Consider the following 922,746-nt stretch of genomic DNA (forward strand, 5'->3'; position numbering starts at 1 on the left):
AAGTTTCCTTAGACATCTTAACTTCTACATTACAGGGCAGTGGAAATACTGTAAATTACCGAGTAAGAAATTTTTCGATTGATAATACATACTTTTATCTTACCATTTAGTAAGAATAGATATAAGGATTAAAGTTGATGCACACTAAAAGATGAAAGGAGCAATTTTAAAATTAGATAGCCTCTTATTTAAAATGATAATAATTTCGATCTATCGATTTATTAAATATTATCATCCCATATTTGATTTTTCTCCAGGTAGTGACCGGAATTAGGAAAATTGGATATCCTTTCCCACTTTCTTTCTCTACTAAAAAATATATAGATAAGTTTTTGTTTTATTTCAAACTTCTCCTTTTACAATTTTGTACTCGGAATCAACTTCAATATTCCTTGATTGGGGTAGCGTCCGAGGATATGTGCCGTTACCGTATTAGATGGCTCCTAATAGGATATAAGAACTATATTTTTCTTTTTATTAGGAGGATGCAGCGTGTCAAAATTTAGAGAATATCAACATCAAAAGCCTCCTTATGGCGACTGTAATTGTTGCAATCAAGACAATACAAAATACGGGAATAACCGAAGTCACAGAAGCTATTGGAGCGAGAAGCATAATAGAGCCAGAGGCTGTAACTGTAACCATGACTGCTGTGATTATTGTGAATGTCATCATCCATGTCATGGCGACCCATGTGTCATGTGCCCGCCAGGAGCCACCGGGGCGACCGGAGCAACGGGGGCAACGGGGGAATCGGGAGCCACTGGAGCGACCGGAATAACCGGGGCGACTGGAGCAACCGGAGCAACGGGGGAAGCAGGAGCGACTGGAGCGACCGGAGCGACCGGAATAACCGGGGCGACTGGAGCAACCGGAGCAACGGGGGAAGCAGGAGCGACTGGAGCGACCGGAGCGACCGGAATAACCGGGGCGACTGGAGCAACCGGAGCAACGGGAGTAACGGGAGAAGCAGGAGCGACTGGAGTAACAGGCCCAACAGGTCCAACTGGAGCGACCGGAGCCACCGGTGCAACTGGGGAAGTTGATTTGGCTTACGGGTCGCTAAGAGGAAGCAGTGTCGAAACACCAGGGGAAGACTATGAAATGGTACCATTTGGCATAGTAGGACCATTATCAGGTGTTACCGTAAGTCCATCGGGCAATGAATTGGTGGTAGATGAAAGCGGCGTTTATCAAATAACAGTATCCATTAATGCTGAAGCTACAACTGATCCAGATCCATCACAACCATTTTTAGAGTCTTTTATTACTGTTAATGGTGCCCCCATTTTTGGTGATACGACGTCATTTTTTAAAATAGCCAATCGAAGCAGTACAACATATGTGGTCCAAGCGCCTTTATCAGCAGGGGACGAAGTAGGTGTAAACATTCGAACGGATTTTCCGGATGAGTTAGGTTATTTAAACCGCTCGTTAACGGTTGTTCGTTTAAGTAGTTAAGGTTTTCAAGCTCTGAAGTTATGCGTGAAGGGAGACAGAACTAGGGCTATTACTTGGAATTAGGAAGTCTCCTCTAACTGAAAGAAGCGTTTTGCTAAATAACAATATTTCTCTCCATGGTTGCAGATAGTAGGACCTTGTGATTTCATGTAGAAATCATTCACATTCTAAAACGGCTAATAATTCACAGATGAATTATTGACCGTTTTTCATATAGAAAATTGTTAAATAGTTCAAATTTATATAGGAAAGAATAACAACTTCCACTTATTTCTTGAATTATAAGGATAGTAGATTCTCCGTTAAACTCGCATCTTGAAGTTGGAATTTTCCGGACGGTTAGGTCGGTGAAAAAGGAACACATTTATATTTTCATAGTTCACCAGACTTAATGTTCTTATACAACTTCAGCGTATCCGCTATTTGCTCGTTATTTGGATGACTAATGTCATCTAAGGGAGCTCCCATCACAATACTTATATATTCGCGATTATTTACCAAGCCAAGTGTTGCCCAGTTTTCTCCAGCTTGTTCGGTTGTACCTGACTTTCCACCAATAATTTCAAAATCATTTTGTTCTCCTTTATCAAGAGCTGAGAGAACGGTGGATGCTAACATGATTCCATCAGGATGGGCTGTCGTCGATGTTGTCTGATATGTCTCTTTTGTAAAAACTGTTCTAAAATCTTCATTATCTAATGCATAATCCAAAAGTTTGGCCATGTCAGCCGCTGTCGTATATTGCTCTTTATGATCGAGCCCCTCTGGATTCGTAAAATGTGTGTTATCCAGCTCTAATTCATCCGCTTTGGCATTCATCATTTCCACAAAATTTTCCACACTTCCTGCCACATGAATAGCTAAAGAGTTAGCGGCTTCAGCACCTGAAGGTAAGATCGTTCCATATAACAGATCGCGATAGGTGACAGATTCCCCGGCAGCAAAACCAGCCATCGACGTATTGTTGGCAAACATGTCACGCTGTGTTTTCGTGTCTATAGGGGCAGGTGCAGATAAGTCGTCAATATGCTCCAATGTTAGAATCGTTGTCATGATTTTTGTAAGCGATGCAGGATATGCTTTCGATTGCGCATTCTTTTCATGGATCACTTCTTCTGTTTCTCGATCAACCACATAAATGTACTGGCTGGCGTAATCTTCGATGTGAAAGAAGGGGAAATCTTTTTGGAATTCTATGTTCACTTTCGATCCCATATAAAAAAACAAGACTATGATAACTGTCATGATCAGCAACCATTTTACAATCCTTAAAAACCTTTGCATGCTGCTTCTTCCTTTCATTAATTGATTCACGTAATTATACTGCAGGGTAAAAGTTGTAGGACTCGATGCCGTATGAGATCCAACAAGTAAGGACCCTCGTATATGAACTCGCATTTGGAAGGCGAAAATAAGATAAAATCAATGTTTCTACATGCATCATACTAAAATCAAGCGTTTGGTTTATTTGTTTTTCCTATGGAAAATCCTAAGATTTTATAAATAAAATCTTACGAAATTCTTACGAAGCATTTGGCAATGCAATGCCCATTGATGGCCTCATTCGCTATATACGCAGGTTTTGGATTATAGGAAAACGGGGTAATTGTTTCCCTTTTGAAAGAGCATAAAATGAGCACACCTATTGAAAAGATATTTTTTTACTATTAATGTTAAGACGTAGTGGGGTGAGATAAGGTTTGATGTCAATCTTGAAAAAGAAGCCATTGAACCATGAAAGGGGTGAGAGCATGACAACAAACGTGTTGGTTGTAGAAGATGAAACGGAAATTGCAGATTTAATTGAATTATACCTGACGAATGAAGGGTTAAGCGTTCATCGATGTTCGAACGGAAAAGATGCATTACAATGTATCCAAACGACTGCTTTTGATTTAGTGTTACTGGATATTATGCTGCCGGAGATGGATGGTTTTACGCTCTGTCAACGTATCCGAGAAACCTATCATTATCCTGTTATCATGCTTACTGCAAAAGTCGAGGAGATCGACAAAATTACCGGATTAACGCTGGGTGCGGATGATTACATGACGAAGCCCTTTAACCCATTGGAGATGGTTGCCCGTGTAAAAGCCCAATTAAGAAGGTTCAAGCAATATAACCATACCAAAGAAAACGAAAAAACAGCCCTGGCTAATCCCCAAATGTACGAGTTTGCCGGATTGTACATCAATAAACGTAATCATAAATGCTTCCTGTATGGGAAAGAACTGTCTCTCACACCGCTCGAATTTTCCATCCTATGGTACATGTGTGAAAATAAAGGAAAGGTTGTATCATCCGAGGAGCTATTCGAAGCCGTTTGGGGGGAAAATTACCTGGATAACAATAATACGGTGATGGCTCATATTGGCCGTTTACGAGAAAAAATGAACGAGAAAGCCAGAAATCCGAAATTTATTAAAACAGTGTGGGGAGTTGGCTATACCATTGAGTAATCCAAGAGCAAGCTATGCAGGAAATGACTTAAAACGAGCCATTATTTATAAATTTTTCGTAAAGGTGCTTTCATTTACAGTTGGCTTGGTATTCCTTTTTTTATGTGCGAAATTCGTTCTATCCATGTTCACGTGGCCAACGGATAATGTTATATACCGTATTCTACTTTATCCGAATGATAATCCTATTATGTTTCTTTCATTTTGTTGGATGATCGGACTTATTATCATTGTTTTCATCCATTGGAAAAAGACGATTTATTATGTTGATACCATTATAGAAGCGAGTAATAACCTCGCTTCCTCGAATGAGGATTTCATTCAATTACCGGGGGGACTGAAACAGGTGGAAGATCAAATGAACCAAATGAAACAAAGCGCCATGGAGAATGACCGATTGGTAAAAGAAGCGGAACAACGAAAAAATGACCTGATTGTCTATCTTGCTCATGATCTAAAAACACCACTTACCTCCGTCATTGGTTATTTAACCTTGCTTCATGATGAACAGGAGATTTCAAGCGAGCTGCGCCAAAAATATACGTCTATTTCATTAGATAAAGCTATTCGTTTAGAAGATTTAATTAATGAATTTTTTGAAATTACGCGTTTTAACTTAAGCAACCTAAGCCTTGAGCTCAGTCACGTGAATCTCACTCGAATGTTTGAACAAATAACCTTTGAATTCCAACCACTGCTTCATGAAAAAAAACTGGATTTTCAGCTCATCTCTCCGAATCAACTTGATATGAAGTGTGATGTGGGCAAAATGGAGCGCGTGTTTGATAATATTATCCGAAATGCCATTAGCCATAGTTTCTCTGATAGTACGATCACTATAGACATCAAGGAGGAAAGCGAGGGCATTGGCATTCGCTTCGAAAATGAAGGATATACTATCCCTGAAGAAAAAATAAATCGCATTTTTGAGCAATTTTACCGCCTGGATTCCTCACGGAGCACGAATACAGGCGGATCCGGCCTAGGACTTGCTATTGCAAAGGAAATGGTGGAACTTCATCAAGGAAGCCTTTCTGTTTCGAGCGCAGATGATAAAGTTGTATTTCACATCTATCTTCCAACCCTTTCGTAACCATCAAAGGGAAAAGATGAAAAAGTGGTAAAAAATAATTTTAACCGTTTTTCCCCTTGTTCAAAGAGAGGATGTATGAGTAAATAGAGATGTCGGACCGATAATATTTCGGAAAGGAGGCTGATTGAAATTGATCACAAAATATGAGGTGATTTCCGCTTAGCGGGAATCATAAAATAGGAGGCCGCATTTCAATTGCGGTCTTCTTTTCATTCTCAGTCTAATGTATGAGGAAAATGAAAAGGGTTACGTTAAATAAGATCAGAGGGAAAGGAGTTTTATTGATGAATGAGAAAATAATGCATGCTCGACCTATACATCTTCATAGAAAGGATGTTCTTGCTTGTCATACAAAAATGGAAAAGAGGTGCTTCCACCTCATTTGTTAAAGGAACTACAGAAATATATTCAGGGAGAGCTTGTTTATATTCCGAAGCAAACGAATCAGCGGGCCAGGTGGGGAGAAGCCAACGGATCACGCCTCGCCCTGGCCGAAAGAAATGAAGCGATTTACCGACTATACAGGGAAGGCCGTTCCTTCGAGGAATTGGAACACATCTATAATCTATCAGTGGATAGTATCCGTAAAATTGTCTATAAGTCCCGTGAGCGCTATTGTGAATTAAAACGATGATCGCGCATTTTTATTTGCGGGAAGTGGGTGAAAAATGGACCAAATGAAGTAATTTTTGGCCCCGGTAAAGTATGAGGATTGGGTACAACCAATTTGAAGTAAAAAATCACTCAACACTTTTTGTTGAGTGATTTTTATGTCTTGGAGATCATATATGATTGGTAATAGTGATAATGGTGGGCAAAGAATAGGTAAAACCAAAGCGTCTCCTCCCGCATTAATAAGAAACATCTTCTGCCACATGAAGAAATTCCTTTACAGCCGGTGAGGCCTCTGCAATAGATGGACAGGCAAGATTCACTTCACGGCTGTTTTGAATGGTTAATTTACGAGTCCTTATATTTTGCTGTGCCTTTAAAAACAGCTCCGGACCAATCGTGACGCCCAGTCCTACCTGCACCACGGTTTCTTTCGTGTGGAATCGATGTTCTGGATAGTATGCTACGAGCATATTGTCTTTGATAAGCGGAATAAAGTCAAAATTGGTATTCGTTTTTCCTTTGACGACAAATCCAATATCGATAATGCCAGAGCTCAACCATGCTGTAATTTCTTCGTAAGTAAAATGTAAATTCTATTTTGGGATGTTTTTTTCTGGAATTTGGTAAGCAGTTTGGGTAGTAAGCAAGAAGAAGCACTTGCAAATGTACCAATACGAATAATGCCGGTTTCTAAATTTGTTGTTAATGCGATTTCTTGCTGCATACTTTCCATTCGTTTCAATACTTCCCGTATACGCGGAAGAATAAATTCAATGTATAAATAAGGGAGAGGATTCAACATGAAAAAGCATAGCCATCGATGGACGATTAGTTTGTTGGCTTTAGGAGCATTTGTCACAGGGACAGAAGAGTTTGTTGTCTCCGGAATATTATTTAATCATTGCTTTTCTTTCTTATTGCTGGAATTACTTCATTTGTAAGTTTTTATACAATAAACTCGATTTTCTTAAGAGCTTATGATCTTTTTGAAAGGGTATGAAGATAACGCCCAATTTTTACTTCAAGGGAATAACATCCCGTGCTATATCTAAGAAGGCCTTGATAGCGGGGGAAATCCACTTATCTTTATGATATAGCATTTGCGTAGTAATTTGAAAGTTCGGCATTTCCCAGGGAAGAGAGACTAGTTCGCCTCGTTCCCGCTCGGCCTTTACGGCTATTTCCGGGAGTAAAGCAATCCCAATACCAGTAATTGCACACTGTTTAATTGCTTCTGCGCTCGTAAATTCCAAATTCGTAATACCTTCATCAATCCCTTGTTGCGCTAATGATCGATCAAAGAGTGTCCGATAAGTACATCCTTTCTCTGTAAGCAAAAACATCTCCTCTTGAAGGTCTTCTGGGCGAAGGTTTTTCTTGTTTGCGAGTGGATGGTCTGAAGCTACAAAAAGGTGGAAAGGTTCTTCCATTAAATATTCAACCGAAAGACTGGTTGATTTAACTGGCTCCTCCAACATAAAAACAATGTCCGCTCTTCCTGCATAAAGACTTTGTTTAAGTTGCTGACTGGGAAAAGGACGAAAAATTAGCCGTATGCCAGGATAAAGAGAACGAAAAGACTGAAAAACGGCAGGTAAGCGATAAGAACAAAGGACTTCATTGGCACTGATAGTGAGGGTACCTGTTAAATCTTCATTTTCTTTCATGGCTAAATAGGCTTCATCTAAACTGTTTAACACTTTTTCGACATGTAATAAAAATCGTTTTCCGGCGTCAGTGAGAACAATTTGTTTCCCTAGGCGGTCAATAAGTTGCGTATCCAGCTCTTCCTCTAAAGCTTGCATCTGCATGGTGACATTCGAAGGGACATAGTTCAGTGACTCAGCAGCCCGAGTAAAGTTTAGAGTGTGGGCAACTGTTCTAAAAGTAATAAGTTCGCGTATTTCCATAGTATTCCATCCTTTTTTCAATTTTATTGAATGCTGAATTCAAAAACATTCACTTTTATTAACAATAACATCCCTTTATACTAAAGACAAAGAAATGAACCAATGAAAGGAGTCAATGATGATGGATTATGAAATCTTTGAACTGGGGGATGTTACATTACAATCAGGTGTGACATTGCCTGACTTATTTCTTGCATTTAAGACTTATGGGACTTTAAATCAAGACAAAAACAATGTGGTTGTTTATCCTACTGCGTTTGGAGACACACATGAAAACAACGAGTGGTTAATTGGTAATGGAATGGCGCTGGACCCGCAGAAATATTTCATTATTGTTCCCAATCTGCTGGGTAATGGATTGTCTTCGTCTCCCAGTAACACTCTTCCTCCATTCGACCGGGCTAATTTTCCACAGGTAACCATTTACGATAATGTAAAACTACAGCATCGGCTGGTGACTGAAAAATTCGGTATTCAAAAGATTGCGCTTGTAGTTGGATGGTCCATGGGAGGCATTCAATCATTCCAATGGGGTGCAAGTTACCCTGATATGGTAGAACGAATTGCACCTTTTAATGGGGTTGCCAAGACTTGGCCTCAAACATTTGTAGTTTTGAATGGAATGAAAGCTGCGCTGATGGCTACAGTTGGCTTCGATTCTTATAAATTAAACCAGCTGACTTCTGAAAACATGCGTGCTGTCGGTCATGTCTATGCTGGCTGGGGCTTATCTCAGGCATTTTACAGAAACGAAATCTATCGGAAACTGGGATATAATTCAATAGAAGATTTTGTGGTTGGTATTTTGGAAAATAGCTTTATGAAGATGGATCCACACAATTTCCTGGCCATGTTATGGACCGGACAATTTGCTGATATTAGTGCAAACTCCGTTTATAACGGAGATTTTAATGAGGCGCTTAAGAACATTAAAGCACTTGCCTGCATCATGCCGGGTAGCACGGATCTTTTTTGCACGGCGGACGATAATGAATACGAAGCTAAGTGCATACCCAATGCGGTTTTTCGTCCTATCGAATCAAGCTGGGGCCATTTTGCCGGCCGTGGAATAAACAGTGCCGAAAATAAGTTTATTGATGATAACCTAAAGCGCTTGTTGACGATGAGTACTAATGGGTAGATTATCATAAGCATTATTAATGTAGTATATCTGTGTAAGGGGGACTTTAAGAAAGGTTCCTCCACTTTTTTATGTCTGAAATTTAGGCTCTTCACCAAAATCTATAGTTGACAAATTAAATGGTAAGGGTAACGACCGTTACGGAAGAACACTACGCTTTCCATGGGGACGGCTTCAGCTAACTTGAAAGGAAAACCACTTTTCAAGTGGATCTTCAGCTCGCCCTGTTCCCATAGGAGTCTCCGTGTTCTTCCTCCGCTATCTAGAAGGTAATACCATATTTAATCACTTATTTCAACCATTGATTTTGGTGTTGACCCGAAATTTAAAACAAATAATTCGCGTATTATGATAACATAGCAATATGTATTAATGTTCAGTACTTGAGCAGATGCGCTTGTTATTACCATCGGCGTACTTAGCTGGTACGGGTTACGACTGGAAAATATTGATCCCGTACATATTTATTATGGTGTGATTGGAGATGTTTTCCCGTTTTTCTTTGTAGTCGTGGTGGTCATTGTCCTATTGGCGCCCGTCATATCAAGCGCCGGTTCTTTCTTTATAGCGGGGTCCTCTTCGATTGTCAACGACATGATCAGGCCGAATGTGCACCATTTTGATGACCGTAAGCTGCTGGTTTACAGTAAAAACGGGCAAGGGTATTTGTGAAGTGAATGGAATAAGTAAAATCCTATCTCCCCTAACTGTTGATCAGTTGGGGTTTCTACCTAGATAAGGCTGCGTTCCTCCTGTTTTCCTATTGATTAGCTTATCTATTGCGGACATTTTTGAGGAATGTCTACTCTATTAATACAATATCAAGCAATCTCAAAGCTCAAAACCCGATTTGAAACCACTAAAAAGTTCGAGAGAGGTGGACAATGGACCTGTCCCCACTGTCCCACTTGATATTTATTTATATTCAATGTATAATACTCAATGTTAAGTAAAGGATGTGACGATGATGACCAGACTGCTTGTACTCTGTATGTTAGATGCAAAACCGATGTCCGGCTATGATATTCAGCAGGCGTTGCGGATGACGGATGCGGAAAGATGGGGTGGCGTTTTAATTGGTTCCATTTATCATGCGCTTAAAAAATTGGAAAAGGACGGGTATATTGCGATTGATAAGGTGGAACAAACCGGTCACCGGCAAAAGTTTACCTATCGAATTACCGAAGAAGGAAAAGAACATCTGAAAGAATTGATTCGCGAAGCTTTAACTGCTTCATCTGTTCAATACCCTTCTTCTTTATATGCAGGCATCTCTTTTTTTGAAAAGCTTCCAGCCGAAGAAGCGCGACAAGCTTTGGAACAACAGCAGATAGCTTTGGAAAATGAATATAAAAGTGTCGAAACAGGCTGGCAGGAAAAGAATGCAGCCCTAGAAGGCAACATTCCTCCCATGGTACAGCTGGTTTTTGATAATATGTTTGCCACTATCAGACTTCAACAGGATTTCGTCGAAAAGGCAATAGCGTATTTAGAAGACAATAAGTAATAATCTCCCTCTCTGTATAGGAGGGAGAAAAAAATACATCTATAGTCAACATTGACTAATCAATATTAAATAAATATAAGGTGTGTTTGATGCAAGATGGATAACGGCAGTAGTATCAGTGAAGTTGTGATTGTTGCGGTTGTCGGTGGAGGCGGAGCATAAATGAGGCGGAAAAAAACAATTATTCCTGTTCCTCTTCAGGTGTAAAAGAAGAAAGGAGCCAATGGATTATCTTAAAAGGGGAAGAAAGTTGTTTTTATACAACACAGAATCAAGGGAAAGAAGGGAAAAAATGAATCAAGAACAAAATGTAAAAAAAGCTCAAAAGAGCGCCTTGTTTGTCGTGACGCTAGCAATCTTCACCGATATGCTTCTGTATGGAATGATTGTTCCTATTTTGCCTGACTATGCAGAAACATTAAGGTTACCCCAAACTGCAATTGGCATTTTATTCGGCAGTTATGCAGCAGCTCTCTTGATCGCCACACCTATTTTTGGCGTTATTTCCGATAAAGTTGGCAGGAGTCGCCCAATGCTCTGGGGAATTATAGGGCTTGTAGCAGCAACCTTGTTATTTGCGTTTGCTACAAGTTTCTGGCTTTTGCTCATTTGCCGTATTTTACAAGGAATTGCAGCAGCGGCCACCTGGACAGCTGGACTTGCGCTTCTAGCTGATTTCTACCCATCGAAAGAACGGGGGAAAGTCATGGGAATCGCTTTGTCCGGTCAAGCAATGGGAATTCTGTTGGGTCCGACATTTGGAGGCTGGCTCTATCAGTTGGGCGGCTATATGCTCCCGTTTTTTGTGGCAGCTGGTATTGCCTTCATTGATGGCTTGTTGCGTGTGTTTTTATTGAAAGAAGAACCTCATCAACAGGAGGAAGAGTCTTCAGGGGCATTAGCTCTATTGAAAAATCGTACCTTACTCATGATTGTTGGAGCAGTGGTTATTGGAGCTGCCATTCCAAGCGTGCTGGAGCCTACATTTCCAACGCATCTGCAAAATGTGTTTGATGCATCTCCAGGGATTATCGGCTTATTATTTGGTGTGCCCTCACTTGCTTACGCGTTTGCTGCACCGATTGTCGGAAGTGTCTCAACAAAGATAGGGCATCCTAAAACAATTACAATTGGGTTAGGAATTACTGCTATATCATTAGTACTTGTTGTTATGCCGACAACGATGTGGCTGCAGGTTGCGGCATTAGCTTTGATTGGTATCAGTATGGGAACGGTGCTTGCACCGACACTTCCTGAACTTGCTGATATCGCGCAGGAAAACCAAACTCAAGCGTACGGGGTTACCTTTGCTATTTACAATACGGCTTATTCTATAGGAATGATGTTAGGACCGATAAGCAGCGGAACATTCGCCGATATTTTCGGATTACAAGCAAGCTATTTTGCAATTGGGATTATTGTGTTGGTGTATATGTTGTTTTTTGCAGTGATGACACGTTTGAAAAAGAAACCGACGTAAGAATGAATGTAATACTGTAATGTAAGTATGAATTGTTTATATTAATATTTGCAATCAGCTTACTTATTTGTCTTACCCAACCACGAGCAATTCGGTTGGGTTTTTTCTTGAACTTTGTAAAATATGTTTGCCTTCAATATGTTGCCATTCTTTGTACTTGTCCATTGTATTAGGTAATCTGTCCATTATTTTGCCGGTATAATAGATAATAAGATTTTCTCGGAGAAGTCTTTTCATTCTACAATAACGTAATTTTTTAAATTATTGGCATATAGGAGGTAAACTATGATAATATTTTAAGTATATAGAGGGAGGTGATACTTAAAATGAAAAAAACTGTAGGTCTTTTATTGGGAGCATTTTTAATTGCTTTAGTCTCTTTTACAGGTCTTACTGACACATCAAATAGTTCTAAAAGTGCAGCTGTTTCCGCCCCTATTGCCGGTGGAGGAGACGCATGGGACAACCTGAAGAATGATTTTGTCAATGGAACTGGTGTTGGTAGCGATTATTGGAATTAAAAAAGTTAAATAACTACATATTAACACCGTCCGCATTTTTAGGCGGTGTTTATGTTATACTTCGAAATTAAACAAATTTATTGTGATTACACATTTCTACACCTCCCTAATATCCTTTTAATAAAAAGAGAGTTAATAATTAAAACTCGCTCGGGGTTACTACAAGGGTCTACTACCAATTTTGTAAGATAGCTCCGTACGCTATCTAACAATATGGTGTATCTCGCTTCCCTCTAGAATGCTTGAGACTAGTAAATAACAGAAAACGTACGGAGTTCTCTGTTATTTACTAGATTCCCGATCATTTCTTAACGAGTGAACGACAACAAAATTCAAAAAAATAAAAGGTCAAATCGATAAAATAGGCTCACGCCTGTTTTTTTAGTGTCATTATTTTTCGGATAGCAGACAAAACATAATAAATTCAAGGGAGGAAAAGAAAAATGAGTAAAGAAATTTATTAAAAGAGATATGGTGCGTCTCCATGAGGGATTTTGTAAAACCTAATAGCTTCTAAAAGTTGTTTTTAAAGCCTAACTGTTTAATTCGCAGTTGGGTTTTCTGTTTTCTTACAAACAATGAACCAAACCCATTGACAAGGAAAATGATCCCGTATAAAATATAATCAGTAAAAATGATTATTTCCAGAGGTGATTATTATATATGAAGTGAATCAATCTTGGGGGTATCTGTTAAGTAAAATCGCTCAAGATATGGCAGAAAGTTTTACAAAAGAATTGGCACACTATGAGATTTCATCAAGAGATTACGGGATTCTGTCTGCTATTTATAATAATGAGAACTTAACGCAAAAAGGTATCGGATTCGAATTACAAATTGATCGGACAACGATGGTGCAATTAATTGATAATTTGGAATCGAAAAACTTGCTAAAACGGGTTAGTAATCCGGCTGACAGAAGGGCAAATCTTATTCGTATCACAGAGAAAGGGCGTGCAATTTTAGAGGAAAGATGGGAAGCGCTTGAAAGATGTGAAAAAGATGTGATCCATCAGATGACGGTACATCAAAAGAAAGCAATTAAAGACATATACCACTATTTACAAAAGGAGGAACTAGAAAATGACTAAAATAGAGTATCTGGAGAATCATTTAGATTTAACATTCAGTCCAATGGATTATATGAATTATGTAAAGGAACAGGACGGGGCATGTGTATTGGTAGATGTACGAAATGCTCCACCGCATTTAAAGAAAGAGAAAATTCAAGGCGCCATTGAAATTCCCTTACATGAATTAAGGGACAGAATAGATGAGCTGCCAAAGGATAAAGTGATTGTTGTCTATTGTTGGGATACGTGGTGCAACATGGGCAAAAAAGCGAGCCTGCTGCTATTACAAGAAGGGTATGATGTGAAAGAGCTGCTTGGTGGTATAGCTGCGTGGAATATCATGAAACTCCCGGTAGAAGCATTGTAAATCCTAATTGATTTGGAAAGCAGTGAGTCATGCGATTCACTGCTTTCATTTGAAACATAAGCGTTAAGCAAAAACACTCAATAAAACGATATATCCTCATAATTAATTTCATACATAAGATCTCCAACAGCTCGAATGTGCGTGTCATCCAACTGCTGCATGAACGCAATATAATGCACTTCCCACTCGGTTTCTGTTTCAGCTCCGACAGCAACAATATCTGAGAAATCACGCTTATCTTCCCGTAGTTCCTCATAAAATACGATTTTCGCTAAGATGGCTAGTTCGACGTCTCCGAAAGTAGCAAAAAGGGCCTCATATTCACCATTAAACAGACATTCTGCATTTAGTAAGTCCAGATAATCATGCAGGGAAACCACATGCCTGCGAATGAGTTGCACTTTTTCTTCGGTACTGTCACTTTCTAAGATACGATCTACGAAGTTACGCATTTGCAAATCACTCATTCGATCATTCTCATTTACCTTGAACACCATTGATTTTTCGCGTTCGTTGACTTCTCGGATGATAAGTTTTTCGAAACTGCCGACTTCTGCAGCGTTGCTAACCCTCTGAACCAATTCATCCCGGTATAAGTTGATGTAATCGGTAAGTGCCTGATCTGTTTGTAAGTCTTCCTGCAATTGATCAACCGCTTCATGAATCAATTTCGTCCTTTGATTAGCAGGGGAGGCTGTTAGCATTTGGTTTATCTGTTCAAATTGAATTTCCGAAATTCGAACATCCGTAGCTTCTCCTCCAGATAACAGTGAAAACACAGCATTATTTATCATTAACTCAAAGATGTTAAATAGCTCAATTTGATAATTAATGCGGTTGATATTTCCAAAATTTGTTAACATATACATGACATCTTGTTGATGAAAAAAGCGACAGAACCTTGTCTCCAACTGTAATCGTTCTAAATATTGTTTGATATAAAAAACGCCCCGAAGTCGCATATCATCAATAGCTAACGGATAGTCAATACTTGCCATCGTATTTTGTGCTTCAAAAATAATATCATAGTGTTTCATAAATACAGGCAACGATTCATCAATGGTCATTTGATAGGCATCGACCGGTACGTCTAATTTCATCTTTTTGACATCTCGATACAGTTGCTTCGCTTCCTCAAAGTAGTGACGAAGTAATTCAACCCCTTTCGAATAGATATCTTTCATATTTTCATCCTGTAAATGAGCGATAGCTTCTTCAGGAGTTTCAAAAAGGAGGGTGTAGGTATCGATAGCATACATCAGGGAGGTCATAAGTCCTTGCGCTGTTTCTGATGAGACCGATGTACTTTCTCCTTGGGTATGTTGCTGAATTAATTGTTGTAGAATCTGCATCATCTCTAGCTGAATCTGGTAAGCTCTTTGGCTGGTTATAAGCCCTAATCGTTGTCCTTCTTGTAGAAGAGATAGCAGATATTGATTTCGCTTTAACCTAGATTGCTCGATCGTAATAGGAGAGATCGGATTAGAATAATTTGGCTTTTTATCGAATTTCATATATCATTCATATCCTTCGAATAAAGAATGATGAAGCGTTATATCTCCTCTGAATTTCTCTGCAAGTTCTTCCATTTTACTTCTTAACAGTTCTATAGATCCTCCGCAAGGTCCATTGTAATAATCATTCATCTGTTGAATAAGCTTTGCGTCTCCAATCTTATCTTCCGTTTCATTTCTAAGGTAATAAAAAATTTCCTGTAGATCATTTAGCGTATCCACATAATGATCTCGATTCATATAGGGAGAAGCAGAAAATACCTCAATTAACTCCTTTAACACGCCAATACTCAGTTCAACTCTCGCATGATCACGCAATATTTTATTTCTGGACAGCATCAGTGTTTTTGCATCATCCGGCGTTAGAACCAAGTCTCGCTCTTTCGTTTTTTCGTTTAAATGAACTAGTTCCATCACTGTATTGGAAGGCTGTGATAATTGGTGGGAATTCAACATATCGAATAAATTCATTGGCAGCTGTCTCCTTTCTTATGCAACAAAAAATAGGGCTCCCTGGCTGAGGGAACCCTATTATATAACTAAAAATAATAAAAGTAAATTGTAGCATAAATAATTTTTTTGTCAAGTTTTTAATCTAGGATTTAGATTCCTAAGAATTGTGTTACTACATGGATAATGGGCGTTTGCTACCGTTCTTGACACACATTTTATAAGAAGGTATTATAATAACTAATAAATGTTAGTTATCACTAACAAACATTTAAAGAATGGACGTGTGGATATGACAGGTAGAAAGTTGACAACTTCTGATCGGATTCTTCAATCGGCGCTTCAATTGATGAAGGATAAAGGTTTTCATTTAGTAACGATTAAAGAGATTGCAGATGCAGCTCAGGTAAGTGAAATGACCGTTTTTCGCCATTTTGAAACAAAAAAAGGGGTACTGGAAGCAGCAGTTGAAAGAAATAAAGTGGTGCCGAGCTTTCAACAAACCTTTGAAGAAAGGATTGTTTGGGATTTAGAAAAAGATTTGCTACAGATCGCTCATTTATATCTGCAATTAATGGAAGGAAATGAATCTATTTGCCTGATTGCTGCTCAAGAAAGAACTACAATGCCGGAATTAGTTGATTTGGTTTCTGACAATACAGATAAACTAAAACATTTTATTTCTCATTATTTTCAACAAATGCAGGAACAAGGGAAGATGACAAAGACTGATTCATATGCGCAAGCTTCTCTATTTGTAGCTACATTATTTAGTTATTTTATATCTACTGCTTTATGGAAAGATAAGTTCATGAATCTTACCAAGGAGGCATTTATTACAAATAGTGTACACACATTTTGTTATGGATTGATGAAGTAAAGGAGGTGATTACACTTGACGCAGTTCAATAACCGAATTCACTATTCGAGACAAGGGTTTCTTGTTTTAGCATGGGTATTTGTTATTTGTATTGTTGCCCAGACATTCATTGCAGGCATGGCCATTTTCAATAATTATGCGTATTGGGGATATCACACAACGTTTGTCATCGGTTTTCAATTTATCCCAGTTCTTATGCTGATTCTTGCTTTTACGGGGCGGATTTCCAAAAGGATCCGCTGGCAGGTTGTTGCATTATTCCTGCTGATTGTGCCGCTTCAATATGTAAGTGTGCATGTTCCTGTCATAGGCGCGATACATCCGGTTGTTCCGTTCGTTTTATTTTTGCTGACGCTTCGTATTATAAAACAAGTAAAGAGAGCTGGAGAATGATATAACCTGGAGAAGCGATGGTAATGAGAATAAGATATACTTGGTTGGCAGCCACATTTATAATTCTATAATTATAGAATTAAAATTTTAAGATGAATGTTAGTTATAACTAACTAACAAATGGAGGTGTAACTTGTGAAAGTTGTTGTGTTTGGCGCTACTGGAAATACAGGAATTGAGTTAGTGAAACAATTATTGTTAGCAGGACATGAAGTAACAGCAATTGTACGTAAACCAGAGAAATTAGCATTGTTCGGGACACAATTGATCATTGTAAAGGGGGATGTGCTAAAACCGTCCACATTGGATGGGAAAATGATGGGAAAAGACGCCGTCCTTTCGGTGCTTGGCGGAAGTCATCGTGAACCGACAACCGTCTATTCAGAAGGTATGGAAAATATAATGAACGAGATGCGAAAATCTGGGGTGAGGCGACTGGTTTGTCTGTCAGCGGAAACATTGAAATCGAAACAAGCGGCTTCGATGAAAGAACGAATTCTATTAAAAGTGTTATGGAAGATATTTTATAATATATATAGTGACATGCAACGTATGGAAGAGAAGATTTATCGCAGTAATCTTGATTGGACCATTATTCGTCCGCCTAGACTGACAAATGGAGATAAAACCGGTGATTTTCAAATCGCTATCAATCAACCAATTTCTAAAGGAAAAGGAAGTATATCAACTGTTGACCTTTCAACATGTATGGCGCTTCAACTAACAAACCCAGCTTCTATTCATCATGTTGTATATGTTTCCAGAACGTAAGATAAACAAATTAATTGGATTCGGATAATTTTGAATGTATCTTGTTGCTGATGGTGGTTATGAAATCTATTTGTTATAGAAGGCATTTAAGAGAGGGCGTGTTCCTTCTCTTTTTAATGTGACATTTTAGAGGAGGCAACTATTCATTTGATTTTACGGAGATAGCTCCAGCTATCCTACATTTTTCATTGTTCCCACATATATTTGATACGTTTCCATACACAAACTAACCATGCATAAAGCTAGAGTTATCTAATTCTTTACTTTCCAAATTATTATAGATTATAATTACATGTGGATACGAATATTGTTTATCATTGACATCTCTCTACATTGGTTCTCTTCTTCAGTTAGTAGCTTTAATCAATCAACATTAACGATTACGAAGGGAGAAGAGAATTATGAACAAGCGACAAATACAGTTAACGCTATGTCTGATAAAAAAAGATGATTGGATTACAGGGGAGCAGTTAGCTTCGTATCTAGGCGTTAGTTCGCGTACTATTCGCAATGATATTCAATTTCTAAAGTCAACGGGTCTAATAATAAAATCCTCTAAACAGGATGGATACCGATTGGAAAATGTCGAAGATGGTATCCGACTATTGGAGCAGAATAATGAATTTCCCGAAAGTGCACACGAACGTATGATGGTTGTGCTAAAAACTTTACTTAAATCCTCAGAGCCAAAAAATATATACGATTTAGCTGATGACTTATTTGTTAGCGAATCTACGATAGAAAAGGATTTGTACCATCTGAAAGCAGTTATTTCCAACACTGAAGATAAGGTACAGTTAAAAAGGACAGCCAACACGTTTGTCATTGAAGGAAGTACCCGAGCAAAAAGAACCTTGTGGTCGAAATTGTTATTACATGAAGTAAAAGAAAGTGCTTTTGATATTAATGTATTTGAAAATCAATTTGATGACATTAATCTTAAAAAAATTAAGGAAGTTCTGGAAGATGCGCTACGAAAATATGAGCTGCATTTTACGGATTTGTCTATCCTAAGTATGGTTATTCATATAGCAATTGTGATTGACACTATACAACGTAATGAGGAAACTATTTCCTCTACAGAAATTGACTTTATCAGCTCTAAAGAAGAGTTGTCTGCCGCTCATGGTATTTGTGATAAGCTTGAAAATATGTATCATGTTACAATTCCTCCACCGGAACGAGATTATTTAGCTATTTTACTTGGTGGGAAAAAAAGCTCTTCTTATAAAGGAGATAGAAAGGCAACAGTTACGAATGGCTTTTTTTCAAAATTAGTAAATGATTTGCTTATGTCCATTGATGACACTTTCTTGGTTGACCTAAGCAACGATGAGGAGCTATTCACTGGGCTAGTCATGCATTTCAAATCACTTTACAATCGAAACAGACGCAGTGTTGAAATTCATAATCCCATTTTAACGGATACTAAAAAAAGATTTCCATTTATATACGATATGGGCATATTTATGGGAATGCAATATGAAAAAGAAACAGGGCAAAAGTTAAATGAAGATGAAATCGGTTTATTGACATTGCATCTTTGCATAGCTTTTGAGCGTATTGCAAAGCAAGAACAAGCAAAGAAACGTATTGCGATTCTTTGTCCGACAGGTTTCACTACCAGCCGTTTGTTGAAGGTGAAATTGGAAAACGTGTATGGTGAACAAATTGATGAGTTAGAATTGTTTTCGATATCGGATCGAAATTCCATTACGAAATTTAATCCGGATTTAATTCTTACAACCTCAAAGGTATCTGAAGATTTCCCTTTTGATACAATAGAGGTTTCACCGTTCTTGTCTGAACAGGATGAGAAAAAATTAAACGCGTATTTTCAATCCATAGATCAAGTATGGGGGAGCGAGGATATTAATTCCTATTTTTATAGATCCTTGTTTTTTAAGGATTTAAACTTTCAAACGCCGAATGAGGTCATTGCTTTCCTTTCGAGTAAATTGGAAGATCAAGCAATAGTGCCTCCAGGATACAATGACCTAATTTTGTCCCGGGAGGCCATATCTTCAACTGCTTTTGGAAATTTGATTGCCTTACCACATCCAATTGAAAAGGTAGCTAAAAAAACGGTAATATCCGTTGGTATATTAAATAAGCCAATCCAGTGGGGGATAAAAAAGTACAACTTGTTTTGCTGTTTGCTCTTGCAAATGACAAAAGGGAGTTAATGGATGGGTTGTTTCAGAAAATAATAGCGTTGTTGGATGATAAAGAAAAGGTAAAAGAGATAACACAAATTAATAGTTATGAATCGTTTATTCAATTAATCAGCTAATATAAAGCTATGCGTGATGGTGGAACCCTCGCGCATAGCTTTTTTATATGAACATCACACTTTTCCTAATGCAAGCGGAAAATACGTATTTTAGTTTTGATGACTACTGAATTATGATGAATGTGTAGAGAACAGATAGAGAGGTGTCAATGGAATGAGTTCAAACGAGGGGACTGAAGCTGTTTCGTTTGGTTTGATTTTTCACAGTGGTAATGCTCGTAGCTATGGCATGGAGGCTATTACTAATGCGAAGAATGGGGATATGGACAAGGCGAAACAAAGTATTGAAATGGGTAAACAAGAATTACTTAATGCCCAAAAAGTGCACGCCAATATGATCCAAAAGGAGGCTGATGGAGATGCTACAGAACTATCACTGTTACTGATGCACAGTGAAGACCATTTTATGATGGGACAGCTAACACTAGATATGGCAAGTGAATTAGTAGATGTTTATCAAAAATTGGAAGGGGAGGTAAAAGATAAATGATAAATGAGAACTTTCTTTGGGGCACGGCAACAGCATCCTATCAATGTGAGGGAGGATGGAATGAAGGTGGAAGAGTTCCCTCATTATGGGACGTTTATTTACATGAAAATAACTTGGAAAATGGTGATGATGCCTCTGATCATTATCATAAGTACAAAGAGGATATTCGGTTGATGAAAGAAGGTGGGCATAAAGCCTATCGTTTTTCCATCGCTTGGCCAAGAATTATAAAAAATAAGGAAGGCGAGGTTAATCCAGAGGGTATACAATTTTATCACAATGTGATTGATGAATGTCTAAAAAACGGTATCGAACCATTTGTGACTCTTTTTCATTGGGATCTCCCCCAATATTTAGAGGATAGAGGTGGATGGATAGAGCGCGACATTTGTTCTGCTTTCGTAGAATATGCGCGTGTTTGCTTTGAAGCGTACAAGGATAAAGTTACATTTTGGTCAACATTCAATGAACCTCGCTATTATGTTTTTAGTGGTTACAAAATAGGAAATTACCCTCCAGGTTTAGATGATACACAAAAAACAATTCAAGGTTCTTTCTATATGATGCTTGCAAATGCATTAACTGTAAAATTATTTAGAGAGATGAAGGTGCCCGGTCAAATTGGAATTGTCCACAGCTATGCGCCGGTTTCTGGCGTCGACAACAGCTTGGAAACAAAAATCGCCATGCGAAAGGCCGATAACTTCTTTAATAATTGGATCCTGGACACGGCAATAAAAGGTGAAATACCAATCGATATGCTATCCATTCTTAACGAAAAATATGATTTGAGCTTTATGAAAGAAGAAGATTTTGAAGAAATTAAGCAGAACACTGTAGACTTCGTTGGTTTGAACTATTATGCACGTGCTCTTATAAAACCATACACCAGTGGCGAAACCATTTTACGTATCAATAACAAAGGAAAAGAAGCAAAAGGCACGAGTAAGGTAGTCGTAAAAGATTGGTTTGAGCAAGTGTTTGATAACCCGGATTCTACTTACACCGAATGGGATACGGAGATCTATCCGCAAGGTCTATATCAGGGCATTATGCAAGCGTATCGAAAATACGGGATACCAATCTATATCACGGAAAATGGCATTGCTTTCTATGAAGATGTCCCGAATGAGGAATCCGTTGACGATCAGGGAAGAATCCATTTCCTAAATGAGCATATCGATGCAATCCTGCGAGCAGCTGAGGATGGGGCAGATGTGCGAGGATACTTTGTATGGTCGACCATGGATATCTACTCTTGGAAAAACGGACATGAAAAACGCTATGGACTAATTGGAGTAGACTTTGATAACAACTTTGAAAGAAAACCGAAATCGTCGTATTACTGGTATAAAAGAGTCTGTGAATCAAACGGTGCTACGATAGAGAGGAGTAAAAGGTGATGTTGAATATCCTAATTGTATGTAATGCCGGAATGTCGTCGGGAATATTAGCACGAAAAATGCAAGATTCGTCAAACGGAAAGGCAACGGTAAAGGCAGTCGGAGTTAGTGAGTACCAAGAACATTTAGAAAATGTTGATATGATACTAGTAGGGCCGCAAATTCGCTTCCAATTAAAAGACATACAAGAAAATGCTGGAGTTCCAGCTACAACTATTGATATGCCAAAATATGGAATAATGGATGCCGAGGGGATATTAAAAGATGCTTTACAATTTCATGAGGGAGACGAATAGATATGGGCATCTTTGATTCGTTTAGTTCACTTATGGAAGATAAAATTATGCCAGTTGCAAATAAAGTAGGACAGCAGCGACATCTTGCATCAATTCGCGATGCTTTTATCAGCCTGTTGCCGATCATGTTAGTAGGGGGAATTGCAGCAATTATCAATTCTCCCCTCACTACAGATGAAACAACTAATCAACTTTTGCTTGCATGGGAAAGCTTTGCGGATAATAATGGAGCCATTCTTAATTGGATATTTGATTTCACATTAGGTGCACTTTCCTTATATGTGTGTATTGGGATCACTCATTTTTTGAGTCGTTTTTATAAGATCAATTCATTTATCCCGATTTTATTTTCAGTAATGGGCTTTTTCTTACTTGTTACCCAACCAGTGAGTGGAGAAGGCGCAGTGCTAGACTATAGCTTTATTGATGGTACAGGATTACTTCCGACAATCATAATTGCCATTGGGACGACAGAGTTATACAGAATTATGAAGCAGAGGAATTTTGGGAAGATCAGCATGCCATCTAATGTCCCGGCTAGCTTAAGTGATGTCTTTGCATCACTCATTCCTGGAATGATTATTGTAGCGGTTTTTGTTGCTGTTCATTCCGCTTTTGACGCTTTCGATCACACTCTTGCAACTGCTATATTTGATTTGTTATCACCAACATTAAATGCTGCGGATAGTCTGGGTTTTGTTGTGACCATCACCTTTGTAACACACTTATTTTGGTTTTTTGGAATTCATGATGCTACACTTGCAGGCGTCATGGGGCCAATTCGTGACGGCAATTTATCCATTAACGCTTCTGCCCAGATCGCCGGAGAACAATTGCCTCATATTTTCACAACATCATTTTGGACATATTTCACCGTTATCGGTGGTTCGGGTTCCGTCATTGGCTTAGCTATTTTGCTAGTGTTCATGACTAAGTCAAAACAGCTAAAGACTGTTGGGAAGGTCGGAATAGTGCCAGCGCTTTTCGGTATTTCGGAACCGTTAATTTTCGGTGTTCCATTGATGTTAAATCCGATATTCTTGCTTCCTTTCTTACTGACATCGACAATGAATGCGATTATTAGTTATATTCTTATGGCGAGTGGGGTGATCGGGAGCACCTTTGCCAATCTATCGTGGCAAATGCCACCATTTATAGGAGCGTTTTTTTCAACACTGGATTGGAAAGCGCCAATTCTTGTTATTCTTTTAATTATATTAAACGCATTGATGTACTATCCCTTTGTTAAAATTTACGATCGACAGCTTAGCGAAAGAGAAAATAAAGACACGGAAAAGTCAAAGGAAGAGGGGGAGTCTGAGGGTTCTTGAGGCTTAAACCTATGTTTGCTTCATAATAAACTGAAGGAAGCAGATGTATGGATCAATGTGTATTTGAGGTAATGAAATGAAGAAAGTATTAGAGGATGTTCAATAAGGACGTACGCCCTTTACTAGGTGGGCCATCCATTCCCAGCGTAAAAGTCGATATGTCTTTTGCCGGACATGTTGAACATCCTTCCTTCAACGAGCAAATTCTTAGCAATGTTTATTTAGCCGGCAACATCCTCTTCCACTTGTATCATGATTCTGATGACATAATTTGCCCCCGTATTGAAGTTTGGCCCACCCATCAGATATAGATATTCTTCAAAGCTGTCACCGCAAATGCGGTATCCTTCCTTATCCAAATAATCTTTTATTTTGTCATATGTTTGATACGTTTCCATGTAACTACCTTGATGATAACCGATGACATATTTCCCGGCTTTTTTCGTAAATGTTTTTGTTAAATTAAGCTGATTCTTATGCAAATAGAAATGCGAATAATTCAAGTAATCGCCTTCCTCGATTTGCCTTTGTCCAATCAAAGCTCCCCAATTGTCGATATTGATTTCACCTTGTTTTATATATTCCATAAACGATATTATCATGCTCGCGATATCTCTATAGGAGGAGTTTAAAATGTTCTCACTTAAACCAAGATATGCGGTTTCCATGTCCTCGATGGTAAATTGATCAAGATCCAACTGGAGCCCTTGTTTGATTTGTTTCACCTGATTTTGAACGAATTGTTGTATGCGATTCATTTTCTGGATTTTTATTTCCACCAGTTTTTCTTGTTCTGTTAATAAATCCATGGTTTTCTTCGCATTATTGGACTGTAAAAAGCTTTTAATTTCTCCTAAAGATAGACCGATTTCTTTTAGCATGGCAATCACGGTAAAAGCCTCTGTTTGTTGGATGGAATAATAGCGATATCCTTTTTCGTCTTTCCATTCAGGTTCTAACAATCCAATCTCGTCATAGTGGAAAAGTGTTTGCTTTTTCACGCCACATAAGTCTGCAAATTCGCCTGTTGTCATCAGTTTAGTTGCAGAGTCCATTTTTTTCACCTCTTTTTCTTGAGTATACGGTAACCATATACTTTATATTATACTATAGAAAATGAAAGGTAAGCGCAAGAGGTGATATCGTTATGTTAAATTACTTGTTATTAGCAGTCACTGCATGGTTTATGGGATTCTTTCCAATGTTTGAAATCTATATTGCGATTCCCGTTTCAATGGCAATGGGATTGGATACCATATCTTCCATTGTCTGGGCAGGATTGGGGAATTTTTTACCGGTTCCTCTGATTGCCTTTTTTTATCGGCTTCTTGCAAAATCGGAACGGATAAAGAACTGGCTAGAAAAATTAACTAACAGCAAATATAAAAATCGTATTGAAAAACAAGGGCCGTTGGTGGTTCTATTGCTTACGCCTATTATTGGCTCTTGGGCGGTTGCGGTCATTGCCAATGGTATCGGGATGAATAAGACGAAACTATTCATATCTGCAGGCGGAAGTATTTTACTGTATGGAATTATACTTGCGGTTTTAACGCATTTGGGTATTGATGTTGTAAGTTGAATATGTTCTTGCGCCCGTATTTTCAAATTAATATTCATTCATGTAGAATAGTTTTCAAGAAACGGTGTCCATCGATTTGCAAGTCTTCAATGTGATCATATGTGATGAATTTATTTATCGTGGGAGGTGAACGGTCATGGCCCAAAGAATAGAGAATGCAGTTTGATAGAGCTTCAAGTATATTCGGGTTATGTTCGTCAAAATAATTGAAGGGGATAGCAAAGGGTGACTTCGATGAAATTTAGAACATGCCAGGCATTTGATGTAGATCCATTACAAGAGATTAGTAAAGTAACCTATAAGCAAGCTTTTAATGAAATGTTTGGTGAATCCAATGTTCATGAATATGTAAATACCACATACAGCAAAGATAATTTGATAAGAGAATTAGACCAGTCTAACTATCATTTTCTTTTCATTCAAAATAATAATGAAGTTATGGGATACGGAATGTATACGATCCAACCCAGCTTTTTGAAAATGGAGCGAGTGTATATTTTAGACCAGTATAAAGGTTTGGGCGCTGGTTCAGCATTTATGCAGTATGTTGAGAACGTTGCTAAAGAAATGAAAAAAGATTTTTTGTGTTTAGAAGTCTTATCTGATAATCAAAAAGCGATACGTATGTATGAGAAAAAAGGGTTTCGTTCATCTTCGGAGCAAATTATCATGATTGGGCAAAAAGAGTGTTCGTTATTATTGATGGAAAAAAGACTAAATGCTGATTAAACGTCAGATTTATTATAATTTCACCTCATCCAACTGGACATTATTTTCAGTTGGATTTATTCTAGTCTAAAAACCCCTCGGCTATGCCCGAGTTCCGGAAAACTTCTAGCGAGGGGGAAGAAACTTATTTTGCAGTAAGATAAAGTTGGTTTCCCGGCCATTAGAAGGGATTGGTAACATGAAATTATTTATCGTGGAAGATGATACGATCATTGCTCAAAAAATAAAGCAGCATATGAAAAAGTGGGGCTATGAAGGAGCTATTGTCCAGGATTTTCAGAACGTTCTTTCCGAGGCCATTGCCTTTGATCCGCAATTAATACTGATGGATATATCGCTGCCATTTTTCAATGGCTATTATTGGTGCGGGGAAATACGAAAAGTCTCTAAAACACCGATTATTTTCATTTCCTCTGCTACTGATAATATGAATATTGTCCGTGCTATTGAAATGGGCGCTGATGATTATATAACCAAACCTTTTGATTTTGAAGTGTTAGTGGCAAAAATTCATGCCATTCTTCGCAGGACGTATGATTTTAACGCTGCCAGCAATGTCATCGAGCATCGAGGCTTAATTTTCAATATTAATAATTTCACGATTTCATTCAAAGACCAAACAGAGGAATTGACCAAGAATGAGGCGAAAATTTTTCAAACATTAATGGAAAACAAAGGAAAAATTATAAAACGGGATAAATTAATGATGACATTGTGGGAATCGGATAGTTTTGTTGACGATAGTGCGCTATATACCAATATCAATCGTTTGCGGAAAAAGCTGGATCACATGGGATTGGAGCATTTTATTACGACCAAAAAAGGTGAAGGATATATGATTGAGGGATCCATATGAACATCTTTTTCTCGTATTTGCATGATTATAAAATACCTGCTGGATTGTGGATGTTGTTTGGCTTGATTCATATCTTTCTCGGGTTTTTGTATCAATTGCCTGTAGAGCGTTCATTGCTTTGGTTGGCACTATGCAGCTTTATTGGAATGATTGCTGTGAGTTTCCATTTTTATAACTATTACACGAAACATAAAGCACTTAGGCTTTTGCAGGAACAAGCCCCGGTGGAAATAGCGCACTTACCTGTACCTAGCGATATGGTGGAGGCAGATTACCAGGAGATCCTGCAGCAGTTGAATGCAGCTTTTTCGCAGCTGGAAAGTACAAAAAAACAAAATGAACAAGCCATATTGGATTATTTTACCATGTGGATGCATCAAATCAAGATACCGATTTCTGCTTTGCATTTCATTCTGCAAGAGGGAGACCGGGAAACGTCAGAGGAAAGTGAGCAATTATTTCGGATTGAGCAATATGTAGAATTGATATTGCAATACGTGCGATTAGGCAGCACGTCGACGGATTACCATTTTCAAGAGGTGGATTTGGATGCCGTGATTCGCGATGTTATTAAAAAACATGCGCCCTTTTTTATACGAAAAGGCCTGCCTGTTCATTATGAGGAAGTGGATGATCACATCGTTACGGATGCGAAATGGCTGAGTTTTGTATTGGAGCAAATCTTATCCAATGCGTTGAAATACACCAACGAAGGGTCCATTTCCATTTATGTGAACGAAAAATCCGTTGTGATTGAGGATACAGGTATCGGTATTCGTGCTGAAGATATACCCCGTGTCGGTGAGAAGAATTTCACCGGATTTACAGGCCGCCAGCACAAGAGTGCTACTGGTCTTGGGCTTCATCTTTCCAAGCAAATACTGGCAAAATTAGGTCACCGGATGGACATTGAGTCTGAACCTGGAAAAGGGACAAAGGTTTCGATTGTATTAAATCAGCAAGAAATAACAGCAGAATAGCGAATATAACGAAATTGTTAGAGATCAAAGAGAAATGCCAGATCGAACTATAGAGCGGCATTTCTCTTTTTTGCTATCGTATATGTATCAACCGAAACGTTGGTAAAAGAAAGGAGTAAAGGATTTATGATGCCACTTTTACAAGTTCAACATCTCATGAAAGTCTATACAACCAGATTTGGAGGAAATCAAGTCGAAGCACTAGCGGATATCTCTTTCAGTGTGGACGGAGGAGATTATCTAGCGATTATGGGAGAATCGGGTTCCGGTAAAACCACGTTACTTAATATTCTCGCTGCACTGGATAAACCAACACGCGGAAATATATTATTGAATCAAAAAAATATTGTTCAAATACCGGAAAAAGAAATTTCTGCATTCCGGCGCAATAACCTGGGATTTGTATTTCAGGATTTTAACCTATTGGATACCTTTTCCATTAAAGATAATATAGTTGTTCCCTTAGTTTTATCCGGGAAGAAACCGAAAGAGATGGAACAAAAACTCAAGCCGATAGCGGAGAAACTTGGTATCACGTCTATCTTGACTCAATTTCCCTATGAAGTATCGGGCGGTCAAAAGCAACGAGCAGCGGTAGCCAGGGCACTCATTGCGGATCCGGAATTGGTACTTGCTGATGAGCCGACTGGGGCACTGGATTCCAAATCAACCGAGGATCTGCTGCATCACTTTGATCAGATTAACGCGGAAGGCCAAACCATTCTGATGGTGACGCATAGTATCAAAGCTGCCAGTCATGCTGAGCGAGTATTGTTTATTAAAGATGGAAATGTATTTCATGAGCTGCATAAGGGAGAAAATTCTAATGAAGAGATGTTTCAAAGGATATCTCATACACTTGCTATATTAGCGTCAGGAGAGGATGAACATGCGTAATGGCTTCTACCTCAAAATGGCGGCGGACAGCATTCGGAAAAACTTGAAAATGTATTTCCCATTTGTCATTTCCTGTATTAGTACGATTATGATGACGTATATCATTCAAGCCTTATCCACCAACCCGGGTCTTTCGGAAATTCCGGGTGGCGAAAATTTAAAATCTATTCTTTCTATGGGATATTTTGTATTGATCATCTTCTCTACTATTTTTCTATTTTATATGAACAGTTTTTTAATGAAAAATCGAAAAAGAGAATTTGGTGTATATAACATTCTGGGTATGGATAAAAAGCATATCACGAAAATGCTTGCTTACGAATCGCTTTATATTGGTACGTTCAGTATGATTGTAGGATTAGTTGCAGGCACCATTCTCAATAAAGTATGTGTGTTATTGATCCGCCAAATGATGGGCGCCAATGTAACGCTGGGTTTTGAGTTTTCGTTTGAAGCAGTCATATGGACACTGAGTTTCTTTATCATCATTTTTCTATTGATTTTACTCGGAAACATCTACCAAATTCGTATAGCAAACCCGATCAATCTTTTAAAAAGCGGAAATGTCGGGGAAAAAGAGCCAAAAACAAAGGTTTTCCTTTCGATACTCGGCGTTCTATTAACCGGATGGGGATATTACATTGTGTTAACCTTACAATCTCCCATTCTAGGCATGCCGTATGTCTTGCTTGCAGCAGTAGTGATTATTGCAGGTACGTACCTTTTATTTACAACCGGAAGTATTGCCGTGCTTAAAGTTCTAAAAAGCAATAAAAACTATTACTATCAGACCAACCATTTTATCCCTGTCTCTGGTTTGCTTTATCGGATGAAAAAGAATGCGGTAGGCCTTGGGAATATTACTGTTTTATCTGTTGGGGTTGTTTTGTTACTTTCAATTGCTGCTTCTTTATATATTATATCCGGGAATGATGGTGATTCTCAATACGCAGGGAACGTGATTTCAGAGGTACGTTTACCCGGGGATGCAGATAGCGTCGAAGAGGAAGTAAAAGCAAACCTGAACGCGCTTATTGATCAAACAGCTTCGGATACAAACCATGCCGTTACTGATTCATCCTCTCACTCCTATCTTACGTTTCAGACGATTGCGGCAGGCGATGGTTTTGAAGTTACCAAAGATGCTTATTCCATGCTGGGAAATCAACGTCGGGTTAGTTTACATTTGACCGATCAGGACAATTACAATCAGTTAACTGGAGACAACATATCGCTTGGTGACAATGAAGTATATGTACATGGAACAAATGACGCGTATACAGAGGATACCCTTTCGCTGATGGATTACCGTTTCTCCGCCAATGAAATGGAAGGTATGGAAGAATTCGCTATGGGCAGTGAAACGACAAATTTAATGGGGGATACCTATTATATTATCGTTGAAGATATAGATACCCTTCGACAGATAGAACAGCAGCAAAAAGAGATATTGGAGGAATATGCTGCAGGTACAAACGTGTCGACGCAAATTAGCTTGGAACAGGGGATAAATGAACAGCAAGAAATAGCCTTTGGGAACCAGCTGCGATCAAACATGGAAAATGCAGGCATGGACATTGTTGTCGTCGATACCCGAACAGAAGCAGCAAGTGACTTGCAAGCCCTCAGGAGCGGTGTGTTGTTCATTGTCTTGAATTTAGCTATCCTGTTGTTGTTAATGACTGTGCTGATTATTTACTATAAACAGACTTCCGAGGCGTATGATGATCAAGAACGTTTTTCCATCTTGCAAAAAATTGGTCTGAATCAATCGGAAATTAAGCAAGCAATTAAATCTCAGATTTTAACTGTGTTTTTCTTGCCTGTGATCATGACAGGAATCCATATTTTAGCACTTTACCTGCTCATGCGGAAATTGATGATTCTGGTAATGATTAATCAGGTGAATTTATTCCCGATTGGCTTACTTCTCGCTTTTCTGGTCTTCCTGCTTGCTTATGTGATTGTTTATCGCATAACGGCACGCGTGTATTACAAGATTGTTCAATAAATTATTGAAAGAGGTTATTGCATATGCATTTAGGAATGGTTGAGCTACTCCTTATTTTTGTTGGCGGTGTCTTGATTTTAGGCATTCAGTTTTATTTATCAATGAGAAAGAATCGATTCATGGGCCTGCTGTTTCCATTAGCATCGTTGGGATACTTCGTATATATGTTTTTACAATCAGATTTTGTTTCTGACATGTCATTAAGCATGAAAGCTTATATGTTCATTGCTCAAAATATCCCAACGAAGTCAAGTCCATATTTATGTGTAAATTCAATATTCCTTTATGATGGTTTTTAACCAGATTATATATTTGAATTTTATTTGTTTGGAAAGGGTACCCTTTCCAAACAAATAAAATTGTTGCGCTCGTTTTCCGGATGGGGCCCCTATTTATAAAGCGCCTTCTTCTTTTGCCCGGATTCATCAGAGTCCATCAAAATGGAACCAATTAGTCTAACCGCAGATTGGTTATTGGGAAAAATACGGATGACTCGTTCTCTTCTGCGGATTTCTCCATTTAAGCGCTCTAGAGAGTTTGTGGACCGTATAAATTTTTGGCGTATTGGAGGCTCGACTAAGTACTGAATTGTATCTTCAAAGCCTTCCTCCAGGGTTTTAATAGCCTTTTCTATTTTCGGGTTGTCCTCATACTTTTCTATGAACTCATTCTTGTGCTTACGTGCTTCTTCCTGACTGGTGGCATCATAAATTCGTTTGAAATCATTTTTCACTTCCTGCATACCCTTTTTAGGTAATTTATCGATCACATTTCGTTTAAAATGAACCGTACAACGTTGCCAAGATGTGCCGACAAAGACCCTTTGAATAGCCTTTCTTAGACCTTCATGAGCATCTGAAATAACCATTTTTGGAGCTTTCAAACCACGTTTCGTTAACAAGGTAAGAAAGTCTTTCCAAGCTTCATAGTTTTCTTCATGATCCACGGTAAAGCCAAGCACATGCCTTTTCGCGTCTTCCCCTATGCCTGTTGCGATATAAACAGCTTTGGAGACGATTCTATTATGTTCTCTAACTTTGATATACATAGCGTCTACAAAAACATATGGGTAATATATCTCGCTTAGGGAGCGATTACTCCATTCTTCAACGACTGGATCTAGCTTTTCCGTTAATGAGGAGACGAAAGATTTTGAAACCTTTTCTCCACATAATTGTTCGACCACGTTTGTAACTTTCCTTGTAGATACACCATTCACAACCATTTCAACCAAAGCCAATAAAAAGCTTTGGTCGCTACGTTCGTATTTTTCAAAGGCTGTTGTATGAAACTCTCCACTCCGCGTGCGTGGAACTTGTAAGGGAACCTTGCCTATACTCATAAGCAACTCTCTTTCGTAATATCCATTTCTGTAGTCCCGACGCCCTGCAGAACGTTCATAAGATGGAACGTTTAAGTAGTCTGTCTGTTCTTGTTTCATATACTCATGGAGTACCAAAACCATCGTTGATTTCAGAATATCATCCAGATTAGATTCTAATAACTTTTCTTTTAATTCATTGAAATTTACGGTAAAATTAATTTGAGTCATTATTAATTCCTCCTTCGATTGTTTTTGTGGTTAAAAACATTGTATCAAAGGAATTAATATGGCTCACTTTTTATTTACTGAGCTTTACCAATTTACACAATTATAAGGGCTTAATCGATTGGGGCCCATCTATTTGATGTGCCGACGGACACGAAGACTCACTTCTCTTATGAGTGACTATTCTGGACTTGGAAGTGCTGCTTTCGGTCACTCATCGCCCTTATGAGTGACCGTCCTGGCTTCAAAGTGCTTCTTTCGGTCGCTCATCGCCCTTATGAGTGACCGTCCTGGCTTTAAAGTGCTTCTTTTGATCACTCATCGCTCTTATGAGTGACCGTCCTGGCTTCAAGGTGCTGCTTTCGGTCATTCATCGCCCTTATGAGTGACGGTTCTGGCTTCAAAGTGCTTCTTTTGGTCACTCATCGCTCTTATGAGTGACGGTTCTGGCTTCAAGGTGTTTCTTTCGGTCGCTCATCGCCTTTATGAGTGACCGTCCTGGTATGTGCTAGTAAATGCGGTAGAACTTAATCCGACCGGCATTACAAGGAGCAGCCCTATTTACATCACAGCTTACTCTGTTGTATACTATTGTTTAGATTAGTTTTCAACGCTATTTAAATAAATAAGGGGTGCATTTTGTGAGTAATGTAGTAGGTTCTAAATAGGATAAATGAATGCGAAATAAATAGGTTAACAAGTAGGGCGATGAGACCCTTATTTTGTTATGTATTTATTTCTCCCTATGAAGATACCTGCTGAACATATAAGCACCTACCCATAATAGGGTCTGTCATGACAGCTATTTGCTGTTCTGACAGATGCCTGATTATGGTCAAAAAGCTGCGGTATCCCTGCAGCTTTTTTAATGAATAAAAAGATAAGCGTTGAAATCTAATGGGCAGGTTCTTCATTCACATACTTCGAAGACGAATATCGTAAAGGAGAACAAAAAATGAATGAGCTAACCTTTGATAAATTACAGTATAACGAATTAAAACAAATCATCAGATCTTATTGTATCAGTGGGCTGGGAAAGCAGTTAATGGATAAATTACAACCCAGTTCTCATATCAATATTGTTAAAAATCGATTGAATGAAACAACAGAGGCGGTGGCCGTACTGAATACAAATAGCCGTGTACCGTTCCTAGGGGTTTCAAACATTGAACATATCATGCAAAATCTAGAAAAAGGAATGACTTTACAGCCTAATGATTTGATAAATGTATCGGACTTTCTTCGGGGATGTCGGAAAATCAAGAAGTATATGTTTGATAAAGCATTTATAGCACCTGTTTTAGCTTCCTACGCCAATTCGATGACAGTCTTTCACCATATCGAAGAGGAGATCGCCTTTTCGATAAAAGGGAATCGAGTTGATGCAGCAGCCAGTAAAGAATTAAGGCGTATTCGGAATAACATGCAAAACGTTGAGTCAAAGATGGAAGAGCGTCTACACCGATTCATCAATAGCAGTGCAAATAAAAAATATATTCAAGAAGCCTTTATCAGCAAGAAAGATGGGCGTTACACGATTCCCATAAAATCTTCCTATAAACACCATGTGGAAGGAATCGTTGTTGATACTTCATCCAAGGGATCGACTGTTTTTATTGAACCAGCAGCAGTCAGTAAATTAAATAATGAGCTAGCTGCATTAAAAGCAGAGGAACAGATGGAAGAATATCAGATTTTAGCTACCTTATCCGGAATGATTTTAGAAAATATTCGTGACTTGAACGTGAATATGGAATTGATTGGTCAATATGATATGGTGTTTGCTAAAGCAAAATTTAGTAAACAGACGGATGGCGTAGAGCCGAAATTAAATGATTATGGATTTATGAAGCTGGTTGATGGTAAGCATCCGCTGTTATCAGGTGAAACAGTACCTTTGAATTTTGAGATAGGAGAAGATTTCAGGAGCTTGATTATCACTGGACCAAATGCTGGAGGGAAAACAGTTGTGTTAAAAACAATTGGACTCCTAACTTTAGCGGTGATGTCCGGATTTCATATAACAGCCGATAAAGAAACAGAAATCAGCGTATTTCAACATATTTTTGTGGATATTGGTGATGATCAAAGTATCGAAAATGCGCTAAGCACGTTTTCGTCGCATATGCAAAATATTGCAGGTATTATGCAGCAGGCGAGCAATCATGCGTTGGTGCTCTTGGATGAGATTGGAAGTGGAACAGAACCCAATGAGGGGGCGGCTCTTGCTATTTCTATTTTAGAAGAATTTTATCATATGGGCTGTATTACCGTAGCTACAACTCATTACGGGGAGATCAAACGTTTTTCTGAAATGCATCCAGATTTTATGAATGCTGCGATGCAATTTAATAATGAAACGCTGGAGCCGCTGTATCAATTGATTTTAGGAGAATCAGGAGAAAGTAATGCACTTTGGATTTCCAGGAAAATGAAGATGAGAGAACAGGTTCTTCAAAAAGCAAAGCATTATATGAATAACCAAACATATGATTTAACGCGGATTGATAAAAATAAAATACGCAAGCCTCAGGTTGTTAAACCAAAATCAGAAGTATTCACTGAGTATGGAAAGGGAGACCGTGTAAAGCTATTAGAACATGATGATTTTGGGATCATCTATAAAGGGCCGGATTCCTATCGTAATGTCGTTGTTTTTTATCAAAATGAACTGATTACGGTGAATGTAAAGCGCGTTTCCCTGGAGATAAAGGCAAAGGATTTATACCCGGCAGGTTACGATCTGGATACGTTATTTGAGGATTATCATTCTCGGAAAATGCAGCATGACCTGGAGCGGGGTTCTAAACAAGCGCTGCGGAAAATAGAGAAAGAAATTAAAAAGAATAAAAAATAAGTTATGTAATCGTTGCTGGTTTTGATTAAAGAAAAGGTTAGTCATATCCTTATTCAGGGAGATGACTAACCTTTTTAGTTTTCACATGGCGGTTTTTTGCACTCTCCAGTGAATGCGACACGCAAATTTTTCTTTCCACCTTTATTCGAAAACGGTTTACCTGTCAATAAGGTTGCCTTTTGTTGTTTGGAAAGAACAAAGGTATACTGTACTATTCCCGTTATACCTCTATTTATGCCATTATAGTTAATTTTGTGTGGTATTTCTGTTGCTTATATAGAGAAGGGTTATTACATAAAATATCCCGACAGTTAGGTTTTCTACGCTAACTGTCGGGGAGGTACTATGTTATAATCTAGCCCATCGACCAGCTATAATTTGATTTTCCTCTATAATCTACGTAACGATAAGCTTCCGTTACGCCTTCACCGTTTTCAAAAGCCATTCACCTTGTTTCAATTGGTCGGTCCCATCATTCGCACGTACATCCTGATAATCGGAGCTATTTGTTACGATGACAGGGGTAACTGTTGGATACCCGGCCTGTTTAATCTTTTCGATATCACATGCAATAAGCAGGTCTCCTTGTTTGATTTCTTGTCCCTGTTCAACTTGTGCTTCGAAATATTTTCCTTCCAGATTTACAGTATCTAAACCAACATGAATTAATAACTCCAGCCCTTCTTCTGAACGTAGACCAATCGCATGCTTTGTTTCAAATAGTGAAACAACCGATCCATCAAAAGGAGCAATAACCTTTCCATTCGCTGGTTCAATTGCTACTCCTTGTCCTAAGAGGCCTTCTGCAAAGGTTGGATCGCTTACCTCTTGAAGTGGGATCATTTTTCCCTCTACCGGACTTTTCACTATTGTCTCGTTGACAGTAGATTGCTGTTCATCCTTATCGGAAGGCACCACGTCTGGTTCCGTTTTTTGCTTTTTCTTTTCTATATCTTTAAAACCTAGTACAAAGGTGAGTATCATTGTAACTGCTATGGTGATTACCAATCCGATAATGAGATAGATAAATCTTGGACCACTAAAGACAGGCAGACTGGTTAACCCTGGTAACACGAACGCAGATGCAGTTACGCCGAATCCCGTTATAAATGCTCCCCCAATTCCAGAACCAATTAATGCTGCAATAAATGGTTTTTTCAACCGTAAGTTCACACCATACATAGCCGGTTCCGTAATTCCAAGGAAGGCGGAAATAGTAGAAGATGCAGCTATTGTTTTCAAATCTCTATTTTGCGTCTTTATAAATACGGCAAGAGCTGCTGCAGCTTGTCCCATATTCGCCATAAGAAATACGGGAACCAAATAATCAAATCCAAGAACTGTAACATTTTGTATAGCGATGGGCATTAATCCATAATGCATACCGACAATAACTAATAGCGGGCGTGTAGCTCCAAGCAGTCCTCCTGCAAGAACGCCAACATGTTCAAAGAGCCACGTAATTCCATCCGCCAATCCTACACCAAGATATGACCCCAACGGGCCAATTGCTACCAGTTGGAAAGGAATCATAATGAGTAAAACAATAGTAGGTGTAAAAATAATTCGAACTGCACTTGGCATGATTGCATCTACCCATCTATTTACGTAACTTAATAGCCATACGGCAATAATGATGGGAATAACGGTGGAGCTATAATCGATAAACGGTACGGGCAACCCAAATAACGATAGCCCTTCTGCTCCACCCTCCGCAATAGCTTGTGCTCCTTCAATCAATGTTGGATACATGAACCCACCGGCGAGTGCCAGGGCAATAAATTCGTTCGTTTTGAATTTCTTTGCAGCTGATACAGCAAGAAAGAAAGGCAAAAAGTAGAATACGGCGTCTGCCACAATATTTAAAACAGATACAATATCACTATCTTCAGGAGCCCATTCCAATGTAGTCACTAAGCCCAAGATTCCCTTTACTAATCCGGCACCAGCAATCGCTGGAATAATTGGTGTAAAAATGGAGGCGATCATTTCAAAGAAACGTCCGATAATATTTCCCGCTTTTTCTTCTTCTTGTGCAGCGTTGTCACTTTCCTCGCTACTAAAATTTCCTTGTTTCTCTATTTCCTTGTACACCTTTCCAACTTCATTACCGATCACTACTTGGAATTGTCCACTTTGAATTTGAACTTGTATGACGCCATCAAGTGATTCAATCGTTTCTTTTTCTGCTAAATCATTATTTTTTAAATTGAAACGTAATCTTGTGTAGCAATGGGTAACACTTCCCACGTTTTCTTTGCCCCCAACGAGGGAAAGAATGTCCTTAGCTAACTGTTTTTGATTCATACAAAACGCTCCTTTGGTCGTTGAAACGAGAAATAACTAACATGGATTCGTAGCATGATATGTTTTTAAACAACTATGCATATCACGTGTTTATAAATCTTCTCCATTAGAAGCAATAAGTTTTTGATACCAATGAAAGCTTTCTTTTTTTATTCTACGCATGTCTTTCAGGTCGAAATCCTCTCGATTCACGTAAACAAATCCGTAACGCTTTTCCATACCATTTCGACCACTGACAATGTCTATAAATGACCATGCGCAATAACCTAATACGGTTACACCATCATTGATTGCCGCCTTTACTTGTTTCATATGTTCCTTTAAATAAGAAATTCGATAATCGTCTTGGATGATGTCCTCTTCTTCCAATTTATCGTAAGCGCCAATGCCGTTTTCCGTAATGAAGATAGGTAGATTATAGCGATCATGAAGCTCGTTTAATGTTAATCGCAGTCCAACAGGATCAATTTCCCATCCCCAGTCTGTAGCGGCAAGATTCTCATTTTTAACGACTTCAAATACACCAGCTTCCGCTTCAGGAAGAAGTGCTTTCTTTTGGTAACCAATTGGAAATTCCTCCGTAGCGGGGAAAGCACGTACTGCCTCAGAAAAGTAGTAATTTACTCCCAGCATGGTAGGCGGATATTGTTTCATTAACGCTAAATCTCCATCTTCTATTGTTGGGGTGAAATTCCGATCCTCTAGATAACGTTGGAAGCGGGGGCTATATTCCCCATAACAGTGTAAATCCATTAAATAATTATTTTTAATGAGCATAGCATCTTTACTTGCAAGAATATCGTCCGGATGAGAGCTTGCCGGATGAATGATGGAATAGGAAATCGCAGGGCCAATCTTTCCTTCCATGCCTAAATCATGGAATGTTTTAATCGCAAGTGCGGTTGCGACACACATATGGTGATTAGCTTGATAGCCGAGTCTTAGCTGTTCATAATGATTATCTCCCGTTAATCCCAAGCGTGATGGAATTCGTACGACATGATCTTGTTCATTAATCGTCAACCAGTATTTGACGCGGTCTCCATACGTTTTAAATAAGAATTCTGCATAAGCCCGGTAATCCTCGATACTTTTCCTTGATACCCATCCCCCATATTGCTCGACGAGACTTTGTGGGTAATCAAAGTGATATATGGTTACTAATGGTTCAATATTATGTTTTATCAATTCATCAATTAATCGATTGTAAAATGCTACTCCCTTTTCATTAACCTCGCCATTCCCATTTGGGAAAATGCGTGTCCATGCAATGGAGAAACGGTAGACCTTCAAACCCAATTCTGCCATGAGTGCAACGTCCTCTTCTACACGATGATAATGATCGGAGGCGATGGAGAAGTCTGTAATAGTAGGATTTTTTTTAATCATATCGATGACAGAAAGTCCCTTTCCATCTTCTTTCGCTGCTCCCTCAACCTGGAAGGACGCAGTACCCGCTCCCCATAGGAAATTTGGATCAAATGACGTATAGGATTTATATTCCATTATAAAGTTCCTCCCAATTATGAATAAGTATTGCGATGAAGAAGCGTTAAGGAAATAAATAGTCCATTACAACTTGCTATTTTTAACATGCCCTATTGCATCAATAACATCGATTATCTATCCGCTTCCAAAGCATGAAAGGATATATTATTAGCTTAACGCTTGCTTTTCATTCAGTTTATAAGTCTAAGATACTAGGGAGGGCATAAAAAAACCATTTAGTTTTTTTAACTAGTGAGCGAGAAAAAAACTAAATGGCTTCTATGGATCAAAATATTTTTTTGAAATCAGGGTAGTTTTTGGCTTTTCCTAAAAGGCTACGTTGAGCTGGATCCATTAAAAATCGAATACAGTGGTAATAGGAACGAGCAAAAGCATCATCATTTTTATAGAAGAGCGAGATAATGATCATATGGATCGATTTATTTCGATACGTCATACGCTTTGGCAATTTACCAATAATGATTTTTGACTTCCCTGGATGATTCATCATAAAAGAAACATGCGCTATTTTCGTATCATTCGGTATAAAATGATTATCCATCACATCGTCATCCAATGCTTCTTGAGAACCAACCTGTTCGAGAAGATAACGGACGCAATCATCGAGTTCTATCAACTTTTCAGGAATCTGAATGAAGTGATCTTGGCCAATCGCGATGTTTTCCATCTCTCTTAATTTCCTTCGTTTAGCCTGTGTTAAGTAATCATGTAGAAGTGATTGTAAGAAATCTTGCTCTGCCTTGCCAAACAAAGACTGAATGAAAATAACATCTTGGTTATGGTTTATATTAATTTGTTCTGTCGTTAAAACTACATCAATAGCTTTTAAAAATAATGCATTATTTTCTTCAAATACGTATCTCGGGATCGTGTTTACGATTTGTACAGATGTCCCCATCAAGCGGTCGATCTCAGATACAATCCATTTTACGAGTGCAGTGTGTTCATCTGAAATTAATAATAATTGTAAAGCTGGCTCTTCTGTTTCCACAAAATCGCCTAGAAAGAGTGTAATATAAGCAAGTTCTGCGTCCGAATAAGAGATTCCCATATTCCTTAAATAAGGTTGGCAAAAGGCGACAATACTAGATGTCATTGGAAACATTCGATTAATTTGGCGTTTATAAAAGTTCGTATAATCATGTCCATTCTTCATCCGTTGGTTTAATTGATTTATATAAAACGTAAAATCGGTCTCAAAATTTGGATACTTCATTAAATCAATCTGGAAAAAATCCTTTATAACATATGTGAATAACGATACAATTTGCCGATCTACTAAATTCCATTCTTCATTTGTATAGGGGGATAGGTGGTTTTGCTCCATGATGAATTGTTGAATATAGATCATATCAGCTTTCGTAAAAGCTATATCGACTTCTGCTTTTAACCGCTTCTCTAATTCTTTCATGATTGGTAATAGTGATTCACCTGGTCGGTGGCGTGTTATACCATATCCTAACTGATTTCGAACCGCAGTAATAAACAAGGTGGCGCTTACTAATCCAAACGCTTTCCCGGAAATGATAAATTGATGTTTCACCATAATTTCCTTTAAAATGTTATTCATGTTGGAATAGGTTTCGGATATGCCGAAGTGTTCTTCAGGAAATAAATAGCGTAACGTCATTTCTACATTTAACCCTTGGACAATCATCTTAGCTAAGAAGTAACGAAAGTCCTCTTCACTTCCTTCAAATTTCAAGCCTTTTGTACTAGAAACGATAAAACGGATACCAGCTATTCTGCTAATAATCTTTTTAATTTCTGTGATATCTAAATTAATCGTTGATTTGGAAACATAAAGTTTTTCAGCAAGTTCCTCCATACTCACATAATCCGATTCAAAGGAAAGCAAGCCCATAATCATATAAATCCGATCCCAAATAACATGATTTTCATTATTATTTTTATCCACAAATATTGGGTTTACGAATAGCTTTTTTATCGTTTCCTTTTTTTCCTCTTTTATAGAACATTGTCCTTTTTTGGATATTTGTACTTGAGCATTCCTTTTAGAAAGGATACTATTTATATTTTCTAACTCTGCTCGAACGGTACGAATAGAAACTTGCATCATATCAGCAAGTAAGTCAAGTTTAATCGGCATGTTGGTATAAAGAATATACGATAAGATAATTTTTTGACGTTTACTGAACATCTTTGAACACTACTTTCTCCACTTTTTAAAATCATACAAAAACGTTATTCTTTTTCAAAGGTTCATATCAGGCTTTTATTGTACTCCTGTTTATATTGTGTATCAACAACACAAATCAACCCGAATGTTTATCGTTGGCTGTTGTTAAAAACACGTTTAAAATTACCCTGTAGGGGTATAATACAAACAGATATATGATGCATTACAATAAGTTAGGAGTGCGTGATAGCAATGGTAAAACATGAAGATGAAAAACACGAGCACAGTGAACACCATTTCCACAACCAGGACCATTCCCATGAACATGCAATCAGTCATGATCAACATGATGAGAAACATAGCCATGATAGTCATGGAGGACATGATCATGGTGGTCATGGTCATCATCATGATCACGGGGATATGGTCGGAGACTTTAAGAAACGATTCTTTCTATCTCTCCTTATTACCATTCCGATTCTCGCTCTATCACCTATGATTCAAGGTTTCATGGGGGTCGATTGGCGTTTTGCCGGTGATATGTATATTTTATTTGCGTTATCAACCGTTGTATTTTTCTATGGCGGCTGGCCATTTTTAACAGGGGCAATCGGTGAATTGAAAGAGAAGAATCCTGGAATGATGACACTCATTGGGCTAGCTATCGCTATAGCTTATGGATACAGCACGATGGTTGTATTTGGCTGGCAAGGTGATCAGTTATTCTGGGAATTGGCCACATTGGTTGATATTATGTTGCTCGGTCATTGGATTGAAATGCGATCGGTGATGGGTGCTTCTAATGCGCTCGAACAATTGGTGAAACTCATGCCAAATGAAGCACATCGATTAGATGAAAATGATCAAATACAGGATGTGCTTTTATCTAAGTTGAAACACAATGACCGGGTACTTGTAAAACCGGGTGAGAAGATCCCTGTAGATGGGGCAATCACGGATGGGAGTTCAGCTGTTGATGAGTCTATGCTGACTGGAGAATCGGTGCCGGTTGAAAAAGCGAATGGTGATGAAGTCATCGGTGGATCCATTAATAAAGAAGGATCACTTACCATACAGGTTGAGAAAACAGGAGAAGATTCCTATTTATCACAGGTTATTACAATGGTAAAGGAAGCACAGGAATCTAAATCTAAAACCCAGGATTTGACGAATAGGGCAGCAAAATGGCTATTTTACTTAGCACTAGCTGCTGGTTTGGTAACCTTATTTATTTGGATGCTGCTGGGATATACGTTTGATGTTGCAATCGAGCGAATGGTTACTGTAATGGTTATTACTTGTCCGCATGCGCTCGGGTTAGCAGCACCTCTTGTTGTAGCAGTTTCCACATCTATTTCTGCCCAAAAAGGATTGCTAATCCGGAACCGTGCTAATTTTGAAGGGGCACGGAATTTGAATGCTGTTGTGTTTGATAAAACAGGTACACTGACAAAAGGTGAATTTGGTGTAACAGATATCGTGTCGAGTGAGGGGTATAGCGAAGGTGACGTTTTAACCTATGCAGCTACGATCGAGCAAAATTCGGAACATCCGATAGCAACTGGAATTGAGAAGGAAGCGAAGGAACAAGATATTGCGTTAGGGAATTTAGCTGACTTCGAGTCGATAACAGGAAAGGGAATTCAAGGGAATGTGGACGGAAGAAAAGTAAATGTCGTCAGCCCGGGTTATGTAACTACGAATAATTTTAGCTACGATCAGCAGTTGTTTAATGGGATGTCGGAAGAAGGGAAAACCGTTGTATTTGTTCTGCTTGAAGACGAATTGATCGGGATGATTGCATTAGCAGACATCGTTCGTGAAACAGCAAAAGAAGCAATCGCATCATTGAAGGAAAATGGAATACATTCCATCATGCTAACAGGAGACAATAAAAAGGTGGCAAACTGGGTAGCAAAACAACTGGATATCGATGAGGTTTATGCAGAAGTTTTACCAGATGACAAAGCAAATCAGGTCAAGAAGATCAAAGAAAAAGGTTGGAGCGTTGCGATGACGGGTGATGGTGTAAACGATGCACCGGCCTTGGCGACAGCTGACTTAGGTATTGCCATCGGTGCAGGCACAGACGTAGCAATGGAAACAGCAGATGTCGTGCTTGTGAAAAGCAACCCGAATGATGTTGTGGCATTGATGGATTTATCGAAAAAAACGTACCGGAAAATGGTACAGAATCTATGGTGGGCGACAGGCTACAACATTTTTGCCATACCACTAGCAGCAGGCGTGTTAGCTCCGATTGGCATTATATTGAGCCCGGCAGTAGGGGCCGTATTGATGAGTTTGAGCACCATAATTGTTGCGATAAATGCGAAGTTATTAAAAGCATAAGTTCATATGTTTAAGCATGGAGAAAGTTGGTACATTGGTAGTTCTAACATACTAGAGTAGAGGATGGACGTTATGAAAAAGAAGATAGTACTAGGGTTAATTGTTTTAATTCCAGCAATGGTTTTAGCAGCTTGCAGCGGAAATGAAGAAGGAACGGAATCAAATGGAAATAAGAATGAAGAAGCGTCTGATTCTATGGAAGGGATGGATCATGCCGGCATGGATCATTCAAGTTCAGGTGAGGTGCCGGAAGATTTGGAGCGGGCTGAAAATCCTTCCTATCCCGTGGATAGTGAAGCAACAATAAACGCAAACCATATGGGGGGTATGGATGGTGCTGTAGCAACGATTACAGGTGCATATGAAACCACAGTTTATACAGTTTCATATACCCCAACAACAGGAGGCGCGTCAGTGGAAGATCACAAATGGGTTATTCATGAAGAAATTAAAAATGCCGGAGAAAAGCCCTTTGAAGCTGGAGATGAAGTTGTATTAAATGCGGACCATATGGAAGGAATGGATGGGGCAACAGCTACTATTAATTCAGCTGAGCAAACAATAGTATATATGGTGAGTTACACAGATACAGAAACTGGTAATGAAGTTACTAATCACAAATGGGTAACAGAAAGCGAACTTTCCCCAGTGGAATAAACATCCTGATTAACTATTTATGTAATAGAACATACTGGTAAGCTGTATGCCTTCATAGAGCACATGCGGTTTGATAAGGAGGGAAGCCTGAAACAAGGTTTTCCCTCCTTCATTAGTTGGTTTATGATGTGACATTCGAGTCTAATTAAAATAGTCTTCCAATCCAGTGACAATGCCCTTGGCGGCTTTTTCTTGATAGTTATCCGTTTGAACCAGCTCCCGTTCTTCGGGGTTGCTAATGAAACCAAGTTCAATTAATAAAGCCGGTTGGGTGTTAGCTGTTAATACTTCATAATCCGCTTGCCTCGCCCCACGATCATGGAGGCCTGTGTAATGGATCAGTGATTGCTGAATGGTATCAGCAAGCCTCTGGCTCATACCCCCAACGTCATAAAAGGTATGAATTCCACGTATCGATTGGTCTTCGAATGTATTATAATGCAGACTGATAAACGCATCAGCATTGGTAGAATTACTCATTTGCACCCGCTCTCCCAACGAAATAAACGTATCATCGGTACGTGTCAATGTAACGGAGGCTCCTTTATCATGTAACTGTTCTTCGACCCTTATCCCCGTAGATAGTGCTAATGTCTTTTCCTGTACCTCTGATCGAATAGCACCGGAATCTTTTCCGCCGTGCCCTGGGTCAATCACAAAATGATAATCAGACAGTGTATTGTCACTATGCTGCTTTTCTTGACTAGCTTGATTTTCTTCTCTCTCCTTCGTTTCGGCAGCTGATTCTTCCTGTTCGGATGCTGCATCATTATCGTTTTGATCGGGTTCTGTTTCAGACGCTTCTTTTTCTGTGTTTAATTGCACCTCCGATGTTTCATTTGGATCTGATATTGTACCGTTTGTAGAGTTATTTCCTTCATCAAGTAAGTGTAAAGCGACCCATCCTTCTTCACCATTATAAAATGTCTTTCCCCACCCATGTGATTCTTGAAAAATAGTAACGTTTGCACCGTTTTTCAGTTCAGCCAGGATGATTGCATCTGGGTCTGGTGCATTCCTTAAGTTTAGTGTTTTTGAATCGACGTTGTATAATTGTCCACTTTCGGCTTGAGCCGTTGGTAGAAAACTACATAGAAAAACGAGAAAACTAATACCTATAATAATGGTTTTTTTCATAGAGCGTGCCTCCAATTCGTAGTTTGCTATATTGATAGGTTTGCCAATAAATGCTATCTGTATACACCTGATGAACAGTCGATAAGTTTGAGAGTTTCAGAGAGAAGAACGAATACTAATGAAATAACGTTTAAACATGGCTATTTGTATCATCACTCAAAATATATCTTAATCAGTAATTATTACAATTGACGTTCATAGAATAAGAATAGAAGAAACGTTCATAAATAATAAACATTGAAAGGAGATAAACGTGAATCGGAGGTCTTCATTTAATTTGTCTGCTGTAATTATAACGATTGTAATTGCAGAATTGGTGTTGTCACTATTATTTATCAAAACGGATCCGTCATTTTTAATGAAAGGGTTAAACAATGTGGCAACACAAGATTACATGCCAAAGGAAACATCACCGGAGATAGAGGACAACATACAAGAAGGAAAACAGGACAACGAAACGGCGGAGGAATTACAACCACCTTCTGAAAAGGAACAAAAGACGTCTCAAGCTGCACTCTGGGATCCAGAAATAGCAGAAGGATCCTCTTATTATTACGTTGAGGATGATATGTTGTGGCATAACGTCACCGACGATGAAGGAGGTTCATTTATTTATGGACCGGTGCCTGATTTCATGTCAGAAGGTGAAAAATATTACAGTCCAAATGGCAGTACGTTTTTTAGTTCGGAGGGAGAAGAAGAAGGAACAGCATATCAATACTTTGAAATTTTACCGCTAAATACAGAAACATCGTATACGGCAGAACAGTTGAATCAGTATATTGAAAATCATATCCCGGAAGCGTATCGAAATGAAATGGATGGCTCTGGCCCTCTTGCTACACTTGGAGATGAATTTATCGCAGCACAAAATCAATATGGTGTTAATGCACTTTATTTGTTGGCACATGCTATTCATGAGAGTGCATGGGGGAGCAGTAGCATCGCACAAACGAAATATAATTTGTTCGGCTTTGGTGCGTTTGATAGTGACCCTTATAATGGTGCAAAGAAATTCGATTCCTACCAGGATGGCATTAACCATGTTGCCCAATATGTGGCTCATCAGTATCAAGACCCGCAAGGAACTCATTATCATGGAGCCATGCTCGGAAATAAAACAGCAGGTATGAACGCGAAATATGCTACCGATCCCTTGTGGGGCCAACAGATTGCCGGATACATGTACCGAATTGATAAGGCACTTGGTGAAAAAGATTTTGGCAAGTATCATTCCGACGCGTATAAACTTGCGGTATCAACGGTAAATGCGCCATTGAACGTGAGGGCTCAACCCTCCGCTTCCGATAGTAACGACATCTCCTATAATCTTCCTAGTAGTGGAGCCGCTATGATCGTTTCAGGTCAGGTAAGCAACGATGATGGTACATGGTATGAAATCTTTTCGGACCAGTCTAATTTTCTTAATAGAGAAACAGCCTATATCTACCACGATGGGCCCCAAGGCATGCTTTCCGAAATTGTAAGTGTTGCCGGAGAATAAGGCGTTATTCCTTGTTTGAAATGAAAAGAAGCTAGCAAGCATACATTCAGGATGCTTGCTAGCTTCTTTCTATGAGCCTCCAATTAATATATTTTATGATTTATGAAAAAAACAGTTGACATTTATTTCCCTATGGCATATATTATAACCAAACGCCTAAAGTTTGCCCAAGGTAAATTTTTTTAAAAATGGGAAGTTCTTGTTGACAAAGGAAAATCGGATTTATATTTTTTGAAAATTAAGTAAAATTTGGTTTTCTGATCCGACTATTTAGCCCTGTAGTGGGAACGCTCAACCTCCTTAAGATGAGTTGTCTTTAGGCTTAGGATCTTTATTTTTTTTAGGTATTTTTTTGCCCTAACCCAATTTTTGTTGTGAAGGGAAAGAGAGGAGGAGATATAGGAGAAATGTAATGAATTCTCATTCGCTTTCGCATTCATTATATATATGAATTGTATGTCATGTTTGAAATGACTTCTTAAAAGAACGTTTTCGCATCAAAATTACTGAAGTGGAGGAAAAGAGATGTTAAAGAAAAAATTGTGGATATTGGGAGTATTATTTGTTTTGATTCTAACGTTGGCAATTGGTTGCAGCCAGGAACAAAGCGGTGAGGAAGCAGAAGCGCAGGATGATGCTGAAGCAGAAGAGCAGAGTGAAGGAGATGGGAATGGTGAAAAAATTAACGTTGTAACAACTATTGCGCAGATCGGGGAGCCTCTATCGGTTATTGGTGGAGATCGTGTGGAGGTTGAAAGTTTAATGGGACCTGGCGTAGATCCACACGTATATAACGCAACGCAGGGGGATATTTCAACGATGGATGGAGCGGATGTTGTTTTTTATAGCGGGTTAAATTTGGAAGCGAACATGGTTGATATGTTTGAAGAAATATCGCAGTCAAAACCAGTTCTTGGCATAGCGGAAACGCTCCCGGAAGACGCATTATTTGAAGACGAGGAAGGGGAAGTCGACCCACATGTTTGGTTTGACCTGGCCCTTTGGCAAGATGCTCTGGACGCTGCGGTTGAAGAACTAAAGGAATATTCTCCTGAAGATGCAGATTACTTTGAGGAAAATAAGCAAGAGTACTTTGCTGAAATAGATGAAGTCAAAGAAGATGCCCAAAAGTTACAGGATATTCCAGAAGATCAAAGAGTATTAGTAACAGCACATGATGCTTTCGGGTATTTCGCGGATATGCATGATATGGAAGTAGTAGGACTTCAAGGGATAAGCACGGAAGATGAGATTGGTGTTTCCGATATTAATAATACCATTGAGACATTAATTGAATATGAGGTTCCTGCCATTTTTGTAGAATCGAGTGTGAACCAAGATTCGATTAATGCTGTCATTGAAGGAGCTGAAAGCGAAGGCGTGGACGTAGAATTAGGCGGTGAACTTTTTTCTGATGCGATGGGCGAACCGGGATCTGAAGAAGGTACATATACAGGAATGTACCGTCATAATGTAAATACGATTTATGAAGCATTGAACGGAGGAACGGAGTAACATGGCGCAAACAGTAATTAATGTAGAGAACCTGGCTGCCTCTTACCAGAAAAATACGGTACTGCACGATGTGAATTTTGAAGTAGGGGGCGGAACGTTAACAGGGATTGTTGGTCCGAATGGTGCGGGTAAGTCGACCTTATTAAAGACAATGCTGGATCTTCATCCCTCCTTAACGGGTTCTGTGACATTTTTCAATTTACCATTAAAGAAAGCGAAAAAGAGAATTGGTTATGTGCCACAGCGGGGTTCTGTTGATTGGGATTTTCCAACAGATGCATTAGATGTTGTAACAATGGGGATTTACGGGCAAATAGGATGGCTTAAGTGGCCATCCCGTTTGCATAAAGAAAAGGCATATGAAGCGTTATCTAAAATGGGCATGGCAGACTATGCCCACAGGCAAATCAGCCAGCTTTCCGGTGGGCAACAGCAGCGTGTATTTTTGGCACGTGCTTTGGTGCAACAAGCAGATTTATACTTCATGGATGAACCATTGGCAGGTGTGGATGCAGCAACAGAACGCGCCATCATGACCATTCTTCAAGAATTAAAATCGATGGGCAAAACAGTAATGGTCGTTCATCATGACTTGCAAACGGTAGATGAATATTTTGATTATGTTCTATTGTTAAATCGAACGGTAATCAACCATGGAAAAACAGAACACGCCTTTACAAAAGAGAATATTTCAAATGCCTATGGAGGAAATATGCGCTGGATGGGAGAGGGTAGTTAACATGTGGTCCATTCTCATGAACAGTAACACACAATGGGTATTAGCCAGCTCAGGTGTTCTCGGTATTGCTGCGGGGATCATAGGCTGTATGGCGTATTGGAGGAAGCAAAGTCTGTTAAGTGATGCTCTAGGACACGCAGCGTTACCTGGTATTGTTATTGCCTTTCTTCTACTTGGGGAGAAAAATCCGCTTGTGTTGACCATAGGAGCGGCAATTAGTGCTTTAATCGGTGCATTTATCATACAAGGAGTTATTGCTACTACTCGAATAACCGACGATACAGCAATGGGGATGATTCTATCTGTTTTTTATGGTTTGGGTATTATGCTTCTCACGATTGCTAACCGTATTGGCGGTGGAGGTCAAAGTGGATTGGACAGTTATATCATCGGGCAGGCAGCGGCTATGGTAAAATCGGATATCATTACCATGCTAAGCTTGGCATTACTAGTCATTTTAATCGTAGGGATCGGTTTTAAAGAATGGAAAATTTATCTCTTTGACCCTTCATTTGCAAAAGGGCAAGGGTTATCACTCTTCTGGATGAATGTATTGTATACAGCCGTACTTGTCGTAACGATTGTGATCGGGGTCCAGGCTGTTGGAGTTATATTAATTTCGGCTTTACTCATTATTCCCTCCGTTAGTGCCCGCTATTGGACCCAGTCTTTTAAAATGATGCTTTTATTATCCGGTCTATTTGGTGGTGTGGCAGGTGCTGCTGGAACGATTATAAGTACATTAGGTAGCGGACTTCCTACCGGTCCATTTATTGTTATTGTGGCTGCCGCCATGTTTGCAATATCCCTTGTTTTTGGGAAGGAAAAAGGTCTACTGATCAACTATTTGCAATTTAAAATACATCAGAAACAGGTAAATATTCATCAGGTTGGAACGAAGGAGGTGGAGTAAGTGACGTATGCAGGATGGATTATATTGACTGCTTCGTTAGTAGGGGTGTCCTGTGGTTTAATTGGTGTATTTTTAATACTGAGAAGAATGGCGATGATGGCTGACTCGATAAGTCACACGGTTCTTTTAGGTATCGTCATTGCTTTTCTTATTACACGTGAATTAAGTGGACCACATATGCTTATCGGCGCCATATTGGCAGGGTTACTCACAGCCTTTCTAGTACAGTGGCTTCATTCATTGGATATTCAGCAACATGCATCCATGGGTATTGTGTTTACGACTTTGTTTGCCATCGGTGTTATTCTAATAGCGACTTCTGTGGGAAATGCTCATCTTGATGTACAGCATGCGTTAATGGGTGAGATTACCTTTATACCATGGAATACGATTTACTTCCCTCTTATTGGTGATATTCCGCAAGCTACTATGTTATTAGCTATTGCTTTCGTTGTCGTTCTGTTTTTTATTATCGCTTTTTATAAAGAATGGAAAATTACATCGTTTGATCCAGCGCTCGCGGCAAGTTTGGGAATTCCTGTGTTATTGATGCACTATTTATATATGGGACTTGTTTCGATTACGACGGTTGCCGCTTTTGATAGTGTTGGTGCCATTATGGTTGTTGCCATGTTAATTACACCTGCTGCTTCTGCTTATCTCTGGACAGATAAACTTTCCATCATGCTCGTCTTAAGCAGTGCATTTGGGGTAGTATCTGCTATTAGCGGATATTATATAGCTACATGGATTGATACATCTATTTCAGGGTCAATGGCATTTGCGACGGGAGTGGTATTTTTTGTTAGTTTTATCTTTTCTCCGAAACATGGATTTATTTCAAAATATGTTCGGCCGGTGAAAGAAGCTTAATTTGACTATATTTTGGGGAGAAATTGACAAAATTTAAATCGTTGAAGTGGTGCTTGCACCTATCTAGGTTATGGAAGAGGGTGATTGTTCGTTCCCCTCCTCCAATCACCCAACTATAAAATGCAGATCTTCTATTCATTTGAAACGAAGAGGAGGAACCCAACATGCTCACCCCCAAGCGGGCGTATTACTTAGAAAATATATATATATTAATGGAGGAAAAAGGATACGCAAGAGCAGCGGATATTGCAATAATACTTGATGTTACCCAATCTTCCGTAACAAGAATGCTACAGAAACTTGATGAGGAAGGGTTAGGAATTTATGAGAAACATCGGGGTTTTGCCCTTACTCCCAATGGTAAAAAGTTAGGCAAAGCCTTAGTTGAAAAACATGAAATGGTAGAAGGATTTTTACGTACGATCGGAGTCCAAGAAAAACATGTCGGTGCAGAAGTGGAAGGAATAAAGCACAATATCAGCAAACATACAACAGATTGCATATCCGATTTCCTGGACTTTTTTGTTGAAAATCCCCATATTAAGGAATCGTATATGAAATACAAGACGGAAACTAAAGTTGGTAATAAAGATAGTGCAGGTTAAGTAAGGACATGTTTCCTTTTCACTTTCCAAGCACAAGATTCACTTTACTACTGGCGATAAGTCACGTTTATCAAGCCTCAGTTACGCCGCTCCTGCGTTTTTGTTCAAATCATCAAGTTTCTCGTTTTATGAATCGGCCATTCTTCCGAGTGGTCCATTTTCATCTATGATTTGCTGCAGTTTATAAACAGAGATTGGAAACATTGGCAGACCAACATAACCCGGGGTGATTTCATAGGCCTGAAAATACAGGACAAGCACTTTATCTGAGATGTAAAAGTCCTGATCAGGAGAAATACCGGGGAACTCACTCAGTAGCTGAATGTCTCTTGCATGGATTTGCTTCTGTACTAGTTGGGAGAGAGTGTCGATGTAATTGCTACCAGGTCTGAACAATTCTTGAAGTGTGTAATTTTTCCCTGATTGTGTGTCAAAGGTCAATGACTTCATAAGTGTAAGCCCATGTGCATATTGGTATGCAATTGCGTAATTGCTTAGTGTCAGGCTAAGGATATTCCGCTCATTTGTTTTAATCTCAAATGTACCGATCATTTCTGTGAATGCACTGGCTCTTTGCTGTTCGTATTGCTGATGGACCAGAAATTGCATAAGTTGAATAATCGTTTGATTAATATTTTGCTGTACATGCTGATCTTGCAAGCCGACAACAGCCGGGTAGTAAATCGTTGTACCTTGCTGTTTGATAACCATCGTTTGTATTGCGACAGGTAATGCAGGTGTGACCATTTCATCCATCCTTTACATAAGTGTATATTATAACCTATGCAAGAATTGGAATTATGACCTGTGTGCATTGGATTGCGTGTAATTAACAAATTAGAGATGAAATAGATTGAAGTTGATGGCCGGTAAGGATAAATCATTCATGTTGACATACCCTATATGGGTATATTATGCTAGGTTTACCTGCTGAAAAGTAATCTTTAACTCATTTCAGAGTTTCAAAGGGTCTTCTCGAATCAAAAATAAAAATTTCCCCTTTAAAATACACATCGGGGGTATAATAATATGAAAGAAGAATTAAAAATAGGAGGGCAATGTAAATGACAAATAAAATATGTAACCTACATGACATAACATGTAGGCATTTGCGTGAACTATATTATAGAAGTAAAAGCATAGGTAACTATTATTATTAGGAGTGAAATCATGGCTGATGTAAAAACAAATGTAAAGACTGTTTGGAATGGAGACACAAAAGGTAACGGAAGTATGAAAGCTAATTATCTAAATACGAAGATAGCGATACCTGAATCCTCAGGCGGTACCGGAGAAGGTACAGATCCGAAAGAATTACTTGTAACTTCTGCGGCAGCCTGTTATACAATGACGCTTGTCGCTATGCTCGAAGCAAGAAAACTGCCTGTCGATCAATTCACGATGAACTCGGAAGGGACCAATTCGAGGGAAGAAGGATTTCAAATTATACATTATCCTTATATTATTTTGTCAGCTAATGCAACAGAAAAGGATATTCAGTCAGTGAATAGAGCATTTACATCCGCAGATAAGGGGTGTGCAGTCGGAAATATGTTAAAGAAAGCAGATGTTCAAATTGATATTGTAGGAAATGTATCTGTAGAATTTGGGGAAGAAGGTTAGTTAAAAGAGCGGTTTAAAATAAAAGATTAATTCGTATCGAACAATGGAATGTGCATTTGTAAACGAAAGGAGATGAGGTTAAAATGAAGAACTATCATCTAGAGATCTATACCAGGCCCACTTGCTCTGATTGCCAAGATTTGAAGAAATTTCTGCAGGCTCAACGTATTCCTCATAAAGAATATGATTTAACAAAACAACCATCAAAAGAAAAAGATCTTATCAAGATAACAGGAAGTAGAATCGTTCCGGGCCTTGTATTTTCTCAAGACTCCCTCTTGGGCTTAGTGAGAAAACCGAAAAGTATGATAGGGTTTGAGAGGAATAAGGATGAAATTAAGAAATTATTACATGTAAAGTAGCTGACATCATTTAGGAATAGTTTTTTTAAACTAAAAAATACCCTACCTATGTACGGTAATTTAATTGACAACCAGAAAAATCGTTAAAACGCAATATTGGAGGAATATCATTATGTCTACAAATTCTCAAACATTATCACAACCTGATCCAAAGCGCTGGAAAGCACTATTTTTGCTTTGTTTTGCGAATTTCCTTGTGATGATGGATGCTGCGATTATTCAAATTGCCCTGCCATCTATCAAGGAAGCGCTCGGTTATAGTCAAGAAAATCTGCAATGGGTAATGAGTTCCTTTCTTATTTTCTTCGGAGGTTTTCTACTACTGGGTGGAAGGTTAGCGGATTTATTTGGAAATCGACGCATCTTTAATTTGGGTGTTATCGTTTTAATTGTGTCATCCTTGTTTGCAGGCTTAGCCTGGAGCGAAATGAGTTTAAATACTTTCAGGGCAGTTCAAGGACTGAGCTCTGCATTAATTGCCCCGGCTGCATTGGCCATGATTATGATCCTATTTTCTTCCAATGGTAAAGAAATGGGTAAAGCACTTGCCTTTTGGGGACTATCCGGAGCCGCTGGTGGAGCTTTAGGTATCGTGTTAGGCGGCGTTATTACAGAAGTTCTAGGTTGGCGCTGGACGCTATTGATCTATGTTCCACTTGGGATGATCGTGCTAATCTTGTCTCCAAGGCTTCTGCGAAAATCAGCACGCAAAGCAACCGGTCGTGTCGATTATATTGGCGCCGTTTTAGTGACTGTTTCTTCCATGTTACTTGTTTATGGAATTGTAACAGCAGAGCATAGTGGTTGGCAGTCATCCAATACCATTGTTTCATTAGTTGTTGGAACTGTCTTGTTTCTTATTTTTCTTTTGGTACAGTCTAAGAAAAAAGAACCCCTTTTACCGCTCGATATATTCAAGACGCCTAATTTAGCTATAGGAAACATTTCGGTTTTCTTAATAGCTGCAGCATGGTTTCCACTTGTTTATATACTTGTTTTATATGTGCAGCAGGTCTTAGGGCTTTCTCCATTTGTTGGAGCAATGGCTATGCTACCGATGCCTGCTTTTATGGCGATTTTCATGATATTTATAGCGGAAAAAGTGATGGACAAATTCGGCATTAAAAAGACGATGATTACTGGATTTATCTTACTTGGTGTGGGGTCTGTTTTATTCTCACAAACGGCTACAGTGGAAGGGAATTATTGGACCAATGTGTTGTTGGCTTCATTAATCGTATCTCTAGGTAATGCCCTTGCCTATTTACCTGCTACGACGGCATCTGTGTCAGAAGTCAAATCAGAAAGGTCCGGTATTGCATCCGGTTTATACAATACCTTTTACCAAATTGGATCAGCAGTCGGTCTGGCTATACTGGTAGCCATTGCTGGAGCAGCAACTGCTTCTAGTACTGCTACATCGTCGGTAGTTGCTTTAAATGAAGGTTTCCAACAAGGCTTCTTTTGGGGTGGCATCATCGCGTTTGTGGGTGCTGTATTAGCACTTTTGTTTACTCGCTCACCAAAACAGAGAAAATCGAATAGATAAAAAATGAAGGCTTGGGTTGACTAGCTTGAAATTTGATCAAAAATAAATTTGACAAATTTATTTCGTATTTTCAACATTTTTATTAAACATTTCCGTAGTATTTAACGAAAAAAGGAGTTTTCTGTTGACAAATATACCTTATGGGGGTATAGTATAAGTATAAACGAAAAGGAAGTGATTCATTTGGATAAATTCTTACGTGATCACCCGAGTACTCCAAGAACAGAAGCTGAGAAGGAAAAAACCATTACCCGCCTGAAACGCATAGAAGGTCAGGTTCGCGGGATACAGAAAATGGTAGAAGAGGATCGCTATTGTGTAGATATATTAGTACAAATTAGCGCTATTCAGTCCGCGTTAAAAAATGTCGGTTTCGCTGTCACGGAACGACATATCAACCATTGTGTTAGTGATGCGATTAAACAAGGTGAAGGTGAAGAAACCATTCAAGAATTAATGAGCGTGTTAAAACAATTCTCGAAATAAGGGGGGATTATGATGAGTGAAACAAACCATGCAACACTTGGTGTTACAGGTATGACCTGCGCTGCATGTTCCAATCGGATTGAAAAAGTGTTAAATAAAATGGATGGCGTAGAAGCTAAAGTAAATTTAACCACAGAAAAAGCAACGGTAGACTATGACTCATCGAAAACGTCTATCGATGCTATTTCGAATAAAATTGAAAAAGTCGGCTATGGTGTTTTAATGGAACAAGCAGAATTAGATGTCTTTGGCATGACCTGTGCTGCATGTTCAACCCGTATTGAAAAGGTATTGAATAAGCAAGAAGGGGTTCAATCTGCAAGTGTCAATTTAACAACAGAAACGGCATCGGTCGAATATAACCCAGGTCTCACAGATACGCAAGCAATTATTGATAAAATCAAACATGTAGGCTATGACGCAAAACCAAAAGCTGAAGCAGAAGAAAAACAATCGCATAAAGAAAAAGAAATAAAAACGATGAAGACGAAATTAATTGTTTCGGCTGTGTTAACGGCACCACTCGTTGTAACTATGTTGGTTCATTTATTTAATATGAATATACCGGATATATTTATGAATCCGTGGTTCCAATTTGCACTCGCAACACCGGTACAATTTATAATCGGCTGGCAATTTTACGTTGGTGCCTATAAAAACCTTCGTAATGGCGGGGCAAATATGGATGTGCTTGTTGCATTAGGTACGAGTGCGGCTTATTTCTATAGTTTATTCGAGGCATTTCGGACCATTGGCAATGCAGCGTACGAACCGCATTTGTATTTTGAAACAAGTGCTGTTGTTATTACGTTGATTTTATTTGGTAAATATTTAGAAACAAGAGCAAAGAGCCAGACAACGAATGCTCTATCCTCATTATTGAATTTACAGGCAAAAGAAGCTCGTGTTATACGAAATGGTGAGGAAATCATGACGCCAGTGGAGGAAGTTGTCGTTGGTGATCGGTTAGTTGTTAAACCAGGGGAGAAAATACCCGTTGACGGTATCATTGTAAAGGGGAGAACCTCTATCGATGAATCCATGATTACCGGGGAATCTATCCCGATTGAAAAGGACGTAGATGCTAATGTCATTGGTTCAACGATAAATAAAAACGGCGCTATTGAAATGGATGCAACGAAGGTTGGCAAAGACACAGCACTTGCCTCGATTGTGAAAGTGGTCGAGGAAGCACAAGGGTCGAAAGCACCAATCCAGCGATTAGCCGATATCATTTCCGGTTATTTTGTACCGATCGTTGTAGGCATTGCTATTCTAACATTTATCGTATGGATCGCGCTGGTCCAACCAGGTCAATTTGAATCTGCATTAGTTGCAGCGATTGCTGTTCTTGTTATTGCTTGTCCTTGTGCTTTGGGGCTAGCAACACCAACCTCCATTATGGTTGGTACAGGAAAGGGCGCAGAGAATGGTATTCTTTTTAAAGGTGGGGAGCACCTCGAGCGCACCCATGCGTTGAATGCAATCGTGTTGGATAAAACGGGAACTATTACAAAGGGAAAACCTGAAGTAACAAACTTTACAGGCGATGAGGAAACCTTACAGTTACTCGCGAGTGCGGAAAAGGGTTCGGAACACCCACTTGCAGAAGCTATTGTTGCCTATGCAACAGAGAAAGATATGGATTTCGATGAGGTCGATGAATTTCAATCTATACCCGGTCATGGTATTGAAGTAACGATTTCAGATCACCACATTCTTGTTGGAAATCGAAAACTAATGGAAGACCATCACGTTGATATTGGTAGTGCGGAACAAGCATTAATCGATTTCGAAGGGCAAGGCAAAACCGCCATGCTGATTGCTATTGATGGAACGTATCGTGGAATTGTTGCTGTGGCAGATACGATTAAAGAAACAGCTCCTCAAGCCATAAGCGAGTTGCAAGATCAGGGCTTAGAAGTGATCATGTTAACAGGCGATAACGAGCGCACGGCACGCGCTATTGCGGAGCAAGTTGGCATCGATCAAGTAATAGCACAAGTGTTACCGGAGGAAAAAGCGGATAAAGTAAAAGAAATTCAAGGAAAGGATAAGAAGGTTGCCATGGTTGGAGATGGGGTCAATGATGCCCCAGCACTTGCTATTGCTGATATCGGAATTGCCATTGGAACTGGTACAGAAGTGGCTATCGAAGCTGCTGACATTACGATTCTTGGTGGCGAGCTATTGCTTATACCGAAAGCTATTAAAATCAGCCATGCAACAATTCGAAATATCCGCCAAAACCTCTTCTGGGCATTTGGTTATAATACAGCAGGGATTCCAGTTGCTGCGATTGGATTACTTGCGCCATGGGTTGCCGGTGCAGCAATGGCACTAAGTTCGGTGAGTGTTGTTTCTAACTCCCTCCGCTTGAAGCGGGTTAAGATATAATTTTTATAAACCTTTAAAGGAGGTGAAAAAGCATGGAACAAAAAACTCTAGATGTTCAAGGCATGTCATGTGGCCATTGCAAAATGTCCGTTGAAGGCGCATTAAATGAATTAGATGGTGTATCAACAGCTGAAGTTAATTTAGAAAAAGGCATTGTCGATGTTACGTTTGACGCATCAAAAGTAACCCTTGAGACAATGAAAGAGGCTGTTGAAGATCAAGGCTATGATGTTAGTGCCTAACTATAGGAAAAAAGCTGGTTTTCTGCTTGGAAAATCAGCTTTTTTATGTATAAAAAAGGTAGGGAAAGGTTTTGAATAGGTGAGGACATTAATGAGGATTCGGCATTAGTAAAAGTCGATCGTGGTATTATAATAGGAAGCCAACACGGGTGTATGAACACACCTGATGAATATGCTTCATTTACACTAAAGTTATTTCAAAACTACCTACGTTCGATTATAATAAAGTTAAATACCCACGGTTTTTTCAAGTGTTTTTATTCCGACAATTTTTCTGGAGAGAAGGAAATGTTAATGGATGAGCTTGTTCAGCTTGAAGATATTAGTAAAGGATACACGAATAAAAATGTGCTACATCATATTTCTTTAGAGATCAATAAAAACCAAATTGTTGCAATTCTAGGAGGAAATGGTGTTGGGAAAAGTACTCTATTAAGAATAATAGCAGGTATTCAACGACCTAGTTCAGGTAAGGTTAACTACTATAACAAAGCAATTAATATTGGATATGTTCCTGAACGATTCCCCAATCTTATTCGCTTCACACCAGGGGAATATTTAAACTACATAGGAAAAATAAGCGGAATTCCTGAATCTTTACGTAATAGAACTATTTCCGATTTTCTACATCGCTTTCAACTAGAGGAATTAAATAATCAATGGGTTATGAACTTGTCAAAAGGAAGTATTCAAAAAGTTGGAATTATCCAAGCTATAATGCAAAAACCAGGACTATTAATTTTGGATGAACCCATTTCCGGCCTTGATTCCCATGCACAGCAAGAATTGATCGGTATTATGAAAGAGCTGAAAGAGGAAGGAACTACAGTCTTACTAACATATCATGAATCTAATATCCTTGAGAACGTTGTAGATACTGCTTATAATTTAAATAATGGTCATCTTTCAAAGACAAATGCTGCTTTACAGAAAGAATCGATTAAATTATTGAGCGTAGAAAATATAGCAGATTCCTATGTTATTCAATGGAACGAAGTACTTTATATGGAGAAAAGAGGAAATAGTCTATTATTATTTGTTCATTTAAGAAACAGTGACAAAATACTATACAGGATTCTTCAATTACAAGGTAGTATTCGTAGTGTAGAAACAATAGACACGCTTAAGGGAAAGTTTCAAGAATGAGGTTGAATAGAATCTATTAAATGTATCCCGGATCATTTCTATTATCTTAAGGAGCGATTTTTTGAAACATCTTATTAAATATAGTTTGCATGACTACATCCGTTCTCATAAATATTTCCCACCTATTGCGGTTTTTTTTATTTTAATTTTTGTATTTTATACCTATACGCCCAATCCAATCATTGATAGTTATGCAGCAACTGCATTCATTTTATATATGATATCTGCCTGGCTATGTATCAGTATTTTATCCCTTGATCCGCCAGTTCAAGGACAAATTATGATGCTTCATATTGGAAGTTGGAGTCGTTACTATATATCAAAATTAATTTCAGTGGGGATCATTTCTATCGTACTTACGATTTATGCTTTCGTATATCCAATTATTTTTAATATGTTTACTGAAACGGTGACGCTTACGATTGGTTTGGTCTCACTCGTAAACCATATTTTTTTAGCTATATTAGGGATAAGTGTTGCAAGCTTATTTAGTAAAATCATAATGAAAAGTGTTGTTAATTCTTTTGGAGGATTAGCCCTTACTATTGTTGTTTCCATAGCAGCTCTAGGAATCTATGATGTCTTACCTTCATTTATTAAAAATATCGTTTGGATTATCCCACCTGCAGCAATCACACAAGTCCCATTAACGAATTGGAATGGTGAAAGTATCTTGAATCTTTCAATGTTCCCATTTATTTGGGTCATCTTTTACGCACTAGTCATTTTATATTTGTTCTTAAAGTTAGCAAAACGATGTTAAAACGTTAATACATTATTTTGGTCTTAATTCCTGATGGGTCAAAAGAGATGATATACTAAATACTCCCTTCATAGCAGGAGAGAATTTTTATTATTTCTTAGTCTGCTATAAAGGGAGCATATCAAACGACGGAAAGCCATCTTTTTTAAATTAGGAAACGTTTCGTTTTTGACTCTATCACCATCGTTATAACAATGGTATGTAAGCAAGGTTAAGCGGATAATCCTCCATCTACTGGCATCAAAACACCATTTACATAAGAAGCTTCATCTGAAAATAAAAATGTGACGACAGATGCAATTTCCTCTGCTGTTGCCATTCGCTGCATCGGTGCAGCCCCTTCCTCATCTGAAGATGCCATGTCTTTTATCATATCCGTCTTCACTCCACCTGGACAGACAGCATTTACACGTATCCCCTTTGCACCATATTCATGTGCAGCTGTTAATGTCATACCGACAAGCGCATGTTTGGTTGCGCCATAGGTTCCAAGATAAGGCTCAGCCCTTATTCCTGCATGGGAGGATCCGTTGACAATGATACCGGATTGTTGCGCTTCCATTACGTGAAGGACGTATTTTAATCCAAGGAAAGCCCCTCTTAAATTAATGGCCACAACGCGGTCAAATTCTGTTTCCCCAGTTTCATGCAATAACGAAGGCTGCTGCAGGACACCGGCATTATTATGAAAAAAGTCGATACGCCCCATCTTTTGTTGTGCTTCGTTTACATATGCTTTGACATCATCTACATCAGCGACATTCGCAACAATTCCATGTGCTTTTCCGCCAGCTTGCTGAATACGTTCAACGGCTTCGTCAAGCATCTTTTCATTATAATCAACCAATAAAACCTTGACACCAAGACTTCCTAATTTTTCTGCGGTTGCACGACCAATTCCGCTTCCTGCTCCTGTTATAATGGCTGTTTTCCCTGCAAAGCTCATATTGCTTCTCTCCTTGTTTTCTGAATTTATGAAGCTGAGATAATTCATGTAAGTTGGTTAGGGTTGGATGCAAATGCTTGTTTTAATCCATTTGACGCTTGTTCAATGGCTTCCTGACTTTTTGTTAATGCACCAGGCATAGAGAAAAAGCCATGAATCATACCCGTATAGCGAGTGGCTTCAACTGGAGTACCTTCTGTTTTAAGTCGCTCAGCATAGGCTTCCCCCTCATCACGTAACGGATCATGTTCGGCTGTAATAATCAAAGCTGGGGGTAAATGCTTGAGATCATTCGCTCTTAATGGAGATGCATATGGATGTTTGCCATCTTCTTCATGATGCAAATAGTGATTCCAGAACCAGATCATATTGTCTTTGGTTAAAAAATACCCTTCTGCATTGTCTTGATACGAAGTGGTATCAAATCTGTGATCGGTAATTGGATAAATTAATAGTTGGTGGCAAAGGGTGAATGTTTTTTTATCTCGAACCATCAATGTGACTGCAGCTGCAAGATTTCCACCTGCACTATCACCACCGACAGCAACCTTTTCTGGATTCACATGAAGCTCAGAGGCATTTTCAACGACCCACTTTATCGCAGCATATGCATCTTCAAGTGCTGATGGAAATTTATGTTCCGGTGCTAAACGATAATCTACGGATATAACGACACAATTCACTCGATTTGCTAGCATACGGCAAGGAATATCTGCATATTCAAGATCACCTATGACCCAGCCGCCACCATGATAATAGACCAAGGCTGGAAGAGGATTGTCGCCAACTGGAGTGTAAATACGGACTGGTATTTTTCCACTAGGTCCTGGAATAAGATGATCTTCTACCCTTTCTACAGGTTCAGGCTCACCAGTTAAAAAACGCATATCGTTCGTCTGTCTAGCTTCTTCAAGAGTGAGAGTGTGCATTGGTGGAATTTCTGCGCCATCCATTTGTTCCAATAGAAATTTTAATTGAGGGTCAAGTGTCATATTTTCTACCTCCTAAATGTTTGATAATGTTTTCATTTTAATAAACAACTTTTTGTGAGGAAGTCATGTTAAACCCTTCATAATTCGAAGCGGCCACTTTATTGCATATCTGTCCATAGGTTCCAAAACCACCAAGGTAAATGAGGAATCCCCTTGGTTTTCCGGCAATATTTGCACCAGTATACCAAGAATCGGTTTTTGGAAAAAGTGTTGCGTCCGCCACATCTTTACAATGTTTACTCCATGATTCTTCAGCTTCAACATTGGCTTCTATCGTATCCAAGTTGTGTTTTTGCAGATAGCAAATGCAATCTGTAATCCAATCAACATGTTGCTCAATAGCTGTCGGCATATTCACTAATACCGACGGGCTTTCGGGTCCAGTAATCATAAAGAAATTAGGGAATCCAGCGGTAGCAATGCCAAGGTATGTTCTAACTTTGGCACCGTTCTCCCATTTACGCCTAAGTGATAACCCTTCTTTACCTCGGATATCAATTTTAAATAATGGGCCAGTCATTCCATCGTATCCGGTGGCGAAAACGAGACTATCTAATTGATAATCAGCATTTCTTGTTCGAAGTCCTTGCGGTGTGATTTCTTCAATAGGTGTTTCCTTTACATCAACCAAGGTTACATTCTCACGATTGTATGTCTCATAATAGTTTGTATCAAATATTGGACGTTTTGTGCCATAGTAATATGTTGGTTGAAGTTTTTCAGCTGTATTTGGATCGTTGACGGTGTCTTTGATTTTAGAACGAATAAAATTAGCTGCAGTTTCATTAGCCGCTTCATTTATGGTTATATCTTTATAGGATAAAGGGAAGGAAAAACCACCTTTTTCCCAAGCCTCTTCATAAATCTTTTCACGTTCTTCAGGCGTATCTTCCAGCGCGGAACGATCCCGTAACTTTTCAGGTATGCCACTAACGGATTCAAATAATTGTTTCCTAATCTCACTATAATGATCTTTCGCTTTCCTTATAAAGGATGAATCGTAAGCATGATTCCTAGCTGGAACGGTATACTGTGGTGTTCGCTGAAACACGATAAGATGATCTGCCTCTCCAGCTATAGCGGGAATAGACTGGATTCCACTTGATCCCGTTCCAATGACACCGACTTGTTTACCTTTGAAATCTACTTTCTCATGTGGCCAATTCCCTGTATGATACCATTCTCCTTTAAAGTCATCCAACCCCTTAAATGCTGGGACATTTGCAGTTGATAAACAACCAGCTCCCGAAATGAAATAAGTTGCCAAAACGCTTGTACCATCATCTTTGTAAATCTTCCACTTATTCATGTTTTCATCGTAATGAGCAGCGGAAATTCGCGTATTAAATTGGATGTCACGGCGCAAATCAAATTTATCCGCTACAAAATTTAGATAACGAAGTATTTCCTGCTGCTCAGGGAACCTAGAAGTCCATGTCCACTCTTCATACAATTCTTTAGAAAATGTATAATTATAATAGATACTCTCTGAATCGCAGCGTGCTCCTGGGTACCGATTCCAATACCAAACACCACCTACACCTTCACCTGCCTCGTAGACTTGTGTGGTTAAACCAGCATTACGCAGACGATACAGCATATATAATCCGGAAAAACCTGCACCAATCACCACTGCATCATAATCAGTAGGCTGATTGTGCTTATCACTTTGTTGAGATATCATTTATGTTCCTCCTCTCGTTAAATGTAGGAAATAACTTTTAAGCTCAACTTTAGCATATACTAATTATATATTTTTGAATATTACCTATTTTGGGGGTATAATGTCCCTAAAAAGGAGATAATAATATGAATTCCCTTTATATCCTGCAAGATCAAGTACGAAAATTGGAAACAATTGTTGCGCATGAAGAGAAGTTTTACGGAGTGCTTGAAGTATATTTAAATTATTTTCCGGTATGCAATGCATTTTTATCCAGATTTTCTCCGTTAGGATATGTAGGGGAAGGGATAATTTCACTTTCCTCTTCAGGTTTAGAAAATATAAGTGATATACGTGACGACGTTCGTTCTCTCCCTGTATTTTACTCATCCATCCAGGAACGACAAGCGAAGTATTGTACGGGGGTTGAATATTTTAAACAACTAAATAGCAAATATAATTCCCATTTTAATTCGGTAGTGGTCGTGCCAATTTGTTTGGGATCAGTTGCTATTGGATTCATCTGCTCTACAGTTTTCAAGGAAGGGGCTAATGTAGATAAAGATATGCTTTCCGCCTTTACCCATTATGGAAAACTAATAGGGGATTTATTTGAAAAGTCGGATAGCTTGTCAACCTCTAAGCTGTTAAGTAAGAGAGAGTTGGAGGTAATGAGAAATATCTCTTGGGGAGAAAGTACAAAGGAAATGGCTGCCCAAATGAATATTAGTGAATATACAGTTAAACAATATGTTAAATCTGCCAAGAAGAAACTTGGAGCTGAAAACCGTTCGCATGCTGTTGGTGTATTAATTAGACAGGGAGTTATTACATAATTTATATATTCATAACGGGCAACCAGTTTCTTGATTATAGTTAACTATTAAACAAACGTTTGATTAATGTCTAGCTGGGCTTAAACAGTTTATGATAAATTTTTTCGGCATAGGTGGAGAATTTCTTGTTCTTATGCAGTTTCTTTTCTCTGACAAAATCTTCAAATTCCAGCTTGTTTTGTACGTCATTTTTCTCCTTCTCTCCTGTTGCAGAAATCAATAAATCATCCATGGTGAGATCACTTTTTTTGTCTGTCTCTTCCGTAAGATATCCGGCATTTTTTAATATTTTATATCCCATTCTTAATTCTGGAGGGACTCCTTGCAAATCATCATGCAGATTTAGTGGTTTTCCTTTTCCTGGGAGATCTTCAAATTCGCCGTTATCAATGGATTTTTTGATTTGTTCTTCCACAAAAATATACATAATTGCGCTCCTTTCATGGAATCTAACACGCATTATTATCGATTATTAATCCCCCGTTGTAAATAAATCATTTCATGGGCAAGTTTTTGAATTCGATCAGAAGCATCACGATCGATAATGGCTTCACTTTCCTCGTCAAAGCAGTCATTATGAACAAAGACATTATTCGTTGGCGTCAATCCTTTGAAATAAGTAAGGATTGGCTTTAATTGGTATTCTGGTACCAGAAAATGTTTGTTGGATAATCCAGTTGATACAATGCCTGTTACTTTATATTTGAAGGCATTATCCGGAAAGAAGTCTAGAAGATTTTTTAACGCCCCGGAAATAGATGCTTGATAAATGGGCGTACCGAAAACCAGAAAATCAGCAGAAGCTATTTTATGAACAACATTCCATGTATCATCGTTATAATCGGATAACGGAGCACCAACAGAAAATTCAATTTCATACTCCCTTATATCAATTAATTCTGTTTGTATCGATGCATCAAGATGTTGTGCTGCAACTAGAACGTCATGTACAGCTAGAGACGTCTTTTCACCAGCCGGCGCTCCTGATACCCCAACAAGTTTCATCGTTATAACCCCTCTTTTCAAACTATCATTCGTATTCTACGGAACTATAGTGGAGGTTAATCTAATTTAATACGTAATGCAATTCATATGCTTGGAGATGGTGTTTCTATACAAAGGGGGTCGCTTTATATATAGTTTATTAACCCCGGTTTTGTGGTATATCAATAACGGCTGATAAATTAACCTTTTCCGAAAAAATAAATGGACGTTAGCAGGAACAATTAAAATGTTTAAGGAGGAAATGACAAATGACGGAATATCAATTGGATGTACTTGTTTCCACGGAATGGGTAGATCAACACAAACAGGACCCTGATGTGCAACTTGTCGAAGTGGATGAAGAGAATAGAGCCTATGAAACAGGGCATATCCAAACGGCGATTGCCTGGAATTGGTCAACTCAATTGAATGATCAGACACGGAGAGATATTCTTACACCGGAACAACTAGCAGATCTCCTTGGTCAATCGGGGATCACGCCAGAAACCACCATTATTCTATATGGCGATAACAATAACTGGTTTGCAGCCTTCGCGTACTGGCAACTAAGTATGTTTGGTCACACCAATCTGAAATTGATGGATGGTGGGCGCGTGAAATGGGAACAGGAAAATCACGCCTATACGACGGATATTCCATCTATAGAACCAGTGAACTATCCGGTGAAAGCGACAGATAGATCCAATCGCGCCTTACAGTCAGATGTTGCTGCAGCGATTCGTACCGAAAAAACTGCACTAGTCGACGTGCGCAGCCCTGAGGAATATTCCGGTGAAATCATCGCACCAGAAGGAATGAATGAAACAGCTCAACGCGGCGGACATATCCCGGGTGCCGCCAATATCCCATGGAAATTGGCGACGAACGATGACGGAACCTTCAAATCAGCAGATGAACTCAAGAAATTATACAAAGAGCAAGGTGTTACTCCTGACAAGGACGTGATTACGTACTGCCGAATCGGAGAACGTGCAGCACACACATGGTTTGCACTGCATGAATTACTTGGGTATGAGAATGTACGAAATTATGATGGCTCTTGGACGGAGTGGGGCAGCATGATTGGAGTTCCCGTTGAAAGATCGGTTTAAAGTATCAGCTTCCGATTACTATTGTGTGTTTCATCTATTTCCGATCCTCGTACAATTTTGATAGGGGAGTGAGCCAATGAGCATGGAGAGTGCCTATTGGCTCATTTTTAAATTGTCTAGGAAATTATAAAATGATTTGCTTGGGCATAACGTATTATTGATTAATGGCTACGTCCAGCTACAAGCGCCAAAAACGAGGAGATAACACGAGAGCTCCAATCTCTACGTTTTTAACCAGATGCTTTTCGCTTTTGTTTTGATTGATAAACTGCTGTGATTTCATACTATCTTATATTGTCCTTTCTGATCACGCAGTACACAACCGTTTTGTTTGAAAATTTGCATCATATGTACATTACTAATATCCGTACAGCCGACATAATAGGTGGCTTCTTGTTGGTGTAGCAGTCTTAATGCTATCTTGTGAAGCTCCGTTCCAAAACCTTTCTTACGCCATTCAGGAACAACACCAAAGTAAAATAGTCTACCCTCACTTTTTGTTCCCATTTCTATATGAGGAATACAAATACCTATGAAAGTCTCGTTTTTGGTGAAATAAAAGCAATGGTTGCGCCAGTTTGTCCCCAGTTCATCCTCCAGTGAGAGCAAGAACTGGTCCTTTGCTTGTACGTTTTTATTGGCTGATCCTGAACTGCAGCGCTCATATAAATCCCCATATTCTGCGTCTACTATCCACCCTTCGGAAAGGGAATGCCACTGGATTGCGTTTTTAATTTCGGGCAATGCACGTAGGTTTCTTGTGTATTCCATGGTGGTTGAAATGTGACGAAGCCCTTTGGAAAGGAGCCAATGGTGAAAGGATTCATCCATAAGCAGTGACAAAAAATCCACGTTTTCCTGTTTCCATTCAGCTAGTACCTGTTCCAATTGATGTTTATAATCTGCTTCAACTACGCCGCTATGCTTCACCTGATCGACTAACCAATACTTCTGTTCATTTTTGATGATGTTAAATAAGTGCAATAGATTGTACCTCCTATCTTCACGATTTCGTTATTTCAGCGTGAGTTATTCCTCAACAATCGCGGGTGTTTGCAGTACAACTTTATATGCTTGCTATTACGTATTACGTTGCTTTTTCCGCTCATTGGAGCATGCTTCAGTTCTGTACAATACCATTACTATGATAATATAATCCAAAGGATCGCTCCTTCTCTTCGCTCAAAAAACTTACCATAGCAGAAATTCTACGGATAACGAAAAGAATAATATATCTCACCTAAACTATCTAATTGTTTTCACCTCTAATATAAAGACATGCTTTCACTTCCCATAACTTTGAGTTATATCACTGTTCTTAATGGGTATTTCTCAAACGGACTTTTAGAACTTATACTGTTACTCAAACACTCTTTTCAATGAATCATGTAATTTCTCGCTTAGAGCATATAAGTAAAACGTTCTTTTTAATGGAGTATCTTGTATAGGAAGAAACTTTACCCCTTTATAATTTATCTTCTGGACGACAATGTCTGGAAGGTAGGAAATGCCGACTCCTTGAGCTACAAATCCCATGAGAGCATGATATGGCATTTCGATTATTTCAGGTGACTCACCTTCTCGAACATGCTTGTTGATCAAATTTTTCATTCGTTTATATAGAGGGGTAACAGAAGGCGTTAAGAGTTGCGTATATTGCAAACAATCGGTGATAGATATGCTTTTCCCATTCAGACAGTCAAATTTTTCTGGAACACACGCATAAAACACATCATCAAACAACCAAGAAGAAAACAATCCTTTATGGTGTGGATGATCTTGAATAATTGCACCATCTATCTCGCCAGATTGCATCAACGCAATTAACTCCATCGCATCATCAGTAACTTTTGCTAATTGAATATCCATTTCTCCCTTATAACCAAGGTGGTCTGGATAGTAATACGTTGCCAAGAAAGGGTCACTACCCATTTTAATGGTTTGGTTCGCCATATGTTTTGCCATATCAAACCTCAACTTGTTTATAGTAGGTTCTATGTCCTTATAAAAATGTTCCCCTTTATTGGTGAGTGTAACACCATGTGAATAGCGTTCGAAAACGGAAAACCCTAAAAATTCTTCAAGTCTTTTAATTTGCTTGGTCAAAGCTGGCTGAGAAACAAATAGTTTTTCCGAGGCTTTCGTAATGCTTTTCTCTTTGACAACTGCGATAAAGTATTCAAGTGTTTGTAAATTCATCATAGACACTTCCTAGAAAGAAGGTTTATTCATGTATTATTTCATTCTTATCTTATCGATCATTTTCGAAGTAAACGCCGCAACTTTTATGAGCATATCAGAAGGTTTTACTGCCTTGATACCTTCCATTATCGTTACTGTTTCTTATTTTTTAGCTATAACTTTATACATTTGGTTAACAAAAGTCAAAGAATTAAGCACTATAAATGCTCTTTGGTCAGGTGGAGGGACACTTCTCATTAATATAAGTGGCATTTTTTTCTTAAACGAATCCGTTTCAGTTATTAAGGCAATTGGAATTTTGTGTATCGTGCTAGGAATTGTAGGATTGCGTTTTTCAAATAAGATAGCGAAAGTTGCAAAGTAATTCATATTGATAAGTAGGTGTTCAAATTGGGTTCCCTGTTACTCACAGTAAGCGTTATTTTTTCCATCATTGCAAACATCTTTGCTAAGCTTTCACGAGGCTTTAAAAATAAAGGATTGAGTATTCTATCCTTTTTATTTTTTGGTTTATGTATTTATTTCTTAACGTTAAGTGTTCAGTACATTGAAGTTGGCATTGTTTATGCTGTTTGGTCCGGGGCAGCGATAGCCGCCACTGCCATTATGGGCATTGTCTTTTTTAAGGAGACTGCTAATAAGGTTAAGTTACTTTCTATACTCGTAATACTAATTGGCGTTATTATTCTTCAATTATCAAGTTAAGTTGAACCTCCTTTAAACAATGTTAGAGTTTGGCGGGGTTTTTTATTTAAACACGTTTGTTTTTCGTCCCTCACCGCTCGATTGTTTTCGCGCATGAGGGACCGGACACATACCTCGTTATCCTTCATTCTCGTCCGTTTTTACCAATGTAAAGAAAGCAATAAACCCAATGAGAGAAGTCGTAAAAAGAATCGCTCCCATTGGAATAGCAGATGCTTCGTTAATACCAGCAAGCGGAGAAAAACCGGCCCCGAGTAGCATTGGAAGCATGCCTAGGATAGCGCTCGCACTCCCTGCACGGTGCCCTTGTTTGGCCATTCCTAGGGTGAAGGTACTGGTGATGATCATTCCCATGGTTGTCATGTATATGAAAATTAATAGGACAAGCATTGCTAATGGCCCTTTAATAATGGTCATTATAAACAGGAGGGAAGTCGCAGTTAGTGCAATAATAACGGCGGCCTGAAGCATTTTTACTTCTGAGATAATACCACTAAGGCGCCCGATGATAAAACTCCCCATAATAATGGCTATTCCATTAATCCCAAATAGAACACTAAACACTTGTGGAGACACCCCGTAGATATCCTGATAGACAAAAGGAGTACCTGAGACATAGGCGAAACTACCACCGTGTACAAATCCGACAACTAAGGCATAGCCGATAAACGAACGATCCTTCAACAAACTGCCCATTGTCATCACGGAAGAGCCAATGGAACTGGGGATCCGTTTTTCTGGCGGCAGTGTTTCCTTTAATGTTGTGGCAACAATGATAACAATCAAGATTCCAATGATAGCTAGAAAATAGAAAATCGTTTGCCAACCTGCAGATGGAAAAGCTAAAATTGCTCCACCAAGCATAGGCGCAATCATAGGTGCAACAGCATTGATCACCATTAAAAGCGAGAAGAATTTGGTAAGCGCTTTGCCGCTGAATACGTCACGGACAACAGCGCGAGAAAGGACAACTCCTGCAGAAGCAGTGAACCCTTGTAAGAATCTGGAAGCAATCAATGTTGTTATATTAGGTGCGAATGCACAGAAAATGGAGGCCAATGCGAACAAGGAAGTAGCAACTAACAATGGCTTCCTCCTTCCTTGTGCATCACTGATCGGTCCAACAACTAACTGACCGATCGCAAGTCCGATTAAACATGCCGTGAGACTTAACTGTACCAGCGTAGCATTTGCAGCAAAATCCGCAGCAATACTAGGGAAACTTGGCAAATACATATCAATATTAAGCGGTCCTAAAAAGGCAAGCATGCCGAGAAGTAAAGCTAATCCCACACGTGTTTTTCCTGTTGGGTTGTGAAGCATGAATAACCAATCACCTTTCTATCTCATTATTTATAGCAAACATGACTATTATACGTTAGGGGCAAAAGGTAGTCTAGTAATTTTTCTCGGGTCTGTCCTTTGACAAAAGGTCTGATATAGTGGATATTAATGATTTACCTACCAAATTAAAAAGCCTCCCCCTGGAAAATGGGAAAGGCTCTTGGGCAGAGCAAGATAATACGAGCTATTCATTCGTCTGCTCATACATATTGGATTCAAACAGATCAATCAATTCTATTTTAGGGTGGTTATCTTTGAACCAATTTAATGCGAACTCATTTCTGAATAAAACCACATAATTATCCTCTCGATCTCGAACAAGCTGATTTCGTTCGTCAAAGAGGGACTCATCTACCTGTTCTTCTTTTAACCAACGTGGGATTCGCTCACCAACGGATTCCAGCGTTACTTCAACATTATACTCATTTTTCATTCTATATTTGAATACATCGTATTGCAGCTCGCCTACGGCTCCTAGAATATTGGATTCACTACGATGTCTTTTAAATAATTGAATGGCCCCTTCTTGTACAAGTTGTTCAATTCCTTTATTAAACTGTTTGGATTTCATTACATTACTTGCTGTCACCTTTTTAAAGAGTTCCGGCGGGAATTGTGGTAACTCGTCATATTCGAAAGATGCTTTACCTTCAATTAATGTATCTCCAATTCGGTAGGCGTTCGGATCATAGACACCTATAATATCTCCTGCATACGCTTCTTCTACCGTGTCTCTGGATGATGCAACAAATTGCTGTGTTTGGGCTAGCTTGACTGGCTTATCAGTCCTTGCTAGTTTCACGTTCATTCCGCGTTCAAATTTGCCGGAGCAGACCCGCAAAAATGCCACCCTGTCACGGTGAGCAGGATTCATATTGGCCTGAATCTTAAAAATAAATCCGGAGAAGTCCGGGTTATCGGGCTGAATGACTCCTTCCGTCGATTTTCTTGGCGTCGGTGGTGGAGCCATGGATACAAACGTATCAAAGAAATGTTGTACACCAAAAGGCGCTAATGCACTACCAAAGAAAACAGGAGTCTGCTCTCCAGACATAACCGCATTTATGGAAAATGTATCCCCGGCTTCTTCTACTAAAGAAAGTTCCTCTTCAGTTTCTTGATACGCTGCCTGAGAGACTAGTTCCTCATGTGCCGGTTTATCCAAATCTGCATAAGGAATATACGTTTCTTCTTCATTTCCATTATATTGAATAAATTGCTTTCCATCACGATCGAAAATACCGAGGAATCGTTTGCCCATACCTACCGGCCAACTCATTGGATAAGTCTTAATATCTAACACCGCTTCGATTTCCTCCAGTAATTCAAGGGGCTCTCTTCCTTCGCGATCTAATTTATTGATAAACGTAAAAATGGGGATGCCACGCATGCGGCATACCTTGAATAATTTTTTCGTTTGCGCTTCGATTCCCTTAGTAGCATCAATGATCATGACCACGCTATCCACTGCAGTTAGCGTCCGGTACGTATCTTCACTGAAATCATCATGGCCAGGCGTATCCAGGATATTTACTTCATAATCATGATATGGAAAGTTCATCACACTTGAAGTAACCGAGATACCGCGTTGTTTCTCAATTTCCATCCAGTCGGACGTAGCGAATTTTCCGGATTTCTTTCCTTTTACGGTTCCAGCTGAACGAATTTGATTTCCGAATAAAAGCAGCTTCTCTGTTAGTGTTGTTTTCCCCGCATCCGGGTGCGATATAATGGCAAATGTTCTTCGTTTTGCAACTTCATCATGTAAACTCATAAAAAATCCCTTTCATTCAAAATTTAGTTTATGGGTATGTGTTTGATTTGTAATCGGGGATTTTTTACATCGGAATAATGCTCCTTATACCGGTTATGTTAGTCGAATAAAAACATACCACGAGTACAGGTTGGAAGTCAATGAACAGAATTCCAAACCAAATGTTTGATCAGCTTTTCGTATAGAGTAACTTACGGAAATAATGGATAGGAATAGAAAATAAACATACACACGTCACCTTAGGACGTGTGTATGTTTATTTTCTATTTATTACAGCTTTTAAACCTAAATTAGCACCAAGCCGCTCCAACGATAATGAGAAGGATAAATAATACGACGATTAACGCAAAGCCACCGCCAGCGCCACAGCCGCCACCATATCCTGCTCCAGCAACTTCATAGCCGTGTCCGCCACAGCCGCATCCCATTCCGTATCCCATAAAAAGGTCCTCCTTTTAATATTATAATTTTTATTCTTAGTATCCATAGCCGCCGTAGGATGCTCCTACAATAATCAGTAGGATGAACAATACTACGACAAAGGCGAATCCGCCACCGTATCCAGCTCCAGTTGATTCACTCATTACTAAAACACCTCCTGACTCTTTACAATTAATCTATGTTATCACCCTAAGAGTGGAAGGGACATTAACCCATATTACAGGTATTTTGGGCACTTATTTTGTGAAAGCATGGAGAAAGGCTCTTGCTGTGTTTCCCTATATCCGCATGTACCCTAATGCATGTGTCCTTTACGATAATTTATGTCGCTACATAGGATGTTATATGGCTCATTGATATGGAGGTGGGGAAATGTCAGTTGAACATTTTTATGGTTTATGCCAGAAACACAAAGGAAAAGCTGTTGAAATTAAAACCCATGATGGAGAAACGCACAGGGGTGTGATTAATCATGTTGATAATAGATGTGTATATCTGCAACCCCTTGGCCGCACAAGGAATTTAGGTGGATTTGGCTATGGGTTTTATGGTCCTGGTTATTATAGACCCGGTTTTGGTTATGGGCTTGCATTAGGAGCCATTGGTACCTTGGCTTTACTACCATTTTTCTTTTGGTAAACGTTAATTATTGCAGGGATAAGGAATTGCAAAACAGACGAGAACGCTTTCGTCTGTTTTGTTTTTTGAGGGGGATAGTTAGGATTTCATAAATGTATCCGTTGGCATATGCAAGACATCTTTCGTCGTTTTTTTATTTGCCTCCATGTATGCTTTTACGATGTGATATCCAACGCAGTAGCCTGCCATTTTGGGATAAAGCCCCAGTCCGTATAATATCCGCTGATGTCTAGGATTTGTTTGTTGGATGGATTTATTGGGAATCACCAGCTTGTTTTGCATCTTTTCCAATTGTTGATTCGAGTAGTAGGAGGTCCATGAAGCTGTTAATTTTTCTCCAAACCCTTCTCTTACTGCATTTTCGGCTAGTCCTTCTAAAATGATGGTATCGAGTAATACAAAGTCCTTTATGTTTACCGGATACTTGGATAAACGACAGACATGATGATATTCATGGGTAAACAGTGCTCTTATTTCTTCTTCATCATTCTCTTCTGAAATAAATAGGAACAATTTATCGCTGAATGCTAAACCGGATTTTCCGTTGGAATCCTGAATTAAACGTTGATTGTTTGTATCGGAAGGAAAAATAAAGATTGGTACATCTGGACCATCCCATTCTTCCTGAAGATACTGCTTTTCCTTATGTACGGTTTTCCATACATTATTATTCTTTAATTTTTTTAATAAATCTTCTATATTTTTAGAAGGTGTACGATACATGCCATGCATCGTTAAATATTCATGGATTTCGGAAGCTAACACACGTTCAAAGTAAGCTACTAATTTTTCACATAATTCACTTGGCTCATCATACAAATCCAATAACCACTTATCTGTCCGAATAACGCCCATCTTAACACTCCTAACTAACACCTTTTCTAACTATACTATGCGCAGGGGATGAATATTGCGCAACTTTTTTTCGTAAATAGGACAGATACCTTCGCAAAAATTCTCCACTAGAATAAAATATAATACGTTTAATTAGGAGGTGTTATCTAAATGCCAATGCCGTTGTTTCCGAATAGACCGCCGAATCAGCCTCCGAGGCCATCACAAAGACCTCAAGGGGGATTCAGACCTCCTGGCGTTCAAGGAGGATCAGGGGGTTCCACGAAGTCAAACTTAATGTCCATGTTTCAAACAGATGAAGGCAACTTAGATTTTGATAAGATAACAAGTACTGGTAAACAGGTTATGGATTTATACGGTCAGGTAAGTCCATTGATTACAAAATTCATTAAAAGATAGGAAGAATAGGCGTCGTAAAGGGGAGATGATACGAATTTCATAGAATGAACGAACCAATCTCCCCTTCCAACATAAGGTATATACCAGGAAGAGGGCTGGATGTGAACACATATCTTGATCAGGGGATGTTGGAATGGCAACAATAGTTAGAAAAGCTACGTTTAGGGAAACACAGGAAATACGGAAATATGCTTTAAAAGTATTAAAGGAATCAACCATGGGGTATGTGGAACCAAGTCAGGAGAAGGCTGTGCAAATGCTGTCTCCTTTTTTGTCGGATGGTGGATACTACGTTGTTTCTATTGAAAATAATAACCTGCAAGGATGGATCGGATTGGGAAGCATAATGGATAATCATACCGAAGAGATGGTCGGGTTTATTCCGGAAGTCTATGTCTTACCGGCCTACCGTAAACAAGGGGTAGCGGAACAATTATGTAAGGAAGCATTCCAACAACTGAAATTACAAGGGTATAAGAAAGTGCAGCTACAAGTATTCTCCGGAAATCAGGTGAGAAATCTTTATGAGAAGCTTGGGTTTCAGGAAATCTCTTCGCTTATGGCTAAGGAGCTATAACATAAAAACCGGTTTTCCAGTTTATGTGGATTACCGGTTTTTTTGATAGCTATCATTTCTCAATATCAATGAATTTTCTGCTTTCATTATTTATGGGGGTAGTGATTTTCAATATGCCATCTTGATATGAAGCTTTTGTTTCTTTTTCGGAAATGGTAAACGGTAATGTGACGAAGCGCTCCATTCTTTGTAGGGATTGCTCTTTGTGATAATGTTTTGTTCCATCATTCGTTTCTTCAAAGCTTGCAGTGTTTTGAACAGCTATTCGAATCTGATTCCCGACAATTTCCAGTTCAATCTGATCACGTTTGATACCCGGTAATTTTGCCTGAAGAACAACATCGGATTTCGTTTCATATATATCTACATCAAATGACCTTCGACTAAATAGGGAATTGAAATTTTTAAAGGAATCTTGGAGAAAGGAATCCATTCCCTTCATCAGACCATCAAACGAGGAATGACTATTGTATTTATTTGAACTCATTTTTTCACCTCTTTTTCTTGATTACATTAATAAAGTATGCAAGGGGTTGCGCAACAAACACTAGGAAAATGGAATTTTTCGGCGCCCATTTTTAAAGTGATTGCCGGGAAGCCCATTCTGTTAAAAGTGATTGGATGACCCACGCAGGTTACGCTGTACTGCATATTCTATTAGAGTTAGGAGGTGTTCAAATGAGTGTAGGTGGATATGGCGCTGGTGGAGGCTTTGCATTGATTGTAGTCCTCTTCATCCTGCTGATTATTGTTGGTGCCGGCGGATTTGGTGGATACGGCTGCTAGTTTGATTAGGATAAAAGATATCAATTTCCCTCCCGTAAACGTTTGTACGTTACCGTTAACGAATAATAAATACCTCCTTTTCTTTATTATATGAGAACGGTAGTCGATATTACTGATTCCTCCTCTTAAAAGGGCTGATGAGATCATCTTGTCAGCCTTTTTTTAATGATAAATTTTTAGTACAAAAAATAAAAAGTTGTGACGTTTGTCACAGCTTATATTCCCCTATGTTGTTTACAATGAATAGTAATACACAAAGGGATTTTACATCTCCCGGAAAGAAGAGGAGTGAGTATTACATGTCAGGTCCAGGTTTGAAACATGTAGATAGTCATGCTGCCATTCATGAAGCAGCGCTAAATGAGGCAGAAGAATTAAATGAAATTCTCGAATCTCTTTTAAGGAACGGTCAGGAAGAGAAAGCGTTGGAAACCGCCTATGTTGCCGTTGAACATTGGGAATCACGTACACTCCAGCACGCCGACTCGGAAGAAGAAGGATTATATAAGGAATTGGTTGAAGAGTCACCGGAATTAAATGATTCTATTATTGAGCTGACTCGGGATCATGATCTTTTGCGAATGCTTGTAAAGGAAATTAAGGAGATGCTGGATGCAGATGGTTTTAGTGATGCGGTTCTACAGCGATTCCAGGCTCTAGTCCTTGTTGATTTACTGCATAACCAAGAGGAAGAAAGAATTTTACCCAATCATTAAGATAAAGTCATTCACTGGGGGGATAGTCCATGAGTGAAGATAAACAGCAGCAGAAAAGAAAATTTTTAAGGGTGCTATCACCGGATCTATATCGGTATATTACCGATAAATTTGAAGAGCTCCATAATATTCACGCGTATGATATCCAAGCAGATGCAATCAAAGAAGAAACTGGACTTCATCTTCGGTTGCAATTTGGCGATCAATTCGCACATCAAGAAGAGCGTTTTTTTACATTTGACGCCATTGAGGAGAGAAGTACGGAACTAGAAGAATTTGTAAAATCAACTGCAGATAAGTGCCAAGAGGTTATGATAGCTGATTATTTTAAAATGATGAAACCCTAGAGCCGTTGAGATGAACGAAAAATACAAAGGAGGCATTCCATTGTTTGGATTTGAAGAGGATGCAGGTTTTGTTCAGGACCGGGAAGATTTAATTTCCGTATTACGAATGCGTTTTGGTGATGTATCTCCGGGGATTATTGAATCGATTTATGAAATGAATGATCTGGATACATTAGAGCGGTTGATATTGGTTGCGGCAAATGCACCTACATTAAAGGTTTTCCTGGAAGAATTGGAAGAAGGATCCGGAGCCTTTCGTATTCATGGGGAACGCTTTAATCCAATAGATTCAATGCTCGGAGGGAGCGAATAACGAATGAAACGAACAAATAAATTGTTGGATCAATTAAAGCATCTGAAAAAGGGAAATCGGATTAATGAGGGTTGGACGGAGGAAAGCCCTCGTCCAAGGGATTCAGAAGAGATATACCGCCGGAGATGGCAACATGACAAAGTAGTACGTTCGACACATGGTGTTAATTGTACCGGTTCATGTAGTTGGAAAATTTACGTCAAGGACGGCATTATTACATCGGAAACACAGCAAACCGATTATCCAACAACCGGAGAAGATTTTCCCGAATATGAACCACGTGGCTGTCCAAGAGGAGCGAGCTTCTCCTGGTATACATACAGCCCAATTCGAGTGAAATACCCGTATATTCGCGGCGATTTATACGCGCTTTGGAAGGCGGAGCGTGATGAAGGGTATGATCCTGTAGCTGCATGGGATAATATTGTCAGTGATCCGGCGAAACGGGATAAATATGTGAAGTCTCGTGGTAAAGGCGGATTTGTTCGTGCAGACTGGAAAGAAGTTTGCCAGATCATTGCCAGTGCATCCATTTACACCATTAAGGCGTATGGACCTGATCGTATTGTAGGGTTCAGCCCGATACCGGCAATGTCCATGGTGAGCTATGCGGCGGGGTCACGATTCCTTTCCTTGGTTGGAGGAACCATTTTGAGTTTCTATGATTGGTATGCGGATCTGCCTCCAGCTTCACCGCAGGTATGGGGAGAGCAAACGGACGTTCCGGAAAGCGCTGACTGGTATAATGCCAAATATTTTATTATTTGGGGAACGAATTTACCTCAAACCAGGACACCGGATGCGCATTTTATGGTAGAAGCAAGGTACAACGGAACCAAAGTCGTTGGTGTTAGCCCGGACTACGCGGAATATGAGAAATTTGCTGATATCTGGTTGCCGGCAAGAGCCGGAACTGATGGTGCGTTAGCAATGGCTATGACGCATGTTATCTTGAACGAATTTTATGTAAAGCAAGATACACCTTATTTTAAAGATTATGTTAAACGATTTACGGACTTGCCTTTTCTTGTAACATTAAATGAGAATGAGACAGATTGTCGCTCCGATCGCTTTTTACGAGCCGAAGATATGGATGATACACAAGAACTCGGGGAATGGAAACCTCTCGTATGGGACGCAAGTACGGATCAATGGATTGCGCCAAATGGAACAGAAGGCTTTCGCTGGGATGGAGGCAGCAAGTGGAATTTGGATCTGGAAAAAGAGGATGGGACAGAGATTGATCCGGAATTAAGTTTCATTCATCAATGTGATGAAACGACGATGGTAACCTTCCCGAACTTTGCAAATAAAAACGGCGATACCGTTCAACGTGGTGTGCCGGTAAAGTATATAAAAGATAAGCAAGGCAATACGCTCAAAGTTACGACGGTTTATGATTTGATGATGGCCCATACAGGGGTGAACAGAGACTTAGCCGGAGATTATCCATCAGATTATGATGATCCTAAACCATTCACACCTGCGTGGCAGGAAGGAATTACCGGCGTTAATAAAAATCATGTTATCAAGATTGCGAAGGAATTTGCAGATAATGCGGCTCGGACAAATGGGAAATCGATGATAGCAATGGGTGGTGGAACCAACCATTGGTACCATAGTGATCAAATTTATCGGGCTATTCTTAATTTAGTTTTGCTGACAGGGTCTCAAGGTGTCAATGGCGGCGGCTGGGCGCATTACGTTGGACAGGAAAAAGTACGCCCGCTGGAAGGCTGGCAACAAGTTGCTTTTGCCGGTGACTGGATCAAGCCACCACGTCATCAAAACGGAACATCCTTTTTCTATTTTGCTACCGATCAATTCCGTTATGAAGTAGAAATCAATGAAGACCAATCAAGTTGGGGTGGTAAGTATAACACCATGCATCCTGCTGATATTAATGCTCTTTCCGCGAGACTGGGATGGTTACCTTCCTTCCCACAGTTTACGCAAAACTCCATAGATATGGTCCAAGATAGTAGGAAGCGCGGGGCGCAAAGTGATCAGGAAATCATTGATGATGTTGTTGAGCAAATTAAAGATGGGCACGTGGATTGGGCGATAGAAAATCCGGACGATCCAAGAAATTTCCCAAGGGTATTCTTTAACTGGCGCTCCAATTTACTCGGCGATAGTGGGAAAGGTCATGAATATTTCGCGAAACACTTAATTGGTGGCGAAGATCAAATTTTAACAGATACGGAAAATTCATGGCAGCCTGAAAATGTTAATGCACAAGGGGAAGCACCTACGGGTAAAGTCGACCTTTTTGTCAGCGTGGACTTTCGGATGACAAGTTCAGGACTGTTTTCAGATATTGTATTGCCTGCTGCAACATGGTACGAGAAATTCGATATAAGTAGTACCGATATGCATCCATTCGTCCATCCGTTTAATGCGGCTATATCACCACCATGGCAATCAAAGAGTGACTGGAATACATTCCGGGAGATTGCGAAGAACTTCTCGGAGCTTGCAGAAGAACATCTGCCGGCTACAGAAGAGCTCATGATGACGCCTTTGGGCCATGATTCTCCAGGACAAATTGCGCAACCGCTTGGAAAGATTAAAGATTGGCGTAATGGAGACGTTGAAGCAATTCCAGGGAAAACAATGCCGAATTTCCAAATTGTTAGACGCGACTATCCGAATGTGTATCAACAAATGACGACGATTGGCCCTGAAATTAAGAAGGGCTACGGGGCCAAAGGTGTAAAAATAAATGGAGAGGATGTCTACAGGGAATTAGAAAGTAGGCTTGGTATATCAAAAAGAGATGGAATTGGCAAAGGACATCCTGATCTTTATACTGACAAACAGGCCATCGAGTCTATTCTATTAATGTCAGGAGCGACAAACGGGAAGCGGGCTGTTGAAGGTTGGAAATCCTTAGAGGAAAAAACAGGTCAGAACTTGGTTGATATTGCTCAAGGCAGGGAAGAGGAAGCATTTACCCTGGATGATTTAACTGCTCGTCCTCAGCATGCGATTTCAACTCCGGTTTGGAGCGGATTGGAGAAGGATAATCGACGTTATTCGCCTTTTACTGTCAACAAAGAATATAAACTCCCATGGCATACGCTGACAGGAAGGCAAAGTTTTTACCTGGATCATGAAATGATGCTTGATTTTGGTGAAGGATTACCTTTATATTTACCGCCATTATCGCATGGCCCGTTTTTAGAGAATGAAAAAGGGGTCGAGAGTAACGGTGCTTCCATTACGGTAAGGTATTTAACTCCGCACCAGAAGTGGGGCATCCACACCATGTTCACGGATACGACTGCAATGGCTCAATTGTTTAGAGGTTGGCAGACGGTTTGGATGAATGAAAAAGATGGGGCATCGATTGGAATTAAAGACAATGACTGGATTGAGGTTTATAACAGAAATGGTGTCATTTCGGCGAGGGTCGTGCTAACGTATCGAATTCCAAAAGGGATGGCTTACATGTATCATGCCCAGGATCGGACGTTAGGGGTACCAGGAACTGCAATCAATAAAAAACGTGGCGGTACACATAACAGTGTTACACGGATTTCCCTGAAACCGACGCATATGGTCGGGGGCTATTCACAACTAAGCTACGGATTTAATTACTACGGCCCAACTGGTCATCAGCGGGATACCATCGCCGTTATACGAAAATTGAAGGAGGTAGATTGGCTTGAGAATTAAGGCACAGGTTGCAATGGTCATGCACCTGGACAAATGTATCGGCTGTCATACTTGTTCGGTAACATGTAAAAACACGTGGACAAATCGCCCGGGAACAGAATATATGTGGTTTAATAACGTAGAAACACGTCCGGGTCCAGGTTATCCGAAACAATGGGAAGATACGAATCGCTTTAAAGGTGGTTGGGAATTAAAGAATGGTAAGTTGAAACTGAAGGCAGGAGGTCCGATCACCAAATTGGCCAATATCTTTTATAACCCGGATATGGCCAGTATGGATGATTATTATGAGCCATGGACCTATGAGTATGATAATCTGATTCATAGTCCGAAATCAGAGAATATACCTGTCGCTAGACCACAGTCAATGATTACCGGTAAATACATGGATAAACCAGAATGGGGGTCTAACTGGGATGATGACTTAGCAGGTGGAAGTGAAATCGTTCCACTTGATCCGAATGTGCAAGAATTACAGGAACATATCTCCATGGAGTATGAAAAAACGTTCATGATGTATCTGCCTAGAATCTGCGAACATTGCCTAAATCCATCCTGTGTTGCCTCATGTCCATCAGGTGCCCTGTATAAACGGGATGAAGATGGTATCGTTCTGGTCGATCAGGATGCGTGTCGCGGCTGGCGCTTTTGCATGAGTGGCTGTCCGTATCACAAAGTATATTATAATTGGAATACACATAAAGCGGAAAAATGTAACTTCTGTTATCCGCGTACAGAAGCAGGGCTGCCAACAATCTGCTCTGAGACCTGTGTTGGTCGTATTCGTTATATCGGTGTTGTTCTATATGATGCAGATAAAGTGAAAGATGCTGCTTCTGTAGAGGATCCGCAAGATCTTTATGAAGCACAGCTTGACTGTTTCCTAGATCCTTTTGATCCGGAAATTCAAGAAAAAGCACGTGAAGCCGGGATTAACGATGCTTGGATTGAATCTGCACAGGAATCACCGGTTTATAAAATGGCGATCAAATGGAAAATTGCTCTTCCATTACATCCGGAATATCGTACGATGCCGATGGTTTGGTATGTACCTCCACTTAGTCCGATCATGAATCATATTACCAATGAAGAGGAGTTAAGCACGGATGGCTATATCCCGGCAGTTGATCAAATGCGTATCCCGATGGAATATCTAGCATCATTGCTCTCAGCCGGTGATACAGAAGTAATTCGCAAGGTGCTGCTTAAATTGACAGCAATGCGTGTCTTCATGCGAGGAAAAACAGTTGGAGGCGTAGATGAATTCAAACAAAGTGAACTGGTAAGAGAAGCAAATACAAGTCCAGAGGAAATTGAAGATATGGCACGACTACTCGGTGTGGCAAAATACGATGAGCGTTTCGTCATTCCTACCGGCCGCAGGGAAATGGATGATGATTTAGATTATCAACAAGGTGCCTGCAGTCTGGAAAATATAGCACCCCGTGAAGGAGTTGCAGCCACATTCGCTTACGAAAGAGGGATGAAATGATGCAGGAAGAACGTGCTGTACTCGTCATTGCTTCTCGTCTATTGGGATATCCTGCAGAGAACTTAAGCCAAGAGAGGCTGGATATTCAAGAATGCGTTGAGGAAAATGTGGAAACAAGAGAATTGAAACAGGATCTTATTGCTGCTTATGATTCATTATTTCGCTTACCTTCCCAGGAAATAAGAGAATTATATGTATCCACATTTGATCTAAAGTCCAAGTTAGGTCTTTATTTATCAGCACATGAGTTTGGAGATAGCGCCAAGCGTGGAGCTGCACTAATTAAATTGCAGAAGATAGTAAATCAGGCTGGTTTTGAACGGGAAGGGGATGAATTAGCTGATTATATGCCGATGCTTTTTGAATTTTTAGCTGTGGCACCAGAATCTAAAGAGCATGAGCGGCTCTACAGGCGCCTTGGAACAGCAATCGGACGCATGTTAAATAATATCGATGCAGAGAATCCCTATAAGGGTATACTTCAGGTTTTAATGCGGCATGTATTTCCGGAGCCTACCAAGGAAGAGGTTGAGAAACTGGAGTTCGACAGAGAAGAAGCTGATTTAGAAGAATTGCCTTATCCTATCATGTATCAATGATAGGGGAAGGCTATCCATAAACTAACCAAGGGGTGGTATCGATGACCGACATTTTTTGGTGGGTCATATTCCCGTATTTAACAGGAATAATCATGATTGTAGGACTCCTGTATCGCTATGCTTTCAGGCAATTAAGTTGGGCCGCACCGTCAACAGAGTTCTTTGAAAAGAAGTGGTTACGTATTGGTTCGCCCTTGTTTCACTGGGGAATTGTATTTGCATTTGTCGGACATGTGATGGGGATGGTTATACCGAAAGGGTTTTATGATTTTTTAGGTGTAAGTGATCATTTGTATCATGTTGGGGCGATTGTCGGCGGAGGAATTGCTGGTTTAATGGTCGTCGTTGGTCTCGTGATTTTATTGATTCGAAAGATGGTCTTTGATCCTGTTCGTGTTCATGCTACTTTCGCGGATTTTTTCTCTATTGTAGCCCTGCTTATTGTAGCGGGAAGCGGAACATTTATGTCTATTATTTATAATACAACTGTGACCGCATATGAATACCGGGAGACGATCGGGCCATGGTTCAGGAGTTTATTCATCCTGCAGCCGCAATATCAATTAATGGCGAGTGTCCCTTTGATTTTTAAATTGCACGTTATTTCAGCGTTTGGTTTAATTGCTTCGATTCCATTTACACGTCTCGTCCATTTTTACAGTTTACCGGTGACCTATCCCACTCGGGCACCCCAGCAGTATCGCTCACGGTCCGGGTATAGGAGGAAAGGATAATATATAAGGTTAAAAAGCGAACAGTACTCGTCACTGTTCGCTATTTTCATTTATAGCCCAGGATAACCCCCATGTAATGCCTGCTCGCTTACTTCCTCTAATGGTATGTTCATAAAATTTGTCGCTTTCCTTTGATATAAGCGTAGATAATCTGTTGACAGAATGGTTTGCGCTCCAACATATAAGGGAACCTAACAAAGCAAAGAATGCTTTTTAAGCGTGCCTTTAATCCAAGATCAAGTTTGCTAGGAATACTTTCCCGAAAAAACGTTCATACTTCTGAAAAGCACTTCCGAAAGGAGTAATCAGAATGGCTGTAGCAGGTCGGGTAGCAGTGGCGAAGAATACAGGACATTTTTCAATTGAAAGTCTTCGTAAATTAAGAGAAATGATGGTTGTGGAGGAATTTGACAAAGGTTCATCCATCTACTGGGAAGCAGAAACAAATGAAAAATTATATTTTCTACTGAAGGGAAAAGTAAAACTTACCAAAATAAATGAAGAAGGTAAGGAATTGACGATGTATTGCTTTTTCTCCGGTGATATGTTTGGAGAATATCCTTCAGAAAACAGTTATCTTAATTCATACACAGCACAAACCATGGAGAAGTCTGAAATTGGTGTGTTGCGACGTTGTGATATAGATAAACTTCTTAAAGAATCCGGAGAACTGGCACTTGAATTTTCTTATTGGCTGAGTCAAACGCATCGACACACCCAGTTAAAATTAAGAGACTTATTATTATATGGGAAAAGTGGGGCGTTAGCTTCCACGCTGATTCGAATTTCGAATACATATGGGATTTATGAGGAAAATAAAGTAAAAATCACCAAAAAATTTACCAATCTGGAACTTGCCGAATTGATTGGAGCAACCCGGGAAACGGTTAACCGCTTACTCGCATCATTTAAGCAGGATGGTTTAATACAATATAAGAAGGGAAGGATCGAGATTTTAGATCTGGCCGGATTAAAAGAAGTGAATCAATGTGAAGAATGTCCGGTGGAGATTTGCAGGCTTTAGGCATAACAGATAAAGCGGGAACGACATAAGAAGTCGTTCCCGCTGTAACCACTATGACAATCTCTTAAACAACACATTATTTTCTAAGTGGATATGTTGGAATGTGTTCTCTTCCAGCTCTGCTAATCGAGCGTAGGTGATTTGATAGGAACCGCATGCATAGGCATGTGGTTGAAATCCATCTGTGATTACTCGCATTCTTTTCAATATGTCGCCACATGTATCATGTTCTTCCTCTAACGCTTCATTTGCCACGTGAATCTGCTCTAAAAGTGTTTCACTGGGGTTTTTTTCGTATTCTTTTATTAAAGGAAAAACGTCACGCTCTTCTTTTAAGGTATGCTCTTCCATTTCGACTTTAAAATCATTGTACAGGCGATGTAATTCTTGTAAATGTGGCTGATCTCCTCCATGTTTACGGAATACTTTTGTAACGAATTCTCCGAGTGCAGGGAGTTCTTCCGCCAGATAGGCATGGTGATGATAGACAATGTGATCAACAAGTTCAGGGAGTGGCATTGTATCCCAGTCTATCACATGGTGATCTTCCCTTTGCCAGCGTTCATAAGCTGTATTTAATGCTGATAAAACGGCAGTTTCATCAAGATTCTTCTCAGCAAAGGTATCTTTAAGTGCCCGGTCTCCACCACAGCAAAAGTCAATCTGGCGTTCCTTAAATAAATCACTAGCCTTCGGGAACACTTTTACAATAGCCGCTGGTGTATGCGCAGCAGTAAATGTATTCATTTTATAACCTCCTAAGATTGGCCTAGTTATAATGATAAGCTATTCTAGGAAGCTATTCTGTGATAGAACGCACTGATCTACAACTATTATTTATCTAAATTTGGTAGGTCCGAGAATATACCGACATAATATTTTATATCATCAACATTATTTTTAATCGTGTTGATAGTAAGGATTTCCTTGTTTGATTCATCGTTATTTCCCGTATACCAGATTTCTCCTTTCCAATATCCATGATCATGAATGGTATTTCGCATGTCATGATAGAAAGAAGGTTCATGCATTGATGAATGCAGAAGATTGGTTGCTTTGCTACCTACTGCCTCCTCTTCGGTATATCCACTCATTTGTGTGAAGGCAGGATTAACATATTGAATGGTCCCATTTTTGTTCATTACTATAATACCTTCTGTAGCCCCCTCTACAATTTTTCGTTCAATCGTTATTTGATCTTTGTAATACATGAAAATAACAATAACGAAACTGACTAAGGCAAATTGAGAAAGTGCCATGAAGCCAATGGAGTAATCACCGGTCATATTATTAACGGTTGTTAAGATGATTGGAGGGAAGAATCCGCCTAATCCTCCCATCGCAGAGACAATTCCATTAACAACTCCAGCTTGTTTGGAAAAGTGAAATGGAACAAGTTTGAATACGGCTCCATTACCAATACCGACAGAAACCCCAACAGCCAAAGATCCTACGGTGTACCATGCGATAGATGGTGAAAATGATAATAGTATTCCCGAAAGTGTAACACCAACAAATACAAACATTAGAATAATATAGGCGTTGAACTTATCGGCTAACCAACCACCAACCGGACGTACGAATGTCGCTAGTACAATGAAGCCAGCCGTCCTTATCCCTGCATCAACAGCTGTTAACCCGAAATCAGTTACTAAGAAGTTGGGCAAAAATACGGTGAATGCCACAAAGGCACCGAATGTTACAAAATAAAATAGGCTCAAAAACCATAACGTTGAGTTGCGGTATACGCCTTTTATTTGCCCAATCATCGATTGTTTTACTTTAGTTTCATCTTTGTCACCTAAAAAGAAATACAAAGCAGCAAATAAGATAATCAAAATGATATAGAATCGAACTGTACTTTGCCATCCTATGGCTCCTGCGATAACTGGAGCAGCAAATGTTGTTATTGCGGTACCGACATTACCAACCCCGTAAATACCATTGATGAATCCATGTTTTTCTTTGGGATAGTACTTTGGCAAGGATGTAACTCCGATAGAGAATGTCGCTCCTCCAACTCCCAGAATAAATCCTCCGATAACCAGATCCATGAACGAATCAGCTACACTGATATAGAAAACCGGAAATAGGAGGATGATTAACGCAACAAGGTTAACGGTTCTAGCCCCAAATCGATTGGTATAAAAACCAATCGGAATTCGTAATAATGACCCTAAAATAACAGGTATCGCTGTTACGAAAGAAACCTGCCCGGAAGTTAACGCAATGTCCTCTTGAATACTGGGCATGAGCGAGGATATTAAAACCCACATCATAAATCCCGCAATAAGGCTGGATGTTTGAAGGGATAATTGAATAGTTGGATTTTTCATCATGAAATTTCTCTCCTTTCAGCATACGTATTTATATCCGTTCCCCCTAGGTTAAATGATGAATAAGTATAAAACAGTGAAAAATATCACACTATGGAAATAAAATGAAGGATTAATTCGGTGAAAGTGTGATATTTATCATATCCGCATTGTTCCCAGCATGTTTAAATGATATATAATTAGAATGGTGTAGGCTTGGCTGATAGGTATCATGTTAATCAATGTGGTTGTACTGGATGGATGAGACGGATCAAACCCGGAGACATTGATGGCGAGTAGGGAATATTGCCTTTTTTAATTGTGCTCCATATGATTTTTTAATAAAGGTTGTGAATCTGATGGAAAGTCAAGTAGAAGATCATCTTACTTTTTTGGGAGAAAAGATAAAGATGTATGTAAATAGACAAGAATATGAATTGGCCCGGGAACATGTGGCGGAATTGGAAGCGATTCTTGATTCTGGAGATAATATGGATACTCAAGTACAATTTCTTTCACTTTACAGGATTGCGGAGTTTTATCATTGTGTTCATAATTATGATAAGGCAGTGGACTATCATAAGCGGGCGTTAGCTTTCAATGAAATGGATAAGATACATAGCAAGCTGGTAATAGATACGTATTTGGATTACGCTGGACTGGAAAGAGAATATGGGCGATTTTCAAATGCCAGGAAATTGTTAACGGAATTAGTAGCGCTTCTGGAGACAATGGATCAACAAGACGCTTATGATTTTGGGCGGATATACAGTAGTCTAGGTAAGGTGGATATAGGTGAGGGAGACGATAAATCCGGTTTAAACCAGTTGGAAAAGGCGTTAGGTTACTTTCGCCAAGTAGTACCTGAAGCGAATCCTGTTATCGGACAGACCATTCATACGATCTCGGATATTCACCTTCGTATGGAAGCCTATGACCAAGCATTACATCTTCATCAATCGCTGTTGGAAACATACCAACAGATTGGCGATAAGGTCAATGAGGGAAAATCACTGCTTAAGATGGGGAAATCTACTTTTATATCGATGCGAAAAAGGCAAGAAAAACGATTACCCAAGCATTGAAGCTATTCGAGGAAGTGTACGAAGGCAAACAGATAGATATTGCAAAAGGAAACTTCCTGTTAGGCGAACTTGATGAAACGATGGGAGGTATCCCGAGGGCGCTTAAGTATTACAAACGTTCCCTCGGACAAATGGATGGTTTTTACAGCGAAAATCATTTTCTGACCGTATATGCTTATTTGAAAATAGGAACGCTGTCCATCACTGTAAATGAATGGGAACAAGCCGAAAAATATTTGAAAAAAGGGTTGCCTCTCTCGGATGCTTTTCCGAAGATGAGACTCCAATTCTTGCATGCATTGGGCAAAGTTTATTCCGAAAAAAGAGCCTATGATCAAGCATTTTCTTATTTTCAGGAATTCTTGCAAGGACTTAAACAAGATGGACGAAACGACTCAAAGGGATATGCGGATACCCTTCAGGAGATTGGATTCAATTTCAAGTATCAGGATCAATTAGAAGAGGCCCAACGATACTTTGAAGAAGCGTTGGCAATTTATGAACAGCTAAAGCCTGGACTTCTCGAAGAAGCGGGAATGATCTGTATGCGTCTGGCTTATTGTTGTGAATATAAGACGAACAAGGATTTAAAAAAAGCGGAATTTTATTATGAAAAGGGGTTTAAGCGGATAGAGAAAATACCTGATCAGGAAATGGTGCAAGAAGCATTAGCTGGCGTTATTGAATTTTTTACACGTATCGATAATCCGAAAAAGAAGCGGAAATACGAGGACAAATTTGTTAAGTTACAAACCGCAAACCGGCAATAAAGCTTGATTTACATAATGTTTTACTAATCTGACCTATCAACGTTAATGGTTGTAGAGGGTTGGATTATTTTGTTCTAGGAGAACATTTCAAGAGTCCTTTCCTTATAGAGTCCTCTTCGAAAATCGCCGAAGCATGTACTAGAGAGGAGCTCAAGTACATGGAATTGCTGAAATCGTCGAAGTATGTACCATAGAGAGGAGCTCAAGTACATGGAATCGCTGAAATCGCCGGAGCATGTACCAGAGAGGGGTACTCAAGTACACGGAACTGCTGAAATCGTCGAAGTATGTACCATAGAGAGGCACTCAAGTACATGGAATCGCTGAAATCGCCGAAGCATGTACTAGAGAGGCGCTCAAGTACACGGAAATGCTGAAATCGCCGAAGCATGTACCATAGAGGGGTACTCAAGTACACGGAATTGCTGAAATCGCCGAAGCATGTACCATAGAGAGGCACTCAAGTACATGGAATTGCTGAAATCGCCGAAGCATGTACCAGAGAGGGGTACTCAAGTACATGGAATCGCTGAAATCGCCGGAGCATGTACCATAGAGAGGTACTCAAGTACATGGAATCGCTGAAATCGCCGAAGCATGTACCATAGAGAGGCACTCAAGTACATGGAATTGCTGAAATCGCCGAAGCATGTACCATAGAGAGGCACTCAAGTACATGGAATTGCTGAAATCGTCGAAGTATGTACTAGAGAGGCGCTCAAGTACACGGAATTGCTGAAATCGCCGAAGCATGTACTATAGAGAGGCACTCAAGTACATGGAATTGCTGAAATCGTCGAAGCATGTACCATAGAGAGGTACTCAAGTACATGGAATCGCTGAAATCGCCGGAGCATGTACCATAGAGAGGAGCTCAAGTACATGGAAATGCTGGGACATACGTCTTAATTTGCTAGCAACGTTTTTTCGATAGTTGGATGCGTTGACCATTTCCCAGTGAAGCAGCACACTTTTTCACGTTTTGAGAAAGATAACTAGCCGTTCGACTGATTAGAAATTATCCCCATCTTAACAAAACCCTGGGGTGTAGCGATTTAAATTGGAGGAAATTTCTAGTAATTTGTACTAGGAGAATGGGCCTCTACCAAACAATAAATATTTTTTGTTAATTTTGATCTACATCAAGGAATCAAGTTAAAACCCGTCCTATACTAAAGATAGAAAAACAAAAGGAGGCATACAAAATGAAAACCATAAAATATCAATTAGAGCCATTAACTTGTCCATCATGTATTAAGAAAATCGAAGGGAAACTGGGGAAAATGAATGGGGTGGAAGAAGCGAAAGTGATGTTTAATTCCAGTAAAGTAAAAGCAACCTATGATCAGGAACAAGTCACATCCGATGAATTAAAAGCAACCATTGAGAAGCTTGGATTTCCAGTAGTTTCCTAAGATTAGTAGCTGCTCGAGGTAGGGTAGCTACAAAGGGGGGATGAAAATGCGTAAAGTAAAAAGAGTTCACGTCGTTATAACTTCAGGAAGCTTATTGATTCTTGCATTCTTATTTCATCTTATCGATATGTCCGTTTGGAAAGACATTACGCTCATTGCAGCAACCTTTATTGCTGGATATTTCATTGCTAAAAAAGCAATACAAACGACTATGATGAAAGCATTCAGTATTGAATTACTTGTTACAATCGCTGTAATAGGCGCTTTATCTATCGGAGAATACGTAGAATCTGCCGCAGTTACATTCCTGTTTTTATTTGGTGCCTATTTAGAAGCACGGACATTGGAAAAAACACGTTCTTCTTTACAAACACTAATGGGAATGGCACCAATGGAAGCAACGGTTTTGGAGAATGGAGAACGTATCGTCAAGCCGATTCGTGACATTGACACAGGAGATCATATTTTGATTCAAACTGGAGAAAAGGTCGCCATTGATGGGAAGATCATTTCTGGCCAAGCATTTATCAATGAATCAACAATAACTGGAGAATCAATACTCGCTAATAAAAACATAGAGGATCAGGTTTTCAGTGGAACCATGATTGACCATGGCTATGTTGAAGTAGAAGCAGAAAAAGTTGGTGATGATACCGCCTTTTCAAAAATCATTGAATTGGTGGAGGAAGCACAGGAGTCTAAAGCAAAAACACAAAAATTCCTTGACCGGTTTGCCAATGTCTATACGCCAGGAATTCTTGTATTATCCATTCTTGTTCTCATTGTTACACAGAATTTCGAATTGTCTATAACGTTCTTAGTTATTGCATGTCCTGGAGCACTTGTGATTTCAACACCCGTTTCTCTTGTTGCTGGAATCGGTAATGGTGCAAAGAATGGTACATTGATGAAGGGTGGGGAAATAATAGAAAACCTTGCAAAAATCGATGTACTGGTTTTTGATAAAACAGGTACGCTTACAAAAGGGGAACCGGAAATGACAGGGGTGAAAGCTTATGATAGGGGGGAATCGGAACTTTTAACCATGACGGCAGAAGCAGAAATTATTTCAGAGCATCATTTAGGAAGAGCGATTGTTAAAGAAGCCAAAAGACGCGGATTGCCCTTACTAAACGAACCGGAAGAATTTACTCTAGATAAAGGTCATGGTTTATGTGCAACCATTGATGGGCAGTCTGTCGTAATTGGAAATCGTAAACTACTTCGTAAAAATGAAATAGAACTGCCGCTAACCGTTGAAACATATGCGATTGATGAAGAAGAAAAAGGGAATACAGCCATTTTTGTTGGCATCAATGAAAAATTAGCTGGTGTTATTTCCATTGCTGACCAAATTCGTCAAGAGGCCACCAGCGCGATGCAACACTTGAAAGATGCAGGCATTAAACAAACGGTAATGCTTACAGGAGATAATAAGCACACAGCTGAAAAAGTAGCTACGCAGCTGGGAATTGACGATGTGTTCGCGGAAATGCTTCCGGAAGATAAGGTGAATCACGTTCAACACTTAAAAGTAGAAGGGTACAATGTTTCCATGGTAGGTGATGGGGTCAATGATGCACCAGCAATTGCAGCAGCAGATGTGGGTATGGCCATGGGTGCAGCCGGAACAGATGCAGCAATGGAGACCGCAGATGTCGTATTAATGACAGATAAATTGGACAAAATTCCATATGCTTACACCCTAGCGAAAGCAACGGTGCGAAATATGAAGCAAAACATTTTCATCGCGGTTGGAACGGTTGCCTTACTTCTAGCAGGAGTGTTGGTAGGTGAAATATTCCTGGCATCAGGCATGTTTATTCATGAACTGAGCGTGTTGATGGTTATCCTTAATGCGATCCGCTTAGTCGGTTATAAGCAACGAAGACGGGTGAAACAGAAACAAAGACGCACCAATACAGCGGTAATTTAAGCCTATTTATCCATCGTTTTCATCTGAATAAGTTATACGGATAAAAATACAGAGGGGGCGTTCGTGATCATGAATAGAAAAGTAAATCTTTCGCATTTATGCGTTTCTAAAGTCCCTTTTTTTAACCATCTGAATGATGATGAGATGCTTAAAATAGCGGGGAAAAGTAGACATAAGGATTTTAAAAAAGGGGAAACCATTTATCATGCAGGTGATCCACTCGAATATTTGTATATTGTTCATCAAGGGCGTGTGAAGATTTATCAGTTATTTGAATCTGGTAAGGAGCAGTTATTACGTATTTTAGAACCGGGTGAATTCATGGGTGAGTTGGCATTGTTTACAGAAAAAACACTGGACAGTTATGCGGAGGCGATGGAAGCTAGCAATATATGCACGATCCATCGTGATGATATGCAAGATCTGATGCAGGATTATCCAACGATTGCGGTGAAAATTTTGGAGCAGTTCAGCAATCGCCTTGATAACACGGAAAAGCTTGTGGGTCAATTAAGTGCAAAAGATGTCGAAGCACGTATGGCCAGTTATCTGCTTGATCTGATTGATAAGAGCAACACGGATGAAATTGTGCTGCCAATGCGTAAAAAGGATCTTGCCTCATACTTGGGTACGACACAGGAGACGATTAGTAGAAAATTATCAAACCTGCAAACGAATGGATTGATTGAACAGAAAGGACATCGCAATATTAAGATTTTGAATAAAGATGCGTTATCTAATATTGCTTATGAAAGCTAGCGCATCTGTTTTTTCCTATTATTGAACACGTTATATAAGGATGGAAAAGCTGGCAGGATGCAAGGTAATTATGACAGGTATATACCAAGAGTAGTTATTTTGATTTTTACCGCTATCGTTAATCGACACATCAACCTCTTCAAAAAACAAGTAGCGTATAGCTAGCTTGTTTTTTGTTCATTTAAAATTAGAAAATTTTAAATTTATATGTTTACAATAATTAGGTTGTGATATATACTTAATCTCGACTATTTCAAAAAATAGAAGAATCTGTAAACAAAGGGGTTGTTTATGATGAAAGCCAACCGTAACCGTTGGTTGATTGCTTTATCTGCAATTATGATTCATTTGTCGATTGGCTCTGTATACGCGTACAGTGTCTATCAAAATCCGTTAAATGAAAGTGTGGGATGGGAGATAAGTGCGGTCAGTCTTGCGTTTACGACAGCGATTTTCTTCCTGGGTATGTCCGCTGCCTTTTTGGGGAAATTCGTCGAGCGGAATGGTCCTAAGCGTTCAGCTATGATTTCTGCCACACTTTTTGGTATTGGTACATTAGGTGCAGGATTTGGAGTTCAGCTGGAAAGCTTACCGGTCTTTATCGCTTTTTATGGTGTAATTGGGGGAATCGGTTTGGGTATTGGATATATCTCGCCTGTTTCCACACTTGTTAAATGGTTTCCGGATCGTCGCGGGCTTGCTACTGGGATGGCCGTTATGGGGTTTGGAGCAGGTGCATTAATTACCAGCCCGGTTGCTGAATGGCTAATGGGTGTGATTAGCATTCCAACCACTTTTTATGTTCTGGGAATTAGTTACATCATTTTAATGGTATCTGGAGCCAGTTACCTTGCCCCACCGCCAGAAGGATGGAAGCCTGCAGGTATGCGTGATCGGGAAAATAAAAATAAACCAAAAGCCAAAGCTGAAGAAGGAAGGGATCTTGCTCAGCTATATGCGCGAGAATCTTTGAAAACGCTTCGATTTTATTTGCTTTGGATCATGATGTTTATCAATATTTCAGCGGGCATTATGCTGCTTTCGGTTGCCTCCAATATGACACAAACCATTACAGGTGCAGGTTCAGCCACTGCAGCTACAGTAGTCGGTGTAATGGGTTTTTTCAATGGATTCGGGCGAATAGGCTGGGCAAGTGCTTCTGACTATATTGGACGTACCAATACCTATATGATTTTCTTTATCTTACAGCTCGGTGCATTTATCCTGTTGCCGCTTACAACCAATGTCATTCTCTTTTCCATTCTTTTATATATTATTATGACTTGTTATGGTGGGGGATTTGCATGTTTGCCGGCATATATTGGCGATCTATTTGGCACCAAACAACTGGGAGCTATTCATGGATATATATTAACGGCTTGGGCAATGGCCGGGATTGCTGGGCCGATGCTTATCTCTGTTACGTTTGAACGCACAAACAATTTCACGGCAGCTTTTGTCCTATTTATTTTTCTATTAGCGTTAGCATTGGTGATTTCCATTGTAATGCGTTCTAATATTAAACGGATACAGAGACAGGAGAGATCATCACAAAATTTGGTAGCCAATCAAAAATAAAGCGTTAAAAAACACAGAATAAAGTGTTTTCATCTTTAACAATTGGGGTATTGAAGTTATAATAACAGTAAAGAATAAATAGAGTGATTACATTAAAAATTAAAAAATAGAAAGGGGTCATTTTTTTGCAGGCAACGAAGGAAATTACTTTGAATGGTAAGCCGGTAACTATTGAAGAAAATCAAACTGCATTAGATGTGATGACTGCCAATAATGTAGAGGTACCGAGTTTATGCTATCACCCAAGTCTTGGCGCGATTGAGACCTGTGATACATGTATTGTCAGTGTAAATGGTGAATTGGTTAGGTCATGTTCAACCAAGGTAGCTGATGGGGATGTTATTCGTACCGATGAGGAAGGAGCACACGAGGCGCAATTATACGCTCTGGACAAGGTATTGGGTAAGCATGAATTGTATTGTACCGTGTGTGATTATAATAATGGTAATTGCGAGATACATAACACCGTGAAGGAAATGAAGATCAACCATCAAGAGACCCCTTTTGAATCTAAGGATTACAAGGTGGATCGCAATTCCTTTTACCGGTATGATCCGGATCAGTGCATTTTGTGCGGCAGGTGTGTAGAGGCCTGTCAGGATGTGCAGGTGACCGAGACCTTAACGATTGATTGGGAGAGGGAGAAACCGCGCGTGATTTGGGATAATGACACGTCGATTGAGGATTCTTCTTGTGTCAACTGTGGTCATTGCTCAACGGTTTGTCCGTGTAATGCAATGATGGAAGTTGGGATGGAAGGTGAGGCTGGATTTTTGGCTGGAATGCTTCCGGAAACTTCCATGCGTCCACTTATTAATATCACAAAAGATGTGGAGACCGGATATGAGCAGCTGATGACAATTTCTGACGTGGAAGCCTCCATGCGTGATAATAGGATTGAGAAAACCAAAACGGTTTGCACGTATTGTGGAGTGGGCTGCTCCTTTGATGTATGGACGAAGGACAGGCAAATATTGAAAGTAGAACCACACCAAGATGCTCCGGCGAACGGTATTTCCACTTGTGTGAAGGGGAAATTTGGTTGGGATTTTGTTAACAGTGAAGAGCGTCTGACAAAACCGTTGATTCGAGAAGAAGACGGCTTCCGCGAAGCAGAGTGGGAAGAGGCATATGGCTTAATTGAGCGGAAATTCAAAGAGCAGATAAAGAAAAAAGGTCCAGATTCCTTGGCTTTTGTTTCTTCTTCGAAATGTACAAACGAAGAATCTTATCTCATGCAAAAATTGAGTCGTTCTGTCATTGGGACAAACAATATTGATAATTGTTCCCGTTATTGTCAGTCTCCGGCAACAATGGGGTTGTGGCGGACCGTTGGATATGGTGGAGATTCCGGATCCATCGAGGATATAGGAAATGCAGAACTCGTCATTATCACGGGATCCAACACGGCGGAATCCCATCCGGTACTTGCAACGAGGGTCAAGCGAGCGCAGAAGTTGCATGGTCAGAAAGTAATTGTTGCTGATCTTCGCAGGCACGAAATGGCGGATCGGGCAGATCAATTTGTTCAACCGGCAGCAGGCAGTGACCTTGTTTGGATTTCCGCGGTGACAAAATACATTGTGGATCAGGGTTGGGAAGACAGGGAATTTCTGAATACACATGTCAATGGTATAGACGATTATATCAAGAGCCTTGAGCCATATACGCTGGACTATGCAGAACAAGTAACGAATCTCACGAAAAAAGAAATGATAGAGATCGCTAATTCTATTCATGAAGCGGATACCACTTGTTTTCTGTGGGCGATGGGGATCACACAGCACGGTGGAGGAAGTGATGCTAGTACAGCAATTTCCAACTTGATGCTGATTACAGGTAATTACATGAAGCCCGGTGCAGGTACTTACCCACTACGTGGACACAACAACGTGCAAGGTGCAAGTGACTTTGGAAGTATGCCGGACCGATTCCCGGGCTATGAACTTGTATCAGATGATGACGTTCGTACCCGTTATGCGAAAGGGTGGAACGTTGAAATTCCAACCAACCCGGGGCTTAATAATCATCAAATGGTGGAGGCCATCCATGAAGGCAGCCTGAATGCAATGTATGTCAAAGGTGAGGAGATGGCTGTCGTTGATTCAGATGCCAATTATGTACAACAAGCATTTGAGAAGCTGGACTTTTTTGTGATCCAGGATGTGTTTTTCTCCAAAACAGCTGAATTTGCAGATGTTGTTCTGCCTGCCAGTCCAAGTCTTGAAAAGGAGGGGACCTTTGTCAATACCGAACGTCGTTTCCAGCGTTTATATCAGGTGCTTGAACCACTAGGCGAGTCTAAACCGGATTGGCAAATCATTCAGGACATTGCTAATCTTCTCGGAGCGGATTGGAATTACAGCCATCCAAGTGAAATTATGGATGAAGCCGCTTCCCTCAGTCCGATGTTTGCTGGTGTTAGCTACGGACGCTTAGAGGGATATAATAGCTTGCAATGGCCAGTGGCAGCGGATGGAACGGATACACCGCTATTGTTCAAAGAGGAGTTTCCATTTCCGGACGGGAAAGCAAAACTCTATCCGGTTGATTGGACTAGACCGATCGATTTCGGAGAAGAATACGATCTCCATGTCAATAATGGGCGTCTACTTGAGCATTTTCATGAAGGAAACTTGACCTATAGATCCGAAGCAATCTCGAAAAAAACGCCGCGTGTGTTCTTAGAAGTATCTCCTGAACTAGCGGAGGAACGTGGATTAGAAGATGGGACGGTTGTCCGGCTGATTTCTCCATATGGAAGGGTGAAAGTATCCGTCATTGTAACGGATCGGGTGAAAGGGCATGAGCTATATTTACCGATGAATTCCCAAGGAGAAGGGGCGATTAATTATCTGACGAGCTTTCATGCTGACAAGGATACCTCGACGCCTGCTTATAAGGAAGTTCAGGTAAAAATGGAAGTACTTGAGCCAAAAGGGGAAAGTCCATTACCGAAAATCAATCATCGCTATGGTAATCCGCAGCCACAAATCGGTGTAGAAGTTGAACGAAAATGGGCACGCAAAGATTATGTCTATCCCGGTGATGTCGTGCGAGCAAGGGGGTCAAGCAACAATGGCTAAAGCAACTAAAGTGATCCATCGTATTGAACCAACAGAAGAAGAAATACGAGAACGTGACCTGAGGCAATTAGAAGAAACATTGCTAGAAAATAAAGAAGCGGTTGCCGATGCACTGAAACTGATGAATTATTTTCGCGATAATGAAATATTCAATATGCTCCATGCGCTTTTTGCTGAAAGGGATCAGGTGCTTGAGCAGGTCGTAACAGCTATTGACGAATCGGATGCAACCAAGTCAATGAAAAATGCCCTTCTTCTGTTAGATGTGCTTGGGAAGTTTAATGTGGAAGAACTTGAGCCACTCTTATATAAAATGAATACCGCTGTTTCCAGGGTGGCTTCCTATGAGCATTATGGGAAAGAAAGAGGCGGATACCCCGCCCTTCTTCGTTCCCTCAAAGATCCGGAAATGATTGAAGGTTTGAACGTTCTCATGGCCCTTTTAAAAGGTCTTGGCGTCAATCAAGAGGACAGAGAAAAGGCAAAATCAGAGTCTCAGAGGCAACAACACGCATGGGAAAAACGAAACACAGAGAGTGACGAGCGGCAATCCGGCCTTAGTGGCAAATGGTATGCCATCGCAGCGGGAGTTTCATTGCTGGCGGCATTGCCTTTGATTTTCAAAAGGTAAACGCTGAGGATAAGGGTTCAACTTTAGATAGGAGTGGGGCCTTTTCACAGATTGAAATAGACTCTTCGTATTAAGCTGTTTACTAAAGGGTTGGAACTGTACCAAAGGTTCGCCCCGCCGAAACCATTTGTTGTTTTTGATATAAAAGATATAAACTGCGACGTAAGTGTGGAATTCTCTTTGCGAACGATGGTTGAGTGCTTGGATGCCGCTACGCTCAACCAATGCTTGTCAAAAGAAATTGTCACTACATCGCAGTTTCCATCAACTGGGAAGATTAAAAAGTGACAATACTTATGAAAAGAGCTTACCATGAAGGGTGTACAAAATGAATGATGTAGAGTTAAAAGGATGGGAAATTGTCCGATTCAAAGAGGGAACCGCCTTACGTATAGATGAAGAAGTGGCAGAGGAATTTCCATTTACTGTGATAGTAAATGGCGAGGAGCTTGCAACAATGGTTTGTTCCCCGTCACACCTTCACGATTTGGTCGTCGGATTTCTTGCATCGGAGGGTATTATCCGTTTTTATAATCAAATAAGCCAGTTGCAAATGGATGAAGATCGTGGATTTGCCCATATTGAACTTACAAAACCAATGGACGTAGATCAACACGACTATTCCAAGCGATTTATCGGATCCTGCTGTGGAAAAAGTCGCCAATTTTATTTTAAAAGTGATGTAAAAACGGCCAAAACAATAACCAGTAAGTTAATGATAACTGTTGATCAATGTATTTCATTAATGCAGACGTTGCAGCGTGAGTCTGAACAATTTATTCGAACAGGCGGTGTCCATAATGCCGCGCTTGCAAATCGAGATGAACTCCTAGAAGTTCGGACAGATATTGGCCGGCATAATGCACTGGATAAAATATACGGTCATATGTTAAAAGAGTACGTGCAGCCAGCTGATAAATTAATTGTGTTTAGTGGACGGATTTCTTCCGAGGTATTGTTAAAAATATCCAAAATAGGCGTTGGAATTCTTATTTCTAAATCGGCGCCAACGGATTTAGCACTTAAGTTGGCAATGGATTTAGGGATTACGGTGATTGGATTTGCCAGAGGAAGTAAGATGAATGTCTATACCCACCCACACCGTGTCGTAGAAGCTAATAGATAGTGATGAATAAGGGAAGGGCATGATGCAAAAGGCGCATGTCCTTATTTCTATATTAGAAATATGCGTATTTGGAAATTCCAAGGCACACGGTCCATTTGTGGACTAAGGCTAAGGCAAGAAAACGATCGCCTTCTTGCCTTATGCCTTTTCAATAGGTAACGGTCTAGCAATCTTTATGCATATCTATAACCATCCGGCCTTGAATTTTCCCTTCTTCCATCTCGTCAAAAATATCATTTATTTCATGTAAGCATCTCGTTTCAACAACAGGAGACACTTTTCCTTCTGCACCGAACTGAAACGTTTCTTCCAGATCTTTTCGAGTGCCAACAAGTGAACCAACAACTTCAATACCATCCAGCACTGTTTTTACAATTTCAAGATCCATGGTTTCAGGCGGCAAACCAACTGCTACTACTTTAGAAGCAGCACGAACAGAGTTCACTGCTTGGTTAAAAGCAATTTTTGAAACAGCTGTAACAACTGCGGCATGTGCGCCACCTATCTGTTCTTGAATCCATTCAGCTGCATCTGCGCATGAGGAATTGAAGGTTAAGTCTGCACCAGCTTCTTTCGCAAATTCTAATTTATCGTCATTAATATCAATCGCAATTACTTTTGCGTTAAAAACATGTTTGGCGTATTGAATGGCCAGATTTCCAAGACCACCACATCCATAGATTGCAATCCATTGCCCAGGTCTAATAGCAGCCACTTTAATGGCCTTATAACTGGTTACTCCTGCACAGGTAATACTACTGGCTCTTGCCGGATCAAGTCCGTCTGGAACTTTAACTGCATAATCTGCAGCAACAACACATTGTTCTGCCATGGCACCATCTACGGAAAACCCAGCGTTCTTAATACTCCTACAGAATGTTTCTCGCCCTGTTGTACAATATTCACATGTTCCGCATGCTTGGTAAAACCATGCAATGCTCACTCTATCTCCAATTTTTAAGTTTGTTACATCATCAGCTATTGCTTTTACAATTCCAATCCCTTCGTGCCCTGGTATTCTTCCTAAGACTTCACCAAAATCTCCCTTTGCAACATGCAAATCTGTATGACAAACACCACAATATTCGATATCGACTAATGCTTGTCCAGATGTTAACTTAGGGGCTCCTACATCTACAATATCTAATTTTCCAGGATTCTCTGCACTCACTATCGCTGCTTTCATAAGGATGTCTCCCATTAGCATATATTTGTGAAACATTTCACAAATTCTATTATATATCACTTATATGATATTTACAAGGTTTATTAGAACGTTTAACAAACTTGAGTTGCGATGACGGGCATAAAATAAGAGAAGGGGTATAAGCAATTATCCCTATATCAGTTCTTCATTTTTCTAATCCACGTTCTCAGATTTCCTTCCCTTTTTGTATACCCTAAATAGTCAAAGAGTTCTAGTAATGGCAGTAAATTTTTCCTGGATAATTGTAAGCTGTCTCTCGCGGTTTGGAGATTGAATGCTTCCTCGTTTGTATGTTGTTCTAATCTCTTTCGGGCTTGATCTGTCGCTTCTTTTCCGATAAGTCTCTCATTATCCAATGCATACGCCCGCTCTGATTCAATTAAAAAATGATAAAATTCCTTCTGGAGTTCTGAAGGGATCTGGTGTTTAGCCAGAAGTTCGCTCCACTTTTCTACTTCCATTCCTTGTTGTTTTAATGCTTCTTCTGCATTTTCAAGCTTTTCCTTCCATTGGGGCGGCAATGATGGGTGCACGTCATGCAACGCAACATATTGATCGATGACCTTAATATTGTTTTTTTCCGTTAATCGATTGATGACAAATTCGATAAGGGAGATAGGATATTGTTGTTTCAATTCAGATATAATTTCCGCCTTATTGATTCCAATTCGCATCGGTAAACGTTTATGAAAGGATTCAAGTAAATCAATTAATATATCTTTGGCATGTTCGAAAGTTGAAGGAAGGGTAACAAGCCCTTTTTCTATTTCAATTAAATTTGGTTGAGCCTCAACTAATTCCTGCTCTGTAATGGAGGCATATTTTAATATTTCAGCACGTGTTAAAACAAGTCTCTCTTTCATTAATGATTCTATCCGGTCTTTGGTTGATCCTTCTTTTTTAAGTAACAATTGATCGATTGTCTTCTTCCCAAACCGGTGTTTATTCGCCTCTGGTTCTATAACCCATCCTCCACCAATGGTTTCTACAGGAGTCGGTTTTCTTAAAATAAAACGGTCACTTCGAGAGACAACAACTTGTTCATTTAACTGTATTTGACACAGTATTTCCGATTGTTCATTCGCACTGATTTCGTTTCGGTCAAAAAAGATAATTTTTCCCATAACTTCTGAAGTACCAATAAAAAGTTTAATTGGTTGGCGCTGTTTTACGTCATAGGTTATGTCTTTTAATGAATAAAACACAACATCGAGTCGATCGGAAATAGCATAGAAATTCCCTGCCACCAAGACGTCGCCTCTAGAAATAGACTTGTGGGAAACCCCGCCAATATTAATAGCGGTACGTTGCCCTGCAGAAGCTTCCTTTTTTTGTTGATGGTGACTTTGGATTTGTCTTACACGAACATCTTTATTTAGTGGTAATATCTTTAGATGCTCCCCCTGCTTTACCTTCCCGTCGTATATCGTCCCACGAACAACAACGCCTTGTCCTTTTACTGTGAAAACTTGATCAATCGGCAACCGGAAAGCAGTATTCCTATCTTTTTTAGTGATATGTAACAGTTTTTCTTTCAAAGCACTTTTCAACGCAGGGATTCCCTCTTTTGATAAACTATCAACCAAATAAATGGGAGTATCTTCAAAAAAGGTTTGACTTACTGTTTCTTTCACATCCTCGATAACGATTTCTAGCAATTCTTCGTCTACTTGGTCAATTTTGGTTATAACAACGAAACCATTTTCAATTCCTAATAGTGATAAAATATCAAGATGTTCCTTCGTTTGCGGCATGACGCCTTCATCTGCAGCAATAACTAATACGACCATATCGATTCCCGCCACACCTGCTATCATTTGTCTGATAAACCTTTCATGCCCTGGGACATCGATAATAGACACGTTTAATTGTTCTTCATCGATAAACGGTGCAAATCCAGGTTCAATAGAAATATTTCTTTCCTTTTCTTCTTTTAGTCGATCCGTATCCACACCAGTTAGAGCTTTTGTTAAAACGGTTTTCCCATGATCAATATGCCCAGCCATACCAATTGTCAAATACTTACGCATCTAGTCCACCTGACTTTCTCCTCGAATATTTCCCTTGCTTTAAAAATTCAAATGAATGTATAATAGACTTGAACTTGTTTCAATAGATTTGCCATGGGGTCGGATGAGGTACTGGTGTTCTCCTTGGTCTTCAAAACCATTTGGAAGGCGCGTGACGTCTTCGGTGGGTTCGATTCCCACACGATCCCGCCATACGATACATAGCATTATGACGCCCCATGTTGAATGTGCAAAAATGCTTCCGTAACAATATCCAATTCTTCATCGCTAACTGTTCTAAAATCGAGAGTGACTGCTTCATTTTCCAATCGAACGATGATTGGTACGCTGAAACGCCGCAACTTTGCCGCAAGTTCTGTGCTCTTATAACGATTATGTTTCACGTTAACTATATAGGTGTCAATTTCTACATCAGGCATTGTTCCTCCTCCAATTATAGATTTACCAGCCTCAACATTGCAAATGAATCCTGTTTGACTTGACTTTATCTTTTCTATAAATTTATGAGCCTTTTCCAAAATCGCTTGACTTGATTCCAAAATGTCATGAATAGTTGGAATCTCGTATTGTTCTTGTCCTCTCAAATAAGCTTTTAATGTTGCTTCTAGTCCTGCTAGGGTAAATTTATCGACTCGTAAGACTCTGGCAAGCTGATGTTTCTTCAATTTATCAATGAAAACGTTGTTACCTACGATGATTCCCGCTTGAGGGCCGCCTAGTAATTTATCACCGCTAAAAGAAAGGATGTCTATCCCTGCCTTTATTTTCTCCTGGACAGTCGGCTCTGTTCCGATGTGATTCTTTTGAAAGTCAAAAAGTGTTCCACTGCCAAGATCCTCATAAATGGGGACATGATATTGTTTAGATACGTTGATGAGCTCATCTGTATGAACTTCTTCTGTAAATCCAATCACTTTAAAATTGCTCTTATGCACCTTCATAAGTAATCCTGTATTTTCTGTGATAGCTTTCACGTAATCATTTACATGTGTTTTATTGCTTGTTCCCACATCGATTAATTCAGCTTGGCTTTCTTCCATTATTTCAGAGATTCGAAAGGAACCGCCAATCTCCACAAGCTCGCCTCGAGAAACAATGACCTCCCTACCTGTAGCAATAGCCTTTAATACGAGGTATACGGCTGCTGCATTATTATTTACAACGATAGCAGCTTCAGCTCCAGTTAATTGTGTAATATATTCCTCGACAATATCATGTCTTGAGCCCCGTTTACCAGCCTCTAAATTATACTCAAGTGTGGAATAAGAGGAAGCTGTATGTGTCATTTGGTCTATCGCTTCTTTACTTAAGCGTGCCCTCCCCAAGTTTGTATGTAAGACAACTCCTGTGGCATTGATAACTCCTTGCAAATTGTTTTGATAAAATAAATGTATTTTTTCATCAAGTTGATCAAAAATGAGTTCACTTAATTTATCCCTTGTTAACGCTTCATGATTGAGTTCGTTGTTTATTATTTTATTTCTAATAACATCAATTTGGTCATTAAGCCATTCCGTTAATACGTGTTCCGAGATGTTCAACGTCGTTACCATTTCGGAAAAGCGCGTATGCTCTTTTAATTGATGAACAGCAGGTAAATGGGGAAGTATTTTCATCTTAACACCATCCATGAATATATATTTTTTGTTCGCTTTTTTAAAAAAAACGTTTTATACTCTTATTATCACACATCTAGTTCATTATAAAAAGGGGGCAGTAAGGATGAAAGATCAAATTAAGCTAACCTCGTTATCTACAAAAGCTGGTTGAGGATGTAAAATTGGTCCACAAGACCTAGCGCAAGTTTTGCGTTATTTACCAACGAAAAACGATGACCCGAACTTACTTGTCGGAGTCGAACACTCAGATGACGGTAGCGTGTATAAGCTAACAGATGACATCGCACTGATTCAGTCGCTTGATTTTTTCACTCCGATTGTGGATGACCCTTACAGGTTTGGTGAAATTGCTGCCGCAAATGCGTTAAGTGACATTTATGCCATGGGAGGCTCACCTAAAACGGCATTAAATATTGTTGCTTATCCGATCAATAACCTTGATCCACAAATTCTAGCAGAGATCTTACAAGGTTCTGGTGATAAGGTGAGGGAAGCGGGAGCAAATATGGTTGGTGGACACTCCATTGATGATCGTGAACCTAAATTCGGCCTATCTGTCACAGGAGTTGGCCATCCAGCTAACATTTTTAAAAATATCGGTGCACAACCCGGAGATGCTCTTGTATTGACGAAACCTATTGGAGTTGGAATTCAAACAACTGCAATTAAACGGGATCTTTTAACAAAAGAAAAAGTGGATCGGGTATCTCATGTTATGGCTACATTGAATAAGTATGCTGCGGAAAGCTTAAAAAACTATCATCCAAATGCTGTCACAGATATTACTGGATTCGGATTACTTGGGCACGCTTTCGAAATGGCAAATGGAAGTGATGTCAGCTTTGTTATTAGAAATGAAGATGTCCCACTTTTGCCTGGCACGAAGGAACTTGTTGAGGAAAATATAGTCCCGGGCGGATCAAAAGCAAACCACCAATGGTTAGAAGACGCTGTAAGCTATGGGGAGAATATCCGGAAATCCGAGCAACTTATTTTATGTGATGCCGTGACATCTGGCGGGTTATTAATTAGCTTGCCGAAGCAGGAAGTCGAATCATTTATGGATGATTTTAATAGGAATCATTCCATTCAGGCTGCCGTTATTGGCGAGGTAACAGAAAAGATGGATAAAGTAATTTATGTCAAATAATGGTGGTTGACATAAGACATCGATTATCTTTGAAAGAAGGGGGGCGTGAAATCATGCCTCCCTTAATATTGCCGCTCACGTTATGTCTCAAATGTATGTAAAAGTATGTATACTTTTCATTTTTATTGCTCAATTATTCACAATTTGTATACATACTTATCCCATATATTCCTCTACAATAGAGAAAAGTGGGTATTATATAAATATTATTGCTCAATTATTCACAAATAGTCACGATCTTTCTTAAGCATTTGTGTTTTTTCTATGAAAGGCAAAGGGAGTACATTTTTTTGCAATCTAAAGCATTGGAGGGATGATTCATGGATTCTCATGAAATAGATGGTGTACTGCATAAGAAAATAAAAAGACGTGCTTTCTTAAAAGCAACAGGAGGAGCTATTGGTGGCGCGACACTTGCGACTGGTGGAGGTTTAGCAATTAAATACAAAAGGAACACCTCTGCCAAAGTGGTCGCGGAAGGAGTTAAAGAATACAAGACATTCCGTTCTACTTGTTCAATGGAATGTCTACATTGTAACCTGACTGCTTTTGTGAAAGATGGTAAATTGCTTAAGGTTGAAGCAAGCGAAGATTTTAATGTAAAAGGATGTCTTCGAGGCATAAGTCGATCTCAATGGGTTAACCACAAGGAACGATTAAAAATGCCTATGTTACGAACGGGAGAAAAAGGTTCAGGAGAATTTAAAGAAATATCGTGGGATGAAGCTTTGGACTTAATTGAAGAAAATATTAATAAAACAATAAGGGAAATCGGTAATAAAGGTATATTATTAGAAAGTGCATCAGGAAATATGGACTCTATTGCAAATAGTATGGCAGAAGCTCTTTTTAGTCATTTAGGTGGGGCTACAACTCCTGAAGGATCACTTTGTTGTTCAGCAGTAACAGCTGCAATGAATCCAATAGTAGGTGATCGCTACATTGATACACGTGACACAATCCGTGAGAGTAAGTATATCATTTGTTGGGGGAACAATCCTGTTGTAACAATGCAAGCCTATTTTAAAGAGTATGAAGAAGCAATAAAAAATGGGGCAAGAATGATAGTAATTGATCCACGTTTTAGTGAAACAGCCGCCAAAGCGGATGAATGGGTACCAATCATGCCAAGTACAGATACATCACTTGCGTTAGGCATGTTAAATATTATTATTCAAGAAGATTTAATAGACCGGCAATTTTTATTGAATCATACTGGTGTACCTTATTTAGTTGATAAGAATGATAAGCTTGTCCGTGAAGACCCTGAAGACCCGGATTCGTACGTTGTCTTTGATATGAAACAAATGTCACTAGTTCGCCATGATGAAACGAATATTGAACCAGCGTTAAGTGCAAATGAAGCTGATATTCCAAATGAATATAGAACTGTATTTGATTTAATAAAAGACGAAGCAGAAATGTGGACAACAGAGAAAACATCAGAAGAAACGGAGGTTCCAGAGGAAACAATCATTCGTTTGGCACGAGAATATGCTATAAATAAGCCCGCAATGATTATTCAAAATATGTCTGGTGCTCAAAGAACAGAATACGGTACTTACGTAGCAGCAAGTCAATTTTATCTAGCATTAATTACAGGAAATATTGGTAAAGCTGGAGCTGGGGTATGCGACGCAGGAGGCGCTACTCAGTTTATATCAAGCAATCCACCTGTTGAACCTGCTGAAGTAAAAAATGAGGTTGAAAGCATTCCAATTGCCAAATTGGGGGAAGCAATAGTTAATAGTGATCCAACGGAAATCGGATTTTGGTATATTATGACTACTAGTCCAATGACACAATTGCCGAATACAAACATGGTTAAAAAGGCATTGGAAAAGGTTCCTTTTGTAGTTGTTGCAGATAGTCTAATGACTTCAACAGCAATATATGCGGATCTAATATTACCTGTAACAACTGTATTTGAATATACAAGTTTAATGGCAGGTACTAGAAGTCATTATGTTCAACTGAAGGAAAAAGCTGTAGATCCACCAGGACAAGCAAAACCGGATTATTGGATTTTAACCGAAATTGCAAAACGGTTTGGAGTCAGTAAATGGTTTGATAAACCAATAGAAGAACATATAAAGGCATGTTTAAAGGAAACAGAAATAACCATTGAACAATTAAAGGAAGGTCCGGTAAAACCAATTTCAAAACCTTCTATTCCTTTTGAAAACGGTCAATTTAAAACTTCAACTGGTAAGGCCCACCTTTTTGTTGAGGAATGGGCAGAAAAAGACTATAGTCCAATCGTCAAATATTATCGTGCAAATGAATGCTTAAAAGATGAAGATAATGAACTTCTAAAAAAATACCCATTAATGGCCATACAACGAAAAACACCTCGTTCCATTCACTCTTCGTTTGGTAGTCTTGAATGGCCACAGGAGGTACATGGTGATAAACCGGAAGTTCAAATCCATCCGAACGATGCTGAAGTAAGAACTATTAAGGATGGGGATCTTATCAAGGTCTTTAATGACCGTGGGTCTCATAAGGCAAATGCAGTTGTGACGAAGTTTATTAAAGAGGGAGCGATCACTCTTCAAAACGGATGGTGGGAACAACAAGGTGGTAGTACAAGTTATCTCACTAATGATGCTGTTGAGCCGTTAGGAAATGGAACAGCTATAAACAATACACTAGTGGAAATTACAAAGGAGGTGTAACGGATGGTAAAACAATTCGGCTTCGCAATTAATATGCAAGATTGTTATGGATGCAAGACATGTGCTGTTGCATGTAAATCAGAAAATGGCACTCCTAAGGGGGTGAATTGGAGAACAGTAAGGGAGTTTACAACAGAAGATAATCCTTCACAAAGCTTTCTCCCTATGTCATGTAATCATTGTGATGAACCTGCGTGTATGGAGGTGTGTCCTGTATCTGCTTATACAAAAAGAGATGATGGCATCGTTATTCAAGATCATGATAAATGTATCGGTTGTCGTTCCTGTGTTATGGCCTGTCCTTACGCTGCACCTCAATATGATCCAGTTGAGAAAAAGGTAAGCAAATGTGATATGTGTTACGAACGAGTCGATGAAGGTCTGATGCCTCGATGTGTAGAAGCTTGTCCGGCTGACGTTATAAAATTCGGTGAAATAAACGAGTTACGTGCTGCTTTTGGTGATGATATAGAGGTAGTGGAAAGAATGTACGACATGCCAAGTCATAAAATAACGCAGCCAAATATAGTTATTATTGCTCCAAATTAAAAGGGAGGTGTTTAATATGGCTGAGTATGAAATTCCTTTGGTAATCTTCACTGTGTTGAGTCAATGGGCAGTAGGGATTATTATTGCTATTGTTCTACTGGAATGGTTGAAACCTAAATATATGAATACAGTTGGAAAACAGGTATTGAAATCATCAGTTTATCTGGCGCTTAGCCTTTCTGTTGTGGCAGCCTTAGCTTCAATGCTACATTTAAATAATCCTTTGAAAGGTCCTACAAGTTTATTGGGACTTGGACATTCGTGGCTCAGTAGGGAAATAGTTGCTGTGATATTGTTCAATGCTTGTTTACTAGGACTAACATATTTATGGTGGAAGAAAACAGATCAAGACAAATTACGGAGAAACATTGGGACAATAACCGCTTTGCTTGGAGTTATTTTAGTCATTAGTTCGGCAATTGTCTACTTTTCAATTCAACTGCACCCGACATGGAACAACTGGACAACATTTGCTAGCTTTTTGTTAACAGGCTTACTCCTTGGTGCATTAACAGTTGCATTATTTGTGTTTAAAGGAAAACAGGAAGATCTGGATATAGGTGTTAAGAAGCTCTTAAGTGTTTATTTGTCTATCATTATAGTTGCCTTATTTATTACAGTTGGAAATTCTGCAATGATTTCAAATGGTGCTTCTGAAAGTCAAATAGCCACAACTATTTCATACACATCCATTCTTTTTTGGATTCGCATAATCGGGAGTATGCTCCTACCTGCAACCCTAGTTATTTACATGATAGTGAGTAAGAAGTCAGCGGCAACAAAATTTATATTGGCTGCTACAACATTTGCTTTAATTGGTGAGTTATCAGGCCGGGCCGTATTTTATTATTCAGTAATGAGTCAGTATCCTTGGTTTTAAAGTATTGAAGCACATGAAAAAAAGCATATTTTACAGTCGCTGAGTTACTTTATATAAGAATCCTATTTTGCTTTTCAAATAGTCACAAATTAGTAATTTTTATTAATCTGTATCATTAAAACCCATGTTATAATGAATACAGAACATAATTGTTCAATGTTTCACAATTGGTTCTTATCAATGATAAAAATTAGGAGGGGTAATAATGACTGTATTTGCTCAAAAGGTGGAGTTTAAAGGCGGGAAATGGGAATCAGAGATTGATGTGCCTGATTTTATTAGGAAAAACTACAGCCCGTATGATGGGGATGAAAGCTTTTTAGCGAACCCAACGGAGGCTACGCTTGATTTATGGGATCATGTGATGGATTTAACAAAAAAGGAAAGAGAAAATGGTGGTATCCTGGATATGGATACGAAAACAGTTTCGACTATCACTTCCCATGGAGCAGGATATTTAGACACATCAAAAGAAAGAATTGTTGGTGTTCAAACAGATGAACCATTTAAACGTTCTTTGCAACCATTTGGCGGTATTCGCATGGCGGTTGATTCCGCAAAGTCCTATGGGTATGAAATTGACAAAGAAATACAGCATATTTTCACCGAATATCGTAAAACACACAATCAAGGTGTTTTCGATGCCTATACACCTGAAATGAGAGCTGCAAGAAAGGCAGGCATTATTACTGGATTACCTGATGCTTATGGTCGTGGTCGTATTATCGGGGACTATCGACGTGTTGCTTTGTATGGGGTAGATAGACTGATTGAAGACAAAAAGGAACAATTGATATCCACTGGTGCGAACGGCATGATGTCGGAGGATGTCATTCGTGACCGCGAGGAAATTACAGAGCAAATTCGAGCTTTAGGTGAACTAAAACAATTAGGCGAAACATACGGATTTGACATTTCAGGTCCTGCCGAAAGCTCTCACCAAGCTTTTCAATGGCTGTATTTCGGTTATCTGGCTGCTATTAAAGAACAAAATGGTGCAGCAATGAGCTTAGGTAGAGTTTCCACATTTTTAGATATCTATATTGAGCGTGATATCCAAAATGGTGTATTAACCGAAGAGGAAGCGCAAGAATTAGTTGATCACTTTGTAATGAAATTGAGATTAGTTAAATTTTCAAGAACTCCGGATTACAATGAATTATTCAGTGGTGATCCAACGTGGGTTACAGAAGCTATTGGCGGGATTGCCAATGATGGGAAATCACTTGTTACGAAAAACTCATTTCGATTTTTGCACACGCTGGATAATTTAGGACCTGCACCAGAACCAAACTTAACCGTACTGTGGTCAGAAAAATTACCAAATAAATTTAAAAAGTACTGCGCTAACATGTCTATCAAAACAAGCTCCATTCAATATGAAAATGATGATATTATGCGTGACATTTACGGGGATGACTATGGAATTGCTTGCTGCGTATCTGCCATGGAAATCGGGAAACAAATGCAGTTCTTTGGTGCAAGAGCAAATCTCGCAAAAGCACTGCTATACGCTATCAATGGTGGCGTGGATGAAAAATCATTTGTTCAAGTTGCCTCACGTTACGCTCCTGTTACTTCGGATTATTTAAATTATGATGAGGTTATGGGAAAATTCGATACGATGATGGAATGGCTAGCAGGGTTATACGTGAACACATTAAATGTCATTCACTATATGCATGACAAATATAGTTACGAACGTATTGAAATGGCATTACATGATAAAGAAGTATTACGTACGATGGCTTGTGGTATTGCCGGCCTTTCTGTTGCAGCGGATTCTTTAAGCGCCATTAAATATGCAAACGTAAAAGCCATTCGAAACGAACAGGGATACGTAGTTGATTATGAAGTAGAAGGGGATTTCCCTAAGTATGGAAACAATGATGAGCGTGCCGATGATATTGCAGTGCATCTTGTAAAAACGTTCATGGATAAAATCAAACATTATAAAACGTACAGAGACGCTGTGCCAACACAATCTGTCCTAACAATCACTTCTAATGTTGTCTATGGAAAGAAAACGGGTAATACACCTGATGGTAGAAAGGCCGGTGAAGCATTTGCACCTGGAGCAAATCCGATGCATGGACGCGATAAAAAAGGAGCTCTGGCATCCTTAAGTTCTGTTGCTAAATTACCTTATGACTATTCACTGGATGGAATCAGCAACACCTTCTCCATCGTTCCAAAAGCATTAGGGAAAGATGAAGAAACAAGAAAATCGAATCTTGTGGCCATGCTTGACGGCTATACGTTAAAAGGTGGTCATCACTTAAATATCAACGTATTTGAACGGGAAACATTACTGGATGCTATGGATCATCCGGAAGAATATCCGCAATTAACCATTCGTGTATCCGGATATGCGGTTAACTTTGTTAAATTAACAAGAGAGCAACAAATTGAAGTGATTAACCGTACATTCCATGAGAATCAATAAATAGGAACCTATAACAGTAGTGAATAGCTGCACAGAGACCCATGAAGCTATTTTCTAAAATGCTTGCTAATCATTTAGGGGAGGTATTATCATGAAAGGACGAATTCATTCCGTAGAAACATGTGGGACAGTGGATGGTCCAGGGCTTCGCTATATTATTTTCACACAGGGCTGTCCAATGCGATGTCAATTTTGCCATAATCCCGATACATGGAAAATGGGTGATGGTAACATTATAACTGTAGATGAGTTAATGGAAGACATTATCACTTACCTCCCCTTTTTCCAAGCATCCGGTGGAGGAGTTACTGTTAGTGGGGGAGAGCCATTATTGCAAACGAAATTTGTCACTGCTTTATTTAAAGAACTAAAAAAACATGATATCCATACAGCTATTGATACATCCGGTAGCACGTTCACGAAGTCAGCCGCCTATTTAGAAACATTGGATGAATTGTTGGATCTTACGGATCTTATCTTATTAGACCTGAAACAAATAAATCCAGAAAAACATCAAGCATTAACGGGCTTATCCAATGAGCGTATTCTGGCATTTGCCACCTATTTAAAAGAGAGAAATACACCCGTATGGATTCGTCATGTATTAGTACCGGAGCGAAATGATTTTGACAAGGACTTGCATGATCTAGCCGATTTTATTGATACGTTAACAAATGTTGAAAAGATAGAAGTGCTTCCATACCATAAACTCGGCGTTTACAAGTGGGAAACATTGGGCCTTGATTATCAACTGGAAGGAATAGAGCCACCGACTACAGCGCGTGTGAGAAATGCAGAGCGCATATTAAATAAAGGAATGAAAGCAACGCTTCAACATGTTTGACAATATACGTAAAGGCTACTGATTCGGCAGTAGCCTTTTTTGGTATGTAGAAAGATTTATATAATGGCAATTATCATCATAATAAAGAATAATGCTGCATTCACAACTTCGATAATACCGCTTTTTTTCATTTTCAAAGGCTTACCGTAATAATAAAGTGCTCTTATCAAGGCCGGTAGAAAGGCAAGCGAAATAACCCAATAACCAAGGGCTGCCCATAAAACGGGAACCAGTATATGATAGGTCCAGGAAATACGTTTATACATAATGTTTTTTCGCTCTCTGATGATTGTTTTCACATGAAAGGTAGTTCCTATGAAAAATAAGACAGAGGCAATGAAAATAATGAGTGTTGCACTATTTATTTCTCCAGTTGCTAAATAACCACTTGCCAATCCTACAATACTAAATGAGAAAATGGCACTTATATCATTAAGTAATGCACGATCGTTCTTTTTACTTGAATAATAAGCGTTCATAACAAACAGAGGAATCATAGCCAGTCCAAAATAAATAATGGAAGGCCTTATCCATAAAGGAATAAGTAGTAATATAAGAGCTGGTATAAAGTAAATGAGTGCCCATTTTGTATAATAGGGAATTTTTTTCTTTTTAAAAAGAAGTAATGTTGGATATGTTGCTAAATACAATAACATCCAACCGAAAAAGAAAGGGATATGCTGCCATAAAAAGCCGGACGCCACTACCCCAAGCCAAAATGGAATGATTAACATTGCCCATGCTCCATGTTGTTTTGGCAAGAATAATTTCATACCTATACACTCCTTCATATTTGTTCTAACCTAATTATAAAATAATAACATGTGAAAAACATAACAAATTATACTGAAATATGATGACAAATGTGTGAAGGCGAAATAGCAATATGTAAATAGCACCTAATTACTCCCGATTTTTGCTTGAGTTAGGGCTTTTTACTTACATTAATTTTAAGAGATAAATAGAGGCTATGAAGATTTTGTTTCTATACCGTTCATTCTATATGTAAAATGGAATAAATCTACGAACGAAAAATAAAGTGGTTTGACGGCAGTGATTTCCGCTCAAACCACTAGTTTTACTACTACTTATAAGATTGTTTATTGTTGCTTATTGTTGTATTTATGTGGAGAATGGATGGTCTTATTTATGGTGCTACATAATTGTGGCTGTCCACAAATTCCTGCAGTAGTTCTGTATCCCAAAGAAGCGTACCCCAAATAAGTTCAATTATCCCTGCATAGAACCCTATATTTCCATGTTTATTCGCATCGCTACAAAGCTCAGGAATCCATGACAGCATATGTTTATTAATAAAAGAAATTTGCTCTTCGCTGACTGAATTTTGTTTTTCTGGCTCTAGTGTGTGTAATTGTTCACTCCTTTTAGCAAGGAACAATAACTCGAGGCCTAGGTGATCTTCCGGCTGCTTGTCTTTTCTTTTACTTTCCAAACCATATTTGTTTAATAGTTGTTTCATTTCCAATGTTTTTTATCAAACAATGCCATTTTATTTGAATAATAGAATGATTCATTGGGTGGTGCTTTTGGTTTCCCAGCTCCAATAAATAATTCTGTATATTCGAATGCAATCTTTTGCAATGCATCCTTTGTACCTCGTTTTTCCAATTTGGAAGCACAGGCAATTAACTTTTCCAAACCTTCTTCTTGCTGTGGATTAGCAGGTTCAATTGGGAAGTTATGCCAAAAGTTTTGCGTTAGCACTTCTTTATTCTCCTCATGGATCAATTCCAATAAACAGCTCGCTAGAAAGTGGTACATTTCCGTCCGAAAGAACCATACTTCAGTCCATGTTTTTGTCATTCGCAATACTCCTTCCACGGGCACTTAACCCGTCGACTATAATATTTTTACAGTAGGGGACTTTCCTAATTAGATGCTATTGCGGGTGTTCCTGCATTGGTTTGCAGTTATCCAATTTACTTTGATCCGATTTTCCAATTATTATCCGGGATAATGCAATAAACATTAGAATACCAAAGGCAACCATGCCGACTACAATCGTTAATTCTATTAAACTAGGTGTATATTGCCCAACTGTTGTCCAACTACTATTGAAAACAGCCGGATCGTCGCTTGGTATATATTGTCCGGTAGTCACCCCCGGTGAACCTGAAACATTCGGAAATATGAATGAAGATATTACTAGCCAGATCCTTTTACACAAAACACCAATGACAATTAATGCAGATGAAAACACTACTAAACTGATCTTCTGGCGATTTTTCTTCAATAATAAAATAGAAAGAGGAATGATGATCCCTAATATTACTTCACCCCAAAAAAACGGTGCCATCGATCCCATCATCATTTCATTTAGTATTAGCATTGTAGATTCCTCTTGTGGATAAAACATCGTCAGTATTTCTGAAAAGACGAAGTAAGCATCTACAGCAACAAAAATGAAGAGTAGACCAGCCAATGTTGTAATTAATGAGTTTTCCACATGAAATACTTTAAATTTCTTTAAAAGAATAAGCACAATAAGTAGTAAAGCAAGTCCAGAATCTAAAGCCGAGGCTACAAATAATGGAGCCATAATAGCACTGTGCCAGCCTGCTCGAGCAATTTGCAAACCGAAAATCCATGCCGTGACAGAGTGAACAAGAATTGCTATCGGGAGTGCTATATAGGACGTTGTTTTCAACCATTTTTTATTCGTATTCTTTCTCGTCATGAAATATAAATAAGCAATATTTATTGCTAAATAAAGTGAGATTACAACGACATCCCACATCAATGGTGATTGAAATTGTCCGTGTAGAATAAGGTTAAACATCCGGAATGGTCCACCTAAATCTACCATGATAAAGATAGTTGCCAGAATAACACAAACAGTCGAAAGTATTGTAGCAGGTTTAGCTACTACTTTAAAAGATGGGATATTAAATACTGTAGCGGAGGAGGATACGATCAATCCTCCAGCTGATAAGCCAATAAAAAACATAAACATGATAATGTATAATCCCCAGGAAACGACATTATTCATTCCTGTTACGCCAAGTCCATTAGTGAGTTGATAGATCAGGGCTCCAAATCCTAGGAGTGTTAAGGTACCCAAGACGCCCATGGAAAGGTTAAATTTAGCCTTGTTCGTCATTGTTTATTTCCCTCCATTTAAGCCTATATAATAGACTTGAGGTTTGGTGCCTTTTTCTTTTAGCAACGATTCACCATTATTTTCATGAATATAACGGGAAACTTCACTATCCGGATCATCTAAATCGCCAAATATTCTCGCTTCAGCCGGGCAGCATTGAACACATCTTGGATCCTGTCCTTCATCTGTTAACTCTTTACACATGGAGCATTTTTCTACTACTCCAACATTACGAGCTGGAACTCGACTGTCCCCATAGTTAAAGTTTGGGTATTGGACTGCTTCTTCCCATTTAAATACGCGAACGTTATAAGGGCAGGCAGCCATGCAATAACGGCAACCGATGCAGCGATCATAATCAATCAATACTCTTCCGTTATCATCTTTGTATGTTGCACCAACAGGACAAACTTTTACACATGGTGCATTTTCACAATGCTGGCAGGAGACTGGAACGTATTCCTTAGATACGTTTGGATAAATCCCTTCCACACCGTCTACTCCCTCTTCACTTTCTGTTAGAACTCTGTTCCAGAGCATCCCCATAGGAACATTGTTTTGCATTTTACATGCAAGCGCACAAGTTTGGCACCCTATACATCGATTTAAGTCGATAGCCATTCCCATTCTAGTCATATTACTGCCTCCTAAACCTTATTTACTTCTACTAATGTGTCATTATATGGAATAACAGGGCCGTTCTTTAGTCCATATTGACGTTCCATAAACACATCGTTTGTTAAGTTTTGCAGATTACCATCAATCATATGTTTTGACCACCAACCCTCATGCATTCTCACTACCCCTGGTCGCATTGCTTCCGTTAACTTACATTCTGCCTTCATAGAGCCACGGTCATTAAATACTTCAACTGTATCTCCTTTTTTCAAACCTCTAGTTTTAGCATCTGTAGGATTGATTTCAATCGTCGGCCCTTCATCAAGTTGTTGGACCCAATTGACATTCGTAAATTGTGAATGGACATGATAACGTGAGCGTGATTGGATAAATTGCAATGGATACTTTTCCATTAGCGGATTATCATCATAAATTTCATTTGGGTTTTCGTATGTTGGAAGAGCTTGTTCGAAATCTAAGAAATTTTCACTATAAAGTTCAATTTTACCAGTTGGGGTATCATATATTTGATCCATATATCCTCGGTAAGGTTCTGTAGGTACATTTAAACGCATAATAAAATTATTGTCTTTCAGCGTTTGAACATTGATTCCATCTAAATGCGGGTCATCGGAATCTAACTGAGTTTCTATCCATTCCTCAGGTGTTTCTGGGTGATGCTTATCCAACCCAAATTTTGCGAGTAGTTCTTTTTCAATCTGAAAATCGGATTTGCTTTCATACAAAGGTTCAATCACTTTTTCTGCTAATAACACATGAGAGCGGTTTATTTGCATGTTTACAATATCATACTCACTTTCAAACGCTGTACTGGCTGGAAGAACAATGTCGGCATAATTAGCGCTTGAATTGTGGAAAGGATCGATGGTTACAAGGAAATCCAATGAGTCAATCCATTCCTCTGTTTTATTCATATTAGCAAAATGTTGTTGTAACGTATTTCCAACGTTAATAACAGCTTTTACAGAACCTTTACCCTCTCTGAAATCAGATGTTGGTACTTCTAATGGTGTTTCCTGGAATTCTGCCGGGATCGGCCAAGCGTTAAGTTCTGCACCCCACGCTGAGGCATGGTGCGTAACGGCTCCAACTCCTCCACCAACACGGCCGAAGTTTCCGGTTAATGAACCAAGAATACCCCCAGCGTGACCTGCAATATCAGCATTTGTTAGCTTATCTAATCCTCCGAATCCCCAACCAAGCACAGCGGGACCACGAGTTGCATAATCTTTAGTAAGTTCATAAATGACGTCTTCATCAATATTTGTCATCTTAGCCGCCCAGCTCAGGGTATATGGTTTCTGGTTTTCTTTTAACGCCGTGAAAACCGTCTTTACTTCTACATCATCAACAGTGAAAGCCCCTTCTAAAGCTGGTTTTATTCCTTCTTCATTAAAAGGTTTTGCTGATTCACTTTTTTCATCCCAAACTAATTGTGGGTTTTTCTCTACATCCTCTTCCTCACTTTCATTTAAACGAAGTAATTGGCCGTTATCTTCTCTTATTAAAAATGATGCTGATGTATTTGCTACTAAGTAGTCTGCTTGATACCATTCGTTTTCAATAATAAGACTAATCATTGCTAATAATAAAGATACATCTGAACCAGGTTTAATTGAAATCCATTGGTCTGACTTTGAAGCAGTTGTTGTGTAAACTGGATCAATGGTAATTATTTTTGCTCCTGCGTCTTTCGCTTCAAAGAAGAATTTTGAATCTGTTATTGTCGTTTCAAGAATGTTGGAGCCGAGTATTAAAATCGTAGATGAGTTTACCCAATCCGTGATTTCATTTTGCATGTAGGTATAAACATCATCACCCCCAAGACATTTAAATAATCCATTGGAAAGTCCTACATCGATACCTTGTTCTATTACCCATTGTGTACCTAATAAGGTGCTTAAAAATTTGTAATTGTGTTCCACGCCGGAAGACATACTTACTAAGATTGATTTTCCACCATGTTGATTTATAAGTGGTTGAAGGTTATCTGCAATTGTAGTAAGAGCTTCGTCCCACGAAATGGGAACAAATTTGCCTTCTCCTCTTTTACCGATACGCTTCAGTGGAGTTTGAATCCGATCTGGACTGTAAACACGCTCTATTTCACTTATACCTCTTAAACAAATAGTTGAGAATCTATTATCTGCCCAAGTATTCGGTTCAATTAGGGATAACTTTCCATCCCGAACAGTACATATAAAGGCACAACGACCACCACAGTTTGGTGTATGATAAGTAAATTTCTCTACTTCATTAGGTACATTGTTATCAGAAGCAGCTTGAAGCCATTTATGTGAAACCATGGAACCAGATAAGCCCAGTGCTGTTGATCCAACTACCCCTGCTTTGATAAAGTCTCTTCTTGAGATATTCATTTGGACCCCTCCATTCATATTAAATAAATTTGAACTGATACCTTTTTACTTACATGTATAATAGCATGATTACGAAAATGAGCGATTTCAATAATTAACGATTCATAAATATGTCATAAAATTTTGACAAAAAAGTTGACCATGGTAAATACGGTAAATATAGTGTATATCTCTTTCGGCAATAGGTGCGCAAACTATCATTCCATTGCATAGATAAGTTGGCTTTCTGTTCATGGAAGGTGATCGTACTGGTATGCTAAAAATTACGATTTTTTAGGAACGGTGCGAAACACGTTAATGGCAATAGGGTAAGCAGAAAAGTGTAACTTATTCTCATGGCCAGAATCTTGCTGAATATGTGCAAGCCAAATACAAAATTTAGATGTAATGGCTGGAAATATAAGAATTATATTGTTCAAAATATCACATTAATAACATGTATATGATAATAACTATATACGATTAAATATTGTATTGACAGTATTTATGAGCGAATGATATGCTTTAATTAGAAATTAAATTGATCACTATTTCACTAAAATAACATTCTAAATCGAGATGTAACTTCTATTACGTAAATGGTCTATAGGAAGTATGGAGAATAGGGTGGATGGCTAACATAGACCAAAGGATGATGAGGTACAGTAAGGGGGAAGAAATATTAAGAACAGTAAAGTATACGATTGCATGTGAAAAAGATCACAACTATACCCCTATAACTAAAGGAAAAACGGATTTCACTTAATTGTCATCCGATCAGAATTTAAGTTTATTTAAGAAAGTAAAAGAAAGGAGTTAACCGCTATGGAGAAGGTGATAGATCAATCATATTATTCAACAATAGAAGAAAGGGAGACGATGTATACTTTCTTAAAAGTTGTGTTTGAAGCACCTTTAACGATAGACACTTTAACACAGTGGAAAGAAAATTTCACCCCCGCATTTATTGATATTTTAACGATAGAAAATGAAGCGTTATATCAGTCCTTTGAAAAATTGAGAAACAGTGACTTGGAATCTTTTGAGGCAGAGGAGAAAGCTGCATATTTGGCAACCTTTAATGTCTTTAACGAAAGCGGACATATTCCTGCGCCACCTTGGGAATCCGTTTATGTTACGAAAGATCGGACGATGTTTGCTGAACCTGTTTTTCAAATGAGAAAACAGTGGGAAAGCTTTGGAATGGAGATTGTAAATAAACATAGAGTTCCGGAAGATCATATTTCCATAGAACTGGAATTCATGTGCTATCTTATTGATTTTACAAGGGAAGCTTTGCGATTAAGCAATAAAGAAAATTTTGTGAGGGGAATTTATACACAATTTTGGTTGCTTAAAGATCATCTAAATCATTGGGTTAAACCATTTACCAGGGATATTCTGTCTTCGGATACAAGTGATTTTTATAAGGGGGTAGCCAAGCTGCTGCAATTATTTGTAGAAGAAGACGTTGAATATATGAAATCAATTAAGGAGGTTTTGGATCATGAGTGAAAACATTATAGAGAAGATACAGCGTAAAAAGATGAAAAGACGATCATTTTTAAAATGGTCGGGAGCCGTTGCAGCACCAGCAATTATCGGTAGTAGTACTGCTGTTTCGAATAAATTAAAGATAACTGCTGAAACGACTGATGAAGCTACCGAAGAGAAAGTTATAACCACTTGCGGTACGTTAAATTGTGGGGGCCGCTGCTTAATTAAAGCACATCTTAAAGATGGAGTTATTACGCACTTAAGCACCGATACGAAGGAAGATACGTTTGATTTACCTCAACTTAGAGCTTGTGTTAGGGGGCGAGGATACAGGCAGTTCTTTTACAATCCTGATCGCTTAAAGCGTCCTATGAAGCGAGTTGGAAAACGAGGCGAAGGTAAATTTGAAGAGATTTCCTGGGAAGAGGCCATTGACTATATTGCGGAAGAATTAACTAGAATTACGGAAGAACATGGGCCATCCTGTCGTTATAGCAATTATGCTAGTGGACATTCCGGAAGTATTATAGGAGCCGGAAACATGGCTCAAAAATTGTTTGGCTTAACAGGGGGTTATTTGGGTTACCACAACTCCTATAGTTCGGCTCAGACTTCAACTGCAACACCTTATACGTATGGAACAACAGAGACAGGAAGCACATTAAACACCTTATCTGATTCCAAATTAATTATCTTATGGGGACATAACCCGGTTGAAACACGATTTGGTCTTACTGACTTTTATGTCAAGAAGGCAAAAGAGAATGGTGTCAAGATTGTAGTTATTGATCCCCGTAAATCGGACACAGCCGTAGCGCTCGCTGATGAATGGATCCCGATAGCTCCTACTACGGATACCGCGATGATGGATGCAATGATGTACGTTATTATTTCCGAGAATCTGTACGATAAAAAATTTGTAGATAAACATTGTATAGGTTTTGATGAGGAGCATATGCCCGAGGATGTACCTGAGGGAGAATCACTTAAAAGTTATATTTTAGGAGAGAAAGATGGGGTTCCTAAAACACCTGAATGGGCGGAAGAAATTTGTAAAGTTCCTGCAGGTACCATTCAAAATTTAGCTAGGGAATACGCTACGAATAAACCATCTGCTTTAATGCAAGGATATGGACCTCAAAGACAGGCATTCGGGGAACAGTTTACCAGAGGCGGAACCATATTAGCAGCAATTACCGGAAATGTCGGTGTTAGAGGCGGATGGGCTTCCGGACAGGGCAGTATTAATCTCGTAACTACAACTCCAGTCCCGAAAGGAGAAAACCCATTGGGAGAGTTGACCATTCCATGTTTCTTATGGACGGACGCCGTTGTGCGCGGAACCGAAATGGGAGAAGAAGATGGGGTGAAAGGGCTACCTGATGGTCAAGATACACTTCCATCAAATATGAAAGTTATGTTTAACCTGGCTGGAAATACATTAATTAACCAGCATGCTGACTGTAATAAAACTGCGGAAATTTTGCAAGATGAGAGTTTACTTGAATTGATTGTCGTAAGTGAGGTCTTTATGACACCAAGCGCTAAGTTTGCTGATATTCTACTTCCTTCTAACACCTTTATGGAAAGATGGGATATTGGCTCAACATGGGCACCATCCCAACATGCTATTTTATCGGAAAAATGTATTGAAAGTATGTATGATTCGAAATCCGATTATGAGTGGTTAACGATGTTAGCGAAAAAATTGGGTGTTGAAGAGGAATTTACCGAGGGAAGATCCCAATTGGATTGGGTAAAATGGTCCATTGAAGAATCACGGAAAGAAGATCCAAATTTTCCTACGTTCGAAGAGTTTAGAGAGAATGGCGTATACCAACCATCTGTAGAAGAAAATACGGTTATTGCTTTTGAGAAAGAAATTAAAGATCCGGATAATAATAAATTTGAGACGCCATCTGGAAAAATAGAAATTTTTTCAAAGGATCTTTGGGATATGGATAATCATGAGGAAATTCCTGCGATTCCAAAACATGTACATTCATGGGAAGGCCCTGAAGACCCTCTAATAGAAGAGTATCCATTACAGTTAATTGGATGGCATTACAAGAGACGTTGTCATTCTTCATTTGATAATAATAAGTGGCTAGAGGAAATAGGTCCACAGGTCCTTTGGATGAATGAGAGTGATGCCAGTGATAGAAACATAAACGATGGAGATATGGTGAAAATTTTCAATGAGCGAGGCGAAATCCAGATGCCAGTAGAGGTCACAAATAGAATGATGCCGGGAGTAGCTGCTATTCCACAGGGTGCATGGTGGGATCCAGATGAGAACGGGGTTGATCAACGCGGAAATATTAATACATTAACTGGCTACCGTCCATCACCATTAGCAAAAGGTAACCCGCAGCATACAAATCTATGTGAAATTGAGAAACTATAATTAGTAGAAAGGAGGAAATAAAAATGGTTCAAATGGGCTTTTATATAAATAGTCAATTATGTACTGGATGTAACGCCTGTGTAGTAGCATGTAAGGATAAAAATGACTTAGATGTTGGTATTAATTTCCGGCGCGTGTATGAACACACAGAAGGTGGTTATGGAAAGAGTAATCAAGGAATCACGCAAAACGTACAAACATTTTTTACTTCTATATCATGTAACCATTGTGATGAGCCAAAATGTATGGAGAATTGTCCAACAACTGCGATGTATAAACGAGAAGAAGATGGCGTTGTTGTCATCGACCATGATAAGTGTGTTGGATGTAGATATTGTGAATGGAACTGTCCGTATGGAGCACCACAATATAATGAGGAATTAGGGAAGATGACAAAATGTGACACATGTCTAGATCTCCGTGAAGCAGGGGAAGAGCCAGCCTGTGTTGCTGCCTGTCCAATGCGCGCGATTGAATTTGGTCCTATTGAAGAGTTACGTGAAAAATATGGAGATACAGCAGATGTAAGAGGACTTCCAAGTTCATCTATTACGAAACCAAATCTTGTGATTAATGCACATAAAGATGCAAGTAAATAAGGAGGGATACCCATGCACGAATGGCCATTATTAATTTTCACCATAACGATGCAAGCAGCTATTGGCGGTATCTTTATGCTATGGTTTTTCCAGCTGAGAAATAGGAATAAGGAAACGCTGAATATGTTTCATCTGTTTAAAATTCCGTTAATCGTCATTGCTTTATTATCTTTAGTAGGATTGGGTGCTTCTTTTGCTCACCTCGGATCTCCAATGAATGCGATGAATACGCTGAGAAACATAGGTTCTTCATGGATGAGCCGGGAAATTTTAGTAACGGGATTATTTATTGGTTTAGCTTGTGTCAATGCCGCTTGGGCACTTTATCGTAAAAAGATTTCATCCTGGCTGTTACTTGTTGCGACATTGGTAGGATTTGTTGATGTTTATTGCATGGCAGCAATTTATTCCAATTCTTTAATCGGACCTTGGAACTCTATTCATACGTTTCTGTCATTTTACGGAACGACTTTCATATTAGGAGCTGTACTTGCTGTAGCTCTACTGATACCAACGCTATATAAACAAAAAATGGAATTGGAAGCAAAGCAATTTTTAAAGATAGCGTTAATTACCGTGTTAGTAGGGATTGGATTTCATGCGATTGGCATTGCCTTATTCCCGGCAACAATGGTAGAGACAAGTATTATCGAAAGCACTGCAACAGCAGGGGTCCTGTCGAGTTATCAAGGTATGATTGCTTCCCGATGGGTAATATCCGTTTTGGGTATAGCCTTGCTGGGATATTTGGTGCTATCATCCAATAAAAAGTATTTGGTTAACCTTTCTTTTATTGCATTACTAATATTTGTCATGTCTGAAGGTATGAGTCGTTATGTGTTTTATGTATTAGGGGCATAGCATTATTTTAAAAACATTATAACAATCAAAACGAAGTTCCGGTTTGCTCGTTGAACCGGAACTTTTTTATGTTGGTAGATAAAAATGCCTTATCTATACTTATAAAATCCGCTCTGTTTCTTCATTTTTAGCATTTCATTTATATTGTACGCCATCGATTTTCCCGTTTATTCAGGTTTACACTATGTCGGTAGTGTAAATGTCTAAAAATTTAAAAAATGTTCACATTTATACCGTCTGAAAGTCCTAAAAATGTTATAATGTAATTAGCTAAGGGATACACATTCAAAATATATTAACTGGGAATGTACTTCATCTATTTACACAAATGTAGAAAGTATGTTTCCGAGACAAGGTAAATGAAAATGCATCTCTTAGGGCATTATAATTCAGATGATTCAAGTTTAGGGAAAATTTTGGAAAGAATGGAGGCGGTGTCATGCCAAAATTAACACGGCGAAGTTTCATGAAGTTCACAGCAGCTTCTGTTGCAGCTGCGGCGCTGGCTGATAAGACAACCGTACAAGCGAATACACTTGATGGAAAGCAGGCTTTTCCATTAATGACAGCAGGTGCAGCATCAGCTTATGGCCTTTGTCACTTTTGCTCTGTAGGTTGTGGTCTTGACATTAAGGTGAAGGATGGCAAAGTAATTTCGACAGAGGGATTTAAAGATCACCCGATTAATGAGGGGGCATTATGTCCAAAAGGACGTTCTATGAAAGAAATACCTAACTCAGATTCAAGATTAACGCATCCACTGGTTAGGAAGCCCGGAAGTGATGAATGGGAGCCCATCTCATGGGATGATGCTTTTGATAAAATTGTAGATAAGGTAGTAGAAGTACGTGATGAAACATTCACAAAAACCGATAATATTGATGGAGAAGATGTCACAGTCAATCGGTTAGACGGTATATTTAGTCTTGGGAGTGCTGAAATAGATAACGAAGAAGCATATCTTTATACGAAGTTTAACCGTACGTTAGGAGTTCATAATTATTCTCACCAGGCTGAGATATGACACGCGCCAACGGTGGCTAGTTTAGCCCCTTCATTTGGCAGTGGTGCCATGACAAATAATTTTCCGGATATGAAAAATGCGGAAGTTATTCTAATAGCAGGTAATAATACAGCGGAATGCCATCCGCTGGCGATGCGTTGGGTACTTGAAGCGCAGAAACGCGGCGCAACATTGATTGTAGTTGATCCCCGGTTCAACCGTACAGCAAAAGTCGCTGATATTTATGCACCTATCCGTCCGGGTACAGACATTGGATATTTAAGTGCGATTATCAAATATATTGTGGATAACGATTTATATGATGAAACATATCTGCGTGAACATACGAACGCGTTGTATAAAGTAAATCCGGATTTTCATTTCCATGATGGAATATTTTCAGGTTACAACGAAAACGGCTCCTATGATAAAGACAGCTGGACGTATCAATTGGATTCAGATGGGTTGCCATTAGTTGCAGATTCTTTAACGGATCCGGATTGTGTCCTCATGAAATTGAAAGAGCATTTTCAAGATTATACGTTTGAAAAAGGTAGCGAAATTACTGGAATACCAGCTGAAAAACTGCAACTTATTGCTGAGACATTTGTTGATAAGCGTCCGGGAACTATTTTATACGCACTTGGTATGACCCAAAAATCAATGGGTACACAAGGAATAAGGATGTATGCCATGATCCAACTGTTACTCGGTAACATGGGAATGCCCGGAGGCGGAATTAATGCAAACCGAGGTGAGCCAAATGTTCAAGGAACAACAGATCTGGCTTGCATGGCTCATATTTTACCTGGTTATATCCCAATACCGACGGATGCAAATCCAACATTGAATGATTATATCCAATCTGTTGGAACAACCTTAGGTAAGCAAATGATATCTTTATTAAAAGCTTGGTTTGGTGATAATGCAACACCAGAAAATGAATTTGGTTATCATTACTTGCCAAAACGCGACTCAACATTATCATCTGCTACCTATGTACCTATTTTTGAAAAGTTGAATCAAGATGCGTTCAAGATGGGTTTTATCTTCGGACAAAATCCGGTAGTCAGTACGCCTACCTTAGAAATGGCCTTGGAAGGATTAAGTAAGTTAGATCTACTGGTAGTTTCTGAGATTTTTGAAACAGAGACGAGCTCATTCTGGCAGCATCCCGATTTTAATTCCAAGGATATCAAAACGGAAGTACTTCTATTACCAGCAGCGAGTACCTTTGAAAAAGACGGAACCATGACAAACTCCAGCCGTTGGATTCAAGGAAAAGAGGCGGTTATCCCTACGGTGGGTGAATCAATGCCGGATGCTGATATTCTTTATGAGATTATGATGAGACTTAAAAAGCGTTTGGCAAACAGCAACGATTCAAAAGATGAGGGTGTTCTTTCCTCAACTTGGGATTATCCAATGATGAGTCATGGGATTGATATGGAAGCTGTTCTTAAAGAAATGAACGGCTATGATCTCAAAACTAGTAAACTGCTGGACTCCAGTTCGCAAATTCAGAGCCGGGAACCTGGAACAGTATCTTCCGGCGTCGGTGGTCTGTACACAGGAGTTATTACCGAGGAAGGGAATCATTCTTTACGCCGTGATAATGCAGATCCAAGTGGTCTTGGTGTTCACCCGAATTGGACATTTGCATGGCCGGGGAATTCCCGTGTTCTTTGGAACCGAGGTTCTGTTGATAAAGACGGAAAACCTCGTGATAAAGATCGAGGCATTGTTTCTTGGAATGGAAGTAGTTGGGAGGGGCCTGATGTCTTGCACATAGCTGATAAAGACAAAGCTCCAGATACGCCAGAAGGAAGTAAAGTATTTTCAACTGGTGAAGGAAAAGGAGCGCTATTTCGTGGAGTATTTACAATGCCCCAACAAGACGCACCTGAATTAAAACTTGAATCCGGATATGATCCGAATGTATTTAAGGTAGCACCTATCAGTAATGAAGGTGGAATTGGGGATGGGCCGTTGCCTGCTCACTATGAGCCGTTAGAATCTCCTGTTAAGAATCCAATGTTCAGCCAACAATCTAATCCGACAGCAGCTCCGGTGGAGTTACCTGAGTTTCAAAAGTATGGGGAAGGCAAAGATTACCCACATGTATTGACGACCTATATGGTAACAGAGCAATTCCTATCCGGTGGGGTAACACGAAACACACCGCAATTAAATGAATTGATGCCATCTAATTTTGCGGAAATAAGTAAAAGCCTTGCGAAAGAAATTGGTGTAGAATCTGGGGATTCGGTTGTGATTTCAACTGCTCGAGGTGAGATTACTATTGAGGCTATGGTTACAGATCGTATGCAAACCTTGAAGATAGATGGTAGAGATGTTGAAGTTATCGGCGTACCATGGGGTTGGGGTTTCAAAGGGTTAGTAACAGGTGAGTCGATTAATAGTGTGACGAATTCAGGTTATGACCCAAATACAGGTACACCGGAATATAAGGCATGTGCATGTAATGTGACAAAGGGAGGTATGTAATTCATGGCTAAGACAAATGATAAAGCTATTTTGGTTGATATATCTCTTTGTATCGGATGTAAAGCTTGTCAGATAGCCTGTAAGGAATGGCATGACCTTCCTGCTACGGAATTTGAAAAGGTATCAGGAACGTATCAAAACCCAGCTGACCGTTCTGAAAACACGCCAATGTTGATGAGGTTTTTAGAGAAATATGACGAAACGACAGATACCATGGACTGGTTAATTTGGAAAGATCAATGTATGCACTGTACCGATGCGCCGTGTGTAGAAGTTTGTCCTTCAGGGGCGCTATTTACACATGAAGATGGATTTGTTGGACTTGAAAACGATAAATGCATTGGATGTACTTATTGCTCCAAAGTTTGTCCATTTGATAGTCCACGATTTGAAACAGATGCACTTACAGGAAACAAGCGCATGAATAAATGTGATTTTTGCCAGGATAGAGTAACAAACGGCGAACTTCCTGCTTGTGTCCAGACTTGCCCGACAAATGCATTGGAATTTGATACGTGGGATGGTGCGGTGGAAAAAGCGCATGAACGTGTAGAACAAATTAAAGACAGATACCCAGAAGCGAATGTGTATGGAGATAAAGAGATGGGTGGTACACACTACATCTATGTCTTAACAGAAAAACCTGAAACATTTGGATTACCTGCACAACCCGAGACAAATGATTTAGTTGGTTTTCGTCAAGATGTTCTGAAACCAGCAACGCAATTATTTATGGGAGCAACGGCAGTTGGATTGTTGACTAACTTTATTATTTCCTCATCAGCATTCGGCAACGAAGAGACACAAGAAGATCAGCCGAAAGATGGCGGTGAAAAAGATGAGTAAAAAGCGAAAAAGTTTAGTAAAAAGATATAATCGTGTCGATATGATTATGCACTGGACAGTAGCAGTAGGATTTATATTAGCTATGCTTACAGGATATGCTGTCTTTTTTGAAGGGACATCAAGTCTATTAGTTAATGAAGTTGGGTTTGTGATCAGACTTGTTCATCGAATTGGTGGAGTCATCTTTGTTCTAGCTCCAATTCTTTACTTTATCTTTTCTAAAAAAAGGTTTGGTTTTCTAAGAGCATTTAAATGGGATAAAAGTGACTTTGGCTGGTTGAAAGCAGCACCAAAACATTATTTCGTTGGAGGGGGTGACATGCCTCCTCAACAAAAATACAATACAGGTCAAAAATTATTTTACTTATTTGCTGTTGTATTTGGTGTTTTGTTAGTGGTTTCTGGTTTCTTTCTATGGTTCAGCTGGTTCTCGCCAACAGTTGGGTTGATTATGCTGTTTATTCATGATGTTTCAGCTGTTTTATTAACACTGTTCTTCTTTGTTCACGTTTATTTGGTTGCATTTCATCCAGATGAGCGTACTTCCTTCAATGCAATGACAACAGGCTATATGGATAGAGGGTTTGCCAAACATCATCACGAACTATGGTATAACGAAGTCAAAGATGAAGAAGAAAAGAAAAAACAAGAAAATAAGGAAGTTATCTGAACACAAGCTATTGGGAAAACATGAAGCGAATATAGCGATTCATATGTGAATCACCCTGCCTAAGGGTCACAAACTTATGGCAGGGTGATTGAAACATATACCTGCCAACTTTATAAAGAAAACATGAGAAGATCTGAAATGGAAATGAGCTAACAAAGAATGAAGGTGAAAGAGAATGAATAAAACAATTCACAAGGAATGGGAAATTGTCCGGTTTGATGGGAATACACCGTTTCTAGAAGATGAAGTCATCGCTACTGAATCCCCTCTTACAGTAATGCTGAATGGTCAAGAGTTTGCGACGATTGTTTGCTCAACAACAGATTTAGAAGACCTACTCGTTGGCTTTCTTGCATCAGAAGGAGTTATTCGCTTTTACAATGATATTACATCCCTTTCCATCGATGAAGCACTGGGCTTTGCACATGTCGAGTTAAAAAAGCCGCTTACCATTGTTCAGAACGACAGTTCCAAACGGTTTATCGGTTCCTGCTGTGGGAAAAGCCGGCAATTTTACTTTCAAAGTGATGTGAAGACTGCTAAAACAGTCCGAAGCAGGCTCGAGATTACAGTCGATCAATGTTATTCACTTATGGATCAACTTCAAGAAAAATCGATACAATTTAAGGAAACTGGTGGGGTGCATAATGCAGCTCTCGGCAGCGTTGATGAAATAGTGACGATGCGTACCGATATCGGGAGGCATAATGCGCTTGATAAAATTTATGGAGATATTTTAAAAAATCAAAGGCCTCTAAAAGATAAAGTCATCATCTTTAGTGGAAGAATCTCTTCTGAGGTGCTCTTAAAAGTATCTAAAATTGGCATTGGAATCCTTCTGTCTAAGTCAGCGCCAACCGATCTCGGACTTAAATTAGCAGATGATTTAGGAATTACGACAGTAGGATTTGTGCGTAATAACAAAATGAATGTCTATACGCATCAGGAAAGAATTATAGAAGCGAATCCTTATCATAACATCAGCACAGTTGGAGATTAAACCAGGCATATAGTGAAATGGCCATTCAGGACATACTAGTGTTGATGTAGGTAGAAGGCTATTCGGTGATACGAGTAATCGCAGCTCCGGAATTTCTTTTTTAAGAATTTTTGTTATTCATCCAAATCAGTTATAATAAAGATAGTAGGGAGATGCTGTTAAAGCTTTTTAAAGCTTTGTGGTCAAACTCCCTATTTTATCCATTTGAACGGTGAGGAAAATACCATCCACCTTGCGCTTCCATTGAGCCAAAGAACATCTCGTATATAGGTGTAGGCTAAAGACGCATGAATGACCATCGCACTTGAAAAAGTGTGACCTTTTTAACAGTTTTTCATCATGAGTTTTGCTAGAATGAAAGTATGACATATTAATAGGAGAGATTATTCCGTGTCTATGTTAACTGACAAATTAGGTCGTCCACTGCAAGATCTGCGGATTTCAGTGACAGACCGTTGTAATTTTAGATGTACGTATTGTATGCCAAGGGAAATATTCGGCAAGGATTATCCATTTATGCCGAAAGATCATCTGTTAAATTTTGAGGAGATTGAACGGCTTGGGAAAATCTTTGTCCAACTGGGGGTCAAAAAAATCCGCTTAACCGGCGGGGAACCCTTAATGCGAAAGGATTTGCCGGTTTTGATTGAAAAATTAGCTTCCATTGATGGGCTGGAGGATATTGGACTGACCACAAATGCGTCGCTCCTGGCGAGTCAGGCACAGAAATTAAAAGATGCCGGGTTGAAGCGGGTGAATGTCAGCTTGGATGCGTTAGATAACACCTTGTTCCAGTCGATTAATGACAGTAGTGTAAAAACAGAACGCGTTTTAAAAGGAATGAAGAAGGCTCGTGATGTTGGACTGGAAGTAAAAGTGAATATGGTCGTAAAAAAAGGGATGAATGATCAGGAAGTTATTCCGATGGCTAAATACTTTAAAAAGCAGGGAATGACATTACGATATATCGAATTTATGGATGTTGGCCAGACGAATGGCTGGGATTTTACTAAGGTTATTACAAAAAAGGAATTGTTTCAAGAGCTTTCTAAGCATTTCCAATTAGAACCAGTAGATCCTGCCTATGTAGGGGAAGTGGCAAAACGTTATCGTTACAAGGGTACGAATACGGAAGTAGGTTTTATTACATCGGTATCGGAGTCATTTTGTTCCACATGTACACGTGCGAGAATTGCCGCAGATGGGAAGCTTTATACCTGTTTGTTTGCCGCGGATGGATTTGATTTGAAGGATATTCTCAGATCCGGTGCCAGCGACGAGGATATTAAGGCTACTATTGTGCCAACATGGAAAAAGCGAAGCGATCGTTACTCCGATGAACGAACGGAAGAAACAGCGAAAAACAGGAAAAAGATAGAGATGTCCTATATTGGAGGCTAGTTGTTACTATTTTTTTCGGAGAGGATAAGAGGTAATGAAAGATCGATATTCTCGTCAAACGCTTTTTAAACCAATCGGTGAAGCAGGTCAAAATAAAATTGGCCAGAAACATGTTCTCATTATCGGCTGTGGTGCTTTAGGGTCTCCGAATGCTGAAACCTTAGTGCGTGCCGGTATTGGGAAACTTACGATCATTGATCGTGATTATGTAGAATTTAGCAATCTGCAGAGACAGCAGTTATTTACAGAAAAAGATGCAATCGATCAAATGCCAAAAGTAATTGCCGCAAAAAAACGATTAACAGCTATTAATTCAAGCGTAGAGATTGAAACGCATATCATGGACGCGACAAGCCAGTCATTAGAACCGCTTTTAAAAGATGTTGATCTGGTGATTGACGCGACCGACAATTTTGATATTCGTTTCTTGATGAATGACCTGCTGCAAAAGTTGGCCATACCCTGGATATTCGGTTCCTGTGTTAGTAGTATGGGGATGAGTTACACGATTTTGCCTAAAGAAACGCCTTGTCTTCAGTGCCTGCTGGATACGATACCAGTGTCTGGCGCTACTTGCGATTCTGTTGGGATTATTTCTCCAGCAGTGCAAATGGTTGTGGCACATCAATCGACAGAAGCATTAAAATTGTTGGTGGAAGATGAGCATGCGCTAAGAACCAAGCTTGTCACGTTTGATCTTTGGAACAATCACTATCAAACAATTAATGTGGAACGAGCAAAGAAGGAAGCATGTCCGACTTGCGGTGCTGAGCCAAGCTACAAGTATTTAACCTACGGAGCGCAAACAAAGATGGAAGTCCTTTGTGGTAGAAATACCGTGCAAATTCGGCCAAACCGGGAAATTCATTTGGATGATTTGGCAAATCGCCTGCAAAAAATTGCTCCAATAAAGACAAATGATTTTTTACTATCGATGGAATATCGTTCCTGTCGAATTGTATTTTTCCAAGATGGCAGAGCATTGATTCATGGGACGAATTCGGTCGAAAAAGCCAAAAGTGTCTATTATCAATTGGTAGGATAGGAGAGAACAATTATGGTTGAACGGCGAAAACCAATTAAAGTAGATGAAGCAATCTCACGTGTGATGGAATATCGAGAAGAAGGCAGTGTTTGGCATGTGCCTATTGAGGAAAGCTATGGGAATTTTCTTGCTGAGGATTTAGTTGCGGATCATCATGTGCCTCCTTTTGACCGGTCGCCCTATGATGGATTTGCGATTCGCGCAAAAGATACAGAAGTAGCTGCCAGCAACAATCCTATTTTCGTAGAAGTGGTTGGTGAAATTGGAGCTGGAAGTGTTTTTGACGGGTCCGTTGGCGAGATGCAGGCCGTACGAATTATGACAGGTGCCCAGATGCCTGAGGAATGCGATGCTGTTGTGATGTTCGAATCCGTTAAGGAAATGGATAGAGACGGAAAAAAGATGATTCAAATCAAACGCAGATTTCAAGCAGGCGATAATGTTTCATTTACAGGTGAAGATACCAAGCAGGGAGAGGTTCTTGCATATAAAGGCACATACATTACTCCAGGGGTTGTTGCATTACTGGCAACATTTGGTTATAGGAACGTTCCTGTCGGTAAAAAACCGAAAGTCGGTATTATTGCGACAGGCAGTGAATTATTAGAAGTTGATGAAGCAATACAACCAGGAAAAATTAGAAATAGTAATGCATACATGGTCTATGCGCAAGTTGAACGCGCTGGTGGAGAACCCATTTATGTGGGACAATTCAGTGATGATTTTGACACCTGTTTTAAACAGGTAACCGATGCGCTTAAAGAAGTGGATTGTTTAATTACGACGGGCGGAGTTTCCGTTGGTGATTACGATTACCTTCCGGCTATTTATGAACAACTGCATGCGCATGTGTTGTTTAATAAAGTAGGTATGCGTCCAGGTAGTGTCACAACCGTTGCCGAGAAAGAAGGTAAACTATTATTTGGTCTATCCGGAAATCCTTCCGCATGCTATGTTGGATTTGAACTTTTTACAAGGCCGATTATTCGTTCATACTTGCATTCATTTAATCCGGCATCGAAAAAGGAAACTGCAATACTGGGTGCTGATTTTCCAAAGCCGAATCCGTTTGATCGCTTTGTGCGGGGACATTTAACGTACAACGAAGGAAAGCTGATTGCTACACCGGTTGGATTGGATAAATCAAATGTTGTGTCCTCGTTAGGGAAAACAAATATCCTCATTGTCTTACCTGGTGGAACAAGGGGATTTGAGACAGGCGATGAAGTTAACGTTATTTTGCTGGAAGATCAGGAGGGAACAACGTTAGATGCTTTCTTCAATGATGGAGATAAGAAAAGGAGCCTGAACTATGGCTGATGTACGTTTTGAAATCACAGAAGATCCGATTCAAGTAGAAAATCTGATAAAAAAGGTAGAGCGACGAGAAGCTGGTGCTATAACAACGTTTATGGGGACTGTGAGAGAGTGGACAAAAGGGAAAAGAACGATCTATTTAGCATATGAGGCGTATGTTCCTATGGCAGTTAAAATGTTGGCAAAAATCGGGGAAGAAGTTCAAACAAATTGGCCGGATACAGAAATTGCGATTACACACCGTATAGGTCAGTTAAACATTTCCGATGTCGCGGTTGCTATTGCCGTTTCTTCTCCGCATCGAAAAGCGTCTTATGAAGCGAATGAATACGCCATTGAACGGATTAAACAGATCGTACCGATTTGGAAAAAGGAGCATTGGGAAGACGGGGAAAAGTGGATTGGAGATCAATTGGAAAATGTACCTTACCCAGAAGGAAAACCAACTATGGAGGGTGTTAAAAAATGATAACCATTTTATTATTTGCCCAGTTACAAGAAGTTATTGGTCAGAATCGACTTGAGCTCGAACTGGAACAGGCCACTGTTACTGAGCTAAAAGAGCGTTTAATGGAAAAGTATAATCTAACGCAGTTGAATTCTGTGATGACTGCAATCAATGAAGAGTACGCCCTGAATAATGACATGATAAAGGCCGGTGATACGGTCGCATTTATTCCCCCTGTAAGTGGTGGATAAATAGATGGAAATTATCCAAATTGTCGGGTATAAAAATAGTGGTAAAACGACGCTTGCAAACACCTTTATTGAAACACTTGCAAATCAAGGAGTTAGAGTAGCATCTTTGAAACACCATGGGCACGGCGGTGTTCCCTTAGGTATAGAGGAAACAGATAGCGAAAAGCATAAACGATCCGGGGCTGTTTTATCAGGTGTGGAAGGGGACGGTTTATTTCAAATTTCCAGGCAACAGCCCTGGGACATCGACCAAATGCTGGCTATCTATACGTTGATGGATATCGAAGTAGTAATCATGGAAGGCTTTAAGCGTCAACGTTATCCAAAGGTCGTTTTAATACGAACGGAAGAAGATCTTCATTTATTAGACAAGGTGACAAATATAAAGGCAGTGCTAACCTCATTGGAATTAAAACAGGAAAGCTATTCCTACCCCATCTTTACAATCTCAGAGATGGACGCATTGGTGGAGCAAGTAATAAATATATGTAAACTTCAGTGGGAGGAAAGGCATCCGTGAGCCCTTGTAGCGCGTAAGCAATCTTTTTTGCAAGGTTTGATTCGCCGTGAAATCACTTGCAGCATAACGAGCATAAAGGCAACCACCAGCCTTCCTCAAGTGTGTGGAGTATATTTCCAAAGCGGCGGCAATATAGTCGGTATTTTATTTGTTAAAAACACTTTCGTCAGCTTCTCTATCAACCTATTCAATATTGCAGATCTCAATCGGGCATTGTTCACAACCAATTTCATCTCGCAAAAATTGCATATCCTTGATCAAAATTTTCCCGGATTTTTTCATGGTAATAACATCTTGTTTTCTAAGGTTAACCAGCATCCGGTTAGCACTTTCACGAGTGGCGGCACAAAATGCTGCCAGCTCCTGGTTGGTTAAGGGCAAATCGATAAGAACGCCATTATCTTGTTTGATACCGTAACTGTTTGATAGACGAATGAGCGTTGAATAGAGAGCGCCTTTTTTGCCGTTTAGGAGCAAATCTCTAATTTTGTATTGGAATTTTCTCATTTGGTTGCTTACCCATTTCATAAATTCAAAGGCAAGCGCACTGTTTTGCATCAGTTCTTTTTCTAATTTTTCTTTATCGATGGCCAGCACTTCACCCGATTCTAATACTTTTGCGTTTTGTAAGTAGGTTGCATTATCCCTGAATAGAGTCAGTTCGCCTACAATGTCATTGTTATTGCAAATTCGTAAGGTTAACATCTTTCCATCTTCACCAAGCTTGCCAATTTGTATCAATCCAGATTTTATCAAATAAATTTCGTGAGCATCCATTTCCTGCTGAAAAAGATAGCTATCTTTGTACATTTTTTTCGTTGTACCGATAGAGTCTAATAAGGCATGCAGTTCATTGGATAGTAATTCTTCATGACGGTTTTTTGCTACTAGACTTGCTTGCATGGAAATAACCCCTTTCATTTTAGGAGAATCGTTATCGAACGAATAAGAATCTGTTCAACTACTTTCTATATGTTAATTATATCACTTGAGGCACTTTAATGGTAAACTTGAAAATAACGAAATTGTGACTTTTGAGATAAAATAATGGAAAAGGGGCTTAGAAATGACACGAAAAATACAGGGCGTCATTCTAGCTGGTGGAATGTCAAGGCGATTTGGTTCACCAAAGGCATTCGCTGAAAAAGATGGCGTTCCGTTCTATTACTATTCAATGGCGGTATTGAAGCCGTTTGTAAATTCGATGCTTATTGTAACAAACCCTAAACTGCATCATTTGTTTGATAAAGAAGATGAAAACATTCCAGTTGTCAATGACCTTGAAAATTACCGAGGGCAGGGCCCGCTTGCTGGTATTTACACCGCAATGGAAACTTGTAATGCCAACTGGTATATGGTCCTACCAGTTGACGTGCCTTTTATGGAAAGCCAGGTGATAGAAAAGCTTGTTCATTCCATTGACACAGAAGACGTGGATGCCGTTATTCCCGTTGTCGCCGGAAAATTGCAGCCACTTGTTTCCGTTTTTCATCATTCGTTAAAGGACGTCATCAAAAGTCAATTGGATAATGGAAAACGAGCTGTTGAGCCGTTACTGAAAAAGTGTAAGGTAAGCTACATACGACTGAATAGTGAAAAAGCTTTTATTAATATAAATCACCAATCAGACTATCAAACATTTTTATAGGAGGGAATCATATGGCCCATGATCATCAGAAGCATTCTCCCGTAAGTTGTGCAGTGATAACTGTCAGTGATACGCGAAATAAGGAAACGGATAAAAGCGGGAAGATTATTATGGAGCTACTTTCTGCCGTGGATCATAAGGTTAACATGTACGAGGTTATCTCTGATGAGAGAGCGAGTATTAGAGACACCATCGAAAAGGCGATAACGGATCCAACAATTGAAGCAGTAATTGTAAATGGAGGAACGGGAATTTCTTACCGGGATGTGACGATCGAATCCATCCAGCCGTTATTGGATAAAGAATTGCCGGGTTTTGGTGAATTGTTTCGTTACCTGAGCTATCAATTCGATATTGGAACAGCTAGCATGCTCTCGCGTGCCATTTGTGGCGTGGCCAATAATCGCATTATTTTCTCCACTCCTGGTTCATCAGGAGCGGTTAAGCTGGCCATGGAGAGACTTATTCTTCCCGAACTTGGGCATACGGTTGCAGAGGTAAATAAAGATTTACCTATTAGGGATGAAGAGAATAGAAATTCATAAAATACGTTAGGTCAATCAAAAGTAATTTACGGCACACTAACGGGGAATATTCCAGTTTATCTTTGCCAAAGACAAAACCCCTCTTAAGCACAGAGAGGTTTTTTTCATCTAAGTCTACGAATCTACGAATTGTTCCTAGTGCAAGTTTCCGGTCTTTTAGTGCTGCTTTAAACGACGAGTAAAGGTCTCGCTTTGATCATTTAATTTTAGTTTTCCAAGGAGTTCTCGGAGTGGGTCCAGTGCTACCAGATAGACAGCAATTGATATAAAAATGGAGGCCATCCCGAATAAGAATCCTCCAATGACATCTGTTGGGAAATGAACACCTAGATAAACCCTGCTGACTAAGATAAAGATGATCCATGCCAGTGTAATAAAGCTAACAATACATTTTTTCCAAAGTGCGGACGTAGCAAGGACGATTACCAATCCGATGAGCCCGTAGAAAATAGTTGTAGCAGTGGCATGCCCACTGGGAAAGCTTTCATTTGTTTTGCTAATCAACTGCAGGATATCCGGTCGGTCCCTGTCAAATGTCACTTTTAGAATTTTTGTTGCTATCGCTGCACAAAAGAGTATCGTACCACCTAACCAAAGTCCTTCTGCATATTTACGTTTGAAAAACAGGACGATCACGAGAAGAATGGTTAATACGATGATGAGCCTAACATTACCTAATTCTGTTATTCTCATGATCAAGGATGTTCTTCCTTCTGATATGAAAGACTGAATACGTTCAATCCATGTTAAATCAAAGGCAACAATCCAGCCAATTTCAACATGCATCCCCCAGGCAATGATGCCAAATAATACGAGAGCTAGTATCCCTATTATAAACAAGGGGAATGGAGATAGTTTTTTTGGTTTCAATTTATCTTTACCTCTTTCTGTCATGGAAGATGAATGTTACTTTCAGAAACGCTAGCTAAGAACTATTTTATAATAACATGTTAATAAGGTTAAACATAGGGGGAATTTACAGTTGGAGATAATAGTTCCTATTTTCGTGTTATCAAATAAGCACACTTTCATCGCCCATGAATAATATAAATTTGATCTTTATTTATTTTGGGAGGTGCACGTGATGGCGATAAAGCCCTCTATTCTTCAGCCTGGAGATACGGTAGGCATTGTAACCTTGGGCAGTCCACTTTCTGCTGATGTCATCAATAATCGAATCCAGACACTAAAGGAATTGGGGTTTGAGGTTGTGCTTGGTGAACACGTCTATGCAGCGGATGGCTTTCTTGCCGGGACAGATCAGGAACGCGCCTCTGATTTGATGACTATGTTTTCCGATGATCGTGTGAAGCTAATTTTACCAACTAGAGGTGGTGTCGGCGTCGCTGGCATTCTTCCCTATCTTGATTATTCTTTTATTCAAGAGCATCCTAAACTGATAAGTGGATATAGTGACATAACTGTCTTGTTAAATGTTTTGGCTCAATATGCAGACCTTATCACATTTCAAAGCCTGATGCTGATTGATTTTTCCCTAAGTACACCAAGTTATAATTATGATCAATTTTTTGAAGCAACTTCTGTATTGACATCCCAAAGACAAATTGAAAATCCCCCTTGGATACCGCAAGTCAGTAGAGTTAGCGGAAATGTAACCGGACCTATTGTTGGCGGGAATATCACATCATTCGTAGATATACTTGGGACACCTTATGAAATTGATACCAGTGGGAAAATACTATTACTGGAGGAGACCCATGAACCAATCAATACAGTCTATCGGTATTTGAATGCTCTCAAATTAGCTGGTAAATTTCAGGATTGTATTGGCATTGTGATGGGAGAATGTACAGAATGCCCAGCTTCATATGGGGTGACGTACGAAGATTTAATCAATGATTTTCTTGTTCCACTAGGTAAGCCACTGATGACAAATGTTGCTACAGCGCATGGAACTTATAAGGCGGCAATCCCAATCGGTGCGACCGTTAATCTTGATACAATGAATAATACCTTGACTGTAATGGAATCTACGGTGCGCTCCCCCTGAATAAAATAGAGGATTATCCGCCTTTCGCTCCTCCGAACATAAAAGCGAACCTTATTAAGATTTATGCTCCTTGCTATGCATTTAGGAGATACACTGCTGCGCGCGTTTATCATCGAACGTAAAAATAGTTTCCAGCTCTCTTCTTGATTGCCTAGGAAATTATTTGCTTGTGGCTAACTTGATTTCCAAAAGTGGCCACATCCGGCTCCAGCGCCCAGCAGTCCCAAGTCTTTTGGTGGGACGAGCATCCGCGCAGTCCCAAACTTCACACTTCTCCATTACGATAAAGAAGACTTGCCGATTGGCTCTGCCAGAGGCTTAGTCGCACTTATACCCTTGGGGTGAAAGTCACCATCGGCTCATAACTCGCCGTGTTTTAGGTTAGTTGCGTTCATTTGCTTTAAATGTCGTTATTAAGTCTACAAAAGCATCTACGACAGACTGGAGAAATTGAACAGTGTCGTTATTATTGATTTTTCCATTATCATCCAATAGTGTAGCAACATTCGCTAAATAAGCTTCTGGCTGCTGAACGATAGGCATATTAAAAAACACAAGTGACTGTCGTAAATGATGATTGGCACCAAAGCCACTCAAATTTCTGGGTGAATTACTGATAATTGCTGCTGGTTTATCATTCCAAACACTATCCACTTTAGGGCGGGAACCAATATCAATGGCGTTTTTCAACACACCGGGAACAGAACGGTTATACTCCGGCGTTACAAATAAAACAGCATCAAATTCTTTTATTTTTTCTCGGAAGGTTGTCCATTGATGAGGCGGATTACCATCATCATCAAAGTCTTGATTGTATAACGGCAAATCACCAATCGGAATAATTTCTGTCTCAAATGGATCCGGAAATAATTCCATTACATTTTCCGCGATTTTCCTGGAGAAAGATTCTTTTCGTAATGATCCTACTAACACTGCGATTTTTGTCATTTTTTAACACACTCCCACTTGTTATTAAAAATAAGAATATCTTGGCTGTATATGATTGTCTGCCTTATTTCTTCTACATATTAACAATCTTACTAATAAATGATCCAATTTACTTGAAAACAGCATTGATTTTTTCGATGTCCACCTCAGTTAATGTTAATTCCAATGTTTTAAGGTTAGAATCAAGCTGTTCAGGACGCTTGGCACCTGGAATAATGGAACTAATAACAGGGTTATTTAAATAGAAGGCAAGAACAACATTTGCTATATCCACATCATGTTTTTCAGCGATAGGTCGTAATTCATCAACTTTAGCTAAATTTTCTTTAAAGTTTTCTCCTTGAAAATCTTTCAAATTAGCTCTTAAGTCATTAAACGTATCCTGTTCGCTGTATTTTCCTGCCAACAAACCACTTGCCAGTGGGAAGTAAGGGATGAAAGTGATGTCATTTTCTTCTAAATAGGGGAAAAGCGCTTCTTCTGCTTCACGATGTAGAAGGTTGTACTGTCCTTGAAACACATCTACACCACCATTCTTATTTGCTTCTTTTAACTGTTCAAGAGAAAAATTGGAAACACCAATGGCTTTTATTTTACCTTCTTTTTTAAGTTCCTTTAGTGCAGCAATTGCTTCATCTTTCGGCGTATCTTCATCTGGATAATGCAGATAGAACAAGTCGACGTAAGTTGTTTGCAGCCTTTCTAAAGCATCATCAACTGCTTTTCTTAAGAATGCTGGACTATTATCCAAAACATATTCGCCATCAACTTCCCTATGTGCAGCTTTCGTTGCAATAATCAAATGTTCTCGATTATCAAGCTCCTTCACTACTTGACCGATTAACTCTTCAGATCGACCGAATCCATAATAAAAGGCAGTGTCTATAAAGTTTATTCCTTTGTCTATGGCATTTTTCAATAATTGCTTATTCGCTTCTTCATCAAGATTTGGATAAATATTGTGACCGCCAATAGCATTTGTGCCTATTCCAATCGGATTAATTTCTAGACCTGATTTGCCAAGTTCTACTGTATAAGTCATGAAAATACTCCTTATCAATTAAAATTTGTATATCAATTCTAAACATATGCGTGTGCATACACATTAAACGCAAAAGCTAATAAAGTCAAGTCATACATCGGATAGATGTGGTGAAATGAAATCACTGAGTCTGTTTATTTACGTAAATGAGATTGTACATATAGTTGAATATGATAAATCAGTATCAGTCGCCTTATTCAACCAGCCTTTTGATATTTTGTATATCTTTCTTACTCATTTGTTTCTGCAAACTTGCACTAATCAACGATTGCATTTCTTGAATAATTTGTTCTCCTTTGTTTATAAGAATGATATCAACAGATCGTTTATCATTTGTATCTTTTTGGCGTTCAACTAACGACTCGCCGCGATATTGTTCTAATCTTGTGACTAAGCGTGATAAAGCACTATGACTAAGTCCTACTTTGGGAACTAACTCTGATAAACGCATCTTTTTTTGTTCTGATTGTGCCAAGTGGTACATAAGATAAAATTCCTTAATTCCTAGTTGAAATTGAGATTGAAGTGTATAATCCATTGCCTTCAGTAAACGGTCATGATATTTTGTGAGACTAATCCAAGCGTTAAACAACTCATTGTCATTCATCATCATAATCCTTTCCAACGTTATTATTGACATCATTATATCATACGTTTATATTATATGCATGTGCACACAAATGTTTTTTGTTTGGAGGAATGAACATAAGGTGAATGCAACATATTCAACTCTATTGAGCCATTAAGCGTTGTGGAAAGAAGGATATTTTACAAATTTTCCTTATTGCTCATGCAGGCCGAAAAGCAGAAGATGCAAAACACCCCGTAGGAGCCTCCGATATCCCTGTAGGTGTGTTACCGGAGGAAATCATGAATGGGGAACTTAAACCTCCAAGAGCAGTTAACAAATCAAGAAGTGAAAGAAACCGTACAGCAATTTAAATACGCTGCTGAGCGAGCGATCAAGGCAGGCTTTGGATACCATTGAATTACACGGTGCTCACGGTTATCTCTTGCATCAGTTTATGTCACCAAGTATCAACAACCGAATCGATGAGTATGGCCAAGACCTCGCACTTTTAGGAGAAGAAGTTATAAAAGCGGTTAAGTGTGTAATGCCCACAGATATGCCACTAATCATGCGAATGTCTGCTATTGAGTATATCGATGGGGGCTATGACGTATCGCACTCTATTGATATGGCAAAACGTTTTAAAAAAGCTGGTGTAGATGTATTTCACGTTTCGAGTGGCGGAGAAGGGCCTCCAGGAGAACGTAAACCACAAAATACACCGGGTTACCAGGTGCCTTTTGCAAAAGCGTTTAAAAAACAATTAGAACTTCCAGTTATCGCTGTTGGTAAATTAAGCAGCCCGGAATTAGCAGAAGCAACCATTGAAATGGAGATGCAGATCTTGTAGCCATTGCAAGAGGTATGCTTCATGACCCTTATTGGAGTTTGCATGCAGAGAAGGGTTTAACTCATCAAGTACATCCACCTTTTCAATATGCAAGAGGAATAAAATAAGAAGGTTTCTTATTCGGAGCCTTCTTAACTCAATATTATCTTAGTTTGTACCGAGATATGGCTTTTTTCTGACATTATTTCAACAGATGTGTGAATTCTTTTAATGGTGTGATGAAAGTTACTTTCTTCCTGACTTTTCTTGTTTATACTAAAAATAAGAACAGGAAAGAGTGGAAGGCCCTGTTAAAATAAGGGAGGGGTGGTGATATTTTAACGCGTTGGAAGGAAACTTGATGATGAATCCCCTCCACTCACTTGGAGGAAGCTTTTCGTAAATCAAGTTTAAAAAGAGAGGTGCACGTAAAATGTGGAACTCAGGGAAAACGTTATATGATGAATTCTGCCGAATGGGTAGTATACGAGGTTTAGTGCCATGATACCGATGAAACTATTTAGTAATTGGCTGGAAAGTCTAGATTACAAATACGCCATTTTGCCACATTGTTCCCGATATCAAAGCCCCCGTTCTACTTGCAGGGAGTGTATGGATAGTTGCCCTACCGAAGCAATATCATTGGTAGATGGGAAACCAGTTATCCATGAAGACAGCTGTATAGAGTGTGGGTACTGTGTAGCAAGCTGCCCCGTTCAAGCGGTAGAAGGTTTCCTGCCGAAACGGACAATTAAAAATAAAACATTCATCATGGATGAAGGCAGCATTCCTACTGTGAAAGAATTGCTTATTTATTATAAAGAGGGGATCACGACCATCGTTTGTGAAAAATTACACATGAATCCAACGTGGGAAGAAACGATAAATAAGGCCAATCAAGTGTTGGAGAAACTTGGAGAACCTCCTTTTCAAGTGAACTTTGAGCAAGTTGGTCCTTCCAATGAAGCCAAACTATCACGAAGGGAATTGTTTTTCAAGTGGGAAAAAGATCTAGAAAAAATAGGGAAAAATATGGCTCCAGCCAAATGGCGTTTCAATCATGAACGGTTAGATCTATCGAAATATTACCCGGATCATCAGTTTGTCAACATTTCCTTGGATACAGATAAATGCACCTTATGTAAGGCCTGTCAGATATTATGTAAAAAAAATAGTTTAGAGATCTCTGAAAGTCATTTTTCTATTTCTGCCGGACAGTGCTCAAATTGTTCCTTATGCCAGGATATTTGTCCAGAGGGGGCTATTTCTATTAAACAGATGATTTCACCAGCTTCAACTGTGGATCACCAGATTTACACCAATGTATGCTCTTCTTGTGGAGAAACGTTTGGAACACTTCGTGAAGAACAACGTCAATGTTTTTTCTGTATGAAAAAAGATGAATATGCATTGGTATAGCTTGCAAGCAACACTGGACAATACCAAGATGATGGAATAGCAAAGAAAATTGCGATATGTTTTTAAAGGATTTTACTCATGTACATGAAGAATTTCGCACTGATTTACTATAAAATTTGGAGGGTGGGCTTTTTATGTTATCCAATATTGGCGTCCCGGGGTTGATTTTAATTTTGGTATTGGCACTGATCATTTTTGGACCGGCTAAGCTTCCGGAAATTGGTAAAGCCGCAGGGTCAACATTGAAAGAATTCAAGAATGCGACGAATGATTTGATGTCGGATGGTAAGAAAAAAGATGAAGACGAAACAGAAAAATAAGACCACGTATACAGTATGGTTGATAAACGGTACGAGCAGGGAAATAAACGCTGTTCGTACCGCTTTGTTTTTGTGGTGAAAATGAATTAGGCAATAATAGATATTATATGGAAGTACTTGCATACACTATTTTTTACTGGGACAAGGAACCTGTCCCCCCGTCCCGCTTAAAATCTCCACTTTTTCCGCCGCTTTTTTCTTGGAGGTAGGTTTGTCCAATGATCATTGCTTTATCGATGGCTTTACACATATCATAAACTGTTAATGCAGCAGCGGATGCAGCGGTTAATGCTTCCATTTCCACTCCGGTATTTCCGATTGTTTTTACTTCGGCGGTAATGCCTAGTTCATACATGTCTGTTTCCAACGGTTGCCATTCAAACGAAAGGTCGACACCGCTAATGGGTATAGGATGGCACATTGGTATGATGGATGATGTTTGTTTTGCTCCCATGATGCCGGCGACCTGAGCTACTGCTAATACATCTCCCTTTTTATTCTTTTGCTCTACAATATTGTCATATACATTTTGATCCATTTGTACACTGGAATGGGCAATGGCCTTTCGAGAACTTTCCTTTTTATCTGTAATATCAACCATTTTTGCTCTAGCTTGCTCGTTAAAATGTGTGAAATCTGTCAACCTGTTCACCTGCTTTCAAGCGTGATGTCAAAAACTCTATTACTAGTTTAATGCAGGGAAGATGGGAATTCAATACGCATGTTAATATAAGGGTAGTAATTAAAATATTTTGCTTTTTTCTTCTTATATCGTATAGTAATTACAAAAATGGAGGTAACATTTATGGCAACCATGGAAGATTTTTCAACGTTGGACATTCGAATAGGTACTGTTGTTAGTGCAGAGGCCTTCCCGGAAGCACGAAAGCCGGCTATAAAATTGGAGATTGATTTTGGTGAGATAGGGGTGAAGCAGTCTTCTGCTCAAATCACCAAAAGATATGAGCCGGGTGACCTTATTGGCCGTCAAGTCGTTGGAGTCGTAAACTTTCCGGCAAGGCGCATCGCGGGCTTTAAATCAGAAGTATTAGTCATTGGAGGAATCCCCGGAGAAGATGATGTGGTGTTATTAAGGCCGGATGAGCCGGTTGAAAACGGGACACCGATTTCATAACGGGTAAAAGGTCGAAAATACAATGATGTAGTATTTTCGACCACTTCTAATTTTACATATCCTCGATTTGATGAGCATGAAAAAAAGCCGAAAATATGCTACCATCGTTTTCCGTTAAATTTGAAAAGGTTCCCTATCATAAAGAAAAAGCGTGGTGAAAAACGTTGTTTAAAATCATGTTAATTGAAGATGACGCCAATCTTTTTCAAGAAACGAAGGAAAGATTGTCCCAATGGTCCTATGATGTCTTAGGAGTTACGAATTTTGATGCGGTTATCCAGGAGTTCACAGCCATTCAACCGGATTTGGTCATTATTGATATTGAACTTCCTAAATTTGATGGATTTCATTGGTGTCGGATGATTCGTTCCCATTCCAACGTTCCGATTATATTCTTATCGGCACGAGACCACCCTACGGATATGGTGATGTCCATGCAATTTGGGGCAGATGACTATATTCAGAAACCATTCCATTTTGATGTATTGATTGCAAAGATCCAGGCTACCCTACGCCGTGTATATAACTACAATACGGAAAGTCAGCTCAATTTACAAACATGGTGTGGTGCCACCGCGGATTATATGAAAAATACAGTCTCCAATGAAGTAGGTTCCATTGAACTTACCAAAAATGAAATGTATATATTAAAAATCCTAATTGAAAATAAAAACCAAATTGTCTCCCGTGAAAAATTAATTGAGAGCTTGTGGGAGGATGAACGTTTTATCAGCGATAATACCTTGACCGTTAATGTAAATCGTCTGCGAAAAAGACTATCTGAGTTAGGTTTGAGTCAATTTATTGAAACGAAGGTTGGACAAGGATACATTGCGTTGGAAGAGGAACAAGTATGATAAAAGCTTATATCAACGAAAGAAAGAGCTGGATCTTTCTTTTTCTATTTACCCAACTTGTTGTTATCCTTGTTTCCTATATAGACGCTTCTATTCCGCTAACATCCGGTTTCTATATCGTTTTTTTAAATAGCCTTCTATTTATTATTTTTTTCGTCGTTCGTTACAACAAAGAGACGGAGTTCTATAAAAGCATAGACGAATGGGATAAAACCTCAGACTTAACAAGTATCATGGAAGCAGAGAGCCCTTTTGAAAAAATCGTCGAGAATAGTATCACAACACAAACAGAGCAGTATAATAAAGAAGTAGCTACACATATGCAAAATATTGAAGAGGAACGGGATGATCTGACGTCCTGGATTCATGAAGTAAAAACACCGATCACAACAATAAAATTGATGATAGAGAGGATTGATGATCGCCATTTAAAATCACAATTAATGAATGAGTGGCTTCGCGTCCATCTCTTGCTTGATCAGCAACTTCACCAAAAGCGCATCCCTTTTATAAAAAATGATCTCTACATGGAAAAAACAAAGTTGGAAGAGCTGATCTATACAGAAATTAAGGCGCTCCGTTCATGGTGTATGCAAAAAGGCATCGGGTTTGATGTTTCCCTTGAGGTTACAGAAGTACAGACAGACGCCAAATGGCTTTCATTTATGATTCGGCAGCTACTTACTAATGCGGTGAAATACAGCGAGGAATCAGATATCATGATTAAAAGCTATATCGCAAACGACCAGATAAAACTTCAAATCACCGATTCTGGACGAGGGATTGATCCAAAGGACATCTCACGTATCTTTGAGAAGGGGTTTACGTCTACAACGAAACATCAGGACAGTTCAGCAACCGGGATGGGACTTTATTTAACTAGAAAAGTAGCACGCTCCTTACTGATGGCTATTGAGGTAGACTCGAAATTAGGGGAAGGTACGACGTTCACCATTACCTTCCCAAAAAAGAATGATTTCGTGCAACTTACCAGCATGTGACAAAAACGTCACATGCTGGTCTTCATTTGTTCGATGAATCGAAGGAAATCAGGCGTTGCATCGTATAGGATAGAACTATCAGGAAAAAGGAGTGGATCATTAACATGATACTTGAAGCGAATAAAATTCATAAAAGTTATGGGAATAAATTTAATAAACAGGAAGTATTAAAAGGTATCGACGTTAACGTAAAAAAAGGAGAATTTTTAAGCATCATGGGGGCATCCGGGTCCGGAAAGACCACCTTACTTAACGTCCTCTCCTCGATTGATAAAGTCAGTCAAGGAACCATAAAAATCAAAGGCAATGAATTCACAGGAATGAAAGAAAAAAAGTTAGCGGAGTTCCGAAAGCATCATTTAGGCTTTCTTTTTCAGGAATATAATCTTCTGGATACATTGACGGTCAAAGAAAATATTCTACTTCCATTATCTGTTCAGAAAGTATCCAAAAAGGATGCGGAACAAACATTTCATTCTATTGCCACAGAGCTTGGTATCGATGAGATAAAGGATAAGTACCCCAATGAAATCTCCGGTGGGCAGAAGCAGCGCACGTCCGCAGCACGGGCGTTTATTCATGATCCGAGTATTATTTTTGCCGATGAGCCAACGGGGGCATTGGATTCGAAATCCGCTTCTGATTTATTAAACAAGCTCCGTGACTTAAATCAGAAACTGCAGGCAACCATTATTATGGTTACACACGATCCAGCTGCAGCAAGCTATTGTTCAAGGGTTCTATTTATCAAAGACGGGGAAATATATACAGAATTGAACAAGGGAGAGGAAACGAGTCAATCCTTTTTTAAGGATATCATGAAAACACAAGGTGTACTGGGTGGGGTGCAACATGAGTATTAATCACCTCATTTACCGAAGCTTGAAGAAGAATATACGGAACTATTATCTGTATGTGTTTGCCCTGATCTTTAGTGTCGCTCTTTATTTTGCCTTTGTTACACTGCAATATGATCCATCCATGGATGAAGCGAAGGGTTCTATCAAAGGGGCGGCAGCGATTCGGACAGGATCTGTGTTACTTATCGCCATTGTTGCTGTATTTCTTTTCTATGCGAACAACATCTTTATTAAACGTCGCAGTAAAGAAATTGGCTTATTTCAATTAATTGGGATGGAGAAAGGAAAGATATTCCAAATTATTGCGACGGAAAATGCTATTTTGTATTTCGGTTCTCTTGTCATCGGAATTATTCTCGGATTTTCAATGTCAAGATTGACCATTATGGTGTTGTTTAGAATCACGGGTGTGGAAGCAATAGCCTCTTTACGTTTTTCACCCGAAGCGTTGCTTCAGACCTTGATTGTTTTTGCCGTCATTTATCTTTTCATTATGATCATGAATGTTATCTTTATCAAGAAACAAAGTATATTATCATTATTTAAAGCTGTTTCTACAACAGAAATAAAAGTGAAAAGAATGTCTGCGTTTGAGATGATTATTGGCATTTTAGGCATTGGGTTCATTGCTTTCGGCTATTTTGTTTCTACCAAATTATTCAGTGGTGACATTACCGGAACCATGGGGTTATTCGTTGCGATGATTAGTATTTTAGGATCTGTCATCATCGGGACTTATTTATTTTATAAAGGATCGGTCAGCTTCATCTTTCATGTCATCCGTAAAAAGAAAGATGGCTATTTGAATCTGAACAATGTGCTGTCCCTCTCATCCCTCATGTTTCGAATGAAGTCCAATGCGATATTACTAACGATCATTACAACGGTATCGGCACTTGCCATTGGATTGTTATCGTTAAGCTATATCACCTATTACTCGGCAGAAAAAACAGCGGAGCAATCTGTACCCAACCACTTTTCCATGATTAGTACAGAAGATGCTGATGCATTTACAAATGCGTTATCGGATCAACACATCCCGTATAGCGAAAGCCATATGGATGTGATCACGATGGAGGCAGACCTATCACAAATAGTGGAAGAAACAAAAAACACCCAGTTTGATGCAACGAACATGGAAATGACGGTTGTCAGTGATGCTGATGTGAGAGATGTGGACGTAGCGGCAGAAGACATCCTTTTCACAGGTTATAGTCAAACGCTGGAGCAGATGCTGTCACTCAAAGAAGAAGGGCAAATGACGTTAAACGGAAACAAGGAACGTACCCAGAAAAATTACGTGGGACTAGAGGATGCTTCCATACTCCCTAGCTATTTCACATTTGGTCTTCCGGTAGCTGTGGTAGACGATACCACCTACCAAGAGTTAAAACAGGATATAGATCCATCTATCCAGAGTGAATCAACGGAGTACATCGGGATTGATATGGATAAACAAAAAGACATGGAAGAAGCGGATGAGATTTTTCAGGAATTTGATTTTGAAAATGGTAATTCTTCTCAGCTTGCCACAAGCAATTCCCAAAAAATGAATATGGGTCTGGTCATGTTTGTCGTTGGATTCTTAGGCCTTGCCTTCCTCATTACATCCGGTTGTATCCTTTACTTTAAACAAATGGATGAAAGTGAGGATGAACGGTCCAGTTATACGATTTTACGAAAGCTCGGCTTCACGCGCGGTGACCTGTTACGTGGTATTCAGTTCAAGCAGTTGTTCAACTTTGGCATTCCTTTAATTATTGGATTATCCCATAGTTACTTTGCTGTGAAGTCCGGTTGGTTTTTGTTCGGCACGGAATTATGGACACCAATGATTCTGGTTATGTTGGTGTATACAGGCTTATACTCTATCTTTGCAGTGCTTTCCGTCCTTTATTATAAGAAAGTGATTAAAGAAGCACTTTAGTAGATAAGGCTAGCCCAAGGTAACAAGTTAATTGACGAAGCAATCTGTTCTATAAGATAATGTAAGACGGTTTTAGTCAGTATGTGGCTAAGCCGTCTTTTTTCTGTTTTTGATTGTCATTTGCTAAACTAAGGATACGAATGAATCAAGGGTACACGTATGACATAAGCGCATCGTAGCCCCAGTAAAGAATAGGAGGATCGACCATGACTTCCGAACAAAATCAACCAAATATGTTAGATACAGCGCCTGTGGGCAAGGTTTTTTTCAAATACTTGATACCTTCCTTAACTGGCATGATGTTGATGGCAGTGAATATTGTTGCAGATGGTGTTATGGTCGGAAATCGATTAGGCCCGGTTGCACTTGCTGGAGTGGGAATTGCCTCACCCGTATTCACTATTTTTGTAGCAATGTCGCTTTGGATCGGTATCGGTGGAGCTACGTTGTTTTCGCAAGAGATGGGTGCGAAGAAACCGAAACATGCGCAATTTATTTTCACTCATTCGATGGCGTTGATTGCTATATTTACCATTATCATTGGATTAACATCCTTTATTTTCCAGGAGCAACTAGCTTATATGCTGGGTGCTAATGAGGATACGTTCCCCTACACCATTGGTTATTTACATGTTATGTTGCTATTTGGCTTTGTGTTTACCATAGAGAATGCCTTGAGCACCTTTGTGCGAAATGACCAAAATCCAAATTTGGCAATGATTGCCTTAATTATTACTTCCTTATCTAATATTGGGATCAATTATGTCTTTTTATATGTATTGGATTTAGGGGTAGCCGCGGTAGCTGCGGGGACTATCATGGCATCGTTTTTGGGTGTTCTTGTGTTAGCAATGCACTTTTTTAGAAAGAGAAATAATTTGCGCTTTGTTTCTATTAAGTTTCATCGGTCTTTGTTTCGAAATACAATGACCGTTGGTTTTCCCAGTTTTTTATCGGAAGTCGGAATTTCTGTTTTCACCGTTGCCTTTAACGTCACATTGGCTCGAATTGCTGGAACCTCTGGTGTTGCTGCGTTCTCTGTCCTGAATTATGTGCATGGGGTCATGCTGATGATGTTTCTTGGAATGGCTTCGGCTGTTCAACCGCTGGTCAGTTATTACCATGGAGCTAAAATGATGGAAAGAACGAGGCAGACCATGAAGATAGCACTGGGTGTGGCTGTAATGGTAGGAATTCTTGCATTTGCGATTGGCCAGCTGGCGACGAGAGAAATCGTGTTGATCTTCGGTCAGTTTCCAGATGAAGTCATGGAAATTGCTATGACTGGAATTCGCTTATTTTTTATTGCCTATCTGTTTATGGGAATCAATTTTGTCATGATGACTTACTTTCAATCTGTTGCACAAATACGCATGGCAACTTGGATCACGGCATCGAGAGAAATTATTTTTATGATGATCTTTATACTAGTGCTGCCTCTGTTTATGGGGATAAATGGTGTATGGCTTTCGGTCCCATTGGCAGAATTGGTGGTTTTGGCTACAATCGTTGTTTATGTGAAGCGGCACAGGGAATTTAGGAGGGCACTTTCAGGTTGAGCAGGGGCAGTCATGAGGGTTTCATGGCTGCTTCTTCAACTCAAATGCTTTTGCTAGCAACGCAATCCCCCTCTCATTCGGTGTGCATTGCCGATACGTTCGGTATGATAGTGACCTCGTCCGCTTGATAAAGCGCTAGCTACTCGCTAGTTGAGATACCTCCTGCTTATAACAACAACGATGTAACGCGTATGATAAAAGGACAAATGGTTTAAAATATAAATCATTGGCTCGTTTCAATCCGCAGATTTGAATGTCATGTAATTGTCATTTCTAATGTATTTATATCATGTCAAAATGGCTTTATACTAGTCGTATAGTAAAATTAGATAGCCATTGTCTTTGCTTGAACGAATAACGATGCGCAGTCATTTCGCATTTAAGCATAACTACACTTGTTCAATACTGAACACCATATTAATGTTTTACAAGGAGGTTTTACCACGATGGAATTGGATACAGTCTTGATGAGTAGACTGCTTACGACGATAACGCTTGGCTTTCATATCATATTTGCAACAATTGGTGTTGGAGTTCCCTTGATGATTTCCATAGCTGAGCTTATTGGTATTAAAAGTAAAGATTCGCATTATACCATGTTAGCAAGACGCTGGTCACGCGGATTTGTTATTACCGTTGCTGTTGGGGTCGTAACCGGTACTGCCATTGGCCTGCAATTATCTTTAGTATGGCCTAACTTTATGCAGGTTGCGGGTAATGTTATTGCGCTTCCTCTATTCATGGAAGTCTTTGCGTTTTTCTTTGAAGCGATTTTCATAGGTATTTATTTATACACATGGGATCGTTTTAAAAAGCCAATCACACATTGGCTGCTATCTATCCCGATTTTCATTGGTGGGGGAATGTCAGCAGTATTTATCACAACGGTTAATTCTTTTATGAATACGCCCGAAGGCTTCGAAATGGAGAATGGGGTTTTCGCAGCTGTTAATCCAATTGAAGCGATGCTCAATCCCGCTTCTCCATCCAAGATATTTCATGTGCTAAGTTCGGCATATGTAACATGTGCAGTGCTTCTTGCTGCTATTGCCGCTTTTATGTTGTTGAGAAAAAGGCTTTCTGCAAGGGCATCCGCTTATCATAAAAAAGCATTAAAATTCACATTAATAACCGCGTTTGTATTTGCGGCTATTAACTTTTTGGCGGGGGATGTTTCGGCGAAGTTTCTGGCTGATGAGCAACCGGAAAAACTTGCTGCAGCAGAATGGCATTTTGAGACAGAAGAAGGTGCGGATCTAATATTATTTGGCTGGCTGAATGAAGATAATGAACCAACAGGTGTGATTCGCATCCCTAATTTATTGAGCTTTTTGGCGCATGGTGACTTTAATAGTGAAGTAGCTGGATTAGAAGAGACACCTGGAGACGAGCAACCACCGCTTTGGATTCATTATATGTTTGACCTCATGGTAGTAATCGGAGGGTATCTCCTGGGTATATCCTTGCTTTATCTTATTGTAAGTAAGGTGAAAAAGTGGAATGAACATCATAAATGGATGCTACGTGCCATCGTTTTAAGCGGGCCTTTAGCATTTTTGGCGATTGAGTTTGGCTGGATTTATGCAGAAGAAGGTCGGCAGCCATGGATTCTACGTGGTTATATGACGGTGAGTGAGGCAGCAACCACGTCCTCTCATATTGGTCTGATGTTTTTATTGTTCTTAGGCCTCTACATCGTATTAGGGACGTTGTGTGTGATAGTATTACGTAAGCTGTTTCGTCATAACCCTGTCGAGGAAGAATTGGAAAAACACTACCCAACCATAGAAAAGGGTGATGAGTCATGAGTTATGAAATCATTGGTCTAACCGTGTTATGGATCTTTCTATACGGTTATCTGATCGTAGCGTCCGTTGACTTTGGCGCAGGATTCTTTGCTTATTATGCAAAAATCACAAAGAAAGATCACATCATTAATCAGTTGATATCCAGATATTTATCGCCTGTGTGGGAAGTGACCAACGTGTTTTTCGTGTTCTTCTTTGTTGGAGTTGTAGGCTTTTTCCCGGATACAGCTTATTATTATGGTAGTGCATTGTTGGTTCCTGCTAGTATTGCCATTATATTGCTGGCGATACGGGGATCGTTCTATGCGTTTGAAAATTACGGATCTAAACAAAGTAATATCTACATGTTCTTATATGGAGCAACCGGGTTATTCATTCCTGCATCTTTATCCGTCGCTTTAGCCATATCCGAAGGTGGGTTTATTGTTGAGGATGGTGGTGCGGTTTCTCTACAGTATTTGGAATTATTTACGAGTCCACTGGCATGGAGTATCGTCGGTTTAGCAATTGTATCTGTACTATTTATCAGTAGTACATTTCTGACATTCTATGCTTCCTATGCCAATGACAAGCCCGCATTGAAGCTTGTTCGAAATTATGCACTGTTCTGGAGTACACCAACGATTATTGCTGGTTTGACAACTTTTATTTTCTTAAGTCAGCATAATGAAAGGCATTTTCAAAACATGATGGATCTTTGGTGGATGTTAGGCTTATCTGTAGGATTTTTCATGATAGCCATGTGGTTGCTTTATCAAGGGAAACGGTATGGATTGGCCTTTATTAGTGTGATGTTGCAATTCTTCTTTGCTTTTTTTGCCTATGGAATAGGTCATTATCCGTATATACTGGATCCGTTTATCACTGTTAGCGATGGTGCAACACATCCATCCATGGGAATAGCCTTAATTGTAGCCTTTATTGGCGGGTTGCTTTTATTAATACCTGCTTTGATATTATTGATGCGATTATTTTTATTTGATGCGGATTATGTGAAAGGGAAAAAATAGGAACATATAAGTTAGACAAATCTTGACTTGGGGGATTTGCATATCATGTACAATTTAAAAGAAATAGCATTTACGCAGAAAAAAAGCATGTTATTTCTGTTTATGTCAACAGTGGTTACAGGTGCAGCGGTCATCGCTCAAGCTTATCTCATCGTTAGGATTGTTGATCGTGTCTTTTTGCAAGGAGCATCTTTTCAAGAAATCCTCCCATCCTTGGGGGGATTATTGCTCGTTCTTTTAGCGAGAACAGCTTTTAGTTATATGAATGGTCGTAAGGGGATCCAGATGGCAGCGAAAGTGAAGGCTGATTTCCGCAGACGCATCTTAGCTAAACATTCCAGAAATCCGATGCAAGCTTCATTACGTGGGCAGTCAGGTCAGAAGGTAAGTATCATGATGGATGCTGTCGACGAAATGGATAGTTATTTCAGTCAGTATATTCCTCAAATGATTCAAACATCCTTCATCCCACTATTGGTTCTCGTTGTTGTGTTCACGCAACATGTGAATACAGGACTGATTATGATTGTCACTGCACCATTCATTCCTATTTTCATGGTCATCATTGGCATGAAAACCAAACAGAAATCGGAAGAACAACTGGAAGAGCTTGGGGCCTTTTCTGGACGTTTTCTTGAAACATTGCAGGGACTTACTACGCTTAAATTATTCGGACGCGCGAAACAACAGAGGGAAGCGATCGAAAAGAGTAGTCTAGGATTTAGAGATGCAACAATGGAGATATTAAAAGTTGCTTTTACTTCCTCCTTTATGCTTGAACTGATTTCAATGCTTAGTATTGGGCTTGTGGCACTGGAACTTTCGATTCAACTTATCGTTTATGAAAGCATTTCCTTCTTCACTGCTTTCTTTGTGCTCATACTGGTGCCTGAATTTTATACGTCATTGAAAGAACTTGGCAGCACTTTCCATAATGGAAGAAGTAGTATGGGGGCAGCTGAAAAGATAGCAGATGAATTAGAGGAAGCAGAGCAAGCAGTAGGTTGGGGGAGCGAAAACGTAAATAAAGAAGCAACGCCGCCGAGCATTGATTTACGTGAAGCAGGCTATAGTTATGGAGAGGATCAGTTTTCTTTGCAACCTATACACGCGCGGATTCAGCCCTATGAGGCCATTGCCATTGTAGGAAGAACCGGGTCCGGGAAGACAACTTTGCTGCATATGATTGCAGGCCTAATTGGCCCCTCAACAGGCGATATCGTCATTAACGGTAGATCGCGATCGGAATATAAAGAAGAAGACTGGTTTGATCAATTGAGCTATATCTCGCAGCATCCGTATATTTTCTCCGGAACCATTGCGGAAAATATCGCAATCGGAGGACATGCAGACGTGTCAAAAAGCGATATCGAGCAAGCTGCGGAGCAGGCAGGAATTGCAGATATGATTCATTCCTTGGAAGATGGTTATGATACCCCAGTCGGTGAGGGCGGGAGAGGTCTTTCAGGTGGAGAGCAGCAACGACTTGCCATTGCAAGAGCGTTCTTGAAACATCCATCATTGATTCTTTTTGATGAGCCGACTACGGGACTCGATCTGCAAACAGAGCGTATCCTGCAAACATCGATCAATCAATTGTCTAAGAATGCTACGGTAATTACTGTGGCGCACCGCCTTCATACGATTAAAAACGCGGATCAAATTCTATTCCTGGAAAATGGCGAGCTGATTGCAGTAGGAACACATGAGGCGCTTATGGATTCGGTAGCTGAATATCGGGCTATGGTAACTGTCCAACAGGGAGGGAAGGCAGAATGAGAGATTTAGTGATAGTTATCAAGTTAATGATGGTAGAGAAGAAGGACATTCTTAATTCGATTATCTTTGGTTTTATTGCCGGTATTGCTGCTGTTGGACTATTTTCGGCAAGTGGCTACTTAATTTCAAAAGCTGCCTTTGCCCCGCCTTTATATACGCTAATCATTCTAACATCATCTGTAAAGTTGCTTGGGTTACTAAAAGCAATAGCAAGATATGCAGAAAGGTATTTTTCCCATCGAGCGACATTTACCATTTTAAGTAATCTGCGTGTTTCCTTCTTCGAAAAGGTAGAACCATTAGCCCCTGGCATTTTTCAAAAATATCGAAGTGGGGATCTGCTTTCCAGAATTGTTGGGGATGTAGAAAGTTTGCAGAACTTCTTTTTGCGTGTGTTTTATCCACCAATTGTTCTAGTTATGGTGTTCTTGAGTACCATTTTATTCACGGCTTTCTTTTCGCTTTCTATAGCAGTTGTATTGTTCATTGGTCTCATACTTACAGCTTTTGTCGTTCCGGCATTGTTCGCTATGAGACAAGCAAAAATAGACAGTGATGTCCGTGAAGGAAGGGGCGCGCTTTCTACAGAAGTTACCGAATTTCTTCATGGATTCCGTGATTTAAAAATATACCAGAAGCTTGATGGAAAGGAGCAACAACTACTGGAATCATCTAATGCCTATATTAAGGAGCAGGAAAAAGAAAGCATCAATACGTTGTATAACCAGTCCGTGAATTCTTTTGTAACGCTTTTTGTATCCTGGTTTGTATTGGCGCTTGGTGTCTATTTGATCGTAGATGGCCAATTGGAAGGAATCTTTCTGGCGATGTTTTTAATGATTTCTCTAACGGTTTTTGAAGATGCTGCTCCGATGGCGGTTTTCCCTATCCATATGCAGGACAGTAGTCGAGCGGCCACACGTCTTTTCTCTGTAGTTCGGGCAGAGAGTGAAGAGGAAGGTGATTTGGGGAAGCTTCCATCTAATGTTGTGCCAGCTGTCGAGATGAAAAATGTTACGTTCACTTTTCCAAATGAATGGCGAACAGCGGTGGAAAATGTTGATTTGAAGCTTCCTGCCGGCTCGAAAACGGCAATTGTCGGGCCAAGTGGATCGGGGAAGTCAACGTTATTGCAACTCTTATTGAAAATTAGTCACGTCGATCAAGGTGACATCTGTTTCAATGGGCTCTCACTCGATAACTTAAACGCGGAGAGCATTTGGAAAGAAGCAAATGTCGTTCTGCAGGAAAATCACTTTTTCTATGGAACAGTAAGGAGTAATTTGCTTCTGTCTGGTGATGGGCTGACCGATGAGAAGCTGGAAACAGCATTAGCTAACGTGCAGCTGGAGCATTTTGATCTAGCAGACCCCATCTTTGAAAGAGGGGAGAATCTATCCGGTGGGGAAAAGCAACGACTTGCAATTGCCCGGGCAATGCTTAAAGGAGGACATCTCTGGTTATTGGATGAGCCAACATCTTCTGTAGATGCACTAACCGAGCACGCTATTTATGGACATCTTTTGGAACAGGCGACAGATGACACGCTCGTGTTAGTCAGTCACCGTTTAACCGGGTTGGAAACAATGGATCAGATTATTGTGATGGATCAAGGTGCCATTATGGAAACTGGTACGTTTGCAGAATTGATGCAGGCGAAAGGTTATTTTTATGAAATGAAGGAGATTGAGCGTAGTTTATTGTAGTACGAGGATAATTTTTTAAGGTTGTGGATCACTTGAAAATGTCATGGAATAGCTTTTTAGCTATTCCTGATTTTATTTGGTATTTTAATTGTTACAGATATTGAAACTTGACCTCATTTTCTCTATGATTAATAGAGACTATATGAAGATGGGGGAAGGGGAATGTTTAAGAGGGGATTATGTATTTGTTTCGTCATGGTGGCATTATTTTTGGTTGGTTGTAATGATGAACAAGACGTTTCGTCCAGTGATGAGCCAAACAAGGATGATGAACAGGAAGAATCAGTTTCGGAAGTTGAAGCGGAAGAATCCACTTTAGAAAGATTTGAGGACATAGGGGAAATTGAATCCAGAGAAGATATGAAAGCACAGGAAGAGGGAACATTAGTAGCGGATATGACACTGGAGGAAGAGCTGGAAGATGATTCATCGGATAAAGAGCTGGATCCGTCCATTGTTCAAGCATTAGAAGAAGAATTGGAACATATCACATCCCAGACGCAAGACCCGGAGGAAATTAATAAAGCGCTCGTTCATTTGCTTGGCACCCCGCATTACAATGAAGTGATTGAAAAAGCGGAGGAATTTGAGCCTGATTTTGAAGAGCCTTTTCTACCTGACCCGGGCAAATCTGAAAAAGAACTTGAAAATGAACCGGCTAAAGGGAAAGCAATTATTTTGCTTGATGCAAGTTCGAGTATGTTGTTACGTGTTGACAACGAAGTGAAAATGGATATAGCGAAGGATGCTGTAGAGCGCTTTGGGGAAACGATTGGACAGGATAATGATGTTTCGTTAGTTGTATATGGACATAAGGGTTCTGAATCAGAAGCGGATAAGGAATTATCGTGTAATGGAATTGAAGAGATTTATCCGATGGACGCTTACGATGAATCCGAATTTACAGATGCATTATCCAGTTTTGAGAGTAAAGGGTACACTCCGTTGGCAGGAGCCATCCAAAAGGCGGCAGATATGAGTAGTGATTACGAAGAGCCAACTACTGTATATATTGTTAGCGACGGCGTGGAAACGTGTGACGGGGATCCTGTTGAAGAAGCGGCTAACTTTGTAAAGGATAGTGAAGATACGTCTGTCAATATCATCGGTTTTAATGTGGATGAGGATGCTCAAGAACAGCTTAAGGAAGTTTCAGACGCCGGTGCAGGTGAATATTTTTCAGCAGATAATGCAGATGAATTGAAAACAACGATTGAACAAAAGTGGCTCCCTTCCAGAATTGATCTAGCATGGGCTTTCACAAAGGCCCCTGATGGATGGGAAACCCTTGCTGAAAAGGAACGTTTTGATGAGGGTCTAAACCCAATAAAGGACGTTATTGACAGTGAGGCATCCAGATATTCACAAGCCCTTCAGATTCTAAACGATGAGCAGTTGGTCGATTCTGAAGTAAGCGAAGAAGTTCGAGAACTTAGGGAAGAAAGACATCGTAAAATGTATGATGTCATAAGTGCGTTCAGCTCTGAAAAGAAAGATGAAATCGATGCACGTGCAGATGACATACATCAAGAAGTAGATGAATGGACCGAAGAGATGAGGAAGCAAAAGGAAGAAAACGACGATTTGTTTTAAGGGAAAAATGTATGTGAGTTGTGCTTCCTACCATCTATGGGACGAGGATCCTGTCCCCTCGTCCCATAGATTTTTTTCAAGAAAATATACCGAGCGCCTCTATCCGTCTTATCGCCTCTCTTAAACGTTCTTCTTCAACTAACAGCCCAACGCGTATATAGCCTTCGCCATGTTTTCCGAAGCCTTTACCTGCTGCCACGGCTATATTTGCCTTCTCAAATAGTAGGTCAGCAAATCCTTCACTGCTGTAGCCTTTAGGAACTGGCAGCCATGCGAAAAACGACCCGGTTGGAGCTTTGATATTCCAACCAATGCGCTCGCATTCGGTAATGAGTGTGTTTCGGCGAGACTCGTAACGCGCAACTTGTTCATCTACACAGTCCTGGCTACTTGTCAGCGCGGTGACTGCAGCTTCTTGCACCGCAGGGAATAAACTGACAAATAAGTGATCCTGCAAGAGATTGATCGCTTCAATCATTTTTGCATTTCCGACGGCAAATCCAACGCGCCAGCCTGCCATATTGTATGTTTTCGACAATGTATACAACTCGATACCAACTTCTTTAGCCCCGTCCGCTTGCAGAAAGCTTACTGGTTTTCTATCATCAAAACCAATTGCCCCATAGGCAAAGTCATGAATTACTCCAATGTCTGACGCATTGGCAAGCTTCACTGTATCGTTGAAAAACTCAATGGAAGCAGTTGCTCCCGTCGGGTTATTGGGATAATTTAAATACATCAATTTTGCTTGGTCTTTTTGTTCATTAGTGAGTAAGCGATAATCAGGTAAAAATAGATTTTCTTCCAATAAAGACATGGTTTCATAGGTCACATCAGCAAGACTCACACCGGATAAATAATCCGGATATCCAGGATCCGGAAGCAACATGACTTCTCCTTCATTCATTAATGCAAGGGGAAGCTCAACCAACCCTATTTTTGCTCCAGATAAAATGGCTATTTCTGTGTGCGGATCAATGTCGACGTCGTATTCCCGCTTATAAAAATCAGCCGCGGCCTGTTTTAATTCAGGAGTTCCTCTGAAAGGAGAGTATTTATGTGTCCTTGGATCCTCGACAGCTTGTTGTAATGCTTTTACAATATGGGGCGGTGTAGGCTGATCCGGATTTCCCTGTCCTAAATTGATAATATCTCGCCCTTGCCGAATGGCATCTGCCACTTTCTGGGTAAGTGCAGCAAAGAACTGGTCGGGTAAATTTTTTAAACGATTTGAAAAATCCATGGTAGCAACCCCTTTTCTATATACTTTTATGCTTTTAATGAAGTATAAAGTTTTCGTCGGAGAACTGCAATGGTATTTCGTGAAAAACATTATTAGTTAAAATCATCAAACAATTTACGCGTAATTTATTGCATTTCGTGAACGATAATAGTATGATAGTTTTTATCGATATATTGCATATAGTTCTAAAGTATTACTTTTTTGACATATTACGCATCGTAGGGGGAGCATCTATGAAAGACAAAATCTCATTTTCGTCTACTGCAGCAATTGGAGTCATGCTGTTTGCACTATTTTTTGGAGCTGGAAATCTGATTTTTCCGGCAGAACTTGGTCAAAATGCCGGGATGAATCTTTGGCCGGCTGTTATTGGATTTTTGATTACTGGCGTTGGATTGCCTTTAGTAGGGGTTTTAGCGATCAGTTATTCCGGGAGTAATGATTTGCAGGAACTTTCAAGCAGGGTTCACCCTATTTATGGTATACTGTTCACTTCACTTCTTTATCTGACGATTGGTCCCTTTTTTGCAGCGCCACGTACAGGTACGGTTGCGTATGAAGTTGGTATTATGCCGTTTATAAGTGAAGAAAATTCGCAGATGGTATTGTTTATTTTTACATTCCTGTTTTTCGCTGCCACACTTTTATTTTCCCTAAAGCCCGCAAAGATCGTGGATAATGTAGGAAAAATATTAGCACCCGGGATTGTAGTTCTTCTTGGTATCTTATTAATTATGGTGGTTACTCAGCCAATGGGAGCTATTGAATCGCCGCAGGAAGGTTATCGTAGTGGGGCATTTATCCAAGGATTCTTAGAGGGTTATAATACAATGGATGCAATAGCTTCACTCGTATTCGGCATTATCGTTATTCATGCGATTCGTGCCATGGGTGTGACTTCGAAAAATGGAATACTCAGGATAACTGCTAAAGCGGGTGGTATTGCAACTGTATTACTTGCAGTCATCTATATAGGTATTGCGTATTTGGGAGCAACGAGTACGTCAACTTTTGGAATATTTGAAACTGGTGGACCGGTTCTAAGCAGTGCTGCATCCTATTATTTTGGAGCATTGGGATCGATATTGTTAGCCATTGTTATTATCCTGGCTTGTTTAACAACGAGTATTGGGTTGGTAACAGCCAATGCTGAATTCTTTCATAAACTGATTCCGAAAATCAGCTACAAGGCATTTGTTATATTTTTTGCAACGATAACATTTATTATTGCGAATTTCGGGCTGGAGAATATCATTACTTATTCGCTTCCAGTTTTAATGTTTGTGTATCCACTAGCCATTGTATTAATGCTTTTGGCATTCCTATCACGACTGTTTAATCATGCGCGGATGGTGTATGTTTCAGCAATTACGGTGACATTTTTGATTAGTATCTTTGATGGGTTGAAAGCTTTATGCGAGTCACTGGGAATCGATTATTTCACGTGGATGCAACCGGTTATCTCCTTCTATGAACAGATACTTCCTTTATACAATGAGGGACTTGGGTGGGTGTTACCTGCCGTTATCGTTATTGTAATAACGGGTGTCATTGCTCGTGTGCAACATTTATCCACAGCTCGCGCATAAAACAAAGCCGGTTTCCTTTTTTGAAAAGGAGCCGGTTTTTTATAATGGATGTTTCGTTCATGTTGGTATACGCGATATTGCGTGAAATATTTGCTTCATTTGGAAAACAACGTACAATAATAAGAGACGGGAACTGACGCTGAGTGCGTCGTAATTATTTAATAAGGGAGTATTGGTACACGTGGACATTCCTATTCTATATGAAGATAACCATTTGCTTGTTGTGGAAAAGCCGGTAAATATTCCTGTACAAGCAGATAACACAAGGGATAAGGATTTACTTACCTATTTGAAGCAAGACATCAAAATTCGCTACCAGAAACCGGGAAATGTTTTCCTTGGACTCCTGCATAGGTTGGATCGTCCTGTCGGAGGTGTGATTGTCTTTGCAAAGACTTCTAAGGCTGCATCTCGCTTATCTGATGTGATTCGCAGACAAGCGATGGAAAGAAGTTATTTAGCGGTTGTACGTGGTGTTCCTGTTCAAAAACAAGGCAATCTAGAACATTACCTGAGCAAAAATCACCAGGAAAACAAGGTGTATGTTGTTTCGGCGCATCATAAAAAAGCAAAAAAAGCTCTGCTTGGATACAAGCTAATCGCGCAAACGGAACAATTAAGTTTATTATCCGTTCGACTTCAAACAGGACGACCTCATCAAATACGGGTTCAATTAGCGGAAATGGGAACGCCAATCTATGGGGATCAGAAATATGGAAGCAATATAAACAAGCCCGGACAGCAAATTGCCTTATGGGCTCATTCTTTATCTGTTGAACATCCAACGAAGAAGGAAATAGTAACAGTAGATTCGCTTCCACCAGCGGAATATCCATGGAATCTTTTTTATTAAAGACAGGGCTGGGACAAAAGTGTTTAATTAAAAAACGAACATTCCGATGTTAAAGCGCAAACGGGCACTGCCTAAAACAATCATGCTCAAGTATTAGTTTAAATTAAAGTACAGGGACAGGCCAATTCACCCGTCCTTCTGTTCCGTGGAATCTCCTTTAATGAAGCGCCATAGTCCGTTAAATACGTTGGCGTCATATAAGGTAATAAAGAGAACAAGTATAATTGGACCTATTACAAGGCCAATGACACCAAAAAGTTGTAAACCGGCAAATAGAGAAACTAGAATGGCCAGTGGGTTTAGCTTCATGCTGGATGATAATACTTTCGGTTCGGCAATCTGGCGAACAGTCACTGTGGAAGCATAAAGAATAAGCAGTCCAAACCCCAAAAAGATATCCTCTGTGAAGAAACTATAGATACTCCAGGGGATCAAAATGAGCCCTGGGCCAAAATAGGGGATTAAATCAATAATCCCTAGAATAACAGCAATGGTGAATACTTGGTCTACACGCAATATAAATAACCCAATTAAGCTGACGATGGCAGTAAGTACCATCAGAATGATTTGTGATTTCAGGAAACCAAATACTTTAATTTTCAAGTCAAGATATACATACATGATTGTTTCTCTGAAGCGCCATGGAAGTTTATTTTTGTACATGGCTGCATAGGTTTTTGAGTCCTTACTAATAAAATAAACAGCCAAAAGTACAAAGATAATAACGGTAAACGTAATGGGAAGCGCACCGACAAAAGTGGATATCCCATTGGCGATTCCTTCACCCAAATTTGCAAGTGAACCAGCTATGTTGCTTCCAATAAGTTGGATCCCTTCCTGTAATGCTTGTCGTTGGGATGGCTCAATATTATCGAGTAGGCCGATACCTTGATCCCACAACGGTAATACATATAGATTGAAATAATTTTGTATATTCGTAGATATTTGTTCAATTTGTGAAGGAATATAATCTGATAAATACAGAATTCCATCAATTGTCTTTTTAACTAAGATTGTCACTAATCCACCAACAATTCCGATGAGGAGAAGAATGCTTGTTAATACAGCAATCGGCCGTGGGAAGCGTGCATGCTTTTCCAACAAGCGAATCATTGGGTGAATAAGAAATGCAAACATAGCTGCAATGAGGAAAGGATAGGTAAGCCTTAAAAAATGATAAAACAGAAACAATCCAATGACAGTAAGCAATAGTATAAGCAATAGACGAAAGATCATTTGGATAATTGGATGTTTCACGTTAAGGCACTCCTTTCATGTAATGGGTGGAAGATAAGAAAAATGAACAGTCTGAAATCTAACCAAAGCGTATTAGGTTTCTTAATTTATTTTATCATGTGGAGGTGTAAATATACACTTCGAACGCTCTTGGTTGATTTTTTAGTTGATTTTAGTACCAGGTCATAATACTTTGTGGTAAAATAAATGTGCGAATCAACGTATTACGTTACATAAAGGAGATGAATCAAATGTATACTTTTGCCGCTAATCTATTAAAGATTATATTAGGATTATTCGGTAGACTAAATGTCTATCAAAAGGAAAATATCCCACAATCAGGTGGATTTGTGATCGCGTGTACCCATACAGGTTGGGTGGATATATTATGGCTTGGGGTTTCAGTCCTGCCTATCAAAATACATTACATGGCCAAAAAAGAACTATTTCAGACACGTTTTCTCAAATGGCTGATGCAAACGTTACATGCATTTCCTGTCGATCGTGAGAATCCGGGTCCAAGTACGATTAAAACGCCGCGACGACTATTGGCGGAAAATAAAGTAGTAGGTATTTTCCCAAGTGGTACCAGGACTAGTGAAGAGACGCCATTAAAGCGTGGGGCTGTTACCATTGCCGGGCATTCCAATGTTCCCATCGTTCCTGTGGCTTATGACGGGCCAAACAATTTTAAAGATTTACTCAAGCGAATGAAGCCGCAAATAATCTATGGTGCTCCCATTTATTTACCGAGCCATTTATCAAGAAAAGAAGGAATAGAAATAATGATGGAAGAGCTTAATAGCGAACTGAAAAATCTACAGGAAGAATTACATAATAAATAGTTACACGTAGTAAAAGGAGCTTGTTCTTCACTGCATTCAATCGGCAGGGTGAGGAACAGGCTCCCTTTTTTGACCACTTCGGTCTAAAATGGTACACTTGAATCGACCGATCTGGTCTATTGTGATCACACTATGCATATAAACTTATAAAGAGGAGTGAGTGGCTATTACAAAAACATTTAATAACCTCGACGAAACGAAAAAGCAGCGTATTTTAAATGCAGCACTTAAGGAATTTGCCGAAAATGGTTACGAACAGGCTTCAACGAATCGTATTGTAAAAATTGCCGGAATAGGAAAGGGGATGCTTTTTTACTATTTTAAAAATAAAAAAGAGCTTTTTCTTTATCTCATTGATTACGCTATTAACATCATGATTAATGACTATTTCAGTCTTATTGATACAAAGGAATCTGACTTTGTTGAGCGTATGAAACAAATTGCTCAAGTTAAATCAAACTATTACTATCATCATCCGGACGTCAGTAATTTTATAGGGAATATTTACTTGGATGACCAAGCGGATCTACCAGAAGATCTGCAAAAGAGATTACATGACTTACAAATTAGAGGGTATTCCCTTTTATATGACAATGTGGATACGAGTTTATTCCGGGATGATGTTGATGTAGAAAAGATATATAAGGTTATCCGTTGGTCGGTAGAGGGATATCAGAATGAGTTAATGGACTTCTTTAAAGGTCAGAATATATCATTTATCAACCTAGAACCATATTGGCAAGAATTCGATGAATATCTGGAAATGTTAAAAACCACGTTCTATAAAAAGGAGAATTCCAAATGAGTGTCCTGGAAATAAATGATCTAACGAAGAAATTCGGGAAATTCACAGCGTTGGATGGTGTGAATTTGCAAATGAACGAAGGGGAGATATATGGCTTCATTGGTCCGAATGGTGCTGGTAAATCCACGACTATCCGTATTCTTCTCGGCATTTTAAAAGCAACAAAAGGAGAAGCAAAGATTTTTGGCAAAGATGTATGGGCAGATGCGGTTGAGATTCATAAAAACATTGCTTATGTTCCAGGTGATGTAAATTTATGGCCCAATTTAACTGGTGGGGAAGTTATTGATTTATTTGTGAAACTACGTGGTGGTGAGAATAATAAAAACCGACGAGAGGAATTAATTGAGAAATTCAAATTAGACCCAACCAAAAAGTGTAGGACTTATTCCAAAGGAAACCGACAAAAGGTTGCTCTCATTGCGGCTTTTTCATCAGATGCTGGCCTTTATATTTTGGATGAACCAACTTCAGGCTTAGATCCACTGATGGAACAGGTCTTTCAGGACTGTGTGATGGAGGCGAAAAGAGCAGGGAGAAGTGTGCTGCTTTCCAGCCATATTTTATCGGAAGTAGAAAAACTATGTGATCGAGTTGCTATTATACGAGAGGGGAGCATTATTGAAACTGGCTCTTTAAACGAGTTACGTCACTTAACACGTACAAATCTGCTAGTGGAAACAAAGCAAGCTATGACGGATTTACATGATTTACAAGGTGTTCATGCGATTGAAGAACAGGAACAAGGACTGTCATTCCAGGTAGATACGGAGGAAATGGATGCGGTTATGAAGCATATCAGTCAATTTGGTATTGTGAAATTGGAAAGTGCACCACCGACATTGGAAGATCTCTTTATGCGTCATTATGAAGGCGGAAGTCGAGCAGAAACTAGAACAGGGGGCGCATCCTGATGGTTGATAATATGAAAAAAACCGGTGCCCTCTCCCAATTTATACGAAAACGAGATCGCATTCGTATCCCACTATGGTTAATTGGAATTTCTTTTTTTACATTGATGATTCCTATTGCTTTTGCAGATTTATATCCTTCTCAACAAGATAGAGAAGGTATGGCTGAAACCATGGAAAACCCGGCGATGACAGCAATGATTGGGAAAGGCGATCTAAGCAATTACACCATTGGTGCGATGACGGCACATCAAATGCTGCTTCTTACAGCGGTTGTGGTTGGGTTGATGAGTATTTTGCTTGTGACTCGACACACACGAGCAGATGAAGAAGACGGGCGCATTGAAATGGTTCGTTCTCTGCCAGTTGGACGCCTTTCTAATTTAAATGCAACCTTATTTGTTTTCGTGATAACCCATGTAATCTTAGCGTTCATCATTGGTTTTGGGTTATATACTTTAGGGATCGAAAGTATGGATCTGGAAGGATCTCTGCTATATGGTGCGACTTTAGGTGCCACCGGTATCTTCTTTGTCGGGGTAACTGCGCTATTAGCACAGCTTTCGGAGAGTTCCCGCGGTACGATTGGTTTATCTATAGCGATGCTTCTTGTTGCCTACCTTGTTCGTGCAATTGGGGACGTAGGTAATGAAACCCTGTCATGGATTTCCCCGTTAGGTTGGGTAACGCAGACAGAGGTCTACGGGACGAATAATTGGTGGCCGATTATATGGATGCTCGGCGTTTCTATTATTCTATTTATCCTTGCTAATTATTTGAATGCTATTCGTGATTTGGAAGCAGGATTTTTCCCGGCTAAACCAGGTAGAAAATATGCCACCTCATTTTTACAAACGCCAATAGGGTTAGCGCTAAAGCTTCAACGAACGGGCGTCATTGCTTGGGCGGTTGGTATGTTGGTGATGGGCATTGCTTATGGATCTGTGATGGGTGATTTGGAATCTTTCTTTGAAGGTAATGAGGTCATGGAACAAATGCTCATGGAAGAGGAAGGTTATACATTAACAGAGCAATTTATCCCCACGTTAATGATTGTCATGGCACTGCTTGCAACAGTTCCTCCCGTTATGGCAATGAATAAACTGCATGGGGAAGAGAAAAAGGATCGGATTGGCCATTTGCTTGGAAGAGCTGTTTCACGCACAAGGCTGATGGGAAGTTATATAGTCATTTCCGTTGTGAGTGGATTTGTGATGCTATCTCTTACTGTTATTGGTCTATGGGCTGCTGGATCTACTGTTATGGAGGATGGATTTGATTTTGGAACGATCTATGGAGCAGCTCTGGTGTATTATCCAGCCATGCTTGTGACGATTGGCTTAGCTGTATTGCTTATTGGTTTTCTTCCCAAGCTGACTAGTGTCATTTGGCTCTATGTATTTTACTCCTTCATCGTTCTTTATTTAGGGGGATTATTCCAATTCCCGGATTGGGTAGGGCAACTATCGCCATTTGGCTATATCCCACAACTCCCCGTTGATGATATGGAGTGGGCGCCAGTCGGGATTTTAACGGTGATTGCTGTTGTATTGATGGTTATTGGGTTAGTTGGATATAGGAAACGGGATGTGGAAGGGTGACTTCAGAAAATCAAATCATGTTATTCATGTGGATATGAACACATGCTCATTTGTTAGAAAGTTCGTAAAGGCACCTGTACGTGTAGGTGTCTTTTTTTTAAAAGTAAATGGTTAAAGTTGAGCTATCTTCATTTGATTATGCACGCCATCTATTTGAAAATTTATTTTAAAAAACAATTCCATCTTGTAAGTGTTTACAAATGTCGAAAAGTATCGTATACTAACTTTAATGCCAACGATGGCAAAAATAATGAAGGAGTAGCTAATAGTGCAAAAAGTTACAATAAAAGATGTTGCTGAGAAGAGTCAGACTTCCGTTCGTACCGTTTCACGAGTTATTAATGATCATCCCAATGTGAAAACTTCCACTCGTATACGGGTGCAAAAAGTTATTGAAGAACTCGATTTCAAAGTCAATTTTGTTGCTAGAAGTTTAAAGGAGCAAAAAACGAATCAAATTGTTATTTTCATTGATTGGCGTAATGGAGAATATTGGGGGGCTTTTCATAATGAAATTTTTCATGAAATTCATCGATTAGCCAAATATTATAACTACCGAATAGTCATTTCTGCTTCATCTCCGGATATCTTTGAAGAAGATGAAAATGATGGGTTTCACTTAGTTAAGCATAAACTGTGTGACGGTGCTATTATATTTGATCCAATCAATAATGATCAACGGGTTCAATATTTAAAAGAAAGTAATACGCCATTCGTTTTAATAGGAGATAGCCATCATGATGTTGATGTATCGTATGTAGGCGTTGATAATTTTTATTTAGGATACCTGGGAGCAAAATCAATATATGATCATGGTTATAGATCTACACAGCTTTTTTTAGGAAAGAAAGCGTCTATTATTAATCAGAAGCGCGCGCAAGGATATAGAAGTTTTTGTCAAGAGAAGGGTCTAATAGATAACGTTTATTTTGGGTTATCCAATTTAAAAGCGGTATACCAAAAAACGTTAGAAAGCATAGATTCTCAACAAACAGATTCATTTTTTGTCTCAGGTGATGAACGAGCAATAGCTGTATACAGGGCTATACAGGAAAGGGATATTAAAATAGGAAAAGAAGTGGGGGTTCTTGGTATTGACAATTTAGGTATGAGTGAGTACCTTTATCCAGACTTGACAACGCTTGCACAGCCAAAACAAGATATAGCAAAGTCAACAATAGACTTGTTGGTTGAACAAATAAACAAACATCAACATAAGACAAGCCAACGAATACTTTATCCTACGCTTGTTGAAAGACAATCCCTTTAACATGGAGTGGGTACGAATGTGTAAATGATGGGATGAGATATATTTCTACTTTTTATGTTCTGACACAGCACACAACTTAGGTAAATGCTTTTTGAAACTATATTTCTAGTTTATTAATCTGCTCCTTAAAAGTATCTTTACAACTTGAAAATAATTGGAGGAATGAAAATGAGTTATTTAAAAATAAGTAAAGAAGTTCAAAAGGCTTTTGATGAAGGAAAACCAGTTGTAGCTCTTGAGTCTACGATAATTTCACATGGTTTCCCTTATCCGCAGAATGTAGAATTAGCCACCGAAACCGAAAAAACAATACGTGAAGAAGGGGCTGTCCCTGCAACCATTGCGATACTGGACGGTTATATCCACATTGGACTGACAGAGGATGAAATAGAATTGCTTGGCAAATCCCCGAATGCATTTAAGACAAGTATTCATGATATTCCGAGCGTACTATCCAGTAATCAAATTGGGGCTACCACCGTAGCAGCAACAATGTATGCATCTGAGTTAGCTGGCATACGCTTTTTTGCTACTGGTGGTCTGGGCGGTGTTCATTATGGGGTGAATGAATCATACGATATTTCTGCTGATTTGCCAACGTTAGCAAAAACAAAAGTATATTATTATCTTTTACAAGAACTGCACCAAACGGCTGTCCGCCATCTTTTACATTTTCTACAGCTAGATTTACTGCTCGTTCCATGAATTTATCCATTTTTCAGCCTCCATTTTAGAAAAATTGGTTGTCTCCAATCCTTTAGACGACAACCTTCGTTGCAATATGCAATAAGGATAATTTTTAGACTTTCTTAGCTGCTCTTCCAAGCGCTTTCTCCAAGTTAGATACATGCTGCACAGTTTTCCTTTTAGCCATAAATGACCCCTCCCATAATGGAATTTGACGATCATATTATTATACAATTTTACTATAGAGTGAGCTATATGGGCAAACGAATGTGTTACGAAAGGGATCGTTACTAATACTATTACTGAAGGGGTCAATGAGCTACATGAAACATATGATGTTAGTGGACATGCAGAAATGCTGGCTATTCGACGCGCACAGAAAGAATTACAAACGAATGACTTATCGGCATATACTATGTACGCAAGCGGGGAGCCTTGCCCCATGTGTTTAGCAGCAATGTATCTCGCCGGAATTGAAAATGTTTTTTACTGTGCCTCCATGGAGGAAGCGGTTGAGGCTGGATTAGGGAAAGCAAAAACAATATACGAGGACATGCAAAAGCCAAAATCAGAACGAACTCTTTCCATGATACATATGCCACTGGATGACGGGGCAGAAAATCCAATGACGTTATGGAGAGAACGGAAGTAATGTCAGGGGTCTGTCTCTGAATACATTAACGTATTAGTATATGGGGGATAAACACCAAACAAGAAAATGTTAGGAGCCATACTATGAAAGAACAACAAAATGATCAAGGTCTAAAATCCTTTATTTCCCTCTTATTATCAACAAATATCCCAAAGTTGGCTCTGACATTAGGCTTAATTGGTAGTGTAATCACAACACTGGTAGGATTAACCATTCCATTGCTGACAAGAGAAATAGTAGATGGCTTTTCCCTGGAATCTATAAGCGCTACGATTATCATTGCTATCGGAGCGGCTTTTATTTTGCAGGCAGTGATTGATGGTTTTTCTACCTATCTATTAGCTTCGGTTGGGCAAAAAATTGTTGCACGACTAAGGGAAATGATGTGGCTAAAACTCATTCGTTTGCCCGTCAGTTACTTTGATAAACAGACAAGTGGTGAATCGGTGAGTCGTGTTGTTAATGATACGGGGATTGTGAAAGATCTGATTTCCACCCATTTTCCACAGTTTATTACAGGAGTCATTTCCATCATAGGGGCAGTGACGATTCTATTCCTGATGGATTGGAAAATGACATTAATAATGTTGATTGCTGTACCATTTACGATTGCGTTGATGATCCCGCTAGGAAGAAGGATGGCGAAAATCTCGCGAGGTATGCAGGATGAGACAGCAACGTTTACAGGAAATATTCAACAAACACTTGCTGAAATTCGTCTCATGAAGTCTTCAACTGCTGAGCCTGTTGAAGAGAAAAAAGGGACGGGGGACATAGGAAAACTGCTTACATTTGGATTAAAGGAAGCACGTATTCTAGCTCTAATTGGCCCCCTTATGTATCTGATTATTATGGTTGTTGTCGTGGTAATCATTGGATATGGAGGCATACGTGTTGCTGAGGGGTCGATGTCGACAGGCTCTCTTGTTGCATTTTTACTTTACCTTTTCCAGATCATTATGCCGATTACGACATTTGCGATGTTTTTTACCCAATTGCAAAAGGCTAAAGGTGCGACAGAGCGGATTATCAACATTATCGACTTGCCTAAGGAGGTAGGCCAATCCGGTGTAGAGAAGGATATTTCAAATGAAGCAATTTATGTATCACATGTTTCTTTTGCCTATAATGCGAATGAACCTGTACTAGAAAATGTGTCTTTCGAAGCACAACCTGGAGAAAAGGTTGCTTTTGCCGGACCAAGTGGTGGAGGTAAATCCACATTATTCAGTTTGATCGAGCGGTTTTATGAACCAACTGCAGGAGATATACGAATCGGGGATACGTCGATAACGGATTTATCGATGAAATCATGGCGTGATCAAATTGGGTATGTTTCTCAGGAAAGTGCGATGATGGCGGGAACCATCCGTGAAAACTTAATTTATGGATTAAGCGAGCCTGAACGTATACTAGATTCGCGACTATGGGAAGTTGCTGAAATGGCTTATGCGGATCAATTTATTAAGACATTCTCAGAAGGGTTGGATACGAAAGTGGGGGAGCGTGGTGTGAAGCTCTCCGGCGGACAGAGACAACGGATAAACATTGCACGTGCATTCCTGCGAGATCCTAAAATCCTCATGATGGATGAGGCAACCGCAAGCTTGGATAGTCAATCGGAAAAGGTTGTTCAGCAGGCATTGACGAGGTTGATGGAGGGGCGTACAACCTTTGTTATCGCACATCGATTATCAACCATTACAGATGCCGATCAGATCATCTTTATTGAAAAAGGGAGGGTAACAGGGAGAGGAACGCATCAGGAATTGACACAAACCCACGCCCTGTATCGTGAATTTGCCCAGCAGCAATTAACATGAGAAAAAAGGGTGGACTTGCGTACGCACGCAAGCCCCCCGCAGCGCTGAGCATGGTTTGTACGTTATAAACGTGTGCCCTAAACCTTTGTTTTGTTAGGTAAAAAAGTGGTCTAACTTCACTACATTCAGAGCATCATACTCCGGGAATCGTCACTCATTCGCGTGATGAGTACCCGTTCAGAGCATCAAGCTTCGATAATCGTTACTCATTCGCGTGATGAGTACCCGTTTAGAGCATCAAGCTTTGATAATCGTCACTCATTTGCGTGATGAGGCATTACTCAATAAGATTTGGAAAATCTGCACTGTGCTTTATAAAGGCATTATAATTTAACAAGTGTGCGTCCACGAACCTCCCCTTCTAAAATTTCCTTTAGCACGTTGGGGACGCTCTCCAAGGACACTTCATTGACAACGTCTCCTGAAAGAAATGTAGGTTTTAAATCATCTGCCAAACGTTTCCAAATTTTCGTGCGTAACTCCATCGGGCATTGAACGGAATCAATACCAAGCCAGTTCACGCCTCTGGAGATAAACGGTAGTACCGTCGTAGAAACTTTGGTTCCACCCACTAAACCACTCGTAGCAACGGATCCACCGTATTTCAAGCTGCTTAGTATATATTGAAGGGTTTGCCCGCCAACGGGGTCAATAGCAGCTGCCCATTTTTTCTTTCTTGTTGGTGTTCCGTCTGTATCGGTTACTTCCTCCCGATTTATAATTTCTTTCGCACCTAATTTTTTCAGATATTCTGCTTCACTGGATTTGCCCGTGCTCGCTGTAATGTCGTAGCCTTTTTTCGCTAGCATGTCTACAGCGAGACTGCCGACACCGCCTGTTGCTCCTGCGACAAGTACGGAGCCATTATTCGGAGTTAACCCATTGTCTTCGAGTCTTTGGATGGATAAACCAGCCGTTAATCCAGCTGTGCCAAGAATCATTGCTTCTTTGAGAGATAGGCCATCTGGCAGTGGTACAACCCATTCCTTGGGAACTCTGGCAACCTCGCTAAATCCGCCAGAATGTCCAGTACCAAGAGCGTAGCTTGTCACAATAACTTCATCGCCTTTTTTAAAACTTCCATCTGTAGCTTCGATAACGGTTCCGGCTAAATCAATGCCTGGAATGTGAGGGAGAGATTCAATCATCTGATTGTTAATCCCGACCATTGCATCTTTATAATTAATGCTGGAATAGGCAACCTGTATGATTACATCTCCTTCCGATACATCATCCAACGTTATATGTTTAACGTTTAAATGCGTTTGATCCTTTTCTTTATCTAATACAAGTGCTTGAAACGTATCCATGTATTGATCCCGTCCTTTCCTATTGGAATAGCTACATCTTATTATATTTCCTTTTTATATCAGAGTAAAACATAGTGGCATTCTATTTTAGCTTATGCCACAATATGAAGCAGATATTCCTGTCATAAACAGGAACATCACATTATACAATAAAAAGCAAAACGGCATCTCTTTCCATAGAATAACGTGTATGAAAAAGAGGATGATTTTAAATGAAAGAATATGAAATGAAAGTTTACAAGGATATAAAAGTGTGGAGGCAGAAAGTGCTGAAACGATCCAGTATTTTCAACCAAGTATCAAAGAAAGCACAAACAAAAATGAACGGGCTGATTCCTGATAAAGCGCACAACATCATAACAGAGAGCATAAAAAATATGGTAAAGGCAACCCTGATCGGATCGAATATCATATCGGCAAAACCGCAACCAGCTGGCGTGAGTTTGTACGAGAGGGATGAACTTATGAAGGAAAAGCTGACATCTTACCGGAAAACAGCGGTTATGGAAGGTGCCGGAACCGGCGCAGGGGGGATTTTCCTCGGGTTCGCTGATTTCCCATTGCTTTTATCAATCAAGATGAAGTTTTTATTTGATGCTGCTTCTGTGTATGGCTATGATCCAAATGAGTATGAGGAGCGTTTGTTCATTCTTCATGTATTCCAGCTTGCCTTTTCGAGTGATGACAAGCGAAGGGAAACTTTTCATATAATAGCAAACTGGGAATCTGAAAAGGAAAAGCTCATGGATATGGATTGGCATGTGTTTCAACAGGAGTACCGGGATTATATAGATCTGATTAAAATGCTGCAACTGGTACCGGGATTTGGCGCCATTGTAGGTGCATATGCTAATCATAACTTGCTTGATACACTAGGGGAGACAGCAATGAATGCATATCGATTGCGGTTCTTACAATTGTAGAGCTTTTAACTCACGCTACGATAACGTATTTAAGCGCATCACTTATTCTAAAAAAGTGATGCGCTTCCTATGTTAAAATTCTTCATAAATAGCAGGATCCAAGTTGTTATTTCTACCATCCGGGCGAGTCAATGATGCAAGTGTACCCATGTCCTCGTCATCAAGTGAAAAATCAAAAATGGATATATTTTCTAATTGTCGCTCGTAAGATGCAGATTTAGGGATGGCGATTGCCCCTAATTGATAATGCCAGCGTAAAATAACTTGGGAAGTCGTCTTGTTATGACGGTCGGCAATTTTTTGAATCGCTTCATTTTGTAAAACGTCATTTGCACGTGCTAATGGACTCCAAGACTCTGTCTGAACGTTATTTTCCTCATGCCATTTTCTTTGGTCTTCTTGGTTGAAAAATGGATGTAATTCGATTTGATTAATGCTTGGTTTCACTCCTGTTTCCTTGTGTAAGCGCTCGAGATGTTCAGGCAGGAAATTACACACACCAATAGAACGAACTAATCCCCACTTTTTAGCGTCAATTAACGCTTGCCAAGCTTCTACGTACATATCTTGGTTCGGGTTGGGCCAATGGATAAGATATAAATCATAATAATCCAGATTCGCGCGATATAACGATTCTTGAATGGTCGTAACGGCTTTATCGTATGTGTGATAACGACCTGGTAATTTGGATGTAATTCTCAAATCACTTCTTGGAATAGAACTACGCTTCAGGGACTTACCAACAGTACCCTCATTTTCATAATTATAAGCCGTATCAATGAGTCGATAGCCTATATCCATTGCACTGGTTATCGCATTGACACCGTCATTTCCATTAAGGTTATACGTGCCAAAACCGATAGCCGGAACAGTCATGCCATCATTAAGTGTGATCTCTGGAATGGAATGGTGCATAGCTAATCCTCCTTTTTCGTGATATGTAAAGGTTACCACTTATGTACATCGATGTTCAAATATATAAACTAAAAAAGAAGGAAAACATAAGATGGTTGACACCTATTTCCCTTTTTGGAACGACGACGTGCTTCATTTTGTTATCGTAAATATGGATACGATTAATAGTCTGGTTATAAACTAATCACAGAAAAGACATATGACAGGAGGAATCGACATTAAATGGCTACCTTAATCGTAACCGATGAAATTATTATTCATGCACCGCTTTCTAGGGTTTGGGAGGTACTTACACTTTCGAAATATGTTAGGAAATGGGACGATTTGCCGGTAGATTTCCAGGAAGAAGCGCTTTGTATGGGGAGTGAGATGATGTGGTTTTTTCCCGATGGTGGTTATGCCAAAAATACTGTCATCAAGGTGAAGCATCAAAAAGAAATGCAAATAGCGCTATATGTATCGAATTGGAATGTAAACCCAAATCCTGGGGAGATCATGTATAGTTATGAAATATTGACACATGGAAATGGTACAAGGCTGCGATTAAGACATGGGGATTTTTCGTTGCTTACGAATGGAAAGGATTTTCAAAAGGCATCTGCTGAATTTTCACATGTAGCAAAAAGGAAGATCAAGCAATTGGCCGAAGCCTAGTCTGATAATCAACTGGGGGATAAGAGTGGTCCGCAAATCTGAAGGAATCAACCGAAGAGATAAAGGTATCAACCGACAAGACAGAGAAATCCACCGCAACTTCGGGCACCTCCCAGAGCGTACGAAAAATCAACTTCCCGAAGCAGGAATATTCAACGTATGCTGTTCAACTGCCATTGTAAATGGAGTGAAGTACCAGCTTATGGGCACTTCACTCCGCATCGTCCGTAAATTGTTTTTTCTAATAAGGCTCAGCATCATGTCCTTTTTCTGTCGCTTGTTTCGGCGCTTTTTCAGCATCTTTATTTCCGAGGGGATTTTGACTGGAACTATCCTTGTCTTTCATCTTCTTTGCTTCATCCAGTCCATCGCGCAGGCGTCGTCCGTATTCATCATCCGCGCTTTGGGCAAGTGCAATCATTTTATCTTGAATTTCTTGGCTACATTCGGAAATATCAGCTACAAGGTTAGAAATCAAATCATCTTTTTCCCAGTCTTCAAACCAGCGGAAGGTTTCACCGGCTTGTTTCGTATTGTCGTTTCGTTCGATGGATTCGCGTACGAGTTTTCCTTCGACTTTTGGCGTATGTTCTTTTCCAACTTGTTCTGCTTCCTTTAAGCCACCCAAGCTAGATGGTTCATAGTTAACATGCGGGTTTTGCTCGGGTGCTTTGTCGTTGGATTGCCGCATTGGCCCACCTTCATGATTGGTTGCTACGCGCTTCTCGGCAGCATTAATCGGTACTTGCAAATAATTAGCACCAACACGATAGCGCTGTGTATCAGAATACGAAAAGGTCCTGCCTTGCAGCATTTTATCATCGGAAAAATCTAGTCCATCCACAAGAACCCCGGTGCCGAACGCAGCTTGTTCTACTTCAGTAAAATAATTTTCCGGATTTTTGTTGAGAACCATTTTTCCGACTGGAAGCCATGGGAACTGATCTTGTGGCCATATTTTGGTGTCATCAAGTGGATCGAAATCCAGTTCAGGGTGCGCATCATCACTCATTATCTGTACGAAAAGTTCCCATTCTGGATATTCACCACGCTCAATTGCGTCATATAAATCCTGTGTAGCATGGTTGAAGTTTGTAGCTTGGATATCATTTGCCTCTTGTTGGGTTAAATTTTTAATACCTTGCTTTGGTTCCCAGTGGTATTTCACAAGTACTGCTTCACCATCCTTGTTCACCCATCGATACGTATTAACCCCAGAACCTTGCATCATCCGATAGTTTGCCGGAATTCCCCAAGGCGAATAAATAAATGTAACCATATGAAAGGATTCTGGGGAATTCGCGCAAAAATCAAAGAAACGCTCACTATCTTGAATATTTGTAATGGGATCGGGTCTGAATGCATGAATCATGTCAGGGAATTTCATAGCATCCCGAATAAAGAAGATTTTTATGTTGTTTCCAACTAAATCCCAGTTGCCATCTTCTGTGTAAAATTTAACTGCAAACCCGCGTGGGTCACGAAGCGTTTCTGGAGAGTGTTTGCCATGAACCACCGTTGAAAAACGAATGAAAAGTGGTGTCTGTTTCCCTTTTTCCTGAAAAAGTTTAGCCCGTGTATAGGTTGAAATAGGTTCATCGCCAACCGTTCCATATGCTTCAAAATATCCATGCGCACCTGCACCGCGAGCATGAACAATGCGCTCCGGTATCTTTTCTCTGTCAAAATGGCTGATCTTCTCGATGTAATCATAGTTTTCGAGTGTCGCCGGGCCGCGGCTCCCTACAGTTCTTATGTTTTGGTTGTTTGTAACAGGATGTCCTTGTCTTGTTGTTAATGTGTCGTCATTTTCCATATGCGTTTGATGGTTGGTTTCATTTGATGGATCTTTGCTCATATTTTTACCTCCAATGTCGTATCGATTTGCATGCTTATTTCTAAGCAAACCTCAGGCAAAAAATGAGGCTTATACTTAGGGTTTATGCATCTATCTATAACGTTGCCAAAAGTGGTTAGGATTATCCACGTTTTTTGATGTATTTACCGATGAAGTTACCCGTTTGATAAGCAATTGTTGGCTTCCAAAAGCTATCTCAATTCCATTTAACAGGACATGTGTCACATGAATACCCTACTAAATAGAGACTGTAAATGAAGGAGGAAAAAGATGCAGATACATGTGGTGCAGCGTGGTGAATCTTTATGGAGGATAGCACAGCACTATGGTTCAGATATGAATCAAATTGCTTACGTCAACGAATTGGATAATCCGGATGTGCTTGTCGTGGGGGAGGCGCTCGTTATTCCGGATCCGAACCGGGAATATGTTGTGCAAGCAGGAGATAACCTTTGGTCTATTGCACAGATGTATGGTGTGACTGTGCAGGAGCTTGCGGAAGTTAATAATATTACAAATCCCTCGCTTATTTACATTGGACAAATGCTCATTATTCCTTATTTCGCTCATGTCGTGCAGCCTGGGGAGTCGCTTTGGACTATCGCTCAAGTGTATGGGGTCACTGTTAACCAATTGGTGCAAGCAAATAATATTGCAAACCCCGGCCTAATCCAGATAGGGCAGACATTGGGAATCCCTGCTGCAGATAGGCCAGTAACGGAAATAAATGCTTTTACCACGCAATTGAATGAACAGGGCAGCCAGGAAGTATTGGCATTAGGAAGAAATTTCACCTATCTCTCCCCATTTTCTTATCATATGAATGCGGATGGTACGATTACAAATTTACAGGATGAGCTAGTCCTGGAAGCGGCAAATGCTACAAATAGTGCCCCGCTGTTAGTGCTAACCAATTTTTCGAACGGGACTTTTGATTCAGATATGGCAGCTACGATACTACGTGATCCGGATCTTCAAGAAACATTGATATCCAACCTGATCCATGAGATGAATACGAAGGGGTATATTGGTATAAATTTTGATTTAGAATATGTTTATCCAGCGGATCGTGAAAATTATAATGATTTTTTAAGGCGTACCGTTGCACGTATGCATCCACAAGGGCTTATTGTTTCCACAGCAGTTGCGCCTAAAATTTCAGCTGATCAACAAGGGTTGCTTTATGAGGCACATGATTACCGGGCCCACGGGGAAATCGTCGACTTTGTCTTTATCATGACATATGAATGGGGCTGGGCTGGAGGCAGGCCTGGGGCGATTGCTCCTATTTCTAATGTGCAGCAAGTGCTGGATTATGCCGTAACCGAAATCCCCCGTAGTAAAATTGCCATGGGCATACCGTTATATGGACGTGATTGGGAAATTCCATGGGTGGAAGGGACAACGGCACGAACGATTAGTCCGAAAGCGGCTGTACAGCTGGCTGCCGGGTATGGCGCCGTTATCGCGTATGATGAAACGGCTCAATCTCCTTTTTTCCGTTATGTGGACGAAAATGGGCAAGCGCATGAAGTATGGTTTGAAGATGCCCGGAGTATGCAAGCAAAATATGATACGCTCAAGAATTATGGGCTACGGGGAGCAGGTTACTGGGTACTGGGAAATCCATTTCCCCAAAACTGGGCTGTCCTTCAAAACAATTTTGGAGTTAGAAAATTTTAGTCAGAAAAACGCTGAACGAGTGTAATTCGTATCAGCGTTTATCTGTTTCATCTTCAACTAGAAGCAGGTCAATCTTTTGCAAAGGAGCTGCTTCATAACTAGGAATGAATCCTTTCGTTGAAATATCCTCTTTTGTAACTATTTTCTGCTTTAACGTAATTGGTAGTGGATTTTCTAAAGGGAATTCATGGATAGCAATAGTACGCTGATCTTTCCACGTAAGTTCCATTTTGGTGTCATGAAATTCTTCTAGTGCAGAAGGAATCGGGACGCCATCTCGGAAAAAAGGGTGTCCATCTTTCATCAGGACTCCGGGTTCATTTAAGCACAAATATAAAGATAGGCTATCACAAAGTTGGAGCAGGGCATAATGAGAATCAAATACAGCTTTATCAATATCGGATAAAGATGCAGCGATTTGCTGCTGTCGCTCTGTTTCTTGGTCGACAAAGGCTCTTGCTTCCCTTGAGGTCTCTTGTAAAAGGAAATTCATATAGTGCCTGCTGCATAGTAATCCTGCATACGAATCATGTTTCATTACTTCATCAATCCCATGTTTGTAAAACACGGTCTTTAAAGGGGTGGGAAAGTCGATAAAGGAATAAGGTTTCTGTTTTTGGTCATTCCAGAACGGTTGCTCATCAACAGGCTTCCACCCGAGATCATGATTGTAAATCGCATATTCAACGGATTTGCAGCGACATGTTGCATCTTTCCATAAATCATTTCGCCAGTTTTTAACAATTTCGCCGGATATTTGAGCGTGATCGTGTTGTTTGATCAAAACAAATTCATTTTCCCGTTCTCTGACAATCATTAGAAATCCCCCTTTTTTACAAGATAAGAATGTATAAAATTTGGGCGGTACTAATCTTACTAATAGAGTAAGCCACGTCCGGCTCCGGCGCCCAGCAACTAGCAAACTTGCGCATTCCTCCACTACGATAAGTCAACATCGGCTCGTACCTCACCGTGTTTCCTTTATCTCATTGCGGGGTGCTCCAGTTTGTACGTTGCTACCCGGGCGCTTGCGCCTTTGCTCCTTTTTGCCTTATATACACCCCATCTTTTTTACGATTCGTTTATTTCCTTTTTTCCTGCTCTTTTCAACAGATCAATAAGTGTTTCCTTTTCTTCTGTTGTTAGGTCGGAAAAGATTTCTTCGATTGCGTTTTGGTGTTTGGGAAAAATGTCATCCATGACTTCTTTTCCCTTCTCGGTGATTTGAATATGAACAACGCGGCGGTCTTCTTTACTGTTACTTCGTTCAAGTAAATGGTTAGATTCTAATTTGTCGATGACATAGGTAATCGACCCTGTATTAATGAGGACAGCGTCAGAAATCTGCTTGACTGTTTGCCGGCCTTTGTGATATAAAGCCTCCAGAACAGTAAAATCCGATGTTTTCATTCCATGTTTATGGATATCTTTTTTAATTTGTTCTTGGATGGATTTAGCGGACTTCATCAAAACAACAAATGATTTTAATGATAAATTCTCGCTCATGCCATCACCTCCGCTGTTTAATCTGAATTGATTTATTCTTAATTAAACATAGTTTAGCTAATGGATGCGTGAATGTCAATGAATCGTATGGTAGTACATATGGAAAAAGGAGCAACGTAATAACGTTTACGTTGCCCTACTCCACCATTACTCAGGAGTTCTGATAACCAAGACATCACATGTTGCAGAACGTACGATTGATTCAGAAACAGAACCAATTAGGAAACGCTCAACCGTATTGAGACCTGTAGCCCCACAGATAATGACATCAGCTTCTACGGATGCAACGATATCATTTGTGATAATGCTCCTTGGGGAGCCATGTTCAATTATTATATTTACCTTTTCAACACCTGCGGCTTCAGCTTGTGACTTGTATTTGTTTAAAAGTTCCTCTGAATGGCGCTGTGCTTGATCAATAATGGAATGATTATAACCTACAAACGAACGAGAATCAATTATGTTTACAATGTTTAAGATGGAATTTTCATGCCGTTTTGCAACATCAATGGATTTGCGAAATGCATAGTCCGCTGCTTGTGATCCATCCACTGCTACTAGAATACTTTGATATTGATTTGCCATTTTCCAACACTCCTTTTCATGTAAACCATCCTCATTACTATTTTAACGTAAATTATCTTTAAAAGCCTGCGATAAGGTTTATAGGATTCACGTAGACTTTCACCATTCATTGGCGACAAGTCACGTTCATCTAATCTTAGTTGCAACGCGGGGATCTCTACGTTTTTTAACCAGTCGCTTTTCGCTTTTGTTCCCCTGCAATCAGTACTTTATAAGATTTATCTTGGCGGAGGAGGCCAGCATAGTAAGAAGCCCTGCTCATTCGTTGCCTAAGCAGGGTCCTTCCTTATTTTATGAAAATAGATCATCAATGTGTTGGGTTTCTTTTTCTGTTAGTTGTACATCTAGTGCTTTTAAATTGTTTAATACTTGGTCTGCATTCTTAGCACCTGGAATAACCGTATCGATGGAATCACGCGTTAGATACCAGGCTAAAACAACATGAGCCACTTCCGCCTGTTTGGCGTTGGCAATTTCACGTAGTTGTTCCACCTTTTCCAGGTTTTGCTTAAATGCTTCGCCTTGGAGATGTGGCATTTTAGATCGGAAGTCGTTAAATGTTGTGTCTTTTGTATATTTCCCGGCAAGCAATCCTGATGCAAATGGGAAAAATGGAACGTAGGAAATTTTATTTTCTACTGTATAAGGAAGATGGGTCTCTTCTGCTTGACGGTTTAGTAGATTGTAATGCCCCTGATAAACATCGACATAGCCATCTCGATTTGCCTCTTTTAATTGATCCAGCGAAAAATTGGATACCCCGATGGCTCTAATTTTGCCTTCGTCTTTCAATTCTTTTAATGCACCGACAGCTTCGTCTTTTGGCGTATGTTCATCCGGCTTATGAATATAAAATAAATCAATATAGTCCGTTTGCAGCCGTTTTAAACTTTCTTCCACCGTTTGTTTTAGGAATGAAGGGGTGTTGTCAATGGTTTGCTCATCACCAATGACCTTCTGTGCCCCTTTTGTGGCAAGTACAATATCATTGCGCTTTCCAGTTTGCTTTACAGCTTCTCCAACTAGTTCCTCCGAACGGCCTTTGCCATAGCTGAATGCCGTATCGATAAAATTCAGACCGGCATCTACTGCAGTACGGACGACGTTTTTGTTGTTTTCTTCATCTAAATTTGGATAAAGATTATGCCCACCAATTGCATTGGCACCAAGTCCAATTGGATTTACATATAAATCTGTTTTGCCGATTTGTACGTTTTTGGTCATCTGTAAACACTCCTTTTTTACTGATGTTGTTTCTATTCTTCTTTTTATTGTATTAAACGTGGATAATGAAAACAACTCTTTGACTTATGACTACGTTACGTTTACCTCATGTTACAGAGGGAATAGAATGAACAGATTGATCGAATGGAGGAGTTACCAATGAAAATCGGAATTATTGGAGCATCTGGTAAAGCAGGAAATTTCATCAAAAGGGAAGCTTTAGATAGAGGAAATGTTGTAACATCTATTGTAAGGGATGAAGGAAAATTAACCGGGAAAAGCGATTTTATCATCGAAAAGGATATATTTGATTTACAAACAGAGGATATAAAGGACCTCGATGTGTTGGTGAACGCGTTCGGCGTGCGTGAGCCAGGAAAGGAACATCAACACGCGGAAGCAGGCAGGGTCTTAATGGATATCGTAAAAGGAGCCCCTGAAACACGATTAGTTGTCGTGGGCGGCGCAGGTAGTCTATTTGTAGATAAGGAAAAAACGACAACATTAATGGAGACAGCTGATTTTCCAAAAGAAGCTTATCCAACCTCCGTCAATCAAGGGAAAAATCTGAAGGAATTGAAACAATCCAGTGGAATCAATTGGGTTTTCATCAGTCCTGGTGCCGTCTTTGATCCGGAAGGCCAAAGAACCGGTTCGTATCAAAAAGGGAAAGATATGCTTATCACAAATAAAAAAGGAGAAAGTTATATAAGCTACGCTGATTATGCCATTGCTGTTCTGGATGAAATAGAAACCCCCGTACACGATAATGAAAGATTCGCAGTTGTAGCAGAAGCGGAATAATGAAAAACTGGCTGGCATCTTATGTGGTTCACACAAGATACCAGCTTTTTTGTATGAGTGTGGATAGAGGTTAAGGAGCGTTGACTACCATCTTAATTCATTACGAAAAGGCAGATTCCTTAATAAAAGCAGAATTCTCAGGAGGTATAACTATATTCTCTGTTGATTAAATATACATTTTAATGTATATTTATGACAATAAGAGGGTGGAATGCAATGTGAAGATAAAAACTGCTGAGGTATCAGATGCATGGGTAATACACGATTTAATGATAAAGGCATTTATGGAATATAAAGATGACATACCACATTCAAGCGCGTTGGAAGAAACGGAACAGTCTATTTTAGTTGCTTTACAAGATGGTGAGCAGAGTTTCATTAGTTACGTTAATAATCAGCCAGTTGGGGTGGTTCGTTTTCAATTAAAAGAGGAGAGTTTATATTTTTATAGGCTAGCAGTAATTCCTGAAAAACAAGGTCTTGGTATTGCAAAAAAATTATTACAGTCTTTAGAAGATTTCGCAGTAAAAAAAGGAGTGACTACAATATGTTGTAAAGTCCGGATGACTGTACCAAAAAATATACAGTTATACCATTCAATTGGGTATAGGATCTTTGATAAAGAAGTTATACAGAAGCCGAATGGTTTACATATAAATGTTGTTTCTATGATGAAGCGATTAGATGGGGAAGTTGGTAGATCTTAAAAGTGTATACATACCGCTGCCAGAAGGTTTACCATTGTTCTATATAGGGTTGCTTTGTTCCATATTAGGGTATGCGCTTTATTCATAAATAAGGTCCATTTGTGGAAGCATACGTTCAGAGTATGTATTTCTGATAAACAATGTTCAAGAAGGAGTGTGTTCGTTATGACTGGCGTAGAAATTGATATGATTGTTGCAGATAGTAGGAAAGCATTGGAATTATATGAAAAAATATTTGATGTTGAGCGTGTGGAAGTTACAGATTTCTCTAAAGGTGAAAATGAGGTCATTTTTAGCCTGTATGGTACTCGTTTCCACATGCTGGATGAAAATCCGGAATTTGGGTTGATTGCACCAAAGCCGGATAATCCTCAAACCATTTGGTTTAACATTATGGTTCCTGATATCAACGAAATTTACTCAAAAGCAATGAACGCTGGCTGTAAGGAACTTCAACCGGTAACGGAAATTCCTGATTTCGGTGTATCCAATGCTATATTCAATGATCCGTTTGGCTACCAATGGATGCTGCATCAAGTACACAAAGAAGTAAGCTTTGAAGAACGTATGCGCATTTTTGAAGAGAAAAGAGAAGAGGAATCATAGGTGTATGTATAAGCCTTTTATGTTTAACGTTTTTTAAAAATAATCTTTGTCATTTGGATTAGCTATTATAGAGAAAATGTAGCGGATCCCTTTCATGGAGATAAACAATCAATAGATGCGTTAAAGAACGGCAGGTTAATCGCTGCCGTTCTTTAACGCTTTCTTTCTACGCAATAGTTCTTGAAATTCCTGCTCCAATGCTTCAGATGGTTCGATACTGAGCTTGCTGAGCGTTTCGGATATTTTTGTTTCCAGGAGGAGTAATTCCTCTTCTACCGGATCAGCTTCTACTTGCGGAACATGGTTTTTATATGCTTCATAGGTTCCATCAAATACATGGATCTCCTGATTTTCGATTGTTAAAACACGGTTCGCTATATGTTGGATAAAGCGTCGGTCATGGGTGACAAGCAGAACAGTACCTTCATAGTCGAGCAGGAGCTCTTCCAACGCTTCAACCGCTTCAATATCCAGAAAATTAGTCGGCTCATCTAGCAGTAAAGTGTTTATATCACTGACGAATAGTTTTGCAAAAGCTACTTTCACCCGTTCTCCACCACTTAAAACCTGCACGTTCTTATATACATCTTCCCTGAAAAAGTGAAGCCGGGCTAGTACCGTACGAATGAAGGTTTCGTCTTGATTGGACGTTGAACGCACATTTTCTAAAATGGATGTATTCAGATCCAACACATCTAAATTTTGACTGAAATAGCCAATTTCCATCGCAGGGGAGATCGTTACCCCTTCCGCCTCATGCATGATTTTTTTCAATAATGTTGTTTTCCCACTGCCGTTTTTTCCAAGGATGGCTATTTTGTCTCCACCTTTGATATGAAAATTCGTTTCTTGCCATAGCATTCGATTCGCTATCATGCCTGTAACATTATCCCATCGTAAAACAATTCGGTTGTGAAATGTTTCTTTGTTAGGCAGATCCATCTTAATCGGTGGGGATTCCTTTATTTTTTCTACTTCTTCTAATTGGTCCAATCGGGTTTCGATTGCTTTTACTGATTTTCGGAGTTTCTTTTGTTTGTTTGCATAATAAGGCTTTGCCCCTTTACTACCCGCTTCGGAAGGGCTAACCTTCTTTGGAACTTTCGTTGCTCGTTTTGCTTTTTGCTCTTTCAACTCCAATGCTTGTTCCAGTTGCTGTTTCTTTTTGACATAGTTTTCGTAGGCATTTTCCTGTTGCCTACGTTCTATCTCTTTTTGAGCGGTATAATCCGTATAGTTTCCTTTGTATTTGTTGAGTTTCCCATCATTGATTTCCCATATAGTTGTACATAGAGCGTCTAAAAAGGCGCGATCATGGGAAACGATGACGAAAGCCCCTTGCCATCTCAAAAGTTTACTCTCCAGTTTTTCCATATGCGCGGTATCCAGATTTGTTGTCGGCTCGTCGGCCAGTAAGATGTCCGCTTTGTTCGCTAATGCTTGATTAATATACGCTTGCGTTACTTCCCCGCCGCTCTGTGTTGTATTTGTTTGTTTCAACTGTGGAAGCAACTCGCTTGTGGCTTCCGATATAACAGTACCTTCACTGGGATATCTCTCTCCGGCAAGGACTTCTAGTAATGTGGTTTTCCCACTCCCGTTGGTTCCGACTAGGCCAATACGGTCATTGTGCTCGATATCTAGGTTTCCTGCATCCATTAATAGCCTGTCTTTTACATACATTTTTATACCTTTGGCTTCTAATAAAATCATAAAAACGCCTCCCTATTTCGTGCGTTGCGTGGAGACAAAAAATGCCCCCTATCCATTTTCAGAATAGGAGGCATGCGTGCAAGGAAAAAGAGACTTCTCCCTTTTAATCACTACCCAAACCAATCCTATTCTGAAAAATCAAGTGGACGGCATGCAGAAATCAAGCAGAGCAATCTGCTAAAAAAAGAATGCCTTCCCTTGTATGTTTTCAGGAAAATAGGATTAGTACTTCATGTAATTGGGTCACCCTTTACGTTTTTGTTACTGTTATTATAAATGAAATGGCGTTTGCTGTCTACGGTTACGTTACGACAATTATAAAAGAAAAGGTGTTGTGTGGTAATGTTAACTAGAAATTTGCCACGAGCAGTGTATCATTAATTGCTTATCTTTGAACGCAGCAGTAATTTCGCCATTCATTTTTAGCATTAGACTTTGTACAATGGAAAATCCTAATCCGGTACCTTTGCCGGACCGGGTTTGACCCAGATAAAGTATGGCTTCTGTGCAGGAATAGGCAGGTCGCGGGAGATAATTGCTTTTTTTAATAATCCGGCAAAGTAGCTGATTAATATCATTATCATCTTCAACGACTAAAATATTTATTTGCTGCTTCATTTGTATTTCAACCCCCTCTTTATATGGTCATTGTCTCTATATCAACGGGAAGTGTATCGTCCGAAGTCATATTTATCTCTGCCTTAAAATTACATAGTTCTCCTTGATAAACGAATTCAAAACCGGCTATATTCTCTAAGTCTTGAGGCGTAACAAGAGATAAGTCTTTTTCGAAATCAATAATACCAGATTCCTTTAGAACCGTTGCAACAAACTGAGAACAGAAAAAGGCGTTCTCCCGCTTTGACTGTTTTTTGAATGCAATGGCGAATAAACCTAAAAGGTTATATCGATAGTTATGCTTTTGTTTCTCGATCTTCTGTAAGTAATCATTTGCTTTTTGAATTTGTGTTTCAGAAACAGTGCAACCATAAATAACGCATCTTGCCTGCTCTAGTAAACCTGCCTGAGTATCTTCTTTCACAAAACCCCCGATAAATGGGTTTTTAGGATTTTTCCTCCCAAAACTGTAGACTTCTGAGAAGTTGGGGTCAATAGCAATAGACGCATGATTATATGGTTTCCTCGTATATAGTTTTATCATTTTTGTAAATAACGTTCCTGTATCTGTCAATAGTATATACACCTTTTTCTCTTTCATCAAAATCTCTCCTAAAATGAACATCATGCTACTACCATATAAACGAAAACCTAAGAAATACTTAATGAAATTATTAAGAAAACCTTAAGATTTGATTATTATTCTTTATAATAAAGGATCTACCTTGATTTAGATAAGCATCCTAGGAAATATTTCGTAATAGGTCTGGGGACTTAATAGCAAACTATCTTCTAAGGACAAGGAGGAAAAACAATTACATAGGTTAACGATTTCAAGGGAAAATCGAAAAAAGCGCTCTGCTATTAGATACATGATAGAAAGCGTATAATAGAAATGTAGAACAAAAATGAAAGGGGTCATAAGCATGAAGGATCAGTTAATGAAAATGCTGGAAGATCGAAAAGATGAGATGATAGCCATTCGCCGTTATTTGCATGCCCATCCGGAGCTTTCCTTTGAAGAAGAGAAAACGGCCCAGTATATTATTGATTTTTATAAGGAGAAAGATGTGGAAATACAAACAAATGTAGGAAATGGATATGGCATTATTGTCACGATTAAGGGGAAGAAGCCGGGCAAGACAATTGGGTTAAGAGCAGATTTTGATGCACTGCCGATTGCAGAGGAGACGGATGTTCCTTTTAAGTCAACCAATGAAGGGGTTATGCATGCATGTGGTCATGATGGTCATACCGCCTATTTGCTCATTCTTGCTGACTGTCTGATTCAATTGAAATCCTCGCTTTCGGGTACGATTAAAATTATCCATCAACATGCGGAGGAAACACCACCAGGAGGTGCCAAAAGTATCATTGAGTCAGGGGCACTTGATGATGTGGAGAACATGTTTGGCGTTCATTTGTTTCCAACAGACGCTGCAGGGACAGTCGGATATCGAAGTGGGTATACCATGGCTGGGAGATCCTATTTTAAACTGGCGATTCAAGGGAAGGGCGGACATGGATCTTCCCCGCATATGGCAAATGATGCGATCGTTGCCGGCTCTCATTTTGTTACGGCCGCCCAAACGATCGTTAGTCGTCGCTTAGATCCTTTTGATATGGGCGTTGTTACGATTGGTTCGTTTGACGGAAAAGGGACCTTTAACGTTATTAAAGATCGTATTGAGCTTGAGGGCGATGTCCGTTATATGAATAGTAAAACGCAAGAACGGATTGATAAGGAGCTTCATCGTATCGTTGATGGACTGGAAGCAGAATTTGGTGTAGAATGCGCGTTCACCTACAAAGATGATTATCCCGTCTTATACAATGATCCAGCGGCTACAGAAGTTGTTCAATCCAGTTTGGAAAACATGGATGACTCGAATATCAAGGAAGTAATCGAATATCCGCCATTCTCCGGTTCTGAGGACTTTGCATACTACGCAGAGAAAATCCCAAGTACATTCTTCTTTATCGGCTGTAAACCAAAAGGAGTAGAAGAGGCTTACTTTAATCATCATCCTAGGTTTGATATTGATGAAGATGCCCTTCTTGTGGCTGCAAAGGCAGTAGGGCAGGTTGTGTGCGATTATTATGGCTTGGATTAATCAAATAAACGTCCAGATTTCACCAAATGTAAGGTTAAATTTTAACGGATAAAGAAGATAAGCGCCCATCTGTTTTACGGAAGGGCGCTTTAGCATTTTACAAATCCGCACGTGATTTATCTTTTTCAAACAAAACGAGCAATCCAGGTAATAGTACGCCTCGAATCAAGAAGGTGTCTATCAAAATACCGACAGCTACAATAAATCCGAATACAAATAATAGCTGAATAGGCTGTGTCATCAATACAGCAAATGTTGCGGCAAGAATAACACCAGCTGAGGATATAACTCCCCCGGTATTTGCCACTGCAATTTCCACCGCCTTTTTAACAGGATATTTTTCCCTTTCCTCCATAAATCTTGAAACAAGCATGATATTATAATCAATCCCAAGCGCTATGAGGAAAATAAAGGCATAGACTGGAACTCTGTTGCTTATTGTATCGATATCAAAAAAAAGATTTGTTAGACTCATACCTAAACCCAATGCAGCAGCGAAAGATATTAAAATCGTGCCCATCATATACAATGGCATTTTAAACGATTTGGTTAGGAAAATCAGCATCACAAAGATTAATATGGTTTCCAGTACAATGATGAGGATCAAATCGCGGTTATTGAGCGACCGATCATCTATAGAAGTAGCTGTTTCACCAGCAAAGAATAGATCACCATTCAAATTACTAGCTTTCACAATGGCATCTGAATCATTTTGAATGGTTTCTAAAGCGTCCATTGTCTGCGCTTCATATGGATTTTCCTCGAATGTCATGCTGTATGAAATGACTGTCTCATCGTCTGTCACTTGGTCGAGTCGGACACTGCTGACGAGTGGCTGTTCAGATAGATTATCCATTAATACTTCTTGTTCATCCTCGCTGGCAGCATCTTTTCCTTCAAATAATACAGTTGTGGGCGCTAGACTGCCTGCCTCGAAATTCTCCTCCACTATTTCGTACCCTTCTCTGGAGGGCATATCCTCAGGGAAAGATTTTAAAATATTAAATTCATAATCTAGATTTAAAATGTTACTAGCCGATACAAGGATAAAGAGACCAATGATCGAAACAGACATGATCGGTTTTTTTGTGACAAATCGACCTGTCTTACTCCAAAAGGAACTCATTTTTACTGAGCTCTGCCCAACACGTGGAATCAATGGCCAAAATGATTTTCTCCCAAACAACATAAATAGGGCGGGGACAAGTGTCACGGATGCCAGTATAATGATAACAAGTGTTGTGCCAAAAATGGGTGCAAAATTTCGATAATCGCCCAGTGATGCAACAATTAAAATAAGCATTGCTGCTAATACTGTTGCACTTGAAAAAAAGACTGGCAACCCGATTCCACGCATCGCTATTTTCATTGCATCATATTTATTCTCATGGATTTTTAACTCTTCTCGAAAGCGGGAGAATATGAACAAAGAATAATCTACAACAGCCGCAAACAACAAGATTGTCATAATGGATATGGTCTGAGTACTCATCAATAGACCCGCTTTTCCTAATAACCCCAATACCTGCGATGCGATTAGATATACCAAACCTGCTGCTACCAAAGGTATGAAGGCTAGGAGTGGCGAACGGTATATAACAACTAATAAAGCAAGTATGATCCCGACTGTTGACTTAATAAGAACAAAATCTGCTCTGGAAAAAAGGTCATTGGTATCTGTAGCAATTCCTGCGGGTCCTGTCACATATAAATTCAAATTTTTCGTATGTTGATCTGTTAAATGTTGAATGTGATGGAGGATTTCTTTTATTTCCGGTGTGTCTAGTGTACTGCTTAGGTAGATGGGTATTAGTGCAGTGGAGCCATTTTCTGAGAAAAAACCTTCTGTGGCTTGAGGAGGCAATTCTCCTAGTGGAACAACTTCTTCAATTCCAGTCATATTTTCTGCATCCATAGCATTCAATAGTTCTGTTAGCTCAGGTAGCTCTATTTCATGTTTCATGGATTCAAAAACGAGTAAAGCAGGAAGCTTATTAGCGTCTTCAACGTATGTATCCACTTTTTCGCTTGCCTCAATTGATGGCGCATCTTCAGGTAGGGCTTCAATGCTGGAGACCTGATAATGATGCGCACCAGGAGAAAAGGCTGCCAATAGGATCGTAATAAGTGCCCAAATGCCTAGCGTAATCCACATGCCTCTTTTCGTGCAAATACAATCCGTGATTGATTGTAAGGCATTTTTCATATCCATATCCCCATCCTTGGCATAATATTTCAAAATGACTGTCATCTTATTATTATCGAAAAAGATAGTAGTGTCAAATACTAGTTTGAAAATTGTAAGGGAGTATACATCGTTTGATGGTAGAGATATACATGATTAATTTGTTTTGTTCCATCGTGCAATTGTGTTTCTAAAAAGCTCGCTGAATTTATCCCGATCCTCCTGCGTAAATGCTTTGGGCCCTTTTGTTCGTTTACCGCTTTTTCTAGCCATGGCATTCATGTAGCGTGTTTGTAAGAGGTGGTCAATATTTTCATTTGTATACATGAAGCCTTTGTGATGTAGTACCGTGCATCCTTTTGCCAATCCCAGCGATGCTAGGCCGTAGTCCTGTGTAATAATAATATCGCCCTTCTTGGCAAGTTTCATAATTTTATAATCCGCAGCTTCTGCTCCGGTGTCAACATAAACCGTTTCTACTCCGTCTCCCTCCTCATTATTAGAAAAATGGGCAAAGCTTTTGACAAGCACGACAGGAATCTGTGCGTCTTGAGCGATGGAAACGACGATATCTTTTACTGGACTAGCATCTGCATCAACGTAGATTTTCATTGGATTCACCTATTTTTCGTATGTCAGTAATCGTATAGCTTCATTTTATCAAAGTTATTTAGGTAAGGCGATAAGATGGATGAAAGGAAAATAATAAAAGGCATTTTTCAAATGATATGTTTCATTATAATTAGATAATCGTAATTTTGAAAGGCAGAATGAGAGGTGATTGGCTGGGAGAAGCGGAGTAGTGTTGTTGGGCGTGGATTAGTGGTGGATGAAGCAATGAATAGAAATACAATGGGCAGGTGTAAACGTAATTGTTAAACCTGTTTTTGGTTTGGGTTAATTAATGGATTTCGTTATTTTAAGTTGGGTTGATTTTTGGTTTGATAGGTAATATACTACATTACATGACTAATGTACTGATTTAGTTGAAGGGGGGTACAAGCTTGCACATTCATACAGATGGATCGAAACGAATCTACATACAAATTGCGGAATGGATTGAAACGGAGATATTGAATGGCAATTTTAAACAAGACGACAAAGTGTATTCGCAATACAAGCTTGCAGAGATTTTTACGATTAACCCCGCAACTGCAGCGAAGGGATTAAATATATTGTCTGAAGAAAATATACTTTATAGTAAGCGTGGTTTAGGTAAGTTTGTTTCCAAACATGCTAGAGAAATTATTCTGGATAAACGGAAGAACCAGACGTTGAAAGGATTGCTGAGAGAAGTGATTTTAGAAGCTGAGCATTTGAATGTAGGGGAAGATGAATTAATAGAAATGCTTCGTACGATTAAGGAAGAGGAGGATATGAATTGAATGTTATCGAATGTGAAAGCGTCATTAAACAACAGGGGCGAGTAAAGGCTTTAGATAAATTATCATGTACCTTGAAGCAAAATACCATTACGGGTCTTATCGGCCGAAATGGGGCAGGCAAAACAACCTTTTTAAAAATTCTTGCTGGATTTTGGAAAGAGACTTCTGGGGAGGTGCAGGTCTTTGCTAAGCACCCATTTAATAACATTTTCGTATCGGCGAATACAATCTATGTGGATGATCAGATGCATTTTCCCGCAACCCTTACGTTAATCGAAATTTTAAAAGAAGCGGAACGGTTTTACGAGAAGTGGGATAGGCAACTGGCTAAACGTCTATTTGATTACTTTTCTTTTCATCCCAATCACATCCATCGTGATTTATCAAAAGGGAAAAAGAGTACGTTTAATATGATTGTAGGGCTTGCTTCGCGTTGTGCATTAACGATGTTCGATGAACCAACAAGCGGGATGGATACGGCGGTGAGGAAAGATTTTTACCGAGCATTACTGAAGGACTATCTGGATCATCCGCGGACCATCATTATTTCCAGCCATCATTTAGAAGAAATGGAAGATTTATTGGAAGATGTACTGCTTATGGATAGAGGAAAAAAACTATTGCACCTGCCGATGGATGAGTTGAAAGAATATGCAGTTGGACTCGCGGGAAGAACAGAAATTGTAAGGCAGTGGGCAAGGGGTAAAGAGGTATTATTTGCGAAAGAGATAGGGGTCAATACTTCCTATGTTGTGGTGAAGCAGGAATCATTTCTAATGGAGAAAGCCACACGTTTAGGGATAGATGTAACACCTGTTTCTTCCAGTGATTTGCTTGTGTATCTGACGAATAAAACAATGGGAGGGATAGATGATGTCTTTAAGTAAGATTTCATTTGGGAATCTTGTGATGAAACAGTTCCGATATAAGCTAAAATCCTATATCGGAAGTATAAATTCATTGGTTGTATTACAATTAATAGCCATTCTCTTTTCGTTGAATGGCGCGGCTTCCTCCGGTGGAGGGGCCACGAGGGTGAATGTGCAAACAACATATTATACAGCAGATATTGTAATTATTTTCACCATGATTTGGGCATTCATGAGTGCGGTACTTATTACCACCAAGGCGTACAGAGAAGAGAACTTTTTATTTGTAGCATCACGATTGAGCAGTCATCTATCCAATAGTTTATTTCTGCTGGCAACCAGTTTTTTAGCTGGGATCATGGCATTGTTATCCGGGTTTTTATTAAAGGTCATCATTTATTTTACAATTGAAAGCGAAATTCTTCACATGAGCATGTCTCAGAGTTTTATTGAAGTAGGAATGGGTATCATTGCGACGATCCTTTATATTTTTCTAGCAAGTTGCTTTGGTTATCTTTTGGGAACGATTATACAATTGCATAAGACGTTGGTGATTTTATTGCCAGGCGTCTTGTTGGGTATCATTTTTTTGACGAGCGTTAACGGTTTGCATTTATTGCCATTGGTTGGCAAATTTTACTTTTTTGAGTCCTCTTTCTTGCTGGTTCTTTGTAAAGTTCTCGTTAGTTCCGGTGTATTCTTGCTAGGTGCTGGGGTCATTTCAAATAGATTGGAGGTTAGGCAATGAGTAGTTCTTTTTCCTTCTTGATACTTGTGTTGTTTGTCATCGTAGCAGTTGGTATTTCAATAATGATAAAAAGGCGGGCGAACAGTTATGGGAAAGGTGTTTTCTGGGGATTGTGTATATATGTCATTACCTTACTCATGGCCATGCTGGTATTTTTCTTTCTGCCAATTGAAAATGATACAGCGGAGGATGAAAGTGGGGAAGCAGTTGATTCGCCTATTTTGTATCAAGCCGTTCAGAATGGGAATATGGATGAGATTGACGAGGATTATGTTAGGGGAGCTTGGAATTACACATTTGAAGAGGATACTCTTGATATAGAAGCTCCTGGTAATGATGTGAATCCAATTAACATATTTGTTGAACAAATAGATGATTTAACGCATGAGGTGGAAGTTGTTTCTTACCAAACGCCCACATTTATGAATGGAGTAAATGTAACAAACGATATACCGACACCGGAGGCAGCGCTAGTAGCGGATGTCTTAACAGTTCGTAAGCCGGAGCCGCAAGATGTTCATTTCTCTGTCTTTAAAAGTGAATTCCCTATCCGGCAATTTTCCGGGGACAGCCTGTTTGGCCAACGAACAAATCATATAAGCAACGAGCTGATATATATCCGCGTTCCGGAGCGCGTTGATGTGACGATAGACCGGAATATGGGGATTGAAATGGTGGGAGAGTAAATGGGATATGAAAACATAGAAAGAATTGCTTGAATATTTATGACAGTATAAAATAGTAGAAAGAAGTTTGAAAGAGGGCGATAAAATGAATCAATTATTCAAGGAGATTGACCATCTTCAACAGAAATATAACGAAAAAAGACCATTACCTCATGAAACCTTAAATAGTATGAGAGAAGATTTAATCATGAAATGGACATACCATTCTAACTCCATTGAGGGGAGTACTTTAACATTATCTGAAACGAAAGTAGTTTTAGAAGATGGCATAACAATTGGCGGAAAGTCGATGAAAGAACATCTGGAAGCCATCAACCATAAAGAAGCAATTTTGTACCTTGAAGATGTTGTTCAAAGGAAGGAAATGCTTACTGCACGAACAATGAAAGATTTCCATAGTATTATTCTCCGTGGGATTGATCAGGAGTATGCTGGTGTTTATAGAAACAAGAACGTATTAATTGCGGGAGCAGAACATATACCACCTGATGCACTTAAAGTACAAGAGAAAATGGATGAACTATTCGTTTGGTATAGGAATGAAGCTCAACACTTTCATCCTGTAAAGCGAGCCACGCTTCTTCATAGTTATTTTGTTAAAATTTATCCTTTCATAGATGGAAATGGTCGTACTGCAAGATTGTTATTAAATCTTGAATTAATGATGTCAGGTTATGTACCTATTGTTATTAAGAACGACCAGCGTGCTGATTATTATCAGATATTAGATAAAGCGCATACCACGGGTGATAATTCAGACTTCATTATGTTTGTTGGTAACATTCTCCAAGACACATTGGAATTTTATTTATCATTTTTGGGGGAATAGTTTTGGGTTATAAGCGTATGAATATTTCTTTTCTTTACTTTGGAATGGACACTATATCGTTCTTTTCAGCTCATTATTCGTATTAACGCCTTAGTTGGTTCACAGTTATATCTTAGCCCGATCTTAGCATCATTTAAGTTTGCGTGTGATTATCAATATATTTTTATAAACCAAACTCCAGAAGAAAATCATCAATTTCTTCTGCAATGAGTTCGGACTCCCAAACATGGATATAATGACCTGCATCTATGTAGGAATAGCCTCCATTCTCAAGTTGCTTGGTATAGTTGGAAAGCATCTCCCGCCAATTTTCTATTCCTACATCTGTTCCATCAGATATGAAAAAATACATCGGAGTTTCTGCAGGGAGGTCTTCATCGCCAACGTTGGATGCGTTCGTCTGTATCTGGTTTACCTCCTCTTGCATATTTGAAGTCAGCGTTCTTCTGTAAAAAATACTGCGATATGTAGCTTCATCTTTGGATGACAGTTGTCCTGATTGTATGACTGCTGATTCATTAGCAACCCCTGGGAATATCCGCAATAATCCGATGCGGGCAGCAAATCCTGCCATAGATTGCGTAAAGGAAAAGGGAAGATCCATGGTTTGATAGCTTTCGGGAATAGCCGGATCAAGTCCAATGATAGCTTCGACTTCTTCGGGGTATTTTTGAGCCCAATGAATAGCCTCGATACCTGACATCGAATGGGCTGCCAATACATAGGGAGGATTTTCACCCGCAAGTTCTAATGCGGAACGTGTCTCCTCTAGGATAGTATCGATATCTCTTGGAACGTCAGCGATTTCGCTCCATCCATATCCTGCTTTCTCAACAACTGTAATTTGGTATTTCGGTAGAAGTTTAGACCAAAGGGGTTTGAAATCCAGTGTCGGTGAACTTGTTCCACCTCCTGCCATGAAAACTATGTTCGTATCGCTTTTTCCTTTTGTATAGACATGCATGTCGTGGTCGTTTACGGTTACCATCTGTCCTGGAGGCGGCGTTTCTTTTACTTCTTTGGCAGTAGCTATTTTGTTATAAATCCATGAGCCAGTGATAAGGAGAACGAGAAGTATAATGATGGATAAACCAATAATGATGGATATTTTTTTCATCGAAGTTGCCCCACCTTTGTGTGTTCCATATCTATTTATCATGATATATTATTATGAAAATTAATACAATAATAAAGAAGATTCCCAAACAGTTTTATTCATATATCCACTATGCTTTTCCGATAACCAAAAATAGTGTATGATGGCTGAAATCACAACATAGAATGAGAACGAGACGATAGAAGGAGATGAACCGATGACCCAAAACGTCATTATGAATGATGTAACAATAAATGCAAGACATTACCATGAAGAAACGATAACAAAGGAGGGGAGAGAACTGCTTAAAATTGGATTTGATTTTAAAGTAACAAGTGATGATTATCATGAAATAACCACACTTCTGTATAACAATGATTTTAGGGTGCAAGTACCAGAAAAAAATATCGATTTCGCTGCGACAATTCACAACTATTCCACATCCATTACGAATTTGTATGAGGAAGGCGCTGTAGGAGATTTCAAGTTGGAGTTAGTGGAGAAAGGATAGCTCATCAAAAGCAGGAGATATAGCTAACGTACACCAAATAAAAGCATAATGGAAAACGGGATTGGAGTGAGACTTCCGCACTTATAAGTGCATCAATCAAGGGTACTTATGTTATACTTAAATGAAAATAATACGCTATGAAGAAAGGATGTACACACATGGTATTGACAATCATCGTGATCGCGATAATTGCTATTATCGCCATTTTTCTTATTACAATGTACAACGGTTTGGTCAAATTACGAAACTGGGTACAGGAAGCTTGGAGTCAAATTGATGTTCAATTAAAACGACGCCACGATTTGATCCCTAATCTGGTGAATACGGTTAAAGGTTACGCGGAACATGAACGCGAAACCTTAGAAAGTGTTGTGGAAGCACGCAGCCAATTGGTCAATGGCACGCCACAGGAACGAATTGATGCAGATAACCAAATCGAAGGGGCATTAAAATCTGTTTTTGCCTTGTCGGAATCGTATCCGGATCTAAAAGCAAATCAGAACTTTTTAAATTTGCAAGAAGAATTGACGACAACGGAAAATAAAGTTGCCTATTCGCGGCAACTATACAATAAAACGGTAGCTGACTATAATATAAAGCTGCAATCATTCCCTACCAATATATTGGCGGGTATGTTCAATTTCAAGCAAGAGGATCTTCTGTCAGTACCGGAGGAAGATAGGGAAGTACCAGATGTAAGTTTTTAACGGGGGAATATTATGCTGTATCAACAAATTCAAAATAATAAACGGAAGACAGTTTTACTTGTCGTCTTGTTCAGTGTGCTCGTACTAGTAGTTGGTTGGGCAATTGGTTATTTATTTAATAATGATTGGGTATCAGGGATTGTCATTACCCTCATTGTGCTCGCAATCTATATTCCGATCACATTGAAAACAGCCGGTTCCCAAGTCCTGAATATGTCCGGGTCCAAAGAAATTCAAAGGGAAGATCATCCACAGCTCTTCGGTGTCGTGGAAGAGCTTTCTTTAGCTGCGCGTATCCCAATGCCCAAGGTCTATATCGTGAATGACCCTGCCCCCAACGCGTTTGCTACGGGAATAAAACCGGAAAAGGGAGCAGTTGCGTTCACGACAGGTTTATTGGATAGACTGAATCGGGAAGAGCTGTCAGGTGTAGCCGCTCACGAGATCTCCCATATTCGTAATTACGACATTCGTTTAATGACGATTAGTGTGGCCCTGGTAGGTGTCATTGTTCTTATCGCGAATATCGGTTCACGTATGATGCTTTTTGGTGGTGGAAGAAGAGGTGGCAATAATAAGAACAATAACCCGATTGTTATGATTTTAGCCATTGTTTTAGTGATTCTTGCACCACTTGCAGCTCAATTTGCAAAACTAGCCGTCTCGAGAAATCGTGAATATTTAGCAGACGCCTCCGCGGTTGAATTAACTCGTAATCCCAAGGGGCTAATTAATGCATTAACGAAAATCAGCCAAGATCCAAATGAGGTAAAAGATGCAAAAGAAGCTACGGCTTCCATGTATATTTCCTACCCATTTAAAAAGAAACGGAAGAAAAATAGTGCCTTGTGGTCAACGCACCCTCCGATGGAGAGCCGTATCGAACAATTGCAAAATATGTAGCCAAAGGATGAAAACATGCGCGCCGTAATTGAATTAAAAGTGAAACCGAAATATAGAGCTAATTATAAAAATAATTATCCCTTGATTAACAAAGATGCGATCCTAAATCCCGAAGTGCTTGAACGTGAAGGAGATATTTTGCACTTAGTCGGTGAGAACAACCAATTCTTTGCAAAAGGCTACTATGGAGAACAGAATAAAGGCATTGGCTGGGTGTTAACGCATAAAAAGGAAGAACAAATTGATTTCACCTTCTTTAAAACGAAAATGGTGGAAGCCATCAATAAGCGACAAGTCTTCTATGAGGATAAAAACACGAATGCGTTCCGTGTCTTTAATGGAGAAGGGGACGGCATTGGCGGTTTGACGATCGATTATTTTGCTGGCTTTTATTTGATAAATTGGTACAGCGCCGGGGTCTATACATTCAAAGATCAGGTTATCCGTGTATTGGATGATCATGTCCAATATCAGGCCATTTACGAGAAAAAACGATTTGATACAAAAGGAACATATATGGACGATGATGATTTTGTCAAAGGGACACGTGGTGAATTTCCTGTTATTGTAAAAGAAAATGGCGTGAATTATGCGGTTTATTTAAATGATGGTGCGATGGTAGGAATATTCCTTGATCAGCGTGATGTGAGAGAAGCCATTCGTGTGAAGTATGCTAAAGGAAAAAAGGTTCTTAATACGTTTTCGTATACGGGCGCTTTTTCTGTAGCTGCTGCGCTGGGTGGCGCGAAAAAAACCACAAGCGTTGATTTAGCAAAACGCAGTAAACGTAAGACGGCCGAACAATTTAGCATTAATGGAATCGCTGATAACAAGCAGGATACCATCGTCATGGATGTCTTTGACTATTTTAAATATGCACGTCGGCATAATATGAAATTTGATATGGTAATCCTTGACCCACCAAGCTTTGCACGATCGAAAAAACGTACATTCCGTGTCGCTAAAGACTATCCGGCACTGATCAAAGATACTATCTCGATAACAGAGAAGAACGGAATCATCATTGCATCTACCAATAATGCATCCCTTGACATGAAGAAATTTAGGGGTTTTGTGGCAAATGCGTTTCGGGAGATGGGGGAAAAATATAATATATTGGAAGAGTTCTCATTGCCGAAGGATTTTCACGTCGATCGGAATTTTCCGCATGGTAATTATTTGAAGGTGTTGGTGGTGAAGAAAGTAGATTAATGGATTATTGAATACAAAGGGGGAGGTATTGATATGGTTATTTTAACGAATGACTGGGCACCCAAGATGGATAAGGAATTTCAAAAGGATTATTATTTGCAGTTACGTTCCTTTTTGAAAAAAGAATACCAAACGCGAACAATCTATCCGCATATGAATGATATTTTCAATGCGCTTCATTATACATCTTATGAAAATACAAAAGTAGTTATCCTTGGACAAGATCCGTATCATGGACCAAACCAGGCACATGGATTAAGTTTTTCTGTTAAACCAGGGGTAACAACGCCGCCTTCTTTAAAAAATATCTATCAAGAGCTTCAAGCGGATGTAGGTGCACCAATTCCAAATCACGGTTGTCTGGTAAGCTGGGCAAAACAAGGTGTACTTTTATTAAATACCGCATTGACGGTTCGAGCGGGACAAGCCAATTCGCATCGAGGCAAAGGTTGGGAGTACTTCACTAACGAGGTGATTCGGCAAGTTAATGCAAAAGAAGAGCCGGTCGTGTTTTTCCTTTGGGGTAGAAACGCGCAGGCAAAAGAGGAATTCATTAATGCTTCTCGTCATCATATTATTAAATCCCCTCACCCTAGTCCATTTTCAGCACATAAGGGATTTTTTGGAAGCCGGCCGTTCTCACGTGCAAATCAATTTTTAAGAGAAGCAGGACGCTCGGAAATTGATTGGTCCATACCTAACAAGTAAAATGCGAGTCATTCTATTCAACGATTGGGGCACAGAACTGGGTGAGGTGGCAATATATTCTACGAATCATTGATTTAATCAGGACTATAAAAACCAAATTCCTCCTAATTTGCTTAGCAGGAAATGGGCTCTTTTTGTGCCTCATCATCTACCACTATATGAAATACAAACTTTTGATGTTTGATGAAGGAAAAAACAATTACCTAGCAAAATAGCCAGCATTTACTCTAGCATCAATTTGTCATCAGCTAATTCTTGGCCGCTGAGTTGCTTAAATTCTTCCAGCAACTGTTCAACCGTTAAAACACGTTTTCGTTCCCCTTCAATATCGAGAATAATTCGTCCGTTGTTCATCATAATCAAGCGGTTACCAAGGCGAATGGCTTGCTCCATATTATGAGTGACCATGAGTGTCGTCAGCTTTAAATCTCCAATAATCTCTTCTGTCAGCTGCGTAATCAATTCTGCTCGTGTAGGATCCAGAGCAGCCGTGTGCTCGTCCAGTAGCAAGATTTTAGGGTTAGTAAACGTCGCCATGAGCAAACTGAGTGCCTGTCGCTCTCCGCCAGATAGAAGTCCCACCTTCGTCTTCAGTCGATTCTCTAAACCTATTCCAAAACCTTCTAACTGTTCTCGAAACATAACTCGTTTCTCTTTTGTCACGCCGAACTTCAGACTTCGGCGTTTTCCCCGAGCATAAGCCATGGCTAAATTTTCCTCGATGGTCATATGCGGCGCAGTGCCAGCCATTGGATCTTGAAAAATACGTCCAATCCAGCGGCTGCGACGGAACTCCGGAAGCTCTTGTATTTCATTATGATCGACGCGAACGACACCTGCATCAGGTTGTAAAACCCCGGAAATAATGTTCATCAACGATGATTTCCCAGCTCCGTTGCTACCGATGACCGTCACGAAATCACCGGGGTTTAATGTTAGATTGATGTGTAGCAAAGCAACCTTCTCATCCCGAGTGTCAGGATTAAATAATTTAGTTACATTGTCAATTTCAAGCATTAGCCTTCACCATCCATATCTGTTATTTGGAGGAGATTAAAAGTTCTTGAGAACGTTTCTGTGCCGTCTTTTTTTGTTTCCTTTTCCGTTGCAGGGTAGGAAGAACAAGGGCAACAATGACAATCAAGGCGGTAATCAATCTCAAATCAGAAGCATCAAACCATTCTACTCTCAGAGCAGTGGCTACCACTATTCGGTAAATAATCGAGCCTAGAATGACCGCCAACGTTGCACGGAATACCGTTTTGGCTCCAAAAATAGCTTCCCCGATAATGACCGATGCCAACCCAATCACAATCATACCTATTCCCATTGAAATATCGGCAAAACCTGATTGTTGTGCAATCAATGCTCCGGACAAAGCGACTAGCCCATTAGATAAACTGACCCCAAGTATTTTGGTGTGATCTGTATTGACACCCAAGCTTTTGATCATCAATGGATTATCACCAGTTGCTCTCAGTGCAAGTCCAAAATCGGAATGCAGAAATAGATCAAGTAAAACCTTGACCATTAGCACGAAAATCGGCATAAGAAGCAGTGGAGAAACATCGGCAAAAAGCGCTTCAGACCCTCTCAAAGTAGTGTTGGGTTGCCCCATAATACGTAAATTAATGGAGTATAATGCAATCATCATTAAAATACCTGATAAGAGGCCATTAATTTTCCCCTTTGTATGTAAAAGACCTGTACAAGCCCCGGCTGCGAAGCCACCCATAAAAGCTGTCATGGTGCTTATCCACGGTGCAAATCCGTTGGTAATCATCACTGCTGCAATGGCTGCTCCAGTAGTAAAACTTCCATCCACGGTTAAATCAGGGAAATTTAGAATTCGAAATGTAATATAAACACCTAAGGCCATCAGTGCATATATGAGCCCTAGCTCTATTGCTCCGGGTAACATGTTTAACATAAACAACTCTCCTTAAGTACGTGTTCAAAAAGCCTCTGAATCACAATGTACAGGACGTATTACTATCACCGTTGCCCCTGGATGGGGCGTTTTTATCCGATGTTCTTTTAAAGACGTGGATTGAAAAAACGGCGATATGTAAGTTTTATAGACTTTTTAACTAACCGCTTTAACCAGAGGGGCTGGATCAAAGAAGAAGCCCCCTCCTGGTTAACTAACCATTACTCAATAATATTTTCCTCTGAATCATTAACCATATCTTGCATGGCATCGGTTACTTCGATTCCCTGGGCTTCTGCTGCCTCCAGGTTTAGAATATAATCAAGTTGATCAGGAAAGGTTACCGGCATCTCCCCGGGATCTGTACCATTTTTCAAAATGTCTTCAGCCATTTGTCCTACTTGATAGCCGTGATCATAATAATCAAATCCTACCGTGGCAAAGGAGCCTGCTTCCACGGTATCCCTATCGCTGGAGAAGAATGGAATGTCATTTTCTTCAGCTACATCAATAATGGAGTCAACAGCGCTAACCACCATATTATCAAGCGTAATATAGATGGCGTCTGCTCTTCCTACCAACGACTCAGCTGCCTGTTGTACTTCGGACGTAGTGGGAACAGAGGCGCGAATTAGTTCAATTTCATGTTCAGCCAATGCTTCCTCAGCTTGTTCGGCCATAACTGCCGCATTAGGTTCCCCTTCATTAATGACAACACCGACTGAATCTACATCTGGAAAATGTTCGGCAATAAAATCCATCAACATGGTGATCGCTTCCGGGTTGGTGTCCGCTCCGCCGGTGACGTTTCCACCTGGTTGTTCCAGATCATCTACAAGCTGTGCATCTAAAGGATTGGTAACTGCAGAAAACAGGACTGGTACATTTTCAACCTGCTCTATGACCGCTTGGGCGGCCGGAGTCGCTATGGGTAAAACTAATTCATAGTCCTTCGTTGCGATATCTTGGGCAATGGACAAGTTATTGGTTGAATCAGCCTGAGCATTGTTATATTCCACAGTTAAATTACTACCTTCTTTAAATCCTGCATCTTCTAAAGCAGCCAGCATACCTTCCCGTGTTGCATCAAGGGATGGATGCTCTACATATTGGGCGATGGCAATGGAGTAATCTTCCTCGCTACAACCGGCAACAACAATCAGCGGTGACACCCCCAATGCGAAAAGTAGAAACACTAAAATTCTCTTTTTCAAAAAAACATCTCCTTTCACTTTTATAGAAAATGCTAGCCGTTAAGCAATGGCTTTTTGCCAATCCATCTTGCCCGGCGTGTGACGCACCAAATGTATGTACCACTACTTAAAAGTCACCATTTTCTAATAATTATGTTTATATAAATGGATTTATTGCCAATATTCCAATAGATATTAATAAAAAATGTTCCAGATACCCTTAACTTCACTCTTTCAAGGATTCGTTAACGTATCTACAGCCATCTACTTATGTATATTTCAATTTTATCCTAACATAACAAAAATGAAATTACAGATGGTTAACAATAATGCACAGATTAATTCAGTACTATTTAAAAATTTTATAAATTATACCATTTTATTTATTTTTATACAACTCATCGTTCAATTGGCAGGAATAGAGGTGAAATTAAAAAGACAACTGCTTATCATTCTGCAGCTGTCTTTTCACTATTTATTATCTGAAGGCCGCTTGGGTCTATTTCTAGTGCCGTAACTTGATAATCCATAAGCACAGATTGCATCTGTCCAGCAATTGCTTTACCCTTACCCTTTGGGGTAAAAGAAATCATTGTAGGACCCGCTCCACTGATGACCGTTCCGTATGCACCACACATTTTCGCTTCTTCTTTCATTTCCTGATAGCGGGGGATGAGTTTTGCCCGATATGGTTCGTGAAATAAATCTGCTTCCATCATTTTACCAGCCCGCTCATAATTACCTGATAGTAGGAAAGCGATGAGAAGGTTGCTTATACTGCTTGCTGTAATGGCGTGTTCCCTTGAAAAGTGATCTGGGAGAACATTTCTTGCTGCTTCTGTTTTAAGTTCAAAATGAGGGACATATCCAACGACATCAACATCAAGATCAGGTGCTTTTATCCAATCAACTTCCGTCTCAGATAATTTTGTTGTAATCGTAAATCCGCCCAATAATGCCGGTGCTATATTGTCCGGATGCCCCTCCACTTCTGTTCCATATTGGAGCTTTTCCTCCTGAGAAAGAGAGAGATCGCATACTTGATTGGCCAATTCAATGCCGGCAATGACCGCTGAAGCACTGCTGCCAAACCCTCGTGCTAAAGGAATGTCACTTGTGAGGGTAACTTTGCAAGCAGGAAGTGCTTTATTATGGCGCTTGGCTATTTGTGCTGCAACCCGATAAATCAAATGATCTTCAACGTATGTAGTTGTGGGAAGAAAAGGGGAGTGATTCTCTAACTCCCATTGCTGCGACTCCACAACATCTAATGTCAAATAAAGATTTAGTGCAATGCCCGCTGAGTCAAATGCTGGTCCTAAATTTGCAGTACTTGCTGGTACGGTGATGGTGAAATTTTTCATGCGTCTTTCACCTTGTTTTCTAAATAATCCATCACAGCTGTTTCATCATTTGGTAGTGTGACGGGATCTATCTCCAGTTGATCGATGGCTGTCTGTGGATCCTTTAATCCATTTCCTGTAAGTACTGTTACAACCTTACTTCCATGTGGAATGTTTCCCTTTTCGTGCTGCTGGATGAGACCTGCGATCGAAGCAGCGGAACCTGGCTCTGCAAACACGCCTTCTTTACGTGCGAGCAGTTTAAAGGCATGTGCTATTTCCTCATCCGAAACGGCGTTAATCCGTCCGTTGGATTCATCTCTGGCTCCGACGGCGAGTTCCCAGCTGGCCGGATTTCCGATACGAATAGCTGTAGCGATTGTTTCCGGATTAGGGAATGCCTTGTTATTTGCAATCGCTGCAGCACCCTCCGCTTCAAAACCGAACATTTTTGGAAGACCGGTTTGGTTTTCTTGGTGATATTCCTTGAATCCTTTCCAATAAGCACTGATATTTCCAGCGTTACCAACTGGAATAGAGAGAATATCAGGAGCAGATCCAAGCTGATCACAAACTTCAAAAGCTGCTGTTTTCTGTCCTTCCAAGCGGTATGGATTCACGGAATTAACCAGTGTGATTGATGACGTTTCACTTAATTTCCGCACAATCGTTAAGGCCTCATCAAAGTTCCCCTCAATTTCAACAATTTCAGCACCATACATCACAGCTTGGGCTAGTTTACCAAGGGCGATTTTTCCCTTTGGGATAACAATAATGGCCTTGAGTCCTGCTCTTGCAGCATACGCCGCCGCTGAGGCAGAGGTATTGCCGGTTGATGCGCAAATAACAGATTTGCTGCCTTCTTCCATGGCTTTTGCAACGGCTACGACCATTCCTCTGTCTTTAAATGACCCGGTTGGATTAACACCCTCCACTTTCCCGTAGAGCTCTATCCCTAGGTCTGCTGATAAAGCTGGAAAGGGGATTAGCGGTGTGTTCCCCTCTTGTAGTGACAATGCAGGTGTTTCTTCAGTTATAGGAAGATTCAATTTATAATGTTTCAGTAGTCCCGGCCACATGCGCAACATCTCCTTCGACTTTATAATAGCTTTTGACTTCCAGTACGTCTTGTAAATGATGAAGCTGGTTTAAGGCATGGTTGAAATTTCCTAACGATGTTTGATGTGTCACCAAAACAATTTCGGCTATTTCATGCTTTTTAATTGGATTTTGCAAAATCCGTTTGAAACTAATGTCGAGTTCGTGGAATAAGGAAGAGATCCTAGAAAATACCCCTGCTTCATCCTTCACATGCAACCTTAGATAATATTGACCAAAGCGATGGTCCGGTGTTTTTAATCCCTTTTTAAATTGAGGCTTTGTTACGGTTGTTCCGTTGACGCCTAACTGGACATTTCGAATGACGTCAACCACATCAGACATGATAGCAGTAGCCGTTGGTAGACTTCCTGCGCCCGGGCCGTAAAACATGGTTTCGCCAACGGCTTCACCATATACGTATACGGCATTGTATTCATTTTTAACATCGGCTAAAGGGTGCGCTTTTGATAAAAGTGTTGGTTCTACACTCACTTCTACTTCTTTGTCGTGACATTTAGCAAACCCAATTAATTTCATCGTATAGCCGAGCTGATCTCCATACTGAAGATCTGCTAGATCAAGGTTTTTTATCCCGGTGACTTCTACTTCTTCCAGTTCTATATCTGTGGAAAAGGCAAGCCTTCCTAAGATGGCCATTTTTCTGGCGGCATCGAGCCCTTCTACGTCTGAGGTAGGGTCTGCCTCTGCGAATCCTAATTCTTGAGCTTCTTGAAGGGCGTCCGCATAAGACATACCTTCGTTGTCCATTTTTGTTAAAATATAATTCGTCGTTCCATTCACAATTCCCATCACTTGCTGAATCCGATCAGCTGAAAGTCCACCGGTTATTCCTCTTAAAATTGGAATTCCTCCGGCAACACTTGCTTCATAAAAAAAGTCACATTTCTGTTGACTTGCCGCTTTCTGAAGCTCCGGGCCATGTAAGGCTATTAAATCTTTATTGGCGGTTACAACATGTTTTTTTGCTGAAAAAGCTTTCAAAATATGCTCCCTTGCTTCATCAATTCCGCCCATTACTTCAATAATCACATCGATTTGGGGATCATTTAAAATCGCATCCGGATTTGTGGTGATATGTGTATGATCTACATTCACATCCCGTGTTTTTTCGGGATCGCGTACTAAAATACTTTTTACATGAACTTCTGTCCCAAGCTGATGCATGAGTTCTGCTTGATTGTTTTCAATCATTTGCATAACTCCTGAGCCAACAACTCCAAATCCTAATAGACCGACAGATATTTTATTTCCCAAACATACCACCTCAACATTTCTTTTTAGATAAAAGCCAAGTTTTCTAATTATAAATTTAGTTTTTTATTTAATAGTCATTTAAACACGAAAAAAGAAGGATGGCAATAGTTAAATCCAGTAACACCGCTTACATCATGTTTTTTTAAGGAAAAGCGAGCTTAAGCAGGGAAGGTGAGCGTTGAGTCAGGGTGGGGGTAGTATTGTTTCTTCGTTGTTGATTCTTGCGATGGTACATAAAAAATACGTGAATTTTATTGGAAGAAGGCTTATTCGAATTTTCCATGAATACACTTACTATAAAGATGAAAATAGTGGGGTGTGAAAGATGAATTATAATAGTGCTGGTATTGCTTTTGTTGGATGTATTCTCCTGGGCTCAGGGATTGGTATGTTATTCGGTAATGTAGCTGCATGGGCAGCAATTGGTGTAGGGGGAGGGCTTATATCCCTGGCGGTTCTGAGTAGAAGGACGTAGGAAGAAAAAGATAATGTCACCATAAATTTAAACTCATGATATTGAGACGAAGGGTAAGAAGGCTTGTTTTCATCAACAAAGAAAAGCAAGCCTTTTCCATTTAAGAAAACCTCCATCATGTTAATCAAACATACGCTTTCCCTCGAATTTTCGCCATGGAAATGGACACGGAGATAAGCGCAATAATAACGAACAGTCCACCGACACGTGGCGTTACTTCAACGGAAGCTTGTTCAACGATTATGCCGCCAACAAAAGAGCCAAATGCGATTCCAAAGTGCAATGCAGAGTTGTTTAGACTTTGCTGAATATCGGATGTTTCAGGAGATGTTTCGATCAGGTAGCTTTGCATCGCTGGCGTTATTGCCCAGTTTCCCATTCCCCACATGACTAATGACACTAAAAATATCGGCAAAGCAAACGTGGTGTAGCTAATAGAAAAAATCGCGAATCCAAATAGAATCATAGCTGCAAAAATCATACGCTTTGATCCAATTTGATCGGATAAAGCGCCACCGACCGCGCCTCCACTTACAGCAGCAATCCCGAAGAGTAGATAGATAATACTCACCCATGTTCCATCAAGATCCATCGTCGTTTTGGCAAATGGGGTTAGGTATGCATATAGCGTTGAGTGGCCTGCTAAAAACAGAAACGTTGTCAGGTGTGCAAAGAATATTTTTCGATTTTTAAGTGTTGCTAACTGCTGGCGAAGCGGAATCGATGGTTTTGGAGCAACCTTTTCCATCAGCGCATACACGCCGACCATGGATAATAGGGTTAGCATGGCAATGAATACAAACGGAGCTCGCCAGCCAAAGAAATTGCCCAGCATCAAACCAATTGGTACACCAAGTACAAGAGACCCGCTGACACCCATCGTAACAATTCCAATGGCGCGCCCGCGATAGGCAGGTTTAACAATGTTAGCAGCCATGGTTAAACATAGAATAATAAGTAGGGATCCACTTAAGGCGGAAATAACACGCCCAAGGAATAGGATGCTATATGAAGGACTGGCAGCTGAGACAATATTTCCGAGCAAAAACACAGCCAAAGAAATCAGAGTCAGTCGTTTCCGTTCTATTTTAGCTGTTGTGATTAATAAGATTGGAGCTGCAATGGCAAAAATCAATGAAAAAATAGTGATCAGCAGTCCAGCCTGTCCAAGGCCTACATCTAAATCAGTGGCCACTAAATCCAATATCCCGCCAATAATTAATTCAACCATCCCGACAACAAACGAGACGATAGTCAGTAAATATACACGTTTATCCATAAAAGATGACTTCCTTCTTCTAAATAAAACTATCTATCCAATCGTAATCCTATTTGAAGTGAAAGACAAGAAGAATTTCTCGTGTATTCGACAAAATGTGGGGTGTGCCAGGTACTGTTTTTTTTGATATAATAGCTTTACCTACATGAAGAAAGGGGACTGCCTCGTTGAATAATGACGCGAAATTATATAAAGATGCCATGCGCGTCTTGAAACTTACAAGTAGAACGTTTTATATTCCAATTAAATTATTGAAGCCAACACTGAAAGAGACAGTGGCTTCGTCTTATCTATGCATGCGTGCTGTTGATGAAATCGAGGACCATGAGCAATTGGACGCGAAGACAAAGCAATACCTACTAAGGTCCACGAGTGAGCTATTACGGACAGAATTTGATAAAGAGGCATATCGTCAATTCGTTCAGCCCTACGAGTCTCTCCTTCCTGAAGTTACAGTAAGACTGGGGGATTGGATCGATTTTTGTCCTACAGGATTTGTGGAAAAAATGAAAGAGTCAACAAGTGTCATGGCTGATGGTATGGCGGATTGGGTAGAGAAGGATTGGCGCATTAGAACGAAAGCGGATCTGGATGATTATACGTATTATGTCGCAGGTTTAGTTGGTGTTATGTTGTCCGATGCTTGGGAATGGTATGATCAGACAGAAACAGATAGAGAATTTGCTATCGGATATGGTAGAGGCTTACAAGCGGTTAACATTCTACGTAATCAAGGGGAAGATGAAGAACGCGGGGTACGGTTCGTTCCGGATAATTGGACTAGAGACGACCTATTTGCCTACGCATCAAACAATTTAAAGCAAGGTGATAGATACATAGAAAGTATCGAGAATAAAAATATTATTTTATTTTCTAAAATTCCATTAGAACTAGCGAAAAAAACGCTAAAGGCTATGAAAAATGGCAATGAAAAAATGACACGTCAAGAAGTGGAATCAACAGTGGATGAGATTATAAATAAATAAAAAAACGGTTAGGCCCGTCCTAATCGTTTTTTTAGATTGCCACATTGTTGAGCATGCCTGAACCACCCGCAGCGCTGAGCGAAGTTTGTACGTTGCTAACCGGGCGCCCTGTGCCTTTGTTCTATGAAGGTCGAGGCTTTCCAAATTTAATACTATTTTTTTTACATCCAGCATATAGTAAATTTTAAAGTGGTAATGGAGGTGACCATTCATTATATTATAAAAGTTTGACTAGCTATTGGATTATTCCTATAATAATAAAATATGTTACTTAATTGAGCAAGCCGGTGGTACTTGTCAATGGGTATTATAACGTGAGACATAATAGTCATTTGCCATCCAACGGTCTTTAATGGCAAAGGAACACAAAATTATAGACACTTGCTCCTAAAACAAATTAGGAGGAAAAGCGTGAAATCAAAAAAGAAGAAGGAATTAGATTGGCCGGTATTTATCGTAAGTGGCGGATTTTTAATTGCATTTATTATTATATCATTCGTAAACAGCGAAATGGTTGGAAATGCTGTTGACACGTTATTTACGTATGCTTCCGATCTATTTGGAGCGTACTGGCAATTATTATTACTCGCAAACTTTTTCATTGGCCTGGGATTGGCTGTTTCAAGATATGGAAAGGTAAAATTAGGGCGGCAGGATAAACCGAAATATAGTTATTTTGGTTGGGTTTCTATGATTTTAGTAACATTGCTCGCAAGTGGTGGTGTGTTCTGGGCTGCCGCTGAACCGATGTACCATTATATGGATACTCCCCCATTATTTGGCGGCGGTCAGTTCGATAATATGAATGCAGCATTTGCACATGCATTTATGCACTGGGGGTTTACTGCTTGGGCAATTCTTGGAACACTTGCTGTCGTTGTTATGATGTATGTTCATTACAGTAAAGGGTATCCGCTGAAGCCAAGAGGACTATTATATCCAATCTTTGGTGAAAAAATATATGGAAAAAGTTTGCTTGGATCATCAGCTGATATTTTTTCTATTATTGCAACAGTTGCCGGTACACTCGGACCTTTAGGCTTCTTGGGTTTACAGATATCCTATGGATTAAATCATTTGTTTGATGTGCCAAATACATTGACAGTTAGTATCATTGTCGTATTAGTACTTGTTGGGGTTGCCGCTATTTCTGCTGCTACAGGGGTGGATCGAGGGATTTACCATCTCAGTAATTATAATGTGAAGTTTACAATTTTATTGGCCATTATTGTTCTCATTATTGGACCTACGATGTTTATTATCGATGCATTTGTGGGAGGAACAGGTTTCCATTTGCAAAACTTCTTCACGATGAGTATGTTTCGCGGAGACGAAGGCTGGCTTTCATCATGGACGATCTTCTTCTGGGGATGGTTTATTGGCTATGCTCCAATGTTAATTGTATTCATCAGTCGAATTTCTCGGGGGAGAACGATTCGAGAATTAGTTATCGCTGTTTCCATTGTTGCACCAATCGTTAATAACTTTTGGTTTTCTGTCGTAGGTGGGACAGGCGTATTTTTCGAAAGGGAAAATCCCGGTTCTATTTCAGATGCGTTAAATGCAGGAGGGATGCCAGCATCCGTAATGGCAATTACGGATCAACTGCCAATTGGTATGGTAATGGGATTAGGATTTTTACTCGTGTCTATTGTCTTTGTTGCAACTACTACAGATACCATGTCCTATACCGTGGCTGCTACAATAACAGGGAATGACCATCCCAAACGATGGTTGCGCGTATTTTGGGCAATTATTTTTGGTCTTACGACAGTGGTCATACTAACGATAGGAGAAGATAGCGTTACATCGATCCAGAATTCCATTATTATAACTGCAGTTCCCGTATCGCTGCTACTGTTGCCGCCACTCTGGAATGCTCCGAGAATAGCGAAAAAGATGGCGTTAGAACAAGGACTTATCTGGCAACGGGAAATGCGGAAAAAAGTAAATAAATTCGATAGTTAATAAAAGCATTAGTACGTAAGCAGGAAATTTTGCAGTGAAAACTAGAGTACAAGTTTTAGAAGAGGCCGTATCATATGACTACGGTCTCTTTTTTGAATGGTTATATCCGATTCAATAAAACGCAGCTCGTGCTGTTTCTATTGAAGAAACGTTTGTTTACATTGTTAAAAACATTGAAAAGATTGGATTCGGTTTAAATCAATGCCGAAATAAACCCACCTGAATCCTTGCCAACGAAAGCCTGCAATGGAATTAGCACCTAAAAATGTTGGAAAAAACCAGAAAGCATCATTTCTTAGCCATATATAGGTGAAACGAAACATGCAACCGCGAATCCCCCCGGGATCCACTGCATAGGCTTGGAATGAAGGTTGCTCCGGTGTAAAAGGTGGCGGTGGGGTAGCAGGAGCGCTAACTTGCCCGCCAGGAATCCCTCCCGGAGGCTGCTGTCCCGGAAATTGCTGCTGGCCTCCCGGTCCAAATAATTGCCCCCATATAAATCCAGGAAAATTAAACTGCCTCTGATCATCAAACGGTGGTTTGTTATCATTCATTTGCTATATCCTCCCTTATAAATACGTTCTCTTTACTATATGGGTTATTGCTCTAAATAGGGAATATTTTTTGAAGAATGGGCGGGTTGATAACATCGGATGAGAAGTTGGAGCACATAGATTTATTTACTTGTATTGTAAGTAGAACTTGACTCTAACGTTACGTCATGCTTTACCATGAATCATGAAAGGAGGCAGCTCGTTTTGAAAGTGAAAGAAGTTTCCGATTTAGTGGGAATTAGTGTGCGTACACTACATTATTATGATGAAATTGGATTATTAATCCCGGAAGATACTACGGAGTCTGGGTATCGACAATATTCACAAGGTGATCTTGAGACATTGCAACAGATTTTATTTTTCAGAGAACTGGGTTTCCCGTTGAAAAAAATTAAACAAATTATCAATGATCCTTTATTTGACCAATACGAAGCACTTGATTTGCATCGTAACATGCTGCTTGAAAAACGAAACAGGCTGGATCATATGATTCGGAATGTTGATAAAACAATCCAACACAAGAAAGGAGAAATACAAATGAGCGATAAAGAGAAATTTGAAGGCTTTGACTTCAGCCATAACCCATATGAGCAGGAAGCGCGCGAACGATGGGGAGACAAAGCTGTTGAGGAATCGAATACGACAATAAATACCATGTCCAAAAGTGAAAAAGAAGCATTTGAAACAGAGTTCAACGATATTTATCGTAAATTAGCTGCGATTCGCCATGAGTCTCCTGCATCAGATGTAGCTCAAGAAGGTATAAAAATGTGGTATGATTTCTTGAACCGAATAGGCAACTATTCATTAGATGCTTTTAAAGGACTTGGCCAGATGTATGTTGACGACGGGCGTTTCACTAAAAATATAGACCAATTTGGCGATGGATTAGCAGTGTTTATGCGTGATGCTATGGCGGTTTATGCAGATCAACATAAGAAATAACTCCTTGTGTCATTCTTGAATATAAAAATGTGAGGCTGGGACAAAACAAAAGTGTTTAATTAAAAAAACGAACATTGCCAAACTTAGCGTAGGAAATATGCGGAGACTCCAGCGGGAGAAAAGGCATAGGTGAGACACCGAAGTGTGAAAGCACAAGGGGGCTCACCAGCCGCCCTAAGGTGCGCGAAGTATATTTCCGAAGCGATGTATATTCGGAATATATTTGTTAAAAACACTTTTGTCCCAGCCCCTTTTAACACCATTCATATCTATAAGGCTCGAACTGCTTCCCTTATATTTTCAGCTTGGGTAATCGCCGAGATAACCGAAACCCCATTTGCACCTGCGTCGATCACAGAAGTAGCATTGTGTGTTGTGATACCGCCAATTCCTACAATAGGTAATGTCGGGAATCTTTTTCGTAATGCAGTAATCCACTCAACGCCAACGGCTTTCTTAGCGTCAATCTTTGAATTGGTTGCAAAAACTGGACCAGCACCAACGTAATCGATTAGAGACAGCGGGCTACTCGCAATCTCACGCGCATTCGATACAGAAAGCCCGATAATTTTATCAGGGAAAAGGTCACGGATTGCTTGAACGGATTGGTCGTCCTGACCAACGTGGATCCCGTCCGCATCTAAGGATTTACCTAGTTTAACATCATCATTTACAATGAAGGGGATGTTATATCTCTGGCAAATTTCACGCAATGAAATACCTAATTTTAGTTTCGCTTCTCCCGTTAGTGATCCTTTTCCTTTTTCCCGAAATTGAAAGGCTGTTATTCCAGCTAATGCAGCGGTTTCCAGTATTTCTGCAGGATCCCGATCACAATTTTGACTGCCCATGATAAAATATTTACGTAAGCTCGTGTTTATTTGTAATGCCATTGGCTATCTCCTCTCCAGTACACTGGGTTCCAGGGAAAGAGCATCGATGAACTGAGGTAAAAAGGTTCCAGGCCCTTTCGTACTTTCATGAGCAGCGGCATACGCAGCCGCTACCCCATAAAAATAAACGGCTGTTAAAACCTGTTCCTCGATTTGTGCCTTCGTTGTTAAGCAGGCAGTTAAAATGGATCCCAATAAGCACCCAGCTCCGGTGATTTTTTCCAAAAGTGGATCACCGGTTTCATTTTTGATCACATTTTTTCCTACGCAGATCATATCTGTTTCTCCGGTTATAACAGCGGCTGTTTCATAGGCTTCTGCAACTTTCATAGCGATTTCCTCCGTGTCTCCTTTCCCAACCGATTCCACGCCTCTTGTTTCCCAAGGAATTTGTACGAGTTGTGCCATTTCCCCTGCGTTTCCTTTGATTACGGTTGGTTTGACTTCCTCCAAGATTTTCCTCACAGCAGATGTACGAAAGGAGGTGGCTGCTATTCCTACCGGGTCGAGTACTACCGGAATTCCTTTTTCATTTGCAGCTTTTCCTGCTAGGAGCATTGCTGGAAGTTCAACGGATGTCAGTGTGCCAATATTAAGAAGAACGCCGTCACTAGCGGAAGCCATGGCCGCAGCCTCTTCCTCTGCTTTTGCCATAACTGGTGCCCCGCCAAAGGATAAAAGCCCGTTTGCTGTAAAATTCATGACAACCTGATTGGTTAGATGGTGAATCAATGGACTATTTCCCCGTACTTCCTGAATAATGTTTGGATTCATAGTATCACCTCTTCACGGTCTGCCCAATGATTCGTAGGACCATTTCCGGAACCAAGAGAAAAGGAATGCTTAATTGCTGCTGTTATAAAACGTTTTGCCTGTGAAATAGCATCCTGAAGCGCTATGCCTTGACCTAAAAAGGCTGTAATCGCAGCGGAATACGTACATCCAGTTCCATGCGTATTGTTGGTATTCATGCGATCAGCTGAGAAGGTTTTTATGTCCATCCCGTCGTATAAAAAATCCACTGCACTCCCCGACATATGTCCACCTTTAATAAGAGCTGCTCCAGCACCGAAATTCTTTACGATCGTTTCAGCAGCTTGTTTCATGTCATCGGTTGTCTCAATTGTATTGCCGGTAATAAATTCAGCCTCCGGAATATTTGGTGTTACTAGGGTTGTCAGTGGCAAAAGATTTTCACGTAAAAAAAGACGTGAATCCTGATCAATTAAGGAATCTCCACTTGTTGCAACCATAACTGGATCCATGACATAAGATGCATCCAATTCTGAAACATATCCTGCAATGACTTCCATCATGTCCCTATTTGCAATCATCCCTGTTTTACATGCGTGAACCGGAATATCGGAAATCACGGAATCCAGCTGCTGTTTGATCATGTCGATGGGTAGGTGGTGAACATTTTGAACGCCTGTGGTGTTTTGGGCAACGACAGATGTAATGACGGACATGCCATAGCTTTTTAATTCTTGAAACGTTTTTAAGTCTGCTTGAATGCCAGCTCCACCACTTGGGTCGGTTCCAGCAATGGTAAGAGCCGTTGAAACGTGTTTCATTTATAAAACCTCCTCTGATGGATTCGGAAGGACGAAAGAATAGTAGTTTTCCGGGTTATATATCATTATTTTTCATTGTGCAGTCATTGACCGCTATTAAATGAAAACAGCCATGGTTGTTAATAGATACGTTCGATTCATCCATGACTTCTTCCCAGAGAGAACTAAAAAAAGCCAAATCCCATGGGGGACCTGGCTTCGAATTTGAAAATAGATAAGACATTTCGTCAAACTACTTCCCTCCGCTGGTATGATCCAGATCAGGTCCGTAAGAGTCAGAAAGCCTCAATGCGCTTTCCTCTCAGCCCACGTATTATTGGGCACCCCTAGTAGTTACTTTTATTGATTATTTACCTTTAGTTTAACAAATAGGCTCGCACTTGTCATGGAAATTGAATAAGTGGAAAGTGTACCTATATTCAAATCCATATCATTCCCTTTTCCGGATAATAAAGCAGATGAAAAATACATACAGAATGCTAGGAAACTTTCCTGTTATCACTTTTTGGTCAAAAGAAAAGACCTAATTGGATAGCCTGTTTTCTGTCAAAAGTATGACATTTCTCGTTTTTATAGGAGTGAATATTACTTTTGACTTGTTGTTTGCGGTTAATTTTCATATGCTTATGGAAAGGAATTTTATATTGGAGTGAAAAAACAGATGCCTAATGACATTAACTATACTAGACAGCGCAATTATAATCCGCTGATTTGGATTTTATCTATATTGATTGTAGGCGTTATTTTGGGAACGTATTTCTTGCCAACAAACCCAGACGCAACAATAGCTGGCATGGAGTTAACCGTATTGCCCATGTTAAATGCTATTTTGAATAGCTTCACCTTTATCTTTTTGTTGATTGCTTTAATCATGATTAAAAAGAAAAACATCAAAGTGCACCGCAGATTTATTATTGCTGCATTCGTAACAACCTTTTTATTCTTCATCTTCTATTTGACGTATCATTCTATGGCTGAGTCTACAAGCTTCGGCGGAGACGGTCCTATGATGTACATTTATTATTTTATACTAATTACACACATTGTTCTGGCTGCATTGATTGTGCCGCTTGCGCTAATCACACTTGGAAGAGGTTTGAATATGAAAGTAGAAAAACACCGGAAAATTGCACGTTGGACAATGCCACTATGGCTGTATGTCAGCTTTACTGGCGTGTTGGTCTACTTCATGATTTCGCCATACTATTAAGCTTTTTGGTAATATCATTATATGCCAATGACATACTGGCACGTTTTAAAAGTTCTTCCGGCAATTATGGGTAGTGTCATGACTAAGAATCGTCTCGTGCTTTGCCTATGATTGATCAAACGATTGATTAAACCATTGATAATGGCGCTCGTTTGTATTCTATAATGGGTTTTAACGTGTATTTGAAGGATAAAAGGATAAAAGGGGGAGATAAAATGGGGGTCCCAAAATCTTTGCTGGATTGGGTTAAACAACAAGTACATATAAACGCGTCTGTACAATCCGTGGAACCATTAAAAGGTAGCACTTCCTCTATATTACATCGTATAACGCTTCATGTTGATGAAAATCCTGTGGAAGTAGTGGTGCGGCAATTTAATGATCAAGAATGGTTGGACAAAGAGCCTGATCTTGCTATGCATGAAGCGGCAAGTTTGCAAATGGCATCTAAAGTTGGTTTCCCTACGCCTGAGATCATCGCCTATGATGAGAAGGGGGAGATATGTGGGATCCCGGTAGTTGTAATGTCAAAGCTTGAGGGGAACGTTAATCTAAAGCCAAGGGATAGGGATGAATGGCTGGCTGGTCTGGCAGAGGCACTTGCCAATATTCATACTGCTGAAGCAAGTAATTTTCCATGGACTTACTTTCCTTATAATGCTATTTCGGAGACAGAAATTCCGGAATGGTCCAGCGTTCCAGATGTATGGGAAAAAGCAATAGCTATAGCAAAGGGGCCTCGCCCTAATATGAAAAATAACTTTATTCATCGAGATTTTCATCCTGCAAACGTTATGTGGCGTGATGAGAAAGTCAGTGGCATTGTGGATTGGGTAAACGCCTGCTTGGGTCCAGCAGGAATTGATGTCGGACACTGCAGAGTAAATCTGGCGATGTTATATGATGTAGAAACTGCTGCTGGATTCTTAGAAGCATATAAGCAATTTGCCGGAAAAACGTATAAACATGCCCTCCATTGGGATCTTATTTCCGCCATGGATATGCTTTCTGGAAAGCGCCCAAGCGTATACCTGGGATGGAAGGATTTTGGTATAACAGGGTTAACGGATCACATGATGGAGGAGCGGTTGGACAGGTATATCGTGCATCTGATGCAGGGGAGATAGTTTTATAGTTTTATTTAAGCGGCTCGTCCCTCTGATCCTAATGCTTAAGTGAGCGAGAGAATCTTTCGATGTATTTTTGTATAGATGATGGTATACTATTAGGAAAAGAAGGGAGGGATGAAGGTGGAGGAAAAGCTTAATATTATTTTAGAACATTTGGAAATAATCCAACAAGGACAAGCTCGGTTTGAAGATAACTTAAATGCTTTTGGGAAGCGACTGGATCGAGTGGAAGAGAAAGTGAATGCCTTTGGAGAAAGGCTGGACCGATTTGAGGAAAGCTTAAATGTCTTTGGAGAAAGGCAAGATCGGTTTGAGGAAAGTTTAAATGCGTTTGGAGAAAGGCAAGATCGATTTGAGGAAAGCTTAAATGCGTTTGGAGAAAGGCAAGATCGGTTTGAGGAAAGTTTAAATGCGTTTGGAGAAAGGCAAGATCGATTTGAAGAAAATTTAAATAGATTTGGAAAGAGACTTGGTCAAGTAGAAAAAAGCCAAGAGCACCTTGCTATTAATCAAGCTCGTATGGAAGAGAGGCAAATTCGTTTTGAAGAAAATCAAAATTCATTTGCATTAAGTCAGGCTCGTATAGAGGAGAAACTTGATCATTTTATAGTTGAAGCGAGAAGTCATTTTAAACATGTTCAATCGCAATTGGATAGGCATACGAATTTATTCAGAAAAGTGCAGCTCAAGCATTAAAGAAAAGTATGTTGTTAACTGTATATTTTAACCCCAAGTATTTCATCTTACGCAATAATCTTCAGAAAAACACTATATATCAATCTCCTAAGAAACCTTCCTGAAAAGTATTGTGGGGAAACAAAGGTTAGCTGGATTCAAGTATAATGTCCAGCTAACCTTTTCTTTAATCGCATAGGAAATTATAAAATTATTTGCTTGGGCATCATGGGTTATAGATAAACAGCTATGTTCAGCTGCAAGCGCAACAAACGGTGAGGTTCCATGTATTCTAAAAATGTGGGAATCAGTTGGAACGTCTGGGAATCGTTCGTCCGGTCTGAGAATCAACCGGAAGCGTGAAGAATCGACCGTATGTGTAAAATAATTCTTGGGCCTTTGGATGGGTAATATTTCTCGTAATGATATAAGTCAGGTATACACTCATGTTGCTTTTGCTATCAATAAGGCTGATTTGATAGCATATATAATAAATTAGTGAAATGGAGAGTGAACATCTTAACTGGTCGTCCTAGGGATGAAAGGGTAAGAAGTCTATTTATGATCCGAATGGTTATAAGTTCGAATTTCATATTGGTACTTTGCATGATAGGATAGATTATTATAAGCAGGAAAAGCCGTATATGGAGGTTTATGTTTAAAAAGCATGAATGATTTTCTTGAACAGATAACGCCCTAAAATTATATTTTCAGATGAAGAAGGTGCTGCGTTGAGTAATTTATTTGAGGGGATGCAAATGGGTAATAAAAAGCAACAAAAAGCGTATGCAGTTATCAGGGAACTGAATATTTGTGATGACTTAAGTTCATGCAATCCGGTTCTATGCGGAACTTTGCCCATCGGTATAGATATATTAGGATCAGACCTAGACATCGTAATGGAAGTACAGGATTTAGATTATTTTGAGGAACGGCTACAAATACTATATCATAGCAAAGGCAATTTTAAGTTAAAAAGGACAACTATAAGAGGTAATCCGGTCGTTAAAGCAAATTTTTTCTTCAGAAATTTTGAGTTTGAATTGTTTGGTCAATCTCAACCTGTACTTAAACAAAATGCATATTTACATATGTTAATTGAACATAAGTTATTAGAAAAGCGCCCCAACCTTAAAGAAAAAGTGATAAATCTTAAAAAGCAAGGATACAAGACTGAACCAGCATTTTGTACACTTTTAGGCATTCCTGGTGATCCTTACGAGGGTCTTATTCAATATGGGATTAAAGAAGGAATCATAACAGAAGTAGTATAAACACAGTATGCCGCAATCAGTCGTTACTCCGGTTATTAGTCTTTACCCCGTATTGCACGTAACGATTATCTTGTGCTTGTGGAGGATAGACAGGGATTATGTACACTGAACTATACCGCATTTGCGGTTCTTTTTAAGAAAAAATGTAAAGCAAACTTGACGTAAAGTTTGCTTTACTATAAGATTAAGGAAAGGAGGCGCAACGGTGGGTGAAAAATAAAGTTATGAATTATAGAAAACGAAATGGCTATTCACAAGATAAACTGGCTTTAATTCTCGGAGTATCAAGACAAACGATTATTTCGATTGAAAAAGGAAAATATAATCCCTCACTTCCATTAGCATTACAAATGGCAAGGGAATTTCATACTGCTGTTGAGGACATTTTTTTCTTGGAGGATAATGAATGAAAATAAGGGAGGGATAAATATGAACTACCGTCGTATTTACTTTATTCTTGGCTGCTTATTTCTTATATTTACTGGAATTGGGATAGCAATATCTTTTGGAGCAGGGGAGTTCCGAATAATGCAAATTTATCCACCTACAATGATTTCGGTAATTTGTATTTGTAATGGGTATCTTGCCCCGCAGATGGCAAAACAGGATGAGCGAACAACATTCATTCGGCAAAAAGGGATGTTTTATTCTTATTTTGCGATTATCTTTTATCTTATTCTCCTCATGTCGCTTATTTATTTTAACATCTTGGTTATCAGTGCCCTTCATGCGGTCATGTTGATAACATTTTTGGTTGTTAGTACGGTATTTATTTCAATGGTTGTCGTGTCTAAAATTTACTAGAAGGGGTGATTCCATGTCTACTGCTGCATATTTCATTTGGGGAATTGCATTGATAGTATCTGTTGGAAGTGCTGTAATTTTACACAAGAACCGAAAAGATAACGGGGACGTTTCCAAAAAAGGAATGAAACTGTTTTGGATGTTACTTACTGCATTATTCATCGTGATAATTGTTGTCATAACAAACGATAACTGAAATACATAAAGGGAACAAGAGAGAATTGACTTGGAAAGAAAAAGATTTAGAAGAGAAAAATGATTCGTTCAAATATAGTCGATATACGTTTGTCGCAAATGCTTGGATTGCCAAAAAAGTAAGGTTTTTAAGCATCTTGGACAGAAGATTGGCTGGGAAAGTTTTCCTTGGAGGATGGAATATTAAGTGTTTAAAATACAATTCCCAAAAGCGAGTAAATACGATAAACAGTTAAAATGGTAATTCAAAATATTTTTAACACAAACGAATCTTATCTATAGTATATCAGAATCATTTGTTACCCCAATTTAAGGGGAGGAGATAATTTTGGCTCTCTTAGCAGAAATTTTACAATATACAGCTTACTTATTATTTCTTTTTGTAACAGTTTTCTTTATAAGAAAGATTGATAAAGTTAAGAAGCAGAGGTAGCTTTCGACTTCTGAGAAAGTAATGTATACCATGGCAATGACAGGAATGTTATTTATCGCAATTAGTATGATAATTACAACGTTTGTTAGTTAATCAGACGAACCATTTATTTCTGTTATTGGACGCTGGTACATAAGGAAGGGTACGAAGAAAATATTTGATTAAAAATACGCTTACCCATTCTAAAAATTAGAAATAAGCAAGCGTGCTTTTTGTAGAATATGGAGCTGACGGGGCTCGAACCCGTGACCTTTTGTCTGCCAGACAAATATTCTCCCTACTGAACTACAGCCCCCGATGGATATTTTTTATCATATCATCCAGAATATAGTTTACATGCTTTTTACGCCTTTTTCAAGTATATTGATAGAAGAATTCGTGGTGAATTTTGAAAGAAATGGGGCTTATTGGCTTAGAGAAAATAAATACGGCGCACTTGCCTCGATGATTGCGGGAGTGGATTGTATGTGTTATCGATACATTTTCTCCCACAGCCACTGGGGTTGCTTTCGATCGTGCTGCTGTTACCCTTTTCGCTTATAGCTTATGTTGTGGTGGGGCGTAATGAAACGCAGATGAAAAATGGGTTCTCTGTCAAATGTTGGGGTGAGCGTATGCTCACTCCTTATTATTATGCCACCCGAATATCCAGCTTTTTATATTGATGATGCAGTAATACCTTCGCCCGAAAGCGATCAAATCGTTTAAAGCCAAATGCATTACGCTTAAGAACCTTGGTTTGGTTATTAATCCCCTCAATATAGCCGTTATGCAGTTCAAAACCAAACGTATTCATAATTTCCTTCTGCCAATTCTGCAGGGTCCCGATAGCCTGTTCAAATTCCGTAACACCCGATTCTCGAACTAGGTCATAGAATTCATAAAGATGCGCTTTCGTTGCACCCAAGTGTTTCGAGCCATTCTCTTTAGCTGTCTCAAACCATAATCGATAAGCCTCTTTAAGTTGGTAAGCCCGTTTCAAATAGGCAGATTTTTGTAAGTATCGTTCCAGATACCAGGCTTGTTTGTCTGTTAATGTCTCCGGCTGTTTATAAAATACATGTTTCATCCGTTTACATTTTTTGCGATCATAATCATCAAAAGCATTTTGTTCCTGTCTTCTGACCCTTTCTAAAGCCCAATAGATATACCGACAAAAATGGAAGCGATCCGCGATGATAATAGGATGCCCCAAAGCTTGATCAACAGCGGCCTTAAACGAATGGCTCATATCCATCACGACCATCTTTACGCGTTCACCATGTTTCCGTAAATAATTCTTTACCGTTTCTTTCCTACGGTCTGCCAGTATTTCCAACGGTTTTCTATTTACGGGATCGGCAATAATCGTCTGATATGTTTCTCCACCGGCATCCCCTTTGTATTCATCAATGGCAATCACATCCGGTAATGTTTGTGTTTCATCCAACAGCGGGGCCGTAATATAATCGAACCGTCGAATAACGGTGGTTGGGGATGTATCAAATCGATGAGCAACATCCCTGAAACTTTTTCCGTGAATAAGCTCCATCGCTACGGCCTGTTTCATCTCCATGGACTGTCGCTGATAACGCTCCACTAAGGGGTTATCCTCATAAAAACGCTTCCCGCAACCGGATCGGCAAACATAGCGTCGCTTACGATAGAAAACATAAACCTGTCTGCCAAATATACGGGTATGTTGAATCTTTTGTACCCGGTAATCATGGACATTTGATGTATAAGCACCACAAGCCGGACAACGATGGTTTTTTACTTCCCTATCAACATGAAGATAATAGATGCCGTCAACTTCTTCTGACTTTTGGATCGTAAAGGCTTCAAATCCTGGTAAATGAATGTTAGAATTCAATTGCACGCACTCCTTTTGTATCTGTTTTTTCGCTAACTTCAGTTTAACAAATAAGGAGCTCGCGTGCTTTATATTATTCAGAAAATGATTCACACCCCAACATATATTGTAGAACCGAAAATGTTGGATGTAAAATAGAAAGGGCGAGCTTGCATTAGCTCGCCCGTATTGTTCTTGCCTAGGAAATTATAAAATTATTTGCTTGGGCATAATTTGATTTCCAAAAGTAGCCACATCCGGCTCCAGCGCCCAGCAATAGCAAGTCTTTTGGTGGGACGAGCTTTAGCGCAGTCCCAAGTCTTTTGGTGGGACGAGCATCCGCGCAGTCCCAAACTTCACACTTCTCTATTACGATAAAGAAGACTTGCCGATTGGCTCTGCCAGAGGCTTAGTCGCACTTATACCCTTGGGGTGAAAGTCAACATCGGCTCACTTGACAAAGGAAGGCCGACTAGGAACGGCCTTGCCGGCCAACGCACGGCTCCCCTGATGCAGGGGCATGTTTCCTTTTCGCCTTCCAAGCATAAGATTCACTTTGACTTTCACCACTACTGGTGATAAGTCAAGTTCATCTAATCTCACTGCGAAGTGTTCCAGTTTGTGCGTTGCTAACCGGGCACCTTCGCCTTTGTTCTTCATTTATTTTATTTCCTGATTAAAATTCATAAAATAATTTAAAGACGCATCGTTCGCTAAGGAGCCTATATTAACGACCTGTTCAAGTGGCTTTCCCATTAATAGTTTTTTAACGGGAATTTCTAACTTTTTGCCGTTTAATGTTTTGGGTAAATCAGGCACTTCATAAATGCCAGTTGGAACATGACGTGGTGAACATTGTTCCTTGATTTGGTGTTTAATCTCTTGATAAATGTCATCTGTCAGCTTATAGCCGTCCGCCATTACAACAAACAGTGGTGTGAACGAATCACTATTATTCGTTGGAATATCCACGATCAAACTATCCGCGATTTCCTTTATCTGATCGACTGCCCGGTAGATTTCGCTTGTTCCGATTCGAACGCCACCACGGTTAATCGTCGCATCGGAGCGCCCGTAAATAACACATGTCCCACGGTCTGTGATTTTTAAGTAATCACCATGTCGCCAAATTCCCGGATACATATCGAAATAACTGTCATGCAGACGACTTCCGTCCGCATCATTCCAAAAGTAAATCGGCATCGATGGAAAAGGTTCGGTGAGTACTAATTCGCCTACTTCTTCTATTTCAGGCTCGCCATTATCGTTAAAACTTTCAATTTTAGCACCAAGCCCCCGGCACTGTAATTCTCCGGCATAAACCGGTAAAATCGGTGCACCTAAAATAAAAGCGGTGCATACGTCCGTCCCTCCACTCGAGGAAGCAATCCACAAATCCTCTTTTACATTTTCGTAGCACCACTGAAAGCCTTCTGGTGGTAATGGCGATCCTGTGGAACTAATATTTTTTAAATAACGAAGGTCAAATTCTTCGCCCGGTTTGAATGCATCATCTTTCATACAAGATGTGATATAGCTGGCGCTCGTTCCAAAGACGGTCATTTTTGTGTCTGCAGCAAACTTCCATAGCATCTTTTTATCCGGATAGGCGGGATTTCCATCATATAAAATAATCGTGCTACCTGTAAGAAGTCCTCCTACCAGGAAATTCCACATCATCCAACCGGTTGTTGTAAACCAGAAGAACCGATCATCTTCACCTAAGTCTACATGGAAGGTGAGCGCTTTTAGATGTTCGATTAAAATGCCGCCTTGGCTTTGAACGATGGGTTTCGGCCTTCCAGTTGTTCCCGATGAAAATAATACCCATAATGGGTCATTGAATGGAACGTGAACATATGTGAGCGTGTGTTGTTCATTTGTTTGTACAGCGTCTGACCAAGGTATAACATTTTTCCAGCCACGTAAATCCGGATTGCCGTTTAGATAAGGAACGACAATGGTTGCTTCCAAGCTTGGTAGCTCTGATTGAATGTTTGCTACAACGCTTGTACGGTCATAATTCTTTCCGTTATAGCTATAGCCGTCAACGGTAATCATCACTTTTGGCTCGATTTGTTTAAAACGGTCGATGACACTTTGTGTTCCGAAATCAGGGGAAGCACTTGACCAAATAGCACCCAAACTGGCTGTTGCTAAGAAGGCAACCACGGATTCATAGATATTAGCCACATAGGCGACAACACGATCCCCTTTTTGGACGCCTAAATGTTGCAGAGTATGCTGTAGTGCTGCGGTTTCTTGATAAAGTTGCTTCCAGGTAACTTCCGATTTCTCCCGTATTTCAGAAGCATGAATAATCGCTGCTTTATTCGCGTCTCGGTTTCTGAAAATATGCTCCGTATAATTAATGGTTGCATTCGGAAACCATTTGGCACCAGGCATTTGATGTGACGTCAATACCGCCTCATAAGATTGTTTGGATTGAATATCAAAGTATTCCCACTGTGACTGCCAGAAAGCTTCGACCTCATTTACGGACCATTTCCACAAGGAATGATAATCGTCAAAATAAATGTCTTTTTGTTCTCTTAACCACTTCATATAATCGTAAAGGAATGATTGCTGTTTCCAGTCCTCATTAGGTTCCCATAGTAATGTACCTTCCTCTATATGCCCCATCTAACCCCTCCTGAATATAATGATCATTAACTCCATTATATGAAATCGCTTACCTCTATGTAAAGCGAAGGATATTTGACAAAATACGGGGAGTGCCAAGCTCCTTCATTTCTTTTTCCGTACTTCTTCATTTAACGAGGCTTCTATTTTTTTAAAGTATATAAACCACCCAGTCCAAACGAGGATATAGATCAGGATCCATATGAGTGCGCTCGTAATAATGGCAAATGGTGTAAATGGCACCCATTCAGCAGAAAACGCAATGATAAAATAAACAGCGATTGATAGGCTAAAATGGATAGCGGTCGTTTTTAAATGACTCCAATTATCCACCTCAAAGATAAACGAAGATAATCCAAAATAAATGCCGATAATCAAACTTCCCAGCATACTTATCCAAATGTCGGATACCGTAGCTTCTATGTGATTAAATTTGAGAATGGAAAGAACAACAAAGGTCCAAACGCCACCAACAGCGATCCCGCTCGTAACCCGCTTTAACGCTTCAACGATCATCAGCTTGCCCACCCTTCGCCAGCTTTTCTTTTATAGCTGCTACATATTTCCTTGTAACGTATTCCTTGTTCCCTGTATGAAAGTAAACACAAAGGCCATTAAAGGATAATTCAAAGCGCTCAATACGATTGATATTGCCAATAACAGATTTGGAAAAGCGTGTAAAATCATGAGGAGCAAGCATTTCTTCTACTTCATAAAGCTTCATTTTTATTTCAATCGTACGATCGTTTAATACGGCAAATATCTTTCTTTTTTCCGCATAGACATAATCAATCTCACTAGGATCCAGCAGCACTGTCTGATCGGATTCAATGCCAAATAAACGCTGCTGTTTGCGCTTCTTTACGACCTTTACAATTTCCTCCAGCTCCTCTGTCCATTCCTTCGCTTGAATGGTTACCGAAGTTTCCTCATACGTATCGTCGATATCAATATTTACTTTCATCAGGTCATTCCCCCAGTATTTCTAACCTCTGGCCTGTTTTAAAAAGAAAGGATAACGCAGTAATGCGATGATAAATCCTACCAATCCAAATCCAAATAGGATGAGGGCAATTTGAAAGAGTTCCATAGCTGGCAATGTGCCTTTCATAGCTTCCTGGAACCCCTGATGTGCCCAGAATTGTGGCAGGAATTTACTGATCGTTTGCATGAATGCAGGCATCGTCTCGAGTGGCATCATCTGTCCGCCAAGAAACCCTCCACCAAGCGCGACTACCTGTGTGATCGCTATCCCCATGTTATTTGTTTTTACAAGTAACGCAAGCGCAAGTCCTATTCCAGTTACCGTAAATGTTAAGAATACAGCTAATAGCAGCAAGTAAAATGGCTGCTCCAAAGGGATATTATAGACGAGCTTGCCGAATAACAGCAAGATGACAATCTGTATAAAAACAATAATCATGTTCGGAATCCATTTCCCCAGTAAATATAAATAGGGGGAGAGCGGCGTGCTTGCGATCCTGGCTGTCATCCCGAGATTCCGATCCCTCAGCACCGCCTCAGCCATGTTAATCAGGATGAAAAACACAAACATAACCGTATAGCCCGGTACAATCGATAGAATAATTTGGTCGCGTACGGCTGCTTCCGTTCCAGAAGTAAGCCCAGCGATAAATAAAACCGTGAAAATAATTGGCAAAATCAACATCCAAAATAATAGACCTCTGTCTTGCAGGTACTTTTTCATGTCGATAAAAATCAATGCGCCCATGGTAAAACCTCCCTATTAGTGTAACATACTTAATCTCGCAGTTGACTGCCGGTTAAATCAAAGAAAACGTCTTCCAGTCGCGGCTGAACGAGTGCTAATTGTTCTAATGGCACGTTGTTGCTTTGACAATGTTGTAAAACGGCTTTCATTGCTTCCAGTGGGGTGCTGGTGGATAGTACATATCCGCCGTCCTTGTTTCCAACTGTCCCAAACTTCCGGATGTTGTCCGGCAAACTGTTTTCCCCTTTTATAAAAATAGAAGGGGATGCATGCATTTGTAGTAAATGTTCAATACTTCCCTTTTCAACGATTTCTCCCTGATCGATGAATGCCACTTCATCACATAGCTGTTCGACTTCTTCCATATAATGGCTGGCATACAAAACCGTACAACCTTTTTGGGTGAGCTGTTCGATCATTTGGAAAATATATCGGCGAGATTGTGGGTCAATTCCAACAGTTGGTTCATCCATAATAATGATTTTTGGTGCATGCATGAGACCGCATCCAATATTTAGGCGGCGTTTCATGCCACCTGAGAATGTCAGCACTTTATCATTCCCTCGTCCGGATAATCCGACATCTTTTAAAACTTTATTTGCGCTATTTTTTAAGTGTTTTCCTTTTATGCCATACAGCCTTCCGAAGAAGTATAAATTATCTAACGCGGTCAATGTTTGTTCCAGACAAATTTCTTGAGGAATATAGCCAATCTGTTCTTTCATTTCTTTGCCGATTATGGATTTACCGATAGAAAATTTCCCTTTATAGTCTTGAATGACGGAAGCAAGAATTTTCAATAGCGTTGATTTTCCAGCCCCGTTTGGCCCGACAAGACCGTAGGCAATCCCATCCGGAATAGTTAGAGAGATATCTTTCAATGCCTGCATATCACCGTACTGTTTTTGTACATGATTCACTGTCAACAATACGTTCACATCCTTCTCTTTTTTAACTATTATGGCATGCGAATTATTTTATTACTTGAAAAAGGGAATAACATACTGTGATTGATGTATGAAGAAACAAAAATCATGCATAAAAAAACATCACCTATTTATTAAGTGATGTTTCATGAAACGGTCGTTCAGTTTCCGCTATATTCCCCGTATTTGATAAATGTTTTCTCATCTTCTATCAAACCACAGGAGCCGCATTGAATTCTGTATTTTGGTCCATTATACGTTGTATGGAAAACTTCCACATTTTCATTGGTATAATCATTCATAACCTCACCAGTCTGTGCATCTAATTTGACGGGATTTGCCACTTGTTCAATAATGTTGAATCTGGAACGATTGGTTTTGCAATTTGGACATCGGTATGGTTGACTCACGGGTAAACACCTCCATCCATTAGTATCCCACATTGTCATTCTTTTATTTACGGCTTCTTAAGGCAAATAAAAATCGCCTACGTCCATCGAAACGTAGGCGATTTACTCAAACCAATACTTGATTTTAGAAATAAAGGATTTCTTTTCCGTTTCATTCGTTTCTTCTGATTCCTTTTCCGGTTCATTGTCAATAAAAATTTCCTCTTTATCGATAGCGTAATCATAGGTTAGTACTGCACCAATATCTGTCTCATTTTCCTTGTTTGTGATGGTAGTGTAAGGGATGTTATATTTATTCGCTAGCTCTCTTTCTCCTTTTAAAAATCGATAAGCAACCTGACCATTAATGAGTAGTTTGGCTTGCGTGTTCCGCTTCATTGCTTCTTCTAATTCCCCGAGTGCTTTATCTGACATTACCTGTCCTATGGTTAAAGCTATTACAATACGTTCTCGAAGCGTTCCAAGGAACCGTTCGCGTTCCTCCTCCTTTGGCCTTCGTTTTCCGTACATTCCCTCTGTGAGATAATCGTCTACATTCTTCTTTCCCATAGCTGTGCCTCACTTCCTTATCTTTCTACTTCAATTGTACAAAGTCGCCTGTAGAGAAGCAAATAAAAGGAGGTATCCCTATCGTTTGGATAAGAATACCTCAGGCTGTATTTATTCTTTCTTTTTCGCCCGCTTATCAGCCACGCGACTTCTTGCTTGTGCCTCTTTATCCGCATGATCAGCAAATTCTTCTGCAAATTCCACATCTTTGCCATCTGTCAATTGCCTTTTTGGTGTCTGTGCAAGGAAGCTATTTTTCGCTTTATTGTGTTCATCTCTGCCCAAAGGAATCACCTCATTTCATTATTTTCATGCTTAGTATGTGTAGAAGCTTTTTTTCACATACTAGGAGTATCCAAACAAATATAGGAGGGACTTCCATTGGACAGAGAGAAGACATGTAAGGCTTGCGAAGGAACAGGCCTACTTTCAGATGATGAGGGTTGGCAATACAGGTGTAGTGTTTGTGATGGGGACGGTGAATATTCCAAGAATGATGCTTCCAATCCTGCGAGAGTAATGTCCGTTGATGAGAATAACCGATTGTTGGATTAGATCAAATTTTATACTTTCTTAGCTTTAAGAAAAGACTACCTGTTTTGTAAGAAAACAGGTAGTCTTTTGGAAGCGAGGTGCGGATTCACCGTCTAAGCCAAATTCCTTGAGAAAGGGTACTCATTCGAGTAATGAAGTCTCGACCCGAGCTGAGTTCCTTAAGAAAGGGGACTCATTCGAGTAATGAAGTCCCGACCTAAGCCAAATTCCTTAAGAAAGGGCACTCATTTGAGTAATGAAGTCCCGACCCGATCCAAATTCCTTAAGAAAGGGCACTCATTTGAGTAATGAAGTCCCGACCCGATCCAAATTCATTAAGAAAGGGAACTCATTCGAGTAATGAAGTCCCGACCTAAGCCAAATTCCTTAAGAAAGGGCACTCATTCGAGTAATGAAGTCCCGACCTAAGCCAAATTCCTTAAGAAAGGGAACTCATTCGAGTAATGAGCATTTCCCTCATAAGGGCTGGGGCATCTGTACTGTGCTTTATTCGCAAATTGGCCTCTCTACCAGCTTCCCTTAATTGCTCTTCATTAATGCGGCATAGTTCCTGGCATTGGTGCAAAACCATTTATGATCGCCTGCATATCGGTTTGTTTTAGTTGTGGCACTTGATAATATTGATTCTTATTTTGGTATAAAAACACTTCATAAGCCATTTCCACCAAATTTGGAATACTATCTGCAAAAACCCTTCTTAAAACAGGGTTTGTAGTCTCGAATGCGGTTGTGGTAAAAACAGTCGCTCCTGTTTTAAGCACGTCAATCATATAACCGGAAACATGTTGATCATTAATTTCATTTACAGACTGAGCAGGTGTTTTTGGTTGCGATGGCTGCATGCCGTATATGACGTTATTACTTTGCCCCATATTGTAATTTTTTGTTTTTACAGTAGGTTCCTGCCCGGTTTGCATTGTTTCAACAATCGTGTTATACGTTTGTGTTAAAAATGTTTTTTGTTGTTGAAGGATCGCTTTTAATTCTGGATCTTGAATATGCTGCTCATATAATAAATATTGTTCCATACCTCCAGCTAAAGTGGATATAGCTTCATGGGCATCAAAAAGTTCGTGTCCACCATGGCTTTGCTGAGCAGGCATTTCTTGGGAGCCTTGAAAGTTTTGTTGCTGGTTTTGCATTTGTTCATTACCTCCTTAACGTAGTCTTCTTTATTTTGATCAGTCGGGGGAAAGTTATGCGCCTTTTTAACGTCCATTATTTATCAAAGTATGTTACGATTTTCACATAAATAATTTCATTTTTACTGACGACATTGTATAATATAATTCTGCATATAAGGTTTTTTAGGAGGCAATACATATGTCTAAAACAAAAAATGTAGAACAGGATAAAGGCAAAAATATTGAGGTATGGGAAGATTTGGTGAATATTAAAGAGCTGCTTTTAAGTATGGTGATATGCAGTGTTTTAGCACTTGGTGGTTACCTTATAGCACCCAATGAACCTCCTCGTCCGCTCATCTATGGGTTGGTTGGAGTTGTCGCAGGGTTTATCATCAGCAGTTTTATTATTAAACCGAAACGAACGCTTCGTTATGAGGATGAGGAGATCTAGTCTATGGAACTGACACTAATTTTTGAAATGATTACTGTGTCCGTTTTAGGGGCAGTATTATATACGATCATTGGCATTGCACCAGGAACAGATGAAACCGCAGTCTTGGCTCCAGTAACGCTAGTTCTGGTACTAACTGGTATGGAACCAATTGTTATCTTAGCCTTTTTCATATCTTCCATTGTCGCCAAAAAACTAACGGATTCTATTCCTGTAGCGATAGCTGGAATCCCGGGTGGCGTATTATCTGCACCCATGGTTGATCATGCAATGGTGTTGAAAAAATACGGGTTGCCTGACGTCAGTATTCGCAAAATGGCATCAGGATCGGTTATTGGAACAATCATTGCTGTCCCATTAAGTTTAATCCTGGCAAATTTAATCGCGCCACTAGGGGACGTCATTGCGGATTATTCCAGCCAGATTTTCTTTTTTGGTGCAGTGTTCCTGGCACTAATGACAAAAAATCGCTGGCTTGCACTCATTTCCATTGTTCCGTTTGCATTGCTTATCCAAGGATTAAGGCATCTCTACTGGGGAGTAGGTGCCGTGGAGGAGGATGTCACCGTATTTACTTCCTTCTTTCTGGGAATAACCATTGGGCCAATCATTTTACGCTTATTTGAATTGTTAAATAAAGAGATTCTAAGGACCTTACCACGCCGTCATACGAATGACATCGTTATAAAAAAGCAAAAGCCTGTAAAAGGATTCCCGAATCCGTTTACGATTTTAGATAAAAAGGAAATCGGCTCCTCTTCCTTGGGCTCCGTTTTAGGTGTCTTTACGTTTTTCATGAGCCCAGCAGGGATGACAATATTTTTAGGAGAGACATTATCAAGTCGGATAAAAGATCCCATTAAAAAGGCATCACGAGCCATTTCAAGTATGGATGGAGTAACCAATGCTGCATATATTGCAGGGACGTTAATCCCATTAATTGCAATCGGGGTTCCTGTTTCTCCGACAGCACTTGGGCCGGGTATTGCGTTGTTTAATGCGCCACCGGTTTTTACAGAGGATCATAATTTACATCATCTTCTGTCCACAGGTGACTTTATTGTGGCGACGGTAATCGGGGCTACCATTGCAATCAGTCTAACCTATTTTGTTGCCATCAAGTATACGCAACAAATTGTTTCTTTCGTTTTCAAATATATTCCCCATGAAGCATTACTGGGTGTGTTTTTTGGTCTTGTGTTAATGCTTAGCTATATGGATGCAGGTTTCATTAATATTGGTGGCGTTTTGCTAATAGGTCTTGTAGCCGGATTACTACATCGTTGGGGTGTTAATTATGGTGTGCAATTTATGGTATTATATGCAGCACCCTGGATTGTGAGTCAGTTGGTATTATAAGTGTAAAGAAGCTAGTAGGAGCTTTAGATAAAAGCTTCATAATCAAAGGAAATTCCGAACTTGACGTTATTTAAAACCCGCTCCGGAAATATACTTCGCCTTCCGTGGGCGGCTGGTGAGCCCCTTGTGCTGGTGCACTTCGGTGTCTCACCTTGCCTTTCCTCCGCTAGTGTATCATTCGTCTAAACTGTGTTCGTGCTTCCTTTTCTGAAACCTTTTTTCATGTTGCACGTAGGACTAATAGGAGAATGATACATGGGGATGATTAGGGTGAAAAAAGGAATTATTGTTATTTTATGCATGTTGATTTTTGGAGTAGGTTGTAGTGAGGATACGGAAGAGGAATCTGCTAATGGAGGTGATTCATCCATGGAGGTAACTGGGTATTGGACTGGTGCTATTGACATTCCAAATCAGCCGTTGCAAATAAATGTAGAATTTGAAAGTGAGGATGAGTTCACTGGTGTAATCAGTATCCCTGCACAAGGTGTTCAGGATTATCCTTTATCGTCACTTTCATTAGATGGAGAAAGTATCGCCTTCGTCATGGAAATGCCAGGAAAAAGCGCATCATTTGATGGAGAAGTGGGCGAAGAAACAATAACAGGGACATTTGCGCAGGGCGGGCAATCATTTCCGTTTGAATTAACGAAGGGAGAACCGCCTGCTGCAGCGGATGCAGAGGAAGAAGGCGAATTCCTTGAGATTGAAACAGATCTTGGAACACTCACTGGTGAACTTGAAACACCAGATGGAGATGGGCCATTTCCTGTTATGCTTCTTATCCCAGGGTCCGGCCCGGCGGATCGGAATGGAAACGCACAAGGCGTAAACGCTGACAGCTTAAAGCTTGTAGCTGAAAACCTTGCAGAAGCGGGAGTGGCAAGTGTGCGCTATGGGAAGCGAGGTGCTGGAAAAAATCAGCAAGCTATCATTTCAGAGGAAGAGATGAATTTTGACCAATTTGTTGAAGATGCTAAACTTTGGGTGGAATCGCTTGATGCGAATGACAACTATACAGATGTTGGCATCATCGGACATAGTCAGGGATCGTTGGTTGGAATGCTAGCAGCACACGAGAGCAATGTCGACGCTTTTGTTTCGATTGCAGGAGCCGGCAGTTCGATTGATAAAGTCATATATGATCAACTTAGTGAACAACTCCCGGAAAATTTGCTTAGCGAAAGTGAAGAAATTTTGCAACAGGTAAAAGAAGGGAATCAGGTTGAAGATGTTACTCAAGAACTAGAAAGCATATTTCGTCCATCGGTTCAGCCTTTCCTGACGTCCTGGATGCAGTATGACCCAGCGGTAGAAATTCAAAAGCTGGATATCCCGACATTGCTTGTGAATGGGGATCGAGACATTCAAGTCCCTGTCAGTGAAGCAGAAACGCTGTATGAGGCAAAAGATGATTCGGAATTAATCATTATTGAAGATTTGAATCATGTCTTAAAAGAAGCGCCGGAAGACCGGGAAGGGAATGTCGCAACGTATGCGGACCCGAATCTGCCATTGGCAGATGGGTTGATGGACGGGATAGTTGAATTTTTAAGGGAGAGTGCCACATTTGATTTTTAGGTGGTAATAGGTTATGTAAATTTGAATTTTCAGCTGAGGAATTTTCAATTATTGAGGTCTTTACCACAGCTATAATTAAATTTTACCCATTCGCCGTAAAAGTAGATCAATAGTATAATTTCAAGCATCTTGAAAAAATGAGGTGTTGAAATATGGGATTTGATGAGTATGATTTTGAATTGGAACGAGAGTTAAGGGAACAGCGAGAATGGGAACAGAAAATAGCCAGGGAGAAAAATCAATCGCGTTACAGGAAATCTATTTTCCGCTATTTCAAAAATGTGTGGATTATTATTTTGAGCAAAAAAAGGCTCACAACGTAAAAGAATGAAAATTTGTTCAATTATGCGTATAATAGAATTATCTGAAGTATGTTTGGAGGTTAAGCGATGGAGGAGAAGGAGCCAATCCGGTTGGATGATCGTATCCATATCATTGACGGGTTTGATTTAGGTGTACCAAAACGGACGGGGTCATATGTGATTGATGAGGAAGCATTAACTATTGTGGAAACAGGACCAAGTCCATCGATTAAGCATGTGAAAGAAGGATTGAAAAAACTGGGATTTTCTCTAGAACAGGTCAAATATATCATTGTTACACATATTCATCTTGACCATGCTGGAGGAGCAGGTTTATTGATACAAGAATGTCCGAATGCCACCATTGTTGTCCACCCACGAGGGGAGAAGCATTTGGTGAATCCGAAAAAATTAACAGCGAGCGCAAGAGCTGTATACGGGGAAAGTTTTTCGGATTTATTTGACCCAATTATTCCTGTAGCAGAAGATCGATTACTGGTGAAGGGGGAAGGGGATACCCTGAAAATCGGGCCTGCATGTACACTTGAGTTTCTAGATACACCAGGACATGCCAAGCATCATTTCAGCATTTACGACCCAGTGAGTAACGGAATGTTTACAGGCGATATAGTTGGTATTCGTTACGAGCAATTAATTAGTGAAGGCGTTGACCTATTTCTTCCGACAACTTCGCCCAATCAGTTTGACCCGAATGCGATGCAAATGGCGATTGATCGGATGATGGAGATGAATCTTGATCGTATTTATTATGGCCATTTTGGTATGACGACAAAAACGGATCAAGCACTAAAACAAGTTTCAGCGTGGTTGGATGTGTTCATGGAAGTCAGTGAACAAATGGTGGCAGAGCGTAAAGGATACGATGATCTTGCTCAAGCATTATTAAAAAGCGTAAGAGCGTATCTCCGAGAATTTGGTATTCCGGATGAGCATGAGTCATATATTGTGATCAACTTAGATATGCAAGTTAGCGCACTTGGCTTGATTGATTATTTTAAGAAACGGAAGCACTAAAAGAAGCACCCATACGTTTGCTGCGTACGGGTGCTTGTGCCAGGGTTATCCCATCCGTAATCAAGTCTATATCATAAGTGGAATAGTTATTCCGTGTGTATATTTCTACTGATAAACCACCAACAATTATTGGCTTTATATTATCTTTTTGGAAATATTCCGTTAACAAAGCGCATATTTCCATCATTCTTTCATGTTTTGGTAAGTTTCCAAGCTCCGCAAATTCCCTTTTTAGTTCATTCAGCTGGATCATAATACATCTTTCGCTTCCCAATCATTTTCATCTTACCTTCACGTTTTGCTCGTTCTACGCTAGCTCTGGTGATTTCTGTTAATGCAACTCGTTCATCTAATGACCGTGGCCTGTTTCTTTTGACACGTGGATTATCTTTTTGTTCGGATCGAATTTGGGTATTTACTTTTTTACGTTTCCTTTTAATGTTATGAATAATATAAAAAGGTCAATAAGCCAAACCATTAAAGCTAGCAAGAGGAGCGTCTGTCATTGATGAACGATCTGAATAACGAAAACACACTAAAGCAACGGTTATATATCATGACGATATTGCAGCCTGATGGTATCCTCCAAGAAATGAATTGATCTATGGGCAATGGCTCCGAGAAGAGTGTGCGAAAGGGAAAATCCAGGAACCAGCTTATGACTCTGATTTAGCCATTGTTTTAGCACAGGTAAGAGAAATTAGCGTTTCTCTTGTTGGTCCTTCAGCTTTAGATATACTCGTCCCTGTGCCGGGTCAGCTCATTCTTCTGTCTTCATAAATGTCAACATCAGGAAGAATATGAAGCTTAGTAGTAAAATACTTCCACCAATAATAAAGAAAACTGTTGTAAATGTATCAGCCAGATTGAACGGACGGACATAATAGAACCACATGCCAATCGTTAAGCCAATGGCGCCAATAATTGCTGAGTAAACATGTAGCGCAGATAAAAGCTTACTTGCTGGGGTGAATATTTTATAATAAACAGCAAAGGCAAATAAAGACAGCCAGCCGACAACGAGAATATGGGCATGGACCGTTTTAAATTCAAGTCCACCCGCACCAGCCATATGTGAACCTAGAAAGGCTCCCAGTAATGCAAAAATGGCAGAAAATCGAAGTAATGTTTTGCTGTACATATTCATGGATAACACTCCTTTTATTTCGTAAGTGAAGCATAATTCATTTATATGAATGCAATGTGAATAACCGATTACAATTTAGTCAGGTGCCTCCATTTCCAGCATTACTGGACAATGGTCACTTCCCATCACGTGCTGATGAACCTGGGAATCTATAAGTGCGTTTTTCCATCTTTCGGATACGATGAGATAATCAATTCTCCACCCAACATTTCTTTCGCGGATTGTTTTCATGTAAGACCACCACGAGTAAAGTCCCTCTGTTTCAGGATGAAAATATCGTAAACTATCAATAAATCCAGCATCCAGGAGACGTGTCATTTTGCCGCGTTCTTCTGTCGTGAATCCTGAATTGCCGTGATTCGTTTTATCATTCTTTAAATCAATTTCATGGTGTGCAACGTTTAGATCACCACAGTAAATAATCGGTTTGTGCTCGTCTAGTTTTCTTAAATAGCTATAGAGTTCGTCTTCCCATTCTAATCGGTAATCCAGCCGTGTTAGATCTCTTTTTGAATTCGGGGTATAGACATTAACCAAATAAAAATCTTCGAATTCGAGTGTGATAATCCTTCCTTCTTCCTGTATTTCCTCATCTTTCATCCCATATTTTACAGATAATGGCTTTTTCTTTGTGAAAACAGCTGTGCCGGAGTATCCCTTTCGCACAGCATAATTCCAATACTGATAATATCCTTTCAAATCCAGGTTAATTTGTCCTTCCTGTACCTTTGTTTCCTGAAGACAGAAGATATCTGCATCCACTTCATGAAAATAATCCAAAAATCCCTTCCGTACACAGGCTCGAATTCCATTTACATTCCAAGATACCAGTTTCATAGATGTATTGTGTCTCCCTTTGTTTAAATGTGTTATCCTTCTATTTTAGCATACTTAGTGATAGGCACGACTCGAATTTTGTCTGATTTTTAGTGGGAAATATTTATTTTGGTGTATTGACATCTTAGTGTATTATCCGTATAATACAGTTCGAAATTGTATTAACAGCTTAATACATTATTTTTTTGCAAGAAGTGTATTAAACACATAATACATAAAAAGCAAACATACCTAAGGAAATATATAGGAGACGGGGCTATGACAATGAATTTCAACAATCGGGATCCGGTGTATGTGCAGGTTGTACGTCATTTTAAAGAACAGATTGCAACAGGAAGCTTAGAACCGGGTGAAGAAATCCCGTCACGGAGAGAACTGGCGAATAGATTGAAAATTAATCCAAATACGGCACAACGAGCATATAAGGAAATGGAGGAACAGGGATTGATTTATACAGAACGGAATAACCCCAGTAAAATTACAAAAGATGAAAAAACGCTAGGATCCGTCCGGGAAGAACTCATCATCGAAGCGGTGGATTCCTTTGTTTCATCTATCCGTCCCATAAACGTTCCACTTGATGAAATCGTAGGATTGATCAAGGAAACGTACAACAAGGAGGGAGATAAGCATGATTGAGGTGAAAGAGATCACGAAAAAGTATGGCCGAAAAAAAGTATTGCATGACGTTTCGTTTACTGCAAATAAAGGGGAAATCACCTGTCTTATTGGAATAAACGGCGTGGGTAAGACAACGATTTTAAATGCGATTATGGCGCTAACACCAATTAATGGTGGTCAGATTCTAATGAATGGAGAAAAGATCAAAAAGGGTAGTTATGAAAAAGTCACTTTCATTCCGGATGCCATAACCATGCTTCCGGAAATGACAATTGCGGATGCGACACAATTTATGCGAGATTTTTATGATAATTGGAATCAAGAACGTGCGATGGAATTACTTACATTTTTTAAATTAGAGGGAAGGGAACGGATCTCGGATTTATCCAAAGGGAATACAGCTAAAGTAAATCTGCTGCTTGGGCTGGCATTGGATGTTGATTTCCTGTTAATGGATGAGCCCTTCTCGGGGATAGATATTTTCAGTAGGGAACAAATTGCCGAAGTATTTGCCAGTCACTTGGTGGAAGATCGTGGTGTGATTATTACTACCCATGAAATTAATGATATTGAGCATTTGATTGATAAAGTTGTACTGCTTGATAATGGAGCTGTTTTAAAGGAATTTAATAGCGAGGAAGTCCGCGAAAAGGAAGGAAAATCTGTTGTTGATGTAATGAGAGAGGTGTATCAGCCATGAACCGGTATGTAAAATTAGTTCATTTTGAATTAGGACGTTTTATGAAAATGTATCTTGTACTCATTGCAATCACCGTTGTTTCGCAAATTGCAGGGGTCATTGTAAGATCAAGAAGTTACGTAAGTGATGCAAATGAGACAATCTATGAAGATCTGGTACCGATAGATCAATTTTTGGAGCAAACGGGACCAATGAGTATGGTACAGATCAATCAAAGTATATGGTTTGTGGGACCGATTATGTTATGTATTGTCGCATTACTCTTCTATTCTTTCTTCATCTGGTATCGAGATTGGTTGGGGAAAAATACATTTATTTACCGGTTGTTGATGCTGCCAACTGCCCGTCTCAATATTTTCCTGGCAAAGGCCACGGCCATCTTTTTAATGGTCTTAGGCTTGGTTGCATTGCAACTCATTTTACTGCCGGTGGAGAGCACGGTGCTTTCATGGATGATACCACAGGACCTTCGAATGGATATGACCGTCTCTGAGATGATTAATACCTCCGTGAATGGTTGGAATAGTGTGTTACAATTATTAATTCCTCAAAGCTTTATTCAGTTTATGATCAATTACGGAATTGGTTTCATGGCGGTGTTTGTTCTATTTACAGCTATTTTGTTTGAAAGAAGTTTTCGTTGGAAGGGAGTTCTGTTAGGCGTTATTTATAGTGTGTGCGCGTTTACTATTTTCTTGTTCCCCATGATATTGGAGATGATTTTTCTCATTAATTATCTTTATCCGGTCGAGTTGCTGATAGTTGAAACGATATTAGGAATCCTTGTCATCAGTGTAACGATTTGGATGAGCAATTACTTATTAAATAAGAAAGTAACCGTATAGGGGGAATAAAAATGAAGCGTTATTGGAAGTTAATCTCCATAATAGTCGTTGTCATAGTTACAATCGGGACGTATTATGTTCAGTCAGCTGTGGCAGATAACGCATATCCTGCATTTGGATTTGAACATAAGAGTGGGGACAAGGAGGAAATAAATGACCTTACCCTAGATGCAAATTATAGAGAGGGCACACAGGGTGATAATCCCTTGCAAATAACAGCGGACGAAACGGTATATCATGACGAACAGTCCTATTTTGATCGTTTAAATGACTTTTATCCAACTAAGATCAAAGAACTTCAAGAAGAATATCGCGGATTTATGCGTGGTAAAGGGGCAACCCCTTCACAGTTTTATGAGAATGGGTCGATGCTCATTTACGCAAATGTAGATTCCACAAGTTCCGGTAATCATGCCTTTGAATTGGAGATAATGCAAAAGGAATCCAGTGAGACGACAGCTTTTAAACTGGATGTTCCGGCATCAGATAACATCCAATCTATAAGTATCGAAGCTATTCAAGTGATGAATCATGAAGTGAAAGTTATGACGCGTAACTTTTCCGGAATGGACCCAACCGGTTTTAATACCCAAGAGGACATGCATGTATACGATGTAGATGTCGCTAACCAGAAGATAACAAATGACGAGGTCATCTCACCCAATTTGGAACAAAATAATGCAGACAGCGCTAATGGTACGATCATCAACAACGCTACCGATGAGGATTCAAAGGCATTTATGCTCATTAACTTTGATTATATGGAGAATAGTCAACAAGAAGATGGGATTTCTTACTCCGAACAAACGGGGAAAGAAATCATTGCTTTTAATCTGGAAACAAACGAGACTGAGCAACTCGATTTACCAGCAGAATTAGAGAATTCGGCCCATACAGCTGTGTTGCATGATTCTACGATTTATTTCAGTGCGATAACGGATACGGATGTAGAGGTTTCCGCCTTTTCGATGGACAGCCAAGAGATCGAGCGAAACATACAGATGGATCAATTAGAAGCAGAGGCGGGTCAACCACATATGCAAATAAAGGATAACAAAATGTATCTAGTTAGTTCGCATAAAGACAATGACGTACAGGCAGCTATACTAGTTGTGGATTTGGACACTGGTGACACGTTGTATGAAGGGACTATTGAACAACAAGGCAATGAGCAAGTAGCATACGACATGGATATTTCTAATGTCTCTATAGAATGATAGGGCGCACAGTAAGCGTTTCAGACAAATAGATGTGTTAAAAGCGATGCGCAGGGCACTCTAATTCCATTGACCCTTTGACAGAAATGTTTAAACAAACCTCAAAAAGGATATAGATTTTTAAGTGGGAATTGAGGTGATATAGATGCGTGAGCATGATAAAAAATCGCCAAATAAAAAAGAGAATAAAGCAGAAAATGAAATAGAAGAGAGGACGGCATTAGATGAGTTTGAAGACCAGATGCATGTCGATGATGTTCCGCTGGAGGATTTGAAAATAGAACAAAAAGATGAAAAGAAAAAGTTTAAATCAAAGGATGCTTCACAAAGCGAAAGGAAGATGAAGAGTAAGCTGGATGACAAAAAGGAATGATCTACCTGAGTAATGGCCCTCGAAGCTAATAAATGTGTCGTTGTCTTAGTGGATAAGCCGAGTCAATCTAGTGTTATGAAACATAAAGTAATATAAATCGATACAAGTCTTGTTGAAGATTTAATCCATGAATTTCACCCTTGTAGAAAGCTAGCTGATCACTAGCTTTCTATTTTTTTAAAAGATAAGAAAGGATAAATTTAGATGGTTCTACTCTTACTAACAGATGATCTACGTCCGGCGCAAGTGCCCAGCAACTAGCAGGTTTTGAGTGAGGATAGCTTAAGCGCCCCAGGTCTTTTAGTGGTCTTTGTTAGGATGAATAGAAATGGAGGGATTATGTTGAGAGATATAACTGCTATTCTCGTACATTATACAAATCAAACCGTATTGCACAAGGCTTTAGCTTCTTTAGAAACAATCACTTCCAGACTAGAATCTATTATCGTCCTTCAGAAACGGGGACATCCTTTACATGGAAGTCATCAAACTCATTCGTTTCCCCCCATTTCATACATTACCATTGAAGGTGATGATACGGGGGAAACATTAAATCAAGCTGTTACTGGCATACACAGTTCCTATGTATTATTTCTCCATGAGACGGATTACCTTTCTCCTACGATCCATGTCGATTCACTTCAGATTTCCCAGCAGGCAACTGTTTTAGGAACCTGCAATCATAATCAAAATAGTACTTCCCATCATCCGTTGCTTGTTCGTACCTCATTTCTAAAGCAGCAGCCCTTTTTCTCAACTTTTCAGTTACCATTTAAGGAAGCATTTTTCCCTGCTTGGCTTTCTACTATAGAATATTCCATCATATGCTTTAAAGAGGATCTTGTGAGGCAAATGAGAAAAAATACTTCTACTACTACCTTAGAAAAACAAAAAATCATGCAGAAATATCAGCTGGAAAAAGCGAACACAAATCATCCAAGCCTTTCCGTTGTTATTTCAACGTATAATATGGAGAACTATGTGGAAACGGCCGTTGCTTCCTGCCTTCTACAAAATGAACAACCGGATCAGCTATTAATCATTGATGACGGTTCAACAGATAACTCTTACAGGCGTCTACAACGTTGGAATGATAGAGAAGGCGTAATGGTTCTTACGAAATATAATGGAGGAAAGGCAAGGGCGTTAAACGAGTTACTACCTCATGTTACATCTGAATTTATCTTGGAACTGGATGCGGATGATTGGCTAGACCCTGATGCTGTTTCTGTTATAAAAAAACACCTATCCAACCTCCCAGAGGATATTGCCGTTTTATATGGCAATCTTAAAAAGTGGAAGCAATCACGAGGGGAAATTTTCTATAAAGGAGTTGCAAAGGGGAGACTTGTTAAGGGAAGGGATGATCTACTAGCTTATCGTTTTCCGCTGGGACCTAGGATATATCGAACGTCATCATTGAAAATGGGAGGAGGATTTCCGGTAACTTCATTTGAAAATGGAAGAATGTACGAAGACGTAAGTGTATTAAATCGATTACTAAAGAACGCTCGATTTTGGTACCACGATTTTTCCATATACAATGTACGGGAACATCCAGAAAGCATTACGAAAAATAACGTTTCCAACTGGAACGATTTTATAAAAATATTAAAGTAATCGAATAGTGGCTGGGGACAAAACAAAATTGTTTAACTAAAAAGCGAACATTTCTAAACTTAGCGAAGCATATTTCCGAAGTGGTATACATTCGGAATCTTATTTGCTCAAAAAATTTTGCCCCAGCCTCTTTAAAAAAGGGTTAGTTGTTGTGATGAAATCTTGCTGTTGGTCTTGACGAGATGATGTCTCGCGTTAGGTTTGTTGATCTATGAACCAATTTACCGTACTTGTAAGACCATCATGGAACGAAACAGAAGGGTGATAACCAATTATCTCCTTCGCAAGTTGAATATCAGCCAACGAATGTTTGACATCACCCTGACGTTCGATTGTATATTTCGGTGAGATATTTTTTCCTAACATGGTATTGATACGTGTTACCAGGTTATTTAAACTGATGCGTGATCCACTCCCGATATTGATGACTTCTCCTTGCAATTTGGGAGCCTCCGCTGCTAATAAATTTGCTAAAACAACGTTATCAATATAGGTGAAGTCTCGAGATTGTGTCCCATCACCATAAATGAATGGATGTTGGTCATTTAACATGGACGTAATAAATGCTGGGATAACTGCTGCATACTCGGAATGAGGGTCTTGATGAGGCCCAAAGACGTTAAAGTAGCGAAGCGATATGGTTTCGAGACCATGTAAATCATGAAAAACCCTACAATAATGTTCTCCCACATACTTACTGACAGCATAAGGAGACATGGGCATTCCAGGCATATGCTCATGTTTAGGAAGCGTCTCATTATACCCATATGCTGATGAGGATGCTGCATAAATGAATCGTTTTACGTTCGCCTCCACGGCCGCATGTAAAAGTTTAAGTGTTCCATCTACATTCGCGTGATTTGTCTTAATGGGGTCTATGATCGATTTGGGGACAGAGGGAATCGCACCTTGATGAAAGATAATATCAACATCTTTAACAGCTTCTTTGAGCGTTTGATCATTGGTGAAATCACCTTCAACCACGTTAATATAATGCATCAAATCATGTATATTTTCCTTTTTCCCTGTATGAAAGTTATCAAGAACCTTCACTTTTTCTCCTTTTGCGATTAATTTACGAACAATATTTGAGCCTATGAAACCTCCACCACCAGTTACAAGATACGTTGCCACGGTAAAACCTCCTGATTTTAATTCTACTTATGTTTATTTTATGTTGATAGAATGGGAGTGTTTGGACAGAAACATAAAGATAAGAAAAATGGTGTTATGTGGCTGTCTAATGCTCGAATAGAATGATAAGTTATTATTCATCATTGGAAGAAGAGAAATCCATTAGCGAGATGGGCAATGTTTTGGTGGTATATCCAAAACATTGCCCATTTATATAGTAACAAAAGACGGATAATCATCCGTATAAACAACATCACTGCACATCTTAATTAGTTGGTTTTCGTTTATTTTCCACGTATGATTTTGATACCTGCTTCGAATGATAGCGTGGTTATATCTATCTGTTGCAAAAATATGATACCCGTTTCTTTTACAATCCTGTTGAAACCTTTTATCGGAACCAACTTTCTGTTTGGGAAAGCGCACATGGGAAAAGATATCCTTTTTGAATACCAATGTTGAATCAGCAACATTGTCTGTCCATGTGTGTTCCGTTAAAGATGGAAATAAGCAGAGGCGTTTGCTTTCTGGAAAATAGTAATAGACGCTGCTTTTTCCTACAATATCTGCTTCTTTATGCTTTGTGAAAATCGTCCAAGCGGATTGTAAATAGGAAGGGGCATAGTAATCATCATCATCGAATTTTGCGATATGGTCATACCTTGCTTTTTGAACCGCATCATTCTTACAGTCACTAACCAGCATTCTTTCAGGCATTTGGTAAACAGATACAGCGGGGTATTTCTTCGCTTCCATTCTCCAAATGTTAAGGTCCATATCATCCTTATTTAAGACGATGATCAGTTCCTTATTTCTCATCGTCTGTATGGAATAATTATGGAAGATATTTTCCATCATCGTATTTCTGTTTGTACAGGTGATTACAGAAATCATTGGAATAATCCTTTCCTATAGAATTAACTGTCTCCACCACCCAGAACAATAATCTGAGCGTTACCTTTCAGTCCCTTGGTAAGGTTTTTGGTATCATAAACGAGCTTGGAATGATTGATGATCTTTTCTACTTGCAGATCGGAATGGTCTGTTAAAATGACGACAATGTCCATTTCTTTTACGTTTTTAGATGAGAGAGAAAGACTATGAAACACATTTTGGTTGATTTCAATAACTGGCACATGGGGATCGTGATACATAACGTCGGCGCCAAGTTGTAAAAGATGTTGCATGATACGAACAGGTGGAGAACTTCTTACATCATTGGAATCCTTTTTGTAGGTGATGCCACATAATAATATCTTGGCATTTGTTATCGTTTGATTTTTTTCAACTAACGTTGTCACCTGTGCCGTGATATAGGAAGCAATATCATTGTTTGTTTTCTCGGCTAGAGATAGAAATTGGTTATGGAACCCATGTTTTTGCCCTACCCAATACAAATACAACGGGTCGATCGGAATACAGTGTCCGCCAATCCCCGGGCCGGGATAAAAGGGTTGAAATCCATAGGGCTTTGAGCTTGCAGCAGAAATAGCTTCCCATAAGTTAATATTTAATTTGTCACAAAGCATAGCCATCTCATTGATAAAAGAAATATTAATAAAACGGTAGCTGTTCTCCAAGAGCTTGGATAATTCTGCAACTTCCACAGAAGTAGAAGGTATGATTTTATTAAAAATACGCCTGTAGAAATCAGTTGCATAGGATAAGCATGCTGTTGTAAGGCCACTCACGATTTTAGGGATTTCTTCCACTTTTAGGCTTTGATTCCCTGGGTCGATACGTTCAGGAGAGTAGGCTAAGTGAACTTCCTTTCCGATTTGCAACTGGCTTTTTGCTAAAATGGGTTGAATAACATCACGGGTGGTTCCAGGATAGGTAGAACTCTCCAATATGACTAATTGCCCTTTTTGCAGTCTGGGATAAAGCGCTTTACTGACCTCTTTTATATAGCGCAATTCAGGGTTTTGGTTGATCGTTAAGGGAGTTGGTACACAAATAACGATAATGTTTAGAGATTCGATAGACGTATAGTTGGTTGCTAGTGTTAATTGACCCGAGGACAAAGCTGCCTTGATATCGGTATTTTTAATATCAGGAATATAACTAGCGAATTTTTGTAAATGGTCTATTTTATCTTTATTAATATCAATTCCTGTCACCTGGTATCCCTTTTGTACAAATAATAGGGCTAACGGGAGTCCTACATATCCTAAACCAATGACACCGATTTTTGTTTTTTTCGGTTCCGTATGATAATGATTCAATTTGCATCGCCTCTTTGTATAAAAATTCATTGTTACTTTGATGTTTCTTTATCATATTAGAGTTTGTATTAATAGAAACGGCACTTATCTTGCTTATTCAACGATTTATGGAGAAGTAATGAGATAGATTTGTATATTGTTGGTTCTGGCTTAGAAAGCATATGAACGTCTTTGTTCACATATAATTTCAAAGCGACATTGTAGGTGATTTCTGGTTGAATAGACAATAATGGAAATCTAGTCGGTTTGAGAACAAAAAAAGAGAATTGACGTAGGATAAAGGAAGGAGGAGACTCATGGCCGCTCACTTGCTGGTGTATGATTATAGCTGGTGGATTTTAGGGCAAAAAGCAAAAATTATTCAGCATTATCATCCGGATTTGCATATTATTTCCGTCCAAGGGTTGAAACAGATAATCCAACAAAGAGGCTTAGCTTATGTGAATGCTTCTTATGAAGTGATTTCAACGCTTGGTTTAGGTCTAGCCGATTGCCTCATGCGCTTAGGTGTCAGGGTGGATACGTCACAAGTAGGCTCGTACAATTACCTTGCGAAAAATCATCTTTCGTATCGGGAATGGGCCGATTTTGTGAAACCGAATCTTTCTTTTATAAAAAAAATAAAGAAACTCGACCACTATGGTGTAATCAGTCCAAAATTGAGAGAGGAAACGCAGAGGTTATTTCCAAGCAAGAAGGTAAACTTCATTCGCCCCTTTGTAGATAGTCAGCGGTTCTGTCCTCCTCCTTCGCGGCAAGCGAAAGAAAAGTTTGTGATTGGATGGGTAGGGAATGACAAGAGGAAAGTAAAGAACTACAATTCGTTGTATCGGCCAATTGTAAAAGCGTTTAGGAAGGATCCGAACATCCAATTTATAGAAGCTTCGCGTTCTTCTCCCAAAGCAGTCAAAGAAATGCCATATTTTTACCAAGCGCTGGACCTGCTTGTCATTACTTCTTCGAATGAAGGAGGACCGGCCCCAGCGCTGGAGGCGCTCTCGAGTGGTGTACCTGTACTTTCGACAAATGTCGGTTATGTGAAACACATTACCGGACAAGAAGGGAAATCCTTTGTGTTAAACAGTCTTCAACCAGCTCTTTTTGCTGAAAAGATCAATACGTTAAAAAAGGATAAGGACCTCCACACAACTTTGAAAAAAGAAGGAAGAGCGCGCGTCCTAACACATTTTACGGTAGATAAGGCGATGGGGGAATGGCTGGATGCTTTATTTCACATCAAAAACGGAAAGGGATAAGATTTTCCCTTTTGAGCGTAGGAAAAGTAAGCAGTCTATCATGAATTGAAAAACTACTATTTCATATAGAGGAGAAAGGATCGAAAAAAATGAATCGTATGCCATTATGTATTTCTGTCTTTGTCTTTGGAAGTTACAAAAATATATTCCTTATTATATTTACAGTATCTTGAAGAGTTACCCGAATTATTACGTCAAGGTATTTCTGAAAGATAGCCTTTCCCCGCCGGAAAAGAAGAGTTTGCAATTGATTAATAAGCGGTTATCCCAGAATTTTGAAGTTAAGGAAAATTATTATACCAATCTAAAGTTTAACGCTTTAGCTGGAAAAGTCATGAGGTTCTTACTCCCCTCTTATGAATTCAAGGATTTTGCAAATGTATATATTGGGGATGTTGACTTTTTGATTATCAATGAGCACCCTTCTCTTTTGGAATCACACCTCGATCATTGCCAACAAATCAGCCTTCCATATAGCAACCAAATTCGTCCCGGATCAAAGAGATTAACAGGGTTGCATTTTTATCAAGTTGATGAATACTATGAAAAAATGAATTCGGCAATTCAACACTATGTAGATGATCCGGAAAAAATTACACAAGCATTTCAAACGTTAAAAAGGGATGAAGAATTTTTATATCAAATGATTGAAAAGAATATCGGTTTCCGCGATATGAAGAAATATCACTACCGTCCTCATCACGGTTTCCATTTAGGAATTTTGCGAAAGGGATCCGCTAAATTTAGGGATTATGTTAGGGAAGGACCCAAAAACCCATTTCACCGTCTTCCAGAATACCCGGTTTTACGAAAACAACTTCTCCAATATTACAATGACCCATTATTTCAGGATATCGAAAATACACACCGAATCCAAGAAGTACAGCTCTTAAGAAAATTAATCGTATAAAAATTGAAGCTAAAAGGTGGAGATCATCATGATCAGTATAGGAATGGCTACTGTCCCTTCCCGGTTTAAATATTTAAGAGAGATTGTCCCTCCTCTTTTAAAGCAATGTGATAACATGTATATCCATGTTAATGGATCGCATCATTGCCCAGAGTTTTTGAAAAAGGAATCAAAAATCAACCTTTCCTTTTCCAATATCAATAAGGGAGGGCAAATGGCCTTCAAGGGAATACAGCAAACCAGTGGTTATTATTTTTGTGTTGATGATGACCTCATTTATCCTGATAACTACGTTGAAAAAATGATCGAGCTCATGAAAACGTATCAGGATCAAGTGATTGCTTGTGTCCATGGATCGAGTTTTGATCCGTACGTACCTGTCCATCAAGTATTCAAAAACAAAAAGAACGCCCATCTCTCTTATAAAGGTCTAGATAGACATCGTCGTGTAATGATTCCTGGTGTCGGCACGTCTTGCATGCATACAAACACCTTTACAGTGACACCAGACGAATTCACGCGAAAAAATATGAGAGATGCGGTTGTTTCATGTAAAGCAGCCAAGGCAGGTATCCCGATTATCGCAATCAAAAGAAAGGAAGACTGGATCCAAAAAATCCCTGTAAAAACAGAAATCAATAAAAATAAGGCTTATGACCATCATATTGATGAATTATTCTTGAGGCATATTCCGTATTTCCAAGCAGGAGCCGTTGCTTTAGATGAGGAAGAATCTTGATTTTCCCTTAAACGTGCCCGAAAGGAGAAGAACAACATGAAAATATTACTGGTTCCAGGAGGCCCCGGATGGGCTTTTGATCACCGGGCAAAGGATTTGTTATCCCTCCGCTTTTCAACTATACAGTTTGAATTGAAGTATGTGAACAAGGTAAAAACAGCTGATCAGTTTGCGTTCGACATCATCTATCCCATGTCTATAAACATTGCAAAAAAGTTACATGAAAGAACCGGAATTCCTTACAAGCGAATGGCTACAGGGATTACTTCCGTTCGGGTGATGGAGAAGTATATGCTGGAAGGCAGTAAAATCCCTCCCTTCATCCATGCGTTTCGAGGGATAAATACGGCATCAGATGAAATCATACAGCAATTTAAAAACGAATTGTCTATTTATAAAACAAGGGTTGGCATTAATGAAAAACAGTTCAAGCCGCGAGCAACGAAAAAGGGTACAGATGAATTTGTTGTTGGTTGGGTGGGGAGAACGGATCAACACGATTATCGAAAATTGAAAGGCTATGATATCGCATTAGCCGCATTAAAGGATTTACCTGTTACTTTCCAGACCAGAACTTTCAAACATAAGGTCCCAAGAGAAGAGATGGTGAATTTTTATCAAGGCCTTGACTGCTTCATTTGTTCCAGCTCTTCTGAACACATTCCCTTGCCTGTATTGGAGGCTGCCTCCTGTGGTGTTCCGGTCATTTCTACAAAGGTAGGGATTGTTCCTGAATTGATTACAAACAACAAAAACGGACTCATCGTTCCTAGAAAGTCAGCTGCATTTAGGGAGGCCGTAGAAAACTTGATCGACAACCCCAAAATGAGAAGGAATATATCAAAAAATAGTAGAAAAACGGTTTTATCTGCCTGGACATTGGAGAAGTGTAAAAGTGAATGGGAAAGCTTTTTCCTATCTTTAAGGTGATCCAAGCATAAATCACTGCAAAAGGTTACTTTTATAGCCGTAGATATTTTAAATAGAGATGTAAAAGGAATGATCATAGAGATTTTCTAATAGTAATTATAAAACACCCTGGTTCAGGAAGATGAACCAGGGTGTTTGTCCCGAAGAAGGTTAATGTTATGCTGCTACAGGGAAACGGATGAAATTAATCGCATTTACTGCTACATTCATTTTTACATTACCGCCATAACCACTATTAACCTCGATAACTAGGACCAGATCCGGGGTAACCGTTGAAAGTAGCCCCTCTATTAAATTATTATCGGTAGTTACCTCAACGGTTGAACCGATTCGTTTGGCTAATTCAGCGGCAAACGTTTCTTCAAACATTTAAATTCCTCCTTTACAATTCACTGACGAGTTCAATATTATCTATCCGAACCAGTACCTGTGCTCCAGATGCTTCAACAATAACTATATAATCGTCTTTCACAGTGAGTAAGGTTCCGGTTACTGTACCAAAAGGAACAAAAACTTCCACTTGTTCATTTGTTAAATTTAATAACACTTCCCGAATAGTGGTTGGCGTGCTTGGTGGTGTATCCGTTCCGTGGTTAAAACCAAAGTTTAAATTCATCCCTGCATCGGCACTAAAACCTGGTAAATCAATGGAAAAATTCTCGCTCATTCCACTATTATTCGTTTGAGATAGTTGATTTATTAATCTCAATAAATTATTTCTTTGGTTACTTGTTAGATTTGCCAATTATATCCTTCCTTTCATATAATAATGAAGTGGGAAAGGGAATGATGGTTCATCCGCTTTCCCCGACAGTATTTCCTCCCTTGGTTACAGGATGTCTAAGCTAACAACAATAGCAACAAGAACTTGGATCAATAATTGGATGTTTACTGCTATATCTGTATCTGTTGTGGTGATTTCAACGTTTTTTGATTTTTCAACAATTGTTTTTTGGCGATTGCTTTGCCTTGTTCTACTAATCTGATTGAGATCTTGCGTAATCCTGTCCGCCTGGTCCGCATCTGCAATGGAAATACTGATAACAGCTGCAATTGCCGCTTGAATTCCGAGTTGTAAGGAGACTGCTGCTTTTGTGTCTGTTGTTACAACATCGACACCCTCGGAATCTTTAATGATAATCCATTCATCAGATACTTGTTCAGTAGATACAGTTTGTTCGCCTTCCTGATCTGCAGGAGCATTATCTTCTACATCGTCACAGTGATCCAGCGCACGCCATTCCTTAAGTTTCGTCATACATGATTCACCTCTTCTCATTTCATTTATAAAATATCAACGATTACTACTAGTGCCAGTAGTAATTGCAGTAAAACCTGAATATTGATGACCAAATCTGTGTCTGTAGTGGTTACATTAATGTCTTTGGAATTACAGATGAATACCTTTTGTTTATTTATTTGTTCAGCATTAAAATTCTGCATGAGCTCGTTGCTCACAGCTTCTCCCCGATTACTATCTCCAAGGGTTATACTAAGAACCAAGGTAATCGCTAATTGCAGGCCTGCTTGAAGGGAGATCCCTGCTTGTGTGTCAGTTGAGTTAACCGTGATATTGCATGATTCTTTCACCCAGATTATCTCGGCGGATTCTTGATCCATGAAATCGTATTGATCCCCTTCTTGTAAGACGGTGGCATCGGAGTTACCGGTATTCCTTTCAAATCTCTCTGCGTGTTCATATTTGTCATCTTTTTTATACGAATACTTATTACATTTGTCGCATCCCTTACTACATTTATCACAACCAGTACTGCATTTATCACAACCAGTACTGCAATTGTCACATCCTGTATGACACTTATCATAGCCTGTATTGCACCTGCGACAACCTGTAGTGCACTTGCCATTACAATGATGCTGGTCTTTTTGATACATGTCTCTATAGTAATAGAATTTATTTTTCTTACCGTAGAGGTAGGCGGTATTTTCATGATGTTTTGACGTCATATTAACACTCCTTTCTTATAGTTATAGATTAATCTATGGATTTTTTTCATAGTCAGATTGTACACATTCACTAGAATCTTGTTTTTTTAGAAAAATAAAGAAAACACCTATTAATAGGTGTTTTCCTTAATAGACTATCATTCACTTGACTTATTCGTATTTTTCTCCCCTTTATTGAATTGTTCAACCTGTTTTTGCAAATCTTCAACCATCTTCCTTAGCGCCTGTTTCTGTTCATCTGGTATATTTCTTTTCACTTCTTCCGGTTGAACGCCATTCTTCCTTAATATATCTTGGATCATTAGTTGAATTACCTGATCGGGGACTGCTTGCTGTTTAGAAGAATCATCGGCCATATGCATTTCACCTGCCTCATTTTTCATATATTTGTAGATAAGGAAGCATAAAACCCTTTATATCTACATAAGTGTGGGCTTTGGTTATCACTGTAAGTAATAGCGATAAGCCAGGCTTTTTCACTGCCGAGGAAATTATAAAAATATTTGCTTGGGCATAACCTGGTTTCCAAAAGCAGCCACATCCGGCTACAGCGCCTTTGTTCTATTTTATGGCATTTCGCTTATTTTGCCTGTGTTGTTGTCTACGTCCGGTTAATCTGATGAGTAGAAAAACATATAGCAATAGGGAATTGTATTCCACCTTCTATTGAGCGATCATATTTCCGTTAACGTATACGAAAAAACTTTCATTAAAAAGAAATATGCTTAAAAATGTATTGAAATGGTAATTGTATGATATAGAGGTGATAAAAATGGCAACAGAATATGTTATCCGTATCATTTTGTCGATTATCATTCTAATCGTTATCATGATTATCCTTCACCGTTTCAGGGTGAATAAAGGCCAAACGCCTCCAAGTGATTCACTTGAAATAATGGAGAAACGATTGGAAAAAGGAGAAATAACACAAAAGGAATATGATAAAGCGAAAAGAAGGCGGGGGAAATAATGTTGTAAAGACAGGAACTATTTTCCGTCATTTCCCGGGAAATATTGATGGGATTCTACAATTATTTTATATAAAACGGGGGTGTAGGCACTGGTTTTCGTCAAACGCGCATGGAAATATTCATGTGTTTAGTGCTTTACACCTTTTCGTTGCCACAGTGAACAATTTCCACCTACTTTCATATTGATAATGTAGTTATTTTTAGAATAGAGAGTAGGGTTGATTTTGGACTATTCTTATCTTAACAGTCTGGCACAGTTTGGAGTTGGTGGTGCACATCCCGGTGGACTTAAGCTTACGAGATATATCTTGTCAAAGGAAACATTAGATGCAACGATGTCCGTGCTCGATGTTGGTTGTGGGACTGGTCAAACGGCTGCATATATTGCCAAGCAGTACCAATGTCATGTTATAGCTTTAGATTCCAGCGAAATTATGTTGGAAAAGGCCAAACAAAGGTTTTCATCCTTAAATATACCTGTTGAAGTGAAGCAGGGGGATGCAGAATATCTTCCTTTCGAGACATCGGTATTTGATATCATCCTTTGTGAATCGGTGGCATTATTTACGGATATTCCATTAACTATATCGGAATATAAAAGAGTATTAAAGCCAAATGGTGTATTGCTTGCAATCGAAATGGTACTTGAAAAGGAATGCTCTGAAGAAAAAATAAAACCAATACGTCAATTTTACGGAGTTGATCGGATACTAACGGAATCAGAGTGGTATACTCATTTTAAAAGTGTCGGTTTCAGCCATATAACGACAAGCAAATACAACGGATTGTTTGATGGCAATGATCTGCAGAATGCTCCTGATTTTTCCCTTTCTGAACATATAGATGACGCACATGTTGAAGTTCTTGAGAAACATGCGCAATTGGTGAAAGCGTATAGGGATATATTGGGGTTTCGTATATTTAGATGTAGGTAGGTTTTATGAAGAGGCGTCATTGGTCACTTGACAAATATTGTATCGCCAAGTGACTTGCATCTACAGATGTTTATCGCAGTTCTCTAGTTCAAGAATAGAAGGACTTCGAAGTGGAAGAACAAAACAGCCAGTAACGCTCCTAATGTTCAACGAGTATGTCGCGGGGGATACAAAGGCCCTAAGACATACTCGTTTCATTTTATAAACTATCATGGATTAGCTTTTTAACTTCATCCGTTTTCCCATCATGTAATAAACGAACAATTTGACTCCCGACAATAACACCATCACCATAAGAGCTTAATTTCTGAGCTTGTTCTGTGTTGGAAACGCCAAACCCGGCCAGCACTGGAACAGAACTAGTCCTTTTAAGCATCTGCAGATAATCTTTGACCGCTTTATCATGTGTCGCACGTGCTCCGGTGGTCCCAGTCACAGAAACAGCATATAGGAACCCTTCTGATCGGTTTGCCAGTTCGGTTAACCGTTCTTGCGGACTTGTCATTGCAGCAAGCCGGATAAAAGCGATTGCGTTATTCTGTAAGACTTCTGCTAAAAGTGCTTCCTCTTCCATTGGTAAATCCGGGATGATAACACCATCAACGCCGGATTCTTTACAGTCAGCAGCAAATTTTTCCCGCCCATATGTAAATATCGGATTTACATAGGTCATTAAAATAATAGGGACGGACCGCTTTTCTTTAAAGTCTTTTAACATTTTCAATATAGAAGGGAGCGTGGTGCCATTTTCCAATGCACGAATTCCTGCTTCTTGAATGGTCGGGCCGTCTGCAACCGGATCGGAAAATGGAATACCGAGTTCAATGGCTGCCGCCCCACATTCCTGCAAAAAGGTAATCCGTTCTTCTAGAATGTTCAGTCCACCATCTCCAGCCATGATGTAAGGGACAAATATATTTTCATTGCCTGCTTGTTTTTCCTGTAAAGATTGATCTATTTTTGATTTCCCCATCTTATTTTTCCTCCAGTCTATCTTTTACTTGTTCAACATCCTTATCACCACGGCCGGAGAGGCAAATGACTAATGTTTGATCCTTTTGCATTTCTGCAGCGAGCTTCATGGCATAGGATACAGCGTGCGCACTTTCCAGTGCAGGGATAATACCTTCTGTTTTCGATAAATATTGAAAAGCATCCAGTGCTTCTTCATCCGTGATGGAGACGTATTGAACGCGCTCTGTTTGATGCAAATGGCTATGTTCAGGACCAACACCCGGATAATCAAGGCCTGCTGAGATGGAGAAGGCTTCTTTAATTTGTCCATCCCCGTCCTGTAGTAGATTGCTTAATGCACCATGCAAAACACCGGCGTTTCCATTTGATAATGTCGCAGCATGATTACCGGTTTCAAGACCTTCACCGCCAGCTTCCACACCAAACAATTCTACATTCTGATCCTCAATAAAGGGATAAAACATCCCCATTGCATTACTGCCGCCACCGACACAAGCAATCACTGCATCAGGTAGCTTTTTCGTAGCCTCAAGCGCTTGCTTTTTCGTTTCCTCCCCGATCACAGATTGAAAGTCGCGAACGATTTTCGGAAAAGGGTGAGGGCCAACAACCGAGCCGATAATATAATGGGTGTCATTCACATGACTTACCCAGTAACGCAATGCTTCATTGACCGCATCTTTTAATGTTCCACTTCCCTGGGAGACACTTCGAACTTCCGCACCTAGTAGCTCCATTCGAAAGACATTCAGTTTTTGACGGTGAATATCTTCTTCGCCCATAAACACAACACATTCAAGCCCCAAAAGTGCGCATACGGTTGCGGTTGCAACACCATGCTGACCTGCGCCTGTTTCAGCGACGGCTTTTTTCTTTCCCATTCGCTTGGTTAAAAGAGCTTGCCCGATTGTATTGTTAATTTTATGTGCGCCCGTATGGTTCAGGTCTTCCCGTTTTAAATAGATTTGTGGACCGCCGAGTTTTTCGGATAGCTTTTTTGCATAATAAAGCGGAGTTTCTCTGCCTACATACTGTTTCAAGTAATAGTCAAGCTCACTTATAAAATTAGGATCATTTTTTGCTTCCTCATATGCTTTTTCCAGTTCAATTACTGCCGGCATTAAAAGCTCCGGAACAAATCGTCCACCAAAATCCCCATATTTTCCATGTGCATCAGGCATTGTGTATGTTGTCAATTGACTCATCCTTTCGCGTGTCTTTTGCATATTTAATAAATTGTTTTATTTTTTCCATGTCCTTTTCCCCATTCGTTTCAACGCCGCTTGATACATCAATACCGGCGGGATTAACGCATTGGATAGCTTGTTGAATATTGTCCGGTGTGAGCCCACCGGCTAAAATAATTTTATCCCGATGGAAGGGGAGATGGTGCATTATATTCCAGTCAAATATAGTACCGTTTCCACCACGATTTTTCCCGAAAGGACTATCGATGAGATAATAGTCACAAGGAAATGTGGAGATCTGAGTAAAATGGTCAGGTTCAGCCGGAAATGCTTTAATAACTTTACATGGAAGTTCCTTAGCAATTGCAGCTGATTCGTCCCCGTGAAGTTGAATAACGTCTAATCCTACTATTTTTGCTATTTTCTTCATGTTATCCACTGTTTCATTTACAAAGACGCCTACCTTCTGAATAGAAGGGGGAGCTTTTTAGCAATTGCAGCAGCATTTTCGGCAGTAATTTGCCGTTTACTTGGAGCAAAAACAAAACCAATAAAGTCCGCTCCCGCATCTGCTGCAGTGAGGGCTGCATCACTAGTTTTTATCCCACAAATTTTAATCAACATATCTATCTCACTCCTTCTTGAGTAGATATTTGTAATTCCTGAAAGGTTTCCGTTACATTACTGGAGAGCATTAATGTTTCTCCAACCAGAATGGCATTTGCACCAGCTTCCTTGACACGTATGACATCTTCTCTTTTTTTTATACCACTTTCACTGACAAGGATGGTATTCGGATTTGTCACCATAGATGCTAAATGATTCGTCGTCATTAAATCAACGTCGAATGTTTTTAAATCACGATTGTTTATGCCGATAATTTCTGGATCGAGCTTAAGTGCTCGTTCCATTTCTTCTTCATTATGCACTTCGCAAAGCACCTCTAAATCTAAATTGTCCGCATAGCGGTAAAGATTTTTCAAATCTTCATCTGATAAAGCAGCAACAATTAATAAAATGATGCCGGCACCAGCTGCCTTAGCCTGGTCAATTTGAATCGGGTCGATGATGAAGTCCTTACATAATATCGGTAAATCGACCGCTTCCCGAATCGCACGTAGGTCATCCATGGAGCCATGAAAAAAGGTTTTATCCGTCAATATAGAAATTGCTGCTGCACCGGAAGCTTCGTATTTTTTTGCTTGCTCGACCGGGTTGACCTCCATATCAATCTCCCCTTTAGAAGGGGAAGAACGTTTTATTTCCGAGATCACGTTCATCATGTCTGATGTTGTTACTTTTTCTTTGAACGTTGTTATCGCCTGCTTCGGTAATTGATCAAACGTTTGATCAGCAAGCATGGCTACTTCCTTTTCTTTTTCTACTAAAATTTTATCTAACATAGTCATTTACTACACCTCGCTCGGAATTTTCCTACTATATTCAATTAAATGTTGCAAGCTTTCCATTGCAGCACCTGAGTCGATGCTTTCTTTTGCCCGGGCAATTCCGGTTTTGATCGTCTCTGCACTGCCATTGGCATACAGTGCCAAACCTGCATTGAAAAGAACTGTGTCATAATAAGCTCCTTTTACTCCACGTAATACATTTCGTAAAATAGTTGCATTTTCTTTCGCATCGCCACCACGGATTTGATTATTTGGATACAGTGGTAAACCAACTTCTTCTGGGTTTAGTGTGAAGGTTGTAATCTCACCCTGATCAAGAAGGGCGAGTTTGTTTTCTCCTGCAAGGGAGGCCTCATCCATTGATCCTGCCCCATTCACAACAACGGCACGTCGTCGGCCTAATTTATGCAAACTTTTAGCTAGCATCTGCACCATATCCGGGTGATAAACACCAAGTAACTGAGAATCCAGGAACACGGGATTTGTTAATGGTCCGATCGCATTAAAAATGGTTGGCAGTCCGAGCTCCCTGCGAACCTTTGAAAAAGGCTTCAATGCTTCGTGAACATGTGGGGCAAATAAAAAAGTGATCTTATTTTCCTGCAGCATTTCTTCCACATGATTATTTGCAAAAGTTAGGGATACACCTAAATGTTCCAACACATCGGCGCTGCCGGTTTTGCTCGAGATACTGCGATTGCCATGTTTTGCTACTGGAATACCAGCGCCTGCGATGACAAATGCAGATGTTGTACTGATATTAAAACTATAGGATTTATCCCCGCCAGTGCCGCAATTATCCATCGCATTTGGTATATGAGCCGTGCTAAACGAAGACTTGGAGCGAATAACATCCACAATTCCAGCAACCTCATCCGCTGTTTCGCCTTTCATTTTTAGCGCGGTTAAAAAAGAAGCAATTTCCGAATCAGTGACGGTGTCGGTGAAACAATAATGGCTCACGTCCTTCATTTCCTCTATCGATAGGTCTTCTTGATTGATGAGTTTTTCAAGATAATGTTTCATTTTACTCCGCTCTCCTTTCTGATTGCATATAAAAAGTTTCGAATTAGCTGTTTCCCAGCGATCGTGCCAATGGATTCCGGATGAAATTGCACACCGTATACTGGGTATTTATAATGCTGAATTGCCATAATCTCATCGTCCTCAAGCGATGTTGCAGTAACTTCCAAATCCTCAGGAAGCGTTTTTCGATCAACGACAAAGGAATGGTAGCGCATGACCTCTAATGGTTGAGGGAGGTTATGGAAGAGTCCGGATGCCTTATGCGTAATTAGTGATGTTTTTCCATGTTTAATTTCTTTCGCTTTTGTTACACTTCCGCCTAAGCTTTGAGCAATAATTTGCTCCCCTAAACAAATTCCAAGAATCGGAATTTGTTTATAAAGTGCGTTGACCATAGTGAGACAAATTCCAGTCTGATTCGGTAACCCCGGTCCAGGGGAAATGACGATTGCTTCCGGCTGAAGCCCTTCGATTTCTGATAATGTGATTTGATCGTTTCGAACGACATGAACCTCTTTCTTTTCCTCTGAAAAATACTGGTAAATGTTATAGGTGAATGAATCGTAGTTATCCATTAATAAGATCAAGATGATTCACCTCCATGAGTGATTTTGCTTTTTGTAATGTCTCTGCTAATTCATTTTCAGGTATCGAGTCATGAACAATGCCGGCACCAGTCTGTAAATAGGCTATATGTTCTTTAATGACAAGGGAGCGAATAGCTAGGGATATATTGATATCATGATTAAAGTTGATATAACCAATCCCGCCAGCGTAAGCACCGCGTTTCTCCGCTTCTAGGTCGTTAATAATCTGCATCGCCCGTATTTTCGGTGCACCGGAAACGGTTCCTGCCGGTAAGCAAGCAATTAGGGCGTCCATACCAGTGAAATTAGCTTTTAATCTCCCGTGTACTTCTGAGACGATATGCATGACATGTTGATATTTTTCTACTTTCATATAGGTGGGAATCTCAATACTGCCAATTTCGCATACCCGACCCAGATCATTTCTGCTTAAGTCCACCAGCATTCGGTGCTCCGCAATTTCCTTCTCATCTGCAAGAAGTTCTTTCACTAGTGCCTCGTCTTTGGCAACCGTTTCGCCTCGGGCTCGGGTTCCGGCAATCGGATTGGCTATGACTTCATTCCCCGTCGTTTGAATAAGACTCTCCGGTGAAGCTCCCAATACGAGATAATCTTCAAAGTCAATATAAAACATATAGGGGGAGGGATTAGCTTTTCTTAGTTTTCGGTAAAACGAAAAGGGATTCCCGTCAAAAGAGGCCTTCATCCGATGTGATAAAACAATTTGAAAAATATCACCTGCATGAATGTGCTTTTTAGCTATCTCCACTTTTTCCTTAAATTGTTCTTCCGGAATCTCGGGTTGAAACTGTACATTGCTGAGATCATCTTCCGTTTCATCCGTATATGCAATCAACGTAGCTTGTAGGGTATGCAATCGATTATCGAGTTCAGTTACCGGTGCTTGATCAGGATTCATGGCAATCAAATAGACGACTTCCTTCGTGTGATCAAATACAATGACATTTTTATAAACCATTAAATGGATATCAGGCATATGCCGTTCATCTGGTAAGACCTCTCCGATATTCTCAAATTGTCTGATTGTGTCATAGCCAATATATCCAATTGCTCCGCCATAAAAAGGGAGGGGGAGGTCTATATCGATTTTCGGTAATTGTTCCTGGATATACGATAACGCATGTTGATGTATGGTCTCTGTTGTCCCTTTTTCATGTTTGATATCTGTTGTCATGTCTTCTTGACCGATGATTTCCCGGTAGGGGTCTGACCCAATAAAGGAAAACTTCCCCTTTTTCTCATGCTGAAAGGAACTCTCCAATAAAAACTTCTTCTTTCCGGATAACTGTTTGAAAATACTTATTGGGGTTAATGTATCGGCATTTTGCTTAATTAATTTATAGGGAACTGTTTTTGAATGAGTAACTTTCATCAATATCATCCTTTCTTTTGTAAAATAAATGGACGTTTTCTAAACGCTTTTTCCTTTTGACGTAAAAGCCTATAACTGCGACGTAATTATTGTGTTTGCAATGACCGCCGTGTATTCCTGTAGCGGTATACAAGCACACAACCAGCATTAGAACAAGAAACTTCACCTGATAAAGAATTTTCACTACGTCGCAGTTCCTATCAACTGTGAAGATTTCATCGTTGAAAAGAATAACAAAGGCGCTGGAGCCGGATGTGGCTACTTTTGGAAATCAAGTTATGCCCAAGCAAATAATTTTATAATTTCCTAGGAAGTAAAAAAGTCCTCTATAAACCCATTAGGTAATGGGTTTATAGAGGACGATTGTGACCGCGGTGCCACCTCTGTTGAAAAGACATGCTTTTCATCTTAATCGGATACGGGACTTGCCATTTTGACGGGTGCGTCTTGATAAAGTCCGATATCCTATCCGTATAACGGCGGAACTCCGTGTTTCCTTACGTCAAAAGTTCAGGAAACCTCTCATAAGTCCATTCGGCATCATTCGCGTACTGGAATCCCACCTGCACCAGCTCTCTGTAACACATAAATAGATGCTTACTACTCTTATTCAACGATTTACTTATATATTTTTTTAGAATACAAAAAAGCCCCCATCCCAAAAAGGACGAGGGACCGTGGTACCACCTTTATTAGCTGAAGAACAGCTCACTCTTACAATATGAAGCAAATTTGCTTCATATTTGTCTCGTATAACGATGAGACTGGATCGCCAAAGCCTACTACAATAACGGTTCGGTTTGGAAGCTCCAAAGCCCATTCATCTATCTAAATCACACTGATTTGCACCACCCACCAGCTCTCTATAGTGTTTACATAGACTACTATCTTCTTCAACGCCGTCGTTCGTTTAAGTTATTAACATACATGATAGGGGAGACCGGATAAAAAGTCAAGGGGATTTGCGAAAAAAAATGTACTATGTTTGTGAATTTTACTTCTACATACAGGCTGATTTATGCTATTTTAAATATATAGCGTTTTAGGAAGGATGTCAGTATGAAAAAGACAAAAGTTGGAATTATATTTGGCGGAAAATCAGCTGAACATGAAGTTTCGCTGCAGTCTGCTAAAAATATTGTAGAAGCAATTGACAGTGATAAATATGAAATTGTATTAATTGGAATTGATAAAGATGGAAAATGGCATTTGAACGATCAATCCTCTTATTTGTTGCATGCTGAAAATCCGAAGCTGATTCAGTTAAATAAGTCGAACGATACGATCGCACTTGTCCCGGGTGAATCAACGGATCAATTAATCCATGCCAGTGATGCACTGAGCTTGGATCAACTAGACGTCGTATTTCCAATCGTCCACGGAACATTAGGGGAAGATGGAAGTCTACAGGGAATGCTTCGTCTGGCTAATATTCCTTTTGTAGGATCAAATGTCTTAGGTTCATCCATCAGTATGGATAAAGACATCGCGAAACGATTGTTAAAAGAAGCGGGTATTCATGTAGCAAAAGGCTTTGCATATACGAGGTCGAAGCGAAATCTTATAAACTATGAGGAAGCGGTAGCGCAACTAGGAACACCAATGTTTATCAAACCCGCAAATCAAGGCTCATCTGTCGGTGTTAGCAAGGTATCCACAAGAGAGGAGTTTGAAGCAGGAATAGAGTCTGCTTTTCATTATGACCACAAAGTTATTGTTGAAGAGAGTCTTGTTGGACGTGAAATTGAATGCTCTGTTTTAGGAAATGCTGATCCAAAAGCTTCGTTATTAGGAGAAATACTTCCTCAAACAGAATTCTATTCATATGAGTCTAAATATATTGATGAAAAGGGTGCTGACTTAGCAATCCCAGCAGATGTATCAGATGAAGTAACAAAGCGGATGCAAAAAGTTGCTGTCCATGCATTTGAAACCCTTCAATGTGAAGGCATGGCCCGGGTTGATTTTTTCTTGACCGATGATGGTGAGATCTACGTAAATGAAGTAAATACACTACCTGGTTTTACGAAAATCAGCATGTATCCAAAATTATGGGAAATAAGCGGTATCCCATACTCGGATTTAATCAGTGAATTAATCGAACTTGCTATCGAACGTCAGCGAAATGATAGTAAGCTAAAGAGCACGGTTTGGGATGATTAAAAACAGTATCGAATGTGAGCGTGGGTCACATTCGATACTGTTTTTTTAATCTTTATAATGGGTGAATGTATCGCTGGATTTCATTTTCACGAATGCTGAATCAAGTGCTGCGAATGCCGAACCAAACGGCACGAAACCTGAACCAATAGCATCGAATGCCGAACTGAACGATTCTAATGCTGAATCAAGCGACACTACCCTTATAATTAACCGCGCATATCTTAAAATAAAATAAAGAAAATTTCATAAAATACTTGAAATGCGAAGAAATTAACGTAATAATAAATACGAAATCAGTTCGATAATAGCAAATATGTGAATTAATTCACAATATGGGGGAGAAAAGTATGCGAGATTTTTTACAAAGAAAAGGGGTTACACTTTCGATTAGAGAATATTTGATCACTGCCTTAAGCTATATGGCTTTGGGGCTATTTTCATCACTTATTATTGGACTTATTATTAAAACAATCGGTGAGCAGGTAACATTTTTAGCCTTTTTTGTTGAAATGGGAACGTTTGCCATGGATCCTAAAATTATGGGTGGAGCCATTGGGGTTGCGATAGCGTATGGACTAAAAGCACCGCCCTTGGTATTGTTTTCAGTGTTATTTGCAGGGGCATTTGGATCGGAATTAGGTGGGCCTGCCGGTAGCTATATCACTGCCTTATTTGCAACGGAAATAGGAAAGTTAGTGTATAAGGAAACACGTATAGACATTATCGTTACCCCTTTTGTAACGATATTCATAGGTTTTACAGTAGGGAAGTTTATTGGCCCGCCGATAGATTCGTTTATGGTTGGCTTTGGTGAGATCATTAACTGGTCGACCACGCAGCAGCCATTTATCATGGGAATTCTAGTAGCTGTCCTTATGGGCTGGGCGTTAACAGCACCAATATCCGCGTTGGCTATCTCTATGATGCTATCCTTAGATGGACTTGCCGCCGGTGCAGCTACGATTGGATGTGCTGCTCAAATGATAGGATTTGCTGTGTCGAGTTATCGGGATAATGGATTTGGGGGATTGTTAGCGCAAGGAATAGGAACATCGATGTTACAGGTTGCAAATATATTAAAAAAACCGATCATTATCCTACCTCCAACCATTGCTGGAGCGGCTTTGGCACCGATTGCTACGGTATGGTTTGGTTTAACAAATAATGCATCAGGAGCAGGAATGGGAACGAGTGGCCTGGTAGGTCAGATTATGACCTTTGAATCCATGGGTGTTTCCATGCATATTTTTTGGAGTGTTTTACTTTTGCATGTTATTGCTCCGGCTATTATTAGTTTGGCGATTTCTGAATGGTTTCGGATAAAAGGATGGATTAAAGCGGGAGACATGAAGATAAGGTATGAATAAAACATTGTTATAAGCATTTAGCGTTGATGCTCTTGCCTGAGAGGGATTCGACTATGTGATATAAATATATGTAATGCATGTCGTGTCACGAATTTGTTACAATTAAGTTAGGGAATGTGTGGTATATCACGTCCTCCGATATATATAGGTCTTAGGATTAAATGGGAAAGGTTTTAGGAGGATGATGTCCATGACATTTTACGAGCTACTTTTATTTGTTCATATTTTCTCCGCGATTTTAGGTATGGGGCCTGGGTTTGTCATGACTAATATTGCAACAAGAGCGACAAACATGACTGAATTAAAACATGCGTATAGCATTCGAAGTCGATTGCATACCTTTGTTATGGTTGGCGGCACGCTGTTACTTATCACTGGTTTATGGATGGGATTTATACATCCCTATTTATTTACGACAGGGTGGTTCGTGGTAAGTCTGATATTGTATTTAATTGCCCTAGCGTTCGGCCCGTTCGTTTTATCTCCCAGGTCTAAGCCCATTAAAGTATTGTTGAAAACACATAAGGGGGAAGATATTCCAGAAGAATATGATGCACTAGCAAAGAAATTATTCCTTTATGAGCGGATCGAGAACGGCCTGTTTGTAATTATCATTGCGTTGATGATATGGAAACCTTTTTAAAAAAATTAGCACATCCGCATGGGTTGGACGTGTTGTTGGTGTTTGAAAAAACGAGTAAAAGGAAAAAGCCTTGCAAAGGGATATAGAAAATGATATAGTCATTAAAATTAATTTTAGAAAGGAGCGGAAAATGCATGAGACATGTAACCTTGGAACAAATATTTACACATCCTATAACGCAGAAATATTTGGGGCGGTCTGGTGTGGCACACGCTATTGCAGTAGCTGAATATGCGTATATATTTGCCAAACGATTTGATATAAATACGGATGATGCCACAAAAGCTGCATTGCTACATGATGTCGGCCATTACACATGGTATCGTGATGGAGAGTGGGATTATGACCTGTATAAAGAGAATGATATTCATGCGATCAAGGGTGCAAGTCGAGCGCATAAGCTACTGATTCGGATTGGGGAAGATCGCCATAAGGCAAAGGAAATTGCGGTTGCGATTTTACTGCATACCGACTCGTATTTACCAGAAGGCGAGCTCAAATTAAAGCCACTGCAACAAATTGTCGCACTTGCTGATGAAGCGGATGAGGAAAATGGTGGAAATCATCATTATAAAGTAATCGACGACCAAGTGGCATTAGAACGCATTCGTGCGTTGGATATACAAATAGAACAGGAAGAGACCCCCTCAAATGGCAAACAATCGAGAAAAGTTGTATAAGCCATTTCCTTCTCGCTTAACCCTCTTTTCATTTTTCCTCGAAAATTGTTATTCCTTTAGATAGGTGAACATGATAGAAACATATGGGGTGGGTATACAGATGAAAACATGGTCGCATGATACAGAAATAAATGCTCCAATTGAACGAATCTGGACATTATTTACCGGATCGGTGGAAGATATGCAAAAGGTTTTGCCTGGTTTAATGGAAAACGAGCCCATTACCGAAATAAAAAAGGGCAAAGGCAGCGTCCACAGGCAAAAATACCAAGGGAATAAAGGTGTACAGGAATATGATGTGGAAACATTAGCATATGTGGACAACCCTGAATATAAACAGGTAAAAGAAACCTTTTCCCTAGCGAATACGTTTGAAATCACCACAGAATACGAGCTAAAACAAATCGATGACCATACAACCTATTTCTCCTATACGACCACCAATAAGCCCCTAAGCTGGATGTTGAAACTGTTGATGATATTTGTAAGCAATAAAGTCGTCGTTCAATTTGTTGACCGCGTCAAACGCGTTGCGGAATCCGAGGGGTAAATTTACATTGGTAAAGATTGTTTTCTAAAGGATTATTGCTTTTGTCACAGAAGATAAAAACTGCGACGTAAGTGGTTGTTGATTTCCGCTACGAAACGTTGCGCGCTTTAGGGCACGGATTCACCCTCTTCGCGGAAGACCATCGCTGCTCAGGACTGGACACGTTGTTCTGAGCAGGAGTCGACGGTTTTTCGCTCTAGATACCTGTTGCTTCTTTTAAAAACACATCATCAGTGAAGCCCCCGCGGGAGGAAAAGTCTAGGTAAGACTCCGTAGTGCGCTAGCAATCTTTTTGGCAAGGAAGGATGCTCTCTCGAAATTACTTGCAACACGATGAGCACAAGGGAGCTTACCAGCTGCCCTATAGGGTACGCGAAATATATTTCCGTAGCACAATTCCTGCTCCCAGCCAGTGTTTGCAAAACTGTCACTACGCCGCAGTTTCCATCAACGGGAAGATTTAAAAGTAACCATACATACGAAAGGCGTATTGTTTAGCCAGCTTAGGAGCAGGTTTTTATTACTCCTCATCCAAGTACGCTTCCAGCGTGATTTCTTGGGACATGATTTCCTGGGCTGGCTTTTCACCAACATATCGCAGGTGCCATGGCTCATATTGATACTCCGTAATCTCTTCTTGTCCTTCGAGGTATCGAATAATAAATCCATAGTCAGCTGCATGTTCCGCTACCCATTTTCCCTCATCGGTCTCACCGAATTCAGTAGTTAGCTCATTGTTTATACTAGGGGTTGTAACATCCATGGTTAAACCTGTCTGATGCTCACTTTGCCCAGGTTGAGCGCTAAATTGGTTTGCGGCTTCTTCTCCGTGCTCATTAGCATTTGATGCAAAAATAGCCTCTTGTCGCTCGTAGGAACGGTACCCGGATTGTGCAACTAAATCAAGTCCAGCTTCATCCGCTGCTTGGAATAAATCTTCCAAAGCATCGGAAGCTACTTCTCGCATTTGCTTTTTTGGTAAATCCTCCGTAAATGGAAACGGGATGTCCGGCACTACCAGATCATCTGGATCGTAATCGGATGGCAGGGTGTTCTGCTTGTTTACTAATGCTAATTGATCATATGGGTTAGCGACTACGTTTGCTTCTTCATCTGATGTGCTAGCTTCTACTTCTTGCGGGAGCCCTGCGCCTACATCGATTTCATCTCCTGCGGCAAGCACATCTTCCAACGCTTTTTTCGTTTCTTCATTATACGCACCAATTGCCTGTAAATTTTCCTGTTGTAATTGAAAATCGGTCACTGCCCAGGTCGTAGCCTCATCAAAATTCCCATTTAGCTTTAAGGAATAGCCAATCTCATTTAAACCTTCCTGCAATGTTTGCACCGCTTCTCCTTGATCCATTTTGTTTAGCTCTTCCTCAGGAAGTTCGTTGATTCCTTCTTCGGTTTCAGATTCAGAAGACTGCTGAGCTTCATTACTAGCGTCATTACCATTCGTGTTTTCGCTATTACAAGCTGTGATGAAAAATAATAGACTTAACATTACAATGGATAATACTGTGCGCTTTTTAAACATACTGATTCTCTCCCCGTGCATTTCTTTTCTAAACAGGTTTTATTTTCTCATAGAACAGATGCAATGAGCAATATAAATTTTTCGCAAAAAAGAAGGGACATTCATGAAGTTGACTCTGGTCTTTCTTTTTTACCTCGATTCAAATAGTTTACAGATCTCCACGATGACATTTGTTGCTTTTTCCATATTATCAACAGAAATATATTCATATTTGCCGTGGAAATTCTCTCCTCCTGTAAAGATATTTGGTGTAGGCAATCCCTTATACGAAAGTTGTGAACCATCAGTTCCGCCGCGGACAGGTTTTACTAGTGGTTGAACATCAAGGTTTTCCATTGCTTGATGGGCGATATTCACGATTTCCTTCACAGGTTCGATTTTCTCACGCATGTTGTAGTATTGATCAGTCATTTGCAACTCGACATTTGCTTCCCCGCACATCTCTTTCATTTCGTTGACGAATTTTTCAAATATAGCTTTTCGTGCGGCAAAGTTTTCTTTATCAAAATCACGAATAATATAAGTCACTTGTGTATTTTCCACATCACCATTTATAGAGATCAGGTGGTAAAATCCTTCGTATTTCTCTGTATGTTCGGGCGCCTCCTTCTCTGGAAACTTCCCGATAAATGCAGCGGCCATTTTCCCAGCGTTGATCATTTTATGTTTCGCTGTACCAGGGTGAACACTGTTTCCTTTGAAAGTCACCTTGGCAGCGGCTGCGTTGAAGCTTTCATATTGCAATTCTCCTAGTGGACCGCCGTCAATGGTATAGGCATAGGCTGCATCGAAGCGATTGACATCAAATTTATGCGGCCCGCGACCGATTTCTTCATCCGGGGTAAAAGCAACACGGATCCGGCCATGTTTGATTTGGGGATGTTGGATGAGATAATCCATTGCGGTCATGATTTCGGTGATGCCTGCTTTGTCGTCAGCTCCAAGAAGTGTTGTGCCATCGGTAGTGATCAGGGTATTTCCCTTATAGCTGGGAAGTTCCGGGAATTCCTTTGCTGACAAAACAACTTGTAAATCTTCATGAAGCGTAATATCCGTTCCATCAAAATTTTCAACGACTTGTGGATTAACATTTTTACCGGTGAAGTCTGTTGCCGTGTCTACATGTGCCATAAATCCGATCGTTGGTACTTCCTTTTGGGTGTTGGAAGGCAGTGTTGCCATCACATATCCGTTTTCATCAACGGACACGTCCTCCATACCGATTTCCTTTAATTCATCTACCAATTTATTTGCCAAATCAAACTGGCCAGGAGTCGAAGGGGTATCCTGATTAGTGTCATCTGATTGCGTGTCTATTTTTGCATATGTTGTAAAGCGCTTGATAATTTCTTCCTTCATTATCTGGTCATCTCCTTATGTTTATTTCTTTTATAGTACCATAATATGTATAGATCATAAGGGATAAATACTTTTTGTGGGTTATGTGCTTGGAGAATCCCTATTGGATGACACGGAAGAGGTAGCTTATGTCTGATAAAAGAATGGAAAGATGGGGCTGTTACAAATGCCTTTCATCAGTTAAAATTAAAAGTAATTACAAAAAACAGAGCAGGCATAAAATGAAACGAAAAAGCTGGTTTCAACATAAAAGGTGCAAAAGGGTTTTGTTGTACGTATTACAAGAATACTGGAGGGATACCATTGACTTATCTAATAAGTGTGAATCGACTGAAGAAGCGACTGGAAAATAATCAAAGGAACACAGTGATTGTGGATGTCCGTTTTCAACTGGATGATCCGGATGCCGGAAGGAAAATGTATTTAGAAAATCATCTCCCCGGTGCGGTCTATATGGATTTGAACAAAGATCTAGCTGACAGAGCCCAAAAGCACGGTGGAAAGCATCCATTGCCGGACATGGATATGTTTACAGCCAAAATAGGCAAGATCGGTATTGACCATCAAACTTCAGTGGTTATTTACGATCAAGAAAATGACATGTTTGCGGCAAGGTTGTGGTGGCTGCTACATTATTTAGGACATGAAAAAGCATATGTTTTAGATGGCGGTTATGCACGCTGGGTAGCGGAAGGGAATGACGTTACAGACGAAATTCCAATATTGGAAGAAAAAGATTTCCACCCAGCAGTTCGTGAAAATCAGATCGCAGACATAGAAGAAGTAAAAGAGAAATTGGAGGAAAACGCAGCTGTTTTAATCGATTCACGTGCAAAAGATAGATACCTAGGTAAAACCGAACCCTTATATGTGAAAGCCGGACACATCCCGGGAGCCAGAAATTTCTTTTGGAAGGATGTCTTAACAGAGAAAGGCTCTTGGAAAAAGAAGGAGGAACTGCAAACCCATTTTGAATCGTTACCAAAAGATAAAGAGATTATTGTTTCCTGTGGATCGGGTATTTCGGCATGCCCGAATGTACTTGCATTAAAAGCAGCAGGATACACCAATGTTAAACTTTATCCCGGTAGTTTCAGTGATTGGATTTCCTATGAAGAGAATGAAGTTGCAATGGGGGAAGCGTAGAATATGGATAAAAGACGCTGCAAATGGGTTACAGCAGATCAGCTTTATATCGATTATCATGATTACGAATGGGGAAGACCAACCCATGATGACCGGAAATTGTTTGAAATGTTGTGCTTGGAAGGTGCTCAAGCCGGTTTGAGTTGGATTACTATTCTGAAACGCCGTGAGAATTACCGCAAGGCATTTGATGGTTTTGATCCTAAGGTCATTAGCACATACGGGGAAGATAACATAGCAGAGCTTTTGCAAGATGAAGGTATTATTAGGAATAAGCTAAAAGTTCGCTCGGTTGTTACAAATGCGCAAGCCTTTTTAAGCGTGGTAGAAGAATTTGGAAGTTTTGATGCGTATATTTGGCAATTTGTAGAGGGAGAACCGATTATCAATGAGTGGCAGTCCCATGAAAAAGTGCCTGCTACAACGAAAGAATCGGAGCAAATGAGCAAGGATTTGAAAAAGCGTGGATTTAAATTTGTAGGACCTACCATTTGTTACGCATTCATGCAAGCAACCGGGATGGTGAATGATCATACAAAGGAATGTTTTCTATACGCTGGTAAATAGCAGCACTGGAGTTTAGAACAAAAGGAATCCAGAAAAAGAGGTTGGAACAAAACAAAAGTGTTTAACTAAAAAAACACATATTTCCAAAGCGGAATACATTCGGAATTTATTTGTTAAAAATACTTTTGTCCCAGCCTATTTTTCTCTTTCAAATAATTTTATAATGCTTGAACTCCTCAGGTATACCCTTTAAAATGGCAAATTGTGTGTGCTGTTGAAGGAGGGTTATTTTGAATCAACCAGAGGTCGTGGAAAAAGATGAAGTCAAACAAGAACAAGATAGCTTGGAATTTCAACTTTTCCGTATGCAGGAAAATATGAAGAAAATAGCAAAGAAGAATGAAATAATTAGTATTGACCAAACAAACAAAGGCCAATGGGTTATTATCTATTCGCATAAATGGAAGAATAAATTTCAAATAATGCTTCATGACTGCTCCAGTCCTTATCGGGGAAAATGGGACGGGGCTATTGAAGCGACATATAAGGATCAACATACACTCCATATTGCTGACATAAAAGGGGAAAAGAATAAAGGGTATGGGTCCGTTTTAATGAAATATATAAAAGAAATTGCAGAGGAAGCAAATGTACAATCGATTACTGGTGATATCGCCAAGCGGGATTTTGATCATATGGAACGATTAAAGCATTTTTATTGGAAGCATGATTTTGATATGAAAATTGATTATGAGGAGCAGTTTGGCGAGATTGTTTGGTGAAAGTTCTTCTATTGACACGATGCATTATTTTCCATAAACTAAAGGTAACTTAAATTGGAGGTGGGTTAGATGAATCATGCTGATAGTTGTATAACAACATTCATAGAATATCTGTGGATTCGTTATGCAATTTTTTCCGGAAATTTTGTCCAAGGGATACGTATGTCCCTTTTTAATACAAAATAGGAAAAAATTACCAGCAAGAGACATCTGCCTGCCAACGGTATCGTTTCAAACGTCAGGGGATCTCTCTGACGTTTTTTCGTGTGGCGAAAGTTGTCTCTTCTAAACGGAGGAAGAGAAAATGATTGTTTGCAGTATACAAAATGTGACACAAACGCTTGGGGCAAATACGATATTTAGTAATATGGCTTGTGAGATAAAGCAAGGTGAACGAATTGGATTAATTGGTCGAAATGGAGAAGGGAAAACAACATTATTACATGTAATTGCAAAGCAAGTAGCGCCTGTTTCAGGAAATATTACGTGGAAAAAGGGTTTGTCTGTTGGGCTCTTGCAACAAAATCCAGATATTGATCAGCGGAAAAACGTGCAGACATTGCTTTTTGATGTGTTTTCTAACTTAAATCGCTTGCGTGATGAGATGATTGATTTGGAACGAAAGATGTCTGAAGAAACAACTCCTGATCAATTGGATCGTCACATGGGAAAGTACGGAGAATTACAAGAAAAATTCCAGCAAGATGGCGGCTATGAAATAGATGCACAAGTAAGACGAATAATGAGTGGCCTACAGATAGAAGATTTAGCTGAAAAAGAATGGAAGCAGCTAAGTGGCGGGGAAAGGACAAAGGTTGGTTTAGCCATGCTACTGCTAAAGGCGCCGGACCTCTTATTACTTGATGAACCAACGAACCATTTGGACTTTCTGGCAATCGAATGGTTGACTGAATTTATCAAACACTATCATGGGACAATCCTGATGGTTTCCCATGACCGCTACTTTTTAGATGAAACAGTGACATCCATACTAGAGATGGACCAAGGTGAGTTAATTCGATATGATACAAATTACACTAATTATGTAAAAGAGCGGGAAGAACGTTTACTTCAGGAATTTCAGCAATATCAAGATCAGCAAAAGAAAATGAAAAAGATGAGGGAAACCATTAAACGGCTGAAGGAGTGGGCAAATCAGGCAAATCCGCCTAATGATGGTCTGCATCGTCGTGCGAAAAGTATGGAAAAGGCGCTTGCTCGAATGGATGTCATGAAAAGACCTATGCTTGAGCAGAAAAAGATCAATCTTGATTTTCAGATGAATAAACGGAGTGGAAAAGACGTCTTAACGATGGAAAATGTGAGCAAACAATATGGGCAAAAAATATTGTTTCATCATGTGCATATGCATGTGCGCTTTCAAGAGCGAATTGCTATTATTGGGGAGAATGGAACCGGGAAAACCACGTTATTAAACATGATATTGCAGGCAGAGATGCCGGATAAGGGTACGATTCAGCAGGGAAGTAATCTCTCGATTGGATTTTTGTCACAACATATGCTGGAGATGGAAAGTGAACGAACTGTTTTAGCTGAATTTCGTGAACATGTTCAGGTTGCAGAGGGTGAAGCCAGAGGAATTTTAGCAAAATTCCTCTTTTACGGCAACACTGTGTTCCAAAAGGTACAATGGTTAAGTGGAGGGGAGAAAATGCGCCTTCGGTTGGCTGAGCTTGTTCATCAAAATCATAATTTATTGATCTTGGATGAGCCGACAAATCATCTGGATATTGCGTCTAAAGAAGTTCTGGAGGAAGCATTAGAGCAATTTGACGGCACTATCATTGCTGTTTCCCATGATCGCTACTTCTTGGATCGGCTTTTTCCTGTGACGTATTTATTGTCAGAAGGAAAGCTGATGCGATATGAAGGAAACTACACGTATGCTCGAAAGAAATGGAAGCAAATGAATGCGTAAAGGTGGACCACTTCTCGTTAGAGGAGTGGTTATTTTTTGATAACGGGTATACATAAACGAAATGCAACCCCCAATTAAAAAAAGGGAGTTGCATGTATAACTCGTATTTAGCTCAATGCATTTAACGCTTCTTTAATCGATTTCGTTCCAGACACTACCTGAAACTCTTTTCCAATTGTTGTATCGTTTTCCAAGCTGGAGGCGATGACACTCGCGATATCCTCTCTAGGAACTTCACCTCTTTCAACATTGGATCCTAACTCGACTTGACCGGTACCCTCATCGTTTGTTAATAGACCGGGATGGATAATGGTATAATCCAGATTGGAGTTTCTCAACCATTCATCCGCATAGTGTTTAGCTGCAACATAAGGGGCGAAAGATGAAGAGGCCGTCTGTATAGCTTCACGTCTGGTGTCAAACGAACTAATCATAATAAACCGTTTTACATTCGCGTTTTTAGCTGCTTCTATGGTTTTAACTGCGCCATCCAAATCCACCATCATCGTTTTATCTTTTCCAGTGTGTCCGCCTGAACCGGCTGTGAATACGACCGCGTCAACGCCTTTTGCAGCATTGGTAATAGCATCGACGTCTTGTTCCAAATCTACGATACTAAGTTCCGCACCAAGATCTTTGAAAAAGGAAGCCTGCTCTTCATTACGGATCATCGCTTTCGCTTGCAGGTTATCATTTTTCTGAATCAGTTTAACCAGATGTTTTCCTATTTGACCATTGGCTCCTACAACAAGAATTTCCATTTTGAACATCCTTTCTGTTTTATCATCTATATTCCCATTTTCACGTATTTTCCATTGTACAACAACTATCTTGCTTATTATTCTGGTTTTTCTGTAACTGAACCATAAAAGACCCCCTTCATACAATGTACAAAAGGGGGATATTTTTATAAGTACTCGCTGCGCAATTCTTCCGCTGATTTTGGAGAGATGTATCCAGGAGCTACATCGTAAACGGTTTTCGCGCCTTTTTGCCCTTCTTGATTTAGCCGGTACGCTGCACGTGCATAGGCGGTGAGAACGCTTGAGGTGAATTCGGGATTACTATCCAATTTTAAATTATATTCGACGATTTGGTTACTTCCTTCACCGGTTTTACCACTGCGAATGACAAACCCACCGTGTGGCATGGAGGAATGATTCCGCGCTAGTTCATCTTCTGTGATAAAGTGAACGGTCGTTTCATAATCAGCAAAGTAATTGGGCATTGTTACAATTTCTTGTTCAATCTTGGCTGTATCTGCATCTTCTTCGGCTACAATATAGCAGGTGCGCACATGACGATCAACCTTGGATACAGCTGGATTTTCCCCATTTCTAACTTGGTCCATTACTTTATCAGACGGGATGGTGTACTGAACGCCCTTTTTAACACCTTCAACTCTGCGGACAGCATCAGAATGGCCTTGACTCAAGCCTTTCCCCCAAAATGTATACGTCTCTCCTTCAGGTAGAAGGGCCTCTGACATGACGCGATTCATGGAAAACATACCAGGATCCCAACCAACGGAGATAATGCTTGTTTTCCCACTATTTTGTGCTACTTTGTCAACAGATGCAAAGAATTCAGGGATTTTAGCATGTGTATCATAACTATCTACGGTATTAAACATTTCCGCAAAAGCGGGGACCTGTTCAGGCAGATCTGTTGCAGAACCACCACATAGGAGCATGACATCGATTTTATCGGTGTAGTTTTTCGCTTCATCGATGTGTAGCACATCTATATCCGAATGAAGATTATCTATACTATCCGGGTTTCTTCTTGTAAAAATAGCAACAAGTTCCATATCCGGTTGTTGCCCGATCGAAGCTTCTGTGCCTCTTCCTAAATTACCGTACCCCACAATACCAACTCTAATTTTATTCTCCATATATTCCCCTCCATTAGCTCATGTTAATTTACGTTTCTCTTATACTATCGTTTTTTATTTTTATGTGCAATGTGTAAGAGATGAGAATGGTAGAAAATTAGCATGCATGTTATTAAAAAGGAGCAGTAATGGGAATTACTTTTAATGTCTAAACGGGATATCCTATCGAACGCGCGTCAAAATCGAGCATCACATCAAATCGATTGAGAGTGCGTTAAAACCGATCAACAGGCTGCCTCAAAATACGAGGAGGAACCGGCCAAATCCGCTATCTACAGCCGCAGCATCAGCCTGCTCCAAAAACCCGCTCCACAGCCTCTTCAAATTCTCCAAAATAGTCCGGCGCATCATTAGGATCTAATCCAACATACATATTTGTAGCAATCGATTGATTATACCATTTCTGTTTTTCAAATCCTGCACTAAATTTATCCCATGCTGCATCACCTTGCAGTTTCAAGTCTCTTTCCATTTCAAGAAGGTTATCCAATTTGTCAGCAACGATCAGGTATTTTATTTCTTTTTGAGCATATGTAATGGTATCGATCGTATGTTGTTTGCGCTCCTGCCACGATTTGGATTTATCCTCAGTGTGGGCGGCAACAAGCTTTGCAACCCGCTCCCCAAACTCGCACTTGATATCTTTCATTTCATAAGGTGTATCTTCAACCACGTCATGTAAATATCCTGCGCAAACAACCTCGTCTGTAAACCCATTCTCCTCAAGCCTTTCAGCAACCCGAATGGGATGGCTAATGTAAGGGGCATCTGAACTTTTCCGTTTTTGACCAGCGTGCGCTTTTTCTGCAAAAGTCTTAGCATATTGTTTCAAAACACTCATCTCCCTACTGTCACGTCGTTTATCCCAGCTATATCATTTTTCTGAAAAATAAACAAGTATTTAAAAAAACAGATGGAGGCTTTCCCATTACATTTGCCAGAAATATTGGTATGATAAAAGATATAGGACTATAAATAAAAATGGGGGTCGCTTTTAAATGGAAGAGGGTATAAATAAACGAAAGACAGAGCATATTCGGCTTTGTTTGACAGAAAATGTAGAGGGCATCAACAAATCAACAGGGTTGGAAGGTATAAATTTTATACATAACGCCTTGCCTGAGATTAATTTTGAAGATATTCAAATAGATACCCATTTTTTAAAAAAGAGAATAAATGCACCGTTTCTTGTCAGTTCGATGACTGGTGGATCAGAGCTTGCAACTAAAATTAATCAAAATTTGGCAACAGCTGCTCAGGAAAAGGGCTGGGCGGTTGCACTTGGTTCAACAAGAGCTTTGCTTGAAAGTGATGCACATAAGGAGTCTTTCTTAATACGTAAACAAGCATCAACTGTACCCATAATTGCGAATTTAGGAGCGGTACAATTAAATTATGGTTATGGCGCCGAAGAGGCTATGCGTATTGTTGATATGACGGGAGCAGACTCAATTGTGCTCCATTTCAACCCGCTGCAGGAAGCAGTGCAGGATGGAGGAGACTTAAATTTTGAAAATCTGCTACCAAAAATTGAAAAAGTCACCAATGCATTGAACGTTCCGGTTGCAGCAAAAGAGGTTGGATTTGGAATTGATGGTACGGTGGCCAAAAGGTTATATGATGCTGGAATCTCCTATATTGATGTTGCTGGGGCGGGTGGAACGTCCTGGAGTCAGGTGGAAAAGCTCCGTTCTGAGAATCCATTGAAGAAAGCAGCTGCAGAAGCTTTTAATAATTGGGGAATTCCAACGAAAGATTGTATTGTTTCTGTTCGTAGCGAATTACCTGATGTTCCACTTGTAGCAAGTGGTGGAATGAAGTCTGGTGTTGATGCAGCAAAAGCGATAACTATTGGTGCGGACGTTATTGGTTTCGCCCGACAACTGCTACAAGCTGCAACGGAATCAGCAGAAACAGTCGCCCAGACCATGGAGCAAATCGAACTTGAATTGAAGATGACAATGTTTGGTATCGGCGCGCGAACATTGGATGAATTAAAGAATACGAAGCGCGTAGATATTATGGGGAGATCGCTGTTGAATGAAAATAGCTAAGGGAACTTTCCCTTAGCTATGGCTTGGATATTCGCTCTCCCGAATTGGCTATGCTGTCTCCCGATATGGATGCTTTCTCTCCCGAATTGAAGAAACTCTCCATGTTTGCCTCAAATATAAATGGGAATGTACATAGTAGAAAGCTTGGTGTTCCCCGTTTTTATGGTGGATGCCTTAGTTGCACTTATGCAGTAAGAAATATAGATATACTTACTTAACTGCCAAACAAAAATTTGAGGGAGGGCCCACAATGCCTTGGACATTAAATGATTATCCATCATCCATGAAAAATTTAGATGAAGCGACAAAAAAGAAAGCAATTGATATTGCGAATTCCATGATCGATGAAGGTTATGAAGAAGGAAGAGCCATTCCAATCGCTACGGAACAAGCAAAGGAATGGTATCAAAATGCAAGTGAGGATGAAATTGAAACATATAAAAAACGTGGCAAGCCAACGCAACGTGCTGAAGAAGGGAAGAGATATGAAAATAATCCGGAACGTTTAGAAGAGGCTGAAGAGGTTGTGGCCCATGAAAACGGTTGGGCTGTACAATCGAGCAATGCAGATCGGGCCAGCGATATTTTTGAAAACAAGGATGAAGCGATCAACCGCGGCAGGGAGATTGCAAAAAATAAAGGAACCTCCTTAATCATTTACAAACAGGATGGATCAATCCAGGAAAGATATTCCTATAAGGATAATTGATCTGTGAAATAGCTGGTTTTTATGCAAAATATCTCCATGGTATAGCGTATATATTCTGCTTCTGTTCAAATCCTAAGAAAAAAGGAGGATTGATTTTCATGGATAAAGAAATGCATGAAAGCAGTGATAATAAATTCATACCGATGTCATCTATAGAAAGTAGAACAGGACAAGCGGTAAGAGAAGATGTTTATTACTACACGGATCAGATCGCAAATATATGTTTTATCGGAGCCCCAACGGATGAGAAGTGGGTTTTAATAGATGCGGGTCTGCCGACTGCTGCATCTGAAATAAAAGCAGTAGTAAAAGAACGCTACGGGGAGCATCGTAAGCCAGCAGCAATTATTCTAACCCATGGGCATTTTGACCACGTGGGAGGTTTAGTTGACTTAGTGCAAGAATGGGATGTTCCCGTATACGCGCATGAACTTGAACTGCCGTTTCTAACCGGAAAAGAACGTTACCCTGAACCGGATTCTACGGTAGAAGGCGGTTTATTAGCTAAAATATCGCCGATGTATCCGAATGAACCGATTAATCTGGGAGATAATATTAAGCCATTACCGGCAGATAATAGTGTACCTGAACTTTCTAATTGGAAGTGGGTGCATACACCAGGTCATTCAGCAGGTCATGTGTCCTTTTTTCGGGAGAAAGATGCCTTGCTATTATCAGGAGATGCGTTTATCACCGTAAGACAGGATTCCGTTTACAATGTATTAATGCAAAATAAGGAAATCAATGGTCCTCCCAGATACTTAACTACGGATTGGCAGGCTGCCTGGGATTCCGTGAAAAAATTAGCTGATTTAAAACCGAATATAGTAGTTCCTGGTCATGGAAGATTCATGGAAGGACAAGAGCTAACAGAAGGATTAAACAAGCTTGTTACCGAATTTGACCGGCTTGCCATTCCGGACTATGGCAAGTATGTCGATGATGGAGTGGACGAAGGCAATAATAGAATAACGTAACAGCACGAAATCAGTGTCACTTCGGCTGATTTCTACCAATCCAATTTTCGCATCTCCACCCCGTTTTTCAGGCATATTATTTAATCAATTTTTGACGCTGTGCTACAATATCCTCAGAAATGAGGTGGATGATATGAAAATAGAAGTATGGTCAGATTTCGTATGCCCGTTTTGTTATATTGGTAAGCGAAGATTAGAAAAAGCCATAGAGGATTTCCCGCAAAAAGATGATGTAACGATAGAATATAAAAGCTATGAATTGGATCCGAACGCTGAAGTAAATCCTGGATTGAATATGCATGAATACCTTGCTACTAAAAAAGGAATGTCTGTGGAACAGGCAAAAAACATGAATGAAAGTCTCGGCGAGCAAGCAGCGGAAGTAGGATTGACCTATAACTTTGATACGATGCAACATACCAATACATTTGATGCACATCGTGTGGCACAATATGCAACTGGGCAAGGTAAGGGCAAAGAAATGACTGAACGACTTCTACATGCCTATTTCACAGAATCAAAACTCATTAGTGACCATGAGACACTTACAGCACTTGCGGAAGAAGTTGGGTTAAATGGAGATGAGGTAACAGCATTACTTGAGGTAAATAATTATGCAAATCATGTCCGAGGAGACGAGGAACAAGCTCGTGAAATAGGAGTTCAAGGCGTTCCGTTTTTTGTATTCAATGAAAAATACGCCGTCTCAGGGGCTCAACCTGCAGAAGTTTTCACAGAAGTGCTCGAACAGGTTTGGGAAGAAGAAAGAGAGAAACCTGTTTTGCAATCATTAACCCCTAAAAAGTCTAAAACAATGTATTGTACAGATGAAGGCTGTGAAATAAAAGAAAATTAAATCCGTTGTATCGTTAAGAATCACGAAGTAAGAGAGTCCCTTTCTTACTTCGTGATTTTTTACTGCATAAGTGCGGGCTTTGGCTATCAACCGAAGAACTTGATGACAACCACGTTTTCTAAGCAAAAATTCGTTTGGTTTCCCATTGACGAAGGGTTTTAATGTGTTATAATTATATCATAGGATCTAATTGATAATGAATATCATTCTTAATTAGATTGATTAAAAGGTAATAATTATTATTAATAACCACGTTATATATAGTCAAAAACAAATGGGGAGTAATAGAAAAACACGTTTTAAGGCCTTTTACAAACGTGGTTAAGAGGAAGTTTTTCTAGAGAAGGTCGGTCTATGAAATTAAGATACTTATTTATCGCACTTATTATTCTCTCAGTTACATCTGTGTTTCTTGGTGTTTCTGAAATGACACCACTAGATCTGTTCAGTTTAACAGAAGGTCAGGCACAAATATTATTGGTTAGCAGAATCCCCAGGTTATTAAGTATTTTAATTGCAGGGATGAGTATGAGTATTTGTGGCTTAATCATGCAGCAGTTAAGCAGAAATAAATTTGTTTCTCCAACAACTGCAGGAACATTGGATTCCGCAAGGCTTGGAATTCTTGTTTCCATGTTGATTTTTACATCAGCTAGCCAATTTCAGCAAATGCTTGTGGCTTTTGGGTTTGCACTTTTAGGTACCTTCATATTCATGAACATCTTAGAGAGAGTTAAATTTAAAGATGCGATATTCATCCCACTAATCGGATTAATGTTTGGTAATATAATTAGTTCTGTGTCAACCTTTATTGCCTATCAGAATGATCTTATACAAAACATGTCATCATGGATGCAAGGCGATTTCTCGATGATCATGAGTGGAAATTATGAATTGATGTTTGTCAGTATCCCCATTCTCATTTTAGCGTATTTTTATGCAAATAAATTTACAATCGCAGGAATGGGAGAGGATTTTTCCAAAAACTTAGGTCTCAATTATCGACAGGTTGTAAATCTTGGCTTGATTATCACGGCACTAGTAACGGCCTCCGTGGTACTATCGGTTGGGGTGATACCATTTCTTGGTTTAATCATTCCAAATATCGTTACGATTTACCAGGGTGATCACCTGAAGAAAAGCTTAATACATACTGCATTGCTAGGGGCCGTATTTGTTTTAATGTGTGATGTCATCGGTAGAATTATCATCTATCCATATGAGATTCCAATCAGCTTAACCGTAGGGGTTATAGGTAGCGGTATATTTCTCTACCTATTGTTAAGGAGAAAGAAATATGGATTATAAGAAAAAGTTAACTGCCCTTGTCGTCATTACAGTATTACTAGCATTGTTATTTATTTTTTATGACCTGAGTGGAAATATTGGCTACATTTTACCAAGAAGAGTTATTAAAGTAACGGCCATCGTTCTGACAGGTGGTGCAATCGCTTTTGCAACAACGATCTTTATGACAATAACGCATAATCGGATTTTAACCCCAAGTATACTGGGGCTTGACTCCCTGTATATGCTGCTGCAGACAATTATTATCTTCATATTTGGTGCAAATTCTATTGTCATGATGAGCAGCCATATTAATTACTTGATCTCGATTGGAATTATGGTGGTATTTTCATTATTGCTTTACCGTTTTCTCTTTAAAGGGGAGAAGAACAACATTTACTTCCTTTTATTAATTGGTATGATTTTAGGAACATTCTTTAGCAGCTTCACGGATTTCATGCAAGTATTGATCGATCCAAACGAATTTACAATGGCTCAGGATCGTATGTTTGCAAGTGTGAACAATGTGAATACAGATCTTATCTATCTCTCTATTGTACTTGTGTTGTTCGTCGGATTGTACTTTATGCGTTTTTATAAGTACTTGGATGTATTGGCATTAGGGAAGGATCAAGCGGTTAATCTTGGTGTTCCGTATAATTATGTCGTGAAGCGATTACTGATTATTGTGGCTGTATTAATTTCTATAGCAACAGCACTCATTGGTCCGATCATGTTCCTTGGACTACTGGTCGTAAATTTGGCATATGAATTTTTAAAAACGTTCCGTCACTTTTATATTATCATTGGCTCTATGTTAATCAGTATCATTGCACTACTTGGCGGACAATTTGTTGTAGAGAACATATTCACATTTCAAACGACAATTAGTGTTATTATCAATTTTGTCGGTGGCGTGTACTTCATATATCTTTTGTTAAAGGAGAATAAATCATGGTAGATATTAAAAACGTTGTCAAAACGTATAACCAGAAAAGGGTTGTAGAAGATGTTTCCGTTAAAATAGAAAAGGGGACTATTACTTCGTTTATCGGCCCTAATGGTGCAGGAAAGAGTACGTTAATCTCGATGATTAGTCGGCTTATTGCGAAAGATGATGGGGAAATTACGATTGATGGAGAAGACATTTTAGAATCCAAGAATAATGAGCTCGCAAAGAAAATTTCCATATTAAAACAGTCGAATGCCATCAATTTGAAACTGACGGTTCGCGAGCTTGTGTCCTTTGGACGTTTTCCTTATTCTCAGGGTAAATTGAAAAAAGAAGATTGGGAAAAGGTAGATCAGGCTATTGATTATATGGAGCTTGGCGATATGCAGGAAAAATTCCTTGATGAACTTAGTGGTGGGCAACAGCAACGTGCGCATATTGCTATGATTATCGCACAGGATACAGAATATATTTTGCTTGATGAGCCATTAAATAATTTGGATATGCGCCACTCTGTGTCGATAATGAAAACATTGCGCAAGCTTGTAGATGAACTCGGTAAAACGATTGTCATTGTCATTCATGATATCAATTTTGCTTCCTGTTATTCGGACAATATTGTTGCACTCAAAAACGGGAAAATAGTCAAGCATGGACCCACTTGTGATGTTATTGATAAATGTGTATTGAAGGATATCTATGATATGGATATTGATATAAAAGAAATCGATAATCGCCGCATTTGTGTATATTTTTAACCAATGGAAAAAATTGATCGAAACGTAAAGGAGGTGATAAGTTGTATCGGTACTGCTTAAAAGAGGGGGGATAATATAAATACATGCACCGTCTTTCCATAAAAAAATCCCTTATATGGAAGTGCTCCTAAGATCACTTCCGATATAAAGGAAACCTACATTTTTAATTTTACCTTACTTTTTTAAGGAGGTAAATCTATTTGCTTGAATAGACATAAAAAATTTAAATATAACGTTATTTCATTGTAGAGGAGCAGATAAGATGAAACGATTTTCCTTATTGTTGATCATGAGTCTTTTCCTAATGGTACTTGCCGCTTGTGGTTCATCTGAAGAAAGCAGTGAAGGGGAAGGAGAAAACGCCGAAGGGGAAGAAACCAGTGAAGAAACAAATGAAACTGTTACAGTAAACCATGAGCTTGGCGAAACGGAAGTACCTAAAAACCCGGAGAATGTTGTCGTTTTTGATTTTGGGATTTTAGATACATTGGATACATTAGGTGTTGACGTAGCTGGTGTTGCCCAAGGAAACATTCCTTCGTATTTAGAAAAATATGAAAGTGATACTTACGAAAATATAGGAAGCTTGAAGGAACCAGATTTTGATAAAGTTGCAGAAATCGACCCGGATGTGATTATTATTTCCGGACGACAGGCATCTGTAGCGGATCAATTGGAAGAAATCGCTCCGACCATCCATCTTGGCGTAGATACCACACGTTACATGGATTCATTTGAAGAAAACATGGAAACCGTTGGAGAGATATTTGGAAAAGAAGCGGAGATAGAAGAAGAATTAACTCGTATTGAAGATTCGATTGCTTCTGTAAATGATAAGGCAGCAGAAAATGAGGAAAACGGTCTGATTATTTTAGCAAATGATGATAAAATCAGTGCATATGGGCCAAGCTCTCGATTTGGATTAATTCATGATGTGCTTGGTGTTCCGGCAGTTGATGAGGGTATTGAAGCTTCAACACATGGCATGAATGTATCGCCTGAATATGTCATGGAAGAAGACCCAGATCTCCTATACGTTGTCGATAGAACCGCTGCTATTACTGACGATAATTCAGCAGCAGAACAAATCGTGGAAAATGACTTAATTAAAAACACGAAAGCGTATGAAAATGATAATATCTTTTATCTGGACCCGGATTACTGGTACCTATCCGGAGGTGGACTTGCTTCTGTATCTGAAATGATTAATGAAATTGATGCAAGTTTGGAGTAAACGAAGAAAAAAGACAATCCATCGTTATGGGTTGTCTTTTTTTTAGTGCTGTTTTCGAACATATTGTTACTTTTGAGACAAACGTAATGATTTTTTAGAAAAAGGCCTTCTCCTTTATGTTCCCCCTCATTGCCAATTGATTGTGGCAGAAATAAGGGTGTTATGTTAAATGTGTTATTCAAATGTAAACAACCCTTCGGAATCCTTTTTAGCCGCGCTTTTTAGTGAATTTATACCAATAACCCACCCTTGAAAGATGCAGAGGCTTTGTGTTTGAATAAAGGGACATTGACTTGAAATGAGGGAATAATAAATGAAAAACCTTGTCATATTAGTGTTGACGTTAAGTATAACGATCGTATTAGCTGCCTGTGGAGAAGATGATCCCTCCTCACAGGAAAGGGAAGGATCAAATGGTGAAAACACAGAAGAGCAAGCGCAGCCATCAGCACAAGAACCGATAGAATTTACGGATGAGGAAAAAGCAGAGGAAGATGAATCAGTAGCAGATGTAAATGGCACTGAAATAAAAGGAAATGAATATAACGCCCTATATCCACAAGTAAAAATGTCTCTGCAGCAGGATGAGCAAGCCTCCGATGAACAGGATCAGGTTAAAGAACTTACGGTTAATATGCTCGTAGAACAAGAATTAATCAAGCAAGCAGCTGAGGAACAAGGCATAGAAGTCACCAATGATGAAATTCAATCTGAATATGAAGCAATGGAAGAAGAGGCTGGGGAACAATTGACGTCAGTCTTGGATCAGTTTCACTTAACAGAAGAAGATCTTAAAGACCAATTAACCAAGGATATACGCACAACCAAATATATAGAATCTGAATTTGATATTGAAGTAACGGATGAAGAAATAAAGGAATACTATGATCAGCTAGCAGAACAAAGTGACGAAGTCGGGGAATTAGAAGAAGTAGAAGAACAGATTAGAGAGCAGCTGACAGTGACGAAATCACAGGAACAATTGCAAACGAAATTAGAAGAATTAAAAGAACAAGCAGAAGTTGAAACCCTGGTTTAAACGTCGTAGTGAGATTAAACAATACAATATAGTAGTAAAAACGCTCAGAGGTAGGTGACTACCCCGAAAGTTAGATTTTTCACTTCAACTTTCGGGGGGTGGTACCGTATTCTGAGCGTTTTTAGATGAGGATTTACCTGGAGTTGATTCTAGAAAAGTATGCGGAGGGAAAAAAAGGGAGAGATTCGCATTTTACATATTTCTCGCTGATTGCTCTAGTTTTTCAGTCTATTTATCAGATGATTTCTACTTAACAATTTTCGACATATTTCGCAGCTTTTATTGACAAAAAATATGATAGCGAATACAATATATGTACGTACAATATATGTATGTATTTTTAAAAAGGTGGTGATTATATTGGATGAGAAGCGTATTGCTATCTTGGGAAGTAGTGGTGGGAATCTTTATAATTTGGGTGGAAAGGATCCAGATTCTTTATTAGGGGAAATTGTTCAGCAAGCAAATAAAGCGGATATTCAAGTTGCCCGTATACAATTTATTGCTGCTTCCGCTTCCATGGACAAAGTTTCCAACAGTACAGATGCATCATTGTATGAATGGGATGAAACAGCAGGAGTTGCAATCAGAGAAAAAAGCGCCAGTTTAGAAGAAATCAATCAGTTTGCCGAAGAAAAAGATAAGAAAATCGCAGAAGATATAAAAAATGGGCTGATTGACGGGGTTGTGTTAGTGAGCGCGGACCCTGAAGGTTCGAACCAAAATTCGTTAGAAGCAGCAGCACAGCAAAATCTTCCAATTGTTGGTACAGGTGGTACTTCAATGGCAAATACAAATGCCATGGGGGGTAATGTAATTTCTTCATCTGGAACTACAGGAACAACAAATCGTACAAGAGCCATATCATTTATTAGTAATCTGGCAAAATATTGGGGGATCAAGTATAGTCCTTCCATAGGATCAACGGATAGTGGTGGATCTGACAGTCCATTTAAGCGGATACAGTTCCGTGGTATCATGATGGCTGCAATGCCTGCTTTTATATCATTAGCCATTATTTTGGCTATAAGTAAGATACCAGGTTTAGAGGGTTTGAGTGACGTATTTGACCTTTTAATTTCTGCCCTTCCGGTAGTACTATCCGCTATTGCTGCTAAACAAATTTCCGGACTTGATGAAGTCGGTATAGTAGCTGGAGTTGTCGCGGGTGTATTATCTGTAGAAGGCGGTATTATCGGTGGTTTAGTTGCTGGTATTTTAGCTGGAATTCTAGCACATTACATTTTTCAACGAGCAATTTCCTGGAATTTTCCAATGACCACAGTGAATATCGTGACAGGTGGATTTGCAGGTTTAATTTCCGGTTTATTTGTTTATGAATTGATTTCTCCAATTGCACTGTATTTAGGAGAACAAATTCGATTATTAATTGAAGCAACAATTGGAGTAAGCCCTATTCTCGCTGGTGCTGTAGCAGGTCTACTTATATGGCCGGCTATATTAGGCGGTGTCTACCACGCGGCGATATTGCCAATCATTTTGCTAGAAATGGAAAATGCCGGTATGAGCTTTTTAGGTGCTGTTGATATTGTTGGTTTGACCATGGTTGCAGCTGGAATAAACTTGGCAAATATTATTTTTCCGCGGAAAAAAGGTGAATCAGCTGTTGCTCTACCTGGGTTTTTAGTAAATATGGGATTTGGAACGTATGTAGAATCTGCATATCCTTTTATGTTTTCCAATAAGTTGATTTTTGGAGGCGCTATCCTATCTGGCGGTTTGGGAGGATTGTTTATCGGATTATTTAATGCGAGAGGAACGGCTTATGTGCCATCATTTGCTGCCCCATTCCTTTCCAATAACATTTTAGGTATGACTATTGCAATGTTGATCACAATAATATCAGCATTTACGATAACATTAATAGCAAATAAAATTGGTAAAAACAGCGATTTAAAAAATAACTAGAGGAGTTTTGGTATGTTTAAAGGAGATATGGAAAGAAAAAGAAAAGTTGCTATACAGAAAGTATGGAATGCCATTGAGGAACATGGCGGAAAAACGATTCTCAGCACTGGTATAACTGGGGACGATGCGAGAGTGGCAAAAGCAGTTATTGAATCCGGTGTAAAAATGCTTGAACCCAATCATCCGGCAGTAGCACTTGCCAAAGGGTATAAAGGTGTTGATAATATGCATGATGCGGAACATATCCGGCATGAAGTGGAATTATCGGAAATGGCCAAGGTTGTTAGTGGAGTCAGGGGTGTAATCGGTGAAGAGCCTTTTATTACAGTAGGGATTCCCGGAGGATTTACCGAAGAAAAGCCCGTTCCCATTTCACAAGAAGACTTTTATAATATGTCACTTGCCGGAACAGATGGCCTGCACACGCATAAGTGCGATATAGATGATTTAGAAGAAATTGTAAAGGCTGCTCATCATTACGGGTTGTTGGTTGATGCTTATATTGCCCATCCAGAAGATAAGCATCCATTTGGACTACCGGCATCAACTGCGGAAGAAGTTGCTGCTACAGCAAAAAAGATGGAAAACATTGGTGTAGATATGATTGGATTAATGACGGGAATGAGTTATGGAGGTGTAGCAGCTGGAGAAATACCTGAAGTAATTCGTGAAAGACTGGAAGCACTGGTTTCATCGGTATCCGTTCCAACGCTTGCAGAAGGTGGAATAAATACAGAAAACTATCAGGCCTTTCAGAATACAGGTGTTCATATTCTTGTAGTAGGAACCTCTATTGATCAAATGGTGCAGAAGTCAGCACAGGATGCAGTAAAACAATTTTTATCATAAAGTAATCAACAAAGGAGCTACCTTCAATAGCTCCTTTGTTGATTGAAATTATATATCATCTTCTTCTTGGCATGTTTACCGTGAATATGTAGCGGTCCTTGGGATATCTTGCAAACGTAATAAAAAGAGGACGTGAATTTCTCGTATAATTAATACTTTCCATATGTAAAATAGATTTATTAGAGGTTACCTCTAATAATGTGGCTTCCTTTTCGGTTATTTCATCTGGTTCAATAGAAATACTTCCATTAAGAACAGGATGATTATAATCATTTTCAATAATGTGGTACATGGACTTATTAGACAGGTCATATTTTTCTAAGCCCACACATAGCTTTTCATCGATATATACTGTTTCCAATGACATCGGAACATCATCGCCAAATCTTAGACGTACGATTTTTATAATTCTATCATTTGCTGTTAACCCTAGCTTTAACTGAAGATAAGAGTCAGGAACTAGATTTGTAGTAAATTCAAGTAATTTAGAAGAAGGACGCTTCCCTTTCGCCATCATTTGTTCCGTGAAGCTGGTTAAAACAGTTAATTCATACCGTGAGCGTTTACTATGAATAAATGTACCCTTTCCTTGTTGCTGGTAACATATACCTTCGTCAATCAATAGTTGAAGTGCTTGGCGCAACGTGGAACGACTGACTCCTAAGTCCCTGCTTAACGTGGGTTCGGGAGGGAGTTGCCTCCCCATTTCAAAGTGACCACTATCAATATTAGCTTTTATCCAATCGTATACTTGTTTATATAAAGGTGTACCTTTTTTTGCTTTGAACGGATTCATAAATAATTCTCCCAGAATACTGTATAGTAATTCTATTTTAGCATTATAGAATAGGTTACTCAAATTTCATCTGTCTAATTTACTACGAGTTCATTATTGTATCCAATTTACGAAAGAAAACTTCCATATCTTCATCCGTTCCAATTGTAATACGCAGATAGTTATCGATACCCGGTTTTTTAAAATGCCGTACAAGCACATCATTCTGTTTAAGCTTCGTATAGACCTCTTCGGCTGTTCGATGATAATGACTTGCAAAAATGAAGTTTGCTTGGGAGGGGAGAACATAAAATCCACGTTTTTTCATTTCTGTTACCACCCATTCCCTCGTATGGATTACTTTTTCGATGGTAGCTGTAAAATAGTCAGTATCTTTTACAGCAGCTTCTGCACCGGCAATAGCGAGTCGATCCAGCGTATAGGAATTGAATGAATCCTTTATCCGAGTTAATGCTTCGATAAGATCGGGATTTCCCATTGCAAATCCAATCCGGAGACCTGCGAGTGATCGTGATTTTGACATGGTTTGTACGATAAGTGCATTATCGTATTGATGAATGAGCGATGCTGCAGATTTTGATGCAAAATCAATATAGGCCTCATCAATAACCACTACCTGATTCGGGTTATTTTCTAAGATCTCCGTAACACCTTTCAAATCCAAATAGATACTCGTAGGCGCATTTGGATTTGGAAAAATGACGCCACCTTCCGATTGAAAAAAAGCTTCTACAGGTAATGTGAAATCCCTGTTTAAGGGGACTTCTTCATAGGAAATCTGGAATAGTTTGGCATAAACCGGATAAAAGCTATATGAAATAGCTGGAAAGCGAATGGCTTTTCCTGGTTCAAAAAAAGCCATAAAGGAAAATGCCAATACCTCATCAGATCCGTTTCCAACAAAAATGTTATCCTGTGATAGATTATAGTACGTAGCAATGTCCCGTTTTAGCTGATCGGCAGTGGGTGATGGGTATAGATTTAATTTCTGGTCAAGCTCATGTTTAATCGCATCAATCACGTTTGGTGATGGTGGATATGGATTTTCGTTTGTGTTCAACTTGATGATGTCTTGCTTGTCCATCTGTTCACCAGGTACGTAAGGTTCCGTTCGTTTTGCAAGTGTGCTCCAAAAGTTACTCATTTGCATGCCCTTCTTTTTGAATATGTCTGCTATGAAGTTCTTTTTTGAGATCCTCGATGCGCACATCTAGTAATTCCATTAACACAAGGTTGTGGTAAATGAGATCTGAAATCTCCCATGTCACTTCCTTTTTGCTTGTATTTTTGGCACCGATGATAACTTCACTTGCTTCTTCGCCTATTTTTTTCAGAACCTTATCGATACCTTCATGGAAAAGATAGGTAGTATAGGATCCCTCAACAGGTTGCTGGCGACGCGCTTTTATTTTGCGGGCGATGGTGTGTATGACGTCCGTCGTGACTGCTTCTTGTTCATGCAGTACCTGATGAAAGCATGTATCCGCTCCGGTATGGCACGCAGGCCCCAGTGGTTTTACTTGGATTAATAGTGCATCAGTGTCACAATCAAATGTTATTTTTTTAACCTGTTGTTTGTTTCCGGAAGTTTCACCTTTATTCCAAAGCTCCTGACGTTTTCTGCTGAAAAACCATGTTTCATTGGTTTGGATGGTTTTCAGGATAGAGGCTTCATTCATATAGGCCAGGGTTAGTACATTTCCGGTTTCTGCGTCCTGTACGATTGCTGGTATAAGCCCATGTTCATCAAATGTAAGTTGTTTCATATTTACTTCCATTACGTATCCCTCCTTACGATGATATCTTTTGCTTCCAGGTATTTTTTCAATGCTGGTAGTTGGATTTCGCTGTAGTGAAAAACAGATGCTGCTAGTGCAGCGTCTGCACCGCCTTCCTTTAATACATTGTAGAAATGTGCTTTTGTCCCCGCGCCGCCACTGGCTACAATAGGGATATTAACCGAATCTGCAATTGCTCTTGTTAAGGCCAGATGATAACCATTTTTTTCGCCGTCTACATCCATGGCGTTTACAACGATTTCACCTGCGCCAAGTTGCTCCCCTCGTTGTGCCCACTCGATCACATCCATACATGTATTATTACGGCCCCCTTTGGTATATACTTGCCAAGCATCCGCAGTTGCTTCTTTTGCGTCAATGGATAACACAATACATTGTGATCCGAATTTCAAGGCCGCTTCTCGAATAAGTGCTGGATTGCTAACAGCAGCACTATTGATGGACACTTTATCTGCGCCTGCGCGCAGGACGTTATGAATATCGTCCAACGTGCGAATGCCACCCCCTACTGTAAAAGGGATCGCAATTTCTGCTGCAACTTTTTCAACAACATCCAGGAAAATATCTCTATCCTCATTAGATGCAGTGATATCATAGAAAACCAGCTCGTCGGCGCCAGCTTGATTGTATTGTTTAGCCAAGTCGACAGGATCCGCAACATCCTGGATATTTTGAAATTTTTTTCCTTTGACAACCCGGCCATTGTCGACGTCCAGGCAGGGGATAATTCGTTTAGCGAGCATTTCGATCACCACCCATGATTGTTTCAAAATCTAATGTCCCATCATATAAAGCTTTTCCGATAATGGCTCCATGTAGATGTAAATGTTCTAACTGCTCGATGTCGCTCTGGGAAGTAATTCCGCCTGAGGCAATAACATTCATCGAGGATGCCTCATTCATCGTCTGTAATTCACTGAAATTCGGACCTTCCAACATCCCGTCTTTTGCAATATCGGTATAAATAATCGTCTGGACTCCAGTAGCTTCTAACTCTTTAACGAGATCAATAGCTTTTATGGTGCTTGTTTTTGTCCAACCATCTGTAGCAACATAGCCATGACGTGCATCAATGGATACGGCTATTTTATCCCCATATGTTTGTACAGCCTTTTTTAAAAATTCCTTGTCATGAATAGCTGCGGTTCCGATGATGACCCGATCGGCCCCAGCAGTGATATATTCTTCAATGATTTCTAAGGAACGAATGCCACCTCCGATTTGAACTGGGATGGAAGTTTGATCTGTGATCGCTTTGATTAACGCTTTATTGCTGGTTTCTCCCGTTTTTGCTGCGTCAAGGTCAACGATATGCAAATACGCAGCAAGTTGTGCCTCCCAGCTTGCTGCAATTTCTGCTGGATCTTCGCTATAGATTTTTTCTTTTTTGTAATCACCCTGAACTAGGCGGACGCATTTTCCATCTTTAATGTCAATTGCTGGAAAAAGAATCATGACATCATCTCCCCGAAGTTTTGTAAAAGCTGCATTCCTGTTGTTCCACTTTTTTCCGGATGGAATTGTATGCCGGTAATATTGTCCTTTTGTACGATGGCAGGAACTTTTCCACCGTAATCCGTGCTTGCCAGTAATGTTTCTTCTCGAAAGCTTGAGACGGCATAGGAATGGACGAAATACACATACGCGTTGTCAGTAATGGAAGTAAACCAAGGACTTTCTTTTTCCTGTGTTATATTGTTCCATCCCATATGTGGAACCTTGACGGAGCTGCTAATACGGCTAACTTCACCCTGAAGCAAGCCAAGCCCATCCCATGAGCCGTCTTCATAGCTAGTCTCGTAAAATAGCTGCATACCTAAACAAATCCCGAGCACCGGCTTGCCAGCAGCCACTTCCTGTTTTAACACTTCTATTAATCCTAACTTATGAAGTGTTTCCATGGCATCGTTAAATGCCCCGACTCCAGGAAGAATGATGGCCTTGCTGTTTTGGATCCTTTTAGGATCTGTGGTTAAACAAGAATCCATATTTTCCTTTGTTAAAGCAAATTGTAGACTCTTAACATTGCCTGCACCATAGTCTATAATTGCAATCATAAATTACACCCCTTACTGCTAATAGTTCCACAAGGGACAAGGGGACAGGCCCATTGTCCCTGCTACATCAGAAGGAAAGTGGGACAAAGGACCTGTCCCTGTGTCCCACTATAAAATCCCTTTTGTTGAGGGGATTCCTTTCATTCTTTCATTTTTCTGACTGGCATGATCTAGTGCTCGGCCGAAGCCTTTGAAAATTGATTCGATAATATGGTGTGCGTTTTTCCCGTATGCGAGATTAATATGAAGGGTTACGCCTGCATGACGCACAAACCCTAGGAAAAAATCTTCTACTAATTCGGTATCAAATACACCAACCTTATCCTTTAGTCCTTCAACATGATACACAAGATAGGGACGTCCGCTGATATCCAATGAAATCGTAGCTAAGGCCTCATCCATTGGCGAAGTGACTGTTGCATAACGTGTAATGCCTTCTTTATTTCCTAGTGCCTGATGAAAGGCTTGGCCCATGACAATTCCAATATCTTCTACAGAATGGTGCTGATCTACTTCCAAATCTCCAACACATGATACTTGAAGATCAAATAAACCATGTTTGGTCATTAATGTAAGCATATGGTCGAGGAAACCAACACCGGTATCGACCTGAGAATGTCCCGTACCATCAATCGTAAAATCCAAATCAATTGCTGTCTCGGTCGTTGTTCTATTCAGCGTATATTTACGCATCCAGATCATCCTTTCTGACTTCAATGGCACTTGCATGTGCGGTTAGTTCTTCTGTATTTGCTAATGTTTTAATTTGATCCGCGCTTTTAAGCAATGCCTCTTGTGAATAACTAATAACACTTGATTTTTTCACGAAATCATAGACACCAAGTGGAGATGCGAATCGAGCCGTACCATTTGTTGGTAAGGTGTGATTTGGCCCCGCCAAGTAATCACCTAAAGGCTCGGGAGTATAATTTCCTAGAAAAATGGCTCCGGCATGTTTAATGTATGGTAATTTTTCAGATGGATTTTCAACCATTAGTTCCAGATGTTCAGGCGCAATTTCATTAGCAACGGAGAGTGCATCGATTATATTTTCTGCAATAATTATTTTCCCATTTTGATCCAACGATTGCTGAATGGTTGCCTTTCGCTCAAGGGTGGCAGACTGTCTTTCTATTTCTGCGATTACGTTATCGGCTAACTCTGCACTTGTTGTGACACATATTGCACTTGCTGATTCATCATGCTCTGCTTGGGATAGTAGATCCGCAGCGATAAATGTAGGATTGGCTGTTTCGTCTGCTACTACGCAAATTTCGCTAGGTCCCGCAATCATATCGATAGCTACATCGCCGAACACCCATTTTTTCGCTCTAGCAACATAAGCATTCCCAGGGCCAACAATCTTTGCAACTTTTTCTATTGTTTCTGTGCCATAAGCAAGTGCAGCGATTGCCTGGGCACCCCCAACTTTATAAATTCTATCAACACCGGATTCTGCTGCGGCAACAAGCACATAGGGATTTACTTTCCCGTTTTTAAGTGGAGGAGTAACGATTTGAATGTTTTCCACACCGGCTAACTTTGCTGGTATCACGTTCATTAAAACCGAGGAAGGATAAGCGGCTTTCCCACCTGGTATATAGACACCCACGGTCTCTAATGGCGTCACTTTTTGTCCCAGCATGATCTCGGTGCCTTGATTTAGAAACCATGATTGTTCGGTTTGTGCTTGATGAAATATGGTGATATTTTCCTTAGCCTGTTGGATAGACGTTAGAAATTCGGAATCAACCCATTGTCTGGCTTCATCAAATTCTTGTTCGGATACGATAAGGTCATTTAATTTCACGCCATCCAACGTTTCAGTGTAGGCAGATAGCGCTTCATCTCCATTTTCCCTCACTTTTTGTATTATCTCTAATACAGTTTGATCCAGTTCCGTATCCTCCGTTTGTATGGAAGTACGCTCATCAACGGTTCTGAACGCTTCTGCCGTTATTATTTTCATGTATCATCACTCCAAGACAGATTTTAAATTGGTTATAAAATAATCGATAGATGCAGACTTCGTAGCAAAACTTGCTTTATTAACAATTAATCTTGTACTAATATCCTCTAACTCTTCGAAAATGGTCAATCCATTTTCATTAATGGTGTTTCCTGTTTCCACAATATCGACAATCAAATCAGCCAATCCGATAAGTGGGGCAAGTTCAACCGATCCATTTAATTTCACGGTTTCAATAGCTGTCCCTCTTTTCTGAAAATGTTTTTTGGCAACGGTTGGGTATTTGGATGCGATTGTAAGATTTTTATCCGGATATTGACCCGGTTTTCCGGCAACCACGAATTTACATTTTCCTAGTTTTAGATCAAGCATCTCGTATACATCCGTCTGAGCTTCGAGAATATTGTCTTTCCCCACGATCCCGATATCCGCTGCTCCTTTCTCCACGTATGTCGGGACATCGACGGCTTTAACAAATATTAATTTAATGCTTTCATCCGTATTATAAAAGACTAATTTTCTACTACTCTCGTTGATATCTGTAAAATATATACCTGCAGCTTCCAAAAGCGCCATTGTTTTTTCCGTTGTCCGTCCTTTGGCCATGGCGAGTGTTATTGCTTCCACTTCCAAATTCCCCCTATTCGTTTTGAAGCAGTGCAATGAGTTCATCTGCATTCGTGAAATCTTGCGTTCTGTTGTTCCGGCAAACCAACTGCTGGTTATTTATATAATGGACTGTATACAGGGCTTTAACTTCCTTGTTTGTGTCGTTTGGAAATGTTAGGACTTGATAGCCCTCTTCCCGTAATTGATAAGACATAGCTAAAGCTTCTCTTTGTTTATCAATCTCGTAATAAATCACCATATCTGCAGGAGAGTGTTGCTGCCTGGCTAAATTTTGCTGATGCAGTGCGTCTACGAGATAATCAACCTCAAAGGCAAAACCAATTGCTGGCGTTTGCTCGTCGTTCTGCACGATCAAATTATCATATCTTCCACCCATCAACACAGGTTTGCCAACGTTGTTTACAAACCCTTGGAAGATAATACCAGTATAATAATCCATATGATTAACTAAGCCAAGGTTGAACACGACATTATCTTCTGCCTGATAATCCTTCAGTACGTCGTAAACATGGATAAGGTTCCTTAGAATTGCTTGCATTTTCTCATTTTGAATAATTTCTTTTGCCTGTTTTATCACATTTAAGGGATCGCCGTACAACAGTGGTATCGCCTGTATAGCTGCTCGTATATCTGAGGCGATAGGTAGTTTCTCCAGGAAAGGCTTTATTTCTACGGTGTTTTTTGATTGAATGAGTTCCAGTAATACATTTAAATCTTCCTGCTCAATAGCTGCTTGTTCTACCAGTTCTTTAAAAAAACCTGCATGGCCTATTTCTATTTTAAAATTAGAAAAGCCTAAATCCTTCAATGTATGGACCGCCAGCATAAGTACTTCAGCATTGCTTTGAGGCGTGTTTGCATCAAAATATTCAATCCCAGCTTGAGTTCTCTCTTTTTGGTCATCCTCAGTGAAGGTTTGACGAAAAACATCCAGTACATAGAAAACGCGCGGATGGTTGGTGCTGTTTAATGCTGTCATTCGGCTTATCGGGATGGTCACGTCAGGTCTTAGTACCATCACTTTTCCGGAAGTATCAATAACTTTTATCATTTCGTCTTTATTTACCGTTCCAGGAAAATCTGCATACAAATCATATGATTCAAATGTAGAGGTCCGTATTTGTTTATAGCCATAAGTAGTAAAGCGAGTCCTGAGCGTTTCTATAAGCCTATCTCTTATCTGAAAATCTTCAACCCCCGTATGCTGACCGTTATCCATCATGTATGGTTGCATGGTAAATCTCCTTTCCCATTCGCTTTATCACTTTATTGCTTTATTTAAGTAAAGTTATATAGTATTCTAATAAGTATACAGAAAAAAGTCAATAAAAAATAAGGAGAATTTTCATGTTTGATTATCATATTCATAGTAATTTTTCCGCTGATTGTGAGACATCAATGGAAAATACAATAGAACAAGCGATAAAATTGGGTCTGAAGGAAGTCTGTTTTACCGAGCATATCGATTACGATTACCCGGATACCACCATTCATTTCGAATTTGATTTGGATCAATATGATCGAAAATTAAAAGAAATGCAAGCTGCTTATGCTGGAAGACTTCGAATAAAAAAGGGAATCGAAATTGGCGTGCAGCCTCATTTATTACATCGATATGAAACACTAATGCGAGAGAGGGCGTTTGATTTTGTCATTTGTTCCATGCATACAGCTGAAGGAAAGGACTTACATTCCGGATCTTTTTTAAAAAATTATACCGTAAATGAGGCACATCAAGCGTATTATGAGGAGCTTCTGGATTGTGTGAAAAACTATAAAAACTTTGATGTATTAGGACATGTTGATTTGATTAAACGATATACGAAAGAAAAAAGCAGTAATAATTTTCATGATATCCTCGCAGCTATTTTCAAAGAAATTATTCCAGAGGGCAAGGGGATTGAATTAAATACATCCGGAATTCGATATGGTCTGGAAGGTGGCATGCCGAGTGTGGATATTTTACATTTATATAAAGAATGCGGTGGCGAAATAGTAACATTAGGCTCCGACTCTCATATAGAAACAACAGTGGCCTATCAGTTTAAAGAATCGCTGGAAATGCTTGAAGCCATTGGATTTAAATATGTGGCTACTTTTGCGAACCGTAAGCCGACGTTTCATTCGATTGCAAATCTAATATCATCATTCACATAATCGCCTTCCTCATAACTGCTAATACATGGTATAATAAAGAGAGGAAAATTATTGTATAAGTGTGTGCTCAAAAAAGGGGATAAAAGGACCGAGGTTAAGTGCGCCACGTTCTGGGACTGCGCGTAAATGCTCGTCCCACCGAAAACATTTGGGACTGCGCTAAAAGCTCGTCCCACCGGAAACATTTGGGACTGCGTGTAAATGCTTGTCTCATCGAGGTGTTATTTTTACGGGCTTTTTTGACATCCACTATAAACATGGGTTCAGTAAGTGAGGGGAAAATGTTTGAATAAGAAAATCATTATAAGTTTAACATCATCTTTAATTATGATTGTAGGTGTTATTACTATTTTATATACACCAAGTAAAGCCAAATCGGAACATTACAGCGGGGATCCAACGGTGTTTGTTCATGGTTATAAAGGAACATCCAACTCATTTGGCTTTATGTTGGATCGGTTTGAAAACTCCTACCAATGGGGAAATAAAGCGTTGGTATATTATGTTTCCTCCCAAGGCAGGGTAGAGGAATACAATTTGAATAAAGGGAAACAGGAGCCAGCATTTGTACAAGTGGTTTTTGAAAATAACCGAGCTAGTATTGATGATACAACATATTGGTTATCTTCCGCTTTACATCATATGAAGGAGTCTTATTCTATTGATTCTATTAACCTTGTAGGCCACTCGATGGGCGGAATTACTGGTTTGCAGTATTTGCAGGATTATGCGGGAGGAGAATATCCGAATGTAACTAAACTGGTTACGATCGGCAGCCCTTTTAATGGGATTTACAGCCATGAATATTTTCAAATTCATCAGGATGCAGGAGCCATCGATTTAAAACCGGATTCCCTTGCGCTCCAGCTGCTGCATGATAAGACGATTCCGGAAAATACGAATGTGCTTAGTGTTGGCAGTACAGGAGATACAGTGGCCATGCCGGAGAGTGTACAAGCCATACAATCCATTGTACCGAGTCATCAATTGGAAGAGATTATGATTGAAAACAAGCGTCTTGGACATAGTGCTCTGCATGAAAGTAAGCAGGTTGATAAAATAATTCATTCTTTTCTGTGGCAAGATGATCGCAGATAACTTACAATAGTACAGATGAATATAATCAAATACAAACGGAAAAATTTCTAAAGGAATGATATAGGTGGTAAATTATCATCATATGTACGACAAATTAATAAAGCTAACACCAGAGACAAATGTGATGGTGAATGAACCTTTAAAAAATCATACGTACACTCATCTTGGCGGAGAGGCTGATTTTTTAGTAACACCAGAAACATATGAACAAGTGCAAGAAATTGTAAAGCTTGCAAATACAGAAACAATTCCATTTACTTTACTTGGAAACGGATCTAATTTGATTGTTAAAGATGGAGGGATTCGCGGAATTGTCATGAATCTGAAAAAGCTGACCTCCGTTCAAACAGATGGGGCGATCATTGTTGCACAAAGTGGCGCTAGAATTATCGATGTTTCCAGGGAAGCATTACGCGTGAAACTTTCTGGTTTGGAATTCGCTTGTGGCATTCCAGGTTCTGTAGGTGGCGCATTGTTTATGAATGCAGGTGCGTATGGTGGAGAAATTAAGGATGTTCTCATACGTACAAAGGTTGTTGATCGAGAAGGAACCCTCCTGGATCTATCTGCTGAGCAACTGGACCTCACATACCGCGCCAGTAACATACCGGAAAAGGGATATATCGTATTAGAAGCTACATTTTCATTAAAAGTAGGTGAATACGAGGAAATAAAAGCAATGATGGATGATCTAACCTATAAGCGTGAATCGAAGCAACCATTGGAATATCCGTCGTGTGGAAGCGTATTTAAACGTCCACCAGGCTATTTTGCTGGGAAATTAATTCAGGACAGCGCACTTCAGGGACAAGAAATCGGAGGAGCCCAAGTGTCATTGAAACATGCTGGTTTCATTGTAAATAAAAATGATGCAACAGCAAAAGAATACATTGCTTTAATTCACCATGTGCAGGATACGGTAAAAGGAAAATTCGGCGTTAACCTTGAACGCGAAGTGAAGATTATTGGGGAAGACTGATGAACATAATAGGAAAAGCTGCAGGTATGCTCAGTGAGGAGCCTGTAGCTTTTTTGTGAGGTTGAACAGGTAGACAAATCAGTCTATGCGACTGAACGGAGAGGGATAAACTTAGAGTCCATTCTCAGGTACATGATTCGGGTAAATTAAGTCCTAGCATGTACCTGATAGTCTATCTCAAGTACATGATTCGAGCCAATCGAGTGCAAGCATGTACCTGATAGCTCATCTCAAGTACATGATTCGAGCCAATCGAGTGCAAGCATGTACCTGATAGTCTATCTCAAGTATATGATTCGAGCCAATCGAGTGCAAGCATGTACCTGATAGCTGTTTTCTGGCACGTGCTTCGGTCCATTCGCTTCCTTTTCAACACCACATAAATGAAAAGCGTCCCTGCCACATATGACAGAGACACTATTCTATCTTCTAAAACGATGCAAAAAGCTTTGCAGGCGTTCATTTGTTGAATGCTCCAGCACCTGGCTTGGAGATCCTTGCTCAGCAATGACCCCATCATCCAGGAATAAGACTTTATCGGCAATATCAAGTGCAAATTCCATTTCATGGGTGACGAGTATCATTGCCATTTCACCTTCTTTTGCCAGATCTCGAATGACTTCAAGCACTTCCCCAACAAGTTCAGGATCAAGTGCTGAAGTTACTTCATCAAATAACATCACTTTTGGACGCATCACCAATGCCCGTGCCATTGCTACCCGCTGCTTCTGTCCACCGGAGAGTTGACTTGGGTACATATCCAGCTTATCACCAAGCCCAACCTTTTCCAGCATTTCAGCAGATTGCTTCCGTGCTTCTTCTTTATCGGATTTACGAACATGGATGAGTGCCGACATGCAGTTTTTTAAAATAGTCATATGCGGAAATAGATTAAAATGCTGGAACACCATCCCAATATTGTCACGTACTTCTCGTAGATGTTTTTCATTTGCTTGGACCATTTTACCGTTCTTTTCCATCTTCCAAAGATTGACGCCATCGACGATGATGTCACCTGATGTTGGTGTCTCCAATGTCATTAACATACGAATAATTGTCGTTTTACCAGAACCACTTGGTCCAATAACAGCCACTTTTTCAGCCGGTTTAATGTCCAGGTCAATTCCAGTTAATACTTTCACATCACCAAATGATTTGTGAACATCTTTAAATTGTACAATAGGTTCTAACATTAGGCTGCTCCCCTTTTTTCAATGGTACTTAGTGCTGACTTTTTATTGAAGTTTCCATTTACTCTATTCTCTAATTTTTTAATTAGAATGGCAGATGGATAACTCAATATCAGGAATAGAATTGCCACAATGGTTAATGGCTCTATATATGTCCAATGTTGCGCTCCGTAATCGTTCGCCATTTGCAAAATACCTACAACACCGATGGTTGATGCTAGTGGAACTTCCTTAAACATGATAATCAAGTAATTTCCAAGCATCGGAATGGTGGGTGGTATCGCTTGTGGTAATACAATCTTAGTCCATTTCTGCCTCGTTGAAAAATTTAATGCACGAGAAGCTTCCCATTGCCCCTTATCAACACCATCGATTCCTGAACGGTAGACCTCTCCAATATATGTACTAAAATGTATTCCAAGACCTAATACAGCACTTGTAAATGGACTTAAGGCTACCCCGACAACAGGGATCATCGGCCATGCATAATAAAGAAAGAATAATTGAACAAGTGGCGGAGTGGAACGAATGAATTCCATTATCCATGTAATCACCCAGTTGAAGGGTTTATTGGGTACTCTTCTTAAAAGTGTCCAAACAAGGCCAAATACTAATGCAAATAAGTAGCACGCAATGGTTAGCCCCAACGTTATGCCAATCCCCTGGATAACGATAGGGAAGGCATCAGCAAATGTCTCCCAGCTCCAGCTATTGTTATTCATTAGTTAGCCACTCCCTTCTTGGAAACTTGCTCCATTTTCCGGGTTAGCCATATTAGTGGGAGTGCCATAATAAAGTAGAATACGAGCACTAACAGGTACACCATTGGTGCTTGTGACAAATCGTTGCTTCTTAAAATATCACCGTAATATAATATGTCTGTCATACCAATTAACGATACGAGGGATGTAGCTTTTAACATCTGGATAAGGTAATTCCCGAACTCCGGTAACATCATACGTACAGCTTGCGGGAAAATAACAAGCCGCATTCGTTGCAAGCGAGACATATTAAGTGCTGTGGCAGCTTCCGTTTGCCCCTTCGCTATAGAAAGAATCGACCCGCGTACGACTTCAGACATGTATGCGCCGTAGTTTAAGGCAATAGCAATAACACCTGCCCACCAATTACTGCCAAGTTCAATTCCAAAAAGAATAGGGATGGCATAAAATAACCAGAATAATTGGACGATTAAAGAAGTACCACGAAATATTTCTACATAAAAACCGGTGAATTTACGAAGTACAATATTATTTGAAAGGCGGCATAATCCGGCAATAAATGCCATCAGATATCCAAAAAAGGCAGAAGCAAGAAGAACAGTAATTGTGATGGTAATTCCTTGCATTAACACCGGGAATATATCAATGATTGCATTAATGGTAATCACTCCTTTGTCGTATTGGATGTGAAAAAATATAGGTCCAGTTCTCCTCGGGCGAGGAGCCAGACCCTATGGAGCAACTATTTTCATACGTTTTTAATGTAAATTAATAATTTTCTCCGTTGCATACGGACTCTGCTGTAATTTCTCCAGCAGCCACGGAGTTACTGTCTGGATCAAATCCATTTGCTTCCAGGAGTTCCTCTACCGTCCCATCTTCTTTTAAATCTTGAAGTGCTTCATTGTAGGCGTCACGAAGATCGGTATTATCCGGATGGAATGCCGGTGCTCCCCAGCTTGGCACACCCTCAATATCCGGTTGCTCAAAGTTCTCTACGAATTCAAGCTGTGATTCATCAGACGTTTCCATGGCCAGTCTAAGCGTCATTTCTGTTGCCGTTGTAACGTCAGCTCTATCTGCTTGAATAGCAGAAAAGGTTGCTGGAATATCCGGAGCATTTGTTATTTGATCTTCACTTACCCCCATTGTTTCCAAATAGCCAATTTCTGTTGTACCAGACATGACTGAAACCCTAACATCAGGATTTTCAGCAATATCCTCATAGCTTTCTATACCTAATGGGTTTCCTGCTTGAACAACAAGCCCTTCACCATACACCATTTCCGGTTCAGCAAATATCGCATTCTCACAACGCTCTGGTGTGATTGCCATTCCCGAAGTAACAACATCATATTGTCCTGCGTTTAATCCAGGAATTAATTGGCTGTAATCCTGTAGTTGTGAATCCATATCATCTACCCCAAGCTCTGCAAATACGGCTTTCGCTATATCTACGGCTGCTCCTTTTAGCTCCCCGTCATCTCCTTGGTAACCATATGGCTCTTCATTGGCAAAACCAACTGTAACTGTACCAGACTCCTGTAATTCTGCTAGTTTATCATCTGGTTGGGAACTGCCTTCCCCGCCTCCATTATCTCCGCCTGCTTCTTCATCTGATCCCCCGCAAGCTGCTAGTACAACAATCGTTAGCAAAAATAAGAAAATAAGTAATGATTTTTTCATTTCTAAATGACCTCCCTTTAAATTTGAAAAAATAATTTCGCTAGTAGTGAAAAGACTGTTTAAAAAGCTAAGAAAGTATAAATGTCTGCGCTTTTGTTCCTAGGTATAAATCACCTATCAATTTCGAAAAAAAAACTGCAGGATAGAAGGGGGGATTCTTGACAATCCAAGCATTATTGGAGTGGCTTCAGAATGCCAAATTTTCTAACGAGCAATATAATCTTATGTTATAGGTAAATTTTCATTCGTACAAATCCAATATTTATAAATTATTTGTAAAATGGCCGCAAATTCTTTGGTTAAAAGAATGAGTGAAGCATATACCGAAAAATCCTCCGTTTAATTTTGATTTGCTTGTAAATAGATAAAATTTGCACAAATATGCATGTCATTTTTCCATTTACGAATAAGTTTATATGAATAGACAGAATGATAGAAAGCAAGATATGATAACAATAAGCAACGTCTACGTATTAGGTAAAGTGAGGGTTTAAAATGGGAGATTATTTACTTGTTGGGATTATTTCCATTATTGCTGTAGTAGGAGTCCTGTTGTTGTCACTATTGACGCTGTCCAAGGGATATGCGTATAAGCATTCGATTGATCCTCATCCGGATGAAGAGCAATCAGAAGAATCACAAGAGGAAAGGGGCAATTCAGGTTGAAATTTTCTACAATTGGAACAAGCTGGATAACAGAAACGTTCATTGCAGCTGCTCATCGAACAGGGAAAGCAACGCTTACATCTGTATATTCACGTTCAGCTGAAAAAGCTAGAGCATTTGCTGAGAAAAATGGGGCGAAAAGCTGGTATACGGACATGAATGCAATGCTAGAAGAAGAAACGGATTATATTTATATTGCTTCACCAAATAGCATACATGTGGCGCATGTATTAAATTGTCTGGCATATAAAAAGCATATTTTCTGTGAGAAGCCGATGGTATATACAAAGCAACAATTAGATGAAATAAAGACGCAAGCAAAAAAGCAAGGGGTATTTATTTTTGAAGGATATAGACACTTATTTTCTCCTAATTATAAAACGCTAAAAAATACATTACCAAAATTAGGACAGGTTCGTAGTGTATTGTTGCAGTACATACAGTATTCCTCGCGCTATGATGCTTACAAGGAGGGGAGCGTTCCAAATGTATTTTCTAAGGAGTTTGCGGGTGGGGCATTAATGGATCTGGGAGTCTATCCGTTAAGTATGGCAATCGATTTGTTCGGGAAACCAACGAACGTTGATTATTTCCCTGTGTTTCTATCAAATGGGATTGATGGAAGTGGGACATTAATGGTCACGTATGAGGATTTCAATGTAACCATTATGTGTTCGAAAATCGCTCAAGGTATGATCCCTTCCGAAATTCATGGAGAGAATGGGACACTGACCATGGATCATCTTGCTCCAATTCAATCGTTGAAGTTGTATGATCTAACATCGAAGGAAACCCGTGAGCTTGCACAGTCCCAATATGATTTGGACATGGTGTATGAGATTGAAGCGTTTGTGAAAATGGTGGAAACGAATGATAGTGTGTATCATGATTGGTTATTGGAAAGAAGCGGCCATGTCGCAGATGAACTGGAGAAGGCTAGAAAGAGCCAAGGGATTTTATTTCCAGGAGATTCGAACTTAGCTTAGTCGCTCGACTACTGTTTTCGTTTTATAGATGAATTTTTCAACTTAAATAAAAAGATGTTGGGATATTTAAGATGTTAAGTCTTGACATCGATTCCGTATAGAAACAGTAAAAGCCAATCTTCTGAACTTATATCTAAAGATTGGCTTTTATGTTCATCTATGCATTAAAACCGCTTTAATCACCCCTTTTATCTCTTATAGAAAATTATCCTGACGGAAATATAGGAGAACAAATACAGTAGGATTTTCTATTTGGATAAATGGCAGTGTTTACGTGTTATAAATGGGTTGCGGAATGGCTTATTTTTGAGTTCTCTATATTTTATTGACAGATATACGCAGTTTCAGAAGGAATTCCTGTTTGAATTACGAATGGTTATTTTCCTAAGGGGAGGTGTATTCCACCATGGCCAACTACTGGCCTGCCTCATTTTGGCTACCGTCAGGATCTGGTCGCATTCCTCTTTGCAGTTGGTCAATACGTAATCCGAAATCCATTTGCAGGTGGGGGTAATCTTTAAAGCTCTCCCAGTCTCCACCCCAGTCAAATCCTAATTCTTTTGCAAGGTCAGCGACTTCAAACCAGTCAGATTTTCCATTATCATTTCCATCATAGTGAATATCCCAGATCAGCTCCCCATTATCATCACGGAGTGCATAATCGATAGCTAGTCCATAATTATGATATGACTGGCCGCCCCTTGCATTTGTAACAATATTACCGCTTGTTGATCTTCCTTGCTCATAAAGCTCATTTTGTCTATCGATCGAGCGTATTTCCTCTGTAATAACAACATCAATATCTATTTCAGCTGCTTGCTCTAGCAATTCGTTTTTCTTTTCTTCTACAATTGGATGCAGTTCAGTTGGGAGGGATGCATCCTCATCCATGTCTATATCGTTATCTTCTATTCGGTTATATAATAGGAATAGAGTAGTTACAAATAGAATTATAATCATCCAAGGGAGGAGTATTTTTCGAATGCCTTTCATATGGGTTCGATCCTACTTTCTAGAAGTTTACTACGCTTTATTTTATCATTTCTTTGCAGGTGGCTTCGACTTTTTTCCCCTGAGGAAATCTCTGAGTACAATCGAAATGATAAAAGAGAGCCTGGCCTTTGGACATTTTTGACGTTGTAACCATGTTGATTTCCCAAATACTAGTATGAAACATGCACGTTTTCCCTTGAAAAATAAACCGTTTACATATATGATGATAATATATAGTTTGTTTGGTAAACAAAATAATGTTGTAATGGAATAATAAAAGCACGTTATTTGGAGAATGAAGCGAGGAACGACACACTATTTTCAACAAATGAAGAAAGGCTGATGAAGAATGAAAACATTTATTACCGACGATTTTTTATTGTATAATGAAACAGCAAAAGAACTCTATCATAATACAGCAAAGCATTTACCAATCATCGATTATCATAATCACTTAAACCATGAAGAAATTCTGCAAGATAAACATTACCATAATTTGTCCGAAATCTGGCTGGCTGGAGATCATTATAAATGGAGAGCGATGCGTGCAAACGGTACGGATGAAGCTTATATAACCGGGGATAAAAGTGATTATGAGAAATTTCTGGCATGGGCTAAAACAGTGCCAAATACATTTGGTAACCCACTGTATCACTGGACGCACCTGGAACTATTGCGTTATTTTGATATAGATGTTGTATTTAATGAAGATACTGCACCAGCCATTTGGGAGGAAGCAAACCGAAAGCTTCGTGCACCAGAACGTTCCGTAAGATCTATGCTTAAAAAAGATAATGTGGAGTTTGTCGGAACAACAGACGATCCAACAGATGACCTCGCAAACCACATCCAATTAGCAGCGGAAGGGTTTTCGCCTAAAGTATCACCATCTTTCCGTCCGGATAAAGGGTTGGGCATTGAAAAAGACGACTTCCTTCCATGGGTAGAAAAACTAGGAAAGGTTACCAATGCGGAGATTGAAACCTATGATGCTTTTCTTGGTGCATTAGCAAAACGAGTCGACTATTTTGATAAACATGGCTGCAGAAGTTCCGACCATGGCATTAATGTTTTATATTATGAAAAAGCATCAAAAGCTGAAGTAGCTTCCATTTTTGCGAAACGCTTAAAAGGAGAAGAGCTTCCTACTAAAGAAGTGGATCAATTTAAAACATATACATTGCTTACACTCGGGGAATTATACGCGGATAAAGGGTGGGCCATGCAACTTCATATTAGCCCGCTTCGAAATAATAATACGAAGATGTTTAAAAAACTTGGAGCTGACAGTGGTTTCGATTCCATTAATGACCCACAGATTGCTGAAAAATTAGCAGCATTACTGGATGCATTGGAAGAAAGAGATAAACTTCCAAAAACCATTTTGTATAGTCTAAACGCGAATGATTATGATGTGCTCGCTGCGATGGCAGGAAATTATCAAAACGCTGAAATCCCCGGAAAGGTTCAGTTTGGAACTGCATGGTGGTTTAATGATACAATAGATGGCATGGAGAACCAAATGAAGACATTAGCAAATATCGGGCTAATCCGTCATTTTATTGGAATGCTGACGGATTCGAGAAGTTTCCTGTCATTCTCACGTCATGAATATTTCAGAAGAATCTTATGTAATTTGCTGGGATCCTGGGTGGAAGAAGGAAAAGTACCAAAAGATATGGGACTACTTGAGAAGTACGTTCGCGGAATTTGTTACGAAAATGCAAAGCGGTATTTTTCTCTCTAAGCATTAAACTATAGGTAAGGAAGGTAAAGAATATGGCACAACAAATTGGCGTTATTGGTTTAGCGGTTATGGGGAAAAACCTGGCCCTCAATATTGAAAGCAGAGGATACTCCGTTTCTGTATTTAATCGTTCTTCAGAGAAAACAGAAGCTTTCTTGGAAGACGAAGCAAAAGGTAAGAATTTTGTAGGAGCTACCAGTGTTGAAGAATTTGTTCATTCATTGGAAAAGCCACGCAAAATTTTATTAATGGTTAAAGCAGGTCCTGCCACAGATGCAACTATTGAATCACTGCAACCCTATTTGGAAAAAGGCGATATTTTGATTGATGGTGGAAATACATTATTTGAAGATACCATTCGCCGTAATAAAGAACTTGAAAAAACAGGCATTCATTTCATTGGAACCGGAGTTTCCGGTGGGGAAGAAGGTGCACTAAATGGCCCTTCGATTATGCCTGGTGGGCAAAAGGAAGCTTATGACCTTGTTGCACCTATTTTCGAAGCTATTTCTGCAAAAGTAGATGGTGATCCTTGTACAACATATATAGGTCCTAATGGCGCCGGTCATTTCGTAAAAATGGTGCATAATGGGATTGAATATGGCGATATGCAATTAATCTCGGAAGCGTATTACATTTTAAAACATGTACTTGGTCTTGATACACAGGAACTTCATGAGGTGTTTTCGGAGTGGAATAAAGGTGAACTGGATAGTTACCTGATTGAAATCACGGCGGATATTTTCACTAAAAAAGATGAGGAAACAGGTAAGCCGCTTGTTGATGTGATTCTAGATACAGCAGGTCAGAAGGGTACCGGGAAATGGACGAGCAAGAACGCCTTGGATTTAGGTGTCCCACTTCCATTGATTACAGAATCTGTATTTGCTCGTTTTATTTCTGCCATGAAGGAAGAGCGTGTAAAGGCAAGTAAAGTATTAAGTGGCCCGGAAGTTTCCAAATTTGATGGGAATAAAGATGAATTAATAGAAGCTGTACGTAAAGCCCTGTACATGAGTAAAATTGTTTCCTATGCCCAAGGTTTTGCGCAAATGCGTGCACAATCCGAAGAGAACGACTGGAACTTACGCTATGGTGATATTGCCATGATTTGGCGTGGCGGCTGCATTATTCGTGCCAATTTCCTGCAAAAAATCAAAGATGCATATGATCGTGAGCCAGGTTTAACAAACCTATTGCTGGATCCTTATTTCAAGGAAATTGTGGAAGAGTATCAGTCTGCATTGCGTGAGGTTGTTTCCGTAGCGGTCAAACATGGTATTGCTGTACCATCATTCTCCAGTGCAATTGCATATTATGACAGCTATCGCTCACACGATTTGCCAGCTAATCTATTGCAAGCACAGCGCGATTATTTTGGTGCACATACGTATCAGCGTAAGGATAAAGAAGGCGTGTTTCATACAAACTGGCTCTAAGGTGAAAAGCACCTCAATCTCATATGAGATTGAGGTGCTTTTGATATGATTGGGGGTAGAAGAAGGCAAGCATCCAACCATTTCAGAAACTATTGCCCTGATCCCACATTCATTTCACTTGTACTACCTGATGGAATATGATCCTCTGTTATGGTTAAAAAGAGTTCGGGAACTTCCAAGAATCGCTGAATCGCTAACGCATTTGCCCCCATTCCACATGCTTTACTACCAAGTTCGGATAATGTAATTTCACGGTACTGACTCATGTTTGAAGTTAGCTTCGCTTCAATTTTATCTATAATATTTGGATACATTTGCAGGACTTCACAATTCAGGACAATGGTTTCCGGATTGTACAAATTGATCGTATTGTTCAGGCCAATGGACAGGTAATCAATATACGTATCCATTTGTTCCAAGGTGGTTGGATCTTGATTGGCGATTAATTTTCTCATATCTTGATGTGTGATTGTTGATCGATTAAGTTTTTCAGCTAGTTGTGCAAATAGACTGGGTTCAGAATTATACATCTCCCAGCAACCATGATTGCCACATCTACAAGCCTTACCACCAGGTGAAATAATCATATGTCCCATTTCTCCCGCATATCCATGGTACCCCTTGTGAAGTTCGCCATCTATTATTATTCCGGCACCAATACCTGATGATAGATTGATTGCAAGCAAGTTATCGCTTTGATGATGTTTATATACGCTTTCTGCATATGCCGAAAGATTAGCGCTGTTTTCAATTGAAATGTTTACATTTACTTCTTTTTGAAGATCGGCTTTTAGGTTTTTGTGATGCCACTGAAACTTAGGGACAAAATTAATATGTTCATCAATGTTCACTGTTCCATGGATTCCAATCATAACACCTACTAAGCCATAGCGGCTGTCTGTACTTTCCTTATCATATTTGTTGATTTGTCTTGCCAAGATGTGAACGATTTCCTGGTAATTATCTTTCTTTGGCGTAAAGATTTCACTGTGGACTGGATAGCCTAATAAATCGGATAATGTATACTGTATTTTGGTATAATCAAGATCGATTCCAAGCACATATCCCGCTTTCCGATTAATGGACAACATAATTGGTCTTCTGCCGATCGCATTATGTTCCTGCTGTGTTTCATAAATTAAATCTTCCTCTAATAAGTTAGCAACTTGAACCGAAATTGTTGCTTTATTTAGGCCGGTTTGTTTCGATAAATCAGCCCGCGAAATCATCCCTTGTTCAATGATTCGTTGTAAAATAACACTTCTATTGATTTTTTTAATATAAGCCCCATCGCCTGTAACCATATATATCTCCCTTCATTTCCTGATCCATTTGTGACTTTTTGAATTTATAAATAATGTCCGTTTATTTATGTATATGCCGCCGTAACATTCATTGACGGAAACGCACAACAGTGATATTCTTTCATTAATTATAACCTTGATTTGTTTGACGCACAAATTAATAATAGAAATTAGAAACTACCTACGAGTTGGTTGTTTTTAAAACGTGTTGAAAAGGGTTGCAAAACATAGGTTCAAAATAATTGCATTATTCATTGTCCATGGACATTATAACAGAAAAAGGAGATTTTGAAATGAGCGTTCTTTATTTTGATTGCTTTTCAGGAATAAGCGGCGATATGGTTATTGGAGCTCTGATTGATGCCGGAGCCGATATAACTGTTCTGGAGAGCGAATTGAAGAAGCTTCACATAGAAGACGAGTATGAACTAAAACAGAAAAAAATTGTAAAAAATGGGATCACTAGCACGAAATTTGATGTTGTATTGTTGAATGAGAAGCCTCATCATCATAATCACAGTCACGAACATGAGCATGAGCACCATCATCATAATCACAGTCACGAACATGAGCATGAGCACCATCACCATAATCACAGTCACGAGCATGAACACGGGCACCATCATGACCATCAGCATCGTTCCTATCGCGATATTGTGCAGCTTATTGAAGCAGCGGATTTTCCGGAACAGGTACAGGATATGGCGTTGAACATTTTCAAAAAGATCGGGGAAGCAGAAGGAAAGATTCACGGAATGCCTCTTGAGAATGTTCATTTTCATGAGGTTGGAGCAGTCGACTCGATTATTGATATTGTTGGAGCAGCCATTTTGATTCATGATCTTAAGATAGGTGTGTTCAAATCATCGCCGATTCCAGTAGGGTCCGGAAAAATTCATATTGATCATGGTGTATACCCAGTTCCAGCACCTGCAACGCTTGAAATATTGCAAGGCGTACCTTTAATGCACAGTGATGTAACAGCCGAGTTGACGACACCGACAGGAGCTGCTATTATAGCAGCGCTTGCCGAGGAATTTTCCAATACACCAACCATGAAAGTGAATAATATAGGCTATGGAGCTGGAACAAAAACATTTAAAGATCATCCAAATGTACTTCGCGTCATGATAGGTGAATGATTTTACAAGGGGAGAGAAATAGTGAAAATTGCATTGATCGCACATGATAAAAAGAAAGACGATATCGTTAAGTTTGCTCAAAGCTATAAATACAGCCTAGAAAAACATGAACTTTATGCTACCGGTACAACAGGTCTGAAGATAGCGGAAAACGCTGGATTATCTCTTCACCGTTTTCAATCAGGCCCACTTGGTGGGGATCAGCAAATTGGTTCCATGGTAGCAGATAATAACATGGATATAATTATATTCTTTCGTGATCCGTTGACCGCTCAACCGCATGAACCGGATATATCAGCGTTAATGCGCCTTTGTGATGTGTACAATATACCGTTGGCAACGAATATGGGTTCTGCGGAGGTATTTATCCATGCGTTAGAGCGTGGAGATTTAAAATGGCGGGATATCATTCATGAGCGGGACGAACAGTAAATTTGTTTTGAAGATGTAGGTTGTCTAACATTGGGTTTCCAGCCTAATTTTTAGGTGGTACGAAAAAGTGATGAAGTAGGAAAGGAGAGGGGTTAGAAACAAAAACTTGACTTTTCCCTAATGCAGCGTTTATATTTCTTTTTGCAGGATTGCGAAAGGGGATAACAGGAAATGAAAAAGAACCAACCATTAGCACTTATCATTGTATTAATAAATTTATTTTTGGCATTTTTAGGGGTTAGTCTTGTTATTCCCGTTGTACCGACCATTATGAATGACTTACATTTATCCGGATCGGTTGTGGGATATCTTGTTGCAGCATTTGCCTTTATGCAGCTGCTTGCTTCACCGGTTGCTGGAAGTTGGGTAGATCGATTCGGACGAAAAAGAATGATCGTGATTGGATTGTTCATTTTTGCTATTTCCCAATTTCTGTTCGGGATCGGCAAGGTCGTTAGTGTATTGTTCATTTCCCGTATGCTTGGTGGCATCGGTGCCGCTTTTATTATGGCTGCGGTGACGGCATATATTGCAGATATTACGACACTTGATTACCGCCCGAAAGCACTTGGATACATGTCGGCAGCCATTAACACTGGGTTTATTATCGGACCAGGAGTAGGCGGTTTTTTAGCAGGCGCTGGAACGAGGGTGCCATTTTTCTTCGCTGCTGGTTCTGGAGTGGTAGCGATTATATTATCCCTCATTTTGCTGCGTGAGCCTGAGCGACATCATGGAAGTGATGAGGTGCAAATGACAGGTGCAAAAACTGGCTGGGGCCGGGTGTTTGTACCTGTCTATCTCTTTTCCTTCTTAATTATCATTATTTTTTCGTTTGGTCTCTCGTCATTCGAATCATTGTTTTCCTTATTTGCGGATCGAAAATTTGGTTTTACACCGACAGATATTGCGATCATGATTAGTGGTGGGGCCATCCTGGGCGCGATTGTTCAGGTCTTCTTATTTGGTTATTTGGTTAAACGGTTTGGTGAAATTCGGTTGGTTCGCTATAGTTTAACTTTCTCTACTATTATGGTGTTTTTAATGACGATGGTACATGAATATTACACCATCCTGCTTGTTACGATCACCATTTTCATTGGATTTGACTTAATACGCCCGACGGTCACAAACTATTTGTCAACGATTGCGGGGAATGAGCAGGGTTTTGTTGCCGGGATGAACTCGATGTTTACCAGTCTTGGTAATGTGATTGGTCCCGTAGTAGGCGGATTTTTGTTTGATATCAACCTAGATTACCCATTTTATTTTGCAACTATTTTAATGGCATTTGGTATAGGTATCACTTTTCTTTGGGTTAACACGGAAAGGAAACGTGCGAAACAAGAAGCAACTTAAGGAAAAATAACCCAGGTGTGTGTAACTTGCGTTGGCAAGTAAAACCCTTCATAAATGTATTCGTTGACATAGTTCAAAAGTTGTGCTAAATTATAAATATAAGATAAAAGTTAACTTTTCTTAAGGAATGTAACCTTAATTGGGCATAACCTGAGTTGATTTAAAACGCTAGAGGTGCGTCTTTAAACAATTCGGGTTTTTTTATTCCCATCCGATATTTCATGCATGAGTATCGAATAGAAGGAAGAATGAAAGGGCTTCATAAGTCAGGCGTTAAGCGCATAGCGAATAGTTACTAGAATAGGGAATCTTTGATAAGATAAGTGTATTGGTTGATTGTTTTAGTAAAATGCGGATCAGGTGTGGATGGAAATGAAAATCAAAAAAATTTTAAATAACAATGTTGCTATATCCCATAATGAGTTGAATCAGGAAATCATTGTAATGGGGAGAGGCTTAGCTTTTCAAAAAAAGGAAGGGGCTTTCATTGACCCATCCAAAATCGAGAAAACATTTATTTTGGAAAGTAAAGGGATATCCAATAAAATCGCAGAGCTGCTACAAGATATTCCGGAAATCTATTTAGAACTAGCACATAAAATTATTGCATTAGCAAAGGAGAAACTTTCCTATAAGTTAGATGATTACTTGTATGTTGCACTGATTGATCACCTGAATTTTGCTGTTGAACGACACGAACGAGGGTTGGATTTGAAAAATGCCTTGTTATGGGAAGTTCGAAAGTACTATAAACAGGAATTTCAAATTTCATTAGAAGCGCTTGATATCATAAATAAAGAGCTGGATATAAATTTACCAGAAGATGAAGCGGCTTCCATTGCATTGCATTTCGTTAATAGTCAGATATCCGGGGAAAATATGGCTGAGGCCATTCAAGTGACCGAAATGGTGAATGATATATTAAACATTGTTAAATATTATTACCAAATGGACTTAGATGAAGATTCTATTAATTATGAGCGATTTTTGACACACTTACGCTTTTTCGCGATGCGTTTTGTTCGCAAAGAAAAAACGGCAAACAGTTATGATGAATTTCTATATGATCAAATTAAAAGTAAATACAACAAAGCCTTTCGTTGTGCCGAGCGTATTGCCGCGTATATCGAAAATGATTATGATTGGACCATCTCACACGATGAGCTATTATATTTAACATTGCATATTTATCGTTTAACAAGCCGAGATTAAGTCATTTGTAGAAAGAAGCGCAAGCAATGTTTAAAAAATAAAATATATAAACGGGAATGTAACCTTTTGGGCATAACCCGAATGATTTTGAAAAACACGTTCTTTTTGTGTTCTATCAAAGTCGTTCGGGTTTTTATTTTGAAAATATACAAAATGGGAGGGTGCAAGATGAAATATGAACAATTAGCCAAAGACATTATTGAAAATGTCGGCGGGAAAGATAATGTGAATAGTGTTGTTCATTGTGTTACTCGTCTTCGCTTTAAATTAAAGGATGAAAGCAAGGCAAATACGGAAGTACTAGAGAACATGGACGGTGTTGTAACTGTTAGGAAAAGTGGTGGCCAATATCAAGTTGTTATTGGAAACCATGTAGCTGATGTTTACAAAGCTGTTGTAGCTGAAGGTAATTTTGATGCTAAGAAGCCAGTGGATGCTGATGGTGCAGATGAGGAAGATAAAGGTAATTTATTTGATCGCTTTATTGATTTAATTTCCGGCATTTTTACTCCAATACTTGGAATATTAGCAGCCTCTGGTATGATTAAAGGTTTAAATGTTTTGTTTGTTTCACTTGGATGGCTTGAGGAGGCAAGTGGAACTTATCAAATTTTAAATGCGACAGGTGATGCGCTGTTTTATTTCCTACCGATTCTTTTAGGATATACAGCCATGAAAAAGTTCGGTGGAACACCATTTGTAGGTATGGTCATTGCAATGGCGCTTGTGTATCCTGCTCTTGAAGGAATACCGGATACGGCCGAACCATTGTATACATTGTTTGCAGGAACTGTGATTGAATCACCTGTCTATATTGAATTCTTTGGTATACCGGTTATATTAATGACCTACTCTATGTCTGTTATACCTATTATTATTGCAGCATTTTTTGCAGCAAAATTAGAAGGTTTCCTAACGAAAGTAATTCCATCTGTAGTAAGAATGTTTTTAGTTCCGATGTTCACATTGCTTATTATTATTCCGTTAACCTTTATTGTAATTGGTCCTATCGCTACGTGGGCAAGCCAGATACTGGGAGAAGGAACGCTTTGGATATATGATTTAAGTCCTGTTATTGCCGGGCTTTTCCTTGGTGGCCTTTGGTTAGTGCTTGTCATGTTTGGACTGCATTGGGGACTTGTTCCGATCGCAATTAATAATATCCAAGTTGCAGGTGCCGACATCATTTTACCGTTAACATTTGTGCATTCATTTGCATTGGTAGGAGCTGTTCTTGCTGTTTGGATAAAAACGAACAATCAAAAAACGAAAACACTTAGTGCACCAGCATCTATATCTGCTATATTTGGTGTAACCGAACCTGCTATGTATGGTATTGCATTGCCACTTAAGCGACCATTTATTTTCACGCTTATCTCGTCCGCGATTGGTGGGGCAATAATAGGGTTATTTGATACAAGGCAATATATATACGGAGGACTTGGCGTATTCAAATTCCCAAGTTTTATCAATCCTGAAGAAGGTTTAAACACAGCTTTCATGGGTTCTGTTATCGCAGCTGTGATTGGAACAATTTTAGCATTTCTATTAACTTATTTCTTTGGCGGCTTTAATAAAAAAGAAGAAAAAAGTACGTCAGAAGAAACGAGCCAACCAGCAGAAGAGAAGATTGAACAAAACGTAAAAAATGAAGTGATAGAAAGTCCTTTAAATGGAGAGGTTAAAAGCTTAGCTGAGATTTCCGATTCTGCTTTTTCATCAGGCGCTTTGGGTAAAGGAGTAGCTATACAGCCAACTGAAGGAAAATTGATTTCACCTGTTTCAGGTACGGTTTCTGCTTTATTCGGAACCCATCATGCGATTGGAATTGAAACAGAACGTGGCGCAGAACTATTGATTCATATTGGAATGGATACGGTTCAATTAGATGGCGAATTTTTCAAAGCCCATGTTTCTCAAGGAGATAAAGTAGAAAAAGGTCAATTGCTCATTGAGTTTGATATCGAAGCCATTGAAAAGGCTGGTTATGAGGTAATTACCCCTGTAGTAATAACAAATCATGATAAGTATAAAGTTATTGAGATTGAAGCACAAGGGAAAGTCCAGATTGATGACCCATTGATTATGCTGGAGAATGAAAAATAAAGGTTATCTAATCATTGATGAAAATAATATTGTATGTCATCCAGGCGACTGTTCACTGGATGGCAATACAATAACGAAAAAAGGAGAATTTTATAATGAAAAAACGAAACCATTCATTCCCAAAAGATTTCTTATGGGGCGGAGCAACCGCTGCTAATCAAATCGAAGGCGGGTTTGAAGAAACAGAAAAAGGTCTTTCCGTTTCAGATGTTTATATTTTTGATGAAAACACACCAAAAGAAAACTGGACGGATCAGTGGCATTTAATGACCCATAAGCAAGTAGAGGAAGCCCAAAACCCGTCAAGTACAAAATATTATCCGAAAAGACATGGAAATGATTTTTATCACCATTACAAAGAAGATATTGCATTATTTGCAGAAATGGGATTTAAAGCTTATCGAATGTCAATCGCTTGGACACGGATTTTCCCAAATGGGGACGAATTGGCCCCTAGTGAAGAAGGATTACAATTTTATGATAATGTATTTGATGAATTATTGAAATATGGGATCGAACCTGTTGTTTCTTTATCACATTATGAGATGCCACTTTACCTCGCTACAGAATATGGGGGGTGGGTCAATCGAAAAGTTATTGACTTTTATGTTCGCTTTGTCACCACAGTAGTTGATCGCTATCATGATAGGGTTAAATATTGGATGACCTTTAATGAAATTAATGCAGTTAAGCATCATCCTTTCGTAAGTTTAGGTGTTATTGAAGAAAATCATCCGCATATTGAGCAAGCAAAGTATCAAGGAGCACACCATCAATTTGTCGCAAGCGCCCTTGCTACAAAGGCGATTAAAGAAGCAAATCCAGAAGCAAAAGTTGGTTGTATGATAAGTTATCAATTTCTTGTACCTTATAGTTGTGACCCGGATGATGTTCAAGCGACTACTGAAAAGCAACGTGTGTCATTGTTTTTTAGTGATGTACAAGCAAGAGGGTATTATCCTGCTTATACTGCGAGGATGTTAGCAGAAAAGAACGTTACGCTGGAGATGGAGCCTGAGGATGAACAAATTATGAAAGACTATCCTGTTGACTTTGTTTCATTTAGTTACTATATGTCGAATGCTGTAAGTGCACATCCTGAAAAATTAGAAGATGCTGTTGGAAATTTAGTTACAGGTGGAATTCAAAATCCATATTTGCCAAGTAGTGACTGGGGCTGGCAAATTGATCCAAAAGGTTTACGCTCTGTATTAAATCAATTATATGATCGATACCAAAAACCGCTATTTGTTGCTGAAAATGGTTTAGGAGCAGTAGATGAAATTGGACAGGATGGGAAAATTCATGATGATTATCGCATTGATTATTTAAGAGAACATATCAAACAAATAAAAGAAGCTATTGCGGATGGTGTAGATGTATTTGGTTATACGTCTTGGGGATGTATTGATATGATTAGTGCTTCAAGCAATCAAATGTCTAAACGATATGGGTATATTTATGTCGATCAAGATGACATGGGTAGAGGAACGAAAAAACGCATGAAAAAGAAATCCTTTTATTGGTATCAAAAAGTCATTTCTACCAATGGTGAGGACTTAGAATAAATACCCGACTTGAAAAGCTGGGGGAACTCAACCTTTTTTGCAAAAAGTATGGAGGTGTGTAGCATGACTACAAATAATAAACCAGGATTTCCTGAAGGATTTTTATGGGGTGGAGCAATTGCTGCTAATCAAGCAGAGGGTGCATATTTGGAAGATGGCAAAGGTTTATCAACAGCTGATGTTATGCCAGATGGTGTTATGAGAGAAATAAAAGAGGAAAGTAATGAAATGAATCTTTATCATAAAGCAATAGATTTTTATCATCATTATGAAGAAGATATCGCCTTATTTGCTGAAATGGGTTTTAAAACATTTCGAACATCTATTGCATGGACAAGAATTTTCCCCTATGGTGATGAATTAGAACCAAATGAAAAAGGGCTGCAATTTTATGATGATTTATTCGATGAGTTAATCAAGCATGGAATCGAGCCTGTTGTCACGCTTTCTCATTATGAAACACCGCTGCATTTAGTTAAATCCTATGGTGGGTGGAAAAGCCGCAAACTGATTGACTTTTTTACTCGTTATGTAGAGGTTGTCTTTCATCGATATAAAGATAAAGTGAAATATTGGATGGGATTTAACGAAATAAATAATATACACAACATTCCAACGGCCGCAGGTGGGATTACTATCAAAGAAAATGAAGATCGATTACAAGCCATTTTTCAAGCAAGTCATCATCTGTTTGTGGCTAGTGCGGTGGCAACAAAACGATGTCATGAAATTATTCCGGATGCAAAAATGGGAGCGATGCTTTCTTTAAGTGGCATATACCCGAATACCTGCCATCCAGATGATGTATTTGAAGCATATGAACTAAGACGTCGCTCTTTATTCTTTAGTGATGTTTTATTACGAGGCTATTATCCAAATTATGTACAAAGGATTTGGAGAGAAAACAATATAAAATTAGATATAGAACAAAACGATTTAGCTCTTTTAGAAAAATATACGGCAGATTACTTAGGATTTAGTTATTACCGAACAACCACATATAAAGCTGGTACAACCACTTTCGGAAATACCGGGGGACTTGTGGGTACGGATAATCCTTATTTAGAAACTACTCCTTGGGGGTGGCAAATTGACTCTAAGGGCTTGCGTTATGTATTAAATGAACTATACGATCGTTATCAAAAACCGCTCTTTATTGTAGAAAATGGGCTTGGTACGAATGATAAGTTGGAAAATGGAGAAATAAATGATGATTATCGGATTAATTATGTCCGAGATCATATTAAAGAAATGAAAGAAGCTATTATTGATGGCGTTGACTTAATGGGCTACACCTATTGGGGTCCAATTGACATTGTTAGTGCAGGAACAGGTGAAATGAAAAAACGATATGGTTTTATCCATGTAGACCGGGATAATGATGGTAATGGTACACTTGAAAGGAAGAAAAAGAAAAGCTTTAACTGGTATAAAAAAGTGATTTCTTCCAATGGGAAAGATCTAGAATAAAAAATCGTTTCTTTGAATTTGGTTAGAATCTACATTTTATGAAGAAAATGGGGGTAATTTGCAATGAAAACAAATAGTGAACAAGTATTTCCAGAAGACTTTTTATGGGGTGGTGCCATCGCAGCTAATCAGGCTGAAGGGGCGTATGCAGAAGATGGAAAAGGTTTATCAGTTGTAGATGTTTCACCAGAAGGTATTATGAATGGAATAAAAGCGGACAGTGATGAGGTAAACCTATATCATGAGGGAATTGATTTCTATCACCGTTATAAAGAAGATATCGCTTTGTTTGCAGAAATGGGATTCAAAGCATTTCGAACATCTATTGCGTGGTCTAGGATTTTTCCAAAAGGTGACGAAACAGAACCAAATGAAAAAGGTCTAAAATTCTATGATGATTTGTTTGATGAATTATTAAAATATGGAATTGAACCCGTAATTACAATTTCTCACTTTGAATCACCTTTCCATTTAGTAAAAGAATATGGTGGGTGGAAAAATAGAAAAATGATTGAATTCTTCACTCGATATTGTGAAGTGATTTTTAATCGTTATAAAGATAAAGTGAAATATTGGATGGGATTTAATGAGATCAATCATGCTCATACAATGCCACATATAGCCGCTGCCACAAAAGTTGAAGAAAATGAAAACAGGTTACAAGTTATTTATCAAGCTAGTCATCATGAATTTGTAGCCAGTGCTATTGCTACAAAGCTCTGCCATGAGATTATTCCGGATGCAAAAATGGGAGCAATGTTATCGTTAAGCAGTGTTTACCCAAATACTTGCCATCCAGATGATGTTTTTGAAACCTATGAATTACGAAGAAGGACACTATTTTACAGTGACGTATTATTAAGAGGGAAGTATCCAAATTATATCTATAGAATTTGGAAAGAATATCATGTAAACGTAGAGATGGAAGAAAACGACTTGGAGCTGATTGAAAACTATACTGCTGACTATTTAGGATTTAGTTACTATCGGACCACTACGCATAAAACTGGAGATCCAATTTTGGAAAATACGGGTGGGGTGATAGGAACACCAAATCCTTATTTGGAAACTACCCCTTGGGGTTGGCAAATTGACCCTAAAGGTCTTCGTTTGGTTTTAAATGAAGTATATGACAGATATCAAAAACCGCTTTTGATCGTTGAAAATGGGCTTGGAATGACAGATGAAGTCGAAGATGGAGAAGTCAACGATGATTATCGTATTGAATATTTAAGATCTCATATAGAGGAAATGAAAGAAGCTATTAAAGACGGTGTAGACTTGATGGGGTATACGTATTGGGGACCAATTGATATTGTCAGTGCTGGAACAGGTGAAATGAAAAAGCGTTACGGATTTATTCATGTAGACAGAGATAATGATGGCAATGGAACAATGGAGCGCAAAAGGAAAAAATCATTTGATTGGTATAAAAAAGTTATTCAAAGTAATGGCGAAGATTTAGATTAAATTAAAGGATTGTTGATATATAAATACTAGGAGGTATACCATGACACAAACAACAAGATTTCCGGAAGGATTTTTATGGGGCGGAGCTACCGCTGCTAATCAATTAGAAGGCGGTTTTAATGAAGGGAATAAAGGGTTAAATATTCCCGATGTCATGCCCGGTGGTAAAATAAGGCATACGGTTAGGCAAGACCCTAGCTTAGACTTTACGATAGATCAAGAAAAATACCATTATCCAAAACATCAAGGGATTGATTTTTACCATCGTTACAAAGAAGATATTGCGCTTTTCGCAGAGATGGGGTTTAAAGCTTATCGCATGTCGATTGCCTGGAGCAGGATTTTCCCAAATGGTGATGAATTGGAACCGAATGAAGAAGGTTTAGCTTTTTATGATAATGTGTTTGATGAATTATTAAAATATGATATTGAACCGGTCGTTACGCTATCACACTATGAAATGCCGCTTCATTTAGTAAAAGAATACGGTGGCTGGAGAAACCGTGAAGTCGTCACTTTCTTTGAAAGATATGCAAGCGTTGTGTTTAACCGCTATAAAGATAAAGTGAAATATTGGTTAACATTTAATGAAATTAACAGCGGATTACGTATTCCATTATATGGACTTGGATTTGTACGTAGAAAAGAAGAAGATAAATATCAACCAACATTCCAAGCCTTTCATCATCAGTTTCTTGCTAGTGCCTTGGCTGTTCAGTTAGGTCATGAAATTATTCCGGATTCTCAAATTGGTTGCATGCTTCTATATACACCTGTTTATGCTTATGACTGTCATCCAGAAAATGTAATGTATGTACTAGAAGAAGCACGCATGTTTAATTATTTTTGCGGTGATGTTCAAGTACGTGGTAAATATCCGAGCTTTATGAATAAATATTTTAAAGAAAATAACATTGAATTAGATATACAAGACGGGGATTTGGAATTATTAGAAAAAGGCAAAGTAGACTTTATTTCACTAAGTTATTACATGTCTCGTACGGACAGAAAAGAAAATGAAGGTGCTGGAGAAGGAAATATGGTGGGGGGAATGAAAAACCCATACCTTAAAGCAAGTGATTGGGGTTGGGAAATTGACCCAACAGGTCTCCGCATTTCGTTAAATGAACTTTATGACCGTTATGAACTACCATTGTTCGTCGTAGAAAATGGATTAGGTGCTTATGATAAAGTAGAAGGAGACGGAACCATTCATGATGATTATCGTATAGAGTATTTAAGAGAACATATTGACGCAATGGGGCAGGCCATCGAAGACGGTGTTGAAATGATAGGTTATACGCCTTGGGGTTGCATTGATTTAGTTAGTGCAGGAACTGGAGAGATGGAAAAACGATATGGGTTTATTCATGTAGATTTAGACAATGAAGGGAACGGAACATTGGAACGAAAAAGGAAAAAGTCCTTTTATTGGTATAAAAATGTTATTAAAACGAATGGGGAAGAGCTATAAAAAAACAAAGGCGATAAGCCTTTGCTTTTTTATAGCATGATAATACATAATCTTTAGTGATCCATATGATATGTAAATAGACACTCGTGGATATGGCTCTATGAATAGGAAGTAAGCACAGTTGTTGCTCTAAAGTCAACTTTAGGTTGTAGACTAAGATTATTCAGATAAAGGAAAAATATTAATATTCCAATGGTGGGTTACTATGAAAAAAATACTTTATTTAATGCGTCATGGTGAAACGTTATTTAATGAAAAAAGGAAAATTCAAGGGGCTTGTGACTCTCCTTTAACAGAATTAGGAGCGAAGCAAGCTAAAATAGCAGGAGAATATCTTAAGAATATGCCATTAGACCATGCTTATTGCTCAACATCAGAAAGGAGTTGTGATACATTAGAAATTATATTAAATGATCGACTGCCATATACGCGGTTAAAAGGGTTAAAAGAAATGAATTATGGATTATTTGAAGGAGAGAGTCAAGATTTAAATCCTAAATCACTGGACGATTTTGAAACATTTTTTGTTCCTTATGGTGGAGAATCGAGAAGTGATGTGAAAGAGAGAATGGTGAAGACTTGCACCGAAATAATGGAAAAGGATAATCATGTGAATGTATTAGCTGTATCACATTCCGGTGCTTGTTTCAATTTCCTGGATGTGTGGCAGGACTCGAAGAATGAACTGGCAAAGGGATTTCCGAATTGCTGTATTTTCAAATATGAATATGAGGATCGAACGTTTACATTACTCGAAGTGATTCGACATGATTTTGAAAGTTATTTGAAATAAAAAATTAGAAAGGTGAGGAATTGGAATATGGATTATGTGAAACTAGGAAATACAGGCTTGGATGTTTCCAGGCTTTGCCTTGGCAGTATGAGTTTTGGTGAAGCAGAAAAGTGGATTCATCCATGGGTACTGAATGAAGAACAAAGTCGATCGATTATCAAAAAAGCACTTGAGCTAGGAATTAATTTTTTTGATACGGCAAATGTGTATTCCATGGGAACCAGTGAAGAATTTCTTGGACGAGCTTTAAAGGATTATGCCAATCGCGATGAAGTTGTTATTGCAACAAAAGTACATCAACGCATGCATGAAGGACCAAATGGTGCAGGCCTTTCCAGAAAAGCTATTATGAGCGAAATTGATAAAAGTCTAGAGCGTCTCGGAACCGATTATGTGGATCTGTATATCATCCATCGCTGGGATTATCATACCCCCATTGAAGAAACAATGGAAGCCTTACATGATGTGGTAAAAGCTGGGAAAGCACGATATATTGGTGCTTCTGCCATGTACGCCTGGCAGTTTCTAAAGGCAAACCACGTTGCGGAGAAAAATGGCTGGACGAAGTTTGTGTCGATGCAGAACCATTTAAACCTTTTGTATCGTGAAGAGGAACGTGAAATGTTACCTCTTTGCAGGGAGGAAAAAATTGCAGTAACACCATATAGTCCACTCGCATCAGGTAGATTGACCCGTGATTGGTCGGAAACAACGAAGCGTTCTGAAACCGATCAAGTCCAGAAATCCAAATATGGTTCAACCGCGGATACGGATCGATTAATTGTGGACCGGGTTGCCGAAATTGCAGCTAAGCGAGGCATACCGCGAATTCAAATCGCACTTGCATGGCTGCTTCAGAAAGAACCTGTGACGGCTCCAATTATCGGCGCTACAAAAATATCTCAATTAGAAGATCCTGTGGCTGCTTTATCTATTACATTATCACCAGAAGAAATCGCATTTCTGGAAGAGGCTTATGTACCACACCCAGTGGTCGGTCCGAATTAATGCCAAAAGCTTAAGTTTAAGTTCGATATAAATACGAATGTTGCCACTGGGCTGCAGCTTTTTTCTGTATCCTATGGCATGAAAATAAAATTATGTAATCATGGAAGGGTGAATAAAAATGGCGGAAAAACAAACTGCAGGAAGAAACATGCTGGGTGAATTTGCACCGAAGTTTGCCCAACTAAATGATGATGTCTTGTTCGGTGAAGTTTGGTCCAGGGAAGAAGAACTTCCTCCACGTGATCGTAGTATGATCACCGTTACTGCGTTAATTGCAGGAGGAAATGTTGAACAATTGACACCACATCTTCAAAAAGCGAAAGCAAACGGTATAACTAAAAATGAAATTGCGGAGATTATTACGCATATTTCGTTCTATGTTGGATGGCCAAAAGCTTGGTCTGCATTTAATATCGCAAAAGAAATTTATCAGGATTAAATGTTTTAGATGGAGGAATTAAAAGTGAAATATACTGTAATAACGGGAGCAAGTTCAGGAATCGGATATGCAACAGCTTTAGCATTTGCAGAACGTGGAAAAAATCTTATATTAGCTGCCCGCAGAGAAGATAAATTAGAAGAATTAAAAGGTGAAATAGCGGGGATAAATCAAAATCTCGATGTCATTGTTAAACCTGTTGATTTATCAGTAACAGAAAATGTTCATGCCTTTTATGAGTCATTAAATAAATATGAGTTGGAAACATGGATTAACAACGCTGGTTTTGGAAATTTTGACGCTGTTGAAGAGCAAAATCTAACTAAAATTGAATCAATGCTGCATTTGAATATCGAAGCATTAACCATTCTTTCCTCGTTATTTGTTAGAGATTATGCAAATGTGGAAGGCACACAGATTATAAATGTCTCTTCAGCAGCTGGCTATATTATGATTTCTAATTTAGTTACTTATTCCGCAACCAAATTTTACGTAAGTGCGTTCACAGAAGGCCTTGCGCAAGAATTAAAAAGTAAGGGCTCAAAAATGCAAGCGAAGGTTCTAGTCCCTGCTGTTACGGAAACAGAATTTGAGCAGCGATCTTTGGATTTAGAGGAATTCCAATATGAAGGACAAATCTCGAAATATCATACAGCAAAGGATATGGCTGGCTTTATGTTAGAACTTTATGATAGCAAGAATACTGTAGGATTTGTAAATGAAAATACGTATGAGTTTAACTTAAAAGATCCGATTTTCCCATTCAGGGAAGGATAAAATTATATATATCTTGAAGCTTTGTAGGACACGACGTGAAGTCTCCTACAACAAGGACCAGTAAGTGCAACCTTAAAGACTTCACCTCGGAATTAAATAAAGCAGATTACAAAACCACCTGATTGATGTTATTGATCAGGTGGTTGGCACTGAAATGATTATTCCATATCATCATCAAACCCAAAAGAAAAGATATCCTTAAAAGAGAAAGTAATATCAGGGAATAGTGTAGAAACGAAAGATGGATTCTCACTGGAATAAACTTCTTCCAAAATAAGTGTATCTTCATGAAGTACATATTTTTCAATGTATTGATTGTGAGGGTCGACAATCAGGTATTCTTTCACTCCGGCTTTTTCATAATAGTTTCGCTTAAGCAGGCGATCGTTACGACTTGTGCTGGGCGAAAGTACTTCCACAATCAAGTCTGGTGCACCGCAGCAGCGCTTGTTACGCAATTTGTTCATGTCACAGACAATGGAGATGTCTGGTAATACAACAACATCGTCTTTCCCTTTTGTGTTTTTAAATGGAAAAACAACCTGGAGATTGCTACCAAATACGTAACACGATTTACCTTCCAGTGCATTCCCGAATTCCTTACTTAAATTCGATATGACATTTTCATGTTGAAATGAAGCAGGTGCCATGAAAACAGGAGTACCTTCATATAATTCTGCGCGTTCTTCCTTGACATACAACAGGAACTCATCCAACGTGTAAGTTTCATTTTCATCCAACCGAGACATTTTGGGCCTCCTTTATTCCATTATTTATTTAAATATAGCAGGTATTCGTGGGTAAGGCAACGGTGTCCGGAACCGAAGCAATTATGGATTGTTCGGTTGCCTCACCATCGCCTTTTACTCAATGACATTTAGCCTCATTAAATAAATGGAGAAATGATGTTTCTTCCTTTTCAGATAGATAAAGAGCTTGCTAATATCCTCAAAAGAAGGAAGCATCATTCTTGACCTAGAGCCGACTCGAAGTACTATTATATAATTATAATAAAAAGAGGGAGATGAAATCTATGCAATCCAACTGGAGCCAAGAACAACTTGATGCTTTTTCCAAAGCGGATGATATGTATATATCACCTTTTTATAGTGATGGAAAAACGCCTGGTACACCAACGTGGATCTGGTCCGTTGTAACGGACAACAATCTCTATGTCAGAGCTTATAATGGTCAAAATTCACGGTGGTATAAATCCGCTGTAGAGCAAAAAGCAGGAAAGATAAAACTAGCTGGTGGGGAATACAATGTTATTTTTCAACCTATCGACAGTGGTCCTCCATTAACGGAAAAGATCGATGAAGCTTATGAAGCAAAATACGGTGGCAGCTCCTATCTTCCACCTATGTTAGGACAAGGACCGGTAAGTGCAACCGTAAAGATTTTGCCTCGAGATGAATAAAACAGTTCCGAAAGCCACCTAATCCATGTATTGATTTGGTGGATTCATTTAAAAAATGCATTGTCGAAAATACAAGGTGTTTTTAAAACAATAAACAAGGGAAACGTCACATAATGGAATTCGAAATCACACAAGGTGGTGAAACACTTGAAAAGCTTATACTTTTCTGCGGGAAGTTCTGTCTATGAAATCAAAAAAGTGGGGCAGGAATGGGTGATGAAAGAAAGATCGGCACCGGATGTATTGGTATCCCTCGCAGCAGATCCTGCACGTCTGGGAAGACTGTATGGTGGAACCTTTGATGATGGTCTTTGGATCAGTGATGACAGTGGCGAGACGTGGAAGCCTGCCGGATCAGGCATAGCCCATAACCGGATAATGAGTGTAGTCGTCAGTCCGACGGAGGAGGTGAATAGGTATCGAGTTGTATGGGCAGGTACGGAACCCAGTGGCTTGTTTCGTTCCGAAGATGGGGGCCAAACATGGACCGATTGCCCGGGATTACTGGATTTGCCGTCACGATCTACTTGGAGCTTTCCGCCACGGCCTCATACTCATCACGTGCGTTGGATTGAACCGGATCGTCATGATGAGAATCGTATTTTTGTCGGCATTGAGCTTGGTGGTGTCATGAAAAGTGAAGATAAAGGAACGCATTGGGAGGATCGAAAGCCGAATTCCCAATATGACTGCCATGCATTAACGATTCATCCCCAAGTTGCCGGACGCATATACGAAGCCGCGGGTGGCGGGTATGCCGAAAGCTTTGATGCTGGGGAAACTTGGCAGACATTCAATAAAGGACTGGAACCTTATAACTATTTGGTCAATATTGCCGTGGATTCGAGGAATGCAGATACGATGATAGCGTCGGCTGCAGAAGGGCCTCATGCAGCATATGACCCTTCACGAGCAAGCACGATTTTAGTGAGGCGCGAAAATGGAGGTCCATGGACTCGTGTATATGAAGGCCTTCCTGAATCGAAAGGATCCGCTGTTTTTGCGCTAGCCTCAGAACCTGCTGAGCCTGGTGTGTTCTACGCGATTAATAATCTCGGCTTGTATATGTCGCACGATGCAGGACGAACTTGGGGGAAAGTCCCAGTGGAATGGCCGGATCATTTGAAAGGGAAAAGAATACAAGGGCTGGCGGTGATTTAAAGGCAATAACTTGATCTCAGCTATTGAAAAACCGAAACCCCCCTAAGTTACTGCTTGTTGTTTAGGACGCTTCTTTATGTCGATGTACAAAAATTCCTTCCCAGTGAAAAGGGGCCCAACTTTTGGTAATGCAATAAGTGATTAAAACATACCAAGGGGGGCTCTTTTTATTTTGAAGAACGTTTAGGATGGTATTGACATATCGATAATTATCGAATAGTATTTACCCCATGGAAAACTTAGTAGAAATTTTTAAGGTTCTGGGTAATGAAAATAGGCTAGAGATGCTTCAATGGTTGAAAAATCCGTTAGATCATTTTGATAAACCAGTTGATGACCTTACGAAAAATTTCAGTGAGAAAGGTGGGGTTTGTGTAGGGGACATTCAAGAAAAAGCGGGAGTGTCACCATCCACTGTTTCGCATTATCTAAAGATGATGCAACAAGTCGGACTTTTAGAATCGGAACGACACGGTCAATGGACTTACTATCGTCGAAATGAAAAACGTATAGAAGAATTGTCTTCTATCATAAAAAAAGATCTGTAAGTTATTTTTTTTGGCAGTTAAGAAAGTATAAAATACTTTCTACTGCATAAGTGCAACTAAGTTGTCACCCAAAAGTTTGGTGACAACCAAGTTTTCTAATTTACCATTTCGTGATTTCTCGAATAATTGATAAAGTAATATGGCTGACTTAATCAGGTCAGGATACATGCACGTACATGTAAATTTTAGGAGGCATTATAGTAATGGATAAGAAGTTTGAACCTTTATTTGAAAAGGTAACGTTACCTAACAAAGTAGAATTAAGAAATAGAGTTGTTTTAGCACCACTTACACATGTATCTTCCAACGATGATGGTACCGTTTCTGATGTGGAAATTGAATATATCGAACAACGTTCTAAAGATGTTGGATTAGCTATTTCTGCAGCCAGTAATGTGACTGATTTGGGAAAAGCATTTCCTGGTCAGCCTTCCGTTGCACGTGATTCAGATCTTGATGGTTTAAAACGGTTAGCTGAAGCGATGAAGAAAAATGGGGCAACAGCGATTGTACAAATACATCATGGCGGGGCACAGTCAATGCCATATCTAACACCAAATGGAGATGTAGTTGCTCCAAGTCCTATAACGTTGCAAGGTGATGAGAAACATAGTCCATCCTATGAAAAAGAGGAACATCATGCCAGGGAAATGACGCAAGAAGAAATTGAATACACCATTAGAGCGTTTGGTGAGGCAACACGAAGAGTGATCGAAGCAGGATTTGATGGTGTAGAAATACACGGGGCAAACCATTATCTCATCCAACAATTTGTTTCACCATATTATAATCGTCGTGATGATGAGTGGGGAGAAAACAGATTCAAATTCCCAATGAAAGTCGTCGATGAGGTTGTTCATACGGTTAAAGCTCATGCAGATGAGAAATTCATTGTTGGATATAGATTTTCACCAGAAGAAGCAGAAACGCCAGGTATAACGATGGAAATCACAGAAGAATTGGTGAAAAATTTAATTGAAAAACCGTTAGATTTCTTACATGTTTCATTAAGCGACGTACACGCTAAAACGCGTGAAGGTAAGTATCAAGGCGAAGAAAGAATTAAATTACTTCACCAGTGGATTGATGGTCGGATGCCATTAGTTGGTATTGGGTCAATATTTACTGCTGAGGACGCATTAGAGGCTGTAGAATCAAGAAATGTTGACCTAATAGCATTAGGTAGAGAAATTCTATTAGATCACAATTTCGTTAATAAAATACAAAATGGTAAAGCGGACGAAATCATGTCGAAATTCGACCCTTATAGAGAAGATAAACATGATTTACCACCTCATTTATGGGAACAATTTAATTACGGTTTCTATTCATTACCAAGAACGGATGGTAAGTAATCCTTTAAAGTCAACGCGAGAAACGCCGTGAAGTAACATTGAAACTGTTTCGGCGTTTTTCTCATAGTCATGATTGTACCTGTTTTGTAAATCACTGTTTTTGCTGCTGGATTCTTTTTCTTATTTATATTGGACTGTTTCTTTGATCAAGTGATCCAGTAGAAGGGAATTAACAGCAATAACTTGTAAGTAGAACGATGATAGAACTTAAATATGAAAAAGATGAGTCGGCTCTTCTTTAATGTTTTAACTAAGTTATATCAATCAAAAACAGTAATTAATAGGACAGCTGGACACCTTCCCTCCATCCTTTGGCCATTTTCCAGGGAGCTGCAATTTTGGTGAATCAGCTGCAACGGCCTTTGCTTCGAGTCTCATAACTCACTAAAATCATGATTAATAATATCAACTAATTCGAACGCATGGTTCTCATATTCAAATTTCAAAATGCAACAATTACCGATCTTTTCTTGTTGTGTAATGACACTAGTATGTTCCCAATACCTCATGAAATTCTTGCAAGCTGCTCCATGAGACACAGCTAAAACAACTTTATTGTCTTGTTCCATTATGTCGCGACATGCCTCAGCAATTCTTTTCTGAAATTCTTCTTGTCCTTCACCGCCGAAAGTAACAAAGAAATCATGATAAGGAAGTGGTGGATTTAAGTCCTCACTTTCACCTTCAAAGACACCAAAGTTCCATTCCTTTAGCCCTTTTACACGTGTATAAGGCATATCCGTCACCATTTCTAACGTGTCACAGGCTCTTTCGGATGTAGAGCTATAAGCTGCGTCAAAAATGATGTTGTTTTCTTTAAAATATGCTGCAGCAACCGCTGCTTGTTTCATTCCTAATTCAGTAAGTGGTGCATCACACCAGCCTTGAATTTTTCGTCTCACATTAAATATCGTTTGTCCATGCCTCATTAAGTATAATATCTTTTTCATAGGTAAACCCCCCTCATTGTATTTAAAAAACTGGTTACATATCCACTTTACTCAAAAATAATTGTATCAAATAATGGCTAACCCCCTCACACATATTTGTCTAGGATATAAATTAACCGTATAATATAGAAAGGGGGGAGTCACAGTGGATCACTATTTAGCAATTGATATAGGTGGTACAGAAACAAAATATGGCATTTTAAATGAGCTAGGAGACATTGTAGAGTTTGGAAAATTCTCCTCACAAAATGCAGATGGATCCATTGTATTAGAAGGAATAAAGGAAATTGCACACGAAAAGTATAATGGTGTCAAAGGGCTCGCTATTAGTGCCCCCGGATTTATCGATGCAGCTTCTGGCTATATTGAAAATGGAGGAGCATTTCGGGATTTTGATAACTTTAATATGAAATCCTATCTGGAGAACGAGTTGTCCATGCCAGTTACGATTGAAAATGATGTGAATTGTGTTGCTTATGCAGAAAAATGGCTAGGTAATGCTCAAGAAAATACAGATTTTGTATGTATAACGATAGGGACTGGAGTAGGAGGAGCTCTATTCCTCAACAATCAGTTATATCGTGGTGCGTCAAACCGTGCAGGTGAATTTGGCCATATGGTTCATAGGAACAAAGCAGAAAATACACGGAAAAGTTCCTATAATTATACGTCAACCATGCGTGCTTTATGTATGCAATTTGCAACAGCTAAAAAGATACCATTACATGAAGTGAGCGGAGAGCTCTTGTTTCAATCCTTTGATGATGGAGATCAAGATGCAAAGGCTATCGTATCCGATTTCTATGAATCAATCGCAAAAATGATTTACAATATTTTCAACGCGATAAATCCTGGTAAACTATTAATAGGAGGTGGCATTTCGAGCCGTCCCTCCCTGGTGAGTGAATTGAAGAGCCAATTAAGAAAATATGGACTTCATAATGACTTATTGGAAGTAGATACATGTCATTTTAAAAACCAGGCAGGTATAGTCGGCGCTACTTATCATCATGTTCAGAATACAGATTTTTGATCCACCATGTATTTATTTTTAAATATATTGATCTATTATTTCCAATACACCACTCTCATTATTAGATGGGGCAATAGATGTTGCGCTACTTTTTACTTCATCGCTCCCGTTTTTCATTGCGAATCCATACTTCACATGCCGCAACATTTCAATATCATTGCCTCCATCTCCAAAAGCCATCGTTTCATCATTTTTGATATCCCACTGTTTCTGCAATAATTGGATTCCGTAAGCTTTATGGAAACCGGGAACGATCAAATCAATGCTCCCATGCCCACTTGAGACAGGCGTTACTATATTCCCGATTCGATGATGAAGCCAATCCTTTAGTTGAAGCGTTTCCTCTTCTGGGCATGCCAATGCAAATTTTAATATTTGATCATCAATCTGTTCAAAACTTGGTACTCTTTTTAATCGATGATAATATTTATTGATTTTTTGAAAAATGTTATCTGATATGCTATCCCGTACATAAGCACTTGCTTTTCCACATAATACGACCTGAATGCTATGATGAGTTTCCAGCTCTTCCAAAGTAAGTCTTACATCTTCTTTAGGAATTTCAACCGAGAACACCTCCTGCCCTTGGTCAACAATAAAAGCTCCATTTTCAGCAACATAACTGATTTTCTCTTGCATAGCCCCAAAGAATGATTTCAACTGGTAATATTGATTTCCACTTGCAACAACAAATCGAATGCCTTGCTCTTTCATTTGTGCATATTGCTTGGAAAATCGTTCGTAATCGTATTTCTTGTTATCATCAAGAAATGTTCCATCCATATCTACAGCAATGAGTTTTATTGTCATGTCCGTTCCTCCTTCGTAAAACCCCTTACGAAACATGTTACCTATTTACTTTTGGTTGCAGGGATAATAGACGCATGATTGTTTTCATGACAGCATCTTCTTCATTGGAGCGGGTGATGAAGTTCGCAGCATCTTTGGTTTCCTGAACGGCATTTCGCATAGCAAAGCTATACGTACTGCGAGTCATGAGTTCAATATCATTGTATCCATCTCCAAAAGCAAGTGTTTCTTCTGGTGTTACGTTTACAATTTGCTGTAATTGTTCCACGGTTGTACCTTTGTGAACATTGGCATCAGCGATGTCTATCCAAGCCGCTTCAGATGCGACAATATAAGCTGACTCGAAGAAGGGAGCTAATTTTTCTTTTGTTTCAAAACATTGCAAGGTTGGATCGTGAATGGTGATTTTAATAAAATCTTCCGTGATCGTATGAAAGTCAGATACTTGTTGTAGGTGAGCGTAGGATCCTCTGACAATGGCAGCTTCCTCCGGTGAAGTGGTATCTTTTATAATTGCCGCATTTTTTGTACACGCAATAATGGTATGGTCCGAGCTTATTTCCTCAAGTAAATGAATGATAGCTAGTCCTAATTTGTTAGGAAGAAGTGATTCATAGACAAATTCTCCATGATGCTTGATTCGGGTTGCACTATCACTTAAAATCCAAAAATCCTCTGCATCCGAACCAAATAATTCTTCTACACGTTCGCATTGTTTACCGGTAACTGGGGCAAAGGCAACACCTTTTTCCTCCATCATCCTTTTTACATCCTTGTATAGCTCCCTGTTAAAGTCACCACTATTATTCAAGAATGTCCCATCCATATCAGATAGAACTAATTTAATCATATGTGTTTCTCCTTTCAGATTGAATGGAATGAAATAGAGTGCTGGATGAACCCCAGCACTCTATTCATTTATATCATGCTAACTTTTTCTTGGTGAAATTGAGGAAGATGTTCTTTATGCGCTTCCATCATTTCATCGACAATTTGTTTCGCGGTCGCATCACTTGGTGTTAGGGGATTAATCGTTAAAGCAAGAACTGCTTTCGTATAATCTCCAGTTACGGCTGATTCTGCTGAAATTCGTTCGAATGACTTAATTTGCTGGACAAGCCCACGCGCAGCAACTGGTAGATCTCCCATCGCCAATGGTATAGGGCCATCTTTTGTAATAACACAACTGATTTCAACGGCTGATTCGTCCGGTATGCTAGCAATGGCACCACGGTTCATCGTGTTTACTGGTTGAATGTCACGTTTATCGTTGTAGATCGATGTGATCAAACGAACTGCTGCATCCGAATAATAGGCACCGCCTCGTTCTTCTAATTGGGGTGGTTTTATATCAAGGTCCGGATCCTTATAAAGCTCAAATAAATCATTTTCTAACTGCTGCACAACCTCAGCACGAGTACCTTCAGTCTTGGAACTTTCGATCGTCTTATCCAACATATCTTTCGACTTGTAGTAATACATATGGTATGGACAAGTCAGCGCATTTAAGGATTGAATAAATGCTGGTTCCCACCCCATACCTTTTATATTTTTAACGAAACTTGAGTTTTCCGGATCGGATATTTTTTGAATGACTTCATCTTTTACACTGATGCCATCAAGATATACATCCAGCCCGTATACCATATGATTTAGCCCTGCAAAATCAATGCGGATTCGGGAATGGTCTACATCTAATAATTTGGCAACGCCCATTTCCATACCAATGGGAACATTACATAACCCTACAACTCTATCAATATTGGAGTAGCGTAGTACAGCTTCTGTTACCATACCAGCAGGATTGGTGAAATTGATTAACCATGCGTTCGGACAAAGTTCTTCCATATCTTTCGTAATATCTAAAATGATAGGAATGGTACGTAATCCTTTAAATAACCCACCAGGTCCATTGGTTTCTTGTCCTAGTACGCCATATTTCACTGGAATGCGTTCGTCTTTTGCACGGGCATCTAAACCGCCTACACGGAATTGCGTTGTAACAAAATCAGCATCTTTTAAAGCTTCTTTCCGATCAAATGTTAAATGAACATCGATAGGAAGACCTGCTTTTTCAATCATCCGTTTCGCAAATTCTCCAACGATCTCCAGCTTTTCTCTTCCCGCTTCGATATCCACCAACCAAAGTTCACTCAATGGAAATTCATCGTATCGATTAATAAACCCTTCGATTAATTCTGGCGTATAACTTGATCCTCCACCGATTGTTGCAATCTTAATACCTTTTGTCATATCTATACACCTCCAAATCATGATAAGAACCTCTTATACATTAAAAGGACCTATACATCAATTGTATCCGCTTATAGGGTGAAGGTAAATAAATGAAGAGCTTTTCGTGGTTAATAACGTAAGAAGTAATTTGTTTCGTGAATGTAACAATGTGTATCTTTCCGGATAGTTATGTTAAAATGAAACTGTATGATTACGGACAGAAGGAGAGTTCTGCGTCATGTTTACCCATGAGATGATCGCTTCATTCAATGAGTTAGAGACATCTTTATACAATTATATCAGTCAACATAGTGAAAAAGTCGCTTATATGCGAATTCGCGAACTCGCAGAAGCAACCCATGTATCGACAGCTACCATTTTACGCTTTTGTAGAAAAATAAATTGTGAAGGTTTTTCTGAGTTTAAAGTAAAATTAAAAATGCATTTGGAAGAAAATAAGAAAACGGTTTTAAAGGAATCGCAACATTCCGTGATGGAATTCTTTGAGCGGACGTTAAAAGGAGATATCGAAGAAAAAATTAAACAGGCGGCAAGTCTCGTTAACGAATCAGATAGTGTCATTTTTATTGGCATAGGAAGCTCCGGCATCCTTGCTGAATACGGGGCAAGATATTTCTCAAGCCTGGGTAAATTTTCGATGTATATTAAAGATCCACTCTTTCCGATTCATTCCAAGTTACGTTATAACAGTGCAACCATTGCTTTATCCGTATCGGGAGAAACGGATTTTGCAGTTACGCACCTTAATCAAATCAAACAAGAAGGTAGTAAAATTATTAGTATTACCAACAACAAACATTCAACCGTTGCAAAAATCTCTGATATAAACATCCCATATTATGTAACGGAAGAGTGGTTTGAAAGCGCAAATATCACGACACAAGTACCTGTTCTTTATATTTTGGAATCATTGGCCCGTGAAATATATAAACTTGCGTGAAATAGAGGAGCAGCCGGAAACTAATCAAGATCGATCGGGCACGGCCTCAATAGAGGACAGCAAAAGTATAGCTGTAACAAAAAAGGAGCAAAAGTTTTTTACCAATTTTGTTTTCATTAGTAACAAGCAGAAGAAATCATTTCAGTTTGTTGTCTGTGTGATTACTTATATAACTACTTTACAATTGAAAATTTCTGTTCTAATATAGTAACTGTTCATTTATAATTTAATGGAAGAGATGAGAGGTTGTGGTATCGTTATATCCTATAATTGAATCATACCTCGAAAAAATGGCAATTGTTTATGTCCATTCATAATCTATTTATCTGATTATGATATGATGATATCATGCCAATTCTTCTAGTATATTTATTAATTGGACGGGATGTAGCTCAGCTTGGTAGAGCACTAGCATGGGGTGCTAGGGGTCGCAGGTTCAATTCCTGTCATCCCGATAGTTTACTGCGACATAGCTAATAGTATCGGAATCGGTCGAGTGCAGCTATAAACCGACCGAGCGCGCTCTCAAATCGATTGAGCACAGCAATAAATCGATCGAGAACAGCACCAAACCGATCGAGTGCGTCCCTAAATCGATCGAGTACAACATCAAATCGACATAACCGCAATAACAATCAATCACTCCTTTATCATTACATAATCATACGTCCCACTTTCATTCCTAATTTGCTGCAAGTAGTTACCAATTAAAAGAAATCACTATAAAAATTCTCGGTATAATAAGGCTGTGACTCGTCATTAAATGCCACTCCGACTCCTAAGTTCCTATAATTTTCCTGAAGGATATTTTCCCTGTGCCCTAAGGAATTCATGAGGCCCTCGTGAGCGTAGATGCTGCTGAATTGACCGTATGCAAGGTTTTCACCGGCTGTCGTAAAACGAATATCGTCTTCTTCCATGCGATCAAATGGGGATTGGCCTTCTACGTTTACATGGTCGAAATATTGATTTTCCGCCATGTCCGAGCTATGATCGTATGCCGTTTCTCTTACCTGATCATCCCATGTTAAAATAGGTAGATCGTGCTTTGCTCTTGTGGCATTTGTTAAATCAAATAATTGATATTCAAAGCCTTCTTGTAGCTTCTGATCGGGTTCGGTATAAAGTGCACTTTTGTTTTGCTCCAGACTTTCATCGATAATTTGCATAGCTGTAACCGTATCATTTTCATGGTTGTCGTAAAAAACCGTGACATAGTTGTTGTCAATTTGGAATACATCATATTCACCATTGTCATTAATTTGATAGTTGATTAACCCTTTTCTCAGCGTTGATTCTGGAGTGCCGAGGTGCTCAGCAACAGATTCCTTAGGGCTTCCTAATTCTATTCCTGTTGAAGAGGCAATTAGATCTTGATTGGTATAAAGCCCACGCGCAATATTATCTTCATCATAGGCAACCATGACAAAATTTTGGTAGTTTTCATGATAGGTTTCCCAATTCACACCATATTCATTTTCCGAAGTCCGCTGTGGCTCTCCGGTTTCTTGTTCTACTTCGGCTTTGGAGTCGCCTATTTCAATATTATGAATCGAAAATTGTTGATCGGTAGGATCCGTTAATTCCGGTGATTCCGTGTTCGTATCGTTTGATTCTGAAGGCAGATTATCAATCGTAGCAAATAGAGAATGCAATTGCTGATTTAACGTATCAAATGCAGCATTGATATCCGGATTGTCCTTTATCCAATCGACTGTAGAATGGACGGAATCCGCTACAGAAGGAATGATCTGTTGAACTGGTTCTTCCCATAGCGGTTTTGATATAAATCCGGCAAACACAATCATTAATAATAAAATAAACCGTTTCACTATGACACCTCCCATTTTATGTAAAGTACGGAACAACCAAGGGAAACAAGGCTCTTATTTAGGTCTGATGATATATTCTGATTGAGAGCATAAAGTATTTTCTTGTAAAAGTAAATAAAAAGCTTATAATCAATGATAATCAGTGTTCTTTTGAGATGAAATGAGAAGAAAAATGTTGAAGACAAAGCGACGGACTATCATGTTAGTCCGTCGAACTGTCGAATGAAGCGTTTTTATGATGAAAATGTCATAGTGAACAGCTTTCCATTAGTTCATGCGGTTTATGCTGGGTTGATTTAATAAATTTCAGCTTTACATTACTATTATATAGTATTTACATTGATTTTACGAATAATGAGATGGATGCCAATTGTTTCCTTGATTACCAAGGTTGTGTTGTTGGTCCAATTGTAAATTCATTTACATTGGTATCTTCTGGCTGGTCGATTGCAAATGCAACAACATTGGCAACACGGTCTGGACCGATTTCATATTGATTGTACATCGCATTCGCGTCTTTTGCGGTTTGTTCATCTGTGATTGTTTCAAGCAACTCGGTTCGGATGGCAGCTGGATAAATGGTTGCTGTCCGGATATTGGTTCCTTCTTGTGCAGATTCCATACGGAGAACCTCCATTAAATCGCGTACCGCCCATTTCGTTGCCCCATAAACGGCACCACCTGGATAAGCTTTGAGTCCTGCTACAGAAGAAGTTGTGATGACATGTCCAGATTTTTGTTTTTTAAATTCTGGAAGAATCGCTTCAATACCATTTAAAACACCTTTTACGTTTACATCCACCATTTGATTCCATTCATTGCTCTTTAATTCGGATAATGGTGAGTTAGGCATTAAGCCTGCATTTAAAAAGATGACATCTACGTTGCCAAATTCAGTTTTTGCTAGTTCAACTAATTTCTGATTATCTTCTATCTTGGTAACATCTGTTATTTGGTAAACTGCTTCTCCACCATCTTTGGTGATTGTTTCTGTCAATTGCTGTAATTTATCCTCTCGACGAGCACCTAATACTAATTTCGCACCTTGACTGGCCAATAATTTAGCTGTAGCTTCTCCAATTCCGGAAGAAGCACCGGTAATAAGAACGACTTTATTTTTTACTGTCATCAGTAATTCCTCCTTCGTTTGTTTATATATATAAATTGTTTTAATAAATATCTACTATAGAATAATAATCACCTATTCCATGGTGCCCACTATTCTATTTTATCCTCTACATATGCGATAAATCGTGCAGGATTTCCACCGACAATGGTGTTAGGTGCGACATCTTTGGTGACTACGGATCCAGCTGCAACAATTGAGTTTTCTCCAACTGTAACACCTGGAAGAATGGTTGAACTGGAACCGATCCACACGCTCTCTTTCAATACAATTGGTTTCAAGTACATAGTACCCCTATTTAATGGATTGTAATCATGATTTATGGTTGCAAGAACAACATTATGACCGATTAAACTTCCGTCTCCGATGATGATTTGCCCTTGATCTTGGAAACGACATCCAGAGTTAATAAACACATTTTTCCCTATTTTAATGTTTTTCCCAAAATCTGATGTAAAAGGGACAAACAAAGAAAAGCTGTCATCTAATTCTTGGCCGATGATTGTCGATACTTGTTCCCGAATCTGTTTATTTGTATAAACACCATTATTCAATTGGGCACATAAGCGTCTCGTTTCATCAGATATGGCACTCATTGCCTTATTAACTTCTGAACCACCATGAATTATCCCTTCCGTTGCCATTTTGGATAAAAGTTTTTCTAATTCCATTTTCATTGACCCCTTCTACCTATTTTATGAAAAGGAGTGGACGAAGCAATGTCACTTTCCTTTTATTCTTTATGCATGTAATTATTATTTCACTTAGCTTAACTTCAAACTCCCCTTTACCAGTATTATTATAAAAGGATATGCTTTAAATAACAAATACCTATATTGAATAAATCAATATACATAAAAGGCATAGGAAGGAGGGGAACAGGGTGGATCTTCTCCGATGTTTTTATTACTCTACCGACTTAATTTAATTTCATCCCGAAACAATTTATTGATTGAGTGATGGAAAAACATAAAGAGTATTTTATACGCATGATGAAAATAATTTGAGTGGGGAATTGGATGAATCCATTTTCCATGATCAAATTGAGGATTTTTATCGGATACTTGGAACTATATTAGATGAAAAAAGAAATCCGGAACTTGATCATTATTACGAAAAAAATGGAAACGATATCAACAATTATCAATTTAGCCACGCACATTTTTCTTTTCAACATAAAAATGGATTGCATATTCAGCTGGATTTCACCTATGCACTCTTATTTTATTGAAGGAAAGGTGTTGGTGGAGGAATTCTTTACGGAGCCAGTTCTGTTGAATGGGCTATTTCGAAATTCGGCGATAGCTAATAAATTAGCGGGATGTATGGTAAGTGGGATGTTGGTTAAAAAATCATAAGAAAGAACGATATGATTAACATAAACCTCCGTATGGACTCACAACTAGGAAGGGATGTGGTAGAATGGCACTAGATCAACTATATGATGAAAAGCGTGCTCGTGAGACGACAATTTTCAACGTGAAAGAGAAGCCTAGCGATTACAACAATAAGAATCAGAAAAGAAAAACAAAATCATTGAAACGAATTCCGCTAGATAAACTGATGGATTTAAAAGTGGATTATGCGTTTAAACAACTTTTTGGAAATGAAAAGAATAAAGACATCACAGTCGTGTTTTTAAATGCTATTTTGCAAAAAACAGGCAGAGATCGGGTCAGAGATATTTCTTTTACGAATACAGAATTAGCCCGTGAATATGCTGATGATAAGGAGTCAAGATTGGATTTAATGGTATTTACTGACTCTGATGAATGGATTAATGTTGAAATGCAATTTGGGAATAAATACTATATGATTAAGCGTTCTGTTTTCTACTGGTCCAAGGCTTATCAGGCCCCACTGGGAAAAGGTATGTCGTATAAAGAATTACGCCCTGTCATTGCGATTAACATTCTTAATTTTGATCTTTTCAAACAAACGGAGCGCTTCCATACCTCTTATCATCTGTACGAAGATGATAAGCAATTCAAAATGACAGACATAATGGAGTACCACTTCATTGAGATGGGTAAGTTAGTACAAGCCTGGAAAGAAGACAAGTTGGACCCGTGGAATAGTGTGTTAGCTAGATGGCTCCTGTTGCTTGGTATTGTGGATCATAGAAACAGTAGAATATATGCTGATATTTATGCGGAATTGGAGGGAATTGCAATGAACGATGAAACGTTGAATACAGCATTTCAAAATTGGGAGGAGTTAAGCATGACGCTGGAGCAAAAGTTAGCTTATGAGTCCCGGTTGAAGCGTATTCTGGATGAGGAATCTTTCCAACGTGACATGGACTTACTTGCTCAAAAGCTACAACGACAGCAAGAAGCAGTAGAACGAAGCAAGGAACAATTAGAAAAAGGCAATGATGAACTAGAAAAAGGCAAGGATGAATTAGAAAAGAACAAAGAAGAATTAGAAAAAAGTAAGGATGAACTAGAAAAGAGCAAGGACGAATTAGAAAAAAGCAAGGATGAACTAGAAAAGGACAAGGATGAACTAGAAAAGAACAAAGAAGAATTAGAAAAAGACAAGGAAGGGTTAGAACGAGATCAGAAGAAAGTAGAATTAGGTAAGGAAGAAGTAGAACTAGAGAAAGAAGAAATAAGGCAAAGGAAAGAAAGTATAGACCAAAATGAAAATTACTTGGAACAACAAATAACAGAAATGGTTCGCCGGCTTTTGGCAAGTGACTTAGATATCAATTTCATTAGTGAAATTACTGGCTTGACTAAAGAAAGAGTCATAGAGCTTAAGCGTGAGATGGGAGAATAAGGGCGTTTCGGGTAACAGTTTAAGGTAGGGCAAATAAATAGGTAGTTAATTCAGGATAAAAGATACAAATTGGAGAATTTGCTTTAAATAGAGTCAACAAAACATTTGATACCGATCTCCCAAAAGAAGAGGCTGCTCATATAGCGTTTCATATCATTAATGCTCACGGACAGGATCAGAATTCAAAAAATGGCATGAAGCATACAAAGATGATTGGTAGTATTTTAGCTGTGCATATTCATAGATTATGGTCATATGATCAATTAGGGGAGTAAACAAAAAGACCACCAAGGTCTTTTTGTTTTGTTGCCTAGGAAATTATAAAATGATTTGCTTGGGCATAACGTATTATTGATTAATGGCTACGTCCAGCTACAAGCGCCAAAAACGAGGAGATAACACGAGAGCTCCCTACGATAAAGAAGACTTGGCGACTGACAAGCCGACAGGCGCAGGCAGAGCCATAGTCGCACTTATGCCTGTGGCGAAAGTCATCATCGGTTCACTTGACAAAGGAAGGCCGACTAAGAACGGCCTTGCCGGCCAACTCACGGCTCCCCTGATGCAGGGGCATGATTCCTTTTCGTTTTCCAAGCATAAGATTCACGTAGACTTTCGCCATTCATTGGCGACAAGTCAAGTTCATCTAATCTCAGTTGCAACGCGGGGGTCTCTACGTTTTTAACCAGGCACTTTTCGCTTTTGTTCACGAATATAAAAAATCTATAACTATAAAGATTATAACTTTTAAAAAGTGGATAATCGTTTGACGAACAATTAAACAAGTGCTATTCTTAAATTAATAATTTGTATGGCAAACAAACTAAATTACTTTATTTCTATTTAATTTGATAGTATTTTTTGAAAAGGATTACATAAGACCAAGATGATTTTCCCGTTATCATGGTGCCAATAATAAATAAAATAGAAACAAAAAACAAGAACATAGATAAAAAAGGGAGTGTATAACTGATGGGTATTCTTCAAGAACTTTTGCAAGATATTCCTGTTCCTAAAATGGCTAAAGTGAGTCAGGAATTTGAAACGGACAAGATAGATGACCTTGGCAGTGCCCTGCAAGCCGAACTAGAAAAGGAATATATCAAAGAAGCCGTTAAGCCGGGAATGGAAATTGCGATAGCAGTTGGAAGCCGGGGCTTGGATCGTTTGCCTGAGATGACTGCAGTGACGGTCAAGTTCTTGCAGGATTTAGGAGCAAAGCCGTTTATCGTACCGTGTATGGGAAGTCATGGGGGGCTACAGGTGAGGGACAAAAGGCGGTACTTGAACATTTGGGTGTTACAGAGGAAAGTGTAAATGCAAAGATCCGCTCTTCGATGGACGTGATCAAAGTTGGTGAATTAGATAATGGGTTGCCTGTCTATGTGGATGAAATTGCTTCTAAAGCAGACGGAATTGTAGTTATCAATCGAGTGAAGCCTCATACCGCCTTTCGTGGCCCTGTTGAAAGCGGAATTATGAAGATGATCAGTATTGGGCTTGGCAAACAAAAAGGAGCAGAGGCATGCCATCAGCTTGGTTTTAAACATATGGCCGAGCACGTACCGGCAATGGCTAAAATGACGATGGAACAAATGCCAATCATCTTCGCGGTAGCATCTGTAGAGAATCCATTTGATAAAGTGGCAAAAATAGAAGTACTAACGCCAAAAGAAGTTGAGGAAAGAGAGACGGAATTACAGAAGTTATCCAAACAGTTATTACCTAAACTTCATTTTGACAACATTGATGTGCTTATCATTGATGAAATTGGCAAAAACATTAGCGGAGACGGTATGGATCCGAATATAACAGGACGCTACCCCACACCATACGCATACGGCGGCCCCGATGTAACGAAAATGGTCGTGCTTGATTTAACCCCAGAAACAGAAGGAAATGCCAATGGTGTCGGGACAGCAGACTTCACCACACAGCGTCTTGTGGATAAGATGGACCGGGAGGCAACGTATGCCAATGGGTTAACATCAACGGTTGTGACACCGACACATATAGCCACAACCCTGCCAAATGATCGACAAGCGATTCAAGCGGCCATTAAAACCAGTAATATTCTAGATTTTAAAGAGGTAAAAATGGTCCGCATTAAAAACACCTTGGAGTTAAGTGAAATTGAGGTATCCGCGGCATTGCTTAATCATGTGAAAGAACATGAAAGCACAGAACAAATGTCAAATCTATATGATCTAGAATTTGATAAAGAAAATAATCTCGTATAATCGTATTTTAGGGGGAAGTAAAAATGAATAAGTTATTTGATTTAACAGGAAAGACCGCTGTAGCAGTTGGCGGAAACAGTGTATTAGGCAGCTCCATCGCAAAGGGATTAGCAGCACATGGAGCCAAAGTAGCAATTATTGGCCGTAATATGGAGAAAGCGGAAGAAGTAACAAAGGAAATTGAAGCTGATGGTGGTGTCGCAAAATCCTTCCAAGCGGACGTAAGCGATCTTGAATCAGTGGAAAATGCCGCAAAAGATATCAATGCATGGTCCGGTGGCTGGGATATTGTACTAAACGCGCCTGGCAAAAATAGTTCTACGCCATTCATGGAATTGGATACAGATGAATGGGATGATATAATGGATGTAAACTTAAAAGGGCTTGTATTTACAACCCAAATTTTTGCAAAAAAAATGATAGAACAAGAACGAAAAGGGAGCATTATTAATATTTCCTCTGTATCATCGGGCCCCCCGTTATCAAAAGTATTTACGTATTCAGCTTCAAAAGCAGGCGTCAATAATGTCACGCAATTTCTGGCAAATGAATTTGCTCCATATGGAATTCGTGTAAATGCCATTATTCCAGGATTTTTCCCTGCAGAGCAGAACCGTAAAATTCTAAGTGAAGAAAGGATTGCATCCATTATGGAACATACACCACTTCATCGTTTTGGTGAACCGGAAGAACTACAAGGCGCAGCTGTATATCTTGCTTCTGAGAAAGCATCAGGCTTTGTAACCGGATCCCTTCTAAGTGTTGATGGTGGATTTGGAAGTATGACAATATAGGAAAAGTGAGGCCTTGGAGATCCCCAAGGCCTTTTTCTACAGAATTTAAGTGTAAAGGAAGAGATACTGGATGGGTAGGGAATTAGTTGCTGGACTTGACCTTGGGACAACAAGTGTGAAAGCAGTTTTGTTTGACCTTCGTGGAAGATTAATTGCCGAATCAGAAAAAATGAATACCACTTATTATCCGCATGCAGAGTGGGCGGAACAGGATCCATGGGAAATCGAACGATCCTCCGTACTGGCAATGAAGGAAGTGATTACAAAAGCAGGTGTACAAAAAGATGAACTACGAGCAGTTGGAATATCCGGTGCAATGCATTCCATTATTTGTGTGGATGATAACGCTGATCCTTTATCAAATATGCTCATTTGGTCTGATGGCAGAAGCAGCTGCCAGGCAGAGGAACTCATGCAGTCAACTGGCATGGATATCTACAAAAAAACTGGCACACCGATTCATCCAATGTCCCCATTGCTAAAATTGCGATGGATGAAGGAAAATGATTACGTCCCCTACCAAAAAGCAACGTACTTCATGTCGATGAAAGCATTTTTAATTCAAAAATGGTTCGGAGAGCGTGTCGTTGACTATTCCATAGCATCCGCTTCAGGGATGTTCCATGTGAAGACGTTGGATTGGGATGAGGATGCGTTGGCATATGCAGGTGTCAAAAGAAAACAGTTAGCGCAAATTGTTCCGCCTACGAAAGTATTGCCAGCTTTGAAACCGAATGTCGCTGAAGAAATAGGTATCGACGCACAAGTACCTTTTGTAATAGGTGCAGCGGATGGACAACTGGCAAACCTGGGAAGCGGGGCAATCTCTCCTGGAGAAGTAGCTGTTTCTGTTGGCACAAGTGGTGCCATCAGGCAATTTATGAAAGGGGCAAGTGTCAACGACAAGCATGAAACCTTTACATATGCTTTCACCGATGATACCTCTATCATAGGGGGTGCTACCAATAATGGTGGAATTGTCTTACAATGGTTAAAAGACTTGTTCGATTTTCAGGGGAGTCATGATGAGCTGACGGATATGGCAAAAAAAGTAGATCCTGGTGCAGCGGGGATTATTTTTCTTCCATATGTAAACGGGGAAAGAGCACCGTTATGGAACCAAAATGCCAAAGGGAACTTTTATGGATTGAGCATTGGTCATAAAAAGGAACATTTCATACGCGCAGTGCTTGAAGGAATAACGTTTAATATTTATCAAATCGGAAAATCATTGGAAGAAATAGCAGGAAAACCGGAGAAAATAAGTGTCAATGGCGGATTAGCCAAGTCTCCTGTTTGGGTACAAATTATGGCAGATATATTCGGCCAAAATATTCATCTTTCAGACACACACCATAACGCAGCATGGGGAGCGGCTTGGACAGCTTTGGTTGGGATCGGCGAGGTTGACTCGTTTGAAGCTATTAAAGAAAATATGCCAACGGAGCAAATTATTCAGCCGAATAGAGAAAATCATAACATATATACAGGCGTATATGAGAGGTATGAGAAGATTGTGGAGGATTTGTCCGGCAATTTTCGCAAATCGTGAAACATAAACGTTCCTATCATAAGTGTAACAAAGCATTTGTCAAAAGGATAAGGAGAACGTCAAGTCTTCTAGTATATGATATAATTTCATCAGTAGTTCAGTGCTGGTGGATTTTTTTCTATAAGATAAATGAGGTGAGCAAACGAAATGGAAGATATACTAAAACAAGTCCAGGATGGGACATTATCGGTGGAAAAGGCCAAGGAGAAATTAGCTGGATATGAAGATTTGGGCTTTGCGAAAGTGGACCATCAACGAAAAAAGCGCAAGGGTTTTCCGGAGGTTATTTATGGAGAAGGGAAATCACCGGAGCAAATCATCTCTATCATTGAAGCCATAAAGGCAAAAGAAGATGATGTGCTGGCAACAAGAATTTCTAGGGAGAAGGCAGAAGCAATTCTCAAGCTACATCCTGAACTTATTTATTATGATGTTGCAGAAATGCTAAGCTGGAAGCAAACGGCATTCGTTAACGAGTCTGATCATTACATCGCCGTTGTTTGCGCGGGCACTTCTGATTTGAAAATAGCAGAAGAAGCTGCTGTTACGGCAGAGCTATTGGGACGAAACGTTAAGCGGTTTTATGATGTCGGTGTTGCTGGTATTCATCGTCTGTTGGACCATGCCGAGGAAATCCAAAACGCGACGGTGTCTGTAGTGGTAGCAGGTATGGAAGGTGCTCTGCCAAGCGTTGTTGGAGGCCTGGTGGCACATCCCGTAATCGCCGTTCCAACGAGCGTTGGGTACGGCGCGAATTTCCAAGGGATGTCAGCCTTGCTCGCCATGTTAAATTCTTGTGCATCGGGGATTAGCGTTGTGAATATCGATAATGGTTTTGGCGGCGCTTATAATGCGGTATTAATTGATCAGCTAGCAAATAATGAGAGGAGTTTTTGACATGGTTTCCTATCCACCTCCTGATAATGAGCATGTTGATGAGCAAATGATAAAAATGGAAGTGAATCTTGATGACATTTCCGGCGAATGGCTTGGTTATGTAATGGAGGTCATGCTAGAAGCCGGGGCAAATGATGTATTTTATACACCCATCTATATGAAAAAAAATAGACCAGGAATCTTACTTCAATTGCTTTGTCCTCAAAAAGATATGGAGAAGATGAAAGAGATCTTGTTTAGGGAAACAACCACATTCGGCATTCGTTATTATCCATTGACCGTGCACCGTATGGAACGGAAATTTGTTACCGTACAAACGGAGTGGGGAGCCTCTGTTACGGTTAAACAAGGCATTTACCATGGAGAGGTTTTTCAGTGTTCTCCGGAGTTTGAGGATTGTAAGGCGATCGCGGAGGAGTTTGGCGTGCCGTTGAAGCAGGTTTATGAGGGAGTTTGGCGAGGGATGGAATGATATTAGGAATGGAAAAATTCTAGGATACTTACGAGATAACACACAAGGGCGAACTTTATCGACCTAATTTTACAACTAATCCCTCTGATATTACTTTAATCAAAAGTAATGGATGGAGAAAGAGCCTTGCAATGTCGGTACTATGAGAAGCCATCCCATTATGGAGCCATCAATGGTTTTCTAATAACTGAGGTAGAAGGAACTCCAAAAGAGTGTATCGTAAAATATGATAAATGTGCGACAAAATTACTTCGGCGGTGCTGTATTTCCTTTTGGTCACTTGACATTTTAAGCGGTTACAATTATCATAAATATAGAAAACATTAGTTTGATTGGTAAACAAAATAATTATGTAGGGACCTATTTGATTTTGAAAACTTCGGTTGACTGACGTTAGGAAATGAGAATATTGGTGTGTGTATAAAGCTGCTTTAAGGATAGAAATTGATAAAGTATCAACTTTTTGTGAAAGAAATAATGGTCACAAGAACAAAATCTGCAGCATATTTACTACTCCATAGCTATTACATAACTTTTAAAAAAGGAGTTAGGATTATGGAAATGTTGTCATCAATTATGGAACAATTACAAACTGGAAGAGTTGGAAAAGAAACATCAGCGGTAAAAGTGTACGAACAATCGTACACCAAACATGACAATGTCTATTTGTTAATGGTGAAGGTGGAATCAGATAAATTTATTTTAGCTTCCGGAAATGGTCCTTTATATGATGCATTAACGGGAGAGGATGTGGGTGAAAATGGGAAAGCCTGCCCGCTTACACACGAAAATAGACTTGTTTTAAATCGCTACTTTGATTATACAGTTCCACGTGCATTTGGAACAAAAGTGGCCACGATGGGTTTAGGAGATCGCTTAGGGTTGGCATCGCCAGGTCATATTGAAACAATAAGACATAGAGATGTTAAACCAGTTTTAGCTCAACAGAGCATTCGCGAATTAAACCTCACGAATAGGAGTATGAATGATGTTTTAGATGCCGCAGCTTTTGCTGTTTTTCAGGAAGGGTATAAAGGCGGATATGGTGCTGACGGTGATCATATAAAAAAAGAGTCGGATATAAAATATGCTCTATCACTCGGGGTTTCGATGATTACGTTAGATTGTTCAGACCAAATTGATAAATCTATTGAAGAAGCAACTGCTGAGACAGTTAAACAGGAATACCATAAATTACCGAAGGATGTGAAGGAATATTATTCGGAGAAGTATTTAGATAAAACATTTAAGATTAACGGTTTATCCCTAACATTTAATGAAATAGATTTGATGCGCAATGTCTTGCTTTATAATGAAGCCATTACGTATACGGCCCATGTGTATCATGAATACATTAGCAAAGAAGATCGGGCGATTGATTTTGAAATTTCCATTGATGAAACAGAAACGATCACGTCACCGGTTTCTCATTTCTTTGTAGCAAATGAATTGATTCAAAAACAAGTCGGTGTTGTCAGTCTTGCTCCAAGATTCTGTGGAGAATTTCAAAAGGGAATTGACTATATTGGAGACTTGGAACAATTTGAGCACGAATTAAGTGAGCATGCTTTAATTGCAGAGCATTTTGGATATAAATTAAGTATTCATTCAGGAAGTGATAAATTTAAAGTCTTTCCCACGATTGCCAAGTATACAAAAGGAATTCTCCATATAAAAACTGCTGGTACTAACTGGTTAGAAGCAATTCGTGTTATTGCAAAAGTAAATCCATCTCTTTACCGTACTATGCATCGATTTGCCTTAGAACACTTTGAGGAAACATTGAAATATTATCATGTAACACCTGATTTAAAGAGCATCAAGTCTCTTGATGATGTGCCGGATGAGGACCTTTCGGATTATATGAATGATGATGCAGCACGTCAGTTATTTCACGTTACATTTGGTTTAATTCTATCCAATAAGGATGATAATGGTCATTTCACGATGAAAGATGATATTTTTCAAACCCTTTCCGACTATGAAGAAACCTATACGGAATCGCTCATCACGCATATTGGCAAGCATTTGGATAAACTTGGACTATAAAAATAAAAACTACTTGCATATGGTTAAAACAGGTTTAATGAAATGATTAAAGGAGAGTGTCATGATGAAAACATTTATTACAGATGATTTCTTATTATACAATGATACAGCGAAAGAACTTTATCATAATACAGCAAAGGATTTACCCATCATTGATTATCATAACCATTTAATACCTAGTGAAATTTTACGTGATAAAAATTATGAAAATATTGCAGAAATATGGCTCGGGGGAGACCATTACAAATGGCGTGCTATGCGTGCGAATGGGGTAGATGAGGCGTATATTACAGGGAGTAAGCCAGATTACGAAAAATTTATGGAATGGGCTAAAACTGTTCCAAATATGTTTGGCAATCCATTATATCATTGGACTCATCTAGAGTTATTACGCTATTTTAATATTGATGAATTATTGGATGAAAAGTCAGCTCCGAGAATTTGGGAAGAAGCAAATAATAAGTTAGCAAAGCCAGAGCTATCGGTGCGTTCCTTGTTAAAAAATCAAAAGGTTGAATTTGTTGGTACCACCGATGACCCGATAGACGGGCTAGAGACACATATGGCATTAGCTGAGGAAGGTTTTTATAGTAATGTAACACCATCATTTAGGCCTGATAAAGGTTTATATATGGAGCGTGAGGATTTTCTGCCTTGGGTGGCTAAACTGGGAGAAGTAACAGGCGCGGAAATCGAAACGTATGATCAGTTTTTGACTTCCATTGGAGAACGAGTCGACTTTTTCAATGAACAAGGTTGCCGAAGTTCCGATCATGGAATTGATGTTATGTTTTACGAACCTGCTACTAGAACGGAAGTAGAGGAGATATTTAGAAAGCGCTTGGCAGGGGAAAATGTAACTGTTGAAGAAACGGATAAATATAAAACATACACGCTGATTGCATTAGGTGAAATGTATGCGGAAAAAGGCTGGATTATGCAATTACATTTGGGTGCGCTTCGTAATAACAATAAAAAAATGTTCAGAAAGCTTGGTCCGGATACAGGGTTTGATTCAATCGGTGACTTAATGATAGCAGATAAAGTCGCAGGCTTTTTGGACTCGCTAGAAGAGATGGATAAGCTTCCAAAAACGATTCTTTATAGTTTGAATGCAAAGGATTATGATGTGTTGGCGTCGATGGCTGGTAACTACCAAAATTCAGAGATCCCAGGAAAAGTCCAATTCGGTACCGCATGGTGGTTTAATGATAATATTGATGGTATGGAAAAACAGATGAAAACGCTGGCAAATATTGGGTTGATCAGCAATTTCGTTGGCATGTTAACTGACTCGAGAAGTTTTCTATCCTTTCCAAGGCACGAATATTTTCGAAGAATTCTATGTAACTTATTAGGGGCATGGGTAGAAGAACATAAAATTCCGAAAGATATGGCTTTACTTAAGAAGTACGTACGGAATATTTGTTATGAGAATGCAAAACGTTACTTTACTCTTTAAAGCATAATTTTAATGAATAAATGAAGGACTCCCTTTTACTGTTATAATCAGGGAGTTCTCTTTATATATATCTGATATTTGTAGCATGTACAGAGAAACATAGAGTTCGATGAATAGCTTAAAACAGATATTATAATTGGTAGGGGTGCAAACATGAATAAAATAAAAATTGGAATTATTGGCATTGGAAGTATGGGTAGTCAGTATGTCTCAATGTTTGAAAAGGAGGAAGTTATGAATGCTGTATTAACAGCTGTTTGCACAAAAAATGAAAATAGCGGAAGGTGGGTGAGGGAACAAATTGGAGACTCCATTCAAGTGTTTCATGATGAGGAAGATTTTTTTCATGACGCAGATATAGATGGTGTTATTATAACAAGACCACATTATGATCACCCTGGTTTAGCAAAGTATGCCCTTAACAAGGGGCTTCATGTTCTCACTGAAAAGCCAGCAGGGGTGTATACAAAAAATGTCTTAGAAATGAATAAAGCAGCAAAGGTAAGTGGTAGGGTCTTTGGAATTATGTATAATCAACGAACGAATCCCGTTTATCAAAAGGTTCGTGAATTAGTTCAATCCCATGAACTAGGGGATATTAAACGGATGAATTGGACGGTTACTCATTGGTATCGTTCTCAAAGTTACTATGATTCTAGTGTTTGGAGAGCAACATGGTCAGGAGAAGGTGGAGGCGTGTTGTTGAATCAATCACCACATCAACTGGACCTATGGCAATGGACAACGGGGCTTATGCCGAAACGGATACGAGCATTTAACGCTTACGGGAAATACCATGATATTGAAGTGGAAGATGAATCCACGATTTATGCGGAATATGAAAATGGTGCAACAGGCCTGTTTGTAACGTCAACTGGTGAAGCACCTGGAACCAACCGCTTTGAGATTGTGGGGAATAATGGAAAACTGGTGATAGAAAATGATGAGAAACTTACTTTTTACCGACTTAGGCGATCTGAACGTGAATTCAATGCAACTTACAAAGGCGGTATGGGGAAGCCGGAGTGTTGGAAAATTGACATTCCTGTTCATGGTGAAAGTACTGGTCACCTAGGTATCATTCAAAATTGGATTAATGGTATTAAAAAAGGAACACCCTTATTAGCACCGGGTGAAGAAGGTATAAAAGGATTAGAGATTTCCAACGCTGCTTATTTATCATCGTGGTTGAATCAAACGGTGGAATTGCCTGTTAACCCTGATGTCTTCTACGAACATTTATGTACAAAGATAAAAGAGTCGAAGCGTAAATGATTACTATTATATGAATGATTAAATATATGTCTGCTTTTATATTGTAAAGAAGCTGGCATCTGCTAATCGTTTAAGATGTCATATATAAGGGGGTAAACATGAAATACCGCTCACTTACTTCTTATCTGTATATTTTTTATGCCATTATATTCGCCATTTATATCGTGAACGTTTTTATGGAAAATGAGACAATCAACTATATTTTGGGAATACTGGCGATTTTTATGGTGATTTTTTCCTTTCCATTAGCATCTCGATTGTTCAAAGTACTCGGCAGTACGTTTATTTTAATTGGGGGATTCTTTTATCTACAAACCGATGAATCAATTATTGACTTACCAAAAATCTTAACATCGAATATGTCTCTTTTGGTATTACTTTCGATGCTTCCATGGATGAGCAGCGTCGTAAGGAGTGGTCGGTTCGATAAAAGTCTGAATGCATTAATGAAAGTGAACGTATCTGATTTAGGTAAGTTATATGCGCGCAGTACGACAACAACATTGACGTTAGCTGCTTTTTTAAATCTTTCTGCTGCAACTATTTCTCAAGATGTATTAAAGGATAATTTGTCGCATGTAAACAGGAAATTAAGAAACTCGTTTATTAGTATTTCCACGTTAAGAGGTTTTTCGTTGGCCCTTTTATGGAGCCCACTGGAAATATTATTAGCTGTCACTATATTTGAAACCGGAGTTTCCTATGTGACTCTGTTGCCTTGGCTCCTTATCATTGCAGTAACTACTTTTATGTTGGATGCTATTTGGGGAAGGTATCATTACAAGAGGTATTCTTATGTAAGTGATCAGGGGACAAGTTCAGTAAGTACTCACATTCATGGAACAGGAAAGAAAATTTTTTATCTTGCTGTTGCACTTACGCTATTTTTATCTCTTGTTATATTAATAGGAAATCTCTTTAATCTGGATTTCATTTTAGCAGTATCATTGCTCATATTCCCATTTTCCTTTGTTTGGTCGATGATCATGAGAAGGATTCATAGTTTTTGGGTCATTGGCTGGAACACATGGAAGAATAAGACAAATACCATGCAAAACTTTATTATTTTATTTATCTCTCTTTCTTTGTTTTCGAACAGCATTGGTAACACAACGTTTTTAGAGTATGTACAACAACCGGTAATTGCATTATCCGAATATCCACTACTGGTCTTTTTTTTAATGCAACTAATCTTTCTATTTATGAGTATGTTTGGTGTTCATCCCGTTGCAACGATTGGGATTTTAAGCAGTTTACTGAGCACGTTACTAACAATTTACAATCCGTTAAGTATTGCAATTGTAATGATTACAAGTGCTATTGCAACTTTAACTGTGGGCACATATGGATTGGTAGTTACGGTAACAGCTGTAAATCTTGAAATAAACCCCTATCGGATAACAGTAAGTAATTTACTTTATTCCCTTGTTTATGGCGGGATAGGTTCCATTGTTGCCTATTTATTGTTGTAGCTAATCGTTTATCTTCACCAAAATCTAAGGTTGAAAAATAGTAAAAATATGGTGCAGGAGTAAAATAAATGAAAAGCACGAGTTTCCCTTGTAATGATGATAGAGCGAACTAAAAATCATAATGGGGTGAAAAAGGTATACAATTATTGTATTAATCAATTGGTAGATATCCCAGAAGTTCGTATTAATAATGCCTATTTAGATGAAAAAAAGAACCTTATTCTTGTTGGAAAGCCGATATTACAAATGCAACCTTGCCCCGTTTATAGCTGTGAACGACTGAAACGAAATGAAACACCTTATTATCGTCATGTCCGTCATTTGTCTATAGTTATTTGTCACACGTATGTGCAGGTTCCAACGATCTTCCTGCAATGCAAAAGTTGTGGAGCCGATTTTGTATAGGAGTTATGATTTTGCTGCTCTGAAAAAAGCAGTACTCTGCGGCCTTTGGAAAACACTGCCTTCAAAAAGGGCACGGAACAACTGTAAAAGTTCTTGCGAAATTTGAAGAGGCTTTTGCGCAACTATTGAACGGTTTTATAAGCCTGGTCTTCAAAACGAAAGTGAAAACACACTGGAAGCATGCTTTCAAGACGCTATTGACCGGTCTGGCCTTGGGGATCGATGGTTTTGCGATACGCAAGGGATATACGTATAACACAGGCATTCATGATTTTAAAAGGCGGCAGTATGCTCGATATCATTCCAGGGCGAAAAAGGATGACTTAGATGCATATACTAAGCAGTGTCCTACTGTCAATCTCATGAATCCTGTGGCTGTCGTCATGGATTTGAGTTTAACATATCATCATTTGATAGGTTCCTGGTCCCCGTGAGCGATTCGGATCGTTGGTCGTTACCACGTGACCCGTTATGTAACAGATGTGCTTCAGGAGGTTCGTCGGGATCTGCAAAAACACTATCCCCACAAGCACGGAAAAAGCTAAAAAAGAACCATATCAACTGGCTGAACGAGGAGACGAATTGTCGGAAGGAACAAGCAATTGTTCAGGACCCATTGGTTATCATTCGAACCTTGCCCACGCCTGTGCATGGAAAGAAGCTTTTATCGGCTGGTATAATCTATACAGACTATTGCACTATAAAAGCATTGAGTATTTTGCATTATTTTCAAAATATATTTAAGAAAACATTGAAAAATATGTTTTTAGGTTATAAAATTTAACTATTAATTTGTCTTCCAAACAAATAAAAGGAGGCGCCTAAAATGTCAGAATAAATTTCATTATTCCAAATAGCTGGAAAGAGAGTGTCGGAATGGATAGGAGGCGTTTAGGATATCACTGAAACCCATTGGTTTATGCATATGGAAAGGAAAATATAGCTATTACAGGAACAGGCACACTTGATGGTAATGCTGAAGAGGATCACTGGTGGCTTAGTAAAGGAAAAAAGAAACTGGATGGAAAGAAGAACAACCTGAACAAAGCAATTATGCAGATCAATTAATGAAGATGGGTGAAGGCAATGTACCAGTAGAGGAAAGGGGATTTGGAAAAGGGAATTATTTACACCCGAACATGATTCAATTTTATGAAAGCGTAAACATTTTGGTTGACGGGGTAACCATAAACGATTCCCCGATGTGGGCATATTTACTTTTTTCTATCTATAAATGTAACGGCTTAAAATACAACTATTGAAGGACATGGAACCAATGGGGATGGTCCTAATCCAGAGTCAAGTAAAAATGCGCTCATTTTAAACAATGAGTTTAATGAACATTTATTTAACTGCTGCATTTCATTTTACAATGAACCCATGAACAATATTGCTATATAATCTGGAAAGGATGTTGACAAGAGAGATGTATTAATGTCCCAAGTAAAAATATCTTTATATTAAATAATCCTTATAAATATAAACATTCAAAAAGTTAACATTGTTATTATAGTCTTAATCAGAAACAATTGCAAAAGATAATTCACAAGGAGGAATGGATTATGAGAAAAATATTATTTGTAGTTTTTGCATCATTATTAATAGTATCTATAATGATCATAGTAACCTTTAATATTAATTCAACAAAAGGGACGGAAGAAGAGAAAGAAGAAGAGACAGAAGGATTATCTTGGGATATGGCAGAAGAGATATTAACTCACATCAGTGATCCAGAATTTCCGGAATATAAGGTAAATATTATGGATTTTGGAGCTAATGCTGACGGAAGCACACTTGATACGAAAGCATTTGAAAAAGCAATTCAACATGTAAATGAACAAGGAGGCGGAACTGTTGTTGTGCCGGAGGGGACATATTTAATAGGATCAATTGAACTCTTAAGCAATGTAAATCTTCATTTAAAAGATGAAAATACATTAATTAAATTTACTACGGATATAAATGAAAATAATTATCCCGTTGCTTACAGCCATTGGGAATCAACACCAGTTTATAATTACCGTGCATTAATTTATGCATATGATGCAGAAAATATTGCTGTGACAGGTAAAGGTACATTGGATGGGCAAGCCAGTGATTCTGTATGGTGGGACTGGAAACATCAAATTGAAGCAACTTGGTCTGAAAGTGACGAAAGTTTACAGGAAAAAGCAAGTAATCAGCTGAGAGATATGAATAATTCCGGTGTTCCAGTAGAAGAAAGAGTGTTTGGTGATGGAGGATATTTGCGGCCTAACTTTATTCAAATAATCGAATCTGAAAATGTTTTGCTTGAAGATGTAACTTTAAATAATTCACCGATGTGGCAGGTTAATCCTGTATTATCTACCAATATAACTGTTAGAGGAATGACACTGCAGTCTCATGGTCACAACAATGATGGTATTGATCCGGAAAGTAGCAACTATGTTCTGATTGAAGATAATTTCTTTGATACTGGTGATGATGGCATTGCAATTAAATCTGGCAGAGATTTAGATGGAAGGGAATTAGATATACCAAGTCAAAATATTATTATTCAAAATAATACTTTTGCTGATGGTCACGGTGGTATTGCATTAGGGAGTGAAATGAGCGGAGGGATTAAAAACGTATTTGCAAATAACAATCATTTTGATAGCCCGAATTTGACTTATCCATTACGCTTTAAAACTAATGCAAAAAGAGGAGGGGTAATCGAGAATATTTATTTAGGAAATTCCGAAATAGAAACAATTAATGAGGCTACTATTCATGGTACTATGTATTATGCAGATGGTAAAAACGGTGACTATCTTCCTGAGTTTAAGAATATTTTAATTGAGAATGTTAAAAGTAATGGTGGGGAATATGGTATTTTTATGGAGGCTTTTGAGGAGGTACCGATTAAAGGACTTGTGTTAAGAAATGTCGAAATTACAAATACCGCAAATGCTATAAGAGCAATGAATTGGGCGGATGATACTGTAATGGAAAATGTTACAATTAATGGAGAAACTTATCCCCGACCCACTGACACAAGAATTTTAGGTGTTCCTTCACCAGGTGCGCAGTTGAATGCAACATCACTTCTAATTGGAGGAAATACTGACACAATTTCTTATACTTGGTTAATATCAGATACAAAAGACGGCACGTACGAACAAATTGCAACTGGCGAACAGTGGACAGTTCCAGAGAATGTAGCAGGTAAGTTTATTAAAGTAACAGTCAAGGATAAAAATAATTCTGAACAAACGAGTATAGCTTATCAAGTATTAAAAAATAACCAGGTTACTAATTCAGATAGTTCAGTTGAATTTGCTGCAAATAGAATTGCTTCAAAAGGTATAATTAATCCAGATTCTACTATTAACCTAAATACAGAAATTACTCGTATTGAGGTCGCTAGAATGTTATCAAAAATGTGGGATTTAACAACTCCAGAACAAGATATAGATATTGATGATATTGATAAATCGGATCCAGATTACGACATGGTTGCAGCAGTGCTAGAAGAGGAAATGTTAGTTTTACAAGATGGAAACTTCAATCCAAATGATACCATTACAAGAGAAGAAATGGCATCTGTTGCTGTGATGAGCAGTGGATTATCTTTTAAAAATGCATCTACGATTTATGATTCTACATTTAATGATGGGGATGAAATAGAAGATGTTTATTTAACAAATGTAGAGCGAGCGAAACAATTTAATTTCTTAACCGAGAAAGAGTCAGATATATTCTCACCAAAGGATGAAGTAACTTATGCGGAAGCAATTGAAGTAATGGACAGAGTATCAGATTTTGCAGGGAAATAACCTATATGTTGAAAGGCAGTTTTCGAAAATAGAATTTAACATTTCCCTAAATTGCATTAGTAAATGCAACACCCTTTGTGAAACCACAGTGTAAGGTTTTTGTAATTTATTGGTGTTGGGGCTTAAGCCTTAACACCAATAAATTTTGCGAACGCTTCGGATGTGTTCTGATAGTCTAATATTTTCCTAAGAAGTGTATTCATCCAATTTGCGGCATCGTCAATTGTATCATCAGCGGATAGAAACTTCCTTATGAGCCCATTGTGGCGTTCATGAAGCATAGGGATAGGCAAAACGTGGTTTCACGATGGCTTTCTATTTATTTAACTGTTGCATTTCATTTTACAATGAACCTCATTATTTTCAAAATATATTAAAAAACATTGAAAAAGAAGCTGTTAACGTATACACTTTAATTATTCATTTGTTTTCCAAACAAATAAAAGGAGGGACTTTAAAATGTCAAAATAACTTAACCATATCTCAAATGACTAAGTAGGAGTGTTGGTATGGATTGAGTTCTTTAGAATATTTTGGAACCGCTTTAATAATAAAATAATTGGTATGGGTAGTATGTGGCGGTTGCTTTGTATATGGATAGGGCGTGATTGTAGGTAAGGGCGGAATCAATTATTCAAAGTAAATGGGATGTTTATAATGTTGTACTAGGTTTGTTTTTGATAGAAAAGAAGAACAGGCATAATGATACTATTGCCTAGAAAAGTCATAGAATTATTCAAATTGATAATAGGAGCTGGTGATAATGTATATCAATGTTAAGAAGGTAAGAAAATCTTTATATCTCTTAATTTTTACTATCTTGATGTTCGGACTAATGGCGTCCCCGGTTATGGCTGATGACCATCAAACACCTTCAGTCACAAAACCGACTATTCCGGATCGTGATTTTAATATTGAAGATTACGGTGCAGTAGGAGATGGAGAAACAAAAAATACAGAGGCATTTGAAAAGACCATAGAGGCGGCTAACGAAGCAGGGGGAGGCAGAGTTATTGTTCCAGAAGGGACGTACTTAACGGGTGCCATTCATTTGGAAAGCAACATCGATTTACATGTTCAAGAAAGTGCTACTATCAAATTCAGTCAAGATCCGGACGATTATCTCCCGGTTGTGAAAACACGTTTTGAAGGAACAGAGTTATATAATTATTCACCATTGGTTTATGCATATGGGAAGGAAAATATAGCCATTACGGGAGCAGGTACACTTGATGGAAATGCTGACGAAAATCATTGGTGGCCATGGAAGGGTAAAAAAGAAGCTGGATGGGAAGAAGGTCAACCTGAACAAAGTAATGATGCAGATCAATTAATGAAAATGGGTGAAGACAATGTACCAGTAAAGGAAAGGGAATTTGGGAAGGGCCATTATTTACGCCCGAATATGATTCAGTTTTATGAAAGCGAAAACATTTTGATTGACGGGGTGACCATAAACGATTCCCCGATGTGGCATATTCATCCTGTTCTATCTAAAAATATAACGGTACAAAATACAACTATTGAAGGACATGGGCCCAATGGAGATGGTGTTAATCCAGAGTCGAGTAAAAATGTACTCATCCAAAACAACGAGTTTAATAATGGGGATGACAATATTGCTATAAAATCTGGAAAAAATGCTGACGGAAGAAGAATTAATGTCCCAAGTGAAAATATTTTTATACTAAATAATCATATGAAAGATGGGCATGGGGCCGTCACAGTAGGAAGTGAGATGTCAGGTGGCGTTAAGAATGTTCACGCTCAAAATAATGTGATGGATAGCCCTAATCTGTGGAATGTCTTACGAATTAAGACCAACACGGATCGAGGTGGCTACGCTAAAAATATTAATTTTACCAATAATATTGTGGAGAACGTTCGTGATGAAGTTTTTAAGATCAATACCAATTATACCAATGACGGTGAAGAGACAACTTCAGAAGAACATGTTCCTGAAATAGCAGATATTAAAGTTAAAAACTTAGAAAGTGATGGTGGAGAGTACGCGTTAAAATTAGAAGGATTAGATCAAGCTCCGATTCAAGGTGTTAGAATTATTGATTCTAATTTTAATAATGTACAGAAAGATGCTGATATAAAAATGTTGAAGGATTGGAATTAGAAAATGTAACTATTAATGAAGCGCCTGTATATGAATTATTGCCGCCGGATGGTACTCAAGATATGAAGAAACTAGTTGAACGTATGGAAAAGGGCGGTGAGATTTCAAATTCAGATGTTACCCGTCTCTTAATCACTCATTTATCAATTGTGAACCATTTTGAGGAAAAAGAAGCCTCTGACAAAGTTGTGAAGCATTTAAGGAACCTAGTGATACTATTGGACGATCAGAAGGAAAATGATTTCATTTCTGAGAGAGCCTATAACATTCTTAAAGCTGACGTAGAGCATTTGCTTGAAGAATGGAGATAGTTAATATTAGCTAGTATCATCTAAAGCTAGATTTTAACTTTTTAAACTGTATATCATAGTAACACAACAGAACTACCTTTATAAACCTTCTTAAGGTTTGCCCTAAGGAGGTTTTCTGATTTTTGAAGTAATATCCTATCTATTTCCATATTTTCCATTAAAATTAATCTACGGTTTCCAATAACAAATTCTACTTGCCACTCACACACTCAAAATCTGACTTTGTTTCCTCTTAAATATCCCCTTCTATGTGAAAACAACTAAATCTATTTTCCAGTATGGAGCTAACAAGAAATAGCTTGACATAGTAAAACGCTTTCCTTATAATATGGTTAACTATTTATTTTGTTTGCCAAACAAAATAAATGAAATATTATTGAAGGACTACCCGATTTGTCATAACCTTCAAATTTTACAAGGGGGAAAATAGCTATGAAAAGGAAAGCGCTATCTTTAATTGTGATGTCGTTGTTTATTTTGTTCTTGGTGGCTTGCAGCAGTAATAGTTCAGGAGATGGAGATTCATCGGATGGAGGAACAACCACATTAACATTAGCTGAAGACCAACCGGAAGATTTCCCAACAACAATAGGCGATAAAGAGTTTGCTAGGTTGGTAGAAGAGAAAACAGATGGACGATATGAAATAGAAGTTTATCCAGATGGTCAACTCACGGATGAGAAGTCCTCCATTGAACAACTACAACTGGGTTCATTGGATTTTGCTCGGGTAAATGGTAGCCCTTTAACGGAATTTAATGATAATATTGGAGCCTTGTCTATGCCATTCTTATTTGAATCCGAAGAAGAAAAGTGGGATGTTTGGGAAGGTGAAGTTGGACAGGAAATATTAGACTCATTTACAGAAGATAATCTGATTGGCCTTGCCTATTATGATAATGGAGAACGCTTTTTTTATACAGCAGGTGAACCGGTTACAACGTTAGAAGATATAAAAGGCAAAAAAATTCGTGTGCAAGAATCAGATTTAGCAATTGATATTGCTGAATCACTTGGAGCATCTGCTACACCAATGTCATATGATGAAGTGTATTCGGCCATTCAAACAGGTGTGATTGATGGAGCTGAGAACAATTTCCCGAGTTATCAAGCTTCCGGGCATTATGAGGTAGCAGAATATGCATCTTTGCCTGGTTATCAAGACGTTCCAGAAGTTCTTCTTGGGTCGAAACAGGTTTGGGACGATTTGAGTGAAGAAGATCAACAATTATTTAAGGAAGCAGCTGAAGAATCGGTTGATGCCCAGCGAGAGGCATGGGACGAGCTAGTTGATAAATCACGAGATGAAATTGAGGAAAACGGAAATGAAATTGTAGAAATGGATGATATTGAAGAATGGAGAGAGGCTGTTCAACCTGTATATGATAAATATGAAGATCAGTATGGAGAGTGGTTGGATAGAATCCAGGATGAGCAATGATTATTTAAGATGGGGAATTGGTCTCTCATTTCCCCTTTCTTTTAAAATGAGGCTTATTGATCAAGTGGTAACACACACCATGTGAAAGGAGTTTCTTTGATGAGCGTTTTAAAAAACGTGAAAAAAGGATTGGATAAAATTCTTCTTTTTACAGCTTTAATCATGCTCGCAAGTATGACAATCGTTATAATCTATCAAGTTTTTTCCCGCCAATTTTTGAATCATACGCCTGCATGGTCCGAAGGGGCTTCTAGAGTTTTATTTGTTTGGGTAGCATTTTTAGGAATGGCTTATGGCTTTAAGGAAAAACTTCATATCGGAGTAAGCATTTTTGTTAATATGTTACCAGAAAAAATACAAACCATATGCGATATTTTTGCTAAGTTGCTAATTATTGGTTTCGGTGTTCTGATGATTTACTATGGGTGGAATTTCACTATTTTAATGAATAACTCAACTTTAGCGGGCTTAGGATTACCTTCGAGTGTGCTATATGCTTCTATTCCGATTACAGGTATATTTATCGTTTTAAATGGGATCGAGTTGTTGTTTGTGAAAGGTTTGCATCAAAATTATGAAGAAGGGGAGGGAGAATAAAAATGGAAACGTTTCTTTTACTGGGAACATTTGTTATTTTGCTTATACTAAGAGTACCAATTGCTTTAACACTTATAGTTGCATCATTGGCTACTGGACTTTATATGAATATTGACCTTGCTACGCTTATTCAGCAAATGGTTGAGGGTCTGAATTCATTTACACTGTTGGCAATCCCCTTCTTTATTCTTGCTGGTGAGATTATGAATGAGGGCGGTATCTCCCGAAGGTTAATCAACTTTGCAAATGTGATTATTGGTTGGCTAAGGGGTGGCTTAGCCATGGTGAATGTTCTAGCAAGCACTTTTTTTGGAGGTATATCCGGATCTGCACTTGCTGATACATCATCAGTAGGTTCTGTTATGATTCCAATGATGAAAAAACAAGGATATGATTCGGACTACGCTGTATCGGTAACGGTATCGAGTTCTGCACAAGGCGTCATGATTCCGCCGAGTCATAATATGATTATCTTTTCCACTGCGGCTGGTGGTGTATCCATTGGTTCTTTATTTATGGGCGGTTTATTACCAGGGTTATTGTTAGGAATTGCTTTATTGATCATTACATATATGTTGGCCAGAAAGAGAAATTATCCAAAAGGACAGCCGGTTGACAAAAAAGACATTCCAAGGATTCTTGGTGAGGGTATACTCGGGCTTTTAACAATTGTAATTATCATGGGTGGTATTCTAAGCGGGTACTTTACTGTTACAGAATCTGCAGCTATTGGCGCTTTATATGCGTTTATTATAACATTTTTTGTTTATCGAGATATTAAACTGACAAAGATGGGTATTATTTTAAAAAATACGTTTAAAACATTGTCCATGGTCTTGTTTCTAATTGGAACCTCCTCAGCATTTGGTTATTTGTTAACCTTGCTAAGGATACCAGCATTGGTTGCTGATACATTAATTAACATTTCTCCAAATTCAGCAATAACGATTTTAATGATTGTAGTAATATTATTACTACTAGGGATGATTATGGATATGGCGCCGCTTATTGTAATAGCTACACCGATTTTGCTTCCGGTAGCAATAGATGTGGGAATGGATCCTGTTCACTTTGGCGTATTATTAATCCTCTGTTTAGCTGTCGGATTGATAACACCTCCTGTTGGAACTGTACTCTTTGTTGGATCTGCCATTGGTAAATTACCCATTGAGAAAACATCTAAAGGTTTATTACCATTCTATGCGGTTATGATTGTTATGGTATTTTTAGTTGCATATATCCCTAGTTTATCTTTGTATTTTCCTAATGTTTTTGTGGAGTAATGTCACTAGTATTATGTGTGTATGCAACTAAGATGCACGTAATTCGAGATTGTAAAAACGCACAGTTTTCATTAAAAAGGGCCCTCTTGGTACTTGTTAGACACCTGTATATTACCAAAGATTGGCTCTTTTTCATATTTTAATAAAAGAAAATAACGGATTCAAAAATATATACGAAGTAATCATCCCAAAATAGCTATCCCATAAATTGAATTAACTGATATATTGATGGATTAGCAGATAACATATAAAATGAGAGAAGCAATAAGAGAAGAAATGAAAAAATCATCAAGAGAAATAGTCACGATACAAGAAGTGTTTTTTCTTATATCAAAAAGGAGCATTCATGAGTTCGAAAGTTGCTTTACATAAAATTAGTCATAAGAGGAAAATCTCCTATTTCACGGAGGAAGAGAGGAACAAGAAAAAGAAAAATCAACAATATGACAATCGCTTTAAGATGCTATTATTTGTTTTACCTGTTGTTCTTTTCTTTTCAATGATATTGGCAGTGGCGCTTGGACCGGTAGCGATTCACCCATTCACGGTATGGGAAATAGCGTTATCACATGTTCCATTTTTGGACAATCTCACGAACGAAGATTGGACAAATGCGCAGTATAATATTGTATGGCAAGTAAGGTTTCCGCGCGTTCTGCTCGGTTTAATGATTGGGGCCGGCCTGTCTCTAGCCGGTACAGGGATCCAGGCACTTGTTCGGAATTCTTTAGCAGATCCATATATTTTAGGTGTGTCTTCTGGAGCTTCTGTAGGTGCTACACTCGTAATTTTGTTAGGTGCCTTTGATCTCTTTGGCCAATATGCTCTTTCATTTGCTGCATTTCTTGGAGCACTTCTATCCGTTATTCTCGTTTTTTCTCTATCACAAATAGCAGGTCGTATTTCTACGACCCGGCTTTTACTTTCCGGAATAGCGTTATCTATGATTTTAAGTGCAATTACTAACTTTATTGTTATATCTGCTCCTGATGAGGATAAGATTCATAGCGCGCTATTTTGGATGATGGGCAGTTTAGTTGGTGCAGATTGGGATACTCTACCCATTGTAGGCATAGCTGTTGCTATTACGTTTATTTTTTTATTGTGTCAGGCACGCTCGTTGAATCTCCTGCTTATGGGAGAGGAAACAGCGGTGACGTTAGGATTGAGTATTAATATTTTTCGGAAAGTCTTAATATTAGTTGTATCACTGCTGACAGGGGTGATTGTTGCCGCTAGCGGAGCCATAGGATTTGTCGGGTTGATGATACCACATATGGTTCGTTTATTGATTGGTTCCGATCATAAAAAAGTACTCACGATCAGCCTGTTCTTCGGGGCTATTTTTATGATATGGGCTGATGTTGCAGCAAGGCTAATATTGGCACCGGAGGAAATACCGATTGGTGTTGTGACTGCATTAATTGGCGGACCATTTTTCATTTGGTTAATAAGAAGAAGTTCTTACTCATTTGGAGGTGGAAAATGATGCAGGTAGACGTTGACCATGTATCATTCAGCATTCAAGAGAAGCAAATTATTTCCGATATTCATTTTCAAGCGAAATCTGGCCAATTGGTAGGGATAATAGGTCCAAATGGGTGTGGTAAATCTACTTTGCTTAAAAATATATACCGTTTATATAAACCGGATTGCGGAAGGATCATGCTGGATCATAAGAATATGAATGAGATCCCCTCCAAAGAGGTGGCTCAAAAACTAGCGGTAGTTAGCCAAGAACCAGCAGGGATCTTTGATTTTTCTGTGCGAGAGATCGTGCTTATGGGACGAGCTCCGCATAAAAAGATGATGGAGTCGGATAGCTTAAAGGACCAAAATATTGCAGAAAAGGCACTTCACCAGGTAGGTTTGGACAGCTATGGTGATCGCAGTATCACGACTTTATCGGGTGGAGAAAAACAACGGGTCATGGTTGCCAGAGCATTAACGCAACAAGCAAGAGTGCTTGTTTTGGATGAACCGACCAATCACCTGGATATTGACCATCAGTTACAATTGATGGATTTGGTTAAAACATTAAATGTCACCGTGATTACGGCTTTACATGATTTAAATATGGCTTCTAGTTATTGTGATTGGATTTACGTAATGAATCATGGTGAAATCGTAAAATCCGGAACGCCTGAAACGGTGTTGACCGAAGCAATATTACAAGAAGTGTTTCGTGTCAATACGCATATTATCAAACACCCAATCACAGGCAAAACACATATTACTTTTCTATCTAGTGCTTCACAAAAGAATGTTTAATAAGATAAACGGTTTGATTGAAAAATATGGAGGAGAACAGCAATGAAACATTTCTATCGTATATCCATGATTTTGTTGTCTTTTATAATGGCCTTCGTTGCCGTTGGTTGTAGTTCATCGAATGGTAATGAAGAGGGAACGACGTCCAACGAAGAAAATGGAACAGAAAACAAAGCAGATACTGCATCGGATGAAGACTTTCCCACAACGGTTGAAAACGCAGGACGTGATTTAATTTTTGACGAGCCTCCTGAGCGGGTTGTAGCATTGTATCAACAAGAAGCCGAACTCATGGTAGCACTTGGATTAGAACATAAGCTGGTGGGTTATTCGATTGTTGCCGAAAATACACCGCCGGAATATGAAGAGAAATTAGAAGACGTCCCGGTTTTAGCAGAGAATAGTTACCCTTCCAAAGAAGTACTATTAGGAGTGGATCCTGATTTTGTGATAGGATCAGAAAGGACCTTTACTGATAATGGTGCAGGGACAGTTGAGGAATTTGATGATTTGAATATTGCTGCCTATGTTACTGAATCAGAAAAACCAGAGACGATAGAAAATATGGTTTATAAAGAAATTAAAGAAATAGCACAAATCTTTGGAGTTGAGGAACGCGGAGAAAAACTCATTCGATCGATGCAAGAAGAAATGGATGAGATCACGAGTCAAATTGGGGATGTAGATGAGCCCGTAAAAGTGCTTTTAATGAGTGGTGGTGATGCAGGATCGGCACAAGTATCAGGTGGTTATGCATTAGATAATTATCTTATTGAACTCGCAGGTGGTGAAAATATTTTTGCTGATGAAGATAAATACCTCTTTGAGGTCAATTGGGAAGAAATCATTGACCGTGATCCGGATGTGATTGTAACGTCGTATTGTTGTGGAACAGGTCCAGAGGATTTAGAAAAGATGATTGCAGGTAATGCTTCACTGGAGGATGTAACTGCGGTTGAAAATGACAACTATGTTGCCGCTCAAGTAGAAGATACAACAGGAAACGTTCGGGTGATTCAAGGACTAGAAACATTAGCAGAAGGGTTTTATCCTGAACTTTTTGATGAAGAATAATACAAAAAAGTAGGTGGAAAAATTCTCAATACAAGATGTGTTTTAAATGAAATAAATCATGATATGCGTTGTATGATATTTTTCCTAATAAGTCATTAATGCGCGAAAGGAATGAGTGGATAACATGCTGGATATTCTTATATGGATCGCGATAGTTGTATTATTTATGTTAAGTTTCGTTGGTATACTTTTTCCAATTATTCCTTCCGTCTTAGTCTTATGGATAGGTTTCCTGCTATATCATTTTATATTGAATGCAAATGAGCTCGGTCTTTCTTTCTGGATTATTATGGGTGTCTTTACAATTATCCTCTTCGTTGCAGACATCATTGCGAATAGTTATTTTGTGAAAAAATTCGGCGGAACGAAATGGGGAGAAAGAGCTGCGGCGGTAGCGGTTATCGTCGGGGCATTTATCACACCACCATTTGGGATTATATATGTGCCCTTCATCGTTGTTTTCTTAATTGAAATGACCCAAAAGCGGACTGCCAAAGAAGCATTCCGAGCATCAATTGGCTCACTGATCGGATTCTTAAGCGGAGCAATGGCAAAAGTCGTTGTGCAACTTATTATGATTATTTGGTTTTTTATCGTAGTATTATTTTAATAGGGGGACATGGGGACAGGTCCCTTGTCCCAGTACTAGTTGGGACAGTGAACCTGTCCCCCTGTCCCTAATTTCGGAAAAGAAAGGGTTTTAGGATATGAATTTTCCATCACGGGTGATCACGATTGCAGGATCAGCAGCTGGGGGGAGTGCAGGAATCCAAGCAGATTTAAAGACGTTTCAGGAACTTGATGTATATGGGATGAGCGTCGTAACAGCTATCGTGGGAAGACATCCTGAGACGGATAAAAATGTGCATCCGCAGACGCTGGAGGCGATTGAAGCGCAATTTGTGACAGCGATGAAACAGGTAGGTGCGGATGGGCTTAAGACAGGGATGTTATTTTCAAAAGAAGTAATAGAAACGGTAGCGGCATTAATCAGGGATGCGTCGATTAAAAATATTACAGTCGACCCTGTCATGATTGGAAAATTGGATTCGAAGCTTTTGAGAGATGATGCGATTGATGCATTAATAAATCAATTGATCCCGATGGCTACGATTATGACACCGAATGTACCGGAAGCCTCTTTATTACTGGGTGGAAGAGATTTGACTAGTGTTGATGATTTGAAGCAGGCAGCGATCGATCTGCATGACTCAGGTGCAGCCAATGTATTGGTAAAAGGAGGGAGACTGAAAGGACCTGCGATTGATGTGTTGTATGATGGGAGAACGATCTGGACGTTTGAAGCGCCACGTATCGATACTGTTCATACGAGCGGGGCAGGATGTACGTACTCAGCAGCAATCGCAGCATATTTAGCCATGGACAAACCTATTGCAGAAGCAGTTCGACTAGCAAAAAGCTTTGTTACAACCGCAATTGAGCATGGATTTTCGTATACAGATTTTGTAGGACCGACATACCATGCAGCCATGCGCAAGTTTAATGAAGCACATGAAATTAAAGTTAGTAAAGAGTAGGTAGGACAGATTCCTCGTTTGACCGTTTTGCACCGAGTATTACGAAGGTGCAAAACGCTCGAATGCCGAAGCGAAACGCTCGAATGCCGAAGCGAAACGCTCGAATGCCGAAGCGAAACGCTCGAATGCCGAAGCGAAACGCTCGAATGCCGAAGCGAAACGCTCGAATGCCGAAGCGAAACGCTCGAATGCCGAAGCGAAACGCTCGAATGCCGAAGCGAAACGCTCGAATGCCGAAGCGAAACGCTCGAATGCCGAAGCGAAACGCTCGAATGCCGAAGCAAAACGCTTGGTATCAGGGTTCCTGTTTCTAGCAACCGAATTGGACAAGGAGGATAAAATAGATGGGGAAGCGTGCATTATTGAATGTGGACTATACAAATGATTTTGTAGCGGATGAAGGGAAGCTGACGAGTGGGAAACCGGGGCAGGCAATTGAATCTAGCATAGTGGCTTTAACTCGAGAATTTATGGAAGCGGGCGATTATGTTGTTTTTGCGATTGACGCCCATGAAGATGGTGATGAACTTCATCCGGAATCCGCTCTATTTCCACCGCATAATATTATTGGGACATCGGGTCGCAGTTTGTATGGAAAACTAGCAGATGTATATGAGCAAAACAAAGATAGAGCAAATGTCTATTATTTTGATAAAACGCGTTATAGCGCATTTGCCGGCACTGATCTGGAAATCCGATTACGTGAGCGGTCGATTGAGGAGGTCCATATCATTGGTGTTTGTACCGATATATGTGTCCTACATACAGCCGTTGATGCATACAACAAAGGGTTTAACATTGTGATCCATAAGGATGCGGTGGCAAGCTTTAATCAGGCTGGCCATGATTGGGCTTTGGAACACTTTACGAATACGTTGGGCGCAAGCGTATTATAATTTGATATGAATGGGAGCCGGTAGGAAGGTTTCTGCTGGCTTTTTTGTAATTGATTAGGCAGTCCGGATGATAAAGCTGAATTCACAAAATTGAAATGGAATCGATACAGGAGGAACTATCAGGAATTTCTGTTTGTTATTAGTAAGTCTTGACTTTCTTCTCGTATCCCTATATATTAGGAAATATAAACGAAACGTTGATGAGGATTAGTATAAGTTGATCGTCTTTTAAAGAGAGGAAATGGCTGCTGGAAATTTCTAAAGACGTCATTTAGAACCTGCCTCCTGAGTTCGCATTGAACCAGCTTTTGTTGGAAAATGTGCGCGGTTATGGCCGTTATCCAGTGAAGTGTACAAGGAGGAGTCCTTGTAAATAAGGGTGGTACCACCAGACCTCGGTCCCTTTTCGGATGGAGGATTTTTTGCGTTCCCTATTAAATTGGAAAGATAGAGGTGTTTGAGCTTGGGTAAGAAAAATAAGCAGTTTGTTCAAAACATAACAGCGATGGAAGATGATTTTGCCAAATGGTATACAGATGTTGTCAAGCAGGCAGATTTAGTTGATTACGGGCCAGTAAGGGGAACAATGATCATTAAGCCGGATGGTTTTGCCATATGGGAGAATATCCGTAATGAACTTGACCGTCAAATCAAGGAAACCGGTCACTCAAATGTATCTTTTCCATTATTTGTTCCGGAAAGCTTGCTGCAAAAGGAAAAAGATCATGTGGAAGGATTCGCACCGGAAGTAGCCTGGGTGACACATGGTGGAGAGGAAAAATTAGCTGAAAGAATAGCTGTACGACCAACTTCAGAAGCGCTATTCAGTGATTATTATTCTAAAAATATTCATTCCTACCGTGATTTACCAATGCTTTATAACCAGTGGTCGAATGTTGTACGCTGGGAAAAAACAACACGTCCATTCTTGCGTTCATCTGAATTTCACTGGCAAGAAGGACATACTGCACATGCAACTGATGCGGATGCATCAACAGAAACAGATAAAATGCTTAGAATTTATGCTGATGTCGTAGAAAATTATTTAGCAATCCCTGTGTATAAAGGTCGCAAAACGGAAAAGGAAAAATTTGCCGGTGCCAATTATACGCTAACCATTGAAGCCTTAATGCATGATGGAAAGGCATTGCAATCAGCAACGTCACACAACTTTGGTTCCGGTTTTGCGGAAGTATTTGACATTACGTATTTGGATGAAAATGGAGAGAGTCAGTTTGTCCATCAAACGTCATGGGGGCTTTCTACACGGATTATGGGTGCTTTAATTATGGTTCACGGGGATAATAGAGGATTAGTTGTACCTCCACGCATTGCACCAACACAAGCGATGATCGTTCCGGTTGCTCAGCATAAAGAAGGTGTACTCGATAAAGTTTATGACCTGCGTGATCAATTGAAAGATCTTGTTCGTGTCGGTATCGATGCAAGTGATAAAATGCCCGGCTGGAAATTTAATGAGTACGAAATGAAGGGAATTCCGGTACGCATTGAAATGGGACCAAAAGATATTGAGAAAGACCAAGTCGTGCTTGTTCGCCGTGATACCGGAGAGAAAGAATTTGTAGCACTGACCGATGTGGAAACACGTTTACCCGCTTTATTAGAAGAAATCCAGACAAACTTATATGATAAAGCCTTGGCACATCGTGAAGAAAAAACAAGTGTTGCCAGGGATATGAATGAATTCAAACAAACGCTTGAACAAAAAACTGGATTTATTAAAGCAATGTGGTGTGGAGACGAGGCTTGTGAAGAGAAAATCAAAGAAGAAACATCAGCAACCTCACGCCTCATCCCATTTGAACAGGAAAACATAGCAGATACTTGTGTCTGCTGTGGTAAAGAAGCGAAGGAACTCGTATATTGGGCAAAGGCATATTAATAGGTTAGAAAACGAGCACCGAAGATGTGCTCGTTTTTGTATAGGTAGCCGGAGGGGCGTAGTTGCCAAATCGGGAAAGCAGGGGAATCGCAAATCGATCGAGCGCGATTCCAAACCGATCGAATAGCACCATAAATCGATCGAGCGCGACTCCAAATCGATCGAGCGCGATTCCAAACCAATAGAGTAGTACCATAAATCGATTAAGCAAGGTTCCAGGTCAATTAAGCGCATCGCCAATCGGAGCAAGTTCTTTAAAATCAACATCATAGAGACATGGAAGAGGCATCCCCGAATTGGAAGAGAGGGAGGGATTTTTTATTCCTCTACCGCCCTCTCGATATCTTTTACAAGATTTTCTGGTTTTGTCTGCGGTGCGAATCGGTCAATGACTTCACCGTTTTTATCAATCAAAAATTTAGTGAAATTCCATTTAATATCTTTGGTTAATATACCTTTTTCTTCTGTGGTTAAATACTTGAAAAGTGGGTGCGCATTTTCGCCTTTTACATCTACTTTACTGAACATCGGAAAGGAGACCCCATAATTGCGCTCACAGAATTGAGAGATTTCCTCATCACTTCCCGGATCTTGATTATTGAATTGATTACATGGAAATCCGAGTATTTCAAAATCCTGATCCTTATACTTGTCATATACATTTTGCAACCCCTCAAACTGGGGTGTGAATCCACATTGACTGGCTGTATTTACGATGAGGAGTGTCTTTCCTTTATAATCAGCCATAGATTTTTCATCACCCTGCATTGTTTTTACAGAAAAATCATAAATATTCATATGATTGCCTCCTTTAGTAGTAGGATAGCAATGCGAGGGGATTGATGTCAAAATAGTTATACAGGCTTCCCCACTATATATATTATTTAATACTAAAAAAGCAGCCTTTCAAAAGGCCACCTTTTCTCCCTATACTTCTTGCTTCAGACTTTCCCCAATCTGTTTCAGCCTGTGCTCTACTTCTTCTTCTGATAAGTCATGCTCTTTTACATACATATTGCGCGGGCTTACACGGCACTCATGGGTGCAGCCGCGTATATACTTATGCTCATTTTCCTCTGAACAAATAATTTGTTTATTGCAATCCGGATCAGCACAGTTTACGTAACGTTCGCATGGCTGACCGTCAAAATAGTCTGTACCGACAACGACATGTTCTTTTCGATTAATTGGGACAGAAATTCGCTCATCAAATACGTAACAGCGGCCATCCCATAATTCGCCTTGAACTTGTGGATCTTTCCCGTAGGTTACGATTCCGCCATGTAATTGGGCGACATCTTCAAAACCTTCTTTAACTAACCACCCAGAGAACTTCTCACAGCGAATACCGCCTGTACAATAGGTTAGGATACGTTTTCCTTCAATAAGGTGTTTGTTCTCCTGAACCCATTTCGGTAACTCCCGAAATGTTTCAATGTCAGGGCGAATCGCACCACGAAAATGGCCTAAGTCATATTCATAGTCATTTCGCGCGTCGAGAACAACGGTATCTTCATCTTGCATGGCTTCGTAAAATTCCGTTGGTGATAAATGATCTCCGGTTGTTTGCAGTGGATTTATATCCTCTTGCAAGCGAAGGCTTACTAGTTCTTTTCTTGGACGCACATGCATTTTCTTGAATGCATGCCCATCATGTGCATCGATTTTAAAAACCATATCGGCAAAGCGCGAATCATTGTGCATTGCTTCCATGTATTTTTCGGTTTGCTCAACGGTACCAGATACCGTCCCATTAATTCCTTCAGAGGCCACTAAAATGCGACCCTTCAATTCCAGGTCATTGCAAAATTGAAGATGCTCTGCGGCAAAGCTCTCCGGATCTTCCATAGGTACATACTTATAATACAATAAAACGTGATAGTTTGTATTGCTTTCCATTTTATTACCACCTATTCATTCATATTTGCAAGATATAAATGTACGGTAGTCGGTATTTTATTTTATAATCTTGCAAGAAAATATTTTATCATGTTTTTATGTTAATTGCCAATTTATATTCATTCGGTTTGATAAGGGAGAAGCCGTGTCAACGTTATTATTTTCCAGAAAAAGAAAACACATTGACTATGATTGCCATAAAAGTAATTGGAGCCCTTTGATATAGGCAGCATAGTGTTTTTCATCATGAAGCCGAATAACTAAGAATACTTATGTAAACCTACCAACGGTTCCTATGTAGACGTTAACGTTTCTTCACTTAGGATTTGAAGGTATGGAGGGAACTTGCAGATTGGATGATGGATGAAAAATGAATGTGATGTAGATGTAGAAGATGAAAGGCTGCGTCTAGCATTACTTTCTCCACTATTTTTCGAACGATGAAAACTTTGTTTGTCATTAAAGATAGAATCGTATTTGTTAGTTTGACACGGAGTTATCGCGGGTATGATGCACGAGTCGTATTGAATAGATATTGTCTTACGTCTACAGTGCAATCATATCCGTGCTCCGTATATAACTCTTATCGAAAATCAGTGTTTATATAGATCTTTCATGCTTTTATTGGCTTTTCAAGCTGTGAAATTGAAGATTCTACTATTCTTTCCTTCATTTTGTACTGCCATTAAACAAGCTGGCTGTTTTTGTCCGCTTGAACCAACTGACCTCCCTCATCAAGAAATTTAATAATTCCTTCTGCAGCACGATATGCTAATGCACCAAGCGTACCAGTTGGGTTATACCCACTATTATGTGCGAAGGCGGACGCACCGACAACAAATAAATTATCCATATCCCACATTTGTGAATAATTATTTACCGCAGAGGTCTCAGGATCCCCTCCCATGATAACACCACCAGTATTATGGGTAGTTTGGTATGGGACAATATCGTAATGTTCGCTGATTTCATTTTCTTCCACAATGTCTGCGCCCATTTCATGTAAGATATCCGCAGCTTTTTCTGAAAGATATTTATGCAAGTTTCGATCTTGTTCGGTAAAATCGTATGTTAATTTCAACAAAGGATTGCCATATGCATCTTTATAGTTTTCATCCAGGCTTAAGTAATTATTACGATGTGGCATAGATGCCCCTTCGGCACTGACGGAAAGGGAACGGTTAAAATAGTGTAATGATTGCTCTTTAAATTCTTTGCCCCATTTTGGTGTATCTTTTGGAATTGGATTGCTTTCAATAGGTCGGCGTCCCGTTTGCGTAATAGATAAGGAACCTCCGTGAATAAAGTCCAAATCCGTGTGATCAAAATTGTTTCCATTGAAGTCATCAACCGTCGCTCCAAGAGAGCCTGCACCCATAAAGGTATTAAACTTTTCATTTTCAAAATAGCCATCCGCGCCTGCGGTAATTTGATAGCAATAATTTTTCCCGATAACGCCTTCTCCTGTTTCCGGATCATATGGTTCCCCGATTTCTGATTGCAGCAGTAAACGGGTATTATTTAATACGTAACTGGTTAAGACAACAACATCTGCTGGTTGTTCGAATTCTTCTCCGGTTTTTACATCGACATAACGGACACCGGTTGCCTTTCCATTCTCATGGAGCACCTCGACAACGTTAGAATCTGTCCGCAATTCAAAGTTGCCTGTTTTCATCGCAGTTGGAATAACGGTTACATTCGGGCTTGACTTCGCACCATATTCACAACCAAATCGTTCACAGAAACCACAATACTGACATGCATTGATTGTTTCGCCATCCGGATTCTCATACTGCTCGGATAAGTTTGCAGAAGGCATTTGAAAAGGATGAAGTTCTAAATTTTTCGCAGCCTCTTTAAATCGATCCAGAATAGGAGAGCTTTTCATTGGGCCTGTTGGATAGTCGTTTTCCCGAGGAGCCCCCAATGGATTCTCTTCTCCGCTAATACCTGCTGTTTGCTCAAACTTATAAAAATACGGTTCTAATTCATCATAAGTAATGCCCCAGTCTTGTAATGTATAATCTTCGCTAAGTTTGTCCTCTCCATATTCTTTATCCGTTTCTGATTTGATCTGAAAGTCATAGGGGAGGAACCGCCATGTCTGTCCGTTCCAGTGATCGCCAGCTCCGCCGACACCTTCTCCAGGAAGAAATGATCCTAATTGTCTCATTGGAAGCGCACGTTCATCTGGTTTATTTCTAAATGTCAATGTTTCTTTCGAAGTATCTTGCATCAGGCCGTAACGAACGGCGTATCGATATTCATCATGAATCATCTGAAAATCCTCTGTATCCCTGTCACTTCCTCGTTCTAGGCCAACTACATTTAATCCCTCTTTTGCTAATTCTGCGGCAATAATGCCACCAGTCCAGCCAACTCCGACTGTAACAGCATCTACTTTATCTAATTTTTTCACCATGTTAAAAACCTCCTCATAAGTACTACAAATGCTCGTTTAATGCACTTGGTTCTATTTCTTTAAAGTCGTCATCTTCAATTTCATTGATATAACTCATTTGACTGCCTGGGTACTCCTTCATTTTCCAACCTTCCATATCATCATTTCCGCCATATAAAGGATCAGAATAAGCACCTGCAAGTGTGGCAGTACGTAACATTTCGAAGAATTCAGAGGACGTAACGCCCTTTAATTCCACTTCATCAGCTTCAAATGACTGCAAAATCTCATCTTGCTGTTCTTCTTCCAAGTTTGTGAATGAATCATTGAAATTCGCTTCGCTTTCACGATCTAGTGCGCGAATTCCCTGCATAAAAATTTCATGCCGTTTCAATGCTGATTGGTATCCCTGAAAAGGTGTTCCAGTATAAAAGGGACCTTGCATATATTCGTTATCATTATTTCCATATGCTCCTGCCAATTGATGATCAATAAAATATGGAACACCAAGTTCTAGCGCTCCAGGCCCATTGTCATCCGTTGGGAATATGCGCTCAGTTGCTGCGCCAAGTGTATTAAAATCAGCTTGTCGTGTAAAATACATTAACGCTTGATTGAATTTTGTCTCTTGTGCAGGTGCTGTAGATGTTTGTTCTGTACCACCAAAATTAACTCCCAATAAGGAGCCTATCAAACCACCACCAACAACACCTCCTGCCACATATCCGGAATTTTTGACAAATTTTCTACGGGAAATTTTAGTGCCCTTAGATTCGTCAGCCATTTTATCCCTACCTTTCAAACTATAAAAATTGTATACCGAATCTCTATTCCACGTATTAAAAATATTAAACATGAATATATTACATAATTTTTATTTTTGTTGCAAGGGGTTCTAAAACGTGATGTTTTTAAACAATTTTTCTCCTTTCAAATTGGTGGTGAATGTCCATATTAATAGAATAAGAAGATGATGTGTAACTGGGACAAGGGACCTGTCCCCATAGCAGTAATAACCCCATTCTCACTGTAAAAATTAAAATTAAAAAAACTTTTGCTAAACGCTTGCATTTTGCTTAATAAAAGGGTAAAGTTGATAATAGCAAAAGGAAATTGGAGTTTGAATAATACTTTACGATCTCTTTATCAAAGTGGTGTAAAAGTATTTATTGATTCAATTATACTTTGCACGATATTTGTATAAGGAGGTCATTTACATGATGAATGGCACAGTAAAATGGTTTAATGCAGAAAAAGGTTTCGGTTTCATCGAGCGCGAAGATGGAGACGATGTATTCGTACACTTCTCTGCAATCAATGCGGAAGGTTTCAAAACACTGGAAGAAGGTCAAAGTGTTGAATTTGAAATCGTAGAAGGTAACCGTGGACCACAAGCAGCAAACGTTACTCGTCTATAATAGATGATATATAAAAAGCGTCTATCTCATTAATGGGGTAGACCTTTTTTATGTAAATGGAATGTTAACCGGAAAAGAAGTGGTTGACCAATCGTGCGGACTTTTGAAATGAACGGAATGTGAATATGTGGGATAATGGAAATAGAATTTCTGCTGCGAAAAGGTAGTGATTAATATGGATAAAAAAGAAGTGGAAGAACAAGTCATCGAAAATTACAAAAACGATGAAAAAATGATGATACTTGTTTACGCTCAGTGGTGTATTAATAATGATATTGATCCGCAAGTATTATACGAACAAGCTTATCCTGCTCAATTGAAGAATAATACACTGGCCGATGCGATGGAATTAACGGTTTCAAAAAAAGAATCCGAAAATATAGATGATCAGACAGTTTTACATGTACTTCAGCTTTTCGGAAATGATGATTTGGCTTTTGCAGTGCAGAGAGAAATAGAGAAACGGGAGAAACAATCGTAATTCTCCGTTTCTCGCAGTGCAATTGACTGTAAGCTCCCACTTTGAGGATGAGGAAATTCGTGGGAGATCGAACAGCCAGTAACGTCCCCGATTCGTTCCACTAGTATTTAGTGGAGGATGCAAAAAAATTCCCACTGTATAAAGTATCACTTTATCAAATCATTTATGCAAATAATTTAATCAATGCTTGCGTCCCGCTGTCATTTTCCCCTTGTTCAGCGAGTTCTTTATAAAGATCCAGGGAAAGTGAGAGTCCTGGAGTTGATAATCCCATCTCTTGAGCAGATTCCAGTGCAATTGTCATGTCTTTGATAAAATGCTTCACATAAAACCCTGGCGCATAATCCCCCTCAAGCATACGAGGTGCAAGTTTCGATAAAGAAAAACTGCTAGCAGCACCTGTTGCGATGCTATCAAGTACACGTGATGGGTCAAGTCCTGATTTTCTGGCGTAGGAGATCGCCTCACAGACGCCGACCATATTGGAAGCAATGGTAATTTGATTGGCTAATTTTGTGTGTTGACCAGCGCCCGCTCCACCTTGTCGAATAATATTTTCTCCAATAATATCAAATAAAGGCAATACGGAATCAAACGTCTCCTGGTCTCCACCTGCCATAATTGCAAGTGTCCCATTTTTGGCTCCAACGTCCCCACCCGAGACAGGCGCATCCATGGCATGTATATTTTTTTTCTGTGCTTGCTTATATATTTCTATTGCTAAAGAAGGCTTCGAAGTTGTCATATCAACGATATATGTTCCTGCTTTTGCATTTTCAAGTATGCCACCTTCACCAAAATATACTTCCTCTACATCAGATGGGTAGCCAACCATGGTAATAATGACGTCCGTCGTTTGAGCTAATTCAGCAATAGAAGCTTTCCAAGACGCACCGTTATCGAGTAAGTCCTTTGCTTTTTCCTTTGTCCGTGTGTAGACAGATATGGGGTATCCAGCGTTTTGTAAATGAACTGCCATGCTTTTGCCCATTACACCAGTACCTATGAAACCAATCTTTGCATTAATTGAAAGCATACAATCATCTCTCCTTTAAAATAGCCTTCCTTCATAATTTATTTCGACACGAATAACGCTAATTCCTTTATAACATAAATAATTTCTTTGTTCGAAGAAGAAGGATGACATTCCCGTTATTGCCATGATTTGGGGACTTAAGCAGAGAATCATTATACTACTTTTACACATAGTATAGGTAGCACGGTTAAATAATGAATGGAGGCTGATCGTAATGATTACAAGCGAACAACTTGCTCAGTGCAAAGCTGCATTATTGGAGAGACAAACGGAATTAATTGACCATGTGCAGGACCACTTCGGAAAAAAGCTTGAAATGACACAAGAGTCGGTAGGTGAATTGTCCAATTATGATAACCATCCGGGTGATATGGGAACAGAGATGTTCGAAAGAGGAAAGGATCTCGCGCTCAATGAACATGCAGAAACAGAATTAGAGGAAATCAATAAGTCCCTGCACGCGATTGCAGAGGGAACATATGGTATTTGCAGTAAATGTGGAGAAGATATCCCATTTGAACGGTTGGAAGCTCTCCCAACTGCAGATCGATGTATCACTCATGCGAATGATGCGAGTTTTGAACATAGCCGACCAGTAGAAGAAGAAGTATATAGTCCTAATATAAATCCGGATGAAGTAACAGATGAAGATCAGGTAGGTTATGATGCTGAAGATGCTTGGCAAGAGGTGAGTCGTTACGGTACATCTGAAACACCATCTGACTTCTATGGGGATAAAGATAATTATGATGAAATGTATCCAAATAGCGACGAAAATGTAGGAATAACGGAGGGTATAGAAGGATACGCAGCAGCAGATATAGATGGCAATTACGAAGGTGTCATTTGGACGCATCATAATTATGAGGATGAAGATGAATAAAGAATATCGTTTTCATTTTGCCCGTGATTTCTGTTTTGGGTAATTTATCCAAAAAGTCACTCCCCATGAAGCCTGTTCAGCTACTTATCCCGTTTTCTTTCTGAACTTCGCCAGAAGGAAACCCATAAAATCATGATTCCCAACAATAATAACAAACTTGCCACAAACAACCCTTCTATATAAAATGGCACAGCGGTCATATGCAACCATTCGGTTAGACCCTGGCCAAACAATAGGAGCGCATTTAACAGGAAGCCGGTAAAGAAAATAATTCCACCATACACGGTCTGCTTATTCGTTGCTAAAAGATCCTTCATTAAGTATAGAGTAAGGATAAATAAGCTGATAAAGCCAAGTAATGTTAAATGTAAATAACCAATGATAATGTTTCTTGAATCATAAATAAGTGGGACTAGAGATGGGATCAATAATCCTAACTCCATGGTACCTTTTAGGAATAATAAGAAAAACGTAACGGTCAGTGTTCCCATTGTGAAACCGGAATATGTAGTTTCAAGATCCTTTTTCGACTTGAAATAAGCGCTAATGACGCAAATAACGCCGATCCATTGACCAATCCCGCCGACCCCGGCAATAACCTCTGCGCCCAATCCTAATTCTTCTGCCCATAAAATAGATAGAAAATATCCTGGAAATAGTGCAATGAAATAAACCCAAAAGCCAATTTTAAGTGTAGATTCGGGTAATATAATATTTTTAGTACGAACGACGATGATGAATAAACCAATTAAAAATAAAAACAACCAGCCGTTATATTGAAAATGGAGATAAAAATAAATCGCCATATCATATAAAGGGCTTCCTTTCATCCCGGATGCCGAAATATAGGCAATTCCATAAGGCCCAAAGGAGGAGATGATCAATGAAATTAATCCTCCTTTTATAAACAAACCAGCTACTCTGGGTATTCGCAGTTGGGACTTCACCTGACGATAAATGAAGGAGGCGGCCCAGTATTCCACAAAAATATGCATGGTGGATAAAACAATGGAAAAGCTAGCATAACCTTGATAGAGAAATGCGACAAACATGAGAATTGTAACGATAAACAAGGTGATGGCAATCGTGATCGCTTCTTTTTGATGTTTGAATGTTTCCCAGTAGTGAACTAGGAAGACCATGAAAACGCCTAAAAAAGCCCATCCCAGTATGGCTAAATGGGAATGCCCGTGGAGGATATTGGAATAGGGGATTGTAAAATCAGGATAAAAGGGGAATACTCTCATCCATACACCGGATAAAGCAGTTATGGTTAAAAATATAAAGGTAAAATGGACGATATATCTTGGCATGTAGCATCAACTCACTTCTATAATTGTGTATGTACTGTTTATTATAGAGGTTTTTGTATGCTAATTAGTGCGAAACATCACAAAATATAAGAAAGATATGACAAAAAGGAGACAATATTGCAGGACTTATTCGACATAATAAAAAACCTAACCCCAAGTAAGGGTTAGGTTCATGGTAATCTAAATTCTGAGGTAGTACCTTTCTCATTACAATTCTGGTTGTTCTTCATCACCTTGCAGTTCAAGTTCTACTGTATGCTGTTCTCCGTCCCTATAGTATTCTATCTCAATAGTATCGCCAATCGCATTGTCATCAGAATAGAGATGTTGTCTTAAGTCTAAAATAGATGCTATTTCTTCACCATTGATTTTCGTAATGACGTCATATTGCTGTAAGCCAGCCTGATCTGCGGATGAATTTGCTTGCACATCTGCAACGACCATTCCTTCTGCTATATCATCTGGTAAGTTGATTTCACTCCGGTATTCTGGTGGTACTTGCTGTAAACTGGCTATCGTGATTCCAATAACCGGTCTTTCTATTTCTCCATCTGTTTCAAGTTGCTCCATGATCGGCAAGGCTTCATCAATTGGGATAGCAAATCCGATGCCTTCTACAGCTTGCTGTGCAATTTTCATAGAGTTGATGCCGACTACTTCTCCCTCACTAGTAACCAACGCGCCACCACTATTGCCGGGGTTAATAGCTGCATCTGTTTGAATAACTTCTGTCACCCAATCCGGTTGACCATCCTGCGTGGTATCCACGCCAACAGATCGGTCCAGGCCGCTAACAATTCCTTGTGTAACGGTGTTGGCAAACTCCTCACCGAGCGGATTTCCAATCGCTGCGACGGTTCCACCAACTTCCAAGTCACTGGATGAACCTAAATTAGCAACAGTATCTACACTCTCACCATCAATTTCTAAAACGGCTAAATCTGTTAAAGGGTCTGTACCCAACACTTCTGCAGGAACTTGTTCATCATCATGTATCCGGATTTCAACTTCTTCGGCATCTTGTATCACATGGTGATTGGTTACAACATATGCATTGCCGTCCTCTTTCTTATAGATGATGCCTGAACCAGTTCCAGCTTCATTTTCACTTTCTTCCCAGATATTTTGCTGCTGAAGATTAGTAACCCCGACAACAGCTTTAGATGCTTCCTCCATATTTGAAGCTGTTGATGCGTCATCTGTAGATAATGAATCTACAACTTCGGTTGATTGACTTTCGGAGGAGCCTGCGGTTTCCGAAGAAGTTTCGGCTGAATCATTAAGGTCGATGACGCCACTGGTAAATAACACGATAATAGCAACAGCCGAAATAAGCCCCCCAACAACTCCTCCAAGCAGAACACTCATACCGGATGTTTTGGTTTTTCTTTCAGGTGCGGGCACGTTAGATTGATTTCCTTCTGGAGGCTCCTCTTTCGTAACGTTTGTTGCTTCCTCGTTTTCAGTATCAGTTGCTCTCGTTTTGGCATCTACTGATTCTTCGTCCATGTTCGTTTGTTCTTCCTTATCCTTATCATTAACTGATTTGTTTTCTTCGTTATTATCCATTATAATATCACCCCAACTTCATTAAGTTTATACTTAGAATACCATCCCATTTTGGCGCAGATTCGGGACAAATATGGAAGAAATGTGTAAAATACCAAGGCTTCAGGGATCTTGGCCAATGGTGTCCTTTTTATTCTTACTTTTTAACATATCCTAATAGTAATCCATTCTTACTATTTTTATACCCGCAAATAATGATTATTAAACGAAAGGTTTATGATAAAATAGATGTACAAACTCTTATAGATATACTATTTACAATGGAAAGGTGTTTGCCTAATGAGTGATCATATTGGCGTTGTAGAAGATGACATGAATATACAAAATATCGTTTCCGCTTATTTAAAAAAAGAAGGTTTTGCAGTTACTATTCTGGATTCTGCAGAAGCGGCTTGGGAAGAGTGGGAAAGGAATCCACCGGACATGTGGATATTAGATATTATGCTACCGGGAATGGACGGATATGAATTTTGCAAAAAAATACGAAATGAAAGTGATATACCTATCATCATCATCTCAGCCAAGGATGAAGAGATTGATAAAATCCTCGGGCTTGAGCTTGGTGGGGACGATTATTTAACGAAGCCTTTCAGCCCGCGGGAATTGATTGCGCGCGTTAAACGGTTGTTTAAACGAGTACGTACGATGACAAAAGAGGAAGAAGCCCAACCTGATAAAGTTAAGGTGGACTATCTATTCATTCATAAAAATGATCGGCGTGTGTTTTGGGATGGCGTGGAGCAGGAAGTGACGACAAAGGAATTTGATATGCTCCTGCTGTTTGCTGAAAATCCGAATCGGGCATTTTCCAGAGAGGAATTACTGGTAAAAGTATGGGGAGATGATTACTTTGGAAGTGATCGAGCTGTGGATGATTTAGTCAAACGAATCCGAAAAAAATTCACAACCCTGCAACTGGAGACGGTATGGGGTTATGGGTATCGCCTGCGAGAAGAGGGTTAATCCATGAAACTTCAACATCAGCTGAACATTGCTTTTACAACATTGCTCCTTGTTATTATGGGGGTAGCAGGGTATGTCATTTACTCCCTGATTTTAGACCTGTTGATCCAAGATGAGCAGCGGCAATTAAGGCAGTATGGCGAAATTCTGGTAAATGTTATGAACGAGGAAGATGGAACAAGTCAATACGCTGAATTATTACAGGATCAAGATCTGCAGCTGTTCCTATACGATCGTAATCAGGATGCTGTACTGTTTTCAACCATGTCCAATCAAATTGTAAAAGGTCTATGGGAAAACAATGATTTTGCGGATGATAGTGAAAGTCTTTGGGAATATGGGGATAGTAATTTTGTTACATCGCGCATTTTATTTTACCCTCAAGGTACAGGAATCGAATTAATTTTATTAACACCGATGAATGATATACAAGCTGTCCAGAGAAATTTTATTGCACGCTTGCTGCTTGTATTTTTGATTGGTGCGGCAGTAGCTGTTTTGATAAGTACATTCTTAACCAATAAATTAGTAACCCCGCTTTCCCAGTTAAAATGGCAATTAAAGAAGATTGAGAAACGGCAATTTGATGATATCGAACGCATCAGCGCAACAGGAGAGATTAAGGAAGTTGAACAAAGTGTGTATGAAATGGCTGAAGAATTGAAGCGGTATATGCACACGCAGCAGACCTTTTTTCAAAATGCGAGCCATGAATTGAAGACACCTTTAATGACAATTCAAGGTTATGCAGAAGGAATCCGGGATCAGATTTTTGATGAAAAAGATCAGGAAAAAGGATTGGAAGTAATGGTAACAGAAGTGAATCGGTTAAAAAAAATAATTAATGAAATGATCGTATTAGCGAAATTGGATAGTGAGCCGAGTGCTTATAAGAGAACCCAAGTTAAGCTGTCGTCAGTGATCAATCAAGTTGAGGAACGGGCGTTACCATTGGTAAATGAAAAGGAAATTGACCTTCGCCATCATGTAGAAGCTGATATTACATTAATGGCAGATGAGGAAAAGCTATTAAGAGCCCTGTTGAATTTAACAATCAATGGTATTCGCCATGCGAAATCACAGGTCATCATTAATGTTTATAATCGAAATCAAATGACCATCATTACTGTGGAAGATGACGGAGACGGCGTACCGGAAGACTTAATTCCACATATTTTTCACCGGTTTGTAAAAGGTAAGAACGGGGAAACCGGTTTAGGCCTAGCCATTGCACGTGCAATTATTGAGCAGTCCGGTGGCAAAATCGAAGTTACTGACTCAGAACTTGGTGGAGCAAAATTTGAAATGACCTTTCCAGAATAAATTTTGCAAACCTAACATTTTTATGATATAATTTGCAGGTTGATTATCCTTAATATAGAGGAGCGTACGTTTTATGCAATTAAGAGAAGATATTCGCAATATCGCCATTATTGCCCACGTTGACCACGGTAAAACAACACTCGTGGATCAAATGTTAAAGTATTCCGGAACGTTCCGTGAAAATGAGCAGGTCGATGAGCGTGCCATGGACACCGGTGACATTGAAAAAGAACGTGGTATTACGATTTTGGCGAAAAACACAGCGATTAATTATAAAGATACCACCATCAATATTTTAGACACGCCTGGGCATGCTGACTTTGGTGGTGAGGTTGAGCGAATTATGAAAATGGTAGACGGTGTAGCTTTAGTTGTTGATGCTTACGAAGGAACAATGCCACAAACCCGCTTTGTGTTAATGAAAGCATTGGAGCAAAAACTCACACCGATTGTCGTTTTAAATAAAATTGATCGGCCGAATGCAAGACCTACAGAGGTAGTGGATGAGGTGCTTGATTTATTCATCGAACTTGGAGCGGACGATGAACAATTGGAATTCCCTGTCGTTTATGCATCTGCAATTAATGGGACATCAAGTTTGGAAGCCGATAAACAAGAAGAAACCATGGATCCGGTTTTCACAACCATTCTGGATCATATCCCAGCACCACCGGATACAAAGGATGACCCCTTGCAATTTCAGGTGACATTACTTGATTATAATGATTATGTTGGACGTATTGGCGTAGGACGCGTCGTTCGTGGCTCGATAAGTGTTGGCCAGCAGGTAACAGTTATGAAAAAGGACGGTAGTGAAAAGTCATTCCGTATCAGTAAATTATTTGGTTTTATTGGGTTAAAACGAATTGAAATCGGGGAAGCAAAAGCTGGTGACATTGTTGCAATATCTGGGCTTGCCGATCTGAACGTAGGGGAGACCATTTGTGATCCGGATCAACCGGAAGCTTTACCGATGGTGCGGATTGATGAACCAACATTGCAAATGACGTTTCTAGTGAACAATAGCCCTTTTGCAGGAAAAGAAGGGAAGTATATAACGTCCAGACGGATTGAAGAAAGATTACTGAAACAGCTTGAAACGGACGTTAGTCTTCGCGTAGATCCAACAGACTCCCCGGATGCATGGACCGTTTCCGGACGTGGTGAGCTGCATCTATCGATTTTGATCGAAAACATGCGTCGAGAAGGGTTTGAATTGCAGCTTTCCAAACCACAAGTCATCGTTAAAGAAATTGATGGACAGAAATGCGAACCGATGGAACGTGTACAAATAGATGTCCCTGAGGAATATCAAGGTTCGGTTATGGAATCTCTTGGTTACCGGAAAGGCGAAATGCTCGACATGATTAATCATGGTAATGGGCAAGTTCGTCTCGAATTCAAAGTGCCTTCACGTGGCCTGCTTGGTTATACAACAGAGTTCATGACACAGACGCATGGGTACGGAATTATCAACCACACTTTCGATGCCTACGAGCCAATCTTAAAGGGACAAGTCGGTGGCAGAAGAGAAGGTGTCCTTGTCGGTATGGAACATGGCAAGGCAACGACATATGGCATCATGCAGCTTGAAGACCGAGGTACCATATTCGTTGAACCTGGGACGGAAATTTACGCTGGCATGATTGTTGGTGAACATAACCGTGAGAACGATATTACGGTTAACATCACCAAAGAAAAACATCTGACAAACGTCCGTTCCGCAACCAAGGATCAAACGGCCACAATTAGAAAAACGAAGGAAATGTCACTCGAAGAAGCAATCCAGTATTTAGACGACGATGAATACTGTGAAGTAACACCTGAATCCATTCGTCTACGCAAAAAGGTATTAAATAAAAATGAACGGGAAAAAGCAGCTAAGAAATCGAAATTGAGCTAAGCTCATATGATTGGTCTGTCCCTACCACGCTAAAGTGGTGGAGGACAGACCCTTTTATATCGGGAGAGCGAGCCGCTGAGTCGGGAGAAGTAGCGAATGAACCGGGAGAACGCAACTTCAAATCGGGAGAAGTAGCGAATGAACCGGGAGAGCGTAACTTCAATCGGGAGAAAGAATAAATTCCTAACGTGGAGCGGTCCCTGATTCCGCCTCTCCCCCTATGCAAAAAAGAAGCGACTGCATTTAAAGCAACGCTTCTTTTACTAATTCCTGATATTTCGGATACCATTTATTCCAACGGCCTCGTCTATTTCGAATAGTGGTGCCATCCAGCAATGCTTCAATCACGTCCAGGCAAATATGCCATCCGGTTAGATCCATAGGGGTATGGTCTGTAACTTCATTTAAATATTCGTGGAACACCAGGCGACACCCAAAGGTATTTGCCGTTAATTCAAAGCGCACCGAATTTTGATCCCATGTAAACGCAAATACACGCTCGCGATCTACCTCTAATATGTCCATTGTTTCATGGGTACCATCTTGAAGATCAAAATGTATTTCTCCGTCTGCTTGTAAATGTTTAATTTCCAGTTCCGGAAACCACAATTGGAGCTTCTGATTTTCCGTCAAATAAGACCATACTTCATCTACTGGATAATTAATCTGCCTGATCCAAACAGCAACCGGTACGTCTTCAGATTTATCAATGGTAGCTATCATCGTCAATCACCCCTTTTTTACGTACGATAGTAAGCATAAAATAATTTAGTGCTTATCGCAAGCACAGAATACCGCTTAAATTTTCTCGATCAGGGAATACCAATAATAAAAATGTACTATTAAATAGAAGAAAGAAAAAGGTGATCCTCCATGTATCGATTTTTTCATCGCGTTCGTTTTTTATTCCAATTTCATAAATCAATTCCGTTCATGAAAGATTTCTTCACGACAAATGAAGTAAAACTTATCACCAAGATTCTATTTGCGGTTCTTATTATAGGCTATATCGCGCTTCCTTTTGACTTGATTCCGGATTTTATCATGCTTTTTGGAATTATGGATGACGCCACAATCGCAATTTTATTGCTGCAGCTAATGGTCAAAATAGCACCACAGTCATTAAAAGAAAAGCATAACCTATACCAATAGCCATTCTCCAGCAGTGGCAGACAACACCCGAAATTTGCCGAGTTTCTTTATAAATAAAAAAGGAACAGAGGCCTGTTTAAAACGAGCAACCTCTGTTCTTTCTATTTATGCAGCAGGTAATAAGTAAACGATGTTTATTGTCCCGCCACATCTCTTTTCGTGAAAAACACCCAGGATAAGATCATAAATACAACATAATACACAATTAAAACGGTAATGGAAAAACCTAATGTCATATCCTCAATCCATGGTGTATTCCCACTTGCATATTGACTTAGGTCTGTATTGGCAAACAGAATATATTTCGCCCATTCATACTCCGCGAAAGCCTGAACAATGATGTTTCCGCCCATCATGAGGAAAACGCCTATTCCAATAGCCAGTGCGCTACTGCGGAAAATGGACGAAATCATAAAGGCGAATGTAGCCATCATGACTAAATTAACCAGACCATAGCCATATTCAGAGACGATCTCTCCAATGACAGATACATATGCAAACCCATCACTTTGCGACTGTACAGCATAAGGATTCATCCCTTCGATACCGAAGAACAAGGCACCGCTAACCCAGGAAAATACTAAAACAAAAAGAAGGGTAAACAATGCAAATAACAAGACGGAAACATATTTGGACGCTAAAATTTTCGTCCGTGATATGGGTCGAATCAGTAGTAATTTAATCGTCCCCCATTTAAATTCATTGGCTACAATTCCCGCTGCAACAATAATCGTCAATAAGCTGACAACGGAAAGCAGCCCCTCGTTTTCCTGAACATACTGCCATGCCCCGTACCCGGTAGGCTGGATATCATGTTCCAAATGGTAGTTATTTTTTTCTATTTCATTTGAATTGACTGCCGTATATATGTCGTCTTCTTCCATTTGCTGTTGCATCTCTTCATTTTCTTCCTGCAGAATCTCACGCCAATTGTCGTTTGCATAATCGCCATCTACATCACCAAATGCGCTGGTTATAGCTGCTCCGCCAATGATTAATCCCGCTAAAATAATATACATAACCCAAGTAGACTTCTGGATGAACATTTTTGTTATTTCGTTATAAACAAGCTTAAAAAAGTTACTCAATAGTATTCTCCCCAATCAGATCAAAGAATTTATCCTCTAATGTTGCCTTTGAGACACCTACTTGATACACGGATATTTTATGCTTTACAAGGGTTTGAATGATCATCGGGATTTTTGCTTTCTCCAATTGAAAGGAGAGTGAATGGTTGGTGCGCTCCGTATCGATTTCGTGTTCTGATTGTAAGACATCCATTGCCTTTTCAACAGGGGTTACCTCCAATGTCACTTGGCTTAAACGTTGATCGGAATCTGTTGCGTCATTTACATATTCGGTCGCAACGAGTTCCCCGTTTTGGATGATTCCAATCCGGTCACACATCAATTCAATTTCAGATAAGAGATGACTCGAGATAATAACGGCAACGTCTGCCTCTGATGCCAAGCGACGGATATATTGGCGAATTTCCTTAATCCCAGCAGGGTCAAGGCCGTTCGTCGGTTCGTCCAAAATTAGCACAGATGGGTTGTGCAGGAGAGCCTGAGCGATACCTAAGCGTTGCCGCATGCCTAAGGAATATCTTCCTGCTTTTTCTTTTATTGCTTTTTCCAGACCTACTAAGGCGACCACCTCATCTACCCGTTCCTTAGTTACTCCAGGGGTCATTCGGGCGTAATGGGCTAAGTTCTGTGCTCCGGTCATAAATGGATACATCTCCGGGTTCTCCACGATCGCTCCAACTTCTCGAATCGCCTTTTTAAAATCACTTTTTATACTGTTACCTAAAATCCGAACATCCCCACCGGATAACTTCATTAAACCGACCATCATTCGAATTGTCGTTGTTTTACCAGCCCCATTTGGCCCAATAAAGCCAAAGACCTCACCTTTGTTAATGGTAAAGGACAATCCTTTAATAATTTCTTTTTGGCCAATTGTCTTCTTGACATCAATCAATTCCATGGCTGTTTCTGACATATATGTAATACCTCCACTTTTTCAAATCCACTTTTACATATGCATGAAATTATAGAAATGTTTCATACATTTTCCATCGTACCATAACGATAAGCAAAAAAAATCCCCACATTTTAAATTTATGTGGGAACAAAATTGGTATACTATTATGCTTCAATAACCGTTTTGGGTTTTCGGGCAAGGCACATAATACCGGCGATTATGTAGAAAACACCGCTCATAATTCCAAATATAATTCCAAAGACAAAAAAGCCAATCACTGCGGATGCGAGGAAAATAATTCCTGCTACTTTTGGACGTTTATTTCCTTTTAAGAATATCATTGCAATGATGCCTAAAATAATAGCAATAATAGAAAAGACAAGCATCATGGTTCCGCCGCTTCCCATAACTTCTATGACCTCATTAAACTCCTCTGCTGAAATCTCGCCTCCTTGCTGCGGGGCTTCTTCCAGAGACTCTTGCAGTAACGCTTCATTATTTTGTAGCCAAATCATTGCACCGCCAATTATACCGAGAAAGCCATAAACAAGGGCTCCGATAATCCCTAATACAATTTCACCTGTACGTTTCAAAAGTAAATCCCTCCCTTTAACATAACAAAATTAACCAAACCAATCCTAAGTATAATATACATAGGTGCACTTTTCAAAACATTTTTTGGATTGAAGTGACAGGCACCACCCGAATTTTTTCGAATAAAAACACCTCGCCGTATGCGGGCAAGGTGTTAATATATCATGTTATTATTTGAGCAAATCGGGGTTTTCCCGTTTTGCTTCTCTAACTTTTGGCTTACGGTAGCCACCAGCCATGTCAGCTTGTTTAAATTCCTTCGCATAATGTACTTCCTGTGCGTCAGAAAGAACCCTATTATCTGTTGGTTGATATTGTGTTTTTGGCATTGTCATTATCCTTTCATCTAATAAGTTTCGTTCTATTATATCTGTTCCCGAATATGTTAAATTAAAACATGCTTGCATTTTTAATATAAAATACAGGCATATTTTGATATAATAAAATCTATGTTTATAATAATCGCTGATTACATAAGGGAGAATGGAGAGCTATGGAATGGAAAAATATTTATCGTGGTATCCTCATGGGGGCAAGTGATGTCATTCCGGGAGTAAGCGGAGGGACGATCGCTGTTTTACTCGGTATTTACGATCGGTTGATTGCTGCGATTAATGGCTTTTTAAGTAAAGATTGGAAAAAGCAATTAGGGTTTCTAATTCCTCTAGGCATTGGTATGGTAATTGCCATATTTTCATTGGCAAACGCCATTGAATGGTTGTTTGACCATTATCCGGGGCCAACGCAATTTTTCTTCCTTGGGTTGATTCTTGGTGTTTTGCCATATTTATTTCATAAAGCGGATGCCAAGCACTCGTTCAAATGGAAGCATGTTGTTTGTTTAATCATCGCTGTTGCCGCCATTGCATTCTTAGGTTTTTTCAACCCGAATGAGGGGGATGTTATTGAAAATGTTACCGGATCTACCTATGTTTTGCTATTCTTTTCAGGGTTTATCGCTAGCAGTGCGATGATTGTACCGGGAATTAGCGGATCATTTATGCTATTGCTGCTTGGTGTTTATTCTACAGTCATTTCTGCTTTAAGCAATTTACAGCTTGGTATTATTATCGTTACAGGTATTGGCATTGCTTGTGGCTTTGCAGTGATGAGTAAAATTATTCACTACTTCTTAACGCATCATTACACAGGTACATTTGCCATTATTATTGGACTGGTTATTGGATCCATTTTCGTCGTGTTTCCAGGCTGGCCAATGAGTACATCGTTATTATTGCTCAGTGTTGTAACATTTGCGGCAGGACTCTTGGTCGCATATATTCTGGGAAGAGTGGAGTATCAGGAGTAAGCAAACCGCAAGACATCCGTGAAAAAAATCAGTACAATAAGATATAGAAGCTTAAAAAGGGGGGATTAGTGAAATGGAATCTATAAATACAGTAGAGCAGTTCAATGATATTATTAGCAGCGAAGAACCAGTAATCGTTAAATTTTTTGCGGACTGGTGCCCGGATTGTAAGCGAATGGATATGTTTATCGGAGACGTTATGGAGGAGTTTACCAATTACAACTGGTATGAGGTCAATAGCGATGAAGTACAAGGTCTTGCTGAAAAATATGAAGTCATGGGGATTCCAAGCATTTTAATTTTTAAGAATGGGGAGAAGCTGGCACATCAGCATAGTGCCGATACGAAGACACCGGAATCTGTATCGGAATTTCTCCATCAGCAATTAGCCTGAAGTTCGTACAACGATCATTCCACCTGAGTGGATGATCGTTTTTTTAATACCATGGCCATCCGCGTCTTTTCCGCGTCTTTGTTATCTCAATTCAAAGTCCAGTTTTTCATTATTTTCTAAATGTAATATCCCGTTTATCAGCTTTACGTTTCCATCAACCGCATCGAGCTGATAGATATGCTTAACTAGTTCCCGGTCTTTTACTCCAAAGAAAATGGAACGTAAATGCTGCTTATTGAGGACACGCTCATCCTGTGGCATATTTTTTCCCTCGCTCCATTCGATTAAAAAAGGAATTCCGATGTCCGGTTCAGGAAATAACATTCGCCATTGTAACGTCGATCCATCAGGCTTATGCCTGCTGCCTGGGATCGGTCCGGTGTACGCTATTTGCTCCGCGTCAAAATGTTCGATGTAGTGGTCCATATTCTTCGTGCGTAATGCAAACTGGATGACACCTTCATGGTTATTACGCAATGCGGAGGCAACCTGCTGGATTAATGGATTCGCTGATTTTTCCGCAAGTACTTCATCAAAAATTCCAATCCACTCAATATAGCATTCGTTTTCAAAATAGGCCAGGTAATTGTATGTCCCCCAGTTGTCGTGTTTGCCTCCCTGGATGGTTGTTACTTGATAGTGTTGTCCAAAATCTTCAGCCGCTTGTGACGGATCTTTTGCTGCGATAACAACGTGGTCAATAGCTAGCATGAAATCCCTCCTCCTTAAATTAATTCTTCCATTATTCAACCAGCTTGTCCTCTACAATAGTATAAGCAACAATAATAAAGCCAATCACAAATAAGAACCATGATAATTTACGGATCATCGGCTTTTCCCCGTGACAATAAGGGAAAAGGCAGACGATATGATCATCTGCCTTATGGTTTTCCTGTTGCATACCGTTTTCTATTTATTTAGCTTGATGGCCTTTTTTCTTGCGTGTAAATAATCCAGCAGTACCAGCCATTAAAGCCATAAATCCTCCTAACAGCCAGTTAAACGTAGAGGTAGCCGTTTGGGGTAGCTCGCCGCCCTCACCATTATCATTATCATCGGACTCAACAGCTGTAGAAGAATTTTCATCTTCGTCTTCATCTTCATCTTCATCGTTACTGCCAGGTTCTTTGCCGTCATCGGAGTTATCGTCTCCGTTGTTACCTTCGCTGTCATCGGAGTTATCGTCTCCGTTGTTGCCTTCGCTGTCATCGGAGTTATCGCCTCCGTTGTTACCTTCGCCGTCATCGGAGTTATCGTCTCCGTTGTTACCTTCGCTGTCATCGGAGTTATCGTCTCCGTTGTTACCTTCGCTGTCATCGGAGTTATCGTCTCCGTTGTTACCTTCATCATCACCATCGCCAGGATCCACTTCACTATTTTCTGCTGTAAAGCTTATTGTATCTGCATTATCAACATTATTGAGATCCACATTATCTGAAGCCACTAATGCAGTTTGGAAGGTATATTCCCCATTTGGAATGGGATACTTCCCTTCTTGTTGGACTGGAACCGAAAAACTAATATTATGAACACTAACAAATCCATTATCCTGCAGGAAGTTATAAAGATCGAATTCAATACTATTTGTTGCTTGATTTACAGTAATATACTCCGCTTCAGGATGCTCAACTGTCTCACTAGTAATAGCAAAATCATTATTATCTTCATCGTACGCCGTGCCAGTCATCGAAAAATTGCTATTATTATATCCATTTTTAAGTCCTTCTAAAAGGAATGGGTCCTCTGCTATGTAGCTCATTTCATCCGGTAATTTAAAAACATAATTTAATGCATCATAGCTACCTATATCAATTTGGGAACCTACAGCATTATTATGAAAAGCATAATTGGTAAACCCTTGATCTTCAAAATATACTGATTGGCCAAAGGCTTGATCATCAGGTTCCAAGATATTATCTACTGCTGCATGCACGACGGTAGTCCCGAACGTATCTTGTATTGCTTCATTACTAAGTACATTTGGTGCAACCGGCACACTAAGCGCAATCGTTGCTGCCATGGTTAGTCCAGCTATATTCTTGACATAGCGTTTTCGATTTTGGCTCATCCTTGTTTCATAATAATTTGCTTTCATCAAATATCTACCACCTTTACAAAAATATAAAAACTAGTTAAATAGTCTCAATAACTAGATAAATAGTTTTAATAACGTGATTCTACTAACATAGGAAAATTTTGTCAACCAAAAAACGGGAAATAGTATGTTAGTTTGACAGTTTATTTATTACACTGGAGAGCGTTCACTCGAATAAATTCGTTCAGATTGATGTGGAGGACTAAGCGTGACATGTCATTATGCAAAAATAAAATAGATACTTCTCTAATTTTTAATCCCTTCATGATATAGTATGGTAAAGAAGAACTTATATAAAGCAGGTGGAGAACATGGAGCAGCCAGCTATATTAATCGTAGAAGACGAGCGAAAATTAAGCAGGGTTTTACAACTGGAGCTTGATTATGAAAATTATAAAACGGAAATTGCAGATAATGGAAATGACGCCCTTCGTTTGATGGAGGAGAGCCATTGGGATTTAGTATTGCTTGATATTATGCTCCCCGGCTTGAGCGGGTTGGAAGTTTTACGAAGGATAAGACGGACAGATGATAGCACACCCATTATTTTGTTAACAGCCCGTGATGCGGTCCATGATAAAGTGAGCGGCCTGGATTTAGGTGCCAATGATTATGTCACAAAGCCATTTCAAATTGAGGAACTCCTCGCTCGCATCAGAGTACATCTCAGGAAACCCATTACACAAAAAAATAACGGACATCATTTAACACACGGTGATTTACAAGTCGATTTAAATGCCCATGAAGTGCAGCGGGAAAATCGGGAAATTGAGCTTACCCCACGTGAGTTCGACCTGCTTGTATACTTGTTGAAAAATAAAAATATCGTTCTCACCAGGGATCAACTTATCGAAAACGTTTGGGGCTTTGATTATTTTGGTGACACGAATGTTGTGGACGTTTATATTCGTTATCTACGCCAGAAAATTGATAAGGGCTACGATCAAGCCTACATCCAAACCGTTCGCGGTGTCGGTTATACCATAAAGGATCTGGTCCAATGAAACTGCGGACGAAAATCCAACTGTTTTCAAGTTTGTTTATGTTGGTGCTCATTCTATTGGTCAATACATCCATTTATTACTTGTTTTACAACATAACTGCTGACAGTGAACTGGAGCAATTAGCTGCCCAAACCAACACGATTGCAGAAACACTTAGTTCCAATCCGGATATACCAACAAGCGACTTATTAGATGCTTACCTGCCGACAGATGGGATGATTCGTGTCATTGGAGAAGATGGGAACTTGGTGGTCCCGGAACTAAAGAAGCCAACGATACCCAGTGAAATTGCCTATGAATTTTCCGTAAATGAAGAGCAAACCATTGTGGCACAAGAACAGGAAGCAGATGTTGCTATCATTTCCAAACCGATCATTTGGCATAATGGGGATATCGTAACATTGCAGGTTTCCAATCACCTACTAGCACTTGATGAAACGATGACAACCCTATTTTACGTATTGGTTGTAGCATCCATCATTATGCTTATCCCGTTGATTATAGCTGGGATTGTCTTAAGCAGATTTTTACTTCGTCCGATTCAAGCACTCACGCAGACGATGAAAGACAATACCAGACATGCCAATTGGAAGAAGATTGATGTGGGGAATCGTTCCCGGGATGAGCTTTATGAGATGGAAAAGACATTCAATGAAATGATTGATTATTTAAAGGATAATTTTGAGAAGCAAGAAGTATTTGTCTCCGATGCCTCTCATGAACTCAAAACACCTATTTCGATTGTAAAAAGCTATGCACAATTGCTAGAGCGAAGAGGTGAAGCAAATCCGGAATTAATAAATGAATCTGTGGAGGCGATTGATGCTGAAGCGGATCGTATGCAGAAATTGGTGGAGCAGATGTTGTCCCTTGCCAAAAATAAAACAGAAGCAGCAATGCAACAGGTGGATTTGATCCTGTTGAGTGAGGAAACCATTGCAACTTTTAAAGGTGCGTACGCACGGGACATTCATTTGGAGAAGCAGCTTACGGAAGTAGTTGTAAATGGGAATCCGAATCAACTGCAGCAAGTGGTCTATATCTTAATTGATAACGCATTAAAATATAGTCAGGAGACTATTGAAGTCGCCATTTCAGCACGAAATAATGAGGCTATTTTGCAGGTAACGGATTATGGCCAGGGCATTTCAGAACAAGAACAAGCGCGTATCTTTGACCGCTTTTACCGTATTGATAAAGCAAGAAGCAGGGATACAGGTGGAACCGGGCTTGGTTTAGCTATTGCAAAATCCCTTGCTGAGGCTCATCACGGTAGGTTAATTGTAACAAGTGACGTTGGGGAAGGCTCTACGTTTACGCTAACCTTGCCACTTGTGCAGGGAAATGAACCGTATTCTCATTAAATTCTAATCTTACTCACATGATTCCTTCATTCTCCGGGGATATGATGGGAAGTAATAACAACCAAGGAGGAAAAAGAAATGAAGAAAAAATTAGGAATTGCCATGGGAGCAACAGCTGGTGCTGTCGTATTAGGATTGGGTATTTATCACTCAGACGCATCTCAGGCCAACCCCGAATTATCAACAGATGAGGTCCGTCAAATAGTCACAGATCAATATCCAGGTACCATTACGGAACTTGAATTAGAAAAGGATCGCAATCAGGCAGTATATGAAGTAGAAGTAGAGAATGATGGGAAGGAATATGATATCAAACTGGATGGCGGCAGTGGGGAAGTATTGAATCTGAAGGAAAAGGAAATCTCCGATAATGTAGAAAAAGCCGAAAAAAATGATGACGCAGATGACAACAAGGAGAAGGAAGATGATGGAGAAAGCAGTAATACGAATGAAAATAGGAATGATAGCCAAGACAACGGGAACAATGACGAGAATTCAGCCAACTCCAACAATGCCGTTATCGATGTAGCAAAGGCCGAGGAAATTGCACAAAATGAATTTGATGGCCAGCTTACCGAGCTTGAGCTTGACGAAGATGACGGGCGCTTGATGTACGAAATTGAAATTGAAAACGGCGACGATGAAGCAGAGATAGAAATCGATGCATATACAGGAGAAGTCCTTGTCATTGAAATCGATAGGGATAATGATTAACCTATACTAATTAATAGCTATCAGTTTTTGTGCTGGTAGCTATTTTTATGTATAACCAAGTTTCTCATCAGGCTGATAAGGTAATACATAGGAGTAGTAAAAGGATTGGAGACGATAGCATGCCTATCTACGATAAAGCACTTTTTTTATACAACGGCAACGCCGGAGCAAATGATATGGAGCAAAAATTGGCGCAGACCCTACCTGAATTGGCTAAAGCTATGAAGGAACTAACCATTATTCAAACAAAAACAGTGGAAGAAGCACAAAGGGCATGTGTCACTTTTGCTGATCATATTGATCTTCTAATTATACTTGGAGGAGATGGTACACTTCATGCATGTATGAATAGTATTGCAGCTTTGGAGAAAAGACCAGTTCTCGCCATCTTGCCTGGCGGAACGTCCAATGACTTCAGCAGAATGCTGCAAATGCCACAGAATTTAAAGCAAGCAGCAAAGACAATCACCCGCAAAGAAGTAATCGACATTGACGTTGGCAAATCCGCTGGGAAATACTTTCTCAACTTCTGGGGATAGGCTTGGTATCAGAGACATCGCAAAATATAGATATGGATCAAAAAAACAGCTTTGGTGTCCTAAGTTATTTTATGAGTACGATTCGTTCCGTCACTCAAGCTACGCCGTTTCACTATGAAATTATTGCCGACAATACCACGTATGATGGAGAAGCGATCCTGATTTTGGTTCTAAACGGTAAATTCATTGGAACAAGAGAGCTGCCCGTCCCTTCTATCTCCTCAAATGATGGAAAGCTCGATGTATTAATTGTGAAAAATTCAACGTTAGCATCATTTCGAGAACTACTATCCATGAACAATCCAAATATCGATGCAGCGCAACTCAATGAATTGGATTATTTTCAGGCAGCAGATTTGAAGGTAACAGCAGATCGCCATCAGGATATTGACATGGACGGTGAAATCCATGAGACAACACCAGCTGAAATAACAATCTTACCTGGACGCATTAGAATGGTTTGGGGAGGTTAAGTATTTGGTGAGCAATTATAAGCAGCATGAAAGGTTATCAACTCGGTACTAGTGAAAAATAGTCGCATTTTACTAGTTTGGCATAGTTCTTTTCTACCCTTTTTTCAAAAAGATAGTAATAGTTGTTGACAGCGGAAATCCCTATTATTAGACTAATGAAAGACATACTTTATCAAAGATAAGGTATTTCTTTTTGTTACATAAGTACCAATCTAACAATCTACCTTGATACTTACGAAAGAGATATATGGTGAATGGGGGTATCCATTTGAGTAATTGAGCGTCATATTAATGAAGAAAAAGTGAAAGAGATTCTCAATCGCGTTCCGATTCAGGATCAGCTACCTAAAACGCTGAAGTGCTTTATTATTACATAATGAAGAAGACAATCGATGAGTAGCCTATGTTGCTATGAATAGATATATTCTTTACAAGAATGGCAAGAGACAAACATGCACGTTTCAAAATTTGAAAAAATAGAATAACGCAGATGTTTAAAAATTTTCATCAGGGGAATATGCATTATAAATAACACAATTTTCTCTAAAGTGTGTCGATGGTCACTGGATTGACATATTTTATAGTTATGTGATTACTGTTACAGGTATAGAAGTTAAGAGGAAAAGAGGTTAGAAAGTGCTGGAGTCAAAGCGTAAAGCGATCATATTTTTATTAATAGCCATTACACTAGCAGTCATATCCGGTTTTCTTGTCTTACAAAAAGTACAAGCTTTAAATACGGATTTAGGAACAGAAGTAACCATCTATGTAGCAAACGGCGACATTAGTTCGAGGCAAATTATCACCCCGGATGATGTTACGACAGACGAGGTACCTACCAGTTACTTACGCGACGAACATATAACGGATGTCGATGATTTTGTCAATAAAGTTTCCGTAGTTCCGTTATCAGAGGGTGAAGTTATTACAAAAAATATGCTAAAAGAGGCTTCATCTGTTACGGAAGCTGATAACCGAATCATTTCACTTATACAATCAGAAAAAGTGTCTTTTGATGAAGCACTGACAGCTCTGGATCGGGTGGACATTTTGGTATCGCATAGTTTCGATGAAGAACCAGTTACCGAAGTTTTTATGGAAGATGTAAAAGTAGCAAGAGTTGCTCAAAATGAAGGAGAATTCTCCGGGGTGCAAGTTGAAGTCCCCAACGAAATGGTGCCGCAATTAATACATATGCAAAATTATGCGGATAGTTTTCGAATCGTCAAAGCAAATGTAGGACAATCGCAGCCAGAAGATGAAAATGACGTAGAAGCTTCTGAAAATCAGGAAGATAACAGCGCAGAAGATCAGCCGGATGAGGTTGAAGAAAACAATAACGATGATAATAAAGATGAAGAAGATGATGATGAATAACTATAGCAAGTGAGTCGGGTGGAGGAAATATATGAAAATGGCAAATGATATCTATGTAGTTGGCGATAATGAAGAACTTATAGCATCCATACAGGAACAAATGAAGGATACATTTCAACTGCATTCTGTGACGATAACGGAATTGAAAAAGCATCATGCACAGATAATTCTTATCGTCAATTCGGAAAGTAATTCAGCGGTAGAAAACGCCCAACTTGTATTAGCAGATTTTCCTACGGCCTCTATTATCTGTGTAAATGATGAAGAAAACTTTGAGGTATTACGTGGTCTAATTCGTCTGGGGATTTCAGATTATTATATTTTTCCGGGCGAAGAAATCCTTTTTATGGAGAAATTAAACACTCTCGCTAAGGAAGCAGCTAGTCTTTATGAACGAGAAATGGATTCAGGGTCCTTTAAAAAGGGTGGAGGCAAAGTCTTTGCATTTTACAGTGGAAGTGGAGGCGTTGGAAAGACGTTAATGAGTACAACATTTGCACAGACATTAAAACTGGAATCAACTGCAAATGTATTGTATATCGATCTTAATTTACAGTACGGCGGCTCCGAAACATATCTTGGGTTGGAAGGCAATCGCTCTATGGTTGATTTAATTCCCGTTATTGATGAACTGAGTGAACATCATATTCGAAATGTAGCGGAAACAGTTGAACATTCGAATTTACAAGCATTACTTAGTCCAAGTGATGCGGAGATGGCTGAGAAGATTAGTGACGAATTTATTTTAAGGCTTCTCCGTGCAAGTAAACGAAACTATGATTTTATCATCATTGATTTACCTTCATGGGTAGATGAGAGAGTGTATGCAGCGCTGGAGGAAGCAGATAAGATTTATTATGTGATGAATATCGACACGATAGCCATTCGTGTATTAAAAAATGTGGAAAGTCTATTCCATCGTTTGGGCATCGTTACAGAGGATAGGTTGGAACTTGTCATGAATTTTAAAGGAAGAGACAAGGAGTTAAACAAAAAAGATATGGAGCGATTTATTACATACACCATTGCAGCAGAGATTCGGAGGGACAAAGGGATCCAACAGTACATTAACCAGGGGGAGCCGTTGAGGAAAGAAGCAAAAGAGAAAAAAATGACTGCAGTGGCAAAGGATGTACATAAATGGGTTCATTCCATGTTGAAATAATCTAGATCGAAGGAGGTGGGAACATGGCTCTTTTTCAGCGAACGGCTAAAGAAAACGCCTCAGAGAATATAAGCAATAACTATGTAACAAGTACTGGTTATATAGATGAATTAGTGGAGCATTATAAAACCAGATTGTTAACAGAGGTCAACCTGGAGTTGATTACCAACTTAGAGGAATCCGATAAGCGATTAAGGATCGAGAAATATATTAATCAATTTATGGCTGAAGAAAAGGTAGTCATTCCCAGACTCGATAAAGAATCACTTCTCTCCAAATTAATCGATGAAAGTGTTGGATTTGGGCCGTTGGAGCCATTGTTAAAAGATGATTCTGTTACCGAAATTTTAGTGAATGGCCCAAAGGAAATTTATGTCGAAAGAAAAGGCCAATTGGAACGGGAGGATGTCTCCTTTAAAGATGAATCCCATGTCCGGCATATTGTAGATCGAGTGGTAGCCCCGCTTGGGCGAAGAATCGATGAAAGTTCCCCCATGGTTGATGCAAGATTACCTGATGGAAGCCGGGTGAATGCGGTTATATCACCGATAAGCTTAAGTGGAACAATCGTATCTATCCGTAAATTCAGAAAGACACCCTTTGTTATGGATGAATTGGAGGATAACGATACATTTACTCATTCGATGTCCATATTCATGCAAGCACTTGTAGAAACAAAATTAAATGTATTGATTTCAGGAGGGACAGGTAGTGGAAAAACAACACTACTAAACGCACTGGCTAAATCTATTCCACTTAAGGAACGTGTCATAACGATTGAGGATTCAGCTGAATTGAAACTGGAACGCGATAATGTAGTTGGCATGGAAGCTCGACCTCCAAACGTAGAAGGAACCGGGGAAATACCAATTAGACAACTGGTGAAAAACTCACTGCGCATGCGTCCTGATAGAATCATAGTCGGTGAGGTTCGCGGGGCAGAGGCGTTTGATATGCTTCAAGCGATGAACACGGGGCATGAAGGTTCATTAACCACGGTTCACGCCAATACACCGGTTGATGCAATTAATCGTGTAGAAGGTATGGTAGTCATGGCAGGAATGGATCTGCCAACACATATTATTCGTGATTATATTGTGGGGGCGCTGGATTATATTGTGCAGGTACAAAGGCTAACGGATGGTACACGCAGAATAACGAACATCTCTGAAGTAGAAAAAATCGAGGGGAATAAGATCCAGGTCCGTGATATTTTCCGATTTCAGCGTACCGGGGTTAATGCAGAAGGAACTATTTTAGGATACTTTACTCCAACAGGTGTTATTCCGAAATGTATCCCACATCTGCAAGTTTACGGAATAGATTTGGATATGGATTTCTTTAGTCCTAAGGAGGAGATGGACTATGAACATAGCAGCGTCTATACTTTATAGTTTAGCAGTATTAACGTTTTTGTTATGCGGCTATTATTACTTGGGGTATCGTTCCCAGAAAAAAGAATGGAATAAAAAGATAAAGGAATGGTTCCCTGAAGAGCAGCGAAAGAGTATGGTTAGTAAATTAGGCGATCGTTTTGACGAGCGGGAATCTTCTAAAGCATTGGCGGCTAAGCTTCAGAATGCAAATGTGAAGCTGTTGCCTTCTGAATATTTCGGAGCTTTGTTGGTAGGTGGTCTAACGCTATTTATCTTATTTTATGCCATATTCAATATGCCTATAGCGATTAGTATATTGCTTCCCATATTTCTGATGGTAGCGACACATTTTCTGTTATTTTACTTACGGAAAAATAATTATGAGAACCGTTTTAATGAACAGCTTGGAGAGGTATGCCGCTTAATGGGAAATGCTGCCCGCTCGGGTCTTACTATAAATCAAGGCATTGACATTGTCGCAAGAGAGTTATCCGTCCCGGCTGGAAATGAATTTAAACGAATTTCCAATGAATTGAAACTCGGAGTACCTTTAGAACCTGCATTAAGAGCAATACAGAAAAGAAATAAATCCCGAGAATTTAATTTGTTTATAGCAACATTGCTTATCCAGAAAAAAACGGGCGGAAACCTAGCACGTACACTGGACACGATGGCCGAAACGTTTGAAGATCGTAAAGTATTAAACCAAACGATCAAAACAATGACTTCTGAGGAAAAGTATATTTCTTTTATCGTTCCAGCAATGCCGGTGTTTTTATTACTTGTAATGAACAATGTGATGGAGGGCTTTATTGATCCGCTGTGGTCCGGTTTTGGTTTGATCATGTTAGCTTTATTTATTGGAGCAATTGTACTCTCTTTTCTATTAATACGAAAAATAACGAATATAAAGGTGTAGCGTATGGATGCATTAATTATTTTAGCGATTATCGCATTTTGGTTTTGTATTTTATTATGTTTGAAACATTTCTGGTCTTACCTTAATGAGAAACGAGATGTTATTACACATGTTTCGGACGTAACACATGTTGATCCATTTGAAAAAAAGAAAAAGAAGAAGGATAAAAGGGCAAATATATTTCAGAAGGTTACCACGTACGCAGATGATTTTGCCGATCTGGGTCAGCGAGTTAATTTTTTCAGTGAAAATCACATGGTAGATGATTGGCTTCGAAAGTCAGGAAATCCATTAAAGTTAACCGTACAACGATTTCAGGGATTGAAGATCTTTCTATTTCTTGTAGGTTTTTTCGTAGGAATCGTATCTATCATTATGGGTCTACCATTTTCACAATATATGATCATATGTTTACCTGTATTAGGTTATTTCATTCCAATCTTATTAATTAGAAGAGAGGTGAAAAAAAGGCAGAATCTCATTCGCCAGGATTTACCGGATTTTTTAGACACGGTAAGTACTAGCGTGCAAGCAGGAGTTAGTTTAGATCAAGCACTTAGGGAGGTGATTCGACATTTCGATGGTCCAATCCGTGAAGAATTTTCCAGGTTCAATCATGAAATTGATCTTGGTATTACAAGGGAAAGAGCTTATCGGGAATTGCTGCGTAGAAATGACAACCAAGAATTTCAGTCATTAATAAAAGCTCTCATACAAGGGATGGATCTTGGAATACCGATAGCTAAAACGTTAAAAATTCAGGCAGACGACTTAAGGCAAATAAGGCAGGAACAAGTTAAGGAATTAGCAGCAAAAGCATCACCAAAGGTAACACTTGTTACCACGTTTTTAATTGCACCTGTCTCCATATTGATGATTGCGGGTTTGATGATCATGAATATGTTAATGGGTGAAAATAGTATTTTAAATATGTTTTAAAAAATGGGAGGAAGAAAAATGAAATTAATGAATGGATTTTATGCAAAGATGATAAACAAAGTAGAGGAAATGAAGAAGGATGAAACCGGGTCGCAGACGTTGGAGTGGATTGGTATTGCAGCGGTTATTGTGATTCTGGTTGGGATTGTTTCTAGTGCACTCGATGACGATATAGGAACTAAAGTTACGGATAAATTTAAAGAGTTAATTGATAATATTGGATAAACCTTTGTTCAAATACGGGATAATCTTATAAGGTAAATAATTGCTAGGAGAATTCTTTATGAGGTATAAACTATTATTTAGTTCCATGTTGATGACATTTTTTCTGTTGTTTGGTTGCACTGCAGAAGAGGATGAAAATAACGATACTATTGACTCTGATGAAAATAAAAGTGAAGAAGTTGAAAAAGAAGCAAACAATGACGAAGACGATAATCCCGAACAAACCAAAGAGAATGATGAAGAAGATAATGATATGGAATTTTTAAAAAACGTACCTGATGTCCCAAATAATACATCTGGATTTATTCATCAAAAACAGGGAAAATATGCGTCAATGGATGTTATAGATGATAGTGTTTCTAACGATATACTAGAAGAAATCAGAAATTTGGAGCCCCTTCCGGAAGATGCCAGCGAAGAGCAATTGGATGAATACTTTAAATATCTTTACTCGATGGTAGCAGAAGATTTTCCTGATCCACAAGATACCATTAAAAAGTGGGAGTTTGGCTCATTTGGGGACCCTGATTTACCGGATGAGCGCTATCACTTCAAGGAGAATTATAATGTTGAAGTTATGTTGGATGCTAGCGGAAGCATGGGAGCATACATTGGAGATAAAACAATGATGCAGATCGCCAAAGAATCAATCAATGATTTTATGAAACAAGTTCCGGAAGAGGCGAATGTTTCCTTTCGAGTTTATGGGCATGAAGGTACCGGGTCTGAAAGCGATAAAGAACTATCATGTGAAGCCATTGAGCAAGTTTATGGTTTTGAATCGTATGATGAAGAAAAATTTCAGAACGAGTTGGATAAAATTGAACCGGCCGGCTGGACGCCACTAGCAGATGCGTTGGTACAATCTGAAGAAGCGTTGAAGGATTATGATACAGAGAATAATACGAACTTGATTTATGTTGTAAGTGATGGGATAGAAACGTGTGGTGGCGATCCAGTCAAAGTAGCTGAATCACTTTCTGATTCAAATGCGCAGCCTATCATTAATATAATTGGCTTCAATGTGGATTCCGATGCCCAGGAGCAGTTGAAGGAAATGGCCGACGTATCGGGTGGAGTTTTTGCAACGGCTAACAACCAGGAACAATTGGAAGAAGAGTTCGATCGTGCAGAGGAAGTGCTGGAAGCATGGGAGAAATGGAAGAAAGAGGCTTTAAATGATCTAGATGCGACAGGTGTTGAGAACAATTTCGATATAATAGAAGTTTCAAATGAATGGGGTGGGAAAAAGACCAAACAATTTGTCAATCTTTCGGATTTAACAAGATTATTTGAAAAAGAAGGTTTAATAAATAGTCAGCAAAGAAAAGAATTTTATACAAAACGTGATGATGTTAGAGACCTTATAGAGGATTCTCAAGAGGAAGTTAAAGAAGAGTTAAATGATATTAGTACTAATAAGATTGAAGAAATGAAAGAAAATATTAAGGAAAAGTATAACAATCAAAAATCAGAGTGAATTTACTAGTAGACTAGCATGAGTTTCCTAAACTGGCAAAAATGAATCAATCCCTTTCCATTTAAGGGAAAACAAAGATCAAAGATGTATAAATAACCCCTATAAGTATATTAAATGATTAAACTCTATATAAGAGATTCCCTGTCATCTCATCTTTGATATATAAAGCTTAGACAAATTTGAGTAGGAAACTCACGCTAGGGGTCTATGTAACTCTATAAAGAATTAACAGGTGAGTCATAATAATAAAAGTACGACGGGGTGATAAAGATTGGAAGATTGATTAAAAGTATATTTGTTTCTCTTGCCATTGTTTTCTTAACATTTTTCCCCGTAATTGAGCCTGTTTCTTATGCGGTAGAATCATGGACGGGTAACTCCTGGGAAGGTAATTCATGGGAGGGAAGCCCGTGGACTGGAAATTCATGGGATGGCTCAAGTCTTCAATGGGAAGGAACCCCTTGGGAAGGTAATTCATGGGAAGGACAGGAAACAAACGAAGGATCAACTTGGAATGGCAACGAATGGAGTGGCGTTCCCTGGTATTTAGAAGGATGGTCACAATCAGGTTTTCAGGGAAATCCGTGGACGCAACCAGGCTATGAAGGGAGTCCATATGCCGGAAATCCGTGGACGCAACCAGGCTATGAAGGGAGTCCATATGCCGGAAATCCGTGGACACAGCCAGGCTATGAGGGAAGCCCATATGCCGGAAATCCATGGACACAGCCAGGCTATGAAGGGAGCCCATATGTAGGAAATCCGTGGACACAGCCGGGCTATGAAGGGAGTCCATATGTAGGAAATCCGTGGACACAGCCGGGGTATGAAGGAAGTCCATATGCAGGGGACCCATATTCCGGAAGCCCATATGCAGCTAATCCTTGGCTACAAAATGGGGTTAATGGAAATGGGACACTTGGCAATGGAACAGATGGCCAAGGAGATAGTAATGGCGCCGATGGAAATGAAACTGACCCTAGCGCATTAGATGTAATGAATTATGTCACGTTTGACGTAATGGGTGGCACCGCTTCTTTTGTAGAGGCGGGTTTAAAACATCAACGTTTCCAAGATGTTGGAAGAACAGACTCTGGTTTGGGTTCTGCCGCAAGAGACGTGTATGGAAACATGTTTGTCAATGGCATGAAATTAGCTGGGGTGGACGAAAGAATTACAGATTCAGCTGACGCAGTTGTCAATGCTAAGGATGGTATCCAGGGATATAACCAAATTAAAGATGCGAAAGATTTTAGGCAAACTTCAACAGCTGGGGGCAGAGACTTATCCAATAGTTCACAGTCGAAAAACCCACCAAAGCCCTCTGCGCCTGGAGGGATGGAAAAAGCTTTGTCCAAGTTTAATGTAGCCACCGCAGCTGTAGGCACTGCCTATTCAGGATATGAAACTTATAATAACTGGCAAAATGCTTCTGAGGTGATGAATAGTAACGCCAGTGGAGCTGAAAAAACGGCCGCAGCAGCTGATGTGGGAGAAAGTGCAGGCAACACGTTAATGAGTGCTGGTACTGTTACTTCTGCAGTTCCAATACCAGGAGCAAGAGTGGCTGGAGGCGTCATGGTGGCTGGAGGCGCAGTACTCTGGGGAGCTTCGAAAGCTACCCAATATGTTGCCAAAAATTGGAATTCAATTAAAGATACAGGCAAAAAAGCATGGGAAGGTACAAAAAATATTGCTAAAAAAGGCTGGGACGCTGTAACCGGCATATTTAGTTAACAGAAATGGGCTATAGCCCATTTCTGTTAATCCATAATTTCTAAGAAAGAGGGAATTGTATATGAGGTATGATGATCCCCTTGTCGCAAAGGAAGCCAAAAAATATAAAAAGCTTTTTGAGACTTTTACTATTAACCCAGGCTCATTCCGGATTGATGGTCAAGATTATTTTTTTATCAATTTTTATAAATGGAAAAAAATCACTGATTGCGCTGTAGTTTGTCCAACCTCAGAAGCTGGAAAAGACAAGTATTTAGAAGCATTTGATGCATTATTGGAATATTCTCAGGCAGCGACATTGATTTTGACTCATGGTGGTGACAAGGCAAGCGCCAATATGGATGCTTTTACAACCATGCAAAAATTTTTGCTGAGTGTTTTAAATGAAGAAGGAAACCACTTAATGTTGGAAATCAGGGAAGTTTTTGATTATTGTCTTGAAAGAATCAATTTAATTTTGAGTATGCAAAAACGAGTCGTTGAAATTTATAATGATTTCCAACAAAAAAATCAGAAATACCATGATGGATATGACGAAAACGTCACGAGACGAAATATTGATGAGACAGTCAACTATCTTGGCGAACTAGACTTTCTTCAATACCAGCAAATTGTAGCGATCTATGAGTACATCCCCAAATTTAATTATATAAAAGAACTTAATAATCCGGAAATAAAAAAACATATAACTACAGCTGTTAAAACTTATCTTGCTGAATTTTCAAAAGGTGAAAAGGAGCAGCTTAAAAATATAGAAAGTGTTAAGTTTCAAACGAACATGGATGAATTGACTAAAGAAGAGCATATTGAAAGGGCAAAAGAGGATTTTTATAAAAACTTATCAGAAACAAACTCGGAAACCAGAAGATTATTAAGATATCCAAAATAGTCTATATGAGCTTCACATTAATTATGAAAAAGATGACGAGGAGAATACCATGGAAAAGCCTTTTAAATATACATGGGAAATTTACACAGGCAAATTTGAAAAAGTATTGATTCTAATGGTGACAACAACTTTACCATTATTGATGGTGCATTCATTTTTGACCAACTACATATATGCGATTACACCAAGTTATTCAGCAGTTTATTCTTTTGCAGACATTTACTATGGGCTTATAACACTCATATTATATCTTTACGCGCAAACTCCTTATATACGTTTTATATATAGCGAGTATAAAGGGATTGATAATAGTTTGCGGAACTCAATATATCATTTTTTAGTTAACGGCTTTACAGTATTTATATTTGCATGTATCGTTTCTGTGATCACCACCATAGGATTCATGTTTTTGGTGTTACCAGGTTTGATTTCCCTTGCTTTAGTTTTTCCGATCCCTTATATCAGTATTTTCGATGAAAAATCAGTTTGGAAGTCTTTTAAAGAAGGTTTTCGAATAGGCAAGAAAAAGTTCTTTAAGATTATGTTAATTGTTATGCTCGCGGGCTTAGTTGAGTTTTTATTCGGTATTTTTGTTACCTATCAATTATTTAATATAACTTCTTCTTTCGCTGCACAGATAATTACTCAGATGACGCTTAATATTATTATTTATCCTTTTATTATCATGCTTATGACATCATTTATTCTTAAGTGGCGTGAAGCATTAGAAATACTGGAAGTCAAAGTAGATGAAAAATTGAATTAAAACAGGCCAATGGAAATTAAAAATGTTTGTTTTTGCCTTAATACTGTTGCCTACAGTTTGTGTTTTTGCAGAGGCAGAAGGACTAGTGTGACTATCATAACAATTATGACGGTAATGTGGACAAGTAAATTAACTGAAATCCATACTCTCGAAACATGTACGAAGCTTTTTAAATGAAATTAGATGTACTGGAGAAAATGGTTGACCAATCCATTAGTGAAGAAGAAACGAACGAAACGATTATAGAGGCTGATGAAAAATGTGTAAGCAGGAGAACAACATAATAGACCGATAAGAAAATGGGAGATTTGACAGATGAACATAACCTTGAACTAGAAAAAGGATAACTAACATTTTGAAGGAAGTGGAGAATGTGTCTAATTCTGAAAAACGCTGGAGAAGATTTTATTTGATTTTAATGATTTTTATATACGTTGTTTTTGTGCCGGTAACTGTAATTGAGTGGCTGGCAGGGACGGGAGGATTCCCAATCACAGCCGTAGTTGTCGGGGTAGGACTTCCTTTAATGAGAAAGAATCATTTGAATTCAATCCGGGAGAAAGAAGGAAAAGACGCTGTTTGAAGGTAAGGGAGCTGTAATGAATAAAAGAGAAAGAGTACTATCCAGTACTGGTAAAACATAAAAATGGCTTGAAGTACGATTTCATTTTGAATTTCAAAATGATGAATGCATAGAATGAAGGGTTTGAACTTAGGTATGAGGCAATGGAGAAGGCTGCAGAAATGGCGGATGAAGAAGAAATAAACGAGCTTGTCCAACAATCGGATGAAAAATTTATGGAAACAGCAGAAAAAGCTCAAATAGCTGATGAACGATTAGTGAAAATGGCTGAAGAGCATAATGTGGAGTTGAATGGAGAATAAGCGTAGTATCCACTGGAATTTATAATCTCCTTTTCTTCTTAAATTCTATTATTCCTAATGGCGGGAGAGGAAGAAAGCGCGGGATTTACAAAAAGCGGGAGCGTGTAACGCAATGAAAAAATGGAAAAGCAAATTTAAAAATGAAGAAGGTTCGGCGACGATCGAATTCTTAGGCATAGTCCCCTTGGCACTCATACTATTGATGATTCTGATTCAATTTATTGTGGGCATAAATGGCGTGTTGGTCACACAATCTGCAGCAAATGAATATGCCAATGTATATTCGATTACGAAAAGTCCGGAAGAAGCACAGCAGGCTGCGAATAACATACTATCTTCTACAGGAGATTATCTGCAAATGAATGAAATTACTACACCCGCAGCAGGTGCGAAGGAATTTGAGACTACGGTTAGCGTAAATCTTAATATGGTATTTCTACCTGATTCTATCTCAGCGCCTTCTATTCCCTACTCCACAACAGCTTATGGCAGGGTGATTGAATGATTAAGAAACTAAAGGCGCGTTTTCATAATGAAGATGGAAATATCATTCTATTCGTACTCGGAATGCTTAGCATTATTATGATACTTTTTGTTTTTGTTCTAAACATGGGGATGGGATTAGCTGTAAAGGAGAAGTCCGGGACAACAGCCAATCAGGCAAGCATGGCAGCTAGTAGTGTCTTTTATGAAGAAGTCAGGAAGATTGTTTTTGATTATGAGGATGATACGCTAGAAGGAAAATTGCAAGCCTTTTTTGAAGATATTGAGGAAAAAGTGGATGACAAGGTTAGCGATTTATCCGGAAGCTTTACATACAGCGATTGGTCCACAAATGAAATCGAATTGGAAGCTTTCGATCTTGTCTTAAAAGAAGAAATTGATACGCCGGTTATAAGAGAAAAGCTGAATGAATTGCTCGAAGAAGCAGATATTGAATCACAAGTCATTAATAAAGCAAGAGAAGCCATTGTCCAAAATGGTGGTCAGTTAGATGGAGCCGAGTTGACGATAGAAAATAATAGAATTCATGTAAAAGCGGCTAATGAATTCGAATCTACTTCCTATGATGGCATGATGGCCGGAATAAGTGAAAATATTTATCAGGAATCAGCGGGTCCGGAAATTGATTTTCTGGAAGATGTATGGAATACGAGTAATACAGTTCAACTAAATTAAGTGGAGGGATTGTATGTTTAAGTCAGAGAAAAAATTAAGAAAATTATACGGAGCCCTTATGATTTTTATCTATGGTATTTTCACACCAATTACAGTCTATGAGTGGTTGTTCACGGATGGTGGCTTTCCGTTAACTGCTGTAGTAGTAGGGGTTGCTCTTCCAGTGATGAGAAAGAACCACTTGAATCAGGTCAGGGAAAAAGAAGGAAAGGAACCCATTTAGGCGTTTAAGTTGTTTGATAGCTAATAATTACCGCAATTGGACCATAGAATTATAAAATGAACATGTAAATATTTCCTACAGTGTTTCGTTTTCACGGTTATTTGTAGTATTATTGTATTAATTATGTAAATTGGAGGTTTAGGATGATGGCGAAGAAATTAACACTACTACTTGCTACATTATTTTTAACTGCAGTAGTGATTAGTGGTTGTGGTAGTGAAGATGCAGAAGAAGCGGAGGCAGATGCAGAACCGGCTGCTGAAGAAAATGAGGATGAAACGGAAGAAGATGAGGAATCAGAGGAGCCGGAAGAAACCGAAGAAGAAATGGAAGTAGGCGATGAAGAAGAGGAAGCTGAAGATTCGGAAGGTGACAGTGATTTTGAAGCGTTAATTACATATATGGAGGATGAAACAGAAGGTACTACCAAAGTTATGTATGAAAATGATGAATCACAAGAACATGATATGGAAGGTGTGAATGTATCTTTAGATGGTTACACACTAGTTGAATTAACAGATTTTCATACCAACTATGAAATTCCCTTTGATGATCAAACGGATGGCGGCGTTATTATTGCCAAGTATACGGTGAAAAATGATACAGATGACGATGTTTCGTATATGCCCACTTTCGATATGACGTACGATGGAGCAGAAAAAATGATAAATAATTACAGGGAGTTATTGCCAGAAGATGAACAACTTCCCGTCATGTTATCTCCAGACGATGACTATATGATTGATGCCGGGGATGAGGTAACTGGCTATTATACATACCCGTTTGGCCAAGATCGTTTAGATGATGTCATGGATAAAGGAACGGTCGATGTTGAAGTTCCACAACCGCAGCAAGATCCGGACGACTTTTCCAGTACATTTGGTGAGGATGGACGATTTGAATTTACCCTTGATCAGGATAGTTCCGATGAAAAAGAGGAAAAGGATGGTCAAAACTTCTACGAAGACAAAGTTACAGCAGACAATATGGGCGATAAAACAATGTTGAAAGAAAAAGATGGGATAGATGAAAGCGAAGAACTGGGCGATATTACCGTTACATTAGATGGTTACCAATTCACGGAGTTCGAACCAAATGAAGAAGAGGCGCCACGCTTCGAAGACTTTAGTGAAGGGGTTGTTCTGTTAACTGTAAAATTTGCTATTGATAATGAAAATGCATCCGAAGTAGGCCATAGTTCCATCATGTCTACGTTAACGGTGAATGATGGATCACAATATATGATAAATGAAGGCATGTTACTTAATTACCGTAATGACGATATGATTGATTCTGGGGAATCAGGTGAATTATTACAAGTATATGTGTTAGATCAAGAACAATATGAGAAAATCTGGAAAGATAAAGCGTTTGAAGTTGAGGTCGGCCCAATGAAAGATCAGGAAGCACAAGATATATCCAAAGGAAAAGAGGCAACGTTTACTTTGCCGGAATAATAGATAGTAAGATTTCCTCTAATTATGGAAAATGGCCGAGCAGTAATTTGCTCGGCTTTTTCCATATAAATACAAGTGATTGTCAAGAAATAGCTGTCTTTGTTTACTGGAATAATCTATATAGTAGACTATCAATGAGCAAATGGTAGCGAAAGAACACGTTCACTCTTTTAATAGGGAAAATATTGAGGAGATTTACTTCGAAGGTTATAAGGACGAACAAGAAGAATTATTTAGAGAAAAGCATAAAGGAAGAATGAAAGATATCATTATCCGAATTTTTTAACCGATGATTAAAACGCTATTAGCATAAAAATATCAACAATTCTGGTTAAAAAGGACTTTATTAGAGAGATAAATATTGGCAAAGGGTGAAAAAACATTCCTTTCCTATTCAAGATGGGCTTGATTGGGCTGGGGATGCTATTTCCGGTGGTCTAGATGCCATTAACCCATTTGCCTGATGATTTTAAGACAGTACAAAGGGGTGGCAGCATGAAAACTAAAATAAGAAGTTTAGTAAAAAATCCGCGATACCGGCTATTACATGTCGGTGACAGTCACTATATCATAGATATGGGGAGCTCGTTTTGGAGAATAATTACTCCATTTTTTTCATGGATTTTCTCACATCGTATTTATAAAGTGGATGATGAAGAAATCGTCAAACAGTTGCAGGCTCCACCTAAGGAAAAAGCAGGATTTTCAGCAAATGCAGCGTATGGAGCAATAGGGTATTTATTGGTTCCACTAATTGGACCTGTATTAGATTATCTCGAATTTTCCATGCCTCTTTGGTTGAGTGTGGCACTTTTAGTAATATCTCTGTTTTCAGTTGTGCTTTTATTTCACTCTCTTTATCAAAGGTATGAAAAAAAATTGCACAAAATTGTCCAGCTTGCGTCGTTACCGCGGTATAAAATACGACTTCATCCCAAATCATTCGGACATGTTGTTAAAGTGTTTTTTATATATATGATTATGTTAAGTTTTTCAATATTTACTTATATAGGTTATATTTCCATACAAAATATTTTTTTGTTGTTTGGAGGATCGCTTTTTCTCTTTCTTGTATTTGCATGTAGCCTGTTCCCCGTAGAAGAAGAAATGACAACTGTAAAATTTCTGGAAAAACAAAAAAATGATTAATCAGTATGAATCCAAACGTATATCTGATTTAAAGCTAATATCGTGTTAAGATGAATTATTTTATTTTGCCATTAAATGTTGGACTAAAGAAGGCATATGATGTTGCCGAACGGAGGAGGAAGAAATTGAAGGGGTATGGTATGACTATTCTAGTTGTTTTTATCCCCAAGGATTGAATCCTCAAGAAGTATTCTATTTTAACGAAGAAAACATAGATGAAGTGGTTTTTGAAGGGTTTAAGGATGAAGAAGAAGAGGAGCGTTTCCAAAAGCTTTTCAAAGACTGACAGCAGAAAGAAAAGCCAAACATAAAAAAAGGAACTGTTACAGGGCTAATGGCATAAGTCATTGTAAAATAATTATGAAAGAAGCATATTATCCGTATGCTTCTTTTGTTACAAATTTTCTGCTAAAGAAGGAAGCGTTCCGATCAGGTGTGGATGTTAGTGAAACGGCCGTCATTCGAAGCAATTATTTACAAGACGTCCAAGAAGACGTAAATGAACTTTATGAAGATTTGACTTCTTTCACTAGTAAAGGCGTTGAAACAGATATTGGAGCAACCATGGGCCAGATAGAGACAGCAATGAAAAATGCACAAATAAGTGAGGGACAGGCGCGGTTTGCGGATTGTGAAGGAGCACCTCCAAGCAATGAGTTAGTGAATTTGTAGGAATATAATCAAGCCAAGAAAGAGAAACAGATTGAAAAAGTCAAGGAAGTTAAGGATGATGCTATTAAAAATATGGATGAACCGTCACAAGAAATATTAAATCAACTATATACTGACTTGAAAAACGGTGAGATTGATGAAGCAGAATTCTACAGTCAGTTGGATAACCTAAAAGATATACAAAGCGAGGAAGCAGCATTTAAAGGTTTGCAACAAAAGGATAAAGAACAACTTGTGGAGGAAAATGGAGAACTTGTGAGTGCTTTACAAACTGTGTTTGGAAATGATTGGTATTCAAGATTTACGGATATGGCATCACTAGCTGCACTTACAACTAATTTTTTCAAGCGATTTGACGACCAGGATTAGTAGCTGAATCTATTGGAAATGGGGTACAGTCTGGTTTGGATTAATTACAAGACGGTATAATGTCTTTTGTAGGATGAATATCTGGAACAAAGCTTAATCTTTATGAATGACTAAAGCAATAAACATTATGCAAAAAAGAAAGGAAAGGTTACATGAGAAATATATTCTCAGGCTCTTTTTCCCAAGTGGAAGACGCAATTAGTGAAAGCTTTGCAAAAAATTCAATTGATACCATAGAGAGGTTTTCTTTTGGAAAATCGATTATATTTATCATATTTTTTATGGGAGGTTTCTCAGCTTTATATGGAGTGAGTATATGGATGGGAGGCAATTTGGATACCGGAACAATTGTGCTTGATACGAATAATGAGTTCGTCCCATTTTTATCAAACATTTGGTATCCAATCTTACAAAGTACACTAATGGTAATTACTTTATTTGGAGGCTTATATTATAGGAAGAAAAACAATGTAAAAGGGTTTATTATTTATAATACTTCTTTTACAGTTTTTGTACTCCTGATTATGTTCTTATATTTTAAGTTTACACAATTAATCGTTTATTCTTTTCCATTGCGTATGGTGTATACTGTTTTATTTATCTTCTGTCTCGTTTATGTTTTTGTTCGGAGTTACCAGAACGCGAAAGAATTGGTGTTTGGGGAGAAAAAGAAAAGAAGTACCATCGTAGAATGGTTCAGCAGAAATAAGAAAAGTGTATTAAGTGTGTTGGCAGCCGTTGGTAGTCTGTATTATCTTGGCAAGGTTATTTTTCCTGCAACGGGAGACTTGGAAACTCGTTTAATGGGAGGGCTGATCGATTTTGTTCCGCTATCTGCCTGTCTAGCTATCCTAGGATTTTTGTATCTTAATAGTGTCGTTATTAGAAGCTACTACCTTAATAAATACTCCGAAGACTTCAGAATAAAATTCGGAGTAGACAAGAGCGAATGGTACGGGAAAAAGCATAAAGATAAGGATCATACCCATTTAAAAAATCAAGAGATGTAGTTTTTATGAAAACAGGACTGAATGAGAGATACGAATAATAAATAAATACAGTTTACTGAGGAAAGGAAATGTTACATGAGAAATATATTCTTAGGCTCTTTCTCCCAAGTGGAAGACGCAGTTAGTGAAAGCTTTGCAAAAAATTCAATTGATACAATAGAGAAATTTTCTTTTGGAAAAGCTTTTTTAGCTCTATCGTTTGGTCTTGGCGTCTTCTATGCAATATATGGTTTTGGTATATTTATGGGAAACAATATGGATACTGGAACAATTGTGCTTGATATGAATAATGAATATATTCCCTTCTTATCAAACATTTGGTTTGCGATCATACCGGGTATTTTAATTTTAATTACTATATTTGGTGGAGGATATTATAGGAAGAAAAATAATGTGAAAGCGTTTTTTATTTATAACACATTTCTTACAATGTATTTACTTCCATTTTTATTATGGACTTTTAAGGTGGCACAGTTATTTGTTTATTTTTTTCCATTGCGCATGGTATATACTGTTTTATTTAGCTTGTGTATCACTTATGTTTTTATTCGAAGTTACAAAAACGCAAAAGAAATGGTGTTTGGGGAGAAAAAGAAAAGAAGTGCCATCGTAGAATGGTTCAGCAGAAACAGGAAAAGTGTTCTAAGCGTTTTGGCTGCTATCGGCGGTCTGTATTTCCTTGTCAAGACTATATTTCCTTCTGCAGGAGATATGGAAACCCGTTTGATGGGAGCGTTGATCGATTTCGCGCCATTATTTGTTTGTTTGATATTTTTATTATTTCTGTATCTTAATAATGTCGTTATCCGAAGTTATTATCTTAATAAATACACAGAAGAATTCAGACTTAAATTTGGAATAGATAAGAGCGAGTGGTATGGAAAAAAGTATTTCTAATTGTAAAGTGTTTTTAATTTGATAGAAAATAAAATAGAGTTTTATCATTCAAAAGGGAAGCTTTTTCTCGGATTCATTTTTTCATTATTACTGGTTGTTTTTGGCACCTTAATAATGTATATTGCCTATATAGAAAAAGCTATACTACTTATCGCTTTGGCATTGTTTATTATTGTTTTATTTAGTTTCTTTACCATTGCGAATATATTGAAAGTTATCCGGGTTATCCTTATATCGCGATAACGGATGAATATCTTCAATTAGATTCATCTACGAAAAGTGAAGTAGCCATTTATTATACGGATATTGAATACATAAAGGTATCTGAAGTTTCCTTCCAAAGGATCTTCGAGATTGTTTTATATGACGAAGGTGATTATTTTGCTCAATTGTCCTTTCATAATAAAGTGAGATTATGTATGAATCGAGTAACTGGTTTTTCGCTATTCACGATTAACCCAAAAGCTACACGAAAACAAGATCGCTCTCGATTACTAGAGACGTTAGATTTGATTATGCAACAATAATTTAACAACGAAGCTTCAATCTTTGAAACTGCACAAAAACAAAATGAAGAAGGGTTTATTATAGGTTTGGAAAAAGAGGAAACAGCAGATTATTATTATGTTTTTGCATTACAGGATTTATCGGAAATGGCTATTGTTCCATATGCAGAACTTGGAGATGCAATTGAGGAAGAAGAACTTATTCTTTATTACCCAATATTAAAGAAGATTAACGGTACGCTCAGCATGATAGACCGGAAAATCATTGACACAGTAAAGCATCAAGTCAGGGGAGTAGAAAAAGAACACCTTTTGAGTGAGGACAGTAATTATATTTATTTAGGCGGAGATGATTCCCCATTAGCAGAAGGAATACAACGAATTCAAAAAGTGGAAGATTATATTGAAGGAACTGAACAAACTTATGCGGAATTCCAATTGAATTATGATGAAATAGCAGATGAACTAGGTATAGATTCAGTTGGAATTGGACGTTCAAAGATTGTGTATTTTAATGAAGACTTTATTGTTTTGCACTTGAAATATAAAGGTGCAATTACAGGGTCAGCGGGTTCAACAAATGTGATTATTGATTTGCAAGAAGACAAAGACAATCCAACCTATTATTTGGTGGATTTAAAATTGCTGCAAACGTAGGAAGCGGGAGTGATGAAGATGTTGCGCCAAGTTACAAAATTAATCCTTGTTATCATATGTCTTCTCCTTCTTACTGCGTGTGGAAAAGAGGATAAAGTGAATTATCAACAAGGACTTCCATCTGAAAATAATCCGGCGCTAACTGAATTCTTACAAGATCATATTTTAGGTTATGGATCTATTTTTCTATTTGAAGAAGGAGACACTTTTACGTATGCTATTAGGAACATGAATGAAAATGAAAATACAATAAATTATTTTCAATATACGTCATCAGAATTCAATCAATATGCGAATCGGATATTTTCTACAGAAGATCATGCACATGTTCTTCACGAATTATTTAATGGGAAAGAGAACCTTCAGGAAACAATAAATCATCAAGAAGACGAACGGTTACCTGATGTGACTTTGGAAGAAGGAAATGTTTTATCAATAAAAACAAGCCAGAATGAAACGAGCTTCTCCATATCTGATAATTTGGAGAAAGATATAGACGAAGAATTGCTAATGAATATATATCGGACAAACGAAGAAGGATTTATTTTAGAGTTGGAAAATGAAACTACAGGTGAGCTTTATTACTTCTTTGCTCTACATGATTTATCGAAAATGGACGTTTTCCAAGATACAGCACTTGATAACGCTATTGAGCAAGAGGAGTTAGTGCCTTATTATTCGTTATTAGAAAAAGTAAATGAGTCCCTAAGCGTTATTGACTATCAGGTGGTTGATACAAAAACACATCAACCATTTAGAACAAAAGTAGACGATACTTTTAGCGAGGATTACAAATACGTTTATTTGAATGGAGAAGTGGAACCGCTAACTGAAGGTACGCAAAAAATTCAAAAAGTAGAAGATTATATTGAAGGAACTAAACAGAATTATGCTGAATTTGAATTGAACTATGACGAGATAGCTGATGAACTTGATTTCGATTCAGTTGGCATAGGGATAGCAAAAATAGCATATTTTGATGAAGACTTTATTATCTTAAGCCTTCAATTTGATAGTGCTTTTGTGGGAACAGCAGGTTCAACTAATGTGATTGTCGATTTGCAGGAAGACAAAGGTAACCCAGCTTATTATTTAGTAGATTTGAGGTTGCAGTAAAATAGAGGAGGCAGGAGTAATGGATATATTGCGCCAAGTTACAACATTAATACTTGTAGTTATATGTCTCCTCCTTCTTTTTGCATGTGGAAAAGAGGGTAATGTGACTTATCAACATGGGTTCCCAACTAGAAAATAGTTGGATAGGTTACGCTTAATCAGGATTCGAAAGGAAAATCAAAAACTCGCAATGGAGAATGTTTAAAGCAAGCCGCGCTGATCATGAGACGAAAGTAGATGTGATTCGAAATAACGCTACAAATACTTGGTATCAGCAATGTGCGACGTCCTGCAAATTCCACGAAGTACGTATTACTATGAAGCAAAAGACCGGGAAAATAACGATGATGAACTGACAGCATTGGTTGTGAATATCTTCAAAGAAAGTCGCAGCATTTACGGTCAAAGAAAAATAAAAAAAGAACTTGAAAAACTTGGTTGGACGATGTCCCGTAGACGGATTGGCTGAATCATGAGGGAACAGGGCCTTGTATCTTATGATAACGCCGTCGCCGAAGAATGTTTAAGACCATTAAGACAGAATTTGTGAACGGCATCAATTTTCTTTGCCAACAAGCACTTGACCTTGAACTTTTCGATTATGTGAATTGGTTTAATAATATTCGAATTCATGGATCACTTGATTATTTAATACCAGCTGAATACAAGTTGATGTACTCTTGAAAAATTGTCCAGTTTAGTGTTGACACTCCAATTATTAATGGCGTCAAAGAGTGGTATGAAAACAGTAGGAAATAAATTTAAATAAGGGATATATGAATATGTTATTCTAAAGAAACGCTGGAGGAAATATGAAAATAAACCCTAAAACAAGACATCAGGATTTAGCTCAACATGTGAAGGAACAGCTAGGATTTATCTCTGTAGAGGATGTTAAATCCTCTGTAGTAGTAATGGTCCTTATTATATACGACGTACCTTTACTGTTAGCATTATTAAGTATATATAAATTGGAATTTTTATGGATTGTCTCGCCTTTTATTCTTATCCTTCATTTATGGGCAATCCGGCTGCTCATAAAAGATCCGTACTCTACACAGTTTGAGATGGTTTTATTTATGGGGATGTGGGGATCATTCGGTGCCATTTCCCTGTTTATTTTAATCCAGGGGATGTCGTACTATACTCTTCAGATCACTTCGCTATTTTATTATATCATTATGAATGTGGCGTCAATTGTGTTGATGTATATCTATGTAAGATACCAAATCAATAAATATGCGGGTGACCCGACGAGGGAACGGAAACGTAGTAACCAGTCAAAATATATGGGGCTGTTAACTGCTTCCCCTGCAATAGGATATATATTGGGACAAAGTATGCAGGAAACCACTGTATTAAAACATGTTTTTGCTACAGTTGTTATATACTTTTTTGTCATTCTTTTTATGTATATAGCATCAAAGTTTTTACATCGGTACTTTTTTATAAGAGCGAATATGGACTACGTCAATTATCATCCATACTCCAACAAGGAAAAGAACAAACTTAAGAAACAAGGAATGGAGATAAAATAATAGTCTTACTAAAAGATGGAAATAAATGCTTATTATTTATGGAAGAAAACAATTGGTAACAAAACTTCAAAAAATTTTAAGAAAAGTTTAAAAGTGCTGGAGTGAGATGATGGAAGGTAGTGACAACTTATCAACGGAGAGGTACATGGTGCATATTATTTTTGTTTTTGTATTGTTTGCCAGTGTTACACCAGTAGGCAATACTAGTGTGACGTTTAAAGGGTAAAAGAGCAGTAAGCTAACGTCTATATGAACCACAATGGAAAGTATCAAAAGTCAGCAGAGGGCATATTCATGTAACCAATTGGCGAATGAGTGATTATGGATAGTTGTTGAACTAATCTCCAACACTTTACTATCTGACAATTAAAGGATTGAGGCTGAAAGCCCCTTTACCTTCTTTTAACATACAGAAAATTTTGCTTAGTTATGAACGAATATGGTATATTAAACGTGGTAGTTACATTAGATAACGATGTTTTGGAAATAATGAATTATTCTTGTAGCTATCACTCGATTAAGATATTATGGCATTTTGTGCGCACGGTTTGCGCAAGTGTCAGTTAGCCTTTAAGGCAGGCGATTTATCCTTGCTTTTCTCAGGTTTAAGGAGGAAAAAACAATGATTCGTAAACTATCGTTGCTCTTATTTGTGGTTGGTTTCATTATGGTTGCTTACAATGGTTGGAATTATTTTCAGTCCACACAGTCGGTTCAGCAAATACCAGAGAAATCTGAAAAGGCAGAAGCAGCAGCTGTTGATATAACTGAAAAGAATATTCCGGAAAAAAGTGAAATGACAGTTGACCCATCAACGCTCAATTATGATATAGAAACAGGTTCAGAGGTAGCAACCCTAGATATTCCGGCGATGGATAAACGTTTTACAACGTATTGGGGAGCAGATGAGGCTACTCTTGATCAAGGCGTGGGGATGTATGTAGGCGAATGGACGACGGTTCCCAATCGTGAAGGTGGCCATACGGTATTATCCGGTCATCGTGACACTGTCTTTACTGGTCTAGACGAACTAGGCGAAGGTGATACACTGGAAGTTCATTACGATGGAGAGACGTTCGAATATGAAATCAATAAAACATGGATTACCGATGCCGAGGATCGGACAGTTATTGTCGAAAAAGAGGAGCCAACATTGACGCTGACAACATGTTATCCCTTTGATTACATCGGCTATGCACCCGATCGTTATATTGTGGAAGCTACGCTTGTTGAGTAAATGGACGGGGTGGAATGCATTCTCTATAGCAAACCGCTCTAATGTACTGTGTGCTAGACGAATGACTAAGGGTGTCGACTATTGAAGAACATTCCATTTACAGCGAACCACAGCGTATGATTGTCCAGCCCCCAAAAAATTGGAAAAGATATACATACTGTTTGAAATCAGCGAAAACTGTAGGATTTATATAATGAAGGGGAGTTTCCGTGGGACTTCCCTTCATTATTATTTGCACATATTTATTCTTTTACATGATTATTCTAGGTGCCTATGGTTAAAACGATTACAGGGAATAACATTATAATCATTTCCGTGTCTATCAATCTCATAAGTAAAATAAGACGTTCAATATACGATCAAGTGGTAGGAGGTTGTAGTCTTATGGGGTATTCTATCATAGTGGCGGTTATTTATTGCCTCCCTTTTATCTGGGCTTTGTGGTCCGGGATTGATGTCAGAAACGGCAAGCGGGAACATACCAATTGGAAAGGCCCGTTATTGCTTTTTGTCGTCACTGCAGTGGTTAGTGTGGTGGTGAACAGCTATTTAACCTTTTCTTATAATCTGTCTTTTTTCCTAAATAGTTCTTCCGTTGTCACAGTGCTGATTACGGTTGGAATTCTTGGTGGTCTGATGGGGATTATTAATATTATTACTACCATGATAGCCCGTCGTAAAAACTGGCCGAAAACGATGCATAATCCAAAAGTAATATGGATTATTTTCGGTTCCATTGCAGGTAGTTTACTAATTTTTCTTTTGTGGTTCATGCCTATTGGGCAAAAAATTTCTTATGTTGTCACATTGAATAATGCTGTGAGCGCAATGGAAGCGTCCACGGAAAATGATGATATTTCGTTAGTGCAGGTTCTTTCGGAAGCTGATTGCGTAAGCAGGAGATGTGCTCCGAACTACAATAATGTTTTCTATGTACGTAATAATCTAGATCAGCCAAAAGAGGTCCAGGTCAAAATACGTGCACTTAATAACAATGAAGAAGAGGTAAAAGTTATAGATTCTGAGATAGTGGAACTAGATCCGGACGATATGAAGATGGTAACAACGGAAGAAACCATTAAAAGTGGGAATATCTGGGAGCAGTATTCTTTTAAGACCGAGGAGCGGGTGGCTTATTATCAATATAATTTTCGTCATAGAGATTTAGAATAGCAACTACTGAGGCGGTTTTGAAAAGAACCGTTTCGTATTCAATGATAATAGGGTTATGGCATTGGATGTCGTGGTAATACGTTCCAAGGCGATTAAATAACCCTAGGAAGAAGCCGAAATAAAATCATAAATCGAAAACAGCCACATAAAAATTGCAAGCCAAATTACTGTGAATTCAAAAAAATGTACGGTTGTGACCTTATCATTTGATACATGGATTTTACGGAACCCAAGGAAATTGTAATTATGACTAAGATAGATAAAAGATGAATAGAAAATAAAAAACACCTAAAATAACTATTTTAAAAAGGGGATAAAAATGAATAATAAAAATGCAAAAACAGCAAAAACACTAACAAAAATTGGAGGATTTATGTGTCTTATAGTTTCTGTTTTTATGTTAGTTCTAAGTATGTTCACGCCAATTGAAGTTACGATTAATGATACGTATACACGTGGAACCCTATGGGAACTTTCGGCATATCCGGCGGCATTATCTTTTTGGCTGGGTGTCATTATTGCGTTGATGATTTTTGGTATCATAGGTTTATTAATTAGCAAAAAAGTGCAACAAAAAGCAACAACAACTCAGGGATGGATTCTAATCATTATAGGTTTTCCTTCCTTCATGGCAATGGGTGCGGGTATTCTTTTCATTATTGCTGGTGTACAGACTTTTTTGGCAAAGAAAGTGCAGGAATTAACTGCTTAGTTGCTAGCATTCATAAATCAATACCAAATTCATAAAACTTTATGAATATAGTTGTAATACTCACAAAAATAAATTAAGATGAAATGAAACCTTATTTTATCATACATAAAGGTGAAATCAATCTTATAGAGAGGTGGAGACCAACGTGAAGAAATGGATGTTGATCGTTTTCGCTGGAGTGATGGCATTTATTATTGCTGCGTGTAATGATACGGCCGAGCCGACAGCGGACACAAATGAGGAAGAAGAGAGTGAACTAACAGCTAGTGAAGTATATCAGGAGGCACTGGAAGCATCGGAGGGAATGGAAAGTGCAGAAGTTGCGATGAATATGTCTCAGCAAATTTCATCGGAGGAGGATGAATCTTCGCTTAATACGGAAAGTAGCTTTGATATGCAAATGACCATGGATCCGCTCGCCATTTATCAAGAGGGAACGACCAAAGTGACGATGGACGGTGAAGAAGGTATGCCTGAAATGGGAATGGAAATGTACATGGTCGATGATGGGATGTATATGTACAGTGAGGAGATAGGCAACTGGATGAAGCTGGATAATGAAGCGATGGATGCACTGAACGCAATGGACAGTCAGCAACAGGATCCATCCGAACAGCTGAAGATGCTGGAAGATTATGCCGACGATCTTTCTTTCGAGCAGTCAGATGATGCGTTTATTTTGAAATTAAATGCAGATGGGGAAAAATTCAACGAACTAATCCAGCAAGTAATGGAGGAATCCCTGACACCTGAAATGGCGGAGGCAATGGGTGAAGAAGGTCAAGATGCTTTGGAAAATATGTCGATTAACAGCATGGATTATGAAATGTTCATCGACAAAGAATCCTTTGATATGAACGCATTTAATATGGATATGGACATGACAATGGAAGAAGATGGCGAATCCGTTAACCTTGTTCAAACCGTGGAATCCAATTACTCGAACATCAATAATGTCGATCCGATTGAAGTACCTGAAGAGGTAAAGGAAAATGCGATTGAACAGTAGTAAGTGATGACAGGTTTAACAGTTAAATGATCATTTTTATAAAGGAGGACTTCCGTTTTGGTTGGGGGGAGTTCTCTTTCTTTTGTCATCACGAACCGCAGAAACGAGTGGAAACTCGTTTCGATTATATCTATATTTATCTCAGCTTGTGAAGTGACGAAAGAACTGCTAGAAACACTGCTAACCCCCTAATTTCTATGACGAAAGAGTGATTCATGTGAGGTATGATGACCCACTTGTTACACAAGAGGCGAAAAAGCATAAAAAATTTCTTGAAACGTTTACGATTAACCCGGGTTCCTATCGCATTAACAATGATGATTATTTTTTTATAAATTATTACAGATGGAGGAAAATGACGGATTGTGCTGTGATCTCTCCAACTTCTCAGTCAGGAAAAGATGAGTATCTAGAAGCATTTGATGCATTAATGGAATATGCTCAATTAACAACCGCGATTTTAACTCATGGCGGAGAAAGATCTAGCGCTAACATGGATGCTTTTACTACAATGAGAAAATTTCTGACGGATGTGTTAAATGAAAGTGAAAGTCAATTAACACAAAAAAGCAGAAATACTTTTGATTTTTGCCTTGAAAGAATTAATGTCATTTTAAGCCTTCAAGAACGTATTATCGAAATATATAACGACTTTCAACAAAAAAACCAAAATTTTCATGATGGATATGAAGAAAATTTTACGAGACAAGATATGGAAGAAGCAGCTAACTATCTTGGAGAAATTGGTTATATCCAATATAGACAAATAGTAGCCAATTATGAAACTATACCTAAGTTTAAATATATTAAAGAATTAAATAGTCCGGAAGTAAAAAGATATATAACATCAAATGTTAAAGGATATCTTTCTATATTCTCAAAGGGAGAAAAAAAACAGCTGAAAAATATAGAACATGTTACGTACCAACCGAATATGGAGGAATTAACAAAGGAGGAACACATTGAAGTCGAAAAAGAGGTCTTTTATAACAATTTAGCTAAAACAAACGCATTGTCACGAAAAGAACTGAGACACCCTAAGTAAGTTAATTGTAAAAAGGGTTAATAAGTGAAGAGGAGAAAACAATGGAAAAGCCGCTTAAATACAAGTGGGAAATATATACAGGAAAATTCGAAAAAATATTGGTGCTTATGCTGGCAACAACTTTACCTCTATTGATTGTGCATTCATTCGGACAAACTACATATATGCCATTACACCAAGTGATTAGCTGTTTATACAGTAGCTGATATTTCCGAGTTCCTGATTTCTCATCACTTATTTAACATTTAACCATTCTAATACGCTTTTGTGCTATACTACATGTAAGTTTAGACAATCAAGAGAGAGACATTAGTAAATTGTTTTCCAATGATGGATTATGTTTAGAGGAGGAACCTTATGATTACAGTAACCACCAATGAAGTACCGAACAAAAATATAACGGACGTAAAGGGGATGGTTCAAGGAAGTACCGTACAATCCAAACATGTTGGACGTGATATTGGTGCGGGATTGAAGACGTTAGTAGGCGGTGAAATCGAAGGATATGCTGATCTGATGAAAAATGCTAGAGATATTGCGTTAGATCGCATGATCAAAGAGGCTGAATCCCTTCAGGCAAATGCGATTGTCGGGATGCGCTATCAAACTTCTCAGGTAATGAATTCCGCTGCAGAAGTTATTGCGTATGGGACGGCAGTTGTTGTGGAATAGCAAATTCATAAAACGATGTCGTAGAAACAGAATTCCCTTTTTATGATGGCGCACATCCTTTTCTACGTATTTATTATAGAAGCTATAAAAACCCCTTTGAATTATATAGACAAAGGGGTTTTTATGTGACTACTGTTCGTGTCATGCTGCTGTAATGTGCAGTGAAATATAGTTCAGAATAGATAAAGCAGTCGATTTAGAGCAACTTATCGATAAATCTATTGGCGTTAACATTCTTCGTCCTATTTTTTACGTTTAATCCTCGCCACCGTATCTCCCTCTATTAAGGAAAAAGATAGCAAATGGAAGGATATTTTTTTATGTAAATTACATTGACAGACATAGTAATATGGATTATGATGTAGTTAAGGAGGTGAGGATGTGGTGCAACCCAAATTATCCTCTGACCTGCTTCGCGGACATGCGGATACGATGATATTGAAGCTTCTTTTAAGTGGAGATAAATATGGATATGAAATCAGTAAATTAATTTATGCGCGTTCAGGTAATCAATACGAATTAAAGGAAGCAACCATGTATTCCAGTTTAAAGCGTCTGGAAAAGGAAGGCAGTATCGCATCATATTGGGGAGATGCGACCCAGGGTGGAAGACGGAGATATTACACTATTACAGAAATGGGTAAGGAAACGTATAAACAAAACAAAGAGAACTGGAAGCAAGCGAAACAAATTTTAGAAGACTTATTGTAATGGAAAGTCATGGTGGTTATTCGATTTACAAACCATGTCAGAGCAAACACCCTCGCTTAATGGTACAGAAAGTTGTTTTTCTTGCATGTATGGATCTGGGGGAGTGGTTGTTTTTAAAGCGTAGAATAAAGTGCAAGTACCATTAGGAAGGACTGCACTGAACAGGGAAAGGAAAATATATTATGATTGAAGAATTAAAAGCACATGTGCATCATATCTTTGCGCCTTATCAAAATGTAAAATCAGCACAGGAATTAGAGGAAGAACTATCGCAAAACCTGAAAGAAAAATACCATGATTATAAACAGGAAGGATATAGTGATGCGGAAGCATATAGATTGACTATCGATTCTATAGGAGAAGTATCTGAGTTGGTAGCGTCTATCAACCTGCAGCAAAAGGAATTGGAACAGGCGGTACAAATGAACTTTTCCAAGCAACGTCTTCAGTATTCTGACTTTCGCTCTGTTTCTGTTCGTAACGGGAAATTCAATGCAAGTGACTTAAAAGGGTCTGATTTTAGTTATTCTAATTTAACAAATAGCACATTTAAAAGTAGCAACTTACACCAATGTATTTTTGAAAATGTTAACTTAACAGGTACGTTATTCAAGAGTTCAACTTGTAAAGGCGTCACATTTAAACATTGTTCTTATGACCAGGCTCAATTCACAAGTTGTGATCTATCCGGGATTAGCTTTGATAATGAAACCTTTCAGCAAACTATTTTTGAAGGTTGCGCATTAAAGAAAGCATCATTTCGCAATGCAACATTCTATAATGTACAATTTCGCTTGTTGGATGCGAAAAAGGTTGATTTTACCGGAGCAAAAATGGATAAATTAACGTACAACTTTTTAAGTGGTGCTAAAGCGGATCTTAGCAATGTAACGCTAACAGAAGGAGGTATGTAACTTGAATATAGCAACTGCCATCGTCGTTTCGACAGCAATTGTTTGTGTAACGGTGTTTATCACTGCCGTCACATTGAAGGGAATGAGTATGGGGGATTGACCGGAAGCCCGCTCCTGCGCTTTTATCTGTTGTCAGGGTTCGTTTATGTACCGATACAATAAGGATTATGTTTAAGGTTGTGAAATCCTTTCATACCTAATACCTTAACAAAAAATTTTAAAATAAGGAGTTCAAAAATAGTGAAGATGAACGGTGATGCATATTAAACAAGGAACAGCCAGCGGCAGCTCCTTGTATATTTACCATCTATTCAGAGCGGCCGTTTGTTAGATGTGATTCTAAGAACCAGAGGCTCTTGTCCAATTTTCGAGATACTTCCGTAAATAAATCGGATGTGTCCGGATCCTCGTCAGCGGAAATTTCTACAGCGTCTCGAATATTGTTTGCTACAATTGCCCAGTGTTCTGTCAGTTTCTCCAATACGGAAATATCCTTCGTATCTTGAAGTTCCCAAGCAGGGAGCCTTGTTTCTGATGCGATAAACTGAACAGGTTTTCCGGCGCTGCCACCAAGACTTGCAGCTTGTTCTGCCACAGTGTCGATTAACTCCGGAATATCTTCTGCCAAGTCATCGAAAAATTCATGATAGGCAATGAAATGTGGCCCGCGAACGTTCCAATGTGCCAGCTTTGTCTGAATAAAAAGATCTGTTAAGTCTGTTACCTGCTGATTAAGAAGTTCTATCATATGTTCTCTGGTTTTTTCTGAGTGCGCTTTTCTGAATGTACTCATTTGATTTCCCTCCAAAAGTTTTTGAACCGAATGTTTAACGTTACTACCATTTCACTTTCATAAAAAAGGAAGAATAGTAAAGTTCCTAAATTATTAATACCCTTTTACATGGAAATGAAAACCTCATAACTATTAATGTTTTTTAGCTGCACGTGCAGCTGAAATGTTTCGGGTAATATATTTTTCGATTTCAATGATGATAAATGTTGCTATACCGATCATGAAAGGATATATCCAGTATTTTGCTTCGATAGGATATAAATCAAACACATTTCTCAAGAATGGAACATAGGTAACCATTAATTGAAGTAGGAGTAAAACGCCTGCAAGTAGAAATGCGATTTTGTTGGAGAAGAAGTCTGTATTAAATGCAAAATGACGTTCGTTTCTCACATTAAACATATGAAAGAGCTGCGCCATCACAATGGAATGTAAGGTAATGGTTGTTACCTGCTCCGGACTATAGTGTTCCGGGTCTCCCAGCAGGGTTATATTCATTGTCATAATGGCTCCACCAACAAACAATGACACTAAGATAATCCGGAAAATATAATAGGGACTTAGTAGTTTTGCGTTTGAACTACGTGGTGGTCGTTCCATTGCGCCCGGTTCCAGCTTTTCAAATGCTAGTGCGAACGAAACTGTTACTGCCGTCACCATGTTGACATAGAGCACTTGAATTGGTGAGAGCGGCATATCCATTCCCACGATTAAAGCAGAAACAATTAGAAATGCTTCGGCGCCGTTGGTCGGAAGGATAAACAGAATGGTTTTCTTTAAGTTGTCGTAGACACGTCGTCCTTCCTTGACAGCGTCGACAATGGTACGGAAGTTATCATCAACCAAAACCATTTCGGAAGCTTCTTTGGCTACCTCGGTTCCTTTTATTCCCATGGAAACACCGATATCTGCACGTTTTAAGGCAGGAGCATCATTGACGCCATCCCCTGTCATCGCGGCAATTTCATCGTTTTCCTGCATCACTGTTACCAGTTGCAGTTTGTTCTCGGGGCTGGTGCGGGCAAATACATCCACTTCCTGTACTGCTTCTTGCATTTCTTCTTTGGACATACGATCCAGCTCGCGTCCTTCGAGTACATTGTCCTGCTTGGTGATCCCCATTTGTTTAGCGATAGCAAGTGCTGTTGCTTTATGATCACCGGTAATCATTTTCACTTGAATACCTGCTTTCCTGCAAACTTTTACTGCTTCGATCGCTTCTTCTCTTGGCGGATCCAGGATGCCTGCCAGACCAATTATGTTTAAACCTTCACAAACATCTTCGTGATCAATTTGTATTTTGCTATCGTCCACGTATTTATATGCTGCTCCAATTACCCGTTCTCCATTATTGGAGCGTGCAAACATTTTAGCTTCCCAACGCCTGCGTTCCTCGGATCCATCTGTCAGACCGGCCATATCAAATAGTCGATCAGGGGCTCCTTTAACGTAAATAACTTTTCTTCCGTCTTTTTCCACGAGTCCTGCCATGTATTTATAGCTGGAGTCGAATGGGATTTTGGAGATGATGTCATGTCGATCTATTACGTGGTTTGCTTTTTCTGCCAATGTGACTAAGCAGCCTTCTGTTGGTTCACCGCTGATTGCCCATTCTCCGTCTTCCTCTTGTAGATAAGCATCATTTACTGTTAAGACATTGCTTAAAAACATATGGAGTTCTTTATCTGCTGCTGTATTTACTTCCTGGTTATGTTCCAGAATTTTTCCTTCCGGTGCATAGCCTGTGCCTGTTACTTCTAAATGCCTGTCGGCCAATTCAATGGACTGGACAGTCATTTCATTTTTCGTCAGTGTTCCTGTTTTATCCGAGCAAATTATCGTCACTGCTCCTAAGGTTTCCACGGATGGCAAGTTCCGCATAATGGCATTGTTTCTGGCCATTACTTGCATACCCAATGATAAGATAATGGAAAGAATCGCCGGCAGTCCTTCCGGGATCGCGGCAACGGTTACACTAATGACATATAGTAATAACTCTCCAATAGGGTAGTCGAAGAAAATGGTCGCATAAATAAATAATAGAACTGCAACGCTGACGATAGCAATGGAAACCATTTTACCGAATTGCGCAGTTTGCATTAATAAAGGTGTTTGTAATTCTTCTACTTCTGTAATCGATTGGTTGATTTTACCAATTTCTGTATCGGCCCCAGTGGCGACCACAATTCCTTGGCCGGAACCGGAAACTACTGCTGTACTGGAAAATGCCATATTTAATCTGTCTCCCAGAACCGTATCTTCCGGTAGGGTATCGATATTCTTTTCAACAGATGTAGATTCTCCGGTGAGGGGAGACTCTTCAATGGTTAGCCGATCACTAGTGGTCAAACGTAAATCTGCAGGGATTTTATCACCTGGAGACAATAATACGATATCGCCAGGTACTAGGTCGCTTGAAGAAACCACGGTACGCTTTCCATCACGAATGACTGTTGACTCAAGAGACAGCATTTTTTTAATGCCTTCCAATGCTTTCTCCGCTTTATTTTCTTGAAAATAGCCAATGGCAGCATTGATAAGAACAACCATTAAAATAACGATCGTATCTGCATAATGGCCTGTAATTATGGTAAGGATAGCTGCAGCTAGTAAAACATAAATTAACATATCGTTAAATTGCCGTAGAAACTTTAACCATTTCGGATCTTTCTTGGGTTCCGGTAGTTCATTTTTACCCCACTTCTGTTTACCTTGTTCCACTTGCTTTGAAGATAAACCCTCATTCACATCTGTATCAAATTCCGATTCGACTTTCCTTGCATCCATGTTAAACCATTTATCCTGTGCCATCACACATACTCCTTTCTTCTTAAGCCGTGAAACCGTCATTGACAATGATTTAAGGAGATTTGATTGCGAAGAAAAATAGCTGTCGAGGAGCCAAACTAATGAACATTACGTCATCATGAAACACACCTTTCTCCATATAAAATAAAGACTTCCTCACTTATTATGATGACTGATACAAAGGAATAGTGCAAGCAATTCAAGCCTGCAGTCACCCTAGTCGAGGGCATCATTTTCGGATGCAAACTTTCAGATGAGGGTGAAACAAGAAGCCAGTTTGCATGACCTATTTTCTTTAAAAAAATAGGTTTTACTATTTCTTATTTCGGCTAAATATAAGGGTGTGCTTTTTTATGTCGAGAAGACGACTGTTATGTGGAATAAATATGGAGCATTCGTAATAAAATCGTAATATTTTTGATATATTCGCGTTTATTTCATTATATATGTGGGTATAAGGGAATATATCAAGACATCTTCAGATTCACATATGTTTAGGGGGTTCAACTGATGAGTGAACATCAAGTCACGATCTACATTGGTGATGGGAATTCGCAATGTACTAAATTACTGCAACAGCTAGATGAATGGAACGTTTCTTACCTAACCAAGAATATATCTCATCATCCTAATTATCGGAAAGAACTACAGGATATGGGGATTTTTGGTATACCAGCGACTTTTGTTGATAATCAATCTGCTATTTTGGGTTTTCAAAAAAATAAAATTAAATATGCGCTAGGTCTTGGGAATAATTCGTATTACAGTCCTTTCTATGAAGGGTATGGAAATTAATGGAGTACATGTGATACACACCCTTTCCTTGCTATGCATAATTTATAATAGGTAATAAAATGTACAAAAGAGGTGTGTGCATCATGTATAACAGGCCGTATGCTCATACGGAGCACCAGAATTTTGCATATAATACTGCTCGTTTTCCGCATCATTCCTACCATCCCTATCATGCGTCTAGCGGACAAGTGCTTCACCAAACACCCTATGAACAATTTGCAAAACCGAAACAGCCACCCTTTTGGCCTAATTATATACCTACAAGTTTTGCTGCATACCAAGCCGACACGAGTATGAATACCGCCACTAATCCAATGGAGGAACCTCAACAAAAAGGGGAGCAGGTAGATTTTGATAAAATGCTTTCAACGGTGAGTCAACTAGCCAACACATATCATCAAGTTTCTCCGATTGTGAAAGAGTTCGGATCGATCATTAAAGCGTTTAGGTAAAAAGCTGGTGGCTGTTATCCAACATTTATATTACGCGCCAATTCTGTAAAAATACAGCAATATTGGTAAGAGAAATGTGATTCACATCGTGATAAGCTGTTCCCATTACGGGTATAAGAAACTATAGGGGTTTTGCAGAGGAGAATGAGTATGATTGGATGTTTAATTATCCATGGATTTACCGGAGGCCCTTATGAAGTAGACCCATTAGCACAATTTCTTCAAGAGAATACAGACTGGCATATTGAAGTTCCAACATTACCCGGACATGGGAGAAATCTTGACTTAAAAGATATATCTTACCGAAAATGGATTAATGCAGCCGAAGATGCACTCAAGCAGTTAAGCAGCGAATATGACAGCATTTACCTTATCGGATTTTCGATGGGTGGTATGATTGCGTCTTATTTAGCAGCTAAATATAGGATAGATAATCTTGTTTTATTAGCACCATCAGGGAAATTTCTATCCTTTAGGCAAATAACGCTTGATTTATCTTCCATTGCTGCTGACGGCATGCGGGGAAATTTGGGGGAAAATAAAGTATACCAGCATTATAAAAAGAAAATTGGTGTCATTCCATTTAAAGCCAATATTGAGTTCGTGAAATTGGTTAAATTCACCAAGCGTTATTTAAAGAAAGTGAAATCACCTGTATTAATTGCTCAAGGGCATCAAGATGGCATGGTGCCATATAAAACAGCTTATTATATGGAAAAGGAAATTAATTCCAAAAGGAAAGAAGTTGTTTTTTTTGATAATTCCAAGCATCTTATTTGTTTAGGTGATGACAAAGATACGCTGAATCAAATGGTCTACGATTTTTTGGCAAAGGGTAAAAGTTAAACAGAAGGAAAACCTACTCTTATGATGGAGCAGGTTTTCCTTATTTTTGCTACAGCATTCATCGAAAATGCTTTTCTATTTATCCCTAAAAAAAGAGATGACCATCGCTCCGTCTCCACCATAATTAGAGATCAACGGGCCCGTTTCGCTTAAGAATGCATCTTTAAACGGGTGTTTCTCTCTGATGTCAGAAATCACCTTTTTGGCTCGGCTTTCGGCATTGCAATGCGTCATGGTGATTACTTTATCTTCAACATTTTTGGTGTATTCCCCAATTTGATCGACAAAACGTCGTATTGACTTTTTGTCACCACGAATCTTTTCTGTCACTTCAATGGTTCCTTCTTCACTTCCCCGCATTAGCAATTTGATATGGAGGGTTTTCGCAAGTGTTCCCTTAATCTTGTCTAATCTTCCCCCAAGTATCAAATTTTCAAGTGTTTTTAGAATGAATAACGTCGTAGTTTGTTCAACGCGTTCTTGGATATGATTAACGAGTTCTGTAAAAGAATAATTCTCGTTTATTTTTACAATGGCTTCATGCATCAAAAGGGCGATTCCGCATGAAGCTGTTTTGGTATTGATTACCTCGATAGTGCGGTCAGGTTCCTCCTGAAGCAACATATTTTTTCCGGCAACTGCATTTTCATAGGTACTGCTCAATCCGTTGGATAGGCTTAACATCAGAATTGGAGTGCTGGGATCAACCTGTTTGAGCGCTTCGTAAAAGTCATTTGGGCTGGGTGCTGCAGAGCGAGGAAGCGTATTTGTTTCTTTTATTTTTCGATAATAGCGCTGTAAGTCCATTGTTACCCCGGTTTTAAATTGCGCGTCTTCAAAATTTAGGTAAAGTGGAACAATGCTTATGTGCATCTCCTCTTGCAAACGTTGTGGAATATCTGCACCACCATCTGTCATTAGCTGTATGGCCAAGGTATCACCTATTTTCTCATTTAATGTGAATCCATTATATCATGTCATTAATCTTTTCGCGCCTTTTGTGCTATGGTAACCCTTGTCTTACGCGATGTGCTTAAAATGAATAAAAATAGGCCAAATATAACAATCGTTCCACCGAGTAACTGTGACCATGTGACAACCTCACCTAAGATAATGTATGCCAGTATCGTGGCACCGACTGGTTCAAAGGTAACCGCCATGGAAATGGTGGAGGAGTTTAGCCATTTAAGTGCCCAATTAAATAGAGTATGACCAAAGAATGTCGGAAAAACTGCCAGGGCTAAGAATATCCACCAGTGATCAGAGGGATATCCAAAGAAAGGATTATTCTGTGCTAAATTATAAATAATGAGTGTCATGGAACTAATCCCATATACCACGAATGTGTATGTCATGAGTGATAAATTCTTCTGTACACGTTGTCCAAATAATAGGTATACCGTGATGGTGATAGCCCCTAATAATGCGAGGATATCGCCAAATAAAGCCATTCCGCTTAACTGGAAATCACCCCAACTGATAAGAAGGCTTCCGAATAACACAATAATCATACTGATAATCGCACCTGAGGAAAATCGTTCTTTAAAAAAGAAGTAGGTTCCTAAAAAAGTGAAAATTGGTTGCAGCGTAACAAGTACTACTGAGCTTGCGACAGATGTGTAATTCAATGATTCAAACCAAAGAATAAAGTGAAGAGCCAAAAAGACTCCGGCAAGAATGAAGAGAACCCAATTTTTGATACTAATCCATCGAAATTCATGTCGATATTTGTATAATACGACTGGTAACATGATAATCACAGCAAATAATAAACGGTAATTCGCTATGATTCCTGAAGGTGCGCTGTCTGCCATTTTAACGAATACGGCCGAAGCGGATACAGTTATAACTCCAATGATAACTGCTATATAAGGATTAAACGGAGGACGACGCATGTAAAGCCTCCTTTTGTAAATTTTACACAAAGTCGTATTATATATTTTATCATTGCTCCGAGAAAAAATCACTCATGTCGTTAGTATGCTGTCGGGATTTGTGTTATGATGTTAAATGCATTAGTTTTCGAGTGAGGCCTCTTACCAAAATTGGTGGTAGAACCTCTTAAAGGCTTGGCAAACAAATAAGCCAAGTTTTCTAATACTTTAACAATAAAAAAGAAGTAAAAATATGTTCAGTAACTTTTGAACAGGTAAGCATCCTGATCATTAGCTTTGTGCACATTGGGTGTTTGAAACTATTGAAATCGGGGATAATAGTTAATCCATCTAAAGTATGAGAAAATAACCAAGGCCTCTTCTACTAATAAATTTTTACTAAAAGAAGGAGTAGACGAATAGGTGACAACATTTAAAGAATTAGATATTTCAACCCCCATTTTGAAAGCATTGGAGAAAATGGGATTTGAAGAGTCAACACCGATCCAAGCAGAGACAATCCCATATGCGATGCAAGGGAATGACGTCATAGGACAAGCCCAGACTGGGACTGGGAAAACGGCAGCTTTTGGTATCCCAATGATTGAAAAAATTGATCCCAAGCAAAAGAAAATCCAAGGATTGATTGTAGCTCCAACACGTGAGCTTGCCATTCAAGTTGCCGAAGAGATTAATCGATTGGCAAAATTCAAAGGGCTTCGTGCATTATCCATTTATGGCGGTCAGCATATGGAAAGACAAATTCGTGCATTGAAAGATGGACCGCATATTGTTGTTGCGACTCCAGGTCGATTGCTTGACCACATGCGCAGAAAAACAATCCATATCAATATGGTACAAACTGCTGTATTGGATGAAGCTGACGAAATGCTGAATATGGGTTTCATTGATGATATTAAAAGTATTTTAAAAGGAATCCCGGAAGAAAGACAGACCTTATTATTCTCAGCAACAATGCCAAAGGAAATCCGCGATATCGCAACAAACCTAATGAAAAGTCCAAAAGAAGTTAGAGTGAAAGCAAAAGAAATGACGGTTGAAAATATTGATCAATATTTTATCGAGATACCAGAAAAGTTCAAGTTTGATACACTCAACAATCATTTAGATATTTATGCCCCAGAATTAGCGATCGTTTTTAGTCGAACAAAAAAACGTGTCGATGAAATTACAGAAGGCCTGCAGGCAAGAGGATTCCGTGCTGAAGGTACACACGGTGATCTAACACAAGGGAAGCGTACGTCTGTATTAAACAAGTTTAAAAACCGTCGAATAGACGTTTTAGTTGCTACTGATGTTGCAGCACGTGGTTTGGACATTTCTGGTGTGACACATGTGTATAACTTTGATATTCCACAGGATCCGGAAAGCTATGTACACCGAATTGGACGTACTGGCAGAGCCGGTAAAACAGGTGAAGCTATTTCCTTTATCACACCAAGAGAAATTGGGCATCTAAAGACCATTGAAAAAGTGACAAAAAGTAAAATGAAACGCCTGATGCCGCCAACAAATAAAGATGCACAAAGAGGACAACAACAAGTAACAGTGGATAAACTCAACAAAACCATTGAACAAAAAGACCTGCAAGCATATCATGAAACGGCCAATGAGCTATTACAGGAAAATGATTCCATAACGGTTATCGCAGCTGCATTGAAATTGCTTACGAAAGAGCGCAGAGATACGCCAGTAAGGATTTCTTCCGTAGCGCCAATTAGTGTAAAAGGCCCGCAACGAACCAAAGATAATAATCGTAAAAATAATAAGCGATATTATGGAGGCGGCCGCAATCAAGGTGGACGCAATCAAGGTGGACGCAACCAGGGTGGTCGTAATCAAGGCGGTCGAAACCAAGGTGGAAGAAACCGAAAAGGAAACTACCAAAATCGGAGAAATAGTAATTACTAAATACGAAACGTTTAAGTTATAAACGTGCAAAGTAGAGGTGCAATCCGCGGCAGGACGGGTACCTCTATTTTTAATGGGATTATTTTTGCTGGGAGAGGTTCTCATGTACATGGACGAGTGAAATTTGGATTAAGCATGTACCATAGGGGAGCTCTCCGGTACATGAATCACAAAAAGAGGTCAAAGCATGTATCAGAGTGGAGCTCTCCGGTACATGAATCACAGAAAGAGGTCAAAGCATGTACCATAGGGGAGCTCTCCGGTACATAAATCACAGAAAGAGGTCAAAGCATGTATCAGAGGGGAGCCCTCAGGTACATGAATCACAGAAAGAGGTCAAAGCATGTACCATAGGGGAGCTCTCAGGTACATAAATCACAGAAAGGGGTTAAAGCATGTACCATAGGGGAGCCCTCAGGTACATGAATCACAGAAAGGGGTTAAAGCATGTACCATAGGGGAGCCCTCAGGTACATGAATCACAGAAAAGGGTTAAAGCATGTATCAGAGTGATCTTTTGGTCTTCTTGGTGATCGAAAACATGCAAAATATCATAACAGTGGCCATGAAAGAATCGTCCATTAAAGTATTAAGGTGATTCTGAATAGAGAAGCTCACAACGCCATCCAAAAAAACTTTCTCCCGATAGCACAATTCTGTATAATCATGTATAGATTAAGAAGCAAAAGGAGGAATACAATGAGACAACCACCGGTAAATATGATCGCGCGTGATGCGATCAAGGCATGGAAAATAACCGCGGCCATATATGTGGCGGTGCTCTGGTTAGCAACCCTCGCCATAGCTATTATTTCTTATCATTATACGCTTTCCTATTGGTTTGTAAGTATTGCCATACTAATTAGTGGGTTAAGTACATATTTAGCTGTATTTTTATTTCCTGAAATTCGTTGGAGGAGATGGCGTTATGAAGTTTTTGATCAGGAAATATATATACAACATGGGATATTAATTGTTTCAAGGACGCTGGTCCCAATGATCCGGGTGCAACATGTTGATACGAAGCAGGGGCCTATTTTGAGGAATTTTCGTTTGGCTAGTGTGACAATTTCAACGGCAGCAACGACTCATGAGATTCCTGCTTTACTTGAGGAGGATGCCTCAGAACTGCGGGATCGGATTTCTGCATTGGCAAGGGTGGATGAAGATGATGTCTGAACCAAGACGCCTGCATCCGGCAGCAATTATATTTAATTTTATCAAGGGTATCAGGGAATTTCTTTTTGTTCTTATTTTTGGTTTTATTACATTCAGGGACGAGTCTTTGATCTATTTTATTTTAATCCTATTTGCTTTGGTACTGCTTCTCGTTACCTACAGTATTATTACATGGTATCGGTTCACGTATCGAGTGGAGGATAACGAGCTGCGCATTGAATATGGCATTTTTGTTCGGAAAAAACGATATATCTCTAAAAATCGAATTCAATCCATCGACTTAACGTCTGGTGTTATTCATCGAATATTTAAACTGGCAAAGGTCCAGATCGAAACAGCAAGTGGAGGAGACGGGGCGGAGGCTTCACTAAAAGCGGTCAAATTGACAGAAGCAGAAAAGTTAAGAGATGAATTGAAAAATGAAAATACACCGTTGAAAGGGGAACTGGAGGAAGAAGAGACGACAAATCCTTTTTATAAAATATCATTTCAACGCCTTTTTATCGCTGGATCCACGTCGGGAAGCCTTGGAGTCATTTTCGTTTTAGCTATAGGGGCAACAGAGTTTGAGCGATTTATACCGGATCAATTCTTTGACAATGCGATGAGTTGGGTGATTGGTTTAGGTATTGCGTTAATCGTCGGATTCGTATTTGTCGTATTGCTCCTCCTTTGGCTTTTAGGGATCGCTGGAACGATAATCAAATATGGAAATTTCACGATTACAAAATCTACGGATGAATTGTTTATCACACGTGGGCTACTCGAGAAAAAGCAAATAACGATACCGCTTAGCAGGATACAAGCGATTGGGATTCAGGAGAGTATAATACGACAACCATTAGGATTTGTTACTGTGTTTGCCGAAGTGGCAGGGGGATCTCTGGATCAAGGGCAGGATTTCTCCACGGTTTTATTCCCCATCATGAGAAGAGATGAAGTGGAGGAGTTTTTACAGGAAATTTTACCGGAGTATGCGGAGCACCCTAAAGAATTTAATCCGCTTCCGAAGCGTGCGCTCCCCTTTTATTTATTTCGCACAATGGTTCCGGTCATATTACTTGGGGTTGTGGTAATGTTTCTCCTACCACAATTTAGCTGGCTAGTCATCCTTTTATTGATCGCTGCTTTTGGTTTAGGATTTTTACGTTATCGTGCCAGCGGGTATGATGTAAAAGGGAATCGCTTAATGGTGCGGTATCGTACGTTTAGCAAAATGACAATGCTTATGTACCATAAACGAATTCAGGCATTTGAGAAGAAACAGCATAAAATTCAAAAGAGCCAAAGTTTAGCAACCTTGAAATTGTCCATTATTGGAAAGCTGGGGGTAGGTAAACATTACAGCCTAAAAGAACTGAATGCGGATGATTTGGATCTATTATCGGACTGGTATTCCTATCGTGAATAGTATACTCGGAAGGCTTCTCAGCTTTCCGAGTTTATAATATATTGAACCTCCCAAGTATCCCCAGTAATACAAGGATCCCTACAACAATCCAAATGATGTTTTTCTTAGAGACCCTTCTTTTCTTCCATCGTTTCGGGTCAAATTGGATGGAATCATCATCCCTGTAGCGCTGTTGGTTTCTCCAAGGTGAAAAAGGCCTAACATTTGTCAGGATGAGCGGGGCGATTGCAAATCCACCGATGAAGCCAAAAATATGGGCATGGATATTAATATTGGCGCGAACAAAGGTCATGATTAATCCAATAATAAATAGGACCATGACGACTTGCTTGCTCCCTGGATCGATAAGATGTTTGCGGAATGCAATCATGAACACATATATACCAAATAATCCGTAAATAGCTCCGGATGCGCCTAGATGTACATTCCAAATTTCAGATGCCCCGAAAGCATATGTGCCAATATTGCCTATTATCCCGGCTCCCAAATAAGCTACAAGAAATTTAACCTTTCCCAGCATTTGCTCCAAAGCCGGCCCAAACAATACAAGTGCAAACGAATTAAATAGCATATGCATAATATCGGAATGAAAAAATAGCGGAGTTACAAGACGCCAGTACTGCCCTTGATCAACCAAATAATTGCTGCCAATTCCCCATTCATAGAGAAATGATCCAAATTGGAGCTGCAAGAGATCGATAAGTAGCCATAAAGCGATATGGATCATAACCAAACTTGCAACAATAGGATAAAATTGGATAAATTCCTTTATACTTCGTTCCGTTCGAATAAACATACGCGGTCCCCCTGCGTGAAATAATTTAATCTCGGGTATTATTATTTTATAATGGTATTACTATTATAAGTGCATAAATACATGAAATACAGTGATTTGTCAAAGAAGGGTAAGGAAAAAGATGATAAAAGGAATTGGAATTGATTTAATCGAACTGGGTCGTATTCGAAATAGTATGGAGAAAAATAATCGATTTGTTGATCGAATTTTAACACAACATGAAAAAAAAGTATTTACCCAATTGCAGAGTGATCGAAGAAAAGTGGAATTTCTTGCAGGCAGGTATGCAGCGAAGGAAGCATTTGCAAAGGCGAACGGTACAGGAATTGGAGAATTGAGCTTTCAACATATCGAAGTAACTATTGATGAGAATGGAGCGCCATCGATGAAGGTGCGGGGATTTGAAGCGAAAAATATATTTATATCAATTACGCACAGCAGGGATTACGTGGCAGCCCAGGTTGTTATTGCAGATAATTAACAGTGCATATTTACCATGGTTGTCTCATATATTCTAGTGCGGGTAGGAGGGAACTAAGTGTATATTGTCACCGCAAAAGAAATGTACGATATCGATCATTATACCATGCAGGAAATTGGAATGGATGGGAAGCTTCTAATGGAGAACGCAGGAAGAGCCATCTGCGAGCGAATCGAAGCGAGCTTGAATAAGGGAAATCGAATAACTGTATTAGCAGGTTCGGGAAATAATGGTGGAGACGGATTTGTTATTGCAAGGACGTTGATGAACAGCAGGTACGAGGTTCACGTTGTACAAGTGGTTTCGGATGAGAAAATTACCGGCGACGCACTTTATCATAAGCATTTATTTTTAAAATGCGGGGGGTCATTACAAACCGTGACGCATGAGAAGGATGTAAATGACATGATAGTGCGTTCCGACATAGTCGTTGATGCTATGATAGGGATAGGCATCAAAGGAGAGTTGAGAGCGCCCTTAAATCGAATTGTATCTGTTTTAAATCATTCGAATGCCTATACTGTTTCGGTTGATATTCCATCAGGTCTCCCTGCAGATGAAGAGGGAGGAGTCCCTTCGGCGTTTACAGCTGTACAAGCTGATTATACGTTTGTTGTCGGAGCTCCGAAAATGAGTGCATTCTTGGAGTCAACGGCCCCTTTTTACGGGGAGTGGGAAAGGATTTCCATTGGTTTTCCTGAAGCGGCCTTTCAGAAATATACGAATAGGATTGTATGGGGGCAAGAGGAGACCAGTCAAACGATGCCGGATCGTAAATCCTATGATCATAAAGGGGATCACGGAAGAGGGCTCGTTATTGGTGGAAGTACGTTCATGCCCGGTGCACTGGCAATGACGGTAAAAGCAGCCTTAAGAGCTGGTTCAGGATTGATGACAGCTGCAACCTCCAAGCAGGTTATTCAAATGATTGCTTCTGAAAACATTGAATCTACTTACGTTGCACTTGCAGAGAGCAATGGTCATTTAACGAATGATACTCCTGTTGCCGTTGATGGATATGATGCGATTGCACTGGGGATAGGCATGGGACGAAACAAAGAAACAAGTTCACTCGTCCACCATACGCTTCATCAAGCAGAATGCCCTGTCGTTATTGATGCGGATGGCTTATATCATACCAAACTGGATCTATCCATATTAAGGGCGGGGTCGCATCCTGTAATCATAACACCACACCCTGGAGAAATGGCTATGTTGCTGGATATTTCTGTCCATGAGCTTCTATCAAAACCATTTCAATATGCATCGGATTTTGCTCGTGTTCATAATGTCTATGTCGTGCTAAAAGGGAAGCATACAATCATCAGTGCGCCCGACGGGAAGCAGTCTGTAAATACGTCCGGGAACCCTGGGCTTGCCAAAGGCGGAAGTGGAGATGTGCTTACAGGAATTATTCTGGCGCAGATTATGCAGAAGCAAGGTATCTTCCAGGCATTGTGTAACGCGTGCTTCATTCATGGTAAGTCTGCAGATTTATTAGTTGAAGATACACATTCTTATCATGATTTAATGGCATCCGATGTGATCGATGGTATTTCAAATGTATATCGTAGATTTTCTACATTGCGTGATTAATTGTTCCCTAATGTTGACGAGACAAGGGAGATATGTTCATGAAAAAAAAGTTAAGTATTTGGGTGGCGACTGCAATCGGTTTAATCTTCGTACTTTCTGCTTGTGGTGAAAAATCGCAGGAAGATGTGGCGGGGGAGCTAGAAGAAACGTTAGAAGACATGAGTGGATATAAGGCTGAGGCTGTAATGGAGATGAACACAGGGCAGGAAAATCAGCAATTTAATATAGACATTTGGCATCAAAGTGAAGAAGAGGACTTTTATAGAGTTGGATTGACAAATAATCAGGATGAGCAAGGAAGCCAAATCATTTTAAAAAATGAAGACGGTGTATATGTGCTTACCCCTGCATTGAATAAACATTTTGAATTTCAATCAGAATGGCCGGACAATAGTAGTCAGCCATATTTGTATCAATCACTCGTAACGGATGTATTAAATGATGAAGAGGCAGAATTTGAAGCAACGGAAGCCAATTATGTTTTCAAGACAAAAACAAATTATCAAAGCAATAACAATCTGCCATTTCAGGAAATTCACTTTGACAAAGATACCTTGACACCAGTGCTTGTAAATGTGCTTGATCAGGATCAAAATACATTGGTACAAGTGGAGTTTTCAAATTTCGATACAGATCCGAGCTTTGAAGAAGATGACTTTACCATAGATAAAAATATGGAAAGTACGGCGACAGTCGATGAACCAGTATCAGGTGATGGAAAAGAAGGGCAGTTGACAGTGCTTTATCCAACGTATATGGCTGGTGCTGATTTAACAGAAAAGAGAGATGTAGAGTTAGAGAATGGAAAGAGAGCTATATTGACATTTGAAGGAGAAAAGAATTTCACACTGGTTGAAGAGACAACAGAAGTTCAGCCAACTTTATCCTCTCCGCAGGAAGTAAAAGGAGATATTGTGAATCTAGGTGGTACGGTCGGATCCTTGTCAGACAAAACACTGGAGTGGAGCCATGATGGCGTAGATTTCACGTTGGCAAGTGAAGAATTGACAAGAGAAGAATTAATCGAAGTAGCCCAATCTGTTCAAAGTCAAGAAGTGAAATAAGTCAGATGGTGATTATGCAGACTCGCAAGCGGAGAGGGGGTCTGCTTTTTACTTTTCATTGACAGGTACACGTGAAAGCGGAATAATGATAGTAACATCGATGTGAAAAGGAGCCCTTTGTTGTGACGGATCATTTTTATAGGGATACGTGGGTAGAAGTAAATCTTGATGCAATTGCGTATAATATAGAGCAAATGAAGGAAAAACTACCTGAAAGTAGCAATATTATTGCGGTAGTAAAAGCAGACGGCTATGGTCATGGAAGTGTCCCTGTTGCTAAAAGGGCGTTGGAAGCTGGGGCCAACGCCTTAGCTGTTGCATTATTGGAAGAAGCACTCGTATTACGAAAAGCTGGCATAGAGGCATCTATTCTAGTGCTGGGGCGTACTCCTCCAGAAGCAGCACCAGTTGCAGCCGATCAAGACATTACGCTGACATTTTTTCAGGAAGAATGGCTACGAGAAGTGGAAACCTATAAATTGGATAAAAATTTAAAAGTGCATATGAAATGGGATACCGGCATGGGAAGGATTGGTATTCGCAATCAAAAGGAATTAAAACAAATGCTGGATGCATTAAATGAAAATCCAAGCATATATTTAACTGGAGTCTTTACACATTTCGCTACTGCAGATGAGGAAGATTTGACCTATTTTTACGAGCAAAAGGAGCGCTTTGATGCATTTTTAGCTTTCTTTAAGGAATATTGGCCATATGAGGTAGCCATTCATATTGGCAACAGTGCTGCTTCTATACGCCTGCCGGAAGACATGTATGATTTCATTCGTTTCGGCATTTCAATGTATGGATTGTATCCATCAGGAGCGGTGAAGGCAAAAGGTGAGATTGATTTAAAACAAGCCTTTTCCCTGCATAGTAGACTGATTTCTGTAAAAAGAATCGCTCCCGGCGAGTCTGTAAGCTACGGGGCTACGTATACCGCTAAACAGTGCGAATGGATTGGTACGATCCCCATTGGCTATGGGGATGGATGGATACGCAAACTCCAAGGTGCCTCTGTGTTAGTGGACGGCAAGCGTATGCCCATTGTCGGCAGAATTTGCATGGATCAAACGATGATTCAGTTAGATAGGGAATACCCAATTGGTACAAAGGTGACGTTAATCGGAGCGCAGGATGGTGATGTCATCGACATGGATGAAATTGCGAATTATGTTGATACGATTAATTACGAAATTCCATGTATAATTAATAACCGTGTTCCCCGGATTTATACCCCAAATCAATCGTAATAAACGACAAAAACATAGTTTTTTTGAAAGAAAATCCGAGAACCCTTTGCAAACGTTAGAATTCAATGGTATTATAAAAATGAATTTATATGAGTTCGTTCAACAGTTTGGCGGAGGTGTTTAGTTTTGTCAGAGAGCTTGCAAGAGGTCTTAGTGAAGTTACCAACAAACCTATTGAATGAGGTGGATGGATTAATGAAATACGAAAACAGTGATTTGAGTGATTTCATCAGTCAGGCGACGAAAAACTACCTGGATCAAAAGAGAGATGAGCATATACAACAATTTCGCGAAACGATGAAAAAGGGTTATGAGGAAATGGGACGGATTAATTTAACAATCGCTTCAGAAGCCTTTCAGGCCGAAGAGGAGGCTGAAAACACCCTAGAGCGCTCTGTGATAGGGGTGTAGCGATTTGATCGTTCAAAGAGGCGAAGTATATTTCGCCGACCTTTCCCCTGTAGTTGGATCAGAGCAGGGGGGCGTACGCCCGGTGTTGATCCTGCAAAATGATATAGGAAATCGCTTTAGCCCTACGGTTATTGTTGCTGCAATCACAGCACAGATCCAGAAGGCAAAACTGCCAACACACGTAGAAATAAATGCAAAGCGTTATGGCTTTGATCGTAATTCTGTCATCTTGCTGGAACAGATTCGAACCCTGGATAAACAGCGTTTGACTGACAAAATTACAAAATTGGATAATGAAATGATGAAAAAAATAGACCAGGCATTGGAAATAAGTCTTGGACTTAGAGATATGTATGGTCATTAGGAAGGCCTCTTGTCAACGACGGGGGTTTTTTTAATGTGCGTAGAAGTAAAAACCGGAATAATCTGAGAATAGATTAAGGCTACGAGCATAATTATAGAATATTATATGTTACAATAGAATCTACAAAATACATGAATCTTGGTATATGATGGTATTTTGTGCGAAAATTGCCGAAGTATGGAGATGTATATTATTTTTATAGTCGATATTTAAATGGGGGCTAAGCGAATGGATGAGAAATTCAAGGAAATTGTAATAGATAACAGTCATACCATTGTTCAAATGTGGCTGGATGAAGTTAATGCACTTAAACAGGACAACAATATGGCAACAATTCCTGAAGAGTTGTTTGAAAGCACCAATAGAGAATTTGTAAATGTTATATTCACCAGTATCAAAAATCAGGGAAACACAAAAGATGTTGAGGAATTTTCTGAGAAAATTATTAATCTAGGGTGGCCTTTGAGTTATGTCACGGACGGATTACAAGTTTTTAGAAGAGTGACGGTTGATTACATATTAAATCAATCGGACCAAGTCGATTCCATTTTTATCTCAAATGTATTAAAGAGTGTTGATGAATGGGTCGAACCAATTATTCGGCTATTAGTGAATGAGTATTCCGGTAGTTGGGAACAAACGGTTTCCATGCAACGGGTTGCCTTGCAGGAACTATCTGCACCGCTTATCCCGGTTGTGGAAAGTATCACTGTAATGCCGCTGGTCGGCACCATTGATACAGAGCGGGCGAAATTAATTATGGAAAACCTGCTAGAAGGTGTAATGAAGCATAATTCAGAGGTTGTACTAATTGATATAACGGGTGTCCCCGTCGTTGACACAATGGTTGCCCATCATATTATTCAGGCAGCTGAGGCAGTGAGACTCGTGGGGGCAACTTGTATTCTTGTTGGGATTCGTCCGGAAATTGCCCAGACAATTGTTAATCTCGGCATTGATCTGGAAAAATTCCCAACGAAAAGCTCACTAAAAAAGGGGTTCACAAGCGCTCTGGAAATCACCAACAGGAAAATTGTAGATCTTGAGCAAAAAGATGAGGATATTGAAAGACTGATTGAATCTCTACAAAGGAAGTGAAACAAGTGCGAATACCAATACTAAAATTAAATAACTACTTATTAGTATCGATCCAAACCGAAATAGATGATAAGACGGCTATACAATTTCAAGAAGATTTATTGGATAAGATTCACCAAAATGGTTCGTCAGGGGTAGTAATTGACTTAACATCAGTAGAGATCATCGATTCATTTATTGCAAAGGTGCTCGGTGACGTGGTTACGATGTCAGATCTCATGGGGGCGAAGGTAGTTTTAACAGGTATCCAGCCAGCAGTAGCCATGACTTTGATTGATCTAGGTATTCATTTGAAAAATGTCGCTACTGCTTTAGACTTGGAACAAGGACTTGTAAAACTTTACCAGGAATTGGGGGAATAGTTATGGAATCTCAATCCTGTATGAATATTCGACAAGAATGGGATATTGTTGGAGCCAGGCAGCTTGGTCGGGACATTGCAAAAAAGGTCGGATTTGGCACCATTGATCAAGCGCGTATTGCAACAGCAATATCGGAATTGGCCCGCAATATATATTTATACGCAGAAAATGGGCAAATTTGCTTTGAAGTAATTGATACCCTCGATCAAAAAGGGATGTCCATTATTTCTATTGATTCAGGGCCTGGAATAAGTGACATTTCCCTGGTAATACAAGACGGTTATACAACTTCCGGTGGTCTGGGTGCAGGGCTTCCAGGTATAAAACGTCTCATGGATGAGTTTGATATACAGTCGGAGGCAGGTAGTGGCACAAAGATAAAAACAGTTAAGTGGCTAAGGTAACCAATGAAACCGGCTCTTCCGCTGATATTTACAAATTTGACTTCTGGAAACACGCGTTAACGTTTTCGGAGATCATACCTGTATAAATATAATTTTGGGGGATAATTCCAATGGATAAGACGATGAAATTAGATGCAGCCAATTATAAGGATTTATTGAAACATTATATTGAAAAACCAAATGAGCAATCGTTGTACGGAGCTGAACAAGTTAGCAAATCGTTTATTAGTAATAATATTCTTCCGGAAGAGATTATCAATTTGCATATACAGGCATTGAGTGAACTATACCCCAATCTCTCTGAGGAGTTCCAGCATTCGATGGATTTTTTGCTGGAGGCGATGATTTCCTATGGTCTTGCACTTCAGGAGTATCAAGCATTGCGGGAGGAACAAATGACTATGAAGTCGGAAATAGCTGTTGCCGCAAATATGCAAGATAGCCTGCTTCATACGACAAAGCCGGAGATAGATGGCATCGATATAGGTGTCATAAGTGTTCCTGCACATCAGATGAATGGAGACTATCATCATTTCTTAAAAGGAAAAGATGGTTCCCTTGGTATTGCTATAGCAGATGTTATCGGAAAAGGCATACCTGCAGCATTATGTATGTCCATGATTAAATATTCACTGGAGAGTTATCCCGAGGAAGCCATGGATCCAACAGCAATATTAAAGAATTTAAACCGTGTTGTAGAACGAAATGTTGATGCGAGTATGTTTATCACCATGTTTTATGCACAATACTTTCCTTTAAAGCGTACACTCCAGTACGCTTCAGCAGGTCATGAACCGGGCTTTTTCTACAATGCCGAATTCGATTCGTTTGAAGAGATCACAGCGAAAGGGCTTGTTCTTGGTGTATTCCCCAATACGGATTATCAACAATATGAAAAGAAACTTGATAAAGGTGACATGGTTGTCTTATTAACGGACGGGGTCACCGAAAGTAAAGATGGGGAAAGGTTTATTGAAAGCGAAGAGGTACTCGATGTTATCAAACAATACGCCTATCTACCTGCACAGGAAATGGTTAATAACGTATATAAGCATTTCGAACGTCTACAAGACTTCCAATTAAGAGACGACTTCACCTTATTAATTTTGAAAAAAGACGTTTAATGCGATATACAAATGGGTATTGGTATAAATGCAATTATAATTATATACGGCTCGGAAGACATGGTCTTCTTATTATGAATCATATAGTCGTTTCAGGAGGTTAGTCATGAATTTAGTGGTTGATGTCGTTGATCAACAGGAAACATCCACTGTTCATCTTTCAGGTGAAGTGGATGCCTATACAGCGCCTGAATTAAAAGCGAAACTATTACCTTTAACTTATCACCAGGGACATACGGTTAACGTGGATTTAAAAGATGTTACGTATATGGATAGTACAGGCTTGGGTGTTTTCATTAGTGCGCTTAAATCTACGAATGAGCATGAAAGTAAACTAAAATTAATTAATATCCAGGAACGTGTACTGCGCCTGTTTAAAATAACCGGATTGGATGAAATTATGGATATTGATGCTGGGATTCGAGGTGGAAATGTATAATGGATAATTTTGATTTTATCGAGATGAAGATTCCTGCAAAAGCGGAATATGTCGGAGTTATAAGATTAAGCATTTCCGGGATCGCCAGTAGGATGGGTTTTTCCTATGAAGATATTGAAGATTTGAAAATTGCTGTATCAGAAGCAATTACCAACGCAGTGACACATGCCTATGAGAACGCAGATGAAGGGGAAGTGACGCTTGGATTCGGTGTATACGAGGATCGGTTGGAAGTTATGGTTGCTGATTATGGGGGAAGCTTTAGCTTAAATGAAGTGAAGCAAGACATAGGCCCCTATAAAAACACAGAGTCTGTTGAAAATCTGCGTGAAGGAGGATTTGGCCTATTTTTAATCGATGCACTGATGGATAAAGTTCAGATTAATAATAACTATGGTGTAATCGTCCTAATGACGAAGTATCTTAATGAAACCGAGGTGGGGCTTGATGACAACCAAATCTCAACCAGACAATAAAGGAAGAGATGAGGTTTACCAATGGATAGAACATCTGCAAAAAGAGCCCACGGATGAGGCAGTGCAAGAAAAAATTGTGCTTATGTATAAAGATCTCGTGGAATCTATTGCAAGAAAGTATGCTAAAAGCAGTACCATTCACGAAGATTTAGTACAGGTGGGTATGATTGGATTATTGGCCTCGATTAGAAGGTATGATCCGACATTTGGTAAATCCTTCGAGTCCTTCGCCATTCCAACGATAATTGGTGAAATGAAACGGTTTATTCGTGATAAAACTTGGAGTGTACATGTACCACGCAGAATTAAAGAGCTAGGTCCCAAAATAAGAAAAGCTGCAGAGGATTTAGTAAGCATAAATCAAACATCCCCAACAGTTGTCGAAATTGCAGATTATCTTGATGTTTCCGAAGAAGATGTACTGGAAACAATGGAGATGAGTAAAAGCTATAAGGCACTTTCTGTGGATCACAAGATAGAAGCAGACTCAGATGGCAGCACGGTCTCCATCTTAGATTTAATCGGGAAAGATGAACGTGGTTTTGATAATATTGATCAGCAAATAATACTGGAGAAAATTCTACCTGTATTGTCTGAACGGGAACAGCAAATCCTACAGTCCACGTATTTTGATAATTTAAGCCAGAAAGAAACCGGAGAACTACTTGGTATTTCACAAATGCATGTGTCAAGACTGCAACGTCGCTCTTTACGTAAACTGCGGGAGGCTATCCAATCTGAAAGCTCGGAGGTATTTGATTGAATACCCTCGACAAAGTGAACGTTTCTGTTTTTCAACAGCCAAAAAAAGGAAATTATCACTGTGGAGACAGTTATTTTTATATGGAAACAGAAAATGAATTTGTATGTGCATTAGCGGATGGGCTTGGCAGTGGTGAAGTTGCAAAGGAATCTTCCCAAATAGTTATTGATATTATTAGAGACAATATTCATGCAACAGTAGAGCAACTTGTCAAACTATGTAATACAAAATTATCTGGGAAACGAGGCGCCGTTGTAGGAATTTTAAAATTGGACTTTGTATCCGGGCTGTATTCCTTCTCCTCCATAGGGAACATAGGTGTCATGACCATTAAAGAAAGCCAAAAGAGAAAGCGTACGATCCCGAATGCAGGCTATTTAGGCGGGTATCAACGTTCTTTTAAAATAATGCAGGAAAAACTCGAACCTAATATGAATTTCATTATGTTCTCTGATGGCGTATCTGATAAAGATTTGTCCAAGAAGTATTGGAATAATCACGATGTTTATACGATCACGAAAACATTTGAGCATATTAGTGATGACATTCGAACAGATGATACGACATTAATTGCAATTCGATATAAAGAATAAATCAGGCTGGCGCTGACGTGTCGGTCTTTTTCATTGAACAATGACATTCTCGGACTGACCAAGAGTGCTTGGGGCTTCATATTGTTGATGAGTGTCTTTTCTCATTTGTGATCCGCATTATGCAATCACCCTATTCTTTGGTAAAATATAAGAGGTTAGCAAAGGAGGAACTACTGTGACTAATGAATTAAATAAAGATCTCATCCAATGGGTCTCCGGGGAAACGCAAGTAAATAAAAGTATCATCAGTACAGTGATCGGTTTATTGGACGAAGGAAATACAGTCCCTTTTATAGCGCGTTACCGCAAAGAAGTAACAGGTGGCTTGGATGAAGTACAAATTAAATTAGTACAAGATAAATGGACCTATGCAGTTAATCTGTCAGAAAGAAAACAAGAAGTGCTTCGAATCATTGATGAACAGGGCAAATTGACCGGGGAACTGGAAAAGGAAATTACAGAAGCAACCCAATTACAACGTGTAGAAGATTTATATCGCCCTTATAAACAAAAGCGCCGGACAAAAGCAACAATTGCCAAAGAAAAAGGATTGGAGCCACTAGCTGAGCAAATTTGGATGCAGGAAATGACGGCTATCCATGCTGAGGCTGAGAATTATTTTTCCGAAGAACATGATTTACATACCATCAATGATGTACTTACAGGCGCAAATAATATACTTGCCGAATGGATTTCTGATGATCCCGCGTACCGGGAATATATACGTAAGGAAACATTTCAACGAGGAACCATGCAATCAGAAGTGAAGAATCAGGAAAAAGATGAAAAAGCTGTCTATGGCATGTACTACGATTATAGCGAATCAGTGCGCTCCATGGTGTCTCACCGAATTCTAGCATTAAATCGCGGCGAAAAAGAAGAAGTGCTCAAAGTTAGCATACAGCCACCAATAGAAATTATAACGGAATACTTACGCCGTGAAATAATAAAAAGAGCTACAAACGAACAAACGGTAGAAATACTTCATGAAGCGATCGACGATGCTTATAAGCGGTTAATACAACCATCGATTGAACGGGAAATACGTAGCAGCCTCACTGAAAAGGCAGAAGAACAAGCGATTGAAGTTTTTTCGAAAAATCTTAAAAACCTATTACTTCAACCACCATTGAAAGGAAAAACCATCCTGGGGGTTGATCCTGCTTTTCGGACAGGCTGTAAGTTAGCAGTCGTGGATGAAACCGGCAAAGTGCATGATGTCAGTGTCATGTATCCAACTGCGCCAAAAAACGACACTGCAGGAGCTGAAAAGGTTGTCCTGCAATTTATCAAGCAATACAATATTGAACTTATTGCAATCGGAAATGGTACCGCATCTCGCGAAACAGAGCAATTCATTTCTGATGTTATTACGAAAAACAACTTGGATGTTCCATATATCATTGTTAACGAAGCCGGGGCAAGTGTTTATTCCGCTTCCAAATTGGCACGTGAGGAATTCCCTGATTTACAGGTAGAAGAAAGAAGTGCCGCATCTATTGCGCGCCGGGTCCAGGATCCACTTGCTGAATTTGTAAAAATTGACCCTAAATCCATTGGCGTCGGGCAATACCAGCATGATGTCAGTCAAAAATTACTGAATGAATCTTTAACATTTGTTGTGGAAACAGCAGTAAACCAGGTTGGTGTCAATGTAAATACTGCTTCATCCTCTCTTCTGCAATATGTAGCAGGCCTAAGTAAAACGGTCGCTGCGAACATCGTGACCAAACGTGAGGAGGAAGGGAAATTTACCAACCGCAAGCAGTTGAAGAACATCCCTCGTCTTGGTGCAAAAACATATGAACAAGGGATCGGATTCCTACGGATTGTTGATGGGGATCATCCATTAGACCGTACACCGATTCACCCGGAAAGCTACGCGAATGTGGAAAACCTCCTACAAATGATTGATTGTAAATTAGATGATATTGGCACAGATAGACTACAAGCGAAAATAAAATCATTGGATAAAAAGGAAACGGCAACAAACTTAGCAATAGGGGAACCCACACTGATTGATATTATGAACTCCCTGAGCCGTCCGGAACGTGACCCGAGGGATGATTTTCCACAACCGGTTTTGAAACAAAATGTTATGTCTTTAGAAGACCTAACCCCAGGAATGGAAATGCAGGGCACGGTCAGAAATGTGGTCGACTTCGGTGTTTTTGTGGATATTGGCGTCAAACAGGATGGACTTGTTCATATTTCAAAAATGGCAAATAAATTTGTAAAGCACCCAATGGACATCGCTTCAGTAGGAGATGTCATTACCGTCTGGGTGGAAAATATTGATGCAGATAAAGGCAGAATTGCATTATCAATGATAGGAAGTGAAAATTAGACTGGAAGCTGGTTGCTTTTTTAGGCAGCTGGCTTTTTGTTTTGTGGGCGTTTCCGGAGTCTGAAATATCTAAGTGCTAGAAACTGGAGTGATGGGCTGATTTGGTTGCTAAATGATCCACTGTTTTAAATTATAGGGGATAAGGAATAAAAAAAGAATAGTGCAAAACTGCACTATTCTCTCCTCATTCTTTTATTTCTTTACACTTTCGGGAACAGATAATCCTAAATCTGCAGCGACTCTTTCGCCCCAATCAGGGTCTGCTTTGTAGAAATGTTCAATTTGACGTAATTTGATTTCGTCACGTTCAACTGGTCTCATATGATCAGCAAAGTTTTTAACAAGACGGGCTTTCTCATCTTCACTCATCAAACGATAAAGATCTCCAGGCTGCGTATAGTGATCTGTACTGTCGTAAGCTACACTATCAGCTTCACCGGATACTTCGAATGGTTTGATTTTTGTAGAAGGATCTTCAACCGGCCCATCTACACTATTAGGTTCGTAAACGGGAGCATTTCCACTATTACCGTCTACCCGCATAAAACCATCACGTTGATAGTTATTGATTTCATTAGCCGGACGGTTAACCGGAATTTGTTGATGGTTTGCACCTAAACGATAGCGATGCGCGTCGGCGTAACTGAATATACGACCTTGAAGCATTTTATCCGGTGATGCTTCAATTCCAGGTACAAGGTTTGCTGGTGACAATGCGGATTGCTCTACATCAGCAAAATGATTTCCCGGATTCTGGTTTAGCACCATTTTTCCAACTTCAATTCGTGGATAATCTTTTTTGGAAATCGTTTTTGTAATATCAAACATGTCCCATTTGTATGTCTTATAATCTTCATATGGAATGATTTGTACATATAAGGTCCATGATGGGAAATCTTCATTCTCAATTGAGTTGTATAGGTCTTCTCTATGGTAGTCAGGGTTTTCGCCAGCTAGCTTATCTGCTAACTCCGGATCTAGTCCTTGTACACCTTGATCACTGATAAAATGATAGACGACCCAGAAAGCTTCTCCTTCTTCATTTACCCATTTGAACGTGTGGCTGCTGTATCCGTTCATATGACGGTAGGTTGCCGGGATACCACGATCACCGTGCAGGTACGTGATTTGATGGAGTGATTCTGGTGATAATGACCAGAAGTCCCATACCATATTAGGATCTTTTAATCCATTTCCAAGACGTTTTTGTGAGTGAATGAAATCAGGGAACTTTATTGCATCACGAATGAAGAAAACAGGAGTGTTGTTACCAACTAAATCATAGTTTCCATCTTCCGTGTAAAATTTCAACGCAAATCCGCGAGGGTCTCGAACCGTGTCGGGATACCCTTGTTCACCAGCAACCGTTGAAAAACGAGCAAACATGTTGGTGCGTTTTCCCTTTTCACTTAGAAATTTAGCTTTCGTATATTTAGAGATTTCATCGTTTGTAACTTCAAAGTATCCAAATGCGCCTGCCCCTTTTGCGTGAACAACACGCTCTGGAATACGTTCTCTATTAAAGTGTGCCAGCTTTTCTAATAGATGATAATCTTGAATTAAACCAGGACCGCGATTCCCAGCTGTGAGTGAGTGTTGGTTATCTCCAACCGGAATACCAGCGCCAGTCGTTAGTGTTTTTTTATTATTACTCAATGTAAATCCCCTCTCCTTTACGTATTATAAGTAACTTCTTTTTCTATTATAATACATTTTAATTAAAAATCAAAGTTTAATTATAATTATTTTAGATAATATTGATAGAGTGAATAAAAACCAGGGACAAAAATATGTATTAATATAGATGTTTATGATAGAATAAAAGTGAATATGTATAAGGAAGTTTTTCGCAAATGGATCTATTAAATGAAAAAGAGCTTTATCAATTGGTTCATAAACTATCCGTGGATCATTTTAAAAAAGCTTTTACACATGACGTGGCATTTAACTATCGCCTTCGGACAACAGGCGGAAGATATATTCCGACTAAAAAACTTATCGAACTAAACCCAAAATATGTTGTTGAGATGGATGAAAATGAGTTTATTGGTATTATTAAGCATGAATTATGTCATTATCATCTTCATATAGAAGGAAAAGGTTACAAGCATGGTGATAAGGATTTCAAGAAATTATTAAGGGAAACTGGATCTCCCAGGCATTGCACCCCGCTACCATCCCAAAAAAGGGAATATAAGTATACATATCTTTGTCTGAAATGTAAGCAGGAATATAAAAGAATGCGGCGTGTTGATGTGAAAAAGTATAAATGCGGTAAATGCGGAGGTAAGTTGCAAGCACTAAAATAGGTGAAAAGCGAAGTTATAAATAAATTACGGGAAATCCATTGACGAATTATGTCATCCATGGTAAATTAAATAAGCTAATGAATGGATATGTTGTTGAAGCAACAATTTTTAATGAAAAAATCATTGACAAATGACATAAGGATATTGTATTATATTTCTCGTTGCGCAATTACGATATAAGCAGATTATTCCACAGTAGCTCAGTGGTAGAGCTATCGGCTGTTAACCGATCGGTCGTAGGTTCGAATCCTACCTGTGGAGCCATATGGAGAAGTACTCAAGTGGCTGAAGAGGCGCCCCTGCTAAGGGTGTAGGTCGCGAGAGCGGCGCGAGGGTTCAAATCCCTCCTTCTCCGCCATTTATATGGCCCGTTGGTCAAGCGGTTAAGACACCGCCCTTTCACGGCGGTAACACGGGTTCGAGTCCCGTACGGGTCATCTTTCTTTTTAAATAAAATAGGTTGGGTCCGGTAGTTCAGTTGGTTAGAATGCCTGCCTGTCACGCAGGAGGTCGCGGGTTCGAGTCCCGTCCGGACCGCCATTTGTTGGGCTATAGCCAAGCGGTAAGGCATCGGGTTTTGATCCCGTGCACCCCAGGTTCGAATCCTGGTAGCCCAGCCATTTTTATGAGATGTCTATATATTGTTAGTCCTATCTCCATGTTAAAATATCATGAGAATGAAACAAATATGAGCCATTAGCTCAGTTGGCAGAGCATCTGACTTTTAATCAGAGGGTCGGAGGTTCGAACCCTCCATGGCTCACCATTTAAATAGAAGACATGCGGGTGTGGCGGAATTGGCAGACGCGCTAGAATCAGGCTCTAGTGTCTTCGGACGTGGGGGTTCAAGTCCCTTCACCCGCATTACTAAAATAACTGCTGTGAATATTCATGGCATTTTAATTTTTAGGCAGGGTATACAAACGTCTTTGGGAACTCGTTTATAAATCTATGCGGTCGTGGCGGAATGGCAGACGCGCTAGGTTGAGGGCCTAGTGGGAGTTAATCCCGTGTGGGTTCAAGTCCCACCGACCGCACTCAAAAACTTGTAATCTGTTGCTGAGATATGTTATATTCGGATACGTGTTTTTTTAAGCGCCCGTAGCTCAATTGGATAGAGCGCTTGACTACGGATCAAGAGGTTAGGGGTTCGACTCCTCTCGGGCGCACCATTTCACGGGAAGTAGCTCAGCTTGGTAGAGCACTTGGTTTGGGACCAAGGGGTCGTAGGTTCGAATCCTGTCTTCCCGACCATTTGAATATGACTGACTGAGTAAGATGTTAGCAAGGCCTAAGCAGAAATTAGTACGGAAATAATATATTTTATTACCATGCGGGTGTAGTTTAGTGGTAAAACCTCAGCCTTCCAAGCTGATGATGTGGGTTCGATTCCCATCACCCGCTCCATTTTATTATTTGGGCCTGTAGCTCAGTTGGTTAGAGCGCACGCCTGATAAGCGTGAGGTCGGTGGTTCGAGTCCACCCAGGCCCATTTTGCTTTTTCTAAGCAAATAACATATTGACTCAAGGTAGCCGATATGTTACATTAATTAGGTCGCCTTTTTATGAGGTGTTGTGAAATATTCGTTTCTCAAAAGAAAGTTATTGACTTTGAGAAATGGGTATGGTAAAATAATTAAGTTGCTAACTTATAGCAACATATGCATTTGCTCTTTGAAAACTGAACAAAACAACCAGTATGTCAAACAGATGGTAGAGGAAAGAAATCACGAAGTCCAATGGTTCATCTGGACGGTTGATTTCACCCTTGAAACCATGTGAAAAGCGAAGATATATCATTGATCGGTGTCAATGATAGACAAACTTCATTATTTATGGAGAGTTTGATCTTGGCTCAGGACGAACGCTGGCGGCGTGCCTAATACATGCAAGTCGAGCGCGGGAAGCAGGCAACAACCCTTCGGGGTTTGCGCTTGTGGAACGAGCGGCGGACGGGTGAGTAACACGTGGGCAACCTACCTGAGAGACGGGGATAACTCGCGGAAACGCGAGCTAATACCGGATAACACTTTTGATTACCTAATGAGAAGTTGAAAGGCGGCTTTTATGCTGCCACTATCAGATGGGCCCGCGGCGCATTAGCTAGTTGGTGAGATAAGAGCTCACCAAGGCGACGATGCGTAGCCGACCTGAGAGGGTGATCGGCCACACTGGGACTGAGACACGGCCCAGACTCCTACGGGAGGCAGCAGTAGGGAATCATCCGCAATGGACGAAAGTCTGACGGTGCAACGCCGCGTGAGTGATGAAGGTTTTCGAATCGTAAAACTCTGTTGTTAGGGAAGAACAAGTATCGTTTGAATAAGGCGGTACCTTGACGGTACCTAACCAGAAAGCCCCGGCTAACTACGTGCCAGCAGCCGCGGTAATACGTAGGGGGCAAGCGTTGTCCGGAATTATTGGGCGTAAAGCGCTCGCAGGCGGTCTTTTAAGTCTGATGTGAAATCTTGCGGCTCAACCGTGAGCGGTCATTGGAAACTGGAGGACTTGAGTACAGAAGAGGAGAGTGGAATTCCACGTGTAGCGGTGAAATGCGTAGAGATGTGGAGGAACACCAGTGGCGAAGGCGACTCTCTGGTCTGTAACTGACGCTGAGGAGCGAAAGCGTGGGGAGCGAACAGGATTAGATACCCTGGTAGTCCACGCCGTAAACGATGAGTGCTAGGTGTTAGGGGGTTTCCGCCCCTTCGTGCTGAAGTTAACGCATTAAGCACTCCGCCTGGGGAGTACGGCCGCAAGGCTGAAACTCAAAAGAATTGACGGGGGCCCGCACAAGCGGTGGAGCATGTGGTTTAATTCGAAGCAACGCGAAGAACCTTACCAGGTCTTGACATCCTCTGCGATCGGTAGAGATACCGAGTTCCCTTCGGGGACAGAGTGACAGGTGGTGCATGGTTGTCGTCAGCTCGTGTCGTGAGATGTTGGGTTAAGTCCCGTAACGAGCGCAACCCTTGAGATTAGTTGCCAGCATTGAGTTGGGCACTCTAATTTGACTGCCGGTGACAAACCGGAGGAAGGTGGGGATGACGTCAAATCATCATGCCCCTTATGACCTGGGCTACACACGTGCTACAATGGATGGAACAAAGGGCAGCGAAGCGGCAACGCTAAGCAAATCCCATAAAACCATTCTCAGTTCGGATTGCAGGCTGCAACTCGCCTGCATGAAGCCGGAATCGCTAGTAATCGCGGATCAGCATGCCGCGGTGAATACGTTCCCGGGCCTTGTACACACCGCCCGTCACACCACGAGAGTTAGCAACACCCGAAGTCGGTGAGGTAACACGCTTTGCGTGAGTCAGCCGCCGAAGGTGGGGCCAATGATTGGGGTGAAGTCGTAACAAGGTAGCCGTATCGGAAGGTGCGGCTGGATCACCTCCTTTCTAAGGATAGAAACGGAAACGCCGAGCGATCTATTTCAGATCTTTTGGTGGAGACATACATGGTTGTTTGGTTCAGTTTTGAGAGAGCAAATCTCTCTATTTGTACCTTGAAAACTAAATAAGAGTACGAACGACATCAAAACATGAATGTGCTTTTGAAACAAAGCAAGATTTAGTTAAGTGAACAAGAGCGCACGGTGGATGCCTAGGTACGAGGAGCCGAAGAAGGACGGGACTAACGCCGATATGTCCCGGGGAGTTGTAAGTAAACGTTGATCCGGGAATTTCCGAATGGGGAAACCCCCTGTTCGTAATGGAACAGGACGTCTGTCTGAATACATAGGATAGATGAGGCACACCCGGGGAACTGAAACATCTCAGTACCCGGAGGAACAGAAAGCAAAAGCGATTTCCCAAGTAGCGGCGAGCGAAACGGAATCAGCCCAAACCGAAAAGCAAGCTTTTCGGGGTTGTAGGACACTCCTACGGAGTTACCAAAAAATGCTTTAGATGAATCGATCTGGAACGATCAGCCATAGGAGGTAAGAGCCCTGTAATCGAAAGAGCATTTTCTCCGGAGTGTATCCTGAGTACGGCGGAACACGAGAAATTCCGTCGGAATCCGGGAGGACCATCTCCCAAGGCTAAATACTCCCTCGTGACCGATAGTGAACCAGTACCGTGAGGGAAAGGTGAAAAGTACCCCGGAAGGGGAGTGAAAGAGAACCTGAAACCGTGCGCTTACAAGTAGTCGAAGCCCGTTAATGGGTGACGGCGTACCTTTTGTAGAATGGACCGGCGAGTTACGATCCCATGCGAGGTTAAGTGGAAGACACGGAGCCGCAGCGAAAGCGAGTCTGAACAGGGCGTATGCGAGTATGTGGTCGTAGACCCGAAACCGTGTGATCTACCCATGTCCAGGGTGAAGGTCAGGTAACACTGACTGGAGGCCCGAACCCACGTATGTTGAAAAATGCGGGGATGAGGTGTGGGTAGGGGTGAAATGCCAATCGAACACGGAGATAGCTGGTTCTCTCCGAAATAGCTTTAGGGCTAGCCTCAAGGGATGAGTACTGGAGGTAGAGCACTGATTGGACGAGGGGCCCTCACCGGGTTACCGAATTCAGTCAAACTCCGAATGCCAGTTACTTGACCTTGGGAGTCAGACTATGGGTGATAAGGTTCATAGTCGAAAGGGAAACAGCCCAGACCGCCAGCTAAGGTCCCTAAGTATACGTTAAGTGGAAAAGGATGTGGCGTTGCTCAGACAACCAGGATGTTGGCTTAGAAGCAGCCATCATTGAAAGAGTGCGTAATAGCTCACTGGTCGAGTGACGCTGCGCCGAAAATGTACCGGGGCTAAACGTATCACCGAAGCTGCGGATTGTTCTTCGAACAATGGTAGGAGAGCGTTCCAAGTGCTGGGAAGTCAGACCGTGAGGACTGGTGGAGCGCTTGGAAGTGAGAATGCCGGTATGAGTAGCGAAAAAAGAGTGAGAATCTCTTTCACCGAAAGCCTAAGGTTTCCTGAGGAAGGCTCGTCCTCTCAGGGTTAGTCGGGACCTAAGCCGAGGCCGAAAGGCGTAGGCGATGGCCAACAGGTAGATATTCCTGTACCACCTCATGACTGTTAGAATGATGGGGGGGACGCAGGAGGATAAGGAAAGCGCACCGATGGAATGGTGCGCCCAAGCAGGGAGCGAGTTGGATAGGCAAATCCGTCCAACGCTAACGTGACTTGTGATGGGGAGGGAAATAAAGTACCGAAGTTCCTGATTTCACACTGCCAAGAAAAGCCTCTAGTGAGGTCATAGGTGCCCGTACCGCAAACCGACACAGGTAGGCGAGGAGAGAATCCTAAGGTGAGCGGGAGAACTCTCGTTAAGGAACTCGGCAAAATGACCCCGTAACTTCGGGAGAAGGGGTGCTCACGAGTAGTGAGCCGCAGTGAATAGGCCCAAGCGACTGTTTATCAAAAACACAGGTCTCTGCGAAGCCGCAAGGCGAAGTATAGGGGCTGACACCTGCCCGGTGCTGGAAGGTTAAGGGGAAACGTTAGCTTTTGAGCGAAGCGTAGAACCGAAGCCCCAGTAAACGGCGGCCGTAACTATAACGGTCCTAAGGTAGCGAAATTCCTTGTCGGGTAAGTTCCGACCCGCACGAAAGGTGCAACGACTTGGGCACTGTCTCAACGAGAGACCCGGTGAAATTATACTATGCGTGAAGATGCGCATTACCCGCGACAGGACGGAAAGACCCCGTGGAGCTTTACTGTAGCCTGATATTGAATGTTCGTGCAGCTTGTACAGGATAGGTGGGAGCCTTAGAATCGTGAGCGCTAGCTTACGAGGAGGCACCCGTGGGATACCACCCTGGCTGCACGCACCTTCTAACCCAGAACCGTGATCCGGTTCGGAGACAGTGTCAGGTAGGCAGTTTGACTGGGGCGGTCGCCTCCTAAAGTGTAACGGAGGCGCCCAAAGGTTCCCTCAGAATGGTTGGAAATCATTCGTAGCGTGTAAAGGCAGAAGGGAGCTTGACTGCGAGACCTACAAGTCGAGCAGGGACGAAAGTCGGGCTTAGTGATCCGGTGGTTCCGTATGGAAGGGCCATCGCTCAACGGATAAAAGCTACCCCGGGGATAACAGGCTTATCTCCCCCAAGAGTTCACATCGACGGGGAGGTTTGGCACCTCGATGTCGGCTCATCGCATCCTGGGGCTGTAGTCGGTCCCAAGGGTTGGGCTGTTCGCCCATTAAAGCGGTACGCGAGCTGGGTTCAGAACGTCGTGAGACAGTTCGGTCCCTATCCGTCGTGGGCGTTGGAAGTTTGAGAGGAGCTGTCCTTAGTACGAGAGGACCGGGATGGACACACCGCTGGTGTACCAGTTGTTCCGCCAGGAGCATGGCTGGGTAGCTACGTGTGGCACGGATAAGTGCTGAAAGCATCTAAGCATGAAGCCACCCTCTAGATGAGACTTCCCATCACATCAAGTGAGTAAGATCCCTCAGAGACGATGAGGTAGATAGGTTCGAGGTGGAAGCGTGGTGACACGTGCAGCTGACGAATACTAATCGATCGAGGACTTAACTAAATGGCTTTTAGATGTACGTTACGAACACTCTTATTTAGTTTTTAGGGTATAAATGCATAAAACCCTTGCATTTTCGTTTGGAAATGCCTATAATATATCTTGTCTTTCCTTTTCCATAAGGAAGTGCTGATAAGAAAGAGACAAAACCACGTAAGCCGTTAGGTCTGGTAGTCATAGCGGAGAGGTCACACCTGTTCCCATGCCGAACACAGCAGTTAAGCTCTCCAGCGCCGATGGTAGTTGGGGCTTTGCCCCTGCAAGAGTAGGACGCCGCCAGGCTTTACATATATAACATTCTGATAGTATAATTAAAAGTGTTATTATATGTATTCTTGCAAAAAATAATGATTTTTATTTCTTATTTATATCGCGGGGTGGAGCAGTCTGGTAGCTCGTTGGGCTCATAACCCAGAGGTCGTAGGTTCAAATCCTGCCCCCGCAACCAAATTATTTCAGGTACTTATGAAGGTATATGTACTTGAGTGCAAGCGAATATTTCAACTAACTTGCTAGTTGAAAATATTAGCATGTTTTGATGCTATCCAAATGCGCTAACTGACTAAATCGAATTACAATTTCTCATGAATAAAAGCATAGTTAATATATCCAAATAAGTTAGTCATATTTGGTCCGGTAGTTCAGTTGGTTAGAATGCCTGCCTGTCACGCAGGAGGTCGCGGGTTCGAGTCCCGTCCGGACCGCCATTTAAAAAAAGTTGCTTATCTACACATGATTTCTTTAAGAAATTGATGTGTTTTTTTATATTAGTAAACTTGATGTTCCCTAGCTTGTACTTATATAAATCGGAACGTTTGATACATTACTATTTGCTAAACATACATAAGGGAAATTCTCTTCTAACTAATACACCTCTCATTTGAACTTAACTCTCCTTCCAATCGTCTTATTTCAAATATCTCCATGCCATTTCCAGCAAATAATTTCCTGTTGTTATCGATTATTTTTTCTTTTTTGCTATCTTTTTGCTATTATTGGTATAGTACTGTTAAAACGAAATGGTGATAAATGATGGATGAATTTTCATTTATAGAGTCGATTAAACAACAGTTTTATAAGCAGTCAACCTTATTGAAAGGAATCGGCGATGATGCAGCTGTTTTTCGTCAGCATGCACAGGACATTGTGACTGCTGTAGATACCTTTGTAGAAGATGTCCATTTTTCCAAAGATACAATGGAGGCTTTTCATGTTGGTTATCGTGCACTTGCAGCCAATATCAGTGATTTGGCGGCAATGGGAGCTACACCTGCTTTTTACCTCGTTTCCATTGTAATTCCAAAATCATGGTCTGATCAAGAATTGGCCCAAATATTCTCTGGAATGAAAGAACTGGCTTCTTTTTACAAGATGGATTTAATTGGTGGAGATACAGTGTCTGGCAATGAGCTTACCCTATCCGTAACGGTTTTTGGTTATGTGGAACAAGAAAGAGCTCGTTATCGTAGTACCGCTTGTGCCGGAGATATTGTATTTGTTACAGGTACATTAGGAGATTCCCAAGCGGGATATCATATATTGACAACGCCAGGTGACTATACGGATTCGGATTACTTTATCAGGAGACATCAATTACCAAGTCCCAGCGTTGAATTTGCAAAACGTTTAAAAAAGTTATCTCGTGTGGCTTTGAATGATATTAGTGATGGACTTGCGAGTGAAACAGCTGAAATTGCGGAGGCCTCCCAGGTTACGATAACGTTGTATGATAACTTTATCCCGACAAGTAAATCTATGCAGCAATTTACGGAGGATCTGCAGCATAAGTGGAAACTCTATGGCGGGGAGGACTTTGAACTATTAGGAACTGTCTCAATCCAGGATTGGGAAATAGTGAAAGAAATTGCTGATGAAACGAATACGAGAATTTCTAAAATAGGCTACGTCACCGTAGATGAAGATAATGGTAGCGTATTTTTAGTTCAACATAATAAGCGCAAGCGCATATACAAAAGGGGATATACCCATTCCATTTGAGGTAGGTGTCTTAATGAGTGATTATCAACTAAAAACATATACTGCTTTAGAAACTACACGATTGGCTCAAACGTTAGCTGAATTGCTAAAGCCTGGTGACTTAATCACACTAGATGGTGAACTCGGTGCAGGGAAAACCACGTTTACAAAAGGACTTGGAACAGGACTAGGGATTAAACGAACAATTAACAGCCCGACGTTTACGATAGTAAAAGAATATGAAGGTGAACTGCCTTTGTATCACATGGATGCTTATCGCTTAGAAGATTCCGATGAAGATATTGGTTTTGAGGACTATTTTGATGGAGAAGGCATTACAGTAGTGGAATGGGCAACGTATATTGAAGAATTTCTACCCAACGAACGACTAATGATTACGATCAAATATATAGACGAGCATACTAGAGCTTTCGATTTCACTCCCTTTGGTGAGCATTATCAATGGGTGGTTAAGGCTTTAATGCATTCAGATTTATAAAAGGCTGGAACGATAAGGAGTTACGTTTTAATGAATATACTTGCAATCGATACATCGAATCACGTATTGGGTGTTGCCATCATGAAAGATGATCAAATAACAGGTGAACTGGTTACGAATTTAGCAAAAAATCACTCTGTACGATTAATGCCGGCAATTGATAAACTAATGAAAGAAGTGCAAATGACACCAGAACAGTTAGATAAAATTGTTGTAGCAAAAGGTCCTGGTTCTTATACGGGAGTTCGAATTGGTGTTGCAACTGCAAAATCGCTTGCCTGGGCATTACAGACCCCAATCGTGGGTGTATCTAGCCTGGAAGCCATTGGCTTTCAGGGGCGTTTTTTTAATGGTACCATTTGCCCGTTTTTTGATGCGCGACGCGGGTTGGTTTATACCGGTTTGTATACATGGGGAAATAACAAGCTTGAAACAGTATACGAAGAAAGAAATTGTTTAATGAAGGAATATCTAAACATGCTTGCTGAAGAGGGACGAAGCGTACTCTTCTTGAGTCCGGATATTTCATTACATCAAAAAGCGATTACCGAAAGCTTAGGCGAACTTGCAGTTATACCTGAAGGCCCTTATCATGTTGCTAAGCCGTCCTATTTAGCACTGGCAGGTAGGAACCGTGAGCCTGATAACGTGCATACATTAACGCCCAATTACCTGCGATTGGCAGAGGCTGAAGCCAATTGGAAAAAGCAACAAAAGGAAAGAACGTAAAATGGGAGAAAGGCTTATTCGGAAAATGGAAATTGCCGATGTAGATCAGGTCATGGAAGTAGAAAAAGCAACATTCGCAACTCCTTGGCCACCGGATATTTTTTATCAGGAACTTTTGGATAATAAGCATGCTTTTTATTTCGTTATGGAATTGGATGGCAAAATAATTGGTTACATTGGGGCATGGATCGTCGTCGACGACATGCAAATTACGAATGTTGCTGTTATACCTGCCTATCGTGGGCAAAAATTTGGGGAAATGCTTTTCAGTTACATTCTCCAATTTGCCATAACATTAGGGGTTGCTCGTTTGTCCCTCGAAGTGAGAAAATCAAATAGAATTGCACAAAAAATGTACCGTAAATTTGGACTTGTTCCTGGTGGTATCCGAGAAAAATATTATGCGGATGATCAGGAGGACGCTATCGTAATGTGGGTGAATTTATAATGGAAAAAGATGTGTATATATTAGGAATCGAAACAAGCTGTGATGAAACAGCTGCAGCTATTGTTAAAAATGGTACGGAAATAGTATCAAATGTAGTTGCCTCACAGATTGAAAGCCATCGTCGGTTTGGCGGAGTTGTTCCGGAAATCGCCTCAAGGCACCATGTGGAGCAAATGACAATCGTATTAGAACAGGCCTTTGCAGAAGCTGAGGTAACATGGGAATCGATTGATGCCATCGCTGTTACGGAAGGTCCGGGTCTCGTAGGAGCATTACTTGTCGGCGTCAATGCTGCAAAGGGCGCAGCTTTCGCAAAGCAAAAACCCCTAGTCGGTGTACATCACATCGCTGGACATATTTACGCAAATCGACTGGAACAGGAATTTGAGTTTCCACTACTTGCGCTAATCGTCTCGGGAGGTCATACAGAGCTTGTCTTGATGCGGGATCATGGGAATTATGAATTGATTGGCGAAACACGTGATGACGCGGCTGGAGAGGCTTATGATAAAGTTGCTCGAATGCTTGATTTACCATATCCAGGTGGTCCGGGGATTGATCGTTTAGCTGCCGAGGGGGAGGAAAGTATAACATTTCCACGGGCATGGTTAGACGAGGGAAGTTATGATTTTAGTTTTAGTGGACTAAAGTCTTCCGTTATTAATACGATCCACAATGGGAAGCAGCGTGGCGATGAATTAAAAGCAGCGGACATTGCCGCTAGTTTTCAGGCAAGTGTCGTCGATGTATTGACAGCAAAAACCGTAAAAGCAGCGAAAGCACATAACGTGAAACAAGTCATTGTTGCTGGTGGTGTAGCTGCAAATAAAGGTTTGAGAACCGCTATGGAAGAGCAATTTGCCCGAGCGGAAATACCACTGTTAATTCCGCCATTGCAATTATGTACGGATAATGCGGCAATGATTGCTGCTGCTGGAGCGGTTGCTTACGAACAGGAAAAACGATCAGAACTGGATCTTAATGCACATGCTTCTTTGGAATTACATTAACAAGTTATTCACATCCCTGTGGATGAAAATGATGAAACCTGCTGGGATTAGGGTGGATTTGTGGATGAAAAATGTGGGTAAAATCTAGAAATGATGTGGACAATGTGCATAACTTTGTTAACAACTGACGTTAAGGCTATTTTTAATGAAGTAGGCCTGTGGATTACGAAAACTAATCAATGCTTGATGAAGCGAAAAGAAATTTGGTGGTATTGCTATGTCTAAAAGGCAATCTTATTATATACAAAGTGATTTTATATTTTTATTTATATTATTTGCTTGTTTTAGTTTACTTGCGATATATAATGTACAGCAGCTCGAACAAAATGAGGGGAGTAATTTTGTTCTTCAGCAGGTCTTCTGGTTTAGTATCGGTGCTTGTTTTGTAGCTGCCATTCAATTCATTGATATGGACCAACTATATAAGGCAAGCATTTTTATCTACGGGCTCGGCGTGCTCGTTCTTGCTGTATTGTTAGTGAGTCCGAATAGTATTGCGCAACCGGTTAATGGTGCTAAAAGCTGGTTCCAGTTATTTGGTGTTTCCATGCAACCTGCTGAATTTGCCAAGATTTCTACCATTATATTCTTGGCAGCGACGATAAGTAGGCATAAAACAAAATTTGAAGTAAATACATTGAAAACAGATGGCTATTTATTGCTCAAATTACTTGCGATTACGGCTATCCCGGTTGCCTTGATTATGAAGCAGCCTGATTTCGGAACAGCGATGGTTTATTTATTTATTGTGGGTGTCATTATTATTTTATCCGGAATCGACTGGAAGATCATTGCAACGTTAATTATTGGTAGTTTAGCAGTTATTGCTGCAGCTTTTACATTTGTTATTCAATTTCCTGAACTATCTGCGGAGGTTGGAATTGAGCCTTATCAGGTGGATAGGATATTGACCTGGTTTGACCCGACACAGCCTGCAAGTGATGCTACCTGGCATTTTGATCAAGCCCATATGGGGTTGGGATCCGGAAATCTATTTGGCAAAGGCCTGGGTGGTTTGGAAGTACCATATCCAGAGGCACATACGGATTTCATCTTTTCTGTTATTGGGGAAAGCTTTGGATTTATAGGGAGTGCCATTGTCATCTTCTTGTATTTTATGCTGTTATATAAGCTGATTACGCTAGGTTTAAATACATTCAAATATTCGCCGTTTGCTGCATATCTTTGTTTTGGCTATTTCAGTTTAATGCTGGTACATGTATTTCAAAATATAGGTATGACAATTGGTATTATGCCGGTTACCGGTATTCCGCTACTACTAATCAGCTATGGCGGTAGTTCTGTTTTATCCACCATGCTTGGGTATGGAGTTGTCTACCGCGTAGCAGTGGAACACACAATACAAAGTGATTATCTTTTTAAATAGGAACAAAGGCAACTAAGTTATACACAACTCACAAATTTTATAATTTCCTAGACGAGAACAAGAGGAGGCCACATAATAAAAATCATGTGGCCTTTTTACGTTAGTCTTCCTGCAGTGCGGTCCATTCTTCTATTAGCGGATCAACTTGCTGTTTAAGCTCACTTGTTTGTTTGGTGAGCTCCAGTGCTTTTTCATGATCCTGGTAGTTCTCTGGTTCGGTCATTTTTTCTTCCAGTTTGGTAATTTCGAGTTCCAGGTTTTCAATGGTTTCTTCAAGTTCAGTGATACGGCGCTGTTTTTTCCTTTCTTCCCGCTGCGTTTGTTTATCTTCTTGAAAGCTCCGTTTCTTCTGTTCGGTTTTCTGGACAGTTTCCTCTGTTTGCTGAAGTCTGGCTATTTCCGCTTCTTCTTGCTTCTTTTCTATATAATAATCATAATCTCCCAAATAGATGGTTACACCACGGGAGAGCATTTCGACAACTTGATCTGTTATTTTGTTAATAAAATAACGGTCATGGGATACAAAAATGATGGTCCCTGGAAAATCAATCAAAGCTGCTTCCAGAACTTCTTTACTATCAATGTCTAGGTGATTTGTCGGTTCATCCAAAATTAAGAGATTCGCTTTTTGCATCATTAATTTAGCTAACGCAAGACGTGCCTTCTCCCCACCGCTTAGGGAATGAACAAGTTTTAGCACATCATCACCGGAAAACAAGAAATTTCCTAAAACGGTTCGAATATCCTTCTCATCAACATTTGGATAATCGTCCCATAACTCATGCAGGACTGTCTTGGAAGAGGATAAATTTGCCTGCTCCTGATCATAATATCCGATTTGCACATTCGTCCCTGGTTGGATGTGGCCACTGGTAGGTTTCACGCTTCCTACAATTGCTTTAAGCAAGGTTGTCTTCCCAACACCATTAGGACCGATCAAGGCAATTCGCTCCCCCCGGTTTACATGTAAGGTCACATTGGAAAACAAATCATTACTTTCTTCCTCATAACGAAATGTTAGATCGTCTATTTTTAAGACATCATTGCCGCTTTGTCTATGAATTTGGAAAGAGAAGTTAGCAGAGGCTTCTTGGCCCAATGGTTTATCCATTTTTTCCATTTTCTGCAGTTGTTTTCTTCGGCTTTGTGCACGTTTGGTTGTTGATGCACGCGCAATGTTACGCTGGATGAAATCTTCCATCCTGTTAATCTCAGTTTGCTGTTTCTCGTATTCCTGTAATTCTTTTTCATAATCAATCGCTTTTTGCTCTAGGTATTTACTGTAGCTTCCATGATATTTCTTCGTTTTATGACGTGAAATTTCATAAATAATAGCTACTGTTTTATCGAGAAAATAACGATCGTGAGAAACGATTACTACTGCGCCGGGATAGCTCATAAGATAATTTTCCAACCATCCAAGTGTATCAATATCCAAATGGTTTGTTGGTTCATCCAATAGGAGAAGGTCCGGTTTTTTTAGTAAAAGCTGTCCTAAAGCAAGACGCGTTTTTTGCCCGCCGCTAAGTTCATTTATAGGCGTGTTATAATCATAATCCTGAAAATTCAAGCCGGTCAGCACTGCCTTTATATCTGCTTCATAGGTGTACCCGCCCTTGTTTTGAAAAGCTTGCTGCAGGTTATCATAGTCTTGCAAGAGTTTTTCATAATGCGCATCCGAAAGTGCTGATGCCTGTTCCATTTTCTTTTCCATCGCCCGCAGTTCCTGCTCCATTTCGGTTAGCTGCTGAAATACATCAGCCATTTCATCCCAGATTGTTTGGACGGAATCTAAAGCGGTATGTTGCGATAAATATCCGATTGTAAGATTTTTGGGTTTAAATAATTCCCCTTCATCATAGGTTAGTTCCCCAGACATGATTTTTAATAATGTTGATTTACCCGAACCGTTTCTACCAACGATTGCTATTCGATCATTACTTTTCACTTCAAGTTTTACATTTGATAAAATTTCATCAGCTCCGAAAGATTTCGAGAGCTCATTTAATTGCATTACGATCATCTTCTCACCTCATCCCTCCTAGTGTATCGTATTGGGAATTAAGCTCGCAACAATTGTGAAATTAATCACGACTTTCTCTTACTTTTCTGCTAAAATAGGGGATAGATAATTTCGAATGAAGAGAGGAATAATAATGGATCAAAATAAGATACCACAGGCAACAGCGAAGCGTTTACCTTTATATTATCGTTTTTTAAACAATTTAAACCATCAAGGGAAATCACGCGTTTCTTCAAAGGAACTTAGTGAGGCGGTAAAAGTAGACTCAGCAACCATACGAAGAGACTTCTCCTATTTTGGTGCATTAGGTAAAAAAGGCTACGGCTACAATATAGAATATTTGCTTGGATTTTTCCGTAAGACATTGGATCAAGATGAGGTGACGGATGTAGCTTTAATTGGTGTAGGGAATTTAGGAACGGCTTTTTTACATTATAATTTTATGAAAAACAACAATATCCGGATTAAAATGGCTTTTGATACAGACAGAGATAAAGCGGGGACAGATATTGGCGGTGTGCCCATTCATCATATAGATGATTTGGAAACGAAAATGGAGGATATCCAAGTTGTGATTTTAACCATACCCGCAAGTGAAGCCGAGTTGATTACAGGACGATTAGTGGAAAAAGGAATAAAGGGAATTCTTAATTTTACACCTGCACGCCTGACGGTACCACCTTACATTCGCGTACATCATATTGATCTGGCTGTTGAGTTACAGGCGCTGGTTTACTTCTTGAAGCATTATCCTTTGGAGAACGATAGCGAAGAGGGATTTTAAGCGGAAGAGTGGTGCCATATCGATCGAGTAGAGCATTGAAACGATCGAGCGTCCTGCAAACGAAATCTCGTATTTTACACACCAATAGGGATACAAATCAATGGATTCGTATCCCTGGATAAAATCTTAAAATGCTGAATCTACGTGTTCTCTGTTACTTCTTATTCTTCGAGCGAAAATGGTCGGATATCATTTTAAATCCTACGCCGAAATCAAGTGTAGCAACAACTGCGAAAATGAGACTTGTTAAATCCCATGTTGAATCGCCATAATGAATGGCAAGATATATGAAGCCAATACCCATGGCAAAGTAAATGATTGCCATACCCATAAGTTAACCTCCTAAAAAGATCATCTGCATCTGTTCAAGTTCTTGCTGCATACGCTCCAAGTCTTCCGGATCCACTCCGAATTGTACGATCACGACAATCGTATTCATTGCCGCGTGTACGATAATGGGTACAAGAATTCGCTTGGTCTGCACGTAGAGAAATGCAAAGACAAATCCCATGGAAGCGTAAACCAGGAGGTGTGTAGGATCTAAATGAATGATCCCGAATATTAAAGCAGACAACAATGCCGCGATAAAGAAGTTCGTCTTCGCATAAAATTGGCCAAAAATAATTTTACGAAAGATAATTTCTTCTAGTACAGGTGCTATTATCGCAGGGATAATCATGAAAATTGGCAAAGCACGTGCAATATCCATGATTTGTTGTGTATTCTCCGAACCCGGGTCGATTCCAAGCAGATACGTTTCAATTGCAGCAGCAATACTCTGGGCGAAGAAAGCCATAAATACTCCCAGTATGCACCACCCAATTATCGCTACGGTGGATGCGGCATTACGCGCATTTCCGGCTTTCATATCAGGCCTTAATAAGACAAGCACAATTACAAGTGCCAAGACAAAACTTATAATTGACCAATAAATACTAGCCTGGACATAACTTATAGGGAGAAGTATGTACAGAATCGGCGCAAAAATAAGACCGGAAAACTGCATAATGAGATAGGTAACAATGATCCACCAATATCGTTTAGGCAAAATATAACGACTCCTTTTAAAATATATGTACTACTAGTGTATGTCTCACCGAAAGATCTATTTACAATCATACATTTTAACACAATTTTCCCCCGGGTAATAACAGAATGTCTCAAGCCTCCGAAGAATTCCCTCCGAAAAAGTGCCTGTGGGCGCCACCTCACCACCTGCAATTTGTCGAACTTTGTCGCACTAAACTAAAAATTACTTTTACATTATACTTGCATTTTTAAGCTGAATTATTTATCATATAAATTGGGATTAGCACTCGGGTCATTAGAGTGCTAACATGAACAAAATTGATATGGAATTAAGGAGGCAGATTTCATGATTAAACCACTAGGAGATCGCGTAATCATCGAGCTTGTTGAGCAAGAAGAACAAACGGCAAGCGGTATTGTACTTCCAGACTCCGCACAGGAAAAACCGCAAGAAGGGAAAGTAATTGCAGTTGGTTCCGGGAAAGTAACGGATAATGGCGAAAAAGTCGCACCGGAAGTTGCGCAAGGAGATGAGATTATTTTCTCCAAATTTGCAGGTACGGAAGTGAAATACGATGGCAAGGAATACTTAATTCTTCGTGAAAATGATATTTTAGCTGTTATTAGCTAAGCACTAATAAAAATTCTAAAAGCTAGATTTGAAGGAGGAAATGTTCATATGGCTAAAGAACTTAAATTTAATGAAGACGCACGTCGCGCAATGCTTCGTGGTGTAGATACATTAGCAGATGCTGTAAAAGTAACACTTGGACCAAGAGGTCGTAATGTTGTATTAGATAAAAAATTCGGTTCCCCATTAATTACCAATGATGGTGTAACAATCGCCAAGGAAATCGAACTGGAAGATGCATATGAAAATATGGGTGCACAACTTGTATCCGAAGTTGCATCGAAAACAAATGACGTTGCCGGTGACGGTACAACAACAGCTACAGTACTTGCACAAGCAATGATCACAGAAGGCTTGAAAAACGTAACTTCAGGTGCAAATCCAGTCGGTATCCGTCGCGGAATTGAAAAGGCAGTAGAAGTCGCTGTTAATGAACTGAAAACTATTGCAGAGCCAATTGACAGCAAAGAGTCCATTGCCCAGGTTGCATCCGTTTCGTCCAGTGACGAAGAAGTAGGGAGCCTGATTTCTGAAGCAATGGAACGCGTTGGCAATGACGGCGTTATCACTATTGAAGAGTCCAAAGGATTCAACACGGAACTGGAAGTTGTAGAAGGTATGCAATTTGACCGTGGCTATACTTCCCCGTACATGGTTACAGACCAGGACAAAATGGAAGCAGAGTTAGAAGATCCATATATTTTAATTACCGACAAAAAAATCGGCAACATCCAGGAAATTCTACCTATTCTTGAGCAAGTTGTACAACAAAGTAAACCATTACTTTTAATTGCTGAAGATGTAGAAGGTGAAGCTCTTGCAACACTAGTGCTGAACAAGCTTCGCGGTACATTTAATGTTGTTGCCGTAAAAGCACCAGGCTTTGGTGACCGTCGTAAAGCAATGCTTGAAGACATCGCAACATTAACCGGTGCAGAAGTCATTACAGAGGATCTCGGACTGGATTTGAAAGCTACAGAAATGGAACAATTAGGCCGTGCTTCTAAAGTAGTTGTAACCAAAGAACACACGACTATTGTAGAAGGATCCGGAAATCCAGAAACAATTTCTTCTCGTGTTGGACAAATCCGTGCACAAGCAGAAGAAACGACTTCTGATTTTGATAAAGAAAAATTACAAGAGCGCCTGGCTAAATTAGCTGGTGGTGTAGCAGTGATCAAAGTCGGTGCTGCAACGGAAACAGAATTGAAAGAGCGTAAACTACGCATTGAAGATGCCTTAAACTCTACACGTGCAGCAGTTGAGGAAGGTATCGTATCCGGCGGTGGTACAGCACTTGTGAATGTTTATAAAGAAGTAAAAGATTTAACACTTGAAGGTGATGAATCAACAGGTGCCAGCATCGTCCTTCGTGCACTGGAAGAGCCTGTACGTCAAATTGCCCACAATGCTGGTCTAGAAGGATCCATTGTCGTTGAGCGTCTCAAAGGCGAAGATGTTGGCATAGGGTACGACGCTGCCAATGTACAATGGGTAAACATGGTTGACGCCGGAATTGTTGACCCTGCAAAAGTGGTACGTTATGCACTGCAAAACGCAGCATCCGTAGCAGCTATGTTCTTAACTACTGAAGCTGTAGTCGCTGACAAGGCTGAAGAAGACGGCGGCGCTGCCGGCGGTGGAATGCCTGACATGGGCGGCATGGGTGGAATGGGCGGCATGATGTAAATCATCGCCCATAAACCTTGATTTAACAAGGATTTAGGCTTTTTATAAAAGGCGAATTCATGAAAAACTAACATTTTATGATTAAAATTCGATTTTCGTTAAGTCGCATTCTCTTATGAGAGGGTGCGACTTTATTTTATCGAAAACGCCTCAATACAATAATGTGTTCAATTATGGAAGAGAAGATATTAAATAACATAATATTAGGAGTGCAAATAACAATAGCGTTGAGCACTCCTTTTTTCGTTGTTACACCACTTTTTATAGCGTGTTAACCCCTGAATTAATATTCTAATTAACAACACTTTTATTAAACGCACATAAATTTATGTACTAACGCTGATTGACTTGTGAAATGTGAATCAATTAGAATGTTGTTCATCGTTATTTGGAATGATAATCTCAAATCGTTTCTGATTTTTCTAGCAGTTTTGGGATGTTATGTTAAAATAGTTATATGGTATGTAGTTGTCTGTACTTAAACAAACGGGCCATTATGCGGAAAAAGGGAATGAAGTAGAATGTTATATATACATTTACCTATGAGGTGAACCATGACTAAAATATTATCAAAAGACAGGTATCTACATACAAAGGTTTTATTTCATGTTTTAATAGCTGCAACAGGACTTATTAGTGTGCCATTACATATATTTTTTTCTCCAGAACCAAATGTATCTATTACAAAATTTACAATTCATTCTAATATCATTGTTACCATAATATTTATAGTTAGCACGTTCTTTCTTTTAGTAAAGAAAAAAGAAAGCAGTATGTTGGATTTATGTAAAAATGCAGCGCTTATATATATGATGGTAGTTTTATCAACTTACCACTTTGTCCTTGCTGGTGGTGGAGAGTACAGTGGGACTAGAATTATTACCAATTTCACATTACACTACTTAATTCCAATGTTTGTTTTACTAAACTGGCTCATTTTTGAAAAGAAAAAATGGTATAGTTACAAATCGATTGTCTTATGGTTAGCCTTCCCAATACTTTACGGTGCTTTATCATTAATAAGAGGAATGTATGATGGATTCTATCCTTATTTCTTTCTAAACCCAAATGGTCATATTCCTAATGGAGTTGGCAGCTATACAAATGTGGCTTTAGTTATTGTAGGTTTGACTTTCGTGTATTGCATACTTGGCTTTCTGCTAATATTAACGAATAGAGTTATTCTTAAATTTAAAAATGCAAAGGGGGCTGCAAATACTAAAAAGGTAATGTGATTTGAATTAAATAAATAGAATCTCCCTATTCAGCAAACGGGCGCCTATCTTGAAGATGGATTGGCGCCCTTTATTGAACAAAAGGGACATTTAATCGAATAAGAAAGAGGGAAGAAGTGTGAACAAAAAAGTAGTACGGATCTCTTAAGTGTAATAGTTCTCATTATCATAGCAATTCCGCTTGGATTTATTTATGTGCTTAACAATGGAAATCCTTACACAAAATATATGGCAGATAAAAATAAGAGAGTGCGAACCTTTAAGTTAGATAATATTCTTGTAGTGGGACAAATTAAGCAAAAAGTGAGGGCTTAGGCAATGAACAATCGCAGACTATTAACTCTTTTAAATGAACAAAAGTTCTTTACTTTTGACGGCATAAAGCAAAGAACTTTTGTTCATTTCCGTGTGTACGGACGGCGTTAGTAAAAGTTTAAAGCAACGAAATTCTTATCTAACATCAAATCTGATAACTCCAGTAGTTGATACCGTTCCAGTCTCTACATCTCCATAGTATGTTCCGCGTAACATGTTAGTAAAAGTTCTAGTGTTGTCCGATTGTAACGGTTCAAGTGGAGTACACTTCCCAGATGATGCATTACATAAACGAACAAACGGAACAAAAGTGTTATCCTTCAAATCTTCTACAGTCACCGTAACGTCCCCGCCGCCAAAGGGTACAGTTAATTGACCATCCCACTGCCCATCTCCTGTTTTAAACTTGTATGGCCCGAATACTTTCTGGGGTGTTACATCATCTTCGACACCGACCTCGGAAGCAAATGAGGTGCTTCCAAAAACAACAACAGACAAAACAATTACCAGAGCTGCAGACAATAAAGTTTTATACATACGATCACCTCCTTTGTTTATCATTTAACTATATTGAAGGAATAAAATCAATAATGAAAATAATTTTATAATTAGTTTTTCAAAAAATAAAAAGTCCATGACTAGTCCTTTGAAAAAGGTGAAACACTGTGTAGTTCTTATTTGACACATATGCCAAACATCTTGTGGAATATGCAATTTCACTTGCTGCGAGTTATCAACAAAAAGCAATGCGACTCGATGTTTTAAATAATAATTTCCCTGCTAAAAAATTATATTTAAAGATGGGGTTCTATCATGTAGACACAATTGAAATGTTTTACGAAGATACTGGCTGGACTAAATATGATTTACTTGAATATAAATTATTCCCCCAATCATATATTGGCTATATTAAAAAAACTCCAAAAAATCAATAAAAAACTGGTTCAAGCATGGGCGGCATGATGTGAATAAGCGCACCAAATTCCTATCATGCCAATAATGGCAAAGGTTAATGATTGATCAAAATAACAAACACATTTATTTTTATCTCTGAAAGGACGTTTTCGTATACGTTTTTCTCGCCAGTGAAAGAGAAATTGTCGTCTCTGGTGAAGATGACCAACAGTTCATTCATCAAAAAATCGTCGATGAATTGGAAAACGGCATTGCAAAAAAAGACACGAATGACGCCTTTTTGACCATTATCAACCCGGATGATTGCCGATGAATGTGGATAGCCTGATTTTAGATTGTACCGAATTACACATGATTCTCAATGACGATGATGATGTTGTTGTGCTTCTGCATACGATGGACATTCACGTCGATAAAATGGTGGAGGAGCTTTTCAGATGAAAGAATGGGTCGGTCAATGTTCGCAATGTCAGCAAGATGTCTATTGCCTGGATGGCTTTCTGAACGGTGTCTATAAAGATAACCGCTTGTATTGTTTTACGTGTGAAGAGCAAGATGAATAAAAAAAGAGGGGGTTTTTTTCATAAGAAAGCGTCCTCTTGCATTGAGTGAAACAATGGTGTTGATATATGTTTCTTCTTCCGGTGTCCAGAAGTGTGGAAAATTAAAATCGTCCATTCTGAAATAAGCCCTGGACATAATCGAGCGTCTGGTTTATCTTATCTTTTTTCTCCATTCCAACAAATCCTTTCTAAGTTCTTTTTCTGGTGGATCCAATCCAAATAAATCATAAAACCATAGTCCATCAATGATAAGTCTAATCACAGTCTCTGAAACTCAATCTAACTCATCCTACCGTGATAAACACATTTTTATTGGAATTACAATAAAGTAACCTCCTTTAAAAAGCTGTACTGCACGTCAGCGATCAAAGATCAAATGACAATTTCTGCGTATTTTCGAGATATTCTAAAATAAATACAGATATATCGTAATAAAGGAAAAATTTTATGGACTAAACAAGAAATTTAACATATACAGTCATTTTATACAGTTTTAAATGAATGATATATTTAGATATTAGATCCGTAGATAACATTTTTTCTAGGAGGTGTTAAATGATGAAAAATCAAGAAAGGCCTTAGAGGAAAAGCTAGCACCTTGATTTTAAGATAAGTTTGATTTCCATGTAGATATAGGATCCATATCATTGTAATATTTACGATTGGAAACATTGCATACGTAAAGGGGGAATTATTTGCGAACACCTTTTTGAATATTATAGTAAAAAGGAGTGTATCACTTGAAAAAATTGAATATTGAAACCAAAGTGCTATGGCCTGTTCTCGTCATTTTACTGCTAGGGTTAGTTCCTGTTGGAGTAAATCCCTCGGCTGCGGAAGAGACGGTAGGTAACATATTAAGTTTCATTACGGAGAATTTTGGATGGATATTTGTATTGTTTCCATTTCTGATACTTATCTTTTTCACTTGGCTTGTTTTTGGCAAATTTGGCCAAATCAAATTAGGAGACCCTGAAGATAAACCGAAATTCTCAAATTTTAGTTGGTTTTCCATGATTTTTACCACAGGAATTGGTGCGGAAATCATGTATCAATCGGTAATCGAACCCATCACGTATACGACCGGGCCTCCTTTTGGATTAGAAGCAGGAACATTAAGTGCAGCAGAATGGGCACTACCTTATGGTTTGTTTCATTGGGGAATACTTGCGTGGGCTATTTATGCGCTTCCCAGTATTCCTATGGCATATGCCTTATATGTGAAAAAAATACCGTATTTTAGACTCAGCGCTGCTTGCAAACCAATCCTAGGTAAACATTCGGACGGTTTACCGGGTAAAATCGTTGATGTTGCCATGATGCTTGGTTTGATTGGGGTAGTGGGGACAAGCATAGGCTTGGTAGCCCCCATGATAGCTGAACTTCTGAGTGAAATGTTTCATATTCCTGTGACTTTGGGATTGTTGGCCATTGTTATTGCGCTTTGGGTGATTATATTTGGTGGAAGTGTATATTTGGGTCTTGAGAGAGGAATTAAAAGACTATCCAATTTCAATATCATTATTGTAGCAGCAATAACTGCTTTTGTTTTCCTTGTTGGTCCAACCATCTTTATGCTAAGTAATTCCGTACAAGCTTTAGGTAAAATGTTTAATAACTTTTTTGAGATGGGGTTAAGTCTTGGATCGATTAGGGGTGGAAGTTTTCCGCAAGATTGGACCATTTTTTATTGGGCATGGTGGATTGGTTATGCATCGTTAATAGGTTTGTTTACTGCTAGGATTTCCAAGGGACGTACAATAAAACAAGTGATCATTACGCAATGCTTAGTAGGACCAGTGGGGTGTTGGCTATTTTTTGGCGTTTTTGGAAATTACGCATTGAACGTTCAATTATCTAACGTGATTCCTGTAGATACCATTATGGCTGATAGTGGTCAAACGGGAGTAATCATGGCAGTTATTAATACATTGCCTCTTAGTACGATTATCATACCACTACTAGTAATAGCCTATTTAATATTCTCTGCAACAACGTTTGATACTGCTTCATTGATTCTATCATCTGTTGCGAGTAAAAAATTAGATAGAATGGGGCAACCGCCTCGTATTCATCGATTATTTTGGGCATTTATTCTTGGAGGAGTTGGGATTATCATACTGGCTATCGGTGGGTTGGAGGCAGTTCAATTGTCTTCCGTTATTGTAGGTGTGCCGATGATTTTGGTTTTTGTGTTGATGACGATCTCTTTTATAAAATCTGTCAAAGAAGATTTTGGGCAGGAAAAAGCAACTTTAGTAAAAAATTCTAAATTACCTACATCCGAACCTTACAATGATCAGGAATTTAAAGGAAAAAGGAAATGGAGTGAAAAAGCGTCATTGATGAAAAAGTGATGCATGGCTCGTACTGCATTAGAATTAGCAATACGACAAGGTTTTTTCAAGAAAATAAATCTTTCATATAGATCATTTTTTAGAAAAATTCATTTTTTAGCATTGACAACAAACCGTCTGGACGGTTAACCTAATTATAGAGAGCACAACAAAAGGGGGACAAGATTATATCTAATGGATCCGAGTTCTCCTTGAAACAGATTTAACCTAAAAAACGATGAGGAGGAGATGTGTAATGAAACAGACATCACCACTTGTGCTCGGTATCGATGCCGGTGGCACGATGACCGATACGATTCTCGTGGATAAAGAAGGAAACTTCGCTGTCGGTAAGGCGCCGACTACACCTAATTACGAATCAGAAGGATTTATTGAATCAACACGTGACGCTACCAATATCTGGAACTTGGATATGAATCAAACATTTGAAGAATTGGCAGTCGTTCTCTATTCAGGTACGGGTATGCTGAATACGTTGTTGTCCAGAACAGGAAAGCGTATTGGTCTTATCGTAACACGCGGTATGGAAGATGCGGTACTTATGGGAAGAGGGCTGCAATCATGGTCTGGTTATTCCTATGAAGATCGCTTACATGCGGTCACTCACGCTCATCCTGACCCGCTCGTACCACTCAGCCGGGTACGCGGTGTGACCGAGCGTATTGATCAGTTCGGTCAGGTTGTTATCCCTGCTTATGAGCATGAGGCAGTCAATGGAGTGAAGGAGCTCTTGGAGCAGGATATCGAGGCATTATGTATCTGTTGCATGTACGGGCACGTTAATCCAGAACACGAATTAAAAATTGGGGAAGCTGCTCGAAGCGTGTTGGCGGAGCAGGACGTCGATATCCCCATTTACTTTAGCCATCAGGTTCGTCCAATTATTCGTGAACAGTCCCGACTAAACAGCACGCTCATTGAGGCTTATGCGACGGCCAGAGGACGTGAGCAGTTGCTGGGCGTCGAAGCAGCCGCTAAGCAACATGGTTTCCCGCACAGTATGCAAACGATGCTCTCCTATGGGGGGCTCGCCGATGTGCGTTATCCTCGTCTTCACGAGACGATGATTTCCGGTCCGGTCGGAGGACTTTTAGGAGCCAGACATGTTGGTGAGTTAATTGGTACTGACTCGGTCATTGTCAGTGATATGGGAGGCACGAGCTTTGATATCGGAGCCATTACTCGTGGCAAAGTTCCTATTGAAGATGAGCCAACTTTGGCACGTTTTAAACTGAATTTGCCGACCTTAGCAATGGATACGATTGGCGCCGGTGGGGGTACCATTGTCAAGGTGGATCCATACACGCATAAGGTCAGTCTTGGACCTGAAAGCGCTGGATCGGTGCCTGGCCCGGTAGCGATGGATATGGGAGGCACAGAGCCAACGATTGCTGACTGCGATGCGATCATGGGTCGCTTGAATCCGGATAACTTTCTTGGAGGCAAAGTCCGACTCAATGTTGAAAAGGCAAAGCAGGTCTTAAAGGAGAAAGTTGCCGACCCTCTGGGGGTTGATGTATACGAAGCAGCAGAAGGAATGGTAAATATGCTCGAAATGGAAGCGAAGTCTTCCATTGAATCCATTATTTCTACTCGTGGCGTGGATCCAAGTGAGTACCATTTGATGGCTTATGGTGGATCTGGACCGCTTCATATGGCCGAGTATAGTCGTGGACTAGGTTTTAAAGGGATTATGACATTCCCATTTGCGGCAGCCTTTTCAGCTTTTGGTTGCACAACGGCAGATTATTTGCATCGGCACAGCCAATCCGTCCATATCATGATCGGATCTGATGCCTCAGATAAGGACCGAGACGAGGTGCGCCGGCAGATTAATAATATTTGGAGCGAACTTGATGCCCATGCACGCACGGAGTTGGCCTCTGAAGGACATAACGCGGACGCTGTTATTTGTGAGCCATTCGCTATGATGCGCTACACGGGTCAACTGGAAGATGTTGAAGTTGCAGCACCGGCGACAAAGTTAGAGTCAAATGAGGATTTAGATGAACTTACACAGGCATTTGAAACGCTGTATGAAACGATTAACCGCAGTGTGTCTGGTTATGGAACAGCTGGTTTCACCATTATGGAACTCGGATTAAATGCGCGTGTGGAAAAAGTGAAACCAGAGCTATCACGTCGCCCCTTAGGATCTCGGGAGCCTGACTCCAAGGCTAGCAAAGGGAAGCGATCAATGTATTATAATCGCACTTGGCATGAGGCGCAACTTTGGGAAATGGACATGCTGAAGCCGGGAAACGAGCTTAACGGGCCAGCTATTGTGGAACACCCGGCGACAACCTTGGTTATTCCAGCCGGAGACCGGGTTCGTGTAGATGAATGGACAATTCTGCATTACGAACACGGAGGTCAAACGCAAAAATCAGCAAGTTACGTATTGTAGGTTCAATCTAACTAAAAGGAGGATCCGTATGAATGAAGCAGTTGAAAACAAAACAATGACATTCAAGGAACAGTTGCTCGAGAACGATCGTAAGTTTCGAGAAACAGGCTGTTATGCCGGTATAACAGCTTTAACATACCGTGAAGATGATCCGCTGCGCTATGAAAGCTTGCATACCAAGCTTCGTTCGATGACCATAGCAGCAAGAGAAATGGCACGCAGTATTTCAGCTTCGCCCGGTGTGCGAGAAGTAGGGGAAATGGTCGTAGCGCTATATACACCAGAGGGTGACGCTATTAGCCTTTCCACCGGTATTATGGTTCATGTTCACACAATGAGTCGATTCATCAAATGGATGATTCAAAATGGGTACGAAGAGTCTCCAGGTATTTGTCCCGGTGACGTTTTCGCGAACAATGACGCTTTCATCGGTACCGTGCAAGTACCGGATGTGATGGTTGTTGTACCGATCTTCCATAATGATGAGTTGGTCGGTTGGGCTGGTACAGTCGCTCATGAATTAGAAGTCGGCGGTATCACACCAGGTGGTGACGTATATCTAGCTCAAGAACGTTTTACCGAAGGCTTGTTTGTGTGCGCCGAAAAGGTAGGAGAAAACGATGAACTCCGCCGAGATTATTTGATCCGGTTGGAACGCAATCTGCGTATGCCTATCTATTGGATGTTTGATGACAAGGCGAAGTTAGCAGCGAATCTTGAATTAAGGGATCAGGTAAAAGAACTGATTGATGAAGTAGGCTTGGATTACTTCAAGCGGGCTACACGGGAATTCATTGAAGAAGGTCGCCGTTCGCAACTTTCGCGGGTGAAGCAGCTTATGGTGCCTGGTCGCTACAGAGGGCATACATTTTATGGTCATCTTACGGAAGGTAAGCCAGGGATCTTGCCCTTAGGTGATGAAAATTTGTTATATTCCATCCCGCTTGAATTGGATGTGGGTGGAGATGGACAAATGCACTTGGATTTTGAAGGTACCGGTTCTTGGGGCTATCACTCGATGAATTGTACACCAGCCGGAATGGACGGCGGTTTGTTTGTTACGCTGACGCAGTCGATGAACTTTGAAGGTAAGGTGAATGATGGAGCTTGGCTGGCTACAGATATGAATTTACCATCGGGAACTTGGACAAACCCTGATCGTCATACGGTGGCAACGGCTACATCTTGGGCACTACTTCTACCGGCATTTGGTATTTTTCAACGCTTGATCAGTCGGGGGTTTGTAAGCCGTGGTTTCAAAGAAGAAGCGTTTGTAGGACAAGTAAACAGTCCAATGGTTGAAATGGGTGGACAAAGCCAATATGGTAGTCAATTTGGCATGGCTATGTTTGAGTGTTCCGCCGCTGGAAGTGGAGCCCTTGGTATTAAAGACGGGATTGATAACGGGTATGTTGGCTGGAATCCTGAATCTGACATGGGCAATATGGAAGTGTGGGAACAAGGCATACCGATGCTCTACCTAGGGCGAAGCATTGCAGCTGATTCAGGCGGAGTTGGTCGCAACCGTGGTGGTACATCCTTCACTTCCCTGTGGCTTGTGCATAATACAGATGAAGTGACGATCGCTACGTCTGAACATTCCAGTCGTGTGTTTGATAATGCTGGGATGTGTGGTGGTTATCCGGCACCGACCGCCCATCGACACTTTACCGTGCGAAACAGTAATATGAAACAGTTGATTGAGGAACAAAAACCGTTGCCTCACTCGTTAGGTAATGATCCACATATAACTGATTTAGAGCGATTGGTCGAGGGAGACCAGAAAGAAGTGGAAGGCCCGCATATAGACAGACCGTTGCAATCTGGCGACCTATTTGCTCATTCGTACAATGGTGGTGGAGGTTATGGTGACCCCATCGAACGTGATCCGCTGGAAGTAGTTCGGGATGTGGAAAATGGTTATGTGACGGCAGAAATTGCCCAAAGAGCTCATGCTGTAGTGCTGGAGTATGACGAGAAGCGCAATACATGGAGCGTCAATAAAACAGCAACAGAAGCTCGACGGGAGGAAGTCAGAAAATCTCGTTTGAGTAAGGCTATGCCCGTTGAGGATTGGATTGAATCCGAGCGAGAGCGAGTGTTGGAAGGAGACTTTGTTACCGAGGTGCGTAAGATGTATCAGGACACCATGAGCATTTCTAACCACTTTGCGACAGAGTTCCGTGAATTCTGGAATTTGCCCGATGATTTTACAATGTGAGAGGAGTGATAATGATGGCAAGCTATGATCACGAGGTCATTCGTGACTTAATAGATGGTCAGCTACCCTGGCAGTCGACGAAGTCAATGATGAGCCAGTATAAAGACGATGATCGGTTTTTTAAGTACATTGATATTCTTCAGGAACGGGTGGTATTTAATGACCCGATTCTATTACCAATCGGTGAACATTTGTATATTGTTGCCAAGAAAAGTGAGCCACAAGGTGAACGAGTTGTCAAATGCAGCTGTGGTTACGAGTTTGGTCACTATACGCACAATTGGAAGCTGCATGCTGTAATCAACGTTCGTAATGATGAAGAAGCAGTTGCTGAAATTTATCCCGGACGTCACAGCTATGATCCGGAATGGATGGAAATTCGTGAGTTTATATGCCCGGGGTGTGCTAGGTTATTGGAAGTGGAAGCAGCTGCGCCGGGATATCCAATCGTTTTTGATTTTTTGCCGTACTTAGAAACCTTTTATCGCGATTGGCTTGGAAAAGAGTTACCAGCCGAACCAAGAAGGGATTAAAATCACATATGATGTAACATCATGCATGTTGATGGCAGACCGATCTATCTATGGGAGAAAGTGTTTCAAGCGAGATTTGTTCGTAGTCAAGTAGACAGTGAAAACAATAATGCTAAACGGTTTTGGCTCTGAACCACCGAAGAGCTAAGACCGTTTAGGCATTCTTAATAAAAATGAGGGAACACCAAAATGTCAAGCTTGTACTTAAACAACAAATAGGAGGTGGTAAGTTGAATAAAAAAGTTATTTTATCATGTGCTATTACAGGAGCGGGAGACACGACTGAAAAAAGTCCGCATGTACCTGTAACACCGAAAGAGATTGCTGGTTCAGCTATCAAAGCAGCAAAAGCAGGAGCAACCATTGTGCATCTTCATGTGCGTGACCAGCGAACAGGTAGGTTGAGTCATGATGTCAATTTGTTTCAGGAAACAGTAGAACGAATCCGTGAGTCTGAAACGGATGTCATTATTAATATAACATCCGGAGGTGGCGGTGATTGGATCCCATGTGAAGAAGATCCGACAAAAGGAGGTACTGGCACAGATATTCAAACACCAGAAGAACGTCATGAGCCAATTAGAAAATTACTTCCAGAATTGTGCACCCTTGACTGTGGAAGTATCAATTTTGGAAATATGCTGTACGTGAACCCAGCGGACTGGTTGCGAAAACAAGCAAAACTTGTGCAAGAAAGTGGCGTAAAACCGGAATTAGAATGTTTTGATACGGGACAGGTTCATTTTGCTAATCAACTAATAGAAGAAGGTCTCATTGACGGTGATCCTTTGTATCAATTCTGCCTCGGTATACCATGGGGGGCAGCAGCTGACGCTGAAACATTATCCTATATGAAAAGCCGAATACCGAATAATGGCAAGTGGGCCGCATTTGGCATTGGTCGCATGCAAATGCCGATAGTGGCCGAATCCGTTCTACAAGGAGGTCATATTCGTGTAGGATTAGAAGATAATCTTTATCTGAAAAAGGGACAACTTGCTACAAATGAACAACTCGTTGATAAGGCAGTAGGCATTGTACAGGCTTTTGGGTCCGATATGATGACGCCACAAGAAGCACGTCAAGAATTACATCTTCGGGCACCATAAATAGAGGAGATACAGGTGCTCAGAAGTAGATAGTCTATCGGAACTATTAAAGCGATTGCACACGCAATCTATGAACAAATACTACGTTCTGCAGAAACTACGAAAGATTGCGAGGCTGATAAACAAAAAAGTGAACTTAGGGAGGTTTATACATGAAGAAAACTGTTATTTTCATAACAATTTTCTTATTCATCGCTATGTACGGTTGTGAATCAGGTGGTGGTTCAGATACAACTGCAAGTAGCAATGGAACAGACAATGAAAAAGGGGACAAACCAACATTAACATTAGGCATAACACCATGGACAAGTACTGTTCCAGCAACGGAAATAGTGAAAATCGTATTAAAAGATATGGGTTATGAAGTAGAAGGCACGGAGGCTGATCTTGGCGTTACGATGGCAGGGCTGTCAAAAGGGGATGTTGATATATTTATGGATTACTGGGATCCACAACACAAACCCTATCTAGATGAGTTTTCCGATTCCATAGATGTTGTATCTACAAGTTATGATGATGCAGCAAGAGGAATCGCAGTCCCCAAATATATGGAGGATGTCAATGATGTTGATGATTTAAAGGGGAAAGAAGACATCGTAAATAATGAGGTCTTGGCAATTGAAGAAAGCGACCCGACAGTCGAAGAGATCCCAAAGCTTATCGATATATATGACCTGGACATGGAAATGACGAATTCCTCCGAAGCGGCTATGTTGGCAGCGGCTAAATCAAAAATTGAAAAAGAGGAACCTGTTGTACTGTTTGGATGGCGCCCACATAGCATGTTTCATTTGCTTGATATAAAATTATTAACAAATAAAAATGCTCCAGAGGTTTTAACGCCCTCTACGATTCATGTTCTTGCTAATCAAGAATTGAAAGACAATGCACCTGAAGCTTATGCATTTTTAAGAAACTGGCGTATCCCCATTGATGACATCGAAGATATGATTATTAAGATTGACAATGGAGAAAACCCTGAAGAGGTAGCACAGGATTGGATTGACGATAACCAAGATAAGATTGACGAAATGAAAAACGACAACTGACATCGTTTGGTTTGTTGCATAGAAATAGATTAAGGCACCCATTGATGATGGAAATGATAACTTAATAACAAAAGGAGGCTGTTCATGTGAATAGATTAGTAGATAAGGTTGCTATTATTACCGGAGGGGTAGGAAATATTGGTAAGGAGACGGCTCAACTCTTCTTACAAGAAGGAGCTAAAGTTGCGATCGTGGATTTGTCCAACGAAGCTTTAACGTCAACCGTAGAAGCATTAAAGCCATATGGAGATATTATTGCTATTACAGCTGATGTTACGAAAGAAAAGGAAGTGAAAAGTTATGTGCAAACAGTGTTAGACAAGTGGGGCAGGATTGATGTGTTCTTTAATAATGCTGGTATAGAGGGAGATGTTAATGAAACAACCGATTATGATCTTGATGTGTTCAAAAAAGTAATCGATGTCAATCTCATTGGTTCTTTTCTCGGGCTTAAACATGTATTGCCAGTTATGCAAGAACAAAAATTTGGAAGTGTCATTAATACATCTTCAGACGCTGGATGGTCTGGTGATGGAGGTTTAAGTGCATATGTTGCTTCCAAGCATGGTGTGGTAGGTCTTACAAAAACAGCAGCCTTGGAAGTCGCTAATGATAAAGTGAGAGTAAATAGCATTCAGCCTACTGGTGTGGATACAAGAATGATGCATGAACTTGAAAAGGAATATGTAGCTAAAGGAGTCTCTACCTCTGTAACGGATGATGCTATTCCATTTGGTCGCTATGCTAAAACAATGGAATTAGCATATTTAATATTATTTCTAGCTTCGGATGAAAGTCAATATATCACGGGAAGTCAATATACGATAGATGGTGGGCGTTCAGCTTTATCGCGGTAAGGCAAAAGGATTCTTAGCAAAATAGGGGGAGCTGTTCCTCACTCCATTAGGGACTGCTGAATAACATATATCTTATCCCAAAATAACAAAAGAAGATTCCTTATGATTCGTGAGTTTTTGTTTGTTCAGCAGTCCCTAAATAGAAAGAAAATTATAGTACAATAATGGACGACAAGCATACATAAAAACTTGTTGGCTTTCGGATTTATTCTTCTCATTATTTATCTCACTATAGCAGTAAGAAGATAATACTTTCCTGCTCTATCTTTGGTCCTCTTTTGTTAACTGAAGGAGCCTTTCTAGAACTTGTTGACGGCGATTTTCTTCTAATGGAGCCAAATCAAAAATTTCGGAAAACCAAAGACCATCCACGGCCAGTCTTAAAATCGTGGCATTAATGGGATCGAGGCCATCGTTGTCAATATGATCCTGCCAATGTTCATAAGCATCTTGAACAGGCTTCAATAAATCTCGATTGATGGTAGCCGCCGCCATTAGTCCAGCGTCCATGTCTTTATCCGGATTTCTTTGCCCGAATGTTCCTTTGATGAACGAACGTGTCCATCTTCCTCTCTGATGCTGTACCGTATCCTGATCAACGTTCTTTTCGATATTATTGATATAACTTTGCATGGGATCTTGTACCATACCGGCGACTAAGGCATCTTTAGACGGAAAGTGATATAAAAGTCCTCCCTTACTTACGCCGGCCTTCTCTGCTGTAGCTTCGAGTGTTAAATTCAATATGCCATCTGATTGTACAATATGTGCTGCTGACTTGAGAATTTTAGAACGTGTGTCATTTTTAGCCATAAACCTATTCCTTTCAATTGTTCTGAGTAACTTTCTGCTTTTATTATACCGTCCAGAATGTAAGGTCGTCCATTATAAATATAATTATATTGAATTTACGTACAACGTTTTGATTTGTTCTTCTGAACACGCGAGGGTGGTTTCTTCCTATAAATCATTTCCATAGCCACTTTGGTCAATTACGCTGATAGTGTTCAACCAACTTCTTTATAAAACGAAAAGGTCTTTGTTAAAAAGGATTGTTCCGCCAACAGTCCAGATTGTGGAATGAAATCAACCTAAATATTTATCGAGCATTGCAAATCATGAAAAGGTTTGTAATAATGAAAGATGGTTTTGCTGAATGTGAAAATGGGGGAGGAGAACGGATGAGGAATATAATACTTGTTACTGGTATGATTTTTTTGCTTTGTTTATTGACTGCATGTGGAGATGATGGAGCGGCATCAAACGATGATAGCAACAGTAATCAGCAAGAAGAAAATCAATCGCAAGAAACATCAAATCAAAGTGTTCCTGATGATATTTTTTATGAGGCTGGTCACGTAGACGGGATTGTACGTGATACAGGTCGTTACATTGTAGAGGAATTTGGTTACAGGTCCAATATTAGCGCAGATATAGAAGATGGCCAGCACACCGTAGGTTTAGAGGAAACCGATGGAAACTTAACACGTTTTTATAATACAACCAATGCGATCCGGTATGAGGACGATGCTACTGGACGCTCGGTCAAACTAAGTTTGATTGGGGAACTTGGAGAAGATTATGATGATACATATGTAAGTGCCATGAAGCGCACAAAGAAAATCCTGGATTTTTTATTTACATATGATACGGTCGACGTTGATCAAATAAATCTAAGTTGGTATTATCCATACAAAAGTGCAGCTGGGGAGGAAGATTATACCCTTTTTCCTGTCTATGAATTGACGCTGGACCGTGATGAATATGGGGAAAATTGGGAAAATTTAGATGAATCACAAATGGACCTAGATACTATCGCACACGATGAACATATGATTATTCCAAAGGGAGCATACCTCATGCCTTTTGTGGATAATCGAGAGCGTCACGCTCAGGTTGGAAAGGAATATGATATGCGTGGTTTAAAGGTAACATTGCTTGGCGCGGAAGATGTTTCATCCATAAATGGTGAATCGGCAGAAGATTATTGCGGAGAGAATCGGGATTGCTCCACATTCATGCAAGTGGAAATGCAAGTAAAAAATGATAGAGAATACCCGATGATCATGGATGCGAAGTCATATATTGATCTGTTGTACAAAAAACCGGAAGAGGGAGATGACGTTCAATCAACAACGGCTTATGCGCGTGAAGCAGAAGGAGCGGTAACGTATCAAGAACTACAGCCAGGGGAAGAAGTGGTTTTAAGCCCGTATATTCCATTAGAGGATGATGTGGAATACATTGGTTTACGGTTTACAACAGAATACGCGGATTACACACAAGGTTTTGATCAAGAATCATTGGCAACGGTGGATGAGAGTTATGTTTATAGTTGGTTAATGGAAGATGTACGAGATGGCGAGTAATGCATGCGTCACATGCTAGGAAGCTTGAGTAAAAAAATGAAAGGTTAGGAGTGTTATAATTTGAAGAAAACGATGTTCGTTGTTCTTTTCGCATGTTTGCTTGTTGTAAGTGCGTGCGGAAGTAATGATGATAACAACACACAAACAGAGGATCCGGACGAGACGCAAGAAACAGCAGGCGAAGCAAATGGTGAGAATGATGATGAGAATGGGGAGGAAGATGAATCAACGGAAGAACTGTATCATGAAGTTGGGGAAACATTTGAAATGACGGCGTATTATGCGGATGCCGAAGCAGAAATCACCGTTCATGATATATGGACAGAGCCCGGTGATGACCATGAGGCATTTATTGAAGAAAAAGTGAGTTCTCCGGAAGACGACGCTAATGTTACATTTGTTGATTATACGGTGAAAAACATGAGCGATACGCAGATTGGATTAGGAGATCTTTTGCCTACCTATACAGCAGCGAACACGGAAATAGATGTAACGTATCCTGAAAATGACAATTTCACAGATTACTTAGAATCCTTTAATCATCAGCTTGAACCAGAGGAAGAGTTAGACTTGGTAGGCGCCGTTGCTTCCAGGGAGGAAGATCAATACACATCAGCGTTGCTTTGGAATTTGACACAAGATATTCCGGAAATTATCTTCCACACACCGCAATCAGAACGAAAAGATAAAATCGGTGTCTACGATTTAGGAGAAGCTATTTATCCGGTTGATCACGGGGACAATGGTTATTTAGAAGTAACTATTAATGATATTACTATAGAAGAAGAGGCGGAAGGCCTCAATCCTAGCATGGATGACAGTTCCTTTTTGGTTTTGAATACGGAATTTGAAAATACGTTAAACGAAGAAATAGAAATCACAAAAGGGGTTCCAACACCTATGATAGATGATGAGGAAATAACGCACAGTATAGATTTTTCTTTAGATGGTAACTGGATTGACGTTCACCAATCGGCAGATGCCAATGTCGAATCAGGTGAAACATTAACCGGAGATATTTACCTCGAGATTTCCAACAATGAAATTGAAAATGTGCAATTATATTATGCCAACCCTGCATTGTTAATGTTTCCTGATTACGCGATGAAACTGGATTATAATTTATAGGCAGGTTCAGGTCAGTTCAGGCATCGTAAATATGCAGGGACTAGTTTTTAAGGTATATAGCTTATTAATTGTCTCTTTTATGAAATGGGGTTATTTTCTGGATGAAGCAATCACGGTAAAAATGATAAGATAAATATAAAAAGATTTTATGGAGGCTAACATGCAATATGAAGCTAAAACGCCAGAGGAATATATGGAATTACTAGACGATGACTGGAGAAAAGAGAAGCTATTAATGGTAAGACAATTTATTTTAAAAAATGCGCCTGAACTCGAGGAGGGCATCCAGTACAAAATGCTTTGTTATGGAAATGATTCCTCTAAATTGTTTCATTTGAACGCTCAAAAATCTTATGTGAGTCTATATGTAGGTGCGATTGAGAAAATAGAAAATGCCAAGGGGCTGCTGAGCGGATTAGATTATGGAAAAGGGTGTGTACGCATAAAAAGATCAGTAAATTTGCATGATAGCGGGATTAAAGATTTTGTGCAAAAGGCTGTTGATAGGTGGAGAGCTGATGCTGACACTTCTTGTTAGAACTTCTTAGAATATCAAATAATATTCATTGAACCAATGCTAACATTACAGAAAATTTTGTGCGCGAACACATTTTAAGAGGCTCATATTGTTGAATTCCAATCCCAATTTCCTTGGTAACATAAGGAAATTGGGATTGGAGTTTTTTAGTATTTTTTTATTCTCTCGGATAACCCATTCTCATAATTTGCTTCATGAAGAAGGGTTACTTTAGTAAATTTCATAACTTTGCCCGGTTTGTACACCTTCTACACTTTTTCGAAAAGCCAATGCTACTTTGCTTAGTGGAACGGCTTCAAACCCTGGAAAGAACGCTTGAAGCCCTTCTGGCGATTCCTGAAACACCGATGGACTGACGCTATTGATTCGTATTCCTCTGGGTGCTTCGGTTGCTGCGGATTTTGTAAAGGCTTTTACAGCTCCATTTGCCATTGCAGAGGATGCACCTTGATAGATGGGTTCATCCATGATGACTCCGGTTGTTAAGGTGAAGCTTCCACCATCATTCACATAATCCATGCCAAGTAATACAAGATTGACTTGTCCCTTTAATTTGCTTTCGATGGTTGTTTCATTTAATTCTGGCGTGATTTCTTCCAGCGGCCCAAAATGGGCATCTCCTGTTGCACTGATCACTGCATCAACTTTTCCGACCTGTTCAAACATCCTCTTAATGCTATCAGGTTTCGTAATGTCTACTTTGACATCAGTGTTGTGCCGTGCTGCTTGAATAATGTCGTGTTTTTCTTCTAATTCTTTCATTACAGCATTTCCTAAAAGCCCGGTAGCCCCGATTAATAAGACTTTCATAATGGTCAACCTTCTTTCTTATTTATTATTGCAATACTTAAATTCTATAATAATATTATAAATCAGTAAAATGAATTATTCTGATCGAAACAATCATTTTAAACGATTTATATATTACATTTAATGTTATTTTACACGTACAGTACGCAAATCAAGCCTCATCTCTTTTTCGTTTGAACGAGAGATGAGGCTTGATTTATGAAACAATCGCGCCTGTTTGTCCAGGTCGCACATCTGAAATTTTGGCTATCAAAATAGCATAGTCAAACATCCATTTTCAGGTGCTATTCTCCATATAAACTCCATGGGATCAATCTTAATTTTTCTCTCCCAATAACTCCTGTGCCTTTTTAGGGACGTCGTCAGCATCCACCTCTTCATAGGTAATTACTTCATCTTTTTTGTAATGCACCTTTAAATAAGCACCTTGTTTTAATTGATGCCCAGCTGTGAAAGAGAGCTCTTTTTCCTCTCCATCCTCATCAAAACCCATCAAATTATACTCATATCTGGTATTATTCGACTCTGTATATTCCTCACCATCATCATCAATTTCCACATAATATTTAGTCGAACCAATTGTTTGCAGTGACTCTAGCGAACACGCAGACAATAAACATATGGCAAATCCCATACTTACAATAAGTAATTTTTTCATCACAAATCATCCTTTATAATTAGAATAAATTCAATTATAAAAGATAAATTCAAAAGTCAACATCGATTTACCTAACAAATACCTTTCAATGTTGTCACTTGATAATAATATTAAGGAGTCACAGAGCTGAAAGAGGCCGACGCGAGATGGCCTGATCTGTATTTTTTCCGTTCCACAAACGGAAAAAAAGAGCAGTTCTCCTACAAAGTTGAGAACCGCCCCCGAATTATTCAGACATCATTATTCGACAAAAAACGGGAAGTGACAGGCACCACCTATTCATCTGCCTCTTCCACGGGTATATAATTATAGATTTCGCCGGATTTTGTGAGTTTCATGAGCTTTTCCAGCCAATGATAATAGACCATGGCTTCATCAAGCTGTTGGTAATCCAGCTTAGCTCTTTCTCGTAATGCTTCATCTGTTTCCTTATCTTCAATCACTTCATTTAGTTGTTCCTGGGCTTTTCGAATACTAACCATAAACATACTTACTTCCCGTTCCCATTTCATGCCAAAGAAATGAGAAAAATAATTAAAGAAATTTTTCTCAGCCATGAATGAATCTTTTCTTGATCCTTTTTGCCATACTTTTTGAACGATACCGATATCTTGAAGCTTTCTAACAGATGTACTCATGCTTGGTTTGCTCATGCCGAGTGCTTCTTTCATCTCATCCAGTGTAATTGGCTGATGTTTAAAGTACATCATCCCATACAGGCGACCAACTGAAGGCGTAACACCATAAAAGTCCATCGTTTCTGAAAACGTATTAACCATTAGACCTTCAGCTTGGCCGATTTTTTCTTTGGCTTTTTCGTCATTAAAATTATTCCGATTTCCTTCCATTATGGCACCTCTTTTTTGGCAGATAAGAAAGTATAAAATACTTTCTTACTCCATAAGTGTAACTAAGGTTGTCACCCAAAAGCTTGGTGACAACCAAGTTTTCTAATAACAATAGGAGCATGAAACATCTTTTGTGCTTAAATTTATTCATAATGTATTAAATGTTAATTTTATTTTATAATGAATAGGATATAGATGCAACTTAAATTTCCCAAGACGTCCAAACGCAAAAAGGGAAAGAGACGAACGCCTATTAACGTTGCCTCTTTCCCTTACGTTTATTCCATCCATCCGTCAATGAGATCTTGGTTTTCTTCTACCCATTTTTCTGCGCCTTCCATAGGGTTGTCTTCATTATCTTGAACATCAATCATTAATTCACCAAGCTGGTCGTCGTCCAATTTAAAGTTTGTCAGCCATTCACTAACTTCTTCAAAGTCTGCGTCAAATCCTTCGCGGGTTGCCATAAAAATTTCTTCGACTTCACCAAAGGATTGATTAGGATCCTCCAAAAACTTTAAATCTACTTCAGAGAACACATAATGTGGTTTCCATAGCGGTGCAACAATAGGTTCTTGCGTTTCAGCTGCATCTATAACGGAGGTAATCATCGCTGCTTCACTGCTCTCCACTAATTCATAATCAAGATTGTATTCTTCCATCATTTCCTCTGTTGTTAACATGGTTCCTGCCCCAGGCTCAAATCCAATTATTTCGCCCTCAAATGTATCTTTGTTTTCATTTAAATCCTCAATGCTATTTATATCTTCCATAAACGCCGGAACGGCCAATCCAACTTTCCCATTATCATACCAAGGCTCTTCGAAGAAATTAGCTTCGTCTTTATACTGTTCATAATAATTCTTATCTTGCACTGGTAACCAGACTTCCGGTGCTACATCTAAATCACCTTCAGCTACAGCGGACATTTGGGGACCCATCTCAATGAGTTGTAACTCCACGTCATAACCCTCATCTTCCAAAATAGCCTTCCACATATTCGTTACGGCAATATTTTCAGGCCAATTAATCTGCCCAATTGTGATTGCTCCTTCGTTTTCGTTTGTTTCGCCCGTTGTACTACTCGAACCATCACTTTCACTAGTTGAACCGCAAGCTGCTAGTGCAAAAAGTGTAATCATAAATAAAGTTAATTGAATTATTTTGCGAAAACGCATTAATTGTTATACACCTTTCTTATTAAAATTTTGGCAACTATCGATCTGAGCAACACACTCTTGCCAAAAGTGCTATTAGCTATTTTGTTTTACATTATGAATTTTAGCCTCCTTTTATTAAATGAAGTTAATACATTCAATAAATTTTAAATGTTTAATTCTACATAACAGGATAACGAAAGATTATATTTTGTCAAATCCGAAAATATAATTTTGCTTGCTTTTGCATTGTCTTATCGGTGTACAACTTTTTCATTTTTTTTCAGGAGTTTGACAAGGGAATAAAAGTACTGGTAAGATAGTTTTATTAATAATATTAAATTTTTATTTAACAAATTTAACAATTTAATTACCCTAAAGGAGTGATGGATGGTTTGAATTTACAACGCATGTATATAAATGGGGAGTGGGTAAATGCCAAATCCGGTGAAACACGAGATATCATTAACCCTTACAATCAAGAAATTATTGCAACTGCTGCAGAGGGAAATGAAGAAGATACGCGAGAAGCCATTCAAGCAGCAAGGCTGGCTTTTGATGAAGACAGCTGGAGTACATTACCGGCTAGTGTTCGCGGGGAATTCGTTTACAGTATAGGGCATTTGATTCGTCGAGACTTAGAAGAACTGGCTGAATTGGAGACGTTGGATACAGGTAAAACAGTCCAAGAAAGTCGCGATGATATGGCAGACATCGCTAATGTGTTTCTTTATTTTGGTGGCTTGGCGGATAAAAATGGTGGTGAAGTCATTCAATCACCGATGCCGGACAGTGAAAGTAAAGTTGTTCGCGAGCCTGTTGGCGTTTGTGGCCAAATCACACCATGGAATTATCCTTTATTGCAAGCTGCGTGGAAGATTGCACCTGCATTGGCAGCAGGGAACACCATTATTGTGAAACCGAGTGAGATCACACCGTTAACAACGGTGAAAGTCTTTCAACTCATCGAAGAGGTTGGCATTCCAAAAGGTGTCGCCAACTTAGTGCTTGGTCCCGGGGCATCAACAGGTGCCGAACTAGCTGCAAGTCTTGATGTTGATTTAATTTCATTTACCGGTGGCATTGAGACCGGTAAGACAATCATGCAAGCAGCTAGCCATAATGTGAAAAAAATAGCACTCGAACTTGGTGGCAAGAATCCAAATATCGTTTTTGCCGATGCCGATTTTGAAACAGCGGTTGATCAGGCCTTAAATGCTGTATTTTTCCACGCTGGCCAAGTTTGTTCTGCAGGAGCCAGACTTCTGGTTGAGGAAAGCATTCACGATGAATTTGTGGAGGCACTTGTTGAGCGAACGAAACGCATCAAATTGGGGAATGGTTTTGATGAAAGCACACAGAGTGGCCCACTCATTTCTGCCCAGCACCGTGCAAAAGTGGAACAGTATGTGGATATCGGTCAAAACGAAGGTGCTACATTAGCTGCCGGCGGACAGCGTCCGGATGATCCTGAATTGCAAAACGGCTTTTTCTATTTACCTACCATTTTTACAAACTGTACAAACGATATGCGCATTGTCCAAGAAGAAGTATTCGGACCAGTATTAACCGTAGAAACCTTTTCATCCAAAGAGGAAGCTGTCAAATTAGCGAATGATACGATTTATGGTTTGGCTGGCGCTGTCTGGACGCAAGATTTGGATAAGGCTGATTTTGTCACAGCACGATTGCGTTTGGGTACCGTTTGGATCAATGATTTCCATCCTTATTTCGCGCAAGCGCCTTGGGGTGGTTATAAACAATCAGGCATTGGCCGTGAACTTGGTCATGAAGGGCTGGAAGAATACACTGAAGTTAAACATATTTATCGTAACAAACAACCTGAACCTATTCATTGGTTTAACTAAATTTTTTACTTCATTTGTTAAAAATATATTTAATAAATTTAATAATAAATGATCATTCTAAATGGGAATTCTATCAATCTATGTCACTAGTGATGAGAACTTTTTAGATGAGTGTTTTCCAAATTCCTTTGGCAGATAAGAAAATAAAATACTTTCTTACTGCATAAGGGCAACTAAGGTTGTCACCCAAAAGGTTAGTGACAACCAAGTTTTCTAATATCCTGTATTTTATTCTACTATTTTTAAGGAGGTATTTCAGATGAGTCAACCATACGATTATGTAATCGTTGGCGGTGGCAGTGCAGGTTCTGTACTCGGAAACCGTCTAAGTATAGATAAAAATTGCAGCGTTCTTGTTCTGGAGGCGGGGCGTAGTGATTATTTTTGGGATTTGTTTATTCAAATGCCGGCAGCGTTGATGTTCCCGTCAGGCAATCGTTTCTATGACTGGATCTATGAAAGCGATGAGGAGCCTTATATGAGTGGACGGCAGGTCGCACATGCCAGGGGAAAAGTTCTTGGAGGATCGAGCTCCATCAATGGCATGATATATCAGCGTGGCAACCCGAAGGACTATGATCGGTGGGGATCTGAACCAGGTATGGAAAGCTGGGACTTTGCCCATTGTCTTCCATATTTTAAACGACTGGAGAGGACCTTTGGCGCAGATTCATCTGATGAATACCGCGGCCATCATGGGCCCATTAAATTAAAGCGAGGGCCGGCAAAGAATCCTTTATTTCAAGCTTTTTTCGATGCGGCTGTTGAGGCTGGTTATAATCGAACCCCTGATGTAAATGGCTTTCGTCAAGAAGGGTTTGGCCCATTTGACAGCCAAGTGCATAATGGAAGACGGGTTTCTGCTTCACGCGCCTATTTACGCCCAGCAATGCGACGTAAAAATCTAAACGTGGAGACGCGTGCATTTGTCACCAATATTAATTTTAATGGTACGAGGGCAGATGGCGTGACATACCAAAAGAATGGAAAAACCTATCATGTTAATGCAGGCGAAGTGATTCTTGCTGGTGGAGCATTCAATACACCACAGTTACTACAATTATCCGGTGTAGGGGACGCTGATCATTTGCGATCACTTGACATTAATCCGGTCGTTGATTTGCCGGGTGTAGGTGAAAACCTTGAAGACCATCTCGAAGTATATATTCAACACGCTTGTCCGAAGCCCGTTTCCGAACAACCTAGTTTAAATAAAGCAAAAATGCCTTGGATCGGTTTACAATGGCTACTTGGACGTACTGGGCCGGCAGCATCGAACCATTTTGAAGGTGGCGGATTCGTCCGTTCGAATGAAGATGTAGATTATCCGAATTTGATGTTTCACTTCCTACCGCTTGCTGTTCGATATGATGGGCAAAAAGCGGAGACGGATCATGGCTTTCAAGTACATGTTGGACCCATGTATTCCAACTCCAGAGGAAGGCTGAAGATACGTTCACGTGATCCTTTTCAGCATCCTAGTATTGTTTTTAACTATCTGTCTACCGAAGAAGATAGACGGGAGTGGATAGAAGCAATTAAAGTTTCGCGTGATATTCTTTCTCAGCCAGCGTTAGCCCCTTACAGTACTGGTGAAATTTCACCTGGTTCCTCGGTTCAAACCGATGAGGAAATTCTGGAGTGGGTAGCAAGAGATGCAGAAACGGCACTTCACCCATCTTGCACGGCAAAAATGGGGCCCGCTTCTGATCCGATGGCCGTGGTTGATCCATTGACCATGAAAGTACATGGGCTGGACAATGTCCGCGTCGTCGATGCATCTGCTATGCCACATACGACGAATGGAAATATCCATGCGCCTGTGTTGATGTTGGCAGAAAAAGCAGCAGACATTATCCGAGGACAACGACCAATGAAGCCGGAACATAAAGACTATTACCGCCACGGGGTTCATGCAGCGGAAGCAGGTACCGTCTGAGAAGCGGGTTCATATTTACTTGTTTAATTGTAAATCAGAGAATCAATAAAAAGGGTCACTGGCAGGTTATGCCTGGCCCTTTTCGCATTCGCTTAGTTTTTTGAACATGAACTTTCATGCGAAACACATTACCCTCAAAATGTTATAATTTCTTATGCAATGAAAAAAGCGAACCATCCGGGGATGATTCGCTTTAGATCATGTGATGTTTATTTTTTCTCGTTTCGGAAACGGTCAATCATGTTTTTTGCATCGCTTGGTGTGACACCGCGTAATCGTTCTTTTATTTCTTCCTTTGTTTCGTCTGATGCGTCTGGAAAGTTTTCTTCGATGGTACTCCAGATGCTTTGTTCGTCGGATATTTCGGGTTCGCTGTTCTCCTCATCATGCGGTTTTGTTTCCGGGTTATCGGATTCGTCTGCATCGCGATATTGCCCCGGTTTTTCATTTTCCTGTGATGTCGTATTTTCTTCATGTTGATCTGCTGGTGTGATGTTTGCCTCTGCTAGTGTCGATGATTGATTTTGGGTCTTTCCGGATATGTTATTTAGCATTCCTTCTAAATCGAAACCAGTCATTTGTCCGAGACTTTCCTGTAAACCGGCAACCATATTGGTGACGGATTTGGGAAGTGATTCAAGTTGTCCGCCATTACCGCTGTCCATGATACGAATGGACTCAACGTTAGCCATGGATTCGCTGACGGCACGAGCAAACTCTGGCATCATATTCATCATTTTCTCCATTAAGACAACTTCACGATATTTATTCATAGCTTCAGAACGGTTTCTCAGTGCTTCTACTTCAGCTTCACTCTTATCTCGAATGACTTGAGCCTCCGCTTGACCCTCCTGTTTACGTGCTTCCGCATTTGCTTGTGCCTGTCGTACTTCGCTAAGATAATCTGCTTCGGCCTGTTGTTTCCGAACTTCGACCTGCTTGCTTTCCATTTCCACTTCGTTTTCGCGTTCTCTTCGGGCGAGGCGTAGTTCCATTTCTTTATCCTGTTCCCGAATATCGAGTTTACGTTTTTTCACTTCGAGTTGACGGTCTTCCATTTCCATGTCGTAGGACGCATCCGCTTTTGCCTTCTCTTGTTGTGTTTCAGCGGCGATGCGGGATTCTTTGATGTCTTTTTCCTTCCTGGAGTCAGCGACATTCATTTCACGCTGGTATTGTTCTTTGGAGACCGCCTCGTTGACTTCGGCTTGCTTGATCTCCGTTTCGCGTTTGTTCTCCGCCTCGGCAATGTCGGCGGTTTTCTTGACACTAGCCGTCTGTGGTCGTCCTAAGTTCTCCAGATAGTTATCATCGTCCCAAATGTCAGCGAGACCGAAAGATGTGATTACAAAACCCATACGATCCAATTGATCTTGGGCGATTCCCGTGACTTGGCTGTTGAAACTTTCCCGGTCCTGGTTGATTTGTTCAACGGATAGCTTAGAAAGAATCGCACGTAAATTGGAGCTGAGGACGTTACTTACCTCATCGTGAATTTCGCTGTCTTTCTTACCTAGAAATTGCTCGGCGTAGCGCACAATGCCTTGCAAGGTGTCCGCTACTTTGATGCTGGCGACGGCTTTCCCATATACACCGACACCTTGTGATGTATAGACTTTTGGTGTTTCAATTTCCAGTTGGAAAGATTTTAAATCGACTTTCGTGGAGTTTTGGAACATTTTAAGCCGGTGTCCGCCCCCTCGGACGACCTTCATATAGCGTCCTTCATTATCTTTGTAAATGCGATTATCCTTTTCGGGATCGCCAAGCCGGGTCCCGGTGATAATAAGTGCTTCATTGGAGGAAGCAAGTTTAAATCGCCATTTAAAGAAAAGGAATACAGCTAAAGCCAGAACGGCGAGGATGATAATAATGGTTACAGCAGTGCTAAAAAATAACATGATGTTTTCTCTCTCCTTTGATTGGGTTTTTATTTAAACATGTTAGAATTGAGCGATATGGTGATATAGCGCAATGAGTTGTTTGTGGTTTTTAAAATAGGCTTATGTACGTTGTTTGATGTTTTAAAAAATCGGATACTGACATCGATCACAATGATGAACCAGATGATGTGATGCATATAGGAAAAAGTGTGAAGTCGGCTAAACATCATCGTGGTAAGCGATAGAATCACTAATAATATCATAAAAGTTTCATAGATTGTGGTCCATATTGTAGATCCGTCTGACCTAAATTCATGTGCTGGCCAGCATTTAGACATCGATAAATATACATCTTTCGTGCTCTTTTTATGTTAGCTTTACGAAATTTAGTATAGCAGAATGTTATAGAGTTGTATAGATAAGATCCTGAGGCTGGGGCAAAACAAAAGTGTTCAACTACTGCCGTTTCACAGTCAAATGCTTGGTGAAACAAATAACAGTGATTCATTGTATGTACAACAATTGAAAGCTATACCACAAAACTTCAATTGCATGGATAACGATTATTTTTTACCCCGATTATTTCAGTAACGGCAAGATGTCTTTAAAATGCTGTCCGTCGGCTGTTTCCATTAATTCATATAATGCCATTTCTACACTGGAGGTTAAAATGCCTAATTCTCGCATTTTTTGTAGTCCAATTTCTTTATTACAATTGGTGCGAGAGGAGACAGCATCTGCCACAACCTCCACCTCATATCCCCATGATTTCAGGCCGGCTGCTGTTTGATATACGCAAATATGCGTTTCAATCCCTGCTATTAAGATTTGCGATCGTTTCGTTGTTTCCAAAGCATCCATAAATGTTTGGTTTTTGGCTGCATTGAACGTGATTTTATGGATGGCTTCAAGTCCTGCTCCTGTTAAATACGTTGATAATGCTTCATTGGTTTTTCCTAAACCTTCAGGATATTGTTCAAGCCAAAGGATTGGAATATGAAGAATGTCCAGTCCTTGTATCAATGTTGATAGGTTCCCAATGACCCTTTCACTATCATGGACAATTTTGGATAGCTTTCCCTGCACGTCAACTAACACAAATACAGTGTTTTCATGATTTAGCAAATGATCTCAGCTCCTTTAAAGGTTACCCCGCATGAAAGCAGAAAAGATTTTGCTTTTCAGTCTACGTGATGTTCGTTTTTCTGTCCAGTGGATAAGAAGAACATATCGTTTGATGCAAAACAGAATTGGACTCGATGTTTCTTTGGAAGTAGCCTATCCCTTTTATATACAAACGCTATTGCTAAGACATCTACAAGATGTTATATTCTAGGAATGTTATATAATAGGAGGTGCGCCTAATGGCCGTAACTAACGCATTTATCGTTGGAATTATGTCAGCTCTATTACCGGGTCCCGATCTGATTCTACTGATTAAAAATAGCTTACAATCTGGAAGAAGCCAAGGTGTTGCTACATCATTAGGAGTCGCAACTGCTTTAATCATTCACATTGCATATACAATTTTAGGATTTGCCATATTGATCGAAATGTTTCCTTCTTTACTTAATACGATAAAAGTATTGGGTGCATTGTATTTAGTTTGGTTAGGCTGGAAAACAATTAGAGGCCAATCTAAAGTTGTAAATGAACCAACAGAAGGAAAACCAGCAAAAAATCATTCGATTAAAAATAGCTTTTCCGAAGGGTTTATGTGTAACTTATTAAATCCAAACTCAGCCCTTTTCTTTTTAAGTGTTTTTTCTCAACTTATTCATACAAGTACACCCATATATATGAGCTGGTTATATGGTTTTATCGTTATCCTAATTGTTTTTCTATTCTATGCTATTTTCGCGTTCTTTATCTCTAATATGAAATTTAGAAGATTTTATTTTGTTTATAAGCAATGGTTCGATAACACATTGGGTTTGATACTGATTGGTTTTGCACTATCAATAGGTCTTTCTGTGTTTAATAGTGGTTAACATTGAAAAATGATATACTAAAAGATTTACTCTTCAAGGTTGCTTTATATGACGTACTGGCAAGGCTCTTTTATTACATCGGCAGTTGAGTATTTTTACGCTGCCGAATTATGTAATTTTATTCTGCCATAAACAGAAAGCAGAAGTTCAATAATTCTGGAACGCAAATCATATCACTTCCAGCAAAAGATTATGAACATCAACTGGAACTTGGATAATCTATCGAACGACTCCACCAATTACGTCTCAAATTATTAGAAGCATTCCGGAATAAACTTAAAAGCATTTTGAAAGTTATTTTATTGTGAACATTGTTGTCAAAAAAAGTTGACAACATAGATAGCATTAAATTAACTTAGTGTTAAGTACTATTTCAAGGGGAAAGAAATGAAAACGATTAGCTAAAAAGCCCTTTTGGGTGAGAAAGCCCTTAAAACTTGAAAGGTATTGGGGCGATCATCAACGTTGTAACCGTTACCAGTAATTCTGAAAAGGAACATTGGCATTAGCTCTATGTTGAAAAACATGTGATTAATATCCCCAATGAAGATGATCTGTCTTATATTTCAGAGTAAGCCGGAACTGGTCTTCTAAAAGATATCATGTTTTATAATTTATTTTCGGGGAGGGGGCGTATATAGAACATGATTTTAGTAATCGATAACTATGATTCTTTTACGTTTAATTTGGTCCAATACATTCAAAAAATTGGTAAAGATGTTATTGTTATTCGTAATAACCACGTTTCATTAGAAAATATTAAAGAGATGGAACCAGAATATATCCTTATTTCTCCTGGCCCTGGTAACCCTGATGATGCAGATATTTGCTTAGATGTTGTAAAAAGATTTCACCAAGAAATACCTATATTAGGTGTCTGCTTAGGACAGCAGATTATCGCACAAGCATTTGGTGGGAGGATTAGGAAAGCAAATAAACCAATGCATGGAAAAACTTCTCGAATCACCCATAATAATTGCTCTATTTTTCGTGACATTAAATCCCCCATCCAGGCGACAAGATATCATTCCTTAGTTGTGGACAATCATGGACTTCCCGAATGCTTAGAAATCACGGCAAGAAGTGAAGATGGAGAAATAATGGGAATACGACATAAGCAGTATAATGTGGAAGGAGTTCAGTTCCATCCAGAATCAATTTTGACAGAAAAAGGATTAGAAATGCTAGAAAACTTCTTTATAAAAAATGCAAAGGAACATTCATATGTCATTTAAGGGAAAAGAAGCTTTATTATCATTTGAATTTGCCTCTTCAACGGGTGAAATTAAACCACTTACGTTTCAAAAGCTATTAAAGGTGATCGCAGCTTATACGATGGAAGATGTATTGCCGAGTTTTCAACTTGTACAGGATGCTGTAAATAGTGGATATTATGCAGCTGGATTTCTTTCTTATGAAAGCGCTGCTGCTTTTGATTCCGCATATCAGATTAGAGATGGTAGTACGATGCCATTATTATGGTTTGGTATTTTTGAAGAACCAGAATTGAAGTTTCTCAAAAGCACTGGTTCTCATAACCTATCAAAATGGAAACCGAATGTAAGTCTTGATGAGTATCGTACTTCGATTAATTCTATTAAGGAATTCATAGAAAATGGAGATACATATCAGATAAACTATACGATCCGCCTTCATTCTGAATTTGGTGGGGATGATAGTAGTTTGTTTGAACAAATGAAAAGAGGACAGGATTCTAATTACTGTGCTTATATAAATACCGGAGATCATTCTATTTTGTCTGCATCACCAGAATTGTTTTTTCATTTAGATGGAAATAGAATTACTACCCGACCGATGAAGGGTACAATCAAAAGAGGAAAAACATATGAAGAGGATGAGGTAAACGCGAATTGGCTTTATCATTCCGAAAAAAATCGATCAGAAAATCTTATGATTGTTGATTTGTTGCGGAATGATTTAGGTATGATTGCTGAAACGGGATCCGTAAATGTCCCCAAATTATTTGAAGTGGAGCGTTATCCGACAGTTCATCAAATGACATCAACGGTAACAGCTACGCTTACAGATGACACCGACTTTGTAGATGTTTTTAAGGCCTTGTTTCCATGTGGATCGATTACGGGTGCGCCTAAGGTTAATACGATGAAATTTATTGCAGATTTGGAAACAATACCACGAGATGTGTATTGTGGAGCAATTGGTTATATAACTCCGGAGAAAGAAGCCATTTTTAATGTACCCATCAGAACTGTAGTCATCGAGCAAGAGACAGGGAAAGCAACTTATGGTGTTGGAGGTGGTATTACATGGGACTCTACTTCACAAAATGAATACCATGAAATCCTAGCAAAATCCAGTGTCCTTGAGGAAAATAGACCAGAATTTCAACTACTGGAGAGTTTTCTTTTAAACGAAGGTGACTATTTCTTAATGGAAGAACATCTTCATCGTCTGAAAAAATCAGCAAAGTACTTTGACTTCCAATTTCACTTGGAGGACATTCAGAAGACATTGGATGACTTTGCCGAGCAAAATGGTCATGGTCTGATAAAGGTTCGTTTTTTATTAGATAAAAGCGGAGAAATGACAATCGAAGGGCAACAGATAACTCAATCAAAGGCACCTTTAAAAGTTATTCTTGCTGATGAAGCCGTTGATCAGAACAATCCATTTTTATACCATAAAACGACAAATAGAGAAGTCTATTCTCCATTCCAAAAGAAAAACGCATCTGAAGTTTTACTTTGGAATGAAGCAGGAGAATTGACGGAATTCACCACTGGAAATGTTGTTCTAGAAAAAGATGGTAAATTATGGACACCACCTGTGGATTGTGGATTACTAGCTGGTACATTTCGTGAAAGGTTAATCAAGCAAAACAAAATTCATGAAAAAACACTATATGTATCTGATTTAAAAAGATGCACAAAATTATGGTTTATCAATAGTATACGAAAATGGGTAGATGTAGAGTTAGTATAGAGATAAACATGGAATTAATGCAATGAAAAGGAAAGAAAATAGAACCAGACATCTTTCCAATGATTTGATCGAAGTAACTTGTAAACTGAAGGATTTTGTTGACGAGTTGATATACCCATTTTTTAAATGATATGATTATTTGAACTTTATAAATGCGTGTTTTAACTCTGTTGTCTTTAGAGGTGGTGTGCGGTTTTATTATTAAAAGTGTCAAGGAATTATATTTTCCTTGACACTTTTGCTGAAAAAAAGTAAATAAAGGTAAAGGGGGTATATGATAATGACAAATCAAATGAAGCGTTTTGAGAACAAAGTGGCGCTGGTGACAGGCGGGCGTTCAGGGATTGGACGAGCCATTTCCCGCCGGTTGCATGCCGAAGGAGCGACCGTGATCACTGCTCAGCGTGGCGAGGACGAGGAATTTGACTGGATAACGGCAGACTTTTCCGACCCGCATGCACCGGAGCGGATCGTTGCAGAAGTCATTGCCCGAACAGGTCGACTTGATGTGCTAGTTAACAACGCGGGAATGATGATGGAAGCCAGTATCGAAGAAATGAGCCCTGAGGATTGGCAACGTAACCTCAACGTGAATCTGACGGCTCCTTTTCTGTTGATTCGCGCAGCGCTGCCTTACCTGCGCAAGACGCAAGGCAGCATCGTCAATACTGGATCGACGGAAGGGTTAGCGGCCAACCCTGATCATGCAGCCTACGCCGCCTCCAAGGCCGGGCTTCATGGGCTGACCCGTTCGGTTGCGGTGGATCACGGCCAAGAAGGTATTCGTTGCAATGCGGTAGCACCCGGTTGGATCGACACCGATCTGAATCTTGATTTTATCGAAAGCGCATCTGATGCAGCGGCGTTTCGACGCGACATTGGTCGCATCCATCCTGTAGCCAGGACAGGTACCCCTGAAGAGGTAGCAGCGCTCGTTGCCTTTCTCGCCGCCGATGAAGCTGGATTTATCACGGGGCAAGTCTATACAGTGGATGGCGGAAGGACGGCCAAGTTAAGCCTCCCTTGAACAGGGGTATAAAAATAAACGAAAACACGAGTGTTGCGTATTTTTTAAAAAGAAGGTGTGAGCACAATGGAAATCAAAAATCTGACTGTATTCTGTGGTTCAAGTGCAGGTACAGATGATATTTATATAGAAAATGCAGAAACGTTTGGAGAAGCGTTAGCTAACAAAAATAAGACGTTGATTTATGGTGGAGCCCAAGTTGGATGTATGGGTGCATTGGCTAACACATCGTTACATCATGGGGGTAGTGTCGTAGGCGTGATCCCGCAAAAGCTAAAGAATGTGGAAATCGCGCATGAGCAATTAACCCAGCTTCATGTCGTTGAAACCATGCACGAGCGCAAATCGAAAATGGCGGACTTAGCGGATGGATTTGTCGCTCTGCCTGGAGGTGCAGGAACACTAGAAGAATGGTTTGAAGTCTTTACCTGGGCGCAACTCGGTTATCACGCTAAGCCCTGTGGGTTACTCAACGTCAACCATTTTTTCGATCCATTAATAGCGATGTTAGATCACACGATTGAGCAAGGATTTATGAATGAGGATTATCGACAAATGCTACTTATTGATTCGGATCCCAACGCGTTACTGGAGAAAATGGATGCCTATACGCCGAACTATGCAGTGAAATGGACGTAACTTATTTCGTTTATACGTCAACGAACTGGAATCCGAAACGATATAGAACTTGAACGATGATATAATAAAAATGAAGATATTCTCATAAAAAAAGTTGATATGATTAAATTATTATTGACAATGAAATGTTAAGCGTTTGTTGCTTATTTTACCAAAAGTTGGGAGGGGTACATTTGTATGTAGAAAATGTATTTTTAAATGAAGCAAATAAATTAAAAAATCAATTAGATAAAAAAGACCTCTTCCAAGCAAAATGGTAACAGATTTGAAGGCGGATTTTAATGTGAAAAAAGTGTAAAAATCAGATTATCCGTATAAACACTGGATTTACAAATGCTTTTCAAGGATAAAACAATCCTTTTTACCACTTAATTACTACTTTGGGATGAATCTTGATACGATGAAATATCTTAGGAAAGTGAAGAACAATAAAAGATACTTCCTTTATGAACATTAAATATGAAATAGATAGACACTTCAAATCGAGGTGTCTATTTTTTATGTAATTATTTTGAAACAGACAGTTGTTGTAACCAAAATTAAATGAAAAGGAGAACGCCCCATGATGTCTATGAATGAACAGGAAATATACGAAGATAAGGTCTTGGAATGGATTGAAGATCATTTCATTATGAATGAGGTTGAAATTGAAGATTATCCATTTTTTCTTCATGGAAAATTGGTGCGTGATAAACAAGGTGAAACAATGGTTGTATTTTGGTGTGTAATTTATGGACGAGTAGATTATCGTTTTCAAAACGCATAAGAAGTGATGAATCATGCAGACGTTTAGCCCTCGTTCCCCTCCTACTCCCTTTATGTCTAATTATGAACCATGAATTAAAAACTAAAACAAGAAAAGAGGTCTGTATCATGGAATTAAAATATGTGATTCCCAATATGGAAAAAACATTTTGAAACTTAGAATATGCAGGAGAAGGCAAGGTTGAACAGCGGCGAATCAATGGAGTGCAAAAGGCTTTTACCCAGTAAAAAGGTAAGAGGCTTTTTTTTCTTCAACGTAAAGATTTTTTATCCAAGTAGGGATGGAAGATGGGAGCATGCTGTCGGATTACAGATAGCATTGGATGACATTGAATTTCTCATTAGTAGCTATTTTTATTACGATATATAAACGTAGACGATATCTATTGTTGATAACTAGATACCGTCTACCATTTAAGCAAATTATTTCAGTAATTCTAGTGCTTCACGATTGAAAGCAGGTAGGTCATCTGGCGTTCTGCTTGTCACAAGATTACCATCGACAACCACTTCCTCATCTTTAACGACAGCTCCTGCATTCTCTAAGTCTTTTCGCACAGAAACAAAGCTTGTTAATTCTTTGCCTTTTAATGCGTCTGTCTCTACTAAGAACTGAGGACCGTGACAGATGGCAAATACTGGTTTTTTCGCTTCCATAAATGCTTTTGCGAAGTCACCATTTTTTGGATTAATACGGAGTAGGTCAGGAGAGAATCCACCAGGAACTAATAATGCATCATAGTCGCTTGCATTCACTTCTTCAATTCCTTTATCTGCTTTAAGTTCATCTCCATTTTTACCTTTAATGGTTTTGCCTGCTTCATCACTAATAATTTCCACTGTATGACCAGCATCTTTATAAGCTTTGACAGGATCTGTTAATTCTATTTCTTCTACCATGTCGGTTACAATTACGGCAATTTTTTTAGTCATTTTTAATTCCCCCTTTAATAATGCTACCGTAATGATAGCGAATATGTTTCGATCTGTAAAGAACGCTGCTTTTATGCATATTAATGACGTGTAATTACTTCCAGATCAATTATACTGCTATAGAAATATGGAGTTGCATACATTCGCTATCACATGTATAATGTTATGTCCGTTAAAAAAAGGAGGGCGCCCGTGATGACAGAATGGATACATATTGCACATGCGAATGAACACAACTTAAAAGACGTTAGCGTGAAAATCCCAAAACGTCAATTGAGTGTGATAACTGGAGTTTCTGGATCAGGTAAGTCTACGCTTGCACACGATATTCTCTACAAAGAATCTCAACGACAATATATAGAGGCAATGGGGATCCAAGGTGTAGAAAAGGCAAATGTTGCTCATATCAATGGGATTTCCCCAGCAATAGGTATAAAGCAGAAAGAAACGTCATCAAATCCTCGTTCGACAGTCGGAACGAAAACTGCGATGTACACGAGTTTGCGTATGATTTATGAGAAACTTGGTGTCCATCCATGTCCAAACTGTAAGAAAAACGTCAATCCCATTCAGGCTATGGAAGAAACCGAACATAGAGATGGATATTTTACCGTTTTTCAAATTTGTCCACATTGTGATCATAAGTATAAAAAATTCACACGAAGCCATTTTTCGTACAACACCATGGAGGGTGCTTGCCCACAATGTAAAGGACTGGGTAAAATTGTTCAAATTAATAAAGCCATATTATTCAATATGGAATTGTCTATAGAAAACGGCGCAGTAACATCATGGGGGATAGCGGTCGTTATTTTGAGTATCAAGTCGATAATATCAAAAGAGCAATGAACTATTACGATGTGCCAATGGAACAACATACACCCCTTAAACATTATCATGCGTTACAATTTGCTTTACTTTGTTATGGTACAAGCAGTGAAGAAGTACGAAGGCTTACAGATAAAAAAGAGCCAAAAACAGTAAGTGAAGGTAAATTCGAAGGTGTCATGACAAATCTTTGGCGGAAATATCAAGAAAAAAACGGCGATATGGGGAAAGAATCTATCTTTTTTTATAGTGATACGTGCCCCGGCTGTAATGGTACGAAACTCACCGAACCAAGTCGTCACGTTAAAGTAATGGATCGTTCCATCACAGATATTGCCACATTGGATTTAGAGCAATTATTAGAATGGGTCAATGCCTGTAGATCCAACTTCACCAGTGAGGAACTTTCTTCTGTTGATGTCTATATTCGTGATATAGAAACAAAATTGAAACGTATCAAACGTTTAGGTCTAGGCTATCTTACGTTGGAACGCGGGACAAATACCTTATCTGGTGGAGAAAGTCAGCGGATACGATTATCTGCCATCTTAGATTCAGACTTAACGGATGTTGTTTATATTATCGATGAACCAACAGCTAGCCTTCATGCCAAAGATACGGAGGGAATCATCGATATCATGAAAAAACTGCGAGATAAAGGGAACACCGTTCTTGTGATTGAACATAATACAGATGTTATGAGAGAAGCTGACTATGTTATTGAAATTGGGCCTAAAGCTGGCCGGTTCGGTGGCCGATTAATTGGTACAGGAACATTAGAGGACCTGAAAAATAACGAAGAATCGCTGACCAAAGACTATATTTCAACTAGCAGCCAACCTAAGCGAAACGTTAGACAAGCTGGGGAAACGCCAATTCATGTTGAACAAGCCACACGTCACAATCTTGCCTCTGTAAGTGTAACGATGCCAACCGAATCTCTTGTAAGTATAACAGGTGTTTCAGGATCAGGGAAGTCGTCACTTATCTTTGATGTGGTAGGAGAGCAAGCTAGCAATGTTGCTGGATTGGAGCAATTTGATGAAATCATATCTATGAATCAAGCAACCATTACCAAGATGAAACGCTCCAATGTGGCAACCTATACGAATGTATTCACGGACATTCGAAATGTTTTCGCCAAACTTGAAGAAAGCATTGCACAAGGTCTTACAGCGAAACATTTTTCATTCAATACGAGCGGCGGGCGTTGCGAGACTTGTGAAGGGCTTGGCTATGTCATGAGTAACATGTTATTTTTTAATGATATGGAAGTTGTCTGCCCAACGTGTAAAGGCAAGCGTTTTAAAGAAAGCATCCTTCATATCACGTACAATGATTATAATATAAATGATTGCCTGGAGTGCACTATTGAAGAAGCATTAGATATTTTTTATGATGAAACGAAAATCCATCACGTACTTCATCTATTAACTGAAATTGGCTTGGGTTATTTAAAACTTGGTCAATCCCTTACAACATTATCCGGTGGGGAAGGGCAACGGTTAAAGCTATCAACTTCCTTACGAAAGAAAACAAAGCAAAAGAGTCTGTTCTTAGTAGACGAACCATCAACAGGTCTGCACCCTTATGACATTCACTATTTGTTAGAATTATTTAATCGGTTAATTGATAAGGGAAACACCATTATGATGGTAGAGCATAATATTCATATGATTCATGCGAGTGATTGGGTTGTTGATCTTGGCCCAGAAGGTGGTGTCAAGGGAGGGCATATTATTGCGGAAGGAACACCAAATGACATAAAGGCGAATCAATCATCTGTGACAGGAAGATATTTATAACAACAAGCAGCCCATGTAGGAAGGTAACATGGGCTGCTTGTTCGTGTGCCAGGTATGCACGGATTCTCTTGTCTCGACTTACTTGAGAAACAAATTTAGCTATACACTATTTCAATTTGGAAAACTAGTAAAAAGCTTATCTCCATTTTTTCTTTATGTGTTGATTTAATGATCCCGTTCATTCTGATCACGAAAATATTCAAAAATAGGTTGTAGGTTGCTAATCGCCTCTTCCTCAATATCACTAATATTTACGATGGAATAATCCAGCAACATGATTAATGATTTTAGCTTCCTTTGCATTATACCTTCTTTCATCATGAAAGATGCAGCATCCGAATGAAATTGCATTTTTTCAACAAATTCCTTCAAAAATTCTAACGCCCCATAGGCAATTTCGGTTTCTGATTTAATTTGTATCAGTTGACTATCCAATTCAAACGCAAGGTCCCGGTACTTTTCCATGAATACACCTCTCCTTTTTAAAATGGTTGCTTTTCTACGCTGGTAATGTTTGCATAACCTTACATTCGTCTATTGGTTGATATATCAACCAAAAGGAGTAAAATATAACCCCATATGATGTAAGCAAATAGGGACGGGTTAAGCTTTATTCGTATGAAAGCTCATACTTTCCATGTTAAAACAATTTCACCTTCCTCTGCGATATATTTAATGTAAGTATAAACATGAATGGTTGTAATGTCAACCAAAAAACAAAAACTGTTTGCTATATAAACCAATATACAGTAAAATGAAGAAACAAATGAAAAAAAGAGGGTATACCATGGACTTTGGAAGCTATATAAGAGAAATAAGAAAAAGCAAAAATATTTCTTTAAGGGAAGCTGCTAGGCGATCTGAAATGTCGCATCCATACCTATCACAAATTGAGACGGGGAAAAACACAAAACCTACACCAACGATCATAAAGAAACTAGCTAAAGGCTTAAACGTTCCATACATGCAATTAATGGAAAAGGCAGGGTATGCCGACTATAGCTATGAGACGGTTGCTGAACGTTTGGTTACCATTGATCAGGTTAATAAAAGCCAGGATTTATATGCTTTGTTACATGATAATGAAGATCTGTACTATAACGAGTATTTATTAACGCATGATGATAAAAAGTTCTTACTACAAGTAATGGAAAGAACTTTTGGTTATCATCAATAAGAACATGATTTTACAGATGTAGTGCTTTTATCTTTAGTCACGCAGCTCTGGGGATTCTCCTCGGATTTGAAGCATTTAAGTATTATTATCGCCGTTCTGCTTAGTATTGCTATTGTCGTGCAAATCGTCTTTTATTTAAGGGATAAGTTAAGATTGTCAAAAATACCCACTAATTAAGCTCTAAAACAATAAATGTTACACAAATTTAGTTGAATCAATATCCATGTCTATTTTGAACAAAAAAAGCCCTTCGATATATAGCGCATAAAACCTGTTTGTCGAAGGGCTTTGAATCATTTTGGATTGTTATCTAAAACGTACGTTATTCATCTAAACGCGAGTCCATTTCGCATCCTTTTTTCAGGATTCACATAGCTTAATAAACACTTTCACACGTCCCGGGAGCCGGCTCATAATAGCAATGATTTTTATATTGTCCCGAAAAAGGTTGACCGTACCATGTTGGAGGGCATGGAGCATATGGATTGAAATACCAAAGGGCATATTTCGCCGGGTGTTCTCTCCAAAAATTCAAATTCTTTTCTGCTAATCTTTTCTCAGCATTTCGTGCTCGTTGATAAAATACATTCCCTTTTTGGACAGCTTCAAATGAATAATTTCCTCCTTGAACCTGATAAATGACATCCCGAATGGATCTTACATCGGCAAAGTCTAAACAATCTGCTATGCTACGATTAACAATGACATTTCCGACGTACATCATTCCTTGTTTTCCTTCGCCCTCGGCTTCCGCTCGCATCATTCTTGCCATTAAGGCAACGTCTGAATTATTGTATTGTACTCTTGGCATTTTCTCACCCCAAAAACAGTGTATGCAAACAGCCTATATAAGCGTGCGCCGTTTAAACGAACAAATGAAGGATGCGTTTATGATGAAAGCCCTGGAGAAACAAACTCATTGAGAAAGTAAGGAACAATGCTATTATGATGGGCTTTTCTTTCTTCTACAAACTGGCGAATCGCTGTAAAAAATGCCTCATCCAGTAATGGATATCTTACTGTTCGAACTTGATCGAAGATGGTGTTATGCTTAATCACTGTATCAACACTTGCGATTAATTGCGCCACAAGTTTTTGATTTGGTGTGATTCCCATAATATCTTTATAAATTTGCGCATCATCTTTTACATCTAACATATGGTAGGGCAGCTTCATGTCGATATGGACACCATCAACGAGGTTTTCTTCGTATAAGGTATCCAACTTTTGATAATACATGCCACACGTTGTTACAATTAGCTTTCCATCAAAACGGGCGCGCACTTCTTGCAATAGATCACGCACGTCATCGAATGGGTTAATCAGAAATTCACCGCCGCTGAACATAATAGCATCAAATAAAAACCCGCTTTTCTCCAAATAATCATACAAATCATCTGGGGTCTTATACGTCTTCGGTGTGTTCGCGACAATCTCATCATAATTGTGACAGCCGAAGCAATGAAGGGGACAGCCGGACAATGAATGAATCAATAAGGTCGTATGATTAGGTAAGTCGGTAAATGTCCGAATAAAGGTATTGTATAGTTTCATGGTGATGGGTTCACCGCTAATTAGCGGTGAACAACCTCCTTCAATGAGTCTTCATTTAATCGGTTCCTCATGGCCCAATCATGTCTTCGTGCTTTCGACCAGAAATTATATTTGCCTTCATAATACCCTTTATCATCTATCTGGATGTTGTTCCTGGAAATCATTTTCAAATAACCAATAACCCTACTGAACGTTGCAATGTCTTTAGATTCACAGACAGGGCAATGCTGAATACTTTTGGCATCTTTCGCAACAATTTTCTGGCCACAACTCATACAAGACGTAATGGTTGGAGTCAATGTAATATAATTAATCGGTTTTTCAAAAATATTATCCAAATAGGTTGCTATATTTTCGGGTTTTATTTTTTCCTCGAGGAAATGATGTAAGACACTACCGGATGTAGCATAGCCTTGGAATTCAGCACTGTTTTCCAGTTGTTCCAGGAAGTCTTCTTCTGAATAAGGTGTCATGCAGCCGCTGGTCAAGTATGGGTTTTCTCCTTCTCCTTGTACAAAGATATCCCGATTTCTGGCTTTTGCCCATTTCAGATCATGGCGTGCAAGTTTGATGGCGGCGTTTTCAGCAGGGGCATACTCAATTCCGCATGCCACTTTATCGCGCACGATAAATGCATTTACAATCTCTGTCATGTATTGCATCAATTCATGCGCAATCATTTTCCCATCTTTATCTTTGATTCCATCTTTATACCCCAAGTTGATGAGGCCTTCATGCATACCAGTAAGGGCGAACACATTAAAATAGTTTTTCAAGTTTTTATTAAAGGCGAAGAAAGTTGGGTATAATTCCTTGTTTTGTTCAATCCACTTCCTTTTTTCCATGTGTGCTTCCTGCATCACTTCCATGTACGCATGTATCTTATCTTTAACGAGATCCAAGTCATGTCCAAATTCCAAAAGCACTCGATTCATATTTAAATTAAGCACCTGCACCGCCCCGGTGGAACCTGTTGATGATCCAAAAACACCACCGCCGGCTTTAGATAATGTCTCCAAGTTGATTTGCAACCTGCAACAGAGGCTTCTGCTCACTTCCGGATCTTTGGCTTGAATGAGCGGATTTAACGCTTTGTAATAGGGATCTTCAAACGGCTTTCGTTTAAAGTTCTCAAAATATACGCCGCCCCAATGATACATTTTATCCAATAGCTCGATAAATAATGGGTTTTGGTAATTAAAATCATCGTCAATTTGCACGGTTAATAATGGGAAAGTAAACGGAATCCCTTCACTACCTGTTCCGTTTTTCATCACATCAATAATAGCTTGGTTGATACGGTCAAAGTAAGCTGCTGGAATATCCTGATATTGTATATTCCGTCCCTCGCCTCCGATAACGATATATTGATCCTTTATTTCTTCAGAAGGTTTCCCGAACTCTAATGTAATATTCGAAAAGCTGCTTTGAGCCCCAGATCGAAGCGGCATATTTAGTTCCCAGATAAGACTTTGAAACAGTTCGACGAGTTCTTCATCGGTGTACGTCATACCACGACTTTCCTCATCAAACAAATAAGAAGCAGCAATGGTTGATAGTTGTGCTAGCATGACTGCGCCTGAGACTTGTTGTGATATTAATGTAACCACATTACTAAAATGCCGTAATAATGTTGAAAATCGCTTCGTTGGCTTGGAAGAGATCATATTTTTTGCCAGTGATGGTATCCCTTTTGTAGCAATGTCCATACAGCTAATGGATACACAATACGGTGCAAGCTGCTTGTCATGTACGTAGACAATGCCCTCATCATATAATTCTTTTATTGTTGGTGGAAGAATATGGTGAAAAAGAAATTCCTCCTCTGCATGATTGGTTAAATTATGCCTTAACAGGGATAAGGAATAAACATAATTACTATTTTCATGCCTAAGGTAATCTGTTTGCTTGTTTTCTTGTTGCGATGTAAACTTGGCGATAATGTCGTTTGTTGATTGGAACATGCCCAAATCTCTCCTTTAAACGTATTACTATCTTTTTGCTAATCCAAATCACCTTAACACAACATATAGTATACGGCAGTGATGTTAGTCACTGTATATTGATTTTATAAGAAGGAGAGACGTTGGTAATGTTCCTTGTATAGGATCATTCTCGCTCTGCGTAAGCGAAGTGACATTTATTCAATAGATTTATTGCTTAATCCCTTGTATGGATAGATATAAGGAGTAGTTTCCAAAATGGAGTATTTCATGAAGAAAAAGATTCAATTGTTCTTGCGTGTTCACTTTCACTTTCATATGATAACATCCCTCTCCCGATACGCGGTGAGCTTCAACTATCTCTTTTCGTTCCTGAATAAAATGTAAAAATGGATCATGGTTTGCTGTTTTCATATAAATGATGACAAACGCTGTATAAGTCAATCCTAATTTCATTTCATCTATTATGATAGAGTACGCTTGAATGACACCACTTTCTTCCAGCTTTTTTATACGGTTTCCTACTGCTTGCCCCGTCATATGAATTTGTTCACCTAAGTCTTTCCATTGTATCCGCGAGTTTTCGGAAAGCAATTGCAGGATCTGAAAATCAATGTTATCAAGTTTCATAATAAATTCCTTTCGCCATGAAAATATTTGATATAAATGTGTTTCATCAACGTATCGATAGAAATCAATCTATGATTTATGATTATAGTGTAACAAAAATTCATAAATGAGGTGGAAAAATGCGTACAGCTTTAATCGTAGTCGATATCCAAAACGACTATTTTCCTAATGGAAAGATGGAGCTAAGCAACCCTGATAAGGCAGCCGCTAACGCTGTTCAAGTTATTGATTGGTTTAGAAAAAACAACAAAGATAATATTTTTCATGTTCAGCATATCGCAGGTAGTCCGGATTTAGGATTCTTCCTTCCAAATACAGCGGGCGCTGAAATACATGAAACGGTTCAGCCATTAGAACACGAAAATAAAATCGTAAAAAATTTCCCTAACAGCTTTTTGAAGACGGATTTAGAAAGCAGGTTAAGAGAAAAAGGTGTAGACAACGTAATCGTTGTAGGTATGATGACGCATATGTGTATTGATGCTACAGTTAGGGCTGCAGTTGATCTTGGTTTTGAAACGACAGTCATTGAAGATGCATGTGCGACTAGGGAATTAGCTTATCAAGAAAGGAGAGTCCCAGCAGAACAGGTTCATGATGCGTTTATTGGTGCACTTGATGGCATGTATGCCAATGTCACTTCGACCGAAGAATTTTTGCAACAAGGCAATTAATTAAATGTAAGCGTCAATAAATCCCCACCTATTTCTAGATGGGGATTTATTACGAATCGACAATACTATAAGTGAACCTTACGTTGAAGAATTTAAAGATTTAGAGACTTGTGTTCATTGGCTAGATAATAATGAATTTAATTTTCATGCGGAAAGAAATTTAAAAGAAGATAATACGAAGTATAATAATGAAGGTGAACTTGAAAGATAGCCATCTATAAAAGAATATAAATAATTAACTCAACTTTCACTCTGCGAAAGTTGAGTTATTAAGTTTTTCACAACTATAGTCAAAAAGGGGAGGTGGGGGATTTAAATCACTCACCACCTCAATACCAACTATAAAAGGATTTCTTAAGTTTTGATACATAAAATTTTTATTGCATATCGACATGTATTAGCCATTTATAATGAATACTAGTAGTACCATCTTCATTATTACATTTGATAATGGTATCCTCTAATCCAAGTGGTTCTACATATCCTATAATTTCATGAAAATCATGATCTTTAAAATATTTAATCCATACTCGCTTATTTTCTTTAGCAGCCTGCAGTAACTCGTAACCATTATGTTCTAATTGATGCTCATCCAAAATAGGTTTATTTTTAGACTAACCTAATTAAATGGGACAATAAAAAACACCTTCGAAATGGTATAATCATTAAAATACTATTCGGAGGTGCTTTTTGCATGGGCAAAAACGTCTATTCAACTGAAGTAAGGTGGGCAGTACGCTCCCGTCCACTGTATTTATTGATAAATTAACTTTTTAAAAATTCTTCTTCCTCAGACAGAACAATTGAAGTAATTGGTAGATTATCTTAATTATTGCAACCAAAAAATGGAATATATATGTTTACATTACCACACTGTTCCCCTTGTTATTCTTAAATTACTGGGCTTTACATTTGATTTCCGTAAGCTTTATTTTCTAAATTGCGAATCCAAATAATGCATCTGGTGTGTCTTGATACTATATTCCGACACTTACGCAGCCATGTTCATTCCACTGGCTTTCCAAGCATCTACTTTTGCTTCCGGTTCCATTCTTTTCTCTTTTGTCGTCGCATAACCTTCGAATCATTTGATAGAGAGACTATCCCACATGTTATTTAGAGTAAGTAGGTGGGGATTATTTTACACTTACATTATTAAAGAAAATCTAAGACAAGATACAGAAACATATGATAAAATATATAATTATCATTTCTTATTCAATAAACGAGATTGTTGAATGTCAGAGTTACTTTAGACCAAAAACTTTAGGTCTGCGATAACGGTATGGTTTAAGCAGACAATATTAAACGAATGGAGGATACTAATGTACACGACAGAAAACCTAATTAATGATTTTGAAAATTTTAACCTCTATGTCAGTTCATTGAAGACAATTGAGGAAAATCTTTTTTTTGAGCCAATTGCAGAAGGCAAATGGTCTACAGCGGAGACTATCAGTCATATATCATTTTGGGATAGGTACATTCGAGAGGAAACGTTGCCAAGAATGAAACTTAACGCTGTCATCGAAAGTATTGATTTTGAAACGTTAAATAAGCAAGCAGCAAAATACGCGTTATCTGGCGTATCCCAACAACATTTGCTTCAAAAAAAACTTGAGGAAAGAACTAGGCTTGTATCTGAGTTAAAAAAAAGGAGTGAAAAGGAGTTTTTTGCAAAATTTATACTGAATGGAGAAGAGATCGACAAGTATTCAGGTTACCCGCATACCATTTTTAATTATATAGCAGGATTTCAATGGCATGATAATCACCATAAACAGCAAATTGATGGTTTTTTGAAAAAAAGAGTGGAGTTTAGGACTTATAATAACAGCAATATCGAAAAGTAAGCGTCATAATTATTTGCAAATATAATCTTAATCAAGCGAGCGTTTTAGTATAAGAAGAGAGAATTTCCAAATAACAGGAGGCTCTCTTTTTTTAGTATATATCAACATTAAACTTTAACAGAATCTAAAAAACGAAGAGACACTTCAATCTGCTCTTTTATATATATTAACTCAACTTTCGCAGAGTGAAATCGGTAGATATGCCCTGATATAGCTGGGCAGGCTTGCAATCCATTGCAGTAGTTGATTCTGGATTAATTTTTGTACTTGTTTGTGCTCTTTTTCAAGGTATCTTCAAGAAGAGCGATTAATAGCTGTAGTGCTACCGCCCAATCGAGATCATTCATTTCACATTTCATCACATAGCTCATAAAACATGCTACCTAGGGGTACGTTGATCTGTGCTGAATCGGTCAATATAATATAGTTGTATGACTAATTAAGACCACATAGGAGCGCCCTGGGATTCTTTTTGGATCTTCAATAGAGATTTTGTTGTTTTAAAAAAGACCTCAATGTTTCAGCGCATCCCATAAATACGAATGATTTCTTGATTACAGAGCATGCAATCTATACTTAAAATAGCTAACCACTCGCGCTTTTTATTACGATTGTGAAACAAAAGACAACTTTAATCGGAACTTCATTCGCTTATGTCGTATGAATCGAACGAAGAATTCCTTTCTTTTCGATCGTTGGCTTCGCTAAACGGTACAGTTCCTTTAAGCTTACACGTTTCCCATCAATGGGATAACGTTGTTTTAAGTTCTTAACCATCCCAATGACATCAAGACCTTGGTCTTTTATACTCTTAACCAGTGGCTGATAAGTGAACCAGGAGTCCATCAACACATAGGAAGCGTCCATACCGGTATTCATGGCATGTTCAGCCATATCAGGTATTTGTTCAGGTGCAGTTTGAAGTGCTTCTACTCTTCGCTTATATCCAGAGCTACACTTATCCACTTTCAATGATATTCCGTTAATTTGGCTTTTCTTCGAGCCAAATAAAGAAAAGTCCACTGGAATGAACGTCGCACCATCTGACCAGCCAAGAGTAAGCATGCGAAATCCTTTATAAAAACGCATCTTTTAGGGTGCATGGTCAAAATAGCGAGCTAATAATTCGACCGATTTACTGCGGTTACGACCATACGAAGAATCATCTATAATCAATACTTAATGATTCTTTAGATTAGTCACTTTTCCAATCGTATGAACGCTAAGAAACAATAAAAAACTTCTCCAGGCAAAGGTAGACTGGTTTAAAAACCGATAAACAGCATTCTTTTCTGGACATTCATTAGCTTTCTGACTCTGTAGTACTTGATACCAGTTCTTATTTTCAAAGATTAAACAAAATATTAATTGAAAACGATAGGCACAAGTAAAGCCAACAGACTTGGTAATACCAGCCTTTCTTAGATGTTTAAACAGCTGTAATTCTTTGAAGGCTATTTTTTCGCATTAAAATAGAAAATCATGAACTACCATTTTAATTTGTATCTTTAAATAAGAGGTATGAATAATTCAGATATTATAATAGCAGTGACATTTGCTCAAATTTTTATTTTTACTGTGAAATCAGGGGATAACTTAGGCAATATTGCCCAACAATTCGGAATGACATTATCAGAAATTATGTCTCTAAATAACATCAGAAATCCTGATAAGATTCAAATTGGACAGAAATTGAAAGTCTACGATGAAACAGATAATTTTTACTTAGTTGCTCATTGGTCAATTTCTCTTCCTAGTTATCCATTATTTCATTGAATATGATTAATTATTAAAATTTCTTCATTTATAAACTGATAATCCCTGTCAATTAGCATATTAAACGCTTTCATAAGTTTATCTGTTTCGGAAAATTTGATTGTAATTAAAATACATCAAAAGTATTATATTAGTTAGCTAAAAATGAGTATTATATACTTGAAATTATTAGGAAGAAATGTTAAAATTCCCTTAATTATCTAAATGTTATTGACCTTTTATGCGCAGTTGATGAAAATTAATTTTGGAGGGGAAAAATGGGAGTTATATGTTTGTTTGCGTTTCCTTCTGCTGGCTCTTCAAAGGTAATGTATAAAGGATTTGAAAAATATTTAAACGATCAAATTGACTTTATTCCACTTGAATTTGCTGGAAGAGGAGAAAGAGTGAAAGATGATTTTTTTAAAAATATGGATGAAGTGATTGAAGATTTATTACCTAGAATTGAATATAAATCAAAGAATATGCCATTTGCTTTTTTAGGTCATAGTTTAGGAGCTTTAATAGCGTACTATTTAGCTCTTAAATTACAAGATAACAATTTAACAAGTCCACGCCATCTATTTCTTTCTGGTAGAAAAAACCCTGTAGTATCAAAAAAAGAATCACTATACCATAAGTTGAGACCATATGAAATGAAAGATTTGCTACTTAAATTAGGCGGGACTCCAAAAGAGCTACTGGATGATGATAATTTTTTGGGATTTATTCTCCCTATAATTAAAGCAGACTTTCAGTTACTTTCACAATTTAACATTTCATATTTTAAAAAGAAAAAATTAAACTGTGATATTACTGTTTTAAATGGTGAAGATGATAATCTTATTAAGGAAAAAATAGATTGGAATTATGCAACAAATTCTACCTGTGATTATTTTTTGTTTAATGGGGGTCATTTTTTTATAAATGACTTTAAAAAGGAAATTGCAGATATTATTAAATCTAAAATTTTGTAATGTATAGTTAAGGAGAGTGGCTATTAATGACTAATATCAATAAAGAAAAAACGTTTCTTAGAGAAGATAATATTGATAATATTGTGGGACTGACTCCTTTACAAGAAGGGTTACTTTATCATTACATAACTGATGAGTCACAATCATTATATTGCCAGTATTTCACTGTTAAATTTAAAGGGGATTTTGATGAAGATAATTTAATATCAGCCTTATACTCTATTCAAGTGAAGAATGAAGTATTACGCTCTATTTTTAAATGGGATAAATTAAATGAGCCTGTGCAAATTATCTTTAAAAGTAAACCTCTATTGATTAATATTCATAATATTGTAAATGAAAATGATGAATGTAAAGAGAGAAAAATTAAAGAGATAAAGGATAAAATATATAATGAAACTATTGATATAAAGGAGAACCCGTTGTTTTTTAATGTTATTCAAATCTCTAGAAATGAGTTTGAACTAATTCTTAGTTATCACCATATTTTGTTAGATGGTTGGAGCTTAGGAATTATATTACGGGAATTTATTGATACATATAACTCTGATAATTGTTCTTTTAAAGCCAAATCCTCTTATGTTGATTTTATAAAGTGGAGTAAGAAAAGAGATGGAATAGCTTCAAGAGATTTTTGGAAAAACTATCTTTATAATTTTGATCAAGTTACTGATATAATGCCATGTAATAATGATAAAATTCAATCATCAAGTAAAGATTTTAAAAAGGTTTCTTTTTCTTTGGATGTTGACCAAAGTAATTCTATATACACATTAATAAAAAAATTAAATGTAACTTTATCTTCCTTTTTTTACGCAATATATAGCTTAATATTAAAGAAATATAATGATACTGAAGATGTAGTTTTTGGAACTACTGTATCAGGTAGATCGGTACCAGTTAAGGATATAGAAAAAGTGGTGGGAATGCTAATCAATACAATCCCTTTAAGAGACAAAACTAAAGATTTTGAAACTATATCTAAATTGATTAGAAATTTCAATGATAATATTATAAATGTAAATGAATATGAGAACACTTCATTATCGGAAATTAAAAGCCTTAGTTCAATTGATAATAAAAAATCTTTGTTTGAATCGCTGGTGGTAGTAGAAAATTATCCACTCGAGGATATTATTACTTACAAAGAAGATGAAAATCTTTTGGAAATTCAAGATGTAGACATAAAGGAAACAAATAATTATAGTTTTACATTATATGTAGTACCTAGAAAATCTACAATTGAGCTTATAATTCAATATGATACAGTTGTATACTCAGAGGAAACAATTAATAGATTTTTAGATCATTTTTTAAATAGTATTATAAAAGTTTTTGAGAATCCAAACACTAAAATTGGACAGCTGGATATTGTAACTGAAAGAGAAAAAAATCAGTTAATTAGAAGATTTAATGATACTGTTTATGAGGATAAAATATTGCACTCTAGTATTAAAGAAATTTTTGAAGAAAAAGTTGATAAAATTCCAAATTCAACTGCTATTATCTTTAACGATGAGAAGTACACATATAATGATATCGAAATAGAAGCAAATAAAGTTGCAAACTTTTTACTTGATATTAATATTAAGAACAATGATGTTGTAGGGTTATATTTAAATAAGTCACCAAAACTAATTATAGGATTATTAGGTATTCTAAAAAGCGGAGCTGCTTTTTTACCTTTAGATCCTAAGTTACCTTCTAGAAGATTAAAATATATGTGCATTAATGGTGAAGTAAATGTAATACTTCATGACGAAGAACAGCCACTTTTCCATAATAACATGAAATCATATATTTTAGGTGATCTTAATAAAATATCTATAACTGATAATATTAAACGAAATGAAGTTAAAATAGATTCTGATGATTTATCCTATGTGATGTACACATCAGGCACTACTGGGACACCTAAAGGCGTAATGGTAACAAATCAAGCTTTAATCAATCGACTTAATTGGTTTCATAGACAATATACAATCAAAAGTGATGATGTTATTTTAAATAAGACTACTTTTACTTTTGATGTTTCTCTTTGGGAATTACTTTTGTGGTTTATGGGAGAAGCAACAGTCTGTATTTTAAATGATGGAAAAGAAAAGAGTCCTCAAGAGATAGTTAATGAAATTCAAAAGTATGGAGTAACTGTAATTCACTTTGTCCCTGCTATGTTAAATAGCTTTTTTGAATATATAGATCACAGCAAGGAAACAAAAAAATTAAGAACTTTAAAAAGAATTTGTGCTAGCGGGGAAGAGTTAAAAAAACATCATAAAAAACGCTTTAAAGAATTAATTGGGGATAAGTATAATACTGAGTTAATAAATTTGTATGGCCCAACTGAAGCTACAATTGACGTTACCCACTTTAATTGTTCTAATGCGGAAAATGATAGTGTGTATATAGGAAGGCCAATAGATAATACACAAATATATATTTTAGATAGAAATCAACAAATTCAGCCTGTTAATATTTATGGAGAGATTTATATATCTGGTCTTCCTCTGTCTAAAGGTTATATTAATAATACGAAGTTAACGATTGATAGCTTTCTTGATCATCCATTCATTAAAAATTCAAAAATTTATAGATCTGGTGACAGAGGTAGAATATTGCCAGATGGAAATATAGAATATAAAGGCAGAATAGATAACCAGTTAAAAGTTAGAGGCTTCAGAATAGAAATGTCAGAAATTGAGCAAGCATTATTCGAAAATGAAAAAATAAAAGAAGCTGTTGTTTTGAATAAAACTGATTTAGAAAATAATAAATATATAGCCGCATATCTTGTTTTTGATCAAGATATTAGTTTACAAGAGTTAAAAAATACTTTGGAGAGTAAGTTGCCAGATTACATGATTCCTTCAGAATTTTATCAAGTTCTTGAAATACCCTTAAAGTCGAATGGAAAAATAGATGAAGAAAATTTAAAATCAAATAGTAAAGAAAAAATGAAATTAGAAAAATGCTCAAGTACTAGATTTGAATATGAAACAATTGAAGGCAAAGTTAAATTAGTTTGGTGTGAATTACTTCAAACAAGCGATATTAATCTGTATGATAATTTTTTCGATGTAGGTGGTAACTCATTACTGCTAACGAAGTATCAATTAAAAATAGAAAAGCATTTAAAATTAAAACTTTCGATTTTAGATCTATTGAAATATCCTACAATCAGCTCTATTGCAGAGTTTATAAAGAATGAATTAGGAAATAAATCTCTAAAGGAAAGTGAAAGTCCTCATTTAACGGAGTATAAGTATGAAGCAACTAATGATATAGCTATTATTGGCATTGGTGCTAGATTGCCTGACAATTTGGATTTAGAAGAATTTTGGAAGTCATTAATAAAGGGTAAGGAAAGCGTTACATTTTTTGATAATACCAATATTAAGGAGAAGGAAAACTATGTAAAAGCTCATGCTAAATTAAAAGACATTGATTTATTTGATGCAAATTTTTTTGGATTAAATCCTAGAGAAGCTGAATTGCTAGATCCTCAGCAAAGGTTACTCTTGGAGTGTTCTTTTGAAGCACTAGAAGATGCGGGTTATAGAACCTTGATTAATAATAATATTGGTATATTTGGTGGTGTAAGTTATAACACTTACTTTATTAATAATATATTAAAATCAAACAGGAATTTTGATAAATATTCAGTGTATCTATCTAATGGAAACGATTTTTCTTCCACAAGAGCAGCATATTTATTAAATTTGAACGGTCCGAGCGTAAATATTCAAACTGCATGTTCAACTTCACTAGTTTCATTACATGTAGCTTGTCAAAATATACTTGATAATAAATGTAGAATAGCATTAGCTGGAGGGGCTACTGTACAAGTTCCGCAGAACGCAGGATATGAATATAAGAAAAATGGGATAAAGTCAAAAGATGGGCATTGTAAAGCTTTTGACGCTAATTCAACTGGATTTGTAGGCGGCAATGGAGCTGGTATTGTTGTTTTAAAACGTTTAGAAGAAGCTATAAAGGATAAAGATCAAGTTTATGCGGTTATAAAAGGTTCGGCTATAAATAATGATGGGAATTCTAAGGTTAGTTATACTGCCCCTAGTGTAAAAGGTCAGTCTGAGGTTATAAGAAAAGCTTTAATTAATGCTGATATAAATCCAGAAACAATTTCCTATGTCGAAGCACATGGTACTGGAACACAACTTGGTGATCCTATAGAAGTTGCTGCACTTACTAAAGCTTTTAGAGCTGGCACAGATAAGAATCAATATTGCGCACTAGGCTCAGTAAAATCTAACATAGGGCATTTAGATGCTGCTGCAGGAGTTGCAGGTTTAATCAAAACTGCTTTGGCATTGAAGCATAAAGTAATTCCGCCAACTGTCCATTTTAAGGAACCTAATCCTAATATAGATTTTGAAAACAGCCCTTTTTATGTGAATACAGAGTTGGAAAAATGGAAAACTGATCCAGGAGTCCCCAGGAGAGCCGGGGTGAGTTCATTTGGAATGGGGGGCACGAATGCTCATGTAGTATTAGAAGAAGCTCCTGAAAAGTATGAGGAGACTTCGCCTCCAAAAACCTCTTGGCAATTAATTCAATGGTCAACTAAAACGGAAACAGCTTTGGAAATGGCAACTGAAAATCTTGAAGAGTATTTAAAGAGTAACCGAAATCAAAGTTTAGCTGATATAGCATTTACTCTACAGGTTGGAAGAGAGAACTTTAAATATAGACGCTATGCGGTTGTGAGTAATATAGAAGACGCGGTAAAAGCAATTGAAAATAGAAAATTTATAAGCAGTCATAATGAAGGCGTTTTACCAGTTACTTTTATGTTCCCTGGACAAGGTACTCAATATATTAATATGTCAAAAGAGATCTATGAAACTGAAGATGAGTTCAAAGAGCAATTAGACTATTGTGCGGAACAGTTAAAAACACTAATTGATGTGGATATTAGAGAAATCATATTTCCGTCGTCTGATCAAGATGATAAAGCAAAAGATCTTTTATCGCAAACCTATGTAACGCAACCGGCATTATTCGCTATTGAATATAGCTTGGCTAAAATGTTGATGAATATAGGAGTTAATCCAGGATCTATGATTGGACATAGCATTGGAGAGTATGCAGCTGCATGTATTAGTGGAGTTCTCTCTTTAGATGATGCTTTACGAATTGTTTCAAATAGGGGCCGTCTCATTCAAAGTTTACCTAAGGGGAAGATGTTAGCAGTGATGTTGGACGAGAAAAAGCTTCGTTCAGTAATTGAGGATCAGTTAAGCATTGCAGTTATTAATAATGATAATCAGTGTGTAGTATCTGGAGAGTTGCAGCAGATTGATAGATTAGAGGAAAAGTTAAGAGGTATGGAAATAGTTACACAAAGACTAGAAACATCGCATGCTTTTCATTCTTATATGATGGAGCCAATATTAGAAGACTTTAGACAGGTACTTAAGACAGTTCAATTTCATACACCAAGTATTCCTTTTATTTCAAATCTAACAGGAACATGGATAACTGATAGTGAAGCAATGAGTGCAGATTACTGGGTTCAACATCTTCGTGAAACCGTAAGGTTTGCCGGAGGAATCGGAACGATATTAGAAAGTTCGCCATGTATAATGATGGAAGTTGGTCCAGGACATACTTTAAGTAATTTTGTCAATTTGCATCCTAGTTTTGAAAAACAAAAGACTATAACCTGTCTTCGACATTCAAAAGATCCGAAATCTGATAATCAGACTTTACTGCAAGCCCTGGGTGAGTTGTGGTTAAGTGGCCATGATATAAATTGGGATATATATCATAAAAATGAAGGATGTAGAAGGATATCTCTTCCAACATATCCGTTTGAACGAAAAAGGTATTGGGTTGAACCAAGTAGTACTCAAATTCATTATTCAAGCAAAATGGATCAGGGTCTGATAAATACAAATAATGAAGAGTTATATATAAAAACTTGGAAAAGGATTTCGCTTAAAAATAATCCAATAAAAATAAGCGATAAAAAATGTTGGATTGTTTTAATGGATGATTATGGTGTTGGAAATAGTATTTGTAGTCGTTTAGAACAAAACAATCAAAAAGTTATAAAAGTTTTTTTAAACGAAAAGGATAATTTTTGTGATAATACAAATCTTTCTTGGTATATTGATCCTTCTATCAATCAATTTAAAGGTATGTTATCAAAACTTTTAGAGTCCAACATTAAACCAGATATTTTAATAAATGCGCATAATTTACGCATAATAGATGATAATCATCGCTTGGGTAATTCGGAATTATTGATGGAATCGAAAAAATCATATTATTTAATGTTATATATGGTTCAGGCTTATGAAAATATATTTAAGAATCGTCCTTTAAAGATTATTAATTTAACAAATGATTTATACAATATTATTGGAATAGAAAAAATAAATCCCATTGCTTCTACAAGTATCGGGTTGTGTAAGATTATTCCACAAGAAATACCATCGATATCTTGTAAAAATATTGATATGAGCAATGACTTCTTATTAAATAAAGAAAAAATATATAAGGTATTATTAAATGAAATTTTTACTTCTTCGAAAAACATTAATGTTGTAGCTCATAGAGGGAATTATCTTTGGGAGCCAAGCTTTGAAGTCTATGATTCCTCTATAGGAAGTAACGGTATAGAATTGTATGAACAAAATACGTATTTGGTTATTGGAGGTTTAGGGAAGATAGGTCTTACAAATGTACATTTTATTTCTCAATATATGGAAGAAGGTAAAATTATTATTATTGGGAGATCAAAATTTCCTTCTCAAGATAACTGGGATTATTACCTCTCATTGAATTTGAATGACGAAATTACAAAAAAAATACACTTGTTAAAAGATGTTATTCATAAAAGAATAGAAATAGTTTATATACAATCTGATTTAAGTGATAAAAGTTCAATTTCTAGTAAACTTTCGAATTATAGTCAAGATATCAAAGGTGTATTTTTTGCAGCGGGATTATCTGATATAAATAACTACAGTTCTGTATTATCTTTAGATAATACAAAATCTGAAGCTCAGTTTAAATCAAAATTGGATGGTATCGTGACAATTAATAATATTTTGAACTACAATCAATTAGATTTTTATATTATCAACTCTTCTATTTCTACTACGCTTGGAGGCCTAGGATTTGGCGCATATAATGCTGCAAACTTTTTTCTTGATACCTATTCTTCAATTTTAAGAAGTAAAGGCTTTCAAAATGTTATCACTATAAATTGGGATAGTTGGAAATTAGACAACCAAAAGGATGAAAAGTTACTCGAGTTAATTAACAATAGTAATGGTCAAGAACTAAATGATTCTAAATTTGATCATAATAAAGGGCTCGAAATATTAAAAAAAGTTGTATCTAATTTCGATGATTTTATAGTTGCAACTACTTCATTAGAGGAAAGAATAACTAAAAGTATTAGAACAGATAATAATAATTTTATTGAACATTCTCATAAAAAATCAAATGGACTATTGTCTGAGAAGCAATTAATTAAAGAATTAACTAATATATGGTCAGAATATTTAGGATTATCAAATATTAGACCGGATGATAACTTCTTTGATGTAGGTGGGAATTCACTATACGCAGTCAATGTAAATAATCAAATTACCAAAGAGTTTGGAATAGAGTTATCTCTTATTGATATTTATGAATTTCCAACTATCAACTCATTAGTAAAGAAAATTTTAAGTAGAAATGAATATGTTGAGCAAAATAATTCTTCTAACAGAATTGATAGAGGAATGAAACGACGACTTATTAAACGGAGGCAACAAAGGAGAAGAGAATGAGGATAGGAGGATATTATGGATAATAATAAAAGTTTAGATATTGCTATTGTCGGTATGAATTTACGTGTTCCTGGTTCATCAAACACTCAAGATTTTTGGCGAAATTTAAAGAATGGAACCAATTCTTTGAGGACTTTAACTGATGATGAATTGATTTTAGCTGGAGAGCCTGATAAATTTCTGGAAAATCCAAATTATATTAAGGTTGCAGGAGCTGTGGATAATGCTGATAAATTTGCTGCTGACTTTTTCGATATTAATCCAAGTGAAGCCATAATGATGGACCCGCAACACCGATTGTTTTTAGAAAGTGTTTGGGAAGTTCTGGAAGACGGGGGGTATGATGTTTCTAAGTATTCCGGTCTAGTGGGTGTGTATGCCGGATCAAGTATGAGTTCATATTTATTAAACTATTTAATTAAAGACTTTGATCGCTTAGACAAAGACTTACTGCGAATTATTGCAAATGATAAGGACTTTATATCTACTAGGGCATCTTATAAGCTAAATCTTAAAGGACCAAGTATGAATGTACAAACAGCATGTTCAACTTCATTGGTTGCAATACATCAAGCTTCTCAAAGCCTTCTTAATTATGAATGTGATATGTCTGTAGCGGGAGGGATATCAATTTCATTCCCGCAAAATATTGGATATTTTTGTGAGGATGGTTCTATTTTATCTCCTGATGGTAGGTGTTCTATTTTTAGCTCTGATTCAAATGGCACAGTGTTTAGTAGTGGTATAGGGGTAGTTCTTTTAAAACGAATGGATGACGCAATAAAAGATAGGGATCAAATTTATGCAGTTATAAAAGGTTCGGCTATAAATAATGATGGGAATTCTAAGGTTAGTTATACTGCCCCTAGTGTACAGGGGCAAGCTGAAGTTATTATCGAGGCTCAAGCGATTTCTGATATTGATCCAAATGATATTACTTATATAGAAGCTCATGGGACTGGAACAAAAATTGGTGATCCAATAGAGTTTGAAGCTTTAAAAAAGGCTTTTAAGACAAATAAAAAGAAGTATTGCGCCATTGGTTCAGCCAAATCTAACATAGGGCATTTAGATGCTGCTGCAGGAGTTGCAGGTTTAATCAAAACTGCTTTGGCATTGAAGCATAAAGTAATTCCGCCAACTGTCCATTTTAAGGAACCTAATCCTAATATAGATTTTGAAAACAGCCCTTTTTATGTGAATACAGAGTTGGAAAAATGGAAAACTGATCCAGGAGTCCCCAGGAGAGCCGGGGTGAGTTCATTTGGAATGGGGGGCACGAATGCTCATGTAGTATTAGAAGAAGCTCCTGAAAAGTATGAGGAGACTTCGCCTCCAAAAACCTCTTGGCAATTAATTCAATGGTCAACTAAAACGGAAACAGCTTTGGAAATGGCAACTGAAAATCTTGAAGAGTATTTAAAGAGTAACCGAAATCAAAGTTTAGCTAATATAGCATTTACTCTACAGGTTGGAAGAGAGAACTTTAAATATAGACGCTATGCGGTTGTGAGTAATATAGAAGACGCGGTAAAAGCAATTGAAAATAGAAAATTTATAAGCAGTCATAATGAAGGCGTTTTACCAGTTACTTTTATGTTCCCTGGACAAGGTACTCAATATATTAATATGTCAAAAGAGATCTATGAAACTGAAGATGAGTTCAAAGAGCAATTAGACTATTGTGCGGAACAGTTAAAAACACTAATTGATGTGGATATTAGAGAAATCATATTTCCGTCGTCTGATCAAGATGATAAAGCAAAAGATCTTTTATCGCAAACCTATGTAACGCAACCGGCATTATTCGCTATTGAATATAGCTTGGCTAAAATGTTGATGAATATAGGAGTTAATCCAGGATCTATGATTGGACATAGCATTGGAGAGTATGCAGCTGCATGTATTAGTGGAGTTCTCTCTTTAGATGATGCTTTACGAATTGTTTCAAATAGGGGCCGTCTCATTCAAAGTTTACCTAAGGGGAAGATGTTAGCAGTGATGTTGGACGAGAAAAAGCTTCGTTCAGTAATTGAGGATCAGTTAAGCATTGCAGTTATTAATAATGATAATCAGTGTGTAGTATCTGGAGAGTTGCAGCAGATTGATAGATTAGAGGAAAAGTTAAGAGGTATGGAAATAGTTACACAAAGACTAGAAACATCGCATGCTTTTCATTCTTATATGATGGAGCCAATATTAGAAGACTTTAGACAGGTACTTAAGACAGTTCAATTTCATACACCAAGTATTCCTTTTATTTCAAATCTAACAGGAACATGGATAACTGATAGTGAAGCAATGAGTGCAGATTACTGGGTTCAACATCTTCGTGAAACCGTAAGGTTTGCCGGAGGAATCGGAACGATATTAGAAAGTTCGCCATGTATAATGATGGAAGTTGGTCCAGGACATACTTTAAGTAATTTTGTCAATTTGCATCCTAGTTTTGAAAAACAAAAGACTATAACCTGTCTTCGACATTCAAAAGATCCGAAATCTGATAATCAGACTTTACTGCAAGCCCTGGGTGAGTTGTGGTTAAGTGGCCATGATATAAATTGGGATATATATCATAAAAATGAAGGATGTAGAAGGATATCTCTTCCAACATACCCGTTTGAACGAAAAAGGTATTGGATCAATAATAAGAATCAGTTAAATGATAAATTCTTTAATGAGAATGAAGGATTGAGTGAAACGTCTGGCAATACATTGCAGCGGGTAAATTTGGAAAAAGATTTTATATTTACAAGAGAAAAGGAAAGAACAGAAAAAACTGTAGGTAGCAATCATAGTTCTACAAGTATTGAAATTATTACAAGTATTTTTGAAGAAATACTTGGTGTACAAGATATAGGTATCAACGATAATTTTTTTACTTTGGGTGGGCATTCTTTACTAGCCACAAAGATAATATCTAAGCTTAGAGATATTTTTAAGTGTAACATTAATATAGAAACGCTTTTTCATAATGCTACTATTGAAGGGTGTCACCAGTTCATAGTAGAGTATTGGGAAAGTGAGGATACTGTAGAGGAAATAGCGCAGACATATCAAAAGTTAATCAACGACGAGGAGTTGTAAAGTGATGGGGGGTAACAATAATAGTAAACTTTCAAATGAAAAAGCAATTTTATATGAGCAGTTATTGGAGAAAAAAGGAATTAAAATACAAGATGAAAATAAAAGAATTAAATCTTTAAATCAGAAAAATAATATAGGAAAAATGTCATATTTACAACAAGGGATTTGGTTTTTTAATCAAATAAACCCAAACAATCCAGCTTATAATATAGTTTCAGCTGTAAAAATTAAGGGAGATCTAGATAGTGATGTTCTAAAGAAAAGTTTAGAGGTAATAATCCAAAGACATGAGATATTGCGTACAAGATTCAACTTGGAAAACGGCAAACCACAACAGGAAGTTATGTCATCAATTAAAGCGCCTTTTCAAATCATTAAAATTGATAAGCAAACAAAAAATATTCAACAGTTGCTTAAAAAATATGGAAGAAGGAGTTTCAATCTTACTGCTGATGGGCCATTATTCGAGGTTACACTTATAAGACAAGCAGAATTCGAGCATATTCTTGTCTTAACAATGCACCATATTATCTCAGATGGCTGGTCAATGGGAATTTTGGTTCGAGAATGGATAACTGTATATCAATCTATGCTCAAGAAGGAATCGCATTTACTTCCAGATTTAGATTTTCAGTATAAAGATTATGTGAATTGGCAACTTGAAAAAACTCAAATTGAGGCAGTTCAAAAAGATTTAGTGTATTGGGAAGGCCAGTTAAAAAATGCTCCTCCTTTATTAGAATTAAGTACTGATTATCCAAGAAAACCTGTGATGTCATATAAAGGTTCAATTGAATATTTTGAAGTGCCTGGGAAACTGACTAAGCAATTAAAACAGCTAGCTCGTGAGAGCGATGCTACATTATACATGGTATTATTAGGTACTTTTAAAGTGCTATTACATCGATATTCTGGGCAAGATGATATATTGGTAGGAAGTCCTGTATCGGGAAGAACGAAATATGAAACAGAAAATTTAATAGGTTTATTTATTAATACATTGGTTTTACGGACAAATATGAAAGATAACCCAAGGTTTGTAGATTTCCTTGAACAAGTTAGTGGAACTATGCTAGAAGCATTTGCTCATCAAAATGCTCCATTTGATAAGGTAGTAGAAGTGACTAAACCGGAACGTAGTAGTAGTTATGGTCCATTGATCCAATCTTTATTTACTTTTCATAACGAACCTCGAACTGAGATAGAAGTAGCTGATTTAGGCATTAGTCCAATGAATGTAGATATAGGATACACTCAATTTGATGTATCATTAACAATTCAAGAAGGATTCAATGGCGAATTATTAGGTGCATTTGAATATAGTACAGATTTGTTTAAACCAGAAACAATTCAACGAATGGTAAAACATTATTGTAATTTACTACAATCGATAGTAAAAAACCCAATGAAGAGGATAGGAGAATTAACTTTATTATCAAAAAAGGAAGAAGAAAGATTAATAGTTGACTGGAATAATACTGAAGAACCATTTCCAGAAAAAACGTGCATACATGAATTAATTGAAGAGCAGGTAAAAAGCACGCCGTTAAACACAGCTGTTATATATGAGAATGAAGAATTGACGTATAAAGAATTAAATGAAAGAGCAAATCAACTTGGGCATTATTTAAGAAAATCGGGAGTGACTAGAGGGCAAGCAGTAGGAATATATTTAAATCGTTCGCCAGAAATGTTGATTAGTATTTTTGGAATTCTAAAAGCCGGAGGCTGTTTTGTTCCTTTAGATCCTAGTTATCCTAAAGAAAGAATTGCTTATATGATAGAAGATGCAAAAGTGGAAGTAATTGTAACAAATCAAAAAGAAGCAACATATTTAAATGGTGTTAATATCATCTCCCTGCAAGAAGAAGTAAGTAATATTACAGAGCAAAGTATAGACAATCTATCTAAAATTAATACAAGCAGTGATGTAGCTTATATTATTTATACATCTGGTTCAACTGGTAAACCAAAAGGTGTTATGTTACTGCATAATAGTACTGTTAATTTAATAAAGTCTTTTGAAAGAAGCTATAAACCAGATTCATCAGATAAGATATTACCTTTGACGTCCATTTCGTCAGCAAGTTTTATAGGTGAAATTTTACCTCTCCTTAATGTAGGGGGATCCATTCTACTTACTGATTATTATGAAATGTTAAATTTTAATCATGTATTGGAGCATATTTCGAAGAAAAAAATAACAATTATTAGTAGTGTTCCTTCTTTTGTAGAAGTAATTTCACATAATTTATCAAAAAGTGGTTCGATACGTCTTATATTAATTGGTGGCGAACCATTAATAATAGATAAAATAAAGGAAATTGCTGATAAAAGTTTAATAGTCAATAGTTATGGGCTCACAGAGACAACAGTTTGTGCAACTTATTATAAAATTGATGAGCAGACAGTAGAGCAATTAAAGCTAACAAGCATCCCAATTGGAAAACCTATTATGAATACAGAAATATATATTTTGGATAAATATGGACAAATAGCACCAATAGGATGTAAGGGAGAGATAAATATATCAGGTTACTGTTTAGCAAAAGGATACTTAAATAGACAGTTAAATGAAGAAAGGTTTATAGATAATTTATTTTCAAATAAATTTCATAAAATGTATAAAACGGGGGATTATGGAAAATGGTTAGGAAATGGAGATATCGAATACTTAGGTCGTGCGGACCAAGAATTAAAGATTCGTGGTTATAGAATAAATCCTGTAGAAATTGAATATTGTCTCAGAAATCATGTGCAGGTAAAAGATTCAATTGTTCGAAAAAGTAGAGAAAATGAATTAGAGGCATATGTTTTAAGTTATAGTGGTAAACCCATCGATATGAGGCAGGTTAGAAATTGGATAAAAGAAAAATTGCCTTCTTATATGGTCCCAAATGTAATTTTCCAAGTGAAAGAAATCCCATTAAATAGTAACGGTAAAATTGATTTATCTAATATATCAAAAAAGGTCGTAAATAATGAAAATAATTCACAGATTACTTCTAATAGTATTTTAAGAAGCCGTCTAGAAAATGAAATATTAAAAGTTTGGTCTGATTATTTGAACGTAAAGGAAATCGATAAAGATGCAAACTTTTTTGATATAGGTGGACACTCCTTGATGTTAGCACAAATTTTTAATGCTCTAAAAAAAATTACAAATATAGAATTTTCTATTTTGGATATGTTTAACCACACAAGTATATCTTCATTAGCTGAATTTTTATCTGCTCAGAATAAAGGAAATATTACTCAATCTCAAGTATCGAGAAGAGCCTTTTTACAGCGTGAATCTTATAAAAAAAAAAATCAAACAAAAAAAGGTGGGTTTTAGTGATGAATAACGATTATGATGGAATTGCTATTATTGGTATGAGTTCAAAATTACCAGGTGCATCTGATAATAGGATGTTTTGGAATAATTTAATTGATGGGACAGAGTCCATTTCTCAATTTTCTGGAAAAGATCTTCTTAAATCGGGAATTGATGAAAATTTAGTGAATAATCCTAATTATGTGAATTCTGCGGGGGTTATTGATAATATAGAGTATTTTGATGCTAAATTCTTTGGCTTTAGTCCTAAAGAAGCAAGTCTGATGGATCCGCAACATAGAGTCTTTCTGGAAAACGCTTGGGAGTCTTTGGAGGAATCTGGTTACTCGGTTTCTAATCACAATGGGCGTGTAGGAATTTTCGCTGGTCAAAGTTTAAATACGTATTTAATAAGTAACGTTTTACCTAGTCTAGACAAACATATTTCAACCAATAGCTTACAAGCAGCAATCGGAAATGATAAGGATAGTTTGACGACAACTGCGGCATATAAAATGAATTTAACTGGACCAGCTATTACTATTCAAACCTCTTCTTCAACTTCATTAGTTTCTATAGTCTATGCTTGTCAATCTTTATTAAACTATCAATGTGATATTTCCTTGGCTGGTGGAGTTTCCTTAGGAGTACCTTATAAAGCTGGTTATTTATATGAGCCTGGCGGAATTACTTCTAAAGATGGTCATTGTAGATCATTTGATGCCGATTCAACTGGCTTTGTTGGTGGAAATGGATCGGGTGTTATTGTTTTGAAGCGTTTAGAGGAAGCGATAGAAGACAGAGATCAAATTTATGCTGTGATTAAGGGATTTAGTGTAAATAATGATGGATCATCTAAAGTAAGTTATGCAGCACCTAGTATAGATAAACAAGCTGAAGTAATAATGGAGTCACATGCCTTTGCAGATATAGGGGCAGAAACTATATCTTATGTGGAAGCACACGGTACGGGAACTCAAATTGGCGATCCTATTGAAGTTGCTGCACTTACTAAAGCTTTTAGAGCTGGCACAGATAAGAATCAATATTGCGCACTAGGCTCAGTAAAATCTAACATAGGGCATTTAGATGCTGCTGCAGGAGTTGCAGGTTTAATCAAAACTGCTTTGGCATTGAAGCATAAAGTAATTCCGCCAACTGTCCATTTTAAGGAACCTAATCCTAATATAGATTTTGAAAACAGCCCTTTTTATGTGAATACAGAGTTGGAAAAATGGAAAACTGATCCAGGAGTCCCCAGGAGAGCCGGGGTGAGTTCATTTGGAATGGGGGGCACGAATGCTCATGTAGTATTAGAAGAAGCTCCTGAAAAGTATGAGGAGACTTCGCCTCCAAAAACCTCTTGGCAATTAATTCAATGGTCAACTAAAACGGAAACAGCTTTGGAAATGGCAACTGAAAATCTTGAAGAGTATTTAAAGAGTAACCGAAATCAAAGTTTAGCTGATATAGCATTTACTCTACAGGTTGGAAGAGAGAACTTTAAATATAGACGCTATGCGGTTGTGAGTAATATAGAAGACGCGGTAAAAGCAATTGAAAATAGAAAATTTATAAGCAGTCATAATGAAGGCGTTTTACCAGTTACTTTTATGTTCCCTGGACAAGGTACTCAATATATTAATATGTCAAAAGAGATCTATGAAACTGAAGATGAGTTCAAAGAGCAATTAGACTATTGTGCGGAACAGTTAAAAACACTAATTGATGTGGATATTAGAGAAATCATATTTCCGTCGTCTGATCAAGATGATAAAGCAAAAGATCTTTTATCGCAAACCTATGTAACGCAACCGGCATTATTCGCTATTGAATATAGCTTGGCTAAAATGTTGATGAATATAGGAGTTAATCCAGGATCTATGATTGGACATAGCATTGGAGAGTATGCAGCTGCATGTATTAGTGGAGTTCTCTCTTTAGATGATGCTTTACGAATTGTTTCAAATAGGGGCCGTCTCATTCAAAGTTTACCTAAGGGGAAGATGTTAGCAGTGATGTTGGACGAGAAAAAGCTTCGTTCAGTAATTGAGGATCAGTTAAGCATTGCAGTTATTAATAATGATAATCAGTGTGTAGTATCTGGAGAGTTGCAGCAGATTGATAGATTAGAGGAAAAGTTAAGAGGTATGGAAATAGTTACACAAAGACTAGAAACATCGCATGCTTTTCATTCTTATATGATGGAGCCAATATTAGAAGACTTTAGACAGGTACTTAAGACAGTTCAATTTCATACACCAAGTATTCCTTTTATTTCAAATCTAACAGGAACATGGATAACTGATAGTGAAGCAATGAGTGCAGATTACTGGGTTCAACATCTTCGTGAAACCGTAAGGTTTGCCGGAGGAATCGGAACGATATTAGAAAGTTCGCCATGTATAATGATGGAAGTTGGTCCAGGACATACTTTAAGTAATTTTGTCAATTTGCATCCTAGTTTTGAAAAACAAAAGACTATAACCTGTCTTCGACATTCAAAAGATCCGAAATCTGATAATCAGACTTTACTGCAAGCCCTGGGTGAGTTGTGGTTAAGTGGCCATGATATAAATTGGGATATATATCATAAAAATGAAGGATGTAGAAGGATATCTCTTCCAACATACCCGTTTGAACGAAAAAAGTATTGGATTGAACCCTCAAGCACTATTCCTTCTGATGATAAAGTAGAAACAGCAGCAAATGAAACTGTTGATACTCAGATAAGTTATAAGAACACTGAAGTATCAAATGACATAACCTCAACAATAGAAAAAATAGAAAATGAAGTTAAAAATCTTTGGATTGATTTGTTAGGAGTAAAAGATGTCGATATTGAACACAATTTTTTTGAGTTAGGGGGACATTCTCTACTAGCTACTCAATTTATAGCTAGATTAAAAAATGTTTTTGATGTTGAGATTAATACCAAGGATATATTTATAAACCCTACAATTAGTGAATTGTCAAAATGTATTAAGCGCTATTTAGAAAAATCAGAATCAAGAAAGGCGGAAGAGCTATTAGATGAAATTGAAGATATGAATGACGAAGAGATAGAAAAGGCTTTAGAAAAGGAGTTGAGAAAGGAAAATGAATAATTTAAATAAAAAAATATCAACCTTAACTGAAGCTCAAAAAAAATTACTGTCTTTAAAAATGAAAAGAAGGAATGAAACAGAACAAAGAAAAATAGTAGATAACATACCTTTATCTACTAATCAAAATAAGTTCTGGATATTTAATCAACAAGAATCAAATAATCCAATTTATAATATGGTATCAGCTGTAAAAATTAAGGGAGATCTAGATAGTGATGTTCTAAAGAAAAGTTTAGAGGTAATAATCCAAAGACATGAGATATTGCGTACAAGATTCAACTTGGAAAACGGCAAACCACAACAGGAAGTTATGTCATCAATTAAAGCGCCTTTTCAAATCATTAAAATTGATAAGCAAACAAAAAATATTCAACAGTTGCTTAAAAAATATGGAAGAAGGAGTTTCAATCTTACTGCTGATGGGCCATTATTCGAGGTTACACTTATAAGACAAGCAGAATTCGAGCATATTCTTGTCTTAACAATGCACCATATTATCTCAGATGGCTGGTCAATGGGAATTTTGGTTCGAGAATGGATAACTGTATATCAATCTATGCTCAAGAAGGAATCGCATTTACTTCCAGATTTAGATTTTCAGTATAAAGATTATGTGAATTGGCAACTTGAAAAAACTCAAATTGAGGCAGTTCAAAAAGATTTAGTGTATTGGGAAGGCCAGTTAAAAAATGCTCCTCCTTTATTAGAATTAAGTACTGATTATCCAAGAAAACCTGTGATGTCATATAAAGGTTCAATTGAATATTTTGAAGTGCCTGGGAAACTGACTAAGCAATTAAAACAGCTAGCTCGTGAGAGCGATGCTACATTATACATGGTATTATTAGGTACTTTTAAAGTGCTATTACATCGATATTCTGGGCAAGATGATATATTGGTAGGAAGTCCTGTATCGGGAAGAACGAAATATGAAACAGAAAATTTAATAGGTTTATTTATTAATACATTGGTTTTACGGACAAATATGAAAGATAACCCAAGGTTTGTAGATTTCCTTGAACAAGTTAGTGGAACTATGCTAGAAGCATTTGCTCATCAAAATGCTCCATTTGATAAGGTAGTAGAAGTGACTAAACCGGAACGTAGTAGTAGTTATGGTCCATTGATCCAATCTTTATTTACTTTTCATAACGAACCTCGAACTGAGATAGAAGTAGCTGATTTAGGCATTAGTCCAATGAATGTAGATATAGGATACACTCAATTTGATGTATCATTAACAATTCAAGAAGGATTCAATGGCGAATTATTAGGTGCATTTGAATATAGTACAGATTTGTTTAAACCAGAAACAATTCAACGAATGGTAAAACATTATTGTAATTTACTACAATCGATAGTAAAAAACCCAATGAAGAGGATAGGAGAATTAACTTTATTATCAAAAAAGGAAGAAGAAAGATTAATAGTTGACTGGAATAATACTGAAGAACCATTTCCAGAAAAAACGTGCATACATGAATTAATTGAAGAGCAGGTAAAAAGCACGCCGTTAAACACAGCTGTTATATATGAGAATGAAGAATTGACGTATAAAGAATTAAATGAAAGAGCAAATCAACTTGGGCATTATTTAAGAAAATCGGGAGTGACTAGAGGGCAAGCAGTAGGAATATATTTAAATCGTTCGCCAGAAATGTTGATTAGTATTTTTGGAATTCTAAAAGCCGGAGGCTGTTTTGTTCCTTTAGATCCTAGTTATCCTAAAGAAAGAATTGCTTATATGATAGAAGATGCAAAAGTGGAAGTAATTGTAACAAATCAAAAAGAAGCAACATATTTAAATGGTGTTAATATCATCTCCCTGCAAGAAGAAGTAAGTAATATTACAGAGCAAAGTATAGACAATCTATCTAAAATTAATACAAGCAGTGATGTAGCTTATATTATTTATACATCTGGTTCAACTGGTAAACCAAAAGGTGTAGCAATAAAAATTAGATCATTAGTAAATCTTTTATATGCATTTAAAAATTTTTTACCCATACAGACAAATGATAACCTTCTCGCCATTACTAGCTTATCCTTTGATATTTCATTATTAGAACTGCTATATCCATTGATTTCAAAATCTACAGTAGTTATAGCAACTGATGATGAAATAACAGATGGAAGATTGCTGTTGAAAAAAATTATAAAAAATAACATTACAATTATGCAGGCAACACCTTCCGCGTGGGGAAATATTATTAATTGTGGCTGGGAACCAGATATAAAAATTGAAAAAATAATAAGTGGAGGAGAAGAACTAAAAGAAGATTTAGCAAAGGTTTTAAAGCTAAGGAGTAAGGAATTATATAATATGTATGGACCAACTGAAACTACAATTTGGTCATTTAAATCCAAAATTTCATCAATTAAAAATATAAATATAGGAAGACCGCTTATAAATACCAAAGCATATATATTTGATAAGTATCTGCAACCAGTGCCGATTGGAGTAGTTGGAGAATTGTATATTGGTGGAGCAGGACTCAGCTCAGGCTATATAAATAATAAAGAAAAGACTAATAGTCATTTTCTTTATCATCGCAAAATTAAAGACTGGATATATAAAAGTGGAGACATGGTTAGGTATACGGAAAAAGGCGATATAGAGTATATTGGTAGAAAAGACCATCTTGTAAAAGTAAGAGGGTTTAGAATTGATTTAAATGAAGTAGAAAACGTTTTGATGAGTCACTCATGTGTGAAGCTAGCTATTGTTTATGTTAAAGATAATAGATTGATAGCAAATCTACATTTATTAAAAAAGATTACGGTTGAAGAAATAAGTGAATATATTTCAAATAAACTACCAAAGTACTTGCAACCATCCTTATATATGAGAGTTGATTCTATTCCTTTAACAAAAAACGGAAAAGTTAATAGAGATAAAGTAAAGCAATGTAATGTTAGGCTAGAATCCAACAAGGAAGCTAAAAAAAGATTGTCTGATGTAGAGTCGAGTTTGCTTAGGCTATGGGAAAATTTGCTGCAAATTGAAATTCATTCTGCCTACAGTAATTTTTATGAACTAGGCGGACACTCGCTTCTAGTAACACAATTATTTAATGATATCCAAAGAATATTTAATGTGGATTTACCTATAAAAAGTATTATTGAGTATCCAAGTATACATGAGTTATCTAAAAGAATACTGGAAAAAAAAGTGAATCAAAATAAAGGTATAAGTGATAAATATCCGTCTGTTGAAATAAATGAACCTGAAAATTTCATGCCATTTCCAATAACAGAAATACAGCAAGCTTATTGGGTAGGAAAGAATTTAAAAACTGGATTATCTAAACTTTCAACACATTTATATCAGGAACTTGATTTTAAAAATTTAAATCTTTCAAGATTTGAAGAGGTAGTTAATATTATAATAAATAGACACCCTATGCTAAGAGCAATCATAAAGCAAGATGGTCAGCAACAAATTCTGGAGAATGTACCATTTTATAAGATTCAAAGTGAAAATCTGCAAGAAAACAACCAAAAAAATATCTATCTCAAAAAAATCAGAGCTGAAATGTCACATCAAGTTTTTGATAGTAATAATTGGCCGATGTTTAATATAAAAGCTTCGCATTTTGAAGACCGCAAAACCCGTATTCACATAAGTATTGATTTACTAATTGCAGATGCACGAAGTATAAATATAATGATAAATGAAATTCTTAATTTATATAAAGATCCTAATTATACCTTGAATAATTTAGAACTCACATTTAGAGATTATATTTTAACGGAGAAAAAAATCAAGCAAACAAGAATCTATGAAAAATCAAAAAAGTACTGGTTAGACAGATTGTGTACTTTTCCTGATAAACCTAAGTTACCAGTTGTTAAATCTAAACAGGGTAATTCAATCTTTTCAAGAAAAAAAGAAATTATTAATGGTGAATTGTGGAAGTCATTGAAAGAATCTGCAAAGCAGAAAATGATTTCAATTAATTCTTTGCTGCTGGCTGCTTTTACTGAGATTATTGGATTATGGAGTGAAAACAAACATTTTGCTGTAAATTTAACAACATTTAATAGATTACCATTACATGACCAAGTTAATAGCATTGTTGGTGATTTCACTAGCATTAATCTACTTGAAGTAAATCTTAATAAAGGTGAATTATTTGAAAATAGAGTGAAAAAAATTCAAAATCAATTATTGGAAGACCTAGAGTATAGATATTTTAGTGGAATTGAATTTATTAGGGAGTTGAGAAAGTACAAAAAAAATAATGAAATATATCCAATTGTTTTTACCAGTTTAATTGGTCAAGAATATGAAAGTATACCAAAAGAGAAAGTTGAAATAGTGGATAATTTTAGTATTACCCAAACATCTCAAGTGTGGTTAGATTGCCAAATAACAGAGACAGAAAATTCCTTGTGTATCAATTGGGATTATTTGGAAAATATCTTCCCGGAAGGTTTAATCGATAAAATGTTTTCTAGCTATATTGCTTTAATAAAAAGTATATCTTTATATAAAGATATATGGACCTCTAAATAATATGAAAAGCAGGTGATAATTTGGGAAAATCAAAAAATAACTTAAATTCTTTTATTTTTGATTCAGAAGAGTATTTGAAAGATGATTTAAAATCATATGAATTGAATAACAATCTTTTGCATTCTAAATTTATTGAGAATGCAAAGAACTATCCAGAATGGGTAGCATTGATAAATGAAGAGAAAGTTATGAGTTATGGAGAACTATATACTTTATCATATACTTTGGCAAAAAATATTATTGCGAAAAAAAATACTAGAATTGTAGGCGTCTTTTTAGAAAAAGGTTGGGAGCAAGTTGTTGCTGTTTTGGGTATTCTACAAACTGGTTCAGCATATTTACCAATTGATATTAATATGCCTTTATCGAAAATTATTAATATAATTGAAATAGCTAATATTGATTTAATTATTACGAAATCTGAATATGAAGATATATTCAAAGAAGCTGAAGGTATTAAAATAATGAATATCGATAATAAATATGATTCTTCAAATGAAGAAATCATTATAGATTCACCGTTACCTAATGATATAGCCTACGTAATTTTTACTTCTGGTACAACGGGCAATCCTAAAGGAGTTATGATAAAACACAACTCTGCAATAAATACAATACAAGATATTAATGAAAAGTTTAAAGTTTCAAAAGATGATAGATTATTTGCTCTATCATCATTGAGTTTTGATTTATCTGTATATGATATTTTTGGTATATTATCTGCAGGTGCTACTATGGTTATTCCTAATCATCTAAAAACTAGAGATCCTTCACATTGGTTTCAATTACTTTCAAGCGAAAAAATAACTATTTGGAATTCAGTTCCTGCTTTAATGGATATATTTTTAGACTACTTAGAAGAAAAAAATATTAAGAGTCTAGATTTCTTAAGGTTATCTTTAATAAGTGGAGATTGGATACCATTGAAACTGCCAGATAGAATTAAATCGCTTAACAGTAACTCGCAAATCGTAAGCTTGGGGGGGCTACTGAGGCTTCAATTTGGTCTGTGTATTTTGAAATTAATAGAACTAATGAAAATTGGAAAAGCATACCTTACGGTAAAGCATTAAAAAATCAAATGGCGTATATTCTAAATGATGATTTGCAAGTTTGTCCAGAATGGGTAGTAGGTGAAGTCTACATTGGGGGTGTTGGTTTAGCAGAAGGGTATTTAAATGATTCTGAACGAACAGCCAGAGTATTTATTGAACATCCAAGTACAGGGGAGCGGCTTTATAAAACAGGTGATTTAGGTAGGTATATTGATAATAAAAACATTGAATTAATAGGTAGAATAGATACCCAAATTAAAAAAAATGGTTATAGAATTGAACCTGGAGAAATTCAACATGCTTTAAATTCTCATCCTAATATTAAAAATTCATATATTTTTCAGCATGATAAATCTAAAGAGTTGGTAGGGGCTGTACAATTATTCAATAATAAATCATTTAATCTAAATTACATTAGAGAATTTTTAAAAAGTAAACTAATTGATTATATGATACCGTCAAGGATAATTACTGTAGATAATATTCCATTAACTATAAACGGTAAAGTTGATATTAAGGCATTACATGAATTAATAGATAACCAACAAGGTCAAGAAATTGTAAATAATACTGCAAGATATGATAATGACATCTACAATAAGTTAATCAAAATTGTTAAAGAAGTACTTGATAAACCTAATCTAGGATTTAATGATAATTTACTGGAAAATGGAGTAAACTCAATCGAAATGATTAAAATAGTAAATCAAATCGAGGGTGATTACTATATTCGCCCAGATATAGAAGATTTTTATAAAAATCCAACAATAATTGGGTTACACGAATTAATTAAAGAAAAAAAACAAAATGATGCTAATAATAGTTTTCCCATTAAAGATGAATTATTAAAAGATCCTGATAAAAGAGAAGAATTTAAACAAAATAATTCTGGTTTTAGACAAGATTTATACGATAAAACAACTATCGCTCTACTAAAAACTAGAACTGAAAAAGAGTTAGAAAAGGTGTATGAATCACTTTCCAGTACAAGGAATTTTTATAACGAACTAATTAAACTAGAAAAATTTAGTAATTTTATTGGTATTCTAAAATCGATCTATAAAAGAAATAATCATAAATTCCTTTATGGTTCAGCTGGTGCTACCTACCCTATTCAAGTGTATTTAAGTATTAAGGATAATAAAATTGAAATGTTAGAACAAGGTTTATATTATTATGATCCATTAGATCATAATTTGAAATGTATTAGTAAGGGGGATATAGTTGGTAAAAATAATTATGTTCATTTTATTAACCAGCCAACCTTTGAAACTTCTGCGTTTTCACTTTTCTTCGTGGCAAAAATGAATTCCATTAAACCACTTTATGGTGAAAAAAGCTTACAATTTGCAACTATAGAAACAGGTTCAATGACTCAATTGCTTCAACTTTCTGCTGCAGAAAGTCAAATTGGTATTTGTCAAATCGGTGATTTAGAAACTAAACATATAAAATATAATTTTAATTTGGATGCTGATCATGTACTCATTCATTCTCTTTTGGGAGGAAATATAAAATCAAATTTCACAGATGAAAACCTAATCCAAAAAGTTTTTAAACCAAAAGTAACTTTCGAGGAGTTTGAAATATGAAAATTAACGAACTCATTGATTTAATTAATACAAGCAATGTAATTTTAAAATATAGCAAAGAAATTAATCAAATAACAGTTCATGCACCTGAGGGAGCAATTGATTCAAAGATGTTAGAGTTAATAAAAGAGCATAAAAAAGAGTTAATTATGTATCTTGCAATGGATGAAAATAATTTGAAATTATCTCCTGTTCAAGAAAAATTTTATTTACTCAATGAACTTGATGCTAGTAAAATAAGTCTGAATATACCCCTGGGCATTGAATTAAAGGGAAGTTTAAATCTAGTTGCATTAGAAAAGTCAATAAATCATTTATATCAATGTCATGATGCTCTTAGATCTTTCGTGAAAGTAGAAGGAGATTTATTGTTAAGTGATATAGTTGTTGGAGATGAAATAGTTTTACCAACAGTTGATATTCGCAAGCTTCCGAAATCAGTACAAGAGAAGGAGGTAAAAAGAATAATTAAATCAGAATCCGAAGAAAATTTCAACTTAGAAAAAGGACCATTGTTAAGGCCATTATTAATAAAAAAATCAAGTAATAATCACATTCTGATCATAATTTCACATCATTTTAGTATAGATGGATATTCTGTAGATTTGATTTACCGGAAATTAGTTGAGTATTACAAATACTATAGCTCAAATGAAAGTTGGAATCTTTTTGACGATAACTATTCCTATCGTCAATACACAAGAGAATTAAATCAACAAATTGACAAAGGAATGTTAGAAAATCAAATATCTTATTGGGAGGATAAAATAGGCAGCAAGCCATCGATTTTAAGACTTCCGGTTGATAAAAAAATGAATACATTAAGAGCTAAAACTGGTATGCATTCCCAAAAGGGAAAAGTTCTCGAATTTAACTTATCATCAATTTTAACTCAAAGAATAAAAAAGTTATCTAATACTAAGCAAGTAACATTATTTATGACTTTACTTGCGGCTTTTAAAGTATTGCTTCACATGTACTCAAAACAAGATGATGTTATTTTAAGTACTGTAATATCTAGAAGAAATAGGAAAGAATTGGAGGAAGTAGTTGGTCCCCTTGGTAATACACTATTGATTAGATCAGATCTATCGAGAAATTTGACTTTTGATGATTTTTTATTAGAAGTCTCTCAAAATGTAATTAAAGCTTATTCTAATCAAGATATTCCTTTTGAAAATTTAGTGAAAGCTCTTCCTAAAGAAAATTTTGAAATATATAATGAACTAACGAAAACAGCATTCATAATGCACACCAATAGAGCTTCAAGAATAGAAGTTGAAAATTTGTGTGCCAATGTATTAAATATAGAAAAGAGATATACAGCAAATAATTTAAAGTTGGATGTATGGGAAACTGACCATGGATTAAAAATTAATGCTGAGTATAATACAGAATTATTTAATGAAGATACAATTAAAAGATTATGTTTACATTATGAAAAACTATTAGAAAAAATAGTGAGTAATCCATCAAAGAAAATCTCTGAGTTTCATGTAACAACAAAACCAGAATTAACCTCAATTCATAATTGGAATGACACAACAAATAAAAATATTATATTTGATAATGTAAAGGATATCTTTGAAAATTTAGCTTCTAACTTTCCAACTAAGATTGCTTTAATTTCAGAAGACGAACAGTTATCATATGAAGCTTTAAATAAACAAGCAAATGAATTAGCTTATACTATGAAATCAAAAGGAATAGATTTCAGTTCAAGAGTGGGGGTTTGTCTAGATAGATCTATTGAATGTATAGCTTCAATTTTAGGAGTATTAAAATTAGGGGCAACTTTTGTTCCGATTGACACAAGATTACCTGATGATCAAATTAATTTTATTATTAAAGATGCGAACTTATCTTTAATAATAAAAAGAGAAAGAAAAAAGGTCCTTGGTACTGAAGATATTTTTTTAAACATTGAAGACTGCTTCAAGAGTAGTGGTTTTTGTGATTATAAAAACCCTAAAATTAAGAATCAAGATAGAGATAGTATAGTTTATATTATTTATACATCTGGATCAACGGGGCAACCGAAAGGTATATTAGCAAATAATACATCTATGATTAATAGAGTGAAATGGCAGTGGAATGCTTTGCCTTATCAAGAGTCAGAGGTTTGTTGTCATAAGTCGCCTTTAAGTTTTGTGGATGGAATTTATGAAGTCTTTTGTCCTTTGCTTTTTGGACAGCCCTTGCTTTTAGTTCCTGATGATATTGTTCGAAATGTTTTTGAATTTTTAAAATTAATAGATAAATATAATGTATCAAGAATAACAATAGTACCTTCTTATTTAAGAGTTTTGCTTAGTGAAATAAAAAAAAGAAATCTAAACATTTCAAGCTTAAAATATTGTGTTTCAAGTGGTGAAGTATTATCTACAGAATTAGTAGGTGAATTTTTTGATACTATAAAGGGATGTAATTTATATAATCTTTATGGGTCGTCAGAGGTTGCAGCAGATGTAACTTGGTATGATACAAGTAATTTAGATTTGTCTTTATCATCGGAAAGTGCGCCAATTGGACGTCCTGTAGATAATACACAAATTTATATATTAGACAAAAATTTAAGAATAGCTCCAATTGGAGTTCAAGGAGAAATCTACGTTGGAGGGCTGCAATTATCTAAAGGATATGTAAACAATGAACGTTTGACAGATGAGAAATTTATAACTAATCCTTTTGATAGGCGGAAGCTATTTTTTAAAACAGGTGATATGGGGAGGTATCTTTCAAATGGCTTGATCGAGTATTGTGGTAGATTTGACTCTCAAATAAATATAAGGGGCTATCGAATTGAGCTAGGGCAGATAGAATCTGTTATTAATAAATACTCTAAAGTTAAAGAGTCAGTAGTTATTAAAAAAGATAAAAATGAAAATCAAGTTTTAGTATGCTTTTTAGTTATAAACGATAATGAAAGTATTAGCTTAAAAGATTTAAAATCGTATTTAAAAAATAAGCTTGCATGGTATATGGTGCCCAACGAATTTGTGATATTAGAGAAGATCCCGTATACAATTACTGGTAAAATTGATAAGTTATTATTGCTCAATAAGGATTATGTCTCGTCTCGAACAGAGGAAGAATGCGTAGGTAATATTTCTTGCATTCAAAATGAATTACTGGATTTAATAAGTAGAATAATGAATACAGATAAAATGAGTGTAAAGGAAAATTTTTTCGATATAGGTGCAGATTCACTCTCTTTAGTGAGGCTTTTATCTGAAGTAAATAGTAACTATGGTACAGCAATAAGTTTTAATCAAATATATGATAACCCTAGTGTGATTGCTTTATCAGAGGTAGTAGAAAAGGAATTAATTAATACTATTATGTTAAGTAATAATAAATTTATCAATAACTTGTTAGAAAAAATATAAAAGTGAGTGTGAGGCTTGTGGATATTAATTTGATATATGAAAAGATTAATAAGTTATCAGAAGACAAACGAAATTTCTTTTTTCAGAATTTGAAAAAAGAAGCACTTAAGTATGTTGAGATAGCCAATAGAAACGTTGATAAAAATGAAGTAATCCCACTTTCTTTTATACAGGAACAAATATGGTTTTTAGAGCAGTTTAGTGATGAGACGGAATACAACATGTCACTTGGTGTTAAAATAAAAGGGACTTTAAATTATGATGCTATAAGTAAAAGTATTTTTGGGATAATTCAAAGACATAAAATTTTAAGAACAAATTTTCACATAAATGATACATTGAGCTTTCCTTTCCAAGAGGTTAATGAATTTGATGAAGATAAAGTTGAATTAGTCAATGTAGATTTAAAAAGATACGGTCAAGAAGAAGTAGAAATGATGATAAGTAATCTTTCGAATATTAAATTTAATTTATCAAATGATAGTTTAATTAAATTTTATCTTCTAAAAACAAGAACAGATGAACACATTTTACTACTAGTTACACACCATCTGCTATTCGATTTTGGATCAATTGAAATATTTATAAGGCAATTAACAGAAAACTATATTCGAATTTCTGAGAATAAACCTATTTCTCAAGATGGAAATAAACAGTACTTTGATTTCGTACACAATCAAAGAAATGAATTAGGTGAGGGTTTTCAAGAAAAGATTAATTATTGGAAAGATATCTTAAAAGAGCCACTTCCTACTATTAATTTTCCTATCAGGAAATTTAACAATAAAAGTGATTCTAGGAAAGAATTTTTAATAGAAAAGGAGCTGTTAAAGAATTTTAAAGATTTTTGTATGGAGAATAATATTACAGTGTTTGTTGGTCTTTTATCAGTATTTAAACTATCACTTCATCTTATATCAAAGAATAGGGATATTATAGTAGGTGTACCTATGTCCAATAGAAACCGTAAAGAATTTGACAATCTAATAGGATGCTTTATCGATACTATTGTAACAAGAACTCAGATAGAGTATAAACAGTCTGTTAATAGTTTCCTTAAGAAATTAAACAGTCAACACGTTAACGCAATTACAAATAGTTTACCCTATAGAAAGATATTAGAAACAGTTAACCCTAGAAGGAAAGAAAATACATTTCCAATTTTTCAAGTCATGTTTAATTATTTAAATAGCAACAATAATACGATTAAGGCTCCTTCAGAATTAACGATTGAACCTTTTGTTAATTTAAATAACTCCGCTAAATTTATTTTATCTATGGATTTAATAGAAGGGGAAAATGAAATATTTGGAAGTGTTGAGCATAGTTCTTCTATCGATTCTACAATAGCAAAAAATGTTGCATCAAATTTTCAGTATTTAGTAAAAGCAATGGTTAAGAGCACTGATCTCAATATTGGGGAGTTAATCGATGAAAGAAATAGTGTAAGTGACATGAATAAAATAATGGAAGAGGAATCGTTGTTTTCATTTGATTAGTCAAGGTATGCCAATTATATTAACTTCAAAATAGCGGGAGGAGTTTATTTGTCTTTTGAAATTCAAAATCAGTTAGAACCATATACAAGTAGTGATAAGGAATTTTGGATAGAATCCCTTCACTCAGAAATTCATCCATGTTCAATTATTGAGGATCATAATGAAAATGGTAGTAGGATACCAAAATACGATAAGGTTTCTTTTTCATTAGATCAAAAGCTTTCAAAAAGAATATCAGATTTATCCGTTAAAAATGATTTATCATTATTTTTAGTATTATTAGCTAATACTAAAATTCTATTCAATAAATATAATCTTTTAAAAGAAATAGCTATTGGAGTTCCAAGCTATAAATCAAGCAATTCGGTAATTGAAGGTAATATATATCCAATTATTTCTCAAATTAATGATGAAGATACATTTAAAGATTTGCTTATACAAATAAGAGAAAACGTCCTTAAAGCATACAAACGGCAAAATGTTTTGATGGATGAAGTTTTAGACCACTTAGGTGATAAGAGAGCTAACTTTTTTAATGTAACAGTTTCATTGAAAAGTATTCATAAAAGCTATGAAATTAATCAGTATTCTAGTGATTTTGTCATTTGTTTTAATAAAATTTCTCAAGAAGAAATCAAATGTGACTTTAAATATAATAAGAGACTGTATAATTACAATACTATTAAAAGATTGATAGATCATTTAAAAAAAATATTAGATCAATCCTTGAATAATATAAACATAGCTATCTCTGATTTTAAGTTAATTACTAACAGCGAAAAGGAATTGATTATTCGTAATAACAATAAAAATCAGAAAAAATTAATAGATGAAAAAACGACATATGAAATTTTTAATGATATTGCAAAAAAAAACCCTTCAAAAACTGTGGTTGTGCATAATAATTTGAGGATAACGTATGGAGAACTTAATAAGAAAGTTGATCTCATTACTTCGAACCTATTAAACTTAAATGTTAAGAAAGGGGAATTCATTGGAGTATTTCTAGAAAGGGGTATAGACTTCCTTGCATCAATTTTAGCAATTTTAAAAGTGAATTGTATCTTTGTTCCACTTGATCCAGCAAATCCCGATGAAAGAATTAGATATATGATAGATGATAGTGATATTACTAAGATAATTTCAAACACATCAAATTATGAACAACAAAGGAGCTTATTCCCTTTAAATGTTATATTAACAGACTCTTTAGCGACCAATTTTCTTGGGAATTTAAACAAACTTGATGTAAATTATTCAATCCATAACCCTATGTACATAATTTATACATCGGGCACTACTGGAAAACCTAAAGGCGTTATTATCAGGCATGATGGTGCACTCAATCATATTTATGCAGAAGTAGATAAGTTAGACTTAAGAAAAAGCTTTAACTTTGCCCAAACTGCTCCATTATCTTCTGATATTTCAATTTGGCAATTTATAGGGCCAGTTCTATTCGGTGGTAAAACAGTAATTGTTGACAAGGAAAAATTACTTAACCCAAAGGAATTTATTAGTATTATTAGAGAGGAAAAAGTATCTATTGTTGAGCTGGTTCCAAGTGTTCTCAAAATTATTAATGATTATATTAAAGACTACCCAAGTGAAAAAGAATTAGGCTTTAATTTAGAGTGGATGATGGTCACTGGAGAAACAGTTAGAGTGGATTTAATAAATGATTGGTTGTCATATTTTCCTGATATTAAAGTAGTTAATGCTTATGGTCCTGCTGAGGCCTCTGATGATATTGCTCAATATATAATTACTAGTTCTTTAAAAAAAGGTACACTACGAATACCTATTGGAAAACCGATTCACAATATTAGTATATATATATTAGATCAAAACCTAGAAATAGTTCCGTATGGAGTCCCCGGTGAGATATGCGTTAGTGGTGTTGGTGTAGGTAATGGATATATTAATAATCAAAAAAGTAAAGAATCTTTTATACCTAATCACATTGATTCCAATGGGAGCGTGCTATATAGAACTGGTGATTTAGGAAGACTAATGGATGATGGTAACATAGAATACCTTGGAAGAATTGATAATCAAGTAAAAATAAATGGTCATAGAATAGAGCTGGAAGAAATTGAGATTTTGCTTTCAGAGCATTCTTTGATTAAAAACTCAGTTGTTTCTATAAAAAGAATGGGTGATAAGAATATTTTGGTGGCGTATTATGTTATTGAGGAAAAAAAGCAAAGTGATAGCCAAGATAAATTGTCGTTATTTAGAGAATTCTTATCAGAAAAACTTCCTTCTTATTTGATTCCATCAAAATTTATAGAGATTGAAAATATACCAACTTCAAATAATGGAAAAATAAACAGATTAGCATTACCAGATCCTTATGAAGAATCAGTCAGTTTTCAGCCAGAAACTAATACTGTTATGTACAATCTATTAAAAATATGGAAAAGTTTACTGCAACAAGACATAATCAATTTAAATGATAATTTTTATGAACTTGGTGGAGATTCAATAATTGCGATACAAATTGTAGCTAGGGCAAAAAAAGAGGGTATTATTATATCACCTCAACAGATTATGTATTCACATCCGACGATATTTGAATTGTCTAAAATAGCTAAACTAGAACAAGAAAATAACCAAAAAACCACTATAAAAAGACAGGTATATTCACCAATAACACCAATACAATCATGGTTTTTTAAGCAAGATTTTAATAATAGAAATGATTTTAATCATCATATTTTTTTAGAGCTTAGGTGTGACTTGTCTAAAGAAATTCTTATGCAATCTATTGAAAATCTTATGAACATGCATGAGAGTTTAAAATATAAGTTTAGGATAGAAGGCAAAGAATGGATACAATACATTGACCAGAATCCAGAAGTCCCTCTTGCTTTTTTCGATATTTCTAAATTAAAAATTGATAAACAAGATGCTTTCATTGAAAGCAAGATTAATGAAATAAATAATGAAATAGATATTGAAAAAGGACCAATATTTTCAGTCGTTTATTTTTATAGAGGAAGTAATAGTTTTGGTTCTTTAGTATTCATTGTTCACCATTTAGTGGTTGATGGTATTTCTTGGAGAATTATATTGGATGACTTTCATTCTATAATTGATAATAGTATTAGGAATTATAAAGAAGTTTATAAAAACTACTCTATATCATATATTGAATGGGCCAACAGCTTAAAAGAGTATGCAGATTCAATTGAAGTTAAAGAACATTTGGATTTCTGGAAAGAAGATGGAAACGAATATTCAGATTTATTTAGCATTGAAAATTTAAAAGATAATTCTAAGGCCAATTGGAGTTCTTATTTGTTAAAAATTGATGAATATGTAACTGAACTTCTGCTGAATGTTCTTTCAAATAAGCTTAATACAAATGCTAATGAGTTGTTAATTTGTATTTTAGCTAACAGTTTATCAATGGTTACAAATAAATTAAATCTAACTATAGATATTGAAGGACACGGTCGTGATACCCAAAAAAATGAAAACATATTTAATTCAGTGGGATGGTTCACCTCTTTATTTCCCTTAAGTTTAAGTTTGCCAAATGAAGATTTTTCAGTTGATTATTTTCATAAAGTCAATGGCAAAGTAAAAAAGACTATTTCTAAAGGAATGACGTTTGGCTTGCTAAAATATTTAAATAAGGATGTGGATGTTCAAAAAATTATAAATGATGAAACTAGATCACAAGTTAGGTTCAATTATATGGGGCAATTTGATAGCAATGTAGATAATTATATATGGTTTCTTCCTTTCAAAGTAAATACTAGTAATGTCTATTCAAATTGGAACTCTAATCCCTATTTGATTGATATAAACAGTTCTATTTTAAATAACACTTTGATGATTAACTTTAACTATACAAAGCCCATAAGAAAAGATTTTATTGTGAAATTAGCAAAAAGATTGAAAGAGAATATTAAAATATTGGAAAAGGAAGTGCAGAATCTAAATAAAAGTAAAAATATAACTAACTTCCCTGGTATCAACATTAAACAGGAACAATTAAGCAATATTTTAAAATTAAAAAGCAATCAAAAAGTGGAAGAAATATATTATTTGTCTCCCATGCAGAAATCAGTTTTATTTCACAATATTTTTTCAGCTAAAGATGGGGCAAACTCTCAACAGATAAGCTGGGATTTTATTGGCCCTGTTGATATAGAATCGTTTAAAAGGTCCTGGCAATATGTTATAAATAGACATAGCATTTTACGAACTTCTTTTTATTGGAGAGGGCTAAAAGATCCATTACAAGTTGTTAGTGAAAGTTTATCTCTTTCTTTTAGAGATTTTGATTGGTCGCATTATACAGATGAGGAGCAGAAAGATCTGTACCATGATCTAATTATCAAGGAAAAAAATGAAGGATTTAATCCTACTCATTTACCACTAGTAAGATTTTATTTGATAAAAACTTCATCAACATCTTTGAAATTTGTATGGAGCTATTGGAGTTCTTTATTTGATAATTGGAGTTGGACAATAATACTAAAAGAAGTCTTTGAAAAATATAAAGCTTTAGAAGGCTTAAATGAATATGAGACTCGTACAGCTCCTAGATTTTCTCAATATATAGAATTTATTAATAAACAAGAGGACAAAACATCTGATTATTGGAAAAAGGAGTTAGCTGATTATAAAGGAATGGTACCTTCATTATCAAAATTAAAAATTAATAAAAAGGTTCCCTTAAACATACAATCATTAGGTTTTGATCTTTCAAAAGACTTATCAAATCAACTTTATAGAAAATGTAGAGAATATAAAGTTACTATCAGTTCATTTTTCCAAGCTGTATGGAGTATGTTTTTATATAGAAAAACTGATGAAAATGATCTATTGTATGGTGTTCTTTCCTCTGGAAGGCCTAGTAACTTAGAAGGTATTGAAAATATGGTTGGTTTGTTTGTGAATATATTACCAGTTCGACTTAGAATTACAAATGATTCAAGTGTATTTGAAATTGCCAATCAGATACAAGAAAAACATATAAACGGTAAGGGTTACGAACACGCATCAATGCAGCTTATTTCAAAATGGGCAGAGATTCCTATGAATTTACTTCAAAGAATTATTAGAGAAAGATCTATTGTATTTATTACAAATCCAAGTATTGAAAATATGGATTCGGTCTCTAATATGAATCTGCCTTATAAAGATTTTAAAAATAATTTTCAAATTGATGTACCTCTAAGAGTTTTTGTATCTTTAGGTGAATTTATATCATTTAATGTAAAATATGACAAATTTCTATATGATGAATCGACAATTGAAGAAATAATTTCGTACTTTAAAAGTTATTTAGAATGTACACTAAGCTTATAGAAAATCAAACTATCATATAGATACCAAATAATCAGGTTTAAGTTCATACTAAAGAATTTAATAAAAACTATAAAATTAAGAGGTGTTGGTAGCAATTTAAAGCTAATTATTGGATATTAAATTAAATGTAAATGTCATATAAATTTAATTCTCCAATTAGATTATATTTAACTTTGAAATAGCATATGCTTAATGATTCGAGCTATAAATGCTATTTGCTATTTAGTAATACTAAGATTCAAAAAGTTACAATATAGTTAAAAAAGAAATTGCAAAGCACTTTAGTAAGATAACGGGAAAAGTAAAATGGAAGTTTTTAATGACAAAATAATCAAATTAATTGGCCGTATAAGAACCCTTTAATTTAGAAAGGAATGTGAAATTATCTTGATAAGAGTAAATGATTTAGAGGAAAGAATTCGAGAAATTTTAGCAAACGTTTCTGACGATAGTATTAATGCCCAAAATATCAATTTAGATGAGAATCTTTTTGAAGCAGGATTTGATTCAATTATGGCTATAAAGGTAATTGTAAAAATAGAAGAATTATTTGATATTCAGTTTGATGACACTGAACTATCATTTGAAAATATTGAATCAATAAATTCAATGATAAGTATGATTTATAAGAAGATTAAACATTGATACTTGGGCTAAACACCAAAATCTAATCTAATGATTAGTATTTCCATGAGTGTGTTCCAATAAAAAATGGCTCAAAACTTAGCATAAGTGGATCAATCGAGATATTAATTTTATGACTTATCTTCACTATAACGGAGCATGGAAATCGATACTATCACTTTTTTATACTAATATTTTTATTTTTAGGTATTTTGAATAAATAAACAGATTAACTTGAATAGCCTGCACTATTATTTAACAAATCAGTAAATGCTTTTAAAATTTCTAAGGACTTGCTATGATTTTTATGCCAACATAATTTTGCATAATAGAATTATTAAAGCTCCTTTAATAAAATGAATATCCGTTTATTCTATTTTATATAAAGAAAAAAATTTATTAAAAGTCAGATATTTTTGTTCAAAGATATTGACCTGGTACAATGCAAAAAGATAGAATAAATAATATAGAAGATTTTTAAAACAATAGATTTAAAGGAGTATTTTCCTATCAAATTAAAATTAGGAATTTTAATTTGATAGGAAAAATAAAGTGGAGAATTGAATGATTAAATGGGGAATATAAATATAATGATTTTTGAATTGATATAAGGTAAGCCATTATCGAGAAGCGGTTTAATTGTTCATAAGTTTTATGAAATTTTAATAGTATGAAGCTAGTTTTAGATAAAATCATCATAAATTATTCTTTGCTTATAGATAATTCATCAAAGGTCATAATTTATTGTAGCACGACTATCATATTTTCTATGTGTATCGTTTATGAGTAAAGAATCGTTTATAAAAATTGCTTTTTATTGTGGAAAATCTTCCTATAATTTGATGATTGTACTGTTTCATATGTCTAAAGGAATTGATATGCGAACTTTAAACTCTTTATTATATTACCCTTTTTCGAATATTTCATGACTGTTGGTTGGAATAGACAATGATGCTAGTCTAGTAGTTTTAGCTTTGATATTAAATAATGAAACATATTTTAAATTCCCTTTAAAAAATTAAAATTAAAACAGTGCTATAAATAAAATTTAAGAAAATGTTTATTTTAATTTTAATTTAATCTAAAGCACGGATTTTTAATCCTAAGATGAGCTATATTCAAGCGTTTGTATTATAAAAAGAGGATGAATAATTTTGGTGAAAGTATATTCAGTTAAAATTGAAAATCTCGAATATAATATATGTGATGCTTTACCTTTTCTTTCAGAGGAAAGAAAGTATCGAATTAAAAAAATGAGACAGACATCAGATCAAATTAGAAGTATTGTAGCTGAAACAATGATAAGATTACTTATCATGCGAGAATATAACATAAAAAACAAAAAAATTCGTTTAAGTTTTAACGATTATGGAAAACCCTTTTTAGAGGGTGTACCCAATTTTAATTTTAATTTATCTCATTCTGGTAGTTATATTCTTTGCTCTACATCAAAGCATCCAGTAGGCATTGATGTTGAAAAAGTTAATCATATAAATTTAGATGTAGCAAAACATTTTTTTACTAAGGAGGAAATTGCTTTTATAAATAAAGCTGATACTGGAATTAGAGTAGAACGGTTCTATTCAATATGGACAGCAAAAGAGAGTTATATTAAATTTTTGGGAAGGGGATTGTCAGTACCATTAACTTCTTTTGGGATAAAAATTGATAATAATTCAATAAGCATATCTAATGAAGAGTTCAATCAAAAAAAACATTTTCCGTGCTATTTTAAATCATACGATAAATTTGATAAATACAAGGTCACGTTATGTTCAAAAAGTCATAATCAGCCTGATGCTATTTATGAAATTGAGTATAACAAATTATTTGAAGAGTTTATGAAGTTAGTTTATAGAAATTAAAAAATGTAAAAATTGTTGATTATCATTATCTTAAATTATATCAATTAAGTATAGGAGTGAATCTATGGAAAGTCAAGAATTAGAAAATAGAGTAAGGTTAATAGTTAAAACCTGCTTAAATGCTAATGAAGATTTCAATAGCATTTCTATTAAAGACAATTTAGTTGATTTAGGTCTAGACTCAATCCAGGGAATAAAATTATTAGTATTAATTGAAGAGCAATTTGAAATAGAATTTTTTGATGAAGAATATAACTTAGATTATTTTAAAGATATTGATTCAATTATTACGATGGTTAAAAAGCATATAAGTTATTATTCTTGATGAATTGCCTAAAAGTTACATTTTTATTATTGGAGGGAGGTGATAAATATGAATAAAAATGAAATTATTAGTAAGATGAAATACGTAGTTTCAAAGGTTAGTACAGATGAAAAAGGAATGTTTTACAGAGAATGTTATAACTCTAATGAAACTATAAGTCGTGCTGTTTCTCCTGAAGCTAAATTACCGCATGCTTGATTTTGATCAACTAGCCAATTCACATTCTGAATTGGCTAGACCAATTTATTTAAAAGGAATTGGACAGGCATTTATAAGGCAATGAGTTTTTATCGAATGACTTAAACTATATTCTAGTGTATGTAGCTATATATAATATTTATCTTGAATATTTTCACTGTTAAGATAACAATGATTGGAGCCATAGGAATAATCCAGCTATGTCATCTTTTGATCTACTAGTGACAAGAGACTGATCCATCTAAGGCAAAGGTGATACATTCAACTTGAGAATAAAAACTTTCAACCGCCTGCGTTAGCTACTTGCCTTTTACCGACGTACCAATTCTTAGTGAATGCTGGAAGGGGCACCACCAGCAGGAATTAGACGGTGGGACTGTTGTTATGTCAAGATTGAAATTACTGGTTCACTCTATAGCAGAGACGAATCCAAGGTTTTTCTTAAATGGATTAAAAACATAGTAGCTTTGGTTCACTTTTATGGCAATATTCAAGTAGTTGCGAATTTATTTTGAATTTAAACGGAGGAATTATTATGACTCATACGTACCATTGTTTAGATCTAAGTGACGTGTTAAATCATAAGGCTTGCTCATTTAAAGGGTCGGAAGAAATAGGATATTTAACTATATTAGGATCTTCAATACCAGAGGAATTAATGCCACTTAAACAAGTGTTTGAATATGAATCAATTCCTTTTTTTATGGCTAAGCAAAATATATGGGATAATGTAGAATTAGCTGGCCAAAGAATTTTTTTACCAGAAATTAATGCTTCAGCAATACACATAATTGGAACTTCTGATAATACAGACATGGAAGAAGACGTAGAAATTTACTACAAAAAATCATTGATTCACAGTATTCCTTTAAAGCTTAATTATTTTGGTAATAATCCCTCTAATAGTGATAATGAATGTTTCATTCAATTACCCTTTCTGTACTCAAAATCAATAGTAAATACGAAAGTCCAACCTTGTATATGGTACACTAGACTGATTCTTCCTGAACCGTCATTAATTGATTCTATTTTGCTTGGAGAAAACCCGTGTATGCATATTTTTTCTATAACTGTTGAGAAAGCAACTGGAAAGGATTATAGCGATGGGTGAAAATACTAACAGTAAAGATTTGCTAAAAATTTTGCAGTCATTAGAAAATGATAAATTAAATGCCATAGAGAAAATTCATGTCGCAGTGATAACTAACGTAAACTTACGACCTATATTTGATATATATTTAAAGCATTTCCTTTTACAAAGTAAAATTGATGCGGAAATATCTTTCCTAGATTTTGATGATTTTTTTGTTAGAATATATAGTCAGCAAAGTAAACTTTTTCACCATGAATATGATTATATTCTTGTTTTACCAAATAATTATACGTTTAATGACCATTTATTTAGAATTCCTTATCAATTAGAAGATAAAAAGCTAGTTAATGAGATCGAATTAGTTAAGCAAAATTTACAATTATTCTTACAAACCATTAGGAACGAGTCAGATGCTATCATACTATGGCACCTTTTTGAAATGCCAGTTAATCCAATAGTATTAACAAATTCAAATATCAACAACGCACCTTATCATATAATAAAAGATTTAAATTATTTTATTGAATATGAGCTTACAAAAAGGAATAATTCTTTTGTAATTGATACCAATACTCTATTCCACCGTTTTGGTTCTGATTTTATGTATGATAAACGGCAATGGCATCTAAGTCAATTACCTTATAGTAAGGGGGGATGTAGAGAGCTAACTAGATACATTGCAAGTTATATAAGAATATTTATTGGGAAAGCTAAGAAATGCTTGGTACTAGATTGCGATGATTTATTATGGGGAGGGATTGTAGGAGAAGAGGGGATATCCAATGTTCACTTAAGCCCATTTTACCCTGGCTCCTTTTATTATGAATTTCAACAAGAAGTTTTAAATTTTTATAATAGAGGGATTTTGATAGCTCTTTGTAGTAAAAATAATGAACCTGACGTGATTGATATGTTACAAAATCACCCTCATATGCTAATTAAAGAATATCATTTGGCAGCGCATGAAATAAATTGGGATGATAAAGCATCGAATATTACAAAGATAGCAAAAAAGTTAAATATATCATTGGACAGTATAATTTTTATGGATGATACCGAATTGGAAATTCATCAGGTCAGAAAGCTTCTTCCAGAAGTAAGAGCTATACACATGCCCAGGGAAAAACCGCACTTATTTAAAGATAAGTTATTGGAAGAATATGATCTATCTAATCATTCATTGACTACTGAAGACATAAATCGAACGAAAATGTACCAAGAGGAAGAAAAGAGACAAAATGATAGATCTTTAAAAAGCAAAGAAAGTGTTGAGGACTATTTAAAATCTTTAGAAATGAAAGTAGAAATTTCTATGGCAAGTGAAATGAATATATCTAGAGTTGCCCAACTCACACAAAAAACTAACCAATTTAATTTAACAACTATTCGTTGTACTGAAGATGATGTGAAGGCACTTTGTAATAATGAACACTATGATGTTATTGTTATAAAATTGGAAGATCGATTTGGCAATTTGGGAGTTATAGGAACCTCTTTTATTCGTTACGGCGATGATACTGCGGAGATTGAGCAATTCATTTTATCTTGTCGAGCACTTGGTCGTTCTATTGAGAAAATTTTACTGGCGTATATAATTAAAAGGGTTAAAAGTAAAGGATTAAAGCAAATAATTGGGAAGTACAGAGTGTCACCTAAAAATCAGCAGACAAGTTTATTTTATCAGAAAAACGGATTTCAGAAAATAGACATTGAGGGCAACTATACTAATTTTCATTGTGAGCTATCAAATTATGCTAATCTGGAACAATGGAGAAATTGGATAGAGTGTCGTTCTTTGATATAGGAGAGTATAAAATGGATAAAAATGAAGAACTGTATCTGGCTTGCTATCAAACTCTATTAATTTATTATTTAAAGAAAAAAGTAAATGTTAATTTACCTATTGATTTAATATACTGCACAGCACTAGAAACAACAAGTAGAATTTATAAAGGTAGCTTTATAGATAAAAAATCAAGATTTGACTATGAAAATCAAATGAAATTAGAGAATTTAGAGAAGCTAAATATTAATTTGAAAGTTAGTAAATGTTCTAATTTTAAAGACTTAAAATATAAAATGCTTGAATTACTTAACAAGAGAATAGAAACATTTATATATGTTGATGAATATTACCTCCCTTACTCGTTACAATATAAGAAGCTTCATACTAATCATAGCCAGATGGTTTTTGATTATGAAGAGGGAAGAGATGGAAGTATAATATTCCATACGGTTGATAATGTAGGGGCAACTATTAAACAACAAAAATGTGCAGAAGAGTATCTCAAAATGGGGTTTGAGTCAGTTGATAAAAAATTTATTATTCATTTTGAAGTAAATGAAAGTTCTTTAGAATTAGATAAATTTTTTTTTCTAAGACAAATTAAGAATACGGTTATGAACTATGAAGATAATTACGAGATTTTTTATGATTTTATAGGTAGTTCTGAAAGAAAATTCGAGAAATTACAAACGCAAACTGAAACTTTATCATTTTATTCTCATACCTTTGGTTTGATTTCTGGATCTAGGTATTGTTTCTTAAAGGCAATAAAATCTCTGAATTTTTATAATCAAAAAATTGATTCTTATCTAACAAGATATTACCAAGAAGCAAAGGTATTGATGTTTTTATTTGGAAAAGCAGTCTTTTCATCTAAGTTAAATATTGATAATGTGAAAGAAAAATGTGAATATTTGTTGGAATTAGATAAGAAGCTAATTATGGAACTCAAAAACGTTCTTGAACTATAAATATCCGAGTTTTTATAGAGAATCAGTAAACTGATGCATTGATTTTATTTAAAAGGTGGGAAAATAATGAATGAGAGGACTTTTCAAAATGAGCATTTTAATTGTACTCATATCACAGTAGCGAAAATGTTGCAAAGAAGGGGAGTAGATGAATCACTGGTTTTTAATCAGGCTGGCCTTTACTTCGAGTTTCAAAAAGGACTGACACCAACCATTGTTATTGAACCTTATTTCCAAAATTTTGAGGATAGCATTAAAAAAAATTATGGATTATTTCTAAATACTGAAGAGTACTTTAATATGAATTCATATATTCTGCGTATTGAAGAGCTGTTAGCTTCTAATTATACTGTTGGTGTTTTAGTCGATACATATTCTTTAGATTATAATTTTATAAACGGAGGAGATTTCCATTATCTGCATAGTTTTGAGATTTTGAATAAAAAAGGTAGGGAATTTACAGTAGCTGATTATTTCTATTCTCACACAGAAGAGATGAATAAGAACAGTCTTATAAGTATTTTAAGAGACTTTCAAGATTTTATCTCTGATGGTCGATTATTTTTATTTTTTTTGAAAAAAGGTAGTAAAAAGTCTTTAACTAATTCGAAAGAGGATTACTTAAAAACATTAAAGAATAACTGTAGAGTAATGAGGGGGGAGCGATGTTTTTTATTTGAAAATGAAAATAAATATCCTGGAGTTTTAGGGTTGAAAGCTATTGAAAGATGCGGTCAGAAATTACAAACTTTTATAGGAGATAGCTTTGACAATAGAGACGCACTTATTTCTCATATATATACAAGCCTAAAAGAGGTTTCTAATTCTCGTTTTCACTTCCATAAATACCTATTAAAATTTGAAGAAGAAGAATTAGCCAAATTGTATTTGAAAAGTCATCAGAGTTGGATAGTTTATGCTAATTTATTTATGAAAGCCTTAATGTTTCCTGACATTGATATGAACAGTAGATTGCAAAAGTGTATTGACCGAATTTTAATCGAGGAAAAATATACTTTAGAAAAAATGGAGGAATGTTTGATTAATGGATAAGGAGGTATTAGAAAATGAACCTAAAGCAAATTCTAGTATTCCTAATCAGTATTTGTTTCTGTTTATTAACGATTAATTCAATATTTGCCCAATCTTCAAATTCATTACATGAGGATATTAATGCTTTTGTAGAAGAACAAAAAGACAAATCAAAAATTCCAGGGTTAGCAGTTATTGCAATTAAGGATGGTAAAACTATATATAAGGAAGGAAAGGGACAAGCAGATATTTCCACTGAGCAACCAATTCTGGACTCTACTTTATTTGAAATGGGATCTAACACCAAAGCTTTTACAGCTCTAGCAATATTAAAACTTGAGGAAGAAGGTAAATTAAACCTATCTGATCCAATCTCGAAATATCTTCCCTGGTTTAATGCATCTTTTGAAGGGGAAAATGTGGATATTAAATTGGAACAATTACTATACCATTCAAGTGGTATACCATACTATACAATCATAGATATACCTAAAAGTAATTCAATAGACGCTCTTGAAGAAAATGTTAGACTTCTTTCCGGAGTTGAATTAGATGAACATCCAGGCAAAGAATTTCAATATGCGACTATAAATTATGATGTATTAGGCTTAGTTATTGAAAAGGTAAGTTCCCTTAAGTATGAAGATTATGTACAAGAGAATATTTTAACTCCACTTGAACTTAAAGGCATGACAGTAGGAAGAACAACTAATGAATCTAAGATTGCAACTGGATATAAACTTGCTTTTGGAAAGCCAGTATCTTTTGAAGCTCCAGACTATAGAGGAAATATACCTGCAGGCTATATGTTTACGGATTTAAATAGTATTGAAAAATGGTTGCGTATTCAAATGGGGTTAGAGAAAAAAGAATGGTTCGATATTATTTCTTTATCTCATCAACCTGATCGAAGTGTGCAACCAGAAACAGATGGATCTTCATATGCATCTGGTTGGACAATTTATCAAGACGGCGATGGGATAGCTGCTCATCTTGGTTCAAATCCAAATTATTCATCTCATATCACATTTCGTTTAGGCGATGAAAAAAATGCTGTAGCAGTTTTGGCAAACATGAATTCTTCAAATGTACAAAAAATAGGTCAGGGGATTTTGGAATTAGTAGAAGAAGAAGAGCTTAGTATAAGCGATAGTTTAGACTATTATATGAAAGTAGATTGGGTTAGCACATTGATTATAATTTTTGGATGTATCTTTTCACTTTTTGTTATTTTTTATTAGCACAATTAATTAAGGAGTTAATTCAAAAAAAAAGAAGCTTTCGTAGTATAAAGGTTAAAGATTATGTTATTTTATTAATAGCTACTTTAATGCTTATCATTTATGAAATATCTATAGTATATTTTCCATATAATTTTTTAAATCAGACAAACTGGGAATTTATTCAAGTGTGGGCTCCTACAACGTTATACATAGCTGGATGGATGTTATCTATATTGGGATTGATTTATTATTTCTACTTTCTTTTTTTATTTCTTACAGTAGGATTAAAGAAGAAAATAGTGTTTAATCTTATTCTTTTAAGTATTATAAGTGGCTTGGCTAATTCAATATTAATATTTATTATAAATAATAGTATTGGTTTAGATGATGATGATCGAAATAGAATATTAATGTACTTTGTCTTTACAGTTGCTATTTATTTAATTGGGCAAAGATATGTTCGCTATGCTTTGGTAAAATTAACTAACGATTTTTTAGATGATAAGAGAAAAAAATTAATTGATAAAATAATGAGTTCTGCATATGAAAACATAGAAAATACTGTGAAAGGTAATATATATGCAGCATTGAATGGTGATATGAAAATTATCAGCAGTTCTGTACATTCTGTGGTTACTATTATGACAAATCTTATCACAATTTTTGTATGTTTGATTTACTTAGCATTTATTCATTTTCAAGGTTTTTTACTGTCATTAATAATCATTATCATAGGACTAACAGTTTATTTAATAAAAGGAAGAGTGTCTCAACGCTTTTGGGAAAAAAACCGTGATATTCAAAATGTTTTTTATAATTTAATTGATGATATGGTGTTAGGCTTCAAGGATTTTTATATGCATCAAAGAAAAAGGAAGGATTTTCATAACTATATAATAGAAAAATGCTCACAGTTAAGAAATTTTCGCATAAAAGGTGATTTGAATTTTATAAATGCTTATTTACTAGGGGAGCTTTTGATTATAATTGTTTTAGGGGTATCGATATTTTTATTTCCATTATTAAATAATAACTTTGAATATGTCGCTACCATGAATTTTATTGTTATTTTCCTGTTCATTATTGGTCCTATAAATGGTTTATTAAATACAATTCCTGAATTATTTCAAGTAAGAATCAGCTGGGAAAGAGTAGGATCGTTAGAAAAAGAATTAGAAACATCTTCAAAGCCATTTTTAGAGAGTCAAACTCAAAATAAGGAATTTAATAAGATGGAACTAGAAAAAGTCAGTTACGATTACATTGGGGAGGATAGTTTTACAGTTGGTCCTCTCAATGCTACGTTCAATTCAAGTGAAATATCTTTTATTGTGGGAAGTAATGGTAGTGGAAAATCAACTCTAGCCAATTTAATAATGGGATTATATGAACCAAGTAAAGGTAAAATTAAAGTAAATGGAAAAATTATTTCTTCTAGTCAATTAGGAGAACACTTTTCAGCTATTCATAGTGATTTTCATTTATTTGATCAATTATATGGTATTAAAACTCATGGTCGTGAAGAAGAAATAAGCAGATATTTAAACGTCTTAAATTTAAACGGAAAGGTGAGTATTAAAAATAATAAGTTCTCTACGATTAAGCTTTCTACTGGACAACGTAAAAGATTAGCCCTTTTAATAAGTTTACTAGAAGACTCTCCAATATATCTTTTTGATGAATGGGCTGCAGATCAAGATCCAGAATTTAGAGAGTTCTTTTATCGACGTCTTTTGCCAGATTTAAGAAATAAAGGCAAGTGCATTATTGCCATAACTCATGATGACCGTTACTTTTCAATAGCAAATCAGCTAATAAAGATGGAACTGGGAAAAGTTATTACAATTAATTCCTCTAATGCAAGCAAATAGTTTATAAGTTCTTTATAAATTTTCCATGAATATTTTAAGTTTTGAAATTTATATCTACTGGTGCGCTTGGTCTAGGCATTAAATTAAAATTATTCTCCAAGCAATCTTAGTTCTGTTTCAACCAGCTTAACTCTGTATAATTTTGGGGAAGTGCTTTTTACTTTGATCAAATTTAGGCATAACAATTAAAGATTATTAAACTCATGTTATGTCTATTTTATGATTTACTATAAACGGAATGTTAAAAGTATAGAGTAAAATAATGGAGCTAATTTCCGATTAGCAAAAGTGATATCAGAGGATGTTGAAAATTTACCTTTTTATATAATTTATTGAAAACAAAAAAATATATAGTATAATTATATTAAATCACACGCTTATTAATAATAAGAAAATTTAGATGACTAAAATTCTTCATGACTACAAAAATTATATTATCAAAACGCGCATGATTATAATTGCTCTTTCAGATTCTTGACTATCATTTTTTCCCGTATAATTCGTAATTCATTGGAGTAAGCAATGATCAGGAATTGTTACATACTAATCCATATTGACATGGATATGATACAGTAAAACAAAAGGTTTTCTAAAAGTTGTTTTTTACAGAATTAATCAGTTAAATCAGTTTAGTTTTTTGGTGAAAGTAAGGAAAAGGGGATAATTAGTTTTAATGAGCTTTTAAATTTAACATTTGCTCACTGGTTGAAAACCTAGTATTAATTTATCATTGGACTGCGAAAATAGGTTTAGAGTTTAAATATGTTTCAAAGAGTTTTGCAAATATATATTTTTATTCAATATTTTTTGCAGCAATGTTGAAAAAGGAGGTAACTATGCTGTTTACTGTAAATGATTTGTAGTTAACTGCGTAAGCTATAACTTTCGATATAAAAACTCTAGGTAAATTCTATTTAATATGAATTTGAATCTTTAGCGAAAGGATAGGTCATATATGGAAAATAATGAAAAATACACTATTTTAGAGGTGGGCAAGGATAATATTGATAGATATGGTTTTTTTTGTATGAGAAGCAAAAAAGGAACAACAGGATATACCAATAAATACAATTGGATAGTAGACAGATTTAATGAAAATATAAGATTGAAAATTCTTACTATTGGTGAGAGACAAATCGGATTTATTGAATACATACCAATTGAATATGCGTGGAGGGGTGTTAAAGGCAATAATTATCTTTTTATTCATTGTTTATGGATAGTCGGACAAGGTAAAGGGCATGGTTATGGTAAAATTTTGCTTGATGAGTGTATAAATGACGCAATGAAGTTTAATAAATCTGGTGTAGCAATTTTAGCAAGTGAAGGAAGCTTCATAGCTGATAAGCCCTTTTTCTTAAGCCAAGGGTTTTCTCTGGTTGAGTCTAGAGAGAATTTTGATTTGTTAGTCAAAAAAATTGATGATAGTAGTCTTGTTCCTAAATTAACAGATTTAAATGAGACATATAGTATAGGTAATGAAAATTTCGTTATTTTTAAGTCAGATCAATGTCCTTATATTGAAAATACTGTGCAGATAGTTAAAGAAACAGCAGATGAGCTTGGAGTGAATTGTGAGATAGTTGATCTTAAAACTGCTGAAGAAGCACAAAAAAATCCATCTTTATATGGAGTGTTTTCAATTTATTTCCGTGGGGAAATAATATCTTATCATCCAATAACTAAAAAAGAACTATTAAAAAGGTTAAATAGTTATATTTAATTATTATATAGAAGGTGAGAATATGAAAAATTATGACTTAACTTATCCACAAAAAAGAGTTTGGTATACAGAAAAAATCGACCCTAATACATCAATAAATAATTTGGGGGGCTTTGTAGAAATTCGCGGTGAATTTGATCCACAAAAATTAAAACGAGCAATTGAGGTTTTGATTAATAATTGTAGTACATTTAACATTCAAATTCATGAGGATGATGGGGTACCGTACCTATATAAGGAAAGTACTGATTTTAGTGTTGAAATTATGGAGTTTAATTCTAAAAATGAATCTATAGATTGGATGAAGAAGAATTTTAAATTACCTTTCAAATTAGATAAAAGCTTTCTTTTTCATTTTAATGTAATTAAGATTAATAAATCTTTAGGTGGATACTTTATAAAGCTACATCATTTAATAGCAGATGGTTGGTCATTTCAGATAATTACAAAAACTATAGCAAATTTGTATAATAAGCTTCTTAACAAAGAGAGAATAGATGAATCATTTTTTAATAATCTAAATTATGATTATAAACGTAGAGAGAATGAATATCTGTTTTCAGAAAGATTCAGAAAAGATGAGCAATTTTGGTCTAAAAGTTTTAGTGAAAAGCATTATTCTTATAGAAGAAAAAATCCATCATCTTATTCAATAAACAGAGGAAATAGGTTAAAGTTTAAAATTGATACTGAGAAAAGTAAAAAAATTGATCGTCTAATATCCAAATTAGGTATATCTGCGAATTCATTTTTTGTTGCTTTATTTAGTGTTTATTTTTATAAAGTAACGAATATCAATGATATTACAATAGGAAATCCAATCTTAAATAGATTGGGCAAAAAAGAAAAAAAGTCTATAGGGATGTATACCAGTACAATGCCATTTAGATTTACAATCGATGGTAAATTAGATGTTAACGATTTTTTGAAAGCTGTAAATAAGAAGTTAAATTCTTCTATCAAGCATCAACAGTATCCATATCAGTTATTAAAAACAAATCAAAAGTCAAATGAAGCATTATTTGATGTAGCTGTGAATTATTATAATACTAGTTTAATTAATGAAATTAATAACCATACAATAATTAACCATGAATTTTATAATGGGGTACAATGGATTCCTTTGGAGATTATTGTTAAAAAGTGGTCAAATGATTGTTATGAATTAATGCTTGATTATGATATAACCATTTATTCTGAGAAAAAAATGAAATCCATGTACTATGCTATGGAATATTTAATTAATGAATTTATTGATGAATCTAATAATCAAATTGATGAATTTACACTCTCAAAATTCAATGTTAGGGATAATGATAAAGTAAAAGGGCTTTCTTATCTTTCTATAATTGATATGTTTGAAAATCAAGCTTTTTTAAACCCATCCAAGATTGCAATTTTAGATAAAAAAAAGTACTATACATATTTTGATTTGTATGAAAAAGTTAACAGTTTTGCATCCTATTTAAAAAATATGGGTGTTGGAGCTGGAGAGAAGATAGCTATAAAATTAAACAATTCCATTGAAACAATAGTAGGAATTCTTGCTGTTCTAAAAATAGGCTCTGCTTTTATTCCAATTGATATTGATATTCCAAAAAATAGATTGAGATTTATTATCCAAGATAGTGCCTGTGATTTTTTAATAACTAAAAATTATAATGACAACAATTGTGAACTTGAAAATATGGTAACGTTAATTGATATTGAAAAAGCAACCGATGAATTAAATTATAATAATAAATTTGAAAATAGTAATAAGAATTATTTCACTCAACATTCATTAGCTTATATTATATATACATCCGGATCCACAGGAAAACCTAAAGGTGTTATGATTAATCATAATAATATAAGCAATTATATTCAATGGGCCAGTTCAAATTATTTAAATCAAGAAGAAAAAATTGAAACTTTTGCTTTTTATTCAAATATTGGTTTTGATTTAACTTTAACATCAATTTTTGTTCCACTAGTCACTGGAAATAGAATTTCGATATACGATAGTAAAAGCTCCATTGATTCATTGAAAAGAATTTTTGTGGATAACAGTACTACAGTAGTGAAATTGACTCCTTCTCACTTAAGGCTTATAGATGAGAGTAGTCTAATTAATAGTAAGTTGAGATTATTAATAGTTGGAGGAGAGCATTTCAGCACTTCTTTAGCAAAAAGGATAAGTGAAATCTCTAATCACACTATTAGAATAGTTAATGAGTATGGTCCAACAGAAGCTACGATAGGTTGTATAGCACATACATATGATTTCTATTTAGATAACGATATAACTGTCCCTATTGGTCATCCTATACCTAATACAAAAGCCTATATTTTAAATGAACAGTTATGTGAAGTTGAAAAAGGAGAGGTAGGTTTTTTATTCCTCGGTGGATTACAGTTGTCTAGTGGATATATCAATAATATTCAGCAGAATGAATCAAGGTTTATTAATAGTCCTTTTTTAGAAAACGAAATTCTCTTTAAAACTGATGATTTATGCAGAATAGATTCAAATGATAATATTGTTTATGTTGGTAGAAAAGATAGACAAGTGAAAGTACAAGGTAATAGAGTAGAACTTGATGAAGTTGAAATAAATTTATCAAAGTTTGTGAAAAATAGTGAAGTTTTTGTTCAAGATTTTGTTGAAGATAATATCAATTTTTTAGTAGCTTTTATAGAAACAAATGAACTTATCGATAAGGATTTGCTTATTGATAAGCTTAATTCAGAATTACCTACTTATATGCTGCCTAAAGATTTATTTACGTTAGATAAATTCCCTATAACAAAAAATGGGAAAAAGGATATCAGTAAAATAAATCAATTATATTATACTTATTCAAATAGTTCTAAAGAAGATTTTAAAGAAAATAACTTTGAAAAAAAAAGATTGGTATTAGATGTATTTCAAAAAGTACTTGATTTAGAGGAGATAAATAGTAATGATAATTATTTTCATTTGGGTGGTGATTCAATAAAAGCCATTCAAATCTCTGCTAAGTTGCAGAAAATAGGAGTTCAACTGAAGGTAAAAGATCTTTTGAATAATCCTGTTTTAGGAGATGCATTGCAATACATTACTCACATTGATACGAATAATAAACATGAATTTAAAACTGTGACAGGGGAATTTCCATTAACGCCTATTGCCGATTGGTTTGTAAATAGTGGTTTTAATAATATTCATTATTGGCACCAATCAATCAGCTTAAAATTTACTGAGAAAGTATCTGTAGACACCTTAGTTAAGAATATACAGATGATATATAAATATCATGATGGGTTAAGATTAAACTATAATCCTGAAAAAAATAATCTATTCTATAATAATAGAATAGATGAAAATGTTACTTCTTTCTATGATTTATCAATTAAACCTTTCAATTCTTCAAAAGATATTATAAAAACAATAACAGAAGAGCATAAAAGTAGTTTCAACATTTACGAAAATCAGCTTTTTAAAGTTTTGATATTTAAATTTAGTGATTCAATTATTTTGGTGATGATAGGACATCATTTAGTGGTAGACGTAGTTTCTTGGAAAGTAATCTTAGAAGATTTATACAGTATGATGAAAAGTAATTCATATAGCCCCAGCAAATCAATGTCAATTAAAAATTGGTCTGAGTATATTGCGGAATCTGGAAATAGTGATGATTTAATCAAAAATAACCATAATATTGCTTATCTTCATGGTTCTTTAAAAGTTGATTTTAATAAAGGTCAAGATTTATTAAGAAATAGTGAACTGATGAGTGCATCTATGAGTAGAAAAGAGACTGAATTACTATTAAAGGAAGCTAATATTGCCTATAATACAAATGCTTATCATCTATTAATCTCTAGTTTATTTCTTACAATTTACAAAAATGGATTAGGGCAAGATATGACCTTATTGTTAGAAGACCATGGAAGAACGAATTTAAAAGATGTAGATGTCTTGAGAACAGTAGGTTGGCTTACTTCAATTCACCCAATTTCGTATAGTCTTAATAGCAAAAAGTCTCTAGCTACTTTATTAAAGGAAGTAAAAGAAATAATGATAAATTCGTCAAAACATTTTAATTTCCCTAATACTATTACTGATGAAGAATGCTTTATTTTGTTTAACTATTTAGGAGTGTTAAATGATAATGAAACGGCAAATCTGTTTGAAATAATTGAAATTGATACAGGAGAAGATATAAGTATAGATAATCAGATGATTTCCCCAATTGAAATAAATGCATTTGTAAATAATAATAAATTAAAATTTAATGTCAGATATTCTAAGAATAAGTTTAATAGAACAACAATTAGTGATTTTTTAAACCGCTTGAAAATTGTACTTTTTGAAATTATAAGCCATTGTATAAGTCAACAGAGCATTGAATATACTCCTTCCGACTTTGATACAATCAATTTAACTCAAGAAGAACTAGATTCATTATTTGAGTAACTGATTTGATTATGCATAAGTGTTTAGGTTATATTTTAAAATAGGAATTAAATGATGTAATAGCATGTTAAATAAAAAAATTAATATATTAAAGCTAAGGATTCAATGTAAATTTTACTCAAAATAATGAAGACTGCATATGACATGGGAAAATGGATATACAATAGGTCTTTTGGATATTGAGTTAGTATGTAGTGAGTTTGATTTAGGAGATGAGCAAAATCCTACTTGACGAATTGCTCGTTTTCAGGTGAATTATGTGTGTAGACTTAAAAACTTCTCATGATTGAGTACGGCGGATGAATTTAACCACTTGCACGGTCTTTTTTTAACGCCTTTTGCGGGGAAATGTACCACTTATTGCGGAGCATTTTACCATACAGATAAAGAAAGCTCCGAATATGGTATGCTAAAAAACATATAAGTAGTAATTCTGGATTTTTAATCTGAAAATTGTATTTATTATATGGAAAGGGGGTGACAAATTTGGGGAAAAATCAAATTATTAGTAAAATGAAATACGTGATTTCAAAGGTTAGTACAGATGAAAAAGGGATTTCTTGCAGAGAAGGATATAAAACTATCTCTACTCAATCTCCACCAGCTAAAGGGATTACCTAGTACATGATTTTATTCAGCTAGCCAATTCATATTTTGAATTGGCTAGACCACCATTTTAATTAGAAGACATTTTTAGTGCAATGAATTTCATTGTTTATGTTTAATACATTGGCACGCAAATTTTCAAAGCCACTAAATTGTATACTGTATCAAAATGCATAATTCCTAAATTTTACTCTTTCCTAATATGCAAGAAAAAAACGCCATTGTTAAGATTTTATTTCACTCTGCAGTTAATTCTTTTTTATTCTTTTATGAGTAAACGAAAAAAATTTTTGCTTTCTTTTCCAGCTTTTCATTAATTTGTGATAAAATTTTTCGTCATTTATTTCTTGTCTGTTTAAATTGACAAGCTGTTCAAAATTTAAAGATTTCGGTTGCAATTTAAATTCTCCTTTCTAAATTTTATATTTCTGGACTGAAAGTTGGTGAAAGTACAGTTCGTCGTCATGTAGGAGAAATACGTAAAGAATACAATATTCCTAAAACAACTAGTAAGCGAGTATATGAAGCTATTCCGGATTTACCAATGGGTTTTCAAGCACAAGTAGACTTTGGCCAATGTTGGCAAAAAAATGCTCAAGGTCAATCCGTTAAACTCTATGTAGTTGCGTTTGTCCTTTCTCATTCCAGATATAAATACATGGAATGGTTGAATCACCCTTTTACTACAAGAGATCTTATAAATGCACATGAAAATGCATTCCGTGCATTTGGCGGAAAACCGAAGGAGATGGTTTATGACCAGGATAACATTATTATCGTAAGTGAGAACAATGGGGATATTATCTATACAAAGCAATTTGAGTCCTATCGTAATGACGAGAGATTTCAGGTTTATGCTTGTCGAGGTTTTGACCCTGAAAGCAAAGGAAAGATTGAAAATGTGATTGGATTTATTAAGAAAAACTTTGCAAAGCACCGTCTGTTTACGAATTTAGATGACTGGAATGAACAAGGAAGGTTATGGCTTGAGCGCAGGGGAAACGGTAAGATGCACAATACCACAAAGAAAAGACCGGTCGAAGTTTTCCAAGAGGAAAAACAGTATCTACGACCAGTCAGGCAGCTTATCTCGGTACCAGCCAATGATAAGCAAACATATTTAAACTCAGATTCAAGTATAACAAGGGTTGTGCGAAAGGACAATACTATTTTATACAAAGCTAATCGGTACTCTGTACCGTTAGGTACGTATAGCAATTTCGGTAAGGATGTTCAATTACGAATTCAAGAAAACACACTACGTATAATTGACTCCGAAACAGGAGAAATAATTGGCGTACATGAGATTTCAAATCAAAAAGGAGCATTAATTCAAGAACGTGCTCATAAAAGGGATCGTTCAAAAGGTATACCCGCATACATCGAAAGTACGGCTGATAAATTTGAAGATAAATCATTAGCTCTACACTATTTAAAAGAGATAAAAAGTCAATATCCAAGATACGTACGAGATCAACTCCAGCTAATAAATGAGCTGTGGGAAAGGTTCCCATGGGATTATATAAACCAAGCACTCCCATTGTGTGTTGAACAAAAGTTTTATAGCGCGTCGGAATTTCATGACATGGTAAATCATTTAATAGCCCAGAGACCAGTCGAAATGCCCAAACCAGTGAGCAAAATACAAGCATTACATCACGAATCATCGCATTTATTAGATGTAAAGCCTCCCACAAGAGAGTTATCCGTATACATGGAAATCATGGAGGGAGGTGATTCTTCATGAGTTCGTATAAGGAGCTAGAAGCAATCCTTCGGACGTTACGATTCGTTGAAACGTCCGAACACTTACCGGAGCTGATAAAGAAGGCGGAAACTCAGGCCCAATCGTATACGCAATTTCTATTAGATATAATGTCTTATGAACAGAAAAGGCGGAAAGAAAGGGTAATTGAAAAACGCTTGAAATGGGCTACATTCCCTACCTATAAGACATTAGATGAATTTTCATTACGCGAACAACCGTCTTTAAAGAAAATACAATTCCATCAACTAACTGATTTAACATGGTTAGATCAACTTTACAATCTAATTCTTTTAGGACCAACTGGCGTCGGCAAAACCCACCTAGCCATCGGCCTAGGAATAAAAGCAATTCACGAAGGATATAAAGTTACATTCATATCCATGGGAGAACTAATCCATGTACTGAAGACAGAAGAAATAACGCGTAAATCCCAGATACGACTAAAAAGGATTCGAAACTCTAACTTGGTAATTATAGATGATCTTATGTTTATGGCAATGGACCAACGAGAAGCGAACCTTTTCTTTCATCTGGTAAACGATTTATACAATCAATCATCGATAATATTAACATCAAATAAAGGCCCTAGTGATTGGGGTGAATTGTTAGGAGATCCAGCGATTACCGCAGCAATATTAGATAGAATCATTCATCGAGCTGAGGTAATTCAATTAGGAGGCGACAGCTATAGATTAAAACACAGAAGCTCAATATTTGATAACAAAACTGTTCAAAATTAATGAGCAAAAAGTGTTCAATTTAACTTGACGGTTACACACGTAACCTTCAATAGCTTTGATGGTCAGTTGGATGTTTTCTGATCTTTCGTGTCCGTAACTCGTTCTAACGGATGAGCTTCTCCTTTTTTTAAATAACGATTCAGTTTTGGCATGGACTTACTCCAGAAATGATAGCCCAATCCATCGATAATCTGCTTCATTTCACGGAAAGTAGACTCGATTTTGAAACGATGCCCATATAGCTCAATGATATCCGTAGCTGCAAGCGCTTGATCGGTGCTTACCAGAATTGCTGACCTTTCGCCATAACGGACTAAAACAAAGCGCAGTTGTATTTTGCAAGGGAAAAGTACATAAGATTGCAATGAAAATATACATAAGCTTGCCAGCCTAATTTAATCAGTTATTTCTCGATAATGCATGGGTGATTCTAAAACTATCACCAGTAAAATTCAATATGTGCGCATGATGAATAACGCGATCTACAAGTGCTGCTGTTAATCTGGAGTCTCCGAAAATACGATTCCACTGACTGAATTCCAAATTGGACGTAATAATAAGACTTTTCTGTTCATACCAGGCAGAGATTAGCTGAAAGAAGAGTTCAGCACCTTCGGTGGTAAAAGGGACGTATCCCATTTCGTCCAAAATGATGAGATCAACATTTCTGAATTTACTTTGGAAAGCTCCCAGCTTATCCCCTTTCCAAGATTTTCCAGGTTCCCCACCAAATCAGATACACGGTAAAACCTTACTTCCACTCCTATCTTGCATGCCTCATAGCCGATGGCAGTAGCTAAATGTGTTTTTCCTGTACCTGGCGATCCCGTTAAAATTAGATTTTCTTTTGCTTGAATAAAATGTAGCCTCTCCAGTTCTTTCGCATCTATTCGGGGAGGAAAGTGAATTTGGTCGTGCCATTGAAAAGAAGAAAGAGACTTTTCTTGAAGTGATATGCTCCCTTTATAGTAGACAGAGAAAAAATAAAAATTCTCTCCTATTATGAAGGGAGTATTTTTTATGTCTAAAAGAGCGACCAGACATGAACTGGAGGAACGAATTCAAGTAGTTCGGCAAGTATTAGACAAGAGGAGATCTATAAGTACTATAGCTCGAGAACATGAAACCAATGCGGACACGATTAAAAGATGGGTCCGTCAATATCAGGCTGATGGAGTGGATGGCTTGAAAGAATCAAGAAACTGGAGACCCTATTCTGCGGAATTAAAACAACAAGCTGTCGAGTTTTATCTGTATAAAGGAGGGAGCCTAGAAAGCACATGTAACCAATTTCATATTTCGTCCCGATCGGTTTTACAACGTTGGATTAACCATTATACTAGTGGAAAAGGGATTACATCCACGAGTAAAGGAAGCGTTAAAATGAGCGGAGGACGTAAAACCACATTCAAAGAACGGATAGAGATTGTCCAATATGCGATTGCCAATGATTCCAATTATCATCAAGCAGCGGAGAAGTATAAAGTCTCCTATCAACAAGTTTATAATTGGGTTCGTAAATACCAGAAAGATGGCGAACAAACTCTTCAGGATCGTCGCGGGAAGACATTAGAAACCAAGCCGAATCTGTATCATTGAAGTGGTGACACCCAATTGATCCGAGCGCAGCAACAAGCCGATAATAACAATAATAAACCACTTGTAGGTGGCTTCTCTGGAAAAGCAGGGACGAAATGCACGTAAGATAGAATCGATATATTTTAACATAGGTATGGTCAATCGTCTGAAAATAGGATAAACTATTTCATATTACCCTTTCAGCGATCTGATCTCCTTTGTGGTATGGGAACCTTAGGTTATCAGCATATTCGACAGAAAGGGTTATTTTTCCTGCAAAAAGACAGAGAACTTTTCACTGTCCAGTTATATTTCATAATCAATTGTATTAATCAAAATTATTATTTGAATATTCATTTTATATTTTCTTTGAAGTTGGTTTTATTGAAGCATTTAATAAATAATAACATTAAAATATTGAAATATTGACAGTTTGTATTATACCAATACAGTGATAGTGAATTCTGAAGAGTTGTGTGAAAATGAGTAATGTCTGTTTGTCTGTATTAATGGAAGAAACTAATCAATAGTATGATAGCAGTGATGCTTTGGGAACACCCAATTGATATATCATCATATCTCTTCCCTTTCCATTTGCAGATGCACTTATTCTAACTCACAGCAACTATTTGGTCTAATAACATATCGTGATAAGTTATATTAATCTTTTCCATCCTATTTTTAAGCGTAATGGATATCGGCGAAGCCATCCGGTTTAAAGTCTGCGTGTATATCAATTGCAATTATACACGTAGGGGTATATAGTAAATGTGAGTATGATTGTTTTATAGAAAGGAGTACCCACCATGGACTATGATGATCAGGTGAAAAATAGAGTGAAACGTATTGAGGGACAAGTCAGAGGACTCTTAAAAGCAATGGATGAGGGCAAAGAATGTCGTGATGTAGTGAATCAGATGTCTGCTGCCAGAAATGCGCTTGATCGTGCAATCGCATTAATTGTCAGCAGAAATCTGGAGAAGTGCATTCGTGAAGAGGAGGAGCCTGGTGAAAGTACGGAAGATAATATAAAGGAAGCGGTAAATCTGCTTGTTAAAAGTCGGTAACCAGGTTCCGGAGATAAAAGAGCATCCCCAAATAAATATTAGATAAGCAATGGAGGATTCGTTTGACGCGCCTTGATTGCTTTTTTTCTTTCCAAGAAAGTATATTCATCAAATTTTCACAATAAGGGTGTACCATAGATAGAAACGAGATTTTAAAAATAATAACCGAACTCTTCCATGATAGATAACATAATTTGCGGAAAATAGAATGGAATTAACTATATATGAACCAAAAGTATACACTATAAATCTTATTTTAATTGGAAGAGGTGATAAGTTGTTAAAGTTATTTTCCTGGATACTGGTCATTGCCGGAGTTTTTATTTTAGCGTTTAGTGGTTATCAGATGTGGAGTTCGTCTAGTGAAGAAAACGAAAGACTTTCTGAAGCACATGCGATGCTTTCAGAAGAGAATCAGAGCTCAAAAGAAATAGCGAAGGAAGAAATGCTGGATTTGGAGTATAAAACTGGGGATACGATCGGTTTATTGTACATACCTAAATTAGAACGTGAGATACCTATAGTTGAAGGTACGGATGAAGAAGAGCTTGCCCAGGGAGTGGGGCATTACTATGATACAGGATTACCGGGTCAGAATAAGCAAATACTTCTTTCCGGCCATCGAGATACTGTTTTTAGGAATTTTGATCAATTAGAAGATGGGGATGAGTTCCATGTAAATATGGAATATGGGACCTATATTTATCAGATAAGGGATCATGAGATTGTTCCGGAAGACAATACGACTGTGATTGACCCTTCGCGAAAAGATGAATATTTAACGGTTTCTACTTGTTATCCATTCTCCATGGTGGGGAGTGCACCTGACCGATATGTATTATATGCTTATCCTCAATAGGACAAGCGATGTAACGTCATCTGATATTAACGTTCGTGGTAATAGAAAAATCCATAGAATGTAAGGTTTCTTTCATCAAATTTTCACATTGAATGTATATGATATGTGTGAAATATCCAAATGAAGAGGGCATATATTTATAAAATATAGAAAAACGGGTATATGATAAGAAGCATACATTTTTTTCAAAAAGGGAGCATTTCAAAGATATTTAAACTATGTAGAGGGAGGTAATTAAAATGTATCTCAAATACTTTTATGATAAGCATCTAGCACAAGCCTCTTATATGGTGGGGTGTCAAGCCACTGGGGAAGCAGCCATCATTGATCCAGCCCGAAATATTGAAGCATATTTATCAGTTGCCCGTCAAGAGGGGTATACCATTAATAAGGCTATGGAGACTCATATTCATGCTGATTTTGTATCAGGGGTAACTGAATTAGCCCGCAGAACGGGAGCGACAATTTATCATTCCGCTGAAGGCGAAACAAACGGAGGATATAATTTCGAATCTTCACTTCCCCAGCAGGGGCTTAAAGATGGTGATGTTGTTTCAGTTGGAAATGTGCAGTTAAAAGCAATCCATACACCCGGACACACACCGGAGCATATTTCCTATGAATTAACAGATTGTCCAAATGCTGAATACCCTATCGGAGTTTTTACGGGAGATTTTGTTTTTGTAGGTGACGTAGGTCGACCTGATTTGCTGGAGAAATCCGTTGGAATAAAAGACTCTGCTGACAGAGGAGCTCGTCAATTATTCCATTCGTTACAGCAGTTCAAAAAATATCAAGACTATATGCAAATCTGGCCTGGTCATGGCGCTGGTAGTGCGTGTGGAAAAGCGTTGGGGGCTGTCCCTACAAGCACTGTAGGATATGAAAAGATGTATAACCCCGCTTTTCAACCTGATGATGAACAAGAATTTGTCAATTTTCTGCTCGACGGCCAACCAGAACCGCCAGCTTATTTTGCGAAAATGAAAGAAGTAAACCCTTCCGGAATGACACCACTATCTGAAGTTCCTACGGGGGTATTATTAGATCTGGATGGAGATTCGGTTGCTGAATTAGCAACAGCGAGCAAGAATATGATTATTGATACAAGAAATGCTTATGATTTCTCTAATAGAAACCTTCCAGGAACGATCAACATTCCATTTCCGGATTCATTTGCTGAATGGATGGGGCGATTAGCAAACGATGACGTTGACTTGTACTTTATTACAGAGCTCCACCATATCGATCAAATTCGAACAATATTGACCGGAATGGGATTCGATCGAATGAAAGGGTTCTTTCCGCCTTCGGTAATTGTTACAGCTGGAAAAACACGTTCCTATGAAAATAAAACACCAAAAGAAATCGAAAAAGAGCAGCAAAGGCAAGACTTACAAATATTGGATGCCCGCTATCAAGATGAATGGGAAACCAATCATATTCCAGGAGCTAAACATATTTCCCTTCATAGACTTGCGGATGGCGCTGATAAATTATCCGGTGATAAACCAGTTGCAGTGCATTGTGCCACAGGCAGGCGCTCTGCCATAGCATCAAGTATATTATTGAATCAAGGATATGAGGTGATCAATATCACCGGAGGATTTGACCAATGGAAAAATGAAAATTTAGCAACGTCTAACTAGCAGTACACCAATAAGCTCTGAACCGATTGGTAGAAGATAATATGAAACCCGAGCTTGAAATACCATGCTCGGGTTTATTTATATGAAAAAGAGGAAGTGTGTGCTGAATGCTACCCTATGTTAACATTGATCGATGGATTACTTCTCAATCACGACTTGAATAACATGACCGTTACCAATATGTCTTTTTCCTTCTATTCGATTGACTTCGCCGTAATAAAAATGGATACATTTATGATATTTAATCCAGTCCAGAATTTCCGCTGGATTGTATAACATATCAAAAGACTGGGGGCCTCCTGTTTTATACTCCAGCTGATTTTCAGAATAGACTTCAAACATGACATATCCACCGGGTTTTACTGAATCAATCATATTCTTTACTACAAGCGACTGATCTTTTTTAGGGACGTGGCCAAATACCATAATGGCAGCATCAAATTGATTTTCCGGTATTTTGTCTTTTGTTATATCAACTTCTACAGTTTCAACGTCAACATTATTTTGACTAGCTAATACTTTTGTTTTCTCAAGGCCAATTGTTGATTGATCGTAAGCTGTCACGTCATGGCCAAGCTTGGCTAGGTAAACCGCATTCCTGCCTTCCCCTTCAGCAAAACAACCTACTTTTGAATGATCTGGAATGATACCACTCATATCGTGTATAAAGGCATTTTCCTTTTCACCATAAACAAAATCTGTATCCGCAAAACTATTATCCCAATGTTCTTTTGACATAATTATTTATCTCCTTGACTATGATCTGATTAGAAACGTTTATTTATGATTGGATGGGTTTTGTACATGCTTTTATTACGATTATTGTACAAAGTATTATATAAAAACACAATAACAATACATTATAGATGACTGCAAATTTCGTTTTTTGTAATTTAAATGAGCATGTCATTTTCATCAAATTTTCATATGGCGCTTGTATGATAAAAATGAGACAGATTATGGTTTGGTAGAACAAGTGAAGATTGTGTTATTGCTAGTTCATCATATGAATGATAGGTGGGTTCATTCTTATGAGAGACACAGGATTACCATAATAAGGGATATATGGAGGTTACAGGGAATGAAAAAAGCGATTCTTGTTCTAGTTGTTATAGGTATGCTTGGTTGGGCTGTTTATGATTTTACAAGTTCGAACGATGAAACATCTATGGAGGAAGACAATAGCTCAGGTGGAGGTGAAATGACTTCACCGCCTGCTGCCGATGAAGAGGTCGAGGAGACAGATGAAGTAGGGACTTCGGTTGGTCAAATGGCCCCTGACTTTCAATTAAAAACAATGGAAGGGGAGGAGGCGAATTTGTCTGATTATCGAGGACAACGTGTCATCCTTAATTTTTGGGCAACATGGTGTCCGCCGTGCAGGGCAGAAATCCCCGATTTTCAAAAACTGTATAATAATGAGGATGTGGAAATTTTAGCAGTTGATTTGACAGAAACAGAAGAAAGCATGGAAGAGGTTAACGCGTTTGTGGAAGAATATGAGATGACATTTCCCGTCCTGTTGGATGAAAGCTCCGATGTTGCTAATACATATCAGGTTATGGCCTATCCTACTTCCTATATGATTGATTCCAATGGACATATACAATACGTTGCCATGGGTGCCATGAATTATGACCTAATGGTTCAGGAGTTAGAAAAAGTGGAATAGTTATTTCCGTTTACTAAGTGGCTTGGATACAGAAAGACTGCATTGGTTTAAATGGTCGATATCGGCGGGATTATAGATTGGATAATTCCTGGATGGATATATATTGTAATTATACACTGCGGTGTATATGGTGATTTCGGAATTTATGCGCGAAAACGAGTACCCAGTTATATATTCAGATAAGCAATGAAGGATTTTATACTAGTCGCACCTTGATTGCTTTTTTCTTTCTAATGAAGTACATTCATCAAATTTTAACATTGGTCCTATATGATAAGATCAGCGTACAAATGGGAGGAATCATTTTGTGGTGATAACGAGTAATTTAATGGCCATCGGGACAATTGTTTTCGGTTTTGGGCTTGGTTTTATTATCTTTGTTATGTTTGGTGGTTTGTCAAAGGAAAAACGGAAAATCTATCTGGAAGAAATGATTTCACAACTTATTAATTTGGTCATCTTTGTCTGGGTTGGAAAAATCATATTGAACTTCCCTGTTTTTATAGAGGATCCATTGACCATATTGGCTTACCCCAGTGATGCCAATTCATTTTATCTGGCTTTCCTTTTTAGTGGGTTGTTGTTTTTTTATAAGTCATCCAAGTGGCAATTGGATACATTGTTGTTTCTGGAGTCTTTCCTGCTTGTGTTATTGACAGCATCTTTGACATTTGAATTTATTCAATACATATGGAATGATAATCCATTTGCTTTTGGGTACTTGATTCTACTAACCATACTTTTGTTAGTATTTATGTTTATGCAAAATCGTGTCGCGTCAGGTACATCCATTCTTCTTATATTAACGGTTTGGTCTCTTGGTGTATTATTATTATTGTTTATTCAGCCATTTGTCACTGTATTTGGTTATATGATCACACCATGGTTTTTGGGACTCGTTTTCATCATCGGTTTTTCATACATTCTATATTTAAAAAGAAAGAGGAGATATTCATGGGAGGAATTGAAGCAGACACAATGGTAGTTCTTGGAATGTTTCTAGCGATGGGGGCAGGTGCCTTATCTTTTCTATCCCCATGCGTGCTGCCTATATTTCCAGCTTATATGTCGTATATTACCGGTATCAGTGTGAAAGAATTGCAGGGAGATCAGGATGTGAAAATACGTCGACAGCTGTTAAGTCATTCGTTGATCTTTCTATTAGCGGTTTCATTGGTATTTATCAGCTTGGGTGCCAGTGCTTCATTTATAGGAAAATGGGCACAAGATTTGCTCATTGGAGAATCAGGGCTGCTTATTCAGCGTATCGCTGGTATTCTCATTATTGTAATGGGGCTATTTGTTGCGGGTTGGATAACCATTCCATCATTGATGAAGGAAAAACGACACCATTTCTCCCAGCGTCCTGCTGGGTATGTTGGGACATTTTTAATCGGGCTTGGTTTTGCGGCAGGATGGACGCCGTGTATAGGGCCGATTTTCGGATCCATTTTGCTTCTGGCAGCGAGTAATCCTAGTCAAGGTGTGTTTTACACGGTGATGTATGTGATTGGTTTTGCATTGCCGTTTATTTTGTTGACGTTTTTCCTCGGCTCAACAAAATGGATTGTCAGACACAGCCAGGTGATTATGAAAGTTGGAGCAGTGGTTATGATTATAATGGGTTTGGTGTTATTTTTCGGACTGATGCCGCGTATTACAGGATTCTTGCTTGATCTGGTAGAGGGTACATGGTTATCTGAATTGGGATGATATCGAGATAACCCGTGAAAAAACCAATTTTTATTGTCATATAGTACAATTAACTTGAGGTGGTCATGGTGAAACAAACCATTATGGTAGTTGAAGATGACAAGATGATTCGTGAATTGATAGCTATTTACCTGGAAAAAGCGGGGTATGATGTTATTGAGGCTGTAGATGGAGAAGATGCGAAGCAGGCATTCTTGACGTACCATCCCTGTCTAATCCTGCTTGATTTAATGCTTCCTAAAATGAGTGGGGAGGAATTTTGTACATGGGTAAGGGAGCAAGAGCGGAATGAAGTATCCATTATTATGGTTTCTGCAAAAGCACGTACTAATGATAAAATCAATGGGTTAAAAATGGGTGCCGATGACTATTTAACGAAGCCCTTCGATCCTGAAGAACTTGTTGCACATGTTGAAGCAGTATTGCGACGGACAGGACAGTTTTGCCAAAAAATAGCTTATGGAGGGTTGTGCATTAAGCCGCGGAAGGGTGAAGTGTTGCTTTTTGACAAGCAGTTAAAATTGACGAAACATGAATTTAATCTGCTCTATTATTTTATGGAGAGTCCAAATGTTGTCTTCTCCAGAGAAGATTTGATAAATCAGTTATACCCATATGCAGATAAGACAGTATTGGATCGTACGATAGACGCCCATATCAAAAAACTCCGCGAAAAAATTGAAGACAAGCCATCCGATCCGAAACGGATTTTAACGGTCCGGGGAATGGGGTATAAATTTGCTGATGAATAAATTTGGAAGGTCTTGGTTGCCGAAACAATTTCTATGGCGTTTATCCATTACTAATACCATGGTGATTACCGCGTTTATTGTGTTAAGCGGATGGTCAATCTATCATGCCGCATGTTCATTGGCTGATGGAATGGGGTCGATGAATGCGCAAAAACAGGGACAATTTGAAACAGTACTCTTTCAGTATTTGTGGATTTTCAGTGCTGCCGCAATTGTAGTTGGAAGTTTAACCCATTTTTATATAACCAGAAAATTAATGAAGCCATTAAATAAATTGATTGAGTCGACAAAGCGGATGAAAACAGGGCACTATCCGGACCCGATCGATGTGACATCCAAAGATGAGACAGGTCAGTTGATTGGTCATTTTAACGATATGGTCCACCAGTTAAAAATGAATGAAGAGCATCGTCAGAAAGCTATTTCAGATCTGTCGCATGAATTTCGTACGCCCTTATCAAATCTAAACGGATATTTACATGCATTAAGTAGTGGTGTGATTGATGGAGACGAAAAACTATACCGATCGCTTTACGACGAATCTCAGCGGCTTATTGGTATGGTTAAACAGCTAGAACAATGGAAAGAATGGGAGTCTATTTCAAATCAGACGTTTTCCGAGAAAGAGCCGGTCGATATGCATCTTACGCTAGAGCAATCCGTTGAAATGTTTCATTGGACATTGGAAAATGCAGGCATTTCGATGGACGTCCATTCTGAACATGGGGTTGTCAATATAGATGATGGTGATATTTCACAGGTGATCGGTAATCTGCTTGATAATGCGATTCGGTATTACCAAGGAACAGCGTCCATTTTTATTAAAGGGGAAAAAAAGGCCAATAGCTACCGTGTATCGGTTGCTGGCCCAGGTCAAGCCATCCCTGTTGAAGAATTAGACCAGATCTTTGAACGATTTTATCGGACAGATACATCGAGAAGTTATTATACAGGGGGAACAGGCCTCGGTCTTGCTATCTCCAAAGAGATTATTGAACACCACGGAGGGAACATTGGTGTGGAATCAGATGGCGAATTTCATACGTTTTGGTTTACATTGCCTCTTTGGCAGTGAATATAAGAAGAAAACTATAATTTTTGGTGAGGTGAATAATGGTGCACAATAAACGTTTTGATCCCAAGAATGCGGATAAATTAATGAGTGAGAAACGGAAAGCGGAATTACAACCTGAAAAAATAATAGATTATTTAGATGTGAACGAATATGATACAGTAGCAGATTTAGGTGCGGGACCGGGACTGTTTAGCCTTCCCTTAGCAAGGCTGACAGACAATGATGTTTATGCTGTGGATATTGAACCGGAAATGCTTGAAAGGCTTAAAGAGAATGCAGAGGCAGCGAATATACAAAATATAAAACCCATTGTGAGTGACCTTGAAAATATTAATCTCGCTGATCATTCGGTAGCCCGTGTTCTAAACACATTTGTTATTCATGAAGTTACAGATCTAAGTCGGGCGATGGATGAAATCAAACGCATTCTTAAACCGGGAGGATATCTATTATTAGTGGATTGGGAAGCAGTTGAAACGGAATCCGGCCCCCCGCTTGAGATAAGAATTCCTTCAAAAGAAATGGATAACGTACTACAAGAAAATGGGTTCAATACAGAATTATTCTATCTGGATGCTAACCATTATGCCATAAAGGCGAAAAAAGATGGGACGTAATGATGTTTCAATAAAGAACTAGGAGAGCAAGCTTCTTTTTCGAAAAGGAACTTGCTCTTTTTAGTAAGCTTTTTTTAATGGCATGGAAATTACAAAATTTTGAGATTGTGGATAATCCCTTGGCCAAATAAACCACATCCGGCTCCAGCGCCCAGCAGTCCCAGATCTTTTGGTGGGACGAGCCTCCGCGCGGGCGCTTTTCGCTTTTGTTCTTCAATCATTGATCTGACTCCAATCAAACGTTCCTTCCTGAATTTCTTCACGTTCTTCTTTAGTGATAATATCTCCTGGTCGGTCTTCATCAGGCCAATCCAACTCATGATCTTTCCATTCAGGTCGTTCCTTTGACAGGATAAAAGCTGCTACATCAGCTGCCTCCTGATCTGATAATGATCCTTGATCATCCTCGGGAAAGTTATTTTTAATATAATTTGTCATCACGGACATCCGGCTCATCATTGAACCATCAGTGAACGATTGATCTCCCCATAAGGTCAGATTTGAATCAGCCATTTTTTCCTCATAAAGTTTCTCACCGTTGGTTATATCGGGTTCTGGAATTTCTTCTATCGACATTTCTTCCACATTATCCTTTTGAATATCTGCTCCAACTTCAATGTCATTCGAAATGTAAGTCAAATAAGCAATGATGGAACGCATTTCTTCTCCATCATACTCCAACTTTTCTCCATTCAATGTACGAGTTATACTCTCATTGATGCGCTCTTCAAGAGTAATTACGGCCCCCTTGCGTGAATCATATTTTGGGTATTGTCCGGTTACGCCCACAAATGAAAGATTGTTTGATAGCCCTCCATCTGTATGACAACTCATACAAGATAATTCATTCCCAGTATCATCATTTAATGATACGGTATCGGTACCTTTAAGTAATGCTTCTCCGTCTTCAATATATGGAGTCATCGAATCATCCGGATCTAAATCATCGACGGAAGGAGGAGTGGAATCGTCATCTGTTTCGTTTTCATCAACTTCTTGTACTGTACTTTCGGAACATGCTGCAAAAATTATTATTAAGGAAAGCATACATACCCATAAGGTTTTATTTTTCAGCATTTCCTCCCCTCCCATATAATCAATTTGCTACTAGCGTGTCTATTTTTCATAATCATATTTTTTCTCTGGTACGACATTATCCAGCTCCGTCCAGTCAAAGGTACCATTACGGATTTGCTCGCGGCGTTCTTGGGTAATAATATCGGGAGGACGTCCACCTTCTTCCCAGTCTTCATCATGACCTTCCCACACCGGCCGCTCTTGTGATAGAAGAAATGCAGCAATATCGGCCGCTTCTTGATCGGTTAAAGAACCAGGATCATATCTAGGCATATATTCTTGAATAAAACCAGCTGCATTAGATAATCGATTCATACCAGCACCATCATTAAATGAATCGTCACCCCACAATGGAGGACCTGAAGTCATTCCTTTACCTGATCCATCTGTCGCGTGGCAAGACATACAGTTTTTTTCCACATACAGATCTTCCCCTCTATCAACATCAGGTTCAGGAATCTCTTCCATCGAATCTAATCCTAACCATTCCGTATCATCTTTTTTGATATCCTCTGAAATATGTGTTAAATACGCCGTAATTGCGCGCATTTCTTCACTTTCAAATTCTAACGCTTCGCCATCCATACTACGTTTCATACATCCATTTATACGATCTTCAATTGTAAAAATAGTGTTTTCACGAGGACGATAAGCAGGATAATTTGTTGTTACCCCGACCATGGAGATTGTATTTGATACACCCCCATCAGCATGACAACTGGCACAAGACATTTTATTTCCCGTTCTTTCAGGTAATACTGTAGCCGTCTCATTAAAAATGTCCTCCCCATATTTTATATAAGGGGTCATTGGATCATCGGGATCCAAATCTTCAACAGATGGAATATTCTCGGGTATTCCGGGTTTTTCTTGTACAGTTGCATCTTGAGAACAAGCCGAGACCACTAATATCAGTAATATAAAGAATAGGAATTTACCTTCCCTCATTCATGACTCACCCTTTATTTGTATATTTTATTTCTTATGCATACCACGAAATAGTTTTAGCAATATATTGATAGCTTTAAAGGGGATGTAAATCAAAGTATATGGCTATATTCATATAATTCCTAATCTCTCCATTGTGTTCTGCAATTCGAGTTGTTTAATCTGATCGATGACAGAATATATTTTCTTAACTCGCTTTTTCCTTAGGTAAATTACTCATTATATGATATGTAAGAATGATAACAATAGAACTCGTCACTCCCTCTCATTATGATATCGTTTTCAAAATTGCTCGCTATAATCATAAGATGTCTGCATAACTTTTAAATGAAATGATACACGGCAATTATGAAAATTTGATGAAAATCTGGTAAAAGTCTCATTTTTTTAATAAGTCAACACCAAAATCTATGGTACTAGCAACGAGCTAGCGAAAGAGAAATAGGGAGACTCCTCGAAAATGCAAAAATGTTATTGAACCTATTTCAAACGATGTTAAAAAATAAGGTTGCATCTTAACCATTTATATGGTAATATGTTCATATAAGGATGGAAATATTTTAATGAGAAATCGATACAAGGGAGTTACGGAATAAAATGAAGGATTTTGAATATGAAGATGACTTTACTCAAGATCTAGATAGCGAAACACTATTTATCGTTTCACAAACGTTTAAAGCATTAGGGGATCCAACGAGAATTCGAATTCTTCATCTGCTTTCTAAAAAAGAATGTTCTGTAAATGAAATTGTAGAGACATTAGATATGCGTCAATCGACTGTATCTCATCAATTGCGTTTCCTGAAGAACTTACGGCTTGTCAAATATCGACGCGAGGGAACAACTCTTTACTATTCTCACGATGATGAGCATGTTATGCTTATTTTGAAACAAATGATAAACCACGCTTGTCATAGTTAGTAATGCATATGTACATAGATAGTAAACGCCGTTATATGCGTCTAGCGCAATTTAACATTTATTCTTTACATAAAATGGGATCATACATATGTGAAAACAAAAGCTAGTGATGATTTGTTTTATCCTTTTTATAGCATGTATGATTAATGTTTAGATATTGTTATGCATTTCAAAAAATAATACTGGAGGTTTTACAATGTTTGATGTTGTTATCGTTGGTGCTGGTCCTGCTGGTGCAAGTGCAGCGTTATTCACGGCGAAAAGTGGGAAGAAAACAATGGTTATTGATAATGACAAAGGTGTAACTAAACGAGCTTTGATGAAAAATTATTATGGAGTGAAAGAAATTAGTGGACCTGATTTAATCGAAATTGGTAAAGATCAGGCTCGGCATTTTGGCGCTGAATTTGTTGAAGCCAAAGTAACAACTATTACGAAAATAGAGGACGGTTTTAAAGTTGAAACCGATCAACAGGAATATGAGGCCAAACATGTTATCCTGGCAACGGGGATGGTAGCCGATCTTGCTGAGAAAGTAGGTTTAACCACTAAACCGGGTACGGAACCAAGAGTGAAAACGATCCTTGATGTAACTCCGGAAGGGAAAACAAGTATGGAAGGTATTTGGGCAGCAGGAATAATCTCAGGTGTGAGTGTGCACGCAATTATTACAGCGGGTGACGGTGCAAAGGTTGCTATTAATCTACTCAGTGAATTAAACGGTGAGCGTTATGTTGACCACGATAGACTTTAATTAGTAGCGATACGTTGCTAACCGGGCGCCCTGGCTTTGTTATTCCCTAGGAAATTATAAAATTATTTGCTTATGGATAACTTATTATTGATTAATGGCTACGTCCAGCTACAAGCGCCAAAAACGAGGAGATTTCACGCCGCTCCAATCTCTATGTTTTTTAACCAGGCGCTTTTCGCTTTTGTTCGTACTGTAAACGATAGTGGGCTAGGAGGTTTTGATATGGGACATGATCACCATGGCCATGACCATACACATGGTGCAAACAAAAAAGCTTTAATGATTAGTTTTTGCCTAATTACTGTGTTTATGATTTTAGAAGTGGTTGGAGGATTAATTACTAAAAGTTTGGCTCTCTTAGCTGATGCGGGGCATATGTTAAGTGATTCTATATCACTATTTGCAGCTTTGCTGGCATTTCTATTGGGCGAAAGGGCTGCAAATTACGCAAAAACATATGGATACAAACGATTTGAAATTTTAGCTGCTATTTTTAATGGCGTTACGCTCATAGCAATTTCGATTTTTATTTTCTACGAAGCTTTTCAACGATTCTTCAATCCATCTGAAGTAGCCTCAACCGGGATGTTAATCATTGCTACTATTGGTTTGGTGGTAAATATTCTAGTAGCATGGATATTGATGCGAAGCGGAGATACAAGCGAGAACTTAAATATACGTGCCGCCTTTCTTCATGTATTAGGTGATTTGCTTGGTTCTGTCGGTGCCATTGTTGCTGCCTTGTTCATCATGTCATTCGGCTGGGGATGGGCCGATCCGTTAGCAAGTATCATTGTAGCTACACTTGTATTAATAAGTGGGTGGAGAGTATCTAAAGATGCGATTCATGTCTTGATGGAAGGAACACCTGCTAATGTGAATATCAATGATGTCATTAAAACGATAAAGCATGTAAAAGGGGTCAAAGGTATCCATGATCTGCATGTGTGGAGTATTACGAGCGGACAACATGCCCTTTCATGTCATATTATTGTTGACGGCAATTTGACGGTGGAAAAGAGTCAAACATTGCTTCGTCGCATAGAACATGACTTGGAGGATAAAGGCATTAATCACGTTACTATACAGGTAGAAACGGAAAAGCACCCACATAAAAATGCACTGATGTGTCAAACAGGTTATGCAATGGAAGGACATCATCACGCGCATAGTCATTAATGAAGCGTTTAAAGACCATGTTATTGGAGCGACATGGTTTTTATTTTTGATGGAATATTTGATACATTTAATGGCAGCTTGAATTGGTAGACTACTTGACGATTATATTATTATATTATACAATTCAATTAAATTGTTGAATATAGAATGAGTCACCATGTCCCAGTTAGTATGGTTGTGTAATTTATTTCTTAGATTAAAACATCAATTTATATATGTGATGAAAAGGATGATGATTATGGAGGATTCTGTATTAACTGTAACAGAATATAAAGATCAGTTATATAAACAGTTATCAAGGATTGGTAAAAGTCTTTCCAGTGATAAACGCCTTGAATTATTAAATTTATTAACGCATGGACCAAAAACAGTTGAAAAGCTAGCAGAATTAACGGGGATGACGGTGGCAAACGTGTCTCGACACCTTCAGGTTCTTCATGACTCCAAATTGGTTAAGTTCTCCAAAAAGGGAACTTATGCATATTACTCCCTTGTTGATGAATCAGTCGCTGATTTTTTATCCGCTTTATGGAAATTAAGCGAGAACCATCTCTCCGACATTAATCAAATAAAAAAGGATTTTAAGGGAAATATGAACGAGACACACACCATCACATTAGATGAGTTATACGAGAAATTAGACAGAGATACTATTACGCTTTTAGACTTAAGGTCTGAAGATGAATTTAATTTTAGGCATATAAAAGGTGCGATTTCTGTACCGATGGATCAGTTGGATATCCATCTTCAAAAGTTACCGAAAGATAAGGAGATTGCTGTCTATTGTCGAGGTAAATTTTGTGCAGTATCAACTATAGCTGCAAATAAATTAAACGAAAATGGCTTTACAGCTTATAGCATGGAAGATAGTGTTTATGAATGGGAAAAATATTTGCAGGTAAGTCATTAGGAGTACAGTTTCATTTGCGCTATGTCTTAGCTGGGATTGTCAACACGGTATTTTAACAGCAAAAAGTTACTAAATTACAGTTGTGTTGACAGTACCTTTTTTTATAGTAATATTCAATTATTCAATTGAATAATCATTTATTTAGGAGGGATAGTAATGAGTACAATTTCATTAACAAAAGAAACATTTGATAAACAAATAAAATCTGGTGTAACACTTGTGGACTTTTGGGCAGCTTGGTGTGGACCATGCAAAGTTCAGTCACCAATTGTCGATGAGTTAAGTGATGAGGTTGAAGGTCATGCAACGATAGCTAAAGTAAATGTCGATGAAGAGCCTGAATTAGCTAGCACATTTGGTGTTATGAGTATTCCAACATTGATGCTGTTCAAGAATGGTCAAGCAGTGGATACCATGATTGGAATAAACCAGAAAGAGATCCTAAAAGAAAAGATCGATAATATCTTATAAGATATTGCGGACTATAAATAGAGAAAGGAATGACATTAAATGAAAAAATACGATTATATTGTAATTGGCAGCGGTCCTGTTGCAAACAGTTTTTCATCTGAATTGAAGGACTCTAATAAAAAGGTATTAATTGTAGAAGGAGATGCGTTTGGTGGAATTTGTCCGAATTATGGATGTGAACCAAAAATCTTCCTGGAAGGTGCTGTAAAAACAGTTCTAATGTCGCGTCAACTATCAGGGAAAGGAATTTCTCAACCGGCGACAATTAATTGGGAAGATTTGATGAAAAGAAAAAAACAAACTTTTGAAGCACATCCTGAAAATGCGATCAAAGGAATGCAATCAAACCATGCGGATACATTAATTGGGACAGCAAGCTTTATAGACAGTCATACGCTTAAAGTAAATGGTGAGGAAATATATGGTGAAAAAATTGTTATTGCGACAGGCCAAAAACCAAACAAACTTCCAATCGAAGGAAGTGAATTAACATTTAGTAGTAACGATGTCCTATCTTTAGACTATCTTCCGAAAAATGTAGTATTAATCGGAGGAGGATATATTGGTATGGAGTTGGCAGTTATTCTTAACGCTGCAGGAGCACATGTAGAAATTGTAGAATTTGCTGACAGAGCGCTAACAGCCTTTTACTGGGAACATGTTAAAGATGTTGTTCAAGAAATGGAAGATCAGGGAATTATTTTTCACTTTAATCACGCAGTTAGCAATGTGGAAAAAAACGGCGAGAAATACGTTGTTGCATCTAAACAAGGGTTAACAATAGAAACAGACTACGTTGTAGATGCAAGTGGTCGTGTTCCTAATATTGATAATTTAAACCTTGATGAAGTCGGGATAGAACATGATCGTGGTGGAGTATTGGTAAACGACTATTTAGAAACGAATGTAAAAGGGGTTTATGCCGCTGGAGATGTTGTGAGCAAAGATCCGCTTGTTGCTCCAAAATTAACTCCCACCTCTGCTTATGAAGGAGAATATTTGAGTGATTACTTCGAAGGGAAAACGGATACTCCTATTAAATATCCGGTAATTGGCAGTGCCGCTTTTACGTTCCCGCAAATTGCTCAAGCAGGAGTTAGCGTTTCAGAAGCTCTCGAGAATGAAGATTATGAAGTCGTACATCATGATCTCACATCCGACTATTTCTATACTGGAACGAACGATTATAATGCTAAACTAACCTTGGTGTTTGACCATAATAACAGACTTGTTGGAGCATCTGAAGTTAGTCAAACGGCTGCAGACGATATCAATAATTTTATTGATATTATTGGCATGGACGTAGATAAAAGGGAATGGAAAGAAACGTTTTTACCTATTTTCCCTGCCATTTCGTATAAAACCAGGATTTTTATATAAATTATTATTAATACGTGACAGGGGAATTAGTGGAGGAGCTTATCCTATTTATAAATGGTCATAAATGAATTGTATAATAAATGGGTTAACATCATAATCTGTGGTTTAAATATATGAATAAATATGGTAATGACACTAGCGAGCGGAGGAAAAACACGAAGACTCCTGTGGGAAAGCGCAGAGAGAAGACCCCACAGGAAAAAAGTGAACTCACTTTTCCGATGAGATGAGCTCGGGGCCCGCGAAAAGCGTAGTGTTTTTCCGCAGCGGTTGTCTTTACTATTTTAGTCTAGTTTGCCAACCATAGATTTTGGTTAAGAGCCAAATAAATGAGTGATTTTAATGACAGTCATTTTATCCAGTATTAGCGAAAAAATATTTATGGAGGTAATTATATGGAAACTAATCAAAATCAGAAAGAAGCAAATAACCTTGGACAACCTGGACATGAAGAACAAGCGGCAGATTCCACTTTTTACTTTACGGCAAATGAGGGTGGAATTTCAAAGATTGATACGTTAACAAATAAAGTTATCGAATCAATTGAAGTTGAGGGTACAGTGCATAATGTACAAATTTCACCTGAAAATAAAATGATAGGTATTACGATTGTTCCTTCAGGGGGTCATGGTGGACATGAAGGACACGAAGGACATGGCGGACACGGTACAAAAAATGAGAAGGCAGCTCTTTACGATGCCAAAACAAACGAACTAATCAAAGAAATATATAGTGGAGCGCATCCTGCTCACATTGTATTTACAGAAAACAATCAATTTGTTCTTGTGACAAATACCGGGGATAATAATGTGTCTGTTATTGATATGAAAACCTACGAAGTGGTTCGTACAATTCCAACAGGTAATGGTCCGCACGGTTTAAGAATTTCAGCAGACAGTAAATTCGCGTATATTGCAAATATGAATGAAAATACAGTTAGCGTCATTGATTTAGGGAAAATGGAAGAAACGAAGAAAATAGTAGTCGGAAATGTACCGATTACAACCGGAATTACAAAGGATGGAAAAACACTTGTCGCGACATTAAATAGTGAAAATTCACTAGCTATTGTGGACGTTGCTTCTGAAAAAGTAGAGAAGGTTAAAGTTGGTAAAGGCCCTGCCCAAGTTTATATTCAATCTGACGATAAATATGCTTGGGTTGCAAATCAAGGAACCTTTGGGAATCCGTCAAATAGTGTTACGAAAGTCGATTTAGAAACAAAAGAGGCTATTGCAACCATCGAAGTGGGTAATGGCGCTCATGGTATTGTTACGAGCAAAGATAATAAATTCGTATATGTAACAAATATGTATGATAATACCGTTAGTGTTATTGATATAGAGAAAAATGAAGTGATTACAACTGTAAATGTTGGTGAAAATCCAAACGGAATTACAATACAATAAACTTACTGAAACGTTTACTCGTTACCTTGTTAAGCGTGGTCAAACAATCGCGCCTTTAGTTTCCCTGTATTTTCATATGAATCAGAGATTTCATTTAAGGGCTATGCGGGATGTTTCTCTAGAAGGAGTTAATGGATGAACCTACGCTTTATGTATTAGGAGGGATTTACATGTCTGAATCAAAAATGTATGATGTCATTATTGCTGGTGCAGGACCGGCGGGAATGACAGCAGCTGTTTATGCATCTCGGGCAAACTTAGATACATTGATGCTGGAACGTGGGGTTCCTGGTGGACAAGTGGTAAATACGGAGGATGTAGAAAACTATCCTGGATACGAGCATATTTTAGGTCCGGATCTATCGAATAAAATGTTCGATCATGCAAAGAAATTCGGTGCGGAATATGCATATGGGGATATCAAGTCCATTCAAGATCATGGAAACTATAAAACCATTTATGCCGGAAAAAAAGAATATCGTACAAAAGCTTTGATTATTGCGACTGGTGCACAATATAAAAACTTGGCGTTCCCGGTGAGGAAGAACTTGGAGGGCGCGGCGTGTCTTATTGCGCAGTATGTGATGGAGCATTTTTTAAAGAGAAGGATATTGTTGTTATAGGTGGAGGAGACGCTGCAATTGAAGAAGGCATTTACCTGACCCGCTTTGCAAACAATGTCACGATTGTTCATCGACGTGATCAGCTTCGAGCTCAAAAAATTCTACAGCAACGTGCATTTGATAATGATAACATTAATTTTATTTGGGATACTGTTCCAGAAAAATTTAATGAAACAGATGGAAAAGTAAGTAGTATCACACTAAAAAATACGAAATCTAATGAAGTCCGTGACTTTGATACAAATGGCATTTTTATTTACATTGGAATGCTTCCTTTAAATGACCCATTTACAGAATTGGGTATTACTGATGACGCAGGGTATGTTCTTACGAATGAAAATATGGAGACGAAAATCCCTGGTGTCTTTGCCGCTGGAGATATTCGTGCAAAAGAACTTCGCCAAATTGTAACGGCGACTGGTGATGGAAGTATTGCAGCAGAAACAGCAATAAAATATGTAGAGACCCTTGCTGAAGAGCATAAAGCAGCTGAACAAGCGGTTGTAAACAATTGATTTCAAGATACGGATAGATATAGGAGGTATGGAGACGGTTCTCTTGCTTCTCCGATACCCAAAAATGGAAGAAAAGGGATAATTGTATATTTAGAAATTGGTCATAGACATGATATTTATAAATAAAGCAGTAGATTATTGTAACTATAATAGTCTGCTGCTTTTTTATTAAGTCAAAGCTTATTATCTACAAGTTATAATAGTGAATTTGGTAATGTTGCTGTACAAGATGACATACATATCCATTTCCCTTTATAATGGTTCACAGAAACATTAGAAAAATTAGGACTGGGACAAAACAAACGTGTCTTATTAAAAAAGACGAACATTGCTAAACTTAGCGTAGGAAATATACAGAGACTCCAGCGGGAGGAAAGGCATAGGTGAGACACCTAAAGACGCGGATAGCAATCTTTTTTGCGAGGAGTGCTGACCCTCGAAGTCACTTGCAACACGATGCGCACAAGGGGGCTCACCAACCGCCCCCTAAGGTGTGCGAAGTATTTTTCCGAAGCGATGTATATTCGGAATTTATTCGTTAAAAACACTTTTGTCCCAGTCTCAAGGCTCGCAATTATGCAGTAAGAAAGTATTTTATACTTTCCTATCTGTCAAAAAATGGATGCCCCAGGCTTTTCACATTAATAAAGGAGTCGCCAACATGAGTCGTTTTCCTAAGCAGTTGAACAAGCGAATAGAGCCTAATGTAAAATTTAGTTTAAAAGTTAAGATGATCGCACTAATTAGTTTACTCATTGCTGCTATTTGTATCCTTTTTGCCGGATTTTTACATACATTTATTTCCAATTCCATGGAAGACCAGGTCGGAAAACGCGCTTTAAGCGTGGCTGAGAGTGTTGCTCATATACCAGAAGTACAAGCGGCCTTTGAGCTGGAGGATCCTGCTTCTGTGATTCAGGAAACGGTAGCGCCAATTCGGGAGGACACAGGTGCGGAATTTATTGTTGTAGGTAATAGAGAGGGGATCCGCTATTCCCATCCAAACCCGGAGCGAATCGGCGAAGAAATGATAGGTGGGGACAATGCTCGTGCCTTGGAGGATGGCGAATCTTATGTATCTCGCAGTACAGGGTCGCTTGGACTTTCGATTCGCGGAAAAGTACCTATTATGAATGAAACAGGAGATATTATCGGCCTAGTGTCTGTTGGTTTTCTTAATGATGATATCCAGGGAATTATTGCCAATCAGAGCAAGTCTTTATGGCTTACCCTGGCAGGCGTTTTCCTGTTAGGGATTGCAGGTGCCATTTTGATTGCTTATTATATAAAGAAGTTGTTGTTCAATATGGAGCCGGAGGAAATTTCACATGTACTCTCGCAAAAGGAAGCGATATTGCAGTCAACCCATGAAGGAATGATAGCGGTCGACCATAAAGGTGTGATAACCATGATAAATACAGCAGCAAAAGAGATCCTGTTTGCTGAGGCGAAGCAGTCGGATCAATTTTCTGGGAAACTTGTCCATGAACTGTTGCCTCATAGTCCTTTATGTGTGCCAGGCATGTGCACATTCTCTAGGGTTAAAGTCCCGAATCACGAAGGCAGTAGTAGTGGTTAGCTCAAGACAAGGGTGTCTGGGGTGACCCAGAATCTGAAGGAAGTCGGCGGCAAATCCCCGCCCTTAGGAACACGAACTTCATAGAAGGCTAGATGTACTTGGGTGAGACTGCATAACAAGTCAAAGCCCTTACTGCCAAAGGGTGCATAGAGTAAATGAAGAAGGGATATGGGGAGGAAGAGTGTGTACTTACCCTGGGAGGTCTGATAGAAACGCGGTACACATGCCGTAACTGAACATGCGAATGTTCACTGAACTATCAGAAGTCAGCCGAAGCCGTAGTACCAGATACTTCTAGAATATCTGGGAAGGGCTGAATCATTTAAGGAGAATTGCCACTTTGCGTACGCAATACTCGAAGAAGCAGAAACATGAAAACCTTCCTAATGGAAGAAGCGGTGAATCCCGCGGGGGACATTAGAAGGGCTGAGAGACATTGCCACACAAGAAGAAAGGACAATTCACGCAGGAGTTAGATAACATGTTGGAACAAATCCTATCACGGGAAAACTTAATGACAGCTCTGCATCGTGTAGAGCGCAATAAAGGAAGTCACGGAGTTGATGGAATGCCCGTACAAAACTTACGAGCGCATATCGTTGAACACTGGGCTTCTATTCGGGAACAACTGGAAACAGGAACCTACTATCCTCAGCCTGTCCGCCATTACAAAATCCGTAAAGAAGGCGGCGGTATGAGGAAACTGGGTATTCCCACCGTGTTAGACCGATTTATCCAACAAGCCATCGCACAAGTGCTCACCACGATATATGACCCGACCTTCTCGGAAAATAGCTATGGCTTCCGCCCAAAGCGTCGAGGTCACGACGCTGTAAGGAAAGCTAGGGCATACATGAAGGACGGATATCGCTGGGTGATTGATATGGATTTAGAGAAATTCTTCGATAAAGTAAACCACGACCGTTTGATGCGGACGCTAAGTCGGAGGGTCAAAGACCCGAAAGTCCTTCAGCTTATCCGCAGATTCCTGCAAGCAGGAATCATGGAAGACGGAGTGGTACATCCGAATACAGAAGGAGCGTCTCAGGGCGGACCGTTAAGTCCGCTTCTCTCAAACATTGTCCTGGATGAACTGGACAAAGAGTTAGAGAAAAGAGGACTCCATTTCGTGCGCTATGCGGATGACTTTCATATTTATGTCCGTTCGAAAAGGGCAGGACACCGAATAATGGAAAGTATCACCAACTTTATAGAGAAGAAGATGAAATTGGAAGTCAATAAAGAGAAAAGTGCGGTAGACCGCCCATGGAAACGTAAATTCCTTGGATTCTCATTCACCTTTCATAAGGAAAATCCCAAGATACGGATTGCGAAAGAGAGCATCAAACGTTTCAAGCGACGAATCCGAGAATTAACGTCTCGAAAGAAATCCATGAATATGGGGGACAGAATCGAGAAACTGAATCAATATCTCGCAGGCTGGCTGGGATACTACCAGTTAGCAGAAACACCTACGATATTCAAGGAACTCGACGGATGGATTCGAAGACGTCTACGAATGATACGTTGGAAAGAGTGGAAGAAAGTGAAAACGAAACACAAGAATCTTGTGAAACAAGGAATCAAGAAAGGAAAAGCGTGGGAATGGGCAAACACAAGAAAGAGCTATTGGCGAACCGCCAATAGCCCTATCTTGCATAGAGCACTTGGTGACCAATACTGGTCAGAACAAGGCTTGAAGAGTCTAACTAATAGCTATCTAACGAAGCGTTGGACATAAATGAAACCGCCGTATACGGAACCGTACGTATGGTGGTGTGAGAGGTCGGAGGTTAGTCACCTCCTCCTACTCGATTTGATGTACTGGAAAGTGGGGAAAGCCAGTATGACACGGAAATGGTATTCGGGGAGTCGATTGTTTTGGTAAATCAGGTACCTGTATATATGGAAGGAATCATTGCTGGTGCCGTTGCTACATTCCGGAAAAAAACGGAAATGGAGCATATGACCCGTGAACTGCAGCAAATTAAACAATATGCCAATGCGCAGCGTGCCCAGACCCATGAATTTTCCAATAAACTCTATACGATTCTGGGATTGCTTCAGTTAGATGAAAAACAGGAAGCGATCCATTTTATTAAAAAAGAAAAAAATATCCAGCAGGAACGATCGCAATTCTTAACACAACAGGTAATGGACCCTGTAGTGCAAGGATTATTGCAAGGAAAAATCAATCAAATGAATGAACTTGGGATAAGCTTGTCGATTCATCCCGACAGTCAGCTTAACCAAGCGTATCATGGGATTAAACAGGAGGCGTTACGTACCGGACTCGGTAACTTGCTTGAAAATGCGATTGAATCTGTGAACAATAGGCAGGAAGGGGATAAGCGAATAAGCCTCTTTTTCACAGATATAGGGGATGATATCGTGGTGGAGGTAGACGACTCCGGCCCCGGTATTACAGAAGCGAATGTGCCACATATTTTCGAACAGGGATTTTCCACAAAAGAAAATGGAAGACGGGGAAGTGGACTTTCGTTAACCCAACATATTGTGCATCAATCAGGGGGAGAGATCATGCTTGAAGAAGGAGAAATGGGAGGCGCCTGTTTTGTGATGATTATACCTAAAAATGGAGGAAACACAGATGAGTGATCATATACGGGTTCTTGTTATCGAAGACGATTTCCGGGTTGCTGAAATCAATCGGAAATATGTGGAAAGTGTAGAAGGCTACATTGTTCAGGAAGTGGTGAAGACAGGGCAAGAGGCACTAGCCTATTTGGAAAAATGTACAATTCTGCCACAGTTGATTTTGTTAGATATTTACATTCCTGATGTGGAAGGGATGGAGTTGCTTTGGCAGCTTCGTTATCATTACCGTCATATGGATATCATCGCAGTCACTGCAGCTAACGAAGCTGCAACTATTCAAGAAGCAATAAGAGGGGGAGCCTTTGACTATATTGTGAAGCCGGTGGACGTTGAACGTTTTACACAGTCCTTAAAGCGATATAAACAGTACCGGCATTTTTTTACTGCGAAAGAAACGTTGGAGCAGCGTGAGATTGACGCTGTTACAGGGAACGATGCGCAAACTGATACCGGCAATACAAACACTAATTTGCCTAAAGGGATTGATCCGATTACATTGAATGATATTAGAGATCTTTTGAAACCCAATAAGGAAAAAGGGATAACTGCTGTGGATTTGAGTAACCGGATCGGGACAAGTCGGTCCACGGCACGTCGCTATTTGGAATACCTGGTATCTACGGGGAGGTTCATACGACGTTAAAATACGGAAGTGTAGGCAGACCGGAGCGTAAGTATATGCTCCGTGCAACTTATGAACAAAATGAAGAATATAGGGAATAAGCAACTTATAATAAGAAGGTTTATCCTTCTTTTTTTATATGCTAATTTATTAACTAACTCTCAAAAAAGATTATTTTTTTTATGTTATTTGCTAGCGCTTACAAATATAGAGGCAAGACTAGCAGTGTTAAGGAAGATAAGGCAGCATGAAGGAAAGGAAGGTAGTATGTTAAGTTTAATTGGATTTGCAACGATACTAATTATTGTCATCCTATTGATCAAGGAGAAAGTCTCTCCTGTTATTGCGATGGTATTAATACCATTATTAGGTGCGTTTATTGCCGGTTTTGGCTTTGGTGAGATTGGCGAATATTTTAATCAAGGAATTGAGCAAGTTATTGATGTTGCTATTATGTTCATTTTTGCGATTCTCTTCTTTGGTATTATGCAGGATGCTGGGCTTTTTGATCCTTTAATTAATAAAATGATTGTGCTCTCAAAGGGAAATATCATTGCTGTAAGTGTAGCCACTGTGCTGATTGCCGCAGTAGCACAATTAGATGGATCCGGAGCGTCGACATTTCTGATTACCATCCCGGCTATGCTCCCGTTGTATAAGCGGCTGAATATGAACCCATATTTACTGCTCCTTTTGATCGCCGGAAGTGCCTCCATCATGAATATGGTCCCATGGGCAGGGCCTTTGGGTCGATCATCTTCTGTTCTAAGCGTGGATGTTACCGAGTTATGGTATCCGCTTATATCTATTCAGGTTATTGGTATGGTATTAATGATTGGTATAGCAGTCTTTCTCGGATATAGGGAAAAACGAAGAATCAAAGAGCAATTTGGAAATCAAGGCGCAGCGGTTGCGTCTGCGGCTGCACTTGAGGAGACAGCAGAAGCGACGGATACAGAGGGCGAACAATTTTCTGAAGCTGAAAATACGCTTGCACGTCCGAAATTAATTTGGGTAAATGCGATCATTGCCATAGGTGTAGTTGCATTGTTAGTATCGGGGATCATTCCGGCTGGCTTTGCATTTATGATTGGGCTTAGTATTGCACTGCCAATCAATTATCCAAAATTGAAAGATCAAACAGAACGAATCAAGGCACATGCCTCAAACGCTTTGACAATGGCAACGATCATTCTTGCTGCGGGGTCATTCTTAGGAATTCTAACAGGGACAGGCATGCTCGATGCCATAGCAGAAGACGGCGTCTCCGTTATGCCTGAAGCTGTTGGGCCATATTTGCATTTGGTTATCGGTGCCTTGGGTGTACCTTTTGACTTATTGTTAAGCACAGATGCCTATTATTTTGCATTACTTCCGGTAGTTGAACAGATTGCATCAGGTTTTGGTACAGGTTCGTTATCTACCGTATATGCAATGATCATTGGAAATATTGTAGGAACATTTGTCAGTCCACTGGCACCAGCGGTTTGGCTGGCGCTTGGCTTATCCGGCTTGGAAATGGGGCGTCATATCAAATATTCCCTCCCGTGGTTATGGGGATTAAGTATTGTACTATTGGTCATTGCAGTATTGATTGGTGTTGTTTAAATGGAGCGGAACGTGTAACATTTACGCGTTCTGTTTTTATATGGAGTATGTGAGATATGGACTTTGATTCCATCATGTACTTGATAGCGGCTGTCAGGTATGTGGCTGACTAATTTTGTCTCTATTATGTACTTGATAGTGGCTGTCAGGTATGTGGCTGATCGATTTTGTCTGCATCATGTACTTGATAGCGTCTGTCAGGTAAATGGCTGACTAATTTTGTCTGCATCATGTACTTGATAGTGGCTGTCAGGTATATGGCTGGCCGATTTTGTCTCTATTATGTACTTGATAGTGGCTGTCAGGTAAATGGCTGGCCGATTTTGTCTGCATCATGTACTTGATAGCGGTTGTCAGGTAAATGGGTGAGCGATTTTGTCTGCATCATGTACTTGATAGCGGCTGTCAGGTAAATGGCTGATCGATTTTGTCTGCATCATGTACTTGATAGCGGCTGTCAGGTATGTGGCTGACTAATTTTGTCTCTATTATGTACTTGATAGCGGTTGTCAGGTAAATGGCTGATCGATTTTGTCTGCATCATGTACTTGATAGCGGCCGTCAGGTAAGTGGCTGACTAATTTTGTCTCTATTATGTACTTGATAGCGGTTGTCAGGTAAATGGCTGATCGATTTTGTCTCTATCATGTACTTGATAGTGGCTGTCAGGTATATGGATGACCGATTTTATATCATGCATGTATTAGAGAGCGACTTTCTTGTGCATCGCATGAGGATCACATCTATTCAAGTATGTTTTCCAATAAATTTCCCTAAAGTTGTACTAATATAACAACATTTCAAATAATTACATGTTATACTAAGAAAAAGGAGGGATAAGTATGAGTAAAATAGTAAAAGCAATTCAGGATGACTATCCAGATGATTTTTCCTATTGCTATGGCTGTGGTCGCCTCAATGAGAACGGTCATCATTTCCGGACAGGATGGGATGGTGATCAAACAGTTACATTTCATAAGCCGCATGTTGCGTATACGGCAATTCCTGGATTTGTCTATGGCGGGTTGATAGCATCATTCATCGATTGTCACGGGACTGGTTCGGCATCACTTGCCTTGCACCGGAAGAATGGGTATGAGCCTGGTGATGGGGTGGATGCGCCTCGTTTTGTTACGGCATCGCTTGAGGTCAAATTTATTAAACCGACCCCACAGAATGTTACGTTAAAGGCAATTGGTTCCGTGGAAGAAATACATCCGAAGAAATTCAAGGTACATACGAAAGTGTTCGCGGATGATGTATGTTGTGCAAAGGCGGAGGTCATTGCAGCAGTCATGCCGGATACGTTTAATGATAAAGGATAACGTGGTACGCTAGTTCACTGAAGACACAGCAATAGTGATAGGCGAGAGGGTCGATGTTTGTCCCCCTGCCAATGGTTTCATTGCTTTATTCTTCGGCAGGGGGCTTGATTCCGCTAAATGATCTCCCAGCCACTTGCTTCTGCGACAGACTTTAATTGTGGCTCGGGCCGGACCGCGACCGGGTTTCCAACAAGTTCAAAAACAGGGAGATCTGCATAGCTGTCGGCATACGCGAAACTATTAGACCAGTCGATTTCTTTATTTGCCAGTGCAGTGTTGATTTTCATTCTTTTTCGTGAAGCTTGTACATGGTAGATTGGAGATTTACTATCAACATGCTGCGCTTGCAACGGGATGTCTGTCCCAATGATGGTATCAAAACGTAATCCTTTTGCGGCTGATTGAAACAGTGGTGTATACGCTCCAGAAATAAGTATGACATGATCATGATTGTTGATATGCTGCTCCAATCTCGCCATAACTTGCTGATTGAAATTCGGCCTCATTTTGTCAGCAATCTCCTCGAAATAGGTATCTAGTTCTTGTTTCGATAATTGATCAAGGGCAGATAAATAGATTTGCATGGAATGTTCTCTCATTTTAGCTTCGGGATAGATTTTCAATTTGCTTCCAATATAAGGAAGTAAAATCGACCGTAAAAATCGATTGTATTTGGCATGATAAATGGGATGATTTTTTAAGTGATCCATTAAAATGGGAAATGTTTCGTTCGCATATAACGTACCGTCGAAATCAAATAGGGCAACACGCATTTCTTTCACCTTTTCTATATGGAGTTATGATAATCATGCATGTTTTTAGAGAGCATGTCAAAATAGAGGAGGTGGCTTTGCGCTTGTTCTCTAGAGTACTCTTCCAACTGCTAAGCCGGTTATTCCACTTTTTTTATCGGCCAACATAAAACACGGCGAGCGGACGCATAATGCAGGAGCGCTTCCTCATGGATACTATTTTCTGCTAGAAAGGGGGTCATGTTTTGCTGGAGAATCGTAGCTTCTGCATCATGAATTTTCCATGGTCTATGATGAATGTCCCCCCTAAATAAAGCTCCGCCTTGATCAGACCATACGTAATATCTTTCCAATAACCAGTGAGCCAGGCTATCTCGTTCAGGATAATAGGCTCCAGAAATGGGGCGGTAACTTCCTTGAAAAATAGCATCAGAGTTACCACGGCGAATTGAGCTGTAATGGAAGGCACCTGCTCTTTGCTTCATTTTTATTTTTGCATAAAAATAGGGTAATGTAGTCATTCTGGCGCCTATGACTACGAGTAGCTTCTCGGCATCAAGGCTGAACATATAAATACCCGATTTTTTGTTTCTTCTGACATAGGTTCGCACGTTCAGTTCCAGAAAGGAACGCAGAAAAGGAAATGGCGGCATGTTGCGAAGGCGCATATCACATATTTTAAATGGTATGATCGTAATCCATGCTTTATCATCATAGGTGTCCAACTCAAGCCCCTCGGGAATGTGCTCCTTTATCACTTCCTGGGGAATAGGCAGGTGCATGAATAACAAATGCTCCCACTTTTGTGTTATGATCCAAGGGCCATCAGGTATGGGGTATTCACGATGTTGGGTGCTTTCTCGTATAGATTTATACATATTTTCTCCTATAGCTGATGTATTTATGTTTAGTATGGCAAATGGGTGAAAATTTTATTCGGAAGAAGGAGGGTGGAAATGGGAGAGGAAGCCTTCGAACCGGGAGAGGGAGCTTTCGAATCGGGAGAGATAGCCTTCGGATCGGGAGAGAAACCAGCCAAACCGGGAGAGGAAGCCTTCGGATCGGGAGAGAAACCAGCCAAACCGGGAGAGGAAGCCTTCGAATCGGGAGAGAAACCAGCCAAACCGGGAGAGGAAGCCTTCGAATCGGGAGAGATAGCCTTCGAACCGGGAGAGGAAGTCTTCGAATCGGGAGGTCCAGACTTCAAAACGGGAGAAGCACCACCCAAAACGGAGGAGTCCATCCAAAAACAGGTCAACTCCCCGCTTTTATTCCACTCTTTCCAGTTGATCTTCTAAAAATTGCATGCGCTGATTAAATAGCGTCGGATACGATAGAGATCCCAGCATGATGCTTGTGACAACAGCAGTTGTTAATAGAAGAAACAGGATGAGCAATTGGAATAGTACGGCTTGTACAGGATCAGCCCCTGCTATGATTTGTCCGCTCATCATGCCTGGTAACTGGACAAGTCCGATGGTTTTCTGACTTTCGATTGTCGGGATCGTACTCGCTTGAATGGAAGTGATCAACTGTTTGTGGATCGCTTGCTTAGGCGTTCCTCCGAGTGATAGTATCAGTTCCGTTTCATCCTGACGTGACTGCATTTCTGCAGTGAATCGATTGAGGAATAGGATGCCGAGCACCATGGAGTTTCCAATGACCATCCCACTAATCGGAATGATATATTGGGCAGTCGGTGGTGTAATATGCAAACCAAGCAAGATGCTTTGGGTTAATATTTCAACAAAAATGAATGTCACGACTAATTTCCATGTGATCCCTTTAATAGATGCCCCTTTTTTTCTGGCATTTTGTGTAGCAGCAGCAATCATGACCATAATCATTAACATGATATAAATCATATGTTCCGCATTGAATACGAATTGAAGGATATAACCTACCACTAACAATTGAATGATGGAACGAATGGTTGCAATAAGCGTGTCTTTTTCAAGGCCTAAGTTAAATGTTTTCGATAGGATAATCGGAATGAGGACAAATATAAGTGTAATGGCTAATGTTAGAAAGCTCATTCCAGTTCCCCCTTTACAAATCGTTTTACTTCAAGATTTTCCGGATCGTCCAATAGATCGCTTTTGCCGGATTCTATAACTTTGCCGTCCATCATCACCCACGTAAATGCCCCAATGGTGCGTGCTTGCTGCAGGTTGTGTGTGATCCAGATAATAGTAGTTCCATATTTTTGATTGATTTGCTTGATGAGTGCTTCGATGTCCTGTTGGGAGACACGATCCAGGGAAGAAGTGATTTCATCAAGTAATAGAATTTCCGGCTGGTTCACAAGCGTACGAGCAATGGAAAGTTTTTGGCGCTGTCCACCGGATAAATCCTTGGAATTTTTGCGTAAAAAAGAGGGGTCAAGGTCTACCATTCGCATTAATTCCTGCGCTCTTTCTTCTGATAATTGTTTTCCTTGCAGTGTTAGGGGCATGGCTAAATTCTTTTGTACACTGCCACTTAACATGGTTGCGCTTTGCAGTGCAATCGCAACGTTTCGACGTAATTTCACTGGTTCATATGCTTCGATTTTTTCATTTTTAATGTGGATTTCTCCTGAATTCGGTGATTTTAATCCATTACATAACCGGAATAATGTTGTTTTTCCGGCGCCGGATGGACCGATCAATGTCGTGATTTCCCCCTTTGGAAAATATCCTGTAATATCCTTTAAAATACGTACCCCATCAATGGAATAATTTACACGCTGGAACTGCACAGCTGCATTAGGATAGCTTGTCAATTTATTTCACTTCCTTAATCGTACATAAATTCTTATCTCATTTAGTGTTTCCCGTCTATGTACCATTATTATCAAAAATGGATGGTGTGACAAGTTATTTGGGATATACAGGGATTAGCTTGGAGTAAGAATGTCCGATCACTGCTGAGGAACCGAGAAGCGAAGCTCCTCCGGGTGATGAAGTCCCGAATGGAGCGAACTCACTCGAGGATGGTCACTCATCCGGGTGATGAAGTCCCGAACGGAGCGAACTCACTCGAGGATGGTCACTCATCCGGGTGATGAAGTCCCGAATAGAGCGAACTCGCTCGAGAATGGTCACTCATCCGGGTGATGAAGTCCCGAATGGAGCGAACTCGCTCGAGAATGGTCACTCATCCAAGTGATGAAGTCCCGAACAGAGCGAACTCACTCGAGGATGGTCACTCATCCAAGTGATGAAGTCCCGAACAGAGCGAACTCACTCAAGGATGGTCACTCATCCAAGCGATGAAGTCCCGAATGGAGCGAACTCACTCGAGGATGGTCACTCATCCAAGCGATGAAGTCCCGAATGGAGCGAACTCGCTCGAGAATGGTCACTCATCCAAGTGATGAAGTCCCGAACGGAGCGAACTCGCTCGAGAATGGTCACTCATCCAAGCGATGAAGCCCCGAATGGAGCGAACTCACTCGAGGATGGTCACTCATCCGGGTGATGAAGTCCCGAACAGAGCGAACTCGCCCGAGGATGGTCACTCATAAGAGAAAAAAGTCCCCATATGTAATATGACGTCTGGGCCTCGGCACGTCAAATAGATGAGCTCCCATCCCCAGCAGCTGATTATTTTATTCATAGTACGTCCATTGGCGTACGCCTATAGTAGTAAAATTAGCTGCTAGAATTCTTCTTATTGTCTTTTTTGATGGCACGACTTGGCACCAATTATGAATAATATTGGTTGTAATCGTTTCATTAGGAAACAGGGTCTTAAACTCTTTTACACTTCTTAATACAGCAGTTGTGACCGGCTCTTCATACCCACATTTTTTACAGACGCACTTCCGTTTTTCGACGAATATGGAGAAAGCTTTGCATTTTAGACAGGTAATCCCCTTTCGTAATTGTTCATAATCGTAGGAGGGTAACGTATTATATCGAGAATCGGTTATATGAGCTGCTAATAATTGATCGGCAAGTTTTTTGTGTTTTTCCGTTAATTTTGAAGGAATTGTGTTTAACTTCTCGATATATTGATTGACTTGGGTTGGAAAAATAATTGGTTTATCCAGAGGTGCCTGGTACAAAGTGAATGCAGAATTGATAAAGACTACTGAGGCATCAATTTGGGGCTTAAATCCGAGGTTGAGGAGTAACTGATGCAGTAAGGATTCACTTCTGCTTAACTGGTGAAGGGGATTAAGTACTTCTAATTTGGGTCTCTTAAATAGCTTATCCGATTGGTAATAATAATCACCCTCATAATTTTTAACTTCATAAACGTACATCTTTCCCGGCGCAATAATGAGAGAATCCATTTGGAAGGTGGTGTTATTTACTTCAAGTAACAAATCATTTAATATGAAGCAATCACATTGAAGCGTATCTGTTATCGTGTCAAATCGTACTTCCCCTTCATACCCTTTTTTTAAATGCAAATAGCGCTTTTCCTCCTTGCTAGTTAAATGTTTTCGCTTGTTGACTGCTTCTAAAATGATTAACTCTTTTGATTTCGTACGTATTTTATATGCCATCATCCACATCCTTTTCTTTCTAATTTCTAATTTCATTCTGTTATAAAAATGAATCACGTAAAAATTTGTCCGCTTCCCTGACATACCTTTTGATTTGGTATAATAAACATAATATAAGATTTATATGGGAGTGAGTCTATGAAAATAATCATAATAGGGAGTGGCATCGTCGGTGCAAGTGCAGCTTATCATCTGGCAAAAAATAATATCGATGTCATAGTGGTTGATAAAGAACATCAAGGAAATGCAACATCAGCTGGTGCAGGAATTGTATGTCCATGGATATCAAGTGTGCAAGATGAGGATTGGTATAGCATTGCAAAAGGTGGTGCGCGTTTCTATCCTACATTAATTGCGCAGTTAAAAGAGGATGGAGAACATGACGTAGGATATAAAAAAGTAGGCGCATTAGCTGTAAATTCGGATACTGAAACCCTGGATGAAATTGAGCGTAGAGCATCTGCCAAACAAAAAGATGCACCTGAAATGGGGGACATTGTAAGGCTCAATGCTGCTCAGACAAGAGAGCGATTTCCATTGTTGAATGAAGATTTAGAGTCTGTTTTTGTTCCCGGTGCTGCAAGAGTGGACGGGCGTTTACTTCGAAATGCGCTGAAGCGTGCTGCTCAAAAACATGGAGCAGAAATGATAAAAGGGGAAGCAAAGTTGCTATATCATAAGACAAGCGTAGAAGGTGTTGAAGTAAATGGCGAAAAGCTATATGCTGACACTGTTCTGATCGCAACAGGGGCTTGGGCTCCGTCCTTATTAGCACCTCTAGGTATCGATTTACATGTAGAACCACAACGTGGACAAATTGCTCATATCCATTTACCTAATACGGACACATCGAATTGGCCTGTTGTCCTGCCGCAAACCAGTCATTATATGTTGGCATTTGATGATTCACGCGTAGTAGCAGGGGCAACGAGAGAGACAGGGGCTGGATTCGATTATCGAACAACTGCAGGTGGTGTACATGAGGTTACTTCAGAGGCATTACATGTAGCTCCTGGCCTTTCTGATGGAACACTGCAGGAAGTTCGAATCGGATTTCGCCCGATGGGACCGGATGTCTTGCCCATACTCGGAGAGATGGAAACGCTAAACGGTGTAGTTTTAGCAACAGGCCTGGGAGCATCAGGGCTGACCATGGGACCGTATGTAGGTACATTAGCTGCTGCTTTGACAAGAGGAGAGGATACCGGGATAGATCTTTCTCCATATACACCGATGCGTGCCCTCAGTTCGGATGCAAAGGTATAGGAAAATAAAGCAACCTGCCAACTGTACAACGGCAGGTTGATCTCTTTTCTAACGGGCTTTACTTTTTGGATCAAAGGCATCGCGTAATCCATCGCCAATAAAGTTGATGGCTAAAACGGTAACAAAAATGGCCAAACCTGGTGGGATCCAGGCTTCCGGATGCTCACGGAGAATGCGGATATTCTGTGCTTCTGAAATCATGTTGCCCCATGTTGGTGTTGGCTGCGGAATACCGAAGCCGATAAAGCTAAGTCCGGATTCAATAATGATATAGCTTGCCATCATAAGTGTCGCATTAACAATGATGGGTCCAATAGCGTTTGGAATAAAATGCTTTACTATAATTCGAAAATCAGTTGCTCCGATTGCTTGGGCTCCTTGAACAAATTCCTGTTCTCTTAATGACAAATAGGTTCCTCGAATAATACGTGTTAAGTTCGGCCAAGCCGTTATAGCAATAATGGTGACAAATAATGTTATGGTTACTTCCTGTATGATTGCCATAATCGTTAAGACAAGTACGAGAAACGGAAGCATAAGCATAATGTCTGCACCACGCATAATGATGCTATCGACTTTTCCACCATAATAGCCAGCAATTGATCCTAGCACAACACCGATGGTAAGGGTGAAGAACATGGCGCTAAAGCCGACGATCAATGAAATCCGACCGCCGTATAACAACCTTGAAAAGTTATCCTGTCCTTGTCCATTGGTACCTAAAATATGTTCATCACTCGGCCCCTTTTCCACTAGTAATAGATCTGTCTTTTCCGGATCCAGATCGGTAAATACAGGAGCAAGAACGCAAACGGCAATAATGATCACGAGAAGAAAGCTACTTATAACGGCCATTTTATTTTTCATGAATCGGCGAAACGCCAATTGAAAGGGGCTTTTGCTTTTATGTTGTAGCCCGCTTGGACTCATTTCCGGCTGTGTTGATGGTGTTTCTTGTGGATTTGGCTGCATATACATTCACCTCAATCATATCGGATTCTTGGGTCGATAATGCTATAAAAGATATCGGCCAATAAATTACCTACAAGGATGAGTATTCCAAGTATCAAGGCAATCGCCATAACGACCGGGAAATCGCGATTTGTGACTGAACTCAGAAATAACGTTCCTAAACCTGGATATTGAAAGACTTGCTCGGTAATGACTGCACCGCTTAACAGCACGCCAACTTCAAATCCCATGATGGTAATAATAGGAATGAGTGCATTGCGCAACGTGTGCTTGTAGAGGACATTACGATCTGTCATTCCCTTTGCTCTTGCTGTACGGATATAGTCGCTGCCAAGAACATCAAGTACTTCCGAGCGCATGTAACGCATGTAGGTTGCTGTTCCCGCCAAGCCAAGTGTGATCCCAGGTAATATCATGTGGTGTATGCGATCTTTAAATGCTTCAAATCCAGTGAGCCCCGGCGTAGAAAGTGTTCCCTGTGCCGGGAACCAGCCTAAATGAATCGACAAAAGATAAATAGCAATCAGTCCAAAGAAAAAGTTTGGAATCGCCAGACCTAAAAAGCCAAATCCTGTTGCGCCATAATCAAGCAGCGAGTACGGGTTTCTAGCAGAATAAATCCCAATTGGAATTCCTACAATAATCGTAATACCTAATGAAAAAAGACCTAAATAAAGCGTGTTTAAAAAACGGGCCTCAATTAATTCAGCCACTGTACGTCCGTTAAAAACTAAAGAGTCGCCAAAATCGCCCTGTGCGGCAGAGCTAATCCAACGCCAATATTGAACAGGTACCGGATCATTTAATCCTAAGGCTTCCCGTTGTTGCTCGTACACTTCCGGGTCGACATTCGGATCCGAGAGTGATTGGCCTGTTAGAGCATCCCCAGGAGCTGCTAATGCAAGTCCAAATACAATGACGGTTAAGCAGAAAAGCATTGGGATAAAAATGAGAATACGGCGAATGATATATTTATACACTGAATCTCCCCCCTGATTAAAAAACGGGATATTTATATCTACTGATGGAAATAGCTATCATTGTTTGTTTTTATGGTGCGTCGGCTAACTGCTCAAGTAATGTTTGAAAAGAAAAAGCATGCGCGTGAATTCGCCGCACGCTTTTTCCTAACCATTTCGCTTATTACTCGGATACCCACCATAATTCCGGATCATTATTGAATTGGTATGGCATTGGGTCAATCCCATTTACTCGCTCATTCATCCCGTAAATGGAGTTTTGTGCAAATAAGAGAAGCGCCGGTAAGTCTTCTGAGAAAACAGATTGCCATTCACTGTATTTCTCGGCGCGGTAATCTTGTTCGAATGCCTCTGGAGGCTGCATCGCTTCTTGCATGAGTTGCTCGGATTCCTCATTGTTCCAGCGAGAGTAATTGTAAGCAGCATTAGCCCCCCATAAACCAGCTGGGTCAGGGTCACCGCTTCCTAAACTCCAACCAAGTAAATAAAGATCCCAATCCGTGTTATCGTCGGTTAATTCCTCCACGTATGCTGTCATTTCCTTCGGTTGACGCAAGTCGATGGTAATACCGACTTCCTCTAGAAATTGGGCAATAATGGGTGCAGCATCTTCACGAAGTTCGTTCCCTGTAGGATAATTCAGGTTAACGACCCATTCTTCCCCGTCCGGCGTCTCCCTCATGCCATCATCATTTGTATCGACATAACCTGCTTCATCAAGCAATGCATTCGCTTGTTCCGGATCATATTCGTAAGGTGTGCCAGCATCCTCATCATAAGCCCAGAATTGCTGCGCGATTGGTGCATTAATAACAGAACCATGTCCGTATAATAGGTTGTCAATGAGTGCCTCACGGTCAACCGCATAGGCCATTGCTTGGCGTACTAATTGGTCGCCCATATCCTCATTTTCCTCCCAGTTATCCGGATCAATGGTACCACTTTCCACGTCAGCATCCGGGCGGTGGTTGACTTTATATCCCATCAGCTGATACCCAAAATCCGTCTGTTCGATGAGGTCGATATGGTCAACGCCTGCCAAGGAGTCATAGTCTGCTGGTGGGACACCGGTTGGATCGCCGATGAAATCAATCTCCCCATTTTCCAGTAATCCAAGCATGACGGATTGTTCAACAATACGCCAGACGACCTGATCCAGGTATGGCTCGCCATTCCAATAGTCTGCGTTCTTTTCAAGTACGTATTGTTCACGGTCAAGCATTTCGGTGAACTGGAATGGTCCGGTACCGATAACTTCCCCGGCGTTAAGTGTTGCCGGATGTTCCGGCATTTCATCAATAGGGACATCTCCAAAGATATGTTCTGGAATAATGTCGAAACTTACATCTTTTTCAATCGTGACATTAGGATTTTCAAATTTAAAGGTAACCGTATGATCATCGTCAGCGACAACGCCTTCAAATTCGTCTGTATCCCCGTCATTAAATTCCTCGTAACCTAGCAGTCTCTCAACGTATTCTGTACGAATACCACCTGCTTCAATATAGCCGGGGCTGGACATGGCTTGGTACGTAAAGACAACATCATCTGCCGTGAAATCTTCCCCGTCATGCCATGTGACGCCTTCTTCAAGGTGTAATGTGATTTCGGTTTGATCCTCGTTAATTTCCCATTCTGTTGCTAAATTCGGTTCGAATTCCAACTCTTCATTTTGGGTGAGTAGCCCTTCATGGGTGAAGTCCAAAATGTTTGCTTCATAGGCCTCTTCATAAAAAATAGGGTTAAATACACCAGCAGGGGCTGTATCCATGGCACCTGTCAATGTACCGCCCATTTCCGGTTCACCAGCGTCTTCTTCGCCTTTATCTCCCGTTTCTTCTGTCTCTTCCTCCGCATTAGCTTCTCCGTCCCCATTCTCCTCGCCACCTGAAGTATCGCTGTTACAAGCGGCTAATACAATTCCGATTGTTAGTAAAAACATGAATAGCAGTAACCATTTTCGTTTTATCATTACATTATCCCCCTTATATTTTTGCATCGCTACATGATAGCCCTTTCATTTTCCATGAATCACCTCCATTCAGTAGTAAAATCCATCTTTTATGTGTCGACCTCATCGTATAAGTGGCATGCGACGTAATGACCGCCTCCCATATCCGTTAATTCCGGACGTTCTACCTGACATCGATCGTGAGCAAGAGGGCACCTGGTCCGGAATCCACATCCGGAAGGCGGGTCGGACGGACTTGGTAAATCTCCACTCAGGTGTATCTTTTCACGACGACGATGAATATCCGTTTGCGGCACAGATGAAAGTAATGCTTGTGTATATGGATGAAGCGGGTTATCATAAAGCGCTTTCTTATGTGCGATCTCAGCGATACGCCCAAGATACATAACGGCCACACGGTCGCTAATGTGTTTCACAACACTTAAATCATGCGCGATGAAAAGATAAGTTAAATCAAATTCTTCTTGTAAGTCAGCCATTAAATTCAACACTTGTGCTTGAATCGATACATCGAGCGCTGAAACCGGCTCATCACAAATAATAAATTTCGGATTAAGTGCCAGGGCGCGCGCAATACTGATTCGTTGACGTTGTCCACCGGAAAATTCATGGGGGTATTTCATGCGGTCACTTGCCCGCAGGCCTACTCTTTCCAGTAGTTCGCTAGATTTTTCTTTCCGTTCTGCTTTTTTGGCTGAGGTTTGAACAAGCAGTGGTTCTTCGATTAGTTCTCCAACACTCATTTTCGTATTAAGGGAAGCGAAAGGATCCTGAAAAACGATTTGCATGTTTTTTCGATATTCTCGGAGTTTCCGCCTGCTTAAAAGGGAAATATCATTACCTTCAAATAGGATTTCTCCTTCTGTTGGCTGAAGGAGACGGAGTATAACACGGCCTAGTGTTGATTTACCGGATCCTGATTCTCCAACAAGACCAAATGTCTCCCCTTTTTTAATTTCAATAGAGACGTCATCTACTGCTTTAACTTGGCCTACGGTGTGTTTGAAAACGCCTCCCTTAATGGGAAAATATTTTTTGATATGATTCGCTTGTACGAGTACTTCTTTTTCGTCTCTTTCTTTTTTGGTTTGCTGTTTGGATAGTTGTTCAAGTGTCACGTTATGCGGCCCCCCTTATTCATAAAGATAACAACGAACCTGATGATTGACTTCAATTTCAAGTAGCTCCGGGTTTGCTTCATAACAGCGATCCATTACATGTGGACATCGATCGGAAAAGCGGCAGCCTTTCGGAAAGCTATGTGCGGGTGGAACCGTGCCTTTAATTGCTCCAAGTCTACGAGTCTCTTTTTCAAGACTGGGTAAGCTACCTAGCAGCCCTGTCGTATATGGGTGTTTGGTTGTGTCAAATAGCTGTTCTACGGGCGCTTCTTCAACAACCTGGCCGCCATACATAACAAGGACGCGATTTGCGTATTCGGCAACAACGCCTAAATCGTGTGTGATTAGAAGTATTGCCATATTAAGCCTTTCTTTCATTTCATCTAATAAGTCTAATATTTGTGCTTGGATCGTAACGTCGAGTGCGGTGGAAGGTTCATCTGCGATAAGCAGTTTTGGTTCACAGGAGATTGCCATCGCAATCATCGCCCGTTGTCTCATACCACCCGACAACTGGTGAGGATATTCATGCATTACTTCTTCGGCCCTGGGAAATCCGACGACTTTTAATAATTCGATTGCTTCCTGTCTCGCTGCATGTTTGGATAGATTCTGATGCTTTCTTATTGTTTCCATAATCTGGTTGCCTATTGTGTATACGGGATTTAATGCTGTCATCGGTTCTTGGAAAATCATTGCAATGTCATTACCGCGGATTTTTGTCATCTGTTTCCCTGACTTTTCTAGTAGATTTTCGTCCTCAAGGCTAATCTTGCCCTCGATAATCTTTCCCGGTTTATTAACCAATTGCATGATAGACAATGATGTGATGCTCTTGCCACTTCCTGATTCCCCGACGATTGCCACTGTTTCTCCGGGCTTTACTTGAAAGTCAATCCCATCAACTGCCTTAGCAACCATGTTGTCTTCTAAGAAGAAATGCGTTTTTAACCCTTCAACTTGTAATAATGGCTTTTGGGTCACTCGCTTCACCTCACTTTGGGTTGAATTGTTGCACATAGTAAGCAAAATGTACTAGCTAAGCTAAAGTATATACTATTTTTGATATTTTTCAATAGTTTTTCAAAATGAATTTTATGTTTTTTATAAAAATAGTGAAATTAAAAAAGTAGAAAAAGGGGGCAGATACTGGTAGAGACTATTGGTATGATTATATTCATCAGGATAAAAGTATATGTAAGAATATTGGAAATATTAAGGTCAAAAAAAGAAGCGAAGAAGCGGATTTCTGCTTGTGTAAACCGATATAAAACGTACCCATACGGGATAGTGGGTGTTTGAATGCAAAAGAGCACGTTCCAACCGGTAAAAGCAACAACCATACTTCTGCCTCAGTCAGCATAAATCTTTAATAACATATATCGAATAATTGCCCCTACTCCTAAGCCAATTGGCAAAAACAGGATCGGCAGCCACATGGGTCCAATCAAGGTTCCAAAAATTGTAAACCTAGCGGAAAAAATCAAGCCTATTGTTACAAAATAGGCTGAGAACACAAGAGGTAAGTATGCAAATGGTTTTTCTCCTCCGCCTGCATCTTTATAGGCATCCCAAATGGCAAAGAAATATAAACATGGGTAAAACATAAGCCACAAATAATTGGTCGCTTCAATGGCTTCCGGGATTTTTCCATTGAAACTTAATACAATCACACGATTGAAATTTCCCATCACATTCACTAAAAATTCCAGGCCAACCAATAAAAAGCCTTTTCCATACTTTTGATTTAATAATTGTGCGAATCCGGGGAGGGCAATACTCCATAATAGAGCCTCTAATTTTTTGCTTTTTTTATTTATCTTTTTCTCCATAGGCTTTCCTATTTCGCTAATTTTTTTCGATCTGCTGCCATTGGAGGTTGTTCCATCCAGCCATGATCAATCATAATATTCGCCCCGTCTTCCGCATAGGCAGCTATCTCTGCTGATAAACGTGTATATTGAGCGGCTAGGTCTCTCCTTGGACTTGCCGCCAGTCCCACACTATATTGGCCTATACTAGATGCTATTAAGACAGTAACCAACTCCATCATCAACTTATCTGAAAAGGGAGAAACCGTTGATTCTGTTACCTCGGGTGTCATTAATAATGCGCTATTCGATAGATAATCTTCATTTAAAATAGAGGAAAATATTTCGGCATGTTTCCCGGAGATGTCGCGTCCTCTTTCAAAAAACTTCCTAACTTCCTTGGTTTGTGCGACCTGACTGAATCCCGTGATCAAGGCTTGTCCTAGGGCATTTCGTCTTGCGTTAAAAATAAGATGGGTAATTTCAACTCCAAGTAAAGGTCGACGATCTGCAAACCAACCTGCCAAGAAACTCTGCTTCTTTACAAAATCAATCTGCTTCGGTTTTGGAAGAAGGGGGGCACGGATATAAATGCCTTTTTCCTTCAGTAACTCCTTGAGTTGCTTATGAAGATCCTGCGCAGTCGTTACGTTTTCGGTGTAAAAGTCGATCACATCCTCGCGCTCAGCAGACACAAGGGCAGAGGTATTGGATACCAGAGCTAAATTTGCCATATTTAGCATGTATTCCAGATAAAGTTTATCTGAGAAAAGGCGCGGTGCTTCCAAAGTAATATCGTGCCCGGTAAACCCTTGGGGTATCGGATAGTCCTCCTGAATAAAAAAATTCGTTACTATTTCAACACGTTGCTCTTTTAGAGTTAAATTATGCTCAATCATCGTACGTACTTCTTCATCGTCAACATGAGACAGGAAATGTTTAAGCCCGCATATTGCCATGGTGTCACTTTGGTACGTTGTCCAAAGGGTAGATATTTCGGATGCGGTAAGCTCAATATGTTTATAATCTCCCATTTTTCGATTACTCCTTTCGTTGTTTGCGATTATCTCAGTTATCTCCAGTGGGTTGGAATAGATAGGGGGCGATTGTCCCTTGATCTAGAGTCAACTGTCCATAGTTTGTCGCGGACTGGTACGTTTATACATGGTTGATGTTTTTGTATAAAATGACGTAATTAGGGAAAACGAAGATAAACAGATCATCAACGGATTAGAGGGATGAAATGGTATTGCGTTCACGTTATAAACGAAGAAAAAATCAAATAGAAAGGCCAAGGGAAGAGGACTTTTCGATTACGATTTTTAAAGAATTGGATAAAAATGTGGATAATCTTAAAAAAATGCTTGATGATCCGGAAGATTTGGTTATACGGGAATTCACCGTTCATACTACAACACAGAAATGTGCCATTGCCTATATCGATGGATTAGTCGACCCGTATACCGTCAATAACAGCATTCTTAAAAATCTACAACAAAGTATGGAACCCCAATCTCCAAACGAAGTAGAAACGCTTTTTGAGGACATTTACAGAGAAATCATATCGGTTGGTGATATCAAAGAAGAAACAACATTAGATGCCATTTCCCAAGGGCTTTTTTACGGTAGTACCATTCTTTACTTGGATGGATTGGATAAAGTATTGATCGTAGAAACCATTGGCTGGGAAACTCGCGCCATTGAGGAACCTTCAACAGAACCTGTCATACGCGGCTCAAAAGAAGGATTTGTTGAAAATATTAGAACCAATACAGCGTTACTCAGACGGAACCTTCAAGGTCCCAATCTTCGTTTTAAGTCATATAAAATTGGACGTCGTTCCAAGAAAGACCTTATTGTGGCTTATATTGCAGGGATTAGCAATCCGGATTTAGTAAAGGAAATAAAGCGGCGTATTGAAACCATTGATATCGATTTTGCTCCGGAGTCCGGCTATATTGAACAGTGGATTGAAGATAGTTTCATGTCCCCATTCCCGCAAGTATTAAATACGGAGAGGCCGGATCGAGCCTCTGCTGCACTTGCACAAGGGAAAGTGGTTATTCTACTTGACGGTACGCCGTTTGTATTAATTGCTCCCGCTACGATAGGGAACACATTGCAATCTCCGGAGGACTATTATGAGCGCTGGATAATTGGTTCTCTCATAAGAGTATTAAGGTGGGGTGGGGCATTTATTACTATATTCCTGCCTGCTTTATATATTGCATTAGTTTCGTATCAACAGGGAATGATTCCATCCGATTTAGCCTTCTCCATTGCAGCGACAAGAGATGGCGTTCCTTTTCCGGCCTTTGTTGAAGCAGTCATGATGGGGGTAGTTATGGAATTACTCCGGGAGGCAGGCGCACGTTTGCCGACATCCATTGGAGAAACGATTGGTATTGTTGGTGGATTGGTTATCGGAGATGCAGCGGTGCAGGCTGGGATTGTAAGCCCGGTCATGGTTGTTGTGGTTGCATTAACGGCCATCGCATCTTTTGCCGTTCCCGAGTATAGTACAGCGATTTCCTTTCGATTGATTCGTTTTTTAACGATGATTTCGGCCGCTGTACTGGGGTTATTTGGTATCATTCTTGTTTACATTGCGATTAATATTCATATCGTAAACTTGAAAAGCTTTGGAATTCCTTATTCTACTCCTTTTGCACCGACATTTCGTGGAGACTTTAAGGATCTTGTTACGCGTGCGCCTCTACCCGCTATGTTAAAGCGACCGCAGTATCTAAAGCCGGAAGACAAAACGTCTGCGAATAGAGAGGATAAAGGTTCATGAAACAATTTAAATATGCGGACGATAAAATTACCGAAAGGGAGATCATGTTTGCGATTCCTTCCATCGTGATTGGTGTCGGTATTCTTTCCCTACCAAAAACGTTAGCGGCCGTAACTGTTTCCTCAGATGGATGGATTCCAATACTTATTAGTGGAATTCTTGTTACATTTATCACTTGGAGTGTGGCTCGTATTGCAGCAAGCTTCCCCAATCAGGATTTCCTTACCTATGCATCTAAAATTTTGACGAAACCAGTTGCAATAATAATAACATTTCTGTTTGCGGCTATCGCATTAAATGTAGCTGCACTTACGGTTCGCAGAATTGCTGATATTTCGAAGAACTATTTATTCGATCGTACACCGATTGAAGTTATCGCATTTGCTTTCTTGCTTCTCGTCGTTTACGGTGTTTCAGGATCAAGAACCGGATTATTTCGTTTGAATATGATGTTCCTTCCGATTATTGTCTTTATTTCTGTTGCTGTTTTGGCTATTAATATAGGCTGGTTTAAACCGGAGAATATACTTCCTGTGTTTGAAACAAATTTTCGTGGATATGTGAAAGGAATAGGGACAAGTATTACTTCCTATACCGGCGTTTTTATTTTATGGTTTTATGTTGCACTTGTTAAACAACCAGAAAAAGCCCCCAAAAAGGCCGTACATGGTATGGTTATGCCTATCGTTTTGTATATTTTATTCTTCCTAGCGTGTATAGGGGTATTTGGGAACGAAGTGACGAAAAACATGCTTTATCCTGTCATTGAGTTGGGGAAGGTCGTTGAGGTTCCGGGGGGATTTTTTCAGCGATTTGAATCCGTTTTTTTTGTTATTTGGATTATGGCTATTTTTAATTCGACAGCAATGGCCTTGGACATCGGTGTTTTTGCGGTAAATTCCATTTTCAAAAGAATAACGAAAATCAAGTTGGTGTTTATTTTATCCCCTATTGTGTATCTCATTAGTATGTTCCCGGAAACGATTGTAGGTGTAGACAAATTTGCAACTGCTGTCGGTTATATTACCTTTTTATTTACCGTGTTTATGGCCGTACTGCTGTTTGTTACGTCTAAATGGAGGGGAGTGAGGCGGGGTGAATAAACATGTGTTTCGATTAATTTGTTTATCCATGGTGATTCTACTCACAGGCTGTTGGGATGAGGTAGATATTGAAGAACGTGGGTTTATCATCGGCTCAGCGATTGATCTGGCTGAAAACTATGATCCTGATAATCCGCAGATAACGGTGACAAATCAGTTTGTCGTTCCCGGTCAATTAGATAATCCTGCACAGCAAGGAGGAGGAAAAGCATATGAAAATTTGTCCGTCAGTGGTGGAAGCGTATTTGGGATTGAGCGGGAAATGGGGACATTAACAAACTTGGTGCCATTTTTTCAGCATTTAAAAGTAATTATTGTGTCTGAAGAAGTGGCGCGAGAGCCAAACTTATTTTCAAGTCTTATGGACTTCTATATTCGTGATCATGAAATGAGAAGAGAAATCAGGGTACTGATTTCAGAAGGAGATGCCCGTGATATACTTGAAATAGAACCGCAAAATGAAGATATCCCTGCCATGTATATTCATGATGTTGTCGAAAATAGGAATCGGATGCTCGAAACATTGGACCCGATAAGAATTGGCGATGTTCAAGAATATTTACTGGATAGGAGCAGTTATGTCATTCCGCAAGTCATTCCCAATCAAGATAAAGTAAATTATCGAGGTGCAGGGGTATTTTATGGGGCAGATGACAAACTGGCGGGAGTACTGGATGAGGATGAAGCAGCAGGATTGAATCTGATCAATGGCGATAAAAATGGAGGAACTATACACTTTGAGATTGATGGGCGGTCCATGACGTATGAGATTGAAAATATGAAAAGCCATACAACAATCAAACCAAAAGACACAGAACATATAGATATATCCATAACGGTGGAGGTAGAAGGATCCATATCAGAGATGTTTGGTGATAGAAGACTCTTGCAATCGGAATATATATCGGAAATTGAGGAAAAGATTGATGAAAAAATGGAACAACTCATAAACGATACGTTGGAAAAGGGACAGCATGAATTAGGAGTGGATTTTTTTGACTTTCATCGTATCTTACAACAAGACCACTATAAGGTATGGAAACAAATAGAGGATGATTGGGATAGGGGTAAACATATTTTTTCAAAGAGCAATATTGACGTTACAGCAGATTCCACTGTCCGGTCGACCGGGTCCAGTGATAAGACAAAGAATCGGTGAAATGAGTGATATATACATGTGGGATAAACTGATAGGGTTATTACCTGAAAATATGGTACTCGTATGCACTATTCTGATATTTGTCATCCCCTACTCTGTTCATAAGATGAATCAAAAACTGCATAAGTTCGGGGATCCGCCATGGAAAAAGACGGAGAAATAGGAAACAGGGTCTGGGCATGATACAATACGGGAAAAATGGTAAAGAGGTGCAGAAATGGATCTTCAGAGCTACTTGACACTTGATGCTACAGCGATGGCAGAGCTAGTAAAGATGGGAGAAGTAACACCGAAAGAGTTGCTGGAATTGAGTTTTCAGCAACTGGAAGCGGTCAATCCGGCATTAAATGCAGTGACACATACAAGAAAGGAAAAAGCTTTAGCAGAGGCAGAGCGAATGCAAGCAACGGATGCGCCATTCGGCGGTGTACCAATGTTATTGAAAAACCTCTCCCAAAGTCTACAAGGGGAGCCACTTACGTCCGGATCACAGTTGTTCATGTCTACCGTTTCCGAACATGATTCCAATATGGTGAAAAAATTCCGAGAGGCTGGTTTTCAATTTATCGGACATACCAACACACCGGAATTCGGATTGAAGAATATAACCGAGCCTGATTTGCATGGACCAACAAGAAATCCATGGGACTCACATCGTTCTCCGGGTGGCTCCAGCGGGGGATCTGCAGCAGCGGTTGCAGCAGGGATCGTCCCATTAGCAGGTGCCAGTGACGGAGGCGGATCTATTCGAATACCGGCATCGTTTACCGGATTGTTTGGCTTAAAGCCAACTCGTGGACGCACACCGGTAGGACCAGGGGCTGGACGTCAGTGGCAAGGTGCATCGATTGATTTTGTACTAAGTCGCAGTGTTCGAGATAGTGCTGCAATCCTTGATGAGCTTCAAATTGTCCAGCCGGAAGCAGCATTTCATACCCCGCTATTTCCGGGAAGTTATAATGAAGCGATGCCGCATCCATTTGAGAAACCGCTCCGTATCGCATACAATATGACATCTCCTGTCGGTACTCCTGTTTCGGAAGAGGCGAAATACGCCGTTGAGAAAACAGTGAAGTGGATGGAAAGTCAGGGGCATATCGTGGAGGAGAAAGAAAATGGCGTTGACGGCATCCAATTAATGAAGGATTATTATCTGATGAATAGTGGAGAGATTTCTTCTCTTGTAGGGCAATTAGAAAAAGGTATCGACCGGGCTATCACAGCGGATGATGTGGAAATTGAAACATGGGTTCTGCATCAGGCCGGCAAGTCTGTTTCTGCTGCGGAGTTCTCGGCAAGCCTATCTTCATGGGACAGCGCAGCAGCACAAATGGCTCATCTACATGAAACGTATGATTTTTATATCACACCAGCTTCCGCATATACAGCACCAAAAGTTGGGGAACTAACATATACAAGAAAGGAACAGCAGGAAATGCGCTTGCGGATTGATGAGATGGACAAGCAGGAGCAGCAGGATCTTATATACGATATGTTTTTGCCAAGCCTAACGTATACGCCATTCACCCAACTTGCTAATTTAACTGGACAACCAGCAATGTCCGTGCCGGTTCATCTATCGGATGATGGGCTTCCTATAGGCGTCCAAGTAATGGCATCCAAAGGAAAAGAGAATCGATTACTACAGCTCGCTTATCAGCTGGAGCAAAGTGAGTTGTGGATTACAAAAAGGCCGTTGGTTCAACAAGATAAAGTGATAAGGTGACGGCGGTCTCCTGTAGAAGAGAGAGGTTAAAGTTCATCCTCTCTCTTTTTTTGATAGCCGTAGGTGATGACTTCAGCCGAATGAATTGATACTAAAGGTTTCTCTTTCTCTTTCATTAGCCTCGCTCGTTTGTTCGTTTTTTCTCTAATTCCTTCTCTTGAAATTTTGATAATCTCCCGCCAGATCTTCACCGTATATGTTAATTATCGACGTGGCAGCCGGTGGTCCACTGTAGATTGTAACTCCAATAATGTATAAAAGCTGATTTCCCCATCTTTGATTTTCACTTTACAAATGAGTTGGAAATATCATTATAGGTACGCTTCCAATAAAGCTGTTTGCAGAAAAATAGCAGGGGAAGACTCCTTATAGGTACAAATGATCTTTTATATTTGTTTTTTTGTCTGATAATATGGTGTTGATTACAATAGGTAATAAATTCCAATTTTCCATAAAGGAGGTTAATATTATGGATAGATTCGAAATGCTCGTTGATGAATGTCAAACAAAACTAGGACGCGATTTGTCCCAAAAGGAACTGGAATGGGTCAAATGGGTTGTGGATAGGGAAAAAGACGAGTGAACATGAGGATAATACTTTAAACGGGAGAGAGCGCGTTCAAATCGGGAGACAGCGCATCGAAATCGGGAAAGCGAGCACTCAAATCGGGAGACAGCGCTCCGAAATCGGAAAAGCGAGCATTCAAACCGGGAGACAGCGCATCGAACTCGGGAGAGCGAACACCCAAATCGGGAGACAGCGCACCGAAATCGGGAGAGCGAGCGTTCAAACCGGGAGACAGCGCATCGAACTCGGGAAAGCGAGCACCGAAATCGGGAGACAGCACTCCGAAATCGGGAAAGCAAACGTTTAAATCGGGAGACTGTACTTCTAATACCAAAAGGTACTATGATTAATAAATTTCAATACGCCCCCATCCAAGCCGTAATAAATTCTACTATTTCCATTATTTCTACTTCAATTTTCCTATTTAAATTCTTATACATCCCCTATATAATAGGCGTTACGTAATATTATTATTTACACATTATTGTCGGAATATTACCGTTATAGGCACAAGAAGGGAGAATTATCAATGGATAAGAAAAAAGGCGTTTTTCAACGTTCTTTGGACGGGATAGAAACGGTTGGAAATAAATTACCGCATCCGGTCACATTGTTTGCTATTTTAGCATTATTAGTTGTTCTTCTTTCCGCGGCTTTAGCTCCATTGGGGATTAGTGTGGAGCACCCTGGTGAAGAAGGTGAAATGGTCGAGATTAACAACTTACTGAGCGCTGATGGTATTCAATATATTTTTACCAGTATGACGGATAACTTCATTGGTTTCGCACCACTTGGAGTTGTGCTTGTAACGATGCTTGGTATAGGTGTTGCAGAACATACAGGATTAATTAGTGCAGTATTGCGGGGGTTTGTTTTAGCTGTACCCAATCGTTTGATCACGGCTGGTTTGGTATTTGCTGGTATTATGTCCAGTGTTGCTTCAGATGCGGGCTATGTTGTCCTGCCGCCACTTGGAGCTTTAATATTTGCCGCACTTGGACGACATCCATTAGCCGGTCTTGCTGCAGCGTTTGCAGGAGTTTCCGCAGGATTTAGTGCAAACTTATCTTTATCTGCGACAGATGCTATGCTTGGGGAAATGACAATAGACGCAGCATCGATTATTGACCCGGCTTATGCAGAAACGATGAACATTGCGATGAACTGGTGGTTTATTGCTGTTTCCGTGTTTGTGCTAACATTCATCGGTGCCTGGGTCACAGAACGCGTAGTTGAACCCCGTTTGGGCAAGTATAAAGGTGAAAAAACAGAGGATCTGGAAGGACTTACTTCCGTTGAGAAAAAAGGTCTGGTTTGGTCCGGTGTTGCATTAGTCATTGGATTGATTTTGACACTATTGCTCATCATGCCGGAAAATGCACCAATGCGCGGGGATGATGGTGGAATTGTTCAATCTCCATTTATGGATTCATTAGTACCTGTTATTGCGGCTTTATTCTTTATTCCAGGCCTTGTCTATGGAAAAATAACCAAAGTGATTCGTAATGACAAGGATGTTGCAAATCAAATGACGGATACCATGGCTTCCATGGGTATGTTCATTGTATTAGCGTTTACGGCAGGTCAATTCGTTGCTTTTTTCTCGGAGTCCAATATCGGAATGGTTCTTGGCGTTTATGGTGCTGAATTCTTACAAAGTATCAATCTTTCCGGAATTCCATTAATTCTATTATTTATCTTAATTGCTGCATTCATCAATTTATTTATGGGTAGTGCCTCAGCTAAATGGGCCATGATGGCACCGGTGTTTGTGCCGATTATGATGCAGCTTGGTTATTCACCGGAGCTTACGCAAATGGCGTATCGTATCGCAGACTCAACAACCAATATTATTACACCATTAATGACCTATTTTGCGATTATTATTGCATTTGCTCAGCAGTATGATAAGAAAATGGGAATTGGAACGTTAATTTCTGTTATGCTTCCTTATTCCATTTACTTCCTTATTGGTTGGACAATTGTACTTGTCATCTGGATGCTCGTAGGGATACCACTAGGACCGGGTTCTTCAATCCTATATTAATATAGAGAAACTCTTTCCTTTCTTTGTAGTTGGGAAAGAGTTTTTGTATAGTCTATGAAAATATCAACATAAGGTTGAAAATCATTCATTCGTTCGGATAAGGTTGCAAGTCCCGAGACTGTGTGTAGATGCTCGCTCTACCGGAAAAATTTGGATAAAAATTGATAAATGTCTACGAAAGCCGAATAAGCGCTCACGAACGCCGAAGCAGCATCCGCCAGAGCCGAACAAGCGTCCACGAAGGCCGAAGCAGCACCCGCCAAAGCCGAACAAGCGCCCACGAAAGCTGAAGCAGCGCCCGCTAGAGCCGAACAAGCGCCCCCGAACGCCGAAGCAGCATCCGCCAAAGCCGAATAAGCGCTCACGAACGCCGAAGCAGCACCCGCCAAAGCCGAACAAGCGCCCCCGAACGCCGAAGCAACGCCCGCCAAAGCCGAACAAGTGCGCACGAAGACCGAAGCAGAGTCTGCCAAAGCCGAATAAGCGCCCACGAACGCCGAAGCAGCATCCGCCAAAGCCGAACAAGCGTCCACGAAAGCCGAAGCGCCCGCCAAAGCTGAACAAGCGCCCCCGAAAGCCGAAGCAGCGCCCGCCAAAGCCGAACAAGCGCCCACGAAGGCCGAAGCAGCACCCGCCAAAGCCGAACAAGCGCCCACGAAAGCTGAAGCAGCGCCCGCTAGAGCCGAACAAGCGCCCCCGAACGCCGAAGCAGCGCCCGCTAGAGCTGAACAAGCGCCCCCGAAGGCCGAAGCAGCACCCGCCAAAGCTGAACAAGCGCCCCCGAAAGCTGAAGCAGCATCCGCCAGTGCCAAACAAATGCGCACGAATTCAAATCCGGGTTCGAACTTTTCCATATGTTGAATGGAAAGAACAGCTCCGATGACTTCCTTTTTTTATGTATAAAAATCTCTTTATCTGCTAATACTAGGTTTTAGATTCTTTGATTATCCGCTTTTACTTCACAAGTCTTTTCTTGTATAGTAATAGTAGGTATTTAACGTAAAATTTCGACCCTTAGAGAGGAGTCTGGAATCATGCCGGAAACAGCTATTTATAATGAGAAAATTGAACATGTACGAATGAACATAAATAAAGTGATGATTGGCAAAGAGGAGGAAGTAACTCTCAGCTTAGTCGCATTATTGGCACAAGGTCATGTGTTGCTTGAAGATGTTCCGGGTGTCGGGAAAACGATGCTTGTTCGTACGTTGGCTAAATCATTAGATTGTGATTTTAGAAGAATTCAGTTTACGCCGGATTTATTACCTTCTGATGTGACAGGGATTTCCATCTATAATCCAAAAGAGATGGAATTTGAGTTTCGTGGTGGGCCAATTCTGGGAAATGTTATACTTGCTGATGAGATTAACCGTACATCACCAAAGACACAATCATCGCTGCTTGAAGGGATGGAAGAGAAAAATGTGACCATAGACGGGCAGACCATCTCGCTCCAGCAGCCCTTTTTTGTTATGGCAACCCAAAACCCGATTGAATATGAGGGGACGTACCCGCTTCCGGAAGCACAATTGGATCGTTTCATTTTAAAGTTGAAAATGGGATATCCAGCGTTTGAAGAGGAGCTGGAAATGCTGGGACGCACGTCCAAAAATCATCCAATTGAAACAATTGATGCTGTCATGTCCAAGGAACAATTGATTGCTATTCAAGAAGAAGTGAAAGAGGTTTATATTGATAAAAATGTACAACATTACATTATCCATCTTGTAGGTAATACGAGGACCAATCCATCCATTTACCTTGGGGTCAGTCCCAGAGGATCCATTGCATTAATGCGCACAGCAAAGGCGTACGCTTATATACAAGGGCGAAATTATGTGCTGCCTGATGATGTGAAATTTTTAGCCCCTTTTGTGTTGTCCCACCGGATTATATTAACGTCACAAGCCAAATACGAAAGTATGAGCAGTGAGCAGGTTGTGGAAAGTATAGTGAAACACACGCCTATTCCGATTCGAAAGGAATTTCCTTAATGAAGGATTCACTTCGGTTTCTTGGTAATTTCATTTTTACTCTAGCGTTATTTCTTCTCCTATTTTCTTTTGCTATGTTTCAGGGTGGTTTCATAAGCTGGTTTCTCTTTTATAGCTTCCTGCCAATCTTTCTCTATCATTTGGGGTTTCTACTTTATCCGATTCGAAATTGGAAGGTTACACGTCATCTATCACAACACGTTATTCGAGCAGGTGATGGAGTGTCTGTAACCATTATATTGGAGCGATCGCTTCCATTCCCGCTATATTATTGTATTTGTGAGGAAATTTTTCCTGATACATTAAATAGCGAAGATGATCGGGAAAATACGTATCGCTATATGGCTCAACTGAATAAATTCACTTTTCACAGAAAAATGAAAAAGGTAATCTTCCCATTCATGAGGCGGGTAATTGAGATCCCGTACCAAATAGAACGTGTTCCGCGCGGGGAGCATCAACTAACGCATATTCGAATTCGAACCGGGGACGTGTTTGGTTTTGTGAAAAAGGAACATCTATTTGATGTTGCAGACCAACTCGTGGTCTATCCGAATGTACGCCCCATAAATATGACAGAAAAGATAAGCAGCTCTGAACAAGGGGATGCTACTGCCTATACATTAACTGTCAAAAATACGAATGTTGTATCAGGAATTCGCGAATATATGCCGGGCGATAAAGTATCCTGGATTGATTGGAAACAAACAGCGCGAAAAAATGAGGTAATGACAAAGGAATTTGAACTGGAAGAAAGCACTGGTATCTTGCTTGTTTTAGACAGTTGCTATTATGAGGGGATGAACCAGATTGCATTTGAGGCAGCAGTCGAGGTAACTGCTTCATTAATGGAAGGCCTTCGCAAACAATATAGGACAGTTGGCTTATTATCCATTGGTGCGAAAGTCGTTCATTTGCCCATGCGTCATGATCCAAACCAAGGAGATTTTATACGTCAACATTTAACCCGTATTCAGCCTGTAAGTTATCAGCCTTTTGCAATTAAGCTAAAAGAAGAACTGTTTAAGGTGGATGGTGGGAATGTTGTCATGATTGTAACAACGAGGATAGATAATGGCGTTAAGGAATCAGTGACCAAGCTCAAACAACGGTCCAAAAGGGTCATGATGGTTCTTATTCAATCTGCCGAGATGATCTCACAGAACGAGCAGATGCTTATAGGGCAACTTCAGCTTGAAGGTGTTGATTGTCGAATGTTAACCGAAAAGGAGTTAATGGAAAATCCGATTGAGGTGAGCGGCACATGAGTAGATTAAAAGAGAAAAAAGCGTCATGGCCCTATACCTTTATGTTGTATGGTTGCGGTTTGTTATTGTTTTTGGAATGGCTTTATCCCGTTCCGGATGTTACGTATACAAGTGGCCTAACCGTGTTTATTATTTATGCATTGTTTTGTTTTATGATTTCGATGCTTCGGATGAAATGGTGGATCGAATGTTTATTAAAAGGGTTTGGACTACTGTTTGCTCTCAATGGCTTATTTATTGATTCTACGTTTCTTACAGGAATATGGTTTCAAGCGTTGTATATGGATCTTTCTTATAATCTAGAAGCAATTCTAGCACAGCAATGGTACAATATGACACCATTATTCCGAAGCTTTTTATTCCTATTATTAATCGGCTTAATGAGCTACCTGCTGCATTATTGGTTTGTTGTCATGAAGCGGATTTTTCTATTTGTTTTGCTCACGTTTATTTATTTAGCTGTACTGGATACTTTTACCGTTTATGATGGTGACATGGCGATGGTGAGAACCTTTATTATTTCCTTCATCGCGTTAGGTATCGCTAATGTTATGAAAGAGTTGGATAAGGAATCCATTGATTTCTCCTGGATCAAAAAGACGCCAATATGGGCAATACCGCTAGTAGTCACGGTTCTTATTGCCTCGTTGATCGGTTATGCGGCACCGAAGCTTGAGCCACAATGGCCGGATCCGGTTCCGTTTATTCAAAGCACTGCGGAAAATGCCGGTTATCATGGTGCTGGCGGAGGCTCTGTCCAGAAGGTCGGTTACGGCGAAGATGATTCACGCCTTGGTGGCTCCTTCGTTCAAGATTATACACCTGTATTTGAAGCTTCTGTCTCAGAAGAACATTATTGGCGGATTGAAACCAAGGATGTATACACCGGGGAAGGCTGGGAAAATGCCGAGGATCCTGATTACCTCTCACAAAATGCCGGAGAGATTTCACTGGAGACATTTGATACAGATGCTGTTGAAACAGAAAGCTTAGAAGCAATGGTTGATTTTCAAGAAGATACAGCAATCGATAAATTAATCTATCCATACGGAACGCATCACGTATACGCAACGGGAGCGCAGTATTTGATGGATCCACATTCGGAAGCGATTGAAACAAGGATAAATGATGAACCTGCAAACTTGGATAATTACACCATTTCCTATGATCATCCATCATTTGCTATTGATGAACTTCAGGAGACGGGAAATGATGATCCGGAAGATATTCAAGAGCGGCATACACAACTTCCATCTTCCCTCCCGGATCGAGTCGGTGAATTAGCAGAGGAAATTACAGCTACGTATGATGATCGTTACGGTAAAGCAAAAGCAGTGGAGCGGTATTTCGGCCAAAATGGATTTGAATATCAAACAACCGATGTTCCTGTCCCTGAAGAAGATGAGGATTACGTGGATCAATTTTTATTCGACTCCCAAGTAGGCTATTGTGATAATTACTCGACATCAATGGTCGTATTACTGCGAACACTTGATATACCCGCAAGATGGGCGAAAGGTTTTACCAGTGGTGAAATGATTGAAAGTAGCGCAGATGACTCAACCGATGTCTATGAAGTAACGAATGCCAATGCACACTCCTGGGTTGAGGTGTACTTTCCAGATGTTGGTTGGGTACCATTTGAGCCAACACAGGGGTTCTCTAACTTGTCTGATTTCCACAGAAATATGGATGATGCTTCAGGTGAAAATCAAGATGACGTCATGGATCAAACGCCGGAAACAGAAGAGAACGAGCCAGAGCCAGAATTGCCTGAAGAGGAAGAAGAGACTCAACCTGCGATGGCTGAAGATACTACAGATGATGCATCTTCTACGTTCCATTGGTGGTATGTGAGTGGAATGGTCGTTATATTAATCATCGTGGGCACGGTTATGTATAAAAAACGATTACGCTGGCAAACGTATTTGCTGGGAAAGCGATTAGAGAAAAGACAAAATGTGAAAACATACCAAGAAGCGTATCATCATTTATTGAGAGTTCTGCAGCACGTTGGACTGGAAAAAGAACCTGATCAAACATTGCGTGAATACGCCAAACACATGGATGCACGTTACGAAACAGATGAGATGACGCAGCTAACAGCCTATTATGAACAAGTGTTATATAATAATAAAGCGGATACGCGTAGTATGCAGCAGCTAACGCAATTATGGAAAAATTTAATCAAACGGATAATGGGTTGACCCGGTTTGCGTTGATTAGTAGAATAAGAAGATATTACAAATGAAATAATAAATACGCCGTTCGTATATCCTCGAAAATATGGTTCGAAAGTTTCTACCGGAGCACCGTAAATGCTCTGACTATGAAGGCAGATCTCTCCTGGACTCTGTCTTTTTGGCAGTTAAGAAAGTATAAAACCTTTCTTAACTGCATAAGTGCAACTAAGGCATACGCGTATGCCAAGTTTTTTAATAGTTTGTAATGCAAAAAGCGGGGATGCAGGATTTTTAGTGTAGTTGGCGATAGCTGATCAGAAGAGGGAGCGCATGCCTGTGAATCGGGAGACGACGCGCTTCAAACGGGAGAGAACACGTTCCAATCGGGAGAGCGTTATGAAATCGATCGAGCGCGCCACGAAATCGACCGAACGCAGAAATCCCGAGTTGGGAAAAACATCCTTAAACTGGGATACAACGCGCTACATGTGAAAGCTACTTTCCCCAATTTCCAACAAAAGCCCAACTACGGCGTAATAGATAGGAGTGTAACAATGGAAACAAACGATATGATACTCGTACTTGATTTTGGCAGTCAATACAATCAGTTAATCACAAGAAGAATAAGAGAATTTGGTGTTTATAGTGAATTGCACTCCCATCAGTTATCAGCAGAAGCGATCAGGGAAATGAATCCAAAAGGAATTATCCTTTCAGGTGGTCCGCATAGTGTTTATGATGAGGATAGCTTCCGCTGTGATAAGGAGATCTTCGAATTGGATATCCCCATCTTAGGTATCTGCTATGGCATGCAGCTCATGTCTCTCCATTATGGTGGTACCGTTGAAAAAGCAAAGAATCGGGAATATGGGAAAGCACATATTGAGCTACAAGCCGAACCGCCTCTTTTTAAACATACACCAAGTACGCAGACCGTATGGATGAGCCATGGCGACAAAGTGATCGATACGCCACCAACATTTCACATTGATGCTACAAGTCCATCTACACCAATTGCTGCCATGAGTGACCCGGAGAAAAAACGATATGGCGTTCAGTTCCATCCGGAGGTGCGTCATTCGGAATATGGCAATCATTTACTAAAGCAATTCGTTTTCGAGATTTGCCAAAGCGGTGGAGCATGGACGATTGAGAATTTTATCGATATGGAAGTGGAGAAAATTCAGGAGAAAGTCGGCGATCGTAAGGTGTTATGTGCACTAAGCGGTGGCGTTGACTCATCCGTTGTGGCAGCTTTAATTCATAAAGCAATCGGCGATCAACTTACATGTATCTTTGTCGATCATGGCCTGCTCCGGAAAAATGAAGCAGATGATGTGATGCGTGTATTTGCGGATGATTTTCATATGAATATCATTAAGGTCGATGCCAAAGATCGTTTTCTATCCAAACTAAAAGGGGTGGACGATCCGGAGAAGAAACGTCAAATCATCGGGAATGAATTTATTTATGTTTTCGATGATGAAGCAGACAAGCTAAAGGACATCGACTTTCTGGCACAGGGGACGTTGTATACCGATATCATTGAAAGTGGAACCGAAACAGCACACACCATAAAATCCCATCACAACGTTGGTGGACTGCCAGAGGATATGCAATTTGATCTGATCGAGCCATTAAATGCCCTTTTTAAGGATGAAGTTCGTGAACTTGGTTCTCAATTAGGCATACCGGATCACATCGTTTGGCGTCAGCCTTTCCCTGGCCCGGGTCTGGCAATCCGTGTACTGGGTGAAGTAACGGAAGAAAAACTGGAAATTGTTCGTGAATCCGACGCTATCTTGCGTGAAGAAATTGCTGCTGCGGGATTAGAGCGCGACATTTGGCAATATTTCACCGTACTACCGAATATTCGCAGCGTTGGCGTCATGGGGGACGTGCGTACGTATGATTACACTATCGGGATCCGTGCCGTTACTTCCATTGATGGCATGACCTCCGATTGGGCACGCATTCCCTGGGAAACCCTAGAAAAAATATCAACGAGAATGGTAAATGACGTGGAGCATATCAACCGCGTCGTGTATGATGTGACGAGTAAGCCCCCAAGTACGATTGAGTGGGAATGACCCTACAACTTAATTTGAAATGGGAAAGCTGATTTAACAGCATTTGTCCGAAGCTAAAATGGACAAAATAAGTTAAAAATAAGATAGTTCCCTGCCAAGAAAAAACTTTGGCAGGGAACATTTTTCTGTGGATAACTTGGTCATATTATAATAAATGTCACTATAAAAAGTGGGAACACACTGTAATAAAACGTGAATATGACAGTATAGGGATTTTTGATTAAACTTTTGTAGAGATTATTTTTGTTTTTTTGAATAAATTGATCAATGTTGAAATGAGGCTCTACAACCTTTTAAATAATTGGCATTCAGATTATCAGAATAGCATATAGAATTAATTTTTGTATGTTAAAATGGGAGAGGTAAAAGATTGATTTAAAATAATTTTTATACCACAAACGGACCAATTAGTTGAACAATGAGAGCGTTTCGAATGAAACGAAGAGATTAGAAAAACATTAATATTTTATAACTGTGTAAATTATCTTCTGTAAGGATTATGATTAGAACACAGGCAAAACAAACGAGGTATCAATTATATAATGTTTAAGTACACAGTATGTTTTATTAAAAATAATAATGATATATTAATGCTTAACCGAGAAAAGCCTCCAATTATGGGGGTTTGGAATGGTGTAGGCGGTAAAATTGAGAAAGGTGAATCTTCCGATGAGGGTGCATTACGTGAAGTATTTGAGGAAACAGACATAAGAGTAGATAATTACTTTTCTAAAGGCACTGTATCCTGGGAATCTTCAAATGGTAACCTTGATGGAATATATGTTTATCTATATGAAGTGGGAAATGATTTAAAATTTGAAACTCCTAAAAAAACAAGAGAAGGTATATTAGATTGGAAATCAATTGATTGGTTATTAAACCCGAACAATCTAGGAACTGCGGATAAAGTTTCTCAATACTTACCAGTTCTTTTGAAGGAAAAAGGAATTTACTCGTTAAAATATGAAAATGGTAAGATGTTTATTTTATAAAAATTCCATGCCAACAAACACTTTAGTGAAAACACTATTGAATATATCTCGAAATCAAGTTTTCCGTTAAAGGAGCGCGATTGTTGAGTAAAAGTAAAGAACTATTTCTTGATAAAGCCGCATGTTTGAACGGAACAATGTGGCTTTACGGCTCCAAAAGTAAAGAACTTTATTAATACTCAACAGATGGATTACAATTTGGAAATTAGTATGTGGGTGGAACTGATATTAATTTAAATCCTAGATTCTCGGATTGTAGAACGGGGAGTATCAAACCCTTGAAAACAAAGGAATTTAACTCGTTATAAAATCAGGAACAGCAGAGAATTTACCTTTCAAGGATGAGAGTTTTGATGTTGTATACCATGTTGGAGGAATAAATTATTTTAATGATAAAGGTAAGGCAATTAGTGAGATGATAAGGATAGCTAAAAGTGGAACTAAGATTGTAATAGTAGATGAAACTGAAAAATTAGTAAATGAAACCTATAAAAAAACCCCAATAACAAAAAAGTATTATCGTGAAGAACAGAGCATAGCTGCACCTATAGAATTAATTCCAAAAGGAATGCTAGATATAAATCATAAAGTAGTTTGTCACGAGTTGATGTATTGTCTATCATTTAGAAAGCCATAATAGACATTACACTGGAGTGGGAATGAGGCTACAGCTTAACTTGAAGTGGAATGCTTATTTAACAGTATTTGTCCTAAGCTAAAATGGAAAAATAGGTTAAAAAAGATATAGTTAGCTTCTATAAAAATAGGTATTTACAACGTGATGTACATAATAATATACGTTTAAATATAAAGTGTAATCAATTATGAAAGAAAGGGAGGGATTGTCGTGTTAAGTTTCAACCCAACAAATGCAAGAAAAAACCTTTACCAATTGATTAAACAAGTTAATGAGGATAATACACCGATTGAAATAACTAACACAAAAAATGATGATGGCGCTGTTCTTGTTAGTAAAAGAGATTGGGACGCCATACAGGAAACACTTTATTTGCAAAGTACTGGGGTTCTTGATCGAATGAAACACTTTGAAAATGAAGAGACAGAGGATTTGGGTGATATTGATTGGGATACGTAATTAAAGGAATATTTTGGTATAAAGTTTTTCGAATATACAGATTATAAATATGAAGGTATTTTTTGTATATTAAAACATTGAAAGATTTTGATACTATTTATTACACGAACGAACCATTTAATGGAATAACAGTTGAATAGAAGGGACTGACTATAGCATGGAAGAACAAATACCAGATAAGAATTTATTTATGATGTGCCGTAAATTAGATAACGATGCTACAAGAGAATTACCGAACAGCTTTCATGTGCGTTATTGTAGGAAAAATGAGTTAGACCTTTGGAAGGCAATGCACTTTGATACTCCTGAACTAGCAACGAAATACTACGACTTTATGACAGCGTATTTTAACGATGTATATTTACCAAAAGGAGATTTGTTTTTCCAACGATGTATGGTTGTCTGTGATCAGGCTGATAAGCCTATAGGAACTTGTTTTTTATGGAAATCTTACAACTCAATATGGACTTTGCATTGGTTTAAGGTCTTGAAAGATTGTGAAGGGGAAGGTATAGGTAGGGCGCTACTTTCAATCGTTATGAAGAGCTTACCAGAAGATGAATACCCGGTATTTCTGCATACTCAACCAGAAAGTTACCGAGCAATCAAACTATATTCTGATTTCGGTTTTTGCTTATTATCAGATCCTCTTATAGGCAACAGGCAAAATGATTTGGATGAATGCTTGCCTGTATTGCAGAGATATATGCCACGATCAGATTTTGAAAAGCTGAAGATCTCCCGTGCACCTCAGTTTTTCCTAGATGCCGTTTGCAGTTCAAACATGAATGAATTTTAATTGGAAATTCCGTAATAATATGATTGGGCGCTAAACTGGAATAAAGGAAAGCGCCTAAATTGCCATTGTAGAGCCATTTTGCAGGATAAGATTGGAGTGAAACATAATGGTAACTGTCGATAATATAATTCAAGATATAACAAAAGAACTAGATGGACTGCCAGGTGTGGTAGGAATTGTGTTAGGTGGATCCAGGGCAAGAGAAACACATAATTCGGATTCTGATATAGATATTGGAATTTACTATGATGAATCAAAAGGGTTCAATACAAATGATATCGAAAAATCAGCATTCAATCTTAATGACGAAAAAAAAGACCATCTAATCACATCCTTAGGTGAATGGGGCGAATGGATAAATGGCGGCGGCTGGTTAGTTGTGCATGAATACCATGTAGATCTCATATTTCGTGATATCAAACGAGTCAGCAAGGTTATTGATGACTGTCTGTCAGGTGCTGTATCCATTCATTATCAAACGGGGCATCCACATGGTTATTTGAATGTCATGTATATGGGGGAATTAGCCGTTTGTAATATTTTATCTGACCCTGAAGGCAAACTAAGTGAATTGAAAAAGAAAACGGAACCTTATCCCGAGAAATTGAAAAAAGCGATGATCCAGTATTTTTCTTTTGAAGCTTCATTTTCCCTTATGTTTATGGAAGCCAATGCGAATAAGGACGATATTTCGTATGTGATGGGCCATTGTTTTCGAAGTATTTCTTGTTTAAATCAAGTTCTCTTTGCGAAAAACGAAGTGTATTGTATCAATGAAAAGAAAGCTGTGGCCATGATCCAAAATTTCCCGCTAAAGCCTACGGACTATAAAAAACGAATCGATGATTTTATTTCTCTGCTTTCAGCGGATGGTGAAAAGGCGGAAAAAGCAGTGAAGAAGTTAAAAGAACTAATCACTGAAACAGAAGCATTATAACTATTAAATATAAGGGCGCAATTGTTGAAAAAAAGGGTATACATTGGGGATGTTTTACCCCCATAAAGTTAGAATAGAATCTGATCTTAAGGGTGTTTTTATATGGCTAAATATATTTGTAAACTTTAAAAGAATCAATTAACAGGAATGTGAATGCAAAAGAATAAAACATACTTTATTGGTATATATACGAGCATAGAGATGGTATATATCACGCCATAAGTAACAAGCATCATGTTTCCTCGATATTCGTACGATAAACTATTGAATACAAAACCAAGCATAACGATATCTGGGCAATAAAACCTGAAAATTAAATGGATTGAATTTGCTTTATTTCATCGAAGTAAAAACACATATATTTGTAATGCAGTATAATACCGGTTTTGTTTTAAATAGGAATTGCAACGTTAATACGGTACTAACCCGAGTGAGCCAGTTCATGAAAATAATTGTGTACAGTACGCATTGGTTTGTCTCTCTTGAATGAGTTATTTTTTATTTATAAGGACAATGGTACCACAGAAGCCGACAATACCCCATACCGCTAAATTAACGTAATTTCCGGTACTTGCAGCGAAGGTTGAGGTTGCCAAAGCATCTCGCATTACTTCAGCCATCGAATACAAGGGCAAAAAATCATGGACGTTTTGAAGCCATGCAGGAAGCCGCTCCATAGGAAAATTGATAGGTGCAAACATAAGCGATCCAAAGGCAAGCACATTAGAAAGCACCATTGATAGTTGCGGAGGTAATAGATAAGAAAATCCATAACCGATGCCTATTGACGTGAAGGCTGTTAACAAAAGTGCCGGAACAAGGTTCCATGTAACATCATATCCTGGATGAAACATGAAGTGGGCAACTAAGATCGAAATGACAATACCTGGAATCGCTACGATCAACCATATTAATGTGTCCGCCACAAGGATAATACCTCTATTTACTGGCCAAGTACGTAAAAATTGGTGATACCCTTCCGTTTTGGAGGTAGCAATTTGTTGGGGCAAAAGAACGACCCCTGTAAGAATTAACACTATGGTGGGAGCCCCGGTTGCTAAATAAAGTAAAGATTCCGTGTTTGAATTGCCAATTAAATAGGTGAAACCTATCACAATTCCTAGTGAAATGATCATTTGAAGAATCATGTAGTAAGGCAGGTAGCCAAAACTCTTATTAAATTGCATTTGAAACACGTACTTGAAGTCGTTGAAAGTTACCATTAAAAAATCCCCCTTTGTTGAAACCAATTAAAACTCTAGGTTCTGTGACGTTTAAAAGATATTTCACCAGCTTCCTGATATCATTTAATGATGTCTCTCTGCTGAATAAATAACCCCGTCAAAACGGGAAATCCTGCCGCATAAGCGATTAGTACAAATATAGCTTGAGTTCCATCTACAATGTCGATTGCGTCTATAGCAATATCCTTTATGAAGGATGGAATAAATGTGTTAGCTAAAGAATCAGCATTCACGCCTGGCAATACCCTTGCAATATTCTCAATCACTTCTGACTGTGCAGCAGCTCCACTAATCATACCTTCCAAAACATTTAACCTCTTCGGTTGATGAATAAAAACAGTCTTAAAAGTTCCCCACTTAAATTCACTACCAATAATGAAATATAAGGCTACCAACGCCTCTAATCCCTTCATGGTTTTCCAATGGGCTTCCCAGAATCCGTCAGCTTCCTTACATTCATAATCAACATTCATCATTACTTGTATAAAAGTCATACTACAACTTACATGATTCATTTCATAGAATCAGATTGTAAGATTTTAGCATTCTACAAAATCAGCGCCTCCTTCTTTAGCTGTTAATTCAACATAAACGTCTTCTAGCGTCTTTGGCGATAAGGAGTAGTCCAATATATTACCTTGTTTCAACCGAAATTCTGCCCATTCTATGGCTGTTGAGACGGATGACTCATCCAGTGAGTAAATAACATTTGCCCCATTTCGATGTGTGGATATGGACCAGTCATGATCTTCGTGGCGATCAAATATGGATAACAAGTTAATTTCCAGACGTTTTTGATCCGTTACCTTTCTTTTCACTTCAGGAACAGTACCCTTCGCGGCAAACTGTCCGTTATGTAATATTGCTAGTCGGTCCACCGCCTTTTCTGCCTCAATGACATTATGGGTGACCAGGATAACCGAGGTTCCATCATTCGTTAATTCACGTATCACGTCCCAAAGATACCTTCGTCTCGTTGGATCCACATCATTAGTAGGTTCATCCAATATGACAAGTTTTCCAGGTTGGATAAGGGCCATGCAAAAAACTGTTAACCTGCGAATCCCTCCAGAAAGTTTGACGCCGTGCGTATGAGCCCATTTTCCAATATCCAATCTTTCGAATAACATATCCATCCGTTGCTTGACTTCTTTTTTACCTCCGCCTCTCATTTTTCCCATCGTTGAAACAGCTTGAGCGGGCGTTAAAAAACCAAGTTGAAATTCTGATTGCGGTTGTAATGAACAAAGCGAACGTGCTCGCTTCGGAAACTTCTGTACCGATTTACCATGTAGGGTTATATTTCCACTTGTAGGTGTCAATGTCCCCATTATTTGATGGATCAGTGTAGTTTTTCCAGCACCATTATGACCCAAAAGACCAAATATTTCTCCTTTGTCTATACCAAACGTGAGATGATCATTTGCAACGATTTGGGATTTGCGAGTATCATTGTAAATTTTCGTTATATTTTGCACATCAAGCACCATACACAATACCTCCTCGAGAAGTAGTACCTTTTACTAGTGGTGGCCACTTAAAGAATGAATCTGGATACATATGACACAACAAATTTTATAATTTAGATAACACTCTTTCTTAAAAGATACAGAGTCTTCTCCTGCATACTTCTCTAACTTCATGAACATGTGAATATATACAAAGAGTTAACTGTCATTTTCCGATTCATTTTCATAAGCGATAAATACCTGCTTTAAAAAATGAACAACTTCCTGATTCATTGGATAGAAAGCGATATCGTCTGTTAAATGTTGCAATGCTTCCCACATGTCCCCGAGTAATTGTTCATCGTTGCTAAACATCTTCTCCGCCTGTTTGGACCATCGTTCCACAAGTTGCCAAGCTTCTTTGGAATCAGGTGGCAGATGGAGGTTTTGTTTGATAGTTCGAATAACCTGCATCCATTCTCGGACGTCTTCTTCCTTCATCTGCGCAGGATTCATGTTTGTGATCTTTTTTATGTCATCTTCGTTTAGGTATTCATGGTATGGTTGTAAAATATTGGATGAGTCCTGTTGATACAACTGAATAATTTGAAAAATAACGGACCAGTTTGCTTCACCTTCGAAATCGATCGAATAGGAGACCCCGAGGAGTGCTTCCTCTAACGTCTGTAAACGCTCCTGTTCCCGTCGGACATAATCCAATTGCTCTTGTATCGATTCCTGCCATGTTGTACTCGGCTGTTCCAAAATGTTTTTAATGTGTCCGAGCGAGAAACCCATATATTTCATCGCTAAAACACGTTCCAACTTAAGCACATCATCGTCACTGTATAAACGATGTCCGCCATCCGTTTTGGAGGAGGGGGAGATCAAGTGGATCTCATCATAATAATCCAGTGTCCTGACGGTCACCCCTGTGTGCTTTGACAATTCCCCGATGGTATACATGTGATCGTCCTTTCTTCGATTTTTTTCTATTATAATACATCACGTAACGTGCGATTCAAGAGCTAAACACGGGAAAATACACCATATTTGTTTGCATACTTTTCCACCATCGGTTGATGCTTTAACACAGCAGTCGATACCGATACCCCACTCCCATGATCTAACGGCACATCATTGTCCGAAAAAATCCTCCTCATTAGAAGTCCCAACCATTAAAACGTGTCAAACAAAACAAAACCTGTTAATCAAGATCAACAGCTGAAAAAGAAAGACCTCATATATAAGGGGGTAAATCAAGTCGAGTAAGGAAAAATTACTTAGGAATAATATAGTTCCCTGCCAAAAATAAAATTTGGTAGGGAACTTTTTTGGATATACGGATATACATGGTTATCACGTGGAATTAATTTTTTATGTTAGAATCGTATTGGAAGATTCTAACACCTTTTTATTACACAACCAGGTCATTTAATGAAACAGGGAAACCTTCTTTAAAACAGTACAGGAGTATAAAGGATCTGGCTCAATATGTAACAATTTATTTTACAACTTTTAAACAGGAGAAAAATAATGATAGAAATTAGAAAATATCTTAATTTTATGAACGAAGTTGAAGGATTGAAGTCTGTCACAAGGACTTCTTGGATGCAATCGGGTCGTCAAGAAAGTACAGCTGAACATTCATGGAGATTAGCACTTTTTGTATCCATCACCGCTAAGCATTTTCCAGAATTAGATTACGAAAAAGTCCTGTTTATAAGTTTAATTCATGATCTCGGTGAACGTTACAGTGGAGATCAATCAGCAGTATTATTATCAGATAAACAAAAGAAAACAAGAGAAGAAAAGGTGGCAATTGAAAAGTTAGCATCTTATCTGCCATCTGAAGCAGGTAAGCAAATCATTGATGTTTGGGAGGAATATGAGGAGGGTGTAACGAAAGAAGCGGTTTTCGTGAAAGCACTTGATAAGGCTGAAACCATCATACAGCATAATCAGGGTCAAAATCCTTCTGACTTTAACTATGAATTTAATCTCACATATGGCCTGAAATATTTTGAAGAAGGTGCTTTTTTAAAAAGCTTAAGAGCGGAATTGGATAGGGAGACAAGAAACGAATTAGACAAATAACGCATTCTCATTTCAAATAAAACGAAAGGGGGTTAATACTGCAGGATTTTATGTGAAGTGGTCTTCCGGACACTTATCGCAAATAAGGTAAGTGCCATTTTTTATAGAATAAGGGGGATTGAGTAGATTGAATTAATTGATATTAATGGTTGAACAAGAATGAAGAAACAAAAAATAGAAAATACAGAAATAGTTTAGACATGATCGGTTGGCTTAATGTTGACAGTCTCGTGCTTGGATTAATTGCTTGGATGCTTCCCATTAACTGGTGATTTAAAGAATAACCAAAAACTCAATTTTAGTGTTAGTCTAAAAGGTGGTAAATATAAAATAAATCATAATGGAAAAAAAGTTGATATTGGGGAATCTGATTATAAATTAGATGAACAGGTAACTATAAAGACAGAATATAGCTAGCTCTAAGACTTATGAAGCGATCAGGTGTACTTTTAGAACAATGATTACTTCTGAACTTGGAGCCAAATTGCGGATAAATTTTTACACATTATCTAAAAAACAGAAACAATTTTCTGCTCGGTAAGGATTACCCAAAATAAGTAATTTGATGCGTCTATAAGAGAAAACATATTTAAAATTGTTTATCTGTTTTAAATTAATATATAAGGTTGGGTGAGTGTTTATGAAATTAGACTTTAGAGATTTTTATTATTTAGATAGTGATTACGTAGATAATCTGTCAGGTCATATTTCTGGTTTTATCGAAAATGAATACTCAGAAGTTGAAAAAGAAGAAGAAACAAATAAAGGAAAAGGTAATGTAGGTTTTGGCGTTGCAGGAGTTGATTTAGGAAGGGACTCCAAAACAGGCAAAAAGACTTCTAGAAAAGGCGTCGTTAACAGTGAAATAAGATATAAAAAGCTATTTGATTCCTTAAAAGAACTTGGGCTAGAACAAATTGATTCCTTTGATGATTATTTGTGGAATATGATAGTTGAAGAAGGTGAGTTTATAGAAGTCAGAGGAAGTTTATATTTTACTCAAGTTTATGACTTAGAGCAACAGATTAATATTATCGGAGGATTTGGAAGTGATTTAGGATTCATCGATAAGAAAGAAGCAGACGAAGTAACAAATCAAATATCAAAAATTAAAGAGTTACAAGAAATCAACGGTATTCCCGTAAAAATTGAAACCTCGGATGCAAAGTATAAATTTATTGCATACTTAAACAGTAAATTTTTGGTCAAAGAGCAAAGTGATATTACTGGAAATGACTATAAAATACTATGCAAAATAGAAAAAAAAATCATCTCAGGTGAAGCGTACGAGCTTTTTGATATAAAGGAATTAGAAAGAAAAACGACTAACCGGGCTGAAAGAAGAAAGAAAGGTAATACTTTGCCAAAAGAATTTAAAGAAACTATTGTAGGACCCGCAGCTGTTGTATTGCCAATTGCTATATATAGATAATAATAACTGGTTTACCATGCTTATTTTTCCCCGTTGCTGATTCAATTAGCACGTCTTGGTTCTTGAAGTTATCTTAAAACAGAACTTATCCTTTTCAGATTAAGTGAGGGATTATACTGCAGATTGGCAAAAGGGAAAACTATTGGCGCCTAATTTGAATATAAGGGGCAGATTAATGTAAATGTAAACATATATGGAGGAATTATTAATGGCTATATAAAACAATTAATGATAAAGATGTTTCAGAAGCGCTCCATCAAGATCAATTAGAAACCGGATTAACTTTTGGGGATACTGCATCAGCAGTAGTGTATGCTATTGATACATCTGACCATATGTCTGATAGTGACATGATTGTTCGTCCAACTAGTCAACCAGTTTAAATATCTGCCCTTTTGCAAAATTAGATTGGTATAGATGTTTTGTAATGAAGAAAGTTATCAATGGGAAATAAAACAGCGTGACACTATTGGTGTCAAGTTGTTACATATTGTTTTTACATGGCGTTCACTTAAGTGATTTTTTGAGTCGTATTATAATTCAAGCGAATATGTAAAATGAGAGTTTTTAAATCATTATATTCCTCAATTTCATCCTTAGTCGTTCTTGAAATAACTTGTCCTTTATTTAAAATCAACAGTGTATTAGTCACTTTTTTCAGCTCGCTTAAAATATGACTTGAATTTCCTTCCACAAGAAGCATTTATGGTTTTGAGGCAATCTATTGAAAATGGCATAAGCGTCAAATAAAGTATCGGGGGAGTGAGAGATATTATGTAAAAGCAGTATCCCTTTTTTACTCTTGATTTAAAAATAACAAAGATTTGTAATTTTATTCTATTAATCAGAATTATCTATTGGTACAGGCAGTATTTCTCATATATACTTTAATACAAAGTATTTCTTGTAAAAAAGGATTTCCAGTCTTCATCATAGTTAGGTGGAACATAGGAATTTACGCGCTTATACGCTGAAAAACGTTAGAGGATCCACCGCCATGTAAAGGAGAGATTCAAAGAGCATCACATGTGGGGCCCATTTAATGGAAGGATATACATTACTTTAAGCATTTAAGAATTATTGGGGAATAAGAAGATGGAATTTCAAGGGTAATCTAATTTGTTAAGGGAGGAATATAATGTTAAAATAGAAAATGCTTTGGAAGTTGAAATTAATAATGCTGAAGAAATTCAAAGGCAAAGAATGGAATGGCGCAGAAAAAGTTGGACAATCCCTGATTTAAGAGGAGGAAAACATACTTGGTTTTCATTGGTTGTAAATCTTGTTAAGTTAGTTGAATCGGGGCAAGCTGAGTTAGATGTACATCCTCCTAATATACATGGAGTCTCCAACCCTCAGTCATGGCGAATATATGCCTCTTTTTTGAAAGGCTTAGGATTAGTAAACAATCAATCAGGAAGTCTGTATTTATCAGAAACTGGATTAAAATTTCATAAAAATCCTACAAAGATTCACCTTGCTGAACTTATTCAAGACAAACTTCGATTATTTGGTGAGGTACTTAAATTGTTATCTTCAAATCCTTCAACAGTTGCGAATGTAAATGAGATGGTTTGTAAAACTTATGGCTTAAATTGGAGAAACCTAGCAAATACTAGGAAAAGAATGGATTGGTTAGAAATTCTTGGTTTAATAGAAGATGTCGGTAGTAATAGATGGGCCATAACTACTTCTGGAAGAACTTTATTGGAGGATTGGTGTATTGTCACACCAAATGCTCTTGAAACTGTTGATTCTAATTCCAAGGATATAGAAATTAATGAAACGTCTAAAGAAATTGCTATACTTCTTCAAAATTTAAGAAATTCACCAGAAATGCATCGTAAACGTAAAACATATAATATTTGGGCCCCGAGTCCCAATAGAATTGACAATCTTCGAATCATTATTCAAGCAGGATTAGAGCGAATTAATAAAAGTGAATTTTTCCAGTTCATAGAGGAAAAATTTAGTCTTAAGACAAGTAGTGTGGAGTCAATGTTGCCATTTTTAAAAGCTTCTGGACTTTTAAAGGAAGTTCGTCGAAATGTATACTCTGCAACTTCTGCAGCAAAAGCATGGATTGAAACAGGCAATGATTTAGATTTCATCCGCATTCTACATGCACACATGCAATTTGTTGGTGAAATAATTTTAGCTGCAGAAAAAGATACAGTACGAAATGATATTTATTCACAAGCCACGTTGTATGGACTAAACAAAGAGAAGACGAGGTGGATTATTGGATTTCTATTAGAGGCAGGACTTTTAGATGAGCCTCAATATCTCCACTTAAAAGCAACACCTACTGGTCTTCGTTTCGTTTCCAATTTACCGCTAGCAAGAAAACCAATAGAAACGGAAGAATCGACTAAATTTCAGAAAGAAAATAATGAGAATATTTCATCAAGAAAAGAACTTAATCAGATTATTGAGCGATTAGCTAATTCTTCTCGAGACCCAATTGCTGAAGGGAAGCAACCAGGTGCTGCTTTTGAAGAATCAATTGCAGAAATTTTTTGTTTCATGGGGCTTAAGTCAGAAAGAATTGGAGGAGCTGGAGATACAGATGTTGTGGTACGATGGCAGGATGAAGACGGAAATAATATTACGGCGATTGTCGATGGAAAGTCAAAGTCGAGCGGAAAAGTGTCACACAGTGATATTAGCGATGTAGCAATTGAAACTCATAAAGATTTAAATGATGCTGACTATGTCGCAATTATAGGTCCGGGATTTAGTGGTGATACAATAAGAAGTCTCGCTCGTAAAAAGGACTATGTTTTAGTTACAAATAATCAACTATCCGAAATTGCGCTTGCTTCAGATACAATCGGATTAAGCCCACAAGAAGTCGGGCTCATATTTCAAGTTCCGAAAGGTCTTTCGAAACTTGATGAACTTATCATTACAAAACAAAGGAAATTTGAAATTATATCTATAATAATTTCACGGCTCAATCAGGAACAAGAGATACTTGGAGGACTTTCGGCACGCGACATATTTTTTATGTCTCGTACAACAAGTGTGGCTCCGTCATTGGAGGAGCTTCTTGAATTGGTTGAAACCCTTTCTAAACCAGAAATTGGTGCTATATATTCAACTAATCAAATTCATACACCTGAAAATACAACTTATGTGTTAGGTAATGCAAAGAAAACGGCCAATCGATTACGTGCTTTAGCTTCGACAATCGATGTTGCATTACGAGACTAAGGATATTTTCACTTATATTGTTAAAATTTTGGTAAAATTATAAAGTGGAAGATATCCCCTGTGTTGATTAATCTGATTTCATTATTAATAGTACTCATTTAGACAACAAGAGATTTGAATATAATCATTGTAATGTTTTCGCATACAGATGCATAGTAGGTTTCGGCTGATAAAATATTTCTAAGTCGCTAAATATAAAGTGTAATCAATTATGAAAGAAAGGGAGGGATTGTCGTGTTAAGTTTTAACCCAACAAATGCAAGAAAAACCTTTACCAATTGATTAAACAAGTTAATGAGGATAATACACCGATTGAAATAACTAACACAAAAAATGATGATGGCGCTGTTCTTGTTAGTAAAAGAGATTGGGATGCCATACAGGAAACGCTTTATTTACAAAGCACTGGGGTTCTTGATCGAATGAAACACTTTGAAAATGAAGAGACAGAGGATTTGAGTGATATTGATTGGGTTCCGCTATCAAAATAAAAAGTTTTGCCCAAACTAAAGCGGGCAAATCTTCATAAAAATTTGATAAACTAAAAGAGTCTAATTAATCAATGCTGTTCACCCTGTTTAATCTAATTAGACCAATGTAAATAAAGAAAGAAGGTTTTTCTATGCAGTCTATATTATTAATCGGACAATCAAATATGGCAGGCAGAGGATTTATTGAGGATGTACCGCCGATTTATAATGAGCATATTAATATGTTACGAAACGGCAGATGGAAAATGATGGCAGAACCGCTTCATTTTGATCGCAACATATCTGGAATCGGACCGGCAACCTCTTTTGCTCAGGCTTGGATGGAGGGTCATCCGAGGGAGTCCATTGGGTTAATACCATGCGCTGAAGGAGTAAGCTCTATTGATGAGTGGACAATTGACGGCCTGTTAACCAGACATGCGATTTCTGAAGCAAAATTTGCTATGGAAACCAGTGAAATAGTGGGAATTCTGTGGCATCAAGGTGAAAATGACAGTCATGGAGAACGTTATAAGTCGTATGAAGATAAGTTGCTTTCACTATTCAAACACTTGAGAGAAGAATTGAATACACCAGATATATCAATTATTATTGGTGAACTGGGACATTACCTTGGTGAGACCAGATTTGGAAAAAGTGCAGTAGAATATAAACAAATAAACCAGATATTATATAAAGTTGCTCATACCGAAAAAATTGCTATTTTGTAACATCAAAAGGGTTAACAGCAAATGGCATTCATATTGATGCTATCTCCCAAAGAAAATTTGAATTAAGATACTATGAAGCTTTTTCAAAACAAAAGCATGTTTTAGACGTTTTGGACATAGAGCATAAATGGATTGAAAGGGAAGAAAAACGTCAACTAACTAAAAATGAACGTATATTTGTTCAAAGTATGAAGTTTGCCTTAGGACAATTGAGTTTTGAGGAGTTATCTATGCATGTTTCCAATATTAATGAAAGCAAGTAAAGCAATATTAATCCCAATTAAGGAGTAGAGATTAATTGGTTCTCTACGAAAATCCTGCCAAAAGGAAAAGCAAATTGTCTAAAAGTAGTTATAGCAAGGGTTATGGATAGTCCGACTACAATTAAGTGGTAATAAGACTACAACTTGATTTGAAAAGAAAACATCTGTTAAAAACGTAGATGAACTTTCCCCCATTTATATACAGGCAAACACCTAAAGAATATCAAGGTAAATAGAAGTATGTGAATAACGATAAATTCAATGGGAGGGCAACTTTTGTACTTGAATATACATAGATAAATAAAAGGTAGTTATTTTCCTCTATAATTATTTAGTTCCTATCCTTCTATAATGCTAATTCACATGTTTTTCAATTTTATTAGGTTCTATACAAGAGGGTTAAAAATGATACAATCATATTTGTGTAAATAAATGAAAAAATATAGGGGGAAATGTTTTGGAATTGAACGAGATTAGAAATGAATCATCAATTAAAGCGAAAAATGGGATAGGATTTTTATTAGCAGCTATTGTTATTTGGTCGATTATTACCATCATCTTTTTACTACCCGTTGATATACAGCAAAAAAACATATATATGCTGATTTCCACAGGAATCATGTTTCCTTTATCTATTGGGATGTCTACGATGATTAAAGCAGACTGGCAGTTGAAAAATAATCCAATTGGCAATCTGGGTTTAATTTTTAACTTTGCTCAACTTATCTATTTTCCTATCCTATTTTTTGGAATGATAACTAACCCAGAGGATGCGATTATATTTTTTGCCATTATAACTGGTGCACACTTTTTTCCATATGGTTGGTTATATAATGCGAAACCTTTTTATATTATGGCACCAGTTATTGCCGTTGTTATTATGATGTTAGGACTCTATTTAGATGGAAAAGATTTATGGGCCGTATCACTTTCGGTTGTTATCCTTTTCTTACTGTTGATTTTTCTACTAATCATAGATTACAAAAAGAAATGAGAAGTTCAATCTTCCGTTAATTACATATTTTGTTTTTTAAGTCGTAAAAGTTGGGTACAATTTGTAGCTGTAATTAAAGTTTAAATGAATAGTAGTTCTTTGGAACATCTAAAAGAGGAGGCGATCTAATTGAGAAAGAAAGTTTTTTCTTGGAAAAGCTATATTTTCTTGATTTCAAGTATAGTAGTCACATTATCTATGTTTTTGCTTGATCCAATCTCACAAGTAGCAAATAAAACGGTTTATGATATGGTGGCTAGTTTCATACTTGTAGGGCTACCTGTATCTCTCATTATGGCGGTAGTAGCGTTTAGTTCGAAAAAGGAGAGAAAATTAATTCCTGTTATAGCTCTACTTTTAACTATATTTAATGTCGCTGTTATTGGTTTCTTTGCATGGTTTGGTGCAAATTTTGCATAGATAAGCAAGTTGCTCGCGTCCCTTAGCAATTCAGTTACTTCCGATGTTTAAATAATAAGTGCAAGGGAAAATAATTGGTAATCATGAAAGGAGAGATTGATCATGAATATCAAAAAAGGCTTATTAGTAGCTGCAACTGCTTTCGGTCTCACGGTAATCGGAGCCGGTTTATCGCCCGCTTCTGCTGCTGGTCCGGATGCCGATATTCCGGAGACATCGGTCTCTGGTATCCATTCTTCGATTACGAACCAAGAGGCAGCTGAAACTTTAAATAACATATACGATAAGGCTTATATCGGCGAAATGCCAGGCAATGTTCACGACCTTAACATTAATGAGGACGACAAAGAGGATGTTTATCATAGACTGGGCAGTCCGCAACAAGAAGACGGTCAATTTGATTTATACGGATGGAATATGGGAAACCCTGGATATGGATTTGCTTATAACGAAGATAATAGCATAGCTGAAATACGCTACTTTGGAACAGGTGTTGAAAGACAAACAAACCTTGGAGGAATCACGCCTGCCGTATTAGATGAACAACTTGGTAGCGCCGATGAGATTCTTCATGTTCCTCAAACCAATGAAACAGACTATGTTTATAACACGGATAACTATGAGCTTCACTTTATTGTTGGCAGTGATGATACAGTTGATCATGTGAATTTAAAAGAAGCGAAATAGCTGCTTATGTAGTAGGGTAGGGTTGTCTCAAATTTGAGGCAGCCCTACTTTTTTGTATTGTGCGAACGGGTACTAATCGAATAGTGCGTATTTCTGAAACGAAGAATGTTGAACAATTTCAATCATAATGGCTGTACTATGATAAAATTTTATTAAACAAACGAAGACCAGGATGCTAATGAAATGAACAAGAAATCAAAACTATTATCATAATAAATTTAATAATTATCTCTTTTCTTAATAATAAGCTTTAACTCTATATTTGATTGCCTTTTACTATTTTCTATGGTATTGTTTGTAAAGATTTTGTAAAGGTTTTATGGTGAGGAAAATCATTATTGGAAAAAGGACTTGTTTTATCCTTTAGGAGTCACCAATTATTCTTATTTGTAAGCGTTTATAACAGTCGAATGATGAAAGCTCTTCCGGTATGAATAAAGCGTTTTCTGTCGAATCAAATGAAATCGATGAATGGGATGTTCTGAAGGAGAATCTGAAGAAGATAGTGCATCAGGTTCTTTGGGTACATACAATGTATACGAAAATGGGGAATACGAACTAGCCCATGGCTACATAAGTATATTCTTTTGGTTTTTTATGCGAAATTTGTCAGGATATGCTGTCTACAAATCTATTATTATAGTAAATAAAGTAGGGATAACATGCATAAACGGTTAAATAAAAGGGGGAAAATAGCGGTAATTATTCTATTAGCTATGTCATTCTTTTTCGTGTATATGGCGATTGGTGGAGGTAAAAAAAGTGTACCTGTAGAAAATAGTATTTCTGCGCAGACCACTCCCTTGGAAGAATTACCCTATAATAAGTTAGTGGCAGGATCCGGTGATGCCATCAAAGATCAATCTACAATTGAAAATGAATGGGAAGAAAAAGAAGAGGCTAGAAAAAAAGATTTTGCCAAACAAAATGAAGCAGATCAACAGGAGAAAGCAATTTATTTAACATTTGACGATGGACCGACGGATGTTTCAAATCAATTGTTGGACACCTTAAATGATTATCAAATGAAAGCCACTTTTTTCATGCTTGGTCCAAAAATGGAAGAAAACCCAGAAGTGGTAAAACGCATGGAAGATGAGAATTTTGGTCTTGCATTACATGGAATTACACATGAAGTAAGTCAAATTTATAGTGGTCCATCTGCCCCTGTAGAGGAAATGCTTGAGACGCAGGAAATATTGAAGGAGATAACGGGAGTTACTTCGGATATTATCCGACTTCCATACGGTAGTGTACCATATTTAACAGTAAAAATGCGTTATTTGTTGGATCAAGAGGGTTTCAATATTTGGGATTGGAACGTAGATAGTCAAGATTGGGAGTTAGAAGAAGGACAGTACGTTCAACAAACGATTCAGGAGATTGATCAAATGGAAAAAGCAGGTGAAACACCTGTAATCCTTCTACATGACAAAGAGGAGACTATAGATCACTTACCTGAATTATTGGAGTATATTAAAGGGGAAGGTTACCAAACAAACGTATTGACCAATGATATGTCACCAATTACATTTCCATGTGAAGGTCGCTGTTATTCCATTAAGTAAAATAATAGTTTGGTATTTTATTGGCCATAAGAACTAATAATGGACGAAGATCACTTTTTTCGTTTTCAACATCCGTCGAATCATGCATTTTTTATAAACGCAGAAAATAGGCTAACATTAACTATTTTTTCTTCCTAATTTACATACATTCATCCTATTACGAATCAAGGGAGGATTAACATGTCTAAAAATAATACACAAACACGTACAGTGAAGCGTAAAAAGTGCAAATTTAAAAAAAGAGCCTATATTATTTTCCCTATATTAGTAGCCTTACTTGCTGCAGTTGGCTATGGAACTTATTTATACATTAAAGCAGACACCGTTTTATCCGATTCCTATGAAGAAGATGAAAGAGAAAAGTCCGATCTGCGGGAAAGTGCAGTTGACCCGACAGAAGATAATGTTTCTGTTCTCATTATGGGAGTGGATTCAAGTGATGTTCGGGAAAATGCAGAAAGTGCACGCACGGATGCGCTTATGGTCGCCACATTAAACAAAAAGGATAATAGTGTAAAATTAGTAAGCATTCCGCGTGATACATATGTATACATTTCAGAAGTTGGCTATGAAACCAAAATCGCCCATGCGCACGCACATGGTGGAACATCCGCAACCATTGACACGGTTGAAAATCTATTAGATATTCCAATCGATTACTATACGAAATTGAATTTTGAAGCATTTGTCGATGTTGTTGATGCGATTGACGGTATAAATACGGAAGTGCCCTATGAATTACAGGAACAAAATTCAAAAGATGAAGCAGGAGCCATTCATCTTCTCCCCGGAGATCAGGAATTAGACGGGGAAGAAGCTCTTGCCTTGGCACGTACTAGAAAACAGGACAATGATATTGAACGTGGAAAAAGACAACAAGACATCATTAAGGCTGTCGTTGACAAAGCCATATCCTTGGATTCTGTGCTGAAATACGATGATGTGATTGAGGCTGTTGGAAGTAACATGACAACGAATATGACATTTCCGGAGATGCGAAGCTTTATATCTTATGGAACAAGTGGAACAAATCTGGACTTTGAAACAATAACGCTGGAAGGTAGCGACTATCAGCCTGGAAATGCCTATTACTGGCTACTGGACGATTATGCACTTAGTGAGACACAATCAGAGTTAAAACGTCACCTGGATATTGCAGATACAAATACTGTTTCCGAATCGGATGAAATATCCACAACATCAGGTGAACCTGGAAATGAATCGGAATAAATCGATGTTAAAATGGGAAATGTAAAAAACTTGTGGGTGTCTTAAAAGAATAGGTATAAGTGAATTCGTTAGCTATCTACCCGTTAGCTAACGGTTTTTTTCAGGATAGATAAACGTTCTGTCATGATGTATTTAACGCAGAAGTGGTGGATGAGGATCTTCCAGATGATAGAAGGATATATACAGAGAAAGATTAACTTACATAGCTGGAATGATTAAAGGCTATCTAGACGAACAAGAATAAGTAGTGCAATTTGAACACTACTTGTTCAATCAATGATTACGATTGTTGACCAAAAATGAGATATATTGGTGAGGTGCTACATCTTTAAAGTTAAATTAGAATCTGACCTTAATTTAGCTGTTGAAAATAAGAGTTGAGTACGATAAAAATAACTAGTACAATTTAGATTAGCCTCCGTTAAAACGCAAAACAGCAAGTAGTATGTTTATAATTGAGTAAGCGTTGCACACCTTTGTTTTTAAAAAATCTTTTCCTAATTCATTTAGGGAAAGTTTTTTTGGGTGGGTATTTCGTTTTTCCTGGAATATTCACTTTATTGAATGAGGTATATCTTTTAGGACATTATACTGTTTTTAGAGGAAGAAATAGAATAACAGTTCAAATTTAACTTCACACAACCAAATGGGAGGAATATATGATGAAAAACTATGTATTTTTAGTTGCTGGTACATTTTTCTTTGCTACCTCCGTAGCAGTCTTTGCGATGCCTAATTCTTTAGCAGAAGGAGGCGTGCCCGGATTAGCTCTACTTATTTACCATGAAACAGATATATCGCCTGCTATGACTACGTTTATTTTGAATGCAGCTATTCTTCTAATCGGCTTTCGTTATTTACCAGTAGACATGATTATCAAATCGTTTGTGACGATCCCACTATTTTCATTATTTATTTACATCCTCGAAGACTTGGCTACAGGAATATCAGATCCCCTTTTGGCAGCAATCTTTACAGGCGTGTTTACAGGTGTCGGTTTTGGACTTATTTTCCGTTCGGGAAGCACGACTGGAGGAACATCGACGATTGCTCGCATGTTAAACTATAAATTTGGCTGGGAATTGACAGGGACCAATTTTGTTTTGGATGCGTCTGCTGTTGTTGCTGGTATTTTTATAATTGGTCCGGTATATACGATGTACACCGTACTCGCTTTATTTATCGGAAAAAGGGTAACGGATTATATATTAGAAGGTTTTGAAGCAAAAAGAGTTGTGCACATTTTTTCCAGTAAAACAAAAGAAGTGGAAAATGTACTGCAAACCAGTTTGGGTACGCATACGACTGTATTAAAAGCAGAGAAAAATGCAGATGGCGTCGAGGAAAACCTTATTTATGTCGCCATCCCGAAACAACGGTTATTCTATTTGAAAAAGCTGATCAGCAGTATTGACGAAAATGCATTCACGGTTGTGCACACCGTAAAAGATGTGACCGGCGGCAGTTTTGCAGAAGCTCATCACCCAGGGCAGAAAACATTCAGAAGCAAGATACTGGAACGTCGCTATTATAAGAAGCAGGCAGATGAAGAAAGTTTTACCTCCCCTGATAATACATCTGTTAACGAAAAAGAATAGCTATATGAAAAAATCTTTTCTGTATTTCAAGAAAAAGGCTTTTTTATGTAGAGATGTTAATCTTTTTCTCTAAAAAATTACCAGTAAATAGGATAAGGAACAATAATCCCAATCAAAAGGAAAATTTATTGGCTATCAGCATAATTGGAATTGTCATTTCTGCATTTATCTCAAAATTGAGGCAATCCTACTTTTTTGTATTGCCGAACGGGCGCTAATCGAATAGCGCGTATTTCTGAAACGAAGAATGTTGAACAATTTTAATCATAATGGTTGTAATATTAAAAATCAACGTAGCAGTCATTATATTGCTAATGTGCCACGTTGATTGTTTTGATGATTTAACTTTAATTATAAAGGCCCTGTGTAGTTGTCAAATAGACCAAGCTTGTCTACCATCATACCAGACCATGATGCGGGTGTATCATTATGCAGCTGTTGAGCTTGAACATCATTTGATTCAGCGAGAACTCCAAAACTACTGAATGCGACAACCAAAGCACCTATCATCACAATATTTCTAATCTTTTTCACAAAAAACACCTCCTAAAAAATAAGATAGGCCAAATTATAACAAAACTACCTATTTTTAGTAAACCGATATTTGTGAATTGTCATCTATGCGTTTTGGAGAGGTAACGATACAGTTATTTTCATCCGTAACGCCTCGGTTGGTTCAACTACCATTTAGTCGGGGGTGAAAAGGAAAACCCCCCCGCTGGCTGGCTTCTCTATCACTAGCTTCCTTACAGCTATGGTTAGCCTTTAACTGGAGAAGCTTCGCGCTCCCACTTACGGTAAATATTGCGTTGACAATTCCGGTCTTAATGGTTAGTCAGACGCCATATGGCTTTTACTATCCATGGGCTCAACCATCCATGATGATGTCTCCGGATTATGAAGCGTTCCAACCTCCATCTGAACAATTGCTCCTTATATTTAGTGTATTACTTATCTTTTTTACAACGCTGGGGTTGTTTCACTTTAGAAGAAAAGAATTCGATTGAGTTTTTAAAATTTGTAAATGCCCTCATAGAATGAAAAGAAACGAGTCGGATAGGTAGACTCGTTTCTTTTTTGACTACCTAGGAAATTATAAAATTATTTGCTTGTGGATAATTTGATTTCCAAAAGTAGCCACATCCGGCTCCAGCGCCCAGCAACTAGCAAACTTCACACTTCTCCATTACGATAAGTCAACATCGGCTCGTACCTCGCCGTGTTTCCTTTTCGCTTTCCAAGCATAAGATTCACTTTGGCTTTCACCACTACTGGTGATAAGTCAAGTTCATCTAATTTCACTGCGAAGTGTTCCAGTTTGTACGTTGCTAACCGGGCGCCCTGCGCCTTTGTTCCTACAATGATCCCTTAATCAAATATTTAATGTCACATGTAAGAAATAGTTAAGATTGATGTTAGTGATGAGAAAGATTTCCTGTTTATGATTGAATTATACTGAATCAAAGGAGTGAAGACACATGGAATATGTACTCAAAACACACAACCTAACGAAAGAGTATAAACACAATACAGCAGTTAAGGACGTTAATATAAATATCCGTAAAGGAGAAATCTATGGTTTTTTGGGTAAAAATGGGGCTGGAAAAACAACGGCAATCCGTATGATAATGGGGCTTATCAAACCATCATCAGGAAGTATAGAAATGTTTGAAAAAAATATGAAAGGTGATTACCAACGTCCTTTTGAAAGAATTGGATCAATTATTGAGACACCCGGTGCATATCCCAATTTAACCGGGGAGGAAAATTTGGACATACACCGTCGATATATGGGTGTTCAGGAAAAGTCCTCCGTCGATGAAGCGCTTGAACTTGTTGGATTATTAGAGGTGAAGAAGCGGAAAGTCAAAAATTATTCGCTAGGTATGAAACAAAGGTTAGGGCTCGCTCGTGCTTTATTGCATCATCCATCTTTACTAATTTTGGACGAGCCTACAAATGGGCTTGATCCCAGAGGAATTAAGGAAATTCGACAGCTCATTCTGGATTTGGCGGAAACTCGCCAGATTACCGTCCTGATTTCAAGTCATATATTAAGTGAAATTGAGCATCTAGCTACAACCGTCGGTATTATTCATCAAGGAAAACTCCTTAAAGAGCTTTCCTTAGAAGAAATTAATCAAAAGAATCGGCATTATATTGAAATAGACGTAAGTGATGCCCAAAAAGCTTCTATGCTTCTTGAACAAAAATTATATATTGAACAATATCAGGTCATGGATCAAGATATTATCCGCATTTATGAACGAACCAATGAATCTGAAATGATTAGCCAGGTACTTATTGAAAATCAGGTCGGGATTAAAAAAATAAATGTTTCTACAGATACGCTTGAGGATTACTTTATTCATTTAACCGAGGGTGATGCAGAATGATAAACTTCGTTTCTGAATTACGAAAATTAAAAAGATCAAGCATGCTTTTTCTAATTCCTTTAGCTTCTATAGTGCCTGTTATCTTATCCTTTGTGCCGGCTTATTTAAATTATCGTGCAACAGGAGATATGTTTGATACAAACCAATTATTTCAAGGAAATATAATTTTTTTAAATTTATTAATTGGTATCCCGCTTTTTGCATTAATAACAGGTGAAATTGTTGTGAGAGAATACCAACTAAAAACCATTAATTATCTATTTACTTCGCCTGGACGACGGATACAGTTCTTAATAAATAAGTTAATGGTTATTTTCGTATACATTGTTTTGACATTTGTTTTCTCTATGTGTTTGACGTTAATTGTTGTCGGACTTGCGGCACAGGCCGATATTGGTAGTTCGTTATCCAGTGATTTGATACTTTCTTATCTGCAACTTTATGGGTTATCGATATGGATGCAATTCTTACTTGTGCCCATAACAATGATGGTCAGTATCGCAACCAAAAATATTATAGCGCCCATTATATTAGCTATATTTGGCGTTATTATTGCTGGTACAGGGCTGGGATCGCAATGGGCCACTTTTTTTCCTTGGGCTGTGCCGTCACGAATTGTTTTTGCATTGACTGATTACGGTAATTATGGTGGTGTGAACGTTGCTTTTTCTATGACGATATTAGTTGTCGTCTTCCTGTTGGCACTATTATTAAGCATGGTTCTTTATGAGAAAGCCGATGTTGATGATGGATAACAATAAAGGTACTGAAAACAATGATATAAAAAATCAGGGGGAAATCACATGCTTCGTACTGTATATATTGAATTACTGAAAATCAAACGATCCAAACTTATTCTTTTCATCCTTGCCTGTACTATGGTAAACGCCTTTATAAGTTACATTGTAGAGCAAAATGCCGTAACCATGGGATCATTACTTCAAAGTACGGTTACAAGATTTAATCTCTTACTTGGTGCTCCATTATTTGCAATTGTGACGGGTTTTATTGTTGCAGATGAATATCGTCATCAAGTGGTTGACCAGTTATTTACCTATCCGATTTCCAGAGCGAAAATTTTATTAGGCAAGCTCCTCTTTCTATTGTCCTTGGTTTTGTTGGGCGTTATATCTTCTTTTCTATTCACTGTGGTAGTGGGCATAGCTACTGGTGCTTCATCCGTAACAGGGATGTTTGACTACATTCTCCCTTATTTGGTGACAGCTGGAACACAAATGGCTTTAGTCCCCATTGTCATGATGATAAGCATTATTGGGAGAAGTATTATTGGCGGAATTGCAGTGGGTGTGATTGCCGGTTTTTCCAGTGGTTTGGTAACCGCAATTGGCCTGGGAATGTATTACCCTTGGTCCATTCCAACGGTGATGACATACGATATTCTTGGTATACTGGATGCGGATTTGGTTAAAACGTTAACTTCTCTTTTCATTATTTTTGTTGTTCCCTTGGCTCTTAGCTTTATTTTTTATAAAAAGATGTTTAAAAAGAACTGCTGGTTTACCCTGTAATAACTGATTTTTCTTAAATAAACATGATTATATATTGTATAATAGGTTCAAACTACATCATTAAGGGAATGAAGAGCATGTCAACCAAAATACTTGTTGTTGAGGATGATCGCGAAACAAATCAGTTGTTATGTAAATATTTACGAAAAGAAATGTTTCACGTATGTCCTGCCTATACCGGAGAGGAAGCTTTTCAAAAGCTGTCTACTGATTCCTTTGGATTCGTATTATTGGATTTGATGTTACCAGGTATGGATGGGTTTGAAATTCTACAGAAAATACGTTCTGAAAAGAATATACCGGTGATTATCATTTCTGCCAAGGATGAAAGTCAGGATAAAATTATAGGATTACGTTTGGGTTCCGATGATTATATAACGAAATCGTTTCATATGAGCGAGGTGATCGCAAGGGTAAAGGCCCAACTTCGCCGTTTTACACAGTATAATTCATCTGGAACTAGTCAAACGGATCATTATCTTAAACATGGAGACATCGTTCTTGATCTTAATGCCTATGTTGTCGAAACCGGAGACAATGTCAAATCGTTAAGAGAAAAGGAACTTCAAATTCTAAAATTGTTGATGTCTAACCCTAAGAAAGTATTTACAAAGGAAAATTTATTTGAACATATATGGGGCGAGCCTTATCTTGGTGCAGATGAAAATAAAATCATGGTACACATTCGTCGCCTTCGTGAAAAAATAGAAGAAGACCCTCGAAACCGAAATATATTCAAACGGTTTGGGGGATTGGTTATAAGCTGGGGATGAGGATACAAAATGATGCTTTGGCTTTTTCTAATCACTTTATTTTGCCTTGTAGCTTTGTCCTTCCAGCACTTACGTTTACTTCGACAAGTTCACCGGGTTTATGAGGACTTAATTGAAGTGAATAAGGGTGACTTTAATCAACGCATCCGGATACAGTCTAGGTATCGTACTGTAGTGAAGTTGGTAAAGGAATGTAATCAATTCATTAATAAATTTCAAACCAATATGGAACACATGGGGTATTTGGACAAGTCACGAAGACAAATGACATCAAATATGTCGCATGATCTCAAAACCCCATTGACTTCTTTACTTGGTTATGTGCAGGCTTTACGCGAAGATGCCACTTTAACGGAAAAGGAACGACAGACATTTTTACAAATTACGCACCAAAAAGGACAAAAGCTTCAATCTTTATTAAATGATTTCTTTGAATTGAGCAAGTTGGAATCAGATGATTCTTCATTTCATTTGCAAAAAACAGATGTTGTTCGTGTTATTAAGGAATTAATTGCAGGACTTTATCACGATTTTAAAAATGCCAATATGAAACCCGTTCTTGAGCTACCCAAGACACCTGTAATGGTTTGGGCTGATAAAAAGAGCGTAGAGCGCATCTTAACTAATCTGCTTTCTAATGGATTACATTATGGTAAATATGGAGGCGTACTCGGTATTTCAGTAATAAGAGATAAAAACCTGACTTGGATTGAAATTTGGGATCATGGTAAAGGGATCGATCAAGAAGATTTACCTTATATTTTTAACCGGTTATATACCGGGCAACGCTCACGTAATAGAATTTTACAAGGAAACGGACTTGGTTTGACCATTACAAAAAAACTGGTTGAGAAGCATAATGGCACAATCAAGGTTGAAAGTAAGCCATTCGAAAAGACATCCTTTTCTTTTTCACTGCCTACAGCAAAATAGACTCCGATACAATCCATTTAGGATCGTTCTGTTGTATTTAAATGAAACAAGGGTTTAAGCGCATGAACTTAACGTGTTCCGTAGACGAGTTTGATTGTTTTACATACGATTGAGTTCCTATCGTACAAACAGGCATATTGTTGAAGAAAATTGTAAACTTGAATCGTCTTTAAATTTGTGTATAATAATAAGAAATTGCATCAATTAAATGTTTTCTAGGGTTCCGCAACCTATCAGGTTGGTCTGGACCGAGAGAAAGCTCATAGTGAACTGCTATGTCACGGAGGGATAAAAGCCCGGGAGAAACTGTATCGACAGTTGTCTCTCTGGGCTTTTTGTTTTTCCTTTTTTGGAAACAATACAATTGGAGGTGTTTTCCGTGAATCAAAATTGGGTGAGAGTGTTTGTTGCAGCCTTTTTGGAAATTTTCTGGGTGATTGGATTGACGCATTCCTATGATTTTTGGACATGGACCGGAACAGTTATCTGTATTATTGTTAGTAATTATTTAATGATTACAGCGGCACAGGTGCTGCCAGCCGGAACAGTCTATGCTATTTTTGTAGGCTTGGGAACAGCAGGTACTGTTATTGCTGGGATTTTTTTCTTTGGGGAAGCATTCAAATGGGAAAAAATTATATTAATAGCAGTACTGTTATCTGGAGTTATTGGTTTGAAAGTAGTCACACCGGATAAAGCAGAGGAAGGAGCTGAATCCTAATGGCTTGGTTTACGTTAATTATAGCAGGGTTACTAGAGACGTTTGGTGTTGCCATGATCAACCAACTTACTGTAAAGCGAAATTGGCATACAGTCGTTTTACTCATTCTTGGGTTTGGTTCCAGTCTTGCATTGCTCAGTTATTCGTTGCAATTCATCCCTATGGGAACAGGTTATGCCATTTGGACAGGAATTGGTGTTGTTGGTGGCGCACTAAGTGGAATGATATTTTATGGGGAGTCAAAAGACTGGAAGAGGATGGTTTTTATAGCGATGGTTTTATGCTCAGCGATCGGGCTTAAACTTGTCACATAACAAGGGAATAAAAATCAATTGTAATGTTTATTACAGTGATGATTCATATCGAGGCCGGCGCATTGACACTATTGAATTAAGAAAATATGTATGCAAAGTTGACGTGGTGTTAAACTACGTCAACTTTTTTAGGTGTGTGCATGTTATAATGATTGGTCGCCAATTTTCAAATCTACTTCGGGTTTAAATTTTCTGTATTGCATCCATAGATACAATACAACTACTGTAAATGATAAAAGGTCAGCAATAGGCGTAGCCATCCATACTCCTAGTAAACCAAGGAATTTCGGGAGCATATAAACAAGCGGTATAAGTAGGATAAGCTGTCTTAATGCGCTTAGAAAAATTGCCTTTCGAGCTTCTCCTATATACTGAAAGAAGTTGGCACCTATCATTTGAACACCAACAATCGGCACCATGCAGCAAAATATGCGCATACCAAATGTTGCGGTATCCAACAGTTCAGAATCGGCATTTCCGCCAAATGCCGAAACAATATAATTGCTAAAAATCTCAATGAACAGGAACATGAAAATGCAAAAAAATAGCACATACTTGATGGCATATTTCATCGTTATCTTTACCCGATCTATTGCTGCATGACCATAGCTGTATCCGATGATCGGTTGAATCCCTTGACCGAGCCCGATTATTGGCATGTATACAAGCATAGCGACGGTATATATTACACCATAGGCGGCAAGCCCTGTGTTTCCACCATATTCATATGATATTCTATTGAATAATAAAGAAACGAGGCTTAAAGATATTTGTCCAATAAAGCCGGAAAAGCCAACAGATAGAATTTGTTTTACCTCATTGAAATAATAGCGCATGTATTTGTAATGTAGCATAATCCCCGTATTGTTTTTAAATAGGAATTGCAAGGTCAATGTCGCGCTGGCAAGGTTTCCAATGACTAGTGCTAGAGCAGCGCCGCCAACGCCAAGATCTAAAACAAAGATGAAAATAGGATCAAGAATGATATTAACAAGTATTGCAACAATAAAATTGATGAATGCTCTTTTTGCAAAACCCATACTTCTGATAATACTATTCATTGATTGCGAAATAACAAAGAATACAGATCCCAATAGAAAGACGAAGGAATACGTAGCAGCATAATCGATATTGCCACTATTGGCGCCATATAAGTAAAGTACAGGATTAAGGAATAGTATTCCTAGTAAAACAATGAATAAAGAAAGCGTCAATGATAAAACGAATGACGTGCCTACAATTTTTTTGGCCTGTTCATTATCGCCTTTTCCCAGTGCAATGGATAGATTTGCAGCTGCCCCAGCCCCGATTAATTGAGCCAACGCCTGCATAACAAGGTACAAGCCAAAAGCCACAGTTACTGCCGAGATTGCTAGCGTATTGACACCCTTAGCTATGAAGATACGGTCAATCGCTAAATTAACTGAATTTACTAGTAAGGCGATGATGGCAGGAGTGGATAAATTTCTAATTAACTTTGGCACTGGCATGGTTTCAAGCTTATTCATAATATTCCCCCATAACTTCATAATATAATATGAGTATTAACTCGTGTTTTAGAGTTTACGCTTTACCTGTTGCGTTGTCAATATAATATGAGTAAATATTCACTTTTATATTGACGAACCTACAACATAGCTTTACAATACTACTTATAATGGAAAGGGATGATCTTAATTGGGAAGCCATTCAAATGTATCGAAGCGTCGAATTCCCAAACAAAACAGAAGCATACAAAATAGGGACAAAATACTGGATGCCGGCTTAAAATTATTCAGTGAAAAAGGATATTACGAAACCACAACAAATGAAATAGCAAAAGTTGCCGGCGTATCAATAGGAAGCTTATACTCATATTTCAATGATAAGGATGCCATATTTCTTCGTATATTGGATAACTACCATAAGAAGTTTCTTGCATTTTTCCATGAAAAAGACGAGAATCTAAGTTATGAACTATATGCTCGTGATATTAAGCAATGGTTAAGAAATCTTATGGGAAAGTTACTTGATTTACATGAATCTGTGAAGACGTTGAATAGAGAAATGAACATAATGTATTATTCCAAACCACAAGTAGCACGTATCATGGATACACAAACAGAGCGAATACGTACAATGACGATGAGTTTTATCGCTCGGTCTGAGAGCAGTGTTTATGATATAGAGGCAACGTCTGCGATGATAGTTGATTTCATTTCCTCAGTAATTGATAGGATTCTTTATAAAGAAAATGATAACTTGGATAAGGATACTATCATTGAAGCTGCTGTGGACATTCTTGCGGAATATTTATCCCAGAACAAATAGTAAACAAGGACTGCATAAGTTGTGCATGTGGTCTTTATTTATACCTCAACAAAAACAATTATAGGGTAGAAAATAATATAATATGAGTAATAACTCGAATAAAATTTGTATCTACGCTCTCATCTAGTCTTTTCTTCTATGGGATTGTTTGTAACTATTTTATGGGTGAAGTGAAAAGATATTTGAGTTATATTTCCATGGGAAGATCGCTGTTATTCAATGAATGAAAAATAAAACCATCTTTTATCGCTTTCGAAATTTATCCCTATTATTTCTGTTTGAGCAACTTTTCGCGTTATTTCAACATATAATTACAGAATGTAACAAAGGTGTAAAGAAAATGTTGTTTACGAATAGACATATTGATAGTAGAATGTAAGATAGTTTTTTAATAAACGAATGTTACATGCATTTTTTTATCAATACTGAAAATATGCTTACATTAAATATTTTATCTTCCTATTTAAATACATTCCTATTACGAATCAAGGGAGAATTAGTATGTCTAAATATAATTCGCAAACGCGTATAGTGAAACGTAAAAAACGCAAATTAAAAAAAAGAACCTATATTATTTTGCCTATACTAGTAGCCTTTCTTGCTGCAGTAGGCTATGGGACTTATTTATATGTTAAAGCAGACACCGTTTTATCCGATTCCTATGAAGAAGATGAAAGGGAAAAATCCGAACTGCGGGAACAAGAAGTTGACCCGACAGAAGATAATGTTTCTGTTCTTATTATGGGAGTGGATTCAAGTGAAGTTCGGGAAAATGCAGAAAATGCTCGAACGGATGCGCTTATGGTTGCAACTTTAAACAAAAAGGATAACAGTGTAAAATTAGTAAGCATTCCGCGCGATACGTATGTATATCTTCCAGAGGTTGGCTACGAAACTAAAATCGCCCATGCGCACGCACATGGTGGAACTGCCGCAACCGTTGATACGGTTGAAAATCTACTGGATATTCCAATCGATTACTATACAAAACTTAACTTTGAGGCATTTGTCGATGTTGTTGATGCAGTTGACGGTATAAATGCGGAAGTTCCCTATGAATTACAGGAACAAAATTCAAAAGATGAAGCAGGAGCTATTCAGCTTCTTCCCGGAGATCAGGAATTAGACGGGGAGGAAGCACTTGCCTTGGCACGTACCAGAAAACAGGATAGTGATATTGAACGAGGGAAAAGACAGCAGGACATCATTAAGGCTGTCGTTGACAAAGCTATCTCTCTGGATTCCGTATTAAAATACGATGATATCATTGAGGCTGTTGGAAGTAATATGACAACGAATATGACATTTCCGGAGATGCGAAGCTTTATATCTTATGGAACAGATGGAACCAATCTAGACTTTGAAACAATAACACTGGAAGGTAGTGACTATCAGCCTGGAGGCGCTTATTACTGGTTACTGGACGATTATGCACTTGGCGAAACCCAGGAAACGTTACGGCGCCATTTGGACCTTTCGGAAACAAGTACTGCTTCCGAATCGGAAGAAGCATCTACAACATCAGGTGAACTTGGAAATTCATATTAAATAAAAAAGTGCTATCTTATCATTTTGTAATTGGAAAATAGGATTTTAAAACCTATTTTCCGATAGCCCTACGCAACTACGCTTACGAAGAAAATATTTTATGAAAAACACGCTTTTCATTCCATACTAGGAATAAGTAAGCGTGTTTTTTTTAGATACGGAGTAACGGGGCTTGAACTCGTTATCTTTTATTTAATGTGAAGGATAGCCGTGTTCTTCCTATAAACATTATATGAGAATCTAGCTTGTGTCCCTTATAAACGTAAGAGATTTGGCTTATTTGAAATACGGTATGTCGTTCGTAGAAAAGTTGCACTATTTTAAACTTTTAGGTATGATATGTTAAAAGCGTATTATTTAGCAACCCCATATGGAACAAGATAGGTTAGACATTTATATAGATTTTGAAACTATTATGTGTACATGTATAAAAGATAATAGCAAAGAGATTCATCTAATCAGGAGGCTAATAATGGCGAACGATCGTTTTGAAGAAGTCTATACGCAAGGAAAGTTGAAGGCTATTAAAGTTATTCGGGATAACGAAACAGGAGTTTTGTATATGTTGCATCAAGAAGGTTATGGTGCTGGGCTAACAGTTATGGTTGATCAAGAAGGGAAACCTTTGGTGGATGATAATTTTAAAGGTGATGTCTTATAAAGTAAACAGGTATAAGAAGGGGGGTGAGATGTGCATGACAACTCCCCTCAGCATACCTCCTCAATTACTTTTGTAGAAATTATTTTATGCGACGCTACTAAAAGCATATATGGTTTATACTTTAAGCCTATACACTGCAATAACTGCTCCTTGTACGATGAAAATAGCAAGCACCAGTATCCAAATCCAGTAGCGGTAATTATCATAAGACATTCCAATGGAATCTTGTATGAGTTCAAGGATGAGCCAGCCTATCGGTAAGATTGGCATAGATGCCATATAAGATTTACTTAGAACTTGTGCCCCACGCTCATCTTTTCCTTCTTCCCCCCAAGTAAATTTTAAGATGATATAAAGAGCTACTAAGAAAAGCGGGACTAATATTATTCCTAACCAATTCATTCCTCTTCCTCCCTCACGTATTGAAATACGTCTGTTATTTCTTTTTCAAATAGAACTGCAATTTCAAAGGCTAATTTCAACGATGGATTGTATTTATTCTTTTCGAGTGAAACAATTGTCTGCCTGCTTACACCTAGCATTTCGGCTACTTCCTTTTGTGACCACTTTTTTTCTGCTCGTAGCACAGCAAGTCGGTTTTTGATCTCCCCAGATGACTTTAACTTCATTCTTTTCACCCCTATTTATTTATAATTGTAACATATTTTTGACTTATAGTAAAAAATACATTACACTTATATCGAATTATCATTTTAGAAAGTAGGCGATTATATTAATGGCTATGTTTCAGTATCTTGTACTTTTATTCATCATACTGTTTGCGATAATGCCTTTGTTTAAGAAAGGCCAGCGCACAACCTACATGATTTTCCGTGCTGTCGCAACCACGTTTATAGTGCTTATTGGTATGTTCCTTTCTTTTCTTATTCCGGACTTTGGAATCATTCTATTTTTAGCTGTTGTCTTGCTTGTGTTACTCCTTGAAAAATGGTTTTATACAACGAAGTTTGGAATTGTTCTACTCATCGTATTACTCGCAGGAAGTGGAACGGGCGTATACTATTTCTTTTACAGCGATCCTGCTATTGTATCCGGCTATCTAGAAGAAACAGACACTACTTCTCTTTATTTATCTATTGATGGAGAAGTAAAAATTGACACAGCGCCCGGACAGGAGCGTCCGCTTGCAAGCACCGTAAAAATAATGATCGCAGCTGCTTATGCAGAACAAGTAGCGTCAGGAGAGCTTGACCCGGAAGCCCTTGTTCCACTAGAAGAGCTGGGAACTTTTTATTTAGCTAATTCAGATGGAGGTGCCCATGCGGATTGGCTTGCGTCTGTAGAAGATGATATCACAGATAGCCAAATTCCGCTTCAAGATGTTGCACAAGGCATGATTGTTTACAGTTCCAATGCAAATGCCGAATATTTACTTGATTTAATTGGATTTGACTCAATCGACGAACGAATGGAAGCATGGGGGATGCTAGATGAACAAGAGACGCTTGTTCCGTTAGTTTCTTCATTACTGCTTGTTGACGACTTAGGTGAAGAAGTAGAAAATCTCAGCCATGCTGAAATAAGAGAGAGGTCGGTTGCTCTTCACTCGGAATTAGAGTCTGGAGAACGAACACTTCCTGATTCCTTTCATATGTCATCGTCTTTGCAACGTATTTGGTCTGATTCTGTGACTAGTGCTAGTGCTGCTTCTTATGGGGATTTTCTGAGAGAAGTGCAAACAGGGGAGTGGGGAAATGCAGAAGAAAATGCGATATTACGTGATTTACTTGAAGATGCCTACTTGTTTGAAGACGCGGACTATCTTGGTGGGAAAGGTGGCTCAACTGGGTTTGTGCTAAACCAAGCATTATATGCGAAATTGGATACAGGTGAAGAAATGGAGCTTGTCTTTTTTATGGATGACCTAAACATATTTCAACAAAAACGTGTAGCTCGATCTAGTAATGACTTTTTAATAGAGGTACTTAGCAGTGAAAATTATCGTAATGCACTCGTGAATCAGTTCGGTAAATAATAGGCAGTACTACTGTTTGTTGCCAGAAAATGTATTACATGGCGACTGTATCTTGCAGCCGCCATATCCATTTAATATCTGTAAATTTCATTTAAAAAGATGACAGTTTTGGTAAACTGTTATCTGGAAAATGATATATCATAGTTAGCAAATGAAAAAGGTGCTGCAAGATAATAAAAACATTATCTGACAGTATCCTTTGCATGTTAAGAAGAAAAAAGGATAATTATTATTTTTTTAATTAGTTGATCCAAAGAATTATTTAATGATAATTCTCAATCCATCATTAAACAGATCATCCACTGTCTTGCCTGTAGAAAAATACTCTTCTATGCTTGCTACTAACATGGGATACTTTATATTAAACTGTGCAAAATGAAAACTCTGCATTTCCTTTTGAGTGATATCCGTTTGTTCCTCAATTACATGTCCGAAAGTAAAACGAGTTGCTGTTAGAATAATCAAACGTGATTGTCTCAAACTCACTCCAGCATCCACCAAAGTGTTGATTGCCATTTCAGATAAATCCGACATTGTTAACGATAGATGTGCTCCCGCAACGACACGTCCACCATCAGTATGTGAAAGTAATGCTTTGCGTAAACGATTAAACATAAGAATCAACCAATCTTGCCAAGGATCTTCCGTTTTCCATTCCGTTATATTGGAAAACTCCCTTTGTAAAATAGCTTCAGCCATTTCATTCACCAATGCATTTTTATTATTAAAATGCCAGTATAAAGCCGGAGCTTGAACATTTAATTTTCTTGCCAGTTTTCTTAACGTAACCCCCTCTAGCCCATTTTCATCAAGTAAATGCAAAGATTCTTTTATGATTTGTTCCTTTTTTAATGCCATCGCATTTTCTTCCAATCTATTTGTGTAATAATTTCTCTTGACATAGTAACATAAATAGCGTAAATTTAACACTGTTAAATTTAACGGTGTTAAATAAACGTGGGAGGTTTTATGATGAAGGCAGCAGTATTACACAAAGTCGGAGGAGTTCCATGTTACGAAGAATTCGCAGATCCGTATCCAAACAAGGATGAAATTTTGATTCATGTGAGAGCAGCAACACTTGAAAATGTTGATCGAATGATTGCAAAAGGGGAACATTTTGCAAGTCAACAATTTTTATCTGCATTACCGTCCATCATTGGACTTAGGGGAGTAGGTGAGCAGTCAGATGGCAAATTAGTTGGATTCTCAGGAGCCAAAGCCCCATATGGTGCCATGGCCGAAAAAGTAGTTGTCTCCAAAGAATTCACTGTTCCGATTCCTGATGGGGTTAACGCGGAAACAGCAGCTGCACTTCCGTCTGCGGCGCTGACATCCCTTTTTCCACTTAAATGGGGAGTAAATATGAAACCTGGTGCAACTGTACTTATAAATGGTGCAACTGGTGTTGCCGGAAAGCTTGCCGTCCAGATCGCTAAATTGCTCGGAGCAGGACGTGTTATTGGTACTGGTCGTAACAAGAAATCTTTAAAACGAATCAAGGAGCTTGGGGCAGACACAATTATCGATCTTAAACAGTCTGAAGAAGATTTATCCACCTCCTTCAAACAGGAGATAGAAGAGGGAATCGACATCATTTTAGATTTTTTATGGGGATATCCGACAGAAAAACTCATAAAAGCGTTAGTTCCACAAGAAATAAATTTAAATGGGCAACGAACCCAGCTTGTCCAAATAGGAGAGAAAGCTGGACCAGATCTTACGCTTCCCGCAGATGCCTTGAGAACGTCAGGGCTTGAAATATCTGGTGGGGCTTCGGGAATAACTCAAGAAGCTATTACAGTGGGAACGCAATTAGTATGGAATTGGATAAAAGAAGATAAGCTTCATATGGATATGGAGATTGTTCCACTACAAGATATTGAAAACGTTTGGAAACGTGCAGACTTTCAAGGAAAAAGAATAATAGTTATTCCTTAATTTTTAGTAGCTAATAAGCAAACAATTTCATTGTTTGCGGGTGATGAATTTTTTCTTCGGAAGGACAAGAACCGATTCACGTTAGCGCCATTTTCGTTGAATATGACTAGGAGTTAATGTTAGCTTCCTATCGGATGTTGTTTAAGATATAATTGTCAGGGTTAGCAAGTAAAGAATCATCTTGCATGTTTTCAAAAGAGGAATAAAAAGCTATGGAGGAGATGAAAGCAGATGAAGCCTATCCATTATACTGTGGGGAAATCGGATACACGTTATGCGATAAAAACATGGCTTCCAGAGGATATAGAGGCTGTTACTATCGGAAAGCTGGGGCAATTTCACTTTCCAAAAGGATATTATGTATACGTAGGAAGTGCAAAGCGGAATATTCGCTCGAGAGTGGATAGACATCTTCAGGTGGATAAAAAGAAACGCTGGCATATCGATTACTTACGCCCCTACCTGCAAATTCAGGCTGTGCAAACGTATTCTGGTGTGGAAGGGGAATGTGAGCTTTTTCAACGTCTGGTTCAGGAAAATGGGGGAACCATGCCGGTGAAAGGCTTCGGATCTTCAGATTGCAGGTGTTTTTCGCATTTGTTTTATTCAGATGAGGAAGTGATGTTGAATTAGACATATACGAATTCGAACGTATTATTGAAATGTATACGTTGCGCTTTATTCGTCAATATAATTTAGTGATTTAATAAGAATTGTTGGAAACGCTTTGCTACAGGAGAGAGATACCTTTTACTATTCCATGCTAAGCCTATGGGTCTTTCACATTTTGGCTCAGTAACCTTTAAACATTTCACGTTATCTAAATAAAATCCTTGGATCTTCGGTAGTAAAGATACCCCTAGATTTGCTCCGACAAGGCCCATAATGGTAATTGTATCATCTCCTTCAAACGTAATATTGGGTTGAACCCCTGCTTGCCTAAAGAAATGATCTGTAATAGGCCTTAAACTATATCCTTTTTTAAGCGCAATAAACTTTTCATCAGCAAGGTCGGTAAGATGAATGGTTTTAAAATTCGCAAGCTTATGATCAACCGAAACGAAAGCAAATATTTCTTCAGACCGTAAATGCTCCCATTTAATATTCTCTCTATCATCAGTAATAGCAGATATACAGAAATCAATTTCCCCATTTTCTAATTGATCCAGCATTATATCCGATGGGTTTTGGAAAAACTGAAAATTCACGTTTGGGAATTCTTTGTGAAACGTATTAATATAGGTTGGAAACAAGGAAGAACCAAGTGATTTTAAGAAACCAATAGAAACTCTCCCATATTCTGGATTAACTAAGTCTAGAATTTCTTGTTTCCCCTCGTTAATTTCCTGAAGGGCGTTTACTGCTTTTTTATAAAAAATTTCACCATACGGATTAAGCTTTATCTTCCGCCCATTTCTCTCAAATAAGGGAACGCCAATTTCCTTTTCCAATTTGGCTATCGAACGGCTTAGGGTAGGTTGGGAAATAAAAAGTTTCTCAGCAGCATAAGTGAAATGCTGTATCTCTGCAATCGTTTTGAAGTAATTTAACTGTTGATAGTCCATAATATTCACATTCCTTTTATTATTACAAATATGCATGAAAACTATGATAATAATACATTTGTATTTCGTTACTGTCAATGGTTATAATATAATTATTCGATTAATTGATTAAAAAATCGAACTATTATTTAACTTGCGAATAGAACAGAGGCCTATTTGTTCAATCGGAAACTGCAACATAGCTTAATGATAAAGTTAGGAGGAATACTGTTGAAAAGTGTAAATGAGAAGGATGTGTATTTAGAAATAAATGAAAGCGTTGCCAACATTGTGTTTAATCGACCCGAAAAAAGAAATGCCATAAATTATGATATGTGGCGTGCAATTCCCCATCTCATCGATCAATGCGAAAAAAATTCAGATGTAAAAGTTATCCTTTTTTCAAGTAATCATGAAGCGGCATTTTCTGCGGGAGCCGATATAAGTGAATTCAATGACTTAAGAAGTACGGTAGAAGGGGCGAAAAAATATACGGAACTGACATTAAAAGCAGAAAAGGCAATTATGGAGGTTCGTAAACCAACTATAGCCATGGTGAGCGGATATTGCGTTGGAGGTGGATGCGAAATAGCGCTGGCTTGTGACTTTCGTTTTTCAGATGAGAATGGAATGTTCGGTATCACACCAGCAAAACTGGGAATTGTTTATAGTACGCCCGGCACGAAGAATCTTGTTGATCTTGTAGGTCCATCAAAAACGAAGGATATATTATATACCGGACGTCTTTTGGAAGCAAAAGAGGCTTTGGAGATTGGATTGATTGACCGCATTTATCCTAAAAAGACTATTCGAACGGAAGTTTTAAAATATGCAAATGTAATTTGTAATAATGCAAGAATATCCATAGAAGGATCCAAACAAGTTGTACGTAATGTACTTCGTGGTGCGGACGAGGACTCGCAAGATATTATGGATTTAATGAACCAATCTTTTGTATCCAACGAGTATAAGGAAGGAGTCACTGCTTTTTTGGAGAAACGTAAACCATCTTTCAAATAATGGAAAACGCTGTGGTGATTGGCAAGGGAGGAGTAAGATATGGATCCAAATAACCAGAAAAACCCACTAATCATAAGGATTATTAATGGGGTGAGTGAAGTAAGTGGGTATATTAGTGCATTCTCCATTTTAATTTCAGCGATCATTATTACGATAACGGTATTATTGAGATACCTTTTCGATTATACAACAGTATGGCAGATGGAGCTTACGATTTACTTTCTAATGTTTGCAACCTTTGTAGGGGGAGCGTATGGATTAAAGCATGATGCCCATGTAGGGGTAGATGTGATTACTGAAAAGCTTCCGGTTAAGATGAAAAGTATGTTACGGATTATTACTTCATTAGGTGCCTTATTGGTTACGGTTATTCTAGTAATACAAGGATGGAGTATGTGGTACGAAGCACTTGAATTAGGTTGGAGGTCAAGTTCCGCTTGGGGGCCGCCGTTGTCCGTTTCTTATTTTATACTTCCATTGGGGATGACATTTATCAGTTTACAATTTTTAGTAATCATTTATGAAGAAATCGTAGTACTGTTTAAAAAGGAAAAATCTTAATACACATAATTGTAAGCGCTATATTTGAAAGGGGGAAGGAGATGGGTTCATTAACTTTAGGTGTGATCATTGCGATAGCTAGTTTAGCGATCATTTTAGCAGGTATGCCTATTGCCTTTGCATTAGGATTTGTAACTTTAGTATCAATGATATTATTTGTAGGTCCAACTCAATATGAAATGTTTGCAGAATACACATACGACGCTTTGCATGATTTTGCTTTATTAGCTATTCCATTGTTTATTTTTATGGGGGCCATATTTGCACGATCAAAAGCCAGTACTTCATTATTTGATGCTGCTTATAAATGGCTCGGTAAGTTACCTGGAGGTTTAGCTATCAGCAGTGTCATTGCATCTGCCATATTTTCAGCTATTTCAGGTTCAAGTCCTGCTACTGCCGCAGCGATTGGCAAAGCTGCTATACCGGAAATGAAGAAACGAAACTATTCGAATACAATTGCTACCGGTGCAGTTGTAGCGGGAGGTACATTAGGAATTCTCGTTCCTCCAAGTGTCGTATTAATTCTATATGGTATAGCAGTGGAAGTATCCATTGGGAAACTCTTTATTGCAGGTATCATTCCTGGATTGTTATTGACAACATTATTTAGTGTTTGGATATATATTGCAACAAAATTAGAAAATAGAGGCATTCAAGTTAGTTCAGCCGAGGGCGCTGAATATGTAAAGAATTTCTCTTGGACAGAGCGTTTTCGGTCATTATTCCAAATTATCCCTTTTATATTGTTATTAGTAGCTATTTTAGGAGCCCTTTATGCTGGTATTGCAACGCCAAGTGAGGGGGCTGCCATAGGTGCCATTTTAGCTTTACTGATGGTTATTGTTATTTATAGGTCTATGAATTGGAAAAAATTAATAGATATCCTTTTGACCTCTACAAGAGAAAGTACCATGGTATTAATGATTGTTGTTTTTTCGGCTTTGCTTGGTACATTGATGAGTTTTCTGTCTATTCCGCAGGACTTAGCTAATTTAATTATAGGTTTAGATATTTCCAAATGGATCGTTCTGGTTTTTATTAATTTATTTTTGTTGATGTTAGGATTATTCATTCCCCCGGCTGCGATCATCTTAATGACCGCGCCAATTCTATTACCTATTATAACAGGTTTGGGGTTTGATCCAATTTGGTTTGGAATTGTCATGACAATAAATATGGAAGCAGGTTTAATAACGCCGCCGGTCGGTTTGAATTTATTTGTTGTTAAAGGAATTGTGCCAGATATACCTACCGGTGATATTATTAAAGGTTCGTTACCTTATGTATTTTTACTCTTAATCGCTATTGCTTTATTTACCATATTCCCGGGAGTTGTTACTTGGCTACCAGATTTATTGATGTAAGTAAAAAAATTTCGCAGGAAACATGCAGTAAAGAGGAGGAGCGTATATGAAAATAATAAATAAATTTATTGGAACATTTGTTATATTGTTTAGCTTCGCTTTTCTTAGTGGATGTATTGAAACGAATGTAGATACGAGTGCGAATGATGATTCAGCTCGTCATCCGGATGCGGAAGTTAGTTTGAATTTAGCACATCAATGGGCCTCGCCAACAGATGGAGACGGGGACTATCGCTCATTATTAGCTGAAAGATTTGCAGAGGAAGTTTTTGAAAAGACAAATGGGGAAGTTGATATTCAGGTTTACCCTGCTAATTCATTGGTATCTCCAACGGATCAATTCAGTAGTTTGCAAAGTGGCTCTATCGATATGGCTATTTATCCTCCTTTCTATGACCTTGGGAAAGTAAATGAATTTAGCATTGGCCTCATGCCAGGTCTTATACAAACGTATGACCAAGCATGGGAATGGGATAACGCAGAAATTGGTAAGGCGTACGACCATTTATTAGAGAAGAATGGCTTAAAAAAGTTAGTCTCAGCTTGGGGGATTATGGGGATTGGTACCAAGGGAGATAATTCTGTTATTCATCCAGAGAATGTCAATGGATTAGTAATGAGAGGTGCCGGTAGAGAACCTGAAGAATTCATGGAAGAGCTTGGAGCAGGAATTACAAGCATGGATTCATCAGAACTTTATAGTGCTTTACAAACGAATGTCATTAATGGAACGTTAACTTCTTTTGACTCTTTCTTGTCCTATAGTTTATATGAAGTGTTAGATCATTTTAATTACACAGGTGAAAACGGATTTTTATATGCTTCTAACCCATTAGTCATTAGTGTGGATACATGGGAGAATAAATTAAATGAAGAGCAGCAAAAGGCATTGGAAGAGGTATCACAAGATTTACAAGGTTGGGTGAGAGAGTCGGCGGAAGAGGCAAATCAAGAGGTTGTTGATATATTTAATGATAATGGTGTGGAAGTTCATGTGATGAGTGAAGAAGAAGCAGAATTATGGTTTGATGCGTCCCAGAAAATTGTAGATGAATTCGCTAATTCATCAGAGGAGGCAGCACAGTTAGTAGAGTTGGCAAGGGAGATTCATGAATAATCAATTTTGACATGAAACGATTAGATGGTTTGGTTTATATTTTTTGGAGGTGTTGAATTTGAAACTATTGGAAGGATTGCGTGTTTTGGATTTCTCGCAAATTATGGCAGGTCCCTTTTGTACAATGACGTTAGCCGATATGGGGGCTGAAGTAGTAAAAGTTGAAAAAATAAATGGAGGCGATGATTCTAGACAGTATGGTCCACATATTGATGGAGAATCGGTCAGTTTCTTCCAATTGAACCGAAATAAAAAAAGTATGGCGCTTGATTTGAAATCGGAAGAAGGCAAAAAGATTGTTTATGAAATGATTACAGCGTTTGATATCGTTATAGAAAATTTCCGTCCGGGTGTAACCGAAAAATTAGGAATTGATTATAATACATTGATAAATTATAATCCTGCTTTAATATATTGTTCCATTTCAGGATTTGGACAAACGGGACCAAATGCAAAAAAAGGAGGATTCGATCTTGTAGCGCAAGGAATGAGTGGCATGATGAGCATGACGGGTGAACCTGGTGGACGCCCCATGAAATCAGGAATAGCTGTTTACGATATTGGAGCTGGGTTAACCGCTGCTTACTCCATTTTAGCCGCATACATCCATAAAATGAAGACAGGTGAAGGGCAGCATGTTGATGTCTCTCTTATAGAATGTGGGTTACCATGGTTTGCCTGGGAGGCAGCTGCTTATTTTGCCGATGGAAAAATTCCAGAACCAACAGGATGGCGTCATCGCGTATCCGCTCCATACCAAGCTTTTAAAACAAAGGATAAATACATCATGATCGGCGGTGCCAATCGTCGCACATGGGAGAGTCTGTGTAAAGATGTGCTAAATAAGCCGGAATTGATGGAAGATGATCGATTTATCGATAACACAAAACGAGTAGAGAACGTAACTGAACTGGAGGCGACTATTGAATCGATATTGATGGAAAAGACTAGTACGTACTGGGTGAAAAAATGTGAGCAACACGGAGTGCCTGCAGGACCGATTAATGATTTTGCAGAGGCACTGAATGATGAACATATTCTTGCCCGGGAAATGGTGCAAGAAATTGAACACCCAATTATGGGCTCCATGCGAACAATCATGTCTCCAACAAAGTTCTCACGCACCCCAATCTCGTTAGATACTGCATCGCCATTAATTGGTGAACATACAAATGAGGTTCTGAAAAGTTTTGGAATAGATAAGCAAGAGATAGATACCTTACGTGAAAAAGGTGTCGTAAAATGAATGATGTACAATCAGTCGATGATAAGGCGAAAAAATAACGAAATGAAAACATGCATGAAAAAGGAGTTGTTTTTGAAAATCCTGATAAATGAGGAAGAGAATCATGATGCCTCGTTAGCAATGAAGAAAATCGGTGTTTGATTCACAACACCGATTGCTTCATTATTTCAGGCATTTTGATTCGTTTGATAGACGACATGTGTCCGAAGTCTTCTATCATGAAGACAACACGCCTACTCTATCAAGGTAATCAAACTGGATAACCCGTTACCTTCTATTCGTCCAAGCCTCTGCAACGTTCAACAAGTCCCTGCCTGACTTATGATCGAATGACATCAATAATAGACCAGTGGACACGCATTGCAGGAATCCCCATTCCCAAATAGCTTGCTGGTCTACTCCTGTTAAGAGACTTAATTTTTCACATCGCTTTATGCCAGTTGTCAGGGGGTGGTGTTGATATTCTTCACGCCACTCACGCATTAGCACCCCTAAATCATAAGCTTTTTCATAAAAAGTACCATCTGGATCAATCAGTTTGAACTGATTATCGCTGGATAAATCTTGCAAAATATTTGCGTTATGGGCATCCCCATGAATCAGCACATGATTTTCCGGATTCTCGTTTGCTTGCCGTGATTGGAGAAAACGATAGGCCTGTTCAATTGTTTTTTTAGAACATGGTTGACCTACCGATTTCCAGGTAGTTTCGATAAATCCAGAAAACCATGAAAGAACCTCTTTGCCATTGTGTAATTCGGCATGATGGTAGGGAATAGGAATAGACCATGTTTTTTGTAAAGTCGAACAAATGATGGTTATCTGCTCGGAAATAGAGATACTAGTCTCTTTTAAAGGTTTACCAAGACGTTCTAACAGAGCGGCTTTTTTCTCATTATCATAAGCGAATAATGTTACATACCCATTACCGCCCACCAATTCTAAAGCCTTTATTGTCATGGAGAAATCAACTTGCCCGAGGCTATCAGGCATCTCTAGTTTCAGCACATACCTTTTTCCTTGTTTGTCGCTTGCGTTTGCTACAAAAGCAGTAGAACCGCCAAATAAGGATTGCCCAATCGCAATCTCCCACTGCTTTTCCATTTCGGAAATAATGTTATCCAGTTTCGCCAACCATTCTATTCCCGCTTCACCCGCGGCAGTGGCTCTACTTATAACAAGTGGTGGAATTTCTCTCATATCGCGTTCCTCAATGTAGAGAACAATATGCGGTAGAAAGCTTCTTTATCCACTGTTCTTGCGATGTCTACATGTCCATTTTGGTTTGGTGTAAAAGTTGTGGCACCCATTAATGGTTTTTCCCTTGTTTCAACTGTTACAAGTCCCTTTTCAAATTGACATATCTCCGGGTGGAAAATGGAAACGGCCACGCAAGGGTCATGTAAGGTTAATGAATGGGAGCTTTCTAACCAAGCATTGCCAAAGTCGAGAACGGCTTGGGTTAAGCGTGTGTTTGTTTGAAACAATGCACTGGCTCGCTCTGCATCAATCGTAAGCATCTCTGTAACCTCAAGAGGGATCGCTTTATGAACCTTCACGTTGGAGGCAAATACCATTTTGGAAGCCAGTGGATCTGCCCAAGCGTTCCAATTGTACCAAGGCTCAGGCAGTGGTTCATTGGCAAAATAGCCATTCATCACATAAAGGCCCTTTAGTAGTCCTGGCGCGTTTGGATAGTCGCGAAATAGTGTAGCAATATTGGTCATATTGCCAATACCGATGAGTATGATTTCGTGCGGGTGGTCTTTCAGCATCTGATACAGGAACGCCGGAGCGTCTGATTTGGTATAGTTGTCATGCGGCCAATTTGCTAATGCCGAAGCTCCGTCTGGCGTTGGATATACCGGCACAGGTTGGAGCGTTGTATCGAAACCTGCAATAATAGGAATTTCCCGATCCACGGTTTTACAGATCGCATCAGCAATCGCTGCTCGTTTTTCTGATTCTCCGCACACCGTTGTAATTCCCATTAAATCACATTGTGGTTCCATTAATAAATATGCCAAGCTTATTGCATCATCAATATCGCCGCCAATATCCGTATCAAGTAGTATCTTTTCCACGTCATCACCTCCTGTAAAATAGACGATTACTTATCCAAGACTGTTTTGCAAATTCCCATGCTGTATCTCCTTACCATGATTGTACCACACGTCAATACGAAATCATGTTAATCTATACTTGTTTAGCATATAACACTTCCTCCGTTTGTTTTTGTTCTCGATAAACGAAAACGACATGATTGAAGTTATAGGAATAGTGATAGTTGCCACTGCTTTCATTTTAAAGGACAGAAAAGATTTTCCACTTCTGTTATACTTGGTGAGTAGAAAATGATGAAAGTATTTGCTGATGGATAACTGGTTAAGATAAACGACTTCGTCCAGCTACCAGCGCCGAAAACGATGAGATAACACGAAAGTGCCATCCGATAAAGAAAACTTAGCGATTGCGGAGCCTAAGGCGTAATCAGAGCTAAAGCCGTACTTATACCCCGTGGGTGAGACGCTTACGCTGTAAAGCGTGATTTGTATTTTCTGCGTGCTAGGACATGCTGATCATTAACCGATAAGAAAAGGGGGAGAAGCACATTGATTGACGTTGACCATTTAAAGAAAAACTATAAATCCTTTCAGGCTGTCAAGAATAGCAATTTTCATGTGGAGCAAGGAGAAATTTTTGGCTTTCTTGGTCCAAATGGGGCAGGGAAAAGTACGACGATCAATATTTTGTCCACTATGCTCCCGCCAACAAGTGGGACGGTGACGATTAATGGATATGATGTCGTCCGAGAGCAGAACCGGGTACGGGAAAGTATCGGAATTATTTTTCAACAAAATACGTTGGATGAGAAGTTGACGGCTAAGGAAAATCTGATGTTACATTGCAAGTTCTATGGTGTCCCTCGCGCCAAGCGTAAATCCCGTATAGATGAGGTGCTGGCCATTGTGGATCTTCAGGAAAGCATCCATACATTAGTAGAGAAATTTTCCGGTGGTATGCAGCGACGGTTGGAAATCGCCCGCGGGCTGCTTCACTATCCGAAAGTGCTGTTTCTTGATGAACCGACAGTTGGGCTTGATCCGCAGACACGCGCTCATGTTTGGGAGTATATCTTGAAGCTGAAGGAAAAAGAAAATATCACCATGTTCTTAACAACGCATTATTTAGATGAAGCAGAAATCAGTGATCGCATTGCCATCATGGATCATGGAGAGATCATTGCGATTGATACGCCAAAACGATTAAAACAGCAACTTGGCGGTGATATAATTGAAATCACCACGAGTAACAATGAGGCAGCCATGAAAGAAATTAGGGAAACCTTTGATGTGGTGGATCTGTCGCTGAAGGGTGACGTGATTTACTGTAAGGTGGAAAATAGTGATGCGTTTGTTTCCGAGTTCATTAAAACACTGCAAACACCACTTACGGGATTAGATATTCGTAAACCTACTTTGAATGATGTGTTTCTGTCATTTACAGGCCGCGAGATCAGAGATTAACAGGAGGAATGACTGATGGAAGGAATTATAGCCATATGGCAGCGGGATGTTATTAAGTTTTTCAGAGATCGACCGCGGATGGTCGGCTCTTTTTCCATGCCGATTCTTTTTTTAGTGGTATTTGGCGTTGGGATGGGCGGTTCCATGGAATCACTAGTCCGTGCAGGAACGGATGCGGAGAATTTTAATTATACGGAATTTATCTTTCCGGGGATTGTGTCCATGACGCTTTTAATGACGTCCATTTTTTCATCGCTATCTATCATTCAGGATCGTGATTTCGGATACATGCGAGAAATACTCGTATCGCCAGTATCCCGGGTGAATATCGCAATTGGAAAAATGTTGGGATCCGCTTCTGTTGCATTTATGCAGGGGGTTATGATGTTTATATTGTTACCTGTACTCGGTATAGAGGTTGACCTGCTATCGTTTCTTCAGTTGCTTCCGGTCATGTTCATGATTGCCTGTGCGTTTGCGTCTCTCGGGCTTTTGGTTGCGAGTCTACTTAATTCTATGCAGGGATTTCAACTTGTGGTAAATATCTTGGTAATGCCGATGATTTTTTTATCCGGCGCATTGTTCCCGCTGAACAACATGCCCGGATGGGTTAGCTTCCTCGTCACACTGAACCCGGTTACTTACGGGGTGGACTTGATGAAACATATTATGATTGATGTGGAGAATTTAAGTACTGCAGTCCAACAGGAGATGGGCCTAAACCTTACCTTCTTCGGCCAGCCTGTCACCATGGCAGGTGAAGTCTTCTTTTTGCTGGGATTCACCGCCTTGCTGATCTTGCTGGCTACGCTTAGTTTCAGGCGCGCGAATCGTTAGGAAGTTCTTCTGCAAATGAACAAACGAGAGCGGTTGATGACAAGTACAAACTTATCATAACCGCAAAGGATGAAGTCATGTATCATGGGGTGTTCGAATGATTTACATTGGTGTAACAGGATGGGGAGACCATTACTCCCTATATTCTCCGCAAATGAAGGCGGGGGATAAGCTAAAAGAATACGGCAGTCATTTTCCGGTGGTGGAAGTGGATGCGTCATTTTATGCCGTGCAGCCGCTTCGCAATGCGACTAAATGGGTCAGGGAAACCCCGGAGAATTTCCGTTTTGTCGTCAAAGCCTACCAGGGAATGACCGGCCATCAGCGTGGGGATATTCCTTTTGAGACGAAAGAGGAGATGTTTACGGCTTTTAAGGAATCGCTAAAGGCCTATCAGGATGCCGGAAAACTAGCGATGGTGCTGTTTCAGTTCCCGCCCTGGTTTGATTGCAGGAAAGCGAATGTGAATTATTTAAGGTACTGCAAGAAAATGATGGGCGACACCCCGGTAGCGTTGGAATTCAGAAATCAGACCTGGTTCAGCAGTGCGTTTCGCGAGCGCACGCTTTCTTTCATGAAGGAGGAAGGCTGGATTCATGCTGTTTGTGATGAACCGCAAGCGGGGGATGGCTCGGTTCCGATTGTGCCGGAAGCTACAGATTCGAATATGACGTTGGTTCGCATGCATGGCCGGAATGTACATGGGTGGACGAAGCCGAATAGCGGCGATACGAATTGGCGGGAAGTCCGTTATTTGTATCAGTATAATAGGGAAGAACTACTGGAGTGGAAAGAGCGGATTTGGAAGCTGGCGAAATCATCCAAAGATGTTATTGTGCTGTTCAACAATAATTCCGGCGGAGATGCGGCCGGGAATGCCAAGGATTTTCAAGAGCTGCTCGGGATCGAATATGAAGGGCTTGCGCCGAGGCAGCTGGGTTTGTTTTGAGGTGCTGAATAATGCGAGCAGCGAGCCATGTGTAATCCTATCTAATTATTCCGTTAAGTCGCTAACTGCTAGGGATATGTAGCCTCGATCAAGCACATACATTCGTTTCTCCACTTCAACGAGAATTGCTCATTGGTTTCTCGTGTCCTTCGCTGGAGTGGTTCTCCCTGTATCGTCTGAGGAAAATAAAAACAGCGATTTGCATTTTATTTGTGTCAAATCGCTGTTCGCTTCTGAATAACGTATTATGAACGACGTATCGTAGCCAAACGCCCCCATCTAAAGTTTGAGTTTGATGCATGGGCTATCTTTGTTGTGTAACACATGTATTACTTATTGTCCTCCACTATTTTTTGTTAATAATTCTCTTTTATAAATAATGGGGAGTATAGCCATGAAAATGAAGGCTGCTATAATCAACGCTATATATTGCGTAATCTCTAACCCACTACTAAAGTTGTGTAGAATAGGATTAAACCATTCAAAAATATAGGAGAAAGCCCATATATCTGAAAATGCTCTGGCAATTGGCGGTAATCCAGCTACGCTTGAATACCCACCAGCTCCGAAAAAGGTAGCCATGAAAGTAACAATAACGATAGGCTGAAATACGCGATATCTTTTTAAGAAATGAGCGATAATAATCCCCAAGATGGCACAAATAATGAGGACAGGTATCATCCCGATAAACATGGTCCATAGATTCTCCGGCTCTAATCGAAAGGCAAACATACCAACAAGCATGGTGAACATTCCTGAGATAAATGCCATGAAAACGGATGTAAGAATAATGCCTACGCCACCCAAAAGATTATTTAAAGGCGTAAGAGACATTTCTTTCTGAGTTCGATTTTCGATATCAAAGGCAAATAAATTCGCTGCTGTGATCGTAGCTGTAAACATCAGCGCAAGCAAGACAGTGCTACCTGCAATAAAAGATTCTCTCCACACATCGTTTTCCTTTTCCGTAATTAGTTCCGATGTAGCTTGAAGCTCATTATGTTCTTCGAGCTGGTCTAATACAGTATGTTCCAGGCGCAATCGCACATTTTTCATCATGTCTGAATTAATATTAAATGTTTCGGTATAAACCGTTTGTGATTGCGGAAAGTCATCCGGAATCCGAATAAGCATTTGAAGTCTGCCTGCTTTAACAGCATCACTGGCTTGCTCATACCCCATTTCTCGGATAGAAAAATAAGGAGTAATGTTGGAATGTGCATTCTCTAACGTTTCCACAAAGTCTTGTGACTCCACACTGTCTGATTCATTTACCAGACCAACAGGCCAGTCATCTCCACCTGCACCCATGATAAGAGCTGTTAATATCATGACAACAACAGGCATGAGAAAAGGCGCTACAAGAAATTGTTTTTGTCGAAATAATATTTTCCTATTTCTTCTATTAACAGCAGCAATAGCATAATAGCCTGTTTTCCATTTCATATTGATTTCACCTCTTTCGAATTGTTCGCTTACTGCCCACTGGAAGCAAACAAATTATTTTTTAATTTCACAATGGAATCCCAGCTTAATAATAGGATCATTGTTGGTATGGTAATCATGCTTGTATAAAAGCTTGTCGTTGTTGTTAATGGGTTGGATGCGCTTGTTAGGATATGGTTTTTTCCAGTTACAAAGATAAATCGTATCGTATCCGTGATATAGGACATTGGTAAATAGCTGGATAGTCTCCAAACAAATGCAATCGGCCCCCCATAAGCAAAACCACGAATGGAAGATTCATTTCCGCACAGTAAATAAAGTGATATACCTATAACAGCGGATAAAGTGATCACTGGTAAGGATTTTTTAATGGTTACTCCTGTAAATGCTCCCAAAGAAGCACCGATTAGAAATAAGATAACCAGCCAGCCTATAACAGCTAGAGAAACATTTTCAATAGGGAAGTTTAATGTAAAAGCCATTAAAATCATGACTAAAATCGTAGTAACCGTTGTTAATAGGAAAGCAGTAAATGCTTTTGCTATTAATAATGGAGCAAACCCATTCGGTGATAATGAAATTTCTTTACTGGTTCGTTCTTCCCATTCTCTTGTTAACAAGGTGGCTGTATTAACCATCCCAGAATAAATGACGGCAAACATTAATAATCCAATAGATACATATAATTTCATCGAAATATCCGTTTCAAACGTCGAGGATGCTTCATGTATATCTATCAGATGTTCACTGTCTTCGTTTTCTTGAAATTGATGCAAGGCATGGGAAAGACGAAGTTGAAAGTTCTTTGTTGCGTCTGAATTCATATTATGAACATAGAGTTTCACATTGGGAGGCTCGCTTTGTTGTAATTGTTGATCAAAATCCTCCGGTATTTCGACTAAAGCCGGAGCCTCCCCATTCTGATACATGTGAAAAGCTTCATCTGGATCCAGTGTCCTGATTTCATAATAAGGGCCGTCCTCTATTTCCATTTCTTCCATAATTGTCGTTAACGCATTGCTTGCAGGATCATCCGAATGTTGAGCGATAACGATGGGATTCGTAGTTGACAATTGGGAAATAAGCGAATAGAGAAAAATAAAGACGATCGGAACAATGATACTCAAAATAAGCATACTAGGATTTCTGAAAGATGTTTTTAAATCTTTAAGCATCATTCCTTTGATTGCCGGAAACATACGATACACCTCCTAATTTCGTAATTCTCGTCCAGTAAAATGCAAGAATACATCATTTAATGTAGGTTCGTTCATTTCAAAACGAATCATTTTGTCATTTAAAAATTGGATTTGGTTCATCAGGGCAAAGATATTCTTTCTATCTTCAACCTGTACTTCTATCTCTGTTTTATGTTGCGTCAGTTTATAAGTGCCTTGAAGAACCTTTACCGCTTCTTTAGCCGTTTCTTGATCTTGGAAACCAAGCAAAAGGGCATTTCTATCCATTTCGTTTTTTAGACTTTTCGGTGTCCCAGAAATGATTTCTTTGCCATGGTCAATAATCATAATATGATCAGCAAGTGCTTCCGCTTCTTCCATGGAATTGGTTGTTAAGAAAACCGTTTTGCCTTCATTGGCTAACTCTCTAATTTGATTCCAAATCGCATTTCTGGATTGGACATCTACTCCCAATGTTGGTTCATCAAGCAATAATAATTTAGGAGATGTCATCAAAGACCTAGCAAGTGCCAGCCTCCGCTGCATTCCTCCGGAGTAAGTTCCTACGCGGTCATTTTGCCTTTTCTCTAATCCTACTAGGTTTAACGCATGTTGCATGCTCACGTGCCAATCCTTTTTGGGCAGACCATAATATTGTGCATGGAATAGTAAGTTTTCCTTTGCAGTTAAATCGTTATATAGAGCTGTTTCCTGGGGTACGACAGATAGAAGGCTGCGTACTTTTTTCATATCTTTGACCGGATCTAATTGCATCACTTTTATGTTTCCATCTGTCGGTCTGTTTAACCCATTAATCATGTTGATTGTCGTTGTCTTCCCAGATCCATTTGGCCCTAATAATGTAAAGACCGTTCCAGCCTCGACTTCAATATTTAAATGTTTTAATGCAAAAAACTTTTCTCCTGAACGTTTGGTATAAGATTTATTTAAATCGTGAATGGAAATTGTTTTCATAGTCCTTCCCTCCTAAGAAAATACGGGATAAGCAATCATGTTAAAGCTTAGCCTCTATATTGTTAACGTAACAACATGTTGTTGTCTTTATTGTAAGTCGGGTATAATCGAAGTACAACCGAATAATTATTGCGATATGTTGTTTAACAAACAGGAAGAATCAATGTGTATATGAACAATGAGATAACCAACAAAAGAGGAGGAAATGTCTGATGGAAAAATCCAACGACTTACGGGTAATTAAGACGAAGCAGTTTTTAAAAGAGGCGTTATTAGTACTTCTTAAAAAAATGGATTTTGAGGAAATTACAATTATGAAATTAACAACGCAAGCACAAATCAATCGCTCAACGTTCTACGCACATTTTTATGATAAATATGATTTATTGGAGAAGACCATAAACGAGGAATTATTATCTTTCGTAGAAGAAGTTGCTCCAAAGAGTGAAGAGGAATTAACCTTAGCGCATATACCGAATCCCTTTTATGTAAGAGCAACTAAATATATTTATCAACATGGGGAATTTTTTCAGGTAATGATGGGAGAGAATGGTATTTCGTCCTTCCAACAGCGATTGTTGAAAATTATAGAGAAGTATATGTTGGATTACTTAGAGAAACTTCATCCTCGTCCTGATAAAATGGAAATCCCTAAGGAGCTGTTCGTTTATTATGTGGCACATGGGTATGTAGGTGCTATTTCTTATTGGTTGGAGAATGACATGCCGTATTCACCGGAATACATGGCAGAGAAACTCTCACTGATGACGATAAAAGGTTCTTTTCATGCTGCCGGGTTAAAGTGATGCTTACTATTGGACTATAAGAAGGTTGATTCAAGATGTAGGTAACGAGTTTTACATGGGACATAGAAGGAGCCCCCTTCGTAGGCACAATACCAAAAAGTGGGCTCTTTTCATGGTTTAGTGGCATACCTGAGGGTATGAGGTGAAGCTATAATAGGGTATTCCGAACTATTCTTCTTTCATCGCATCCGCTTTTGTTGCTTCCGCTGTACCGTGCGGATGATGCGGTGGTGCATATATAGAATAGAGTTTTAATGGAGTGTTCCCTGTATTAATAACATTATGCCATGTACCTGCAGGAACCATAATGGCCGAATCGTCGGATACATTTCTTTCAAAATTCAGGTTATCCTTACTTTCTCCCATTCTTACAATTCCCTGTCCTTGCTCTATTCGTAAGAATTGGTCCGTATCCGGATGTATTTCTATACCAATATCATCCCCAATATTAATACACATCAATGTAACTTGTAGATATTTTCCTGTCCATATAGCAGTACGATACGTAGTATTTATTTTTGCTGCCTCATGAATATTTAAAACAAATGGTTGTGGACCGTAATCGCTTATTCTATAGGCATCGTTGTTTTCATTTTGTTGAAAAGGCTCTAATTGGAGCCTATTTCCTTGGTCAGCTGGATGCATTATAAAGTGATACGGCGCATAGGGGTAATAGTATGGTGGAGGATAAACCCAGTACATTTTCTTCATTCCCTTCATAATAATAATCAACATTATTATATGTGTAACACATAGGGAAGTTACCTAACTGGTAAAAAAACGAAATCATCGGGAACATTGTAATGTTTTATTTTAAATATGGTAAGATTGAAGCCAAAAGTTTTTCTAAATGATTTGCCTGCTCTGCATACATTTTCTTTGCTTGCTGGTTTTCCGTTTCTAACGCGAAGGATTCTAAGTCCGCTTGTATCTTTTTTAAACTGGATCCGAGTAAAGCCCTTTCCTCAACCGTTAATAATTTATTCTTTTCTTCGTATAAATCGACATATAATTCTCCACGGGAATCAATTTGTGCCATAAAGACATCTTGAATTTCATTAGCACCTTGTTTTTGCACTTCACCCAATAACCATTCAGCTGTATATCCTAGCTTTTCAATGCTTTTTTCCATGATGGTACCATCCATAATCAAAATGTTTGGGCCATGTTCTTGTTCAACTGGAATGCCTAACATTTTTGCATGAACAGGCTGTTTGTCTGTTTTTAGCATGACACTTAAACCGCCATTTGTTTCAAGAACAGCCATTTCTACGTCAGATACTTTGAAAACGTTCTGTTCTCTTAGTAGCAACATTAATTCATTTAAATTCAGAAGGTTTTTCTTCATATTCCCTTCCAATACTTCCCCATTTTTTATTAAGGTAGTCGGCTTTCCATCTGCTAGTTTAGAAAAAGCATTTGATTTCATACCCAAATAAGCCAATAATATAGGAAATAATCCCCAAATAAATAAAGACATGATTCCGTTTAAAGCTTTTACATTCTGATCAACAGACATCGTTGCAGCAATGGAACCAATCGTTATTCCTACACAATAATCAAAAAAAGTAAGTTGTGAGATTTGTTTTTTTCCCATGATTCTTGCCATTAAAAACAACAATAAGAAAGCTATGATCGAACGTAATAATATTACAACCAGTTCAGGCATAATGTCTTTCCACCTTTTGCAAGTAGTATTTTTATTATTATGGGACAAAATAGGCATATAAATTCATTCCGAGGAGGAAGAACAAGTGAGGGAAGGAATAATTTTATTATGTTTCCTATTTTTTCTAACTGCTTGTACAAACCAAATTGGAGGTGAAGCATTTTTTCATCATATTAACGAATTTGAAAAAGGGTTAGATCAACCGAATTGGGAAGAGCTATCCGCTCAAGCAAATGAATTGAAGGAAATGTATGAGAAGGATAAGTGGAAAATACAACTAATTGGGGATGAAGGAGAATATGAAGATTTATATGAAAGTATAAATAATATCATTGCTACAGTGAAAGAAAGGGACACGTTAAGCACAAGAATTGAAATAGCTACGACCAGAACCATACTCGAAGATATATATTCCCTATAAATCAGTAAGTTTTCCATTATTCCATGTACGTTCAATGATATTCGTTATGGTTAAGATACTTTTATGGATTATAAAGAAAAGGGGATATCCCTATGCGAAAATCTTCTTTTCCTATTCGGTAATCGCCTTGTTATTCTAATACTGAAAAACATCATTTCATTTCATTTTGCTTTACTTCGTACGGTTAAGTATATCAACGAGTACTTTTTCAAATCCATTTTTCGCTAGTTCGTTAAATAGCCCATTCAATTCATTTTCGGATATATTCATGTGATTATCTCTCCACAGCATCCAAGTATGGATAGAGCCGGAAATCAGAAATTCCACGATATACTCCAGTTTAACCTGCGCTTTTTCATCCAGATTTTTTACTTGCTTCATAACTCTATCCCTGGCCTCTTTTTTATATTCGTATATAAAGTCCGGATCTCCTTTCGGGCCGAGTAGTACCATGATTCTTTCATTCATATCTTCTCCATAGGACTGCTCCATTTCGTAACGAGCCTGCTCCTTCTCCTTTTCGGAAAAATGATTCAGATCATTTTTCTGGAATCTTTGCAGAATGGTTGAGATTAATTCTTCTGATGGCACGAATTCCTGTTTAATTTCATGGAGTATGTCGTACACATCATTGTAGTAATTGTAGAATGTACCTCTATTGTATCCTGCATGATTTGTAATTTCTTTGATCGAAATTTTATTGATCGGTTTTTCTTTATAAATGGACCAAAATGCTTCTTTCAAATTAAATTTCGTTTGCTCTTTAACGCCCAAAATAAAAATCCTCCTTTTGATTTTCAACAAATGAAGTCCAATTGTGCATTGTTAAATGCGTTCCATCTCCTTATAATAAATATTACAACACGTTGTTGAAATTTTAAAGTATCAATAAAAATTTCATAGAGGAGTTTTGCAAGTGAAGAATTTATCGAACTTTTCGATCAAGCGACCAAAATTCACGATCGTTGTGATGCTTGTCCTTTTAATTCTTGGAGCAGTCTCATTGACCAGACTGCCAATTCAAATGATGCCGGAGATTGAACCACCTGTTGCAGTTGTTGCAACAAGTTATCCTGGAGCGGGACCGGAAGAAGTGTTGGATAATGTGACGGAACCTCTTGAAGAGGACCTTTCTACCGTTACCGGGTTACAGAATATTTCTTCCCAATCACAGGAAGCTTCATCTTTGGTCTTTTTAGAATTTGATTATGATATGACCATCGATGAAGTGGAAAACGAGATAACCCGTACCATTTCTTCTGCCGATTTACCGGATCAGGCAGAGGATCCGAGCTTTATCGAATTTGATATTTCCATGATGCCAAGTATACAAATGGCAGCTACATCGACAAATGGGGATACGGTGGAATTTGAAAATCAAATTAATGATTTAGCAAATGAACTGGAATCCATTCAAGGTGTCGCATCCATTAATATTAATGGCTTGATGGATCGGGAAGTGGCGGTGGAATTAGATACAGATGCACTGGGAGACTATAATCTGTCACAATCGGATATTGCCGGAATGATAGAGGCAAATAATATCTCTATGCCGATCAATACGATTGAGGATACAGAGCAAGGGTATAATATTTCCACACGTACAACGAATGAATTGGAAGGGTTAGATGAACTACGTGATCTCGTATTGCTCGATATACCTGACGAAGAAGTGACATTGGATGACGTGGCCGATGTATCTATCTCGGAAGATAACGGTGGTGTGATTACCCGCTTCAACGAGGAAGATGCTGTTCAACTTGAAATGATGTTAGCAGATGGTGCGAATGCGTCCTCTGTAAATGCTGCATTTAATGAAGAACTGGATACTTTATTGGAAGACGATGAATATGAACAGCTATCCGTCAGCACCCTTTATGATGAAGGGGAGTATATCGATATGGCGATTGATAGTATCTATGTTTCCCTTATCAGCGGTGCGGTATTGGCGATGTTTGTGCTGTTTGCGTTTTTAAGAAATTTGAAAGCGCCGTTGATTATCGGGCTGTCCATTCCATTTTCCGTTATTACCACCTTTGCTTTGTTGTTCTTCACAAACATCAGTATCAATATGATGACATTAGGTGGTTTAGCACTTGGAATCGGGATGCTGCTGGATAATTCGATCGTTGTTATTGAAAACATTTATCGACATCTGTCCATGGGTAAAGCCCCTAAGCAAGCAGCAAGAGAAGGAACGAGGGAAGTATTTACAGCAATACTCGCATCAACCTTAACGACAGCTTCTGTTTTCTTACCGGTTGTATTTGTTACCGGCTTAGTGGGACAGTTATTTACGCCATTGGCCATAACAGTTGTATTCAGTCTGCTGGCATCCTTGTTTGTAGCAGTAACCGTTGTGCCAATGTTGGCAAGCCGTATTTTGACAGAGCCGAAAAATATGGATGAAACGAAGCGGAAGCAAAAAGGGTATATGAAGCGTTTGAGAAGCGCCACCGCATGGACGCTAAGACATAGAGCATCTGTATTAGTTACTGCAGTTGTCTTATTTGCTGCTGGAGCTGTTGGCTTGACAGTGCAGGGAATGGAGTTCATGCCGGAACAGGATGAAGGCTTTCTAACAGTAGAAGTTGAGAAGGAACAGGGAACCTTGCTGGAAGATACGTTAGCAACCGTGGAAGATATTGAAGCGGAATTGGATAATCATAATGAAGTCGATGCTTATCTAAGCACAACCGGTTCTTCTGGTATGATGTCTTTTGCGGATGAAAGCAATACGGCAACGGTGAGCGTACAATTAACAGATGCAAGTGACCGGAATATCACAACTTCTGAGTTTATCAATGAAGTAGAAGATGATATTCAAGAAACCGATGCTTCTGCAGAGATTGACGTTGTTCCGATGTCACAGGCCAGTGCCGGAGAGCCAAATACGATTGTACTGAATCTTTCAGACGATGATGAAGAACGACTGGACGAAGCAGAAACCGATGTTATCGATGCATTGGAAGAGGAAGTGGACATTAATAGTGTAACATCCAGCAATGAAGGAACGGTGGAAGAATTACAGGTAGTCGTTGATCGTGCAGAGGCGCGGGATAATGGACTGCAGCCAGCACAGGTTGGAGAAGCTTTATATGAAGCAACAAATGGTGTCGAAGCTTCTACGATAGAGGAAACTGGCGGCTTTACTACCATTAATGTGAAATATCCTGCTGATGTCTTGGAAAGCGAAGCAGCGTTTGAAAATATTTCTATTCCAAATGATGAAGGCGACTATGTGGATTTAGGGGATATTGCTTCCCTGGAAGAAGGGGAATCACCTACGCTTATTAATAGAGATGAGATGGCAGATACAAGAGAATTAACCATTTCCTATAGCGACAGCCTTTCTCTGAATGAAGCGAGTCAGCTAATTGAAGAAGATGTGGATGATCTTGATCTGCATGAAGATACGGAGCACGCTATGGGCGGAGATATGGAAATGCTCAATGATGCCATCCCGCAATTAATATTGGCGATTGCGCTTGGAATTGTGTTTATCTACCTTGTCATGGTTGCTCAATTTGAATCATTTAAAGCACCATTTGCAGTTATTATGACGATTCCATTAGCATTTATTGGTATTGCCTTGTCCTTGTTGATTACCAATAACCCACTGAGTGTGATAGCGATGGTAGGTATCATTCTGCTTATCGGAATTGTTGTCAACAATGCAATCTTGATCGTGGACTATATCCAGCAGCAGAAGGAAAAGGGAATGTCTGCGTATGAGGCGATTGAGGTCAGTGTTCAAGACAGATTCAGACCGATACTCATTACAGCTGTTACCACCATTTTAGGGATGTTTCCTTTAACCCTGGAAATTGGAGAAGGGATGGAAGGAATTGCACCGATGGGTATTGTTGTCATTGGCGGACTGACAGCAAGTACGTTCCTAACATTGTTTGTCATTCCAATTATCTACAGCTTTATTGATCCGGAAACAAGAAAAATGAATAAAAAATATATGACGCCGGATGGAGAAATTATTACACAGCGTCAAGTTGATGAGAAAAAGAAACAGGAAGAAGATGCATTAGATAATAATGATCAAGATGGCGCATATAACTATCTTGAAGAAAAACAACCAGATGAAGATTCGGATGATAAATCTTAACCTTGAATAAAGGCATGTAAAAGAATAATCCAAACTTATTCAACTAAGAATAAGTTTGGATTTTCTTTCGTGCACGCGTAAGCTCCTCCATATCGAGCTTCATAATTCAATATTATTATCTGCCCTATATCTTTTTTCCAATTCTGATTAGCATAGTCCATTTTCTAAATGGATTTCTATATTTTTTAAATCGTAATGATTCCTATTTACATTTCTACTCTTGTCGTATATAATACTAAACAAATCGTAACGATTACGATTTATAAATTATATGTATAGGAGAGGGAAGGACAAATGAAGAGATTGCTAATTAGTTTACTAAGCTTATTGTTGCTAAGTTTCTATTTAACAGCATGTCAAGCGACAGAAAGCGAGCAAGTTGAAACAGAGGAAGGTGGAGAAGAAGTACATACAGATGAGGAGCATGATCATCAAGAAGATAGCGAATCACGTATGGAAGCACCGGAAGATATAGAAATCGAAGGAGTTGCTGATCATTATCATACCGGAGATACGATTGAGCTAACTGCCACATTAGATGAGGATTCCCAGTTTGATCATTGGCACTGGTACAGTAGAGAAGGCAAAAATGGGGAATGGGAAGTTGTTTCCGGACAAGAGACAGAAACATTTACTGATGAAGCAACCGTTGATGGTTTAGAAATTAAAGCTGTCTTATTCGATAATGACCACGAGCCAAGCGTCCAATCCGAGCCTGTGGAAGTTGTCATTGATGACCATCATGGTGATGATGAAGAAAGTCAACAAATATATGAAGGTTATTTTGAAGATAGTCAAGTTGAAGATCGGGAGTTGTCTGATTGGGAAGGGGATTGGCAATCGGTTTATCCATACCTTTTATCCGGAGATTTAGACGAAGTGTTTGAAACCAAAGCAGAAGATGGAGAGATGACTGAAGAGGAATACAAGGAGTATTATACGACTGGATATGAAACAGATCTTGATCGCATTATTATTGAGGATGAAAAAGTAACATTTATCGAAAATGACAATGAATATTCGGGAACGTATGCATCAGATGGCTACGAAATTCTTGATTATGAAGCAGGTAATCGAGGGGTGCGATTTATATTTGAATTCGTTGATGGATCCGATGAAATGCCCCAATATATTCAATTTAGTGATCATAATATTTTTCCGACGGAATCCTATCATTTCCACTTATATTGGGGAGATGATCGTGAGGAGCTTTTAGAGGAAGTTACGAATTGGCCAACGTATTATCCTTCCGATTTAGATGAAGAGGGTATCGTACGTGATTTGTTAGCACATTAATGATGGATGTGGGGGTAACTTGGTCGTCAAATGTTAAGAAAAAGAACACGTCAAAGGAGTAAGATAGAATGGCTAAAAAATCCAAAATCGCAAAAGAGAAAAAGCGACAGCAAATGGTTGCACAATATGCGGCATTACGAAGAGAACTAAAGGCAAAAGGGGATTATGAGGCACTTCGTAAATTGCCGCGTGATGCTTCGCCAACACGTTTAAAAAATCGTTGTGCAATTACAGGTAGACCACGCGGATATTTACGGAAATTCAACATGTCACGTATTGCCTTTAGGGAATATGCGCATAAAGGACAAATTCCCGGTGTGAAAAAAGCAAGCTGGTAAGAGGTGCAGTAGGGGCATGGCAGCTTATGTTGTCTCTATATTCATTTTACAATAAAAGACAGGAAGGAAAACAAATATTTCCGCCAGCGTTTGGCGGAACGTTGTTTTCCTGTGATGGATAAGGAGGAAAAGCATTGTCACAAGAGACACCGATTCCGGTAACGATCTTAACTGGTTTTTTAGGCGCTGGTAAAACTACATTGTTAAATAACTTGTTGTATGATATGTCAGATGAGAAGGTTGCTGTCATCATCAATGAGTTTGGTGATACATCCATTGATGGTCAGCTAGTGATACCAACAAAAGAAGAAATCATTGAAATAAACAGCGGCTGTATTTGCTGTAATGTGCGCGGTGATTTAATCCACTTATTAAATAATTTAATGAAGCAGGAAGAGAAAATGGACAGGGTTGTCATTGAGACAACAGGTATGGCAAACCCAGCTCCGGTTATTCAAACTTTTCTGATGGATGAGCAAACCGCAGATGCCTTTGAAATTGACAGTGTCATTACGATGGTAGACGCGAAACATATACGGCAACATCTAAAGGAAGAAGAACCGGGGAAGCAGATTGCTTTTGCTGATATTTTGCTTTTAAATAAGTTGGATTTGATTACGGGAGATGAAAAAAGCCAGCTGCAAAAACAGTTGATGCATATGAATCCCAATGCTAAGCAGTTTTATACTACTTATGGAAACGTAGACACCAAAGATGTAATAGGGAAGAAACCCTTTGATTTAGACAATGCATTAAACATGGATCCCAATCTATTAACAGAAACACATCATCATCACAATCATCAAGTGACATCTTTTGTATTCCAGGAAGATCGTCCACTCGATTTAGAAAAAGTGAATCAGTGGTTTGCCTATCTAGTCCGTGTAAAAGGAGAAAATCTATATCGTTACAAGGGTGTACTTTCTATTAAACAGTTTCATAAAAAAGTTGTGTTTCAAGGGGTACACATGCTATTTGCAGGTACAGAAGGCGATGCATGGATGAAGGATGAAAAAAGACAGAGCGAGGTTGTTTTTATTGGAAAGCATCTTGACCATCAAGAATTGGAAAGGGGCTTTCAATATTGCCTTGCTTAATTTTTGTATTTAAGTCGTAATAATTACGATTGGAGGAGGCTAATTGTGAGTAAAATATATGATGTCATAATTGTCGGAGCTGGTCCTTCCGGAATTGGTGTTGCAGCTATACTGAAGCAAATGAATGCCTCTTTTCTGGTTTTGGAAAAAGAGGAGGTAGGAGCTTCCTTTTTGCACTGGCCGGAGGAAATGCGGTTTATTACCCCTTCTTTTCCGGCACAGGGATTTGGACAAACGGATTTAAATGCAATCGTTCCGAAAACTTCGCCAGCTTATACACTTGATATGGAGCATCCTACTGGATCTGCTTACGCGAAATACCTGAATGTAGTGGCTGAGCATTTTGCTATTCCTGTTAAAAAAGGAGTTCAAGTGAACCATGTAAACAAAAAGGATTCCATTTTTTCCATAGAGACATTCGCAGGCACTTACCAGAGCCGCTATGTGGTTTGGGCAGCTGGTCAGCATCAATATCCCAATTTAAGGCCTTTTCCTGGAGCAGATATTGCTATTCATAATAGTCAGATTTCATCATGGGCGGAGCTGAATGGAAATGATTTTATCGTTGTCGGAGGATATGAAAGTGGCATGGATGCTGCTTATCAATTAGGAAAGCTTGGTAAAAAGGCTACTGTCATTGCTAGGACAAATACATGGGAACTGGATAACAGTGATCCGAGTATTGCCTTGTCCGTCTATACTTATAATAGGGTACGCCATTTATTTGATTCGAATTTACTAACTGTTGCGGGCAATACAGCAGTAACCCAAATCGAAGCAAATGCATCCGGATATGATGTGTATACAACGGACGGAGGAGTATATTTTACTCCGGAAAAACCTATTCTAGCAACCGGTTTTGAGGGGAGTACCACCCTAATCGAAAACTTGGTCACACGCGGTGAGCATAATGAAGTACTTGTGAATGAGAAGGATGAATCGCTTGCAACTCCTGGTCTGTTTCTGGCAGGACCAGAACTGCGGCATGATGATCATATTTTTTGTTACATTTATAAATTCCGCCAGCGTTATGCAGTCATAGCTGAAACAATCGGCTGGGATTTAAGCTTAGATTTATCTATTTTAGAAATGTATAAGCAGGAAAACTTTTATTTAAATGATCTGTCAGCGTGCGGAGAAATGTGCCAATGCTAGAGCGTACCCAAGCCGTTCCATCTATTCAGGATGAAGTATTGCTGATAGGTAATGAGTCGGTTGGAAAATCCGGTCTGTTTCGTCAGTTAACTGGTGATAAAAGTGCAATTGCCAAAAATGTAAAAGGATCAACGATTTCTGCTTTACAAGCTTCTTGCAAATTACAACCCAATATCTATTTAACAGACTTGCCCGGACTTCAATTTGATATGGACAGTCAAAGCACACAAGTTACTTTAGACCATTTCCAAGCTGAAAAGCCGATTCTATTAGTCGTGAAAGCAACCAATCTGAAAGAAGAATTAATAGAGATGCAAGCGGAATTACATTTGAAGGGAAAAAAGGTTGCGATTGCTGCAACCCATCGGGATAAATATCTGCCTTCTCAGGCTGAACAAAATCGGATCAGGGGATTATTACAGGTTCCAATCGTCTGGATTAATACGAGAAAGATGGAGGAAGCAGAACAAGAGAAAGTCATTACTTGTATTGAACAAGCATCCATTTGGGGAGTGGCAAAAAGCATTCTCAACTTTCTTCCATCCTCGTCAACCGATAATGTGAATCAATTAATCCCGATATTCCGTTTGCCAATAGCAGGACCACTATTGGCCTGTTTCTTTATTTTTACCATGTTTGCCCTTCCGGTACTTGGCACTTTTTTATTTGTCAGCTGGTTGGAGCCGATAATAGAGCAATATTTGCTTGATCCACTTATTTTATGGGTGGATCAGGCTCCTTCTTTTCTAGCTGAGGTGATCATAGGTGATTACGGGTTAATTACTTTGGGCTCCTATTCGTTTCTATGGGCTTTTCCTGTTGTTCTGTTGATTAGCATCATGACAAGCTTGACAGAGGAAACGGGCATACAGGAGCATGTAACGCATGCGCTGGATCCATGGCTTCGTAAGATTGGTTTAACCGGAAGGGATTTACTTCCTGTGATTACGGGGTTCGGCTGTAATGTTGTCGCTGTTTTTCAGAGCAGAGGCTGTAGCAGTTGTACACGTACAGCTTGCGTTTCCCTGATTGCATTCGGTTCAGCATGCAGTTATCAAATCGGAGCTACGCTGTCTATCTTTAATGCAGCTCATGTTCCACTTTTATTTATTCCTTATGTATTTACTTTATTTATCGTCGGGGCGATTCACACAAGAATTTGGAACCGGGATGGGGCACATGAACTGACACGTATTGCGCCGCTTCCTTATATCCAAAAAATAAACTGTCAGGCAATTACCTGGAAAGTTGCCAGGTCAATTAAACAATTTTTACTGCAAGCCATGCCGATATTTTTAGTTATCTGTCTGGTTGCATCCCTGCTCCAAGCAATCGGTTTATTATCTATTTTCAGCTGGCTAGCGATGCCGGTATTGTATCTGTTTTCCTTACCTGTAGAGGCAGCACCAGGCTTGATTTTTTCTTTTATCAGAAAGGATGGCCTGCTTGTTTTAAATGAAGGACAGGGAAATGTATTAATGGACATGTCACTTAGTCAGATTTTTATTCTTGTTTACCTGGCATCTACGCTTTCTGCCTGTTTGGTGACATTATTTACGATCGGTAAGGAATTTGGCTGGAAAGTTTCCTTATCTATCGGAGGAAAGCAAATGTTAACAAGTGTTGTGAGTGCAGCGTTTCTTGCTGCTGGTTTATATTTTATAAATTAAAAGGAGGACAAACAAATGAAAAGGATTCCTGTTACAGTATTAAGCGGCTATTTAGGAGCCGGTAAAACAACGTTATTAAACCATGTCTTACATAACCGGGAGGGGTTAAAGGTGGCGGTTATCGTCAATGACATGAGTGAAGTTAATATTGATAGTGAACTGGTGCAAGCGCAGGGCGGTTTTTCACGTACTGAAGAGAAGCTGGTTGAAATGTCTAACGGATGTATTTGCTGTACACTGCGGGAAGATTTATTAGTGGAGGTTGAAAAGCTGGTGAGAAAAGGGGAGGTCGATTATATCTTGATTGAGTCCTCTGGCATCAGTGAGCCGATTCCAGTCGCTCAAACATTTTCTTATGTCAATGAAGCCATGGAGATTGATTTAGCGGAATATTGCCGTTTGGATACGATGGTCACCGTTGTGGATGCGAAACGCTTCTGGCATGATTTTGGTTCAGGTGATTCACTGCTTGACAGAAAGCAGGCTGTCAGCGACGTTGACGAACGAAATATTGCCGATTTACTAATTGATCAAATTGAATTCTGCAATGTACTTATTCTTAATAAAACCGACTTGGTTAAAGAGGAAGATTTGCAGAAGCTGGAGCAGGTGATTCGTAAATTACAGCCGGAAGCGAAAATCATCCGTACGCAGCACACGAATATAGATCCAAAAGAAATAGTAAACACGAAACTATTCGATTTCATAAAGGCCAGCGAATCAGCTGGCTGGTTAAAGGAATTGGACGAAGGAATCGAAAATCATACACCGGAAACGGAGGAGTATGGGATTGGCTCATTTGTATATCATTCCAGATTACCTTTTCATACGGAGCGATTGGTAAGCTGGTATCAGGATTTGCCTGAAGAGATTGTCCGCATGAAAGGAGTAATTTGGTGTGCAACGCATCATGATTTAGCGTTATTACTGTCACAGGCAGGCCCTTCCGTGGATGTGGAACCATTAGCTTATTGGGTTGCTTCTTTGCCAAAAAAACAGCAAAAAGAAATAGTAGAAAATACTCCGGAAGTCAGAGCGTCTTGGGATCCGGAATTCGGAGACCGTCATACGAAGATCGTTTTTATCGGAATGGATTTAGACCGTAAACAGATAACAGATGATTTGGAACATTGCCTGCTGAGTGAATTGGAAATGAGTGAGGACTGGTCGAGTTTCACAAACCCATTTCCTTGGCGATTATCTTAAGAAGGGAGTTGCAAACAGATGATTTTATCCGGACAAACGATCAAACAATTGGTATATGGCAGTGAGATGACTATTACGCCTTTTCAGGAATTAAGTATTCAGCCGGCATCTATTGATTTACGGTTAGGGAAGGAGTTTTTAGTTGTTGATGACATAACCACGCCTTATTTGTCCATGGATGAGCCGGCAAATTATCAGGAAATAGAGGTAGCAGACAAGGAAACGATAACGATCCCGCCTCAATCCTTTATGTTGGGAACCACCTTGGAACAAATCAGTTTACCTAATCATTTAACTGCCTTTGTGGAAGGAAGGAGCTCTATAGGCAGGCTTGGCGTCTTTATCCAAAATGCCGGCTGGATTGATCCGGGCTTTTCCGGACAAGTTACCTTGGAATTGTTTAATGCGAATCGTGTGTCTGTGAAGCTCTATGCCGATATGCGCGTGTGTCAGTTGGTTATCGCAAAGGTGGATCAGGTAACAGAAGGATATAATGGGAAGTATTTGTTCCAAAAAGGGGCCACGCCGAGCCGTGTGTATATGGATCGTGAAAGAAGGGAGAAGGAAGAATGAATAGAAGAATTCCAGTAACGGTTTTGAGCGGATTTTTAGGAGCGGGAAAAACATCGATGCTTAATCATCTACTTCAAAATCAACAAGGGCTGAAAATAGCGATTATTGTTAATGACATGAGTGAAATTAATGTCGATGCTAAATTGGTAATGGAAGGCGGCTTTGTTCGAACAGAAGAAAATATGGTAGAGATGACAAATGGCTGCATATGCTGCACATTACGGGAAGATCTCATCATGGAGTTGGGGAAATTAGCTAAGCTCGACATTGATTATGTGTTAATTGAGTCTAGCGGGGTTTCGGAACCGATTCCGGTCGCCCAGAGTTTTCTATACGGGGATGAGGAATTAGGAATCGATTTAAATACGCATTTCCAGCTTGATACGATGGTGACAGTTATCGATGGACTCCAGTTTTGGGAGGATTATCAGTCACAAGATTTGTTAGTAGACCGGAACATGCATGTTTCCGATGATGATGAAAGAGGGATTGTTGATTTGCTGGTGGATCAAATTGAATTTGCCAATGTCATCGTTTTAAATAAAACAGATAAGATATCGAACGAAAAGGCAGCGGAATTAAAGCATTTGTTGTTTACGTTAAATCCTGAAGCTGACATTGTTTCGACAAACTATGGGAAAATCGATCCTTTGCACGTATTGCAAACGAACCAATTTAACTTTGAAAAAGCAAGTCAGGGGGCCGGATGGCTGAAAGAATTGAATGAAGAGCATATACCGGAATCAGAAGCGTATGGCATCAGTTCCTTTGTCTATCGGAGTAGAAAGCCATTTCATCCAGGTCGATTACAACAATGGCTGGAGGACTGGCCGAAGGAAATTCTCCGATCTAAAGGCTTCTTTTGGTTAGTTACAAGAAATGATGTAGCTGGATTCCTATCTCAAGCTGGGTCTATGATAACGTTAGAAGGTGCTGGCAGGTGGTTGGCTAGTTATTCGGCGGCGGAACAGGAAGCTTTAAGAGTGCAGGATCCTGCTTTGTTTGAAGACTGGGATGAAGTGGAGGGAGATCGGATGACAGAGCTTGTCTTTATCGGCGTTAACATGGATAAGGAACCTATTATATATTCATTAAATCAATGCTTAGTGACGGAAGAAGAAAAGAAAAAGCCAATGGTTTCTTTTGAAGATACCTTACCGCCATTCGTGATGGAATAAATGGATTTAGATAAGCTTTTATTGGCAAAATCTCTTATTGCGGACGTTACAATATACAAATGCCTCCAGTATATTCAAATCAAGATATGCTGGAGGCTTGGTATGTAATATGAAGCTTCTTCTTCACGAATTATAGTTTTCAATATTATACCGAATTTGATCTAAAAATTTATTTGCAGCATTGGAGAAGACTTGATGTTTTTTCCAGATAATATTTAAACCTGCTGTTAATTTAGGATTTAAGGGTTTAAAACAAAGCTGGCTATTGCCTGAGGTATTGATTAATTTATCGATGCACAAAGCATATCCGAGACCTTCTTCCACCATTCGTGCGGCGTTATAAAGCAAGTTATAGGTTCCGGCAATATTCAAATCTGTAATATTTTGTCCGAACCATCCGGATAACTCATTGTCGACCGTTGTTTGACGGGAAATAATTAATGGTTTATCTTTTACATCTTCTGGTTGAATAGAAGACTTATGAGCCAAAGGACTGTTCTTTCGCATTAATACGCCCCAAACATCTTTGGCTGGTAACTGCATATAATCATATTTTTGTTTATCCGTTGGTTCAATGATAATACCGAAGTCCAATAGTCCACTATTCAATTTATCCGTAACATCATCTGCATTTCCACTGTATAAATGAAATTGAATAGCTGGATGTTCTTCTCGTAAATCTTTTAATGTTTTAGCAATAAAATGCATGGCTTCGGTTTCACCGCCGCCGATGTATATTTCACCACTAACTATTTCTGCTGGTCGGTTAAAATTTGCTTCTGTCTTATCGACTAATCCCACAATTTCCTTTGCCTTTGCTAGTAAAAACGTTCCTTCTTCTGTTAAGGTAATTTTTCGATTTCCCCTAATGAATAAGGATGTTCCTAATTCGGCTTCCAAATCACTTAATTGTCTCGATAATGTCGGTTGGGATATATATAAATAGTCTGCGGCTGCAGAGATATTTTGTTCATTGGCAACGGCAATGAAGTAGCGCAATAAGCGGATTTCCATCATAAAACCTCCCATGCCTATTATATATATGAACCTGCTTCATATAAGTATCTGATAATTGTATTGTATCATTTTATAAAATTTTATGTTGATTAGCAAAGGGAATGAAATAGGATAACAATTGAGTTTCTATCAAACAATGATATGCCTTTTAAGCATCGTTGATTATTCAGTATAGGTATTTGATATTTGAATAGGGGTAGCTTATGATGTGAATAACCACGTAAATGACAAAAAGGGAGCGTTTCATGATGGCAGTTATCAAGACCAACTAGAATCCCATTGCAATGGCTATAACCAAAAGGAGGATTCCAATGATATGGAGAATCGATATGTAGTAATAACCGTAAGGTCATTTAAAACAGGAGATATCTGATAATTTACGAGGAGGAAAACGCATGCAAAAACCATATGTTATTATCCATACACATACATCCATTGATGGGAATTTGGATATAATGGATTTACAAGAATTTGAAGAAGCGAGCCGACAATATCAAGAACTTTCACTGGATCCTGAAAAACAGCAATTTGGAATACAAGGTTACCTGAACGGTAAAACGACAACTGAAGACAATATAACCCATTACAAAAAACCAGAGTTCGATGAAAATGCAAGCCCGGTTCCTGAAGGAGATTATGTGGCTGACCCCGACGCGCCGATGTATTATTTAGCCATCGATACACGAGGAGAATTAGCCTTTGAGGAGAATACTTTTGGCTATGGCGGTGTCTCTTCTCATATTGTCGTTGTCTTAACGGAGCGAGTGCCAAACGCTTATAAAGATTTTCTCAGAAAGAAAAAAATATCCTATATCATCGCAGGATTTGATCAAATTGATTATGATGTGATGCTAGATAAGTTCTATAATCGCTTCCATATTAAGCGAATGATGGTTGGAGGAGGCGGAACACTCAACTGGTCTATGGTTCAAAACGGACTGGTTGATGAAGTCAGCGTCATCTTGGCTCCGATCGCAAATGCTGATCCAGATGGTCATCGTTTCTTCGTCGCGAAAGAACCATATTCCAGTACAAAAGAAACAGCCTTTGAACTTAAATCTGTTGAAGAATTGGAATACGGCACATTATGGATTTGCTATTCTGTAAAAAATGACAGTCGATGACTGCTAAAAAGTATGCCAGTAGAGTAGAATTTCAATTCTTTTTCTCCATAAATGGCTGGTAATACTGAAATAATAATTGTAGAAATAGAAAGAAGTGTAACAATAATTAATGAAGAATTCGAAAGGTTTACTTATATTTATTCTAGCAGTTGGTGTATTTGGTATTATCAATACCGAAATGGGAGTTATTGGCATACTCCCGGATTTAGCAGATTATTTTAATGTCAGTGTATCGACTGCCGGTTTGCTGGTAAGTCTTTTCGCATTAGCGATAGCTATTGCCGGACCGACCATGCCGTTAATATTTTCTGGTATGAATCGAAAAAATGTCATGCTAATGGTATTGATTATTTTTGTTATTGGAAACGTTATTTCCGTTTTTACAACTAACTTTACGGTAGCTTTGATTGCACGTGTGATACCGGCCTTTTTCCATCCGCTTTATGTCTCCATGTCATTATCGGTTGCGGGCGCTTCCGTTAGCGAAAAGGAAGCACCAAAAGCAATCTCTAAAGTATTTATAGGTGTTTCTGCCGGGATGGTTTTAGGGGTTCCGATTGTCAGTATTATTGCTGATGCAATTTCTGTTCAAGCAGCAATGTCCTTTTTCGCCATCGTTAATATTTTCACATTGATTGCGACGATTTTTTTGGTTCCATCCATGCCAGTTACAGAAAAGCTTTCTTATGGTTCGCAGTTGAAAATATTAACAAAAGGAGTTACCTGGCTCTCGATTTTGGCGGTTCTGCTTATCAATGCAGCTATTTTCGGCGTTTACAGTTATCTCGCTGAATATTTAAGTGCTGTAACCAATATGTCATCCAGTTTAATTAGTATTATGCTACTGGTTTATGGGGTGGCAAATATTTTAGGAAATATTATTGCAGGAAGGCTGCTTTCTAATAGCCCTATCCGCACGGTAACGATTTTTCCTATTGCGTTAATGGCGCTGTATCTTATCTTTTACCCTGTAGCCGAATTGACCATTCCTACTGCTATTATAATTTTGGCGTGGGGGATATTAGGAGGAATTGGGGCAAACATCAACCAGTATTGGATTATGTCTGCGGCTCCGCAAGCTCCGGATTTCGCAAATGGTTTATTCCTGACATCTGTTAACCTGGGTACAACAATTGGGACATCTATAGCAGGAATGATTATATCGCAAATTGGAACAAGAGAAATCCTATTTGTAGGTGCTGTTGCATTAATTATCAGTTTTGTCTTTATAATACTTCGGAATAGGGTATATAAAGCTGTCGAACAGGAATGATTATTCTGTATTTCAAATGGAGGCTTTGCCGTAATCGAGACAGAAAAATAGCTGCACTTCCTATACAACATAATAAAGTACAGCTTATTTTTCTACGAATCAAAAACGGTATTTCCTATTTTGTTGTCTTTATGAACATTTTCCGTTCCTGCTTCGAGCGCTACTTTGTAATAATGACATTTATGATCGATGAGAGCCATTGTATTTTTTAATTCTTCCATTTGTTTTTCTACAACTGCTTTTTGCTCGATAAATAAGTCATATCTTTGTTGCAAGGTAGCGTCTCCAATAGAACACCATTCAATAAAGGTTTTAATATCCTTGATAGACATTCCGCTGGATTTCAGGCATTGAATAACATGTAGTAACTCTATATCTGATTCTTTAAATACACGAGTTCCGTTATCGGTGCGTTCCACAAAAGGAATGAGCCCTTCTTTATCATAATAACGTAAGGTGGAGAGAGTAAGGTTTAATTTTTTAGCTACTTCTCCAATGGAATAAGTCATTTTATCTCCTCTTTTCAAATATAAACCTAAAGTTAACTTTAGAATTGGAAGAAGTTTATCATAATGATTTATGAGTGTCAAAATGAATTACCCAAAAATAGACTCAAATGATTTGACCTAAAGTCAGGTTGATGGGGTAACATTATTTCCAACAAAAGGAGGAGGTATAGAGGGTTTCATGTAAATTCATACGAACTTATGGTAACACACAAAATTAAAATAGCTATTCTTACCATGCTAATATGACTTCAAAGATGATATTGGTATCGTTGAATCAAAATGAACAAACCTATGAACATAACGTTGCTTCTATCTTTGCCATTGTTTTGAAACGTATAAATATATAACGAGAGGAGAAATGTGAATGATGAAAATAAGATCAGGACTTCTAATTGGCTTCCTTTTCCTGATTGGATGCTCTACAAATGATGATCAGCCTGCTACAACGAACAATGAAAATCCATCTAATAATGAAGAAGATTCACAAGAAGAATTAGTACTCCCTATAGAAGGTCTAGAAGTTATTGCGGAAGATTTAGATGTCCCGTGGTCTATTGAAAAGTCAGAAGATACCTTTTATTTAACGGAAAGAACCGGCAGTATTGTCCAAGTAGAAGATGGGGAAGCAGAATGGCAAGATGTAGAGCTAGAGCATGAAGTATCCACAGCTTCCGAGGCGGGATTACTTGGTTTTGTGCTGGCTCCTGATTTTTCTGAATCAAATCAAGCTTATGCGTACTATACGTATGAAAGCAATGAAGGACAGTTTAACCGTGTTGTAACACTTCAGTTAGAAGACAATATATGGAGTGAGGAAAGTGTACTTCTTGATGACATCCCTAGTGGTACCTATCATCATGGGGGAAGGCTTAAAATAGGACCGGACGGGTTACTCTATGCAACAGCAGGAGATGCGTCTGAACGTGAAATAGCGCAAGATCTTGATTCATTAGGCGGTAAAATTCTTAGAATGAACTTAGATGGATCGATACCAGAGGATAATCCATTTCCAGACTCTTATGTCTATAGTTATGGACACCGCAATGCCCAAGGGATTACTTGGTCACCCGACGATACAATGTATGCCAGTGAACATGGGGATAACGCCAACGATGAAGTGAACGTGATTGAAGCTGGTGAAAACTATGGCTGGCCGATTATTGAAGGGGAAGAAGAACAAGAAGGAATGGTTGTTCCTTTATTCACTTCTGGGAATGAAGAAACATGGGCGCCATCTGGAATGGCATATGACGATGATAAATTATATGTTGCAGCATTAAGAGGATCAGCTGTATTAGAATTTGATTTGGAAACAGGAGATTATCGTGAAGTAATACGTGATCTTGGAAGAATTCGAGATGTGCGGGTTGAGGATAACTATCTTTATTTTGTAAGTAATAATGGAGATGGCAGAGGTACTCCGGAAAATAGTGATGATAGGCTTTATCGAATTGCGCTTTCAGATTTAGAATAAATGACACTCCAAACTATCAAAATAAAATAGACTTTCTAATAATATGTGAAAAGCTGGAGGGGACAAACGATGAAAAAAGTGAAAATTGCCGGAAGAGAAGTGTTTCCTATCGGTTTAGGTACGTTGAATATGGGGGACAAGTCAAATGAATGTGATCAGGAAATAAAAGCCATACAGACCGGTCTGGATTATGGAGCCCAAGTCATTGATACAGCAGAAATGTACGGGAGCGGGAATTCCGAACGTTTAGTAGCTCAAGCTATAAAACCTTATCTTCAAAATCGGGAGGATTTGTTTCTTATTTCCAAAGTTCTTCCTTCCAACGCTTCCCAAAAACAATTGCCAATTAGTTTGGATGCCAGTTTAAAAAGATTAAATGTGGACTATCTGGATCTATACTTGCTGCACTGGCAAGTCAACATCCCGCTTCAAGAAACGGTGGAAGCACTAGAAAAGGCTAAAAATCAAGGCAAGATTAAAGCATGGGGCGTATCTAATTTAGATACAGATGATATTGAAAAAATACGGACATTTCCAGAGGGCGGAAATTGTGCAGCAAATCAAGTACGTTACAATTTGGCAGATCGGGGAATCGAATATGACCTGGTCCCATTAATGAACAAACAAGAAATGCCAGTTATTGCTTATGCCCCAGTTGATCGACATAATAGCTCCGGCACCCAATTAACAGAGCAAAACGTTTTAAAGGAAATTGCCGAAAAGCATCAAGCTGATATTTTTCAAATTTTATTAGCTTGGAGTATTCGAAATGGAAAAACCATTGCTATTCCGCAATCTAGTAACCCTGCACATGTATTAAATAATGTAAAGGCGGCAGAAATTCCATTAACCCAGCAAGATCTTGAGCAAATAGACAACGCCTTTCCAAAACCTACCTCGAAGCAACCGCTTGCGCTGTGGTGAGCTTGATATAATTTGAAAGCCTATTTTAAAACTGTCCTTTGTTCAAGACTGTTGCCTTTATAAATCTTCAATATCGTATTCGGAATAGCCCTCATAATAGTAGCTGACGTCAATTCCTTGCATGAATGTTTCTCTGTCATTCATTTTTTGGTTAAAGCTTCTTTCAAGATATGTTTTATTTCAATATCTTTTACTGGACTGCGCTCCATAGCCATTAGATAATCTTTTTTATCTACCAAGTTCCAGTCAATAACCCTTTGAATACCAGACTTCAGCATTAAATCGAGCCAAATCCTAGTGCTTCTGCCGTTTCCCTCACGGAATGGGTGAGCAACGTTCATTTCCACATATTTCTCGATAATCTCATCAAAGGAATGTTGGGGCATCTGGTCTATATAATCCAAAGAAGGCTTTAGATACATAACAGGAGCAAATCGAAAATCTTTCTTAGCAATATTCACATCTCGAATCATGCCAGCAAATTCATAAATGTCTTCAAAAAGATATTGATGAATTTCGCTTAGTCCTTTAAACGTGCCTACTTCAATAGAATGAATATCACCAGAGTCAAAGAGTTGCCTTGCTTTTTGTTTAGAAATCTTCTCTTCCATGCGGTTGAGTTCAACTTGGTTAGTAATACCAAGCTTATTTTTTAGGATTGTCACATTAACACTCCTTTTCATTTACTGTATCAATATATTTTCAACGTATGGTTTTTTCTATGTTAGAATTCGTCTATAAATTAAGTATATCATAGGTATGGAGGTATTCTAACGGTTAATTGAAAAATAGATGACACTTTGTTAGTTGAGCCGTCGGATATCGTAACTTCCGGAGAGGATTAAATTCAAAAACCATACCGTTAACACTATTTTGTAGAATGGAGATCGAAACGGTAAATACTTCTTGTTGACTTAAAGCTACCTTTACGTGATAAAGTAAGAACATACTATCACATTAGAAATTATTTCAAGAATGCCATACATGAGTAGATGTTTTCATTTACCTTGGTTAGAAATAAAAGCTGTGAAAGGAAGAGATTAAAATGATATTGACATTGATTATATTACTGATGTTAGTTATTGGCTTTGTTATTGGATTGAGGAAGGGATTGGTTTTACAAGTCGTTCATTTTACCGGATTTCTTGTTGCGCTTGCAGGTGCCTTTTTCTATTTTAATGATGTTGCGCTGCACTTAAGATGGATTCCTTCTCCTGGTTCGGCAGAAGGTAATATTGAAAATATCTATTATCAAGTCATTGCTTTTCTGATTTTGTTTTTCGGTATACGAATTTTATGGAGCATCCTTGGTTCAACGCTCGATTTCCTAGCAAATTTGCCTTTAATAGGCATTGTAAATCGTTGGCTTGGTGGAGCATTTGGTTTCTTGAAAGTGTATCTCATCACTTTTCTATTTTTAAATCTTGTTGCTTTTACTCCTATTGTCTCTGTACAACAAGCTGTTTCAGATTCTACACTGGCACAGAAAATGGTTCAGGATACGCCCGTTCTTTCTGAAAAAATAAATGAACTATAAATCATATTTCTGGTTGGCGAATGATAACGTGGTATAGCAAAACTGGTGATATAAGGTAAACTTTATTAGGGAATACAATATGTTAGTAAAGATATACCAAAATGTACGTCAATCAGATTTTAGCGTATATTTGCAGTCCGCCATTTACAGCATTTGTAGAAAACATTGGCTTATAGTATATTTATCCTCATGTTTTAGTATCAATTATTGATTGAACCATAATGATTAAATAAATAATCGTAAATAATACGTCCATTTAATTGAGAATCGTTATCACTTGTTGTATAGTAGTTAGTAAGCGGTATATCATGAATTAAGGAGGATCTATAATGCAAATATACTGGACGAAAATAAATAAGATTATTGAAGAGGCACCTGAAATTAAAACATACATGCTCGATTGTCCGGAAGGCTTTACATGGGAAGAAGGTTCCCATACCCATTTTGCGCTGGAAGGGTTTAATGCCGGAGATAAACCAAACCGTAGTCTGATTCGCCACATGTCAATCACCACGTTACCATATGAAAATTCAATCGGTATTACAACGCGTATCAGAGAACAGTGCTCTGAGTTTAAAACTCTTTTACAAAATCTGGAAGTCGGTAATGAAGTCGCCATATTTAAAACGCATTCGAATGTACCCCTTAAAAGAGAAGATAAAAATGTTTATCTACTGTCATCAGGAGTTGGTTTGGCAACATTCAGACCACTTGTGCTGGATTATTTCGAGCGTGGGAACAATGTCAATCAAATGCATTCCCTGAACATCGATTCATCCAAGGATTTCTTATTTACTCATATTTTTGAATCAGTACCTGATAAGAAATTCACATCACAGTTCGTTGATAATCGTAAAGACTACTATCAAGAAGTGAGAAATCTTGCAACAGATAAGAATGGACTCTTCTATGTTGTTGGCAGTGACGAATTCCTCATGCAGAACATTGAAGTATTGAATGAACAGGGCATCAATTCCGAACAGATTATGCTCGATAAGCATGAACAAGAACGGCCTGCGTTTTTATCATTGGATTTGTCCATTTAGACTGATGGCTTCTTATGTCAGAGGGTGAGTCAACTTCTTGGCATACCTATATAGATTTCGCTTGTCACCTATACCAAACAGGAGACACTTTACACGCAAGTTTCAAGTGTCTCCTGTTTGGTTTTATTCGTCCTATTAACGTTTAAAACGAAGCTTTATAAAATAGATTGCAACTTCCTTTCATCCAAATCTCTACGCAATTTCCGCCGGGCTTCTTTCCCCCAACTCTTCACAGCCTCAACTGAAACATCCTCCTGCTCGGCAATCTGCTTAACCGGCATGGTCTCAATAATGTAGTACTTTACCCATTTCCATTGATTTTCTGTCAACCGCCCTCGTATTTCCTGCCAAAATTCCGCATCGTATAGCGTACGATCTGATTCGGCTACTTTCATTACCGGATAAGTGGCACCACCGTTTCGATAATAATTGCCATCATCAACCTGAGTCTTCTTTGCTTGCAGGTAATGCTTCACATTTTCCTGTTGTTTATTTTGTTTGCGCATCAAATCGATCATACGATTGCGAATCGTATAGTTAAAGTATGTCGCCATTGGTCCTTTGTCCGGTTGATATTTCTCATACGCATTCCACATTGCAACTAGTCCTTCCGTGTAAAACTCTTGATGTGTGTCTCTAATATTCAGTTTGTGAATATGGTAATGAATTCTCCGTTCATTCTGCTTGAAAATCTCTTCGAACGTTACATTGTCTTTATCCATTTATAATATCTCCCCTCGTCTAAAAAGCAATGCTTCATAGAACTCTCTTTTTCATTACTATCGTAGCGAAAATCGGTATGGTGGCATGAAAATGGCGTTTTTTTCATGTGACCTTCTGGGGGTCTATTAACAATAGTAATATAGCCTGATTATAGAACAAATGTTCCTGTTTGTAAAGCGTTTGCTATCATATTTTTAGCACGATTGTTCGGTTTTCTTTTTTCTGCAAGTGATGAGGAGGATTGTTTATATCATATTGCATCATGATAAGCTTTTTAGATAGGGGCGTTCAGATTGATAACTTCACAGTGAAGGTGGCTACTTGCATAATGAAACAATAGGAATAAACCTTTCATGTAAATGAGAGATTTCTTTTGATATAATAACGTTTAACAAAATGGTAGAAATAGTGGCTATAAAATGAGCCATTTTGTTAGAATGTTAAAAAATAACAAACAGAATGAAAGAGAATATATAGAAGGGGGCAAATGCTTCCATCTAATTCAAGTAATCTTGAAAATGAAATGATTTTGTAACAAAGAGGTACATACTTCATCCGAGTTCGCTTGATGGCCTTATCATTAACGTTATCCTAACGAAGAAGGTGTTTGCTATTCATATCGAAAATAATAATAAACATAAGCGCAATATCGTTATCATTGCTTTAGTTACCGCTTGCTGTCTGCTTGGCGATTCCATGCTTTATATTGCGCTTCCGATTTATTGGAGAGAGGCTGGCTTGGATGGGATTTGGCAAGTGGGTGTGCTACTTGCTGTTAATCGGTTTGTTCGTTTACCGCTAAATCCCCTCGTTGGCTGGATGTATGAAAGAATCCCCTTGAAAAAGGGGCTATTATTTGCTGTTATTCTTAGCGTGATTACAACTGCGGGTTATGGATTGGCCACGGGTTTTTTGGCGTGGTTGATCCTTCGTTGTTTATGGGGACTTGCTTGGGCGTTTTTGCGTATTGGCGGATTATCGACCGTGGCTGTTCACGGTGACCCTCATAAGCAAGGGGAAGCGATGGGCTTATATAATGGTCTTCATCGATTGGGAAGTCTTGTGGGCATGCTTGTCGGCGGTGTATTGACGCCGTTTTTAGGACTAACCTGGATATCCCTGTCATTTGGTCTTGTTTCCGGTATTGGCGTGGTTTTATTAGGTGTATTCTTTCAAGGTGAAACGCTCTTATCAAAATCAAGGTCGAAGGGAAGAAAGAAAAGCATTCTTGGGCTTGATATATTAAAGCATCATGTGCTTATCATGAGCAGTGGTTTCTTTATTACGTTTATCATACAAGGGGTACTTATGGCAACGTTATCCTCCCTGATCATTTATCATTATGGGGAAGAGGTAAAAGTGCTGAATGTTATTATTGCTGCTTCTGCTCTTTCAGGAGGGCTGCAAGCATTACGATGGATGTGGGAGCCTTTTTTAGCGACGAAGGTTGGTCTTTGGTCGGATGGCTCAAAAGGGAGGAAGCCATTTTTAATCGGATCCTTACTTGTGGGAAGTGTAAGCTTTCCACTATTAGCCTTTTCCTTCTTCCCTTTGATTTGGATCCTCATTACAATAGGTGCTTTGTTGACGTCTACAGCATTAACAACGCTCATTGATGCAATAGCTGCTGATCATTCACAGAAAGCTGGAGCCGTTCGCTTCTTCACCTATTATACAGTAGTTCAGGATATGGGAGCAGCCTGTGGCCCTTTTATTGGCTACCTCTTGCTATCATTCACATTTGGCTATGAAATACTCTATATCGGATGCGCCACACTCCTCGTCGTATTAGCAGTAAGTTGGAGCGTTCGCGGGACACGGGGACAGGAACAGCGTCCCATTTAAACCGTTGCTTGGGACAAGGGACCTGTCCCTTTGTCCTAAAAGAGGAAGTGTCTGTCAAATTTCCCTCTTGACTTGAAATGGATTTCATAAATTACATTAAAAATAAGCAGTTATTCAAGCAAAGGGAGAGGGAGAAAATGAACAGACCAATGAAACTGGAATCTGATGAAAAGATAGTGTCATGTCTGGAAGGATTGTTTGAAATTTTTGATGGAATACAAAATGTCTATTTTGGGAATTTGATTTTAACGAATAAGCGGTTGTACCTAGTTAGTAATAAACAAATAAATATTGAGAAATCTTTTTGGTTTTCAAAAGCAAGGATAGATATGGCATCTTCCGTATTGATTGTGGGAGAGAGCGATGAGAGCAGTATTAAGGTGAAATGGATTTATAAAGGAAACTTTCATCATTTTACACAGGCTTTTCAGAAATTAAGTGCTTAAGAAGTTTCTGTAAAAATTCGTTCATTATAGGAGTTTGGTTATGGCAAATATTAATGATATTGCAAAGTTAGCGGGAGTTTCTGTTTCTACCGTTTCCAGAGTTCTTAATAATCACAAATATGTTTCCGATGAAAAAAGAGAGGCAGTCTTAAAAGTAATGGAGGAGAAGAAGTACACACCGAATAAGAATGCAATTGATTTAATTCGTGGGAAAACGAAAACGATCGGAGTCATTCTTCCATACAACAACAATCCGGCTTTTGATCAACTACTAAATGGTATTCTGAATAAAGCTTTGGAAAATGATTTTTTGATAACCATGCTTCCGTCAAAATATGACCAAGAAAAAGAATTGGAATACCTGGAGAAATTAAAAAGCAAGCTATTTGACGGGATCATTATTACATCAAGGGCGAATGACTGGGAAACCATTATCCCTTATAGCGCGTTTGGACCAATCGTATCTTGTGAATATGTACAGCATCATGAAATTGGTTGTTCCTACACAGAACGTTATTCCTCTTTTCTAGATACCTTTCAATTGCTAAAAAATAAGGGACATCATGCAGTCGCTTTTACAACAGCCAGAATAGATAGCAACAGTACAAAGAAAATCATACAAGCGTATCGCGAAGTTTTTGGTGAGATTCCACCCGGTTATCATATTTCCAATTGTCAATGTTTAGAAGATGGATGTGACGCGGGCAAACAATTTTTGCGATTGTCGGAAAGGCCGACTGCGATTTATGCAAATGGAGATGAAGTAGCCAGTGGAGTATATTTGAATGTAAAAGCGAAGAAATGGGGTATTCCTAAGGATTTAGCGATTATTGGTCAAGAAAATCAGTCTGTTGGAATTGGTTTAGGGCTGACAACAGTAGATCATCAGCTGACAAAAATCGGCGAGCAAGCTTGCAGTTTAATTATAAAGAAATCGAATAAAAAAGTGGAAATCCCCTATCGAATTATTGAGCGAGATTCTGTTTGAACAGGGACAAAGCAGGGATAAGCTCCTTATCCCATTTAAGGCTGCTTGGGACAAGGAACCTGTCCCTGTGTCCCCCTGTCCCTGTGTCCCCCGAAATATGGGCTTTTTCGTTGGCAGTAGAAATGATAAAAACTTTCTTCCTCCATAAGTGTGGGAGGGAGGCCAAAGAAAAGAGAATGGAAAGCATATGATTTCCATCCTCCGTCATTTACTCTCGCAATCCGTTTGATACGCGTTCGCCGAGTTCACGGGAAGCAAGAGAAAAGTATTCGAGTGCCTTGGCTTGATAGTCTCGTCGTATTCCTGTCAGGGCGGAGACAAGATTGGCGACAAGGTGAGATTTTCCTGTTTGCGATAACGATTGATAGAAATCGCCTGCTTGTGAAAAATCATCTTGCTTTTCTATATCCGAACGCACGAGTTTCCCTTCTACATATCTGCCTTCCCCACTTGTTTGCAAATCGCTTGGCTGCCAATTTTTTTGTGCATTCACTGGCACGTTGCGAAATTCCGGGCCGATGCGATAACGCTGCGAATCCCAATATACATTTGCTCGCCCTTGTAGTATCTTATCATCAGACAGTTCTGCACCATCTAATAAGTTCGATGGGGAGAATGCAATCTTCTCCACTTGCTCCATATAGTTGTCAGGATTGCGATTGAGCACCATCTTTCCGACCGGGTGGAAAGGATACATCTCTTCATCCCACACTTTTGTGTCGTCGAGGGGATTGAATGGAAGCCGTTCTGCATCTCCCGGATCCATCATTTGTACATACAGCCCGTATTCTACCACTTCTCCGCTCGCGATTGTTTGGAAGAGATCTTCACCGGCATAATCGGGGTTCATTGCCGCAAGTTTTGCTGCCTCCTTGCTTGTAATATATTCCACGCCATCAAATGGAAGCCACTGATATTTAATGTAATAACGTTTCCCTTCTGCATTTCGCCACACGTATGTACTGACACTGTGACCGGGGATGTGTCGGAAACTTTTGACCGTGCCGTGATCTGAAAAGAGACGCACGATAAAGTGAGTAGCATCGGGCGTGCTGGCGACAAACCTCCAAAGCAGGTTCGGATCCATTAGGTTGTTCCGTGGTGATGGGGATAATGCTGCGATACTTTCTGGAAAACGCATAGCATCGCGCAATAAAAAGACGGGGAGATGGTTGCAAATAAGGTCGAAGATCCCGTCGTCTGTATAGAACTTCGTAGCAAACCCACGAATATTGCGCGATGTATCCGGCGTACCTTTATTGCTTGCCCCAAGCGAAAAACGGACTGCAACAGGAACCGTTTGACCGGCTTGCTGCAGAAAGGGGAGTTTGGTGTATCGGCTCATGCTATTTAACGTTTCGAAATAACCGAAAGCGCCAAACCCTTTTACATGTAAAGGCCGTTCCACGATTTTCTCGTGAAGGAAGGTTTCCAGTTTTTCATGGAAGATGTTATCTTGCTCCAGCATCGGGCCATCCTTGCCAACCGTTTGTGTATAAGACGGTGCTGGATTATCCGATTGTTGATGTTGGCGAACAGAATGCATATTTTCCTTTGCTGCCGCTGTTTTCCGAACGGGAATGCGTTTCCCTTGCTGAGGATGTTGATTGTTATCGCTCATTATTTCCTCCTTATGAAAAATTGATCTACATTATATGGTTATGAACAACGCTTGTTCCAATATGCATGAGGGACGGAGGGACAGGAACATCGTCCCATTTAAAGCGTTGTTTGGGACAAGGGAACTGTCCCCAAGTCCCTCTTACGAATTAGTAGATTCTCCGCCATCTACATGTAGTACTTGCCCGGTTACTAATCGTGAATCATCCGAGGCGAGATAGACAAATGTTGGTGCCAGTTCAAAGGGTTGACCTACGCGATTGAATAGATTCGGTCCATGTAGCGCGTTGACGTCGGAGGAGAAACTAGCGGGAATAAGCGGTGTCCATATTCTTCCTGGGGCGATAGCATTTACCCGGATGCCTTTGTCAACAAGGCTTTTTGCCAATGATCGTGTCCATCCAACGATAGCGCCTTTGGTTGCAGAATAATCGATTAATAGCGGCTCACCTGCGTAAGTGACCACAGAAGTAGTTCCGATGATGGAACTTCCAGCTTTTAAATGGGGTAAAGCGGCTCTGGTTGTATAAAAGTGCGCGTAGACATTGACTTTAAACGTATTATCAAACTGTTCATCTGTTATATCTATTAAATTATTTTGTTGAAATTGGATTCCTACATGATTGCATAGCACATCTAATTGGCCAAATGTATGCATGGTCTGTTCTACAATGGTTTTACATTGTTGTTTTTCTTTTAAATCACCGGGCAGTAAAAGACATTGCCCGCCAAGCTCCTCTATCCTATCTTTGGTGCGTCTTGCATCTTGATGCTCATCTAAGTAAGCAATGGCAACATTGGCGCCTTCTTTCGCAAAGGCAATAGCTGCTGCCGCTCCCATACCGCTATCTCCACCAGTGATTAAAGCTACTTTGTCCTTTAGTTTTCCGCTGCCTTTGTAGTTGGGATTTTCGATGATTGGTTTCGGAACCATGAAATCTTCATGTCCAGGTTGCCTAAGCTGACGTTGTTCAGGATTACTTAGAGGAACCTCTTCATATTTGGTTATGCTTCCATAGTTTGGATAAAGGGGGTATGGATCTGTTTGCTGATTGTCCGCAAACCATTTTTGGTATGCACGTATTTCTTGTAATTCTTCTTCTGTTGGCATTTGTTTGCCATTCTTATCTGTGTCACGCTCGTCACGCAAATGTAAAACCTCCCATTGGTCGTTTATCCTATGTACCATATGACTAGGCGAAAGCGTATGTGCATGTCTCAACAACTTACTGCCATAGACTTGCTCCAAATCAAATATGGATACGTAGGATACTAAAAAAGGAGGTGACAGCATTGCAAGTAGAATTTAACCCTTCTATAAAATGGCTTTTAATCCATCAATCCGATCAAAAAGTACGCATGGAATATCTACAATATAACTGGATGATGCCAGCCATTGCGAAACGACCACCATATTATACGAACCCCCGCTATGAACCATACTATCCGCTTATTTAAAAGGGACATAGGGACAGGAACATTGTCCCTTTTTAAAGCTTTGTTTTGGGACAAGGAACCTGTCCCCATGTCCCTATTGACCCTCACACCATGTCATACTTTATTATGGTTATAACGTAGTAACTTGGGAGGGGAATGATGATGAAAATAGGTGAGTTATCATCAAAAACTGGCGTTAGTATTCGGTCCATTCGATATTATGAGGAGAAGAAATTAATTGATCCGGAGCGATTGGAAAATGGATATCGTGTATATACCGAAAAGGATGTGGAGCGTGTTAAAGCAGTCCAACTTTTTTTAGAATTAGGTTTAAATGCGGATGAGATTTTTCCTGTTATGTCCTGTGAATCTTTTCATCCGATAGATCATAACTCTGATTGTGCTTCTACGGCACTTTCTCTTTATAGCGAAAAATTGGAGAAAACGCGGGTGCAAATAAATCATTTACAGGAGGCTGAAAGAGAATTAGAAAATGTCATTGATTTTTGGACCAATGTAGAAAACCAAGGTAAGGGCGGTGACTCCAAAAAATGAATTACCGTATTTTCATTTTGGTCATAGGTACTTTTATAATTGGTACAGATGATTTTGTTATTGCTGGTTTATTACCTCATATTTCGAATGATATGAATGTTACGATTGCTGCGGCAGGTCAGTTGGTTACGGCATTTGCCATTGCTTATGCTGTAGGGGCTCCCATTTTTGGGACGCTAACGATGAATTTGCCATTGAAAACACTTTTAGTCGTATCTATGTTAGTATTCGCCATTGCAAATGCACTTTCTGCAGTTGTCAGTTCGCTTGAAATGCTCTTTCTTACCAGAATTCTAGCTGCTTTAGCTGCTGCTATATTTACACCTTTAGCAATGACTGCTTCTGCTAATTTGGCATCTGATAAAATGAGGGGGAAAGCATTGTCAGTTATATTAGCGGGAATAACAATCGGATTAGTTCTAGGCGCACCTATTGGAACATGGATTGGAAATGCGGCTAATTGGCGTTACTCCTTTGTTTTTGTAGCAGTGGTTTCTTTCATTACTGTTATAGGTGTTTCCGTATTCCTGCCTAAAATGGAAAGAGAAGCAGAACTAACGATTAGGGAAAGGTTAAAAGGCTTTAATAAGCTAATTTTATTAACATTATGTGTCAACATTATTGGAACCACTGGTGGTTTCATGACCTATACATATATCGCTCCTATCATTACAGGGATTACGAATGTAGAAAATATCAGCGTTTTTCTTATGTTGTTTGGCATTGGTGCACTGTTTGGAAATTTAGTTGGGGGTTATTTTACGGACAAGATTGGTGCTGCGAAAACATTAAAGCTATCACTTGGAGGTTTCGCCGTGTTATTAGCAGCATTCTCACTCCTGTCACTGTTACCCCCGTCTGTATTTGCTATTGTTATGGTTTCCATTGTGGCAATATTGTGGGGAATTCCTGGTTTCGGTATGAACCCGGCTCTTAATTCATTTCTCATCGCTTTGAACCCAAAACAGGCCCAAATGGTTTTATCATTCAGTGCTTCCGCTCTTTATACAGGGATTGGACTAGGTGCATTTGTGGGAGGAGGCATCATCAATGTAAGTTCTGTCAATTATGTAGGAATCGGAAGTGGCATATTCGTTCTAATTGCATTAGTACTATTCACCTTTGTTCATAGAGCTGCCAGTAAGAAATAGCTGGTGGGACATAGGGACAGGTTCATTGTCCCATTAAAGCTTTGCTTGGGAAGGGGGACAATGGACCTGTCCCCTATGTCCCTGACGTTATTAAAACTTCAATGATATTCGTCGGTTCTAGCTTGTTGTTATCAATACGGATATACCTATTTGTATAATCAATGGTATCCACATGGCCTTTAATGTGCTTGAATTCGCCGCTTATATAATATTTCACATCCACTAACAAATGATCTTTTTGGGCTAGTGTTAGCTTAAAGTTAATTTCTTCTAATTGTTGTTCGTCTAATGCAGGTTTCTCTTCTAAATAATACTCCCTCTGAACTTCTTTTAGCATTTTGATGTGCTCCGGTAACATCATGGCAGACCATTTTTTAGACCCTCTGTCATCCATTATGCACTTAAACCCCCATCCGTTTTTCGTACTGCTAGTATATTCTCAAATGTAAACATTCTTAACCGTTTACGGGAATAGCAATAAGCTAGCATATGCGCATTGTGTATCTCCACAACTCTTACAAAACGCTGTGTCACTTTTCCATTGGCAGCAAGATAAATCATTTCTAACGTTGCTTTTTCTTTAATCGTATGGTTAAACAACTTCATCTGATCACCGCTCCTATATAGAAACTTTTGTTCTATTTTATCACAAAATAAGGAACGTATGTACTGTTATTTTTTAACATTGTTATTATATGCATTTCTGTTTATAATAAGAACTAATGTTCCTTTTGATGAGGTGATTGCATTGAATTATTCGAACTATCCCAGGCATGATGTTTTATGTATAGATGTGCGCTCTTTTTACGCTAGTGTTGAAGCTGTACGGCTCGGTTATGATCCAATGAAAGTACTATTGGCTGTCGTCGGTGACCCCAATCGCTCTGGTAGTATTGTGCTAGCAGCTTCACCTGCACTTAAAAAAAGATATCGATTAAGCAATGTGAGTCGTTTTTATGAGATCCCGGATGACCCTGAAATAGTGATTGTAAAAGCGCGTATGGGCGATTATTTAAAAAAATCCGTTGAAATTACAAAAATGCTTTTACATTATGTACCAATTGAGGCTTTGCATCAATATTCCGTTGATGAGGTTTGGATTACAGTAGATGGACTAAAGGGTTTATTTGGAGATCGTTTGGAGATTGCTAAGATGATCAAACGTGATATATATCGTCAATTTGGCCTCGTGTGTTCCATCGGCATAGGAGATAATAAGTTTTTAGCGAAGGTTGTCATGGACCTTTATGCAAAAAAATCGGGGATTGCAATATGTCGTTATGAAGATGTCGAAAAGAAATTATGGCCAGTCTCAATAGGCGAAATATGGGGGATTGGCTCCCGAATGGAAAAGAACTTGAATAGATTTGGTATTTATCAGCTTGAACAATTAGCTCATTTTCCGCTTGCACGATTGAAAAATCACTATGGCGTTATGGGCGAGCAATTATATTGGCATGCGTGGGGGATAGATTTAAGTCCAGTCGAAGGTGATTTTTTCACAAATGAGCAGAAAAATTTTGGCAATGGAATTGCATTGCTCCGTGATTACAGTGGAAAAGAGGCAGAAACGTGTATCTTAGACTTAACGGAAGAGGTATGCAGGCGGGCTCGTACAGCCGGAAAGGCCGGTCGCACGGTACACTTATCTATTGTATATTCTCGTGAGACAGGAGGTGGATTTTCCCGGTCCAAAACAATCGATTACCCGACCAATGTAACGATGGATGTATATGATGTTTGCTTAGCGTTGTTTCATGATTTTTATGATGGATATAGCTATATCCGCCATATCAATGTATCCCTTGGCAAGCTGAGTGATGCGAATGCTGCTGAAGTACAATTATCTCTTTTTGATGACAAGTCTAAACAAAACGATATTGGCTACGTGATGGATAAAATTCGTGATAAATATGGCCCGACAGCGATACTTCGTGCTTCCAGTTATACAAAAGCAGGCGTAACATTAGATCGCAGCAAAAAAATAGGCGGTCATTATGCTTAAATCCTGATGTCTGGCTTGTTAAAGGTTCCCCGTTAGATATTGATGAAAAAGAACTTCCATAAAATCGGAAGTTCTTTTTGCTCAATGAAGTGTTGTGTTTTTATACTACTTAATCAATCTCCTTTCTCGGCCAAATAAAGTATGAGATAGTGATAATGAGGTCAATACCTAATGCAAATATCCATAGTTGTAACATCTAATCTACTTTTCATGATAAAATTATTTATACTATGATCTTTTTTCATAACGTTTACTGCGCGTTGAATACCATTTTTGTACTATTTAACTGTGATATGGCCTGAGATTGTTTTAACGTTAATTTCAAAACTTCCTTTACCTGAGATACCCTCCATCTCTTTGCCATTTTGTGATTCATCCGATGAAATAGGGATATTTATCATTTCAATGAGGCTATTGAACAAGGCTCCTCTGATGAAGTAATTGAGCAAATTGCAAAGGAAAATGGTTTCGATATTAAAGTTGTTTCTTAAATTACTAAAGGGAGAGATACACAAACATGAAACTCTGGAGTTCAAAGGTAACCCAGATCGGGCTTTAGTTATTGACAGAGGAATTGCGCACATATTCGATAATCTATCCGAAATGACTACATTGAATCAAGCACGAATTTACTCAGATTGGGGAAACCCAGATTTTGACCCTAATATTGATGTGTTAAATGTGCTGCGTGATACTCCAGTTGAAAACTTTCCAATGGTTAAGATCAATCGCTTTAGGGCTCCCAAATCTCTATGTCGTTTAGCACTTAAAGCACAACGAGTGCAGTTACGTGCAGGAATCGGAAATCATCATCCCTTTCGTTTTAAATCTGGGGATAAAAAGATTACATTAATACCTAAAGAAGGAGTAATAAGTAACAGAATTACAGGGAAAATTTGCTTTCTTTGCCCTTATGAAAAAAGATATTAAAAAGCGTTAGTAATGAATAAACTATAAGAAATCAAGATTTTATTTTCATAATTTATACGAAGATAAATCACCACTTATCCTTTCTGACAAGTGGTGATTTTTTAGTGTGCGAGGGAGAAATCCCTCCTCCTACCCTACTATAAAAATTCCCTAGTTACTAATTTTCAGCTACTAAAGTGAAGCGAAGGATTCGATCTTATATTCTTAAGGTAAATGTAAGGTAGCCTTTAAGAGGTAACAAGGTTCATTCGTTATACTAAATGTAATCATAATTATATGGAGGCAGTTAGATGATGAATAAGCCTATTGTAGAGACAAACCATTTAACCAAAACGCATGGAGCTGTGAAAAGTGTAAACAAGGTTGACCTTCACGTATTAGAGGGAGAAATTTATGGCTTTTTAGGGCCGAATGGGGCAGGGAAAACGACAACTCTAAAAATGCTATTAGGCCTGATTAAGCCGACAGAAGGAGAGATACATATATTGGGAAAGGATCTTCGTAAGTATCGGTCATCGATTTTACAACATACAGGTTCATTAGTGGAATCCCCATCCTATTATGGACATTTAACAGGTTTAGAGAACATGTTAGTAATGAAGCGTCTTCGAGATGCCCCCATGGAGAATGTGAATGAAGCACTTCGTATTGTGAGACTGGAAAAGCAAAAAGATAAAAAAGTGAACCAATACTCTTTAGGTATGAAACAACGTTTAGGAATGGCTATGGCGTTACTATCCTTTCCGAAGCTACTAATTTTGGACGAGCCAACAAATGGACTTGATCCAGCCGGAATTGGTGAGATGCGTGAACTAATTAAATCATTACCATCACGTTACGGAATGACGATTTTGCTATCCAGTCATCTACTTTCAGAAATGGAGCAAATGGCGACATCTGTTGGCATTATTAATGATGGAAACTTGCTGTATCAGGGGAGTATGGATGACTTAAGACAAAAAAGCCGCAGCACCATCCAATTAAAAACGGAGGACGATATAAGTGCACAGCAATTGCTTGAACGTCATGGTTATCATTTGTCTCTGGAAGCATCAAGAATAACGTTTGCGAATAATGGAGATGCAGAAGTGGCGAAGATCAATAAACGATTGATAGACAACGATATTATGGTAACACGGATTGAAGAGAAGGAATTAAGCTTAGAGGATATTTTCCTGGAATTAACTGGGAAGGGGAGAAATCTATAATGTTAAAAATGCTGCGATTAGAATTTTTTAAGATACGCCGGAAAAAAATCTGGCTCATGATGATCCTTTTTCTTATGGTAGAGATGTTTTCGGCATTTATATCTGCTTCCCAATCGATAGCTAATAATCCGGAAGATGCAAGATGGGAATCTATTATATACCTTGTATCGAGTATGAACGGACTTTTTATGCCCATTCTTACAGCGATTGTCGTATCTCGTATTTGTGATATGGAGCATAAAGGAGATACTTGGAAAATGCTTGTGGCTACAAATGTGAAGCGAGGAAAATTATTTTCTGCTAAGTATATTTGTTCCAATATTCTATTACTCGTTGTCCTTATCGTTCAGACGGTGTTTATGGTTCTTTATGGAAATCTGAATAACTTTTCAGGAAGTTTTCCATTCCATTTACTTATTCCATTTTTAGGAGGGGCATTAATAACGACATTGGTTGTTACAGCTATACAACAATGGATTTCTCTAGCGATTAAAAATCAGGCTTTTGCTCTTTGCTTAGGTATGATAGGGGCTTTTATCGGTATGACAGCTGCCATGTTTCCCTCTTCTATCAGACACCTTTTCATTTGGGCCTATTATTTAGATTTAAGTCCGGTTTCTTATTCGTATACAGAATCACTAGGAATGGTTTATGTGCCGGAAAGTCTAAATGTTCCCTTAATCATCGCTGCTTTGGTGATGTTAGCTGTTTTTTATCACTTGGGCAGAATCCAATTAAACAGGCAGGAAATTTAACAAGGAGGAAAAAATAATGAGACAGCGTTTATCTGCGGAAGGCTTAAAATTAAGACATTCTAAAATTATTTTCGTCATCGTGATTTTACCTATCTTAAGCTTCCTTATTGGGAGCGCAAATTTTTATATGAATCAAGAAGTGTTGGAAGGGGGCTGGTTTAGCCTTTGGAGTCAGGTTGGTCTTTTCTATGGTGAGTTTTTCCTGCCGATTCTTATCGCCATATGCTGTGCATATATCTGTCGGTTGGAACACACGAACCAAAATTGGAACATGGTTATGGCAGCACCTGTCTCTATTAGCAGTATATATGTTTCAAAATTTGTGATGGTGAGCATGTTCATCTTATTTGCTCAACTTGTTTTTGTTGGATTGTACTGGATCGCAGGAACTTTATTATCCTTGCAAGGTTCGCTACCCGTGGAAATAATCGGTTGGACATTAAGAGGCTGGTTTGCTTCTTTATCTATCATCGCTTTTCAATTGGGGCTTTCTCTTCGGTTTCGTAGTTTTGCTACTCCTATTGGAATAAGCTTGTGTGCTGTCTTTTTTGGTTTATTTACTTATTCAGCCAATGTAGGTGTGGTTTTTCCATTTTCTTTGTTGACAATTGGCTTAAGTGTACTTAATCAAGATAGTTTAGTAGGAGTTCAACATTTCTTATTTTGGGGAATGAATATCCTGTTTATTCTCTTATTTTCGACGATATCGATCCGTCAATTGAAAACAAATGATATTGTTTCATCTTGAATGGATAAGGAGGTATTTGCATGAGATTTAAATGATGGAAAGTCATACGCAAAGGAAAAAGAACTAGCCCTTTCGGCAAGTAATCAACGAAGAAAGGTGCTTATATTCAGCTTTATCATACAAAACATTGAGGCGTAACCTGTTGGGAAGAAGTGAGCTTTGAAGCATTACCTGCAGTAGTTCAAGAACAATGGGAATAAACAATAGGCCATTCCATATGCTTTTCGCTTATTAGATCATCATAATCTATCATTGTAGTCATGATGTATAATAATATATATGATATATCTATATGTTGATTCGTTTCCATATGGTTTCTATGGAAATGTCAGGGAGGTACCTTATGAGCAATTTCAAAGAGAGGAAAATATTACTTGTAGAAGATGAAAGGGAAATAAGGACGATGCTAGAGGATATATTGCGAAAGAATGGTTTTTCACAAGTATATCCAGCCGAGGATTATACAACAGCAATGAAAATCTGCTCCACTATTCAACCAGACATTGCTATTTTGGATGTTGTATTACCAGATGGAGATGGTTTTTCGTTATTATCTGCTATAAGGAAATACAGTGAATTACCTGTTCTATTTCTAACAGCTCTTGATGAGGGAGAGGATCGATTGCTTGGTTTAGGACTTGGTGCAGACGATTATATTGTCAAGCCTTTTCTTCCGCGTGAACTTGTGTTACGTCTCACAGCAGTTTTGAAACGTGTTTATGCCCCATTAGAAGCTAAGCAAGCGTCTAAATTGCAATTAGGCGAAGTCACAATTGATTTGGAAAGCGCTACGGTACAAAGGGATAATCGTACCTTGCAACTAACAGCGAAAGAACACGCGCTACTTATAAAACTTTATGAAAATAAAGGAAGAATTGTAACGATTGACGCTTTATGCCAATTTCTATGGGGAGAAGAAAGTTATGGATATGAGAATACATTGATGGTTCATATAAGAAGAGTAAGAGAAAAAATAGAAGCCGATCCTTCCAAACCTAAATTTTTACTAACCGTAAGAGGACTTGGATACAAGTTGATAGCAGAAGAGGGGTGAGTGTAAATGGATGGTGTCATTCGGATCATACGTCGTTATTTTATGAGCACGATACTCATTTCTTTTCTGCTTATTGCCGTTAATTTTATACTGTTGGGAACCTTAATATTTAGAGATGAACTTAGTAACACTCCCTCACCAAAGAAGATAATGGAGCGTTTAACAGAGGATTTAGCATTACAAGATGGCGAATATACCCTACACAACCGTAGTCAGAAGTTTCTTCAGAATAATGATGCGTGGGCGATGTTATTAGATCATGATGGAGAAGTGATGTGGGAGTATGATTTACCAGAAGATGTTCCGCGGTCCTATGGCCTTGTAGATGTTGCAAAATTTTCAAGGTATTATTTAAACGATTATCCTGTATATACATGGGAACAACAAGGTGGGTTATTCGTAGTTGGCTATCCGAAAGCCAGCTTGTGGAAGTACCAATTTCAATTTTGGTCAGAAGGGGCACAATCTACTCCATTAAGAATAGGTATTTTACTTGTCATTAATATTGCTATGGCTATATTCATTTCTTTTATTTTAAGTACGAAGCTCATTAAAGGCATTCGTCCATTAATTAGTGGAATTCATGATTTAAGCAGAGAGAAAAAAGTAAATGTAAACACGAAGGGGCTATTTAGAGATGTAGCCGCAAGTATTAACACTACTTCTTCCAAAATTCAAGAAAATAAGAAAGCACTAGAAGAAAGGGATGAAGCGCGTTCCAATTGGATTGCCGGTATTTCGCATGATATCAGAACTCCTTTATCTATTATACTTGGTTATGCAAGTGAATTGGAAGATAATAAGCAAATTCCAGCAGCATATAAAGATCAGGCTGCAATTATCAGACGTCATACTGAAAAAATCCGAGAACTTGTAAATAATTTAAACTTGGTTTCCATGCTAGAGTATGAAATGCAACCACTGCATTTAAAAGAAATGCGACCATCTGCAATCGTTCGAGAGGTAGCAGCTGATTTCTTGAATGGCGGTCTGGAAGAAAAATATAATATACATTTTCAAATCTCAAATGAGGCAGGACAAATAATTGGTGATGAGAAATTACTATCTCGCGCACTCACTAACCTTATACAAAATAGTATTACCCACAATCCTCAGGGCTGCAACATTGTTCTCGAAACGAAACGATCAGAAGATCATACGATGTATTGTTTCATTGTTAGCGATGATGGGATAGGGATACCTGAAGCATTTATTTCTGAGCTAACTTCCTTACCTTATACCTCAAAAAACGTAAACGACGTCAAACAGGGGCATGGATTAGGTTTACCTATGGTATCTAGAATTGTTGAAGCACATGAAGGAGTGTTTAGCATGGAGAATCATGCTTCACAAAAAGGGGTGAAAATGACCATGTGTATTCCTTTATCGAAGTGATTTCATGGGGAATATCCCTATATCTACAGGAAGATTGCTGATGATCCGTTGGGAAGGCGCAAATGGTTTGGTTTTTTGAATACCGGGAATAGTTCTGAAACAAATCGCTTATTTTGGAGGAATTATTTTGAAGAAAGTAGGGGTAGTTTTAGGGCTGGTTTTCATTAGTTTCATGGTAGTAGCTTGTAATAATACGGACGAAACAGACTCTGCGGATGAAACGTCGTCAAATAATGAGGGAGATGGAATCGAGACAGGGGCAAACGATGCTAATGAAGATACTTCGTCTGATAAGGACATAGTGAAAGATGAGGATGAAGGTAGCAATCAGGATAATGAAGCAGAAGAACAGGATTATACAGAGGAACGAGTCGCAGGAGATTACCTGATTTATGGCGAATGGCTGGAAGGAACGGATTTCCTGCTTTATTTCACGCGGACAACTGATGAACTGACAAGCGAGGAGCGTTTACATCAATCGTTCATGGAAAGCGACCCTTCACAACGTGACCTGTTTTCTGCTACAACTGATTTTGAAGTCGATGGAACGGCAGCGAACTTGTTTTATCGTGAAGATGATGATTTAAGTATGGCCTCAACGGAGTCTGCGCAATTTTGGGAAGTCCTGCATGAGATTGGCTTTCGATATGGATTGGATGCGTTTAATCTTTTTAATCAAGATGGGGAGAGAGGACTTGGTTTTGCGGAAAATTATTGGGAAGAGCCGGTTGACATAGAGCAAGAGCCAAATCGGGGCTACTATGTCGTGTCACCGGAACAATCGGAACGGGGGGAAGACACGTATATAAGTGGTGCTGTTGCGGAAGAAGAAATCTATACAGAAGATGACGAATTGCTTGATTTTAATCAGACGGTCGAAACAATGGAAACCACCACGAACGACGAAGAGGATTATTATTCCGGAATCCACGAAGGCGTAGAAATTGAGGAAGCAATGATTGATGGAAACCAAGCGGTTGTTACGTACCATAAGAATGAGGATGCTGAAGTGTCACAGCAAGAGCGTGAAGATTTTGAGCAAGTTCTTCAATTAGCAGCACTTGACTTTCAGGTAGAGGAACTTAAGCTTGTCAATGAAACAGACCGGGTTATTTCTGTTTATCCATTGTTGGAAGGAATGGACGACAATCATGATGCTGTTGCAGATGATGACAGTCATTCGGAAGATGATTCCGGTACGGATGGGCAGGAGGAAAATGCTGCGTTAACGGAAGAAGACGCTACAGGAAACGTGTTTGATTATGTGGATGAACATGAAGACGCTGACCGGGAAGAAGTGAAAGCCATGGTGCAAGATGAGGAGGATGAAGAAGGATATTTTACGGTTCAGGCGTTTGTCTATTCAAGTTCAGGAGATGACGATGAAGTGCAGATGACAAATACGATCGGCTGGTACCTAGTCGATAAAGAAACCGGTGAAGTAGAAGAGAAGGAATTTTAGGTAAAACCTAGAAGGATAAATGAAAAGGAGATCTCCGCAAATGCATACCATTCATTTGTGGAGACCTCCTTTTGTACTCTATATTACGGATCATGTTGGAAGCAGAAGAGGCCGCTTAACGAGCTCCACCTCCGCCGCCTCCACCGGCACCGCCACCTCCGCCGACACCAGTAGCACCACCGCTTCCACCGGCAGCAGTTGCAGATGAAGTGCTGGAGTGGAATCCGCCGTTGGCTAATCCTGATGCCAAGGTTGCACGAGTGTAGTAAGCGCCATACCAGTAATGATGATATCCCCAGTCTTCTTGAGATATGTTTTCAGGGATCACACCTTTTAGCTTTTTGGATACGTTATCACTCATGCCAAATAATACACTCCATAGCATCATATCTTGTAATGAAAGTGGCTTGGAAGCAGCTGTGAATTGATTGATATCGACCTCACGCAAATAATGCTCAAACTGTAGCAAACGATCCGCTAGTTCATCTCCTTCATCACTGGGTACCGTAATTGCTTGTTTTATTCCAAGTGGCTTTATTTCTTTAAATGAAAATAATCCTTGCTGCTTCAGGTAGTCTTCGGAATAGTCTTTAAGATAATCAGCAAAGGTGCTTACTTCATTTGCATGTTTTTTACTCCATTTTTGGATGGCTTCATCCGTGATGACACCATTTTTATCCGCCACATCTAAGAGCATCGTCCACAGTCCTGTTTCATACGTTTCATCATATGTTTCTTCTTTTATTTGCGCCGTTACTTTCCCAAAGGTTGTTGGATAGTTATCCCGTTCATTTTCAACATCATTGATCGTTAGTGTCGTGCGATATTTTTTTCCGAAAAAATTGTTTTCCTTTTCTACTTCCATCGATATTTGCTCATTCATCGACCATTTCAATAGATAGGCTTGAAAGACATCTTCGAAATAACCAAGATGCAACTGCATTAAAAGAGCACTCAAACTTGCATAGTCATCTCCAGTGTAAGGAACTGCTTCATAGGTTTTATCTTTATTTTCTGCTATCCGTTTATGGAGAGGCTTCATGGCGCCGGCTTCTCGTTTCGCTTGATTGGTTTTACGGATAACGAGGAAGGTTCCGATCCCGATTAATAGAGAAAATCCAACGATTGCAGCACCGATAATAAAAGCTATCATGGAATTGTCACTTGTATTATAAGCAGACCCATCCATTGCTTCTTCTTGTTGTTCGGATAACGTCATATCTGCTGTTCGTTGCGTTTGAAAGACATCGGGTGGAAATTGCGTTAAAACAATCACATCTCCATCGACTTCCCCATTTGATTCCCATACAATGTGATCATCTACAAGCTGCATGTCCCCATCAAAACCAAATCCCCAGAAATCGGCCATTTCCTGCGTGAACGGTTGAAAACCGGAAATCTCAACTGTCACGTTTTGGGCAGGAATATCTGAAAAGGTATCAAAGTTCCAAAGCATGGCTTGTCCATCTTCTAAATCACGAACAAGATCAGATAGAGTGTAGGTTAGCGTATACGTATTGTCCCCGTATTCGCCAATTCCCCAAACCAATTCAACGCCATCCTTTGTAGATAATGTTCCATATTTTCCAGCCTTTTCTTCTCGTGAATCATCGGGGTCCCAGTTGGGTTCCTCTACAAACCCATCGACGGAAAAATCCGATACCTCAGCCCCATCAAGATTGTCCATATTGATGAAAAGCTCTGTACCCTCATCCATATGCATATGACGGTGTTCTGTCACGATGCCTGAGCCATCTTCTTGTAATTCTACTTCAATATGTAAATCGCTCATCGCATTTTCGGCAAATACCGGTAGTGTAAGTCCTAGATTTATGGCAGTTGCTATCGTAAAGGCAACAAGAATCTTTATCGGCTTGTTCATTGTGTCACTCACTCGCTTTCGTCATTAGGAAGATTTTTTAATCAATACAGGCGGAGTAATATTTCAAGAACTAGGCAACTAGATAACTAACAAACAAAACTAGTGTAAAGAGAATGAAAACTGCTGGAATAGCTATAAGAATGAAGGCAGAAAATGTTTTCCAGAACCCGCGGTAACTAAATAACCAACAAATAAATACGATGATATAGACAACCATAAGTAACGGCATGGCCCCAGTTTCTGTTCCTTCGATGAAAGATTTATAAATCCAATACGCCACCAGCAAGACGGGTATGGTAACAGTACCCAAATATTTCCTCAATATAATCACGTCCTACCATTTGTGGATCTGTCATTTGATTTCTGATACATTGAATATTACGCTACTTAACTATATGATTCAATGCTACTAGCTATTCTTTTTCAATGACCAACCTAAGCAATATAGTTACATGAGAAAAAGGTTTTCTTTCTACATTTTGAAAGTAATTGAATCGGCAAGTTAAAAGACATTCGGTATAAACGATACAAACGTCTTGATGTTTTGTTATACACTATAATAATTGAAATGACGAAACGGCAAACGCGAATGTCAACAATGGGTAAATGATTATATAGGGAGTTGTCCATATGCAATCGGGATTCATGGAAAATAAGGAAAATGATGAAGGAAGTACAACCATTACCAAGGAATATATCGAAATTAACGGTGTGGAGCAAGGAATCATTATAGAATCGTTAAATCAAAACAAACCACTACTTCTATTTTTACATGGTGGCCCCGGGTTTCCTGCTTATCCTGTTAATAAAGCACATGGATTAAAATTGGAACAATACTTCGATGTGTGTTATTGGGATCAAAGAGGAACCGGAATGTCATATGATGCGGAAGAAGCTAAAAAAGGCCTGACTGTGGAGCAATTAGTTAATGATACAATTGAGGTGACCAATTATCTGCGAAATAAATACATACGAGATAAAGTATTTATTCTTGGTCATTCCTGGGGCAGTTACCTTGGGAGTCTAGTGGTGCAAAAAAGTCCTGAGCTGTTCTATGCCTATATTGGAATTGGTCAAATAGGATCTCATCTCGAATCAGAAAGAGAAGCCTATCAGTTTATTTTAAAAACAGCGATGGACAAGAATGATAAACGTGCGATTAAGCGAATGAGAAATGTAACTTTTGATGAAAACTATTATCAAAATCGCGCTTATGGTGCAATTAGAGCTAAATTCACCGAGAAGTATGGTGGCGGTTTTAAGCGTGAGGGCTACGCCAATTCAGAAAGGTTGAGGCATGTTTTTTCTTGTCCAAATTATACGTTGAAAGAAAGAATCAATAGTTTTAAGGGAGCTATCTTAGGTTGGCAATCACTAGGGCATGTCATGGCTACCGCAGATTTAGTAGAACTTGTTCCAAAGCTTCAGCTTCCAGTCTTTATTCTTCAAGGCCGGCATGATTATCAAACGACATACACACAAGCAAAACGTTTCTATGAATCAGTAGAAGCACCACTAAAGAAAATGTATACATTTGAAAATTCTTCGCACACTCCCTTTATCGAAGAACAAGCGTTATTTTATAAAATTATTCAAGATGATATTTTGCCTGTAGCTGAAGAAGCATTTTTGTCTAGTTAAATCAGGAATATTAAAAACGTGAATTTATTTCTTAAGTCACTCTTTTTTCAGCATTTATCGTGTTTTATCTTCTTGACATTAATCTACAGAATCTATTTATTCTATACCCTCCTATAGGCGGACAATCTTTTTGTATCTACGCGATAGGAGGATATGTAATTGCATATTTATGGCGTTTTCATTATAATCTAGATTATACAATTAATTCGACAGACAGACGGTCTATGCAAGGAGGAGCAATGATGAGGAAGACCAAGGAAGCACAGGAGAGAAGAAATGAAATTCTGGATGTGGCAGAAGCTTTATTTAATGAGCAGGGCTATGATGCAACAAGCACCAATGATATCTTGAGGAAGGTTGGAATTGCCAGGGGACCCTGTATTATCATTTTGAAAGTAAAGAAGCAATCATGGACGGGATTATTGACCGTTATAACAAAAAAGTAATCGAAGGCGCACAACGAATTGCAAGGAACAAGGAAATCCCCGTTATTGAACGATTGCTTATGGCAATTACTTCATTAAATGTGAGTGGAGCTGTCTCTGAAGAAGTAATGACACATATTCATAAGCCGCAAAACGCCCTGATGCATCAGAAAATGCAACAGGTTTTATTTCTCGAAATCACACCAATTTTTACAAGCATTATCCAGGATGGAATAGATGAAAATATCTTTCACACAGTCTACCCTTATGAAAGTGTGGAGATGCTGCTGGTGTATGCTACTACGATCCTTGACGATGGGATGATTGAATTAACGGACGAGGAACAGTTGCAAAGAATGAGGGCTTTTGCCTTTAATGCAGAAAGAATGCTTGGAACAGAACAAGAAATGATCAGTCAGCAGTTGATGAAGATTTTAACAAAAGAATAGGGGATGGGACATGTATCTTTGGATCATACGAAATGGCCTGAATTCAACGTTTGCTGAGGACATTATGGATCATTTTCTTCAAATTAATTTGAAGGAGAGATATGGATGGAACAATTAATTGTCAGGGAGATGAATGAAGGTTAGGCGATAGCCTAAAGTTTTTTTGCCGCTCCCTTAATATCTTAATGATATCATCCGTCTTAGATAAGGGAAAAGCTGACTTAGAATGAAATTAGATAGCAATAACCATTCCGTATTCTTCATGTATTACCATCTTGTTCTAGTTGAGAAATATCGTAGAGAAGTCTTGGTGACAAGGCATCTGACTATGCTAAGGATATTTGGTCAAGAAGCTTTTGCTGACGAACTACTGGTGGTTCTCCCATCCATGTAGTCATGAAATATATTGAAAATCAAGGAATGAAGGGAGGCGGGAGCAATGCGAGTCCATAAAGGATATAAGTTTCGTATCTATCCAAATAAAGAACAAGAAATCCTAATCTCTAAAACAATCGGTTGTTCTCGCTTTGTATTCAATCATTTTCTAGCACAATGGAACGATGTTTACAAAGAAACAGGTAAAGGATTGACTTATCATTCGTGTTCAGCGGAACTTACACAGCTAAAAAAGGAATTGTTTTGGTTAAAAGAAGTGGACAGTATTGCTATTCAGTCATCACTTAAAAGCCTTGCTGATTCCTATAGTCGTTTTTTCAAGAAACAAAATAAGGTACCACGATTTAAGTCTAAAAAGCATAAAGTACAATCCTATACAACCAAGCATACGAATGGGAATATTGCCATTGTAGGTAATAGAATCAAGTTGCCAAAACTTGGTCTTGTACGTTTTGCCAAAAGTCGTGACGTGCAAGGGCGTATTTTTAAAGCAACGATTAGACGGAATCCCAGTGGCAACTATTTCGTATCTATTCTTGCAGAAGTAGAAGTACAACCATTGGAGAAAACGGAATCATCTATTGGCATAGACTTAGGTATTACTGATTTTGCCATTCTTTCAGATGGCTGCAAGTTTGACAATCATAATTTTACCTCAAACATGGAAATGAAACTAAAACGGGAACAGCGAAAACTGTCAAGACGTGCGTTACATGCTAAAAAGAATGGTATGAACCTTCTTGATGCAAAAAACTATCAGAAACAAAAGATAAAAGTTGCTAGATTGCACGAAAGATTGATGAACCAACGTGACGACTTCCTTCACAAGTTAAGTACAGAAATAATCAAAAACCACGATATTATCTGTATCGAAGATTTGAATATCAAAGGAATGTTACGTAATCATAAGTTAGCAAAATCCATCTCTGATGTGTCATGGTCTGCTTTTGTAACTAAATTAGAATACAAAGCGAAGTGGTATGGTAAAATAATTGTGAAAATAAGTAGATGGTTTCCATCTAGTCAAGTATGTTCCGGTTGTGGACATCAAGACGGGAAAAAATCGCTTGAAATAAGGGATTGGACTTGCCCTGTTTGCCATGAACATCATGACAGAGATGTAAATGCTAGTAAAAACATATTGGTCGAAGGCTTACGAACATTAGCCTTGACTTAAATAAAAATATAGAACCGTAGGAATCTACGGGGGTAGCTTGGTCCATAAGAGACACCGCTGTTGACAAAGAAATACGTTAACAAGTATGCTCTGTTCCCAAGAATCTCCCACTTCAATCTACCGCAAGGTCGATAAGTGGGGGTAGTTCAAGACTTACCTTTTAATGCAATAAAAGAATTGCTTGCGGATGAATATTATTGTGTTATTGACAAAAGTAATGAAGAATTGGTGGGTTACTTCTGCATGGGAAAATCTGCACAAGTTCCTGCTGGTTTTCCATTCGGTGCTTATCCAGAAGGGTTTGTAGACATTGGAATTGGGATGAAACCTGAATTAACAGGTAGAGGCAATGGATCTATCTTTTTTTCATTTATTCTTAGGTATATTTATAGAAATGCCCATTCACCACTTCGCCTAACAGTGGCTACATTCAACCATAGAGCCATTCATCTATATGAGAAATTTGGTTTTGTTAGCAAAATGAAATTTTTGAATAATTCGATTGGATTTATCACGATGATTAAGGAGTGAATCGGTTGAAAAATATTAATTCCTATTCCTAACGAATCTAAAAACGGTTTGGTTTTTGTTTGAAAGCTACGTAAGTCAAGTTCAAGTCTTCCCTTGAACCACTAAAGTACACAAGAATAGATTTCTGATAATTTTTTATACAATGATGTAAAAAATCTTGACTATATCGCTTTTTTAGGTTATTCTTTTTATAGATCGACAGTCAGTCTATAAAATTTCATGGCGAAGGAGAGAACATAAATGAACCATGTAGAGCTAATGAGTAAAATATCGGAAAGCACTGGCGTTAGTATCACTGATTGTGAAAAGGTGCTGAATGCATTGGAAAATGTATTAGATGATGAGCTATCCAATTCCACAAGTGTGTCCGGAGCATTTGATAAGATTTATAAACTAATGACTTTCTTTAACAAAAAGGGAGGGGCGTAATGGGGTATATCATTACTGTAAAGGTTTTCATAAAAAATATGGAGAATTCAATGCTACTGACCAATTACCTTCGACGTAGAGAGCGGCAGTACCTTTGCTTTTAAGGGGCCTAATGGAGCTGGTAAAAGCACAACAATAAATACGTTTGGTACCATACTCGATAAGATTTCGGGATCATTTGGAAAAATTTACCTGCAAAGATAACAGGAAATGAATTTAGGTGCGTATTATATATGGCATTGTTTTAGAGAGCTTAAACATGTGTTAAGGTCTCTTTTTTGCTTGATAAGAAACTATAAAATGATTTGCTTGGGCATAACGGATTATAGATAAACGGCTCTTACAGGTTTGAAAGGAAATTTTTCTTTATTCATTATCAAAAATTAAAGTTTTTTTAATAATTGCCTATTACAGTATAGATATCCTAATAAATAAAGAGGTGAAAAAGATGGAAAAGGTATTTATTATGGTGGCTATCGTTTCCTTTTTATTGGCTGTTTCCTTATTTATCGTAGAAATTGTAAAAAATGGATACAAGAACAGCAACTTAAAACCAGCATTACGCCTATTTATTGTTTATATCGTGAGCGTCATTGCATTTTTGATTGTCTATAATTTAGGAGGAAAATAATGATAAGCTTGTACCATGAGTACGAGAAGGAGCTATGGCATCAACTGTAATTGGAATGGGCTTGTCTATTTTATTTAAACGTTATAATGTTGATCATACATGTAAGATTGGTGTATCAAAAGAATGTATAGAAAAGGTAGGTGAAACGAATGGAGGATATACTTAAAAAGCTCAATATCTTTGTACTGGAAGATGACCCTGATATATCAACTTTTTTGAATGTGTTTTTAGGTGCATATTTTCATAAGGTGATGGTGAAAACAGATAATCGTTTCCGTTATTGTGATTTTGACGAGATAGATATCTTTTTATTAGATATTGAAATACCTTTTGATAGTGGATATGAAGTATGCAAACGAATCAAAACCATGTATCCGGAAAAACCCGTTGTCTTTCTTACGGCACATAGTCAAATTAATGATAAAATCAAAGGACTAGAGCTGGGGGATGAATTTATACCGAAGCCATTTGAGCCGCTAGAGCTCCTTGCAAGGATCAAAAATCTACTGCAAGATAAGTATGGCGAGACGGTATATTTGGATGAGATATTGGTGGATACCCGTGCACATACCATATTCGATCGTACAACACGAACGGAGATCCCATTAAGCAAGACAGAAAGTAAGCTATTCTTTTACCTGTATGCCAATATCAATGTTAGCTTGTCAAGAGAGCAAATCATAAATCGTGTTTGGGGAATGGATGGCTATCATAATCAAGCAAATTCCCTAAGTGTATATATGAATAGTTTGCGGAAGAAAGTAGATAGTGCGAATACGTTGATTCAAACTATCTATGGGTATGGTTACAAAATAGTAGATCCAAAGGAACGAAAAAAATGAATAAAAAAATATTTTTCCTTACATTGATCTCGATTTTATTCTTTCCGTTTGCCTTAATGTTGTCTAATTATATCGTATTGGGAACGCATCTCATACATAATTATATTAATGGAACCGACACCCCTTTTAAAGCGGAAGATAACTATATATATGTACTTGTGCTTTTTTCAACCATGATTTTACTATATGTGTTCTTTCTTTCAAGAATCATTGTCAATATTTCATCCGAAATAAGGTACCTTTCTAATTTGTTAAGAGACATTGCCAAAGATCAGAACTATCCAGATCCTGTTAACACTGCAGAATTGAGATATAAAGATATGAAGTATCTAAGTGAGTCAATCAATATATTAATTGACCAATTACAATATAACCAAAGCAAATACGAAGAATCAGAAGAATTTAGAAAAAGGTATTTGGATCAACTTTCGCATGATATCAAGACACCGCTATCGATTATCAAAATTAATTTATATTATTTAAAAACGAAACAAAACACCGAAGAGGCTATTCAAGAAATCAACAAAAATACAGATATCATTGCGACACTTAGTGATCGAATCTACCATAAAAATGACTTGAATGCTGATTCTATCATTACGTATAAGAAACCGATTAATTTGGAGAAATGTGTAAGTGGCATTGTGGAGAAGTGGCATAATGCCCTCAACCATAAGAACATAACTTATTGGAATAAAATAAATTCTGATACGATTTGGGAACTGGATAAGGTATGGTTTGAAAGACTAATTGATAATATTTTGCAAAATGTGCTCTACCATTCAGAAGCGAGTCAATTAACTATAGAGAGTTTTACAGGGGACAAACAGCAACAATTGGTGATTCGTGATAATGGGATTGGCTTTAATCCAACCAAGAAACTCCAACAATCGGATCGAAAAGGATTGAATATTATTCATGAAGTACCTAAATTATTGAATCTTCATCTCTCCATAGATAGCAACGGGCTGGGGACGAATATTACACTCACTTATAGGAAATCGCCTCACTTCCATCCAAAGCAAAAAACGTAGGATATAGGAGTCTCTGAAATTAATTTACTAGGCGTATACGAATAGAATTTATTGGTAAAACTGCCAATATAGTAAATTATTAATTGGAGGCAATGACAATGAGGAACAATATAATGGTAAGCATTGGCTTAATGGTTTTCCTATTTATTTTTCTAACGACCGTTCATGCAGATAGTGAGCAACTGTATCAAGTTGAATCTGCAACGTTAGCGTTACTGGAGGAACCGGATCCAAATGCAGCTGTTATCGCTGAACTACAAAAGGGTGAAAAGGTTACTATTTTCGAAGAATCCTATGGTTGGGGGAAAACGTACCATCATGGCGAAGAAGCATGGGTGGCCATACATCAACTTGTAGCAGTAAATGATGCACAGAGTCAGATGGAGCAGGAAGATGTTGAGCCAGCTGAATCGGTAGAAAACGGCCAACTGCATCAAGTGAAGGTACCAGCAGTTCATTTACGTGAAGCCCCTGATAAAAATGCAACGATTATAACAGAATTGAGCAATGGTGAAAAGGTTACGATCTTTGGAGAATCCTATGGTTGGGGGAAAACATTTTATAATGATAAGGAAGCATGGATCGCTTTACATTTACTTGAGGAAACAAATGAATCAACAGATCGGATGACGTTAGAGGAGAATGAGGAGGAACATTCAGAACAAACAGCAGAGGAGAATGAAACGGAAAAATCAGAAGCAAAATCTGATCAAAGAGATGGCAAAGAAGAGGAGTCAGCAGTCGAAAAAGAGGAAGAAGATAAGGAAGCAAAACAAGACGAACAAATACAGCAAAGTGGGGAAAAGACATTAGCTGGTTATCACTTTGTTATTGATCCCGGTCACGGTGGAAAAGACACCGGTGCGATTGGATCAGAAGTAAATGAAAAAACGTTAACATTATCTACAGCAAAAAAGGTAGAAGAACAATTACATGATAAAGGCGCTTCCGTTACATTAACCCGGATGGATGATAGATTTATACCGTTAGAGGAACGGGTTCAACCTAGTAATTCTACTGATACAGAAGCATTTATTAGTCTGCACTATAATGCATCGGAAGACCAATCTGTGCGAGGGGTCTATACCTTTTATTATGATGGGGTTGAGAATCAGAGACTTGCAAGTACCATTCAGAAATCATTGGTCGATCATACAAACCTTAATGATCGTGGAACGCAACAAGCTGATTTTAAAGTGTTACGAGATAACAAGCAATTGGCTGTACTCATCGAACTAGGTTTCATTAGCAATCCAGAGGAACAGAAAGTTATTCAAACAGATAACTACCAAGAAAATGCAGCAAAAGGCATTGTCACTGGCTTGGAAAATTATTTTAAATAGGGACAGGGGGACAGGTCCATTGTCCCACTTAGAGCTTAATTTGGGATAAGGTGGGACAAGGAACCTGTCCCTGTGTCCCCCCCTGTTCCTCAGAGGAGGAATAGTATGAACAAGCAAATTCTATCTCAATGTTTTAGAAGATTTGCTGATGAAGAATGCAAGGGCTCGAGTGAATTATATGAATTTCTATCTTTGCAAATTGCATCGGATGAACAACTTCTGGAATTGTCTACGCATGTCAGAGAGGGACAGCCTAAACCGAACATGTTATTTGGAGCTGTTCATCATTTGTTATTACAAGGATTCGATCATGAGTTAAAATATTATTATCCAAGTGTAACGAATACACCGAGAAATAAGAAAAACGCGTTTCCATTATTTAAAGATTTTTGCTTAGCATATAAGAAAGAAATAATAGGCATTCTAAGAAATAAATTAGTGCAGACAAATGAAGTGAGACGGTGCGCCTACCTTTACCCAACGTTTTGTTATGCGTATAACCAGGTGAACAAACCCTTGGCGATGATCGAAATTGGAACCAGTGCTGGTTTGCAATTAATGTGGGATCACTATAGCTATTCATACGGAACGGATCAGTTATATGGAGATACTTCTTCAAATGTACATATCACTTCAGAAGTGAAAGGTGAACTACCGATTGAAATAACAAATTCTACGCCCCCTGTTTCTTACAAAATGGGTATAGATTTAAATATCACTGATCTTACTAATGATGAGGAATATCGTTGGCTAAAATCACTTATTTGGCCAGAACATAAAGAGAGGTTAAAGCTTTTTGATGATGCAGTTGAGCTTTTCAAAACACAGCCGTCAAACCTTATCGAAGGTGACGGAGTATTATTACTTGAAGAAATTGCAAAGGAAATACCTACAGATCATGCAATCTGTATTTTCCATACGCATGTAGCGAACCAAATACCCAAAGAGGTGAAATTAGATTTATTAAATAAAATCAAGAGTCTAGGTAAAGAAAGAGAAGTTATTCATGTTTACAATAATATCTGGGATAAATCATTGCACCTCGATTATTGGATTAATGGCAAGGAAACCAAGTTAATTGTTGGTGATACGGATGGTCATGGTCATTGGTTCCGCTGGAAGCTATGAGAGGACAAGGAATCTGTCCCAATGTCCTTCTTGGCATGAAAAAAGATGACGAAATGTATTGAATGAAACATAAAGAAGGAAAATACTCTAATAAATATGTTTATAAACGAAAGAATTCATGATTTATTTGATTCCTTTGTTTTCTTCTTTCGTTGGAAGCAAGAAATACGTTTAAAACAATAAGGTTGGCGTAGTATAATATCGCGCAACCTTATTTTTTTAGTGTAACAAATAAGGGGACAGGTCCATTGTCCCACGTTTCTGCTGGTTCTCGCTGGGACAAGGAACCTGTCCCTGTGTCCCTATTTAAAATATAAATCGTAATAATTCCTATTTACAAATCGTAATCATTACGCTATAATACAAATCGTAACTATTACGATTTAATTTGAAAATAAGAAAGGAAGTAGAGGATGAAATTTATAAAGCCTTTGGTACTATTATTAACATTTGTTTTTATGGTTGTAGGTTGCTCATCTGAAGATGCATCTAATTCTGAACAATCAACATCAGATTTAGACATCTATACGACAGTCTATCCACTTCAATACATCGTAGAGGAAATCGGAGGTGATACGGTTAATACGCATTCCGTTTATCCACCGGGAGCAGATGGTCATACATATGAACCGACTTCTAAGGAAATGACTGATTTTGCGAAAAGTGACGCATTTATTTATATAGGTGAAGGTATGGAAGGATTTGCTGAAAGTGTCTCAGGTGCATTAGAGTCGCAAGATGTGAGACTAATAGAAATAGGAAAACATGAAGAACTTTTCCAACATGAACATGCCGGTCATGAAGGGGACAATCACGATCATGATGACCACGATCATGATAGCCATGACCATGAAGGAGAAGAGGAGCAAGCAGTTTCTGTCAATGGTTTAGCTGATCATTACCATACCGGAGATACGATTGAACTTACCGCAGAACATGATGAAGACGCGGATTATGACCACTGGCACTGGTTCACACGTGATTCCGATTCAGAAGAATGGGAGATAGCAGAAGGTCAAAATGGAGATACGTATGAAGGAGAGGCTACTGTTTCCGAACAACAAATCAAAGCGGAGCTATATGATGATGATCATGAAGTTGTTGCCGAGTCCGATCCTGTAACAATAACCATCGATGATCATGAACATGATGAGGGTGACCACGATCATGATGGACACGACCATGATGGGGAAGAAGAACAAGCAATTTCTGTTGATGGTTTAGCTGGTCATTACCATACCGGTGATACAATTGAACTTACAGCAGAATATAATGAAGAGGCGGATCATGACCATTGGCACTGGTTCACACGTGATTCGGATTCAGAGGAATGGGAAATAGCAGAAGGTCAAAATGGAGACACGTATGAAGGAGAAGCTACTGTTTCCGAACAGCAAATCAAAGCGGAGCTATATGATGATGATCATGAAGTTGTTGCCGAGTCCGACCCTGTAACAATAACCATCGATGATCATGAAGATCATGATCCGCATATTTGGACTGACCCATTACGGGTTATTAAAGTTGCAGAAATATTGAAAGAGGAGCTCATTGAATTAAATCCGAATGAAGAAGAACGTTACAATGAAAATTTTGATGCATTAAAAAGCGAATTAACAGATTTAGATGAGAGATACAAAGACGTTCTTGATACGAAAGAAAATAAACACATTATTGTTCCACATGCAGCCTTTGGTTATTGGGAAGAGCGTTATGGTGTCGAACAAATACCAATTAGTGGCTTGTCATCCAGCGAAGAACCATCACAGAAGGCACTAACGGAAGTAATAGATGCTGCAGAAGAGTATGATTTAGATTATATTCTTTACGAACAAAATAGTAAGAACCGTTTGTCAGAGGTTATTCAAGACCAGATTGGTGCAGAGGCTGTCATGATTCACAATTTAGAGGTGAGAACAGAAGAGGATATTGAAAATGGGAAAGACTATATTGAATTAATGGATGATAACTTACAAGCACTTGATAAAATAACAAAATAGTTATCATAAGGTAAAAGGCGGTTGTTATCGAAACAACCGTCTTCCATTATAGAAATGGTTGGATCTACAAAAGTAAATACTACGAAGGAACATGAAAGGTGTTTTATGGTAAACAAATGGAATAAATGCCGAGAAAAATCTTCCACTACTAAAATACCCTTGACAATAGGCCACATCTTCCAATAACATATATTGTATTGTGAAAAATTTCTCAGTACCCTCCATTACGACAAGGATACGAGAAGAGGAAAAGAAGGTTTGAAATGGAGAAAAATAGAGTTAAAGCAAAGAACGGCTTGACCATGAATGCATCCTCCAATACGAGAATGTTATATTTGGTCGCCATTATTGTTATTGGTTTTAATCTAAGACCGGCAATTACTTCTGTTGGACCACTATTGGGCACGATTCGTGATCAGATCGGACTGGAAAATTGGAGTGCTGGGACGATTACTAGTTTACCACTCATCGCATTTGCAGTTGTCTCGCCGCTTGCTCCAAAATTAGGTCGCCGCCTCGGGAACGAAGGAGCCGTTTTGTTTGGTTTGATATTGCTTTTTGCCGGGATTGGTATTCGATCCATTCCATATACAGTATCATTATTTATTGGTACAGCCATCATCGGGGTTGGTATCGCAGTGATGAATGTGCTGCTACCAGCCGTGATCAAGGAAAAATTTCCGAATAAAGTTGGTCGGATGACCAGTGTGTATTCGACAACCATGGCCATATTTGCAGCCACTGCATCGGGTATTACTGTTCCGCTTGCAACAGGTGCAGACCTGGGCTGGGAACTAGCTTTATTATCTTGGGCAGTGTTGGCCGTTATTGGAATAGTCGTTTGGATTTTTGTTCTTAAACAATCTTCTGCACCTAAAGAAGATCAAATGGAGCTAAGTGATAGGTCTTTTAATGACAGTAACTTGTGGAAATCTCCACTAGCTTGGCAGGTTACGTTATTTATGGGGCTGCAATCGTTCATATTCTATGTGATCGTATCGTGGTTGCCAGAAATCATGCAAAGTTTTGGATTTTCCGTATCAGCTGCTGGATGGATGGTCGCCTATGCACAATTTGTTGGATTGCCTTCTACCTTTTTGGCTCCAGTATTGGCGGAAAAGTTCTCCAACCAGCAAGGAATTGTACTAGGAATTGGCGGAGGCGCAACAATAGGATTTATCGGACTTTTAATCGGGGGACCGCTTCCGCTAATCTTCTTCTGGGTAACACTGATTGGATTTGCTTTCGGAGGTGCTATCAGTCTATCACTTGCCATGCTGGGTATGCGTGCGCGCAATGGTAAGCAAGCTGGCGCTTTGTCCGGAATGGCTCAATCCATTGGCTATGTTTTTGCTGCAGTAGGGCCGTTACTTATCGGACTATTATTTGACATCACGAATGCGTGGACAGCGCCGCTTATAGCCATCATCACTGTTTGTTTGTTGATGACACTTGCTGGTCTGGGTGCTGGTAGGAATCGGTATGTGTGAGTGTCTGACACTATATTTGATATATCCCTAGAGGGAATAAAAAGAGGCTGAGACAAAACAAAAGTGTTTAATAAAAAAGACGAACATTATCAAACTCAGCGTAGGAAATATGCGGAGACTCCAGCGGGAGGGAAGGCATAGGTGAGACACCGAAGTGCAATAGCACAAGGGGGCTCACCAGCCGCCCGCGGAAAGCGAAGTATATTTCCGAAGCGATGTATGTTCGGAATTTATTTGTTAAAAACACTTTTGTCCCAGCCTCATTTTAAATATAGAATATACGGAAACGAAGCTTGAGTGAACGAAAAGAATGTCAATTAGGACTTAGCTTCTATATGAATCATTTTTTCGAACTAATTTTCAACCTGGTGGTTACGAAGATGAGCCTGATCGGTGGAGGATATGCCATATAGAAAAGTGTCAATTGCCTTCTTATAAAGATCAAGGGTATCTTCCATATTTAAGTCTCTGCAAATATTATTTAATCCATACAACAAGGTATCAAAAATTTTTGCCAATAGTAGCGAGTCATCGGCTTTTAATTCACCTGACTGCATTCCTTCTGCCAATAGTTTCTGACTATAAGAGATTCTGATGTTAATCGTTTTATAAAGCTGATTCTGTACCAGTGTATTGGATTTTTCATGACTGAAAAATTCATCAGCCACATTTGTCAGGGGATGGTTATAATCATTGATAACTAAGTGTTTTGCAATTCCGTGCAGTTGCTCTATTGTGGTAGCGTATTGTTTTTTCTGATCTTCCCATTGTTCCATCCATTCTTTTTCCCATTCGTCTAATACATGAATAAATAATCCTTCTTTACTTTCGAAGTGATAGTATATATTCCCTTTACTTACCCCTGTTGCCTCCGTAATGTTTTCAATGGATGTTGATGCATAACCTTTCTCAATAAACAGATTTTTCGCTGCTTCAGCAATCTTTTTTTTGGTTAAGATACTTTTTGTTTGCTTCTTATTCAAAAAGTTCACTCCTGCCCATTTCTTAATCTTTACTGTTAGACGTAGCAATAAGCTTTCATTAAGTGAAGAAGTGCCACCGTCTTGGTTCCCTATTTCTTTTGTAAAAGTTACTGACCATTTGTTCTAAATTTATCATAACATAAGGGCAAACTCAAGCAACGCTTCAGCAAGATGATATCTATTGACGGCAAAAAATCCTATATGGTAATATTTTAGGACGATTGTTCAGTTTTGTTTAGGAGGATGTATGTATATCATTTATAAAACAGAGTTGCACGGAGTTGGATTTGGGTACCAGATAGAAACATTCTTCGGTGATGCCTTATTATTCGTACAGTATTTAGATGATAGATGTGAATTCTTTTTTTATGATAGCCATGAAAATCTTATATCAATCCCACTTGATCAAAATGAGGCTAGAATTTTATCACAACTTATAAATCCGGATAGATCGTGATATAATTATTTTAGTCCAGTCGAAAACGATCTTTAATAAAAATGAAGATCCCTTTTTTTTGATTTTGTTTTAGAACAATTATTCAGTTTTATAAAATAGAATAAGATAACAGTTTGTTACATGGTTATTAGCAGCGAGAGGAGGAGACAACGTGACACTAAAAACAACGCAAAACAATTTTAGGATCTTACGCAGTTAAAGAAATCAAATGTAAACGTAACATTTTGAGAGGAGGAGGGTCATGGTCGAACAAGAATCTGTGCATGTGAAAGAACCAGAACTAACCTTGGAGCAAGTAAAAGAAAAATTAGTGGAAATGGGGAAGAAACGTGGAACGCTTGCTTATGAAGAAGTAGTTAGCGTTTTATCTAAGTTTGATATGGAATCCGAACAAACTGATAAATTTTATGAATACTTGGAAGAACAAGGTATCGATGTGATAATGGAATCTGAGGATGTTCAGGAAACACAGAACGAAGCGAAAGAAGAACTCACTCTTCATGATTACAGTGAACCTTTAGCGCATAAATTAGATGATCCTATTCGTATGTATTTAAAAGAAATTGGTAGCGTGGATTTATTAACTGCAGCAGAAGAAATGGAGCTCGCTTCTCGGATTGAAGAGGGGGACATGGAAGCGAAGAAAAAGTTAGTAGAGGCCAACCTTCGTCTCGTAGTCAGTGTCGCAAAGCGCTACGCAGGACGAGGCATGCTTTCCTTAGATTTAATTCAAGAAGGAAATACTGGACTATTTAGAGCGGCTGAAAAATTTGATTACCGAAAGGGCTTTAAATTTAGCACCTATGCAACCTGGTGGATTAGACAGGCCATTACCCGGGCTATTGCTGATCAAGCACGAACCATTCGGATTCCGGTACACATGGTCGAAACAATCAATAAATTAATTCGCATTCAACGTGATTTACTGCAGGAGTTAGGTCGTGAACCGACATCGGAAGAAATCGGGATAGAAATGGAATTGAGCCCAGAGAAAGTTCAGGAAATATTAAAAATTGCTCAAGAACCAGTATCCTTGGAAACGCCTGTCGGTGAGGAGGAGAATTCATATTTAGGTGACTTTGTCGAGGATCAGGAAGCAATATCACCTTCTGATCAAGCCGCTTATACAGCGTTAAAAGAACAGCTAGAAGACTTATTGGATACACTCCCCGATCGGGAAGAGAATATTCTCCGTCTCCGATTTGGGTTAGATGATGGAAAAACAAGAACGCTGGAGGAACTTGGTAATGTATTCAATATAACCAGAGAGCGTATCCGCCAAGTTGAAGCACAAGCACTACGTAAATTAAGACATCCAAGCCGTAGTAAACGATTGAAAGATTTTCTTAGTGAATGATTGATGCCGGGCAAAGAAAACACTTAGATAACATGAATACGTTTAACTCTCTAAGTGCCGATTTTTATATAATAGTAGGTGAATAGGTAACACCTCTCTAATTGGTAGTAATGATGGTTTGATCAACGCTGCCAACAATGGAGGTGTTTTTTTCATGTCTAAACGTATTAGCTAAACAAATTTTTTTTAATCACAACCTTTGCTACAATTTAAATACAGCTTAAAAATTTTTAAATTCATGTGTACAAATCTAATGAACTTAGATTATGCTGTATCTATTTATCTAGTACAACATACATTTACATAATAGAATGATCGTATAAGGAGGTCTTAATGTTGCAGCATGAGATTGATCAAAACAAAATTTTAACCGTTTTAACAGCTTTCTCCACTTTTCTGATGGGCTTTATCGATGCCTATACATTTATTACACAAAATGGATTATTTGCGAGTGCGCAAACAGGGAACATGGTAGTACTGGCAGCAAAGCTTTTTGAGGGGAATCCTTGGGAAGCCTTTACACATACCGCATCTTTTATTGGTTTTGCCTTAGGAGCATTTCTGGGGCAGGGAATAATGGAATTTTTTAAAGACCATAATTGGAAGAAATATCGGATTTATTTACTGATTCAGGCGGTTTTTCTTTTTATTATCGCTTGCATTCAGCAAAGTGTCGGTTCCTCTATGATCGGATTGCTGCTTGGTTTACTTGCGGGCTATGAGCTGACGATGTTTCGTAAGATTAAATCAACAAATATAAATAATGGGATTATGACAGGTAATACCAAAAATCTAATGAATAATCTTTATCTGGCTATTTTCAATAAAGATGAAGAAGCATTACGTACTTTTTTTACTCTGTTGCTTGGGGTTGGGATATTCATGCTCGGAGTTGGGAGTGGTACTGTGATCGTTTTGTATTTCGGTGTAACGTTGAACTTGTGGCTGGCTTTTCTTATTACTGGCTTGTTTTATATCTGGCTGCTTTTCAAACGAGTTTAGATTTAGCTTCAATTCCTTTTCAAAATAAAACACGTAGGTAATTCAAGAGGATGTTCGGTAATATTATTACTAAATTTCATTGTCCAATCCAATAACATATAATCACCATTAAGGAGAAAAAACAAACCTATTCGGAATGTTTTATTAGTATCCGAATGGGTTTGTACATGAAAATGTATTTAATATCAAACGGGCAACTTCCTCATTACCTCCAGCTTTTTGCGCTTTTTTTTGAAATACTTGTAATCTTTCTTTGTATGTTGCATCTTTTAAAATTGCTATCACTGCTTCTTTGATAGCAATGGAATTTAACCCTTTTCGCTTTAAATACTTTCCCAAATGTAACGTTTCAACTTGTTGTGCTACAGAAGGTTGATCATTGCCAACTGGAATAACGAGCATTGGAACGCCATAGAATATTGCTTCATTTACACTGTTCATACCACCATGTGTAATAAATAAATCTGCTTGGTGTAATACTTCCAGTTGAGGGACATAAGTGTAGATATGAATATTGTTTGGAATTTTTCCTAAGCTTTCCTTTTTAATGGCATTTCCAATGGATATAATGACGGAGACAGGCTGTTCTTGGAACGCGGTTATACACATTTGAAAAAAAGATTTAGATGTATTGACCAATGTTCCTAACGAAATATAAATGATTGGTGCTTGTAAACTAGATAGGTCTAACGCATAATCATCACGATGGCCTAATGAAGGTCCTACATATTTATAGTGCTTTTTATTAAAATCATCGGCATAAATTTGGAATGCTTCGATTGTGTAAGTGAAATTAAGTTCAGGAGTGTTCTCTGATATTTCTTGAACAATATCGTTATAACGCAGATCAAACTTCTTATATAAAAGTTGAGAAATGAGTTTACGAAGCAATGAGAAGCGAAAGATAGATGTTAAGTACCATCCCCCGGTCTTGCCAAAATCATGCAATACTTTTTCGTTTAATGTGAAGGTAGAAAACAAACGAAAAGAGGGAATACCCAATTGGTCTGCAAGCGATTTTCCGGGAAAAAATAACATTTCATAAACTAAACAATCATAATTCCTCCCGATTCGCTGAATAGTTTGATAAGCTGCACCCCAGCTGTTCACTTCTTTTTGTAAGTTGGTTTGCTTATCTGGATAATTGTCATAAGGAATAAAGACAGCACCTGTGTCTTCAACCTCCCCTTGCCATTCAGGAGAATGGACATATGTTACATGATGACCATGCGCAATGAATGCTTTAGCTAATTCCAGTGTAGGATTTGTATGGCCTGAAAAGGGCAGGTTGACCATAAGGATATGCTTTTGATTAATCATGATATCGCTTCATCCTTTCTTTGATTTTGTTTTCTTTTTCTTCGCTAATGATTGGAGCATCGAATTTTTCTAATAAGAGAATAATAAAGTCAATTTTTTTGCATATTTCTTCATAATTAAATGAGACGATAAGAGGGTCAAGCCATATGTCTACCAGAAGCATGAGAAGTTCTGCAATTTCTTTCGGGTAGTGGCAATTAAATGCCCTTTGATCCACTCCTTGCTTTATGATTTCTGCGAGATAAGGAGCTAATACATTGAGCATATTACGAAGCGTATGTAATAAAGCAAAGGGTACTTTTTCAGCCCAGCCAGCTTTTGTTAATGCTGGCAAGTCATCATTATCAATGAGGTAGTCTATGACGTGATCCAGCTTTTGTGTTGCAGTTAAGTTTTGATTATCGGCAAGTTCTTGGAAATAATTCGTGATTAGCTGTTGCTGTTGCATTGTATAGTATTCTAAAATTTCTTGTTTGCTTTTGAAGTGATGGTATAGAGCCCCTTTTGAAAGCTTCGTAGCATGCATTATATTTTGCATCGTAGTCTGTTCATAACCTTTTGTGAAAAATAATTCAACAGCAGCTTCTAAAATTTTCGTTTTTGTTTGCTGCGCTTGAAGTTCCCTACTCATTATGTTTATTCTCCCTTCACAAAGACCGACTAGCGGTTTGTTAAATATAATATATAGCAAATTCACACACTTGTCAATCGTCTTGGTTTTACTGTATCCTGCTTTTCCAACATAAATTAGTAGATACTTAGAATTTGGAAAGAATAGAGTGTGAATAAATTGCGTTATATTTATACACATTTTTTTGATAATATTACTTTTTGTTAGACCTGCTCTTAAAACTTGGTTGTTTTAGAGTGCACTTATTCGTATCTTTAGTAAAACAAGCGATGATCTCCCAGAGAAACTGGATAAGGGATTAATTGACCTTGCTATCCTGTTGGAACCAATAGCTGTAGAGAAGTATGAAGGAATTACATTGCCGAGAACGGAAAAGTGGGGAGTTATTGTTTCAAGAGATTCCTTTTTTACCTTGTCGAAATAACTGGCATATTCATCATGAAGGTGGACAAATCCGGCAGAAGGAGCCTGGAACGAATGGTTAGAAGCTGTAACGGATGAGGAATATAATAATCTTTCATCATAAGGGAACGGCGGCTTGAATGGAATGTTGATCTGATTACAGCCAAAGCTGTTGACTTAGAGTGGACTTTAGGTACTATAATCAAATTTATAGCCGATATGTAAAGTTATTTTATTTAATCTTAGGAGATGATTATATGATTTTAAACGAAAATGATCAGCTGGCCAATGGGGTTGAAATTCCAAAATTAGGTCTTGGAACATGGTTTATCGATAATGGCGATGCCACACAAGCTGTAGTAGAAGCTGTAAAAATCGGTTATCGCCATATTGACACGGCGCAGGCATATGGAAATGAAAGTGGTATTGGGCAAGGAATTAAAAATTGTGGCATAGACAGGGGAGATTTATTCATTACGACAAAGCTTGCTGCAGAAGTGAAGTCGTATGAAGAAGCCGTTTCCTCGATAAATCAATCTTTGGAGACGATGGGGCTTGATTATATCGATATGATGATTATTCATAGCCCGCAACCATGGGCGGAATTTGCAGGAGAAGCGCGTTTCTTTGAAGGAAATCGTGAAGCTTGGCGGGCCCTGGAAGAAGCGTATCAAGCTGGAAAACTTCGCGCTATTGGCGTATCGAATTTTGAAAAAGAGGATTTGGATAACATTCTTGATCATTGTACCGTCAAACCTATGGTCAATCAGATTTTAGTGCATATCAGCAATACGCCATTTGATTTGATTGCATATACACAAGAACAGGGAATTCTTGTCGAAGCTTATTCCCCAATTGCGCACGGTGAATTGTTTAAAAATCAGGACGTAAAAGCTATCGCAGAAAAGTATGGTGTATCGGTCCCGCAATTAAGTATTCGCTATACATTGCAGCTTGGACTGCTGCCATTACCTAAGACGGCAAATCCGGAACATATGAGAAATAATGCCGGCGTAAACTTCACCATTTCAGATGAGGATATGGAAACCTTGAAAAATGTAGCGCGCATTGAAGATTATGGTGAGGCAAGTGACATGCCTGTTTTTGGTGGGAAATTAAAATAGCAAGACGATGGAATACGCTAAAACGAAACGGCATTTCATGGGAGCTCTTCTCCTGTGAAATGCCGTTTTTATGTATAATGTAACGAGCGTTATGGCTTTTTGGAGAAACGTAAATGAATTCTCCCAGCCTGCTTAATGGAACAGAAATACGTATTCAAGGTTTGGTTCCCTGTAGAAGTATGTTAATATATAGTATATATGTTCGTTTTTTGAATAGGGAATCAAAAGATGGATGGGAGGTCATAGCTTGAAACAAGGTTCGTTATTTGAAAATGATCATCATCGTCCTTTAGCAAACAGGGTTCGCCCTCAGTATTTAGATGATGTCGTTGGGCAGAAACATTTATTAGGGGAAGGAAAGGTCTTACGAGAAATGATTGAAAATGATCAAGTCTCTTCCATGATTTTCTGGGGCCCTCCCGGAGTTGGAAAAACGACTTTAGCTGAAATCATAGCTGATCACACAAAATCAAGGTTTATTCATTTTAGTGCCGTGTCAACTGGTATTAAAGAGATACGCAATGTGATGAAAGAGGCTGAAGAAACCAGCGAATTCGGGGATAAATGCATTTTGTTTATAGATGAAATTCATCGTTTTAATAAGGCGCAACAGGACGCTTTCTTACCCTATGTTGAAAAGGGAAGCATTATCCTTATAGGTGCAACCACGGAAAACCCATCCTTTGAAGTAAATGCCGCTTTGCTGTCACGCAGTAAAGTATTTGTTTTATATCAATTATCAACGAACGAGATCATTGAATTATTACAAAACGCAATTGCCGATCCAAAAGGGTTAGGGGACCAAGCAATACAACTGGAAGATGGGGTGCTGGAAGCAATTGCTGCATTTTCCGATGGGGATGGCAGAATTGCTCTAAATACATTAGAGATGGCCGTATTAAATGGACAAAAACAGGAAGGTACACTTTCTATTGGGAAAGAAGATTTAACCCAGATTATTCAAAGGAAATCACTATTATATGATAAGGGTGGAGAAGAACACTATAACATCATATCGGCACTTCATAAGTCGATGCGAAATAGTGACCCTCATGCCTCTGTTTATTGGTTATCCCGGATGCTGGAATCCGGAGAAGATCCTTTGTTTATCGCAAGAAGATTAGTCCGATTTGCCAGCGAAGATATCGGATTAGCAGATAATAGAGCGTTAGAACTAGCGATAGCTGTATTTCAATCCTGTCAATTTATTGGTATGCCGGAATGTGATGTGCATCTTACGCAAGCCGTCATCTACCTGGCAATGGCACCAAAGTCGAATTCAGCTTATGTGGCCTATTCAAACGCTAAAAAAGATGCAAGAGAGTCCATGAATGCCCCTGTTCCTTTACAGTTACGTAATGCACCTACCAATCTAATGAAAGATATGAATTATGGAATGGGGTATCAATATGCCCATAATACAGATGAGAAATTAACGACCATGCAGACGTTGCCGGATTCCCTAGAGGGACATGAGTATTATTATCCGACAACACAAGGCTCAGAAAATAAAATCAAAGAAAGGTTGAAACAAATTTCAGAGTGGCACAAACAAAATAAGCAATGATCCTTAGCACATCATGGCGTCTATAGCCTATAGCACACAACGTTGAATGAAAAATGCTTTCTGAATCCTTTGGACTCAGAAAGCATAAATAAAGATGAATGATAATAGAAACGGAAAATCGTATTAGGAGCACCTACCGAAATGATGATCAACTCGCTTCTGAAATTTCTTGCTCATTCATACCCTTTAGGTCTGTTTATCTTTCTTTAAAACAATAAGTTGATCTCCATCGTCAAGCGTTATTTTACTTCGTAGTGTAAGGAACTGAATGGTTTTATTCTCTTTATTTACGAAAAGTGGTACGATATCTTTTGGTAATTGCTCTTTCTCGATTTTTCCCTTTTTCTCCATCTGCAAGGGTTGTATGGTGTAGCCGGTATTGATTTTCTTATTTAACGCCGTAAAGATGGCATCCTCCTGAAATAAAAGATGTGCTTTTTTTGCAGGGGAAACTTCATTTTCTTTTTGCTGATTGCTGCCGCTTGGAAGCCGAAATGTATTGTTATAACCAAAGCTTGGTACATACGATTGACTAACAAGCGCATTAAAGGCTGTATCTCCTGTGAGCGAAAGAATGGTTTCATATGGAGTCAGATCTACCTCATATTCGCTATGTTCTGCAAGGATTTCCCCTTGATAGACAGGAATGTTCTTGTCGATAGCTGGTTGCAGCTGCGCACTCGAAGAATTACTGATTAATACAGGAATACCTATCTTCTGTAAATATGCTGCCAATGCAATGGAAAAACTGTTCGCTCCAACCAATAACACCCCGGGAGGAGCATCATTGGAAAGCTTGAGTGCTTTGGCAACCGGGCCAAGTGAAAATCCATGCACACAGACGGTTATGAATACCAGTGCAAACGTTAGTGTTGTAAGGATAGCCGCTTCGCCATGTCCATCGTTCAGCAAATTGGCTGCGAAGTATCCGGAAACAGATAGTGCCACGATACCTCTGGGAGCTATCCAGCCAATCAGGGTCTTTTCCGAGTTGGAAAGCTCTGTACCGATTGTGGCAATCCAAATGGATAAAGGACGCACGATGAATAGCATGACAAGCACAAATCCGATGATTGGCCATGTAAAAATTTCTGCAATGGTCTCTCGTGACAAGGAAGCTGTCAGCAAAATAAAAACGGTTGATGTTAACAAGACCGTGATATTTTCCACAAAATGGCTGACATCATGACCTATCGAGGATACATAATGTTTGGTACGGGCAAGAGTTAATCCCATTACAGTGACAGCAAGCATACCTGTCTCATGCATCACAACTTCTGCCAAGGTAAAGCAAAGTAACACAAAGGCGATAATAATTGGAGACTTTAAATATTCTGGAATAACGCCTTTTCCAATCATCACGCTGACAATCATGCCAATGACATAACCAAAAACCACAGCAACCAGTGCACTAAGAAAGAAGTTTACCATATGACTCGCTTGCAGCGCGTCTGTTGTCAGTACGTTAATAACCTCATAGGCAAACAGGGCAAGCAATGGACCAAAAGGGTCTACGATAATACCTTCCCATTTAAGCACAGCACCAGTGCGCGGTTTTAATTTGGCATTTCGGAGTAGTGGAATGATAACCGTTGGTCCAGTGACAATAAATAAGCCACCGATGATGAAAGATACTTCCAGGCTCAATCCTGCAATGAAATGTGCGGCAAGCGAACCGCCAATCCAGGCAAGGAAAGCACCTATGGTGACAATACGGAAAACCGATTTGGATACGCCTTTGATTTCCCGGACATCCAGACTTGAGCTTCCTTCAAACAAAATGATAGCAACAGCTAATGAAATCAATGGACTATAAAGACTTCCTAATGCCTCTTCTGGGTTAAATAGGCCAAAAACGGGGCCTAGCAATAATCCGGTGATAGACATAATGACAATAGAGGGCCATTGAATTCGCCAAGCAAGCCATTGTGAAAAGATACCGACGATAACAATGACAGCGATACTAATTAAAGCAATATTTTCCATATACATTTCTCCGATCTTTTGGATTCCGGTGAGAAGTTTATCAATTTCTCGTTTGTTTGTCTTTCATTTTGTTGTGGAATGATGTATTGGTTTATAGGTCATATAAACTTTATGTTATTCTTTTTTATCCTGTCCATTCTTTTGGTTAAATATGTTAAAAGGTGTTTTAAAGGTATAGAGGGACAGGAGCTGAGGCAAGAACATTGTCACGTTTATCCTGTTGCTAAGACTATGAAGAATCCGTTCCCCTGTCCTCCCCTTGAAGGCAAAACGGAAATTTCCCATATCACGACAACGCAAGTGAAATTGAATCCTGGTTTGATGCAACCGTTTCTTTTGCGTCATTATATTAAACTTATACGATGGTAAAACAATCTTACCACCATTATGAGTAATTGTATTGTAGGAAATTTTTAATCATGCAGCGCCAAGCATTATATCGGTATGCGAAAAGATGAAATTGACAACACCTTGAATGATTTTTGTAGGTTATGGTATACAGAGGGTTCTTCAAAATGATGATCTGGAAGAAAGGTGAGCAAAATTTATGCAATTGGGAGCATACCAATAAACTAAAATGTACGTTTGAATTATAAAATCACCTCTTTCCAAGTTATAATTAAATTTGCAGCTAACTAAATACAATAAAGGAGCCAATATTATGTCTTCAATCTTTAACCTTTTATCTAAAATGTTTTTTGTTCTTTCGGGTTTGTCTATTTTGACATTTACTATTATTATGGATAGATATCTTACTGGATTCATATTATTTTTCATATTTTTTGTGTTTGCTATTATTTTGTTCATAATCGGGTCTAAACAACTCAACAAAAAGAAAGAACCCCCTAAATAATTAATTTTCTAGGGGGTTCTTCTTATATTATTAAAAGGCGCATTGATCAAAACAATCAGTCACCGCGGTAGCTCCTATCATTCCCGCAGTATTAATACATGCGTAGCAAGCTGTTCCAGCAGTTGCAGGAACAGCAACTGTACATGAAGCGCCACATAGAATTCCTAAACCGGTAATAGCCCATTGACTAATATTTTTGTCTCCAAGGCAATCATTTACACAAGATCCTAAACCTTGAGTTTGAATTTGATCTTTTTCTGCTTCTTCAATAGTTTTTTGCTGGAACAATGGATACACCGGAGGATATCCCGATACTTGCTCCCCTAATCAAAAAGGAAATTGTCTACAAAGTGCTGCAAGGAGATCATGTTGAGGCGCTGAAACAAATTGCCATAGATGGAAGCTCCACACAACAAATCAATCATGTAATTAAATATATCATGCAGCACTATACAAACGGTTTTAAAATCGATGAACTTGCGGAAATGGCAAATATGAGTGTATCCTCTTTCTATCGATGCTTCAAAGAGGTAACTGCCATGAGCCCAATCCAATTCCAAAGACAACTCCGCCTGCAGGAAGCTCGAAGTTTATTATTATCCAAGCCAATGGACGCAGCAGATGGTGCATTTTTGTAGGTTAGTTACGAAAGTCCCTCCCAATTTAGCAGGGAAAATGTGCGTGTTTTGGTTTACCACCAATAGAAGATTACAGCGTTTGAAGGTAACATAATGGGATGAATGAACTGGAACTGCCGGACCTGGAGAAGCTGAAAGTCTATAAAGGTCATAGTATTTGCCTTTTAGCATAGTTATAATAAAATGATGTTAAAATAATAAAGAGCTGATTAGATGTCCCATAATAGAAAAGCCGCTGATGATTTTGCTGATATATCAAGGAGTGAACATAGTAAACAATTTGAAAATGACATTTATTTTAAGTTGAAGGAAGCTGAATTAGAAGCAAATTCTACTGGTAAGCGCTATACGCATAAGGGGGTTTTTACCGAACTTAGAGCAAGACTCGTTGAAATGATGGATAAAAACAATGAGTAATTGATGAAATAAATGAAAAAACGAACTTTATTAACCAGAACTAAACAATCATTTGTGTCTTATTGACTTCATAAGATGTAAGCAGTAAAATAAATCTACATTTTAATAAAAATGCGTATAATTTCGGGGATATGGCCCAGAGTTTCTACCAGACTACCGTAAATGGTCTGACTACGCAGGTTATAGTGATTTAATGGTGATTGCCCATAGACTTGATTTGTAATGGCTGCTTTCTCCTTGGATTACGTTTCCTTGCATAGTTATGGTAGCACGCTCGGGTTTAAACGGGCGTGTTTTTCTATTTAAAAATCGAGGGGGAAGCAACGATGAAGAAGTACTTTCATTTTAAAGAATTAGGAACAAATTACCGAACAGAGTTTATGGCTGGGTTAACGACATTTTTAGCGATGGCCTATATTCTTTTTGTTATACCATCAACTTTGGCACTCACAGGGGTGGAGCAACTGCCTGAAGGAGTCACTCGTATGGATCAGGATGCTGTATTTGTTGCTACAGCACTGGCTGCAGCTGTTGGCTCCTTGTTCATGGGAATCATAGCGAAATATCCGATTGCGCTTGGGCCTGGCATGGGATTAAACGCGTTTTTTGCGTATACGGTTATGCTTGGCTATGGGATTGGCTGGGAAACAGCCTTATCAGGTGTACTCGTATCCGGAATAATTTTTGTCATCTTAACGTTAACAGGGATTCGAGAGAAAATTATTAATGCGATTCCTGCAAATTTAAAGTTGGCAGTGGGCGCTGGAATTGGATTATTTATCGCCTTTATCGGTCTGCAAAGTGCAGGCATTGTAGTTGGTGATCCAGATACATTACTGGCGCTTGGAGATATAACTTCCCCACATGTGTTACTGGCCATATTTGGACTTCTCGTTTCTGTGATTTTACTTACACTTGGGATAAAAGCGGGAATATTTTATGGCATGATTCTAACCGTTGTTGCAGGGATAACGTTTGGCTTAATTACGCCACCCTCAGGGGCTGACGATATCGTTAGTAGTGTTCCAAGTGTAGCTCCCACATTTGGACAGGCATTTTTCCATTTAGGTGATATTTTTACCGTTGAAATGCTTTTGGTTATTTTAACGTTCTTATTTGTCGACTTCTTTGATACAGCAGGAACACTGGTTGCTGTAGCAAGGCAAGCTGGTTTAGTGAAAAATAATAAACTACCGCGGGCCGGAAAGGCGCTATTTGCTGATTCCGCAGCAACTGTGGTTGGCGCCATACTTGGTACATCAACAACGACATCTTATGTCGATTCCGCTGCTGGTGTCGGCGTGGGAGGTCGAACTGGTTTTACGGCAATCGTTGCAGCGGGTTTTTTCCTTTTGGCATTATTTTTCTCTCCACTACTCGCTGTTGTAACATCTGAAGTAACTGCGCCTGCCTTAATTATTGTTGGTGTCATGATGGCATCCGCATTGAAAAATATTGACTGGGACCAATTCGAAATTGCCGTACCTGCATTTTTAACCGTGCTTACCATGCCGTTAACGTACAGTATTGCAACAGGGATTGCGATTGGGTTTATTTTCTACCCGATAACCATGTTATTAAAAAAACGTGCGAGTGAGATACATCCGATCATGTATGGATTGTTTGTGGTCTTTGTGTTGTATTTTATTTTCTTAAGCTAGGGACGGGCTGATGCAGATTGATGCATCAGCCCTTTTTAGGTTTCTTTCTTTTTATGTTCCGGGTCATGGATATTCTCTTCCTCTGAAAACTCTACCTGCATCTGGGCCGGCGAAGCGTTGAATGCAGCTGGTTCGGTTGTTGTTGATGGTAATACTTTCTCCTGCATGTAAATATGAAATACGGCTTCACAAGCGGCGATGAAAAAACCTGCAAAAAGGGATACCGTAAACACAGGAAAGTCTGGTCCAATAAAAACAAGGGATAATAACCAGACGACAATTGTAGCAAGCCCAAAATCAGCCATCGATGCAATGGCGTTTCCGAACCTTGGTAATAGAATTAGATCTCCGATAATATACATGCCACCTGTGATAAATAAACTAACCAAAAACATCTCAGAAATACTTGCTACATCAAAGATTGACAATAGGGAGTATATGACGGTAGCAGTAATTAAAAACTTAATACCCAGTGCTGTTACATGTTTCATTCAGTCCCATCCTTTCTACATTGAAGCTGTCTTTGTAGTATTTGATTTTTTTTGGAAGAATATACGTTGGGACAGGGGGACAGGTTCACTGTCCCCCTGGAAAACTTTTTATGTCATGTTTTCGTTATATAGGGTGAGGTGAAAAAATGATCTCTGATGAGGAACTAATCAAAGATATAAAGCGCGGAAGCAAATCTTCGATGGATGTGCTGGTGCGAAGGTATTATAAGGTTGTTTATGCGCTTATATACAGAAGTGTGTTTGATAAGTCTATTGCTTATGACTTAACACAGGAATCTTTTATCAAAATTATCAAGAACATAAGACAGTATTCTGAGCAGGGAAGCCTGAAAAATTGGATGTTAACAATTGCTTCAAATCAATGCCGGGATTATGTCAGGTCGAAAGAAGCAAAGTCAAAATCATTAAGCATTCCATTGGAGGAAAGTCGATTAGAAACAAAGGATTCTCCCGTATCTTCTGTATTGGAAAGAAGAGAGAACAGAAAAAATATCATGTGTAAGATGCAGCAAATTCCGTTTGAACAGAGACAAGCCATCTATTTAAAGTATTTCCATGACTTGAAGATTAGGGAAATTGCGGAAACAACAAAGACAAGTGCTTCTACCGTTAAATCCAGGCTTTATAGCGGATTAGAGAAACTTGAGCATTTGTTAGAAAGGAGTTCTTTTTATGAAGAAGGAGATCAATGACAAAATGGCTGATGAATTAGAGGCTTTTACAGTGGATTATCCAAGTGAAGAAGAAATGGATCAAACGATTTCAGCCTTACATGCCTATGTACCGGAGAAAAACATGCCGATGAGCAACCTGCTTGAAAAAATGAAAGATCTTTTATTTTTATCCGGAAAAGAATTTTTCACGATTTCACGCTTGTTTTGGAGTGCGAATATCATCTTTCTTTTGTTCGGAATCTTAAGTACAACACTATTTCATGCTGATCCTTATCTGACATTGTTTGTCCTTACACCACTTCCCTTTTTAACCGGACTTTTGGAGATTTTTAAATCCAGAGATCAGGGGATGGCAGAATTGGAAGCCACGTTTAAGTATTCCGTACAGCAGCTTATCTTTTCCAGGGTACTGATTGTATCGGTGTTTAATCTTATACTGAACGCTATTCTCATCACTTGGCTTTACGTGGCGCTTGATACCCCTTTTGTATTTTCCTGGTTATTTGTTTATTGGATGATGCCACTCACATTGCTGGCGGCACTTGGATTAGTACTAACGACAACGTATAAAGGAACAATAACTTCTCCGGTGCTCGTGATTTCCTGGCTCATAACGGGATTTCTCATCGCGCAAATTCCGAATGGTGCTGATTTTATCAATCACATTGGCTTAACCGGAAGTATAAGTATTGTTATCGTGTCCTTATGTACGATTATTTTTCAGTTAAGAAAGATTCAACAAAGGAGGCTATCCATTGCGTTTAACGGTTAACAAATTAACAAAAAGCTTTAAAAATAAGGAAGCATTGAAGCATGTAACGTTTGAATTAACAGAAGGTGTATACGGACTGTTAGGGGCAAATGGTTCGGGAAAAACAACGCTGATGCGTATTATCGCAAGCATTGTAAAGCCTTCAAGTGGTACCATTTACTTTGATGGAATAGATACATTGACCCTTGATGAAAACTATCGCGAAATTTTGGGTTATATGCCCCAGCACCTGGGATTTTATAAAAATTTCACCGCTGAAAAATTTCTGCTCTATATTGCTGCTTTAAAAGGAATTGAACAAGATGCAGCAAAAGATACAGTGATGGAGATGTTGGAGCTTGTTAATCTGACAGATAAAAGGAAGGATAAAATCAAAACATTCTCTGGTGGGATGCAGAGAAGATTAGGAATTGCTCAAGGCTTATTAAATGATCCGAAAGTGCTTATTGTGGATGAGCCAACAGCAGGGCTGGATCCAAAAGAACGAATTCGATTTCGAAACTTACTGTCAAAAATATCGAAGAATCGAATTGTTCTTCTTTCTACGCATATCGTCACAGATATTGAATATATCGCCAAAGAAATCATGATTCTAAAAGAGGGTGAACTCCTGCATAAAAAGGATCCCGAGACATTGCTGCAATTTTTAAGTGGTAAAGTTTGGTTACTTGATGTGAAGCGTGAAGAAGTGGACGCGTATCAGGAGAAATATAAAATTGGGAATATCGTGAGCAAAGGAGATTTCGTACAGCTTCGCATCATTTCAGAGATGAAAGTTCATGAAGAAGCTGTCTCTGCTGAACCCAATTTAGAAGACATATATTTATATTATTTCGATGAGGTGGAAGTTCATGAAACAGTTACTTAAATTTGAGTTACTAAAAATAGTGCAGCAAAAGAGTATTTATGTAGTGGGCTTCCTGGTTTTAGGCCTATTTCTATTAACTTCTATTCCGAACTTTGAAAATGAAGAAGCATATTATGAGCCATATAAAGGAAAAGTGACAGAAGAAAAGCAAGCATTAGTGGAAGAACAATTGGCTTCCCTTCCAGATATGAACAGATCTGATGAGCAGCAAGCCAAAAATAATGTCTATCAAACATTTTTAAATGAACGAAGCTACGCAGAATCTGTTCAAGATAGAATAATGATGTTGGATGAGAAAACGGATATGGCAAATGGCGAACCAGCTTTATTGGCTATGGAACAATCGATGCTTGAACAGCTGGAACTAGATACCTTTACGTATCATCAAGCACCGAACCAAACGATAGACTTTGTTAATACATTTGGGTTTATTTTTGCGGGTGCATTAATTTTAGTAGGTTTATTTTCGGTTTACTCGAATGAATATACGACCGGTGTTGATAACTATATATTTTCTTCTAAACGAGGTAGAAAACAGATTTCTTATGCGAAATTTGGAGCTTCATTTATTTATACTATTTTGGTAGTTTGCGTGTGGATAGGTTTTGATGTTGTTTTTCATTTTATTAGATTCGGCAATAGTGGCTGGGAAAGTCCAATACAATACATTAACAAATATCTGGAATCGCCGTATGATTTTACCATGATTGAATATTTCGGTATTCAGGTTGGTGTTCATTTGATTGCAGCATTAGGGTTTGCCGCGCTTGTGTTGTTTGTTTCCGCTAATAGCAAAAAGCCAATTATCTCGTTCTTGATCAGTGGGATAATATTCGGATTACCGGTTGCATGGCGAAGTATCTTAATGCAAGATTCCAACTGGTTAATCGATATTAGTTTTACAACTGGAATGAGGGTGGATGAGCTTTTCCATACATTTAGCGTATACAATATAGCGGGATTGCTCATTATAAAACCTATCTTCATCATGAGTATCATGATTATTATTGCTGCTGGCTTCATTTTGGCAACGTATCAATATGTGAAGCGAAGAGAAGTAAGTGTGTAAATGATTGGGACAGGGGGACAGGTTCACTGTCCCACGTTTCTGCTGGTGCTCGCTGGGACAGTAAACCTGTCCCTATGTCCCGCGACGTAATGATTTCGCTTTTTCCCATATAATGCTAAAATATAATTATGATTTTTTTAGAAACATCTATAGATGAGGTAGCAAGATGAATTGATGAAAAAATAAAATAGATATAAGGCTTTGTTCTAAAAATTGGCAATATTAGAAGACGAAATGAAAAAATTAACTAATGGGAAAGAGTTGGGACAATGAACCTGTCCCCATGTCCCTGTGCGGGAGGCGTTTATGATTAAGGCGGTTATTTTTGATTTTGATGGAACGTTAGCGAACACTTTGCCACTTTGTTTTCATTCTTTTCAGCGTGTTTTTAAACAATTTGATAATAAGGATTTTTCATCGGAAGAAATAAAAGCAATGTTTGGCCCTTCGGAAACGGAAATTTTGAAAGAGAACTTATCGCATGAAGACAGTGGTCAGGCAATTGAATTGTATTATCAAACATACACAGAGAACCATTCGGAATTCGTTGATTATAATAAAGAAATGGATGCGTTATTAAGGTATTTAAAAAATAAAGGGATTAAACTTGGAATTGTGACCGGGAAGGCAAAGCGAAGTTTAGCTATTTCTTTAGCGGAACTGCAAATGGATAACTTTTTTCAAGTGACTATCACAGCTGATGATGTAGGCAAACCAAAGCCGGATCCAGAAGGCCTTCTAAAGGCATTATCCGCCTTAGGCGTAGAATGTAATGAGGCTGTGTTTATTGGTGATAGTGATGCGGATATACAGGCTGGGTTGCAAGCCGAGGTTTATACGATCGGAGCACATTGGTTGCCTGATTACCAGACTATGGAATTCGCTGATAATCCTGATGCTACCTTTGATAGCGTCACTGACTTTATGGAGTCTATAAAGGAAGGGAATCTTTATGAGTCATAAATGGTTAGAATGGGCGAAGCGAATTCAATCACTCTCACAGGCAGGTTTAGCTTTTTCAAAAGATATTTATGATATAGAACGATTTAAGGAGTTGCGAACTATTAGTGCGGAGATAATGGAAGCGTATACGGACTTGGATATGGAAACCATTAACGGCTTATTCGCAAATGAAACTGGTTATCAAACGCCAAAGGCAGATGTACGTGGAGCTGTTTTTAAGGATGAGAAGATTTTATTGGTTCGAGAAAAAATGGATGATAAATGGGCATTACCTGGTGGATTTTGTGATATCGGATTTTCGCCAACTGAAAATGTTATAAAGGAAATAAAAGAAGAGTCTGGGTTGGATGTTGTATATCATAAGCTTCTAGCCGTGTTGGATACAAATAAACATGCCCATCCACCACTACCCTATCATTATTATAAACTATTTATTCGTTGTGATATTGTCGGAGGACATCCACGTACTGGTGTAGAAACGAAGGATGTTGCATTTTTTTCTGAAAATAAGCTGCCCACACTTTCCACCGACAGAAACACCGAATCACAAATCAGCATGCTTTTTGACTTTTTGAGACATCCGAATGAAGATACAATCATAGATTAAGGGACTGAGGGACAGGAAAACTGTCCCATCCATCTGGGTCTGGGACAATGAACCTGTCCCTCTGTACCAGTGAAGGAGGCGAACATGTGAAACCGTTAATTGGGATAACATCATCAATGGAGATTGACCAATCGCATTATGCGGTTACAAACCGGAATGTGAAGGCTATTTCGCGTGCGGGAGGAATGCCTGTTATGCTGCCGTATTTTTTAGAAGAGGAAGATGTCGATCAAATGGCTAATCAGATCGATGGTTTATATGCTACAGGTGGGTATGATATTGATCCAACATTGTTCAAGGAGGAGCCACATCCGAATCTCGGCACAATTATTCCTGCGCGTGATCAATCAGAAATTGCGCTTATGAACAAATTTCTTGAGATGGATAAACCTATACTCGGTGTATGTCGTGGTGCTCAAACATTAAATATCGCGGCTGGTGGGGATATGTATCAGGATATATACACCCAGATTAATCAGGTACTGCTTCAGCATTCGCAAAAAGCTCCACTAGATCATGGCTCCCATTTTATATATGTGCAAAAAGGATCCCTGCTTCATCAACTAACAGGCTCTGAGAAGTTCCGTGTAAACAGCCTGCATCATCAGGCTAATCGAGATGTGTCGGATTATTTTGAAATTAGCGCCAAGGCAAATGACGGCATTGTCGAAGCCGTCGAAAGTAAAGAGCATTCATTTGCGCTTGGGCTGCAATGGCATCCGGAATCCATGGCAGCATCCGGTGACATTATTTCGCTTCAGATTTATGAGAGGTTCATTGCGGCTTGTAAGTGAGGGGAAAAGGTAAGCTTGATAGCTCAGTTCTTTGACGATGGAAAAAAGAAATACCATAACCATATGAAATGCAACTAGTTAAGTATTTTAATATCTCATCTTTGACAGTATCTTTCTCAAAAGGAACACATTAGCCATGGATAAGAACAAATTTATTGTTTTGGGGGGGATATGAATAATGCTGCTTGTAAAACCTACAATTAATCTTAGAAAAGAATATATGGACTACTATAATGAATGGAAAAATACTGGTGAAGCTAGTATTCCGTGGCTTGTTGAAACTGTGCCTCCGCATGATTTTGAATATATGATAAAAACACTAAACGAATTCGAAAATGGGTTACATATCCCGATTAAGTGGCTGCCAAGTAATAGTACTTATTGGGCTGTAGATGAAAGCAATAAAATAATAAGTGTTGTGAATATCCGTCATAAGTTAACACAGAAGTTATTCGATTTTGGGGGGCACATTGGATATGGTATTTGCCCATCGCAAAGGGGGAAGGGCTTATCTAAAGAAGTATTTAATTTATCTCTAAAAAAGGCAAATGACCTTGGAATAGATGAGGTTTTAGCTGTTTGTCATGATAATAATATTGCTTCGAGGAGAACATTAATCTCGTGTGGTGGTTTAGAGGATAGTTATCGTATTGATGAAAATAAGAATGTACTACGTAGGTTCTGGTTTATAAAAGGGGGTAACGAGTTTGATTCATTTGAACGGCAAATACAGTCCTAGGCAAATAAGTTTTCTCGATTTATGGGAATACGAAGGTTGGAAAATGAAAGTATATGGTATTTCGTCCGCAGGAGATTATCTAAGTGAAAAGCTCGTAGTAAAAGCGAAGGAAATAGCAATGGGTATATTACCGACTCCTGCTATCACTGAAAATCGCTACGGGGTAGGTTTTATCGGCGTTCATGAAGGAGAAGGCGCAACTTTTATTTTTGTTGATTGGTGGACAAATGAAAATGAATTAATACACCATGTGTATGTAGCTTCACATGAAAATCCTACTGACTTTGAATATGTCACTCCTACAGGGCTTATCGCCTGTTGTTGGGACCTGAAGGTGCTTAATTTTGAAAGGGATAGTTGGATAGAGCAAGTATTGAACAATCCAAAAGGCCCCCCAGATATTGATGGCTATTTAAAATGCCATTTAAATGACCTTGTTTAATGGGACAGGTTCACTGTCCCATTCCTATTGATGCTGGGACAGTGAACCTGTCCCCCTGTCCCGCCTTAATTCCCCCATATGGCTTCAATAAAGTCGTCTCTACCTGATTTGGCTCTATCTTCCTTATAGTCTTCTTCATTCTTTTTGTAAAAGTCTTGGTGGTAATTTTCTGCTGGGTAAAACGTTGCTGCAGGTATTATTTGCGTCACAATTGGTTTGGAAAATTTACCGCTTTGTTCAAGTTCCTTTTTGGATTCCTCAGCTAATTGCTGTTGTTCCTTGTCATGATAAAAAATGGCCGCACGGTAGGAATCCCCACGATCTTGAAATTGCCCGCCATCATCGGTCGGATCAATTTGTTGCCAGAATATATTTAGCATGGTTTCATATGTGATGACGTTCGGATCATAGGTGATCTCCACTGCTTCATAGTGGCCGGACTCCCCGCTTTTCACATCTTCGTAAGTCGGATTTTCAAGATGGCCGCCGGTATAGCCTGAAACAACGCTATAAACACCATCCCATTGATCGAATGGTTTTACCATACACCAGAAACATCCGCCGGCAAAAGTTGCTTTTTTATGTGTTGCCAATTGTTTCCCCTCCAATTGTTACCGTTGTATAATTAAAGTAGAATAAAGATACTATAACATAAAATAAAGCAGGTGACAGAATGGAAGAACCATACGTACATAAAATTTTTATCGAAAAGATAGAACAGAATCGTGAAAAAATAGAATTGCATAAAGAAGGTTTCTCGGAGCGTGATGTTGAAAAGGCGATATTTGCCTATCCGATCAAGCACTACACGTTTTGGCAAGAAAAGATAGAAGCGGAATCTATCGACATGGGAGCGTTGGGAGAAAACTTTGCTGTTCTGGAAATGGATGAATTTACAGTTTGCATCGGAGATACGTTTAAACTCGGAGATGTCATCATCCAAGTGTCGCAGCCTTATCAGCCATACTGGGACTTTGACGATAAGCGCTTTGCAAAACAAATGGTTCAAAGCGGACGGACTGGTTGGTATTTTCGTGTGTTACAAGAAGGTGATATAAAGGCTGAATCGGATATGGAGTTAATAGAGCGCCCCTATCCACAATGGTCAATCGCTGCTTGTAATGAGATCATGTTCATCGATAAGGAGGATTTGCGTTTAGCCGATGATCTTTCCTCCTGTGACTTGCTCGCTAATGAATGGAGAAAGGCCATGAAAAAGCGCCTGCGTGGCATTTTTTAACTAATGAAATTGGACTTTCTAACTACTGGGAAGTCCAATTTTGGGGATACTATCTTTAACAATTTTTCTATAGTTGTGACATTTTACCCATGTCTTTATGCACTGGTAGATTCTATCAAAATTATATACTATTAAAATATCACTGAATATTATGTATCACAATGAATAGAAAGGAGCGAAGCGTGTCTAGGACATTTTTATAAGGGGGATTGACATGGTAAAACGCATTGCCGTATTGTTGCTCGCTATTTTACTGGTTGTAGGTAACTTCTCGTTCGCCAGTGCGACAAGCATAACAGGCAAGACATTTGATGAGAACGTTACGAAAAGAGCGAACACAGAAAATCTAGAGGAAACAGAAGATCCGGATAAAGACGTCAGAGTGGTTGTGGAGATGGCAGAAGAATCACCGATTGAAAAGGCAACAGAAAAAGGTGTGACGTTTAATAGTCTTCAGGAAACTCAAAAGCGGCAACTTGAAAACGAAGCAAAAGCAAAGCAACAATCTGTGAAACAGCAAATTTCAACAGATCAGGTAGAAGCTACATACTTACAAGAGTTTACAGCAGTCATAAATGGTTTTAGTGCAGAAGTGAAACAGGGAGACCTTGAGCGGATTAAAGAAATTCCCGATGTGAAAACCGTACACATTGTGAATGAGTATGAGAAGCCAGAGGTGCAACCGGAAATGAAATATAGTAAAGAATTGGTGGAAGCACAAGAAATGTGGCGTGATTACGGTTATAAAGGAGAAGGTATGACGGTTGGTGTCATCGATACCGGTATTGACCCGGACCATCGTGATATGGTACTTTCCGATAATCCCGATCCGGAACATACTGAGAGTTCCATTGAAGCGACAATCGATGAACATGATTTACCAGGGGATTTTTATACAGACAAAGTTCCTTATGGTTATAACTATATGGATGAAAATGATGAAATCCGTGATATAGCTAATGGCGCTTCGATGCACGGCATGCACGTTGCCGGAACGGTTGGCGCAAATGGCGACGAGGAAAATGGTGGAATTATGGGGATTGCGCCGGAAGCGCAGCTTTTTGCTTTGAAAGTTTTCGGAAATGATCCGGAAATGCAATCAACGTATGGCGATATCTATATCAAAGCCATTGATGATGCGATTAAACTTGGTGTGGATGCGTTAAACATGAGCCTTGGTTCACCTGCAGGCTTTGTAGATGAAACGTCACCAGAACAGCAGGCAGTTAGTCGAGCAGTGGATAATGGTGTTCTCATGTCTATTTCCGGAGGGAACTCCGCATTGTTCGCAGATGGATTTTATTATCCGCTTGCTTCCAATCCGGATTACGGCTTAAGTGGTTCTCCAGGGGTGGCTCATGATTCTATGCAAGTAGCCTCTTTTGAAAACGCTAATATCGAAGTAGAAGCAGTTGACTATACGCTGGATGAGGAAACAGGAAGTGCACCATTCCTATCTGCGGGAAATACACAACCGTCAGATTATGTAGAGACTAATTTTGAAGTTGTAGAAGCTGGGCTTGGACTGCCGGAGGATTTTGCAGATGTGGATGTAGCAGGAAAATACGTGCTGGTTCAACGTGGTGAGAATCCTTTTACAGAAAAGGCAATAAATGCCCAGGAAGCTGGTGCAGAAGGTGTCATTATTTATAACAATACAGATGGTATTATCAACATGGCTACGGAAGATGAAATCGAGATTCCACAGCTGTTCATGCTGAAAAATGATGGAGACAAACTTGTGGACGCGATACGCGATGGCCAAGCAGTTACATTGGATTTCACAGGCGGCTCAGCCACCATTGATAATCCGGACGCAGGAAAAATGAGTGATTTTACGTCATGGGGCCTGACCCCGGACTTGGATTTTAAACCGGAAATTACGGCACCGGGTGGCCAAATTTTATCCACGCTAAACGAGGATGAATATGGTTTAATGAGCGGAACATCGATGGCTGCACCACATGTTGCAGGTGGAGGAGCTCTCGTTTTAGAGTATATTGATGAGGAATTTGGGCTGGAAAATGCTGATCGCGTTCTCCAAGCAAAAAATATGATGATGAATACAGGAGACTTGGTGGAATTTGACGGAGCTTTTGTGTCACCACGCCGTCAAGGTGCTGGTTTAATGCAGCTGCATAGCGCTTTGTCCTCACCTGTAATCGTCACTGAATCAGAAACAAATGAAGCAAAAGTTGCTTTGAAGGAAATTACCGAAAATGAAGTAACCTTTGAGTTGACAGCACAGAACTACACAGATGAAGCTGTTACTTATGACGTAGAGGCAAACGCGCAAACAGACCAATTTGTACAAAACGGCGACGATCTATTAGTTGCCCCAAATGAATTTGGAGCGCTCGATCTTGATGATGTGATTTCTGTCAATGGAGGCGAAAGTACAGTTGAAGTACCTGCAGACGGGACGGAAACGATTAATGTTACGATCGATGTCAGTGAAGCAGACGAGGCATTAACGGAGTATTTCACAAATGGTTACTGGTTAGAAGGTTTTGTCACCTTAACAGATCCACAAGACATAAATCCAGCGTTACATGTTCCTTATGTTGGGTTTAAAGGAGAGTGGGATAGCTCTCCAATTTTGGACAAGCCTATATGGGATGCAGATAGTTATTACGAAATGACGGGGGTTGTTACTTCAGTAGATGATGACTCGTATGACTTCTTGGGTGAAGACATCCAAACAGGGGAAATTGATCCGGAAAACATTGCCTTTTCACCAGATGGAGACGGTGTTCAGGATGATGCATTAATGATACTTTCCTTCCTTCGAAATGCAAAGGAAGTGAAATTCAACGTCTTAGATGAAAACAAAGAAAAAGTCCGCACGATCACAACGGAATCACATGTGGCCAAGAACTACTTTGATAGTGGACTGGCACCCATGTATTCTCTATCTTCTTCCCGTGTCTGGGATGGAAAAATTGATGGAGAACAAGCACCGGAGGGACAGTATTACCTGCAGGTTGAAGCGATCATTGATTATGATGATGCGAGCTGGCAATCGCTTGAAATCCCGGTAGAACTTGATGTAACTGCACCGGATTTAGAAGTAGATTTTAATGAGGAGGAGCAATCTGTTGCTGTTGATGCAGTAGATAATGAAAGCGGTATCGCTTATTGGGATGTTCAGGTTGATGGAGAATCGATTCTTGATGAGCCTTACGGGGAAGACGTTACCGAACACCAATTAACGAAAAAGTTACAGCCAGATCAAACATTAACTGTCATTGCGGTTGATTATGCCGGAAATCAAGTGGAAGAAGACGCAACAGAAGCAGTAGATACCACCATACCGAATCTGCATTTGCAAACACCGGAATTCCTTGGTGTCCAAACAGATAGAGAGGTAGAGTTTTCGGGCTATGTTACCGATAAATCAGGGATAAAAGAAGTGACGGTTGACGGGGAGCAGGCAGATGTCACCTATAATGAAGATGAAGATCGATATGATTTTACGTATACGTTGACACATGATGAGGATGGCTACTTTTTCCATCATATTAAGGCAGTGGACAATGCTGATAATGAAGCAGAAATTGGCCGCAGATATTTTGTCGATACAGAGGAAGCAACATTAGAGGTAGATGCGGAGGAAAAAACAGATGCTACTACCATAAATGTAGATGCTACCATCACTGATAATTTTGATGAGATCCGATTGTATGTCGATGATAGTGAAGTGTATAAGCACGAACAGACAGAACCATATGGCATGAATGGATTTGATGAGACGATTAAAGACATCGAATTGGAGCTTGAATTAGGGGAAAATGAGTTTGAATTCAAAGTCGTTGATCTCGGAGGACATGAAACAACCGAAACAATTACCATTGATCATGAAGCCAGTATTACACAAATGAAACGGCTTGTAGAGCAGTTCCATGATGATGGTGAGATCGCAGACAATGCTACTGCAAGAATGCTTGATATGCAATTGACAGCGATCGATCATTATGCAGGTAGTGAGCAGAATGAAAAGGCGATCAAACATATGAATAATTTCAAACAGGCTCTTGATCTGCAACAAGATAGGGAATTGATTTCGGAAGAAGCGGCAGAAACACTACATGAATATGCAGATTATTTGATTGAAGAATGGGAATAACCTTTTGGGAAAAAGGGCCTGGGGGCTCGGTCGGTTTTACTGAGCACCGGCCCTCTCCTTAAATGGAAAACAGAGATCAGGAGGAGTGATAGATTGAAACGTCACGATCAACCAGAAAAGAATCGAAATGTCCATAAACACTTTCTTATTCAGCTATTTGCCATCGCTTACCTGTTATTTTTCATTGTTTCACTGACGGTGTCTCCTACAACAGCAGTTTTCACAGATACAACTACAAAGGAAGGCAGTATTTCCATCGCTTCGTCCTTTGATGAAGCAGATGAAGATGAAGAGGAAGAGCAGGAACAAGGAAACGAAGACGAACAGGAAGATGAGGGTGTAGAAACAGACAGCGACGTACAAGAAAATGATGCGAACAATGATGAAGGACAACAGGAAAAGGAGGACGAAAAAGCGGACGAGAAAGATAGTGCAGTTTCTGATTCTGAAAAACAAGAGGAACAACAGGTAGAAGATAATGAACAGGCCTCAAGTGAGGAATCGGAGCAAGATGATGATTCTGAAGAAGATGTGGAATCGGATAGTGACGCATCAGAATCTTAATGAAAGCCTTTTATGAGGTGGGGGGACGAATAGATGAGTGGAAAACGCGTGTTAAAAGTGATTAGTAATCTCGTCACAACTGTATTATTTATTGTGCTCCTGTTAACCTTATTCCTTGTTGTTTCAACGAAGGCATCAGGCGGGGAACCTAATTTTTTCGGTTACCAACTAAAAACAGTATTATCTGGATCGATGGAGCCAACTATTCAAACAGGTTCGATTATCCCGATCAAAGAAGTTGATGATCCGACCAGCTTTCAAACGGGCGATGTCATCACCTATCAAACAGAGGAAGATATTTTGGTCACGCATAGAATTACGGAGGTTAATGAAGGGGGAAATCAATATATTACAAAGGGTGATGCCAATGATGCAGCTGATATGGAACCTGTAAATGCTATGAATATAGTTGGAGCTTACACTGGTATTAGCATTCCATATATTGGTTATGTCATGGATTTTGCCAACTCAAGCGAAGGCGCCGCGCTTCTCCTCGTTATACCAGGTGTTTTTTTGATCATCTATGCCGGGGTCACCATCTGGAGGGCGTTTCGTCAGTTGGATCAAGCAAAAAAAGAAGTGAATCCAAATACAGAATAAGCATTTGAAGAGGGAATGGTTAAATGCGTATAAAAAAGCAAATCGGTATGGGCGTCATGTCAGCAGCACTTGGTTTAACATTAATCGGTGGAGGGACATATGCCTATTTTAGTTCCAGCGAAACGACGAATAATACGTTTGCAGCGGGGACCCTGGATCTATCGGTAAATCCAACAACCATCATTGATGTAGGCGAATTACAACCAGGCGATACTGTCACGCGTGACTTCGAACTGGGGAATAATGGGTCATTAGATATTGAAAAAGTAACCCTTGAGACAGATTATACGGTTATAGATGCAGATGGGGACAACACAGATGATTTCGGCAGTCATATTGAAGTCGAATTTCTATACAATGCCAGTAAAGCGGACGAGGTGATCTTTCAAACCACACTAGCTGAGTTGAAAGATATGGATCCTGAAGTGGTGAATGAACATCTATTTTATCCAGCGCTCGGTGAAGAAGGTCTTCCTGCTGGCGGAGAAGCTGATGACTTAGTCGTCAAATTTAATTTCAAGGACAATGGTGAGGATCAAAATCAATTTCAAGGCGACTCTTTAAATCTGGAATGGACATTTAATGCTGAACAAGCAACGGATGATGATGTGTAACCCGGTTATTAAATAGAAAAGCTATCTCAGAAGGTTGGATTATGAATTAGTCCCCGTCCTGAGATAGCTTTTTTCGTTGTATAGGAAATTATAAAATTTTGAGATTGTGGATAATTCCCTGGCCAAATAAGCCACATCCGGCTCCACCGCCTTTGTTCTCTGATCATGCTGCCATCTCACAATTACATTTGATTGTCGTTGTGAGATGGTGGCATTCATCAAGAATTTTTTTCTTCATGTTTTCTAGAATATTTCCATATAAATTCAAAATAAGGTATTCTAAAGGAATAGGAAATTTAGGAGGGTTTTAGGTTGCTGGAGAATGCATTTATCATGGTTGTCATTATTTTGGTCGTCAATATCGTATATGTCACATTATCAACCATGCGTATGATCCTTACATTGAAGGGACGCAGGTATGTAGCTGCATTTGTTAGCATGTTTGAAATTGTTATGTATGTTATAGGGCTCGGACTTGTCCTTGATAATTTAGACCAAATCCAGAACATTATTGCCTATGCAGTCGGTTTTGCAACTGGTGTCATTATTGGAACGAAAATTGAAGAGAAATTGGCATTGGGCTATATAACTGTAAATGTGATCTCATCAAATCCGGATATTGAATTCACGCGCCAATTACGGGATAAGGGTTATGGGGTTACAAGCTGGCTCGCCTATGGAATGGATGGTGACCGTTTGTCTATGCAGATTTTAACACCTAGGAAATATGAGCTTCGATTGTACGAAACGATAAAGATGATTGATCCAAAAGCATTTATTATCTCGTACGAACCGAAGCAAATTCATGGTGGTTTTTGGGTGAAGCAGGTGCGTAAAGGAAGACTAATGAATCCGAAGAAAGGAAACGCGGAGGCAAGTAAGGCTTCGGCACAGCCTGGAGAAACAACAAAGATTGATGATTCATAAATCCATGATAGCAGGCGTAGAATATAGAAGTGCAGACCGGGGTGATGCGGTTTGCAACCACTCTTAATGTTAATGAACTTTTGCCCCCTTGCCAACATACGGAGTTAGCAAGGGGGCTTATTCTATCAAGCGGTTAGTTAGCGAAATACTTCGAGTTTGCAATGGCTCGTTTTGTTGATTCACTAATCTCAGCGTGAAAATAGGGTTCGTATGCTTCGAGTGGAGCCTTTTTCGTCGAATAGACGGCAATGAACACTCCGACCAAAGACAGCGAAACAGCAATAACAAATGAAGGTATTACAGTATTCGATGCTTCTGCTACAACGTATATAATAGACCCAACAGCGATACCCGTGTATGCGCCTGCTCGATTCATTCTTTTCCAATAGAGTCCTAGAAACACAGCTAAAAAGAAAGCTGCACCAAATCCTCCATAAATATACGTATAGCCCATAGCTAAAAACCAGGGTGGATTAATGGCAAGAATAACGGCAATCGCTGCAATACCAAAAATGCTTATTCGCAGCCAATTTTTAAATCCTTTATCACTAATTCGTTTAGGAAAAATATTCAAAAACACATCATAATATAACGACGTAGCACAATGCAGCAGCATAGAATTTGCGGTTGAAATTGCGGCAGCACTAATAGCTACTAACGTTATGGCTCCGATGATAGGAGGTGTATACTCCTGTAGCACCAATGGAATGATATAGTCGGTTGTTTTTCCAGCAGGAATGCTAGGGATTAATGTTTTTGCGCCAAGTCCCAACAGCATTAATGGCACCCAAATAAACAGCAATGTCACAATGGTCCACATAATTTGCAAAATAGCCACCTTGATATTTTGGGGAGCTAATTGACGTGCGACCCAGTGTGGAGAAGCTGGGGTTCCCAGTGAGTTTGATATAAAAATGGACATTAACATCCCCAATCCAAAGGTACCAGTAGGTGTAAGGAGTACTCCTTTTTCAAGCGGAGGTCCTCCTTCATATGTAGGTGCTGTAGTTGTCGCGAGCGTCTCCATGATATTTTGAATGCCCCAGTTGCTGTTAAAACGGCAACACTTGCAAGAATACATCCGATGGCGATAAGGGCAGAATTTAATGTATCTGTTCCTGCGATGGACCAAAAACCACCGATACTCGTTATCATGATAAATAAAAGAAAGCCAAATATCGCTATTTTATAATCAATCCCGGTTATACTGGAAAATACAATTCCAAATCCGTTTACTTGTACATTAACAAGCAGCAAATAACCGATGAACATTAAAATTCCAACAATAGCCTGAAGTGGACTTTTTTTCGCGAATGGTTCAAAACGCAGGCGAATAAATTCCGGAAATGTTCGTGCCGGGTTTTCCGGACGTCGGATTTTATAAGCAACAATTGGAATTAAAGCCCCGCCGAAGGCCCATCCAGCCATCCAGCCTATAACGGCAGCCACACCGGAACTATACAGATAACCGGGTATACCCAAAACGGAAGCGGCACTAACCCATGTTGCCGTGGTTGTACCTGTTCCCAAGAGCAATCCCATCCGATGTCCTCCCGTCGTATAATCATCTAATGATTCTGCTTGTCGCAGGCTTTTCAAATTGGTCCACACAAGAAACAGAATGTAAATCGCAAAAACACTGATATACCATATCATTTATCTCACACTTCCTTCTAGCTAATCTAGTGTACGTTGAATCATAGACTATCAAGGTTTAAAACTATTGTTTAGTCCTGTTTATACTTAAATAACCGCCCCGTAGCTCCCCATCGTTTCACACCAGATTTTTCAACTTTGTATAAGAGAAATATATTTAAAACGGCGCTAAATACCATGGAAGCAATATAAATCATGATTGCTATGACCATTCTTAGGACTCCTTTCAAAAATAAGTAGCGTATGATGTTTCCTCTTGGAAGCGAAAATAAAAAATCTCTTCCGATTAAATGAGCGATCAGAAGAGATTTGAAATAACAGCGTATATTTTCTCTTCTCATCTTTCAGAAAAAATCCTGCTGGAGTTGGCACAGTACTTAAGTAAGTCTGTTGCCGAGGTGTCAGTGGGCCAGTTCCCTATACCTCTCTGGATAAGAAGTTGCATTTATGAAGTTAGTATATAATGTACGTTATTCGATGTAAAAAGTCAACTGTTATCAGGAATCAGCAGACAAAGTCCTCCTTAACCTGTTGAAGTATAAGGGGAAATGGGTTCATCGGCTGTTATTTTCATTAGGAACTTGATTATTTCGTTCGTTACGGTCCAACATGGCTATTTGGTTCATGTCTGCATCTGTAAGTTCAAAATCAAAAATATCAGCATTCTCCTTCATACGCGAAGGTGTTACCGTTTTGGGAATCACAACGACATCTGACTGAAGATGCCAACGAAGAATAACCTGTGCTGGTGTTTTCCCATGCGTAGCAGCTATTTGCTGAATCACATCATTTTGCATCACGTTGGTTCCATTCATTAATGGGCTATATGCTTCCAATTGAATGTCATGATCGATGCAAAATTGCTTTAGTTCTTTTTGCTGTAAATAAGGGTGGCATTCTACCTGATTAACAGCTGGTGTCACGTCACATTCGTTCATAATCCGCTTTAGATGTTCGATATCAAAATTACAAACGCCAATGGCTTTCGCTCGTCCTTCTTTATAGATTCTTTCTAATGCTTGGTATGTTTCTACATAGGTGTCATACTTTGGCGTTGGCCAATGAATGAGATAGAGATCAACATAATCAAGACCTAGTTTTTCTAGGCTTTCATCAAATGCTTTTAATGTATTTTCATACCCTTGATCTGCATTTGCTAATTTAGTCGTAATGAATAAATCCTCACGTGATAATTTGCTGCCAGCCAATGCATCTCCCACGCCTCGTTCATTTTCATACACCTTAGCAGTGTCGATCAAACGATATCCAGCTTTTAGGGCTTGTTCTACCGCATTGGTTACTTCATCGTTAGGTATTTTCCACACACCATAGCCTAGTTGTGGTATACGACGTCCATTGTTTAATGTTTTGTATTGCATGAAATCGCTCCCTTTTTCGATGTTGTCTACATTTTAGCATATGTTACGTTGCGGGTCTTAATAAAAAGCAGACATTCTTTGACAGTGCTTTGCTGCCCTTCGAATACCATGGTATATAAATGCATAGTAAAAAAGAAAAGGACAACCAATCAAATAAAATCCGAACATTAAATTAAAAAATTAATAAAACGTTCGATATTTTGATTGATTTTTGTATGTTAATTTGGTATGCTTAATCCAACAAATAAAATACGTTACCTCATATATTTCCTGAGAATAAGGCTCAGAAGTTTCTACCTAGCACCGTAAATGCTGGACTATGAGGGAGATGAATCATTGTCTATGCAATCAATGATTTAGTTTTTATCTAGCAGGCAAAGACTCTTAGAACCCACGATTGTGAATGTCGGGACGCTTATGTTCATTGATTCTTAGCTACTAGTGGTTTGCTTTGCTTTTCGGGTAAAGCTAGTCTATTCATCTTCTCTCATCGATGAGGGGAGAAGAGTAGACTTTTTTATTACATATAGGAAAGAGGGATGACATGGTTCAGGTTGGTGTTATAATGGGAAGTATTTCAGATTGGGAGACAATGCAGCATACATGCTCTATACTTGGTGAGTTACAAATTTCGTATGAAAAAGAGATTATTTCCGCACATCGCACGCCGGATAAAATGTTCACCTATGCAAAAGCTGCTCGAGACCGTGGTTTGAAAGTAATCATTGCCGGTGCAGGAGGGGCTGCACATCTACCTGGAATGGTGGCGTCCCAAACAACATTGCCAGTGATTGGTATCCCGGTTCAAAGCAGGGCATTAGATGGTTTGGATTCGCTACTATCGATTGTACAAATGCCGGGTGGCGTTCCAACTGCAACAGTGGCAATTGGCAAGGCTGGTGCCACAAACGCCGGTATTCTCGCTGCACAAATAATCGGTGCCTTTGATGACGATGTAGCAACAAAACTAGCAACTCATCGTGAAAATCTGCAGGCACACGTTTCGGAAATGAGGGACGACCTTGCCAAAAAATAACAGTCTCATTTTACCAGGACAAACAATTGGAATCATCGGTGGCGGCCAGCTTGGACGTATGATGGCAATTGCAGCAAGGTACATGGGCTATTCTATTGTTGTACTTGACCCAACATGTAATTGTCCAGTGTCTCAAGTAGCAGATAAACAAATTAGCGCAGCCTATGACGACAGACATGCCATAAAGGAACTAACAGACATGAGTGATGTGGTTACTTATGAATTCGAAAATGTGGATGTGACCGCAGCCACTTATATAGAGAAAAAAAGGAAATTGCCGCAGGGAACATACCCGTTAGAAATCACGCAAAATCGAGAAAAGGAAAAACAGCTAATGAGGGATCTGGAGCTGCCAATACCTGATTTTTCTATCGTCACAAATGGCAGGGAAGCTGCAGAGGCGCTAAAGACATTTTCCTTCCCGGCTGTGATTAAAACGTGCAGTGGTGGTTATGATGGGAAAGGACAAATGAAATTACATTCCAAAGCTGACATTCAACAAGCAGTTGATTTTGCGGAAAAACATACACATTGCATCATCGAAGAATGGGTATCCTTTGATACGGAAATTTCGGTTATTTTCACGAGAGATCAATCAGGCGGGATTACCTTTTTCCCCATTGCTGAAAATGATCACAAGGATCACATTTTGTATCAAACGCAAGTTCCGGCACGTATTAGCGAAGAAGCTGGAAATAAGGCATACAAAGCTGCAGAAAAGCTTGCTGAGAAGATGGATGTTGTTGGGACGTTTGCCATTGAAATGTTCGTTCAGGGAGAAGTGATTTTTTTAAACGAAATGGCGCCTCGTCCGCATAATTCCGGACATTATACGATAGAGGCATGTAATGTATCGCAATTCACGCAGCATATCCGGGCAATTTGTGGTCTGCCGTTGACACCGATTAAGCTGCTTGCGCCTGCAGCTATGATAAATATTTTAGGAGAAGATCAAGGTGGCGTGTTAAAAGCATTACCTCAAGTGCAAGATGGATTTGTTCATCTGTATGGAAAGACGGAAGCAAAATCGAAACGGAAAATGGGGCATACAACATTTATAGCGGAAACACAGGAAGAAATACAACGAAAGATTTGCAGATTTGAGGAGGCAAAACGATGATTGACCGTTATACAAGGGAAGAAATGGGAGCTATTTGGACCGATGAAAATAAATTCAAGGCATGGCTGGAAGTGGAGCTTCTTGCATGTGAGGCATGGAGTGAGCTTGACGTTATTCCGGCATCCGATGTCAAAAAACTTCGCGCAAATGCCTCTTTTGATATCAATCGAATCGATGAAATTGAACAGGAAACAAGGCATGACGTCGTAGCATTTACCCGCGCGGTATCGGAAAGTTTAGGAGAAGAACGAAAATGGGTTCATTACGGATTGACCTCCACAGACGTTGTTGATACAGCACTCTCGTATCAATTGAAGCAAGCAAATGACGTTATTCGAAAAGATATAACGACCTTCATTGGCATTTTAAAAAATAGGGCCATTGAGCATCAGCATACGGTTATGATGGGGCGTACACACGGGGTGCATGCAGAACCAACAACATTTGGTTTGAAGCTTGCTCTTTGGTATGAGGAAATGAAACGAAATCAGGAGCGATTTGAATTAGCTGCGAAGAACATCGAATTCGGAAAACTTTCCGGTGCAGTTGGAACCTATGCCAATATCGATCCTTTTGTTGAGCAATATGTATGCGGGCAGCTTGGGTTAACACCAGCTCCTGTTTCCACACAAACCTTGCAGCGGGATCGGCACGCAGATTATTTAGGCGCACTTGCTCTAATCGCGACATCGATTGAAAAATTTGCAACCGAAATTCGCAACTTGCAAAAGACGGAAACGCGAGAAGTAGAAGAATTATTTGCGAAAGGCCAAAAGGGTTCATCAGCCATGCCACATAAGCGCAATCCAATCGGCTCGGAAAATATGAGTGGAATGGCACGCGTCGTTCGTGGTTATATGATGACAGCATATGAAAATGTGTCCCTATGGCATGAACGTGATATCTCGCATTCCTCAGCAGAGCGAGTGATTCTGCCAGATGCTACGATAGCTGTCAATTATATGCTCCATCGTTTTGGAAATATCGTAAAAAACCTTACCGTTTTCCCGGAAAATATGAAACGTAATATGGATAAAACGCATGGTGTGATTTTTTCCCAACGTGTATTGCTTTCCCTTATTGATAAAGGAATGACCCGTGAAGCGGCATATGATATTGTTCAGCCAAAAGCCATGGAAGCATGGGAAACGGCTACCCATTTTAAACAACTCGTAGAAGCCGATGAACAAATCACCACAAGGCTTACACAAGCAGAGATTGATGCCTGCTTTGACTACACATACCATTTGAAAAATGTGGATGGCATCTTTAATCGAATCGGATTAAAGCGAGGTGAGTAATATGAAGGATATGCTTTTGTATGAAGGAAAGGCGAAACAGGTGTACAAGGCAAAAAATAAACCTGGACAGCTGGTTCTATCTTATAAAAACGATGCAACAGCTTTTAATGGTGAGAAGAAAGAAACGTTTCATGGAAAAGGGCGCTTGAATAATGAGATTTCATCGCTCGTTTTCCCGATGCTACATAAACACGGCATTCAGACCCATTTTATGGAAAGACTGAATGAGACAGAACAGCTTGTGTACCAGACAGAAATCATTCCACTTGAGGTCGTTGTGCGGAATTTGGCTACTGGAAGCATCATAAAGCGTCTGGGTATGAAGGAGAAGACTGTCTTCTCTCCGCCTCTGACTGAGTTATTTTACAAAGATGATGACTTAGGAGATCCGTTGATTAACGATGAACACGCGCTAAACTTAAGTGCTGTAACCCTATCTGAACTAAAAGAAATCAAGGCAACTGCACTGGAAATTAACAAGGTTTTGAGCTCATTATTCGAATCTATCAATATAACGCTAGTGGATTTCAAATTGGAATTCGGTCGTATGGCAGATGGTCGTATTGTGCTTGCGGATGAAATTTCCCCGGATACATGCCGGTTATGGGATCGTACGACACAGGAAAAATTAGATAAGGATGTTTTTCGTCAGGGGACAGGTGAGTTGATCGAGGTCTATGGGGAAATACTGCAACGATTACAAAGCGTAACATAAACAATCAAAATCGAGGGGGAGCTGGATTTGATGAAGGATAGAGACGTGCAGCCGGAGCAAATTGAGCGTGAAAACTTATATGCGGATATGGGATTGAGTGATCAGGAATATAGTAGAATTATAGAGGTGTTAAAACGTCTTCCGAATTATACGGAAACCGGTATATTTTCGGTGATGTGGTCAGAGCACTGCAGTTATAAAACATCAAAACCATTATTAAAAAAATTCCCGACAAAAGCCCCTCATGTTATCCAAGGGCCTGGAGAAGGCGCCGGTGTTATTGATATTGGTGATAATCAAGCAGTTGTATTTAAACTGGAGAGTCACAATAGCCCTTCGGCGGTGGAACCATTTGAAGGTGCTGCAACCGGTGTTGGCGGGATTGTTCGTGATGTGTTTTCCATGGGGGCGAAACCAATAGCCGCACTGAATTCCCTGAGATTTGGTAATTTAACGAACGATCGCTCGCGGATGTTACTTTCCGAAGTTGTTCGAGGAATTGCCAGCTATGGGAATGGCATTGATGTTCCTACAGTTGGTGGGGAAATTCAATTTGATGATCGCTATGAAGAGAACCCGCTTGTAAATGCTATGATTGTTGGTCTCGTTGAGCATACAAGTATCCAGAAGGGCGTTGCGGCAGGCGTTGGGAATACGGTGATTTATGCTGGTGGGTCAACGGGAAGAGACGGGATCCATGGAGCCACATTTTCATCTGATGTAATTAATGACGAAGCGGAAAACAGTTCAGCGGTGGCCATCGGTGATCCGGATGTAGGAAAGAAATTAATAGATGCTTGTTTAGAAGTTACGCATTCAGATGCTCTTGTAGGGATGCAGGATATGGGAGCGGCGGGCTTAACTTCTTCGGCGAGTGAAATGGCAAGTAAAGCCGGAACTGGTATCGAATTGAACCTTGATTTGGTCCCACAGCGTGAGGAAGCTATGAATGCTTATGAACTAATGCTTTCCGAATCACAGGAGCGAATGTTACTTGTTGTGAAAAAGGGGCAGGAGCAAGAGGTCCTTGATATTTTTGCTAAACATAATGTGAACGCAACAGCAGTCGGAGAAGTGGTGGAGGAAAAAACGTTCCGTATCAAGCACCATGATGAGGTGGTAGCTAACATTCCCGTTGATGCACTAACAGAAGGGGCACCTAGCTATCATCTGCCGTCAAAAGAAGCTGCCTATTACAAGGAGTTTCAGCAAGCGGCATGTTATATTCCAGAGGTTGAAGATCATGAAGAAATGCTAAAAAAGCTACTTCAACAGCCAACAATTGCGAGCAAAGAATGGGTATACAAGCAATATGATTCAAAAGCACAATCGAACACCATTATTGGGCCTGGATCAGATGCCGCAGTCGTACAGATAGATAACACAGCGAAAGCAATTGCCATGACAACTGATTGTAATTCCCGCTATATCTATTTAGATCCTGAAATGGGCGGTAAAATTGCAGTCGCTGAAGCTGCTCGTAATATCGTATGTTCCGGGGCGAAACCATTGGCATTAACAGATGGATTGAACTATGGTAATCCTACAAATCCCGAGGTTTTTTGGCAAATGGAAAAGAGTATAGATGGGATCAGTGAAGCAGCGCGTCTCCTGGGGACTCCAGTTATTAGCGGGAATGTTTCCATGTACAACCAATCGAAAGAAGAATCAATTTATCCCACTCCGATTATTGGAATGGTAGGTTTGCATGAATCTCTCGATCATATCACATCAAGTCATTTTCAAGCAGCGGATGATATCATCTATCTCATTGGTGATACTTATCCAGAGTTTGGTGGCAGCGAATTACAGAACATTTTAGAAGAAACGTACACTGGAAAAGCGCCAGTTCTTGATTTACAAGTTGAAGTCAAACGTCAAGACCAGCTACTGGCAGCGATTCATCAAGGGACTGTTCAATCTGCACATGATCTGGCAGAAGGAGGATTGGCTGTCGCACTAATGGAAAGTGTATGTAATGGAAAAGGATTAGGTGTAAATATTGAACTGGCCGGGGATGCGACTTCGATCTTATTCAGTGAGTCCCAATCGCGATTTTTAGTAAGTGTTAAAAAGGAAAATAAAACATGTTTTGAAGCACTGATGGATGATGCCGAACAAATTGGTGTCGTTACAGCGGATAACACATGCCATGTAAACATTAACAACAATAACGTCATTCAAGCAGATGTTGATCAACTTAGTAAATGCTGGAAAGAAGCTATTCCGCAATTGTTGAAATCAAAAGTCTAACTAAAAGAGGAATGCGCTATGTTTGGAATTTGGGGTCATGAGCAAGCAGCAGAAATTACGTATTACGGATTACACGCATTGCAGCATCGTGGACAAGAAGGTGCTGGCATCGTTGTAAGTGATGGAGAAACCTTGAAACTTCATCGGGATTTAGGTTTAGTAAATGATGTATTTAAGCGAACAAGTTTTTCTAAAATTTCAGGTCGCGCGGCTATCGGTCATGTCCACTATACCGTACAGGAAGATAAAGGAATAGATAGTGTTCAGCCATTACTATTCCGCTCTCAAACCAGTAGCATGGCCTTGGCGGAAGTGGGAAATATTATGAATGCGCACAAGCTTCGAGGTGAGCTTGAAGATGAAGGGAGTATTCTACAGACGACGTCAGATACAGAATTGCTTGCACACATGATAAAGCGAAATGGAAAAGACGTCACACAAACATCGATTACCGAAGCACTACAGCAATTCACCGGTGCCTATGGCTATGTAATTCTGCAGGAAGATAAAATGCATGTAGCGCTTGATCCACATGGCATTCGACCTTTATCGATCGGCAAGCTGGGTGATGCGATTATCGTTGCCTCAGAAACATGTGCTATTGATCTTGTTGGGGGAACCTTTGAGCGTGAAGTCCTGCCTGGGGAACTGATTACGATTAGTGATCATGGAATGGAATCTACACGATTTACATTAAGAGAGCAACGCCAAATATGTGCGATGGAATATGTTTATTTATCCAGGCCAGATAGTGATTTGAACCATGTGAACGTGCACACGTCACGTAAGAAAATGGGAATCGAATTGGCGAAGGAATCCCCGGTTGAAGCTGATGTAGTTACGGGTGTACCTGATTCCAGTATTTCTGCGGCAATCGGTTATGCGGAACAGAGTGGGTTACCTTATGAAATGGGGATCATTAAAAATCGCTATGTGGGAAGAACCTTCATTCAGCCTTCTCAATCATTGCGGGAGCAAGGTGTAAAATTGAAACTAGCACCAGTCCGCGGAATCGTAGATGGGAAACGGATCGTCATGATAGATGATTCGATTGTTCGCGGTACAACGAGCAGACGAATTGTCCGAATGTTGAAACAATCCGGCGCCAAAGAGGTGCATGTACGGATTGCTTCTCCGGCAATTGAGCATCCGTGCTTCTACGGTATTGATATGTCAACAAAAAAAGAATTAATCGCAGCGAATCATTCCAAGGAGGAAATATGTGACCTCATTGAAGCAGACAGTGTAGCATTTTTATCTACGGAAGGTCTGGAGCAAGCAATTGTGAAAGACAAAACGATCCATCAAGGAATTTGCAATGCATGTATGACAGGAAATTATCCTGTTGGATACGACCAATTAAGGCATTCTCAAAAAATGCCAAAATGAATGGGTTAGGATGTGGGAAAACATGTCAGATGTCTATAAAGATGCTGGAGTAGATGTAGATAAGGGATACGTCGCGGTCGAACGGATGAAAAAGCATATTGGTCAAACAACTCGCCCTGAAGTGTTGGGGGGAATAGGGGATTTTGCTGGGTTATTTGAATTAACATCCTTTTCTTATAAAGAACCAGTGCTCGTGTCCGGGACAGATGGTGTCGGTACCAAGCTGAAAATGGCGTTTGAATTAGAAAAACATGATACGGTAGGCATCGATTTGGTCGCCATGTGTGTTAATGACATTGTTGCACAAGGGGCCAGTCCACTATTTTTTCTGGATTATATTGCTTGTGGGAAAAATGATCCACAAATGCTGGAAACCATTGTCGCAGGAATCTCCGCAGGGTGCGTTACTGCAGGGGCTGCGTTAATTGGTGGAGAAACGGCCGAGATGCCAGGCATGTACAGCGAATGTGAATATGATCTTGCCGGATTTACGGTCGGCATTGCTGAAAAATCGAAGCTGATCACAGGGAAATCGATTCAGGCCGGAGATGTTGTCATTGGTCTTCCATCAAGTGGAATTCATTCGAATGGCTACTCCCTTGTTCGTAAAATTGTAGCGGAGCTTGATTTATCTCAAACTCATGCAGGTTTGTCTGAGACACTTGGTGATGCCTTGCTTACGCCAACGAAAATTTATGCGAAACCGGTATCTGCTGTTCTGGATAAGCATATGATTAAAGGTATTTCTCATATAACTGGTGGAGGGTTTTATGAAAATTTCCCCCGAATGCTCCCTGATGGATTAGGTGTAGCGCTTGATCCAACAAAATGGGAAATACCTGCGATTTTCCCATTTTTACAGGAGGCAGGCGGTATTACGGATAAAGCGATGTATGGGATTTTCAATATGGGGATCGGTATGGCATTGATTGTTGAGGAAAAATATGCGGATCAGATCCTATTGACACTACAGGAAAATGGCGAAAAAGCATCGATTATTGGTAGTGTCGTTGCAAATGAAGGGGTGCATTTTACATCATGCCTAACGTAAAAGCGGCCGTTTTTGCTTCAGGTACCGGGAGTAATTTTCAGGCAATGATAGAGGCAGATCTTGCCTGTGATATCGTGTTGCTTGTCTGTGATAAACCAGGCGCAGCTGTACTTGACAGGGCCGGGCTAAGCGGCGTATCGACTTTTGTTTTTGATCCAAGGGCATTTACATCAAAAGCGGAGTATGAAGCAAAAATCATTGAAAAGCTGTATGAGACCGGTGTGACGTGGATTTTTCTCGCTGGGTATATGCGGATTATCGGCGCAACATTACTAGAGGCATTTGAAGGAAAAATCATTAATATTCATCCGTCCCTACTTCCGGCTTTTCCTGGGAAGGATGCGATTAAGGCTGCGTATAATGCAGGTGTGGGAAAAACAGGTGTATCTGTACATTTTATTGATGAAGGTATGGATACAGGGCCGGTTATAGCGCAAGAATCTGTGAAGATTTTTCCAAATGATACGATACAAACGCTACAAGTACGCTTGCAGCAACTGGAACATCGATTATATCCTCGGGTTATTAATCAGTTAATTTTATCAAAGTGAGGGATTTTCATGCGAAAACGGGCACTTATTAGTGTTTCCAATAAAGAAGATATCATCGATTTTACAAAAGGACTTGTGGAACTGGGTTATGAAATTATATCCACCGGTGGTACATTGCGCACCATTCAAGATGCTGGAATTTCTGCAAGGGCAGTAGAAGAAATTACAGGATTCCCGGAAATGATGGATGGACGTGTGAAAACACTTCATCCATCTGTCCATGGCGGATTACTTGGGAAACGTTCCAGCCGAATACATAGAAAACAGATGGAAGAAAACAAAATTGTCCCGATTGATGTGGTTGTTGTGAATCTATATCCGTTTCAAGAAACCTTACAAAAGACAGGCGTTACACATGAAGAGATGATTGAAAATATCGATATTGGCGGACCAGCGATGCTTCGTTCAAGCGCCAAGAATTACCACGATGTCACCGTGGTTGTCGACCCACAAGATTATGAACAGGTGCTTATGGACTTACGTATGGATCAATTAGATCTTGAAAAACGCAGAAGCTTAGCTGCGAAAGTCTTCCGACACACAGCGAATTATGATGCGCTGATCGCAAACTACCTTACGACAGAAACAGGGGAAGATTTTCCAGAAACCTATACCGTTACATATGAAAAAGCACAGGACTTGCGTTACGGGGAAAACCCACATCAGCAAGCAGCATTTTTTAAAGATCCTGTTTCTACTAGTATGAGCCTTGCTCTCGCTGAGCAGTTGCACGGAAAAGAGCTTTCTTATAATAATATTCAGGACGGGAATGCGGCACTTGAAATTTTATCCGAATATCGTGAACCTGCAACTGTTGCGGTGAAGCATATGAATCCATGTGGAATTGGTGTAGCTGCTGATGTATATCAAGCGTTTCAAAAAGCATATGACGGGGATCCGGTATCTATCTTTGGCGGTATTGTTGCTTGTAATAGAGAAATAGAAGCGGCTACTGCCGAAAAACTAAGTGAAATATTCGTAGAGATTGTGATTGCACCAGGATTTACAAATGAGGCTTTGGCAATGTTAACCCGAAAGAAAAACATCCGTTTGCTGAAGCTTGAAATGAAGACGGACGGGTCAGCATACCATAAACTGACAACAGTAAAAGGTGGTGTGCTGATTCAGCAAAATGACCATGGGGAGATAGCGAAGGAAGCATTAACGGTTATGACAGAACGCAAGCCGTCAGAACAAGAATTGGCCGATCTACAGTTTGCCTGGAAAGCTGTGAAACATGTGAAATCCAACGCTATTGTGTTAGGAAAAGAAAATCAGACTGTTGGCGTTGGGGCTGGGCAGATGAATCGAATCGGGTCAGCTATGATAGCGATAGAGCAAGCTGGTGAAAAAGCGCAAGGCTCCGTGCTAGCTTCAGATGCCTTTTTCCCAATGCCAGACACCGTAGAAGCGGCCGTGCAAGCGGGAGTTACTGCAATCATTCAACCGGGTGGATCCAAGCGTGATCAGGATTCGATCGATGTATGTAATGAGCACGGGGTAGCGATGGTTTATACAGGAATGCGTCATTTCAAACACTAATTGGGAGGTACCTATGAATATATTAGTCGTCGGACGGGGAGGACGCGAACATAGCATTGTCATGAAACTAGCAGAAGATAACATGGTAACCCGTATATATGTCGCTCCGGGAAATGGTGGAATCGCTGAGCAGGCAACCTGTGTTCCTATTGATGAAATGGATGTGGAGGGATTAGTCAATTTTGCAAAGCGTAATGCAATTGACTTGACTATCGTTGGACCGGAAGATCCCTTGAATGCCGGAATAGCAAATCGATTTCAAGAAGAAGGATTAAAGATATTTGCACCAACAAGGGAAGCAGCGCTGTTGGAAGGGAGTAAAAGTTTTGCGAAAGCATTCATGAAAAAATATGAAATACCTACAGCGGATGCTAACACGTTTACGAATGCGGAAGAAGCGAAACAGTATATTGACTCAAAAGGTGCGCCTATTGTTGTGAAGGCAGATGGGCTGGTTGCAGGAAAAGGGGTTATTGTTGCTGAGACAAAAGATCAGGCATACCAGGCAGTGGATGAGATGCTTGTGGCAAAACATTTTGCGGAAGCAGGCACAACGATTGTTATCGAGGAATTTCTAGCGGGAAACGAATTTACGTTGATGGCATTTGTGCATGAAAAGAATGTTTTTCCCATGATACCGGCTCGAGACCATAAGCGAGTCTTTGATAATGATGAGGGACCGAATACTGGTGGAATGGGAGCTTATGCACCGGTAGCAGATGTTTCGAATGAACATTTGATTTTTGCTAAGGAGGAGATTTTACAAAAAGCAGTGGAAGGTTTAATGAAAGAAGGACAGCCGTTTATGGGCATTTTATATGCCGGGTTAATAATGACAGAGGAAGGTCCCAAAGTCATTGAATTTAATACGCGTTTCGGAGATCCGGAAACTCAGGTTGTCTTGCCTTTATTGAAAAATGACCTTGCTCAGGTATTGGTAGATGTAATGGATGGACATAATCCACAGCTTAAATGGGAAGAAGGTTGCTCTGTAGGCGTGGTAGTGGCGTCGGAAGGCTATCCGGATGCCTACCGTAAAGGTGTGCGGATTCCTGAAATTTCCTCGGTCGATGATGCTTTTACGATACATGGTGGAACGAAATCGGAAGGTGGATCACTCGTCTCCAATGGTGGTCGCGTGCTGCTCGTTGGCGCGAAGGATGATTCTTTGGAAAAGGCTGCCGATACTGTATATGAGGCCCTAGCTCTTATTGATGATATGAAGGGATTCTTTTATCGTAGGGATATAGGTAGGAATTAAAAAGGGCCTTTTCCTCCGGTACGTTAGTGCTAAAGAGGTGAGAAATAGACGTCTCTTCTAATCATAATCGCAATCAAAAATGTGAACAAATGCCACATTCGTGGTATTCTATACATAGAAAGATTTTTACGGTATAGAAAATAAAAACCGCTCTATGCTGTTACATGGAACGGTTGCCATGACCGCCCCTCGTCAAAGGGACGGCTCATAGTCCAGAAGTGATCTCCCGAACAGAGCGGCTAACTCAGAGGGGAGGTCACTTTTTTCGGGCATCATCACCGCTACAAGCGCCTCAAATTAGGGAATGACGGGGTCCTTTTTGTAAGAAGGGAGACTTGGAATGAATATCGTAGTAACAGCAGATACGCATATGCCGGACAAAGGAAAACAGTTGCCGTCAAGGCTTATAAAGGAACTAAAAAAGACAGATCTGATTATTCATGCGGGTGATTGGAATTCGATGGAAGTCTATCACATGCTTCGAACTTATGGAGAAGTAAAGGGTGTGTATGGAAATGTTGATAGAGAGGATATCAAGGATCGTTTTCCAGCACAAGAGATACTGGAAGTACATGGACACAAAATAGGCATTGTTCATGGACATGGCGATAAGAAGACAACTGAAAAACGGGTACTGGAGGCATTTGAAGGAGAAGAAGTGGATATCATCATTTTTGGTCACTCTCATATCCCTTTGCTTCGTTATTTTAAGAAGAAGTTATTATTGAACCCTGGCTCTCCCATGGATAAACGAACACACCCATATTATTCTTTTGTCATCCTTACAGTTGGGGAAGAGATTAGGGCAGAGCATGTTTTTTTCAAGGATAAGAATTGATATTGGGGTTCTGGTCGTCATGAAAGATCGTCTACGTAATAAAAAGACTCCAACCAAGTTCAAGGATTACGTTGTCACAAAAAAGTCACTTTCATTTAACAAAACTTTACAGTGTTAAAGCGAAAAGTATGTTACGATTAGGAAAAATAATGAGTTGGAGAGTTGAGTTTATGATAGAAGCTGAATACTACTGGAGAAATCGAGAGCTTCGACATCATGTAAACGTCATTGATGGCATCGAGGCACCGACATTAGTTTTAAAAAATAGTACCTATTTAAATACGTATACCAAGCAATGGCTGCAAGCAAACATTTGGGTGCATGATGATCGGATCGTTTACGTGGGAGAAATGCTACCTGAAAAACAGGATGCAGTAGAAATGATAGATTGTGAGGGGAAATACCTGGTGCCGGGGTACATCGAGCCACACGCACATCCATCGCAATTGTACAATCCGGAAGAATTGGCATATCATGCTGCGAAGACGGGAACAACGACACTAGTGAATGATAATTTATTATGGCGTTTTTTGTTGGACAAAAAGAAAGCGTTTTCTGTATTAGAAGCGTTTGATGAATTGCCAATATCAATGTACTGGTGGGCACGTTTCGATTCACAAACAGCGCTTAAGGATGAGGATGCGTTATTTAATACAAAGGAGGTCCTATCATGGCTGTTGCATCCATCCGTTGTACAAGGCGGTGAATTAACTTCTTGGCCGCGCTTATTGGATGGGGGTGACCGGTTACTTCACTGGATACAGGAAGCAAAGCGACATAGAAAACCTGTAGAAGGGCATTTCCCAGGCGCATCGGAAAAGACGTTAACGAAAATGAAACTGTTTGGTGTGAATGCGGATCATGAGTCGATGACAGGGGAAGAGGTGATGAAACGCCTGCAGTTAGGCTATCAGGTTGCTCTTCGCCATTCTTCGATCAGACCGGATTTGCCGAAGCTTATTGAAGAAATTGTAGAAGCAGATCTACCAACCTATGAAAATCTAACGATGACTACAGATGGATCAACACCAGAATTTTACGAAAATGGACTCTTAAATGTTTGTATTGAAATCGCTATTGATAAGGGGATTCCGTTAGAGGACGCCTATTTGATGGCAAGTTATAATGCGGCAAAGCATTTCCGGCTGGAAGAACAGCTTGGTAGTATTGCGCCTGGACGTATTGCACACATTAATATTTTACGCGAAAAAAGCGATCCGCATCCGGAAAGTGTCTTGGCAAAAGGACAGTGGATCGTCAAAGTAAATGAAGCGCAGACGATCTCATCATCTATAGAGTGGGAAAAATACGGCATCAAGCCTTTTTATGACGTAGATCTGAAGGAGACGGATTTACAATTTTCCGTTCCGATCGGTCTTGATATGGTAAATGAAGTTATTATAAAGCCATATGCCATTGAAATGGATATCACACCGGAAACATTACCTGCGAATAAAAATGATGCTTTTCTATTACTGATGGATCGCAATGGGAAATGGCGTGTAAACACGACGATTCGCGGGTTTACTAAAAAATTAGGAGGTTTGGCAAGTTCCTATTCCACCACGGGAGATCTCATCTTCATTGGAAAAAATAAATCTGATATGCTACTTGCAGGAAACCGCCTGAAAGAGATCGGTGGCGGAATCGTATTGGTTCATAATGAAGAAGTATTATTCGAATTGCCGCTTACGCTTGGAGGTGTCATGTTTGATGGAGAAATGCATACGTTAATTGAAAAAGAAAAGGAACTTAAAAGAATTTTATCGGAATTTGGCTATTCTCATCATGATCCGGTCTATACCATATACTTTTTGTCATCTACCCATCTTCCATATATTCGCATAACACAGCGAGGTATCATAGATATAAAGAAAAAAGAAGTGCTATTTCCAGCTACGATGCGTTAGAATATATGATAGAGTTTTGCATAGGTATCGAATAGAGGCTGTTCCATTTTGAACGAAACAGCAATCCAGAAACTTATGCAAAGGTGTTGGGAATATGCGAAGAACAGTTTATTTTGTACTGGTAGTGGTAGTGATACTTCTTACTGCTTGCTCCAATGAAGGAGATCACACGCAGGATAACGAGGCTAACAAGAATAAAGGGAAGGCAAACGCGGAAACGCCGGAGATACAGACCGATGAAGCGTCGGAGGCATTTGAAAATATGTTTCCGTTAACCGGGGAGAAGGCAAACGCGGAAGTTGATAATCGAATTGTTGGCGTCATGGTAAATAATCATGACGCGGCAAGACCACAATCCGGATTATCCCAGGCGGACATTGTTTTTGAAATTCTGGCTGAAGGGAATATTACACGTTTTTTAGCCCTTTATCAAAGTGAAATGCCAGAAGTAGTAGGACCTGTCCGAAGTGCGCGGGAATATTATTTTGAACTGGCGAATGAATATAACGCTTTATATGTCTATCACGGAGCGGCTGATTTTGTTGATGATATGATTGAAAATAGAGGGATTGAACATTTGGATGGTTCTATCTATGATAACAATGGTATTCTATTTAAGCGGGAGTCTTTTCGAAAGGCACCACATAATTCCTATTTACAAGTTGCAGCTGTTTATGACTACGCAGCGCAAAAGGGATATGCTACAACGGCTACTTATGATCACCTGCCCTTTTTAACGGAAGAAGAAGTGCAGGCTTTGTCGCAGGGAGATGCAAGACAAGTGGAAATCGCGTATGCAGATAACCCGGCGGAAATAGTAGGTTTCCATTATGATGACAACAGTGAAAAATATATAAGATATAATGGTCAGGAGAAAACCGTTGATTTAAATGCTAGTGATCCTATCGAGGTGGATAATGTATTTATGATAGAAGCTGAGCATGAAGTCATGGATGATGCAGGTCGTCGAGAAGTTGATCTAGTGTCCGGCGGGAATGGCTATCTAATCCAGAAAGGGAACATCAAGGAAGTTCAATGGGAGAATCAAAATGGAAGGATCATCCCGGTTAACGATGGTACTCCTGTTGGATTTGTTCCAGGTAAAACATGGGTCAACGTCGTCCCAACAAGCCCAGGAATAGGACAGGCTGTAAGCATATCAAACTAGTAAAGAGCAGGAGGAGTATGATTGCAAATTGATAAATTACGAGGAGAACAATTAAATCAGTTGTTTGACGCCATACTGTCATTAAAGGACCGGGAAGAATGCTATCAATTTTTCGATGATATTGCTACAATGTCAGAAATACATTCGATCTCCCAGCGTCTGCAAGTGGCAAAGATGCTAACAGAAGGGTATACGTATACGGTCATTGAAAATGAAACAAATGCATCAACGGCAACTATCTCGCGTGTGCGCAGAGCACTTAATTATGGAAGTGATGGCTACCAAATCGTATTGGATCGAATATTGGAAGAAAAATGAACGTGTCATGTTATGTCAGTCATAGCCCTATTAAAACCATTGCTGTGCGAGGATCATGTCATGTATAATGATGTACTGTGAATTAACCGCTGCCTATTAGGGTGGCGTTTTTTCGTGACTAGCGGTGACAAGGTATGTGTATCTAACGAACAATAAAGGAAATGAACTTAAAAAGCGAGATAATCGACGTGATCGTGCGAGGAATCAACCGCGCAGCTAAGGATCCCCCTACAAGCCCCCTAACATTAAAAAAGATTCACATATCCCTAAATTCCAAGCGCAATTTTTGGTATAATAATAAAAGGATTATCATATTGGAGGATTTGACCTTTGCAGACTACGTTGAACGAATGGAAGCACATATTTAAGCTCGATCCGGCCAAGGAAATTTCAGATGCGCATCTTGAGATGGTTTGTGAGTCAGGAACAGATGCAGTCATTGTTGGTGGAACAGATAATGTGACATTGGATGGCGTGCTTGATTTACTCATGCGCATTCGTCGCTATAGTGTCCCGTGCATATTGGAAATTTCTAGGATGGAGGCAATTGCTCCGGGGTTTGATTATTATTTTATCCCTATGGTGATGAATTCCAATGTGAAAAAGTGGATGATGGACATGCAGCATCAGGCGATTAAACAATACAGAGAACTGATGAATTGGAAGGACATATTTTTTGAAGGGTATTGTATTTTAAATAAAGACGCAAAAGCCTTCACCCATACGAACAGTTTTATGCCGGATGATGAGGACGTGATGGCATATGCTTATATGGCGGAGCATGTATTTCATTTGCCGATTTTTTATATGGAATACAGTGGAAAATATGGGGAACCTAAGCTTATTGAACAAGTGAAAAGGCAACTTGTATCTACATTGCTATTTTATGGTGGAGGGATCGAAAACGATTCTCAAGCACGTGAGATGAAAGAGCATGCGGATGTGATTATTGTAGGGAATCGTATTTATACAGATATAGAAGAAGCGCTTAAAACAGTGAAAGCAGTTAGATAATATTGGTTCAGAGAGCGGGTGTAAACATGAGCCAGACGATGGACGGCTTATTAAAAGGATTGAATAAAGAGCAACGTGATGCTGTTAAACATACAGACGGCCCTTTGCTTATTATGGCAGGTGCAGGAAGTGGGAAAACGCGAGTACTCACACATCGCATCGCTTATTTACTTGGAGAAAAGGATGTTTCGGCAAGAAATGTATTGGCAATTACATTTACCAATAAAGCTGCACGTGAGATGAAAGATCGTGTACGAAGATTAGTTGGCCCGGAGAGTGAGCAGATGTGGGTCTCCACGTTTCACTCCATGTGTGTACGCATATTGAGACGGGATATTGATCGAATTGGATACAATCGTAATTTTACAATTTTAGATAGTGGTGACCAGCTATCGGTAATCAAACAAGTTTTAAAAAACCTGAATATCGATGCGAAGAAATTTGACCCTAGGGCAATGCTGGGTCAAATTAGTGGGGCGAAAAATGAGCTGACGACACCGGAAGCGTATAGCAAAAATGTCGGCAATTTTTTCGAACGACAGGTTGCACAAATTTATGAAGCGTATCAGAAAATGCTGCAGAAAAATCAGTCTCTTGATTTTGATGATTTGATCATGCAGACGATTCAATTGTTTAAACGGGTTCCAGAAGTGCTGGAGTATTACCAGCGCCGTTTTCAATATATTCATGTTGATGAGTATCAGGATACCAACCACGCACAGTATTTCCTTGTGAAGCAATTAGCAAGCCGCTTTCAAAATCTATGTGTTGTCGGAGACTCGGATCAGTCGATCTACGGGTGGCGTGGTGCGGATATTGCGAACATCCTTTCGTTTGAAAAAGATTACCCGGCCGCACGTACTATTTTCCTGGAACAAAATTACCGTTCTACAAAGTCTATCCTTTCTGCAGCGAATGAAGTGATTCGAAATAATCCAGGACGTAAGCCGAAAAATCTATGGACGGAAAATCCGGACGGGAAAAATATTCATTATTATCAAGGCGCTACCGAGCAGGAAGAAGCATTGTTTGTTACAGATAAGATTCAGGAGCTTACAAGACAAGAAGATTATTCCTTAAACGATTTGGCGATTTTATATCGGACAAACGCGCAATCCCGTGCAATCGAGGATACGTTAATGAAGTCGGGAATTGCGTATCAAATGGTTGGTGGTACTAAGTTCTATGAGCGAAGAGAAATTAAGGATATGGTTGCCTATTTACGGTTAATTACAAATCCGAATGACGATATCAGTTTTGAACGTGTGGTTAATGTTCCGAAACGCGGGATTGGTAAAACATCGGTTGAAAAGTTACGTGAGTATGCGGCTGTTCACGATATTTCCTTTTATGAAGCCGTAAAAGAAGTTGATTTCACGGGAATTTCCAAAAAAGCTGCCAATGCATTAGCGGGATTTGGGAACCTGATTCAGACCTTATCCCAGCAGCAGGAGTTTTTAACAGCGACGGATATGGTTGAAGCCGTGCTTGAGCGGACAGGCTATGAAGAGATGTTACAAAATGAAAAAAGTCTTGAGGCACAAAGTCGTCTGGAAAACTTGGAAGAATTCAAGACAGTTACACAAGATTTTGAAAAGGCGGCAGAAGATAAAACACTTGTCGCTTTCTTGACCGATCTCGCACTAATCGCAGACCTTGATCGTGTGGACGAAGATGATGATCAAAATGAACCAAAGATTACCTTGATGACGTTGCACGCAGCAAAGGGCTTAGAATTTCCGGTTGTCTTTTTGATTGGATTGGAGGAAATGGTCTTTCCGCATAGCCGCTCCATGTTTGATGAGAAAGAAATGGAAGAGGAGCGTAGACTAGCTTATGTAGGGATTACCCGCGCTGAGCAGGAACTTTACTTAACGCATGCAAAAATGCGCACACTATATGGAAGAACAAATATGAATCCGATCAGCAGGTTCATTAATGAAATTCCGGAAGATTTAGTTGATGGTATGGAAGAGGCACAAGCAATGATGTTTGGTAGGGGATCTGAACAACAACCCAAAGAAGGCTCAGCACCTGCCAAACGAAAAGCAGAAAAAATACAAAAAACAACGGGAGCAGAAAGTGAGTCCTGGGGGCCCGGTGATAAAGCAAGCCATCATAAATGGGGTATCGGTACTGTTGTGAAAGTGGATGGTGAAGGTGACGGAATGGAACTTGATATTGCATTTCCAGCTCCTATAGGCATCAAACGAGTATTGGCTAAATTTGCCCCCATTACGAAACAATAGGAGGTGCTTGGTACGTGGACAAACAACAAGCTCAAGGGAAAGTCGCATACTTACGTGAACTACTTACACGTTATAATCATGAATATCATGTTCTTGATAACCCAAGCGTACCGGATTCGGAGTATGATCAGAAGTTACAGGAGCTCATTAAACTGGAGGAGGAATTCCCCGAGCTCGTTACACCTGATTCACCTACCCAACGTATTGGCGGCCAGCCGCTGGAAGGGTTTCAAAAAGTAAAACATAATGTAGCAATGATGAGCCTTGGTAATGCATTTAATGAAGCAGACTTACGTGCCTTTGCAAGGCGGGCGAATGAAGGTACAGATAGACCGATATCCTTTGTCTGTGAGCTAAAAATTGACGGTTTGGCCGTATCCCTAACCTATGAAAACGGGAAGTTTATTCGTGGAGCAACGCGGGGAGATGGTACGATAGGTGAAGATATTACCAGTAATTTAAGAACCATCCGCAGTATTCCATTGGCAATTCATGAACCAGGAACCATTGAGGTTCGCGGGGAAGCATTTATGCCTCATCAATCATTCCTTGCGTTGAATGAGGCAAAGGAAGCAAATGGGGAAGAACCTTTTGCGAACCCAAGAAATGCCGCAGCTGGCTCATTAAGACAACTCGATCCGAAAATCGCAGCAAAACGTAATTTGGATATATTTTTATATGGGGTTGGTGAATGGGAAAATAGTACATTAACAAAGCATAGTGAACGTCTTGAACGATTGCAGGAATTAGGACTGAAAACAAATCGAGAATGGAAAAAATGTGCTACGATTGAAGAAGTTATCGATTATGTCAACTACTGGACAGAAGAACGGCCCCATTTAAGTTATGAAATTGATGGGATTGTCGTTAAAATAGATGATCTTGATCAGCAGGAAGAATTGGGCTATACTGCTAAAAATCCGCGTTGGGCGATTGCATACAAATTTCCTGCTGAAGAAGTTATAACACGTCTCACAGCTATCGAGCTAAATGTTGGAAGAACCGGTGTAATTACACCAACTGCTATTCTTGATCCGGTTAAGGTGGCAGGTACAACGGTAGGGCGCGCATCCTTACATAATGAGGATTTAATCCGGGAAAAAGATATTCGTATCGGTGATACGGTCGTGATAAAAAAAGCGGGCGATATTATTCCCGAGGTGGTTCGTGTCGTGGAAGAGAAACGATCTGAAGGCACAAAAGAATATCATATGCCAGAAGCCTGTCCGGCATGCGGGAGTGAACTGGTCCGGTTGGAGGAAGAAGTGGCGCTAAGATGTATCAATCCAAATTGTCCAGCGCAACTAAAGGAAGGACTCATCCATTTCGTATCCCGTAACGCGATGAATATTGATGGGTTAGGTGAGAAGGTAATCATCCAGCTTTTCCAGGAAGAATTAATTCATACCATGGCTGATTTATATAGGTTAAACAAGGAAGATCTGCTTCAGCTGGAGCGTATGGGTGAAAAATCGGTTACGAATTTACTTGAAGCGATTGAAGCATCGAAAGGGAATTCATTGGAAAGACTCTTATTCGGCTTAGGGATTAGATTTATTGGGGCAAAAGCGGCCAAAACGATAGCTGCCCATTTTGAGACCATGGAAAACCTGCAGAAAGCATCCTACGAGGAACTTATTGCAGTCGATGAAATAGGGGACAAAATGGCCGATTCAATCGTACAGTATTTTTCTGAGCAGGAAGTCATTGATTTATTAGATGAATTACGCAATCTAAACCTTAATATGGAATATACAGGGCCGAAGCAAACTAAACAAGACAGCGTTTTTGCCGGTAAAACAGTTGTGATAACGGGAAGAATGGATGGATTTACAAGGGACGAGGCGAAAGCATTGGTAGAATCGATGGGCGGCTCTGTTACAGGAAGTGTAAGTAAGAATACAGATATACTTATTGCAGGTGAAGATGCTGGATCTAAGTATGATAAAGCTGAAAAACTTGGAATCACGATTTGGGATGAGGAACAGCTGCAAAAAGCAATTAAGGTTAGGAGCGAATTGCCATGAAGAAATTAAGTGTTTTGCTGGTGGGCACACTCCTGCTCATTACGAGCTGTGCACCGAATATAGGTAATGATGATGAAATTTCGCAAGATGAAGAATCAGAAGAGGAAACCGCAATCGTTCCAAGTAGTCAATTGACGGATGAGAGTTATCGGATGATCCTTCCATATGAACCCAGTGCAGCTAGAGGAGTAACTGTGAATCAGATTGCAAATCGCGTGGATATTGATGAGATGGAAGAAGGCTTAATGCGCCATTCCATGCAAGCATATGATCCGGAAGACCATTATTTTCAGGAGGGCCAATATATAACAGAGGATATGGTTCTGCAATGGATTGATGAGTTAAATCCGGATGTCGATGATGATGCAGACAAAGATGTTCATGAGGAAAACCCGCGTTATTTATCACATATTTTAGAGCAGAATTACTTAGTGCGTGGAGATGAAGACTCTGTTCATTTAGACGGAATCTCGATTGGACTTGCATTAAAGTCTGTTTATCAATTCGAGGCAGATGGGGCTGAGCATACGGAAGATATTCCGATGGATGAAATGATGGAGCAGGGAGAGGAAATGGCTCAATCCATATTGGAAGAGATGCGGCAAATAGAAGGACTGGAAAATGTCCCGATTATGTTTGGTATATACCGGGAAGAGGAGCAGAGTTCGCCTGTGCCTGGAAATTTTGTGGCTAAAACAAATGTAGACGGCGGAGATACGACCATCGGTAATTGGGATTCCATTGATGAAGAAACGGTCCTGTTTCCATCCGAAGAGGGACAGGAAGACTATTTTGATGACCATGAAATTGTCACGAGTTTTGGAAATGAAATTGCGGAATTCTTTCCTAACTATACAGGTATTATCGGGGAAGGCTTTTATATTAATGAAGAGTTACAAAAGCTGACAATCGAAATTCCGCTTGAATTCAATGCGAAGGCAGAGGTTATCGGATTTACGCAGTATACCAATGGGTTGGTTCAGGATATGTTTGCTGATTACTATGACTTGGAGATTAACATTACATCAAGTAACCAAATGGAAAGTCTTATTTACCGGGAAGCCGGAGAAGAATCGCCAACCGTTCATATTTATGATTAGAAGAAGTATGACCAGTCCATAAAACGCAATCGAAATTTTGTAAGGAAATAGTCTTACATGTAAAATCAGTCCTTTTTAGCAATTTCGCTTCAAAAATGGGCTGATTTTCCTCTATTAGGAAAATCGGAAATTTTTTAGGGTGTTTTTATGCTAAAAATCGTATATAATTGCTATGATTTTCCCAATATGAATTATCTGAAAGTATGTTATAATAGACACATATTAGAAAAACTTGGTAGCTACCAAGGAAATGAAATTCATGTGATGTTAGGGTGAGGACATTGGTAGAGATCGGATCCTTTATCAAATTACAACGACGCAAAAAGGAAATGACACAGGGAGAATTAGCGAAAGGCGTAGTTTCTTTGTCCTATTTATCCAAGATAGAAAATAAGAAAACAGAAGCAAGCCCGGAGGTCATCCAAATGCTATGTACCCGCCTGGGCATCCAATTAGACAACGAATTGGAAACGACGATTCAGGAAAAATGTAAAGAGTGGTACAGTATGTTATTTGCTGTAAATGATAAAGAAGAGATTATTGAGAAATACCATGAAGTGCAAGCCTTAATGGACACAAATCTCACGAATAGCTTATTATTGTTTGAGATTCATAAAGTGAGGTATTACCTGGTCCTGGGAGAATTTGAGAAAGCGTTGGATAAGATTAATGAGTTGAATGAAGTATCCAGTTCATTTGATAATTTACATCAGTTTTATTGGTTTAAGTTTCGCGGGAATTATAATTCTTTAAATGGTGATTTTAATGAGGCGATGAGACTATACAGATTAGCGGAGGAGAGGCAAAATCAATTTGAATTGGAAGATAAAGAATTAGGTGATTTGCAATATACGATTGCAGTAACGCATAGTAAGCTCCGAAACACCTTGGAAGTAATTGATTATGCAAGTAAGGCAATGGATATTTTTCAACGCGAATATAATTTTATTCGCTGTGCCCAGTGTCATATTTTATTAGGAATTTCATACTCTAGAATTAAGATGTACGATAAAGCTATTAAAAATTATAACATAGCAAAACACTTAGCCGAGTTAAATAAAAACAGACAAGTAATTCAATTGACGAATCATAATTTAGGATCGTTGTACTCCACAATTGGTAATACCGAAGAGGCCATTAAGTATTTTGTGAATGTAGTAGATGATATAGAAGTTCATTTGAATGAAAGACTTGCTGCAATCACCTCATTAATAAAAGAGTATTATAATATTAAGGATTATGAAAAAACAAGGTTTATGATTAATAAGGCGAAAGAGATATTAGATTTGGCAAAAGATGATTATTATTATCAACTATATAATTATATTATTCAAACATATACGTATGCCCTAAATAAAGAGCATGATAAGTTTAGATCGATAGTTACAGATAAATTTATACCTTACTTAAAGAAGCATAATGATTACGGTAATTTGGTTGTTTATTCAAATATGCTGGGTAGTCATTTTGAAGAGCTAGGTAAGTATAAAGAATCTGTTAAATACTATAAACTCGCGAATCAAACATATGAGGGGTTAATCAATATTTAAAGGGGGGATAAATATGAAGAAATTCTTAGTTTCTGTAGGATTAGGAACTGTTTTTGTAGCAAGCTTCTTATTCGCAGAAGACCATCAGTCAACTGATCTAACTATGAATGTAGAACCAAGTATTTTATCAGCTGACAGCCCTGCTGAATTGGCTATGAATGTAGAACCAAGTATTTTATCAGCTGACAGCCCTGCTGAATTGGCTATGAATGTAGAACCAAGTATTTTATCAGCTGACAGCCCTGCTGAATTGGCTATGAATGTAGAACCAAGCATTTTATCAGTTGACAGTCCTGCTGAATTAGCTATGAATGTAGAACCAAGTATTTTATCAGTTGACAGTCCTGCTGAATTGGCTATGAATGTAGAACCAAGCATTTTATCAGTTGACAGTCCTGCTGAATTAGCTATGAATGTAGAACCAAGTGTCTTATCAGTCGAACAACCTAGCGCCCTTTTATAAATGTTGAAGGATGCTAGTCCGTAATTTTTTTACCCTATTACTATATGATGGAGTTGCCTGAAATAGTGTGGAAGCTATTTCAGGCCTTTTTTTGTTTTCATCAAGCAGAAACCGAAATCAACCAATTAGTTGCGAAAGCATGTCTAATTCTGCTATTATCAATAGTATTGTGAGAGTTATCTAAGGCCCTTTTTTGGAGGTGTAGGATATGACAGATATTTCAAAGGATCAGGTGAAGCATGTCGCGCATTTGGCACGGCTTGCAGTTAGTGATGAAGAAGCGGAAAAACTGACAACGGAATTAGGATCCATGATTCATTTTGCGGATCAGTTAAATGAACTCGATACAACAGATATCGAACCAACTATTTATGATCAAGAACATTTGAATGTATTGCGCAAGGACGAGCCGAAACGATGGACAAAGAAAGAGGAAGCATTGAAAAACGCTCCCGACAAACAGGCTGGTCATTTCAAAGTGCCATCGATATTGGAGTAGGGAGGATAGATTATGTCATTATTTGACTACAGTATAAAGGAATTAGAAGAAAAGCTACATACGAAAGAGATCTCAGTAGAAGACCTGGTCGATATTTCTTATAATCGTATTAGAGAAGTAGATGATCAAGTGAAGGCCTTTTTGACATTGAATGAAGAAAAAGCACGCGGGCAAGCGAAGGAACTTGATAAAACGGCAAGTGATGACCGGTTGAATCGTCTGTTCGGGATGCCAAGTGGTATTAAAGATAACATCGTCACAATGGGTCTTCGGACAACTTGTGCGAGTCAATTTTTAAGAAACTTTGACGACCCGCTCTATGATGCAACTGTGATGAATAAGTTAAACGCGGAAAAAGCGATTACAATTGGAAAACTGAATATGGACGAATTTGCTATGGGTTCTTCCAACGAAAACTCAGGATTTGATGCTGCGCGTAATCCATGGAATACCGATTATGTACCAGGTGGATCCAGTGGTGGTTCCGCTGCTTCCGTAGCAGCCGGAGAAGTGGTATTTAGTTTAGGGTCAGATACAGGTGGATCGATTCGTCAACCAGCATCATTTTGTGGTGTGGTAGGCATGAAACCAACGTATGGTCGCGTTTCGCGTTTTGGCTTGGTTGCATTTGCATCATCCCTTGATCAAATCGGACCGGTCACTCGTACAGTAGAGGATAATGCGAGGGTACTTGAAGTAATCTCAGGCTATGATACAAATGACTCCACAAGTGCGGATGTGGAAGTGCCGGCGTTTACGGATGCTCTGACCAATGATATAAAAGGATTGAAAATAGCCGTACCAAAAGAATATCTTGGTGAAGGTGTCTCCGAAGAAGTGAAAGAATCCGTGAAACGGGCGCTGGATGTATATGAGTCATTGGGGGCTTCGTGGGAAGAAGTTTCCCTGCCGCATACGAAGTACGCCATTTCCGCTTATTATATTATCGCGTCATCAGAAGCGTCTGCGAACCTTGCCCGTTTTGACGGTGTACGTTATGGAACACGTTCATCGAATGCTACCAATATGATGGATATGTTCAAACTGTCTCGCAGTGAAGGCTTCGGAGAAGAAGTAAAACGGCGTATTATGTTGGGGACATTTGCACTTAGCTCCGGCTATTATGATGCCTATTACAAAAAAGCACAAAAAGTACGTACACTATTTAAAAATGATTTTGATGCGGTCTTTAACGATTATGATGTCGTAATCGGTCCAACAACCCCAACGCCTGCATTTAAGATTGGGGAAAAGACTGATGATCCATTGACCATGTATACCAATGATATTTTAACGATTCCAGTGAATTTGGCAGGTTTACCGGGGATCTCACTCCCTTGTGGATTTTCCGATGATGGACTCCCATTCGGCCTGCAAATTATTGGAAAACATTTTGATGAGCGTACCGTCTATCAGGCGGCATATGCGTATGAACAAGCAACAGATCACCATACAAAACGACCTCAATTAGGAGGTGCCAATGCATAATGAATTTTGAAACAGTTATTGGACTTGAAGTTCATGTGGAATTAAAAACAAAATCGAAAATATTTAGTCCCAGTCCAAATAATTTCGGTGCTGAACCGAATACAAATGTGAATCCAATTGATTTAGGTTATCCGGGCACACTTCCTGTGGTAAACGAAGAAGCGATTAATTTCGCTATGAAAGCTGCGATGGCATTAAACTGCGAAATCGCGGAATATACGAAATTTGACCGGAAAAACTATTATTATCCGGATAATCCAAAGGCCTATCAGATTTCTCAATTTGATAAACCAATAGGAGAAAACGGTTGGATCGAAGTCGAAGTTCATGGGAAGAAAAAGCGTCTCGGGATTACACGCCTGCACCTTGAAGAAGATGCAGGTAAATTGACCCACGGGGAAGACGGCTATTCCTTCATCGATTTTAACCGGCAAGGCACGCCATTAATTGAAATTGTATCGGAGCCGGATATGAGCACACCGGAAGAAGCGTATGCATATTTGGAGAAGCTGAAAAATATCATACAGTATACAGGTGTGTCCGACGTGAAAATGGAAGAAGGGTCCTTGCGATGTGATGCTAATATTTCACTAAGACCAATTGGTCAGGAAACATTCGGAGAAAAAGTGGAATTGAAAAACCTGAATTCCTTTGCCTTTGTACAAAAAGGGCTTGAATTTGAAGAAAAACGTCAGGAGAAAGCGTTATTATCCGGTGGAGAGATTCTGCAGGAGACACGGCGCTATGACGAGAAGACGAAAGAAACGATTCTCATGCGTGTAAAAGAAGGATCTGATGACTACCGTTACTTCCCGGAACCAGATCTTTTGCCGCTATTTATTGATGAGGAATGGAAAGAACGAATCCGGGGAGAAATTCCGGAGCTTCCGGATGCAAGGAAAGAACGCTACATGGAGGAACTGGGATTGTCGGAATATGATGCTGCTGTTTTAACGAATTCCAAGCAGATGGCTGACTTTTTCGAAGAGGCAGTACAGCATGGTGCCGCTATTAAGCAGGCTTCAAACTGGTTAATGGGTGAAGTTTCGGCCTACATGAACAAGCACCAGAAAGAGCTTAACGACCTACAGGTAACTCCTCAAAGTTTAGCCGACATGATTCAATTGATCGAGGATGGCACGTTATCTTCGAAGATGGCGAAGAAGGTGTTCGCTGAATTAGTTGAAAATGGCGGTGATCCGGAGACAATTGTGAAAGAAAAAGGACTTGTCCAAATTTCCGATGAAGGTCAGTTAAAAGAAATTATCTCGGGTGTTCTGGATGAAAATGAACAATCCATCAGTGATTACAAAGATGGCAAAGGAAAAGCGTTAGGCTTCCTTGTCGGACAGGTTATGAAAGCAAGCAAAGGTCAGGCCAATCCACCTATGGTTAATAAGATTCTTGTAGAAGAAATCGATAAACGATAATTTTGGAACGGTTTCCTTTCTTAGACGTGTAGTTCTGTGATCTTAACCCCTTTTCAAATTGCGTAAAAAGGGCTATGATAGTTTTTGGCAGTCCTTACTGCATAAGTGCAACTAAGAGGCTGGGTCAAAACAAACGTGTTTTATTAAAAAGACGAACATTACCAAACTTAGCGTAGGAAATATGCGGAGACTCCAGCGGGAGAAAAGGCATAGGTGAGACACTTAAAGACGCGGGTAGCAATCTTTTTTGCGAGGAGTGCTGCCCCTCGAAGTCACTTGCAACACGAAGCGCACAAGGGGTCTCACCAGCCGCCCTAAGGTGCGTGACGTATATTTTTAGAAGCGATGTATGGTCAGAATTTATTTGTTAAAAACATTTTTGTCCCAGCCTCATGTTTACTAAGATGTAACGTATATAATAACAAAAAGCAGCCCTGCATGATGAAAGTAATGGGGAGGGAACATAATGCGAAAAGCCCGAATCATTTATAATCCGACATCCGGTCGAGAAATTTTTAAAAAAGAATTACCTACTGTGTTGGAACGACTTGAAATTGCTGGGTATGAAACATCTGCCCATGCGACAACCCGTGAAGGCGATGCAACAGATGCTGCTAGAGCGGCTGTAGAACGGAAATATGATCTAATTGTTGTTGCTGGAGGAGATGGCACGATTAATGAAGTGATCAATGGTATAGCAGAGCAAGCGAACAGACCGAAACTTGGTATTATTCCAGGTGGAACGACGAACGACTTTGCTCGTGCATTAAACATTCCGCGTGATATTCAGAAAGCGGTTGATATCATTTTAGCGGATCAATCGATGTTTTTAGATATTGGAAAAGTAAATGGTCATTATTTCATGAATATTGCCGGTGGCGGAAAGTTAACGGAGCTTACTTATGATGTTCCAAGTAAGTTAAAAACAATGCTTGGCCATCTTGCTTATTATGTCAAAGGGATCGAGATGCTTCCATCCTTAAAGCCCATACAGACCAAAATAGAATATGATGGGAATGTCATTGATGAAGACATCATGCTGTTTCTAGTAGCTAACACGAATTCGGTCGGTGGGTTTGAAAAGCTTGCACCAGATGCCAAACTTAATGATGGTTATTTTGATTTACTGATTTTACGTAAGACGAATTTGGCAGACTTTATTCGAATTGCAACACTGGCATTGCGTGGTCTCCATTTGGAAAGTGAAAACATCATTTATGTACAAGCTAAAAATATAAACGTGTCAACAGATGAAAAAATGCAATTAAATATAGATGGGGAATTTGGTGGGTTGCTGCCAGGAGAATTCGTCAATCTGCAGCAGCATATTGAATTACTGGTATCGGATAAACTTCTAGAGAAAGAAGACTACTAACGGCGTAGTCTTTTTTCTTTATAACCCGGATATGATAAGATAAAATTCACTTGTTAACGTAAAGGAAGATAAATATGGCAAAACAAACAGCTCCAGTAAAAAAGAATGAAACAATCACCCTTCGTTTTGAAGATCTGACGCATGAAGGAAATGGTGTAGGTAAAATCGAAGGCTATCCACTATTTGTCCCATACGGATTACCTGGGGAAGAAGCAACCGTGAAAGTAGTTAAAGTGAATAAAAATTTCGGATTTGGGAAATTGCTTAAGGTTACAAAATTAAGCCCACATCGGATCGAACCAACCTGTCATGTTCATTGTGGCGGATGCCAACTACAGCATATGAGTTACGAGCTTCAGCTGCAAATGAAACAAGATCACGTCCATAATGTGATGAAAAAGATTGCTCATTTCGAACAAGTTCCGATCCAACCTATAATAGGGATGGAGGAACCATCTCATTATCGTAATAAGGTACAGATTCCTGTAGGCGAACAAAATGGAGAGCTTATCACCGGCTTTTATCAAAAGAGAAGTCATCGAATTCTGCAAAATCAAGATACATGCTATATGCAAGATGAGGCAATGAATGAAATACTACCATTTACACGCCAACTAATGAATAAATATGGCATTCAGGCGTATGATGAAACGTCTCACCGTGGGCAATTACGCCATATTATGGTACGTACTGGGCATCATACGAAGGATGTAATGATCGTTTTTGTGACGAAAACAGCAAGTTTCCCGGAGAAAGATAGAATCACAGAGGAGTTAACCAATCAATTTCCACAAGTGAAATCGATTGTTCAAAATATAAATGATCAACGAACCAATGTCGTGCTAGGTAAGAAAACGAAAGTCCTTTGGGGAGATCATTATATTTACGATAAGATTGGAGATCTTACCTTTGCCATTTCTCCTAAATCTTTCTTCCAGGTCAATCCAGTACAAACAAAGGTATTGTATGACAAAGCACTGGAATATGCCAATATGGATAAGGATGATGTTGTTGTCGATGCGTACTGTGGTATTGGGACTATTTCGTTATTCTTAGCGCAAAAGGCGAAGAAAGTATATGGGATTGAAATGGTTCCAGAGGCAATTAAGGATGCGAACATGAATGCAGCATTAAATGGAAGAAACAATGTGGAATTTGCTGTTGGCCAAGCAGAGAAAGTCATGCCGAAGTGGAAAGAGCAAGGCTTAGACCCTGACCTTATTGTCGTAGACCCACCACGAAAAGGCTGCGATATTGATTTTCTGGAGGCAATGATGGCGATGAAGCCAAAGCGAATTGTTTATGTATCCTGCAATCCGTCGACGTTAGCACGTGACCTTCGTATCCTTGAAGATGGAGGATATGAAACGAAACAAGTGCAGCCAATAGATATGTTTCCGAATACCAGTCATGTAGAGTGTGTCGTTTCAATAGAACGGAAAATGATGTAGAGACAAAACTAAACCTTTCTTTTCAAGGTGTTTCACAAGTGTGTGTACGCTCAAATGATGAAAATAAGTTCAAAAGTTTATAGATTGTTGGTATTAATGCTGATTGTACTATCTTTTTAAGCGATTTAACATTAGTATCCATGCTCTCAAAGAAAACAACCCATATAAATCCTGTTATGTTTATTGTTTTATGTAGGGTGGAATAGTAAAAGGAATACGATTTGATTAAGATAAGCAGAATCAAGGAGGACATAAAATGAAACAAGAACAATTAATCCTACAAGAGCGTCCAAATGGATTGCCAAATGAAAATACATTTCAATTTAAAACGATCGAGGTTGCTGAGCCGGCAGAAAACGAGGTTTTACTGAAAACCCTATATGTTTCTGTCGATCCGTATATGCGAGGGAGAATGTCTGATGCACCGTCATATGTAGCTCCGTTTGAAGTTGGATCCCCTTTAGCAGGTGGGATAGTCAGTCAGGTGGTCAAATCCAATAGTGAACAATTGATGGAAGGAGACTTGGTGACGGGAAATCTTGAATTTCAACAATATAATGTTGTAACAACAGATCAGATTCGAAAGGTCAGCACGAAAGCTTTAAGTCCCAGCAGTGCACTTAGTGTATTAGGTATGCCTGCATTGACTGCTTATTTTGGAATGATGCATATTGGAGAACCTAAAGCGGGGGAGACCGTCGTTGTGTCCGGTGCTGCAGGAGCAGTAGGACAAATCGCTGGACAATTGGCAAAAAGGGCTGGAGCTCGTGTCGTCGGAATTGTTGGATCAGAGAAAAAAGCAACATACATCACAGAAACACTTGGATATGACGCAGCCGTGGAATATAAAAAAGGGGATGTCCGTGGGCAGTTAAAAGAGACCTGTCCGGATGGGATAGATGTCTATTATGAAAATGTTGGAGGTGACATCTCAGATGCAGTCTGGCCTTTATTAAATGTCTTCGCTCGTGTACCTGTATGTGGCGCGATCTCTGCTTACAATCTGAAAGAGGGAGAGAAAGATATAGGTTTGCGTGTTCAACAGTTTCTTATTAAATCACGTGTTAAAATGCAAGGGTTACTTGTCGGGGATTTTGCAGCATACAATGATGAAGCCTATCAAGTACTGGAAGAAGCAGTTTCTAATGATGAGCTGACATTTGAAGAGACCATTCATGAAGGATTTCACGCTATTCCGGATGCATTTCTAGGACTGTTTTCCGGAGAAAATATCGGTAAGCAGCTTGTAAAGGTTGCTGATGAGGATTAAGCTTATTTGCTTTTATGCTGAGTAACTGTAGTTTCAGGGTGTTCCGGGATCTTCATTGACCTTGTCCTTTTTTCTCAAATACTTATACCAAATAAATAAAACTCCAAACCGTCTGATCCATGATTCATCATATGTGGATTGGCGGTTTTTTAATTATATAAGCAACCCCACCATAAAATCTGTTCTATGTAGAAATAGCGTTGCGGAATAAATGTTTTTCCTCCTAGAACATTAAGATAAGGGAAGAAGTACATACTAACCATGAAAGCAGTATTAAATATGGAAGGGGTAAACCAATGCTTGACGAAAGTACGATAAAAATAGTTAAATCAACTGCTCCGCTGTTACAGGAGCACAGTAAGGAGATTGGCAAAAGGTTTTATGAATTGTTATTTTCACGCGTGCCGGAGTTGTACAACATGTTCAATCAAACCAATCAAAAACGCGGTTTCCAACAGGAAGCATTAGCCTATGGCGTTTATTTAGCTGGGGCAAATATTGACAATTTAAAAGCAGTCGAAACAATGGTGGAAAGAGTGACGGAAAAGCATCGGGCATTGGGTGTGCAGGCCGAGCAATATCCGATAGTTGGCGAAAATTTAATCGAGGCTGTAAAAGATGTTCTCGGTGATGCGGCAACGGATGAAGTTATTGAGGCTTGGGAGAAAGCTTACCAAGCCATTGCAGATTTTTTTATTGATATAGAGAATAAACTTTACAAACAGACCGAGTTGCAGCCAGGTGGCTGGGTTGGCAACCGTTCTTTCTATGTAGCTCAAAAAGTGAAAGAGAGTGATGTGATTACTTCTTTCTATTTAAAGCCTGAAGATGGAAAGAGAATTCCTGTCTATAATCCTGGTCAGTACCTTACAATACAGGCAGATATCAAGGGCGAAAAATATTTTCATATGAGACATTATAGCTTGTCAGATGCCCCCAATCATGAATATTACCGGATTAGTGTTAAGCGTGAAGATGCCCTTAACGGTGCACCTGCTGGAATTGTATCGAATTACCTCCATCATGAAGTTGCAGTAGGAGACGTACTGCCTATTAGAGCCCCGGCTGGTGATTTTACGTTTAAAACAGAAGGACAACCGATTGTTTTGCTTAGTGGGGGAGTTGGGATTACGCCAATGATGAGTATGTTCAATACGTTGGTTGAGACTCACTCTGACCGCGAAATCACATTTATCCATGCAGCTGCGAATAGTAAAGTTCATGCGATGAGAGAACATGTGGAAGAATTAGTGAAGGAACACAAGAATATAACTTCCTTTGTATGCTATTCTGCCCCAACTGAACAAGACCGATCCGAAAAGCGTTATGATAAAGAGGGTTTTATTAACTTGAACTGGTTAAAAACTGTTTTATCCGATAATCGGAAAGACTTTTATTTTTGCGGTCCGCTTCCCTTCTTAAAAGCTATAAACGGTGCACTTAAGGAATGGGGCGTACCAAAAGAAAAACGTACTTATGAATTATTCAGTCCTATCAGTACAATCGAAGAAGCATAGGTCAGGAGGAGTTTATGTCATTGTAACATTCGCCCAAATGAAACAAAGAGGACATCCTTTATTTATTTTAGTTTAAGAAAGACAGCTTAAATAAGACGTAGCTCTAATTATTATTCAATCAAATGCTACAACAACTCATTTCAAGTAATAGATGAGCCTGTTTGTTTGAAAACGTAAATAGAAGGGAAGAAATACAATGTGAATATTATGGTGATATACAACCATCCTCTTCTTGTTAAGAGGTTAACGCTATGCAAAGGAGCGAATGGAAATGGCGAATAGTAAGATTAAATTAAAGAAAAAAGAATTAGTCGCGAATGATACCATGGCTTTCCACTGGGAAATGCCAGAAGGATTTGAATTTAAAGCTGGTCAGCTTACTCATATCAAATTGATTAATCCGAGTGAGATCGATGAAGAAGGGACGAAACGGGCGTTGTCACTCGTTTATGCGCCGAGTGAAAATGAATTGGTCACAGCTACTCGCCTGAGGGATTCAGCGTTTAAGCGGGTTTTAAAAGATTTGCCAGAAGGTAGTGAAGTAGCATTTGATGGGGCGAACGGAAGCTTTACCCTGCATAAAACGGAATCAACCCCGGCTGTATTTATCATTGGCGGCATTGGTATTACACCTATCCGAAGCATGATTGCGGAGGCTACAAATCAGCAAACGGATCATGAACTTACGTTGCTGTACTCGAATAAAACACCAGATGATGCTCCGTTTCTATCTGATCTTGAGAATATGGAAAAACAAAATCCAAATTTCAAGTTTGTTCCTGTCATGACGAGATCAAGTGCGGATGAGTGGAATGGGGAACTGGGCCACATTGATGCAGACATGCTTAAACGACATGTTTCAGATATAAATAAACCAATCTATTATTTGTCCGGTCCTGGAAATATGGTAGAAGCAATGCAGAAAATGCTTGTTGAAGCCGGTGTAAATGAAGATAATATTCGTACAGAAGAGTTTGCAGGATATTAAGAAAAGAAAACCAGTTTATCCGATAAGTAACATTACTTTATGCCATGTTCAAGTATAATACTGTGAAAATAGTCATGTGAGCAAGAAATGTCTGCATGGTTGTTTTATGAATGTGGCAAGGACGCAAACAGTTATGGAAATGGGATCACCATCCTGTTTTTACCCGTCGTTTTAACTAAACCAATGGGATTACAATAAAAATGAAATGGCATTCTATGGGAAGTTTTCTCCTGTGGAATGCTATTTTTTTATGTAATGCTTCCGTCTAGGGTATTTAGAGCATGAAATTCTTGAACTTCATGCTCCTCGCTGCCTGTAGCCAACTAAATGTTAATGCTTCCCCGGTGCAATCCCTTTAATGAGCATCTCCGTCCATTCTTCTGTATAGGGGGCGATTTTCTCATAAATTTGCGGCTTGGAAATGCCTTCTACAATCGCCTGGAAATACAGCAGCAGAAATTCATCCGAATATTTCAAGTCCACTTTTCCCTCTTTACGCCCCCGATGAAATAAATCCAATAACATGCCGTAATTGACTTCATTAAATTTCTGCATCATCAAAGACTGGCCTGCATCGTCCTTTTTCGTAAAGAAATCCATCATTCTCATATAGAATTGATGATTGATTTTATCTAAATAGCCGATTTTATTTTGGCTCAATGCAATTAGCGTTTCTTCAAACGATTTATTTTCAGCTACAATTTCTCTGGCACCGGTAATTAGTTGATCAATAAAATGCTGGTAAACTTCATGGATAAGATTATCTTTGCTGCCAAAATATTTAAAAAGGGTAGCTTTACCGACATTTGCTCGTTGAGCGATTTCTTCCATGGTTACATTTCCGGCATCATCATCTTTATTCATCAACTCAAAAGTGGCATCTAAAATTTTCTTTTTCTTTTCTTCTGTTCGTTTTTCAAAACCATTCACATGTATGACCCGCTTTCTTTGAACATTCATTAAAAAATTTTGTTTCAATGAACGTATCTCTTCCTATTTATTATATCTGTCTAATTATGAACTGGCAAATAAAAAATAGTATATATTATATTGACTTCATGGATAAAAGAGAATAAAATTGAACCATAAAGTAGTTATATGGTTTAAAACTTTTTATTTAATGTGTTATTGTGAACTAAAAATAAAATTATAGTTTTATTTGTTCTTCTAAATGATTGAATAAGCAGGACGAGATAAAACGGTGTATAACAAGGAGAAAAAGGAGTGTCAGCCTCATGACAAACATGGTGAAATTACAAGGGTTGCAAAAGAAGTTTGGTAGGTTTCAAGCGTTAAGCGATGTAACTTTCACGGTAGAGGAGGGAGAAGTTGTCGGGTTTATCGGGCCGAATGGCGCCGGTAAATCGACCACGATTCGTACGTTATTGGGAATTATTAAGCGTGACGGCGGGCAAGCGGAAATTTTCGGAAAGGATGTTTGGAAAGAAAGTTTGGAAATTCATAAACGTATTTCTTATGTACCAGGGGATGTTGCGCTTTGGGGGAGTCTAACTGGTGGAGAAATCATTGACTTGTTTATGAAGTTACATGGCGGTGGAGATAAACAAAAACGTGATTATTTAATCAAACGTTTTGAATTAGACCCGAAGAAAAAATCCAAAGGGTATTCGAAAGGGAACCGACAAAAAGTTGGTTTGATCGCAGCGCTATCCGTGGATTCGGATTTATATATATTTGATGAGCCGACTTCTGGCCTTGATCCATTGATGGAATCCGTTTTTCAGGAAGAAGTGGAGAAAATAAAGGAAGCAGGGAAATCCATTTTGCTGTCTTCTCATATTCTGAGTGAGGTAGAGCGTTTAGCTGATAGGGTTGTCATTATACGTCAGGGTGAAATTGTAGAAGCGGGGACATTGGATGAGTTACGGCATTTGACCCGTTCTGCTGTAACTTTAACAACAGAAGACGATGTTTCCAAAATGGAGTCTATTGAAGGTGTCCACGATTTCTCGCAAAAAGACAATCAGGCTACATTTTCTGCTGACAACAAATATATCAACCATATTTTAACAGAAGCAACCAAGCTGGGTGTGAAGAAGTTTGAAGCTGTTCCGCCGACGCTCGAAGATTTATTTATGCGTCACTATGAAGGTTAAGCGTAGATAGGGAGGTGAAAAGATGTTTAAAGAAAAATTTGCACGTTGGGATACACTATTTTTGCAATATATAAAGCGTGATTGGAAAAAAATGATTTTTTGGGTTCTTGGAATTGGCTTGTTTTCAGGGGCTTTTGTTCCGGCATTTGAAGAAATAGCAAAAGGGCAAGGTTTAATAGGCATGTATGAAACGTTGCAAAATCCAGCGATGATATCCATGGTCGGTCCAACGCCAATTGATACAGCAACTGATTACACATTAGGTGCCATGTATGCGCATGAGATGTTATTATTCTGCGGTTTGTTTGCGATGATTATGTCTGTCCTGCACGTGGTAGGGCACACACGTAAGGAGGAAGATCTTGGGCTGACGGAGCTTGTACGCTCATTTCAAATTGGGCGGCAGGCAAACTCGCTCGCGGCAATGGCAGAAGTTATTGTTATTAATGGGTTATTAGCACTGTTTATTAGCGGACTGCTCCAGATTTTTGGTGGAGATACGATTTCCGTCCAAGGCTCCATTTTATTTGGAACTTCTGTTGGAATAGCCGGTGTGATTGGAGCAGCTATTGGATTGGTGATGGCACAAATGATGCCTGCTTCATCCAGTGCGACAGGATCAGCTTTGGGTTTAGTTGGTCTACTTTATATTATTCGTGCTGGAACGGATGTATCAAATGTGGATTTCTCGATGTTTAATCCACTTAGCTGGACGTATCTGACTTATCCATTTACGGATAACAACTGGATGCCAATTATTTTCGCTTTGCTTTTCAGTGCAGTAATGGTGATCATTGCTTTTGCGCTGGAGGGCAGGCGTGATATGGGCGCAGGTTACCTGCCTGAAAGAGAAGGTAGAGAACATGCGAAACGGTCGTTATTGTCTGTGCGGGGACTGTTTATCCAATTGAATAAGGGAATCACAATCAGCTGGTTGATTGGTTTTATAGTGATGGGAGCAGCTTATGGATCCATTTATGGGGATATGCAAACATTTCTGGAAAGTAATGAGATGATGAGGCAAATGTTTGCGCAATCAGGAGTTTCTATTGAAGCGTCCTTTACTGGAACGATTATGATGGTCATGATGGGGCTAGTTTCTATTTTGCCGATTGTTATTGTGAATAAGCTTTTTGCTGAAGAAAGTCGATTGCATTTAAGTCAGCTTTACGCCACAAAAGTCACTCGCGGACAATTTTACTGGACAACAATTGGTTTAGCTATTGTTGCCGCGTTAATTGGAACGTTACTGGCTGCTGGCGGGCTTGGCGGTACAGCCTTATCCGTTATGGGGGATGAAGGCACAATGGATATTGCTGATTTTCTTGCAGCCGGCTACAACTTCCTGCCATCGGTTTTATTCTTTACAGGACTTGCAGCTTTAGCGCTTGGCTGGGCACCAAAGTTGGGTAAAGTAGTCTATGCGTATCTTGGCTATTCTTTTATCTTAAATTACTTTGGCGGTATTTTGGACTTACCGGAATGGTTCTCAAAAACAGCTATACAAAGCTGGATTCCACAAATGCCGATAGAAAGTTTCGATGCTCCGGTTTTTATTACGATAATGGTAATTAGTATTGCATTTATGATTATCGGTTATCTTGGTTATCATAGACGGGATATGATAGAAGGAGCTTAACTTCAAATAAAAAAGAAATATATGCAAGCTTGATAAGCCAATTTATTTCGAAATAAGTTGGCTTATTTTCGTTTGGTTTATAAACTTTCCGTGTATGTGATCTTTATTGTAAAAACACATGGGTCCTTGTTTATGTCAACTTTATACTTCCAAAGGAATACATGCTAAGGATAACATTGAAAGGAGCTTGCGTACATAATCGCGTTTAAATAAACATGGCAATCTAGTTGATCCAAAGTGCTTAAGCATGGTATAAGTGTAAAAGAACATTTTTGCTTACATGTTAACCTAGGCAGATAAGAGGCTGGGACAAAACAAAAGTGTTTAATTAAGAAGACGAATGTTATCAAAATTAGCGTAGGAAATATGCGGAGACTCCAGCGGGAGGGAAGGCATAGGTGAGACTCCGAAGTGCGATAGCACAAGGGGGCTCACCAGCCGCCCGCGGAAAGCGAAGTATATTTCCGAAGCGATGTATGTTCGGAATTTATTTGTTAAAAACACTTTTGTCCCAGTTTCTTCCTGTATAAGTGCAACTAAGATTGCCACGCAAAAGCTTGGGGATAACCAAGCTTTCTAGTATTCCATAATGAGAGGAATTTGAATATGATAGATAATTTTTGGCGTGCGTTACCACGGCCGTTTTTTATACTGGCACCAATGGAAGATGTGACGAATGTTGTTTTTCGTCATGTTGTAAGTGCGGCAGCCAGACCTGATGTGTTTTTTACAGAGTTCACAAACTCGGAAAGTTATTGTCATCCAGAGGGGGTTCACAGCGTGCGGGGGCGTTTGACTTTTACAGCGGATGAGCAACCGATTGTAGCCCATATATGGGGGGATAAACCTGAGTATTTTCGGCAAATGAGTATTGGTATGGCGGAGCAAGGGTTTCGCGGGTTGGATATCAATATGGGATGTCCCGTCCCAAATGTGGCTACAAAAGGGAAGGGATGTGGCCTAATCCGTCGTCCGGAAGTTGCAGCGGATTTAATACAAGCAGCAAAGGCAGGAGGATTGCCCGTAAGTGTGAAGACACGTCTTGGTTACACGAGTGTAGACGAATGGTACGACTGGCTGAGGCACCTATTGCAACAAGACATTGTTAATCTTTCTATCCATCTGCGTACGAAAAAGGAAATGAGTAAAGTAGATGCACATTGGGAGGTCATCCCGGAAATTAAGAAGCTTCGTGACGAGGTGGCACCCGATACACTATTAACGATCAATGGCGATATTCCGGATCGCCAAACTGGTTTGGAGCTCGTTCGCAAGTATGGAGTGGATGGAGTAATGATTGGGCGTGGTATTTTTAATAATCCATTTGCTTTTGAAAAGCAGCCCAAAGAACATAGCAGGAAGGAATTGCTTGATCTCTTAAGATTGCAGTTGGATCTTCATGATAAATATTCCGAATTGGAAGCTCGTCCGTTTAAGCCGCTTCGTCGCTTTTTTAAGATATATGTCCGTGGGTTTCGAGGGGCAAGTGAACTACGAGCGCAATTGATGCATACAAATTCAACAGATGATGTACGTGCATTGCTCGAATAACGTTTGAGTAAAAGACGGATGGGTACGGTAGAAGACCTCTCCATGTAAGGAGAGCGAACGCTTCGTTGTTATTTCAGAGATAGAAATGATTCTATGTATTGTCACTTTAAGCAGATCATTTCAGGAGGTAATTGTATGAAGGCGGATAAAATTTTGTCCTCTTTATGTTATTTCAGTGTCTTTTTTGCACCATTTTTATTTCCAATTATTATATTTATTATAGCGTCGGGGAATGTGAGGTATCATGCAGGAAAAGCTTTATGGACACATTTAGTCCCCTATCTTTCTTTTTTTATAGGTGTGGGAGCCTTGGTATTAAATGCTGGGAACCAAACAACAACGCTGATCATTATTTGCATGTTTACGTTGATCGGGATCTACTACATTATTTTAAATATTGTTAGGGGAATAAAGGTTTTACTAGAGAGTTAAATCACGAAAAAACATCAAATTTAGTTTAAAAACTTCGTATGATGGAACAGAACCAAGGAAATCGTTTGACGGATATAAGGAAGAGACATGTATACTTAACTTAAGAAGGTCGAACTCCGATTCACTAAGATACTTAAAAAGTATAAGGCTGGTGAGATTCTAGGAGAGTTGTTTAAGCAATAAAAAAGGAAAGGATACGATTTAGTATGGTGAATCATCAAGCAAAAGATTTAAAATTATCCATTTTGGATTTGGCGACCATGTATAACGGGGAATCAGCATGGCAAACATTACAAAATTCTACAGACCTCGTGCAGTTAGCCGATCGTCTTGGATATACTCGTTACTGGTTTGCGGAACATCATAATACCAAGTATCAAATGAGCACTTCTCCGGATTTATTAGGTGCTCATGCAGCAGCTGTGTCGAACAACATTCGTATTGGATCTGGCGGAATTATGCTGCCGAATCACAGTCCACTTAAGGTAGCAGAGAATTTCTCCATACTCGAAGCTCTGCATCCAGGTCGAATTGATCTTGGAATCGGGCGGGCGCCCGGGACGGATGGCCTGACAGCATTGGCATTAAGAAGGTCACGAGAAGCAGTGACTACCTATGATTTCCCGGAGCAATTGGATGAATTGCTTTCCTTTTTTTCGCATGCATTTCCAAATGATCATCCTTTTAAAGAAATCACGCCTTCACCGGATAAGCATTTGATTCCGGACATTTATATGCTTGGATCAAGTAATGGAGGAATGCAGTTCGCTTCACAGCATGGACTTGGCTTTGTATTTGCAGCTCACATATCTCCCCAATTAGCTGTACCAATGCTGCGAGCTTATCGTGAAAACTTCACACCATCTTCTTACATGCCTGAACCGAAAAGCGTGTTATCTATCATTGTCATTGCTGCAGAAACAGATGAAGAAGCTGAATATCTGGCAGGACCGGCAGAATTACAATGGGTACGATGGGGGACAGGAGAATTTCAACTGGCTCCTCCAACGCTTGAAGAGGCAAAGGCCCATGAATATACACCTCAGGAGGAAGATGTACGGAGAGAAAATAAAGGCCGCTTTGTGATAGGAAGCGTGGAAAAGGTAGAGAAGCAACTTAGGAAACTTGCGGAAGATGCGATGGTCGATGAAATCATGATATTGAACATGTTGACCGAAAAACACACACGGCACAGGTCTTATGAACTTTTGGCAGATGCGTTTAACCTTTCCCCTTCTAATCAATGATGAAAGGGTGAAGAAACGAAAGAGAGAAGGGTGCGAACCAACCAAATCACCAGAATGCATGCATGTATGAAAATGAGTCTTTGAAATTCTCTGTACTTTGCTTATGAGTTTATGAATGTTGACGAAATCTTGGTCGAACAGTGTCAGACACTGTTCGCTTTTCATATTTCATGATATAATATGGTCTTATAGTGACCTTATGTTTTTAAGGGGGTTAGAAATGAACAATGAACAAGCAGCTTCCGCGCAGAAGTTGGATAAAGCAATAACATCAAGTAATCACATTATCCGTGATCTTATATCACTTTTGAAATTAAAAGTACTCATCGCTAATGTTTTTCCGGTTTTCACCGGTTTCTGGTTAGCTGTTTACTTTACCGGTGGTTCTTTTGCAGCGCAATTGGATACATTTCTGTTAACGGTAATTGGAAGTACATTAATCATTGCAGGTGCACTTCTTTTTAATAATTGGTATGAGGTTGACCTTGATAAAGAAATGAAACGCACGCAAACACGTCCTACTGTAACTGGGAATTTTTCTCTACAGGCTGTATTCAAAATGGCAGCAGCATCTACAGGAATTGGGTTCATCCTAATGTTGTTTACAACGTTAGAAGCAGCGTTATATGCTGTGCTTGGATGGTTTGTCTATGTCGTATTATATACCCTATGGTCGAAACGAAAATATACACTCAATACGGTAATCGGTAGTTTATCGGGAGCATTTACACCTTTAATCGGATGGGCAGCAATAGATTCTGCTTTTCATATTGTACCAATGGTCTTGTTTCTTGTGTTGTTTATATGGCAAATACCACACACGTTTGCGATTGCAATCAAAAGACATGATGAATACAAAGCTGCAGGGGTACCGATGTTACCGGTTGTACATGGTTTTGCGTTTACCAAGCGGCAGATTGTTGTCTATGTTGCATGTTTACTTCCATTACCGCTGTTTTTAGCGACATTTGGCACAACCTTTATCGTACTGGCAACGTTGCTTAATGCTGGATTTTTATATTTAGCTATACGTGGATTTTTCACAAAAGATAATCGCAAATGGGCTCAAACAATTTTTATATACTCATTAAGCTATTTATTCGTTTTATTTCTGATAATGATTATCGCTACGTTACCTGTGTTTACTTAGTAATACCGTAAGAAAAACAATTCCAATGGAGGTATTTTGATGGTTATGATAAATAAAGGGGAAAATAAGTTTTATGTGGGAGACGATATAAAAGATCCATTGGCTGAGATTACGTTTATAGAAAATGGGGATAACCGGCTTGTCATTGATCATACTTATGTATCGGATGAGCTTCGTAGACAAGGTATTGCGGGAGAGTTAGTGGGAAAAGTAGTGATGCGCGCAAGAGAAAAAGGGAAAAAAATTCTGCCTTTATGCCCGTATGCCAAAAGTAAACTGGAAAAAACACCGGAATATCATGATATACTGGAGAATCAGTAAAAGAGATATAATAATCAGGACCTCTCTTGTGGGAGAGGTCCTGATTTTTTGTATTGGTGGGATAGTATAATAGGGATATGGCTGAGTTACGATGGCTAAAGGCTATCTAATCTGCCTTCCTCCCGTCAGACGTGGTCTGTCCCGAATTGGTACGGCGCCCCCCTGCTTTAGAAAGTTTCCTTCCGAACTGACACTTATCTTTCCCGATTTGAAATTCGTTATTTTATTACGCACGAGATCTACATTGAAAGATTTTCGTATTAGTGCTTAACTGATATAATGTTTACATGCTATTTTTTAACAATCCAATAACTACTACGGAAGATAATGATGTAAAAGATGAGGATTAGATTTTTCGACATTGGTTAAAGTAAACCTACCTATTATTTTAAGAACTAGAGGAGATCATTTATGTCTAATAGAAAAGAAGGAGACTCATTCGTTTATACGGTTAAGGAGCAAACAGAACTGTTGCCTTTTTTGCGGGAGGTAATGTCCAATCGCAGCCGAAATTCAGTGAAGTCTATACTCACCCGTGGCCAGGTTACGGTTGATGACCATATAGAAACAAAACATAATTATGCCCTTTACCCAGGGCAGACTATTACCATTTTAAAAAACAAGGCGGCAATAAAAGAAAGTGCATTAACAGGGATGTCGATTTTATACGAGGATGACGATATCATTGTTATTAATAAAGAGGCTGGCTTGCTTTCTATTGCTACTGAAAAGGAGAAGAAGCAAACGGCACACCATCAATTGATGGACTATGTTCGTCGTGAAGATGCCCAAAACCGGATTTTTGTGGTACATCGGCTTGATAAGGATACCTCAGGTGTTATGATGTTTGCGAAAAAGGAGCAAGTGAAGCAGATGCTGCAAGAGGACTGGAAGGAAACTGTTAGCGAACGGACTTACGCGGCGTTAGTGGAAGGGGAAATGGAAAAGAAAAAGGGATATGTTTCCTCATGGATAAAGGAAAGCAAAACCCATTTAATGTATTCCAGCCCAATGAAAAATGACGGACAACATGCCATTACCCATTATAAAGTTATTCAATCCAATAAAGATTTTTCATTACTGGAAATTAAGCTCGAAACAGGGCGGAAAAATCAAATTCGTGTACATATGCAAGATCTTGGCAATCCAGTTGTCGGTGATAAAAAATATGGATCTAAACAAAATACCATTAGACGACTTGGCCTCCATGCAACGGTGTTGGCTTTTCGGCATCCAACTACAGGTGAATTATTGCGATTTGAAGCGGATGTTCCGAAATCTTTTTTGGTTAAATCTAGGTGATGTTGAAGTTATTAACCTTGTCTATGATGCATAAACGGCAATACCAATGAACGTCGCATATAGTTTAGAATGGGGGATTAACATGAACGTCAGGATGGAAATAGCCTATCAAACACCCAAAGGGACAGAAACATTCTTCACTTCAGACCAAATGCGAGCGCCAAAAGCATTATTAATCGCGGAGGATATAGAAAGAACCGGTCGCATGAAACGTATACAATTTATCGATAGTAGGGAAACCACATGGAATTTCAAGGAATTAAAAAAACAGATGGAGGAAATAAAAACAGAAATACATAACGTGACGATTTTCTTTGATGGCGGCTTTGATTTGGAAACAAGAAATTCCGGGCTAGGCTTTGCGATCTACTATGAACAGCATGATAAATCATTTCGATTGCGAAAAAATGCATTGGTTGAGGAACTCTATACAAACAATGAAGCAGAATACGCTGCGTTGCATCTTGCATTAAAAGAATTAGAATTGCTTGGCGTCCATCATTTACCCGTTACTTTGATTGGTGATTCTCAAGTTGTCATCAATCAGTTAACAGCGGAATGGCCTTGTTATGAGGAAGAATTAGCAAAATGGGCGGATCGTATTGAGAATACAATTGATCAGTTGGGAAGAACCAACATATGAACTCATTTCTCGAAAAAAGAACCGGGAAGCAGATCACCTCGCTTCCCAGGCGCTACATGAAATTGAAATAGTGAGCACGAAAGAAATTGATCCTGAAAGAGAGTAAACATACTAGGATGAATGGGAAAGGTCATCGACGAACATTTTTCCCCATTAATCCTAGTATGTTTTTTATGGATTTAATTTTTTATATAGTACCTTGCAATAAACAATAGTTAGTTGTATAGTATTAATTAAGGTACTGTTTAATAAACAGTAGTGTAAATGAAATGAGGTGTGATTGATCTTGAACATACAATTCAAAAAAGGTGTATTAGAACTATGTGTTCTGGCACTTTTGGATAAACAAGATCGGTACGGTTATGAACTTGTACAGAAAATTTCTGATCGGATTGCCATATCTGAAGGCTCTGTATATCCGCTACTTCGAAGGCTGAAAACAGAAGAATACTTCACGACATATTTACAGGAATCCAAGGAAGGCCCTTCGCGTAAATATTACAGGTTGACAGATAAAGGAAGGGATTATCTTCAAAAACTAATCAAGGAATGGCAACAATTTTCGATTGGTGTGAATGAATTAATAAAGGAAGGTGTTCGTGGTGAATGAAGAGCAGTTCTTAAAAAAGATGGACGTAGCATTAAAAAAATTACCTGATGCAGAACGACTGGATATGTTAAACGATTTCCGGGAGCATTTTGCCATCGGGAAAGAAGAAGGAAAGACTGAGGAGGAGATTGCCAATAATTTGGGAACGCCTAATCAAATTGCAAAAGAATTATTGGCCACCTATTATTTGGAGAAAGTCGACGACGTTTCCACAACAGGTAATATTCTACGAGCCGTATGGGCCGTCATTGGGTTAGGATTCTTCAATTTAGTCATTGTGCTTGGACCATTTATAGCACTGGTAGTCGTCTTACTTACAGGCTGGGTGTCTGCAGTCGCATTCATTGCCACTCCATTAATGGTTGTCGCTAATTTGGCCATTTATCCGGATTCATTTCAGTACTTTGATTTATTTTTCTCGATCGCACTTGCGGGTCTCGGTTTATTGCTAGCAATTGGAATGGTGTATGCAACTCGTTTTATTTCTACTGGATTTGTGCGTTATTTGAATTACAATGTGAAACTTGTGAAGGGTGGTTTGAAGCATGGGTAATGTGAAAAAAATAATGGTTGTTGCTCTACTGTTAATACTCGTTGGTGTAGTAGGAAGTATTTTTACGTTTAATTTTCATGAACGGACGGCAGTTGCTGAGACGAAACAAGCGAATATAGATAATATAACAGCTATTGATATTCGGCTAGATAATGAAAAAGTAATCATGAAATCCACGGAAGAACCAAATGCAAGAGTGGAGCTTGAAGGAAGTACAGCAAGCGATAATAAAACGGAATTGGCTGTGAAGGAAAATGATAATACATTGTCCATTGAAACCAAGAAACAAAAAGAAAAACTATTCCAGCTTGATTGGGGAGGCCCTATGACACTGACCGTATACCTTCCTGAAAAAGCGTATGAATCGTTACTTGTAGATATAGATAATGGAAGCTTTCAAGCAGATGATCTAACGGTAGAAGCTATTGACGTATCAACAGACAACGGGGAAGTTGCAATGGCTAATATTGCAGCTGGGATGGTTAATGTGACATCTGACAATGGAAAAATAAAATTGGATCATGTAGATGGAGCCATCAACAGCAAGACAGATAACGGAGCAATTTCTCTTGTAACGGAGGGGCTTGATCGAAACCTTGATTTCTATACAGATAACGGGAGTATTACCATTCAGACAGCAGAAGAACCCACAAATGCAGTATTTGATGTGCGCGTAGATAACGGAAAAATTAACATCTTCGGCGATTCGGACTGGGATACTGTAACTGGGAATGGCGATAACGAGATTACATTAGCTACGGATAATGGAGATATTACGGTAGAGAAGTAGCCTTTCAGTCATTAGGAGGGACAATGGGACTGGGACAAAAATGTTTTTAACAAATAAATTCTGAACATACATCGCTTCTAAAAATATACTTCGCGCATCTTAGGGCGGCTGGTGAGCCCCCTTGTGCGCGTCGTGTTGCAAGTGACTTCGTGGGTCAGCACTCCATCGCAAAAAAAGATTGCTACCCGTGGCTTTAGGTGTCTTACCTATGCCTTTCCTCCCGCTGGAGTCTCCGCATATTTCCTACGCTAAGTTTGATAATGTTCGTCTTTTTAAGGAAACACGTTTGTCCCAGTCCCAATCGTTTTTCGCTGTGCTGGGACGAGGGACCTGTCCCTGCTGTCCCCCAACGAAAAGGCTGAATGGTTATGGAGTGATATGCCAATTCTATAATGGAGCTTTTTCCACAACACGCCCATTTCTCCCCTCTGTCGTTTCTGCATATTTGAGAGAGCGAATAATTGCTTCTTCCGTTGCCTCGGTAACAGCTTGAAATAATTGGTTCATTAATGGGTGATCATCACGTACACATGATATGGATTCGATAGCAGCCTTTTTGTTGTGATCATAGGTATTAGCAGTGGAAAACGCGATAGCAATATCGCCACTGCCATTATCCATATGGCTTCCGGTACGCGCAAGTCCAGCTGCGCAACGCTTGGCAAGGCGCTTTAACTGCCGATCGTAAAGCGGGGCATCTGTTGCTATGATTAGCATAATCGATCCATCAGGTGTATCGACATCGCGTTTCTCCCAATTTGCAAATAGTGCTTGCTCTCGTTTTCCAAAGTTACTTAAAACGAGACAACCCACTGTATAGACTTCTCCGTCTGCAGTTACTTCGCGTGATGCTGTTCCGATTCCGCCTTTATAACCAAAACAGATCATTCCTGTACCAGCTCCAACCGCACCTTCTAAGGAAGGTTTATTCGATGAACCTGTAATCGCTTGAACAGCATGCTTGGGCTTAATAGCCTGATGCCGGATAGAATTAAGATAGCTATCATTGCACTCACCGACAACAAGATTGATTGTACTGGTTGCATCGCCAATTTCCTTGTTTTCCTCAATCATGTATTGCAGGGCACCTTGCCACACTGCCCCGACACTAAATGTGTTTGTTAGCATGATTGGGGATTCTAATAGCCCCAGTTCTCCCATTTGAACAAGGCCTGTCGTTTTTCCATAGCCATTGAGGATAGCACTGGCTGCGCGCGTTTTTTGATTGAAAAGATCCCCGCCATGTGGAAGGATGGCGGAGACTCCTGTACAAATGGTAGTTGCATCGTCGACTTTTTCATATAATGTGACATGTCCAACTTTTACGTCCTGCACATCAGTAATGCAATTGGAATTTCCTGTTGGAAGCGGCATCGCTTGAGCTCCTTATTGGATAGTTTGTGATTGATTAATGTTATGTATATTATAACTGCTGATACAATACTGTCAATCGCTGATAAAAGCATCCGAACTGCTGATAAGATATGAGGTTCCACTGATAAAAGCTCCTCAACCGCCGATAAAGTATGCAGTTCCGCTGATAAAACATCGCCACCGTGAATAAATGTCAAACTGTCACCAGTACGTGAGCTCTACCTGTTATTTTGTGTGCTGGGACAAGGAACCTGTCCCCATGTCCCTTGCGTTTTCCAAGAATGCAGTGCTATACTGTAGTAAATGAAATATAAATGTTCCTTCAGGGTCGGGTGAAATTCCCAATCGGCGGTGATGAAATAAAATTCTTAGTCCGCGACCCGCACGGTTATAAAACCAAGCGGTGGATCTGGTGAAACTCCGGAACCGACAGTTACAGTCTGGATGGGAGAAGGAATTTTTTAATCAACGCGTATGTCTCTAATCGAAAAATGCATGGGTTTTCATGATGGTGTCCATGTATTATTGTTAGATATACCTTTTTCTTGTTGTTAAAAATTCTAACCTAGGTCTCTGAAGCGAATTCAGAGGCCTTTTCATCGTGAGGAGAGATAGTTTTGAATGATGAGGATTATATGCGTTATGCACTACAACTTGCTCAAGGAGTATCGGGACAGACAAGTCCGAACCCCCCGGTCGGTGCAGTTGTTGTGAAAGACGGTGCTATTGTTGGAATTGGCGCACATTTAAAAGCAGGGGAAGCTCATGCAGAAGTTCACGCACTTCAAATGGCGGGGGAGAACGCTCAAGGCGCAACGATATATGTCACGCTTGAACCATGTGCCCATTATGGAAGAACTCCACCGTGTGCGGATTTGATTGTTGAAAAAGGAGTAAAACGGGCGGTTATTGCAGTTGCTGATCCAAATGAAAAGGTAGCAGGTCAAGGTATACAAAAGCTTCGCGAAGCTAATGTGAACGTTGATCTCGGTGTGTTGCATAAGGAGGCTGAAGTAGTAAATGCCGTATTTTTCCATTATACCCAAACCAAGACTCCGTTTGTGACCGTAAAAGCTGCTGTCAGCTTGGATGGAAAAACAGCAACCGTAACAGGTGATAGCAAATGGATAACAGGGGAAAAGGCGCGGCATGATGTACATCACTATCGACATAGGCATGACGGGATTTTAATAGGGGTCAACACTGTAATTGCGGATAATCCGAAGCTTACGACAAGACTTTCCCATACGGGCAAAAATCCGGTACGCATCATTTTGGATACCAAGTTAAGAACACCGTTGGACGCCAATATAATTACAGATAATGAAGCCCTTACGTGGATTTTTACCGGGAAGCATGTGACGGAAAAAGAAATGGCCCCATTTTTGAAAAAACCTTGGGTAGATGTTATACAGCTGGAAGAAGAACAGATCGATGTAGATACAGTGTTGGACATTTTGGGGGAACGAAAAATCATGTCAGTCTTAGTAGAAGGTGGAGCTGAGGTTAATGGTTCTTTTTTAAAAAAGCTGCGAATGAATCAGTTGGTTATGTATATGGCCCCAAAGTTAATTGGCGGAATTGATGCACCGACTTCTTTTATGGGGGAAGGATTTAGGCTCATTTCAGAAGTTCCGGAACTAACGATAAAACAGGTCGAGATGATAGGTGAAGATATGAAAGTCACCGCTGAACCGAGAAAGGAAGTATCCGATGTTTACAGGAATAATTGAAGAAGTGGGTATCGTGAAACGCATGGAACATGTATCTGATCAGGCTGTTAAGCTAGAAATTGGATCTGATAACGTTATCGCTGATATAAGTACGGGAGATAGTATAGCAGTAAATGGCATTTGTCTGACTGTTACGGATTTCACTTCGGAACATTTTCAAGTGGATGCGATGCCTGAGACGATTACATCCACTTCCCTAAATGCACTAACGTTAGGATCCAAGGTGAATTTGGAAAGAGCCATGGCAGCAGATGGTAGATTCGGTGGCCATTTTGTTTCCGGTCATGTAGATGATACGGGAAGAATTATTCGAAAGGAAAAGCAGGAGAATGCGGTTTATTATGATATTCAAATTGCGAAAGAACTCACCCCGCTTTTCATTAAAAAAGGGTCGGTAGCGGTGGATGGAATTAGCTTGACTATTTTTCATGTGGAGAAGCATACATTTACGATATCATTAATCCCACATACTGTCTCAGAGACAACATTGGGTGAAAAACGAGAAGGGGATATCGTTAATATCGAATGTGATATGCTCGCTAAATATATACAGCAAATGCTGAAGCAGCAGGACAACCGCGAAATCTAATCAGGAAGTTATTATGTGAAAGAAGGGAAGCTTATGTTTCATACAATTGAAGAAGCTATATCAGATTTACAAGTAGGAAAACCGGTTATCGTTGTAGATGATGAGAATAGGGAAAACGAAGGTGACTTAGTTGCATTATCGCAATATGCAACACCGGAAATGATTAACTTTATGATTACACATGCAAGAGGACTTGTGTGTACACCGATTAAAGCGGATCTGGCTGATAAACTCGGTCTGTCTTTAATGACAAGTCAGGAAACAGATCCATTTGGTACAGCTTTTACCGTATCGATCGATCACAAGGATACGACAACAGGAATTAGTGCTAACGATCGATCTCAAACCATTCAAGCACTCATCCATTCAGATGTAGAGGCAACAGACTTTAAACGTCCAGGACATGTTTTCCCATTAATTGCAAAAGAAGGCGGTGTCTTGAGGCGGCCCGGTCATACGGAAGCTTCTGTAGATTTAGCATCACTAAGCGGTGCATTTCCATCAAGTGTCATTTGCGAAATTATAAAAGATAATGGTGAAATGGCGAGGGTGCCTGAATTAAAGAAAATGGCGGAAGCATTTGATTTGAAAATGGTAACTATTGAAGCATTAATCGATTATCGAAAAAATAAATCAAACCATATTAAGCGAGAAGTAGAAACCATTTTACCGACTGACTTCGGGGCATTTAAAATATTCGGCTATACAGAAGACCAGGGTGATAAAGAACATATTGCGCTAGTAAAAGGAGATATTGATTCTCATTCAGATGAGGCAATTCTGACACGGATTCATTCGGAGTGTCTTACAGGAGATGTTTTTGGATCCCATCGCTGTGATTGTGGTCCGCAGCTCCATCAAGCACTGAAAGAAATGGAAGAAGCTGGACGGGGCGTTCTCATTTATATGCGCCAAGAGGGGCGAGGTATTGGACTGATCAACAAACTCCGTGCCTATAAACTGCAGGATGAAGGCTTTGATACAGTAGAGGCCAATGAACAGCTGGGCTTTGCACCAGACCTGCGAAAATATGATGTTAGTGCACAAATTTTAAAGGATTTGGGAGTAAAAAATATTCACCTTTTAACCAATAACCCGGAAAAAGTAAAAGCGCTGGAATCGTTTGGGATAACGATTCAATCACGTCTACCCATACAAACAAATATGTGGGAAGAAAATGAAAACTACATGAGAACAAAATATGCGAAATTAGGACACTTACTATCATTCCATCACGAATAGGGGGAAAGTGATAATGGGAAAAACATTTGAAGGAAATCTGGTCGGCAGTAATTTGAAAATAGGTGTTGTCGTAGGTAGATTCAATGAATTGATTACTGCTAAATTACTAGATGGCGCCGTTGGGACACTGAAAAGACATGGGTTGACGGATGATAATATAGATGTTGCATGGGTTCCGGGGGCATTTGAGATACCTTTAATTGCCAGGAAAATGGCAAACAATCCAACCTATGATGCAGTGATTACATTAGGAACGGTAATCCGAGGGTCAACGCCGCATTTTGACTATGTATGTAATGAAACTGCAAAAGGCGTATCCCATGCATCTGTTCAATCTGAAAAGCCGGTAATCTTTGGAATTCTTACAACAGAAACAATTGAGCAAGCAGTGGAACGCGCAGGAACGAAGGCTGGAAATAAAGGGGCAGAAGCAGCAGTGTCGGCCATTGAAATGGCAAACCTGATAAAAATCATCGAGGCGTAAAGAAAAGCCGGGAAAGCGACGTTGTTTACCTTTCCTGGCTTTTTCGATGGAAAATCTACTATGAATACGATAAACTAATGGGAAGGCTATTTGAATCGGGGGGAGTTTACCATCAAACTATTAGTTGCACAATGTATTATTATAGCTGTCATTTGGGCAGGGATGGCATTCTTTTTTTCTGATATGAATACAGTGAGTCAAATAATATTTTACATTGTAACGTCTTGGCTTCTGTTCTTAATCGTTGTCACCGTTAGAACGTGGATCAGTAATAAAAAGAAACATAACTAGCTGTTGAATTTAAGCGTGAGGAAGGGTTTATCAAATGCTTACCATTGAAAATTTATATAAATCATATGGGGAAAAGATTTTATTTAATGATATTTCATGTACGATAGGGACGCAGGAGCGTATTGGTCTAATTGGTGTTAATGGCACGGGCAAGTCCAGTTTTTTAAAAGCAATAGCCCACGAAGATACACCTGATAAGGGGACGATTAAACATCCAAAAGATTACCATATTGAATATCTTCCTCAAGATCCGGAACTTGATGGAAGTTTAACGGTTATTGAACAAATTTATTATGGTAATTCTGCCATAATGCAGGTCATGCGTGACTATGAGCGAGCACTTTACAACTTGCAAAATAACCCCAATAATGACGATGTCCAGTCCTATTTGCTTAAAATGCAGCAAAAGATGGACGAGTATGAAGCTTGGGATGCGAACACCGCTGCAAAAACGGTGCTTACGAAGCTAGGAATTACAAGTTTCGATAAAAGGGTTTCGGAGCTTTCTGGCGGGCAGCGAAAGCGTGTGGCAATAGCAAAAGCGCTTATTCAACCAGCGGATCTATTAATATTGGATGAGCCGACCAACCATTTGGATAATGAAACGGTCGAGTGGTTGGAGAAATTCTTGCAAGGATATAAAGGCTCTCTGTTGCTCGTTACCCATGATAGATACTTTTTAAATCGGGTAACCAATAAGATTTTCGAGCTGGACAAGGGGAATTTATATGTCTATGAAGGAAATTATGAAGTATTTTTAGAAAAAAAGGCAGAGCGTGAAGAGCTGGAAGCAAGTAATGAGCAGAAGCATCAAAATACGCTAAGACGCGAAATTGCCTGGTTAAAACGTGGTGTAAAAGCCAGAGGGACAAAACAAAAGGCAAGAATAGACCGCGTTTCTGAAATGAAGAAGACTACTTTTGACACGGAGAAGCAGGATGTTGATTTTCAAGTTGGATCTACACGTTTAGGAAAACAAGTCATTGAGTTGGAAGCTATTGAAAAATCCTATGACAATAAGACGCTGTTGAAGCATTTTAGTCATCTGGTTGTGCCACATGATCGGATCGGAATTGTTGGACCAAATGGTTCCGGGAAAACGACATTACTCCATATAATGGCGGAGCGCATAACCCCTGATCAAGGTGAAGTTAAAATAGGAGAAACAGTTAAAATTGGCTATTATACCCAAGGTGAGGAAGAACTGGACGGAAATATGCGGGTCATTGACTATATTAAAGAGGTTGCTGAAGTTGTTCATACGAAAGATCAATCAGTGGTTACTGCTGAGCAGATGCTGGAGCGATTTTTATTTTCCAGACCGGAACAATGGACGTATATCCGCAGGCTTTCCGGCGGGGAAAAACGACGCTTGTATTTGCTTAAAGTACTAATGGAGGAACCAAATGTTTTATTTTTGGATGAGCCAACAAATGATTTGGATACACAAACACTAAGCGTACTGGAAGATTATTTGGAGCAATTCCCTGGTGTAGTGATTACGGTATCCCACGATCGTTACTTTTTGGATCGGGTAGTGGATCAGTTGCTTGTGTTTACAGGTTATGGTGAAGTAAAGCGTTACTTTGGAAATTATAGTGCATATTTAGAAGAGGTCCAGGAGGTTCCAGAGAAGCAAACAAAGCCTGATAAAGTGGAACAACGACCAAAAAACAGAAGAAAAAGCTCTCCTACCATGAGCAAAAAGAGTGGAACCAGATTGAGGATCAGATCATGGAGCTTGAGGAAAAGATAGAAGCATTACAGCAGGAGATTGCAGAAGCAGGCAGTAATTCAGAAAAGGTTCAGGAATTATTTGCCGAACAGGAGAAGAAAGAAGCGGAACTTGAAGTGAAAATGGAGCGCTGGGAAGAGCTGTCATTGATGGTGGAGGAATTGGCAAACAAATAGGATTTACCTGAATAAGATTGAGGGTATGGATACAAGCTACTATTAATATCTTATTTAGGTGGTATATCCTATGAGTGAAACCCAATTGTATCAACGAATTTATGATTTGAAGGAACAACTTAGTAACGCTTATTCGGAGTACTGGCATCTCTATTCGGGTATGAGTACATGGTTTTTTTGGTTTAACCTAGTAAGTGTTGTGATACCATTTGTTATTCTCTATTTTGCAGTTGATAGGGAGAGGTTATTCGAGATCTCTTTTTTTGGTTATACGGTGCATTTGCTATGGTTAAATGTGGATATTTTTTTAACCGCAGAAAATTATCTCATCCATCCGCATACCATCATCGGATTTATCCCATCTGGGATTACTGTAACGGCCGTTATACTTCCAATAACTTTTATGTTGCTATATCAATATTGTACCAATAAGGGTAAAAATTTTTACCTTTATACTGTAGTGGTTTCCTTTATTTTTGCGTATGGGTTTGGAGGCATATCCACTACTGTTGACTTATTGCGAATGCATAATGGGATGAATTTCTTGTATTTGTCGTTTATCAATATAGCAGTTTCCCTCCTCGCTCTGTGGATGACAAAGCTTTTCCTTAAAATAAAGAAAACGGAAAGAAAAATATAAAATTCTTTTGGATCTTCCATTTCAATTTCCTTCCATATCGATTAAACTAAGGGTAGAAAAAGAAAAATGAGGGATACATCCATGCAGCAAATATATAGCGATATTATACAGTTTCGGGGAAGTCATTATGATTTTGGCTATATGCAGGGAGAATTATTAAAGGATTCTATGATAATAACAAATCGCAGGAAGCAATGGAAGGTTAGAAAGCAACGTTTTTCTATTCATGAAAATGAAGTAAAACAAGCGATTGAAAAGGTTGCACCGGGAATTTGGGAAGAGCTGATTGGTTTACGCGATGGTCTGCAAATGTCGATGGAAGAGGTTTTAAAAGAATTCGGCGGATATCGACTTGACTACGTGAAGAGTGGATGTTCCATTTTTACCGGATCTGATTATATGGTCCGAAATTATGATTTCCATCCAAGAACATATGAAGGACGTTATACGATTTTTCAACCGGATGATCAGGGGTATGCCGTTATTGGGCCTTCTCAGCGGATTACAGGACGAATGGATGGCATGAATGAAAAAGGGCTTGCAATGGGCTATAATTTTATCCATCGAAGAAAACCCGGTGAGGGTTTTATCTGTAATATGATCGGTAGAATGGTCCTGGAGAACTGCGCCACTGCCTCCGAGGCAATCTCGCTCTTGAAGGAAATACCACATCGTCACTCATTTAGTTATATTGTGTTGGATGAAAATGAAGAAACATTTGTTATCGAAGCTACACCCAGAGGGGTGGAAGTACGCACGTCAAATGTTTGTACCAATCATTTCGAAGTATTAAAAGAAGAAAATCGCCATCATTTAGATGATTCTTATAAACGAATGCAAGCAATCAAGCAGCAGCAAGATAAGGTTACGGATGAATACCGTGCATTTCGAATGTTGAATGATACAGATAAAGGCATTTTTTCCGATAAATATAAGCATTGGGCAGGAACTATTCATACATCTGCTTATTTTCCAAAGCAAAAGAAAGCATGGTTTGCCTTAGGTGGTGACCGTAAGCCGGTTATTTTTGATTTTGACAGATGGCTTCGTGGAGAGCGAGTTACAACAAAACGGATCTTAGGGGAAGTTGATACGGATCTGTCATTCGGTCACATGAATGAAGTTGTACGATGATTTGGGATAATTAGAGCTAATTTCTGCTTATTTTAAGGTTTAAAACGTATACGAATAAGGGAAACTGTCTATATAAAGACTCTCTTAGCAGTTATGAGCGTATAGGTATATTCCTTACTGCATAAATCTTATAAAGACATTCGCTAAAGACCGCGTATGCCAAGTTTTTCTAATAAATGTAGTTATAAAATCACAAGGTTATATAGGAGGTAGTTTAATGAAACTTTATCAGGTAAGAAAAGGGCAATTTGTATTTTATAATAATGAACTGCACAAAGTATATTCTGTAAAGCCCGTGTTCAGAAAATCAATTCACTTGTACCGTTTGAAAGATATGCAGCAATTTTTAACAAGAGCCAGTGAAATTGAATTGTATAGACCTCAACATAACGATACATTTATCTTTTATGGAAAAAGGTATACGATTAATAAGGATAAGAAGCCAGAGCCAGGAGACTATATTTTAATTACAAAACCTACGCCGGATTTTCTGGATCATTACTCCCTTAATGAAATTGAGAAAGTAGAAAACGTTGAAGATGGAAATGTGGTCACAACAAAAGATAATGGTGTAAAACATAATGAGTATGTAGTTATGGTTCCTGGAAGGTCAGATGCGAGTCAAGAAATTGCTTATCGTGATAAAAATTTGGTGCCGGAATCACAGCAAATTGAAGATGAATCCATATCTTACTTATCGGAGAAAGATCATACATTAAAACCGGTAGTTGGCGATATCTATATTGATGTCATTAATGAAACAAAAGCAATGATTGTTGCAATGACAGAGGATGAAGTTGTCTTCGGTCATGGGGTGCGAGTTCATGTTGCAGAGCTACTGGATGAAAATAATTTCACGCTTGTGTACCAGTTTGAAGAAGATCTATAAGCAAGGAAATCCCAGCTGACATCGATGGCTGGGATTTTTGATTTAGGCTCTTTTCGTACGTATTGTTGGTTTTAAATCTTCGTTGTTGATATGAACTGCGACGTAGTGAAAGTAACTTTATGAGGAGGTTCTCGTTCTAATGATAGTTGAGCGTAGGGATACCGCTACGGAAACACATTCCGCGCACCTTAGGGGGCTGATGAGCACCTCGTGCTAGCGCACTTCGGCGTCTCATCGTAGCCTTTAGCTCCCGTCGGAGTCTACATGTGTTTCCTCCGCTAGCATTAACTTATTATATATTATTTATGTAATAAAGCAAAACAGTTTTGTGCTGTCACTAGTCCGGGTGAGTGAAGGGCAAGTCGAATCCTGCGGGAACAAATGTCTTTGGTAGGACGAGCATTTACGCGTAGTCCCAGCACGTGTCCGAAGACCCCGCAGAGTGGGTTTCTCAAGGAGGCTGAGACAGTGCCCGCGAAAAGCGACTGCCCGGAACGATCCCGGACGGCGACGAGTATTTCATATTACGTCGCAGTTTACATCTTTTGTGTCAGAAGCAACAGTCTTTTAGAAAACAGCCTTGCTTATTAATCCAACTTTCTACGATTTTGTTCAATCAATCATCGCTGAAGCTTTATAACCGAGAATATTAACCGGATCTTTTGGACTGGAATAGGGAGGGGCATAAGCAAGTTCCAATTCAGGTAGATCCCATACAGTTAGTCTGGCTTTGATGGCTGTTGTCAGCACTGCAAGTCGTTTATCGACTCCATCATATCCGACGATATGCGCTCCGTACAGAGTACCAGTTTTATCATCAAATAAAATTTTTAGCCAGAGCTTATCAGATCCAGGATAGTATCCTGCATGAGAATAAGCTTGTAATGTAGACGCTTTAAACGTATACCCTAACTTTTTCAAGGAGGCACTATTATGCCCTGTTGCACCAACAGTTAGGTTAAACACTTTTAAAATAGCCGATCCGAGTGTCCCTTTATATGGGATATTTCCACCACTTAGGTGATTCGCGATTATAAAAGCTTGTCTGTGCGCGGGCCATGCGAGAGCTGTATGTGTTGGGGTTTGTGTGATTAAATCGTTTGTTTCAACAGCATCGCCCAACGCATAAACGTCCGGATCTATGGTTTGCATAAACTCATTTACAGAAATAGCGCCTGTATTTCCAAGCTTTAAAGAGGCATCCATAGCCAGCTTTGTATTTGGTTTCACTCCTGTTGCCATTAGCGTCATATCTGCCTGCAGGGTGTTTCCACTGGTAAGTTGAATTGTTTTCCCTTCATTGGAATAACCGGCCAACCCGTCGTTTAAAATGAGTTCGATGCCTTGTTTCTTTAGGTGATCTTCAATAATAGCAGCTATATTTTTGTCGACTATTTTCATTACTTGGTCAGATCTGTCAATGATCGTACATTTTAGTCCTAAGGCATGCAGGTTTTCGACCATTTCCAAGCCAATAAAACCAGCGCCAATAATTGCGACGGTCTTTGGTCGGTTAGCTTTTATATAGCTGTGTATTTCATCCATATCCGGGATCGTGTGCATGGTGAATATACATGCCTTGTTTCTACCTTCCACGTCCGGGATAACGGCCGATGCCCCTGGTGCAAGAATTAGTTTATCATAGGTTTCATGGTATATACTTGATTCATCGCTTACCTTAATTTGCTTATTTTGCCGATCAATACTTGTAACTTCAGCTCTTGTTCTTATGGTGGTATCATATTTTTCACGAAATGTAGCTGTAGATGTTAATAAGTCATCTCTACTTTCGACGACTTCCCCAATATAATAAGGCATTCCACAGTTTGAAAAAGAAATATGATCGCCTTTATCAAACATTACTATTTCTGACGCTTTATCATTCCTGCGAATTTGCGCTGCAACAGTTGCCCCTCCACCAACTCCACCGACAATTACAATCTTTTGAGCCATCTGAATCGCTCCTTTCTCTAACATACTATTTTTAAACCAACAGGATCTGCTTATCGCTCTTTTATCAATTTGACATAAAAACTAGAAATTGCGACGTAGTGACAATTCCTTAGCAAACACTGATTGAGAGCAAGTATACCGCTCCAGAAACACATTCCGCGCACCTTAGGCGGCTGATGAGCCTCCTTGTGACGTGAGCACTGCGGAGTCTCATCGTAGCCTTTAGCTCCCGCAGGAGTCTCCATGTATTTCCTCCGCTGGTTAGTGTGGTTACTGCCACTAGATTGTACCGGTAATCACAATTCAAAATATCACACCTCCTCACCCGAACGGCGATTATAGCTGATACTTATAGGAAACGGTAACTACGTCGCAGTTTACATCCACTGCGACAATGTAAAAGCAATGGTACATACGAAAGGGGCCTTTCTATATTGACCCCAGAAACACAATGATAATCGTAACAGGAACGAGCCATCGCATAATTTGAAACCATACCTGATAGAGACCGGGGGATAATGTATTGCTATAGGAAAATTCCGTTTTTATAAGTGTCTTATCCATTCGAAAACCGATGAATAAAGCAATTAATAAACAGCCGCCAGGGAGCAGGATATTACTTACGAGATAGTCCGTTGCATCAAACACGGTTAAACCGAAAATAGTAAAATCAGCTAAGACATTTGATGACAATGCTGCTGGAATCGCCGCAATAAAAACAATCAGTCCAGCAATGGAAGCGACGCTCTTGCGGGAACGCTGTTTATTCGCTGTGAAAGCGGAAGTAATAATTTCCAGCATGCTGAATGAAGATGTCAGTATCGCGAACAAGAATAACAGCAAAAACAGACTTAGGAACACCTCGCCAAAGGGTATTTGTGCAAATGCTTCCGGTAAAACCATGAACAGTAATCCCGGCCCTTCCGTTGGCTCAAGTCCGAATGCGAATACAACAGGGAATATAGCTAATCCAGCTAGTAGTGAAACGAATATGTTCATTATGGAAACAGACCCGGCGGACATTGGAAGACTGATATCTTTATTTAAGTAAGAACTATAAGTGACCATCACCGAGAAACCAACAGCTAAAGAGAAAAAGGATTGGCCAAGTGCATATAGAACACCTTCACCAGTAAGTTGTGAAAAATCCGGCTGCAGGAAGAAGGATAATCCTTCCATGGCACCATCAAAGGTTACAGCGCGAATGACAAGAATAACGAAAAAGACAAATAGTAAGGGCATTAATACTTTGCTTGCTTTCTCAATTCCATTTTTAATCCCAAATGAAACAACGATGATATTAATGATTAAATATAATGCGAGACCTACAATCACGATCAGCGGATTTTCTGTAATCGTCTCAAATAATGCTGTATAATCTGTGTTGTCCTGAATGACCATCCCGGGTATGGACATGGCGCTGTAAATGAGAACCCAGCCACCAACCACACTATAGAAGGACATGAGCAGGAAAGCACCGACTACACCCCAGCGCCCGATGATAGGAGACCATCTGCTTTTCGGTGCCAGCGTTTTATAGGCACTTACCGCTTCCTTTTGGGAACCTCTCCCGATAATAAATTCGGCAAGTAAAATGGGCAGGCCGATAATGATCGTGAATAGAATAAATAGCAGGAAGAAGGCACCACCGCCATTCATGCCTGTCATATAAGGGAATTTCCATATAGCACCAAGGCCGATGGCAGCTCCTGCGGATGATAAGATAAAGCCAAACTTTGTGGCCCATTGATCGTTTTTAGCTGGCATTGTATGACTTCCTTTCTGATCCATTTTAGTTTAGTTATTGGACAAATTCCATTTATCTGTCGCTATTAAAAGTCATGTATTAGCTTTACATCTTTGTTCGAATATCCCATAATTCCGGGAAAAAGGAATGATCCAATACATTTTTTAAATAGCCTACACCGGAAGATCCGCCTGTCCCTGATTTATGACCGATAATGCGTTCGACGGTTTTCATATGTTTAAAGCGCCATTGCTGGAAGGAATATTCAATATCGACCAGTTTTTCCGCCAGCTGGTATAGCTCCCAATAGTGATCGACATTTTTATAAATGGTGAGCCAGGCTTGCTCAACGGATGCATCCTTCTCATATGTTTGTGAGAAATCACGATTTAAAATGGATGTATGGATGGGAAAGCCAACTCCAGCCAGTGTTTCAATCGCAACATCATAAAGCCCTGGTGATTGATATGCCTCTTTCAATATAGCATGAATCTCTGGATCCTTTTCGTAAATTTTCAGGATAAAGGGGGTTTTATAGCCAAGCACAAATTCTACCAGTCTGTATTGATAAGACTGGAATCCGGATGCTTTGCCTAATTTCCCGCGAAATTCCATGTACTCTGCTGGCGTTAAGGTCGATAGAACATCCCAACCCTGTATCATTTGGTTTTGAATCGTAGAGACACGTGCCAACATTTTAAAGGAAGCTTGCAAGTTTCCCTGCTGAATGGCTGTGATAGCACCTTGTATTTCATGAATGATTAGTTTGAGCCAAAGTTCGCTGACATGATGAATGATAATGAATAACATTTCATCATGATGGTCGGATAATCTTTTTTGGCTGGATAATAATGTATCAAGTTGCAGGTAGTCACCATAGGTCATCTTTTCAATGAAATCTGTATGAATGCCTTCTTCTGACTTAAATGTATCATCAGCGTGCTTATCTGTCATGATTCATTCTCCTCATTGATGGGACGTAAGACTGCACGAACCGGGCTACCGTCAGCACCATGAATAGCCAATGGAAGTGCAATTAATTCATAAAGTCCCTCTTTAACATGGTCGAGCATGATATTTTCTAAAATATTAATTCCATTTCTGTACAGCGCATGATGCGTCTTTAGATCTTTACTATCGGGAGCATCAACTGATGGGATATCAACCCCTAATAATGTCACCCCTTTTTGCTGTAAAAATGAGGCAATATCAGGATCCAGATATGGGATTTGATCAGGAAAATGGTTCGGATTATTGGGCAGGGAAGTGCGTAATAAAACACGGGATACATTTTCCCATTTGAATTCCTGTAAAACTTGTGCGGTTATTTTTTCTGTATGACTAACGTCCATGACCACAGCCTTTCCTATATACCGATCCAGATCAAGCATTTCTACTGTTCTGCCAGTTGAGTCATAGTGAAATGGTGCGTCAATATGTGTGCCAATGTGCAGGCTTGTTGTTATTTGGCCAATATTAGCAGAGCCTGTTTCTTCTTTTGTGAATGTAGGTGAATAGGAGAAGGGAGTATCTCCTGGGAATTGCGCGATTTCATTCGTTAGTGCCTGAGAAATATCTATCCAATTCGTCATTATGCGATGACACCTCGTTTATTTTCATATTTTGTATAATGCTTTTCATCCATGATAGTCTTTAAACTTTGGACCATCTGCCAGACTTCTTCAAATGTATTGTATAAGGCGACTGGTGCTAAGCGTATACCATTTGGATTACGGAAATCAGGGATGACGTTATTTGTTTTTAATGCCTTACAAATACGAGCAGCTTCCGGATGTTCCAGATATACATGACCACCTCGTGAACGTTCCTCTCTCGGATTCGCAATTGTGAAGTGATAGTCGGCCAGTTCCGTTTCAATCAATTCCATTAAATAATTCGTTAGCTGAAGTGATTTTTGGCGGATGCGATTTATCCCTGCTTCCCGGAACAATTCCAAGGAACCGAGTAACGGCGCTGCACTTAATACATGGGGTGTACCAATTTGAAATGTTCCTGCATCTTCAGCTGCTGTGAGGGTATGTTCCATATCGAATTGCTTTTCTTTGGATGAGCTAAACCAGCCGGCAAGCCCTGGTTCATTGCCTAAGTGTTTCTCATTCACATACAAAGCCCCGACGCTGCCAGGACCGCCGTTTAAATGTTTATACGTACACCAAAAGGCAACATCTACGTCCCACTCGGATAATTGATGGGGAATAGCTCCGATCGAGTGGCATAAATCAAAGCCAATCAGGATATTACGTTTATGTGCTTCCCTTGTGAGTGTCTCCATGTCTAGAATTTGCCCGCTTCGATAGAGTACACTTGGTAAAATAATGAGCGCAATGTCCTCTGTCATAGCATCAATAATGTCATTCGTTTGAAGCGTAGTTTGATCGTTGCTTTTCACCTTGATTAAATGTATATCCGGGTCCAAGCCATGGAGTTTCAATTGGCTTTTTAATGCATAGATATCTGAGGGAAAGTTCAGTTCGTCGGCAAGAATTTTCGTTTTATCTCCTTCAGGTTTAAAAAAGCTTGCAACAAGTTGATGCAGATTGGTTGTTGTCGAACCTGTTACGATAACTTCTTCCGGTTTTGCTCCAACTAAGGGCGCAGCCATTTCTCCAAGTTTCTCGGATAAGTAGAACCATGGATATTCCCCTCTGCCCATCCATCGATGGCATAACGCTTCCAAGCATTCAGCGTTGTTTCTATAGCAACTTCAGCCCGTTTGGACATAAGCCCTAATGAATTACCGTCGAAATAAATCGTATCATTCGGAATATAGAATTCGTTGCGGAAGTTTCGCAAGCTGTCTTGTTGATCTAAATACTGGGCATAACTTTTATCGGTATTCATTTGCAGTACACCTCTTTTTATATGGGTAGTTCCATTTTAACAAACGAAGTGCTTTTTGTATGCGACATTTTATTGTTTCGACACGAATATAGATTGCAGCGTAACTTGATATGCTTGTTAATCCACTGCTCCGGAAATACATGTTGCCACCTTAGAGCGGCTGAAGTTGTGCCCCAAGGTTCCGCGATTGCCCGCAGCGGAAATCACTAAGCCTTACGTTGCAGGTTACAGCGTAGTTTTTCAAACAACAATAGTTGCATAAAGTACCATGTGAAATAATTTAATAATTATTTGAATAAATATTGCAAATTATAAAATGCTGATTTATACTATTGATGGATTGGCGAAATGGTGTTTTAAAATAGGGAGGGTGAGGATGTCCTTTATTTCTGACAAGGTGGAAAACCTGCCACCGTACTTATTTTCCGAACTGCAGAAAAAGAAAAAGACGTTGGAAGCTAAAGGGATAGATGTGATTGATTTAGGAATTGGAGCTCCCGATTTGCCTGCACCTAATTTTGTATATGATAAATTGGTGGAAGAAGCTAAAAAACCGGTTAATCATCGGTACTCCACCTATAGTGGCAGTTCAGAATTTAAAGAGGCAGTAGCAAGTTTTTATAAAAGACATTATGCAGTTGATTTGGATCCGGATACAGAAGTTTTGACATTAATTGGCTCCAAAGAGGGAATTGCGCACTTGATTCAAGCTGTTATTAATCCAGGTGATGCAGTGATTTTGCCAGATCCCGGCTATCCGGTTTATCAAACAAGTGTACATTTGGCAGGTGGGAAAACGGTGCTTTTGCCGTTGGATGCGTACAATGGCTATGTTCCACAATGGGAGAAATTGGCTAATAAGGATGTGCAACGTGCAAGGGTGCTGTTTTTAAATTATCCAAGCAATCCAACAGCGGCTACAATTGAACTAAGCACTTTTATGAAAGCGTTGTCATTAGCTGTCGAAAAACAGCTTTTGCTTGTGAATGATGCAGCATATGATCAGATTACATTTGATGGGTATAAGGCGCCAAGCGTGATGCAGGTTCCTGGCGCAAAGACGCAAGCAGTAGAATTCGGCTCCCTATCGAAAAGTTTCAATATGACTGGATGGCGAATCGGCTATGTTGTTGGCAATAAGAATGTTATTCGAGCATTGGCAACATTGAAAAGCAATTTGGACACAAGTCAATTCTTACCTATCCAAAAGGCTGCAGCGACTGCATTGCGAAGTGATTTCTCCACTGTAACAGCAATGAACAAGCTATATAAAGAACGCATGGAAAAGATGCATGCTGCCCTAAGGGAAATGGGAATATATGCGGAAAGGCCTAGAGGAACTATATTTATTTGGGCAAAAGTTCCCGACGGGTTTTATTCCATCGATTTCGCAAATAAACTATTGGATGAGGTCGGTGTTATGGTGACACCTGGAATTGCCTTTGGCTCGCTGGGAGAAGGTTATTTTCGAATTGCACTAACGGTAACCATTAAGCGTCTGGATGACGTTATATATCGATTGAAGAAGCTGGATTTAGGAGGGGAAGCTTAAGTGAGAATGACCGCAGCTCAAGCTATTATAGCATATATGAAGAAAGAAGGTGTTCGAAAGGTATTCTGTGTACCTGGTGAGAGCTATTTGCCTGTACTGGACGTGTTGCATGATGAACCTTCAATTGATGTTATTTCAACCAGGCATGAAGGCGGGGCTGCATTTATGGCAGAAGGATACGGGAAATCTGCTTTAAAACCCGGTATTGTGTTTGCTACAAGAGCAGTGGGAGCGGCCAACTTATCCATCGGTGTACATACGGCTTATCAGGATTCCACACCAATGATTGTCTTTTTAGGCCAAGTACATCGTACGTTTAGAGGTAGGGAAGGATTTCAGGAAGTAGATTTAGATCAGTATTTCCGACATATTGCGAAATGGGCTGTAGAAGTGGATGATGCTAAGCGTATACCGGAAATCCTACAACGAGCATTTCGGATTGCAACATCAGGAAGACCCGGACCTGTTGTTGTTGCACTACCGGAAGATATGTTACTGGAAGAAGCTAACATGCAGTTTGGCCCTGTTACGTCTCGTCCAAAGCCTGCACCATCACAGAACGAAATGGGGTATATAGAGAAACTCCTTACACTGGCACAAAAACCGGTGATCATAGCAGGAGGAGGGATAAAAAGCGCACAAGCAGAAGATGACTTACTAGCTTTTGCAGAGAAATATGAGATTCCAGTACTCGCGGCTTTTCGTCGCCAAGATGTTTTTTCAAATAATCATCCCTTGTACGTAGGACATCTCGGTCTTGGCACGGATAAAAAAATCCTTCAAACCGTCAATCAAGCAGACGTGGTTATCGCGCTCGGTACGAGACTTTCGGAAGTGACAACACAAGATTATTCAATTATTACGCCGGATAAAAAATTGATTCATATAACAATTGATTACGATACGATTGGTAAAGTATATGCGCCGGATATTGGAATCGTGGCAGATGTAAAAGAGGCATTGCAGTTATTCATGCATATGGATGTAGATGGAACTCCTTGGAGAAGGTGGGCTGACACGCGAAGGCAAGTATTTGAGGAAGTAAGTAGCTTAGATGTTTTAGCAGATGACGTAATCAATAAGCGGATCATCGCGTACATGGCAAAGAAGCTTCCCGAGCATGCATTGCTAACAACAGATGCAGGGAATTTTGCCGGATGGCTTCATGCTTTTTATCCATTTCAGAAGAAACATACGTATGTTGGTCCGACATCAGGAGCAATGGGATATGGGATGCCTGCAGCACTTGGGGCGAAACTCGCCTTTCCGGAGAAAACAGTCGTTTCTTTATCCGGAGATGGAGGATTTATGATGACGGGACAGGAACTGGAAACAGCGGTTCGACATAACATTCCTGTTCTCTCTCTCGTTTTTAATAATAATATGTATGGTACCATCCGTATGCATCAGGAAATGCATTATCCGGAAAAAGTGGAAGCGACTGATCTGGGTGATGTGTCCTTTAAAGATTTAGCCATTAGTATGGGGGCTGATGGGTATATTGTACGTACGATAGAAGCGTTTGAAGCGGCTTTTGATCAGGCTTTGCAAAAGCAGAAGCCGGCAGTTATCGAAATTATAACGACGAAGGAGCACATTTCAGTTTCATCAACGATTACACAGATTCGTGATCGATGAAAGAAAAAAATCCATGCAGGAGGTATTTTTATGACGGTTGTATCTTTGGAAACACATAAACTAACAAACTATATTGGTGGCCAGTGGGTAGATGTAAGTAATACGACACCAGTAATGAATCCGGCAACAAATGAAACGATTGTAGAAGTACCACTATCGGATGCATCTAGCGTGGATCATGCCGTTGTGCAAGCAAAGAAGGCACAGAAAGCGTGGGCTTTAGTACCGGCTCCTCAACGCGGGGAAGTACTTTATCAAGTCGGAACCCTTATGAAAGAACGTAAAGAAAGACTTTCCCAATTATTGACAATGGAAAATGGGAAAGTATTGGAAGAGGCACGTGGGGAAGTACAAGAAGGGATTGATATGGCCTTTTACATGGCTGGAGAAGGGCGACGCTTGTTCGGGCAAACTACGCCAGCGGAACTGAAGGATAAATTTGCAATGAGTCAGCGCACGCCGGTAGGTATTGTTGGCATTATTACACCGTGGAACTTTCCGATTGCTATTGCAACTTGGAAGTCATTTCCTGCCATCGTTGCTGGAAACGCGGTGATCTGGAAACCGGCAACAGAAACACCAATTATGGCGTATGAACTTGCAAAAATATTTGAAGAAGCCGGTTTGCCTGATGGTGTATTGAATGTCGTATTTGGTGCAGGTTCCAGTGTTGGAGATGCAATGGTTCAGCATAAGGACATCCGTGTTATTTCATTTACCGGCTCGGGTGCTACAGGGAGTAGGGTTGCCAGTGAGTGTGGGAAACGATTGAAAAAAGTATCCCTGGAAATGGGCGGGAAAAATGCTGTTATCGTGATGGATGATGCAGATTTAGATCTTGCAGTAGAAGGTATCGTGTGGAGTGCATTTGGAACAAGTGGGCAACGCTGTACGGCCTGTAGCCGTGTGATTGTACATGAAAATGTGAAAGCAACATTGGAAGAGCGCCTGCTTGCAAAGATGGAGGAGTTAACCATTGGTAATGGTTTGGATGAATCCATCAAGGTCGGACCGATTATCAATGAATCCGGAATGGATAAAATTAAGGACTATATGGAAATTGGAAAAGACGAAGGAGCTACATTACTTGCCGGTGGTTATGAATTGAGCGAAGAAACCCACAAGAAAGGGAATTATTTTGCACCAACATTATTTTCAGATGCAACTGCAGAAATGCGTATTTCACAAGAGGAAATCTTTGGACCTGTTGCTTCTTTAATCCCGGTTAAGAGCTTTGAAGAGGCGATCGAAGTAAATAATAGTGTTGATTTCGGTCTTTCAAGTTCGATCTTCACAACGGATGTCAATCGTGTCTTTCAGGCACAGCGTGATCTGGATACCGGGATCGTGTATGTAAATGCAGGAACGACAGGCGCTGAAATCCACCTGCCATTTGGAGGAACAAAAGGTACTGGTAATGGCCATCGTGATTCAGGCGTGCAGGCATTGGATGTGTTTACAGAGTGGAAAGCTGTATACGTTGATTATAGTGGCAAATTGCAGCGCGCACAAATTGATGTGGATTAATCTATAAAATAGGAAATGGAGAATGGAACAATTTTTAATAGGGGGTATTGCATGAAAATCGGTGTATTAGGGTCAGGTTTAATGGGCAAAGAAGCTGCACGTGACTTAGTGGAAAGTGAGGATGTAACAGCTGTTGGATTAGCAGATATTGACGTAAACCGCACGCAGCAAGTTGTGGAACAATTGAATTCGCCAAAACTTAAGGCTTATCAAGTGAATGCCAATGACGAAAACGAGATGGCAAATTATATGCGGCAGTTTGATGTTATTATCAATGCACTATTTTATTCCTTCAATGAAATGGTTGCGAAAACAGCGATTCAGGTTGGAGTAAACGCTGTCGATCTCGGTGGGCATATTGGTCATGTCACAGATAAAGTGTTAGCGATGAAAGAAGATGCTAAACAAGCCGAGGTTACACTTATCCCCGATCTTGGCGTTGCGCCGGGTATGATTAATATTTTGTCAGGTTATGGGGCTAGTAAATTAGATAATCCGGAATCTATAAAATTATATGTTGGCGGTATTCCGGTTCAACCAGAGCCACCATTTGAGTATAATCATGTATTTTCCATGGAAGGCGTATTTGACCATTACACCGATCCGTCTTTGATTATTCGCAATGGGATTAAACAGGAAATAGCGTCCTTATCAGAGGTTGAACGGGTTCACTTTGAAAAATTCGGCCCCTTGGAGGCATTCCATACTTCAGGGGGGACATCGACCTTATCCCTTTCTTATCCTGATCTGAAAACATTGGAATATAAGACCATTCGTTATCCCGGTCACGCGGAGAAATTTAAATTACTCGTTGATTTGAATCTGACCAGAATGGATTATGAAGTAGATGTAAATGGGGCAAAGATCAATCCGCGTCAAGTTCTGCTAAAAGTACTGGATCCAGTCGTTGAACTTGGTGAGAAAGATGATGCTGTCTTATTAAGGGTAATTGTTTCCGGTGAAAAAGAAGGAGCTCCGGCAGTCTACGAATATGAAATGACAACATATAAAGATAGAAATACACATGTTACGGCTATGGCCAGAGCCACTGCAAATACGATATCTGTAGTCGCTCAGATGATTGGTAATGGAACTATTTCTAAAAAAGGCGTATATCCACCAGAGAGAATCGTCCCGGGCGAGACATACATTCAAGAAATGGAAAAACGTGGTGTTACTATTTTAGAAAAAGAAAATGAAGAAACGTACCGAGTGAATATGTAGGTGATATCCCTCTGCTTGACGGTAGAGGGAGGTTTTTTACATGTAAGAGGAGTTGGTGAAATGAATTTGTCCAGCTCTTTTGAATGGAAATATGTTAAAATTACCACTATAAGAGACAGGTAAGGCAATATAGAGACAACTAGTTTACAAGGGGAGTAATAGAAATGAATACCGTATTTATCGCAGGTCATGCGCGTCTTCCATCCGGAATGGCTGCCAAAAGCATCTACGAAACATTAACCATAACTGCAGAAATAGATAAAAAATATGGTGTCGTTGTTACTGCAAGCTGCACCTTAGCAACCATTCATGGAAGGGAATTTGTCCAGCACTTATTGCGTGGCCATAGCTTGCAAGATGGTATCGACAAACCAGTCGAAGAAGTAAAAGAACATTATCTAGGGAAGGCCGGGGGAGCTGTGGTTTCAGCGCTGAAAGATTTGTATAAGCAGTATGAGACTTACATGGAGTCTTGATCATATGACTAATGGAACGTCTCATATTCAGGAGACGCTGCGCCTGAAACGTGAGAGGCGCGCCTCTGAATTAGGAGACAACGCCCTTAAACTGGTAAACAGCACATTCAAATCGGGACAAAGGTGCCACCAACCGTACTCACGCTAATCGATTCCAATTTCATTTCCAAAAATTCCTCCATCCCATGATGACCACCTTCTTTGCCATTTCCGGATTGCTTGATTCCGCCAAAGGGTGCTTCAGAAACGGCAGGGGAGACATCATTTATGACAAGGAAATAGCAGCTTGTTAGATGCGAAAAAACTTACTCTACGGTGATGTGCTTTTCCGGGTGCCAAGCTGGTAGCATTTTATTTAATTGTTTATCTTGGCGATAGCCTAATACATATTCTGCCTGCATAATGGTATGAATCTCCCTGGTTCCTTCATAAATAACCGGAGCTTTGGAATTACGGAGGTAACGCTCTACCGGATATTCGTCTGAATAGCCGTAAGCACCATGAATCTGAACCGCATCATCAGCTGCTTGATTGGCAAAGTCACATGCTTGCCATTTTGCCAGCGATGTTTCTCTTGTATTTCGTACCCCTTGATTTTTTAATTCACCAGCGCGGTATACGAGTAGACGGCTCATTTGAAATCCGGCTTCCATCTTTGCAATCATCTGCTGCACAAGTTGATGCTTGCCGATTTCCTTCCCAAACGTTTCACGTTCATGACTATATTTCACGCTGGCTTCCAAGCATGCCATAATCTGTCCAACTGCTCCCGCAGCTACTGTGAACCGACCATTATCAAGCGCGGACATTGCTATTTTAAATCCCTCTCCTTCTCCGCCAAGTCGATTTTCTTTCGGGACTTTTATATCATCAAAAAATATCTCGCCTGTATTACCAGCACGAATACCATGTTTTCCTTTTGTCGCCTTAGAAGAGAAGCCTTCCCATGTACGCTCAACAATAAATGCGGAAATCCCACTATGTTTGGCGGACCTATCTTTCGTGTAGGCAAAAACGATAAAGTGATCCGCTATATCACATAGAGAAATCCATGTTTTCTGACCATTTAATATATAATAATCCCCTTCTTTAACAGCGGTTGACTGAAGTGCAGAAACATCAGAACCCGCTAAAGGCTCTGTCAGTCCATATGCGCCAATCTTTTCTCCTTTTGCCTGCGGGGTGAGGTATTTTTTCTTTTGCTCTTCAGTCCCCCATTGTAGTAACGTCATGCTATTTAACCCTGTGTGAACCGATACCGCTGTACGAAAAGCGGTATCACCACGCTCGAGTTCCTCACATACAATCGCCAGGGAATTATAGTCCATCCCACTGCCACCGTATTCTTCCGGAATACATACACCCATCAATCCTAGTTCACCAAGCTTGGTTATAATAGCAGGGTTGAATTTCCCCTCTCTATCCCAATCCGCTATATATGGCAAAATTTCATTATCAGTAAAGTTTTTCACTGTTTCACGTAGCATTTCTTGTTCATCTGTAAAATTAAAATTCATTCTGTGTCCACTCCCTACGTTCATTTTTTTATTCCAAGCTGTGTTATGATATCTTCATTATGCTCACCCGCATCAGGCGGATGGTGGCGTATGGTAACAGGCGTCCGCGTGAGCTTTAATGGACTTCCGATCATTTTTATTGCTCCTGCAGTCGGATGTTGATAATCGATAAACATATTCCTTGCCTGCAGTTGCGGATCATTTGCTACCTCTCTTATCGTATGAATGGGCCCGCATGGTATTTTATTTTCCTGACATTTGTCCTGCCAATATGCGGTTGATTTTGTTAAAAAAATCTCCTGTAATAGCGGGACTAATGTATCCCGGTGCTGTACACGATCCGGATTGGTTTGAAATCTTTTATCCGCGTGTAATTCAGGTTTTTCCAAAATGGTACATAGTCGATGGAATTGACTGTCATTGCCTACCGCAATGACCATCTCCCCGTCTGCTGTCTGGAACGTCTGGTAAGGCACAATATTGGCATGATGATTTCCAAGGGGTGCGGGAATGTTTCCTGACATTAAATAATTACTACCGACATTTACCAGTGCACTAACCGCAGCGTCATATAGCGAAAGATCCAATTTCTGTCCCTCGCCGGATAACGTTCGCTCAAGCAGCGCTCCTTGAATGCCAATACAGGCATATAATCCGGTTAGAACATCGGTTATGGCAATTCCCAGTTTTTGTGGTCCGGACTTTTCATCTCCAGTGATGCTCATGAATCCACTCATTGCTTGGATAATAAAATCATAGCCCGGCATGTCTTTGTGGGGTCCTGTTTCCCCGAATCCAGTGATGGAACAATACACAATCTTTGGGTTTAATTCTGCAAGTGTTTCATAACCGAGTCCAAATCGTTCCATCGTGCCTGATTTAAAGTTATGAATGACGACATCACTCTTTTGAACAAGAGATTTAATAATTTTAATCCCCTCCGTAGATTTCAAATCGACAGTAATGCTCTTCTTATTCCGATTTGCGGATAGATAATAAGCGCTTACATCATGCTGAAAAGGGGGCCCCCATTTTCGCGTTTCATCACTTCCGCCCGGAGCCTCGACTTTAATTACTTCTGCGCCAAGGTCGCCTAGTATCATCGTGCAATAAGGTCCGGCAAGGACTCGGGATAAATCTAGCACGCGAATATTCTCTAATGCACCAGCCATTTTCTCACTCCTTTCTAATTTTTACTAAAAAAGCCAGATCAAAATGGATTACAGTCGTTCTGTAATTCCAAAATGATCTGGCTTTTATCTGTTGGAACAGTTCCGGCATAGAACAGTGAACAGATTAGGCAGCATTTATTCATGTTTAAATCATCATAGGTTTGAAATAGGATTGCGAATTCATATGATTTATTATACATTATTCTGAATAATATGCAAGCGTTTTTAGTTAATACAAATTAACATTTAGAAAATGCCCAAGGTAATAAACTGTTGGCATATAACGAGCGGAACCGGAAAAGGCGAAACTTACAGTAACCAAGAGAGAGAACCGTACCATCTCGATTTCTGTCTCGAATATAAAAGCTACTTCCGAATACATACATAAATAAACTTAACTTTTATTTGGCTGCTTTTTGCAGTTTCCCAATCATTTTTATTGCTCGTCCAGTTCCGATCGCAACCGATTCAAGTGGATTTGGTGCAAGATGTACGGGGACGATGATTTCATCGCTAAGCCATTCTTGCATTCCTTTTAACAAGGAACCACCGCCAGTCAGGACAATCCCGTGATCGACAATATCCCCACTTAATTCGGGTGGACAATTTTCCAGCGTCGAGCGAACTGCTTCAAGGATTTGTTGCAAGGATTCCTTCAGGGCAAAATGAATTTCAGTAGACGTAATTGTTATTGTCTTCGGCAATCCTGTTACCATATCCCGTCCACGAATCTCCATTGTCTCTTCTTCATGATCCTCTTGTGCAGATCCAATCTCCATTTTAATGCTTTCGGCAGTGCGTTCACCTATTAAAATGTTATAGTTTTTGCGGATATGTTGGGTAATTTCTTCATCCATTTTATCGCCGCCCGTGCGAACGGAATTACAAGAAACAACCCCACCGAATGAGATAATTCCTACTTCAGAAGTTCCACCACCAATATCAACAATAACATTAGCAACAGGCTCATCGACAGGTAGATCAGCTCCAATTGCAGCAGCAACAGGTTCTTCTATTAAATGCACCTGTTTGGCTCCATAACTTGAAACAGCATTATGAATGGCACGTCGTTCGACTGATGTACTTCCGGATGGCGTGCAGACGACAACAGTCGGTTTGCGCATGGAAGATCCAACTTGCTTGCTTACTTTTTTCAAAAATTCTTTCAGCATTTGAGCTGTTACATCATAATCCGCAATAACCCCATCACTTAATGGGCGTATTGGGACAATATTCTGCGGTGTCTTTCCTACCATTTCCTTTGCTTCTGCTCCAACTGCTACGACTTGTTTTGTATTGATATCAATAGCTACAACAGAGGGCTCATTTAAGACGATTCCTTTTGTTTTTGAGTAGATTAGTATATTTGCCGTACCTAGATCGATTCCGATTTCTGCATTAGATAACATAGACATAGTTGCGATCCTCCAATGATGTTTTCTTCCATATTAATTCTACCATATATGACAATTTACGTGGGTATTTTTATCAGTTACACATTTTGGTAGTATGATACCATGTAAATACTTTAAAAATAAAGCATATAACCTTACAAATCAAGTAACAATCTGATTACAATTTTCGAGTCTTTGTAACAAAATACGGGGGTTTTAAGAAGTGTCAACAGCCATTTTGTTGTAATTTTTACCACTGCATTGATTTTTTTCCTGTATACACATTTCTGGGTGCTTTTAATCACCTAAAAATAGAAGGATTTTTTTATGATGAAGGAGGAAAATAATTCTATTTATTGGGTTTGGAAAGGAATGCCATAAATATTACAAAAAACCTCGTGCTATGATGATTTTGCAAGAACAAAAACAAAACAAAGGAGCGTGTAACAGATGTTTCAAAAACTAAGCATAGTTACAGCATTATCAGCCACATTATTTGTTGGTGGAGCTTTTCAAAATTCTGTAGATGCCTCAGCAGGAGCTGATCAATCGCAGAGTCAAGCATATAACGTCTATTATTCTGTGAATGGGAATTGGAATACATATTCAGAGAATAATATAGATGAACTTTGTAATAAGGTTCAACGAGATAAAGAAGAGCAATCAGAACAGAAGGAAGAACAGGATAAAGAGAGTCAAGCAGAACAGAAGGAAGATCAATCAGCTAACGAAGAACAACCAGAGGAAAAAGAAGATCAGCCGGAAGCATCGGCACCACAACAGCCAAATAGTAATCAAGAACAACAAAATCAAGATCAAGAGCAATCACAAGAGCTAAGCCAATTTGAACAAGAAGTAGTAGAATTAACGAACCAAGAACGTGAAAAGCATGGTTTACGTCCACTTGAAATTGATACCGAGTTAAGTGAAGTTGCTCGAGATAAATCACAAGACATGGCGCAAAACAATTATTTTTCACATGACAGTCCAACGCATGGTTCTCCATTTGATATGATGCAAAGTTATGGAGTGGATTACAGTACTGCCGGTGAAAACATTGCTAAAGGTCAAACCACACCTGAACAGGTTGTAAATGGTTGGATGAACAGTGATGGACACCGCGCTAATATTCTAAATGAAGACTTTACGCATATCGGTGTAGGATACGTGGAACAAGGTAACCACTGGACACAACAATTTATTGGAAAATAGGTAATAGATGAAGAGAGGCTAACTTTTGTTGGTCTCTCTTTTTCTGTGTAATACTTGCTACTTAGCTATATTTCGTTTATATTTTGAGGGCAATACAGGTATAATACAGATGGAAGCGTACAATAGGATTTTCATGCAAATAATACCAGAAGCAATGGAGTGGTAGCAATGGTACAAGGAGCAACAAATTGGAATACAGAGCTAACACAGGAATGGTTACAGGATTATGTGGATGATTGGGTATCCTTTTACAGGAAACATACCGTTGATGGCAACTTAGCATCTTATATTCCAATCTTGCAGGAAGCGAACAGAGACCATTTAGGTATTTCGATTGTTGGTGAAAATGGCATGATGATACGTTCCGGTGATGTTGAGGTGCCGTTCACTATACAAAGTATTTCCAAAGTGTTCAGCTTTATTGTTGCTTGTATCGGACGGGGCTTGTCTTATGTACTTGACCGTGTTGATGTTGAGCCAACAGGGGAAGCGTTTAATTCGATTATGCATCTAGAAATGACACAGCTTAAAAAGCCATTTAACCCTATGATTAATGCTGGTGCAATAACCGTTACATCTATGCTGGAAGGCAAGACCTCTGATGAAAAATTGGAGCCTGTGTTTCAGTTGCTGGAACGCATGCTTGATTATCGGCCGCACTTGAATGTAGATGCGTATGAGTCAGAAAGAGATTCATCGATGAGAAATCGAGCGATCGGGTATTATTTATTGGAAACTGGTTTCCTGGAATCAGATCTTAATATCACGTTAGAGACTTATTTTAAGCAATGCTCTATTGAAGTAACCCTCGATGACTTGGCCAGAATTGGTATGATTATTGCAAATGATGGGGAAGATCCCAGTACAAAAGAAGAAATTATTCCACGCCAGGTAGCGAGAATTGTCAAAGCGTTAATGCTGACATGTGGAATGTATGATGCATCCGGGAAATTTGCTGCCTATGTTGGAGTACCTGCAAAAAGTGGTGTTTCCGGTGGGATTATTGCAGTATCGCCACCGCGAGTCCGCAGTGAGGAATTACCTTTTGTTACGGGATGCGGGATCGGTGTATATGGCCCTGCTTTGGATGATAAGGGAAACAGTATTGCCGGTATTCGCCTGCTACGGCATATAGCTAACCAGTGGGATCTGAGCCTATTCTAAATACAGACTGTTGGTTTTGACACAAAAGATAGAAACTGCGACGAAACTGCTATTTGCTATAATCGCCGTTCGGAGCAGCGAAGGGTGGGTGTTTTTCGCGGGCACGGCCTCAACCTCCAATTCTTTTCACTCTGTTGCCGTTTCTACATCGTATGCCAATGATATTACCAAAAAACAAAGAAGATGAATGGTTAACACCGTATCAGCCATCTTCGGAACAAGCGCTTGAATTCTTACAAAGAATGGAAGATAATGAATTAACAGCCTATAATATAGGAACTTATGTTAATGATGAAACGTGTGTGGAACTGATTATACAAGGAAATTAGCACATTATTCCTGTATAATATAAAAAAACATACTATATGCTAAAAGGAGAGAATACAAATGAGTAAGCGTAAATTATTTCTTGGAGTTGTGACAGGAGCTGTTGTTGGAGGCTTGGTTACAATGTTTGACAGAGAGACAAGATATTATGCGAAAAATAAATTAACAACGGTAACATCAGGTACAACCTATATGGTGAAAAATCCATCAGAAACAGTACATAATATACGTGTTGCTTTAGCGAAATTTAATGATAGTTTATCAAGTGGATCTTCCAATCTAATGAACGCATTAGAGCAGGTGGAAGATACTTTAGACAAGGTCTCAACTAAAGATAAAAGCAACGAAATAGAATAACATAAAGTAGGGAGAGTGGGTATGGAAAAAGCAGTGGCATTTGCGAAAGGCGTATATCAACGAATTATGAATGATGATATTATAGGTTTGGCTGCACAATTGGCCTACTTTTTTCTATTATCCCTTTTCCCGTTTTTATTGTTTTTATTAACATTAGTCGGTTACTTGCCAATCGAGGAAAGCCGGGTTATTGCTGCAATCACAGATTACGCACCAGCGCAAATAACGGATTTAATTAACGCGAATATTAGTCAATTGATCAACCAGCAAAATGGGGGGCTATTGTCGATAGGGATAATAGGTACCCTCTGGGCTGCATCTAATGCAATTAATGCACTTACGAAAGCATTAAACAAGGCGTATGAAGTGGAAGAGGATCGTTTGTTCATTGTTTCCAGATTAATTGCTATTGTGCTTACGATTGCGATGGTTCTTATCATTTGTATAGCTTTTTTACTTCCAATTTTCGGTCAGATGATCGGAGAATCGATCTTTTCGCTTTTCGGTTTATCTGAAGGGTTTTTGACGGTTTGGGAAGCTATGCGTTGGCTTGTCTCTTCCCTTGTATTCTTTATTGTATTTCTTACGCTGTATAAGTTGGCGCCAAATATAAAAGTTTATTTTAAAAATGTTATCTGGGGTGCTCTGTTTTCCACAATCAGTTGGCAGTTGGTATCCCTCGGTTTTTCCTTCTACGTCAACAACATGGGGAACTACTCGGCAACATATGGAAGTCTGGGTGCTGTTATCGTTTTAATGATATGGCTTTATATTTCCGGAATTATAATCATGACCGGCGGTGTGATTAATGCCGTTGTTCGGAAGCATGCGTGAATGAGGAATAGCTGGCCGAAATGGTCAGCTATTTTAAATGGAATCAAAAATTTTGAATTTTATATATGTACCTGTTACTATAATTATTAAGTTTTTTGTATAACAGATATTTTTAGGGGGGTCTATAATTTGGAACATCTAAAATCATTGTCCTTTATTCTTCTATTAGCAGTCATTTTAAGTGCATGTAACAATGTGGATGGAAGTGATACAAGCAATAGTGATGATAATAATACAGATGAAAAATGGGAAGAAATACAGGACGCTGGAGAGATTGTTGTAGGAACGGCGGGTACATTATTTCCTGCTTCGTATTATGAAGGAGAAGCCGGAAATGAGGATCAGCTTACAGGCTATGATGTCGAAGTGGCCCGGGAGATTGGAGAGCGCTTGGACTTGGAAATCAAATTCGAAATAATGGACTTTGATTCTATGTTAACAGCTTTGGATACAGGTCGGGTTGATATGATTCTAGCAGGCCCACGAGAGGAAAGCAGAGAAAAATTTGGATTTAGCGATCCTGTTAAATACTCCTATTCCACAATGGTTGTTCGTTCAGATGATCATTCAGGAATAGAAACACTTGAAGATATAGAAGGGAAAAAAGCAGGTGGAGCAGCTACCACAGTCTATAGTGATATTTCCAGAGAATTTGGTGCTGAAGTAATTACATATGGAAACGCTCCTAATGAAGCCTATTTAAAAGATGTGAATAATGGAAGAACGGACTTCGTTATTAATGATTATTATTTGCAAAGCTTAGCTTTAACTGAATTTCCGGAGTTAGATATTGAACTACACCCTGATTTGAGATTTCACTCTACTACGAATAATGTTGTGATGGATAAAGAAGCTGACGAGTTCTTGGAAAACGTAAATGAGATCATAGCTGATATGAAAGAAGATGGTACGCTTACTGAAATATCAGCGGATTTTTTTGAAGGCAACGATGTTTCTAAAGAACCGGAAGAGGACATTATCGAAATAGAAGGGATTGAGTAATTTCAGCAACACTTGTAATATCAAGAAGGTCTTAAAGAGATAGAAAAGGATTAGAACAATAGGAGAATTGCTAATGAACGTTAATGGGTTTGATTTCGGTGGCTTATTTGATGTAGAACTGGCTTTGGAAAGTTTGCCTTTTATTCTTGAAGGATTGCCAATGACGCTTCTTGTCGCTCTTATTGGAATGATGATCGGGCTTGTGCTGGGGTTGTTATTGGCATTAGCACGCGGTTCGAAGCGATTTGTGCTTCGATGGCCGGCCCGTCTTTATATATCATTTATGCGGGGAACGCCAATGCTTGTATTTTTATTTATATTATATTTTGGTTTGCCTGTCGTTGGGGTTGAATTATCTGCAATAGTGGCAGCCTCCATTGGTTTTGGCTTAAACAGTGCAGCTTACATTGCGGAAATTGATCGTTCTGCTCTAAATAGTATTGATAATGGGCAATGGGAATCAGCGAGAGCTTTGAATATGAGTTACTGGCCAACGCTGAGAACAATCATCTTGCCACAGGCAACAAGAATAGCCATTCCTCCATTAACAAGTGTGTTTATGGATGTTGTGAAGGGGACGTCCTTAGCGGCAGTCATTACAGTGCCGGAATTGTTCCAAAAAACACAGATTGTTGCCGGAAGAGAATTTGATGCAATGACGATGTATGTCTTGGTCGCCCTTATTTATTGGCCGATATGCATATTAATTGGATTCATGCAGGATCGTTTAGAACTGAAATATAGCAGGTTTTTGTAAATTGAAAGGCTAGGAGCAAAAGCATAGGTGAGACACCTAAAGACGCGGTAGCGCTCTTTTTTCGAGGAGTGCTGCCCTCTTCGAAAACACTTGCAACTCAACGGGTACAAGGGGTCTCACCAGCCGCTCTAAGGTGCGCGACGTATATTTTTAGATGCGGCGTTCATTCGGGATGTTATTTGTTACAAAACACTTTTGTTTCAGCTCCTTTGTTTAAAATAAATCGCTAATATAATAACGATTAGTATGGCAACAATCAAATAAAAGAAAGAAGCGCCTGGGAACATATCAACATACCAACCGCCTAATAAAGGTCCACTAATGCTTCCCAAACTGAACGTGATTCCCACCATCAAGTTCCCTGCAGGAAGCAAATTTCCCGGCAGTAAATCAGTCATATAGGAGATCCCCAGTGAAAATAATGACCCGACTAACATTCCGGATAGCGTAAACAGTATAAATAAAGCAACAGGCGATGATTCTAAAGTTGCAGCCAGAGCAAAGCAAGCCATTCCTGCGGTTAAAACAAAGAGTAGGATATTTCGTCGTCCAAATCGATCGCTTAACATACCAAGTGGCAGCTGGGTGATAAGACTTCCAGCTGCAAAGCAAGGAATAATAAGGGATAAAATATCGACATCATGCCCAATACGCATCCCATAAATTGGAAAAATACTATGTAGTGACGCTTCAAGAAATCCATACCCAAACCCCGGAAGTAGCGCTACCCAAGCTATTTTTCCTGTCTGGAGGAATCTTCCAAAAGAGGAATTTGTCGTACGTACTGTATCGATTTCTTGCTCAGGCCATGTATTGCGTACAAATAACATCGATGACCATACAAGCATACTTAGAACTGCTGATACGATAAAAGGAAGGGCTTCATGTACGTCTAATAATTGTGTCATTAGCGGGCCAAGGGTGAAGCCTAATCCGAAGAACATCCCGTAATAGGCAATGCTTCTGCCTCTCGTTTCTTTTGTTGCTGTTGTGGTAATCCAAGTTTGCGTTCCAAAGTGTAACATCTGATCCCCGATACCAACTGTTACTCGAAGTATAAACCAGAACCATAAGGCTTTCCAAAACGGAAATAGAGCCAAGGAAATAAAAACAAGCATACCGCCGACGATAATAACAGGCTTGAACCCGAATCGTTGCATTGGTTTTTCCATAAATGGAGAAGCTAAAAGCACACCAATATATAGCCCAGTAGCATGTAATCCATTAACAGAAGATGGGACGCCATGTTGTTCCAAAATAACGGAAAGCAGTGGCAATAACATCCCCTGTGAAAAGCCGGAAACCGTAACAAGTGCAATTAAAATCCAAAATCTAGTTTTTGCAGATACCATTTCGTTCATCCATTCGTGTTGTCATTTACATAATCTAATTTAATTGGTTTCGTAAGAGAGGTCAATGTTTAGGAACTGCTATTTCAATGAAATTAAGTTATGATGGAAACAATAATGGGAATATATCAGTACAACCATAAAAATGGAGGGAAATAACATGGAATTTTATTTGAAAGAAAATGGCATGCGAGTAGATTTAAACTATGGGGAATTAAGTATCTCGGGAAATGAGGATGATGGATTCCGTCCATTTCAATTAATGGTTGCTTCTATAGCTGGCTGTAGCGGATCCGTATTTCGTAAAATATTGAAAAAACAGCGTATGGAAATTGAAGATCTTACTATCCATGCGGATGTCGTTCGAAATCCGGAAGAAGCCAATCGTATTGAGGAAATTGCCTTGGTTTTTACGGTGAAGGGATATAATTTAAACCCACAAAAATTAGATAAAAACCTGGAGCTATCTCGAAAAAATTGTTCGATGGTCCGTTCAGTAGAGGATAGTATTAACATAACAGAGCGAATTGAAAGCATTGAATTAAGCCGGTAAAAAATCAAGGTATAATATTCATGTATCCGAAAATGCTATAGGAAAAGGAAAGGAATGGGATACATGAAAAGAAGTCATTATGCAATTGTAGCAATTGTATGCTTTTATGCACTTTTATTACCGGTAATTAGTTTTGCTGAGGAAAAGGAAGATGAGGGAGAGAAAAACGGGAGTGACACTTTTGAACCACCGAGCCATGTCCTTACGATATCGAAGGAAAATACATTTCCCAATTCAGGTGAGGATCAAGAGGTCATTGAGCCGAGCGAATTAACGCAGGAATTAATAGATGAACTGGATATACCGATTGAAAATCCTGAATTAATAAAGATGTTAAATGAGACAACCTTAGATCCGTCCCCGATTGGATTTGGCTATCGCGGCATGGTGTACGTTGGAAGATGGCCACTCAATTATGAATCATCGGACACAACTGTGAATTGGGAGTATCAGGGTATAAATACGAATGAACTCAATAATCTGGGTGGGGACACTGACCAGGAAATGAATTATGTACAACAAGAGGATAAAGAAATAAAGGGTGCACTTACCAACAAAATTTCTGACCCTGAAGATGTAAAAAAGATGATGTTATCAAAGGCTGAGGCAAAGACAGAACTACCACTTTCTTATGAGACAACCATTGGAAAAAATACAAAAAAAGATAATTCATATAATGTTCCTGTCAAAAAACAAGCCGAATTGCAAGCATATGCTCCAGCTGTAAATGAAAAAGGACAAGTGACTTTTGGTGAAGTTTATATTGAATTAAAAGGAACGAAAAAGTCCATTGCTATCAAAAATGTAACAAAGCAGGGCATCGGTTCATGGATACCAGTTCAAGATCATATTTCTTTCTCTTTCCAGTTGAAATAGTATTAATCGAAAGAACCCTTTACGACGTTTATAGGGTTCTTTTTATGTACCTAAATTTTAAAAAATAGGGTTGATTTTTATACTTTAATGCTTTATCATGATGAAGTGTAATAAATGAATATCAACAGGAAAAGGAAAGAGATAGAGAGGAGAAGCATGTATGGAGTGGGTTGTCGTTGTCTCGGTGTTCGTTATGATTATTCTTAGTTTACTGCGAGTAAATGTCATTATAGCAATCATAGCAGCCTCTATTACAGCCGGTTTAATGGCAGGACTAGATATCGTCGATTCGATTGAAACAATGGTAGCTGGGATGGGAGGGCAGGCGAATACAGCGTTAAGCTATATTTTGCTTGGTGCTTTTGCCGTGGCAATTAGCTACACGGGCATAACTACTATTCTCGTAAACTTTCTTATTCGTGTATTAACAGGTAAGAAAACGATGCTAATGTTGGCTATCGCTGGGGTCGCATCATTATCACAGAATTTAGTACCTGTGCATATTGCATTCGTACCAATTTTAATTCCGCCATTATTAAAACTTTTTGATCAAATGCGTGTGGATCGTCGCGGGGTTGCAACTGCGCTTACCTTTGGATTAAAAGCGCCCTATGTTATGATTCCAGCAGGCTTTGGGCTTCTTTTTCACAACACCATTGTAGATGGCATGGAACAAAATGGAGCAGCACCAATAACCGTGAAGGAAACGGCTTTAGCTATGCTTACTCCTGGTTTAGGTATGGTTCTCGGTCTACTGATCGCTATATTTATAACCTACCGTAAGGACCGAGATCCTGTGGAGGGGGCAAGTGGAACCGGAAATGTTCTAATTGAACCTGAAGTGGAAAAAGTTACGTTTAATATCAAACATTTTCTAACCCTCGTTGCTATTGTAGCTGCGTTGGTTGTGCAAATTATTACAGATAATTTAATTGCTGGTGCGTTGACTGGGTTGGTACTAATGTTTGCCTTCATTGTTGTACCATTTAAGAATGGTGATCGCATTGTCGGAGAAGGGATTAGCATGATGGGGATGATTGCATTTGTTATGCTAGTTGCGTCCGGATTCGGGAATGTTTTAAAGGAAACGGGAGCAGTTGATGCGTTAATTGAAGCAACCTCGGGATTTTTAGGTGATAATCAAGCAATGATTGCATTTATATTATTATTTGTTGGTTTACTTGTAACAATGGGAATAGGTTCATCCTTTGGTACCATACCGATTCTTGCCACATTATATGTGCCAATATGTATGGCAGCTGGATTTTCTCCATTGGCAACAGCAGCTTTAATCGGTACAGCTGGAGCTCTGGGTGATGCAGGTTCACCGGCTTCAGACAGTACGCTTGGGTCAACAGCTGGTTTAAACGCAGATGGAAAGCATCATCACATCTGGGATACCGTTGTTCCGACATTCATCCACTTTAATATTCCATTGTTTCTATTTGGATGGATAGCCGCACTTCTATTATAAGTGAATAATTACGTGAAAAAAGGTAAAGGTAAGAAAAAAAGAAGGTGGGTTGTTATGCGGAAATATACGCTTATGACAATCGTCATCGTTTTTCTTACCTTTTTTATTGGCGGCCTGCAGTTAGAGGCTAAGGCTTCTAATGGGTATGGATGGGGATTTAAAAAAAATACAGATCATAAAGTCCCTGATATAGGGAGCTACCAGGATATCTTAAAAAAATACGGTTCCTATTATGCAGATGATTCTGGTGAGAAGAATATTTACTTAACCTTTGACAATGGATATGAAGAAGGGTATACGGATGATGTGTTAGATGTTTTGCATAAAGAAGATGTACCAGCAACTTTTTTTGTGACAGGACATTATGTGGAGGATCAACCAGATCTCATCGAACGAATGGTAGATGAAGGTCACACTATTGGAAACCACTCTTATCATCATCCGGATTTCACAACAATATCCAAGGAATCCATAAAAGAGGAGCTTGAGTCTTTGAAAAAAGCGGTTGCAGAGGTGTCTGATCAGAAAGATTTAAAGTATCTCAGGCCTCCAAAAGGAACGTTTAATGAAGAAACGTTGGAATGGGCAAATGAATTGGGGTACATTCATGTGTTTTGGTCATTGGCCTTTGTTGATTGGGAGACGGGCAATCAAAAAGGATGGGAATATGCCTTTAACGAAATTATGGATCAAATTCATCCCGGTGCTATTATACTCCTGCACGCGGTTTCAGCCGATAACGCAGCAGCATTGGAGCATTTAATTCAAGAATTGAGAGAACAGGGGTATAGTTTTAAAAGCTTGGATGATATGGTAATAAAAGATAAAATCCCTGAAGGTATTTATGGATTCTAATTAACGAGTGTCTTCTAAGAGCGTATAACACACGAGACTGCGATGACTGTCTTGTGTGTTTTATTTATAGGACGCAACATGCAATATTTATTTAAAATTTTCCCAAACTTTGCTATACTAAGTATTATACTAGCATAAGGGGTTGTTATATTATGAAAAAGGAAGAATTAATTGCTCCAAAGGATTATAATATTGTTATGGAAATGGAACGTTATGCGACAGACCCTGGCAGAAAAGCCTTGATATGGCAAGATGACAAAGGTAATACAAAGGAAATAACTTATGCAGATTTGATAAGAAATGTAAATCGAATTGGAAATGTATTCTTGGAAAATGGATTGAAAAGAGGAGACAAGATCCTTGTTATGATTCCACGTTTTATTGAGGCTTACGAGGTTTATCTTGCGGCACTGAAAACCGGAATCATTATTATACCAAGTTCTGAAATGTTAAAAACGCGCGATTTGCAGTATCGTATCAGTCATGGAGAGGTACGTGGGGTTGTAAGCTATTTTCATTTTGTTGATCAATACAAAGGGGTACGTGAATATGATCAATTAATTAAATTTGCAGTTGGTGGACAGGCTGATGGATGGCATTTCTTGGATAGACTGAAAGCAGATGCTTCAGATCAATTAGACATGGTGAATACAACTCGTGATGATATTGCATTTTTGCCGTATACTTCCGGTACGACAAGTAATCCAAAGGGAGTCATACATACACATGGATGGGGTTATGCGCATTTGAAAGCGGCTGCAGAAAATTGGTTAGCTATTAATGAGGGGGATAAAGTATGGGCAACAGCAGGTCCCGGCTGGCAAAAGTGGATTTGGAGTCCATTTTTATCGGTGCTTGGTTCAGGGGCAACCGGTTTTGTCTATAACGGAAAATTTGACCCGAAAACCTATTTGCGCTTGCTTCAGGATAAAGAAATAAATGTATTATGCTGTACGCCGACAGAGTACCGTATTATGGCAAAAGTCGATAATTTAGAGGACTACCATTTCCCAGCACTTCATAGTGCAGTTTCTGCTGGTGAGCCATTGAATGTTGAAGTGATTGATACATTTCGTAGGTATTTTGACATTACTGTTCGTGATGGCTATGGACAAACGGAAAATACATTATTATTAGGATTCCCTAAAGGAATGGAGGTAAGACCAGGCTCCATGGGGAAACCTACACCAGGTAACGATGTCGAAGTAATTAATGAAGAAGGACTGCCTGCTCGCGTTAATGAGGTCGGCGACATCGCTGTTAAACTGGATTCCCCAGCACTATTCCAAGCGTACTATAAGGATATGGAACGAACCAAAATGTCGCAACGAGGTGATTACTATATAACAGGAGACCAGGCTTCCAAGGATGAAGATGGCTACTTTTGGTTTGAAGGCCGTAGAGATGACATCATCATAAGTTCCGGCTATACTATTGGACCGTTTGAGGTGGAAGATGCTTTAGTCAAACATCCTTATGTACAGGAATGCGCAGTTGTCGCGAGTCCGGATGACATTCGCGGGAATTTGGTAAAGGCATTCGTTGTATTGAAAGAAAGTGTTGATAAAAACAGCACAGACCTGGTCAAAGAATTGCAGGATCATGTAAAAGACACAACCGCTCCGTATAAGTACCCGAGGCGGATTGAATTCATCGAAGAACTTCCAAAAACCACATCCGGGAAGATCAGAAGAGTAGAATTAAGAGAGAAAGAAAAACAGGTGCATTAGCAATGAACCAAAACGCTTGTATATATACAGGCGTTTTTCGTTTATTTGAACGCATATCGTTCGTTCAAAATAGGGACAACATCCATACTTCCTCAAAAAAATTTAACGAAAACACTTGAAAGTCAAAATAGGTCAGTGTATAATAATAATCAAAGGTCAAAGATAGTCAAACTTTAAATGGCCTAGCGTTCCATGAATTTAAATCATGAAACAAAATACTTGAAAGTCAAAATAGGTCAAGTTATAATATGTTTATAAGGTCAAAGATAGTCAAAGTCAAATTTGATTTTAATACTGCTTACAAACCTTTAAGGAGGAATGGAAAATGCAATGTCAACAATGCGGAATGAATCCAGCTACTATTAACGTTGCAATGCAAATCAATAATGAAAAAGTAAACATGCATGTATGTAATGAATGTTTTCGTGAAATTCAAAGCCAATTGATGAATTCCAATAACTTTTTCTCAGATTCATCGTTTAATGGAAATGCTAACGACGCATTTTCTAATAACTTTGCACAAGGAAATGGTTCAAGTAAAATGGGAACAAGAACAAGACAAAAACAAGGAAATAATGGTTTACTCGAACAACTAGCAAAAAATGTAACAGATGATGCGAAAAGAGGTCAAATTGATCCGATCATCGGTCGCGATAATGAAGTAAAACAAGTTATTGAGACACTTAATAGAAGAAATAAAAACAATCCAGTCCTAATCGGGGAACCTGGAGTTGGGAAAACAGCTATTGCTGAAGGACTCGCATTAAAGATTGCAGAAGGTGATGTTTCATCCAAATTAATTAATAAGCAAGTTTATCTATTGGATGTAGCATCCTTAGTAGCAAATACCAGCATGCGCGGTCAATTTGAAGAGCGCATGAAACAATTGATTCAGGAATTACAATCTCGTGAGGATGTTATTCTATTCGTAGATGAAATTCATTTACTTGTTGGTGCCGGAACTGCAGAAAGCTCCCAAATGGATGCTGGAAATATTCTAAAACCCGCATTAGCTCGTGGTGATTTGCAGTTAATTGGTGCAACAACTTTGAAAGAGTACCGTCAAATTGAAAAAGACGCAGCACTGGAACGTCGTCTGCAGCCAATTATGGTCAAAGAATCGTCACCAGATGAAGCAGTGCAGATTTTAAATGGTATCAAAGATCGTTATGAAAAATTCCATGAAGTTCGTTATTCAGATGAAGCAATACAAGCATTCGTAACACTATCCGGTCGGTATATACAGGATCGCTTCCTACCAGATAAGGCGATTGATTTAATGGATCAAGTTGGATCTCGCCTAAACCTGAAAAACGCAGAGAAAGATTCAAATTCCATTAATAATCGTCTAAACGAAATCATTACAGAAAAAGAGCAAGCAGCTGAAAAAGAAGACTATGAACGTGCAGCACACTTGCGTTATCAAGAAATTCAACTGCAAAAACAATTGGATAAAGCAAAAGATGAAGAACAAGTTATCGATGTCGATGTTTCTGATATTCAATTGATTGTCGAAGAAAAAACAGGTATCCCTGTTACAAAATTACAAGCAGATGAACAGGAAAAAATGAAAGACCTTGGTAAAAACCTCGGAGAAAAAGTAATCGGGCAAGATGAAGCAGTTGAAAAAGTTGCTAAAGCAATTCGTCGTAGCCGTGCAGGTCTTAAATCAAAATATCGTCCAATCGGTTCATTCCTATTTGTAGGACCAACCGGAGTTGGGAAAACAGAACTAACAAGGGCACTAGCGGAAGAACTCTTTGGAACTCGTGAATCCATGATTCGTCTTGATATGAGTGAATATATGGAAAAACACGCGATCTCCAAAATTATCGGTTCACCTCCTGGCTATGTTGGTCATGAAGAAGCTGGACAGTTAACCGAGCGTGTACGTCATAATCCATATTCGATCATTCTACTTGATGAAATCGAAAAGGCACATCCAGATGTACAAAACATGTTCCTGCAAATCATGGAAGATGGTCATCTGACTGATTCCCAAGGTCGCCAAGTGAGCTTTAAAGAAACAGTCATCATCATGACAAGTAACGCAGGAACCGGTGAAAAACAGGTGAATGTAGGTTTTAATAGGGATGCACATGAATCTGTATCCACATTGGAAAATTTAAGCAACTACTTTAAACCTGAATTCTTAAACCGATTCGATGCGATTATCAACTTCAATGAATTATCTGAGGATAACTTAATGGTAATTGTGGATCTCATGCTTGATGAAGTGCAACAAAATATTGAGGAAAATGATATTTCCATTAGCATTACAGATGATGCAAAACGAGCATTAGTACGACTTGGTTATGATAAACGCTTTGGTGCAAGACCATTACGCAGGGTTATTCAAGATAAAATTGAAGACCAGCTAACCGACTTCATCTTAGAAGAAGAATCTGTTGAAAATGTTAAAATTGATGTTGAAGATGAGGACATTGTTGTTAAAAACGCATAATAAATGGTGATTAGTAAAAACCTGCTGCCTTTGTGTAGCAGGTTTTTATTTTAGGAAAAATTTTCAGGGTGCGTAATAAATATTATATAAGATCCGTGTAAAAACTAACAACATCATTTTAATAAAGGATGTTTCTCATGCGCAGCAGCAAGTTTTTACTCGTATTTATAATGTTCTTTTCCATTTTTGCCGTGCAACCTATACAAATTCATAGTGAATCACAACAGGATATGCAAGTTCATTTCATTGACGTTGGTCAAGGCGACAGTATGTTCATTCAAACTCCCTCTGATAAAACAATCCTTATTGATGGTGGTCCACCTGAGTCCGGTAAAAAGGTTGTATCCTATCTGGAAGATCACCAAATTGATGAAATTGATCTTATCATTGCTACCCACCCTGATATTGACCATATTGGCGGACTCCCTTATGTAATGGAGAATATCGATGTTGGTCAAATACTTGATTCCGGAAAGTTATACTCCACAAAAACATATGCCAAATACGTAAACCAAATCCGAAAACAAGGTATTCCAATCAAGATAGCAGAGAAAAATGAACTTTTAAAGGTTGATCCATTGTTAACAATTCGCGTATTAAACAGTTACGAAAAAGAGAAAGACAATAATCAATCCTCCATCGTATTAAAAATAACATACGACGATATTGATTTTTTGCTAATGAGTGATGTAGGGATAGAACAGGAAAAAGAGCTAATGGAAGACAATGAACTTCAATCTGAAGTTATTAAAGTTGGTCATCACGGATCGAATACAAGTAGTTCATTGGAATTTCTGCAAGAAGTAAATCCGGAAGTCGCCTTGCTCACGTACAGTATAGAAAACGATTATGGACACCCGGTCGATCGGGTTATAAGGAACTTACATCGTATAAACGCGACTATTTATTCAACAGCAACTTTTGGCGATGTTGTATTTCGAACAGATGGAAAAAGCTATCTTGTCATGCCGAATGAAAATCCATTTCGTAATTTGGAGAAAACAGCAAGTTAATTCTTTGCAAAATGTGAAATCAAAGTGATATCATAATAATATAAGAAAGTCACTTTAGATAGGGAAGGTGTATACATGATGCAAGAGAAGAATGCTTGGATGATGAATGGATTTTTGGGTATGTTTGTTATTGCTATTCTTTTGGCAACAACAGTGTTTAGTTTTGTTGCACAACAATTTATATTGGGGGTTATTTGCCTCATTCTGGCTATTAGTTTAGGCAGCGGGATTACACTAGTTCAACCAAATCAATCCGTTGTTGTTATTTTTCTGGGAAAGTATATGGGCACCATTCGTCGAGAAGGGATTGTCGTTACAGTCCCATTTTCTGTGAGAAGAACGATTTCGCTACGTGTGCGTAATTTTAACAGTAGTCTTCTAAAAGTAAATGACGTAAATGGGAATCCAATTGAGATTGCTGCAGTCGTTGTTTATAAGGTGGTTGATGCAGCTAAAGCCGTATTTGATGTGGATAAATACGAGCAATTCGTTGGAATTCAAAGTGAAACAGCAATCCGTGCTGTTGCTACAAAATATCCGTACGATACGTTTGAGTATGCAGAAGAACTTACCCTTCGCGGGAATGCGCAAGAAATTTCAAATGAATTGACATCAGAATTACAAGATCGTTTAAAAGTGGCAGGGGTTGAAATTATCGAAGCACGGTTAACCCATTTGGCCTACTCAACGGAAATTGCTCAAGCCATGCTTCAACGTCAACAGGCCAGTGCGATTATTGCGGCAAGAAAACAAATCGTTGAAGGTGCAGTCGGTATGGTTCAAGATGCCATTGCACGAATGGAAAAAGAAGGGTTAGTTGAATTGGATGACGAACGTCGAGCTTCCATGACAAATAATTTACTTGTCTCTATCGTAGCTGACGGTGGGGCACAGCCCGTTGTAAACACTGGATCACTATATCAATAAAAGAGGGTTCTTATGGCTAAGAAAAAGAATTTTCCATTGCGAATTGACCCGAAACTATATGACGTTTTGCAAGCTTGGGCAAAGGATGAATTTCGCAGCGTTAACAGCCATGTGGAATTTTTACTGCGAGAGTCAGCCAAGAAGGCTGGCAGATTGCCAAGAAATGAAAATAAAGGTATAGAAGAAGATGAAGGTTCTGCAGATAAATAGTGTGGAACCTTGTTTTTTGTAAAAAACATTGGCAAATTAAGCAACAGTCACTTGTCAAGCTAAAATTGTGTCGTTCAAACGAAGCACTTTCAAGTATTTCGACAACGGATCCAATAATCTGTAACAGAGAGTAAATCCCTAGACGTTAAAAAAATCGAGATAATACCCGATTTTTTAAATCTTTTCATATTGATCTATAATTCCTGCAAAGAGGCTATGTAATGATAATTGCTTTCTAATGGGTAAATGTTTAAGACGGTAGATTTGTTCCTTAAAATTTGGGTAGGTCATAATGTATTCGATGAGATCGACTAATTCTTCATCAAATGCTTTTGATTTTGAACTGTAGATTCGCTTGAAATCTTTTAAGAGATCGTCCCGGTAGGAATGATTTCCTACGAGCTGATCTAGCGTTATATGAAAGACATTACTTAATTTCATTAATGATGAAATGTCTGGGGTAGTGGAATAGTTTTCCCATTTAGCAATGACGGAACGCGATACCATAAGTTTGTCGGCAAGTTCCATTTGTGTCCATTCCTGCTGATCCCGGAAAAATTTTATATTATGTGCAATTTGCTCCAAACTCATCGTTATCACACTCTAACATCTAGATTTATACTTAAATCCTACCATGATTGAATTACTTTAGAGTGTAGATGTTTGTTCTTATATGACACATATAGTAAAATGTTCCTATTAAGAACAAACGTGTGAAGGGATTCTGATGGTCAGTTGTCTAATTTTGTATCATTCTTCAATTACAAGCTTAACAAAATGTAAAATACTCCGAGCCATGTTCCATGAAGAAGAATTTGAAATCAACGTTATAGAAGATAATACGGTCATCATTTTTATATGGAATCTAAATAAAGAAGCGATTTGGCAAGCAGTCGTTAATTTTGAGACAACCAATATGAAAATCGGCTTTGGTTTTGGGGAGCGGAAACATGACGCTAGAATAGAAGCGAACAACGTTTTAGAGGAATGGCTTTTTGCAGAAAGCGTAGAAGAAAATATATCCCCGAGTTATAAACTGGGGGAGTAAGATGATAAAGCAAAGTGCTTTGTTGATCGTAGCATTTAAATGTTTCTTCTTCTCGAACCAGTAGCCGAAAAGGAATTCATCCGCAAGATTAATAACGCGATGAATGGTGGAAAGTTTTTCAACAGGATAATCATAGCTTAGGAAAGTTGAATTCTCGCTGTTTGTGTATGTTTCCGGATGTCTTGTAAGAATGAAGGTGTGGTGATTTTTCCCATGTCGGGCTGCTATCAGATTTTACCGACAAATCTTGTTCCTCCGGTATTCAATAGAACCCCCTTATCTAATCGCATATGCAGTCCTTTCGATTTTTAGGTGGTGTCCGTCCTTATTTTTCATGTTATGATTAGAGAAAGGGGTGAGAAATATTGAAAAAGATTGCACGGATCACCACTCAAAAAAAATCGAAGGATCGATATAATATCTTTTTGAACGATGGACAAGATGAAAAATATGGCTTTAGTGTGGATGAAGCTATATTAGTTGAATTCAATCTTCGTAAAGATCTTGAATTGGAAGAATCAACCATCGATGCACTGATTCAAAAAGATACCATACATAAATCATATACCCAAGCTATTCATTTTTTAAGCTACCGAATGCGAACAAAAAAAGAAATGCATGATTATCTACTGAAAAAAGAAGTGGATGAAGCGCATATAAATGAGATTATGGAAAAATTAAAAACCGAAAATTTGCTGGATGATCAGCAGTTTGCCGACATGTTTGTCCGCAGTAGAATGAATACATCAACAAAGGGGCCTATGCTCATCAAAAAAGAATTGATTGAAAAAGGTATATCGGCGTCTTTGGCAAGTCAAGCCGTGGAACAGTATCCGTATGAAGTTCAATATGAGAACATAACCAAATGGATGAAAAAAAAATTAACCACTGGAAAAAAGGATTCGTTTCGGAAACAGGTCCAGCAGTTACAAGCTACATTGATGCAAAAGGGTTTTACACAAGATGTGATTACAGAAGCCTTAGCGGATATAAATGGTCAAAAAGATGAAGCAACCGAATGGAATGCGCTTGTTTACCAAGGAGAGAAATTATTGCGTAAGCATGAGACAAAGCTTAATGGGGATAAACTCAGAAACAAACTCAAACAAGGTTTATTTGGGAAAGGTTTTTCAATAGCGTTGATTAATCAATTTTTAGAGGAAGTGTTCGAAGAATGAAAGGTATAACCTCGGGTAAATCGTTGCAAGAAACGTGCACATAGGCTGCATCATTAACATTGGTGTACAATAACTGGTAAACTAGTAGATTGGAAGGGGATCTTATACCATGAATTATCGATATAGTGATTATTCCATTGAACAATTACGTATAGAAATTCAAAAGTTTAAAGAACAAGCAATGAAGGCAGAACAACTTGGCAATATATCAGAAGTAGCAGTTAATGAACGGAAAATGCAAGTCGCATTGGCATATACCATGAACCCAGAAGACTTTTCTGCAGGTAACATATATCAATTAACCAATGATCCCGGACATAAATTTAAGATCCATTATGTGAACGGCGTATTCGCTTGGGGCTGGCGGGTAAATCTATTGGATGAAACGTATGAAAAGGAAGAGGCACTGCCTATTTCATTATTAGATAATGAGATTCATTAATAGACTCCTTTTGTAGGCATTGTTTCTTTTAAAGCTTCACAGCATTTTATATCTTTCATATTTAAAAACAGCAGGTGTAAAATACACTTGCTGTTTTTAAACAGGGCTGTCACGCATATATAGTTTATGTTGCAGTTTTTGCTCGGAGAAGATCCAACCGGTATAGGAGCTCATTATTTGCATATTATCGTTAATTTGAACGACGGCAATAAATGGATAGCGATTATCAGAACGGTAGCGTAAATCAATGAAGCGAATCTCTGTAAAATCATCAAAATCGTTTATTTCCCATCGATAAACAGGGGAAAATGCAAGAAATGCCGAGATATTTTTATCTTTCTTGGCCAGTTCCATTATATGGACGCTGGGCAATGGAACCTTCTCAAACTCATCAACGATTTCAATATGACCGTTTTCGACAGCAGCGACGTAAAATTTCGTATCCGTCGTAATGGCTACACGCCAATAATTTTGTTTAATCGTAGGTGATGTAGCGATTTGCTCAATATTTGGGATGTAGTCTTTTAACTTTTTAACTATTTCCCTTTTATCCATATAACGTTTAATGTAATATAGCGCTATGACAACATAAATAATGAACCATGTGTACCCGGGGTTTGCGCCCAAGATCCAGGCTCCGATACCTGCAAGATGCAATGTGAAAATGTACGGATCAAATGTATTAATAAATCCATAAGCAATCCATTTATTGGTAAATGGTCTGTAAGCTTGTGTTCCATACGCATTAAAGATATCCACAAATACATGAATGATAACAGCTAAAAATGTCCATAGCCAAAGATGAAGGAAATTGACCTGTGGAACAAACATATAAATGATTCCGGAAATGAGAATCCCCCATAGTATAATCGCTGGCAATGAATGGGAGGCACCGCGGTGATGACGGATATAGGTAGCATTATTTTTTAACTTGAAAATCGTGTCAAAATCTGGTGCGTGAGAACCTATGATTGTTCCGGTTAAAACAGCGGTAAAAAGTGTTGGATCATTATGCACAACAGGATCTAAGGTTGCTAATCCTCCAAGTGCAACACCCATCACAATGTGGGTTGCGGTATCCATAGTAAAAGGTCCTCCTTGGAAGTTTCTTTTCGTGGATTTTTAATCAAGTCAAAAGTTTTTAAAATAAATCAGATATTCTTTTATAAGTTTATTGTACCATAAAGGACGTGTTATTATGAATGATAAAACATTACAATTTTTCGACACTACTGGTTTCCAGCAGGATTTAATTGACTGGTACCATGCGAATAAACGCGATTTGCCGTGGCGTATGGATCAGGATCCTTATAAGGTTTGGGTTTCCGAAATAATGCTTCAGCAGACAAAGGTAGACACTGTTATTCCCTATTTCTACCGTTTTATGGAAAAGTTTCCTACTGTGTACCAGCTTGCCGATGCAGATCCCCAGGATGTTCTGAAAGTATGGGAGGGTCTCGGTTATTATTCGCGCGCGAGAAATTTACAAAATGCAGTACAGGAAGTTGTTGATACATACGGGGGTGAAATCCCTGCTAATCCTGATGAGCTGGGATCATTAAAAGGGATTGGCCCGTATACAAAAGGTGCGATTCTTTCCATTGCATATAATCAGCCTGAACCGGCAGTGGACGGTAATGTAATGCGTGTCCTTTCCCGTATTTTAAAAATAGAAGACGACATAGCTCAGCAGCGAACGAAAAAATTGGTTGAGGCTTACGTTCGTGAACTCATACCAGAGGATGATCCTTCTTCATTTAATCAAGCAATTATGGAATTAGGTGCACTTGTTTGTACTCCCAAATCCCCGGCCTGTTTGCTTTGTCCGGTTCAAGAATATTGTCTTGCCTTTGCAGAAGGAAGGGAGAACGACTTACCTGTAAAGTCAAAGGCTAAGAAACAAAACAAAATTCCATATGTTAGCTTATTAATAAAAAATGAAAACAGTGCGTACATCATTGAAAAACGGGCAGAGAAAGGGCTGCTAGCAGGCTTGTGGCAATTTCCAATGGTTCCTATTAATGAAATAGGCTGGGATCATTTGGAGAATTGGATCCTCAGTGAATATGGATTAGAAATTAAAGTAAGCGAGAAAAAGGGAGAATTAAAGCATGTTTTCTCCCACATCGTCTGGGAGTTGGAGATATATGGGGCAACTACGCACCAACAATATCTTACAGATGAACGTTTACGTTTTGTTTATAAAGAAGAATTGCAAGCATATCCATTTCCGGTTTCTCACCAAAAAATGATGACATATATCGTATAAGGTTTAATTTTAGGCTCCCTTTTCTATATGGGGAGCTTTTGTTGTTAATGATGTTATGTAGAGAGGTGTCTTTTCAAGCTGGAGGTATTAATTTACCATAATTTAACTACCAATATGGTGGATAACAACATTTATAATGGACAAATTAGTAGTGCGGAGGTGATACTGATGGCTAAAAAACCTAACAAAACAGCTGCAGGTACAAACGCTCAAAAAGTAAAACAACAAAATCAACAAGCAGCTCAAGGACAAGGTCAGTACGGTACTGAATTTGCATCTGAGACAAATGCTCAGGAAGTAAAAAAACAAAATGAAAAGTCGCAGCAAAACAAAAAGTAACGTAGCATCACACCCCAATGATCATATGAAAAAGAGCTTCCTATCTCCAGGGAAGCTCTTTTTCATTTAAAAAATTTCATGTATTCCATACAGGTACTGTTCTCTTTTGTCGGTTCATTATACTTTATATTTCATATTGTTGCTATTATAATAAATACAGGATTGGCAAGCGTGTATAAAATGTATGGAAAGGGAGATTAGATGGTTGCTCCGAGACCAGGTTCCGTGGTGCAAATTCAAAGTTATAAACACAATGGACAAATTCACCGTATATGGGAAAATAGTCTAGTGTTAAAAGGAACGGAAACGATTGTAATCGGAGCCAATGACAAAACGCAGGTGATGGAAAGCGATGGTAGAACTTGGACAACAAGGGAACCGGCAATTAGCTATTTCCATGCCGAGTACTGGTTTAATATCATCGGGATGATTCGCAATGACGGTATTTATTATTATTGTAATGTGAGCTCCCCTTTCGTTTATGATGGAGAGGCATTAAAATATATTGATTACGATTTAGATGTAAAAGTATATCCGGATATGACGTATGATTTGTTGGATGAAGACGAATACGATGAACACAAAATACAAATGAATTATCCACAGGTTTTAGATCGTATTTTGTATAATAACGTTGAATATCTTCTAAGGTTTATAAGACAACGTCAAGGCCCTTTCTCGCCGGATTTCGTTGACCAATGGTATGAACGTTATTTAACATACCGGTAATTTTTTAGTAGAGAAAGGGGCTGGGACAAAACAAACGTGTTTCATTAAAAAGGCGAACATTATCAAACTTAGCGTAGGAAATATGCGGAGGCTCCAGCGGGAGGGAAGGCGTAGGTGAGACACCGAAGTGCGATAGCAATCTTTTTTTCTGAAGCGATGTATGTTCGGAATTTGTTTGTTAAAAACACTTTTGTCCCAGCCTCTTTCTATTCAATATGAATTAGAGGTAGATTCGTTTATGAGTAGTATAAAACAATATATGGGATTCGTAAAACCGTATAAATGGAAAATATTATGGACGATACTTATTGGGATTGTTAAATTTGGAATTCCATTATTAATGCCATTAATTTTAAGATATGTTATTGATAATATTATTAGTACAGAAGCGAGTGCCGCTGATAAAGTCTCGGAACTATTCATCTTAATGGGAATAGCATTCGTCGTATTTTTGTTACTACGTCCACCGATTGAATATGCTAGGCAATATTTAGCACAATGGGTAGGAAACACAATTCTGTATGATATAAGGGATCGTTTGTTTGACCATATCCAAAAATTAAGCTTGAAGTTCTATTCTCAGACAAAAACCGGCGAAATTATTTCCCGGGTAATACATGATGTCGAACAATCAAAAAACTTTGTCATAACAGGGTTAATGAACGTGTGGCTCGATTTAGTTACCATTCTTATAGCGATAGGAATCATGCTGACAATGGATATAGGTTTAACCATTGTGTCAATTATTTTATTCCCATTATTTGGGTTTTCGATTAAATTTTTCTATGGCAGATTACGTCGATTAACACGGGAGAGATCTCAAGCCTTGGCAGAGGTACAGGGCCATCTTCATGAACGTATACAAGGGGTGCCTGTTACAAGGAGCTTTGCTTTAGAAGACTATGAGCATGGACAATTTGAAACACGAAATAGGAATTTTCTTGATAAAGCGTTGAAACACACCGATTGGAATGCCAAAACTTTCGCGGTTACAAATACGATTACGGATCTAGCCCCATTGCTTGTGATTACTTATGCGGGGTATCAAGTGATTAATGGTAATCTGACATTAGGTACGATGGTTGCTTTTGTCGGCTATATGGAAAGAGTATATAGTCCATTAAGACGGTTAATAAATTCATCAACTACGCTGGTTCAGGCTATCGCATCGATTGATCGTGTGTTTGAATTTTTTAATGAAAAATATGATGTTGTTGATAAGCATGATGCAAAGGAACTTCAGCGTATAGATGGCTCTGTGGCGGTCGAAAATGTTTCTTTCCAATATGATGAAGAAGAAAATGAAGTATTAAAAAGTGTTAATTTGCATGTTCAAAAAGGAGAAACCATTGCTTTTGTCGGGATGAGCGGTGGAGGGAAGTCAACGTTGATCAGCCTAATTCCACGATTTTACGATGTGACAGAGGGCGCGATAAAAGTTGACGGTATCGACATCCGTGATGTGAAAGCCCGTTCTTTGCGCAATAATATTGGCATGGTACTTCAGGATAATACATTATTCAGTGAATCGATCGCAATGAATATTCGAATGGGAAATCCGTACGCTACAGATGAAGAGGTTGTAGAAGCGGCAAAAGCTGCAAATGCGCATGCGTTTATTGAAGAACTTCCTTACGGATATGATACGTTAGTAGGGGAAAGAGGTGTGAAATTATCCGGTGGCCAGAAACAACGTATTTCTATCGCACGTGTTTTCTTAAAAAATCCACCTATCCTGATTTTTGATGAAGCGACCTCAGCATTGGATCTGGAAAGTGAACACATGATACAGGAAGCTGTCGAAAGTCTAGCGTCTGATCGCACAACATTTATCGTTGCACATCGCCTTGCAACTATTACACATGCGGACAGAATTGTTCTGATTGAAAACGGTGAAATCCAGGAAATTGGTACACATGATGAATTGATGCGCATGAAAGGCGGCTATTATGATCTTTATCAAGTGCAGCAATTGGATGATGTGGAAACGAAGTGATGTGAAATGGATCATCATGGCTATTGTGGCGACCATTTGATCACTTTTTCAATCTTTTCGGAAGCATAAATCCGTTGACGTCATAAAGGTGCTAAACATTTCCATTAGAAAAAAATGCCCAGAATTGGTACTACCCCCGAAAGTTGGAGTGAAAAATCTAACTTTCGGGGGTTTTTAAACTGCCTAGGAAATTATTTGCTTGGGCATAACGTATTATTGATTAATGGCTACGTCCAGCTACAAGCGCCAAAAACGAGGAGATAACACGAAAGCTCCCTACGATAAAGAAGACTTGGCGACTGACAAGCCGACAGGCGCAGGCAGAGCCATAGTCGCACTTATGCCTGTGGCGAAAGTCATCATCGGTTCACTTGACAAAGGAAGGCCAACTAAGAACGGCCTTGCCGGCCAACTCACGGCTCCCCTGATGCAGGGGCATGATTCCTTTTCGCTTTCCAAGCATAAGATTCACGTAGACTTTCGCCATTCATTGGCGACAAGTCACGTTCATCTAATCTCAGTTGCAACGCGGGGGTCTCTACGTTTTAAAAAGGCGCTTTTCGCTTTTGTTCATGCCTAGGAAATTATAAAATTTTGAGGTTGTGGATAATTCACTGGTCAAATAAGCCTCATCCGGCTCCAGTGCCCAGCAACTAGCAAACTTCACATTCCTCCATTACGATAAGTCAACATCGGCTCGTACCTCGCTGTGTTTCCTTTATCTCATTGCGGAGTGCTCCAGTTTGTACGTTGCTAACCGGGCGCCCTGCGCCTTTGTTCTTTGTGTATTTGATAGAGTGTGAACGATATATTTTAATCCAGTTATTGAGTTCGTTAAAATTCTTTAGCCATTGTTGCAAAGGCCTGACCTACCGCTTCAATGGTTTCATCAATATCGTCTTTCGTATGTGCTGTTGTTAAAAACCATGCTTCAAATTTAGACGGTGCTAAGTTAATTCCTTGTTCAAGCATCAAACGGAAAAATCTTGAAAAAGCTTTACCATCACTTGCTTCTGCTTGATCATAATTCGTGATTTCTCCTTCACCGAAATATACAGTTAACGCACCGCATAAACGGTTTACAGAAATAGGGATCCCGGTTATGTTCGCTTTTTCCAGAATTCCATGCTCTAACCGTTCCCCAAGTTGATCTAATTTCTCATAAACTCCGTCTTCCTGCAAAATTTCCAAACACGCAATACCTGCGGCGATTGAAGCGGGATTCCCGGACATCGTCCCGGCTTGATAAGCAGGACCTAGTGGGGCAACTGTCTCCATAATATCTTTACGTCCACCATATGCTCCGATCGGGAGACCTCCGCCAATGATTTTACCCATTGCGGTCATATCAGGTTCAACCCCGTACACCTGCTGAGCACTACCATATGTAAACCGAAAAGCACTAATGACTTCATCATAAATGACCAGCGCTCCTGCTGCATGTGCTATTTTATTTACTTCCTGTAGGAATCCTGGATGGGGCTCGACAATTCCGAAGTTTCCAACAATGGGTTCGACTAAAATTGCTGCAGTTTGATCTCCCCAGTGATCCAAAGCCTTTTTAAACGCATCTAAATCATTAAAAGGGACAGTGATCACGTCCTCCGCAACTGATCTTGGGATTCCAGCTGAATCCGGTGTTCCAAGTGTAGCCGGACCTGAACCAGCTTCCACTAAAACAGCATCGAAATGGCCATGATAGCTTCCGGCAAACTTGATCACCTTTGTACGGTCCGTATATGCTCGTGCTACGCGAACGGTTGTCATAACAGCTTCTGTCCCGGAATTAACAAAGCGAATTTTTTCTAATGAGGGAATAGCATCTTTTAAGACTTTCGCAAATTGATTTTCCAGTTTGGTTGGTGTTCCATAAAGCACTCCAGTGGTAGCAGCATGCGAAATTGCCTCAGCGATATGAGGGTGTGCATGTCCTGTAATAATCGGGCCATATGCCGCTAAATAATCAATATATTTATTCCCATCAACATCCCAAAAGTGAGCACCTTGTCCGTGCTTCATATATACTGGTGATCCACCACCAACAGCTTTATAGGAACGGGATGGTGAATTCACACCACCAACAATAAGCTCAAGTGCCTCTTCATACAGTTGTTCTGATTTTGAAAAATCCATAATAATAATAGCCTCCTATATGTTTCATTGAATATGCATACAACCTAAGATGATGCCATTGCTAGATAAAACAATAGATCATGTAAACATTTTTTGCAATGGATGGAAAGTTAGCTGTATAAAAAATAAATGACAAGCTTGCAGATGGATAAGCATATACATCTTATAAAGTGATTCGATTAGAAAGTAATAGAAGGGGATTTTATGGGAGCCATTCCTTGGTTGTTAATTGTTGCGATTTGTTTTATTCTTATCAAAAGTTTACTTGAATTCATTCGTGGGACAAAAGCGGGGTGGCGCATGGAAATGCGGGATAGCCGTTTTTCTGCTGAGCTTTTTTACACATTACTGATTATATACAGCACGGTTATTATTGGGTTTGGACTTATCTATTTTATTATATCCTTTCATGGAATAATTTTGGTAGAGGGCGAAAGATTGCGGGAGGTTAGCATATTAGGTTCCATTATTCATTCGGTGTATTTTAGTGGCACTACCATGCTTACAATTGGCTATGGTGATATAACGCCAATTGGAATTGGAAGATTCATTGCTTTAATAGAAGCACTCATCGGGTATATTTTACCTACAGCATTTATCCTTCGGCTTGTGCAATCACAACAGAGAAGCAGGGAAAAATGAATCTTGCTGTTTGCTGTGCTATAGTATTATTATACAGATTAAATATGGAGGGATCCGTAATGGTAGTTGAAACAGGAAAACAGGTAGCAGATTTTACATTGCCGAATGCTAATGGGGAAAATGTAAGCCTGTCCGATTTTAAAGGAAAAAATGTTGTTTTGTATTTTTATCCAAAGGACATGACACCGGGCTGTACTACAGAGGCATGTGATTTTCGTGATCAGCATGAAAGCTTCGGCGAATTGGATGCGGTAATTATTGGTATAAGTCCTGATCCTGTCTCCAGTCATCAGAAATTTATCGATAAACATGATCTTCCATTTGAACTTCTAGCAGATGAGGATCATCAAGTAGCTGAAAACTTTGATGTCTGGAAACTGAAAAATAAGTTTGGTAAGGAATCATACGGAATCGAGCGCTCTACGTTCATCATTGATAAGGAAGGGCTGCTGCGTCAAGAATTTCGTAAAGTCAGTGTGAAAGGGCACGTGGAGGAAGCATTGGAGTTTATTCGGGAAAACCTATAAGCAAAGAAGGCAGTTCCAATATGGAGCTGTCTTTTTTTTCAGTTATATAATCTCTTTTTTTGAATAGGATGTAGTACGAACTTTGTAGGTTATCCTATCAAAAAGTGAGGTGCTTTATATGGAAAATGTTAGGTCAAGGGAGCATGTTAGAGCAACTGCCACTGGAAATCGAAAAGTCTATTTTTTTATGAAACGGTTGATTGATATCGTTATCAGTTTCTCGCTACTTTTTTTATTAATACCGTTATTGCTGTTTATCTGTATAAAAATGAGGAGGAATGAGGGAAGTCCTATCTTTTTTCATCAAAGGCGGGTAGGTAAGTGTAATCATCGTTTTATCGTTTGGCAGTTTCGTACCATGACAAATCCATCTCGCGTTATTCGTGCATTCCCACCATACCCAGTACCAGATTCTTGGGCCGGTGGTGTACCAGATGAAATTCATTTTCAACAGGATTCTTATAGTATACGAACCCCGACTGGTTTATGGCTTCAGAAGTATAAGCTTCATACACTTCCGCAATTATGGAATGTACTAAAAGGGGATATGAGTTTAGTAGGGCCGAAATCCGAGATACCGGAAATTGTTGATCACTATAATAATTATCAAATGAAACGTTTGAAATTAAGACCTGGAATGACTGGCTATACGCAACTTAAAGGGGAATTAAACTATAGTGAAAAGATAAGGTGTGACCTTTTCTATATTGAAAATTGTAGCATACGAATGGACATGCACCTTTTAATGCAGACAATTAAAACAGTTCTATCTTCCTAGTTTTCATTTTTGTGAAAAACGTATACGATAGAAGTAACGATGGAATAGGGAGGTTATTTACATGATTTTATTTTCTGCCAAAATATCCAGTAAGCATCATGAAAAATTAAAAGCAGACCATTCGAATTTAGAGTTTATATTTTGTGATAATATGAATGAGGCCAAGCAGCATTTACATAAAGCTGAGATCCTTGTTACCTATGGAGGAGATTTAAACGATAGTTTAATCGAGCAAGCAAACAATCTAAAATGGATTATGGTTATGTCTGCCGGAATAGATAAATTGCCATTTGAAGCAATTAAGAAAAAGGGTATTCTTGTGACAAATGCGAAAGGTATTCATCAAACGCAAATGGCTGAATATGCCATTTCCATGTTGTTGCAAGTTTATCGTGATGCCAGGAAATTATATCAAAGTGAAAAAGATCATCATTGGGATCGTTCTGCCCGCGTGCAAGAGATAACGGGAAGAAGGATACTTATTGTCGGCACGGGTTCGATTGGTCAGGAAGTTGCTCGTCTAGCAAAAGCATTTCGAATGAAAACCATTGGCGTGTCCAGAAGTGGCAGATCGAAGGAGTATTTTGATGAAAATCATAAAATAGATAATCTGGAAGAACTGCTTCCACGTGTAGATATGGTTGTGTCTATTCTGCCAAGTACAGAAGAAACTCGCGGGCTTTTCAACTTTAAACAGTTTCAACTGTTGCCAGATCATGCTGTATTTTTGAATATGGGGCGTGGAGATCTGGCTTATACTGACGATTTGCTAAAAGCAGTGAGACAAGGGGAAGTTGCACATATGGTACTAGATGTTTTTGAAGAGGAACCACTGCCTTTAGATCATCCATTTTGGTCAGAGGAAAATGTGACAATCACTCCACATATTGCGGGACGCTCTCCATATTATACAAGACGTGCCCTGGAAATCTTTGAACAAAATCTTCAATCTTATTTGGCTGATAAAGATGAATACATCAATAAAATAGATGTGAAAAGGGGGTATTAATATTAGGTGGTTTTCTCTTTCATTCTTTTAGAAAAGTGATAAAATGACTCGGGGAGTAATATACTTTTATTGACATGCTGCTCCAGTAGCAGGTACACTTATTATAAGAATTATAATGTAATAATAGGACTATAATTAAAATCATGAAAGAGAGGTGGTTGATCGTGTCTGAAGAACTACAATTGCAACATGCAATTGATACATTAAAAGAATCAGGCGTCCGGATCACACCACAGCGCCACGCAGTCCTTGAATTTCTTCTGAAATCAGCGAATCATCCTACAGCTGATGAAATTTATAAGGCACTTGAAGATAAATTTCCTAATATGAGTGTTGCAACGGTATATAACAATTTACGTGTATTAAGACAAACCGGACTTGTTCGTGAATTGCCTTACGGGGACGCCTCAAGCAGATTTGACAGTAATACAACAGAACACTATCATATTATTTGTGATGAATGTGGCAAAATAGTAGATTTTCATTACCCTATTTTAGATGAAGTGGAATCCTTGGCTGAACAAGTAACAGGGTTTGATGTTAGTCATCATCGCATGGAGATTTACGGTAAATGTAAAGAGTGCCAGGTTGCAGCAGTGGTGCAAAAGCAGTAATCAAAATGAACATTAATGAAGGACTTCTAGAAACGAATTGTTGTTTTCATAGAAGTCCTTATATTTTAAAAGCGTTTTTAGTGAATCACGGGCGCGACACTAAAATTAATTTTTCTCTTTTTTATATCCCCGTTTATTGTATCTTTCATCAAATTCTTTGCCTTCTAATTCCTTATCCATTGTCAAAGGTTGTTTGCAATGCATACAAGCATCAACCCGTCCCAGCATTTTTGTTGGTTTCCCGCAATCCGGGCAGGTTACAGGCACGGCCTTTAAGGACAATGTGCCAATCCAAAGATAGACGACACTACTTAGAATAACTGATAATATACCGAGAATGAATAATAGTGCCGTTAACCAAGCGATGCTCCTTGTGAACAGTCCAATATACATAATGAGAATCCCTGCAAAAACCAATATTAATGCAAAGGAGCGTATTTTATTTATTTTACTTGAATAGACTACTCGTTGCTCTGCCATCGTAACCCTCCTTAAATCTTTCATACGTAGTATAGCATAATTTCATAAAAATTTCGTTTCACAAAAAAGGAGTTTCCCTTCAATATGGCGAAATATATAGATTGTAGTAAAGAAATTGGAGGGTAATGTATTATGGAAATATGAAGGTCTGCTTATCAGGGGGAAGACAAACGATGCGGGTGTCTATAAATTGAAGTATATTTTAAAGAATAACGAACACAAACGATGTTTGATGAATAGATATATATGTACGGTTAAGAAGGTGGAAGGCTCTAGAACTTTCTTCTGTTGCAATGGGTTAAACGAATGAAAAGAAAAAATGTAAAAAACTCGTTGACTTTGTATAGTAACCATGGTAAAGTTAATTCCGTCGCAAAAAAACGATAAATAAATAACGACAAAAAATAAAAAATACGGATTGACTCTAAATTGATCAATATGGTATATTATAAAAGTCGCTATTTTGCGAGCCAATACGAAATATTCATTTTTTTATAAATTTTTATAAAGAGGCTTAAAAAGGTTATTGACTTTAGGAAATGGATATGGTATGATGTGAAAGTTGCAATTTCAACGCAACATATGCATTTGCTCTTTGAAAACTGAACAAAACAACCAGTATGTCAAACAGATGGTAGAGGAAAGAAATCACGAAGTCCGATGGTTCATCTGGACGGTTGATTTCACCCCTTGAAACCATGTGAAAAGCGAAGATATATCATTGATCGGTGTCAATGATAGACAAACTTCATTATTTTATGGAGAGTTTGATCTTGGCTCAGGACGAACGCTGGCGGCGTGCCTAATACATGCAAGTCGAGCGCGGGAAGCAGGCAATAACCCTTCGGGGTTTGCGCTTGTGGAACGAGCGGCGGACGGGTGAGTAACACGTGGGCAACCTACCTGAGAGACGGGGATAACTCGCGGAAACGCGAGCTAATACCGGATAACACTTTTGATTACCTAATGAGAAGTTGAAAGGCGGCTTTTATGCTGCCACTTTCAGATGGGCCCGCGGCGCATTAGCTAGTTGGTGAGATAAGAGCTCACCAAGGCGACGATGCGTAGCCGACCTGAGAGGGTGATCGGCCACACTGGGACTGAGACACGGCCCAGACTCCTACGGGAGGCAGCAGTAGGGAATCATCCGCAATGGACGAAAGTCTGACGGTGCAACGCCGCGTGAGTGATGAAGGTTTTCGAATCGTAAAACTCTGTTGTTAGGGAAGAACAAGTATCGTTTGAATAAGGCGGTACCTTGACGGTACCTAACCAGAAAGCCCCGGCTAACTACGTGCCAGCAGCCGCGGTAATACGTAGGGGGCAAGCGTTGTCCGGAATTATTGGGCGTAAAGCGCTCGCAGGCGGTCTTTTAAGTCTGATGTGAAATCTTGCGGCTCAACCGTGAGCGGTCATTGGAAACTGGAGGACTTGAGTACAGAAGAGGAGAGTGGAATTCCACGTGTAGCGGTGAAATGCGTAGAGATGTGGAGGAACACCAGTGGCGAAGGCGACTCTCTGGTCTGTAACTGACGCTGAGGAGCGAAAGCGTGGGGAGCGAACAGGATTAGATACCCTGGTAGTCCACGCCGTAAACGATGAGTGCTAGGTGTTAGGGGGTTTCCGCCCCTTCGTGCTGAAGTTAACGCATTAAGCACTCCGCCTGGGGAGTACGGCCGCAAGGCTGAAACTCAAAAGAATTGACGGGGGCCCGCACAAGCGGTGGAGCATGTGGTTTAATTCGAAGCAACGCGAAGAACCTTACCAGGTCTTGACATCCTCTGCGATCGGTAGAGATACCGAGTTCCCTTCGGGGACAGAGTGACAGGTGGTGCATGGTTGTCGTCAGCTCGTGTCGTGAGATGTTGGGTTAAGTCCCGTAACGAGCGCAACCCTTGAGATTAGTTGCCAGCATTGAGTTGGGCACTCTAATTTGACTGCCGGTGACAAACCGGAGGAAGGTGGGGATGACGTCAAATCATCATGCCCCTTATGACCTGGGCTACACACGTGCTACAATGGATGGAACAAAGGGCAGCGAAGCGGCAACGCTAAGCAAATCCCATAAAACCATTCTCAGTTCGGATTGCAGGCTGCAACTCGCCTGCATGAAGCCGGAATCGCTAGTAATCGCGGATCAGCATGCCGCGGTGAATACGTTCCCGGGCCTTGTACACACCGCCCGTCACACCACGAGAGTTAGCAACACCCGAAGTCGGTGAGGTAACACGCTTTGCGTGAGCCAGCCGCCGAAGGTGGGGCCAATGATTGGGGTGAAGTCGTAACAAGGTAGCCGTATCGGAAGGTGCGGCTGGATCACCTCCTTTCTAAGGATAGAAACGGAAACGCCGAGCGATCTATTTCAGATCTTTTGGTGGAGACATACGTGGTTGTTTGGTTCAGTTTTGAGAGAGCAAATCTCTCTATTTGTACCTTGAAAACTAAATAAGAGTACGAACGACATCAAAACATGAATGTGCTTTTGAAACAAAGCAAGATTTAGTTAAGTGAACAAGAGCGCACGGTGGATGCCTAGGTACGAGGAGCCGAAGAAGGACGGGACTAACGCCGATATGTCCCGGGGAGTTGTAAGTAAACGTTGATCCGGGAATTTCCGAATGGGGAAACCCCCTGTTCGTAATGGAACAGGACGTCTATCTGAATACATAGGATAGATGAGGCACACCCGGGGAACTGAAACATCTCAGTACCCGGAGGAACAGAAAGCAAAAGCGATTTCCCAAGTAGCGGCGAGCGAAACGGAATCAGCCCAAACCGAAAAGCTTGCTTTTCGGGGTTGTAGGACACTCCTACGGAGTTACCAAAAAGTGCTTTAGATGAATCGATCTGGAACGATCAGCCATAGGAGGTAAGAGCCCTGTAATCGAAAGAGCATTTTCTCCGGAGTGTATCCTGAGTACGGCGGAACACGAGAAATTCCGTCGGAATCCGGGAGGACCATCTCCCAAGGCTAAATACTCCCTCGTGACCGATAGTGAACCAGTACCGTGAGGGAAAGGTGAAAAGTACCCCGGAAGGGGAGTGAAAGAGAACCTGAAACCGTGCGCTTACAAGTAGTCGAAGCCCGTTAATGGGTGACGGCGTACCTTTTGTAGAATGGACCGGCGAGTTACGATCCCATGCGAGGTTAAGTGGAAGACACGGAGCCGCAGCGAAAGCGAGTCTGAACAGGGCGTATGCGAGTATGTGGTCGTAGACCCGAAACCGTGTGATCTACCCATGTCCAGGGTGAAGGTCAGGTAACACTGACTGGAGGCCCGAACCCACGTATGTTGAAAAATGCGGGGATGAGGTGTGGGTAGGGGTGAAATGCCAATCGAACACGGAGATAGCTGGTTCTCTCCGAAATAGCTTTAGGGCTAGCCTCAAGGGATGAGTACTGGAGGTAGAGCACTGATTGGACGAGGGGCCCTCACCGGGTTACCGAATTCAGTCAAACTCCGAATGCCAGTTACTTGACCTTGGGAGTCAGACTATGGGTGATAAGGTTCATAGTCGAAAGGGAAACAGCCCAGACCGCCAGCTAAGGTCCCTAAGTATACGTTAAGTGGAAAAGGATGTGGCGTTGCTCAGACAACCAGGATGTTGGCTTAGAAGCAGCCATCATTGAAAGAGTGCGTAATAGCTCACTGGTCGAGTGACGCTGCGCCGAAAATGTACCGGGGCTAAACGTATCACCGAAGCTGCGGATTGTTCTTCGAACAATGGTAGGAGAGCGTTCCAAGTGCTGGGAAGTCAGACCGTGAGGACTGGTGGAGCGCTTGGAAGTGAGAATGCCGGTATGAGTAGCGAAAAAAGAGTGAGAATCTCTTTCACCGAAAGCCTAAGGTTTCCTGAGGAAGGCTCGTCCTCTCAGGGTTAGTCGGGACCTAAGCCGAGGCCGAAAGGCGTAGGCGATGGCCAACAGGTAGATATTCCTGTACCACCTCATGACTGTTAGAATGATGGGGGGACGCAGGAGGATAAGGAAAGCGCACCGATGGAATGGTGCGCCCAAGCAGGGAGCGAGTTGGATAGGCAAACCCGTCCAACGCTAACGTGACTTGTGATGGGGAGGGAAATAAAGTACCGAAGTTCCTGATTTCACACTGCCAAGAAAAGCCTCTAGTGAGGTCATAGGTGCCCGTACCGCAAACCGACACAGGTAGGCGAGGAGAGAATCCTAAGGTGAGCGGGAGAACTCTCGTTAAGGAACTCGGCAAAATGACCCCGTAACTTCGGGAGAAGGGGTGCTCACGAGTAGTGAGCCGCAGTGAATAGGCCCAAGCGACTGTTTATCAAAAACACAGGTCTCTGCGAAGCCGCAAGGCGAAGTATAGGGGCTGACACCTGCCCGGTGCTGGAAGGTTAAGGGGAAACGTTAGCTTTTGGGCGAAGCGTAGAACCGAAGCCCCAGTAAACGGCGGCCGTAACTATAACGGTCCTAAGGTAGCGAAATTCCTTGTCGGGTAAGTTCCGACCCGCACGAAAGGTGCAACGACTTGGGCACTGTCTCAACGAGAGACCCGGTGAAATTATACTATGCGTGAAGATGCGCATTACCCGCGACAGGACGGAAAGACCCCGTGGAGCTTTACTGTAGCCTGATATTGAATGTTCGTGCAGCTTGTACAGGATAGGTGGGAGCCTTAGAATCGTGAGCGCTAGCTTACGAGGAGGCACCCGTGGGATACCACCCTGGCTGCACGCACCTTCTAACCCAGAACCGTGATCCGGTTCGGAGACAGTGTCAGGTAGGCAGTTTGACTGGGGCGGTCGCCTCCTAAAGTGTAACGGAGGCGCCCAAAGGTTCCCTCAGAATGGTTGGAAATCATTCGTAGCGTGTAAAGGCAGAAGGGAGCTTGACTGCGAGACCTACAAGTCGAGCAGGGACGAAAGTCGGGCTTAGTGATCCGGTGGTTCCGTATGGAAGGGCCATCGCTCAACGGATAAAAGCTACCCCGGGGATAACAGGCTTATCTCCCCCAAGAGTTCACATCGACGGGGAGGTTTGGCACCTCGATGTCGGCTCATCGCATCCTGGGGCTGTAGTCGGTCCCAAGGGTTGGGCTGTTCGCCCATTAAAGCGGTACGCGAGCTGGGTTCAGAACGTCGTGAGACAGTTCGGTCCCTATCCGTCGTGGGCGTTGGAAGTTTGAGAGGAGCTGTCCTTAGTACGAGAGGACCGGGATGGACACACCGCTGGTGTACCAGTTGTTCCGCCAGGAGCATGGCTGGGTAGCTACGTGTGGCACGGATAAGTGCTGAAAGCATCTAAGCATGAAGCCACCCTCTAGATGAGACTTCCCATCACATCAAGTGAGTAAGATCCCTCAGAGACGATGAGGTAGATAGGTTCGAGGTGGAAGCGTGGTGACACGTGCAGCTGACGAATACTAATCGATCGAGGACTTAACTAAATGGCTTTTAGATGTACGTTACGAACACTCTTATTTAGTTTTTAGGGTATAAATTCATACATATTTATGAAAAATACTTGATTTTTTTCTGGAAACCATTATAATATTGGTTGTCACTAAATTTAATAAAGAAGTTCTGTTCAAATGGTTCATGCTTTGCAACGACACAGAACCACTTAAGGACATTAGGTCTGGTAGTTATAGCGGAGAGGTCACACCTGTTCCCATGCCGAACACAGAAGTTAAGCTCTCCAGCGCCGATGGTAGTTGGGGCTTTGCCCCTGCAAGAGTAGGACGCCGCCAGGCAATCCATTTGAATAATAAAGTAAAATGCTCAAATTGATCATTCCACAGTAGCTCAGTGGTAGAGCTATCGGCTGTTAACCGATCGGTCGTAGGTTCGAATCCTACCTGTGGAGCCATGGAGAGCTGTCCGAGTGGTCGAAGGAGCACGATTGGAAATCGTGTAGGCCGCTATCGCGGCCTCGAGGGTTCGAATCCCTCGCTCTCCGCCACCTTTATATAATTGGCCCGTTGGTCAAGTGGTTAAGACACCGCCCTTTCACGGCGGTAACACGGGTTCGAATCCCGTACGGGTCACCAACTTTTTTAAACTTTTATTGCTTTTGTTCCTTATGTAATTCGGAGGATTAGCTCAGCTGGGAGAGCACCTGCCTTACAAGCAGGGGGTCGCAGGTTCGAGCCCTGCATCCTCCACCATTTAAAAAATAGATTATTATATTTTCATATCGCGGGGTGGAGCAGTCTGGTAGCTCGTTGGGCTCATAACCCAGAGGTCGTAGGTTCAAATCCTGCCCCCGCAACCAAAATATGTTGATTATCTACATTGAACATGCTTATTTGCTAATTGAAAATGGTAGTGTGCCTTAGCCTATTCCCAAAATTCATGTGAACTTATTTTTTGATACATGGTCCGGTAGTTCAGTTGGTTAGAATGCCTGCCTGTCACGCAGGAGGTCGCGGGTTCGAGTCCCGTCCGGACCGCCACTTTAACACTAAGTTGATTATTGCAAGAAAAGCTAAATAAATTATTAAAATGGCTCGGTAGCTCAGTCGGTAGAGCAACGGACTGAAAATCCGTGTGTCGGCGGTTCGATTCCGTCCCGAGCCACCACTCTTTATCAATTGATGGAGGGGTAGCGAAGTGGCTAAACGCGGCGGACTGTAAATCCGCTCCCTCAGGGTTCGGGAGTTCGAATCTCTCCCCCTCCACCATTACTTTAAAATTATGTAGGGGTATAGTTTAATGGCAAAACGAAGGTCTCCAAAACCTTTGATGTGGGTTCGATTCCTACTACCCCTGCCATTTTCTATATGGCGGTCGTGGCGAAGTGGTTAACGCACCGGATTGTGGCTCCGGCATTCGTGGGTTCGATCCCCACCGGTCGCCCCATAAAAAATTGGGCTATAGCCAAGCGGTAAGGCATCGGGTTTTGATCCCGTGTACCCCAGGTTCGAATCCTGGTAGCCCAGCCACTTGCGGGAGTAGTTCAGCGGTAGAACACCACCTTGCCAAGGTGGGGGTCGCGGGTTCGAATCCCGTCTCCCGCTCCATTACTTTAAATGGCGGTATAGCCAAGTGGTAAGGCAGAGGTCTGCAAAACCTTTATCACCGGTTCAAATCCGGTTACCGCCTTCAAAACATATGCCGGTGTGGCGGAATTGGCAGACGCGCATGACTCAAAATCATGTTCCTTCGGGAGTGTCGGTTCGACCCCGACCACCGGTATCAGTAGCTTAATTTAGAATAAGATGAGATGTTATAAGACATCCTTGAAACGTTTTTAGGTAGCGTTTGAGGGTGTCTCTTTATTTTTGGTTCTACAATATATGTTGGGGTGTGAATCATTTTCTGAATAATATAAAGCACGCGAGCTCCTTATTTGTTAAACTGAAGTTAGCGAAAAAACAGATACAAAAGGAGTGCGTGCAATTGAATTCTAACATTCATTTACCAGGATTTGAAGTCTTTACGATCCAAAAGTCAGAAGAAGTTTACGGCGTCAATTGTCTTCATGTTGATAGGGAAATAAAAAAACATCGTTGTCCGGCTTGTGGTACCTATACATCAAATGTACCTTAGGGCGGCTGGTGAGCCTCATTGTGCTCGTCGTGTTGCAAGTGATCCGAGATAGCAGCACCCTTCGCAAAAAAGGTTGCTATCCGCGTCTTTAGGTGTCTCACCTATGCCTTTTCTCCCGCTGGAGCCTCCGCATATTTCCTACGCTAAGCTTGACAATGGCCGTTTTTTAATTAAACACTTTTGTTTTGCCCCAGCCTCATTTAAATAAAAGTTAGTAGTTGACACTCGCTAAGTCTTTAAACTCCTCTTTTTGATTTAATGGGCAAGATTGCTCATTGCAACGGACAATTTTATCATTGTCTAATTCAAATATTGCTATTACTTCTATTTCGCCAGTTTTGCCACCCTTTTTATTTGCAGTAACAGTATATCTTAGGGTTGCCGTTTGTTTATCATCATCAAAGAGAACGTCATAAAAGGGAGATATAGATATGGAGTTTACAATCCCTTTTAATGCTTGGACATGACTTGTAAATTCAGCTATATCTGTGCTAACTCCATCAGTTGTTTGAATGTATTGTTTACTGAAGTAATCAGGAATTTTTTCTATTTTCATATCAACGATGATTTCTTGATACATCCTACTTAAAAATTCAATGGCTTGTTCTCTATCCATAATAATTGCTCCTCTTTTTATAATTGATTTGACCAGGCTTCTAAAAATTTAATAATCAGCTCTAATTCATCGTCAGAGAACTGATCCAACAATTGATTATAACGATCTTCAGCTATTTGATGCATTCGATCATGAACCACTGCAAGTTGCTGCCCTGAATTTGTTAACATATAATAAACAGCCTTCTGATCATTCTCCTTTTTTTTAGCCAGAACCATTCCTCCTTCAATTAAGGAATTAATGGCTTTGGTAATCGCAGGTTTTGAAACACCTAGCTCCTTAGAAAGAAATGAGTTATTAGATGCATTTGGATGTTCGTTTATCAGAGCCATAATATGCAACTGCGTTAAAGACCATTTATTTTCGGTATATCCATGATCAACTAATAAATCCTTGGCTAGATTATCCCTTTTTGCCATCTTCTTTTCGCGGGACAAAATAAAATGTTCAATGGCTTTCAGGGCTTTTTCTTTTGAGGAATTTTCCACAAACCTTCACCCCCTTTGTTTATGTTCTTTAGTTAACCAGTTAACAATTATAGTTTACTAGTTAACATTATGAATGTCAACTAGTTCGTTCACCAATACGAATGGGCGCATAATGGGACAACATGGTATTTGATGCCTTTTTATTGAGAAATTTAATCTACAGGAGTTTCTTTTTTATATTACCTCAAAATTACAGACACCAACGAATCCAGGTATGGCTAGAGAAGCTTATGGCCTTCCTATCACCACAAGCGCATATGCGGCTTCCAGGCCAAATGAAAAGTGGGTAACAATATCACTTACCTGATTTTTTAACGGTCCAAACCTATATTTTTCTGCCATAAAGGATTTATATAGAAGAAATTAAATAACCTGAGCCCCCAAGGACTCAGGTATTGTAAATAGCTTTTTTCATTCCTGTCTACTTGACAGGGGTCAATTCATTTGTGGTGGTTTATTTTTACCTATTCAAATGCCACGCTCACTTCAGATTGTTCTTCCTGCTCCATATCTTCCCAATTGACCATATTTAAAAGCATTTCAAAATCTCCTTCTAATGCAGGTAATTCACCACCATCTATATCTTCAATAGTTAATACAGCGTCAGCTACTTTTCCTCCTGCGACTTCTGTACTCATCATGACAAGTGATTGATCCACCATTTTCCCATTGATAGATACTTCGCTAGCTTGAAAATCTACCGTATCTTCTAGCTTATTTTCTACTTCAAAATTCACGTCAATCCACTCTTCTTCTTCACCTACATTTTTTTCAATGCTGATGAGAGTTGCTTTGTAGTTGTCATTATCTGCAATTTCCTGGTTAAACTCATATGATTCTCTATCTCTATTTTCTTCCTCAACAGGATCTTCTTCATTTTGGCCTGTGTCTTCTGTTTCCGAGCTTTCGTTCTCAGCGTTATCACTTTCACCGCAAGCAGCTAATAATCCTAATACTATGATAAGGACGGCGCTAAATAAGATTTTTTTCATTGTATGTATTCCCCCTATTTTTTATACCTAATAAAATATACCATAAAGATGCAGTATAAGGAAAGCCTTCTTTTTATACAAATCATAGACATGAAAGGACTAATTTGCTTCAAAATGGTACTATAGTTTGTTAATCATAGATTTTGGGGTGAAGAGACCTTTTTTATAAACCCTATCAAATCAAAAGGCAATATTCGACCCCGAACACCGGTATTTATCTCATTAACGCTGAATAAACATGTAATGAGCGCTGATCTCTATATTTATAGAATCAGCATTATTATATTCCTATAAGCAGCCAAACACAATAATAATGAAAATTCTGCTATTATATAACTAATTCATGCAAACGCTGAACAATCCGTGAAAGAAGGTTGATCCTATTGATACATATAATTCGCTGGGCTGTTTTCATCATAGGTGTAATGCTTTTTAGTGTTGGTATTACTGTTGCGATAAATGTCCAGCATCTTGGTATTCATCCGTGGGACGTATTGAATGTAGCACTTTTTGAGCGCATTGGTCTATCGATCGGATCGTGGACTATTATCATTTCAGGCGTATTAATTATGGTGTCATGGATACTTGATAAGAGATATATTAAACTAGGGACATTTTTCAATGCGTTTTTAGTTGGGGTGTTTGTGGATCTATTGATGTGGCTTGATTTCTTGCCAAAGGCTACGCATGCATGGCCGGATATATTTATGATCATTACCGGGATTGTAATTATGGGAGTAGGTGGTGGTGTTTACAATGCAGCAGGAGTAGGCTCCGGTCCACGTGATGGATTTATGCTGTCGATCTCTGATAAATTAAGGGCTCCCATAAGGAGAATTCGGATTATCACAGAGAGCTTGGTTTTACTGCTAGGCTTGATTTTAGGTGGGCCTGTATTTGTATTTACTTTTATTTTTACTTTTATACAGAGTCCCTTGTTTCAGTTTTCTTATTTGAAAATGAGGGGGCTGATTGATTTGATAGAGGTGAGCTTAAAAAAACAATCGTCAAAATCCAGTGCATAGGGTAAAATTGTATTTTGCACAATGTGTAGCGTATTATTTTTATATTTTCATTAGGAGAAAATTGAATTTTAGTTTTGATGTCTATCTGAGAAATGCACTTTTACCTTCTGCAGTAATTTCCCTTCCATGCTAGAATGATAAAAAACGCTGAAGGAGGAAGTGAAATGAAAGCAGTAAAGAATCAAAGTGTTTATTTTCCGGACGAAGACCAGCAGGAATTGCTTCGGATACTTGACGACATATTTTATTATTCGATTCACCATTTTTCCGCAACAATTATAGAGGAAACAGAAGACATTATTTCAACAATGAATATATCGGATGCGCTTGCTGAACGCATTTTTCCACAATTAGTCTGGTGGACCACGTTTTGTTTACCTGTTGGGACTGAACATATGCCAATTTTCCAGCAATATCTGCAGTTAAACAAACATAGATGGGAAACAAAAAGTAGTTTTTTTCAAGATGTTTTAGCAAGTTGGCTTTCCTTGAATCCAGGCTTCTATTATGTGCTTGATTTTCAAAGCGGGAGTGGAAGTGTATTTATTTGTAGGGATCTATTTGACGGGGAGACAAAGATTGTACGTATGTACCAAAGAAAGTTCCTGGTACCAAAATGTGGTGAAATGATAACAGGTTTATTGATCCCAATGGGTAATGCTACATACATAACCCAGGGTGGGCTTTTTCATATCCCTGAGGAGTTATCTCAGCAGGTGTCTCGTGAAATTCTCGCTTACGCTAAGAAGCAAATCATATCTACTAACTACGATTTTAACCCTCACCTATATCCTTCACTTATTATGATCATCCTGGAAATGATGGAGAAAGCCTATGGAAAATAATCCGGAACATATAATTGAACAATTAGCTGATGGAAAAATAAGAATTATATTTGTTGAGGAGTTAAAGAAAGCAAAATAGAGATAAAAAAAGGAATGAATGAAATGACCAAAGAAATCCATCCATTTCTTTGGTCTTCATCTATAATTGGGTATATTTTTCAACCGTAGTGGTCATTGCTCTTTCAATATCATATGCATCGATGACATATTGTATTAGAAACCAGCATGCAATTATTGCTGCTACTATGCCTAGTGCTAATAGAATCACTATCATTTTACCCTTCACCTCAAAAATCGCCTCCTCCTGATGTAAGCGTACCAAAAGCGATTATAACTGTAAATATCGAAGTGATTTTTTTAAGAAGTTACTTCGATCGTTTAGCCAGAGTCGTAGTGCTGCATGTAGTAAAATTAGGATATGAATGTGATAAAAAGACAGACACAAGCTCGTCCTATTTTATCGCGTAGGAAATTATAAAATGATTTGCTTGGGCATAACGTATTATTGATTAATGGCTACGTCCAGCTACAAGCGCCAAAAACGAGGAGATAACACGAGAGCTCCCTGCGATAAAGAAGACTTGGCGACTGACAAGCCGACAGGCGCAGGCAGAGCCATAGTCGCACTTATGCCTGTGGCGAAAGTCATCATCGGTTCACTTGACAAAGGAAGGCCGACTAAGAACGGCCTTGCCGGCCAACGCACGGCTCCCCTGATGCAGGGGCATGATTCCTTTTCGCTTTCCAAGCATAAGATTCACGTAGACTTTCGCCATTCATTGGCGACAAGTCACGTTCATCTAATCTCAGTTGCAACGCGGGGGTCTCTACGTTTTTAACCAGGCGCTTTTCACTTTTGTTATCGCTGCGGCAATGTCATAATCCGTTAAATCCATTTCCAGTTCCATACCAAGAGCGAGCTTGGCCAACTGTGTGCCGACGTATGGTCCCATAGTCAGACCGGATGCCCCCAATCCATTGGCGAGTAATAATCCCGCATAACCCGGAAGTGCTCCTAGTACTGGGAGAAAACCTGGAGTAAATGGGCGGAAGCCAACTCTTGTCTCAAGCACTGTGCTATTAGCCAATGCTGGTGCTACTTCTAACGCTTTTGTTAAAATTTCATGGACGCCACCTGCCGTAACTCGGGTGTCAAAGCCTGTGTGATCATCATGGGTTGAGCCGACAACTAACCGCTGATCATGAAAACCTAAAAGATAGGAATTATTTGGAGGCATGACAACAGGCCAATCTGTATTCTCCACCGTCGGAATCTTTAAATGCAAGATTTGTGCTTTTTGCATGGTCACTTCAAAAGAAACACCTAAAGGCTTGATTAGTTCATTCATCCATGCACCGGATGTGGCAATGACTGTTTCTGCTTCAATTATTTCACTATGAAGTTGAACTCCTGTTACTTGATGACCGCTACTTAACAGGGTAGCCTCTCCATGCCGCAGTACACCACCATGTTTTTTAAAACCGCGTAATAAGGAGTCGCGCAACTTTCTGCCGTCGACCCGTGCCCCACCACTGACATGAACAGCGCCGAACCTATCACTAAGGAGTGGGAACATTTCCTGTGTTTGCTTGGTATTTAGAAGGGAAATGTCACCCATTTCTGGGGCTTCTTCCCGCCGTTTATGTGCACGATCATACATGGCAGTTAGTTTCTTTTCATCGGTGTGAAGACTGATAGCTCCTACTTGCTTATATCCAGTTTCTGTTTCCCCGTCACTTGCAAGTTCTTGTACTAAATGGGGGTAAATTCGAGCCCCACCTTTTGCTAAACGATACCACGCTTTATTTCGTCGCTGGGATAGCCATGGACAAATGATCCCGGCCGCTGCATCTGTTGCTTGTCCTTTATCTTTTCGATCAATTAAGGTGACCTCAGCCCCATTTTTAGCAAGGTGATATGCTGTACTAGCACCTAATATTCCGCCGCCTATGATAATGAATTTACTGTGCTGCATCTGCTACTTGTTTCATGGCTTTCATTTTGCCAAGATGTTCATTTTCATGATGGAGAAGCATGTCAAATATATCACCGTATGTTTTAAAGTTCATAAACTCAAATGGAATACCCTGCTTGAAAAAGTCATCCGGAAGGTCATTGATTCGCGTTTGCTGTTCTTCTAAAAGTTTCCCAAGCTCTGAGATAGCAGGGACGTCTGATGGCCAGTCTGCAGGTTTTGTACCAGTTGCAAATAGATCATTATATTTTTCCGGGAAATTAGCGGACTGTTTCGGATACCCAAGCAGTAATCCTTCTGTAGTGACAAGAACATGTCCTACATGCCAGTGTATGGTATTATTAAAGGCCTCGGCTTGATAATCCGCCGTTTTCTCATCAAGATCCTTGATGAAAGAAAGAAAAGTGTTTCGTGTAAAATTAAATAAATGTGACATTCTTATCCCTCCAAAATCATATCTACGTTTACTATAAGAATAAATAGTGGGGATGTAAAATAACTTGATTTTAGAGAAGAAATACATGGACAGATGGTGAATAATAAAGGTGTAATACGAAGTAAAATATTTTTTATGAGCAACTAATTATGGTAATCTAATAATTGAATACGTTATTTTACATATGAAGGAGAATGAATATGGGTAAGACGTTAATTTTCGGACATAAAAGTCCGGATACAGATACGATTTCCTCAGCATTGGTATATGCGGAATTAAAAGGTAAGCTGGGAGAGGATGCTGATCCGGCAAGACTCGGTTCCATTAGCAAAGAAACACAATTTGCATTGGATTATTTTGGTGTGGAAGCACCACAACTGATTGAAAATGTACCTAGCGATGTAGAGGATGTTATTTTAGTTGATCATAATGAATTCCAGCAAAGTGTGGATAATATTAATGATGTACGTATCGCCGAAGTAATCGATCACCACCGCATTTCCAATTTTGAAACAAAGGAGCCGCTCTATTTCCGGGCAGAACCAGTTGGATGTACAGCAACCATTTTAAATAAAATGTACAAAGAAAAAGGTATCGCCGTTACGAAAGAAATTGCCGGATTATTAGTTTCCGCCATTATTTCCGATTCCCTTTTATTAAAATCACCAACCTGCACGCAGGAAGATATCGATGCAGCATATGAATTGGCGGAAATTGCCAATGTAAACCTGGAAACATATGGGCTTGAAATGCTACAGGCTGGCGCTGATGTAAGTGATAAAACAGTAACGGAATTGTTAACTATGGATGCTAAGGAATTTTCCATGGGGGATGCGAACGTAGAAATTGCTCAGGTAAACGCTGTAGACACCAGTCAAATTTATGCATTTCAAGCTGATATCGATACAGAAATCGAACAAGTTGTTAAAGATAAAGGGCTTGATCTATTCCTATTTGTTGTCACGGATATTCTAAACAATGATTCTGAAGTACTTGCACATGGCGAAGGAAAAGCGAAAGTGGAATCCGGCTTTGATGTAGTATTGGATGAAAACAATCGGGCTTTATTAAAAGGTGTCGTGTCACGTAAGAAGCAAATTGTTACTGTGCTTACGGAGGAATTTACAAAATAACAATGAAAAAGGCTTTCTCCAATGAATGGAAAGAGCCTTTTTTCATCATACTTAGTTTTTTACAACGTTTGCAGCTTGTGGGCCACGGTTACCTTCTTCAATATCAAACGTTACATTCTGGCCGTCATCCAACGTTTTGAAACCTTCGCCTTGAATTGCTGAGAAGTGTACGAATACATCGTCTCCACCTTCAACTTCGATGAAACCGAAGCCTTTGTCTGCGTTAAACCATTTTACTGAACCTGTGTTCATGTTCATTCCTCCAAGTGCTTATAGCACATTTATTACTATTTCTGTTCTGGATAACAATTCAAGACGAATAATCACTTAAAAGTTACTATAAATCTTGACAGATATGGATATCTGCATAAATGGAACCAGGGCTTGAAGAAAGCCGAGTTATCTAATATTGCTAACGAACATAAATAATTAAGATTAGTATAACACAAATAAACAAAAATATATACATGATAAGAAAAAAAGTTTCATGATTTCTGAAAAAGTTAAGGTAAGGGGTTAACCACCTCTAAGATCAAATGTTTTAAGATCAATGCTAAATCGTTCCAGTTGATTCGGGTCTACTTCATATCCAATCCCCGGTTTATCGGGGACGTTAATCATACCATTTTTTACAATAACCTCCGGCTTAATGATATCTTGTTGCCAGTAAAGTGCGGAACCGGCAGTATCTCCTGGCACCATGAATTGTGGCAGCGTCGATAATGCGATATTATGCCCGCGCCCGACCCCGGCCTCTAGCATACCTCCACACCAAACTTCAATATTGTGTTCCTGACAATAGTCGTGAATACGTCTTGCTTCCGTTAGTCCACCAACACGACCTATTTTTATATTCATAATCCGGCAGCTTTCTAATTCAATGGCTTTTTTTGCATCATCCAACGAGTGAATACTTTCATCCAGGCATATTGGTGTTTTGATAGCTGGTTGAAGCTTAGCATGATTAATAATATCATCATGGGCTAAGGGTTGTTCTATCATCATTAACTCGAATTCATCCAATTGTTTTAATATATTGATGTCATCAAGCGTATAAGCAGAATTTGCATCTGCCATTATTGGAGCGTCAGGAAAAGTTTTTCGTACATTGCGAAGTACTTCAATATCATATCCCGGCTTGATTTTTAGCTTGATACGCTTATACCCTTCTTGGAGATAATAGTCAATTTTATCGATTAAATCTTGGGTTGATGCCTGAATTCCGATACTTATACCAACATCGATTTGCGATTTTTTCCCGCCAAGGGCTTGCGTGAGCGAGATATTATTTCGTTTCGCATACAGATCCCAAATAGCCCCTTCGATGGCTGCTTTTGCCATATTATTACGCTTAATAACGGCAAAGAGATCGGTCACTTCATCGGGATGATTAATTTCATTTTCCTGTAAAATTTTAATTAAAAAGTCCTCTATCATGTGTCGTGTTGTTTCTACGGTTTCTTCCGTATACCAGGGGCTTGTAAATGCAACAGATTCTCCGAAACCGCTAGTTCCCTTATTATCAATGGCCTCGATTATAAAAAATTCTTTGTCTTGAATGGTTCCAAAACTTGTTGTAAATGGATTGTTCAATCGCATATTTAAATGATGTAATTTGATTTGTTTTATTGGTAGACTCAATGTTTCACACTCCTGATTATTTTATTCGGGCTTTTCCCAGTGTACACTATTTACGTGGTTTTTGGTAAGCTGCCATGCGTTAATCAATCAGAAAAAGGGAATTGCAATCACTGCTATATCAGGTAAAATATAGATAAGTGAAATGTAGATGGAGGACAGAATATGTGGAATGATTTTAAGGAATTTGCTTTTAAAGGAAATGTAATGGATTTGGCTGTTGCCGTTATTATTGGTGGGGCGTTTGGAGCAATTGTCACATCACTTGTTGAAAATATTATTACACCACTGGTCGGAGTACTACTGGGTGGTGTTGATTTCACGAATTTAATGATTAAAGTTGGAGATGCGGAGATTTTATACGGCGGTTTTATCCAATCCATTTTTGATTTTATGGTTATTGCTTTCTCTATTTTTCTGTTTATTCGTTTGCTTTCGAAATTCAAACGGAGGGAAGAAGAAGCTGAAGAAGAGGAAGTTGAGGTACAGGAAGCGTTGCTTACAGAAATCAGGGATTTGTTGAAGGAGCAGAATAAATGGAATTAAGCGGAGAGGAAGCGGAATATGACTCCTATATCAGATAGTTGGTTTACCGTGCAAGAGATCGATGCTAAAACATTTGCTATTAGTGAGTATGGCCACTGGGAAAGGGTTCATTCTTTTTTACTTATGGGTAATGAAAATGCTGCGCTGATTGATACAGGTCTTGGAATTGATCAGATAAATAGGATAACGGATCAGTTGACGGATTTACCGATAATTGTCATTACTACACATGTGCACGCAGATCATATTGGCAGTCACGGCGCATTCGAAAAAATTTACGTGCATGAAGATGAGGTAGACTGGCTTATTAACGGGATAAAGGGATTACCCATTGAACAAATCCGTAAAGATATTGGACGGGATATAACCAAGCCGACACCTGACACATTTGATCCTTCTACTTATACACCGTATCAGGGGAAGCCAACAGGAGTATTAGTTGATGGGGATAGAATAGATCTTGGGCACCGGACTTTAAAAATTCTACATACCCCAGGTCATTCGCCAGGTCATATATGTATTTTTGATAAGGAGCAAGGTTATCTGTTTACAGGAGATTTACTGTATATAGAGACACCGGTGTATGCGTTTTATCCGACCACTGATCCAATAGATCTGGTTCATTCATTGGAAAGGATAGCTCATATGGAGGGTGTGAGCAGGGTTTTTGGTTCCCATAATAAGTTGGGGCTTGATCCAAGTATTTTAGAAGAAGTACAAGAATCTGTTGATATCTTGTGGAATAAAGATGTGGTGAAACATGGAACTGGGATTCATACCTTTAACCATTTTTGTGTTCAGTTTTGATGCAAGTCTAAAGGGATTTGGGTGCCAAGTGCAACATTTTTTTATTGCATAGGAAATTATAAAATTTTGAGGTTTTGGATAATTCACTGGCCAAATAAGCCTCATCCGGCTCCAGCGCCCAGCAATAGCAAGTCTTTTGGTGGGACGAGCTTTAGCGCAGTCCCAAGTCTTTTGGTGGGACGAGCTTTAGCGCAGTCCCAAACTTCACACTCCTCCATTACGATAAAGAAGACTTGCCGATTGGCTCTGCCAGAGGCTTAGTCGCACTTATACCCTTGGGGTGAAAGTCAACATCAGCTCACTTGACAAAGGAAGGCCAACTAAGAACGGCCTTGCCGGCCAACGCACGGCTCCCCTGTTGCAGGGACATGTTTCCTTTTCGCTTTCCAAGCATAAGATTCACTTTGACTTTCACCACTACTGGTGATAAGTCAAGTTCATCTATCTCATTGTGGAGAGCTCCAGTTTGTACGTTGATAACCGGGCGCCCTGCGCCTATGTTCTTCAAGATATGTGAAGGACAAGGGGTATACTCCATGGTGCGATCTGGCGAATATCATACGATTGATGTTTCATGGGCCGATATTTAGTTATTTCATCCATGGTGGAGAGTGAATAGAACATCCTTCCTTTCCAAAAGCTATTGATAAAACAGGAAAGGAGGAGACAATAATGGGCGGAAAACCTAAAGGACCAAAACAACAAGAACGTCCAAACTTACCAACAAGTCCAGAGCAACCATATGGAGAAGCTTTAAGCGGATCACATAAAGTAAAACAGAGAAACCATTCGCGTCAGAATAAAGGCGCTGATCACGATATGTAAATCATGGTGGATTATTCTGGGCATATGGTGGAAGTGTGCGATGAAATAGAGTTTACTGGGGCATAATTAGTATTAGGTTTCAGATATTTTTTCTGAAATAGGTTGATGTCTTATACATTTTCTGTGCGTTTACCATAAGTTAATAGTGAACCTATCACAGGAAAGGGGATTTTAAATGAGACATCGTCACGGCCCACATTGTGGATGCCCAAAGAAGATCGTGCATCCGACCAAGCATAATTGTGTGAATCAGTATTCAGAAAGTGTTGTACAACATGTACATCCTTCGCACACGACCGTTATGAATCATCATACCGTTAAAAATAAACATGTGTACCCACATTCCACATCGATGCAAAACACGTGCAATAGTGTAGATGAATACGGAGGATCCTTTCAAGTACCACAAGATCCAGGCAATCAGGTAGGTGGTGCAATGTCACCAGGTCATGGATCAGGAGACGGAAAATGTAATTGTAATCACGGTAATCATAATCATCATGGTCATCATGGTGGTCATCATGGCATGAATCACTGGAAAAGATAGAACAAACAATGGTAACGTAAAAAAAGGGTTGGCAAATGTTGCCGCCCTTTTTTAAAAGAGGGGATCATACATATGAGAATTTTAACGGTAACAGGATATAAGCCAATGGAATTAAATATTTTCAAAGAGGAAGATCCACGGATAGCATTTATTAAAAAGGGCATTGAAAAAAGATTAATTCATTTCATAGAAGAAGGACTGGAGTGGGTTTTGATTTCCGGTCAGATGGGCGTTGAATTATGGACTGCTGAGGTTGTACTGGATTTAAAGGAAGAATACGATATTCGTATTGCGATGTTCCCGCCTTTTGAAAACCAGGAAGTCCGTTGGCCGAATGAACTTCAGGAAAAATATCAGGAGCTCGCTGCTGTTTGTGATTTTTACCAACCTCTATATAAGGGGGACTATAGAGGGGGATTTCAATTTAAAGCGAAAAACATGTGGCTGGTGGATAAGAGTGATGGTTGCATTATGCTGATGGATGATGAATTCCCGGGAAGTAATCGGTATTTCTATGAAGCTGCTACGGAAGCGAAAGAGCCATACTCTATTTTTGTGATCACCCCTGCTGATTTGGATGATGCAGTTGAGGAGATGCGGATGGAGGATCCGGATTATTGGGATTGATTTCTCCACCATTGTGTAATCGTAGAATAATTGCAGGAATCTTTCCTCCCAACATAGAATATGTGTATGATAAAGATGCATTTCCTTTTAGCTAGTACATTCGGTTAGTCCTGAAGAGGGCATTATGTTGAGGAAGGGTACACTAATGGAGGTGGGGACGTTATGAATGATGGTAAAGATGACAAATTTGAGGTTGATGAAAGAATTCAGTACACTGATCACATGTCGGAAATCATAAAAAAAGCGGAAAGAGAAGGTCATTTTGATGATCTTCCTGGCAAAGGAAAACCTTTAAAACATGATCAGAATTATATGAACCCTTCGGAGAAGCAGTTATATAAAACATTGAAAGACAACCACTTTTTGCCTAGGTGGGTGGAGCTTGCTAATGAAATTGACCGCTTAAAAGAGGAACTTCGTCCACTCCAAGGAAAGGAAAGACGCAAAAAAATCAACAAGATTAATAAACAAATTAAAGCTCACAACGGTGCATGTCCACCCTCATTGCAGAAAAACAAGCTAACCGAATAAGGATTCCAAAAAAGTAAAGGTAACGACATTTTGCATATCATTACTTTTATTTTTCGACAATATTTGGGGCGTGCCAGGCACCTTATTCATCTCTAGGGGGAATAATTCATGACTGTAAAATCTATCAAACTAACAGATATAACAAAAGCCTATGGAAAGCAAGAAGCAGTACATAACCTGAGTCTGGAAGTTCCAAAGGGAGAGTTATTTGGCTTTTTGGGGCCTAATGGAGCGGGAAAAACAACGACAATAAAAATGATGACTGGTTTACTGGAACCTTCGACCGGGTCCGTGGAAATAGGGGGAGTCAACATATGGAAGGAACCGATGAAGGCCAAGAAACAAATCGCTTATGTTCCTGACCAACCCAATTTATACCAAAAATTAACAGGTTGGGATTATCTTGAATTTATCGCATCCGTTTTTCGGATCCCACAAACTAAGTTTCAAGCAAAAGCAGAAGAATTACTACATGTATTTAGCCTAACAGACCGAGCAAATGAATTAATTGAAGGTTACTCTCATGGTATGAAGCAAAAAATTGCCATATGTGGTGCACTGGTTCATGAGCCTGATGTGTTATTTTTGGATGAACCCACCGTCGGGCTTGACCCGAAAAGCGCAAGAAGTTTGAAAAGCTTGCTTAGACAGTTATGTGATAACGGGATGACTGCTTTTGTCTCCACACATATCCTCGAAATTGCAGAACAGATGTGTGATCGTGTTGGCATTATATCGGATGGACGTATTATTGCTTTGGGGACCATGGACGAATTGAAAACGCATGAGGACAAAGGGGAACAAAGCCTGGAGGATATTTTTCTGGAGTTAACCGGTGGGGAGGATCAGCAGGAGATCATTAGCGAGATATCGAAAGAGGGTCAAGGTGACTACAAATGATGAAGGTTCTTCTAAATAATCAACGTAAACTTATCATTAATTCGATAAAGTCCCAAAGTAAAACCAATTTCATTAGCTACGTGATTTCCTTTCTTGTACTTGGTATTCTTCTGTTTTTCCTATGCAAGGGTGTTATTGCTGTAGGTGAGTCTGTCACGGAAGCCGTACTTTTAGGTATTTTGGGTTATGGTTTTTTAGTTAGTATTGTTTTCATTGTTCTAATGGGAGTGCCGCAAGTATTCAAACATTTATATTCCGCAACAGATTTAGGTTTACTTTTTACATTGCCTATTCCGACACGGTACATTTTCTGGGTAAAATATATCCAAAGCTTTATTGGGATTCCATTGCTGATTTTCGTATTTCTCGCTGTTCCATTAAGTATTTATGGAGGATTAGTGCATGCACATTGGATCTTTTACCCCATTTCCTTGCTTGTTTTAGTAGCAATAATGGTCATTGGTCTTTCGTTAGCTTATTTAATAAACCTTGTACTGATACAAATTATCCCAGCCAGTAAGGTTAATGAGTTACTAATGCCAATCATAAGTGTTGTTTCCGGACTGTTTGGTTATTTAGCAGTGATGATTCCGAATATGGCAAATGAGGGTTCAATAGTAGATGTACTTTTAGCCGGACTTCCGTTATTTCCTGACTGGGTTCCTGTTACATGGGCTAGTGAAGCGATCATATATGCCATAAATGGAGAGGCGGACTTTTGGCTTCCTTTAGCATTATTACTCATTCTTGCAATCCTCATGATGGTTGTAACATCAAATCTAGTGGAAAAAGGGTTTCGTACCGGCTGGATACGTTTAAGCGAAGGTGGCGGAAAGAAGAAAAAGAAACAAAAGAACACGAAAGCGAATAGGAGACAGCATACTCCTCGTCACCCGGTGATTGCGGTTGGGAAAAAAGAATGGTTTGCGATTAAGCGTGATATGCGAGAGTGGCTTGTGTTTATGCCTATCTTCTTCATTATTATTTTCCCATTGATTGGTTTTTTTAGTAGTGGAATTGCGTTTAGTGACATGCGGGGATTTAACGACATATCATGGCCGATCGCACAACTTGTTTTTCTTTTCATATACACGCTTTTTAATGGACAGCTGGCTGCATTTTCCATTGGGCGCGAAGGCGCATCCGTTTGGATATTACGAACCCTTCCACTTGCTGGCCGTGACATAGCACTGGGGAAATTATGGATTAGTTGGATTCTGCCATTCATTATGCTAACCGTATTAGAAGTCGTTATCGGCATTTTGCTTGGTTGGACAATCACGCAATTGGTAATCGGATTTGTAGTAAAGGGTGCTATTACGGTAGGAATTAGTGCGATCGGTTTATGGCTTGGTACAACTGGGTCGAAATATAACCCGGCAAACCCGCAACAACGATTGAAATTTGGGACTTCTATTCTCTTGATGGTGGTGTCTTATGTTTATCTGTTTGTTGCTTTAGTCCCTTATGTGCTTATGCTTATTCCGGGTGACGCTTCGTCATTTCTTTCTGAGATGAGTCAAGATGCTTCTGGAATTTTTTCTACATTCATTGGATTGTTCGCAGCACTTCTGTCCTGGAAGGCGAGTTCTCCGGTACTCATGATCATTCTTGGCATTGTTGTTATGTCTATTGTTTCGTTGGGAGTTGCTGCCCTGTTTGCGCACATCAGTGGACGTCGGATAGATAAGGGAATTGAAATTGATGTAGTAAATGAAAAGAGTGCGAAGGCATTGTTTAAGAATAAAAAATCTGGTGGAAGTTTGTATTAACGGGAGAGGGGTTAAGAGGAATTTTTAAGGATGAGAAAGCATTGGACAAACGCAATGCTTTTTCTATTTCCATTTTGTTTATCAAAAAGGGAAACTATATGTTTTAATTATCTCTACCATTTCATCAAAGCTGTACTTTTTATTAACCACATTGACTGTAAAATCTGCTTGCTCTGTTTGACTGTTCATTGCAAAATCATATCCGTTATAATACAAAAACTGTGTTAATGACAGGAAAGCGGTACGTTTATTAGCATTATGAAAAGCATGGTTTTGAGCAATAGATTCAAAGAGCGCTCCTGCTTTTTCAAACACTGAATGGCAAGCATCAGTACCAAAAGCGGATTGACTGGGCCGATGCACAGCAGAATCCAACAATTCAGGTGATTTTATCCCAATTTGTTCACCCGGACTAAATCTTTCAATAACATATTGGTTAATAGCAGCGACTTCTTTATATGTTAAGTACCGCATTTATCTGTCTACCAATTCGTTTATTGTTTCTTTGTGTTTACCCGTATTACGTTCCAATACATCAAAGAAATCTTCACTTATACCTTCAGGAAGCTCCACCTGTTTACCTTTTTTTAATACAATGTCCCCCTCCTTCACTTCCAATTGTACGTTGTCTCCATAAGAAATTCCTGCTTCTTTTAATAGTTCTTTCGGAAAGGTAATCCCATAACTGTTGCCTATTTTTGTTACTTTTCTTTCATGTTCACTCATTTTATACACCTCAATATATTATAACAGTTATAACGATTATAACATATTTAGAAAATAAGGCAATAATTTTTAGAAAAATACACGTCACAGTAGACCTAATAAATGGTATACTATTATAAAATATTGCAATTAAACAATAAATTAACAAGGATGATGGAAATGAATGTTGTCATTCGTAAAATGAAAAAGAAAGATATACCAGAAGTACAGGATGTTGCAAAAACGAGTTGGAATGCGACGTATGAAGGCATTATTCCTGCCTGTATTCAGCAAAATTTCTTAAAGACTGCTTACAGTGAGACGATGATGAAAAGGCGTTTAAAAAATAGCGTGATGTATGTTGCAGAAGTGGATGGGAAAGTAGTGGGCTTTGCCAATTTTACTTCTAGTTCCAAAGAGGGAAAAGTTGAACTTGCTGCGCTTTATTTACTTCCTGCATACCAGGGGAATGGGATAGGTACCACTCTGTTACAAGAAAGTATGGAGCGATTGAATTCAAGCGAAGTTCATGTAAGCGTTGAAAAAAATAATGTAATCGGTACTACATTTTATAAAGCAAAAGGATTCGAAGTTGTCTCTGAATTTGATGATGATTTTGATGGGCATATGTTGCAAACAGTAAACATGGTATTGAAAGTATAGAGGCGTGACTTATATCGGGAATTTTTAGATAACTAAGTGTTGATGGGGGATTAAAAATATGGCATCATTTGCAGTGATTTTGATTATTGTTCTTGCCGTTATTCTTGATGTTTGTTGGTTTGATGTTGATAGAAAAAGATGGGGGTGGATGAAAAATTGGTCTAAGTTGAATAAGGTTTTATTTTTGTCAGGGTTTATAGTTGTTTCAGGGTTGATTTATTTTGGGTTGAGTTAGGGAGTTTTATATTTAGCGAAAGGTTGATTCATGAGCGTGCAAGTATATCATTTCAAGAAAGAGGCAGGAAAGAGAATTACCGAATTTGATTCGAATAGATCATCAGCACGAACTCGACATTACTTGCCTGTGATTTTTAAAATCTGGTAGTGCAGTTCCTTCACTAACTGCATTTTTTGTTCATCCGAGACCATCCTAAACGTTATAATTAGCTTCTTGATCTGATTTCCTCCTGTATCGCCTAACCACCTTATATAACCTATTTTAAGTGATTTCCATGAAAACACAATACTTAATTGGATTGCTCCCTTTTAATCTATTAAATAATTCATACTTATTACCCCATGATTTTGATTTCATTAATATTTTCATGTTATACATTTATGTATAATTACAAATTTATGTTTACATTTTTTTAACTTACGTATTGTTAGAATTAATAGGAAATGTAAAAGTGCAAAGGAGGTTATAAATTTTATAGTTGTTTTCTAGATAACCTAGTGTTATACTACAAATACAATTTAAAAAAACGTATTCACGTGTGACTTATTCGATAAGGCATGATGATAGAAGTGATTTCCATTTCTATCGTCATGCCTTTTTATATTTTTAGAATAATCAATCGCGCGCGAATAGATAGGAAGGAAAAGGAGGAAAGGCTAGTTATAACAAAAGCAATACGTAGTAGGCTTGTGATTCTAACATAGAAAGAAGGAATAAATAGTGAAAGACAGGAAATTAGCGAAAAAAATCGTTGAACTAACAGGTGGAGTTGGAAATCTCAATAGTGTTACCAATTGTATGACGCGCGTTCGAATTAATTTAAAAGACGATTCCATCGTACAAATTGAGGAAATTGAAAAACTCGAGGGTGTTCTGGGGACGAATAAAGCTGAAACGATGCAAATCATTGTGGGGCCGGGCAAAAGTACCAAAGTGAGAGAAGAAATTGAAGAAATTATGGGTTCATCATCAGTGGATTCAAATTCATCTTTCAATGATGGAGATGAAGATAGCAAAAAAAAGAATGGGTTGTTAAAAACGTTTGCAAGTATTTTTGTTCCCATCATACCGGCCATTATTGCTTCGGGTTTAATAATGGGTGTAAACAGTATTATTACGAATATGGCTGAACAAACAGTGAACAGTTCTGGAATCAGTGGTACGGATTCATTATCTGCTCAACAAGTCGTGTTGGATTCATGGAATTTATTAGGACTAAGTACTTTTTTTGATATTTTAAGTGATGCGACGTTTCCATTTTTAGCAATCTTTGTTGGGATAACATCCGCTCGCGTCTTTAACGTGGATACGATTCTTGGTGGTGCATTAGGTGCGATTACACTGGCACCGCAATTGGATATTTTGGGATTATCCACTGATCAAGGTGGTTTGCTAGGCGTTATATTAGGCGTTTACCTCTTGTCAAAGGTTAATAAAATCGTAAAGAAATTTGTTCCGAATATTTTAGATGTTGTGCTAACGCCGACGCTAACGTTATTAATTACAGCTGCTATATTTATGGCCACCATAATGCCATTGGCAGGGTTTTTATCTGATTGGTTAGTTAATGGTATTTTATGGCTTTTAGATTATAGTGGTTTGTTAGGTGGCTTTGTTTTAGCGGCGAGCTTCCCATTTTTAATTGTAACAGGATTACACCATGGACTAATTCCTATCCATATGGAGCTGATTAATGCGACGGGGACAACGCCGATATTTGCGATAGGGCTTATGAGTAATCCAGGTATGGTTGGTGCTGCTATTGCAATTTATCTGCTTTCTAAGAGTAAGCAAGTGAAAGATGTCGCTAAGGCTGCTATTCCGACGACATTTTTAGCAGTTGGTGAGCCGACAATGTATGGTGTGCTGCTTCCTTCTGGGTTTGGTTTTATTACAGGGGCACTAGGGGCAGGTATTGGTGGTATGATGATCAGTTTTTTTGGAATAGAAACTTCTGCAATAGGTGCTGCCGGGATGTCATCTATACCCCTCATTGCGAATGGCGATTATCTACCATACCTGTTCTGTTATGCGATCGCTTGTGTTGCGGCGTTTATCATAACCTATCTTGCCGGAAAGGCTAGAAGGTACAGTTAAAAATGAAATGAAGGTCAATGGCTTGGTTATCCGTTCAGCACTATATAATGAAGTGAAAAGAACGATTCAAGCAGTAGAAATAAATCAATGGAGATGATGATATGCTAGAGAAACTTACGACTGAAATGCGCAATCAAGAAACAATGAATTTGGATCAGTTATCCGTATTAGATGTATTAAAGAAAATGAATCATGAAGATGAAAACGCCTTGAAAGCTGTTAGAAGCGAATTGGAGGCGATAGAGCGTGCTACAAAACTCGTTATAAATTCGTTTAAAAAAGGCGGGCGGCTTATATATATTGGAGCAGGCAATAGTGGAAGGTTGGCCGTTTCAGATGCAGTAGAAAGTGTGCCTACCTTTAGCGTCCCAGATGGAATGGTGCAAGGCGTTGTGGCTGGAGGATTGAATGCATTTGTGAAGGCACTCGAGGGGAATGAAGATAGTGCTGAAAATGGGAAGGAAGATTTACAGGAGCTAAATATTACGGAAAATGATACGATTGTGGGGTATCAGCGAGTGGGAGAACCCCTTATGTGATAGGAGCGTTAGAGCATGCTCAGACAATGTCGGCTCATATTGTGAGTATCGTTTGTAATAAAGGGGCTGAAATCAGCGCCTATGCTGATGTTTCAATTGAAATGGAGACAGGACCGGAAGTTCTGACAGGTTCAACAAGGTTAAAAGCAGGAACCGCCCAAAAAATGGTACTGAATATGATATCGACAACTGCAATGATTGGTGTCGGAAAAGTGTACCAAAATTTAATGGTTGACCTGAAGCCAAATAATTATAAATTAGAAGAACGATCAAAACGAATTATTATGGATGCGACAGGAGTCGGATATGAAAAGGCTAGTGAGCACTACGAATTATCTGATTGTCAAGTAAAGAAAGCGATCGTTATGCTGATATTAAATTGTTCAAAAGACAAAGCGGAAGACATGCTCGAGCGATCCCATGGGTTTGTTAGCGGGGCCTTGCCTAATCTAGATAAACATAAGGAATAGGTAGACTAACAAGTAAGAAAATTTGATCAGTAGGATGTGAATGTAGGTGAAGTTAAAAAAAGTACTAAGCAACAATGCTGTTATTGCGACGGATGAGTTACAAAACGAACAAATTGCTATTGGTCGGGGGATCGGATTTGGGAAAAAGAAAAACCATATTATTCCTAATTATGCAATAGAAAAGCTGTTTGTCCTTAAGGAGAATGAACAATTACAACAATTAATCTTACGCATTCCGGAGCAACATTTTGAGCTTTCCAACGATATCATTTCTTATGCGGAACAACAGTTAGATACTAAATTAAACGAACATGTGCTTATTGCATTAACTGATCATATTTCTTTTGCAATCGAACGGAAAAAGAAAGGGATTCACCTCAGAAACAAACTAACAAGTGAAATTAAGGCATTATATAAAAGGGAATTTAAAATTGGGATTTGGGCGGTTCAATATATTAAGGAAAAAACAAAAGAAGATCTGTCCATCGATGAGGCGGCATTTATCGCGTTGTACATTCACACGATGAACATCGAAAAAGGTAACTTTTTTCAAGAAGCCGTGAAACAAACAACGATTGTTAAAGATATGATTGATTCGATCAAATCCCATTTGAAAATCAAAATAAGGGAGGAAGAACTTGCATACGAACGACTTGTTGTACATCTTCACTTTGCTTTGACAAGAACAAGCAATCAACATGAGTCGTATGCGATGGATGACGAAATGCTGCAAATGGTTAAGCGTAAATTCAAGCACTCTTTTCGTATTGCATCAAAATCTGCCAAAAAAATTAATAACTTGCACGGGATTAACTTGCCGGAACATGAATTGGGGTATGTAGCCATTCACCTAGAAAGATTAAAAAACGTGTCCCAGGAACAAACGTATGTTAATTAGAAGCAAAGCATCAATTACAACGGTTATTATCACCATTGGAGCTTGATTTGAGCTGAAGTCGTTCAACCAACCAATAAGGAATGATATGAATCTTAATTGATCCAAGAGCTTTTGTTATTGTCGTGCTAGTCTGCTTAAAAAATATAAAAAATGGGGGACTACGTTTTGGGTGTTACAAGTTCAATCATTTTAGTTCACCATTTTTCTATATTCTCTGTATTTTGTTAAGAATTAATTATTTTATTATAACAAGGTGGTAAATGGAATGTTCAATAAATTATTCGGAAAGAAAAATAATTCGGAAACTACAATCTACGCGCCAGTTGATGGGGAGATTATTCCGTTATCAGAAGTTCAGGATCCTGTATTCTCCGAAAAGATGATGGGAGATGGGGTTGCTATTAAACCAATAAATAAAACAGTTGTAGCTCCGATTGAAGGAAAAATAATTCAAGTTTTTGAAACGAAACACGCGGTGGGGATCCAATCGTCTAATGGAGTTGAAACATTAATTCATATTGGACTGGAAACTGTTGGAATGAATGGGGAAGGATTCCAAAGCTTTGTGGACGCAGAAGATACAGTGGAACCGGGAGATAGATTAATTAGTTTTGATATGGAATTGGTGAAAGAAAAAGCAGCAAGTGATATTATTCTCGTCATTATTACGAATACGAATGACATGAAAAGTATCGATTCAGTAAATGGGAAGGAAGTTCGCGCTGGTCAGAATGCTATTTTGAAAACTGAAGTAAAATAATAGAAATGGAGTTATCTAGGATGATCTAGGAATAATAAAGCAGTGCGGGGAAGAGAGCATCAAAAACATGGGTATATCGACTGGTTAACAAACAATGTGTTCAATATTTGGCCTCTATTGTGGAATAAGCAATTGGAATTTTGATGTTCGGATTTAGCTTCAAACATTTTCAAAACTTTTACTTTTAAAGGGGGAAAAGGTGCCTGAATTGTAGTCATTTACAATACTTTGTAATACCAATACGTAGACAATCGTGGTTTTCAGTATTAATAATGAAGGAGAGTATATAACAGTGGATAACACATTTATTTTACGTACAGAAAGATTAACCTTAAGAAAAATGAATAAAAATGATGTGCACCATTTAATGGAAATTTTCTCGGATCCAGAGGCGATGACATATTATCCTTCCACCAAAGATGAAAGTGAAACCATTAAATGGATTGACTGGACGTTGCAAAATTATGTGAGTTATGGCTCTGGTCTCTGGATCGTTGAGGAAAAAGAAACAGGGGAGTTTCTTGGACAGTGTGGGATTGTTTTGCAAAAAGTTGATGGCACTGTCGAAATGGAGATTGGCTATTTATTTGCCAGACGTGCGTGGGGAAAAGGATATGCGACTGAGGCAGCCCAAGCTTGTAAAAAGTATGGATTGGAAGAATTAGGATTGAAGAGAATCATTTCATTAATCGATCCAGAAAATGCGCCATCGATTAAAGTGGCAGAACGGATTGGTATGAAACGAGAGAAACATATTCATAAATGGGGAAAGGATATTGTTGTTTATTCCGTTTCCTTATGATGTATGGAAAAGAGAAAAACACAATGACAGAAAGGCTGATAAGAATGAAAGGAACAACGATATTGCAGAAATTCGGTTTTCATACGGAAACGGAGCCAACTAGTTTTTATCCTTTTCCCCTGTATACCATGTTCCCCTTGAACAAGATGATGTGTCATTGTTAAGCAGACACAACACCCAATAGAGCGCGCGCATCGTTTGATGGAATATACAGCATTTTTAAGTGATAATGGAGTTAACGTGGTTACACCTGTACATTTGCATAAGCAAAATCCGCAAACGATAGATGACGAAACTTACGTTGTTTATCCTTATATTGAGGGAACCACATATACAGGGAAAAATAGCGAGATTTATGCGGCTGGCGAGTTTCTCGGGAGAATTCACAGCCTTTCACCTAAAGAAAATGTATGTCAATTGGAGGCATATGATTATATGCTGGAATAAAAAATCGGGAACTAGACCCGGGAGAACAGTTAAATTGGAGTTCATTCATAGATGGAAGGGAACGTTAGACTAAATAAATCATAGAAACTCATCGAATATATAAAGCGCTGTTTTAAGCACAGATTTGTTAATGATGAAAAGGAGTGGCGCCGTGATAACCATTCAGAAGGCTACATTGGAACATGTGGAAGGAATTGCAAAAGTCTGTATAGATAGTTACTGGGCAACTTACGCTGAACTCGTTCCAAGTACATACATCAATAGGATGATAAACGAATTTTATACTCCTGAAAGAATAATCAGCGAAGTTACCACAACGAGCAGCCAATGGAATGGATGGATCGTTGCTGTTGATGACGGGAATGTTGTAGGAGCAGGTGCGGGAGGTATGATCAGCGAAAATCATGGGGAACTGTTTGTATTGTATTTGGATCCACAGCGTAGAAAAGAAGGGATAGGGTCCATGCTTCTTGATGCTATTACTAAGGAATTAATGAAATACGGTGCCAAAGAGCAGTGGGTTAGTGTAACAAAAGGAAATGATAAAGGGATTCCTTTTTATGAAGCAAAGGGATTTCACTTTATCCATGAGCAGGATGAATATGGGGTTGTTGAAGGTGAAAATTTTAAGGCGTTGAGGTATCATCGATTTCTTATGAGGGGGGAATAGTAGTGAAAATACAGGGCATCAATCATTTGCTGTTCTCAGTTTCTGATTTGGAACAGGCGATTAATTTTTATAAAGATGTGTTTGAAGCAAAGCTCTTAGTAAAAGGGAAGACCACTGCCTATTTTGATATGAATGGCATGTGGCTCGCTTTGAATGAGGAAAAGAATATTCCACGCGAGGAAATAGATCAATCTTATACACATATAGCATTTACCATTGAAGAAAATGATTTTGATGCAATATATGAGAGACTTAGGCGATGTAATGTGACCATTTTATCAGGTAGGCCAAGAGATAGGCGTGATAAGAAATCGATTTATTTTACCGATCCGGACGGTCATAAGTTTGAATTCCATACAGGAACGCTGCAAGATCGAATTGCCTATTATAAGGCCGAAAAGCCATATATGGAATTTTATGATTGACGTATAGAGATATAAAAGCGTAGTGCAATTGGGCGGCTTCGGGAGGATTTGATTCGAATTCTCAAGGAAACAGGAATATGTGAAATTCCTTGTCATGTGTATCGCATTAATTTGTTACTTATAACTCCTCGTTCCTACTTTCAAACATCTTTCTTTCACGTTTACATTCGTTTGGTATTATATTCTGTTGTGCATTGTGTCCAATGCAATTAAAAATTACGATTATGTTTATACTATGATTACGAATGTTTTTTTCCCAATAGAGAATGCTGATAATAGTGTCAGCAATACAGGCATTGACCATAAAGAAAGAAGGAAGAATAAAAATGGGAACAAACGAAACCTCACAATCAGCGGGCTCTTCTACTATCAATAAAGTACCACTCATGCTTGTGTTAATTTCAGGTGCTTTGTTGCTATTTTAAATCAGACACTTTTAGGTACGGCGCTGCCCCATATTATGGATGATTTGAATTTGAATGCAAACACAGCGCAATGGCTTCAATCTGTTTTTATGCTGGTTAACGGAATTATGATCCCCGTCACTGCCTTTTTGATTGAACGTTTTACAACAAGAGGGCTTTTTCTGACAGCGATGGGGCTCTTTGGTGTCGGTACGTTCGTTTGTGCGATTGCCCCCAGTTTTTCTGTATTAATGGCAGGAAGAATTTTTCAGGCTTCTGGGGCGGGAATTATTATGCCACTAATGCAGACGATCATGTTTCTCGTTTTCCCTGTTCATAAGCGAGGAACAGCGATGGGATTGTTTGGCTTGGTTATTGCATTTGCCCCAGCTATAGGTCCGACTCTTTCCGGATGGCTTGTAGAGCAATTTCCATGGAGAAGCTTATTTTATGTGATTTTACCAATTGTTATCATTGACATCATTGTTGCATATTTCATTCTCAAAAATGTTACGAAACGGACATTCCCAAGGGTTGATGTCTTATCGATTATCCTTTCCAGTTTTGGGTTTGGCGGTATTTTATACGGATTCAGCACCGCTGGAAATAGTGGATGGGCCAGCTGGCAAGTTGTTATCTCCATGATAGTTGGAGCAATTGCACTTACTTGGTTTATATTTAGGCAGTTAAACCTGAAACAGCCAATACTTGAATTTAGGATATTTAAATATAAAGTATTTACCTTAACAACAGCGCTCGGTATGATTGTGTTTATGGCGATGATTGGGGCAGCGGTTGTTCTACCGTTATTTATGCAAAACATGCTCGGATTTACAGCAATGCAGTCAGGGATGGCACTGATGCCGGGAGCGATTCTAACAGGACTTATGAACCCTGTTACCGGAAAATTATTCGATAAATTTGGTGCCAAATGGTTGTCCATTATTGGTCTATCGATTTTAACAATTACAACATTCATGTTTACCAATTTATCAGAGGAGACTACATTTATTTATATTGCGATAATGAATGCGATAAGGATGCTTGGGGTGGCCATGGTTATGATGCCGGTAACTACCGCAGGGTTAAATCAACTACCGGAAGACTTAATACCACATGGTACAGCGATGAATAATACGATGCGCCAGGTTGCAGGTGCCGTTGGAACAGCTTTACTTGTAACGGTTATGACAACAAGTGCGTTACCTGATGAGGGTGTCAGCGGGATGATACATGGCGTAA

847 protein-coding genes, 31 tRNA genes, 6 rRNA genes, 23 pseudogenes, 7 riboswitches and 3 other annotated features (1 of these 917 only partly in view) are annotated in these 922,746 nt (G+C 38.9%); of the genes and pseudogenes, 651 read left to right on the top strand and 256 right to left on the bottom strand.

Annotation, left to right across the window (positions count from 1 at the left end; all coding sequences use genetic code 11):
• Window positions 1–699 precede the first annotated feature (699 nt).
• Window positions 700–1,461, top strand: coding sequence for a hypothetical protein (locus KFZ56_RS02400; protein ID WP_446053750.1), 762 nt, complete (start codon window positions 700–702; stop codon window positions 1,459–1,461).
• Between the two features lie 372 nt (window positions 1,462–1,833).
• On the opposite strand, the gene KFZ56_RS02405 is transcribed toward KFZ56_RS02400, so the two are convergent.
• Window positions 1,834–2,745 (bottom strand): D-alanyl-D-alanine carboxypeptidase family protein, encoded by a 912-nt coding sequence (locus KFZ56_RS02405; protein WP_222640006.1) that lies wholly within the window; start codon window positions 2,743–2,745, stop codon window positions 1,834–1,836.
• Between the two features lie 467 nt (window positions 2,746–3,212).
• Here KFZ56_RS02405 and vanR point away from each other — a divergent pair, with 467 nt between their 5' ends.
• From vanR to KFZ56_RS02420, 3 genes are all read left to right on the top strand, one after another.
• Complete coding sequence (gene vanR, locus KFZ56_RS02410; protein ID WP_222640007.1) at window positions 3,213–3,920, top strand: VanR-ABDEGLN family response regulator transcription factor; 708 nt, start codon at window positions 3,213–3,215, stop codon at window positions 3,918–3,920.
• Window positions 3,913–5,013, top strand: a complete 1,101-nt coding sequence (locus KFZ56_RS19965; protein WP_375540663.1) for a sensor histidine kinase — start codon at window positions 3,913–3,915, stop codon at window positions 5,011–5,013. The genes vanR and KFZ56_RS19965 overlap by 8 nt, the downstream gene beginning before the upstream one ends.
• Before the next feature lie 343 nt (window positions 5,014–5,356).
• Window positions 5,357–5,647 carry a CD3324 family protein gene (locus tag KFZ56_RS02420; protein WP_222640008.1) on the top strand — a complete coding sequence of 97 codons (291 nt, stop codon included), beginning with the start codon at window positions 5,357–5,359 and terminating at the stop codon, window positions 5,645–5,647.
• 217 nt (window positions 5,648–5,864) lie between these two features.
• Here the strand turns inward: KFZ56_RS02420 and KFZ56_RS02425 are convergent.
• Window positions 5,865–6,394 (bottom strand): annotated as a pseudogene (locus tag KFZ56_RS02425) (LysR family transcriptional regulator); the annotation flags it as partial.
• Window positions 6,395–6,428: 34 nt separating this feature from the next.
• On the opposite strand from KFZ56_RS02425, the gene KFZ56_RS02430 reads away from it, so the two are divergent.
• Window positions 6,429–6,569, top strand: a complete 141-nt coding sequence (locus KFZ56_RS02430; protein WP_222644068.1) for a hypothetical protein — start codon at window positions 6,429–6,431, stop codon at window positions 6,567–6,569.
• 75 nt (window positions 6,570–6,644) lie between these two features.
• Here the strand turns inward: KFZ56_RS02430 and KFZ56_RS02435 are convergent, their stop codons facing one another.
• Window positions 6,645–7,538 carry a LysR family transcriptional regulator gene (locus KFZ56_RS02435; protein ID WP_222640010.1) on the bottom strand — a complete coding sequence of 298 codons (894 nt, stop codon included), beginning with the start codon at window positions 7,536–7,538 and terminating at the stop codon, window positions 6,645–6,647.
• A gap of 121 nt (window positions 7,539–7,659) precedes the next feature.
• Between KFZ56_RS02435 and KFZ56_RS02440 the strand changes: the two genes are divergently transcribed.
• From KFZ56_RS02440 to KFZ56_RS02465, 6 genes are all read left to right on the top strand, one after another.
• On the top strand, window positions 7,660–8,679 hold the full coding sequence (locus tag KFZ56_RS02440) for an alpha/beta fold hydrolase (RefSeq protein ID WP_222640012.1): 1,020 nt from the start codon (window positions 7,660–7,662) through the stop codon (window positions 8,677–8,679).
• A 967-nt stretch (window positions 8,680–9,646) separates the two neighbouring features.
• Window positions 9,647–10,186, top strand: coding sequence for a PadR family transcriptional regulator (locus tag KFZ56_RS02445; RefSeq protein WP_222640013.1), 540 nt, complete (start codon window positions 9,647–9,649; stop codon window positions 10,184–10,186).
• Between the two features lie 292 nt (window positions 10,187–10,478).
• Window positions 10,479–11,666, top strand: coding sequence for an MFS transporter (locus KFZ56_RS02450; RefSeq protein ID WP_222640014.1), 1,188 nt, complete (start codon window positions 10,479–10,481; stop codon window positions 11,664–11,666).
• A 326-nt stretch (window positions 11,667–11,992) separates the two neighbouring features.
• Entirely contained in the window at window positions 11,993–12,187 is a 195-nt protein-coding gene (locus KFZ56_RS02455) for a hypothetical protein (RefSeq protein ID WP_222640015.1), read from the top strand.
• Between the two features lie 668 nt (window positions 12,188–12,855).
• Window positions 12,856–13,278 carry a MarR family winged helix-turn-helix transcriptional regulator gene (locus tag KFZ56_RS02460; RefSeq protein ID WP_222640016.1) on the top strand — a complete coding sequence of 141 codons (423 nt, stop codon included), beginning with the start codon at window positions 12,856–12,858 and terminating at the stop codon, window positions 13,276–13,278.
• Complete coding sequence (locus tag KFZ56_RS02465; RefSeq protein WP_222640017.1) at window positions 13,271–13,627, top strand: rhodanese-like domain-containing protein; 357 nt, start codon at window positions 13,271–13,273, stop codon at window positions 13,625–13,627. Before KFZ56_RS02460 ends, KFZ56_RS02465 begins: the two co-directional genes overlap by 8 nt.
• 77 nt (window positions 13,628–13,704) lie before the next feature.
• On the opposite strand, the gene KFZ56_RS02470 is transcribed toward KFZ56_RS02465, so the two are convergent.
• Entirely contained in the window at window positions 13,705–15,141 is a 1,437-nt protein-coding gene (locus KFZ56_RS02470) for a DUF6179 domain-containing protein (RefSeq protein ID WP_222640018.1), read from the bottom strand.
• A gap of 3 nt (window positions 15,142–15,144) precedes the next feature.
• Complete coding sequence (locus tag KFZ56_RS02475; RefSeq protein ID WP_222640020.1) at window positions 15,145–15,612, bottom strand: DUF6323 family protein; 468 nt, start codon at window positions 15,610–15,612, stop codon at window positions 15,145–15,147.
• Window positions 15,613–15,883: 271 nt separating this feature from the next.
• On the opposite strand from KFZ56_RS02475, the gene KFZ56_RS02480 reads away from it, so the two are divergent.
• The 8 genes and pseudogenes from KFZ56_RS02480 to KFZ56_RS02520 all read left to right on the top strand — a co-directional run bounded on the left by KFZ56_RS02480 (window position 15,884) and on the right by KFZ56_RS02520 (window position 23,448).
• Entirely contained in the window at window positions 15,884–16,471 is a 588-nt protein-coding gene (locus KFZ56_RS02480) for a TetR/AcrR family transcriptional regulator (protein WP_222640022.1), read from the top strand.
• Window positions 16,472–16,486: 15 nt separating this feature from the next.
• Window positions 16,487–16,864 carry a DUF6220 domain-containing protein gene (locus tag KFZ56_RS02485; RefSeq protein ID WP_222640024.1) on the top strand — a complete coding sequence of 126 codons (378 nt, stop codon included), beginning with the start codon at window positions 16,487–16,489 and terminating at the stop codon, window positions 16,862–16,864.
• 135 nt (window positions 16,865–16,999) lie between these two features.
• On the top strand, window positions 17,000–17,635 hold the full coding sequence (locus KFZ56_RS02490) for an NAD(P)-dependent oxidoreductase (protein WP_222640026.1): 636 nt from the start codon (window positions 17,000–17,002) through the stop codon (window positions 17,633–17,635).
• 401 nt (window positions 17,636–18,036) lie between these two features.
• Window positions 18,037–19,928: pseudogene (locus KFZ56_RS02495) on the top strand (BglG family transcription antiterminator).
• A 154-nt stretch (window positions 19,929–20,082) separates the two neighbouring features.
• Complete coding sequence (locus KFZ56_RS02505) at window positions 20,083–20,418, top strand: PTS sugar transporter subunit IIA (protein WP_222640030.1); 336 nt, start codon at window positions 20,083–20,085, stop codon at window positions 20,416–20,418.
• Entirely contained in the window at window positions 20,418–21,821 is a 1,404-nt protein-coding gene (locus tag KFZ56_RS02510; RefSeq protein WP_222643871.1) for a glycoside hydrolase family 1 protein, read from the top strand. Before KFZ56_RS02505 ends, KFZ56_RS02510 begins: the two co-directional genes overlap by 1 nt.
• Entirely contained in the window at window positions 21,821–22,117 is a 297-nt protein-coding gene (locus tag KFZ56_RS02515; protein ID WP_222640032.1) for a PTS sugar transporter subunit IIB, read from the top strand. The genes KFZ56_RS02510 and KFZ56_RS02515 overlap by 1 nt, the downstream gene beginning before the upstream one ends.
• Window positions 22,118–22,119: 2 nt before the next feature.
• Entirely contained in the window at window positions 22,120–23,448 is a 1,329-nt protein-coding gene (locus KFZ56_RS02520; RefSeq protein ID WP_222640033.1) for a PTS sugar transporter subunit IIC, read from the top strand.
• A 221-nt stretch (window positions 23,449–23,669) separates the two neighbouring features.
• Here KFZ56_RS02520 and KFZ56_RS02525 read toward each other — a convergent pair whose 3' ends face one another.
• Window positions 23,670–24,503: a MerR family transcriptional regulator gene (locus KFZ56_RS02525; RefSeq protein WP_222640034.1), complete on the bottom strand. Its 834-nt coding sequence runs from the start codon at window positions 24,501–24,503 to the stop codon at window positions 23,670–23,672.
• A gap of 92 nt (window positions 24,504–24,595) precedes the next feature.
• On the opposite strand from KFZ56_RS02525, the gene KFZ56_RS02530 reads away from it, so the two are divergent.
• The 7 genes from KFZ56_RS02530 to KFZ56_RS02560 all read left to right on the top strand — a co-directional run bounded on the left by KFZ56_RS02530 (window position 24,596) and on the right by KFZ56_RS02560 (window position 30,802).
• Window positions 24,596–25,030: a small multi-drug export protein gene (locus KFZ56_RS02530; RefSeq protein WP_222640035.1), complete on the top strand. Its 435-nt coding sequence runs from the start codon at window positions 24,596–24,598 to the stop codon at window positions 25,028–25,030.
• A gap of 234 nt (window positions 25,031–25,264) precedes the next feature.
• Complete coding sequence (locus tag KFZ56_RS02535) at window positions 25,265–25,759, top strand: GNAT family N-acetyltransferase (protein WP_222640036.1); 495 nt, start codon at window positions 25,265–25,267, stop codon at window positions 25,757–25,759.
• 178 nt (window positions 25,760–25,937) lie between these two features.
• Window positions 25,938–26,615 (top strand): response regulator transcription factor, encoded by a 678-nt coding sequence (locus KFZ56_RS02540; protein ID WP_222640037.1) that lies wholly within the window; start codon window positions 25,938–25,940, stop codon window positions 26,613–26,615.
• On the top strand, window positions 26,612–27,595 hold the full coding sequence (locus KFZ56_RS02545) for a sensor histidine kinase (protein WP_222640038.1): 984 nt from the start codon (window positions 26,612–26,614) through the stop codon (window positions 27,593–27,595). Before KFZ56_RS02540 ends, KFZ56_RS02545 begins: the two co-directional genes overlap by 4 nt.
• A 129-nt stretch (window positions 27,596–27,724) precedes the next feature.
• Window positions 27,725–28,492 (top strand): ABC transporter ATP-binding protein, encoded by a 768-nt coding sequence (locus KFZ56_RS02550; RefSeq protein WP_222643872.1) that lies wholly within the window; start codon window positions 27,725–27,727, stop codon window positions 28,490–28,492.
• On the top strand, window positions 28,485–30,503 hold the full coding sequence (locus KFZ56_RS02555; protein ID WP_222640039.1) for an FtsX-like permease family protein: 2,019 nt from the start codon (window positions 28,485–28,487) through the stop codon (window positions 30,501–30,503). Before KFZ56_RS02550 ends, KFZ56_RS02555 begins: the two co-directional genes overlap by 8 nt.
• Before the next feature lie 23 nt (window positions 30,504–30,526).
• Window positions 30,527–30,802, top strand: coding sequence for a hypothetical protein (locus tag KFZ56_RS02560; RefSeq protein WP_222640041.1), 276 nt, complete (start codon window positions 30,527–30,529; stop codon window positions 30,800–30,802).
• A gap of 89 nt (window positions 30,803–30,891) precedes the next feature.
• Here the strand turns inward: KFZ56_RS02560 and KFZ56_RS02565 are convergent, their stop codons facing one another.
• Window positions 30,892–32,055, bottom strand: a complete 1,164-nt coding sequence (locus KFZ56_RS02565) for an IS256 family transposase (RefSeq protein WP_222640042.1) — start codon at window positions 32,053–32,055, stop codon at window positions 30,892–30,894.
• Window positions 32,056–33,007: 952 nt separating this feature from the next.
• On the opposite strand from KFZ56_RS02565, the gene KFZ56_RS02570 reads away from it, so the two are divergent.
• Window positions 33,008–34,909: an endonuclease MutS2 gene (locus tag KFZ56_RS02570; RefSeq protein WP_222640043.1), complete on the top strand. Its 1,902-nt coding sequence runs from the start codon at window positions 33,008–33,010 to the stop codon at window positions 34,907–34,909.
• A gap of 417 nt (window positions 34,910–35,326) precedes the next feature.
• Here the strand turns inward: KFZ56_RS02570 and KFZ56_RS02575 are convergent, their stop codons facing one another.
• From KFZ56_RS02575 to KFZ56_RS02585, 3 genes are all read right to left on the bottom strand, one after another.
• Window positions 35,327–37,216, bottom strand: a complete 1,890-nt coding sequence (locus tag KFZ56_RS02575; protein ID WP_222640045.1) for a beta-glucoside-specific PTS transporter subunit IIABC — start codon at window positions 37,214–37,216, stop codon at window positions 35,327–35,329.
• Between the two features lie 90 nt (window positions 37,217–37,306).
• The gene (locus KFZ56_RS02580) at window positions 37,307–38,722 is read right to left on the bottom strand and encodes a glycoside hydrolase family 1 protein (protein ID WP_222640046.1); all 1,416 of its coding nucleotides are present in this window, start codon (window positions 38,720–38,722) and stop codon (window positions 37,307–37,309) included.
• 268 nt (window positions 38,723–38,990) lie between these two features.
• Window positions 38,991–40,886: a BglG family transcription antiterminator gene (locus tag KFZ56_RS02585; protein ID WP_222640048.1), complete on the bottom strand. Its 1,896-nt coding sequence runs from the start codon at window positions 40,884–40,886 to the stop codon at window positions 38,991–38,993.
• Window positions 40,887–41,117: 231 nt separating this feature from the next.
• Between KFZ56_RS02585 and KFZ56_RS02590 the strand changes: the two genes are divergently transcribed.
• Entirely contained in the window at window positions 41,118–43,217 is a 2,100-nt protein-coding gene (locus KFZ56_RS02590; RefSeq protein ID WP_222640050.1) for a heavy metal translocating P-type ATPase, read from the top strand.
• A 72-nt stretch (window positions 43,218–43,289) separates the two neighbouring features.
• On the top strand, window positions 43,290–43,874 hold the full coding sequence (locus tag KFZ56_RS02595) for a YdhK family protein (protein WP_222640052.1): 585 nt from the start codon (window positions 43,290–43,292) through the stop codon (window positions 43,872–43,874).
• A gap of 141 nt (window positions 43,875–44,015) precedes the next feature.
• Here the strand turns inward: KFZ56_RS02595 and KFZ56_RS02600 are convergent, their stop codons facing one another.
• Entirely contained in the window at window positions 44,016–45,011 is a 996-nt protein-coding gene (locus tag KFZ56_RS02600) for an N-acetylmuramoyl-L-alanine amidase family protein (RefSeq protein WP_222640054.1), read from the bottom strand.
• 253 nt (window positions 45,012–45,264) lie between these two features.
• Here KFZ56_RS02600 and KFZ56_RS19825 point away from each other — a divergent pair, with 253 nt between their 5' ends.
• The 6 genes from KFZ56_RS19825 (at window position 45,265) to mntR (ending at window position 51,160) form a co-directional block, all read left to right on the top strand.
• Window positions 45,265–46,515, top strand: coding sequence for an N-acetylglucosaminidase (locus KFZ56_RS19825; protein WP_222640056.1), 1,251 nt, complete (start codon window positions 45,265–45,267; stop codon window positions 46,513–46,515).
• 525 nt (window positions 46,516–47,040) lie between these two features.
• A complete protein-coding gene (locus KFZ56_RS02610) occupies window positions 47,041–48,030 on the top strand; it encodes a metal ABC transporter solute-binding protein, Zn/Mn family (RefSeq protein ID WP_222640058.1) in 990 nt (329 codons plus the stop codon).
• A gap of 1 nt (window position 48,031) precedes the next feature.
• Entirely contained in the window at window positions 48,032–48,769 is a 738-nt protein-coding gene (locus tag KFZ56_RS02615) for a metal ABC transporter ATP-binding protein (RefSeq protein WP_222640061.1), read from the top strand.
• Window position 48,770: 1 nt separating this feature from the next.
• Entirely contained in the window at window positions 48,771–49,682 is a 912-nt protein-coding gene (locus tag KFZ56_RS02620; RefSeq protein ID WP_222640063.1) for a metal ABC transporter permease, read from the top strand.
• The gene (locus KFZ56_RS02625; RefSeq protein WP_222640065.1) at window positions 49,683–50,555 is read left to right on the top strand and encodes a metal ABC transporter permease; all 873 of its coding nucleotides are present in this window, start codon (window positions 49,683–49,685) and stop codon (window positions 50,553–50,555) included.
• A gap of 164 nt (window positions 50,556–50,719) precedes the next feature.
• Window positions 50,720–51,160, top strand: a complete 441-nt coding sequence (gene mntR / locus KFZ56_RS02630; protein ID WP_222640066.1) for a transcriptional regulator MntR — start codon at window positions 50,720–50,722, stop codon at window positions 51,158–51,160.
• A 126-nt stretch (window positions 51,161–51,286) separates the two neighbouring features.
• Here mntR and KFZ56_RS02635 read toward each other — a convergent pair whose 3' ends face one another.
• Window positions 51,287–51,907, bottom strand: coding sequence for a PdaC/RsiV family protein (locus tag KFZ56_RS02635; RefSeq protein ID WP_255584779.1), 621 nt, complete (start codon window positions 51,905–51,907; stop codon window positions 51,287–51,289).
• Between the two features lie 423 nt (window positions 51,908–52,330).
• Between KFZ56_RS02635 and KFZ56_RS02640 the strand changes: the two genes are divergently transcribed.
• The 8 genes from KFZ56_RS02640 to KFZ56_RS02675 all read left to right on the top strand — a co-directional run bounded on the left by KFZ56_RS02640 (window position 52,331) and on the right by KFZ56_RS02675 (window position 59,728).
• Entirely contained in the window at window positions 52,331–52,783 is a 453-nt protein-coding gene (locus KFZ56_RS02640) for an OsmC family protein (protein WP_222640068.1), read from the top strand.
• An 83-nt stretch (window positions 52,784–52,866) separates the two neighbouring features.
• Window positions 52,867–53,145 (top strand): glutaredoxin family protein, encoded by a 279-nt coding sequence (locus KFZ56_RS02645; protein WP_222640069.1) that lies wholly within the window; start codon window positions 52,867–52,869, stop codon window positions 53,143–53,145.
• A gap of 112 nt (window positions 53,146–53,257) precedes the next feature.
• Entirely contained in the window at window positions 53,258–54,694 is a 1,437-nt protein-coding gene (locus KFZ56_RS02650) for an MFS transporter (protein WP_222640070.1), read from the top strand.
• A gap of 183 nt (window positions 54,695–54,877) precedes the next feature.
• Window positions 54,878–55,180 carry a metal-sensing transcriptional repressor gene (locus tag KFZ56_RS02655; RefSeq protein ID WP_222640071.1) on the top strand — a complete coding sequence of 101 codons (303 nt, stop codon included), beginning with the start codon at window positions 54,878–54,880 and terminating at the stop codon, window positions 55,178–55,180.
• A gap of 12 nt (window positions 55,181–55,192) precedes the next feature.
• Window positions 55,193–57,577, top strand: a complete 2,385-nt coding sequence (locus tag KFZ56_RS02660) for a heavy metal translocating P-type ATPase (RefSeq protein ID WP_222640073.1) — start codon at window positions 55,193–55,195, stop codon at window positions 57,575–57,577.
• Between the two features lie 32 nt (window positions 57,578–57,609).
• Complete coding sequence (gene copZ / locus KFZ56_RS02665) at window positions 57,610–57,819, top strand: copper chaperone CopZ (RefSeq protein WP_222640075.1); 210 nt, start codon at window positions 57,610–57,612, stop codon at window positions 57,817–57,819.
• A gap of 288 nt (window positions 57,820–58,107) precedes the next feature.
• Window positions 58,108–58,965, top strand: a complete 858-nt coding sequence (locus KFZ56_RS02670) for an ABC transporter ATP-binding protein (RefSeq protein ID WP_222640077.1) — start codon at window positions 58,108–58,110, stop codon at window positions 58,963–58,965.
• A gap of 61 nt (window positions 58,966–59,026) precedes the next feature.
• A complete protein-coding gene (locus tag KFZ56_RS02675; RefSeq protein WP_222640079.1) occupies window positions 59,027–59,728 on the top strand; it encodes a hypothetical protein in 702 nt (233 codons plus the stop codon).
• Window positions 59,729–59,939: 211 nt separating this feature from the next.
• On the opposite strand, the gene KFZ56_RS02680 is transcribed toward KFZ56_RS02675, so the two are convergent.
• Genes KFZ56_RS02680 through KFZ56_RS02690 form a run of 3 tightly spaced genes read right to left on the bottom strand, consistent with a single transcriptional unit; the run spans window position 59,940 to window position 63,350 of the window.
• Window positions 59,940–60,674, bottom strand: a complete 735-nt coding sequence (locus KFZ56_RS02680) for an SDR family NAD(P)-dependent oxidoreductase (RefSeq protein WP_222640081.1) — start codon at window positions 60,672–60,674, stop codon at window positions 59,940–59,942.
• A gap of 44 nt (window positions 60,675–60,718) precedes the next feature.
• The gene (gene lipP1, locus KFZ56_RS02685; RefSeq protein ID WP_222640083.1) at window positions 60,719–61,666 is read right to left on the bottom strand and encodes a LipP1 family hormone-sensitive lipase; all 948 of its coding nucleotides are present in this window, start codon (window positions 61,664–61,666) and stop codon (window positions 60,719–60,721) included.
• A 37-nt stretch (window positions 61,667–61,703) separates the two neighbouring features.
• Window positions 61,704–63,350, bottom strand: coding sequence for a flavin-containing monooxygenase (locus KFZ56_RS02690; protein ID WP_222640084.1), 1,647 nt, complete (start codon window positions 63,348–63,350; stop codon window positions 61,704–61,706).
• A 125-nt stretch (window positions 63,351–63,475) separates the two neighbouring features.
• Here KFZ56_RS02690 and KFZ56_RS02695 point away from each other — a divergent pair, with 125 nt between their 5' ends.
• On the top strand, window positions 63,476–64,165 hold the full coding sequence (locus KFZ56_RS02695) for a helix-turn-helix transcriptional regulator (RefSeq protein ID WP_222640085.1): 690 nt from the start codon (window positions 63,476–63,478) through the stop codon (window positions 64,163–64,165).
• Window positions 64,166–64,235: 70 nt separating this feature from the next.
• Here KFZ56_RS02695 and KFZ56_RS02700 read toward each other — a convergent pair whose 3' ends face one another.
• Both KFZ56_RS02700 and KFZ56_RS02705 read right to left on the bottom strand, forming a co-directional pair.
• Window positions 64,236–64,592, bottom strand: coding sequence for a DnaJ family domain-containing protein (locus KFZ56_RS02700; RefSeq protein WP_222640086.1), 357 nt, complete (start codon window positions 64,590–64,592; stop codon window positions 64,236–64,238).
• 35 nt (window positions 64,593–64,627) lie between these two features.
• Window positions 64,628–65,170 carry an NADPH-dependent FMN reductase gene (locus KFZ56_RS02705; protein ID WP_222640087.1) on the bottom strand — a complete coding sequence of 181 codons (543 nt, stop codon included), beginning with the start codon at window positions 65,168–65,170 and terminating at the stop codon, window positions 64,628–64,630.
• A gap of 248 nt (window positions 65,171–65,418) precedes the next feature.
• On the opposite strand from KFZ56_RS02705, the gene KFZ56_RS02710 reads away from it, so the two are divergent.
• The gene (locus tag KFZ56_RS02710; RefSeq protein ID WP_222640088.1) at window positions 65,419–66,261 is read left to right on the top strand and encodes a sulfurtransferase; all 843 of its coding nucleotides are present in this window, start codon (window positions 65,419–65,421) and stop codon (window positions 66,259–66,261) included.
• 279 nt (window positions 66,262–66,540) lie between these two features.
• On the opposite strand, the gene KFZ56_RS02715 is transcribed toward KFZ56_RS02710, so the two are convergent.
• Together KFZ56_RS02715 and KFZ56_RS02720 are read right to left on the bottom strand one after the other, a co-directional pair.
• Entirely contained in the window at window positions 66,541–67,245 is a 705-nt protein-coding gene (locus KFZ56_RS02715; RefSeq protein WP_222640090.1) for a GNAT family N-acetyltransferase, read from the bottom strand.
• Between the two features lie 375 nt (window positions 67,246–67,620).
• A complete protein-coding gene (locus KFZ56_RS02720) occupies window positions 67,621–68,460 on the bottom strand; it encodes a LysR family transcriptional regulator (protein ID WP_222640092.1) in 840 nt (279 codons plus the stop codon).
• 31 nt (window positions 68,461–68,491) lie between these two features.
• Between KFZ56_RS02720 and KFZ56_RS02725 the strand changes: the two genes are divergently transcribed.
• Both KFZ56_RS02725 and KFZ56_RS02730 read left to right on the top strand, forming a co-directional pair.
• Window positions 68,492–68,827, top strand: coding sequence for a DMT family transporter (locus KFZ56_RS02725; protein WP_222640094.1), 336 nt, complete (start codon window positions 68,492–68,494; stop codon window positions 68,825–68,827).
• Between the two features lie 17 nt (window positions 68,828–68,844).
• Complete coding sequence (locus tag KFZ56_RS02730; RefSeq protein ID WP_309228240.1) at window positions 68,845–69,168, top strand: DMT family transporter; 324 nt, start codon at window positions 68,845–68,847, stop codon at window positions 69,166–69,168.
• A gap of 117 nt (window positions 69,169–69,285) precedes the next feature.
• Here KFZ56_RS02730 and KFZ56_RS02735 read toward each other — a convergent pair whose 3' ends face one another.
• The 4 genes from KFZ56_RS02735 to KFZ56_RS02750 all read right to left on the bottom strand — a co-directional run bounded on the left by KFZ56_RS02735 (window position 69,286) and on the right by KFZ56_RS02750 (window position 72,870).
• Window positions 69,286–70,491 carry a Bcr/CflA family efflux MFS transporter gene (locus KFZ56_RS02735; RefSeq protein ID WP_222640098.1) on the bottom strand — a complete coding sequence of 402 codons (1,206 nt, stop codon included), beginning with the start codon at window positions 70,489–70,491 and terminating at the stop codon, window positions 69,286–69,288.
• 205 nt (window positions 70,492–70,696) lie between these two features.
• Window positions 70,697–72,286 carry a peptide chain release factor 3 gene (locus KFZ56_RS02740; protein WP_222640100.1) on the bottom strand — a complete coding sequence of 530 codons (1,590 nt, stop codon included), beginning with the start codon at window positions 72,284–72,286 and terminating at the stop codon, window positions 70,697–70,699.
• Window positions 72,287–72,576: 290 nt separating this feature from the next.
• Window positions 72,577–72,726 carry a YjcZ family sporulation protein gene (locus KFZ56_RS02745; protein ID WP_304956674.1) on the bottom strand — a complete coding sequence of 50 codons (150 nt, stop codon included), beginning with the start codon at window positions 72,724–72,726 and terminating at the stop codon, window positions 72,577–72,579.
• Between the two features lie 36 nt (window positions 72,727–72,762).
• Entirely contained in the window at window positions 72,763–72,870 is a 108-nt protein-coding gene (locus KFZ56_RS02750) for a YjcZ family sporulation protein (protein WP_222640101.1), read from the bottom strand.
• A 229-nt stretch (window positions 72,871–73,099) separates the two neighbouring features.
• Between KFZ56_RS02750 and KFZ56_RS02755 the strand changes: the two genes are divergently transcribed.
• On the top strand, window positions 73,100–73,366 hold the full coding sequence (locus KFZ56_RS02755) for a hypothetical protein (RefSeq protein WP_222640103.1): 267 nt from the start codon (window positions 73,100–73,102) through the stop codon (window positions 73,364–73,366).
• 78 nt (window positions 73,367–73,444) lie between these two features.
• Here KFZ56_RS02755 and KFZ56_RS02760 read toward each other — a convergent pair whose 3' ends face one another.
• Window positions 73,445–74,221 (bottom strand): DUF2268 domain-containing putative Zn-dependent protease, encoded by a 777-nt coding sequence (locus KFZ56_RS02760; RefSeq protein ID WP_222640104.1) that lies wholly within the window; start codon window positions 74,219–74,221, stop codon window positions 73,445–73,447.
• Window positions 74,222–74,371: 150 nt separating this feature from the next.
• Between KFZ56_RS02760 and KFZ56_RS02765 the strand changes: the two genes are divergently transcribed.
• Complete coding sequence (locus KFZ56_RS02765) at window positions 74,372–74,620, top strand: YppG family protein (protein ID WP_222640105.1); 249 nt, start codon at window positions 74,372–74,374, stop codon at window positions 74,618–74,620.
• A gap of 133 nt (window positions 74,621–74,753) precedes the next feature.
• A complete protein-coding gene (locus tag KFZ56_RS02770) occupies window positions 74,754–75,197 on the top strand; it encodes a GNAT family N-acetyltransferase (protein ID WP_222640106.1) in 444 nt (147 codons plus the stop codon).
• Window positions 75,198–75,249: 52 nt separating this feature from the next.
• Here KFZ56_RS02770 and KFZ56_RS02775 read toward each other — a convergent pair whose 3' ends face one another.
• Window positions 75,250–75,684 (bottom strand): Hsp20/alpha crystallin family protein, encoded by a 435-nt coding sequence (locus tag KFZ56_RS02775; protein WP_222640107.1) that lies wholly within the window; start codon window positions 75,682–75,684, stop codon window positions 75,250–75,252.
• A 191-nt stretch (window positions 75,685–75,875) separates the two neighbouring features.
• Here KFZ56_RS02775 and KFZ56_RS02780 point away from each other — a divergent pair, with 191 nt between their 5' ends.
• The 9 genes from KFZ56_RS02780 (at window position 75,876) to KFZ56_RS02820 (ending at window position 84,889) form a co-directional block, all read left to right on the top strand.
• The gene (locus KFZ56_RS02780) at window positions 75,876–75,983 is read left to right on the top strand and encodes a YjcZ family sporulation protein (RefSeq protein WP_222640108.1); all 108 of its coding nucleotides are present in this window, start codon (window positions 75,876–75,878) and stop codon (window positions 75,981–75,983) included.
• A 299-nt stretch (window positions 75,984–76,282) separates the two neighbouring features.
• A complete protein-coding gene (locus tag KFZ56_RS02785; RefSeq protein ID WP_222640109.1) occupies window positions 76,283–76,699 on the top strand; it encodes a hemerythrin domain-containing protein in 417 nt (138 codons plus the stop codon).
• 29 nt (window positions 76,700–76,728) lie between these two features.
• Window positions 76,729–77,046 carry a hypothetical protein gene (locus KFZ56_RS02790; protein WP_222640110.1) on the top strand — a complete coding sequence of 106 codons (318 nt, stop codon included), beginning with the start codon at window positions 76,729–76,731 and terminating at the stop codon, window positions 77,044–77,046.
• Window positions 77,047–77,086: 40 nt separating this feature from the next.
• Window positions 77,087–77,359: a hypothetical protein gene (locus tag KFZ56_RS02795; RefSeq protein WP_222640111.1), complete on the top strand. Its 273-nt coding sequence runs from the start codon at window positions 77,087–77,089 to the stop codon at window positions 77,357–77,359.
• A gap of 3 nt (window positions 77,360–77,362) precedes the next feature.
• A complete protein-coding gene (locus tag KFZ56_RS02800) occupies window positions 77,363–81,040 on the top strand; it encodes a nitrate reductase subunit alpha (protein WP_222640114.1) in 3,678 nt (1,225 codons plus the stop codon).
• A complete protein-coding gene (narH, locus tag KFZ56_RS02805; RefSeq protein ID WP_222640116.1) occupies window positions 81,030–82,532 on the top strand; it encodes a nitrate reductase subunit beta in 1,503 nt (500 codons plus the stop codon). Before KFZ56_RS02800 ends, narH begins: the two co-directional genes overlap by 11 nt.
• On the top strand, window positions 82,529–83,131 hold the full coding sequence (gene narJ, locus KFZ56_RS02810; protein WP_222640118.1) for a nitrate reductase molybdenum cofactor assembly chaperone: 603 nt from the start codon (window positions 82,529–82,531) through the stop codon (window positions 83,129–83,131). Before narH ends, narJ begins: the two co-directional genes overlap by 4 nt.
• 41 nt (window positions 83,132–83,172) lie before the next feature.
• On the top strand, window positions 83,173–83,865 hold the full coding sequence (narI, locus tag KFZ56_RS02815) for a respiratory nitrate reductase subunit gamma (protein WP_222640120.1): 693 nt from the start codon (window positions 83,173–83,175) through the stop codon (window positions 83,863–83,865).
• Between the two features lie 310 nt (window positions 83,866–84,175).
• Window positions 84,176–84,889 (top strand): Crp/Fnr family transcriptional regulator, encoded by a 714-nt coding sequence (locus KFZ56_RS02820; RefSeq protein WP_222640122.1) that lies wholly within the window; start codon window positions 84,176–84,178, stop codon window positions 84,887–84,889.
• A 51-nt stretch (window positions 84,890–84,940) separates the two neighbouring features.
• On the opposite strand, the gene ric is transcribed toward KFZ56_RS02820, so the two are convergent.
• Window positions 84,941–85,636: an iron-sulfur cluster repair di-iron protein gene (gene ric, locus KFZ56_RS02825; protein WP_222640124.1), complete on the bottom strand. Its 696-nt coding sequence runs from the start codon at window positions 85,634–85,636 to the stop codon at window positions 84,941–84,943.
• Window positions 85,637–85,722: 86 nt separating this feature from the next.
• Window positions 85,723–87,225, bottom strand: a complete 1,503-nt coding sequence (locus KFZ56_RS02830) for a nitrate/nitrite transporter (RefSeq protein WP_222643874.1) — start codon at window positions 87,223–87,225, stop codon at window positions 85,723–85,725.
• A gap of 338 nt (window positions 87,226–87,563) precedes the next feature.
• On the opposite strand from KFZ56_RS02830, the gene KFZ56_RS02835 reads away from it, so the two are divergent.
• The 9 genes from KFZ56_RS02835 (at window position 87,564) to fdhD (KFZ56_RS02875) (ending at window position 99,590) form a co-directional block, all read left to right on the top strand.
• Complete coding sequence (locus KFZ56_RS02835) at window positions 87,564–88,289, top strand: tetratricopeptide repeat protein (RefSeq protein ID WP_222640126.1); 726 nt, start codon at window positions 87,564–87,566, stop codon at window positions 88,287–88,289.
• A complete protein-coding gene (locus tag KFZ56_RS02840; protein ID WP_222640128.1) occupies window positions 88,286–89,059 on the top strand; it encodes a tetratricopeptide repeat protein in 774 nt (257 codons plus the stop codon). Before KFZ56_RS02835 ends, KFZ56_RS02840 begins: the two co-directional genes overlap by 4 nt.
• A gap of 1,205 nt (window positions 89,060–90,264) precedes the next feature.
• A complete protein-coding gene (locus tag KFZ56_RS02845) occupies window positions 90,265–90,474 on the top strand; it encodes a heavy-metal-associated domain-containing protein (RefSeq protein WP_222640130.1) in 210 nt (69 codons plus the stop codon).
• Window positions 90,475–90,520: 46 nt separating this feature from the next.
• Window positions 90,521–92,410: a heavy metal translocating P-type ATPase gene (locus KFZ56_RS02850; RefSeq protein WP_222640131.1), complete on the top strand. Its 1,890-nt coding sequence runs from the start codon at window positions 90,521–90,523 to the stop codon at window positions 92,408–92,410.
• A gap of 69 nt (window positions 92,411–92,479) precedes the next feature.
• On the top strand, window positions 92,480–93,169 hold the full coding sequence (locus KFZ56_RS02855; protein ID WP_222640132.1) for a Crp/Fnr family transcriptional regulator: 690 nt from the start codon (window positions 92,480–92,482) through the stop codon (window positions 93,167–93,169).
• A 294-nt stretch (window positions 93,170–93,463) separates the two neighbouring features.
• Window positions 93,464–94,747: an L-lactate MFS transporter gene (locus KFZ56_RS02860; protein WP_222640133.1), complete on the top strand. Its 1,284-nt coding sequence runs from the start codon at window positions 93,464–93,466 to the stop codon at window positions 94,745–94,747.
• 119 nt (window positions 94,748–94,866) lie between these two features.
• Window positions 94,867–97,833, top strand: a complete 2,967-nt coding sequence (gene fdhF, locus KFZ56_RS02865; protein ID WP_375540690.1) for a formate dehydrogenase subunit alpha — start codon at window positions 94,867–94,869, stop codon at window positions 97,831–97,833.
• Window positions 97,826–98,464: a helical membrane plugin domain-containing protein gene (locus tag KFZ56_RS02870; protein WP_222640134.1), complete on the top strand. Its 639-nt coding sequence runs from the start codon at window positions 97,826–97,828 to the stop codon at window positions 98,462–98,464. The genes fdhF and KFZ56_RS02870 overlap by 8 nt, the downstream gene beginning before the upstream one ends.
• Window positions 98,465–98,792: 328 nt before the next feature.
• Complete coding sequence (gene fdhD / locus KFZ56_RS02875) at window positions 98,793–99,590, top strand: formate dehydrogenase accessory sulfurtransferase FdhD (protein ID WP_222640135.1); 798 nt, start codon at window positions 98,793–98,795, stop codon at window positions 99,588–99,590.
• 163 nt (window positions 99,591–99,753) lie between these two features.
• Here the strand turns inward: fdhD (KFZ56_RS02875) and adhP are convergent, their stop codons facing one another.
• Together adhP and selB are read right to left on the bottom strand one after the other, a co-directional pair.
• A complete protein-coding gene (gene adhP, locus KFZ56_RS02880; protein ID WP_222640137.1) occupies window positions 99,754–100,776 on the bottom strand; it encodes an alcohol dehydrogenase AdhP in 1,023 nt (340 codons plus the stop codon).
• Between the two features lie 158 nt (window positions 100,777–100,934).
• On the bottom strand, window positions 100,935–102,827 hold the full coding sequence (gene selB / locus KFZ56_RS02885; RefSeq protein ID WP_222640138.1) for a selenocysteine-specific translation elongation factor: 1,893 nt from the start codon (window positions 102,825–102,827) through the stop codon (window positions 100,935–100,937).
• Window positions 102,828–102,922: 95 nt separating this feature from the next.
• Here selB and KFZ56_RS02890 point away from each other — a divergent pair.
• Window positions 102,923–103,019 (top strand) — tRNA-Sec (locus KFZ56_RS02890).
• A gap of 14 nt (window positions 103,020–103,033) precedes the next feature.
• On the opposite strand, the gene selA is transcribed toward KFZ56_RS02890, so the two are convergent.
• Window positions 103,034–104,443: an L-seryl-tRNA(Sec) selenium transferase gene (gene selA / locus KFZ56_RS02895; RefSeq protein ID WP_222640140.1), complete on the bottom strand. Its 1,410-nt coding sequence runs from the start codon at window positions 104,441–104,443 to the stop codon at window positions 103,034–103,036.
• 106 nt (window positions 104,444–104,549) lie between these two features.
• On the opposite strand from selA, the gene selD reads away from it, so the two are divergent.
• The 6 genes from selD to pflA all read left to right on the top strand — a co-directional run bounded on the left by selD (window position 104,550) and on the right by pflA (window position 112,993).
• Window positions 104,550–105,596 carry a selenide, water dikinase SelD gene (gene selD, locus KFZ56_RS02900; protein WP_222640142.1) on the top strand — a complete coding sequence of 349 codons (1,047 nt, stop codon included), beginning with the start codon at window positions 104,550–104,552 and terminating at the stop codon, window positions 105,594–105,596.
• Window positions 105,597–105,916: 320 nt separating this feature from the next.
• Entirely contained in the window at window positions 105,917–108,274 is a 2,358-nt protein-coding gene (locus tag KFZ56_RS02905) for a molybdopterin-containing oxidoreductase family protein (RefSeq protein ID WP_222640144.1), read from the top strand.
• 3 nt (window positions 108,275–108,277) lie between these two features.
• A complete protein-coding gene (locus KFZ56_RS02910) occupies window positions 108,278–108,823 on the top strand; it encodes a 4Fe-4S dicluster domain-containing protein (RefSeq protein ID WP_222640146.1) in 546 nt (181 codons plus the stop codon).
• Window positions 108,824–108,839: 16 nt separating this feature from the next.
• Window positions 108,840–109,703: a dimethyl sulfoxide reductase anchor subunit family protein gene (locus KFZ56_RS02915; RefSeq protein ID WP_222640148.1), complete on the top strand. Its 864-nt coding sequence runs from the start codon at window positions 108,840–108,842 to the stop codon at window positions 109,701–109,703.
• A gap of 205 nt (window positions 109,704–109,908) precedes the next feature.
• Window positions 109,909–112,149 (top strand): formate C-acetyltransferase, encoded by a 2,241-nt coding sequence (gene pflB / locus KFZ56_RS02920; RefSeq protein WP_222640149.1) that lies wholly within the window; start codon window positions 109,909–109,911, stop codon window positions 112,147–112,149.
• A 91-nt stretch (window positions 112,150–112,240) separates the two neighbouring features.
• On the top strand, window positions 112,241–112,993 hold the full coding sequence (gene pflA, locus KFZ56_RS02925) for a pyruvate formate-lyase-activating protein (protein ID WP_222640150.1): 753 nt from the start codon (window positions 112,241–112,243) through the stop codon (window positions 112,991–112,993).
• A gap of 56 nt (window positions 112,994–113,049) precedes the next feature.
• On the opposite strand, the gene KFZ56_RS02930 is transcribed toward pflA, so the two are convergent.
• The 5 genes and pseudogenes from KFZ56_RS02930 to KFZ56_RS02955 form a co-directional block, all read right to left on the bottom strand.
• The gene (locus tag KFZ56_RS02930) at window positions 113,050–113,766 is read right to left on the bottom strand and encodes a YwiC-like family protein (RefSeq protein ID WP_222640151.1); all 717 of its coding nucleotides are present in this window, start codon (window positions 113,764–113,766) and stop codon (window positions 113,050–113,052) included.
• 374 nt (window positions 113,767–114,140) lie between these two features.
• Window positions 114,141–114,817: pseudogene (locus KFZ56_RS19970) on the bottom strand (TorD/DmsD family molecular chaperone).
• 76 nt (window positions 114,818–114,893) lie between these two features.
• Entirely contained in the window at window positions 114,894–116,114 is a 1,221-nt protein-coding gene (gene nrfD, locus KFZ56_RS02945) for an NrfD/PsrC family molybdoenzyme membrane anchor subunit (protein WP_222640155.1), read from the bottom strand.
• 3 nt (window positions 116,115–116,117) lie between these two features.
• Window positions 116,118–116,750 carry a 4Fe-4S dicluster domain-containing protein gene (locus KFZ56_RS02950; RefSeq protein ID WP_222640158.1) on the bottom strand — a complete coding sequence of 211 codons (633 nt, stop codon included), beginning with the start codon at window positions 116,748–116,750 and terminating at the stop codon, window positions 116,118–116,120.
• 11 nt (window positions 116,751–116,761) lie between these two features.
• On the bottom strand, window positions 116,762–119,131 hold the full coding sequence (locus KFZ56_RS02955) for a molybdopterin-dependent oxidoreductase (RefSeq protein ID WP_222640160.1): 2,370 nt from the start codon (window positions 119,129–119,131) through the stop codon (window positions 116,762–116,764).
• 804 nt (window positions 119,132–119,935) lie between these two features.
• Here KFZ56_RS02955 and KFZ56_RS02960 point away from each other — a divergent pair.
• The 15 genes from KFZ56_RS02960 to mobB all read left to right on the top strand — a co-directional run bounded on the left by KFZ56_RS02960 (window position 119,936) and on the right by mobB (window position 135,483).
• On the top strand, window positions 119,936–120,625 hold the full coding sequence (locus tag KFZ56_RS02960) for a TorD/DmsD family molecular chaperone (RefSeq protein ID WP_222640161.1): 690 nt from the start codon (window positions 119,936–119,938) through the stop codon (window positions 120,623–120,625).
• Complete coding sequence (locus KFZ56_RS02965; protein WP_222640162.1) at window positions 120,618–123,014, top strand: DMSO/selenate family reductase complex A subunit; 2,397 nt, start codon at window positions 120,618–120,620, stop codon at window positions 123,012–123,014. Before KFZ56_RS02960 ends, KFZ56_RS02965 begins: the two co-directional genes overlap by 8 nt.
• Window positions 123,015–123,037: 23 nt before the next feature.
• Window positions 123,038–123,613: a DMSO/selenate family reductase complex B subunit gene (locus tag KFZ56_RS02970; protein WP_222640163.1), complete on the top strand. Its 576-nt coding sequence runs from the start codon at window positions 123,038–123,040 to the stop codon at window positions 123,611–123,613.
• A 12-nt stretch (window positions 123,614–123,625) separates the two neighbouring features.
• Window positions 123,626–124,474 (top strand): dimethyl sulfoxide reductase anchor subunit family protein, encoded by an 849-nt coding sequence (locus KFZ56_RS02975; protein WP_222640164.1) that lies wholly within the window; start codon window positions 123,626–123,628, stop codon window positions 124,472–124,474.
• 439 nt (window positions 124,475–124,913) lie between these two features.
• Window positions 124,914–125,498, top strand: coding sequence for a molybdopterin-dependent oxidoreductase (locus KFZ56_RS20195; protein ID WP_222640165.1), 585 nt, complete (start codon window positions 124,914–124,916; stop codon window positions 125,496–125,498).
• Window positions 125,499–125,546: 48 nt separating this feature from the next.
• The gene (locus tag KFZ56_RS02985) at window positions 125,547–127,985 is read left to right on the top strand and encodes a molybdopterin-dependent oxidoreductase (RefSeq protein WP_222640166.1); all 2,439 of its coding nucleotides are present in this window, start codon (window positions 125,547–125,549) and stop codon (window positions 127,983–127,985) included.
• Window positions 127,986–127,988: 3 nt separating this feature from the next.
• A complete protein-coding gene (locus KFZ56_RS02990; protein WP_222640168.1) occupies window positions 127,989–128,831 on the top strand; it encodes a 4Fe-4S dicluster domain-containing protein in 843 nt (280 codons plus the stop codon).
• Complete coding sequence (locus KFZ56_RS02995; RefSeq protein WP_222640169.1) at window positions 128,824–129,501, top strand: formate dehydrogenase subunit gamma; 678 nt, start codon at window positions 128,824–128,826, stop codon at window positions 129,499–129,501. The genes KFZ56_RS02990 and KFZ56_RS02995 overlap by 8 nt, the downstream gene beginning before the upstream one ends.
• A gap of 175 nt (window positions 129,502–129,676) precedes the next feature.
• The gene (gene fdhD / locus KFZ56_RS03000) at window positions 129,677–130,501 is read left to right on the top strand and encodes a formate dehydrogenase accessory sulfurtransferase FdhD (protein ID WP_222640170.1); all 825 of its coding nucleotides are present in this window, start codon (window positions 129,677–129,679) and stop codon (window positions 130,499–130,501) included.
• Between the two features lie 396 nt (window positions 130,502–130,897).
• A complete protein-coding gene (gene moaA / locus KFZ56_RS03005; protein WP_222643875.1) occupies window positions 130,898–131,902 on the top strand; it encodes a GTP 3',8-cyclase MoaA in 1,005 nt (334 codons plus the stop codon).
• Between the two features lie 34 nt (window positions 131,903–131,936).
• On the top strand, window positions 131,937–132,947 hold the full coding sequence (locus tag KFZ56_RS03010) for a MoeB/ThiF family adenylyltransferase (RefSeq protein ID WP_222640171.1): 1,011 nt from the start codon (window positions 131,937–131,939) through the stop codon (window positions 132,945–132,947).
• 12 nt (window positions 132,948–132,959) lie between these two features.
• Complete coding sequence (locus KFZ56_RS03015) at window positions 132,960–134,267, top strand: molybdopterin molybdotransferase MoeA (RefSeq protein ID WP_222640172.1); 1,308 nt, start codon at window positions 132,960–132,962, stop codon at window positions 134,265–134,267.
• Entirely contained in the window at window positions 134,260–134,733 is a 474-nt protein-coding gene (locus KFZ56_RS03020; protein ID WP_222640173.1) for a molybdenum cofactor biosynthesis protein MoaE, read from the top strand. The genes KFZ56_RS03015 and KFZ56_RS03020 overlap by 8 nt, the downstream gene beginning before the upstream one ends.
• Window positions 134,730–134,963, top strand: a complete 234-nt coding sequence (gene moaD, locus KFZ56_RS03025) for a molybdopterin converting factor subunit 1 (RefSeq protein WP_222640174.1) — start codon at window positions 134,730–134,732, stop codon at window positions 134,961–134,963. The genes KFZ56_RS03020 and moaD overlap by 4 nt, the downstream gene beginning before the upstream one ends.
• A 4-nt stretch (window positions 134,964–134,967) precedes the next feature.
• Window positions 134,968–135,483: a molybdopterin-guanine dinucleotide biosynthesis protein B gene (gene mobB, locus KFZ56_RS03030; RefSeq protein ID WP_222640176.1), complete on the top strand. Its 516-nt coding sequence runs from the start codon at window positions 134,968–134,970 to the stop codon at window positions 135,481–135,483.
• A 183-nt stretch (window positions 135,484–135,666) separates the two neighbouring features.
• Here the strand turns inward: mobB and KFZ56_RS03035 are convergent, their stop codons facing one another.
• The gene (locus KFZ56_RS03035) at window positions 135,667–136,386 is read right to left on the bottom strand and encodes a Crp/Fnr family transcriptional regulator (RefSeq protein WP_222640178.1); all 720 of its coding nucleotides are present in this window, start codon (window positions 136,384–136,386) and stop codon (window positions 135,667–135,669) included.
• Between the two features lie 163 nt (window positions 136,387–136,549).
• Here KFZ56_RS03035 and mobA point away from each other — a divergent pair, with 163 nt between their 5' ends.
• Together mobA and KFZ56_RS03045 are read left to right on the top strand one after the other, a co-directional pair.
• Complete coding sequence (gene mobA, locus KFZ56_RS03040; RefSeq protein ID WP_222640179.1) at window positions 136,550–137,131, top strand: molybdenum cofactor guanylyltransferase; 582 nt, start codon at window positions 136,550–136,552, stop codon at window positions 137,129–137,131.
• 11 nt (window positions 137,132–137,142) lie between these two features.
• Entirely contained in the window at window positions 137,143–137,676 is a 534-nt protein-coding gene (locus KFZ56_RS03045; protein WP_222640180.1) for a MogA/MoaB family molybdenum cofactor biosynthesis protein, read from the top strand.
• Between the two features lie 156 nt (window positions 137,677–137,832).
• On the opposite strand, the gene KFZ56_RS03050 is transcribed toward KFZ56_RS03045, so the two are convergent.
• On the bottom strand, window positions 137,833–138,546 hold the full coding sequence (locus tag KFZ56_RS03050; protein ID WP_222640181.1) for a phosphatase PAP2 family protein: 714 nt from the start codon (window positions 138,544–138,546) through the stop codon (window positions 137,833–137,835).
• Window positions 138,547–138,760: 214 nt separating this feature from the next.
• Between KFZ56_RS03050 and KFZ56_RS03055 the strand changes: the two genes are divergently transcribed.
• Window positions 138,761–139,687, top strand: coding sequence for a S66 peptidase family protein (locus KFZ56_RS03055; RefSeq protein ID WP_222640182.1), 927 nt, complete (start codon window positions 138,761–138,763; stop codon window positions 139,685–139,687).
• Window positions 139,688–140,068: 381 nt separating this feature from the next.
• Here KFZ56_RS03055 and KFZ56_RS03060 read toward each other — a convergent pair whose 3' ends face one another.
• From KFZ56_RS03060 to KFZ56_RS03070, 3 genes are all read right to left on the bottom strand, one after another.
• A complete protein-coding gene (locus tag KFZ56_RS03060; protein WP_222640183.1) occupies window positions 140,069–140,635 on the bottom strand; it encodes an NADPH-dependent FMN reductase in 567 nt (188 codons plus the stop codon).
• Between the two features lie 109 nt (window positions 140,636–140,744).
• Window positions 140,745–141,677, bottom strand: coding sequence for an aldo/keto reductase (locus KFZ56_RS03065; protein WP_222640185.1), 933 nt, complete (start codon window positions 141,675–141,677; stop codon window positions 140,745–140,747).
• 193 nt (window positions 141,678–141,870) lie between these two features.
• Window positions 141,871–142,284 carry a MarR family winged helix-turn-helix transcriptional regulator gene (locus tag KFZ56_RS03070; RefSeq protein WP_222640186.1) on the bottom strand — a complete coding sequence of 138 codons (414 nt, stop codon included), beginning with the start codon at window positions 142,282–142,284 and terminating at the stop codon, window positions 141,871–141,873.
• A gap of 367 nt (window positions 142,285–142,651) precedes the next feature.
• Between KFZ56_RS03070 and KFZ56_RS20160 the strand changes: the two genes are divergently transcribed.
• From KFZ56_RS20160 to tatA, 3 genes are all read left to right on the top strand, one after another.
• A complete protein-coding gene (locus tag KFZ56_RS20160; protein WP_446053747.1) occupies window positions 142,652–143,098 on the top strand; it encodes an oxidoreductase in 447 nt (148 codons plus the stop codon).
• 489 nt (window positions 143,099–143,587) lie between these two features.
• Window positions 143,588–144,496 carry a 4Fe-4S binding protein gene (locus tag KFZ56_RS03080; protein ID WP_222643876.1) on the top strand — a complete coding sequence of 303 codons (909 nt, stop codon included), beginning with the start codon at window positions 143,588–143,590 and terminating at the stop codon, window positions 144,494–144,496.
• Window positions 144,497–144,630: 134 nt separating this feature from the next.
• Window positions 144,631–144,816: a twin-arginine translocase TatA/TatE family subunit gene (tatA, locus tag KFZ56_RS03085; RefSeq protein ID WP_222640187.1), complete on the top strand. Its 186-nt coding sequence runs from the start codon at window positions 144,631–144,633 to the stop codon at window positions 144,814–144,816.
• 133 nt (window positions 144,817–144,949) lie between these two features.
• Here the strand turns inward: tatA and moaC are convergent, their stop codons facing one another.
• A complete protein-coding gene (gene moaC / locus KFZ56_RS03090; protein ID WP_222640188.1) occupies window positions 144,950–145,459 on the bottom strand; it encodes a cyclic pyranopterin monophosphate synthase MoaC in 510 nt (169 codons plus the stop codon).
• Window positions 145,460–145,621: 162 nt separating this feature from the next.
• Here moaC and csaA point away from each other — a divergent pair, with 162 nt between their 5' ends.
• The 11 genes from csaA to KFZ56_RS03145 all read left to right on the top strand — a co-directional run bounded on the left by csaA (window position 145,622) and on the right by KFZ56_RS03145 (window position 160,051).
• Window positions 145,622–145,951 carry a chaperone CsaA gene (csaA, locus tag KFZ56_RS03095; protein ID WP_222640189.1) on the top strand — a complete coding sequence of 110 codons (330 nt, stop codon included), beginning with the start codon at window positions 145,622–145,624 and terminating at the stop codon, window positions 145,949–145,951.
• Window positions 145,952–146,115: 164 nt separating this feature from the next.
• Window positions 146,116–146,808, top strand: coding sequence for a response regulator transcription factor (locus tag KFZ56_RS03100; RefSeq protein ID WP_222640190.1), 693 nt, complete (start codon window positions 146,116–146,118; stop codon window positions 146,806–146,808).
• Window positions 146,805–147,809: a sensor histidine kinase gene (locus KFZ56_RS03105; RefSeq protein ID WP_222640191.1), complete on the top strand. Its 1,005-nt coding sequence runs from the start codon at window positions 146,805–146,807 to the stop codon at window positions 147,807–147,809. The genes KFZ56_RS03100 and KFZ56_RS03105 overlap by 4 nt, the downstream gene beginning before the upstream one ends.
• Window positions 147,810–147,913: 104 nt before the next feature.
• Window positions 147,914–148,672, top strand: coding sequence for an ABC transporter ATP-binding protein (locus KFZ56_RS03110; RefSeq protein WP_222640193.1), 759 nt, complete (start codon window positions 147,914–147,916; stop codon window positions 148,670–148,672).
• A complete protein-coding gene (locus KFZ56_RS03115; protein ID WP_222640194.1) occupies window positions 148,662–150,596 on the top strand; it encodes an ABC transporter permease in 1,935 nt (644 codons plus the stop codon). The genes KFZ56_RS03110 and KFZ56_RS03115 overlap by 11 nt, the downstream gene beginning before the upstream one ends.
• A gap of 206 nt (window positions 150,597–150,802) precedes the next feature.
• Window positions 150,803–152,155: an MATE family efflux transporter gene (locus tag KFZ56_RS03120; RefSeq protein ID WP_222640195.1), complete on the top strand. Its 1,353-nt coding sequence runs from the start codon at window positions 150,803–150,805 to the stop codon at window positions 152,153–152,155.
• Window positions 152,156–152,601: 446 nt separating this feature from the next.
• Window positions 152,602–153,963: a cytochrome ubiquinol oxidase subunit I gene (locus KFZ56_RS03125; RefSeq protein WP_222640196.1), complete on the top strand. Its 1,362-nt coding sequence runs from the start codon at window positions 152,602–152,604 to the stop codon at window positions 153,961–153,963.
• Window positions 153,960–154,973, top strand: a complete 1,014-nt coding sequence (locus KFZ56_RS03130) for a cytochrome d ubiquinol oxidase subunit II (RefSeq protein WP_222640197.1) — start codon at window positions 153,960–153,962, stop codon at window positions 154,971–154,973. Before KFZ56_RS03125 ends, KFZ56_RS03130 begins: the two co-directional genes overlap by 4 nt.
• A gap of 45 nt (window positions 154,974–155,018) precedes the next feature.
• On the top strand, window positions 155,019–156,752 hold the full coding sequence (cydD, locus tag KFZ56_RS03135; RefSeq protein WP_222640198.1) for a thiol reductant ABC exporter subunit CydD: 1,734 nt from the start codon (window positions 155,019–155,021) through the stop codon (window positions 156,750–156,752).
• Complete coding sequence (gene cydC / locus KFZ56_RS03140; RefSeq protein WP_222640200.1) at window positions 156,749–158,458, top strand: thiol reductant ABC exporter subunit CydC; 1,710 nt, start codon at window positions 156,749–156,751, stop codon at window positions 158,456–158,458. Before cydD ends, cydC begins: the two co-directional genes overlap by 4 nt.
• A 162-nt stretch (window positions 158,459–158,620) precedes the next feature.
• Complete coding sequence (locus tag KFZ56_RS03145) at window positions 158,621–160,051, top strand: vWA domain-containing protein (RefSeq protein ID WP_222640201.1); 1,431 nt, start codon at window positions 158,621–158,623, stop codon at window positions 160,049–160,051.
• Between the two features lie 76 nt (window positions 160,052–160,127).
• Here KFZ56_RS03145 and KFZ56_RS03150 read toward each other — a convergent pair whose 3' ends face one another.
• A complete protein-coding gene (locus tag KFZ56_RS03150) occupies window positions 160,128–161,294 on the bottom strand; it encodes a pyridoxal phosphate-dependent aminotransferase (protein ID WP_222640202.1) in 1,167 nt (388 codons plus the stop codon).
• Window positions 161,295–161,527: 233 nt separating this feature from the next.
• On the opposite strand from KFZ56_RS03150, the gene brnQ reads away from it, so the two are divergent.
• Together brnQ and KFZ56_RS03160 are read left to right on the top strand one after the other, a co-directional pair.
• Complete coding sequence (brnQ, locus tag KFZ56_RS03155) at window positions 161,528–162,883, top strand: branched-chain amino acid transport system II carrier protein (RefSeq protein ID WP_222640203.1); 1,356 nt, start codon at window positions 161,528–161,530, stop codon at window positions 162,881–162,883.
• Between the two features lie 181 nt (window positions 162,884–163,064).
• Window positions 163,065–163,736, top strand: coding sequence for an RluA family pseudouridine synthase (locus tag KFZ56_RS03160; RefSeq protein WP_222640204.1), 672 nt, complete (start codon window positions 163,065–163,067; stop codon window positions 163,734–163,736).
• A gap of 126 nt (window positions 163,737–163,862) precedes the next feature.
• On the opposite strand, the gene ytvI is transcribed toward KFZ56_RS03160, so the two are convergent.
• On the bottom strand, window positions 163,863–164,993 hold the full coding sequence (ytvI, locus tag KFZ56_RS03165; protein WP_222640205.1) for a sporulation integral membrane protein YtvI: 1,131 nt from the start codon (window positions 164,991–164,993) through the stop codon (window positions 163,863–163,865).
• Between the two features lie 230 nt (window positions 164,994–165,223).
• Here ytvI and KFZ56_RS03170 point away from each other — a divergent pair, with 230 nt between their 5' ends.
• From KFZ56_RS03170 to KFZ56_RS03205, 8 genes and pseudogenes are all read left to right on the top strand, one after another.
• Window positions 165,224–165,817: a lysophospholipid acyltransferase family protein gene (locus KFZ56_RS03170; RefSeq protein WP_222640206.1), complete on the top strand. Its 594-nt coding sequence runs from the start codon at window positions 165,224–165,226 to the stop codon at window positions 165,815–165,817.
• 160 nt (window positions 165,818–165,977) lie between these two features.
• A complete protein-coding gene (locus tag KFZ56_RS03175; RefSeq protein WP_309228243.1) occupies window positions 165,978–166,622 on the top strand; it encodes a TetR/AcrR family transcriptional regulator in 645 nt (214 codons plus the stop codon).
• The gene (locus tag KFZ56_RS03180) at window positions 166,619–167,536 is read left to right on the top strand and encodes an ABC transporter ATP-binding protein (protein ID WP_222640207.1); all 918 of its coding nucleotides are present in this window, start codon (window positions 166,619–166,621) and stop codon (window positions 167,534–167,536) included. Before KFZ56_RS03175 ends, KFZ56_RS03180 begins: the two co-directional genes overlap by 4 nt.
• The gene (locus tag KFZ56_RS03185) at window positions 167,536–169,134 is read left to right on the top strand and encodes an ABC transporter permease (protein WP_222640209.1); all 1,599 of its coding nucleotides are present in this window, start codon (window positions 167,536–167,538) and stop codon (window positions 169,132–169,134) included. Before KFZ56_RS03180 ends, KFZ56_RS03185 begins: the two co-directional genes overlap by 1 nt.
• A gap of 268 nt (window positions 169,135–169,402) precedes the next feature.
• Complete coding sequence (locus tag KFZ56_RS03190; protein ID WP_222640210.1) at window positions 169,403–170,404, top strand: LacI family DNA-binding transcriptional regulator; 1,002 nt, start codon at window positions 169,403–169,405, stop codon at window positions 170,402–170,404.
• Between the two features lie 168 nt (window positions 170,405–170,572).
• Window positions 170,573–171,022, top strand: a pseudogene (locus tag KFZ56_RS03195) (pseudouridine-5'-phosphate glycosidase); the annotation flags it as partial.
• A gap of 367 nt (window positions 171,023–171,389) precedes the next feature.
• Window positions 171,390–171,743, top strand: coding sequence for a nucleoside deaminase (locus KFZ56_RS03200; protein WP_309228338.1), 354 nt, complete (start codon window positions 171,390–171,392; stop codon window positions 171,741–171,743).
• 83 nt (window positions 171,744–171,826) lie between these two features.
• On the top strand, window positions 171,827–173,566 hold the full coding sequence (locus KFZ56_RS03205) for an ABC transporter ATP-binding protein (RefSeq protein WP_222640213.1): 1,740 nt from the start codon (window positions 171,827–171,829) through the stop codon (window positions 173,564–173,566).
• Between the two features lie 323 nt (window positions 173,567–173,889).
• Here the strand turns inward: KFZ56_RS03205 and KFZ56_RS03210 are convergent, their stop codons facing one another.
• Window positions 173,890–174,876 carry an acrylyl-CoA reductase family protein gene (locus KFZ56_RS03210; RefSeq protein ID WP_222640215.1) on the bottom strand — a complete coding sequence of 329 codons (987 nt, stop codon included), beginning with the start codon at window positions 174,874–174,876 and terminating at the stop codon, window positions 173,890–173,892.
• A gap of 212 nt (window positions 174,877–175,088) precedes the next feature.
• On the opposite strand from KFZ56_RS03210, the gene KFZ56_RS03215 reads away from it, so the two are divergent.
• Window positions 175,089–175,799, top strand: coding sequence for an EcsC family protein (locus KFZ56_RS03215; protein ID WP_222640216.1), 711 nt, complete (start codon window positions 175,089–175,091; stop codon window positions 175,797–175,799).
• Between the two features lie 72 nt (window positions 175,800–175,871).
• Here KFZ56_RS03215 and KFZ56_RS03220 read toward each other — a convergent pair whose 3' ends face one another.
• A complete protein-coding gene (locus tag KFZ56_RS03220) occupies window positions 175,872–176,714 on the bottom strand; it encodes an aldo/keto reductase (protein WP_222640217.1) in 843 nt (280 codons plus the stop codon).
• Window positions 176,715–176,936: 222 nt separating this feature from the next.
• Between KFZ56_RS03220 and KFZ56_RS03225 the strand changes: the two genes are divergently transcribed.
• Window positions 176,937–177,368, top strand: coding sequence for an SRPBCC family protein (locus tag KFZ56_RS03225; protein WP_222640218.1), 432 nt, complete (start codon window positions 176,937–176,939; stop codon window positions 177,366–177,368).
• Window positions 177,369–177,609: 241 nt separating this feature from the next.
• Here KFZ56_RS03225 and KFZ56_RS03230 read toward each other — a convergent pair whose 3' ends face one another.
• Window positions 177,610–179,226: a catalase gene (locus tag KFZ56_RS03230; RefSeq protein WP_255584790.1), complete on the bottom strand. Its 1,617-nt coding sequence runs from the start codon at window positions 179,224–179,226 to the stop codon at window positions 177,610–177,612.
• 270 nt (window positions 179,227–179,496) lie between these two features.
• On the opposite strand from KFZ56_RS03230, the gene KFZ56_RS03235 reads away from it, so the two are divergent.
• Window positions 179,497–180,909, top strand: coding sequence for a LysM peptidoglycan-binding domain-containing protein (locus KFZ56_RS03235; protein WP_222640219.1), 1,413 nt, complete (start codon window positions 179,497–179,499; stop codon window positions 180,907–180,909).
• Between the two features lie 31 nt (window positions 180,910–180,940).
• Here KFZ56_RS03235 and KFZ56_RS03240 read toward each other — a convergent pair whose 3' ends face one another.
• The 4 genes from KFZ56_RS03240 to KFZ56_RS03255 all read right to left on the bottom strand — a co-directional run bounded on the left by KFZ56_RS03240 (window position 180,941) and on the right by KFZ56_RS03255 (window position 184,224).
• Window positions 180,941–181,726, bottom strand: coding sequence for a DUF3891 family protein (locus KFZ56_RS03240; RefSeq protein WP_222640220.1), 786 nt, complete (start codon window positions 181,724–181,726; stop codon window positions 180,941–180,943).
• A 254-nt stretch (window positions 181,727–181,980) separates the two neighbouring features.
• A complete protein-coding gene (locus KFZ56_RS03245; RefSeq protein WP_222640221.1) occupies window positions 181,981–182,415 on the bottom strand; it encodes a MarR family winged helix-turn-helix transcriptional regulator in 435 nt (144 codons plus the stop codon).
• Between the two features lie 147 nt (window positions 182,416–182,562).
• Window positions 182,563–183,000, bottom strand: coding sequence for a universal stress protein (locus tag KFZ56_RS03250; RefSeq protein WP_222640222.1), 438 nt, complete (start codon window positions 182,998–183,000; stop codon window positions 182,563–182,565).
• A 291-nt stretch (window positions 183,001–183,291) separates the two neighbouring features.
• Entirely contained in the window at window positions 183,292–184,224 is a 933-nt protein-coding gene (locus KFZ56_RS03255) for an aldo/keto reductase (protein ID WP_222640223.1), read from the bottom strand.
• A 159-nt stretch (window positions 184,225–184,383) separates the two neighbouring features.
• Here KFZ56_RS03255 and KFZ56_RS03260 point away from each other — a divergent pair, with 159 nt between their 5' ends.
• The 3 genes from KFZ56_RS03260 (at window position 184,384) to KFZ56_RS03270 (ending at window position 186,341) form a co-directional block, all read left to right on the top strand.
• A complete protein-coding gene (locus KFZ56_RS03260; RefSeq protein ID WP_222640225.1) occupies window positions 184,384–185,028 on the top strand; it encodes an NAD(P)-dependent oxidoreductase in 645 nt (214 codons plus the stop codon).
• Window positions 185,029–185,246: 218 nt separating this feature from the next.
• Complete coding sequence (locus KFZ56_RS03265; RefSeq protein ID WP_222640226.1) at window positions 185,247–185,735, top strand: GNAT family N-acetyltransferase; 489 nt, start codon at window positions 185,247–185,249, stop codon at window positions 185,733–185,735.
• Between the two features lie 165 nt (window positions 185,736–185,900).
• A complete protein-coding gene (locus KFZ56_RS03270) occupies window positions 185,901–186,341 on the top strand; it encodes a VOC family protein (protein WP_222640227.1) in 441 nt (146 codons plus the stop codon).
• Between the two features lie 135 nt (window positions 186,342–186,476).
• Here KFZ56_RS03270 and KFZ56_RS03275 read toward each other — a convergent pair whose 3' ends face one another.
• From KFZ56_RS03275 to KFZ56_RS03285, 3 genes are all read right to left on the bottom strand, one after another.
• Window positions 186,477–188,054: a Vga family ABC-F type ribosomal protection protein gene (locus tag KFZ56_RS03275; protein ID WP_222640228.1), complete on the bottom strand. Its 1,578-nt coding sequence runs from the start codon at window positions 188,052–188,054 to the stop codon at window positions 186,477–186,479.
• A 345-nt stretch (window positions 188,055–188,399) separates the two neighbouring features.
• Entirely contained in the window at window positions 188,400–188,672 is a 273-nt protein-coding gene (locus KFZ56_RS03280; protein WP_222640229.1) for an ATP-binding response regulator, read from the bottom strand.
• Window positions 188,673–188,691: 19 nt separating this feature from the next.
• On the bottom strand, window positions 188,692–189,273 hold the full coding sequence (locus KFZ56_RS03285) for a hypothetical protein (RefSeq protein ID WP_222640230.1): 582 nt from the start codon (window positions 189,271–189,273) through the stop codon (window positions 188,692–188,694).
• A 325-nt stretch (window positions 189,274–189,598) separates the two neighbouring features.
• Between KFZ56_RS03285 and KFZ56_RS03290 the strand changes: the two genes are divergently transcribed.
• The gene (locus KFZ56_RS03290; RefSeq protein ID WP_222640232.1) at window positions 189,599–190,786 is read left to right on the top strand and encodes an amidohydrolase; all 1,188 of its coding nucleotides are present in this window, start codon (window positions 189,599–189,601) and stop codon (window positions 190,784–190,786) included.
• A gap of 97 nt (window positions 190,787–190,883) precedes the next feature.
• On the opposite strand, the gene KFZ56_RS03295 is transcribed toward KFZ56_RS03290, so the two are convergent.
• The gene (locus tag KFZ56_RS03295; protein ID WP_222643880.1) at window positions 190,884–192,992 is read right to left on the bottom strand and encodes an MMPL family transporter; all 2,109 of its coding nucleotides are present in this window, start codon (window positions 192,990–192,992) and stop codon (window positions 190,884–190,886) included.
• A gap of 135 nt (window positions 192,993–193,127) precedes the next feature.
• Window positions 193,128–193,583, bottom strand: a complete 456-nt coding sequence (locus KFZ56_RS03300) for a YaiI/YqxD family protein (protein WP_222640233.1) — start codon at window positions 193,581–193,583, stop codon at window positions 193,128–193,130.
• 392 nt (window positions 193,584–193,975) lie between these two features.
• On the opposite strand from KFZ56_RS03300, the gene KFZ56_RS03305 reads away from it, so the two are divergent.
• From KFZ56_RS03305 to KFZ56_RS03325, 5 genes are all read left to right on the top strand, one after another.
• Window positions 193,976–194,356, top strand: coding sequence for a GntR family transcriptional regulator (locus KFZ56_RS03305; protein ID WP_222640234.1), 381 nt, complete (start codon window positions 193,976–193,978; stop codon window positions 194,354–194,356).
• Window positions 194,353–195,243, top strand: coding sequence for an ATP-binding cassette domain-containing protein (locus tag KFZ56_RS03310; RefSeq protein WP_222640235.1), 891 nt, complete (start codon window positions 194,353–194,355; stop codon window positions 195,241–195,243). The genes KFZ56_RS03305 and KFZ56_RS03310 overlap by 4 nt, the downstream gene beginning before the upstream one ends.
• Window positions 195,230–195,973, top strand: coding sequence for a hypothetical protein (locus KFZ56_RS03315; protein ID WP_222640236.1), 744 nt, complete (start codon window positions 195,230–195,232; stop codon window positions 195,971–195,973). Before KFZ56_RS03310 ends, KFZ56_RS03315 begins: the two co-directional genes overlap by 14 nt.
• A complete protein-coding gene (locus KFZ56_RS03320) occupies window positions 195,970–196,659 on the top strand; it encodes a hypothetical protein (RefSeq protein WP_222640237.1) in 690 nt (229 codons plus the stop codon). Before KFZ56_RS03315 ends, KFZ56_RS03320 begins: the two co-directional genes overlap by 4 nt.
• An 85-nt stretch (window positions 196,660–196,744) precedes the next feature.
• Window positions 196,745–197,488: a Fic family protein gene (locus tag KFZ56_RS03325; RefSeq protein ID WP_222640238.1), complete on the top strand. Its 744-nt coding sequence runs from the start codon at window positions 196,745–196,747 to the stop codon at window positions 197,486–197,488.
• A 163-nt stretch (window positions 197,489–197,651) separates the two neighbouring features.
• Here KFZ56_RS03325 and KFZ56_RS03330 read toward each other — a convergent pair whose 3' ends face one another.
• The gene (locus KFZ56_RS03330; RefSeq protein ID WP_222640240.1) at window positions 197,652–198,605 is read right to left on the bottom strand and encodes an alpha/beta fold hydrolase; all 954 of its coding nucleotides are present in this window, start codon (window positions 198,603–198,605) and stop codon (window positions 197,652–197,654) included.
• 196 nt (window positions 198,606–198,801) lie between these two features.
• Between KFZ56_RS03330 and KFZ56_RS03335 the strand changes: the two genes are divergently transcribed.
• The 5 genes from KFZ56_RS03335 to KFZ56_RS03355 all read left to right on the top strand — a co-directional run bounded on the left by KFZ56_RS03335 (window position 198,802) and on the right by KFZ56_RS03355 (window position 202,625).
• A complete protein-coding gene (locus KFZ56_RS03335) occupies window positions 198,802–199,095 on the top strand; it encodes a DUF3219 family protein (protein WP_222640241.1) in 294 nt (97 codons plus the stop codon).
• A 158-nt stretch (window positions 199,096–199,253) separates the two neighbouring features.
• On the top strand, window positions 199,254–199,802 hold the full coding sequence (locus KFZ56_RS03340; protein ID WP_222640242.1) for a LemA family protein: 549 nt from the start codon (window positions 199,254–199,256) through the stop codon (window positions 199,800–199,802).
• 12 nt (window positions 199,803–199,814) lie between these two features.
• Entirely contained in the window at window positions 199,815–200,705 is an 891-nt protein-coding gene (gene htpX, locus KFZ56_RS03345; protein ID WP_222640243.1) for a zinc metalloprotease HtpX, read from the top strand.
• 15 nt (window positions 200,706–200,720) lie between these two features.
• Window positions 200,721–201,917 carry a class I SAM-dependent rRNA methyltransferase gene (locus tag KFZ56_RS03350; RefSeq protein ID WP_222640244.1) on the top strand — a complete coding sequence of 399 codons (1,197 nt, stop codon included), beginning with the start codon at window positions 200,721–200,723 and terminating at the stop codon, window positions 201,915–201,917.
• Between the two features lie 33 nt (window positions 201,918–201,950).
• Window positions 201,951–202,625, top strand: a complete 675-nt coding sequence (locus KFZ56_RS03355) for a uracil-DNA glycosylase (RefSeq protein ID WP_222640245.1) — start codon at window positions 201,951–201,953, stop codon at window positions 202,623–202,625.
• A 222-nt stretch (window positions 202,626–202,847) separates the two neighbouring features.
• Here KFZ56_RS03355 and KFZ56_RS03360 read toward each other — a convergent pair whose 3' ends face one another.
• The 6 genes from KFZ56_RS03360 to KFZ56_RS03385 form a co-directional block, all read right to left on the bottom strand.
• On the bottom strand, window positions 202,848–203,642 hold the full coding sequence (locus tag KFZ56_RS03360) for an ABC transporter ATP-binding protein (RefSeq protein WP_222640246.1): 795 nt from the start codon (window positions 203,640–203,642) through the stop codon (window positions 202,848–202,850).
• A gap of 22 nt (window positions 203,643–203,664) precedes the next feature.
• On the bottom strand, window positions 203,665–204,555 hold the full coding sequence (locus KFZ56_RS03365) for an ABC transporter permease (RefSeq protein WP_222640248.1): 891 nt from the start codon (window positions 204,553–204,555) through the stop codon (window positions 203,665–203,667).
• A gap of 221 nt (window positions 204,556–204,776) precedes the next feature.
• The gene (locus tag KFZ56_RS03370; protein WP_375540691.1) at window positions 204,777–205,733 is read right to left on the bottom strand and encodes an ABC transporter substrate-binding protein; all 957 of its coding nucleotides are present in this window, start codon (window positions 205,731–205,733) and stop codon (window positions 204,777–204,779) included.
• 464 nt (window positions 205,734–206,197) lie between these two features.
• Entirely contained in the window at window positions 206,198–207,112 is a 915-nt protein-coding gene (thrB, locus tag KFZ56_RS03375; protein WP_222640251.1) for a homoserine kinase, read from the bottom strand.
• Window positions 207,109–208,170, bottom strand: a complete 1,062-nt coding sequence (thrC, locus tag KFZ56_RS03380; RefSeq protein WP_222640252.1) for a threonine synthase — start codon at window positions 208,168–208,170, stop codon at window positions 207,109–207,111. The genes thrB and thrC overlap by 4 nt, the downstream gene beginning before the upstream one ends.
• Window positions 208,142–209,467: a homoserine dehydrogenase gene (locus tag KFZ56_RS03385; RefSeq protein ID WP_222640253.1), complete on the bottom strand. Its 1,326-nt coding sequence runs from the start codon at window positions 209,465–209,467 to the stop codon at window positions 208,142–208,144. The genes thrC and KFZ56_RS03385 overlap by 29 nt, the downstream gene beginning before the upstream one ends.
• Before the next feature lie 325 nt (window positions 209,468–209,792).
• Here KFZ56_RS03385 and KFZ56_RS03390 point away from each other — a divergent pair, with 325 nt between their 5' ends.
• Complete coding sequence (locus KFZ56_RS03390; RefSeq protein ID WP_222640254.1) at window positions 209,793–209,942, top strand: hypothetical protein; 150 nt, start codon at window positions 209,793–209,795, stop codon at window positions 209,940–209,942.
• A 124-nt stretch (window positions 209,943–210,066) separates the two neighbouring features.
• Here KFZ56_RS03390 and KFZ56_RS03395 read toward each other — a convergent pair whose 3' ends face one another.
• Complete coding sequence (locus tag KFZ56_RS03395) at window positions 210,067–211,221, bottom strand: MFS transporter (RefSeq protein ID WP_222640256.1); 1,155 nt, start codon at window positions 211,219–211,221, stop codon at window positions 210,067–210,069.
• Between the two features lie 167 nt (window positions 211,222–211,388).
• On the opposite strand from KFZ56_RS03395, the gene KFZ56_RS03400 reads away from it, so the two are divergent.
• Both KFZ56_RS03400 and KFZ56_RS03405 read left to right on the top strand, forming a co-directional pair.
• Window positions 211,389–212,207, top strand: a complete 819-nt coding sequence (locus KFZ56_RS03400) for a squalene/phytoene synthase family protein (RefSeq protein ID WP_222640258.1) — start codon at window positions 211,389–211,391, stop codon at window positions 212,205–212,207.
• A gap of 411 nt (window positions 212,208–212,618) precedes the next feature.
• Entirely contained in the window at window positions 212,619–214,175 is a 1,557-nt protein-coding gene (locus tag KFZ56_RS03405) for a BCCT family transporter (protein ID WP_222640260.1), read from the top strand.
• Window positions 214,176–214,339: 164 nt separating this feature from the next.
• On the opposite strand, the gene KFZ56_RS03410 is transcribed toward KFZ56_RS03405, so the two are convergent.
• Window positions 214,340–214,729 (bottom strand): hypothetical protein, encoded by a 390-nt coding sequence (locus tag KFZ56_RS03410; protein WP_222640263.1) that lies wholly within the window; start codon window positions 214,727–214,729, stop codon window positions 214,340–214,342.
• A 177-nt stretch (window positions 214,730–214,906) separates the two neighbouring features.
• On the opposite strand from KFZ56_RS03410, the gene KFZ56_RS03415 reads away from it, so the two are divergent.
• Window positions 214,907–215,674 carry a MerR family transcriptional regulator gene (locus tag KFZ56_RS03415; RefSeq protein WP_222640265.1) on the top strand — a complete coding sequence of 256 codons (768 nt, stop codon included), beginning with the start codon at window positions 214,907–214,909 and terminating at the stop codon, window positions 215,672–215,674.
• 269 nt (window positions 215,675–215,943) lie between these two features.
• Here KFZ56_RS03415 and thiE read toward each other — a convergent pair whose 3' ends face one another.
• From thiE to thiD (KFZ56_RS03430), 3 genes are read right to left on the bottom strand one after another with little or no spacing between them, the layout of a single operon-like run.
• Window positions 215,944–216,567: a thiamine phosphate synthase gene (gene thiE / locus KFZ56_RS03420; RefSeq protein WP_222640266.1), complete on the bottom strand. Its 624-nt coding sequence runs from the start codon at window positions 216,565–216,567 to the stop codon at window positions 215,944–215,946.
• A gap of 3 nt (window positions 216,568–216,570) precedes the next feature.
• A complete protein-coding gene (gene thiM / locus KFZ56_RS03425) occupies window positions 216,571–217,341 on the bottom strand; it encodes a hydroxyethylthiazole kinase (protein WP_222640267.1) in 771 nt (256 codons plus the stop codon).
• Window positions 217,338–218,141, bottom strand: a complete 804-nt coding sequence (gene thiD / locus KFZ56_RS03430) for a bifunctional hydroxymethylpyrimidine kinase/phosphomethylpyrimidine kinase (RefSeq protein ID WP_222640268.1) — start codon at window positions 218,139–218,141, stop codon at window positions 217,338–217,340. The genes thiM and thiD (KFZ56_RS03430) overlap by 4 nt, the downstream gene beginning before the upstream one ends.
• A gap of 220 nt (window positions 218,142–218,361) precedes the next feature.
• Window positions 218,362–218,479: riboswitch (TPP riboswitch) on the bottom strand.
• 323 nt (window positions 218,480–218,802) lie between these two features.
• On the opposite strand from thiD (KFZ56_RS03430), the gene KFZ56_RS03435 reads away from it, so the two are divergent.
• From KFZ56_RS03435 to KFZ56_RS03465, 7 genes are all read left to right on the top strand, one after another.
• On the top strand, window positions 218,803–219,351 hold the full coding sequence (locus tag KFZ56_RS03435) for a DUF420 domain-containing protein (protein ID WP_222640269.1): 549 nt from the start codon (window positions 218,803–218,805) through the stop codon (window positions 219,349–219,351).
• A 215-nt stretch (window positions 219,352–219,566) separates the two neighbouring features.
• A complete protein-coding gene (locus tag KFZ56_RS03440) occupies window positions 219,567–220,478 on the top strand; it encodes a phosphotransferase family protein (protein ID WP_222640271.1) in 912 nt (303 codons plus the stop codon).
• Between the two features lie 123 nt (window positions 220,479–220,601).
• Window positions 220,602–221,177: a hypothetical protein gene (locus KFZ56_RS03445; RefSeq protein WP_222640273.1), complete on the top strand. Its 576-nt coding sequence runs from the start codon at window positions 220,602–220,604 to the stop codon at window positions 221,175–221,177.
• Window positions 221,178–221,908: 731 nt separating this feature from the next.
• The gene (locus KFZ56_RS03450) at window positions 221,909–222,430 is read left to right on the top strand and encodes a DUF4269 domain-containing protein (RefSeq protein ID WP_222643881.1); all 522 of its coding nucleotides are present in this window, start codon (window positions 221,909–221,911) and stop codon (window positions 222,428–222,430) included.
• Window positions 222,431–222,639: 209 nt separating this feature from the next.
• Window positions 222,640–222,840 (top strand): helix-turn-helix transcriptional regulator, encoded by a 201-nt coding sequence (locus KFZ56_RS03455; RefSeq protein WP_309228244.1) that lies wholly within the window; start codon window positions 222,640–222,642, stop codon window positions 222,838–222,840.
• A gap of 19 nt (window positions 222,841–222,859) precedes the next feature.
• On the top strand, window positions 222,860–223,234 hold the full coding sequence (locus tag KFZ56_RS03460; protein WP_222640275.1) for a permease: 375 nt from the start codon (window positions 222,860–222,862) through the stop codon (window positions 223,232–223,234).
• Between the two features lie 13 nt (window positions 223,235–223,247).
• Complete coding sequence (locus tag KFZ56_RS03465) at window positions 223,248–223,430, top strand: hypothetical protein (protein WP_222640276.1); 183 nt, start codon at window positions 223,248–223,250, stop codon at window positions 223,428–223,430.
• A gap of 654 nt (window positions 223,431–224,084) precedes the next feature.
• On the opposite strand, the gene KFZ56_RS03470 is transcribed toward KFZ56_RS03465, so the two are convergent.
• The 11 genes and pseudogenes from KFZ56_RS03470 to KFZ56_RS03520 form a co-directional block, all read right to left on the bottom strand.
• Window positions 224,085–224,157: transfer RNA gene (locus KFZ56_RS03470), tRNA-Ala, on the bottom strand.
• Window positions 224,158–224,493: 336 nt separating this feature from the next.
• The gene (locus tag KFZ56_RS03475; protein ID WP_222640277.1) at window positions 224,494–225,720 is read right to left on the bottom strand and encodes an ISL3 family transposase; all 1,227 of its coding nucleotides are present in this window, start codon (window positions 225,718–225,720) and stop codon (window positions 224,494–224,496) included.
• Between the two features lie 423 nt (window positions 225,721–226,143).
• Complete coding sequence (locus KFZ56_RS03480; protein ID WP_222640278.1) at window positions 226,144–226,296, bottom strand: hypothetical protein; 153 nt, start codon at window positions 226,294–226,296, stop codon at window positions 226,144–226,146.
• A 57-nt stretch (window positions 226,297–226,353) separates the two neighbouring features.
• Window positions 226,354–228,261, bottom strand: a pseudogene (locus KFZ56_RS03485) (acetoacetate--CoA ligase); the annotation flags it as partial.
• Window positions 228,262–228,441: 180 nt separating this feature from the next.
• Complete coding sequence (locus KFZ56_RS03490) at window positions 228,442–228,852, bottom strand: DUF3021 domain-containing protein (protein ID WP_222640280.1); 411 nt, start codon at window positions 228,850–228,852, stop codon at window positions 228,442–228,444.
• The gene (locus KFZ56_RS03495; RefSeq protein ID WP_222640281.1) at window positions 228,842–229,300 is read right to left on the bottom strand and encodes a LytTR family DNA-binding domain-containing protein; all 459 of its coding nucleotides are present in this window, start codon (window positions 229,298–229,300) and stop codon (window positions 228,842–228,844) included. Before KFZ56_RS03495 ends, KFZ56_RS03490 begins: the two co-directional genes overlap by 11 nt.
• A 21-nt stretch (window positions 229,301–229,321) precedes the next feature.
• A complete protein-coding gene (locus tag KFZ56_RS03500) occupies window positions 229,322–230,068 on the bottom strand; it encodes an ABC transporter permease (RefSeq protein ID WP_222640283.1) in 747 nt (248 codons plus the stop codon).
• 29 nt (window positions 230,069–230,097) lie between these two features.
• Entirely contained in the window at window positions 230,098–231,006 is a 909-nt protein-coding gene (locus KFZ56_RS03505; RefSeq protein WP_309228246.1) for an ABC transporter ATP-binding protein, read from the bottom strand.
• 149 nt (window positions 231,007–231,155) lie between these two features.
• Window positions 231,156–231,404, bottom strand: a complete 249-nt coding sequence (locus KFZ56_RS03510; RefSeq protein ID WP_222640286.1) for a DNA alkylation repair protein — start codon at window positions 231,402–231,404, stop codon at window positions 231,156–231,158.
• A 102-nt stretch (window positions 231,405–231,506) separates the two neighbouring features.
• Complete coding sequence (locus tag KFZ56_RS03515; RefSeq protein WP_222640287.1) at window positions 231,507–231,953, bottom strand: YueI family protein; 447 nt, start codon at window positions 231,951–231,953, stop codon at window positions 231,507–231,509.
• 111 nt (window positions 231,954–232,064) lie between these two features.
• The gene (locus KFZ56_RS03520; RefSeq protein ID WP_222640288.1) at window positions 232,065–232,238 is read right to left on the bottom strand and encodes a YfhD family protein; all 174 of its coding nucleotides are present in this window, start codon (window positions 232,236–232,238) and stop codon (window positions 232,065–232,067) included.
• A gap of 96 nt (window positions 232,239–232,334) precedes the next feature.
• Between KFZ56_RS03520 and KFZ56_RS03525 the strand changes: the two genes are divergently transcribed.
• A complete protein-coding gene (locus KFZ56_RS03525) occupies window positions 232,335–232,508 on the top strand; it encodes a hypothetical protein (RefSeq protein ID WP_222640289.1) in 174 nt (57 codons plus the stop codon).
• 533 nt (window positions 232,509–233,041) lie between these two features.
• Here KFZ56_RS03525 and KFZ56_RS03530 read toward each other — a convergent pair.
• Complete coding sequence (locus tag KFZ56_RS03530) at window positions 233,042–233,650, bottom strand: spore coat protein (RefSeq protein ID WP_222640290.1); 609 nt, start codon at window positions 233,648–233,650, stop codon at window positions 233,042–233,044.
• Between the two features lie 181 nt (window positions 233,651–233,831).
• On the opposite strand from KFZ56_RS03530, the gene KFZ56_RS03535 reads away from it, so the two are divergent.
• From KFZ56_RS03535 to KFZ56_RS03555, 5 genes are all read left to right on the top strand, one after another.
• Window positions 233,832–234,086: a hypothetical protein gene (locus KFZ56_RS03535; protein WP_222640291.1), complete on the top strand. Its 255-nt coding sequence runs from the start codon at window positions 233,832–233,834 to the stop codon at window positions 234,084–234,086.
• Window positions 234,087–234,089: 3 nt separating this feature from the next.
• The gene (locus KFZ56_RS03540) at window positions 234,090–235,445 is read left to right on the top strand and encodes a tripartite tricarboxylate transporter permease (RefSeq protein ID WP_222640293.1); all 1,356 of its coding nucleotides are present in this window, start codon (window positions 234,090–234,092) and stop codon (window positions 235,443–235,445) included.
• Between the two features lie 255 nt (window positions 235,446–235,700).
• On the top strand, window positions 235,701–237,026 hold the full coding sequence (locus tag KFZ56_RS03545; RefSeq protein ID WP_255584801.1) for an alpha/beta hydrolase family protein: 1,326 nt from the start codon (window positions 235,701–235,703) through the stop codon (window positions 237,024–237,026).
• A 152-nt stretch (window positions 237,027–237,178) separates the two neighbouring features.
• Window positions 237,179–237,349, top strand: a complete 171-nt coding sequence (locus KFZ56_RS03550) for a hypothetical protein (RefSeq protein WP_222640295.1) — start codon at window positions 237,179–237,181, stop codon at window positions 237,347–237,349.
• A 66-nt stretch (window positions 237,350–237,415) separates the two neighbouring features.
• Complete coding sequence (locus tag KFZ56_RS03555; protein WP_222640297.1) at window positions 237,416–238,363, top strand: MBL fold metallo-hydrolase; 948 nt, start codon at window positions 237,416–237,418, stop codon at window positions 238,361–238,363.
• Here the strand turns inward: KFZ56_RS03555 and KFZ56_RS03560 are convergent.
• The 3 genes from KFZ56_RS03560 to KFZ56_RS03570 form a co-directional block, all read right to left on the bottom strand.
• Complete coding sequence (locus tag KFZ56_RS03560; protein WP_222640299.1) at window positions 238,344–238,637, bottom strand: hypothetical protein; 294 nt, start codon at window positions 238,635–238,637, stop codon at window positions 238,344–238,346. The genes KFZ56_RS03555 and KFZ56_RS03560 overlap by 20 nt on opposite strands.
• 486 nt (window positions 238,638–239,123) lie before the next feature.
• On the bottom strand, window positions 239,124–239,510 hold the full coding sequence (locus tag KFZ56_RS03565) for a hypothetical protein (protein ID WP_222640300.1): 387 nt from the start codon (window positions 239,508–239,510) through the stop codon (window positions 239,124–239,126).
• A 75-nt stretch (window positions 239,511–239,585) separates the two neighbouring features.
• On the bottom strand, window positions 239,586–240,347 hold the full coding sequence (locus tag KFZ56_RS03570) for an exodeoxyribonuclease III (RefSeq protein ID WP_222640301.1): 762 nt from the start codon (window positions 240,345–240,347) through the stop codon (window positions 239,586–239,588).
• Window positions 240,348–240,605: 258 nt separating this feature from the next.
• Between KFZ56_RS03570 and KFZ56_RS03575 the strand changes: the two genes are divergently transcribed.
• The 6 genes from KFZ56_RS03575 to KFZ56_RS03600 all read left to right on the top strand — a co-directional run bounded on the left by KFZ56_RS03575 (window position 240,606) and on the right by KFZ56_RS03600 (window position 245,723).
• On the top strand, window positions 240,606–240,986 hold the full coding sequence (locus tag KFZ56_RS03575) for a GntR family transcriptional regulator (RefSeq protein ID WP_222640302.1): 381 nt from the start codon (window positions 240,606–240,608) through the stop codon (window positions 240,984–240,986).
• Window positions 240,979–241,668, top strand: coding sequence for an ATP-binding cassette domain-containing protein (locus tag KFZ56_RS03580; RefSeq protein WP_222640303.1), 690 nt, complete (start codon window positions 240,979–240,981; stop codon window positions 241,666–241,668). Before KFZ56_RS03575 ends, KFZ56_RS03580 begins: the two co-directional genes overlap by 8 nt.
• Complete coding sequence (locus KFZ56_RS03585) at window positions 241,665–242,513, top strand: hypothetical protein (protein WP_222640304.1); 849 nt, start codon at window positions 241,665–241,667, stop codon at window positions 242,511–242,513. The genes KFZ56_RS03580 and KFZ56_RS03585 overlap by 4 nt, the downstream gene beginning before the upstream one ends.
• A gap of 11 nt (window positions 242,514–242,524) precedes the next feature.
• Entirely contained in the window at window positions 242,525–243,730 is a 1,206-nt protein-coding gene (locus tag KFZ56_RS03590; protein ID WP_222640305.1) for a hypothetical protein, read from the top strand.
• Window positions 243,731–243,875: 145 nt separating this feature from the next.
• Entirely contained in the window at window positions 243,876–244,103 is a 228-nt protein-coding gene (locus tag KFZ56_RS03595) for a YczO family protein (RefSeq protein ID WP_222640307.1), read from the top strand.
• Between the two features lie 339 nt (window positions 244,104–244,442).
• Complete coding sequence (locus KFZ56_RS03600) at window positions 244,443–245,723, top strand: glycosyltransferase family 2 protein (RefSeq protein WP_255584806.1); 1,281 nt, start codon at window positions 244,443–244,445, stop codon at window positions 245,721–245,723.
• 195 nt (window positions 245,724–245,918) lie between these two features.
• Here KFZ56_RS03600 and KFZ56_RS03605 read toward each other — a convergent pair whose 3' ends face one another.
• The 3 genes from KFZ56_RS03605 to KFZ56_RS03615 form a co-directional block, all read right to left on the bottom strand.
• Window positions 245,919–246,857 carry an SDR family oxidoreductase gene (locus tag KFZ56_RS03605; RefSeq protein WP_222640309.1) on the bottom strand — a complete coding sequence of 313 codons (939 nt, stop codon included), beginning with the start codon at window positions 246,855–246,857 and terminating at the stop codon, window positions 245,919–245,921.
• 210 nt (window positions 246,858–247,067) lie between these two features.
• Window positions 247,068–247,751: a glycosyltransferase gene (locus KFZ56_RS03610; protein WP_222640310.1), complete on the bottom strand. Its 684-nt coding sequence runs from the start codon at window positions 247,749–247,751 to the stop codon at window positions 247,068–247,070.
• A 23-nt stretch (window positions 247,752–247,774) separates the two neighbouring features.
• Window positions 247,775–249,082 carry a nucleotide sugar dehydrogenase gene (locus tag KFZ56_RS03615; RefSeq protein WP_255584807.1) on the bottom strand — a complete coding sequence of 436 codons (1,308 nt, stop codon included), beginning with the start codon at window positions 249,080–249,082 and terminating at the stop codon, window positions 247,775–247,777.
• A gap of 296 nt (window positions 249,083–249,378) precedes the next feature.
• On the opposite strand from KFZ56_RS03615, the gene KFZ56_RS03620 reads away from it, so the two are divergent.
• The 4 genes from KFZ56_RS03620 to KFZ56_RS03635 all read left to right on the top strand — a co-directional run bounded on the left by KFZ56_RS03620 (window position 249,379) and on the right by KFZ56_RS03635 (window position 252,917).
• A complete protein-coding gene (locus tag KFZ56_RS03620; RefSeq protein WP_222640313.1) occupies window positions 249,379–250,338 on the top strand; it encodes a glycosyltransferase family 4 protein in 960 nt (319 codons plus the stop codon).
• A 247-nt stretch (window positions 250,339–250,585) separates the two neighbouring features.
• Window positions 250,586–251,248 (top strand): hypothetical protein, encoded by a 663-nt coding sequence (locus KFZ56_RS03625; protein ID WP_222640314.1) that lies wholly within the window; start codon window positions 250,586–250,588, stop codon window positions 251,246–251,248.
• Window positions 251,249–251,276: 28 nt separating this feature from the next.
• On the top strand, window positions 251,277–251,987 hold the full coding sequence (locus tag KFZ56_RS03630) for a glycosyltransferase (protein WP_222640315.1): 711 nt from the start codon (window positions 251,277–251,279) through the stop codon (window positions 251,985–251,987).
• A gap of 36 nt (window positions 251,988–252,023) precedes the next feature.
• The gene (locus tag KFZ56_RS03635; RefSeq protein ID WP_222640316.1) at window positions 252,024–252,917 is read left to right on the top strand and encodes a glycosyltransferase family 4 protein; all 894 of its coding nucleotides are present in this window, start codon (window positions 252,024–252,026) and stop codon (window positions 252,915–252,917) included.
• Window positions 252,918–253,073: 156 nt separating this feature from the next.
• Here the strand turns inward: KFZ56_RS03635 and KFZ56_RS03640 are convergent, their stop codons facing one another.
• The 6 genes from KFZ56_RS03640 to KFZ56_RS03660 form a co-directional block, all read right to left on the bottom strand.
• Entirely contained in the window at window positions 253,074–253,286 is a 213-nt protein-coding gene (locus KFZ56_RS03640; RefSeq protein ID WP_222640317.1) for a hypothetical protein, read from the bottom strand.
• A 13-nt stretch (window positions 253,287–253,299) separates the two neighbouring features.
• The gene (locus tag KFZ56_RS03645) at window positions 253,300–253,662 is read right to left on the bottom strand and encodes a DUF2642 domain-containing protein (RefSeq protein WP_222640318.1); all 363 of its coding nucleotides are present in this window, start codon (window positions 253,660–253,662) and stop codon (window positions 253,300–253,302) included.
• Between the two features lie 84 nt (window positions 253,663–253,746).
• Window positions 253,747–254,175 (bottom strand): spore coat protein, encoded by a 429-nt coding sequence (locus KFZ56_RS03650; RefSeq protein ID WP_222640319.1) that lies wholly within the window; start codon window positions 254,173–254,175, stop codon window positions 253,747–253,749.
• Window positions 254,176–254,201: 26 nt separating this feature from the next.
• On the bottom strand, window positions 254,202–254,537 hold the full coding sequence (locus KFZ56_RS19450; RefSeq protein WP_255584813.1) for a spore coat protein: 336 nt from the start codon (window positions 254,535–254,537) through the stop codon (window positions 254,202–254,204).
• Entirely contained in the window at window positions 254,513–254,785 is a 273-nt protein-coding gene (locus KFZ56_RS19455) for a hypothetical protein (RefSeq protein WP_255584814.1), read from the bottom strand. Before KFZ56_RS19455 ends, KFZ56_RS19450 begins: the two co-directional genes overlap by 25 nt.
• 237 nt (window positions 254,786–255,022) lie before the next feature.
• A complete protein-coding gene (locus tag KFZ56_RS03660) occupies window positions 255,023–255,241 on the bottom strand; it encodes a spore coat protein (RefSeq protein ID WP_222640321.1) in 219 nt (72 codons plus the stop codon).
• A 416-nt stretch (window positions 255,242–255,657) separates the two neighbouring features.
• Between KFZ56_RS03660 and KFZ56_RS03665 the strand changes: the two genes are divergently transcribed.
• Entirely contained in the window at window positions 255,658–255,855 is a 198-nt protein-coding gene (locus tag KFZ56_RS03665) for an SHOCT domain-containing protein (RefSeq protein ID WP_222640322.1), read from the top strand.
• 225 nt (window positions 255,856–256,080) lie between these two features.
• Window positions 256,081–256,791, top strand: coding sequence for a class I SAM-dependent methyltransferase (locus tag KFZ56_RS03670; protein ID WP_255584817.1), 711 nt, complete (start codon window positions 256,081–256,083; stop codon window positions 256,789–256,791).
• A 199-nt stretch (window positions 256,792–256,990) separates the two neighbouring features.
• On the opposite strand, the gene trpA is transcribed toward KFZ56_RS03670, so the two are convergent.
• Genes trpA through trpE form a run of 8 tightly spaced genes read right to left on the bottom strand, consistent with a single transcriptional unit; the run spans window position 256,991 to window position 263,368 of the window.
• Window positions 256,991–257,764 carry a tryptophan synthase subunit alpha gene (gene trpA / locus KFZ56_RS03675; protein ID WP_222640324.1) on the bottom strand — a complete coding sequence of 258 codons (774 nt, stop codon included), beginning with the start codon at window positions 257,762–257,764 and terminating at the stop codon, window positions 256,991–256,993.
• Window position 257,765: 1 nt separating this feature from the next.
• Complete coding sequence (gene trpB, locus KFZ56_RS03680; RefSeq protein ID WP_222640325.1) at window positions 257,766–258,962, bottom strand: tryptophan synthase subunit beta; 1,197 nt, start codon at window positions 258,960–258,962, stop codon at window positions 257,766–257,768.
• Window positions 258,940–259,383 (bottom strand): phosphoribosylanthranilate isomerase, encoded by a 444-nt coding sequence (locus tag KFZ56_RS03685; protein ID WP_309228247.1) that lies wholly within the window; start codon window positions 259,381–259,383, stop codon window positions 258,940–258,942. Before KFZ56_RS03685 ends, trpB begins: the two co-directional genes overlap by 23 nt.
• Window positions 259,384–259,412: 29 nt before the next feature.
• Complete coding sequence (locus KFZ56_RS19830) at window positions 259,413–259,577, bottom strand: phosphoribosylanthranilate isomerase (protein WP_309228248.1); 165 nt, start codon at window positions 259,575–259,577, stop codon at window positions 259,413–259,415.
• A gap of 2 nt (window positions 259,578–259,579) precedes the next feature.
• On the bottom strand, window positions 259,580–260,362 hold the full coding sequence (gene trpC / locus KFZ56_RS03690; RefSeq protein WP_222640326.1) for an indole-3-glycerol phosphate synthase TrpC: 783 nt from the start codon (window positions 260,360–260,362) through the stop codon (window positions 259,580–259,582).
• A 3-nt stretch (window positions 260,363–260,365) separates the two neighbouring features.
• The gene (trpD, locus tag KFZ56_RS03695; protein ID WP_222640327.1) at window positions 260,366–261,388 is read right to left on the bottom strand and encodes an anthranilate phosphoribosyltransferase; all 1,023 of its coding nucleotides are present in this window, start codon (window positions 261,386–261,388) and stop codon (window positions 260,366–260,368) included.
• On the bottom strand, window positions 261,385–261,975 hold the full coding sequence (locus KFZ56_RS03700) for an anthranilate synthase component II (protein WP_222640329.1): 591 nt from the start codon (window positions 261,973–261,975) through the stop codon (window positions 261,385–261,387). Before KFZ56_RS03700 ends, trpD begins: the two co-directional genes overlap by 4 nt.
• A complete protein-coding gene (trpE, locus tag KFZ56_RS03705; protein ID WP_222640331.1) occupies window positions 261,956–263,368 on the bottom strand; it encodes an anthranilate synthase component I in 1,413 nt (470 codons plus the stop codon). The genes KFZ56_RS03700 and trpE overlap by 20 nt, the downstream gene beginning before the upstream one ends.
• Window positions 263,369–263,720: 352 nt before the next feature.
• Window positions 263,721–263,991: a binding site (T-box leader), on the bottom strand.
• 37 nt (window positions 263,992–264,028) lie between these two features.
• Window positions 264,029–264,274 (bottom strand) — a binding site (T-box leader).
• A 153-nt stretch (window positions 264,275–264,427) separates the two neighbouring features.
• Here trpE and ddlA point away from each other — a divergent pair.
• From ddlA to KFZ56_RS03730, 5 genes are all read left to right on the top strand, one after another.
• Entirely contained in the window at window positions 264,428–265,531 is a 1,104-nt protein-coding gene (gene ddlA / locus KFZ56_RS03710; protein ID WP_222640332.1) for a D-alanine--D-alanine ligase, read from the top strand.
• A 347-nt stretch (window positions 265,532–265,878) separates the two neighbouring features.
• Window positions 265,879–266,898 carry a PTS sugar transporter subunit IIC gene (locus tag KFZ56_RS03715; protein ID WP_222640334.1) on the top strand — a complete coding sequence of 340 codons (1,020 nt, stop codon included), beginning with the start codon at window positions 265,879–265,881 and terminating at the stop codon, window positions 266,896–266,898.
• Window positions 266,899–267,088: 190 nt separating this feature from the next.
• Window positions 267,089–267,541: a DUF2269 family protein gene (locus KFZ56_RS03720; RefSeq protein ID WP_222640335.1), complete on the top strand. Its 453-nt coding sequence runs from the start codon at window positions 267,089–267,091 to the stop codon at window positions 267,539–267,541.
• Between the two features lie 134 nt (window positions 267,542–267,675).
• Complete coding sequence (locus KFZ56_RS03725) at window positions 267,676–268,221, top strand: HD domain-containing protein (protein WP_222640336.1); 546 nt, start codon at window positions 267,676–267,678, stop codon at window positions 268,219–268,221.
• 100 nt (window positions 268,222–268,321) lie between these two features.
• A complete protein-coding gene (locus KFZ56_RS03730; RefSeq protein WP_222640338.1) occupies window positions 268,322–268,771 on the top strand; it encodes an SRPBCC family protein in 450 nt (149 codons plus the stop codon).
• 520 nt (window positions 268,772–269,291) lie between these two features.
• On the opposite strand, the gene KFZ56_RS03735 is transcribed toward KFZ56_RS03730, so the two are convergent.
• Complete coding sequence (locus tag KFZ56_RS03735; RefSeq protein ID WP_222640340.1) at window positions 269,292–270,311, bottom strand: D-alanyl-D-alanine carboxypeptidase family protein; 1,020 nt, start codon at window positions 270,309–270,311, stop codon at window positions 269,292–269,294.
• 129 nt (window positions 270,312–270,440) lie between these two features.
• On the bottom strand, window positions 270,441–271,670 hold the full coding sequence (gene pepT / locus KFZ56_RS03740; RefSeq protein WP_222640341.1) for a peptidase T: 1,230 nt from the start codon (window positions 271,668–271,670) through the stop codon (window positions 270,441–270,443).
• 303 nt (window positions 271,671–271,973) lie between these two features.
• Between pepT and KFZ56_RS03745 the strand changes: the two genes are divergently transcribed.
• The 5 genes from KFZ56_RS03745 (at window position 271,974) to abc-f (KFZ56_RS03760) (ending at window position 276,044) form a co-directional block, all read left to right on the top strand.
• A complete protein-coding gene (locus tag KFZ56_RS03745) occupies window positions 271,974–272,816 on the top strand; it encodes a sulfurtransferase (protein ID WP_222640342.1) in 843 nt (280 codons plus the stop codon).
• A 3-nt stretch (window positions 272,817–272,819) separates the two neighbouring features.
• A complete protein-coding gene (locus KFZ56_RS03750; protein WP_222640343.1) occupies window positions 272,820–273,383 on the top strand; it encodes a DNA-3-methyladenine glycosylase I in 564 nt (187 codons plus the stop codon).
• A gap of 230 nt (window positions 273,384–273,613) precedes the next feature.
• Window positions 273,614–274,105: a hypothetical protein gene (locus tag KFZ56_RS03755; protein WP_255584822.1), complete on the top strand. Its 492-nt coding sequence runs from the start codon at window positions 273,614–273,616 to the stop codon at window positions 274,103–274,105.
• A 69-nt stretch (window positions 274,106–274,174) separates the two neighbouring features.
• A complete protein-coding gene (locus KFZ56_RS19975) occupies window positions 274,175–274,291 on the top strand; it encodes an RAxF-45 family protein (protein ID WP_375540664.1) in 117 nt (38 codons plus the stop codon).
• A gap of 118 nt (window positions 274,292–274,409) precedes the next feature.
• On the top strand, window positions 274,410–276,044 hold the full coding sequence (gene abc-f / locus KFZ56_RS03760) for a ribosomal protection-like ABC-F family protein (protein WP_222640344.1): 1,635 nt from the start codon (window positions 274,410–274,412) through the stop codon (window positions 276,042–276,044).
• A gap of 107 nt (window positions 276,045–276,151) precedes the next feature.
• On the opposite strand, the gene KFZ56_RS03765 is transcribed toward abc-f (KFZ56_RS03760), so the two are convergent.
• The 3 genes from KFZ56_RS03765 to KFZ56_RS03775 all read right to left on the bottom strand — a co-directional run bounded on the left by KFZ56_RS03765 (window position 276,152) and on the right by KFZ56_RS03775 (window position 278,770).
• Window positions 276,152–276,805, bottom strand: a complete 654-nt coding sequence (locus KFZ56_RS03765) for an SDR family oxidoreductase (RefSeq protein WP_222640345.1) — start codon at window positions 276,803–276,805, stop codon at window positions 276,152–276,154.
• A gap of 146 nt (window positions 276,806–276,951) precedes the next feature.
• Window positions 276,952–277,938: a diaminopimelate dehydrogenase gene (locus KFZ56_RS03770; RefSeq protein ID WP_222640346.1), complete on the bottom strand. Its 987-nt coding sequence runs from the start codon at window positions 277,936–277,938 to the stop codon at window positions 276,952–276,954.
• Window positions 277,939–278,224: 286 nt separating this feature from the next.
• Entirely contained in the window at window positions 278,225–278,770 is a 546-nt protein-coding gene (locus tag KFZ56_RS03775) for an HD domain-containing protein (protein WP_375540665.1), read from the bottom strand.
• Window positions 278,771–278,936: 166 nt separating this feature from the next.
• On the opposite strand from KFZ56_RS03775, the gene fni reads away from it, so the two are divergent.
• The 11 genes from fni (at window position 278,937) to KFZ56_RS03830 (ending at window position 290,582) form a co-directional block, all read left to right on the top strand.
• A complete protein-coding gene (gene fni, locus KFZ56_RS03780) occupies window positions 278,937–279,992 on the top strand; it encodes a type 2 isopentenyl-diphosphate Delta-isomerase (RefSeq protein WP_222640348.1) in 1,056 nt (351 codons plus the stop codon).
• Window positions 279,993–280,242: 250 nt separating this feature from the next.
• Window positions 280,243–280,701 carry a DUF2188 domain-containing protein gene (locus tag KFZ56_RS03785; RefSeq protein ID WP_222640349.1) on the top strand — a complete coding sequence of 153 codons (459 nt, stop codon included), beginning with the start codon at window positions 280,243–280,245 and terminating at the stop codon, window positions 280,699–280,701.
• Window positions 280,702–280,799: 98 nt separating this feature from the next.
• The gene (locus KFZ56_RS03790) at window positions 280,800–281,678 is read left to right on the top strand and encodes an MBL fold metallo-hydrolase (RefSeq protein ID WP_222640350.1); all 879 of its coding nucleotides are present in this window, start codon (window positions 280,800–280,802) and stop codon (window positions 281,676–281,678) included.
• Window positions 281,679–281,811: 133 nt separating this feature from the next.
• Window positions 281,812–282,534, top strand: coding sequence for a DsbA family oxidoreductase (locus KFZ56_RS03795; protein WP_222640351.1), 723 nt, complete (start codon window positions 281,812–281,814; stop codon window positions 282,532–282,534).
• 354 nt (window positions 282,535–282,888) lie between these two features.
• Window positions 282,889–283,842 carry an ABC transporter permease gene (locus tag KFZ56_RS03800; protein WP_222640352.1) on the top strand — a complete coding sequence of 318 codons (954 nt, stop codon included), beginning with the start codon at window positions 282,889–282,891 and terminating at the stop codon, window positions 283,840–283,842.
• A complete protein-coding gene (locus KFZ56_RS03805; protein WP_222640353.1) occupies window positions 283,832–284,782 on the top strand; it encodes an iron chelate uptake ABC transporter family permease subunit in 951 nt (316 codons plus the stop codon). Before KFZ56_RS03800 ends, KFZ56_RS03805 begins: the two co-directional genes overlap by 11 nt.
• The gene (locus KFZ56_RS03810; RefSeq protein ID WP_222640354.1) at window positions 284,776–285,531 is read left to right on the top strand and encodes an iron ABC transporter ATP-binding protein; all 756 of its coding nucleotides are present in this window, start codon (window positions 284,776–284,778) and stop codon (window positions 285,529–285,531) included. Before KFZ56_RS03805 ends, KFZ56_RS03810 begins: the two co-directional genes overlap by 7 nt.
• A 262-nt stretch (window positions 285,532–285,793) precedes the next feature.
• A complete protein-coding gene (locus KFZ56_RS03815; RefSeq protein ID WP_222640355.1) occupies window positions 285,794–286,765 on the top strand; it encodes a siderophore ABC transporter substrate-binding protein in 972 nt (323 codons plus the stop codon).
• 313 nt (window positions 286,766–287,078) lie between these two features.
• On the top strand, window positions 287,079–287,804 hold the full coding sequence (locus KFZ56_RS03820; protein ID WP_222640357.1) for a SurA N-terminal domain-containing protein: 726 nt from the start codon (window positions 287,079–287,081) through the stop codon (window positions 287,802–287,804).
• 360 nt (window positions 287,805–288,164) lie between these two features.
• Window positions 288,165–289,733 carry a PTS sugar transporter subunit IIC gene (locus KFZ56_RS03825; protein WP_222640359.1) on the top strand — a complete coding sequence of 523 codons (1,569 nt, stop codon included), beginning with the start codon at window positions 288,165–288,167 and terminating at the stop codon, window positions 289,731–289,733.
• A 12-nt stretch (window positions 289,734–289,745) separates the two neighbouring features.
• Entirely contained in the window at window positions 289,746–290,582 is an 837-nt protein-coding gene (locus tag KFZ56_RS03830) for a beta/alpha barrel domain-containing protein (protein WP_222640361.1), read from the top strand.
• A 55-nt stretch (window positions 290,583–290,637) separates the two neighbouring features.
• Here KFZ56_RS03830 and KFZ56_RS03835 read toward each other — a convergent pair whose 3' ends face one another.
• From KFZ56_RS03835 to hisZ, 10 genes are all read right to left on the bottom strand, one after another.
• On the bottom strand, window positions 290,638–291,378 hold the full coding sequence (locus tag KFZ56_RS03835) for a GntR family transcriptional regulator (protein ID WP_222640362.1): 741 nt from the start codon (window positions 291,376–291,378) through the stop codon (window positions 290,638–290,640).
• Between the two features lie 82 nt (window positions 291,379–291,460).
• Window positions 291,461–292,522 (bottom strand): histidinol-phosphate transaminase, encoded by a 1,062-nt coding sequence (gene hisC / locus KFZ56_RS03840; protein ID WP_222640363.1) that lies wholly within the window; start codon window positions 292,520–292,522, stop codon window positions 291,461–291,463.
• Window positions 292,515–293,156 (bottom strand): bifunctional phosphoribosyl-AMP cyclohydrolase/phosphoribosyl-ATP diphosphatase HisIE, encoded by a 642-nt coding sequence (gene hisIE / locus KFZ56_RS03845; protein WP_222640364.1) that lies wholly within the window; start codon window positions 293,154–293,156, stop codon window positions 292,515–292,517. Before hisIE ends, hisC begins: the two co-directional genes overlap by 8 nt.
• Entirely contained in the window at window positions 293,156–293,920 is a 765-nt protein-coding gene (gene hisF, locus KFZ56_RS03850; RefSeq protein ID WP_222640365.1) for an imidazole glycerol phosphate synthase subunit HisF, read from the bottom strand. Before hisF ends, hisIE begins: the two co-directional genes overlap by 1 nt.
• Window positions 293,910–294,632, bottom strand: coding sequence for a 1-(5-phosphoribosyl)-5-[(5-phosphoribosylamino)methylideneamino]imidazole-4-carboxamide isomerase (gene hisA, locus KFZ56_RS03855; RefSeq protein WP_222640366.1), 723 nt, complete (start codon window positions 294,630–294,632; stop codon window positions 293,910–293,912). Before hisA ends, hisF begins: the two co-directional genes overlap by 11 nt.
• Window positions 294,629–295,234: an imidazole glycerol phosphate synthase subunit HisH gene (gene hisH, locus KFZ56_RS03860; RefSeq protein WP_222640367.1), complete on the bottom strand. Its 606-nt coding sequence runs from the start codon at window positions 295,232–295,234 to the stop codon at window positions 294,629–294,631. The genes hisA and hisH overlap by 4 nt, the downstream gene beginning before the upstream one ends.
• A gap of 108 nt (window positions 295,235–295,342) precedes the next feature.
• Window positions 295,343–295,927 carry an imidazoleglycerol-phosphate dehydratase HisB gene (hisB, locus tag KFZ56_RS03865; RefSeq protein ID WP_222640368.1) on the bottom strand — a complete coding sequence of 195 codons (585 nt, stop codon included), beginning with the start codon at window positions 295,925–295,927 and terminating at the stop codon, window positions 295,343–295,345.
• A complete protein-coding gene (hisD, locus tag KFZ56_RS03870) occupies window positions 295,920–297,203 on the bottom strand; it encodes a histidinol dehydrogenase (protein WP_222640370.1) in 1,284 nt (427 codons plus the stop codon). The genes hisB and hisD overlap by 8 nt, the downstream gene beginning before the upstream one ends.
• Before the next feature lie 6 nt (window positions 297,204–297,209).
• Window positions 297,210–297,830, bottom strand: a complete 621-nt coding sequence (hisG, locus tag KFZ56_RS03875; protein ID WP_222640372.1) for an ATP phosphoribosyltransferase — start codon at window positions 297,828–297,830, stop codon at window positions 297,210–297,212.
• Window positions 297,831–297,843: 13 nt separating this feature from the next.
• Window positions 297,844–299,067 carry an ATP phosphoribosyltransferase regulatory subunit gene (gene hisZ / locus KFZ56_RS03880; protein ID WP_222640374.1) on the bottom strand — a complete coding sequence of 408 codons (1,224 nt, stop codon included), beginning with the start codon at window positions 299,065–299,067 and terminating at the stop codon, window positions 297,844–297,846.
• A 113-nt stretch (window positions 299,068–299,180) separates the two neighbouring features.
• Between hisZ and KFZ56_RS03885 the strand changes: the two genes are divergently transcribed.
• The 3 genes from KFZ56_RS03885 (at window position 299,181) to murB (ending at window position 302,067) form a co-directional block, all read left to right on the top strand.
• The gene (locus tag KFZ56_RS03885) at window positions 299,181–299,990 is read left to right on the top strand and encodes a histidinol-phosphatase HisJ family protein (RefSeq protein WP_222640375.1); all 810 of its coding nucleotides are present in this window, start codon (window positions 299,181–299,183) and stop codon (window positions 299,988–299,990) included.
• 285 nt (window positions 299,991–300,275) lie between these two features.
• Window positions 300,276–301,088, top strand: coding sequence for an alpha/beta fold hydrolase (locus KFZ56_RS03890; RefSeq protein WP_222640376.1), 813 nt, complete (start codon window positions 300,276–300,278; stop codon window positions 301,086–301,088).
• Window positions 301,089–301,170: 82 nt separating this feature from the next.
• Window positions 301,171–302,067: a UDP-N-acetylmuramate dehydrogenase gene (murB, locus tag KFZ56_RS03895; protein WP_255585283.1), complete on the top strand. Its 897-nt coding sequence runs from the start codon at window positions 301,171–301,173 to the stop codon at window positions 302,065–302,067.
• A gap of 422 nt (window positions 302,068–302,489) precedes the next feature.
• On the opposite strand, the gene ehuA is transcribed toward murB, so the two are convergent.
• The 4 genes from ehuA to ehuB all read right to left on the bottom strand — a co-directional run bounded on the left by ehuA (window position 302,490) and on the right by ehuB (window position 305,665).
• A complete protein-coding gene (gene ehuA, locus KFZ56_RS03900; protein WP_255584824.1) occupies window positions 302,490–303,260 on the bottom strand; it encodes an ectoine/hydroxyectoine ABC transporter ATP-binding protein EhuA in 771 nt (256 codons plus the stop codon).
• On the bottom strand, window positions 303,260–303,979 hold the full coding sequence (ehuD, locus tag KFZ56_RS03905) for an ectoine/hydroxyectoine ABC transporter permease subunit EhuD (RefSeq protein WP_222640378.1): 720 nt from the start codon (window positions 303,977–303,979) through the stop codon (window positions 303,260–303,262). The genes ehuA and ehuD overlap by 1 nt, the downstream gene beginning before the upstream one ends.
• The gene (ehuC, locus tag KFZ56_RS03910) at window positions 303,979–304,638 is read right to left on the bottom strand and encodes an ectoine/hydroxyectoine ABC transporter permease subunit EhuC (RefSeq protein ID WP_222643887.1); all 660 of its coding nucleotides are present in this window, start codon (window positions 304,636–304,638) and stop codon (window positions 303,979–303,981) included. The genes ehuD and ehuC overlap by 1 nt, the downstream gene beginning before the upstream one ends.
• A gap of 109 nt (window positions 304,639–304,747) precedes the next feature.
• A complete protein-coding gene (gene ehuB, locus KFZ56_RS03915) occupies window positions 304,748–305,665 on the bottom strand; it encodes an ectoine/hydroxyectoine ABC transporter substrate-binding protein EhuB (protein WP_222640379.1) in 918 nt (305 codons plus the stop codon).
• A gap of 495 nt (window positions 305,666–306,160) precedes the next feature.
• On the opposite strand from ehuB, the gene ytzI reads away from it, so the two are divergent.
• Both ytzI and KFZ56_RS03925 read left to right on the top strand, forming a co-directional pair.
• Window positions 306,161–306,331: a YtzI protein gene (gene ytzI / locus KFZ56_RS03920; RefSeq protein WP_222640380.1), complete on the top strand. Its 171-nt coding sequence runs from the start codon at window positions 306,161–306,163 to the stop codon at window positions 306,329–306,331.
• The gene (locus tag KFZ56_RS03925) at window positions 306,328–307,317 is read left to right on the top strand and encodes a Gfo/Idh/MocA family protein (protein WP_222640381.1); all 990 of its coding nucleotides are present in this window, start codon (window positions 306,328–306,330) and stop codon (window positions 307,315–307,317) included. Before ytzI ends, KFZ56_RS03925 begins: the two co-directional genes overlap by 4 nt.
• 414 nt (window positions 307,318–307,731) lie before the next feature.
• On the opposite strand, the gene KFZ56_RS03930 is transcribed toward KFZ56_RS03925, so the two are convergent.
• Window positions 307,732–308,310: a M15 family metallopeptidase gene (locus tag KFZ56_RS03930; protein WP_222640382.1), complete on the bottom strand. Its 579-nt coding sequence runs from the start codon at window positions 308,308–308,310 to the stop codon at window positions 307,732–307,734.
• Window positions 308,311–308,659: 349 nt separating this feature from the next.
• Here KFZ56_RS03930 and uxaC (KFZ56_RS03935) point away from each other — a divergent pair, with 349 nt between their 5' ends.
• Window positions 308,660–310,057, top strand: a complete 1,398-nt coding sequence (gene uxaC, locus KFZ56_RS03935) for a glucuronate isomerase (protein ID WP_222640383.1) — start codon at window positions 308,660–308,662, stop codon at window positions 310,055–310,057.
• Between the two features lie 32 nt (window positions 310,058–310,089).
• Window positions 310,090–311,496 (top strand): NADP-dependent phosphogluconate dehydrogenase, encoded by a 1,407-nt coding sequence (gnd, locus tag KFZ56_RS03940; protein WP_222640384.1) that lies wholly within the window; start codon window positions 310,090–310,092, stop codon window positions 311,494–311,496.
• A gap of 89 nt (window positions 311,497–311,585) precedes the next feature.
• Here the strand turns inward: gnd and KFZ56_RS03945 are convergent, their stop codons facing one another.
• Window positions 311,586–312,800 (bottom strand): ROK family transcriptional regulator, encoded by a 1,215-nt coding sequence (locus KFZ56_RS03945; protein ID WP_222640385.1) that lies wholly within the window; start codon window positions 312,798–312,800, stop codon window positions 311,586–311,588.
• A 293-nt stretch (window positions 312,801–313,093) separates the two neighbouring features.
• On the opposite strand from KFZ56_RS03945, the gene larC reads away from it, so the two are divergent.
• The 13 genes from larC (at window position 313,094) to KFZ56_RS04010 (ending at window position 328,050) form a co-directional block, all read left to right on the top strand.
• Window positions 313,094–313,942: a nickel pincer cofactor biosynthesis protein LarC gene (larC, locus tag KFZ56_RS03950; RefSeq protein WP_222640386.1), complete on the top strand. Its 849-nt coding sequence runs from the start codon at window positions 313,094–313,096 to the stop codon at window positions 313,940–313,942.
• A gap of 21 nt (window positions 313,943–313,963) precedes the next feature.
• The gene (gene mgsA, locus KFZ56_RS03955; protein WP_222640387.1) at window positions 313,964–314,374 is read left to right on the top strand and encodes a methylglyoxal synthase; all 411 of its coding nucleotides are present in this window, start codon (window positions 313,964–313,966) and stop codon (window positions 314,372–314,374) included.
• A gap of 171 nt (window positions 314,375–314,545) precedes the next feature.
• Window positions 314,546–315,733 carry an MFS transporter gene (locus KFZ56_RS03960; protein WP_222640388.1) on the top strand — a complete coding sequence of 396 codons (1,188 nt, stop codon included), beginning with the start codon at window positions 314,546–314,548 and terminating at the stop codon, window positions 315,731–315,733.
• A 372-nt stretch (window positions 315,734–316,105) separates the two neighbouring features.
• Complete coding sequence (licT, locus tag KFZ56_RS03965; RefSeq protein WP_222640390.1) at window positions 316,106–316,945, top strand: BglG family transcription antiterminator LicT; 840 nt, start codon at window positions 316,106–316,108, stop codon at window positions 316,943–316,945.
• 168 nt (window positions 316,946–317,113) lie between these two features.
• The gene (locus tag KFZ56_RS03970; RefSeq protein ID WP_222640391.1) at window positions 317,114–319,051 is read left to right on the top strand and encodes a beta-glucoside-specific PTS transporter subunit IIABC; all 1,938 of its coding nucleotides are present in this window, start codon (window positions 317,114–317,116) and stop codon (window positions 319,049–319,051) included.
• A 95-nt stretch (window positions 319,052–319,146) separates the two neighbouring features.
• Window positions 319,147–320,619 carry a glycoside hydrolase family 1 protein gene (locus KFZ56_RS03975; protein ID WP_222640392.1) on the top strand — a complete coding sequence of 491 codons (1,473 nt, stop codon included), beginning with the start codon at window positions 319,147–319,149 and terminating at the stop codon, window positions 320,617–320,619.
• Window positions 320,620–320,682: 63 nt separating this feature from the next.
• The gene (locus KFZ56_RS03980) at window positions 320,683–322,089 is read left to right on the top strand and encodes a glycoside hydrolase family 1 protein (protein WP_222640393.1); all 1,407 of its coding nucleotides are present in this window, start codon (window positions 320,683–320,685) and stop codon (window positions 322,087–322,089) included.
• 63 nt (window positions 322,090–322,152) lie between these two features.
• Entirely contained in the window at window positions 322,153–323,559 is a 1,407-nt protein-coding gene (locus KFZ56_RS03985; RefSeq protein WP_222640394.1) for a glycoside hydrolase family 1 protein, read from the top strand.
• 40 nt (window positions 323,560–323,599) lie between these two features.
• Window positions 323,600–325,033: a glycoside hydrolase family 1 protein gene (locus tag KFZ56_RS03990; protein ID WP_222640395.1), complete on the top strand. Its 1,434-nt coding sequence runs from the start codon at window positions 323,600–323,602 to the stop codon at window positions 325,031–325,033.
• Between the two features lie 205 nt (window positions 325,034–325,238).
• Window positions 325,239–325,826 carry a histidine phosphatase family protein gene (locus tag KFZ56_RS03995; RefSeq protein WP_222640396.1) on the top strand — a complete coding sequence of 196 codons (588 nt, stop codon included), beginning with the start codon at window positions 325,239–325,241 and terminating at the stop codon, window positions 325,824–325,826.
• Window positions 325,827–325,853: 27 nt separating this feature from the next.
• Window positions 325,854–326,834, top strand: a complete 981-nt coding sequence (locus tag KFZ56_RS04000) for an aldo/keto reductase (RefSeq protein ID WP_222640397.1) — start codon at window positions 325,854–325,856, stop codon at window positions 326,832–326,834.
• Between the two features lie 118 nt (window positions 326,835–326,952).
• Window positions 326,953–327,273 (top strand): carboxymuconolactone decarboxylase family protein, encoded by a 321-nt coding sequence (locus KFZ56_RS04005; protein WP_222640399.1) that lies wholly within the window; start codon window positions 326,953–326,955, stop codon window positions 327,271–327,273.
• 24 nt (window positions 327,274–327,297) lie between these two features.
• Complete coding sequence (locus KFZ56_RS04010; RefSeq protein ID WP_222640401.1) at window positions 327,298–328,050, top strand: SDR family NAD(P)-dependent oxidoreductase; 753 nt, start codon at window positions 327,298–327,300, stop codon at window positions 328,048–328,050.
• Window positions 328,051–328,208: 158 nt separating this feature from the next.
• On the opposite strand, the gene KFZ56_RS04015 is transcribed toward KFZ56_RS04010, so the two are convergent.
• Window positions 328,209–328,799 carry a Uma2 family endonuclease gene (locus KFZ56_RS04015; protein WP_222640403.1) on the bottom strand — a complete coding sequence of 197 codons (591 nt, stop codon included), beginning with the start codon at window positions 328,797–328,799 and terminating at the stop codon, window positions 328,209–328,211.
• Between the two features lie 284 nt (window positions 328,800–329,083).
• Between KFZ56_RS04015 and KFZ56_RS04020 the strand changes: the two genes are divergently transcribed.
• From KFZ56_RS04020 to KFZ56_RS04035, 4 genes are all read left to right on the top strand, one after another.
• Entirely contained in the window at window positions 329,084–329,470 is a 387-nt protein-coding gene (locus tag KFZ56_RS04020; RefSeq protein WP_222640405.1) for a DUF2255 family protein, read from the top strand.
• A gap of 138 nt (window positions 329,471–329,608) precedes the next feature.
• On the top strand, window positions 329,609–330,631 hold the full coding sequence (locus KFZ56_RS04025) for a WD40/YVTN/BNR-like repeat-containing protein (RefSeq protein ID WP_309228249.1): 1,023 nt from the start codon (window positions 329,609–329,611) through the stop codon (window positions 330,629–330,631).
• Window positions 330,632–330,861: 230 nt separating this feature from the next.
• The gene (locus KFZ56_RS04030; RefSeq protein WP_222640407.1) at window positions 330,862–331,179 is read left to right on the top strand and encodes an ArsR/SmtB family transcription factor; all 318 of its coding nucleotides are present in this window, start codon (window positions 330,862–330,864) and stop codon (window positions 331,177–331,179) included.
• Window positions 331,180–331,382: 203 nt separating this feature from the next.
• Entirely contained in the window at window positions 331,383–332,534 is a 1,152-nt protein-coding gene (locus KFZ56_RS04035) for an NADH-dependent flavin oxidoreductase (protein WP_222640408.1), read from the top strand.
• A 374-nt stretch (window positions 332,535–332,908) separates the two neighbouring features.
• Here the strand turns inward: KFZ56_RS04035 and KFZ56_RS04040 are convergent, their stop codons facing one another.
• Complete coding sequence (locus KFZ56_RS04040; protein ID WP_222640409.1) at window positions 332,909–333,484, bottom strand: histidine phosphatase family protein; 576 nt, start codon at window positions 333,482–333,484, stop codon at window positions 332,909–332,911.
• A 145-nt stretch (window positions 333,485–333,629) separates the two neighbouring features.
• On the opposite strand from KFZ56_RS04040, the gene KFZ56_RS04045 reads away from it, so the two are divergent.
• Window positions 333,630–334,517 carry an ROK family protein gene (locus KFZ56_RS04045; protein WP_222640410.1) on the top strand — a complete coding sequence of 296 codons (888 nt, stop codon included), beginning with the start codon at window positions 333,630–333,632 and terminating at the stop codon, window positions 334,515–334,517.
• A gap of 18 nt (window positions 334,518–334,535) precedes the next feature.
• Here KFZ56_RS04045 and KFZ56_RS04050 read toward each other — a convergent pair whose 3' ends face one another.
• The 3 genes from KFZ56_RS04050 to KFZ56_RS04060 form a co-directional block, all read right to left on the bottom strand.
• Window positions 334,536–335,327, bottom strand: a complete 792-nt coding sequence (locus KFZ56_RS04050; protein WP_222640411.1) for a Cof-type HAD-IIB family hydrolase — start codon at window positions 335,325–335,327, stop codon at window positions 334,536–334,538.
• Between the two features lie 37 nt (window positions 335,328–335,364).
• Window positions 335,365–336,177, bottom strand: a complete 813-nt coding sequence (locus KFZ56_RS04055) for an HAD family hydrolase (protein WP_222640412.1) — start codon at window positions 336,175–336,177, stop codon at window positions 335,365–335,367.
• A 68-nt stretch (window positions 336,178–336,245) separates the two neighbouring features.
• Window positions 336,246–337,580, bottom strand: a complete 1,335-nt coding sequence (locus KFZ56_RS04060; protein WP_222640413.1) for a 6-phospho-beta-glucosidase — start codon at window positions 337,578–337,580, stop codon at window positions 336,246–336,248.
• Window positions 337,581–337,800: 220 nt separating this feature from the next.
• Between KFZ56_RS04060 and KFZ56_RS04065 the strand changes: the two genes are divergently transcribed.
• Together KFZ56_RS04065 and KFZ56_RS04070 are read left to right on the top strand one after the other, a co-directional pair.
• Entirely contained in the window at window positions 337,801–338,523 is a 723-nt protein-coding gene (locus KFZ56_RS04065; RefSeq protein ID WP_222640415.1) for a MurR/RpiR family transcriptional regulator, read from the top strand.
• A gap of 381 nt (window positions 338,524–338,904) precedes the next feature.
• A tRNA-Pro gene (locus tag KFZ56_RS04070) sits at window positions 338,905–338,978 on the top strand.
• Between the two features lie 18 nt (window positions 338,979–338,996).
• Here the strand turns inward: KFZ56_RS04070 and KFZ56_RS04075 are convergent.
• The 4 genes from KFZ56_RS04075 to KFZ56_RS04090 form a co-directional block, all read right to left on the bottom strand.
• Window positions 338,997–339,158: a hypothetical protein gene (locus KFZ56_RS04075; protein WP_222640417.1), complete on the bottom strand. Its 162-nt coding sequence runs from the start codon at window positions 339,156–339,158 to the stop codon at window positions 338,997–338,999.
• 72 nt (window positions 339,159–339,230) lie between these two features.
• Complete coding sequence (locus tag KFZ56_RS04080) at window positions 339,231–340,355, bottom strand: CAP domain-containing protein (protein WP_309228250.1); 1,125 nt, start codon at window positions 340,353–340,355, stop codon at window positions 339,231–339,233.
• A 382-nt stretch (window positions 340,356–340,737) separates the two neighbouring features.
• Window positions 340,738–341,484, bottom strand: coding sequence for an SDR family oxidoreductase (locus tag KFZ56_RS04085; protein WP_222640419.1), 747 nt, complete (start codon window positions 341,482–341,484; stop codon window positions 340,738–340,740).
• Between the two features lie 89 nt (window positions 341,485–341,573).
• Entirely contained in the window at window positions 341,574–342,152 is a 579-nt protein-coding gene (locus KFZ56_RS04090) for a DapH/DapD/GlmU-related protein (RefSeq protein ID WP_222640421.1), read from the bottom strand.
• Window positions 342,153–342,484: 332 nt separating this feature from the next.
• Between KFZ56_RS04090 and KFZ56_RS04095 the strand changes: the two genes are divergently transcribed.
• The 27 genes and pseudogenes from KFZ56_RS04095 to proS all read left to right on the top strand — a co-directional run bounded on the left by KFZ56_RS04095 (window position 342,485) and on the right by proS (window position 374,124).
• Entirely contained in the window at window positions 342,485–342,712 is a 228-nt protein-coding gene (locus tag KFZ56_RS04095; RefSeq protein WP_222640423.1) for a hypothetical protein, read from the top strand.
• Between the two features lie 191 nt (window positions 342,713–342,903).
• Window positions 342,904–344,265: an Rpn family recombination-promoting nuclease/putative transposase gene (locus KFZ56_RS04100; protein WP_222640426.1), complete on the top strand. Its 1,362-nt coding sequence runs from the start codon at window positions 342,904–342,906 to the stop codon at window positions 344,263–344,265.
• Between the two features lie 972 nt (window positions 344,266–345,237).
• A pseudogene (locus tag KFZ56_RS04105) lies at window positions 345,238–346,505 on the top strand (nickel pincer cofactor-dependent isomerase, group 22).
• A gap of 23 nt (window positions 346,506–346,528) precedes the next feature.
• Window positions 346,529–347,299 (top strand): SDR family oxidoreductase, encoded by a 771-nt coding sequence (locus KFZ56_RS04110; RefSeq protein ID WP_222640428.1) that lies wholly within the window; start codon window positions 346,529–346,531, stop codon window positions 347,297–347,299.
• A gap of 70 nt (window positions 347,300–347,369) precedes the next feature.
• Window positions 347,370–348,851, top strand: coding sequence for a gluconokinase (locus KFZ56_RS04115; RefSeq protein ID WP_222640430.1), 1,482 nt, complete (start codon window positions 347,370–347,372; stop codon window positions 348,849–348,851).
• A 147-nt stretch (window positions 348,852–348,998) separates the two neighbouring features.
• Window positions 348,999–349,748: a nickel pincer cofactor biosynthesis protein LarB gene (gene larB, locus KFZ56_RS04120; protein ID WP_222640432.1), complete on the top strand. Its 750-nt coding sequence runs from the start codon at window positions 348,999–349,001 to the stop codon at window positions 349,746–349,748.
• 1 nt (window position 349,749) lies between these two features.
• A complete protein-coding gene (larC2, locus tag KFZ56_RS04125; protein ID WP_222640434.1) occupies window positions 349,750–350,220 on the top strand; it encodes a nickel pincer cofactor biosynthesis protein LarC2 in 471 nt (156 codons plus the stop codon).
• Between the two features lie 555 nt (window positions 350,221–350,775).
• Entirely contained in the window at window positions 350,776–352,269 is a 1,494-nt protein-coding gene (locus KFZ56_RS04130) for a tagaturonate epimerase family protein (RefSeq protein WP_222640436.1), read from the top strand.
• A 64-nt stretch (window positions 352,270–352,333) separates the two neighbouring features.
• Window positions 352,334–353,731: a glucuronate isomerase gene (uxaC, locus tag KFZ56_RS04135; RefSeq protein ID WP_222640437.1), complete on the top strand. Its 1,398-nt coding sequence runs from the start codon at window positions 352,334–352,336 to the stop codon at window positions 353,729–353,731.
• 153 nt (window positions 353,732–353,884) lie between these two features.
• Window positions 353,885–355,006 (top strand): Gfo/Idh/MocA family protein, encoded by a 1,122-nt coding sequence (locus tag KFZ56_RS04140; RefSeq protein WP_222640438.1) that lies wholly within the window; start codon window positions 353,885–353,887, stop codon window positions 355,004–355,006.
• 98 nt (window positions 355,007–355,104) lie between these two features.
• Entirely contained in the window at window positions 355,105–356,478 is a 1,374-nt protein-coding gene (locus KFZ56_RS04145) for a hypothetical protein (RefSeq protein ID WP_222640439.1), read from the top strand.
• A 93-nt stretch (window positions 356,479–356,571) separates the two neighbouring features.
• Window positions 356,572–356,883 (top strand): hypothetical protein, encoded by a 312-nt coding sequence (locus tag KFZ56_RS04150; RefSeq protein ID WP_222640440.1) that lies wholly within the window; start codon window positions 356,572–356,574, stop codon window positions 356,881–356,883.
• A gap of 443 nt (window positions 356,884–357,326) precedes the next feature.
• Entirely contained in the window at window positions 357,327–357,428 is a 102-nt protein-coding gene (locus KFZ56_RS19980; protein ID WP_375540692.1) for a hypothetical protein, read from the top strand.
• Between the two features lie 367 nt (window positions 357,429–357,795).
• Entirely contained in the window at window positions 357,796–357,951 is a 156-nt protein-coding gene (locus KFZ56_RS04160) for a hypothetical protein (RefSeq protein ID WP_222640441.1), read from the top strand.
• A 494-nt stretch (window positions 357,952–358,445) separates the two neighbouring features.
• Window positions 358,446–360,683, top strand: coding sequence for a glycoside hydrolase family 28 protein (locus KFZ56_RS04165; RefSeq protein ID WP_222640443.1), 2,238 nt, complete (start codon window positions 358,446–358,448; stop codon window positions 360,681–360,683).
• Window positions 360,684–361,446: 763 nt separating this feature from the next.
• Window positions 361,447–362,811 carry a glycoside hydrolase family 28 protein gene (locus KFZ56_RS04170; RefSeq protein WP_255584830.1) on the top strand — a complete coding sequence of 455 codons (1,365 nt, stop codon included), beginning with the start codon at window positions 361,447–361,449 and terminating at the stop codon, window positions 362,809–362,811.
• Window positions 362,802–363,122: an FIMAH domain-containing protein gene (locus KFZ56_RS04175; protein WP_222640445.1), complete on the top strand. Its 321-nt coding sequence runs from the start codon at window positions 362,802–362,804 to the stop codon at window positions 363,120–363,122. The genes KFZ56_RS04170 and KFZ56_RS04175 overlap by 10 nt, the downstream gene beginning before the upstream one ends.
• A gap of 432 nt (window positions 363,123–363,554) precedes the next feature.
• A complete protein-coding gene (locus tag KFZ56_RS04180; RefSeq protein ID WP_222640447.1) occupies window positions 363,555–364,562 on the top strand; it encodes a TRAP transporter substrate-binding protein in 1,008 nt (335 codons plus the stop codon).
• A gap of 99 nt (window positions 364,563–364,661) precedes the next feature.
• A complete protein-coding gene (locus KFZ56_RS04185) occupies window positions 364,662–365,159 on the top strand; it encodes a TRAP transporter small permease (RefSeq protein WP_222640448.1) in 498 nt (165 codons plus the stop codon).
• Between the two features lie 2 nt (window positions 365,160–365,161).
• Window positions 365,162–366,442: a TRAP transporter large permease gene (locus KFZ56_RS04190; protein WP_222640449.1), complete on the top strand. Its 1,281-nt coding sequence runs from the start codon at window positions 365,162–365,164 to the stop codon at window positions 366,440–366,442.
• A 460-nt stretch (window positions 366,443–366,902) separates the two neighbouring features.
• Window positions 366,903–367,931 carry a FecCD family ABC transporter permease gene (locus tag KFZ56_RS04195; RefSeq protein ID WP_222643891.1) on the top strand — a complete coding sequence of 343 codons (1,029 nt, stop codon included), beginning with the start codon at window positions 366,903–366,905 and terminating at the stop codon, window positions 367,929–367,931.
• Complete coding sequence (locus KFZ56_RS04200; protein ID WP_222643892.1) at window positions 367,931–368,713, top strand: ABC transporter ATP-binding protein; 783 nt, start codon at window positions 367,931–367,933, stop codon at window positions 368,711–368,713. Before KFZ56_RS04195 ends, KFZ56_RS04200 begins: the two co-directional genes overlap by 1 nt.
• 42 nt (window positions 368,714–368,755) lie before the next feature.
• Window positions 368,756–369,787, top strand: a complete 1,032-nt coding sequence (locus tag KFZ56_RS04205; RefSeq protein ID WP_222640450.1) for an ABC transporter substrate-binding protein — start codon at window positions 368,756–368,758, stop codon at window positions 369,785–369,787.
• Between the two features lie 124 nt (window positions 369,788–369,911).
• On the top strand, window positions 369,912–370,397 hold the full coding sequence (locus KFZ56_RS04210; protein ID WP_222640451.1) for a DUF456 domain-containing protein: 486 nt from the start codon (window positions 369,912–369,914) through the stop codon (window positions 370,395–370,397).
• Window positions 370,398–370,494: 97 nt separating this feature from the next.
• Window positions 370,495–371,325 (top strand): bifunctional hydroxymethylpyrimidine kinase/phosphomethylpyrimidine kinase, encoded by an 831-nt coding sequence (gene thiD / locus KFZ56_RS04215; protein WP_222640452.1) that lies wholly within the window; start codon window positions 370,495–370,497, stop codon window positions 371,323–371,325.
• A 344-nt stretch (window positions 371,326–371,669) separates the two neighbouring features.
• Complete coding sequence (locus KFZ56_RS04220) at window positions 371,670–372,221, top strand: cysteine hydrolase family protein (protein WP_222640453.1); 552 nt, start codon at window positions 371,670–371,672, stop codon at window positions 372,219–372,221.
• A 188-nt stretch (window positions 372,222–372,409) separates the two neighbouring features.
• Window positions 372,410–372,628, top strand: a binding site (T-box leader).
• A 56-nt stretch (window positions 372,629–372,684) separates the two neighbouring features.
• Window positions 372,685–374,124 carry a proline--tRNA ligase gene (proS, locus tag KFZ56_RS04225; RefSeq protein WP_222640455.1) on the top strand — a complete coding sequence of 480 codons (1,440 nt, stop codon included), beginning with the start codon at window positions 372,685–372,687 and terminating at the stop codon, window positions 374,122–374,124.
• 318 nt (window positions 374,125–374,442) lie between these two features.
• Here the strand turns inward: proS and KFZ56_RS04230 are convergent, their stop codons facing one another.
• The 4 genes from KFZ56_RS04230 to KFZ56_RS04245 all read right to left on the bottom strand — a co-directional run bounded on the left by KFZ56_RS04230 (window position 374,443) and on the right by KFZ56_RS04245 (window position 379,211).
• Window positions 374,443–374,922: a glutathione peroxidase gene (locus KFZ56_RS04230; RefSeq protein ID WP_222640457.1), complete on the bottom strand. Its 480-nt coding sequence runs from the start codon at window positions 374,920–374,922 to the stop codon at window positions 374,443–374,445.
• A 129-nt stretch (window positions 374,923–375,051) separates the two neighbouring features.
• Window positions 375,052–376,023: an oxygen-dependent tRNA uridine(34) hydroxylase TrhO gene (gene trhO / locus KFZ56_RS04235; RefSeq protein WP_222640459.1), complete on the bottom strand. Its 972-nt coding sequence runs from the start codon at window positions 376,021–376,023 to the stop codon at window positions 375,052–375,054.
• A gap of 685 nt (window positions 376,024–376,708) precedes the next feature.
• Window positions 376,709–378,448 carry a GMC family oxidoreductase gene (locus KFZ56_RS04240; protein WP_222640461.1) on the bottom strand — a complete coding sequence of 580 codons (1,740 nt, stop codon included), beginning with the start codon at window positions 378,446–378,448 and terminating at the stop codon, window positions 376,709–376,711.
• A 22-nt stretch (window positions 378,449–378,470) separates the two neighbouring features.
• Complete coding sequence (locus KFZ56_RS04245; RefSeq protein WP_222640462.1) at window positions 378,471–379,211, bottom strand: gluconate 2-dehydrogenase subunit 3 family protein; 741 nt, start codon at window positions 379,209–379,211, stop codon at window positions 378,471–378,473.
• A gap of 433 nt (window positions 379,212–379,644) precedes the next feature.
• On the opposite strand from KFZ56_RS04245, the gene KFZ56_RS04250 reads away from it, so the two are divergent.
• Together KFZ56_RS04250 and yxiS are read left to right on the top strand one after the other, a co-directional pair.
• Window positions 379,645–379,845: a cold shock domain-containing protein gene (locus tag KFZ56_RS04250; RefSeq protein WP_209461826.1), complete on the top strand. Its 201-nt coding sequence runs from the start codon at window positions 379,645–379,647 to the stop codon at window positions 379,843–379,845.
• A gap of 175 nt (window positions 379,846–380,020) precedes the next feature.
• A complete protein-coding gene (gene yxiS, locus KFZ56_RS04255) occupies window positions 380,021–380,326 on the top strand; it encodes a protein YxiS (protein WP_222640464.1) in 306 nt (101 codons plus the stop codon).
• Window positions 380,327–380,489: 163 nt separating this feature from the next.
• Here the strand turns inward: yxiS and KFZ56_RS04260 are convergent, their stop codons facing one another.
• Window positions 380,490–381,362, bottom strand: a complete 873-nt coding sequence (locus KFZ56_RS04260; RefSeq protein ID WP_222640466.1) for an NAD(P)-dependent oxidoreductase — start codon at window positions 381,360–381,362, stop codon at window positions 380,490–380,492.
• 214 nt (window positions 381,363–381,576) lie between these two features.
• Between KFZ56_RS04260 and KFZ56_RS04265 the strand changes: the two genes are divergently transcribed.
• A complete protein-coding gene (locus tag KFZ56_RS04265; protein WP_222640467.1) occupies window positions 381,577–382,245 on the top strand; it encodes a TraR/DksA C4-type zinc finger protein in 669 nt (222 codons plus the stop codon).
• Window positions 382,246–382,325: 80 nt separating this feature from the next.
• Here KFZ56_RS04265 and KFZ56_RS04270 read toward each other — a convergent pair whose 3' ends face one another.
• Both KFZ56_RS04270 and KFZ56_RS04275 read right to left on the bottom strand, forming a co-directional pair.
• The gene (locus KFZ56_RS04270) at window positions 382,326–383,558 is read right to left on the bottom strand and encodes a hypothetical protein (protein WP_222640468.1); all 1,233 of its coding nucleotides are present in this window, start codon (window positions 383,556–383,558) and stop codon (window positions 382,326–382,328) included.
• 207 nt (window positions 383,559–383,765) lie between these two features.
• Window positions 383,766–385,127, bottom strand: a complete 1,362-nt coding sequence (locus KFZ56_RS04275; protein WP_255584831.1) for a S1C family serine protease — start codon at window positions 385,125–385,127, stop codon at window positions 383,766–383,768.
• Window positions 385,128–385,406: 279 nt separating this feature from the next.
• Between KFZ56_RS04275 and KFZ56_RS04280 the strand changes: the two genes are divergently transcribed.
• The 3 genes from KFZ56_RS04280 (at window position 385,407) to typA (ending at window position 389,316) form a co-directional block, all read left to right on the top strand.
• Window positions 385,407–386,090: a response regulator transcription factor gene (locus KFZ56_RS04280; protein WP_222640469.1), complete on the top strand. Its 684-nt coding sequence runs from the start codon at window positions 385,407–385,409 to the stop codon at window positions 386,088–386,090.
• A 3-nt stretch (window positions 386,091–386,093) separates the two neighbouring features.
• Window positions 386,094–387,413, top strand: a complete 1,320-nt coding sequence (locus KFZ56_RS04285) for a sensor histidine kinase (protein WP_222640470.1) — start codon at window positions 386,094–386,096, stop codon at window positions 387,411–387,413.
• A gap of 73 nt (window positions 387,414–387,486) precedes the next feature.
• On the top strand, window positions 387,487–389,316 hold the full coding sequence (gene typA, locus KFZ56_RS04290; protein WP_222640471.1) for a translational GTPase TypA: 1,830 nt from the start codon (window positions 387,487–387,489) through the stop codon (window positions 389,314–389,316).
• A gap of 243 nt (window positions 389,317–389,559) precedes the next feature.
• Here typA and KFZ56_RS04295 read toward each other — a convergent pair whose 3' ends face one another.
• A complete protein-coding gene (locus KFZ56_RS04295; protein ID WP_222640472.1) occupies window positions 389,560–390,039 on the bottom strand; it encodes an SRPBCC family protein in 480 nt (159 codons plus the stop codon).
• Window positions 390,040–390,189: 150 nt separating this feature from the next.
• Between KFZ56_RS04295 and KFZ56_RS04300 the strand changes: the two genes are divergently transcribed.
• Window positions 390,190–390,468 (top strand): YkvA family protein, encoded by a 279-nt coding sequence (locus tag KFZ56_RS04300; protein WP_222640474.1) that lies wholly within the window; start codon window positions 390,190–390,192, stop codon window positions 390,466–390,468.
• Window positions 390,469–390,602: 134 nt separating this feature from the next.
• On the opposite strand, the gene KFZ56_RS04305 is transcribed toward KFZ56_RS04300, so the two are convergent.
• From KFZ56_RS04305 to KFZ56_RS04320, 4 genes are all read right to left on the bottom strand, one after another.
• Window positions 390,603–391,556 (bottom strand): ABC transporter permease, encoded by a 954-nt coding sequence (locus KFZ56_RS04305; RefSeq protein ID WP_222640475.1) that lies wholly within the window; start codon window positions 391,554–391,556, stop codon window positions 390,603–390,605.
• Window positions 391,549–392,472 carry an ABC transporter ATP-binding protein gene (locus tag KFZ56_RS04310; RefSeq protein ID WP_222640477.1) on the bottom strand — a complete coding sequence of 308 codons (924 nt, stop codon included), beginning with the start codon at window positions 392,470–392,472 and terminating at the stop codon, window positions 391,549–391,551. Before KFZ56_RS04310 ends, KFZ56_RS04305 begins: the two co-directional genes overlap by 8 nt.
• A gap of 146 nt (window positions 392,473–392,618) precedes the next feature.
• Window positions 392,619–393,047, bottom strand: a complete 429-nt coding sequence (locus KFZ56_RS04315) for a DUF4064 domain-containing protein (protein ID WP_222640478.1) — start codon at window positions 393,045–393,047, stop codon at window positions 392,619–392,621.
• A gap of 171 nt (window positions 393,048–393,218) precedes the next feature.
• Entirely contained in the window at window positions 393,219–393,377 is a 159-nt protein-coding gene (locus tag KFZ56_RS04320) for a YfhE family protein (RefSeq protein WP_222640479.1), read from the bottom strand.
• 164 nt (window positions 393,378–393,541) lie between these two features.
• Here KFZ56_RS04320 and KFZ56_RS04325 point away from each other — a divergent pair, with 164 nt between their 5' ends.
• Complete coding sequence (locus tag KFZ56_RS04325; RefSeq protein ID WP_222640480.1) at window positions 393,542–394,357, top strand: DUF368 domain-containing protein; 816 nt, start codon at window positions 393,542–393,544, stop codon at window positions 394,355–394,357.
• Window positions 394,358–394,430: 73 nt separating this feature from the next.
• Window positions 394,431–394,751 (top strand): thioredoxin family protein, encoded by a 321-nt coding sequence (locus tag KFZ56_RS04330; protein WP_222640481.1) that lies wholly within the window; start codon window positions 394,431–394,433, stop codon window positions 394,749–394,751.
• Window positions 394,752–394,832: 81 nt separating this feature from the next.
• On the opposite strand, the gene KFZ56_RS04335 is transcribed toward KFZ56_RS04330, so the two are convergent.
• From KFZ56_RS04335 to KFZ56_RS04345, 3 genes are read right to left on the bottom strand one after another with little or no spacing between them, the layout of a single operon-like run.
• Window positions 394,833–395,462: a VOC family protein gene (locus KFZ56_RS04335; RefSeq protein WP_222640482.1), complete on the bottom strand. Its 630-nt coding sequence runs from the start codon at window positions 395,460–395,462 to the stop codon at window positions 394,833–394,835.
• Between the two features lie 31 nt (window positions 395,463–395,493).
• Window positions 395,494–395,652: a hypothetical protein gene (locus tag KFZ56_RS04340; protein WP_222640483.1), complete on the bottom strand. Its 159-nt coding sequence runs from the start codon at window positions 395,650–395,652 to the stop codon at window positions 395,494–395,496.
• Between the two features lie 12 nt (window positions 395,653–395,664).
• The gene (locus tag KFZ56_RS04345; RefSeq protein ID WP_255585287.1) at window positions 395,665–396,846 is read right to left on the bottom strand and encodes an LPxTATN C-terminal sorting signal domain; all 1,182 of its coding nucleotides are present in this window, start codon (window positions 396,844–396,846) and stop codon (window positions 395,665–395,667) included.
• A gap of 311 nt (window positions 396,847–397,157) precedes the next feature.
• On the opposite strand from KFZ56_RS04345, the gene KFZ56_RS04350 reads away from it, so the two are divergent.
• The 39 genes and pseudogenes from KFZ56_RS04350 (at window position 397,158) to KFZ56_RS04540 (ending at window position 430,944) form a co-directional block, all read left to right on the top strand.
• A complete protein-coding gene (locus KFZ56_RS04350; protein ID WP_222640486.1) occupies window positions 397,158–397,850 on the top strand; it encodes a response regulator transcription factor in 693 nt (230 codons plus the stop codon).
• Entirely contained in the window at window positions 397,847–399,214 is a 1,368-nt protein-coding gene (locus tag KFZ56_RS04355) for a HAMP domain-containing sensor histidine kinase (protein ID WP_222640488.1), read from the top strand. Before KFZ56_RS04350 ends, KFZ56_RS04355 begins: the two co-directional genes overlap by 4 nt.
• A 78-nt stretch (window positions 399,215–399,292) precedes the next feature.
• Window positions 399,293–399,928 (top strand): PepSY domain-containing protein, encoded by a 636-nt coding sequence (locus KFZ56_RS04360; protein WP_222640489.1) that lies wholly within the window; start codon window positions 399,293–399,295, stop codon window positions 399,926–399,928.
• 176 nt (window positions 399,929–400,104) lie between these two features.
• Window positions 400,105–400,940, top strand: a pseudogene (locus KFZ56_RS04365) (diacylglycerol/lipid kinase family protein).
• A gap of 636 nt (window positions 400,941–401,576) precedes the next feature.
• Window positions 401,577–402,317, top strand: a complete 741-nt coding sequence (gene cpaB, locus KFZ56_RS04370; RefSeq protein ID WP_222640490.1) for a Flp pilus assembly protein CpaB — start codon at window positions 401,577–401,579, stop codon at window positions 402,315–402,317.
• Between the two features lie 31 nt (window positions 402,318–402,348).
• Window positions 402,349–403,482 (top strand): CpaE/TadZ family protein, encoded by a 1,134-nt coding sequence (locus tag KFZ56_RS04375; RefSeq protein WP_222640491.1) that lies wholly within the window; start codon window positions 402,349–402,351, stop codon window positions 403,480–403,482.
• A gap of 23 nt (window positions 403,483–403,505) precedes the next feature.
• A complete protein-coding gene (locus KFZ56_RS04380; RefSeq protein ID WP_222640494.1) occupies window positions 403,506–404,876 on the top strand; it encodes a TadA family conjugal transfer-associated ATPase in 1,371 nt (456 codons plus the stop codon).
• Entirely contained in the window at window positions 404,848–405,777 is a 930-nt protein-coding gene (locus tag KFZ56_RS04385; RefSeq protein ID WP_255584833.1) for a type II secretion system F family protein, read from the top strand. The genes KFZ56_RS04380 and KFZ56_RS04385 overlap by 29 nt, the downstream gene beginning before the upstream one ends.
• Window positions 405,778–405,780: 3 nt before the next feature.
• The gene (locus tag KFZ56_RS04390) at window positions 405,781–406,716 is read left to right on the top strand and encodes a type II secretion system F family protein (protein ID WP_222640496.1); all 936 of its coding nucleotides are present in this window, start codon (window positions 405,781–405,783) and stop codon (window positions 406,714–406,716) included.
• Between the two features lie 18 nt (window positions 406,717–406,734).
• Entirely contained in the window at window positions 406,735–406,941 is a 207-nt protein-coding gene (locus tag KFZ56_RS04395; RefSeq protein WP_222640499.1) for a Flp family type IVb pilin, read from the top strand.
• Window positions 406,942–406,999: 58 nt separating this feature from the next.
• Entirely contained in the window at window positions 407,000–408,421 is a 1,422-nt protein-coding gene (locus tag KFZ56_RS04400; protein WP_222640500.1) for a VWA domain-containing protein, read from the top strand.
• A 279-nt stretch (window positions 408,422–408,700) separates the two neighbouring features.
• Complete coding sequence (locus tag KFZ56_RS04405) at window positions 408,701–410,158, top strand: hypothetical protein (RefSeq protein WP_222640501.1); 1,458 nt, start codon at window positions 408,701–408,703, stop codon at window positions 410,156–410,158.
• Between the two features lie 61 nt (window positions 410,159–410,219).
• The gene (locus tag KFZ56_RS04410) at window positions 410,220–411,047 is read left to right on the top strand and encodes a hypothetical protein (protein WP_222640502.1); all 828 of its coding nucleotides are present in this window, start codon (window positions 410,220–410,222) and stop codon (window positions 411,045–411,047) included.
• Between the two features lie 49 nt (window positions 411,048–411,096).
• Window positions 411,097–411,813 carry a hypothetical protein gene (locus tag KFZ56_RS04415; RefSeq protein ID WP_222640503.1) on the top strand — a complete coding sequence of 239 codons (717 nt, stop codon included), beginning with the start codon at window positions 411,097–411,099 and terminating at the stop codon, window positions 411,811–411,813.
• A gap of 373 nt (window positions 411,814–412,186) precedes the next feature.
• Complete coding sequence (locus KFZ56_RS04420; protein WP_222640504.1) at window positions 412,187–412,396, top strand: hypothetical protein; 210 nt, start codon at window positions 412,187–412,189, stop codon at window positions 412,394–412,396.
• 143 nt (window positions 412,397–412,539) lie between these two features.
• Complete coding sequence (locus tag KFZ56_RS04425) at window positions 412,540–412,698, top strand: hypothetical protein (RefSeq protein WP_222640505.1); 159 nt, start codon at window positions 412,540–412,542, stop codon at window positions 412,696–412,698.
• A gap of 112 nt (window positions 412,699–412,810) precedes the next feature.
• Window positions 412,811–413,203 carry a TadE/TadG family type IV pilus assembly protein gene (locus tag KFZ56_RS04430; protein WP_222640507.1) on the top strand — a complete coding sequence of 131 codons (393 nt, stop codon included), beginning with the start codon at window positions 412,811–412,813 and terminating at the stop codon, window positions 413,201–413,203.
• Complete coding sequence (locus KFZ56_RS04435; RefSeq protein ID WP_222640508.1) at window positions 413,200–413,877, top strand: hypothetical protein; 678 nt, start codon at window positions 413,200–413,202, stop codon at window positions 413,875–413,877. Before KFZ56_RS04430 ends, KFZ56_RS04435 begins: the two co-directional genes overlap by 4 nt.
• A gap of 13 nt (window positions 413,878–413,890) precedes the next feature.
• Window positions 413,891–414,100, top strand: coding sequence for a hypothetical protein (locus KFZ56_RS04440; RefSeq protein ID WP_222640511.1), 210 nt, complete (start codon window positions 413,891–413,893; stop codon window positions 414,098–414,100).
• A gap of 146 nt (window positions 414,101–414,246) precedes the next feature.
• The gene (locus KFZ56_RS04445; protein ID WP_222640513.1) at window positions 414,247–415,557 is read left to right on the top strand and encodes a DUF5068 domain-containing protein; all 1,311 of its coding nucleotides are present in this window, start codon (window positions 414,247–414,249) and stop codon (window positions 415,555–415,557) included.
• Between the two features lie 142 nt (window positions 415,558–415,699).
• On the top strand, window positions 415,700–415,843 hold the full coding sequence (locus KFZ56_RS19985; protein ID WP_222640515.1) for a DUF4176 domain-containing protein: 144 nt from the start codon (window positions 415,700–415,702) through the stop codon (window positions 415,841–415,843).
• A 155-nt stretch (window positions 415,844–415,998) separates the two neighbouring features.
• A complete protein-coding gene (locus tag KFZ56_RS04455) occupies window positions 415,999–416,706 on the top strand; it encodes a DUF443 family protein (RefSeq protein ID WP_222640517.1) in 708 nt (235 codons plus the stop codon).
• A 121-nt stretch (window positions 416,707–416,827) separates the two neighbouring features.
• Window positions 416,828–416,992, top strand: a pseudogene (locus KFZ56_RS04460) (DUF4176 domain-containing protein); the annotation flags it as partial.
• A 74-nt stretch (window positions 416,993–417,066) separates the two neighbouring features.
• On the top strand, window positions 417,067–417,378 hold the full coding sequence (locus KFZ56_RS04465; protein ID WP_222640519.1) for a hypothetical protein: 312 nt from the start codon (window positions 417,067–417,069) through the stop codon (window positions 417,376–417,378).
• Window positions 417,379–417,450: 72 nt separating this feature from the next.
• Complete coding sequence (locus KFZ56_RS04470) at window positions 417,451–417,747, top strand: hypothetical protein (protein WP_222640521.1); 297 nt, start codon at window positions 417,451–417,453, stop codon at window positions 417,745–417,747.
• A 152-nt stretch (window positions 417,748–417,899) separates the two neighbouring features.
• Window positions 417,900–418,757, top strand: coding sequence for a hypothetical protein (locus KFZ56_RS04475; protein ID WP_222640524.1), 858 nt, complete (start codon window positions 417,900–417,902; stop codon window positions 418,755–418,757).
• Between the two features lie 75 nt (window positions 418,758–418,832).
• Window positions 418,833–419,654 carry a hypothetical protein gene (locus KFZ56_RS04480; RefSeq protein WP_222640527.1) on the top strand — a complete coding sequence of 274 codons (822 nt, stop codon included), beginning with the start codon at window positions 418,833–418,835 and terminating at the stop codon, window positions 419,652–419,654.
• 593 nt (window positions 419,655–420,247) lie between these two features.
• Window positions 420,248–420,817, top strand: coding sequence for a hypothetical protein (locus KFZ56_RS04485; protein WP_222640529.1), 570 nt, complete (start codon window positions 420,248–420,250; stop codon window positions 420,815–420,817).
• Between the two features lie 12 nt (window positions 420,818–420,829).
• Window positions 420,830–421,933, top strand: coding sequence for a hypothetical protein (locus KFZ56_RS04490; RefSeq protein WP_222640530.1), 1,104 nt, complete (start codon window positions 420,830–420,832; stop codon window positions 421,931–421,933).
• A gap of 154 nt (window positions 421,934–422,087) precedes the next feature.
• Window positions 422,088–422,617 (top strand): annotated as a pseudogene (locus KFZ56_RS04495) (IS3 family transposase); the annotation flags it as partial.
• Window positions 422,618–422,745: 128 nt separating this feature from the next.
• Window positions 422,746–423,471 (top strand): hypothetical protein, encoded by a 726-nt coding sequence (locus KFZ56_RS04500; protein ID WP_222640531.1) that lies wholly within the window; start codon window positions 422,746–422,748, stop codon window positions 423,469–423,471.
• Between the two features lie 622 nt (window positions 423,472–424,093).
• The gene (gene srtD, locus KFZ56_RS04505) at window positions 424,094–424,708 is read left to right on the top strand and encodes a class D sortase, LPxTATN-specific (RefSeq protein ID WP_255584835.1); all 615 of its coding nucleotides are present in this window, start codon (window positions 424,094–424,096) and stop codon (window positions 424,706–424,708) included.
• A gap of 384 nt (window positions 424,709–425,092) precedes the next feature.
• Window positions 425,093–425,881 (top strand): hypothetical protein, encoded by a 789-nt coding sequence (locus KFZ56_RS04510; RefSeq protein WP_222640532.1) that lies wholly within the window; start codon window positions 425,093–425,095, stop codon window positions 425,879–425,881.
• Between the two features lie 319 nt (window positions 425,882–426,200).
• Complete coding sequence (locus KFZ56_RS04515) at window positions 426,201–426,593, top strand: hypothetical protein (protein WP_222640533.1); 393 nt, start codon at window positions 426,201–426,203, stop codon at window positions 426,591–426,593.
• 145 nt (window positions 426,594–426,738) lie between these two features.
• On the top strand, window positions 426,739–427,602 hold the full coding sequence (locus KFZ56_RS04520) for a DUF6612 family protein (protein WP_222640535.1): 864 nt from the start codon (window positions 426,739–426,741) through the stop codon (window positions 427,600–427,602).
• Between the two features lie 355 nt (window positions 427,603–427,957).
• Window positions 427,958–428,647: a hypothetical protein gene (locus KFZ56_RS04525; RefSeq protein WP_222640537.1), complete on the top strand. Its 690-nt coding sequence runs from the start codon at window positions 427,958–427,960 to the stop codon at window positions 428,645–428,647.
• Between the two features lie 357 nt (window positions 428,648–429,004).
• A complete protein-coding gene (locus KFZ56_RS04530; RefSeq protein ID WP_222640538.1) occupies window positions 429,005–429,319 on the top strand; it encodes a YbjQ family protein in 315 nt (104 codons plus the stop codon).
• Between the two features lie 432 nt (window positions 429,320–429,751).
• Entirely contained in the window at window positions 429,752–430,030 is a 279-nt protein-coding gene (locus KFZ56_RS04535) for a PadR family transcriptional regulator (RefSeq protein WP_255585290.1), read from the top strand.
• Between the two features lie 182 nt (window positions 430,031–430,212).
• Entirely contained in the window at window positions 430,213–430,944 is a 732-nt protein-coding gene (locus KFZ56_RS04540) for a pentapeptide repeat-containing protein (protein WP_222640540.1), read from the top strand.
• Window positions 430,945–431,251: 307 nt separating this feature from the next.
• Here KFZ56_RS04540 and dps read toward each other — a convergent pair whose 3' ends face one another.
• Together dps and KFZ56_RS04550 are read right to left on the bottom strand one after the other, a co-directional pair.
• Window positions 431,252–431,737, bottom strand: coding sequence for a DNA starvation/stationary phase protection protein Dps (gene dps, locus KFZ56_RS04545; RefSeq protein ID WP_222640541.1), 486 nt, complete (start codon window positions 431,735–431,737; stop codon window positions 431,252–431,254).
• A gap of 132 nt (window positions 431,738–431,869) precedes the next feature.
• The gene (locus KFZ56_RS04550; RefSeq protein ID WP_222640542.1) at window positions 431,870–434,548 is read right to left on the bottom strand and encodes a cation-transporting P-type ATPase; all 2,679 of its coding nucleotides are present in this window, start codon (window positions 434,546–434,548) and stop codon (window positions 431,870–431,872) included.
• Window positions 434,549–435,055: 507 nt separating this feature from the next.
• On the opposite strand from KFZ56_RS04550, the gene KFZ56_RS04555 reads away from it, so the two are divergent.
• The 3 genes from KFZ56_RS04555 to KFZ56_RS04565 all read left to right on the top strand — a co-directional run bounded on the left by KFZ56_RS04555 (window position 435,056) and on the right by KFZ56_RS04565 (window position 436,638).
• Complete coding sequence (locus KFZ56_RS04555; protein ID WP_222640544.1) at window positions 435,056–435,340, top strand: glutaredoxin family protein; 285 nt, start codon at window positions 435,056–435,058, stop codon at window positions 435,338–435,340.
• Window positions 435,341–435,423: 83 nt separating this feature from the next.
• Complete coding sequence (locus KFZ56_RS04560) at window positions 435,424–435,792, top strand: YppG family protein (RefSeq protein ID WP_222640546.1); 369 nt, start codon at window positions 435,424–435,426, stop codon at window positions 435,790–435,792.
• 150 nt (window positions 435,793–435,942) lie between these two features.
• Complete coding sequence (locus KFZ56_RS04565) at window positions 435,943–436,638, top strand: alpha/beta hydrolase (protein ID WP_222640548.1); 696 nt, start codon at window positions 435,943–435,945, stop codon at window positions 436,636–436,638.
• Window positions 436,639–436,713: 75 nt separating this feature from the next.
• On the opposite strand, the gene KFZ56_RS04570 is transcribed toward KFZ56_RS04565, so the two are convergent.
• Complete coding sequence (locus tag KFZ56_RS04570; protein WP_222640550.1) at window positions 436,714–437,571, bottom strand: DegV family protein; 858 nt, start codon at window positions 437,569–437,571, stop codon at window positions 436,714–436,716.
• A gap of 47 nt (window positions 437,572–437,618) precedes the next feature.
• Entirely contained in the window at window positions 437,619–438,533 is a 915-nt protein-coding gene (locus KFZ56_RS04575) for a DMT family transporter (RefSeq protein WP_222640552.1), read from the bottom strand.
• Window positions 438,534–438,935: 402 nt separating this feature from the next.
• On the opposite strand from KFZ56_RS04575, the gene cshA reads away from it, so the two are divergent.
• The 3 genes from cshA (at window position 438,936) to KFZ56_RS04590 (ending at window position 443,034) form a co-directional block, all read left to right on the top strand.
• The gene (cshA, locus tag KFZ56_RS04580) at window positions 438,936–440,444 is read left to right on the top strand and encodes a degradosome RNA helicase CshA (RefSeq protein WP_309228252.1); all 1,509 of its coding nucleotides are present in this window, start codon (window positions 438,936–438,938) and stop codon (window positions 440,442–440,444) included.
• A gap of 699 nt (window positions 440,445–441,143) precedes the next feature.
• Complete coding sequence (locus KFZ56_RS04585; RefSeq protein ID WP_222640555.1) at window positions 441,144–441,623, top strand: PH domain-containing protein; 480 nt, start codon at window positions 441,144–441,146, stop codon at window positions 441,621–441,623.
• A complete protein-coding gene (locus tag KFZ56_RS04590) occupies window positions 441,616–443,034 on the top strand; it encodes a PH domain-containing protein (protein ID WP_222640557.1) in 1,419 nt (472 codons plus the stop codon). The genes KFZ56_RS04585 and KFZ56_RS04590 overlap by 8 nt, the downstream gene beginning before the upstream one ends.
• Window positions 443,035–443,065: 31 nt before the next feature.
• On the opposite strand, the gene KFZ56_RS04595 is transcribed toward KFZ56_RS04590, so the two are convergent.
• The gene (locus KFZ56_RS04595; RefSeq protein ID WP_222640559.1) at window positions 443,066–443,830 is read right to left on the bottom strand and encodes a rhomboid family intramembrane serine protease; all 765 of its coding nucleotides are present in this window, start codon (window positions 443,828–443,830) and stop codon (window positions 443,066–443,068) included.
• A gap of 121 nt (window positions 443,831–443,951) precedes the next feature.
• Here KFZ56_RS04595 and acpS point away from each other — a divergent pair, with 121 nt between their 5' ends.
• From acpS to KFZ56_RS04670, 15 genes are all read left to right on the top strand, one after another.
• Window positions 443,952–444,311: a holo-ACP synthase gene (acpS, locus tag KFZ56_RS04600; RefSeq protein WP_222640561.1), complete on the top strand. Its 360-nt coding sequence runs from the start codon at window positions 443,952–443,954 to the stop codon at window positions 444,309–444,311.
• A gap of 57 nt (window positions 444,312–444,368) precedes the next feature.
• Window positions 444,369–445,907 carry an NAD(P)H-hydrate dehydratase gene (locus KFZ56_RS04605; protein WP_222640563.1) on the top strand — a complete coding sequence of 513 codons (1,539 nt, stop codon included), beginning with the start codon at window positions 444,369–444,371 and terminating at the stop codon, window positions 445,905–445,907.
• A 38-nt stretch (window positions 445,908–445,945) separates the two neighbouring features.
• The gene (locus tag KFZ56_RS04610; protein WP_222640564.1) at window positions 445,946–446,971 is read left to right on the top strand and encodes a LolA family protein; all 1,026 of its coding nucleotides are present in this window, start codon (window positions 445,946–445,948) and stop codon (window positions 446,969–446,971) included.
• Window positions 446,972–447,093: 122 nt separating this feature from the next.
• A complete protein-coding gene (alr, locus tag KFZ56_RS04615; RefSeq protein ID WP_222640565.1) occupies window positions 447,094–448,224 on the top strand; it encodes an alanine racemase in 1,131 nt (376 codons plus the stop codon).
• A 126-nt stretch (window positions 448,225–448,350) separates the two neighbouring features.
• Window positions 448,351–448,635, top strand: coding sequence for a CopG family ribbon-helix-helix protein (locus KFZ56_RS04620; protein WP_222640566.1), 285 nt, complete (start codon window positions 448,351–448,353; stop codon window positions 448,633–448,635).
• A gap of 4 nt (window positions 448,636–448,639) precedes the next feature.
• Window positions 448,640–448,999 (top strand): type II toxin-antitoxin system PemK/MazF family toxin, encoded by a 360-nt coding sequence (locus KFZ56_RS04625; protein ID WP_222640567.1) that lies wholly within the window; start codon window positions 448,640–448,642, stop codon window positions 448,997–448,999.
• Between the two features lie 228 nt (window positions 449,000–449,227).
• Window positions 449,228–450,097 (top strand): RsbT co-antagonist protein RsbRA, encoded by an 870-nt coding sequence (rsbRA, locus tag KFZ56_RS04630; protein WP_222640568.1) that lies wholly within the window; start codon window positions 449,228–449,230, stop codon window positions 450,095–450,097.
• A gap of 5 nt (window positions 450,098–450,102) precedes the next feature.
• On the top strand, window positions 450,103–450,459 hold the full coding sequence (rsbS, locus tag KFZ56_RS04635) for an STAS domain-containing protein (protein ID WP_309228253.1): 357 nt from the start codon (window positions 450,103–450,105) through the stop codon (window positions 450,457–450,459).
• A gap of 2 nt (window positions 450,460–450,461) precedes the next feature.
• Window positions 450,462–450,863 carry an anti-sigma regulatory factor gene (locus tag KFZ56_RS04640; RefSeq protein WP_222640572.1) on the top strand — a complete coding sequence of 134 codons (402 nt, stop codon included), beginning with the start codon at window positions 450,462–450,464 and terminating at the stop codon, window positions 450,861–450,863.
• A gap of 110 nt (window positions 450,864–450,973) precedes the next feature.
• Window positions 450,974–451,987: a PP2C family protein-serine/threonine phosphatase gene (locus KFZ56_RS04645; RefSeq protein WP_222640574.1), complete on the top strand. Its 1,014-nt coding sequence runs from the start codon at window positions 450,974–450,976 to the stop codon at window positions 451,985–451,987.
• A gap of 106 nt (window positions 451,988–452,093) precedes the next feature.
• The gene (locus KFZ56_RS04650; RefSeq protein WP_222640575.1) at window positions 452,094–452,426 is read left to right on the top strand and encodes an STAS domain-containing protein; all 333 of its coding nucleotides are present in this window, start codon (window positions 452,094–452,096) and stop codon (window positions 452,424–452,426) included.
• Window positions 452,426–452,902, top strand: coding sequence for an anti-sigma B factor RsbW (gene rsbW / locus KFZ56_RS04655; protein WP_255584837.1), 477 nt, complete (start codon window positions 452,426–452,428; stop codon window positions 452,900–452,902). Before KFZ56_RS04650 ends, rsbW begins: the two co-directional genes overlap by 1 nt.
• Window positions 452,874–453,665, top strand: coding sequence for an RNA polymerase sigma factor SigB (gene sigB, locus KFZ56_RS04660; protein WP_222640577.1), 792 nt, complete (start codon window positions 452,874–452,876; stop codon window positions 453,663–453,665). The genes rsbW and sigB overlap by 29 nt, the downstream gene beginning before the upstream one ends.
• Window positions 453,662–454,258, top strand: coding sequence for a PP2C family serine/threonine-protein phosphatase (locus tag KFZ56_RS04665; RefSeq protein ID WP_222640579.1), 597 nt, complete (start codon window positions 453,662–453,664; stop codon window positions 454,256–454,258). The genes sigB and KFZ56_RS04665 overlap by 4 nt, the downstream gene beginning before the upstream one ends.
• Window positions 454,259–454,433: 175 nt before the next feature.
• The gene (locus KFZ56_RS04670; RefSeq protein ID WP_222640581.1) at window positions 454,434–456,605 is read left to right on the top strand and encodes a Tex family protein; all 2,172 of its coding nucleotides are present in this window, start codon (window positions 454,434–454,436) and stop codon (window positions 456,603–456,605) included.
• Window positions 456,606–456,797: 192 nt separating this feature from the next.
• Here the strand turns inward: KFZ56_RS04670 and KFZ56_RS04675 are convergent, their stop codons facing one another.
• A complete protein-coding gene (locus KFZ56_RS04675; RefSeq protein ID WP_222640584.1) occupies window positions 456,798–458,261 on the bottom strand; it encodes a catalase in 1,464 nt (487 codons plus the stop codon).
• Window positions 458,262–458,458: 197 nt separating this feature from the next.
• Here KFZ56_RS04675 and KFZ56_RS04680 point away from each other — a divergent pair, with 197 nt between their 5' ends.
• The 24 genes from KFZ56_RS04680 (at window position 458,459) to KFZ56_RS04795 (ending at window position 471,459) form a co-directional block, all read left to right on the top strand.
• A complete protein-coding gene (locus KFZ56_RS04680) occupies window positions 458,459–458,914 on the top strand; it encodes a SprT family protein (RefSeq protein ID WP_222640586.1) in 456 nt (151 codons plus the stop codon).
• A gap of 189 nt (window positions 458,915–459,103) precedes the next feature.
• Window positions 459,104–459,178, top strand: a tRNA-Asn gene (locus KFZ56_RS04685).
• 3 nt (window positions 459,179–459,181) lie between these two features.
• A tRNA-Ser gene (locus KFZ56_RS04690) sits at window positions 459,182–459,272 on the top strand.
• A gap of 7 nt (window positions 459,273–459,279) precedes the next feature.
• Window positions 459,280–459,351 (top strand) — tRNA-Glu (locus KFZ56_RS04695).
• 26 nt (window positions 459,352–459,377) lie between these two features.
• Window positions 459,378–459,454 (top strand) — tRNA-Asp (locus KFZ56_RS04700).
• A gap of 5 nt (window positions 459,455–459,459) precedes the next feature.
• Window positions 459,460–459,534, top strand: a tRNA-Gln gene (locus KFZ56_RS04705).
• A gap of 70 nt (window positions 459,535–459,604) precedes the next feature.
• Window positions 459,605–459,680, top strand: a tRNA-Lys gene (locus KFZ56_RS04710).
• 16 nt (window positions 459,681–459,696) lie between these two features.
• A tRNA-Leu gene (locus tag KFZ56_RS04715) sits at window positions 459,697–459,778 on the top strand.
• An 89-nt stretch (window positions 459,779–459,867) separates the two neighbouring features.
• Window positions 459,868–459,951 (top strand) — tRNA-Leu (locus KFZ56_RS04720).
• A 58-nt stretch (window positions 459,952–460,009) separates the two neighbouring features.
• A tRNA-Arg gene (locus KFZ56_RS04725) sits at window positions 460,010–460,086 on the top strand.
• Between the two features lie 5 nt (window positions 460,087–460,091).
• Window positions 460,092–460,168: transfer RNA gene (locus KFZ56_RS04730), tRNA-Pro, on the top strand.
• Window positions 460,169–460,247: 79 nt separating this feature from the next.
• Window positions 460,248–460,321 (top strand) — tRNA-Gly (locus KFZ56_RS04735).
• Window positions 460,322–460,332: 11 nt separating this feature from the next.
• Window positions 460,333–460,406 (top strand) — tRNA-Ile (locus KFZ56_RS04740).
• 340 nt (window positions 460,407–460,746) lie between these two features.
• A 16S ribosomal RNA gene (locus KFZ56_RS04745) occupies window positions 460,747–462,318 on the top strand.
• A gap of 174 nt (window positions 462,319–462,492) precedes the next feature.
• A 23S ribosomal RNA gene (locus KFZ56_RS04750) occupies window positions 462,493–465,412 on the top strand.
• Between the two features lie 163 nt (window positions 465,413–465,575).
• Window positions 465,576–465,691, top strand: a 5S ribosomal RNA gene (rrf, locus tag KFZ56_RS04755).
• Together the 16S, 23S and 5S rRNA genes with 14 tRNA genes alongside form the textbook arrangement of a ribosomal RNA operon.
• 89 nt (window positions 465,692–465,780) lie before the next feature.
• Window positions 465,781–465,857 (top strand) — tRNA-Met (locus KFZ56_RS04760).
• A gap of 182 nt (window positions 465,858–466,039) precedes the next feature.
• A tRNA-Asp gene (locus KFZ56_RS04765) sits at window positions 466,040–466,116 on the top strand.
• 325 nt (window positions 466,117–466,441) lie between these two features.
• Window positions 466,442–467,407, top strand: a complete 966-nt coding sequence (gene thiL / locus KFZ56_RS04770; RefSeq protein ID WP_222640588.1) for a thiamine-phosphate kinase — start codon at window positions 466,442–466,444, stop codon at window positions 467,405–467,407.
• A 13-nt stretch (window positions 467,408–467,420) separates the two neighbouring features.
• Entirely contained in the window at window positions 467,421–467,885 is a 465-nt protein-coding gene (gene tsaE, locus KFZ56_RS04775; protein ID WP_222640590.1) for a tRNA (adenosine(37)-N6)-threonylcarbamoyltransferase complex ATPase subunit type 1 TsaE, read from the top strand.
• A gap of 30 nt (window positions 467,886–467,915) precedes the next feature.
• A complete protein-coding gene (gene tsaB, locus KFZ56_RS04780) occupies window positions 467,916–468,614 on the top strand; it encodes a tRNA (adenosine(37)-N6)-threonylcarbamoyltransferase complex dimerization subunit type 1 TsaB (protein WP_222640592.1) in 699 nt (232 codons plus the stop codon).
• Between the two features lies 1 nt (window position 468,615).
• Entirely contained in the window at window positions 468,616–469,062 is a 447-nt protein-coding gene (gene rimI / locus KFZ56_RS04785; protein WP_222640593.1) for a ribosomal protein S18-alanine N-acetyltransferase, read from the top strand.
• The gene (tsaD, locus tag KFZ56_RS04790) at window positions 469,062–470,072 is read left to right on the top strand and encodes a tRNA (adenosine(37)-N6)-threonylcarbamoyltransferase complex transferase subunit TsaD (protein WP_222643899.1); all 1,011 of its coding nucleotides are present in this window, start codon (window positions 469,062–469,064) and stop codon (window positions 470,070–470,072) included. The genes rimI and tsaD overlap by 1 nt, the downstream gene beginning before the upstream one ends.
• 217 nt (window positions 470,073–470,289) lie before the next feature.
• A complete protein-coding gene (locus KFZ56_RS04795; protein ID WP_222640594.1) occupies window positions 470,290–471,459 on the top strand; it encodes an FtsW/RodA/SpoVE family cell cycle protein in 1,170 nt (389 codons plus the stop codon).
• A 100-nt stretch (window positions 471,460–471,559) separates the two neighbouring features.
• Here the strand turns inward: KFZ56_RS04795 and abc-f (KFZ56_RS04800) are convergent, their stop codons facing one another.
• Complete coding sequence (gene abc-f / locus KFZ56_RS04800) at window positions 471,560–473,482, bottom strand: ribosomal protection-like ABC-F family protein (RefSeq protein ID WP_222640595.1); 1,923 nt, start codon at window positions 473,480–473,482, stop codon at window positions 471,560–471,562.
• 133 nt (window positions 473,483–473,615) lie between these two features.
• Here abc-f (KFZ56_RS04800) and KFZ56_RS04805 point away from each other — a divergent pair, with 133 nt between their 5' ends.
• Window positions 473,616–474,266: a redox-sensing transcriptional repressor Rex gene (locus KFZ56_RS04805; RefSeq protein WP_222640596.1), complete on the top strand. Its 651-nt coding sequence runs from the start codon at window positions 473,616–473,618 to the stop codon at window positions 474,264–474,266.
• Window positions 474,267–474,420: 154 nt separating this feature from the next.
• Here KFZ56_RS04805 and KFZ56_RS04810 read toward each other — a convergent pair whose 3' ends face one another.
• Entirely contained in the window at window positions 474,421–474,597 is a 177-nt protein-coding gene (locus KFZ56_RS04810; RefSeq protein WP_222640597.1) for a DUF4305 domain-containing protein, read from the bottom strand.
• Between the two features lie 3 nt (window positions 474,598–474,600).
• Window positions 474,601–475,314 (bottom strand): CPBP family intramembrane glutamic endopeptidase, encoded by a 714-nt coding sequence (locus tag KFZ56_RS04815; protein WP_222640598.1) that lies wholly within the window; start codon window positions 475,312–475,314, stop codon window positions 474,601–474,603.
• A gap of 327 nt (window positions 475,315–475,641) precedes the next feature.
• Between KFZ56_RS04815 and groES the strand changes: the two genes are divergently transcribed.
• From groES to KFZ56_RS04830, 3 genes are all read left to right on the top strand, one after another.
• Window positions 475,642–475,926, top strand: a complete 285-nt coding sequence (groES, locus tag KFZ56_RS04820; RefSeq protein WP_222640599.1) for a co-chaperone GroES — start codon at window positions 475,642–475,644, stop codon at window positions 475,924–475,926.
• Between the two features lie 48 nt (window positions 475,927–475,974).
• Complete coding sequence (gene groL / locus KFZ56_RS04825) at window positions 475,975–477,615, top strand: chaperonin GroEL (protein ID WP_222640601.1); 1,641 nt, start codon at window positions 475,975–475,977, stop codon at window positions 477,613–477,615.
• Window positions 477,616–478,169: 554 nt separating this feature from the next.
• Window positions 478,170–478,850, top strand: a complete 681-nt coding sequence (locus KFZ56_RS04830) for a Pr6Pr family membrane protein (RefSeq protein WP_222640604.1) — start codon at window positions 478,170–478,172, stop codon at window positions 478,848–478,850.
• A 450-nt stretch (window positions 478,851–479,300) separates the two neighbouring features.
• Here the strand turns inward: KFZ56_RS04830 and KFZ56_RS04835 are convergent, their stop codons facing one another.
• Complete coding sequence (locus KFZ56_RS04835; RefSeq protein WP_222640606.1) at window positions 479,301–479,702, bottom strand: hypothetical protein; 402 nt, start codon at window positions 479,700–479,702, stop codon at window positions 479,301–479,303.
• 161 nt (window positions 479,703–479,863) lie between these two features.
• Between KFZ56_RS04835 and KFZ56_RS19990 the strand changes: the two are divergent.
• Window positions 479,864–480,100 (top strand): annotated as a pseudogene (locus KFZ56_RS19990) (GNAT family N-acetyltransferase); the annotation flags it as partial.
• Between the two features lie 289 nt (window positions 480,101–480,389).
• Window positions 480,390–480,521: a hypothetical protein gene (locus tag KFZ56_RS19460; RefSeq protein WP_255584839.1), complete on the top strand. Its 132-nt coding sequence runs from the start codon at window positions 480,390–480,392 to the stop codon at window positions 480,519–480,521.
• A 273-nt stretch (window positions 480,522–480,794) separates the two neighbouring features.
• On the opposite strand, the gene KFZ56_RS19995 is transcribed toward KFZ56_RS19460, so the two are convergent.
• Entirely contained in the window at window positions 480,795–480,905 is a 111-nt protein-coding gene (locus KFZ56_RS19995; protein WP_222640608.1) for a hypothetical protein, read from the bottom strand.
• Window positions 480,906–481,383: 478 nt separating this feature from the next.
• Here KFZ56_RS19995 and KFZ56_RS04845 point away from each other — a divergent pair, with 478 nt between their 5' ends.
• The 7 genes from KFZ56_RS04845 to KFZ56_RS04875 all read left to right on the top strand — a co-directional run bounded on the left by KFZ56_RS04845 (window position 481,384) and on the right by KFZ56_RS04875 (window position 491,176).
• Complete coding sequence (locus KFZ56_RS04845; protein ID WP_222640611.1) at window positions 481,384–483,000, top strand: BCCT family transporter; 1,617 nt, start codon at window positions 481,384–481,386, stop codon at window positions 482,998–483,000.
• A gap of 235 nt (window positions 483,001–483,235) precedes the next feature.
• Window positions 483,236–485,407, top strand: coding sequence for a hydantoinase/oxoprolinase family protein (locus KFZ56_RS04850; protein WP_222640612.1), 2,172 nt, complete (start codon window positions 483,236–483,238; stop codon window positions 485,405–485,407).
• A 28-nt stretch (window positions 485,408–485,435) separates the two neighbouring features.
• On the top strand, window positions 485,436–487,628 hold the full coding sequence (locus KFZ56_RS04855) for a hydantoinase B/oxoprolinase family protein (protein WP_222640613.1): 2,193 nt from the start codon (window positions 485,436–485,438) through the stop codon (window positions 487,626–487,628).
• A gap of 14 nt (window positions 487,629–487,642) precedes the next feature.
• Window positions 487,643–488,161, top strand: coding sequence for an acetone carboxylase subunit gamma (locus KFZ56_RS04860; RefSeq protein WP_222640614.1), 519 nt, complete (start codon window positions 487,643–487,645; stop codon window positions 488,159–488,161).
• A gap of 230 nt (window positions 488,162–488,391) precedes the next feature.
• Window positions 488,392–489,270 (top strand): beta-keto acid cleavage family enzyme, encoded by an 879-nt coding sequence (locus tag KFZ56_RS04865; RefSeq protein ID WP_222640615.1) that lies wholly within the window; start codon window positions 488,392–488,394, stop codon window positions 489,268–489,270.
• A gap of 152 nt (window positions 489,271–489,422) precedes the next feature.
• On the top strand, window positions 489,423–490,319 hold the full coding sequence (locus KFZ56_RS04870; RefSeq protein ID WP_222640616.1) for a glycine betaine ABC transporter substrate-binding protein: 897 nt from the start codon (window positions 489,423–489,425) through the stop codon (window positions 490,317–490,319).
• An 86-nt stretch (window positions 490,320–490,405) separates the two neighbouring features.
• Window positions 490,406–491,176, top strand: coding sequence for an SDR family NAD(P)-dependent oxidoreductase (locus tag KFZ56_RS04875; RefSeq protein ID WP_222640617.1), 771 nt, complete (start codon window positions 490,406–490,408; stop codon window positions 491,174–491,176).
• A 261-nt stretch (window positions 491,177–491,437) separates the two neighbouring features.
• On the opposite strand, the gene KFZ56_RS04880 is transcribed toward KFZ56_RS04875, so the two are convergent.
• Window positions 491,438–491,989, bottom strand: a complete 552-nt coding sequence (locus KFZ56_RS04880) for a TetR/AcrR family transcriptional regulator (RefSeq protein WP_222640618.1) — start codon at window positions 491,987–491,989, stop codon at window positions 491,438–491,440.
• A 368-nt stretch (window positions 491,990–492,357) separates the two neighbouring features.
• Between KFZ56_RS04880 and KFZ56_RS04885 the strand changes: the two genes are divergently transcribed.
• From KFZ56_RS04885 to KFZ56_RS04895, 3 genes are all read left to right on the top strand, one after another.
• Window positions 492,358–493,545, top strand: coding sequence for a hypothetical protein (locus KFZ56_RS04885; RefSeq protein ID WP_222640620.1), 1,188 nt, complete (start codon window positions 492,358–492,360; stop codon window positions 493,543–493,545).
• Between the two features lie 60 nt (window positions 493,546–493,605).
• Window positions 493,606–494,673 (top strand): hypothetical protein, encoded by a 1,068-nt coding sequence (locus KFZ56_RS04890; protein ID WP_222640621.1) that lies wholly within the window; start codon window positions 493,606–493,608, stop codon window positions 494,671–494,673.
• A 160-nt stretch (window positions 494,674–494,833) separates the two neighbouring features.
• The gene (locus KFZ56_RS04895; RefSeq protein ID WP_222640623.1) at window positions 494,834–495,211 is read left to right on the top strand and encodes an iron chaperone; all 378 of its coding nucleotides are present in this window, start codon (window positions 494,834–494,836) and stop codon (window positions 495,209–495,211) included.
• A 210-nt stretch (window positions 495,212–495,421) separates the two neighbouring features.
• On the opposite strand, the gene KFZ56_RS04900 is transcribed toward KFZ56_RS04895, so the two are convergent.
• The 4 genes from KFZ56_RS04900 to KFZ56_RS04915 form a co-directional block, all read right to left on the bottom strand.
• Entirely contained in the window at window positions 495,422–496,021 is a 600-nt protein-coding gene (locus tag KFZ56_RS04900; RefSeq protein ID WP_222640625.1) for a short chain dehydrogenase, read from the bottom strand.
• Between the two features lie 316 nt (window positions 496,022–496,337).
• On the bottom strand, window positions 496,338–496,679 hold the full coding sequence (locus tag KFZ56_RS04905; protein WP_222640627.1) for a YxeA family protein: 342 nt from the start codon (window positions 496,677–496,679) through the stop codon (window positions 496,338–496,340).
• Between the two features lie 275 nt (window positions 496,680–496,954).
• Window positions 496,955–497,527, bottom strand: coding sequence for a choline uptake/conversion transcriptional regulator CudC (cudC, locus tag KFZ56_RS04910; RefSeq protein ID WP_222640628.1), 573 nt, complete (start codon window positions 497,525–497,527; stop codon window positions 496,955–496,957).
• Window positions 497,528–497,805: 278 nt separating this feature from the next.
• Entirely contained in the window at window positions 497,806–498,705 is a 900-nt protein-coding gene (locus KFZ56_RS04915) for a glycine betaine ABC transporter substrate-binding protein (protein ID WP_222640630.1), read from the bottom strand.
• Between the two features lie 365 nt (window positions 498,706–499,070).
• Between KFZ56_RS04915 and betB the strand changes: the two genes are divergently transcribed.
• Together betB and betA are read left to right on the top strand one after the other, a co-directional pair.
• The gene (betB, locus tag KFZ56_RS04920; protein WP_222640632.1) at window positions 499,071–500,552 is read left to right on the top strand and encodes a betaine-aldehyde dehydrogenase; all 1,482 of its coding nucleotides are present in this window, start codon (window positions 499,071–499,073) and stop codon (window positions 500,550–500,552) included.
• 259 nt (window positions 500,553–500,811) lie between these two features.
• Entirely contained in the window at window positions 500,812–502,491 is a 1,680-nt protein-coding gene (gene betA, locus KFZ56_RS04925; protein WP_222640633.1) for a choline dehydrogenase, read from the top strand.
• 209 nt (window positions 502,492–502,700) lie between these two features.
• On the opposite strand, the gene KFZ56_RS04930 is transcribed toward betA, so the two are convergent.
• Complete coding sequence (locus KFZ56_RS04930) at window positions 502,701–504,392, bottom strand: flotillin family protein (protein WP_222640634.1); 1,692 nt, start codon at window positions 504,390–504,392, stop codon at window positions 502,701–502,703.
• A 561-nt stretch (window positions 504,393–504,953) separates the two neighbouring features.
• Window positions 504,954–505,499, bottom strand: coding sequence for an isochorismatase family protein (locus KFZ56_RS04935; RefSeq protein ID WP_222640635.1), 546 nt, complete (start codon window positions 505,497–505,499; stop codon window positions 504,954–504,956).
• Window positions 505,500–505,738: 239 nt separating this feature from the next.
• Between KFZ56_RS04935 and KFZ56_RS04940 the strand changes: the two genes are divergently transcribed.
• The 6 genes from KFZ56_RS04940 (at window position 505,739) to KFZ56_RS04965 (ending at window position 511,761) form a co-directional block, all read left to right on the top strand.
• Window positions 505,739–506,365: a LysE family translocator gene (locus KFZ56_RS04940; protein ID WP_222640636.1), complete on the top strand. Its 627-nt coding sequence runs from the start codon at window positions 505,739–505,741 to the stop codon at window positions 506,363–506,365.
• Between the two features lie 644 nt (window positions 506,366–507,009).
• Window positions 507,010–507,600 carry an anthranilate synthase component II gene (locus KFZ56_RS04945; RefSeq protein ID WP_222640637.1) on the top strand — a complete coding sequence of 197 codons (591 nt, stop codon included), beginning with the start codon at window positions 507,010–507,012 and terminating at the stop codon, window positions 507,598–507,600.
• Entirely contained in the window at window positions 507,590–509,329 is a 1,740-nt protein-coding gene (gene pabB / locus KFZ56_RS04950) for an aminodeoxychorismate synthase component I (protein WP_222640638.1), read from the top strand. Before KFZ56_RS04945 ends, pabB begins: the two co-directional genes overlap by 11 nt.
• Window positions 509,330–509,609: 280 nt before the next feature.
• Window positions 509,610–510,356 (top strand): SDR family NAD(P)-dependent oxidoreductase, encoded by a 747-nt coding sequence (locus tag KFZ56_RS04955; protein WP_255584842.1) that lies wholly within the window; start codon window positions 509,610–509,612, stop codon window positions 510,354–510,356.
• Window positions 510,357–510,422: 66 nt separating this feature from the next.
• Entirely contained in the window at window positions 510,423–510,995 is a 573-nt protein-coding gene (locus tag KFZ56_RS04960) for an LOG family protein (protein WP_222640639.1), read from the top strand.
• Window positions 510,996–511,557: 562 nt separating this feature from the next.
• On the top strand, window positions 511,558–511,761 hold the full coding sequence (locus tag KFZ56_RS04965; RefSeq protein ID WP_222640640.1) for a hypothetical protein: 204 nt from the start codon (window positions 511,558–511,560) through the stop codon (window positions 511,759–511,761).
• Window positions 511,762–512,183: 422 nt separating this feature from the next.
• Here KFZ56_RS04965 and KFZ56_RS04975 read toward each other — a convergent pair whose 3' ends face one another.
• Window positions 512,184–512,693 carry a type 1 glutamine amidotransferase domain-containing protein gene (locus tag KFZ56_RS04975; RefSeq protein ID WP_222640641.1) on the bottom strand — a complete coding sequence of 170 codons (510 nt, stop codon included), beginning with the start codon at window positions 512,691–512,693 and terminating at the stop codon, window positions 512,184–512,186.
• Between the two features lie 195 nt (window positions 512,694–512,888).
• Here KFZ56_RS04975 and KFZ56_RS19465 point away from each other — a divergent pair, with 195 nt between their 5' ends.
• Both KFZ56_RS19465 and KFZ56_RS04980 read left to right on the top strand, forming a co-directional pair.
• On the top strand, window positions 512,889–513,542 hold the full coding sequence (locus tag KFZ56_RS19465; RefSeq protein WP_255584843.1) for an ATP-binding cassette domain-containing protein: 654 nt from the start codon (window positions 512,889–512,891) through the stop codon (window positions 513,540–513,542).
• Window positions 513,485–515,326 carry an ATP-binding cassette domain-containing protein gene (locus KFZ56_RS04980; RefSeq protein WP_255584844.1) on the top strand — a complete coding sequence of 614 codons (1,842 nt, stop codon included), beginning with the start codon at window positions 513,485–513,487 and terminating at the stop codon, window positions 515,324–515,326. The genes KFZ56_RS19465 and KFZ56_RS04980 overlap by 58 nt, the downstream gene beginning before the upstream one ends.
• Window positions 515,327–515,491: 165 nt before the next feature.
• Here KFZ56_RS04980 and KFZ56_RS04985 read toward each other — a convergent pair whose 3' ends face one another.
• On the bottom strand, window positions 515,492–515,791 hold the full coding sequence (locus KFZ56_RS04985) for a hypothetical protein (RefSeq protein WP_222640643.1): 300 nt from the start codon (window positions 515,789–515,791) through the stop codon (window positions 515,492–515,494).
• A gap of 322 nt (window positions 515,792–516,113) precedes the next feature.
• Between KFZ56_RS04985 and KFZ56_RS04990 the strand changes: the two genes are divergently transcribed.
• The gene (locus KFZ56_RS04990) at window positions 516,114–516,503 is read left to right on the top strand and encodes a helix-turn-helix domain-containing protein (protein ID WP_222640645.1); all 390 of its coding nucleotides are present in this window, start codon (window positions 516,114–516,116) and stop codon (window positions 516,501–516,503) included.
• A 376-nt stretch (window positions 516,504–516,879) separates the two neighbouring features.
• Here the strand turns inward: KFZ56_RS04990 and KFZ56_RS04995 are convergent, their stop codons facing one another.
• The 4 genes from KFZ56_RS04995 to KFZ56_RS05010 form a co-directional block, all read right to left on the bottom strand.
• A complete protein-coding gene (locus KFZ56_RS04995) occupies window positions 516,880–517,314 on the bottom strand; it encodes a cell wall hydrolase (RefSeq protein ID WP_222640647.1) in 435 nt (144 codons plus the stop codon).
• Window positions 517,315–517,391: 77 nt separating this feature from the next.
• The gene (locus KFZ56_RS05000; RefSeq protein ID WP_222640649.1) at window positions 517,392–518,057 is read right to left on the bottom strand and encodes a 4Fe-4S cluster-binding domain-containing protein; all 666 of its coding nucleotides are present in this window, start codon (window positions 518,055–518,057) and stop codon (window positions 517,392–517,394) included.
• A 20-nt stretch (window positions 518,058–518,077) separates the two neighbouring features.
• Window positions 518,078–520,021 (bottom strand): anaerobic ribonucleoside-triphosphate reductase, encoded by a 1,944-nt coding sequence (nrdD, locus tag KFZ56_RS05005; protein WP_222640650.1) that lies wholly within the window; start codon window positions 520,019–520,021, stop codon window positions 518,078–518,080.
• Window positions 520,022–520,210: 189 nt separating this feature from the next.
• Complete coding sequence (locus tag KFZ56_RS05010; RefSeq protein WP_222640652.1) at window positions 520,211–520,630, bottom strand: Lrp/AsnC family transcriptional regulator; 420 nt, start codon at window positions 520,628–520,630, stop codon at window positions 520,211–520,213.
• 119 nt (window positions 520,631–520,749) lie between these two features.
• Between KFZ56_RS05010 and KFZ56_RS05015 the strand changes: the two genes are divergently transcribed.
• On the top strand, window positions 520,750–521,304 hold the full coding sequence (locus KFZ56_RS05015) for a cysteine hydrolase family protein (protein ID WP_222640654.1): 555 nt from the start codon (window positions 520,750–520,752) through the stop codon (window positions 521,302–521,304).
• 377 nt (window positions 521,305–521,681) lie between these two features.
• Here KFZ56_RS05015 and KFZ56_RS05020 read toward each other — a convergent pair whose 3' ends face one another.
• A complete protein-coding gene (locus KFZ56_RS05020) occupies window positions 521,682–521,900 on the bottom strand; it encodes a YolD-like family protein (protein WP_222640656.1) in 219 nt (72 codons plus the stop codon).
• Between the two features lie 729 nt (window positions 521,901–522,629).
• Here KFZ56_RS05020 and KFZ56_RS05025 point away from each other — a divergent pair.
• Window positions 522,630–523,157 carry a DinB family protein gene (locus KFZ56_RS05025; RefSeq protein WP_222640658.1) on the top strand — a complete coding sequence of 176 codons (528 nt, stop codon included), beginning with the start codon at window positions 522,630–522,632 and terminating at the stop codon, window positions 523,155–523,157.
• 171 nt (window positions 523,158–523,328) lie between these two features.
• On the opposite strand, the pseudogene KFZ56_RS20000 reads toward KFZ56_RS05025, so the two are convergent.
• A pseudogene (locus KFZ56_RS20000) lies at window positions 523,329–524,615 on the bottom strand (IS4 family transposase).
• 63 nt (window positions 524,616–524,678) lie between these two features.
• On the opposite strand from KFZ56_RS20000, the gene KFZ56_RS05035 reads away from it, so the two are divergent.
• The 27 genes and pseudogenes from KFZ56_RS05035 (at window position 524,679) to istB (ending at window position 580,855) form a co-directional block, all read left to right on the top strand.
• Window positions 524,679–524,933, top strand: coding sequence for a LysM peptidoglycan-binding domain-containing protein (locus tag KFZ56_RS05035; RefSeq protein ID WP_222640660.1), 255 nt, complete (start codon window positions 524,679–524,681; stop codon window positions 524,931–524,933).
• 257 nt (window positions 524,934–525,190) lie between these two features.
• A complete protein-coding gene (locus KFZ56_RS05040; RefSeq protein WP_222640662.1) occupies window positions 525,191–525,889 on the top strand; it encodes a thioesterase II family protein in 699 nt (232 codons plus the stop codon).
• A 26-nt stretch (window positions 525,890–525,915) separates the two neighbouring features.
• The gene (locus tag KFZ56_RS05045) at window positions 525,916–533,697 is read left to right on the top strand and encodes a non-ribosomal peptide synthetase/type I polyketide synthase (protein WP_222640665.1); all 7,782 of its coding nucleotides are present in this window, start codon (window positions 525,916–525,918) and stop codon (window positions 533,695–533,697) included.
• 15 nt (window positions 533,698–533,712) lie between these two features.
• On the top strand, window positions 533,713–536,784 hold the full coding sequence (locus tag KFZ56_RS05050; RefSeq protein WP_222640666.1) for a beta-ketoacyl synthase N-terminal-like domain-containing protein: 3,072 nt from the start codon (window positions 533,713–533,715) through the stop codon (window positions 536,782–536,784).
• 4 nt (window positions 536,785–536,788) lie between these two features.
• A complete protein-coding gene (locus KFZ56_RS05055) occupies window positions 536,789–540,121 on the top strand; it encodes a non-ribosomal peptide synthetase (protein ID WP_222640667.1) in 3,333 nt (1,110 codons plus the stop codon).
• A gap of 2 nt (window positions 540,122–540,123) precedes the next feature.
• The gene (locus KFZ56_RS05060; protein WP_222640668.1) at window positions 540,124–543,207 is read left to right on the top strand and encodes a type I polyketide synthase; all 3,084 of its coding nucleotides are present in this window, start codon (window positions 540,124–540,126) and stop codon (window positions 543,205–543,207) included.
• Window positions 543,200–547,726: a non-ribosomal peptide synthetase gene (locus tag KFZ56_RS05065; RefSeq protein ID WP_222640669.1), complete on the top strand. Its 4,527-nt coding sequence runs from the start codon at window positions 543,200–543,202 to the stop codon at window positions 547,724–547,726. The genes KFZ56_RS05060 and KFZ56_RS05065 overlap by 8 nt, the downstream gene beginning before the upstream one ends.
• Before the next feature lie 188 nt (window positions 547,727–547,914).
• Window positions 547,915–548,843: pseudogene (locus KFZ56_RS20005) on the top strand (AMP-binding protein); the annotation flags it as partial.
• Window positions 548,832–550,373: a SagB family peptide dehydrogenase gene (locus tag KFZ56_RS20010; protein WP_375540693.1), complete on the top strand. Its 1,542-nt coding sequence runs from the start codon at window positions 548,832–548,834 to the stop codon at window positions 550,371–550,373. The pseudogene KFZ56_RS20005 and the gene KFZ56_RS20010, both read left to right, overlap by 12 nt.
• Window positions 550,370–553,762 carry a non-ribosomal peptide synthetase gene (locus KFZ56_RS05080; RefSeq protein ID WP_222640674.1) on the top strand — a complete coding sequence of 1,131 codons (3,393 nt, stop codon included), beginning with the start codon at window positions 550,370–550,372 and terminating at the stop codon, window positions 553,760–553,762. The genes KFZ56_RS20010 and KFZ56_RS05080 overlap by 4 nt, the downstream gene beginning before the upstream one ends.
• Window positions 553,763–553,779: 17 nt before the next feature.
• Window positions 553,780–555,261, top strand: a complete 1,482-nt coding sequence (locus KFZ56_RS05085; protein WP_222640676.1) for a condensation domain-containing protein — start codon at window positions 553,780–553,782, stop codon at window positions 555,259–555,261.
• Between the two features lie 48 nt (window positions 555,262–555,309).
• Window positions 555,310–560,589 carry a non-ribosomal peptide synthetase gene (locus KFZ56_RS05090; RefSeq protein WP_222640678.1) on the top strand — a complete coding sequence of 1,760 codons (5,280 nt, stop codon included), beginning with the start codon at window positions 555,310–555,312 and terminating at the stop codon, window positions 560,587–560,589.
• A 387-nt stretch (window positions 560,590–560,976) separates the two neighbouring features.
• Complete coding sequence (locus KFZ56_RS05095; protein WP_222640681.1) at window positions 560,977–561,234, top strand: acyl carrier protein; 258 nt, start codon at window positions 560,977–560,979, stop codon at window positions 561,232–561,234.
• Window positions 561,235–562,370: 1,136 nt separating this feature from the next.
• Window positions 562,371–563,078, top strand: a complete 708-nt coding sequence (locus tag KFZ56_RS05100) for a 4'-phosphopantetheinyl transferase family protein (RefSeq protein WP_309228341.1) — start codon at window positions 562,371–562,373, stop codon at window positions 563,076–563,078.
• A 64-nt stretch (window positions 563,079–563,142) separates the two neighbouring features.
• Window positions 563,143–563,403 carry an acyl carrier protein gene (locus KFZ56_RS05105; protein WP_222640685.1) on the top strand — a complete coding sequence of 87 codons (261 nt, stop codon included), beginning with the start codon at window positions 563,143–563,145 and terminating at the stop codon, window positions 563,401–563,403.
• 48 nt (window positions 563,404–563,451) lie between these two features.
• A complete protein-coding gene (locus tag KFZ56_RS05110) occupies window positions 563,452–563,601 on the top strand; it encodes a hypothetical protein (protein WP_222640687.1) in 150 nt (49 codons plus the stop codon).
• Between the two features lie 535 nt (window positions 563,602–564,136).
• Window positions 564,137–564,712: a beta-sandwich domain-containing protein gene (locus tag KFZ56_RS05115; protein ID WP_222640689.1), complete on the top strand. Its 576-nt coding sequence runs from the start codon at window positions 564,137–564,139 to the stop codon at window positions 564,710–564,712.
• Window positions 564,705–566,498 carry an HAD-IIIC family phosphatase gene (locus KFZ56_RS05120; protein ID WP_222640691.1) on the top strand — a complete coding sequence of 598 codons (1,794 nt, stop codon included), beginning with the start codon at window positions 564,705–564,707 and terminating at the stop codon, window positions 566,496–566,498. The genes KFZ56_RS05115 and KFZ56_RS05120 overlap by 8 nt, the downstream gene beginning before the upstream one ends.
• Window positions 566,499–566,509: 11 nt before the next feature.
• Window positions 566,510–567,451 carry a cysteine peptidase family C39 domain-containing protein gene (locus KFZ56_RS05125; RefSeq protein ID WP_222640693.1) on the top strand — a complete coding sequence of 314 codons (942 nt, stop codon included), beginning with the start codon at window positions 566,510–566,512 and terminating at the stop codon, window positions 567,449–567,451.
• A gap of 66 nt (window positions 567,452–567,517) precedes the next feature.
• A complete protein-coding gene (locus KFZ56_RS05130) occupies window positions 567,518–568,504 on the top strand; it encodes a hypothetical protein (protein WP_222640694.1) in 987 nt (328 codons plus the stop codon).
• 14 nt (window positions 568,505–568,518) lie between these two features.
• Window positions 568,519–569,724, top strand: a complete 1,206-nt coding sequence (locus KFZ56_RS05135; RefSeq protein WP_222640695.1) for a serine hydrolase domain-containing protein — start codon at window positions 568,519–568,521, stop codon at window positions 569,722–569,724.
• Between the two features lie 215 nt (window positions 569,725–569,939).
• Window positions 569,940–571,577: a cyclic peptide export ABC transporter gene (locus tag KFZ56_RS05140; RefSeq protein WP_222640696.1), complete on the top strand. Its 1,638-nt coding sequence runs from the start codon at window positions 569,940–569,942 to the stop codon at window positions 571,575–571,577.
• A gap of 955 nt (window positions 571,578–572,532) precedes the next feature.
• On the top strand, window positions 572,533–573,300 hold the full coding sequence (locus KFZ56_RS05145) for a GNAT family N-acetyltransferase (RefSeq protein WP_222640697.1): 768 nt from the start codon (window positions 572,533–572,535) through the stop codon (window positions 573,298–573,300).
• Window positions 573,301–573,322: 22 nt separating this feature from the next.
• Window positions 573,323–577,741: a non-ribosomal peptide synthetase gene (locus KFZ56_RS05150; RefSeq protein ID WP_222640698.1), complete on the top strand. Its 4,419-nt coding sequence runs from the start codon at window positions 573,323–573,325 to the stop codon at window positions 577,739–577,741.
• Window positions 577,742–578,227: 486 nt separating this feature from the next.
• Window positions 578,228–578,362, top strand: coding sequence for a hypothetical protein (locus KFZ56_RS19470; protein ID WP_255584847.1), 135 nt, complete (start codon window positions 578,228–578,230; stop codon window positions 578,360–578,362).
• 529 nt (window positions 578,363–578,891) lie between these two features.
• The gene (locus KFZ56_RS05155; protein ID WP_222640699.1) at window positions 578,892–580,094 is read left to right on the top strand and encodes a Mu transposase domain-containing protein; all 1,203 of its coding nucleotides are present in this window, start codon (window positions 578,892–578,894) and stop codon (window positions 580,092–580,094) included.
• Window positions 580,091–580,855 (top strand): IS21-like element helper ATPase IstB, encoded by a 765-nt coding sequence (gene istB / locus KFZ56_RS05160; protein ID WP_222640700.1) that lies wholly within the window; start codon window positions 580,091–580,093, stop codon window positions 580,853–580,855. Before KFZ56_RS05155 ends, istB begins: the two co-directional genes overlap by 4 nt.
• Before the next feature lie 62 nt (window positions 580,856–580,917).
• Here the strand turns inward: istB and KFZ56_RS05165 are convergent, their stop codons facing one another.
• From KFZ56_RS05165 to KFZ56_RS05170, 3 genes are read right to left on the bottom strand one after another with little or no spacing between them, the layout of a single operon-like run.
• Window positions 580,918–581,220: a hypothetical protein gene (locus KFZ56_RS05165; RefSeq protein WP_222640701.1), complete on the bottom strand. Its 303-nt coding sequence runs from the start codon at window positions 581,218–581,220 to the stop codon at window positions 580,918–580,920.
• Between the two features lie 34 nt (window positions 581,221–581,254).
• Window positions 581,255–581,494 (bottom strand): ATP-binding protein, encoded by a 240-nt coding sequence (locus KFZ56_RS19475; protein WP_255585292.1) that lies wholly within the window; start codon window positions 581,492–581,494, stop codon window positions 581,255–581,257.
• Window positions 581,443–581,916: an ATP-binding protein gene (locus tag KFZ56_RS05170; RefSeq protein WP_309228342.1), complete on the bottom strand. Its 474-nt coding sequence runs from the start codon at window positions 581,914–581,916 to the stop codon at window positions 581,443–581,445. Before KFZ56_RS05170 ends, KFZ56_RS19475 begins: the two co-directional genes overlap by 52 nt.
• Here KFZ56_RS05170 and KFZ56_RS05175 point away from each other — a divergent pair.
• The 4 genes from KFZ56_RS05175 (at window position 581,876) to KFZ56_RS05190 (ending at window position 586,008) form a co-directional block, all read left to right on the top strand.
• Window positions 581,876–582,454: a helix-turn-helix domain-containing protein gene (locus tag KFZ56_RS05175; RefSeq protein WP_222640703.1), complete on the top strand. Its 579-nt coding sequence runs from the start codon at window positions 581,876–581,878 to the stop codon at window positions 582,452–582,454. The two genes, KFZ56_RS05170 and KFZ56_RS05175, sit on opposite strands and share 41 nt — an antisense overlap.
• A gap of 785 nt (window positions 582,455–583,239) precedes the next feature.
• Window positions 583,240–583,500 carry a metal-sensitive transcriptional regulator gene (locus tag KFZ56_RS05180; protein ID WP_222640705.1) on the top strand — a complete coding sequence of 87 codons (261 nt, stop codon included), beginning with the start codon at window positions 583,240–583,242 and terminating at the stop codon, window positions 583,498–583,500.
• 277 nt (window positions 583,501–583,777) lie between these two features.
• Window positions 583,778–584,359, top strand: coding sequence for a class D sortase, LPxTATN-specific (gene srtD, locus KFZ56_RS05185; RefSeq protein ID WP_255584848.1), 582 nt, complete (start codon window positions 583,778–583,780; stop codon window positions 584,357–584,359).
• A gap of 239 nt (window positions 584,360–584,598) precedes the next feature.
• Complete coding sequence (locus KFZ56_RS05190) at window positions 584,599–586,008, top strand: MBL fold metallo-hydrolase (protein ID WP_222640709.1); 1,410 nt, start codon at window positions 584,599–584,601, stop codon at window positions 586,006–586,008.
• A 138-nt stretch (window positions 586,009–586,146) separates the two neighbouring features.
• Here the strand turns inward: KFZ56_RS05190 and KFZ56_RS05195 are convergent, their stop codons facing one another.
• Window positions 586,147–586,746, bottom strand: a complete 600-nt coding sequence (locus KFZ56_RS05195; RefSeq protein WP_222640711.1) for a class I SAM-dependent methyltransferase — start codon at window positions 586,744–586,746, stop codon at window positions 586,147–586,149.
• 343 nt (window positions 586,747–587,089) lie between these two features.
• Between KFZ56_RS05195 and KFZ56_RS05200 the strand changes: the two genes are divergently transcribed.
• The 6 genes from KFZ56_RS05200 to KFZ56_RS05225 all read left to right on the top strand — a co-directional run bounded on the left by KFZ56_RS05200 (window position 587,090) and on the right by KFZ56_RS05225 (window position 591,837).
• On the top strand, window positions 587,090–587,680 hold the full coding sequence (locus tag KFZ56_RS05200; RefSeq protein ID WP_222640713.1) for a TlpA family protein disulfide reductase: 591 nt from the start codon (window positions 587,090–587,092) through the stop codon (window positions 587,678–587,680).
• 307 nt (window positions 587,681–587,987) lie between these two features.
• Window positions 587,988–588,665, top strand: coding sequence for a hypothetical protein (locus KFZ56_RS05205; protein WP_222640715.1), 678 nt, complete (start codon window positions 587,988–587,990; stop codon window positions 588,663–588,665).
• On the top strand, window positions 588,635–589,393 hold the full coding sequence (locus KFZ56_RS05210; protein ID WP_222640717.1) for a cytochrome c biogenesis CcdA family protein: 759 nt from the start codon (window positions 588,635–588,637) through the stop codon (window positions 589,391–589,393). The genes KFZ56_RS05205 and KFZ56_RS05210 overlap by 31 nt, the downstream gene beginning before the upstream one ends.
• A 68-nt stretch (window positions 589,394–589,461) precedes the next feature.
• A complete protein-coding gene (locus tag KFZ56_RS05215; protein ID WP_222640718.1) occupies window positions 589,462–590,145 on the top strand; it encodes a response regulator transcription factor in 684 nt (227 codons plus the stop codon).
• A complete protein-coding gene (locus tag KFZ56_RS05220; protein WP_255585295.1) occupies window positions 590,138–591,220 on the top strand; it encodes a HAMP domain-containing sensor histidine kinase in 1,083 nt (360 codons plus the stop codon). The genes KFZ56_RS05215 and KFZ56_RS05220 overlap by 8 nt, the downstream gene beginning before the upstream one ends.
• A gap of 38 nt (window positions 591,221–591,258) precedes the next feature.
• Window positions 591,259–591,837, top strand: coding sequence for a class I SAM-dependent methyltransferase (locus KFZ56_RS05225; protein WP_222640720.1), 579 nt, complete (start codon window positions 591,259–591,261; stop codon window positions 591,835–591,837).
• An 89-nt stretch (window positions 591,838–591,926) separates the two neighbouring features.
• Here the strand turns inward: KFZ56_RS05225 and KFZ56_RS19480 are convergent, their stop codons facing one another.
• Genes KFZ56_RS19480 through KFZ56_RS05235 form a run of 3 tightly spaced genes read right to left on the bottom strand, consistent with a single transcriptional unit; the run spans window position 591,927 to window position 593,862 of the window.
• Window positions 591,927–592,058, bottom strand: a complete 132-nt coding sequence (locus tag KFZ56_RS19480; RefSeq protein ID WP_255584850.1) for a hypothetical protein — start codon at window positions 592,056–592,058, stop codon at window positions 591,927–591,929.
• The gene (locus tag KFZ56_RS05230; RefSeq protein ID WP_222640721.1) at window positions 592,051–592,914 is read right to left on the bottom strand and encodes a c-type cytochrome; all 864 of its coding nucleotides are present in this window, start codon (window positions 592,912–592,914) and stop codon (window positions 592,051–592,053) included. Before KFZ56_RS05230 ends, KFZ56_RS19480 begins: the two co-directional genes overlap by 8 nt.
• A gap of 39 nt (window positions 592,915–592,953) precedes the next feature.
• Window positions 592,954–593,862 (bottom strand): c-type cytochrome, encoded by a 909-nt coding sequence (locus tag KFZ56_RS05235; protein WP_222640722.1) that lies wholly within the window; start codon window positions 593,860–593,862, stop codon window positions 592,954–592,956.
• 597 nt (window positions 593,863–594,459) lie between these two features.
• Between KFZ56_RS05235 and KFZ56_RS05240 the strand changes: the two genes are divergently transcribed.
• From KFZ56_RS05240 to KFZ56_RS05305, 14 genes and pseudogenes are all read left to right on the top strand, one after another.
• Window positions 594,460–594,783, top strand: coding sequence for an ArsR/SmtB family transcription factor (locus KFZ56_RS05240; protein ID WP_222640723.1), 324 nt, complete (start codon window positions 594,460–594,462; stop codon window positions 594,781–594,783).
• Between the two features lie 196 nt (window positions 594,784–594,979).
• Complete coding sequence (locus KFZ56_RS05245) at window positions 594,980–595,537, top strand: FAD-dependent oxidoreductase (RefSeq protein ID WP_222640724.1); 558 nt, start codon at window positions 594,980–594,982, stop codon at window positions 595,535–595,537.
• A gap of 222 nt (window positions 595,538–595,759) precedes the next feature.
• Window positions 595,760–596,716, top strand: a complete 957-nt coding sequence (locus tag KFZ56_RS05250; protein WP_222640725.1) for a cation diffusion facilitator family transporter — start codon at window positions 595,760–595,762, stop codon at window positions 596,714–596,716.
• 238 nt (window positions 596,717–596,954) lie between these two features.
• Window positions 596,955–597,626, top strand: a complete 672-nt coding sequence (locus tag KFZ56_RS05255; RefSeq protein ID WP_222640727.1) for an ArsR/SmtB family transcription factor — start codon at window positions 596,955–596,957, stop codon at window positions 597,624–597,626.
• A gap of 156 nt (window positions 597,627–597,782) precedes the next feature.
• On the top strand, window positions 597,783–598,097 hold the full coding sequence (gene trxA / locus KFZ56_RS05260; protein WP_222640729.1) for a thioredoxin: 315 nt from the start codon (window positions 597,783–597,785) through the stop codon (window positions 598,095–598,097).
• Between the two features lie 39 nt (window positions 598,098–598,136).
• Window positions 598,137–599,477: a dihydrolipoyl dehydrogenase family protein gene (locus tag KFZ56_RS05265; protein WP_222640731.1), complete on the top strand. Its 1,341-nt coding sequence runs from the start codon at window positions 598,137–598,139 to the stop codon at window positions 599,475–599,477.
• 395 nt (window positions 599,478–599,872) lie between these two features.
• Window positions 599,873–600,886: a YncE family protein gene (locus tag KFZ56_RS05270; protein ID WP_222640733.1), complete on the top strand. Its 1,014-nt coding sequence runs from the start codon at window positions 599,873–599,875 to the stop codon at window positions 600,884–600,886.
• Window positions 600,887–601,056: 170 nt separating this feature from the next.
• Window positions 601,057–602,024: pseudogene (gene trxB, locus KFZ56_RS05275) on the top strand (thioredoxin-disulfide reductase).
• A 661-nt stretch (window positions 602,025–602,685) separates the two neighbouring features.
• Window positions 602,686–603,603, top strand: coding sequence for a PAS domain-containing protein (locus KFZ56_RS05280; RefSeq protein WP_222640735.1), 918 nt, complete (start codon window positions 602,686–602,688; stop codon window positions 603,601–603,603).
• Between the two features lie 481 nt (window positions 603,604–604,084).
• The gene (ltrA, locus tag KFZ56_RS05285) at window positions 604,085–605,344 is read left to right on the top strand and encodes a group II intron reverse transcriptase/maturase (RefSeq protein ID WP_222640737.1); all 1,260 of its coding nucleotides are present in this window, start codon (window positions 604,085–604,087) and stop codon (window positions 605,342–605,344) included.
• A gap of 140 nt (window positions 605,345–605,484) precedes the next feature.
• A complete protein-coding gene (locus KFZ56_RS05290) occupies window positions 605,485–606,222 on the top strand; it encodes a sensor histidine kinase (protein WP_255584852.1) in 738 nt (245 codons plus the stop codon).
• Window positions 606,215–606,865 (top strand): response regulator, encoded by a 651-nt coding sequence (locus KFZ56_RS05295; protein WP_309228255.1) that lies wholly within the window; start codon window positions 606,215–606,217, stop codon window positions 606,863–606,865. Before KFZ56_RS05290 ends, KFZ56_RS05295 begins: the two co-directional genes overlap by 8 nt.
• A 246-nt stretch (window positions 606,866–607,111) precedes the next feature.
• Window positions 607,112–608,452, top strand: a complete 1,341-nt coding sequence (locus KFZ56_RS05300) for a CitMHS family transporter (RefSeq protein WP_222640742.1) — start codon at window positions 607,112–607,114, stop codon at window positions 608,450–608,452.
• A gap of 842 nt (window positions 608,453–609,294) precedes the next feature.
• A complete protein-coding gene (locus tag KFZ56_RS05305) occupies window positions 609,295–609,777 on the top strand; it encodes a PaaI family thioesterase (RefSeq protein ID WP_222640744.1) in 483 nt (160 codons plus the stop codon).
• A 113-nt stretch (window positions 609,778–609,890) separates the two neighbouring features.
• On the opposite strand, the gene KFZ56_RS05310 is transcribed toward KFZ56_RS05305, so the two are convergent.
• Both KFZ56_RS05310 and KFZ56_RS05315 read right to left on the bottom strand, forming a co-directional pair.
• Window positions 609,891–610,550 (bottom strand): HAD family hydrolase, encoded by a 660-nt coding sequence (locus KFZ56_RS05310; protein ID WP_222640745.1) that lies wholly within the window; start codon window positions 610,548–610,550, stop codon window positions 609,891–609,893.
• Window positions 610,551–610,669: 119 nt separating this feature from the next.
• A complete protein-coding gene (locus KFZ56_RS05315; RefSeq protein WP_222640746.1) occupies window positions 610,670–611,407 on the bottom strand; it encodes a YqjF family protein in 738 nt (245 codons plus the stop codon).
• A gap of 78 nt (window positions 611,408–611,485) precedes the next feature.
• On the opposite strand from KFZ56_RS05315, the gene KFZ56_RS05320 reads away from it, so the two are divergent.
• Window positions 611,486–611,827 carry a hypothetical protein gene (locus tag KFZ56_RS05320; RefSeq protein WP_222640747.1) on the top strand — a complete coding sequence of 114 codons (342 nt, stop codon included), beginning with the start codon at window positions 611,486–611,488 and terminating at the stop codon, window positions 611,825–611,827.
• Here KFZ56_RS05320 and KFZ56_RS05325 read toward each other — a convergent pair.
• From KFZ56_RS05325 to KFZ56_RS05335, 3 genes are all read right to left on the bottom strand, one after another.
• The gene (locus KFZ56_RS05325; RefSeq protein ID WP_222640748.1) at window positions 611,798–612,565 is read right to left on the bottom strand and encodes an ABC transporter permease; all 768 of its coding nucleotides are present in this window, start codon (window positions 612,563–612,565) and stop codon (window positions 611,798–611,800) included. The genes KFZ56_RS05320 and KFZ56_RS05325 overlap by 30 nt on opposite strands.
• Entirely contained in the window at window positions 612,562–613,293 is a 732-nt protein-coding gene (locus KFZ56_RS05330) for an ABC transporter ATP-binding protein (RefSeq protein WP_222640749.1), read from the bottom strand. The genes KFZ56_RS05325 and KFZ56_RS05330 overlap by 4 nt, the downstream gene beginning before the upstream one ends.
• An 828-nt stretch (window positions 613,294–614,121) precedes the next feature.
• Window positions 614,122–615,027, bottom strand: coding sequence for a nuclease-related domain-containing protein (locus KFZ56_RS05335; RefSeq protein WP_222640751.1), 906 nt, complete (start codon window positions 615,025–615,027; stop codon window positions 614,122–614,124).
• A 138-nt stretch (window positions 615,028–615,165) separates the two neighbouring features.
• On the opposite strand from KFZ56_RS05335, the gene KFZ56_RS05340 reads away from it, so the two are divergent.
• A complete protein-coding gene (locus tag KFZ56_RS05340; protein WP_222640752.1) occupies window positions 615,166–616,293 on the top strand; it encodes an NAD(P)/FAD-dependent oxidoreductase in 1,128 nt (375 codons plus the stop codon).
• 48 nt (window positions 616,294–616,341) lie between these two features.
• Here KFZ56_RS05340 and opp4C read toward each other — a convergent pair whose 3' ends face one another.
• From opp4C to KFZ56_RS05375, 7 genes are all read right to left on the bottom strand, one after another.
• A complete protein-coding gene (gene opp4C / locus KFZ56_RS05345) occupies window positions 616,342–617,265 on the bottom strand; it encodes an oligopeptide ABC transporter permease (RefSeq protein WP_222640753.1) in 924 nt (307 codons plus the stop codon).
• A gap of 11 nt (window positions 617,266–617,276) precedes the next feature.
• The gene (locus tag KFZ56_RS05350; protein WP_222640754.1) at window positions 617,277–618,245 is read right to left on the bottom strand and encodes an ABC transporter permease; all 969 of its coding nucleotides are present in this window, start codon (window positions 618,243–618,245) and stop codon (window positions 617,277–617,279) included.
• A 163-nt stretch (window positions 618,246–618,408) separates the two neighbouring features.
• Window positions 618,409–620,217 carry a peptide-binding protein gene (locus KFZ56_RS05355; protein WP_222640755.1) on the bottom strand — a complete coding sequence of 603 codons (1,809 nt, stop codon included), beginning with the start codon at window positions 620,215–620,217 and terminating at the stop codon, window positions 618,409–618,411.
• 89 nt (window positions 620,218–620,306) lie between these two features.
• Entirely contained in the window at window positions 620,307–621,335 is a 1,029-nt protein-coding gene (locus tag KFZ56_RS05360) for an ABC transporter ATP-binding protein (protein ID WP_222640756.1), read from the bottom strand.
• Between the two features lie 15 nt (window positions 621,336–621,350).
• Window positions 621,351–622,322 carry an ABC transporter ATP-binding protein gene (locus KFZ56_RS05365; RefSeq protein ID WP_309228256.1) on the bottom strand — a complete coding sequence of 324 codons (972 nt, stop codon included), beginning with the start codon at window positions 622,320–622,322 and terminating at the stop codon, window positions 621,351–621,353.
• A gap of 368 nt (window positions 622,323–622,690) precedes the next feature.
• Window positions 622,691–623,170, bottom strand: a complete 480-nt coding sequence (locus tag KFZ56_RS05370; protein WP_222640758.1) for a hypothetical protein — start codon at window positions 623,168–623,170, stop codon at window positions 622,691–622,693.
• A gap of 8 nt (window positions 623,171–623,178) precedes the next feature.
• Window positions 623,179–624,183, bottom strand: coding sequence for a DUF3231 family protein (locus KFZ56_RS05375; RefSeq protein WP_222640759.1), 1,005 nt, complete (start codon window positions 624,181–624,183; stop codon window positions 623,179–623,181).
• A gap of 209 nt (window positions 624,184–624,392) precedes the next feature.
• On the opposite strand from KFZ56_RS05375, the gene KFZ56_RS05380 reads away from it, so the two are divergent.
• The 4 genes from KFZ56_RS05380 to KFZ56_RS05395 all read left to right on the top strand — a co-directional run bounded on the left by KFZ56_RS05380 (window position 624,393) and on the right by KFZ56_RS05395 (window position 629,934).
• A complete protein-coding gene (locus KFZ56_RS05380) occupies window positions 624,393–625,946 on the top strand; it encodes a spore germination protein (protein ID WP_222640761.1) in 1,554 nt (517 codons plus the stop codon).
• Window positions 625,943–627,049 (top strand): GerAB/ArcD/ProY family transporter, encoded by a 1,107-nt coding sequence (locus tag KFZ56_RS05385; RefSeq protein ID WP_222640762.1) that lies wholly within the window; start codon window positions 625,943–625,945, stop codon window positions 627,047–627,049. The genes KFZ56_RS05380 and KFZ56_RS05385 overlap by 4 nt, the downstream gene beginning before the upstream one ends.
• Window positions 627,042–628,208: a Ger(x)C family spore germination protein gene (locus KFZ56_RS05390; protein WP_222640764.1), complete on the top strand. Its 1,167-nt coding sequence runs from the start codon at window positions 627,042–627,044 to the stop codon at window positions 628,206–628,208. The genes KFZ56_RS05385 and KFZ56_RS05390 overlap by 8 nt, the downstream gene beginning before the upstream one ends.
• A gap of 217 nt (window positions 628,209–628,425) precedes the next feature.
• Window positions 628,426–629,934, top strand: a complete 1,509-nt coding sequence (locus KFZ56_RS05395; protein ID WP_222640765.1) for an amidase — start codon at window positions 628,426–628,428, stop codon at window positions 629,932–629,934.
• A 599-nt stretch (window positions 629,935–630,533) separates the two neighbouring features.
• Here the strand turns inward: KFZ56_RS05395 and KFZ56_RS05400 are convergent.
• Entirely contained in the window at window positions 630,534–630,836 is a 303-nt protein-coding gene (locus tag KFZ56_RS05400) for a hypothetical protein (protein WP_222640766.1), read from the bottom strand.
• Between the two features lie 195 nt (window positions 630,837–631,031).
• Here KFZ56_RS05400 and KFZ56_RS05405 point away from each other — a divergent pair, with 195 nt between their 5' ends.
• From KFZ56_RS05405 to KFZ56_RS05450, 10 genes are all read left to right on the top strand, one after another.
• Window positions 631,032–632,549: an AbgT family transporter gene (locus KFZ56_RS05405; protein WP_222640767.1), complete on the top strand. Its 1,518-nt coding sequence runs from the start codon at window positions 631,032–631,034 to the stop codon at window positions 632,547–632,549.
• Window positions 632,550–633,583: 1,034 nt separating this feature from the next.
• Window positions 633,584–634,543 (top strand): AAA family ATPase, encoded by a 960-nt coding sequence (locus tag KFZ56_RS05410; protein ID WP_222640768.1) that lies wholly within the window; start codon window positions 633,584–633,586, stop codon window positions 634,541–634,543.
• Window positions 634,543–635,811 carry a DUF58 domain-containing protein gene (locus tag KFZ56_RS05415; RefSeq protein WP_222640769.1) on the top strand — a complete coding sequence of 423 codons (1,269 nt, stop codon included), beginning with the start codon at window positions 634,543–634,545 and terminating at the stop codon, window positions 635,809–635,811. The genes KFZ56_RS05410 and KFZ56_RS05415 overlap by 1 nt, the downstream gene beginning before the upstream one ends.
• Window positions 635,808–638,018, top strand: coding sequence for a DUF4129 domain-containing transglutaminase family protein (locus tag KFZ56_RS05420; protein ID WP_222640771.1), 2,211 nt, complete (start codon window positions 635,808–635,810; stop codon window positions 638,016–638,018). Before KFZ56_RS05415 ends, KFZ56_RS05420 begins: the two co-directional genes overlap by 4 nt.
• Window positions 638,019–638,059: 41 nt before the next feature.
• Window positions 638,060–638,161: riboswitch (purine riboswitch) on the top strand.
• A gap of 387 nt (window positions 638,162–638,548) precedes the next feature.
• Complete coding sequence (guaA, locus tag KFZ56_RS05425) at window positions 638,549–640,084, top strand: glutamine-hydrolyzing GMP synthase (RefSeq protein WP_222640773.1); 1,536 nt, start codon at window positions 638,549–638,551, stop codon at window positions 640,082–640,084.
• A gap of 542 nt (window positions 640,085–640,626) precedes the next feature.
• On the top strand, window positions 640,627–641,076 hold the full coding sequence (locus KFZ56_RS05430) for an NUDIX hydrolase (RefSeq protein WP_010530566.1): 450 nt from the start codon (window positions 640,627–640,629) through the stop codon (window positions 641,074–641,076).
• A gap of 304 nt (window positions 641,077–641,380) precedes the next feature.
• Window positions 641,381–641,713, top strand: a complete 333-nt coding sequence (locus KFZ56_RS20015) for a class I SAM-dependent methyltransferase (protein ID WP_222643901.1) — start codon at window positions 641,381–641,383, stop codon at window positions 641,711–641,713.
• A 210-nt stretch (window positions 641,714–641,923) separates the two neighbouring features.
• Complete coding sequence (locus KFZ56_RS05440; RefSeq protein WP_222640775.1) at window positions 641,924–642,172, top strand: type II toxin-antitoxin system Phd/YefM family antitoxin; 249 nt, start codon at window positions 641,924–641,926, stop codon at window positions 642,170–642,172.
• 157 nt (window positions 642,173–642,329) lie between these two features.
• Window positions 642,330–642,971 (top strand): GNAT family N-acetyltransferase, encoded by a 642-nt coding sequence (locus tag KFZ56_RS05445; RefSeq protein ID WP_222640777.1) that lies wholly within the window; start codon window positions 642,330–642,332, stop codon window positions 642,969–642,971.
• Between the two features lie 106 nt (window positions 642,972–643,077).
• A complete protein-coding gene (locus tag KFZ56_RS05450) occupies window positions 643,078–643,908 on the top strand; it encodes a nucleotidyltransferase domain-containing protein (protein WP_222640779.1) in 831 nt (276 codons plus the stop codon).
• Between the two features lie 491 nt (window positions 643,909–644,399).
• Here KFZ56_RS05450 and KFZ56_RS05455 read toward each other — a convergent pair whose 3' ends face one another.
• The 4 genes from KFZ56_RS05455 to KFZ56_RS05470 all read right to left on the bottom strand — a co-directional run bounded on the left by KFZ56_RS05455 (window position 644,400) and on the right by KFZ56_RS05470 (window position 647,566).
• Complete coding sequence (locus tag KFZ56_RS05455) at window positions 644,400–645,131, bottom strand: ABC transporter permease (RefSeq protein ID WP_222640780.1); 732 nt, start codon at window positions 645,129–645,131, stop codon at window positions 644,400–644,402.
• A gap of 80 nt (window positions 645,132–645,211) precedes the next feature.
• Window positions 645,212–645,646 (bottom strand): hypothetical protein, encoded by a 435-nt coding sequence (locus KFZ56_RS05460; RefSeq protein WP_222640781.1) that lies wholly within the window; start codon window positions 645,644–645,646, stop codon window positions 645,212–645,214.
• A 45-nt stretch (window positions 645,647–645,691) separates the two neighbouring features.
• Entirely contained in the window at window positions 645,692–646,642 is a 951-nt protein-coding gene (locus tag KFZ56_RS05465; RefSeq protein WP_222640782.1) for an ABC transporter ATP-binding protein, read from the bottom strand.
• 177 nt (window positions 646,643–646,819) lie between these two features.
• Window positions 646,820–647,566, bottom strand: coding sequence for a MerR family transcriptional regulator (locus tag KFZ56_RS05470; RefSeq protein ID WP_222640783.1), 747 nt, complete (start codon window positions 647,564–647,566; stop codon window positions 646,820–646,822).
• A gap of 570 nt (window positions 647,567–648,136) precedes the next feature.
• On the opposite strand from KFZ56_RS05470, the gene KFZ56_RS05475 reads away from it, so the two are divergent.
• From KFZ56_RS05475 to KFZ56_RS05525, 11 genes and pseudogenes are all read left to right on the top strand, one after another.
• Window positions 648,137–648,697, top strand: a complete 561-nt coding sequence (locus KFZ56_RS05475; protein WP_222640784.1) for an HD domain-containing protein — start codon at window positions 648,137–648,139, stop codon at window positions 648,695–648,697.
• A gap of 640 nt (window positions 648,698–649,337) precedes the next feature.
• On the top strand, window positions 649,338–650,129 hold the full coding sequence (locus KFZ56_RS05480) for a DUF6414 family protein (protein ID WP_222640785.1): 792 nt from the start codon (window positions 649,338–649,340) through the stop codon (window positions 650,127–650,129).
• A gap of 1,119 nt (window positions 650,130–651,248) precedes the next feature.
• Complete coding sequence (locus KFZ56_RS05485; RefSeq protein ID WP_222640786.1) at window positions 651,249–653,345, top strand: hypothetical protein; 2,097 nt, start codon at window positions 651,249–651,251, stop codon at window positions 653,343–653,345.
• A gap of 272 nt (window positions 653,346–653,617) precedes the next feature.
• A pseudogene (locus KFZ56_RS05490) lies at window positions 653,618–653,836 on the top strand (type II toxin-antitoxin system Phd/YefM family antitoxin); the annotation flags it as partial.
• 131 nt (window positions 653,837–653,967) lie between these two features.
• Window positions 653,968–654,809 (top strand): annotated as a pseudogene (locus KFZ56_RS05495) (sialate O-acetylesterase).
• 457 nt (window positions 654,810–655,266) lie between these two features.
• Window positions 655,267–655,803: a DUF7010 family protein gene (locus KFZ56_RS05500; protein WP_222640789.1), complete on the top strand. Its 537-nt coding sequence runs from the start codon at window positions 655,267–655,269 to the stop codon at window positions 655,801–655,803.
• Between the two features lie 129 nt (window positions 655,804–655,932).
• Window positions 655,933–656,223 carry a hypothetical protein gene (locus tag KFZ56_RS05505; RefSeq protein WP_222640790.1) on the top strand — a complete coding sequence of 97 codons (291 nt, stop codon included), beginning with the start codon at window positions 655,933–655,935 and terminating at the stop codon, window positions 656,221–656,223.
• Window positions 656,224–656,325: 102 nt separating this feature from the next.
• Window positions 656,326–656,910: a YjgB family protein gene (locus KFZ56_RS05510; protein WP_222640792.1), complete on the top strand. Its 585-nt coding sequence runs from the start codon at window positions 656,326–656,328 to the stop codon at window positions 656,908–656,910.
• Between the two features lie 662 nt (window positions 656,911–657,572).
• Entirely contained in the window at window positions 657,573–658,478 is a 906-nt protein-coding gene (locus KFZ56_RS05515; protein WP_222640793.1) for a polysaccharide deacetylase family protein, read from the top strand.
• A gap of 180 nt (window positions 658,479–658,658) precedes the next feature.
• On the top strand, window positions 658,659–659,708 hold the full coding sequence (locus KFZ56_RS05520) for an LCP family protein (RefSeq protein ID WP_222640795.1): 1,050 nt from the start codon (window positions 658,659–658,661) through the stop codon (window positions 659,706–659,708).
• A 662-nt stretch (window positions 659,709–660,370) separates the two neighbouring features.
• Window positions 660,371–661,306, top strand: coding sequence for a YitT family protein (locus KFZ56_RS05525; protein WP_222640796.1), 936 nt, complete (start codon window positions 660,371–660,373; stop codon window positions 661,304–661,306).
• 351 nt (window positions 661,307–661,657) lie between these two features.
• On the opposite strand, the gene KFZ56_RS05530 is transcribed toward KFZ56_RS05525, so the two are convergent.
• Window positions 661,658–661,840, bottom strand: coding sequence for a hypothetical protein (locus KFZ56_RS05530; protein ID WP_222640798.1), 183 nt, complete (start codon window positions 661,838–661,840; stop codon window positions 661,658–661,660).
• A 639-nt stretch (window positions 661,841–662,479) separates the two neighbouring features.
• The gene (locus tag KFZ56_RS19485) at window positions 662,480–662,608 is read right to left on the bottom strand and encodes a hypothetical protein (RefSeq protein ID WP_255584854.1); all 129 of its coding nucleotides are present in this window, start codon (window positions 662,606–662,608) and stop codon (window positions 662,480–662,482) included.
• Between the two features lie 176 nt (window positions 662,609–662,784).
• Between KFZ56_RS19485 and KFZ56_RS05535 the strand changes: the two genes are divergently transcribed.
• The 7 genes from KFZ56_RS05535 (at window position 662,785) to KFZ56_RS05565 (ending at window position 667,972) form a co-directional block, all read left to right on the top strand.
• The gene (locus KFZ56_RS05535) at window positions 662,785–663,702 is read left to right on the top strand and encodes an ABC transporter ATP-binding protein (RefSeq protein ID WP_222640799.1); all 918 of its coding nucleotides are present in this window, start codon (window positions 662,785–662,787) and stop codon (window positions 663,700–663,702) included.
• Window positions 663,699–664,457, top strand: coding sequence for a DUF2705 family protein (locus KFZ56_RS05540; RefSeq protein ID WP_222640800.1), 759 nt, complete (start codon window positions 663,699–663,701; stop codon window positions 664,455–664,457). Before KFZ56_RS05535 ends, KFZ56_RS05540 begins: the two co-directional genes overlap by 4 nt.
• 48 nt (window positions 664,458–664,505) lie before the next feature.
• The gene (locus tag KFZ56_RS05545) at window positions 664,506–665,231 is read left to right on the top strand and encodes an ABC transporter permease (protein ID WP_222640801.1); all 726 of its coding nucleotides are present in this window, start codon (window positions 664,506–664,508) and stop codon (window positions 665,229–665,231) included.
• Between the two features lie 77 nt (window positions 665,232–665,308).
• Window positions 665,309–666,004, top strand: coding sequence for a response regulator transcription factor (locus KFZ56_RS05550; RefSeq protein WP_255584855.1), 696 nt, complete (start codon window positions 665,309–665,311; stop codon window positions 666,002–666,004).
• A gap of 9 nt (window positions 666,005–666,013) precedes the next feature.
• Window positions 666,014–666,937 carry a sensor histidine kinase gene (locus tag KFZ56_RS05555; protein ID WP_255584856.1) on the top strand — a complete coding sequence of 308 codons (924 nt, stop codon included), beginning with the start codon at window positions 666,014–666,016 and terminating at the stop codon, window positions 666,935–666,937.
• A gap of 204 nt (window positions 666,938–667,141) precedes the next feature.
• A riboswitch (guanidine-I (ykkC/yxkD leader) is annotated at window positions 667,142–667,242 on the top strand.
• Window positions 667,243–667,316: 74 nt separating this feature from the next.
• Window positions 667,317–667,658, top strand: coding sequence for a DMT family transporter (locus KFZ56_RS05560; protein WP_222640803.1), 342 nt, complete (start codon window positions 667,317–667,319; stop codon window positions 667,656–667,658).
• Window positions 667,658–667,972 (top strand): DMT family transporter, encoded by a 315-nt coding sequence (locus tag KFZ56_RS05565; protein WP_222640804.1) that lies wholly within the window; start codon window positions 667,658–667,660, stop codon window positions 667,970–667,972. The genes KFZ56_RS05560 and KFZ56_RS05565 overlap by 1 nt, the downstream gene beginning before the upstream one ends.
• 143 nt (window positions 667,973–668,115) lie before the next feature.
• On the opposite strand, the gene KFZ56_RS05570 is transcribed toward KFZ56_RS05565, so the two are convergent.
• The gene (locus KFZ56_RS05570; protein ID WP_222640805.1) at window positions 668,116–669,480 is read right to left on the bottom strand and encodes an MATE family efflux transporter; all 1,365 of its coding nucleotides are present in this window, start codon (window positions 669,478–669,480) and stop codon (window positions 668,116–668,118) included.
• A 169-nt stretch (window positions 669,481–669,649) separates the two neighbouring features.
• Between KFZ56_RS05570 and KFZ56_RS05575 the strand changes: the two genes are divergently transcribed.
• The 3 genes from KFZ56_RS05575 to KFZ56_RS05585 all read left to right on the top strand — a co-directional run bounded on the left by KFZ56_RS05575 (window position 669,650) and on the right by KFZ56_RS05585 (window position 672,491).
• Entirely contained in the window at window positions 669,650–670,282 is a 633-nt protein-coding gene (locus tag KFZ56_RS05575; protein ID WP_222640807.1) for a TetR/AcrR family transcriptional regulator, read from the top strand.
• A 501-nt stretch (window positions 670,283–670,783) separates the two neighbouring features.
• On the top strand, window positions 670,784–671,830 hold the full coding sequence (locus KFZ56_RS05580; protein ID WP_222640809.1) for an LCP family protein: 1,047 nt from the start codon (window positions 670,784–670,786) through the stop codon (window positions 671,828–671,830).
• A 472-nt stretch (window positions 671,831–672,302) separates the two neighbouring features.
• Window positions 672,303–672,491, top strand: a complete 189-nt coding sequence (locus KFZ56_RS05585; protein WP_222640811.1) for a DUF6440 family protein — start codon at window positions 672,303–672,305, stop codon at window positions 672,489–672,491.
• 114 nt (window positions 672,492–672,605) lie between these two features.
• On the opposite strand, the gene KFZ56_RS05590 is transcribed toward KFZ56_RS05585, so the two are convergent.
• Window positions 672,606–672,893, bottom strand: a complete 288-nt coding sequence (locus tag KFZ56_RS05590; protein ID WP_222640812.1) for a hypothetical protein — start codon at window positions 672,891–672,893, stop codon at window positions 672,606–672,608.
• Window positions 672,890–673,120 carry a helix-turn-helix transcriptional regulator gene (locus KFZ56_RS05595; protein WP_222640813.1) on the bottom strand — a complete coding sequence of 77 codons (231 nt, stop codon included), beginning with the start codon at window positions 673,118–673,120 and terminating at the stop codon, window positions 672,890–672,892. The genes KFZ56_RS05590 and KFZ56_RS05595 overlap by 4 nt, the downstream gene beginning before the upstream one ends.
• Window positions 673,121–673,227: 107 nt before the next feature.
• On the opposite strand from KFZ56_RS05595, the gene KFZ56_RS05600 reads away from it, so the two are divergent.
• Window positions 673,228–674,487: a serine hydrolase gene (locus KFZ56_RS05600; RefSeq protein WP_222640814.1), complete on the top strand. Its 1,260-nt coding sequence runs from the start codon at window positions 673,228–673,230 to the stop codon at window positions 674,485–674,487.
• A gap of 258 nt (window positions 674,488–674,745) precedes the next feature.
• Here the strand turns inward: KFZ56_RS05600 and KFZ56_RS05605 are convergent, their stop codons facing one another.
• The gene (locus KFZ56_RS05605) at window positions 674,746–675,345 is read right to left on the bottom strand and encodes a TetR/AcrR family transcriptional regulator C-terminal domain-containing protein (RefSeq protein WP_222640815.1); all 600 of its coding nucleotides are present in this window, start codon (window positions 675,343–675,345) and stop codon (window positions 674,746–674,748) included.
• A 114-nt stretch (window positions 675,346–675,459) separates the two neighbouring features.
• On the opposite strand from KFZ56_RS05605, the gene KFZ56_RS05610 reads away from it, so the two are divergent.
• Window positions 675,460–676,428 (top strand): quinone oxidoreductase family protein, encoded by a 969-nt coding sequence (locus tag KFZ56_RS05610; RefSeq protein ID WP_222640816.1) that lies wholly within the window; start codon window positions 675,460–675,462, stop codon window positions 676,426–676,428.
• A 231-nt stretch (window positions 676,429–676,659) separates the two neighbouring features.
• Window positions 676,660–677,061: a GIY-YIG nuclease family protein gene (locus KFZ56_RS05615; RefSeq protein WP_222640817.1), complete on the top strand. Its 402-nt coding sequence runs from the start codon at window positions 676,660–676,662 to the stop codon at window positions 677,059–677,061.
• Window positions 677,062–677,123: 62 nt separating this feature from the next.
• Here KFZ56_RS05615 and KFZ56_RS05620 read toward each other — a convergent pair whose 3' ends face one another.
• Window positions 677,124–677,993, bottom strand: coding sequence for a LysR family transcriptional regulator (locus tag KFZ56_RS05620; RefSeq protein ID WP_222640819.1), 870 nt, complete (start codon window positions 677,991–677,993; stop codon window positions 677,124–677,126).
• A gap of 210 nt (window positions 677,994–678,203) precedes the next feature.
• Between KFZ56_RS05620 and KFZ56_RS05625 the strand changes: the two genes are divergently transcribed.
• The 5 genes from KFZ56_RS05625 to KFZ56_RS05645 are packed head-to-tail and all read left to right on the top strand — an operon-like array spanning window position 678,204 to window position 683,283.
• Window positions 678,204–678,992, top strand: coding sequence for an enoyl-CoA hydratase-related protein (locus tag KFZ56_RS05625; protein ID WP_255584859.1), 789 nt, complete (start codon window positions 678,204–678,206; stop codon window positions 678,990–678,992).
• 39 nt (window positions 678,993–679,031) lie between these two features.
• Complete coding sequence (locus KFZ56_RS05630) at window positions 679,032–679,553, top strand: TRAP transporter small permease subunit (RefSeq protein WP_222640821.1); 522 nt, start codon at window positions 679,032–679,034, stop codon at window positions 679,551–679,553.
• A gap of 41 nt (window positions 679,554–679,594) precedes the next feature.
• Complete coding sequence (locus KFZ56_RS05635) at window positions 679,595–680,920, top strand: TRAP transporter large permease (protein WP_222640822.1); 1,326 nt, start codon at window positions 679,595–679,597, stop codon at window positions 680,918–680,920.
• A 46-nt stretch (window positions 680,921–680,966) separates the two neighbouring features.
• Entirely contained in the window at window positions 680,967–682,037 is a 1,071-nt protein-coding gene (dctP, locus tag KFZ56_RS05640; protein WP_222640823.1) for a TRAP transporter substrate-binding protein DctP, read from the top strand.
• 49 nt (window positions 682,038–682,086) lie between these two features.
• Complete coding sequence (locus KFZ56_RS05645) at window positions 682,087–683,283, top strand: CaiB/BaiF CoA transferase family protein (RefSeq protein ID WP_446053751.1); 1,197 nt, start codon at window positions 682,087–682,089, stop codon at window positions 683,281–683,283.
• A gap of 267 nt (window positions 683,284–683,550) precedes the next feature.
• Here KFZ56_RS05645 and KFZ56_RS05650 read toward each other — a convergent pair whose 3' ends face one another.
• Complete coding sequence (locus tag KFZ56_RS05650; protein ID WP_222640825.1) at window positions 683,551–684,483, bottom strand: aminoglycoside phosphotransferase family protein; 933 nt, start codon at window positions 684,481–684,483, stop codon at window positions 683,551–683,553.
• Window positions 684,480–685,367, bottom strand: a complete 888-nt coding sequence (locus KFZ56_RS05655; RefSeq protein WP_222640826.1) for a nucleoside hydrolase — start codon at window positions 685,365–685,367, stop codon at window positions 684,480–684,482. Before KFZ56_RS05655 ends, KFZ56_RS05650 begins: the two co-directional genes overlap by 4 nt.
• A gap of 528 nt (window positions 685,368–685,895) precedes the next feature.
• Here KFZ56_RS05655 and KFZ56_RS05660 point away from each other — a divergent pair.
• The 3 genes from KFZ56_RS05660 (at window position 685,896) to KFZ56_RS05670 (ending at window position 688,596) form a co-directional block, all read left to right on the top strand.
• Complete coding sequence (locus tag KFZ56_RS05660; protein ID WP_222640828.1) at window positions 685,896–686,810, top strand: ATP-binding cassette domain-containing protein; 915 nt, start codon at window positions 685,896–685,898, stop codon at window positions 686,808–686,810.
• 15 nt (window positions 686,811–686,825) lie between these two features.
• On the top strand, window positions 686,826–687,647 hold the full coding sequence (locus KFZ56_RS05665; protein ID WP_222640830.1) for an ABC transporter permease: 822 nt from the start codon (window positions 686,826–686,828) through the stop codon (window positions 687,645–687,647).
• Between the two features lie 97 nt (window positions 687,648–687,744).
• A complete protein-coding gene (locus KFZ56_RS05670; RefSeq protein WP_222640832.1) occupies window positions 687,745–688,596 on the top strand; it encodes a DUF72 domain-containing protein in 852 nt (283 codons plus the stop codon).
• 333 nt (window positions 688,597–688,929) lie between these two features.
• On the opposite strand, the gene KFZ56_RS05675 is transcribed toward KFZ56_RS05670, so the two are convergent.
• Genes KFZ56_RS05675 through KFZ56_RS05685 form a run of 3 tightly spaced genes read right to left on the bottom strand, consistent with a single transcriptional unit; the run spans window position 688,930 to window position 692,195 of the window.
• Complete coding sequence (locus KFZ56_RS05675) at window positions 688,930–690,042, bottom strand: ABC transporter permease (protein ID WP_222640834.1); 1,113 nt, start codon at window positions 690,040–690,042, stop codon at window positions 688,930–688,932.
• Between the two features lie 29 nt (window positions 690,043–690,071).
• Complete coding sequence (locus tag KFZ56_RS05680) at window positions 690,072–691,241, bottom strand: ABC transporter permease (protein WP_222640836.1); 1,170 nt, start codon at window positions 691,239–691,241, stop codon at window positions 690,072–690,074.
• Between the two features lie 12 nt (window positions 691,242–691,253).
• On the bottom strand, window positions 691,254–692,195 hold the full coding sequence (locus KFZ56_RS05685; protein WP_222640838.1) for an ABC transporter ATP-binding protein: 942 nt from the start codon (window positions 692,193–692,195) through the stop codon (window positions 691,254–691,256).
• A 212-nt stretch (window positions 692,196–692,407) separates the two neighbouring features.
• Here KFZ56_RS05685 and KFZ56_RS05690 point away from each other — a divergent pair, with 212 nt between their 5' ends.
• Complete coding sequence (locus KFZ56_RS05690; RefSeq protein ID WP_222640839.1) at window positions 692,408–693,001, top strand: TetR/AcrR family transcriptional regulator; 594 nt, start codon at window positions 692,408–692,410, stop codon at window positions 692,999–693,001.
• A 168-nt stretch (window positions 693,002–693,169) separates the two neighbouring features.
• Here the strand turns inward: KFZ56_RS05690 and KFZ56_RS05695 are convergent, their stop codons facing one another.
• Both KFZ56_RS05695 and KFZ56_RS05700 read right to left on the bottom strand, forming a co-directional pair.
• Window positions 693,170–693,703: a cupin domain-containing protein gene (locus KFZ56_RS05695; protein ID WP_222640840.1), complete on the bottom strand. Its 534-nt coding sequence runs from the start codon at window positions 693,701–693,703 to the stop codon at window positions 693,170–693,172.
• A 106-nt stretch (window positions 693,704–693,809) separates the two neighbouring features.
• Window positions 693,810–694,670 (bottom strand): DUF421 domain-containing protein, encoded by an 861-nt coding sequence (locus KFZ56_RS05700; protein ID WP_222640841.1) that lies wholly within the window; start codon window positions 694,668–694,670, stop codon window positions 693,810–693,812.
• Between the two features lie 85 nt (window positions 694,671–694,755).
• Between KFZ56_RS05700 and KFZ56_RS05705 the strand changes: the two genes are divergently transcribed.
• Window positions 694,756–695,091 (top strand): hypothetical protein, encoded by a 336-nt coding sequence (locus tag KFZ56_RS05705; RefSeq protein ID WP_222640842.1) that lies wholly within the window; start codon window positions 694,756–694,758, stop codon window positions 695,089–695,091.
• 171 nt (window positions 695,092–695,262) lie between these two features.
• On the opposite strand, the gene KFZ56_RS05710 is transcribed toward KFZ56_RS05705, so the two are convergent.
• Window positions 695,263–695,865: a TetR/AcrR family transcriptional regulator gene (locus tag KFZ56_RS05710; RefSeq protein ID WP_222640843.1), complete on the bottom strand. Its 603-nt coding sequence runs from the start codon at window positions 695,863–695,865 to the stop codon at window positions 695,263–695,265.
• Window positions 695,866–696,007: 142 nt separating this feature from the next.
• Here KFZ56_RS05710 and KFZ56_RS05715 point away from each other — a divergent pair, with 142 nt between their 5' ends.
• The 9 genes from KFZ56_RS05715 (at window position 696,008) to KFZ56_RS05755 (ending at window position 707,724) form a co-directional block, all read left to right on the top strand.
• Complete coding sequence (locus tag KFZ56_RS05715; RefSeq protein WP_309228257.1) at window positions 696,008–699,211, top strand: efflux RND transporter permease subunit; 3,204 nt, start codon at window positions 696,008–696,010, stop codon at window positions 699,209–699,211.
• A gap of 294 nt (window positions 699,212–699,505) precedes the next feature.
• Window positions 699,506–700,507, top strand: a complete 1,002-nt coding sequence (locus tag KFZ56_RS05720) for a metal-binding protein ZinT (protein ID WP_222640844.1) — start codon at window positions 699,506–699,508, stop codon at window positions 700,505–700,507.
• Window positions 700,508–700,575: 68 nt separating this feature from the next.
• Window positions 700,576–700,845: a 30S ribosomal protein S14 gene (gene rpsN, locus KFZ56_RS05725; protein ID WP_222640845.1), complete on the top strand. Its 270-nt coding sequence runs from the start codon at window positions 700,576–700,578 to the stop codon at window positions 700,843–700,845.
• Between the two features lie 134 nt (window positions 700,846–700,979).
• Complete coding sequence (locus tag KFZ56_RS05730) at window positions 700,980–701,942, top strand: CobW family GTP-binding protein (RefSeq protein WP_222640847.1); 963 nt, start codon at window positions 700,980–700,982, stop codon at window positions 701,940–701,942.
• A gap of 45 nt (window positions 701,943–701,987) precedes the next feature.
• On the top strand, window positions 701,988–703,097 hold the full coding sequence (locus tag KFZ56_RS05735) for an NAD(P)/FAD-dependent oxidoreductase (RefSeq protein WP_222640848.1): 1,110 nt from the start codon (window positions 701,988–701,990) through the stop codon (window positions 703,095–703,097).
• Complete coding sequence (locus KFZ56_RS05740) at window positions 703,091–704,767, top strand: nucleoside recognition domain-containing protein (RefSeq protein WP_222640849.1); 1,677 nt, start codon at window positions 703,091–703,093, stop codon at window positions 704,765–704,767. Before KFZ56_RS05735 ends, KFZ56_RS05740 begins: the two co-directional genes overlap by 7 nt.
• A 15-nt stretch (window positions 704,768–704,782) precedes the next feature.
• Window positions 704,783–705,973, top strand: coding sequence for a GTP-binding protein (locus KFZ56_RS05745; RefSeq protein ID WP_222640851.1), 1,191 nt, complete (start codon window positions 704,783–704,785; stop codon window positions 705,971–705,973).
• Window positions 705,974–705,991: 18 nt separating this feature from the next.
• Window positions 705,992–706,546: a dCTP deaminase gene (dcd, locus tag KFZ56_RS05750; RefSeq protein WP_222640853.1), complete on the top strand. Its 555-nt coding sequence runs from the start codon at window positions 705,992–705,994 to the stop codon at window positions 706,544–706,546.
• Window positions 706,543–707,724: a GTP-binding protein gene (locus tag KFZ56_RS05755; protein WP_222640855.1), complete on the top strand. Its 1,182-nt coding sequence runs from the start codon at window positions 706,543–706,545 to the stop codon at window positions 707,722–707,724. The genes dcd and KFZ56_RS05755 overlap by 4 nt, the downstream gene beginning before the upstream one ends.
• 123 nt (window positions 707,725–707,847) lie before the next feature.
• On the opposite strand, the gene KFZ56_RS05760 is transcribed toward KFZ56_RS05755, so the two are convergent.
• Window positions 707,848–708,738, bottom strand: a complete 891-nt coding sequence (locus KFZ56_RS05760) for a LysR family transcriptional regulator (protein WP_222640857.1) — start codon at window positions 708,736–708,738, stop codon at window positions 707,848–707,850.
• 211 nt (window positions 708,739–708,949) lie between these two features.
• Between KFZ56_RS05760 and KFZ56_RS05765 the strand changes: the two genes are divergently transcribed.
• The 3 genes from KFZ56_RS05765 to KFZ56_RS05775 all read left to right on the top strand — a co-directional run bounded on the left by KFZ56_RS05765 (window position 708,950) and on the right by KFZ56_RS05775 (window position 711,138).
• Entirely contained in the window at window positions 708,950–709,114 is a 165-nt protein-coding gene (locus tag KFZ56_RS05765) for a hypothetical protein (RefSeq protein ID WP_222640859.1), read from the top strand.
• Between the two features lie 22 nt (window positions 709,115–709,136).
• Window positions 709,137–709,865, top strand: coding sequence for a dihydrofolate reductase family protein (locus KFZ56_RS05770; protein WP_222640861.1), 729 nt, complete (start codon window positions 709,137–709,139; stop codon window positions 709,863–709,865).
• A 109-nt stretch (window positions 709,866–709,974) separates the two neighbouring features.
• On the top strand, window positions 709,975–711,138 hold the full coding sequence (locus tag KFZ56_RS05775) for an MFS transporter (RefSeq protein WP_222640863.1): 1,164 nt from the start codon (window positions 709,975–709,977) through the stop codon (window positions 711,136–711,138).
• Window positions 711,139–711,230: 92 nt separating this feature from the next.
• Here the strand turns inward: KFZ56_RS05775 and KFZ56_RS05780 are convergent, their stop codons facing one another.
• Window positions 711,231–711,647, bottom strand: coding sequence for a MerR family transcriptional regulator (locus KFZ56_RS05780; RefSeq protein WP_222640865.1), 417 nt, complete (start codon window positions 711,645–711,647; stop codon window positions 711,231–711,233).
• 364 nt (window positions 711,648–712,011) lie between these two features.
• On the opposite strand from KFZ56_RS05780, the gene KFZ56_RS05785 reads away from it, so the two are divergent.
• Together KFZ56_RS05785 and KFZ56_RS05790 are read left to right on the top strand one after the other, a co-directional pair.
• Complete coding sequence (locus KFZ56_RS05785; protein WP_222640867.1) at window positions 712,012–713,121, top strand: PQQ-dependent sugar dehydrogenase; 1,110 nt, start codon at window positions 712,012–712,014, stop codon at window positions 713,119–713,121.
• Window positions 713,122–713,190: 69 nt separating this feature from the next.
• The gene (locus KFZ56_RS05790) at window positions 713,191–714,045 is read left to right on the top strand and encodes an aldo/keto reductase (RefSeq protein ID WP_222640869.1); all 855 of its coding nucleotides are present in this window, start codon (window positions 713,191–713,193) and stop codon (window positions 714,043–714,045) included.
• 57 nt (window positions 714,046–714,102) lie between these two features.
• On the opposite strand, the pseudogene fic reads toward KFZ56_RS05790, so the two are convergent.
• Window positions 714,103–714,704 (bottom strand): annotated as a pseudogene (gene fic, locus KFZ56_RS05795) (protein adenylyltransferase Fic).
• Between the two features lie 386 nt (window positions 714,705–715,090).
• Here fic and KFZ56_RS05800 point away from each other — a divergent pair.
• Window positions 715,091–715,582, top strand: coding sequence for a CvpA family protein (locus KFZ56_RS05800; RefSeq protein ID WP_222640870.1), 492 nt, complete (start codon window positions 715,091–715,093; stop codon window positions 715,580–715,582).
• A 329-nt stretch (window positions 715,583–715,911) separates the two neighbouring features.
• Entirely contained in the window at window positions 715,912–716,628 is a 717-nt protein-coding gene (locus tag KFZ56_RS05805; protein WP_222640871.1) for a dihydropteridine reductase, read from the top strand.
• A gap of 155 nt (window positions 716,629–716,783) precedes the next feature.
• On the opposite strand, the gene KFZ56_RS05810 is transcribed toward KFZ56_RS05805, so the two are convergent.
• Window positions 716,784–717,350 (bottom strand): sigma-70 family RNA polymerase sigma factor, encoded by a 567-nt coding sequence (locus tag KFZ56_RS05810; protein WP_222640872.1) that lies wholly within the window; start codon window positions 717,348–717,350, stop codon window positions 716,784–716,786.
• A 604-nt stretch (window positions 717,351–717,954) separates the two neighbouring features.
• On the opposite strand from KFZ56_RS05810, the gene KFZ56_RS05815 reads away from it, so the two are divergent.
• The 3 genes from KFZ56_RS05815 (at window position 717,955) to KFZ56_RS05825 (ending at window position 720,630) form a co-directional block, all read left to right on the top strand.
• Window positions 717,955–719,196, top strand: coding sequence for an MFS transporter (locus KFZ56_RS05815; RefSeq protein ID WP_309228258.1), 1,242 nt, complete (start codon window positions 717,955–717,957; stop codon window positions 719,194–719,196).
• Between the two features lie 137 nt (window positions 719,197–719,333).
• The gene (locus tag KFZ56_RS05820; protein ID WP_222640873.1) at window positions 719,334–719,642 is read left to right on the top strand and encodes a hypothetical protein; all 309 of its coding nucleotides are present in this window, start codon (window positions 719,334–719,336) and stop codon (window positions 719,640–719,642) included.
• A 40-nt stretch (window positions 719,643–719,682) separates the two neighbouring features.
• A complete protein-coding gene (locus KFZ56_RS05825) occupies window positions 719,683–720,630 on the top strand; it encodes a LacI family DNA-binding transcriptional regulator (protein WP_222640874.1) in 948 nt (315 codons plus the stop codon).
• Between the two features lie 208 nt (window positions 720,631–720,838).
• Here the strand turns inward: KFZ56_RS05825 and KFZ56_RS05830 are convergent, their stop codons facing one another.
• Entirely contained in the window at window positions 720,839–722,176 is a 1,338-nt protein-coding gene (locus KFZ56_RS05830; RefSeq protein ID WP_255585296.1) for a catalase, read from the bottom strand.
• Between the two features lie 216 nt (window positions 722,177–722,392).
• Window positions 722,393–723,361 carry an SDR family oxidoreductase gene (locus tag KFZ56_RS05835; RefSeq protein ID WP_222643905.1) on the bottom strand — a complete coding sequence of 323 codons (969 nt, stop codon included), beginning with the start codon at window positions 723,359–723,361 and terminating at the stop codon, window positions 722,393–722,395.
• A 182-nt stretch (window positions 723,362–723,543) separates the two neighbouring features.
• Here KFZ56_RS05835 and KFZ56_RS05840 point away from each other — a divergent pair, with 182 nt between their 5' ends.
• The 3 genes from KFZ56_RS05840 (at window position 723,544) to KFZ56_RS05850 (ending at window position 725,393) form a co-directional block, all read left to right on the top strand.
• Window positions 723,544–723,708: a hypothetical protein gene (locus KFZ56_RS05840; RefSeq protein ID WP_222640876.1), complete on the top strand. Its 165-nt coding sequence runs from the start codon at window positions 723,544–723,546 to the stop codon at window positions 723,706–723,708.
• Between the two features lie 141 nt (window positions 723,709–723,849).
• Window positions 723,850–724,242: a MerR family transcriptional regulator gene (locus KFZ56_RS05845; protein ID WP_222640878.1), complete on the top strand. Its 393-nt coding sequence runs from the start codon at window positions 723,850–723,852 to the stop codon at window positions 724,240–724,242.
• The gene (locus KFZ56_RS05850; RefSeq protein WP_222640880.1) at window positions 724,239–725,393 is read left to right on the top strand and encodes an MFS transporter; all 1,155 of its coding nucleotides are present in this window, start codon (window positions 724,239–724,241) and stop codon (window positions 725,391–725,393) included. Before KFZ56_RS05845 ends, KFZ56_RS05850 begins: the two co-directional genes overlap by 4 nt.
• 73 nt (window positions 725,394–725,466) lie before the next feature.
• Here the strand turns inward: KFZ56_RS05850 and KFZ56_RS05855 are convergent, their stop codons facing one another.
• Both KFZ56_RS05855 and KFZ56_RS05860 read right to left on the bottom strand, forming a co-directional pair.
• Window positions 725,467–725,787: a YolD-like family protein gene (locus KFZ56_RS05855; protein ID WP_222640882.1), complete on the bottom strand. Its 321-nt coding sequence runs from the start codon at window positions 725,785–725,787 to the stop codon at window positions 725,467–725,469.
• Window positions 725,787–725,999 carry a hypothetical protein gene (locus KFZ56_RS05860; protein ID WP_222640884.1) on the bottom strand — a complete coding sequence of 71 codons (213 nt, stop codon included), beginning with the start codon at window positions 725,997–725,999 and terminating at the stop codon, window positions 725,787–725,789. Before KFZ56_RS05860 ends, KFZ56_RS05855 begins: the two co-directional genes overlap by 1 nt.
• Before the next feature lie 142 nt (window positions 726,000–726,141).
• Between KFZ56_RS05860 and KFZ56_RS05865 the strand changes: the two genes are divergently transcribed.
• The 8 genes from KFZ56_RS05865 (at window position 726,142) to KFZ56_RS05900 (ending at window position 734,950) form a co-directional block, all read left to right on the top strand.
• Window positions 726,142–727,398 (top strand): Y-family DNA polymerase, encoded by a 1,257-nt coding sequence (locus KFZ56_RS05865; RefSeq protein ID WP_222640886.1) that lies wholly within the window; start codon window positions 726,142–726,144, stop codon window positions 727,396–727,398.
• 441 nt (window positions 727,399–727,839) lie between these two features.
• A complete protein-coding gene (locus KFZ56_RS05870; RefSeq protein WP_222640888.1) occupies window positions 727,840–728,328 on the top strand; it encodes a hypothetical protein in 489 nt (162 codons plus the stop codon).
• A gap of 290 nt (window positions 728,329–728,618) precedes the next feature.
• Complete coding sequence (locus KFZ56_RS05875) at window positions 728,619–729,536, top strand: ABC transporter ATP-binding protein (RefSeq protein WP_222640889.1); 918 nt, start codon at window positions 728,619–728,621, stop codon at window positions 729,534–729,536.
• Window positions 729,536–730,291 carry an ABC transporter permease gene (locus KFZ56_RS05880; RefSeq protein ID WP_222640890.1) on the top strand — a complete coding sequence of 252 codons (756 nt, stop codon included), beginning with the start codon at window positions 729,536–729,538 and terminating at the stop codon, window positions 730,289–730,291. Before KFZ56_RS05875 ends, KFZ56_RS05880 begins: the two co-directional genes overlap by 1 nt.
• A 16-nt stretch (window positions 730,292–730,307) precedes the next feature.
• Window positions 730,308–731,039: an ABC transporter permease gene (locus KFZ56_RS05885; RefSeq protein WP_222640891.1), complete on the top strand. Its 732-nt coding sequence runs from the start codon at window positions 730,308–730,310 to the stop codon at window positions 731,037–731,039.
• A gap of 343 nt (window positions 731,040–731,382) precedes the next feature.
• On the top strand, window positions 731,383–732,093 hold the full coding sequence (locus KFZ56_RS05890; RefSeq protein ID WP_222640892.1) for a response regulator transcription factor: 711 nt from the start codon (window positions 731,383–731,385) through the stop codon (window positions 732,091–732,093).
• A gap of 6 nt (window positions 732,094–732,099) precedes the next feature.
• Entirely contained in the window at window positions 732,100–733,488 is a 1,389-nt protein-coding gene (locus KFZ56_RS05895) for a sensor histidine kinase (RefSeq protein ID WP_222640893.1), read from the top strand.
• Between the two features lie 127 nt (window positions 733,489–733,615).
• A complete protein-coding gene (locus tag KFZ56_RS05900; protein WP_222640894.1) occupies window positions 733,616–734,950 on the top strand; it encodes a hypothetical protein in 1,335 nt (444 codons plus the stop codon).
• 115 nt (window positions 734,951–735,065) lie between these two features.
• On the opposite strand, the gene KFZ56_RS05905 is transcribed toward KFZ56_RS05900, so the two are convergent.
• Both KFZ56_RS05905 and KFZ56_RS05910 read right to left on the bottom strand, forming a co-directional pair.
• On the bottom strand, window positions 735,066–736,832 hold the full coding sequence (locus KFZ56_RS05905; RefSeq protein ID WP_222640895.1) for a DUF2207 domain-containing protein: 1,767 nt from the start codon (window positions 736,830–736,832) through the stop codon (window positions 735,066–735,068).
• 70 nt (window positions 736,833–736,902) lie between these two features.
• The gene (locus KFZ56_RS05910) at window positions 736,903–737,154 is read right to left on the bottom strand and encodes a hypothetical protein (protein ID WP_222640896.1); all 252 of its coding nucleotides are present in this window, start codon (window positions 737,152–737,154) and stop codon (window positions 736,903–736,905) included.
• 308 nt (window positions 737,155–737,462) lie between these two features.
• Between KFZ56_RS05910 and KFZ56_RS05915 the strand changes: the two genes are divergently transcribed.
• The 16 genes and pseudogenes from KFZ56_RS05915 to KFZ56_RS05980 all read left to right on the top strand — a co-directional run bounded on the left by KFZ56_RS05915 (window position 737,463) and on the right by KFZ56_RS05980 (window position 750,348).
• On the top strand, window positions 737,463–738,473 hold the full coding sequence (locus KFZ56_RS05915) for an alpha/beta fold hydrolase (protein ID WP_222640898.1): 1,011 nt from the start codon (window positions 737,463–737,465) through the stop codon (window positions 738,471–738,473).
• A 242-nt stretch (window positions 738,474–738,715) separates the two neighbouring features.
• On the top strand, window positions 738,716–738,919 hold the full coding sequence (locus tag KFZ56_RS19490; protein ID WP_255584867.1) for a TetR family transcriptional regulator: 204 nt from the start codon (window positions 738,716–738,718) through the stop codon (window positions 738,917–738,919).
• Window positions 738,883–739,347: a TetR/AcrR family transcriptional regulator gene (locus KFZ56_RS05920; protein WP_255584869.1), complete on the top strand. Its 465-nt coding sequence runs from the start codon at window positions 738,883–738,885 to the stop codon at window positions 739,345–739,347. The genes KFZ56_RS19490 and KFZ56_RS05920 overlap by 37 nt, the downstream gene beginning before the upstream one ends.
• A 226-nt stretch (window positions 739,348–739,573) precedes the next feature.
• Window positions 739,574–739,800, top strand: a pseudogene (locus KFZ56_RS05925) (transposase).
• Window positions 739,787–740,920 carry an IS200/IS605 family element RNA-guided endonuclease TnpB gene (gene tnpB / locus KFZ56_RS05930; RefSeq protein ID WP_222640900.1) on the top strand — a complete coding sequence of 378 codons (1,134 nt, stop codon included), beginning with the start codon at window positions 739,787–739,789 and terminating at the stop codon, window positions 740,918–740,920. The pseudogene KFZ56_RS05925 and the gene tnpB overlap by 14 nt, the downstream one beginning before the upstream one ends.
• Before the next feature lie 135 nt (window positions 740,921–741,055).
• Window positions 741,056–741,451, top strand: coding sequence for a GNAT family N-acetyltransferase (locus KFZ56_RS05935; RefSeq protein ID WP_222640902.1), 396 nt, complete (start codon window positions 741,056–741,058; stop codon window positions 741,449–741,451).
• A gap of 240 nt (window positions 741,452–741,691) precedes the next feature.
• Window positions 741,692–741,880 carry an HU family DNA-binding protein gene (locus KFZ56_RS05940; protein WP_222640903.1) on the top strand — a complete coding sequence of 63 codons (189 nt, stop codon included), beginning with the start codon at window positions 741,692–741,694 and terminating at the stop codon, window positions 741,878–741,880.
• Between the two features lie 63 nt (window positions 741,881–741,943).
• Window positions 741,944–742,084 (top strand): ATP-binding cassette domain-containing protein, encoded by a 141-nt coding sequence (locus KFZ56_RS19840; RefSeq protein WP_222643906.1) that lies wholly within the window; start codon window positions 741,944–741,946, stop codon window positions 742,082–742,084.
• A 244-nt stretch (window positions 742,085–742,328) separates the two neighbouring features.
• Window positions 742,329–742,511, top strand: a complete 183-nt coding sequence (locus KFZ56_RS05950; RefSeq protein WP_222640904.1) for a hypothetical protein — start codon at window positions 742,329–742,331, stop codon at window positions 742,509–742,511.
• Between the two features lie 34 nt (window positions 742,512–742,545).
• Window positions 742,546–742,677, top strand: coding sequence for a hypothetical protein (locus KFZ56_RS19500; RefSeq protein WP_255584870.1), 132 nt, complete (start codon window positions 742,546–742,548; stop codon window positions 742,675–742,677).
• Window positions 742,661–743,353 carry a response regulator transcription factor gene (locus KFZ56_RS05955; RefSeq protein WP_222640905.1) on the top strand — a complete coding sequence of 231 codons (693 nt, stop codon included), beginning with the start codon at window positions 742,661–742,663 and terminating at the stop codon, window positions 743,351–743,353. The genes KFZ56_RS19500 and KFZ56_RS05955 overlap by 17 nt, the downstream gene beginning before the upstream one ends.
• On the top strand, window positions 743,350–744,387 hold the full coding sequence (locus KFZ56_RS05960; RefSeq protein WP_222640906.1) for a sensor histidine kinase: 1,038 nt from the start codon (window positions 743,350–743,352) through the stop codon (window positions 744,385–744,387). Before KFZ56_RS05955 ends, KFZ56_RS05960 begins: the two co-directional genes overlap by 4 nt.
• 98 nt (window positions 744,388–744,485) lie before the next feature.
• Window positions 744,486–745,730: an N-acetylmuramoyl-L-alanine amidase family protein gene (locus KFZ56_RS05965; RefSeq protein WP_222640907.1), complete on the top strand. Its 1,245-nt coding sequence runs from the start codon at window positions 744,486–744,488 to the stop codon at window positions 745,728–745,730.
• 105 nt (window positions 745,731–745,835) lie between these two features.
• Complete coding sequence (locus KFZ56_RS05970) at window positions 745,836–746,858, top strand: DUF2332 domain-containing protein (protein WP_222640908.1); 1,023 nt, start codon at window positions 745,836–745,838, stop codon at window positions 746,856–746,858.
• Window positions 746,859–747,271: 413 nt separating this feature from the next.
• Window positions 747,272–748,858: a metal ABC transporter solute-binding protein, Zn/Mn family gene (locus KFZ56_RS05975; RefSeq protein WP_222640910.1), complete on the top strand. Its 1,587-nt coding sequence runs from the start codon at window positions 747,272–747,274 to the stop codon at window positions 748,856–748,858.
• A gap of 302 nt (window positions 748,859–749,160) precedes the next feature.
• Window positions 749,161–750,348, top strand: a complete 1,188-nt coding sequence (locus KFZ56_RS05980; protein WP_255585298.1) for a CynX/NimT family MFS transporter — start codon at window positions 749,161–749,163, stop codon at window positions 750,346–750,348.
• Window positions 750,349–750,701: 353 nt separating this feature from the next.
• Here the strand turns inward: KFZ56_RS05980 and KFZ56_RS05985 are convergent, their stop codons facing one another.
• Window positions 750,702–751,331 (bottom strand): TetR/AcrR family transcriptional regulator, encoded by a 630-nt coding sequence (locus KFZ56_RS05985; protein ID WP_222640914.1) that lies wholly within the window; start codon window positions 751,329–751,331, stop codon window positions 750,702–750,704.
• A 247-nt stretch (window positions 751,332–751,578) separates the two neighbouring features.
• On the opposite strand from KFZ56_RS05985, the gene KFZ56_RS05990 reads away from it, so the two are divergent.
• From KFZ56_RS05990 to KFZ56_RS06000, 3 genes are all read left to right on the top strand, one after another.
• Window positions 751,579–751,788 (top strand): cation:proton antiporter regulatory subunit, encoded by a 210-nt coding sequence (locus KFZ56_RS05990; protein ID WP_222640916.1) that lies wholly within the window; start codon window positions 751,579–751,581, stop codon window positions 751,786–751,788.
• 241 nt (window positions 751,789–752,029) lie between these two features.
• A complete protein-coding gene (gene rpoD / locus KFZ56_RS05995; protein WP_222640918.1) occupies window positions 752,030–753,145 on the top strand; it encodes an RNA polymerase sigma factor RpoD in 1,116 nt (371 codons plus the stop codon).
• 333 nt (window positions 753,146–753,478) lie between these two features.
• Window positions 753,479–754,147, top strand: coding sequence for a YoaK family protein (locus KFZ56_RS06000; RefSeq protein ID WP_222640921.1), 669 nt, complete (start codon window positions 753,479–753,481; stop codon window positions 754,145–754,147).
• A 144-nt stretch (window positions 754,148–754,291) separates the two neighbouring features.
• Here KFZ56_RS06000 and KFZ56_RS06005 read toward each other — a convergent pair whose 3' ends face one another.
• Window positions 754,292–755,467 carry a macrolide family glycosyltransferase gene (locus KFZ56_RS06005; RefSeq protein ID WP_222640923.1) on the bottom strand — a complete coding sequence of 392 codons (1,176 nt, stop codon included), beginning with the start codon at window positions 755,465–755,467 and terminating at the stop codon, window positions 754,292–754,294.
• Window positions 755,460–756,098 (bottom strand): TetR/AcrR family transcriptional regulator, encoded by a 639-nt coding sequence (locus KFZ56_RS06010; protein ID WP_222640925.1) that lies wholly within the window; start codon window positions 756,096–756,098, stop codon window positions 755,460–755,462. The genes KFZ56_RS06005 and KFZ56_RS06010 overlap by 8 nt, the downstream gene beginning before the upstream one ends.
• A gap of 659 nt (window positions 756,099–756,757) precedes the next feature.
• Between KFZ56_RS06010 and KFZ56_RS06015 the strand changes: the two genes are divergently transcribed.
• On the top strand, window positions 756,758–757,624 hold the full coding sequence (locus tag KFZ56_RS06015) for an aldo/keto reductase (protein ID WP_255584871.1): 867 nt from the start codon (window positions 756,758–756,760) through the stop codon (window positions 757,622–757,624).
• A 247-nt stretch (window positions 757,625–757,871) separates the two neighbouring features.
• The gene (locus KFZ56_RS06020) at window positions 757,872–759,191 is read left to right on the top strand and encodes a replication-associated recombination protein A (RefSeq protein ID WP_222640927.1); all 1,320 of its coding nucleotides are present in this window, start codon (window positions 757,872–757,874) and stop codon (window positions 759,189–759,191) included.
• A gap of 186 nt (window positions 759,192–759,377) precedes the next feature.
• Here KFZ56_RS06020 and KFZ56_RS06025 read toward each other — a convergent pair whose 3' ends face one another.
• A complete protein-coding gene (locus KFZ56_RS06025) occupies window positions 759,378–761,177 on the bottom strand; it encodes a cation:proton antiporter (protein WP_222640930.1) in 1,800 nt (599 codons plus the stop codon).
• A gap of 883 nt (window positions 761,178–762,060) precedes the next feature.
• Complete coding sequence (locus KFZ56_RS06030; protein ID WP_222644069.1) at window positions 762,061–762,327, bottom strand: hypothetical protein; 267 nt, start codon at window positions 762,325–762,327, stop codon at window positions 762,061–762,063.
• On the opposite strand from KFZ56_RS06030, the gene KFZ56_RS06035 reads away from it, so the two are divergent.
• The 3 genes from KFZ56_RS06035 (at window position 762,318) to KFZ56_RS06045 (ending at window position 764,746) form a co-directional block, all read left to right on the top strand.
• A complete protein-coding gene (locus KFZ56_RS06035; protein WP_375540666.1) occupies window positions 762,318–762,668 on the top strand; it encodes a helix-turn-helix domain-containing protein in 351 nt (116 codons plus the stop codon). The genes KFZ56_RS06030 and KFZ56_RS06035 overlap by 10 nt on opposite strands.
• 213 nt (window positions 762,669–762,881) lie before the next feature.
• A complete protein-coding gene (locus KFZ56_RS06040; protein WP_222640932.1) occupies window positions 762,882–763,085 on the top strand; it encodes a hypothetical protein in 204 nt (67 codons plus the stop codon).
• 93 nt (window positions 763,086–763,178) lie between these two features.
• Window positions 763,179–763,279: riboswitch (purine riboswitch) on the top strand.
• 132 nt (window positions 763,280–763,411) lie between these two features.
• The gene (locus KFZ56_RS06045; RefSeq protein ID WP_222640934.1) at window positions 763,412–764,746 is read left to right on the top strand and encodes an NCS2 family permease; all 1,335 of its coding nucleotides are present in this window, start codon (window positions 763,412–763,414) and stop codon (window positions 764,744–764,746) included.
• 35 nt (window positions 764,747–764,781) lie between these two features.
• Here KFZ56_RS06045 and KFZ56_RS06050 read toward each other — a convergent pair whose 3' ends face one another.
• Entirely contained in the window at window positions 764,782–765,237 is a 456-nt protein-coding gene (locus KFZ56_RS06050) for a YndM family protein (RefSeq protein ID WP_222640936.1), read from the bottom strand.
• A 146-nt stretch (window positions 765,238–765,383) separates the two neighbouring features.
• Between KFZ56_RS06050 and KFZ56_RS06055 the strand changes: the two genes are divergently transcribed.
• The 9 genes from KFZ56_RS06055 (at window position 765,384) to KFZ56_RS19505 (ending at window position 772,186) form a co-directional block, all read left to right on the top strand.
• On the top strand, window positions 765,384–765,950 hold the full coding sequence (locus KFZ56_RS06055; protein ID WP_222640939.1) for an RNA polymerase sigma factor: 567 nt from the start codon (window positions 765,384–765,386) through the stop codon (window positions 765,948–765,950).
• Window positions 765,931–766,704: a hypothetical protein gene (locus tag KFZ56_RS06060; RefSeq protein ID WP_222640940.1), complete on the top strand. Its 774-nt coding sequence runs from the start codon at window positions 765,931–765,933 to the stop codon at window positions 766,702–766,704. Before KFZ56_RS06055 ends, KFZ56_RS06060 begins: the two co-directional genes overlap by 20 nt.
• Entirely contained in the window at window positions 766,688–767,572 is an 885-nt protein-coding gene (locus tag KFZ56_RS06065) for an ABC transporter ATP-binding protein (protein ID WP_222640942.1), read from the top strand. Before KFZ56_RS06060 ends, KFZ56_RS06065 begins: the two co-directional genes overlap by 17 nt.
• On the top strand, window positions 767,556–768,641 hold the full coding sequence (locus KFZ56_RS06070; RefSeq protein WP_222640944.1) for an ABC transporter permease: 1,086 nt from the start codon (window positions 767,556–767,558) through the stop codon (window positions 768,639–768,641). Before KFZ56_RS06065 ends, KFZ56_RS06070 begins: the two co-directional genes overlap by 17 nt.
• Window positions 768,642–768,947: 306 nt before the next feature.
• The gene (locus KFZ56_RS06075; protein ID WP_255584872.1) at window positions 768,948–769,604 is read left to right on the top strand and encodes an HAD family hydrolase; all 657 of its coding nucleotides are present in this window, start codon (window positions 768,948–768,950) and stop codon (window positions 769,602–769,604) included.
• Window positions 769,594–770,211: an NUDIX hydrolase gene (locus KFZ56_RS06080; RefSeq protein ID WP_222640946.1), complete on the top strand. Its 618-nt coding sequence runs from the start codon at window positions 769,594–769,596 to the stop codon at window positions 770,209–770,211. Before KFZ56_RS06075 ends, KFZ56_RS06080 begins: the two co-directional genes overlap by 11 nt.
• A gap of 86 nt (window positions 770,212–770,297) precedes the next feature.
• Window positions 770,298–771,005 carry a gamma-glutamyl-gamma-aminobutyrate hydrolase family protein gene (locus KFZ56_RS06085; protein WP_222640947.1) on the top strand — a complete coding sequence of 236 codons (708 nt, stop codon included), beginning with the start codon at window positions 770,298–770,300 and terminating at the stop codon, window positions 771,003–771,005.
• 178 nt (window positions 771,006–771,183) lie between these two features.
• Window positions 771,184–771,744, top strand: coding sequence for a GNAT family N-acetyltransferase (locus KFZ56_RS06090; protein WP_255584874.1), 561 nt, complete (start codon window positions 771,184–771,186; stop codon window positions 771,742–771,744).
• Window positions 771,713–772,186 (top strand): isochorismatase, encoded by a 474-nt coding sequence (locus KFZ56_RS19505; protein WP_255584875.1) that lies wholly within the window; start codon window positions 771,713–771,715, stop codon window positions 772,184–772,186. The genes KFZ56_RS06090 and KFZ56_RS19505 overlap by 32 nt, the downstream gene beginning before the upstream one ends.
• Before the next feature lie 65 nt (window positions 772,187–772,251).
• Here the strand turns inward: KFZ56_RS19505 and msrA are convergent, their stop codons facing one another.
• The gene (msrA, locus tag KFZ56_RS06100; RefSeq protein WP_222640948.1) at window positions 772,252–772,779 is read right to left on the bottom strand and encodes a peptide-methionine (S)-S-oxide reductase MsrA; all 528 of its coding nucleotides are present in this window, start codon (window positions 772,777–772,779) and stop codon (window positions 772,252–772,254) included.
• Window positions 772,780–772,859: 80 nt separating this feature from the next.
• Here msrA and KFZ56_RS06105 point away from each other — a divergent pair, with 80 nt between their 5' ends.
• From KFZ56_RS06105 to KFZ56_RS06130, 6 genes are all read left to right on the top strand, one after another.
• Window positions 772,860–773,426: an MOSC domain-containing protein gene (locus KFZ56_RS06105; RefSeq protein WP_222640949.1), complete on the top strand. Its 567-nt coding sequence runs from the start codon at window positions 772,860–772,862 to the stop codon at window positions 773,424–773,426.
• 214 nt (window positions 773,427–773,640) lie between these two features.
• On the top strand, window positions 773,641–777,552 hold the full coding sequence (locus KFZ56_RS06110) for a S8 family serine peptidase (protein ID WP_222640950.1): 3,912 nt from the start codon (window positions 773,641–773,643) through the stop codon (window positions 777,550–777,552).
• 93 nt (window positions 777,553–777,645) lie between these two features.
• A complete protein-coding gene (locus KFZ56_RS06115) occupies window positions 777,646–778,116 on the top strand; it encodes a hypothetical protein (RefSeq protein WP_222640951.1) in 471 nt (156 codons plus the stop codon).
• A gap of 33 nt (window positions 778,117–778,149) precedes the next feature.
• Entirely contained in the window at window positions 778,150–778,716 is a 567-nt protein-coding gene (sipW, locus tag KFZ56_RS06120; RefSeq protein WP_222640952.1) for a signal peptidase I SipW, read from the top strand.
• Between the two features lie 23 nt (window positions 778,717–778,739).
• Window positions 778,740–779,330 carry a CalY family protein gene (locus KFZ56_RS06125; RefSeq protein ID WP_222640953.1) on the top strand — a complete coding sequence of 197 codons (591 nt, stop codon included), beginning with the start codon at window positions 778,740–778,742 and terminating at the stop codon, window positions 779,328–779,330.
• Between the two features lie 312 nt (window positions 779,331–779,642).
• Window positions 779,643–780,257 carry a DUF2179 domain-containing protein gene (locus tag KFZ56_RS06130; RefSeq protein ID WP_222640954.1) on the top strand — a complete coding sequence of 205 codons (615 nt, stop codon included), beginning with the start codon at window positions 779,643–779,645 and terminating at the stop codon, window positions 780,255–780,257.
• Window positions 780,258–780,390: 133 nt separating this feature from the next.
• Here the strand turns inward: KFZ56_RS06130 and KFZ56_RS19510 are convergent, their stop codons facing one another.
• From KFZ56_RS19510 to KFZ56_RS06145, 4 genes are all read right to left on the bottom strand, one after another.
• The gene (locus KFZ56_RS19510; protein ID WP_255584876.1) at window positions 780,391–781,179 is read right to left on the bottom strand and encodes a sodium:solute symporter family transporter; all 789 of its coding nucleotides are present in this window, start codon (window positions 781,177–781,179) and stop codon (window positions 780,391–780,393) included.
• Entirely contained in the window at window positions 781,179–781,913 is a 735-nt protein-coding gene (locus KFZ56_RS19515) for a sodium:solute symporter family transporter (RefSeq protein ID WP_255584877.1), read from the bottom strand. The genes KFZ56_RS19510 and KFZ56_RS19515 overlap by 1 nt, the downstream gene beginning before the upstream one ends.
• A 71-nt stretch (window positions 781,914–781,984) precedes the next feature.
• Window positions 781,985–782,125 (bottom strand): hypothetical protein, encoded by a 141-nt coding sequence (locus KFZ56_RS06140; protein ID WP_222640956.1) that lies wholly within the window; start codon window positions 782,123–782,125, stop codon window positions 781,985–781,987.
• Between the two features lie 122 nt (window positions 782,126–782,247).
• Window positions 782,248–782,351, bottom strand: a riboswitch (SAM riboswitch).
• A gap of 116 nt (window positions 782,352–782,467) precedes the next feature.
• Window positions 782,468–783,292, bottom strand: a complete 825-nt coding sequence (locus KFZ56_RS06145; RefSeq protein WP_222640957.1) for an aldo/keto reductase — start codon at window positions 783,290–783,292, stop codon at window positions 782,468–782,470.
• Window positions 783,293–783,531: 239 nt separating this feature from the next.
• A riboswitch (purine riboswitch) is annotated at window positions 783,532–783,632 on the top strand.
• Between the two features lie 204 nt (window positions 783,633–783,836).
• Here KFZ56_RS06145 and purE point away from each other — a divergent pair.
• From purE to KFZ56_RS06285, 28 genes are all read left to right on the top strand, one after another.
• The gene (purE, locus tag KFZ56_RS06150; protein WP_222640959.1) at window positions 783,837–784,328 is read left to right on the top strand and encodes a 5-(carboxyamino)imidazole ribonucleotide mutase; all 492 of its coding nucleotides are present in this window, start codon (window positions 783,837–783,839) and stop codon (window positions 784,326–784,328) included.
• On the top strand, window positions 784,315–785,448 hold the full coding sequence (gene purK / locus KFZ56_RS06155; RefSeq protein ID WP_222640960.1) for a 5-(carboxyamino)imidazole ribonucleotide synthase: 1,134 nt from the start codon (window positions 784,315–784,317) through the stop codon (window positions 785,446–785,448). The genes purE and purK overlap by 14 nt, the downstream gene beginning before the upstream one ends.
• Window positions 785,445–786,749 carry an adenylosuccinate lyase gene (purB, locus tag KFZ56_RS06160; protein ID WP_222640962.1) on the top strand — a complete coding sequence of 435 codons (1,305 nt, stop codon included), beginning with the start codon at window positions 785,445–785,447 and terminating at the stop codon, window positions 786,747–786,749. The genes purK and purB overlap by 4 nt, the downstream gene beginning before the upstream one ends.
• Before the next feature lies 1 nt (window position 786,750).
• Entirely contained in the window at window positions 786,751–787,464 is a 714-nt protein-coding gene (gene purC, locus KFZ56_RS06165) for a phosphoribosylaminoimidazolesuccinocarboxamide synthase (protein WP_222640963.1), read from the top strand.
• A gap of 30 nt (window positions 787,465–787,494) precedes the next feature.
• Window positions 787,495–789,717 carry a phosphoribosylformylglycinamidine synthase subunit PurL gene (gene purL / locus KFZ56_RS06170; RefSeq protein ID WP_304956693.1) on the top strand — a complete coding sequence of 741 codons (2,223 nt, stop codon included), beginning with the start codon at window positions 787,495–787,497 and terminating at the stop codon, window positions 789,715–789,717.
• Between the two features lie 18 nt (window positions 789,718–789,735).
• Window positions 789,736–791,106, top strand: coding sequence for an amidophosphoribosyltransferase (gene purF / locus KFZ56_RS06175; RefSeq protein WP_222640964.1), 1,371 nt, complete (start codon window positions 789,736–789,738; stop codon window positions 791,104–791,106).
• A 22-nt stretch (window positions 791,107–791,128) separates the two neighbouring features.
• Entirely contained in the window at window positions 791,129–792,157 is a 1,029-nt protein-coding gene (gene purM / locus KFZ56_RS06180) for a phosphoribosylformylglycinamidine cyclo-ligase (RefSeq protein ID WP_222640965.1), read from the top strand.
• Window positions 792,145–792,708, top strand: a complete 564-nt coding sequence (gene purN, locus KFZ56_RS06185) for a phosphoribosylglycinamide formyltransferase (protein WP_222640966.1) — start codon at window positions 792,145–792,147, stop codon at window positions 792,706–792,708. The genes purM and purN overlap by 13 nt, the downstream gene beginning before the upstream one ends.
• Before the next feature lie 9 nt (window positions 792,709–792,717).
• Window positions 792,718–794,250: a bifunctional phosphoribosylaminoimidazolecarboxamide formyltransferase/IMP cyclohydrolase gene (purH, locus tag KFZ56_RS06190; RefSeq protein ID WP_222640967.1), complete on the top strand. Its 1,533-nt coding sequence runs from the start codon at window positions 792,718–792,720 to the stop codon at window positions 794,248–794,250.
• 13 nt (window positions 794,251–794,263) lie between these two features.
• Complete coding sequence (gene purD, locus KFZ56_RS06195; RefSeq protein WP_222640968.1) at window positions 794,264–795,511, top strand: phosphoribosylamine--glycine ligase; 1,248 nt, start codon at window positions 794,264–794,266, stop codon at window positions 795,509–795,511.
• 340 nt (window positions 795,512–795,851) lie between these two features.
• Complete coding sequence (locus tag KFZ56_RS06200) at window positions 795,852–796,349, top strand: metallophosphoesterase family protein (protein WP_222640969.1); 498 nt, start codon at window positions 795,852–795,854, stop codon at window positions 796,347–796,349.
• Window positions 796,350–796,519: 170 nt separating this feature from the next.
• Complete coding sequence (locus tag KFZ56_RS06205) at window positions 796,520–798,259, top strand: adenine deaminase C-terminal domain-containing protein (protein ID WP_222640970.1); 1,740 nt, start codon at window positions 796,520–796,522, stop codon at window positions 798,257–798,259.
• 94 nt (window positions 798,260–798,353) lie between these two features.
• Window positions 798,354–799,427 (top strand): DUF3048 domain-containing protein, encoded by a 1,074-nt coding sequence (locus KFZ56_RS06210; protein WP_222640971.1) that lies wholly within the window; start codon window positions 798,354–798,356, stop codon window positions 799,425–799,427.
• A 21-nt stretch (window positions 799,428–799,448) separates the two neighbouring features.
• Window positions 799,449–799,745: a YerC/YecD family TrpR-related protein gene (locus KFZ56_RS06215; RefSeq protein WP_222640973.1), complete on the top strand. Its 297-nt coding sequence runs from the start codon at window positions 799,449–799,451 to the stop codon at window positions 799,743–799,745.
• A 330-nt stretch (window positions 799,746–800,075) separates the two neighbouring features.
• The gene (gene pcrB, locus KFZ56_RS06220) at window positions 800,076–800,759 is read left to right on the top strand and encodes a heptaprenylglyceryl phosphate synthase (RefSeq protein ID WP_222640975.1); all 684 of its coding nucleotides are present in this window, start codon (window positions 800,076–800,078) and stop codon (window positions 800,757–800,759) included.
• A 26-nt stretch (window positions 800,760–800,785) separates the two neighbouring features.
• Entirely contained in the window at window positions 800,786–803,008 is a 2,223-nt protein-coding gene (gene pcrA / locus KFZ56_RS06225; RefSeq protein WP_222640977.1) for a DNA helicase PcrA, read from the top strand.
• A 14-nt stretch (window positions 803,009–803,022) separates the two neighbouring features.
• Window positions 803,023–805,035: an NAD-dependent DNA ligase LigA gene (gene ligA / locus KFZ56_RS06230; protein WP_222640978.1), complete on the top strand. Its 2,013-nt coding sequence runs from the start codon at window positions 803,023–803,025 to the stop codon at window positions 805,033–805,035.
• Complete coding sequence (locus tag KFZ56_RS06235; protein WP_222640979.1) at window positions 805,032–806,135, top strand: CamS family sex pheromone protein; 1,104 nt, start codon at window positions 805,032–805,034, stop codon at window positions 806,133–806,135. The genes ligA and KFZ56_RS06235 overlap by 4 nt, the downstream gene beginning before the upstream one ends.
• A gap of 272 nt (window positions 806,136–806,407) precedes the next feature.
• Window positions 806,408–807,685: a helix-turn-helix domain-containing protein gene (locus KFZ56_RS06240; protein WP_309228259.1), complete on the top strand. Its 1,278-nt coding sequence runs from the start codon at window positions 806,408–806,410 to the stop codon at window positions 807,683–807,685.
• Between the two features lie 13 nt (window positions 807,686–807,698).
• Window positions 807,699–808,148, top strand: a complete 450-nt coding sequence (locus KFZ56_RS06245) for a hypothetical protein (RefSeq protein WP_222640981.1) — start codon at window positions 807,699–807,701, stop codon at window positions 808,146–808,148.
• 208 nt (window positions 808,149–808,356) lie between these two features.
• Complete coding sequence (gatC, locus tag KFZ56_RS06250; protein ID WP_222640982.1) at window positions 808,357–808,647, top strand: Asp-tRNA(Asn)/Glu-tRNA(Gln) amidotransferase subunit GatC; 291 nt, start codon at window positions 808,357–808,359, stop codon at window positions 808,645–808,647.
• A 12-nt stretch (window positions 808,648–808,659) separates the two neighbouring features.
• Window positions 808,660–810,135: an Asp-tRNA(Asn)/Glu-tRNA(Gln) amidotransferase subunit GatA gene (gatA, locus tag KFZ56_RS06255; RefSeq protein ID WP_222640983.1), complete on the top strand. Its 1,476-nt coding sequence runs from the start codon at window positions 808,660–808,662 to the stop codon at window positions 810,133–810,135.
• A complete protein-coding gene (gatB, locus tag KFZ56_RS06260) occupies window positions 810,135–811,565 on the top strand; it encodes an Asp-tRNA(Asn)/Glu-tRNA(Gln) amidotransferase subunit GatB (RefSeq protein ID WP_222640985.1) in 1,431 nt (476 codons plus the stop codon). Before gatA ends, gatB begins: the two co-directional genes overlap by 1 nt.
• 466 nt (window positions 811,566–812,031) lie before the next feature.
• A complete protein-coding gene (locus KFZ56_RS06265; RefSeq protein WP_222640986.1) occupies window positions 812,032–812,940 on the top strand; it encodes a diacylglycerol kinase in 909 nt (302 codons plus the stop codon).
• Between the two features lie 74 nt (window positions 812,941–813,014).
• Window positions 813,015–814,391, top strand: coding sequence for a 23S rRNA (uracil(1939)-C(5))-methyltransferase RlmD (rlmD, locus tag KFZ56_RS06270; protein WP_222640987.1), 1,377 nt, complete (start codon window positions 813,015–813,017; stop codon window positions 814,389–814,391).
• Between the two features lie 256 nt (window positions 814,392–814,647).
• Entirely contained in the window at window positions 814,648–815,661 is a 1,014-nt protein-coding gene (locus tag KFZ56_RS06275) for an NADP-dependent oxidoreductase (RefSeq protein ID WP_222640988.1), read from the top strand.
• Between the two features lie 296 nt (window positions 815,662–815,957).
• Complete coding sequence (gene hmpA, locus KFZ56_RS06280; protein ID WP_222640989.1) at window positions 815,958–817,178, top strand: NO-inducible flavohemoprotein; 1,221 nt, start codon at window positions 815,958–815,960, stop codon at window positions 817,176–817,178.
• A 271-nt stretch (window positions 817,179–817,449) separates the two neighbouring features.
• Complete coding sequence (locus tag KFZ56_RS06285) at window positions 817,450–818,166, top strand: FAD-dependent oxidoreductase (protein WP_222640990.1); 717 nt, start codon at window positions 817,450–817,452, stop codon at window positions 818,164–818,166.
• Window positions 818,167–818,496: 330 nt separating this feature from the next.
• On the opposite strand, the gene KFZ56_RS06290 is transcribed toward KFZ56_RS06285, so the two are convergent.
• Window positions 818,497–819,144, bottom strand: coding sequence for a TetR/AcrR family transcriptional regulator (locus KFZ56_RS06290; protein WP_255584878.1), 648 nt, complete (start codon window positions 819,142–819,144; stop codon window positions 818,497–818,499).
• Window positions 819,145–819,401: 257 nt separating this feature from the next.
• Between KFZ56_RS06290 and KFZ56_RS06295 the strand changes: the two genes are divergently transcribed.
• The 12 genes and pseudogenes from KFZ56_RS06295 (at window position 819,402) to KFZ56_RS06350 (ending at window position 830,521) form a co-directional block, all read left to right on the top strand.
• Window positions 819,402–820,283 (top strand): ABC transporter ATP-binding protein, encoded by an 882-nt coding sequence (locus KFZ56_RS06295; RefSeq protein ID WP_222640991.1) that lies wholly within the window; start codon window positions 819,402–819,404, stop codon window positions 820,281–820,283.
• A 22-nt stretch (window positions 820,284–820,305) separates the two neighbouring features.
• The gene (locus KFZ56_RS06300; RefSeq protein ID WP_222640992.1) at window positions 820,306–821,922 is read left to right on the top strand and encodes an ABC transporter permease; all 1,617 of its coding nucleotides are present in this window, start codon (window positions 820,306–820,308) and stop codon (window positions 821,920–821,922) included.
• A gap of 606 nt (window positions 821,923–822,528) precedes the next feature.
• Window positions 822,529–823,473, top strand: coding sequence for a tRNA dihydrouridine synthase (locus KFZ56_RS06305; RefSeq protein WP_222640993.1), 945 nt, complete (start codon window positions 822,529–822,531; stop codon window positions 823,471–823,473).
• 135 nt (window positions 823,474–823,608) lie between these two features.
• A complete protein-coding gene (locus KFZ56_RS06310) occupies window positions 823,609–823,905 on the top strand; it encodes a magnetosome magnetite crystal formation protein family (RefSeq protein WP_222640994.1) in 297 nt (98 codons plus the stop codon).
• Window positions 823,906–824,111: 206 nt separating this feature from the next.
• Window positions 824,112–825,152, top strand: coding sequence for an LLM class flavin-dependent oxidoreductase (locus KFZ56_RS06315; protein WP_222640995.1), 1,041 nt, complete (start codon window positions 824,112–824,114; stop codon window positions 825,150–825,152).
• Between the two features lie 220 nt (window positions 825,153–825,372).
• On the top strand, window positions 825,373–826,302 hold the full coding sequence (gene cyoE, locus KFZ56_RS06320) for a heme o synthase (protein WP_222640996.1): 930 nt from the start codon (window positions 825,373–825,375) through the stop codon (window positions 826,300–826,302).
• Window positions 826,303–826,341: 39 nt separating this feature from the next.
• Complete coding sequence (locus KFZ56_RS06325; RefSeq protein ID WP_222640998.1) at window positions 826,342–826,623, top strand: GNAT family N-acetyltransferase; 282 nt, start codon at window positions 826,342–826,344, stop codon at window positions 826,621–826,623.
• A 411-nt stretch (window positions 826,624–827,034) separates the two neighbouring features.
• Complete coding sequence (locus KFZ56_RS06330; RefSeq protein WP_222640999.1) at window positions 827,035–827,925, top strand: RluA family pseudouridine synthase; 891 nt, start codon at window positions 827,035–827,037, stop codon at window positions 827,923–827,925.
• Window positions 827,926–828,007: 82 nt separating this feature from the next.
• Window positions 828,008–828,674 (top strand): annotated as a pseudogene (locus KFZ56_RS06335) (reverse transcriptase-like protein).
• 180 nt (window positions 828,675–828,854) lie between these two features.
• Window positions 828,855–829,178 (top strand): PadR family transcriptional regulator, encoded by a 324-nt coding sequence (locus KFZ56_RS06340; protein WP_222641000.1) that lies wholly within the window; start codon window positions 828,855–828,857, stop codon window positions 829,176–829,178.
• A complete protein-coding gene (locus KFZ56_RS06345; protein ID WP_222643912.1) occupies window positions 829,171–829,731 on the top strand; it encodes an HAAS signaling domain-containing protein in 561 nt (186 codons plus the stop codon). Before KFZ56_RS06340 ends, KFZ56_RS06345 begins: the two co-directional genes overlap by 8 nt.
• Window positions 829,724–830,521: a DUF4097 family beta strand repeat-containing protein gene (locus tag KFZ56_RS06350; RefSeq protein ID WP_222641001.1), complete on the top strand. Its 798-nt coding sequence runs from the start codon at window positions 829,724–829,726 to the stop codon at window positions 830,519–830,521. The genes KFZ56_RS06345 and KFZ56_RS06350 overlap by 8 nt, the downstream gene beginning before the upstream one ends.
• Window positions 830,522–830,908: 387 nt before the next feature.
• Here the strand turns inward: KFZ56_RS06350 and KFZ56_RS06355 are convergent, their stop codons facing one another.
• Window positions 830,909–831,895, bottom strand: coding sequence for a DmpA family aminopeptidase (locus KFZ56_RS06355; RefSeq protein WP_222641002.1), 987 nt, complete (start codon window positions 831,893–831,895; stop codon window positions 830,909–830,911).
• 314 nt (window positions 831,896–832,209) lie between these two features.
• Window positions 832,210–832,355: riboswitch (FMN riboswitch) on the top strand.
• 157 nt (window positions 832,356–832,512) lie between these two features.
• On the opposite strand from KFZ56_RS06355, the gene ribD reads away from it, so the two are divergent.
• The 8 genes and pseudogenes from ribD (at window position 832,513) to KFZ56_RS06395 (ending at window position 840,808) form a co-directional block, all read left to right on the top strand.
• Window positions 832,513–833,628 carry a bifunctional diaminohydroxyphosphoribosylaminopyrimidine deaminase/5-amino-6-(5-phosphoribosylamino)uracil reductase RibD gene (gene ribD / locus KFZ56_RS06360; RefSeq protein WP_222641003.1) on the top strand — a complete coding sequence of 372 codons (1,116 nt, stop codon included), beginning with the start codon at window positions 832,513–832,515 and terminating at the stop codon, window positions 833,626–833,628.
• Window positions 833,609–834,217, top strand: a complete 609-nt coding sequence (gene ribE, locus KFZ56_RS06365; RefSeq protein ID WP_222641005.1) for a riboflavin synthase — start codon at window positions 833,609–833,611, stop codon at window positions 834,215–834,217. The genes ribD and ribE overlap by 20 nt, the downstream gene beginning before the upstream one ends.
• Before the next feature lie 33 nt (window positions 834,218–834,250).
• Window positions 834,251–835,459: a bifunctional 3,4-dihydroxy-2-butanone-4-phosphate synthase/GTP cyclohydrolase II gene (locus KFZ56_RS06370; protein WP_222641006.1), complete on the top strand. Its 1,209-nt coding sequence runs from the start codon at window positions 834,251–834,253 to the stop codon at window positions 835,457–835,459.
• Window positions 835,460–835,472: 13 nt separating this feature from the next.
• Window positions 835,473–835,943, top strand: a complete 471-nt coding sequence (ribH, locus tag KFZ56_RS06375) for a 6,7-dimethyl-8-ribityllumazine synthase (protein ID WP_222641007.1) — start codon at window positions 835,473–835,475, stop codon at window positions 835,941–835,943.
• 325 nt (window positions 835,944–836,268) lie between these two features.
• A pseudogene (locus KFZ56_RS06380) lies at window positions 836,269–838,145 on the top strand (ABC-F family ATP-binding cassette domain-containing protein).
• A 70-nt stretch (window positions 838,146–838,215) separates the two neighbouring features.
• Window positions 838,216–838,785: a hypothetical protein gene (locus KFZ56_RS06385; RefSeq protein ID WP_222641008.1), complete on the top strand. Its 570-nt coding sequence runs from the start codon at window positions 838,216–838,218 to the stop codon at window positions 838,783–838,785.
• Window positions 838,786–838,866: 81 nt separating this feature from the next.
• Window positions 838,867–839,919 (top strand): C45 family autoproteolytic acyltransferase/hydrolase, encoded by a 1,053-nt coding sequence (locus KFZ56_RS06390; protein ID WP_222641009.1) that lies wholly within the window; start codon window positions 838,867–838,869, stop codon window positions 839,917–839,919.
• Window positions 839,920–840,136: 217 nt separating this feature from the next.
• The gene (locus tag KFZ56_RS06395) at window positions 840,137–840,808 is read left to right on the top strand and encodes a hypothetical protein (protein WP_222641010.1); all 672 of its coding nucleotides are present in this window, start codon (window positions 840,137–840,139) and stop codon (window positions 840,806–840,808) included.
• A 612-nt stretch (window positions 840,809–841,420) separates the two neighbouring features.
• Here KFZ56_RS06395 and KFZ56_RS06400 read toward each other — a convergent pair.
• The 5 genes and pseudogenes from KFZ56_RS06400 to kynU form a co-directional block, all read right to left on the bottom strand.
• Window positions 841,421–842,761, bottom strand: coding sequence for a CoA-disulfide reductase (locus tag KFZ56_RS06400; protein WP_222641011.1), 1,341 nt, complete (start codon window positions 842,759–842,761; stop codon window positions 841,421–841,423).
• A gap of 429 nt (window positions 842,762–843,190) precedes the next feature.
• Window positions 843,191–844,528 (bottom strand): sodium-dependent transporter, encoded by a 1,338-nt coding sequence (locus KFZ56_RS06405; protein ID WP_222641012.1) that lies wholly within the window; start codon window positions 844,526–844,528, stop codon window positions 843,191–843,193.
• 85 nt (window positions 844,529–844,613) lie between these two features.
• Complete coding sequence (kynA, locus tag KFZ56_RS06410) at window positions 844,614–845,462, bottom strand: tryptophan 2,3-dioxygenase (protein WP_222641014.1); 849 nt, start codon at window positions 845,460–845,462, stop codon at window positions 844,614–844,616.
• Complete coding sequence (kynB, locus tag KFZ56_RS06415) at window positions 845,459–846,100, bottom strand: arylformamidase (protein ID WP_222641016.1); 642 nt, start codon at window positions 846,098–846,100, stop codon at window positions 845,459–845,461. The genes kynA and kynB overlap by 4 nt, the downstream gene beginning before the upstream one ends.
• A pseudogene (gene kynU, locus KFZ56_RS06420) lies at window positions 846,100–847,370 on the bottom strand (kynureninase). Before kynU ends, kynB begins: the two are co-directional and overlap by 1 nt.
• 376 nt (window positions 847,371–847,746) lie before the next feature.
• Here kynU and KFZ56_RS06425 point away from each other — a divergent pair.
• From KFZ56_RS06425 to KFZ56_RS06445, 5 genes are all read left to right on the top strand, one after another.
• Entirely contained in the window at window positions 847,747–848,922 is a 1,176-nt protein-coding gene (locus KFZ56_RS06425; protein ID WP_222641018.1) for an aminotransferase class I/II-fold pyridoxal phosphate-dependent enzyme, read from the top strand.
• A 6-nt stretch (window positions 848,923–848,928) separates the two neighbouring features.
• Complete coding sequence (locus KFZ56_RS06430; protein WP_222643913.1) at window positions 848,929–850,560, top strand: thiamine pyrophosphate-dependent enzyme; 1,632 nt, start codon at window positions 848,929–848,931, stop codon at window positions 850,558–850,560.
• Between the two features lie 30 nt (window positions 850,561–850,590).
• Entirely contained in the window at window positions 850,591–852,087 is a 1,497-nt protein-coding gene (locus tag KFZ56_RS06435; RefSeq protein ID WP_222641019.1) for an aldehyde dehydrogenase family protein, read from the top strand.
• A gap of 15 nt (window positions 852,088–852,102) precedes the next feature.
• Entirely contained in the window at window positions 852,103–853,311 is a 1,209-nt protein-coding gene (locus tag KFZ56_RS06440; RefSeq protein WP_222641021.1) for a saccharopine dehydrogenase family protein, read from the top strand.
• 164 nt (window positions 853,312–853,475) lie between these two features.
• Window positions 853,476–853,787, top strand: coding sequence for a DUF3870 domain-containing protein (locus KFZ56_RS06445; protein ID WP_222641022.1), 312 nt, complete (start codon window positions 853,476–853,478; stop codon window positions 853,785–853,787).
• Between the two features lie 107 nt (window positions 853,788–853,894).
• On the opposite strand, the pseudogene KFZ56_RS06450 reads toward KFZ56_RS06445, so the two are convergent.
• The 4 genes and pseudogenes from KFZ56_RS06450 to mreBH form a co-directional block, all read right to left on the bottom strand.
• Window positions 853,895–854,056, bottom strand: a pseudogene (locus KFZ56_RS06450) (aldehyde dehydrogenase family protein); the annotation flags it as partial.
• Window positions 854,057–854,092: 36 nt separating this feature from the next.
• Window positions 854,093–855,304, bottom strand: a complete 1,212-nt coding sequence (locus KFZ56_RS06455) for an acyl-CoA dehydrogenase family protein (RefSeq protein WP_222641023.1) — start codon at window positions 855,302–855,304, stop codon at window positions 854,093–854,095.
• A 20-nt stretch (window positions 855,305–855,324) separates the two neighbouring features.
• On the bottom strand, window positions 855,325–856,476 hold the full coding sequence (locus KFZ56_RS06460) for a CaiB/BaiF CoA transferase family protein (protein WP_222641024.1): 1,152 nt from the start codon (window positions 856,474–856,476) through the stop codon (window positions 855,325–855,327).
• Window positions 856,477–856,877: 401 nt separating this feature from the next.
• On the bottom strand, window positions 856,878–857,885 hold the full coding sequence (mreBH, locus tag KFZ56_RS06465; RefSeq protein WP_222643915.1) for a rod-share determining protein MreBH: 1,008 nt from the start codon (window positions 857,883–857,885) through the stop codon (window positions 856,878–856,880).
• Window positions 857,886–858,320: 435 nt separating this feature from the next.
• On the opposite strand from mreBH, the gene KFZ56_RS06470 reads away from it, so the two are divergent.
• The 7 genes from KFZ56_RS06470 to KFZ56_RS06500 all read left to right on the top strand — a co-directional run bounded on the left by KFZ56_RS06470 (window position 858,321) and on the right by KFZ56_RS06500 (window position 863,523).
• Window positions 858,321–859,082 carry a CAP domain-containing protein gene (locus KFZ56_RS06470; protein WP_222641025.1) on the top strand — a complete coding sequence of 254 codons (762 nt, stop codon included), beginning with the start codon at window positions 858,321–858,323 and terminating at the stop codon, window positions 859,080–859,082.
• Window positions 859,083–859,250: 168 nt separating this feature from the next.
• Complete coding sequence (locus tag KFZ56_RS06475; protein ID WP_222641026.1) at window positions 859,251–860,246, top strand: glutaminase; 996 nt, start codon at window positions 859,251–859,253, stop codon at window positions 860,244–860,246.
• Window positions 860,247–860,404: 158 nt separating this feature from the next.
• The gene (locus KFZ56_RS06480) at window positions 860,405–860,575 is read left to right on the top strand and encodes an SOS response-associated peptidase family protein (RefSeq protein WP_222641027.1); all 171 of its coding nucleotides are present in this window, start codon (window positions 860,405–860,407) and stop codon (window positions 860,573–860,575) included.
• Window positions 860,576–860,633: 58 nt separating this feature from the next.
• Entirely contained in the window at window positions 860,634–860,930 is a 297-nt protein-coding gene (locus KFZ56_RS06485) for a YtxH domain-containing protein (protein WP_222641028.1), read from the top strand.
• A 21-nt stretch (window positions 860,931–860,951) separates the two neighbouring features.
• On the top strand, window positions 860,952–861,764 hold the full coding sequence (locus KFZ56_RS06490) for a YihY/virulence factor BrkB family protein (RefSeq protein WP_222641029.1): 813 nt from the start codon (window positions 860,952–860,954) through the stop codon (window positions 861,762–861,764).
• Between the two features lie 129 nt (window positions 861,765–861,893).
• The gene (locus tag KFZ56_RS06495) at window positions 861,894–862,766 is read left to right on the top strand and encodes a transporter substrate-binding domain-containing protein (protein WP_222641030.1); all 873 of its coding nucleotides are present in this window, start codon (window positions 861,894–861,896) and stop codon (window positions 862,764–862,766) included.
• A gap of 73 nt (window positions 862,767–862,839) precedes the next feature.
• On the top strand, window positions 862,840–863,523 hold the full coding sequence (locus KFZ56_RS06500; RefSeq protein ID WP_222641032.1) for an amino acid ABC transporter permease: 684 nt from the start codon (window positions 862,840–862,842) through the stop codon (window positions 863,521–863,523).
• A gap of 200 nt (window positions 863,524–863,723) precedes the next feature.
• Here the strand turns inward: KFZ56_RS06500 and KFZ56_RS06505 are convergent, their stop codons facing one another.
• Entirely contained in the window at window positions 863,724–864,875 is a 1,152-nt protein-coding gene (locus KFZ56_RS06505) for an MFS transporter (RefSeq protein ID WP_222641034.1), read from the bottom strand.
• Between the two features lie 157 nt (window positions 864,876–865,032).
• Between KFZ56_RS06505 and KFZ56_RS06510 the strand changes: the two genes are divergently transcribed.
• The 9 genes from KFZ56_RS06510 (at window position 865,033) to KFZ56_RS06550 (ending at window position 874,974) form a co-directional block, all read left to right on the top strand.
• Complete coding sequence (locus tag KFZ56_RS06510; protein WP_222641036.1) at window positions 865,033–865,425, top strand: OsmC family protein; 393 nt, start codon at window positions 865,033–865,035, stop codon at window positions 865,423–865,425.
• Between the two features lie 63 nt (window positions 865,426–865,488).
• The gene (locus KFZ56_RS06515; protein ID WP_222641037.1) at window positions 865,489–866,301 is read left to right on the top strand and encodes a YfkD famly protein; all 813 of its coding nucleotides are present in this window, start codon (window positions 865,489–865,491) and stop codon (window positions 866,299–866,301) included.
• A gap of 160 nt (window positions 866,302–866,461) precedes the next feature.
• Complete coding sequence (locus KFZ56_RS06520; protein ID WP_222641038.1) at window positions 866,462–867,775, top strand: Na+/H+ antiporter family protein; 1,314 nt, start codon at window positions 866,462–866,464, stop codon at window positions 867,773–867,775.
• 54 nt (window positions 867,776–867,829) lie between these two features.
• Entirely contained in the window at window positions 867,830–868,630 is an 801-nt protein-coding gene (pdaA, locus tag KFZ56_RS06525) for a delta-lactam-biosynthetic de-N-acetylase (protein WP_222641039.1), read from the top strand.
• 152 nt (window positions 868,631–868,782) lie between these two features.
• On the top strand, window positions 868,783–870,360 hold the full coding sequence (mbcS, locus tag KFZ56_RS06530; RefSeq protein WP_222641040.1) for an acyl-CoA synthetase MbcS: 1,578 nt from the start codon (window positions 868,783–868,785) through the stop codon (window positions 870,358–870,360).
• A 325-nt stretch (window positions 870,361–870,685) separates the two neighbouring features.
• Complete coding sequence (locus KFZ56_RS06535) at window positions 870,686–872,824, top strand: ATP-dependent Clp protease ATP-binding subunit (RefSeq protein WP_222641041.1); 2,139 nt, start codon at window positions 870,686–870,688, stop codon at window positions 872,822–872,824.
• 137 nt (window positions 872,825–872,961) lie between these two features.
• A complete protein-coding gene (locus KFZ56_RS06540; protein ID WP_222641042.1) occupies window positions 872,962–873,837 on the top strand; it encodes a ComEC/Rec2 family competence protein in 876 nt (291 codons plus the stop codon).
• Between the two features lie 78 nt (window positions 873,838–873,915).
• Window positions 873,916–874,764, top strand: coding sequence for an SPFH domain-containing protein (locus KFZ56_RS06545; protein ID WP_222643916.1), 849 nt, complete (start codon window positions 873,916–873,918; stop codon window positions 874,762–874,764).
• Between the two features lie 12 nt (window positions 874,765–874,776).
• A complete protein-coding gene (locus tag KFZ56_RS06550) occupies window positions 874,777–874,974 on the top strand; it encodes a type II toxin-antitoxin system antitoxin (protein WP_222641044.1) in 198 nt (65 codons plus the stop codon).
• A 174-nt stretch (window positions 874,975–875,148) separates the two neighbouring features.
• On the opposite strand, the gene KFZ56_RS06555 is transcribed toward KFZ56_RS06550, so the two are convergent.
• Complete coding sequence (locus KFZ56_RS06555; protein WP_222641045.1) at window positions 875,149–875,565, bottom strand: helix-turn-helix domain-containing protein; 417 nt, start codon at window positions 875,563–875,565, stop codon at window positions 875,149–875,151.
• A gap of 136 nt (window positions 875,566–875,701) precedes the next feature.
• On the opposite strand from KFZ56_RS06555, the gene KFZ56_RS06560 reads away from it, so the two are divergent.
• The 3 genes from KFZ56_RS06560 (at window position 875,702) to KFZ56_RS06570 (ending at window position 877,642) form a co-directional block, all read left to right on the top strand.
• Entirely contained in the window at window positions 875,702–876,022 is a 321-nt protein-coding gene (locus KFZ56_RS06560) for a hypothetical protein (RefSeq protein WP_222641047.1), read from the top strand.
• A 365-nt stretch (window positions 876,023–876,387) separates the two neighbouring features.
• A complete protein-coding gene (gene recX / locus KFZ56_RS06565; RefSeq protein WP_222641049.1) occupies window positions 876,388–877,200 on the top strand; it encodes a recombination regulator RecX in 813 nt (270 codons plus the stop codon).
• 109 nt (window positions 877,201–877,309) lie between these two features.
• On the top strand, window positions 877,310–877,642 hold the full coding sequence (locus tag KFZ56_RS06570; RefSeq protein ID WP_222641051.1) for a YfhH family protein: 333 nt from the start codon (window positions 877,310–877,312) through the stop codon (window positions 877,640–877,642).
• A 96-nt stretch (window positions 877,643–877,738) separates the two neighbouring features.
• Here the strand turns inward: KFZ56_RS06570 and KFZ56_RS06575 are convergent, their stop codons facing one another.
• Window positions 877,739–878,725 carry a metal-dependent hydrolase gene (locus tag KFZ56_RS06575; RefSeq protein ID WP_222641053.1) on the bottom strand — a complete coding sequence of 329 codons (987 nt, stop codon included), beginning with the start codon at window positions 878,723–878,725 and terminating at the stop codon, window positions 877,739–877,741.
• Between the two features lie 115 nt (window positions 878,726–878,840).
• Between KFZ56_RS06575 and mutY the strand changes: the two genes are divergently transcribed.
• The 4 genes from mutY (at window position 878,841) to KFZ56_RS06595 (ending at window position 882,975) form a co-directional block, all read left to right on the top strand.
• Complete coding sequence (mutY, locus tag KFZ56_RS06580; protein ID WP_222641055.1) at window positions 878,841–879,911, top strand: A/G-specific adenine glycosylase; 1,071 nt, start codon at window positions 878,841–878,843, stop codon at window positions 879,909–879,911.
• A gap of 168 nt (window positions 879,912–880,079) precedes the next feature.
• Entirely contained in the window at window positions 880,080–880,250 is a 171-nt protein-coding gene (locus tag KFZ56_RS06585) for a gamma-type small acid-soluble spore protein (RefSeq protein ID WP_222641057.1), read from the top strand.
• A gap of 201 nt (window positions 880,251–880,451) precedes the next feature.
• Complete coding sequence (ntdP, locus tag KFZ56_RS06590) at window positions 880,452–880,979, top strand: nucleoside tri-diphosphate phosphatase (RefSeq protein ID WP_222641059.1); 528 nt, start codon at window positions 880,452–880,454, stop codon at window positions 880,977–880,979.
• Between the two features lie 238 nt (window positions 880,980–881,217).
• Complete coding sequence (locus KFZ56_RS06595; protein ID WP_222641061.1) at window positions 881,218–882,975, top strand: ABC transporter ATP-binding protein; 1,758 nt, start codon at window positions 881,218–881,220, stop codon at window positions 882,973–882,975.
• Window positions 882,976–883,809: 834 nt separating this feature from the next.
• Here KFZ56_RS06595 and KFZ56_RS06600 read toward each other — a convergent pair.
• A complete protein-coding gene (locus KFZ56_RS06600) occupies window positions 883,810–885,108 on the bottom strand; it encodes a glutamate-1-semialdehyde 2,1-aminomutase (RefSeq protein WP_255584888.1) in 1,299 nt (432 codons plus the stop codon).
• A gap of 204 nt (window positions 885,109–885,312) precedes the next feature.
• Between KFZ56_RS06600 and KFZ56_RS06605 the strand changes: the two genes are divergently transcribed.
• From KFZ56_RS06605 to perR, 5 genes are all read left to right on the top strand, one after another.
• Window positions 885,313–885,750 carry a potassium channel family protein gene (locus KFZ56_RS06605; protein WP_222641063.1) on the top strand — a complete coding sequence of 146 codons (438 nt, stop codon included), beginning with the start codon at window positions 885,313–885,315 and terminating at the stop codon, window positions 885,748–885,750.
• 59 nt (window positions 885,751–885,809) lie between these two features.
• Window positions 885,810–886,277 (top strand): thioredoxin-dependent thiol peroxidase, encoded by a 468-nt coding sequence (gene bcp, locus KFZ56_RS06610; protein ID WP_222641065.1) that lies wholly within the window; start codon window positions 885,810–885,812, stop codon window positions 886,275–886,277.
• Between the two features lie 118 nt (window positions 886,278–886,395).
• A complete protein-coding gene (locus tag KFZ56_RS06615) occupies window positions 886,396–887,055 on the top strand; it encodes a sugar transferase (RefSeq protein WP_222641067.1) in 660 nt (219 codons plus the stop codon).
• A gap of 61 nt (window positions 887,056–887,116) precedes the next feature.
• Entirely contained in the window at window positions 887,117–888,064 is a 948-nt protein-coding gene (locus KFZ56_RS06620) for a D-2-hydroxyacid dehydrogenase (protein ID WP_222641069.1), read from the top strand.
• Between the two features lie 143 nt (window positions 888,065–888,207).
• On the top strand, window positions 888,208–888,678 hold the full coding sequence (gene perR, locus KFZ56_RS06625; RefSeq protein WP_222641070.1) for a peroxide-responsive transcriptional repressor PerR: 471 nt from the start codon (window positions 888,208–888,210) through the stop codon (window positions 888,676–888,678).
• A 105-nt stretch (window positions 888,679–888,783) separates the two neighbouring features.
• Here perR and KFZ56_RS06630 read toward each other — a convergent pair whose 3' ends face one another.
• Window positions 888,784–889,158: a YgzB family protein gene (locus KFZ56_RS06630; RefSeq protein WP_222641071.1), complete on the bottom strand. Its 375-nt coding sequence runs from the start codon at window positions 889,156–889,158 to the stop codon at window positions 888,784–888,786.
• A gap of 755 nt (window positions 889,159–889,913) precedes the next feature.
• Here KFZ56_RS06630 and KFZ56_RS06635 point away from each other — a divergent pair.
• The 18 genes from KFZ56_RS06635 to KFZ56_RS06720 all read left to right on the top strand — a co-directional run bounded on the left by KFZ56_RS06635 (window position 889,914) and on the right by KFZ56_RS06720 (window position 896,682).
• A 16S ribosomal RNA gene (locus KFZ56_RS06635) occupies window positions 889,914–891,485 on the top strand.
• Between the two features lie 174 nt (window positions 891,486–891,659).
• A 23S ribosomal RNA gene (locus KFZ56_RS06640) occupies window positions 891,660–894,578 on the top strand.
• A 190-nt stretch (window positions 894,579–894,768) separates the two neighbouring features.
• Window positions 894,769–894,884 (top strand): 5S ribosomal RNA (rrf, locus tag KFZ56_RS06645).
• Window positions 894,885–894,925: 41 nt separating this feature from the next.
• A tRNA-Asn gene (locus tag KFZ56_RS06650) sits at window positions 894,926–895,000 on the top strand.
• 1 nt (window position 895,001) lies between these two features.
• Window positions 895,002–895,093, top strand: a tRNA-Ser gene (locus tag KFZ56_RS06655).
• 13 nt (window positions 895,094–895,106) lie between these two features.
• Window positions 895,107–895,181, top strand: a tRNA-Glu gene (locus KFZ56_RS06660).
• Window positions 895,182–895,222: 41 nt separating this feature from the next.
• Window positions 895,223–895,298 (top strand) — tRNA-Val (locus tag KFZ56_RS06665).
• A gap of 30 nt (window positions 895,299–895,328) precedes the next feature.
• Window positions 895,329–895,405: transfer RNA gene (locus KFZ56_RS06670), tRNA-Met, on the top strand.
• Between the two features lie 104 nt (window positions 895,406–895,509).
• A tRNA-Asp gene (locus tag KFZ56_RS06675) sits at window positions 895,510–895,586 on the top strand.
• A 51-nt stretch (window positions 895,587–895,637) separates the two neighbouring features.
• Window positions 895,638–895,713 (top strand) — tRNA-Phe (locus tag KFZ56_RS06680).
• A gap of 16 nt (window positions 895,714–895,729) precedes the next feature.
• A tRNA-Tyr gene (locus KFZ56_RS06685) sits at window positions 895,730–895,814 on the top strand.
• Between the two features lie 17 nt (window positions 895,815–895,831).
• Window positions 895,832–895,905: transfer RNA gene (locus KFZ56_RS06690), tRNA-Trp, on the top strand.
• An 11-nt stretch (window positions 895,906–895,916) separates the two neighbouring features.
• Window positions 895,917–895,992, top strand: a tRNA-His gene (locus KFZ56_RS06695).
• An 8-nt stretch (window positions 895,993–896,000) separates the two neighbouring features.
• Window positions 896,001–896,075 (top strand) — tRNA-Gln (locus KFZ56_RS06700).
• 3 nt (window positions 896,076–896,078) lie between these two features.
• A tRNA-Gly gene (locus tag KFZ56_RS06705) sits at window positions 896,079–896,153 on the top strand.
• Between the two features lie 11 nt (window positions 896,154–896,164).
• A tRNA-Cys gene (locus tag KFZ56_RS06710) sits at window positions 896,165–896,235 on the top strand.
• A gap of 11 nt (window positions 896,236–896,246) precedes the next feature.
• Window positions 896,247–896,328: transfer RNA gene (locus KFZ56_RS06715), tRNA-Leu, on the top strand.
• Window positions 896,329–896,532: 204 nt separating this feature from the next.
• Window positions 896,533–896,682, top strand: coding sequence for a hypothetical protein (locus KFZ56_RS06720; protein WP_222641072.1), 150 nt, complete (start codon window positions 896,533–896,535; stop codon window positions 896,680–896,682).
• Between the two features lie 211 nt (window positions 896,683–896,893).
• On the opposite strand, the gene KFZ56_RS06725 is transcribed toward KFZ56_RS06720, so the two are convergent.
• The 3 genes from KFZ56_RS06725 to KFZ56_RS06735 all read right to left on the bottom strand — a co-directional run bounded on the left by KFZ56_RS06725 (window position 896,894) and on the right by KFZ56_RS06735 (window position 898,778).
• The gene (locus KFZ56_RS06725) at window positions 896,894–897,298 is read right to left on the bottom strand and encodes a nuclear transport factor 2 family protein (RefSeq protein ID WP_222641073.1); all 405 of its coding nucleotides are present in this window, start codon (window positions 897,296–897,298) and stop codon (window positions 896,894–896,896) included.
• A 17-nt stretch (window positions 897,299–897,315) separates the two neighbouring features.
• Window positions 897,316–897,786, bottom strand: a complete 471-nt coding sequence (locus KFZ56_RS06730; protein ID WP_222641074.1) for a MarR family transcriptional regulator — start codon at window positions 897,784–897,786, stop codon at window positions 897,316–897,318.
• Between the two features lie 464 nt (window positions 897,787–898,250).
• A complete protein-coding gene (locus tag KFZ56_RS06735) occupies window positions 898,251–898,778 on the bottom strand; it encodes an LptM family lipoprotein (protein ID WP_222641075.1) in 528 nt (175 codons plus the stop codon).
• Between the two features lie 383 nt (window positions 898,779–899,161).
• Here KFZ56_RS06735 and KFZ56_RS06740 point away from each other — a divergent pair, with 383 nt between their 5' ends.
• Both KFZ56_RS06740 and KFZ56_RS06745 read left to right on the top strand, forming a co-directional pair.
• A complete protein-coding gene (locus KFZ56_RS06740; protein WP_222641077.1) occupies window positions 899,162–899,803 on the top strand; it encodes a YczE/YyaS/YitT family protein in 642 nt (213 codons plus the stop codon).
• Between the two features lie 164 nt (window positions 899,804–899,967).
• A complete protein-coding gene (locus tag KFZ56_RS06745) occupies window positions 899,968–900,648 on the top strand; it encodes a hypothetical protein (protein ID WP_222641078.1) in 681 nt (226 codons plus the stop codon).
• 139 nt (window positions 900,649–900,787) lie between these two features.
• Here KFZ56_RS06745 and KFZ56_RS06750 read toward each other — a convergent pair whose 3' ends face one another.
• The 3 genes from KFZ56_RS06750 to KFZ56_RS06760 all read right to left on the bottom strand — a co-directional run bounded on the left by KFZ56_RS06750 (window position 900,788) and on the right by KFZ56_RS06760 (window position 903,060).
• Entirely contained in the window at window positions 900,788–900,934 is a 147-nt protein-coding gene (locus KFZ56_RS06750) for a hypothetical protein (RefSeq protein WP_222641080.1), read from the bottom strand.
• 541 nt (window positions 900,935–901,475) lie between these two features.
• Window positions 901,476–902,624: an NAD(P)/FAD-dependent oxidoreductase gene (locus KFZ56_RS06755; protein WP_222641082.1), complete on the bottom strand. Its 1,149-nt coding sequence runs from the start codon at window positions 902,622–902,624 to the stop codon at window positions 901,476–901,478.
• Entirely contained in the window at window positions 902,611–903,060 is a 450-nt protein-coding gene (locus KFZ56_RS06760) for a DinB family protein (protein ID WP_222641084.1), read from the bottom strand. Before KFZ56_RS06760 ends, KFZ56_RS06755 begins: the two co-directional genes overlap by 14 nt.
• Before the next feature lie 200 nt (window positions 903,061–903,260).
• Between KFZ56_RS06760 and KFZ56_RS06765 the strand changes: the two genes are divergently transcribed.
• Window positions 903,261–904,193, top strand: coding sequence for a manganese-dependent inorganic pyrophosphatase (locus KFZ56_RS06765; RefSeq protein ID WP_222641086.1), 933 nt, complete (start codon window positions 903,261–903,263; stop codon window positions 904,191–904,193).
• A gap of 51 nt (window positions 904,194–904,244) precedes the next feature.
• Here the strand turns inward: KFZ56_RS06765 and KFZ56_RS06770 are convergent, their stop codons facing one another.
• Both KFZ56_RS06770 and menC read right to left on the bottom strand, forming a co-directional pair.
• Entirely contained in the window at window positions 904,245–904,445 is a 201-nt protein-coding gene (locus tag KFZ56_RS06770) for a cold-shock protein (protein ID WP_222641089.1), read from the bottom strand.
• A 264-nt stretch (window positions 904,446–904,709) separates the two neighbouring features.
• A complete protein-coding gene (gene menC / locus KFZ56_RS06775; protein WP_222643918.1) occupies window positions 904,710–905,792 on the bottom strand; it encodes an o-succinylbenzoate synthase in 1,083 nt (360 codons plus the stop codon).
• A gap of 204 nt (window positions 905,793–905,996) precedes the next feature.
• Here menC and mscL point away from each other — a divergent pair, with 204 nt between their 5' ends.
• The 8 genes from mscL (at window position 905,997) to KFZ56_RS06815 (ending at window position 912,386) form a co-directional block, all read left to right on the top strand.
• Window positions 905,997–906,377 (top strand): large conductance mechanosensitive channel protein MscL, encoded by a 381-nt coding sequence (gene mscL / locus KFZ56_RS06780; protein WP_222641091.1) that lies wholly within the window; start codon window positions 905,997–905,999, stop codon window positions 906,375–906,377.
• 18 nt (window positions 906,378–906,395) lie between these two features.
• Window positions 906,396–907,184: an MBL fold metallo-hydrolase gene (locus tag KFZ56_RS06785; protein ID WP_222641093.1), complete on the top strand. Its 789-nt coding sequence runs from the start codon at window positions 906,396–906,398 to the stop codon at window positions 907,182–907,184.
• Between the two features lie 672 nt (window positions 907,185–907,856).
• Window positions 907,857–908,009, top strand: a complete 153-nt coding sequence (locus KFZ56_RS06790; RefSeq protein WP_222641094.1) for a small acid-soluble spore protein P — start codon at window positions 907,857–907,859, stop codon at window positions 908,007–908,009.
• A gap of 175 nt (window positions 908,010–908,184) precedes the next feature.
• Window positions 908,185–908,556: a spore coat protein gene (locus KFZ56_RS06795; protein ID WP_222641096.1), complete on the top strand. Its 372-nt coding sequence runs from the start codon at window positions 908,185–908,187 to the stop codon at window positions 908,554–908,556.
• A 72-nt stretch (window positions 908,557–908,628) separates the two neighbouring features.
• Complete coding sequence (locus tag KFZ56_RS06800; RefSeq protein WP_222641098.1) at window positions 908,629–909,183, top strand: SLOG family protein; 555 nt, start codon at window positions 908,629–908,631, stop codon at window positions 909,181–909,183.
• Window positions 909,184–909,345: 162 nt separating this feature from the next.
• The gene (locus tag KFZ56_RS06805) at window positions 909,346–909,714 is read left to right on the top strand and encodes a DnaJ family domain-containing protein (protein ID WP_222641099.1); all 369 of its coding nucleotides are present in this window, start codon (window positions 909,346–909,348) and stop codon (window positions 909,712–909,714) included.
• 108 nt (window positions 909,715–909,822) lie between these two features.
• Entirely contained in the window at window positions 909,823–910,614 is a 792-nt protein-coding gene (locus KFZ56_RS06810) for an ABC transporter ATP-binding protein (protein WP_222641100.1), read from the top strand.
• Window positions 910,611–912,386 (top strand): putative ABC transporter permease subunit, encoded by a 1,776-nt coding sequence (locus tag KFZ56_RS06815; protein WP_222641101.1) that lies wholly within the window; start codon window positions 910,611–910,613, stop codon window positions 912,384–912,386. The genes KFZ56_RS06810 and KFZ56_RS06815 overlap by 4 nt, the downstream gene beginning before the upstream one ends.
• A gap of 81 nt (window positions 912,387–912,467) precedes the next feature.
• Here KFZ56_RS06815 and KFZ56_RS06820 read toward each other — a convergent pair whose 3' ends face one another.
• Window positions 912,468–912,860 carry a type II toxin-antitoxin system death-on-curing family toxin gene (locus tag KFZ56_RS06820; RefSeq protein ID WP_222641102.1) on the bottom strand — a complete coding sequence of 131 codons (393 nt, stop codon included), beginning with the start codon at window positions 912,858–912,860 and terminating at the stop codon, window positions 912,468–912,470.
• Window positions 912,861–913,112, bottom strand: coding sequence for an AbrB/MazE/SpoVT family DNA-binding domain-containing protein (locus KFZ56_RS06825; RefSeq protein ID WP_222641103.1), 252 nt, complete (start codon window positions 913,110–913,112; stop codon window positions 912,861–912,863).
• 159 nt (window positions 913,113–913,271) lie between these two features.
• Between KFZ56_RS06825 and KFZ56_RS06830 the strand changes: the two genes are divergently transcribed.
• The 11 genes and pseudogenes from KFZ56_RS06830 to KFZ56_RS06880 form a co-directional block, all read left to right on the top strand.
• On the top strand, window positions 913,272–913,754 hold the full coding sequence (locus KFZ56_RS06830; protein WP_222641104.1) for a GNAT family N-acetyltransferase: 483 nt from the start codon (window positions 913,272–913,274) through the stop codon (window positions 913,752–913,754).
• Window positions 913,755–913,812: 58 nt separating this feature from the next.
• A complete protein-coding gene (locus KFZ56_RS06835; protein WP_222641105.1) occupies window positions 913,813–913,989 on the top strand; it encodes a hypothetical protein in 177 nt (58 codons plus the stop codon).
• Window positions 913,990–914,712: 723 nt separating this feature from the next.
• Entirely contained in the window at window positions 914,713–916,089 is a 1,377-nt protein-coding gene (locus KFZ56_RS06840) for a PTS transporter subunit EIIC (RefSeq protein WP_222641107.1), read from the top strand.
• Between the two features lie 101 nt (window positions 916,090–916,190).
• A pseudogene (gene murQ, locus KFZ56_RS06845) lies at window positions 916,191–917,098 on the top strand (N-acetylmuramic acid 6-phosphate etherase).
• Between the two features lie 46 nt (window positions 917,099–917,144).
• Complete coding sequence (locus tag KFZ56_RS06850; protein ID WP_222641108.1) at window positions 917,145–917,996, top strand: PRD domain-containing protein; 852 nt, start codon at window positions 917,145–917,147, stop codon at window positions 917,994–917,996.
• Window positions 917,997–918,261: 265 nt separating this feature from the next.
• On the top strand, window positions 918,262–918,756 hold the full coding sequence (locus tag KFZ56_RS06855) for a PTS sugar transporter subunit IIA (RefSeq protein WP_222641109.1): 495 nt from the start codon (window positions 918,262–918,264) through the stop codon (window positions 918,754–918,756).
• A gap of 292 nt (window positions 918,757–919,048) precedes the next feature.
• Complete coding sequence (locus KFZ56_RS06860) at window positions 919,049–919,558, top strand: GNAT family N-acetyltransferase (RefSeq protein WP_309228263.1); 510 nt, start codon at window positions 919,049–919,051, stop codon at window positions 919,556–919,558.
• A 180-nt stretch (window positions 919,559–919,738) separates the two neighbouring features.
• Entirely contained in the window at window positions 919,739–920,005 is a 267-nt protein-coding gene (locus KFZ56_RS06865) for a phosphotransferase (protein ID WP_309228344.1), read from the top strand.
• Window positions 920,006–920,156: 151 nt separating this feature from the next.
• Entirely contained in the window at window positions 920,157–920,675 is a 519-nt protein-coding gene (locus KFZ56_RS06870; RefSeq protein WP_222641111.1) for a GNAT family N-acetyltransferase, read from the top strand.
• Between the two features lie 2 nt (window positions 920,676–920,677).
• Complete coding sequence (gene fosM, locus KFZ56_RS06875; protein ID WP_222641112.1) at window positions 920,678–921,100, top strand: FosM family fosfomycin resistance protein; 423 nt, start codon at window positions 920,678–920,680, stop codon at window positions 921,098–921,100.
• A gap of 326 nt (window positions 921,101–921,426) precedes the next feature.
• Window positions 921,427–922,746 (top strand): annotated as a pseudogene (locus KFZ56_RS06880) (MDR family MFS transporter) (it continues 119 nt past the right edge of the window).

The sequence above is a fragment of the Virgibacillus sp. NKC19-3 genome (assembly GCF_019837165.1).
Taxonomy (GTDB): domain Bacteria; phylum Bacillota; class Bacilli; order Bacillales; family Amphibacillaceae; genus Virgibacillus_L; species Virgibacillus_L saliphilus.

Excerpts from the sequence above, each read along its gene's own strand:
- KFZ56_RS02400 (WP_446053750.1), top strand. The coding sequence starts at position 700 with ATGTGCCCGCCAGGAGCCACCGGGGCGACCGGAGCAACGGGGGCAACG.
- KFZ56_RS02405 (WP_222640006.1), bottom strand. The coding sequence starts at position 2,745 with ATGCAAAGGTTTTTAAGGATTGTAAAATGGTTGCTGATCATGACAGTT.
- vanR (WP_222640007.1), top strand. The coding sequence starts at position 3,213 with ATGACAACAAACGTGTTGGTTGTAGAAGATGAAACGGAAATTGCAGAT.
- KFZ56_RS02430 (WP_222644068.1), top strand. The coding sequence starts at position 6,429 with ATGAAAAAGCATAGCCATCGATGGACGATTAGTTTGTTGGCTTTAGGA.
- KFZ56_RS02435 (WP_222640010.1), bottom strand. The coding sequence starts at position 7,538 with ATGGAAATACGCGAACTTATTACTTTTAGAACAGTTGCCCACACTCTA.
- KFZ56_RS02440 (WP_222640012.1), top strand. The coding sequence starts at position 7,660 with ATGGATTATGAAATCTTTGAACTGGGGGATGTTACATTACAATCAGGT.
- KFZ56_RS02445 (WP_222640013.1), top strand. The coding sequence starts at position 9,647 with ATGACCAGACTGCTTGTACTCTGTATGTTAGATGCAAAACCGATGTCC.
- KFZ56_RS02450 (WP_222640014.1), top strand. The coding sequence starts at position 10,479 with ATGAATCAAGAACAAAATGTAAAAAAAGCTCAAAAGAGCGCCTTGTTT.
- KFZ56_RS02455 (WP_222640015.1), top strand. The coding sequence starts at position 11,993 with ATGAAAAAAACTGTAGGTCTTTTATTGGGAGCATTTTTAATTGCTTTA.
- KFZ56_RS02465 (WP_222640017.1), top strand. The coding sequence starts at position 13,271 with ATGACTAAAATAGAGTATCTGGAGAATCATTTAGATTTAACATTCAGT.
- KFZ56_RS02470 (WP_222640018.1), bottom strand. The coding sequence starts at position 15,141 with ATGAAATTCGATAAAAAGCCAAATTATTCTAATCCGATCTCTCCTATT.
- KFZ56_RS02475 (WP_222640020.1), bottom strand. The coding sequence starts at position 15,612 with ATGAATTTATTCGATATGTTGAATTCCCACCAATTATCACAGCCTTCC.
- KFZ56_RS02480 (WP_222640022.1), top strand. The coding sequence starts at position 15,884 with ATGACAGGTAGAAAGTTGACAACTTCTGATCGGATTCTTCAATCGGCG.
- KFZ56_RS02505 (WP_222640030.1), top strand. The coding sequence starts at position 20,083 with ATGAGTTCAAACGAGGGGACTGAAGCTGTTTCGTTTGGTTTGATTTTT.
- KFZ56_RS02515 (WP_222640032.1), top strand. The coding sequence starts at position 21,821 with ATGTTGAATATCCTAATTGTATGTAATGCCGGAATGTCGTCGGGAATA.
- KFZ56_RS02520 (WP_222640033.1), top strand. The coding sequence starts at position 22,120 with ATGGGCATCTTTGATTCGTTTAGTTCACTTATGGAAGATAAAATTATG.
- KFZ56_RS02525 (WP_222640034.1), bottom strand. The coding sequence starts at position 24,503 with ATGGACTCTGCAACTAAACTGATGACAACAGGCGAATTTGCAGACTTA.
- KFZ56_RS02530 (WP_222640035.1), top strand. The coding sequence starts at position 24,596 with ATGTTAAATTACTTGTTATTAGCAGTCACTGCATGGTTTATGGGATTC.
- KFZ56_RS02535 (WP_222640036.1), top strand. The coding sequence starts at position 25,265 with ATGAAATTTAGAACATGCCAGGCATTTGATGTAGATCCATTACAAGAG.
- KFZ56_RS02540 (WP_222640037.1), top strand. The coding sequence starts at position 25,938 with ATGAAATTATTTATCGTGGAAGATGATACGATCATTGCTCAAAAAATA.
- KFZ56_RS02545 (WP_222640038.1), top strand. The coding sequence starts at position 26,612 with ATGAACATCTTTTTCTCGTATTTGCATGATTATAAAATACCTGCTGGA.
- KFZ56_RS02550 (WP_222643872.1), top strand. The coding sequence starts at position 27,725 with ATGCCACTTTTACAAGTTCAACATCTCATGAAAGTCTATACAACCAGA.
- KFZ56_RS02555 (WP_222640039.1), top strand. The coding sequence starts at position 28,485 with ATGCGTAATGGCTTCTACCTCAAAATGGCGGCGGACAGCATTCGGAAA.
- KFZ56_RS02560 (WP_222640041.1), top strand. The coding sequence starts at position 30,527 with ATGCATTTAGGAATGGTTGAGCTACTCCTTATTTTTGTTGGCGGTGTC.
- KFZ56_RS02565 (WP_222640042.1), bottom strand. The coding sequence starts at position 32,055 with ATGACTCAAATTAATTTTACCGTAAATTTCAATGAATTAAAAGAAAAG.
- KFZ56_RS02570 (WP_222640043.1), top strand. The coding sequence starts at position 33,008 with ATGAATGAGCTAACCTTTGATAAATTACAGTATAACGAATTAAAACAA.
- KFZ56_RS02575 (WP_222640045.1), bottom strand. The coding sequence starts at position 37,216 with ATGAATCAAAAACAGTTAGCTAAGGACATTCTTTCCCTCGTTGGGGGC.
- KFZ56_RS02580 (WP_222640046.1), bottom strand. The coding sequence starts at position 38,722 with ATGGAATATAAATCCTATACGTCATTTGATCCAAATTTCCTATGGGGA.
- KFZ56_RS02585 (WP_222640048.1), bottom strand. The coding sequence starts at position 40,886 with ATGTTCAGTAAACGTCAAAAAATTATCTTATCGTATATTCTTTATACC.
- KFZ56_RS02590 (WP_222640050.1), top strand. The coding sequence starts at position 41,118 with ATGGTAAAACATGAAGATGAAAAACACGAGCACAGTGAACACCATTTC.
- KFZ56_RS02595 (WP_222640052.1), top strand. The coding sequence starts at position 43,290 with ATGAAAAAGAAGATAGTACTAGGGTTAATTGTTTTAATTCCAGCAATG.
- KFZ56_RS02600 (WP_222640054.1), bottom strand. The coding sequence starts at position 45,011 with ATGAAAAAAACCATTATTATAGGTATTAGTTTTCTCGTTTTTCTATGT.
- KFZ56_RS02610 (WP_222640058.1), top strand. The coding sequence starts at position 47,041 with ATGTTAAAGAAAAAATTGTGGATATTGGGAGTATTATTTGTTTTGATT.
- KFZ56_RS02615 (WP_222640061.1), top strand. The coding sequence starts at position 48,032 with ATGGCGCAAACAGTAATTAATGTAGAGAACCTGGCTGCCTCTTACCAG.
- KFZ56_RS02620 (WP_222640063.1), top strand. The coding sequence starts at position 48,771 with ATGTGGTCCATTCTCATGAACAGTAACACACAATGGGTATTAGCCAGC.
- mntR (WP_222640066.1), top strand. The coding sequence starts at position 50,720 with ATGCTCACCCCCAAGCGGGCGTATTACTTAGAAAATATATATATATTA.
- KFZ56_RS02635 (WP_255584779.1), bottom strand. The coding sequence starts at position 51,907 with ATGGTCACACCTGCATTACCTGTCGCAATACAAACGATGGTTATCAAA.
- KFZ56_RS02640 (WP_222640068.1), top strand. The coding sequence starts at position 52,331 with ATGGCTGATGTAAAAACAAATGTAAAGACTGTTTGGAATGGAGACACA.
- KFZ56_RS02645 (WP_222640069.1), top strand. The coding sequence starts at position 52,867 with ATGAAGAACTATCATCTAGAGATCTATACCAGGCCCACTTGCTCTGAT.
- KFZ56_RS02650 (WP_222640070.1), top strand. The coding sequence starts at position 53,258 with ATGTCTACAAATTCTCAAACATTATCACAACCTGATCCAAAGCGCTGG.
- KFZ56_RS02660 (WP_222640073.1), top strand. The coding sequence starts at position 55,193 with ATGAGTGAAACAAACCATGCAACACTTGGTGTTACAGGTATGACCTGC.
- copZ (WP_222640075.1), top strand. The coding sequence starts at position 57,610 with ATGGAACAAAAAACTCTAGATGTTCAAGGCATGTCATGTGGCCATTGC.
- KFZ56_RS02670 (WP_222640077.1), top strand. The coding sequence starts at position 58,108 with ATGTTAATGGATGAGCTTGTTCAGCTTGAAGATATTAGTAAAGGATAC.
- KFZ56_RS02680 (WP_222640081.1), bottom strand. The coding sequence starts at position 60,674 with ATGAGCTTTGCAGGGAAAACAGCCATTATAACAGGAGCAGGAAGCGGA.
- lipP1 (WP_222640083.1), bottom strand. The coding sequence starts at position 61,666 with ATGACACTTGACCCTCAATTAAAATTTCTATTGGAACAAATGGATGGC.
- KFZ56_RS02690 (WP_222640084.1), bottom strand. The coding sequence starts at position 63,350 with ATGATATCTCAACAAAGTGATAAGCACAATCAGCCTACTGATTATGAT.
- KFZ56_RS02695 (WP_222640085.1), top strand. The coding sequence starts at position 63,476 with ATGAATTCCCTTTATATCCTGCAAGATCAAGTACGAAAATTGGAAACA.
- KFZ56_RS02700 (WP_222640086.1), bottom strand. The coding sequence starts at position 64,592 with ATGTATATTTTTGTGGAAGAACAAATCAAAAAATCCATTGATAACGGC.
- KFZ56_RS02705 (WP_222640087.1), bottom strand. The coding sequence starts at position 65,170 with ATGAAACTTGTTGGGGTATCAGGAGCGCCGGCTGGTGAAAAGACGTCT.
- KFZ56_RS02710 (WP_222640088.1), top strand. The coding sequence starts at position 65,419 with ATGACGGAATATCAATTGGATGTACTTGTTTCCACGGAATGGGTAGAT.
- KFZ56_RS02720 (WP_222640092.1), bottom strand. The coding sequence starts at position 68,460 with ATGAATTTACAAACACTTGAATACTTTATCGCAGTTGTCAAAGAGAAA.
- KFZ56_RS02725 (WP_222640094.1), top strand. The coding sequence starts at position 68,492 with ATGTATTATTTCATTCTTATCTTATCGATCATTTTCGAAGTAAACGCC.
- KFZ56_RS02735 (WP_222640098.1), bottom strand. The coding sequence starts at position 70,491 with ATGCTTCACAACCCAACAGGAAAAACACGTGTGGGATTAGCTTTACTT.
- KFZ56_RS02740 (WP_222640100.1), bottom strand. The coding sequence starts at position 72,286 with ATGAGTTTACATGATGAAGTTGCAAAACGAAGAACATTTGCCATTATA.
- KFZ56_RS02745 (WP_304956674.1), bottom strand. The coding sequence starts at position 72,726 with ATGGGATACGGAATGGGATGCGGCTGTGGCGGACACGGCTATGAAGTT.
- KFZ56_RS02750 (WP_222640101.1), bottom strand. The coding sequence starts at position 72,870 with ATGAGTGAATCAACTGGAGCTGGATACGGTGGCGGATTCGCCTTTGTC.
- KFZ56_RS02755 (WP_222640103.1), top strand. The coding sequence starts at position 73,100 with ATGTCAGTTGAACATTTTTATGGTTTATGCCAGAAACACAAAGGAAAA.
- KFZ56_RS02760 (WP_222640104.1), bottom strand. The coding sequence starts at position 74,221 with ATGGGCGTTATTCGGACAGATAAGTGGTTATTGGATTTGTATGATGAG.
- KFZ56_RS02765 (WP_222640105.1), top strand. The coding sequence starts at position 74,372 with ATGCCAATGCCGTTGTTTCCGAATAGACCGCCGAATCAGCCTCCGAGG.
- KFZ56_RS02770 (WP_222640106.1), top strand. The coding sequence starts at position 74,754 with ATGGCAACAATAGTTAGAAAAGCTACGTTTAGGGAAACACAGGAAATA.
- KFZ56_RS02775 (WP_222640107.1), bottom strand. The coding sequence starts at position 75,684 with ATGAGTTCAAATAAATACAATAGTCATTCCTCGTTTGATGGTCTGATG.
- KFZ56_RS02780 (WP_222640108.1), top strand. The coding sequence starts at position 75,876 with ATGAGTGTAGGTGGATATGGCGCTGGTGGAGGCTTTGCATTGATTGTA.
- KFZ56_RS02785 (WP_222640109.1), top strand. The coding sequence starts at position 76,283 with ATGTCAGGTCCAGGTTTGAAACATGTAGATAGTCATGCTGCCATTCAT.
- KFZ56_RS02790 (WP_222640110.1), top strand. The coding sequence starts at position 76,729 with ATGAGTGAAGATAAACAGCAGCAGAAAAGAAAATTTTTAAGGGTGCTA.
- KFZ56_RS02800 (WP_222640114.1), top strand. The coding sequence starts at position 77,363 with ATGAAACGAACAAATAAATTGTTGGATCAATTAAAGCATCTGAAAAAG.
- narJ (WP_222640118.1), top strand. The coding sequence starts at position 82,529 with ATGATGCAGGAAGAACGTGCTGTACTCGTCATTGCTTCTCGTCTATTG.
- narI (WP_222640120.1), top strand. The coding sequence starts at position 83,173 with ATGACCGACATTTTTTGGTGGGTCATATTCCCGTATTTAACAGGAATA.
- KFZ56_RS02820 (WP_222640122.1), top strand. The coding sequence starts at position 84,176 with ATGGCTGTAGCAGGTCGGGTAGCAGTGGCGAAGAATACAGGACATTTT.
- ric (WP_222640124.1), bottom strand. The coding sequence starts at position 85,636 with ATGAATACATTTACTGCTGCGCATACACCAGCGGCTATTGTAAAAGTG.
- KFZ56_RS02830 (WP_222643874.1), bottom strand. The coding sequence starts at position 87,225 with ATGAAAAATCCAACTATTCAATTATCCCTTCAAACATCCAGCCTTATT.
- KFZ56_RS02835 (WP_222640126.1), top strand. The coding sequence starts at position 87,564 with ATGGAAAGTCAAGTAGAAGATCATCTTACTTTTTTGGGAGAAAAGATA.
- KFZ56_RS02845 (WP_222640130.1), top strand. The coding sequence starts at position 90,265 with ATGAAAACCATAAAATATCAATTAGAGCCATTAACTTGTCCATCATGT.
- KFZ56_RS02850 (WP_222640131.1), top strand. The coding sequence starts at position 90,521 with ATGCGTAAAGTAAAAAGAGTTCACGTCGTTATAACTTCAGGAAGCTTA.
- KFZ56_RS02855 (WP_222640132.1), top strand. The coding sequence starts at position 92,480 with ATGAATAGAAAAGTAAATCTTTCGCATTTATGCGTTTCTAAAGTCCCT.
- KFZ56_RS02860 (WP_222640133.1), top strand. The coding sequence starts at position 93,464 with ATGAAAGCCAACCGTAACCGTTGGTTGATTGCTTTATCTGCAATTATG.
- KFZ56_RS02870 (WP_222640134.1), top strand. The coding sequence starts at position 97,826 with ATGGCTAAAGCAACTAAAGTGATCCATCGTATTGAACCAACAGAAGAA.
- fdhD (WP_222640135.1), top strand. The coding sequence starts at position 98,793 with ATGAATGATGTAGAGTTAAAAGGATGGGAAATTGTCCGATTCAAAGAG.
- adhP (WP_222640137.1), bottom strand. The coding sequence starts at position 100,776 with ATGAAAGCAGCGATAGTGAGTGCAGAGAATCCTGGAAAATTAGATATT.
- selB (WP_222640138.1), bottom strand. The coding sequence starts at position 102,827 with ATGCGTAAGTATTTGACAATTGGTATGGCTGGGCATATTGATCATGGG.
- selA (WP_222640140.1), bottom strand. The coding sequence starts at position 104,443 with ATGAAAATACTTCCCCATTTACCTGCTGTTCATCAATTAAAAGAGCAT.
- KFZ56_RS02905 (WP_222640144.1), top strand. The coding sequence starts at position 105,917 with ATGGATTCTCATGAAATAGATGGTGTACTGCATAAGAAAATAAAAAGA.
- KFZ56_RS02910 (WP_222640146.1), top strand. The coding sequence starts at position 108,278 with ATGGTAAAACAATTCGGCTTCGCAATTAATATGCAAGATTGTTATGGA.
- KFZ56_RS02915 (WP_222640148.1), top strand. The coding sequence starts at position 108,840 with ATGGCTGAGTATGAAATTCCTTTGGTAATCTTCACTGTGTTGAGTCAA.
- pflB (WP_222640149.1), top strand. The coding sequence starts at position 109,909 with ATGACTGTATTTGCTCAAAAGGTGGAGTTTAAAGGCGGGAAATGGGAA.
- pflA (WP_222640150.1), top strand. The coding sequence starts at position 112,241 with ATGAAAGGACGAATTCATTCCGTAGAAACATGTGGGACAGTGGATGGT.
- KFZ56_RS02930 (WP_222640151.1), bottom strand. The coding sequence starts at position 113,766 with ATGAAATTATTCTTGCCAAAACAACATGGAGCATGGGCAATGTTAATC.
- nrfD (WP_222640155.1), bottom strand. The coding sequence starts at position 116,114 with ATGACGAACAAGGCTAAATTTAACCTTTCCATGGGCGTCTTGGGTACC.
- KFZ56_RS02950 (WP_222640158.1), bottom strand. The coding sequence starts at position 116,750 with ATGACTAGAATGGGAATGGCTATCGACTTAAATCGATGTATAGGGTGC.
- KFZ56_RS02955 (WP_222640160.1), bottom strand. The coding sequence starts at position 119,131 with ATGAATATCTCAAGAAGAGACTTTATCAAAGCAGGGGTAGTTGGATCA.
- KFZ56_RS02960 (WP_222640161.1), top strand. The coding sequence starts at position 119,936 with ATGGAGAAGGTGATAGATCAATCATATTATTCAACAATAGAAGAAAGG.
- KFZ56_RS02965 (WP_222640162.1), top strand. The coding sequence starts at position 120,618 with ATGAGTGAAAACATTATAGAGAAGATACAGCGTAAAAAGATGAAAAGA.
- KFZ56_RS02970 (WP_222640163.1), top strand. The coding sequence starts at position 123,038 with ATGGTTCAAATGGGCTTTTATATAAATAGTCAATTATGTACTGGATGT.
- KFZ56_RS02975 (WP_222640164.1), top strand. The coding sequence starts at position 123,626 with ATGCACGAATGGCCATTATTAATTTTCACCATAACGATGCAAGCAGCT.
- KFZ56_RS20195 (WP_222640165.1), top strand. The coding sequence starts at position 124,914 with ATGCCAAAATTAACACGGCGAAGTTTCATGAAGTTCACAGCAGCTTCT.
- KFZ56_RS02985 (WP_222640166.1), top strand. The coding sequence starts at position 125,547 with ATGACAAATAATTTTCCGGATATGAAAAATGCGGAAGTTATTCTAATA.
- KFZ56_RS02990 (WP_222640168.1), top strand. The coding sequence starts at position 127,989 with ATGGCTAAGACAAATGATAAAGCTATTTTGGTTGATATATCTCTTTGT.
- KFZ56_RS02995 (WP_222640169.1), top strand. The coding sequence starts at position 128,824 with ATGAGTAAAAAGCGAAAAAGTTTAGTAAAAAGATATAATCGTGTCGAT.
- fdhD (WP_222640170.1), top strand. The coding sequence starts at position 129,677 with ATGAATAAAACAATTCACAAGGAATGGGAAATTGTCCGGTTTGATGGG.
- moaA (WP_222643875.1), top strand. The coding sequence starts at position 130,898 with ATGTTAACTGACAAATTAGGTCGTCCACTGCAAGATCTGCGGATTTCA.
- KFZ56_RS03010 (WP_222640171.1), top strand. The coding sequence starts at position 131,937 with ATGAAAGATCGATATTCTCGTCAAACGCTTTTTAAACCAATCGGTGAA.
- KFZ56_RS03015 (WP_222640172.1), top strand. The coding sequence starts at position 132,960 with ATGGTTGAACGGCGAAAACCAATTAAAGTAGATGAAGCAATCTCACGT.
- KFZ56_RS03020 (WP_222640173.1), top strand. The coding sequence starts at position 134,260 with ATGGCTGATGTACGTTTTGAAATCACAGAAGATCCGATTCAAGTAGAA.
- moaD (WP_222640174.1), top strand. The coding sequence starts at position 134,730 with ATGATAACCATTTTATTATTTGCCCAGTTACAAGAAGTTATTGGTCAG.
- mobB (WP_222640176.1), top strand. The coding sequence starts at position 134,968 with ATGGAAATTATCCAAATTGTCGGGTATAAAAATAGTGGTAAAACGACG.
- KFZ56_RS03035 (WP_222640178.1), bottom strand. The coding sequence starts at position 136,386 with ATGCAAGCAAGTCTAGTAGCAAAAAACCGTCATGAAGAATTACTATCC.
- mobA (WP_222640179.1), top strand. The coding sequence starts at position 136,550 with ATGACACGAAAAATACAGGGCGTCATTCTAGCTGGTGGAATGTCAAGG.
- KFZ56_RS03045 (WP_222640180.1), top strand. The coding sequence starts at position 137,143 with ATGGCCCATGATCATCAGAAGCATTCTCCCGTAAGTTGTGCAGTGATA.
- KFZ56_RS03055 (WP_222640182.1), top strand. The coding sequence starts at position 138,761 with ATGGCGATAAAGCCCTCTATTCTTCAGCCTGGAGATACGGTAGGCATT.
- KFZ56_RS03060 (WP_222640183.1), bottom strand. The coding sequence starts at position 140,635 with ATGACAAAAATCGCAGTGTTAGTAGGATCATTACGAAAAGAATCTTTC.
- KFZ56_RS03065 (WP_222640185.1), bottom strand. The coding sequence starts at position 141,677 with ATGACTTATACAGTAGAACTTGGCAAATCAGGTCTAGAAATTAATCCG.
- KFZ56_RS03070 (WP_222640186.1), bottom strand. The coding sequence starts at position 142,284 with ATGAATGACAATGAGTTGTTTAACGCTTGGATTAGTCTCACAAAATAT.
- KFZ56_RS03080 (WP_222643876.1), top strand. The coding sequence starts at position 143,588 with ATGAAACTATTTAGTAATTGGCTGGAAAGTCTAGATTACAAATACGCC.
- tatA (WP_222640187.1), top strand. The coding sequence starts at position 144,631 with ATGTTATCCAATATTGGCGTCCCGGGGTTGATTTTAATTTTGGTATTG.
- csaA (WP_222640189.1), top strand. The coding sequence starts at position 145,622 with ATGGCAACCATGGAAGATTTTTCAACGTTGGACATTCGAATAGGTACT.
- KFZ56_RS03105 (WP_222640191.1), top strand. The coding sequence starts at position 146,805 with ATGATAAAAGCTTATATCAACGAAAGAAAGAGCTGGATCTTTCTTTTT.
- KFZ56_RS03110 (WP_222640193.1), top strand. The coding sequence starts at position 147,914 with ATGATACTTGAAGCGAATAAAATTCATAAAAGTTATGGGAATAAATTT.
- KFZ56_RS03115 (WP_222640194.1), top strand. The coding sequence starts at position 148,662 with ATGAGTATTAATCACCTCATTTACCGAAGCTTGAAGAAGAATATACGG.
- KFZ56_RS03120 (WP_222640195.1), top strand. The coding sequence starts at position 150,803 with ATGACTTCCGAACAAAATCAACCAAATATGTTAGATACAGCGCCTGTG.
- KFZ56_RS03125 (WP_222640196.1), top strand. The coding sequence starts at position 152,602 with ATGGAATTGGATACAGTCTTGATGAGTAGACTGCTTACGACGATAACG.
- KFZ56_RS03130 (WP_222640197.1), top strand. The coding sequence starts at position 153,960 with ATGAGTTATGAAATCATTGGTCTAACCGTGTTATGGATCTTTCTATAC.
- cydD (WP_222640198.1), top strand. The coding sequence starts at position 155,019 with ATGTACAATTTAAAAGAAATAGCATTTACGCAGAAAAAAAGCATGTTA.
- cydC (WP_222640200.1), top strand. The coding sequence starts at position 156,749 with ATGAGAGATTTAGTGATAGTTATCAAGTTAATGATGGTAGAGAAGAAG.
- KFZ56_RS03145 (WP_222640201.1), top strand. The coding sequence starts at position 158,621 with ATGTTTAAGAGGGGATTATGTATTTGTTTCGTCATGGTGGCATTATTT.
- KFZ56_RS03150 (WP_222640202.1), bottom strand. The coding sequence starts at position 161,294 with ATGGATTTTTCAAATCGTTTAAAAAATTTACCCGACCAGTTCTTTGCT.
- brnQ (WP_222640203.1), top strand. The coding sequence starts at position 161,528 with ATGAAAGACAAAATCTCATTTTCGTCTACTGCAGCAATTGGAGTCATG.
- KFZ56_RS03170 (WP_222640206.1), top strand. The coding sequence starts at position 165,224 with ATGTATACTTTTGCCGCTAATCTATTAAAGATTATATTAGGATTATTC.
- KFZ56_RS03180 (WP_222640207.1), top strand. The coding sequence starts at position 166,619 with ATGAGTGTCCTGGAAATAAATGATCTAACGAAGAAATTCGGGAAATTC.
- KFZ56_RS03185 (WP_222640209.1), top strand. The coding sequence starts at position 167,536 with ATGGTTGATAATATGAAAAAAACCGGTGCCCTCTCCCAATTTATACGA.
- KFZ56_RS03205 (WP_222640213.1), top strand. The coding sequence starts at position 171,827 with ATGAAAGAACAACAAAATGATCAAGGTCTAAAATCCTTTATTTCCCTC.
- KFZ56_RS03210 (WP_222640215.1), bottom strand. The coding sequence starts at position 174,876 with ATGGATACGTTTCAAGCACTTGTATTAGATAAAGAAAAGGATCAAACG.
- KFZ56_RS03215 (WP_222640216.1), top strand. The coding sequence starts at position 175,089 with ATGAAAGAATATGAAATGAAAGTTTACAAGGATATAAAAGTGTGGAGG.
- KFZ56_RS03220 (WP_222640217.1), bottom strand. The coding sequence starts at position 176,714 with ATGCACCATTCCATTCCAGAGATCACACTTAATGATGGCATGACTGTT.
- KFZ56_RS03225 (WP_222640218.1), top strand. The coding sequence starts at position 176,937 with ATGGCTACCTTAATCGTAACCGATGAAATTATTATTCATGCACCGCTT.
- KFZ56_RS03230 (WP_255584790.1), bottom strand. The coding sequence starts at position 179,226 with ATGAGCAAAGATCCATCAAATGAAACCAACCATCAAACGCATATGGAA.
- KFZ56_RS03235 (WP_222640219.1), top strand. The coding sequence starts at position 179,497 with ATGCAGATACATGTGGTGCAGCGTGGTGAATCTTTATGGAGGATAGCA.
- KFZ56_RS03240 (WP_222640220.1), bottom strand. The coding sequence starts at position 181,726 with ATGATTGTCAGAGAACGGGAAAATGAATTTGTTTTGATCAAACAACAC.
- KFZ56_RS03245 (WP_222640221.1), bottom strand. The coding sequence starts at position 182,415 with ATGAGCGAGAATTTATCATTAAAATCATTTGTTGTTTTGATGAAGTCC.
- KFZ56_RS03250 (WP_222640222.1), bottom strand. The coding sequence starts at position 183,000 with ATGGCAAATCAATATCAAAGTATTCTAGTAGCAGTGGATGGATCACAA.
- KFZ56_RS03255 (WP_222640223.1), bottom strand. The coding sequence starts at position 184,224 with ATGACCAAAAACGTACAAATCGGCAAAACAGATTTATATGTAAATCCA.
- KFZ56_RS03260 (WP_222640225.1), top strand. The coding sequence starts at position 184,384 with ATGAAAATCGGAATTATTGGAGCATCTGGTAAAGCAGGAAATTTCATC.
- KFZ56_RS03270 (WP_222640227.1), top strand. The coding sequence starts at position 185,901 with ATGACTGGCGTAGAAATTGATATGATTGTTGCAGATAGTAGGAAAGCA.
- KFZ56_RS03275 (WP_222640228.1), bottom strand. The coding sequence starts at position 188,054 with ATGATTTTATTAGAAGCCAAAGGTATAAAAATGTATGTAAAAGACAGG.
- KFZ56_RS03280 (WP_222640229.1), bottom strand. The coding sequence starts at position 188,672 with ATGAAGCAGCAAATAAATATTTTAGTCGTTGAAGATGATAATGATATT.
- KFZ56_RS03285 (WP_222640230.1), bottom strand. The coding sequence starts at position 189,273 with ATGAAAGAGAAAAAGGTGTATATACTATTGACAGATACAGGAACGTTA.
- KFZ56_RS03290 (WP_222640232.1), top strand. The coding sequence starts at position 189,599 with ATGAAGGATCAGTTAATGAAAATGCTGGAAGATCGAAAAGATGAGATG.
- KFZ56_RS03295 (WP_222643880.1), bottom strand. The coding sequence starts at position 192,992 with ATGAAAAATGCCTTACAATCAATCACGGATTGTATTTGCACGAAAAGA.
- KFZ56_RS03300 (WP_222640233.1), bottom strand. The coding sequence starts at position 193,583 with ATGAAAATCTACGTTGATGCAGATGCTAGTCCAGTAAAAGATATCGTC.
- KFZ56_RS03315 (WP_222640236.1), top strand. The coding sequence starts at position 195,230 with ATGTCTTTAAGTAAGATTTCATTTGGGAATCTTGTGATGAAACAGTTC.
- KFZ56_RS03320 (WP_222640237.1), top strand. The coding sequence starts at position 195,970 with ATGAGTAGTTCTTTTTCCTTCTTGATACTTGTGTTGTTTGTCATCGTA.
- KFZ56_RS03325 (WP_222640238.1), top strand. The coding sequence starts at position 196,745 with ATGAATCAATTATTCAAGGAGATTGACCATCTTCAACAGAAATATAAC.
- KFZ56_RS03330 (WP_222640240.1), bottom strand. The coding sequence starts at position 198,605 with ATGAAAAAAATATCCATCATTATTGGTTTATCCATCATTATACTTCTC.
- KFZ56_RS03335 (WP_222640241.1), top strand. The coding sequence starts at position 198,802 with ATGACCCAAAACGTCATTATGAATGATGTAACAATAAATGCAAGACAT.
- KFZ56_RS03340 (WP_222640242.1), top strand. The coding sequence starts at position 199,254 with ATGGTATTGACAATCATCGTGATCGCGATAATTGCTATTATCGCCATT.
- htpX (WP_222640243.1), top strand. The coding sequence starts at position 199,815 with ATGCTGTATCAACAAATTCAAAATAATAAACGGAAGACAGTTTTACTT.
- KFZ56_RS03350 (WP_222640244.1), top strand. The coding sequence starts at position 200,721 with ATGCGCGCCGTAATTGAATTAAAAGTGAAACCGAAATATAGAGCTAAT.
- KFZ56_RS03355 (WP_222640245.1), top strand. The coding sequence starts at position 201,951 with ATGGTTATTTTAACGAATGACTGGGCACCCAAGATGGATAAGGAATTT.
- KFZ56_RS03360 (WP_222640246.1), bottom strand. The coding sequence starts at position 203,642 with ATGCTTGAAATTGACAATGTAACTAAATTATTTAATCCTGACACTCGG.
- KFZ56_RS03365 (WP_222640248.1), bottom strand. The coding sequence starts at position 204,555 with ATGTTAAACATGTTACCCGGAGCAATAGAGCTAGGGCTCATATATGCA.
- thrB (WP_222640251.1), bottom strand. The coding sequence starts at position 207,112 with ATGAAAAATTTCACCATCACCGTACCAGCAAGTACTGCAAATTTAGGA.
- thrC (WP_222640252.1), bottom strand. The coding sequence starts at position 208,170 with ATGTGGCCGGGACTACTGAAACATTATAAATTGAATCTTCCTATAACT.
- KFZ56_RS03390 (WP_222640254.1), top strand. The coding sequence starts at position 209,793 with ATGAATTATAATAGTGCTGGTATTGCTTTTGTTGGATGTATTCTCCTG.
- KFZ56_RS03395 (WP_222640256.1), bottom strand. The coding sequence starts at position 211,221 with ATGGATAAACGTGTATATTTACTGACTATCGTCTCGTTTGTTGTCGGG.
- KFZ56_RS03410 (WP_222640263.1), bottom strand. The coding sequence starts at position 214,729 with ATGAATGATAACAAACCACCGTTTGATGATCAGAGGCAGTTTAATTTT.
- KFZ56_RS03415 (WP_222640265.1), top strand. The coding sequence starts at position 214,907 with ATGAATCATGAAAGGAGGCAGCTCGTTTTGAAAGTGAAAGAAGTTTCC.
- thiE (WP_222640266.1), bottom strand. The coding sequence starts at position 216,567 with ATGGCATTACAAATAAACACGAGCTTACGTAAATATTTTATCATGGGC.
- thiM (WP_222640267.1), bottom strand. The coding sequence starts at position 217,341 with ATGAATCCAAACATTATTCAGGAAGTACGGGGAAATAGTCCATTGATT.
- thiD (WP_222640268.1), bottom strand. The coding sequence starts at position 218,141 with ATGAAACACGTTTCAACGGCTCTTACCATTGCTGGAACCGACCCAAGT.
- KFZ56_RS03435 (WP_222640269.1), top strand. The coding sequence starts at position 218,803 with ATGCCTAATGACATTAACTATACTAGACAGCGCAATTATAATCCGCTG.
- KFZ56_RS03440 (WP_222640271.1), top strand. The coding sequence starts at position 219,567 with ATGGGGGTCCCAAAATCTTTGCTGGATTGGGTTAAACAACAAGTACAT.
- KFZ56_RS03450 (WP_222643881.1), top strand. The coding sequence starts at position 221,909 with ATGCAAATGGGTAATAAAAAGCAACAAAAAGCGTATGCAGTTATCAGG.
- KFZ56_RS03460 (WP_222640275.1), top strand. The coding sequence starts at position 222,860 with ATGAACTACCGTCGTATTTACTTTATTCTTGGCTGCTTATTTCTTATA.
- KFZ56_RS03465 (WP_222640276.1), top strand. The coding sequence starts at position 223,248 with ATGTCTACTGCTGCATATTTCATTTGGGGAATTGCATTGATAGTATCT.
- KFZ56_RS03490 (WP_222640280.1), bottom strand. The coding sequence starts at position 228,852 with ATGATCGTTGAAGCGTTAAAGCGGGTTACGAGCGGGATCGCTGTTGGT.
- KFZ56_RS03495 (WP_222640281.1), bottom strand. The coding sequence starts at position 229,300 with ATGAAAGTAAATATTGATATCGACGATACGTATGAGGAAACTTCGGTA.
- KFZ56_RS03500 (WP_222640283.1), bottom strand. The coding sequence starts at position 230,068 with ATGGGCGCATTGATTTTTATCGACATGAAAAAGTACCTGCAAGACAGA.
- KFZ56_RS03515 (WP_222640287.1), bottom strand. The coding sequence starts at position 231,953 with ATGGGAAAGAAGAATGTAGACGATTATCTCACAGAGGGAATGTACGGA.
- KFZ56_RS03530 (WP_222640290.1), bottom strand. The coding sequence starts at position 233,650 with ATGCAAAACCAGCAACAAAACTTTCAAGGCTCCCAAGAAATGCCTGCT.
- KFZ56_RS03535 (WP_222640291.1), top strand. The coding sequence starts at position 233,832 with ATGTCTAAAACAAAAAATGTAGAACAGGATAAAGGCAAAAATATTGAG.
- KFZ56_RS03540 (WP_222640293.1), top strand. The coding sequence starts at position 234,090 with ATGGAACTGACACTAATTTTTGAAATGATTACTGTGTCCGTTTTAGGG.
- KFZ56_RS03545 (WP_255584801.1), top strand. The coding sequence starts at position 235,701 with ATGGGGATGATTAGGGTGAAAAAAGGAATTATTGTTATTTTATGCATG.
- KFZ56_RS03550 (WP_222640295.1), top strand. The coding sequence starts at position 237,179 with ATGGGATTTGATGAGTATGATTTTGAATTGGAACGAGAGTTAAGGGAA.
- KFZ56_RS03555 (WP_222640297.1), top strand. The coding sequence starts at position 237,416 with ATGGAGGAGAAGGAGCCAATCCGGTTGGATGATCGTATCCATATCATT.
- KFZ56_RS03565 (WP_222640300.1), bottom strand. The coding sequence starts at position 239,510 with ATGAATATGTACAGCAAAACATTACTTCGATTTTCTGCCATTTTTGCA.
- KFZ56_RS03570 (WP_222640301.1), bottom strand. The coding sequence starts at position 240,347 with ATGAAACTGGTATCTTGGAATGTAAATGGAATTCGAGCCTGTGTACGG.
- KFZ56_RS03575 (WP_222640302.1), top strand. The coding sequence starts at position 240,606 with ATGACAATGAATTTCAACAATCGGGATCCGGTGTATGTGCAGGTTGTA.
- KFZ56_RS03580 (WP_222640303.1), top strand. The coding sequence starts at position 240,979 with ATGATTGAGGTGAAAGAGATCACGAAAAAGTATGGCCGAAAAAAAGTA.
- KFZ56_RS03585 (WP_222640304.1), top strand. The coding sequence starts at position 241,665 with ATGAACCGGTATGTAAAATTAGTTCATTTTGAATTAGGACGTTTTATG.
- KFZ56_RS03590 (WP_222640305.1), top strand. The coding sequence starts at position 242,525 with ATGAAGCGTTATTGGAAGTTAATCTCCATAATAGTCGTTGTCATAGTT.
- KFZ56_RS03595 (WP_222640307.1), top strand. The coding sequence starts at position 243,876 with ATGCGTGAGCATGATAAAAAATCGCCAAATAAAAAAGAGAATAAAGCA.
- KFZ56_RS03600 (WP_255584806.1), top strand. The coding sequence starts at position 244,443 with ATGTTGAGAGATATAACTGCTATTCTCGTACATTATACAAATCAAACC.
- KFZ56_RS03610 (WP_222640310.1), bottom strand. The coding sequence starts at position 247,751 with ATGATTTCTGTAATCACCTGTACAAACAGAAATACGATGATGGAAAAT.
- KFZ56_RS03620 (WP_222640313.1), top strand. The coding sequence starts at position 249,379 with ATGGCCGCTCACTTGCTGGTGTATGATTATAGCTGGTGGATTTTAGGG.
- KFZ56_RS03630 (WP_222640315.1), top strand. The coding sequence starts at position 251,277 with ATGATCAGTATAGGAATGGCTACTGTCCCTTCCCGGTTTAAATATTTA.
- KFZ56_RS03635 (WP_222640316.1), top strand. The coding sequence starts at position 252,024 with ATGAAAATATTACTGGTTCCAGGAGGCCCCGGATGGGCTTTTGATCAC.
- KFZ56_RS03640 (WP_222640317.1), bottom strand. The coding sequence starts at position 253,286 with ATGTTTGAAGAAACGTTTGCCGCTGAATTAGCCAAACGAATCGGTTCA.
- KFZ56_RS03650 (WP_222640319.1), bottom strand. The coding sequence starts at position 254,175 with ATGACGAAACTTAAGGAATGGCGTGCGCTGGATCACTGTGACGATGTA.
- KFZ56_RS19450 (WP_255584813.1), bottom strand. The coding sequence starts at position 254,537 with ATGGATCAAGAATCCGCCGAGATAATCTGGGTGAAAGAATCATGCAAT.
- KFZ56_RS19455 (WP_255584814.1), bottom strand. The coding sequence starts at position 254,785 with ATGGCAAGTGCACTACAGGTTGTCGCAGGTGCAATACAGGCTATGATA.
- KFZ56_RS03660 (WP_222640321.1), bottom strand. The coding sequence starts at position 255,241 with ATGGCCGATGATTCTTCTAAACAGCAAGCAGTCCCCGATCAGGTAATT.
- KFZ56_RS03665 (WP_222640322.1), top strand. The coding sequence starts at position 255,658 with ATGGCAACAGAATATGTTATCCGTATCATTTTGTCGATTATCATTCTA.
- trpA (WP_222640324.1), bottom strand. The coding sequence starts at position 257,764 with ATGGGGAAATCAAAAATAGATCAATCTTTACAGGAAAAACAAGCAGGC.
- KFZ56_RS03685 (WP_309228247.1), bottom strand. The coding sequence starts at position 259,383 with ATGAAGAAAATAGCAAAAATAGTAGGATTAGACGTTATTCAACTTCAC.
- KFZ56_RS19830 (WP_309228248.1), bottom strand. The coding sequence starts at position 259,577 with ATGTTGATTAAAATTTGTGGGATAAAAACTAGTGATGCAGCCCTCACT.
- trpC (WP_222640326.1), bottom strand. The coding sequence starts at position 260,362 with ATGACTATGTTAGATAAAATTTTAGTAGAAAAAGAAAAGGAAGTAGCC.
- trpD (WP_222640327.1), bottom strand. The coding sequence starts at position 261,388 with ATGAAACATTATCTTGAAAAACTCATCAATCAAGAAGACCTATCGATA.
- trpE (WP_222640331.1), bottom strand. The coding sequence starts at position 263,368 with ATGAAAGTTACTCATTCAAAAACAGTTCCCTATAAATTAATTAAGCAA.
- ddlA (WP_222640332.1), top strand. The coding sequence starts at position 264,428 with ATGAAAAAGACAAAAGTTGGAATTATATTTGGCGGAAAATCAGCTGAA.
- KFZ56_RS03715 (WP_222640334.1), top strand. The coding sequence starts at position 265,879 with ATGCGAGATTTTTTACAAAGAAAAGGGGTTACACTTTCGATTAGAGAA.
- KFZ56_RS03720 (WP_222640335.1), top strand. The coding sequence starts at position 267,089 with ATGACATTTTACGAGCTACTTTTATTTGTTCATATTTTCTCCGCGATT.
- KFZ56_RS03725 (WP_222640336.1), top strand. The coding sequence starts at position 267,676 with ATGAGACATGTAACCTTGGAACAAATATTTACACATCCTATAACGCAG.
- KFZ56_RS03730 (WP_222640338.1), top strand. The coding sequence starts at position 268,322 with ATGAAAACATGGTCGCATGATACAGAAATAAATGCTCCAATTGAACGA.
- KFZ56_RS03735 (WP_222640340.1), bottom strand. The coding sequence starts at position 270,311 with ATGTTTAAAAAGCGCACAGTATTATCCATTGTAATGTTAAGTCTATTA.
- pepT (WP_222640341.1), bottom strand. The coding sequence starts at position 271,670 with ATGAAGGAAGAAATTATCAAGCGCTTTACAACATATGCAAAAATAGAC.
- KFZ56_RS03750 (WP_222640343.1), top strand. The coding sequence starts at position 272,820 with ATGGATAAAAGACGCTGCAAATGGGTTACAGCAGATCAGCTTTATATC.
- KFZ56_RS19975 (WP_375540664.1), top strand. The coding sequence starts at position 274,175 with ATGAATCATGCTGATAGTTGTATAACAACATTCATAGAATATCTGTGG.
- abc-f (WP_222640344.1), top strand. The coding sequence starts at position 274,410 with ATGATTGTTTGCAGTATACAAAATGTGACACAAACGCTTGGGGCAAAT.
- KFZ56_RS03765 (WP_222640345.1), bottom strand. The coding sequence starts at position 276,805 with ATGGAAATTCTTGTTGTAGGAGCCAATGGTCAAATAGGAAAACATCTG.
- KFZ56_RS03770 (WP_222640346.1), bottom strand. The coding sequence starts at position 277,938 with ATGGAGAATAAAATTAGAGTTGGTATTGTGGGGTACGGTAATTTAGGA.
- fni (WP_222640348.1), top strand. The coding sequence starts at position 278,937 with ATGGAAGAGGGTATAAATAAACGAAAGACAGAGCATATTCGGCTTTGT.
- KFZ56_RS03785 (WP_222640349.1), top strand. The coding sequence starts at position 280,243 with ATGCCTTGGACATTAAATGATTATCCATCATCCATGAAAAATTTAGAT.
- KFZ56_RS03790 (WP_222640350.1), top strand. The coding sequence starts at position 280,800 with ATGGATAAAGAAATGCATGAAAGCAGTGATAATAAATTCATACCGATG.
- KFZ56_RS03795 (WP_222640351.1), top strand. The coding sequence starts at position 281,812 with ATGAAAATAGAAGTATGGTCAGATTTCGTATGCCCGTTTTGTTATATT.
- KFZ56_RS03800 (WP_222640352.1), top strand. The coding sequence starts at position 282,889 with ATGAAATTAAGATACTTATTTATCGCACTTATTATTCTCTCAGTTACA.
- KFZ56_RS03805 (WP_222640353.1), top strand. The coding sequence starts at position 283,832 with ATGGATTATAAGAAAAAGTTAACTGCCCTTGTCGTCATTACAGTATTA.
- KFZ56_RS03810 (WP_222640354.1), top strand. The coding sequence starts at position 284,776 with ATGGTAGATATTAAAAACGTTGTCAAAACGTATAACCAGAAAAGGGTT.
- KFZ56_RS03815 (WP_222640355.1), top strand. The coding sequence starts at position 285,794 with ATGAAACGATTTTCCTTATTGTTGATCATGAGTCTTTTCCTAATGGTA.
- KFZ56_RS03820 (WP_222640357.1), top strand. The coding sequence starts at position 287,079 with ATGAAAAACCTTGTCATATTAGTGTTGACGTTAAGTATAACGATCGTA.
- KFZ56_RS03830 (WP_222640361.1), top strand. The coding sequence starts at position 289,746 with ATGTTTAAAGGAGATATGGAAAGAAAAAGAAAAGTTGCTATACAGAAA.
- KFZ56_RS03835 (WP_222640362.1), bottom strand. The coding sequence starts at position 291,378 with ATGAATCCGTTCAAAGCAAAAAAAGGTACACCTTTATATAAACAAGTA.
- hisC (WP_222640363.1), bottom strand. The coding sequence starts at position 292,522 with ATGAGTAACTTTTGGAGCACACTTGCAAAACGAACGGAACCTTACGTA.
- hisIE (WP_222640364.1), bottom strand. The coding sequence starts at position 293,156 with ATGGAAGTAAATATGAAACAACTTACATTTGATGAACATGGGCTTATA.
- hisF (WP_222640365.1), bottom strand. The coding sequence starts at position 293,920 with ATGCTCGCTAAACGAATTATCCCCTGCCTGGACGTCGACAATGGCCGG.
- hisA (WP_222640366.1), bottom strand. The coding sequence starts at position 294,632 with ATGATTCTTTTTCCAGCAATTGACATTAAAGATGGAAAATGCGTCCGC.
- hisH (WP_222640367.1), bottom strand. The coding sequence starts at position 295,234 with ATGATTGCAATTATAGACTATGGTGCAGGCAATGTTAAGAGTCTACAA.
- hisB (WP_222640368.1), bottom strand. The coding sequence starts at position 295,927 with ATGCGTAAATATACGCTGAATAGAACAACGACCGAGACAGCAATTGAT.
- hisD (WP_222640370.1), bottom strand. The coding sequence starts at position 297,203 with ATGAAAATAATAACGGCAGAAGCGTTCAGAACCGTTGATGAGCGTACT.
- hisZ (WP_222640374.1), bottom strand. The coding sequence starts at position 299,067 with ATGCAACCATACATGATGGATAACGGTCAGCATACGGGGGTTGAAGAT.
- KFZ56_RS03885 (WP_222640375.1), top strand. The coding sequence starts at position 299,181 with ATGTTTGATTATCATATTCATAGTAATTTTTCCGCTGATTGTGAGACA.
- murB (WP_255585283.1), top strand. The coding sequence starts at position 301,171 with ATGTACGACAAATTAATAAAGCTAACACCAGAGACAAATGTGATGGTG.
- ehuA (WP_255584824.1), bottom strand. The coding sequence starts at position 303,260 with ATGTTAGAACCTATTGTACAATTTAAAGATGTTCACAAATCATTTGGT.
- ehuD (WP_222640378.1), bottom strand. The coding sequence starts at position 303,979 with ATGAATAACAATAGCTGGAGCTGGGAGACATTTGCTGATGCCTTCCCT.
- ehuB (WP_222640379.1), bottom strand. The coding sequence starts at position 305,665 with ATGAAAAAATCATTACTTATTTTCTTATTTTTGCTAACGATTGTTGTA.
- ytzI (WP_222640380.1), top strand. The coding sequence starts at position 306,161 with ATGGGAGATTATTTACTTGTTGGGATTATTTCCATTATTGCTGTAGTA.
- KFZ56_RS03930 (WP_222640382.1), bottom strand. The coding sequence starts at position 308,310 with ATGAAAGGCATTCGAAAAATACTCCTCCCTTGGATGATTATAATTCTA.
- uxaC (WP_222640383.1), top strand. The coding sequence starts at position 308,660 with ATGAAAACATTTATTACCGACGATTTTTTATTGTATAATGAAACAGCA.
- gnd (WP_222640384.1), top strand. The coding sequence starts at position 310,090 with ATGGCACAACAAATTGGCGTTATTGGTTTAGCGGTTATGGGGAAAAAC.
- KFZ56_RS03945 (WP_222640385.1), bottom strand. The coding sequence starts at position 312,800 with ATGGTTACAGGCGATGGGGCTTATATTAAAAAAATCAATAGAAGTGTT.
- larC (WP_222640386.1), top strand. The coding sequence starts at position 313,094 with ATGAGCGTTCTTTATTTTGATTGCTTTTCAGGAATAAGCGGCGATATG.
- KFZ56_RS03960 (WP_222640388.1), top strand. The coding sequence starts at position 314,546 with ATGAAAAAGAACCAACCATTAGCACTTATCATTGTATTAATAAATTTA.
- licT (WP_222640390.1), top strand. The coding sequence starts at position 316,106 with ATGAAAATCAAAAAAATTTTAAATAACAATGTTGCTATATCCCATAAT.
- KFZ56_RS03970 (WP_222640391.1), top strand. The coding sequence starts at position 317,114 with ATGAAATATGAACAATTAGCCAAAGACATTATTGAAAATGTCGGCGGG.
- KFZ56_RS03975 (WP_222640392.1), top strand. The coding sequence starts at position 319,147 with ATGAAAAAACGAAACCATTCATTCCCAAAAGATTTCTTATGGGGCGGA.
- KFZ56_RS03980 (WP_222640393.1), top strand. The coding sequence starts at position 320,683 with ATGACTACAAATAATAAACCAGGATTTCCTGAAGGATTTTTATGGGGT.
- KFZ56_RS03985 (WP_222640394.1), top strand. The coding sequence starts at position 322,153 with ATGAAAACAAATAGTGAACAAGTATTTCCAGAAGACTTTTTATGGGGT.
- KFZ56_RS03990 (WP_222640395.1), top strand. The coding sequence starts at position 323,600 with ATGACACAAACAACAAGATTTCCGGAAGGATTTTTATGGGGCGGAGCT.
- KFZ56_RS03995 (WP_222640396.1), top strand. The coding sequence starts at position 325,239 with ATGAAAAAAATACTTTATTTAATGCGTCATGGTGAAACGTTATTTAAT.
- KFZ56_RS04000 (WP_222640397.1), top strand. The coding sequence starts at position 325,854 with ATGGATTATGTGAAACTAGGAAATACAGGCTTGGATGTTTCCAGGCTT.
- KFZ56_RS04005 (WP_222640399.1), top strand. The coding sequence starts at position 326,953 with ATGGCGGAAAAACAAACTGCAGGAAGAAACATGCTGGGTGAATTTGCA.
- KFZ56_RS04015 (WP_222640403.1), bottom strand. The coding sequence starts at position 328,799 with ATGTCTCGGTTGGATGAAAATGAAACTTACACGTTGGATGAGTTCCTG.
- KFZ56_RS04020 (WP_222640405.1), top strand. The coding sequence starts at position 329,084 with ATGCAATCCAACTGGAGCCAAGAACAACTTGATGCTTTTTCCAAAGCG.
- KFZ56_RS04030 (WP_222640407.1), top strand. The coding sequence starts at position 330,862 with ATGGAAAACTTAGTAGAAATTTTTAAGGTTCTGGGTAATGAAAATAGG.
- KFZ56_RS04035 (WP_222640408.1), top strand. The coding sequence starts at position 331,383 with ATGGATAAGAAGTTTGAACCTTTATTTGAAAAGGTAACGTTACCTAAC.
- KFZ56_RS04040 (WP_222640409.1), bottom strand. The coding sequence starts at position 333,484 with ATGAAAAAGATATTATACTTAATGAGGCATGGACAAACGATATTTAAT.
- KFZ56_RS04050 (WP_222640411.1), bottom strand. The coding sequence starts at position 335,327 with ATGACAATAAAACTCATTGCTGTAGATATGGATGGAACATTTCTTGAT.
- KFZ56_RS04055 (WP_222640412.1), bottom strand. The coding sequence starts at position 336,177 with ATGATTAAATTAGTTCTATCTGATATGGATGGGACATTCTTGAATAAT.
- KFZ56_RS04060 (WP_222640413.1), bottom strand. The coding sequence starts at position 337,580 with ATGACAAAAGGTATTAAGATTGCAACAATCGGTGGAGGATCAAGTTAT.
- KFZ56_RS04065 (WP_222640415.1), top strand. The coding sequence starts at position 337,801 with ATGTTTACCCATGAGATGATCGCTTCATTCAATGAGTTAGAGACATCT.
- KFZ56_RS04085 (WP_222640419.1), bottom strand. The coding sequence starts at position 341,484 with ATGACAGTAAAAAATAAAGTCGTTCTTATTACCGGTGCTTCTTCCGGA.
- KFZ56_RS04090 (WP_222640421.1), bottom strand. The coding sequence starts at position 342,152 with ATGGAATTAGAAAAACTTTTATCCAAAATGGCAACGGAAGGGATAATT.
- KFZ56_RS04100 (WP_222640426.1), top strand. The coding sequence starts at position 342,904 with ATGGCACTAGATCAACTATATGATGAAAAGCGTGCTCGTGAGACGACA.
- KFZ56_RS04110 (WP_222640428.1), top strand. The coding sequence starts at position 346,529 with ATGAATAAGTTATTTGATTTAACAGGAAAGACCGCTGTAGCAGTTGGC.
- KFZ56_RS04115 (WP_222640430.1), top strand. The coding sequence starts at position 347,370 with ATGGGTAGGGAATTAGTTGCTGGACTTGACCTTGGGACAACAAGTGTG.
- larB (WP_222640432.1), top strand. The coding sequence starts at position 348,999 with ATGGAAGATATACTAAAACAAGTCCAGGATGGGACATTATCGGTGGAA.
- larC2 (WP_222640434.1), top strand. The coding sequence starts at position 349,750 with ATGGTTTCCTATCCACCTCCTGATAATGAGCATGTTGATGAGCAAATG.
- KFZ56_RS04130 (WP_222640436.1), top strand. The coding sequence starts at position 350,776 with ATGGAAATGTTGTCATCAATTATGGAACAATTACAAACTGGAAGAGTT.
- uxaC (WP_222640437.1), top strand. The coding sequence starts at position 352,334 with ATGAAAACATTTATTACAGATGATTTCTTATTATACAATGATACAGCG.
- KFZ56_RS04140 (WP_222640438.1), top strand. The coding sequence starts at position 353,885 with ATGAATAAAATAAAAATTGGAATTATTGGCATTGGAAGTATGGGTAGT.
- KFZ56_RS04145 (WP_222640439.1), top strand. The coding sequence starts at position 355,105 with ATGAAATACCGCTCACTTACTTCTTATCTGTATATTTTTTATGCCATT.
- KFZ56_RS04150 (WP_222640440.1), top strand. The coding sequence starts at position 356,572 with ATGATGATAGAGCGAACTAAAAATCATAATGGGGTGAAAAAGGTATAC.
- KFZ56_RS04165 (WP_222640443.1), top strand. The coding sequence starts at position 358,446 with ATGAGAAAAATATTATTTGTAGTTTTTGCATCATTATTAATAGTATCT.
- KFZ56_RS04170 (WP_255584830.1), top strand. The coding sequence starts at position 361,447 with ATGTATATCAATGTTAAGAAGGTAAGAAAATCTTTATATCTCTTAATT.
- KFZ56_RS04180 (WP_222640447.1), top strand. The coding sequence starts at position 363,555 with ATGAAAAGGAAAGCGCTATCTTTAATTGTGATGTCGTTGTTTATTTTG.
- KFZ56_RS04185 (WP_222640448.1), top strand. The coding sequence starts at position 364,662 with ATGAGCGTTTTAAAAAACGTGAAAAAAGGATTGGATAAAATTCTTCTT.
- KFZ56_RS04190 (WP_222640449.1), top strand. The coding sequence starts at position 365,162 with ATGGAAACGTTTCTTTTACTGGGAACATTTGTTATTTTGCTTATACTA.
- KFZ56_RS04195 (WP_222643891.1), top strand. The coding sequence starts at position 366,903 with ATGCTATTATTTGTTTTACCTGTTGTTCTTTTCTTTTCAATGATATTG.
- KFZ56_RS04200 (WP_222643892.1), top strand. The coding sequence starts at position 367,931 with ATGCAGGTAGACGTTGACCATGTATCATTCAGCATTCAAGAGAAGCAA.
- KFZ56_RS04205 (WP_222640450.1), top strand. The coding sequence starts at position 368,756 with ATGAAACATTTCTATCGTATATCCATGATTTTGTTGTCTTTTATAATG.
- KFZ56_RS04210 (WP_222640451.1), top strand. The coding sequence starts at position 369,912 with ATGCTGGATATTCTTATATGGATCGCGATAGTTGTATTATTTATGTTA.
- thiD (WP_222640452.1), top strand. The coding sequence starts at position 370,495 with ATGAATTTTCCATCACGGGTGATCACGATTGCAGGATCAGCAGCTGGG.
- KFZ56_RS04220 (WP_222640453.1), top strand. The coding sequence starts at position 371,670 with ATGGGGAAGCGTGCATTATTGAATGTGGACTATACAAATGATTTTGTA.
- KFZ56_RS04230 (WP_222640457.1), bottom strand. The coding sequence starts at position 374,922 with ATGAATATTTATGATTTTTCTGTAAAAACAATGCAGGGTGATGAAAAA.
- trhO (WP_222640459.1), bottom strand. The coding sequence starts at position 376,023 with ATGGAAAGCAATACAAACTATCACGTTTTATTGTATTATAAGTATGTA.
- KFZ56_RS04240 (WP_222640461.1), bottom strand. The coding sequence starts at position 378,448 with ATGGTGAAAAAATTAGATAAAGTAGATGCTGTTACAGTCGGAGTTGGC.
- KFZ56_RS04245 (WP_222640462.1), bottom strand. The coding sequence starts at position 379,211 with ATGGCTGACGAATCTAAGGGCACTAAAATTTCCCGTAGAAAATTTGTC.
- KFZ56_RS04250 (WP_209461826.1), top strand. The coding sequence starts at position 379,645 with ATGATGAATGGCACAGTAAAATGGTTTAATGCAGAAAAAGGTTTCGGT.
- yxiS (WP_222640464.1), top strand. The coding sequence starts at position 380,021 with ATGGATAAAAAAGAAGTGGAAGAACAAGTCATCGAAAATTACAAAAAC.
- KFZ56_RS04260 (WP_222640466.1), bottom strand. The coding sequence starts at position 381,362 with ATGCTTTCAATTAATGCAAAGATTGGTTTCATAGGTACTGGTGTAATG.
- KFZ56_RS04265 (WP_222640467.1), top strand. The coding sequence starts at position 381,577 with ATGATTACAAGCGAACAACTTGCTCAGTGCAAAGCTGCATTATTGGAG.
- KFZ56_RS04270 (WP_222640468.1), bottom strand. The coding sequence starts at position 383,558 with ATGCCAAGATATATCGTCCATTTTACCTTTATATTTTTAACCATAACT.
- KFZ56_RS04275 (WP_255584831.1), bottom strand. The coding sequence starts at position 385,127 with ATGGATAATAACGAAGAAAACAAATCAGTTAATGATAAGGATAAGGAA.
- KFZ56_RS04280 (WP_222640469.1), top strand. The coding sequence starts at position 385,407 with ATGAGTGATCATATTGGCGTTGTAGAAGATGACATGAATATACAAAAT.
- KFZ56_RS04285 (WP_222640470.1), top strand. The coding sequence starts at position 386,094 with ATGAAACTTCAACATCAGCTGAACATTGCTTTTACAACATTGCTCCTT.
- typA (WP_222640471.1), top strand. The coding sequence starts at position 387,487 with ATGCAATTAAGAGAAGATATTCGCAATATCGCCATTATTGCCCACGTT.
- KFZ56_RS04295 (WP_222640472.1), bottom strand. The coding sequence starts at position 390,039 with ATGATAGCTACCATTGATAAATCTGAAGACGTACCGGTTGCTGTTTGG.
- KFZ56_RS04300 (WP_222640474.1), top strand. The coding sequence starts at position 390,190 with ATGTATCGATTTTTTCATCGCGTTCGTTTTTTATTCCAATTTCATAAA.
- KFZ56_RS04310 (WP_222640477.1), bottom strand. The coding sequence starts at position 392,472 with ATGTCAGAAACAGCCATGGAATTGATTGATGTCAAGAAGACAATTGGC.
- KFZ56_RS04320 (WP_222640479.1), bottom strand. The coding sequence starts at position 393,377 with ATGCCAAAAACACAATATCAACCAACAGATAATAGGGTTCTTTCTGAC.
- KFZ56_RS04325 (WP_222640480.1), top strand. The coding sequence starts at position 393,542 with ATGGAATGGAAAAATATTTATCGTGGTATCCTCATGGGGGCAAGTGAT.
- KFZ56_RS04330 (WP_222640481.1), top strand. The coding sequence starts at position 394,431 with ATGGAATCTATAAATACAGTAGAGCAGTTCAATGATATTATTAGCAGC.
- KFZ56_RS04335 (WP_222640482.1), bottom strand. The coding sequence starts at position 395,462 with ATGCTAGCTATTGACCACGTTGTTATCGCAGCAAAAGATCCGTCACAA.
- KFZ56_RS04340 (WP_222640483.1), bottom strand. The coding sequence starts at position 395,652 with ATGCAACAGGAAAACCATAAGGCAGATGATCATATCGTCTGCCTTTTC.
- KFZ56_RS04345 (WP_255585287.1), bottom strand. The coding sequence starts at position 396,846 with ATGAAAGCAAATTATTATGAAACAAGGATGAGCCAAAATCGAAAACGC.
- KFZ56_RS04350 (WP_222640486.1), top strand. The coding sequence starts at position 397,158 with ATGGAGCAGCCAGCTATATTAATCGTAGAAGACGAGCGAAAATTAAGC.
- KFZ56_RS04355 (WP_222640488.1), top strand. The coding sequence starts at position 397,847 with ATGAAACTGCGGACGAAAATCCAACTGTTTTCAAGTTTGTTTATGTTG.
- KFZ56_RS04360 (WP_222640489.1), top strand. The coding sequence starts at position 399,293 with ATGAAGAAAAAATTAGGAATTGCCATGGGAGCAACAGCTGGTGCTGTC.
- KFZ56_RS04375 (WP_222640491.1), top strand. The coding sequence starts at position 402,349 with ATGAAAATGGCAAATGATATCTATGTAGTTGGCGATAATGAAGAACTT.
- KFZ56_RS04380 (WP_222640494.1), top strand. The coding sequence starts at position 403,506 with ATGGCTCTTTTTCAGCGAACGGCTAAAGAAAACGCCTCAGAGAATATA.
- KFZ56_RS04385 (WP_255584833.1), top strand. The coding sequence starts at position 404,848 with ATGAACATAGCAGCGTCTATACTTTATAGTTTAGCAGTATTAACGTTT.
- KFZ56_RS04390 (WP_222640496.1), top strand. The coding sequence starts at position 405,781 with ATGGATGCATTAATTATTTTAGCGATTATCGCATTTTGGTTTTGTATT.
- KFZ56_RS04395 (WP_222640499.1), top strand. The coding sequence starts at position 406,735 with ATGAAATTAATGAATGGATTTTATGCAAAGATGATAAACAAAGTAGAG.
- KFZ56_RS04400 (WP_222640500.1), top strand. The coding sequence starts at position 407,000 with ATGAGGTATAAACTATTATTTAGTTCCATGTTGATGACATTTTTTCTG.
- KFZ56_RS04410 (WP_222640502.1), top strand. The coding sequence starts at position 410,220 with ATGAGGTATGATGATCCCCTTGTCGCAAAGGAAGCCAAAAAATATAAA.
- KFZ56_RS04415 (WP_222640503.1), top strand. The coding sequence starts at position 411,097 with ATGGAAAAGCCTTTTAAATATACATGGGAAATTTACACAGGCAAATTT.
- KFZ56_RS04425 (WP_222640505.1), top strand. The coding sequence starts at position 412,540 with ATGGAGAAGGCTGCAGAAATGGCGGATGAAGAAGAAATAAACGAGCTT.
- KFZ56_RS04430 (WP_222640507.1), top strand. The coding sequence starts at position 412,811 with ATGAAAAAATGGAAAAGCAAATTTAAAAATGAAGAAGGTTCGGCGACG.
- KFZ56_RS04435 (WP_222640508.1), top strand. The coding sequence starts at position 413,200 with ATGATTAAGAAACTAAAGGCGCGTTTTCATAATGAAGATGGAAATATC.
- KFZ56_RS04440 (WP_222640511.1), top strand. The coding sequence starts at position 413,891 with ATGTTTAAGTCAGAGAAAAAATTAAGAAAATTATACGGAGCCCTTATG.
- KFZ56_RS04445 (WP_222640513.1), top strand. The coding sequence starts at position 414,247 with ATGGCGAAGAAATTAACACTACTACTTGCTACATTATTTTTAACTGCA.
- KFZ56_RS19985 (WP_222640515.1), top strand. The coding sequence starts at position 415,700 with ATGGTAGCGAAAGAACACGTTCACTCTTTTAATAGGGAAAATATTGAG.
- KFZ56_RS04455 (WP_222640517.1), top strand. The coding sequence starts at position 415,999 with ATGCCATTAACCCATTTGCCTGATGATTTTAAGACAGTACAAAGGGGT.
- KFZ56_RS04465 (WP_222640519.1), top strand. The coding sequence starts at position 417,067 with ATGAAAGAAGCATATTATCCGTATGCTTCTTTTGTTACAAATTTTCTG.
- KFZ56_RS04470 (WP_222640521.1), top strand. The coding sequence starts at position 417,451 with ATGGATGAACCGTCACAAGAAATATTAAATCAACTATATACTGACTTG.
- KFZ56_RS04475 (WP_222640524.1), top strand. The coding sequence starts at position 417,900 with ATGAGAAATATATTCTCAGGCTCTTTTTCCCAAGTGGAAGACGCAATT.
- KFZ56_RS04480 (WP_222640527.1), top strand. The coding sequence starts at position 418,833 with ATGAGAAATATATTCTTAGGCTCTTTCTCCCAAGTGGAAGACGCAGTT.
- KFZ56_RS04490 (WP_222640530.1), top strand. The coding sequence starts at position 420,830 with ATGAAGATGTTGCGCCAAGTTACAAAATTAATCCTTGTTATCATATGT.
- KFZ56_RS04500 (WP_222640531.1), top strand. The coding sequence starts at position 422,746 with ATGAAAATAAACCCTAAAACAAGACATCAGGATTTAGCTCAACATGTG.
- srtD (WP_255584835.1), top strand. The coding sequence starts at position 424,094 with ATGATTCGTAAACTATCGTTGCTCTTATTTGTGGTTGGTTTCATTATG.
- KFZ56_RS04510 (WP_222640532.1), top strand. The coding sequence starts at position 425,093 with ATGGGGTATTCTATCATAGTGGCGGTTATTTATTGCCTCCCTTTTATC.
- KFZ56_RS04515 (WP_222640533.1), top strand. The coding sequence starts at position 426,201 with ATGAATAATAAAAATGCAAAAACAGCAAAAACACTAACAAAAATTGGA.
- KFZ56_RS04525 (WP_222640537.1), top strand. The coding sequence starts at position 427,958 with ATGACGGATTGTGCTGTGATCTCTCCAACTTCTCAGTCAGGAAAAGAT.
- KFZ56_RS04530 (WP_222640538.1), top strand. The coding sequence starts at position 429,005 with ATGATTACAGTAACCACCAATGAAGTACCGAACAAAAATATAACGGAC.
- KFZ56_RS04535 (WP_255585290.1), top strand. The coding sequence starts at position 429,752 with ATGATATTGAAGCTTCTTTTAAGTGGAGATAAATATGGATATGAAATC.
- KFZ56_RS04540 (WP_222640540.1), top strand. The coding sequence starts at position 430,213 with ATGATTGAAGAATTAAAAGCACATGTGCATCATATCTTTGCGCCTTAT.
- dps (WP_222640541.1), bottom strand. The coding sequence starts at position 431,737 with ATGAGTACATTCAGAAAAGCGCACTCAGAAAAAACCAGAGAACATATG.
- KFZ56_RS04550 (WP_222640542.1), bottom strand. The coding sequence starts at position 434,548 with ATGGCACAGGATAAATGGTTTAACATGGATGCAAGGAAAGTCGAATCG.
- KFZ56_RS04555 (WP_222640544.1), top strand. The coding sequence starts at position 435,056 with ATGAGTGAACATCAAGTCACGATCTACATTGGTGATGGGAATTCGCAA.
- KFZ56_RS04560 (WP_222640546.1), top strand. The coding sequence starts at position 435,424 with ATGTATAACAGGCCGTATGCTCATACGGAGCACCAGAATTTTGCATAT.
- KFZ56_RS04565 (WP_222640548.1), top strand. The coding sequence starts at position 435,943 with ATGATTGGATGTTTAATTATCCATGGATTTACCGGAGGCCCTTATGAA.
- KFZ56_RS04575 (WP_222640552.1), bottom strand. The coding sequence starts at position 438,533 with ATGCGTCGTCCTCCGTTTAATCCTTATATAGCAGTTATCATTGGAGTT.
- KFZ56_RS04585 (WP_222640555.1), top strand. The coding sequence starts at position 441,144 with ATGAGACAACCACCGGTAAATATGATCGCGCGTGATGCGATCAAGGCA.
- KFZ56_RS04590 (WP_222640557.1), top strand. The coding sequence starts at position 441,616 with ATGTCTGAACCAAGACGCCTGCATCCGGCAGCAATTATATTTAATTTT.
- KFZ56_RS04595 (WP_222640559.1), bottom strand. The coding sequence starts at position 443,830 with ATGTTTATTCGAACGGAACGAAGTATAAAGGAATTTATCCAATTTTAT.
- acpS (WP_222640561.1), top strand. The coding sequence starts at position 443,952 with ATGATAAAAGGAATTGGAATTGATTTAATCGAACTGGGTCGTATTCGA.
- KFZ56_RS04610 (WP_222640564.1), top strand. The coding sequence starts at position 445,946 with ATGAAAAAAAAGTTAAGTATTTGGGTGGCGACTGCAATCGGTTTAATC.
- rsbRA (WP_222640568.1), top strand. The coding sequence starts at position 449,228 with ATGGATGAGAAATTCAAGGAAATTGTAATAGATAACAGTCATACCATT.
- KFZ56_RS04640 (WP_222640572.1), top strand. The coding sequence starts at position 450,462 with ATGGAATCTCAATCCTGTATGAATATTCGACAAGAATGGGATATTGTT.
- KFZ56_RS04645 (WP_222640574.1), top strand. The coding sequence starts at position 450,974 with ATGGATAAGACGATGAAATTAGATGCAGCCAATTATAAGGATTTATTG.
- KFZ56_RS04650 (WP_222640575.1), top strand. The coding sequence starts at position 452,094 with ATGAATTTAGTGGTTGATGTCGTTGATCAACAGGAAACATCCACTGTT.
- rsbW (WP_255584837.1), top strand. The coding sequence starts at position 452,426 with ATGGATAATTTTGATTTTATCGAGATGAAGATTCCTGCAAAAGCGGAA.
- sigB (WP_222640577.1), top strand. The coding sequence starts at position 452,874 with ATGACAACCAAATCTCAACCAGACAATAAAGGAAGAGATGAGGTTTAC.
- KFZ56_RS04680 (WP_222640586.1), top strand. The coding sequence starts at position 458,459 with ATGGATCTATTAAATGAAAAAGAGCTTTATCAATTGGTTCATAAACTA.
- thiL (WP_222640588.1), top strand. The coding sequence starts at position 466,442 with ATGGATGAATTTTCATTTATAGAGTCGATTAAACAACAGTTTTATAAG.
- tsaE (WP_222640590.1), top strand. The coding sequence starts at position 467,421 with ATGAGTGATTATCAACTAAAAACATATACTGCTTTAGAAACTACACGA.
- tsaB (WP_222640592.1), top strand. The coding sequence starts at position 467,916 with ATGAATATACTTGCAATCGATACATCGAATCACGTATTGGGTGTTGCC.
- rimI (WP_222640593.1), top strand. The coding sequence starts at position 468,616 with ATGGGAGAAAGGCTTATTCGGAAAATGGAAATTGCCGATGTAGATCAG.
- tsaD (WP_222643899.1), top strand. The coding sequence starts at position 469,062 with ATGGAAAAAGATGTGTATATATTAGGAATCGAAACAAGCTGTGATGAA.
- KFZ56_RS04795 (WP_222640594.1), top strand. The coding sequence starts at position 470,290 with ATGTCTAAAAGGCAATCTTATTATATACAAAGTGATTTTATATTTTTA.
- abc-f (WP_222640595.1), bottom strand. The coding sequence starts at position 473,482 with ATGATCGTAATGCAATTAAATGAGCTCTCGAAATCTTTCGGAGCTGAT.
- KFZ56_RS04805 (WP_222640596.1), top strand. The coding sequence starts at position 473,616 with ATGGATCAAAATAAGATACCACAGGCAACAGCGAAGCGTTTACCTTTA.
- KFZ56_RS04810 (WP_222640597.1), bottom strand. The coding sequence starts at position 474,597 with ATGGGTATGGCAATCATTTACTTTGCCATGGGTATTGGCTTCATATAT.
- groES (WP_222640599.1), top strand. The coding sequence starts at position 475,642 with ATGATTAAACCACTAGGAGATCGCGTAATCATCGAGCTTGTTGAGCAA.
- groL (WP_222640601.1), top strand. The coding sequence starts at position 475,975 with ATGGCTAAAGAACTTAAATTTAATGAAGACGCACGTCGCGCAATGCTT.
- KFZ56_RS04830 (WP_222640604.1), top strand. The coding sequence starts at position 478,170 with ATGACTAAAATATTATCAAAAGACAGGTATCTACATACAAAGGTTTTA.
- KFZ56_RS04835 (WP_222640606.1), bottom strand. The coding sequence starts at position 479,702 with ATGTATAAAACTTTATTGTCTGCAGCTCTGGTAATTGTTTTGTCTGTT.
- KFZ56_RS19460 (WP_255584839.1), top strand. The coding sequence starts at position 480,390 with ATGAATGTGGATAGCCTGATTTTAGATTGTACCGAATTACACATGATT.
- KFZ56_RS04850 (WP_222640612.1), top strand. The coding sequence starts at position 483,236 with ATGAAACAGACATCACCACTTGTGCTCGGTATCGATGCCGGTGGCACG.
- KFZ56_RS04855 (WP_222640613.1), top strand. The coding sequence starts at position 485,436 with ATGAATGAAGCAGTTGAAAACAAAACAATGACATTCAAGGAACAGTTG.
- KFZ56_RS04860 (WP_222640614.1), top strand. The coding sequence starts at position 487,643 with ATGGCAAGCTATGATCACGAGGTCATTCGTGACTTAATAGATGGTCAG.
- KFZ56_RS04870 (WP_222640616.1), top strand. The coding sequence starts at position 489,423 with ATGAAGAAAACTGTTATTTTCATAACAATTTTCTTATTCATCGCTATG.
- KFZ56_RS04880 (WP_222640618.1), bottom strand. The coding sequence starts at position 491,989 with ATGGCTAAAAATGACACACGTTCTAAAATTCTCAAGTCAGCAGCACAT.
- KFZ56_RS04885 (WP_222640620.1), top strand. The coding sequence starts at position 492,358 with ATGAGGAATATAATACTTGTTACTGGTATGATTTTTTTGCTTTGTTTA.
- KFZ56_RS04895 (WP_222640623.1), top strand. The coding sequence starts at position 494,834 with ATGCAATATGAAGCTAAAACGCCAGAGGAATATATGGAATTACTAGAC.
- KFZ56_RS04900 (WP_222640625.1), bottom strand. The coding sequence starts at position 496,021 with ATGAAAGTCTTATTAATCGGGGCTACCGGGCTTTTAGGAAATGCTGTA.
- KFZ56_RS04905 (WP_222640627.1), bottom strand. The coding sequence starts at position 496,679 with ATGAAAAAATTACTTATTGTAAGTATGGGATTTGCCATATGTTTATTG.
- cudC (WP_222640628.1), bottom strand. The coding sequence starts at position 497,527 with ATGGAAGGAAATCGGAATAATTTTAATGACGAAAAAGCCAAAGAAAAA.
- KFZ56_RS04915 (WP_222640630.1), bottom strand. The coding sequence starts at position 498,705 with ATGCGTTTTCGCAAAATAATTCAATTAACTTTATTTATGATTACACTT.
- betB (WP_222640632.1), top strand. The coding sequence starts at position 499,071 with ATGGATGGTTTGAATTTACAACGCATGTATATAAATGGGGAGTGGGTA.
- betA (WP_222640633.1), top strand. The coding sequence starts at position 500,812 with ATGAGTCAACCATACGATTATGTAATCGTTGGCGGTGGCAGTGCAGGT.
- KFZ56_RS04930 (WP_222640634.1), bottom strand. The coding sequence starts at position 504,392 with ATGTTATTTTTTAGCACTGCTGTAACCATTATTATCATCCTCGCCGTT.
- KFZ56_RS04940 (WP_222640636.1), top strand. The coding sequence starts at position 505,739 with ATGGCCGTAACTAACGCATTTATCGTTGGAATTATGTCAGCTCTATTA.
- KFZ56_RS04945 (WP_222640637.1), top strand. The coding sequence starts at position 507,010 with ATGATTTTAGTAATCGATAACTATGATTCTTTTACGTTTAATTTGGTC.
- pabB (WP_222640638.1), top strand. The coding sequence starts at position 507,590 with ATGTCATTTAAGGGAAAAGAAGCTTTATTATCATTTGAATTTGCCTCT.
- KFZ56_RS04955 (WP_255584842.1), top strand. The coding sequence starts at position 509,610 with ATGACAAATCAAATGAAGCGTTTTGAGAACAAAGTGGCGCTGGTGACA.
- KFZ56_RS04960 (WP_222640639.1), top strand. The coding sequence starts at position 510,423 with ATGGAAATCAAAAATCTGACTGTATTCTGTGGTTCAAGTGCAGGTACA.
- KFZ56_RS04965 (WP_222640640.1), top strand. The coding sequence starts at position 511,558 with ATGATGTCTATGAATGAACAGGAAATATACGAAGATAAGGTCTTGGAA.
- KFZ56_RS04975 (WP_222640641.1), bottom strand. The coding sequence starts at position 512,693 with ATGACTAAAAAAATTGCCGTAATTGTAACCGACATGGTAGAAGAAATA.
- KFZ56_RS19465 (WP_255584843.1), top strand. The coding sequence starts at position 512,889 with ATGACAGAATGGATACATATTGCACATGCGAATGAACACAACTTAAAA.
- KFZ56_RS04980 (WP_255584844.1), top strand. The coding sequence starts at position 513,485 with ATGGGGGATAGCGGTCGTTATTTTGAGTATCAAGTCGATAATATCAAA.
- KFZ56_RS04985 (WP_222640643.1), bottom strand. The coding sequence starts at position 515,791 with ATGGAAAAGTACCGGGACCTTGCGTTTGAATTGGATAGTCAACTGATA.
- KFZ56_RS04990 (WP_222640645.1), top strand. The coding sequence starts at position 516,114 with ATGGACTTTGGAAGCTATATAAGAGAAATAAGAAAAAGCAAAAATATT.
- KFZ56_RS04995 (WP_222640647.1), bottom strand. The coding sequence starts at position 517,314 with ATGCCAAGAGTACAATACAATAATTCAGACGTTGCCTTAATGGCAAGA.
- KFZ56_RS05000 (WP_222640649.1), bottom strand. The coding sequence starts at position 518,057 with ATGAAACTATACAATACCTTTATTCGGACATTTACCGACTTACCTAAT.
- nrdD (WP_222640650.1), bottom strand. The coding sequence starts at position 520,021 with ATGTTCCAATCAACAAACGACATTATCGCCAAGTTTACATCGCAACAA.
- KFZ56_RS05010 (WP_222640652.1), bottom strand. The coding sequence starts at position 520,630 with ATGAAACTTGATAACATTGATTTTCAGATCCTGCAATTGCTTTCCGAA.
- KFZ56_RS05015 (WP_222640654.1), top strand. The coding sequence starts at position 520,750 with ATGCGTACAGCTTTAATCGTAGTCGATATCCAAAACGACTATTTTCCT.
- KFZ56_RS05025 (WP_222640658.1), top strand. The coding sequence starts at position 522,630 with ATGTACACGACAGAAAACCTAATTAATGATTTTGAAAATTTTAACCTC.
- KFZ56_RS05035 (WP_222640660.1), top strand. The coding sequence starts at position 524,679 with ATGAATAATTCAGATATTATAATAGCAGTGACATTTGCTCAAATTTTT.
- KFZ56_RS05040 (WP_222640662.1), top strand. The coding sequence starts at position 525,191 with ATGGGAGTTATATGTTTGTTTGCGTTTCCTTCTGCTGGCTCTTCAAAG.
- KFZ56_RS05045 (WP_222640665.1), top strand. The coding sequence starts at position 525,916 with ATGACTAATATCAATAAAGAAAAAACGTTTCTTAGAGAAGATAATATT.
- KFZ56_RS05050 (WP_222640666.1), top strand. The coding sequence starts at position 533,713 with ATGGATAATAATAAAAGTTTAGATATTGCTATTGTCGGTATGAATTTA.
- KFZ56_RS05055 (WP_222640667.1), top strand. The coding sequence starts at position 536,789 with ATGGGGGGTAACAATAATAGTAAACTTTCAAATGAAAAAGCAATTTTA.
- KFZ56_RS05060 (WP_222640668.1), top strand. The coding sequence starts at position 540,124 with ATGAATAACGATTATGATGGAATTGCTATTATTGGTATGAGTTCAAAA.
- KFZ56_RS05065 (WP_222640669.1), top strand. The coding sequence starts at position 543,200 with ATGAATAATTTAAATAAAAAAATATCAACCTTAACTGAAGCTCAAAAA.
- KFZ56_RS05080 (WP_222640674.1), top strand. The coding sequence starts at position 550,370 with ATGAAAATTAACGAACTCATTGATTTAATTAATACAAGCAATGTAATT.
- KFZ56_RS05105 (WP_222640685.1), top strand. The coding sequence starts at position 563,143 with ATGGAAAGTCAAGAATTAGAAAATAGAGTAAGGTTAATAGTTAAAACC.
- KFZ56_RS05110 (WP_222640687.1), top strand. The coding sequence starts at position 563,452 with ATGAATAAAAATGAAATTATTAGTAAGATGAAATACGTAGTTTCAAAG.
- KFZ56_RS05115 (WP_222640689.1), top strand. The coding sequence starts at position 564,137 with ATGACTCATACGTACCATTGTTTAGATCTAAGTGACGTGTTAAATCAT.
- KFZ56_RS05120 (WP_222640691.1), top strand. The coding sequence starts at position 564,705 with ATGGGTGAAAATACTAACAGTAAAGATTTGCTAAAAATTTTGCAGTCA.
- KFZ56_RS05125 (WP_222640693.1), top strand. The coding sequence starts at position 566,510 with ATGGATAAAAATGAAGAACTGTATCTGGCTTGCTATCAAACTCTATTA.
- KFZ56_RS05130 (WP_222640694.1), top strand. The coding sequence starts at position 567,518 with ATGAATGAGAGGACTTTTCAAAATGAGCATTTTAATTGTACTCATATC.
- KFZ56_RS05135 (WP_222640695.1), top strand. The coding sequence starts at position 568,519 with ATGAACCTAAAGCAAATTCTAGTATTCCTAATCAGTATTTGTTTCTGT.
- KFZ56_RS05145 (WP_222640697.1), top strand. The coding sequence starts at position 572,533 with ATGGAAAATAATGAAAAATACACTATTTTAGAGGTGGGCAAGGATAAT.
- KFZ56_RS05150 (WP_222640698.1), top strand. The coding sequence starts at position 573,323 with ATGAAAAATTATGACTTAACTTATCCACAAAAAAGAGTTTGGTATACA.
- KFZ56_RS05155 (WP_222640699.1), top strand. The coding sequence starts at position 578,892 with ATGGGTTTTCAAGCACAAGTAGACTTTGGCCAATGTTGGCAAAAAAAT.
- istB (WP_222640700.1), top strand. The coding sequence starts at position 580,091 with ATGAGTTCGTATAAGGAGCTAGAAGCAATCCTTCGGACGTTACGATTC.
- KFZ56_RS19475 (WP_255585292.1), bottom strand. The coding sequence starts at position 581,494 with ATGGGATACGTCCCTTTTACCACCGAAGGTGCTGAACTCTTCTTTCAG.
- KFZ56_RS05175 (WP_222640703.1), top strand. The coding sequence starts at position 581,876 with ATGTCTAAAAGAGCGACCAGACATGAACTGGAGGAACGAATTCAAGTA.
- KFZ56_RS05180 (WP_222640705.1), top strand. The coding sequence starts at position 583,240 with ATGGACTATGATGATCAGGTGAAAAATAGAGTGAAACGTATTGAGGGA.
- KFZ56_RS05190 (WP_222640709.1), top strand. The coding sequence starts at position 584,599 with ATGTATCTCAAATACTTTTATGATAAGCATCTAGCACAAGCCTCTTAT.
- KFZ56_RS05195 (WP_222640711.1), bottom strand. The coding sequence starts at position 586,746 with ATGTCAAAAGAACATTGGGATAATAGTTTTGCGGATACAGATTTTGTT.
- KFZ56_RS05200 (WP_222640713.1), top strand. The coding sequence starts at position 587,090 with ATGAAAAAAGCGATTCTTGTTCTAGTTGTTATAGGTATGCTTGGTTGG.
- KFZ56_RS05210 (WP_222640717.1), top strand. The coding sequence starts at position 588,635 with ATGGGAGGAATTGAAGCAGACACAATGGTAGTTCTTGGAATGTTTCTA.
- KFZ56_RS05220 (WP_255585295.1), top strand. The coding sequence starts at position 590,138 with ATGAATAAATTTGGAAGGTCTTGGTTGCCGAAACAATTTCTATGGCGT.
- KFZ56_RS05225 (WP_222640720.1), top strand. The coding sequence starts at position 591,259 with ATGGTGCACAATAAACGTTTTGATCCCAAGAATGCGGATAAATTAATG.
- KFZ56_RS19480 (WP_255584850.1), bottom strand. The coding sequence starts at position 592,058 with ATGATTGAAGAACAAAAGCGAAAAGCGCCCGCGCGGAGGCTCGTCCCA.
- KFZ56_RS05230 (WP_222640721.1), bottom strand. The coding sequence starts at position 592,914 with ATGCTGAAAAATAAAACCTTATGGGTATGTATGCTTTCCTTAATAATA.
- KFZ56_RS05235 (WP_222640722.1), bottom strand. The coding sequence starts at position 593,862 with ATGAGGGAAGGTAAATTCCTATTCTTTATATTACTGATATTAGTGGTC.
- KFZ56_RS05240 (WP_222640723.1), top strand. The coding sequence starts at position 594,460 with ATGAAGGATTTTGAATATGAAGATGACTTTACTCAAGATCTAGATAGC.
- KFZ56_RS05245 (WP_222640724.1), top strand. The coding sequence starts at position 594,980 with ATGTTTGATGTTGTTATCGTTGGTGCTGGTCCTGCTGGTGCAAGTGCA.
- KFZ56_RS05250 (WP_222640725.1), top strand. The coding sequence starts at position 595,760 with ATGGGACATGATCACCATGGCCATGACCATACACATGGTGCAAACAAA.
- KFZ56_RS05255 (WP_222640727.1), top strand. The coding sequence starts at position 596,955 with ATGGAGGATTCTGTATTAACTGTAACAGAATATAAAGATCAGTTATAT.
- trxA (WP_222640729.1), top strand. The coding sequence starts at position 597,783 with ATGAGTACAATTTCATTAACAAAAGAAACATTTGATAAACAAATAAAA.
- KFZ56_RS05265 (WP_222640731.1), top strand. The coding sequence starts at position 598,137 with ATGAAAAAATACGATTATATTGTAATTGGCAGCGGTCCTGTTGCAAAC.
- KFZ56_RS05270 (WP_222640733.1), top strand. The coding sequence starts at position 599,873 with ATGGAAACTAATCAAAATCAGAAAGAAGCAAATAACCTTGGACAACCT.
- KFZ56_RS05280 (WP_222640735.1), top strand. The coding sequence starts at position 602,686 with ATGAGTCGTTTTCCTAAGCAGTTGAACAAGCGAATAGAGCCTAATGTA.
- ltrA (WP_222640737.1), top strand. The coding sequence starts at position 604,085 with ATGTTGGAACAAATCCTATCACGGGAAAACTTAATGACAGCTCTGCAT.
- KFZ56_RS05295 (WP_309228255.1), top strand. The coding sequence starts at position 606,215 with ATGAGTGATCATATACGGGTTCTTGTTATCGAAGACGATTTCCGGGTT.
- KFZ56_RS05300 (WP_222640742.1), top strand. The coding sequence starts at position 607,112 with ATGTTAAGTTTAATTGGATTTGCAACGATACTAATTATTGTCATCCTA.
- KFZ56_RS05305 (WP_222640744.1), top strand. The coding sequence starts at position 609,295 with ATGAGTAAAATAGTAAAAGCAATTCAGGATGACTATCCAGATGATTTT.
- KFZ56_RS05310 (WP_222640745.1), bottom strand. The coding sequence starts at position 610,550 with ATGCGTGTTGCCCTATTTGATTTCGACGGTACGTTATATGCGAACGAA.
- KFZ56_RS05315 (WP_222640746.1), bottom strand. The coding sequence starts at position 611,407 with ATGTATAAATCTATACGAGAAAGCACCCAACATCGTGAATACCCCATA.
- KFZ56_RS05320 (WP_222640747.1), top strand. The coding sequence starts at position 611,486 with ATGGGAGAGGAAGCCTTCGAACCGGGAGAGGGAGCTTTCGAATCGGGA.
- KFZ56_RS05325 (WP_222640748.1), bottom strand. The coding sequence starts at position 612,565 with ATGAGCTTTCTAACATTAGCCATTACACTTATATTTGTCCTCATTCCG.
- KFZ56_RS05335 (WP_222640751.1), bottom strand. The coding sequence starts at position 615,027 with ATGGCATATAAAATACGTACGAAATCAAAAGAGTTAATCATTTTAGAA.
- KFZ56_RS05340 (WP_222640752.1), top strand. The coding sequence starts at position 615,166 with ATGAAAATAATCATAATAGGGAGTGGCATCGTCGGTGCAAGTGCAGCT.
- opp4C (WP_222640753.1), bottom strand. The coding sequence starts at position 617,265 with ATGCAGCCAAATCCACAAGAAACACCATCAACACAGCCGGAAATGAGT.
- KFZ56_RS05355 (WP_222640755.1), bottom strand. The coding sequence starts at position 620,217 with ATGATAAAACGAAAATGGTTACTGCTATTCATGTTTTTACTAACAATC.
- KFZ56_RS05370 (WP_222640758.1), bottom strand. The coding sequence starts at position 623,170 with ATGGAGAAAAAGATAAATAAAAAAAGCAAAAAATTAGAGGCTCTATTA.
- KFZ56_RS05375 (WP_222640759.1), bottom strand. The coding sequence starts at position 624,183 with ATGGGAGATTATAAACATATTGAGCTTACCGCATCCGAAATATCTACC.
- KFZ56_RS05380 (WP_222640761.1), top strand. The coding sequence starts at position 624,393 with ATGGTATTGCGTTCACGTTATAAACGAAGAAAAAATCAAATAGAAAGG.
- KFZ56_RS05385 (WP_222640762.1), top strand. The coding sequence starts at position 625,943 with ATGAAACAATTTAAATATGCGGACGATAAAATTACCGAAAGGGAGATC.
- KFZ56_RS05395 (WP_222640765.1), top strand. The coding sequence starts at position 628,426 with ATGGATCTTCAGAGCTACTTGACACTTGATGCTACAGCGATGGCAGAG.
- KFZ56_RS05405 (WP_222640767.1), top strand. The coding sequence starts at position 631,032 with ATGGATAAGAAAAAAGGCGTTTTTCAACGTTCTTTGGACGGGATAGAA.
- KFZ56_RS05410 (WP_222640768.1), top strand. The coding sequence starts at position 633,584 with ATGCCGGAAACAGCTATTTATAATGAGAAAATTGAACATGTACGAATG.
- KFZ56_RS05415 (WP_222640769.1), top strand. The coding sequence starts at position 634,543 with ATGAAGGATTCACTTCGGTTTCTTGGTAATTTCATTTTTACTCTAGCG.
- KFZ56_RS05420 (WP_222640771.1), top strand. The coding sequence starts at position 635,808 with ATGAGTAGATTAAAAGAGAAAAAAGCGTCATGGCCCTATACCTTTATG.
- guaA (WP_222640773.1), top strand. The coding sequence starts at position 638,549 with ATGGAAACAAACGATATGATACTCGTACTTGATTTTGGCAGTCAATAC.
- KFZ56_RS05430 (WP_010530566.1), top strand. The coding sequence starts at position 640,627 with ATGTTTAAGTACACAGTATGTTTTATTAAAAATAATAATGATATATTA.
- KFZ56_RS05445 (WP_222640777.1), top strand. The coding sequence starts at position 642,330 with ATGGAAGAACAAATACCAGATAAGAATTTATTTATGATGTGCCGTAAA.
- KFZ56_RS05450 (WP_222640779.1), top strand. The coding sequence starts at position 643,078 with ATGGTAACTGTCGATAATATAATTCAAGATATAACAAAAGAACTAGAT.
- KFZ56_RS05455 (WP_222640780.1), bottom strand. The coding sequence starts at position 645,131 with ATGGTAACTTTCAACGACTTCAAGTACGTGTTTCAAATGCAATTTAAT.
- KFZ56_RS05460 (WP_222640781.1), bottom strand. The coding sequence starts at position 645,646 with ATGACTTTTATACAAGTAATGATGAATGTTGATTATGAATGTAAGGAA.
- KFZ56_RS05465 (WP_222640782.1), bottom strand. The coding sequence starts at position 646,642 with ATGGTGCTTGATGTGCAAAATATAACGAAAATTTACAATGATACTCGC.
- KFZ56_RS05470 (WP_222640783.1), bottom strand. The coding sequence starts at position 647,566 with ATGTATACCATCGGGGAATTGTCAAAGCACACAGGGGTGACCGTCAGG.
- KFZ56_RS05475 (WP_222640784.1), top strand. The coding sequence starts at position 648,137 with ATGATAGAAATTAGAAAATATCTTAATTTTATGAACGAAGTTGAAGGA.
- KFZ56_RS05480 (WP_222640785.1), top strand. The coding sequence starts at position 649,338 with ATGAAATTAGACTTTAGAGATTTTTATTATTTAGATAGTGATTACGTA.
- KFZ56_RS05510 (WP_222640792.1), top strand. The coding sequence starts at position 656,326 with ATGAATATCAAAAAAGGCTTATTAGTAGCTGCAACTGCTTTCGGTCTC.
- KFZ56_RS05515 (WP_222640793.1), top strand. The coding sequence starts at position 657,573 with ATGCATAAACGGTTAAATAAAAGGGGGAAAATAGCGGTAATTATTCTA.
- KFZ56_RS05520 (WP_222640795.1), top strand. The coding sequence starts at position 658,659 with ATGTCTAAAAATAATACACAAACACGTACAGTGAAGCGTAAAAAGTGC.
- KFZ56_RS05525 (WP_222640796.1), top strand. The coding sequence starts at position 660,371 with ATGAAAAACTATGTATTTTTAGTTGCTGGTACATTTTTCTTTGCTACC.
- KFZ56_RS05535 (WP_222640799.1), top strand. The coding sequence starts at position 662,785 with ATGGAATATGTACTCAAAACACACAACCTAACGAAAGAGTATAAACAC.
- KFZ56_RS05540 (WP_222640800.1), top strand. The coding sequence starts at position 663,699 with ATGATAAACTTCGTTTCTGAATTACGAAAATTAAAAAGATCAAGCATG.
- KFZ56_RS05545 (WP_222640801.1), top strand. The coding sequence starts at position 664,506 with ATGCTTCGTACTGTATATATTGAATTACTGAAAATCAAACGATCCAAA.
- KFZ56_RS05550 (WP_255584855.1), top strand. The coding sequence starts at position 665,309 with ATGTCAACCAAAATACTTGTTGTTGAGGATGATCGCGAAACAAATCAG.
- KFZ56_RS05555 (WP_255584856.1), top strand. The coding sequence starts at position 666,014 with ATGATGCTTTGGCTTTTTCTAATCACTTTATTTTGCCTTGTAGCTTTG.
- KFZ56_RS05565 (WP_222640804.1), top strand. The coding sequence starts at position 667,658 with ATGGCTTGGTTTACGTTAATTATAGCAGGGTTACTAGAGACGTTTGGT.
- KFZ56_RS05570 (WP_222640805.1), bottom strand. The coding sequence starts at position 669,480 with ATGAATAAGCTTGAAACCATGCCAGTGCCAAAGTTAATTAGAAATTTA.
- KFZ56_RS05580 (WP_222640809.1), top strand. The coding sequence starts at position 670,784 with ATGTCTAAATATAATTCGCAAACGCGTATAGTGAAACGTAAAAAACGC.
- KFZ56_RS05585 (WP_222640811.1), top strand. The coding sequence starts at position 672,303 with ATGGCGAACGATCGTTTTGAAGAAGTCTATACGCAAGGAAAGTTGAAG.
- KFZ56_RS05590 (WP_222640812.1), bottom strand. The coding sequence starts at position 672,893 with ATGAATTGGTTAGGAATAATATTAGTCCCGCTTTTCTTAGTAGCTCTT.
- KFZ56_RS05595 (WP_222640813.1), bottom strand. The coding sequence starts at position 673,120 with ATGAAGTTAAAGTCATCTGGGGAGATCAAAAACCGACTTGCTGTGCTA.
- KFZ56_RS05600 (WP_222640814.1), top strand. The coding sequence starts at position 673,228 with ATGGCTATGTTTCAGTATCTTGTACTTTTATTCATCATACTGTTTGCG.
- KFZ56_RS05605 (WP_222640815.1), bottom strand. The coding sequence starts at position 675,345 with ATGGCATTAAAAAAGGAACAAATCATAAAAGAATCTTTGCATTTACTT.
- KFZ56_RS05610 (WP_222640816.1), top strand. The coding sequence starts at position 675,460 with ATGAAGGCAGCAGTATTACACAAAGTCGGAGGAGTTCCATGTTACGAA.
- KFZ56_RS05615 (WP_222640817.1), top strand. The coding sequence starts at position 676,660 with ATGAAGCCTATCCATTATACTGTGGGGAAATCGGATACACGTTATGCG.
- KFZ56_RS05620 (WP_222640819.1), bottom strand. The coding sequence starts at position 677,993 with ATGGACTATCAACAGTTAAATTACTTCAAAACGATTGCAGAGATACAG.
- KFZ56_RS05630 (WP_222640821.1), top strand. The coding sequence starts at position 679,032 with ATGGATCCAAATAACCAGAAAAACCCACTAATCATAAGGATTATTAAT.
- KFZ56_RS05635 (WP_222640822.1), top strand. The coding sequence starts at position 679,595 with ATGGGTTCATTAACTTTAGGTGTGATCATTGCGATAGCTAGTTTAGCG.
- dctP (WP_222640823.1), top strand. The coding sequence starts at position 680,967 with ATGAAAATAATAAATAAATTTATTGGAACATTTGTTATATTGTTTAGC.
- KFZ56_RS05650 (WP_222640825.1), bottom strand. The coding sequence starts at position 684,483 with ATGAGAGAAATTCCACCACTTGTTATAAGTAGAGCCACTGCCGCGGGT.
- KFZ56_RS05665 (WP_222640830.1), top strand. The coding sequence starts at position 686,826 with ATGGAAGGAATTATAGCCATATGGCAGCGGGATGTTATTAAGTTTTTC.
- KFZ56_RS05670 (WP_222640832.1), top strand. The coding sequence starts at position 687,745 with ATGATTTACATTGGTGTAACAGGATGGGGAGACCATTACTCCCTATAT.
- KFZ56_RS05675 (WP_222640834.1), bottom strand. The coding sequence starts at position 690,042 with ATGAAATGGAAAACAGGCTATTATGCTATTGCTGCTGTTAATAGAAGA.
- KFZ56_RS05680 (WP_222640836.1), bottom strand. The coding sequence starts at position 691,241 with ATGTTTCCGGCAATCAAAGGAATGATGCTTAAAGATTTAAAAACATCT.
- KFZ56_RS05685 (WP_222640838.1), bottom strand. The coding sequence starts at position 692,195 with ATGAAAACAATTTCCATTCACGATTTAAATAAATCTTATACCAAACGT.
- KFZ56_RS05690 (WP_222640839.1), top strand. The coding sequence starts at position 692,408 with ATGGAAAAATCCAACGACTTACGGGTAATTAAGACGAAGCAGTTTTTA.
- KFZ56_RS05695 (WP_222640840.1), bottom strand. The coding sequence starts at position 693,703 with ATGTACTGGGTTTATCCTCCACCATACTATTACCCCTATGCGCCGTAT.
- KFZ56_RS05700 (WP_222640841.1), bottom strand. The coding sequence starts at position 694,670 with ATGCCTGAACTGGTTGTAATATTATTACGTTCGATCATAGCTTTCTTA.
- KFZ56_RS05720 (WP_222640844.1), top strand. The coding sequence starts at position 699,506 with ATGAAGAGATTGCTAATTAGTTTACTAAGCTTATTGTTGCTAAGTTTC.
- rpsN (WP_222640845.1), top strand. The coding sequence starts at position 700,576 with ATGGCTAAAAAATCCAAAATCGCAAAAGAGAAAAAGCGACAGCAAATG.
- KFZ56_RS05740 (WP_222640849.1), top strand. The coding sequence starts at position 703,091 with ATGCTAGAGCGTACCCAAGCCGTTCCATCTATTCAGGATGAAGTATTG.
- KFZ56_RS05745 (WP_222640851.1), top strand. The coding sequence starts at position 704,783 with ATGAAAAGGATTCCTGTTACAGTATTAAGCGGCTATTTAGGAGCCGGT.
- dcd (WP_222640853.1), top strand. The coding sequence starts at position 705,992 with ATGATTTTATCCGGACAAACGATCAAACAATTGGTATATGGCAGTGAG.
- KFZ56_RS05755 (WP_222640855.1), top strand. The coding sequence starts at position 706,543 with ATGAATAGAAGAATTCCAGTAACGGTTTTGAGCGGATTTTTAGGAGCG.
- KFZ56_RS05760 (WP_222640857.1), bottom strand. The coding sequence starts at position 708,738 with ATGGAAATCCGCTTATTGCGCTACTTCATTGCCGTTGCCAATGAACAA.
- KFZ56_RS05770 (WP_222640861.1), top strand. The coding sequence starts at position 709,137 with ATGCAAAAACCATATGTTATTATCCATACACATACATCCATTGATGGG.
- KFZ56_RS05775 (WP_222640863.1), top strand. The coding sequence starts at position 709,975 with ATGAAGAATTCGAAAGGTTTACTTATATTTATTCTAGCAGTTGGTGTA.
- KFZ56_RS05780 (WP_222640865.1), bottom strand. The coding sequence starts at position 711,647 with ATGACTTATTCCATTGGAGAAGTAGCTAAAAAATTAAACCTTACTCTC.
- KFZ56_RS05785 (WP_222640867.1), top strand. The coding sequence starts at position 712,012 with ATGATGAAAATAAGATCAGGACTTCTAATTGGCTTCCTTTTCCTGATT.
- KFZ56_RS05790 (WP_222640869.1), top strand. The coding sequence starts at position 713,191 with ATGAAAAAAGTGAAAATTGCCGGAAGAGAAGTGTTTCCTATCGGTTTA.
- KFZ56_RS05800 (WP_222640870.1), top strand. The coding sequence starts at position 715,091 with ATGATATTGACATTGATTATATTACTGATGTTAGTTATTGGCTTTGTT.
- KFZ56_RS05805 (WP_222640871.1), top strand. The coding sequence starts at position 715,912 with ATGCAAATATACTGGACGAAAATAAATAAGATTATTGAAGAGGCACCT.
- KFZ56_RS05810 (WP_222640872.1), bottom strand. The coding sequence starts at position 717,350 with ATGGATAAAGACAATGTAACGTTCGAAGAGATTTTCAAGCAGAATGAA.
- KFZ56_RS05820 (WP_222640873.1), top strand. The coding sequence starts at position 719,334 with ATGAACAGACCAATGAAACTGGAATCTGATGAAAAGATAGTGTCATGT.
- KFZ56_RS05825 (WP_222640874.1), top strand. The coding sequence starts at position 719,683 with ATGGCAAATATTAATGATATTGCAAAGTTAGCGGGAGTTTCTGTTTCT.
- KFZ56_RS05830 (WP_255585296.1), bottom strand. The coding sequence starts at position 722,176 with ATGCATTCTGTTCGCCAACATCAACAATCGGATAATCCAGCACCGTCT.
- KFZ56_RS05835 (WP_222643905.1), bottom strand. The coding sequence starts at position 723,361 with ATGCCAACAGAAGAAGAATTACAAGAAATACGTGCATACCAAAAATGG.
- KFZ56_RS05845 (WP_222640878.1), top strand. The coding sequence starts at position 723,850 with ATGAAAATAGGTGAGTTATCATCAAAAACTGGCGTTAGTATTCGGTCC.
- KFZ56_RS05850 (WP_222640880.1), top strand. The coding sequence starts at position 724,239 with ATGAATTACCGTATTTTCATTTTGGTCATAGGTACTTTTATAATTGGT.
- KFZ56_RS05855 (WP_222640882.1), bottom strand. The coding sequence starts at position 725,787 with ATGGATGACAGAGGGTCTAAAAAATGGTCTGCCATGATGTTACCGGAG.
- KFZ56_RS05860 (WP_222640884.1), bottom strand. The coding sequence starts at position 725,999 with ATGAAGTTGTTTAACCATACGATTAAAGAAAAAGCAACGTTAGAAATG.
- KFZ56_RS05875 (WP_222640889.1), top strand. The coding sequence starts at position 728,619 with ATGATGAATAAGCCTATTGTAGAGACAAACCATTTAACCAAAACGCAT.
- KFZ56_RS05880 (WP_222640890.1), top strand. The coding sequence starts at position 729,536 with ATGTTAAAAATGCTGCGATTAGAATTTTTTAAGATACGCCGGAAAAAA.
- KFZ56_RS05885 (WP_222640891.1), top strand. The coding sequence starts at position 730,308 with ATGAGACAGCGTTTATCTGCGGAAGGCTTAAAATTAAGACATTCTAAA.
- KFZ56_RS05890 (WP_222640892.1), top strand. The coding sequence starts at position 731,383 with ATGAGCAATTTCAAAGAGAGGAAAATATTACTTGTAGAAGATGAAAGG.
- KFZ56_RS05895 (WP_222640893.1), top strand. The coding sequence starts at position 732,100 with ATGGATGGTGTCATTCGGATCATACGTCGTTATTTTATGAGCACGATA.
- KFZ56_RS05905 (WP_222640895.1), bottom strand. The coding sequence starts at position 736,832 with ATGAACAAGCCGATAAAGATTCTTGTTGCCTTTACGATAGCAACTGCC.
- KFZ56_RS05915 (WP_222640898.1), top strand. The coding sequence starts at position 737,463 with ATGCAATCGGGATTCATGGAAAATAAGGAAAATGATGAAGGAAGTACA.
- KFZ56_RS19490 (WP_255584867.1), top strand. The coding sequence starts at position 738,716 with ATGAGGAAGACCAAGGAAGCACAGGAGAGAAGAAATGAAATTCTGGAT.
- KFZ56_RS05920 (WP_255584869.1), top strand. The coding sequence starts at position 738,883 with ATGGACGGGATTATTGACCGTTATAACAAAAAAGTAATCGAAGGCGCA.
- tnpB (WP_222640900.1), top strand. The coding sequence starts at position 739,787 with ATGCGAGTCCATAAAGGATATAAGTTTCGTATCTATCCAAATAAAGAA.
- KFZ56_RS05940 (WP_222640903.1), top strand. The coding sequence starts at position 741,692 with ATGAACCATGTAGAGCTAATGAGTAAAATATCGGAAAGCACTGGCGTT.
- KFZ56_RS05950 (WP_222640904.1), top strand. The coding sequence starts at position 742,329 with ATGGAAAAGGTATTTATTATGGTGGCTATCGTTTCCTTTTTATTGGCT.
- KFZ56_RS19500 (WP_255584870.1), top strand. The coding sequence starts at position 742,546 with ATGGCATCAACTGTAATTGGAATGGGCTTGTCTATTTTATTTAAACGT.
- KFZ56_RS05955 (WP_222640905.1), top strand. The coding sequence starts at position 742,661 with ATGGAGGATATACTTAAAAAGCTCAATATCTTTGTACTGGAAGATGAC.
- KFZ56_RS05960 (WP_222640906.1), top strand. The coding sequence starts at position 743,350 with ATGAATAAAAAAATATTTTTCCTTACATTGATCTCGATTTTATTCTTT.
- KFZ56_RS05965 (WP_222640907.1), top strand. The coding sequence starts at position 744,486 with ATGAGGAACAATATAATGGTAAGCATTGGCTTAATGGTTTTCCTATTT.
- KFZ56_RS05970 (WP_222640908.1), top strand. The coding sequence starts at position 745,836 with ATGAACAAGCAAATTCTATCTCAATGTTTTAGAAGATTTGCTGATGAA.
- KFZ56_RS05975 (WP_222640910.1), top strand. The coding sequence starts at position 747,272 with ATGAAATTTATAAAGCCTTTGGTACTATTATTAACATTTGTTTTTATG.
- KFZ56_RS05980 (WP_255585298.1), top strand. The coding sequence starts at position 749,161 with ATGAATGCATCCTCCAATACGAGAATGTTATATTTGGTCGCCATTATT.
- KFZ56_RS05990 (WP_222640916.1), top strand. The coding sequence starts at position 751,579 with ATGTATATCATTTATAAAACAGAGTTGCACGGAGTTGGATTTGGGTAC.
- rpoD (WP_222640918.1), top strand. The coding sequence starts at position 752,030 with ATGGTCGAACAAGAATCTGTGCATGTGAAAGAACCAGAACTAACCTTG.
- KFZ56_RS06000 (WP_222640921.1), top strand. The coding sequence starts at position 753,479 with ATGTTGCAGCATGAGATTGATCAAAACAAAATTTTAACCGTTTTAACA.
- KFZ56_RS06005 (WP_222640923.1), bottom strand. The coding sequence starts at position 755,467 with ATGATTAATCAAAAGCATATCCTTATGGTCAACCTGCCCTTTTCAGGC.
- KFZ56_RS06010 (WP_222640925.1), bottom strand. The coding sequence starts at position 756,098 with ATGAGTAGGGAACTTCAAGCGCAGCAAACAAAAACGAAAATTTTAGAA.
- KFZ56_RS06015 (WP_255584871.1), top strand. The coding sequence starts at position 756,758 with ATGATTTTAAACGAAAATGATCAGCTGGCCAATGGGGTTGAAATTCCA.
- KFZ56_RS06025 (WP_222640930.1), bottom strand. The coding sequence starts at position 761,177 with ATGGAAAATATTGCTTTAATTAGTATCGCTGTCATTGTTATCGTCGGT.
- KFZ56_RS06035 (WP_375540666.1), top strand. The coding sequence starts at position 762,318 with ATGGATACACCGGAGGATATCCCGATACTTGCTCCCCTAATCAAAAAG.
- KFZ56_RS06040 (WP_222640932.1), top strand. The coding sequence starts at position 762,882 with ATGTCCCATAATAGAAAAGCCGCTGATGATTTTGCTGATATATCAAGG.
- KFZ56_RS06045 (WP_222640934.1), top strand. The coding sequence starts at position 763,412 with ATGAAGAAGTACTTTCATTTTAAAGAATTAGGAACAAATTACCGAACA.
- KFZ56_RS06050 (WP_222640936.1), bottom strand. The coding sequence starts at position 765,237 with ATGAAACATGTAACAGCACTGGGTATTAAGTTTTTAATTACTGCTACC.
- KFZ56_RS06055 (WP_222640939.1), top strand. The coding sequence starts at position 765,384 with ATGATCTCTGATGAGGAACTAATCAAAGATATAAAGCGCGGAAGCAAA.
- KFZ56_RS06060 (WP_222640940.1), top strand. The coding sequence starts at position 765,931 with ATGAAGAAGGAGATCAATGACAAAATGGCTGATGAATTAGAGGCTTTT.
- KFZ56_RS06070 (WP_222640944.1), top strand. The coding sequence starts at position 767,556 with ATGAAACAGTTACTTAAATTTGAGTTACTAAAAATAGTGCAGCAAAAG.
- KFZ56_RS06075 (WP_255584872.1), top strand. The coding sequence starts at position 768,948 with ATGATTAAGGCGGTTATTTTTGATTTTGATGGAACGTTAGCGAACACT.
- KFZ56_RS06080 (WP_222640946.1), top strand. The coding sequence starts at position 769,594 with ATGAGTCATAAATGGTTAGAATGGGCGAAGCGAATTCAATCACTCTCA.
- KFZ56_RS06090 (WP_255584874.1), top strand. The coding sequence starts at position 771,184 with ATGCTGCTTGTAAAACCTACAATTAATCTTAGAAAAGAATATATGGAC.
- KFZ56_RS06105 (WP_222640949.1), top strand. The coding sequence starts at position 772,860 with ATGGAAGAACCATACGTACATAAAATTTTTATCGAAAAGATAGAACAG.
- KFZ56_RS06110 (WP_222640950.1), top strand. The coding sequence starts at position 773,641 with ATGGTAAAACGCATTGCCGTATTGTTGCTCGCTATTTTACTGGTTGTA.
- sipW (WP_222640952.1), top strand. The coding sequence starts at position 778,150 with ATGAGTGGAAAACGCGTGTTAAAAGTGATTAGTAATCTCGTCACAACT.
- KFZ56_RS06125 (WP_222640953.1), top strand. The coding sequence starts at position 778,740 with ATGCGTATAAAAAAGCAAATCGGTATGGGCGTCATGTCAGCAGCACTT.
- KFZ56_RS19510 (WP_255584876.1), bottom strand. The coding sequence starts at position 781,179 with ATGTCCATTTTTATATCAAACTCACTGGGAACCCCAGCTTCTCCACAC.
- KFZ56_RS19515 (WP_255584877.1), bottom strand. The coding sequence starts at position 781,913 with ATGATATGGTATATCAGTGTTTTTGCGATTTACATTCTGTTTCTTGTG.
- KFZ56_RS06140 (WP_222640956.1), bottom strand. The coding sequence starts at position 782,125 with ATGGTCATAGCAATCATGATTTATATTGCTTCCATGGTATTTAGCGCC.
- KFZ56_RS06145 (WP_222640957.1), bottom strand. The coding sequence starts at position 783,292 with ATGCAATACAAAACATTAAACAATGGACGTCGTATACCACAACTAGGC.
- purE (WP_222640959.1), top strand. The coding sequence starts at position 783,837 with ATGGTTCAGGTTGGTGTTATAATGGGAAGTATTTCAGATTGGGAGACA.
- purB (WP_222640962.1), top strand. The coding sequence starts at position 785,445 with ATGATTGACCGTTATACAAGGGAAGAAATGGGAGCTATTTGGACCGAT.
- purC (WP_222640963.1), top strand. The coding sequence starts at position 786,751 with ATGAAGGATATGCTTTTGTATGAAGGAAAGGCGAAACAGGTGTACAAG.
- purL (WP_304956693.1), top strand. The coding sequence starts at position 787,495 with ATGAAGGATAGAGACGTGCAGCCGGAGCAAATTGAGCGTGAAAACTTA.
- purF (WP_222640964.1), top strand. The coding sequence starts at position 789,736 with ATGTTTGGAATTTGGGGTCATGAGCAAGCAGCAGAAATTACGTATTAC.
- purM (WP_222640965.1), top strand. The coding sequence starts at position 791,129 with ATGTCAGATGTCTATAAAGATGCTGGAGTAGATGTAGATAAGGGATAC.
- purN (WP_222640966.1), top strand. The coding sequence starts at position 792,145 with ATGCCTAACGTAAAAGCGGCCGTTTTTGCTTCAGGTACCGGGAGTAAT.
- purH (WP_222640967.1), top strand. The coding sequence starts at position 792,718 with ATGCGAAAACGGGCACTTATTAGTGTTTCCAATAAAGAAGATATCATC.
- purD (WP_222640968.1), top strand. The coding sequence starts at position 794,264 with ATGAATATATTAGTCGTCGGACGGGGAGGACGCGAACATAGCATTGTC.
- KFZ56_RS06200 (WP_222640969.1), top strand. The coding sequence starts at position 795,852 with ATGAATATCGTAGTAACAGCAGATACGCATATGCCGGACAAAGGAAAA.
- KFZ56_RS06205 (WP_222640970.1), top strand. The coding sequence starts at position 796,520 with ATGATAGAAGCTGAATACTACTGGAGAAATCGAGAGCTTCGACATCAT.
- KFZ56_RS06210 (WP_222640971.1), top strand. The coding sequence starts at position 798,354 with ATGCGAAGAACAGTTTATTTTGTACTGGTAGTGGTAGTGATACTTCTT.
- pcrA (WP_222640977.1), top strand. The coding sequence starts at position 800,786 with ATGAGCCAGACGATGGACGGCTTATTAAAAGGATTGAATAAAGAGCAA.
- KFZ56_RS06235 (WP_222640979.1), top strand. The coding sequence starts at position 805,032 with ATGAAGAAATTAAGTGTTTTGCTGGTGGGCACACTCCTGCTCATTACG.
- KFZ56_RS06245 (WP_222640981.1), top strand. The coding sequence starts at position 807,699 with ATGAAGAAATTCTTAGTTTCTGTAGGATTAGGAACTGTTTTTGTAGCA.
- gatC (WP_222640982.1), top strand. The coding sequence starts at position 808,357 with ATGACAGATATTTCAAAGGATCAGGTGAAGCATGTCGCGCATTTGGCA.
- gatA (WP_222640983.1), top strand. The coding sequence starts at position 808,660 with ATGTCATTATTTGACTACAGTATAAAGGAATTAGAAGAAAAGCTACAT.
- gatB (WP_222640985.1), top strand. The coding sequence starts at position 810,135 with ATGAATTTTGAAACAGTTATTGGACTTGAAGTTCATGTGGAATTAAAA.
- KFZ56_RS06265 (WP_222640986.1), top strand. The coding sequence starts at position 812,032 with ATGCGAAAAGCCCGAATCATTTATAATCCGACATCCGGTCGAGAAATT.
- rlmD (WP_222640987.1), top strand. The coding sequence starts at position 813,015 with ATGGCAAAACAAACAGCTCCAGTAAAAAAGAATGAAACAATCACCCTT.
- KFZ56_RS06275 (WP_222640988.1), top strand. The coding sequence starts at position 814,648 with ATGAAACAAGAACAATTAATCCTACAAGAGCGTCCAAATGGATTGCCA.
- hmpA (WP_222640989.1), top strand. The coding sequence starts at position 815,958 with ATGCTTGACGAAAGTACGATAAAAATAGTTAAATCAACTGCTCCGCTG.
- KFZ56_RS06285 (WP_222640990.1), top strand. The coding sequence starts at position 817,450 with ATGGCGAATAGTAAGATTAAATTAAAGAAAAAAGAATTAGTCGCGAAT.
- KFZ56_RS06295 (WP_222640991.1), top strand. The coding sequence starts at position 819,402 with ATGACAAACATGGTGAAATTACAAGGGTTGCAAAAGAAGTTTGGTAGG.
- KFZ56_RS06300 (WP_222640992.1), top strand. The coding sequence starts at position 820,306 with ATGTTTAAAGAAAAATTTGCACGTTGGGATACACTATTTTTGCAATAT.
- KFZ56_RS06305 (WP_222640993.1), top strand. The coding sequence starts at position 822,529 with ATGATAGATAATTTTTGGCGTGCGTTACCACGGCCGTTTTTTATACTG.
- KFZ56_RS06310 (WP_222640994.1), top strand. The coding sequence starts at position 823,609 with ATGAAGGCGGATAAAATTTTGTCCTCTTTATGTTATTTCAGTGTCTTT.
- KFZ56_RS06315 (WP_222640995.1), top strand. The coding sequence starts at position 824,112 with ATGGTGAATCATCAAGCAAAAGATTTAAAATTATCCATTTTGGATTTG.
- cyoE (WP_222640996.1), top strand. The coding sequence starts at position 825,373 with ATGAACAATGAACAAGCAGCTTCCGCGCAGAAGTTGGATAAAGCAATA.
- KFZ56_RS06325 (WP_222640998.1), top strand. The coding sequence starts at position 826,342 with ATGGTTATGATAAATAAAGGGGAAAATAAGTTTTATGTGGGAGACGAT.
- KFZ56_RS06330 (WP_222640999.1), top strand. The coding sequence starts at position 827,035 with ATGTCTAATAGAAAAGAAGGAGACTCATTCGTTTATACGGTTAAGGAG.
- KFZ56_RS06350 (WP_222641001.1), top strand. The coding sequence starts at position 829,724 with ATGGGTAATGTGAAAAAAATAATGGTTGTTGCTCTACTGTTAATACTC.
- KFZ56_RS06355 (WP_222641002.1), bottom strand. The coding sequence starts at position 831,895 with ATGCCGCTTCCAACAGGAAATTCCAATTGCATTACTGATGTGCAGGAC.
- ribE (WP_222641005.1), top strand. The coding sequence starts at position 833,609 with ATGTTTACAGGAATAATTGAAGAAGTGGGTATCGTGAAACGCATGGAA.
- KFZ56_RS06370 (WP_222641006.1), top strand. The coding sequence starts at position 834,251 with ATGTTTCATACAATTGAAGAAGCTATATCAGATTTACAAGTAGGAAAA.
- ribH (WP_222641007.1), top strand. The coding sequence starts at position 835,473 with ATGGGAAAAACATTTGAAGGAAATCTGGTCGGCAGTAATTTGAAAATA.
- KFZ56_RS06385 (WP_222641008.1), top strand. The coding sequence starts at position 838,216 with ATGAGTGAAACCCAATTGTATCAACGAATTTATGATTTGAAGGAACAA.
- KFZ56_RS06390 (WP_222641009.1), top strand. The coding sequence starts at position 838,867 with ATGCAGCAAATATATAGCGATATTATACAGTTTCGGGGAAGTCATTAT.
- KFZ56_RS06395 (WP_222641010.1), top strand. The coding sequence starts at position 840,137 with ATGAAACTTTATCAGGTAAGAAAAGGGCAATTTGTATTTTATAATAAT.
- KFZ56_RS06400 (WP_222641011.1), bottom strand. The coding sequence starts at position 842,761 with ATGGCTCAAAAGATTGTAATTGTCGGTGGAGTTGGTGGAGGGGCAACT.
- KFZ56_RS06405 (WP_222641012.1), bottom strand. The coding sequence starts at position 844,528 with ATGCCAGCTAAAAACGATCAATGGGCCACAAAGTTTGGCTTTATCTTA.
- kynA (WP_222641014.1), bottom strand. The coding sequence starts at position 845,462 with ATGACAGATAAGCACGCTGATGATACATTTAAGTCAGAAGAAGGCATT.
- kynB (WP_222641016.1), bottom strand. The coding sequence starts at position 846,100 with ATGACGAATTGGATAGATATTTCTCAGGCACTAACGAATGAAATCGCG.
- KFZ56_RS06425 (WP_222641018.1), top strand. The coding sequence starts at position 847,747 with ATGTCCTTTATTTCTGACAAGGTGGAAAACCTGCCACCGTACTTATTT.
- KFZ56_RS06430 (WP_222643913.1), top strand. The coding sequence starts at position 848,929 with ATGACCGCAGCTCAAGCTATTATAGCATATATGAAGAAAGAAGGTGTT.
- KFZ56_RS06435 (WP_222641019.1), top strand. The coding sequence starts at position 850,591 with ATGACGGTTGTATCTTTGGAAACACATAAACTAACAAACTATATTGGT.
- KFZ56_RS06440 (WP_222641021.1), top strand. The coding sequence starts at position 852,103 with ATGGAGAATGGAACAATTTTTAATAGGGGGTATTGCATGAAAATCGGT.
- KFZ56_RS06445 (WP_222641022.1), top strand. The coding sequence starts at position 853,476 with ATGAATACCGTATTTATCGCAGGTCATGCGCGTCTTCCATCCGGAATG.
- KFZ56_RS06455 (WP_222641023.1), bottom strand. The coding sequence starts at position 855,304 with ATGAATTTTAATTTTACAGATGAACAAGAAATGCTACGTGAAACAGTG.
- KFZ56_RS06460 (WP_222641024.1), bottom strand. The coding sequence starts at position 856,476 with ATGGCTGGTGCATTAGAGAATATTCGCGTGCTAGATTTATCCCGAGTC.
- mreBH (WP_222643915.1), bottom strand. The coding sequence starts at position 857,885 with ATGTTATCTAATGCAGAAATCGGAATCGATCTAGGTACGGCAAATATA.
- KFZ56_RS06470 (WP_222641025.1), top strand. The coding sequence starts at position 858,321 with ATGTTTCAAAAACTAAGCATAGTTACAGCATTATCAGCCACATTATTT.
- KFZ56_RS06475 (WP_222641026.1), top strand. The coding sequence starts at position 859,251 with ATGGTACAAGGAGCAACAAATTGGAATACAGAGCTAACACAGGAATGG.
- KFZ56_RS06480 (WP_222641027.1), top strand. The coding sequence starts at position 860,405 with ATGATATTACCAAAAAACAAAGAAGATGAATGGTTAACACCGTATCAG.
- KFZ56_RS06485 (WP_222641028.1), top strand. The coding sequence starts at position 860,634 with ATGAGTAAGCGTAAATTATTTCTTGGAGTTGTGACAGGAGCTGTTGTT.
- KFZ56_RS06490 (WP_222641029.1), top strand. The coding sequence starts at position 860,952 with ATGGAAAAAGCAGTGGCATTTGCGAAAGGCGTATATCAACGAATTATG.
- KFZ56_RS06500 (WP_222641032.1), top strand. The coding sequence starts at position 862,840 with ATGAACGTTAATGGGTTTGATTTCGGTGGCTTATTTGATGTAGAACTG.
- KFZ56_RS06505 (WP_222641034.1), bottom strand. The coding sequence starts at position 864,875 with ATGGTATCTGCAAAAACTAGATTTTGGATTTTAATTGCACTTGTTACG.
- KFZ56_RS06510 (WP_222641036.1), top strand. The coding sequence starts at position 865,033 with ATGGAATTTTATTTGAAAGAAAATGGCATGCGAGTAGATTTAAACTAT.
- KFZ56_RS06515 (WP_222641037.1), top strand. The coding sequence starts at position 865,489 with ATGAAAAGAAGTCATTATGCAATTGTAGCAATTGTATGCTTTTATGCA.
- KFZ56_RS06520 (WP_222641038.1), top strand. The coding sequence starts at position 866,462 with ATGGAGTGGGTTGTCGTTGTCTCGGTGTTCGTTATGATTATTCTTAGT.
- pdaA (WP_222641039.1), top strand. The coding sequence starts at position 867,830 with ATGCGGAAATATACGCTTATGACAATCGTCATCGTTTTTCTTACCTTT.
- mbcS (WP_222641040.1), top strand. The coding sequence starts at position 868,783 with ATGAAAAAGGAAGAATTAATTGCTCCAAAGGATTATAATATTGTTATG.
- KFZ56_RS06535 (WP_222641041.1), top strand. The coding sequence starts at position 870,686 with ATGCAATGTCAACAATGCGGAATGAATCCAGCTACTATTAACGTTGCA.
- KFZ56_RS06540 (WP_222641042.1), top strand. The coding sequence starts at position 872,962 with ATGCGCAGCAGCAAGTTTTTACTCGTATTTATAATGTTCTTTTCCATT.
- KFZ56_RS06545 (WP_222643916.1), top strand. The coding sequence starts at position 873,916 with ATGCAAGAGAAGAATGCTTGGATGATGAATGGATTTTTGGGTATGTTT.
- KFZ56_RS06550 (WP_222641044.1), top strand. The coding sequence starts at position 874,777 with ATGGCTAAGAAAAAGAATTTTCCATTGCGAATTGACCCGAAACTATAT.
- KFZ56_RS06555 (WP_222641045.1), bottom strand. The coding sequence starts at position 875,565 with ATGAGTTTGGAGCAAATTGCACATAATATAAAATTTTTCCGGGATCAG.
- KFZ56_RS06560 (WP_222641047.1), top strand. The coding sequence starts at position 875,702 with ATGGTCAGTTGTCTAATTTTGTATCATTCTTCAATTACAAGCTTAACA.
- KFZ56_RS06570 (WP_222641051.1), top strand. The coding sequence starts at position 877,310 with ATGAATTATCGATATAGTGATTATTCCATTGAACAATTACGTATAGAA.
- KFZ56_RS06575 (WP_222641053.1), bottom strand. The coding sequence starts at position 878,725 with ATGGATACCGCAACCCACATTGTGATGGGTGTTGCACTTGGAGGATTA.
- mutY (WP_222641055.1), top strand. The coding sequence starts at position 878,841 with ATGAATGATAAAACATTACAATTTTTCGACACTACTGGTTTCCAGCAG.
- KFZ56_RS06585 (WP_222641057.1), top strand. The coding sequence starts at position 880,080 with ATGGCTAAAAAACCTAACAAAACAGCTGCAGGTACAAACGCTCAAAAA.
- ntdP (WP_222641059.1), top strand. The coding sequence starts at position 880,452 with ATGGTTGCTCCGAGACCAGGTTCCGTGGTGCAAATTCAAAGTTATAAA.
- KFZ56_RS06595 (WP_222641061.1), top strand. The coding sequence starts at position 881,218 with ATGAGTAGTATAAAACAATATATGGGATTCGTAAAACCGTATAAATGG.
- KFZ56_RS06600 (WP_255584888.1), bottom strand. The coding sequence starts at position 885,108 with ATGGATTTTTCAAAATCAGAACAACTGTATGAAGAGGCACTTGAGCTT.
- KFZ56_RS06605 (WP_222641063.1), top strand. The coding sequence starts at position 885,313 with ATGGGAGCCATTCCTTGGTTGTTAATTGTTGCGATTTGTTTTATTCTT.
- bcp (WP_222641065.1), top strand. The coding sequence starts at position 885,810 with ATGGTAGTTGAAACAGGAAAACAGGTAGCAGATTTTACATTGCCGAAT.
- KFZ56_RS06615 (WP_222641067.1), top strand. The coding sequence starts at position 886,396 with ATGGAAAATGTTAGGTCAAGGGAGCATGTTAGAGCAACTGCCACTGGA.
- KFZ56_RS06620 (WP_222641069.1), top strand. The coding sequence starts at position 887,117 with ATGATTTTATTTTCTGCCAAAATATCCAGTAAGCATCATGAAAAATTA.
- perR (WP_222641070.1), top strand. The coding sequence starts at position 888,208 with ATGAAAGAGAGGTGGTTGATCGTGTCTGAAGAACTACAATTGCAACAT.
- KFZ56_RS06630 (WP_222641071.1), bottom strand. The coding sequence starts at position 889,158 with ATGGCAGAGCAACGAGTAGTCTATTCAAGTAAAATAAATAAAATACGC.
- KFZ56_RS06725 (WP_222641073.1), bottom strand. The coding sequence starts at position 897,298 with ATGGATAGAGAACAAGCCATTGAATTTTTAAGTAGGATGTATCAAGAA.
- KFZ56_RS06735 (WP_222641075.1), bottom strand. The coding sequence starts at position 898,778 with ATGAAAAAAATCTTATTTAGCGCCGTCCTTATCATAGTATTAGGATTA.
- KFZ56_RS06745 (WP_222641078.1), top strand. The coding sequence starts at position 899,968 with ATGAAAGCAGTAAAGAATCAAAGTGTTTATTTTCCGGACGAAGACCAG.
- KFZ56_RS06755 (WP_222641082.1), bottom strand. The coding sequence starts at position 902,624 with ATGCAGCACAGTAAATTCATTATCATAGGCGGCGGAATATTAGGTGCT.
- KFZ56_RS06760 (WP_222641084.1), bottom strand. The coding sequence starts at position 903,060 with ATGTCACATTTATTTAATTTTACACGAAACACTTTTCTTTCTTTCATC.
- KFZ56_RS06765 (WP_222641086.1), top strand. The coding sequence starts at position 903,261 with ATGGGTAAGACGTTAATTTTCGGACATAAAAGTCCGGATACAGATACG.
- KFZ56_RS06770 (WP_222641089.1), bottom strand. The coding sequence starts at position 904,445 with ATGAACACAGGTTCAGTAAAATGGTTTAACGCAGACAAAGGCTTCGGT.
- menC (WP_222643918.1), bottom strand. The coding sequence starts at position 905,792 with ATGCGATTGAACAATCCATTTACAACAAGTTTTGGAACCATTCAAGAC.
- mscL (WP_222641091.1), top strand. The coding sequence starts at position 905,997 with ATGTGGAATGATTTTAAGGAATTTGCTTTTAAAGGAAATGTAATGGAT.
- KFZ56_RS06785 (WP_222641093.1), top strand. The coding sequence starts at position 906,396 with ATGACTCCTATATCAGATAGTTGGTTTACCGTGCAAGAGATCGATGCT.
- KFZ56_RS06790 (WP_222641094.1), top strand. The coding sequence starts at position 907,857 with ATGGGCGGAAAACCTAAAGGACCAAAACAACAAGAACGTCCAAACTTA.
- KFZ56_RS06795 (WP_222641096.1), top strand. The coding sequence starts at position 908,185 with ATGAGACATCGTCACGGCCCACATTGTGGATGCCCAAAGAAGATCGTG.
- KFZ56_RS06800 (WP_222641098.1), top strand. The coding sequence starts at position 908,629 with ATGAGAATTTTAACGGTAACAGGATATAAGCCAATGGAATTAAATATT.
- KFZ56_RS06805 (WP_222641099.1), top strand. The coding sequence starts at position 909,346 with ATGAATGATGGTAAAGATGACAAATTTGAGGTTGATGAAAGAATTCAG.
- KFZ56_RS06810 (WP_222641100.1), top strand. The coding sequence starts at position 909,823 with ATGACTGTAAAATCTATCAAACTAACAGATATAACAAAAGCCTATGGA.
- KFZ56_RS06815 (WP_222641101.1), top strand. The coding sequence starts at position 910,611 with ATGATGAAGGTTCTTCTAAATAATCAACGTAAACTTATCATTAATTCG.
- KFZ56_RS06820 (WP_222641102.1), bottom strand. The coding sequence starts at position 912,860 with ATGCGGTACTTAACATATAAAGAAGTCGCTGCTATTAACCAATATGTT.
- KFZ56_RS06825 (WP_222641103.1), bottom strand. The coding sequence starts at position 913,112 with ATGAGTGAACATGAAAGAAAAGTAACAAAAATAGGCAACAGTTATGGG.
- KFZ56_RS06830 (WP_222641104.1), top strand. The coding sequence starts at position 913,272 with ATGAATGTTGTCATTCGTAAAATGAAAAAGAAAGATATACCAGAAGTA.
- KFZ56_RS06835 (WP_222641105.1), top strand. The coding sequence starts at position 913,813 with ATGGCATCATTTGCAGTGATTTTGATTATTGTTCTTGCCGTTATTCTT.
- KFZ56_RS06855 (WP_222641109.1), top strand. The coding sequence starts at position 918,262 with ATGTTCAATAAATTATTCGGAAAGAAAAATAATTCGGAAACTACAATC.